Here is a 922,746-nt window from a genome sequence, read left to right as displayed (position 1 = left end):
ATATTCAAATCTATAAGCTCGGTAATCTATGACGGAGCGGGGAAGGCTCACTCAATAATAGGGAAACTGGTGGATATAAGCCAGGAGCATATGGAGAAAGAGATGCTTATTGCAAAATCGCAGATCGACGGACTGACGGGACTGTATAACGCAGACACGGTAAAAAGTCTGATTGCGGACCAGCTTGCCATGCAGGGAAGAGATGCTGCGGATGCCTTCATGCTTATTGACCTTGACAGATTTAAGGGCATAAATGACACTATGGGACATCTGGCAGGAGACAGGGTTCTGCAGAGCCTTAGTGAAGCCATAAGGAATACCTTCAGGGCAACCGATATAGCGGGGCGCATAGGTGGGGATGAGTTCTGTGTGTATATAAGAGATATTCCATCTCGGGATTTTATAGACGAGAAGGTCGCACGGCTTTGCAGGACGTTTTACGAGAATGATACAGGGATTTCGTACACCGCCAGCATCGGAATTACGCTCGCAGAGGGAAATGAATCATATGAAGAGATATTCGCGAGAGCAGATAAAGCTCTGTACAAGGCGAAGGCCAGAGGGCTGGGAATGATAGAATCTTCTTGACAGCCATATTGGCATGTGGTAAAGTGTACTCATGGAAGCATACACGCAGTTGTGATTGAAGGAGTGGTTTTTGTGAATCCCAACAGATTTGGAGATTTTGTAGTTGAAAAGAGAAAAAAAAGGGGCCTGAGCCTAAGGCGTATGGCAGACTTGCTGGAGCTTTCGCCTGCGTACTGGAGCGACATAGAAAAAGGCAGGAGAAATCCACCGGCGCTGCCAAAGCTCATGGAGATAGCTCAGCTGCTTGGCCTGTCTCAGGAAGAGACGGATTTCATGATAGACATTGCCTCTCAGGACAGGGACGAGATTCCCATGGATCTGCCGGATTATATCAAGGAAAGCGACCTTGCGAGGATCGCGCTCAGGAAGGCCCGCAAGAAGGGTGAGCAGGGCAGCAGCGAGGTAGCCGACAGGGCCTGGAAGGAATTCATCAGGGCTCTGGACGTGGATGAATAACAGGGGGTATTGATGCTCGAGATTTTGCTTAAGGACAGGTTTCATGCTCAGATACATGAGGCTGTAAGAGGTCATGTGAATGAAAAGCGCAGCGAGTACGACCTCACGAGAAGGGCCTTCTATGTGAGTGAGGCTCTTAGCGCAAACGTCAGCCGGGTGAGGATAATGAGAGCATCTGAGATCACTCAGGAGGACGATGAGGTATATTTCAAGCTTCTCGTGTCTGCCATGATAGAGATAGGGGACTGCTTTTATGGCACGGCAGTATCTGAGGATGTGGAGCAGTGGTTTCTCCTCAGCTGCAGCGCGAGGGTAAGATCTGCGGAGATAGCAGCATTTTGCGTAGACGAAATAAAAATATATAACAAATGAGGGGGAAATGCCTGTGAATCTCAGCAGCGACCTGGTACCTATAATATACAAGAAAGACATTGACTCCATTGCGGCCGGATTTCTGATGAAATACTTCCCGGAGGCGCTTGAAAAGCCTATGCCGCTTCCTGTGGAGGATATTGCCGAGCTCTCTATGGGTCTTGAAATCGATTATGTGAGCCTTGGTGAGTATAAGGACATACTTGGGATGATGATATTTTCTGACGGAGAGGTACAGGTCTATGACAGGGAAAAGGGCAGATACATAAGAAGGCATTACCGAAAAGGCAGCCTCCTTGTCGAAAGCAGCACCCTCGAGTTCAGGGGAAGGGACAGATTCACGATCGCGCATGAGATGATCCACTGGGAGCTTCATCAGCTGAGGTTCATGGCTGTCAATCCCGGAGACCAATCGGCGGCAAGGGCATGCAGATGCGGCGCACAGACACTCATGAGCCCAAGGACCTCGGAAGAGTGGATAGAGTGGCAGGCAGACAGCCTCGCTGCGGCTATACTCATGCCTGAAAACATGTTCAGAAAGAAGGCGCTCGAGCTGGGGGCTGTGGATAGAAACGCTCAGGAACCGGGCCTGATAGACTGCCTGGCAGGATGCTTTGGCGTGTCCAGAAAAGCGGCAAAGATAAGGATGAAGAACCTTGGCTTGTACCTTCTGTGATTCTCATGAGGGATGCTGATGCTTTTTATTTTTATTTTTCATATATTTTTATTTTTGATATATTCTGGTATGTGTTTTTTTAACTTTTATGTATGCAAACGTGCATACAAGCGAAGAAAAGGGAGGTATTTTATGGAAAATGGTCAGGGAAAGAAGTACGCGGTGGTGGAGATGCTCATGGCAAAGGCGAAATGCGGGGACAACGATGCGATGGCAGAGCTTATAGAAAGGATGGAGCCGCTCATAATCACGTGCTGCAGAAGGTATTTCGGGTATATGGATGAGGACCTGATGCAGATGGGCAGGATGAAGTGCATAATGCTGATCAGGGATTTTGATGTGGAGCGGGACATAAGGTTTCTCGGATACATGAAGAGCATGCTGTCCTATTATTTCTGGGATATAAAGAAGAAGGACATAAGGCTCACAGAAAACGAGACCTCTATGACGCAGGAAAATGAGAACTATGTCCAGGACAGGCCGGTGATAGAGATGGGCTACGGCTGGATAGAGATAGAGGACCTGCTGAACGGGCTCACGGAAAAGGAGAGGTATGTAGTCCTTGAGAACATAATAGGGCAGGAAAAGCTGGTAGACGTGGCAAAAAACCTCAGCATAAGCTATGACTACTCCAAAGACATAAAAAAGTCAGCCATTTCAAAGCTGAGAAAGGTAATTAAGTCAAGTTAAATTTAAAAAAACTTGACAATGGAATTCCGATATCTTAAGATGTAATAAAGAGAGGTGGTGAGAAGCATGAGCTATGCAAGTGTTATTATGGAAAGTATGAATAAGTATCCGGAACTTAGAATAATAGATACGAAAAAAATATACAAAGAGAAATTCAGCTACGTTCCAGAACCGGCATTTCACAAAGCTGTTTCGAGAATGACAAAAAACGGAGATATTCTTAGAATAGGGAAAGGCGTTTACTGCAAGCCCAAAAAGGGAAGGTTTGGAACTGTAGCATCAAGTGAAAGTGATATTCTTGAACATTATCTGGGGAAAGGCAAAAACAAGGGCGTGATTGTGGGATATAAGATGTATAACAGATACGGGCTTACTACACAGATATCAAAGACAGCAGAAGTATATTCAAAAGTTTCGCTTGAAGATAAAAAGACAGTAAAGAATGTACTTGTTCAAAGGATAAATCTGGACTTTAATGAAAAAACTATAAAGATGATTGAGCTCCTTGAAGTGCTTCAGAATTACAGGAGAATAGAAGATCTCAGCATTCACGCTGTTAAAGCCTTTATTGAGGATTCAGTCAGGTATTATGATAATGGCATTTTAAAGAAGCTTATGGATAAGATTGGATATAAGAAAAGTACTCTTGCTTCTCTCAAAAATGTACTTGATTTTTATAATATAGAGAATGACATATCACAGTATCTAAATGGGACCTCAAAATATAATCCGCTTAGGATGGAGGAGATTATTGATATTCAAAAATAAATATAATACGAATCAAGATAGAAAACTCAGGATAATCATCTCATGGGCGCTTGTCATCTCGTGGATGGCAGTCATATTCATGCTCTCATCACAGGTGGCAGAGCAGTCCAATGAGCTGAGCACAGGAATAACGCAGACGGTTATTGAAATTATCCAGAAGGCGACGCCACTTTGGGATATTGGTTCAGATCAGCTCAATCACATCCTCCGAAAAGGAGCCCATTTTACGGCATATATGATACTTGGAGCTCTTGTGATTAATGCCTTATACAAGAGCTTTGGAATCGGGAAAAGGCACATTTTTTGGGGTTTTATGATATGCGTAGTATATGCAGTCAGTGATGAAGTCCATCAGGCCTTTGTTCCGGGAAGAGGGCCGGCGCTGAAGGATGTCCTGATAGACAGTGCAGGGGCATTTACAGGGATTATTGGTATGATGAAATATTCAGGGCGATAATTTCGGTCACCCCCCAAGCTACCCCCCAAGCTACCCCCCAAGCTACCCCCCAAGCTGACCATGCAAGCTGACCATGCAAGCTACCTTGCAAGCTTGGATAGCTGACAGTGTAAATATGAGATAATAATAAAAAATATTGGGTATAAATAAATTAGTAAAATATTATAATGAATAATTCAAAGATACTGGAAAATTATATTATAATATGGTATACTTTGAAGGTATATATAAAATTTAGTGAGAAGTAGTATTAAGGGAGGGAATAATATGGCTACGTCATCTTTTAACAAAGATTTTACTTTAAATACCAAAAAGGCTGTAGAGTCATTTGAGAAAATTATCTCCACTCCTACAAATAGCCTAAAAATAAACAGAGAACTGGTATCGCCTGAAAAAGAAAGGCGAGGTGAACGCAAATTAAAACAAATGTTATCTCGCTAAAGCGATTAATAGAGATAAGTGATGAGGCAAGAACTCAAGAACTTATTTCTATTTTTGTTTGTAAAAAAGATCCGGATATTGAAGATTTTTTAAAATGTAAGGCAGTTTATTTCGAAAAACTTGGAAAAAGTAGAACATTTTTTATTTATGATGAAGATAAAGATAAATTTGAGATACTTGCGTATTATACGATTGCGATTCAGGTCTTGAAAATACCCGAAGATTTGATAACGGGAAGAAAGGCAAAAAAACTGGACGGGTTCAGCTCTAAAAGAAATGGCACTCCAATTACGGAGTTTCCATCGATATTGATTGGCCAAATCGGAAAAAATGAAATGTATGGCGAGACTATATCGGGATTAGAGATACTTAATTATTGCCTGGCCACTATTCTTGAAGGGCAGATAAGATTAGGCGGGAGAATAATTATGTTGGAGTGTAAAAATATACCATATCTGATTAGATTGTATGAAGATTTTGGTTTTAAACTATTAGAAAAAGATTATCAGGAAAATGAGTTGCTTCAGATGATAAGAATTTTAGATGAATATGAAATTATCGAGTCTTAAACCAAATAAATAATCAGAAAATTAAATATTGATTTACCATTGGCCTTCTGATAGTATTGAATCAGAAGGTTTTTTTGAAGGAGGAACTATGAGAAAGGCATTAAGGCAGCTTGCCGTCATAGCTGTTATTGCAGCAGTTGCTTCGGTATCGACTTTTCTTATGACTAGCAGGATATCTGAGCGGGAGGCTTTTTCGAGCTCGGGCGTCATTGAGCGGGTAAGGAGCATTTCGGAGCTGAACACGGTGGAGATGTATTTCAATGAGATAATAGACTTCAAGAATGCGAAATTCTTCAACAGCTTTGAGATTCCATTCACGCAGAAGTCGTTCATATTCACGGTAAAGGCAAGGGTGAAGGCGGGCATAGACCTGTCCTCGGTCAAGGAAGAGGATGTAGAGATTGATGGAAGAAGGCTTGTGCTGAGGCTTGACGAGCCGGTCATAACCTCGGGTGAGATTCTTTCCTACAAAGCCTATGATGAAAAGGACGGGCTTTTCAATGAGGTAACTACGGAGGATACCCTGAAGGCGCTTGAGCTTTTTGAGAAGGATCTCAGGAAGCAGGCGGCTGAAAACGGGATAATAGAAAAGGCAAAGGAAAATGCTGAGAAGACGATTGAGGGGATCTTCATGATGTCTGGATATGAGCAGGTAAAAATAGACTGGAGATGGAGGTGACGTTATGAGTTTTGAACTTAAGGATATTATATTTGCATTCAGCCTTACGCTGTTTGCGGGGCTTTCGACGGGAATAGGTTCGGCGCTGGCGTTTTATACGAAGCAGACGAATCACAAGTTTCTGTCTGCGGCGCTGGGTTTTTCGGCGGGGGTAATGATCTATGTATCGATGATAGAGATATTTCCAAAGGCCAGGGAGTCGCTTTCTGTCGCCTATGGAACAACTGCCGGCTACTGGATAACCACGATTGCTTTTTTCATGGGTATAGCGCTGATTGCCGCGATTGACAAGCTCGTGCCTGAGGGTGAGAACCCGCATGAGATACATGACGTGACGGAGCTTGAAAACGGAAAGAAGATAAATGAGAAGGAGCTGCTGAGGATGGGGATGTTCTCTGCGCTTGCTATTGCAATACACAACTTTCCCGAGGGGCTTGCTACCTTTGCGGGTGCGCTTCAGGATCCTACTATGGGTATAAGCATAGCCGTGGCTATTGCGATCCACAATATCCCTGAGGGGATAGCGGTCTCGGTTCCGATATATTTTGCAACGGGGGACAGGAAGAAGGCATTCAAAATGTCTTTCCTGTCAGGACTTTCGGAGCCGGTGGGAGCCATTGTGGGATTCTTCCTGCTGTATTATTTTGTAAGTGATTCATTATTTGGAGTGATTTTTGCGGCGGTTGCTGGGATAATGGTATATATATCGTTAGACGAGCTTCTTCCTACTGCCGAAAAGTATGGGGAGCACCATATCGCGATTTACGGACTCATCTCGGGAATGATGGTAATGTCTGTAAGTCTGCTGCTGTTTGCTTAGAAGGGGTTTTCAGGGGATAATACGAAGGGAGCCGTATTTGTGAAAATCATTGGATTTGGGAAGAAAAACAGTATTTTCTGGGGATACGCTCTGTCGCTGCTGAATGTCATGGTAGTATACCGTGGCGGCGGGACGACGAGCGTGTACCCTAATTTCAATTACATACCGATCGCCATAGTCGCTTCTACTTGCGGGAGAAAGGCTGGAGTCATTCACGCGCTGTTTACCGGGATACTTATGGGGCCGCTGATGCCGATTCATGTATCCTCATCTGTCATGCAGCCTATGGCCAGCTGGATGATGAGAGCCGGCATATATGTTACTATTGCATGGATCATAGGTTTTTTTGCCGAGCTCAATGAGCAGAGAGGCCGGGATATGGCGGACATGCTCTCACGGGATCAGGTGACGGGGTTTCTCAATGTAAACGCACTTAGGAGCGAAGAGCAGGTTTCTGTCGTGAGCACGGGGTTTGTAGCTATAACTGTCAGGGACTATGAGGCGGTAATGGGATTTTTCGGGCTGAGCTTCAGCGAGGACCTCGTGAAGGAATATGCGAGGGTGCTTGGGAAAGCGGTCGATGGCCTGGATGGCGTGAGCATATACCGCAATCATGGAATGGAGTTCGTGGTAAGGGTGGAGTCGGCATCCGATGAAAGGATGAAGGCTGTATGCGACAGGCTGGAATCCATACACGGGAGCACTATAATAATCGATGATGTCCCGCTCTATATTGAGAGCAGGATGGGAGTATCGGTCGCAAAGGATTACATAACGCTTGAGATGGGGCTGAGATCTGCGCTTCTGGCGCTGCGAAAGGCAGTATCTTCAAATCATATGATGCATAAGTATGATGAGAAGGACGAGGAGGCATACAATATTCTCACCAGCACTGCCTCGCGTTTTTCGGCGGCACTTAGAGATGGCCATATAAAGGTGGCGTTTCAGGAGATAGTGAGTACATCGGGAGGAAAGAGCGGCTATGAGCTGCTTGCCAGATGGATAAATGGTAAGGAGATAATACCGCCGGGCAAGTTTATTCCTGTCATTGAGAGGTCGGATCTTATAAACGAGCTGACAAGGCTCATGATAAGAACGGCGGCGGATTTTATTGAAGAGAGAGGGTCTGATCTTGATTTTGTGTCCATGAATTTCTCGGTGAACAGCCTTAGCATACACAACATAATGTATATGGATGAAATCGTGAGAGAAAGAGGCATAGATCCCCGCCTGCTGGTCATTGAGATCACGGAGGAGGTATTTGCGCAGACGGATGAGATAGCATTGATACTCAGATCAGCTTCTGAGAGGGGATACCGCATAGCAGTGGATGATTTTGGCTCGGGATATTCTTCGTACAGGTATATCGATCTCTTCCCTATAGATATAATAAAGATGGACAGGGATATAGTGATACACATGGACAGCAGCGAGAAGACGAGAAACATAGTAAGGAGCATAGTTCATCTCAGCCGTGAGAACGGCATGGTCACTGTAGCCGAGGGGATTGAGACGCAGACTCTTGCAGATGAATGCAAAGCATATGGATTTGATTTTCTTCAGGGATTTCTGTATCACAGGCCTGAAATAATAGAGTAAAATAATTCAATAGACTAAGACAATTCGCCTGAGCTTTCAGGCGTTTTTTTGTTGCCGAGTTTTACGGTTATATCTGAAAAAAATTTAAAAAAATGTATTTTTGCGGTTATAACCGTAAAACTATTGAAATTATTTTTTTTTTGGGTTATACTCGGAAAAAGGAGGTATTTTATGAAGAACAGAGATGTGTATCTGAAGCAGCTGATAAGCTTCAGGGATAAACCGCTCATAAAGGTCATAACGGGCATAAGGCGCTGCGGCAAGTCTACTCTGCTTTCTCTTTTTGAGAAGCATCTTATCGAGGATGGGGTACCCCGGGAAAGAATAATCAGGATGAATTTTGAATCCTTTGAGTTTGATGATATATCGGACTACAGGGAGCTGCACGCATATATAAAGGAACGTATCACGGATAAGAATATAAGGCATTATATACTGCTTGATGAAGTCCAGCAGGTGCACTCATGGGAAAAGGTGATAAATTCCTTTCTCGTGGATGCTGATGTGGACATATATATAACGGGCTCAAATGCATACCTGCTGTCTTCTGAGCTTTCGACTCTGATATCGGGAAGGTATGTGGAAATAAAGATGCAGCCGCTTTCGTTCAGGGAATATTTGGATTTTACTGAATATGATGGCTCTGCAGATGTGAATGAGGTGTTCAGTCAGTACCTCAGATATGGTGGACTTCCTACTGTCGCAGTGCTTCTGGATAACCCGGAGATGGTAGGCCCTTTTCTTGAAGGGATTTACAATACGGTCCTGATGAAGGATGTGATTGAGCGAAATGGGGTGCGGGATGCAGCCCTGCTTGAGAGCATACTCAAATTCATAGCGGCAAATACTGGCAGCGCAGTATCGACAAAGAAGATAAGTGATTATCTGACAAGCAGCGGAAGGAAGACGTCGGGCGAAACTATAGACAATTATCTGAAGATGCTTGAAAATGCATTCATAATATACCGTGCCAGCAGGTATGATCTTAAGGGCAAGATGTTTCTGAAAACGCTGGAGAAATTCTATATAGCTGACATCGGGATAAGGAATCAGCTAACGGGGCTTCGAAACACGGATTATGGACATGTGCTGGAAAATGTGGTGTATCTTGAGCTGCTCAGGAGAGGCTATAAGGTCACTGTAGGAAAGATAGGAAATCTGGAGGTGGACTTTGTCGCTGAAAAGCTGGATGAGAAGATATATTATCAGGTATCGGCTACTATAATGGATGAGAACACTAGGGCGAGGGAGCTGAGGTCTCTAGAGGCTGTATCTGACAATTATCCCAAGTATATCCTCACGATGGACCGCCATCTGTATGATGACTTTGGCGGGATAAGGATAAAGAATATAATAGATTTTCTGCTGGACATATAAAAAGCATGAATCTCCTGTTTTTGGGGTTCATGCTAAGGCAAAAAAATGCTGCCGGAGTTAATTCTCCTGCAGCATTTTTGATGGGTGAATGATATTTAAATTACAGGTTCGTATTCACGTCTGTCTTTGTGACTTCCTGCAGATATGCCTTTTCAAAGCTCGCAAGCTCTGAAAGATCCTTGAACACGATGATCCTGTTGGTGATCATGTAGTTGGCGAGTGCAAGCACGTCTGCGCCTGCTATATCGTCCTTTGGATATGGCACTGTGAATGACCATGCGTTTCCTGTGCTTTTCTTAAAGCTCAGTACCAGGTTTTTTTCTGTATCCATTATTTTACCTCCTTTCCCTTATTTTTCAGACTGCTTTACGCTGTCAGTATCTCGGAGTCGATTCTGCTTACCGATGCGCCGTGCTCCTGCAGGAGCAGCATTGCCTCTGCAAATCCGTATACATTCTCATCTGTGGCTTCCATGTTAATGTTTGCGATGGTACGGGATTTTGTTATCTCTTCTGTCCCATCTGTCCCTGTGACGTATATCATCTTGAGGGCGCTTGCCAGCTTTGTTGAAGTTGCCATATTGTTTTCACCTCCTTTCGCTCTGTCTTACACTCATACATATGCGGGGAGGTGCTGAAAAAGGGGGGAGAAGACTGAAAAATTTCCGAAGGGGTAGCTTTTCGGACGAAGAAATGCCCCGGGCACAGCAGATTTTCTGCTGATTCCGAGGCAATGTATATCCTTATATATTCAGATATATTCTCTGGGGGGTTAGAGTGTTTCTTCTGTTATGTCTACGTCTGGATCTACCTTGTAGATGACGTCTTTTCTTTCTACTATTATCTGTACTTTTTTTCTGAGCATCTCGTCGTTTCGGATGTTCTCTATTAGCTCCTTTGCCGGGTTGATGGCATATGGATGGCCTACGCTCATCATCATGCTTATGTCGCCGTTGGTGTCTCCGTAGGCATAGCTGTGCTTCATGTCTATATCATAGATGTTCACGAGCTCGTTTATGGCGTTCTGCTTGCTCACTGAGTCCCACATAGGGATTATCTTTCCTGTGAATATGCCTCTTGAGAATACATAGGTGCTTCCTCTGTATACGTCCGCCTTCCAGACCTTGGCCATCTGCCTCACGAGAAAGTCGGGGCTTCCTGATATGAATATGACCATGTGGCCTTTTTTCCTGTGCTGCTCTATGCGGCTTCTGGTGAATTTGTACACCTCATCCGCACGGTTCTGGATGACGTGGCGCGCTGCAAACATTACGTCGGAGTAGGAAATCCCTTTGAGTGATTCTTCGTATGCCGAGGATATGCTTTCCAGATATGTGTCGTAGTCGAGCCTTCTTTTTTTGTAGGCTTCTCTTGAAAGATGGACCTGTGTATGCCACTTGCTGTCATCGATTATCTGAAAGTCCTGAAGCTTCATGAAGTGAGCCACCATGAGCGAATCTCTGAAGATGGTCCCGTCGATGTCGAAAAAGGCTGCGATTTTTTTGTTTTCCATAAGCACCTCCGATTTGTGTTTTCCTGTAGTTTTCCTTATTGTACCACATTATTTTTAGTTTTTGAACAAATATATGTCACATATATTGACATGTGGATAATTTTGTGGATACTGTGGATAACCTTATGGATAACTGGGAGCTGCCTGTGTATTTGCTGTGGTTTTATTGTGCGTAAGATTTCAGGATCTCTATAACCGTTGCAATTGCTTTGTTCATGGACTGAACTGAGACTGCCTCGTATCTTCCATGGTAGTTGAATCCGCCTGTGAAGATGTTTGGAGTAGGTAGTCCCTTGTATGAAAGGGCTGCTCCGTCTGTGCCTCCTCTGATGGCTTTTACTATAGGTTTCACGCCTGTCTTTTCCATGGCTGCAACTGCGGAGTCCACTATGTGCATGACTGGCAGTATGTGCTCTCTCATGTTGAAGTAGCTGTCCTTTATCTCTATCTCTGCCGTTCCCTCACCGTATTTCTCGTTTATGAATGCGGCTGCCTTTGTCATGAATTCTTTTCTTGCGGTAAATTTTTCCATGTCGTGGTCCCTGATTATATATTCAAGGGTAGTGAGTTCTACGGTTCCGCCGGCCTCGTCAAGGTGGTAGAAGCCTTCGTAGCCTTCTGTGTACTGAGGCACGTCAAACACAGGAAGCAGGGCGTTGAACTCCATCGCTATAAGGAGCGAGTTCTTCATCTTGTGCTTTGCTGAGCCCGGGTGTATGTTTGTTCCGTGGATCTTCACTACGGCTGAGGCTGCGTTGAAGTTTTCGTACTCGATCTCTCCTTCAAAGCTCCCGTCAAGCGTGTATGCAAAGTCTGCGCCGAATTTTTCGAGGTCGAATTTCTCGGTTCCTCTTCCTACTTCTTCGTCTGGAGTGAAGCAGATCTTTATGTCGCCGTGCTTTACGTCTGGGTTGTCTATGAAGTATTTCGCGACTTCCAGGATTTCTGCGATTCCGGCCTTGTTGTCTGCTCCGAGCAGGGTAGTGCCGTCTGTGGTTATCAGGGTATGGCCCTTGAAGTCTGCAAGGTAAGGGAAGTCTGATACCTTCATCACTATATTGAGGTCCTTGTTAAGCACTATGTCGCTTCCGTCGTAGTCCTCTATTATCTGGGGCTTCACGTTTTCTCCTGAGAATTCAGGGCTCGTGTCCATGTGGGCTATCAGTCCTATGGCTGGAGCGTTCTCTGCATTTCCCGGGATGCTTCCCATCACGTAGCAGTTCTCGTCAAGCGATGCGTCCTTTACGCCGATTTCCTTAAGGTCTTCTACAAGAATTTTTGCAAGATCGAACTGGATCTGAGTAGATGGCAGTGTCTCTGATTTTGGGTCTGAAATAGTGTTTACCTTTACGTATTTCAGAAGTCTTGATGTTACATTGTCCATTTGATTGCCTCCTTGAGTTTATTCTGCAAAAGCTGAGCCTCATTAGGAAGCACAGCTTTTGATTTCAGATTTATTTATATTTTAATCGCTTTTTCAGTTTTATACAAGGGCCTGCACGGTAAGCATTATCGCTGCGAACACTCCGATGATTCCCATAAGCGGCATTATGAACTTGAGCCACTTGTCGTATGTTACGTCAACCATTGAAAGCGTAACGAGTATGAGTCCTGTAGGCGTGATGAATGCCATCAGTCCCTGTCCGTACTGGTATGCGCTCACTACTACTTCTCTAGGGATTCCCACTGTGTCTGCAAGCGGCGCCATGATTGGCATTGAAAGCACTGCAAGCCCTGATGATGATGGTATGAAGAATCCAAGCACTGAGAATACGAGCAGCATTATTATAGCGAATATTCCGCCGTTCATGCCGTCTACCAGCTGAGTCGTAGAGTAAAGTATAGAGTCTGAGATGAGTCCGTTGTCCATGATAAGGTTTACGGCTCTTGCAACTCCGATTGTAAGGGCAACTCCAACAAGGTCTGCTGCTCCTGCTACGAAGTGGTTTACCGCGTCCTTCTCACCGAGGCCTGAAAGTATTCCCATGAGGACACCCACTACAAGGAACAGCGCAGTCATTTCCATGAACCACCAGCCCTGTGATGAAACTCCCCAGATCATTACTCCAAATGCTGCAGTGAATATTGTGAGCATTGCTTTTCTTCTGAAAGTAAACTCTGGAACTTCTTTGTTCGCATGAAGGAATCTGCTCTCGATCTCAGCCTTCTGTGAGTATATAAGTGATGCTTCTGGATTTTTCTTGATTTTTTCTGCGTATCTTATGATGTATGCTACTGTAATTATAGTCGCTATAACAAGTCCTATCAGCCTGAATGCAAGTCCGTTTGTGAATGCTATTCCGGCTGCGTTTGATGCGATTACTGATGAGAATGGGTTTACGGTAGAGAACATAGTACCTATCGATGATCCCATGTAAAGCGCTGCGATACATACGATGGCGTCATATCCTGCTATCATGAATACCGGAACGAGTATAGGGTAGAGGGCTATGGTCTCCTCTGCGAGTCCGAATGTTGTTCCTCCAAGCGCTATAAGGAATGTAACGATAACTATCAGAAGGTATTCTCTTCCTCTTGTCGCACGTGAAAGTGCTGCAAATCCTGCATCAAATGCTCCGCTGTTATTCAGTATTCCTATGATTCCGCCTATTACGAATACGAACATTATGATGTCGATAGTTTCATATACTCCATTTATCGGAGCCTGGATGATTTCCATGATTCCCTGTGGGTTGCTTTCGATTTCCTCGTATGATCCAGGGATAGCTACCGGCTTGTAGATGCTGCCGTCTGTGAATTTTTCAACGTCTACCTTGATTCCGAGCTCATCGAGAGTTGCCTGAGTCGCAGGCATTTCCTGCTCTGATCCGTCTGGCATTGTTATTGCAAAGTTTGTGGTCTCTTCATTGTAGAGCAGCTTTGCGTATGATCCTGCCGGTACAGTGTGTGTAAGTATTGCGGCAAATACAAGTACTATGAACAGTACGGTATATGCCGTAGGAAAGCTTCTTTTTTTCTTGTTCTTGCTCATTTTGATCCTCCTGTGTATGTTTGGGTATTTTGCGCTGCCCTACATTGAGAGCAGCTTTTGGAATGCCACTGAATATACTTCCATTGCGGTTTTGAGGTCCTCTATTGTCGCATATTCGTTTGGCTGGTGCTCTGTCTCCTCGCTGTGCGGGAAAGCAGCTCCAAAGGCTACGCAGTTGTCTATGGCTCTTGCGTAGGTCGCTCCTCCTGATGATATTGGCTCGCTCTTGAGGTCTCCGGTTACTTCCTGATATGCATCCATGAGGGATTTTACCAGTGGGGAGTCGAGCGGGGTGTATATCGATCTGAGGTAGTCGTTTTCTGATATCTCAAAGCCGTGTATAGCTGCGGCTGATGTCAGCTTTTCCATTACGAATTCCTTGCTTACGCTTACCGGGATTCGCATGTCGATGTTTAGCACTTCTTTTTCGCTGTCCATGCTTATCTTTCCTATGTTGAATTTGAGCGCTCCGGACATCTCGTCTGTGCATTCGCCGAATATTTTCTTTGCGAGGGCGTCTTCGTTTATGAATTCTGTAACGAAGCTGCTGCAGGCTGTCTTCATGCCGGCTCTGTCCATTGCCATGAGAAGGCGGCTGATCGCATTTATTCCTTTGTCTGCGTCCTTTGCGTGCGCAGAGTGGCCTGTTACTGTAAGGCTTACTGCTTCTTTCTTGTACTCGAATCCGAGGCTGTCAAGCGCGGATGCGAGCTCATCTGATTTTTCTGAGCTGTAAGTTATGGATGACGGCACGGAGTTGTAAGCGTCTCCTCCTGAGAGGGTTATGCCTGAAACTGCCTTTGCGGTGAGGTCTACCTGGAGCAGGCCTTTTTCTGCGAATATGAGCGGGAAGTTGGCATCCGGAGTGAAGCCGTAGTCAGGTATCTGCTCGAGCTCGTTGTATCTGTTGATGCATCTCCAGAGGTTTTCTTCGTCTGTGCCGAATATGAATCTTACCTTCTTGTCTGTCTTTATTCCGCTGTCCACTGCGGCCTTGAAGGCATACATCGCAGTCAGGGTAGGTCCCTTGTCGTCCTGGACTCCTCTTCCGTATACTCTGCCGTCTTTTACGGTTACTTCAAACGGAGGGTTGTCCCAGTGCTTTACGTCTCCTGACGGAACCACGTCCAGGTGGCCGAGGACTCCTATCATGGTCTCGCCGCTGCCGTAGTCTGCGTAGCCGTAGTATCCCTGTGGGTCGTAGTAGGTCTTGAATCCCATTTTTTCTGCTATGGCAAGCATTTCCCTGAGGGCCATGTCGATCTTTTCTCCAAATGGATACGGGCTGTCATCCTTTGCGTATACGCTCTCTATGCTGACGAGCCTCTGCAGGTCGCTCATGAAATCTTCGAAGTTTGCTTCTATTATATTTTTCATTTTTTCTCCTTTCATAGATGATCGGGATAGTATCAGTTCATTATATATGTAGATACCCCTGTATCATTTTGTATATTCTATCTCAATGAAAAGGTTTTTTCTGTAGTGCAGGCTACAAATTGTGATAAATTATCAAAATTTGTCATAAATTAGAATTATTTAATTAAATTGAACAAATAGCTGATAAGTATGGCCGTGAGGGGCAGATACTCTGATTTTCTGCGCAAAAAAATGACCGGAGCTCCGGTCACTGCATTTTGGCATTATTGGCATTAGTTGATATGAGGCACAGCCGCCCATTCTCAGACGAGGATGTTGGTCATCTTCCTGAGGGTGTCTATGTCCTTTATTATTATCTTCCTGTTTTCGATGTCTATGAGGCCTCTGTCTCTGAACTGGTTCATGGTGTTCGTGACGGTGATGCGGTTGAGGCCGAGGCGGTTGGCGATCTCCTCGTGGGTGAGGATTATGCTTATCCTGCTCTTGTCCTCGCTGTCCTCGGTGTAGTATAGCCGAACTAGAAAGTCTGCGAGCCTTCCTGTGGAGTCGTTGAAGTGAAAGCTTGCGAGCTCTGACATGACAGCGCGGTACTTGCGGATTATGCTTATAAGGAAGTAGTGATATATCTGGGGATCCTCTCTCAGCTTGGATTCGACAAATCTGCGGTTTACCACGGAGATGGAGCCCTTTGTCACGGCTTTGTTCACTGCGAAGGTGCTCGACTGGTCAAAGAAGGCCATCTCTCCGAAGATGTTTCCTTTTACTACGCGGAAGAATATGATCTCGTCGCCTTCCTTTGAGTGCATTATCTGGTTGAGCTCTCCCTCGAGGAGTATGTATATGGATTCGAAATCTTCCTGCTTTATGATCTCGCCTTTTTTGAAATTTATGAGCTTTCCGTGTGAAGCCAGGTTCTTGAGAAAGAAATCGTCCATCTTCTTCTGGACTTCCTGGTCGAATATGTGTTCGTACATCCTGCGGCTCCTTTCCTTATTCTGTTTTTAATGTATGATGATGTTGTCTGTCTGAGGATATTATACCACATATATAAGGCGCGGAATTCAAAATAAAATATTGGGGATATCCATATTGACATGTGGATAGAATTGTGGGTATTGTGGATAACTTCTTGATAAGATGTTGACAATTTAATTAAAAACTGTGGGTAAGGACATGCTTCCTGTACATAAAAATGGGATAAGTCCTGTACATGCTGGAAACAGTGGGTTATACAATATGTTGTATTTTGGGCTCAAAAAGGCTTTTAAAACACTATATATTGTGGTATAATTTGTCCAATGAGATTGAAGAAATATATGTTCACAGAAAGGGCCGTATGAATATGAAGGTAGAAAAAAGAAACAAGTCGCTCGTTGACTTTGATGCGTCAAAGATAAAGAGAGCTATTGAAAAGGCTATGGCTGAGACCATAGATGGGGTGGACTCGGTGCTGTCTGAGGAGATAGCCCACAAGATTGAGGTCGCTTTTGAAAAGGAAAAGGACATCATACACATTGAGCAGATACAGGACATGGTGGAGATGCTTCTTATGGATTCCATAAGAAAGGATGTTGCCAAGAGATATATCATATACAGAGCTGAGAGAGACAGGGCAAGGATCAACAAGAAGGAAGAGGACTCGCATCTGAGCGAGGAGTTCATAAGCCAGTACAAGCACAGCATAGCTCCTATGGGCGAGCTGGGAAGCTTTGTGTTCTACCGTACTTATTCGAGATTCATGAACAATGAGGGCAGAAGGGAATACTGGCATGAGACTGTAAAGAGGGCTGTGGAGTACAATACTTCGATAGCGCCGACTACTAAGGAAGAGGCTGAGCAGCTTTATGACAACGTGTTCAACCTGAGACAGTTCCTTTCAGGAAGGACCTTCTGGATAGGAAACACTGACGTGAGCAGAAATTATCCGCTTGCGAACTTCAACTGCGCCTTTGAGGTGATAGATTCGTTCAAGTCCTTCAAGGACCTGTTCTATCTGCTCATGCTCGGATGCGGGGTAGGCGTGAGGGTGCTCGATGAGGATGTTGCGGGTATGTCCAAGGTAAGGACTGACTACAACATAATCCATCAGGACTACACTCCAAAGCCAAGGATGGAAAGAATGGAAAATACTTCGCTCAACTTCTTTGCGGATGACAGCTGCGAGATCGTTGTTGGAGATTCGAAGGAAGGCTGGATAGAGTCGCTTTCGTTCTATTTTGAGCTGATAACGGAGCATAACTACAGAGGAATCAAGAACATTTTCATAGATTATTCAAATGTAAGGGAAAAAGGCGAGAGGCTCAGAAAGTTCGGCGGAACGGCGAGCGGCCATGAGAGCCTCAAGAGCATGTTCAGGAAGATAGACAGGGTCATCAAGAAGAGGGCGCTGAGCATAAGCCAGAAGAAGGTAAGGCTTACTTCTGTGGACTGCATGGACATTGCTAACATAATAGGAGAGAATGTCGTGGTAGGCGGGGTAAGACGTACTGCCGAGATGGTTATAATCGACCAGAACGACAAGGAAGCTATAAACGCTAAATCCGAGCTGTACACATTTGAGAACAACAAGTGGCAGATCAATCAGGATATAGCGCACAGACAGATGAGCAACAACTCTATATACTTCACGAGCAAGCCGTCGAGAAAAGAGCTTCACCTTCAGCTTGAGCGTATGAGATATTCAGGAGAGCCTGGATTCATAAACCACGATGCGGCGTCAAAGAGAAGAGACAACATGAAGGGCGTAAACCCTTGCGGCGAAATCCTTCTGGATTCAAAGGGCGTGTGCAACCTTACTACGGTAAACGTGATGGCCTTCGTTCAGGACGGCAAGCTTGACAGAGAGGGACTGCTCAAGGCGCAGAGGCTTTCTGCAAGAGCCGGATACAGGATGACTATGCTGGAGCTCGAGCTTCCTGAGTGGGACAAGACTCAGAAGAGGGACCGCCTCCTTGGATGCTCGCTGACTGGATGGCAGGACATGGTAAACCAGCTTAAGCTGAGCAAAGCTGACGAGGCTGAGCTTCTAAGAGACATGAGACAGGCGGCAAGAGAGGCTGCGGATGAGTATGCGAGAGAGCTCGGACAGAACGCGCCGCTGCTTGTTACTACTGTAAAGCCTGAGGGAACTCTTTCTCAGCTCCCTACGGTATCTAGCGGGGTTCACTATTCGCACTCGCCGTATTTCGTGAGAAGGGTAAGGATTTCTTCGAGCGATCCGCTGCTTAAGGTATGCGAGGAGCTTGGATATCCGGTATTCCCTGAGGTTGGCCAGGACATGGAGACTGCTTCGACAAAGGTCGTGGAATTCCCTGTAAAGGCACCGGAGGGAAGGACCAAGTTTGACGTGACGGCAGTGGAGCAGCTTGAAAACTACCTGATGTTCATGGAAAACTATGTCGATCACAACTGTTCTATTACGGTTCACGTAAGAGAGAACGAGTGGGAAGAGGTTGAGGAATACGTGTGGAAGCACTGGGACAAGATAGTTGCGGTATCATTCATTCCGCTTAACGATGCGTTCTACGAGCTCCTTCCATATGAGGCTATCACTGAGCAGGAATATCATGACAGAAAGGCTGCGATGAAGCCGTTCATACCATCTCTGATAAGCAAGTACGAGACTAGAGAAGAGGAATACGAGCTAGAAAATGATGGCTGTGAGAGCGGAATCTGCCCTGTAAGATAGATTTTGGTGAAACATAGAAAATTATTTACGGCGACTCATATTTGATATATAATTGAAGAGATAAGAATATAATTCATCAGATGAGATTATCGTCGATGAAAAAAATATTACTGCCTAAGAAGGCAGTATGCAGGAGGCTGAATATGAGCGATATGGAATTTAAGAATGATTTTGAAGAGGAAGAGCCAATAGTTCTCAACCTTATACTTGATGATGGTGAAGAGGTATCTTGTGAAGTTATTGGAATATTTGAGGTTGAGGGAGCGGAGTATATCGCCCTTGTGCCTGAGAATGACGACAGAGTGCTTATCTACAAGTATTCAGAGCTTGAAAATGATGAGATAGATCTTCAGAACATAGAAGACGATGCAGAGTTTGAAAAAGTTACAGAAGCTTTCTGGGAAGTTTTCGGAGACGAGGATTTCGAGAGAGAAGACGGAGAATAACAGAGTCAGAAAGATGGAACCCCGAGGGGTTCCTTTTTTTATGCAATATTATAAATAAAAACGTTGACTATTTAAACGTTTATGTTTAATATGGAGATATGAGGAAGGTGATGATATGAGAATAGATGAACAGATAAAGATTCTTTGTATAAAGCTGGACATGACTATATCTGAAATTGGAAGAAGGCTGGATAAGACACCTCAGGCTTTCAGTCAGAAAATTAAACGTGGAAAATTCACTATAGATGATTTAGAGGATATTGCCATGGTAACAGGCTGTAAGCTTGAATGTAGTTTGATTTTACCGGATGGAGAGAAAATTGTTATAAAATAAGGGAGGTAAATATGATTCATTATATTGAAGGCGATATATTCAACAGCCCGGCACAGGTAATCGTGAATACAGTAAATACAGTTGGAGTAATGGGAAAAGGGCTCGCGCTTGCATTTAAGCAGAAATATCCCAAGATGTTCATATCATACAGAAATGCATGTGAAAAGAAACAATTGACAGTTGGAAAACTGATGCTTTTTCATGCTCCTGACTATTGGATACTTCTTTTCCCGACAAAAGAAAACTGGAGAAATCCGTCTAAACTTGAATATATTGAAAAAGGGCTTATGAAATTTGTGAATACTTATGCTGAAAAGAACGTTACTTCAATAGCATTTCCAAAGCTTGGATGTGGAAATGGAGAGCTGGACTGGAATGACGTAAGGCCTCTGATGGAAAAGTATCTTAAGCCATTGCCGATTGACGTGTATATATATATTGGGCCAGGACAAAACTATGTTCCAGAACATAAGAAAACTGATGAAACTATGGACTGGCTGAAAAAGAATGCCAGAGACATGTCTTTTAATGGAATCAAGGATGATATATTAAGTAAAACACAAATACTGCCTCATGAATTTATGTTTTCCGGTGAGAGATACAGTGTGAAGTGGGAAAATGGATTGAAATTCATGAAAGAAGATGAGGAATCATCGGTATTTGTAAGTGAAGACGAATTTTTCAAGATATGGGATCATATTAGAAGTAAAGGTATATTTTCAATATCGCCAGGCAAGAAAGCTTTTACTTTAACAGCTGCTCTGATTGAGTCTTTAGGTTATATATCAAAGGTAAGGATAAGTAAAGAACGCAGCGATGAAATGACAGAGGGATATCAGGTGAATGAAGGTGCAGGTAGAATTTATTCAATGAAAGGAAGTCTATGATGGAATACTTGGATATCATACATGATAACTGCGAAAATCGTTCTCCGATTAAGTGGTGGCCAAAATTCGCATATCATTATACGGATGTTTCAAATGCTGTGAGTGTATTGAGTTCGGGTTTCTTGTATAGCAGGATAAAATCCGAAAAAATGAATCTCATGAAAAATAACAATGCCAGCCGGCAAGTGATAGATATGACGAAAACATCAGCAGTAGCAAATGTGAGATTTTATTTCAGACCACTTACGCCTACCCAATACCATAATGAAGGCTATAAACATGCATCTCTTCGTTATTGGAGTGATAAGGATGCGAATGTACCTGTTCCGGTTTTTCTTGTCTTTGATTTAGAGAAATTGCTTAAGATGCCTGAGACCAGATTTTCAGAGACAGCTCAATCGGGTTATGGAGATAGACTTTTAAGTGGAATTGAGGAATTCAGCAAGTTGAATTTTGACAAGATATACAGTAACGGTTATTCAACTGATACAGATATAAAAAAATACAGACACGCAGAACTGCTGTACCCAAATGCATTTGACATAGATAAAGATAACTGTCTGAGGGCAGTACTGTGCAGGAATGATTCAGAAAAGACTACTCTCCTTAATCTATTGAGAGACAGTAACATCAGAAATTTCTATAAGTATCAGTCTATGATTAAAGTCTTTAAAGAGGATGTATTTGAGAATAATGCTTTATTTATAACAGAGTGCAGGTATTATGATGGAAATGTAAGTGTATCTTTTTCAGATACATATGCTAAAGAAAAATATAAGGATAAGCAGATGATAAAAAATGGGGTTGATGAATTAACTCCGGTAGATTCAAAAATTGAATTTGAATGGGAGAATGCAAAAGGATTGATTCATCATCTTGAAATGGGATTTAAACTGAATTACTCAAAGTCGAAGTCTATAACTTTTTGTAATCTGCCGGTATTTAAGGAAGCCAGAAATATTAAAATCAGAATTTATTTTGAAGATAAGCTGATGTGCTATATGAATCAGTCTATAGCTGAGATTGAGTTGATTTAAAGATGGAACCCCGAGGGGTTCCTTTTTTTATGCAAGCCTAAGCAGCTATGCCAGCACGCTCACGGCGGCGGCGGTTATTATCTGGTCCACCATTTTTATAAGGTCTTTTTTTGGAAAGCTGAGCCCTGTGTCAAACCAGTGCTGGAGCTGTCCCTGTATCCCGAAGCTTATGAAGGCGATGTAGTAGTCATATATCTCGTGGTCGTAATCCGGGAATTTTTCTTTTATGAGCTTGGCTCCGTTTTTTGATACCAGCTCCCTGAATTTCGGGAAGAAGCTGCTGCCGACTCTGCTCTGAAACATGCTCGCGCAGATTTCGCGGTTTTCGAGGATATAGTCGGCTATTGGATCGAGCATTGGAAGCAGGGTATCAAAGACTGGCTTTGCTGAGGAGCTGACTGAAGAGGGTTTTGGCCTTGAGGCATCGATCATCTCCTGGATTTCTGATATCAGGTCATCCTCCATTTTCTCCATTAGGTCATAGACGTCCTTATAGTGGAGATAGAAGGTGCCGCGGTTGAGGTCGGCTTTTTCGGTTATGTCTCTTACGGTTATGTCTCTCAGGTCTTTTTCGCGTACGAGCTCTGCAAGCGTGCGCTTGAGCGTGTCTCTGGTCTTTCGTATTCGCCTGTCTACCTTTGGATTTTTCATAATGTTCCCCCTTTTTCAGAAAAATGAACACAAACTCTATTTATGTTGATTAATGTACATATATCGTTTTATTGATTATTGAAGTATGTCTATAATGGTATTATAATATACAATAGATTAAAAATCAACATGATGTTCATTAATGGAGGAAGACATGAAAATAAATGGCATTGAAAAGATATTTCATTTTATAGTCTACGAAGGCAGGAAGATAGAAAAGGCGTTCATCGCGATGCTGCTTGTATTTGCGATATGCTTCCCGCTAGTTGGAGTCAATTATGACCTGAGCAAGTATCTTCCGCAGTCTGCGCCTTCCCGTGAGGCGCTCTCTGTGATGGAGGATGAGTTCGGATATCCAGGCATGGCGAGGATAATGCTCAGGGATGTGTCGCTCTATGAGGCAAGGCAGATGCGGGACCAGATAGCTTCGGTGGAAGGGGTGGACATGGTAACTGGCGCGGATACGGCTACGGATGTCTATATGGCATATCCTTTTGCTACTGAAGCGGATGCCCTTGATGACTACTACAGGGACGGAAATGCACTGATAGATGTGGTTTTTGAGGAGGGAAGCTCTGAAAAGTCCACGCATGAGGCACTTGACAGGATCTATGAGATAGTCGGCGAGGACGGATATTTTTCGGGCTCTGCTGTAAGCAACAAGTCAAGGCAGGAAACTATAGTGAAGGAAGTGGCCATGGCTATGGTCATAGCGCTCGTGATCATCTTTTCTATCCTTACGGTCACTACCACGTCCTGGTTTGAGCCCGTGCTGTTCATAGGGGTCATGGGGATCGCGATCATAATAAATATGGGAAGCAATATAATTTTTGGGACGATATCGTTCTTCACCTTTGCTACGGCCGCGATACTTCAGCTGGCGGTGTCGATGGATTATTCGATATTCCTTCTTCATACCTTTACGGCGTACAAGCAGAAGGGCATGGAGATCCATGAGGCGCTTGAGATGGCGCTGCGGGAATCTGCCGGGGCTATAGTTGCGAGCTCTATGACTACTATAGTTGGATTTCTGGCAATGGCGCTTATGAAGTTCAGCGTGGGCAGGGACCTCGGGTTCGTGCTTGCCAAGGGTATAGTCATAAGCCTTGCGACGGTCATGCTGCTGATGCCGGCGCTAATCATGAGATTCAATGAGAAGATAGAGAAGTATTCGCACAGGTCGTTCATGCCTTCGTTTGATTCGTTTGCAGACAGGATGTACAGGGGAAGGAAGATAATAATAGCGATTTCTCTGATATTCATAATCCCGGTATATGTCGCTCAGGACATGAATGTATTCCTCTATGGAGACGAGGCTCTTGGGGAAGGTCCGGGCACTAAGGTATATGAGCAGAGCCGCATTATAGATGAGGAGTTTGGCCGCAGCAACATGATAATCGCTATGGTGCCTGTGGGCTCTCCGGTAAGCGAGAAGCTGCTGACTGAGGAGCTTGAGGGTTTTGAGTTTGTAAATTATGCCAAATCGCTTGCGGGTGAGCTTCCATCCGGGATTCCGCAGGATTTTCTTCCGCAGAGCCTGACTGAGAAGATGAAGACCGAGAATTATTCGAGAATACTGATATCCATGAATACGGCTGAGGAGAGCGATTTTGCATTCGAGTGCAGCCAGAAGATAGATTCAAAGATAAGGGAGTATTATCCAGAAAATTCCCATGTACTTGGGCTGACTCCTACTACCATAGATATGAAGAACATACTCAATGAAGATTACAGCTTTGTGAATATGATCTCGATGCTCGGGGTCATCCTGGTGGTTGCCATAAGCTTCAGATCCGTGCTGGTTCCGATGCTGGTCATAATACCGATAGAGGCGGCGATACTGCTCAACATGGCTTTTCCTTATGTCATGGGAGAGTCAGTGCTGTTCATAGGATATATAATCGTGGGCTGCCTTCAGCTTGGAGCTACGGTGGATTATTCCATACTCGTTACGGGAAATTATCTCGGAGCGAGGAAGGAAATGTCTCCTCCTGAAGCAGCAAAGGCTTCGATAGCAAAGAGTGCGCTCTCTGTGCTCACCTCAGGCTCGATCCTGACGGTGGTGGGCTACGGCCTCTTCTTCATATCGACTACGAGGGGGATATCTCAGGTAGGAAGATTTGTAGGCAGAGGGGCAATGCTCAGCATAGTGCTCGTGCTCACGCTCCTTCCCGCGCTGCTGGCGCTGTTTGACAGACAGATTGCAAGGCAGCAGGAGAGGTCGAGGACAAGGAGCGAAAGGCTCAAAAACAGAAGAAGCGCTGTCCGAAGCGATAACGATAAGGCTGGAAACGAAGAAAAAAAGAAGGACAGAAAAGAGAAGAAGAAGTCATGGAAAAGAAAATCAAAGGAGAATGAAGTGGAGGTCGGTTTTGATGAAACTGCATAAGAGGATTGGAGCGGGCCTTATGGCCCTCAGCATATTTGCCGCGTGCATGCCGGGTGGGAGCGTTTATGCGGCGGCGCCTGCGCCCGGGCATGATGAGACCATGTATGTGAATCTGGATCATTACGGGGCTATAGATGAGACGAGGATAGTAAAGAGCTACAGCGTTAACGGCGCCAGCGAGATAGTGGATTTTGGAAACTACTCGAAGGTGACCAACATGAGCACTCTCGAAAAGCCTCAGATGAAAAATGGAAAGCTGAAGTTTGAGGCTCAGGAGGGCATGAAGAGATTCTACTTTGAGGCTGTTCCGGCTCAGCAGAAGCCGGTGCTCCCATGGAGCTTTGACGTGAGCTACAAACTTAACGGCGTGGAAACAAGCGCTGAGGAGCTTGCAGGAAAGAGCGGCCTCATAGAGATGACGGTGAAGGCTATTCCAAACAGCTCTGCCAGCGAGTATTACAGAAACAACATGCTGCTTCAGGTGGCGGCGATGGTGGACATGGATGAGGTGCTGAGCATCGAGGCTCCCGGGGCGCAGCTTCAGAGCGTCGGAAGCCGGAAGGCGGCCATATTCATGGGCCTTCCGGGAGAAGAAAATGAGTTCGTCGTAAGAATAGGATCTGATGATTTTGAGTTTCCGGGATTTGGGATAATGATGATTCCGGCGACGCTTTCTCAGCTGGAGGAGATTAAGGAACTAAAGGAAACAAAGGAAAAGATAGAGGACTCTGCGAATGCTATGAATGCCAGCATGGACGTCATCCTGAATACCCTTGAAGGCATGCAGGATGGCATAAAATCCACATCGGAAGGCCTTCGCACCCTCGACGGAGCGAGAGAGACCGTGAGCGCTTCAAAGGGCAGCCTGTATGACAAGGCAGACATATCCATAGACAATCTTGAGCAGAGCTCGGCTCAGGTGGAAAAGCTGATCCCGCATCTGGAGGAAGCTCAGAGCTTTGCGCAGGAAATGAACGCTCAGATGAATGTGATGGCAGACACTGTGAAGGCTCTCAAGCCAAAGCTCACAAAGCTGCAGAGGGTGCTTGAGGACCTGAATGAGAATCTTGAAGAGCTTCAGGACATGGTGGATGACATGGGCGAGGTCGGATCCTCAAGAAGGAGCAGGACACTCGTGATGGCTGTAAACAACAGCCTTGAGGACTACAGCGCGGCTGCGGCTGATGTCAGCGCGGATATAGCTGCAATTGAGAACGCGGCCGAGGCAGCTGGAATTGCTGATGGAAGCAGTTCGCCATCAGGCCCAGCTCCTGTCTCTGATCCAAAGATAGATGCCATACTTGGCGGAGTATCACAGATAGGAAGCGGGCTAGAGAGCATGAGCAGCGTAATAGGAGGACTCAGGAGCACGGCGGGTGAGTATTCTTCAGACATCCAGAGCGCTATGGGCAACCTCAAGGCTCTGAACAGCACGATAAACGAGATGAGTTCAATATCAAAGGACCTCATAGACGAGGCTGATGTACTGAGAAGCATCATAGATAAAAACCATCCGGCGCTCATGCAGGCCCTTTCAGATTCGAAGGACAGCCTGACGCTTGCGACAAAGAGCCTGAGAGATGCCCACAGCTTCGTGAAGGAGGCCCGGGGAGTGCTTGAGAAAAGCGGTGAGCAGCTTGACAAGGGTACTGAAAAGAGCCTCAACGGACTGGCGGATGCGCTTGACAGCTCCGTGAAGGGCCTCGAGCAGACCGGGGTCATAAGAAATGCGAAGAATACGGTGAAGAAGCTCATAGATGATGAGTGGGAGAAATACACAGAGACTGAAAATCATCTGCTTAACATAGATACCTCGGCGCCCATGATATCGTTCACATCGAATCAGAACAGGACACCTGAGAGCATACAGATAATAATGAGGACGGCCGAGATAAGCAAAAAGAGCCCGGACAAGGCCGTTAAGGACCTTGAAGCCGGAGCTCTTGAGGACAGAGGAAGCTTTGCCAGCAGGATTGCTGACATATTCAGGAGGATGGCAGATACAGTATCATCCGCATTCTAAGCCTCCAGAATCATTTTTTTCCTGTAAAGATAATAGAATATCGGAAGGACGCTGCCCTTCACTATGCTGCTAAGGCTGATGGCCCACCACACGCCGTTTACGCCAAGCGCAGTGGAGGTGAAGAAAAGCGCCATTGGAATCCTGGCCCCTGTAAGCAGTATGCTTATGACGGCCGGGATTTTTGTTTCTCCAAAGCCGTTGAACATCCCTATGGTTATAATCTCTATGCACATAGGGATCTGAGAATAGCCAAGTATCCTCAGGTAGTTTACCCCGCTCGGGATGGACTGAGGCTCGTCGATGAATACCCTGAATATAGGTTCTCCGAAGAAGACGAGGCATACAGTGGCGATTGCCCCAAGGAAGATGGACATCATTGCTATGATTCGGATCCCTTTATCTATCCGGTCAAAGTTGCGGCTTCCAAAGTTCTGGCCCACGAATGCACACAGCGCTATGGCGAATCCGTCTGCAGTTATCCAGGAAAGAGACTCTATCTGTGAGCCTACCTTCTGGACGGCAATCTCGGTAGCTCCGAAATGCGATATTATCCTTGCCAGCATGATTGAGAAAACGCAGTAGAGCGTAGACTGGAGCGAGCTTGGAAATCCTATCTTTGCTATTTCTTTTATCTTTGCAAAATCAGGCCTGCTGAATATTCTTATGTTCAGGTGAGGCTGAGGATATTTTTTTATATGGAGGATGAAGAGAAGCCATACGAGGGCCTGCGCTCCGGCCGTAGCTATTGCGGCTCCGGCTACTCCAAGCTTTGGGAATGGCCCTATCCCGAATATCAGCAGTATGTCGAACACGATGTTGAATATGAGGCCGCAGGTGTTGAACAGGAATGGAGTCTTGCTGTCACCCGAGGCATTGAACATGGCGGAAAGCACTGGGGTAGTATACGCGAACACCATGGCAAGGCCGACTATCACGAGATATATCCTTCCCTGCATTATTATCTGAGGGTCGCCGAGTCGGAAATATCCGATGATCTGCTCATTGAAGATCATTATGAATATGGTGAACGCCCATGCTATGAAGGAGTTGAGCCACATGGAGGCCTGAGCGTACTGACGCGCCATGTCAAGATCCTTTCGCCCCATGGACTGGGATATAGTTATCTGCGCACCTATCCTTGCTATCGAAGATGAAGCCTGCGCAAACCACATCAGAAAGCCTGCGCTTCCTACGGCTGCTACGGCGCCGCTGCCGAGTCTTCCTATGCATATCATGTCTATGAAGTTGTATGCCATGTTTATGAATGAAGTCGCGAGTATTGGCATTGAAAGATATATTATCTTCTGCGGTATGCTCCCGACGGTGAGGTCCTGTTTTTCGTTCATATAGTCTCCTGTAATGTAATCGTTAAATGAGTTTACGGGAAATCTGATTTTTTCCCCAAAGAATATTATAAACCAAAACGAGTCAGTTGTCATTGAAATGATACGCAGATGACACGTTTTATGGTGCAAATTGTTTTCAAAGGTGTTACCATGGTAACGCCTTTTTTGCGTGATCAGATGATATAATATTAAAAAACGAATAAAACAGGGGGAAGATATCATGAAATACGTAATCAATGCAGTAAGGATTTTGTTTTTGGCGCTGTTTATTTTTCTTGTCATGACAGGAAGAGTGAGGATGTGGCTGATAATATTTGCGGCAAGCCTTGCAGCCGCACTTTTCTCGGGAAGAATATACTGTGGCTATGTCTGTCCTATGAACACTCTGATGATTCCGACGGAGTGGATATCTAAAAAGCTGAAGCTGCAGAAATCCGTAACTCCGAAGTGGCTGAGCTCAGGCTGGCTTGCATGGCTTGCGCTTGGGGCGAGCATTGCGGGCATGATGTTTGCGAAGAGAGCTCTGCACAGGGATGTTCCGGTGCTCCTCATCTGGCTGGTGGCTTCTGTGATAATAACGCTCAGATACAGGCCGGCGGTATTTCACAATCTGATATGCCCGTTTGGCGTACTACAGAAGATATTTGGAAAAAATCCGGTGTATTCTATGAGGGTGCAGGAGCAGGGATGCATAGGCTGCAGGATGTGCGAGAAGGTATGTCCTTCGGATGCGGTAGCCGTGCGAAGTGAGGACAGAAAAGCTGAGATAAATCCGGCGCTGTGCCTTCAGTGCTCAAACTGCAGTCAGGTGTGTCCAAAAAACACTATTCATTATCTTGGAGGTAAAAAATGAAATATTCAGCAGAAATCTTAAGCGGGAGAGGGAAGTATGTCATCGCTGCGGCTGTGATAGCAGCTATACTTGGCGCGATATATATCTATAATGGAATGATCCTTGATGATTCGAGCATCGTGAGGAAAGAGGACGGACTGTATCTGGAGGCATCCGGAAGCGTGGAAAGCAGCAGCATAATAATAAGCAGCGAGGTTTCAGGCAGCGTAACAGAGGTAAAGGCAAAGGAAGGAGAGATGGTGAAGTCCGGGCAGGCAGTTGCGGTTATAGAAAACACTGCGCTCGAGAGCCAGTATCAGAGGATGAAGAGCTCTCTTGACTCGGCGCTTCAGAACGTGGCCTCCCTTGAGGATGCGCTGAAGGACTACTCAGTCCATAATGAGAAGCTCATTTCTCAGGCGCACAGCACATATATGGCAGCGGAGGCTGAGTATCAGAAGGTAAGGGACGGAGCGAGCGCTGAGGAGATATCTCAGGCGAGAGAGGCCGTAAAGCAGGCAGACATAAACAGGGCGCATATGAAGGCGGCTCTCGAGAGAAGCCGGGTGCTGCTCGAGGCTCAGGGGATTTCGCAGACCGACTATGACGAAGCAGAGAGAAGCCATGAGCTTGCCGAGTCACAGTACAGCTCTGCCGTATCAAGGCTCGAGCTTCTTGAATCCATGCCAACCGACTCGAATCTCAAGATTGCCCAGAGCAGGATGCAGCAGGCAAAGTCGGGCAATGAGCTTGCGATATCGGGAGGCCGGATGCGCATATCTGAGCTTGAAAACCAGCTTGCATCGGCAGGAATACAGGCAGAGCAGGCAAAAAAAGAGCTTATCCAGGCGGAAGCTGAGCTTGAAAAGACTTTCATAAGGTCTCCGGCAGATGGCGTGCTCAGCTCGGTATTCTTCGATAAGGGAGAATTTGTCACGGCAGGAAAGCCGGCGATTGAAATATATGACTCATCAGCTGCGCAGATACAGGTATATGTGTCTGAGGCAGACATTGGACATATAAAGACCGGGCAGGAGGCAAAGCTTTATGTAGACTCCCATGCTGACGAGGTGTTTGGCGGAAAAGTGGTACAGATAAGCAGCGAGGCGGAGTTTACGCCAAAGAACATTCAGACCAAGGCAGAGCGCGTGAATACGGTATTCAGGGTCAGGATTGAGGCCGATGATTCAGGCGGGGTAATAAAGCCGGGAATGCCCGTGGACGTGAATATAAAGATAGATGAGGCGAAGGGAGATCCGCAATGAAAAGGGGCATAGAGATAAACTCTCTTTCCAGAAGCTTTGGAGGCATACGGGCGGTGGATGCGATTGACCTCAAGGTCAGGCACAATACGATATTCGGGCTGATAGGTCCCGACGGGGCAGGAAAGACGACCCTGATGAGGATGCTGTGCTCGCTGATGAAGCCGGACAGCGGGACTGCGCAGATAGGCGGTCTGGACATACGGACTCAGGGCGATGAGATAATAAATCATCTTGGATATATGCCGCAGCGATTCAGCCTTTACGGAGACCTGACCGTGATGGAGAACCTGAGATTTTACTCAGATATATACCAGGTCCCGGCGGATGTGAGGGAGGAAAAGATAGAATATCTTCTGGAGTTCAGCAGGCTGAAAAAGCACTCAGACAAGCTCGCAGATCAGCTGTCTGGAGGAATGAAGCAGAAGCTGGCTCTGTGCTGCAATCTGATACACACGCCTGATTTCCTGATGCTGGATGAGCCAACGACAGGGGTAGACCCGGTAGCTCGAAAGGAGCTGTGGAAAATACTCTTCGATCTCAGAGATCAGGGGGTCACGATACTGATAAGCACTCCATATATGGACGAGGCGCAGAGGTGCGATGAGATAGGCCTCATAGACAGCGGCAGGATAATCGCGAGGGACACGCCTGAAAATATAATAAACAGCTTTGAGAAGCACATAATATGCATATATTCGAGTGACAATTACAGGGCAAGGGATACAGCGCTAATGCAGGAATGCGTCGAAGATGCCTACCTGCTCGGCGAGGAGCTTCATATAGTGGTATCTGATCATGAGGCCGCATACGAGGAGCTGGAGAAGGCGCTTGCATCAGCGGGGACTGAAATCCTGAGCATGGAAAAAATCAGGCCTTCTCTTGAGGATGTTTTTGTCAGCATGATAAAGGGCCAGAAAAGAGAAGGAGGGGTTTAGGTGGAGAATGCCATTGAGATAAGAAACCTTACGAAGAAGTTCGGCGATTTTGTCGCAGTCAATGACATAAGCTTTGACGTTAAAAAGGGAGAGATATTTGGCTTCCTCGGACCGAACGGCTCGGGAAAGACTACGGTCATAAGGATGCTGATAGGGCTGCTCAGCGCTACTTCAGGCAGCGGCAATGTCCTTGGATATGACATAATGAAGGAAAATGCAGAGATAAGAAAGCATACTGGCTACATGTCTCAGAAGTTCAGCCTCTACGATGATATCACGGTCGAGGAGAATCTGGATTTTTATGCAGGTATCTATGGAGTGGCAGATGATCAGCTTGCTCAGAGGAAGAGGGAGATCCTGGAAATGGCTGACCTTGTAGGAAAGGAAAAGCTCATAACGGGGAGTCTTTCCGGAGGCTGGAAGCAGAGGCTGGCACTGGGATGCGCCATCATTCATGAACCGGAGATGCTGTTTCTCGATGAGCCGACCGGGGGCGTGGACCCAATCGCAAGGAGGCAGTTCTGGGACATAATATACAGCCTTTCCCAGAAGGGAGTGACTGTATTCGTGACCACTCACTACATGGACGAGGCGGAGCACTGCAACACCATAGGCTTTTTTTACTATGGCTCTGTGCTGCTTATGGATACTCCACTGAACATGAAGAACCATGTGAGCGGAGCCGCCGGGGACAGTCTGAGCCCTGGGGGCGGCGGAAGCGCCGCTATCGGGGGAAGTACCGCCGTAGCAAAGCCTTCCCTTGAGGATGTATTTGTATATCTGGTTGAGCAGAAGACGGATGAGGAGGACAACCATGAAACTGAACCTTAAGAGAGTGCTTGCCGTAATAAAGAAGGAATTCTCGCAGATCAGAAGGGATAAGCGAACCATCGCCATCATAATAATGATGCCCATAATGGAGCTGCTGCTCTTTGGATATGCTACCTCGACAAGCGTGGAGCATATCGCGGCGGTGGTGCTCAACAATGACATCAGCGCAGAAAGCAATGCGCTTCTGGACAGCTTTACGAATTCACAGTACTTTGACATCGACTACAGTGCTTCGAGCCCTGATCAGGTGCAGGAGCTCATCGACAGAGGGGATGCAAAGGTCGGCATAATAATACCTCCAGAGTATTCAAGCGACATAAGGAGCGGAAGGACTGCCCAGATTCAGCTGGTGATTGACGGCTCGGACCCGACGACTGCCCAGACCATACTCTCGAGTGCGGGGGCCGTGGTTCAGTCCCTGTCTGTGGAGATCGTGAGCCAGAGCATGGGAGCGCAGATGCCTCAGCCACTCGATCTGAGGAGCCGGGTCTGGTACAATCCGGACATGAGCAGCGTATATTTCAATGTTCCGGGGCTTATCGGAGTCATACTGCAGACGGTGACCCTGATGCTCACGTCGTTTTCGATAGTGAGGGAAAGGGAGCGGGGCACGCTCGAGCAGCTGATAGTGACGCCTATAACCAAGATGGAGCTAATGATCGGCAAGATAATCCCGTATATAATCCTGGGGTTCGTGGACATAGTGCTCGCACTTGGGCTCAGTATATTCTGGTTCAAGGTCCCTGTCTCAGGGAGCATAGCGCTTCTGCTGCTGTTCTCAGTAGTCTTCCTGTTCAGCGCGCTTGGGATGGGGCTGCTCATCTCGACCGTATCCAAGAGCCAGCTTCAGGCCATGCAGCTGTCGATGTTCATGATAATGCCCAATATACTGCTTTCGGGATACATGTTTCCGAGAGAGGCCATGTCGGCTCCTATATATGCAATAAGCAATTTCTTCCCGCTGACATTCTTCCTCGATGTGCTCAGAGGCATAATCCTTAAGGGAAACGGCTTTGGAGATCTTGTATTCGAATTCTTCGTGCTTCTTGCTTTTGGCGCAGGATTTCTTTTGCTCTCGACATTGAAGTTCAAGAAGAATATAGAATAGATATTGCGAAAATATGGTATAATAAACTGAAACAGTATATTAATTATATCAGTGAAAACATGAGGTGATATTTTGAAAAATAATCTAAGAAATAATTTCAAGAATAAAAGGACAGGCGTAAAGAAGATAGCTTCGGTTTCGCTTGCGGCCCTCCTGTGCTCAGGGCTTTATGCTCCTGCGATGAATCAGGCATATGCGGCTGGACCGATTCCTGTGACAAAAGTGCAGCCTTATACCCCTAAGGAAGAAGAACCGGTGGCAAAGCTTCCCCTGGATTATGAGACAGCCATAAAGAAGGCAGTAGAGCACAGCATAACTACAAAGATGGCAGAGCTTCAGAGAGAGACGGTGCAGGACAAGATAGATGATCTGTTCACGAGCTATGACACGCTGTTTCTCATAGAGGATTCGGACATGCTCGTGGGAACTCTCGCCAACATGGAGATATACAATACTACGCTGACGACTACGAGAGAGCTGCTGAAGAGACAGAAGACCGTGGATTCAGAGAGCCTTAAGATAACGATAGCAGGCCTGTTCAACAACATCGAGCAGCAGCTGGACACAATAGAGCTGACTAAGAAGAAGATCGCTCAGGGCGATGCCAACATAAGGCTCAAGCAGAAGCAGTATGACCTGGGGATGCTTTCGAAGAATGATCTTGATCTTGCGATTGCAGGGAACAAGGCGCTTAAGAATGACCTGATGCTACTTGAGATAAAGCTGGATGAGCTTTTTGCAGAGCTTGAGAAAAACACGGGAATATCAAAGATAGAAGAGAAGTATGAGCTGGTGCCTCTGGGCATGGTTTATGAAACGCTCGAGATGGAAGCGGATGATATTCAGAGATACAAGGCGAACATAGAGAATTTTGACATCTCCATACTTGCTAAGAAGAATGAGGTAGAGAACAAGACTACGACATTCCAGAACTATCCTGAGATATACAACTTCCAGTATCTTTCATATCTTGCGGGAAATCAGCCAAATCCTCCGTCAATGGATTACAAGAGCACGAGAGATGATAAGAACGTGGCCGAGCTTGACCTCAGCCAGACCATAAAGAATGCAAAGCTGAATGTGGACAAGAACTATGCGAATCTGCAGCAGCTGCAGCAGAACATAGAGATAATGAAGATAGAGCTCGAAAAGCTGAATTATCAGCTGAAGACCCTTCAGGTTCAGTATGACCTCGGAATGGTATCAAAGAACATGTACGACAACACCATGATCTCAAGGCTCGAGCTCGAGAACAAGCTCAGTGGCCTGATGGTACAGCAGAAGCAGCTTAAGCTGCTGTTTGAGAGCCCGTATTTTGCAGGTATGGGAATGTAGGATTTTTGGTAAGGAGTTGATCGGGATGGAACTCAGATTTGAAGGAGATGTACGGCAGCAGAGATACTTCCTTATGCATAAGGACAGCATTATAATGGAGTTTGACTTCAAACAGAAAAGCTATGAAATCAGGAATCATAAGCTGATGCCTTTTTATCTTCAGAAAAGCAGAGATATGCTTGTGGACCTGCGTGAATGGCTCATCAAGAGAACGCTTCCTTTATCCAGAAAAAATGCAGATTTCATGTATATGATCCTTGGAAAGCCTCGAGACAGGTCAGGGGCTCTGGAGATAGCTCTTGAGTATGGGGCGCTTTCGCTTTTTGATCCATACTGGATAAAAGCCGCTGACAGCGGTATATGCTATGAAGATGTAAATCTGTACAAGAAAGAATGGGACAGGATTTTTGGACTGATAGCCATAACTGGCAGCAGAAATATAACATCACTGGAAAAGCTGAGTCCGGAGCTTACGCTTATCGGCTCGTGGGCAAAGTGCCTGATAAGAGAGGACGGAGACATTTGCCTCCTCAAGGCGAGCATGGACGAGGAACTCAAAGACATAGAGGCAGAAGTTACCGTATCAAAGCTTTTGGGAGCGCTGAATATTTCTCATGCAGAATATGAGAGCGCTGAGTATGAAGATTTATTTTGCAGCAAAACGAAGATTCTGACGACTGAATACATGCACTGGGTGAGTGCGGATGAATTTATTGATTTTTCAGGATGCAGCAATCTGTTTGAAATGGGAGTAAAGTACGGAAAAGATAATTTTCTCAAGATGATAATCTGTGACTACATTACCGGGAATATTGACAGGCATCACCAGAACTGGGCATTTGAATATGATGACCAGAATGAGGTCATGGGTCTTTCTCCTCTGTTTGACTTCAATTTCGCATTCTGTGGCACTGTTGACAGAAAAAGCCAGTTTGGCGCAGACAACACCGATTTTGAAGTGGCGGTTTATGTGATCGAAACCTTTCGTATGGAGGATTTTCTTGAGGAAGTCAAAAAAACGGTAAGCGGACTTGATGCTGTCAAGTGGCACCGGGACTATATGATGAGCAGGATAGCAAGGCTTGAGTCCGGGCTTGAAGCTACAATTTTATAAATATTCAATGCCCCACCTTCAAAAACTCAGAAGGTGGTTTTTTTTCGGCCATATTCTCAAAATAAGAATCAGACAGGCGGGAATCAGCATGTGTATGGAGCCTTTACGGAATATTTCTCAGATTGAGAATATCGGGCATGGATATTTCTCGATTTGAGAAACAGGCCATCTGAAAACGGCGGATTGGATCAGAGAGTATTGGAAATGCTGAATTATGAAATTTGGCATGATAATTGCAATTGAATATGAGCAGCAGCAATTTTCAAAATTTTATAATTTTTAAGGAGGAGTTATGGAAAAAAGAAAAGAATTGACAGATTCTGGCAAGAGCAGGTTAAGGCTCAGGATGCCAGACACGGCAGCGCTATTGCTCATGATAATAACGGTTGTGGCGGCATTGACCTACATAATACCGGCAGGCGAGTTTGCAAGGGTGGTGGATGAGGAGACCGGAAGGACTCTTGTTCAGGCAGGGACGTATCAGTCGATAGCATCAAACCCTACGACCTTGAAGGGCTATCTTTCTTCTGTTTTCAGGGGTATCCTTGAGGCATCGGAGATAATAGCATTCATATTTGTAACCGGGGGAGCATTTGGAATAGTTACCCGTACGGGTGCCATAACTACGGGGCTTGAGAACCTCGTGGTAAAGTTCAAGGGCAAGGAGACTATACTTGTCGGAGTTATCATGACGAGCTTTGCGCTCTGCGGAGCGACATTTGGAATGGCAGAAGAGGCGCTGCCGTTCATCGTGATCCTGGTTGCGGTATCGGCAAAGCTTGGATTTGATCCTATAGTCGGGGTGTCAATGGTTGTTGTAGGAATATACGCAGGATATTCGCCGGGGGTGCTGAATCCATTCAATACAGGCATAGCCCAGGGAATAGCAGAGCTTCCGATGTTTTCGGGCATGGGCATCAGGGTGCTGCTGATGGCGGGTTCTATACTGATTGCAGTTCAGCATACGATAAGTCATGGAAGGAAGTTCAAGGCTGAGAATGAAGGCAGGACGGACAGCAGGACGGGCGCGATATTTGATGAATTTGAGGCAAAGAAGCTGAGCGGGACAGACAAGACGATACTGTTTATACTGGTTGCGACGATTGCCGGGCTTATGCTTGGAGTGCTCAAGCAGGGATGGTACCTTGAAGAGATATCCGGACTTTTCATCGCAATGGGCTTTGTCATAGGAATGATCTACTACAAGGGGAATTTTGAGAAGTGCGTGAATTCATTCATAGAGGGCGCAAGTGAGATGGCGACGGCAGCGCTTTTCGTAGGATTCTCAAGAGCCATACTCGTTATAATGCAGGACGGTCAGATAATGGATACGCTGGTTTACTGGATGTCCATACCGCTTTCGAGCATGAGCAGCATATTTGCGGCATGGGGGATATATTTCTCTCAGGGCATAATAAACTTCTTCATTCCTTCCTCGACGGGACAGGCGGTTGTAGTAATGCCGATAATATCTCCGCTGAGCGATGTGATAGGGATAACCCGTCAGACGGCTGTGCTTGCATTTCAGTCGGGAGATGGTTTCTGGAACATGATAACGCCTACTCACTCAGTTCTGATGGCATCTCTGGGACTTGCAGGAGTGACATTTTCATCATGGTTCAAGTTTGCGTACAAGCTGGTAATAAAGTGGTCGATCTGGGTAATGGCAGTGCTTGCATTTGCGGTAACCATAAACTGGGGACCTTTTTAGGAGGGGATTATGAAAGATATAAAATATGCAGTAATCGGAGCCGGTAACGGGGGACAGGCGACAGCTGGTTATCTTGCGGCCAAGGGATATGAGGTAAGACTGTTTGACTTTCTTGAAGAAAATGTTGCTCAGCTGAAGAAGGCAGGTTCTATAGAGCTTTCGGGAGCGCTCGATATGACGGGGACTCCAAAGCTCATAACGGGCAATTTGCGGGAGGTCATAGAAGGGGCTGATATGATCATAGTCGTTAATCCATCGACATATCATGGAAAAATAGCGGCAGAATGCTCAAAATATATAACTGAAGATCAGGTGGTGCTGCTGCATCCTGCATCTACTTTCGGGGCATTTGCATTCAAGAAGGCGCTTGAAGAAAGCGGGTTCGAGAAGGACATAACGATAGGAGAGACTAACACGCTTCTGTTCGCATGCAGGGCTACGGCGCCCGGCAAGGTCATGATAGGTGGAGTGAAGGACAGGCTTATAGCCGCGGCTCTTCCTGCGGATCAGAACGACAGGCTCTACAGTCTCATAGGGCATGCAATACCGGAGCTGGTAATGGGGGAGAATGTATTCGTTACTAGCATGGACAACACGAATCCGCTTGTGCATCCGGGCCCTACTCTGATGAACTGCAACTGGGCAGAGTCAGGGAATAGATTCAAGTATTACCATGAGGGAATTGGGGAGACCATGGGAGCGTTCATTGAAAGAATGGACAGGGAAAGAATAGCAATAGGGGAAAAGCTGGGGCTTGAGCTGGGCAGGAATATATTCAGCATGTATATGCAGTATGATACGGAATATAATACGACAGGTGACAGTCTGTCTGAGGTGTTCAAAAAAGTAGATGCCTATGATTCTATATATGCATCAGCGGACATACGAACAAGGTATATATATGAAGATGTTCCTACAGGGCTCATACCGTTTGTGGAGCTTGGAAGGCTCGTGGGCTGCGATGTCGATTCGATGAATCTGGTGGTAGATATGTGCTGCAAGGTGCTGAACGAAGATTTCTGGAACATGGAAGAAAGCAGGACTCTTGCGAAGCTCGGGCTTGAAGGCATGACGGCCGATCAGATTTACGAATATGCAAGGACTGGAAAGAAATAGGGCGGGAAAAATCGGCATGGGCATCAAAACCTGTGCTGATTTTTTGCATGTTATCTGATATAATCTAAAAATACAAAGAGGTTTTAAGGAGGTTTCAGATGCTTGAGATTTTAGGGATTCAGGAATATGTACAGAAGACGGCAGATATAATTTCTTCTGTCCTGGAGATGGAGATTCTGGTATGCGATCAGAACATGAGGCTGCTGGCGGACTCGGAGAAGGCGGTAGAAGAAGAACATTACATAAACAGAGAATCGATCCTTAACAGCGCGATAAAGAAGAAAGAGACTATTGTAGTCGAGGAGCGCGAAACCGGAAGCCCGGGATGTCTTCTGTGCGAAAGCTATCTGGAATGCACGGTTATGGCAATAATTGCGATACCGATACTGAGAAGCGAAAAGGTAATAGGAGCCATAGGAATATATGCTAATTCTGCCGAGTCAAAACAGAAGCTGCTTTCAAAGCGCGAGTTCTTCATAGGATTCATAAACAACATGTCAGAGCTCATAATAAGCAAGCTTGAAGAGAAGGAGGAGAATATTGAGCTCAGGGCTTTTCAGGAAAAGTTCTCGATGATTGTGGAATCGATAGACATGCCGATACTTGGGATAGATGAAAACAGGAAGATAATTCACTGCAACAAGAGATTCAGAAAGCTTTTCCGAGTTTCGGATGATTATCCGAGCGACCAGATTCTGAAGGTGACAGGAAATCCAAAGTTCAAAGAATACATAAACAGCTGCGCCGCGGAAGAAGAGGTGGAGTTCAGCTTCAATATCAAGGGCAGCGAAATAGAGATAATCGTGGGAACGGACATCATAAAGGTCAATGGAGTGTTCAGGGGGGCTATATTCTATTTCAAGAAAAAGATGGATCTCTATGATGAGGTAAACCGCGTGACTAACAATTTCGTTCAGTTTTCCATGGATGAGATAATCGGGGAGAGCTTTGATGTGAGGAAGCTTAAGACGGAGATAATGGAGTTTTCAAAAAGCAATTCCACAGTGCTGATACAGGGTGAGAGCGGGACAGGAAAAGGGCTTATAGCGCGCGCCATACATTGCAACAGCTCGAGGAGCGATGGGCCTTTCGTGGTTGTCAACTGTGCAGCTATACCAGAGAATCTTCTTGAAAGTGAACTGTTCGGGCATGAGGAGGGGGCGTTTACGGGTTCAATGAAGGGCGGCAAGATAGGAAAGTTTGAGCTTGCCAGCAAAGGCACGCTTTTTCTGGATGAGGTGGGGGAAATACCGATACATCTTCAGGCAAAGCTGCTCAGAGCTGTTCAGGAAAAGAAGATTGAAAGGGTCGGGTCGGCAAGGGAAATAAGCGTGGATATAAGGATATTGACTGCCACAAACAGGGATCTGGAGGAAATGATGAAACTTGGTGAATTCAGGGAAGATCTTTTTTACAGGCTGAATGTAATTCCCATGCATATATCCCCTTTGAGGGAAAGAAGCGAAGATATAAGGCTAATGCTTAAATATTATATCAATAAATACTCGGAAATACTCGACAAGAGTATAGATGGGATTGAAAAGGAAGCCGAGGAGCTGCTTCTGAAATATCACTGGCCCGGGAATATAAGGGAGCTTCAGAATGTAGTCGAATACGCGGTGAACTTTACTCGAAATACCTGGATATCAAGGGATGATCTGCCTAAAAGGGTATTGAATTCTGATATAATGGGACCTGTTACGAAAATAATTCCTCTGTGCGAAGTAGAGAAGTTCTATATAAAAGAAGCAGTAAGGATGTTTGGCAATGATCTTAGCGGCAAGGAAAGAGCAGCAAGGGAACTTGGGATAAGCAGGGCAACGCTTTACAGGAAACTGAAAGAGTAAATGATTTTCAAAAGGAGAGCCGTGGCTCTCCTTTTGCATTTTTCATCAGTATTTCAAGAAGCCTTTCTCAGCCATGGTCGCAAGATCGTGGCTTTTTATTCCGTAATCTGAAATCGTATAGAGCCTGGAGCCAGACCAGATGATGCGGCTGACGTTTTTGGAGGTATCATACCATTTCAGAGCGCTGTCGTCAATCTCGGGCTGCGTAAGATGAGTGGAGGTGCCCCGTAAAACAAAGCCGGTCGAAGGGTTTACGCTGTAGACATACGCTCCCTGGAAACTGAAACGGTTTCCCGTGCCTGAACCGGAGTACAGCATGACCGGAAGTGCGAACAGGTTCTTGTCTTTTGAGAAGAGCAGTGCCCTGTGGTTGTAAAGCACCTCGGAGTAGCTTCCTGAGCTTCCAAGCAGGATCCTGCTTTTTTCAACAGGCTTGCTGACGTCGGTCACGTCGAACATGGCGATCTTTATGCCTCCGACTACAGGCCCGTTCGCCGTTTCGATGATATCCTTTCCGAATCCGATTATGGTGTTTGAGTCATAAGGGTGCAGATAGTCGCTGAAGCCGGGGATTTTGAGATATCCAAGGACTGCAGGCTGAGACGGGTTCTTGAGGTCTATAACATAGAATGGATCCACCTGCCTGAAGGTGACCAGGTAGGCTCTTTCGCCCACGAATCTCGCAGAGAATATGCGCTCGCCGGGCGCAAGGCCTTCGAGCTTTCCTTTGAGCTTCATGCTGCTGTCCAGAACGTAGATGTTATTTTGGGACGTATCGGACCAGGTTTCGCCTGATGTGGTAGCAATGCGGTAGTTTCCGTTATAGGCATCCATCGAGAACTGATTGAGCACGCGTCCGGGCACCGAACCCTTGGCGCTGAAGCTTACCATTCCATCTCTTAAGAGGAATTTGTAGAGCTCAGTCGTGTTGGTGAATACAGGCATTGTGATGCCGCCCTGAGCTCTGTAGTCATAGTGGTAACGGTCCAGGGCTACTATCATGGATTCAGAGTCGGCAAAGAGGTTTGTGCTGCTTCCAAGATATGCCATCTTGTGCGGCGCATTATTCATAAGCTCAAGATCGAAGCCGAGGGTAATCATCAGGTTGGACTCTACAGTATCAGGGAAGTACCTGAGCGATTCAAAGCCGATTACTGATCTGCTCACGACATTTCCACTGGAGGACACAAGCGTATCAGTAAAGGCAGGCAGTACGCTCTCAGCGGTCATTGAATAAGTCGAAATCGGCTTGTTCAGAACCATATAGAGACTGCCTTCTGACAGACGGGAGGTCATGTAGCTGCCATCACCTTCAAACGTTCTGATGAGCTTTGGTGACTCAGGAGCAGTCACATCATAAAAATATATGCGAGTTTTCGGTGTCATCGGAGGCATCGGCATAATATCGGGCACGATTCTTTCCGCCATAGGATAAAACATCTGTCTTGTGCCTATTACTATGAGCCTGCCTTCATGCAGATAAAGCTCTGAAACGGCAAAGCCATCGTCGGAATTGATGGTCGCGATATTTTTCGGGCTTGCCGCGGATATATCCGTGATCTTTATGTCTCCTGAGCGCAGCTGATAAATAGTCCTGCCATCAGTCTTTATGATATCGGCCTCGTCCACGCCCGCAACCTGAACATTAGTTGTGCTGTGGTCATCGCCGGCAGATGGCGCGGATTCAGGCTGCGCTGAAGGCATATCTCCTTTTCCGTCATTGACTGAAGGCGCGGCGGTAAAATCATCGCGATATGGATAGATATAGTTTGAATATTTGCCGGCATACTCAAGTATAAGCTTAAGCTTTTCAAGAGAGTCGACAGTCGGCAGGGCTTCGGTGTAGATGTAAGGCCTGAAGCCGCTCTTTATTGAAATCAGGCGCTTCTTTGCATCCCATCTGACCTCGTTTCCAAACGCTTCGGAGATAAATTTGAGAGGTACAAGCGTGCGTCCGTTCACGATTTTAGCCGGAGCATCCAGCCTTACAAGCTCTCCGTCGATGCTCCCATATGGCGCATCAATCTTGATGGAAATGTTCATTTCGCCGTTGTACGCTGTGGCAATGCGCTGCTGGGCAATCCAGTCAATCTTCAGACCCAGGGCTTCAAATATTGCCTTGAAGGGCACCATGGTCCGGCCATTTTCGATAACAGGCGCCACCCCGGGCGCCAGAGGCTTGCCGTCAATCTCGATGCGGATGCCTTCTGCGGCAAAGCTCTGATGCATGAAGCCCGGAAAAATGCACATCACAGCGACTAGAGACAGCATAACGATTTTTTTGATCATGATATCACGCTCCTTTTTTATCATTTATGCAATCTATATACCCTAAATTCTTCATCAGCTTCAAAAACAAGTCTTATAGCCGTATTTTATAAAGCTTAAAGAAAATATCTATAAGGTGTTTTTTCTGTGACATTCAACTGAAACGCCGGATATGATATAATTAAAAGGCTTATGTAGAAATTCTGTCAGGAAGTACAGTTTTTGCGAATGGAGGTTTTATGAAGATTTTGTTTGACTGCGACAATACCTTTGGAGTAAGCGGATGCGACGTGGACGACGGTCTCGCTCTGCTTTATCTTCTCGGAATGGATGCAGAGATAGTGGGGATAACCGCTACATATGGAAACAGCGACCTTGATACGGTCTTTTCAAATACCCGCCTCATGATAGATGAGCTGGGACTGGATCATATTCCTCTTCTTCGGGGAGGCGCCTGTGAGGGCGACTATGAGAGCGAGGCTTCGGATTTTCTTGCGGAGATGGCAGCGCGCTTCAGGGGAGAGATATTCCTGCTTGCGACCGGGTCTCTGACTAATGTATACGGAGCATTTCTTAAGGATCGGAGCTTTTTTGAAAACCTTGCTGGAGTGTGCCTCATGGGTGGCATAACGCAGACTCTGTATATAAATGGAAAGATAATGAATGAGCTCAACTTCTCCTGTGACAGCTCAGCAGCGCTCGGGGTCATAAGGGAGGCGAAGAATCTCAGTATAGTTACGGGAAACAACTGCCTGAGGGCATTTTTTTCACATGAAGGCCACAGGCAACGTCTCGGCGGCTCGAAGACTGGGATTGCCAGATACATCGACGAAAAGACGTCGTACTGGTATGACTGCATGAAGAAGTACGACATAGAGGGCTTTTATAACTGGGACGTGGTTTCTGCAGCGTATATAATGAAGAGGGAGCTTTTTGAGGACTCTTTTTGCGTGATAAATCCGGACGAAGACTCTATGAAATCGGGAAGGCTGCTTGGAAACGGCACGCCTGTCAGGGTCAATCTTCCGGTCATAAAGGATTCTAAGGTTTTTGAGGACGAGGTATATAGCGCTTATCTTAATATTAAAATATGAAAGGAATAGAATAATGAAGAAAAGACTTATAGCTATTTTTACGGCGGCGGTGATGGGCGTGACGCTCCTTGCGGGCTGCTCAGGAACAGGTACATCCGGTGATGCCGACAAGGAAGCAGGTTTTGACGCTTCGGCGGATTTTGAGCAAATAACAGAGCAGGCAAGAGGCACTAAGGTGACTTTTTACGGCTGGGGCGGAGATGACAAGCGAAATGAATGGCTCGACACAGTGGTGGCATCCTCGCTTAAGGAAAACTATGACATCACCCTTGAGAGAGTTCCGATGGACATCGATCAGATACTGTCAAAGCTTTCCGGAGAGAAGCAGGCAGGCACTGAGGCAGGTTCTGTGGACGTAATCTGGATAAATGGCGAGAATTTCTATTCTGCGAAGGAAAACGGGCTGCTGTTCGGACCTTTTGCAGAGCAGCTGCCAAACTACAAGAGCCTTGTAGATGCTCAGGATGTTGAGAATCTGTATGATTTTGGATATCCTGTGGAGGGATTTGAGGCGCCGTACGGAAAAGCTCAGCTAGTGCTGATGAATGACAGCGCGCTTAACCCTGAGACTCCAAAGAATACAGCCGAGCTTATGGAATATGCAAAGAAATATCCTGGCAAGGTGACATACCCTGCGCTGCCTGATTTTACAGGAAGTGCGTTTGTAAGGAACGTTATTTATGATATATCAGGACATGAGATTTTTGCTGACATGGAGGCGGACAAGGAAACTGTAAGAGCTGCGATAGCTCCTGCAATGGAGTATCTTAAGGAGCTGAGTCCATATCTGTGGAACCAGGGCAAGACTTATCCTGCGTCCTCGACGCTCATGGATAACATGTTCGCTGATGGAGAGCTTGCTATAAACATGAGCTATTCACCTTATTCTGCGGCGCTCAGCATAGCGGACGGGGTTTACCCTGCTACGGTTAGAACATTCCTGTTTGAAAATGGAATGATAGGAAATACGAATTACATGGCGATTGCACAGAATGCTCCCAACAAGGCGGGTGCGATGGTACTCATAAATGAGATGCTGTCTGCGCAGATTCAGGCGAGTCAGCTTGATGTACTCAAGACTCTTCCGGTGGTTTCACATGAGCTGCTTTCTGATGAGGAGAAGGCGCTTTTTGATGCTGTGGATATTGGAGAGGGAACCATAGCTCAGGATGAGCTTCTTTCAAAGAGGCTTCCTGAAATGCCTGCAAAGCTTGTTCCGATAATAGAAGAGATCTGGCTCGAAGAAGTAGCGGGGCAATAATATCTGGCCGGCTGATCCGGCTGCATGGAAGGAAATATATATGAAGAAACTGTATCCATATCTTCTCCTGTCTCCGCTTATATTTCTGGGGGCAATATTTGCTCTGGGTGTGTGCAATGCGCTCATCCAGAGCCTTGGATATATACCGGCGTTTGAGATGAGAGAGCTTACGCTTGACTATTACAGGGCAGTGATTTCTGATCCTGCGCTTTTTGCGTCTGTAAAGACCAGTCTTCATACGGCTCTTGTGTCATCGGTCATTTCGGTGGCTGCAGGAGTCTCGCTCTGCAGCGTGCTCGTATCCTCGAGAGGAAGGTCCTCACGCAGGCTTTTTGCGAGGATGACTGACATAATAAGGATTCCGATACTGGTGCCGCATACTGTTGTGGCATTTTTTGTCATCATAATATTTTCCCAGAGCGGGCTTTTTTCGCGGCTCATGTACGCGGCAGGGCTGGTATCCTCACCTGAGGATTTTCCGATGATACTGTTTGGAAGCGACAGCGCAGGGGTCATAATTGGATATATATGGAAGGAAGCGCCTTTTGTGGCTTATTTCGTGCTGTCATTCATGTCGAGCATAGATGACAGGCTTGGGGAGGCTGCCAGAAACCTGGGAGCGAGTCCTCTGCAGTCGTTTTTCCATATAGTGCTGCCGCTGTGTCTTCCGGTAATAAACAAGGCCTTCGTTATTATATTCGCCTTCGCGTTTGGAGCGTATGAGCTGCCGTTTCTACTGGGAGCGACAACGCCGCGAGCGCTTCCGGTGCAGGCATATATAGAGTACATGCATCCGGATCTGCGGCACAGGGCATATGCGATGGCGATGAATGGCATAATACTTGTGATCACGCTTGGGATTTCGGTGATATATTACTGGCTGACGAAGAAGGCGGAGAGGATCGAGGGGAAGCATTATGAATAGGAAATTATCAGGCATAAGGGAAAGCAAGGCTGCGAATATGGTGCTTTACTTTGCCGCGCTTTGCATAACGGTTCCGCTTCTGATACTTCCTGTGTGGATATTCTTTGGAAGGTGGCAGTGGCCGGAGCTGTTTCCATCGGCATTTTCGCTGAGGGCGCTGAAGAGTATGTTTTCGGATGCAGGCATGGTGGAGGTGCTTTTTTCGAGCGTAATGCTGTCAGCCTGCGTGGCCATTCTTGCTACCTTGACGGGTATAATGGCGGCCCGGGCGCTGGTGCTCTATGATTTCAGGGGAAAGAAGCTGGTCTCGTTTTTCAGCATGCTTCCCATGATAGTTCCTTCGGCGTCTTTTGCGATGGGGGTTCATGTGGTATTTCTGAGGATGGGGCTTGGAGATACCTGGACTGGGCTTCTGCTGGTGCATATGATATATTCGGTGCCATATACGGTGAGCATTATGACGGACATAACGGCCATGGCGGGAGACCGGCTGGAGCTTCAGGCTCAGGTGCTGGGAGTGAGTCCGCTGAAGGCTTTCTGGCATGTCAGCCTTCCTGTTATGATGCCGGGAGTATTGTCGTCTCTCAGCATGGCGTATATAGTATCGTTCAGCCAGTACTTCCTCACGCTGCTTATTGGCGGAGGAAGGGTGAGGACGCTGTCGGTAGTGATGGTGCCCTATATACAGAGCGGGGACAGGACTGTGGCCTCTGCTTATGCTACGCTTTTCATAATGACGCTGATGATTGTATTTGGAGTGATGGAGTTTTTTGCGAGGAGGAAATATGAACAGGCTTTTTCTGACTGATATAAATGTAGAGCTCGGAAAGAAACATATACTTAAGAATGTCAGCCTCGAGGTAAAGACAGGGCAGCTGATATCGCTTCTGGGATCTTCTGGATGCGGCAAGAGCACTCTGCTCAAGACAGTAGCCGGGATTATAGAGCCGTCCTCGGGCGATGTGCTTATAGATGGAAAATCCGTGCTCGGTGTGCCTGTGCACAGGAGAGGGGTTGTCATAGTGTTTCAGGACCTGAGGCTTTTTCCTCATATGACGGTGGCTGAGAACGTGGAGTTCGCTCTTAAGATGAGCGGCATGAAGAAGCAGCAGTACCGTGAGATTGCAAGAGAGCAGCTTGAGAAAGTGAGGCTTGAAGGACTTGAGGACAGAAGGATAAGCCAGATTTCCGGGGGACAGATGCAGAGAGTAGCTCTTGCCAGGGCTTTTGCCGTAAGGCCGTCTGTAATGCTTCTGGACGAGCCTTTTTCTAGCCTTGACGAGGAGCTCAGGCTTGAGATAGGCAATCTGCTGCTTGAACTTCAGAGGGAATCTGAGCTCACTACTGTGCTCGTGACCCATGATACCCAGGAGGCGAGAAGGCTCTCTGATGCTATAGCATACATGAAGGATGGGGAGATAGTAAGATATGAAGAAATCAGGGGATGAAGATTTTGAAAAAGGGCGTAAAAAAACACCAGTCGATTCGACTGGTGTTTTGATGTCAATTTATGATTTTGAAGTCTGTGATTACATTACTCTTACTCCGTGTGAGAAGTTTCTGAACTGTGACAACGGAGATATCTTTACGCTCTGTCCCGGCTGCGGTGCATGGATGTATGATCCTCCACCTACATATATTCCTACGTGTCCTGGTCCGTAAACAAGGTCACCCGGCTGAAGCTCTGATCTCGATACGCTTGTGCCTGCTCGAGACTGTGAATATGACGTTCTTGGAAGTGATACTCCCAGCTGTCTGTATACATATGATGTAAATCCTGAACAGTCAAATCCTCTTGGGGTAGTTCCGCCCCATCTGTATGGAGTTCCCAGGTACTGCTTTGCGATTCCTACTACTCCGCTTGCAGTGCTCTTTGTTCCGTACAGAACTATTTTATCCTGTGGCTTTTCAACCACTTTCTGTGTCAGTACCTTGTTTTCTACTACACTTCCGTTTACCATTGTGACAAGACGGTTTACTTCTCTGACTCCGGATTTTCCTTCTGTCTTGACTTTAGTCTGTCCTATCTTCATAGTAGGGTCTGCTACTTTTTGTACTCCAGGTGCTACTGCCACTGTTCCTTTTTCTTCGTATGATGTCTTTATGTCAAAAAGCTGTGCTATTGTATTTGTCTCAGGAACGAGGCTTCTGGTGAGCTTGGAACGCGATACCGCTGCGCTTGGGTTCACTTTTGAGAGTGCTTCGTGTGATTCAAGTATGTTTTCTTCTGAAACTTTTTCAAGCTTAAGTATTTCTACGTCCTGTATAAAGTTTACTCTTACATTGCTTATCTTTGATGAATCTGACTTTACGACGTAGGGTTGTTTTACAGCATTAAGTACTTTTTGTGCCGTTTCTTCGTCTTTTACTGCCATTACTGCCTTGTTGTCAGATTTGATGATATATGCAGGCATTCTGATGTCGAGTGACTGTTCAAAATTCTGCTTCATTACATCTGTGCTGGTGAATTCTTTATTATCCATTTTTCCCTTTTGATATGCTACATTAAGGTCATATGTTGCGGCTTCACCTTTTTCATCTCTTATTTGTCTGTTAAAGCTTTCCACTGTTTGTTCTGCCTGTGCTTTTGTCTTTACATATCCGACATGTTCTCCATTTGAGACTATCTCGTATCCAACACCAGGCTGGAAGTAGAACAAAGAGCCAACAAGGCATACCAAAGATGCCAGGATGAATAGATAGGGGCTGCGTAAGATGGTCTGCTTCTTCTTAATGGGTTGAAGCTTTATCATTTGCGTTGTCCTCCGTTTCTCTTTCTTAACATTACCAATTATAGCATGCTTTATCTGCATTGAAAAGCTTTTTATTACAAAATAGTTACAATTGGGGTTTGCATGTTTAGTGTGTCAGTAAAATGGTTACCGGGAAAATCGATAAGACCAACAGTTATGGAATATGACAAAAAGAACGGTGTCAGTTAAAAATTACAGAAAGTTTACAGATATATTATCACATTAAACCAAAAAACATAAAAAATATGATTTTATAAGGATTTTATGCGGGAACGATATAAGAACAGGTATGTTTTGATTTATTGGCGTGTCCATGATATAATTGTAATACTATATTGTAATATGACTGTCATGGAATCGTTAAATTTATTTGATAGAATAGAGTAGGATATTTACAATTATTTTTGTTTTTTGACATGAAAACGTGTAATCTGGAGGTAATATAATGAAGAGATTTTTGAGTATCTGTACTGCGGGCATTGTTTTTCTGGCTGGAGGAGCTTTTGCGACGCCGGGATATGCCCTGGCTAAGGACAATGTGACTGTTATCGTCGATGGAGCGCCGATGACAGTTGTGGGACATCCTGCAGTACTGGATGAGACTAAAGGAAGAGTAATGATACCCTTCAAGTCGCTTTTCCTTGCTATCGGTGTAGCTGAGAAGGATATAAAATGGAACACGGCTACGAGCACGGCAAAAGGGACGCGTGAAGGAATCGAGGTTGAGCTTACTAAGAACAGCACTACCGCGAAAGTCAATGGAAAATCTGTCGAGATGGATGCTCCTCCTGTAATTATGGGTACAAGTATGATGGTGCCTCTGTCATTTGTTGCCAATCAGATGGGCGGAGAAACGAAGTGGGAAGGCAATCCTGCGTATAAGGTAAACATAAGCATGGGCAACGGACTTTTCCCGTTTGAGCCTTCAATTCCAACAAATCCTACAAACCCGACTACACCAACAAATCCGACAACTCCTGGAAGCACTGCTCCGGCAAAGGATACTGCGGCATCAAACAGCGAGATCCATGGGACATGGGCTATGCAGAGCGTGAGCAAGGTGAAGTATGCGGTTCAGTTCAGGGCGGACAAGACTATGGACATTAAGAACATTTCTTCAAACAAGGCTGCAAAGGGAACCTACAGCATAAGCGGAGACAATGTGACTGTAAAATCCGATGTCTTAAGTGGTACTTACAAGCTTGAAAAGACTACTTACAGCGGCACGGTATATTATATTCTGAATAACACAGATTCTACAAAGACTCTTGCGATCACGGCAGTGAGCTATGATGAATTCGCAAGTGTATATTAAAGGAGGTATTATATGAAAAGATCAGTACTGAGTCTGCTTGTGGCCTTTATGGTGCTCGGAAGCACTGTCACATCTTATGCAGTGAGCTTCAGCGATCTAGTTAACAGCAAGGGTGCGCCTCACTGGAGTGCGGTATACATCAAGGATATAGCTGAAAAAGGTCTCGTGAGCGGATATTCTGACGGTACATTCAGGCCAAACAGCCCGGTTTCGAGGGTGGATGCGATAGTGTTCATGTCAAGGCTCTATCCGGCAGACATAATAAAGGATACTTATGCGGACAACAAGGCAAAATGGACAACAAAGCTGAATACTTACGGCATTCCGGAGTATGGAAGGCCAGCGATAGTCTTCGCGCTTGAGAACAGCTGGTTTGGCGAGGCTTATCTGAAAGAGTTCATAGACTCTTCCACAAAGAAGCAGAAGGACGCTCTGAGATATGAGTTCTGCGTCTATCTTGTAAGGGCTCTCAACTGGGAGACTCAGCTCAGCAATGCTGCAGTAGTGAAATACAAGGATGCGAGCACTATAATAAAGCAGGCGGTTTCATACATCGAGCTTCTTGGCAGAAAAGGCATAGTTGCGACTACGGGAGAATTCTTCCCTAACAAATCCGTGACAAGAGGCGAGACTGCGAAGATGCTTTCGATATCATATCCGAGCAGTGAGAGAGCAAAGGATGATTCCGGCAATGTAAATCCGGGAACGAAAGATCCTGTGACTCCTGATCCGGGCTCTGACAAGGTAATAATGCCGAGTGGAGTTATAGTCGAAGGTATTATCAAATACGTCGGACTTGACGATAGTAATATGGTAGTGTCAATTGAAGATTCAAAAGGAAACATACTGAGCTTTTCGAACAAGGCGAGCGGCGTCGTGATATCAGTGGATGGAAAGAGCGCCAAGCCCGAGGATGTAAAGGTCGGATATACCGTAAAGCTTTATACTGACAGTACTACCGTAAAGGGTGTCGAGGCTGTGAGCAGGCTCGATATAAACAAGACTGTAAGCGGAGAGATAATAGAAGTTACTTCTTCCTCTATAGAGATAAAGCTCTCAAATGGAAAAACTGAGAAGTATGACATCGCTTCAAAGGCTGATGTTGAGAAGAATGGGAAGGATGCTTCGGTATCGGATCTTGCCTCAGGCGATGATGCTGAGATAAAGATAGAGAAATCCATCGTGACTCAGATCGATGCAGACAGCGTCAAGCGTACTCTCAAGGATGTAGTTATAAAGGGAGTGACCATAAATTCAAACAGCAGCGCGGTGCTAACCTTTATGGATGAAGACGGTGAGATTAGAAAGATGAATCTTTCCAGCTCTTCTGTGATATACATGAAGAATTCGAGGGCGAGCGTATCTGACATAAAGATAGGTTATGAGGCTGATGTATACGCAAACAGCAATGAGATACTGGATCTTACGCTGTACAGCCAGACCAAGGGTGAGGTTTTTATAGGAACCATAGAGGACATAAATACCAGAGACGATTATTTCATGATGAAGGGCTCTGATGGCAAGACAAAGAAGGTAATGATGGATTCAGGCACAGACATATATGATTATATTACTGGAAAGGCGCAGTACATCAGAGATCTTGAGGAAGACCAGAAGGTCATAGTTACAGGATACGAGGGAATTGACGTAATAGAAGCGACAAAGGTTTCCTACTATTATTAATATCATAAGCTGCCGGGTTTTATGACCGGAGGAAGCAAATTTCGTTTTTAACTTTACAATTTTATATATTTTTGGGAGGACTTATTGATGGATGATCGTAATTTAGCTTTGGAACTTGTCAGGGTAACTGAAACAGCAGCACTTGCTTCTGCGAAATTCATGGGCAGAGGAGACAAGAATGGTGCTGACGGCGCCGCAGTTGAAGGTATGAGGATGGCCTTTGAGAGTGTAAATATAAGAGGCGAAATCGTAATAGGTGAAGGTGAACTTGACGAGGCGCCGATGCTTTATGTTGGAGAAAAGGTAGGAAGCGGATTTGGACCAAGCTTTGACATAGCGGTAGACCCGCTTGACGGAACTTCTCTGATAGCAAAAGGTCTTCCAAATGCAATAGCTGTAATTGCGATGGCAAATCAGGGCTGCATGCTCAAGGCTCCGGACACTTATATGGAGAAGATCATAGTGGGACCAAAGGCCAAGGGCTGTATAGACCTTACAAAATCCGTATCAGAAAATCTTCACGCCGTGGCTAAAGCACTTGGCAAGCCTGTGGATGCAATAACTGCTACGCTTCTTGACAGAGAGCGCCATCAGGGAATAGTAGATGAGATAAGAGAAGCGGGAGCAAGGATAAAGGTATTCAATGAAGGAGACATAGCAGCAGGTATTGCGGCATGCTTTGAAAATACCGGAGTGGATATAATGTTTGGAATGGGTGGAGCGCCTGAGGGTGTAATTGCTGCAGCTGCTGTCAAGATACTTGGCGGGGACATGCAGGGAAGGCTGTGCCCGATGAGCGAGCAGGAAGTGGAAAGATGTCACGAGATGGGATTCAGCGATGAGGATATAAACAAGGTCCTTACGCTCGAGGATCTGGTATCTGGAGATGAGATATTCTTTGCGGCGACAGGAGTCACTTCTGGAGATTTCCTCAGAGGCGTGGTTTACACAGGAGACAACATGGCTACGACTCATTCTGTAGTCATGAGATCAAAGAGCGGCACTATCCGTTTTGTTGAGGCTACTCACAAGCTCGATAAGAATGAAATACTCAGAAAGCTCATGAAGGCTTACGGTAACAGATAAGAAAGGGAACTTGATAAAATGCTGTCAAAATTTTTGAAATTACAGAATGGAACTGATATCAGGGGAATCGCAGTTGAAAATGGCAGTCATGAGGTAAATCTCACGGAGGAGGCTGTAAGGGCCATAGCTTTGGGGATGCTTAAGTGGCTTGAGGGCTGTGAGAACAATTCCTGTGACAAGTTCAGGATTGCTGTAGGGATGGATTCGAGGATATCTGGTCCAAAGATTAAATCTGAGATTATCAGGACTTTTGAGAGCTGCGGGGTAAATGTAATTGACTGTAATATGGCTACGACGCCTGCGATGTTCATGACCACAGTCATGGAGAGCTACAGCTGTACGGCTGCGGTTATGATAACTGCAAGCCATCTTCCATATTTCCATAATGGAATGAAGATATTTACAAAAAGAGGCGGCGCTGAAAAAGCTGACATAACTGAAATCCTTAAACATGCATCTGAAGTAGATCCGGCTGTCGAGATGAACGAGATTTCCGGAAGGACGACCGAGGCAAACCTGACAGAGGATTATTCGAGGTTCCTCGTATACAAGATAATGAAGGATACCGGGATGAGCAAGCCTCTTGAGGGTCTGAATATAATAGTCGATGCTGGAAATGGGGCCGGTGGTTTCTTTGCCACTAAGGTGCTGTCCAGCCTTGGCGCGGATTATACGGGAAGCCAGTTTCTGGAGCCGGATGGCATGTTCCCAAACCATGCCCCTAATCCTGAGGACTCTGCGGCCATGAAGTCCCTGTCGGAGGCCGTTATAAGGCAGGGCGCCGATCTGGGAATAATATTCGACACAGATGTAGACAGAGCTGCCATTGTCGGTGACGACGGGAGCGAGATAAACAGGAACTCTCTTATAGCGCTGATCTCTGATATAGTTCTCAGAGAGCATCCGGGCTCTGTGATAGTCACGGACTCAGTCACATCTAACGGGCTGAGCGAGTTCATAGCATCCCGTGGAGGGGTGCATCACAGATTCAAAAGAGGGTACAAGAACGTAATAAATGAAGCAAAACGCATAAACGCTGAGGGAAGCGAAAAGTCCTATCTGGCTATTGAGACATCAGGCCACGCTGCGCTTGAAGAAAATTACTTCCTGGATGACGGGGCATACCTTATAGCAAAGATACTCACGGAGGTATCGAGGCTTAACCAGGAAGGAAGGAAGATACAGAGCCTTATAGCAGACCTTAAGCAGAGCGCAGAGAGCATGGAGTATCGCATCAGGATAACTGCAGGAGACTTTGCGGAGTATGGAAAAAAGGTGATCAGGGATTTTGAGGCATTTGCCGAAGCTACTGAGGGACTTGAGGTGGTGTTTCCAAACCACGAGGGGATAAAGGTCAGGACCGGGGATGGATGGTGCCTTCTGAGGATGTCGCTGCATGAGCCGGTAATGCCGCTCAATGTGGAATCGGACGTGCCGGGGGGAGTCAGCCGTATCATGGAGATCATTGGTACGTTCCTGAAAAATAATGAGGGGCTGGAATTTTGATGATTCGTAAAGGAATAGTGGATGAAGCCGGAAAGAGTTGATTTATATACAAAAGAAGAATACCAGGACATGATAAATGATGAGAATGCGCAGATTGCTGAAGGGGTGCTCGAGATACTTCCTGACGGGTTTGGGTTTTTGCGTGGGGAGAACTATCAGTCAACGGAGAATGATGTCTACATCAGCCCGGCGCAGATAAGAAGATTTAACATGAAGACTGGGGACAAGGTATGCGGAATAACGAGGGAGCCGAAGAACAACGAGAGGTTCAGGGCGGTGCTTTATGTAAAGTCAATAAATGACATCAAGCCCGAGACTGCCGCAAACCGAAGGGATTTTGACAGGCTTACTCCGGTATATCCGAAGGAGAGGCTTGTGCTTGAGGCTGAGCCGGAAAATATTGCGACCAGGATAATAGATATCATGGCGCCAATAGGAAAAGGCCAGAGAGGCATGATAGTCGCGCCGCCAAAGGCTGGGAAGACTACTCTTATAAAGAAAATAGCAAAGGCCATAGAGAAGAATAATCCTGATGTCGAGCTGATCGTGCTTCTTGTCGACGAGAGGCCGGAAGAGGTAACTGACATAAAGGAGTATGTGGACAGCGATGTCATAGCTTCCACATTCGATCAGGAACCTTCTAATCACATAAAGGTGGCCGAGATGGTGCTCGCAAGGGCAAAATGCCTGGTCGAGCACGGCAGGGATGTCGTAATACTTATGGACAGTATCACCAGGCTTTCGAGGGCATACAACCTGACGATAACTCCTACGGGAAGGACTCTTTCGGGAGGACTGGATCCCGGAGCTCTGTACGGGCCAAAGAAGTTCTTTGGTTCGGCGAGGAACATGAGAGAGGGCGGCTCGCTTACGATAATAGCCACTGCGCTCGTGGACACCGGCTCGAGGATGGACGACATGATATTCGAGGAGTTCAAAGGAACCGGAAACATGGAGCTGCATCTTGACAGAAAGCTTGCCGAAAGAAGGATATATCCTGCGATCGACATATTCAAGTCTGGCACGAGAAAAGAGGAGCTGCTGCTTTCTGCGCAGGAGATGGACACAATGGTTACGCTCAGAAAATACTTCTCCAACAAGACTCTTCAGGAAGTGGCAGAGGACGTGATATCTGTCATGAAGAATACGAAGAACAACAGAGAATTCATGGATGCGGTAACAAAAGCCATGAAATAGTAAAAAAACGGGTCAATAAAGAAAGTGTTTTTTGACTTGAACTAATAAATATAGTATGTTATAATATACAAGTTAAATTATGATTTTATGTGAGGAGAGGTGAAAAAAATGAAACAGGGAATTCATCCAAAGTATAACGAAGTTCAAGTACACTGTGCTTGTGGATATACATTTACAGCTGGATCTACAAAGGACGAGATACGTGTAGAGACTTGTTCACAGTGCCATCCTTTCTATACAGGTCAGAACAAGAGTATAGAAAAAGGCGGAAGAGTTGAGAAATTCAACAAAAAATTCAACAGAGGCTAATAGCATGAAATGGACACGGGAGTCAATCCGGTGTCTTTTTTTTGCGCGGATTCAATTTCTGGTTTATTTCTCATATACAATCTGATATAATAAAGTGGTAGAAGTATGACTTGGAGGATAAATATATATGTACAGACCCAGAGGACACGGATATATAGAGATGGTAGTAGGACCAATGTATTCGGGCAAAAGCGAGGAACTGATAAGAAGGCTTACCAGGGCAAAGATCGCAAAACAGGATGTTATAGTTTTCAAGCCTTCGATAGATGACAGATACAGCGCTGCAGATGTGGTTTCTCACAGCGGGATAGCTCTTCAGGCGGTGGCTGTAAACAAGCTGGATACGATATGGGATTTTATAACCGAAGATACTCAGGTTGCAGGATTTGACGAGGTTCAGTTTTTTGAGCAGGGAATAGTCGACATAGTAATAAAACTTGCAGACATGGGTATAAGAGTCATATGTGCTGGGCTGGATATGGATTTTAAGGCAGTGCCATTTGGAGTTATACCGGAGCTTCTTGCGAGAGCAGAGTTTGTGGACAAGCTTCAGGCGGTATGTGTAAAATGCGGAGACCCTGCCACAAGGACCCAGAGGATAATAGACGGAAAGCCGGCCAGATATGATGATCCTGTCATACTCGTAGGTGCGACTGAGAGCTATGAGGCAAGATGCCGCAAATGCCATCAGATAGGACTAAACATTAAGTAGTTATATCTATATAAATTTGTATATAGATATGTACAAATATACTCACAGTCCCATAATACCCTGTTAGTATATGACTTAATGTCAGGTTTCAAGCCTAAGTGAATACTGCACTGTGAAAACATGCTGTATGATGAACTACGATTGTATGAATGCTGAAGACTTACCTTCAGATGTGATTTGCAGTCTGAAGCTCTAAGAGTACAAAGGATGACCGACTTCTAATTGGGTGAAGTCAAACACCGAAATACATGAGCACCATACTGTCATTGGCAAGCAGAAAAATCCCACGAAAGTGAGAGTGGTTAGAAATGACCGAATATTGTTTTGTGTTAGACAAAGACAACAAAAAGCTTTCGCCTACAAATGTTAATAATGGATGGAGATTAATCAGAAGGCAAAAAGCAGAACTGGTTTCCAGATATCCCATGGCAATAAAGCTTAAAAAAGTAGTTAAAGATGAAGACACAGACAAATCTGAATTTTCATGTGGTATAGATACAGGAAGTATTTATACAGGCATTGCAATCGTTCAGAGGTGCAGCACAGGGAATAAACCGGTTTTCAAAGGAACTTTGGAGCACAGGCAAGATGTAAAACAAAAAATGGAAATAAGACGTGGCTACAGGAGATATAAAAGAAGCAATAAACGATACAGGAAAGCGAGATTTGACAATAGATCTGCCAGTAAAAGAATCAACAGAGCAGCTCCCAGCATATTACAGAAAAAACAGGCTATCGTCAGGGTATTAAACAGCCTTAATAAGTATATAAATATATCAAAGGTCGTAATAGAAGACGTAGCCATAGATATCAGAGCATTGACCGAAGGTTGTAAACTGTATAAATGGCAGTATCAGCAGTCAAACAGATTAGATGAAAATATAAGAAAAGCTGTTATTCTCAGAGATAAGTGCAAATGTATGGAATGCAGCAGATCAAACACTAAATTAGAGGTACATCATATTGTTCCAAAGCGATCAAACGGCAAAAACAACCTGGGAAATTTGATAACACTCTGTTCTAAATGTCACGATGAAACTAAAGGCAGGGAAGAACAGTTCATCAATAAATATCAGGGGATGATAGATGGCAAAAACATAAGGTTTGATTATGCCCAGCATGTTATGCAAGGCAAGAATTGGCTTAGAAAAGAATTATCTAAACAATTTCATGTGGAATTTACTTTTGGTTCAGATACTGCAAACAAAAGAATCGACTGGAATATAGAAAAGACCCACGCCAATGATGCCATATGCATTGCAGGCCTTGAAGTCAATGAAAGAAAGTGCGGTATTAAGGACTGGACGATAAAAACAATCAACAGGCGCTGCAAATCAAAACTTAAAGAAGAAGTATGCGGATTCAGGCACAGGGATTATGCGGAATATACAGACACTAAAGGAGTAAGTTATACAGGATATGTAACAGCCATGTACCCTGAATTAAATGCCATCAATATTAACTCTCCACAAAAACATTTGAAAAAAGCAAATGCAGAGAAATGTAAATTAGTGTGGAGGTTTAATAAGATATATTGGTTTTAAATGGTGTATAATAAATGCACTTAAAAACATTTGACTATACTTTTGATAGGAGAATAATTGATGTATTTGAAGGATAAAGCAAGGATTCCTGCCGGTGGTCAGGCCCTTATAGAGGGAGTCATGATGAAATGTGGCTCAAGCAAGGCCATAGCGGTAAGGAAAAGCGACGGTACGATAGAGGTGAAGCGTGAAAAGCTCTCTGTTCCAAAAGATGGGAGCATAAAGAAGCTTCCCTTTGTCAGAGGAATGTTCATGCTTGTAGAATCCATGGTAGAGGGAGGAAAAGACCTCACGTATTCTGCCAACCTATATGCAGAGGGATTTGATGAAGAAGAGGAGTCAAAGTTTGACAGATGGCTGAGAAAGGTATTCGGGGACAGGCTCGATGACGTGATAAACCTGGTGTCGATAGTACTTTCTGTTATAATTGCCGTTGGGCTGTTCATAGTGCTTCCTACGGTAATAGGAAAGGGAGTCGCGACGGACAGGACTTTTACAGTTGCTCTCAGAGAGGGCGCGCTCAAGCTGTCCATATTCGTAGGCTATCTTCTGCTGATGTCCCAGATGAAGGACATAAAGAGGGTATTTCAGTACCATGGAGCAGAGCACAAGAGCATATTTGCATATGAGCAGGGTCTTGAGCTGAATTTGGAGAACGTTAAGAAGATGGGAAGGCTTCATCCGAGATGCGGAACCAACTTCATGTTCGTGGTAATCGCGATATCGATAGCAATATTCAGCTTTGTAGGAATAAGAAACGTATGGCTGAGAAGCCTTGTCAAGATAGCTGTATTCCCGCTCATGGCAGGGATATCATACGAAATAATAAGGTTTGCAGGCAAGCATCAGAACGGGTTCACCAGAGCCATGGTGTGGCCGGGACTGATGATGCAGAAGATAACAACGAAGGAACCGGATGACTCACAGATAGAGGTAGCGATTGCATCGCTTAAGGCCGTGCTTGAGGATGAAGGGATAATCAAGAGGGAATTTGCGACTACGGCTGAGGTCGTTGATCCAGAGACTCTTATATAAAGGCGGTGCAGGATTTGTCGGTTGATAACGGATTTTCGCTTGGAGAGGCGGCGGAGCTTGGACGGGAGCTGCTTCAGGAGATGGGGCTTGACTACGGCGCAGCTGCGATGGAGACGGATCTGATAATAAGGGAAGTAACCGGCTTTGACCGGATTCACATAATGCTTAATCCAGACCAGGGCATAGGGCAGCAGCTTTATGAAGAGATTGTCAGGCTGCTTGAGCTCAGGAGATCGACCATGCCCATGGCATATGTGCTTGGACACCGTGATTTCATGGGGCTGGATTTTTACTGTGAGCAGGGCGTGCTCATACCAAGATCTGACACTGAAGTCCTGGTAGAGACTGTGATCGAAAAGCTTGAAGCGCAGGAAGAAAAGACCGGATCACAAAAGCCGGAGAGCCTCTACGGAATAGAAATCGGCGTTGGCACCGGGATAATCTCGATATCGCTGCTCAGGCATTTTTCGGTGCTCAGCATGGTTGCGGGAGACGTAAATGAAGTCGCAATTGAGCTGGCAAGAAAAAATGCAGCATATGCGGATGAGCAGATAATGGAAATGCAGGGAGAACACGTCAGCATAAGCAAAAGGCTGAGCGTCATATATTCAGATATATTTCAGAACATAGAATCGCTGAGGCTGTATGATGCAGACAACCATGCGGACCTGTATGATTTTATTGTTTCCAATCCACCGTATATAAAAACGGATGTCATCGACACCCTGATGAGCGACGTGAAGGATTTCGAGCCTCACAGCGCTCTTGACGGAATGGATGACGGTCTTTATTTTTACAGGCAGATAACAGATCGGGGATATGACATGATAAGGCCTGGAGGCTTTGTGGCATTTGAAATCGGATTTGACCAGGGAGAGGAGGTAAGTGAGCTTATGAAAAAAAGAGGATACAGAGATGTTGAGATACGTAAGGACCTTGCCGGACTCGACAGAGTGGTCACAGGGTTCAGGTAGCGGCCCTGGCGGCATGCAGGCGGATTTCAGGATGAAGTATAAAAATAAAAGATAAAGTATATATATACAGGAGAGAGGTTAATATGTTTGATAAATTAGGAGTACTTGAAGAAAAATTTGAGGATCTGAACATGAGAGTGGCTGACCCGGAGATAATTTCGGACCAGTCTACATGGCAGAAGCTCATGAAGGAGGTTTCGGACCTGGAGCCTATCGTGAGCAAGTACAGGGAGTACAAACAGACAAAGGAAGATATAGAGGCGGCGAAGGAAATTCTTGATACATCGAGCGATGAGGAGTTTCGTGAGCTTGCAAAAATGGAGCTTTCTGAAAAGGAAGCTGACATGGAAACCATACAGAGTGAAATGAAGATACTGATGCTTCCAAAGGATCCTAATGATGACAAGAACGTCATCGTGGAGATAAGAGGAGGCGCAGGCGGAGATGAGGCGGCGCTTTTTGCGGGAGTACTGTTCAGGATGTATTCCATGTATGCTTCAGCAAGGAGATGGAAGGTAGAGCTCCTTTCTTCGAATGAAACGGGAATAGGCGGCTACAAGGAAGTCGTATTCATGATAAATGGAAAAGGCGCATACTCAAGGCTCAAGTTCGAGTCGGGAGTGCACAGGGTCCAAAGAGTACCTGATACTGAGTCGAGTGGAAGAATACACACTTCTACGGCTACGGTTGCAGTGCTTCCTGAAGTTGAGGATGTAGAAGTAGAGCTGAACATGAATGATGTAAGAGTCGACGTGTTCAGGTCATCCGGAAACGGAGGCCAGTCGGTAAATACGACTGACTCGGCGGTAAGGCTTACGCATGCGCCTACAGGCATAGTGATCTCGATGCAGGATGAAAAATCCCAGCTCAAGAACAAGGAGAAGGCATTCAAGATCCTGAGAGCAAAGCTGTATGACATCGAGCTTGAAAAATCTCAGAAGGCTATGGCTCAGGAGAGAAAGAGCCAGGTTGGAACGGGAGACAGATCTGAGAGGATAAGGACATACAACTATCCTCAGGGAAGAGTGAGCGATCACAGGATAAACATGACGCTTTACAAGCTGGAGCAGTTTGTGAACGGGGACATGGATGAGATGATAGATGCGCTCATAACTACTGACCAGACTGACAAAATGCAGTCTATATAAAAAGGTGAAGAAAATGTGTGCCAAAGTAGCAAGAGTCTCAGCTGAAGGCTCATCGGAATCGGAAATGAAGCATCTGCTCGAGGCAGGAAGGATACTCAGGGAAGGCGGCACGGTCGTATTTCCTACTGAGACGGTGTACGGGCTTGGAGCCAATGCGCTTTCTCCTGACGCGGCAAGAAAGATATACCTGGCAAAGGGAAGGCCGTCTGACAATCCTCTCATCGTTCACATATCAAGGGTTGACATGCTGTATGACATAGCTGAGGACATCGGCAGCGATGCACTCATGCTCATGGATGCATTCTGGCCGGGGCCGCTTACCATGATATTTCGAAAGAAGGATATAGTTCCTCTGGCAACGACCGGAGGGCTGGATACCGTAGCAGTGAGGATGCCAGGACACAAGGCGGCGCTGAAGCTAATAGAGGCTGCGGGTGTTCCTGTAGCGGCTCCATCTGCTAACATATCCGGAAGGCCTTCGATAACAAGCAGCAGATATGTTCTCGATGAGTTTGCAGACAGCGTGGACATGATAATAATAGGCGAGAACTCTGAGATAGGCATAGAATCAACCGTGGTAGACATGACTGAGGAAGTGCCTGTGGTGCTGAGGCCGGGAAAGATAAGCCAGAATGATATTTTTGATGTGATTTCTCAGGGAGACTCTGCAAAGCGCGAGTTTCTGGATAAAAAGCTCTATGAGATCACGGGAAATCACTGCGAAAGGCCGGCAAGGTCGCCTGGAATGAAGTACAGGCATTACAGCCCAAAGGCCAGGGTGATTGTGGAAGAGCCGGGCAGGAGTGCGATAGATATAATGAAAGAATATCTGGAGCTGCTTTCTGAGAATGGAAAGCATGTGTACGAAGATGGAGACATAATGGTCTTTTGCATCGAGGAGAATGCACCTCTTTATGGAGACCATGCATATATCCTTGGAGAGGACAGCAGCGAGATTGCGAGGAATCTGTTCACCAGCCTTCGCATGATGGATGACATGGGCGTTAAGCTCATAATAAGCGAGTTTTTCAGCGGAGACGAGCTTGCCTGTGCGGTAATGAACAGGCTTGTGAAAGCTTCATCAAATATATAGAAATAGTGGAGGTAAATATGAAAATTGGAGTGAGCTCTGACCACGGTGGTATCAATCTGAAGGAGAAGATAAAGCTTCATCTTCAGGCAAGAGGAATTGAGGTTACTGATTTCGGCACTGATTCTACGGAGTCTGTGGATTATCCTGATTATGGAAAAATCCTTGCAGAGGCGGTAGCCAGGGGCGAGGTACAGTACGGAATCGCTATCTGCGGTACTGGAATAGGTATATCTCTTGCTGCGAACAAGGTTAAGGGTATAAGATGCGCAAACGTATCTGATACTTTCTCTGCAAGGATGGCAAAGATGCACAACAACTGCCAGATGATAGCTCTTGGAGAGAGAACGGTAGGGCCGGGACTTGCTATGGACATAGTGGATGCGTTCCTGAATGCCGAATTTGAAGGCGGAAGACATGCGATCAGGGTATCAAAGATAATGGAGATAGAAGAATAGGAGAGAACTATGTCAAAGGTTGTAATTTTCGATCACCCGCTTATCCAGCATAAGCTTACTATGATGAGGGACAAGAACACAGGATCACTTTCTTTCAGAGAGCTTGTAAAGGAAGTCGGAACCCTCATGGTATATGAGATCACCAGAGATCTTCCTCTTGAGGATGTTGAAATTGAGACTCCGGTTACAAAGATGACTGGAAAGATAATAGCTGGCAAAAAGCTTGCGGTTGTGCCGATACTGAGAGCAGGACTTGGAATGGTTGAGGGAATACTTGAGCTGATACCGGCTGCAAAGGTAGGACATATAGGTCTTTACAGAGATCCTGAGACTCACAAGCCTGTAGAGTATTTCTGCAAGCTTCCACAGGACCTTGCGGACAGAGATATATTCGTAGTTGATCCTATGCTTGCCACAGGGGGCTCAGCTGAGGCTGCGATAACCATGCTCAAGGAGAAGGGCGCTAAGAAGATAATACTCATATGCCTTGTAGGATGCCCTGAGGGAGTAAGCTTCATACAGGAGCATCATCCGGACGTGGATATCTACCTTGCCGCGTGTGACGAAAAGCTTGACGAACATTGCTATATAGTTCCTGGCCTTGGAGATGCAGGCGACAGGATATTCGGAACAAAATAATTTTTGCTCTGGCTTTATGTGGTAAACCTTGATTTGGTGGCAGTGCTGCCTTGTCGAGGTTACCTTTATATAAAGGGCTTTATAATATTAAGAAAGGAGTTTTATGAAAAAAAGAAGACTGCTGTATTATTACTTATGGATAATCCTTCTGTTTTCATATTTTATTGTATGTGGAATGTTTCTTCAGCCTCCGGGCGAGATTGTGAGAGGACTCTACAGCATAATGACCGATCCGTCGGTTCTTGTATCTGACTATCTGGAGGTAGGCGGCATAGCTGCGACATTCATCAATGCGGGGCTTCTGGGCATAATATGCACCGCAATAGTCATGAAGCTGGACATGAAGCCCAATGGCTCCATATATCTTGCGCTTTTCTGCGTGTTCGGGTTTGGTTTTTTTGGAAAGAACCTGCTGAATATATGGCCGATACTTACGGGAGCTTATATGTATTCGAGGAGAAAGCGGCAGCCTTTTCGTAACTACATAGTCATAGCGCTTCTGAGCACGAGCCTTGCGCCTGCGGTCAATCAGATCTTCGTGCTGATTGATGGCCCTACCGTGTCTGCCATGATACTGTCTGCGTTCTCGGGGGTAATGCTGGGATTCGTGATGCCTCCTATAGCATCTCACTGCGTGAAGATGCATGAGGGATTCATACTTACGAATTCGGGATTTGCAAGCGGGTTCATAGCGATAGTATTTGTTTCGATGTTCAGGTCTTTTGGAGTGGAGCTCAAGAACAGGGAGGTATGGTCCTCAAATTATACCAATGAGCTTGCCGTAGCGATAATATTCGTTATGCTGTGCATGATATTCGTAGGATTCATAAAAAAGGACGAATCCTCAAGGACTCTCGTGGAGCTCAATGAGGAGACGGGACGTCTGGTTACGGATTTCTTCGTGCTTTATGGAAAGCACATACCGCTAATCAACATGGGAATTGTTGGGATAGTATACACGGTGTTCACGCTGATATGGGCAGGTTCGCTGAATGGGCCTTTTACGGCGGGAATATTCACTATCGTAGGCTTTGCGGGATTTGGACTTAATCTTAGGAACGTGATTCCCATAACTGTGGGCGCGGTGCTGGGATCCATGCTCAATATATGGCCTCACAATTCGAATACTCTCATGGTTATAATTCTTTTTGGTACGGCCCTTGCGCCGTTTTCTGGATATTACGGTCCTGTGTGGGGTATACTGGCTGGATTTATCCATATGTGCATTGCACTGAACCTGAGCAGCATAACTGCCGGGATAAATTTGTATAATAATGGATTTATTGCCGGAATTGTGGTAATATGTCTATTGCCTGTAGCTTCATCGCTTAGGGACGATTATTGATGTGGAGGTATCTGGAATGAGCAGACGCAATACAGCGCATGTAGATCACAGACTTATCAGCATTGTTGATGAGATGCTTACTTTTTTTTACAGCCTCAGGGCTGAGGATATAAAGATGGAAATCGGTATCGAGGACACGCACACTGACCTCACCTTCAGTGCCAGGATAAAGGCGCCGATTGAGCCAAAGAGGCTTGCAAAGATCAAGAAGCTCCTTGCGTCTCCAAGGGCACATGAGATGGAGGAATATTACTGGGGCCTTACCGGAAATGACATGACTCCGAGCACGGAGCTCAGCCTTGTAGGAATGATGATCGATGATTTCGAGATCGAGTACCAGGAAGGGACTGAGGATTTCTTCATAAGGATGAGAAGAGACAACATCCATCTGCACAATGGCAAATAGAGGAATTAAAGCGGGAAGTAAAGGAATTCTGAAAAAAATTATTTAAATTTTTATTACAAACCTTTTCCTGAGTTGACAAATATCTGTAAAGGGTATAAGTTATATGTTAAGGAGTGAACATGGCTGTTTTTGGAGTAGGAACTGATATTATCGAGATAGCAAGAATCTCAGATATTCTAAGCAGAGGAGACCGATTTCTTGAGAGAGTGCTTACAGCAAATGAGAGAGAATATCTCAGGCTCAGAGGCATGAAGCATGAATCCGTGGCTTCCATGTGGTGCGCAAAGGAAGCTGTGGCAAAGGCCCTCGGCACAGGAATCCGGGGATTTGAAATGAAGGACATCGAGATAATACACGACGATCTGGGCAAGCCCGCGGTGCTTCTTCACTCTGGCGCATCAGAGACGGCTGAGAGGCTCGGCGCAGGCAGCATCCTGCTGAGCATATCTCACTGCAGGCAGTATGCGGTAGCGATGTGTGTAATAGAGAAAAGGGAAGGTGCATTATGAACATTTATATGCCTACATGGGCAGAGATCAATCTTGACAACATAATACATAATTACAGGAGTCTAAGGGCTCTTACGAAAGAAGGAACCAAGAGCTGCGCTATCATAAAGGCCAACGGATACGGCCACGGAAGCGTGGAGCTTGCAAAGGTTCTTGAAGAAGATGGATGCGACTATTTCGGGGTTGCCACAGCAAATGAGGCGCTCGAGCTTAGAAAGCATGGCATCAAGGCACCGGTGATGTGTCTGGCGTACATAGAAGAAGATCTTTACGGTGAGTTCATCGAAAAGGAGATAGACATACCTCTTTTCAGCTATCAGACTGCGAAGAAGGTGTCTGACAGAGCAGCAGAGCTCGGAAAAAGTGCAAGGATCCAGGTGAAGCTCGATACAGGAATGTCAAGAGTAGGATTTCAGTGCAATGATGAGACAGTTGGAGAGCTTGAGAAGATAAGCAAGCTTCCAAACCTTATACTTCAGGGCATATTCACACACTTTGCAAAGGCTGATGAATGGGACAGATCTGAGACGGATCTTCAGTTCAGCAGATATGAAAAAATTGTTAAGGCAATAGAAGAAAAGGGCATAAGATTCAATATCAGACATGTATGCAACAGTGCAGGTACGATAATGTATCCGGAGTATCATCTGGATATGGTCAGGATGGGTATAAGCCTCTACGGGCATTATCCTTCTGATGAGGTTGAAAAGGAGAGAGTGGAACTTAGGCCGGCTATGGCGCTTAAGACAAAGATTTCCCATGTGAAGCTGCTTGAAGAGGGCAGAGGGGTAGGCTATGGCCACAAGTATATAGTGGAAAACGGCAGCAAGTACATTGCTACTGCGCCAATAGGCTATGCAGACGGCTTTACCAGGATGCTGAGCCAGAAGGCGGACGTGCTCATCAATGACAGGCTCTACAATCTGGCAGGGAATATCTGCATGGATCAGAGCATGTTCCTTGTGGATGAGACAGTTTCAACTGGGGATATAATTACCATTTTTTCAGAGGATGAAAAAATACGAGTGGAAAGGTTGGCCAAACGACTGGGGACGATCAACTATGAGATTTTGTGCATGGTTCAGAGAAGGATTCCGAGACTTTATATCAGGGATGGAAAAATCTGCAGGACTGTAAATTATCTTATTGACTGATCCACGTTTTTTGGCAGGGTTTAAATTATGAATAGCAATACGATTATTAAGAGAGGCGAGGTATATTATGCCGATCTTAGTCCAGTCGTAGGTTCGGAGCAGGGTGGAGTAAGGCCGGTGCTTGTTATCCAGAATGATATTGGAAACAAGTACTCGCCAACCATAATTGTAGCGGCAATAACATCTCAGTTGAACAAGGCAAAACTGCCTACACATATTGAAATTAAATCCGGAAACTACGGTCTGGTCAAGGACTCGGTATTGTTGCTGGAGCAGATCAGGACAATTGACAGAAAAAGACTGAAGGACCGAATCGGAAGGTGCGATGCTGCTTTTATGACGAGAGTGAATAAGGCACTGTCCATAAGTATAGCGCTGAATGAAGAATAGTTTGTACATATGCCAGTCGCTTAGCCAGCGGCTGGTTTTCTGTTGTGCAAATGGGGCAGAAATGATATAATATTACCGTATGTAAAAAAAGAGGAAGATTTGAAAGGAACGGTTATGAAGATAAACAGGATCTTGGCCGCAGCTGTGGCTGTGGGGATTGCGTTTTCTGCACTTCTCACTATTCAGAGGTTTGACAGAGAATCGGATTATAAGACGTATGAAGTTAACATGTATTATTCAGAGCTTGAGAAAGTGGCATCACAGGAAGGCGTGAGCATGGATGACATGCTTGAGGATATGAAGGATACGGGCATAACAAACATGCTTATAAAGGAAGATACGCTGCAGAGTCTTAAGCAGAATCCAGCTGTAAGCCTCACGACGAGGATGAGCGGGTATGATCTTATTATAGAATCTGAGGACAGCGCGCTGATCCAGAGGATATACAGAGCCTTCATGGATGTGAAGAAGGATGACAGGAGCGTAACACTCGAGGATGATAAAACCATAAGGATTGAAGGAACGTCACTTGATTACATAGAGGGTCAGGTACTTACCGTGGGATCATATGGACAGAAGAACGTGACATCTACGGTATGGTCTGGCTCAATGCTTGAGACTGCAGGGCTCGGATATGATGAAAAGGCGCTCGAGCTTTCAAAGAAACACGGATTTGGAGTCATTCTGTCTCCAAACTACTATGCTGACTTTCAGTCTGCAGAAAAATCAGTGGATGCATTCCTTGATACTATAGACAGCTCGCAGATCGAGCCAAGCCACATAATCTTCAGCGGGAATCAGGTCCTTGGATTTGACTATCCGGAAATGAAGAGGATGCAGGATGAGGCAGCGGATGCGGGTATAAAGAAATTCGTATATCCGCCGCTTGAAAAGCTTGCGACAGGACTTGAGGACAGGGACATAGCCGTAGCGATGATAGAATCGAGCTCTCAGGGAGGATACCTGAAGACGGACGGGATGATGGAGCTTCTCAAGCTCATGGATTTTGATGCCGTGGGATCGTATCTGACATGGGATTTTGTAACAAACAAATACGACTATGAGATTCCTTTTCATCACAATGGTGAAGAGATTGCAAATATAATGTTCAGGGGAATAACTACAAGAAACATAAGAGTCATATCATTAAAGCCATTCATCAAGGATGGACGGTATATATCAGACCCTCAGGCATATGCAAATGTGCTTGACAATATTGAAAAAAGGCTTGCTGCGGTAGACATGAAGCCGGCAAGACTCAAGACCATGGAATTCTTCAGTCCGAATCCTCTTATGAGGATACCTGTGGCAATGGGGATAATCGCGGCCTGGCTGATGATAATAGACAATCTTTTCGCGCTTAATAAGAAGAAATCGCTGTATATACTGCTCGGGCTTGGAACGGCGGCTTCGGCGGCGCTGATAGCTTCAGGCATGATGTCTGCAATAGTGGAAAAGGGATTTGCGCTCCTTGGAGCCATGACTATGCCTTCTCTTGCAGGATGCTGGCTGATATCAAGGCTGAGAAGGATTGAAAGCGACCTTCTGTATACCTCAAAGGCGAAGGCGTTTTTGAAATCTGAGCTCATGATGCTCGGTGCAATACTGATAACTCTTGGGAGCGTGCTTTTTGAGGTGGCTATGCTTACTCACAGCAGATACCTGCTTGGAGTGGATACCTTTGCAGGAGTAAAGATATCGCAGGTGGTTCCTATGGGTATAATCCTTCTCATGTATATCGCATATTTTGGATACAGGAGAAACACGGACAGCGAGATAACCGGGATAACTTCAGGAGATGTGCTGAGATTTGCGAATGATACAATAAAGGTATGGCAGATAGCTGCTATTGGAATTTTTGCTGCGGTGCTGATGGTTTTCATGGCAAGATCGGGGAATACTGCGGCTGAGCCCTCTGCGGCTGAGGTTCTGATGAGAAACTTCTTTGAGTTCATATTCCCGGCAAGGCCGAGAACCAAGGCCATATTTGCTGGAATTCCGTTTACTGTAATAATGCTGTACCTTTCGCAGACAGGCAGAAACCACAAAATAAATATAGCATTTATAGTGCTTTCGAGCATAGGACTTGTTAATACGGTAAATACGTTTTCACATACCAAGGCGGCGCTTACAGTATCTGTATTCAGGACAGGAGCAGAGCTTTTTGTAGGCTCTCTGGTTGCGCTGGCGGGTATAATTATGATAGAGGCTGTTATATACATCTGCGGCCGAATGAAGGATAAAATGAAAAATGAGAAAGGCAGTGTGCTAAATGGGCTATAAGATTCTGCTTTCGGGATATTTTGGGTTTGACAACGTAGGGGATGAGGCTATACTCAATGCCATGGTAAAGGGAATAAGGAAGGAAATGCCTGACGCCGAGCTTGTTGCGATGTCTGCAAATCCTGAGCTTACAGCGAGAAAAAACGGAATCAGGGCGATAGACAGAATGAGCATCATTTCCATAATGAAGGAAATGAGGGATATGGACCTCTTCATAAGCGGTGGAGGATCTCTCTTTCAGGACGTGACCTCGAGAAGGTCGATACTCTATTATCTTGGAGTGGCATATCTTGCAAAGGTAATATTCAAAAAGAAGGTCATGATTTATTCGCAGGGGATAGGACCTGTGACAGACCCTAAAAACAGAGAGCGCATGGCGAAGCTTTTCAGGAAGCTGGATATAATAAATGTGAGAGACAATCAGTCAAAGCTTGAGCTCAATGCCATGGGAGTTACTGAAAACATAAGAGTTACGACTGATACGGTATTTTCTCTTGAAAAGCCGGATCATATGGCAGGAGCTGAGATACTTGCAAACTGCGGCGTGGATACCAGAAAGCTTACCCTCGGGGTTTCCGTGAGAAGCTGGAAGGACTGTACTCCGAGGATAACGGAGGAAATCGCAAAAACCATAGAGGCCCTTAAGGACAGGGATATGAACGTTGTAATGCTTCCATTTCACTTTCCTCATGACCTTGAGCTGAGTGAAAGGATACACGAGCAGGTAAGGGTGAGCGAGAGCGACCCGATAAGGATATATACGCTGAAAAATCTCATGGGAGAGGAAGAATTTCTTTCCGTCATGTCCAATATGGACATAATGCTTTCCATGAGGCTTCACGGACTCATATTTGCCACAGTGTGCAATGCATGGCCAATCGGGATATCCTATGATCCAAAGATACAGAGCCTCCTTGAGGAGATGGGAAGAGAAAGCGCAATGGAGGTAGACTCCATTGATTCAGCTGAGCTCGTAAGGCAGATAGAGCATGCTGTAGAGAATATGGAGCAGCTGAGGGAACAGACGGCTGACACAGCGCACCTGATGAGAGAAAAGGCGCTGCTTAATAATAAGATGGTAAAGGAGCTGCTTACAGGTGAGAATATTAGGCGTTAGGATAGATCATGTAGATATGAAGAGTGCCGTGAAAAAGGCGGCTGAGAGCATAAATCCTCAGAAACCTTTTGTGATTGTAACTCCGAACAGCGAGATAGTGGTAAAGGCCAATGAGGAGAGGCCGCTTCTCGATTTCATTGAAAATGCAGGCATGGTAGTGCCAGACGGAATAGGGCTTGTAATCGGCTCAAAGCTTGTCAGGGAGCCGCTGAAGGAGAGAGTCACAGGAATAGATCTGATGGTGGAGCTCGTAAAATATGCAAGCACAAACAGGAAAAGCGTTTATTTTCTTGGAGGAAAGCCCGGCGTGGCAGAGCAGGCGGCGGAAAAGCTCAAGGAGAGATTTCCGGGGCTTGAGGTTGCAGGAGCACATCACGGATACTTCAAGGGACTTCACACAGGAGCAAAGGGCCACAGCGAGGAGCTTGCTGTGATAGAAGATATAAAGGCGAAAAAGCCGGACATGCTCTTTGTGGCATTCGGAGCGCCGAAGCAGGAATATTTCATCGATGCCTACAAGGACATCCTGGGGGCAGGACTCCTGATGGGAGTAGGCGGATCGCTCGACGTAATCTCAGGAAATGTAAAGAGAGCGCCGGAGATATATCAGAAGATGGGACTCGAGTGGGCATACAGGCTCGCAAAGGAACCATGGAGGATAAAGAGGGCAGGAGCGCTTCCGATTTTTGCGCTGAACGTACTCATAAAAAAAGACAGGCCTATGTAGGCGCTGTCTTTTTTTATGCATTCCGGGGTATTCCGGTCGATTATATCTTTTTGAGTTCTGCAAGCACTGTCTCCTTGAGATCGGCGAGCTTTTGAACTGATTTTTCGTTTGTCTCGGCTCTCGTGCATGCATATATCTTTATCTTAGGCTCTGTTCCTGAAGGCCTAAGTGCATACCAGCTTCCGCATTCGAACTGGAACTTTATTGCATTTTGCTTTTCTATGTTTACCTTCGATACAGTTCCTGTTGCTATGTCAAGCTCTTCCTGGGTTCTGTAGTCGATGTATCTTGCAAGCTTCATATCTGCAATCTGTCTTGGATATGCAGTCCTGTACTGCTCCATCATCTTCGCGATCTGCTGTTGTCCGGTTATTCCTTCCATCACTATGGATACTGTGTCTTCCCTGTGGTATCCGAATTCTTTGTAGAGCTCATTCAGTACATCGATCAGGGTCTTGCCCTGAGCCCTGTAGAAGGCTGCGGCTTCGGCAAATATCATTGATGATGTCACTGCATCCTTGTCTCTCACGAATGTACCCACTGCATATCCTATGCTTTCTTCGTAGCCCATTATCATGGTCTTTGCCTTTGTCCTGTCGAGCTCGTTCTGCACAGCGAAGATGTTCTTGAAGCCGGTGAGCACGTCTACCATATCTACGCCGTATTTTTTTGCGATGAGGGTTCCCATCTCTGCCGTAACTATGGATTTTACTATTATAGAGTCTGGCTTTATGAGGTTTTTCTCGTTCATCTGCGAAAGGATGTAGTGTATAAGAATTACTCCTGCCTGGTTTCCGTTTATCTCTTCATATTTTCCGTCATGCTTTACCATTATGGCTACTCTGTCGCAGTCCGGGTCTGTGGCTATCAGGAGGTCGGCATCCTTTTCTTTACCCAGCTTTATTGAGTATTCGAATGCCCTTGTATCTTCAGGGTTAGGATATTCTATGGTCGGGAAGGTGCCATCAGGAAGCTCCTGCTCCTTTACTACATATACATTCTTAAAGCCTCTCTCTGAAAGGATTCTTCTTACAAGGATGTTTCCTGCTCCGTTGAGTGGGGTGTATACTATCTTTATATCCTTGTCCAGGGATTCGTCGTTGAGCGATTGCGCCTTTGCATTTGCCAGGAATTCGTCGTCTATTTCGCTTCCGATGTATTCAAGGAGTCCGTTTTCAAGGGCGTACTGTTCTGTGTATTTTTCTTTTTCAGCTAGATACTTGACTTCCTCAAAGCTCTTTATGTTGTTTATTTCAGCGAGTATGAGGTTTGCGATGTCATCCTTTATCTGGCTGCCTTCCTGCCAGTATACCTTGTAGCCGTTGTAGTTTTTTGGATTGTGGCTTGCGGTCACATTTATTCCGCCGGCAGCTCCGAGTTTTCTTATAGCAAAGCTCAGCTCAGGGGTAGGCCTGAGGGCATCAAAGACGTAGGACTTGATTCCGTGTGAAGCCAGAACCAGCGCTGCTGTCAGCGAGAATTCCTTTGAGAAAAGCCTGCAGTCATATGCTATGGCAACTCCCTTTGCTGCGAATTCGTCTCCGAATGATTTGATGACCTTTGCGAATGCGTCTGTAGCTCTTGCTATTATATATTCGTTCATGCGGTTGGTTCCGGCTCCGATTTTTCCTCTGAGTCCTGCGGTTCCAAACTCGAGGTCCTGATAGAATCTGTCTTCGACTTCGGCTTTGTCCCCGGAGATTGATCTGAGCTCAGCTTTTGATGCCTCGTCTATTATTGTTGAGTCAAGCCAGTTCTGATACTGCTGCTCGTAAAGTGGTTTCTGCGTCATGAGAAAGCTCCTTTCGGTTTCTGGATTTTGTTATTTTTCTTTTCTTATTCCTGTGTCTGGCACCGGTGATGAGTCAAATGTCATCATGTTTTTATATATCTGATTTGCAGCTTCGATAAGATTGAAGAACAGCACTGCTCCGCTGCCTTCGCCAAGTCTCATGCCCATATCGAGCGCTGCGCTGAGTCCGAGCATTTCGAGTGAAAGCTCAGATGCCGGCTCCGCTGATTTGTGAGATGCCATCATATACTGCACGCTAAGAGGGCAGAGCTGTTTTGCAAGCAGGGCACCGGCGTATGATATGAAGCCGTCAAGCACTACCGGTATGGAATTTGCGGCGCATCCGAGTATGGTGCCTGTTATCGCGCCTATCTCGAATCCTCCAACCTTGGCAAGGATGTCGAGCGGATCATTTCTGTCGGGGTTATTGATCTCTATGCCTTTTCTTATGGTATCCACCTTGTGCTGCAGCCCTTCTGGAGGAGTTCCTGCTCCAAGGCCTGTAACCTCTGCAGGGTCTCTCTGTGATATGACAGATACTATGGCGCTGCTTGGCGATGTGTTACATATACCCATTTCTCCAAGTCCGATAACTCTGTATCCTTTTTTTACGTATTCATCTGCAAGCTCTATCCCTGCGGCGATTGACTGAAGGGCTTCTTTATGTGTCATGGCCGGGCCTTTTGCAAAGTTTGATGTGGCTTTTCTTATCTTTCTGTCAAGCACTCCCTCAAGGCTCTCGTCTGTGTTTATTCCGATGTCGACTGCGAGTACATCGCTGCCCTGGAGCTTTGAGAGCAGGCCTATGGAGCATGTTCCTTTTGCGTAATTCGGGAAATGCAGTGCGGTGACTGCCTGAGGCTGCATGCTTATACCTTCTTCGTATATTCCGTGGTCTGCACCGTATGCTATTACTATCTTGGGGTTTGTTTCAAAGAACTGGCTCCTGTATATGCCTGCGAGCCTTATGCTTATATCTTCAAGCTTTCCGAGAGATCCCGGAGGCTTTGCGAGGTTATTCTGCCTGTCCTGTGCTATGGATATGTACTCCTGGCTTACAGGGATTATTTTTTCTATAGTCTTTTCCAGAAGCTGTCTGTTTGAATCTTTAATGTTCATTGGCTGGGTGCTCCTTCTTGTTTAAAGTATGTTATCTGTCTATTATATCAGATTTACTGTTTTTTTTCATCACCGCGGGGGGTGGATAATTGATATTTTGTGTAGTATAATTGAGTAAATATATTTGAAGGAGGGTAAAATGGATATTATTCAGCAGGGAAACAGCGTTGTCATAAGAAATGCGGTGGAATTTGAGCCAAGGCATATCTTTGAGAACGGACAGTGCTTCAGATGGACCAGGGAAGACGATGGTTCGTATACTGTAGTTGCTATGAAGAGGGTCATAAACGTCAGAAAGGACGGAGATGATGTAATAATAGACAACTGCAGCATGGCGGATTTCAATGATATATGGTACAGCTATTTTGACATGGGAAGAGATTATGCGGCTCTCAGAAAGGAGCTTTCGCAGATTGATTCTCATCTGATGGCGGCAACTGAATTTGCGCAGGGGCTGCGTATACTGAGGCAGGACATGTTCGAGATGGTAATCTCGTTCATAATATCTGCAAACAATCAGATACCAAGGATAAAGAAATCCGTGGACAGACTGAGCGAGCTCTGCGGAGAGCCGATCGGAGAATACAGGGGCCAGATGAGATATGCATTCCCGAGCGTCGCGGCGGTTGCTTCCATATCTGAGGAAAACCTGGCGGCCATAAAGGTTGGTTTCAGGGCTCCCTATATCCTCAAGAGCGCGAACATGATACTGAGCAGAGAGGTCGATCTCGAATCGACAGGAAATCTGCCTTATGAGGATGCATGCAATGAGCTGATGAAGCTTGCCGGCGTAGGTCCAAAGGTCGCTGACTGTATACTTCTCTTCGGGGATGCGAGAGAGATTGCGTTCCCTGTGGACACCTGGGTCATAAAGTTCATGAATGAGTATTATCTTGAGCAGAGCGATAAGAACATGAAGAGGATAAAGAAAAGAGGCATTGAGGTATTTGGCGATAAGGCGGGGTTTGCCCAGCAGTATCTTTTTTACCATGCTAGGGAAAGCGGACTGGGAAAGAAGGGGCCGGCTGTATAGACAGCCTTAATTGACTGGAGGGGAATTATGAGTTTTTCTGTGACAGACTTTTTTTCTATGACGGACTTTTATTCCGGGGCCGTGTTCTGGTTCTGGCTTACGCTTTTTTCAATTGCAGTAGTAATCTTCTTTGAGAGAAGGAATCCGTCGACGACCATGACCTGGCTGCTGCTTCTGATACTGCTGCCTGTGGCAGGGCTCGTCATGTATTTCGTATTTGGAGAAAACCTGCGCAAGAAGAACAGCAAGAAGATACAGAAGATGAAGGATTCTCTTCTCAAGGCTGACGACACGCGGGCGGCATATGACCTTGTGTATCAGATAGAGGAGCAGAAAAAGTGGCTGGACTCAGAGGCGAGCGATGCTTTTTTCAACAGGGATGACAAGCAGGCCATAAGGCTGCTGCTAAATTCAGGAAATACTCCTGTAACTATGGGCAATGACCTTAAGATATTCGAGGAGGGGATATCCAAGTTTGAAAAGCTGCTCGAGGATATCTCAAAGGCTGAGAAGCATATCCATATGGAGTATTATATAATAAAGGATGACAACATGGGCAATCGCCTCAGGGAGGCTCTGATAGAGCGGGCGAGGGCTGGTGTTAAGATAAAAATCCTGTATGATCCGATTGGATGCTATCCTCTCCTCATAACGAGGAGGCATTTTTTTGGGAGCATGAGAGCGGAAGGGATTGAGATATTTGCCTTCATGCAGGACAAGAGGCTTTATTACAGGAACATAAACTACAGGAATCACAGGAAGATTGCCATCATAGACGGCAAGGTGGGATATCTTGGAGGCATAAACATAGGGGATGAATACGTACATGAGGATCCGAGGTTTGGCTTCTGGAGAGACACCCATCTCAGGTTTGAGGGCAATGCGGTAGTGATGCTGCAGATGGTATTTCTGCAGGACTGGTATCACAGGACGGGAAGGTCGGAGTTTAGAAAGTCCTATTTTCATGTATTTGAAGAGCCAAAGGGTCCGACGACTGTCCAAATCGTGGCATCGGGCACGGACTCTGAGCATCCTACTATATATCAGTCATTCTTTTACAACATCACGCATGCTCAGCAGTCTGTGTATATACAGTCGCCTTATTTCGTGCCGGACGAGGCTCTTCTAATGGCGCTCAAGTCTGCGGTGCTTTCCGGGGTGGATGTGAAGATAATGTTTCCGGGTATTCCTGATCATTTTACCGTCTATCACGCGTCCCAGTCCTATCTGAGCGAGATTGCGGAGCTGGGAGCAAAGGTGTATATATATAAGAAGGGATTCATTCATTCAAAGGTAATGATGGTGGATCACGAGTTTGCAAGCGTGGGAACGGCCAATATGGATGTGAGGAGCTTTAAGATAAATGCGGAGATAAATGCGCTAATATATGATGATGAGACGCTCTGCCATCTGTATGACATGTTCGACAGGGATCTGAGAAATTGCGAGCTGCTCGATCCTGACGCATACCTTAAGAAAACCATAAGGCGGCGCTTTGTGGAAGGAGCCTGCAGGCTTTTCTCACCAATACTGTAACAATTAAGGAAAAATGAAATCATACAGGTATAAAAAGGAGCAGGCCCTCAAATTGGAATTTTAGAGGACCTGCTTTTTATTATGGGTTGTTGTCTGCTTATTCAGTAAGCCTTGAGCTTACCATGTTCAGCTGCCTTGTGGCTACCATGTCGCAGAAGTCGTTGTCATGCGAGATGACTATAATGCACATGCCTTCTGAGGCGAGGTCCCGCAGGATAGCTGCTATGCCTTCTGTGGTCTTGCTGTCAAGAGCTGAGGTGGGTTCGTCAAAGCAGATCACCTTTGGGCTTAGCATGCAGGCCCTGGCGATAGCTACTCTCTGCTTCTGCCCGCCTGAGAGCTCAAACGGATAGCTGTTTTCCTTTGATTCTATTTTTAGCTTAGTGAGCAGCTCCATTGCTCTTTCTCTGGCCTGTTCTTTTGTCATGAGCTTCTGGGATACAGGCGCTATTGTGAGATTGTCTATTATGCTCAGGTGAGGGAAGAGGTTGAAGCTCTGGAACACCAGGCCTACCTTTTCCTGCACGAACTCGCTTCCTGATTTTCCGTCTATTATTATTTCTCCGCTGTCATAGGTCTCAAGATTGCAGATGCATCTTATGAGGGTAGTCTTTCCGGCTCCGGATTCGCCTTTTATGCAGAGAATCTCGCCTTCGTAAGCCTTCAGGGACACATCTGTAAGGACCTGGAGCTTTCCGAATTTCTTGTTAAGGTTTTTTACTTCGAGCATGAGAGCCTCCTATTCGTAGTAGCTGTAGTGTTTTTCCATAAGTGCGAATGTCTTTGAAAGCACGGCGATAACTGCAAGGTATATGACGCCGACCATCATGAACGGCAGCATAGAAGAAAGCGTGTTTGCGGCAATCTTTCCGGCTCTGAGCAGATCTCCGAGGCCCAGGATGTAAACGAGGGAAGTATCCTTGATAAGGGTTATCGTCTCGTTTCCCATGGCTGGAAGTATGCTTTTTATTACCTGTGGAAGCACTATCTTGAAGAAGGTGTTCTTCTTGCTCATGCCAAGTATCTTTGCGGCTTCATACTGGCCTCTGTCTATTCCCTGCAGTCCGCCCCTTACTATCTCCGCAAAGTATGCGGTATAGTTTAGCACGAAGGCTACTCCTGCGGCAGTCTCTCTTTCGAGCACGATGTTCATGTATGGAAGTCCGAAGAATATGAACATGAGCTGGAGCAGAAGCGGGGTGCCTCTCATCACGTATATATATGAAGAGGTGATAAGTCTTGCAGGCTTTACTCTGGACATCCTCAGGAGTGCCACTATTACCGATAATGGCAGGGACATAGCCAGAGTTATGACTGACAGTATCAGGGTCGTTTTAAGGCCGTCCATCATTGATGGTAGCAGCAGCATTATTGTTTCCATTTTTCCTCCTGTTCAGATGGCTTTTAGTTCTCTGAGAACCATCTGTCTTTTATCTCATCGTAAGTTCCGTCTGTTTTCATTTCTTCAAGGGCTGCGTTTATCTTCTCAAGAAGTACTGCATCTGATTTTCTTACGCCTATGCCGTATTCTTCTTCTCCAAAGTTATCTTCAAGCACCTTGTAGTTTTCAGCGCCTCTGAGCTTCATGTAGTATCTTGCAAGAACCTCATCAACCACTATTGCATCTGTTCTTCCGGCCTCGAGGTCCATGAAGGCCTCGTTGTTTGTGTCGAACTGCACAGGCTCTGAGCCGTTAAGCGCTGCCGTAAATTCTGCATCGGCGGTTACTGCGTCATATGCGCTTGATTCCTTCTGCACTGCCACGCTGAGTCCTGCAAGGTCTGACTTGGTGTTTACAGGGCTGTCAGAGAGCGTCACTATTATCTGCTTGTTGTTGAGGTATGGAGTAGTGAAGTTTACTTTTTCTTTTCGGGCATCTGTTATAGTGTAGCCGTTCCAGATGACATCTATGTTTCCTGCGTTAAGCTCAGTTTCCTTCATTGACCAGTCGATAGGCTGCATCTTTACCTCGAGGCCTATCCTCTTTGCGACTTCCTGAGCGAGCTCTACGTCAAAGCCTGTGAGCTCTCCGTTTGCATCCCTGAATCCCATAGGGGCAAAAGTATCGTCGAGTCCCATTGTGAAGTATCCCTGGGCTTCAAGGTCTGCCCATGTATCTGCTGAGGCTGAATCGTCTGAGCCTGTGCATGCTGTAAGTCCTGTCATCATTGTGAGTGCTGCTGCGGCAACTGCCATAAATCTCTTGATCTTTTTCATGTTTCTTCTCCTTTTTCGGTTAAAGTTGAATTAAGTGATGTTAACAGTAATTGTCACTTTTTTTATCGGTATTAAAAAAAGCTCTCATCCTGTGACTGTTGTCAAAGGACGAAAGCTTGTGCTCACGTGGTTCCACCTTTATTCGCATGTCCCTCGCGGGAGATGCCTCTCAAAGTACGTAAACATCAGAACATGCTCTGACATAAAGATACTCCAGCACTTGGTAACGGGTGCATATACCGATTCAGTCTACTCTGCCGGGGCATTTCGGTGAACAGCTCAAAGATGTGTTCAATATCATCTATCCGGTTCTTTTCACCATGCAGAACCTCTCTGAAGGAATTAACGATATCTACTGTTTCTTATCAAAGCCTTTATAATTTTTAGACAATTTAGTTTTTTATCATATTACACTTGTATCAGAATTTTGTCAACACCTTTTTGAAAAAATAATTTTATGACTCATTGTAAAATAAAATTGAACCAATAAAAAAATCCATAGCTACCTTTTCTGTTGTAAAATAGTTTTACCACAAACAAATTTTTTGCAGAAAGGTTATCACTATGGACTATACACAGTTTACAACAAATCCGCGAAAGAATAAACACCTAACTTTGACTGAGAGGGTAAAAATCGAGCTTATGCTTAGGGATAACAAGTCAGCTTATGCTATCTCAAAAGCTATGAATCGCCCTATCAACACGATTCTGAACGAAATCAGACGTGGCACAGTAGATCAGATTAAAGCAGGTAAAAAGATTAAAATTTACCTCGCTGATGCTGGACAGGCACGATATAGAGAAAATCGTAAGGCCTGCTGTAAGCAATACCAGTTGCTGGAATCTGAAGAGTTTGTCAGACACATAGAATCGTCTATGCTTGAGAATTCATGGTCTGTGGATGCTGCCGTAGGCAGAGCCAGGGAAGAAGGGATTTTCAGCAAAACCCTTTGTACCAAGACCATCTACAACTATATCGACCTAGGTATGATAAGGATCAAGAATTTCCACCTACCTCTCAAACTAAGACGTAAGTCCAAAGGCAGCGTCATTCGAAAGAATAAGAAAATTTTAGGTGATAGCATTAGCATCCGTCCCTACCATATCAACAATCGCGAAGAATTTGGACACTGGGAAATAGACACTGTCATAGGTTCAAAATCCAAGAAGGATGAAGTTCTCTTGACCCTTGTAGAACGAAAGACCCGCAACGCTATGGTACGGAAAATTTCAGGCAAGACAGCTGACGCTGTAATGGCTGAATTGTATCAACTTAAGGAATATTTCGGCAGTGAATTCTCAAGGGTTTTTAAGACTATAACATCTGACAATGGTTCTGAGTTTTCTGATCTGTCTGCTTTGCGAACCAGTAATACAAAGATATACTTCACTCACCCTTATTCATCCTTTGAGAGGGGTACCAATGAGCGTCACAATGGACTTCTCAGAAGGTTTATCCCTAAAGGAAGGCGTATATCTCACTACAGTCACGAAGCGATAAGCTTACTGGAGGACTGGATCAATAACCTCCCAAGGAAAATTTTGGGATATAAGACTCCGGAAGAACTCTTTGATTTAGAGCTGGACCTGATTTATTCTCAATAAATATTACAACAGATTTTCAAGGTTTAAATAATTAGTTCAATTTGTTATTGCAATTTAGGAAAATAATTTTATTACTCTGAGGCATTTTTACCACAGATATCCTGAGAGCAGCTTTATGAAAACGCCGAATGACATCACTACGAATACAGGCTTTATGAGCTTGTAACCGTTCTTTACTGCGGCTCGTGCGCCGAGCTGGCCGCCTGCTATCATCGCAAGGGCTACGGGTATTCCTATGGCGTAGTTTATCTTGGCGCTCATGGCGAAGGTTATCAGAGAGGCTATGTTGCTCGTGAGGTTCAGTGCCTTGGCGTTTCCGTTTGCATGCACGAAGTCGAACCTGAATATGTACATGAGCCCGAAGATTATGAAGGTACCTGTGCCGGGACCGAAGAAGCCGTCATAGAAGCCGAGTGAAAAGGCAAGCAGCATTCCTGCAGCAGCGCTTTTTCTGGTAGCTCCGCTGTACTGATTCACTTTTCCGAGAGATTTGGAGAATATGGTGTAGATGCCCACGAAAAGTATGAGCACCATGACTACCGGTCCCAGGAAGCTCTGGTCTATCAGAAGCACCGACTTTACGCCAAGGACTGCGCCGATGAAGGACATCGGGATCATGAACTTTATGAGCGAAAAGTCTATCTTGCGGTCTTTTGCAAATTTTGCAGTTGCAAAGAGAGATCCCCATGAGGAGGAGAACTTGTTGGTTCCCAGAGCCATGTGGGGAGGAAATCCTGCAATCAAATAAGCGGGAAGGCTTATGAGCCCCCCGCCACCAGCGATTGCGTCTATGAATGCAGCTGCGAAGCATGCCGCTATTAGAAATATCATACTGGCCATTTTCTGATCCTCTTGTTTATACTTTTATGAACTGTTCTACGTCGATCACGAATATCGTTGCTCCTCCGACTGTAACTTCGAGCGGAAGCCCTATATGGGACCCTGCGTTGAAGAATTCGGATATAGGAGATGCCACGAGCTCGCTTCTGGTCTTGCAGATGTTCGTAATTACATCGAGGGCATTCTGCAGACGCTCATCCTCGACTCCTATGAGAAGCGTTGAGTTTTCTGACTTGAGAAACCCTCCACTTGTTGAAAGCTTAGTTACCCTGAAGTCGTTTTCTATAAGGGAAATCCTGAGCTTGTGGACGTCATCGTTGTGTACTATGGCAATTATCAGTTTTGACATATGTGAACCCTCCTTTGGATGTTGTAATTTTCTATATATTCTAATTATAACACAAAATTTGAATTTCTAATCAAAAATTTTCGAAATGCTTAGTAGCTGTCCAGAAAGCTCTCCATCTTATCGTTGCGCTGCCATGCGATGCAGGCGTCGAGATTTATGTTCTGCGCGGACTTGAAAATCGATTTTTCAACATTGGGGTTGGTCTTCTTCATCTGCTCAATGAGATCCTTGAGCTCGTATCTTGTAGTTGCGATCTTTCCTGCTGCAACTGCGCAGCCGCAGTTCATGGCGAGTATGCCGTTGTTCTTCGTGTATCTCTTTATGGCATCTTCTCTTATATAGTAGAGGGGACGTATTATTTCCATCTTTGAGAAGTTCGTGGACTTGAGCTTTGGCATCATGGTTTTGAAGCTTCCGGCGTAGAGCATGTTCATCATTATGGTCTCGATTACGTCATCGTAGTGGTGGCCGAGAGCCATCTTGTTGCAGCCGAGTTCCTCGGCCTTGTTGTAGAGTGCGCCTCTTCTCATCTTTGCGCACATGTAGCACGGATTGTCGCCGGCTACTTTTTCTGCGACTTCAAATATATTAGTGTCGAACATGTTCACGGGAATCTCGAGATGCTCGCAGTTTTTGAGAAGCTGGTTTTTGTTTACGTCATAGAACCCCGGGTTCATGGCAATGAACTCAAGCTCAAAAGGTATTTCGGTATGCCTGTGGAGCTCCTGGAACAGCTTTGCCATTATGAGGCTGTCCTTGCCTCCGGAGATCGTAACTGCTATGCGGTCGTTTTCCTGTATCATCTGGAAGTCTCTTATGGCTCTCATGAATGGAGACCAGAGGTGCTTCCTGTATTTTTTTATTATGCTGCGCTCTATTTCCTTTATATCCTTGAGTTCGCACTCAGGGATCATGAGCTCGCAGCCTTTTCCTGATAATATCATTTCTTTCCTCAATTCATCCTAAAATTAATTTTTACCTGCTGTATCATTATAGCAAATTTGCCACCCGTTTTCCACAAATTTTATGTCACAGTGTCAACCGTTTTTGAAAATGTCCTAAAAAAATGTTAACATAAGCACCAGGAAACTGGTGCTTCATTCATCATTTAATTTGAGTAGGCTTGCGTAGCAACATTGATTTTTGAGTAAACTTAACAAGCCTCTGAGAAAATAATCTCTCTTAAGCTACAATTGTTCTATGTGACTGTTTTTTCAAATACTTCTCAAAAGATTCCCGCTTCCAGGGATGGCTCATTGGTGGAATGTATTTTTTCTTTGGAATGGCCGGGGTTTTTACATAGTCAAATGCTTTCGAATAGGGCCTGTGGCCGGGCAATAACTCAAGGGCATATACCTGTTCACCAATGCAGCTGTATAATTCTCCACTAAAGGATTTAATTACCATTGATTTAGTGCCTTTTCGATGATGTACTGCAATTCCATCTCCGTTAACAGGTATATAGTATTTGTTCTGGTACTTCAGGCAACTCCCGCTATCTATCGAGCGTGAAGACAGGACCGATAATGTAAGATTGATTTTTTCAATATCTGGTTGCGTTTCAAACACAGATTTGATATTATCAATATGTAGGGCGAACTGCCTATTGAATTTCTTTATGTAGGAGTTTAGAAATTCGTTTGCTTCCTCTATCGAGGAAACATTTGCTAAGCGCAGTTCTACAGGAAGGCGGGATTGGAGTGTGCCAAACATTCGTTCAACCCGCCCTTTTGCTTGTGCAACACTTGATGTACGGATATCTATTCCAAGCTGTTTACAGGCGTAGCCAAACTGTGTGAATGTATCTTTTTCAACTGCAGTTTCATTTTTCCTCTTGTATTCAAATACTGTGCGTTTATCTGTGAAAAACTGATAAGGTATGCCGTAAGTTGTTAAAATCTGGTGAGTAACATTGTAGTAGCCGTTTAATGTCTCCTGCTCATCAAAATATGCTCCAACAATTTGTCCCGTCGCATCATCAACAGCAATGTGAAGATGTGTTTTTTTATGCCCAAACCAAAGATGTACAGAAGCATCCATCTGGATCATCTCGCCGAAATAGGCGCATCTGGGATGTCTCGGGTGAGCATCTTCAAGGTTCAATATTGAGCTTTGGATAATTGCGGATTTCTTTTTGGATTTAGTTTTTGACTGAAGGACCTTTAATTCTTTTTTCATAGCTTTTTTTGACGATCTGTTCGCCTTGGGAGAAAGAATAAAATCCTTCCTGAGTATTGAAGATATAGTGCTTACGGATACAATTATGTTCTCATTTTCTTCAAGAAGCTCTGCATAATGGGTAAGGTTACAGTCGAAATATTTGTTTTTGTATAGGTCCAGTATAAGCCTTCTTTTATCTGATTCAAAAGCTGTTGAGGGCTTTCGCCCACGATTACCATGAACAAAAAAAGCCTTTCCTTCTTCCTTGTATCCTTTGATCAGACGATTGATATGACGCTCAGAGCATCCAATCTTCAGGGCAGCTGTTTTCTTATTGCCATTTGTCTCAATAACTTTCTTAATTATTTCATATCTTTGGTCCTCATTCATTGTAAGTATTACCTTTCTAATCTCCTCCACCTCATTTCTTATGTTATGAGGTTTATTATATTACATATCGTTTTATTGGGACATAATCACTTGTGATATATTAGGACATTATCATATATGAATCATACCGTTTTCCACAAATTTTATGTCACAGTTGCCATTTTTGTTATATAATATTATATTAGGGATGTTATGTAAAAAATAGAGTATTTTTAGGAGAATAAAATGAAATTAATTCACAAATTCAGACAAAACGGGTATAATTTTCTGCTTGACGTAAACTCAGGCTCCATTCATCTTGTGGATGATATTGCATATGATGTGCTGGATCATTATGAGTCAGGCATTGAAAGCGCGCTTGAGAAGCTCGGCAGCGATTACTCTGCAGATGATATAAGTACTGCGTTCGAGGAGCTCAGGGAGCTTGAGGAAGCAGGCGTGCTTTATACGGATGATATTTTTCCAAGCACGGATACCTTCCTTTCAAGAAAGCCTGTAGTAAAGGCTATGTGTCTTCACATGGCTCATGACTGCAATCTCAAGTGCAGGTACTGCTTTGCAGGCCAGGGTGATTTCAACGGTCCAAAGGGACTTATGAGCCTTGAGGTAGGAAAGAAGGCGCTTGACTATCTGATAGCCAATTCCGGAAGCAGGAGAAATCTTGAGGTGGACTTTTTCGGAGGAGAGCCTCTTCTGAATTTTGAAGTCGTGAAGCAGCTCGTCGATTATGGAAACCAGGAAGCACAGAAGCACAACAAGCTCTTCAGGTTCACCATAACTACAAACGGAGTGCTCCTTGACGATGAAAAGATTGAATATATAAATGCTAACATGCACAATGTAGTGCTCAGCCTTGACGGAAGAAAAGAAATCAATGACAAAATGAGACTTACGCTCAATGACAAGGGCAGCTATGACGTTATAGTACCAAAATTCCAGAAGCTCGTGAGCGAGAGGCCAAAAGACAAGTTCTACTATATAAGAGGAACCTTCACAAGACACAGCATGGATTTTGGAAAAGACGTGCTTCACTTCAGGGATCTCGGATTTGAGCTTACTTCCATGGAGCCGGTTGTGGATCACAATGAGAATGAGTATGCGCTCACGCCTGAGGATATAGAGAAGGTAAATGCTGAGTATGAGAGATTTGCGAAGGATTACCTTGAGATAAGAAAGACGGACAGGGATTTCAAGTTCTTCCACTACATGATAGATCTGAGCGGAGGCCCATGCGCCATAAAGAGGATATCAGGCTGCGGAGCGGGACTCGAGTATCTTGCGATAACTCCGGACGGCGATATATATCCATGCCACCAGTTCGTGGGAAATGAGGATTTCAGGATGGGCAGCCTTTTTGACGAGAAGATAAGCTTCCCGGCTGAGATAACGGATCAGTTCCACGGATGCAATGTTGAGACAAAGGACGACTGCAAGGGCTGCTGGGCCAAGTTCTACTGTTCAGGAGGATGTCATGCCAATGCATACAACTTCAACGGAACCGTGATGAAGCCTTATTCACAGGGCTGTGAGATGCAGAAGAAAAGGATAGAATGCGCTATAATGGTAGAGGCGGCACTCAAGCTTGAAGAGCTTGAACAAATGGATAATGAAAATTAATTTTATATTATTTGCATGGAATGCAGCCTGCATTCTGGAGGAGGCGTCGTGGTCAGCAAGATAAGGAAGAATTCAAACTGGATTGTTCTGGCACTGATAGTGATAATCATATATAAAGGGGTAGAGAATTATCATTGGATATTTGAAAATATAAATCTGCTCGTGAGCATACTCATACCGTTTTTCTGGGGATTTGCGATCGCATATATACTAAATCCGCTGATGGTTAAGCTTGAGACAAAGCTCAAGGTGAAACGATTCTTTTCGATGACGATATGCTATCTGATATTCTTTGGCGTTATAGCACTGTTTATAATAATCGTCACTCCGATAATAATGAAAAACCTTTTCGATATCATTGAAAAGCTGCCTGATTATATTCAGGGGCTGCAGATATGGTTCAATGAAACTCTCCTCAGGCTTTCCCTTGTAGAAAGGCTGAATCTTCAGGAATATATACAGTCAAATATAGCGGAGATTTCGACCATGCTCCTTGAGTTCATGAATCTCACGATAAACGGACTCCTCGTGAGGGTTATAGGAATAACCTCAGGGCTGCTGAAGTTCATAGTAGGCATAATCGTATCGATCTATATCCTGATTGAGAAAGAGAAATTTGGCGTTGCGATGAACAAGTTCATACTTGCTATGTCCGGAGAAAAGAGATATGACAAGGTCATGAATTTCTTCAGCCTTTGCAATCAGGTGTTTTCAAATTTCATAATCGGAAAGTCTATAGACTCCTTCATAATAGGACTCATATGCTTTGCGGGTATGAAGCTTCTGGGAGCTCCTTATGCAACGCTTCTGAGCGTGATTGTAGGAGTGACCAACATGATTCCTTATTTTGGGCCATTCATAGGAGCTATACCTGCGATACTGATAACACTGTTCATCAGTCCGATAAAGGCGCTGTGGGTAGCTATCTTCATACTGGTGCTTCAGCAGGTCGATGGAAATATAATCGGACCTAAGATCCTTGGAGACAAGGTGGGGATATCGCCCTTCTATATAATCCTGTCCATACTGATAGGCGGCGGATTCTTTGGGATGCTCGGGATGCTCTTTGCTGTGCCTACATTCAAGATAGTCAGCATACTGCTTGGCAGATATCTGGATGCAAGGATAGAGAAACAACGCGCACTTGATATTGTTTCAGGAGAATGACAGGAAACAAGAAAATGTGTAAAAATCATTTTAATATTAATAATAATATGATATACTAGATAACTGTAGGTAATAATTAAAGTGCAACAATTAAGGAACGGTTTTATATAAGAATATTCGAATTTGAAAGGAATGAAATTCGTGGCATATATAGTTGTGAAGGAGAGCAAGCCTCTCAAGGGGACGGTAAGAGTAAGCGGCGCAAAGAATGCCGTGCTTCCTATAATTGCAGCGACACTTCTCGTGGATGGAGTGTCTGTTATAAAGAGCGTGCCTAATCTGAGGGACGTGAATGTTATGTCCGATCTTCTCAGATACCTGGGCGCAAAGGTACAGTACGACGGAGAAACGCTTGTAGTCGATGCTACAGAGATAAAGGAAACCGAGGCTCCATATCATCTCGTGAACAAGATGAGAGCATCATTCCTGGTAATGGGATCGCTCCTTGCAAGATTTAACACTGCAAAGATTTCGATGCCTGGAGGCTGCGCTATAGGAACAAGACCTATAGACCTTCACTTAAAGGGCTTCAAGGCCATGGGCGCTGAGATAATATCGGATCACGGATACATCGAAGCCGCTGCACAGAAGCTGGCAGGAAGCAAGATATACCTGGACTTTCCTTCTGTAGGAGCGACAGAGAACATCATGATGGCAGCCGTACTGGCTGAGGGCACTACTACCATAGAGAATGCGGCGGAGGAGCCTGAGATAGTAGACCTTGCCAACTTCCTCAACAAGATGGGAGCAAAGGTAAGAGGCGCAGGAACCAACACCATAAAGATAACCGGAGTTGAAAAGCTTGAAGCTGTTGAGCATACAGTCATTCCGGACAGGATAGAGGCGGGCACATACATGGTTGCAGCAGCCATGACCAGGGGTGATATTTTTGTAGACAATGTAATAATAGACCATATAAAACCTGTCGTTGCAAAGCTGATCGAGGTAGGATGCACCGTAGAGGAGCATGAGAACGGCGTAAGGGTAATCGGGGCACAGGAGATAATGCCTACGAACATAAAGACGCTTCCTCATCCGGGATTCCCGACTGACATGCAGTCCCAGTTCATGGCTATGTTGTGCCTGGCAAAGGGAAAATCAACTATTACTGAAACTGTGTTCGAGAACAGGTTCATGAATGTTCCTGAGCTCATAAGGATGGGCGCGAACATAGAGATAAACGGCAAGTCTGCAATCGTAGAGGGAAGAGACCGTCTCACTGGCTCCGAGGTAATGGCTACGGACCTGAGAGCGGGAGCGGCCCTTGTAATAAGCGGACTCGTTGCTGAAGGTGAAACTATTGTAAAGAATATATATCACATAGAAAGAGGATATGTGGACCTTGTAGGTAAACTGTCCATGCTTGGCGCGGAGATTTACAAAGTTGAAGAAAATATTTAATTTAAAAAATGAAAGATTATTTAGGAGGTAAATAATGGCACCTGAAATAGGTATTGATTTAGGAACCGCATCGGTACTGGTATATGTAAAGAACAAAGGGATTGTTCTTAATGAGCCATCTGTAGTAGCGATAGATACTACTACCGGAAACGTGCTGGCAGTAGGCGAAGAGGCAAGGATGATGCTTGGAAGGACTCCAGGTAGCATAGTTGCCATAAGACCGCTGAGAGAGGGAGTTATCTCTGATTATCAGGTTACTGAAAAAATGCTCAAGTACTTTATCGATAAGATAACAGGGGGCGTGAGCATGTTCAAGTTCTTCAAGCCGAAGATAATGGTATGCGTGCCTTCAGGAGTTACTGAGGTTGAGAAGAGAGCGGTAATAGATGCTACGATGGAAGCGGGAGCGAGAGAAGTATTCCTTATTGAGGAGCCTATCGCTGCGGCAATCGGAGCTGGAATAGAGATTTCGAAGCCAAACGGATGCATGGTCGTAGATGTCGGCGGCGGAACTACTGACATAGCGGTTATATCTCTTGGCGGAATAGTTGAGAGCACATCGATAAAGGTAGCGGGAGATACTTTTGACGAAGCGATAATAAGATACATGAGAAAGAACCACTCAATGCTGATCGGAGAAAGAACTGCAGAGGAGATCAAGAAGACGATAGGAACTGCATATCCGAGAGAAGAAGAGGTTTTCATGGAAATAAGAGGAAGAAACCTCGTTACAGGACTTCCTGAACTCAGAGAGATAAGCTCAACTGAGATGCTTTCTGCACTCAAGGAGTGCGTTGTTCAGATAGCTGATGCCGTGCATTCAGTTCTTGAAAAGACGCCGCCTGAGCTTTCTGCAGACATAAGCGACAAGGGAATACTCATGACAGGCGGAGGATCTCTGCTATGGGGACTTGACAAGCTTATACAGAAGAGGACTGGAATCGAGGCATACGTTGCCGAAGATACAGTATCATGTGTAGCAAGAGGAACGGGAGAAGCCCTTAACTCGCTCAAATACATGAGCCAGAACTCATACAAGAAGAAATACTAGGATATAGATACAGGGGGAAAGGCAGAGAAATCTGTCTTTTTCTGTAATTTTGCATGACAGGAGAACTATGTTCGGATATATAAGAACAAACAAGATGGAGCTGAAGCACCGGGAGATACTTGCCTACAAGGGCTATTACTGCGGCATATGCATGACCCTCAAAAAGGAATATGGAAACCTGAGCAGGCTCTCTCTGAATTTTGATACTACCTTCCTGCAGATACTTCTGACATCTCTTTATGAGCCAGATGACCATGGAGAGATGAAGAGATGCATATCTCACCCTCACAAAAAGGAAGCAGTCATAACCAATGAAATATCGAGCTACTGCAGCGCTATGAACATCATACTGACATATTACAAGCTTAAGGATGATGTAAATGATGACGGCTCGGCAAAGGCGAGAGTGCTTATGTCCATGCTCGGCAATGCGTTTGAGAAAGCCAGGAATAAATATCCTGAGAAGGAAAAGGCCGTAAGAGAAAACCTTGAGGAGCTCTCGAGACTTGAAAAAAGTGGAAGCAGCGATATCCAGGAAATGGCAGATATATTCGGCTATATAATGGCAGAGCTGTTTGACTATCAAAAGGATGTATTCAGCACCAGTATGTACCAGGCTGGATTCTATACGGGCAAATATATATATATACTTGATGCGTTTGAGGATCTTGAAGAGGACATGAAAAAAGGAAGCTATAATCCGTTTTCTGAAAGGGCGGCGGATGAGAGCCTTAAAGAAGAGACAAAGCAGCAGCTGTTCTTCCTGCTTTCATGCCTGAGCGAAGAGCTTGACAGGCTCCCGCTCCTGAAGAACAAAGGCATAATTGATAACATAGTCTATTCTGGAATAGTCCAGAGACTTAACAAAGCAATGAATGAAACTTGTAATGAGGAGGACATTTTTGATGGAAATCAGAGATCCATATGAGGTGCTTGGAGTACCCAGAACAGCATCGAAGGACGAAGTAAAGAAGGCCTACAGGGAGCTTGCGAAGAAATATCATCCGGACGTGCATTCGGACAATCCGCTTGCTGATCTTGCCGAAGAGAAATTCAAGGAAGTTCAGTCAGCGTATGACATGATAATGAACGATCAGGAATCAAGGGCAGGCTTTAATACGAGAGGCTCTGGAAATCAGAATTCTGGAGGATACAGTCAGGGAGCAGGTTCAGGGGCAAATGGCGGAGGCTACAATTACGTAAACATAAGGACTCTCATTGCAAGAAACGATCTGAGAAGAGCAAGGCAGTCGCTTGACTCCATATCTCTCAAGAATGCGGAGTGGTATTTCCTTTCCGGACTCGTATACAGCAGATTTGGAAATCTCGGGCTTGCGCTCAAGGATATGGCTATGGCAGTAGAGATGGATCCGGGAAATGTGGAATACGTCAATGCCTACTATGCGCTCCAGAATCAGGGACAGAGATATCAGAGCACCTACAGGCAGTATAACTCGGGAGACGGATGCGGAAACCTCTGCTGTCAGATATGGTGTATGGATTCATGCTGTGAATGCGTGGGGTGTGATCTGATATCATGTTTGTAAGAAGAGACAGAAATACCAGGAGCTCGGATATAGCATTTATGGGAATGATGCTCGCAATAAATCAGATACTGCTTTATTTTGCGGGCATCACATCCTTCAATGAGACTATCTTCATGGGCCTCGCAAGCGTGATCATCGGGATAGTCATCATCGAAAAGGGAGAAAAGAACGGCATCGTCTTTTATATATCCTCAGCCATGATGGCGGCCGTTATAATGCCCAACAAGCTCAATGCGCTCGGGTACATATTCCTGCTGGGACTGTATACGATAGTAAAGTATTATATAGAAAAATCAGGAGACCTGAAGAAGGAGCTCATTACGAAGGCAGTCTACTTCGTCATAATATCTCTTGCAGCAGCCATCGCAGGAAGCCAGCTGATATATCAGGGCGCTCCGGCGATTATGATCCCTGTGATAATAGCTGTCATGGCAGTTTATGACTATGCGGCTACAGTGATGCTCACGACATACAGGAATCGCTTTGGAAAGAATATGAAGAGATAGGCAGGGCATATGCTCTGCCATTATTTTTATCTATATCATTCATCATGAAATTTAATCAAAATCCGCCTTGTATGTGACTGTCAAAAGATATAGAATTAAAAGGTATATCAAAAAAATCAACCTACAGGAGGAAATAATGAGCAAAGAGGTAAAAAATACTGAGATGAAAAAATATCTCAAGATACTTACGCTGATAGTGGCATTGGCACTGGTGGGAGCATATTTTGCAGTACCGTCATTCAATTCAAAGATCAATGAAATAATTAAGATATTCGATCCGCAGGGAGACGCTGCGAGGGAGTTCATAAAGAGCTATGGAGTATATGCAATGGCAGTATCATTCGCACTTATGATGTTCCAGTCTGTAATGGCTCCGCTTCCTGCATTTATACTTACATTTGCAAATGCTGCGCTTTTCGGATGGAAGGTCGGTGCGGTACTGTCATGGAGCAGTGCGATGGCAGGGGCAGCTCTGTGCTTTTACATCTCAAAGATACTGGGAAGGGACATAGCTACAAAATTCGCGCCAAAGGCTGCACTTGAGAGCGTGGATGTATTCTTTGACAGATATGGAAAATATGCGATAGTGGTTTGCAGGCTTCTGCCTTTCGTATCCTTTGACATAGTGAGCTATGCTGCGGGACTTACTTCCATGAGATTCGTGCCGTTCTTCATAGCAACGGGCATAGGCCAGCTTCCTGCTACAATAGTATATTCATACGTTGGCGGCATGCTTACTGGAGGAGCGCAGAAATTCGTTTCAGGGCTGTTCATACTGTTTGGAGTGAGCATACTTGGATTCATGATAAAGAAGATACTTGATGACAGGAAAAGAAAGAGAGTTTAGAATTGAAAGAAAGATTCAGGCGTTATAAGAATCAGCTGGTGGTTGAGACTCATCAGCTGCTGAGCTTCAGCCCGGTGTTTGCAAAAAGAACTGGACACAGGAAATCCAGCTCCGACAGCGTGTTTTTTCCGGGGTGTTCCCTTATGAGCCTTGGCAGCGATGCGGTGATGGAGCTCTACGGGATCCTCAGGAAGACGGATCCGGAAATGGAGCTCTCCGGATTCTGCTGCGCAAAGCCTTCGAGGCATATATGGAAAGGCGCTAAATTTGAGGGACGCATAGATAAGATAAGAAGAAATCACTGCGGCACTGTATACACTGCTTGCCCGAACTGTTTCAAGACTCTTGGAGATAAGGGGATGAACGTGGTTTCGATATGGCCTCTGATAGACAAGCATTTTCCGCCTGACATGAAGGACATATACGGCGGCGAGGAGATGATGGTTCATGATCCATGCACAGCCAGAAAGAATGTTTCCGACCATGATGCGGTAAGAAGCATCATGAATAAGCTGGGCATAAATATACTTGAATTTGAAAACAGCCGTGAAAATACTCTATGCTGCGGTAAGATAAACATGACGATGGCTCTCGAGCCTGAAAAGGGGATGAAGATCCTTGAGAAGAGGGTTTCGCAGTGCAGCTCTCCAAAGGTCGTCAGCTACTGCGCCTCTTGCGTTCATTCCTTTGGAATGGGCGGATGTGACGGAATATACGTATCTGAGCTTTTTATTCAAAAAAAGAAGAAGCCTTCATGGGCAAACCGGATAAGATTTGTCATGAAACTTCCTCTTCTTCAGGATTGAGGTATCTCTTTTTTATGAGTATTCCGGAGAGGGTCACAAGGACTGCCAGGACAGCGGCGGCAAGGAAATACTTCCAGCTGTCTGTTCCTGCGGTAAGCCCGGCGGCGCCTATCGTAAAGAATGATACTCCGGGGAACATGAACACGAATGTGTAAACAGTGTATTCCCAGAAGCCTATGTCGGTTATCCCATATGCAAAATTCTGCAGGTTGTATGGGAAAAGCGGAACCATCCTCGTTATCATGAGGATTACAATATTGTTTTTTTCGTTTTCTGAAAACAGGAGCTTCTTGAGCATCCTGTTTTTTTCAAGCAAAGGCTTTATGCTTTCCCTGAGAAAGAAGCGCCCTGCTATGAAGGCTATGCACGCTCCGAGTGTAGTCGCAAAAAGGCAGGCGAGTATTCCGAGCCATGGTCCCAGCATCATTCCTGCCAGTACGGCGAATGTTATGCCGGGAAGCGCGAGCACCACGCATCCTATGATCGTGAATATGGTATATATGGCAACTGCCGCAGGAAGGTTTTCCTTTACCATCTGATTCAGGAATGCGAGGTTTTCTGTATTTCGCAGGTATTCAGAACATCCGAAATGCCTGTCGCACGCGATTACCATTATTATGAGCGATGCAAATATCAGGATTTTGTATTGTTTTTTCATGGCTCTATTATATCATGCATGAAAACTGTTTTTTGATAGAAAAAAATGATAGGTCCGATAGAATATACTTATTGATCCTGCTGATCCTCAAGCATGAGGTGAAGCTCTTCCCATTTCTCGAATGCTTCTGCAAGCTCAGTTTCAAGTCTGTTTTTTTCTTCAGTGACCTTTTTGGTCATCTCAGGATTTGAATATATCTCCTCCAGGCAGAGCTGCTGGTGGCAATTTTCTATTTCCGATTCTATTTCGGATATCCTCTGCTCTTTGTCGGTTACAGATTTTTTGAGCTTCCTGTATTCTTTTTCTTTTTCCTTGTCTTTCTTCTGCTGCGCTTTTATCTGTGTTCTGGTCACATTGCTCTGGGACGCTTCGCTCTGATTTCTTTCCCTGTCTTCCTTTTCGTGCTGAAGCTTTTCCTGATAGTAATCATAGTTTCCGAGGAATTCTCTTATGCCGTCTTCTGTAAGGACGAGGACCTTGTCTGCGAGTTTGTTTATGAAGTACCTGTCATGCGATATGAAGAATACGGTGCCTTCGTACACATTGAGCGCGTTTTCAAGGACTTCCTTTGATTCTATGTCGAGATGGTTGGTAGGCTCGTCCAGGAACAGGAAATTCGCGTTTGAGAGCATAAGCTTGAGGAGGGATATTCTTGACTGCTCGCCTCCGCTCAGCGAAGATATCCTTTTGTAAACATCATCCCCTGTAAACAGGAAGGCTGCCAGCATGCTTCTCACTCTGGTCTCTGTGAGGGACGGATACTCGTTCCACACCTCGTCTATTATTGAATTTTCCTGATTGAGGTCCTGCCTCGTCTGGTCGAAGTATACAGGGTGGACGTTGGTGCCGTATGTCACCTGGCCCTGATAAGCCGTGTCTTTTCCTAGCAGTATGTTGAATAGCGTAGTCTTTCCGACTCCGTTTGGGCCAAGCAGAGCTACCTTTTCGTTTCTGAATATCTGGATGTCGAGGTCGGAGAAAAGCACTCTTTCTCCGAATGCCTTGGAGAGCGATTCGACCTTCATGACTTCGTAGCCGCTAGTTACGGAAGGGCTGAAGGTTATGGAGGCTTTCTTCTTCGCAAAGTCCGGTTTGTCTACGGTGTCCATCTTATCGAGCAGCTTTTCGCGGCTTCTTGCCCGCTTTACCTGCTTTTCTCTTCCGAAGGCCTTGAGCTGAGCGATTATATCCTTCTGCCTCTTTATCTCTTCCTGATTTTCCTTGTATTCCTTTTCCATCAGCTGCTGAATGGTTTCTCTTTTTTCGAGGTAGTCGGTGTAGTTTCCGCCGTACTGCGTAAGGGTCCTGTTGTGGATCTCAAATATCCTGTCGACTATCTTGTCGAGGAAGTATCGGTCATGGGATATCACTACCACATTGCCTCTGTACTGCTTCAGGTATGTCTCGAGCCATTCTACTGCCATTGTGTCGAGGTGGTTGGTAGGCTCGTCAAGCAGCAGGACATCTGGTTTTTTGAGGAGCAGCTTTGAAAGCATGAGCCTTGTCTGCTCTCCTCCGGAAAGCAGGTTCACCGGCTTTTCAAAATCGGATTCTGAAAATCCGAGGCCCTTGAGTATGCCTCTTGCCTCTGAATTGTAGGAATAGCCGTTCATATTCGTGAACTGCTCTGTTTTTCGGGCATATTCATTCATCAGGGAATCGAGTTTTTTATCGTGAGCGGACTCGGATATCCTGTGCTCGAGCTCGCGCAGCTCTCTTTCGAGCTTTATGACATCCTCGAAGCACAGAAGCGCTTCATCGAGGAGGCTGTTTTCAGATTCGGTTTTCACATTCTGCTCGAGATATCCAATTGTTATATCTTTACCAAAGAATATCTGTCCGGAGTCCTTTTCGAGCCTGCCGGTGATGATGCGGAAGAGCGTCGTCTTTCCTGCTCCATTAGACCCTACGAGGCCTATTTTCTCACCTTCGTTTATTGCGAAAGAAATATCATTTATAATTGTTTCAATGCCGTAAGATTTGGTTATATTATTAACTGAGAGTGTAATCATTGTCTTCTCCATAATCATGATATGTTATATTTGCAGGGCATTTTTTATCTCTGCAATATAGATTATATCATATTATGCGTATCAGATTCTGTAAATTATTTGACATTTTTGTTAAAATTTGGTTTAATAAAATATTATAGGGTTAAAAACAGAATAAAACAGGATGAGGTGGATTAATTGAGCAAATCAGACAGAGACATTTCTATGGCGGTAATCAGGAGATTGCCAAAGTACCATAGGTATTTAAAAGATCTAATCGATAAGGAGATATACAGGATATCTTCTAAGGAATTGAGCGAAATCATTGGATTCACGGCATCTCAAATCAGGCAGGACCTCAACAACTTTGGAGGTTTTGGACAGCAGGGATATGGCTACAATGTTGAGGAGCTTTATGAAGAGATTGGAAAAATACTTGGGCTTGACCATGAATACAGCGCTGTAGTAATTGGAGCGGGAAATATGGGACAGGCGCTTGCAAACTATCCGTGGTTCCAGAAAAAAGGATTTTCAGTCAAGGCGCTTTTCGATGCGAATCCAAAGCTTATAGGACTCAGGATGAGAGATCTTCAGATCTATGATGTAGAAGAGCTGGAGGACTATATCGAAAAGAACAATATAAAGATAGCAGTCATCTGTACGCCTAAGGAGCATGCGCAGTCAATAGCAGACAAGCTTGCGAGGACTAAGATCGAGGGCATATGGAACTTCGCTCCGGTAGATCTTGATATTCCTTCAAGGATAATCGTGGAAAATGTGCATCTCAGCGATAGCCTTTTCGTGCTTTCATATATGCTTAATGAGGCGAATAAGGAAGAGAAACACTAATATCTATAAAACAGAGACGTATAATCTTGACTATCAAGCTTATACGTTTTTTACATTGTGAGGTCGTAAATATGAAAAATGGATTTTTAAAGAGAAAGAACATTGAGATTTCATTCAGGCGCTATCTTACTGATGCTCTTGGAAGCATGGCGCTGGGGCTTTTTGCTTCCCTTCTGATCGGGACCATATTCAATTCTATAGGTCAGAAATTCGAAATAGCGCTCTTTACCGATGTAATAGCGCCTTTTGCAAGGACTGCCACAGGGCCGGCGATTGCTGCGGCCATAGCCTATGGTCTGCAGGCGCCTCCGCTGGTACTGTTTTCAACTGCTATAGTAGGGCTTGCTGCAAATGAGCTTGGAGGACCTGTGGGGGTATACTGCGCCACGCTGATAGCGGTAGAGCTTGGAAAAGTGGTTTCAAAGGAGACCAGCCTGGACATTATAGTGACTCCGGCAGTCACCATAATTACAGGTGTGCTGGCAGCGCAGTTCGTGGGGCCGTATGTGTCGAGCATAATGACTGCACTGGGGGCAATCATCGTGAATGCGACAAAGATGCAGCCGCTTGTCATGGGAGCTGTAGTTTCTGTGGTCGTTGGGATTACGCTCACTCTGCCTATAAGCAGCGCTGCGATCTGCATGATGCTGGGGCTTGACGGCCTGGCTGCAGGAGCGGCCACTGTTGGCTGCTGCGCCAACATGATAGGATTTGCGGTCATAAGCTACAGAGAGAATGGGTTTGGAGGACTGATGGCTCAAGGCATAGGCACGTCTATGCTTCAGATGCCAAATATCCTGAGGAATCCTAGGATATGGATACCTTCCATCGCGGCTTCTGCAGTGCTGGGTCCGGTGTCCACTATGATATTCAAGATGGAGAATATTCCGATTGGCGCAGGCATGGGGACCTGCGGGCTTGTCGGGCAGGTAGGGACTATAGCGGCAATGGGTGAGGGCTCCGAGGTATATATGGCGATACTGCTTCTGCATTTCATACTTCCGGCGCTGATTTCGCTTTTCGTTGCCGGGGTTCTCAGAAAATGGGGCTGGATAAGACCTGGAGACATGAAACTCGACCTTTAATTCAATTTGCACTCAAATCTGTAACTAAATCTTAAATTGTATTTTCAGTGAAAAAAGAATATAATAGATATGTATTTATAAAATAAGGGGAAAGGAGGTAGTAATAATTATGGTGAAGAAATTGCTTAGAGCTGTCTTTTCATTTGTAGGGGTAACGACCGGTTTTGCGACCTATCTCTATGTAAGTGTGATTATGGACAGGCTCTATAATGTATCCAGGCTTGTCGAGGTTGCCGTATTTGCAGCACTCACCCTGGGGATGGGAGTACTGTTTTTTTTCCTCACGCCATATTTTATCAAGGTAGGACAGAAGATTATCGTAAAGATCGAAAAAGAGTCAGCATCGGTAGGGACCTTGGATATGCTGGTTTCACTTGGCGGAATTATCATTGGACTTATTGTTGCTTATTTTATCAGTAGCTTTGTAACGCAGATACCTGTTATCGGTTCGGCTATTTCTGCGGTAATATATGTTTTTCTTGGAATTCTCGGATACAGAATGTCAACCAGGAGAAAGGATGATATCTTCAGCATTGCCAGCAGCCTGAAAATCAGTCAGCACAAGGATAAGGCTGGAAAGAAGGTTGTGTCCGGTGTGCCAAAGGTGCTTGATACAAGCGTGATAATCGATGGAAGGATTGCAGACATAGCAAAGACGGGGTTCATAGAAGGAAAATTCATAGTTCCAACGTTCGTGCTTGAAGAGCTTCGCCACATAGCGGATTCTTCTGACGATCTCAAGAGGATAAAGGGAAGAAGAGGGCTTGATATCCTGAATATAATGCAGGAGGAGCTCAAGCTGGATTTTGAAATATCAGATATGGATTTTGAGGACATTTCGGAGGTGGACATGAAGCTGCTCAAGCTCGCACAGACACTGAATGGAAAAGTCCTTACGAATGATTTCAACCTCAATAAGGTGGCTCAGTTCCAGGGGGTCAAGGTGCTCAATATCAACGAGCTTGCAAATGCGGTAAAGACCGTAGTGATACCTGGGGAAGAGATGGTCGTAGTAATTGTCAAGGAAGGCAAGGAGCATAATCAGGGAGTTGCATATCTTGATGATGGAACCATGATCGTAGTGGAAAATGCCAAGAAGCTGATAGGACAGCAGTTTACGGTAATTGTGACCACTGTGCTTCAGACTGCGGCAGGAAGAATGATATTTGCAAAGATAAAGCAGTAGAAAATAAAAAAGATGCATACGGAAAAATTAATTTCCTGAGTGCATCTTTTTTCATTGCATAAAAACGATATGAAATCATACGTCGTGCCTGTCTTTCATGAGCCTTCTTGCGATGATATTTCTCGATATCTTTCCAAACGATGATACAAGCATTATCCCGATTGCAATAGCTCCGGCCACGGCAAGTGTCTGAAGCCCTTTGGAAAGCGCATCCTCTATCTGATTCTGCGTAAAATAGTACATAGTCATGTACAGCGAGTAACCTGGTGTTATGGGCAGTATGCCCGGGATCACGAACATGGTCACGGGATTCCTGCTTATCCTTGAAAAAATCTCACTCATTACTGCAACTGCTATTGCGGCGGCAAGATTGGCGAAAGCCAGGCTTGCATCTGCCTGAGTGAGAAGCACGTTTACTATCCAGCCGATTGCTCCGGTAAGGCCTGCGTAAATCAGCAGTTTTTTCGGAAGCTGAAAAAATATGGCATAGCCTATGGTGGCCAGCAGAGAATATGTGAAGTGTGCAAACATAGACATCAGATCACACCTCCGTATCTTATATATATGCTCAGCACTGAACCGGCCGAGATTGCGATTGCTACGGCAAGCACTGCTGCCTCGAATACCTTTGACATTCCGGAGATGAGGTCGCCTGCGATAAAGTCCCTGAGCCCGTTCGTGAATGATACTCCGGGGAGCAGAGGCATTATGGATCCTACTATTATCATGTCCATGTTGTTTCCTATGCCGCTTTTAAGGCTGAGTATGGCGAGTATTGCTATTATGACTCCACTGACTGCATTTGACAAAAAGGAATTGTTGTCCAGATCATACATCTTTATTGAGGTCACTGTGGCAATCAGAGATATCACCAGTGCGCAAAGAAGATCAGGCGGAGATCCGCCGAGCATTCCCGTGAACATGGACGAGGCTATCGCACACAGGACTACCCTGAACCAGTCCGGATATTCGGACTTTTCAAGTATGGCCTGAAGATGGAGTATCGCATCATCAAGAGCAATGTCGCTTTTTACGAACTCTCTTGAGAAGTTGTTCACCATGGCTACCTTCTGCAGATTGGTGGTCCTTGTGTCTATGCTCTTCATGAACGAAAAACCGTCGTGACGGTCATCTGCTATGATTATTACCGTGGGCGTAACGAATGCGCTCACATGATATATATTTCTGGAGTGACATATCCTTAGTATGGTATCTTCCACCCTGTATGTCTCTCCTCCGTTGCAGAGCATTATCTCGCCTGCAAAGAGCGCCAGTCTTAAGACTTTCTTCTTATCCTGTTCTGTTACGCTCATGTTCATTATATGCACCTCCCAGCTGAAATTTCCTGACCATCAAATAATATCACATCAGAGAATAAAAATAAACCGTGTTAAGGTTAAAGAATTGTTAAATCTCAAATATGGTGCTATAATCATTATATTCAGTATTTATAAGATTGAGGTGAATTTATGAAACAGAGGATTCTTGTCATAAAAGAGGTTTTTGAGGAAAGGAACGAGCTTGCATTTGCGCTTGTCGAACCATATATAAAAGAAAGGCTTGGCGAAGGAAGCCTGGTAAATGTCCATGAGACGCACTGTACTGTCCTCAGGAGCCTTCTCGAGGAAGAGGACATATTTCAGGGAGACATAACTCAGGAAGAAATCAATCTGATGTTTGACATAAACACATATGACAAGGTCATATATGTTCCGGAGGATGCAGGAAAATCCTCGGATATACTTGTTTATGACCCGGACACTCTGGACAAGAACATGATATTCTACCACATAGGGAACATGAATCTCGTTGACAGCTATTCAGATGTGAATATGAATAAGGACAGCGGCTCTGAAAAGACTGAGGATGAAGATGCTTTTGCAGAGGGGCCGATTGATGAGGCAAGGTTTTTCTGGCTGATGGTTTCTCTGATACCATGGCTGATATTCATACTTATGAATCTACTCGGGTATGGAAATGTATCAGCGATACCGCTCGGGATAGCCGTGATTGCACTTCTGCTTAAAAAGAAAGCAAGGAAAAAACGAAGATACAGGGAGTTCGTTTCTGAGTATGCGAACGTTGGATTCTTCGTGCTCATGCTGGTGCTGAACTATCAGAATCCTTCCTGGCTTGCGAACATAGCGACCATGCTTTCTGTAATGGGAATGACGATAATGCTGCTCATGAGTTTTGTAAAAGATGAAGAATAAAAAGCTCTTTAAGGACCGGAATTAAATCCCGGTCCTTTGTTTTTGAATAAGGAATGAAATATCCGGGTATGCTTAACGTAAAATGAAATGGAAAAATTCAACGGAAAGCTTAAAAATATGTTTATTATATCACAAATAGCAATGGTTACAGAATTTGAAAAAAAACAGTAAAAAATGTGGGAATTATCAAAAAATTCTGTTGCATATTTGTTCGATTACGGATATAATAAGTAAAGATTAAATGCAATTATTTGTTTGTCATCAGGCAATATTCAAAAAATGAACAAGGAGGTTTACTATGGAAAACAAACAAAGAGGACAGTTTGGAAGCAGCTTTGGATTCATAATGGCTGCTGTTGGTTCCGCGGTTGGACTTGGAAATCTATGGGGATTCCCGTACAAGATGGGTAAGGGCGGAGGTTTCGCGTTTCTCTTCATCTATCTGATTTTCGTTGTTACTGTAGGCTTTATAGTAATGCTAGGAGAGCTTGGAATCGGACGTAAGGCCAAGATGGATGCAGTAGGTTCCTACAAATCCATTGACAAGAGGGCAGGATTTGTCGGAGGATTTGGTGTTTTTGCAGCTTTTGTAATTTTATCCTTCTATTGTGTGCTTGGAGGATGGGTACTTAAATATGCGTTCACCTTCATAGGTGAGATGTTTGGTGCAGGATTTGGCGGAGCGGCCGGAGCGGATTATTTCGTGGCATTCATAACAGGAACTACGGAGCCTATAATCTGGTTTGCAGTCTTCCTTGGACTTTCATGTCTTATAGTTCTTGCGGGAGTTGAAAAAGGTATTGAGAAATACAGCAAGATAATGATGCCTGCACTCTTCGTTATGCTTATCATCATAATAATAAGAAGCGTTACGCTCCCTGGAGCTTCAAAGGGACTTGAATTCATATTCAAACCTGATTTCTCGGTATTCGCGAGCTTTGATTCAGCGATCGCGGTTGCAGGTACGGCGCTTGCGCAGATGTTCTTCTCGCTCTCTCTTGGTATGGGAGCAATGCTTACTTACGGAAGTTACCTTGGAAAAGAGCAGAACCTTCAGAGCAGTGCTCTAATAATTCCGATACTGGATACAATGGTAGCTATACTTGCAGGTGTTGCTATAATGCCGGCGGTATTTGCATTCGGACTTGACCCTTCAGCAGGACCTGGACTCATGTTCATAACTCTTAAGGAAGTTTTTGCGGCGATGCCTCTGGGCAGCTTCTTTGGATTCCTTTTCTTTACGCTTGTGTTCTTTGCGGCGATAACTTCGTCTATATCTCTTCTTGAGGTTATATGCGCATATTTCATAGACAGCAAGAAGATGCAGAGAAAGACAGTAACAGCTATGGCAGGAATCGCAGTATTCATACTTGGAATACCGGTTGCACTTAGCCAGGGAATGCTATCTCACATAAGACCTATACTTGGAATGGACATACTGGATTCATTCGACTTCATAGCTGAGTACACGCTGATGCCTCTTGGAGCGCTGTTCATGTGTATATTCGTAGGATGGATATGGGGACCTAAAATCATTACTGATGAAATAGAAGTTTCCGGGCACAAATTCCCGCTAAAAGGCTACTTCAACTTCATGATCAAATACGTTACTCCGCTTTTCGTTGCATTCGTACTTTACAGTTCATGTATTTCTCCGATCATAAAGTATTTTGCAGGCGGCGGACAGTAGTAAACAATTATTTATGTCGATATCAGCTGCAAGACAGCTGCTAATGGCAGGGCATTCTTTAAAGAATGCCCTGCTTTTTTTATCCGGCGCTCTACACAAAGGCATCAATGTGTTGTATAATTAAATATCAGGATAATCAGGAACAGGAGATCGTAATTATGAAGGCGACAAAGGTATTTACGATGATTGACGATATCGTAAAAAAGATACAGAAATCAGATGATGTGACTCAGGAAGACGGGGAGAAGATGATTGGCCAGCTGACAGAACTGGCAGATATATACAGAGAAGTTGAAGTACATGAAGATCAGATGGCTGTTTATGATGCCCTCAGGCAGAAAGGAGAATGGCTCAAGAGTCAGTTTTCCTCAAAAAAATCCTCGGACAGGATAAAAAAAGAGATAAACAGATATATAAGGCTGCTGAGAGCTTCGCTCGCTGACTTCAGGGGAGAAACTGGAGCTCTGCTGAGATTTCACAGGATGTTCGTTATTCTGTGCCTCTCGCTGCTCGTGCTTTCGCCGGGAATGTACGGGCCTTTAATGTCGGTGCTTCTCGTGATTCCAGTATTTGGGGCGCTCAGAGGCATAAGGGACAGGCGGATGACAGGGATCTATCTTTCTGGAGTCATCATACCTCTTGCGCTTCTCACAGGTATAAACTGGCTGAGAGCAGGCGCTGGGCTGTTTTCGATACTGGGTGCGGCAACATCGGTTTTTGCATTGGTGATGATTTACATGATATACAAAGTTAAGGACATGTTTGTTTAAAGGAGCAGGAAATGAAGAAAAAAGTAGTGCTTGGAATGAGCGGTGGGGTGGATTCGTCTGTTGCGGCGCTTATACTCAAGGAGCAGGGATATGATGTTATAGGTATTTTCATGAAAAACTGGAATGAGCAGGATGAGACAGGCATATGTACTGCCACCGAGGATTACGAGGATGTTGCAAGAGTTGCGGCTCAGCTTGGAATTCCATATTATACAGTAAACTTTGAAAAGGAGTACTGGGACAGGGTATTCAGTTATTTCCTGAAGGAGTATAGGGCCGGAAGGACTCCAAACCCTGACGTGATGTGTAATCAGGAGATAAAGTTCAATGCTTTTCTTGATTATGCGCTCAAGCTCGATGCGGACTATATAGCCATGGGACACTATGCGAAGGTCGAGGAGGAGGATGGCAGGTTCTATCTCAAGCGTGGAGCGGATTCGAACAAGGATCAGACGTACTTCCTCGCAAGGATAGGGCAGAAGGCGCTGCAGAAGGCGCTGTTTCCAATAGGGGATCTTCCAAAGTCTGAGGTAAGGAGAATAGCTGAGGAGCATGAGCTGGCTACTGCAAAGAAGAAAGATTCAACGGGAGTGTGCTTTATAGGAGAGCGGGATTTTGATGAATTTCTGGATAAATACCTGCTTTCAAAGCCAGGAAAGATAATGACGGTTGAAGGAAAAGAAATCGGAAGCCATCACGGACTGATACATTACACATATGGCCAGAGAAGAGGAATAGGAATCGGAGGAGTAGGAAGCGGAGAACCGTGGTTTGTATGCGGAAAGGACCTGGGAAAGAACATACTCTATGTTGCCCAGGGAGAGAACCATAAATCACTGTTCACGAAGAGCCTGATCGCCGACGAGATGTTCTGGACGCTGGATGAGCCTTCGCAGATGCCTCTGAAGTGCACTGCTAAATTCAGATACAGGCAGGCGGACATTCCGGTAACTGTATATGACATGGGAAATTCAAGAGTGAAGATAATATTTGACAGTCCGGTGAAGGCTGTGACTCCGGGTCAGGTAGCCGTGCTTTATGACGGAGACATATGTCTTGGAAGCGCCATCATAAACAGCGCGGAGCCGGTCGATCCGAAATACAGATTCCTTTATGAAAGCGCAAATGTCGCAGAGGGAATCATAAAAGACGCATAGGCGGGACTGAGACGAAAAAAAACAGAGTGAGTCATTCCGGGAGAAAGACATAGCTCTGTTTTTGCATAAAAAGACAACAAGCTGGCGGGGAACCAGCTTGTCATTAAGGGGTTTTTTTACTATATGTTCTGTGTGATTGTAAGGTATTTGGGAGAAAACCTTAACATCACTGACTACACTTTAATTGTAATAAGAAAATATAGAATACCTATAAAAAATATGTGTGAAATATGTAAAACAATGTTACAGATGTTTTTCAAAATTCATTTTTGACTGTATAATAAGGATAACATATTTTTTGATATCTGAAAAGGAAACAACTTATGAAAACTAAGACTGTATACAGATGCATGAGCTGTATGAACGAGAGCAGCAAATGGAGCGCAAAGTGTCTTGAATGCGGCTCTTTTGGGACGATTGAGGAAATTACTGTCGCAAAGCCTTCAAAGGCAAAGCCGGGAGCCGGTCAGCCGGTATCTTCGGCTGCTCCTGTAAATCCACTCCTCAGGCTGAAAGATGTAAAAACTGGAAACAGCGACAGGATAGTGAGCTCGCTCAATGAATTCAACCGGGTAATGGGAGGCGGGATAGTCAAGGATTCCGTCAGCATAATAACCGCAAAGCCGGGAGCTGGCAAATCCACGCTGTTGCTTCAGGTGGCGGACGATCTTGCGGCAAAGGGTTACAGAGTGCTCTACGCTACGGGAGAGGAGAGCGAAAGCCAGATAAAGAGCAGGGCGGACAGGATACTCAGGAATATACATGAAAACATTTGGGTGGTTCCGGACAACAGCATGAACAATGTACTCGGACACATAGCTTCCGTAGATCCGGACCTCATAATAATCGACAGCATACAGACCTTCACTCTGGAGGAACATTTTCCTTCAAGGGCGGGTTCTCCTACACAGACAATGGAGTGTGCGAACGCTATGGTAAGGATCGCAAAAAATCCATCGAGGCCAAGAGCGGTTATACTCGTGGGCCAGATGAACAAGAACGAAGAGATGGCGGGCCTCAGATCGCTAGAGCATCTCGTGGACACAGTTCTCGTTATAGAGGGAGAAAATGAGGAACAGCTCAGAGAGCTCCAGTCTACAAAGAATCGATTCGGAGGAACCGGAGAGATGGGATTTTTCTCTATGACCGAAGAAGGGCTCGTATCCATAGACAACCCGTCAGAATTCTTCATGACTGTAAGGGACGAAAGGGACAGGGTTTCAGGTTCTGCGCTCACGGTAGTCAGAGAGGGAACAAGGCCTATAATACTTGAGATCGAAAGCCTCGTTTCGACATCCTTCATGCCATATCCATCAAGGATCGGAGAAGGGCTAAGGAGGGATCATCTCAATATTCTCGTGAGCATACTTGAGCAGAGAGCCAAGTTCAACCTGCTTAACAAGAATGTGGTGATAAAGACTACCGGAGGCCTCAGGGTCAAGGAGAATGCCATAAATCTTGCAATACTGATAAGCATTGTCTCATCTTTTTCTGAAAAGCCGGTACCGGGAAGCTATGTTTTCATAGCCGACGTAGGGCTTACCGGAGAGCTCAAGAAGGTACCATCCACGGAGCAGAGAGTGAGAGAGCTTGACCGTATGGGTTTTGAAAGGGTATATATAGCGCCGGGTACATTCTCGAGGAAGATGAAGTTTGATTCAATAAAGGTAATCGAGAAGAAGACGCTTGTCGAAGTCATATATGATGTATTTGGGGGACTCGAAAGATTCAGCAAATAGAAAGGATATATTTATGAATGGAAATGAAAGAAGACAGGAAATACTGGGAATCCTTAATAAAAATCCGGTGAGCGCATCATCTCTTGCTGCGAAGCTTGGAGTGAGCAGGCAGGTAATCGTATCAGATATAGCGCTTCTTCGAGCCTCGGGGCATCCGGTTGTGTCAACTCCGAGAGGGTATGTCATAGATGAAGGCGGAAGGCGAAAAGGTGTGCTCAAGGTAATAACCTGCAGGCATCTTCATGAAGGGCTTGAGGACGAGCTGTTTACGATCGTAGACCATGGGGCGACGGTGCTGGATGTTATCGTTGAGCACAGCGTCTATGGACAGATTCAGCTCAATCTTAATCTTTCCTCAAGATATGACTGCGAGGAATTTCTGAAAAACCTTAGAGAGAGCAATGCAGCGCCTCTTGCAGAGCTTACCGACGGGGTGCATTTTCATACGATACTGTGCCCTGATGAGCAGTGCTACGAAAGGATAGTAGAAGATCTGAGGAAGCAGGGGATTTTCATTGAAGAAAAAATCGGACTTGACAAGACAGCCTCCAGAGAGTAATATGTATTTGCAGGTGTAAAGACACCTGACAATACTTATTCAAGGAGATTTGAGATGAGAACTGCTACAAGATCGAGAAGCACGGAAAGCATAGTAATGGCGGGCCTTCTGTGTGCTACTGGAATCATCATACCTATGTTTATGCCAAAGATAGTGCTGGAGCCGGCTTCGTTCACGCTTGCCAGCCATGTGCCTGTTTTTATTGCGATGTTCATATCACCGCTGGTAGCCTTTGCGGTGGCGCTTGGTACTACTATCGGATTCCTTATGAGCGGGCTCCCGGTGATAATAGTAATGAGGGCGCTTTCACATGTTGTTTTTGCGACCGCCGGAGCGCTGTGGCTTACAAGATACAATATTAACACGGTGACAAAGGCTGGAGTGTTTGCAGTTGTTACGTCGCTTATACATGCATTTGCAGAATTTCTGGTTGTTACAACATTTTATTTTGGAGGCAATGTTTCGGAAAAATTCTATGAGAATGGATTCCTCAGATCGGTTATACTTCTGGTATTCGTTGGGACATTCATACACAGCATAGTGGACTTCGTCATAGCCTATGTGGTGTCAAAACCACTTACCAAATCAGGGGTAAGACTGAAAGTATTCCAGGGATAGGAGTTTTCTCTGTATTGAAAACCAGTACTGTAAGGATTTATTTATCAAAAAAAGCAAAGTCATGGATTCTGATTTGTCCCTGAACTTTGCTTTTTAAATTCTGTGATATGCGGATCAGCTGAGTGAATCCCTGTATTTTACTATCGTTGCAAGATTTACGTTTTCTATTTCCGTGAACGAGGATGCGGCCTGTGCCGGAGATGAGATATTTCCATCAGGCTTGTACCATGATTTCGTCATGAAATATTCGTAGTATTCTCCGCCGAAGTCAAAGTGCCAGCCTCTGCGTGCATACATTTCGTTGATTGCATACCTTATCTGTGACTTGTCCATTCCTGCGAGGTCTTCTTCGGTAAGATATTTTATATCCGAAGGGAGTATATATTCGCTGTCGGCTGCTTCTTCTGCCGGGGTATCTGTTTCTGGCTGAGTGCCGTCGCCTGCAGAAGGGTCTTCAGGCAGCGACGTATCCTGATTCTGAGGCTGATCCTGAGGGCTGGCCTCTCCTGTATCTGGAGCCTGAGGCGTACCTGATCCTTCCTGGTCCTGAGAAGCAGATGGGTTCTCAGCTGGATTGATTATGGAATCAAGCATGCCTGATTTCAGAGCGCCGTAGAATGCCGCCGACAGTATAAGTACTGCTATTACAGATATTATGAGTGGTGCCGGTGATTTCTTCTTTTTCTTCTTTGGTTTTGCAGCGCCGGATTTCTTTCGAGGTCTGTTATCAGGAGATTGCTGAGTCGAAGGCGATTTTGGCTGTGACGGCGATTGCGTCTGCCTTCTTTCCTGCTTTTCTGTATTTGTGAACTCGAGCTCGGTGACCCTTCCGCCTGACTTGCTGACTGACTTGCTGACGGTGTGATTTTTTACATATGAATCATGGCCCGTATCGTCAGAAGGCTTTTCTCTGGAAGGCTTGTCTTCAGAAGGCTGCTTTGCTTCCGGGGCAGGAGCGGCTTTTTTCTGAGCGGGTCTTTTGTTTGCGGGGATCGTCTCGTATACAGGGATTCCGTCAAAGTCATCTTTTGAGCCATATATTTCTTTCTCCTCGGTTCTCACGGCTTCCTTGAGCTCGGTGGGAACGATGAGCGGCTTTCCTATGGAATTGAGGAAGTCCTCTTCTATAGATCTGGCCCTGTTGTCCTTCTGTTTTGGCGCAGATGTAGTCTTTACGGTATTATCTATGTATTCGCCGATCTTATCTTCAACAGTCCTGCTGGTCTTCTCTTTTCTTGAGGAGAGAGAGCTGCTTCTGTTTTTTTCGGTATGATAGGCCTGAAGCCTGCTGTATATCTGAGGATCTGTATGGAGCTCAAGGGTTGTTCTGTATTTCATGAAATGCTCGTCAAAAAGCTCGGTGTTGCCGTCCACCTCGAATATATCGAGCATGACATTTACTATCGAGCCTGCGTATATCTTGTTTAGAGACAGCTGTTTTCCGACGTTTAGCACAGCACCAAGCAGGTCCTTGTTTTTTTCAATCTCCTCGAGTGCCTGGCTATATGCTTTGTTTTTGTAGTAGTATTCTATTTTATCAAAATAAAAAGTTGCTCTTTCTCTTGTAAAAAGTGGATTTCTCTGCAAAGTATGACACCGCCCTCTGAATTTTTTATGTACGTTTCAATTATATCATAAATGAATGAAATTTGAAGAAAAAAATTATAAATAATATTTCAAAATTATTTCGCAATATCAATATTTATGTTAATATATATAGGTGTATTTACACTCGGATGAAATTTTGTGTAGAGGAGAAGTCATGTCAGAGATAGTTAGGGTTGAAAATCTGGTTTTCAGATACGATGATGAAATAATTACTAAAAATGCGGTCGATGATGTCTCGCTTAATATAGAAGAAGGCGAGTTTGTTGTGATCATAGGTCACAATGGCTCGGGAAAAAGCACGCTTGCAAAGCACTTCAATGGCATATTCTACCCGACTCAGGGTGATGTATATATTAAGGGAATGAACACGAAGGATGATTCGCTTATCTGGGAAATCAGGCAGAAGGCTGGAATGGTTTTTCAGAACCCGGACAATCAGATAGTGGCTACGATCGTGGAAGAAGACGTCGCATTTGGCCCTGAGAATCTCGGGATTGAAAAATCAATAATAAGAAAGCGGGTCGATGAGGCTCTGGCGCTTGTGAACATGACGGAGTTTGCCAAAAAGCAGCCCCATAATCTTTCGGGAGGGCAGAAGCAGCGCGTGGCCATTGCGGGGATAATCGCTATGAGGCCTGACTGCATAATATTTGACGAGCCTACTGCGATGCTTGATCCAAGTGGAAGAAAAGAGGTAATTGATACAATCCTCAAGCTTAACAAGGAAGAGGGCAAGACTATCATACACATAACCCACTTCATGGATGAGGCTACAAATGCCGACAGGGTAATAGTCATGGATGAGGGTAAGATAACAATGCAGGGCAAGCCTCGTGAGATATTTGCAAGGGTAGAGGAGCTTAATGCTCTTGGACTCGATGTCCCTCAGATGACCGAGCTTTCTTATGAGCTTGGACTGGAAGGCGTCAGGCTGAGAGAGGATATACTGACTGTGGAAGAAATGGTGGATGAATTATGTCAATTGTTATAAATAATCTGAGATATGTATATAATGAGGGAACACCTTTTGAGAGCGTTGCCATAGATGATGTAAGCCTTGAGATAAAGGACGGGGATTTCGTTGGCCTTATAGGTCATACGGGTTCTGGAAAGAGTACGCTGATACAGCATCTCAATGGCCTCATAAAGCCTACTGGGGGCTCGATAATCATAAACGGCATGGATATTACTCAAAAGGGAGTGTCTCTTGTAGATGTAAGAAAAAAGGTGGGGCTTGTGTTCCAGTATCCTGAATATCAGCTGTTTGAGGAGACTATTTTCAAGGATATAGCCTTTGGTCCTGAAAAGCTGGGACTTTCGGAATCTGAGGTGGAGGAAAGAGTAATCGAAGCCATGAACATGGTAGGTCTTGATCCTGAGAAATCCAGGGACAAGTCTCCGTTTGAGCTTTCGGGAGGACAGAAGAGAAGGGTGGCCATTGCGGGAGTAATAGCCATGAAGCCTGAGGTGCTGATACTTGATGAGCCTACTGCAGGACTCGATCCTCACGGAAGAGATGAGATACTGGATCAGATAAAGGAGATCCACAGAAAGAACAGAACTACGATAATACTTGTTTCCCATTCCATGGAGGACATGTCGAGGCTTGCAGACACTCTTATAGTGATGAACAGGGGAAAGGTTGAATTTACCGGGACTCCGAAGGAGGTTTTCAGGTATGAGAAGAGGCTTCATGAGATAGGCCTGGGAGTGCCAAAGGTAGTAACGCTCATGAACGAGCTGAGAAGCAGAGGCTATGACATAGAGCCTGACATAATAACCATGGCACAGGCTAAGGAACAGATTTTAAGACTGATAAGGAGTAAGGATAATGCTTAAGGATATAACGCTTGGGCAATATTACCCAACAGATTCGAGAATACACAGGCTTGACCCGAGAGTTAAGATAATGTTCACCTTTGTATTTATGATAACCATATTCATGATAGACCAGTTCTATCCGTTCCTGATGATAGTGGCGTTTCTTGCACTGCTTTCAAAAAGCTCAGGAGTGCCGGGAAAGTTTCTCATGAAGGGAGTAAAGCCTCTATGGCCGCTGCTTCTTATAACATTCCTGATCAACGCGCTTCTGACTCAGGGAGAGATCCTGTGGTCGATTGGATTTATCAAGGTAACCTATGAGGGACTAAGGCTCGGACTTTTCATGATAATAAGGCTGGTGCTGCTCATAGTGGGAACTTCGCTGCTTACGCTGACGACATCTCCTATAGAGCTTACTGATGGAATAGAGAAGCTGCTCAATCCATTTAAGAAAGTTGGGCTTCCAGCTCATGAAATAGCTATGATGATGACGATTGCGCTTAGATTCATTCCTACTCTTCTTGAAGAGACGGACAAGATAATGAAGGCTCAGATGGCAAGAGGAGCTGATTTTGAGAGCCGCAACATCGTAGAGAGGGCCAAAAGCCTCGTGCCGCTGCTCGTGCCGCTTTTCATAAGCGCATTCAGGAGAGCGGATGAGCTTGCCATGGCCATGGAGTCAAGGTGCTACCGTGGAGGAGAGGGAAAGACAAGAATGAATGAGATTTCCATGTCCAGATCGGATTACAGTGCATTTATAGTGAGTACAGCCTTAATGATACTTATTGCATGCACGAGATTTTTAAATTAATTAAACACGAGAAAAAATAGTACTGTTAAAATACGGAATAATTTGGTATAATCGTTCTATTGAGAATATGATTAAGGTGGGATAAAAACGTGACTGAAAAAAGAAAAGCAATGCTGCAGATAGCAGGTATAGTGGCGGCCTTCGTGCTGCTTGTAGTGGGAACGATATTTTACAAGAGCCTGTGGCTGAGGATTCCATTTGCAATAATGGCGATAGGTGTGGGTGCGCTGCTCGTAAGGATGTATCTTTCTTATAAAAGAAAGAAATATGCAATCGAGGGAAAAGTGCTTTCGATCACTCCTCCCAAGAACAGGTTCAAGGTTGGAAAGTACACGGTAATACTTAAGACCGGAAAATCTTCAAAAAAGCTTTACTCATGGCAGAAGCTCAACATGAAGGTTGGAAACTCATATGCGATATATTATGAAGAAAAATCCAACCAGATAATAAAGTATGAGACAATGAAGATAAACATGGCGGCAAGGCCAAAAGGCAACATACCTCCTCAGTTCAGATAAGAAACGGTGAAAAAATGTACAGACTTTTAGGAAATGAAGTGCTTGATACTGAAGAACTGGGAAAACATGTTGAATCTGAGACCGGGCTTCGCGTAAGGGAAGACATAAGCAATGCAACGAAGAGAGATGACGCTGCCGCGCTGAGGCTGGAGCTCGACATAAGCCTTCTTGGGTATGATGATACCCTTAAGTATGAGGATGAGCAGATAATGAATGAACTCATGGCAAAGTCCGATGAGTATGCAAACGCAGAGCTCAAGGCTGTGATTTCTCATTTTGGAGAGTATCTCGCATATGATGTCTACTCGTATTCTTTTGATGAGGTATCAAACTGCACGCTTCTTGTAATGGCAGTTATGAGCACCGAGAATTCTCACAGGAAGATGAGGGATGTAATCAAAAGATTGCTGACAGTTTAGCAAAAAAATATTGACAATAAATTAATAATTACTGTTTTAAGATCAATTCAGATGCCATCATGGCATCTGTTTTTTTATTTAAAATTAATTATGACAGGATATGCTGATAAATCAGTGAACAGATTGCATGAAAAATGACGATAAAGACATATTGAATTTCATGAATAATGAATTGAGGGTTGGTTTAAAATTCATGAGCTAAAGGGACGTTATTATCATATTTTCTATTGAAAAAAGGGGATAATTGTGATATCTTATATGAAACAGCTGATTAACAACTTTAACGCAATATTCAGACGAGACTGTTAATTGCAGCTGAAATGCCAAATCTATTCACGGGAGGAGATTTACAATGAAAAGAAAATTCAAATCAGGATTGGCTTTACTTACAGTTTTAGCAATGGGGATGTCACTTGCTGGTTGCGGTGGTTCAGGAGATACTACTGCAGCTGAAGAAGGTGCGCTTACTAACAACGGAAATTACATTTTTGCAACAGGAGGAACATCCGGTACTTACTATCCACTTGGTGGAGCTATGGCAACTATAATAAACGGAGCTGTTGAAGGAACTAACATCACAGTTCAGTCTACAGGAGCATCAAAAGAGAACATAATGCTTGTTTCCAAAGGAGAGGCGGATTATGCAATAGTGCAGAATGACGTTCTTGACTACGCGGACAAGGGAATTCAGCTGTTTGAAGGCGAAAAAATCACGGGAGTAAGCACAGTGGCTTCTATTTACCCTGAGATAGTTCAGCTTGTCGTAGGAGCTGACAGCGGAATAAAGACAGTTGCAGACCTCAAAGGCAAGCGAGTTTCAATAGGTGATGCAGGTTCAGGGGTTGAGGCGAATGCGCTTCAGGTTCTTGAAGCCTATGGAATGACTGTTGATGACGTAAACGTAAGTCGTCTTTCGTTCAAAGAGAGCGGAAACGCATTCAAGGACAATCAGCTTGACGCATTCTTCGTAACTGCAGGTGTGCCAAACACTGCTATCGTTGAGCTTGCGGTTACAAGACCGGTTCAGCTTCTGAATATAGACGGAGCTGAGGCTGAAAAGCTTGTTGCTGACTATCCATTCTATACAACTATTACCATTCCTAAAGATGTTTATGGAACTCCAGAGGACATAAGCACTATAGCTGTAAGAGCGATAATAGTATCAAGAGCAGATCTTAACGAGACAGAAGTTTACAACTTCACAAAAGCACTTTATGAAAACCTTCCAACGCTGGGAGAGGCTCATGCAAAAGGAAAAGAAATCCTTCTTGAGCAGGCAACAGACGGCGTTACTGTAGCATTACATCCGGGTGCGGCAAAATACTTCTCTGAGGTTGGAGTAGGATAATGAAATATAATATGCAGATGGGGCTTATAGCCCTGTCTGTTTTATTTGCAGTAACAGTTTCGATGTTCGTACCGGCTTTTCAGAGACTTAATCTCAGGACCTCGGATGGAGAGCTTGTAAGCAGCTTCAGTCCTGATAATGGCGCTTATTTTGATATTCAGTTCAGGCACTCGGTAAACAAAGGTCTAATCACTGAAAGGTATTTTCTGGATAAAGCGACCGGCAGAATATGCCTGACCAGCGGATGGTTTGAAAACTATGGTGCAGGCATGATGGATACTATAGATGAAGGTATGAAGATGACTGAAGACGGAGACAGGCTGAGGATAGACTTTCCGCAGAACTGGATTGACAGCGTAAATTTTGCATCAGCAGGGATAGCGAATCATATTTTCATTTATGGGAATGATAAACTCAGGCTTTATGAATTACGGCCTTATAAGACCATAAACATCAGGATTGAAAAAACATCTTTATTTGAAATAATGAAATCATAAATATAGTTTTTAATCAAAGCTAAAAGTAATTCAAGAATTAAATTGAAAGGAAGTGGAAGAGTGAAATTTGGGAAGAAAAAAAATGACAGCGATGTCATAAAAAACTCTCAGGTAGATATAACACCGGATGTGGAGGAGGAAATAGACAAGGAAGAGCTCCTGGCAAGGCTTGACAAGGAATCTGCTTTCAGAAAGCTTGAAGGCCCGTGGAAGACTATAACCACAGCGATACTGCTGTGCTTTACTCTTTTCCAGCTGTATACAGCTCTGCTCGGAACTATTCCTGCACAGCTTCTCAGGATGTCCCATCTTGGGTTCGTAATAACGCTGGCGTTTCTACTTTATCCGGCAACCAAGAACAGAAGCAGAAAGAAGATCGATATACTTGACTACATACTGTCAGCAACGTTTTTCGGCATAGTCGCATACTATATCTTTAATTTTGAAGCAATAATCGGAAGATCAGGTGCTTACAATCAGATGGATGTAATTGTTGGCTTAATTGGAACTCTGCTCGTTCTCGAAGCCTGTCGAAGAGTGGTAGGATGGCCAATAGTAATAATTGCATCTGTGTTCATAGCATATGCATATTTCGGCAGAAGTATGCCAGGTTTCCTTAATCACAGAGGTTATGGAGTAGAGCGTATAGTAACTCATCTGTTTTATACGACGGAGGGGATCATAGGACTGCCTCTTGGAACCTGTGCGACCTTCATATTCCTGTTCATACTTTTTGGGGCTTTCCTCGAAAAGACTGGAATAGGTCAGTTCTTCATAGATATAGCAAACTCGATTGCAGGATTTGCAGCTGGTGGACCGGCTAAGGTTGCCGTACTGACTTCTGCACTTCAGGGAACCATATCAGGATCATCGGTTTCCAATACAGTTTCTACAGGATCGTTCACTATACCTCTTATGAAATCTCTCGGCTACAAGCCGGAGTTTGCAGCTGCAGTTGAGGCAGCGGCATCTACAGGAGGACAGATAATGCCTCCTATCATGGGAGCGGCAGCATTCCTTATTGCTGAGGCGGTAGGAGTTCCTTATCTTGACGTTGCCAAGGCTGCGATCATACCGGCGATACTTTATTTTACCGGTATATGGATGATGATACACCTCGAGGCGAAAAAACTTGGGCTCGTTGGAATACCAAGAGAACAGCTTCCTAAGGTAGGCCCGATATTCAGGGAAAGAGGCCACCTTATACTGCCAATAGTTGTAATAATAGTACTGCTTGGAATGGACATGTCTCCAATCTATGCGGCTACAAGAGGTATACTTGCAGCTGTAATAGCTCCGTTCCTTAGAAAGAGCACACGCGTTCCGCTGAAGGACCTTTTTGAGGCACTCATAAATGGTGCAAGAAACATCATAAGCGTTGCATGTGCCTGCGGAGTTGCCGGAATAATAGTTGGAATAGTTACGCTTACAGGTGTAGGACTCAAGCTGGGCGGAGGACTTATCGCAGCAGCTGGCGGAATGGTTTCGCTTACGCTGTTCTTCACAATGATAACTTCTCTTGTTCTTGGAATGGGAGTTCCTACTACAGCAAACTACCTGATCACATCGACTATAGCAGCGCCTATAGTTATGCAGCTTGGAGTACCTGCTCTTGCGGCCCATCTGTTCACGTTCTATTTCGGAATACTTGCGGACATAACTCCTCCGGTTGCACTTGCGGCATACGCAGGATCAGCTATTGCGAAGGGGAACCCCTTCAAGACGGGAGTTCAGGCTACAAAGCTTGCAGTGGCAGCCTTCATAATACCATATATATTCGTCATGAACCCTGCGCTGATTCTTATAGATACCACGGCAGTTGACGTAATACGTATCACGATAACTTCCCTAATGGGTATGTTTGGAATAAGCGCCGCGATGACCGGATGGCTTTATGGAAAGGCTAGCTGGCTTGAAAGACTTTTCCTTCTTGGATCAGGGCTTCTTCTCATAAATCCTACGCTTATGACGGATATAGTGGGAGTAGGCGGAATTTCTGCTATGATAGCATTCCAGTATTTCAAATACAAAAAAATTAAGCCGGCTCAGGCTGCATAGATTTTCAGCGGTACCATAATGGTACCGCTTTTTTGTATTTAAAGTGTAATATCTGTGTAATTATAATAACTCATAAATAGAGTATAATTGATGGAAGGGGAGATTTCATTGGATTTAAAAGAGGAGTAATATGAAAAAAATGACGTTAAAACACAGATTCAGAAAAATAATTGCAACTTCGATAATAGCGGTTCAGTGTTTTTCGAGCTTCAGTTATGCGGATATGATATATGAAAATACATATCAGATAACTGTAAGCGATGGGATAATACACAAAAATATAATTCAGACATTTGAAAATGGAGTGCAGTCCATAAACCTTATAATTGCAGACATGGAGAGGAGCGGAGTGGATCTTGAGCTCCTTTACAACGATGTATCGGGATTCATGAACAGAAAGACTCTGAGCGCTCTGACTGCGCAGATCCCAAATACAGTGGCAGCCATAAACGCAGACTTCTTTTCGATGTCTGATCCGAGCTACTCTATGGGTCCGATGGCAGATGATGGAAAGGTGATATCCTCACCTTATTATGACAATGGCAAGATGGCCAGCTTCATAATGGACCAGAATCAGAAGCTGTTCATAGACTATCTGAAGTCAGGAGTCGTTGTGAGAAATGAGACGACTGGGACGAGCTCTACGGGATACAGCATAAACAAGCATTCAGGCACATATGCTTCGCCTGTCATAATAACGAGTGAATACAGAAAGACTTCTCCGGGACAGTCATCGGTATCTTCGGTGACGCTCACTGAGGTCGTTATAGAGGCAGATACTGTGAGAGAGATAAGGACAGGAAAACCGGGAGTCAGCATCCCTGTGAACGGGTATGTCATAGCGGCAAGCGGCACCAGAGGAGATCAGCTGGCATCATCATTTTCGGCTGGGGACAGGCTTGAGCTCAGCACCTCCATGCAGGACAGCTATCCTGATCTTAAGGAAGTCGCGGGCGGAGGGACTGTAATACTTAAGGATGGAATGCTTGCGCCAATAACGCACAAGATAGCGGGCAGGTCACAGAGGACTGCGATTGGCATAACCTACGACAGAAAGCTGGTATTCATGACTGCCGACGGTAGAAAGAGCCCTTATATAGGTATGACGGAGACCGAGGTAGCAGACTTTCTGAGGACCCAGAATGTCAGGGACGCCATGATGTTTGACGGCGGAGGCTCGACGGAGATGATCGTCAATGGAAAGATAACCAATGATCTTGCATCTGAAAGAAAGATAGTAAATGGAATGGCCATTGTCAACAACAGGACGAGAGGCTCTCTCAGCAAGCTTGAGGCAGTGCTGGAGACAAAGAATATAGTTCAGGGAGATCGGGTAAAGCTTGCGGTACAAGGATTTGACAGCAGCATGAACCCTGTTGCGACATCGGGGATAACTGTAAGTGGAAACGGCATAAATGTAGAATATAAGGACGGATATGTCACCTTCAAATCCGGTGGAAACGGAAGCATAATCGTAAGATCCGGAAGTGCGAGCGCCGTTATATCTCTGAATGTGGCATCCGTTAATGCGAAAGACCCAAGACGCGTGGACTCAATGCCAGCCTATGATACTGCAATAGTTCCGGATTCGCTCAAGGACAAGAAGGATGTATTCTCGCAGGCCATTAATGGAGTGCTTGTGAATAAGATAAACGGCAGTGCAAAGCTTGCGGTGAATTATTTCAACAAGAATCAGGAGCTGAGCGATGCAATAAAGACAGCAAAGGAATCGGTATACAAGGGCGCTCAGTATGTGGAAAATGACTCGGTAAGATATGTAGGACTCGACACCTCGGCAGGCATAAGCGGCACTTCGGGGCAGTGGAAGTCTGTAAAGGATGCGCTTTCTTCATCCAACAAGAATGTTGTGATCATGATGAGCACATCGATGAATCTTTCGGTATCTGAAAAGACCGTGCTCAGGAATCTGCTTCAGGAGGCTTCGGCTTCAAAGAACATATTCGTAATCACTAAGGGCAGTGAATATTCTTCATATGCCATTGGAAATGTCAGCTATATAACGCTCAGGGATTTCTCTACAGTTAAGGCAGGCAAGGAAGAGGACTACAGATACCTGGTATTTAAGAAAACCGCAAATGGCCTGAATTACGGCTTCCAGAGTCTACTGCAGTAAAAAAATATATAAATTTCAAAAAAGTTATTGACATGCATGTTTCGATATATTAAAATAAAGCAAATGAATATTCTTGATGCCTTATCAAGAGCGGTGGAGGGAGTGGCCCTGTGAAACCCGGCAACCAGCAGAAATGTATGGTGCTAATTCCTGCAAAATTTAATTTTGGCAGATGAGGTTTGTTAATGACAATACATTAATCCTCTTTGCTGTGGCAAAAGAGGATTTTTTATGTAGATTCATCATTTGAGAGAGTTGGTTTTTATTTTTATTTATTGTATAACAAAAGGAGAACAGAAGAAAAAATGAGAAGACTATTCACTTCAGAATCAGTTACAGAAGGGCATCCAGACAAGATTTGCGATCAGGTTTCAGACGCGATTCTAGATGCGATTTTTGCCAAGGATCCAAATGCCAGAGTAGCTTGCGAAACAGCGGTTACTACAGGTATGGTAATGGTTATGGGAGAGGTTTCTACAGAGACTTATGTAGATATTCAAACAATAGTTAGAGAGACAGTAAAAGAAATAGGATATGACAGAGGAAAATATGGATTCGATGCAGACACATGCTGCGTACTGAATGCGATTCATGAGCAGAGTGCTGATATAGCTATGGGAGTTGATCAGGCTCTTGAGCACAAGACTGGAGAAATGAAAGAATCAGAAATAGAAGCTGTTGGAGCTGGAGACCAGGGAATCATGTTTGGTTTTGCATGTGACGAGACTCCAGAGCTTATGCCGCTTCCTATATCGCTTGCTCACAAGCTTGCAAGAAGACTTTCAGAAGTAAGAAAGAACGGAACTCTTGATTATCTTAGACCAGACGGAAAAACTCAGGTTACGGTTGAATACGATGATAACGGACCAGTAAGAATAGATACAGTGCTTATTTCTACTCAGCATGCAGAGAGTGTTTCTCTTGAGCAGATCAAGAAGGACCTCATGGAGCATGTAATAACTCCAATCATAGATCCGGCAATGCTTGATGAAAATACAAAATACCTTGTAAACCCTACAGGAAGATTCGTAATCGGAGGACCTCACGGGGATGCAGGAGTTACAGGAAGAAAGATAATCGTTGACACTTACGGCGGATACTCAAGACACGGCGGCGGAGCGTTCTCAGGAAAAGATCCTACAAAGGTTGACAGATCGGCTGCATACGCTGCAAGATGGGTTGCAAAGAACGTTGTAGCAGCAGGACTTGCAAAGAAATGTGAAGTTCAGCTTGCATACGCAATCGGAGTGGCAAGTCCGGTATCTATACTTGTTGATACTTTTGGAACAGGAATCGTTGGAGATGACAAGATTGCTGAGATCATCAACAAGAATTTCGACCTCAGACCAGGAGCGATAATCAAGGAGCTAAGACTGAGAAGACCTATCTACAAAAAGACAGCTGCTTACGGACACTTCGGAAGAACTGACATAGATGCACCGTGGGAAGAACTTGATAAGGTAGATGCTCTGAAAGCGAGCCTCTAACATGAAAAAAATCGTAGTTTTTGGAAGTCCGCACTGACCAGGCTGCGAACCTGTAAAAGAGTTGCTTTTACAAAATGAGATAAAATTCGCATATGTCAATATCACAGAAAGCATGTTTGCACTCAAGCAGTTTCTTAAATACAGAGACAGCAGAGCAGACTTTGACAGGATAAAGAAAATGGGAGCTGTAGGCATACCATGCATAGTGGTGGAAGGCGAAGAGTTTTATTTTGAGGATCAGATTGAAGAGTTTCTTAAGTCTGTGAAATGAAAAAAGGTATATAATATAAACTTAAGCATTGAAAACCCTTCCAGTTTATTGAGATCAATAAGCGGAAGGGTTTTGCTGCTTTATTTGCAGTGCTTCTGTATCAGTCGGTTGGCCTTGCTTTGTGAAATGGAAAGGTGTTTTGCGAGCTTGTAGGAACTGTTATGCAGTTTATAGCATTCTCTTACTACGAAAGCTTCGTACTGGCTCATATGGTCGTCAAGGGTGCCGTTTTCGGAAATGCAGGTGAAGCTGGTGTTTTTCGCCTGAACGGCTTCTGAAGCGGTGGCAATGTTGCTGCATTTGATTATATCTGGTGGCAGATCGGCTGCTTCGATAGTGTCCTTAACTGACCTTACCATCAGGAATTCAACAATGTGCTCCAGCTCTCTAATGTTTCCGGGCCAGTCGTAAGCTATGAGCACCTTCTTTGCATCAGCAGAGAAACCTGTGTTTATGTCATACTTTTTATTAAAATAGAGAGTGAATGAATCTATAAGTGCTTTTATGTCTTCGGGGTGTTCGGCCAGAGGCGGGATATTTATTACCGCGACAGCTATCCTGTAGTAAAGGTCTTCCCTGAATTTTTTTTGCAGGACCAGGTTATAAAGATCCTTGTTTGTAGCTGTTATTATACGTATATTGGCAGTTTTTGCCTGGGTGGCGCCTACGGGTCGGTAAGTCTTGTCCTGGATAAGCTCAAGCAGCTTGCCCTGAAGGTGGAAAGGGAGCTCGCCTATTTCATCTATAAAAAGCGTGCCTCCATCGGCGATTTCCACGAGTCCTTTTTTTCCGCCTGAAAGAGCGCCGGTGAAAGCGCCTTTGTCATAGCCGAACAATTCCGACTCAATGAGGTTTTCGGGAAGCGCAGCACAGTTTATGGTTATAAACTGATTGGAGCGGCGCAGGCTTTCTGTGTGGATTTTCTTTGCGATGGAGCTTTTTCCGGTGCCTGACTTGCCGAGCAGCAGAATCGTAATATCTCTGTTGGAAATATTTGTCAGTATGGAATAGAGCTCGGTCATTGACTTGCTGTGCAGCTTCAGATTCGGTTTTTCGAGTTTAAAGGCCTCGATGCTGGATGAAGCTCTGTATTTTTCCAGCTCGTTGCGGGCATCCTCGAGCTCGTGATTCAGTCTGTTATGATCGTGCATTTCGGAAAGAACTCCATATATCGAAGTGATATCAGCAAGGTCATCCATGACAGGTACCAGCTTGAGTGAATATTTCTTGTTTTTGGACCAGGCTTCGCAGTTGACTTCTTTTTTTGTCTTAAGGAGTATTTTAAATGAATTCTCATTGATATCGAAGCTGTTAAGGATTGAAATGATGCTTTCGTGCTCTGAGGCGAGCATATCTTTGAGGAAATGGTTTATGAATGTCAGTTTCCCATATTTGTCTGAAATAAAGATACCGTTCTCAAGATTTTGAAAAATATTCTTGGACAGATTTTCTGTATCTGACAGTCCGAAAGTATAAACGATGCTGTCAGTGGTATGGTCCTTATGTAAATCCATGGATGACAGGTACGGAAGATAGTATTTTATTGGTTTTCCGGCAGAAATAGCGACTTTGAGCAGCCTTGACGCATGGGTATTGTGTGAGATTATGATATTGTCCTTGTCCGTGATTATGATTCCGGCTTTCAGGCTTCTTATTTCTTCGAATCGGTTCATTTGTTACCTCTGAGTATATTTTGACTTGTTTTATTGAATTATAGCATTGTTGAAATATTAAATCAAGGACACGAGTTGTTTTTGACTTGTATATAATTCGGAAGTGATGTAAAATATAAGAAAAAATATAAAGGGTGATTTTATGGAATATAATGATTATGATTTACATATCAGGGAACTTATGGATGGATTCAGAAAAATAGAGCAGGAGATTTCTGGGGAAATTGAGGATGTATGCAGCTTCATATTCAACAACCCGGAGCTCAGCGGAGAAGAATATGTTTGTTCCGCATTTCTTGCAGATATCATGGAGAGTCATGGGTTTTTCGTTGAAACGAATTACTGTGACTATGATACGGCATTCAGGGCTGAATTTGTTCTGGGGAATGGCGAAGGACCGTGCATAGCTTTTATTGCAGAATATGATGCTCTTCCTGTTGTCTTTTCGGTGGAAAATGAACGTAAAAAGGGGAGCGGCAAGATTATAAAGCCGGGGCATACATGCGGTCACAACTGGATAGCTGCAGCGGCTGTCGGAGCAAGCCTGGGGATTTCAAAGCTGAAGGGGCTGGACGGGCGCGTCGTGCTTATTGGCACTCCCGCTGAAGAAACTGTGGGAAGCAAGGTTGATATGGTGAAAGCAGGAGCCTTTGATGATGTCGATATCGTAATAGAACCTCATCTTGAAAGTTTTACTGATATCAACTGCACTGCGCTTGCGCTTGATGCCCTGGAATTCAGATTTTATGGAAAAGCAACGCATGCAGCGTCATATCCATACAAAGGCATAAATGCACTTGATTCTGTCCAGCTTATGTTTGCCGGGGTTAATGCCCTGAGACAGCAGCTGAGAGAGGATGTGAAGATATGTGGAATAATAACGTCTGGAGGAGAGGCCTCGAATATTATTCCGGACTATGCGTCATGCAGGTATACGATAAGGGCGAAGGACAGGCTTTCGCTTAATGAAGTCACTCAGAAGATCATAAACTGCGCAAGAGGTGCGGAGCTTATGACGGGGGCTATATTGGAGTATGATTTTTTTGAAAACCAGACTGATGACATACTCAATGTGGATATTCTCCAGGAAATCATTAAAAAGCATATGATTGAAGAGGGAATCAGAAATATCAATGACAGCTTTATATACCCTACAGGCTCTTCTGATATTGGCAATGTAAGTCAGGTTTGTCCTACCATGTATTTCGAGATTGACATTGAAGCAGGCCCGGAATTCGCGACACATGAGAAGAATGCTCTTGCTTATGTGAATTCAGAATATGCTTACAGAAAGCTGCATCAGGTAATCAGGATAATGGGCAATATGAGCATAGAGCTGTTTATGGATCTTCCGGGTGTGGAACGCATTAAAAAACGTCACAGGGAGCTCAGGAGCGTTAATTATATAAAATAGAGCATCAAAAAGCCGTTTTTAAGTCGATAATGACTTATGAACGGTTTTTTTCTTATGTTAAACAAAATATAAGTTAAAAACGACTTTTTTTTGTTGTAAAGATGTTTCGTATAACTCTATATTTTCCTGATTACCTTGAATAATGAAAAATACTTTGTGTCGGAATTCTGAATTTACAGTAAGTTGACTGTTCTGACTGAAAAATTTTTTAAAAATTCAAATATATGGCGCGTTTCTTGCTAATATTATTTGTCGAGAAGATACAATATATTTTTGAAAGGAGTACATAATGGAAGCTTTAGATTTGAAAAAACTGAAAAATGAGCCTGGGGAACAGAACGGAGGTAAGAAAAGAAAGAAACTGATTGATTTCGAGAATATTCATCCTTATGTGGTCATTCTAAGCGTAGTTATCGCAGTTTACTTGCTTTGTGTCATTCTACCGTCAGGAACGTTTGATCGGGTAGCAAACGCTGAGGGAGATATGGTCGTGGTTGCGGGTACGTATCATGCAATAGAAAAGAGCATTCCTTCCATATTTGATCTTTTTCTAAATATCCAGCTTGGATATGTCGATACGGCATCTATAACATTTTTTATAATATTTGCATATGCGTTTGTTTATATGCTTACTGTAAATGGAACCATGAATGTAGTACTTGGAAACCTTGCTGCAAAGCTGGGGAAGAAGACGCACATGTTCATCCCTATTTCCATGATGGCTTTTGGAATACTGGGATCTACGGCAGGTCTTTATGAAGAGGTTTATGGATTGATTCCGGTGTTCATAGGAGCGGCGATGGCATTGGGATATGATGCGGTCGTAGGAGGGGCGATTGTTTTTGTCGGCGTTGCTACAGGGTTTGCAGCGGCACTCACAAATCCCTTTACAATCGGGATAGCTCAGGAGGTCGCCAATGTTCCGCTTTTTTCGGGAATGAACTTCAGGATAATCGTATTCGTTGTGTTTGAAATTGCGGTTATTTCATATGTTAGCCATTATGCAAAAAAAGTCAAAATGGATCCTTCGAAATCGGTGCTGTATGGGGTCGAAAGAAGCGTTGTAAACCATATTGAATTAAAATCAGAGAAGATGACATCTGTTCATAAGCTTAGCCTTGTTTCGCTGGTATTCACTTTTGGCATGACTCTATATTCTACCCTTAAAATGGGATGGTATATTGACGAACTGGCAGCGCTGTTTTTCATGATGTTCATATTCGTGGGTTTCATAAGCAGATACAGCCTCGGAAGGATAATGGATATATTCATAGAAGCAGCAAAGGAAATACTCTTTGGAGTAATGACCATAGGCTTTATAAGGGGAGCAGTCCTTACTATGGAAAACTCGGCTGTGCTTGATACTGTAATATATTATCTTTCTTTCTTCCTCGTAGGAACAAGCAGCTACATAACATCACTCGGCATGCTGTTTTCTCAAAACGTTATAAATCTGTTTATAACTGGCGGACCTTCGCAGGCTATGGCTACGATGCCGATAATGGCACCTGTTGCGGATCTGGCTGGTATGGACAGGCAGATTGCAATACTGGCATTTCAATTCGGCGATGGATTCTCAAACATGTTCTGGCCTACTGGGGTAGCTATTGAATGTGGAATAATGGGGATCCCTATGGCGAGGTGGTATAAATTCATGGCCCCGCTGTTTGGGATAATGGTGATATTACAGATAGTGCTGATTGTGATTGCGACAGCTGTCATATGATTCTTCTTATATGGCATAAGGATAACTGGAGGATTGGAAAATGGGATTAAATGAATTAAAGGAAAAAGCAGCTGAGATAGAAAAAAAGCACAGGAAGGAGTTTGAGGAGATATCGGATTTCATATTTAACAATCCGGAGCTCAGTGGCGCGGAATATATATCATCAAGATATATGGCAGATGTAATGCTAAGGCATGGGTTTAAGGTTGAGTTTCCATATCCGGACATGGAAACTGCATTCGTAGCTGAATACGGGGATTGTGACGGGCCGACTCTGGCGTTCCTCGCCGAATATGATGCCCTTCCCGGATATGACACTCCGTCGGGAAACGGACATGCCTGCGGCCACAACTGGATAGCATCAACGATGGCGGGCTGTGCCATAGTGCTTTCAAAGCTCAAGGAATACTTCGTGGGAAGGATACTGCTTATCGGGACTCCGGCAGAAGAAACGTACGGCGCAAAAGTAGATATGGTCAAAAAAGGAGTTTTTAACAATGTTGACGTCATATTTCAGTCACATCTTGAAAGCGAAACCGTCATAGATACAGCGTCGCTTGCCATGAGCTCGATTCAATTTGAATTTTCCGGAAGAGCTGCACATGCAGCTTCATTCCCGGAAGAAGGGATAAATGCGCTGGATGCAGTGCAGCTTACATTTATGGGCATAAATTCTCTAAGACAGCATGTAAAGCAGGATGTGAGAATACATGGCATCATAACCGAGGGCGGTGTGGCAACCAATATAGTACCTTCAAGAGGTGTATGTCAGGTCACTATGAGATCAAGGGACAAGAAGTATCTTGAGCATGTCGTGTCGAGGGTGATAGACTGTGCGAAGGGTGCTGCGATTATAACTGGGGCCGGGCTGGATTATCATAATTTTGAAAATACCTTTGATGACCTGGTAAATGTTCCTTATCTTATGGAAATAATGAAGAGGAACATGGTAGAATCTGGAATCAGCAAATTTACGTCACGGGAAGATGCTCCGCCTCCTGGATCTACAGATATTGGGAATGTGAGCTACATATGTCCCACGATGTATGTAGAGGTCGATGTCGAGGCAGACAAGCCTATGAAATCGCATGAGGCAGAAGCACTTGAATACGTAAATTCTGAATATGCATACAGAAAGATGACTCAGATGATAAATGCTACCGTATACTCTGCTCTAGAGCTTCTTACGGATGAAAAAAAGCTGGAAAGAGTAAGGTTTGAACACAGAAGCTTAATATAATTATTCTTGAATCAAAGGATCAAGCATCTGATTTATTCAGAGCATGGTCCTTGTTCATTTGAAATATAGTTAATATTGCTATTTAAAAAAAAGTTGCACAGTAGTATAATGATGAATAGACGCGAAAAATAAAAAAATATTAGAGTAATTGGGAGAAATTAATGGATCAGATAACTAAAAATTACATAAAGATAGCATTAGCGGGAGTATTCTGGGGTACGATCGGATTTTTTGGAAAGACACTCGAAGGCTATGGCATGAGCTCGGAGATGATTGCATTCTCAAGGCAGTTTGCCGGATTTTCGATACTCTTCATCATATTCCTGATCAAAGACCCTTCTGTTCTCAGGATAGACAGGAAGGGCCTTAAAAGCGCTATGATAATAGGAGTCGTTTCCCAGGGGATATTCAACCTTGCGTATTTTGGATCGATTAAGCTTGTTGGCACATTTACAGCCGTAGTGCTTCTCTATTTCTCACCGGTCATAATGTTCCTTCTTGGAACCTTCATGTATAGAGAGAAATCCAGCCGCAAGAAGGTATTTTCGGTGCTACTCTGCCTTACAGGATGCGTATATGGCGTCACGGGAGGCGATTTTTCAACGCTGCAGAGCAATACGGCTGGGATATTGCTTGGCCTTACAGCGGCTCTGACATATTCGCTCATGCCGGCGCTGAGCAAGAAGACGACGACTATGTACAATCCGTTTACGATAATAATATACAGCTTCATGTTTGGAGCAATCATGCTAATACCATTCGCAAAGCCTGTAGCCTCGATAATGGCAGTTCAGGACAAGGCGGTATTTCTCATAATACCTCTGTTTGGTTTCATATCATCGAGCATACCGTACTGCCTGTATATACCATCGCTCCACAATGTCCAGGTTTCAAAGCTGGGCGTGATAGCATCCATAGAGCTCGTGGTATCGATCGCTATAGCGGTGCTGTTCCTCAAAGAGCCGCTCAGCGCCGGAAAGGTTGCAGGAGCCTCTATAATAATGGCCTCCATACTGATAATGAACACTAATATAGAGCTGCCACGCTTTCGCAGGAAATACAGATTTGTAAAGAAATAATGCCTCAGGGGCAGTGATTTGATATTCCATATGATTCGAAAGGAGCTATTATGAAAGTAACAGATCTTACACATATAATCGAAGCCGATATGCCTGTGTTTCCAGGTACAGAAAAGCCGCTTCTCGAAAAAGCGAACACCATAGAAAAGGATGGGTTTCGGGAGACTCTCATAACAATGTTCTCGCATACGGGAACCCACATGGATGCGCCGGCACATATTTTTGAAGACGGTGCCACTCTGGATTCATATGATGCGCAGTACCTTACAGGAAGAGGTACTGTTGTGGATTGCACGGCAAAGAGAGAAGGAGAGGTCATCCTTCCGGAGGACCTTGAGCCCTGCATGAGGGAAATAGAATCCGCGGACTATGTGCTCTTTTATACCGGATGGAGTAGATTCTGGGGAGAAGACAGGTATTACGGCAGATTCCCATGCCTTCATATGGACACGGTAAGGCTGCTTGCTCAGAAGAACATAAGGGGGATAGGGCTTGACGTGATATCGCTAGACCCCATGGAGGATACGAATCTCAGCAATCATAGGCAGGCGCTTGGAAGCGGGCTTCTTATAATAGAGAATCTCTGCGGCCTCGAAGAAATAAATGGAAAAGATTTTACGCTCTGCCTTATGCCTCTGAAGTACAGAGATGCAGATGGAGCACCGGCAAGAGTAATTGCAATCACAGAAGGATAGGGAAAATGGATATTATGCTCAAAGAAGAGCTTTCAAAAATATACTCAGCAGTCCCTGAGGGAGACTGCTCAGGCTGCGGCAGATGCTGCCATGAATCGGTGGGAGCCAGCTTTGCAGAGGCAGAAGTTATATATCAGGACATAAAGGCCATGCCGGCTGAAAAAAGAAAGCAGATTATTGACCGAATAATGGATTATTATTTTGATGTATACCAGATAAGAAGGAAATGCCCGTTTCTGAGCCCGGAGAACAGATGTGAGATATATGCCTCGAGACCACTGAACTGCAGGATTTATGGGCACTGGAGCAGGCAGGAGTATGAGAACAATCTCGACAGACTGAAATGCAGCAACGATAAGATATCGCAGGTTCTGATTGAGAAATATGGGTATAAAGTTAAACAGGACTACCTGGATTTCTCCATAGGATTCTGCAATGATTTCAGGGGCAGGCTGCTCAGCAGGGACGAGAGAAATGAGCTTTATGATTCTCTTATAGTTCTGGATTCAAAGATGTTCGTGAGAAAGGGACTCAGGCTCGCATACGAAGACAAGGGCATAGTGGAGCATATTGTAGATAGGCTGCTTTCAAAGGAAAAGATATTTGAGATAAAGATGCGCGGTGAGCTTTCTCCTGGAATGAGGAATAGGCTCAAAAACATCGCAGTATTAAGAATCGGGGCTGTATAATGTCGGAAATAATTATAAAGAAATGTGAAGACTACGATTATGAAAGAGTAAGAGAGAGTATTTACGGTATACTTGATCAGGCGCAGATGTCTGCCAGGATAAAGCAGGGCATGGACGTAGTGGTAAAGGCTAATCTGCTTTCAAAAAAAACACCGGATCAGTGCGTAACCACTAACCCGGAAGTCATAAGGGCGGTATGCGAGTATGTGGCAGACCACGGAGCTAAGGCGATAATCACGGACTCTCCGGCCGGACCTTATAATGAGAGCGCTCTGCGGGGCATATATGCCAGCGCTGGGATGACAGAGGCTGCGAAAAAATCAGGAGCTGTTCTCAACTTTGACACCGGACATGAGACCGTAAGACTTTCGGGAGCAAAGACCCTGGAAAGGATAGACGTTATAAAGCCTGTCATAAACGCGCATATGATAATAAATGTGGCAAAGCTCAAGACTCATGTCATGATGACGTATACGGGGGCTGTAAAGAATCTGTATGGAGTGATACCAGGGCTTACCAAGGCGGCATACCATATGAAGCTTCAGGAACCTGAAAATTTCGCAAACCATCTTATAGACATATGCGAGTTCGTAAGACCGGACTTTTCTATAATAGATGGGGTACACGCCATGGAAGGCGACGGGCCAAACAGCGGCGAAAAGGTGGAATTTGGATTTATCCTAGCAGGATCGGATCCATATGAGCTTGACTATGTTGCAAGCACCATGGCAGGAATAAGGGACTCGGAGATCCCGACTCTTGTGAATGCTAAGAAAAGAGGGCTGCTTAAAGAAGAGGACATAACCGTGATACTTGATGAGGAGGACGGCGAGTATGTGGCTATCGATATGGATGAGTTCAGGGAATATATATCAATCCTGGAGCTGAAGCCTTTCAAAAAACCAAAGGCTGTGAGCGTGAACTTCCTTTCAGGAAGAGTGCCTAAGCGGCTCGAGAGCTATCTTATAGAAAAAAGCAAGTCCAAGCCGTACTTCATTCAGGAAAAGTGCATAGGCTGCGGCCACTGCGTAAGAAACTGTCCGGCCAAGATAATACATCTGGAGGATGGCAAGGCTGTCGCAGACCTGAGCAAGTGCATAAGCTGCTTCTGCTGCCATGAGGTATGCCCCAAAGATGCGGTAGAGATAAAGGTGCCTTTCATAGCAAGGGTTCTCTTCAGAGAAAAAGCAGGTTCAAAGGATTGATCGAGACATAATGATATGGACAATATGATCAAAACAGTATAGAATATATATATGAGGTCATGAAGTGGCCTCATGAGTATTATTTTATTAAATTTATGGAGGGTAAAAATGGACGATGGCGTCGGGCGATTTATTAAGAATTTTTTTAATAGGCCTGTAGGTATTGTTGCTTCTAACTGGAGCACAAAAAAGAAAACTACAAGAATCACTGTTCCTGATGACAGGGAAAGACAGGAAGAGAGTGCAAAGGAAGAGTTTATAAACAGCTTTGAGGATGATGAGAGAATGAAGCTGTATGTGAATGATTTTGAGAGGAATATGATAACGAGGGTGCTCAAGCTCTACGATCTGAGAGCTAGGGATGTCATGATTCCGAGGACATCGGTTTTTGCGGTAGATATTAATGACGACATTACAGATATACTCGATGAGATAATTGAGGAAAGATATTCACGTGTGCCGGTGTATGACAAAGATATCGACAATATAATCGGAGTGCTTCATGTAAAGGACGTGTTCGCCCAGGTAAGAAAAGGAAACCTTGAGCTTGTAAACCTCAGGGGACTTATACGGGAGCCATACTTTGTACATGAATACAAGCCCATAGACAAGCTTCTCATAGAGATGCAGCGAGACAGGACTCATATGGGGCTGATTATTGACGAGTATGGAGGATTTACCGGGATACTCACAATAGAAGATATAATAGAAGAGATAGTCGGAGACATCGATGATGAAGATGACGAGCCTGAGGCGATTCCGGAGATACAGCGAATAAGCGACACGACCTTCAGGATAGACGGGCTTACAAGCATTTCGGATGTGAATGACACTCTTAACCTCGATCTTCCGACAGGCATTACCGAGACTATAGGAGCGCTTCTCCTTGGGGAACTCGGAAAGATTCCGCTGGAAGACAAAGACAAGAGCAGGGCCGTAATCGGAAATGTTGAGCTCAAGGCTATAAAGGTCAACGAAAAAAGAATAATAAACCTTCTTCTGAAAATAAAAAATTAGGAAATTCAGATAAAATGTGCCCGAGATTTTCAGCATTATCAATGTGTTGAATGATTCGGGCGTTTTTTTCGCACAACTGTAAGAAAACTGCACCGATTGAAAGGTTTAAACAAAATGCTGCAGGGTATATTAGATATACAAGAAAGAATAAATAAACAAAAAATATTTATTCACTTGTTATTCCCTCCTGATATCAAGGGGATATTAATAAGATGGCCATTAAATTCTAATGACATTTACGGAAGGACAGGTGTTGCGAAATAGAAATCAGTATTCCACAAACACAGAGAATTTCAAAAAGAGATACGGTTTATCATTAAAGCTGTTAAATAATTGTATAAGCCGAAGAGCATTATAAATATGCTCAGTGCGTAATAGAGAGTGTATTTGGTAGATTGTATTGAATTTGAAATTCATCAAATCTGTAATCAGTGCGTAAGCTTGAAACGCAGGCGCAACTGAAATCTAGAATCAACTGAAGAATAGTAATTTAATATTTAGCCTGAGTTGAAAAGGAGTACCGGGATGTAAAATTTAGCGGTAGTTTCTTAAAAAAGAGTTTCTGTTAACCAGGAAAAAGTTAAATTGAAAAGCAACAAAAAAAGAAACAAGGTTTTAAAGAAACAAAAATAGCTTTAAAAAAGTTTCAAGATTTTAAAAAGAGTTTCAAGAGTTAAAAAACTTTAAGATTATGAAAAAGTGTAAAGAGCTTTAAGAAAATCAAAGAGTTTAATAAAAGCTTTAAAAGAATCAAAGATTTAAAGAGTAATGGATCCGATTACGAACAAAGATTAAAATAATATTTTGATACTGTTATAGCAGGTTGATATAAGAAGATGTGTACAGTTTTAAATATTAACTAAGCATTTCTGATTATTCAATATTATGGCCGTAAGAAAAGATAGGACGAACAACTTAATATGAATGAAAACATGATTTAAGGGCTGTTGATGGAGTACATCGGCAGTCCTTATATTAGTGCGCAGAAACATGATTGTGTATATTAACGCCCGGATATGATATAATGGATTCATAACAATAAAAAGGAGGATATCATGACATCGAAATTATTACTGTATCTGGCTCTGCTTGCCGCGGGACTTGTGCTTGGAAGGGCTGGGGTGTTTGGAAAGAAGATGTATTCATCGCTTGACCGCCTGCAGATGATGTGTCTGATGCTGTTGCTGCTGATGATGGGGATCAATCTGGGCTCTGACAGAAAAATCGTGGAGTCGCTGGGCACCATTGGAATAAAAGGGATCATGTTCGGTCTGTCAACTATTTTATTCAGCATAATTTTTGTAAACATATATTCAAGATTTGTTGTCGGCAGAGGAAAGCGAGGATAATATGACAAAGAAAATTCTGGCAGCAGTTATAACGGGAGCGCTACTTGGATACTTCGTCGTTCCTGAGGAGTTTCTGCAATACATAGGTACTATAATGGATATCGGGCTCTGTGCGCTGCTGTTTTTTGTAGGCATAGACCTTGGGAAAAACAAGGAAGTATTTGTTCAGATAAGAGAGCTGGGCATGGGTATAGTGGCGCTTCCTTTCGTCGTGGCTGCGGGAAGCATATTCGGGGCCATCCTTGTAGGGATTTTTGCCGGATATGCTCCAAATGAGAGCGCTGCGATAGGATCTGGATTTGCATGGTATACGCTCGCTCCCATAATAATCGCGCCATACTCAGCGGAAATAAGCGCAGTGGCATTCCTGTCAAATGTTACTAGAGAGGTGACGGCAATACTTATGATTCCGTTTATAGCTCAGAAGATAGGTTATCTTGAAGCGGTATCCACGACCGGGGCGGCAGGAATGGATACCCTGCTGCCTGTAGTGTCAAAGGCTACGGATCCAAAGACTGCGATCATATGCTTTGTAAATGGAGTAGTTCTCACGATGCTGGTTCCGGTGCTGGTATCATTCTTCATACAGCTGTAGGATCACAGGACAAACAGTATAAATAAAGCAAACGAGTCGGCATTCTCAGAAAATACTGAGATAACGACTCGTTTATTTTTACTGCTGCATTTTATATAAGCAATTATGCCTGGAGCGATTCTATAGCCTGCGCTATTGCAGGCACTACTGCTCTGTCAAGCGAGTTTGGAAGGATGTATGTCTTTGTGAGCTCGTCATCCTTTACGACTGAGGCTATGGCTCTGGCAGCGGCAAGTTTGATTTCTTCGGTGAATGCCTTCAGTCTCAGATCGAGTACCGCTCTGAATATGCCCGGAAAAACAAGAACGTTGTTTATCTGGTTGTCAAAGTCTGAGCGTCCTGTTCCCACTATGAATGCTCCGGCCTCAAGAGCATCCTGCGGAAGTATCTCAGGCACCGGATTGGCCATTGCGAATATTATCGGGTTGTTCATGCTTCTTACCATGTCCTTTGAAAGCATGTCGGCAGCGGACACTCCTATAAACAGGTCCTTGCCTTTTATTACGTCTGCAAGAGTTCCGCTTTCGCCGTTTAAGTTTGTCGTCTCAGCAATCGCAGCCTTTGATGAGTTCAGGTCCTGCCTGTCTCTGCTGATTGCTCCCTTTGTGTCGCAGAGGATCACGTTTTTTATGCCTGCGCTCTGAAGCAGCTTGCATATTGCGATTCCTGCAGCGCCGGCGCCGTTTATAACGCACTCTATATCTTCAATATTGCTTTTCCTCAGCTTGAGAGCATTTATAAGGGCTGCGAGCACGACTACTGCCGTTCCGTGCTGATCATCATGAAACACCGGGATGTCGAGCTCTTCGATAAGCCTTTTTTCAATCTCAAAGCATCTCGGAGCGGAAATATCTTCAAGGTTTATCCCTCCAAATACAGGAGCGAGCTGCTTTACTGCCTTTATTATCTCTTCGGTGTCCTGAGTATCGAGGCATATCGGGAAAGCGTCTACATCTCCGAATTCCTTGAAAAGTATGCATTTTCCTTCCATTACCGGTATTGCGGCCTTTGGGCCTATGTTTCCAAGTCCGAGCACTGCAGAGCCGTCACTTACAACTGCTACGAGATTTCCCTTTGAGGTATATCTGTAGACATCTTCCGGATTCTGGTGTATCCTGCGACATGGCTCAGCCACGCCAGGTGTATATGCTGTGCTCAGGTCATCCTTTGTCTTCAGTTCTATCTTGCTCTTAATAGCTATCTTTCCTTTGTTCTCTTCGTGCATCTTCAATGCTTCTTTATTAAAATCCATATCCTTCTCCCTGATTAATATACTTGCATTTATGTTATCTTACGAAATTCGTCATGATCTTTTTGCGTCCCTGAGGCGGTGGAACGGCTTCTCTTGAATATTCCAGAGACCTTAGCATCCATATCATGTTTTCACACATTACGTTAAGGATCTGAACGCCTTCTCCGTCCTCTTTTATTTCTCCAGGAGCTGCTCCGTGAATCACATTCCAGTAATTTGAAGCAGGGACTATCATTTCTGAAATCAGAAGATAGTGGTTGAGCTGATCAAATGTAGCCGTACCGCCTGAACGCCTTACTGCTACGAGAGATGATCCCACCTTATGTCTCATCATGTTTCCGTTGGCTCCGCATGTGTAGTAGAGCCTGTCGAGGAATGATTTCATGTTTCCTGCGATTCCTGAATAGTGGACAGGGGATGCCAGTATGACCCCGTCAGCATCCTTGACCTTCTGGATTGCTTCGTTTACGCTGTCTCCTTTTATTATGCATTCTTCATTTTTGTTTTTGAAGCACATGCCACAGCCCATGCATCCGGCAACAGGCTTCGTTCCGACATGAAATATCTCAAATTCTATACCTGCACTCTCGAATTGTTCTTTTGCAAGCTCGAGCGCTGAAGCTGTGTTTCCCATTTTGTGAGGACTTCCGTTGAACGCTATGACTTTCATGTTTTTTCTCCTTATTTTAGATTATTATTTTAACTCAGTTCATTATACCACAATTACAAACCTGTTAAATATAATGTTGAATATATTCAAAATACATTTATGTTGAAATATTAATGCCATAATATTGATACAAACTGAAAAAAAGTTTATAAAACAAGATATTTGTGTAAAAAGTATTAAATCTTTATCGATTCCGTGGTATAATCGTTATATAAACTTATTGAGAAAAGGGTGACTGTATGCTTGGAGAAAGAATTAGAAGTGTAAGAAAATCAAAGGGTTTTAAACTGGGAGATCTTGCCGAAATTACAGATTTGTCATCTAGTTACATATCACAACTTGAAAGAGGCCTTATAGAGCCGTCTCTGACGTCTCTGCGAAAAATCTCGAATGCGCTCAACATTCCTATATATCTTCTTATGGATGATGTTGCGAGAGAGAATCCTGTCGTAAGGAAGGATGAGAGAGTAAAGATGTTCTTTCCGAATTCGGCAGTTTCCTATGAACTCATGACATCTGTGGAAAGCGGAGAAAAAAATGGAGCCAAGATGCTCGCAGCAAAGTTCAGCCTGAGACCAAAGACTTCCGAATCCGATGAATATTCAATTCATGAGGCAGAGGAGATCCTGGTACTTGTAAAGGGAGAGCTTGAAGTGACTCTGGGCCAGGAGACATATCAGCTTAAGCCGGGAGACACTATATATATCCTGGGAAATGTGCCTCACAAGATAACAAATTACGGTGAGAGTTTTGCAGAAGGATATTACATAGTTTCACCACCTCAGATCAAGAATTTCTAAGAGATTTCATTTACAACGCTTTTCATCTGAAGGGCGTTGTTTACCGTTATGGACAAAGCGAAAGGGATAATATGGATATAAATAATATATTAAGAGAAGAATTCAAGCTCAGGAAAGAGCAGGTCGAAAGCGCAGTAATGCTCATTGACGAAGGAAAGACCATACCATTCATAGCGAGATACAGAAAAGAGCAGACGGGCGAGATGTCCGACGAGGTTCTGAGAGATTTCTTTGACAGGCTGAAATACCTCAGAAATCTCTGCGACAGAAAAGATGCTGTGCTTAAGTCGATAGAAGAACAGGGAAAGCTCTCTGAAGATATTCAACGAGCGCTCGAAATGGCAATGACAATGGTTGAGGTGGAAGATATATATGAGCCATATAAGAAGAAGCGAAGGACCAGAGCCAGCGCAGCAGCTGAAAAAGGGCTTGAGCCACTTGCATCAATCATTCTTGCGGGAAGCGGAGAGCATGAAGAAAGAGCGGTGCAGTTTATAAACGAGGATCTTGGGGTTGCTTCGGAAAAAGAAGCGCTTGACGGAGCCTGCGATATAATCGCCCAGATGATAGCAGATGACTTTGAGCTAAAGAGATTAATCAGGGACATAGTGAACAGGGAGTCCGTGATAGAGACTTCGCTTAAGAAGGATGCAGATCAGAAGGAGAATGCGCTTACCTATGCTATGTACTATGAATTCTCTGAGCCGGCAAGGACCATGCCGCCGCACAGGATACTTGCAATCGACAGAGGCGAAAAAGAGGACATACTGAAGGTAAAGATAAATCATAGCCAGGACAAGATTGAATCAACAGTAAAAAAGAAATATATAAGGACAAGGCATCATGAGGAAATTATGGCTGCAATAATAGAAGACTCTCTCAAGAGGCTTTTGCTTCCTTCTCTTGAAAGAGAGCTTAGGAGCGAGCTCAGCGAAAAAGCGGGAGAGAGAGCGATAAGCGTATTTGGAAAGAACCTGCACAACCTGCTCATGCAGAGTCCTCTTCCGGGAAAGGTAGTGCTTGGATGGGACCCGGCATTTCGTACCGGATGCAAGATAGCAGTAGTAGACGATACGGGAAGGCTCCTGGATACGGCTACGGTATATCCTACAAAGCCGCAGGAAAAGGTAGCTGAGACAAAAAAGACCATACTCTCAATGATAGACAGACACAGCGTGGATGTGATAGCGATAGGGAACGGTACGGCTTCAAGAGAGTCTGAAAAGATAGTCGCAGACATAATAAAAGACAGCAGCCGTGACGTGAAATACATCATAGTGAGCGAGGCGGGAGCCTCTGTGTATTCTGCCTCAAAGCTTGGAACTGAGGAGTTCCCTGACCTGAATGTATCCATCAGAGGCGCGGTATCCATCGCAAGAAGGGTAATAGACCCACTGGCAGAGCTGGTAAAGATAGATCCTGAGCATATCGGAGTCGGTCAGTATCAGCATGATGTAAATCAGGGCAGGCTCAAGGATACCCTTGGAGCAGTGGTGGAGTCGAGTGTCAACAGCGTAGGAGTAGATCTTAACACTGCCTCTGTGGCACTGCTTTCATATGTATCAGGGATAAGCGCTTCGATAGCGAAGAACATAATAGAGTACAGGGAAGACGCAGGAAGGTTCAGATCCAGAAAAGAGCTGCTCAAGGTGAAGCGCCTTGGAAACAGTGCCTTTGAGCAGTGCGCAGGATTCCTGAGGATAAAGGATGCACCGGAAGTGCTTGATAATACTGCGGTTCACCCGGAGAGCTATGATAAGGCAAGGCAGCTGATGAAGGAACTTGGCATAACGAGCCAGGAAATCATGAGTTCTTCAAAAGATGCGATAGAAAAGCTTGAATCAGCGGCAAACCGGGAGATGGCTCAGAAACTTGACGTCGGACTGCCTACGCTCAGAGATATAATCTCAGAGCTCAAGAAGCCGGGAAGAGACATAAGGGAATCTGTGAGCCCTGTAATACTCAAGTCAGATGTACTTGACATAGATGACCTTTCCATAGGCACGCAGCTTCAGGGCACAGTCAGGAATGTGGTCGACTTTGGAGCCTTCGTGGATATCGGGCTCAAGAATGACGGTCTTGTACATGTTTCAGAGCTCAGCAACAGCTATGTAAAAGATCCTATGTCAGTAGTTTCGGTAGGAGACATAGTCGATGTCAGAGTCATAGGAATAGACAGAGAAAGAAACAAGGTAAAGCTTTCCATGAAGAAACAGAAATAACGATACAAAAAAATACACCCTGCATTTCAGATGTCAATTTATTCTGAAACAGGGTGTATTTTCAATATAAAATATGAAATCATGAATGATTAGATATCTTGAATATATTCAGCCTGGAAATTCTTTGTGCGGTGAAGGATCGCATTTACTCTGTCTATTATCATGTGGAGAGCTACGGTGTTGTTGCCTCCCTTTGGTACGATTATGTCGGCATGCTTCTTCGTTGGTTGTATGAATTCGTCATGCATTGGCTTTACCGTGGTAAGGTACTGAGTTATGACAGAATCGAGAGAACGTCCTCTCTCCTTTACATCTCTTGTAAGCCTTCTTATGAATCTTATATCATCGTCAGCCTCTACGAAAATCTTTATGTCCATGAGGTCCGCCAGGTTTCTGTCTTCAAATATCAGGAGCCCTTCGACGATTATTATAGGAGACGGATTGACCCTTACAGTCTCCTCGAGTCTCGTATGGGTGACGAACGAATATTCAGGCCTGTCCACGGGAAGTCCCTGCTTGAGAGTGCTAAGGTGCTTTACCATCAGGTCTGTCTCAAAGGCCATCGGGTGGTCGTAATTCAGCTGCACTCTTTCTTCAAAGCTTATATCCTTATTATCCCTGTAGTAAAAATCGTGGGAAAGTATTATCGAGTTCAATATAGAATCTTTCAGGTTGTTCGCAAGAGTGGTCTTTCCGGAACCGGAGCCTCCTGCAACTCCTATGACAAAGGGGGTATTGTACATTCTTTGTGTTATGACCAGGGGCCATAATCTCCTTTCAGTTGGATTATTGAAAAAAATTATAACACAATAATCAAGCTATGTCATTAATCCGCGGTAAATTCCTGTCAGAATTTCTCGTATATACAGATCCTTGTCCAGCATATCGCTTTTTCTTGCAATTTCTGCCGCAAGCCGGTTGTCATAAGGGACGCGCACGAACGAGATAGTCAGTGGCGCAGGCGTTCTCGAATCGAACTCTCCTTCTATAACAAGATATGATGCAGTGGTTCCATCAAAAGGCTGGCCTACGCTCCCGAGGTTATAAATCTGCCTTCCCCTCAGCTGGCTTATCGCATTTGCATATTTTATGCTGAAGTCAGTAAAGTTTATACCAAGAAGCTCATGATATTCCTTGTACTTTCTCAGGAAATAGTCATCATCGAATACTACATGGTAGGTATGGTGGATATCCCCGTATATCGATATATCAGACATATCAGGATATCTGTAGCATCCGGGAACATCGTTGAACATGAACATCTCAAGAAGCGTGTTGAGATCTGAAAACTTGAAAACTCTCCTGTATACATTGAAGGGATGAGCATGGAATATCCTTATAAGGCGTCCGCTCATATATAGCTCTATTCCGTAATCGAGGGATTTAAAGTAGTCAAGGTGTTTTTCATCAAGCTGCCTCCTGTAAAACCGGATAGGATCTTCATCTATTCCTGAATTAAGAAGAAAATCTTCCCAGTTGCCGAGTATGGAGACATTGCATTTTTCCATTGAAAGGTCCACCACCTCTTTGGGGCTTGGGCCTTTTCCTATGAGGTCTCCAAGATTATATATGAGGTCGATGTTATTGTTATCGATATGCCTCAGCACTGCTTCAAATGCAGGCAGGTTTCCGTGTACGTCAGATAAAAGCGCAATTCTTATGTTGATCACCTCATTTGTAATAATCTTATTTTCTGTGTTATTCTGTGTTATAATCATTATACCACAAGTGAGAGAGCTCATAACAAAAAACACTGCATGAATAAAGGGCTCGCGAAAGGAACAATATGAACTGGACATACATAATGATAATCGGCGCAGCGGCGCTCAATCTTGTACTTCTTATAATACTGTTAAATAAAATATCGCAGATATCTTCCCGCGACACTCTGGGCTCGCTGGCTGAGCTGGCAGACGCCGAAAGGGAAAAGCAGCAGAAATATATGGCTGATGAATTCAGAAGCACCAGGATAGAGATCAATCAGGGGATAAGGTCAGCAATCGACAGCCAGAACAAGCTCATATCATTTAACACGATAGAGAATGAGCGAAGGCTTGAGGCAATAAGGATCACTATGGAAAACAGGCTGTCTTCCATTCAGAATGAAAACTCGATTCAGCTGGACAAGATGAGGGAGACCGTAGACGAGAAGCTCCAGAAGACTCTTGAATCAAGGATAAGCGAATCCTTCAAGATGGTAAGTGAAAGGCTTGAGCAGGTATACAAAGGACTTGGAGAGATGCAGACGCTCGCGAGCGGAGTAGGCGACCTCAAAAAGGTGCTTTCGAACGTGAAATCAAGAGGGGTGCTCGGAGAAATCCAGCTTGGCGCCATACTCGAGGAAATACTTACAAAAGAGCAGTATGAAGCAAATGTAGTAACGAAAAAGGGAAGCCAGAGCTTTGTGGAATATGCTATAAAGCTTCCGGGAGATTCAAGCCCTGTATACCTTCCGATAGATGCCAAGTTCCCGGCGGATGCATATTCAAAGCTGCTTGAATCATATGATTTGGGAGACCTGACGGAAATAGAGAGCAGCAAGAGCATACTTATAAAGAGGCTCAAATCCTTTGCAAAGGATATTCATGACAAATATATAGATCCGCCGAATACCACTGAGTTCGCCATAATGTTCCTTCCGTTCGAGGGGCTGTATGCAGAAGCAGTAAGGCTCGGGATGGTAGAAGAGCTCCAGAGGCTCTACAAAATTAATATAGCCGGACCTACTACCACGGCGGCTCTTCTCAACAGCCTTCAGATGGGGTTCAAGACTCTTGCTATACAGAAGCGCTCAAGTGAGGTATGGGACGTACTTGGAGCCGTAAAGACCGAATTCGACAAGTTCGAAACCGTACTTGAATCTGCCCAGAGCAGGATAGAACAGGCCAACAGCGAGCTCGACAAGCTCATAGGAGTAAGGACCAGACAGATAAAAAGAAAGCTCAAGGATGTCGAAGCCATAGAAAATCCGGATGCATTCATAGGTGAAGACACAGAGTGATATATGTAAATCGGGAATCAATGCAGAAAAAATCAAAAAAAATTGTTGACGGATTAAGTATGAGATGGTATATTAATATACGTCCTCAAAAACGGACTGACGGAAACACGAAGAAGTAAATGACAGCTTAATGAAAAAAGACCCATCGTCGAATGAGGCAGTTCGAAGCTTGAAGATGAAAAAAGTGTTGACAAAAAAGTTACAGAGTGATAGTATATAAAAGCACCGAAAAGCTCTCAGAGCCAAGCGGTCAGCCGGAAAACAGAATAAGATATTTTCAAAAAAATATTGACAAAGAAAACTTTCTGGAGTATACTAATAAAAGTCATCAAATGGTTACAGAAAATTCAAAAAATGAACCTTGAAAACTAAACAGCAGAATATACAAACCATTTAGATGAGAGCCTTCGGGTGATCATCAAAAAAGTAATAACCGTAATTTCATTTATGAGATAACGAAAAAAGATATGTCGGATGTTTAATCCGGCCAGTCAAACCATTAAATTTAAGAGTTTGATCCTGGCTCAGGATGAACGCTGGCGGCGTGCTTAACACATGCAAGTCGAGCGGAGCTCAAATGCGGATCCCCTTCGGGGGTGAAACATCTGAGCTTAGCGGCGGACGGGTGCGTAACGCGTGGGTAATCTGCCCTTGTCACCGGGATAACACATCGAAAGGTGTGCTAATACCGGATGAAATACAGACCTGGCATCGGGACTGTATCAAAGTCATGCGGACAAGGATGAGCCTGCGTCTGATTAGCTTGTTGGTGGGGTAAAAGCCTACCAAGGCGACGATCAGTAGCCGACCTGAGAGGGTGATCGGCCACACTGGAACTGAGACACGGTCCAGACTCCTACGGGAGGCAGCAGTGGGGAATATTGCACAATGGGCGCAAGCCTGATGCAGCAACGCCGCGTGAGTGATGAAGGCCTTCGGGTCGTAAAACTCTGTCCTAAGGGAAGATAATGACGGTACCTTAGGAGGAAGCCCCGGCTAACTACGTGCCAGCAGCCGCGGTAATACGTAGGGGGCAAGCGTTATCCGGAATTACTGGGCGTAAAGGGTGCGTAGGTGGCCTGACAAGTCAGGGGTCAAAGGCAACGGCTCAACCGTTGTAAGCCCTTGAAACTGTCGGGCTTGAGTTCAGGAGAGGAAAGCGGAATTCCTAGTGTAGCGGTGAAATGCGTAGATATTAGGAGGAACACCAGTGGCGAAGGCGGCTTTCTGGACTGATACTGACACTGAGGCACGAAAGCGTGGGGAGCAAACAGGATTAGATACCCTGGTAGTCCACGCCGTAAACGATGAGTACTAGGTGTCGGCCCTAAGGGTCGGTGCCGCAGTTAACACATTAAGTACTCCGCCTGGGAAGTACGCTCGCAAGAGTGAAACTCAAAGGAATTGACGGGGACCCGCACAAGTAGCGGAGCATGTGGTTTAATTCGAAGCAACGCGAAGAACCTTACCTAAGCTTGACATCCCTCTGAAAGCCCCTTAATCGGGGCCCCTCTTCGGAGCAGAGGTGACAGGTGGTGCATGGTTGTCGTCAGCTCGTGTCGTGAGATGTTGGGTTAAGTCCCGCAACGAGCGCAACCCTTGTCTTTAGTTGCCAGCAGCTTGGCTGGGCACTCTAGAGAGACTGCCGAGGATAACTCGGAGGAAGGTGGGGATGACGTCAAATCATCATGCCCCTTATGCTTAGGGCTACACACGTGCTACAATGGCTGTTACAAAGGGTTGCCAAGCCGCGAGGTGGAGCTAATCCCATAAAGACAGTCTAAGTTCGGATTGCAGGCTGAAACTCGCCTGCATGAAGCTGGAGTTACTAGTAATCGCAGATCAGAATGCTGCGGTGAATGCGTTCCCGGGTCTTGTACACACCGCCCGTCACACCACGGGAGTTGGGGGGGCCCAAAGTCAACTATCCAACCGTAAGGGGGAAGTTGCCTAAGGCAAAACCAATGACTGGGGTGAAGTCGTAACAAGGTAGCCGTATCGGAAGGTGCGGCTGGATCACCTCCTTTCTAGGGAGAAACTATTCTGCTGTTTAGTCTTGAGGGTTCATCTCTCAAATAATATTCAATGACCAGTGGGGGCTTAGCTCAGCTGGGAGAGCACCTGCCTTGCACGCAGGGGGTCAAGGGTTCGATCCCCTTAGTCTCCACCATTAAAACATTGAATATATTGTACCTTGAAAACTGCATACCAATTAAAAGAAACACATCTTTTAATTCCAGAATATAAATTACAGATGATACGCAAAGACGAAGAAAGAAATACAAATATACTAATCACCCTAAAAGTTGATAAAGTTATGTAGGTCTGAAATCCGTCGAAGGTAACACAAACTGTAATTTCATCGAGAAAAAAACAAAACAGTTAAAAATATCTATTATTTTTAACAACAATTCTTAAGTTGATTGCAAAATCATCAATAGATTTAAAGACGGCGAAAGCCGATTAAATAAACAGGCGAAAGATTTACAAGAAATCCGAGGCGTGGATTGAGCGACTGAGCGAGCGTACTGACGTACGTGAGTGAATGAGTGAAAGAACACAACAAAGGAGTTTGCAGTAAATGTGAAGCCGAATAGGTCAAGTTATTAAGAGCGTAAGGTGGATGCCTTGGCGCCAGGAGCCGATGAAGGACGTGGTAAGCTGCGATAAGCTTCGGGGAGGTGCAAGCAACCTTCGATCCGAAGATTTCCGAATGAGGAAACTCATACAGGGTAATGCCTGTATATCTCTGCATGAATACATAGTGCAGTGAGGGGAACCCGGAGAACTGAAACATCTAAGTACCCGGAGGAAAAGAAAGAAAACTCGATTCCCTAAGTAGCGGCGAGCGAAAGGGGAACAGCCTAAACCTGATCGGTTTTCCGGTCAGGGGTTTTGGACACCATCATGGAATAGAGGTATCATAGTAGAAGAGCTTTGGAAAGAGCCGCCGCAGAGGGTAACAGCCCCGTAAACGAAATGAGAAGACTTCCAGGTGTATCCAGAGTACCACGAGACACGTGAAACCTTGTGGGAAGATAGGGGGACCACCCCCTAAGGCTAAATACTACCTGGCGACCGATAGAGAATAGTACCGTGAGGGAAAGGTGAAAAGAACCCCGGGAGGGGAGTGAAATAGAACCTGAAACCTTATGCTTACAAGCTGTAGGAGCACGTTAATGTGTGACTGCGTACTTTTTGTAGAACGGGCCAACGAGTTGCGGTATTGAGCAAGGTTAAGGACTTCTGGTCCGAAGCCGTAGCGAAAGCGAGTCTTAACAGGGCGAAAGTTCAATGCTGCAGACCCGAAACCAGGCGACCTATCCATGGTCAGGTTGAAGTTTCCTTAATCGGAAATGGAGGACCGAACCCACGCACGTTGAAAAGTGCGGGGATGAACTGTGGATAGCGGTGAAATTCCAATCGAGCCTGGAGATAGCTGGTTCTCTCCGAAATAGCTTTAGGGCTAGCGTCGAGGTTAAGATTGCGGGAGGTAGAGCACTGAATGTCCTAGGGGCCCTTTGGGTTACCGAAGACTATCAAACTCCGAATGCCCGTACATCATACTCGGCAGTCAGACTATGGGTGATAAGGTCCATGGTCAAGAGGGTAACAGCCCAGACCGTCAGCTAAGGTCCCAAAATATATGTTAAGTGGAAAAGGATGTGGGATTGCACAGACAACCAGGATGTTGGCTTAGAAGCAGCCACTCATTTAAAGAGTGCGTAATAGCTCACTGGTCGAGTGGTCCCGCGCCGAAAATTACCGGGGCTCAAACATATTACCGAAGCTACGGATTCTCCGTAAGGAGAGTGGTAGGAGAGCGTCGTATACAGGCTGAAGCTGTACCGTAAGGAGCAGTGGACAGTATACGAGTGAGAATGTTGGCATGAGTAGCGAGATGGGGGTGAGAATCCCCCAGGCCGAAAACCCAAGGTTTCCTGAGGAAGGTTCGTCCTCTCAGGGTTAGTCGGGGCCTAAGCCGAGGCCGAAAGGCGTAGGTGATGGACAACGGGTGTAGATTCCCGTACCACCAAAGATCGTTTGAGCAATGGGGTGACACAGAAGGATAGCAGAAGCGCGCTGTTGGTTATGCGCGTCCAAGCGTCAAGGCAGTACCTGCAGGCAAATCCACAGGTACAATGCCAAGGCGTGACGGGGAGTGAAATTAAGTAACGAAGTCTGCGATTTCACGCTGTCAGGAAAAGCCTCTAGTTAGATCAAGGTGCCCGTACCGCAAACCGACACAGGTGGGTGAGGAGAGAATCCTAAGGCCAGCGAGAGAACTGTTGTTAAGGAACTCGGCAAAATTACCCCGTAACTTCGGGAGAAGGGGTGCCTGAGAAATCAGGCCGCAGAGAATAGGCCCAAGCGACTGTTTACCAAAAACATAGGTCTCTGCAAAACCGCAAGGTGAAGTATAGGGGCTGACGCCTGCCCGGTGCTGGAAGGTTAAGGGGATCTGTCAGAGCAATCGAAGCAGTGAACTTAAGCCCCAGTAAACGGCGGCCGTAACTATAACGGTCCTAAGGTAGCGAAATTCCTTGTCGGGTAAGTTCCGACCCGCACGAAAGGCGTAACGATTTGGGCACTGTCTCAACAACAGACTCGGTGAAATTGTAGTCCCGGTGAAGATGCCGGGTACCTGCGACAGGACGGAAAGACCCCATGGAGCTTTACTGTAGCTTAGCATTGAATTTAGGCAATACATGTACAGGATAGGTGGGAGGCTAAGAAGATGGGACGTCAGTCTCGTTGGAGCCGCCGTTGGGATACCACCCTTGTATTGTTTGAGTTCTAACCACGACGAGTGAATCCTCGTCTGGGACACTGCTTGGCGGGCAGTTTGACTGGGGCGGTCGCCTCCTAAAGAGTAACGGAGGCGCCCAAAGGTTCCCTCAGCACGGTCGGAAATCGTGCGAAGAGTGTAAAGGCAAAAGGGAGCTTGACTGCAAGACATACAGGTCGAGCAGGGACGAAAGTCGGGCTTAGTGATCCGGTGGTACCGAGTGGAAGGGCCATCGCTCAACGGATAAAAGCTACCCTGGGGATAACAGGCTGATCTCCCCCAAGAGTCCACATCGACGGGGAGGTTTGGCACCTCGATGTCGGCTCATCACATCCTGGGGCTGTAGTAGGTCCCAAGGGTTGGGCTGTTCGCCCATTAAAGTGGTACGCGAGCTGGGTTCAGAACGTCGTGAGACAGTTCGGTCCCTATCCGTCGCAGGCGTAGGAAATTTGAGAGGAGCTGACCTTAGTACGAGAGGACCGGGTTGGACGCACCTCTGGTGCACCAGTTGTCACGCCAGTGGCACAGCTGGATAGCTATGTGCGGAATGGATAAGTGCTGAAGGCATCTAAGCACGAAGCCACCCTTAAGATAAGATTTCCCATCCGTAAGGAGTAAGATCCCATGAAGACTACGTGGTTGATAGGCTCAAGGTGTAAGTGCAGTAATGTATGTAGCTTATGAGTACTAATAGATCGAGGACTTGACCAAAATTTACCTGGAAGAAAAAAGAAGCGAAGCTTTAGATTGGCATGCAGTTTTGATGGTACATCCATCAAGAATATGGTTGCAATAGAGTAGGAGATACACCTGTTCCCATTCCGAACACAGAAGTTAAGCCCTGCATCGCTGATAATACTTGGAGGGCAGCCTCCTGGGAAAGTAGGACGCAGCCAATTCAGATGGCCCCTTGGTCAAGCGGTCAAGACACCGCCCTTTCACGGCGGTAACAGGGGTTCGATTCCCCTAGGGGTCACCAATATTCCCGGGATCATAGCTCAGCTGGGAGAGCACCTGCCTTACAAGCAGGGGGTCACAGGTTCGAGCCCTGTTGGTCCCACCATATATTGCGGTCCGGTAGTTCAGATGGTTAGAATGCCAGCCTGTCACGCTGGAGGTCGAGGGTTCGAGCCCCTTCCGGATCGCCATTATATATCTGAAATAAAGTAAATCACATGCTGGCATGGCTCAACGGTAGAGCAGCTGACTTGTAATCAGCAGGTTGTAGGTTCGATTCCTATTGCCAGCTCCAAATTGAATATCTAATCTGGTGGAGTTCCCGAGTGGCCAAAGGGGGCAGACTGTAAATCTGTTAGCAACGCTTTCAGTGGTTCGAATCCACTCTCCACCACCAAATTTAACTTTATATGATGATAAAACTAATGTATATCAATTCTTAACTTGCGGGTGTAGCTCAGTGGTAGAGCCCCGGCCTTCCAAGCCGGTTGCGAGGGTTCGATCCCCTTCACCCGCTCCAGATGACCCATTAGCTCAGTCGGCAGAGCACCTGACTTTTAATCAGGGTGTCCCGCGTTCGAGTCGCGGATGGGTCACCATTTTATATTTTTATAATTATATATTCTTGGAGAGGTGTCCGAGCGGTTTAAGGAGCTGGTCTTGAAAATCAGTGACTCAGTAATGGGCCGTGGGTTCGAATCCCACCCTCTCCGCCAAGAAAATATGGAGAAGTACTCAAGTGGCTGAAGAGGCTCCCCTGCTAAGGGAGTAGGCCTGGTTAACGGGCGCGAGGGTTCAAATCCCTCCTTCTCCGCCATATTTTTTTCGAGGTGTAGCGCAGTTTGGTAGCGCACGTGGTTTGGGACCATGGGGCCGGGAGTTCGAGTCTCTCCACCTCGACCATTTTTTTTGATTAAAACGGGCCTATAGCTCAGGTGGTTAGAGCGCACGCCTGATAAGCGTGAGGTCGCTGGTTCGAGTCCAGCTAGGCCCACCAAATTTTTAGGGGTGTAGTTCAGTGGTAGAACGTCGGTCTCCAAAACCGAATGCCGTGGGTTCAAATCCTGCCACCCCTGCCATTATTTTCAGGATTCAGCAGTATACATATTGAGTAAATTTAAAGCTGGTTTAAAAAAATCGAGGTGTAGCGCAGTTTGGTAGCGCACGTGGTTTGGGACCATGGGGCCGGGAGTTCGAGTCTCTCCACCTCGACCATCTTTCATATTGTACTTATATATTTCGAGGTGTAGCGCAGTTTGGTAGCGCACGTGGTTTGGGACCATGGGGCCGGGAGTTCGAGTCTCTCCACCTCGACCATTAAACATATTGGGCCTATAGCTCAGGTGGTTAGAGCGCACGCCTGATAAGCGTGAGGTCGCTGGTTCGAGTCCAGCTAGGCCCACCATAAGCTTCAAATTTAAAAATAAATGGGCCTTTAGCTCAGTTGGTTAGAGCGCCCGGCTCATAACCGGTAGGTCCGGAGTTCGAGTCTCTGAAGGCCCACCATTTATTTTTGCCCAGATAGCTCAGTCGGTAGAGCAGAGGACTGAAAATCCTCGTGTCGCTGGTTCGATTCCGGCTCTGGGCACCAGTAACCCTTTAGGAATTCAATTCTTAGAGGGTTTTTTATTATGTAAACGTATGAAAAAACATGCAGATTGATGAAAAAAACTGTTAATTATGATATAATAGAATGTAAATCAAAATTTGAATGACAATATTTATTACAGAGGAGTGGTTGCTTGCAAAATATATTTTTCAGATACAACAGAGACAGAAAGGAAGCCTTTCTGGAGACAATCAAATATACGATACTGGTGGTTGCAATGCTCGTTCTAATAAGATCGGTGCCTGTGTTCAGCCTTTCGGCGCTGATACTTCCGAGTGTGCTTGCACTCATTACCTATAGAAATGGAATGGCCTTCGCATTTATCTCATCTCTGATTACTGCCATTGCCGCGTCTGTATTCATGGATCCCATAATAGTTATATACACGGTGTTTACTATTGGTGGAGTCGGTATGATTACTGGAGAGCTTTCTTACAGAAAGAGAAAGCCTGCGCTCGCGATTTTTGGGGGAGCCTTCATGGTTACGCTTAACATACTTCTGCTTATGTATGCTCAGGCCAGGATGATGAATGTTGACCTTGTTGATTATATAATAAGCATATACCGTGAGTCCTTTGAGGTTCAAAAAGAGATGATGGGGCTTGATATGGATGTCGAGACTTTTCTTCTTAATCTTAGAAGGACGTTTCCAGGCATGGTTGTCTGTATGGGATTCGCTGTCTCAGCAGTTAATTATTTCCTGAGCGGAATGATGCTTTCGAAAATAACGAAGAAAAGGGAGATTGCGACTCTTTCTGAATTCACGCTTCCTGGCAATGTTTTTGGCGGGATGCTGATAATATATCTGATGACGGCTCTGCTCAATTATACTGATTTCGTATATAAAGAGACCCTTATACTCAATCTTACTATAATATTTGGAATGCTGTTCTTCCTTCAGGGAATCGCGGCAATAAATAACTTTATGAGCAGAAGGCTCAGACCTGTTGCGAGAAACATCATAACGGTCATATTATGCACATTCATGCCATTTTATACATTCGTGGTGGCCATAGGTTTTGTCGATGCCGTCATGAACTTGCGCAGACTGAAGAAGTAAAGGTGGATTATGAAAGAGAACATGAAGTATATTCAGCTCAATAATGTTTTTCTTATAATTGCTTCGCTTATAGTGGGCTATTACAATATCTGGATTGGGCTGGTGATGGCGGTGATGTGCGTCATATCAGTAAGAAAGCAGATAATAGAAAAACAGAAGTATGATGAAAAAATGGATTCTTATGTTGAGACGTTCAACATGACCATGGATTACAAGACGAGGCAGTCAATAAGCAACCTCAACCTTCCTCTTTGCATGTGCAATACGGAGGGAATAATAATATGGTATAACAAGAGATTTTCTGAAATGATCGGGAAAAAGGGGCTTTTCGGAGACCGTGTAAACGATTATTTCTACGAGATAGATACAGATAAGATGCTGTCGAACTCAAATGGCTTCTTCGATCTTGACAAGAAGGATGAAAGATACTACAGAGCAGTATATACGATCAACAAGTCCAAGGAAGAGAAGGACAATACGATAATGATCTATTTCCAGGACATGACGGATCTTGAGAAGATGAAGCATCTGCATGAGCACAGCAAGCCGGTGGTAATAACCGCCAACGTAGACAGCTTTGATGAGGTATTTGACTCAACTGATGAAAAAAACAGGCCGCAGCTTGAGGCTGAGATCGAAAGGATAATGAAAAAGTGGGCTGACGAACATAAGCTTGCTATAAGAAAGATATCTAAAGACAAATATTTCATCGTTACTACTGAGGATGAACTCATAAAGATGGAAGAAGAACGCTTTTCCATACTGGACAATATCAGGAGCATAGATATAAAAAATCTTATTCCGATATCCATTTCGATGGGAGTCTCGCCTTTCGTGAACTCACTGAGAGAAACTCAGCTTATAAGCAATTCCGCACTTGATATTGCACTCGGAAGAGGTGGAGACCAGGTAGCCATAAAGCGAAATGACAAGTATATATTCTATGGTGGAAAATCAAAGGCTATTGAGAAGAAGACCAGGGTAAAGGCAAGGATAATCGGCTATGCTCTAAGGGATCTGCTCAATGAATCAAAAAATGTCCTTGTAATGGGACATCAGTTTCCGGACCTGGACTCGCTGGGCTCTTCGCTCGGAGTCGTAGCCATAGCTGAGATGCTTGGGAAAGAAGCCAGGATAGTAATAGAAGCTCCTAATTCCTCGATTGACGTTCTGTATGACAGGATAAAATCAAGCGATGAATACGGCGGTGTATTTATGAAGCCGGAAGAAGCCCTGAGATACATGACCAGCGACACGCTTCTGGTGGTAGTGGATACGCACAATCCGAAATTCACGGAGGCGCCAAAGCTTGTTGACAAATCAGAAAGAATAGTAGTGATAGACCATCACAGGAGAGGCCCTGAGTTCATTGAAAAAGCAGTACTTGTATATCATGAGACATATGCTTCGTCAACGAGTGAGATGGTAACGGAGCTTGTGCAGTATATAAAAGAAAGGCCAAGGCTCAATCCACAGGCTGCAGAGGCACTTCTTTCGGGAATCACGCTGGACACAAAGAACTTTACATTCAAGACCGGAGTGAGGACTTTCGAAGCCGCTGCGTTTCTGAGAAAGCACGGGGCAGATACCGTAGCCGTAAAGACCCTTTTCCAGGGAGATATGGAGAGCTTCGTCATAAAAGCCGAGGCACTCAACAAGGTAAGCATAGTGGCAGAAAAGATTGCCATAACCTACTGCCCGAAGACCATGGACAACCCACAGCTGATTGCATCCCAGATTGCAGACGAGCTGCTTAACCTTAAGGGGGTGCAGGCATCATTTGTTATCGCGAGCAGCAGATCTAAGGAAGTACAGATAAGCGCGAGGTCCCTCGGGGACATAAACGTGCAGGTCATAATGGAGAAGCTTGGCGGCGGCGGCCACATAGAGACTGCAGGGACTCAGATAAGGGATATAACGATAGAGGAAGCGCTTCAGAAGGTAGAAGAGCAGATCAGATTGTATTTAAAAGAGGAGGACAAATAAATGAAAGTAATATTTCTTAAGGATGTAAAAGGTACAGCCAAAAAAGGCGAGATAAAGGAAGTAAGCGATGGATATGCAAGAAATTTCCTTCTTGCGAAAGGCCTTGCGAAGGAAGCATCACAGACAAACCTGAATGACCACAGACAGCAGGAGAAAGCAAGAGAGATAAAGATTCAGAAGGAAGAGGAAGAAGCAGTAGAGCTTGGCAGCAAGCTTAAGGATGTAAAGGTGACCATATATGCGAAATCAGGAGAGGGCGGAAAGCTATTTGGCGCCATTACTTCAAAGGACATAGCAGACCAGATGAAGAAACAGCATAATGTGGAATTCGACAAGAGAAAGATTCTGCTCACAGAGCCTATAAAATCCCTTGGAACGATGAATGTCGAGATAAAGCTTCATCCAAAGGTATCGACATCAATAACAGTGGAAATAAAAGAAAAGAATTAAATCAGAAAAGCCATGGCAGCGCCGTGGCTCTTAAAATAAAGTAGAGGTGTTATATTTGGAAGGCAAAATCATGCCATATGCGATAGAGGCTGAACAGTCCGTACTGGGAAGCATCCTGCTGGATAAAGATCTGATCATAGTGGTGATAGACATAGTGAGCAAAGAGGATTTTTATTCAGACCAGAATGCTGAGATCTATGATTCCATGCTTACGCTGTTCAAGAACAGTGAGCCCATAGACCTCATAACAATTGTAAATGAGCTCAGAAAGCGAAGCCTGCTTGAAAAAGTCGGAGGTATACCATATATAACCTCACTGTCTTCTGCTCCTGACTTTACGTCTCATATAACAAAATATGCGGCAATAGTAAAAGAAAAATCCATACTCAGGAAGCTCATAAGGACATCCACGGATCTGATGCAGAAGAGCTACGAGCAGAGCATGCAGATTCAGGATATACTTGATTTTGCAGAAAAATCCATATTTGACATTGCCCAGGAAAAAGATCAGCGCGGCCTCGTAAAGATTGAAAACGTACTTGCCGACAGCTTTGAGATTCTTCAGGATCTCTACATGCGTAAAGACAAGATGACAGGGATAACCACAGGCTTCATAGACCTGGACAGGAAGATAAACGGACTCCAGAAGACAGACCTTATCCTTATCGCTGCAAGACCTGCCATGGGAAAGACTGCATTCAGCCTCAATATAGCACAGAATGCTGCTATGAAAGGGAATGCATCCGTAGCGATATTCAACCTGGAGATGAGCAAGGAGCAGCTGATACAGAGGATGATATCGTCAACGAGCCATGTAGAGCTCAACAAGCTCAAAAACGGGAACATAGAGGACGATGAGTGGCCAAAGATAACTACTGGAATGGGAATACTTCAGAACACAAAGATATATATAGATGATTCACCGGGAATAACCGCAGTGGAGCTCAGGTCCAAGTGCAGGAGGCTCAAGGTTGAAAAAGGCCTCGATCTCGTACTCATCGACTACCTTCAGCTTATGGAGGGAGACGGAAGGACAGAGAGCCGTCAGCAGGAGATTTCAAAGATATCGCGTTCTCTAAAGATTCTCGCAAAGGAGCTGGAGTGCCCTGTGATTGCGCTTTCACAGCTCTCGAGAGCTGTCGAGCAGAGATCCGATCACAGGCCAATGCTTTCAGACCTGAGAGAATCAGGGGCGATAGAGCAGGACGCCGACCTTGTAATGTTCCTGTACAGAGATGACTACTATAATCCTGATTCGGACCAGAAGAACATCACAGAGGTAATAATAGCAAAGCACAGACATGGAGAAATCGGAACGATACCTCTCACATGGTTTGGTCAGTATCAGCTTTTCAAGGATGCTTCAAACTATGGAGGTTTCAATTGATCTGGGGAGAGAGAATAAAGCTCAGAAGGCTTGAGCTGGGCGACATAGAAAAGATGGCGAACTGGAAGATGAACGAGGACCCTCTGTTCTCAGACTACAATTTTCCGTTATTCACGCCGGCCGAACAGAAGCAGTGGTTTGCAAGGAAGAATCAGCATGGAAAAAGGTGCTACTGCATACTGAACAGGGAGAATCGGATAATAGGTTATATAGCGCTCAGAAAGCTCAACTATCTTGACAAGTCGGGAGAAATCGGAATAGTGATGGATCCGGCATATCACAGCATGGGCTTTGGGACGGAGGCCATATCGGTATTCCTCAACTGGTATTTTACGGAGTTTCGGTTCAGCAGGCTCAATCTCATAGTTGCTTCGTACAACAAAAGAGCAATAAGATGCTACGAGAAAATAGGCTTCAGGTTAACTAAAACCTATTATGGAAAGTTCTACAATGACGATTTCGATCCCTTTGACGGAAAAAGCGAGGAGCTTGAAAAATACTTCATCAGCACACCCTATGGCACTCAGACCGAGTACATGAAAATGAGCATAAAAAAAGATGAGTTCATAAAGGACTCAAAAACAGATGGTTAGTGTTAAGTACACCTCGGATGTCAGACAAAAAAAGCTGATATCTGGAGGTGTACTTTTTTATTCACATAAATACAGAAGCTCTTTCTAAAGCTTTATCACATCACTGACACCGTAAAGCCCGGGTCCTCTGCCTTTAAGGAATTTGGCACAGTCGCAGGCTCCTCGTGCGAAGCAGGTCCAGTTATAGGCGTGATGCGTAATCTCAAGCCTTTCGCCCATCATGCCAAAAATTACAGTATGGCTGCTTGATATATCGCCTGACCTTATAGAGTGGTACCCTATTTCATTATCACTGCGCTTTCCTCTGCCGCTCCTTCCATATCTTGCGGCTTCATCAAGCTCAAGCCCGAGGCTCTCAGCTATGATATGGCCCATCTCCTTTGACGTTCCACTTGGTGCGTCAAGCTTGTTCCTGTCATGCATCTCTATGATCTCGATGTCGCTTTTCTCTCCGATCATGCGTGCAGCCATCTCCAGAAGGCGGTTCATGCAGTTAACGGCTGTAGAAGTATTTGCCGCATAAAGCACGGGGATTTTCTTAGAAGCGATCTCAAACGCCCTCATTTCATCTGGAGTAAATCCTGTAGTTCCGCACACGATCGACTTACCATGCTCAACAGCTTTTTCAAGCACAGCTGAGGACACCTCTGTCATAGAAAAATCAATGACAGTATCGCAGGAGCTGACTGCCTTATCGATATCATCATAAACTGGAGCTCCGGTAATTATTCCAAGCCCGGCCACCATGCCGCAGTCCATACCTGCATAATCTCTTCCCTTCGCTGCAAGTGCCCCTGAAAGAACCATATCTTCTCTTTCATGAACGGCCTGAACAATCAGCTTTCCCATTTTTCCTCTGGGGGCAACAACCAGAATTCTTTGCATAGCTATACCTCCTTAAATTTTATTCATGTCATTATTATATCAATTAGGATTCTATTTTCAAAGAGTATTTTCTGCAATACATTTTAAAGCTGAAAAATGAAATTGCATAAACAGAAACATTCATTTTTGAATGATATTCTGATATAAAATACCGTTTGCCTGTAAAAAATGAAAGTTCAGGCTCACATTCATGCAGCGTAAATATCATTTATGTGAAAAATGAAATTAATCTTGCATATTTCTGACAAAAATGATATAATTTAGTCATACTCAGATTGGAAATGGAGGAAAAAATCAAAGTGGGCAAAAAGGTTGTTGTAGATAAGAAATGGTGCAAAGGCTGCGGCATATGCGTGGCATTCTGTCCCAAAAAAGTTCTTGGACTGGTAGATGGAAAGATTTCAATAGAAAGACCTGAGGACTGCATAAGATGCGGTCAGTGTGAATTAAGATGTCCAGATTATGCAATATACTTAGAGGAAGGTACTGAAAATGAGTAAAAAAGTCGTATTAATGCAGGGAAATGAGGCATGCGTACATGGAGCGCTCTATGCCGGAATGGAGTTTTTCGCAGGATACCCTATAACTCCTTCAACTGAAATAGCAGAGGTTTCATCTGAGCTCCTTCCAAGGATAGGCGGAAGATTTATTCAGATGGAAGACGAGATTGCTGGAATAGCTGCGTGCATCGGTGGAGCCATTGCAGGAAAGAAATCCATGACGGCAACGAGCGGCCCGGGTTTTTCACTTAAACAGGAAAACATAGGATATGCATGCATAGCAGAAATACCATGCGTAATAGTAAACGTTCAGAGATCAGGGCCAAGCACAGGACTTCCTACTTCACCGGCGCAGGGAGACTATATGCAGGCAAGATGGGGGACTCATGGAGACCACCCGGTAATCGCACTTTCTCCTACTACGGTTAGAGAGACGTTTGAGCTTACAGTAAAGGCCTTCAATTTTGCTGAAAAATTCAGGACGCCTGTAATACTTCTTATGGATGAAGTAATAGGGCATCTCAGAGAGAATATGGAAGTCCCAGAACCAGGCGAGCTTGAGGTAATAGACAGAAAGAGACCGGACTGTCCTCCTGAAGAATACAGAGCCTATGCAATGACTGAGGATCTTGTTCCGCCAATGGCTGATTTTGGAACGGGATACAGATACAATATAACCGGACTTTTCCATGATGAGACAGGATTCCCTACAAACAACACCGAGGTAGCAGGAAAGCAGCTTGACCGCATAATGAAAAAGGTTGAGAACAACTTTGATGAAATTAACATATATGAAGAATACATGCTTGAGGATGCCCAGTACGCATTCATAACCTTTGGAGGCATGGCAAGATCTGTAAAGGAAGCCATAAGAACCCTTCGAAAAAAAGGAATACGCATAGGCGCATTCATTCCAAAGACGGTGTGGCCATTCCCTGAAAAGCAGGTAGAAAAGCTGGTTTCAGACATGGACGGCGTATTCGTGGCAGAGATGAACCTGGGACAGATGATACTTGAAGTTCAGCGCGCATCGAAGGAAAGAAGCAAGATACATGCGATAAACAAGGCAAACGGTGAAGTAATAACACCAGAAGAAATAATTAAGAGCTTTATGGAGGTACACAATGCCTAGTCAATTAGTAATGGACAATTTCAGAGTAAATAAATTACCACACATATGGTGCCCGGGATGCGGGCATGGAATACTTATGAGGGCAATAACCGTAGCTATTGATGAGCTCGGCCTTGACAAAGACAAGGTATGCATAGTATCGGGCATAGGCTGTTCCTCGAGAGCTGCAGGATACATGGATTTCTCGACGCTCCATACGACTCACGGAAGAGCAATCGCATTTGCGACAGGACTCAAGATGGCAAACCCGGAGCTCCATGTAATAGTAATAACAGGAGATGGAGACTGCTCGGCAATAGGCGGAAACCACCTTATCCATGCCAGCAGGAGAAACATAGACATAACTACAGTAGTATTTAACAACAGCATATACGGAATGACCGGAGGACAGTTCTCTCCTACTACTCCTCAGCTTGACAAAGGAACTACAGCCCCATATGGAAACATAGACAAGCCTTTTGATATATGCCAGCTTGCAAAGGGAGCAGGAGCTACTTATGTTGCCAGATCTACCGCTTATCATGCAAAGCAGATGATAAATTACGTAAAGAAGGGTATTCAGCACAAAGGCTTCGCACTTGTAGAAGGCATGAGCTCATGTCCTACCTACTACGGAAGAAAGAACAGAAAAGGCTCTGCAGTGGACATGATAATGAATCTCAAGGACACCTATGTTGACATAAAGGTCAAGGACAAGATGACCCCTGAGCAGCTTGAAGGAAAACTTTTCATGGGTGAATTCCACGAATCGGTTGAACCGGAATACACTCAGTTATATCAGGAAATCATTGATAGATTCAAATAAGGAAGGAACAGATATGAAAACTGAAATAAGATTAAGTGGTTCAGGTGGACAGGGAGTAATACTTGCTGGTATAATTATAGCTGAAGCGGCAATATCAATGGGACACAATGCAGTACAGAGCCAGTCATACGGACCAGAAGCAAGAGGCGGAGCGAGCAAGGCTGAAGTCATAATAAATGACGAGGACATTTTCTTCACGAAAGTTCTCAAGCCGGACATCATGCTTTCCATGACTCAAGATTCATATGAAAAATACAATCATGACATAAACCATGAAGGCATACTGATAATAGACGACAGCATAGCTCCAGCATGTATGGACTGCAAGATATATTCTCTTCCGATAATAAAGACGGCAAGAGAAGTCCTCAAAAAGCCTATGGTCGCAAATATAGTGGCACTTGGAGCAATTTCTGAACTTATAGATGGATTCGATGTGGAAGCGATAGAAAACGCCATCAAGGCGAGGATTCCGCAGGGAACAGAGGAAATAAACATGAGAGCCTTCAATGAAGGCAGAAAGATGATCCAGGAGAGCCAGAAGGAGAAATAATGACAGAACTGGAGACTCTAAGAGCGGTAAGCATACCAGTATCACTGGCAGCAGGATACATTTTAGACAGGATTTTTGGGGATCCGTATAATTTTCCTCATCCGGTAAGATATATCGGAAAACTGATAAACAAAATAGAAATACTTATAAGAAAAACCTGCCATTCTTCAGCAGCCCTGAAGCTTGGCGGGTTATTCCTGTTTTTGATAACAGTAGGGGCTGCGTGGGGAGTCACCTGGATGATCACAGAGCTTTCATTTGGGATAAACTTCTTTCTAGGCGCAGCAGTACAGACTGTATTCATGTACACCTGTATAGCATCAAGATGCCTGTATGATGAGGGCATAAAGGTATACGAAAGCGTCAGATCGGGCGATATCGAAAAAAGCAGGACTCAGATTTCATATCTTGTGGGAAGGGATACTTCACAGCTCTCTTTTGACGAGATAATAAGAGCTACTGTGGAGACTGTAGCTGAAAATACGGTGGATGGGGTAGTTGCACCGATGTTTTATGCAATCATCGGAGGAGCGCCGCTTATGATGGCATATAAGGCGGTAAATACGCTGGATTCAATGGTAGGGTATAAGAATGACAGATATCGCGACCTTGGGTTCTTTTCAGCAAAAATTGATGACATATTCAACTTCATACCGGCAAGGATATCGCTGGTGGGATTTGTATTTGCCTGTCTTGTAAAGGGACTCGATCACAGCAGCTGCGTGAAGATAGCAATAAGAGACAGAAAAAATCACAAGAGCCCCAACTGTGCATATCCGGAGGGCGCAACAGCAGGGGCTCTTGGAGTCCAGCTTGGTGGTACCAATGTTTATTTCGGAGAGACTGTGGTAAAACCGGTAATCGGAGATGCCCACAGACCTCTTGAAGCTGATGACATAGTTCAGTCATGCGAGCTCATGAAATGGTGCGGATTCTTCATGATGTTCATATTTATTCTGATATGGTACATTGCAATGTAAACATGAATTATTTTTTTGAATCAGCAGCTTTTCTGAATTTTGAGAGTATGTACTCGTAGTTGTCCTCGACATGAGGTATCTTGCAGCTGCTGCAGTCCTTTACCCCATTTTCAAGAATCCTGTAGTTTCCGCCGCAGTCAGTAAGGTAAAGTGGACAGAAGCAGAAAAGACAGTTCATATTCTCCATGTCATGGCATGGATAGTATTCGCATGATCGATTTTCAAAATATTTGTAGCTCATAACAATTCTCCTTTAAATCTTGACTTAAACTTTAGCTAACAACCTTATTATATTATATCAGTATAATGCAGTCAGGAACAGACATATTGAATAAATTGAATGATATTCGAATTTTATTTAAAGAAACTGTTTGACCTTCCTCAAAAAGAGGTATAATAGTATTACCAATGGTAGATGATACCAACGAAAGGGGAGTTTCATATGTTAGTGAACATTTTAGGAAGAAATCTTAGGATTACAGAGGCAATGGAAGCCAATTTTGAAGAGAAGTTATCAAGATTGGACAAGTATTTCAGCAAAGAACAGGAGGCTAAGGTAAAGGTAGCAACTTTCAAAAATGAGCAGAAGGTGGAAATAACGATTCCCTTTGAGACTGGACTTGTGAGAGCGGAGGCTACAGATCTTGATGTGTACAACGCACTTGATACAGCCGTTGAAAAATTGAAAAAACAGCTCACAAAGCACAAGGATAGACTGATGAAGAAGACTCACAATTCAATCAGGTTTGAAAATATCGAAGAATACAGCCCTGAAAAGGATGAGATGGTGATAGAAGAAGGAAAGGATCAGATAATCAAGAGAAAATCCTTTGAATACAGACCGATGTCTGAGGAAGATGCGATATTACAGCTTGAGATGCTTGGACATGAATTCTTCGCATTCCACAATCACGAGACAGACAAGATATCCGTAGTATACAAAAGAAAAGACGGCTATTACGGATTGATCGAACCTAAAGTATAAAATATTAACGAAAACATAAAACCGGCGAAAACGCCGGTTTTTTTATGCAATGACTGATGCCTCAGACATTATACAATGACGTCTGAGGCATCAGAAAAATAATAATTAAGAGGCTTTTTGTAAAATCCTTAAATAATAGAAATTACTGATATAATTATAACACATTATGCTGCTTTGTACAAATACAAAAGAGACAGTTCATGATGAACTGTCTCCTGAAATCATATGATTAATTTCTATACATGTATCTTTGATGCCTCATAGGCTGCTTTTTCTTCGTCAGTCATCTTAAGCTGGAACAGACCAAGGAATGCAAGCGTTATAGAAACCAGAGGGTTCACTATATTCAGTACGCAGTATGGAAGATACTCGACTGTAGGAACTCCAAGAGCTCCCGACATAAAGGCTCCACATGTATTCCAAGGGATAAGCGGTGAAGTTATAGTACCACCGTCCTCAAGCGTACGAGAAAGGTTACGAGGAGCAAGTCCTCTTTCTGCATAAGCGTCCTTGTACATACGTCCTGGAACAACTATTGAAAGATACTGGTCAGCTGCAATTATGTTTATGAATATTGAAGTGAATATTGTTATAGTAACAAGTGATCCAGTTCCTTTTGCAAATTTAAGAAGCGTTGCAGCAACTATTCCAAGCATTCCTGTAGATTCAAGTACTCCACCGAATGTAAGGGCACAGATTATAAGTGATACTGTCCACATCATAGACTGCATACCACCACGAGTAAGAAGTTCAGCTATCATTATCTCGGCAGCAGAAGCTCCGTCAGACATAACAAATTCATATCCGTTATTTGATGAGCTTAGAACATCACCAAAGCTTACGCCCTGGAACGCCATACCAAAGAATGCTCCAAGTATAACTCCTCCGATAAGTCCAGGTATAGCTGGAACCTTGAATACAACCATAAGTATAACGGCTACTGGAGGTATAAGCATAAGCATGCTTATGTTAAAGTTTGCCTGAAGTATAGCAAGAAGTTCGTTTATAGCTGCATAATCAAGTTCCTGTCCCGCATACTTAGCTCCCATGAAACCGAAAACTATAAGTGAAATTATGTATGATGGACCAGTAGTGTAAACCATGTGTTTAACGTGATCAAAAAGTGTAGCTCCGGCCATTGCAGGTGCAAGGTTTGTAGTATCAGAAAGAGGTGACATCTTATCTCCGAAGTATGCACCTGATATTATAGCTCCGGCAGCAACCGGCGCTGGTATACCTATACCCTGTCCTATACCGATAAGCGCTATACCAACAGTACTTGCAGTAGTCCATGAAGATCCTGTTGCAAGAGATACAACTGAACAGATAAGAACTGTAGCTATAAGGAATATACTTGGTGAAAGGATCTGAAGTCCATAGTAGATCATCGCAGGAACAACTCCACCCTGAATCCATGTTCCAACAAGCATACCTACTATCATAAGTATTATGATTGCCTGCATTCCCATGTTGATAGTCTTAAGGATTCCATCTTCAATCTCACTCCATGTGTATCCAAGCTGGAATATCGCAACGAAAACAGCTACGGCTGAAGCCATTACAAGTGGAATGTGAGCATCAGCTCCAAAGATTACAAGACCAATGTAAAGAAAAATGATAAGTGCTAGTATAGGCAGAAATGCTTCCCAGAGTTTGGCTTCTCTTTTTTGCCTGACTTTTGGTTCTTTTGACATATAAACCTCCTCAAAATATGAAATTATAATAAAAATTTAGAGCCTGATATACAGGCAGTAACCGAAACAGAATTATCAAAAAATTAAAACCAGAGCGAATCTGTTAAGGTTAACGTGAACAAGTGAATTTAAAAGATGCCTGTAAATTCATAAATTGATTATAACAGCTATCAAATAAAATTTCAAGGATAAAAACAAACTATGAAAACGTTTTAAACAATGATGTAGCATTTGATTTCTGAATATTCATGATACTTGAGCGCTTTCACCATATCTTTGTTAATTTTTTCATACTTCATCAAAAGCGGTATTCCGGGGGGATAGGGGATTATTTCCTCAGCAGAGATGTCATCATCGAGATTTGAAATATTTTTAGTAATTATTAATAAGTCACCATCGGTTTTATTATTACTTAAAATAATGTTTTTCAGGCTCTCTGTTTCAGGATAGAGAGATATGAAATCTGCTTCAAAAGCATAGTCAAACAGGTGATTGTTATTTTTTAGAGAATCTTCAACAGCTTCTGCCAGAGCTAATATGTCGGATTTCGTATGAGTCAGTCCTGCCATGAAAAGAATGTTGAATCCTGCAGCCATCTCGCACTGGATATGATAATTCTTCCTTAGTATTGCAGAGAGTACCTCTCCTTTTATCGGGGTTTTCAAGGCAATCTTGCAGAAATCCTGAGGCATGCCCGCAGCATAGTCAGAATATACCCTGACATAAGGATTTTCAGAGAGAGCCTGTTTTGACTCTTCAATCCATGATTTCAGATCAGAAAGCCTTTCAGGTCCGTATCTGGTCATTATGGAGACGGCAGCTTCGCAGGATGCCATGAATAAATAGGAAGGACTCGATGTCTGATAGAAATTGATGTTTTTTCTGAGTCTCTCCATTCTGGAGTCTGGAAAATTATGGCCAAGATGAAGCATGCTTACCTGAGTAAGCGCCGGAAGCGTTTTGTGAGCGCTCTGCACTGAGATGGCAGCTCCCTGTGAGACCGCACTTTCAGGAAGATCACTGCTGAATTCAAAATGAGCGCCGTGAGCCTCGTCTACTATAAGGTAGATATTTTTAGATTCAAGATAGCCGGATATGCCTTTGAGAGGAAAGCTCCTGCCAAAATAGTTCGGACAGGTAAGTATTACCGCCGATATGTCATCTATTCCCCGTTTTTTGAGATCTTCTATCATATTAAACAGTTTTTTAGAATCTATATGAGAGTCATTATGAAAGACTGGATCTAGTTCAGGATATATATAATGGACATTAACATTCATTCTGCTCAGAATGCTGTGGACGCTTTTATGGCAGTTTCTGGCGACAATGACGTGGGAGTCCTGGTCGACAAGGGTGTCTATGGCGATATGGAGTCCGCTTGTACTCCCGTTTACGAGCACGAATGACTGCTTCGAGCCATAAGCCCTGCTTATCTGACTCAGCGAATCAAGTATGATGCCCTGTGGATCATTAAGATTGTCGGTGCCGTCCACTTCGGTCACGTCGAATTCATACATATTCTCTGCAAGATATTCCAGCTCAGGGAAACTCGCTCTTCCATAATGACCCGGCATATGGAATCTCAGGACTCTCTCATCCCTGTAATCGGACAGTCCTTTGAGTATAGGCAGATCGATAAGATTCATAAAATTCTCCTTCTATTTGTTTTCATGATTTGAAATCAACGCTAAATGTAATTGCAGCTTTCTTATGTACATATTATATCATCTGTCGCGCCGACATATGCAATTATTAGCAAATATAAAACTTGAAATTTGTGCCGTAAAGAAGTATAATTAGAAAAGTAATCTTATATTGGAGGTAAATAAAATGAAAAAGCACATCAGAACACTAACAACAAACAACCTTAAAAAGGATGCTGAGAAAAAAGGATGCGGCGAGTGCCAGACTTCATGTCAGTCAGCATGCAAGACTTCTTGTACAGTTGCAAATCAGGAATGTGAAAGATAATTTAATATTATTATTTATACAACTGAAAATTTGTCTGTAGGACTTAATTGAATGTTGGTGAAAACCAACATTTTTTTTACAGTTAATTCATAGCAAAATGCTATGGATTAAAATGAAATTTAGTTTTATCATATAAATACTGTTTATTATCTGGAGGTGTCAATATATGAAAACAAACGGAGGAAGCCTGGGAGAACTCCTGAAGGTATATCTTGATCAGGATCCTGCTGCAACATCAAGGCTCAGCGTACTTATAAATTATCCGGGAGTGCATGCTATCATAGTGCACAGGCTTGCACATGCTCTTTACCAGAGAAGGCTCAATTTTCTTGCAAGGTTCATATCTCAGGTAGCAAGATTTTTTACCGGAATCGAGATTCATCCTGGAGCAATAATTGGAAAAAATCTTTTCATCGACCATGGAATGGGAGTAGTCATAGGAGAGACCGCCGAAATCGGAGACAACTGCATCATATATCACCAGGTTACGCTTGGGGGTACAGGCAAGGATAAGGGCAAACGTCATCCTACGCTCGGGGATAATGTATTGATATCCACAGGAGCCAAGGTGCTCGGTCCGATATATATAGGGAGCAACAGCAAGATTGGAGCAAATGCCGTAGTTCTTGAAGACATTCCAGAAAATTCTACAGCCGTAGGAATACCGGCAAAAGTAGTTAAAACCAAGGTTTAACAAATTAAGCCTTGAAAACTGAATATTCTGACTATAAAAACAATTGTTTGAGACAAATAATGTTGGTTATATAAGACTTAACATCAAATTGAAATGATTTTGAAGCTGTTATGAATATAAGGGCAAACTCCGTGAAAACGGGGCGTCGCAAAGCTAGGAATCTAAGTCAGGTACATATATCAACAAAAGTTTAATCATTCTATATTTATATCTGATATGATAGTTCGGCTGCAACTTATTTACTGGTTGCAGCCTTTTTATTTTCGTGATTTTTAAGGGGTGTGTCATATGAAAAATCCAAAAGCAGGAAGGACAGCCTGGAAACTTGGAGCTTTACTTGTCACGAGCAGCCTCTGCATATCTACTCTCGGCATAAGTTATTCATATTTCGGGGAAAGCCTTGAGAGCAAAGCGGTGCTTACGGTAGCTGAGATGGATGTCGTCAGTGATGAGTCCGGAAAGATCGAGTATGACTACGATCAGAAGGTACTCAAAGTGACATTCTATCTGAAAAATACAGGAGATTTGCCGGTAAAGCTCAGTATAAAGGATGCAAAAGCGTTATATAACAGTTTTTCTGATTCTTCGCAGCAGCGAATTTTTATGGAATATGATGATGAAATATTTGAAGACATTATACTTGAACCGGATGAAATGGAACAGGAGTTCACTATGGAATTCAAGAACGTCCACGTAGAAGCAGAGGAATATGGATATTTTGAAACAGAGATAGAGCTGGAATATGCATATTCTGAAACCGAGTCATGGAAAGACTCTATAGAAATAGAGGCAGTAGATGAGAACAGGCAGCTTCAGGCCGAAAGATATCTCGCATACCTTACAGCTCTTGAAGCACAGGCAGCAGCACAGCCAATTCCGGAAGTACCATCGCAGCCGATTCCGGAAGTACCATCTGAGCCGGTTCCAGAAGAACCCGCACAGCCACTTCCTGAAGAGCCGGCGCAGCCAGTTCCTGATATTCCTGCACCAGTCGAGCCGGAAGTACCAGAGCCAGAGGCACCTGCGCCTGAAGCAGTGACAGAGCCGGCAGAAGCACCAAAAGTAGAAGAATCGCCAGCGGAAGCGGCACCAGCAGAAGCTGCACCAGCAGAAAATGGCGATACGCCGGATTCAGCACCTGAAGAGGCTGCACCTGAGGGGATGACTTCATGATGAAGATATCCAACAGGATAAGAGCATCAGCGGCAGTACTGGTCATTATGAGCACAATGATATATGCAGCTGAAAACACTGTAATAAATGACAATTTCAGTGCAAACATGCTAACTGTTCCGCTATGGATCATGACAGCGATAATTGCTACAAGGAGCCTTCCTCAGGGAAGAAACCATGGAAAGCTTCAGCACCGCAGAAAGATCTATATATGGGCAATGAACATGGCGACGGCCTATGTGATTATAAACATCATAGCAGGATACCTGCTTGGGTTTGGGAAATCACCATACCAGTTCACGCTCAGGGGGATACTTCTCAATCTCTTCGTATTCTCTGCCGTAGTTGGGAGAGAATTCGTCAGAGACTATATCCTGAGATCCTTTACAGAGCATACGAAGCTGACAGCCGCAGCAGTTATATTGTTCATGACGCTGATTTCAGTATCACTCTTTTCGTGGACAGAGATAAAGGATTTCAAGACGGGAGTGATCTTCATTTCCGAGGTTCTGCTTCCACAGCTCGGAGAGAACATACTTGCGACAACCCTTGTATATTTTGGGGGCCCCTGGGCTTCCATCATATATATATCGCTTACGAGGGGGATTACCTACCTTGTACCGATACTTCCGGATCTCAACTGGCTTGCCAAGGCCAGCATAGGATTTGGGATACCAGTAGTGTTCACAGTTTTTTTCAACAATCAGTATCTCAGGCTTACAAAAGTAATCAAGCAGTGTAAGGACAATGATGAAAATGTTATGCTCTGGGTGCTGGCGATGGCTATATCAGTTGCGTTCATATGGTTTGTAGCAGGTGTTTTTCCAGTGTATCCATCAGCTGTTGCTACCGGAAGCATGATTCCGGTTATACAGCCCGGGGATGTGGTAATACTGAGAAAGATATCGGATATGGACCAGGCGGAGCAGCTTAGTGTTGGAGATGTCATACAGTTCAAGCGGTCTGACATACTCATCACACACAGGATAACGGCCATTGATAAGTCTGATGAGGAGGCGATGCAGATAACCACTAAAGGAGATAACAACTCGGGCACAGATTCAGTGCCTGTGGGGGTAGAAGATCTGAGAGGCAAGCTTGTAAGGGTGATCCCAAAAATTGGGTGGCCGACTCTTCTTCTCAAGAGTGGAAATCAGATTCTGGACACCGAGGTTGAATTTTAGACTCTTTACCCCAATGAAATGATCAGATGTATTTAAATGTGATTGTAAAATATTTGGGAGGAAAATACGATGAGAAAGATGAAGAGCATATTAGGTATACTTATTCTATCAATCGGTATACTAGGAACAGGATACGCATACTGGTGCGATACCCTAAAAGTTGAAGCGACTGTTAAGACTGGATCATTTGACGTGGACTTTGGCCATGTTGGAGTAATGGATTACTGTACTGAAGCAAAAGCATCTGGACCATATGGCGACAGAGTTTCTATAAACACTGGCGAGCTTGTACCAGGTAGCTGGGCATGGTTCAACATTCCATTTATAAACAGAGGATCTAACCGTGCATATCTGGAGGATGTTACAGTAGACATGTCAAGATGTGCTAATGACTGCGCAAGAGAAGTGGATTACTGGGTAGGAATGAATGGTCACTGGTATCTATGGAAGGTAGATTCAGTATATCAAATTGATGATGTAATCGAAAGATTGTTTGACCATGCTTATCCAAGAGGATTAAAAGAGTATCATATGATGTCAGTTCAGCTTATGCCATTCATGAAAAATCTTAATGAATGCCAGGGCGGAATGGATAAAGAATGTAATTACGACCTTATCTTCAAATGGAAACAGGGAGATTGTAATGAAGGATGCCCAAGAACAATGATGAGAACTGCTGAAGAATTTGTAATAGTAGGACAAGCTGAATTTACAGCTGATATGGCTGGAATGGGTGAACTACCAGTTTCTGAAGTAATAGGCGAAGACACAGTTGTAGATATCGGGGAAGATGTTGTTGATGAAGAGGCATAGTATTCGATTTGAACAGTAAGCAGATTGTATTAAAGAAGCTTTAAGTAATTAGATCAGTACAACCCACATTTGCATTTACTATATAGATGGGCCTGCAAAGTGCAGGGCACCGCAAATAGATTTATTTTCGGAATCTCCGATTATAAATCTATTTGTACATAAAATGGCAATGCCTTTGATGGGAATCTGGGGAGGATTCAGATGAAAACTCATAATAAATCAGGGATAAGGCGGGCTGTACTTGTCATTGCCGGAGTAGTGGCAGCCTCTGCGGGCATCTTCCTGGCAGTCTCAGAGCTAAGAAATTCTGAAAAGATAAGCAGCGAGATACCGGTAGCAGACTACAGATCTGAGATAAATATAAGCTATAATGTCATACCAAAGTCAAATATGCTTTACAGCGAGGAATCGCTTGAAGAGGGACTCACATATATAACTGAATTTGTAAATGCAGTGGATTCTAATTTTGAATACTGGGTTTCTGGAGACTCTACTATGAGCGTAAGCGGATATTATACGGTGAACGTTATATTTGCAGGCTATGTAGAGTCTGACGGAAATGGAGCGAATGTATGGAGTAAGAAGAAGGAGATAGTACCCAAAACTGAATTTAAACTTAATACAGAGGGAGATGTGCTCAACCAGAGAGTCAGGATGAACATAAATGATTACAACAGCTTTGCAAGGACAGTAATTGAGGCCAGCAATATTAAGGTTCCGGTAAATGCTACCGTGACTATGTCAGGAGAAGCTGTGATCAAGAATTCAAAGGGAGAGACCAGAGAGCCTATTGCAGCTTCCCTTGTTATTCCACTGGACAAATCATATTTCAATATAGAGAAAAAGGGAGCAGAAGCCAGGGAAGGCAGCATATTTATAACCGAAGAGGTGGATGCGCCTCTGAATATGATTAAAACAGCAATTTCAGCAGTACTGATACTTGCAGGAATAATGATTACAGCCTGGGCGATTATGTCAAAGCCGCCATGTGCTGAGGAAATGAAATGCAGGGATGTCAAAAAGATGCTTTCCAGCTATGGAAGCAGAGCCGCGGGTGTGAGCAGGATATCGATCGAAAAGATGGACAGCATATATGACATCAAGGAGATGGAGGACATAGTGAAGGTCGCAGATGAGCTTGGAAAGCCTATACTTTATGAATACAGGGAGGACGTTAAGGAAATAGAATACTTCTGCGTGATAGACGGAAGCACCATGTACAGATATAACATAGATTTGAGAGAAAGTGATAGTAAAAATGCAAATGTGAGGTATGCAAGAGTAGAGATATGAAAAATGAAAACCTTTAGAAAGGAGGTTGTTCATGAAAAAATTCAAGGGGATTTTTGGAATACTGGTCATGATCACAGGAATCCTCGGTACGGGATACGCTTATTGGATGGACAGTCTTCAGGTATATGCAACAGTATCCACAGGAACATTTGATGTGCAGTACTGCGAAGAACACACAGAAGGGGACACGGATGGAGTTTCAGTCCTTGAAGTAGATATAGATGAAGGCATTGCTGACATAAGGATAGACAAGATAGCTCCCGGATGCGAGCTGAGCGCAACGCTTTGCTTTAAAAACGAAGGCAGTGTAAATGCGATCCTTAATCAGATAAGAATAGATAGCCTCGAGTATGATGATGAATGTGACGTCGTTGAGTACAGAGCCGAAATAGGAGAAAATATTATAAGTGGCAACAATCTTGCGCTTTTTGAGGAAGAAGCAGAGAAGCTCTTGGACATGCTGAAACTGAGTACAGGTGAATGCAAGAGCATAATAATAACTGCGTTCATACCATATGATGAAGAGCAGTATCAGAAGGGTCAGGACAAGAGCTGCAAATTTGAGATAATATTTGACTGGAGGCAGGATATTTCTGTTAACGGAAGCTCATCAGGAACTACAGTGACAGAGCCTCAGGTAACAAATCCTCCAGTGGCAGAACCACCTGCAACAAATCCACCTGCAACTGAGACAGCGGTAGTTAAGCCTTCTGAGCCAGGGCTTCCTCAGATAGATGCACCGGCAGTCGTAGAGCCTGAAATCGTGAAACCGGTAAAAGATAAGGACAGGGTTAATGGAACAGATGGAGAAAAATTCAGCAAGGCAGTATTTTCAGGAGGAGGGGCTTCTTCTGGCGGAGGAGGCGCAGCCATAGTGAATTCACAGTACAGATTCGAGTTTAAGGATCTTAAGCATCTTCTGACATATCTGAAGAAACATTTTGGGATAGAGTATGCAGCGCAGATTGCAGCAAGAAATGAAAGATACAGCAGGTATATCAGCTGAAAAAGGAATACAGGGATTTCATTCAATGTGAAGTCCCTTTTTTTACGCCCCCATCTATGTCTAAAATCTTACTTTAATGCCACAATGCTAATAGCTTTATATCACATGGCAGAGGGTATATTAATGTAAACAGAAAATATTACTGAGAGGAGGATGAGGCTTATAGTATTAGATTGAGGCATTTATAAAAACCTTTGTCTAAGCTTATTGTTAACTAAGTTTAGAAAGGAAGCTGAGAAGCGTATCCGTATAATCTGGGCACTTAAGGATATGTGGAGCCAGTAGTGCAACCGACCTTTCTCTATACTCTATCGTTTTGAGAGGAAGCTGTGAAGTGCATTTTGAATCTGGGCACCTTGGAAATGCACGGAGCTAGTGGTGCAACCGACCTTTTTAAATCAATAGTTTAAAAAGGGGATAATGAAGATGAGAGAAACTAAGAGAAGGAAAAGACTGTTATCGCTATTTACGACGGTAATTCTTATCACCTCAAGTGCGTGGACATCATTCGCGTATGCAGAAGGTGAAGATACTATCCAGGACGTTCAGAACGAGATCGTTCAGGAACTTTCTTCTGAGCCCCAGTTAATCCCGGTTGAAGAAACTGAGGAAATCATTCCGCAGGAAGATGTTGAGCAGGATGTGGGCGAAGAACAGATAGTGGAAGAAGAACAAGTAGTTGAAGAAGAACAATTAGTTGAAGAAGAACAATTAGTTGAAGAAGAACAAGTAGTTGAAGAAGAAGCTGTAACCGAACAGGCCCCAGCAATGGCAGCTATGATGGTTTCTAAGCCACCGGCACCTAAAAAAGAAAAAGAAATTACGGTTGAAAAGATTTGGAAAGACCAGGACGGAAAGATTGTAAAAAATTATTATATGTATGAGAATTTCCCAGATGGTGTAAAAGACCTTCCTCAGGTAACCGTAGGCATATTTGACGGTAAAACCAGAGTTGGAACCATAACCTTAAAAAAGGCAAATCAATGGAAATATACATTCAAGAAACTGGATGGATCAAAGAATTACACGCTTAAAGAAGATCCAATCAAAGACCTTCCTGCTGGGTATATTCTTGACTCTGAGAATTCACGCGAATTCACAGGCGGATGTGACAATGACATGCCACAAAAATCCGGATATAAACCTGGCGATATCGTGAAATGCAGCTATGAATTAATAAACAAGCTTGTTCCAGTAAGGGATATCGAAGTAACGAAGGTATGGAAGGATGAGCATGGTCAGATAATAACTGATACAGACGAACTTCCAGAAGTAAGCGTAAAAATCGATTTTACTGACGAAACAGTAGAAGACATTACTCTTAAGCTCAATGAGGATAATGACTGGACAGACAAAGCCAACAATATTTTAGAATCACTTAAGTACGAGATCAAAGAAGAAGCTGTTACAGGTCTTCCTGAAGGATTTGAGATCAAGAATATAGACATCCATCCTGAAATGGAAAAAACACGTTGCATAGAAAAGGATATCAAGTGCATGTGGACGGTTACAAACACAATTGGAGAAGAAGATGAATTTGAAGGCAGAATAAGAGGTTTCAAATTCAACGACCTTGATAAGGATGGATTACGTGATGAAAACGAACCTGGACTAGAAGGCGTAACAATCTATCTTTATAACGTAAATCCTTCAGAAGAAGAGGTTCAGCCAGCAGCAACTGCAGTTACAGATGAAAACGGAGCATTCTCATTCGCAGTAGCAGCAGCAGGAACCTATTATATGAAGGAAAAACTCCCAGAAGGATGGGTTCAGTCAGCTCCTGCAAACAACCTTTTCATGGTAACTCTTACAGAAGAAGATTATCTGTATCCAGAGGATTTTGAAGGCGCAACAGCATATCTATTTGGTAACTATAAGCCTGATATTGAAGGCAGAATCAGAGGCTTCAAATTTAATGACCTTGACATGGATGGATTCCGTGATGAAAACGAACCTGGACTCGAAGGCGTAACAATTTATCTTTATAACGTTAACCCATCAGAAGAAGCAGTTCAGCCAGCAGCAACTACAGTTACAGATGAAAACGGAGAGTTCTCATTCATGGTAGAAACAGAAGGAACCTATTATATGAAGGAAAAACTTCCTGAGGGATGGGTTCAGTCATTACCACTTACTAATCTCGTATCTATAGCTCTTACTGAAGAAGATTATATGTATCCAGAGGATTTTGAAGGCGCATCATTATATCTATTTGGTAACTATCAGCCTGATATAGCTGCTGCAACAATTGAAGGATACAAATTCAATGACTCTGACAGAGATGGCGTATGGGATGAAGTTGAATCAGGTCTTCAGGGATGGACAATAACATTATGGAAATACCTTGGTGACATGGATGAAAGCGGAACTCTCACAGTAGCAGACGTTCAGAACATGAAAACAGAAGTTACTGACGCAAATGGATACTACAAATTCACAGAGCTTGAGGACGAAGCAACTTATTATATTTCTGAAAACATTGGATCAATGCCTTACTGGTATCAGACATATCCAGTAACAGGACCAGAGCTTTCAGGAACAGGAAGAATGCATGTTATAGTTGAAGTTGGAGACGGTGACGTATTCAAAGACGTAAACTTTGGTAACTACTACTTCAGACCTGACGATGGCGGCGGCGATGATGATGACGATGACGGTGATGACGGTGGAACAACAGGCGGCGGAGGCGGCGGTGGAACTACTGTAAGGATAACTCCTGGTGGAGGAACTGAAGAGCCTATAGTAATCGAAGCATTTGGCCCTGAAGAAGAAGTAATAGTAAGTCTACCAGTATTCTCTGCAGAAGAACCTGAAGAAGTTGTTTTAGCACAGACAGTAATGTCAGCTGATCCAGACGAAAATCCACAGACATCAGATGCAGGAATAGCAATGCAGATGCAGATGCTTGGACTTTCATTGGCAGCAATGTATGTATTAAAAAGAAAAATTTAATGATGATTATGATTGGAAAATTATTTAAATGGATAATTCTATAACTGAAAAATATCAGGCTCCTCTGATTTTTATGAGGGGTCTGATATTTTGTTTTGCTTTTGTTTTGCTTATATAATTTGCTTGCATAAATTATATAAGCAATTAGAACTCGGTTATTGAGGTAAGCACTGCGTGGAGTGCAATCCTGGCATCCTGGAAGGAATAGCTGCAGGTCGAGAGTGTCAGTATTCGGCTTCTTTCGCTCAGAGGGACATCGGATTCAATCAGGGATTTGTTTCTGAATTCCCGGAGCTTTTCCTCAAACAGGTCGCTGTCAAGCTCAGGAGAGCGGTAGTCATAGTCTTTCTGGGTTTCATATATTGAAAAAACAGTATATTCAAGGATCCGGTCATCAAGCGTTATTATGATACTTCTGTTATCCTTATAGAAATCTTCATTCATGAAAAGCGATACATCATAGAACATTGAGCCGTCTCTCATGTTATGTCCGTATATGACCGTATTCTGGTCATCGAAGTCGGGAGAATTCCTGTAATCCGCGAATATGCTTCCCGTTATGTTATACTGACGGCTGAAGGTGCGCCTGAGATAGTAAGAATTAGTGTCTGACTGCATCACCGGATAATCTACCGAAGTCCCTGGAATTTCGATCCAGGCTATGGTATCGGGATTTTTTTCCTGCAGATCCTTAAGCATCTGAGGCTTTTCTGAAGTTTTGAAATCCCTGACTTCAACAGATGGATCTTCGGGTGATGGCTGCGTTTCAGGCAGAGTCGAATCTGAAACAGCAAGCGGAGGGACAGGTTTTTCATCCTTAAGCTCTTCCATCATCATTCTTGCGCTGTATCTGCTGTAGACGTTCATAGCTATGTTGACGGAAAGGAAAACCGCAATGATAAGGAATATGAAAAACAGCAGACGGAACAGAAATACATGCTTTGGATGTGTAGTTTTCATAAAACGCCTCCTCCTGAAATCAAGGTAGTGTAAAGTTTTACACCCCTATTTTATTTAATATTGCTGTATATTCAAAGGTTTTCACTGTTTTTTAAATAAAAAAACAATGACCCCCCATTTTCTGATATAATTTGAGTTCCAACACAACAAATAAAACAGAAAGGCAAGGGTGCCATTGTTATGTCTCAAATTATAACTCATTTACTACATGTAATTCAATACCAAAATCAACAAATTCGATTTTTAGTACTATTTATTTCAAAATATATTCCATTAGGTAAGTGGGCGCATGACGATACCCACTCACCAAAATATCAAAAATTCAAGACAGACCAACTTCCAATAATCCAGCCATTCATCAAACAGGACTGGCAGTTTCTTCTGTCATACTACGAATCGAAATATCAGAAGAAGATAAAACCAGTTCAGCGCAGGAACGGAAGAACCATACCAGAAGAAATATCATGTCCAGTATGCAATGCTCCGCATCACTATATTTACGATAACAACGGAGACAACGGCCAGTACCAGTGCAAGATATGCAGCCAGACATTTTCCACCGGAAAAAGAGTTACCAAACCATTAAAACTCAAATGCCCTCATTGCAGTCACAGCCTTGTCCCTAAAAGAGACAGGACCTTTTTTAGCATACATAAATGCACCAATCAAAAGTGCAAGTACTATCTCAACAACCTGAAAAAAGTAGATCCGGAAAACCTAGATAAAAAAGAAAAATACAAATACAAACTCCATTACATCTACCGGGAATTCACCGTAGATTTCTTTGAGATGGATTTAAAATCCCTTCCAAAGAACTCATCCTCACTGAAGTTTAGAAAACAAAACGCACATATCATGTCCCTGTGCCTTACATTTCATGTTAATCTTGGACTCTCATTACGAAAAACAGCCCAGGCCCTTGAAGATCTTTACGGAATAAGGATCTCCCACACAATGGTATCCAACTACTGCAGAACAGCTGCGCTTTTAATCAAGCCATTCATAGATAGCTACCCTTACGAAAAATCAGAAACATTTATCGCCGATGAAACCTACATAAAAGTACGAGGCATCAAAGGATACATCTGGTTTATCATGGATGCCGCTTCAAAATCAGTGATAGGCTACCAGGTATCAGCAAGCAGAAGCGTAGGCCCATGCATACTGGCCATGAGAAAAGCCTTCAGAGGAATCCACAAAGTAACAGACAACTTCAAGTTCATAGCAGACGGGTACAGTGCCTATCCACTCGCCGCACAGCAGTTTTCCCTTCAGGAAAACCCCCTGGAATTTGACATCACACAGGTCATTGGGCTTGCAAACGATGATGCAGTATCAAAAGAATACAGACCATACAAGCAAGTAGTAGAGAGATTAAACAGAACCTTCAAAGAAACATACAGATGCACCTGCGGCTACGACAATTTTGAAGGAGCAAATTACTCCGTGTCACTGTGGGTAGCCTACTACAACTTTCTGAGAAGACACTCCAGATTTAACAATCAGGTATTAAATACACACGAAATGCTTGATAAAGCAGAAAACATGCCCGGAAAATGGCAGCTGCTAATCTACCTTGGGCAACAAAGCATACTGAAAATGCAGGAAGAAGCCAAAGAGAATCAAGCCAGTTGACCATCAAAATCAATACATTGATTTTGGCTTGCCCTTGAAATTGAGAAAAATGATGCTAAACTAAAAATCCAATCCCACACAAAAGAGAAACAGCATTATTTTTTGAAAATTCAAGGGTGGTTAAGATCCTTTTGTTGTGCAAAAAAACCGAATTCAGGTGCTTCGCACATCATTATATTTTAAAGATCGGATACAAAATCTGGCAATCCTTTTAAATCGCTTTTTCATAACGAACTTTACACTACCGAAATCAAAGTTCATTCAGGATATATATACCCATAATTTACATTCAGCGTTCAATATGTGAGAACTGATATATGGTTCTGAAGCTATATTTCTGGAAGGCTCTGAGAACTGGGCTTGGAAAATGCGGGTGATTTATGCTGTCTGGAAATTGCTGGGTTTCCAGGCAGACACCATGCCGGGGTCCATACTTTGCGCCTGACTTGCCACATATGCCTGAAGGGATAAAATTGCCGGTATAGAGCTGGATTCCGGGCTTATTTGTATAAACACTCATGACAAGGCTCGTTTTGCATCTGTTGTCGTTATTTTCGATCAGAGTCGCTGCGAGGGGGAGGCCTTGAACAGAGCTTTTCGAGTTTTCTGTCTCTATTATGAAATTGTGGTCATAGCCGTGTCCTGCAATCAGCTGAGGATGAGAATCGTTTATTCTCTCTCCAATCGGATGAGGATTTCTGAAGTCAAAGGGAGTCCCGGTTACAGAGAGTATCTCGCCATCCGGACATCCCGTTTCATCAATCTGGGTATAGCTGCCTGAGCTGAGGATCAGGCTGTGGCTTAGGATATTGCCGCTGTTATGTCCAGAAAGATTGAAATAGCTGTGATTAGTAAGATTTACTATGGTATCTCTGTCTGATATGGCTTTGTACTCTATGCTTAGAGAACTGTCATCAATAATGGAATATGTGACCTGCGCTTCAAGTTTTCCGGGATAGCCCTCTTCCATATCAGGACTTACATATGAGAGAGACAGGCTGTCGTTACTACTGAATTCTGCTTTCCAGAGTTTTTTATGAAAACCTTCGAATCCGCCATGCAGATGGTTTCCGTTATTGTTTATGGAAAGCGAGTATTCGTTTGCGTCAAGCTTGAAGTGGCCATTTTTTATCCTGTTGGCAAAACGGCCGCATACTGAGCCGAAACAGGAGCTGTCACGTTCATATTCGCCAATGCTGTCAAATCCAAGCACGACGTCTTTATATTCACCTGAACAGGGGCTCTTAAGCATGAGAGCGACCACGGTTGCACCGTAGTCGCTTATTCTTACCGTAATATTTTCACTGGAGAGCGTGTACAGGCTGGCTTCTCGTCCATCCTGGAGCTTTCCAAAGGATCTTATTTCTTTTTTTATCATGATGAGAGCTCCCTGATAAAGCGGTCAAAAGCTTCAGCGCCTTTGTGGTCACGCTTGAAGACTCCCGCATGAGAAAGGATCTGTGCAAATGATTTTCCGATTTCTTCCTTCAATATGGAATGTACATTCTCTGAATCGATTCTTCTTTTGCCATCAAATATTCTGGCTGCCCACTCGCTGTGATGGGAGATCTTTTCGTTTTTTGAGATATCCTCTTTATTCAGCAGAGCCTGAGACAGGATATCCATTTCTTCAAGAAGCCTTGAAGGCAGCACCGCAAGTCCCATGACCTCTATGAGCCCTATGTTTTCTTTTTTTATGTTGTGGAATTCCCTGTGAGGATGATATACACCCATTGGATGCTCATCTGTGGTTATATTGTTTCGCAGAACGATATCCATCTCAAAGAACTCTCCGTTTTTTCTTGCTATCGGGGTTATGGTATTGTGAGGGTTGTCATCGGTGTATGCAAATATGAATGCTTCCGGGTCGCTGTATTTTCTCCAGCAGTCAAGTATGTGGCGGGCGAGAGATATTACAGGTTCAGTATCCTTGTGTCTGAGCCTTATCACCGACATCGGCCATTTTACTATGCCGCATTCAACGCTTTCAAAGCCCTCTACGGTGAATGTTTTTTCTATCTGCGCTCTGGCCATTGCAAATTCGTAGTTTCCACCCTGAAAATGATCATGTGAGAGAATAGAGCCTCCAACTATCGGCAGATCGGCATTTGAGCCAACGAAATAGTGGGGGAATATTTTTACGAAATCAAAGAGCTTTACAAATGTATCGTGGTCTATCTGCATTGGAACGTGCCTGTTGCTGAGAACTATGCAGTGCTCATTGTAGTAAACGTATGGAGAGTACTGAAAGCCCCAGTCCTGGCCGTTTATTTTTACGGGTATTATTCTGTGGTTCTGCCTTGCCGGATGGTCAACTCTGCCTCTGTAGCCTTCGTTTTCAATGCACAGCAGGCATTTTGGATATCCTGATTGCTTTGCATGCTTTTGTTCGGCTATGTCGCGGGGATCCTTTTCGGGCTTTGAGAGATTTATCGTTATATCCATCTCTCCGTATTCAGTATCGGTTTTCCACTGGATGTCTTTTTTTATTCGGTCTCTCCTGATATAGTTGCTGTCCTGACTGAGTTTGTAGAAATAATCTGTAGCATGCACCGGCGATATCCTGTAGAGTTCATCAAATTTTGAGATCACCGTGCTCGGATTTGGAGTGACCAGACTCATTATTCGGGTATCAAACAGATCTCTGCTTACTGCAGTATCGCTCTGGATTATTCCTGTTTTTACAGCAAAGGCAAGCATTTCTTCCAGGATATCTGAAACTGCAGGCTCAGATTCAAGGGGCTCGCTGCCTGGAGCTTCCGGTGAGGCTGCATAATCAGGCTCGTCTATTTCAAAAAGCTCCATGAGCCTGTTTGAAGCATATATCCTGTCTGCCGGGTGAAGGAGTCCGCAGTTTATGGAATAGTCAATAAGGCTGTCAATATGTTCTGAAATCATAGCTTCTCCTTTATATCAGGTCAGTATTCCTGTGCCAGTTCCATGCACTTGAGATCATCTGACTTATATCTGTGTGTTTTGCACTCCATCCAAGGACTTCATTTGCTTTTTTGCATGATGCTATGAGTCTGGCCGGATCGCCGCTTCTTCTTGGAGTGGTTTTTTCCGGAATCGGATGTCCGGTGACATCGCGGGCGCAGTCTATGACTTCTCTGACGCTGAAGCCTTTGCCTATCCCAAGATTGAAAATATTGCTTTCTCCTCCGCTGTTCAGATGTCGGGCAGCGAGAATATGAGCATCTGCAAGATCTGTTACGTGAATATAGTCTCTTATGCAGGTTCCATCAGGAGTATCGTAATCATCTCCGTATATGCTTATGAATTCTCGGCTGCCAAGAGGAACCTGCAGTATCAGAGGGATAAGATGGGTTTCAGGATTGTGCGCTTCTCCGATCCTGCCGCTTATGTGAGCTCCGCAGGCATTGAAATATCTGAGTGATATATATTTGAGTCCGTGGGCTTTTTCTGTCCAGGCCATCATTTTTTCCATGGTGAGCTTTGTATCGCCGTAGGTATTCGTAGGGCAGGCAGGGTCGCTCTCTTCTATGGGCGTCCTGACAGGTTCTCCATAAACTGCAGCTGTAGATGAAAATACTATCTTTTTTACATCGTGGGCAAGCATTGACTGAAGAAGGACCTGCGTGCCATGTACGTTATTTTCATAGTATTTGAGAGGGTCTGTCATGCTTTCTCCGACCAGTGAATTTGCTGCAAAATGTATTACGCATTCAATGTCTTCTTTTTCAAACACACCATCCACGAAGGCTCTGTCGCGGATATCTCCCTTATAAAACCTTGCCTTAGGGTGGATTGCCCATTCGTGCCCTGTTTCAAGATTGTCAATGACTGCCACGTCCTCGCCACTGTCAATCAGTTCGTATACTGTATGTGATCCGATATATCCGGCGCCGCCGGGTACTAAAATTGCCATAATTTCCTCCTACTCTGTGATGTGAGAAATTTATACAGTAAAAAATCTTTAAGATCTATTTTTTAAGATCAAGTACATTTACGCCGCCAAATGGCCTTATAGAAAGGATATGGCAGCATCCGGACCCAAGAAAGGCTTCGATGCTGCTGCTGAAATTTTCCAGCATGTCATCAGGGACGAAGGCCTGTATGGTGCCTGCAAATCCTCCGCCATGAACACGGAAGCTGCCTCTTTTTCCGAGAAGATACTGGCATATCGCAAGCGCTATGGATACATCCTGTTTTTCCGGGGAAGAGGATACATAGACATTCTGAAGATATTCAAATGAAGAATGCCCGGATTCTCTTGAGATTTCAAGAAATCCTTCCCAGTCGTTCCTGCGAAGCGCAAGGCTCTGCTCAGCGGCTCTTCTTGTATCTGCAAAAAAATGAGATGCACGAAGAACGGCTCTGTCTCCGGCGTATTTTCTCAGTTTTATTATGTTTCTGTAAAAATCATCCTCATCGACTTCACTCAGAAAATCTCTGGAAAAGAATGAAGCGATCTTTTTCATTTCGGAAGGGATAGATGCATATTCATCTGTAAGGTCAGCGTGGTCTGCGCCGCTGTCTATTATGCAAAGCGCATGTCCGGATGAATCAAAATCAAAATCAATCTGAGAAACTATCGGGCTGATGATATCCTTAAAGTCAATCTCTACTATGTTTCCCACAGAAGAAGCCATCTGATCCATAAGCCCGCTTGGCTTTCCAAAATAAATGTTCTCCGCGTACTGTCCGATTTTTGCTATTTCTGACGGAGATATTTCTCCCTTGCAGAAAAGATGATTGATTATGACTCCGATAAGCACCTCAAAGGCTGCAGAAGAAGAGAGTCCTGAACCTGTGAGCACATCTGAAGTTATGCATGCGTCAAAGCCTCCGATCCTGTATCCCATGGAAGCTATCCTTGCGTATATTCCCCTTATAAGAGCCGAAGATGTGTTTACTTCTTCGGGCTTGGGAGATAGCTCGTCAGTATCTATTTGCAGCATATCAAAACCTTCGGATTTAATTCGTATGATATTGCTTTCATTTGGGCAGCAGCATGCAATCATGTCCAGGTTTACTGCAGCAGCAATTACCTGACCATGCTGATGGTCTGTGTGATTTCCGCCGAGCTCCGTGCGGCCGGGGGCGCTGAAAAGACCTGCATTTTCCGTGCTGCTGAATATTTCCTGATAGAGCTCTATGAGCTTCAGGTATCTGTCTTTCTGGCGGGAGACAGTTTCAGGCGAATGGGAATAAAGCAGTGAAAGATTAGTGTCAAGAGAGTTGCTCAGGAGCATGTTTTTTAGTTCTGTGATGTTCACGATAATTCCTCCGGTTAGTTCTGGGCTCTGAATATTCCAAAAAGAATCACTGCTGCAAAAAGTAAGATCAGCAGCACGATTATTTTATCAAGAGTCTTTATATCAATATTAATTTTATCATAGAAATTTTCCTTGTGATTGACATATTCAGCTTCTTTTTCGTTCAATTCGTTTTCTTTTTTTGACAGTTCTTCCTGTTTTTTCAATAAAGCGCTGGAAAGCTTTTCCAGCTCTTCAGCGCTCATTGATTTTATGTCAGGCTCATGTTTTATTTCATCTGTATTTTTCATATCGAGTCTATTTCTTTGCAAGATATTTACGAAGGTCAAGAGCAACGGCGATTATTATAACGAGACCCTGAACTATATATGTATAGCTAGTCTCAACGCCCATGAACTGAAGGCTGACCTTTAGAAGCTCGAATACAAGGACTCCTATAAGTATGCCGCTTATTCTTCCTACTCCTCCGTTTGTGGATACTCCTCCTATTGTACAGGCTGCGATTGCTTCGAGCTCATAGCCCATGCCTGTATTAACGGAAGCTCCTCCGGATTTGGATGCCAGTATGAATCCTGCGAGTCCATAAAGTGCGGCAGCCAGTGTATATATGATTATTTTTGTCTTGTTGCAGTTTACGCCTGCAACTTCTGCAGCAGTTTCGTTTCCGCCTATTGCATACATATATTTTCCATGGCGGGTCTTGTTGTAGAGGAACCACATGAATATTCCTACCACAAGCGCGATGAGAATTATATAGGGAAGCCTGTTTTCAAACATACCTGAGGTCGAAAGCAGGGTATAGTTCCTCTTGAGTCCTCCGATAGGCTTTGCGCCTGTATAAACGAGGCACAGTCCGTATACAAGTGTCTGCATACCAAGCGTTGCAATGAAAGGCGGCACCTTGAAGAAGGATACGATGGCACCGTTTGCCACACCTATTACAGCACATACAGCAAGCACGATCAGTAGTACTACAAGCATATTCATTTCGCCAAGGTTTGGATAGAATTTATCGGTATAGTCAGCTTTCTGAAGAAGTATTGCAGATATACATGCAGCAAGTCCGACGACACGTCCTGCGCTCAGGTCAGTACCTTTTGTTATGAGGCATCCTGAAACACCGGCAGCTATTATGAATCTTACGGCAGTGTTCAGCGCAAGGTTCTTAAAGCTTGCCATGGAGACGAAGCTTGGCTTGTAGATTCCTACTCCGACTGCCACAAAGAGCATAAGGATTATTATTGCGTTATTTTCCAAAAATCTTGCTACGGATTTCTTATCTATTTTTTTCTTTACAATGTTATCCATTTCAGTATTTCCTTTCTAAGCATCATTCAAATTTTGTAGCAAGAGCCATCACGTTCTCCTGAGTCGCGCTTTCGCCCTCCAGAAATCCGGTTACCCTGCCATCGCACATAACCATTATACGGTCTGACATGCCGAGCAGCTCGCTCATTTCCGATGTAATCATTATTATGCTTTTTCCTGCTTTTGCAAGGTCAGCTATTATACAGTAGATTTCATATTTTGCGCCTACGTCTATTCCTCGCGTAGGCTCATCGAGTATGAATATGTCAGGGTCATTGGCAAGCCATCTGCTGATAAGCACTTTCTGCTGATTGCCGCCTGAGAGTGACTGTATCTGAGTCTTGCTGCTTGGAGCTTTTATGCTTAGTTTTTTTATGTTTTCATAAACCAGACTGTCTATTTTTTTCTGGTTGAGGATGAAGCCAAAATCAAGATATTTGTCGAGTGAGGAAATAGCAACATTTTCTTCTATAGAAAGAACGCCTAGTATGCCTGTTGCTCTTCTGTCTTCTGTGAGCAGTGCCATCCCTTTCTTTATTGCATCCTGGGGACGGTTTATATTCTGTACTTCATTATTGTATATTATGGTACCCTTTGAGTGGCACCTTATTCCAAACAATCCTTCCATGAGCTCAGTACGCTGGGCTCCTACGAGACCGCCTACTCCAAGTATTTCACCTTTTCTCAGGGTAAAGTTCACATCTCTGAAGGATTTAGGGTTGATTGAAGAATAGTCTTTTACTTCAAACACTACTTCTCCAGGTTTGTTCTCTCTTTTTGGGAAGAGATTTGAGAGCTCACGGCCAACCATCTTGGTAATTATGAAATCTATATCCAGGCCTTCTGATTCCCAGGTACCTATGTACTGTCCGTCACGCATTATGGTTACTTCATCGCTTATCCTGAGGATCTCTGCCATTTTGTGTGAGATATAGACGATCGATACTCCTTTGGACTTCAGGTCCTCGATTATTGTAAAGAGAGCGTCAACTTCTCTTGAGGTAAGGCTGGAAGTGGGCTCGTCAAGTATCAGGACCTTACAGTCAGCGCTTACAGCCTTGGCTATTTCCACGCTCTGCATCTGAGATACGCTCAAAGTAGAGAGCTTTGCCCTGGGGTCAAAGTTCATGTGCAACTGCCTGAGCAGCAGCTCTGTATCAGCATACATCTTTTCGTGATCTATGACAGGTATTGCGCCGAGAACCTTTTTCATAGGGTAACGCCCTAGATATATGTTTTCAGCCACGCTTCGCTCAGGTACCGGCTGAAGCTCCTGATGAACCATGGCAATTCCGTGATTGAGTGCTTCAAGGGGATCGTTGATTACGACTTTGTTTCCTTCGTAGTAGATCTCTCCGCTGTCCATCTTGTATATCCCAAACATGCACTTCATAAGCGTGGATTTTCCGGCTCCGTTTTCACCCATAAGGGCATGTACTGTTCCTGGCTTAAGATTGAGGCTCACGTTGTCAAGCGCTTTTACGCCGGGGAAGGTCTTTGTGATATTCTTCATCTCCAAACGATAATTAGACATTTTGCCCTCCTAGTTATAAAATATTTTAAAAATTGCGTGTGCTGTCTTGCTTTTGCACACGCAATCTAAATTAGTCATATTACGCTACATAATATTACTCTGCAATTTTTACATAGTCTACAGTGTAATTTTTCTCAAGCGTTCCTCCGCCAACAACAAGCTTGGCTGCATCAGCTGCCTGGTGAGCCTGGCCAACGTGGTCATTAAGAACTGTTCCTGTCATTGTTCCGTCTTTAACCATCTGCTGGCATTCTTCAAGAGCGTCAACACCAACAAGTGCGATATCTTTTCCTACAGTACGTCCGTTTGCAGCTATTGCCTGCGCTGCGCCAAGTGCCATACCGTCATTGTTACAGAAGATTACATCGATTTCGTTGCCGAACTGAGTAAGTGCAGTATTTGCAAGCTCCTGTCCTTTTGCCTGATCCCAGTCTCCTCTTTGCTCGAACAGCTTGTTAACCTTAAGTCCTGCATCAGTAAGCGCTTTTATTGAAAATTCAGTTCTGTACTGAGCATCAACGTTTTCTGGATCTCCCATTATCATAACATAGTCAACTACGCCGTTTCCGTTATAGTCTCCCTTGTTCTCAAGACTTGCTATTATTTCTCCCTGGAATGTTCCAGACTGGCGTGCGTCAGCTCCAACATAGCATGCCTTGTCATAAGTAGCAAGGTCCTCAGCAGTAGGCTCTCTGTTTATGAAGACTACAGGGATATCAGCAGCTTTTGCAGCTTCGATAACTGTAGGTGCAGCTGAAGCCTGAACCAGATTCACTACAAGTACGTCAACGCCGTCAGCTATGAAAGTGTTAACCTGATTTGTCTGTTCAGCCTGATCGTTCTTTCCGTCAACTACTGTAACATCATAAGTTGTTCCGTCAGCAGAAAGATCTTCTTCAAAATATCTTTCAAGTTCCTGACGATATAGAGTCATGAAGTTGTCATCGAATTTGTAGATGCAAACCCCAACTTTTACAGCCTCTCCACCAGCTTCAGCCTCCGGAGCAGCTTCCTCTCCGCCACCGCATCCTGCAAGCGTAAAAATCAAAACAGATGCGAGAATCATTGATAATAATTTTTTCATAATTCTTCTCCTTATTAAGTTAAATATGTAGATTTTATAAGGGAATAATCCCAAAACAGAAATCGTATTCCCTAAAAAGGATATTAACATATCAAATAAGAAAGGTCAATTTAAAAATAAACAAAAAAGCAGTTTTTAAAATAAACAAAAAAGCAGTTTTAGTTTATTAATTTTCATTAATTTTCAGGTTCAGGAGATACATCATTAATATATATACAATTTGATTGAAAAAATGATATAATGAACATTAAAGTAATAAAATTTTGACAGATAGAAACAGGAGAAAAAATATGAAGAAGTTGTTAAGTATTTTACTGGCAGGTATCATTATGGTTGCAGGAATGACTGCCTGCTCTGACAAGGAATCGCAGCAGGAAGCTCAGTCTGGAGATGCTGCTGTTCAGTTCACGGATTTCAGAGGAAATGAGATAACGCTGGATGAATATCCAGAGAGAATAGTATCACTTTCACCGACAAGTACGGAAATAATGTTTGCAATAGGTGCGCAGGACAAGCTTGTGGGTGTTACAAACAGCTGTGACTATCCAGCGGAAGCGCTTGAAAAAGAAAAAGTTGGAGATTTTTCGGGACCAAATCTTGAGATGATCGTAAATCTCAAGCCTGATGTAGTAGTTGGAGGAACATATATACAGGAAGATGTGACTCAGGCGCTCTCAGAACTGGGCATACCTGTGATCTCGACAGAGGCAGAGAACATAGAGGATATATTCAAGTCTATAGAAATCCTTGGGATGCTCTCACAAAATGAAGAAAATGCTCAGGATGTAATAGCTGACATGGAAACAAGGCTTGCAGAAATAGCAGAAAAGGTAAAGGACTCAGAGCCGGTGTCAGTGTTTTATGTAGTATGGAAGGATCCTTTCAAGACTGCCGGAAACAATACCTTCATAAATGAGGTTATAACTCTTGCGGGAGGAGAGAACGTGGCTTCAGACGTAGAAGGCTGGGCTGACTACAGCAGAGAAGAGCTTATTGTGAAGAATCCTTATGCAATAGTATCTTCATCGCATTCATCTGCAGAAAAGGAAACCGAAGAGTCGCTTGCGGCAGATCCTCTTTTCAGCGATCTTGAGGCAAGCAAGGCAAAAAGAATCCACATAATGTCGGATGACTCAATAATAGCCCGTGGAGGCCCACGTATAGTTGATGCCATAGAAGAGATAAGGGTTGCACTGGAAAGCTGGAAGTAAGATGGGAATCGTAAAGATCGACGGGCTTAACATAAGCTTTGGAAAGCATGAAATCCTTAAGGATATCAATCTTGAGATAGAAAAGGGCGAATTCGTTACCATCCTCGGACCAAACGGTTCAGGAAAGACTACTCTGCTCAGGAGCATTTCGAGCATGATCGAAACAGGCAGAAACATAGTATGGGTGGACAGTCAGGACGTGTTTCTGATGAAGGCAAAGGAAAGAGCGAGGCTAATGTCAGTAGTTCCTCAAAATACTGATGTAGTCTATGAATTCACATGTCATGACGTAGTAATGATGGGAAACAAAACTGTTACAATAAATTTAAACAAAACTATACAGATCTGTATAGAAGTATAGAATTTATAACAGAAAGCCCTCCGTATCGTGCGAGCGGTGCGGACTCGGTGTTAATTGCTTTTAACTCCTAAAGCCTTATGACCAAAGCGGAAATGGAAACATTAAACGTAACGGTGCGAAAGCAGAAAAAACAGTAAGGATGGCATAAGCTGAAATAAAATCCAATTAGAGCCTGTGAATGGATGATCGTGACGCATAGGAAACGTTGGGCGCTAAGTGCTTATATAATGGATGTTTAGCAGGGAAAGCCCTAAGTCTGAAATTCAAATAGATACGGGAAACCTTCAACGACTATCCCCTTGAGGGGGAGTAAAGCCACAAGCTAATGGTGGAAGAAAAATACCGCATCTCGAAGGAGATGAAGATATAGTCTGCGCTCATGTGAAAGCATGAGAGGTCTACTCGTGAGAGAAAGACTGCTATAAGAGTTGCGCCTTATAGTGAACAAGAAAAATATATACACATATAAAGAATAAGACAAATCTCTCTAATAATGATAAAATATCATTAATAAAAGGGAGGTGCTGCACATGGAATTAATGTCCATTTGTAAATTTGTTAAATGCGTTGGTGAAAGACTATGTTGACAGCGATGAAGATAAAGCTTAAACCAACCAAAGAACAGGAAGTTTTGTTCTGGAAGTCGGCTGGCGTTGCGAGATGGGCATATAATTATTTTATTGCGGAAAGCAATAAGCATTATGATGAATATCTCAAGGGTAATCGAGAGACGAAAACTATTAAAGAGAGCGATGTTAGAAAGCATATCAATAACGTACTTAAAAATACCACTCACACATGGCTGCGTGAAGTTGGCAGCAATGTTATGAAGCAGGCGGTTAAAGACGCTGATATAGCTCGAAAAAGATGGTTTGATGGAGTTGCAGATAAACCCAGATTTAAAAGTAAGCGACACAGCAAGATTAGTTTTTATGTAAATTACGAGAGTTTAAGACGTACAAAAGAGGGGTTTCAAGGCGAAAAGATTGGCATCGTAAGAACGTATCAAGCTTTGCCAAAGTTAAAGGATGGTCAAAAATATTCAAATCCACGTATTAGCTTTGACGGAAAAAGCTGGTTTTTGTCTGTTGGATATGAAAAGAAATTTGAATCCTTTGAACTCACAGGCGAGAGACTTGGTATAGATGTTGGCATTAAAGAATTGGCAGTCTGCTCAGATGGTGAGACTAAGGGTAATATTAATAAGACCCACGCTGTTAAGCAGATAGAGAAAAAATTAAAACGTGAACAGCGTAAACTGAGCCGCAAACTTGAAGCCAATATAAAAAGCCGTGACAAAAATCAGCGACCAATCTATATAAAACCTCTAAAGGATATGCGAAATATCCAGAAGCAGAATCAGATAATTCGTAATTTGCATAAAAAATTAAACGATATCAGAACCAATCATTTACATCAGTGTTCCAGTGAGATAGTGAAAATCAAGCCATCTCGCATTGTTATGGAGACTCTGAATGTAAAAGGCATGATGAAGAATAAACATTTATCTAAAGCTATTGCAGGACAAAAGCTGTATGAGTTCAAAAGACAAATTCAATACAAGTGCCAAAAGTATGGAATAGAATTTGTAGAAGCTGATAAATGGTATCCCTCATCAAAAACTTGTTCTTGCTGCGGAAGAATCAAATCCGATTTAAAACTAAAAGATAGAGTATTTATCTGTGAGTGTGGCTTTAAGCTGGATAGAGATTTGAACGCTTCAATAAATTTAGCAAATTATCAAATTCAAAGAACTTAACGTAGAAATAAGCTTTGAATGTGTACGCAACGATACTGCGGAATTTAAGCCTGTAGAGAGTTGTACCAAATGGAAGTAGCTTCGGCCAAACCAGACTCGACGAAGCAGGAAGGCGTAAGACGAAAGTAGAAATATATAAGTCACGCCACAGTAAAAATGTCTATATTTTTATAAAAATGTATATATTTTTCGTATCGGAAGATATCCTCACATAAGCCGTCTCAGAGGAGAAACCGAGAAAGACAGGGAGACTGTACAAAGGGCCATGCAGACTACAAACGTAGAGCATCTAAGGGACCGTTTTTTCACTGAGATATCGGGCGGAGAAAGACAGAGGGTAGTGCTCGCGCAGGCAATCGCGCAGGATCCTGAGGTGATACTGCTTGACGAACCTATATCCAATCTGGACCCTCAGTATCAGGTGGAGATACTTGACACAGTAAAACGCCTCAGCATCGAGCAGGGGCTCACTGTCATAGCAGTGCTTCATGATCTCAATTTTGCATCAATGTACAGCGACAGGATAATCCTTATGGATGATGGCAGGATATTTAAATCTGGAAGCGTGGAAGAAGTTCTGACTGCAGACAATATAAGGAAGGTATTTGATACCGAGGTTCTTGTTTCGAGGAGCCCCGTGATAAACAGGCCTCACATATATTCAAAAAGCAGAGGTTTTTTTGAAATTCCAAAGGAAAAAATACACATAATATGCGGCGGAGGAAGCGGCAGCGACCTCATGCATCAGCTTCACCATCTTGGATACAGGCTGAGCGTATGCGTGCTCAACCAGGGAGACATGGACTGGCAGACCGCAAAGGACTACGGCCTTGACATGGTAGAGGAAAGTCCTTTCAGGCCGGTATCAGAGGAATCCTACAGAAAGAATCTGGAGAATATAATAAATGCAGACGCCGTGATAATATGTCCGGTATGCTTTGGATACATGAACCTGGCAAACATAGAGATACTGTGCGAGCCGCAGCTGAGAGACAAGGAAATATACATGATAGAAGAGGACGATTTCAGGGCCAGGGATTTCACCGACGGAAAAGCCAGCGAGATACTCATCGGCCTTATGGAAAGAAAAACTTGCAGGAAGGGATTTTTAGATGAAGACGGCATCAGGCAGCAGAGCTAAAACTACGGCAATATATGCGTTCATGATAACAGCATTCTTTTTGTCCATGCTCGTATCCATGCGGTTTGGCGCCGTAGACCTCAGCGTGGGGGATATAGCAGGGGCGCTTGCTAATGGCCCCGGAAGCACGGAGCATACCATATTCTACAAGGTGAGGCTTCCGCGTGTAATGCTCGGAGCAGTTGCAGGAGCAGGACTTGCCATGGTGGGAGCCGTTATGCAGGGGATATTTCAGAACCCCCTTGTGGATTCATATACTCTGGGAATGTCATCAGGCGCATCTCTTGGAGCAGTGATAGCAATAGTTACAGGCATCAGTGCAAAGATTCCGGGAATAAGCACCCTCAGCGCATTTGCGTTCATGGGAGCTGTGAGTACGCTTACATTCGTATATTTTCTGAGCAGCAGGAGCGGAAAAGTATCCACATCTTCTTTACTACTTTCAGGAATTGTAGTAAGCTATTTTATATCGGCGCTGATATCGATACTGATGATGCTCAACAGCGACAAGATCGAGAGCATAGTGTTCTGGAATATGGGAAGCATAGCAGGGGCTACCTGGACAAAGACCGCGGTGGCAGCCGGCGTAATAATACCGTGCACCTTCATACTGTATTACTTCTGGAGAGAGCTGAACATGATGTCCTTTGGAGAAGAATCAGCCTCCAGTCTTGGAGTAAATACGGCAAGGACTAAGATAATACTTCTGCTGACGAGCTCCCTGATAGTGGGGACTGTAGTTTCAGTAGGAGGCACAATAGGATTTGTAGGACTTATAGCTCCGCATATAGCAAGATATTTCACAGGAGCTGAAAACAGGAAGCTGCTTTTTCTTTCAGCACTTACAGGCTCAGTTACGCTCATGCTTGCGGATACGCTCGGAAGGCTTCTCACAAGACCTGCAGAAATCCCTGTAGGAGTCATGACGGCAGTAATAGCGGGACCGCTTTTCATATACCTGCTTAGAAAAAATGGGAGGAAATAATCATGAAATTATATAATACGCTCACAAGAAAGAAAGAGGAATTTATTCCTATCGAAGACAACAAAGTAAGAATGTATTCATGCGGACCTACAGTATATAATTATTTCCATATAGGAAATGCGAGGCCGTTTATTATGTTCGACCTTCTCAGGAACTATCTGATATACAGAGGATACGAAGTCACGTTCGTACAGAATTTCACGGATGTGGACGACAAGATAATAAAGAGAGCCAATGAGGAGGGGATAAGCCCGTTCGAAGTGGCAGACAAATATATAGCTGAATACTTCAGGGATGCAGACGGCCTTGGTATAAGAAGGGCGGACGTACACCCGAGAGTTACGGAAAACATACCTCAGATAATAGAGTTCATAGAAGAGCTGATTGAAAAAGGCTATGCATATGAATCCGCAGGAGACGTATATTTCGATACTCAGAAATTCAAGGATTATGGAAAGCTCTCACGCCAGAATCTCGCAGAGCTTAACCTCGGATCAAGGATAGAGGTAAATGAGGATAAGAGACATCCTATGGACTTTGCGCTCTGGAAAAGTAAGAAGGAAGGCGAAATCGGCTGGGAATCTCCATGGAGCGAAGGAAGGCCGGGATGGCACATAGAATGCTCCGTAATGAGCAGAAGATACCTCGGAGACACGATCGACATACATTCAGGAGGGCAGGATCTCATATTCCCGCATCATGAGAATGAGATCGCGCAGAGCGAGGCAAGATCAGGAAAGCCGTTCGCAAACTTCTGGGTTCACAATGGATATATAAACATAGACAATCAGAAGATGAGCAAATCGCTCAATAACTTCTTTACGGTAAGAGAGATATCAGATGAGATGGATCTTGAGATAGTCAGATTTTTCATGCTGAGCGCGCATTACAGAGGACCGGTAAATTACAGCAAGGAGCTTCTGGATCAGGCAAAGGCAGGAATGACAAGGCTTTACAACTCAAAGAACAGGATGGAGTTTCTCCTGTCGATGGCAGAAAGCGGAATAAGAGAAGAGGAAAAGGCAAATCTTGAGAAACTTCCTGAGTTCAAGAAGGCCTTCATCGATGCTATGGATGACGACCTCAACACAGCCGATGCAATAACTGCTATATTCGAGCTTGTTTCATTCGTAAACACTACTGCGAAGGATGAAAGCTCAAAGGAGTATATTGAGCAGTGCCTTGCGATTTTCAGCGAGCTCACCGGAGTTCTGAACATCATCCAGAAGAAGGATGAGGTAGATGAAGAGAAGATAAACGAGCTTATTGAAAAAAGGACTGCAGCAAAGAAAAATAAGGACTTTGCAGAATCAGACAGGATAAGGGACGAGCTTAAGGAAATGGGAATAGAGCTGCTTGATACCAGACAGGGAACAACATGGACCAAAATCAAATAAATACAGAAGCTTCATCACAATGTTCAAAAGTGAGGGTTCCGATATCTGCTATGAATCCGATAGTGCTGGCTTATATAGGCGATGGGATATATGAGCTGCTCGTAAGGAAGAAGATGGTCGAGAACTATCCAAATGACAAGATACAGAGCCTTCACAAGAAGACGGTAAGCTTTGCAAAGGCATCGAGCCAGGCGAAGGTGGTAAGGGCTCTCAGAGAAGAAGATTTTTTTACAGAAGAAGAGTGGGCATGGGTAAAAAGAGGCAGAAATCAGCAGTCCATCCCGCCAAAGAATGCAGTGATGTCTGAATACAGATATGCTACAGGATTTGAGACCCTGATTGGGTTTCTTGAGCTCAGTGGAATGAGTGAGAGGATAGAACAGATAGTAGATCAGGCGTTAAGGATCATCGAAATCAGGTAGTCACTATTTGAGACTTAACAGGAGGACGAATGGAAACCTTGTTGAAATATGAGTTTGCAGTACTTGACTTCATACAGTCTGACATTACAGGTCCCGTATTGGATAAAATAATGGTCGTGTTTACGTATATGGGCTCAGGTGGATTCATATGGATACTGGCTGCCCTTATGCTGCTGTCGTTTCCAAAAACGAGGAAAACCGGAATCGTTGTGGCAGTTTCTCTGTTAGGGTGCCTTCTTATAGGAAATATCATCCTCAAGCCCCTTGTCGGCAGGGTAAGGCCATGTGACATAAATACGGCAGTGGAGCTTCTGATAAAGAGGCCTCTGGACGCCTCGTTTCCTTCAGGCCACACCATGTCGTCCTTTGCCGCAGCGACCTGCATAATGTTTTACAGCCTGAAGTATGGGATACCTGCCATGGCGCTGGCTGTCACTATATCGTTTTCAAGGCTCTACCTGTATGTTCATTACCCGACGGATATCCTTGCAGGAGCTGTCATAGGGATACTCATCGCAGTAATCTCAAAGAAAGCGGTAGATGCATGGATGAGCAGGAAAAATGGTATGGTCATAGACAGATATGTCCGAAAGATATAAAGGGAATTTGAAAATATAATACAAGCATAAGAAAGACTGGAGTTCATTTAAGAACGATCTCCAGTCTTTTTGGTTAGCCTATTGCAAACATGAGCTCGCACTGGCATGCAAGCTTGTCTTCCACATATGCTTTTGCCTTTGCTTTTCCTATGTTCCTTTTTATGGTAGTCATTTCTACTTCAAGTCTGAGAAGATCCCCAGGCACTACCTTCTGCCTGAACTTTGCGTTTTCGATTCCTGCGAAGAAGGCTATCTTTCCCTGGTACTGCTCCATAGAGAGCACTGCAACAGCGCCTGTCTGCGCAAGAGCTTCTATTATGAGGACTCCCGGCATTACCGGCTGCTGAGGGAAATGGCCTGCAAAGAAGGGCTCGTTATAGCTTACCGCCTTATAGCCTGTCGCAGTTCCCTTTTCGATGTCGAGCTCTGTGATCTTGTCTATAAGAAGAAATGGGCTTCTGTGAGGGATTATCTTTTGTATGTCCTCTATAGAGTATGGAAGGGTTAGATTCTCCATTATGCCATACCTCCATTTACAGAAAGTACCTGTCCCGTTATATATGAAGCCTTTGAAGACACAAGGAATTCAACTGCGTCTGCCACGTCCTGCACTGTGCCGAGCTTGTTCATAGGCACGCTGCTGAGTATGGATGCCTTTACTTCTTCAGGGAGCACGTCAGTCATATCTGTCTGTATGAATCCCGGAGCTATTGCATTTACTCTTATGTTGTATCTCGCAAGCTCCTGAGCGCATGATTTGGTGAATGATATCACTGCACCCTTTGATGCGCTGTAGTTTGCCTGTCCCATGTTTCCTGTTATTCCGACGACTGAGGACATGTTCACGATCGCGCCATGCTTCTGCTTCATCATGTATTTTACGGCATGCTTTGTGCAGTTGAAGGTTCCGTTTACATTGACCTTCATTACCTGGTCAAAATCTTCTTCCTTCATTCTTGCTATAAGCTTGTCCTTTGTTATTCCTGCATTGTTTACAAGTATGTCTATTTCTCCAAACGCCTCTGCAGCCATGTCAATAAGCTCCTTTGCCTGCTCAAAGTCGCTTACGTCCTTTTGAGCGGCAAGGCATTTTACGCCAAGGGATTCTATCTCGCTTACGAGGGATGTGATTTCAGGGTTTTCAGTTCTGTAGTTGATTACTATGTTATGGCCGCCTTTTGCAAGGGTAAGGGCGATTCCTCTGCCGATTCCTCTTGATGCGCCAGTTATTACAGCACAGCTCATCTGTTTCTCCTTATCTGTAACTATTCAAAAAAGCTTCGAGCATTTCAACATTTGATATGCTTATTACCTCTGCGCTCTTATCTATCTTCTTAATAAGTGATCCTGCCACGTTTCCAGGGAACACCTCCACGAATGTGTCCACTCCCTGAGCTATCATGCTTCTGATGCTCCTGTTCCAGAGTACCGGGCTGTAAACCTGTTTCTCCAGAAGGTCTGCGATCTGAGCTTTCACGTTTCCACTTTCAGGAATGAACAGCTCTCCTGTGACGTTTGGATAATAATCCTTGTCAGGAGCGTTTATTGCAATCTGGTCGAGCTCTATCCTGAGCTTCTGTCCTGCTCCGGTAAGCATCTTTGTATGAAAAGGAGCGCTCACGTTAAGAAACATTGCTCTTTTTGCTCCTGAAGCTTTGAGCATGCCCTCAGCTTCTTTAAGAAGCTCAACTTCTCCGCCGATGACTATCTGGTTGTCGGTATTTATGTTGGAGCATGATATGATGCCCTTTGACTGAAGCGGAAGTATTGCTTCCTCAATCTTGTCCTGAGTGAGTCCCATGACTGCCATGAGGCTTCCTTTACCTACAGGTACCTCGTCCTGCATAAGCTGGCCTCTTTTTCTTACGAGTCTCACGCCGTCTTCAATCGAAATAGCTCCTGCAGCAGAAAGTCCTGAATATTCGCCAAGGCTGAGGCCTGCGAATGCGGATGCTTTTATTCCGTTGCTCTCAAGTATCTTTGAAAGCGCCATGCTCACCGTGAATATTGCAGGCTGAGTATTTTCTGTAAGGCTGAGCTTTTCAAGATCTGATTCAAAGCAGAGCTCCTTCAGGTCATCTCCAAGAGATTCGCTCGCAAGCTCAAAAACTTCACGTGCACAGGCATAGTTATCATAGAATTCTTTGCCCATTTTTTCAAACTGACATCCCTGTCCAGGATATACAAATGCGATTTTTTTCATCAGAATTACCTCTATTTTATTCAAAAAGTGATTTTATGATTTCTTCTGCAGTTTCTTCCTTCTTTACGAGTCCGGCGATCTGTCCTGACATAAGTGAGCTGTAGGTAGTATCTCCATCTACTACCGCTTTTCTGAAGCTTCCCATTGTAAGCTCTTCGATTTTTGCGATTTTTTCCTCTACGCTCATGCCTGAAGCATTTTCGATTTCCTTTATCTGTCTTGTCATCCTGTTCTTGAGGACGCGCACCGGATGGCCTGTGATTCTTCCGGTAACGGTCGAGTCTGTGTCCTTTGCAGATATTATTTCGTCCTTGTACTGCTGCGGGATTGTGCATTCCTTTGCAACGAGAAATCTCGTTCCAAGCTGTACGCCCTGAGCTCCAAGTGCAAAAGCAGCTTTCACGCCTCTCTTGTCTGCGATGCCGCCGGCTGCTATTACCGGTATGCTGACTGCATCTACTACCTGAGGAACAAGAACCATTGTAGTCAGCTCTCCGATATGGCCTCCAGCCTCTGTACCTTCTGCTATTATGGCATCTGCTCCGAGTCTTTCCATTCTCTTTGCAAGTGCTACTGAAGCAACGACAGGGATGACGATTATTCCATGCTCTTTCCACTTCTTCATGTACTTTGACGGATTTCCCGCTCCTGTTACTATTATCTTTATGTCCTCTTCAATTGCAAGCTCTGCAAGGTCGTCTGAATGGGGGCTCATAAGCATTATGTTGAGCGCGAATGGCTTGTCGGTAAGTGCTTTTATCTTGCGGATCTCTTCTCTGCAGGCTTCCTTTGTAAGTGAGCCTCCTCCTAAAATTCCAAGACCTCCTGCGTTTGATACAGAAGAAACAAGGCTTGAATGTGATATCCAAGCCATTGCACCTTGAAAAAGAGGATATTTGATACCTAAAATATTCTCAATTCTCATATATGTTTTTCCTTCATAAAATTACGGATTATTTGTTTTCCCATTTCTTGATTATTATTGTTGCATTGTGGCCGCCAAATCCAAGAGAATTTGAAAGCGCATATTTTATTTCTGATTCTATGCTTCCTTCGGTAACATAGTTCAGGTCGCACTCAGGATCGGCATTCTGGAAGTTTATAGTTGGTGGGACTATGCCCTCCTCCAGAGCCTTTACGCATGCTATGGCTTCGATAGCGCCGGCAGCTCCCAGCAGGTGTCCTGTCATTGATTTTGTAGAGCTCACGAGAAGGTTCTGGCTGTGATCGCCAAATACTGCCTTTATTGCCTGAGTCTCAAATTTATCGTTGTATGGCGTGCTTGTTCCGTGTGCATTTATATAGTCGATCTGGTCTGGCGTAACAGCTGCATCAGAAAGAGCTCTCTGCATAGCCTTTATAGCGCCTTTTCCTTCAGGGTCCGGTGAAGTTATGTGATATGCGTCACAGCTCTGTCCGTATCCTGTTATCTCTGCGTAGATCTTTGCATTTCTCGCAAGTGCATGCTCAAGCTCTTCAAGCACGAGCACTCCGCTTCCTTCACCCATTACAAAGCCGCTTCTGTCTTTGTCGAATGGAATTGATGCACGGTTTCTGTCATCTCCTGAGTGCAGGGCAGTCATGTTTGCAAATCCGGCTATGCCTGATTCTGTTATTGCAGCCTCACATCCACCTGCAAATGCTATGCTGTGATAGCCGTCTCTTATTGACCTGAAAGCATCTCCTACAGCGTCCGTACCTGAGGCACAGGCTGTAACTATTGCAGTGCATGGTCCCTGGAACCCAAGCTCCATGGATACATGGGCTGGGGCTATATTGACAATTGAAGAAGGTATGAAGAAAGGCGAAACTTTTCCTGGACCCTTGAGAGTAAGCTTTTCAATCTGCTCCTGGATTGTCTCCAGGCCACCGATTCCGCTTCCTATAACGACTCTTACATCTGATCTGTCAAAGTCGCTGTTGCCCAGTCCGGAGTCCTCAAATGCCATCTTTGCTGCGCATACGACAAATTGAGTGAAACGGTCCATTCTCTTTGCAGACTTTGCGTCGATATATCCGCTGTAGTCGAAGTTCTTAACTTCGGCAACAAGGTGAACCTTTGACCTTGATGGATCAAACAGTGTAATCTTATCTATCCCGTTCTGACCGGATTTAAGCGCCTCCCAGGTTGAATCTGCATCGTTTCCTACAGGGCTTACAGCTCCGAGTCCGGTTATAACTACTCTTTTCATAAAAACTCCTTAAATTTATAATTGATTTGACCTGTAATTACTATCCCCCTGTAATTTTACAGAGGGATAGGGGTCAGGCCATCGTCAGTATCAGACTATGCCTGTTTTTTTGTAACGTAATCTACTATGTCCTGTACAGTTATTATTGAAGCTGTATCAGAATCTTCTACTTCTACATCGAATTCTTCTTCGATTTCCATAACGATTTCAACCATGTCCAGCGAATCAGCTCCAAGATCCTCTTTGATGCTTGATTCTGCAGTTATTTCACTTGCGTCCTTGTCCAGTTTTTCAGCCAGTATTTCTATCACTTTGTTTAACATGTTATTTCTCCTTTTGTTTTCTGATTTTATAATTTTATTAATAAATTTTTAATTATTACCATTCTATCAGTATCGATCCCCATGTGAGACCTGCACCAAAACCAGCTATTATTATCTTGTCTCCCTTTTGAAGAAGTCCAAGGCTGTTCATCTCTGCAAGCGCTATCGGGATGCTTGCTGAGGATGTGTTTCCATAGTTTTCAATATTCATGTAGAATTTGTTGATGTCGATATCAAGTTTTTTTGAAACAGCTTCGATTATCCTGAAGTTTGCCTGATGAGGAACGATGTACTTTATGTCATCGTTTGTAAGGCTGTTTCTTTCCATGATTACCTGTACGAGCTCGCTGAGTGCGCCAAGCGCGAATTTGTAAACTTCGCCGCCGTTCATTGTGAGCTTCGGAAGCTGAGATTCATCATGAGCCGTGAACATTGCATTGCTTACATTAACGCTCTGAATCTGTATATTGTGAGCTGTATCGTATTCGCCCTGAAGGTAAACATCTTTTATCTTATTGTTTAATTCCTTTGTAAGTACCAGTGCTCCGGCACCATCGCCGAATATGACACAGGTGTTTCTGTCCGCATAGTCGATGACTTTGCTCAGGACTTCTGAACCTATAACAAGCGCATTGTTTGCAATGCCGTTTTTTATCATTGAGCTTGCTACTCCAAGGGCATATACAAAGCCTGTACAGCCGGCAGAAAGATCGAATGCAACAGCGTTCTTTATTCCCAGTTTTCCCTGAACAATGCTTGCCGTAGAAGGAGTGAAGTGATCAGGAGTTATCGTTGCCACAAGAACCAGATCGATATCCTCAAGCGCAACGCCTGAATTTTCTATTGCCTGCTTTGCAGCTTCGTATGCAAGATCAGATGTATTTTCTCCGGCTGAGATGTTTCTTCTCTTTATACCGGTTCTTTTTTCAATCCATTCAGTGCTGGTATCAACCAGTTTTGTAAGATGCTCGTTCTCCAGACTGAATTTAGGAGCATAGCTTCCTGTTGAGATTAAAGACATATATTACCTCTTTCTTTACGATTCCATATGTGTAAAATGTGGAATAATGATATGGTTAATAATAATACTAAAATCATTTTTTGTCAACAGTTCTTAATAAAAAAAATATAAACATTGGAATATCTATGTTTTTAAAAGACACGTACAAAAGTGTCTGATAAAAACACAAAATGCATGTCAGATGTCGGAACAAAAAAATATGAAAAAAGTACTTGACATCAACTCTGTACTACTGTATTATGTGATTAGTACAGTGACACTGAAACATGATGATTAATTTTATTCTGAAATTAAGGAGGTAAATATGGCTTGGGAATTTGAGCAGGATAAACCCATATATATACAGATAGTAAAGAAGATAGAGCTTGGAATACTGTCTGGTGATTATCAGCCTGGATCGAAGCTCGATTCGGTAAGAGAGCTTGCAGCACTTGCAGGTGTAAATCCAAACACAATGCAGAAGGCGCTTCAGGAGCTTGAAAACAAGAGGCTGGTGTACAGCCAGAGAACAAGCGGAAGATTCATTACTCAGGACGAGGCAGTGATCGGCCGTCTCAGAAGAAAGCTGGCAGGCCTTAAGATAATATCTTTTATGGAAAATATGAATAAGCTTGGATACAGTATTGATGAGATTGAAAATATGATCAAGGATTATCACGAGCATGGCGAAAAAGCATTCGAGACTGAAGACGAAGCTCCGATTGCAGCGTCAAAAGCCGCATGCAGCCTTGAGGATCTTTTAAAGGAGGACAGGAAATAATGAACGAGTATATTTTACAGTGTAACGAGCTTACAAAGAAATTCGGAAGCAAGACTGCGCTTTCAAAAATCGATATCAAGCTTAAAAGAGGAAAGATAACGGGCCTTCTCGGACCAAACGGAAGTGGAAAGACTACACTCATAAAGCTGGCAAACGGACTTCTACACCCAGACGGTGGAGAAATCCTTATAGATGGAAAGTCTCCGGGAGCAGAGTCAAAGGCGATAGTGTCGTATCTTCCGGAAAAGACATATCTTAATGATTATATGACAGTAAAGGAAATCATACAGTTTTTCTGTGACTTCTACAGTGATTTCGACAAGAATCGTGCACTGGACATGCTTGCAAGGCTTGGAATAAACGAGAATGACAAGCTGAAGACCATGTCCAAGGGCACAAAGGAAAAAGTGCAGCTCATACTCGTGATGAGCAGGAGAGCGCAGATATATTTCCTTGATGAGCCTATAGCGGGCGTGGACCCTGCGGCGAGGGACTATATACTGGAGACCATAATCACTAATTATGATGAGAATGCTGCGATCGTTATCTCAACGCATCTGATCGCAGACGTTGAAAAGGTCCTTGATGAAGTCATATTCCTTAAATACGGAGAAATAGTGATGCACAAATCGGTGGATGAAATCAGGCAAGATGAAGGAAAGAGTGTAGATATGCTGTTCAGGGAGGTATTCAAATGTTAGGAAAACTGCTTAAATATGAAATGAAGGGAACCGGAAGGATTCTGGTACCGTTTTATGGACTCATGCTCCTTCTCGCGGTAATAACGAGGATATTCAATGGCATTAACATACACAAGTTCAGCACTCTGGGCGAGATCGCGATGGGGATTGTGGCTTTCACATACGGGCTTACCATGGCCTCTGTGATGATGCTGACGGCATTTCTCGTTATACAGAGATTCTACAGGACAGTATATGGAGATGAAGGATATCTGACTCATACGCTTCCTGTAAAGTCAAGAGACATAATAATTAGCAAGACAGTTTCTGCGTTCCTTTGGATAGTTCTGAGTGCTGTAGTTGCATTTACATCTGTAATGATAATCGGTTATCAGGCAGGTATGTGGAATGAGCTAATGTATGCCCTGGATTACCTGAAAGAAGAGGTCATGCTGAGCCAGATCCTGGGATCGGGTGCAAATATGCTTCTGCTTGGAGCCTTTGCCCTCGTATCAACTACACTGATGATATATATGTCAATATCAATTGGCCAGCTTTTCAGGAGAAAGCTGATAGGCTCTCTTGGGGCGTTCATCGGAGTAAGCTTCATAGTTAATACCGTTACCGGAATAATAGGAAACAGCGGCATCATAGACAGCTTCATAAATATGGATATGAATAATACAGCTCAGGCTATCGCAGGATTCAATTACTTTGTATGGCTCATGATAGGATTCTATATAGTGAAGATAGCGGTATATTATGGAGTCACCAATCATCTGATGACCAAAAAGCTTAATCTTGAATAATAATGAAGTAAAAAGTAAAACAGGGCCGATCGGCCCTATTTTATTTTGGTATAAAGATTCAGCTCGGAGCTCTCTCTGAGCGCCCTCAGCTGAGGCACTATTCTTACGAAGTGCTCGCTGGAGTTGTGAGCTTCAATGGCACTGCGGTCTTCCCATTCTTCAATGAAGGTTAGGATGTTCGGGCAGTTTATGTCAGTGTACAGGCTGTAACTTATGCATCCTGGCTCTTTTCTGCTTTTATCTGCAAGCTCAGTCACCAGATCCAGATATTTTTCGATATTCTCATCTCTTACTTCAGCTTTTGAAACTATTGTTATCATTATAATCTCCTTGTCTTGTTCATTATCAGTCAGGGGAAGTTAATAATTGTATTTATGCTTGCTGGATTTGTAGCTCTGAGTCCTGCCGAGCTTCTTGTTTGAACCTGCAAGGATTCCAAAGATCACGCACAGGATTAGGGTGACATAGCCATAATTGAAAATGCTCTCTGCCGCAGATTCAAAGTTCATGATGAGTGACTTCATAAGAGGCTGATCTGCGTAGTTGGAGAAATCAAAAAGGTATGCTCCGATAAGGCTGAGGACTCCGATTGACAGCGACACTACAGAAAGCGTAATTTTGCCGTGGTTCTGAGTCTTTCTGTTCTCAGTCATATTTATGAGTATTATCGAAGAGATGAAGGATGTAAGCAGTATGGTCAGGACCGGGCTCATATCGAGCGGGCCTTCAATAAGAACCGTATCTCTTGCCAGAAAAGAGCCGGTTATTATTACTGTCAGCAGGGCGATCTTGTTAAAGCTTCTCATATCAGACTTCCTTTCTTATTTGATAATATTATACCAAAAAACATGGATGCAAAAACATAATTTCGAAAAAACTGTCGGGAAAAAGCATAATATGATATTATATATGTATTGAGCATTTTTTCGACATAATACAAGGAGGAACTGGACGATGAATTCAGCGATTAACAAAGACATGATGGCGAGACTTTTTAAGAAGTTTCTTCTGCTCAATCTGGGTTTTTTCTTCTGCGCCCTTGGTACTGTTTTCTTCATCAAATCAGGAAGCGGTATGTCACCCTGGGAAGTTCTTCACAGCGGGATAGCATCTACCTTTGATATAAGGATAGGCAGAGCGGGGATAATAGTATCGGGGATAATAGTTGCATTGGACTGTCTTCTTGGGGCAAAGATAGGAATAGGGACAGTGCTCAACATGCTTCTTATAGGATTGTTTACTGATATGATACTTTCACTTGAAATAATAAATACAAGCAGCATATATATGGTACAGATTGCATTCCTGTTCATAGGGATGTTCGCGATGAATATCGGGATATGGATATACATAAGCCAGGGACTGGGCGCAGGACCAAGAGACGGGCTGATGGTGGCGGTCTCAAAGCGCAGCGGAATATCAGTACAGACAGTAAGGAGCTCGATTGAGACGGCAGCTGTTATAATTGGGATAATGCTTGGAGGAAGCTTTGGATTTGGGACGATCATATGTGCGATTCTGGCAGGTCCTTTCATGAAGATTATTTTTGACAGGATAGGATTTGATGTAAAGGGTGTATCGCACACCTATATAGATGATTATTTTATAAAAAAGCGTACCCTTGGTACAGATGCTGATGAGGCATGATTCAAAAAAGGGATACAGATAGATTACAGAGGAAGATATGAGATTTATAGCACGGATTTTAAATAAGATAGCGATACTTTTTATCGCAGGAATAATGATCCTCGGATACGGCATGATGATTGAGCCCAATCTGCTGAAGATAAACAGCATGGAGACAGGAACGCTTACAAAAGGAAAATTCAGGGTGGTTCAGTTTTCAGACACTCATCTTGATAACAATTACACCATAAAAGACCTGGAAAAGCTCGTAAGGATAATCAATCTGCAGGAGCCTGACATAATCGTCTTTACAGGAGACCTTATAGATTCCGTGGATGACAGCAGGTATCCTGAGCATGCAATGGAGACTCTGGGAAGGCTTGACGCAAGACTTGGCAAGGTAGCTGTTTTCGGAAATCACGACTATGGGTCTCAGGGATACAGGTACTACAGGGAAATGATGGAGGCTGCCGGATTTGAGGTACTTGCAAATGAAGCAGTCAGGTATGATGCAGGTGGAGGGATGATAGTTAACGTAGCAGGCCTTGACGATGCTCTACTTGGAACTCCGGACTATAAAAAGGTTTCAGGGCTGCTCACGAAGAAGTACTTTGATATAATAGTGATGCATGAGCCTGATGAAATAGAGCACTTTGAGCAGGACAGCTATGAGCTTGCGCTTGCGGGTCACAGCCATGGAGGGCAGATAAGGCTTCCTTTCATCGGAGAGATAAGCACTCCGCCTCTGGCAAAGGAATATGTAAGAGGAATGTATGAAATGGGAGACGGCAGAAAGCTGTATGTAAGCTCGGGCATAGGGACTACGACGATACCCGTGAGGCTGATGAATATACCGGAAATCGCGGTAATAGACGTGAAACTTTAAGAAATATCCACAATTGTAATGATAATGTAAATATATTGTACATCTCTTGTTATGGTAAAATCCATGTTATTGGGGTAATATTATAAGTGTAGGGAAAATATAGTTTTATTATTTTTTACAGGAGGTTCAACATGAAATGTGATATAAAAAAGGTTATGGCACTGGTTATGGCAGGCTCTCTGATTATTATGCCGGCGTCGGCAAGTGCAGAAAAAGGCGGAAATTCAGGAAAGACTACTGATGCGGCTGTAAGCGCAGATGATGCAGCTGAGATAGAAGAAGTTTCAGGCGTGATACAGTCTGTAGATGGAGATGTAATAACTGTAAATACAGCAGAGCTAAAGCTTGGAAGATTTTTTGCAGGCAAGAATGTAGAGATAAAAAATGAAGCTGGAAAGACTATAACAGTAAGCGACCTTAAGGCAGGGATGACTGTAAATATTGAAGGAGACTTCAGCAAGGTTGGAATGAGCTATCCGGCTTATTATGGCGGCACAACTGAAATCAGAGTGACAGCTGAAAAGGAAAGCACAGTACCAGCAGTAACAGATAATGAATACCTTTACTTTGAAGGAAAGGTAACAGATACAGACGACAACAGGATAACCGTTAAAAATGGAGATGTGTACAGGATATTCCATCTGTCTGCACCGATAATCTCAACTGAAGACGGAAATTCAGCATCATCAAATGAAATAAGCGAAGGAGACACCGTGACAGCGCTTTACACATCAAATACTCCGATGGCTCTAAGCGATCCTCCGCAGATAAATCCTCTGATGATAATACTTCATGACAGCGATAATAATGTAAAGATAGACCATTTTGACAAGGATCTGCTAAGCTCAGACAAAAAGCTACAGCTTGTACTTGCAGATGATACTATTATAGAGGCGTTCAAGACGAAGCAGATTGTAAAGGCACAGGATCTTGAAGACAGAGATCTCATAGTTATCTATGGAGCGACTACAAGAAGCCTTCCTGCTCAGACTGTTCCATCAGGAATAGAGAAAGTAATACTTCTGCCTCAGCTTGAGAAGGATTCAGATGACAACGATAAGGGAACTCCAAATTCAAATTCAAGCACAGATAATCCGGGAAACAAAGCCACAGCTCATGCAAAGAATGCCATTGCAAAAGAAGCAAGAAGCATGGGATACAAGGTTAAATGGGATCCTAAGTCCAAACTCGTTGTTCTTACAAAAGGATCAGATACTATCGAGGTTTATGTAGGAACTACTAAATACAAGGTAAATGGGATTGAAAAAAAATCTTCTGTCGCAAATAACCTTGTCAACGGAACGACTTATGTAGGCAGCGACATACTCGATCTGCTTAAAAAATAAGGCACCGTAATTGAATAATTAAGAATTAATCTCTGATTTCAGGAATGACTTTCCTGAGGTCAGAGATTTTTAAATTTATAATTGAGAAATTGATAAAAACCTGTTGAAAACGATTGCAAATTTGGTCTTCTTACGTTATAATTATTTAAAATACTCAATATTTTGAAAATTGCACACAATGGCATTGCCAGAAGGAGGATTTGATATGAGGGTTTATGAGAGCGATAAGATAAGGAATGTTGCAATACTGGGACACAGTGGTTCAGGAAAGAGTAATCTTACGGAAGCGATACACTACACAGCAGGGTTGACAAACAGGATTTCAAAACCAACAGACGAGGCAAAATACACTTCTTCAATGGGATTATTTTCGATAGAATATAAGAACAACAAGTACAATTTTATTGATACTCCAGGATACTTTGATTTTGCCGGAGAGCTTACCTCGGCAATGCAGGCAGTATCGGGTGCAATAATAGTAGTAGATGGAACCACAGATTTACAAGTAGGAACAGAAAAGGCTCTTGAGATAACAGACGAGCTCAACATGCCAAAATTCATATTTGTAAACAAGATAGACAGTGAAAAATCAGACTATGAAAAAATATTAGAGCAGCTCAGAGAGAGATACGGAAAAAAAGTGGCACCATTTCATGTGCCATGGGGAAAAGCAGAGGATTTCAAGGGGTTCATTAATGTAGTAGACATGTTTGCAAGAGAATACAATGGAAAAGAATGCGTGACAGTTGAGATGCCAGATGATATGCATTCACAGATAGATCCAATAAGAGATATGCTTCTGGAGTCAGTTGCTGAAACTGACGAAGAGTTGATGGATAAATTCTTCAATGGGGAAACATTTACAAAAGAAGAGATCACAAAGGGACTCAGGATGGGCGTACTTGCCGGAGACATAATACCGGTGCTCTGCGGCTCTACCGTTAAGAACATAGGAGTACATACGCTTATGGATATGGTAGTAGACTATCTTCCTACACCACTGGATACAGGACTTCCAAGATATTCTACAGTTTCTGTTGCTCAGGTATTCAAGACAGTTATCGACCCTTTCCTTGGCAGAGTGTCATATGCGAGGATATGTGAGGGCGACTTTAAACAGGAAATGGATGTATTCAATGTAAGCAGGAGCACAAAAGAGAGAATCCACAAGATGTTCACTGTTGTTAACAGGGAGCTTAAGGAGCTGAATGAAGCTCATTCAGGAGACCTGGTGGTATTTACTAAGCTCAACGATGTGTTTACGGGAGACTGCCTTTCAACGAAAGAGGGTTACGGTCAGCAGGCAGAAATGGAGTTTCCAAAGCCGCAGATGCTGGTAGCCATAGAGGCGCTCAACAAGAATGATGAGGACAAGATCTCTACCGGAATTCAGAGGCTCAGAGAAGAGGACCCTTCCTTCACATATAACAGGAACAAGGAAACCAAGCAGATGGTGCTCGGAGTTCAGGGAGAGATACATGTAAATGCGATAAAAGACAAACTTAAGGAAAAATTTGGGGTTGAGGTAGCGATAAAAGACCTCAAGGTACCATACAGAGAGACGATAAAAGGCACATCGGATGTACAGGGGAAACACAAGAAGCAGTCAGGCGGACATGGTCAGTATGGCGATGTAAAGATAAAATTCTCACCATCAAGCGAGCCATTTGAATTCGCAGAAGAGATTTTCGGAGGCTCTGTGCCAAAGTCATATATACCAGCGGTTGAAAAAGGGCTCAGAGACTGCCTGGAGCATGGAGTTCTTGCAGGCTATCCTGTGACAAATATCAAGGCTACGCTGTATGATGGATCATACCACGATGTAGACTCATCAGAGATGGCATTCAAGATGGCTGCCAGCCTTGCATTCAAAAAAGGGATAGAAGAAGCCAAGCCGGTTCTGCTTGAGCCAGTGATGAAGCTTTCGATATATGTTCCGGAAGAATACATGGGAGACATCATGGGAGATATCAACAAGAAGCGAGGCAGAGTGCTTGGAATGGAGCCATTCAAGAACCACAAGCAGGTAATATACGCCGAAGCTCCGCAGTCTGAAACCTTCAAGTATGCAATTGACCTCAAGGCTATGACTCAGGGCAGAGGGTACTTTGAGATGGAATTCGTAAGATATGAAGAAGTGCCTGCGCAGCTTGCAGAAAAGATAATAGCAGAAGCAAAGGCTGAAAAACAGTAAACTCCATTAACATAACTTAAATCCCAAAAAAGCAGAGAATCTTTTAATTTAAGATTCTTTGTTTTTTTATTCTGTTATTTTCATCATTTCTGAAAAGATTTTGTTAAAACAGTACATATATGATAAAATATATTAGGTCTAATGAATAATAGATGGAGATTAATAATGAAAATATATATAGAGAATGTTGAAGAAACCATAGAACTGGGCTGCCTCATAGGAAGCCTTATGAAAAGCAAAGACATGATATGCCTCGATGGAGACCTTGGAGCAGGAAAAACTCACCTTTCCAAAGGCATCGCAAGGGGCCTTGGCATAGATGAAGAGATAACAAGCCCCACCTTTACTATAGTTCAGGAATATGAAGGGCGGATACCCTTCTATCATTTTGATGTCTACAGGATAGCTGACAGCGAAGAGATGTATTACATCGGATTTGAGGACTATCTCAGAAAAGAGGGAGCTGTCGTGATAGAGTGGGCTGAAATAATAAGGGATATACTGCCGGACGAGCGCATGCAGATAGACATAGTCTATGCACCAGAGGGCGGAAGATATTTCACGCTTAATGCATACGGGAGAAGACACGAGGAGCTTCTCGAGGAGATATCCCAAAAACTCGGGACTGAAAGGAAAGAAATACAATGAAGATACTGTCTATAGACACGTCCTCCGCGGCGCTTGGCATAGCTCTCTCAAATGACAGGGCCATGCTTGCGGAATTCACTCAGAATAAGGCGCTTACCCACAGCGAAAAGCTCATGCCGCTTATTGACACCATGATGAGAAATACGGACGAGGATCTGGCCAGCCTGGATGCGGTAGCCTGCACAATAGGACCAGGCTCATTCACGGGCATAAGGATAGGAGTCGCTACGGCGAATGCCTTTGCCATGGCAAAATCGATTCCGGTGATAGGCATATCCACGCTTGAGGCGCTCGCCTGGAATTTCAGATATACTGACTGTGTAGTGACAGCCACCATGTATGCCCAGAGAGATGATTACTACAGAGGGGTATACAGCTTTGAAAACGGAAGGCTCACAGTAATAAAATCGGAAGAAGCCGTGAGCAGAGACGAGATCCTTTCTGAAATAAGAGAGATAACAGAAACAGGAAGAACCGTTATGCTTGCAGGCGAGATGACAGACAGATACAGGGCGGGAACCTTTGCATCAGATGAGATGCAGGAAATGCTCAGTAACGGCAGGCTGATCATTGCAGACAGAAACCTGAATTTCCTCAGGGCATCGAATCTGTGCGAGATGGCATCTCAGATAATGGAGAGCTCAGACATATCTGAGCTGCCAAGATACATCGAGCCCGTATATATAAGAAAGCCTCAGGCGGAGGTGCAGTACGAGGAAAAGATGGCAAGGCTGCGCAGCATGAGAGACGGGGGAGCTGAAGATGGAAAACAATAAAGGAATGGCTGTGGAAGGCCTTGAGATAACAAAGATGGAGCACGCTCATTCAGAGCAGGTTTACCAGATAGAGGAGCTTTCCTTTATCACGCCATGGAGCAGAAAATCCATAAGGAGCGAGATAGACAACAAGACGGGAAGATACATCGTCATCCTTGACGGAGAAAAGGTGGCAGCATACGGAGGCTTCTGGCTGGTGCTTGACGAAGCTAACATAAACAATGTGGCGGTGCATCCCGACTACAGAGGAAGGGGTATATCCAAGCTCCTTATGAACACTCTGATAAAGATGGCTGCTGATGAAGGAGCAAAGCACATGTACCTCGAAGTCAGGAGCAGCAACTCTGTAGCCCAGGGGCTCTACAGAGGACTTGGATTCAAGATGATAGGACTCAGGTCAGGGTACTATATAGATACCGGTGAAGATGCCATAGTTATGATGAAGGAACTTTAAAAACAATGAAACCAGATAAAAACAATATACAGAATCTAAAGGACAGGGATATAACGGTCCTTGCAATAGAAAGCAGCTGCGACGAGACTGCCGCGGCGGTAATACGAAACGGAAGAGAGATAATGTCCAACATCGTGGCTACGCAGATAGAGATACACAAGAAATTCGGAGGAGTCGTGCCTGAGGTAGCTTCAAGGAACCATGTGGTGGACATAAATCCAGTCATAGAAAGCGCGCTCTCGGAGGCAGGAATGAGCCTCGAAGACATTGACGTTATAGCTGCGACATATGGTCCGGGGCTTGTCGGAGCCCTCCTTGTAGGACTTTCGACTGCAAAGGCGCTCGCATATGCTACCGGGAAACCGTTTATAGGGGTAAATCACATACAGGGTCATATCGCGGCAAACTATCTTGCATTCCCGGAGCTTGAGCCTCCGTTCATATCGCTTATAGTTTCCGGAGGGCATACTCATATAGTAGAAGTAAAGGACTATAATGAGATAGAGATCATAGGAAAGACCAGAGATGATGCGGCTGGTGAAGCCTATGACAAGGTAGCCAGGGCAATTGGCCTGGGATATCCGGGCGGACCGCTTGTGGATGAGCTTGCAAAGCAGGGAGAAGCGAATATAGAATTTCCCAAGGCCATGTACAAGGAAGAAAACTATGACTTCAGCTTTTCAGGGATAAAGTCCGCAGTACTCAATTATATAAACAGCAAAAAGATGAAGGATGAGGATTACAGCAGGGCAGACATAGCTGCCTCATTTCAGCATTCAGTGGTAGACATACTCGTGCACAAGACGGTAAAGGCTGTCAAAGACAGAGGCTATGGCTGCGTGGTCCTAAGCGGAGGCGTCTCTGCAAATTCGGCGCTGAGAAAAGTCATGGAAGAAAGATGCGATCAGGAAGGGCTCAGGCTCTATTATCCGCCGCTGGGACTCTGCACGGATAATGCGGCAATGATAGGCTCATGCGCATACTACAGATACATCGAGGGCCATACGAGCAACATGTATCTCAATGCAAAGCCAAATCTGAAAATCGGCGAAAATTAGAAACAAAAATGAATAAGTATGCAACTATGCTTGTATTAACTGCGAATGTTTGATAGAATAGTATGGGAAAAGTTCGAAATAAATAGTTTTTTCATATATACAAACTGAACATCAGCCAGTAGTGAATATTTCAATATATAGATATTTTAGGAGGAAAAAAATGCCAGGAATAGCAATAATAGGCTCACAGTGGGGAGACGAAGGAAAGGGTAAGATAATCGATTATCTAGCAAAAAACTCAGACCTTGTAGTTAGAGCTCAGGGAGGTAACAACGCAGGTCATACAGTAGTGGTAGGAGATCAGAAATACGCTCTTCACCTTGTACCATCAGGAATCCTTAATCCGGATGCAATCAACGTAATCGGAAATGGAGTGGTTATCGATCCACAGGTACTTCTAAAAGAACTTTCAGGCTTTGAAGAAAGAGGCGTAGATACATCAAGCCTTAGAATAAGCGACAAAGCCCATATAATAATGCCGTACCACAAGCTCATAGATGCGCTTATGGAAGAAGCCAGAGGAAAAGAAGATATAGGCACTACCAAAAAAGGTATAGGACCATGCTACATGGACAAGGTTGAGCGTATAGGAATCAGAATGGCGGATCTTGTAGACGAGAAGATGTTTGCAGAAAAGCTGCAGTTTGCGCTTAGCAGAAAGAATGACATAATAACAAAGATGTACGGAAAAGAGGCGCTTTCATTCGAAGATATGTACAATGAGTATATAGAGTATGGAAGACAGCTTAAGAAATATGTGGCTGCAACTGAGTTCGTAGTGAACAAGGCTCTTGCAGACAACAAGAAAGTACTGTTTGAAGGCGCTCAGGGCTCTATGCTTGATACGGATTTTGGAACCTATCCATACGTTACGTCATCTCACCCTACCATAGGAGGCTTCCTTGTAGGCTCAGGAGTTAACGTTAGAGCGATAGACGAGGTAATAGGAATTGCTAAAGCCTACACTACAAGAGTTGGAAAAGGACCTTTTGTTACAGAAGAAGACAATGCTACGGGAGATCTTATAAGAGAAAAGGGAAGAGAATTCGGAACTACTACGGGAAGACCGAGAAGATGCGGATGGCTTGATCTTGTAGTGCTTAAATACACTGCTATGCTTAATGGCTACACTTCAATCGCGCTTATGCTGCTTGACGTGCTCGAAGGCTTTGAAGAGCTCAAGATATGCGTTGCATACAGCCTTGATGGAAAAGAGACGTCAGAGCTTCCTTCTACGAGAGAAGAGCTTGAAAGAGCAGTGCCTGTATACAGGACCGTAAAAGGCTTCACACAGGAAGAGATAACTGAAGCAAAGACATATGAGGAGCTTCCTGCAGAAGCGAAGGAATATATACAGATAATAGAAGAGTACGTAGGTGTACCTGTAAACATTATCTCAGTTGGACCAAGAAGAGATCAGACAATACTGAGAAAAGACTTCTTTTAGGAATTTCAGAGATAAATAATCAAATATAATTAACAAGCATTCCCCGGTTCGGAAGATTTTCTGATGCCGGGGATTTTTATATTGACAAAGATTAAATTGAGGATTATCATATACATATTAACGAATATGCATATGATAATATTAAAAAACAGAAAAGAAGGTGCCTTAAATGAACAGATTGACAAATATATTCAAGCTTATGTCTGATGAGACAAGACTGAGGATGATAATGCTCCTTAACAGGGAGGCTCTGTGTGTATGTGAAATAAGTGGAATACTTAACATACCTCAGCCAAGGATATCGCAGAATCTTTCAAAGCTCAGAGACATGAATCTGGTGGAAGATCAAAGAAAGGAAAAATTCGTGTATTACTCGCTGAAAAAAGAAGATAAGGTATTCAGCGATATTATTCAGGACATAGAAAATGACCTGCAGTCCTACCCGCAGCTTCTCACAGACAGAGAGCGAATAAGCGAAAAGGACATATACCTTAGTCAGTGTGGAGCTAACCTTAGCAAATAAATAATCTTAATAAGAAGGAGACGGAATCATGTTTATTTTTAAATGGATCAACAGCCAGGTGCTGAAAATGGAGTGGTTGTACAATATAGTTCAGCTGCTCGTGGAGAATGTATTCGGGTTAAGCATTGCTGAAAGACTTGGTGGCAGCATACACTTTTTCATATATGATGTAATCAAGATATTCATACTGCTTTCAGTGCTCATTTTCTCGATTTCATATATACAGAGCTTTTTTCCACCGGAAAAGACTCGAAAGATACTTGGAAAGTACAACGGAATATCGGCGAACATACTTGGAGCGCTCCTTGGAACGGTTACGCCATTCTGCTCATGTTCATCGATTCCTCTTTTCATAGGGTTCACGAGTGCAGGGCTTCCTATAGGGGTTACTTTCTCATTCCTTATATCTTCGCCTCTTGTAGACCTCGCATCGGTGATACTTCTTGCAAGCATATTCAACTGGAAGATTGCCATCGCTTATGTAGTCGTAGGGCTTATACTTGCGGTAATCGGAGGAAGCATAATAAGCAGGGCGAAGCTGGAAGACCAGGTAGAGGCCTTCGTATTCAGCAACAGGATGGCAGAGATTGAAGAAGAAGAGCTGACGGTAAGAGACAGGATAAATTTTGGAAAAGATCAGGTAAGAGACATAGTAAAAAGGGTTTGGCTGTATGTAATTATAGGGGTAGGGATCGGCGCGGCCATACACAACTGGATACCGGAATCGTTTATTGCGGCTATACTGGGTCAGGATAAGTGGTATTCTGTTTTTGTGGCTACCTTTGCAGGAATACCTATGTATGCAGATATATTCGGTACGCTTCCTATAGCGGAGGCGCTTGTAGGAAAAGGCGTTGGAATCGGTACTGCGCTTTCATTCATGATGGGAGTGACTGCGCTCTCGCTTCCTTCTCTCATAATGCTCAAAAAAGTAGTAAAGCCAAAGCTGCTGGGAGTGTTTTTCAGTATAGTCACAGTGGGGATACTCATAATTGGATTTGCCTTCAATGCTTTTGCGTATATCTTTATTTAAAGAAAAAATTTAAAAACATATTGACAAAAATCGATATGACAAATATAATGTTCTCAGATAGACAAATATCGATATGAAAAGAGGTACACTATGAACGGTCAATACAAGGAACAGGCGATTATATTCAAGGCCTTCTGTGATGAAAACAGGCTGATGATACTCGAAATGCTCAGAGGTGGAGAAAAATGCGCATGCGTGCTGCTTGAAAGGCTCAACATATCGCAGTCTACGCTGTCCCATCATATGAAGATACTTGTAGACAGTGGAATAGTTGTTTCCCGAAAGGATGGAAAGTGGAGGAACTACTCCATTTCAGAGGAGGGCTCAGAGCTTGCAAAAAAGCTGCTTGATGAGATTACCACTGTATCCGGATGGGAGACGGGATGTACCTGTAACTGACAATTTATAAATGGAGGAGATTATATGAGCACTGAAAATAATCAGGGAATAGGTTTCTTTGAGAAATATCTTACGCTCTGGGTTATTATCTGTATGGCAGTTGGGGTCCTGATTGGAAAATATCTTCCGGCAGTACCGCAATTTCTGGGAAAATTTGAATATGCCAATGTTTCGATACCGATAGCGGTACTTATATGGCTGATGATTTATCCCATGATGATGAAAGTAGATTTTAAGAGCATAAAAAATGTTGGAAAAAATCCGGCGGGACTTTTTGTGACATGGGTTGTCAACTGGCTGATAAAGCCGTTCACTATGTTTGCGATTGCATCATTCTTCTTCTTTGTAGTATTCAAAGGACTTATATCTCCTGAGCTTGCAAAGGATTATCTTGCCGGGGCAGTGCTTCTTGGAGCGGCTCCATGTACGGCGATGGTATTCGTATGGTCTCATCTTACAAAGGGGAATGCAGCATATACAGTGGTTCAGGTAGCAACGAATGACCTTATAATACTGATAGCATTCACTCCGATAGTGGCCTTCCTGCTCGGCGTAGGAGGCATTGAGATTCCATGGGATACCCTTATAATTTCGGTAGTTCTGTTTGTGGTCATACCACTGACTGCAGGAATCTTCACGAGAGGAAGGGTGATCAGCAGAAAAGGTATGGATTATTTTGAAAATGAATTCATCCCGAAATTCAGCAATGTCACTGTAGGAGGACTGCTTCTTACACTAGTAATAATATTTTCATTCCAGGGAAATGTAATACTTGAGAATCCGCTTCACATAGTTCTCATATCAGTGCCTCTTATAATACAGACGTTCCTGATATTCTTCATTGCATACATTGCGAGCAGGATGCTCAGGCTCCCACATGATGTAGCGGCTCCGGCAGGAATGATTGGAGCATCGAATTTCTTTGAGCTTGCGGTTGCGGTTGCGATAGCAGTTTTTGGGACACAGAGCCCGGTAGCCCTTGCTACCATAGTGGGAGTTCTTGTAGAGGTTCCTGTAATGCTCATTCTCGTAAAGATAGCCAACAGTACGAAAGGATGGTTTAAGACAAATGCGTAAAAAAAGAGTAGCATTCATATGTGTGCACAATTCATGCAGAAGTCAGATTGCAGAGGCGCTTGGAAAGCACCTGGCAGGAGATGTGTTTGAGAGTTTTTCCGGGGGAACGGAGCTCAGAGACAGGATAAATCAGGACGCAGTAAGGCTCATGAAGCAGAGATATGGAATAGACATGGAGCAGACCCAGCATTCCAAGCTGATCACAGAGCTTCCTGAGATAGACATAGTTGTCAAGATGGGATGCAATGTACAGTGCCCGTTTCTTCCGGCAGAAGAAGAGCATGACTGGGGCCTCGATGATCCATCAGGAAAAAGCGATGAAGAGTTCATGAAGACTATAGATGCTATAGAACTAAAGATTAAAGAGCTGGCAGAAAGACTCAGAAAAGAACAGTAAATATATCATGCTCATAACAGATAAATCGGCTGAAGCGGCAACACTGCTTCAGTCTTTTTACTACAAAGGACTCAGGCTGTGATATAATTATTATATAAGACTGTGAGGTGAAATGATGATAAAAGCGGTAGTAATAAACGCCAGTCCCAGAAAGAGCGGCAACAGCAGCCATATTTCTGAATATATAATGGAAAGGCTTGAGGGAAAAGCAGAGGTAACATATTATGTCCTCAGGGAAATGGAATTCACAGGCTGTATAGACTGCGGTTACTGTCAGAGAAACAGAGGCTGCGTAATCAGGGATGACCTTCATGACATGTACAGGGTGTTTGATGAATCAGACATCACTATAACCATAACGCCGATATATTTTGACGGGACCCCATGGAAGCTAAAAGCCATGATAGACCGTATGCAGGCCATATATAACAGCAAGTATGTGCTTGAGGACTCACTCATAGACCGCTCAAAGCCAAGAAGAGGATTCGTTGTCTGCCACGGCGGCGCGCCTGAGTATGAGACTCAGTTTGAAGGAAACCGCAACGTACTGCAGTTCATGTACAGGAGCATAAATACGGAGCTTGCAGAGCATATAAAAGCAGCAGATACAGACGCGTCACCGGTATATGAAAACGAAAAGATCCTGTCTCAGATCGACAGGTGCATAGATGATTTAATACAGAGAAAGAGGTAATTATGTATACAGTAAAGCAGGGAAATACTCTCGAAGATGCAAAATGGAAATTCAAGTCAGACCTTCATACTCACAGCATAGTGAGCGGGCACGCATATACTACGCTTATGGAAAACATTGACTTCTGCAGCAGTGAAGGAATAAAGATACTGGGCAGCGCCGAGCATGGACCCCATTTTCCGGGAGGCCCGCACGAAGCGTATTTTCACAATATGAGGATAATCCCGAGAAAAATTAAGGGCGTGACGGTGCTGAGAGGCTGTGAGCTCAATATAATGAATGCGCAGGGAGATGTAGATCCGGGATTTGAGCGTTTCAGAAAGGTGATGGATTACTGCATAGCGAGCCTTCATGAGCTTGTGGTAGCGCCAATGAGCCTTGAGGAAAACACGCAGGCGATAATCAATGCCGTAAACAGGTATCCGGAGATAATAATCCTGGGACACACAGGAAATCCCAACTATCCTATAGATCAGGAGAAAATCGTAAAGCTGGCAAAGGAAAAGGATATAATCATCGAGATAAACAATTCCTCTCTTGGAAACGGCTCCAGAAAAGGAAGCAGGAGCAACTGCCAGAGGATAGCGGAGCTTTGCATGGAGCATGGAGTAAAGGTCATACTGTCTACTGATGCCCATATAAATTCAGAAATAGGAAGATTTGACAGGTCCATAATGCTGCTGGATGAAATAGAATTTCCGGAAGTGCTCGTGATGAATGAGCCTGAGAAGCTAATGCGATACCTCCATGAAAGAGGCATAGCCACTGACGTAGACTAATTCAGAGATATGGTTTGATTCTACAGATATTTGTATCATTTTATGTTGACAAATCCTTTTTACAGGTGTATTGTTAACATATGCATATGTGTTAATATGAAAAATGATAACAGATCACAGGAGGAAAATATCATGGTAATAAAGGTACTTGGAACGGGATGCGCAAGCTGCAAGAAACTTGAAGAAAATGCTAAAGAGGCTGTGAAGGAACTTGGACTGGACGCGACTGTAGAAAAAGTAGAGGGACTTCAGGAAATAATGGCATATGGAGTGATGAAGACTCCGGCGCTGGTTGTGGATGAGACTGTAAAATCCATGGGCAAGGTGCTTTCAGCAGAAGATATCAAGAAATATCTTAAATAATATCAGGAAAAAACAAGTAAAGGGAATGGCATGCCGACTTTGGCGGATATGTCATTCCCTTTTTAAAATTCAGACTTAGTATTTTCGCTTAAGATAGAAATAACCTGCCCAGTACACAGACAGCTGAGCGCACATCAAAAGGGACCAGTCGGAGAGCGGGTATAATCACACAACTGATTTAAAGCGAGATTCTGAAAAGCTTCTTTGCCGGGGTTCTCATGAGCGCTGAATATATTATCATTGCTATTACGAATCCAAGCAGGAACTGAACCATGTTCCATGGTACGCTGAAGGCTGATACTGCAAAGTTTGCGTAGAGTATGCCCCCTGCGATGTAATATGCAAACACCATCCACAGTCCTGCAAATGTCATGGATATTATGATGTATATCGGAACGCTTATGCTGTTCTTCTTTTTCATGTATATCGCAGCTATGACAAGAAACAGCGGAATAAGAAGTGCGCCTGTCATTATCTGTGACTGCACTCCGGAGATGAATGAAGGAAGCGCATCTAATGATGCGAGCTCTGCGCCTTCTGCGAGTCCCTGAGGATTTGCCATGGCTTCAGATGATATTATGCTTCCGAGGATGAAATTAAAGCCCATCCATGAAGCTGCAGTAGCAAGGCTTATGCCTGCCAGGTTTTTCTTGTTGCCTCTTGCAAGCTCTATGCATATCCCCATTATTACCGCCATGACAAGCTTTATGACCAGGGTCCAGGGCGCCCAGTTTGCGTATCCTGCGAACAGGTCAGCCATCATTGAGCCGACTCCGGCAGCAAATCCGCCTCTTTTCCAGCCGAGCAGCAGCACAGATATGAATATCATGCTGTCCCCCAGATGTATATAACCTCCGGTAAATGGAACCGGAACCATCAGAAACATCGTAGCTATAGTTACCAGTGCTGTCATAAGGCCTGTCAGTACCAGTGTATTTGTCTTGCTGGATGAAACTCTTGAATTACTCATGATTATACCTCTTTTCTCAATTTATGTAGATTGACAATTGTGTCTATAGGGTATATTATACAAATAAATTGTATATTAAAAAAGAGTCAGTTTTCAAAATTTTAAAGAGTACAGATTCAAAGATACAGATTGGAGGAGTTCATGAAGGAAATACTTCCCGCGCTCGATTACAGCAGCGAAGAGCCGCTTTATCATCAGCTCTACAGATACATAAAAAACGAGATAGAAACAGGGAGGCTCAGGCCGGATGAAAAGCTGCCTTCCATAAGAAGCATCTCAGAAAAGACGGGAGTCAGCAAGACGACCATACAGACGGCCTACGATCAGCTCATGATAGAGGGATATATATACAGCAGGATGAAATCAGGCTACTATGTGAGCCATATAATACTGGATGAAGTAACTGAGGATGAGCATGAAGAAGGAAAAGGCCATCATCATGCGCAGGAAGAGACTGCGATGCCTGATCAGCTGAGGTATCACGATGACACTTCATTTGATTTCATAAAGTGGAAGAAATGCAGCAATCATGTTCTGACGTACAAGACCATGGAGCTCCTTACGGATGCCGAGGTGCAGGGGGAGCTTGAGCTCAGGCAGGGAATAGCCAAATACGTTTACCAGTCAAGGGGCGTGTACTGCAAGGCTGAGGACATAGTGGTAGGGGCCGGGGTGCAGCAGATAATGGTCATGCTGTGCGTCCTCCTTAAGAAGCTCGGGAAAGAATCCATAAGCTTCGAAAATCCAGGCTTCATGCTCAGTCAGAATATATTTCGGGATTATTCCTATGATGTTACCTCCATAGACATAGAGGAAAACGGCATAAACATAGATGCACTCAGGGAGATAGACCCGGACATAGTCTATATAAGTCCTTCCCACCAGTTCCCGACGGGAGCGGTAATGCCCGTCGCAAAAAGGATGCAGGTGCTTAACTGGGCTATGGAAAATGAAAAGTACATCATAGAGGATGATTATGACAGCGAGCTCAGATACACAGGAAAGCCGGTTCCGGCTCTGAAAGGCCTGGACAAGAATGACAGGGTCATATATGCGGGTTCATTCTCATCAACGCTTCTGCCTTCCATAAGGATAAGCTATATGGTGATGCCGGAGCCGATAAAGGAAGTCTATATCAGCATGAAGAACAATTACGCTCAGGGCTGCTCAAAGGTGGACCAGCTGACACTCAGCAGATTCATGAAGGAAGGCCATTATCAGAAGCATATCAGGCGGATAAGAAGAATATATGCGGAAAAGAGCATCCTTATGAGCAGCATAATCAAAAGAAAGTACACGGATGTAATGGATGTGGTCAGCAGCTCGTCTGGACTCTATATAATAGTAGAGATAAAAACCGGAAGGTCTGAAGCTGAGGTCGTAGAGAAGATAAACGCGGCCGGGATAAAGGCGACCTCCTTCAGCCATTATGTGAGGGGGCTCAAGAGAAAACAAAGACCCATGTTCATGCTTTATTTCTTCAATCTGGACATAGAAAGATTTGAGGAAATAATGGAAGTAATCGCTGATATAATAAGATAAGCTCAAATTTGAAGCATCACCTTGAAAACGTATTCATGAAGTGGTAGAATAAAGATAATCTAATAAGCGGAGGATAACAAAGTATGAAAATTTTAGCGATAAATCCAGGATCCACATCTACAAAAATTGCACTGTATGAAGACAGGGAACTGCTGTTCAAGGAATCTGTCGAGCATTCGAGCGAGGAGCTTGAAAAGTACCCTACGATATCTTCTCAGTATTCTATGAGAAAAGACCATATAACAGATACGCTATCAAGGCATGGTTACTCGGCAGATATGCTAAGCGCAGTAGTTGGAAGGGGGGGACTTCTTCCGCCGGTTAAATCAGGTGCCTATGAGGTAAATGAAGAGATGGCCGATGTGCTTATGAACAGGCCGGTGCTTGAGCATGCCTCAAATCTTGGAGGCCTTATAGCAAAGGATATAGCGGACATGGCAGGAATCCCGGCATACATATATGACTCGGTTTCTGTTGATGAGCTCTCAGACGTGGCGAGGGTAACAGGACTCAGGGAGATAGTAAGGACGAGCCAGTCTCACTGCCTCAACATGAGAGCGGCTGCAATAAAGACGGCGCAGGAGATGGGGAGTGCATACACGGATATGAATCTGGTTGTGGCTCACCTCGGCGGAGGTATCTCTCTAAGCGCTCACAAACAAGGACAGATGCTGGACATAGTATCTGATGACGAAGGTCCTTTCTCTCCGGAGCGTTCAGGAAGGCTTCCTATAAAGAATTTCATAAAGCTGTGCGCGCAGCATGACATAAATGAAATAAAAAAGATGGTTCGTGGAAACGGGGGACTGGTTTCACTTCTTGGAACAAACAGCGCGCTCGAGGTACAGAAGAGGATAGACTCAGGTGATGAGAGGGCAAGACTCGTATACGAGGCCATGGCTTACCAGATAGCCAAGTCGATAGGGGAGCTGGCAGTGGTGCTCGATGGAGAAGTGGATGCAATAGTAATAACAGGCGGAATAGCATATTCGGAGTTTATAACAGAATATATAAAGAAGAAAGTCAGCTTCATAGCGCCGGTAAGGATACTTCCTGGGGAGAATGAACTTGAGTCGCTTGCATTTGGAGCATACAGAGTTCTCACAGGGGAAGAGAAGGCGCATATTTTTGCCGAGTAGGAGTTTTTCGAGTAAGAGTTGTTCATGTTAACTTTTTTATAGAAATCAGGAGGTATTGAATGGAACTAAGAATGACAGCAAAGCATGCGCAGTGGCCACGAGAGAATGACCCGATATTTGCGATTGCAGGACGAGCTAAGGAAGCACAGGACAAGTTTGGAAAGGACAAGGTTATCGATGCTACGATAGGGGCCCTTGTGGACGATGAAGGCGCTCTCATATGCATGGAAAGCGTATACGGCGTACTTAAAAACCTTCCTAACGCAAAGATTGCGGCATACGCTGCGCTTGCTGGACAGCCTGATTTTTTAGCGGCTGTAGAAAAGGCTTGCTTCAGGGAGTTCAGGCCTGACGCTCACATAAGGACGGTTGCCACTCCCGGAGGAACCGGAGCGGTAAAGCATGCAGTATGGGGATATACCAATCCAGGTGACAAGATCCTCGTTTCAGACTGGTTCTGGTCCGCATATTCCACTATAGCGGGAGACGTGGGCAGAAGCCTTACTCATCACAGGCTTTTCAATGAGAAGGGCGGATTTAACATAGAGTCATTCAAGGAGAGCTTTGATGCCCTCGCAGACGAGCAGAAAAGAGTCCTCACGATAATAAATTCACCGGCGCAGAACCCGACGGGATACAGCCTCTCAGATGAGGAATGGGATCAGGTCCTCGAAGTCATGAAGGCAAAGGCGCAGGACAGCGAAAAAAGGCTGATACTTTTTGTAGATACAGCCTATATAGATTTTGCGGGCGAAGGAATGGAAAGAAGAGCTTTCTTCAGAAAATTCTCAGGACTTCCTGAAAACATACTCGTGATTGTTGGATACAGCATGTCAAAAGGGTATACTATGTATGGGCTCAGATCGGGAGCGGCAATAGGGATATCTTCCAATGAAGATGTGGCAGAAGACTTCTACTATGCGTGCCTTCATGCAGGAAGAGCCAACTGGTCAAATGGTACGAGATGCGCGATGGAGGTAATGTCTGAGATAGAGAATGACCCTGCAAAGCTTGAAGTATATTCGAAGGAACTTTTAAAATACAAGAACATGCTCAGGGCAAGAGCGGCGGCTTTCGTAAAAGCTTCAGCAGAAGTTGGGCTTGAGATACTTCCGTACAGGGATGGATTTTTCACATCGATTCCTCATGAGAATCCAAAGGCGGTCGTGGAAAAGCTCACAGAATACAACATATTTGCGGTACCTCTTAAGATGGGGGTAAGATTTGCAGTGTGCGCGGTATCGGAAGAGAACTGTGCAAAAGCTCCGGCTATTATAAAGAAGGCAATAGATGAACTTAAATAGCATTTTGTTAACTTATTTATTTTAAGTGATGGAGGTAAACATGAAGAAGAGAATCAGCAGGCTGCTCACTGCAGCAATGGTAGTTTCGAGCATTTTTACTTATCCTGGATTTGCTCAGGAAAAAGAGACAATCACAATCATTCACACAAATGACACTCATGCAAACGTATCAGACAATGGAAAGGACATAATCGGCTTTGCGAGGCTGGCTTCCTATGTGGAGAATCTCAGAAAATCTCAGGACGTGATTTTTGTAGACGCTGGAGACATGTTCCAGGGGCTTCCTTTTGCCAATCTTGAAAAGGGTCACAGCGTTGTGCCTGTGGCAAACCTTGCAGGATACGATGCCATGGCTCCTGGAAACCATGAATTCGACTTCGGTGCGGACAACCTTATGGAAATCCATAAGAAGATAAACTTCCCTATGCTTTCCGCAAACATCTACAAGGATGGAAAACAGGTATTCCCTTCATATATAGTAAAGGAAATAGATGGAGTGAAGGTAGGTATATTTGGAATCACTACTCCTGAGACTGAATTCAAGACTCATCCTGACAATATAGTGGGATATGAATTCAAAGATATGATAGCGAATGCAGAGAAATCAGTTAAGGATCTTAAGGAAAAAGAAGATGTAGACGTAGTAGTAATGCTTGCTCACCTTGGCCTTTATGAGGGAGACTATACCTCAGACAAGGTAGCAGAAGCGGTTGACGGAATAGACGTAATAATAGACGGACACAGCCATACTTCGCTTCCTGAAGGTCTTATGGCTGGGGATACTCTCATAGCGAGTGCGAACACTGCGCTCAAGAATGTGGGAAAAGTTGAAATAACTCTTGAAAATGGTGAAGTTACAGATAAGAAGGCAAGCCTTCTTGGATACTCTGATTTTGCAGCATCTGAGCCAAAGGCAGAAATTGTTGCAGCGATAGCAGATGTATCAGCAGCTCAGGACGCGGTGCTTTCAAAGGTGGTAGGAAAAACTTCGGCAGTGCTTAACGGAGAGAGATCCTCTGCAAGAACAGGAGAAACAAATCTTGGACAGCTTGCTACAAATGCGATGATAGATCTTACAGGAGCTGACGTAGCTATAACAAACGGCGGAGGTATCAGAGCTTCTATCGCAGCAGGCGATATAACTATGAAGGACCTTGTTACCGTATTCCCATTCGGAAACACTGTAATGGTCAAAGAAATAAAAGGAAGCGACCTCGTGGCAGCGCTTGCTCACGGAACAGGCGATTATCCAGCTGAAAAAGGAGCATTCCCTCACGTTGCGGGCATGACCTTCACGCTTAATGCAGGCACTGAACCAGCAAAGAGAATAACTGATGTGAAAATAAACGGCCAGGCTATCGACATGAACAAGACCTATTCAGTAGTTACAAACGACTTCATGGCAGCCGGAGGAGATGGATACACAATGTTCAAGCCGTATCCGGTTGTAAAGGAATACAATACGCTTATGGACACTCTTCTATCATATATAGCTGAAGAGGGTGAGGTTAAGGGTGAATTCGAGACAAGAATGAATGTGAACAACATAGGAGGACTCAGATACTTTGCTGAGTCACGTGGATTCAAGGTTGTATATGATGCAGGCACAAAGGCTGTAAGCCTCATGAAGACTGATGCGGAGACTGGAGCAGGATCAAAGATACAGCTTAAGGTAAACGACGGGGCATACACTGCTGTGGATGCCGACAGCAACATAGCGTCAGAATTCAAGTATGTTCCTTCTATAAAGGATGGAAAGACAGTTTTAGACATAAAAGAGCTTAACTCTGTAATAGAGGCGCTTAACAAGGCTGCATAAGCATATTCAGGACCCGGAGGATAAATGCTTCCGGGTCTTTTTCAATAATCCGGGATGAATGTTGAATGTGTGAAAGGAGTGGTATAAATGAAAAAAAATTTAACCAAAGTGGCGATTTTCCTGAGCGTGCTGATCGTCTTGTCAGGGTGCTCGGGGATACTGCAGCCGGGAATTCCGGATGATGTCAGCCCTCCGGATAATCCGCCTCCCGCAGATGCTCAGGAGCTTAATCTTGAGGATTATATACTGCCAATCGACAATGCCAGATATAATTACGAGGGCACCGGCATGGAATATGCGCAGTACAGCGCCTGGGCCGACTACAGGTATGATGATGCACTCCAGATAAGGACGGACAATGGTGGGACTGTAATGGCAAGCGTATACAGGTTTGATGGCGAAAAGCTCATAAGGACTTTCAGCCAGGGCGAGACATATCACAGGGAGGACCTGACTCACAGGGAGAACAATTCACAGGATGTCATCCTTATGAAGCCTCTCGCTGAGGGCACCTCATGGATTCTCGAGGATGGCTCAAAAAGGACGATAACAGGAATGGACATGGATGTGGAAACTCCTTCAGGAAGCTACAAGGCCATAGAAGTGACTACTGAGTATAAAGATTCAAAGACCTTCGATTATTATGTGAAGGGCACAGGACTCGTAAAATCGGTGTTCTCAGGAGACGACTATGAGGTCATATCGGCCCTTGAAAGCATAGAAAGCGACTTCCGGCTTACTCAGGATGTAAAGCTCTATTATCCGGATGCGCAGGAAAACATAATAAGCGTGGATGCTCAGCTTGAGTTTGGGACAAACGACAGCGCTGAGAAGGTTCTCGTACAGTCATATAGGGACAGCGTTCCATCTGATGCTCTGACCGTTTTTGCAGGCAGCTCGGAGATAAACAGCATGTACTTTGATCAGGAGACATCCACCGCAAGGATAGACCTTAGCAGAAGCTTTATAACGGAAATGAACGCAGGCTCATACTATGAGTCCCTCATACTCCAGAGCCTCGCGGATACCCTGAGATCCTATGGAAACAGCGAGAAGATTTCGGTAACCGTTGACGGAGGAGCCTATGAATCAGGCCATATGCTGCTTGAGAAGGAAGATTATATATGGGCGAGGGCTGAATAAGTCCGGGCGAGGAGAGCATAGAAATAGATAAAAGAAGGAATAGATAAAAAAGAAGCGGATCCATAAAAGGAATCTGCTTCTTTTTTTGCGCCCGTAACGGGCGAGATATTACAATATCATGCTCAGCTTATCACTCCGCTGCTCATCAGCTCGACAAAGTGCTTTGCCACTCTTGGAGACCTTCCGCTTCGCCTGATTGCAAATGCTTCTGCCTTTACGCTTAGCTGATCAGGAGCTATGTCAAGCTGCATTTTGGCTGCAAGCTCCGATACTATGCGCAGATATTCATCCTTATCAGGCCTTGAGAAGGTTATGGTAAGTCCGAATCTGTCGCTGAGGGAGGAGATTTCCTCCATTGTGTCGCTGAAATGAAGATCGTCCCCGTCTCTGTCTGAGAACGATTCCTTTACGAAATGCCTTCGATTGCTTGTCGCATAAATCACTATGTTATCGGATCTTGAGGATACGGAGCCCTCAAGGATGGCTTTAAGGGAAGAAAAGTCATCGTCATCTCTGCTGAAGGAGAGGTCATCTATAAACAGTATGAATTTAAGCGGGTTTGTCGAAAGCTCGTCTATAAGCCTCGGGATACGGGAATACTGCGACTTCTTTATTTCAATCAGTCTCAGTCCTTCGCCGAACATGTCATTTGCAAGGGCCTTTACCGTCGCTGACTTGCCTGTGCCCGCATCTCCGTAAAGCAGTATGTTGGCTGAGCTTATTCCTCTCAGCAGCGCCTTGGTATTTTCGACTACCTGCCTTCTTTGAGCGCGGTAGCCCATCAGATCCGACAGCGATGTCGCATCAGGCTTCTGAACGGGAATCAGGATATCGCCTTCAAGCATGAACGTGCTGTGCAGTGCAAATTTTCCAAAGCCCTTCTGGTGAATCTGGGAAATTCTTTCCAGGTAGAGCTTTTTGAAATCATGCTGAGTCACAGAGTATTCAGGAAGGAAACCGTCATATCCTGATTTATGCCTCAGAAAATCGCTGCTGACAAGTGACAGCTGGCTCAGAGTGTCAAGTTCCTCCAAAAGGCACTTTTCAAGAGAAGCTGGGACTTCTCTTTTCTGCGATGCCTCTTTGCTGTATATGTTCTGGTCATTCAGTACGAGCTCCAGGATATGGTCGCTCAGGTCGCCTCTGCCGCTCTCGTAGAGTGAGAGCACGAATTCGCTGTAGAGGCTGAGGGTTTCAGCCTGACTGTCCAGGCTGAGCATTCTCTGAGATTCTCCTGCGCTGCACAGATTCCTTATCAGCAGGCAGAGCCTGTTTACGGCCTTATCCTCGAGGAGGCTCCTGAAGATCATAAGCGTCTGAGTTTTTTTGTAAAGCCTTTCAAGATCATGCATTATATCATCACCGCTCCTGTATTTGCTGATCCGGCAAGTCTTGAATATCTTGCCAGCCATCCTGTTTTTACAACCGGCTCCTTAGGTATGAAGCTCTTTCTCCTCTGATCAAGCTCTTCATCTGAAACCTTTACATTTATGCTGTTTGAAGGGATGTCTATTTCTATGAGGTCGTTCTCTCTTATGAGAGCTATGTTTCCGCCCTCGGCAGCTTCAGGGGATACGTGGCCTATGGAGGCTCCTCTTGATGCCCCGCTGAATCTTCCGTCTGTTATGAGCGCGACTTCCTTGTCAAGCTTCATTCCGGCAAGCGCCGAAGTAGGGTTGAGCATCTCTCTCATGCCTGGACCGCCCTTTGGACCCTCATATCTTATAACAACTACATCTCCGGGATTTATGCCGCCGCCGTAGATTACCTCTATGGCATCCTCTTCGCTGTCGAATACTCTTGCAGGGCCTGTGTGAGTCATCATCTCGGGCGCCACGGCGGATCTTTTTACTACGCAGCCGTCCTTTGCGATATTACCCCACAGGATCGCGATTCCGCCGTTTTCGCTGTAAGGATTCTCTATAGGCCTTATGATCTGAGGCTTTCTGTTGTATGCTCCCCTGAGATTTTCGCCAAGGGTTGCTCCGGTTGCAGTTATGACATCGGTGTTTATGAAGCCTTTCTTCACAAGCTCGCTGTATACAGCGCTTATTCCGCCGGCCTCGTTGAGGTCCTGAATATGAGCCTCTCCTGCAGGGGCAAGATGGCACAGATTTGGAACCAGGTTGCTTATCTCGTTTATGAGCTCAAGATCCAGCTTTACCTGAGCCTCGTGAGCTATGGCGAGAAGATGAAGCACGCTGTTTGTTGAGCAGCCAAGTGCCATTTCCGCACACAGTGCATTCCTGAAGGCATCTGGAGTGAGGATGTCTCTTGGCCTGATGTTCTTCTCAAGAAGCTCCATTATCTTCATGCCGCTTTTCTTTGCCAGCTGTATCCTCTGGCTGTGCACTGCAGGCACGGTTCCATTTCCCGGAAGCGCAAGTCCGATCGCCTCTGACAGGCAGTTCATGCTGTTGGCCGTGTACATGCCTGAGCATGAGCCGCATCCAGGGCATGAATTGTTTTCATACTCGGCAAGTTCTGCGTCGTCTATCAGATTTGCCTTTCTTGCTCCGGCCGCCTCGAACAGCACGGAGAGGCTTACTTCTCTTTCACCGACCTTGCCTGCGAGCATAGGACCGCCGCTGGCCACTATTGAAGGAATATTGATCCTGGCTGCTCCCATTATCATTCCCGGCACTATCTTGTCACAGTTTGGAACAAGAACGAGGGCATCGAAGCAGTGCGCGTTCGCCATTGTCTCTACAGAGTCTGCTATGAGCTCCCTTGAGGCAAGGGAATATCTCATTCCGTCGTGTCCCATGGCGATTCCGTCACATACTCCTATTGCAGGAACCAGGATAGGGGTACCGCCCGCCATCCTTATTCCTGCCTTGACTGCCTCTGCGATCTTGTCGAGATGTATGTGTCCCGGTACTATTTCGCTGTGAGCAGAAACTACTCCGATGAGTGGTCTGGAAAGCTCTTCCTCGGTATATCCCATCGCGTAGAAAAGAGAACGGTTGGGGGCTCTTTCAGCCCCTTTTGTAACCTGATGACTTCTAAGTTCCATATATGCCTCCTATTTTTTAAGCCAGCTCATCATGTTTCTTAACTGTGTGCCTACAGCCTCAAGCGGGTGTGACGCTTCAACTCTTCTTGTAGCAAGGAACTTAGCTCTTCTTCCAGCCTTGTTCTCAGCAACCCATTCGCTTGCGAACTCTCCTCTTTGTATCTCTGAAAGGATCTTCTTCATTTCCTTTCTTGTGTCCTCTGTGATTATTCTTCTTCCAGTCCTGTAGTCTCCGTACTCAGCTGTGTCTGAGATAGAGTATCTCATCATGGCGAATCCGCCGTCATTTATCAGGTCAACTATAAGCTTCATTTCGTGGATACATTCAAAGTAAGCCATCTCCGGAGCATATCCTGCTTCTACGAGAGTGTCGAATCCTGCTTTCATGAGCTCTGTAACTCCACCGCAAAGCACTGCCTGCTCTCCGAAAAGGTCTGTCTCAGTCTCTTCCTTGAATGTAGTTTCAAGTATTCCGGCTCTTCCAGCTCCGATTCCTGCAGCATATGCCATAGCAAGATCCTTGGCTTTTCCTGAATAATCCTGATGGATAGCGATAAGTGAAGGCACGCCTTTTCCTTCCTGATACTGCGTCCTTACCGTGTGGCCAGGTCCCTTTGGAGCTACCATTACAACGTCTACATTTTCAGGAGGCGTTATCTGAAGGAAGTGGATGTTGAATCCATGAGCAAACATAAGGCAGTCGCCGTCATTGAGGTTTGGAGCTATGTCGCTGTAGTATACATCGGCCTGTCTCTCATCTGGAAGAAGCACCATAACCAGTTGAGCCTGCTTTACCGCATCTGACACCTCTGCAACTCTGAGGCCCTGAGCTTCAGCCTTAGCGCGGCTTGGAGAATCTTTTCGAAGACCTACCACAACGTCTACTCCGCTTTCCTTAAGGTTTAAGGCATGGGCATGTCCCTGTGATCCGTATCCTACAACTGCTACAGTTTTTCCATTAAGTAAATCTAAATTGCAATCCTTTTCATAGTACATTTTTATCATTTTCTTTTCCTCCATTAGTTTTAATATAGTTTGATTTTTTAAACAAAGCTTATCCTATAGTGTTTCCTTCACGTCTGTGGAGCTTGTCAGGCTTCCTCTTTCCATTCCTGTGACTCCGGTGCGGCATGATTCTATAACTTCATAGCCCTTCATCACATTAAGGAAGGCATCTATCTTGCTTTCCTTTCCGGTAAGCTCCAGTATCATGGAATCTACATTCAGGTCGAGGATCCTTGCCCCGAATACCTCTGCGATTTCCTTGACATTGGTCACCTGAGCGTCTCTTATCTTGACCTTCAGGAGCAGCAGCTCTCTGAAAAGCGACGAGTCATCCTCGAGCACGAAGGTCTTTCGAACCTCCTCAAGCTTCTCTGTCTGCTTTATCAGCGACTCTACTGAGTCCTGATCTGCTATGACTGAAAAGGTCATCCTGGATATGTCGTCCTCTGTAGTCGTGGACGTAGTTATTGAATTTATGTTGAATCCCTTGCGGCAGAAAAGGCTTGAAATCCTTGCCAGCACTCCGGGATGGTCATAAACTATCATGACAAGTACATACTTCTTCATGCTAAGTCTCCTTTCTATGCAAGCATTACATCATCTATTGATTTTCCTGCAGGTATCATAGGGAATACAGATTCATCCTTGTCGATAATGCAGTCTATAACTGTCGGGCCGTTTTTGTTTTCAAGCGCCATTTCGAGCGCTTTTTCGAATTCTGAAATCGTAGAGGCTCTGTATGCAGTCCCTCCGAAGGCTTCGGCCACCTTAACGAAATCAGTCTTTCTTTCAAGAGATGTACATGAGTATCTCTTTTCATAGAACTTGGTCTGCCACTGCCTTACCATACCCAGAACTGAGTTGTTGAGAACTATGGTTATTACCGGAAGCTCATAGCTTACAGTCGTGCAGAGCTCGTTGAGATTCATGTGGAAGCTGCCGTCGCCTGTTATGTGTATAACCCTGCTGTCCGGATTCCCTATCTTGGCACCTATAGCGGCGCCGTACCCGTAGCCCATTGTCCCAAGACCTCCCGATGTAAGGAATGATCTAGGCTTTGTCCTTCCGCAGTACTGAGATGCCCACATCTGATGCTGTCCTACGTCTGTGGCGATTATAGTGTTTGAATCAGTTACTTTCTCAAGAACGGAGAAGAGCTGATGAGGCTTTATTACCTCGTCTGAGTCCTCTGGCTTGTAGTCTAGCTCCTCCTGCCAAATGTTTATCTGATCCATCCACTGATTATGCTCGGCAGGTTTTACAAGAGGAAGCAGGTCATTAAGTACGTCGTGCATGTTTCCTATGATGCCTACGTCTATCTGAACGTTCTTGTTGATTTCACTTGGATCTATATCTATGTGCACTATCTTAGCTCCGTTTGCAAATTTGCTCACATCAGTTGCAACCCGGTCTGAAAAACGTGCACCTACTGCAAGGAGAAGGTCACAGTTCTTTACTGCAAGCCCTGCAGAGACTGTGCCATGCATCCCAACTATCCCGATATTCAGAGGATCGCTGTAGCTGAGCACTCCAGAGCTCATGATTGTATGACATGAAGGCAGGTTTGCCTTGTGAACCAGGTCATACAGAATCTCTGAGGCATCTGCCGATACAACTCCGCCGCCGTAATATACAAGAGGTTTTCTGGCGTTATTCACAAGCGCTGCGGCCTCTTTTATCTGATCTTGCGTATACAGGTTCTTAGTTCTTGCAGCTTCTGCTGCTTTTGAAACGAACTCGCATTTCTGAGCAGTTATATCCTTTGGCACATCCACAAGCACAGGGCCCGGTCTACCTGATTTTGCTATCCTGAAAGCATCTCTGAGGTTGTCAGCTAGATTCTCGACCTTTCTGACTGCAAAGCTGTGCTTTGTTATAGGGAATGATATACCTTCGGTGTAAACCTCCTGGAAGCTGTCCTTTCCAATAAGATCGCATGATACGTTGCCTGTTATAACCACCATGGGGATAGAGTCCATATATGCAGTAGCGATGCCTGTGACCGCATTGGTAGCTCCTGGTCCTGATGTAACGAGTACTACTCCTGTCTTACCAGTAGACCTTGCGTATCCGTCTGCAGCATGAGTAGCTCCCTGCTCATGTGCAGTTGTGACGTGTGATATCCTGTCCTGGTATTTGTATAGTTCATCGTATATGTTGAGGACTGTTCCTCCCGGGTATCCGAAAATCGTATCTGTTCCCTGTTCCAACAGCACTTCTGCTATTATCTGTGATCCTGTTAACTGCATTTAATGACCTCCTTTTTTAAAAGTGTAATATTTAAATAATTTTCTGACAATTTTTAAGGGTAAAAAAAATCCACTGTCTCAAATCCTTCGCAGAATTGCGATGGATAAATAAAGAGACAGAGGAACAAGCTCTGCGGTACCACTCTTTTTGCTGCACTATGCAGCCTCTCAGGCATCAGACAATGCCGTGCACGTTAATGGGTGCAAACCAGTCTCGCTTATTTTGATTACATTTCGGCGGACAACTCATGGAGGATATTCACATAGACATTACCGCTGTCTTTCACCATTTCGACAGCTCTCTACAGGTACATATCAATGTTACTCGTTCCATTCATCGTTTTTGAATTTGAATTTATTAACAGTATAAATCTTTTAGAAAAAAAGTCAACACATTTTTCTATATTTTTTGAATATTGCAACTACTGAAAAAGCGAGAAAACGTTTATTATATTAATCACAATGACTATTTTGTTTAAAAATTTTTTTTAGGGGGTATAGTAAAATTAAGCATCGATACATTGTGTTATTAAAATAGAATTAATAATGATACGAAAACAGGAGGACGCGTTATGGAGTTCATGAAAGCACTTGAAAACAGGAGATCTCATTATGCAATAGGAAGAGAAGTAAGCATTTCGAATGAGACTGTATCAGAAATCGTAAGAGAAGCCCTCAGGCATACTCCGTCGGCATACAACTCACAGAGCGCAAGAGCTGTTGTGCTGTTCGGAAATCATCATGACAGGCTATGGAACATCGTCATGGAAAAGCTGAGAGAAATAGTTGCTCCTGAGAAGTTTGAGCCTACAGAGAAAAAAGTAAATGCCTTCAAGGCGGGATATGCTACTGTGCTGTTCTTTGATGACTCGACTACGACAGAAGGACTCCAGAAGAGATTTCCTCTTTACAGCAGGAATTTCGGGATATGGGCTGACCAGGCGAATGGAATGGCCCAGCACTCTGTGTGGGTAGCTCTCGAGCAGGAAGGCCTCGGCGCATCTCTCCAGCACTATAACGAGCTGATAGAGGAGGCAGTACGGGAAGAATGGGGACTCGATGCGGGATGGAAGCTGACTGCGCAGATGCCTTTTGGAAATATAGTCACGCCTCCGGGAGACAAGGAGTTCATGGACATAAACGAAAGAGTAAAGGTGTTTGTAGAATAAGACTTAAATTTTCTGTTGTAAAATCATCAGATTTCTGTATAATATTCTTAATACTTCAGCTGACCGGCTTATATTCTGAAAGGAGTATAGGCCTTTTGATTTTCAGGAAAGAAACAGAGGAGAAAGAATGATAGAAGAAATACTCAGGCACAACAGAGCATTCGTGGAGGAAAAGAGATACGACAGATTCATAACAAATAAATATCCTGACAAGAAGATAGCCATTCTGTCATGCATGGACACAAGGCTCACAGAGCTTCTTCCGGAAGCGCTCGGAATAAAAAACGGCGATGTTAAGATTATAAAGAATGCCGGCGGAGGAATTGCGCATCCTTTCGGCAGCGTTGTCAGAAGCCTTATCGTAGCAATCTATGATCTGGGCGTGGAAGAGATAATGGTTATTGGCCACACGGACTGCGGAGTTCAGCACATGGACAGCGCAAAACTCATTGATAAGATGAAGGAAAGAGGCGTGTCAGAAGAGACCCTTGGCCTTATAAACTACTGTGGCATAGATTTTGAATCCTGGCTGAGCGGTTTTGAGTGCGCAGAGGACTCTGTAAGAGAAAGCGTCAATATACTGAAGACGCATCCACTTATTCCGACAAACATAGTTGTGAGAGGATTTATAATAGATTCTACAACGGGAGAGCTTATAGAAACGCAGAAGTAAATGAATACAAAATTTCTGGTTGTAAAAATTCCGTATTAATGATAGAATGAAGTTATATGAGGCGGGCAAAAAAGTAAATAAACTATTGACAAAAGCCACTGTATTTATATAAAATATAAAGGGTAATTGTGCTCACGTGGCTCAGTCGGCAGAGCGTCGCCTTGGTAAGGCGGAGGTCGGCGGTTCGAATCCGCTCGTGAGCTCCAAAAAATCAAGAACAAACTTACTTAACAATTCTTTGAGGAGGAATAAAACAATGGCTAAGGCTAAATTCGAAAGAAATAAACCACACGTTAACGTTGGAACAATCGGACACGTTGACCACGGTAAAACTACACTTACAGCAGCTATCACAAAAACACTTCACACAAGATACGGATTTGGAGCAGCAGTAGACTTTGACAAAATAGATAAGGCACCAGAAGAAAGAGAAAGAGGAATCACAATATCAACGTCACACGTTGAGTACGAGACTCCAAACAGACACTACGCACACGTTGACTGCCCAGGCCATGCTGACTACGTAAAGAACATGATCACAGGAGCAGCTCAGATGGACGGAGCAATCCTTGTTTGTTCAGCAGCAGACGGTCCAATGCCGCAGACAAGAGAGCATATCCTTCTATCAAGACAGGTTGGAGTACCATACATCGTAGTATTCCTTAACAAATGCGACATGGTAGACGACGAAGAGCTTCTTGAGCTTGTAGAAATGGAAGTAAGAGAGCTTCTTAACGAGTATGAATTCCCAGGCGATGACACTCCAATAATAAGAGGATCAGCACTTAAGGCGCTTGAAGATCCAAACAGCGAGTGGGGCGACAGAATAATAGAGCTTTTCGAGCAAATCGATTCATATATCCCAGAGCCAGAAAGAGCAGTAGACAAGCCATTCCTTATGCCAGTAGAGGACGTATTCTCAATCTCAGGTAGAGGAACAGTTGCAACAGGAAGAGTAGAAAGAGGAATCCTTAAAGTATCTGACGAAGTAGAAGTAGTTGGACTTACAGAAGTTCCAAGAAAAGTAGTAGTAACAGGAGTAGAGATGTTCAGAAAGCTTCTTGATCAGGCTCAGGCAGGAGACAACATAGGAGCACTTCTTAGAGGAGTAGCAAGAGACGAGATCGAAAGAGGACAGGTTATGGCGAAGCCAGGATCAATCAAGCCTCATACAAAGTTCGAAGCTCAGGTATACGTTCTTAAGAAGGAAGAGGGTGGAAGACATACTCCATTCTTCAAAGGATACAGACCACAGTTCTACTTCAGAACAACAGACGTTACAGGTGACATCACACTTCCAGAAGGAGTAGAGATGGTAATGCCAGGAGACGACGTAAACATGATAGTTGAGCTTATCACTCCAATCGCAATCGAAGAAGGACTAAGATTCGCAATCAGAGAAGGTGGAAGAACAGTAGGATCAGGAGTAGTTGTTGCAATACTTGCTGACTAATTTGAGACCTTACAGGACTGAAAAATAATATAATGCTGCATATCTGACATTTGTCAGGTATGCAGTTTTTTTATGAAAAAAATTTAACGAAACATATTGATAACATATTGACAAGTTCATTAAAATGAAATATTATATAAGCATGAAGTAGATAATTTCACAAACATGAAAATAAAAAGGAGAATAAAAATGCTTAAGGTGAACGAGTATTTTGATGGAAAAGTAAAATCGATAGGATGCAGCAACTCAGAGGGAGAGCTCACGGTTGGAGTAATGGCGGTTGGAGAATTCGTGTTTTCCACATCTAAAAAAGAGTTCATGACAGTAGTGAGTGGAGAGCTTGAAGTGCTTCTTCCAGGCGAGAGCGAGAAGAGAACAATAGGAAAAGGCGAGCAGTTCATAGTGCCTGCAAATGAAAAATTTGATGTGAAGGTTGCGCAGGAAACAATATATACCTGCAGATATGAATAAAAGGGGAAAAAATGGAAAATCTCATATTTAACATACAGAAGTATTCTATTCATGACGGTGAAGGAATAAGGACTACAGTTTTCTTCAAGGGATGTCCTATGGAGTGCAAATGGTGCCACAATCCTGAAAGCCAGTCATATCGTCCCGATGTGATGCATAATACGGAAAAATGTGTTCAGTGTGGAAGTTGTATAGAGAAATGTCCTCAGAAAGCGATATCTGTAAAAGATGGAATAATTTCGACATCTGCTGACAGATGCAATTTCTGCGACACCTGCACCGATTCATGTATAGGAAATGCGAGAGAAATAGCGGGAAAAACATATACTGTAGATGAAATAATGAAGGAAATAGAAAAAGACAAGATGTTCTATGAACAGTCAGGTGGGGGAGTGACTCTTTCGGGCGGAGAGGTAATGACTCAGGATATGGATTACATACTTGGGATACTGAAGAAATGCAAGAGGCTGGGATATCGTGTAAACATAGATACATGCGGACATGCGGTATTTGAAAACTTTGAGAGGATCCTGCCTTATGTAGACACATTCCTTTATGATATCAAGCATATGGATAATGAGATTCACAGAGAGCTCACAGGTCAGGGAAACGAAATGGTTCTTGGAAATCTCGAAAAGCTGAGTGAAAAAGGGGCGAAAATAAATATAAGGATGCCGCTGGTAGAAGGGGTAAACAGCGATGATGAGCATATTGGAAGAGTCATAGATTTTCTTAAGAAGCTCAAGATAGAAAAGGTAAATCTGCTTCCTTATCACAACACGGGAAAAAGCAAGTACGAAAGAATGGGCATGACTTACGAAGGCGACAGCTACAGTGCGCCGGACATGGACAGGATGGAAGCGATAAGACTTAGATTCGAAAAAAATAATTTTAATGCCAGAATAGGAGGATAATTCTCATGGAAAGAGGAATGAACGAAAGAGTCAGGAAGCTTAGAAAACAGAGCATGGAGGCGGTGCCTCACATCGACATCGAAAGGGCAAAGCTTATCACGGAGGCTTATAAAAAATACGAAGGAAGCGTTTCGATACCTGAGCTTAGAGCACTTGCATTCAAGTATTACATGGAAAACAGGACGCTCTGCATAAACGAAGATGAGCTTATCGTTGGGGAAAAAGGAGATTCTCCGCAGGCTTCTCCTACATTCCCTGAGCTTTGCTGCCATACGCTTGAGGATATGGATGTAATGGACTCAAGGGACATAATATTCTTCAAGGTGGACGATAAGACGAGAGAGTTCCATAAAGAAGAAATAATACCATACTGGGAAAACAGGTCGCTGAGACACAAGATACTTAACAATATCGGAGACGAGTGGAAAAGATGCTATGAAGCTGGTATATTCACGGAGTTCATGGAGCAGAGAGGCCCTGGACATACTGTAGGAGGAGACCTTTTCTACAAGAAGGGATTCCTTCAGCTTAAGCAGGAGGCTCAGGATTCGATAGACAGACTTGATTTCATGAACGACAGAGAGGCGCTTTCAAAAAAGCATCAGCTGGAGGCAATGAAGATAGCATGTGATGCCATAATCATCTATGCAAAGAGATACAGCGAATATGCGAGAGATATGGCTGAGAAGGAAGAAAACTCAGCAAGAAAGCAGGAGCTTCTGACAATTGCGCATAACTGTGACGTGGTTCCGGCAAATCCGCCTCAGAACTATTATCAGGCAATTCAGATGTACTGGTTCGTTCATATAGGAGTAACTACAGAGCTGAATCCTTGGGATGCATTCAGCCCGGGAAGACTGGACCAGCATCTTTATCCATTCTACAAGGTAGATGTAGCTGAAGGAAGTCTTGACGATGACAAGGCTCTTGAGCTTCTTGAGTGCCTTTGGGTAAAGTTCAACAACCAGCCAGCTCCTCCAAAAGTAGGGATAACACTAAAGGAAAGTTCGACATATACTGACTTTGCCAACATCAACACCGGCGGAATAGCTCCGGACGGAAGCGATGGAGTTAACGAAGTGAGCTACCTTATACTCGACTGCATGGACGAGATGAGACTGCTTCAGCCGAGCTCAAATGTTCAGATAAGCAGAAAGACGCCTCAGAGCTTTGTAAAGAGAGCGTGTGAGATATCAAGAAAAGGCTGGGGACAGCCGGCCTTCTACAACACGGAGGCCATAGTTCAGGAGCTCCTAAACGCAGGAAAGAAGCTTGAAGACGCAAGAAAAGGCGGAACGAGCGGATGCGTGGAGACTGGAGCATTCGGAAATGAAGCATATATACTGACTGGATACATGAACCTTCCAAAGATTGTCGAGCTTACACTCACAAACGGATATGACGTGGTATCAAAGCAGCAGCTGGGACTTCAGACTGGAGATCCAAGGGATTTCAAGTCATACGAGGAACTGTTTGATGCATACAGAAAGCAGGTTGAGTACTTCATAGACATCAAGATAAAGGGAAACAACATCATAGAGAATATATATGCTCAGTATATGCCGGTTCCATTCCTTTCACTTGTTACAAATGACTGCATTACAAACGGAAAAGACTACAATGCAGGTGGAGCAAGATACAACACGAACTACATCCAGGGTGTTGGAATAGGAACTATCACAGACTCTCTTTCAGCTATAAAATACAATGTATATGACAATAAGAAGTTCACTATGGATGAGATGCTCAAGGCTGTGGAAAACAACTTCGAGGGCTATGAGGAAATCCACAACCTTGTGTGCAACAAGACTCCTAAATACGGAAATGACGATGACTATGCAGATGAGATAATGAGAAGCGTATTCGACCTTTACCACGATACAGTTACCGGCAGACCTAACATGAAGGGTGGAAAGTACAGAATCAACATGCTTCCTACAACATGCCACGTTTATTTCGGTGAGGTAATGATAGCAAGCCCTAACGGAAGACTTGCGCACAAGCCGGTTTCAGAAGGAATATCTCCTGAAAAGGGAGCTGACACAAAAGGTCCTACAGCAGTAATAAAATCATGCTCAAAGATGGATCATCTTTCAACCGGAGGAACGCTGCTGAATCAGAAGTTCGCGCCTGCAGTAGTAGCAGGAGAGACAGGGCTTGATCAGATGGCCAACCTTGTAAGGACATACTTCAACATGGATGGACACCACATACAGTTCAACGTAATAGACAGAGAAACTCTTATAGATGCTCAGAAGAATCCTCAGGATTACAAAGACCTCATCGTAAGGGTTGCGGGATACAGTGACCACTTCCACAACCTGAGCAGAGAGCTTCAGGACGAAATAATAGGAAGAACAGATCAGACATTCAACTAAACAGCTACAAACCTGCCAGGGCAGATTTTCTGCCTTGGTTTGTTTGCATGCCAGTGGTAGAATATAATTAAAACAGCTAAACGAGAGGAAGAGAAGATGAACAGGAAAATTGGATTCATAGGTTGTGGAAATATGGCAAAAGCGATGATAGGCGGGATAATAGAGTCAAAGATCGTAAACCCTCAGGACGTAATTGCGAGTGACGGTTATATGCCATCGCTTGAAGGAACAAGTGAGAAATACGGGATAAAGATAACTCAGGACAATAAAGAGGTAGCGTCATCATCCGATGTGGTATTCCTTGCGGTAAAGCCAAACATGTATGAAGCGGTTATCGATGAGATAAAAGACTCAGTTGATGAAAAAACCATGATAGTAACCATCGCTCCGGGAAAAACTCTTGCAAACATAGAAAAATGCTTTGGAAAAAAGGTAAAGGTCCTGAGGACTATGCCAAACACGCCAGCGCTTGTAGGAGCTGGAGTTACTGCAGTGTGTCCGAATTCGGAGATAAATAAGGAAGAATTTGAAGCGCTCAGAGAGATAATCGGCACATTCAGCCTGGTGGAGCAGGTAGACGAAAAGCTTTTTGATGCGGTAGTTTCAGTAAGCGGATCTTCACCTGCATATGTGTTCATGTTCATAGAGGCTATGGCTGATGCAGCGGTAATACAGGGAATGCCAAGAGACAAGGCTTACAGATTTGCTGCTCAGGCAGTAATGGGAAGCGCAAAGATGCTTCTTGAGACTGGAAAGCATCCAGGTGAACTCAAGGATATGGTGTGCTCTCCTGGAGGGACTACGATAGAGGCTGTGGCCGTGCTTGAGGAAAAAGGTTTCAGGACTGCGGTTATAGAAGCTATGAGAGCCTGCGGAGAAAAATCATCAAAAATGTAACAGAATCATGAAATATTCGGATAATATAGCTTTCATTTTTAATTGTGAAATGAGACATATTCAGTTATAATAAATCAAGGATACAATTTAAGGAGATGATAGCTATGAATGAAATGACGGATATAGGCCTGATAGTGAACAAGCTCAGAAAAGAGAAAAAGATAACCTTAAAGGAAATGAGCGACAAGTCGGGACTCTCAACCGGATTCCTTTCTCAGTTTGAGAGGGGAATGACTACTATTGCGGTAGATTCGCTTATGGTAATCGCGAAGATACTGGAGGTGGATCTTGACATATTCTTTCAGAAGAAAATCGGATCATGCGGACAGGAAATACTGATAAGAAGCTATGACAGAGATGTTTCCTCCGTTAACTCCAAATATATACAGTTCAACCTGGTAAGAAATGTAGCAGGCGCAGATTTCCTTCCGAGGATTTATGAGATATTGCCATCGAGATATGAGGATAAAGCTACTGAAAACTATGTCCATGAAGGCGTAGAGTTCATCTATGTGCTTGAGGGCGTCCTGACTATACACATAAAAAACAGGACCTATGAGATGTATCCGGAGGACAGTATATATCTTGACTCGCATACTCCGCACAACTGGGAGAACAACACCAACAAGGTAGTGAGGATACTCACGGTAAATTCACCTAATCCGTACTACACGGAGCTTGCAGAAAAGATAAGCAAAGAATCCGAAAAATCTAAAACACAGAAATAATCGTATCAAGAACGCCTTTGGAGGAATTTCAGAGGCGTTTTTTTATGGACATAAAAACCTTGATATGCCTGAATTTATTAAAAAATTTTATTAAAATTATGACAATATACTTTAAACAATCTTGACCTTAGAGTTCATTGAACATATAATATAATAAGAAATTATACTCATATTACTGCATTTTAGGTTATGATTTCTAAAGATACATATCTCTTTAAGAATTTAAAAATATGAAATAACACAAGGAGGTTTAATGAAAATTAAAAAAATAAACATCAGTAGAGTTCTAAGGAAATCGGCTGTGGGCGAAGCTGGAAAAAAGTTTATGTGGGACCGAAAAAAAGTCTCTATTGAAAAGAGAATGTATTTCGGATTCGCTGTCATAACGGCAATGATAGTACTTATGGCGGCTGTATCGGTTACAACGGGCAGCAGCATCAACTCGGTTACAAAAGGGATGACTCAGGGCAGGTAAACATAGCCATAAATCAGGTTTCAGATGTCGTGCAGTCAAATTCAGCGACATCGGAGCAGAGCGCTGCAGCAAGCGAGGAGCTCGCAGGGCAGGCTCAGGCGCTCAGGGATATGGTAAGCAGATACAAGCTTAAGTAAATTTTGAAATCTCCATATCGTTCAATCATAGAGCGATGTGGAGATTTTTTGAGTTTTTGAATGCAAACATGGGTATCAACTGATTATGATATAATAAAGACAGCAATTAAATTATTAAAAAGAGAGAGGTAAAGCATGAGGATAGTTGTAATCGACGGACAGGGCGGAGGAATGGGGAAATCCATAATAGAGAATATAAGAAAAAAATATCATGACAGCGAGATAATAGCGGTAGGAACCAACTCTCTCGCTACATCCGCTATGCTCAGAGCAGGAGCGAGCGCAGGCGCTACGGGAGAAAATGCCGTGATATTCAACTGCGGAGAGGCTGATATAATAGCAGGTCCGGTTGGAATATGCTTTGCGAATTCTATGCATGGGGAGATAAGCCCTGCAATGGCATCTGCAATATCATCAAGCAGGGCTGAAAAGGTACTCATACCCATGTCCAAATGTCATGCTCATATAATCGGGATAGCCGAAAGGTCATTTGGATCCTATATAGAAGAGATGATGGAGAAGCTTGAATCGATCATGAGATAAGGAGGCTTGCAGATGAAGAAAAGCAAAAGTCCTTATAGAACCAGGACACATGACATAGTTCTGACTGGAATATTCATTGGAATGGGAATACTTTTTCCCATAATGTTCAATATGGTCGGAATGACCGGGAGCGTATTTCTTCCTATGCATATACCTGTCATGCTTGCATGCATAGTCTGCGGGGCCTTCTATGGAATGACTGCAGGGATAGTGGTTCCATTCATATCGTCATTTATAAGCGGAACTCCCGCCATATATCCGGTAGCCGTCTACATGGCATTTGAGCTTGCCGCCTACGGTATTCTGTGTGGTCTGCTTTCGAGGAGGCTGGGCCTAATTCTTACGCTTGCGATTTCAATGATCGGAGGAAGATTAGTGCTGGCTGTAGCGCAGCTTATACTTCTTGGAGCAGCGGGAAGGCAGTTCACATTCGAGGCATTCATAACAGCTTCCTTCATTACAGCTATTCCGGGGATAATACTTCAGTTCGTAGCAGTGCCTGTCATAGTAAGGGCTCTCAGGAAAAACCATATGATTCAATAAAATGCCTGAAAATCAATGCCTGCAATGGACGATTGAAAATCATCGAACATTGGCAATCGATTTCACTTGATAAAGTACGATATTTTTGGTAATATTAGAAGGGAATATTTTCAGAAGGAGCATTCATATGAATATTAATGAAATACTCAGCAAAGTGGACCATACTTTGCTTGCACAGACATCTACATGGGAGCAGATAAAGCAGACCTGTGATGATGCAGTAAAATACAAGGCAGCAAGTGCATGCATACCTCCGTCTTTCGTAAAGAGAGCAAAGGAGCATGTAGGAGAAAATCTTGCTATATGTACAGTCATTGGATTTCCAAACGGATACATGACGACGCCTGTAAAGGTTTTCGAGACAAAGGCGGCGCTTGAAGACGGCGCTGATGAGATTGATATGGTAATAAACATAGGTGACCTCAAGGATGGCAATCATGAAGCTGTACTCAGCGAAATAAGTCAGATAAAGCAGGCCTGCGGGGATAAGATACTAAAGGTCATAATCGAGACATGCCTTCTTACCGAAGAGGAGATGATCGTGATGTGCGATCTTGTAACGAGAGCGAAGGCCGACTATATAAAGACATCTACAGGATTCAGCACTTCTGGTGCAAAGAGAGAGGATATAATCCTTTTCAGGAAGCATCTTGGGGAAAATGTAAAGATAAAAGCGGCAGGCGGAATAAGCAGCCTCGAAGATGCTGAGGACTTCATAGCTCTTGGTGCAGACAGGCTTGGAACCAGCAGGATAATAAAGATAGTCAAAAATGAAGAAGCTCCAAAAGGGACATATTAGAATATAAATGTCTTAAATAATAACAGTATAAAATATTTAGAAATCATGAGGTGAAATTATGAGCAACATACCAACTCCACATATTACTGCAAAGCAGGGCGATTTTGCTGAAACAGTCCTGATGCCGGGCGATCCGCTGAGAGCAAAATTCATAGCTGAGACATTCCTTGAAAATGCCGAGCTTGTAAACAATGTAAGAGGGATACATGGATACACAGGATATTACAATGGAAAGAGAGTTTCCGTAATGGCAAGCGGAATGGGAATGCCTTCAATCGGAATATATTCCTATGAGCTCTACAATTTTTATGATGTAAAGAACATAATAAGGATAGGCTCTGCAGGGGCAATACATCCGGACCTTAAAATAATGGATATCGCCATAGGAATGGGAGCATGTACAAATTCAAACTATGTGTCACAGTATGGTCTTCCGGGAAACCTGGCGCCTATAGCAAGCTTTGAGCTCCTCAGAAAAGCTGTGGATACTGCCGAAGACATGGGTCTGAGCTTCAAGGTGGGAAATCTTTATTCTTCAGATACGTTCTATGATGACATGAGCAGGCTTGGAGAATGGCAGAGAATGGGCGTGCTTGCCGTAGAGATGGAAGCAGCTGCGCTTTACATGAATGCCATGAGAGCAGGCAAGAATGCGCTTGCGATATGCACGATCTCTGACTGTCCGTTTACAGGAGAGGCAAGCTCGGCAGAAGAAAGACAGAACTCATTCACGCAGATGATGAAGCTTGCGCTTGAAATAGCATAGGGGCAGCTCATTTAAATTAAGGAGATAGCCATGATAGATTATGAAAAGCTCATAACAGAGGCACTTCACGCCAGGGAAGCTGCATATGTGCCCTATTCGAAGTTTTCGGTAGGAGCAGCGCTTCTGTGTGACAGCGGTGAGATAATAAGAGGCTGCAATATAGAAAATGCTGCATACAGCCCTACAAATTGCGCTGAAAGGACAGCGATTTTCAAGGCTGTAAGCGAAGGCAAGATGCAATTCACAGCAATAGCCGTAGTGGGAGGGCCTCAGGAAGCTCCTCCGGCAGAGATAATATCTCCGTGTGGAGTATGCAGGCAGGTAATGATGGAGTTCTGCGATCCGGATGCGTTTGAGGTGATACTTGCCAAAGATGAGAGGGAATACAGAATTTACAAGCTCAGCGAGCTCCTGCTGCTGGGATTTTCACCAAAGAATCTATTGAAAAACATATAGATTTGAGTGCTCATGAGAATTTAAAGGCATGAAATTCATTTGAAAGACTCTTGTTTAAATGAGCATTCCAAAAAAACAGGAAAAGGCTTTTATTTTAATGACAAATGTGATAATATTTGTAGTGGTAACTAATATTATCAAAAAATCGGGAGGATATTATGAAAAAATTACTTAGCTTAATGCTTGTAATGGTACTTGGAATATCAGTACTTACAGGCTGTTCTGGCGGAGATTCAGACAGTGGCTCTAACACTCATGAGCTTGCTCTGATCACTGACGTTGGAACAATCGATGACAAATCGTTCAACCAGGGTGCGTGGGAAGGTCTCGTTAAGTATGCAACAGAAAACGAAATAACTCACAAATACTATCAGCCATCTGAAAAAACTACAGATGCATATCTTTCATCAATCGATCTTGCTGTTAAAGCGGGAGCGAAGGTAGTAGTAACACCGGGATATCTTTTTGAGCCTGCAGTATTCAAGGCACAGGATACTTACCCAGATGTAAAGTTCATACTTCTTGATGGAACTCCACAAGATGGAACTTACACTGAATTCAAATTAAATGAGAACGTTTATTCAGTATTCTACGCTGAAGAGCAAGCTGGTTTCCTTGCAGGATATGCTGCAGTTAAAGAAGGATACACTAAGCTTGGATTCATGGGTGGAATGGCAGTTCCTGCAGTTGTAAGATTCGGATACGGATTCGTACAGGGAGCTGAATATGCAGCTGGAGAAATGGGAATCACAGGACTTGATGTTAAATACAACTACACTGGAGATTTCAAGGCTACTCCTGAAGTTCAGTCTAAGGCTGCTTCATGGTACCAGGGTGGAACAGAAGTTATATTCGCATGTGGCGGAGCTGTAGGAAACTCAGTTATGGCTGCTGCGGAAGCTTCAAGCGGAAAAGTTATCGGAGTTGACGTTGACCAGTCTGCAGAATCTGCAACTGTAATAACTTCAGCTATGAAGATGCTTGGACAGTCAGTATATGATGCTATAGCAGCATACTATGCAGATTCATTCCCAGGCGGAGTGAGCGCTACTCTTGGAGCTGACGTTGATGGTGTTGGTCTTCCAATGGAAAACAGCAAATTCGAAGTATTCACTCAGGCAGATTATGATGCTATCTACGCAAAACTCGTTGCTGGCGAAATATCTATAATGAAAGATAAAGACGGCGATGCAGAAGTTAAGCTTGCAGATATACCAGTATCAGCTGTAGCTGTTGAAGAAATAGCTTAATACCTGTTAAAAAGGATTTCATGCAGAATAATGTAATAAAGGAGAAAAGGTGTGGAATATACACACCTTTTTTCAAATTCATAAAGATATGGAAAATTTGGAAAATACAGACAAAAAACATGTTTTGCATTTAAAGAGGCTTAAAATTGGGAATATTTCATAGTAACCGACCAGTATTTATTTGAACTGATATTTTTATTAAATTTATAAAGAATGGAGATAATATGAGTTATTGTATCGAAATGATAAACATAACCAAAGAATTTCCCGGAATAATCGCTAATGACAATATAACGCTGCAGGTAAAAAAGGGCGAGATCCATGCGCTTCTTGGTGAGAACGGCGCGGGAAAATCCACTCTGATGAGTGTGCTTTTCGGACTTTATCAGCCTGAAAAAGGAATCATAAAAAAAGATGGCCAGGAAGTAAAAATAAAGAATCCAAATGATGCCAATGACCTCGGAATCGGAATGGTGCATCAGCATTTCAAGCTCGTAGAAGACTTTACTGTCCTTGAGAACATAGTGCTTGGAATGGAAACGACAAAGCATGGCGTGCTAAAGATGGAAGATGCCAGAAAAAAGGTAATGGAGCTGAGCGAACGCTACAATCTTTCCATAGACCCGGATTCGAAGATTGAGGATATAACTGTAGGAATGCAGCAGAGAGTAGAGATACTCAAGATGCTCTACAGGGACAACGAAGTCCTGATATTCGATGAACCAACGGCAGTGCTTACCGCAGCTGAGATAGATGAACTGCTTAACATAATGAAAAACCTTATAGGTGAAGGAAAGAGCATAATATTCATAACTCACAAGCTCAATGAGATAAAGCGTGCGGCAGACAGATGTACCGTGCTCAGAAAAGGAAAATATATAGGTACAGTAGAAGTTGCAGAAACCTCGAAGGAAGAGCTTTCAAGGATGATGGTCGGAAGGGATGTCAGCTTTGAAGTGGATAAATCTCCTTCAAATCCAGGAAATGTAATACTCGAGGTAAAGAATCTCAGCGTAAAGTCCAAGACTTCTCAAAAAAGCCTGCTGAACAATGTCAGCTTCAAGGTGAGAGCGGGAGAGATCCTAAGCATTGCAGGGATAGAGGGCAATGGACAGTCGGAGCTCGTATATGCAATAACCGGACTTATGAAATCAAACGGCGGAGAGATAATCCTTAACGGAAAGAACATAGAAAATGAGTCCATAAGAAACAGGACGCTCACGGGAATGGGCCATATACCGGAAGACAGGCACAAGCACGGTCTGGTGCTCGACTACACGCTCGCTGAGAACATGATACTTCAGACCTACTTCAAGGAGCCTTTCCAGAAGAACGGATTCCTCCAGAACAATGAGATCGAGAAGTACTCAGACAGGCTCATAAAGCAGTTTGACGTCAGGAGCGGCCAGGGCTCAGATACTGTAGCAAGGAGCATGTCAGGCGGTAATCAGCAGAAAGCTATAATAGCAAGAGAGATAGACAGAGATCCTATGCTGCTCGTTGCGGTTCAGCCTACCAGAGGACTTGATGTAGGGGCTATAGAATATATCCACAAGCAGCTTGTAAACGAGAGAGATGAAGGAAGAGCAGTTCTTATGGTATCGCTTGAGCTGGATGAGGTAATGAATGTAAGTGACAGGATACTGGTGATTTACGAGGGAGAGCTCGTAGGAGAATTCAAGCCGGAGGAAATCACAGTCGAGGAGCTTGGACTGTATATGTCAGGCTCAAAAAGGAGGGAACTAAATGAATAAGAAACTTAAGAACTATCTGCTTGGGCCTGCCTTTGAGAGTTTTCTTTCATCATTCTCGGCGATACTTATTGGGCTTCTGTTTGGATTTCTTATACTGCTTATAAGCCATCCGAGTCAGGCGCTTCCGGGCTTTATGACTATACTGCTTGGAGGATTCACCGGGGGAGCCAAGGGTCTTGGAGACGTTCTGTATTTTGCGACGCCTCTTATACTGACTGGACTTTCGGTTGGATTTGCGTTCAAGACGGGACTGTTTAACATAGGAGCACCGGGACAGTTTGTCCTTGGTTCATATTTTGCAGTGTATGTAGGAATCAAATTCACGTCAATACCGCCTTCAATCCACTGGATAGTGGCACTTGCTGCCGGAATAGCAGGAGGAGCTCTGTGGGGAGCGATCCCAGGGCTCCTTAAGGCTTACAGGAATGTGCATGAGGTTATCGCCTCAATCATGATGAACTATATAGGTATATATCTTGTGAACATGCTCGTAAAAAATGATACAGCTATCTTTGATACGCTCAAGAACCAGTCAAAGACACCTGCAAAGGGAGCTATAATACCAAAGATGGGCCTTGACAACCTCTATGGAACCTCGAGCGTAAATGGTGGGATATTCATTGCTCTTATTGCGGTAATAGTGATTTATATAGTCCTTAACAAGACGACTTTCGGATATGAACTGAAGGCATGCGGACACAACCGTGAAGCCAGCAGATATGCAGGAATCAATGAAAAGAAGAGCATAGTGATGTCCATGATAATATCAGGTGCGCTTGCAGGGCTTGGAGGAGCGCTTCTGCTTCTTGCAGGAGCAGGAAAGCATCTCGAGGTAGTCGACATACTTCCGGCAGAAGGATTCAACGGAATACCGGTAGCGCTTCTGGGAATGTCACATCCGGTAGGGATACTGCTCGCAGCGCTGTTCATAGCCTATATAAACCAGGGCGGATTCTATCTTCAGCTGTATAACTTCGTACCGGAGATAATCACGATAATAACCGCATCCATAGTGTACTTCAGTGCATTCGCACTGGTATTCAGAAGGCTGATTTCAAATACAAGGAAAAAACATTCGGGTGACAACCGGCCAAATGTCAACAGTGAGCCTGAAGTCACGAAAAAACAGGGAGAGGAGGAGATTGTATAATGGGCATAGTATTCTTTTTATTCCAGCAGACCATGTTTTTCTCTATTCCTCTTCTGATAGTAGCTCTTGGAGGAATGTTCAGTGAAAGAGCAGGGGTAGTAAATATCGCGCTTGAAGGTATAATGGTAATCGGAGCATTTTCAAGCATATTCTTCATAAACATCATGCAGAAGACCGGCGCCATGAGCGGCCAGCCGCTTCTTCTTACGGCAATTCTGGTTGCAGCTCTTGCCGGAGGTCTTTATTCACTGCTTCATGCATATGCAGCCATAAACATGAGCGCAAACCAGGTAATAAGCGGTACCGCACTCAATATGTTCGCTCCTGCGTTTGCAATATATACGGCTCGTATGATACAGGGGCTTCAGCAGGTGCAGTTTACTAACCAGTTCAGGATACCATCAGTTCCTGTGCTTGGCAGCATACCGGTCATAGGACCTATGTTCTTCCAGAACACATATATAACGACCTTTATAGGACTTCTTATACTTGCAGTATCGACATTTGTTATAAACAAGACTAAATTTGGACTAAGACTCAGAGCGTGCGGAGAGCATCCTGGCGCGGCTGATTCTGTGGGTATCAATGTTTACAGGATGCGTTATGCAGGAGTCTTCATCTCAGGAATACTCGGCGGTATAGGAGGGCTCGTATTCGTAATTCCGACATCCATAAACTTCAATGCGGATGTTGCCGGATACGGATTCCTTGCACTTGCCGTTCTTATATTCGGTCAGTGGAGACCGATAAAGATACTGATCGCCGCATTCTTCTTTGGGACTGCAAAGACGATTGCATCAACTTATGCTATTGTGCCTTTCCTTGCGAACTCGGGAGTGCCGGACAATATATACAAGATGATACCGTATGTTGCGACTCTTGTGCTTCTTGCATTCACGTCTGACAAATCGGCAGCACCAAAAGCCGCAGGAGAGCCTTACGACAAGGGAGCGAGATAATATGAGAATGTATGATATCATTCATAAAAAAAGACAGGGTGAGCACCTTTTAAAAGAAGAAATAGAATTTTTCATAAATGGATACTCAAAGGGCGAGATTCCGGACTATCAGGCGGCGGCGCTTCTTATGGCTATATTCTTCATGGATATGGATATAAGAGAAACTACGGACCTTACGCTTGCGATGGCACATTCAGGAGACATGGTAGATCTTTCACCGATCTCCGGGATAAAGGTAGACAAGCACTCAACAGGCGGAGTAGGAGACAAGACGACGCTTGTTATAACTCCGATAGTGGCGTCCTGCGGACCAAAGATCGCAAAGATGTCAGGTAGAGGCCTTGGCCATACAGGAGGTACTGTAGACAAGCTTGAGTCTATACCTGGGCTCAGGACGAGTTTTACCATGGAGGAGTTTTTTGAGATTGTAAACAGGACAGGCATATCGGTGATAGGCCAGTCAGGAAATCTCGCTCCGGCAGACAAGAAGCTGTATGCTCTCAGAGATGTTACCGCTACAATAGATAAGATACCTCTGATTGCCTCAAGCATAATGAGCAAAAAGCTGGCAGCTGGATCGGACTGCATCCTGCTTGACGTAAAATGCGGATCAGGAGCCTTCATGAAGGAGCTTGACAGCGCAGTAGAGCTGGCACAGATAATGGTTAATATAGCTGAAAATGCCGGAAGAAGGTGCACTGCGCTCGTGACCGACATGGATGTGCCTCTTGGCGAGAACGTAGGCAACATACTCGAGGTAATGGAAGCGATAGATGTACTCAAGGGACAGGGACCTGCCGACCTCAGACATGAATGCATAGAGCTTTCGGCAGAGATGCTCCACCTTGCGGGAATGGGCTCTCTTGAGCAGTGCAGAACTCTTGCAGAAGATTCGATAAGCAGCGGAAGAGCCTTTGATAAATTCGTGGAAATGGTAGAAGGCCAGGGCGGAGACTCGTCCTATGTGCTTGATACATCCAAATTTGAAAAAGCAGCATTCACGCTTGAGGTGAAAGCGCCTGAGAGCGGATATATAACTGACATGGATACTGAAAAATGCGGGACAGCAGCGGTAGTGCTTGGCGCAGGAAGAAAGACCATGGAGTCTGTTATAGATTTTGCTGCAGGGCTTAAAATAAAGGCCAAGATCGGTGACAGGGTAGAAAAAGGACAGGTTATAGCAGTACTTTGCACAAACAACCAGGAATCCCTTGAGGAAGCTCAGAGGCTTTATCTCGAAGCAGTCACCATAGGTGACTCAAAGCCTCAGGACAGGCTTCAGGTAATGGCCAGGGTGGACAGAAACTCAAGGACCATATATTAGGATCTGATATTCAGAATATACAGCGTAAGAGCGCTTAAATGCAGATGGTTTTTAAATCCATCTGCATTTTTTAAAAAAAAGTGTTGACAAGCTGAAGAAAACAGGGTATTATTTCAATCATAGCAAAAAACAATAATTCACAAAACAAATGCGACGAAGTAGAGAAAAATATTTCAGACGTTTCAGAGAGTCGGTGGCAGGTGAAAACCGATAACAGAGAAATATATATTATACACTACCGAGCAGGCGAGTTAAAAGGATGAGGGAAGCCAAAAATCCGAGTAGACGAGCACGTGTACTCACGTTACAGGGTTAGAGATTGTCAGATCTTGATTGAGATATAGCTTCGGCTATAATTAGGGTGGTACCGCGAAGATTATTCGTCCCTATATCAGCACAAATTTGTGCTGATATAGGGACTTTTTTATTGCTCTGGCCAGAGAAAAGCATACCCGTCAATCAAATCTCACTCAAAATTAAAACACTTCAGGTGTGAAACTACAATTAATTTTAAGAGAAGAGAGGAAATTAAAATGAAAAAATTACAAAGCACAAAGGCATTAAAAAGGGGAAGGCTTGCAAAAGCTGCAGCAGCAATATTATCAATGACACTTTTACTGGCGGGATGTTCTCAGGAGCAGGATACCCAGGCATCAGGATCGCAGGATGAAAAGCTTAAGATTGGAATAACTCAGATCATAGACCACCCGGCGCTAAATGCATCAAGAGACGGGTTCATTCAGAGGCTTGAAGAGCTGGGGATAGATGCAGAGATAAGCATGCAGGATGCACAGGGAGATATAGCAAATGCTCAGATGATAGCAGAAAAATTCGTGAGCGATGACTCAGATCTCATACTTTCGATAGCTACTCCGACATCACAGGCAGCTCAGACAGCGACCAAGGGAAAAGACATACCGGTCATATTCACTGCAGTATCGGATCCGGTGTTCTCGGGGCTGCTTCAGAATGCAGATGCTCCTGAAGCCAACATTACGGGCGTGACGGATGCAGTGAGTATTGAAAACCGAAGAGCGATGTTTGAGATACTCAAGGAGCTTAATCCGGATATAAAGAGCGTGGGAATAGTATTCAACACAGGAGAATCAAACTCACAGGTACAGATAGAAGATATCGAAAAGGTTGCAGCAGAATTTGGAATAACCGTTGAAAAAACAGGGATTGCCACAATTACTGAAATAAATCAGGCGCTTGAATCGGTTGCAAAGAAATCAGATGCACTGATGCTGATAAATGACAATATGATAGCGTCTTCAATGGAGCTTATAGCATCTACTGCAAAAGAAAAAGGAATAATAACAATATCGGGAGATTCAAGCCATGTTGATTCGGGCGCACTTATATCAGTGGGAATAAGCTACTTCGATCTTGGCGTGCAGGCAGCAGACATGGCAAAGCAGATTCTTGTAGACGGGACTGAGATAAGCCAGATTCCGGTAAAGAGTTCATCAAATTTCATAAAGAAGGTAAACGCGGAAACTATGGCTGCATTAGGCCTTGATAAAGCTAATAAAGCGTTCGGTGACGCGCAGTTCACGGAATAATCGAGATAGAAAAGAAAGGAAGACATCATGAGCGGACTATTACAGGTAACTATCGAGCAGGGACTTATTTTCTCAGTGCTTTCGATAGGGGTTTATATAACATACAAGATACTGGACTTTCCGGATCTTTCGGTAGAGGGAACATTTCCACTTGGAGCATTTGTATTTGCAAAATTCATTCTTCTGGGAGCTTCTCCAGGCGCGGCAACACTTATGGCGCTGCTTGCCGGAGCTGCCGGAGGGCTTGTGACATACACGCTGAATATAAGATTCAGGATAAAGGCCATACTTGCCGGAATACTGACCATGACTCTACTCTACTCTGTCAACCTCAGGATAAACGGGAAATCCAACATAGGACTTTCATCCTTTGAGACTATATTTGACAGTTTTGGAAAAATGACGGTACTCATTGTGGTTGTATTTGCCGTAAAGTTGCTCATGGACAGATTTCTCAAGTCGGAAACAGGATATCTCCTTATCGCGACCGGAGACAATGAGACTCTCGTAAAATCTCTTGGACAGAATTCGGACAGGTACAAGATGATGGGCCTTATGATATCAAATGCACTTGTAGCGCTAAGCGGGGCTCTCATGGCACAGTCTCAGGGCTTTGTAGATATCACGATGGGGAATTCCATAATAGTGGTCGCGCTGGCATCTATTATCATAGGAGATACGGTCATGCAAAGGAGCAGCATACTCAAAGGGACTACAAGAGCGATCATAGGAGCCGTGGCATACAAAATGATAGGAGGGCTTGCTATAGAGATGGGACTTGCCCCTACGGATCTCAAGGCGATCAGCGCCTTCATAGTAATCGCCTTTCTGGCTTACAACAATATGAAGACATTAAAGCTGAAAAGTGCTGCTTAATTTGGATTGGAGGATAATATGTTAAAGATAAGAGGAATGAACAAAAGCTTCAACGCAGGAACCGAAAATGAAGCGAATATTTTTTGCAATTTCAATCTTGATATAAATGAGTGTGAAACCACTGTCATACTGGGAGCAAATGGATGTGGAAAGAGCACACTGTTCAACATAATAAGCGGAGTTATGCCGTGTGAATCGGGAGAGATATCTCTTGACGGCAAGAAGCTTGACGGACTGAGGGAGCACCAGAGATCAGCGCATATAGGAAGGGTCCATCAGAATCCTTCGCTGGGGGTATCGCCTTCGCTTACCATACTCGAGAACATGTCTCTCTCAGACAAGAAATGCTCGCGATTTGGATTCAGGAAACTCGTAAAAAAAGACCAGATAAACAGGTATACAGAAATGCTGAAGACTCTGGATCTGGGACTTGAGAACAAGCTCAACACTCAGGTGAAATTCCTCTCAGGAGGACAGAGGCAGTCACTGTCACTGCTTATGGCTACTATGAAAAGGCCTGATCTGCTGCTGCTCGATGAGCATACTGCGGCGCTTGATCCAAAGACCTCAAAGGTAGTTATGGAAAAAACCATGGAGCTCGTAAGGAAGGAAAAAATAACTACGCTGATGATATCTCACAACCTGAGGGATGCAATAAAATACTCAGACAGGATAATAATGCTGGACAGAGGAAAAGTGATACTCGATACGAGGAGCAACCTCATAAGTGAGAGCGAACTTATAAAGATATACAACAGACAAAACCTGCTGGATTCTGATCAGGAACTTGAACAGGCGGTATGAATGATTTAAGGAAATAAAATTCTTATGGGCAGGGGGTTGACAGACCACCGAACCATGGGATATAATATATTTGTAGAAGTGGCAGAAAATGCTTTGACTTAGGTCAAAGTATTTTTTTCTCTTAATTTATAATATATGAGAAATAATTCACAGAAAGGAGTTGCTGCAATGGAATTTTTAGTTAACAGAAACAGGATCAGACCAATATCTATTTCACAGGGGACTCCCGAAGGTGAGGGCTTCTGCTAGCTAATCCTGAATTTTTGAAACTATATTTAAGGTAATTTTATATTAAATTGTTTGATTAATCAGGAGGATATGAAAATGAAACGTGTATTAGCATACTATATCGAAGCAGGAAAAGAAATTAATGAATCACTAGTTAAAAAACTTATGGATATGCCAGTGATAGAGACATGGAGCTCACTTATAGAGGAGTCTGCCAGAATCAATAAGGCGAAAACAAAGAATTAGTTTTAATTAAAAAATAAAGACCACATAATAAAACACCAGATCTCATTGATTTCTGGTGTTTTTAATTTACTTCAATTTACATACATTCTAAAGCGATTTTATTACAAGCTTCGCCCATTCTGAGTTTTCGTCCTGAATCCACTCACATTCCATATCGATGAAGTTCAGCCATGCATTAAGGCCATTGCTGTTTTTGCTCACGTCCGGGAATCTTCTTCCGAATATCTCCTTTATATTTTCCAGTATCTCCAGCTGCTTTTCCTTACGCAGCTCCTGACCGGCAAGCTCTGAAAGCATTTCGATGCATTCCTGCCTGGACTTGTTGTCTTCTTCATAAAGGCCAAAGATCATAAGCTGCCTCTCTCTGTTGAGGCCTACTTTTACATCTTCGATTTCTTCTGGATTTGAAAGGTATTTTTTGGCAATGTTGAGCCCTTCTATATCTCTGTCGATTTTCATTATTTTCTTTTCAAGCTGCTGATTTCTCATTTTTTTCTCTTTTCCTTATATATTGGCTTTGTAAGATTTAATTATATCACACCTCGGGCTGCTTCGCCAAAGTATTTGATCTCAGGTGATAAAAATATTGCTGAAACAAGGCCTTATTGTGTTATAATAATTCTGGTAAAATTCTGAAACTTATAATATAACTTCTGAGGTGGACATGGACAATAAGACAAAGGGCGCGCTGCTCATAACAGGTGCGGCGTTTTTCTGGGGGATCTCCGGAACGGTTGCAAAAATGATTTTCAATACGGATATCGACCCCATAGAGGTATCGAATATGAGGATATCCCTTGCGGCGGTAATATGTATTATATATCTTGCTATGGGAAAGAGCAGCCTGCTTCAGGTGAGCAGCACTGGACTCAAAAGGATTGCCATACTGGGTATATCGATGGCTCTGATGCAGGGCTCCTACTATTATGCCATAGCAAGGCTCAATGTCAGCCTGGCAATATTCATACAGTATCTGTCGCCTGTCATAATCACTGCTTACTGCACTGTTGTACTTAAAGAGAAGATGACGATGTCAAGAGGAGCGGCGCTCGTGTTTGCCATGATAGGAAGCTATTTCATAATATTCGGGGGTGGGGATCTTGGTGTAGAGCTTAACATAGATGGAGTCGCAGCAGGTCTTATATCTGCCCTTTGCAGTGCGTTTTATATTATCTACGGGCAGAAATGCACAGGCCAGTATAATCCCTGGACCGTTCTGACCTTTGGGATGGCAACGGGAGCCTTCATATATATGTTCATATGCCCTCCATGGATCCTGTGGGCAGGAAGGACCAGCGCAGAGCTGCTCTTCGTTGGATATCTGGCTGTGTTCGGCACGGTCGTTCCATTCACGCTATATCTTAATGGATTCAGATATCTTGCACCTGCAGCTGTGAACATTATAGGCATGTCCGAGACGGTAATAGCATCCATATCAGCATACGTTATCCTGGGAGAGCTGCTAAGCGCAAAGCAGATAATTGGAGCGGTGCTTATAGTGCTTGCGGTAATAACTATTCAGAGCTTTGATTATATAATGGAGTTAATCAGGGGGAAAAAAAGATGAGTTTCTTGAGCGCTATGGTATTCTTTGCAATATTCATACTCGTATATATCCTTATAAATGAAATATTCACGGTGCTTTTCAGGTTGACCGGGCTGACGGAGGACAAGGCGAAGTTTCAGGTGACTTCTATGCTGACGAATTCGGGATTTACTACATCGGACAGTGAACTTATAACATCTTCAAGAGTAAGGCGAAAGCTGGCAAGGATTACCATGATATTTGGATATGCATTCACGGTTACGATTGTGTCGGCTGTCGTAAATATAGTGATAACTATGAACAGCTTTGAAATAAAAAATCTGTGGCCTGTGTCTCTTGCGCTTCTGATAATGCTTCTTTCTTTAATGATGCTTAAAAATCTTCCTGGGATAAAGTCGGGATTTGAACATTCTGTAGAAAAAATAGGCAACAGGCTCATATTTGGGAAATATTCTAATGTGGTGATAGTTCTGGATTCATATGATGACAATGTGCTGGCGGAGGTAAACATATCAAATGTACCCGAAATATTAAGGGGTGTACCTATTGAAGATACACCCCTTAAAAGCAGGTTCAACATAAATGTCCTTATGCTAAAGCGTGAGTATGATTATATGCGTATAATAAACAGGAATACTGTTCTCGAAAAAGGTGATACTATCGTTATATTTGGTGAATATCGAAATATAAGAGACATATTTGAAAATATACAGTAAGTTATTTCCAGGATATGTCGGCAGCCTTTCTTGGTACGGTCCTTCTGTATTTTACATCAGGATATCCTATGGCCATGCAGGTGACGATGTGCTTGCCTTCCGGTACACCGGCCATCTCCCTTATTTCTGGATTTACTGCGGCAGCTCTGACAAAGAAGCCGCTGAAGAAAGTTCCCAGGCCAAGTGCATTAGCCATGAGCTCCATGTTTGAAGACGCAAGCGATGCATTCACGTCTGAAAATGCAGTAGTAATTATTATTGCCGGCGCATTGCAGAAGAGCTTGTCGTTTTCTGCAGGGTTGTCCCTGTATTTTCTGTACATGTCAACCCACATCTTCGCATACATTCTGTGGGACTCATTTTCCGGAGATGGATTTGCAAGGGTATGCTCTCCCATATGATAAAGCGTCTCATATGTGAGCTCCTTTATTTCCTCCAGATTTTCTCTTACGACTGTATATGAAACGTCCTGAAGATTTCCGCCTGTCTGGGTGAACCTTCCGGCTTCTATTATAGCTTCGAGCTTATCCTTTGCCACGTCAATTGACTTGAACTGTCTTACGCTCCTTCTGAATTTTATGAAGTTCAGCAGGTTTTCAGGATCTATGTCAAACTTTTCCTTTGAGTATTCCTTAACCTCATGCATGTCATATTCGTCAGTGGTAATTGCATTTACCGGACATACGGCAATGCAGTGTCCGCATTTGAAGCAGGTTATGTTTCTGATCTTTGCCTTGCCTGACGACATCTTTATATCACCTGGAAAACAGTCTCTGGCGCAGAGGCCGCATCCGGTGCATTTTTCGGTATCTACTTTCATCATTGTTATTCTCCTTTATCACTGTTCCTTGAATATTTTTCTGAGCCCGTTAATGTCAGTTATCTCTATACGGTTTCTGGATATGCTCACCAGGCCATCTGCCTGAAACTGCTTCAGGAGTCTGGTTATTACCTCTCTTGCCGTTCCGAGCTCCCTTGCTATGATATCGTGCGTGAGGCTGAGGGTATGAGAGCCTGAGAGCGAAGCCTGATCGAGCAGCACGCCCGAAAGCCGGGAGGCCATGTTTGTGAATACATACTGCTCGAATATCCACATTACATCTGAAAATCTTGAGCTCACAAGGTCGAGCATGAAGCTCTTTACCGCGAGGTTTCTGTTGCTTATGTCATTAAATATATCGGCAGGGATTATAAGTATGCTGCTTTCCTTTTCGACGTCTATATTTATTTCAAAATTAATATTTCTGAGCATGCATGACGCGCTGAAAATACAGCTGTCCATATCAAGCAGGCGATAGAGAGTTATCTGCTTTCCATCGTCAGAATGGCTGTATATCCGCAGCTGTCCTGACTTTACCATCAGAAAGCCGGTGCAGTCATCTCCTGAGTGCGCAAGGATCGTATTTTTCGCATAAGTCTTTTTTATGAGGCTGTTCTTTATCGTGCCTCTTTCCTCGTCCGAAAGATCTTTCCAGAATGGAAGAGATTTCTCCATAAATTTGATATCCTTATCCTGCAAATCTAGCCCTCCCATAAAAATCAATTACATTAATGACTGTTCAATAAATATTATAATAAACTTTAATTCGACAATTTGCAAGTCATGCAGCAGCTAAGTAATAAAAAATGATTTTTTTTAAAAAAAAGTTAACAAATCAACTGAGATATGTGATATAATAAAAAAGTTAAAAATCATAATTTTACTGTACATTATAAACTTGCTCCTGTAGAAATTTGGACGGGTTTTTTTGATTGTGCAAAAAATGTATTGACAATCAAAATCATGTATAGTAGAATTTAAAGGTAAAACCATAATTACACCAATCTATGTTATGGAATGGATCCTTCTAGTTAATACCACTATAGGAGGTGCACTATGAGAGTAAAAGTGACGTTAGCATGTCAGGAGTGTAAGCAAAGAAATTACAATTCTATGAAAAACAAGAAAAACAATCCAGACAGGATAGAACTTGAAAAGTATTGTAAGTTCTGTAAGAAACACACTACACATAAAGAAACTAAATAAGTTAGTAAAGGGTGTGAGTCAATGCAAACAGAAGCAAAAGGGAAATTTTCTCTTGGAAAATTTTTCAGTGAAGTTAGAACTGAATTAAAGAAGGTACACTGGCCGACCAAAAAAGAAATGCTCAGCCATACTACGACAGTTATTCTGACAGTAGTTGTAATGGCTGTTATTATCTACGGAATAGATTCAGTATTTGGATTTATTATGAGTAAGATATTAGGAAACTAAGGGGGACTGGCCTTGAGCGAAAAAGCACAATGGTATGTCATTCATACCTATTCCGGACACGAGAACAAAGTTAAAGCTACTATCGAAAAATCTGTAAAGAATCGAAACATGGAGGATATCATCCAGGATGTTGCGGTTCCGGTTGAAGAGCTTACTGAAATCAAGAATGGCAAGAAAAAGGTAAAACAGAGAAAGATATTCCCGGGTTACTGTCTCGTTAAGATGATAGTGACGGATGAATCGTGGTATATCGTCAGGAACACCAAAGGTGTCACCGGCTTCGTAGGACCAAATTCAAAGCCTATAGCTCTTACGCCTGAAGAGGTAGACAACATGGGTCTTGAAAAAGAGATCAGAACAGTTTTAGATATTGACTTTGAGATCGGGAATAAGGTCGAGATAATAGCGGGAGCATTCAAAGATTTTGAGGGAACAGTCGAAGAGATAAATCCTGACGATGCTACTGTTAAAGTCAAGATATTCATGTTCGGAGATAGAGAGACATTGCTAGAATTAGAGATGTCACAGATAAGAAAAGTAGATTAAGCTACTTGGATAACAGGAGGTGTCATTAAATGGCTAAAAAAGTAATTGGACAAATAAAACTTCAAATACCAGCAGGTAAAGCTACTCCAGCGCCACCGGTAGGACCGGCTCTAGGACAGCACGGAGTTAACATAATGGAGTTTACAAAGCAGTATAATGCAAAGACTGCTGATCAGGCTGGACTGATAATACCAGTAGTAATCACTGTATATCAGGACAGATCGTTCTCTTTCATAACTAAGACTCCACCAGCAGCTGTTCTTATAAAGAAAGCTTGCAAGATAGAGTCAGGTTCAGGAGAGCCAAACAAGAAAAAGGTAGCTAAAATAACAGCTGCACAGGTTAAGGAAATAGCAGAGCTTAAGATGCCAGACCTTAACGCTGCAAGCGTAGAGTCAGCTATAAGCATGATTGCAGGAACTGCAAGAAGTATGGGAATCGTTGTAGAAGATTAATTCTATTTGCTTATATAGATTGGTGGGAGGCAAATAAAATTTTACCGTTATTACCACAAAGGAGGAAATGATTATGGCTAAACAACCTAAGAAGTACCAGGAAGCTATCAAAAAGTTTGACAGACAAAACTTATATGTTGCTTCTGAGGCGCTTGGAATAGTTGTAGATGTGGCATCAGCAAAGTTCGACGAAACAGTTGAAGCTCACATAAAGCTAGGCGTAGATTCAAGACACGCAGATCAGCAGGTTAGAGGAGCAATAGTGCTTCCACACGGAACAGGAAAAACTAAGAGAGTACTTGTATTCGCAAAAGGAGAAAAGGCTAAAGAAGCAGAAGCAGCAGGCGCAGATTTTGTCGGAGCTGAAGAACTTGTAGCAAAGATCCAGGGCGAAAACTGGTTTGAGTTTGACGTAATAGTAGCTACACCGGACATGATGGGTGTAGTAGGAAGACTTGGAAAAGTATTAGGACCAAAAGGACTTATGCCAAACCCTAAGTCTGGAACTGTAACATTCGATGTTGCGAAGGCGATTGACGAGATCAAGGCCGGAAAAGTTGAATACAGACTTGACAAGACAAACATAATCCACGTACCAGTAGGAAAAGTATCTTTCGGCAAAGAGAAGCTTACAGAGAACTTCCATGCACTTATAGAAGCAGTTATAAAGGCAAAGCCATCTGCAGCTAAGGGACAGTACATCAGAACTGTTACATTTGCAAGTACAATGGGACCTGGAGTAAAAGTTAACCCTGTAAGAGTTAACGAATAGTTTTATTGTTGACAAACAAAAAAAAGTATAGTATACTGAAAAAGTTAAAAAGTGAATAGTACACTGTAGACAGCAGGTGTCAAAGTAAATCCTGCCGAGGTTGTTTGTTATATAGAACTTATGCCTTCGTATGTCTGCGTGACTACGAAGGCTTTTTTGTATAAAATACGAAAGAAGGAGGTACTAGATATGTCAAAGGCAATCGAAATCAAACAGGTTGTAGTTGATGAGATAGCAGATAAATTAGCAAGAGCTCAGTCAGTAGTTGTTGTTGATTATAAAGGTCTTACTGTTGAACAGGCTACAAGCTTAAGAAATAAATTCAGAGAAGCAGGTATAGATTACAAGGTATACAAGAATACACTTGTAAGAAGAGCTGCTGTACAGGTAGGAAATCTTGAAAAACTTGATGATGTTAACCTTGTAGGAACAAACGCAATAGCATTCGGATACGAAGATGCTGTTACTCCTGCGAAGATAGTAGCAGATTTTGCTAAAACATGCCCTGCTTTAGAGTTCAAGATGGGTTATGTTGAGGGTGAGTACTACGATGCTGAAGGTATGGCTGCAATCTCTAAGATACCATCAAGAGAAGAGCTTATCGCTAAGCTTCTTGGAAGCTTCAAGGCTCCAGTTTCTAACTTTGTATACATGCTTGATGCAGTTGCAAAGCAAAAAGAAGAGCAAGGCGCTTAATTCATAATAAAAATATTTTAATTAAAAAATATAATAATTTAAAAAATAATGGAGGTAAATAAAATGACTATAGAGCAAATTTTACAAGCTATCGAAGAAATGAAAGTTTTAGAGTTAAACGAACTAGTTAAAGCTGCAGAGGAGAAATTCGGTGTATCTGCATCTGCTCCTGTAATGGTAGCTGCTGCTGGAGACGGTGGTGCTGCTGCTGAAGAGAAGACTGAGTTTGATGTAATCCTTACAGATGCTGGAGCTTCAAAAGTTGGAGTTATCAAAGTAGTAAGAGGAATAACTGGACTAGGTCTTAAAGAAGCTAAGGATCTTGTTGACGGAGCACCTAAAGCTGTTAAAGAAGGCGTTTCTGCTGACGAAGCTAAGAAAATTGCTGAAGAACTTGAAGCTGCTGGAGCAAAAGCAGAAGTTAAGTAATTCGGAATTAACAATAATGCAATCAGATATCCACAAAAGGCTATGCCTCTTGTGGATATTTTGTATTGCGCCGACTTGACCTTTGAGCCAAGTTTGTATAAACTATACATAGAAGACAAACGGATTTTTTCAGAAGGAGATGGACAATGAGGCCTGGAGATTCAATAATGTATGTAAAGGGCGTAGGAGAAAAGAAGGCCCTGAAATACAAAAAACTCAATATAGAGACGGTCGAAGAGCTTCTGTATCATTTTCCTGCCAGATACGAAGACCGTACCGTCGTAAAGCGATTTGATGAGATAGCAAACGATGAGAAGGTATGCTCATATGGTACGATCGTAAATTTTGAAAAGAGTACCCCGAAGCGAAACATGACCATCGTAAAAGTGGTCGTAAGACAGGGCAGCGAAGGGGCGTTTCTAACTATATTCAACAATGAATATGTAAAGGACAAATTCAGCGTGGGAGACAAGATCTCATTTTACGGAAAGGCAAAGAAGGTATTTGGAAGACTCGAATTCAATGCTCCGGACATGGAAAAGTTCGGGGAAAACAGCCTTACGAATACCATATATCCGGTATACAATCTGACACACGGACTTTCCAACCCGGAAATCCATAAATCAGTAAAGGACGCCCTTGCAAAGATATCCTACAGAGAAATGGAGCATATACCAAGTGAGTTCCTTGAAAAGCATCACATATGCCCAGTCGAATATGCCCTCAGGAACATTCATTTTCCATCAGGCGTAGATGCACTCAAGATAGCCAGATTCAGATTTATATATCAGGACTTCTTCATGCTGCAGCTGTATCTTCTGATGATGAAGAAGTTCGCACAGAGGCACAGCACATACAGGATAACACCGCCTGAGCAGCTTTCAGCCTTCATATCGGAGCTTCCCTTTGAACTGACGTCGGCTCAGAAGCGGGTGATGGAAGAAATCAGGAGGGACATGGACATGGACGTTCCCATGCAGAGGCTCGTACAGGGCGACGTAGGAAGCGGAAAGACCATAGTGGCTTTCTACAGCGCATACAACGCATTTCTCAGCGGATGTCAGAGCACACTGATGGTCCCGACAGAAATACTTGCAAAGCAGCACTATCAGAGCGCAGTCGAGCTGTTCAGGAATACAGGAATGAGGATAAGGCTCCTCACAGGAAGTACTACAAAGAAAGAAAAGGAAAAGATATATAATGAGATATCCTCTCACGAATGCGACCTGGTAATAGGTACCCATGCCATAATTCAGGATCAGGTAAGCTTTGCAAAGCTTGCTCTGGCGATAACTGATGAGCAGCACAGATTTGGGGTGAGGCAGAGAAACAGCCTTTACAGCGGCTACGAGATAATGCCTCATGTGCTCGTTATGACTGCGACTCCGATCCCTAGGACGCTTTCGATGATAATACAGGGAGACCTTGATGTTTCGCTGATAGACGAGATGCCAAAGGGCAGGAAGCCTATCGAGACGATAGCCATAAGGCATACGCTCCGAAAAAATGCCTATGAAAGATGCATAGACGAGATAGACAGGGGAAGGCAGGTATATGTAGTATGCCCTCTCGTAGAAGAAAGCGAAGACCTTGACATAAAATCAGCGCAGGAGCTTTTTGATGAGCTCAGCCAGAATCAGTTCAGCCGCTACAGGGTAGGGCTGCTTCACGGCAAGATGAGACCGGGAGAAAAGGCAGAGATAATGAAAGCCTTTGAGGAAAGAAGGACGGATGTTCTGATATCGACAACGGTCATAGAGGTCGGCATAAATGTTCCAAACGCCACGGTAATGGTAATAGAAGACGCACAGCGCTTCGGGCTCTCGCAGCTCCATCAGCTGAGAGGAAGGGTAGGAAGAGGAACGCAGGAGTCCTTCTGCATACTCATCTACAGCGGAAATTCAGACATACTCAAGCAGAGGATGAAGATAATGACAGAGACGAACAATGGGTTCATAATATCCGAAAAGGACCTTCTGCTAAGAGGCCCGGGAGAGATGTTCGGGCTAAGGCAGCACGGCCTTCCGGAATTCAGGATAGCCGACCTCACAAAGCACATGAATGTGCTGTATCTGGCTCAGGAAGATGCAAGGCAGCTCATTGATGATGAATCCGATCAGAGAAGCTCAGAGAAGGAAAAAGTGCTCGCGAGAGTCAGGGAAAGATTTGAAAAGGAAATAAAGACAATAGCGCTGAATTAGCGGTTTGGACAGGAGAATATAATGAGGATAATCGCAGGAAAAGCAAGAGGAAAAAAACTGAAGACCCCGGATGGCGATCATATAAGGCCAACCCTTGACAGAATAAGGGAAAATATATACAACATGATAGGAACCGGCATAAGAGGCTCGGTATTTCTCGACCTTTTTTCAGGGACCGGAGCAATGGGCATCGAAGCGCTCTCAAGAGGCGCCAATAAGGTGTATTTCGTAGACAGCGACAGGAGGTCATACGAGCTTACCCAATATAACATAAAAAGCGCGAGGCTCGAAGAAAATGCACTCATATACAATATGGAAGCAGAGAGAGCGCTTGAGCAGTTCGAAAGACAGGGCGTCAAGTTTGACATCATATTCCTGGACCCTCCATATAATAAGGGAATTGTTCAAAAAATCTTGCAACAATTGGAAAAATACAATATAATGCAAGATGAAGGAACAGTCATAGTTGAAACTGACAGATCAGAGGAAACTCCGGAAAGCATCGGAAAATTCTTCAGGGAAAGAGAAAAAAACTATGCAGCAACTAAAATTACATTTTATGGAGTAGCCAATGAATAAAAACAAAGCAGTATATCCGGGAAGTTTTGATCCGCTGACAAACGGACATCTTGACATAATAGAAAGGGCCTCAGAGCTTTACGACGAAGTTACGGTAGCGCTGCTTATCAATACAAGCAAAAAAGGGCTTCTTAGCTTTGAAGAAAGGCTTGAGATACTAAAGAAAGAGACAGCAAGGTTCAGCAACGTAAAAGTGGATTTTTTTGGAGGTCTGCTTGTAGAATACTGCAGGGAAAAGGATATAAAAGTAATAATCAGAGGACTCAGAGCAGTTTCCGACTATGAGTATGAGATGCAGATTGCTCAGATGAATCGAAATTTAAATAAAAGCGTGGAGACCATATTTTTGATGACTAATACAAGGTATTCGTTCCTCAGCTCAAGCGTAGTAAAGGAAGTAGCCAAATTTGGCGGGGATATCTCTGAAATAGTACCAAAGATCGTGGAGGAAAAACTTAAAAAAGTGTTCAGGGAGGGGTAATAAGATGGAAGTGCTTAGCATACTTAATGAACTCGAAGAAATGATAGAAGGTTCGAGAAGTGTATTTGGAAACAAGGCAAGTATAGACAAAAACAGAGCTATTGAACTGATAACTGACATAAGGATAGGACTTCCTGATGATTTCAAGCAGGCTGAGTGGATAAGCCAGGAGAGGCAGCGTATAATCTATGACGCACAGGAAGAGGCTGAAAAGATAATATCTGATGCAAAGCTCAGAGCAGAGGAGATAATAGAGCAGGACAACATAACCCAGGCGGCATACAGAAAAGCTGCGGATATAGTCGCAGAAGCTGAATATGACGCTAAGGAGCTTAGAAACGGAGCAGTAAGGTATTCTCAGGAAATACTTAAGAAAGTGTCAAAGGACATGAAGGCTCTTACAGAAAAAGTGCTCACTAACCACAAAGAGCTCGGTGAGATGCTTATAGACGATGATGAGGAAGAAGCTATAGAACAGTAAGTAAAGGGAGCTGAAGAAGCTCCTTTTTATATTAGGTAATTGTTCATGGAGGATAATATGAAGACCGTTGGCATAGTTGCTGAATACAACCCGTTTCATCTGGGGCACAGATACCATATAGAGAAAGCAAGGCAGCAGACCGGTGCAGACTCGGTCGTAGTCGCAATGAGCGGAAACCTCGTGCAGAGAGGAGACCTGTCGCTCACGGACAAGTTCATAAGGGCGGAGGAAGCTGTAAGAAACGGGGCAGACCTGGTTCTGGAGATACCGGTATGCTACAGCTGTCAGAGCGCGGAGATATTCGCAAAGGGAAGCATAGAAATCCTTGACTCGCTTGGGGTAGTGGATTTTCTTGCGTTTGGATCTGAAAGCGCAGACCTCTGCTCTATAAAGAAAATCGCAGACATCCTGACATATGAGGACGAGGCGTTCAGCAGGAGCATAAGGAGCTATCTTTCCGAGGGCATGAGCTATCCGCTTGCCAGGCAGAAAGCTCTCGCAGAGACAACTGGATCGCAGGATCAGAGCATAATATCCTCTTCAAACGATATACTTGCAATAGAATACCTGAAAAACCTGAACCGTCTTGGGAGCAGCATCACGCCTGTTGCCGTGAAGAGAGTCAGCAGCACGTACAATGACGAGAGCATCGACAGGCTTTTCCCCAGTGCCACGGCCATAAGAAAGCTGATCCTTGAAAACAAAGCATCGACTTTCAATCTGGAGGATACGCAGAGACTTCTCATGAGATCAGTGCCGCAGGGCATGGCCTCAGAGCTCTCAAGAGGGATAAGTGAAGACAATCTCTTATGTCTCGATGATTTCTATCCCGAGCTCAAGGCGGTCATGTTCAGGGAGCAAACTGAAATAAAGCGCTTCTTCGAGGTAAACGAAGGCATAGAGAACCTGATCCTCAGAAACCTTACTGCCTGCCACAGTCTCGAGGAGCTGATAGAAAAAGCAAAGACGAAGAGATATACGAGGACAAGGATAAGGCGGACTCTCTTAAACATACTGATAGGCATCACCAGGTCAGATATGGAGAGGATACTCGGAAAATCTGAGCAGCACTGCGAAACTGACAGAAACAGCAGGCCCTATGCAAGGGTGCTCGCGTTCAATGACAGGGGGCGCATCCTCCTCAGAAAGATAAATGAAATCAGAGACGACAGCAGCGCAGATATAATCAACAAGGCGGCAGCGTTTGAGGCATCATCTGAGCTTCAGCAGATAAAGCTGAGGTATGACAGGATAGCGAACAATATGTATTATTCAAAATTCAAGGCATACAGAAAAGGAATCAGAACGGAAAATGACATTATGATGTCACCGGTATATATAAGAGATTAATAATTGGAGGTAAGATGGAACAGTTTTTCAGAACATATCTTCTGCTTGGAGCAGAGGCAATGGAGGCACTAAAGAATTCGCACGTGGCAGTATTTGGGGTAGGCGGGGTAGGAAGCTTTTCTGCAGAAGCCATAGTAAGGAGCGGAATAGGCGAAATAACACTAATAGACTTTGATACAGTTGACATAACCAATATAAACAGGCAGATACCGGCGCTTACGACAACTGTAGGAGAGCTCAAGACTCAGGTCATGAAGCAGAGGCTGCTTTCAATAAATCCAGAGCTTAAGATAAATATCTTCTCCGAAAAATATCTTCCGGAAAACAGCGAGGAGTTCTTCGGGGTCAGATATGATTATGTAGTGGATGCAATAGACATAGTGACATCAAAGATACATCTCATAAAGACGTGCAGGGAAAGGGGAATACCAGTTATAAGCTCAATGGGAATGGGAAACAAGACGGACCCGACAAAGATTCAGATAACGGATCTGTCAAAGACCAGCGTGTGCCCTCTTGCTAAGGTAATGAGAAAAGAACTAAGAGACAGGGGAATAACGCATCTTGATGTGGTCTATTCTACAGAAAACGCAAGAAAGCCGGTCGAGAGCATTTCCTCGGCAGGCAAGAGAGAAGTCGCGGCAAGCTGCGCCTTCGTGCCCTCGGTAGGAGGGCTGTTCATGGCATCCTTCGTGATAAGAAAGCTGGCTGGCGAAATTTAGTCTTCAAACAGTTCTGAAGCAAGAGCGTCTATACGCTCTTTTCTTTTGCCTGTTTCATCAGAGCAGATTTTAATGATGCATTTTATAGGCTTGTTGAGCTGACCAAGGAGCCCAAGTGCAGAGTCAGACAGGGCTGCGTTTTCGCAGGAGAGCATAGTGTCATCAATTGACTCTATTGCTATCACATCACCCTGGCATGGGAGAGAAACAAAATTCTCGCATAGTATGTCTATGAAGAATATTTCTTCTGAGCATGAAATCTCAGCAACGGCATATTCTCCTTCAAAACGGTCTATGACGGCCTTTATCATATCAGTTCCCCTTTCTGTAGGTGTAGCTTCCGGCATCTTCCATATTTACTGAAACAGATTCTCCATCCGAGTAAAAAACTACTGTTCCCTGCTCGTCAGTCCTGTAGAGCGGGATGTCATTTTCCTCAAGATAACTCAAAATCTCCTTGTGAGGATGCGAATATTTGTTTTTGTATGCACAGGACACTACCGCAGCCGAAGGATTTACTATATCGAGAAATTCCTCAGAGCTTGAGGTCGCGCTTCCATGGTGACCGAGCTTTATGATATCGCTGCTCAGAGAATCTCCGTATTTGCTGATCATATCTTCTTCATTTTCTATTTCGGCGTCTCCCATGAGCAGGAATCTGCTGTTTTTGTATGTCAGCTGCACGACTGCTGAATATGCATTGTTGTCAGGGTAGCTTTTGTTTTCCGGGCTAAGGAACAGCGCGCTTGAGTCGGGATCAAAGGCGATGGCCTTGTCTGATTCTGCAGCCTTTATCTTGAGACCTTTTGCCTTGGCGGCCAGAAGCACATCCTCATATGTCTTTGTGTCATGAGTCTTTCTTGGCATGTAGAAATCACCGATCTCAAAGCTGTCTATTATATCGTCAATTCCGCCTATATGGTCGGCATCGGGGTGAGTACCTATGAGTACATCGATCCTGCTTATTCCAAGAGAGCGGATATATGAGGCCACGTTCTCTCCCTGGGTATTGTCTCCCGCATCTATCAGCATGGAGTATCCACCAGGGGTAAGTATAAGTGTGGAGTCTCCCTGCCCCACGTCGATGAAGTGGAGCTCAAGCTCTGTCACGGGATCTATAAGGGCCTCGCAGCCGGCAGAAATTATCATCATTATCGCCAGGACTGACGATAAAATAAGCTTTTTAAATTTTGTCATTCAAACCTCTTTTCTTTAAATTACTCTGAAACTCTTATGAAAAACCTTATTTTCAGGTCAGCTTCTATTATAATATATTTCACATTCAATTACAAATTTAATGAGACTTTTACGGTCAGTCTCGTTGTATAAGTCCTGCAAGTGGGGTATAATTAGGGGTATGAAAAGGAGGCGGTTTATATTAATATATACGAAACAATAGATGGATGCAGGCAGATTGTTGCAGACTCCCTCCATGAAATGAAGCCATATTTTCAGAAGGTTGATTATGAGGCGTGCGAATACAATTTTATAACGCTTTATATGTGGCAGACGGTATATGACTTTCATTATATTAAGAGGGATGACTATATACTTCTATTTGGGCAGTCTGAGGAAGGCGTGTTTTCGATGATGCCGCTGTGCGAACCGGACAAGCTCGCAAATGCCTTTGAGGACATATTCGGGATTTTCAGATCCTCAGGACAGAAGATACTTATGAAGGCAGTGACTGAGCCGGTAAAGAGCTTTATAGAGGACAGCTATCCTCATATGTTCGAATACGATACGGACAGGGACAACTATGATTATGTATATGACGCAGAATCGCTCAGGAGCCTTGCCGGAAGAAAGATGCACTCAAAGAAGAATCATTTCAACGGATTCGTGAAGGAGTATCAGGACAGATTCGTATACAAGGCTATCGAGAAATCAGAGTTTGAAGAGTGCCTGAGGCTTTCGGACAAATGGGCGTTTTCCAGAGAAAAGGACAGAAATCTCATAGGAGAGAACCTGGCAATCAAGAAGGTGCTGAAAAATGCAGATAAATTCAGCTGCCTCAAGATAGGCGGGATCTATATAGACAATGATCTGGAGGCATTTACATTCGGGGATCTTATAAATTCTCAGATGGCTGTCATCCATATAGAAAAGGCGAATCCGGATATCCGGGGAATATATTCTGCGGTCAACAAGCTGTTTCTGGAAAATGAATTTCCAGACGTGGAATTTGTAAACAGGGAAGATGATCTGGGCATAGAAGGACTGAGAAAGGCCAAGCTATCGTACAAGCCGCTGAGGCTCGTTGAAAAATACACACTTACAGAAAGGCAGTAACTTATGAGAACAGGTACAGTGAACTCCAGAAATATCAGGGATGTAAAAAAACTTTGGAGCTACTGCTTTGCAGACACTCCTGAATTTAAGGATTACTACTTCGCAAACAGATACAGACAGGAAAAAAATCTTATAACAACAGATGACAGAGGAAAAGTCCAAGCCTCGCTTCAGCTGAGCCCATATGTGCTGCAGGTAGACGGAGTAAGCAAGGGTGTGAATTACGTAGTGGGAGTATGCGTGCAGCCGGAGAGCCGTGGAAAGGGATATTCGACTGCGATAATGAAGGACACTCTCAATTATCAGTACCGGAACGATGAGGATGTATCAATACTCATGCCGATAGACACGGAGATATACACGAGATACGGCTATACAAACTGCTTCTATCGCTATGACTTCAGCGTGGATCTCATAAACATAAGGGCAGGAAAGACCTGCTGCGAGGTAAGAAGAGCAGAGCTTGAGGACCTTGTATCAGACGCTTCAGACAAGAAGGCGCCGGATGAGGATATCCTCGTAATTGCTGCTCAGATGAGCGAATTTTATCACAGCAACATTGTGGACAAGCATGCATATATAAAAAGGGACAGTCAGTACTTTATCAACAGGCTGGAGGAACTTTCCGTGGATGGGGGAGAGCTGTTCCTTTCATATGACGAGGGCGTGCTTTCTGGCTATATGATGCTGCTTCCAAAATACTCTCAGGGGCATGCCATGGTGCCGGAGATGATGTTTCGGGACAAGGATGCGTTCAACTCCCTGATGAGCATAATAAAATCACACATAACCCAGTTCAGGACAGTAGACATAGCGACCCCTCAGCATGAGCTTTTCAATCTCTTTATAAAGTATGACAATAAATATAAGGTATCTAAAAAGAGCTTTATGATGGTGAGGATAATAAATGCCAGGAACATACTCTGTGAAATCCTCAGGAGAAACCCTGGGACAAGGCAGATCGGGGCATTTAAGATAGAAATAGAGGACTCGGTCATAGAAGATAACAACTTCACGGAGACTTTTGATTTTTCTGACGAGGCATCCGCAGAAGCTGAAAAGAGCAGAGGCGGCATCCCTTTCATGAGGATTGACATATCGGATCTTGCATCGCTTTACATGAAATCCTCAAATATCGACCATCTCGAAAGAGCAGGGCGTATAAAATTTGAATCTGAGCATGACAGAAGCTTCTTTGCAGAGATTTTTGGAAATGAAATAAGAGAGAGCTATATAAACGATTATATATAAATAATGATGCGGAGGTGACCTGTGTTTAGACATTATTCTTTTGTGATATTTGTCTGCGTGATCATCTCCGCATTTCTCATTACATATGAGATCAGCCCCGAAACTGAGATACATGACGACGTGACTGTACAGGAGACTGTAAAGTCCGTAGAGCTAAAGCCGAAGTACCTGGAGATCCAGGCAGGCGAGATACTTATAAAAAGCTATGACAGGGAGCAGGCCATATCAGCGGGAGATGTAATAGGCTTCAGCGGAAGGCTCATGAGCTCCGAATATTACGTGCAGAAATATCAGAACCGCTCATATACCGGTTATCTGAAATCAAGGAACATAAGCTACATATGCTATCCGAAAAAGCTTGAGGTCACGGGACATGAAAAAGGGATATACTCTGCAAGAGGAAGCCTCATCTCGGCTGTGGACAGACATATCGACAGGCTGTACAGATCGGACGCTCCGGTTTTCAAGGCGCTTTTCTATGGAGACCGCTCGGAGCTTTCGGAGGACATAAAGACTTCCTTCTCAAGGACGGGCACGGCTCATATACTTGCGCTTTCGGGATTTCATACAGGCATAGTGCTTGTATTCATAAATATCCTGCTCATAAGGGTTCCTGTAAGGAAAAGAGGCTTTGCAGCGTCTGGGATACTCCTGGCTTACGCATTCCTGACGGGGCTCAGGCCATCTATAATAAGGGCAGTAGCCTTCTTCATAATATATTATGTATCCTTCATAAGGGAGGAACGCTACAGCGTGCTCAGCAGCGCTCTTCTGACGGCTTCTGTCATGGCTGCCGTGAATCCTTACTATATATACGATGCAGGATTTCAGCTTTCATTTGCGAGCGTCATATCTATTGCCATGTTCATGCCCCTGGCCCGCAGATATTCGGTGCCTTCATTCATGGCAGTGACCCTGTCGGCGCAGATACTTACGCTTCCTATAGTCGTGTACAGCTTCGGAGTCATGCCGATTTTTGGCCTTGCCGCCAACTTTGCGGTGATTCCCCTGATTTCCCTTGCCATGGCCCTTTTCCTTGTGTCCATGATATTTTATTCAGCCTCTGCAGTGATTCCCTTTGCAGGATTTTTTGCGAAATACATATCCCAGGGAGCCATATTCGTAAAGGATATGCTGATACAGATAAACCATATGTTTGAAAGGCTTCCATATTCATATATGGAGAATCTGGAAACAGAAATTTGGAAAATTGCGCTGTATTATGTTATAATACTTCTCATATACAGGTTATGGGAAATAAAGACAGTCAAGGAGAATATATATGAACTTGAAGAGCTACCGAAAATCATTGCTTGAAAATAACAGTTTTCTGATTTTCGGACAGGAAGACTATTTTATATCATATGCAGCTGATGTCCTGAAAACAAAGCTGATCAGGGATTTTGCAGATTTCAACTATACAGAGGTAGACCAGAAGTCTGTCTCATTCAATGATTTTCATGCGATACTTGAATCTGTGCCTATGATGGACACGGCAAGGGTGGTGCATCTCAAAAACCTCCAGTTTGCACAGTCGGCCTCAAATCCATGGCCAAAGGAAGATCTGGAAGCGCTTAAAGAGGCAGTCAGAAACCTGGACCCTTCTGTAAATCTCATGATAAGCTCGACCTCTGTCGAAGTAAAGAAGGACGGCGACAGCAAAAAGAACTCATACCCAAAGCTGCTGACCGAGCTCAGCGCCATCATGACGCCGTTTCCGCTTGGCAGCCTCAGCGCAGGAGAGTTTGAGCAGTATATAAACGATGCCGTGGCAGAGAGGTCTGAGAACAGCATTAAGCTTGACAGGGCTCTGCTAAGATACTATATGGAGCTTTCAGGATATCTTTTCAAGGACAATTCGAGGACTATAAGAGATATCAACAATGATATAGAAAAGCTCGTGAGCTATATAAGGGAGAAGGGCAGCATAAGCAGCCAGGAGATGGAGACTCTTTTTATAAGGGAGTTTGATTCGGACGTGTTCAAGCTCATAGACTGCATAGTGAAGAATCAGAAGAGCACGGCTTTTGGGATATACAGCAATCTCACGAAAAAGGGAGAGCCGGCCATAAAGATAGTGGCTACGGTGGGCAGCAGCCTCTCTACGATGATAAAGGCATCATATTATGTGGAGAAAGGATATACTCAGGCCATGGCAGCGCAGGCTATGGGAAAGCACCCGTTCGCAGTAAAGTCGGGTCTTGAGAATCTAAAGAGGATCGGCAGGAAAAAAGCGATAAGATGCCTTGAGTCACTAATAAGGACGGATTACGACTTTAAGACCGGCAGGCTTTCGGAGAATGTATACGGAGAGATGGCGCTGTCCCGGATATTCAGCGTGATTTCAGAGAGCGAAGGCAAAAACTGATTACAGATACTAAAAAGAGTCAAATAAATAACCATAGGGTTACTATGGTATTATTTGACTCCCCGATATAGTAAGTTAAAATTATTATCCAATAAAATTCCTGTACTATTTTGCAGTGTTTAGTTTTGCAGCAAGTCTAGATACTTTTCTAGATGCAGCATTCTTATGGATTGTTCCTTTTGCAGCAACCTGCATTATTTTCTTCTGAGCGTACTGGAACGTAGAAGCAGCCAGTTCAGTGTTACCTGCAGCTACAGCTTCTTCAAATCTTCTGATAGCAGTTTTAACCTGAGATTTTCTCATTCTATTGATAGCAGTCTTCTTTGCTGTAACAGATATTCTTTTCTTTGCTGATTTAATATTAGCCAATTGATTCACCTCCCACCAATTAAAAATAGACATTAATAACGTATATGAGTATACCACAGAATTTTGCGAGTGTAAATAATAAAAAGGCAAAAAAAGAAAAAAATTTAACCCCATTATGATTGAAAAAAACCCGAACATCAGATAAAATATTAAGGTTAGGACATACTGAGAGGAGAAAACTATATGGACAAGCAACAAAGAACTAGAAATTTTAGTATAATCGCCCATATTGACCACGGAAAATCAACATTAGCTGATAGATTGATAGAACAGACAGGAGTAGTAGCTCACAGAGAGATGAAGGAGCAGCTGCTTGACAACATGGATCTGGAGAGAGAAAGAGGAATCACCATAAAGCTCCAGAGCATAAGGCTCATATACAAGGCGGATGACGGTGAGGAGTATTATCTTAACCTGATTGATACGCCGGGGCACGTAGACTTTAACTATGAGGTATCGCGAAGCCTTGCAGCGTGCGAGGGAGCGCTTCTTGTAGTGGATGCGGCTCAGGGTGTTGAGGCTCAGACACTGGCAAATGTCTACCTTGCTATAGAGCAGGAACTCGAAGTGGTACCTGTAATAAACAAGATAGATCTTCCGAGCGCAAGACCTGATGAGATAAAAGAAGAGATAGAAGACATAATAGGAATAGATGCATCATATGCGCCGCTGATATCTGCAAAGGATGGAATAAACATCAAGGATGTGCTTGAAGCAGTGGTAAAATATGTACCTGCTCCGTCAGGCGACATCGAAAAGCCTCTCAAGGCGCTGATATTCGACTCATACTATGACAGCTACAAGGGCGTTATAGCTTATGTGAGAGTGTTTGACGGCAAGGTAAAAAAAGGCGACAAGATAAGGATGATGAATACTAAGAAGGAATTCGAGGTAGTGGAGGCAGGTATAATATCTCCAAACCACATTCCTGTAAGTGAGCTTCAGGCTGGAGACGTTGGATATATAACCGCTTCTATAAAGGATATCAGAAGCTGCAGGGTGGGAGACACCGTAACGCTTGCCGAGAATCCTACTGAAACTCCTATGCCTGGATACAAGAAGGTAACTCCTATGGTTTACTGCGGAGTATATCCTGCAGAGGGAGAGAAGTACGAGAACGTAAGAGATGCCCTTGAAAAGCTTCAGGTAAACGATGCTGCGCTTGAATTTGAGCCAGAGACATCAGTGGCGCTCGGATTCGGATTCAGATGCGGATTCCTTGGACTTCTGCATATGGAGATAATCCAGGAAAGGCTTGAAAGAGAGTTCAACCTGGACATGATAACTACTGCGCCTTCTGTTGTATACAGAGTAGTAAAGCACAGCGGCGAAGTGCTGATGATACAGAACCCGGCCAATCTTCCGCCTCAGGCAGAGATAGACCATATAGAAGAGCCTATAGTTAAGGCAGACATAATAGTGCCAAAGGACTTTGTAGGAGCCGTAATGGAGCTTGCGCAGGACAGGCGCGGGGAAATGATAAACATGGAGTATCTTGATCCAAAGAGAGTTACGCTTCATTACAACCTCCCTCTGAATGAGGTCGTGTATGACTTCTTTGATTCGCTCAAGTCAAGGACCAAGGGATATGGCTCATTTGACTACGAATTCAAGGAGTATGTAGAATCAACTCTTGTAAAGCTTGACATACTGATCAACAAGGAACAGGTAGACGCGCTTTCCTTCATAGTTCACGAGACTACTGCCCAGAAGAGGGGAAGGATAATGTGCGAAAAGCTCAAGGACGAGATACCAAAGCACCAGTTCCCTGTACCGATACAGGCGGCTGTAGGAAGCAAAGTAATAGCAAGAGAGACAATCAGCGCATACAGAAAAGACGTACTTGCCAAATGCTATGGAGGAGATATATCGAGAAAGAGAAAGCTTCTTGAAAAACAGAAAGAAGGAAAGAAGAGAATGCGTCAGGTAGGAAACGTAGAGGTTCCTCAGAAGGCATTCATGTCTGTTCTCAAGCTTGATGATTAAAGATCATAGGAAGTGATAAGAAAATGAATAGTATAATTGACAGGATCAAGCGTCCTGAAGATATAAAAAAACTCAGCATAGAAGATATGGATGTGCTTTCACAGGAAATAAGAGAATTCCTGATAGAAAGCATCTCAAAGACAGGGGGGCATCTTGCCTCCAACCTTGGAGTAGTTGAGCTCACGCTTGCGCTCCACCATGTATTCAGCTTTCCTCAGGACAAGCTCATATGGGACGTAGGGCATCAGTCGTATACACATAAGATACTGACAGGAAGAAAAGACGCGATGTCTACGCTCAGGCAGCTAAATGGACTCAGTGGATTTCCAAAGAGAGAAGAAAGCGAGTACGACTGCTTTGACACTGGACACAGCAGCACATCGATTTCGGCAGCAGTCGGAATGGCAAGAGCAAGAGATCTCCGAAAAGGGAAAAATGAAGTAATAGCCGTAATAGGAGACGGAGCCCTGACAGGCGGAATGGCCTTTGAGGCTATCAATGACGTCAGCAGGAACCATTCAAAGATGATAGTTATCCTCAACGACAATGAGATGTCAATCTCGGAAAACGTGGGAGGGCTGTCACATCACCTTAGCACTATAAGGACTGCTCCGGCATATCTGACTACAAAAAAGGATATAGAAATCCTGGTTTCGAGGATTCCGGTAGCAGGTAAAAAGATAAAAAAAGTACTGAGCAGGGCAAAAGGCAGCCTCAAGAAATTCCTTGTCCCGAACATGCTCTTTGAAGAGCTGGGGCTCAAATATCTGGGGCCGGTAGACGGACATGATACAGCTGCTCTCATAAAGGTAATGAAGAGGGCAAAAAGAGAAAAAGAGCCAGTCCTTATCCATGTAAGAACAAAAAAAGGAAAAGGATACAGGCCGGCAGAGGACAGACCCAACGATTTCCATGGAGTATCCTCGTTTGACATAGAGACAGGCGAGAGCAAGAAGATGGGCTCAAAACCGACCTACTCAGATGTGTTTGGAAACAAGATGTGCAGGATAGCTTCAAATAAGAAGGACCTTGCAGTGATTTCGGCGGCGATGATAGATGGAACCGGACTCTCGAAATTTGAGAAGAAATATCCGGAGATGATATTTGATGTAGGGATTGCAGAGCAGCACGCAGTAACCATGGCGGCAGGCATGGCGGCAGACGGCATAACGCCGGTGGTGGCACTGTACTCATCCTTCCTGCAGAGAGCATACGACCAGGTAGTGCATGATGTCGCAACGCAGAATCTTCACGTAGTATTTGCGCTCGACAGGGCAGGGCTTGTTGGAAATGACGGAGAGACCCATCAGGGAGTATTTGACGCCGCATTTCTTTCTCAGATCCCAAACATGACGGTAATGGCACCAGCTGACTATCGCGAGTTTGAGAACATGCTGGAGTTTGCAGTAAATGAGCACAATGCGCCGATATCGATAAGGTATCCTAGAGAATCTTCATCGGTAACCGTAAACAGGAGCGACACGCCTGTAGCAAGAGGAAAAGGAATAGTAGTAGAAGCGGGAAGAGATATTTCCATAATCGCGAGCGGAAAGATGGTATCAACTGCGCTCGAGGTCAGGACGCTGCTGGCTGAAAAAGGAATAAATGCCGAAGTAGTGAATCTCAGATTCATAAAGCCGCTTGACGAGAATCTTGTAAGAAAGACAGCCTCAAAGACGGGAAGAGTAGTTATAATAGACGAAGCTCCGGCGGATGGAACGTTTGCATACAAGCTAATGAGCATGCTTCCTGAAAATACACGCACTCTCATAAAGACTCTGCCTGATGAATTCATAAGACATGGATCCGTGGACGAGCTTCTTAAGCTCAACAGGATGGATGCACAGAGCATAGCATCTGAAGCAATCGAAAAATTCTACGGCGGATATTTCAATCAGGAAAAAATTTCATAGATAACTGGCACAGGACATGCATCCTGTGCTTTTTTTTGAAAAAACAAAAAACATGTTGACATAACAGTAGAAAAGTAATATAATTTAATCAAATACAATTTGACAAAATTAAATTTTAAAAAATAGAAATAAAAATCAGGCCATATGGATGGCAAAAGTAAGGAAGTGAAAAAATGAAATATGAAGGACTAAAGCTTGAAAATCAGCTCTGCTTTCCACTCTATGCGCTTTCAAGAGAAGTCATAAAGCTGTACAAGCCTCTGCTTGACAAATATGACATGACATATACCCAGTATGTGACTATGATGGTGATGTGGGAATATGAAGAGATCTTCTTCAAGGACCTGGGACACAAGCTTCATCTGGACTCCGGAACACTCACTCCTGTAGTAAAGAAACTTGAATCCATGAATCTGGTCACAAAGAGGCGAGATGAATCAGATGACAGGCAGGTAAAGGTAGCTCTTACGGACAGAGGGAGAGCGTTGAAAGACGAGATGGCAGAGATACCATGCAGGATGTCGGAAAAATTCAGTGGAAACGAGGCTCTTATGCTTGAGCTTAAGAATAATCTCGATTTATTCCTGAAAATAATGTTTGAATGATTTTTAGGCAATTGGAATATACTTAACTTATTATCATTTTGATTTGAGAAAGGAAGTAAAACATGAACATCTACGATTTTAAAGCAACAGACATTGACGGCAACGAGATAGCACTAAATGACTACAGAGGGAAAGTAATGCTCATAGTAAATACAGCGAGCAAGTGCGGATTCACTCCTCAGTATGAGGATTTACAGAAGCTTCATGAAAAATATGAGGATCAGGGACTTGTTATACTTGGATTCCCATGTGACCAGTTCGACGATCAGGAGTTCGGAGAGAGCGGAGAGATAAAATCATTCTGCAGCCTCAACTATGGAGTTTCATTCACTATGTTCGAGAAGATAAAGGTAAACGGAAAGGATACTCACCCGGTATTCGCTTATCTGAAAGAGCAGGCACCTTTCAAGGGACTCGATCAGAGCAACCTTACAAACAAGATAATAGAGTCTATACTGAACGAGAAATTCCCAAGCTATACATCAGGAAATGAGATAAGATGGAACTTTACAAAATTCCTCGTAGATAGAGACGGAAAAGTTACAGAGAGATTTGAATCCTCAGTAAATCCGCTAGAGATAGAACCATCTATAAAAGAGCTTCTTTAATAAATTTTCATATCTGAAACCGATATCTTTATTATGATAACACCCCTCGGGCAGGAATTTATTTCCATATCCGAGGGGTGTATTTTTGCTCTGATTGAGTTTTTGATCAATAGATTTTAGAGCCTGGAGTCATCTGTCGATTCAAGGAAGGCATCTATATCCTTCATAACGCCGGCCACGCAGCCGTCTTCAAATGGAGATATGAGATTGGCTTCGCTTACGATGTCAACAAAGGATTTTGTGCCGCCGATTTCGCATATCCTCAGATAGTCCTGCCATCCGCCTTCCCTGTCATGCTGCATCTTTTTCCAGAACTGCAGTGCACATATCTGTGCGAGGGCATAGTCGATATAGTAGAAAGGATTTTTGAATATGTGCCCCTGCTTCAGCCACCAGCCTCCTCTTTCGAGGAAGTCGCAGCCTTCATAATTCTTGTGAGGCTGATATTTCTTCTCGAGCTCTCTCCAGGCAGCTTTTCGCTCGGAAGGAGACATCTGCGGATCCGCATATATCAGGTGCTGGAATTCATCCACAAGCACTCCGTATGGCATGAACTTGACAGTGCTTCCCATGTGAGCATACTTGTATTTTTCGGTGTCTTCCCTGAAGAAAAGCTCCATCCACGGATAGGTTATGAATTCCATGCTCATGGAATGGATCTCGCAGCTTTCGTATGTCGGGAAATTTATCTCCGGAATATCTATCCATCTTGACTGATATACCTGAAAAGCATGCCCGGCCTCATGGGTGAGCACGTCTATGTCGGCATCCGTGGAGTTGAAGTTGGAGAATATGAAAGGCGCCTTGTAGTCTGGGATGTAGGTGCAGTATCCTCCGGCCCCCTTTCCCTTTCTGGTCTCAAGGTCCATCAGTTCGTGCTCCATCATGAACTCAAAAAACTCCTTTGTCTCAGGAGAGAGCTCACTGTACATCCTTATACCGCCATCTATTATGAACTGGGCATCACCCTTGGGCTCAGCGTTTCCTGTCTCGAATTCGAAATTTTCATCAAAATATCTGAGAGAGTCAAGGCCCAGCCTTCTTCTCTGCCTTTCAAACAGCCTGGATGCACAGGGCACGATATGCTCGCTTACCTGGCTTCTGAATACAGAAACCATATCGGCGTCGTAGTCAGTACGCATCATCCTTATATATCCAAGCTCAGTAAAGCTCTCAAAGCCAAGCTTTAGCGCCATGGCGTGGCGAACGCTCACTAGTTTGTCAAACAGCTCATCAAATCTTGCCTCGTTCTCTTCAAAGAAGCCGTAATAGAGGCGGCTTGCCTCTTCCCTGACGGATCTGTCCTTTGATGTCATAAACGGCCCCATGGCAGAGAGATTTCTTTCCTCGCCTTCAAACATTATTTTTGCTGAAGCAAGAAGCCTTGTGTACTCAGAGCTCAGACGGTTTTCCTCCTGAAGCTCTTCGATTATGCACGGATCAAAGGCCCTGAGCGCATACTCTGCAATCTTCATGAACTGCTTACCGATCTTTTTCTCAAGCTCATCCCGGAATCTGGATTCGGTAACTGCTCTGTAGAACAGGGAATTCAGTTCCTCGTACTGAGGAGATATCTCGTCCCAGTACTCTTTTTCGCTTTTATAGAAATCGTCATCGGTGTTAATGCTGTAGCGTATGCTTACCAGAGTCTCCATGGACTGGACATTGTTTCTGATCTTGTTTACCTCGTCCATGATTTTTATGAAATCCTCGAATGAAGCCGCATTATTCATTGATTCGACATTGCTTTCAAGGATACTCTTCATGGCCATGAACTCAGGCCTTCTGTATTCAAATTCTTTAAATTTCATAGATTCACCTCGTATATATTAGTTGGAGTTTTCCATACGCCTATTATACTACATTACATTGTAATGTAACAATGTTACATACCTTAATCGGCTCTTTGATATATTATAAGTACTGTAGATATTGAAAACTGGAGGATACAAATGAAAAAAGCAATAATAGATGATAAGAAGTGCGTGGCATGCGGAGCGTGCACAGATAAGTGCCCTAAGGATGCTATATCAATATTCAGAGGTATAACGGCGGTAGTTGATGAGGATAAATGCGTCGGATGCACGCTTTGCACGAGAGTCTGCCCGGCGAATGCCATAGCGATGCAGGCAAAACATATATAATGACATAATCATAAAATAATGAATCATAAACGAAAGGGAGAACTGATTTGAAAAAGAAAAATAAAAAATGGAATGATTACCTGTGGATAGCTACGGCCTTGTATTTTGCGCTCGGCCTGTTCAATATAATGTTTGCATGGCTGGGAATGATATGCTTCATGATCCCGCTGATACTTACCTTCATGGGAAAGGGAAAGCTGTACTGCAATTCCTACTGCGGCAGGAGCCAGCTGTTCAACATGCTCGGAGAAAAGAAGAAGCTTTCAAGAAACAGGCCGACCCCTGATTTTCTGGCAGGAAAGCCTTTCAGGTACGGATTCCTTGTATTCTTCATGACCATGTTCTTTGTCATGGTGTTCAACACATATCTTGTTTTTCAGGGAGCAAGGGATCTTAAAGAAGTCATTACGCTTCTGTGGACTTTCAAGGTTCCCTGGAATGCGCCGGAGATACCAGGGATAGCGCCATGGGCAGTGCAGTTTGCATTTGGATTCTACAGCATGATGCTTACATCAGGAATAATAGGAACGGCTTCGATGTATTTTTACAGGCCTCGCAGCTGGTGTTCATTCTGCCCTATAGGGACCATGACGCAGGAGATAAACAAGGTAATGCACAAAAAAGCCTACAGCTCGCTTCTTGAGAGCAGACAGCCTGCAGCGTGCAGCGCCTGCGCGCCGGCATTTGATGGAGCTGAAGATGACGAAGATGGCGAGATGGTATCTTAAATATAAAGATATAAATATAAAGACATACAAAAAAGGAAACCCGCGGGTTTCCTTTTTTGTGTATGTGTATTTACTGCGATGTGACGGTTTCTTCGATAAGCTCGCGAAGACAGGATTCCCTGCATCTGTCAGTCATGAATATGAGAGAATCCTCAGGAAGGATGACAGTGTTTCCATCCGGGATTATGTCTCCGCCGCGCCTTCTGACTGCAATAAGAAGGCATCCGGAAGGGAAATCGAGGTCCTTCAGCATCTTTCCCTCTGCAGCAGAGCCGTAGTGGACCACCGTCTCTATTGTTATCTTTTTTCCGTCATCTTTCTTCTCTTCATGCGATGGCATTGCAGCTATCTGATTTTCAAGCAGCGATTCATATACGGGAGCACTCCTGAGAAGGTCTGCCGTAACATATGCAGCTATGCAGACTACTGAAAGTGAAAGCATATGAGAAAATGAGCCTGTCATTTCAACGAGCAGCACTATTCCTGTAATGGGAGCTCTTACTATAGCGGTAAAATATCCGGCCATGGCAAGTATTATGAAGTTATAGAAAAGCTCGGGGCTGAAGCCGGCATGCGTTATGGCGATATTTCCAAATATGCATCCGATCAGAGCTCCGATTATCAGAAGTGGGAAGAATATCCCTCCCGGAGCTCCAGAGCCAAAGCTTATCATTGAAAATAAGAATTTTATGCATAAAATAAGTATCAGCATGGGGATACCCGTAGAAGGATTCAGTTGTTCGATAATGATGTGGCCGCCGCCAAGCGCGAGAGGAAAGCTGACTCCGAGTATCCCGGCGAGCACGAATGGAACGATAACTCTTGTTTTTGGAGTCAGGAATGAAGCTTTTCTGTATATGGCCTGAGACAGCAGAAGCATTTTGTTGTAAAAAGCTCCCAGAAATCCCAGAACTATACCCATTATTATCAGAGCCCAGTATCCATGAAGCGGTATAGAAGAAGTTACATTAAAGCTGAATACAGGCTCAAGCCCAAAGACCATCTTTGACAGAAAGTCTGCGGACATTGCAGATGCCATAGCAGAGAGAAGCACAACCGGTGAAAAATACTTGAATATCTCTTCCATTGCAAAAACGGTGCCTGCAAGTGGAGCGTTAAATGCAGCAGAAAGGCCTGCGCTTGCGCCACCGGCTATGAGTATCTTTTTTTCCGTACGTGATTTTGCCAGCCTGTTTCCGATCCCCTGAGCTACGCATGCACCCAGCTGGATAGAAGGACCCTCTCTTCCAAGGGAAAGTCCTGAAAATATAGCCATTACCCCGCCTGCAAATTTTAAGAGAAGCGTTGAAATCCAGCTTCCTTCAAAGTATCCCATGATTATACCTTTCACCTGGGGGATGCCGCTTCCGCTGATAAGCCTGTTTCTGGAAACGAGAGAGCCTGTTATATATCCCAAAAGTCCAAGGGCTGCAAGAGCTGCGGGAAGATAAACTGGGCTTGATCTGAGGTATTCGTACATACGGAATGAAAGATGCTCCGCCTCAGCGAGTATCAGCCGGTAAAGTATGACGATTGCGCCTGATACAAATCCTATTATCATGCTCTTGTAAAGTATGGAAAGCCTGCTAGAGTATACTCTAGCAGCTTCATTGTAGTTGTTTTTTTTCATGTCATTCTCCTTATTCTCTTATTCAGTCCACCATCAGCTCTGCAAAAACTGAATTGCTCAGCTCTCTTCCCTTCTGTGTAAGCGCGAGGCTGCCACTGCTTACTTGAACCAGTCCATCTTTTTCGAGCTTAGCGGTCTTTTTATCAAAATCCCTTACCAGAGGACATGAAGAATCGCTGCATCTGCCCAGCTGCATAAGCTCGGACCTTATATCAGACAGAGCTATGCCTTTATTCATCCTCAGTCCCAGGAATATCATTTCATTTATGACGTCAGAGTGCGAAAGCGTCTCAAGCGAATCGAGATTCACAGGAGACTCCATGTCTGAAATCTTTTCCATATAATCATCTACGCTGTCTATGTTTGCAAAGCGGCGGTTGTCAATCATGGAATGAGCAGCTACTCCCAGCCCCAGGTAATTGTCTCTCAGCCAGTAGGCTTTGTTGTGAACAGACTCAAATCCCTCGCGGCAGAAGTTTGAAATCTCATACTGCCTGTAACCTCGCTGCTCGAGGAAGCCGGTAAGGAACCTGTACATATCGACATATTCATCGTCTCCCGGAAGCTCTATCTTTCCTTCGCTGACCCACCTGTTCATAAGGGTATTTTCTTCTACTATGAGCGAGTAGCAGGATATATGCTCAGGGCCAAGCGCCGTTATGCTTTCGAGGCTCCTTTGGAGCGTATCCATGCTCTGGCCGGGCACTGCGAACATGAGGTCTACGCTGATGTTTTCAAATCCATGCTTTCTTGCAAGGGCGTAGGCAGATAGAAAAGCATCATAGTCATGAGAGCGCCTCAGGAGCATCAGCTCCTCTCTGTCAGTGCTCTGAAGGCCTATGCTCAGCCTGTTGACGCCATATCTTTTTAATATTTCAAGCTTTTCAGGCGTAACTGACTCCGGATTGCACTCAAATGTGAATTCCTCTATAGAATCAGTATTGTAGTTTTCCCTCACTGCCGCAAGCAGCCTTTCTATGAGCTCTTCACTCAGGAGGCTCGGGGTGCCTCCTCCTATATATATCGTGCTCAGCCTGTGCGAAGACGCCAGGTCTCTACTGCTCCTGATCTCAGTTATCAGGGCATCGATGTATCTTTCTTTATATGAATCGGGCTTTGCGACAGAAACGAAGTCACAGTACGAACACTTGCGTACGCAGAACGGAATGTGCATATAGATGCTTAGTGGTTTCATATTCATCTCCTTGTATCTTCAATACTATAATTATAAACTATAATACGGAACAAATCATCTTTAAATTAAGTATGGATTATAAAATAAAAACACACGGATTCAGCGAAATTTAAAATTAAAAAATATTTACTTATTTTTATATAAATGTTAACATATAGACTGTAGAGAGATTTGTAAATTTTCAGTCAAAATTAATTTTAAAACTAATAAAAGGAGAGTGAATCTAGTGCAATGCTGCTGTGAAGAAAACAAAAAAACTGACAGTGTAGACCTTAGCCTTATTGAAGGTATCGTTGAAAAATACAAGGATACAAAGGGAAGTCTTATCACTATACTGCAAGGCGTTCAGGAGATATACAACTATGTTCCGATGGAGGCCATAGAATATATTGCAGAGCAGACTGGCATAAAGCCTGCGAAAATATACGGGGTACTGACATTCTACACTCAGTTCAGGATGAACCCGGTAGGAAAGAACCTTATCATGCTTTGCCAGGGAACTGCATGTCACGTAAACGGTTCTGAGGGAATCGAAGAAGCTATCCATGAGGAGCTTGGAATAAATGATGGAGAGACAAGCGAAGACGGGCTTTTCACGCTTATAAACGTTGCCTGCCTCGGATGCTGCAGTTTATCTCCTGTAATGATGATAAACGGCGAGACTTACGGAAAACTTACGCCACAATCTACAAAGAAGATAATTGCTGATATTAGAGCAATAGACAAGGAGGAAGCATAATGAGAATTCTTGTTGGACAGGGAAGCTGCGGACTTGCAGCAGGAGCAGGAAAGATATCTGATTATCTTGAAGCTCAGATAAAGGCTCAGGGTCTTGACGCAAGCGTTGAGATAACAGGATGCATAGGAACATGCTATCTGGAGCCGATTGTTGACGTTATTGATGATGAAGGCAACAAAACTACATATGTGAAGGTAGATGAAGCCATCGCTGAAAAAATAGTAGAAAGCCACATAAAGAATTCAGTACCTGTAGCTGAAGCTGCCATAATGAACGAAGACGTTCTGGCTCAGGGCAAGCAGGTAAAGATAGCGCTCAAGAACTGTGGTATAATCGACCCTGAGAGCATAGATGAATATATAGAGGCAGGCGGATACGAAGCTGCCAAAAAATGTATCACGCAGCTCAGCAGAAAAGATGTAATCGAAGAATTAAAGAAATCAGGCCTCAGAGGAAGAGGAGGAGCAGGATTCCCTACATGGTTCAAGTGGAATGCGGCGCTTTCTTCTACAGCAACTCCAAAGTACTTTGTATGTAATGCTGACGAGGGAGACCCGGGAGCGTTCATGGACAGAGCGGTAATCGAGGGAGATCCGCATGGACTTATAGAAGGAATGATGATAGGTGCTTATGCTATCGGAGCTACTGAAGGCGTGGTTTACGTAAGAGCAGAGTATCCGCTTGCCATCATAAGACTTACGAATGCAATAAAGCAGGCTAAGGAAAGAGGATATCTCGGAGACAACATATTCGGCATAGAGGGCGCAAGCTTTAACATGAGAATAAAGGCAGGAGCCGGAGCTTTCGTGTGTGGAGAAGAGACAGCTCTTATCGCATCGCTTGAGGGCGAAAGAGGAATGCCAAGGCTCAAGCCTCCATTCCCTGCACAAAAAGGATACTGGGACAAGCCGACCAACATAAACAACGTTGAGACACTTGCAAACGTGCCTTGGATAATCAGAAACGGCGGAGAGAAATTTGCGGCGATGGGAACTGAGAAGAGTCCGGGAACAAAGGTATTCGCGCTTACTGGAAAAATTGCCAAGGGCGGACTGGTAGAGGTTCCTATGGGAATGCCTATATCAGAGATAATCTATGACATCGGCGGCGGAATAAGAGACGGAAAGCAGTTCAAGGCAGTTCAGCTTGGAGGGCCATCTGGAGGATGTATACCTTCTAGCAAGATAGATACTACAGTTGACTACGAGAGCATAGCGCAGACCGGAGCAATAGTTGGTTCAGGCGGTATGGTTGTTATGGATGAGACTACGTGCATGGTTGACATGGCGAGATTCTTCCTTGACTTCACAAGAAAAGAATCATGTGGAAAATGCATCCACTGCAGAATCGGCACAAAGAGAATGCTTGAGATACTGAACAGAATATGCGAAGGCAATGGAAAAGACGGAGACATAGAGCTTCTTCAGGATCTTGGAGAAAAAATCAAGGACGGTTCGCTCTGCGGACTCGGACAGACAGCTCCAAACCCTGTTCTCAGCACAATAAGATACTTCAGAAACGAGTACGAGGATCATATCTACAACAAGACATGTACAGCAGCTCAGTGCAAGCCGCTTATCACCTTCAACATACTTGAAGACAAGTGCATAGGCTGTGGAGTATGCAAGCGCAACTGCCCTGTTAACGCTATAGAGGGTTCAGTGAAGCAGCTTCATGTGATTGATCACGATCTTTGTATCAAATGTGGAAAATGTATCGAAAGCTGCAAATTTGGTGCAGTAGTCAAAAAATAGGGAGGAGGCCGAAAATGTCAAAGATCAGACTTAATATAGACGGAATTGAAGTTACTGGCTACAGTGGCCAGACAATTCTCGAAATCGCAAGAGAAAACAATATAGAGATACCAACGCTATGTCATGACGACAGAGTAAAGGCTTATGGATCATGCGGACTTTGCGTGGTAGAAGCAGTCGGAATGCCAAAGCTCATGAGATCATGTGCGACAGAAGCCGCAAACAACATGGTTATAAAGACAAACACAAAAAGAACTACAGAGGCAAGACAGGTGGCGCTTGAGCTGCTCATGTCAGATCACAGAGGAGACTGCCAGGGACCATGCGTGCTTGCATGTCCAGGAAACACTGACTGTCAGGCATACGTAGGGCTTATAGCAAACGGACAGTTTGACGAAGCCAACAAGGTAATAAAAGATCAGCTTCCGCTTCCTGCAAGTATAGGAAGAGTATGTCCGCATCCATGCGAGACTGCCTGCAGAAGAGGCCTCGTGGATGAGCCTGTAGCTATAGCCAATCTCAAGTACTTTGCAGCGGATCATGACCATGCAAATGAGCAGGTATTCATACCTGAGCTCAAGCCAAAGACAGGAAAGAAAATCAACATAATAGGTGGAGGACCTGGAGGAGTTTCTGCAGCGTATTTCCTTCTGATGGAAGGACACGACGTAACGATATACGATCAGATGCCTAAATTCGGAGGAATGCTCAGATACGGAATACCTCAGTACAGACTTCCAAAATCAGTACTTCAGAAAGAGATAGACATAATAGAGACTATGGGTGCAAAGCTTGTTCCTAACACAAAGGTGGGAAGAGACATAAGCTTTGATCACATAAAAAACACTGCTGACGCTACTCTTGTTGCAATCGGAGCATGGAGCAGCACAAAGCTTGGCTGCAAGGGCGAAGAAGCAGAAGGCGTGCTTGGAGGAATCGAGTTCCTTGAGAACTATGTTACAAACAAGCCATTCAAGGCAGGAGAAAAGGTAGCGATCGTAGGTGGAGGAAACACTGCGATGGATGCCTGCAGAACTTCAGTGAGACTTGGAGCAAAAGAAGTATACAACATATACAGAAGAACCAAAGATCAGATGCCTGCTGAGGAAATCGAGATAGTAGAAGCAGAAGAAGAAGGCGTAGTATTCAAGGAGCTTGTAAACCCTATTGAAATCAAGAAGCTTGAAAACGGCCAGCTTGAGATGACACTTCAGGTAATGGAGCTTGGAGAGCCTGACGCGAGTGGAAGAAGATCACCGATTCCAAAAGAAGGCGTAACTGAGACTCTTGTGGTTGACTGCGTAATCAGCGCAATCGGACAGATAGTAAATCCAAAGGGATTTGAAGATATAGAGCTTACAAGAAGAGGAACTATAGCGGCAGACGAGAGCACATTCAGAACTAACGTGGATGGAGTATTTGCAATCGGAGACGCTACAAACAAGGGCGCTGACATAGCGATCGCTGCGATCGGAGATGCAAAGAGAGCGGCTCAGGTTATAATGACATATCTTGATGGAGACATGGTAGCATACAAAAAACCTTTCTACTCAGAAATCGAAGGCATGAGCGCCGATGATTTTGAAGACAGAGAGAGAAGCTACAGACCTCACAGAGATCATGTGGATCCAGAAGTAAGAAACAAGAACTTTGAAGAAGTGGTTTCAGGATACACGAATGAGCAGGCTATGGAAGAAGCATCAAGATGCCTTGAATGCGGATGTATGGACCTTTACGAGTGCAAGCTTCTCAAATACTCAAATGAGTATGACATAAAGCCTGAGAAATTCGCAGGCGAGATGCACAAGCGTAAAGAAGACAACTCTCATCCATTCATAGACAGAAACCCTGACAAGTGCATACTCTGCGGACTTTGCGTGAGGACCTGTGAAGAAGTAATGGGCGTGAGCGCGCTTGGCCTTGTACACAGAGGATTCGACACTATAGTAAAACCTGCAGTTGAGCTGCCTCTGAATGAAACTGGATGTATCTCATGCGGACAGTGCATAAGCGTTTGTCCAACGGGAGCGCTTCAGGAAAAAATGAAGATCAGAAAGCCGGTTCCTGTAATAGCTGAAATAACAAATACAGTATGTTCAAACTGCAGCGTTGGCTGTAACATAAAAGTAAATACAAGAAATGACATGATAATGAGAGTCGAGTCTGACGTTAACAGCAAGGTTGACGATGGAAGACTCTGTGCAAAAGGAAGATTTGGATATGACATAGCTCACAGCTATGACAGAATAAAATCTGCACTTCTCAGAAGAGACAAGGAGCTTGAGACAGCTACGCTTGAAAGTGCACTTGTAGAAACAGCCAAGAAAGCTCAGAGCCTGGTAAACCTTAATGGACCAGAGAGTCTTGCAATCCTGGTTTCAGACAAATATACCAATGAAGATATATTCGCAGTGAAGACTCTTGGAGAAAAGCTGTTCAAAGCTTCAAAAGTATACAGCATGAATGCTGACAGATCTGCACTTGCTGACGTGCTTGGAACAGACGCATCCACAGCAAGCTACGAAGAGCTTCTTTCAACAGAGATGATAGTAGTTGCAGGATCAGACATAATGATAAACAACACAGTGCTTGGAATAAAGATCAGACAGGCTGCCCTCAACGGTGCAAAGCTGGTTGTAATAAATGATAAGCATACACTTCTTGATGAGATAGCGACAGTTTCTGTTCATGCAGATTCTACCGACATCCTTCTTCAGATAGAGAAGGCTGTGGCTCAAAACTCAAAAGCTGCGACAGATGAGCACAAGGCAGCTCTTGCAGGAGTTGAGGTAAGCGCAGACGCACAGAAGATAGCAGACATGTACACAGCTGCAAAGACAGCCATGATAGTATACAATCAGGGCGAGCTAAGCTATGACGGAGCGCTTTCACTCGTAAACACTGCAGTGATGGCAGGCCATGTAAACAGGCCAAGAGCTGGAATAATCCAGATGAAGAAAAATGCCAACAGCCAGGGACTAGTTGACCTTGGAATCTGCACAGACAAGGCAGAGCTTCTTGAGAAGATTGAAAATGGAACTGTAAAGGGAATAATGTCATTCGGAGAGAACATCTGTGACATAGACCTTTCAAAACTCGAGCTTGTTGTAGTTCAGGACGTAAACATGTCAGACATGGCTAAAATGGCAGACGTAGTGCTTCCTGGGGCAAGCTTTGCAGAATCAGAGGGATCATATACAAGCTCTGAGAGAAGAATCCAGAAATCAAGAAAAGCGCTCGAAAATAATACTGTGGGATCTAACTGGAAGCTTGCGATGGACATAGCAAGAGTACTTGAGCCAGATTTTGGATACAGCACGCTTTCTCAGATACAGGAGGCTATAGGAAGCTTCAACCCTTCATACAAGGGACTTGCAAAACTCGAAGGAGACAAGATCTGGAGCTACCCTGCATCACAGGCAGTCCTAAAGCCTGCAAAATCAGCAAAACTTGTTGAAGCAGTTACCAATACAAGCTTTGAAAGAAAGACATTCAAAGAATTCATGAAGAATAACAACCTGCTGTAGCATATAGAATATAAGGGCAAAATGAAAAAGCACAGGACGTTAATAGCCCTGTGCTTTTTTGCAAAAGAAAGGAATAACATATATGAAGGCATTCATGCTAGACGGATTTATTGATTTATCAGGATTTTTTGACGAGTTCATAGAAAAAAAATCCTGTCTTCAGCAAGAGTCAGAATGTGCAGTTTCTTATTTTCAACCCTGATTTCACCTCGATAGAATACGTTCATAACTCAACCGCATCGCTTGCCATCAAGGAAGATTTTGAGGCATTCAAAAAGCTTACATCAGAGTCAAATCCTCTGAAAACCAGCGGCTTTACCGAAGTCCATGTATCCCAGGAGGGAAACGGGACTATGATATACATATCTACAGTAAACTCCATACTCGAAAAAAAGATATATGTGGCATCTGTATGCCTCCAGTTCGGGGACAAGATTGTTCCCGAAAGGATAATCTCAGAGATAAACCTTGACACCGCAGAATATTTTCTTTATCATGTTCAGGCGACGATAACAAACTATGAGAAGCTGTACTACCTCATAGACGCCTTCTGCGAGATGCTTTCTGCAAAGGACGTGCTTATCCCCATCACATGTCCAATGTTGCGAACTGGTGCATAAAGATAGCAAACGAGCTTGAATTCGATGACAAGGACACCAAGATACTGTATGTGGCTGCGCTCCTGCATGACGTCGGAAAGCTTTTCATACCAGACTCAGTGATAAGCAGGCCGACAAGGCTCACGGACAAGGAGCAGGAAATGGTGAGGCAGCATCCTCAAAATGGATACAACATGCTGAAATCATCGCTCTATGGCATGACCTTCTTTAACGATGTTCCAAAGATAGTAAAGCACCATCACGAGAGATATGACGGCAAGGGATATCCAGACGGGCTCTCAGGAGAAGAGATTCCTTACCTGAGCAGGATAGTGGCTACTGCGGAGAGCATAGACTTCATGATGAGCAGAAGACCAGGATGCGAGGCAAAGGAGCCGCATGAGATAATCGAAGAGCTCAGAGAGCTTAGCGGACAGCAGTTCGATCCCGAGATAGCCAGGGCGGCCATAAACGTCATAGAAGATGACTATGAGAGCACAAGGACCATGGTCATGAAAAAATCCAAGTTCATAACAAATGCCTCACTGAGATTCTATTTTGGAGATTTCAAGACTATAATAACGCTTAACGGAAACCTCATAATAAAGAATGAAAAAGCAATATTCATACTGGCAACCGGATCCCAGTACAACCCTAACTGGGTTACCTCAAGGATATTCCTGCCTACGATAAGCTTTTCTGAAAACAGGGATTTCTATGAGTTCAAGTGCAGCGTAGACAGCCTTTCACCGGAAAACATAGAGATATCTCAGATAGCATACACCCCTACTGACAAATACTTCTCGCTCGTGCTTGAGGGAATGCTCAAGATCAGAAAGGGTGATTTTGAGATGGATGTAGAGATGATGAAACTGGGAGGGGACACTCTGGTATTCAAGGTAGAGCCGGAGGAGAGCGAAAAGATAGCCGAGAACCTCGGCGGCAGCTTTGAGGTAGACCTCGACAGTGAGACGGCAGAGCATTCAGGCGTAAGCACCGTAAAGTGCCGCATAGGCAAGATGTATAATTCGGGAGGAAACGTGGTATACGTTCTCAGCTATGTGGATATGTCCTCTACAGTAAGAGATGATATACTGAGATACCTTTTCAAGAAACAGGTGGAGCACAAGCATAAGCTTAAAAAAGCAAGAAAAAATTAGAAAGTGAAGAGTAAGAATGAAAAAAGAAATCATCAGAAAAGCTGTTGACAGAGCAAGAGAAACAATGAACAAAAATCTTGGAGGCCCATTCGGGGCAGCCGTCATAGACCAGGATGGAAATGTCATAGCCGTAGCATCAAATTCGGTGCTTGGAGACCATGACCCTACCGCACATGCCGAGATAAACGCCATAAGAGAGGCAGCCAGGATAAAGGGTACGCACGACCTCAGCGGCTGCATCATATTTGCGACAGGATACCCATGTCCAATGTGCCTTTCCGCGATAATATGGGCAAACATCAGAGAAGTCGTTTACGGCTGCAGGCCGGAGGATGCGGATGCCATAGGATTCCGCGATGACTTCATATATCATTTCATAAAGACAGACATGACTGACGAATCCGTTCTGAGGCTCACCGAAGAAGGCAGGCAGGAGTGTCTTGCGCTTTTCAGAGAGTATGCAGAGCAGGAGAGAGAAATATACTGATCAAAACCCATGTTGAAATTTTTCCTTCATAATGTTATAATTTAGTCAGGACAACATTAAAAATTTAACAGGAGGAACTATAATGAAAATCGTTGAAGGATATATGCCATACCTGGAATATAAGACTTACTACAGAATAATCGGAGAGCAGAAGGATGGCAGAAAGCCGCTTGTGCTTCTTCATGGAGGACCGGGCTCTGCACACAATTACTTCGAGGTTCTTGATGAGCTTGCGAAGGATGGACGTCAGATAGTTATGTATGACCAGCTTGGATGCGGTCTCTCAGCTACGCCTTCACGCCCTGATCTGTGGAACTCAAAGACATGGATCGAGGAGCTGATAGCGCTTCGTGAGCATCTCGGACTTGAGGAGATACATCTTCTTGGACAGTCATGGGGAGGAATGCAGGCTATAGAGTATCTGTGCGACTACAAGCCAGAGGGTATAGCGAGCGTTATTCTTTCGAGCACTCTTCCTTCGGCAGATATGTGGGAAAAAGAGCAGCGCCGTATGGTAAAGCTTCTTCCGCTTGAAATGCAGGAAGCTATAGCAAAGGCAGAAGCTACTGGAAGCTACGATGATCCGGCTTACCTTGCGGCAAACGATGAATTCATGCTGCGTCACTGTGCTCCTGAATTCGGACCTGAGGACCCAGAGTGTCTTACACGTCCAAAGGTTAAGGGAACCGAGGCATATGTTACTGCATGGGGACCAAATGAGTTCACGCCTACAGGAACGCTCAAGGGATGGGAATACAGAGAAAAGATAAAGGACATAAAGGTTCCGACGCTCATAACAAGCGGACTATCTGATCTGTGTACTCCGCTTATAGCTAAATTCATGAATGATACGATAGAAGGCTCTGTGTGGGAGCTGTTTGAATTCAGCCGCCACATGCCATTCGTTGAGGAAAATGAGAAATACATGAAGATACTTAGAAAATGGATGGAAGATCACGAATAGGATCTTAATAAATCAGAGGAAAGGGGATACTGTTTAATAATGGTACTCCCTTTTGTTTTCGGGATTCCTGCAAAGGAGGATATATGAATTCTACTATCACAGAGCTTTTTGAAAGAAAATCGGTAAGGGCATTTGAAGACAGGGAAATACCGGAGGATGTGAAGTCCCTTATAATCGATGCGGCCATTCAGGCGCCTACAGCCGGAAACCAGGTGCTCTACTCAATCCTTGACATCACAGACCAGAAGCTCAAGGATGCGCTTGCGATAAGCTGCGACAATCAGCCCTTCATTGCGAAGGCGCCTCTGGTTCTCATATTTCTTGCCGACTGCAGGAGATGGCTGGATTCCTATGAGTATGCTCGCTGCGAAGCGAGGAATCCGGGAAAGGGCGACCTGATCCTGGCCATGGAAGATGCGATCATAGCTGCGCAGAATGCGGTAGTAGCAGCACACTCTCTGGGCATAGGCTCCTGCTATATAGGAGATATACTGGAAAACGCAGAGCAGCACATCGACCTTCTCGGGCTTGACGAATACGTGATGCCGGCTGCGATGCTTGTTTTCGGATATCCGGTTCAGCAGCAGAAGGATCGAAAAAAACCTGAAAGGTTTGACAAAAGATTCATCGTTCATGAAAATTCGTACAGGAGGCTCTCAAAGCAGGAGCATGTGGAGATGTTCACGCAGATACATCCGGAAAGCGGGTTCGATTTTGACGATTATATAACGAAATTCTGCAGGAGAAAATACATGTCAGATTTTTCAAGGGAGATGAGCCGCTCAGCTGAGGTTTACCTGAGTAATTTTGAATAAATAATGGAGATTATATGAAAAAAACTTTACGATTCAGTGAGATTGTCATGATTGTGCTCGGGTCTTTGATCCTTGCTTTTGGTATAAGCTGGTTTCTTTCTCCTCCGGGACTTGTAACAGGAGGCTTATCGGGTATTGCCATAATAGTTCAGAAGCTGACCTCGGGGACGATCGAAGGCGGAATCCCTATATGGCTTACCAATGCGGTGCTCAACATACCTCTTTTTGCGGTAAGCATAAGGCAGAGAGGGTTTGGGTTTGCGCGAAAATCCCTGTATGCGGTGGTCCTGCTTTCGGTAGCGCTTTGGCTTACGGAAATGATTCCCAATCCTTTTGCCCATATAGAGGACCTGATGCTTTACGGACTTTTTGGGGGAGTTTTCGTGGGAACTGGCGTGGGACTCGTGCTCAGAGCCGGAGCAACCACAGGAGGCACGGACATGCTGGCGGCGATATTCAAGTTCATCAGGCCTAATCTTCCGATTGAGAAGGTAATGCTTCTTATCGATGCGGTTATAATAGTCAGCGGTATGTTCGTGTTTGGAGTGGTAAATACCATGTATGCGATAATATCTGTAATAGTTACCACAAAGATGGTTACCCTTGTGCTTGAGGGCGGCAGCTCTGCCGAGGCGGCCTTTATAATGTCTGAAAAGAGCGATGAGATTGCCGATGCCATAATGAACACCGTGGGAAGGGGCGCTACTGCCATAAAGGCAAGGGGCATGTATTCAGGTTCTGACAGAGAGATGATTTTCGTGGTGCTTTCGCAGAAGGAGCTTCCTCTGCTCAGGCAGGTCATAATGGGGATTGATCCGCGGGCATTCATAACGATTGCTGAGGTAAGGGAGGTTCTGGGCGAAGGATTCATAGAGGAATATGACCCTATGAAGCTCTAAATGGAGCCTGTTTTTAATACATGTACCGAGAATTCCCCCTCCTCTAAACTACCTTGCTCGTATTAACGAGAGTGAAGGCGGTGGGATGAATCGGTTTATGAATGTTTAGAACACTTCTGAAGGGGTATAATATAATCAGTCGTAACAGGAAAGGATACTTATAATATGGATAGATTCGATAATAATGCACATTCAGTATTTTCCTTATACTATCATCTGGTTATGGTTACTAAATACCGTAGAAAAGTGTTTGATTCAAATATTTCAGACAGAGCTAAGAACATATTTGAATACATTTGTCCAAAGTATAATATTACACTGCTGGAGTGGAACCATGATATGGATCATGTCCATATACTCTTCAAAGCACATCCAAACAGTGAAATCAGCAAATTCATAAATGCATATAAAAGTGCAAGCAGCCGACTTATTAAGAAAGAATTTCCATGCATAAGAGAAAAATTATGGAAAGAAGCATTCTGGTCTCAGAGTTTTTTTCTTATCACCACAGGAGAGTCTTCGGTAGATATAATCAGAGATTACATCGAGACGCAGGGTGAAAAAGTGAGGTGAACATTATGCTGAAAGCATACAAGTACAGAATATATCCAAATGCAGAGCAGATGCAGTTCTTTGCAAAATGCTTTGGATGTGTGCGCTTTGTCTACAACCGGATGCTTTCAGACAGGATAGAGCACTACAATCTCACGGGAAAAAGCCTGAATAACACTCCTGCCCAGTACAAATCAGAATTCACCTGGCTAAAGGAGGTTGACAGCCTGGCTCTCGCCAATGCTCAGATGAATCTCAATACAGCATACAGAAACTTCTTCAGAGACAAGTCCAATGGATTTCCAAAATTCAAAAGCAAAAAAAACAATAATTTCAGCTATACCACCAACAACCAGAAAGGAACGGTATATGTTGAAAACGGATACATAAAACTCCCAAAACTGAAGTCACCTGTAAAGATCAGGCAGCACAGAAGCTTTGAAGGAGTAATAAAGTCATGCACAATTTCAAAAGCCCCATCCGGTAAGTATCACATATCCATTCTGGTTGAAACTGAAATACAGAAACTCCCAGCATCGGACATGCGAGTCGGCATAGATGTCGGGATCAAAGATTTTGCCGTACTTTCAAATGGAGAGGCATACAAAAATCCGAAACATCTCAGGAAATCCGAGAAGAGACTTGCCAAACTTCAAAGAGACCTTTCAAGAAAGCAGATAGGAAGCAGCAATCGCAACAAGGCAAGAATCAAGGTAGCGAAGCTCCATGAGAAAATAGCCAACCAGCGAATGGACTTTCTTCACAAAAAGAGTACAGAGATAATACGCAAAAACCAAGCAATAGTTATCGAAGACCTGAAAGTGAAGAATCTCATGAAAAACCATAATCTTGCGAAGTCCATTGCCGAGGTTTCGTGGAGCAGGTTCAGGGAAATGCTGGATTACAAGTCCAGGTGGTATGGCAGGGAGCTCATAATTGCCCCACCGGACTACCCTAGTTCGCAGCTTTGCTCTGACTGCGGTAACAGGTCGAGTCAGACAAAGGACCTGGCCTGCAGAGTATATATCTGTCCAGAGTGCGGTCTTGAGATAGACAGAGATTACAATGCAAGTCTGAACTTGCTGAAGCTGACAATGTAAATACAAGATACAGTGTCAGTCGGGGAGGGTACCGCCCTTAGAGCCTGGAGAATCTTGCTTCATCAGAAGCATTGACCAGGAAGCCCCCACTTCTTAAGTGGTGGGTAGTTCACTAGATACATGATTTTTTGAACAAAAATTATCATATGTTGCAAAAAAATCTTGAAATGGAAGATAATCTGTGTTAAGATAAATAGCGATTGGGAGTAGATGGGTGCTGGTGTGCCCGCTGGTCTTCAACACCAGTTCGAGGGGTTAGTAGCTTCTTGGGTGGGTTCGATTCCCACATATTCCCGCCAATTTTTATACAGTATAATAACATGATCATATGTCATGTTACATATATAAGATGGAGGGAAATCGATGAAAGTATTAGTAATTAACTGCGGAAGTTCATCACTAAAATATCAGCTTATTGATATGACAGACGAGTCTGTACTGGCTATAGGTCTTGTTGAGAGAATTGGAATAGAAGGTTCTGTTCTTAAACATGAGATACCAGGAAGAGACAAGCAAATAATCGAAGAGCCAATGACGGATCACAAGGATGCACTCAAGCACGTGCTTGATGCGCTTGTTAACCCTGAGTATGGCGCAATCAAGAGCATGGATGAGATCAATGCTGTTGGACACAGAGTAGTTCATGCGGGAGAGAAATTCGCATCTTCAGTAGTTATAACTGATGAGGTTGTAAAGGCGCTTGAAGACTGTATAGAGCTTGCTCCGCTTCACAATCCGCCAAACCTGATCGGAATAAATGCTTGCAGAGAAATACTTCCAACTGTTCCAATGGTTGCAGTATTCGATACAGCTTTCCATCAGACAATGCCAGAGTCATCATATCTTTACGGAATTCCTTATGAGTACTACAAGGAGTTCGGAGTAAGAAGATATGGATTCCACGGTACATCACACAAGTATGTAAGCTACAGAGCTGCTGAAATACTTGGAAAAGACATAAAGGATCTTAAGATAATCACATGCCATCTTGGAAACGGAGCTTCTGTAGCTGCTGTTGACGGTGGAGTGGTAGTTGATACATCAATGGGATTCACTCCGCTTGAGGGACTTATCATGGGAACAAGATGCGGGGACATGGATCCTGCTATAGTTACATTCCTTATGAAGAAGCTTAACCTTGACGCAGACGGAATCAACGATGTAATGAACAAGAAATCAGGGGTTTTCGGAATGTCAGGCGTAAGCTCAGACTTCAGAGACATCGAGAACGCAGCTGCTGAAGGCAACGAAAGAGCTGCAATAGCACTTGAGACATACTACAAGAGAGTTAAGAAATACATCGGATCTTACATGGCTGAAATGGGCGGCGTAGATGTGATAGTATTCACAGCTGGACTTGGAGAGAACTCAATCGGCGCAAGAGAAGAAATCTGCAGCGGACTCGAGAGATTTGGAATCAAGATAGACAAAGAAGAGAACAAGGTAAGAGGAAAAGAGAAAGTCGTTTCTTCAGCTGATTCAGCAGTAAAGGTACTTTGCATACCTACAAACGAAGAAGTGATGATTGCAAGAGATACTTTAGAATTAGTAAAATAATTCAGATATCATAAATGTTAAGATCAATAAGGGAAACCTTATTGATTTTAACTTGTAAGGCAATTCTACTTGACAAATGTTATCCTGCAATGTATAATATTTGTGATAAATAAGAGGTGAGGAACGTGATGAATTTAAGTGAAATCCTGTCCGGCGAGAGAAGCACTCTGGCAGTAGATGTCAGCTTTGATAAAGAGCAGGCGAATAACAACGAATATGGTCTCAGATTTTCTTCACCGGTTGTTTTGAATGGCATTATTGTTAAAACAGATGATCAATTGGTGTTAAATGCAAAGCTGTCAGCCAGCGTTATCGGCCAGTGCGCCAGATGCCTGGATGATGTAGATGTGTCAGTCAGTGAGGACATAATTGTATATTTGGTATCGGGAGATGAGATTTTTTTAGAGGAACATGATACTTACGTTATTTCTGAGAATCATGTAGATTTGATGGATCTCTGCTTTATTGAGATTTTGAATCAGATACCTTATAAACTACTTTGTAAAGAGGATTGCTTGGGTATGTGTCCAGTATGTGGAAGTAACTTCAATAAAGTCCAGTGCAAATGCAGTATGTCAGATGAAAATATTGATGCCAGATTTGATAAACTAAAAGAAATGATCAAGTAAAGATTAAGCAAAAAGGAGGTGGACATAAATGGCAGTACCAAAGAGAAAAACAGCAAAGTCTGCAACTCGTTCAAGAAGAGCAGCTAACATGCAGCTAACTGCAAACGGTTTAGTAAAATGCCCACAGTGTAACGAATTAAAATTATCACATAAGGTTTGTCCTGAATGTGGATTTTATAAAGGCAGAGAAGTAATAGAGAAGTAAGTTTTACTGGCATGTAGGTGGACACTACATGCTTTTTTATTATGCGGGAGGAATACGATGAGAATAGCTGTAGATGCTATGGGTGGAGATAATGCACCATACGAGATAGTTGTCGGAGCGCTTGATGCCGTGAAGGGCAATCCGGACATAACTGTAGTCCTTGTTGGAAAAGAAGATGAGATAAACAAGATCATAGATGAAAAGACAAAAGACAGATCGGGCATAGAGGTCGTGAATGCTACGGAGGTAATCGAGTTTGATGACGTGCCTACAAAGGCCGTAAAATCAAAGAAGGATTCTTCGCTTGTGGTTGCGATGAAGCTGGTCAAGGACAAGCAGGCAGATGCTTTCCTCAGCGCAGGAAGCACCGGGGCAATACTTGTAGGAGGCCTTTTCATCGTGGGCAGGATAAAGGGGATCGACAGGCCGGCTCTCACAGGATTCTTCCCGAATCCAAAAGGCTATACAGTCCTTCTTGACATCGGAGCGAACGCGGACTGCAAGGCAAGGAACATACTCGAGTTTGGAGTAATGGGCTCGCTTTATGCGGAAAAAGTGCTCGGGATCAAAAATCCGTCGGTCGGCCTGCTTAACAACGGAACTGAAGAAGGCAAGGGCAATGACCTCACCAAGGAGGCATTTGCGCTAATGAAAGGCAGCGACCAGATCAATTTCTACGGAAACATAGAAGGAAGGGACATGCCGGCAGGAACCGTCGATGTTGCAGTCACAGACGGCTTTACGGGCAATGTGGTCCTCAAGACTACTGAGGGAGTAGCCTCGACCATAATGAAAATGATGAAGGATGCACTGATGTCATCGACAAAGGGCAAGATAGCCGGAGCGATGATAAAAAGCGACATGAAGGCCCTCAAGGACGGCTTCAGCGCTGATGCCATAGGAGGAGCGCCTTTTCTTGGAGTCGACGGCGTAGTGCTCAAGGCACACGGAAACTCAAGAGCCATAGCGATCACTAATGCGATACTTCAGGCAAGGAGATTCAAGGAATCAAATTACATCGAGGAGCTGAAGGCTCACATAGAGCAGCTTTAAAAATATTTTGCTACTTCAGATAAAATTTGATATAATGATATGTATGAATCGTATACAAAATCAGGAGGTCAGGATATGAATGAAATGGGAAATGTAAATATATCAGAAGATGTTATCGTGACTATATCAAATATAGCGGCTAATGAAATAGAAGGTGTTGCAGGCGTATACAGCGGAATCGCAGATGCGCTGCTTGAGATATTCAGGGGCAAGAAATTCAACAAGGGAGTATCTGTAGTCCTTGAAGAAGAAAAGATATCCGTGACCATCATAATAGATGTGGAATATGGAAGGATAATCCCTGAGGTTGCAAAAAAAGTACAGGAAAACGTCAAAAACGCTATAGAATCAATGACAGAGCGAGAAGTAAACGAAGTAAACGTTCATGTTCATGGAGTAGTTATAAAGTCAGAAAAACCTGAGAAGCACAAAGCTGTATCAGAATAATTGGAGAAAATATGGGAAGAAGAGAAGAACGTCAGAAAGCCGTAGAGCTTTTGTATGAAATGTCCGTGCAGAAAGAAGATGAAGCTGCATATATAAAGGAGTACCTCGATAAATATGAGCTGGACAGCGAAAACCTCAAATTCGCTGTGAGGATACTCGAGGCTTATTTTGAAAACAAAGAACATGTGAATTCTGCGATTTCTGGAAATCTTCAGAAATGGAAGATTGAGAGACTCGGAAAGATAGACCTGAACATAATAAGGATTGCGACTACGGAGATGCTCTATTTTGACGATGTTCCGGAGGCTGTATCCATAAACGAGGCGGTAGAGCTTGCAAAGCTGTTCTCTGAGGAAAAGGCTTTTAAATTCATAAATAAAGTACTGAGAAATATACTTGAATCAACAAAGAAGGGTGAATAAATGCAGTTGTTTTTAAAGATAATGTTCATGATGGCGGTTGGTGGCCTTATAGGCTGGATGACTAATGTCATAGCTATAAAGCTTCTGTTCAGGCCGCTTCTGCCAGTGAGAGTCCCACTGACAAATTTTCATATCATAGGGCTCATACCAAAAAGAAGATTAGACATAGCAAGAAACATCGGACAGACGGTCCACAATGAGCTCATCTCTATGGATGAGATAGGCGAAAGACTCCTTACGGATGAAAACAGAGCCTGGATGACAGCTGAGATAAAAGGCAAGATAGCAAGCGTGATAGATGACAAGATGTCCATACTTCCCTCAGGGCTCAAGATGATGGCCATGGGGATGCTTGGAGACGTCGTAGACAGAGAAATCGCGGTATTCATAGATGAAAAGTCAGGCGAGCTTGTAAAAAAGGCAGGAGAGAATGTCAACATAGGAGAGATGGTCGAAGAGAAGATTAACCAGTTCGAGCTTGAAAAGATAGAGGAGATAATCCTCAGCGTCGCAAAATCAGAGCTGAAGCATATAGAAGTCCTCGGGGGAGTCCTCGGAGCGGCTATAGGGCTTTTCCAGGCTGTCGTGATGCAGCTTTTCTGGTAATTAGTGTTGACAAAAATATTCTGTAATAATATAATAATTGATAAGATATAAGAAATGCGTTGAAAAGACGAGTAATAGCTGTGATTTATCTGCAGAGAGGAAACCCTGAGCTGAAAGTTTCCGGTAAAGAAAGCTATGAAAACCACCTTTGAGCACTCACTAACAGTGAGCGGGAGGCCCGATACAGCCGAAAGAGAACAAACTTGGGTGGAACCACGTATATACGTCCCATGAGCTTTTATGCTCATGGGATTTTTTAATACCAGGATTCTGAAATGGAGGATAACATGATTAAAGTACAGTTAAAAGACGGTTCGGTAAGAGAATTCGAGCAGGGCGCAAGCGTGCTTGACGTAGCAAACTCAATAAGCGATGGACTTGCAAGAGCGATAACAGGAGCAAAATTAAATGGAGCCGTGGTAGGGACAGGTCATCAGATAGAAGAAGACTCAAAGATAGAGTTCCTAAAGTTTGAGGACGCTGACGGAAAGGACATATTCTGGCATACTTCTACTCACATAATGGCCCATGCTATCAAAAATCTTTTCCCTGAGGCAAAGCTTGGGACTGGCCCGGCTGTGGAAAATGGGTTCTATTATGACATAGACCTTGACTACAGACTCACTCCGGAAGACCTTGAAAAAATCGAGGCTGAGATGAAAAAGATAGTAAAGGACGAGCTTGAAATAGAAAGATTTGAGCTTGATGAAGAAGCAGCAGTAGCGCTTATGAAGGAAAGAAACGAAGATTACAAGATAGAGCTCATACACGATCTTTCAAAGGAAGGCCAGAGACTCTCATTCTACAGACAGGGAGACTTTGTCGACCTGTGCGCAGGACCTCACCTTTCAAACACTAAGAAGGTAAAGGCTTTCAAGCTTACAAGCGTAGCGGGAGCATACTGGAGAGCAGATCAGAGCAACAAGATGCTTCAGAGAGTATACGGAATATCTTTTGAAAAGAAGAAGCTTCTGGATGAGTATCTGGAGATGATAGAAGAAGCGAAGAAGAGAGATCACAGAAAGCTTGGAAAAGAGCTTGACCTTTTCACTATACTTGAGGACGGACCTGGATTCCCGTTCTTCCTTCCAAACGGAACTGTGCTCAAGAATGAGCTTATGAAGTACTGGAGAGAGGTTCACAGAGAGGCGGGCTATGTAGAGATAGAAACTCCTATAATTCTGAGCAGACATCTCTGGGAGACTTCGGGACACTGGTTCCACTACAAGGAAAACATGTACACAGTTCAGATAGATGAAGAGGATTTTGCAATAAAGCCTATGAACTGTCCGGGAGGAATGCTCACTTACAAGACTAAGATGAGATCCTACAGAGATTTCCCTATAAGAATGGGCGAGGTAGGAAGAGTTCACAGACATGAGCTTTCAGGAGCGCTTCACGGCCTTATGAGAGTAAGAGCCTTCACTCAGGATGATGCGCATATATTCATGCTTCCTGAGCAGATAAAGGATGAGATCAAGGGCGTGGCGATGCTGATCGACAAGGTATACAAGCAGTTCGGGTTCTCTTATCACGTAGAGCTTTCAACAAGGCCTGAGAGCTTCCTTGGAGAGATATCTATGTGGGACGAGGCAGAGGCAGCGCTCAAGGCGGCGCTTGAGGAGCTTGGACTCGATTACAGGCTGAATGAGGGAGACGGAGCATTCTACGGACCAAAGATAGACTTCCATCTGAGAGACTGCATAGGAAGAACATGGCAGTGCGGAACAATACAGCTTGACTATCAGCTTCCACAGAGGTTTGACCTGACTTACACAGGAAAAGACGGTGAGAAGCACAGACCTATAATGATCCACAGGGTTGCATTTGGAAGCATCGAGAGATTCATAGGCATACTGATAGAGCATTACGCAGGAAAATTCCCTGTATGGCTTTCTCCGGTTCAGGCAAAGATACTTCCTATATCCGACAAGTTCATGGACTACGCAGATGATCTTTACAAGAAACTGTTTGACGCCGGCATAAGAGTGGCAATAGATGACAGGGCAGAAAAAATAGGCTACAAGATCAGAGAGGCTCAGCTTGAAAAAGTGCCATATATGATCATCGTAGGAGAAAAGGAAGCAAACGAAGGAAATGTATCTGTAAGATCAAGAGACGGCGGAGAACTTGGCTCACTGAGCGTTGAGGAATTTGTTGAAAAGCTCGTTGCAGAAGCAAAGGATAGAATTTAATTAAATTTTGTGTTATAATGTCCTAAAATATATTAGAAGGGCGCTGATCCGATGATACAAAGAATAGAAGAGCTTTTGATGAATTCCAGTCCGTCATCTGGAATAACGATAGATAATGGTTTCCTGATCAGATATTTCAACACGTCGAACGTATGCACCATAAACATGCTGATCCCTCCTGCTAAGGATGAGATAGCATCCATAATGGACAGGCATATGCGAAAGCTGTCAAAGCACGATATAAATCCTTATTACAGAGTAGTATTCTCAAAGGAGTTTGAGCATCTCGAGATGGAGATGGTAAGAGGCGGATTTGAGATATCAAATCCCGGACTCGTGCTTGCACTCAATCTTGAAAACAGGGAGAAGGAGCTGTTTGCATTTGCAAACTTCATAGAGCAGGGTATATTCGTAGATACCGGGCTCAACGATGAGTGGCTGAGCGACTATCAGCACCTTACCGAAATGCATCCAAGGCAGAGGTCGTTCTTTGAGGACAATATACAGAAAAGCATGCTTGAGAACATGTTCTTTGCTATTGTCGACAGAGAAAGAGTCATTGCGATGGGATATGTCACTTTTATCGATGAATACATGATAATAAATGACCTGTTCGTCTCTCCTAAATACAGAAACCTGGACTATGGAAAGAAGCTGCTCAAGGGCATGCTCTGCAAGGGTCTCTCAAAAGGTATAAAAGTCGTGATAGCCGATGTTCAGGAGGACAATCTAGTGGCTCAGAAGATATTTGCAGATCAGGATTTTGAAAAAGTATATGCGTATTATTACCGTGGAAAGAAAATATTCTAGATCACATGGAAAGAAAATATTCTAGATCACATCTTGACATATATGGATAATGCGTGTATAATAACAAATGTTGATTAAGCAGAAGACCGCTTCTCACCTTATTACTTCGAGTTCATAAGGTTTACAAAATTAATTTTAAAACAGAGCAGTATTTAAGATTATAATTTTGGGCGGATAGTATATGCTATTCGCCCTTTTTTGATTATATAATAGATGATAAAGCTGAGCATGAGAAATATGGAGGTGAACAATCATTAAAGAACAACAACTTAATGAGCAAATTCGTGATAAGGAAGTAAGACTTATCGACGAGAATGGGCTGCAGCTTGGAGTAGTATCTACCAAGGACGCTCAATTAATGGCTAGTCAGAAAAATCTTGACCTTGTAAAAATATCGCCAAATGCCGTACCACCGGTATGCAAGATAATGGACTTTGGTAAATTCAAGTACGAGGCAGCAAAAAAAGACAAAGAATCAAAGAAGAAACAGAAAGTAGTTATAGTTAAAGAAATCAGACTTAGACCAGTGATTGAGATGAACGACCTTAAAACTAAAGCGAAAATGACTTGTAAATTCTTGGAAGCTGGTGATAAAGTAAAGGTTGCTGTAAGATTCAGAGGCCGTGAGCTTGGACACAAAGAAATAGGATATCAAGTTATTAATAAATTTATCGAGCTGATTGAAGAAGCCGGAACTCCTGACAAGGAGCCAAAGATGGAAGGAAACAGCTTGGTACTGATGATAGAACCAAAGAAAATTTAAGCGAGGAGGATACAATTATGCCAAAAATGAAAACTCACCGTGGAGCTGCAAAGAGATTTAGAGCTACAGGAAGCGGAAAACTTAAGAGATCAAAAGCTTACAAAAGACATATCTTAACAAAGAAGAGTGCGAATACTAAGAGAAATCTTAGAAAATCAGCTATAATGTCAAAAGGCGATCAGTCAAGAATCGCAAGATTACTACCATATATATAAACAGAGGAGGTATAGATTAAATGGCAAGAGTTAAAAGAGCAATGAACGCTCGTAAGAAGCATAAAAAAGTACTGAAGCTTGCAAAAGGTTTCAGAGGAGCAAGAAGCAAACTTTACAGACCAGCTAACGAATTCGTAATGAAGGCGCTGGCTCATGCATACAAAGGAAGAAAGCTTAAGAAGAGAGATTTCAGACAACTTTGGATCGCAAGAATAAACGCAGGAACAAGAATGCACGGACTAAGCTATTCAAAATTCATGAATGGACTTAGGAAGTCAAACATAACTATAAACAGAAAGATGCTTTCTGAAATGGCTATCCACGACCCTGAGGGATTCGCTCAGCTAGTTGAAACAGCAAAGAAAGCGCTTTAATCATCATTGTATATAAATACGTAAAGCAGTCACACTTCAAAACGAAGCTGTGACTTTTTTATAATTAAGAGCGAGGAGGGATTGTTTTGGATGAATCAGTTGAAAGATTAAAGGAGCTTGTATCGAGGTGCGACAACATAGTGTTTTTCGGAGGCGCCGGAGTATCAACAGAAAGCGGGATACCGGATTTCAGGAGCGTGGACGGACTTTACAGCCAGAAATACGATTATCCTCCGGAGAAGATACTGTCTCATGATTTCTTCATGAAAAACACATCTCAGTTCTACAGGTTTTACAGGGAGAAGATGCTTTTTCCTGATGCAGAGCCAAATGACGCACACAGGGCACTTTCTGAGCTTGAGAAAAAGGGAAAGGTAAGGGCGGTAATCACGCAGAACATAGACAGCCTGCATCAGAAATCAGGAAGCAGAAATGTCCTTGAGCTGCACGGCTCTGTACACAGAAATTACTGCATGAAATGCTCGCGCTTTTACGACCTTGAATATATAATGAATAGCAGGGATATTCCGAGATGTGAATGCGGAGGTATAATAAAGCCGGATGTGGTTCTGTATCAGGAGGGGCTCGACAACGACACTATCGAGAAAGCCATAAGATATATATCGCAGGCGGAAATGCTGATAATTGGAGGCACATCTCTGGGAGTTTATCCTGCCGCAGGACTCGTGGATTATTTCAGTGGAAAGGACCTCGTACTTATAAACAAAGGTGCAACGAGCAGGAGCTGCAGGGCTTCTCTTGTGATAGACCGGAAAATAGGTGAGGTATTCAGGAACCTGCTTTAGATTTTAACAGACTCTTTAGACACTGAGAGGAGTAGACGATGCTTTTTTCGAGCACATTTTTCTTATTCTTTTTTCTTCCGCTTTTGCTGCTTCTGTACTATCGCTTCGTAACTGAGCATTCAAAAAGAAACAGGCTGCTTCTTGCATTCAGCCTCGTGTTCTATGCCTGGGGCGAGCCGCTGTTCGTGTTCATAATGGCGCTCTGCATAGCGGCAAACTACTTTTTTGCGCTCAAAATAGAGTCTTATCAGGACAGGGGCAGGACCAGGCTGATGCTCGTGCTCATGCTTGTATTCAATCTCGCTCTGCTGGCGGTCTTCAAATACGCGGGATTTATAACTCAGAACATAAATTCGCTGCTTTCGCTTGACCTTAGCGTACCGGAGATAGCGCTTCCGATAGGTATATCGTTTTTCACGTTCCAGGGGATATCCTACGTGATAGACGTGCACAGAAAGAAGGCTGAAGCCTTTAAAAACCCTCTTGACGTCGGGCTTTACATATCCTTCTTCCCTCAGCTTATAGCAGGGCCGATAGTGAGATATGAGACCATAGCAAAGGAGCTCAGAGAAAGAAACGCCACTGAGGATGATTTTGTACAGGGGACGTCAAGGTTCATACTGGGTATCGCGAAAAAGGTGATACTTGCAAATCAGTTCGCGCTTATAGCTGACAAGGCCTACAGCTTTCCGGCTGATTCTGTTTCTGTAACGCTCGCGTGGATGGGAGCGATTGCATATACGCTTCAGATATACTTTGATTTCTCGGGGTATTCAGACATGGCCATAGGGCTTGGCAAGCTTTTTGGATTCCATTTTCCTGAGAATTTCAGGCATCCATACATGGCAAAATCTGTATCCGACTTCTGGAGGAGGTGGCATATCTCGCTTGGGAGCTGGTTCAGGGACTATGTTTACATCCCGCTTGGAGGAAGCCGCGCAGGAAAGCTGATGCAGCTGAGAAATATAGCCATTGTGTGGCTGTGCACCGGAATATGGCATGGAGCAAACTGGACCTTCATAGTCTGGGGGATATATTTTGGAGTCCTTATAATCCTTGAAAAATTCACAGGGCTGGACAGGATGCTTGAGAAAAGCAGGCTCATGGGACATATATATACGATGACCATAGTTATATTCGGCTGGGTGCTGTTCAGATCGGCAGGCATAACGGAGGCGATCGACTATATAAGGTCTATGCTGGGAATGGGTTCAGGAGCTGCGACAGAGCCTATTGCAGTTCTTTATCTTCAGGACTACAGGTTTGCATATATAGCGGGCATCATCGCGTGCTTTCCTCTCATATCCAGGGCAAAGGCTTTTTATGACCGCAGGAAATCAGACAGGATATGCTGCGCCGCAATTGAGCTGTCATTCATATCGGCACTGGCTGTTCTGTTTCTGATTTCAGCTTCATATCTCATAAAGGGAACCTACAATCCGTTCATTTACTTTAATTTTTAGCGAGGAGCACTTATGAAACTTTCACTCAAAAAAGCAGCTGTGACAGCGTTCTTTGCATTTATTGGAATTACGGGCCTGCTTACTCTGACGGTTAACAGCGTAAGTGTCGCGAAGGACACCTATATAGCTGTCAGAGACACTGTATCTGCCGGCTCGGGGATGAATGATATCATGAAAGGCGTGGTGAGAGGGGCGGAAAATGGATTCTCCTCAAACCTGTTTGGCCAGAACAGCTTCATAGATATATACGGACTTGTGGAAAAGGCTGCAGGCAGAAGGTATATACTTGATGCGGACAGCTCCTACAACATAATAAAGGATGATTCGGGAAAGCTTCACTTTCTGTCCTTCAGGGAGGACAACTCCGCTGCTGTGGATGAGATAGCAGCCATGAACGAGACCCTCAAAAAAAACGGAATCGATTTTCTGTATGTCCAGACGCCGATAAAATATATAAAGGGATTCACAAAGATAGATCCATCTCTTACGGACTATTCCAATGAGAATTCGGACAAGATCGTAGCGAGGCTCAGGGAATCGGGAGTAAACGTGTTTGACCTTCGAAACCTGCTGGATGATGATCGTATTGACAAAGGGACCCTGTTCTATGACACTGACCATCACTGGAGGATAGAGACAGCCTTCTGGGGAGCGGGAAGAACGGCTGAAAAGATCAAGACTCTGTTTGGCAGGGATATGGACCCTGAAGGATTTTATACGGATTTTGGCAATTACAGATCCGAAACTTATGAGGACAGCTTTCTGGGATCTCAGGGAAGGCGAGTAGGCAGATATTTTGCGGGAACCGATGACTTTACTCTCGTAACTCCTGACTTTGATACGGATTATGAGGTCACTGTAAAGAAGAAGGACTCTGTCGACACTTTTGAAGGGGATTTTTCTCAGGCTGTGATAAGAAGAGACATACTTGAGGACAAGGACATATTCACCAACAGATATGTTTCGTATTTCGGGGCTGACTATCCGGAGGTCATAATAAACAACAAAGCGGCGGAAAATGACCTGAAGCTGCTTATCGTAAAAGATTCCTTCGGGATTCCGTTTTCTGCATTCATGTCCCTGATGGCATCGGAGACCAGGATGCTGGACATGAGATACTACAAGGACGGCACCGCGGAGGAGTACGCGCTCGAATACAGGCCGGACATAGTGCTTTATGTGTTCAGGAGCATAAGGACGATAGAATAAACAGAAAAGAGATGACTGTGAGCCGGTTTTGGCCACTGCATCTCTTTTCTGCATTATAGGGTAAGTATGGTGTCTTCTAATCAAAAAACTGGTCATGGATTGCCTGTATTGCCCTGTCGGCATCCTTCTTGTCAATAAGCACCGATATCTTTATTTCGGATGAGGATATCATCTGGATGTTTATGTCAGAGTTTGAAAGCGCCTCAAACATTCCGGCTGCTATGCCTGCGTTGTTTATCATACCTGTGCCTACCAGTGAAATCTTGGCTACATCTTCATTTACGGAGACCTCGCTGAAGCCCAGAACCGGCTTGAGCTCATCAAGAGCCTTGACGGCAGCATCGACATTTCCCTTTGCTATGGTAAAGCTGATGTCACGGTTTCCGTTTCTTCCTGTCGACTGAAGTATCATATCCACGCTTATCTTCTTGTTTGCGATCAGAGAAAAAACCTTGAATGCTATGCCTGGGATGTCTCTGACATCTATAAGCTCTATTACTGCAACATCATCATCTTTTGCTATTCCTCTTACCAACATCTTTTCCATCTGGTCATTCTCCTTTACTATTGTCCCTGGCTGTCCTGAAAAGCTTGATAAGACCTCCAGGTTGACATTATATCTTTTTGCAAGCTCAACTGAGCGGTTGTGAAGTACCTGGGCTCCCATTGTTGCGAGCTCCAGCATTTCGTCATATGAAATATGATCGAGCTTTTTTGCGTTCTTTATCTTTCGTGGATCTGCCGTATATACCCCGTCTACATCTGTGTATATCTGGCAAAGGTCCGCACGAAGCTGAGCTGCGAGAGCTACTGCGGTAGTGTCGCTGCCTCCTCTTCCGAGCGTAGTTATGTCATACGATTTGTTTATACCCTGGAATCCGGCGACTATAACTATTTTTCTATTTGAAAGCTCTTCCTGAATTCTCGTATTTGTAAGGCTTTTTATTCTTGCCGAAGAATGATTTGAGTCTGTCCTCAGGCCCATCTGCCAGCCCGTCAGTGAGACGACTGGAAATCCAAGCGACTGTATCGCCATGGCAAGCAGGGATATGGAAATCTGTTCGCCTGTTGACAGCAGCATGTCCATCTCGCGCGTGGTAGGGTTTCTGTTTATTTCGGAAGCTTTGGCCAGCAGCTCGTCGGTTGTGTCGCCCTGCGCTGAAACTACGACTATTACGTCGTTTCCATCTGAAAAAGTTCTGGTTGCAATGCCTGCAACGTTAAAAATCCTGTCTCTGTCGGCGACGGAGCTGCCGCCGAATTTCTGTACTATTAAGCTCATAATCTGCACCTCTGATCTGATTTGGAATAATATGTCCGCAATGGAAACACATATGTATTCCTGTGACTAATACATATTATCACAGCTCCAAAAATAAATCAATACAGAATAAAAAAGCATAGCCAGGTTTCTCCGGGCCATGCTTTTAAAGGTTTCGCTTTTATTGTGCTGGTTATTACATTTTCTCTACAGCGTATTTTGTTCTGAGCTCATCTATATGAGTGAAGTAAGCTTCATTCTGCTTCTGAGCTGTAAGGTTCTGTATTATGTTTGGAAGAACTTCTTCGAAAGAATGCTGCTGATCTTCCTTCTTTTCTGTAAGCTTTATTATGTGGTATCCGAACTGAGTCTTCACAGGCTCTGAAACCTGGCCTACCTCAAGTGCATATGCAGCTTCTTCGAACTCAGGAACCATCTGTCCCTTGCTGAAGAAGTTAAGGTCTCCTCCGTTAACACCTGAAGGGCATGTTGAGTTGTCTATTGCAAGCTCTTCAAAGCTCTCGCCTGACTGTATCTTTGCATAAAGCTCAGCTGCTTTTTCTTCCTCTGCTACAAGTATGTGGCTTGCTCTTATCTGAGCTGGTGTGACAAAAAGATTTGGGTTTGCCTTGTAGAATTCTTCAGCCTCTCCGTCTGAAACAGAAACTGACTCAAGTATCTTTCTTACTGAATACTGAGAAATGAAGTTTTCCTTAAGCTTTGCAAATTCTTCTGCAAAATCATCATTTTCTTCAAATTTGTTTTCTACAGCTTCGCAAAGAAGAAGCTTTTGATTTATTATTTCTTCAAGAAGTCTCTGTTCTCCTTCTGGTCCTATGAACTGAGATGCAACCTGAGGATTCAGGCTCTTGAGCATGAAAGAAAGCTCCGCTTCCGTAACCTCGTAATTTCCAACTTTAGCTAATACTTTGTTTTCCATTTTATTCTCCTTGGGTTTTTATTAAATAAAGGCAGATACAGGCTGTATCCAGCTGTTTCTGTGGCCAATATCCATTAATGCCGGTGACATGATTGTGTCACTATATATATGTTACCAAATAACAGTGACTTTTTCCATAGCTAAAGTTAAATTATTTTGGAAATAGCAGATAGTTCAAGTGAATAAATGGGCATATATTAAAAAAAGATTAGTAATATGGATACAGTTGTGGTATAATACATAAGTTATAGCAAATTAGAATGACAAAATTTGTAAATATATATTTTAAATTTAAAAAAGGATGTGTAACTTTGAGTAGTAGAAATGATATCAGAAACGTTGCTATTATAGCGCACGTTGACCACGGTAAGACAACTCTTGTAGATTCTCTTCTGAAGCAGAGCAATATTTTCAGACAGAACCAGGAAGTGAATGAGAGAGTAATGGATTCAAATGATCTTGAGAGAGAGAGAGGAATAACGATTCTTTCCAAGAACACAGCGGTAATGTATGGAGATACGAAGATCAACATCGTAGATACTCCGGGCCATGCCGATTTTGGAGGAGAAGTTGAACGTATTCTCAAGATGGTTGACGGGGTTGTGCTTGTAGTTGACGCTTTTGAAGGACCTATGCCTCAGACTAAGTTCGTTCTTAAAAAGGCACTTGAACTTGAGCTGCCTGCAATTATATGCGTAAACAAGGTTGACAGACCTGAATCAAGACCTATGGAGGTTGTGGATGAGGTTCTCGAGCTTTTCATGGAGCTTGACGCAAATGAGATCCAGCTTGATTCTCCGTTTATATTCGCATCTGCAAGAGCAGGAAAAGCAGGAATTGAGCCAGATCAGCTCAAAGATAACATGCATGACCTTTTTGAAAAGATAGTGGAGCATATACCGGCACCTGTAGGAGATCTTGAAGGAACTCCACAGATACTGATATCGACTATAGATTACAACGAGTATGTAGGAAGAATCGGAGTTGGAAAGGTTCAAAGAGGAACCATCAAGACTGGAAATGAAATGTATGTCGTAAACTACGCTGATCCTGAAATAGGATACAAGGCAAGAATCGGCAAGGTCTATGACTATATAGGGCTTAACAGGGTAGAGGTTGAATCTGCTGATGTAGGAAACATAATCGCGATAGCGGGTATAGAAAATATCAATATAGGCGATACTATTACAGACATCAACACAAAAGAGGCGCTTCCTTTCGTAAAGATATCTGAGCCTACTATAGCAATGACATTCAGTATAAATGACAGTCCTTTTGCAGGAAGAGAAGGAAAATTCGTAACTTCAAGGCAGCTTAGAGACAGGCTTATGAAGGAGCTTAAGACTAACGTTGCGCTGAGGGTTGAAGAAACGGATACAGCAGATACGTTCAAAGTATCCGGAAGAGGGGAGCTTCACCTTACGATTCTTATGGAAACAATGAGAAGAGAAGGCTATGAGTTCCAGGTTTCAAAGCCGGAAGTTCTGTTCAAGAGAGACGAAAAAGGAAACCTTCTTGAGCCGATAGAGAGAGTTATTATCGACGTGCCAAATGACTTCATGGGACCGGTAATGGAAAAACTGGGATCAAGAAAAGGCGAAATGGTCAACATGACTCAGTCAAAAGGAATTTACGTAAGACTTGAATTCCTTATACCGACAAGAGGTCTTATAGGATACAGATCAGAATTCATGACTGACACAAAGGGAAATGGAATACTGAATACCCTGTTTGAAAACTATGAGCCTTATAAAGGTGATATAATCACGAGAAACATAGGATCACTTGTTGCCTGGGAAACAGGAACAGCAGTGGCTTACGGTCTTTTCAATGCTCAGGACAGAGGAATCCTGTTTATCGACGCAGGACAGGAAGTATACCAGGGAATGATAGTAGGCCAGAATGCAAAGGCCGGAGACATAGATGTAAATATATGCAAGAGAAAACAGGCTACAAACATGAGAGCATCTGGCTCTGATGAGTCGCTTAAGCTTTCTCCTCCTAAGAGGATGTCGCTTGAGGAGACGATAGAGTTCATTGAGGATGATGAGCTTGTAGAGATCACTCCAAAATCAATAAGAATCAGAAAGAAGATTCTTGATAAGAACATGAGAGCGAAAAGCAGAAACAAATAATACTGACATATAGTTTCAGATAATGGAACTGCCCTTTGCAGATAAGGGCAGTTTTTTTGTGAAAATTTCTGGTCCTGGAAATAAAAATGCAAATGCTGGAAATAAGTATTGACATATAGTTGAAATTGATATAAAATAAAAATTTATGTCTTGACATATACCCCGTATTATGGTAATATAAACATAGAACATTGAGGGGGTGTAAAATGAATAAGGCACTTACTACAGAGGACATAAAAAAAGGGATAGGCAAATACGTAGGTAAAAAGATAGTCGTAAAGGCTAACAAAGGAAGAAAGAAGATAGTTACAAGATCTGGCTTACTCGAAGCTACTTATCCCAGCATATTCATAGTAAGATACGGCATTGATGATGAAGTCATCAGCAGGGTATCATACAGTTATTCAGACATACTGACGTCAAACGTACAGATTAAATTGATCAGAGATTAGATACAGTCACTATTCAGGTTATTACACTGGATAGTGATTTTTTACGTTTAATGATATTAATCTATAGAAAAATGAGTGAAGTAATAGTATAATAGAATATCTAATAGAAATTTGAAAGAGGAAGCATATGAACAGCATAAATATCACGGCCAGAGCAAAGATAAATCTTTCGCTTGAAGTAAAGGGAAAGCGCTCAGACGGCTATCATCTTCTGTCCATGGTTATGCAGACAGTAGATATAAGTGACAGGATAAAGATATCAGAAAACAGGACCGGAAGGATAAACATAGCAGGAAACACTGACAGGATTCCTTTTGACGCAAGAAACATAGGTTTCAGGGCGGCGGTAAGATTTCTCAGGGAAATCAGGTCCGGCAGGGGATATGATATATTCATCGAAAAAAACATACCTTCAGGAGCCGGAATGGGAGGAGGCAGTGCAGATGCTGCCGCGGTGCTCTCCGGACTGAATTACATGAACCAGGAGCCGCTCAGCATGAACAGGCTCATGGAACTCGGACTTGAGCTTGGAGCAGATGTGCCATTCTGCCTCGCAGGAGGTACAAGGCTGGCAGAAGGGATAGGAGAAAAGTTCACTCAGCTGAGAGATCTTGACCTCAACCTTCTCATAGTAAAGCCTGACTGGGGGATATCTACTTCTCAGGTGTTCAGGAGGCTTAATCTGGACAGTATTTCCGGAAATCCTGATAACGAAAAGCTTGTAAAGGCGATAAATGAAAATGACAGGCAGGGTATATATGCCAATATGGGAAATGCGCTTTATGAGACGAGCCTCGCGTTCGTACCCGAGATGAAAAACATAATATCAAAGCTGTACTCAGACTTCAGATGTCCGAAGGCGATGATGACCGGGAGCGGATCCACGGTGTTTGGAATATTTGAGGATGCAGAAGACCTGAAAAAGGCGCATGCTTATTTCTCAGAAATCTACAGGGATGTCTACATCACAAGGACGGTCAGGGAATCGATTTTGATAGATGAGGCAAAATAATCTAACTCACAGGAAACAGGTGAAAATATGAAAATAGGAATATTATTTGGCGGAAAATCCGCAGAGCATGAAGTGTCATGCATATCTGCAAATTCTATATACAGCAACATCGACAGAGAAAAATACGAGGTCTATCTAATAGGAATAACTAAAGAAGGCAAGTTCAGGCATTTTACTGGAAGTCCTGACATGATGCTGGACTGCACATGGGAAAGCGCAGTATCAGAAAACCGGGTGGATATACTTGGCAACGACAATCCTGCAGGAATATACGGACCGGAGATGTCTGTAGAGCTCGACTGCATATTCCCTGTGCTTCACGGACCATACGGCGAGGATGGAAGGCTCCAGGGGATACTTGACTACTCAGGAATACCTTATGTAGGCTGCGGAATGATGAGCTCTGCGCTCTGCATGGACAAGATCTACACCAAGCAGCTGCTGAATGCTGCAGGCGTAAAGCAGAGCAGTTACAGCGTAGTAAGAAAGAACCATGACATGAAGAGCGTGAAGGACGATCTTGAAGGCTTCAGCTATCCGCTGTTCGTAAAACCCGCAAACATGGGCTCCAGCGTGGGGATAACCAAGGTTAAGAATGAAAGCGAGCTCGAATCTGCAATCGAAGTGGCGCTCAGGTATGATTCCAAGGTCCTGGTAGAAGAAGGGGTCGACGCCAGAGAAATCGAAGTCTCCGTACTCGGGAATGACGATGAGATATCGGTGTCCACGCCGGGAGAGATCATAGTAAACGATGATTTTTATGACTATGAAACAAAATATATAAAGAGCACCTCGACTCTTCAGATACCAGCTGAGATAACTGAGGCTCAGGCAAAGGAAATAAGAAGCACCGCAGAGGCAGCGTACAGGGCTCTGGGATGCAGAGGTCTTTCCAGAGTGGACTTTTTCATAGACAAGAAGGATGGAAGCATAATACTCAACGAGATAAACACTATGCCAGGATTCACTAAGATCAGCATGTACCCAAAACTCATGGCTTATGACGGCATTCCATACAAAGAGCTGATAACAAGGCTGATAGAGCTTTCATTCAGGGACAGACAGTAAGGGAGAAAATGAATGCAGGACATGAGAAATAAAGCTATAGGAGTATTTGATTCCGGGCTTGGGGGCCTTACGGTGCTCAAAGAGATATCCAAGGTTCTCCCTAATGAGAACATAGTATACTTCGGAGACACGGCAAGGGTTCCATATGGAACAAGGTCTTCTGAGACAGTAACAAAATATACTTTTCAGTCAATAAATTTCCTTCTGGAAAATGACATAAAGGCAATAGTCATAGCATGCAACACAGCAAGTGCAAGAAGCCTCGAAAAAGCGCAGGAAAGATACAATATCCCTATAATAGGGGTGATAAAGCCTGGCGCAAAAAGAGCCGTAATAAGCACTAGAAACAACAAGATAGGCGTCATAGGGACTGAAGGCACAGTGTTTTCAAAGGCCTATGAGATGGAAATACACAGAATTGTAAGCAGCATAGAGGTATACGCAAAGCCATGCTCGCTTTTTGTACCGATAGTGGAAGAGGGCTGGGCAGATACTGAGGTTGCTCTTCTTACTGCGAAAGAGTACCTCAGCGCATTCAACGGGACCGACATAGATACCCTGGTACTTGGATGCACCCACTATCCAATACTTGCAGGCACTATAAAGAAGATCACGGGAAACCGTATAAAGCTTGTAAATCCCGCAGAAGAGACTGCGCTTGATCTCAAGAAGCTGCTTGAAGAAAAGGATCTGATAAACCATCAGACAGACAGGCCTGAGTACAGATATTTTGTATCCGACATGCCAGAGAGATTCATGAACATAGGTCAGAATTTCATACAGAAACCATTCGACAACATTTCCGTGGTCGAGATACAAAAATATTGATTATTGTTGATAAAAAGGCATTTTTTTGATATGATATATTTGAATAATTGAAAACAGGTGAAAAATTTGAAAGAAATTGTAATTAAAATAAAAACAGTTCAATATGATAATGCGACAAAGATGTCAGATGTCATTGAACTCACGACAGAGGCGAAATACTTCAAAAAGAACAGCAGTCACTACCTGATTTACGAAGAGAGCGAGCTTTCGGGCCTTGAGGATACTACTACAAAGATCAAGATGACAGGCAGCAAGGTTGAGCTCAAGCGAATAGGCAAGCATGATTCTGAAATGGTTTTTGAAAAGGACAGAAGATTCGAGAGCCTGATGACTACTCCGATGGGAAACATTCCTCTGGAGATACTGACAAACCGCATTTCCTTCAGTCAGCAGGACGAACCATTCAACCTTGATCTTGAAGTAGAGTACAGCATATCTCTCAAGGGACTGTTTCAGGGGAAAAACGTTATGAAGATCGAAGTGATCTAAAGTAACTCGAAAAGGAGATGGAACCTGGTGGTAGAGAACAAGGTCATAGAAACTGTAAGACGTGAAGGTCTGATAGAAAAGGGCGACAGGGTTATAGTGGCGCTATCCGGAGGACCGGATTCGGTATGCCTTATACACATACTCAGCAAGATAAGCAAAGAATACGGATTTACCATATATGCTGCACACTTCAATCACCAGATAAGAGGCCTGGCAGCTCACAGGGATGCGCTTTATTCAATGGAGCTGTGCGATTCGCTGGGAATAAGATGCTTTCTAAAATCCGTGGATGTTCCATCCTATGCAAAAGAAAAAAAGCTCACAATGGAAGAAGCAGCGAGGATCCTCAGATATGAGATGCTTTTCCAGCTCAAGAAGGAAACCGGCTCTGACAAGATAGCCGTTGCCCACAACCTGGACGATCAGGCTGAGACGGTAATGATGAGAATAATGAGAGGTACGGGTCTAAACGGACTCAAGGGAATGGACTACAGAAGGCCGGACGGCATAATACGCCCGCTGATGGACGTGCTGAAGGCTGACATAGAGAAATACTGCAAAGACAACCAGCTTGAGCCGAGGATAGACCATACCAACCTCGAAGATGAATACACGAGAAACAAGATCAGGATACACCTGCTGCCTTATATCGAAAAGGAGTACGCATCGAACATAAAGGAGATACTCTCAAGAATGGCAAACAGCCTCAGGGAGGACAGCCAGTATATAGAAAGCACAGCCGATGAGATATACGAAAGAGTCTCTTCTGTAATTGACAGAGACACAGTGAGGATAGACCTAGATCTGATTGAATCAGAGGACATATCCATTACAAAGCGGATACTGAGAAACGCATACAGGCAGATAGAGGGAAGCTATAACGGACTGGAGACAGTCCACCTCGATGACATACTCGATCTCATACAGAGTTCGAGGAAGGAAGCGAGGATAAATCTCCCAAAAGGCATAATCGCAGACAGAAAGGCAAGCTATCTTTATATTACGAGAAACGAGATAAAGACAGAGCTTATTGAATACGAGATTGAGATTCCAATAAACAGCTCGATAATTATAGAAGAACTGGGTATAAAAGTGGAGGCGCAGAAAATTTCCAAGGAGAAATCCAAGCTGTTTTCCACAGGAAACTGTACAAAATCATTTGATGTTGAAAAAATATCAGGAAAGCTTACAATAAGAAACCGAAGAAACGGAGACAAGATAAAGCCTCTTGGACTCGGCGGGACAAAGAAGGTCAAGGATATACTCATTGACAGCAAGGTTCCTCTTGAAAAAAGAAACAGCGTACCAGTGATATGCGATGAAGAGAAGATCCTCTGGCTTGCAGGCTACTGCATGAGCGATGAGGCAAAGATCTCGGATTCTACGAAGGACGTTGTGAGAATCAGCATCAAGAACATTAAAATCAATGATCCACAAGGAGGAGCAGGAATTTGAAAAAATTATTTAAAGGGGCGACGTTCTATATACTGTTATTCGTCTTAATAGTATCAATGATAAATCTCCTGGGAAGCCCGGCACAGGAAGTTCAGCAGCTGTCGTTCTCTGAGTTTTACACAAAGCTTCAGAGCGAGCAGATAACTGAACTCACAATAATGGAAAACAAGGTTACAGGAAAGCTGAAGAAGGATAATGCAGAATTCAGCACACTCATACCTTATGCCATTAACAATGACAAGCTCACAGAAATCATTCTTGCTCAGACAGAGACGGGAGCCCTGAAGGTAACAGGACAGGATCCTCCACAGCCGTCATGGGTAATCAGCATGCTTCCTACGCTGCTGATGCTGCTTGTAATGGTGGGCGTATGGTATATGTTCATGCAGCAGTCACAGGGCGGAGGCTCCAAGGTGATGGGCTTTGGAAAATCAAAGGCCAAGGTTCACAAGGAAGAAGGAACCCCGAAGATATCCTTCAAGGATGTAGCGGGACTGGATGAAGAAAAAGAAGAACTTGAAGAAATAGTGGACTTCCTCAAAAGGCCACAGAAATATATCGAGCTTGGTGCAAGAATACCAAAAGGAGTTCTCCTTGTGGGACCTCCGGGAACAGGTAAGACTTATCTGAGCAAGGCAGTTGCCGGAGAAGCCGGAGTGCCTTTTTATTCGATATCAGGATCTGACTTCGTAGAGATGTTCGTAGGAGTAGGAGCATCTAGAGTAAGAGACCTTTTCGAGCAGGCAAAGAAAACTGCGCCGAGCATAATATTCATAGACGAGATAGATGCAGTCGGAAGGCGAAGAGGAGCAGGACTCGGAGGCGGACACGACGAGAGAGAGCAGACGCTTAATCAGCTGCTCGTAGAAATGGACGGATTCGGACTGAATGAAGGAATAATCATTATGGCAGCGACCAACAGGCCTGATATACTGGACCCGGCGCTTCTGAGACCGGGAAGATTCGACAGGCAGGTAATGGTTGGGGCACCGGACGTAAAAGGAAGAGAAGCCATACTGAAGGTACACTCAAAGAACAAGCCTCTTGCTGAAGACGTTGACCTAAAGCATGTCGCAAAAGGAACGCCAGGGTTTACGCCGGCTGACCTTGAAAACCTCATGAACGAGGCTGCGCTGCTTACAGTAAGGAAAAAGAAGCACAAGATAAACAATCAGACGATAGAAGAAGCAATCACGAAGGTAATCGCAGGAGTTGCAAAGACTTCAAGAGTAATCAGCGAGAAGGAAAGAAGGCTGACGGCTTATCACGAGGCAGGCCACGCGGTAGTCGCTACAATGCTTCCATATACAGATCCGGTCCACCAGGTTACTATAGTGCCTAGAGGAAGAGCCGGAGGATTCACGATGATACTTCCGGAAGAAGACAAGTACTACATGACAAAGACTGAGCTCAAGGAGCACATGGTACATCTTCTTGGAGGAAGGGTTGCAGAAAAGCTTGTACTTGGAGATATATCAACAGGCGCGAGCAATGACCTTGAAAGAGTAGCTCAGATAGCAAGAGGAATGGTAACAAAATATGCGATGAGCGACAGGCTCGGAGCCATGGCATTCGTAGATCCTTCCGAAGAGGTATTCCTTGGCAAAGACTTTGCGACAAAGAGAAACTACTCAGAAGAGGTAGCTTCGATAATAGATGAAGAAATCAAGATGCTCGTAGACGAGGCTTATGATACTACAATGAAGTTGCTTGAGGAAAACATTGAAAAGCTTCACCTTGTAGCAAAAGCACTTCTCAAGTATGAGACTCTCGATGCCAAGAACTATCTCAAGGCATTCAATGGAGAGCTTGATCTCAGCGATGAGGAACCAGTTCTTGAGAGCGGAGAGCCAGAAGAAAAGGAAGAATCAGATGAGCAGGCGCAAGCAGCTGAATCCTCAGAGACTTCTGATGAGACGGCTCAGGATACAGACGCTTCTGAAGATACAGAAACTAAAACTAAAACTGAAGAGAATCCTGAAGAATAACAAGAAAATTTTTAGGAAAATTACAGAGGCAGGCTGGATTTATTTCCAGCCTGCCTTTAAATGTGCGCCCAGCATGGGCGCAATCTCAAGGGTTAAAGTCCCAAGTCTGCCCCGGTAGTGGGAAAGACATAGCTGAACACCAAGGGTGTCCATCGCGAGGTGGAATCTGAAGGAAGGTGTAGGCAAATCTCTGGTCTGACGAACAGAAATCACATCAGGCTACAGTTAAGGATAAGGCTGCATTACAAGTCAAAGTCCAATAACTACCCGGGATTAACTGTAGTAAATGTGGCAGATATATGGAGAGGAAGATTGCGCTCTTACCTGGGGAGGTCTCATGGACATAACGGGGCAATAGAACATTTTGCAGTTATGGTTGAAACAAGATTTATCATGAGAAGTCAGCAGAGGTCATAGTACCAATTCAGTTGCAAATGAATCGGGAAGGACTGAACTTTAGACCAGCTAGTAATTGTCAATGATTTTTGATAAAAATTCATTTATGGTTTTATGGTACTACAAATAGGCCAAAAAAATATTCGAATTTTGAATGGCCTGACTTTTAAATGGTTCGTATTCAGCCGTTAGGCTACTTGCAGATATTGATTTTCAACATACATCTTACAGTGTAGCTCAGGGTGACGAATTTCATATGACTTTTGATTCTTTAATATGGAAAATATATAACCCAATAATTTTTTCATGACAGCAACAATGCCTACCTTCTTGCTCTTACCATTCATATTTTCTTTGTAATAGTTAAGAAGTACGCTGTTTGTTGCAAGACCATTTCGTTTGCTTCTAACCGAAGCAAGAGCGACAGCGTAAAGAGCTCTTCGGCCCGTGCGTGTTCCTCTTTTAGAAATATGATTATTGGAGCCTTTGAATTTTCCGGATTCATTTACCGAAGGATCAAGTCCGAAAAATGCAACCAGCTTTTTTGATTTTGCAAAATTTTTAAAATCACCAATTTCACTTATAATTGTTATAGCAGTTACTTCACCTATACCAGGTATTGATTGAAGCAACTCAATATTTTTAAGAATATCAGTCGGTATTCTGCCACTTGAAAGCAGATTTTTGATTTCGCAGAGAAGTAAATCTATTTGAGTTTCAAAGTTCTCTATAATGCTTATATTAGCTTTCAACTTAACAAACAGACTATCTGATGATACTCCAGTGATAAGGGATTCTTTTGCGGCAGCAAACAGAAGAGCATATTTGTTTTCAGCGTATTTCATGCCTTTCCTGGAAAGTTTCAACAGAAGGTTTATGATTTCAGTTTTGTCAGCTGAAAGTATATCGTCGGGTCTTGGATACTGCTTCAATATCTGTAAAGATGATTTTGATGTAGTATCAGAAAAAATATTTAAATAGCCAGGGAAAATTATTCTTAATTCATTAGATAATTTTTTCTTGAATGTAGACTTGGTATCGGTAAGCTTGTAATATTCACGACAAAGTGATTTCAATGTATACAGCTCTTTATCAAAGTTATTGGATACCTTGATATTTTGGAATTTGCATATTTTAGCAATAGCAAGTGCATCTTGTTTATCATTTTTCACTTTTCTAATATCGAAATTTTTGTTAGAATTAGTGATAAGAGGATTGATAGTGAACACATCAAACTTATTATCATTTAAAAAGTGGAAAAGAGATATATGATACACGCCAGTGGATTCCATGAAGGAGGCAACCTTCATGTCATATTTTTCTTCCACTTTTTTTATTTCAGAAGCTAAATATTCAAATCCATCCAAAGTATGATTTATCCTGAATGATTTCCTGTATACCTCACCGTCAGGTGCCAAAATGGCAACCATTGAAAATTCTGCGGCAACATCGATTCCTACAACTGGTCTATTAATATATTTGTTCATTTCCAGTATCTCCTTATTTAATATATTGAGATAGAATTAGAGATTCCACCTTCTATCAGCAACTCTACAACCTTGTTTGTGACACGGATAATTCCCTTCGGGAAATCCAACCAGCTAAACATAGAATTTTTACTGATGGAATGATACGCTAATTTGCGGGTATGGGATACTGTGATCCTCCCAGGAGGTGTACATCTATCCTCTATTCAATAAAGATTATACTACATTTGGCAAAGTTGAATTTTCAAAAAGGAATAAATTTTATATAATATATTCAATAATCCGCCAGGATTTGAAATATATACAAAAAAATTAGTAGTTCGTAATGTTCGGGTTTTATTAGTTGAATTAAAACCATAAATTACTAACTACATTATACAAGGAGGTGTGAGTAAATGAATGTAACTAAGAATGAATTTAAGGACAGACAACTTCATACTGAGGGCTATCTGCAAAGGGCATCTGCGGAACAGAAAGAAAATGCAGAAGTGTCCAATCATTCGAGGATTGCTGAAAACAACGACACCATCACATGTATTCAGACGGATAAACTTATGGAACAGATATTACACCCGGATAACCTTAACAAGGCATACAAAAGGGTAAAGTCTAACAAAGGCGCAGGCGGTGTTGATGGGATGAGCGTGGATGAACTTCTAACGTTTCTCAAAGACAACAAAAAGCAACTTGTACAGAAGTTAATGGAACCTAGATTCTACGTGCAATCTACTCATATAACCCTTTAAGCAAGTATTTATAATCGTTAAGCCAAAACCATTCTTTCACCCAATGGGTGAAAGAAAATTGCAGCAAATTAACATCTATTTGTATGTTTTTTGTCTTGTTTGATGGGTAAAAATGTAACAAATAGAGGTGTTGTGAAGGAGATGGCTTATGATAAATAAAATCGAGTTTAAGGCTAAAAATCTTACCTCAAATGCAGGACTTTTTCTGATGCTAGAGAACACTAAAAATAACGGCATTTTTGAGATGATTGAAAATGACCTCACTTTTGAAAGCGCTTCTGTAAACAAGATTAAAATGAATCATGTTAAAACCATGCTCTCTGGTCATTTTATAGGCATAGATAAGCTCGAACGTTTAAAACTTTTAAAGAATGATCCCCTTGTTCGTGAATTCGATATTTCTGTTAAAGAGCCTGAAACCGTGTCGCGTTTTTTAAGCAACTTCAGCTTCAAAACGACGCAAATGTTCAGAGAAATCAACTTCAAAGTGTTTAAAAAGCTACTTTCTAAAAGTGGATTGACATCCATCACTATTGATATCGATAGCAGTGTCATTAATGTAGAAGGCCACCAAGAAGGCGCTACTAAAGGTTACAATCCTAAAAAGCTGGGCAATCGATGCTACAATGTCCAGTTTGCCTTTTGTGATGAACTCAAAGCCTATGTCACTGGTTTTGTTAGAAGTGGTAATGCATACACCGCAAATGGTGCTGCTGAACTGATTAAAGAGATTGTTGCCACTCTTAAAGCTCAAAACTTGGAAATCTTTTTCCGTATGGATAGTGGCTACTTCGATGAAGAAATCATTGAAACAATCGAGTCTCTTGGTTGCAAATACTTAATTAAAGCTAAAGCTTATGCAACACTTGTCTCCCAAGTGACCGCTTCCTCTGCTGTGTTTCTTAAAGGTATAGACGTCAGAGAAACCGCTGAGCTGCTTATAAAATTGGATAAGTGGAAGAAAAAAAGAAGATTTGTCGTGTCTCGCGTTCTGAAACCCGAAAAAGAAAGAGCTCAGTTAAGCCTGTTAGAAGGTTCAGAGTACGACTATTTTTTCTTTGTCACCAATACAGACCTAGAGTCAGAAGCGGTGGTTCTCTCCTATGAAAAGCGTGGCAATGCTGAAAACTATATCAAAGAAGCAAAATACGACATGTCAGTAGGCCACTTGCTTTTGAAATCATTCTGGGCAAATGAAGCAGTATTCCAAATGATGATGCTTTCATACAATCTGTTTTTACTCTTCAAATTTGACTACTTGGATGTGTCTGAATATAGGCAGCAGATAAAGACATTTCGCTTGAAATACGTTTTTCTTGCGGCCAAAATTATCAAAACAGCTAGGTCTGTGATTATGAAGCTCTCAAGCAAATATCCTTATCAAGAGGTGTATAAAAAATGTATCTGCTTAGAGTCGTAACGATTGATAAATTGGCGCTTGAATCGCTTGAATGAATCGAGTGGTTTATTAATTGAACCTAGAATTGTGATATTTGCAACTTAATTGAGAATAATGGGTATATCTTATTCAAATGTGTTGAGGAAGGGGGGTGAATAATGTTAAAATGTAGGAGTAACTACTTGAATTCTTCGTAGGTTCAGCGAAAATATCGATTTTTAATGGTTTTCGTAAAACGACGTAGAATTTAGGTCTTATTCAAATGTGTTGAGGAAGGGGGGTGAATAATGTTAAAATGTAGGAGTAACTACTTGAATTCTTCGTAGGTTCAGCGAAAATATCGATTTTTAATGGTTTTCGTAAAACGACGTAGAATTTAGGTAAAAAATAAGGGATTCTCAGGGATGACGGGCGAAATTAAAATTGATAAGGTTCGAAGAGAGGTAAAGCTTGGGATTTCAAAGATGGATTTTCTGGCCGACAATATTTACATTGAAGTAAAAACCCCTTTAACGAGCCTGCAAGTGGACATCGGAGATCATATCAAGACTAAGAAAATTGGAAAGTTTAATTCAACAGACCGTTTTGTAAAGCACATTAATGAATTAGCTAATAGTTTATCAGACCATGAACGAGCTATACTGCTAGTTTGCTTTATTTATGACAACCCTGGATTTAAAGTCGAAGTGAGAAGTGAGAACAGTGACTATGTTCAAGAGCAAGTAGAATCTTGCTCTGCAAAAGGCATGGAAACATGGCAAGCTAATTTTGAGATAACTCATCTAGGAGTGAAACTTAGAAAATATTTTAAGCTTTCTATATAAATCAAGCCTATATAATTTATTTTTTTATTCGATGAAACCCTGACAGGATGCTGTCAAAAATATAAAGTATAATCTATATAACAATATATAAAAAGGAGAAAATCAAATGACAATAATTCATAATAACCTTCATCAATTCACGGAGTATCTGGAAATGGCCGACTTTTCGACGCATCAATATTTGCTTTTAACGGAAGAACCAATCCTAATCCATACAGGAACAGCTAGAAACGCCGAAACAATTATTCCTCAAATTAAACAGCTATTGGGTGAACGTCCTCTAAAATATATTTTTGTGTCGCATTTTGAATCAGATGAATGCGGCGGACTATCAGCCTTGGCTAAAGAATTTCCTGAGGCAGCTACTGTTTGCTCCGAAGTGACTTCACGACAACTGTTTGGTTTTGGGATTACTTATAATGTAATAGTAAAGAAGCCCGGAGAAAAACTATCCGGAAATGATTTTGATTTTAGCTTTATAAGTTATCCATCCGAAATGCATCTATGGGAGGGTTTACTCTTCTTTGAAAACAAACAAGAGATTTTCTTTAGTAGCGATTTGATGTTCAGCATGGGAAAAATACATGACGAAGTCATCGAAAAAGATTGGGAGTCGGCTGTCGCAGGTAGCGGTATCGATTGGATTCCTGATGCTCAATCTAGAGAAAAACTGGTTAATGATTTAAAACAGATTTCTCCCCAATTTATTGCAACCGGTCATGGACCTTGCATTAAATTATTAAGCACAAGCCCTTCCTTGCGATAAAAGTCTTTCATTCAAATTCTTATTGATAACGAGCCACCATAGTTGTATATGGTGGCTTTTTGTGAGCTGTTGTTGATCACTAATGTTGTCCCTCTGTTGCTCGGTAAGAAAGAAAGTGGATGGAAGGGAAATACAAACCCAAACCAGCCCGTAGGGTAGAAATACCAAAAGAAACAAAAGGCGAATTTCGTAAGCTGGGAGTACCAACTGTCGTTGACCGCGTATTTCAACAGGCAATAACACAGGTGCTCTCCCCAATCTATGAGGAACAGTTTAGCGGAAACAGTTATGGCTTTCGACCAAAACGAGGTGCACATGATGCACTGAAACAGTGCCAGCAGAATGTTAACGACGGATATGTATATGTGGTTGATATGGATTTGGAGAAATTCTTTGATACCGTGTGTCAGAGTAAGCTCATCGAACTGTTGTCACGAACCATCAAGGATAACAGGTTAATATCACTCATTCACAAATATCTCAACGCGGGAATAATCAGCAAAGGTATGTTCGAAAAGACAGATGTTGGTATGCCTCAGGGGGGACCATTAAGTCCACTTCTTAGCAATATCATGCTCAATGAGCTGGATAAGGAACTAAAACGCAGAGGGCACAGGTTCGTGCGCTATGCGGATGACTGCATGATATTTTGCAAAAGCAGAAAGAGTGCAGAGAGGACCTTGAATAATATCGTGCCATATATAGAGGGGAAACTCTTTCTTAAAGTAAACCGAGAGAAAACCAAAGTGTCACACATCAGCAAAGTGAAATATCTGGGGTACAGTTTCTACAGATACAAAGGAAAATGTAGACTGAGAGTACACTCTAAATCAGCAGCTAAAATGAAAGCAAAGTTGAAAGAACTCACATCAAGAAATAATGGATGGGGAAATGAGTACAGAGCAATGAAATTGACGCAGTTCATTAGAGGATGGGTGAACTATTTTGCGATGGCAGATATGAAGAAGCTGCTCATTACTACAGATGAATGGCTACGCCGGAGGCTGAGAGCGATATACTGGAAACAATGGAAGAAAGTAAAAACTAGATACCGGATGATAAATAAATTCGGGGTGCCCAAGTCTAAAGTACACCAACTGGCAAATTGCCGTAAAGGAATATGGCGCGCAGCGCTTATGCTAAATAGTGTACTTACAAACAAAGTAATAGCCAGCCTTGGAAACATTTCCATGACTGACTATTATCTGAAAGTATGTGAAAACTAGAGAACCGCCGTGTACCGAACGGTACGCACGGTGGTGTGGGAGGTCGGTAGATAAAATAATTATCTACCTCCTACCCGATTAATTCTAAGAGAGATCAAGGAGGATGTATGGGCAAACTTGCAAGAACATGCATAAAAGGAGTAAAGATAGGACACGCTCAGGACACAGACGCGCTCACAGGCGTAACAGTAATAGCCTTTGAAGGCGGCGCAGCAGCTTCGCTTGACGTAAGGGGCTCTTCGCCGGGGACACATGAGACAGAGCTTCTCAGGCCTGGAAAGACGGTTGAGAGGGTTCACGCAATAGTGCTTTCAGGAGGCTCTGCATATGGCCTGGATGCGGCAGGCGGAGTAATGAAGTACCTCGAAGAAAAAGGAATCGGAGTAGCGGTGGGAGATGTGAGAGTCCCCATAGTACCTCAGGCGATAATATTCGATCTTGGAATAGGAAATCCAGGCGTAAGGCCGGATTTCAAAATGGGATATCAGGCATGCCAGAGCCTCAGTGAGCAGTTTGAGCTTGGAAACTACGGCGCAGGATGCGGGGCGACGGTAGGAAAGATAATGGGTCCTCAGAACTCCATGAAGAGCGGAATTGGCTATCATGAGATGAATTTTGATAACGGACTGCAGGTGGGAGCGCTTATCTGCGTGAACGCCGTAGGAGACGTATTTGACGAAACCGGCATAATAGCAGGAGCTCTCAATCCTGATGGGGGATTTGCCGATACCGCAGGGATAATTCTCGGGGGAGTGGACGCGAGGGAGTTCATGAACGGCAATACCACTATAGGATGCGTTATCACAAATGCAAAGCTGGACAAAGCCCTCTGCCAGAAGGTTTCAGAAGTAGCTCACAACGGGCTTGCACAGAGCATAAGCCCTATACACACATCCATGGACGGAGACCTGATATTCACTGCGGCCACAGGTGAGATACAGTGCTCCATAGATCAGGTTTGCATAGCTGCGCAGACTGCCGTAAGAAATGCCGTGATCTCAGCTGTGAAAAATGCAAGGAGCGCAGGCGGGATAAGGAGCTGCATGGACATTTCAGGCGCAGACGCATAATATTTGAATATTTTCAAATAAAAAGTAGAAAAAAGTAGAAATATATCATATAATAATAAAGTTAGATTGATATTCCACTAAGGAAATCAAATCAAAGCCAGTATTAACCAATTTATTTGAACGGCATCCATAAGGAGCCGGAACGGAGGATTAATGAAAATGGAAACTCAGAAAACAGGATTTGCAGCTGGAAGAACGAAAAAAATGACTATCACGGGTATGCTTGGAGCTATCTCGGTAGTGCTTGGATTTACGCCGCTTGGATTCATTCCGATAGGTCTGGCGAATGTCACTACGATGCACATACCGGTCATAATCGGAGCAATTGTGGAAGGACCTTTCGTGGGAGCCATGGTAGGGCTGATATTTGGAATCTCTTCACTCATAAAGAGCTTCATGACCCCGACTCCAATATCGTTCATATTCATGAACCCGCTTGTATCAGTAGTGCCAAGGGTGCTTATAGGCATTCTGACATATTACTTCTATACAGCGATGAAAAAGGTTGTAAGGAATGATAAGACAGTGCTTCTAATGTCAGGGGCATTCGGTACTCTCGTGAATACAGTGCTTGTTCTTGGAACCGCATACCTGCTTTATGCACAGCGAATAGTCGAAGCCATGAGCCTTCCTGAGGGAGGAGCATTTGCTTTCTTCATGGGCATAGCTACAACAAACGGAGTTCCTGAAATGATAGTAGCAGCTGTTGTTACTGCAGCATCTGTGACTGCTATAAAGAAAATAGTAAAAAATTAGTATACAGATATTTAGTATATAGATATAAAATTTAAATCTAAGGCTTGGAGAAAAAATATGTTATTAGTTGTAGATGTTGGAAATACGAATATAGTTCTGGGAGTTTATGAGGGTAAGGTTCTCAAAAACAGTTTCAGGGTTGGAACTGACATAAACAAGACCTCCGATGAATATGGAGCAGTTATTGCTCAGCTTTTTCTTATTGACAAGATAAGCTTCTCGTCAATAAAGGATGTGATAATATCATCGGTAGTTCCCGAAGTGATGCACTCCCTTGAGAACTTCGTGATAAAGTATATCGGAAAGACTCCTATGGTAATAGGCCCGGGAATAAAAACCGGAATAAACATTAAATATGAAAATCCAAGCCAGGTAGGCGCGGACAGGATAGTAAACGCCGTGGCGGGAGTAGAGAAATACGGAGCTCCGCTTATCCTCATAGATTTTGGAACAGCTACCACCTTCTGCTATATAAACGCGAAGGGGGAATATCTGGGAGGCGCCATAACCCCTGGAGTAAAGATTTCCAGCGAGGCACTTTTTCAGAGGGCATCAAAGCTTCATAAGGTTGAGATAGTCGAGATGAAAAATGCGATAGGCAGAAATACCACTACAGCGATCCAGGCAGGAATATTCTTCGGATATGTCGGCCTCGTGGACAATATAGTTGAAAAGATGATTGAAGAATCCGGAGAGCAGAACGTAAAGGTCGTTGCAACAGGAGGCCTCGCAAGCCTTATAATATCTCAGACAAAGAATGTCAGGATAGTTGACAAGAACCTTACCCTCGAAGGACTCAGGATGATATACGAAAAGAACACACAGAGCATTTAAGGAGTATGGATTTGAAAATAGGCAGTTTTGTAACTCAGGGCGAAGCATTTCTGGCACCCATGGCGGGAGTCACAGATTTTCCGTTTCGAGTAATTTGTAAGAGGTATGGCGCATCGCTACTTTATACAGAAATGATAAATGCGAAGGCGCTCTGCTATGGAGACGAAAATACCTTCTCCATGCTTGAGGTAAAGCCTGAAGAAGGAGATGTCGCGGTACAGATATTTGGACATGAGCCACAGTACATGGCAGAGGCAGCTTCGATACTCAGTGACATGAACAGATTCAGGATAATAGACATAAACATGGGATGCCCGGCCCCAAAGATAACTAAGAACAATGAAGGTTCGGCGCTCATGAAGGACCCGGCGCTTGCCTTTAAGATAATAGATTCAGTGAAGAAGGCCTCAAAGCTTCCGGTAACGGTAAAGTTTCGAAAAGGCTGGGATGACAGCAGCGTGAACGCAGTGGAATTTGCCCGAAATGCGCAGGCTGCGGGAGCTGACTGCATAACAGTCCATGGAAGGACCAGAGAGCAGTATTACAGCGGGAAGGCTGACTGGGACATAATAAGCGAAGTCAAGAAAAGCGTAAGTATCCCTGTTATCGCAAACGGAGACATATTTTCAATCGGCGATGCCGTAAATATAATTGAAAAGACCGGAGCGGATGCCTACATGATAGGCAGGGGCTCTCAGGGAAACCCGTTCATATTCAGCCAGATAAGGGATTTCATTGAAGGCAGTCCTGTAAGGGATATACCGGACACGGAAAAGATAGACGTGATGCTTGAGCATTATGACCTCTCGATAAAGTACAAGGGCGAGGATAAAACCGTAAGAGAAATGAGAAAACACATAGGGTGGTATCTCAAAGGCATGTACGGAAGCGCGAGAATGCGTGATGACATAAACCATATAGTAGACGCTGATGAAGTAAGGCAGATGCTCAGAGATTATCAGCTCAGCTTGACACAAAATGACTAGTTATGTATAATGTTAAAAATATATAAGATCATAAATAGTAATATATACTGGAGGAAACGGAAAAATGGATAACAATAAAGAAATACTTTTAACCCAGGAGGGATATGACAAGATCGTAGAAGAGCTTGAATATCTCAAAGCTGTGAGAAGAGCTGAAGTTGCTGAGAGAATCAAGGTTGCCATATCTTTTGGGGATATTTCAGAGAATGCGGAGTATGATGAAGCCAAAAATGAGCAGGCTCAGATGGAAGAAAGAATCTTCAAGCTTGAGAATCATCTCAGGGCTGCCAAGATAATAGATGAGTCGACTATAGACCATGAGAAGGTTACTGTAGGATCTATCGTAAAGATTGAAATCAAGTATCCTAATGACAAGACTGTAGAGACAGAAGAATATACTATAGTAGGATCTGCTGAAGCAGACCCTTCAGAGGACAGGATCTCAAACGAGTCTCCGGTAGGAAGCGCGCTTCTTGGCAAGAAGGTAGGAGACAAGATTAGCGTAAACGTTCCTGATGGAATAGCGAAAGCAAAAGTAATCGGAATAAGAAGGTAGTTTGTAATGCGCTGCAGAGCGCAGCCAGCAGTGGCATCAGATAAAAATATAAAAAAACAGGAGGATAAGAAAATGGGAATTGAAGCTAATTATAACGAACTTGTGCAGGTAAGGATCGATAAGCTTAAAAAGCTTCAGGAACAGGGTAAAGATCCTTATGTTCATGAAAAATTTGATTTTACAAACCACAGTGTAGATATACTCGAAAAATTTGACGAGCTCGAAGGCAAGGACGTAGCAGTAGCTGGAAGAATCATGCTCATGAGAGAACATGGAAAAGCTACATTCGTTACGATTCAGGACTCAGAGGGCCGTGTTCAGATATATGTAAGAGCGGACAAGATAGGCGAAGAGAGCTACAATGATTTCATAACAAACGACATTGGAGACATAATAGGAATAAGAGGAACAGTGTTCAAGACTCAAAAGGGCGAGATATCAATCAGAGCCACTGAGGCAGTTCTACTGACGAAATCTCTTCAGCCTCTTCCTGACAAGCATTCAGGCCTCAAGGATCAGGACATGAGATACAGACAGAGATATGTAGACCTCATAGTAAATCCTGAAGTAAAGAAGGCATTCCTTTTAAGAAACAAGGCTACAAAAGCCCTAAGGGACTATCTTGATCAGAGAGGATTCATTGAGATGGATACCCCTATACTGAACACTATAGCCGGTGGAGCCAATGCGAGGCCTTTCGTTACGCATCACAATACGCTTGATATAGACATGTACCTGAGAATCGCGAACGAGCTCTATCTGAAGAGACTCGTGGTAGGCGGATTTGAAAAAGTATATGAGATGGGAAGAATGTTCCGTAACGAGGGAATGTCAATAAAGCACAATCCTGAGTATACAGCTATGGAGCTTTACTGGGCATATGTAGGATACGAGGAGATCATGGAGCTTACTGAGAATCTCGTAGCACATATGGCAGAAACTGCTACAGGAAGCACTCTTGTAAACTATCAGGGAAAAGAGATAGACTTCAAGCCACCTTGGAAGAGAATGACTATGATAGATGCAGTAAAAGAATACGCAGGAGTGGACTTTTACAAGATACAGACAGATGAAGAGGCTATAGCGGCCGCTAAGGAAAAGGGCCTTGAGCTTACAGCTTCACAGATGACAAGAGGCCACATAATCAGCCTTCTTTTCGAAGAATACGGCGAGCAGCACCTTATCGAGCCTACTTTCATAACTCACCATCCGGTAGAGATTTCTCCGCTTTCAAAGAGAAATCCTGTGGATCCGAGACTTACTAACAGATTCGAGGCATTCGTGAATACATGGGAGATTGCAAATGCATTCTCAGAGCTCAATGACCCGATCGATCAGAGAGGAAGATTTGAGGATCAGATGAAGCAGAGAGAGCTTGGAGACGACGAGGCACATGATATGGACGAAGACTTCCTGAACGCTATTGAAGTAGGACTTCCACCTACAGGCGGACTTGGAATAGGAATCGACAGAGTGATAATGCTTCTGACAAACTCAGCATCGATAAGAGACGTAATACCGTTCCCTACGATGAAGCCTATAAAAGAAGATGTAGCAGAGTAATATAATTATATGATAAATCAAAGACCGGAGACCTTTCGCAACTGAAAGGAACCCGGTCTTTTTTATGCTGCCTTCTTTGATTTTCTGGTCACATACACGAATACCCCTATAGCGCTCAGGTAGAGAATTGTAGTAAGGTAGTAGGGACTGTGATAGCTGAAATGCTGCATCATGTAGCCGCCTATGCTTATTCCACCTGCTCTTGAAAGGCTGGAGAAAAGCGACAGAAGGCTGCTGAAGTTAGATCTCTCCACGGGCTCCACAAGATCCATGAAGATGCTTGTGTTCAGAGGGGTCGCCATGTTCATGAGGCCATTCCTCATAAAGAACGATATGTAGACAAGAACTATTCCCTGTGGAAATGCTATGCTTATTAGAAACGGAATGCTGAGCAGCTGGCACATGACCGCGGTCCTGTGCCTTCCCATGCTTCTGGTCAGATAGGGAACGAGGAGCCCTCCGGCTATGCATCCGAACTGAGCAAATGAAAGGATGGATCCGATCGAAGCATCCGTGAGCGACATGGAATATTTGAGATATATGCTGAAGAATGGCACTACCATGCCTGCACCTATGCCTGTGAGTGAATAATAGAGGATATAAAGGGCTATATCGGACCTTCTGATGATAGAGAACCCCTTTATGCATTCTCTCAGGCTTCGAGCCTGAGAGGTGTTATTTTCAGTGATGAGGCTTATAGGAAAAAGAAACAGCATGGTAAATACAGAAGATATCAGCGATATGTAAAAAATGGAATTTTTGAGCATCAGCGTATCGCTGAAGAACGTGCTCAGATGGCCTCCGGCAAAGGATGCTGCCATGAATCCTGCAAATGTTATGACAAAATTGTGGCTGTAGGCCTTAAGGCGGTTTGAAGGCTCAGTGTTCTCCGCAAGGAACAGGCCTTCCGCCGTGGCTCTTATGCTGAGGCCGAATCCATTCAGGATAACGAAGGCAGTTATTGCTGTCAGGCTTCTGAAGGCCACCATGAAGACCATGGAGACGGATATGAGAGTGCAGCTGAGGTAAAAGCTCCTCTTCCTGCCGATGCGCTCGATAAGGTATGCGCTTACTACCGATCCAAGCGCTATGGAAAGCGTATTGATGGAGAGTATATTACCGGCTACGGACTCACTGTAGCCTATGCCTATGAGATACAGCCCTGCAAACATGCTGAAGATTCCCTGAGAAAATGCCGCTGAAAACGATATGAAATAGAAAAGCTTCACATTATCAAGTCTGTTGCTTAATGTCATTTGAATACCTCCAGACACGAAAAAAAGATGGGGTTCGCCCATCTTGATATATCTTATCTAAAATTATTGCCAGCTTTCTTGTATGCTTCATATGAGGAATATGTAACGTTTCTGCTGTCACCGGATGAGTATCTGCTTCTGGCAGCGGGTCTGGTCCTGTCTGGTCTTTTTGATTTGTGCACAGCACGCTGTGCAAAAGATCTGCGCGCGGTTTGTGATTTATCTGAATGAGCGTTAAGTCCGCCACTGTAAAAATCATCGTTGCACAGATTTTTTTTGAAAATCTCAATATGTATGACCTGAAAAACTTTGCATGAAATAATAAAAAAAGCAAAAAGTAAAAGCAGACGTGGCACCATAAAAAATCAAACCCCCTCATTCAATGATTTATTATAACCTTAACAATGATTATATTACAATTGTCAAAAAATTGCAACGTCTAATATGATAAAATCTGTAAAATATGATAAAATCTGTTAAAAATGTCTGCAAAAAATGCGGTCACAAATAAATTTGTACTTCCATCAAAGTTTTGTTATAATAATGTAAGTCAACAAGCAAGAGGAGTACGAACGTATGAACATAAAACTTACGATAGAATATATAGGAACCGCTTTTTCGGGATGGCAGAAACAGCAAAATTCAAATACCGTGCAGGCTGCAATTGAGGATGCAATCAAGAAAATTACAGGAAAAGAATCAGAACTTACTGCATCTGGGAGAACGGATGCAGGAGTCCATGCCCTTGGACAGGTTGCCAATTTCCACACTGATACATCTATACCCCCTGAAAGGCTCAAATACGCTCTCAATTCGCAATTAAATGAGGATATCAGGATAATAGAGAGCGTTCAGGCAGATGACGATTTTCATTCCAGATTTGGAGCAAAGAGAAAGACCTACATCTACAGGATTCAGACAGGAGACGTCAGGCGAGCGTTTGAAAAAAACAGGTCTTATTATGTAAAGGGAAGCCTTGACATAGACAAGATGAGAGAACAGGCCCGCTTCATTGTCGGTGAACACGATTTTTCTGCTTTCAAGTCAGAAGGATCTTCGGCAAGGAATTTCGTGAGGACGGTATATTCTCTTGAACTCAGGCAGAATGGAGACATAATAGAGATGGAGATAACCGGGAACGGATTTCTATACAACATGGTGAGGATAATTGCGGGAACTCTTATAGAAGCAGGAAGAGGAAGAGAAACAGACGTAAAAAAAATTCTCGAGTCCAGATCGAGGGAATTTGCTGGCCCGACAGCACCTGCAATGGGTCTGTATCTAAAAAATGTGTGCTATTCTATTGACAAGGAGCTCTAAATGCCTTATAATCTTAAAGAATGTGTAAATTATATGTCCACTGCCCCGGACTTTATTCATACACTATAGTGAGCTTATTTATTTAAGGAGGAATTAGAATGAAGTCTTACATTTCTAAACCTGCAGAAGTTACAAGAAAATGGTATATTGTCGATGCAGAGGGAAAAACATTAGGAAGACTTTCAACTGAGATAGCGAATATCTTAAGAGGAAAGAACAAAGTAACATATACTCCACACGTTGATGGCGGAGATTTCGTAGTAGTAGTAAATGCTGAGAAAATAGCAGTAACAGGAAAGAAACTTGATCAGAAAATATACAGACACCATACAGGTTATATCGGAAACATGAAGGAAGCTCCTTTAAGAAGAATGCTTGCTGAGAAACCGGAAGAAGTTATCAAGGCTTCTGTAAACGGTATGCTGCCAAAATCTAAATTAAGATCTCCAATGCTTAAGAGACTTAAGGTATTTGTTGGACCACAGCACACTCATGCAGCACAAAAATTAGAAACTTTAGAGATATAATTCAGGAAAGGAGAAACATTCATGGCTAAGGTACAATATTATGGAACTGGAAGAAGAAAAAGCTCTGTAGCAAGAGTAAGACTTTTACCAGGACAGGGAAATATAGTAATCAACGGAAGAGACATAGAAGAATATTTTGGATATGAGACTCTTAAGAGAGACGTTCGCAGACCTCTTCAGATGACTGATACATTATCAAAATATGATGTATTCGTAAATGTTAACGGTGGAGGATTCACTGGACAGTCTGGAGCTATCAGACACGGAATATCAAGAGCGCTTCTAAAGGCAGATGCAGAATTAAGACCAGCTCTTAAGGCAGCAGGATTCCTTACAAGAGACGCAAGAATGAAGGAAAGAAAGAAATACGGACTTAAGGCAGCGAGAAGAGCTCCTCAGTTCTCAAAAAGATAATATTCTGCTTATGCAGATATATAGAGAAATTCCCAGAATCTATGATTTTGGGAATTTTTTTAATCTGAAATAAAAAAGGTTGCCTTTTTTGTCTCAATATAATAGAATATTATAAAGATTCACAAAAATTATACACAAATATTTTATCAGAAGAAAGCAGCGAGGTTATAACAATGAAAATTGAAAAAGTGGCAATCGTAGGAAGAGGCGCTCTTGGCATACTCTATGGAGCTCATTTTACAGAAAAACTTGGAAAGCAGGCAGTATCGTTCGTAGCGGGCGAGGACAGGATTGAGAGATACATGAGCAGCCAGCCTGTGTGCAATGGACGTGCCTGCGATTTCGGCTATATTTCGGAAAAAAACGAAGGAAATCCGGCAGATCTTGTCATATTCGCAGTCAAATCTACAAAGCTTGAAGAAGCCTTGAAAACGGCAAAAAACGTAATAGGAGAAGATACTGTCATAATATCTGTATTAAACGGGATATCCAGTGAGAAGATAATCGCTTCAGAATATGGAAGCGCAAGGATAATTCACTGCGTGGCGCAGGGGATGGATGCGGTAAAGCTTGGAGATGAGCTCACGTATTCGAAGATGGGAGAGCTTATTGTTGGAACTCCTGAGGCAGAGAAAGAGAAGCTCGAAAGGCTTGAGGCTCTCTGCAGCTTCTTTGAGCAGACGCAGCTTCCGTATACAAGAGACGAGAACATAATCCACAGGATGTGGAGCAAGTTCATGCTAAACGTAGGCGTAAACCAGGTAGTAATGGTAAATGAGGGCACATACAGGACCATACAGCAGCCTGGAGAAGCAAGAGAAATGATGATAGAGGCTATGAGAGAAGTAATAAAGCTTTCTGAATTTGAGGGAGCAGGAGTTACTGAAAAGGAGCTGCAGGAATATGTTGATCTCGTAGACACTCTTCATCCCGACAAGATGCCTTCGATGAGGCAGGACGGGATAGAAAAACGCAGATCGGAAGTAGAGCTTTTTTCAGGAACCGTAATCAGGATGTCTGCAGAGCATGGCATAAAATCTCCTGTCAACGAGATGCTCTACAGAAGGATAAAGGAAATAGAGAGCAGCTATTAATATCAAGTGATGATATTGATGGATCTGAGGCTATGAAACCGGAATGGCCAGCCCTTACTGAAGCTTAAATGCATAAGGCAGGGGCTTTTTTGTGCTTCCGGGTATTTTTCATAAAAAAATATTTTACAATAGCTGAAAAATGCGTTAAGCTGTTTTATATACAGGAAATGAAGCAATCAATATGAAACGAGGACCAAATGAATAACATCAAAGCAATCAGAAAAAATATGGCAGGGATACTTATATGCACTCTGATCGCGGTTCCCTCCTGGATTCTGGGATCACTGTATCCGGTCGCGGGTGGGCCGGTAATTGCAATAATATCAGGCATGCTGCTTGCTATGCTTATAAAGGACAGATCCAGGTATGAAGCGGGACTAAAATTCACATCAAAAAAAATACTGCAGTATGCGGTAATACTCCTTGGGTTTGGGCTTAACCTTAATGTGATACTTGAAACCGGAATACAGTCCCTGCCGATAATACTGATGACCATAACCGCATCTCTTTTGACGGCATACATGCTCCAGAAGGTGCTGAAGATTCCTCCAAAGATATCCACGCTTGTAGGAGTAGGGTCATCGATATGCGGAGGATCTGCCATTGCAGCGGCAGCGCCTGTAATAGATGCAGACGATGAAGAAATCGCTCAGGCGATTTCAGTAATATTCTTTTTCAACGTTATTGCTGCGATAATATTTCCGAATCTCGGAGCTCTTATCGGATTCTCACAGACATCGGGTGAGGCATTTGGAATATTTGCAGGTACGGCCGTTAATGACACGTCAAGCGTAACAGCAGCTGCGTCCACCTGGGACAGCATGTATTCGCTTGGCTCGCAGACTCTGGACAAGGCCGTGACAGTCAAGCTGACGAGAACGCTTGCCATAATACCTGTCACGATGGCGCTTGCATTCATGCGCTCAAGAAAAGAGGCCAGGGACGATGTCGGCGGTTTTTCCTTAAGCAAGGTATTCCCTTTCTTCATCCTTTATTTTCTTGGAGCATCTGTCATCACCACGATAGCAGTCGCTTTCGGAGTGCCGGCGTCCGCATTCTCACCGATAAAGGAAGTGAGCAAATTCTTCATAATTCTTGCTATGGCTGCCATTGGAATGAATACCGATATAGTGAGGCTCATCAGGACCGGAGGCAAGCCGCTTGTGATGGGATTTGCATGCTGGAGCGGAATTGCTGCTGTAAGCCTTATAATGCAGAAAATAATGGGTATATGGTAACTATCACAAAAATGGAATATAAAAAGGAAATACCGTATTGACAAAACTGAAAAAATGAATTAATATTAATACATATTAAGTAAGTAGGTTTTGTAGGTAATGACCTTTTTTGGAAAAGGAGTCAAATATGAAAAAGTATAAGAGAATAAATGATCTTGTAGGAAAAACACCGATAGTAGAGCTTTCAAACCTGACAGAAGAATTTGGCATAAATGCGACGCTTCTTGCGAAGCTTGAATATTTCAACCCGGCGGGAAGCGTAAAGGACAGGATAGCAAATGCCATGATAAAGGACGCAGAAGAAAAAGGCCTTCTTAAAAAAGGCACAGTCATAATAGAGCCGACAAGTGGAAACACGGGTATAGGACTAGCTTCAGCAGGTGCTGCGCGAGGATACAGAGTAATACTGACGATGCCTGAAACCATGAGCGTGGAAAGAAGAAACCTTCTTAAGGCTTATGGTGCAGAGGTAGTGCTCACGGAGGGCGCAAAAGGAATGAAGGGTGCGATCGAAAAGGCCTCTGAGCTTGCAGCGACTATGGACAATGCCTTTATTCCGAGCCAGTTCCAGAATCCGGCAAATCCGAAGATACACTTTGAGACTACCGGACCTGAAATATGGAACGATACAGACGGTGAGGTGGACATATTCATTTCCGGAATAGGTACTGGCGGAACTATCAGCGGCACCGGAAAATACCTCAAAAGCATGAACCCGGATATTAAGGTAATAGCGGTAGAGCCAGCGGCTTCTCCGATACTTTCAGGAGGCAAGCCGGGACCCCACAAGATTCAGGGTATAGGCGCTGGCTTCGTGCCGGAAACTCTGGATACCGGCATATATGATGAGATAATTACCATTGAGAACGAGGATGCCTTTGAGATGGCAAGAGCTATCGCAACGAAAGAAGGAATACTGTCAGGGATATCCTCCGGAGCGGTTCTCAAAGCTGCTGAGATTGTTGGGAAAAGAAAAGAAAACGAAGGAAAGACTATAGTGGTGCTTCTGCCTGACAACGGCGAGAGGTATCTGTCCACTCCTCTGTTTGCGTAGGATAAACGAAAAAATGCATACTTACCTTAATGTTCTCCTTACGGGGACCTTATGGTAAGTATGCATTTATTAATTTTCTTTTAATGATGAGCCGGGCATCAAATAATAAAGTCGAAGGTATAATCCTTCCTGTGCCTGTCCAGTATGTCCTGAAGAGTTATGCTGTCCAGATATTCAGCTATAACCTTCTCAAGACCTTCCCAAACATAAAGCGTCATGCACTGATCCTCCCTGTCGCAGACGGAGCTGCCTCCTTCAAGGCAGGACACAGGAGCAATGCTGCCTTCAGTAATTCTCAGTATGTCGCCTACTGTATACATATCCGGGCTCTTTGCCAGCATATAGCCGCCCTGGTAGCCTCTGCTTGCAACAAGAATGTCTGTATTGTTAAGAAGAGGGATGATCTGCTCAAGATATTTCTTGGATATTCCCTGTCTTTTTGCTATGTCCTTGAGTGCTATATAGCCCTCGCCTCTGTGCTCGGCAAGATCCAGAAGCATACGCAGAACGTATCTGCCTTTAGTTGAAATTTTCATAGTACCACCTCTTTGAATGAATTATATCACAGCTTTGAAGTACAATCAATAATATCGTATCCTGGTTGAATATAAGGCAAATCAGTGATAATATAAGAGTGTACCTTAACAAAAAAACAGGTAGCATAAAAGATTGATAAAATATTGCTTAACTTCATGCATGTTAAGTGCTATAATCAATTTATAAAATGAAAGGAGAGCAAGTATGGAAAGATATGTTTTGAAAGAGTATGTTGAAAATGTACTCATTGTAAAGATCAACAGGCCGGAAGCGCTCAATTCGCTTAACAGTGAGCTGCTGAGCCAGCTTGGAGAGGTATTTGATGAAGCCGCATCCGACGATAACGTGAACGCTGTCATCATAACCGGAGAAGGAAAGGCATTCGTAGCAGGCGCAGACATTGCGCAGATGAGTGTACTCAATGCAGTACAGGGCAAGGAATTCGGAAAGTTTGGAGCAGACGTCTTCAGGAAGCTTGAAGAAATGCCAAAAGCGGTAATAGCTGCGGTAAACGGATTCGCACTTGGCGGAGGATGTGAGCTGGCTATGGCGTGTGATATCAGGATAGCATCAGAAAAAGCAAAATTCGGACAGCCTGAGGTAGGGCTTGGCATAACTCCTGGATTCTCCGGAACTCAGAGAATGACAAGATTAGTTGGCGCCGGAAAGGCAAAAGAGCTTATATTCACAGGAAACATAATCAATGCGAATGAAGCAAAGGAAATAGGTCTCGTAAATCAGGTTACTGAACCTGAAAAGCTTATGGAGACTGCACTTGAGATGGCAAAGAAGATTGCTTCAAACGCTCAGCTGGCAGTGGCATTCAGCAAGGAGGCAATTGAAAGAGGTCAGCAGGCTGATATGGACACTGCAATAGAGATAGAAGCCAGCCTTTTCGGACTGTGTTTTGCGACGCAGGACCAGAAGGAAGGAATGGCAGCTTTTCTTGAAAAAAGAAAGCCGGTATTCACTAAAAAATAAATAAAAAAATAAAACTGTAAAAGGTGTTGACATTTATTTATCAAGTGTGTAATAATGGTTTTAGGAAACGTTAACGGTAGCACTTGATCAAAGTACTTATTTGGAGGCGAAGATATGAAAATTTGTGTAGTTGGAACAGGAACAATGGGCGGAGGAATCGCTCAGACGTTTGCTCAGGCAGGATATTCAGTAATATTCAAGGGAAGATCAGAAGCTTCACTTAACAAGGCAATTGCGTCTATTACAAAATCTCTTTCAAAGCAGGTTGAAAAGGGAAAGATGGAAGAAGCAAAAAAAGAAGAGATACTTTCAAATATAACAGCTGCTACAGAATATGCAGATTGCAGCGATGCTGATATATTCATAGAAGCGATAGCTGAAGACATGGAAACCAAGAAGAATACTTTTGCTGAGATAGAGAAGATAGCAAAGGAAGATGCGATAATGGCAACAAACACTTCTTCGCTTTCTATAACAGAAGTGGCTTCAACAACAACAAGACCTGAAAGAGTAATAGGAATGCACTTCTTCAATCCGGTTCCTGCAATGAAGCTCGTTGAGGTTATAAAAGGACAGATGACGGATCAGGATATTTTCAACAAGGTATTCGAGCTTTCAAAAGCAGTAGGAAAAGTGCCTGTTGAAATAGAAGAGGCTCCAGGATTCGTAGTAAACAGAATACTTATACCTATGATAAACGAAGCCGTTGGAATACTTGCTGACGGAGTTGCAAAAAAAGAGGACATAGATGAGGCAATGAAGCTTGGCGCCAACCATCCAATGGGACCACTTGCGCTTGCAGACCTTATAGGACTGGATGTATGCCTTGCAATAATGGAAGTGCTTTACAGCGAATTCGCAGACTCAAAATACAGACCACACCCGCTTCTAAGAAAAATGGTAAGAGCGAATCTTCTTGGAAGAAAGACAAAAGCTGGATTCTATAACTACTAAAATAACGTATTAAATGAATATTCATCTCGTTGGTTATGTGTAATGTTCGACATATTAGTAACGAAGAAAACCCTTGACATACTTAAACTAAATATACTATAGTATACCTAACAGGCAATTTTCGTTAAGGATACTCATGCATTATTTATAGTTAAGGTTAACGGTAGCATTCGTCAGATATGAAATCAGAAGTCAGCGGGGCCATGCAGAAGCTAAGATCTTAAGTGATCTGAACTGGCTGCATGCTCTGCTGAATTGAATGAATTCTGGTTCGGGATTGTGATGAGTAATACTCTTACACCTGATTTTGGAAGGAGCACACGATGAGAGAAGTTGTAATAGTAAGCGCAGCGAGAACTGCGATAGGTAATTTTGGTGGAGGACTTACACCTGTAAGCGCAAGAGATCTTGGTGTTACAGCGGCAAAGGAAGCTATAAAGAGAGCTGGAATAACTCCGGACATGATAGATGAGTCAGTTATTGGTAATGTTCTTTCAGCAGGTCTTGGACAGAACGTGGCAAGACAGATAAGCGTAGATGCTGGAATACCTGTAGAAAAGCCTGCAATGAGCATAAACATAGTATGTGGATCAGGGCTCAGAGCGGTTTCTACTGCAGCTCAGCTAATAGCACTTGGAGACGCAGACATAATACTTGCCGGTGGAACTGAGAGCATGAGCAATGCACCATATGTAACAAACTCTGCAAGATGGGGAGCTAGAATGGGCAATGTGAACATGGTTGACGTTATGGTTAACGATGGCCTTACTGATGCCTTCGCAGGATACCACATGGGAATTACAGCAGAAAATCTTGCTGAGAAATATGAGCTTACAAGAGAAATGCAGGACGAGCTTGCACTTAACAGCCAGTTAAAAGCAGAAAAAGCACAGAACGAAGGAAAATTCGACGAAGAGATAGTGCCAGTAGTTATATCTACAAGAAAAGGCGACGTAGTAATAGACAAGGATGAATTCATAAAGCCTGGAATGACTATGGAAAAACTTGCAAAGCTTAAGCCGGCTTTCAAGAAAGACGGTACAGTGACAGCTGGTAACGCTTCAGGAATAAACGACGGCGCAGCTATGCTGATAGTTATGTCAAAGGAAAAAGCAGACGAGCTTGGACTTGAGCCTATGGCTACGATAGTATCATATGCTACATGCGGAGTAGAGCCTTCAATAATGGGATACGGACCAGTTCCGACTGTTAAGAAAGCCCTTGCAAAAGCAGGCATGACAATGAATGACATAGAACTTGTGGAAGCAAACGAAGCATTCGCAGCTCAGGCTCTTTCAGTTGCAAAGGGACTAGAGTTCGATATGGAAAAAGTGAATGTAAACGGTGGAGCGATAGCGCTTGGACACCCAGTCGGAGCTTCAGGAGCAAGAATCCTTACAACTCTTCTTTATGAAATGAAGAGATCAGACAAAAAGACAGGCCTTGCGACACTTTGCATAGGTGGCGGAATGGGAACTGCTCTTATAGTAAAAAGATAATATCTGAAAAGCAAATAACCAGGATAACAATAATGAACTCCTTATCATGCTCTAGATAGGATAAGGAGTTTATTTTGTAATATATATTGTTTAATTATTAATTAACGGGAGGAAATAAAATGAATTTTACTTTAACTAAGGAGCAATTACTACTTAGACAGATGCTAAGAGAATTTTCATTAAATGAAGTTAAACCTTTAGCGGCAGAAGTTGATGAGGAAGAAAGATTTCCTGTAGAAACAGTAGAGAAGATGGTTAAGGCCGGAATAATGGGAATACCATTTGCAAAGCAGTATGGCGGAGCAGGAGCTAACTATGTTGCATATGCTATGGCAGTTGAGGAGCTTTCAAGAGTGTGCGCTACTACAGGTGTTATAGTATCAGCTCATACTTCACTCGGCGGAGGACCGCTTGTTGACTTTGGAACAGAAGAGCAGAAGCAGAAGTATCTTGTGCCGCTTGCAAACGGATCAAAGATGGGCGCATTCGGACTTACTGAGCCAAACGCAGGAACAGACGCGTCAGGACAGCAGACAACAGCAGTATTAGATGGAGATCATTACATCCTTAACGGAACAAAGATATTCATAACAAATGCTATGTACGCAGATACATATATAGTTATGGCAATGACTGACAAATCAAAGGGAACAAAAGGCATTTCAGCATTCATCGTTGAGAAGGACATGCCAGGATTTACATTCGGACCAAAAGAGAAAAAACTCGGAATCAGAGGATCAGCTACATGCGAGCTTGTATTCGAGAACGTAAGAGTACCAAAAGAAAATCTTCTTGGAAAAGAAGGACAGGGATTCAAGGTAGCTATGAAGACTCTTGACGGAGGAAGAATAGGTATAGCAGCTCAGGCTCTTGGAATAGCTCAGGGAGCGATAGATGAGACAGTTGCTTATGTAAAAGAAAGAAAACAATTTGGAAAATCGATATCTCAGTTCCAGAATACACAGTTCCAGCTTGCAAGCCTTGCTGCAAAAGTTGAAGCGGCCAGACTGCTTGTTTATAAAGCGGCGGACTGTAAGGACAGAGGTCTTTCATATAGCGTTGAGGCTGCAACAGCAAAGCTTATAGCTTCTGAAACAGCTATGGAAGTTACAACAAAGTGTCTTCAGTTATTCGGTGGATACGGATACACAAGAGAGTACCCAATCGAGAGAATGATGAGAGACGCGAAGATAACAGAGATCTACGAAGGAACTTCAGAAGTTCAAAGAATGGTAATCGCAGCAAACTTATTGAAATAATCACGGGAGGAATAAAATGAATATAGTAGTTTGTATAAAACAGGTACCTGATACTACAGAGGTAAAGCTTGATCCAAAGACTGGAACACTTATAAGAGACGGAGTTCCATCAATAATAAACCCAGATGACAAGGCAGGACTTGAAGCTGCCCTTAGAATAAAAGACAAAAACGGTTCACACGTAACAGTGCTTACAATGGGACCTCCTCAGGCTGACCTTGCACTGAGAGAAGCACTGGCAATGGGAGCAGACAGAGCAATCCTTCTTACAGACAGAGCGTTTGCAGGAGCAGATACATGGGCTACATCATCAGCGCTTGCAGGAGCACTAAAGAAGATGGACTATGACCTTATAATAGCGGGAAGACAGGCGATAGATGGAGATACAGCGCAGGTTGGACCACAGATAGCTGAGCACCTTAACCTTCCTTCAGTAACATACGTTGAAGAGATAGAAGCATATGACAAGTCAATCGTTGTAAAAAGAGCGTTCGAAGATGGATACCAGATGATAAAGGTTCAGACTCCATGCCTTATAACTGCGCTTAAAGAGCTTAACGATTCAAGATACATGAACGTTCAGGGAATCTTTGAAGCATTTGAGGGAGACAAGGTAGAGATCTGGTCAGTAAACGACATCGAAGTTGATCCTGACAATCTTGGACTTAAGGGATCTCCTACAAAAGTTAAGAAGTCGTTCACAAAAGGAGCTAAGACAGCAGGTAAAGTATTTGATGTCACTCCACAGGAAGCAGCTCAGATTATAGTTGACAAGCTTCAGGAAAAATATCTTATCTAGTTATTAACATATCAAACAGGCGTATAAATATAATTTTTTGGAGAAAGCAGGAGGTATACAGGTGAACCTTTCAGAATATAAAGGAGTATTAGTATTCATAGAGCAGAGAAACAAAGAAGTTCAGAAAGTATCTATGGAGCTACTTGGAAAAGGAAGAACATTAGCAGATACACTTGGAGTAGGAGTAACTGCAGCACTTTTAGGACATGATGTAAAAGATATGGCTCAGGACCTTATAGTTCATGGAGCTGACAGAGTAGTAATAGCAGATGACAAGATGCTTGAGCTTTTTGCAACAGAGCCATACACAAAGGCACTTGTAGGAATATTAAAGCAGGAAAAGCCTGAGATAGTTCTTTTTGGAGCTACATCAATAGGAAGAGACCTTGCGCCAAGAGTATCTGCAAGAGTACACACAGGACTTACAGCTGACTGTACAAGCCTTGACATAGAAGATGAGACTAACAACCTTCTTATGACAAGACCTGCATTTGGTGGTAACATAATGGCTACGATTGCCTGCCCTGACTTCAGACCACAGATGTCTACAGTAAGACCGGGCGTTATGCAGAAAATGACTGCAGATCACAGCAGAACAGGCGAGACAGTAATATTTGATGCAAAGCTTGAAGCTGCTGACATGAACGTGGAAATCCTTGAATATGTTAAGGAAACTAAGGCAAAAGCAAACATAGAAGAAGCTGGAATGCTTATATCTGCAGGTAGAGGAGTTGGTGGAAAAGACAACCTTGGACCTCTGTATGACCTTGCAGACACTATAGGCGGACTTGTATCAGGATCAAGAGCCGTAATAGATGCTGGATGGCTTGATAAAGACAGACAGGTAGGACAGACAGGAAAGACTGTAAGACCAGAAGTATATATGGCTTGCGGTATTTCGGGTGCTATACAGCACGTTGCTGGAATGGAAGAGTCTGAGCTTATAATAGCTGTAAACAAGAACCCTGATGCGGCAATATTTGAAGTAGCGGATCTTGGACTTGTAGGAGATGTAGCAAAGATACTTCCACTTGTGAGTGATCTTATAAAGAAAGTTAAGAAAGAATCAAACGAAAAATAATTCAGCGATTATCGAAATAACCATAAATAATTCCTTTAAAATGCGGACTGCAGAACAGCGGTTCGTATTTTTTTTGCGTCAAAAAGCAATATGTAAAAATTTTATCAGAATTATCGAAATCATTAATAATAACAGTTGACGTAGGGCTCAAAGTTTGATATTATATTATCAGAAATACACGAGTTGAATTATTTAGTAATCATGATTAGAATTTAAAGAAAGGAGGATAGCAAGTTTCATTCTGCTTTATCGAAATACTTATTTTATTTTATTAAAATGAAGGAGAAAGTATTCATGGAAAAGAGTAAGTTGAATGTAAAGAAAGACAACTCAGTATATTACATATCATTGGCAGTTACACTGCTGATAGTTTTATGGGGTCTGTTAGCCCCTTCGAATTTTGAAAAAGTGGGTAATGGCGTATTTAGTTTCCTTGTAAATGAATTTGGATGGTTCTACACTTTGTCCATGTCATCATTTGTAATTTTTGCTATCTGGATAGGCTTTTTTTCGAAGTATAAGGACATAAGGCTTGGACCGGACGATTCAAAGCCGGAGTACAGCAATATCTCGTGGTTTGCAATGCTGTTCTCTGCAGGTATGGGAATAGGACTCGTGTTCTGGGGAGCAGCAGAGCCGCTCAACCATTTCATGGCACCGCTTGTGGTAGAAGCAGGAACAGAGGCTGCAAAGGAGTTTGCAGTATCCAAATCGTTCCTTCACTGGGGTCTTCACCCATGGGCAAACTACAGCGTTCTGGCTTTAGCGCTTGCATACATGCAGTTCAGAAAGAACAAGCCGGGCCTCATAAGCAGCGTTTTCATTCCGCTTCTTGGTGAAGATGTAGTTAGCGGATGGGCAGGAAAGCTTATAGACATACTCGCAGTATTTGCTACAGTGGCAGGGGTTGCGACATCACTGGGGCTTGGAACATATCAGATAAACAGTGGACTCAACTTCCTGTTTGGGATACCAGAGACGAGCACGGTACAGATTCTTATAGTAGTTTTTGTGACAATAGCATTTATGATATCAGCCATAACGGGACTCGACAAGGGAATAAAATTCCTGTCAAATCTCAACGTGGGAATAGCGGCACTGCTTGTTATAGGTGCTTTTATAATAGGCCCTTCTGTATACATTCTGAATCTTTTCGTTGAGGGGATAGGAGTATATTTCAGAGACCTTGCCCAGAATTCATTCCAGCTAGGCGCATTCGGTGATACGAGCTGGTATGGAGGGTGGACTATATTCTACTGGGCATGGTGGATTGCCTGGGCTCCATTTACAGGAACATTTATCGCAAGGATTTCAAAAGGAAGAACAATAAAAGAATTTATAACTGGCGTACTCCTTGCTCCGACACTGGCATCATTCATCTGGTTCGCAGTATTCGGTGGAATGGGTCTTAATCTTGGAAGCGGAGTAGCAGCTGAGGCGATACAGTCGACATCGACAGCATTTTTCGTAGTGATGAGAGAATATCCTATGGGATCTCTGATATCTATGGTAGCAATAGTGCTTCTCTGTACATTCTTTGTAACATCTGCCGACTCAGCAACGTTCGTACTCGGAATGTTCACATCACAGGGAGATCTTAACCCGGATACAAAGAAAAAATTCATATGGGGAGTAATACAGTCATCGCTTGCGCTTTCACTGATGCTGGGTAGCAGCAATGGACTTCAGATGCTGCAGACCATATCAATAGCCGCGGCATTCCCGTTCGCATTTGTAATGATTTTCGGGATGGTGTCTCTGGTAAAGGGACTCAGAGAAGATGTAAAGGAACTGGAACCGCAATATTCAAAAGTTGATGTGGTGGAAGAAGATTCAGAATATGTGCCTGAACTTGTCACTGGAATGGCGTCAGAGCAGGTTTAAATTGAAAGGAGACAATATGAGACTTGAGATCGGTAATTTTTATGTAAAAGATGTCAGATTTGGGGAAGAGACATCATATAGAGATGGAATCCTGAGCATTGACAAGGAAGCTGCGCTTGCCTTCATAAAAGAAGAAGAGAGCCATATAACAGATGTGGATCTCGTTATCGCAAGACCGGGAGATGATGTGAGGATAGTGCCAGTCAAAGAGGCCGTAGAGCCAAGGATCAGGCCGGATGGAAGAACGCTGTTCCCTGGAATAACAGGTGAGGTCACATCGGCAGGAGAAGGAAAAGTACATGCACTAAAAGGCTGCAGCGTGCTCGCGGTAGGAAAGCACTGGGGAAGCTTTGGAGATGGAATGATAGACATGGGTTCAGGAGCGAAATACACATACTACTCAAAACTCATAAACATATGCATGGTGGCAGACACCGACGAGGAATTTGAAAGATATGAGCAGCAGAAGAAGAACAAGGCGCTCAGATGGGCAGCACACAAGCTTGCAGAATATATAGGTCAGGCAGTAAGGGACCTTGAGCCGGAAGAGACAGAAGTATATGAGCTGGATCCCGTTACAAAGAGAAGCGAAGAGATATCAAAGCTTCCTTCGGTAGTGCTCGTAATGCAGCCGCAGTCACAGATGGAAGAGCTTGGATACAACTCCATGCTTTACGGATGGGACATGAACAGATATATCCCAAGCTTCATGAGCCCTTCAGAGGTGCTTGACGGAGCCATAATATCGGGAAGCTTCATGCCGGCATCATCAAAGTGGTCAACATATGACCTTCAGAACTTCCCGACTATAAAAGAGCTCTACAGCGAGCATGGAAAGAGCATAAACTTCCTGGGAGTGATAATGTCAAACCTCAACGTATCTCTTGAGCAGAAGGAAAGAGCGGCAACGTTCGTGGCACAGATAGCTAAATCCCTCGGAGCAGACGGAGCGATAGTTACAGAAGAGGGATACGGAAACCCTGATGCAGACTATATAAGATGCATAGTGGCGCTTGAGGATGTCGGAGTTAAGGTAGTGGGCATAAGCAACGAGTGCACAGGAAGAGACGGAGCATCACAGCCTCTTGTTACCCTCGATCAGAAAGCTGACGCTCTTGTATCCACAGGAAACGTGTCTCAGCTGATAGAACTTCCTCCAGCGGCAGCTGTGATAGGAGAGCTTGAATCACTTGCAAGAGACGGACTTTCAGGCGGATGGTCATATGACGAGATCCTGGGATCTTCAGTAAGAGAAGATGGTTCAGTGATCATGGAAAACAATGCCATGTTCTGCGGAGATCAGATAGCAGGATGGTCGACCAAGACAATGAGGGAATTTTAAGGAGGATATGAGATGAAAAAAGCCATACACTATATAAATCAGTTTTTCGCAGGAATCGGAGGCGAGGACAAGGCTGACTACGCGCCGCAGATATCAGAGGGAGTTATAGGACCGGCAATGGCAATGAATGAGCTCCTTGATGCCGAAATCACTCATACGATAGTATGCGGAGACAACTTCATGGGATCCAGAGAAAAGGAAGCGGTAGAGATCATACTGGGATTTCTCGAGGACAAGGAATTTGACCTGTTCATAGCAGGACCGGCCTTCCAGGCAGGAAGATATGGCTTTGCATGCGGAACCATATGCAAGGCGGTAAAGGAAAAATTCAATGTTCCTGTCATAACCTCAATGCATGAGGAAAACCCCGGAGTAGAGATGTTCAGAAAGGACATGCCAATATTCATCGGAGGCAAGAGCGCAGCGAAGCTGAGAAGCGATGTTAAGATAATGGCAGCATATGCGAACAAGCTGCTTTCAGGAGCAGAGCTCCTTCCGGCATCAGAGGAAGGCTACTTTGAAAGAGGGATAAGGCATCAGGTATGGAGAGAAGACGGCGTGACAGCGGCAAGAAGAGGCGTAGACATGCTAATCAGGAAGCTGAACAATGAAGAGTACAAAACAGAGCTCATCATACCGCAGAAAGAGCTTGTGCCAGTAGCTGCACCGATAAAAGACCTTTCAAAGGCAAGGATAGCGCTTCTTAACACCGGAGGGATAGTTCCTGTGGACAACCCGGACAGGATACAGTCAGCATCAGCCACAAGATGGGGAAGATACTCCGTGGAGGGGATGGAAAGACTTGAAGGCGGCAAGTTCAAGACAATACATGCGGGATTTGACCCTGCGGCAGCAGATGCAGATCCAAACGTAATAGCTCCGGTAGACGTTCTAAAGGTACTTGAGAAAGAAGGTAAATTCGGCTCTCTGCATCCATATGTATACACTACCGTAGGAACAGGAACCACCCAGGCAGAAGCCTCAAGAATGGCGAGGGAAATCCTTGAAAAGCTTAAGGAAGATGATGTAGACGGCGTGATAATGGTTTCAACATGAGGCACCTGTACTCGTTGCGGAGCAACGATGGTAAAAGAAATTGAAAAAGCAGGAATGCCGATAGTACACATGTGCAACATAATCCCGGTATCAGAGACAGTGGGAGCAAACAGGATAGTGCCTACGATATCGATACCGTATCCACTTGGAAATCCGAATACACCTAAGGAAGAACAGTGGAAGCTGAGATATCACAGGGTTAACGTGGCGCTTGACGCCCTGACGGCAGATGTCGAGGGACAGACGGTATTTAAGGTTAAAATCTAACATTATAAATAATTCTTATTGAGATTATAGAAATATATGATATAATTATATTCAAAATACATTTCAGGAGGTAAGCGATGAGCTTTTTCGAAGGAAAAAAATTAATAATCATTGGCGACCGTGACGGAATTCCGGGTCCTGCCATAGAAGAATGTGTAAAAGGAAAAGATGCAGAGGTAATATACTCATCTACAGAATGTTTTGTCTGAACTGCTGCTGGGGCGATGGACCTTGAGAACCAGAAACGTGTAAAAGATGCTGCTGACGAGTTTGGCGCAGAAAACGTAATGGTATTAATAGGTGCATCAGAAGCCGAAGCTGCTGGTCTGGCAGCTGAAACAGTAACAGCCGGAGATCCAACATTTGCAGGTCCTTTAGCGGGAGTAGCGCTTGGCCTTGCTGTATACCACGTAGTAGAGCCTGAGTTCAAGGACGCTGTAGATGCAGACGTATTTGAAGATCAGATTGGAATGATGGAAATGGTACTGAATGTTGACGAAATAGTAGAAGAAATGAGAAACATCAGAAGCGAATTCTGTAAATTCTAATTCAATACTTAAAGGGAAGAGCCTTCAGGGAAAATAATGATTTCCCTGAAGGTTTTTTCATGCCCTAAATTGTCGATTGAAAAAAATAATCATAGTGATATAATTGTTATAGGAATTTATTTCAGGTGGAGGTTTTTTATGGAAAAAAAAGTTTTAAAAACGTACGTAAGCAGCAAAAAGCTTCTGCAGAAGAGACGAACTGTAAGATATTTCATAGACGCGGTAAAGCAGATTCAGGAAGAAGAAGGCCTTGATTCTGTAAATATAAGAAAAGTTGCAGACATAGCCGGTTATAACAGCGCTACTATATACAATTATTTTGATAATCTGGAGCATCTTATATTCTTTGCTTCCATGGAGTATTTCAGGGAGTATATAGAAGAGCTTCCTCTTCGCCTTAAAGACAAAACAGATTCACTGGAGAGATATAAGATAATCTGGGACTGCTTTCTCATGCATGCCTTCAGATATCCCAATAACTACTATGCCATATTCCTTGCTAAGGAAGGCGAGCGGACCAGGGATTATATAGATGACTACTACAGGCTATATCCGCTTGACAAGAGCGGAATGAGCGAGGACATAAAGGCGATGATGTCGGAAAGAGATTTGTTCAGCAGAGGTAATATTACTGCGAGAGAGTGCATAAAGCAGGGATATTTCAGTGAGAAGGAAGGCTATGTGGTAAATGACATCATAACATATGTTTTTGAGAGCTTTCTATTCAGAGTCATTCACAACGGGCTCGATCCCGAGACGGCTGAGACGGAAATAATGAGATATATAGACAGCATAGTTGAAAAATACAGATTGATATAAGTAAGGCAGGTTTAAAGCTGATGGATATGATATTTATGATCCATCAGTTTTTTGCATTTCGCTCAACTAAGATGTTGAAATGTGAACATTTAATGTTATAATAAAAATATAATAATTGCTATTGGAGGCAACTGTCAAATGGACATTGATATAAACAGCGCAGAATCAAAAATGAATGACAAGAAATATATACAGAAGAAGAGGATAATCAAGTACTTCATAGATGCTGTAAAGCAGATCCAGGAGGAAGAGGGGTTGCAGTCGGTAACTATAAGGAAGGTAGCGGATATCGCAGGCTACAACAGCGCGACTCTCTACAATTACTTTGAAAATCTCGATCATCTGCTTCTTTTCGCGTCAATGGATTATTTCCAGGAATACGTGGATCAGCTTCCAAAATGCCTGAGGAATGTAAAAGACCCTATACAAAGATATATTTTAGTAGCTGAATGCTTTTACAGAAACTCCTTCCTGCATCCTCAGAACTTCTACTCCATTTTTTTTGCAAAGGTCTCCAATTCGATAGATCAGTACATGAGAGATTATTATGAGCTGTTTCCTATAGACACATCTGATATGGACGATGACATAGCTACAATGGTCAGAGAGACTGACCTTTTCTCAAGAGGCAGCATATCCATCAAAAAATGCATAGATGAAGGCTATTTTACGAAAGAGGACGGCATAGAGCTTAATGACATTATGACATATGTCTACGAAAGTTTTCTTTACAGGGTTATACATGATGAGCTTGACCCGGGTGAGGCAAATGACAAAATCAATAAATACTTGTCAAATATAATCAAAAAGTATAGAATTAAATAAATGCAAAAGGAGGCTTAAATGTCAGATAAAAAAATAATTTTCAGCGGAATACAACCTTCGGGAAAAATAACACTTGGAAACTACCTTGGAGCTCTTTCAAACTGGGTTGAGCTTCAGGATGAATATCAGAATTATTACTGTATAGTAGACATGCACGCGATTACGGTGCCTCAGGTTCCAAAAGATCTGAGAGAAAATACGCTTCTGCTTCTGTCTCAGTATCTTGCGGCAGGGATAGATCCTGAAAAGAGCACTGTGTTCATTCAGTCTCATGTGCCACAGCATGTGGAGCTTTCATGGGTCCTTCAGACTATGACCTATATGGGAGAGCTTGGAAGAATGACGCAGTACAAGGATAAATCAGCAAAGGGCGGAGAAAATCTCAATTCGGCTCTGTTCACATATCCGGTGCTTATGGCCTCTGACATACTTCTCTACTCAACAGACCTTGTTCCTGTAGGAGAGGATCAGAAGCAGCATCTGGAGCTCTCCAGAGACCTTGCTCAGAGATTCAATAACAGATACTCTGATACATTCAAGATACCTGAGGTTTATACTCCAAAGGTAGGAGCAAGGATAATGAGCCTTCAGGATCCGACAAAGAAGATGAGCAAGTCAGACGAGAATGAAAACGGGTATATAAGTCTCATGGACAGCCATGATGTAATAATAAAGAAAGTTAAGAGAGCCGTGACGGATTCTATAGGCGAGGTAAACTACTCTCAGGACCAGCCTGGCATAAAGAACCTGCTTGAGATATGTTCAAAATTCGAAAACGCTTCTCCTCAGGAAATTGCGCTCAGATATCAGGGAAAAGGCTATGGCGAGTTCAAAAGTGATGCCGCAGAAATAATAGCGGAAGGCCTCAGACCTGTAAGAGAAAAAGCACTTGAATACCTGGGCGACAAGACCTATCTTGAGGGCATATATTCAGAGGGAGCGCAGAAGGCAGAAGCCGTAGCTTCAAAAATGCTGAGCAAGGTATACAGGAAGATAGGATTCATACCAAAAAAACGAATATAGTCAGGAGACACAATATATATGATATATATATTAATAGCTTTACTGCTTCTAATACTTGATCAGCTTACAAAGCTCTGGTCAAGGAATGTACTGGCATTCAGTGGGAGCATTCCTGTAATACCGGATTTTTTCCATCTTACATATGTGGAAAATCGAGGAGCAGCATTTGGCATACTTTCAGGAAAGACCACTCTTTTCCTGGCGGTCACAGTTCTGGCGATAGTGCTTCTTGTGGGCTATGCCAGATCTCAGAGAAATAACAGCCGTGCTGGGTTTTTAAACATCCTGGTGACACTTATAATTGCCGGGGCTGTAGGAAATCTCATAGACAGATCCGTATACGGGTTTGTGACAGACATGATAGACTTCAGAGGCCTCTGGAAATTTGTATTTAATGTTGCAGACTGTTATGTGGTCTGCGGGACTGCAGCTTTGATTTTCTATATATTGAAATTTGATAACGATAAGTAAGAATCAAAAAAGGATAGAATCATATGAAGAAGATACTTGTAACAGGTGGACTTGGCCAGATTGGCACGGAACTTATAATGACGCTCAGAGGCGTATACGGAAACGAAAATGTAATTGCGAGCTCAATAGAGCCCGACTGCCCTGATTTTATAAGAGAAACAGGCGTTTATGAATCTGTAGACGTTCTCGATGCAAAGAAGCTGGGAGAGGTATGCAGAAAGCATGACATAAATCAGATAGTGCATCTTGCAGCTATACTCTCTGCAGTAGGAGAGAGCAAGCCACAGCTTGCATATGACATCAACATGAACGGGCTCTTTAATGTACTTGAGGTTGCAAGAGAGACCGGATCAGGAGTATTCACGCCAAGCTCCATAGCTGCATTCGGGCCTTCAACTCCTAAAGACATGACCCCGCAGGATACGATTCAGAGACCGACCACCATGTACGGCGTAACAAAGGTTGCGGGAGAACTGCTTTGTGATTATTATCATCAGAGATATGGAGTAGACACAAGGGGAGTCAGATTTCCAGGACTGATTTCCTATAAAGCGCTTCCAGGCGGAGGAACCACTGACTATGCTGTGCATATATACTATGAGGCTATAAAAAACAGAAAATACACGTCATATATTGCACAGGGAACTAAGATGGACATGATGTATATGCCTGATGCAATAAAATCCATTCTTGATCTTATGGAAGCGGATCCATCAAAGCTCATACACAGAAACGCATTCAATATAGCGGCAATGAGCTTTGCACCCGAAGATCTTGCAGCAGAGATCATGAAGCATATCCCGGATTTCAGGCTTGACTATGCTGTTGATCCTGTAAGGCAGGAAATAGCAGACTCATGGCCAAATTCGCTAGATGACAGCGCAGCCCGTGCAGAATGGGTATGGAAGCCGGAATATGACATAGCGAAGATGACAGCTGACATGCTTGAAAAGCTCGCGGAAAAACTTGGAAAATCATATAAATAAAAAACTTTAAATATATTTACTAATGACATAACATTTAATTCCAGCATATTATACTGCTGGAATTATTGTTTTTTATATTTCATTAATATGGTATAATAATTATAAATATTAGAAAAAAGGTGTAAACGATGAAATGGACTGAAGTACTGATAAAAGTAGACCCTCAGGCAGTGGAAGCTGTGACTGATATATTATATGGACTGGGAGCACAGGGCGTTGCCATAGATGAGCCCGTCGATGTAGAGAGGCTCAGAGAGGATGAACTCTACTGGGATTATATAGACGAAAAGCTTCTGGAGAACGACACAGAAGAAACCAAGATAATGGCGTATTTTTCTGAGGAGGAAACCAATCTTCCCGAAAAAATAGCCGTAATAAGGGAGAAAATAAGGAACCTTACGGAGTTTGGCCTTAGCATTGGAAGTGGAACCGTAGAACTGAGCAATGTAAACCAGGAAGACTGGGAATCGGCATGGAAGCAGTATTTCAAGCCTGTACATGTCACTGACAGGATAGTAGTAAAACCGGAATGGGAAGAGTATAGTCCGCAAGAAGGTGAAATCGTTATAGAGATAGATCCTGGTATGGCCTTTGGAACCGGTACCCATGAGACTACCAGCATGTGCATAAACCAGATAGAAAAAAATCTAAAATCGGGAGACACGGTTATAGATATCGGAAGCGGAAGCGGAATACTTTCTATGGCCGCAGTGCTTCTTGGCGCGCAAAGAGCCACAGGAGTGGATCTGGACCCCGTAGCGGTAAGGGTCGCGCTTGAGAATGTAGAGCTGAACAATCTTCAGGACAAAATAGAGATACTTCATGGAAACCTTACCGATGTAATCAGAGAAAAGGCAGATATAGTAGTGGCTAACATAATGGCTGATATAATACTGATACTTCTCGAAGATGTAAGAGCGTTCATAAAAGATGACGGACTGTTCATTTCTTCAGGAATAATACAGGAAAAGCGGGCAGCGGTAGAAGCAAGGCTGCTTGAGAAAAACTTCAGGATAGTAGAAGTTGAGACAAAGGGAGAATGGTGTGCGATAACTGCACAGAAAAAGAGCTAATTGCAGGGAGGTATATCTTGGACAGATTTTTTGCAGACAGATGTATTGAGGACAGAGCATATATCACGGATACAGATGAAATAAAGCATATAACAAAGGTTATGAGGCTAAGAGCCGGAGAACGGGTTGAGATAATTGCGGGGCCGGATAAGGAATACCTGGCCGAGATAAAGGAAATATCAAAAGCCGAAATCGAGCTTGCTATAATCGAAGAAATAAAAAAGAAACGTGAGCTTGACTGCAGGATAACCATATATCAGGGAATACCAAAGGGCCAGAAGATGGAGCTCATAATTCAGAAAGCCACAGAGCTTGGAGTTTACCGCATAGTCCCCTGCGATCTGAAACGATGCGTCAGCAGCATATCTGAAAAAGAAGACAAAAAGATAGCAAGATGGCAGAAGATAGCGCATGAAGCTTCCAAGCAGGCTAAGAGACTTTCGGTGCCTGCTATTGAAAATACCATGGAGATAGACGAGATAATTGAGGACATGAAATCCAATCAGATAAATATACTGTTCTATGAATCAGAAGACAATCTGATGCTTAAGGACTGCCTGAGAAGAATCACCAGCTCAGGACAGAAAACAGTTTCTGCAGGAATAATAATAGGGCCGGAGGGTGGCCTCGAAGAGTGCGAGCGCGCTGCGCTTTGTGAGGCAGGCGCAGAATCAGTAAGCCTTGGAGACCGCATTCTGAGGACTGAAACAGCAGCAATATATGGAGCTGCCGTGCTGGCTTATGAGTTTGAATAAGGAGATTTAAAATGCTATATAGAAATTATTCTGAATATCTTCAAAAGAAATACAAGGAAAAAGTTTACAGGATACCTATAAATGTTCCAGTTTCATGTCCAAACAGGGATGGAGAAGTAGGCTACAGCGGATGCACATTCTGTGGTGAATCCGGAGCTGGATTCGAGAGCCTTTCAAATGCTATATCAGTAGAGGATCAGCTTGAGAAAAATATCGAGTATATAGGGAAAAAATACAATTCTTCAAAATTTATCGCATATTTTCAGAACTATACAAACACGTACCTTCCGTTTGATGAATTCGAAAGCATGATCATGAAATCACTGCGCGACGATGTCGTAGGGATATCAGTTTCTACGCGCCCGGATTCGGTAAACGACAGGCATCTTGAATATCTTTCCAGGATACAGGAGACATATCAGAAAGACATCTCTATAGAACTTGGACTTCAGACTGTAAATTATAGGACTCTGATGAAAATAAACAGAGGGCATACGCTTGCAGAATTCATTGATGCTGTAAACAGAATCAGAAAATATGATTTCGAGATAGTAGCTCATGTGATACTGGATCTGCCTTATGACGATATGGATGATGTGATAGAGACTGCCAAGATAATAAGTGCGCTCGGCATAAATTCAGTAAAGATACATTCTCTTTATATAGTTAAGGAAACAGAGATGGCCAGACAGTACACGGACGGAGAAATAAAAATCGGTACGGTAGATGACTATGTGAAGCGAACGGCGACTTTCCTTGCTTATCTGAGCAAAGACATAGTAATACAGAGGCTGGTAGGCAGAGCTCCGGAAGAAGACACTCTATTCTGCAACTATGGAATGTCGTGGTGGAAGATAAAGGAAGAGATTGAGAAATATATGGAAGATAACGGACTCTATCAGGGTATATACTGTGATTACCTCAATGGAAAGGCCGTAAGGAAATTTCTTTAGAAATCAAAAAAAACATGAAATCCTGAATGGGTTTCATGTTTTTTCAAATGGTTAAATATGTCATAATTACAGCAGAGTCACGAGTTTTTCGGCCAGATTGTTTATATTGCCGGCGCCCATGGTCAGGACGATATCATCAGATTTCAGATTCTCAAGCAGAAACTTTATTATATCGTCAAAATTGCCTATATAATGAACATTGTCCCTGTGCAGCTTTATTCTTTCGGCCAGGTCTCTTGAATGGATTAGTCCGGTATCCTTCTCTCTTGAAGCATAAATATCCGCCAGAATTATGTGGTCGCAGTTTTCAAAGCTCGCCGCGAATTCATCAAGAAGCAGATGGGTCCTTGAAAATGTATGTGGCTGAAAAACTGCGAAGAGCCTTTTTTTGAAAAGGGGCTTTGCTGCAGAAAGCGTGGCTTTTATTTCAGACGGATGATGTGCATAGTCATCATATACCCTGATTCCGTTTTTTTCGCCCTTGTATTCAAATCTTCGGCCTACACCTGTATATGAATATATTCCTTCTCTGATTATTTCTTTATCAATTCCATCCAGGTATGAACACAGTATTGCAGCTGCTGAGTTGAGCACATTATGTCTTCCGTGAGTCTGTATGGTGAATTTTCCCAGATCATCTTTGCCGGATACCATGCAGAATGAGCTGAAGTCATTATGAAGGTCTATGTCTTTGATCACAAAGTGATTGTCAGGATATGTTCCAAAATATACCACATTGTCAAATCTTGCAAGAGCCTTTCTTACACATGGGTCATCTCCGTTTGCAATTATTTTTCCACCTGGCTTCGTATTTGATGCGAATCTTCCAAATGAATCGATTATGTGGTCGATGTCCCTGAAATAGTCAAGGTGGTCGGCCTCGATATTAAGTATGATCTCATATTTCGGATAAAGGGAAAGAAAGCTGTCGACATATTCACATGCTTCGGTTATGAAGTAGCTGCCGGATCCGATCCTTACATTTCCGCTTATGCCGGGAAGATTTCCACCCACAAGTATTGTGGGATCTTTTTCGGCATAGTTATATATAGTTGAAATCATAGATGTAGTTGATGTCTTTCCATGAGTGCCGGATATGGCAATGGAGCTCTCATATTTTCTCATAATGGATCCAAGAAACTCAGCCCTGTCTATAGTGCGTATATTAAGGTTTCTTGATGCTACAAGCTCTTCGTTTTCAGAGCTTATAGCTGCTGTGTACACTACAAGATCAAAGGAAGGATCTATGTTAGCCGAAGACTGCCCTATAGAGATTCTTGCACCCATTTTTTCAAGCTTTTCAGTCATATGACTGGAAGCACTGTCTGACCCGCTGACTAAGTATCCCAGATTCAGACATATGACAGCTAGTCCGCTCATGCTTATTCCGCCAATACCAATAAAATGTACCTTCATTATAAACTCCTTGATTTTAATTATTTTACAAATTTCACTTGATAATTATATCATATGTATAAAAAAGAGTATAGTTTGATTTAATAAAAGAGAAGATGGCATTACGCCATCTTCCTGTTCAGATATATTGATATCCTTTATTTTGATTTATACAACTTCCTTTGTTCCTATTTCAGGTATTGGAGTTGTGTCAACTGCATCCAGGTTGTTGTCCCATAGGTATTTCTTTGTTTCGGAAACGATAACCGGAGCAAGAAGTATAAGACAAACAAGGTTTGGTATAGCCATCATAGCGTTGAATGTATCTGAAAGGTCCCATACGAATGCGTTTGCACTTACTGAACCAACCATTACTATTGCAACATATACAAATCTGTAGTATTTTGCAAGTTTCTTTCCAAACAGATATTCAAAAGCTTTCTCGCCGTAGTATGACCATCCAAGTATTGTAGAGAATGCGAATGTAACAAGACCGATTGCAAGTATAAATGGACCAACGCCTTTGATCTGTCCAAATGCAGCAGATGTAAGTGCAGCACCTGTAAGTCCGCCGAGTGCGTCAGGGAATTTAAGTATACTTGTAACAAGAACTAGACCTGTCATAAGACAAACAACTATAGTATCCCAGAAAACGCCTGTCATAGAAACAAGAGCCTGTCTTACAGGGTTTTTAGTCTGAGCAGCAGCAGCAGCTATAGGAGCAGATCCAAGACCGGCTTCGTTTGAGAAAAGTCCTCTTGCGATACCGTATCTCATAGCAAGCATTACTGTAGAACCGGCAAATCCTCCAGCAGCAGCCTGAGGTGTGAAGGCTGCAGCAAATATTGTTGCAAATGCCTGAGGAATAAGTGCAGCGTTTATTACGAGGATAACGGCACATCCGACTATGTAGAACAGTGCCATGAAAGGAACAAGTGCCTCGCAAACCTTAGCTATAGACTGTACTCCACCAAGTATAACTACAGCAGAAGCGATAGTGATGATAACTCCTGATATAACCGGATTGAATCCGAATGATGCTTCAAGCATCGAAGTTATTGAGTTTGCCTGAGTCATGTTTCCTATACCGAATGACGCTACAACTGTGAATATTGCAAAAAGCACTCCCAGCCACTTCATGTTAAGTCCTCTTTCAAGGGCATACATTGGTCCGCCGAGCATAGTTCCGTCTGAAGTCTTAACTCTGTATTTAACAGCAAGAAGACCTTCTGAATATTTTGTAGCTATACCGAAAAGTCCGGTAAGCCATGTCCATAGTACCGCTCCAGGTCCACCTATTGAAACTGCAGTAGCAACCCCAACGATGTTACCTGTTCCGATTGTTGCAGCAAGAGCTGTTGCAAGAGCACCGAACTGGCTGATGTCTCCAGCGCCTGAGTCGTCCTTGGTTACAGACAGCTTGATTGCCTTGAAAACGTACTTCTGAATAAACTTAAGTCTGAATGTGAGGTACAAGTGAGTTCCAAACAACAGAATAAGCATTGGGGGACCCCATACAATACCGTTAAGCCATAAAATAGCACCATGTAATGCTTCCATATAATAATTCCTCCTTTAAAAATATATTTATAAATTCGATAAGAATTTATTTAAATTGATTATATCATGACATAATTTGCTATGCAATCGAAAATGTTCATAATTCAGAAAATTCAATCTTGTGAAAAAATAAACGTCGAAAATTTCATAATGGGTAATTTTATAGGAAAAAATTGATTAATAAAAATTGAATTTTAACACAAAAATTAAGAAATAAAGATTTTATGATGATTAAATCGGCATAGTATAATTACCTGAAAAGGAATAATATTTTTTTGATGAATGTACATTATATATGTTATAATATAGGGTAGATTATTGTGCAGATCATTTAAAAATTAGATAAAGGAAGTGTATTGATGAATTTCAGAGATTTTAAGATTGACGATAGATATGCGGAGGTACTGGAGAAGAACTATATCCATACGCCTACGAAGATCCAGGAGAAGGCCATACCTCTCATCCTTGCAAAGCGGGACCTGATAGGTAAGGCACAGACAGGCACAGGCAAGACTCTTGCGTTCCTGCTTCCAGTGTTCAACCTCATAGACAGCGGCAACAGACATACTCAGGCGCTTGTAATAGTTCCGACAAGGGAGCTGGCAGATCAGATAACCGAAGTCTGCAGGATACTTTCGGAGCCGTTTGACATAGGCGTGGTTTCAGTTTTTGGCGGACATAATATAGAGTCCCAGATATCAAGGCTTAGAAACAAGGTGCAGATAGTAGTTGGCACTCCGGGAAGGATACTTGATCACCTCAGAAGAGGAACCATAAATTTCAAGTATCTTAAGCACATGGTTATAGACGAGGCGGATCAGATGCTTGCGTACGGTTTCATGGAGGATCTTGAGCTCCTGAGCTCGAAGATTCCTGAGAACATACAGATAATGATGTTTTCAGCCACAATGCCGGAGAACATTCAGCATCTTGCAAGAAGGATAATGAATAATCCCGTAACTATCGAGATAGATCCGGAAGTAATCGTGCTGGACCAGATAAAGCAGCTTGTCATAAAGACGACAGAGGAGAGAAGGCTGGACAGCCTAATAATGGCTCTTGATATATACAATCCGTTCATGGCCATGATATTCGCAAGATCAAAGCAGAGGGCAAAGGAGCTCTACGATGCCATGATCGAAAAAGGCATAACCGATGTCGAGGTACTTCACGGAGAGCTCAGCCAGAACAAGAGAGAGCAGATACTGAAGAAATTCAGGAGCCTCAAGCTTCCATATCTCATTGCCACGGACATAGCGGCAAGAGGAATGGACATAGAGGGCGTCACTCATGTCTTCAACTATGATACGCCAAGAGACACTGAGTATTATATACACAGAGTAGGAAGAACCGGAAGGCAGAAGGAAGACGGCGTTGCAGTAACGCTTGTGGATGAGAACGATGAAAAATACCTTTCAAAAATAGAAAAGGCAGTAAAGCTCAACATACCAAAGGTGTACGACAGAAGCGATTACGAGAGAGCAAAGCTGAATTTTGATGACATAAAAAACATGAGAGTCGAGCTTGCGAGAGAAAGAAAGTTCAAAAAAACCAGGACTGCTCCAAAACAGGACCCGGCTAAAAGAGCGAAGACAAGAAAGAAAAGAAAGTAAAATCATGAAAAGATTAGGATTTATTTCTAGTCTTTTTGCGTATGCCTTATTTTTAATCAGCACTGTGATTCAATTGCATAAAAATCAGAAAAGGACAAGTTTATGAAGAAAATCTTTACTTTGCTTACGATTATGTTGATGATTACAACCGTGGTTGGAGGTTGCGGAGTGCTCAAGACTCCGGAAGAGCTAATACAGCCTCCTGAACTCAATATCGAAAAGAAAAAGCTCAATGATGCGCTGCTAAATTATCTTCCTCAGAATGCGGACCTTATCGTGCTGCCCTATGTAAAAGGAATGAAGCAGGAAAGCTCCCTGATAAACAAGGATATAGACGGAGATGGAGAAAAAGAAGCTGTTGCGCTTTACAGAGACAAGAACACAAGGAAAATCGGCCTGATAGTCATGGATAAGGAAAATGACACATGGATGAGGAAAACCGACATAAAGCTTGACGTTTTTGAAGTGGCGGATTATAAGGTCATAGATACGAACAATGATGGACTTGATGAGATAATAATAGGATACTACGGAATCACGAACCCTTATAAGGAAGTGAACATATATGTTCAGGAGCAGAATACCCTCAGATCGATATTCAAGGAGAGATATCTCGCGCTTGATGTTCTGGACGCTGACGAGGACGGGCTCCAGGACATAGTAATATCGGATTTTGCGGATACGGAATATAACAACAGGGTTTCAATATTCAACGTATATGGAAACAATGCAGTAAAGATAAGCGAAATATCGTATCCGAAGGAAAATGAAGTTTACAGCATTTCATTTGGAAAAGTAAATGACAGGACTAAGGCATTTTTCGTGGACATGTATGTAAACCAGACATACGGCCAGACAGACGTAGTGGTCTACGAGGACCGCAAGCTGTTCAGCATAATCAGAGACAGCGATATAAAGGAAATAATACAGACATCTCCTATAAAGAGCGTGGATATAGACGATGACGGAATCACAGAGGTCGCAAAGATGCAGGTAATAGACAGATATGACCGTGAGAATTCCTCGGCAAACAACTTCGTGAAAAACTACTATAAGATAACCGAAAAGCTGGAGCTTGATCTGGTGTCTCAGGTATATGAAGATATCGACATGAACATCAACATAGCCTTCCCGCTGAGCTTCAAGAACAACTATTTCATAGAGAAGATTTCCGGAGAGGATCAGATATCTGTATACTTCTCGCCTCAGCAGGCAAAAAAAGAAGTACTTTTCATGGTGGTCAAAAAGGTGGAAAAAAGCCAGCTTGATTCGCTTCTCGGAGAATACCAGCTAATAACGGAGATGGGAAGCATGGCTGTGATCGCAAAAGTAATGGATGTGCCTGAAAATATGGAATATCCTGAGAGAACCCTTTATGACAGGATGAAATATGACGCCAGGGACCTCACCACAGTGATAAAACCAGCTAATTTATAATTGATTAATATTTTATATGCAGATAGAGAGGACGGGCATGAAGATACTGATTGTTGAAGATGAATATGCTATAAGAAGCTTTATTACGCTTAACTTCAAGAGAGAAGGCGCCCTCGGCTTCAAAAACGAGGCGTTCGAAGTTTTTGAGGCTGACAGCGGAGAGGAAGCCATACGAATTTTTGAAGAAAATGAAGATATAAGACTGGTGCTTCTTGACGTAATGCTTCCAGGGATAGACGGATTTGAGGTACTCAGATACCTCAGGGAAAAGAGCGATGAGATAGGAATAATAATGCTGACGGCAAGGACTCATGAGCAGGACAAGGTAATGGGTCTGGAATATGGAGCAGATGACTATATCAGCAAGCCCTTCAGTCCGGCTGAGCTCATTGCGAGAGTACGCTCCCTTATAAGGAGGCTTTCTCTGGCAAATGGCGATGAGAATGAGAAATATATCAAGAGCGGAATATTCAAGATAGACATGGAGGACAGGAAATTCTTCAGAAACAAGGAAGAAATCGAGCTCACTCCAAAAGAATTTGAGATTCTTGAGCTTTTCATGAAAAATAAAGGAAAATCTCTTTCGAGGGATCATATTCTCAATGAAATATGGGGCAGAAACTATTTTGGAGACCTCAAGGTAGTTGACGTGAATATGAGAAGGATTCGAAAGAAAATAGAAGAAGACCCGGCTAATCCTTCATATCTGAAGACAGTGTGGGGATTTGGATACAGGTGGGAAGAGGATGAAAACTAGCAAGTTAAGAATTAAAAACCTGATAAGTGACATGAGCTTCAAAAACTCCATCAGAAACAGGATAGTCCTGAGCTTTGGAGCCATAGTAGCGCTCACGATAGCAATGATTGAGATGGCGTTCATCGTGTTCGTGTCCAACTACTACTATGGCGGTGTTGAGCAGATACTCAAGGACAGGGTAATAGTCACATCAGAGTTTATAAACAATTACGCGGGCTATTCAAATGTGCAGGGAAAGGCAAGATTTCTTTTCGAGAATTTTCTTGGAGAATCCGACAAAAAGTTCCTTGTGCAGGTGCTTGATAAAAACGGATACGTAATAATGGATTCTTACGGGTTTTCGGACCTGAGAGAGATAGACACATCCGACGTAAAGGCTGCATTTGACAACAGGCTTGAGCCGTATATAGACTCTGACAGCGATACCGGCGAAAAAATGATGTCCATATCGCGGCCGCTGATGAAATACGGGATGATCGACGGAGCTGTAAGGTATACAGTATCCATGGAGAAGATCGATGCAGTCATACAGAGATATGTAATTGCAAGCCTCTCTGTATCTGCCGTAATTTTGGTGTTTCTCGTAGTGATGGCAGTGCTTATAGCAAAGTCAGTCGTAAACCCTATACACAAGCTTACCGCCGTGGCAAGAGAAATGGCCGACGGAGATTTTGAGATCAGAGCGGAAAAATATTACGAGGATGAAATTGGAGAACTCGCAGATACACTAAACTATATGGCTGAGGAGATTACCAAGACCGAAAATGTCAAGAAGGATTTCATATCATCGATTTCGCACGAGCTCAGGACGCCTCTGACATCAATCAAAGGATGGGGAGAGACTCTGCTTCTTGGAAGCGTAGAGCCTGACTCAGATGCAGAAATAGGCCTGAGGATAATATGCAGCGAGGCAGAGCGGCTCAAGGACATAGTAGAAGAGCTGCTTGATTTCTCCCGCCTTGAATCCAGGACGATGAAGGTAAATAAACAGCTTATATCACCAAAAAGGCTTGTGAACAGCGTATACAGGCAGTTCCTTCCAAGAACCAAGGGGATAGATTTCACCTGCACCCTCATTGGAGAGGATACCATGGTGAACGGAGATGCCAACCGTCTGAGACAGGTATTTATAAATCTGCTCACAAACTCACTTAAGTTCATAGGAGAGAACGGAAGGATTGCGCTCACTGTAGAAGGTTTTGAAGATAATGTAAGGATAACGGTAGAAGACAATGGAATAGGAATCTCGGAGAAAAATCTCGAGAGAGTTAAAGAAAAATTCTTCAAGGAGAATGTGAACTCTCCCGGAAGCGGAATTGGCCTGGCACTTGTGGACGAGATACTCAAGCTTCACGATTCTACCATGCTCATAGACTCACAGCTTGGGGTGGGCACGGTCATAACTGTGATAATACCTGCAGCAGTCACTGCGGAGGATGAAGAGTAACAGGAAAATTTGGATTCAGGATTATATGTGAGAAGAGGAACTGATGATGAACAGTAAAAACGACTATAAGGATAAGATTCAGATGAGCGCAAAGAACAAAAAGATAATGACTGTGATCCTTGCCGTTATATTCATTGCATTTGCAGTAAGGATCGGAATAAATATGCTGAGCAGCAAGGATGAGGAAGTAGATAACTCTATCCCGGTATCTGTAATGACTGCAAAAGAAACGGGATTTGAAGAATATATTGAGATATTCGGAACTGCAAAACCGGAAAGAGAATCGGTGATAGTGCCAAAGATACCGGCAACTGTTGAAAAGATAAATGTAAAGCCAGGCCAGAGCGTAAAAAAAGGAGACGTGCTTTTTGTGATGAGTACAGAAGACATTGATTCACAGCTCAAGCAGGCTGAAGCAGGGTATGAGATTGCAGAAAACAACTCAAGAAATGCCTCGGGAGCAGCCTCGGAGCAGCAGCTTCAGCAGCTTAAGGCAGCGATGGAATCAGCAAGGATAAATTATGAAGATGCCAGAGTAAATTACGACAGGATTAAGACGCTTTATGAAAGCGGCGGAGTCAGCAAAAAAGATTTTGAGCAGATTGAAAACGGACTGGCGCTTCTGAAGACTCAGTATGAAACCGCAAAAAAGAGCCATGACTTGTATGTGCAGGAGATAAAGCCGATAAGCTCAAATATCGCCCAGGCGCAGCTAAAGCAGGCTGAGGCTGGATATGAGAGTGCAAAAAAACAGCATGACGACATGATAGTAAGAGCCGACATAGATGGAGAGATTGGCGTAAGCAAGGTCGAGGTAGGAAAGATAGCTGGAGCACAGGGAATAGCTATGACTGTAGTAGACTACAGAAAGATAGTTCTTGATCTTTGGGTCACAGAAGAAAACGTTGCAAGTATAAGCGAGAATTCAGTATGCAAGGTTAAGTTCGATGTACTGCCAGAGAGGGAATTCAATGCCAGAATCGAAGGGGTAGGAGCTTCGGTAGATCCTGCGAGCGGTCTTTATCAGGTAAAACTTTCTGTGGATAACAGCAGCACATTGATAAAGCCCGGCATGTATGCAAGCATAAAGATATTTGACAAAGCAATTGATAATGCAATAACGCTACCTATAGATACTGTAATAAGGGATGGCGAAGAAAGCTATGTGTTTGTTCTGGGCAGTGACGGCAAGGCAAGCAAAAGAAAGGTCACATCAGGTGCAGACAACGGTGAAGTCCTTGTTATATCAACAGGACTTAAAGTGGGAGAGCAAGTTATTTTCAGGGGACAGGATTATCTTGACGACGGAGATTCAGTGAGAGTAGTGACTGAATAGGAAGGAGCAGCAATGAATTTAACCAAGTTCTCTATCAGGAGGCCGGTAACGGTCTTCATGTCGATAGTTATAATAATTCTGTTTGGAGCAGTTTCACTTTCAAAACTGCCGCTTGACCTGCTTCCAAACTTTGGACTGACATATGCCGCAGTAATGACTCAGTACAGCGGCTCTGGTCCTTATGAAGTAGAAAATATGGTTACAAAGCCGCTTGAAGATGCCATAGGGTCTGTGAGCAATCTCAAGAACATAACATCACAGTCTCAGGATGGCAGCTCGGTTATAATGGTCGAGTTTGAAGACGGCACCGACATGGATTTTGCCACTCTTCAGATGAGAGAGAAGATAGATATGGTCAAGGGCTTCCTTCCTGAAGGAGTGTCTGATCCCATGGTGCTGAAATTTGACCCTTCTATGGCGCCCATACTGTATATAAGCGTCTCATCTGACATGCCTTCTGAAAAGCTGGGAAGCTTTGTGGATGACAATATAAAGCAGAAGATCGAAAGAGTAGCAGGAGTGGCCTCCGTATCTGTAGAGGGCAAGGATGAGAGAGAGATCCAGGTCGAGCTGATGCCGGAGAAGCTTATTGGATACGGCGTGAGCCAGAGCCAGATTGCAGGGATGCTTCAGGCTGAAAACAACAACATTCCAGGAGGAAAGACCTCCTATGGAGAAAAGGACATGATCATAAGGTCTGTCTCAAAATTCAGATCAGTAGATGATATCAGAAACCTTCCAATAAGCCTTCCTTCAGGAGCACAGATAAGGCTTTCTGATATTGCGCATGTAAACGAGACCTCAAAGGAAAAAACGGCAATCTCGAGGCTGAATGGAGAAGAATCCGTAATGATATCTGTACAGAAGCAGAGCACTGCAAATACCGTACAGGTAATCAACAATATAAAAAAAGAAATGAAAGAAATAACGGACGCAGAAGACCGCGTCGAGATGGTCATACTCTTTGACCAGGCGCAGTTCATAGAAATGGTCCTCAACACCGTGTTTTCGAATGCAGTATCAGGAGGACTTCTGGCGATAGCCATTCTCTGGCTTTTCCTCAAGAACTTCAAGATGGCTGTATCCATAGGCTCGGCAATCCCGATATCAGTAATCGCAACGCTCATACTCATATATTTTTCAGGGATAACCCTTAACATGATTTCGCTGGGAGGACTGGCGCTTGGAATAGGTATGCTTGTTGACAATGCGATAGTAGTGCTTGAGAATATATACAGATATCACACCATGGGATATGACAGATTTGATTCTGCGACAAAGGGAACTGCAGAGATAAGCTCTGCGGTAATAGCCTCCACTGCGACGAGCGTAGTAGTATTCCTTCCTATAATATTCCTCAGCGGATTTGCAGCAAAGATATTCAAGGAGCTTGCAATGACCGTGAGCTTTTCGCTTGCGACCTCGCTGGTGGTTTCGCTAACCGTAATACCTCTGCTCTGCTATATAATGCTTGGCATAGACAGCAAGAAAGAGGCTATGGGGCTTGGAAACCCGGACGGCTCAGTGAAATACAAATCAAATGTCATTACAAAAGCACTAGGAATGTTTGACATGGGATTCGCCTCCTTTACGGAGTTTTACAGACAGATACTTGAATATGCTGTGGATAACAGGAAGAAAGCAGTCGCGGCTGCCCTGATAATATTCACAGGCTCGCTCACTCTGATACCATTCATGGGGGCGGAATTCATACCTCAGGCAGACGAGGGTAAGATAGATATAGCGATAGAGATGCCAAAGGGTACCGGGCTGGAGGAAACAGACCGGGTAGTCAGAAAGGTAGAAAAATATCTGATGGGAAATCAGGACATAGACAAGATTTCCGCGGTAACCGGTGCAGCGTCCGGAATGGGAGTAAGCTCAGCGAACGCAGCAAGCATAACGGTTGTCCTTACTGACCAGAAGGAGAGAAAAAACAGCACCGCAGATGTCGCTGAGCAGATCAGGAGATTTGCGGCAGATATCGCAGGCTGTGACATAAACGTGACTCAGACCCAGTCGATGGGAATGGGAACCTCATCACAGGCAGGAGTTTCGCTCAATATTTATGGTGATGACATGGACAGGCTCAGAGAAATATCTGCAGATATAGAAAGAATAATGACCGGGGTTGAGGGTGTCAGAGGTATAAAAAGCAGCATCTCGGACGGATCTCCTGAGCTGCAGATAGAGGTTGACAAGGCAAAGGCAGCTTCCTATGGAATGACAGCAGCTCAGATAGCGACTGTCGTAAGAAATTCCGTAGACGGAACCGTGGCGACAGAGCTCAGCAGAGATGGCGAGGAAATCGATGTAAGGGTCAAGATAAAGGAAGGCTACTACAGGAATTCTGAAGACATAAAGAACATCTCCATACAGCTTATGAACGGCTCTTATGTTCCGCTTGGATCTCTGGCAGAAATATATATGGAAAAAGGGCCAAGCGTAATAACGAGAGAAAACAAGCAGCGAGCTATAACAATAACCGCTGAGGTATACGACAGAGACATCAAGACTGTGAATGAGGACGTTCAGAAAGCTCTGGACAGCTATGAGTTTCCTGAGGGATACAGATCCTCAACTGGAGGACAGTATGATATGATGATGGAATCCTTTGAATCTCTGGCTCTGATGCTTGTGCTTTCGATACTGCTCGTATATATCGTAATGGCAATGCAGTTTGAATCGCTGCTTTATCCTTTCATAATAATGTTCTCAATTCCTTTTGCGCTTTCGGGATCACTCATGCTGATATTCCTGACAGACAAGCCTATAAGCATAATCACGTTCATAGGGGTCATAGTCCTTGTCGGGATAGTAGTAAACAACAGTATAGTGCTTGTCGATTATATTAATACGCTCAGAGGCAGAGGAATAAATAAGAGAGAGGCGATAATCCAGTCCGGGCTTACAAGGCTCAAGCCAATCCTGATGACGGCGCTTACTACCATAATTGGACTTATACCGCTGTTCTTCAGCAGGGCACAGGGAGCAGAGATGCAGTCTTCGCTTTCAGCTGTTGTCATAGGAGGACTTACATTCTCTACAGTGCTCACACTTGTGATAGTGCCAGTCATGTACTATATACTGGATGACCTTCAGGAAAAAGTAAGAGGCAGACTGTTCAAATCAAATTCAAAAACCACAAGCCTTGAAGGTGAAAGGCTTTAAAATCATAATATAACGGAGGAAAAGTAATGAGTGATAAGGTAAAGGCATATATTGGGCTTACGAGTACGGCGATGTTCTGGGGCGCTTCCTTTGTCAGCATAAAAATCTGCATGGAAGTGTTCGGGCCTCTTTATCTGGCTTTCTACAGATATATTTTCACATCACTCATTATATTTTTCGTCCTGAAATTAATGAAGAAGCTTGAAAAAATAGACAGAAAGGATATCTTCAGGATGGCCGCCTCGGGCATAACCGGAGTAACAATGTACTTCGCATTCGAGAACAATGCGGTCCTTAAGATCAGCTCCAATGAGGCATCAATACTGATTGGGACGATTCCGATATTTTCGCTGATATTCAATAGATTTATCTATAAGAGCAGGATAACCCTGAGGAATTTCCTGAGCATTGCAGCTTCTATATTCGGCATATACCTGATAATTGGAGGCGCGAGTTTTTCGCTTAATGTTGTCGGATATATATTCATGATATTGGCAGCGGTTTCATGGTCCATGTACCAGTTCCTGGTAAAGCCTCTGTTTGAAAAATACAGTCACATGACAATAACGATGTATCAGAGTCTTTTTGGAGTGCTTGGATTCGTACCTTTTCTCAGACTTGATTACATGAATATGGACCAGATGGGGCCGGAGATTATGGCGCACTTCATATTCCTTACGCTGATATGCTCGGCGCTCTGTACCTATCTGTATCTCTATTCTCAGGAAATCCTGGGAATAAACATTGCATCAGTATTTTTAAATCTCATACCTGTATTTACATTCGTATTCAGTTTTGTTATCCTGAATGAAAAGCTTTCTCTCATACAGACGGTCGGCGCGCTGATAGTTATAGTAGCAGTGTCATGCGTAAAGGAAGAGATTGCAGATTCGGCACGAAAGCATGAAGAACCAGGGGAAATTAATGCGGCAAAGGGGTGTTTAGTTGAGTAGCAGAATAACAACAATAGTGGCGGTGCTCGTAGCCGTAAATCTCGTGTATGTCACATATTCTTTTTTTGTAAAGAAGAACTTCTATGAGAACATATTCATAACCACATCTGTCTTCATAGGAGCATTCATAATGAGGCCTATAAAAGCTTCATTTGCATTCAATGCCAAATACGGGTTTTCCATACTGGACCTGATATACTATGCGATAATCGGGTATCTTATTCTGGTTGCCGTGCTCAGGAACAACAACTTCTTTATGATAAACATGTCATGGGAAGCCTTCTACAAGCTTATAAAGGAAATTTTCAGAAAGAAAGGCATAGACACCTACTACCGGGTTCCTGTGATCTACATAAGTGGTTCAAAGGCGAAGATAGAGCTAAGGATGAACCTTTTTGCAAAAAACGTTATAATGGTAAAGTTTACAGGAGTCTCCTCGGTAATTGAGCTCAGTGAGCTAAAGAGGATGCTCAATGAAGAATTCAGAAATGGCTATGCAAAGCAATTCAAGAAATCGAGGTATTTTTACCTGTTTGTGAATATATTCATGACAGTGCTGATTTTACTTATGTACAGATAGCAGAGAAAAAGAGGTGACTGGGTTTGGGGCTGGACAATGTAAGTCTGACAAATTATAAAGATATAGCTTACCACATGAAAAAACTGATGCATGACGAATCATATGTCAGATATATATACGGCATGGTAGAATCCTCCAACAGAAAGGACCCTGAGGAGACATGGTATGTGATACAGCAGATGATTCATATATCAGAGCTTAAGGGCTATTCATCGGTGCAGGCGTGGGGAAGTGCGCTCGCGGGAGGTTTCTATCTTGACAGAGGAAACGCCATGGCGGCCTATGAGAATCTCCTCAAGGCTTATGAGATATTCATAAGTGAGGATATGACAGAAGGACAGGCGTACTGCTGCAATGGCATCATGATGGTATACAATCATTATGGTCAGTTTGAGAATGCTCTTGAATGGGGACTTAGAGGAATTGATATGGCAGAGGAGCATGATCTTGGAGAGCTGATATTTTCCATAAGCGTCAATATGGCATCCATATTCATAGACTATGAAATGTACGATCAGGCAGAAAGCCTCATTGAGAGATTCTTCATGTCAAAGCTCTACTACAATCCTGAAACGGTAATACTAAGAAACAATCATAAGGCAAGGATAAGGCTTGCCATGTCTTTTGAAGATGATGCGCTTGAGCTAATTGAGCGGACTGAGGCAATTGCTGTCCGCAACAAAGTGGAAGGCCTCAGGCATCTCATACTGCTGACTAAGGCTGACATACTCAGCAGCCTTGGCGAGAACACAGATGCAGAGGCGTGTTACCGTGAATCATATGAATATGCTCTAAAGCATAAAAATCATGAAAAAGATGAAATCCTCAAGAAATGGGGACTTCATTATCTAAGGCTCGGAAGGCTTGAGGAGTCAGAGCAAAAACTCATGCAGGCTGAATCTCTTGCCAGAAACAGCGAGAAGCGCTTTATGCTGTCAAAGATACTCACGCATCTTACAGAACTGTATTCATTAAAGGGGGATTTCAGAAAAGCCTACGGATTTTCAAAGATGAGCAATCAGATAATGAGCGATATCTTGAATTCTCAGACCAGTGAGGCGATATACAGAGCCAGCGAAAAGAACACTCAGGCAGCAGCAAAGTCTTACAAGGAGCTCTATGAAAGCATAAACGTGCTGTCAGAGACAGGCAAGAAGATAACTTCGGAGCTTGATATGGAAAAAATAAACTGGATACTATATGAAGAAATCTCAAAGCTCATGAAGGTGGATTCAGTGGCAATATGTACCTTCGATGAAGATTCAGGATGTCTTGATTATGAGATGTTCATAGAGCGTGGAGAAAAAACTCCGGGGATAAAGGTAAAAATTGGAGATAAAATCTCATTCGCGGAGCACTGCATCACCAGAAACTGCGACATACTGATAAAGAACTCTCACAGAGAATACATGAAATATATACCGGAGAATAATATAAGCACTGAATCTCAGTTTGAGATACTGCCAAAATCTCTTATATTCTGTCCCATGATATTTGCAGGAAAGACGACCGGAGTGGTCACAGTACAGAATTATGAGGAGAATGCTTTCAGCTATACTGACCTTAGCAGGATAAGGCTGCTTGCAGGATACATATCAATAGCCGTTGAAAATTCAAGGCTATATAGAGAAGCAAGGCATTCTTCTACTCACGATCAGCTTACGGGCGTATATAACAGGAGGGAAATCCACTCCATAGGACATGCTATTTCGCAGGGCCTTAGAAAGACGGATGACACAGTATCAGTGCTCATGCTCGACGTGGACAATTTCAAATCCATAAATGACAGCTACGGTCATCACACGGGAGATGCCGTGCTTAAGAAAATAGGAGAGCTGATAAAGAAGGTGTTTGAAGGCTCTGGTTACGCCGGAAGGTATGGAGGAGAGGAATTCATGATAATCATACACGGAAAGACACACGAAGAGGTAGTGCATCTTGCAGAGAAGGCAAGGCGAATCATACAGGAAACCGCCATAGAGATAAAAAGCTTCATCGTAAGCGCTACAGTAAGCATTGGAGTAGATATTGAGGATTCATTCAGCTTCAATCTATCAAAATCAATTGTAAGGGCAGACAATGCTCTATACATGGCAAAACAGGGCGGAAGAAACAGAGTTGTAGTTACACAGCAGTAGCAGGAGAAAAAGGTGCAATATGAATATCGAAAAAAGCAGCATTACTCTTGAAGACGGAACAATTATAAAGACCACTGCGAGTTTTGGCGTATTTGAATTCGACAGGGAAACAGCCAGCTTTGAGGAAGGCGTAATCAAAGCCGATGAAGCCATGTACAGAGCAAAGCAGAACGGAAAAAACTGTGTATACATAAAAAAGAGGAATCAGCATTGATTTGCTGAACCTCTTTTTTTGTGTATTAAATATCATATTTTGTGATAAATATCAGAACTGGATTCTCTGTATCATTACTGCATTTTCTATATCCCATAGCTCTGCGCAGTCAGTGTCTATGATAGCGCAGGACCTTACGCCGTCCTTTGGTATGGAAGTGCTTCCGGGGTTAAGGATCATTATTTCATCGTCGCGCGACAGCTCTTTGATGTGAGTGTGGCCGTATATGAGTATATCGGCGCCGGCTTCTTTTGCTCTGTATATCATTGCCAGCTTGCTTTCGGTGTATCCATGAGTCACGAATATCTTTTTGTCATTGAACTCAAGCAGAACGCAGGGATCCTGAAATGGATGCTTTATGACCATCTCATCGACAGGGCTGTCGCAGTTTCCTCTGGCAATATATATGTTCTTCATATCATTCATCCTGGCAGAAAGCCCTTTGGGGTCATATCCTCCGGGAATATCGTTTCTTGGCCCGTGATACAGGACGTCGCCGGCATGGATTATCCTGTCGCAGTCCTCCAGTATTTCCATGGCTTTTTCAAAAAAATAGAGACTTCCATGGGTATCGCTTATTATTCCTAATCTCATATATCCTCCTATAAGAAACGGTCTGTGACCTTTGCCCAGAAATCATAGCTATGTAGTCTGAGGACCCTGATTTTTTTGTGACATGTAGTTATGACGACCTTTGAAATGTGGTTATACTTGTTTTCTATCCCGTCATTGATTATCAGCAGTGAATTTTCAAATCTGTACTCTGGATCTATCTCTATAAGAGAATCCGGAGAGGTTATTATGCTTGATGTAAATGACCTGTAGGCATTGGTATTTGTCGGGGACAGTGGCGTTATCTGCAGAGTTTCGAGAGATGGATCTATTATTGATCCTCCGGCAGAGTAGTTGTATGCAGTCGATCCGGTCGGAGTCGAGACAATCAGGCCGTCTCCGCTGAAGCACTCTATATCCGAATCATTGATCTTAAGGTTCAGGTGAATCATCCTGCTCTTTGTTCCTCTGATCACGACTTCGTTGATAGCGAGTATTTTTCTTCTGACTTCATTCATATGTATGTCAGCTGTAATCGGCGCAATCTCTCTTATTGAGTAATCTCCGCCGAGGTAGCTTTCTATCAGCATGTCTATGTCTTTTGGATTGATATCCTGCAAAAAACCGAGGTGTCCGGTGTTGATTCCTACTATTGGGATATCAGGATATTCAAAATCATGTATGGTCTTGATGAACCAGCCATCGCCACCTATTATTATTATAAGCTCAGCATCCGGAACGTAGCTGTTATATACAGTAAATCCGTTTACCTCGAGCTTATTTGAAATTTCACAAAAAACCTCCTGAGATTTTTCAGTCGGATTTGAAGTGACAACAATTTTTCTGCTCATTATTCATTCCGCCTTTCAGATGTAATTATATCATAGAAAAAATTGAAATGCGATAAATTTAGTGATATTATATATAGATGTAAAACATGTAAAAGTCGGGAGAAATATATGTGGAAAATTGAATCACAGAAGTATGATCAGCTCATATGGCAATGTCAGGAAGAAAATAAACTCAAGTCAGAGCTGCTTGATAAAATGAATATATCGGTGAGGATGCTCTGCAGCATCAAAAAGGAAAAGTCGGTCACTGTAAACGGGAAATATGTGCCGATGCATACAATGGTATACGGAGGAGACATAATAAAGATAGAGCTTCCTCATGAAAGCAATGAGTACGAAGCCCAGCAGATGGGAATAGAGGTGCTGTATGAGGATTTTGATCTCCTCGTCGTAGAAAAGCCATTCGGAATGGTAGTGCATCCGACTCGCAATCATCTCGAAAACACCATGCTGAACGCCCTTAAATACTATTTTGATGAGAATGGAATCAAATCGAAGGTGAGGTTCGTAAACAGGCTTGACAGAGATACGAGCGGCATACTGATAGTGGCCAAGAATGCCTATGCCCACAGCGTGCTCACAAAGGATACATCCATGTGGGAGATGCACAAGAAGTATATTGCGGTAGTAGAAGGAAAGCTTGATGAAAGCGGAACGATAAGGCTTCCTATAATAAAGTCGGAAGATGGGATAAGAAGGATGGTAGATGAAAACGGACAGGAGTGCGTGACACATTACAGGACTGTTGCAAGTAATGAAAGAGCTTCTTTTGTAGAGCTGGAGCTTGAGACAGGAAGGACTCACCAGATAAGAGTCCACATGTCAGCGATTGGACATCCGATTTTCGGAGACGAGCTTTATGGTGGGAACATGGATTTCATAGAGAGGCAGGCGCTGCACTGCATTGAGCTGGGATTCTATTCTCCAAGGCTGGAAAAGGAAATAAGGGTAAAAACAAAGCTCCATGATGATATCACGGAGCTGCTGATGAAGCTAGGCCTGAACTGATGATTCGATATATTCAACAAGATCATGTATAGTAACGAGATCTTCAATTCTATCATCTGGTATTTCAATTGAAAACTCATCTTCGATGGCCATGATTATTTCTACAGCATCAAGCGAATCGGCATCAAGATCAGTTGTAAGATTTGAATCCAGGCTTATGATTTTTTCATCTAAACCCAGTTGTTCGCTTATGATTTTTCTTATCGTCTCAAATATCATAAATTCCTCCTATTGCATAAAATAGCACATAATTACCTCGTAAGAAGTATAATACAATAAGAAGATTAAATCAATATTTTTTTTAAATAAAATTACAGGGAGTCATGAATGAGATACAGAAAACCCAAGAATTACAAAGACAAATTAATTAAATACTACGGAAGCATCGTAATCGAATCGCCGGAAAACTGCAAGGGAGCCTGGAGGGACGTATTTGGCAACGATAATCCGATATACGTCGAGGCAGGAATGGGAAAGGGAAACTTTCTCATGGAGCACGCCGCAAGAAATCCGCATGCGAATTATATAGGAATAGAGAAAATAGAGCCTCTGCTGATCGGGGCCTCAGAGAGAGTTCAGGATCTGAAGCTCAGCAACATAAGGCTGCTTAGCATAAATGCCAATTTTATCGAGGACTATTTTGAAGAATCTGAAATATCAGGGATATATCTTAATTTTTCAGATCCGTGGCCAAAAAAGAGAAATGCAAACAGGAGGCTGACCCATCACAATATGCTTGAGAGGTATCGCCGCATACTCAGAGATAGCTCATCCATTGAATTCAAGACAGACAACAGGGACTTGTTCGAGTTTTCGGTATGTGAGATGAGTATGGCGGATTTCACAGTAGAAGAGATTCAGATAGATCTGCACAATCATGGACTGGAAGAAAACGATGAAAGATTAATAAGCACAGAATATGAAAGCAAGTTTGTAAAAATGGGTAGAAGTATCTATAGGATAAAAGTCAGGGTAGATAAAAATAAAAATTTAAGATCGGGGAGTGAATAATATGTCAGTTACAATAAAAGACGTGGCCAGGATGGCCGGGGTATCGATATCTACGGTATCAAGGGTAATAAACAACTCAAAGCCGGTTTCAAATGATATCAGGGAAAGAGTCATGGATGTCATAAAGACCACAAGCTACGTTCCAAATCCGGTAGCAAGAAGCCTTGTTCTCAAAAAGAGCAATTTCATAGGAGTTATAGTTCCCGATATATCGAACTATAAAATAGGAGAGATACTTAACGGAATAGAAGAAATCGGAAAGATGTACGATTACGATATCCTGCTGTGCAACTCATACGGAGAGATTGAAGAGGAGATAAAATATATAAACCTTCTTATAAACAAGCAGGTAGCCGGCATACTATTTGTGAGCTGGAACCTGAAGAAGGAAGCCGTAGACATAATAACTTCCAGCTCGATACCTTCAGCATATGTAGCCAAAAATGCCAGGGAATTTGACGTTTTCTCTGTAGGGATAGATCATGAGAAGGCAGGCTACGATGTAGGAAGATATCTTCTTACAAAGGAAAATGAAGACATTATGTTCATAAGTCCGGACCATACCTCTCAGACAATAAACTCATTCATAATAGACGGAGTGAAAAGAGCCTTCAGCGAGTCTGGGAGGGTATTTGAAGAGGAGCATATAAAATATATAAAAGCGGACACTATTTCGGCGTATGAATTCATGACGGATTATATAAAATCCGGAAACAAGCTGCCGGATGCAGTTTTTGCTACAAATGACGATATGGCAGCAGGCGTAATAAATGCGCTTTGCGACAGCAATATAGAGGTGCCGGAAAAAGTTTCGGTTGTGGGATACGACAATACAAAGATATCCAGCATCATAAGGCCAGCCCTTACTACTGTGGAGCAGCCGCTCTATGATATCGGAGCTATTTCTATAAGGATACTGATCAAAAAGGTGGAAGGGTTTGAGATGAAGGAAAAAAACATCACTCTCCCGCACAATATAATAGAGAGACAGAGTTCAATATAAAAAATGCTTTTACAATTAGTGATATTGTAGTATAATTATATAAAAGCACCTGGGATGTGCGTTATAGTCTTATTAAATTCAACCGACAAATATTATATGGGATTCTGAACGTATTTTTGTGGATGACGGGCCTCCTTTGAGAGGATATCAGAAATAAAGATCAAGAAACCCACCTGAGCACGCTCGGGGGTGAATTTTCTGGACTAGACGGCACCTCGGGGCTTTTTTTTTGCACAAAACCAGAAATTACAAGTTTGAAAAAACAAAAATCAATAGTCGCCTTTGTTTGCAAAATAAAAAGATAAAAATAAAAATGAAATTTCTATTGACGATTCCTGCAGAATATGGTATTTTATATACATGAAAAGAATAAAAAACGGAAACAAATGAAATGTGATATAATAACATTGCATTTGAGGAGGAGGATTTCAATGGAAAACAACAAAAACATGACTCAGGCGACTAACAGAAAAAAAGAAACAATGATGTTCTGTGGAGTTATAACCTGCATAAACTGTGTAAATGAAACCTGTACATCAGACACTTGCGACTTATACGAGGATTCTCAGTCACAGGAAGGATAGAGAGAACAGACATGTTAACAAAAAACAGCATAAAACCATAAAATAGTTTAGTGAAATATACACTAGACTATTTTTTTATGATAAAATATAGAGGTACATGTTTTAAACATAATATTTCAGGAGAGAAAAGATGGATAAGAAACTTATAGATAGGATAAATCAACTTTCAAGAAAATCAAAGGCAGAAGGTCTTTCACCCGAAGAAAAGGCTGAGCAGCAGGATCTGAGAAAAGAATACCTGACAGAATTCAGGAGCAATTTCAGACAGCAGCTGGAAAATGTAGAAATATCATATGTTGATTAGATAAGGAGGCTTTCACATTGAACATAATACAGAGCAGGCAGCTTAAGGGAAACATAAAGCTGCTTAATATAAAGAGCCAGCAGTTTAAGACGAGCCTCATTTCTATATATATAAAGAGGCCTCTGAGCAATGACGAAGTGACGCTTAATTCATTGATACCTTCAATTCTTAAGATGGGAAGCCGAAGCTTTCCTACTCAGGCTGAGATATCAAAGGAGCTTCAGGAGCTCTATGGAAGCTCTTTTGGTGTTGGAGTGGGAAAACTTGGGGAGAAGCAGATACTGAGCTTCAAGCTTTCGCTCACAAACGACAGATACCTCAGTGAGAGCATATCTGCAAAGGCATTTTCCGTAATGATGGATATACTGCTTAATCCGCTTGCAGAAAATGGCGGATTCGTAAGCAGATATGTCGAAATAGAAAAGGATGTCCTCAGAGAATCACTTCTTTCAAGGATCAACAACAAGGGAGCCTACGCACTCGAAAGATGCATAGAGGAAATGTGCAAGGGTGAACCTTACAGCATTCATGAGGACGGAAATATAGAAGACCTGGACAGGATAACTCCTCAGTCCCTTTATGAACACTACATGAAGATACTGTCAGAATCGGAGATAGACATTGCGATAACAGGAGATATGGATGAAGCGGTAATAAGCGAGATAGAGCAGGCCGTTGAGAAGAGCTTTGAATTCAGGAAGAGCGAGATTCCGGCTATCCCGAGGGAAAACATATACCATGATGTAGAAGAAGTAAGATATATCACAGACCAGATGGATGTGTCACAGGGCAAGATAGTTCTTGGATACAGGACAGGCGTGGATGTAAAGAGCGATGAGTATGTGCCGATGTTCCTTTATTCTGTGATACTGGGAGGTGGAGCCCACTCAAAGCTGTTCATGAACATAAGGGAAAAGCATTCGCTTTGCTACTCCATAAATTCATTCCTTGAGAAGCTCAAGGGCATAATGTTCATAACCGCAGGAATAGATACCGTTAACTTTGAAAAGACTGTTGAGCTGATAAAAAAAGAGGTAGCTGACATGAGCGAAGGCAATATTTCAGAAAATGAACTGGATTTTGCGAAGAAGTTTATAAGAAACAGCCTCCAGTCGCTCAAAGACAGCATATGGTCGCTTTCTGACTACTACTATAATCTGAACAACCAGGGAAGAAATGAAAGCGTCGAGGAGTTCCTGGAGAAGATAGAAAAGGTTTCGGTAGAGGATATAAGAAAAGTATCATCTGGCATCCGGCTTGACACCATTTACTTTCTTACAAAAAAAGGAGAGCAGTAATGAACATAATTACAAACGACTGTCTGAAAGAATCTCTTTATCATGAGAAGCTCGATAACAATATGAACGTTTTTTTCATACCGAAAAAGGGATTCACAAAAAAATATGCGATATTTGCGACTGATTATGGCTCAAATGATCTTGAATTCATATCTCCGTTTGACGGCTCGCATATAAAGCTAAATGAAGGCATCGCGCATTTCCTTGAGCACAAGATGTTTGAGCAGCCGGATGGAGTAGATGCTTTTTCAAAATTCTCGGAATTTGGAGCGAATGCAAACGCATTTACCAATTTCAATATGACCGGATATCTTTTTTCAACCACAGACAATTTTTATGAATCCCTGATCCATCTTCTTAATTATGTGCAGACGCCTCATTTTACTGATGAGAACGTCGAGAAGGAAAAAGGCATAATTGCGCAGGAAATAAAGATGTATGAGGACAATGCAGACTGGCAGCTGTTTTTCAATACGCTCAAGGCCATGTATGTCAGCCATCATAACAACATAGATATCGCAGGTACGGTAGAGAGCATATATAAGATAACCAGGGACGAACTCTATACATGCTACAATTCGTTCTATTCACCTTCCAATATGGCACTTTTTGTCATAGGAGACCTGAATTGGGACGAAGTGCTTAGTACGGTGAGAGACAACGTAAAAAGCGACAACAGCTTTGAAGGCAGGATAGAGCGAATAGCTGCGCAGGAGCCGGATGCTGTAAACCAGAAAGAGATATCTCAGAAAATGGAGGTATCTATACCTATGTTCTCCCTTGGATACAAGGACGCAATGAATGGCGAAACAGAAGGAAGCGAGCTGCTTCACAAGAGCATAGCGACAGATATAGCCCTTGACTGCATATTTAAGAAGGGCAGCAGGCTCAACGAGGATCTGTACATGCAGCAGCTTATATACGAACCGCTTTCGTGCGACTACTCATCACACAGAGATTACGGATATACGATCATATCCGGTGAGACCCGCGATATAGAAAAAACTGTGGGACTTATAAAATCTGAGCTTGAGAGGCTCAGAGAAGAAGGGCTTGATGAATCGGATTTCAGAAGGATAAAAAAGACCAAGATAGGGAGCTTCATAAGATCTTTCGACTCAATAGAAGGAATCGCGAACTCATTCCTGGGATATTTTTTTGAAGGGATAAATTATTTCGACATCCTAGGTTCGCTGGAGACAATAACCCTTGATGATGTCAACAAAAGGCTGAAGGAACATTTTGTCGAAGAGATGAGCGTTATTTCAGTGATAGAGCCAAAGGAAGAAAATTAGAGGTGTATATGGATCCAACAGCATTTACGGTATTTGGTATAGACATACAGTGGTATGCGATAATAATAACATCGGCAATGATAATCGGCGTTCTTTTCAGCATAAGAGATGGAGAGAAGCAGGGATTTGTGGGAGACCATCTCCTGGACCTGATGCTTGTGGCGCTGCCGATGGCTATAATAGGAGCAAGAGCATATTATGTCATATTCAACTTTGAGATATATGCAGACAATATAATAAATATATTCAATATAAGGCAGGGAGGGCTTGCAATACACGGAGGCCTTATCGGAGGATTTCTCGGGGGATATATAGTCTCAAAGAAGAGAAGCTTCAACATACTGAAGGTTGCAGATATAATATCGCCATATCTTATACTGGGACAGGCAATAGGAAGATGGGGAAATTACATCAATCAGGAAGCGCATGGCGGGCCTACAGACCTTCCGTGGGGAATAATGGTTGACGGGGTAAAGGTGCATCCGACATTTCTATATGAATCCGTCTGGAACTTAATAGTATTTGCGATACTGAAAAAAATATCTGCAAACAAGAAATTTGACGGACAGATGACAGGTGCATATCTGATACTGTATTCAGCAGGAAGATTTTTCATAGAAGGTCTCAGGACGGATTCGCTCATGATAGGGCCACTGAGGACAGCGCAGGTAATAAGCATAATGCTCATACTGCTGGGAGTATTTTTATTGAAAAGCAGAAAAAATTCAGGAATCGGACCGGCTTACACAGACTCTGCAAAGCCGCAGCAGGATACCACAGGAAATGGGAGAGAATAATGGAATTCATACACAAATCAGTCCTTCTGGATGAATGCATAGACAGCCTGAACATAAAGCCTGAAGGCATATATGTCGACGGGACTCTTGGGGGAGCAGGACATTCACTTGAGATAGTAAAGAGGCTTGACGGCGGCAAGCTCGTAGCCTTTGATCAGGACATGGATGCCATAGAGAATGCGAGAATAAAGCTGGCAGAATATATGGACAGAGTAATACTGATACATTCCAACTTTGAGAACCTTGGCGAAAAGCTTGATGAAAACGGCATAACAGGCATAGACGGACTGCTTCTCGATCTTGGAGTATCATCTTATCAGCTGGATACTCCGGAAAGAGGCTTTTCATACATGCATGACGCTCCTCTGGACATGAGGATGGACAAGAGCCTCACTGAGAGCGCATGGGACATAATAAACAGATATTCAGAGGCAGAGCTTTCTGATATAATCAGAAACTATGGCGAAGAAAACTGGCATGCGAGAATAGCAGCCTTCATAGTTGAAAGACGAAGAGAAAAGCCGATCGAGACTACTTTTGAGCTGGTGGACATAATAAAGGCCGCAGTTCCGAGAAAAGCAAGAGACGAGAATCTGCACCCGGCCAAAAGGACATTCCAGGCAATAAGGATAGCCGTAAACAGAGAGCTTGATGTAATAGAGAAAGTAATCAGAGAAGCTACGGAAAAAATGAACAGGGGCGGAGTGATAGCTATAATTACGTTCCATTCCCTTGAAGACAGGATAGTCAAGAATGTATTCAGGGACCTCAGCGCCGGATGCATATGTCCTCCGGAATTTCCAGTGTGCGCATGCAATACTGTTGCAAAACTCAAGCTTCTGACAAAAAAGCCGATAATATCTTCAAAAGAAGAGCTTGAAGAAAATCCGAGAGCCAGAAGTGCGAAGCTGAGATGTGCAGTCAGATTATAGGGGAATTACCATGAACAATTATCAGTCGTACAAAGATTATAAGAACTCAGGCAGGAGGACGGCTGGCCCAAGGGAAGGGTCATCACCTGAAGTAAAAAGAAAGCCCGTAAAAAAAACAAAGGCTTCTGTCAGCAGTAAGGCGAGGCCGTCAAAAAAGGATACAGCTGCGGCAAAGAGAATCGAAGCACAAAAGAAGAAGGCCGCTGCACAGGAAAGAAAGAACCTCAAGCTCGCAAGGCGGCTTGAGAGAAAAGAAAAGTCAGAACAGCGAAGGCATGCAATCAAAAGCAACAGAAAGCCGCTCATGATTGCCTGCTTTGTTGTGTTTTATATTGGTATTTCGATGGTAATACTGTATAATAATTCAAGGATAGCCCAGATGCAGTACAGCGTCAATGAAATCAGGAAAGAAATAGAAAAGGAAAAAAACTATCAGAATGAGCTCGAAGCCGAAAGAGAGAGCACATTCAAGAGTGAAACCATTGAAAATTACGCAAAATACAGGTTGAACATGGTATATCCGTCAAAAGAACAGACTGTTTATATAAAGATTGATTAACAGAAGAGGCAAACATGAAAAGTAGCAGCAAATACAGAGGATTAATCGCGAAACGCCTTAGCTTCAGCATGGCAGTATACTATCTTCTCATATCAGTTCTTATAATGAGGCTGGGTTATATTCAGATAGTTAATCCGGAAAAATATACAGACAAAGCCATAGTTCAGCAGCAAAAGGATGAGATAATCCAGCCGCTCAGAGGCAGCATACTCGATCGTAATGGCAAGGAGCTCGCAGTCAGCATAGTCACATATGACATACTCGTTGAGAAGATATATGTCCAGGACGTGCAGAAGACCGCAGAGGCGCTTTCAAAGACGCTTGAGGATGTAACCGTCGAAGAGTTCAAGGCTAAATACGATGATGACACAAAGCGATTCATACTGAGGAAGAACATACCTCTGGAGCTTGTCGAGGAAATAAAGCAGTCTGAAGCCACGGGGCTCAAGTTTGAAGAAAACTCGCAGCGAAAATACCCATATGGTCAGTTCGGATCATTCGTGATAGGCCATGTCTCATATGACAATGAAGGCATAGCAGGCATAGAATCCTACATGAACAATGAACTCAAGGGCATTCCCGGAAGGAGGATCGTCGTAAAGGACGCGGAAAACCGTGAAGTCCCGAATTCGGAAATAAGATACAATGAAGCCAGAAATGGAAACACCATCGTGCTTACTATAGATGAGGTCCTGCAGCACCATGTTGAGAAGGTTACAAATCAGGCCTACATAGACAACAATGCAGTGTCTGTGACCTCCATCGTAATGAATCCAAAAAATGGAGAAATACTTGCAATGGCGTCAAAGCCAGACTATGATCCAAACAGTCCGAGAGAAGCGAAATTTGAAGTATATGCAAAACAGCTTGAAAAAGCGCAGGACGTTGATCAGCGGTCCGCGATAATAAGCAAGATGTGGCGTAATCCTTCAGTGAATGATATCTATGAGCCGGGATCGACATTCAAGCTAATAACCGCTTCGGCGGCGCTTGAGGAAGACAAGGTATTTGCGGATGAGGTATTCTATGACAGCGGATACGTAAAGATAAAGGACAGGACTATAAAAAACTGGACCTCCAGGCCATATGGCAGCCTTACCTTCAGAAAAGCGGTAGAAGAATCTGTAAATACGGTTTTCGTTCAGGTTGCAAACAGGCTCGGGGCAGAAACCTTCAGAAAATATATAGAAGCCTTCGGATATGGAAGCAAGACAGGGATAGAGATACCTGGAGAAGCGGAAGGCATAATCTATCCTCTCAGCAAGACCGGAGAAGTAGAGCTGGCTACGATGTCATTTGGACAGAGTATATCAGTCACGCCTCTTCAGATGATAAATTCAGTTGCTGCAATAGCAAATGAAGGAAAGCTCCTCAAGCCTACTCTCATAAAGGAGATATGGGACTACAAGGGGAATATAATCCACAGGCATGAAAAAGAAGAGGTTAAGGCATCCGTATCACCTCTGACCGCCTCCAAGGTGATGGACCTTATGGAATCCGTCGTAAAGGCAGGAGGAGAGAATTCACAGATAGATGGATACAGGCCTGCAGGAAAGAGTGGAACCGCACAGAAACCTTCAAATGGAATATACCAGGCGGGAGCATATATAGGATCATACGTAGCGGTAGCACCGGTCGAAGACCCTCAGCTGGTGGTGCTCACTATCATAGATGAGCCAAGGGCCGGATCATATTACGGAGGAGTCGTGGCGGCTCCAGTCGCGAGAGATATAATGAGCTATTCGCTGAGATATCTTGGAGTGAACCCGGACAATACAGGAGGCTCAGATTCTTCTCCTAAGGTAGTGATACCTGAAATAAGAAACATGAAGATATCAGAGGCAAAGGAAAAGCTTTCGAAATCCGGACTCGGGTACAGGCTTTCGATAAAGGAAGAAGTAAGCCCGGACACTGTGGTATCCGACTGCTTCCCTAAGCCGGGAGAAAAGCTTACAAAAGGCTCGGACGTCATACTGTATATACAGCAGAAAAATTCTGATATAAAGATGCCGGACCTCAAAGGAAAAACCATGGAGGAATCAGACAAGATACTCACAGGGCTTGGGCTCAACCCATCCTATACGGGAACGGGCAAAGTCCATTCACAGGCTCCGGCAGCAGGCACCAGGCTTAGCCCGGGAACGGTAGTCAGCCTTGAGATGAAGGACGCTTCTGAGGAACCAGACACACCTCCTTCAGAAAATGCTGAAGAGAAGGCTGCCCAGGAAAACAGTTAACAGTAATAAAAAAAGCGGAGGCACAGGATGCGAAATATCACCATAGGGGATATATTGAAGATGACAGGAGCAGAAGCCAGCTTCGAAATCGATGAAAATGCAAGAGTATGCAACATAAGCAATGACAGCAGAGACATAAAGGAAGACACCATATATGCGGCAATCGTAGGAGAAAGGCTTGACGGCCATGATTTTGCCAGGGCAGCGCTTGAAAATGGAGCCATAGCGGCAATTGTTGAGAAAAGAGTGACTGAAAAGGACATACTTGTAAAAGATACCCGCAGAGCGCTCAAGGATATCGCCATGGGATATAGGAGCAGGTTCGACATACCGTTTCTTGCAGTCACTGGAAGCAGCGGAAAGACAACAACAAAAGACATGCTTTACTTTGCAGTATCAGAAAGCAGGAAGACTCTCAGAAATCTTGGAAATCTAAACTCGGAAATCGGGCTTCCGATGACCGTCTTCAACCTTGACGAATCGCATGAATGTGCGGTGCTTGAGATGGGGATGTATGTACAGGGAGAGATAGATTATCTTGCAGAGATAGTAAAGCCTCATTTCGCTATAATTACAAACGTAGGAGTGGCTCATATACAAAGTGCAGGCTCAAGAGAGAACATACTGAAGGCGAAGATGGAGATTGCAAACTATATGACTCAAAGCGATGTTCTCCTTATAAACGGGGACAATGACATGCTTCAGACCGTAGATACGGGAGCCATCAAGCCTTCGGTATATAAATACGGTCTTGAGGAGCACAATGACATAAGGCTTATATCATACGAGACAACCGAAAGTGGGATGAAGATCCGGGCAGATATACTTGGCAAAATCACAGAGTATGAAATACCGACTCTCGGTATCCACAACATATACAATTCTCTGAGCGTCATGGGGCTGTGCAGCCTCATGGGCCTTGACATGAAAAAATCGGCGGAGGGCATAAGAAAATATCAGCCTTCAAAATACAGAATGGAGATAAAGAGTGTTTCCGGCAAGACCCTCATAGAGGACTTCTATAACGCAAATCCTGATTCGCTTAGAGCGTCCATAGAGACCTTCAGGCAGATGCAGGGCGAAAGAAAAGTCGCTGTGCTTGCAGACATGCTGGAGCTTGGAGAAATATCAGAGAAGGAGCATATGAATGCAGGCATTCAGGCGTCAGAAATATTTGACGTCATAATATGCATAGGAAGCGATGCTAAATATATCGGAAAAGGCGCGATTGAAAATGGCTTTGACAAAGGCCGCGTATATTTTTTCGCAAACAATGAAGAAGCCGTATCGGAAATAAATTCAATACTCAGACCTGGAGATGCAGTTCTCATGAAAGGGTCAAGAGGGATGAAGCTGGAGGAGGTTGCAGAATCAATCTGCTGACATGACAATGGAAATAACAGTATTAATGACATCCTGGGCAATAGCCTATTTTGCGGGTCCGGCACTGCTGCCCGTGCTCAGAAAACTTAAATTTGGACAGACTGTGAGAGATGATGGGCCGCAGACCCATCTTCAGAAAAATGGAACCCCTACGATGGGCGGGATAATATTCATAGCGGCAATACTCTTGACATCGGTTGGCGTTTCAATAATTAAAAAAGAGGCTGCAACAGAAATCACGCTGTCGCTCCTGTTCATGATTTTATTCGGATTAGTGGGATTTGTAGATGACTATATAAAAGTCGTAAAAAAGAGATCTCTCGGACTGAAGGCGAAGCAGAAGATAGCCATGCAGGTCGTGTTTGCGGCATTTCTTGCTGTCTTTCAGCTTAAGATTTCACCTCTTGGAAGCAGTATCCTTGTTCCTTTCACTGATCTTAGCCTTGATCTTGGAATAATGTATGTTCCCTTTCTGATGTTTGTAATAATAGCAATAGTAAACAGCGTGAATCTGACAGACGGCCTCGACGGCCTCGCCAGTACCGTGACTGTACTTGTAGCTCTGTGTTTTGCGGTAATCGCATTCATGATGGGAAACAAAGCTGTGCTTTACTTCATGCTTTCTGTAGCAGGAGCATGCACAGGATTTTTAAGGGTAAACAGGTACCCGGCAAAGGTATTCATGGGAGATACAGGTTCCATGGCTCTTGGAGGGGCAGTGGCATCAGCGGCTGTTATCCTCAATCTGGAGCTGCTTGTTCCGATAATGTGCATAGTATATTTCATGGAGAGCGTATCGGTTATCCTTCAGGTAGGATATTACAAGAAGACAAAGAAAAGAATATTCAAGATGGCACCGCTTCATCACCATTTCGAGCTGTGCGGATGGCATGAGACCAAGGTGGTAAGGGTGTTTGATATAATTACAGTTATAATGGGTCTGATAGGAATACTTTCAGTCTTTATCGGAGGAATGTAGATTATGGAGCTAAAAGGAATGAAAGTCATCGTAATAGGACTTGGAAAGAGTGGATTTGAACTTCTCGGATTTCTTGACAGGAGGCAGATTGAAACTGTCGCATATGACAGCAGAGATGCAGATAGCATGTCTGGCCTGGACAGGTTTTCAGATAGAATCAGCATCAGATGCGGGCAGAATCCTTCAGGCGATGAAGAGTGCGATCTTGTTATAGTATCTCCTGGCATATCTATGAATATGGACTTCATGAAAAGATTCAGGGAAAGAAAGGTCGAGATTGCAGGTGAGGTGGAGTTTGCATACAATTTTGCAAAAGGAAAATTCATAAGCATCACAGGCACGAATGGAAAGACTACTTCAACGACGCTCGCGGGGGAGATATTCAAGGCGGCAGGTTTTGACACGAGAGTGGTAGGAAACATCGGAAATCCAGTGATTTCAGAGGTTGAGACCTCAACTGAGGAAACTGTATTTGTTGCAGAGATATCGAGCTTTCAGCTTGAAACCATAAAAAACTTCAACAGCAGGGCGGCTGCTGTCATAAACATAACTCCAGATCATCTGGACAGGCATATTACCGTAGAAAACTATGCGGATGTGAAATCAAGGATATTTGAAAATCAGACGAAGGACGATTTTGCAATTATAAACTACGATGATCCAGCGGTTAAGAAAATGTCCGGAAGCCTTAAATCACAGATAATATTCTTCAGCAGGAAAGAGAAGCTGGAGCAGGGAATATATATAGAAGACGGAATTATTAAATATGCAGACAGCTCATGCACCACAGACATAATAAGCAGGGAAGAGGTTTTTCTAAAAGGAGGCCACAACCTTGAAAATGTAATGGCTACCATAGGACTCTGCATAGCTGCGGGTATTGATCAGGAGGTCATGAAAAGAGTACTCAGGGAATTCAGAGGAGTTGAACACAGGCTTGAACTGGTTGATTGCATAGATGGCGTTGAATTCATAAATGACTCAAAGGGAACAAACACGGACTCATCAATTAAGGCGCTGGAGGCATATGACCACGATGTTATACTCATTGCTGGAGGCTATGACAAGAAGGCTGAATTTGGAGATTTCGTAAAGATGTTCAGCGGCAGGGTAAAGCATGCAATATTCATGGGAGCTACCAGCCAGAAGCTCGCTGATGCCTGCATCGAAAACGGATATACCCGGTTTTCCTTTGCTCAGAGCATGAAGGAATCGGTAGAGCTGGCGAAGAAATTAGCAAGGCCTGGAGATACTGTGCTTCTATCGCCTGCATGCGCCTCATGGGGCATGTACAATAATTTTGAGCAGCGCGGAGAAGATTTTAAGAATAATGTAAGAGGGAATGTATAAGTGGAAAAAAAAGGCAGAAGCTACAGAGAAGGAAAGATAGACTACATGGTCCTTATTCTTACGGTTGCAATAACCGTGATAGGGATAATAATGGTCTACAGCGCGAGTTACGTCAACTCGGGCTTCAGGTATGAAGATCCAAACAGGATAATATTCAAGGAGATTATATTTGCAGTACTGGGCATGGCGCTCATGGCAGGAGCTATGAATGTGCCTTACAGAATATACAGAGGAACTCTTACAAAGCTGCTCGCATGGATAACCTTTGCGACCTTCCTGCTGCTGCTTACGCCCATTGGACTCAACCTTAACGGAGGTCTCAGATGGCTTAACCTGGGATTTACGACATTCATGCCGTCAGAGCTTGCAAAGTATACATGCATATTCCTTATGGCAGAATCACTCACGAAAAAAGGAATTGACTGCAGGAAGCTGAGCGATGCCGGCAAATTCTGGGCAGCGCCGGGATTCTTCATAGTCATGGTCGCGTTGCAGCCGGACCTTTCAACATCCTTCATACTTTTCTGCATAACATTCTATCTTTACTATATAGGCGGAATAAGAAAGACATGGATATTTGCGCTGATCGCTATAGGAGTAGCCGGAATAGCCGGACTCATACTTATTGAACCATTCAGGATCCTCAGGGTAAAGACTCTCCTCGATCCATTCTCAGATCCGCAGGGAAGCGGCTATCAGGTGCTTCAGTCTCTTTATGCGATTGCATCAGGTGGAATAAAGGGAGCCGGGCTTGGAGCCAGCAAACAGAAGCTTCTTTATCTTCCAGAGCCTCAGAACGACTATATATTTGCCATAATAAGTGAGGAGCTGGGATTCATAGGAGCTCTTTCCATAATATTCCTGTTCGTGGCGCTTATAACACGATGCTTCATGATAGCTGCAAATGCTCCGGACAGATACGCTACATTCATAGTATCGGGAATAACCATACAGATGGCACTTCAGTCACTCGTAAATATGTTCGTGGCAGTATCGCTGCTTCCAAGTACCGGAATACCTCTTCCGCTCATAAGCTATGGAGGAACATCACTGGTGCTGAACCTTCTTGCAATGGGAATAGTACTCAACATATCAAGGTATGACAGGAGGTATTCTGCCAGTGCAAGAGTTGAAGAAAGCAGAAGGACTTATCATAAAATTGAAAGCAGGAGAAGTAAGATATGAAAATAATCGTTTCAGGCGGAGGCACAGGAGGACATATTTATCCGGCCATATCAATAGCAGACAGATTCAAGGAAGAATATCCCGATTCAGAGATTCTTTACGTGGGAGTCAGGGATGGCCTTGAGTCGAGGATTGCGGCTCAGTACGGATATGAGTTCAGAGGCCTTGAAGTTAAAGGATTTCAGAGGAAAATAAGCCTTGAGAATGTAAAGCGAGTGATTCTGGCTGCAAAAGCAATGAAGGAAGCGTCTGAAATCATGCGTGAATTCAGGCCGGACATCGTGATCGGAACCGGAGGATATGTGTGCGGACCAGTCGTGATGGCTGCTTCAAGAGCCGGCGCGGTTACAGCTGTGCATGAGCAGAACGCATTTCCGGGAATAACCAACAAGATCCTGGCAAAAAAGGCTGACAGGGTATTTCTTGGATTCGAAGCTGCGAGGCAGAGGATGAAATGCAAGAATGACCCGATTACAGTTGGAAACCCTGTGAGAAAGGACATCAGGATGCCTCTCGAAAGGTCCGCGGCAAGAAAGAAGCTGGGAATTTCGGATGATACGGCCTTTATACTTGTCACAGGAGGATCGGGAGGATTTGGAGCAATAAATGATGCGTTTATTAAAATAATTCCAGATCTTATTCAAAGAAATGTTGAATTTGCCTTCTCTACGGGTAGATATTATTATGAACCAGTAATTAAGACTCTTAAAGATATGGGGATAAAAACAGATTTCAGGGTATTTGAATATATAGACAGCATGCCGGATTATCTTTCAGCGAGCGACCTTTGTATCGTAAGCGCAGGTGCTACGACGCTTGCAGAGATAAATGCAGTAGGAAGGCCGTCTATAATAGTTCCAAAGGCATATACATCAGAAAATCATCAGGAATATAATGCCAGATATATAAAATCAATGGAAGCCGGAGAATATATCCTGGAGAAAGAGCTCAGCGGAGAGCTTCTCTATGAGAAAATAATGGATATCATAGAGAATCCGGAAAAAAGAAAGATAATGGAAGAAAACAGCAGAAAGCTCAATGATGGTGATCCCTGCGAAGCCATAATAAAGGAGCTTTCGCAGCTTATCAAAGTAAAATAAAAGATTGCAGGAGATTTTTCAATGGACAGATCCAAAAAACTAATACTAATTTCAGTGATTTCCGGGCTTGTGATTTCTTTTGCGGCATATCTCACTCTTCCAGCATTCCAGGTCAGCAATATTATAGTACTCGGGAATTCAAAGATGACTCCGGAGGAGATAGAATCCAGACTGAACATACTTCTTGAAAAAAACACATTTCTTCTTGATAAGCAAAAGATAAAAGAAGCTTTTTCAAGTGACCCCTACATCGAGTCTGTTGAAATCAGCAGCAAATTTCCCGAGACAGCCATATTCAATATAAAGAAAAGACAGGCAGTTGCCACTGTAAAATTCTCTGGCGGATTTCTTGTCATAGACGAAAACGGGGCAGTGCTTGAATCCACTCAGGAGCTGTCAAAGATAGTAAAGCCGCTAATAAGTGGAATAGAGGTTACACAGGTGAAGCTTGGTGAAAAACTTGATATTGAAAATCAGGATATATTCGGCCTTATACAGAGCGTAATAACAAATGTCAGGAGCGCAAAGCTGCTTAACAATATTTCTCAGATAGAGATAACCGGAGACTCCGAGATACTGATGACTACTCCTCAGGGGGTCAATGTACTGCTTGGCAAGGGTGAAAATCTTAATGAAAAGATGCTTATACTCAACCAGATCCTCATAGATCTTCACGAAAAGAAAATATACAGTGGATATATCGACATGAGATATGACGGATATCCGGTATACAGGAGAACAAAATGAAATCATTCTTGAAGACCAGATTATCAAAAATACTATTCTTCGTTTTCAGCTTCATTATAGGAGTTACTCTTGTCATGCAGTTCAAGCTCGTAGAGACAATGAACAACGGACAGAGCATATCCGACAAGGCGGCTCACCTTCAGCTTGAGCTTACAGGAATAAAGGAGCGCAAGGAGAAGCTTGAAAAGGAAATAAAGGACGTAGAGTCAAAGATAGCAGAAATCAACAGCTCCGAGCTTGAAAGCAACACTCTTCAGGAAACACTTAAAAATGAAATGGAAAAATATGAGCTTCAGATCGGTTACAGAAAGGCTGAGGGAGAAGGCATAGAGCTTGAGCTCCTTATGCAGGATCCTCAGGCTTATGAGGTCCTGATAAACAACTACGATCTAATTCTTTCAATAGTAAACAAGCTGAATGCAGCCGGAGCAGAAGGCATTGCCATCAATGACGAGAGAATAGTGGCAGTTACGGATTTCAAATACGAGCAGGGTACTCTTCATGTAAATTCAAATCCCGTAAAGCCGCCGTTCATACTGAGAGCAATAGGAAATCCGGATACTCTTGAGGCTTCTCTTAACATAAGATATGGGATACTCTGGGAGCTTAAAAACAATTTCGGGATAAGCAGCAGGATAGAAAAAAAGAAAACTGTCGAGCTACCTATGTATGTAAAGGAAATAGTCTACAAATTTGCAGAAGTAGTAGAAGATTAGGAGAAAAATGAAGCCTGAAATAAGAAAGCGAATAAATATTTTACTTATGGTTACATTCATATTTGGAATAGCGCTATCCATGCAGATAAAGAATCTTTCAGACAAGACATCGCTCATAAACATTGAAGGCGTGAATGAGATGGAGATGCAGCTGAAGATTGAAAATGCAGAAATAGGGAAACTGGAAGAATACCTTGCGAGAAAAACCAGCGAGCTTGAAGATTATAGCACAATAACAGACTCGCCGGATCTGAACTCAGTCATGGAGGCCAAGCTGTCATATTACAGGAATATACAGGGAGAGAATGATCTTACAGGCAAAGGCGTTATAATTGAGATAAGGGACAGCGACAAGCTGGTAAAGCCGGGAGAGAATCCGAACGATTTTCTTGTCCATGACCAGGATTTATTAAGGATAATAAATGACCTGAAGATATCCGGCGCCGAAGCGATTTCGATAAACGGACAGAGATACATGAGCTTTTCGGAGATAAAATGCAGCGGGCCTACAGTCACCATAAATGGAAAGACCTACGGGCAGCCATTTGTAATAAAAGCAATAGGTGATCCTGCAAACCTTGAGGCAGCTATAAAGTCAATAGATTCATACAGTTATATGCTAAACAGCATATACGGAATTAAAATAGACGTGAGAACTTCTGAAAGTGTTGTGATTACAAGATATGGAAGAACAAAACAATATAATTACCTGAAAAGGATTGTGGAGGATACTGAATGATTTGGGCTATTTTGGGGTTAAGTCTTGGTGTTATAGTAGGTGGATATATACCATTCACATATCCATCGAGTTATTCTCTTTATATATCGATTGCCTTGCTTGCTGCATTCGACTCTGTATGCGGTGCTGTGAGGGCAAGCATGGAAAACAAATATGACAACACTCTTTTCATAAGCGGTTTTTTTACAAATGCAATTCTTGCCGCTACGATATCTTATATTGGAGACAAACTGGGAGTGCCTTTTTACTACGCTCCGATACTTGTTTTTGGGGGAAGGCTGTTTGACAACCTCGCGATAATCAGAAGACATATCTTCAAATAGCTTTTTTGTAATTTAGTTCATTAGTATTTACGTAATATTAATGAAATAAAATTGCAAAATTGCTTGACATCAGTACATGTTATTAGATAAACTGTAAATATAGTTAAACTGGCATGTGAAAAAGAAGACATGCAGTGTTAATCAGCAAAGATCAAGTCTATTAGAAAATGGTGGAGGTATGAATTAATGTTCGATATAGATGTGAATGACGGCTTTCTCAGCAGAGAAGTAATAAAAGTAATCGGAGTAGGTGGTGGCGGTGGAAATGCCGTTAACAGAATGATCCAGGCAGGTATAGCAGGAGTTGAGTACATAGTTATGAACACTGATGCTCAGGCACTCAGACAGTCTGAAGCACCTATAAAGATACAGCTGGGAGAAAAGACTACAAGAGGCCTTGGTGCAGGAGCAAACCCTGAAATAGGAGCAAAATCTGCAGAGGAAAGTGAAGAGGACATAAAAAAATCCATCGAAGGCAGCGACATGATATTCATAACTGCAGGAATGGGCGGCGGAACTGGTACTGGAGCAGCGCCGATAGTTTCCAAAATCGCGAGATCAATGAACATACTCACAGTGGGTATTGTTACAAAACCATTTTTCTACGAAGGCAAGATGAAGGCAAAGAAAGCCGAAATGGGAATATCGGAAATGCAGAAGTATGTTGATACTCTGATAATAATACCAAATGAGAAGATTCTTGAAATCACAGATAAAAATACAAAGCTGGACGATGCATTCGAGATGGCGAATCAGGTCCTTAAGCAGGGAGTTAAAGGTATAACAGACATAATAAAGGTACCTGGTATGATAAACGTGGATTTTGCTGACGTAAGAACCACAATGTCAAACAAAGGCATCGCACATATGGGAATAGGAAATGCACAGGGAGAGAACAGAGCGCTGCAGGCAGCTGAAGAAGCAATAATGAGTCCGCTTCTTGAAACTACTGTAGAAGGAGCATCTGCCGTACTTATAAACATTTCGGCATCAAGAGACACGTTCACTATAAGCGAATTCAATGAGGTATCAAGATTCGTGAATGAGAGCGTCAACAGCGAAGATTCAGAAGTAATAATCGGAACATCACTAAATGATGACCTTGGAGACACTCTGAGCATAACAGTAATAGCAACAGGTTTTTCAGATGAAATGCCGGTAAAGACTACAACAGTAAAAAAAGAAGAGAAAATAGAAAAAATTGAAAAGAACAGCCAGGAAAAGATAGAAATCTTTGAAGAGGAATCTGATGAAGAAAGAGAACCATTCTTTGTTATTCCGAAATGGTTAGAGAAGAAAAAATAAAAAGAGAATTTATATTCTCTTTTTTTGTAAACAGAAAGGGAATAATCAGATATGAAATGTCAGTATTGTGGGGAGATGGCGTCAAAGGTGGTCGACTCGCGATTGGCCGAAGAGGGCAACAGCATAAGGCGACGCCGTGAGTGTGAGAACTGTAAAAAGAGATTTACCACATATGAGCGTATAGAACGCATAAACATAATGGTGATAAAGAAAGACAAGACAAGAGAGTATTTTGACAGAGAAAAGATACTCAAGGGAATACTCAGGTCATGTGAAAAAAGGGAGATATCGCTAAGCCAGATGGAGAATGTGGTGGATTCGATAGAAAAAGACATACTCAATTCAATGAAAAGAGAGATTACGAGCCTTGAGATAGGAGAGCTCGTAATGAAATATCTCAAGAATCTGGATGAAGTAAGCTACGTAAGATTTGCATCTGTATACAGGGAATTCAAGGATCTCGAGAGCTTCATGAATGAGCTCAAGCAGATCATGTCAGAAAAGTAGAGGGAAAATGAACGAAAAGATACTTATAATAGATGATGAGGAAAATATAGCAGAGCTCATAAAGTTCAATCTTGAGCTCAACGGATATCAGACTGACTGTGCCCATGACGGGAAGACAGGGATATCCAGGATAAAGACCTGGAAACCTGATCTGGTGCTTCTTGACATAATGCTTCCGGAGGTTGACGGGATAACAATCCTCCAGATTTTAAGATCGGAAGATGAATTCAAAGAAACCCCTGTGATAATGATGACTGCAAAATCGCAGGACTCAGACAAATTCATTGGATTTGAAAGCGGGGCAGATGACTACGTAACAAAGCCATTCATAGTCAAGGAGCTGGTATACCGGGTGAAGGCAGTACTGAAGAGATCAGCATCGAGAGCTTCATCACAGCAGACTGAAGATGAGGTGATAGCCATAAACGATCTCATACTGGATTTTCACAACTATCAGATTCTGAAAAATCAGAAAAAGCTCGAGCTTACACTGAAGGAATACGAGCTTATAAAATATCTTGCAGAGAATGCCAACAGAGTACTTACCAGAGATGACATACTCGACAAGGTGTGGGGATATGATTTCTTTGGCGAGAGCAGGACCCTCGATGTCCACATAAGAAATCTCAGAAAGAAAATAGGAGATGATAATCAGGGAATAATAGAAACGGTCAGAGGCGTGGGATATAAATTTAATTTAAATTAAATCATAATTAATTTGGAGTCGGGGAGCGATGATGGATAACTATATTTATATAACAGCACTTATAGTAATCGTTCTTCTTGTAAGATATATCAGTTACAAGGACAGATACCTCAGGCAGCTCATGAGCATAGCGGCGAAGATAAAGAGCAGCAATTTCAATGTCAGGCTCGAAAAACCTGAAAAAGGAAAGTACTCTCTGATAGGAGATGTGATGGTAGAGCTTGCGGGCATGCTTCAGAGGGAGCGTCTCAAGAACAGCGAGAACATATCAAAGATCGAAGCTGTCCTTTCTACTGTGCCAAATGGACTGATAGCGCTTGATACAGAAGAAAACGTGATATTCATAAACGAAAGAGCAAGAAGGATATGTGAAGTTTCTGGAAGCCCTGAAGGCAGGAAAATATTTCTTTTCATAAAAAACAGTGATATATTCGCGATCATCAAATCCCTCATCTACAATTACAGGGAGCCGGTCCGTTATTCGGATTCAAAGCATCACTACGAGTTTCATGTAGAGAATATAATGGACTCAAAAAAGGATATAATAATCGGAAAGCTTATAAATATAAATGATCTTACGGCGATAATAGATACTGAAAATCTCAGGCGCGATTTTGTAAGCAATGTCACCCATGAGCTCAAGACGCCGCTGACCTCAATAAGCGGATTCGTAGAGACGCTGAGATCAAATGAGGATATCCCGGTTGAAATGCAGCGTAAATTCCTGGATATCATAGAAACTGAGACGCGAAGGCTCAATGAGCTGATAGATGATGTGCTTACGCTTTCTTTCATAGAGCAGAACAGAGACACAGAGCGAGAAAGGATAAATCTCGTAAAGCTGATTGAAGACATAATGTTCAATCTCGAGAACATCGCAAAGCTTAAGGATATAAAGCTGGAGCTTGTGTCAGACAGCAGGAATATATTCATAAATTCAAGCAAATACAGCCTTACGATGATATTCATAAACATAATAGACAACAGCATCAAATATTCACATGAAGGGCAGACCGTCCAGATAGCTTTAGAGTCTGGTGATGATAATGTAACTGTGAGCGTCACAGACAGAGGCAGAGGTATTTCGGAGGAAGATATCCCAAGAGTATTTGAGAGATTTTACAGGGCGGACAAATCCAGGACTAGAAAAGAAAAGGGAACAGGACTTGGACTTGCCATAGTAAAGCATCTGACAAAATCAGTAGGGGGAGAGATAGACCTTCAGAGCAGGCTGGGAGAGGGAACCACATTCAAAGTCATATTACCGGTTACTTGTGATAAAGGAGAATAACATGAAAATTTTTTCTGCAAAAGTGGACTCAAATGTTGAATCAATAAGGAAAAAGTCGTCAGAAAGAGAATTCTACAGACATATGTGCAAGTCTCTCACGGGTAAGGGCTTTACCAAAATAGTGCCGTTTGGCGGCATTTATTTTGATCTGCTTTATGTTGAAGACAATATGGCGGGTCTTTTTAAATTCATGGATACCACCGAGGACACATTTTCCATCCTGGACATAGAGATACTCGAAGTAATGGAAGAAGAATACAATGAAGTTCAGGAAAAGATAGAGGAGCTTATACCTGGCGCAAAGGTAAGCTATCACTTTATTATGCCTTATGTTAACCTCAGAGAAAAAGGGATAGAGAAGGATTTCATAATTGACAATGCCGCTTTTGAGCAGCTTATAAACAGTGAGAGACAAATAAAGGCATATCTGTCAGAAAACACGGATTTTGATACAGACGATATACTGTACGGTCTCGCAAAAGAGTATTTCGTAATAAAGAGCCAGCCTAATAATCTGATAGACAGTCCTCTTCTGCAGAAGAAGATAAAATATAAGAACCTTGAGCTTACAGCCACCTCCATGGACTGTTCGCAGATCGAGAACATCAACAGCTTCAGATACGGGTCCACCATGATGATAGGCTCATCAGGCACAGGAAAGACAAGAGCCATGATAGCAAAGCTCATAAAGATTGCAAGGCTGTACCCGAAAGATGATTTTGCATATATAACCTTTGACAAGCAGCTTTCAAATGACATCGGATCTCAGATAAGGACGCTTCATCCTGATCTGAAGAACATAAGGGTAATAAACTATCATCAGCTTATACTGCTCATGGGAAGGAAATACAACCTCAGGCTGAATAACAAGAGCAAGCAGAGCTTTAACAGGGAATTTGAGAAGGTGTTTACAAAGGTAGCTCAGATATATAAGGACAAGCGTTATTTCAAGGGAGTCTTCATTGATGAGGCCGAAAACTTTGAGCTCAAGGACCTTGAGTTTATAAGGAACATAAGCTACAAAACGCGAAATTTTCTGTATGTGTCATATGACAAGGCAAAACAGATGTCCCACCTTGAAGAAAAGACAGTTTCCGTAGAAGAATATCCATTTGACAACATAATAACATTTGGAAAAAACTACAGGAACTCTATCGAAATAGGAAATTTCAACACGGGATTCCAGAGCAGCCTTGAAAAATTCAACCTGCTTGAATTTGGGGATGAAAATGACTACTTCATTCCATTTCAGATAGAAAGCAGCGTCATAGGAGAAGTCGAGGCGATTGAATACAGCTCTACATCTGAAATGATGGGCAATATCGTGGAGCATATAAGAACTTACACTGAGCAGGGATACAGCTACTCGGACATGTGCATAATATATCCCTTCAACCAGAAGGTTCTCAGAGGCAAGAAACACGTATACAGCAAGCACATGGTAAAAAGCTACCTCGAGGAGAACGATATTGTGTTCAGTTTTGCCGACGATGAGACCAACAACATGTATAAAAGTACAGGCGTGACACTTTCGAATATATACAATGTCACCAATCTGGAGTACAAAATAGTGTTCTTCTGCCAGATAGACGTGCTATACAATGCATTTAATATCGAAAACAGAATCAATGCAAGAAAGATGATAAACATTATCTACACAGCTACATCAAGAGCCACAGAAAAGCTCTGCGTGTACCTGAGAGAAGACGATACAAGACCGGGACTCATAGATCTGCTCAAGATATCCAGTTTAGAGTGAAGAGGGCTGAAATCATGAACATTAATTTTGAGTATGGGGTTACAAGGCTTCTGTGTGAGAATGTAGCCCGAAAGAACAAGTGCATACCACTTTTCATGAATCAGGGGAAATTGACCATGGCGATACCGGATGGTATTGCTGTGGGCAATTTTGCGCGTCTGGAGAATGATCTGAGATCCTCAGGGATGGAAAATATAGAATATGTGACTCTCAGTGAAAATGAGATAGAGCGTCTCATAAATACATATTATTCAATAGAACTCGAGAGCAGGGAAACCGGGGAACGCATAAGAGCCTTCAAAAAGAGCCATGACATTCAGGGGCTTTACGACTACATAATAAGAAAAGCAGATTCCCTGAGCGCAAGTGACATACATATACTTTTTCAGGATGGATCCTTCATAGTAAGGCTGAGGATAAGAGGAAAGCTCAGGACACTTGCACTGCTTGAAAAAGAAATAGGAGAGAGCCTCATAAGGATAATAAAGGTAAGCTCAAATATTGAAATCTCAAGAATCAGATCCCCAAAGGATGCCAGATTCAGGTACACTATATCGGACCAGGAGATTGACATGAGGGTTTCAATCGTGAACACGATAGAGAATGAAAAAGTGTCTATAAGGATTCTAAATCCCGATAATGTGCCCTCAAGCCTCAGCTCCCTTGGAATTTCAGTTGAAGAAGAAGCCGTTATAAGAAAGACACTTGGACTGAGCAGCGGCTTCGTGCTGATATGTGGCCCTACAGGATCTGGAAAATCTACAACGCTAAGGTGCCTCCTGAACGAGATAAACGATGGACTCAGGCATATAGTCTCGATAGAGGATCCTATAGAATATACCATGGACGGAATAACTCAGATACAGACAGATGACACGCTCGAGGGTTCATTCACGGAGTCCCTGAGGTCAGTAGTGAGGCAGGACCCGGACATAATCTACATAGGAGAGATAAGAGATTTCGAGAGCGCAGATACAGCTACAAAAGCCAGTCTCACAGGACATCTGGTGTTCTCTACTCTTCATACAAAGTCCTCGGCTTCGGCCATAGACAGGATAGTCAATCTTGGGATCGATCCGGCAGCACTGATATCTTCGATAAATCTTATAGTAAACCAGAGGCTCGCAGGCGTCCTGTGCAGAAAATGCAGGCAGGAAAGGATATATGAAGGAGAAGCTATTGTAGAGCTCGGGCTGCTGAGGGGACAGATAATATGGGAGCCTGTTGGCTGTGAATCCTGCAGCTACAGCGGTTATCACAAGAATGTTCCCGTGATGGACATCACTGTATTCACAGATGATCTAAGGGAGGCTCATCTCAGAGGAGAAGCCCCAAAAAATCAGAACCAGAAGGTAAGGGATAAAATTGCATTGATGCTTTCAGACGGGGATATAGAGCTTAAGGAAGCAATGAAATATTTATGGTACTGATGGATATTACAGGAGGAGAGATGTGAAACCCAAACCAAGTCTCAGTACAAAAAGAGATTTCTACAACATGATCGGATTCTATTCAGACAGCAACCTCGACATTATAACCTCACTAACGCTTCTTAGAGAGGATCTTAAAAATCTGGATGTCATGGCAATGATTGAAAAGCTTCGCAATGGAGATCCTCCGGTGAAGGTATTTGCAGAATCCGGACTCACGGATGAATTCATAGCAGCGACTCTTGAAATAGGTGAAAAAACCGAAAACTACAAAATGGCATATAAGACATCATACGGATATCTGGAAGAAAAAAGCAGGTCAAGAAATAATCTTGGAAAACTAATTTTTTATCCTTCACTTCTAATCTGTATGATGTTTTTTCTGCTCATATTCATAGCTGGATTTGCAGTGCCTCAGATATATAAGGTGTACATGAGCATGGACGTCGAGATTCCACTGGCTGTAGCCATGATAATGGATATTAACGGATTCCTCTCAGGAAACACGACCGCAATAAAGATGGCAGTGCTTGCGCTGACAGCTGCAATTATCATAATGCCGGACAAATCGAGAGCGGTAAGGGCAATATACTCAAGGATTCTGAGGATAAGGTGGGCAAGAAGGATCTACTCTGCCCATTACGTCAATGAGATTTCATGGCAGGTGCATATTCTGATGGAGGCGGGAAAGGATGCTGTCGAATCCTTTGAAATAATAAGGAAAAGTATCGGCGACAGATACATGAGGCTGGTTATCGAGGACATAATAATGAACCTGAAAAACGGAGTAAGACTCAGTGAAACCCTCTCGAGAAACCCGGAGGTATTTGGACCGGCAGTAATAACCTACATAAAGACAGGCGAAGAATCAGGCAGGCTGACAGAAAACATAGCGTACGTACATAAATATACAAAGAGACGCCTCGAAGACCTTACGGAAAGATTCAGCCGAATGATACAGCCTGCAGCTATAATGATAATAGGGCTGTTCCTGGCAGGGATACTTGCAGTCCTTATGCCGCTGCTTGATGTAAGCAGCCTTTACAGCGCCATGTAGATATCATTTTCATATTGAGGCAAAGGAGGCAGAAAGAAATGCTTTATGTTTATGATAATGAAACAGGACATCTTGATATCCTCACCGGAGGAAATCTTAAAGAAAAAACCGTCATAATCGACATAGAATTCTCAGCGGATGAATATGAAAACAAAGCTGTCTGCAATAATAGAAGAGAGCGAAAAAGCATAAGAGAGATGCTGCTGAGCGAAGTGGATCTGAAAGCTACAGGTGACAGATCTTCGAAATCTCAGTTTCCCGTCGATATATGCTTTTCTCAGAGCGGCCACAGGCTCAGGATAGGAAACGATTCAATAAATGAACTTATAAAGAAAATCGGGTTTCTGAGAATGATATTTATGAAAAATCCGGTGTATAACATAGACGGATTTCTTATAAGCATGGAAAAAACCACGGGAAGAAAGGCAATAATTAAAACGGGAGGTCTATTCAGGATGATAGATGAAGGCAGGCTGGCTGAGCTGGAAAATATATATGACAGGCCTGAAATGAGACTTTGGGAATATGATTCTGAATACATGCTTATACTCAGATGATAATTATAAGGGGTGCGATATGGGAGAATATAATATAAGGCCACACATAAAAAAATACATAGGTAAAAAGCTTGCCGTAACAGCGGCGGCGATTCTGATAATCCTTTCAAGCCTCGGAGCAGACATAATGCTTATAACAAGAGGAAAACAGCTCGAGAGAGAGCTGGAGAACTCATTCCAGGAGGATCTTGTAAATGTCAGCGAAAAAATGATATCAGGAGAATATGAATATTACAGAGAAAGGTTCACAAACCTCGACATGATAGAGGCGGCCCGGTATCTTGAAAATCTGGCTCATCTGGATTACAGCCAGATAAGATTCAATGAAGAAAGCATATCCGTGGATATAGAGCATTCAGACTCAAAGATGCTCCAGGAATCTATGGATTATCTTAAGGAACGCGGACTTGATGTAAAAATCGAGACACTTGATTCGGCTGAAGGAATTCAGCATGTTACCCTGGAGGTGAGTCAAAGTGAATAAAAGACTTATGATAACGGCGCTGATCTACGGCATCCTCAATGCATTTTTTGTAATACTCCCTCAGTTTGAAGAAAATCAGGGCATAAAGACTCAGCTTGAAAGCGAGAACATAATCAAGGTGGTTTCAGAAAGCTCAATATCGAGGATTTCAGACCTTGAAATAATCTCGACGGTGGACACCATGATAAACAGCTGCAATCTGGAGAAGACCAGCTATGAATATGCAAGAGAGGAACAGGAAAACCTTCAGGCGCACATAATCACGCTTTCCATAGAGGGAGAGAGCCGCAACATCACAGAATTCATAAAAATGCTCTCAAGGATAAAAGGCATACAGCTCAGCGAGCTTACAGTAACCAGGCAGGAAAATACCATGCATGCCGATCTCAGTCTGGCAGTTATAGGTGGAAAATATGAAAAACATTCATGACCAGAAAGGGAGCGTATTTCTTGATGTAATAGCTGCCATGTTCATAATGACCCTGACAGGTATAATCGTATTCAATTCCGTGTTTTTCAATCTGAAGATGCAGTCTGCCTTAAAAGATATGGACAGGATGAACAGCGTCATAGAAGATGAGATAATTATGCTGACTGATTCAGAAGAATATTCAGGAAGAACAGCTGAGGGCTATGATATAAGCTCTTACAGAAAATATGCAGGCACAGTCAATGGGACTGACTTTTATGAAATCAGGATTGAACTTTCACATGAGGGGAGTGAAATGAGGCGCAGCTATGAAATTCTCATCCATGAATAAAAAAGGAATCTGCTCAGTGCAGGTAATAATAATACTCTGCTCATGCCTCATACTTTCAGCTCAGATACTAACCTCGTCAAGGCTTTCCATGAATACGATATCAAGGCGTCAGGAGGCAGTACAGGAAAGGCTCTACGGAGAAAGCCTGTTTCAGGTGGCAGACGTATACCTGCTTGAGAACATGAACAGCACATACAATATAGCAAATAAATACACATTTACCTCAGGCCAGACGAACGATGAGATAAAGAAGAAGGTTCTCAGATACGCGCTCCAGGAAATGGCGGTAAGCAAATGGAAGGTTCTTTCAGACGGCATAAAGGCTTCACCCATGCTAAAAGACATGGGTATAGAGTGCACTGAAGTCACCAGAGAAATATATACATATGACAGTTCGGCGGGTGCCATGCATTTTAAGAAGAACACAAGCGGGGTATTGGACAGGGTAAATACATACGAGGATTTCGCACTGAAGATAAATATCAAAGTAAGAATAGATGGCCAGGGGTATGTATATGGAAAAGACTATTTCTTCGCAATGCCGCTGTACACAGATGAGATGATAGCGGAAATCAAGGCATATTATGCATCAGGAGGAGCAGCGCCATGGACGGGAAACCATGAATTCGATCTCGAAAAGGACATAATCTCCTCGGAGGTATATTATGAAAAGAGCTGATACGAAGGGATATACTCTGATAGAGCTTATCATAGTCCTTGCGATACTCTCGGCCATGCTTCTGATGGCGAGCCTTAGAGCAGATCTTGGGACTGCGGCGCTGAGGAGCGAAGCCCAGAGCGTGATTTCGGCGATGAGATATACAAGGCAGCTGAATGTAAACGGAGAGCTGTCCCAGAGATTCAGGATAATCGCTGAGGATGGGATACTTTATTACTGCGTTCAGAGCAGGACATCTCCGGTAAAGACATATATAAAGACCAGGCTGGACAGTAGCATAATAGTTCAGAAAAAGGCCTCCGCTGATGCGGATTTTGATTCATATCCGGTGCTTGCACAGTATACGGTTGTTAATAAGGGAATCAATTATAATTTTTTCGAGTCTTATTTCAGTGAAAATGCCGCAAAGGGGGATGGAACTCTCCTACTGGAATCAGCGGACAGCAAGCTAATGTATAAGATCACAGTAGTTCCGACATCAGGCAGGATATACATGTATGAGATAAAAAGATAATCAAAATAACAATTAATGCAAGACATAAAATTGTAAATGTAGTATAATGAACTTATCTGATAAAAAGGTGGTGTTTATTTTGCTGCGAATATACAGTAACAAGATTGTACTAAGAGACAGTTTGGATAAAGGATATATTGAGATAGAAGGCAACCGCATAACAGACGTAGTGCTAGGCAGAAAACCTGAAGGTGATTTCATTGACATGACCGGAAAATTTGTGCTGCCTGGACTCATAAACATACATTCGCTCGATTTTGTAAAGGAGATAAGCTCAAAATACATTAAATTCTTTACAGAGGAAAAAGCTTTTTACCAGGTCGAAAAACTGCTTGCAGAGTCAGGCATAACTACGGTTTTTCATACCTTCACGCTTGATAAGTTCAGTGAGGGAAGAGACCTTGAAGAAGTCATAGAAAAACTGACATACGTAAAAAATTACAGAAAAAGAAGATTTCTGATAGATCACAAGGTGCATCTCAAGTTCAAACTTGGAGACATAAATCTCAACAGAAAGCTCAAAGCCCTTTTTGATGCCGAGTGCGTTGATTTCGTTACATGCACGGGGTATCACTCTGAGATTCTTGAGGAATATCAGGAACAGTATTATGCACAGTATCTTCAGAATCAGTTTGAGATAGACGAAGAACTCGCAAGAAAGATAACGGAAAGACTCAGAGAGCTGAGAGAAGAATCGGCGCTCGATGAGCTCTCCTACAAGATGAAATTCGCAAAATCAAGAAAAATCCCATTTGCAGTTTCAAAATGCGAGCTTGTGGAAAAGCTGAAAGAGACATATAAAATAGGTATAGACCTGCTGGTCGATCCAAAAAGCGAGAAATCCATGGAGTATGTGAGCTGCAACAATCTAAGCGCATCAATAGATGTTGAGTCGCTGGTTGATGAAAACAGCATCATAGATTATGTGGACGAGATGGCAGACGACAACATAAACATACTGTCAGCCTCAAACAGGTCAAGGGACATACTGGAGTACGTGTTCAACCTTGAAGGAAATATAGGACTTCCAAAAGCAGTAAGGCTTGCAAGCTACAATCCGGCCATGGCGCTGGGAATGCATGACAAGGGCGAAATTGCGCCAGGAAAGGAAGCGGACATAATAGTTGTAGACATATTCGAGGATCTTCCTATAAATATCATGACCATATCAGATGGCAAGGTAATAGTGAAGTACAATTATAATTAGCATATCATTTACTGAAATATATTTTAAAAAAGCCCTCTGAGTTTATCCTTTGCATAAGATAAACCGGAAGGCTTTTTTACAAGTGAATAAATATCTAAAATAAAATTGCAAAAATACAAGGCATATAGTAAAATTAATAGTTAGAATGAAATTTATTGTCAGGAGAGAAAATTGAATAATACAGATATATTAAATAAAGATAATTCAGGTAAAGCGCTGGATTTTTTGATAGATGAATTAAAACATATACTGAGAGAAGACCAGATAGCAATTAACGAGCCGATGAGAAACCATACCACCTTCAGGATAGGCGGTCCGGCAGACATAATGGTGTTTCCAGAGGAAGAGCTGCAGATTGTGAGCATCATGGAAAAAGCATCAGAAAAAGGGATCCCATGCACCATAATAGGCAATGGATCAAACATACTGGTATCTGACAGAGGAATAAGAGGACTTGTCATAAAGATAGCTGACAGCTTTGCAGGGTGCTCGATAGAGGGTAATGCCGTATGGGCTCAGGCAGGGATAAGGCTGACGGCGCTGTCCAGGCTGATACTCGAAGCCGAGCTTGCAGGATTTGAATTCGCAAGCGGGATACCAGGAACTCTTGGTGGCGGAGTTTACATGAATGCAGGAGCCTATGACTCCGAAATGAAGAACATAGTAAAGAGCGTCAGGGTTATAGATAGAGAAGGAAGAATAACAGAGCTTGAAAATGAGCAGATGAAATTCGGATACAGAAAAAGCCTTGCAATGGAAAAAGGCTATATAGTGCTTTCGGTATGCCTGGAGCTTGAAAAGGGAAGCAGAGACAAGATAAAAGCAAAGATAGATGACTTCACAGAAAAAAGAGTAAGCAAGCAGCCGGTATCAGAGTTCAGCGCAGGATCCACATTCAAGAGGCCTTCTGGCCATTTTGCAGGAAAGCTCATAGAAGAAGCAGGACTCAGAGGCTATACAAAAGGAGATGCAAAGGTATCTGAAAAACACTGCGGATTTGTAATAAACAAGGGAAGCTGCACATTCGAAGAAATGATAATGTTCATCGAAGACGTAAAACGCAGGGTATTTGAAAATTCAGGGATAATGCTCGAAGAAGAGGTCAGGATAATAGGTGAAAGATGAAGTGCATAGCTGAGTATCATACTCATACTAAATACAGTGACGGCAAATCCACCATGGAAGAAAATGTCCTTTTTGCGAGAAAAATAGGACTGAGGAAAATAGGAATATCAGACCATGGATATATGCACAAGGGATTTGGCGTAAAATACAGGGATTATCCAAAGATGAAGGATGAAATAGAGCGTCTCAGGGAAAAGTATCAGGATATAAAGATATTTCTCGGAGTAGAGGCAAATGTGCTCGATGACAGAGGAAACATAGACGTCGATGACTATATAAGAAACTATGTAGACTATGTCATGGCCGGGTATCACTTCGGATCTATGCCTCCAAATATGAGAGGACTCAAAAATCATGTCAGAAACTTCATAAAGCCACTCAAGCCAAGGGAAATGGATTACAACACCAGAGCGCTCGTAAACGCTATGAGGGACAATCAGATATTCATACTGACTCACCCTGGAGACAAGGGAGACGTATATATAGAAGAAGTGGCAAAGATGGCAGAAAAGACGAGTACTGTCCTTGAGATAAATGCTCATCATGACCACCTTTCAAAAGACCAGATAGACAAGATAAAGCACATGGACATAAAGTTTGCCATAGGTTCAGATGCACATCATCATACACATATAGGAATGACGCAGTCTGCTCTCAGCAGAGCTCACAGCGCAGGCCTGAGCAAAAAACAGATAATTAACGTAATTTGATTTTGACCGAAGGAGGAAGAATATGAAATTTGTAATAGTTACAGGCATGTCAGGCTCAGGAAAGAGTGAAGTAATGAGCATATTTGAAGACTTGGGATACTACTGCATAGACAATCTTCCGCCAGAGCTTATTTCAAAGATATATGAGCTGGGAGTACAGTCTCAGGGAACGCTCGACAAGGTAGCGATCGGAATAGACGTAAGAGGATACAAATTCGCTCAGAGCCTCCAGTCTAGCCTGGATTTCATAGAAAGCCAGACGAACAGCAGCGAGATACTCTTTCTCGACTGCAGAGACGAGGTCCTTGTAAGAAGATACAAGATGACCAGAAGAAGACACCCGCTTGCAAACGAAGACAACATAATAAATGGAATACAGAGAGAAAGAGACATGCTTCTGCCGATAAAGAGAAAAACGCAGAAGACCATAGACACGACCAACATGACGGTAAAGGACCTGAGAAAAAGCATACTGGATGCATTTCAGGATGGAAGCAAGAAAAACAACCTCACCGTATCCGTAACGTCGTTTGGGTTCAAGCATGGCATACCAGTGGATGCGGATCTCGTATTTGACGTGAGATTCCTTCCTAATCCTTACTATATACCGGAGCTTAAAGAAAAGACAGGCGATGACGAGGAAGTAAGGAATTACGTTATGGATTCATCTGCAAGCCATGAATTCCTGAAAAAGCTGTATGACATGATCGGATTTCTACTTCCGCATTATGAAAAGGAAGGAAAGACACATCTTGTAATAGCAATAGGATGCACAGGGGGAAGACATCGTTCTGTCACGTTTGCGAATCTGATATATCAGAAATTCGAAGACTCAGAATATAAGATTTTTAAGAAGCACAGGGATATAACGCTTCACTAAAAAATATAAAGATTGGAAATTAACATGGACACTAACAGGACAAATATAGTAGTTTTAGGTGGAGGGACAGGCCAGGGGAACCTTCTCAGAGGATTGAAAAAACATACAGAATCACTCAGCGCCATAGTTACTGTAGCTGATGACGGAGGAGGCTCGGGACTCATAAGAGCTGAAAACAGGATGCTTCCACCGGGAGATATCAGAAACTGCCTGGTATCGCTATCCAATATGGATCCAATCATGGAAAAGCTGATGAGCCACAGATTTGAAAGCGGAAGCCTCAAGAACCAGAGCTTTGGAAATCTTTTCCTGCTTGCGCTCTATGAGATATTCGGCGATTTTGAAAAAGCTGTCGACCATATTTCGGACATGATAGGCGTAAAAGGCAGCGTAATCCCTTCCACCAATGAACAGGTAAGGCTGGTTGCGACGCTTGACAACGGAAACGTGGCCATAGGTGAGTCAAACATAGCCCCAAGCTGCATTACGCAAAAGACATTCATAAAAAAGCTGGAGCTAATTCCCTCAAAGCCTTCTGCCTCATGCAAGGCGGTTGAGAGGATTGCAGATGCGGATATAATAGTTATCGGTCCGGGAAGCCTTTATACAAGCATAATAGCCAATCTCATAATACCGGATATCTCGGAGGCGATAATAAACAGCAGGGCAAAAAAAGTCTTCATATGCAACATAATGAGCGAAGAAGGAGAGACGGACAGGCTCGACTGCTATGGGCATCTTGAAAAGATCACAGACCACGTGAAAAACCTGAAGATAGACTATATGCTCATAAACAACAAAATAATAGAAAGCGACATACTCGAAAGATATGACAGAGAGCACAAGCATCCGGTATATGTTGACGATTCGCAGAGAGCTAAGATCAGGGAGCTTGGCGTCCAGATTATAGAAGACAATCTGCTCAGGGTTTCAGAGACAGGTCAGATAATGCATGACAGTGAAAAGGTGGCAAGAATACTGTTAGATATACTATAGCAGGAAGGAGACGGCGTGAGAATAGAGAAGAGCGCGGGCGGGGTGGTCATTTATGATAATGCCATTCTTCTGCTTAGAAAATACAATGGTGACTGGGTCCTTCCCAAGGGAAGAATAGAAAAAGACGAAAAGATAAAAGAAGCAGCTCTCAGGGAAGTAAAGGAAGAAACGGGAACTCAGGCCGAGGTCATAAAATATCTGGGAGAAATACACTATACCTACAAGGAAAACTGGGACGAAACGAACCGAATCCACAAGACTGTCCACTGGTTCATGATGAAGTCATCAAGCCTGGAGACAGTGCCTCAGAAGGAAGAGGGATTTGTCGAGGCCAGATATATTCAGATGGACAAAGCTATCGAAATCGTAAAGTATGATGATGAGAGAGAAATCATCAAAGTAGCGGTAAGCTATTTCAAAAAAGGTGAAAAATAATGTCATTTTCAGCACAGGTAAAGAATGAGCTGGCAAGAATAATCCATGAAAATCCACAGGTTCAGCTCTCAGAGCTGTCAGCGATAATAAGGATGAGTGGAACGCTCAAGCTTATGGGCTTCAACAAGCTATCATTTGTAATAAATACAGAAAACCCTGCCATCGCACGAAAAGTATTCACGCTCATAAAAAACTGCTTTGGCATAACGGTTGAGATACAGGTCAACAGGCAGAGCAATCTCAAGCGAAACAACACCTATGTGCTCAGCGTCACTTATGACCAGGGAGCAAACGATATACTGGAAAAAGTCGGTATAATAGAAAAAGAGGGAGAGCACCTGAGCTGGGTAAGCACCATTCCAAAGCACCTTGTATCAAGGCAGGATGGAAAAAGGGCATATCTCAGAGGGGCATTTCTCGGGAGCGGATCAGTCTCCGATCCGGCAAAGATGTATCATCTTGAGTTTTCTACCGTAAACATAGAAATAAGCCAGAACCTGAGAAAACTGCTAAACAGCTACAAGCTGAATGCAAAGATAGTAACAAGAAAAAACAACAATGTAGTTTACATAAAGGAAAGCGAACATATAACAGATCTGCTTAACCTGATGGGAGCCTACAATGCGCTCATGCATCTGGAGGACATCAAGATAAAGAAACAGATGAGAAATGACGTTAACAGGCTTGTAAACTGCGAGACAGCTAATCTCAACAAGACGGTGGACACATCGATGCGCCAGATTGAATGCATAAACTATATCATGGAGAAGCAGGGCCTGGATTACCTGCCTGAAAATCTGCATGAAATAGCGATGCTGAGAGTAGAAAACCCGGATATGAGCCTCAAGGAGCTGGGAGAAATAATGGAAACTCCTCTTGGAAAATCAGGAGTGAATCACAGGCTGAAAAAAATCGAGATGATAGCCGAAGAATTAAAGGAGAAGATAGAAAAATGATAAAAGTTGAGTTCGAAATAAAGAACAGGCTTGGACTTCATGCAAGACCGGCAGCAACATTCGTACAGGCCTGCAATAAATACAGATCAGAAATTAACCTTATATTCAACAGCCGTGCAGTAAATGCAAAATCTATAATAGGAGTGCTTGCACTTGGGGTCGCATATGGAGACAGGATAGAAGTCGAAGCAGACGGAGAAGATGAAGAAGCAGCGATTGAAGAAATAAAAGATCTGCTTGAAACAAAGCTTGTTGAGATGAGTTAGAAAATAAACAGATAATATCAGGAGGACGAAATGGAAAAAACAAATGTATTTGATATCTTAAAAGAAAGAGGGTTCATTGCACAGGCTACACATGAAGACGAGATAAGAGATTTGCTTGGAAAAGAAAGCGTTACATTCTATACAGGATACGACCCGACTGCGGACAGCCTTCATGTAGGTCACTTTCTTCAGGCGGTAGCTATGAGACACCTTCAGATGGCAGGACACAGGCCTATAGTGCTTATCGGAGGAGGAACTACAATGGTAGGAGACCCTTCAGGCAGAGCAGACATGAGACAGATGCTTACTCAGGAGCAGATTGCTGAAAATGGTGAGAAATTCAAGGAGCAGCTTTCAAGATTCATAGATTTCTCAGATGACAAGGCAATCATGGCAAACAATGCTGACTGGCTGTTAAAGCTTGAATATATACCATTCCTCAGAGAAGTAGGAGCTCACTTCACAGTAAACAGGATGCTTCAGGCAGAGGCATTCAAATCAAGGATGGAAAAAGAAGGCGGACTGACATTCCTTGAGTTCAACTACATGATAATGCAGGCATATGACTTCCTCAAGCTGAATGAGACTTACGGCTGCAAGATGCAGCTCGGAGGAGACGATCAGTGGTCAAATATAATAGCGGGAACTGACCTGATAAGAAGAAAAGAAGGAAAACAGGCATACGGCATGACATTCAACCTCCTTACGACTTCGGACGGAAAGAAGATGGGCAAGACTATGGCAGGCGCTCTGTGGCTTGACAGAGAAAAGACATCGCCATATGAGTTCTACCAGTACTGGAGAAACGTAGAAGACGCTTCAGTAGAAAAATGCCTGGCACTACTGACATTCCTGCCTATGGAAGAGGTAAGAAGACTCGGAGCGCTCGAAGGAGCAGAAATCAACATGGCCAAGGAAGTGCTTGCATTCGAGGTCACAAAGATGGTACATGGAGAAGAAGACGCAATAAGCGCACAGACAGCAGCAAGAGAGCTTTTTGCAAACAAAAACGGAGCAAGCGAGAATGCCCCTACTACAGAGATAGCTGTAGCCGAGCTTGAGAATGGCATGACAATAATAGATGCGCTAAAGGTTACAGGACTCGTTCCTTCAAACAGCGAAGCAAGAAGGCTCATAACACAGGGCGGAGTACAGGTAAATGACGAAAAGATAACTGATCCTGCATTTTGTCTCAGCGCTGATATGGCAAATGATGGAATAATAATGATCAAAAAAGGCAAGAAGACCTTCCATCAGATAAAGCTTGTATAAAAAAATATTGCCAGGTTTTATAAAAAGTATTTACAAAAATAGAAAAATAGAATATAATACTATTACCTTTGAGGGAGTAGTTAGCAATCAGTTACTTGAAAGTAACGATTGTTGTGAATGTCAACATCGTGATTGAAAAATCTGGCATCATATTAAATAACCAGACTCAGGGACAGGATTATTCTGTCTCTGAGTTTTTTTTGTAAAATTGGTTATAATAAATAAAGGTGCGCTTAATTGGAGAAAGGAAGAGGACATGAATTATTTTAATCAGGATCCATCACAAGTGATGAGCGAGCTGAGAACGACACCAGAAGGACTCAGCAGCACGGAAGTAAAAGGAAGGATAGAGGAAAGCGGCTACAATGAGCTTAAAGAGGGGAAGAAAAAATCCACTCTTGAGATGTTCATAGAGCAGTTCAAGGACTTTTTGATTATTATTCTTATAATAGCCGCAGGGATATCCTTTGCCTTTGGAGAACAGAAGAGTGCAGTTACGATCGGAGTAGTTCTCATACTCAATGCCATACTTGGAGTAGTTCAGCAGAAAAAAGCAGAAAGCTCGCTGAACAGCCTCAAGAAGCTGTCAGCACCTTCAGCAAAAGTAATCAGGGACGGGCAGTCGCTTTCGATACCGGCGAGAGAGCTGGTTATAGGAGACATAGTAATGCTTGATGCAGGAGACTATATCCCGGCAGACGGAAGGATAATCGAATCGAGCAGCCTTCAGGTAATAGAGAGCTCGCTCACAGGAGAATCCACTGCAGTAGACAAGATGGCAGATGTCATAGAAAAAGAAGAAGTACCACTTGGAGACATGGTGAACATGGTGTTCTCATCAGGACTAGTGACATACGGAAGAGCGAGATTTGTCGTTACGCATACCGGAATGGATACGCAGATAGGTAAGATTGCTACCCTCATCCAGAGCGCAAAGGAGAGAAAGACTCCACTTCAGGAAAGACTGGATGACTTCAGCAAGAAGCTAGGAATAGGAATCACTTTCATATCTGTAGGGATATTTGCGCTCAACATGATGAGAAATGCAGACTTCATAGACGCCTTCATGTTTGCGGTAGCCCTTGCAGTAGCAGCCATACCAGAGGCGCTCGCATCGATAGTTACCATAGTAATGGCAGTAGGTACGAGCAAGATGGCAGCCAAAAATGCCATAGTAAAGAAACTTCCTGCAGTAGAGACTCTAGGCGGAGCATCCATAATATGCTCAGACAAAACAGGAACGCTCACGCAGAACAAGATGACCGTAGTCCATACCTTCACTATAGACGGTCTGGACATGGCGATAGAAAAAAATACTAACGCAGAGACCATGGTAGGCGTATCGGTACTTGCCAACGACTCCAGCATAGGCAGCGACGGCAAGGAAATAGGGGACCCAACCGAGACAGCCCTCCTCAACTTTGCAATAAAAAACAAGATGGACCTGGCAAGAATCAATAAAAAATATCAGAGGCTTGCAGACCTGCCTTTTGATTCAGACAGAAAGCTGATGTCCACACTCCACAACTTCAAGGAAAGAGACCATATATTCACAAAAGGCGCTCCGGATGTCCTGCTTAAGCGAAGCACCAGGATACTTCGCGAAAATCAGGTATATGACATGACCGAAGAGGAAAGAGAGATCTTCATAAGGCAGAACCACAACTTCTCTTCACAGGGGCTAAGAGTGCTGGCATTCGCCATGACAGAGCATATAGATGAAGAGCTTGACCTCGAGGATGAAAAGGACTATATCTTCATAGGACTCATGGCAATGGTAGACCCTCCGAGAGAAGAGGTAAAGGATGCCATCGCAAGAGCGAAAAAAGCCGGAATAAAGACGATAATGATAACGGGAGACCATAAGATAACTGCATCATCAATCGCAAAGACACTGGGCATAATGGAAGAAGGAGACATAGCGATAGACTCTATTGAGTTCGAAGACATGACTGAGCAGGAATACGCAGAAAAGCTTGAGAGAATAAGCGTATATGCGAGGGTTTCGCCTGAAAATAAGATAAGGATAGTTCAGGCATGGCAGGACAGAGGCCAGATTGTTGCCATGACAGGAGACGGAGTAAATGACGCTCCGGCGCTGAAGCAGGCAGACATCGGGGTTGCTATGGGAATTACCGGCACAGATGTATCAAAGGATGCAGCGGCAATGGTGCTTGCAGATGACAACTTTGCTACCATAGTTGAGGCGGTATCAGAGGGAAGAACTGTATATGAGAACATAAAAAGAGCCATACAGTTCCTGCTTTCAGGAAACCTCGGAGGAATACTGACAGTTCTCTACGCAGCGATATTTGCGCTTCCAAATCCATTTTCAGCGCTTCACCTTCTGTTCATAAACCTTGTTACAGACTCTCTGCCAGCCATAGCGCTTGCATTCGAGCCTTCTGACGAGAGCCTCATGGATTCAAGGCCGAGAAAGAAGAATGAGAGCATATTTGCAGGCGGGATTATCTGGAAGATAACTATGCAGGGATTCCTGCTTTCTGTAGTTACGACTGTTGCCTTCCTGATAGGATTAAAGAGTGCAGATACAAAGACAGCTCAGACCCTCGCATTCACAACGCTGTGCCTTTCAAGGCTTGCATATGGATTCTATGTAAGAAGCAACAGACCAGTGCTTCAGGTAGGACTGCTTACGAATAAATTCATGATAGGAGCCGTAGCGGTTGGAGTGCTTCTTACGGTACTTGTGCTCACAGTGCCAGTTATATCGGATATATTTGAGGTAACAAAACTTTCAGCAGATCTTGTGAAATACCTCTTCATACTTCCGATTATTCCGCTCGTAGTAATGGAAGCTACAAAGTATTTCCAGAAACATACAAAATTCTAATTACAGCATTGATATATTATCAGACCTCACATTTGCCGGGGTCTGATTTTTTGTAAATTCATATATTAAGATAAAAATATATCAAAAGGTACGGATTAATGTAAATATGTACGCCGAATATTGACAACATTGTTCTATTCTGTTATTGTAAGTATACAAAAACAACAGAAATACAGATTTTTTTATAAAAATTGGTAAAATTATTAAAATTATTAAAATAATTGTAGCAATGCAATAAAATAAATTGTATAATAATATTTAAACATAAAATATGTGCATCCAATAGATGCAAAGTCCAACGCTCATATAGGCTGACAGAATGGGTCAGTGTATCTACCAAAAACCGTATTTTTGACTATGAGTGCTTTGTTTGAGTACCCCTCACACATGCACCCCGTGTATCAGTGTGAGTTTTTTTATACATTTTTATTAATTTATATTTTACAAAAGGAGTAAAAAATGGCAAAGTTATTAAAAGAAGCGTTAACATTTGACGATGTGCTTTTGGTACCTCGGGAATCCAATGTATTACCAAAGGACGTAAGTCTGGAGACATTTCTTACTAAAAAGATCAAGCTTAACATACCTGTTATAAGCGCTGGAATGGACACGGTAACGGAGCACGAAATGGCGATTGCGATTGCAAGACAGGGTGGAATAGGAATAATACACAAGAACATGTCCATACAGGAGCAGGCAGAAGAAGTGGATAAGGTAAAGCGTTCAGAGCATGGCGTAATAACAGACCCATTTTATCTCAGTAAAGACAACACAATAGAAGAAGCAGATGCGCTCATGGGAAGATTCAGAATATCCGGAGTTCCTATAGTAGATGACACTCATACACTGATTGGTATAATTACAAACAGGGATATCAGATTTGAGCAGGACTTCAGCAAAAAGATAGAAGAATCAATGACATCAGAAAATCTCATCACTGCAAGAGAAGGCGTATCTCTTTCGGAAGCTCAGGAAATCCTAAGAAAGCACAAGATAGAAAAGCTTCCTATAGTAGATGCGGAAAACAAGCTCAAAGGACTCATAACAATCAAGGATATCGAAAAGAAGATAATGTTCCCGGATTCGGCTACAGATGAAAACGGAAGACTTTTATGCGGCGCCGCAGTAGGCGTTACAGAGGACATGCATCAGAGAATAGATGCCCTCGTAGCTGCCAAGGTAGACGTAATAGTAATAGATACAGCTCACGGACATTCAAAGGGAGTAATAGAGGCAGTAAAAAAGGCAAAGCTGACATATCCTGAGCTTCAGATAATAGCAGGAAACGTAGCGACCAAAGAAGCGACCAGAGCCCTTATTGAGGCTGGAGCCGACTGCGTTAAGATTGGAATAGGACCAGGGTCTATCTGTACCACAAGAGTAGTGGCAGGCGTAGGCGTGCCTCAGATAACAGCTGTAATGGACTGCTACGAAGAAGCCAGCAAAACAGGGACTCCAATCATCGCAGACGGAGGAATCAAGTACTCAGGAGACATAGTAAAGGCAATAGCAGCAGGAGGATCAGCAGTTATGCTCGGATCTCTTCTTGCAGGAACCAAGGAATCTCCAGGAGAAATGATAATATATAAAGGAAGATCATTCAAGTCATACAGAGGCATGGGTTCTCTTGCAGCCATGGAAAAGGGCTCAAAGGACAGATACTTCCAGAAGGATTCAAAGAAACTCGTTCCAGAAGGCGTAGAAGGAATGGTAGCCTACAAGGGAGAAGCTTCAGATCTTATATTCCAGATGATAGGCGGACTGAGAGCAGGAATGGGATATTGCGGCGCAGCTACAATAAAATCATTGATGGAAGACTCAGAATTTGTTAAAATAACAGCAGCGGGACTTATCGAAAGCCATCCGCATGATATAACAGTTACAAAAGAAGCACCAAACTACAGTGCTCAGGCAGGAGAATAGAAAATGAAAAATGAAATGGTTCTGGTAATAGACTTTGGCGGGCAGTACAATCAGCTGATTGCAAGAAGAGTAAGAGAATGCAATGTATACTGCGAAGTACATCCGTATAAGATAAGCATCGATAAGATAAAAGAACTCAATCCAAAAGGAATAATATTCACAGGCGGACCAAACAGCGTTTACGAAGAAAACTCGCCTCAGATAAACAAGGCCGTATTTGAGCTTGGAATACCTGTGCTTGGATTATGCTATGGAATGCAGCTGATGGCGCATACTCTTGGAGGCAAGGTAATGCAGGCAGAGGCGAATGAATTCGGAAAGACGGAGACGAAATTCGACACAACATCACCGCTCTTCAAGTCCCTTCCAGAAGAAGGCATAGTATGGATGAGCCACGTGGATTATGTAGCTCAGATGCCAGAAGGATTTGAAAAAGTAGCAAATACAAAGGACTGCCCGGTTGCAGCTATGCAGAACAAAGAAAGAAAGCTTTATTCAATGCAGTACCACCCGGAAGTAAACCACACGCAAAATGGCGTGGACATGATAAAGAACTTCCTGTTTGAAGTTTGCGAGTGCGCAGGCGACTGGACAATGGAAAACTATGCAAAAATAGCAATAGATACAATCAGAAAACAGGTAGGAAGCGGAAAGATACTTCTTGCGCTTTCAGGCGGAGTAGATTCATCAGTAGTTGCAGGACTTATCTCAAAGGCAGTAGGAGACCAGCTTACATGCATATTCGTTGACCATGGCCTGATGAGAAAGGACGAAGGAGACGAGGTAGAGGCAGCATTTGCAAACTCAGGAATGCACTTTATCAGAGTAGATGCAGAAAAGAGATTCCTCGACAGACTTGCAGGAGTAGATGATCCGGAGACAAAGAGAAAGATAATAGGCGAAGAATTCATCAGAGTATTCGAAGAAGAAGGAAAGAAAATCGGAACAGTAGACTTCCTTGCACAGGGAACTATATATCCGGATGTAATAGAGAGCGGCGCAGGCGATGCGGCCGTAATCAAGTCACACCACAACGTTGGAGGACTTCCTGACTTCGTAGACTTCAAGGAGCTTGTAGAGCCGCTCAGACTTCTTTTCAAAGACGAAGTAAGAAAGCTTGGACTCGAAATCGGACTTCCAGAGTACCTTGTATGGAGACAGCCATTCCCGGGACCAGGACTTGCGATAAGAGTAATGGGCGAGATAACAAAAGAAAAACTAGATATCCTCAGAGAAGCAGACTTCATATTCAGAGATGAAATCGCCAAAGCAGGCATGGACAGAGATATACACCAGTACTTTGCAGTGCTTACAACAACAAGGACAGTTGGAGTAATGGGAGATTTCAGGACATATGACTACACACTTGCACTAAGAGGAGTAACTACTACAGACTTCATGACAGCAGACTGGGCAAGAATACCATATGATGTCCTCGAAAAAATCTCAAGCAGGATAGTAAATGAAGTAGACCACATAAACAGAATCGTGTACGACATAACCTCAAAACCGCCAGCAACAATAGAGTGGGAATGACGATTGCGAACGCTACAACCCTTGATTTTACTGGGTTTGTGAGGTGTTGAAAGTGATTTTGACTCCATTTTGACTCATTTTATTAGTGATAATAGTGATACAGTATAAAAAACCAGATAAATTAAGGGGAATCTCGTGAGAGATTCCCCTATTTCATGGTATAAAGAATCATGTTTTAAAACGCAAATTTTTGAGGTTTGAAAATAGAAAAAAGGTACTAAAAAATCCTGAATTCGATTGGATGTGAATTCAGGATTTTTTAGTATATACTTTTTGACTGATGCGCAATCTTTATTGGGGTGCTCTTCAATTGCGATTATTAACAACAAATTTTTTATACCTTGTAAATATTTTTTCGTCGGGTAAAAAATTTTCTTGATGCATTCCAAGTTCAATAGCTTCTTCTAAGATTGCTTCATTTACTTTATAGTGAATATTCCCTTTTTTCATAAACATAATAAGTTCTTTATATTCAGTTATATAATATCCTCCAACGCGACAAAGCATTCTCTGTTGCCCAATTCCCCAATCTTTATCATTATCTCTAGGCCTATCAAACCAAGCATCAATAGGATATTCCTCTTGAATTTCCTCTATCTCTTCGTCTGTAACATCAAAATAAATAATTGGATTTGATTTATTGATGCCCGGAAAAATATCTTTAGCGAGTAAATAAGCCTCATTTATTCGATCTTGTTCAGCTTTATCGATTGCGCTGAGAACTCCCATTGTGGGTGCTATTTCTTTAATGCGTTTTCCAAGGTCGATTGTAGTTTTAATTTGAAAAAGCGGATCTTTCTGTGAATTTCTTATGGCAGGTTTATATTGCGCGTGTGTTTTTTCATAATCATCAATAACGTCAGCCCAATGGTGACTTTCTTCGGCATATGCATTAATATATTTAAATATGTCGTCAGATTCTAAAGGGTCAGTAATCTCAATAGACATTTCTCCTATTGAATTTAAACCAGTTGCTGTAAGATTTGCTGAGCCAACAATGAATTTTGTTTCGCAGTCATTCCAGAAAAGATAACATTTTATATGAAATTCTGGATCTGTAGGCATTAATAATTGAAAATCACATTTGGGCATGTTATCAATAAAATCTAAAATTAATCTTATTGCTTTTGGTGAAGTAAAATAATTTTTTATGCCCACTATGATAGTTAAATCAATATCATTTAGGTTTATAAGTTTACTAAGAGATTCAATTAAGATTTTTGCCCCTTCTTCTGTTAAAAATGCTGAGCATAATGCTGATCCATCCCAAATGGTTTCTTCAAATAAGAAATTTAGTCTTTCTTTTAAATTTAGAACTGTACTAATTTTATTGGAATCACCAATTATCATATTTTCCCCCCATCCTTATCTACAAAAAACCCCTCAAACTCACAATCCAAAGCCTTTGCAATCGCTTCTAATTCATTCACAGAGAAGTTATCTCTTTTGAATTTATTTGCCATGTTCTGATTTGTGGTTTTAAGTCTCTTGCTAAGTTCTACTATCGTTACATTCTTTCTTTTTAGTAAAATCCGAATTTTTTCACCCATAGTTAATTTCATTAATTATCACCTACCTTGCACAATAAATCGAAATTTTCAGTCTTAATATATTCTACACCAGCAGAAGCAAAACTTCCAGTAACTTTATTGCAATCATGCAAGTTTTGCCTTATTATATGTGTTAAGGAGAGTGAAATCATGAAACAAGAAATAAGCTGGAAGATAAGCGTTCCGATTTTCAGAAACAGCATAATAATTAAGCAGCTCGCAATTGCCATAGGGATTCCTTTTGGAGCTGTAGGTCTCATAATTGCAATGACTTCAGGCGCAAGCCGGGATACGTTTTATGCGATAGGCCTTATTGCAGCGCTTATGCTGTTCACGTGGATTTTCATCATGGCAGTTTACAGAGGCAGATATGAGGCGGAGTTCGTTCTTGATGAAAAAGGAGTTACTTGCCGCACACAGGAAAAGCAGAGAAACAAGAACCGGATTATCAATACTTTGACGGTGATTTTAGGATTTATTTCCGGAAAACCTGCCGTTTCAGGAGCAGGAATGCTTGCGCAGTCAGGGCAGAAAGTATTTATAAGGTGGAAGGATGTACGGAAGCTGAAAACTGATTCAAAAGGAAAGAGCATTTATATTAAGGGAAATTTTATGGAGCAGATTGCAGTGTTCTGTACAGATTCTAATTACAAGGAAGCTGTGGAATTTGCAATGTCGAAATATAAAAAATTTTAAAAAAATTGTTGACATAATATAAAATAACATGTATTATCTAAAATAATAAAATTAAACTATACTTAAATAGTAAGGAGGTATCAACGATGAGGTTAAATTACAGGCAAAGCAGGACAAGGTATAATGAAAATTTAATATCAAGTATCGTTGATACAGACAGTAGCTATGGAAGTAATTGCAGCGAGCCAGTGAAGGTGTGAGACTGGCATTAGGACTATGAGTGAAAAGGACTGTTGAGATTGAATCGACAAAGCCGTAAGGCAAGTATCGATCACGTGACATGCGTTAAATGTTTTTAAGCGAACCTGATTATATGATTTTATTATACAATTGGATAACAGGTTAATTAGAGTGGTACCGCGGGTTTTTACAGCTCGTCTCTTTTAAGAGGCGGGCTTTTTTGTTGTAATAATTTAAATTTTAATGAAAAAAGGAGATAAGAGAATGAAAATTGTAAATTCATGGAATGATTTTGACCCACTGAAACACGTTATTGTAGGCAGAGCGGATAATTGCTGCATTGCACCATCTGAGCCGGCTTCAAAGGCCAAGGTGCCGCTGGACAGTCCGATGAGAGGAATGACGGGTCCAAGACCACTGGATACTGTCGAAAAAGCAAATGCTCAGCTTGAAAACCTGGTCAAGATACTTGAAAGTCATGGAGTAAAGGTGGACAGACCGGAAGCGCTTCAGTGGAATCAGGCAGTAGTTACGCCGCATTTCATGACAGGCAGCATGTTTGGATGCATGCCTCCAAGAGACGTACTTTTGACTATAGGAAGTGATATCATCACTGCACCGATGTCCTTCAGATCCAGATTCTTTGAGCACTATGCATATTCAAAAAATCTCAGAAGCTATTTTGAAAATGACCCGGATTTCAAATGGATAGCCGCACCTCGTCCTGAACTTGGCGATTCATCCTATGACATGCATTATTTTGATGACAAGGTCACTGAGGAGATACTGCTTGAGCGTACTGCCAAACTTCATATGGTGACTACTGAACACGAGATAATTTTTGACGCCGCCGATGTATTGCGTCTGGGCAAGGATTTGTTTGTTCAGCACGGGCTTACTACAAATAGAAAAGGCATGGAGTGGCTGAGAAGAATGTACCCTGACATGAGAGTGCATGCAGTAAACTTCCCGGGAGATCCATATCCAATCCATATAGATGCAACCTTTGTGCCGCTTAAGCCAGGCCTGATACTGAACAATCCTTTGAGAAAGCTTCCTAAGGAGCAGAGAAAGATCTTTGAAGCTAATGACTGGGAAATCGTAGATGCGGCTATGCCATCTCACGAGCAGCCGCCTGAGCTGTGTTACTCAAGTGTATGGCTGTCAATGAACTGCCTTGTGCTTGACCATAAAACAGTACTGGTAGAAGAAAGCGAAAAGGCGCAGCAGGAGCAGATGGATAAACTGGGGATGAATGTAATACCTGTGCCGTTCAGAGACGCATACGCCTTTGGAGGCGGACTGCACTGCGCAACTGCGGACGTATATCGAGAGGGTGATTGCCTTGATTATTTCCCGAATCAGGTTGAAGATCCGACGCTGGTAACATTTAAAGGAAAATAGGATATAAACGGGGCCAGAATATTTCTGGCTCCGATAAAATAAACTGCATTATAGAAGGAGGCAAATATGACTGGATCATGGGCGATTAATATGTTTATTTCAGGATGTGCGATTATGATGGCGGTGTCCATAGGTTTTTATTTTTATAAAGAAGTTATAATGCCAGGAAGAGGTGATTTCAGTGATATTTAACTGGATTGTATTCATTATTGCCTCGGCGGGTCTTATTGGAGTTGGGGTCTGGTCAAAAAACAAGATACAGAAACAGACCGCTGAAGGAGGTGAGGGGTTTCTTCTGGGTGGCAAGCAGATAGGCGCATTTGTAGGAGCCGGGACTCTTATGGCCACTGGTTACAGCGGGTGGGGATTCATTGGCTCTCCGGGAACTGCATACGCATTTGGCTCTATAGAAGTACTTGCCAATTTCTTCTTTGCACCTGCAATAGTCTTTGGTACATTGTTTTTTGCAAACTTCATGAGAAAAAATGCGGAGAAGAGCGGTGGCCTTACAGTGCCTGAATACCTCTCTACAACCCATAAGGGAACTGACATGCAGAGACGGGCAGTGCATTTCATCGCAGGGCTTGCAACATTTGTATTTTTATCAGTGTATATGGTTGGACAGATAAGAGCGGTGGGACTGGTAGCATCTGAATGGCTTCAGATTCCTGAAATATATGCATCTGTGGTCCTGCTTCTGGTAGTTACCGTATTTACGATGCAGGGTGGGCTTCTGGCGGTGGCGCTGACGGATACCATAATGTGTATTGGCATGATTATAGCTTCGATTATAGTATTTGGAGTTATCATAAAGGATGTTTCGCTGGGCGAGATGATATCGACGGTAGGAAAAATAAATACTGAATTAATAAATCCTACGTCATCTGCACCTTATGGAAATTCCAAATACAGCGTGTTTCTTGTGTTTATATATGCTCTTCTGTTTACGACGACTCTTCCATATATGTCGGTAAGATTTCTTTCGCTAAAGAAGGATATTAAAGTTCATGAAATGGCACTTTATATGGCTCCAATGGGAATAATACTGAGCCTGATACCTTTTGTGGGAATGTATATGCTGTATAAAAATCCGATGCTTGCAAATCCGGACAGCGCTATGCCGGTGTTTCTTAAAACTTATCTGCCACCGGCTGTAGGAGGAATTATCACACTATTTATATTGTTTGCCATGCTCTCTACCATAAGCTCGGTACTTCAGGCACTGGCCTCGTCTCTTTCATACGATATGCTCGTCTCCCTTTCAAACGGAGACTCAAAACCAAATGATAAAATTAATCGAATCATCGTTATGTTCACGGCTTTAATGGGACTTTTTCTTACATTCGTGGCTCCTCAGGGGATGCTGAATCAGGTGGCATATATAGGAACAGGCGGACTTATATCGATGTTTGTAGGACCTACGATAATGAGAACGCTGGTGACAGCGGATTTAAGAACCTGCCTTGCTTCAATGGCTACAGGGTTCGCAGCCAATCTATTGCTGGTCTTGAAGTTTAATGTAGGCTGGGTAGAGGCGCCGATTCTGGCGGGAATGGCGGGATCTGCAGTGTATCTCATTATGGGTTTTTCAGCCAGAAGAGAAAATTTCAGTTAATATAAATTTGATATTCTGGGTATAATATAGCTGCAGGTATTTTCTGCGGTCAACTAACCCTCGACTAAAGTCGAAGGCTTGATGTGGACCCGTTTTTCGGGTCTATCAAAGGCCTGGTTGATTAGCCTGAGTGCTTAGGGCACTACGTTGTTTTTGTCATAACACCTATGGACGCTTATCCTAATCCGTAGCTCTGTTGTTTGTGGTTAAAAGCTTTTTAGGGTTAATAAAAGCGGTGCCGCAGGCGTAAAAAGCAATTACAACATTGGCGAAGGGTATTTTACCAGTTCTTTAACTGGCATTATGTATTAAGTTATATTAAAAGGAGAAATATTGTGGTCTATATTTTAAGTAAAGAAGGTAAGCCTCTTATGCCTACTAGTAGGCATGGGAAAGTAAAACATCTCCTGAAGTCGAATAGGGCTAAAGTAGTCAAAAGAACACCTTTCGTGATTCAGTTACTTTATGACACAACTGAATATGTACAACCAGTTACTTTAGGTGTTGATGCAGGGAGTAAGATTATTGGGCTTAGCGCCACAACTGAAAATGATGAGTTATTCGCATCTGAGGTTACTTTGAGAAACGATATAGTAGAGCTGCTTTCAACTCGAAGACAAAACCGAAGAACCAGAAGAAATCATCTTCGCTATAGAGAGCCTCGTTTTAACAATAGGACTAAATCTGAAGGCTGGCTGGCTCCATCTGTTCAGCATAAAGTGGATAGTCATCTAAGGGTGATTGCTGATATTTACAAGATACTGCCAATCACAAAGCTCATTATAGAAACTGCGAGCTTCGATATTCAAAAGATTCGAGACCCACAAATCAGTGGAGCAGAATATCAACAGGGTGACCAAATGGGTTTTTGGAATGTAAGGGAATACGTCTTGTTTAGAGATGGTCATATATGTCAACACTGTAAGGGCAAGTCTAAAGACAAAAGACTAAACGTCCATCACTTAGAAAGTCGTAAAACCGGAGGGAATTCCCCGGCTAACTTAGTAACACTTTGTGAAACCTGCCACAGCGATTTTCATAAAGGCAAGATTGAGCTTAAGATAAGTAGTAGTAATTCCTTTAGAGATGCAGCCTTCATGGGTATTATGAGATGGGAGGTATACAATAAGCTGAGAGAAATATACCCTAATGTATCAATGACATATGGATATATAACTAAAAACAACAGAATAAACAGTAAAATAGAAAAGACGCACAACGCAGATGCCTTTTGTATTACAGGAAACCTAAGTGCTAAAAGAAGTGATGTTATTTATTTGCAAGTTTTCAAGAGAAAACATAATAGGCAAATTCACAAAGCTAACTTCCTTAAAGGCGGTAAAAAGAAGTTGAACCAATCACCTTACGTGGTAAAAGGGTTTAGGTTGTTTGATAAGGTTAAGCATGGCAATACAGAGTGTTTTATCTTTGGAAGAAGAGCTACCGGGTATTTCGATTTGCGTAAATTAAATGGTACATCCATTCACAAGAGTGCAAGTGTTAAGAATATTAAATTATTGGAAAAACGAAGTACACTACTAATAGAGAGGCAGGTGACATCAAGAGTTCTCATCTCATGACTAAAGTCACGGGTCTCCGAACTCTTGAAAATATATGAACTGGTTATCATGGATTATATTTGGTGGTCTTGCAGGATGGGTGGCAAGCATCATAAGCAAGAAGAATGAAAACATGGGTATGATGAAGAACATCATTGTAGGTATAGTGGGAAGCTGGGTCGGTGGTTTTCTCATGAGCTTTCTTGGAGCTCCGGGAGTCACAGGATTTAATCTTCGAAGCTTTGCCGTTGCAATAATAGGATCCTGTGCTCTGCTCTGGTTCTTTAATGCTGTAAACAAAAAATAGGGACTGATATAGGAAATGCCATAAGGACATTAGTTCTTATGGCATTTTTGAGCTTATTCAGATTCTACTGTCTTGTATAGACAACCTCTCCGTTTATCATGGTCATATCTACTCTTACGTCCTTTATCTGCGCTGGATCTATTTCAAATATATCTCTGTCAAGCACGGCGAGATCAGCTGCGTAGCCCGGCATCAGCCTTCCCTTGAAATCTTCCCTGAACTCATTGTATGCGCTTCCAGTCGTGTAGCAGTCTATCGCATCTGAGATATCCATTCTTTCCTCTGGGCAGAATCCGCCTTCCGGAGTTCCATCAAGTCGCTGCCTTGTTACAGCGCAGTACAGGTTTTCCCATGGATTAAGATCTTCTACCGGGGAGTCCGTTCCAAAGCTGACTGGCGTTCCAAGCTGGTAGAGGGTGTTAAATGCATAAGACGTTGAGGCGAGGTGTTCACCTACTCTGTCTTCTACTATCTGGATGTCATAGTCAAGGAATATCGGCTGATAAAGCACTGGGATTTTAAGCGCTGCTATTCTTTCAAGCTGCTGAGTGCTTGTTATCTGGCAGTGGACTATGCCGTGTCTCAGGGTATTTTCGCCGCCGTTCATCTGCTGTTCATAAGCATTTATGAGCATCTCCACTGCTCCGTCTCCGATTGCATGTGTAACTACTCTTATATTGTGCTGGCTGGCAAGACTCAGTATATCATCCAGCTGTTCCTGCGACAGAACGCTTACGCCTCTTGTGCCTGGCTCATCGTGATAGTCGCTCAGCATGAAGGCTGTCCTTGCTCCGAGCGAACCGTCTATGAAAAGCTTTAGCGCTCCTCTTGAAAGGAATTTTTCATCATAGCCGTCTGAGTTCAATTCGGTATTTATATAATCCTCAAGTCCTGAGATATCCTGAAAATTGAACTGGTGAGAGAATCTCAGCCTTGTCTTGTTATCCGCATAGATGTTTCTTATTACTTTGAATATCCTCTGGGCGTCTACATTTTGAATATCGCATGACTGAACCGAAGTAAGGCCCATGCTTATTGCATAATCTGCGGCTGTGAGAAAATCCTTTTCAATATCCAGGTCCGTCTTTTCTGGGATTACGGTGTCTAGAAGCGCTGTTGCGCTTTCGCAGAATATGCCGTCTGGCTGTCCGTCCTCGCCAAGCTGGATAACGCCGCCTTCTACCGTCGTGGTTTCGTCTACGCCGAGCATCTCTATGGCTTTGCTGTTGCCTGTTGCCATGTGTCCGCAGACTCTTACGAACACTATGGGGATATCTGTTGATATCTGATCCAGATCATGCCTGTTTATCATTCTTTTTTCGCCTGTCACAAAGTAGTCCTGATTCCAGCCTCTTCCATATAGTGCGGCCGTACCTGGGTTTGCTTCGAGGTGGTTTTTTCCGATTTCGATGATTTCTTCTATTGACCTTGCCTGGTTCAGCTTGCATGAGCGCATCGTGGTTCCGACATATGAAAGGTGAAGATGGCTGTCGTTGAGCCCGGGGATTACAGTCTTTCCGCCAAGGTCGATATGGTTTTCATATGAAGCGCTCTCGAAGTCGCTGTTTGATCCAGTCTGCACTATGATTCCGTCCTGGATCAGCATTGCCTCATGAAAGAGGCCTTTTTCTACATAAATTTTTCCGTTTGTGATTAATGTGTTCATGATTTTCCCCCTATATATTCTGAATTTTTCTGTTACGTCTGTCAAAGTAAAGATAGAATAGAACGCCCACTGCAGGTACGCCAAGTCCTATAAGTGATGTCAGAGGATCCTCTGAAAAAGTATTTACGAGAAGTCCTGCGAAAATCAGTACTGTTATTATAACTGTGAATGGATAAAGGAATACTTTGTAAGGTCTTTCCATATCCGGATATTTTCTTCTGTATATGAATACTGCAAATACGCTGAGAGTGTTGAACAGCATTCCGGTAAAAACTACCAGCGATGTAAGCTGATTGAGGTCTCTCAGCATTACAAGCACTATTGAAATAGCTGCCTGCACAAGCAGCGGTATATATGGAACTCTGTGAACAGGGTGAAGCTTCTTGAAGCTGTTAAAAAAGTGCCCTCCCTCGCTCATGGCATAGTACATTCTCGGAAATGCCAGAATGCAGCCGTTGAGAGATCCAAACATCGCGATGACCATTGCCGACATTACAAGCAGGCCGCCGGCATCACCAAGCAGCATCTTTGCTGCATGTGTACCCAGATAAAAGTCATCATTTGCCAGCAGGGTCTCTATCTGGTCAAAAGGTATTACTTTGTATATAGCATAATTGAAAAGCGTGTACAGCACGGTTATAGATACTATAGATATTATGATTGCAAGAGGAAGATTTCTTTTTGGGTTCTTTACTTCTTCGGCTACGGTGTTGAGATTTGTCCATCCTTCATATGCCCATAGAGTTGCGACTACTGCAAATGCAACCATGCTGAAAATAGAACCGAGGTCAGTCTCTCCTGTTACAGGCTTGAGGCTGAGGTCTGGGCTTACATTTCCCATAGCCAGTCCAAGCACAAGGATTATTATTATCGGTATCATCTTAGCTACCATTGAGATGTTCTGAACGATTGAGCCGGATTTGACTCCAAAGTAGTTTACTGCGGTAAGCCCGATTATAAGGATTATCGCTATGATTTTTATCTGCATTTCTCCAAGCGGCACGAGATTAGTAAGGGCACTCGGGAGCGCTATAGCTATTGCAGCGATCGATCCGGGGCCAGCTATCAGCCAGCTGTTGAATCCGTTCAGGAAGCCTACGAGAGGAGAGTATGCGTTGTTAAGATATACAGTTGAACCTCCTGCTCTTGGATCCGAAGCTCCAAGCTCAGCATAACATATTCCGCCCAAAAGCGATACGATTCCTCCGATTACCCAGCTGAGAAGCGCAAGGCCCATGCTCATTCCTGTTCTCATAAGGACATATGATCCGAGGTAGAATATTCCTGAGCCGATCATTATTCCGCCCAGTATGCTTATGCCTCCAAAGAGGCTTATTTCTTTCTTGAATTCAGCAGCACCGGGCTGGCTGATATTTGAATTGCTGTTTATTACAGCTTGATTTGTTGTGATTGCAATGTCGCTCATTGTTTTTTCTCCTTAATGAATTAATTTGTTTTTAGATAAAATAAAACCTGACGGATAGTCAGGTGATTTTAAACATGGCAATGCCAAGATAATCACTCTCCCTTCTGGCTCTGTGTGAGATAGCGCAACATCAAAGTATCGAGCGAAATACTAAGATGACAGTCCTGCACCTGTTTGATGCAGACCCAGCAATAGACTTTGGTATCTAAAGCTTCGGCGATCGCTCCTTTCACAATACTTCACAGGATTCCGTCCTCTGTATTGCTAATCATAGAAATCGCGCCTCTACCTCACCCGGAAGGATGAGGATTTTTATATTAAATTATTGTTTATCATAATAACACAGTATTTTCATACATGTCAACAAAAAAATGAAATTATTTTGCTGAAATTTGGTATACTATAGATATAGATAAACAGTCGGGGAGGTTTCAAATGAATGTATTGAGAAAGATCAATTACAGAGTTTTGCTGATATCGCTGATCATAATCGTTCAACTGGTATGGGGAGTGACTTTTCTTCTTAGGATACTTGATTATTCGGAATGGATAAGCTCGGCGCTGTCCTTATTCAGCATAGTTGTCGTGCTGTTTCTCAACATGAAGGAGGAAAACGCGTCATACAAGATCGGATGGATAATACTCATCATGGCTCTCCCTGTTTTTGGGGGACTATTTTATCTTCTTTTTGGAAACAAGCGTCCATCCAGGATTATGCGCGCAAAGCTCATCCGCGAGCACGATGCCGCGATTCCATTTCTTGTGCAGGATGAAGCCTGCGTGAGAGAACTGAGAATAAGTGACGAAAGGGCCTGTGGCACGAGCAGCTATATAATGACCAGGAGCGGCTATCCCCTTTATTCTGATACACGGACAAAGTATTATCCAGTAGGCGAAGAAATGTTTTCTGACATGATTTCAGAAATGGAAAAGGCAAAGAGATATATCTTTTTTGAATACTTTATTGTAGATCAGGGAGTGATGTGGAATCGGATGCTGGATACGCTTGTAAAGAAGGTGGAGGAAGGCGTCGACGTACGGATGATATATGACGATGTAGGCTCCATGTTTCTTCTTCCCGGGGATTTTGAGAATAGGATGGAGAGCCGGGGTATAAAGTGCATGGCATTCAACAAGTTCAGGCCGGTCGTATCGGTTGTTATGAATCACAGGGATCACAGGAAGATTCTTGTTATTGACGGACACACAGCATTCACAGGTGGGATAAATCTTGCAGATGAATACATCAATCAGAAGGAGAGATTCGGACACTGGAAGGATACTGGCGTAATGCTTAAGGGCAGGGGCGTATGGAGCTTTACGGTGATGTTCCTCGAAATGTGGAATGCATTCAGAACGGACACTGGAAAATTTGAGGACTTCAGGCCTTGCGAAGAAGAACTTGAAAATATGATCGAAGCTGAAGCAGGCAGCTTTGTTCAGCCGTTTTCAGATTCGCCGCTCGATAGTGAGCCTGTGGGTGAGAATGTATATATAGAGATACTGTCACAGGCAAGAAAATATGTATATATATTCACACCTTATCTGATAATAGACAATGAGCTTCAGTCTGCGCTCTGCCTTGCTGCAAAGCGAGGCGTAGACGTAAGGATAGTGACACCCGGCATACCTGACAAAAAGCTGGTATTTCGGATAACCAGATCCAACTATATGCCGCTTCTCAGAGCGGGCGTAAGGATTTATGAATACAGCCCTGGATTCATTCATGCAAAGAGCTACGTGAGTGATGACAGGATAGGAGCAGTAGGGACTATAAACATGGATTACAGAAGCCTTTTTCTTCACTTTGAATGCGGAACGCTTATTTATGGTGGCAAGACCCTGATAAACCTAAGAGATGACTCGCTTGAAACAATATCGGTGAGCAGGGAGATAAAGGCACAGGATATGAATCAGGGCTTTTTCGCCAGTCTTTTCGATGCCGTGATGAGGGTGTTTGCGATACTGTTCTGATAATGCCTTAGAGCATATTTTCAAATGATAAGGAGTGAGATGTCATGAAAAAACACAGAAAGACTATCATAATAACCAGCATAGTCACATTGATGCCGATAATTGCAGGGCTTCTGCTTTGGGACAGGATGCCGGACAGAATCGTTACACACTGGGGAAGCGATAATGTCCCAGATGGATGGAGCAGCAAGTCATTTGCTGTATTTGGAATACCTGCGATGCTTCTTGCTATCCAGTTCCTGATGATATTCATAACGCTTAATGATCCAAAGAAGAAAAACATAGGAGACAGGATGCTTGACATGGTATTCTGGATAATTCCGCTTACATCATTGGTGGCTTGTCTTTCGACATATGGGATAGCTGCCGGATATGATATAAACATAGGATTTGTTATGAACCTGCTTGTGGGAGTTATTTTTATAATCATCGGTATCTTCCTGCCATCGATAAAGCAGAATTATACAGTTGGAATAAGGCTTCCGTGGACTCTCCACAGCGAGGAGAACTGGAACAGGACAAGCCGATTATCAGGCCGCCTGTGGGTGGCTGGAGGGATATGCATGATTGTAAACTCGTATTTTCAGTCAGAAGTAATTCTTTTTGCAGTAATAATAATAATTACTGTAATTCCGACGGTATATTCCTACTTGCTTTTCAAAAAGAACATTTAAAAAATCTGGAGGGCTGAATAAAGCTGACACCCAATAAGGAAGTATCAAGGAACATTCAGATTGGGCAGTCGGCAAGCGGAATGTGACAATAAAAGACGGACTATCAGCTTTGCGCTGATAGTCCGTCTTTTGCGTTGAGTGGGAATGGCAAAGCCATAACACGCTCAACGGGGTTTCCAAAGGGGCACCCTTTGGCACACGACTTTGCGAAGCAAAGTGTAGTGTGTTATACGCTCTGTCAGCGTTGCCGTGAAAATACCGTTGCCGCCGGGGAGGGCAAGGGTGTTTGAAGCGGCAGGAAAGCGGGCGGGAATTTTCGGCAGGGGAAGCCGCAAATGACAGTCCGGTTTCATCAGCGGACAGGGCGTATATGAAATCCCTCGTCTACCGTCTGAACTTCGGGACAAGTTGGCCCGAAGTCCTCAACGGCTATCCAGAGGCGTTCCCCCTCTGGAACTCCCCCCACTCGCCGTGTGGCAGAGGTCCCCATGTGAAAGGACATGGGGACCTTGCGGTTTAGTGTGGGCTTCGGCTTATATCAATGGGCTTTTGCGGCATATGCTCCGCCGCTTCACTCTGTCCGCTATTCCACATTCCCATTGACAACGCCTTTCGCCTGTTCTTTGGAGGAGGCTGGGGGTGCGGGGGCAGAGCCACCGTAAAAACTAACGATTACTACCAATGTAGCGGAGCCGGTTTTGCCGTAAAATGGAGCAAGCGGCAACGGGGCAGGATTTTATCCTGTTCCCCGTTGTCGGTGGCGCAATGGTACGACAAAAATCCTGTCAGTCAAGGGTTTAAGAGTGGAGATTTTGCGTCAGCAAAATACTACTCGTCCCTTGACCGGTTGGATAGGCGTAGCGACCCAGACTACAAGCAGGCTTCATTTTATGCCGCCATTGTTAATTAACAGGTTGCTGCTTCTATCAATTTGAACGATTTTTCGCTACAATTTATTTCTGCCATTATTCCATAAGGAAGTGTGCAAATAGGCGCAGTATGTCCAAAGTTCATATTATACAGTATTGGTAAATCATAGCGTCCAGCTTCTTTTCCAACTACCCGCATAAGAACATCTTTATATTCGCTATAATGTTTTTCATCTTTGGGTTTACCAAAGATGATGCCGCCAATTTCATCAAACAACCCTTGCGCTGTCATTCCACGAAGCAGGTATTTCAAGCTGTTTGGGGACGGATATTCTTCTGATGTTTCGAGAAACAGGATACTGTTTTTCCATTGGGTTTTATTCGGCCAGATTTCTGTCCCAACAATCATTGGAAACACGTCCACACAGCCGCCAATAAGCCTCCCCTTCACAACTCCATTCCCCTGCAATAATTCATATCCTTTGTTGTCTGGCAACATGGTGCGAAATATCGTGTTGTTTTCTGGATTTGCCCAGTCTAAAAATTCTGACGTCCATTGCGGACTGGGAAGAATGGTGACTGTATCATGTTTTTCAAACAATACTTTTTTAAGGTATTCCTTTGTATAGTTGTGCATTGAACCATTTTCAGCAAATTCAGCAAATACGCATGGGCCATAAAACGAGGTTATTCCAGCTTTATACATCATGAAATGGTTGACTGTAGTGTCAGAATATCCCACGAATATTTTAGGATTTTTTCGTAAAATCTCAAAATCAATAAAAGGTAAAAGGCGAATTGTATCATCACCGCCAATCATAGAAATGACAGCTTTTATACTGGCATCCATAAAGGCATCCATTAAATCCTTTGCTCTCAACTGTGGATTTTCGTCAAGAAAATCAATCCCTTTCATAGAATTAGGCATAATAACAACATTAAGCCCAAAGTCATTTTCGAGCCGTGATTTAGCAATTTCTACCCTGTGTGAAAATGTTTTTTCACCCGCAATACCAGAAGATAAGGAAACAAGAGCAACAGTATCCCCAGCCTGTAGTGTATTCGGTTTTATCATTTTATTTGCCCCTTTCATATAAAATATAGAGACTACTTTCGTTTCTTCCTGCCCAGCTTCTTGCCTTGCCCTTTCAAATGCCTGGACTTCCCCAGCACCCGCATCATCACTTCAAATTCAATCTCGGTCAGCTTGGTATAATCAATCCCAAGCCGCCGGCAATACAGGGCAACCTGTTTCTTCTGTGCGCTTCCCTCAATGCTGGAAACAAACTCCATGTCCTGCTTCAATTCCCGCACAAAATCGGTTTCCGGTGCGCTGGTGCTGTCCTGCTTATGGGCTTCCTTTATGCCCTGAATAATACCGTCCATATCGTCATGCACCACATGACGGAAATATTCGTCCTCGTTGATGTGTGCGGCGGTCAAGATACGGATATGGCGGTCATGCTCGCCGGAGCGGTATTTCTTTTCTATGGTGTCTCTCGCCAGATTGACATAGGCATTCAGGTTCTGCACCTGCATACTGGCGATACCGTCCACATAAATCTCAATGTCGGCTAACAGCTTTACAAAATCCCCATGCGCCGCCATTTCACAAAGAAGCCGGGTGTTGATTGCTCCGCTTTTCAATAGGTCTATCATGCCATCACTCAAACGCAGTTCCGCAAGGTCTGCGTTTGGGTGCTTTTTGTTTTCAGTCAACCCCAACAGGTAATCGGTGGACACGCCGTAGAATTTCGCCAGCGTCACAATGCTGGTGTGGCTGATGTCCTTGTAATCCTCTGTTTCATAGTTGCCCAAAGCGGATTTTGAAATGCCCGTCCGCTGTTCCAACTGCTCCAGCGTCAAACCATGCTCCACCCGTAAATCCTTTAACTTTTCCTGTATCGTCAAGGTCACATTCATAACCGTATCCTCCTTTCTCCGCTTCGGTTTTCTGCCTGTTCCCATTATACCATACCTTTCCACAAGCGTGGAATTTTTTCATTTTCGGCCCGTTTTCCAACCTTGTGGATATACGGGAAGGGCGGTCAAAAAAGTATACACTTGGGTTAGTTCATCGATGGACAGCACAAGTGAATGACCGTCCGAAAGGGATACCACCCGCAGGGGAAGCACCGCCACGAACCGCACTTCGGGTCAACTTGGCCCGAAGTGCCGGGGAGCGTGCCAATGCTGTAAAACGCCGCAGAAATGGGGCAGGAACGGCTTTCGGGAGAAACGGCAAAGGACAAAGAAAACGGAGGATACCCATGAGAGATAAACTGAAACCCATAGAACGCAGGCCGGACGGCTCCCTGCCCCGCATGACGCCGGGACAGCGCAGACGGGCCAACGCTCTCATTCGCCGGGAGTGCTGCAACTATGATAACGGCAACTGCCTTTTGCTGGACGATGGGGAGGAATGCGTCTGTGTCCAGAGCATTTCCTATTCTGTATGCTGCACATGGTTCCGCCATGCGGTTTTGCCGCTGGACAAGCCGCTGGAAACAGAGATTTTCCATAGCGGCGATGTGAAGCGGTGCGCTGTGTGCGGGGCGGTTTTCGTTCCCGGCTCCAACCGGGCGAAATACTGTGAAGCCTGTGCAAAGGAGATGCAAAGGAAGCAGAAGAACGCCAGCGGAAGGAAAAGACGGAACAAAGCAGACAGTTAAGGGCTGAAAAAGCCCGGTATGACAAGGTTTTTTGAAGCTGTTTCCGGGGTAGTGGTATGTTTGTACCTCCACCCCGGAAAACGGGCTTCTAACCGTCCACAGGGAGGAGGATTGATAGATTGCCGCAACACGCAATCTTACGCTTTGAAAAGCATAAGGGCAATCCGGCAAGGCCGCTGGAAGCCCATCACGAAAGACAAAAGGATAAATACGCCAGCAACCCGGATATTGATACCAGCCGGAGCAAGCACAATTTTCATATCGTAAAGCCGGAGGGACGCTATTACCACTTCATTCAAAACCGTATCGAACAGGCCGGGTGCAGGACACGCAAGGACAGCACCCGGTTTGTGGATACCCTGATAACCGCCAGCCCGGAATTTTTCAAGGGAAAATCCCCAAAGGAAACGGCGGCGTTCTTCCAGAGGGCGGCTGACTTCCTTACCCAGCGGGTAGGCCGGGACAATATCGTGTCGGCGGTGGTTCACATGGACGAGAGAACGCCCCATATGCACCTGACCTTTGTACCGCTGACAGAGGATAACCGGTTATCAGCCAAAGAGATTTTAGGAAACTGGGCCAGCCTTTCCCGGTGGCAGGACGATTTTCACGCCCATATGGTAAAGGCATACCCGGACTTGGAGCGTGGGGAAAGTGCCTTTCAGACAGACCGGAAGCATATCCCCACCCGGTTATTCAAACAAGCGGTTTCCCTTTCCAAACAGGCAAAGGCCATTGAAACGGCGCTGGATAATATCGGGCCGCTGAACGCCGGGAAGAAGAAAGAGGAAGCCCTCGCCCTGCTGAAAAAGTGGTTCCCCCAGATGGAGAATTTCAGCGGACAGCTTAAAAAGTACAAGGTTACGATAAATGACCTGTTGGAAGAAAACAAGAAGCTGGAAGCCCGGGCCAAAGCCAGCGAAACAGGCAAGCTGAAAGACACAATGGAACGGGCCAAACTGGAAAGCCAACTGCATAATATCCAGCGGCTTGTTGACCGTATCCCTACCGACATTCTGGAACAGGTGCGGCGGGAACAGAGAGGAAAAGCCTATACGAAAGACAATCAGCTTTAAGAAATATTGCACCTTGACAACCGAATATTGTAATTTTGAGAAAGGAATTTGAATGGAAAAAGACAAATCCCATATTCCCCAACCCCCGAAAAAAGAGATGCCGCCGCTGACGCTTCAGCGGCAGATCGGCGGCACCACATACATTGTGTCCTCCCGGTTCAATGAGCAGGCAAAGGAAGATATGGTCGCTAAAATGAAGCGGCTGATTTTAACCGACAGCCAGCATTGACAAAGGTGACAAAGACAGCCGGACACGGTATAATAATATCATACATTACCGTTTGTCCGGCTGTCCCCTTAAAAGGAGGACAACGCTATGAACAGACAGCCAGACATGATTACCGCCTTGTATTGCAGATTATCCCGTGACGATGAACTGCAAGGCGACAGCAACAGTATTGTAAATCAGAAGGAAATTCTAAAGAGATACGCCGAAGAAAACAATTTCCCCAACCCCCGCTTTTTCGTGGACGATGGATATTCCGGCACGAGCTTTGACCGCCCCGCCTATCAGGAAATGATGGCGCTTGTGGAGTACGGACAGGTAACGGCAATCATTGTGAAAGACCATTCCCGGCTTGGGCGCAACCGCCTTGTCATTGGACAGCTTTTAGAGGAAATTCTGGACGAACACAATGTACGCTATATCGCCGTGACCGACAACATTGACTCCCTCAAAGGGCTGGATGATATGGTGGCGGTGCGTGACCTGTTCAACGAGTGGTACGCAAGGGACACCAGTAAAAAAATCCGGGCTGTGTGGAGGGCAAAGAGCAACGCCGGAAAACGGCTGTGCTTCAATCCCCCGTATGGGTACATCAAAGACCCGGAGGACGGAGAACGCTGGCTGGTGGACGGAGAAGCCGCAAAGGTGGTGCAGAAGATTTTCAGCCTTTGTATTGCCGGGCTTGGGCCGTTGCAGATTGCAAAGCGTCTGCGGCAGGAACAGGTATCCACCCCCACCGCCTACAAGGTAGCCCACGGCAGGAGCGCCTCAAACGCCATACAGGCCGACCCGTACCAATGGGACAACAAAGTGGTATCCGCTATCTTGGAGCGCATGGAATATCTGGGCCATACGGTGAACTTCAAGTCCACAAAGAAGTCCTACAAGAGCAAAAAGAAAATACAGAACCCGCCGGAAAAGTGGCAGATTATCCGTGACACCCACCCCGCCATTATTGAACTGGCGCAATGGGACAGGGTGCAGGAACTTAGGAAGAACAAACGCCGCCCCACAAAGACGGGGAAGCACAATATGTTTTCCGGCCTTGTGGAATGTGCGGATTGCGGGGCGAAACTGTATTACTGCACCACCAACTATTTTGAGGAACGGCAAGACCATTTTGTATGCTCCAACTACAAGAGCAACACGGGTACTTGCTCCGCCCACTTTATCCGGACGGTGGTCTTGGAAAAACTGGTGCTGGAACACCTCGGGCGGACGGTTCAGTATGTGCGGGAGTACGAGGACGAATTTGTGAAGTCGATGGGGGAAAAATCGGCGGCTGACCGGAAAAAAGAAATCTCCGCAAAACGCCGGACGCTGGCACAGGCACAGCGGCGCATGGAAGAACTGGATAAGCTATTCCAGCGGATTTATGAGGACAATGTTTCCGGGAAAATCTCTGACGAACGATTTGAAAAGCTGTCCGGCGGGTATGAAGCCGAACAGAAAGATTTACAGGAAAAAGCTGACGCATTACAAGCGGAACTGACTGGGCAGGAGGAACAGGCTATGAGCCTTGACCGCTTTCTTGCTACGGTGAAAAAGTACACCGAAGTAAAGGAATTGACCCCCACCGTACTCAATGAGTTTGTGGAAAAAATCATTATCCACGCTCCCGACAAGAGCAGCGGGAAACGGGTACAGCAGGTGGAAATCCATTACAACTGTGTCGGTGTGATTGAACTGCCGGATATGAACGAAACAAACAGCAAAACGGCATAGTCAAAACTGACCATGCCGTATGCCGTACAAATACTTCTTTATTGGGGGCGCGCTAATTATCGGCACCTCTTTTTTTTGCGCATATTTTTTACACATATGTAAAAATAATTACAAAAATGATCATAAAAACACGCTGTTTTTCTATATACCTGCGCCTGTTTAATCTGCAAAAGCGCAATTAGCAAGTTTTCCAAAAATTGGCACAAAAATTGCATTTCATATGAGCGATGGTAATTTTACATACGTTTTTTAATGAATGTGCTCTCGGTATGCGTTATAGTGGCCTGCCTTACGACCTCGACAGGTCTCATGACAGTTATATATACCTAATGACGGAGTATGGAAGGGATCGGTACTCGCTGCGGCTGTATGCAACTTTTCTTCAGTTGGGCAGCTCAAACCGGGATATCATGCTGACTTCATAGTACTGGACAAAGATATATTCAGCATATCTCCAGAGGATATAGATAAAGTTTCAGTAGACGAGACGTTTATTGGAGGGGAAAAGATTTATAAAAGGGAAAATCAATAATTACATGCAAAATGCTTACAGGCAGTCAGTTGACTGCCTGTTTTTTTACATGTATCCCGCGGCCTCATCCCAGGTCATGTAAAAATGGATGCCGCCTGTAGAATCGGACCATCTGTCCTCGTTGTAGTTAGAAGCCACGGCCATCTCGCCAAGCCTGTACACGAAGTTGCTGTCAACATAGGAATAGGCTTCGGTGTAAAACTGAGACCTGTCGAGATTTGAAATCTCAAGCACCCGGGCCTTGCTGCATCTGCATGTATCTGAGGTTGCAGACGAACGCCCTGCATCCTTTGGGATGAGAAGCGTGACCATCCTCTGGTTGAAGCATTTCTTATATCCCTTGAAATATCCTGATTCAGGACACCTGAGTCTGAAATACTGAGTGCTTTCATCCGTGATTATTTTTTCGAGATTGGCACCCTCAAGCAGCGAAGTATAAAAATTGACGCCTCTTGCATCGCAGGAATATAGTATGCATTTTCGAAGGTTTGAGCCGGCAAAGCTGCTTCCTCTCAGATCTGAATATGAAAAATCAGTATCAATAAAAAGTGTGTTATCAAATATGCAGCTCTGGAGTATGGAACCTCTGAAGCTCACATTCCTTATGTCTGACCATGAAAAATCAATATTGGACAGATCCATCTGTTCAAGGCTCATGTCCTCGATACAGTAATCGCTTATTACTATTTTTCTGTATGAATTTCTGGTCCGGAGATCAAGTATAATATCAAGCAGTTCGTTTTTCTTAAGTACTTTCATGCTTATCACCTCAAAGACATTATACCCAAATTATAATTAATGAAATAGTATGATATAATATAATCAAATTTCGAAATATCTGAAATCAAACTTAAATTGATTTTTGCACAGGAGGGAGCATCATGATAAAGCCATCGGCACTTAAAAAAGGAGATGCAGTTGCCATAGTAAGTCTTTCGAGTGGAATGCTGGGAGAGGATTTTGCAAGGCATGAGCTTGAAATCGGACTTAGGAGGATAAGGGAGTTTGGCCTTGAGCCAGTTGTAATGCTAAATGCGCTGAGAGGGATGAAATACCTTCAGGAGCATCCGGAGGCGAGGGCTCAGGACCTAAAGGATGCTTATTACGATGAGCGAATAAAGGGTATAATATGTGCGATAGGAGGAGATGATACTTTCAGGCTCCTTCCGTATATAATGGATGATAATGATTTCATTTCCCATGCTAAGAAAAATCCAAAGCTGTTTACAGGATTTTCTGACACTACGATAAATCATCTGATGTTCTATAAGATGGGAATCACTACATTCTATGGCCCTAACTTTGTGTGCGACCTTGCTGAGCTCGATGATGAGATGCTTCCTTATACGAAGAGCTTCTTCTCAAAATATTTCGCAGCAGAAGACAGATACAGCATAGAATCAAGCGACATATGGTATGAGGAGCGCACGGATTTTTCGGAGAACTCCGTTGGAATACCAAGGATATCACATCCGGAAAAAAGAGGACACGAGATAATACAGGGAAGCGGAAAAGTAAGGGGAAGGCTGCTCGGCGGCTGCCTTGAGAGTTTTTATGATATCCTTACTGTAAACCGGTATGAAAATCAGAAGGCTATGTGCGAAAAATATGGCATATTTCCGGATCTAAGTGAATGGAGAGGAAAGATACTTTTTCTTGAAACCTGTGAAGAAAAGCCTGAGCCGGAAAAATTCAGAAAAGAGCTTTTTTCGCTTAAGGAAACAGGTATATTTGAAGAAGTTGCCGCAGTGATTTTTGGAAAACCGGCAGACGAGGCATTCTATGAAGAGTATAAGACGATAATCAAAGAAGTCATAGATGACGAAAGGCTGCCTGTGATGTACAATCTGAATTTTGGGCATGCTTATCCGAGATGCGTGATTCCTTATGGACTCGAGGCAGAGCTTGATTTTGATAAAAAGACTTTAGAAGTCGGAGAGTCATTATTCAGAGCATAAAAAAATTCCTTTCGTGCTCGCAAAGGGGTATTTTGCAGGCACGAAAGGAAGATGCGTGAAGGCGTTTTTAATATTAGAATTCCATTCTTCTGACTAGCACATTTTTTAGCTTGTTAAGCTCAGCTTCAAGTTCAGATACTTCATTGTCGGATCCGCTTACAAATTCGAGGATTATAAGTCCCTTGCTGCTGCACATGGTGCCGGCTGCCTCATGAAGTCCAAGTCTGGTCTTGATTATGCATCCGTGCTTTGTGAGAAGCTCCTGCACCCTTACTGCATCGCTGTCCCGGTCCTCAATCTGAATACCCATTATAATTCTCATAAGTTCTCCTCTCAGTCATATCACAAATATATCTGTTAATTTTTTACCCTTTGAAGTAGAGTATTAAACAAATTGTCATTACAATTTTGAGAGAATAATATGAATAAAAAAAATAAAAATGAAAATAACTATGTTGTTTCACATTCAATAGATCCAGTATATGACTCTAATTCAGAGATTCTTGTACTAGGGAGCTTTCCATCCGTAAAATCAAGGCAGCAGAAGTTTTTTTATGGGCATCCACAGAACCGATTCTGGAAAGTGCTTGCAGCCGTAATGCAAGAAGATGTCCCTGAAACAATAGAAGACAAAAAGGAATTCCTGATAAGAAACAGGATAGCTGTATGGGATGTAATAGACAGCTGCATTATAGATGGTTCGAGCGACAGCAGCATCAAAAACGTGGTTCCGTCAGATTTGGAAAAAATAATACTTAATACAAAGATAACGCATATATTTGCCAATGGAGCTACAGCAAGAAAACTTTATGAAAAACATCATGAAAAAAAACTGGGAATCAAGATAGAAGCATTGCCTTCAACCAGTCCTGCAAATGCGGCATATTCTCTTGAGAGGCTCATAAATGAATGGTCATCTTTAAAAAAGTTTCTAATTAAGTAATGGAGGTGCAGTCATGATTTACTATTTTTCAGGCACGGGCAATTCAAAATGGGTAGCCGAAAAAATCGCTGAAAAAACCGGAGATACTCTGGTAAATGTTGCAGGATATATAAACAATAACGAAGTATCTATTACAGTGAGAAAAGAAGAAACCGCAGGATTTGTATTTCCGGTATATGCATGGGCAGTACCAGACTTCTTCATGAAATTCATCAGGAGCATTAAAATCGAAGAGGGCGCTTTCTGCTTTGCAGTCTGTACCTGTGGAGACGAGGCAGGGCTTTCCATGAAAAAGCTGGCAAAAGAAATAAATCTCAATTCGGCGTATTCCATACGTATGCCAAACAGCTACATCATCGGATATGACGTGGATACAGCTCAGGATACCGCGAAGAAAATCGATGCCGCGAAAATAAAGCTTGAAGCACTCAGTGAAGATGTGATGAGCAGGAAAGCCGTGTGGGATGTGTTTGAGGGCTCGAATGCATTTCTGAAATCAAGCGTTGCGTCTGTAATGTTCAACAAATTCGGGAAAAACACAAAGCCATTTTCTGTAGATGGAACCTGCATTTCATGCGGTCTGTGTGAAAGAATATGCCCGACGCACAACATAAATCTCAAAGAAGGTATGCCAGTGTGGGGAGATGACTGCCTGATGTGCCTCGCATGCATAAACAGATGCCCCGAAAAATCTATTCAGTATGGAAATTCAACCAGGAATAAGGGAAGATATTACTTTAAGGAGCAGGAAGGATAATTATATGATTAGCGAATACCGAGAGATTGAGAATGAATATATAAATATATTTTCAGCGCATGAAAACTGCAGTGGATATGAAAGATTTTATGATGATAAGCTTCCTGGCATGTATGCCTTCAACTGCATCTTCATAAAGGAATCCACAGGAGAAGAGATCTGCAGGTTGCTGGCTGATAAGCTGAAGGAGTATAAGGACAGAAAGCAGGAATTTTTGAAAGTCCTGGTACATCCTGGGGTAATCGTGATGTCTACAAATCCGGGGATAACAACCTGGAGGCATATATAGCCTATTTTGATGGAGAGCCGGCCGGTAAATGCGAGCTTTTCATTCAGGATGGCTATGCCAAAATAGAAGATTTCGATGTCGTTAAAAAACATCAGAGAAAAGGCATAGGCACTACCATGCTGAGGAGCATGATTGAAGATGCTATAAGCAGAGAAGTCAGAAATATATACCTCATTGCAGATAAGGATGACACTCCCAGGGATATGTACTCGAGGCTCGGATTTGAAACAATTGGAGAAGAAATTGAATTATTCCGTGCATTGAATGGGTAGATATGAGATAATGTAAAAAGTGTACTTTAAGATATAACAGAGAGGTAGATGATTGTGGATTTCAGAGAATTAGGCATCAGTGAAGATTTGACAGGACTTTTGAAAAAAAATGGTATAACGGTACCTACTCCAGTTCAGGAGCAGAGCATACAGTATATAAGGTCAGGAAGAGATCTGATTGCGCAGGCACAGACCGGCACAGGCAAGACACTCGCGTTCCTGCTTCCGTTATTTGAAGATATAGATATATCAAAGGATCAGATCCAGGTGCTCATCATGACGCCAACCAGAGAGCTTGCAATACAGATTACAAATGAGGCGGAAAAGCTCAGAGAATACAAAGATATCAATATTCTTGCGGCTTATGGCGGCAGGGATATAGGATCACAGCTGAGAAAGCTGAAAAAGAGCATCCATATGGTAATAGCTACTCCGGGAAGGCTTATAGATCACATACTGAGGAAGAGCATCGATCTCGGCAGTGTCAACACTTTCGTGCTTGATGAAGCTGACCAGATGCTGATGATGGGATTTCGAAATGAGATCGAGGATATAATGACAAAGCTTCCTAAAAAAAGGCAGATGCTGTGCCTTTCTGCTACTCTGGATTCCCATGTAAAACGACTGGCATACAGATATATGGATAATCCTGTTACGGTATCGGTAAACAGAGAAGAGATAACACTTGAGAGCATAAGACAGAATGTAGTTGAATCAATTGACAGGAACAAGCTCAGGGATCTCTGCTCAGTGCTGGACGAAGACAATCCATTCATGGCTATAATATTCTGCAGGACAAAAAGAAGAGCAGATGAGCTTGAAGTATCGCTTCACAGAAGAGGGTATGACTGTCAGAAGCTTCACAGCGACGTAGTGCAGGCCAAGAGAGAGCGGATAATGAAATCCTTCAGGAATGGAGATTTTCAGTATCTCATAGCGACAGATGTAGCAGCCAGAGGACTTGACATAGGCGGAGTAAGCCATATTTATAATTATGACATTCCCGAAAGCGCGGAAAGTTATATACACCGAATAGGAAGGACCGGAAGAGCAGGCGAAGAAGGCTATACATGTCTGTTTACAGATCCAAAGGACCTGAAGCAGCTCAAGGCTATAGAGGAGAGTATTAAGTTTAAGATACCAAGAAGAAAATTGAACGGAGGCGACCATGATTAAGATTCAAAAGGCACCAAAGTCCGATAATAAACTTAAAAAATCGGCAAAACCCGGCAAGAAGGTTGAGAAGAAGGGCATGAATTATAACAATGCTGAAAAGCGTGGAAAGAACTTCATGTATGCCAATCTTGAAAAAAGCGACTGCTACAAGTGTGATTTCGGAGATTCCAATTTTGACTATGCAAGCTTCAGAGGAGCTCATTTCAAGTCGAGCAGCTTTAACGGCTGCAGCTTCAGATGGGCAGAATTTACAGGCGCAAATCTTAAGAACAGCTCGATGAAGTCCGCAAGATTTGAGAATACGGTTTTCAATTCATCCAAGCTCGAGGGCGTGAGCTTTAAGGGAGCTATCTTCAAGAACACGATTTTCCTCAACACTGAAATGAGCAATATAAAGGATCTGAACCTCGAAAGCAAAGAGATAAAAGTCTTTGAAGACATGCCTCAGATTGAGATAAGTGAGGAATTCAGAGTAGCCATAATAAATGCAATGAACAATGACTATATAAAGAAATCAAGAGTGCTTGACACCAGAGACGGGGGAATAAATACCCTTAGCATCATGCTGCTTCTTGAGATATATTCAGAACAGGAGATAATAGATGGACTTAAGCTGTTATCGGAAAAAGCCGACAGAGACTTCCATACCCTGAGCTATATAATAAAGTTTATCGAAAGTGATGAGAGAGAAGCATAGCGCTTTTCTCTTTTTTTGTTAGAAAAGTCAGAAATAACATAAAATTTTAAAAAAAGCTTTACATTTACTTACAAGTGGTGTATTATAAGAATATAGTTAGTTGGCGAGTAGATTTCACATGTTATTAGAAATCATGGCGGTCTGTGATTTGTAATAATATGTGAAATTTTTTATTTCAAAACAACTATAAAAAATAAAAGAAAACAGGAGGTACCTCAACATGACAGGTACAGTAAAATGGTTTAACGCAGAAAAAGGATTCGGATTTATTCAGAGAGAAGACGGCGAAGACGTATTCGTACATTTCTCAGCTATTCAGGAAGATGGATTCAAATCACTTGACGAAGGACAGAGAGTAACATTTGATATAACTAAAGGACCACGTGGAGCTCAGGCAGAAAACGTAGTTAGAGTATAATTATCAAAAAAAAGGCTTTACATTTGCACTGAATTGGTGTAATATAAGAATATAGTAGTTGGCGTATAGATTTCACATGTTATTAGAAATCATGGCGATCTGTGGTTTGTAATAATATGTGAATTTTTTATTTCGTAACAATTATAAAAAAAAAAAGAAAACAGGAGGTACCTCAACATGACAGGTACAGTAAAATGGTTTAACGCAGAAAAAGGATTCGGATTTATTCAAAGAGAAGATGGAGAAGATGTATTTGTACACTTCACAGCTATCCAGGGAGAAGGATTCAAATCTCTTGACGAAGGACAAAAAGTAACATTTGATATAACTAAAGGACCACGTGGAGCTCAGGCAGAAAACGTAGTTAGAGCATAATTATCAAAAGTTAAGGCAGAACAAATGTTCTGCCTTTTTTACGTTTACTATTTCTTGATTTTCCTGAATTCGTCTTTTCTGAGGCTCTTAAAATGAGATTTTAGCTCCTTGTATTCAGAAACTATCTCATTATCAGTTTCCATATCCGGGTTCTTACTTAATTTATAGAGTATTTCAAGTATCTTGAGCGAATTATTATGATCGTTGATGTTTCCAAGCGTCTTTACAAACTTCTTGATATCATTATCAAGAACGAGTGTGCTGTTCTTGATTCCATCAGGAAATATCTCAATTATATTCTTTATCTTCTTGCCAGTCAGCCTTGTACTGTGTAGCTTTTCCGGCTCGTCGAGGCTGAGTTTTTTTCTGCGATTTTCTACTTTTCTCATGAGATTCATTATATATAAATCAACATCCTTGAGGGTTTCATTCTTATTCAGCCATACGAGAGAAGAGAGAATATTGTCAACATCATGGAATGTGCCGGTGTCGATTTTGTAGAATATGTCAGATTCATGTTCTTTTCTCTGCAAAGCTGCCATCTTATCAAAATAGCCTTTGATTTCAGTCTTCTCTGCATAGTATATGAACTGGTCCAGATCCCGAACTATTGAAAGCTCTGAATTGAGCTTTCTCAGGCTTTTTGAAACATGTCTGAATGAGTCCTCGGACACGTCATCTTTTGAAAAATCCACGAGAGTCAGGATCTTTCTTATACAAAGCCTCATCTGATGGATATTCTCCGGTTCGGACGGGTCTTTTCTGAAATCATCGCATATCCTATAGAAATGGTCTGAAAGCTCGTCTAACTCAAATTTTACGTCTGACAGGTCTATGCCCGGGTAAACCTTTCTTTTATAGTTCGAAAGATTCTTGTCCGGCTTCGTTTTTTTGTCCGCAAGATCCGAGCTTATGAAAAACCTCAGGGTGCCTGAAGAATATCCTTCATTCAGCTTCACGCATGCTATACTGCCCTTCTTAAATTCAAGATTTGTCTCACAGAGGCTGGATGTAAGAAAATATACATTAGGATTGTGACCTACTAGGATTATACAGTCAGCTTCAGCATGCTCTGAAACAATATCAGGAATAAGTGCATTATAATCGCCATGATACAGACTGTCATAGGGAATTGCCTCAGCCGTCTTCAGAATATCAGAAATGTTGTTTGCGCTCTGCATGGTTCTTTCGCTTGAGCTGGCAACAATCCTGATATTTTTGTATTCATTGTATTTTGTGATGCCCTTGAGTATTTTGGCCATAGTTCTTACCTGAACCACGCCTTCATCTGTAAGAGATCTGTTAAAATCACTGCCTTCCGGCTTCTGTGAAATATCTTCAGCCTTGCCGTGCCTTACAATTATTAGATCCAAAGAATCACCTCCAAATGTAAAGAAAAAGCCTCATACATATTTATATCCAATATCAATAGGAATTATTCATTTATGGGTGAGCGTGTTAAAATAAAAAAATATCATAATTATGCTTGACATTTATATCTATATATCGTAATATTACAATATACAAATTAATATTATGTCAAAGTTGAAATAAACTTGAGATAAAGAGGTAAATTATGGAGATGAACTACAAAGAACTTGAAGAAATGTCGGAGCTTCTAAAGGTCCTGGCACATCCGGTAAGGCTGTGCATAGCAAAAGGGCTGATTGAGAATGGAAGATGCAATGTATCACATATGCAGACGTGCCTTGACATTCCTCAGTCTACGGTTTCTCAGCACATTCAGAAGCTGAAGGCGGCAGGCATAATAGAAGGAGACCGTACCGGGCTGGAAATCAATTATGAAGTCAGGAACGAGAAAGTAAAGAAGCTTATAAAAGCAATAATTGAATCTATGTAATGTTTATGTGAGGGTAATATAATTTATAATTCTGGAGGTTATGATGAGTAAGAAAATTTTAATAGTAGGTGGAGTTGCTGGTGGAGCTTCTGCTGCAGCGAGAATGAGAAGGCTTGATGAGAGCGCAGAGATAATAATGTTTGAAAGAGGAGAATATATTTCGTTTGCAAACTGTGGACTTCCTTATTATATCGGTGAGACGATCAAAGAAAGAGAAGCTCTTCTGGTTCAGACGCCAGAAGCCATGAAAGCAAGATTCAACATAGATGTCAGAGTAAACAGTGATGTTGCAGGGATAGATGTAAATTCAAAGAAAGTGACTGTAAATTCTTCAGACAGAGGAACTTATGAAGAGTCATATGACTACATCATACTTTCTCCTGGAGCAAAGCCTATTGCACCTCCGATAAAGGGAATAGACAGCAGCAGGATTTACAAGCTCAGAAACGTTCCGGATACTGATAAGATAAAAGCTGTAGTAGACAGTAAGAAAATAACGAGTGCAGTTGTCATAGGCGGAGGATTCATTGGAATAGAGACGGCAGAAAACCTTAAAGAAAGAGGGATCAAGGTAACTCTTGTTGAGGCAGCTCCTCATATACTGGCTCCGTTTGATACAGAGATGGCAGTAATAGCTGAAAAAGAGCTGAATGACCACGGAGTTTCACTTATTCTTGGCAACGGAGTTAAGGGATTCGAAGAAACTGAAAACAACATAACTGTAGAGCTCAATGACGGTCAGAATCTTGTGACTGACATGGTCATACTTTCAATCGGAGTATCTCCTGACACAGGATTCCTAAGAGATTCGGGAATAAACCTTGGAGAAAGAGGCCATATACTTGTTGATGATTCAATGCAGACAAACATCGAAGGCGTGTATGCTGTAGGCGATGCAATAATGGTAAAGGATTATCTTCACAGGACTGACGTTGCGATACCTCTTGCAGGACCTGCAAACAGGCAGGGAAGAATAGCAGCTGACAACATTGCAGGGCTTGGAAGGACATACAAGGGAAGCCTTGGAACTTCTATACTAAAGATATTCTCGATGGCTGCAGCTTCAACTGGAAACAATGAGAGAAACCTTCAGAGAATGGGCAAGGAATACAGAGTGCTGTACATCCATCCAAATTCGCATGCAAGCTATTATCCTGGGGCGACACAGCTTACGATAAAGGTTCTGTACTCACCGGAAGGAAAAGTGCTGGGGGCACAGGCGATAGGCTATGACGGAGTAGACAAGTTCATAGACGTGATTGCATCAACTATGAAATTTGGAGGAACTATTGAAGACCTCGAAGAGCTTGAGCTGGCATATGCACCGCCATTCCTTTCTGCAAAATCTCCTGCGAACATGGCTGGTTTTGTGGCGGAGAACGACCTTACCGGCAAATGCAGCCTGATTACTCCTGCAGAGCTTGGAAGCTATGATCCTCAGACTCAGATGCTGGTTGACGTAAGAGACGAGCTTGAGCTTGAAGGAGGGACTATAGCAGGAGCTGTAAATATTCCGCTTGATTCGCTCAGAGAAAGAGCAGGAGAGCTTGATAAGAACAAAGAAATCATTGTATTCTGCGCAGTAGGACTTAGAGGCTATGTAGCGGCGAGAATGCTTATGCAGAAAGGATTCAGGGTAAGAAATCTTACCGGTGGAATCAAGATGTATGACATGGGAAAGTACCAGGCCAGACGACTCAGTGATGATGAGATGGATCAGGAGTGTCTGGACTGCAAAATAGGTATTGATGAGTTTCAGCCGCAGTATTCTGAGGATGGAAAGGTTTTTGATGTAGACGCATGTGGAATCTGCTGCCCTGGTCCTCTCATGAAGGCAAGAAAGACTATTGATGAAATGAAAGACGGAGACATAATGAAGATAAAGGCTTCAGATCCGGGATTTTATGAAGACATAAAGGCGTTTGCAAAAAGAACAGGAAACGAGCTTCTGGAAGCTCACAAGGAAGGCGGATTTGTATTTGCGACTGTGAGAAAAGGAATCAGATCAGAGGCAGTACCTGCTCAGAAGGCTGCAGAGGCAGCTTTGAGCCAGGCTCCAGCTGCTGATCCCAGAGACGGAAAGACGATAATCGTATTCAGCGGGGATCTTGACAAGGCCATAGCATCTTTCATAATAGCAAATGGAGCTGCTGCCATGGGCAAGCCTGTAACAATGTTCTTTACATTCTGGGGGCTCAATATCCTTAGAAAAAATGAAAAAGTAAGCGTTCCAAAAAATATCATAGAAAAGGCATTTGGCATGATGATGCCAAGAGGAAGCAAAAAGCTTCAGCTTTCCAAGATGAACATGGCTGGGATGGGTGCGAAGATGATTAGAATGGTTATGAAGGACAAGAATGTTGAGTCACTTGAGGATCTTATCCAGGCAGCAATCGACAATGGTGTAAACATAGTGGCATGTACTATGTCCATGGACGTCATGGGAATAAAGGAAGAAGAGCTTATTGACGGAGTAAACCTTGGCGGCGTAGGATACTACCTTGGAGAAGCAGAAGATTCAAATGTAAACCTCTTTATATAATAAAATAATTTTCAAGACTCTGATAAGGGAACCCGTTCTCTAATCAGAGTTTTATTTTTGTAATAGATATTTAATATACTATTATCAATATACTATATGATTAAACTTAAGAATATGTGGTAAAATTAATTGTAAGGTAAATTTTTATAAATATTTAATAAATTATTTATTGTAAAGGAGAATGGCATGAAAAGGAAATTTGCAGTACTTATGTCCATCTTACTTATGTCTTCAAGCATTACTGGATGCACTACGCAGCAAAAGGCATATTTTGATGAAACGGAAAAGATGGCAAGATGGGAATCGAGTGAAACAGAGATAGCAGGAAAGATGGTCATGAAGGTTCCTGTTACGCCGGAGCTTAAGGAAGGTGAGTATCAGACACAGGAGCTCAAGTTTGAGACAGTTAACGTGGACATAAACGCCGAGGGATATACACTTAATGAGAGCGACGGAAGTGCAACAAAGGCATATGTAAAGATGGATCTCATATCGGACAAAAAAAAGCTGAATATAAAGGATATAAAGATATATGTAGACAATAAGAATGTCTATATAAGCAAGAACTATCTTGATGCCGTAATGGGAGCTTCAGGTCAGCCTTTACCGGATTCCATAAAGAATATGCCTCAGGAATATATAATTATGAGCACTGCTCTTGATACTTCTGTTATGACAGAAGAAGAAGCCTCTGCGAGCGCGCAGTATCAGGCAATGAGCGAATATATAGAGAGCATGACTTCACCTGAAAAAAGAGGAGAGATCCTTGAAAAAGCATCGAAGATAATGGATATTGTAGGTTTCAGCGTACCTGTAAACAAGGCAGGAAGAACCTACACTATCAGCCTTAACTCAGATCAGATTATTGACATGTCAGTAAAATCGATAGATAAGACGGTAGTAAACATTGAAGAGATACTCAAGATAATGGATCTTTCTCCAGAATTCAAGGTATCAAAAGAAGAAATAGCTGAACTCAGAAAACAGTACAATGAGACTGGCAAAGATCAGATATTCCAGGCAATGGCAGTAGCGAAGGAAACAATAAAGGGATCTGAAATGACTACAAAAGAATCATTCACTGACAGCACATACAAATCAGATATAGGAATGAAGCTTATAATGAGAGACATGATGGATCTGAACCTAAGCATGACTCAGACAGCGAAAAAAGTAGAAAAGCGTGAGCTTGTAATGCCGGATCTTAAGAATGCAGTAAGCATGGACAAGTATATGGAAGCATTCATGCCGGCAGAAATGCCTCAGACGCAGCCGGTAGCAGCTGTATCATCAGCAAAATAACACTTATTTGTAAATTATAAATTTGTTTGGAACTTTACAGCATCAACTGGCGATAGTTATGGACCATTTACATCATATACAACTGTCTAAGAAGGTAGGTAACCATTATGAAACCCAAGTATATTTTAATGCTTATAGTAGTAATTATATGGTTTGTCGCTGCCATTATGATTATTTTCTATGGAGAAGGTCGGATAAAACCATTGTATGTAGCTGCTTTTTCATTGATTGGTGGGTGGGTTGTCGTTTTTTGTGTAAAGAATTTAATAAGAAACAGAACAGAGTTGTTTCGTAAGAAGTGAATTTATTTTGACTTTGTCTACAGTCTGAAATGGTGGAAATTCTCATTTCCACCATTTTTAATATAAGGATTGTTGGTACAACAGATACTGATATGTTTACGTAGCTGAGTTATCTTCTCTATGATTTATGAAACAGCAAAGAGGGTTATGTATATAGATAAAATCGGGTAGGAGGTAGATAATTATTTTATCTACCTCCTACCCGATTGGTGGGCGATATTGGACTCGAACCAACGACTTCCACCTTGTCGAGGTGGCACTCTACCAGCTGAGTTAATCGCCCTGAATATGAATATGCTGGAAATATATCTAATATTGATTTTATCAGGAAACAGGTCTGGAGTCAAGGCTTTATGATTAATTAATTGCAGAGTTTAAAAAACCCTCCGGTATTTACCGAAGGGTTTCAATTGATTAAGCAACGTGCTCTGTATCGTTTTCTTCAGCAACAAGACCGTTAAGCGTCTTGTCCATAGCCCATAGTATTATTCCTGATACTATAGCTATTGCAGCGATTGTAAAGTATGCTGTTGCAAAGTCGAATTTAAGAGTGAACTCATAAAGGTATCCATATGATTTTCCTGCAAAGAATACTGCAAGAACCCATACACTCATCATTGATGTAAGCATTCTTGGTGGAGCGAACTTACTGATGAATGAGTTTCCAAGTGGAGAGAATACCATCTCACCAAGTGAAAGTACAACACCAAATGCGATTATCCATGCAAGCGGAGCAAGATTGTCTCCTCTTGTAACGTCTGCCATAGCAAATATTACATATGAAAGTCCAAGAAGGATCATTCCAAGAGCAGTCTTTTTGAACATGCTCAGGTCACCTTTAGGTCTCTTTGCAAGCTTTGTCCAAAGAGCACCAAGAACTGGTCCAAGAGCGATACACATAAATGCATTCAGCGAGTCAAACCAAGCTGTAGGAACTTCGAAGTTTCCGATCATCCAGTTTGCAGCTGCTGCATCTCCTCCCCAGTAGTAATATACTGGCATGTAAGCAAGGTACCATAATACCCAGAATATAACTGAGAAGATTGAAACTAATATGATTGCAGCAACCCTTTTCTTCTCAACAGTAGTAAGAGGAACTTTAACCTCTTCTTTTTTACTTGTAACTTCATCTTTACTGTTTTCGTCAACCTTAAATGGTTTTTTACCTGCTTCGCCAAGGAATCTCCATCCAAATATGAACCATGCAGCATCAAGGAACATCATAAGTGCGCATATAAGGAATGCGAAAGAGTATCCTTTAACTCCGGCAACAACTCCAAGGATTGTAGTTCCGAAGAATGAACCAAAGTTTACGAATGAGTACATTGTAGAGAATGCACTGTCAAGCTGTCTAGGGTCATCGAAAAGTCTTCCTGTGATAGCATTAGCCTGACATTTGAAAAGACCAGTTCCTATAGAAACAAGGATGATCATGATGTTAACCATTGAAGCTGAAGTAGCTTGCCATCCCACTAAGTAACCAAGTCCCATCAGAGTCATTCCCACTGGAACGAGATATCTTGCTCCTATGTAACGGTCTGATACAAAAGCTCCGATGATTGGTGCAAGATAAGTGAATGCAACAAGGTTTGCTGACATTTTAGCTGCATCCGCAGGCGTAAGACCTAGTCCTCCGTCAATAATGCTTGCAACTACGAATACTGAGATTAGCCATTTAGCTGAATAGAACGCGAATCTTTCAAATGAGAAAGAAAGGGCGCATACGTAAAAACCAAACGGTCTTTTTTTGTTTACAGTTTCCAATTTGTTTTTCCTCCTGAAATATTTTTTGTATTTTTAAAAGCGACTGCATTCGTCGTTAGAAGAATGCAGACACTTCAAATACCATTATAATGGTAGTTTATGGCTGATAAGATTTTTATTAGATCTCTCTAGTGTATACCTTGAGCCAGTCTTTTTCTTCTTCGGTGAGATATGGTGATATTTTTTCAAATACCTGTTTGTGATAATTGTTGAGATAAGCTCTTTCATCCTTGTTAAGCTCAGATGGCTCTATTGCATCAAGATCTATTGGTATGAATGTTACGACTTCGAAATTCATGAACTGTCCAAACTCGTTCTTCTCTGCATTCTGGAATATAAGCTCGTTCTCTATTCTGATACCATGCGAATTTTCGATATATATTCCCGGCTCGTTCGTTATTACCATTCCTGGCTCCATAACAGCGGTTTCATTTTTTGATGGTACTATCTGCCATCTGAATCCGCTTGGTCCTTCATGTATGTTCAGAAGGTATCCCACGCCGTGACCTGTACCGCATTTATAGTCTATTCCAAGCTGCCATATTGGCTGTCTCGCAAGAACGTCGAGGTTGTAGCCTCTTACTCCGTAAAGGAATTTTGCCATTGAAAGGTTGATCATACCTCTTACTACAGCAGTGAAGTGAACCTTAAGCTCATTGCTGATCTCTCCAAGTGCAAGCGTTCTTGTTATGTCAGTAGTTCCTTCATAGTAGTTTCCGCCTGTATCAGTAAGGTAAAGATGCTCAGGCTTGAGTGCATAGTTGCTTTCCTCGGTAGCGCTGTAGTGCATCATAGCTGCATGCTCTTTGTATGCAGAGATAGGGGCAAAGCTTGGTCCTATGAAACCTTCCTGCTGAGCTCTGAACTCCTCGAGCTTGTCAGATGCGGAAATCTCAGTTATTTCTATCTTGCCTATGTTCTGCTTAAGCCAGTACATGAACTTAACGAAGGCTATGCCATCTTTGATATGGCTTTTTCTTACGTTTTCAAGCTCAACTTCATTTTTTATGGCCTTGAACATTATAGTAGGGTTATCTTTTTCTATTACCTTTACTTCTGATGGTATGTTGTTGAATATCGCATAGTTTATCTTCTTAGGATCTACCATCACTGCCTGATCCTTTTCTATTGTCTTGATGAACTCATACACGTCATTGTAAGGGTGGATTACTACATTTTCCTTTGCAAACTCAGCCATTATATCTGCGCCGAGCTTATTTTCGTCGATGAAAAGATGGACACTGTCAAGTGTTATCACTGAATATGAAAGCACTAGCGGTGAATAAGCCACATCATCTCCTCTGATGTTCAGAAGCCATGCTATATCATCAAGGCTTGTTATTATATGACATGCAGCTCCAGCTTCTGTCATTTTTTCTCTTACTCTTGCAAGTTTTGAAGAAAAGCTCTCGCCAGAGTATTTTACGTCAAGCAGAAAAGCAGGCTTTTCAGACATTGCAGGTCTGTCAGTCCAGAACTGATCGACAAGATCAAGATCATATACTATGCTGATGTTTTTTTCTGAAAGCTTTTTCTCAAGTGAGATACCTTCTTCGGCAGCGATAACTCTTCCGTCAAATCCAAGCTTTCCTCCTGATGGAATGCTGTCAGAAAGGAACTCTTCGGTCGTAGGAACGCCAGGCTCACCCATCTTGAAAAGCCTTATTCCAGAACCATCCAGCTGGTGGTCAGCCTGTATGAAATATCTTCCGTCTGTCCAGAGGCCGGCATCGTCTTTTGTAATCACTACTGTACCAGCAGAACCTGTAAATCCAGATATGTATGCTCTTGTCTTAAAATACTCTCCAACATACTCACTCTGATGATTGTCAGCAGATGGTATTATGTATGCATCTATGCTGTTTTCAGCCATAAGCTGTCTTAGTTTTGAAACTCTTTCAAGAATGTTCATAATTAAAACCTCCCTTTGTTATATTCACATAGCCAATAATATCACAAAATGTCTTTGCTTACAATACAAAATGACAAAAAATCGTTATAATATTATTAAAATAATGAAAAATAGTAATATATTCCCCGTTTATTTTCATTTTTGTGAAATTGATTCACGGTAAAATAAAAATTAAACAAATCTTTTGATTATTCAAAAAGGCTGAAAATACGGATTATTGCAAATTGTGACTGTCGTATTGTGGCTTTATTCACCTGAATATTAAATTCGAACAATGATAGGTGTATTGAGTATTGATGAAATATACAGAAAGAATAATATGGATATAGATACATCTTTTTGCAGAAAATTCAAAATCATAGAAGAAATTCCGGGTTTTGTGGCTGCTTTCTATCGAGTTAAATCAGGAAAATCAGGTGTGCAGAGGTGAAAATAATCATTGTTCGTTATTTATATAACAAAAAAGGCGCATATGAAAATATAGTGTAATTTATAATGTTTTATGATATAATCTTAAGGAAATACATTTGATGTGAAAGCAGGGGAAAATGAGAAGGCAGGAACTTCTGAAATATGGTTGTTTATCGAATAAAAATGGATATACAATGATAGAAGTTTTAGTATCGCTGATGCTTGCTTCCTTTATAATTGTTGCATCGTTCAGTCTGTTTTCGCAGATGATGCACAGATATAATGAGTCTGTGGCTGAAAAGGAACTCGTTGAATCGGCAGATTATCTTGAGCAGGTAATAAAGCGGGAATTTTCGAGAGCGTCAGGAGTACTTGATTATCTGGACCCTCAGGGTGCTGAACATTATGAGATAGGCAGCGAGCCTGCTGAGTTCATCTGTATATCCCTCAAAAGAACTAGGTTTACTCTTTATCAGAGCGGTTATGCAGAGGCTTTTCTGATTGACGGAAAATATAAGAGTGCAGTGAGGAAGCCTGTCTATATCTCAAAAGCATCACGTACGGATATGAGCTCAAAGAACTATAGAAACCTGTCTGTTTTTGAGGTGGGAAACCATGTCAGAAGCATGAGTATATCAAGGATTGACGAGAGCAAGTACAGAATCTGGCTGGAGCTTGAATATCAGGATACAGAAGTAACATACAGCAAAAATTTCATTGCAGAGCTTCAGAACGCATAAATAAGGATATTGTATATGGTCGATTTTCTTGACAATATATTTCTATTGAATATATAATGATTATTACTGGCGAAACATGGAATTTGATGGCGTCTGGTTATAATTAAACGAAATTTTATAAAAAATTATTGGAGGATTAGTTAATGATTTCAGCAGGAGATTTTAGAAAAGGTGTAACTTTTGAAATGGATGGGCAGCCATTCCTTATTATTGATTTCCAACATGTTAAACCAGGTAAAGGTGCAGCCTTTGTAAGAACAAAATACAAGAATCTTAAATCAGGGGTATTGAGAGAAGAAACTTTCAACCCGAATGATAAATTCCCTAAGGCTGTAATAGAGACTAAAGAGATGCAGTATCTTTATAGTGACGGAGAGCTTTACTACTTTATGGATAATGAATCATTTGAGCAGATACCGCTTAACTATGATCAGGTAGAAGATGCAATAAAATGGCTTAAGGAAAACGACAGCGCTACTATAAGATTCTATCAGGGATCTGCATTCCAGGTAGAGGCGCCAAACTTTGTAGAGCTTGAAGTTGTAGAGTGCGAGCCTGGAGTAAAGGGCGACACTACTACAAACGTTACAAAAGCTGCTACAATGGAAACAGGAGCTATTGTTCAGGTTCCTCTGTTTGTAAACCAGGGGGACAAAATCAGAATTGATACAAGATCAGGCGATTACATGTCAAGAGTGTAGGAGCCTATAATATATACTTGTATAAGGAGGGCATGACCATGGAATATTTATATGAGAGAGTTGCTTATTTAAGAGGACTTTGCGAGGGACTTGGGATTTCCGAGGAAACCAAAGAAGGCCGCGTGCTTGAAGAGATTGTTGAAATACTTGGAGAGTTCGCAGATGCTATCGTTGAATTATCTGATAAGCAGGAAGAACTGGAAGAGTATACCGAGTTGATCGACGAGGATCTGTCAGATCTTGAAGATGATTTCTATGATGAATCAGATGAAGATGACGAAGATGACGACGATATGGGTTATGTAGAAGTTACGTGTCCGCACTGTGGTGAAGAAATCGAGATTGATGAAGATTTACTTTATGACGAAGAGTCAGACATACTTTGTCCCTGCTGTGATCAGGTAATAATTAATGCCTGTGATGATGAGGACTTCGAAGAAGAAGAAATAGAAGAAGAAGAATAAGAAATACCTACATCAAAAGGCTGCATTTATTGCAGCCTTTTGGTGTAAAACAAAAAAGGAAGGAGGAAAACATGAAAAAACTCAATGAGCTGCAAAGCAGGATAGGCTATGATTTTAAAGACATAGAGCTCCTCAAGACAGCGCTTACGCATACGTCCTATGCGAATGAGCATAAGAGAAGAATGATAAAGCATAATGAAAGGCTTGAGTTTCTTGGGGACAGCGTGCTGAGCCTCATAATAACGACATATCTTTTCAAGAACCTTTCAAGCATAACAGAAGGCGAGCTTTCAAGGATAAGATCAACTATCGTATGTGAGAATTCACTAAAGATGAGCGGCGATCAGTTTGACCTCAGCCACTATATCTATATGGGAAAAGGCGAGGAGCAGACGGGAGGGCGAAACCGCAGCTCGATAGTATCTGATGCAATGGAGGCCCTTATAGCATCCATATACCTGGATTCAGGCTATGAAAGTGCAGAAAGATTCGTACTTAGCCAGATGAAAGAAATTATAGACAAAGCGATAGAGGGCAAGCTCTTCAAGGATTACAAGACCCAGTATCAGGAGATGGTACAGAAAAAATCGAATTCAAAGATAGAATATGTGGTAATAAGCGAGGACGGACCGGATCATCAGAAGACTTTTACGGTAGGCCTTATGCTTAATGACAGAAATGTTTCCACAGGAGAGGGGAGGAGCAAGAAAGCTGCAGAACAGAAAGCTGCGGAAATTGCTCTGGAAAAGATTAATGAGCATTAAGAAAACAATACCGGTATTTGTTCCTCACAGCGGATGCCCGAATGACTGCGTCTTCTGCAACCAGAAAAGGATAACAGGGGTTACGTCCACTGTAGGACCTGAAGAAGCGGAATCAGTTATCAGGGAAGCCCTCAGTACCATTGATGAGAATATGGACATTGAGATTGCTTTCTTCGGAGGGAGCTTTACTGCTATTGAAAAAGAGCGGCAGATAGAACTTCTCAGCGTCGCGAACAGATACAGAGAAACGCACAATATAAAGGACATCAGAATATCTACGAGGCCTGATGCCATTGATGAGGATGCTCTCAGCCTTCTCAAATCCTTTAATGTAACTATCATTGAGCTTGGGGTTCAGTCTCTTGACGAAAATGTCCTTATGCAGAGCAACAGAGGGCATGACAGCGCATGCGTATACAGATCATCGGAGCTTATTTTAAAAAATGGATTTAAACTGGGATTACAGATGATGCTTGGATTGCCTGGGGATTCTGCTGAAAAAGTAAGGTACACAGCAGACGAATTCATCAGGATAGCCCCTCATTTTGTTAGAATATATCCGGTCCTTGTAATAAAAGACACAGGTCTTGAATCACTTTTTAAGAGTAAGGTTTATCAGCCATGGAGCGTCGAAAAGACGGTTGAGGTCTGCAAGGACATCTTCATGAAATTTGCAAAAAACAACATAAAAGTAATAAGGATGGGACTTCAGACAACTGATGACATAATGCTTGGCAAAGACGTAGTTGCAGGACCTTTTCACCCCGCAATCGGAGAGCTCATCTATTCGAGAGTATACAGAGACCTGATTGAAAAAATGCTGACGGAGACAGGCATTGATGAGCTCAAGGGAAAAACTGTCGATATAGAGGCACCTGGCAATCAGATATCCAAGATTTCAGGAAACAGGAAATCAAACAAGGAGTATTTTAAAGAAAAATATGATATCAGGCTCAAAATAGTTGCGTCGCAGGGGGACAAAGTCCTCAGGATAGGAAATATGAAAGAAGATATTTCATTTTTAGCTTAAGAAGAGGTAAACGTGAGACTTAAATCGATAGAGTTGAAAGGCTTTAAATCCTTTTATCATAAGACAAAAATTGAGTTTCCAGATGGAATAATAAGCATAGTAGGCCCAAATGGAAGCGGAAAGAGCAATATTCTCGACGCCTTCAGATGGGTGCTTGGAGAACAGAGCGCCAGAAATCTCCGCGGAGAAAAGATGGAAGACGTCATATTTTCTGGAACAAAGCTTCACAATCAGGCGAATTTCTGCGAAATAGAGATACTCTTTGACAACAGCGACTGTGTCCTGGACATTGAGTTCACAGAGGTAAGCATAAAGAGAAAAGCTTACAGGACCGGAGAGAGCGCCTATTATCTTAATGGAAAGCAGTGCAGGCTGAGGGACATAAAGGAGCTGCTTCTGGATTCGGGAATAGGAAAAGAAGGATATTCCGTAATATCCCAGGGAAAGATAGATGAAATAGTCAACGCAACCTCGGTTCAGAGAAGAAAGATTCTTGAAGAGGCGAGTGGAATAGCGAAATTCAGATTCAAGAAGGAAGACAGCGAGAAAAAACTGGAAAACACAAGAAATAACATGGAAAGGCTCAATGACATATTTATTGAAATAGAAAGACAGATAGAGCCGCTGCAAAGACAGAATGAAAAAGCGCTTAAATTCCTTGAGCTGAGAGAAGAACTTAAAATATCTGAAATAAACAGCCTTCTTCATGAATATGATTCAGTGAGCGGAGGCTATTCGCATGACCGGGAGATATACGCCAGGGTTTCATTCGAGCTTGAGCAGATTGAAAAAGAGCTTGCTGACAAAAAGGCAGACCTGGAAAGATATGAAGAGCTAAAGAAGAAAAACCAGGAGCTTACCTCAGAACTTGACGCTAACAGATCGAGGCTCACGCTGGAGAAAAATTCAATAGAGAATGAGATAGAGAGAAACAACGAAAAGATCCTTTCGAGGCAGAACCAGAGAGAAAAGATAAAGAATATAGTAAAATCCATAGATGAAAAAATATCAGAGCTTAATCTGGAAATTGAAAAATCGCAGCTTGAACATGATGAGATAATGAAACGGGCTCTGGACCTGAAAAAAGAAATCAATGAGAAGCAGGAAGCAAGGAATTCTGCAAGGGCAGACATAGACATCAGGCAGGATAAATACAGGTCGCTTGCTGATGACAGGCAGAGGCTGCTCGAGGAAAAAAACAAAAAGGAACTCAGGATCCAGTTCATAGATGAGAGTGTGGAGTTTGAGAATAAAAGAATTCTTGAAAATATTACTCTGATAAAAAAACTGGAATCAGATATCATGGAAATCGACTCGGAAATAGAAGCTGTGAGAAGCAGAAAAGCCGGGATTGAGGATGAAATTGAAAACCTTAGAAAAAAAGAAGCTGAGCTTGAGCTTGAAGTGAAAAGACTCGATGATTCCGGAAAAAAAGAAGAACAGATCCTGCAGGAGATATCTCAGGAAATAAGAGAGATAAAAGTAAAGCAGAACATGTATATATCCATGGAGAACGACATGGAGGGAATAAACCGAAGCGTAAAGACTGTACTTGAAAACAGAAATCTTAAAGGTATAGTAGACATCGTTGCCAATCTTATAAGAACAGACAAGATGTATGAAAAGGCAGTAGAGACGGCTCTTGGAGGAGCCCTTCAGAATATCGTTACTACAGACAGCGTTTCAGCCAAAAAAGCAGTCGAATACCTGAAGGCTTCAAAATCAGGGAGGGCGACATTCCTTCCCATGGATACCGTAAGTGGTTCGCCAATCTCTGTGGAGGGCGCAAAAACAGCGTCTTCTGTGGTGCAAAGCCTGCCGCAGTACCGGGGAATAATAGAGTCGCTTCTGGGAAGGACGCTTATAGTAGAAAGCATGGATGAGGCGATACATCTTTCCAGAAAGCTTGGCTACAGGTACAGGATAGTAACTGTTGACGGAGAGATATTCAATCAGGGCGGATCGATAACGGGTGGACATTATTACAAGCAGAGCAACATTCTTGGAAGGAAAAGGCTCATAGAAGAATTTTCTGAAAAGGCAGAAGCGTTCAAAGTTAATTACAGCATTGTTCAGAAAAAACTTAAAGATGTTTCTGAGAAAAAACAGCTTCAGGAAGAAGCACTCAGAGATCTATCCTCTGAAATACAGGAAAAGCTGTCACTGCTTGAAAAAATCAGTTTTGATCTCAACGACAGAGAAAACAACCGTAAGTATATAAAAAGCAACATTGGCAGCATGCTGTCTGAAAGAGAATCCAAAAAAGCACTCGAAAAGGAACAGCTGATAAGCAGGAGTGTTCTTGAAAAAGAAGTGGCTGAAATAGCAGACGCTATATCAGAAACTGAAAAGATAATTTCAGATATACAGAGAGATCAGAAAACTGAGCAGGACAATCAGGAATCCTTCCAGAGTAAGATTTCAGACCTCAAGATAGAGCTTTCCGCCAAAGAAAACAGAATGGAAGGAATAGCTGGCGAGCAGAAACGGATAGCAGAGATAAAGGCGAATTATGAGTTTCAGAAGGAAGAAAATCATAAGGAGCTGAGGCTTATAATTTCAGAGATTGCAGAGGCGGAAAAGCGGCTTTCAGAATGCATCACTGACCTTCAGCTCAACCAGATAGAGCTCGACGAGATAGTAATAGAATATGAAAACACAGTCACGGAGCTCAGAAAGTCAGAAAAGCTGTTTGATGAAGTAATAAGATTCCAGAAAACGGCAGAAGAAAAGCTGATGAAAAAGCTTCAGGAAAAATACAGACTTGAAAACCGGATTGAAAAAGTAGATGTGATAACTGAAAATGTAAAATCCAGAATGCATGAAGAGTATCAGCTTAGCATCGAAGAATCGAGAAAATATAAGTCAGAGGACTGCGACTTCTCCAAAGAGAAGATAAGCTCGCTGAAAGAGCAGATCTTGCTTCTTGGGAACATAAACCTGGATGCCATAGAAGATTACAGAGTACTGAGTGAGCGATATGAGCTATACAAAGATCAGATATCAGATCTCAGGCAGTCAGTCGACGTGCTTGAAAAAATCATAGCGGATCTTGAGAAAGACATGGCAAGAGAATTCAGAAGCAATTTTGACAGCATAAATGGAACCTTTGGCAAGGTGTTCTCGCAGCTATTCGGAGGAGGAGAAGGGAAGCTTGTACTCTCAAACCCTTCTGATGTGCTCAACTCGGAAATAGAGATAATGGCACAGCCTGATGGAAAAAAGCTGAGGACCACATCAGTGATGTCGGGCGGAGAAAAATCGCTTATGGCCATAGCTCTCCTTTTCTCAATACTTATGACCAAGCCGGCACCGTTTTGCATACTCGATGAAATAGATGCCGCACTAGATGACTCCAATATATCCAGATTCAATGCATTTCTGGAAAAGCTCTCGCAGGATATACAGTTTGTTACAATAACCCACAGAAGAGGGACTATGGAGACATCTGATTATATTTATGGAGTCACGATGCAGGACAAGGGAGTCTCAAAAGTTGTCAGCCTGAAATTTGAAGAGGCTACGGATTTTATTGAGCAGTAATGATTAAACAAGCGTTTGAAAGGAAATGATATGTTAAAAAAATTATTTGGGTTTGGAAAGAAAAAAGATAAAGAGATCGATGAAAATCTCAAAGAATACCAGCAGGTGGAGACTCAGGAAGCTCAGGCAGAGCCAGTGGCAGAAGAAAGCCCTGAGATTGAAGAGGAGCTGCAGGAAAAAGCAGAAGTAGCTGAGGAGCTGCAGTCAGCATCAGCTGAGGAAGCAGCCGAGTCAGAAGCGCAGATTGAGCCTGAGGAAGATCCTGAGGATGAGCGTGAGGAAAATCCGGAGCAGGAAGAAGAGCAGGAAGAAGCTCAGGAGCCTGAGGCAGCCGAGCCCGAAGCTCCTGCAAAAGGTTTCTTTGCAAGACTCAAAGAAGGCCTTTCAAAAACCACTCAGAGCTTTACCTCAAAGCTGGACAATCTGTTCAAAGGATATAAGACTATCGATGAAGATATCTATGAAGAGCTTGAGGAAATACTCATAACCGCAGATGTGGGATTTGAGACCACTATGAGAATAACTGAAGAGTTAAGGAAAAGAGAGAGAGAAAACAAGATAGAGGAAGTAGAAAAGCTTCAGGAAGAGCTGGAAGACATAATTGAAGGCATACTCGTGGTAAAGGACGAATACAGCGAGGCGCAGGCAGGCTCTGAAGAGACTGCAAAAGTATCAGCAAAAAAACCGAGGATAATGGTCGTTGTGGGAGTAAACGGAGTGGGAAAGACCACGAGCATAGGAAAACTGGCATCTCAGCTTAAAAACGAAGGAAGCAGCGTTATGCTTGCGGCGGCGGATACATTCAGGGCCGCAGCTTCAGAGCAGCTTACCATATGGGCTCAGAGAGCGGATGTACCAATAGTGAAGCATGGAGAGGGGGCTGATCCTTCAGCTGTCATATTCGATGCCATCAAATCAGCTAAGGCGAACAATGCAGACGTGCTTATCTGCGATACGGCAGGAAGGCTTCATAACAAGGCCAACCTTATGAATGAGCTTGCAAAGATATTCAAGATAATCAGCAGGGAATATCCTGAGGCCGAAAAAGAAGTATTGCTTGTGATAGATGCGACCACCGGTCAGAACGCAATAAATCAGGCTAAGGTATTCAAGGAGGCAGCGCCGCTCACCGGCCTTATCCTCACAAAGCTCGATGGTACGGCAAAGGGTGGGGTCGTGCTTGGGATAATCTCAGAGCTGTCGCTTCCTATAAAATATATAGGAGTCGGCGAAAAGATAGACGATCTTCAGAAGTTTGATGCCAGATCTTTCGCAAGAGCGCTGTTTGGAAAAAATTTACAGTGATATAAAGTAAAAATACTTGACAAACAGTCCAGAATGTAATAATATAATCTCTGTAAAGTAGATGTGCTTTACAGAGAGGACTGGAAAAATGGAGATCGATAAGTTTGTTCATCTGAATAAATTGTTCATTTTATACAAAAATCTTTTAACAGAAAAACAATCGACAATACTGGAGTACTATTTTGGAGAAGATCTTTCTCTCGGTGAAATCAGCGATGAGATGAGCGTTTCCAGACAGGCGGTATTTGATACTATAAAAAGATGCGAAGGAATACTGTTTGATTATGAAAGCAAGCTCGGGCTTTTCCGCAAGGAAACTGAGGAAAACCAGAAGCTGGAAAAAATCATGAGTATCCTGGATGAAATAAGTAAGGATTACAATCTTAAAGATGACAGAATAGATGTCATCAGGGATATTTGCAAGGAGCTATCAGAATGATATTTGAAAATCTGTCAGACAAACTCCAGAATGCCTTTAAAGGTCTTAAAAGCAGAGGAAAGCTCAGCGAAAAAGATATAGATCTGGCAATGAGGGAAGTCAAGCTGGCTTTGCTTGAAGCAGACGTTAACTTTAAAGTAGTAAAAGACTTCATAAAGCAGATAAAAGAAAGATCCATGGGAGCAGAGGTTACAGAAAGCCTCACGCCAGGACAGCAAGTAATTAAAATAGTGAATGAAGAGCTGACGGCGCTCATGGGTGGAGTTGAAAGCAAGATAACATTTGCGAGCAATCCTCCGACTATAATAATGCTTGTCGGACTTCAGGGAGCTGGAAAGACTACTACGGTAGCAAAGCTTGGAAAAATGCTAAAAAAACAGGGCAAGATGCCAATGGCAGTAGCCTGTGACGTCTACAGGCCGGCAGCTATAAAGCAGCTGAAGGTAGTTGGTGAGCAGGCCGGGATTTCGGTCTATGCCGATGAAGAAAGCAAGAACCCGGTAGAGATAGCAAAAAAAGCCGTAGAAAAAGCCAAAGTCCTTGGAAACGACGTAGTTCTTATAGATACAGCGGGACGTCTTCATATAGACGAAGTCCTCATGCAGGAGCTTAAGGATGTAAAATCAAGCGTAATGCCGCAGGAAATACTACTCGTTGTAGACTCCATGACAGGACAGGATGCAGTAAATGTAGCTCAGAGCTTCAACGAAGCGCTTGGAATAGATGGAGTAATCCTGACCAAGCTGGATGGAGATACAAGAGGAGGGGCAGCCCTTTCCATAAAATCAATTACCCAGAAGCCTATAAAATTTGCGGCTGTAGGAGAAAAGCTCGACGACCTTGAGCAGTTCCATCCTGACAGGATGGCATCGAGAATCCTCGGAATGGGCGATGTGCTGAGCCTTATCGAAAAAGCGCAGGGCGCATTTGACGAAAAGCAGGCAAAAGAATTAGAAGAAAAAATAAAGAAACAGGAATTCGACTTCAATGACTTCCTTGATCAGATGCAGCAGATAAAGAAGATGGGATCAATAAAGAGCCTTCTTCAGATGATGCCAGGCATGCCAAAAGAACTCAAGGATATGGATATAGATGAAAAGCAGTTTGACAGGATTCAGGCGATAATCTTCTCTATGACTAAGGAAGAGCGTGAGAAACCATCTATAATCAATGTCAGAAGAAGGCAGAGAATCGCAAAAGGCTGCGGTCAGGATATAAAAGAAGTCAACAGGCTCATAAAGCAGTTTGAAGAGAGCAAGAAGATGATGAAGCAGATGACCAAGATGAGCAAGGGCGGGAAAAAAGGCAGAAGAGGACAGGGTCAGTTTCAGATGCCTATGAACCCGGGAAAAATGAAGTTTCCTTTTTAATAAAAGGTTACAATAAATGATAAATAATTTAAGGAGGTGAAACAAATGGTAAAAATAAGACTAAAGAGAATGGGTGCTAACAAAAAACCTTTTTATAGAATAGTAGTTGCAGACTCTCGTTCACCAAGAGATGGTAGATTCATCGAAGAAATAGGTTACTACAATCCAGTATCTACACCAAAAGTTGTAAACATCAACGAGGAAAAAGCTGTTAAATGGTTAAACAACGGAGCTCAACCAACTGAGACTGTAAAGAATTTATTCAAAAGCAATGGTGTATTAGAGAAGTTTGAAGCTTCTAAGAAATAGTTTGAACTATAATTACCATTTCTCTTAGGAGGAAAAGCATGGGAGAATTAGTAGCAGTAATAGCAAAAGCACTTGTTGACTATCCCGAACAGGTAACTGTTTCAGAGACCATTGGACAGGAATCTACAATCGTAGAACTCAGAGTGGCAGAAGAGGATATGGGAAAGATTATAGGAAAACAAGGAAAAATTGCCAAAGCTATAAGATCTGTTGTAAAAGCAGCAGCGAATAAGGAAAACAAAAGAGTTATTGTAGAAATCGTACAGTAATATAGAGACCTAGAGACTTTAAGAAAGTCATCTAGGTTTTTGTATATAAACCAGACGCCGTAGACTGGGAGTTTATTATGATAATAACGAAGATAAAAAGAAACAGGCTCAATTATGATGTCTATATAGATGAAGAGCTCGCATTCACTCTGACGGATGAAGGGCTTTATAAATCCAGGCTTAAAACCGGAGTGGAGATTGAGCAGACGGAGCATCTGAACGAAATCATAAGAGAAGATGAAATCAAGAGATGCAAGAACAGAGCTCTCAGGATAATAACGGATTCTCCAAAATCAGCAGCAAAGGTAGCTGAAAAACTTAAAAAAGAGAATTTCAGCGATTCCGCAGTCAGCCATGCACTTGATTTTCTTGGAGAATACAGCTTCATAGACGATAAGAGGCTGGCTGAGAACATAACAAAAAAAGCCGTGAGGTCAAACAGCTCTGTAAGGCAGATTAAAAACAGCCTGTACAAAAAAGGCATAAAGAAGGAAGATATAGAAAAAGCTGTTTCTGAGGTTGACTCTGATCAGGAAGAAGAAAATGCCATCAAAGTCGCAATCAAAAAATACAATACCCTTAAGGGCAAAAGCGATGAAGAAGTACTCAGAAAAGTATATTATACATTAAGCTACAAAGGGTTTTCATACAGCGCCTGTGACAAGGCTATGAGCAAGATAAAGAGCATGCTCGGAAATTATGAGGATTAATTAATCAGATATAAAAGAAGGTGAGAGATATGAAGAAACACAGAATTGGCCAGATAGTAAATACCCATGGGTTAAAGGGCGATATGAAGGTATACCCGTTCACGGATTATCCAGAGCGATTTGAAGAAGTTGAATATTTGTATATGGAAAATCAGGGAGATAAGAAATATTTCATCGAAAACGTAAGATACCAGAGAAACATGGTGCTTCTCAAGCTGAAAGGGATCGATACGATCGAAGAGGCCGAAAGCCTCAGAGATATAAACCTGTATATAGATGACAGCAACCTCAGAGAGCTTGACGAAGACGAACACATGATATCTGATCTCATAGGTCTGAATGTATATCTCGAAGATCTTACTCCTGTAGGGACTATAGTGAATGTGCTCAAGTATACCGCAAATGACGTATATGTGATAAGGGGCATTGAGGATCAGGAATATCTCATACCGGCACTAAAGCAGTTTGTGCCTGTGGTTGACATAGAAAACGGCAAGATCATCATTACTCCTATAAAAGGGATGATCGACTGATGAGATACCATATAATGACGCTTTTTCCTGAATTTATCGACTCATCTACGCAGCACAGCATAATAAAAAGGGCGATGGACAAAGGAATAATAAGCATCAATAGCTATAATATCAGGGATTTTTCGCTGAGCAGGCATAAAAAGGTAGATGACTATCCTTTTGGCGGGGGTGCAGGGATGGTAATGTCTCCTGAACCAATCGACAGATGCTTTGAGCATATAATGAGTGAGGGCGTAATAGACAGGAGCAAGTGCAGGACGATATATATGTCCCCGAGAGGTCAGCAGCTTACTCAGAAAAAAGTCCAGGAGCTCACTCAGTATGAGGATCTCATAATTCTTTGCGGGCATTATGAAGGAGTCGATCAGAGGGCTGTGGACATGCTGATAGACGAGGAAATTTCCATAGGAGACTATATCCTTACTGGAGGAGAGCTTGGAGCGATGGTTGTGGTAGATGCTACGGCCAGGCTCATAGATGGAGTCCTTAACAAAGAGGAATCCCACATGGATGAGAGTTTTTCTGACGGGCTGCTTGAATATCCACACTATACGAGGCCGAGGGAGTACAAGGGACTTGAGGTTCCAGAGGTTCTCCTTAGCGGAAATCACAGCATGATAGATCAGTGGAGATTTGAAAAATCTCTTGAGATTACGTCTCAGAGAAGGCCGGATCTTTTCAAAATGTTTGATTTTACAAAGCTCAGCAAAATCAACAAGAGAATATATGAAAAGGTATTGAATAAAATGAAATAATGTGGTAGAATATCTAAGTTAATATTACCGAATGTTCCGCTGGTCGGATTGGATTAAGAACATTCCAGAATCTATGGAGGATACAATGGATATCATTAGAGCAATTGAACAAGAACAACTTAAGACGGATTTACCTGCTTTTGGACCTGGAGACAATGTAAAGGTTCACATAAGAATAAAAGAGGGTAAAAGAGAAAGAGTTCAGATCTTCGAGGGCGTTGTGCTTAAGAGACAGGGTGGCGGACTTACAGAAATGTTTACAGTAAGAAAGATATCTTTCGGAGTAGGCGTTGAAAAGACTTTCCCTGTACACTCTCCATCAATTGAAAAAATTGATGTAACAAGAAGAGGTAAAGTAAGAAGAGCTAAGCTTAACTATCTTAGAGACAGAGTTGGTAAGGCTGCTAAAATCAAAGAGAAAAAACACTAAGAATAATAGCGGACAAAAAGGAACTGGACTTTCAGTTCCTTTTTTAATAATGAATCCAGAATATCGGCACAGGAAATGCCCTCAGGGGGCGATAGGAGAATAAAATGGAAGAAAGAATGCATATAAACTGGTACCCGGGACACATGAAGAAGACAAAAGAGCTTCTTCAGAGCAGCCTTGCACTGGTTGACATAGTAGTAGAGGTCGTGGACAGCAGGATTCCGCTTGCCAGCAAAAATCCTGATATAGACACCATAGCTGCAAACAAGCCCAGGATCATAGTCCTGAACAAAGAGGACCTTGCAGATCAGGCGGTAACGGGAAAATGGATAGATTATTATCAGAAGAAGGGATTTATAGCAATAGCTATGAACGCAAACAGCGGAAACGGCCTCGACAGGCTCATAACTGCGATAGACAGAGCTTATTCGGCGCAGAAGGAAAAATTCCTGTCAAAAGGAATGATAAACCGTGCTCCAAGGATAATGATCGTTGGAATACCTAACTCGGGTAAATCGTCACTGATAAACAAGCTCACAGGAAGAAAATCAGCACAGACTGGAGACAGGCCGGGAGTCACCAAAGGAAAACAGTGGGTTAGAGTGAAGGGAAATCTTGAGATGCTCGATACTCCCGGAATACTCTGGCCAAAATTTGAAGACGACAGAGTTGCAATGCTGCTTGCCTTCACGGGAGCCATAAAGGATGATGTACTGAACGTCGAGGAAATCGGGTTCCAGCTTCTTGACAGAATAAGGAAGATAGATCCGGCCATAATCGAAAAAAGGTATTCTGTAGAGATAGATCCTGATGAAGAGACAATAGAGGTAATGAACAGGATAGCATCTGAGAGAAAATTCATCCTGAGAGGAAAAGAGATAGATTATCACAGGACAGGACAGACGATTCTCAATGAATTCAGGGCAGGACTCATGGGCAGGATCACACTAGAAAGCCCTCAGGAGCAAAATAAAAAAACAGATTCAGAGGAATAGCTATGGAAAAGCCATTAAGCATAAGCGAAATAAAGATCAGGCTGGATAGTCTTGATGAAATAAGCAGAGAAGAATATGTCAGAGAACTGATGGCCGATGAGAGAAGCGGCGTAAAAAAAATAACAGAGACATATCAGAGGCAGAAGGCAAAGGCGGAAAAAGAACAGGCAAGAATAAGGGCAATGATCGAATTTGACCATTCATTTGCATCGGAAGGCATGATTGTCGCAGGAGTGGATGAGGTAGGAAGAGGACCTCTTGCCGGCCCTGTTGTCGCTGCCTGCGTTGTAATTGACAGAGATGCCACGATAGAAGGCGTGAATGATTCAAAAAAGCTGTCCCAGGAAAAACGGGAATACCTGTATGACATTATCGTGAAAAAAAGCAGGCACTGCTCGATTGGAATAATAGAAAATGACGTCATAGACAGGATAAATATTCTCAACTCGACATTTCTTGCGATGAGTTCAGCCATCAATCATGTATCCAAAGAGCTTTCTGAAAAAGGAAGCAGGATAGATATAGTGCTTGTGGATGGAAACCAGAAGATAAAGGACCTTGATATAAGGCAGCAAACCGTAGTGGGAGGAGATGCCAGGAGCTATGCCATAGCATGTGCGAGCATAGTGGCCAAGGTATACAGAGACCGCCTTATGGAAAATTACGATAAAAAGTACCCTGGATACGACTTTGCAGGCAACAAGGGATATGGAACCGCATCGCATTATGAAGGGCTTAACAGGCTGGGTTTTACTCCGATACACAGAAGATCATTCTGCAAGTCGGTTTTATAGAAAAAGGAGATAAAAATTGGAAGGCAGCAAGACGGTAGCATTTCTGACGCTCGGTTGCAAGGTAAATACCTACGAAACAGAAGCGGTAGAAGAATTGCTGAAAAACAGCGGATACAATATAGGCAGATTCGAAGAATATGCGGATGTATATATAGTGAACACATGTACAGTGACGGCGATGTCAGACAAAAAATCAAGGCAGATGATAAGAAGGACCAGAAAGCTCAATCCATCTGCAGTGGTTGTAGTAATGGGATGCTATTCACAGAAGGCTCCTCATGAGATACTCGAGATAGAAGAAGTAAACCTCGTGCTGGGCACCAGCAACAGAAAAGCTATACTTGGCGAAATCGAAAACATAACCTCACAGGACAAGCGCATAATAGTTGAAGATATAATGAAGATAAGGGATTTTGAAGAGCTTGAGATAAGCGAAGTCAGAGACCGTGCGAGGGCGCTCGTAAAGATACAGGATGGCTGCGACAGGTTCTGTTCATACTGTATAATACCGTTCACCAGAGGACCTGTAAGAAGCAGGAAGCTGGAAAATATAAAAGAAGAAGTCGGCAGGATCGTAAAAAATGGGTATAAAGAGGTAGTGCTCACGGGAATCCATGTGGCATCCTATGGAAAAGATTCAGGAGATATGTCACTCATAGACGTCATAGAAAGCATAGCAGAGATAGAAGGGCTTGAGAGGATAAGGACCAGCTCAGTCGAGCCACTTATCATAACAGAGGAATTTGTTCAAAGGCTTGGCGCAGTAGACAAGTTCTGTCCTCATTTCCATCTTTCCCTTCAGAGTGGAAGCGACAGCGTCCTTTCGAGGATGAACAGGAGATATACCTCGCAGGAGTACAGGGAGGCTGTGAACACGATAAGAAGGACATTCCCTTATGCAGCCATAACTACCGATGTGATAGTAGGTTTTCCGGAAGAAACAGATCAGGAATTCGAGCAGACTTATGAGTTTTTAAAAGAGTTGAAACTTTATGAGACACACATATTCAAATATTCGCCTCGAAATGGCACAAAGGCAGCCGAGATGCCGGATCAGGTAGACCCATCAGTAAAAAACAGCAGAAGTGAATGCCTCATAAAGCTGAATGAAAAGAACAAAAAAGACTTTGAAGACCTCCACGTAGGACAGATTGTGGATATACTCATAGAAACTCATGAAAATGGATATGCCACAGGACATACAAAAAACTATATAAAGGTCGGCATAAAGACTCTGGAGAACCTTTCGAATCAGATAATAAAGTCCAGAATAACTGATATTTCAGAAGATTTTGCAATCGCAGAAAGAGCTTAATAAAAATACTGTATTTATTCCTTGATAATATGTGCTTCTATGGAATATAATAGAAGGAACAAATATGAATGGAGGTATAATATGGATTGTTTATTCTGCAAGATTGCAAGCGGCGAAATACCATCTACCAGAGTATATGAAGATGAAAAAGTGCTTGCATTTCGCGATATAAGCCCTCAGGCGCCTGTTCACATAGTGCTGATTCCAAAAGCTCATTACGCAGACATACTTGAGATTCCGCACGACAGCACTGAGATAAATGACATGATCAGGGCGGTGCAGATAATCGCAAAACAGGAAGGTATGGAAGACGAAGGATTCAGGGTTGTTACAAACTGCAGGGAATTTGGTGGACAGACTGTAGACCATCTGCACTTTCATATTCTTGGAAAGAGGAAACTTACGTGGCCACCAGGCTAAAAAAGGCTTGTAAAAAAATTAAAATAAGTGTATAATGTCATAGTAACGTTTTACCCATAAAACAGAACTGCTTCAAACAATCTAAAAAGTGTTAGTAGTGAGGGGAGGGATAAAGATGGCAACAGAAGTAAGAGTTAAAGAGAATGAATCTTTAGATAGCGCTCTTAGAAGATTTAAGAGACAATGCGCATTATCAGGTGTAATGGCAGAGGTTAGAAAAAGAGAGCACTATGACAAACCAAGTGTAAAAAGAAAGAAAAAAGCTGAAGCGGCAAGAAAGAAAAAACGATAGTTGATAGAAGGTGAAAACATGACTCTAAAAGAAAGATTAATGGAGGATATGAAGGTTTCCATGAGAAACAAGGAAACTTTGAAAAAATCCGTAATCACGATGATTAGAGCTTCTGTTAAACAGAAGGAAGTAGATGACAGAGTCGACGTGAATGACGATGACGTTATCGAGCTTATAGCAAAGCAGCTAAAGCAGCGAAAAGATGCATTAGTTGAGTTTGAAAAAGCTGAAAGAGATGACTTGATAGCTCAAACCAAAGCAGAAATTGAGATCCTCGCTTCATATCTTCCACAGCAGCTCACAGATGAAGAACTGGAAGCTGTAGTTAGAGACGCAGTAGCTGAAGTAAATGCACAGTCTATAAAGGACATGGGCAAAATAATGGGTAAGGTTATGGCTGTCGCTAAAGGCAGAGTTGATGGTAAAAGAATCAACGAAATGGTTAAAAAAGTTTTAAATTAAACACACACACAGAAATTAAAGAATCCTGAAAAGGATTCTTTTTTGATTTCTGGATATATTACATTGCGATGCTCATATTAACTTTTATGGCTATATTACTATTTCTTGTAGTTCAGGCTACTGAAATCCAGATTCATTATATATCTGTGATGTCCTTCGCCGTATTCATCCTCATTCATATCTATTATGTCAAATCCGATCTTGTCTTTATACAGTTTTATTGCAGCTTTGTTCTCTACATCCACAGTGAGTCCCATTTTGCTGAAGCCCTGTTCTTTTACGTTCTCTATCACGGCTTTAAGAAAATGAAACCCAAGTCCCTGACCGTGGAAGTCAGGTGAGATTGCATAGTCAAAAAGATAGCATTTATCGGTATCTTCCCAGTCTCTCATAAGTATTGCAAGACCTATGATTTTTTTATTGCTCTCTTCTCTCAGCATGTATACGTTTCCATGTCTGATCTGAGGGACAAGGCCCCATTCATCCATGCCGAGGTCTCCAAAAATTCTTAATCCAAAATTGACCATACGCTTGAGCAGGTTGGAATTATAATCCTGAACAAGGTAAACCTTCAGGTTTTCTATGTCGCCGTCCAGATTCTGGATGACTTTCTTTGGCAGTACTGTTTTTTCTTCTAAATACATAAATCACTCTCCTAAATAAAATAAATTAAATTTTTTATCAGAACAAGGAATATTCCGCATAAAAGCTGGCGAGGATTTTTGCTTTGCCAGCGGTTGAATGCAGTGCATTCTATATTGGATAACCTTGTCATATCAACGATTGCGTGGTGGTGAAGGTTGGTGATGATTAAACAATTAAATATTTGCAATTTTTGAGTACAGTAATTTAATAATATCAAAAATTTATATATATGTCAAATGTTTTATGTAAAATAATGCTCGAAAAACGTGTGTTGGTATTATTTGGTTTTATTTGATAAACATTAAATTATGTTATATACTGTTAAGTGAACAATTTTAGCTGTTAAATATATTTTACGGGGGTAAAGAATGAAAAAAATCAGATTGAAATCAGCCTTGTGTGCTCTTACCGTGCTTGTTATGTCGTCATCGGGACTTAGCGTTCACGCGGAGCAGCCGGCATATAAGACATATTCAAAGACTGTGGCAGGAAAAGCTGTAAATGTAGCAGAAATACCAAAAGGAAGCATGAGTGGATACATAGCAATTGGCCAGAACAAAGTAGGTGGGGTGCAGCCCATGTCAGCCATGGCAAAGGCGTTTTCGGCAAAAGTAGCTGTAAACGGCACATTTTTCAATGCGTATGAAAAACAGGGTCCGTTTCTTCCAAATGGGAACCTGATAAACAAAGGGGAGCTCATACACAAGTATGACAACGGAACGAGCTTTACTATAACGAAAGACGGATCGGCACAAATAGGAAGGATAAAGACGAGCATTTCAGCTACGGCGCATGAGACACAGCACACGGTGGGCGTATATGGAATAAACAGGAAAGTAGGAGCTCAGGGAATATATCTTTATACAGACAGATGGGGAAAGAACCTGGGAATAAAATCAGGGATAAATATAATGGTGGACAGGGATGGCAAAGTCATAAAGAAGGTTTCCGGAGAAGATGCTGAGATTCCGCAGGGAGGATTCGTGCTTAACGTAAGCGGTTCAAGCAGTGCCCTTTCAAGGTTTGCCTCAGCATGCAGCGAGGGAAGTACAGTGAGCTGGAAATACGAGGTTTCCGGACTTGATAATAATGACCTCATGCTTGCAGTGGGCGCAGGACCGATGGTTTTAAAAAACTCACAGAAGATAACGGATATGCAGAGCTATAAGGATGAAGGCTTTACGGAGGCAAAGATACTTTCGAATGCAGGCGCAAGGTCTGCGATAGGCATAAAGGCAAATGGCAATATAATCATAGCCACTACTACTGCGAAGGTGAGCGAGCTCGCAGGAATCATGCTCAGCCTTGGATGCACTGATGCCATGAATCTTGACGGAGGAGCTTCCAGTGGGCTGTATGCCAATGGGAAATTTATTTCCTCTCCGGGAAGAAACCTCAGCAACATTCTGTACTTTAAATAGAAAACAAATTTATAACGAAAAAAAGGGATACCGTCCGACTTATGTCAGCATGGTGTCCCTTTTGAGATCATATTAAATATATTATGCGTAAGCAAGCTCCGCAGTATTTATGCTGAGTGAACTCATCACTATTGCTGAGCATACCATCGAAGCCGCTGATATGGCAAACTGAAGATCGTTCTCGAATGAAACTTCTTCGTTCAGGTACTTCTGGAGCAGTTCATCAAAAAAATGAACCAGTTCATGGCTTTTCAATGAGAGACCGCTGTTAAATTCTACTGCGTCTGTGTGAGAATATTGCTTTACTGCCTTATGCAGATCTTTTTCGTAAACAAGGTGCTTCTTGAGGTTATCCTGATAAGTGTCTCTGTCGTGATGAGGGAGACAGAAGTAGTCACATACGTAGTGTGCTATGACTCCAAGCCTGTAGGAATACATATTCATTTCAGCCATGCTTACAGTTGGGTCAACAGATGAAAGCTCGCTTATCATCTGAAGTATATAATCAAAGTTCTGATGCTTATAATGCTTGAGGTGTTTGTGGTAAAGAGGGATATCAGGACTCATGTTGCCAGTCTTGAAGGTGAGTCGATTCAATAAAAAATCAGTATTTTTTTCTATGTTTGAATATATAATTTCTGACATTCTCATATGGGTTGGAATTAGCATCTATCGTCCTCCTTGTACGTTTAACAATATTAATTTTACTACAATAGAAAATCTATTACAAGAAATATTTTAAATATTTGAGCAAGAAAATTGACACACTCAAAACAAATTTACATGAAAAGTTGAAATTAATATGAAATTGTGGTATTATATTTCAGTGAGTATACCGAATAGTCGCATGGATAAAACCATGAGGAAAGTCCGAGCTCCGTAGGGCGAGGGTGCTAGGTAACACCTAGTGGAGGCGACTCTAAGGAAAGTGCAACAGAGATATACCGCCTGTAATTCAGGTAAGGGTGGAAAGGTGAGGTAAGAGCTTACCAGCAATTGGGTGATCAATTGGCTATGTAAACCCCATCCGGAGCAAGACCAAGTAGGATCAAGAAAGGGGGCTGCCCGTCCCTATCCGTAGGTAGGTCGCTTGAGCCTGCTGGTGACAACAGGCCTAGATAGATGGCTATTCAAGACAGAACTCGGCTTACAGGTATACTCATTAATCACCAATGCATATAAGCGTTGGTTTTTTTGTAAAAAATGTCTGGAGATAAATTTGATCAAAGAAGTAATTGTAGTAGAAGGAAAAGATGATATCTCTGCGGTAAAGAAGGCAGTAGATGCAGAGATAATAGCAACCAATGGTTTTGGATTTCCAAAGGACGTCAGGGAGAGAATTAAAAAAGCTGCCGAAACACGAGGCATAATTGTCCTTACCGATCCTGATTATGCAGGAGAGAAAATAAGAAAAGAGATAATAAGCATTGCAGGAAACTGCAAGCATGCATATATTCCACGAGAGCTTGCTGTAAAAGATGATGACATAGGTGTTGAAAATGCTAGCCCTGAGGCAATACTAATGGCACTTGAGAGTGCCAGGTGCCAGCTTACATCAAAAAGAACGGAATTCACGAACAGGGACCTTCTGGATAACGACCTGCTTATGGGAAATGATTCGAGAAAAAGAAGAGACCTTGCAGGGCAGATACTCGGAATAGGATACGCGAACGCAAAGCAGTTTTTATCAAGATTGAATAATTATGGTATTACCAGAGAAGAATTTTCCGAAGCGGTAAGTACTGTAAACAGGGAGATATATGAGTAATTTAGCAACTCACACGGCCACGAAGGCTATTGTAGAAAAATATGGATTCAACTTCACCAAATCTCTGGGACAGAATTTCCTCGTAGATGGAAACATACTGAGAAAGATAGTTGATGGAGCGGATATAGGAAGCGATGACATCGTTTTTGAGATTGGGACTGGAATAGGCACGCTCACATCGGAGCTTGCCAGAAGAGCAAAAAAAGTTGTCGCAATAGAGATAGACTCAAGGCTTATACCAATACTGAGTGAAACTCTTTCGAAGTTTGACAACGTAGAGATAATAAATCAGGATATACTGAAGGTGGACCTGCCTGCGCTTGTGCGTGAGCATTCACCTGATCAGAAGATAAAGGTTGTAGCAAATCTGCCTTATTACATCACCACTCCTATAATAATGAGATTTCTTGAGGAGGGAATAGCCCTTTCTTCCATGGTGATAATGATACAGAAGGAAGTAGCCGACAGAATTGCTGCAAAACCTTCAACCAAGGCATACGGAAGCCTCTCTGTAGCGATACAGTACTACGCTGACAGCCGCATAATCGCAAAAGCGCCAAAGGGAGCTTTTGTACCGCCGCCGAATGTAGATTCTTCGGTGCTCAGAATTGATGTAAAACAGGATAAAGGTGTGGATCTCATGGATTCAGATCTGTTTTTTGAGGTTGTCAAGGGGTCCTTCTCAAAAAGAAGGAAGACGATTCTCAATTCACTCTCGACTTATGGGGATTTTGAAAAAGAAATAATTGAAAAAGCTCTTGAAGCTTCGGGCATAGATCCAAAAAGAAGAGGGGAGACTCTTACTATTTTGGAATTTGCCAGTTTATCGAATCAAATTTACTGTTTAAGGAGAGAAACTCCAGACAAGTAGTTTCAGAGGAGGCAAAATTGATTAAGTTTGAGAATGTAAGTAAAAAATATGAAAAAAAGGATAAATTCGCGTTAAAGGACGTAAACATAAATATAAACCGGGGAGAGTTTGTTTTCCTTGTAGGGAGCTCAGGAGCTGGAAAATCCACCTTCATAAAGCTTCTTCTTAGAGAAGAGATACCTTCGGAAGGAACGCTGACGGTTAATGAAAAAAACGTAGCCATGCTTTCTCCCAGGACTATCCCAAGATTCAGGAGAAATATGGGAGTCGTGTTTCAGGACTTCAGGCTGCTGCCTAACAAGACGGTATATGAAAATATAGCCTTTGCCATGGAAATCACTCAGCAGAAGAAAAAGGATATAAGAAGGAAGGTTCCGGTGGCGCTCTCGCTCGTAGGACTGAGCGACAAGGCAAAATCCTATCCAAATCAGCTTTCAGGAGGAGAACAGCAGAGAGTCGGAATCGCAAGAGCGATAATAAACAATCCAGTAATACTTATAGCAGATGAGCCTACAGGAAACCTGGATCCACAGAATGCAGATGAGATCATGGAGATCCTTCAGGATATAAATCGAAGAGGGACCACAGTAATAATAGCTACTCATGCAAAAGAAATCGTGGACAAGCTTCAGAAGAGAGTAATAACCCTCGATAAAGGTATGGTTACAAGTGATGTGCAAAGGGGGAATTACACAAATGTTAAACAATCTTATCTATAGCATAAAGGAAGGCATGAAGGGGCTCGCAAGAAACCGTTCAATGTCGCTTGCATCAGTTGCTTCGGTTTCCTCGTCGCTTTTTGTGCTTGGAATAATGCTGTGCATAGTCCTCAACATAAATTTCATTTCTGAGCAGACAAAAGAGCAGTTCAACTCGGTGCAGGTTTTTCTGGTGGATGACCTGAGCCAGGATGATATTCTTTCGGTAAAGAGCAAAATCGAGAGCATCGATAATGTGAGAAGCATTACTTACGAGACAAAGGAACAGGCGCTCATAAATCTCAAGGAGAGATGGGGAGAGAATTCCTATCTGCTTGAGGGCATAGAGAACCCGCTCCAGAATTCATATATAGTCGAAATCGAAGACACGCAGAAGGCAGATCAGATGGTAGCAGACATCCAGAAGCTGGATAATATAGACGACATAAGCTATTACAAGGATATTGTGCAGCAGCTTAACAGCATCGCATCCACGGTAAACAAATTCGGACTTGCGCTGATGGCACTGCTTTCATTCGTATCTGTATTCATAATAGCTACCACTATAAAGCTCACCCTCTATGCGAGGAAGAGAGAGATATTCATAATGAAGTATATAGGGGCTACCAACTGGTTCGTAAGATGGCCATTCATAATCGAAGGCCTCATACTCGGGTTCATAGGAGCCGTCATAGCCATATTCGTGACATACGGCCTTTACAGCGTAGTCTATGACTTCCTTATTTCGAGCAGCATGAACTTCATAAATGGATATCTGATAAGGATAAATGACATACTTGGAACGATATCAACGGTGTTTATATCTATGGGAATTGGAATTGGAACGGTTGGAAGTGTTATTTCAGTCAGAAGATATCTGGAGGTATAGATAATGAAAAAAAGAGTCATACTGAGCGGGATACTGATAGCCTCACTTTCGTTAACGACAGTGTACGCGGCTCCGGACCTGAGCAAGCAGAAAAGCCAGCTAAGCACTATAAAGACTGAAAAAGGCAAGATAACTGCAGAGATAAATCAGAAAAAACAGGAAGTAAATGACATAAACAAGAATATCTACAGCCTTGACCAGAAGATAAATGAAAGCCAGGCAAAGCTTGATGACCTTCAGTCGCAGCTTGCCGGACTTAATGTAAACATTAAGTCAACCAAGAAAAAGATTGCTGAAATTGAAAAGGATCTTGAAAAAAACGAGGAGCTTCTACAGGAAAGGCTCAGAGTTATGTACAAGACGAGCGATGTCAGTTACCTGGAGATTCTCCTCTCATCAGAGGATATTTCTGATCTGATGTCCAATGTAAACAACATACAGAGGATAGTGAATCATGACAAGGAGCTCCTTGAGGAGCTTGAGCAGAGCAGGCAGAAGCACGAGCAGCAGAAAAAATCGCTCGAGGCAAGCAAGGAAAAGATGACGAAGATACAGCAGGAAATGGCAAGCGAGCAGAGCGTAATGGAAGAGAATCTCGGAGTGCAGCTCTCTGAAAAGCATAAGATAGCACAGGACTTAGACAAGCTCAGACTTCAGGAAGAAGAGCTTCAGAGAGAATCTGCTGCAATTGAAAAGCAGATTCAGGCACTTCTTGCAAAGCCTAAAAGCAAGAGCTCCACTCAGAAGAATTACTCTGGAGGCTCAATGCACTGGCCGCTGGCAATAAGAGGCACGATAACCTCGACTTACGGATACAGGAGCGACCCTATAAATGGATCGAAGAGCTTTCACCAGGGGCTTGACATAGCCGCTCCAAAAGGAACTGCGGTATATGCGGCAAGCGACGGAGTCGTCATATTTTCGGGATACAAGAACAGCTATGGAAATGTAGTAATGATAGATCATGGCGGCGGCATAGTTACAGTATATGCACACAACTCTTCACTTGTAGCAAAGACTGGCCAGACGGTAAAAAGAGGATCTGTGATATCCAAGGTAGGCTCTACAGGGTATTCCACAGGAAATCACCTTCATTTTGAAGTCAGAAAAAATGGAGCGACAATAAATCCGAGAAATTATATTTAGACTGAAGATAAATAATAAAAATAATAAAAATATATAAGGAGAAAATTATATGAAGGCAGTGGACATAAAGAAACTCTTCAGAGAACCTGCAGAGTATGTTGGGAAAGAGATAACAGTACAGGGCTGGATAAGGACATCCAGAGACTCAAAGACATTTGGATTCATAGAGCTTAACGACGGAACATTCTTCAAGAACCTTCAGGTTGTGATCGAAGATGGAAAGCTGGATAATTTCAAGGAGGCAGTAAAGCTTCCTATAGCCACTGCCATAAACGTCACAGGAACTCTGGTAGAGACTCCGGGAACGAAGCAGCCTTTTGAGATACATGCAAGAGAGATAACTGTTGAGGCAACTTCTGATGCAGACTACCCTTTACAGAAAAAGAGACATACCTTTGAATACATGAGAACAATAGCTCATCTCAGACCAAGAGCTAATGCGTTTAATGCAACATTCAGGGTAAGATCGGTTGCATCATATGCAATTCATAAATTTTTTCAGGATAAAGGATTTGTGTATGTGAACACGCCTATAATAACGGGCTCAGACTGCGAAGGGGCAGGAGAGATGTTCAGGGTAACTACGCTTGATATGAATAATATCCCAAAGACAGAAGACGGCCTTGTGGATGACTCAAAGGATTTCTTCAAAAAGTCGACAAACCTTACTGTAAGCGGCCAGCTGAACGCTGAGACATTTGCGCTTGCATACAAGAATGTATATACATTCGGACCTACATTCAGATCAGAGAACTCAAACACGGCAAGGCATGCTGCTGAGTTCTGGATGATGGAGCCGGAGATGGCATTTGCAGATCTTACGGACTATCTTGACAATGCGGAGGAAATGCTCAAGTTCGTTATAAAATACGTGCTTCAAAATGCGCCGGAAGAAATGGAATTCTTCAATTCAATAATCGACAAAGAGCTTTTCGAGAGACTTGAAAACGTTGTAAACTCAGAATTTGGAAGAATAACATATACAGATGCAGTAAAGCTTCTCCAGGAATCCGGGGAAAAATTTGACTATTCAGTTGAGTGGGGTGTAGATCTTCAGACAGAGCACGAAAGATACCTTGCAGAAAAGGTATTTAAGAGACCTGTATTTGTAACAAACTATCCTAAAGAAATCAAATCCTTCTACATGCGACTTGATGATGACGGAAAGACTGTTGCGGCAGCGGACCTTCTCGTACCAGGAGTAGGAGAGCTTATCGGAGGATCACAGAGAGAAGAGCGCTATGACGTTCTAGTGGAAAAGATGAAGCAGTGCAATCTTAATGAAGAGGATTACTGGTGGTATCTTGAGCTGAGAAAATACGGCGGAGTAAAGCATGCAGGCTATGGACTTGGATTTGAGAGACTTATCATGTATCTTACAGGAATGAGCAATATAAGAGACGTAATCCCGTTCCCAAGAACAGTTGGATCGGCAGAATTTTAAATATACAGCAGGACCCGGAAAATCTCCGGGTCTTTTTTTGTGTAGTTCTACTTAGATATTTTACATAGAATTAACATAAGCTTTACAAAGGCATAACAAACAAAAATATAAATGGAAGTATAATAGGCTTGTAAGGAAAATAAACTTAAAATTAGAATCCAGAAGGAGAACAGAATATGTTATTCAACAGAAAATTAATGGCACTGGCAATGACAGCTGTATTATCAGCAGCGCTGCTCGCAGGATGTGGATCAAAAGAAGAATCAGCTGAGGGAGCTGCAGATCCGGCAGCTGCACCGGGATCAAAGATCATACTTGTAGGCTCAACGTCGGTAGATCCGCTGGCACAGAAGCTTGCTGAAGCGTATAAGGCCAAGACTCCTGATGTTGATATAGAGATACAGGCAGTAGGCTCGAGTGCAGGAATAAAAGCGGCGCTTGATGGAAGTGCGACGATAGGAATGTCATCAAGAGAGCTCAAGGAAGAAGAGATAGCAGAGGGAGCAAATCCTCTTATAATATGCAGAGACGGAATCGCAGTAGCAGTAAATCCTGAGAATCCGGTTCAAAACCTCAGCAAAGATCAGGTTCAGAAGATATTCATGGGAGAGATCACCAACTGGAAAGAGGTTGGCGGAAATGATGAAGAGATAATTGTTGTCTCAAGAGAATCAGGATCAGGAACAAGAGGAGCTTTTGAAGAAATCCTTAAGATAGAGAAGGAAGTAGAAGGCAAGAAAATCAGCGGACTTGTGCAGACAGCGCTTCAGGCAGAAGGAACAGGGGCTGTAAAGGCTAACGTAGCATCAAAGGCAAATGCAATCGGATACGTATCACTTGGATACATTGATGAGACAATCAAGACAGTCCAGGTAGAGGGTGCAGATCCTACTGCAGAGAACATAACAGCAGGAACTTATCCAGTTGCAAGACCATTCGTACTTGTGACAAAGGGAGAGATATCAGAGACTGACCAGGCATTCCTTGACTTCGTGATGAGCAGCGAAGGTCAGGCAGAGGCAGAAAAAGACGGATATATAAGAGTAAACTAACATAAATAATCAGAGGCCCTCCTGGTTGAGGGCCTCATAATTGAGTCTTAAGCAAAGAGGTGGAAGCGTGAAACATATGGACAATGCAAAAGCAGCAAAAGCCAGAAAAAAAACTGAACAGTCGATAGAGCTTGCTTTTTTTCTGTGCGCGCTGTTTGCAGTTTTTTCAGTAATATTCATAGCATTTTATATAATGGCGAGAGGAATACCGGCAATAGCGCAGGTAGGCTTCAGAGAGTTTGTATTTGGAAAGATGTGGGAGCCGACAGGAGACTTCTATGGAATATGGGCAATGATAGTAGGAAGCCTTTACGCTACTGTCGGAGCCGTAATCATAGGACTGCCGGTTGGAGTTTTTACAGCGGTATTTCTTGCAGAGCTTGCACCTCCTAAGATAGCTGCTGTCATGAGGACCGCAATAAATCTGCTTGCCGGCATACCTTCCGTAGTTTACGGATTCTTTGGTCTTGTAGTTATTGTCCCATTTATAGACAGAGTCTTTGGAGGAGGAGGAAACAGCCTCCTTGCAACCATACTGATACTGAGCATAATGATACTTCCAACTATAATAAATCTCAGCGAAACCGCAATAAGGGCAGTCCCCTCATATTACAGGGAAGGTTCTCTGGGGCTTGGAGCAACGCAGATCGAGACCATATTCAGAGTCACTCTTCCTGCTGCAAAATCAGGGATACTGGCATCGATAGTACTCGGAATAGGAAGAGCTGTAGGTGAGACAATGGCTGTAATACTTGTATCTGGGAATACTCCTGTGATACCGGGAGGACTTCTTGACAGGCTCAGAACAATGACAGCGACCATAGCCATGGAGATGTCATATTCGAGCGGGCTTCATCAGGAGGCGCTTTTTGGGATAGGTGTAGTGTTGTTTGTATTCATAATGATACTCAATTTCATGCTTAATTATTTTACTCACAAGATAGGTGGTGACAGATAATGAGATCTATTTACAATAATACACTGAAGATAATGGTCTATCTGTCAGCGGCATTCACTTTCATGTTCCTTCTATGGATACTGTCATATATTCTTATCATGGGTATTCCGGGAATAAATATGGATTTTCTGATAAACGAGCAGAGTGGCATACTGCCTGCTGTGGCAGCAACGCTTCAGATGGTTGCCATAGCGCTCCTTATAGCGGCGCCAATAGGCATTTCTGCGGCGATATATCTTACGGAGTATGCAAAGCAGGGAAGAATAACCAGGATCATAAGGTTCGCAACAGAGAGCCTTTCGGGCATTCCTTCGATAATATACGGGCTTTTCGGGATGCTGTTCTTTGTAAAGACCCTTGGCTGGGGATGGTCGCTCATTTCCGGAGCGCTTACGGCGAGCATAATGATACTTCCTACGATTGTAAGATCAACAGAGGAGACCATAAAATCCGTGCCCCGCGAATTCAGAGAAGGAAGCTATGGGCTTGGAGCGACCAAGATAAGAACGATATTTAGAATAATACTTCCGACTGCTTCACCTGGAATACTGGCTGCCATGATACTGAGCATTGGACGTGTCGTAGGAGAAACAGCGGCGCTAATACTCACAGCAGGAACAGTGCTTCAGGTTCCGGGAAGTATAATGGATTCAGGAAGGACACTGTCAGTGCATCTCTATCTTCTTGCAAAGGAAGGAATATCTTTTGAGGCGGCATTTGCAACAGCCACGGTTCTGATAATAACTGTGCTTATTATAAATTTTTCGGCAACATTTCTGAGCAAAAAAGTTGGAAAAAACAGCTAACGAAAGGAAAACTCTATGAACGATTATAAATTTTCAATAAAGAACATGGACTTATTCTATGGCGATTTTCAGGCGCTTAAGGATATTAACATAGATCTGAACAAGGAAGGCATCACTGCGCTTATTGGACCTTCAGGATGCGGCAAATCAACATTTCTAAAATCCCTGAACAGGATGAATGATCTTGTGGAGGGATGCAGGATAGAAGGCGACATACTCCTTGATGGAGTGGATATATACAAGGACAGCGTGGATGTATACCAGCTTAGAAAAAGAGTAGGCATGGTATTCCAAAAGCCGAATCCTTTTCCGATGAGCATATATGACAATGTAGCTTACGGGCCAAGGACACATGGAATAAAGGATAAGGCGGCGCTTGATGAGATAGTTAAAAAATCTCTCAAGGGCGCATTCATCTGGAATGAGGTAAAAGACAGACTTAAGAGCTCTGCTCTGGGGCTCTCGGGAGGACAGCAGCAGAGACTGTGCATTGCGAGGGCGCTTGCTGTAAATCCGGAGGTGCTTCTCATGGACGAGCCTACTTCAGCGCTTGACCCGATTGCTACTTCAAAGATCGAGGACCTCATGCAGGAGCTCAAGAAGCAGTATACGATCGTAATAGTTACTCACTCCATGCAGCAGGCGGCCAGGATATCTGATGAGACAGCTTTCTTCCTTCTGGGAGAGCTTATAGAAAAGGGCCTTACGAAGAAGATATTCACCACGCCTTCAAACAAGAAGACAGAAGACTATATAACAGGCAGATTTGGGTAATATACTGTTAGTAAGAAAATTTATATATAAATAAGGAGATAATGATGGTTAGAGAAGGTTTCGACTTAAGCCTGAGTGAACTTAAGACACAGGTTGTACAGATGATGGACGATGTGGATGAGATAATGGAAAAAAGCGTGAGGTCTCTGATAGAGCAGGATATGGAGACTGCAAGATGGACAATCAGCTTCGATGACGTTATAGATTCCCTGAGAGATGATATAGAGGAAAGATGCATAGACCTGCTTGCTCTCCAGCAGCCGGCAGCGAGAGATCTCAGGATACTGTTTTCAATACTCAGCATAGTGAACGATCTTGAGAGAATGGGAGACTACTCAGTAAATATAGCAAAGGAAGCTATACTGATTGGCGACGAGCAGCATATAAAGCCGCTCAAGGATATTCCAAAGATGAAGGTAATAATTTCTGAAATGATCAAGAACACTAAAAAGAGCTTCATAGAAGAGGACTCCAGGCTTGCATACAGGGTCGGAAGCGAGGATGAGCTTGTGGATGAGCTATACAAGAACATATACAATGAAATACTTCATAAGGTAAATGAAAACGCAGGAAACATATCGCAGGGAACGAGATTCCTTTTTGTAGGAAGATATCTTGAGAGAATGGGAGACCATCTGACTAATATCTGCGAAAAAATAATATATATAGTTGATGGAAAACGAGTTGAGATAAATTAAAACTCATATGACCAAGAGGTATAAGGCGAGACATAGAGCTGTCAAAAAGCTTCTTGTTTCGCTTTTTCAATTTGATTATCGACAATTATCTCCTTATTTGCTATACTGATATTGTTAAATAGTTTACATAACAGGAGGCAGAAATGGATAATAAGGAATTAACACTGAAGACACTTCAGGATATGGGTCTGAAATATGAGATAATAGAACACGATATCGTTCATACAATCGAAGATATGGAAGCAGCTGGGATAACACAGAAATGTGACGTATGCAAGAACTTCTTCCTCAGGGATGCTAAAGGAAAAAGACATTTCGTAGTTACACTTCCAAAGGACAAACAGATAAATATCCAGGATATAGCTAAGCAGATAGGTAGCACAAGACTGAGCTTTGGCTCTGATGAGAGACTGTCTACACACCTCAAGCTGGTTGCAGGACAGGTAGGACCTCTTTCTGTGATAAACAATCCGGAAAAGACTGTAGAGTATGTATTTGACAAGGATCTCAAGGATGCAAAGAATCTTGGGATTCATCCGAATGACAACTCGGCGACTCTCATAATGGATTTCGATGAAATAATCAAGGTAGTGAAAAAAGACGGTCATAAAGTATTCTATATCAAAGCGTAATATTATTTTGAAATAAATCTCAGATTATTATTAACAAATATTGAAAATCATGATATAATATTTGACTAACAGAAGAATATTTACCATAACTGTGAAAAAGAGGTTGCAGGGGGAAAGTATCAGAGAAGGCGATTCACTGGCTGAAAGGTCGCCTGACTGGAAACGTGCAATGTAGCTTTGGAGTTTCTGCATGAAATCAAGTAGTGCAGACGCCTGTTCAGCGTTAGATGAATCCAAGTGCCAGACAATGTCTGGAATTAAGGTGGTACCGCGAAATTTGTCCCTCGTCCTTATATGGATGAGGGATTTTTTAATACAAAAAATTATTGGAGGTAAAAATGGCTAATTTATCAACTACTTACAGCCCGAAGGATTTTGAAGAAAAAATCTACAAGATGTGGGAGGAAGGAAACTATTTCAGCGCAAAACCGGATGCTACAAAAGAACCGTTCAGCATAGTTCTCCCACCGCCAAACATAACAGGGCAGCTTCACATGGGACATGCGCTCGACCATACTCTGCAGGACATACTTATAAGACAGAAGAGGATGGATGGCTACAACACGCTGTGGCAGCCGGGAACTGACCATGCTTCGATCGCTACTGAGGTTAAGGTAGTAGAGAGAATAAGAGAGCAGGAAGGAAAATCCAAGGAAGAGCTTGGAAGAGATGAATTCCTCAAGAGAGCCTGGGCGTGGAAGGAAGAGTTTGGAGGCAGGATAGTTGACCAGATGAAGAAGCTCGGAGACTCATGTGACTGGGAAAAAGAGAGATTTACCATGGATGAGGGCTGCAACAAGGCAGTAACGGAGTTTTTTGTAAAGCTCTACGAGGACGGCCATATCTACAGAGGAAACAGAATAATAAACTGGTGTATAGACTGCAAGACTTCGCTTTCTGACGCAGAGGTTGATCACGGCGAGGTAGAGGGCAAGTTCTATCACTTCTACTATCCTGTAAAGGATTCGGACGAAAAGCTCGAGGTTGCTACCACAAGACCGGAGACTATACTTGGAGATACAGCGGTAGCAGTAAACCCTGATGACGAGAGATACAGACACCTTATCGGAAAGACTCTGATAGTTCCGTATGTAAACCGTGAAATAGAGATCATTGCTGATGATTACGTTGACATGGAGTTTGGAACAGGGGTTGTAAAAATCACTCCGGCGCATGACCCTAATGACTTTGAAATCGGACAAAGACATATGCTCAAGCAGATCATTGTAATGGATGAGCTGGGAGTAATGAACGAGAACGCCGGCAGATATGAAGGCATGACAAGATACGAGTGCAGAAAGGCAATAGTAGCGGACCTTGAAAAAGACGGCCTTATGGCAGCAATAAAGGACCATGTTCACAACGTTGGACACTGCTACAGATGTAACACTGTTGTAGAGCCAAGGCTTTCAAAGCAGTGGTTCGTAAAAATGGAAAAGCTTGCAAAGCCGGCGATAGAAGCCCTCGAGAACAAGGACCTTGAGCTTGTACCAGACAGATTCGACAAGATATACTACAACTGGCTAAACAACATCAGAGACTGGTGCATATCAAGACAGCTCTGGTGGGGACACAGGATACCTGCATATTACTGTCAGGAGTGCGATGAGATAATCGTAGCAAGAAAAATGCCGTCAATCTGCCCTAAGTGCAAATCCACGCATCTGGTTCAGGATGAGGATGTACTGGATACATGGTTCTCATCAGCACTATGGCCATTCAGTACCCTTAACTGGCCTGAGGAAAGTGCTATGCTCAGACATTTCTATCCTACGAGCGTACTGGTAACAGGATATGACATAATATTCTTCTGGGTAATAAGAATGGTATTCTCAGCACTTTACACCATGGATGAAGTTCCGTTCAAGCATGTTCTCATCCACGGACTTGTAAGAGACTCTCAGGGAAGGAAGATGAGCAAGTCTCTTGGAAACGGAATAGATCCTCTGGAGATAATCGACGAATACGGGGCAGACGCGCTCAGATTCACTCTTGCTACAGGAAACTCTCCGGGAAATGACATGAGATTCTATATAGAAAGAGTGGAATCATCGAGAAACTTTGCAAACAAGATATGGAACGCTTCAAGATTCATATTCATGAACCTTGAGAATTTCGGAGATAAGGAGATTTCAAAGGAAAGAGCGATGAACAGCCTCGAGCTTTCTGACAAGTGGATAATATCAAAGGCAAACAAGGTTGCAGCAGATGTTACGGAAAACATAGACAAGTTTGAGCTTGGTCTTGCCGCAGAAAAGATCTATGATTTTGCATGGTCTCAGTTCTGTGACTGGTACATCGAGATGGTTAAGCCAAGACTTTATGGAGAAGACGATGAGGCCAAGAATGCAGCGCTTTATACTCTGACATATGTGCTTGAAAAAATCCTCAAGCTGCTTCATCCGTTCATGCCGTTCATAACAGAGGAAATCTACTCATACCTTGGAAAAGAAGAAAAGATAATCGTAGCGCAGTGGCCGCATTATGATGAGAACGAGAATTTTGAAAAAGAAGAGCAGCAGATGGAAATCGTTATGGAAGCAGTAAGATCCATAAGAAACTCAAGAGCTGAGATGAATGTTCCGCCTTCTAAAAAAGCTACGGTAATGGTAGTTGCAGATGGAAAAGTAAAAGAAGCGATAGATGCTGCGAAGATATATATAAAGACTCTCGCTTCTGCATCAGAGGTAGAGTTCATTGATGAATCAGCAATCCCGCAGGACGCAGTAAGCATGGTTATAGAAGGAGCAAAGATATTCCTTCCGCTGGCAGAGCTCATAGATTTCGAGAAAGAGATAGAGAGACTTGAAAAAGAGAAGGCAAAGCTTGAAGGAGAAATCAAGAGGGCAGCAGGAAAGCTCACAAATCAGGGATTCCTTGCAAAGGCGCCTCAGAGCCTCGTAGACGAAGAAACGGCAAAGAAAGAAAAGTACGAGGAGATGCTTTCTTCTATAAACGAGAGGATACTTCAGCTAAGGAAAAAATAATATAAATTTGTCATATTAACGACTTTTAAACGTAAATTAATGATATAATTATAATTAAATTCAGGCCCATTCAGCAGGTAAAATTAAATCCTGCTGAATATTGGCCGTTAACAGTTAAATAACACTTAAAGGAGGATTTTATAATGCCAATAGTACAGGTGGAGCTTCTTAAAGGAAGAACAGTAGAACAGAAAAGAGCAATGATCGAGAAAGTTACGGCAGCTATATGCGAGACAACAAACTGTCCTGCTGAAGCAGTAAGCATAATAATAAGAGAAATGGAAAAGGAAAATTACGCACACGCAGGCGTTCTTCAATGTGACAAATAATATCTGAGAGGTGACAGAATTGAAAGAAAGATTGGAAAACCTTAGAAAAGCCGCAATTGAGCAGCTTAAGGAAGCAGGAAGCCTCGACAGAGTTGAGGAAATCAGGATTAATTTCCTTGGAAAGAAGAACGAGCTTGCAAACCTCATGAAGGAAATGGGAAAGCTGCCGTCTGACATCAGGCCGGAAATGGGTAAAGTAGCCAATGAAGTAAGGACCGAAATCGAAGATTTCATAGAGAAGAAGAAAGCGGAGTTCAAGGAAATACTGCTCAACGAAAAGCTCGAGAAGGAATCTATAGACGTGACGATACCGGTAGAAGGCAGATTCGTCGGAAAAATGCACCCTATAACGCTCGGAATAAATGAAATAGAAAAAATATTCATGTCCATGGGATTCTCAATAGAGGAGGGCCCGGAGGTAGACACGGTAGCGAACAACTTCGACAGGCTGAACGCTCCAAAATACCATCCATCAAGAGAAATGAGCGACACATTCTACTTTACGGATGATCTGCTTCTAAGGACTCAGACGTCTACCGTTCAGGCCAGGACCATGATGAGCCAGGAACCTCCTATAAGGATGATTTCGCCGGGAAGATGCTTCCGCTATGACACTCCGGATGCTACTCACTCTCCAATGTTCCATCAGATAGAGGGACTTGTGGTAGCTGAAGGCATAACCTTTGCAAACCTTAAGTCGACTCTTGAGACATTCGTATCTATGTTCTTCGGAGATGAGATAAAGACCAAATTCAGACCGCACAACTTCCCATTTACAGAGCCGAGCGCCGAGGTTGACGTTACATGCTTCAAATGCAACGGAAAAGGCTGCAGCATGTGTAAGGGCGAAGGCTGGATAGAGATCCTGGGAGCGGGAATGGTGCACCCTAATGTTCTTGAAAACTGTGGCATAGACTCAAAGAAATACACAGGCTTTGCTTTTGGAATGGGAGCCGACAGAATAGCAATGCTCAAGTATGGGATAGAAGACATCAGGCTGCTTTATGAAAACGACAGCAGATTCCTGTCACAATTTTAATTGGAGGTGCAGAATTGAAGGTATCATTAAAATGGCTTAGAGATTATGTGGATATAAATCAGGACGTCAATACCTTTGCTGACATGATGACAATGTCAGGAACAAAGGCTGAGTCTGTTGAATTTCCTGGAGAAGAGATAGAAAATGTCGTGACAGGAAAGATAATTTCCATAGAAGGACATCCGGATGCTGAAAAGCTCGTAGTTACGCAGATAGACATCGGAAGCGGTGAGCCTGTTCAGATAGTTACAGGAGCAAAGAACGTATCAGAGGGAGACTATGTGCCCGTTGCACTTCACGGGGCAAAGCTTCCGGGCGGAATAAAGATCAAAAACGGAAAGCTCAGAGGCGTGGCTTCAAACGGGATGCTATGTTCAAATGAAGAGCTGGGAATAGACTCAAAATATATAGATGAAAGGTCTAAGGACGGAATACTTCTTCTTGATGAAGTAGAACTTGGGAAAGACATAAGAGACGTGCTTCTTCTCAATGATGCAATAATAGAGTTTGAGCTCACGTCAAACAGGCCTGACTGCCAGTCCATGATGGGAATGGCATATGAGGCGGCGGCCACTCTTGGAGTAAAGGCCAATATCCCGGTGCCTTCTGTAAAAGCGGAAATCCAGGCACCCGTAAGAATCGCAGTCGAAGTTGAGGATGAAGCGCTGTGCCCTAGATATATGCTTCGCGAGATAAGAGACATAAAGATATGCCCATCTCCATACTGGATGCAGAGAAGGCTTATAGAGTATGGCATGAGACCTATAAACAACATAGTAGACATAACAAACTATGTAATGATAGAGTACGGCCAGCCGCTTCACGCATTCGATGCAGACAAGATAGAAAGCAAAAAGATACTCGTAAGGAGAGCTCATGAAGGTGAAAAGCTTGTAACTCTCGACGACGTAGAGAGAGAGCTCGACACGGACATGCTCCTCATAACTGATGGAAAGCAGCCTATAGGAATCGCCGGAGTAATGGGTGGATTCAACACTGAGATAGATGGAAATACAAAGAACATAGTCATCGAGAGCGCTCTTTTTGATGCGGACAGCATAAGGCTTACCTCAAGGAGACTGGGACTCAGGTCCGAAGCCTCATCTAAATTTGAGAAGGGCATAGATATACTGAGAGCGAAGCTTGCAGTAGACAGGGCATGCCAGCTTATAGAAGAGCTTGGATATGGAGCTGTTTGCAGCGAAGTAGTAGACACCATGAAGTCGGAGTTCGTTCCTCAGGTTGTGGAGACTACCCTTACAAAGATAAACGGGCTTATGGGAACTGAGCTCGAAGCCTCTGAGATAACTGCTATACTGGAAAGCCTTAATTTCGGCTGCAGCCTTGACGGAGACAGTATAAAAGTAACAGTGCCTCATTACAGGCTTGACATGGCAATAGCGGATGACGTTGTCGAAGAAGTAGCAAGAATATATGGATACAACAATATAGAGTCAAAAGCGATAATTGCCGAAGTTACGCAGGCAAGAAAAAGCGCAGACAGGCAGTATGAGGACATCCTGAAATCACTTGCCATGAACAATGGACTTACGGAGATATCCACATACTCATTTGTCAGCCCTAAAGGACTTGAAAAATCCAACATTACAGATGAAAGAAGAAACAGCTTCCTGAAGCTGCTGAATCCTCTTGGCGAAGAAACTTCTGTAATGAGGACCAGCCTCATACCTGCTATGCTTGATGTAATGTATACGAACACATCAAGAAAGAACGAAGAATTTGCGGCATTTGAATACGGAAACACATTCTTCAGTATATCAGAGGGTGAGCTTCCACAGGAAGTAAAAGCGATGGTTGCTGCAGCTTATGGAAAGACTGAGGATTTCTTCAGCATGAAGGCAAGGCTCGAGGGAGTACTGAAAGGGCTTGGAGTGAAGGAACATGAATATGTGCCTGAAAAGACCGAAAGGACATTCCATCCTGGAAGATGCGCAAATGTTGTAGCAGATGGAAAGAATATAGCGGTAATTGGAGAGGTTCATCCTTCGGTTCTGGAAAACTATGGAATAAAGAAGAGGGTATATCTGTTTGAGATATTCATAGATGAAGTGAAATCTGTATCTGATACAGGAATCCTGTACAGCCCTATTCCAAAATATCCTACAGTTCTCAGGGACATAGCTCTCGTAGTTGACAGGGATATGTATGTAAGCGAGATTGAAAAAGTGATAAGAAAGCATGGAAAGAAGCTGCTCGAGGAAGTAAAGCTTTTCGATATATTCGAAGGAGCTCAGATAGGGCATGACAAGAAATCTGTTGCATACTCGCTTAAATTCAGGGCATCTGACAGGACGCTTACTGATGAAGAGATCAATCCGGTAATAGAGAAGATACTTCAACAGCTTGAAATTGAATGTAACGCAAAGCTCAGATAATGCAAAATGATTTATTCGCAAAGTTTACGGGTATAAACTAACTGGTATTTATTGATATTTTTCATTTGAATATACAGGAGGGGATTTGAATGTCAATATTTGACAAAGTCAATAAAATGGCAAAAAATGTCACCGAAAAGGCCACCGAGGCAATGGAGATTACACGACTCAATACAAAGATAGGAGAGGAAAATCGCAACATACTCGATTATCAGAAGAAGATCGGAGAAATAATCTGGAGCAAGTTTGAGGCAGGTGAAGCGCTTTCTCCTGAGATAGCTGAAATATGTGAGAATATCAGAAAGAGCAAGGAAGTAATAACCGGAGTAATGAGCGAAATCCAGAAGCTCAAGGATGAAGGAGTGGCAGACGAATCTCCTGCAGAAGCCGGAGGGCTTAACTGTCCTGCATGTGGTGCGGGAAATTCTGAGGGCACGAGGTTCTGCGGTGAGTGCGGAGCAAAGCTGCAGTAAGGCTTAATTAATAAAAGAAGAAGTCAGAGCTGACCCAATTGCGGTCAGTCCTGACTTTTTTAAATTTCTATAAAGATCTGTATTCTGTTATGAAGTTGTTTTTCATGGTTTCATTAACGTCTATGAGCCTCTGGTTTTTTGAGCCTCTGAACCGGAGAGTGAGATCCTTCATGCTTTCCATGAATGGGCCGTCAGCAAGTATGTCTGTGTGCTCAAGCAGCCTTTTCCAGTCGCTTCTGGTCTGTGCTCTGCGAGAGATCTCTTCAAATGTATAGCCGCTGTAGGTCATGATATCAAGGCCCTTTGTCTTGAGCTGCTTCGCAAGGTCTGCAAATTCACCTGCCTGGCTGAAGGGTTCACCGCCTGAAAAAGTCACACCTCTGAGCAGGGGATTTTTTTCGATTTCGGCCATTATGGAGGTTACGTCTGCATCAAATCCACCTTCAAAGTCATGGGTCTGGGGATTGTGGCATCCGGGGCAGCCATGAGGGCAGCCCTGAGCGAATATTACAAACCGCATTCCCGGACCGTCTACAATTGATTCTCTTATTATTCCGGCGATTCTCATATAGTCTCCATGATTCTCTGGGAAGAAGCATCCATATGCTTTACTCTCTGGCTTTCCTCAGCTTTTTTTGCATCGTTGAACCGGTCTACGGTTCCAACCAGGTATCCGGTTATCCTTCTTATTCTTTCGAATGGGATTTCAGCTGATTCGCTTCTGCCGCACTTAGGGCAGCATTCTCCGATTATACCTGTGTAGCCGCACGCCGGATCTCTGTCAACCGGATGGTTTACCGAGCCATAGCCGATTCCTGCTTCCTTCATGGCCTTTATTACTGATTCAAATGCTTCGAGATTTCCACAAGGATCGCCGTCCATCTCAACATATGTTATATGGCCGCCGTTAGTGAGCTCGTGATAAGGAGCTTCGAGTCTTATCTTGTCAAATGCTGTTATATTATGATATACAGGTATATGGAATGAGTTGGTGTAATATTCTCTGTCTGTGACACCGCTTATCTCTCCGTACTTCTTTCTGTCCATCCTTACGAATCGGCCGGAGAGTCCTTCTGCAGGAGTGGCTATGAGCGAGAAATTAAGCCTGTATCTCTGTGCAGCTTCATCGGTTTTCTTTCTCATTCTTCCTATGATTTCAAGGCCAAGCTTCTGAGCTTCCTGCGATTCACCGTGGTGATATCCCGTAAGAGCCTTCAGCGCCTCTGCAAGCCCTATGAATCCTACAGTGAGGGTACCGTGCCTGAGGACCTCTCTTATGGAATCCTCAGGTCTGAGGTCATCGCTGTCCAGCCATATTCCCTGGCCCATCAGGAAAGGAAAGTTCTTTGCCTTCTTGCTGCACTGGATTTCAAATCTTTCAAGGAGCTGTTCTATGACAAGATCTGTCTTTCTGTCAAGATCTTCAAAGAAGGAGTCAAGGTTTCCCTGGCTCTTTATCGCTATCCTCGGGAGGTTCACTGATGTAAAGCTCAGGTTTCCACGGCCGCTCACGATCTCTCTTGAAGGGTCATTCTCATTTGCCATTACCCTCGTACGGCATCCCATATATGCGGCTTCTGTTTCAGGAGTTCCTTTGTAGAACCTTGCATTGAAGGGAGCGTCGACAAATGAGAAGTTAGGGAACAGCCTCTTGGCGCTCACCCTGCATGCAAGCCTGAAAAGATCGTAGTTTGGATCTGAAGGGTTATAGTTCACGCCTTCCTTTACCTTGAATATGTGGATAGGGAAGATTGGTGTTTCACCGTTTCCGAGCCCTTTTTCAGTGGCAAGGAGCACATTTCTGATTATCATTCTTCCCTCGTCTGAGGTATCCATGCCGTAGTTTATAGAGCTGAAAGGTATCTGAGCGCCGGCCCTGCTGTGCATGGTATTGAGGTTGTGAACGAGTGCTTCCATTGCCTGATAGCAGGATCTTTCGGTTTCAGAAAGTGCCTTCTTTATGACGAACTGCTGTATCTTTTGAGCTTTTTGAGGCCCAAAGCTTTCACTCAGGAATTCCAGCTCTTTTTCCTGGTATCCGTTATCTGAGGACAGCACCGGAGAAAGGGAGTATCTGCTTCTAATCTCAGATATCATGTTCTCTGAAAAAGTCTCTGCATTCTCATGATCACATATGAGCATTACTGCTTTTTCCAGATTCTGTCTGTAGAGCCTCTCGTATGTTTTTGCAACACCCTTTGAGAGCGCATAGTCAAAATTCGGGATGCTCTGGCCGCCGTGCTGATCATTCTGATTGGACTGAATCGCAATGCAGGTAAGTGCTGAGTAGCTGGATATGTCATTAGGCTCTCTCAAAAATCCGTGTCCTGTTGAGAATCCTCCGGCAAACAGCTTTTCGATGTCTATCTGGCAGCATGTGGTAGTGAGGGTAAGAAAATCAAGGTCATGTATGTGTATATCTCCATTTTCGTGAGCATTCGAATGCAGTGGGTTGAGCACATGCATGGTATAGAACTGCTTTGCGCCCTCGGAGCCGTATTTGAGCATAGTACCCATGGCGGTGTCGCCGTCTATGTTTGCATTTTCTCTTTTGGTGTCATTTTCGCTGGCATCCTTGAATGTGAGGCCCTCGTATATCTTCATGAGCCTTGTGTTCTTCTCCCTTATCCTTGTGCGTTCTGCCCGGTAAAGTATGTATTCCTTGGCAGTTTTTGCATGTCCGGTTTCAATCAGGATCTTTTCTACAGCATCCTGTATCTCCTCTACGCTGGGCAGGCTTACATTTGATTTTTCGAGATAGCTGGCTACATCCTCAGCAAGCTTCATTGCTGTTCTGTGATTCTGACCTCCTACGGCCTCGGCAGATTTATATATTGCAGTTGCTATTCTTTCGATATCAAATTCGACGGTCCTTCCATCTCTCTTTACAATTTTCTGGAACATTTCCTGATTCCTTTCGGTACAATATGTGGTGTGGTTATTTCTCAATGATTAGAATTATATACTATATATTGGATTTATACAATATGTTTGAGTGTAATTAGGATAAAAAAATCCGGAAGAAAATTCTATAAAAGAAATTCTTCCGGGGCTAAATATATTTCAATTAATTCTGTTTTAAATCAGCCATTCTCCAAGCAGGGATCCTGCAAGAGCAACTGTAGCCTTTGCTGTCATGTTCTCGTGGTCAAGAAGTGGATTTACTTCAACGAACTCAGCGCTTACGAGCTTTTCTGTTTTTGCTATAAGCTCAAGTGCATAGTGAGCTTCTCTGTAGCCCATTCCTCCAGGAACTTTTGTTCCTGTTCCAGGTGCCACCTCAGGGTCGAGTACGTCAAGGTCGAAGCTTACGTGGATGCCGTCAGTACCTTCTCCGGCGATTCTTATTGCCTCTTCCATTACCTTCTTGATTCCCATGTCATCTATCTCATACATAGTGAATACCTTGATTCCAAGCTCCTTCATGGCTTTTCTCTCTCCTGAATCCAGGTCTCTTGAGCCTATATATACTATATTTTCTTTTTTAAGGACGCTGTCTTTTCCTCCGATTGAAGTAAGCGATTCATCGCCCATTCCAAGAAGAACTGCAACAGGCATTCCGTGTATATTTCCTGATGGACTTGTTTCTGGTGTGTTTATGTCTCCATGAGCATCGAACCAGATTACACCGAGATTCTTTTTGTGCTGGAGCACTCCTGATATGGTTCCTATTGCTATGCTGTGGTCTCCGCCTATAACCAGTGGGAAATTTCCTTCGCTCATAGCAGCAGATACTTCTTCACACAGCTTTCTGTTCACGTCGGCTACAACGTTCAGATGCTTGAGATTTGACCCCTCTACAGTAACGGCCTCTCTTCTGTTTACAGGGATGTCTCCTCTGTCTTCTATTTCATATCCTATGTTCACAAGTCTTTTTTCAAGTCCCGCATATCTGATTGCGTCCGGACCCAGATTAACTCCTCTTGTTCCTGCTCCAAGGTCAATTGGCACACCTATTATCGAAAGTCTGTTGTTTATTTCTGGTCTCATAAAATCCTCCTGAATTAATTTTCAAAATCAGATTAACTGTAATCTGCAAATATTCCTTTTGTATATGTATATAATATGCAAATATCATGCCAAGACTGGAATGCTGTATTTTCAATCATTACACAGCTGTGAAAACGTTTTTCTGAGATTTTGTAAAAAAAATATTTGCTTTATGTAATTAAAATGAGCGATAATTGCGATATTCTGATATAATGAACAAAAGGAGTGAATGTATGTTTGATAAATTTGACAAGGTTATACCATCTATATTTGCGGTAAGGAATTTTTTTGATGAGATATCAGTTGTAGACAGGAACGGAATCATCAGGTACTGCGAGATATTCATACCGGACATGTACAGCTTTACGGCAGATGAGATAACTGGAAAACACATATTTGACGTGTTCAAGACCTCTAATGAGCAGAGCAGCGAGGTCTATCAGGTGCTCAGGACCGGAAAGCCCATGATACTCTTCAAGGAAGATCTGATAACCTACAAGGGAGATAAGGTAAAGGGCTACAGCAGCTCATATCCTATATACAAGGACAATGAGATAGTAGGAGTGGCAGTGGCCATGAAGGTAGTGGAATCTGATTTCAGCAAGGAGTTCATACTGCTGACTGATGAAGACAAGAGCGTCAGGAGCGAGGGGAGAAACAATTATACCATAGACAACCTGGTTACTCAGGACCCTTACATGCTCAATATTAAAAAGAAGATAAGGAAGATAGCAAAGACGGACTCATACGTGCTGATACAGGGGAAGACGGGAACGGGAAAAGAAATTGTAGCTCAGTCGATTCACTTTGCGAGCAGCAGGTCGGACAAGCCATTCATATCTCAGAACTGTGCCGCTATACCTGCAAATCTTCTTGAGAGCACGCTTTTTGGAACAGAGAAGGGAAGCTTTACCGGTGCCATAACAAACAAGGGGCTCTTTGAGCTTGCAGACGGGGGTACCATATTTCTCGATGAGATAAATTCGATGGATATATCAGTGCAGAGCAAGATCCTCAAAGCCATAGAGGAAAGAAGCATAAGGAGAATAGGCGGACACAAGAATATAAGCACGGACATAAGAATAATTGCAGCAATAAATGAGGATCCATTTGAAGCAATAAGAAATCACAGGCTGCGAGAAGACCTTTTCTACAGGCTCAACATTGTATCGCTCAAGCTGAATGAGCTTAAGGACAGGAAGAATGATATAAAGCTCCTGACTGATTATTATATCCATTTTTACAATGACATTATGAAAATGAAGATAAAGGGGCTTGATGAGAAGGTCGAAAAGATATTCCTCAGCCATGACTGGCCGGGGAATGTAAGAGAACTGAGAAACGTCATTGAAAGCGCGTTCAACATCGCTGAGAAGGCCGTAATCACAGCAGAGGATATCCCTGATTATCTGGTTACGGATATATGTGAAATCAATGCAGACAGGGAAGAAGTTGTCGGATATGAGGATATGGTAAGGGAATTTGAAACCAGGCTCATAAGGGACGCTCTCAAAAACAGCAGGAGCAAGGCGGAGGCCGCAAGAAATCTTAATCTTACGAGGCAGACTCTCAACTATAAGATGGAAAAACTGGGAATATCTGAATAATAAGCGCAGAAAAATCTGGAGCTGCTATGGCGGTCCCAGATTTTTCAATATTATTCTGATTAAAACATCTAAAATTAAACTTTAAATATCTTCAGAGACCTCAAAATTATAAGGCTCAAGATACTCCATTATATCTGATTTAAGCGCCTTTACCGTGCCCTGGATGCAGTTGCCCTTTCCACCGCCCTTGGCGCTGAAGATCTCGTTAAAGCTTTCTGCGACAGGCCTTATATTATGAGATGAGCTGCTGATGAGGTATTTGTATCCCTTTTCGTCACAGCCTGAGAAAAGAAAGACTATATTCTGCCTGTTTTTTGTCAGATGGGACGAAAATTTAAGGAGATCAGAAGGAAGCAGATCATCCTCGAATAGGATTATCTTTTCAAGGCTGGCATCGATTGCTGCAGCTCTGAGTTCAAATATTCTATCCATCAGGATTGAGTTTTCGAATTTCAGCCTGTCTCTGTCAGATTTAAGCTGTGATACTGCATCATGAGCATTCTCAGGCTTTGTAGAAAGCTGAGCGGATATGTCATAAAGAATCTTGTTCTTATGATTGTAGTCCTGCAAAGCTCTTTTTCCGCACAGCATATATATTCTTGTGCCGCCCTTGTAGTTCTGGCTTGAGATGAATTTTATCACTCCGACCTCGCCGGTTGTCTTTACGTGGGTTCCGCAGCATGCGCATATGTCGGCTCCAGGAACGGACACAATTCTTATATCTCCATCTATCTGCTTCTTGCTCCTGTAATTGAGTACATCCAGCTCTTCCGGCACAGGGCAGTCGATCTTGACTCCGAGGTTCTTCTGTACGGTATTATTAGCTGAGATTTCTATGAAATCGAGGTCTTCCTGAGTCAGCTTTCCGTCGATATCTACGGTGACATAATTCTCGCCCATATGAAAGCCCACATTGTTAAATCCGAAATGCCTGTTTATGAGGCCGGATACTATATGCTCTCCTGTGTGGTGCTGCATGAGCATGAATCTGAAGTCCCAGTCGATTTTGCATTCTACCGAGTCGCCGGCAGAAAATGGGGCAGATATATAATGATATATTATTCCATTTGTCTCGTTTACCGCTGAAACAGTAATGTTCTTGAGCGCAGGATTGTGAGTGGAAGCAGATCTGTGAATAAGAGTAATGCTTCCTCTGTCCGAAGGCTGCCCTCCGCCTTCCGGATAAAATGCCGTCTTGTCAAGCACGGCCTTGTATGTGTAGATTCCGTGAAATCTGTCATCCTCTTCAACTTTAATGCAGTCAGTAACTGTGGCATTAAATTTTGAGATATAACTGCTGTTCTCATAAAGTTTAATTGTTTTTGACATTCTTTAACCTCGTAAAATTATTTTAGAAATGGAATCTCTTTTTGAATTCGAGCTTTGCTTTTTTATCAGCAAAAATTATCATTCCGAGCATAACGAGAGCGGAATAGAAGGCTGCGAATATAAGGGTCCATCTTACTGTAGACAGATTGAAAATCACCAGCAATATCGAAAGAACGCCTATCACCGATGTGGTTATCTGATATACAAAGTATTCCCTAAATTGCATGGGCTTAAACATGGCAATTGCCGATATCGATGAAATTGCAAGAATTATGATGAGCGGTATGGCATAATTTACAGACCATCCCCTGTATCCCGTAGAGTAGTCTATCAGCAGGGTTATCCCTGACAGGAAAAGCATCTGCTTGAGAATGAAGTAGCCTACGTTTTTGAGAGCTTTGTGAATGGTGTATATATTAAACCAGATATATCCGAAGACGCTTGTGGACAGAAATAAATAAGTCAGGTCAGTTTCAGTTAAAAATTTTACTGAAATCACGAAAAAGAACACTATTATCGCAAGGAACAGGTATATCCTGAGCCTTATTGAATTAAAGTGCCTGTAATCGATTTCTATCTTCGGATATGGCTCTATGAATTCGGAATCTATATTATTTATGCTTCCGCTGCAGATCGGACACTTCTCTGATCTGACGGATATCTTTATATTGCATTCTTTACAGTAGTTCATTATTCAACCTCGTTTGTATAGACAGTAACATCAAGTCCCTGTCTTGAAAGGAACCTTATAACAAATCTCACTACATCGGTATCTTCTATGAGAGAAGTAAAATCAAGATAGAAAGTGTCCTTGTAAGAGAAATTGAGGGTCTTGAGTGGATTGGAGAAGGATGGGCTGATTATTATTTCAAGATCCTTTATGAAATCATCTATTCCGTTGTTGAACTCTATTCTTCCAAGACTCGAGATTACGGTCGTCTGAGTATTTTCGCTGCTCCTGTATACTCCCTTGAGGGCATAGTTTTTTATCGGAAGGGGAACTATGCGAAGGAGTGGATTTTTTTCGAGATTGGAAAAATATCTTATTCTCTGGGCAAGATAGTTCTTATCCAGATATTTTCTGAACTCGTCGGAGATAATATCAAGCACATCGTCAAATGTATAGTTTTCATTTTCAAAATCAACGGTAGGATATATATTAGTAAAGAAATTCCTGACAGTAGATGTCTCAAAAAACACTCTCAGGTTCGTAGGCAGGCATACCGTGATAGGCTTTTTGAGAGTATCTCGCTTGAGTTCCTCGCTGTAGATCGCATATGTCACTAGAGCCACCAGATATATGGATACAGTGACTTTCTTTGATTTCACTACCTTGAGAAAATCAGCAAGAGGAATCTTGGCTATTATTACCTTAAGCTTGTTTCCGTCCATCAGCGTACCCGGGATAGAATATGCCTTTCTGTTTTTAAGGTTTGTCTTAACGTCGGCGGCGTTTTTGTGCTTTGCAAACGCATCCTCACCCATGGCTATAGAGGCCACGTTGGTCCTGAATATTTCAGCATCATCTGAAATCCTGTCCGGATAAAGCTCCTTCAGGTAATAATAAAGTATGTGGTGGAGGAACTTGAGGATGCCTGCTCCGTCACCGAGGGCATGAAAAACCTCAAGGTTGATCTTATTTTTGAAATAGGAAACCTTGAAAAGGAAGTTATTGTTTTCTTTTCTGAGGATAGTCTTGCATGGATAGAAGTTCTCCTCATAAATAATCGGTTCGTCAAAGTTGATCTCAAAATACGGCCAGAAAAGTCCTCTTCTGAGCTTAACCTTGAATATCGGCATGACCTCGAGGGCTTTGTTGAGAGCAATCTTTAGTGTTTCAGGCTTTACATCTTCATAGAGATACGCGGACATCCTGAAAACATTAGTAGACCCAAGGTCGCTTACAGCAGGATATATCTTGCCTGTATTATCCAGCTTGCTCCAGTATAGTTCTTCATTTATATTCAAGTTTTATCACCTCTTTTATAAAATAAATGATATCACAAATGTTATTATATTAAAAGAAAAAAGGCGAAATATTAACAGGTGCAATCGAAGAAATTTTTGGTAAAATGTCGCATTTTATGATATATTAGTATAATGATTACAGATGAATTTCTGTCTTTAACTAAAGATAACAGAGGTGCAGTTGATATGAAGATTAATTTCTCTATGGATGTCAGGCAGACTCAGAAGCTTCAGATGACAAAAGAGCTGAAGCAGGCAATAGAGCTGCTCAATATGAACAACCAGGAAGTAGAGAGCGTGATAACCGAAGAAATCAGAGAAAACCCTGTCCTGGAGGTAGAGCCCAGAGAAGAAATAGACTGGTCGAAATTTGCAAATGATATGAAGAATGTAGTTACCCATCAGTCGAAATCCTATAATGAAGATGAAGATAATGAGTCGAATCCTGAAAATTACATTCAGGCGCCTGTCAATATATACGATTACCTTGAAAAAGAGATATCCTCTCTGAGGCTTGAAGGGTATGAGAAGGATATAGCATATTACATAATCGAAAGAGTCAATGACAGCGGTTACTTTACGGCAGACATAGAAGAAAGCTCAGCTGTACTTGGCACAGAGAGCGGTACTTTTCTGAGGGTGCTTAAAAAAGTACAGAGCATAGAGCCGGCAGGGATATGCGCAAGAGATCTCAGGGAATGCCTGCTGCTTCAGCTTGAGAAGACATATGCAAAGGATGACATAGTAATAAAGCTTGTGGAAAACGAGCTGGAGAATATAGCGGCAAAGAGATATCAGCTGATACAGAAGAAATACAAGCTTAAAGAAGAAGAGCTTGCAGAAGCCCTTCGGATAATAAAGTCGCTGGATCCAAAGCCAGGAAGGGAGTTTACCTCCTTTTCGCCTGAATATGTGTTTCCTGACGTATATGTTGAAAAAATAGGAGACCGCTGGGAAGTTACAAGTAATTCGACGCTTCCGCATCTTTATGTAAGCGAGTTCTACAGAAAGATGCTCTCTGAGCACAAGGAAGATGTGGACAGAGACACCGAAAAGTATATTAAAGAGAAGCTTGGCAAGGCTGTTAATCTCATAAGAAACATCGAGCAGAGAAAGAACACGATACATAAGGTTGCCATAAAGATCGTTGAGAACCAGATAGAGTTTTTTGAAAAAGGCAAAAGTCATATAATCCCCATGAAGCTCAAGGATATAGCTGACATGACGGGATTTCATGAATCCACCGTATCAAGAGCAGTAAACGGCAAATATATGATGACCCCGAGAGGTCTGTTTGAATTCAGGTATTTTTTCACTACATCAGTAAGCACGTCAGACGGGCTGTCAATCTCAAACAAAAACATAAAAGACAGGATAAAAGACATAATCGAGGGCGAGAACAAGAAGAAGCCCCTGAGTGATCAGAAGATATGTGATATACTTAACGATGAGGGAATAGAGGTTTCCCGAAGGACGGTCACGAAATACAGAGAAGAGCTTCAGATACTTACATCAAGCCTCAGAAGAGAGATTTAGCAAAAACCGGATCATTGCATTTAGATAAAATGCATGTATCCGGTTTTTTTGAATATAGCACAGAAATTAAAAAGTATAACCTATTTGATGAAAAAAACAAAAAAGTGTTGCAAAATAAAATAAGTAGTGTATAATAAATAACTGGGAGCGGAATGCGTCCCGGTCACTGAATAATTTAATGATTCATTATATACAGGAGGGGCAATGATAAAGGTTGCGATCAATGGATTCGGAAGAATCGGAAGACTTGCGCTCAGGAATATGAGCAGATACACAGATGATTTTGAGGTTGCTGTAATAAACAGCACAAGAGATGCACAGACTCTGGCGCATCTTCTTAAATATGACTCATCTCAGGGAAGATTTGATGGAAAGGTTGAAGTGCTTTCAGAAAAGCAGTTCTCTGTAAACGGCAGGACTGTAGAGATAATATCTGAGAGAGATCCTGAAAATCTGCCATGGAAGGAAATGGGAATAGATCTTGTGCTTGAGTGCACTGGAAAATTCACAGATAAAGAGCAGGCGGAGGCTCACATTAGAGCCGGAGCGAAGAAGGTAGTAATATCAGCGCCCGCAAATGGAGATCTTAAAACAGTCGTTTTCGGTGTTAATCATCAGATAATAACTCCTGAAGACAATATAATTTCGGGAGCGTCATGCACAACCAACTGCCTTGCTCCTGTGGCTAAGGTAATGAACGACAGATTCGGAATAAAAAGCGGACTGATAACTACTATACACGCATATACTAACGATCAGAACACTCTTGACGGAACTCATCCAAAAGGTGACATGAGAAGAGCAAGGGCAGCTGCAGCAAACATAGTTCCAAACTCAACAGGTGCTGCAAAGGCAATAGGCCTTGTTATTCCAGAGCTGAATGGAAAGCTCGATGGAGCAGCTCAGAGAGTGCCAGTGATAACTGGTTCGCTTACGGAGCTTGTATGCGTTCTTGATAAAAAGACAAGTGTAGAAGAAATAAATTCTGCAATGAAAGATGCCAGTGATGATTCATTTGGATATACAGAAGACGAGATAGTATCATCGGATGTAATAGGAATAACATGCGGAAGCCTGTTTGATGCAACTCAGACAAAGATCCTGCAGGTTGGTGATGATCAGCTCGTAAAAGTTGTGGCATGGTATGACAATGAGATGTCGTACGCATCTCAGCTTGTCAGAGTTGCAAGATTTGCCGGTCAGATGATTTAGTTATACTGGAAAACTCTTAAGTAATCACATTGAAAATAATCAGACTCTAATTGCCAAGTAGGGGTCTGATTATTTTTGTTTAAAAACAATCACATACAAATTGTCAGAAAATGCAAAAATAACTTGAAAAAATATCCTGCATGGAGTATTATAATATTAAGCGGGACGCAAAATGGAAGGTGGGCAAAAATATGTCCCACCATCTCGAACTTATGACTCATAAAGGGGGGAATATATGAATAATCTCCTGGAAATTCAACGTAAGATTGTCCCAGAGGCGCTAGTGCTTCTTGAAAAGAGATATTCTATATTAAATGAAATAAGTCTTTCAGGGACGATTGGCAGGCGAATGCTTGCATCAAAAATGAATATTTCAGAAAGAATCATCAGAAGCGAAGTTGATTTTCTGAAGAACGAAGGCCTGATTGCCATAGACGCAACAGGGATGATGGTCACGCCATCAGGAAAGGTCATTCTGGACAGCCTCGGAGAATATATATCTCAGATAAGAGGACTTTCACTTATGCAGGTCACCCTTGCTGAAAAGCTTGGAATCAGTAAGGTAATAATAGTGGCGACATCGGTGGAAAGCAGCCGCGAAGCTTTAAAAGAACTTGGCAAGGAAGCTTCAAGGTATTTCCTTTCAACAGTAAGGCCTGACAGCATTGTAGGCATAACTGGTGGATACACGATGTTTGAATTCTCTGAACAGATGCAGAAAAGAGAGTTTCCGGATATGACGATTGTTCCGGCAAGAGGAGGGCTTGGCGAAGTGCTCGAAATACAGTCTAACAATATAGTTGCCAACTTGGCAGGCAAACTTATGGCTAGATATGAGCTTCTTCACATACCTGACAATATCAATAAGGACATTATGAGTTATATGTACAGCGATCCTCAGATAAAGAGCGTAGTAGATGATATCCAGAAAATAGACTATCTTGTTTTTGGGATCGGAAACGCGCAGGACATGGCGAGAAGAAGACGTACCTCTGATGATCAGTGGCAGGAAATAAAAAGAAAAGGCGCTGTATCAGAATCTTTCGGACACTATTTTGACATAAGTGGAGAGATAGTGTATGAGACGGGAACTGTCGGAATAAAGCTGGAGCAGTATAAAAACCTGAAAAGCATAATCGGTGTGGCAGGTGGAAGAAATAAGGCAGAGGCAATTCTGTCGATTTCAAAAATCAACAGTAATCTGGTTCTGATAACAGACGAAAGCGCTGCGTTCAGGCTGATGGATTTGCTTGATAAATGTGATTGAAAATTAAAAATTGAAAATGTGATTAAAAATGTGATTACTTAAGAAGGAGAGAGTACAATGGTAAAGGTAGCGATAAACGGATTTGGTAGAATAGGAAGACTTGCACTTAGAAAAATGATCGAGCAGACAGATAAATTTGAGGTTGTGGCGATAAACGACCTTACGAACTCAAAAACACTTGCTCATCTTTTCAGATATGACTCTGCACAGGGAAGATTCAACGGCGAAATAGTTGTTGAAGAGAATGACTTCATAGTAAACGGACAGAAGATAAATGTCTATGCAGAAAAAGATCCTGCAAACCTTCCGTGGGGAGAGCTTGGAATAGATGTGGTACTTGAATGTACAGGTTTCTTCACTGACAAAGAGAAGGCAGAAGCTCATATCAGAGCCGGAGCCAGAAAAGTAGTTATTTCAGCCCCTGCAACAGGAGATCTCAAGACTGTAGTTTACAATGTAAACCACGATATACTCGATGGAACAGAGACTGTGATATCCGGAGCTTCATGTACTACAAACTGTCTTGCGCCTATGGCCAAAGTACTGAATGATAAATTTGGTATAACAAAAGGATTCATGACTACAATACATGCATACACAAATGACCAGAACACTCTTGATGCTCCGCATGCAAAGGGAGACCTCAGAAGAGCCAGAGCGGCGGCGGCAAATATAGTTCCAAACTCAACAGGCGCGGCAAAGGCTATAGGTCTTGTAATCCCGGAGCTTAAAGGAAAGCTTGATGGTTCAGCTCAGAGAGTTCCAGTAATAACTGGTTCGCTTACAGAACTTGTGTGCACAATGGAAAAGAAAACCTCTGTTGAGGAAATAAATCAGATAATGAAGGATTCAGCAAACGAGTCATTCGGATACACTGATGAGGAGCTTGTTTCTTCGGACATAATCGGCATGAGCTACGGTTCGCTTTTTGATTCGACTCAGACAAAGGTAATGGAAGTAAACGGAGAGCAGCTTATAAAGGTAGTATCATGGTATGATAACGAAATGTCATATACTAATCAGCTCATAAGAACACTGAGACATTTCGCATCGCTTACTGAATAAGTGGAGGAAAACTATGTCTATGCTAAATAAGAAGTCCATAGAGGACATTAATGTAACGGGAAAGAAGACTCTTGTAAGATGCGATTTCAACGTGCCGCTGAGGGACGGAGAAATAACAGACCTTAACAGGATATATGGAGCGCTTCCGACTATAAAGTATCTTTCTGACAATAATGCAAGAGTGATACTGTGCTCACATCTCGGAAAGCCGAAAAACGGCTATGAGGCGGCATTTTCACTGGAGCCCGTAGCGAAAAAGCTCTCTGAGCTTCTGGGAAAAGAAGTGAGATTTGCAGCAGATCCTCAGGTTTCAGGAGACATAGCAAAAGAAGTCATAAATGAAATGAAGGACGGAGACATAGTCCTTCTTGAAAATACAAGGTTCAGAAAAGAAGAGACAAAAAACGAAGAGTCTTTTTCAAGAGAGCTTGCATCACTTGCAGACATATTCGTAAACGATGCATTCGGAACGGCACACAGAGCGCACTGCTCTACAGTGGGCGCTGGAGAATTCATGCAGGCAAGAGTCTGCGGATACCTCATACAGAAGGAACTCAAATTCCTTGGAGAAGCAGTTGAAAATCCAAAGAGACCTTTCACTGCAATACTTGGAGGAGCAAAGGTATCTGACAAGATAGCCGTGATAGAAAAGCTGCTTGACAAGGTGGACACGCTTATAATAGGCGGAGGCATGGCATATACATTCCTCAAGGCTCAGGGCTATGAAATCGGAACATCGCTTGTTGAAGAAGAAAAAGTGGAATATGCAGCAGAAATGATTGAAAAAGCAAAGCAGAAGGGCGTTACCATGCTTCTTCCTGTGGACAATGTAGCGGCTGACAGATTTGCAGCAGATGCAGAGGCCGTTGTCACTCAGGATCAGAATATACCACAAGGACATATGGGACTAGACATAGGACCAAAGACTGTAGAGCTTTATGTGGAGAAGGTAAGATCATCTGCGACTATAATATGGAACGGCCCGATGGGAGTGTTCGAATTTGAGAAATTTGCTCAGGGAACGCTCGCCATTGCAAAAAACATGGCAGAGCTTGAGGATGCCGTGACTGTAATAGGCGGAGGAGACTCGGCTGCGGCAGTCAATCAGCTTGGATTTGGAGAAAAGATGACTCACGTATCAACAGGAGGAGGCGCATCGCTCGAATTTCTTGAGGGAAAAGAACTCCCTGGCATAGTATCTCTTGACTCTAAATAGAACCCTAAAATAAGGAGGCTTTTGATGAGAAAACCAATAATAGCAGGAAACTGGAAGATGTACAAGACAATCGCGGAGGCTCTGGAATTCGCAGATGCAGTTAAAAACGACAGTGATACAGAAAACGTTGAAGCGGTAATATGTGCGCCATTTACTATAATAAAAGATCTGAAAGCTGCACTTAAAGGAACAAATATCAAGCTTGGAGCCCAGAATTTTCACTACGAAGATGAGGGAGCATTTACAGGCGAGGTATCTGCGAAGATGCTTCTTGAAACAGGAGCGGAGTATGTTATAGTAGGACACTCTGAAAGAAGGCAGTATTTCAATGAAACAGATGAAACTGTAAATCTCAAGGTAAAAAAAGCACTGAGCACAGGACTTACACCTATAATATGCGTAGGAGAATCTCTTGAGCAGAGAGAGCAGGGAGTGACTGGAAAAGTCATTACTGAGCAGATTGAAGCAGCACTTGTTACAGTTTCACCTGAAGAAGCATTAAAGACGGTGATAGCATATGAGCCGATCTGGGCGATAGGAACAGGAAAGACTGCAACAAGCGCTCAGGCAAATGAGGCATGTATGCAGATAAGAGAAAAGCTTTCAAAGATATATGGCGAAGATACTTCTCAGAGAATAAGAATTCAGTATGGCGGATCTGTAAAGCCAGGAAACATCAAGGAGATAATGTCTCAGTCTGACATAGACGGAGCCCTTGTAGGAGGAGCTTCTCTTGTAGCAGAAGATTACCTTAAGCTTATAAAATTCTAAGGAGAGAGCTTATGAAAAAACCGGTAGCATTAATAATACTGGATGGATTTGCACTTATAGAAAAAGTCGACGGCAACGCGGTAAAATACGCTAAAAAACCTAATTTTGACAGCCTTTATTCAAAATATCCCGTATCCAGCCTTGGCGCAAGCGGGTTTGACGTAGGGCTTCCTGAAGGACAGATGGGAAATTCAGAGGTGGGACATCTCAACATAGGTGCCGGAAGAATAGTATATCAGGAGCTTACGAGGATAACCAAGGCGATAAAGGATGGCGATTTTTTCGAAAATGAAGAGCTTGTGAGAGCTATGGAAAATGCCAGGGATAACAGAGCGCTCCATCTCATGGGACTGGTTTCCGACGGAGGAGTCCATTCGCATATCGACCACCTCAAGGGCCTTATAGAGATGGCGCACAGATACGGCGTAAAGGATGTATACGTGCACTGCTTCATGGATGGAAGAGACACTCCTCCAAGATCAGGATCAGGCTTCATTAAGGAGCTCGAAGACTTCATGACAGAAAAAGGCACAGGAAAGATAGCGACAATAAGCGGAAGATACTATGCCATGGACAGAGACAACAGATGGGACAGAGTGCAGAAGGCTTACGATGCTGTAGTAAGAGCTCAGGCGCCGCATGCAGAATCATCTCAGAAGGCTATGGAAGAGTCTTACAAAAATGACAAAACAGATGAATTCGTAGAACCAGTGGTTGTGCTTGAGAACTATGAAGGACTGAAAGACAAGGACAGCGTGATATTCTTCAATTTCAGGCCTGACAGGGCAAGAGAGCTCACGAATGCAATAACAGAGGACAGCTTCGACGGCTTCGAAAGAGAGAAGATCGATACTCTTTACATCACCATGACACAGTATGATGCACGATTCAGCAATGTGTCTATAGCCTACAAGCCTCAGACTCTTACAAATACAATGGGAGAATATCTTTCAAAGAAAGGCCTCACTCAGCTGAGGATCGCAGAAACAGAAAAATACGCCCATGTTACATTCTTCTTCAACGGAGGAAGAGAGGAAGTATATGAGAATGAGTCCAGGATACTCGTAAATTCTCCAAAGGTCGCAACCTATGACCTCAAGCCTGAAATGTCAGCATATGAAGTTACTGACAGGCTGCTTGAGGATCTTGAGAACGACCCTAAGGATGTGATAGTGCTCAATTTCGCAAACTGCGACATGGTTGGACATACAGGAGTATTCGAGGCTGCAGTAAAGGCTGTTGAAACAGTGGATGAATGTCTTGGAAAGATAGTTTCCAAAATACTCGATCTGGGTGGGGCTGCGCTGATAACTGCAGACCATGGAAATGCAGAGCAGATGTCAGAGCCGGATGGAAGTCCGTTCACAGCTCATACCACAAACAGAGTGCCGCTGATATATGTAAACGATGACGATGCTGAGGCAAAATTAAGAGAAGACGGAAAACTATGTGATTTGTCACCAACGATTCTGGATATATTAGAATTGGACAAACCTGAAGAAATGACAGGAACATCATTAATTATAAGATAATCGGGAGGAAAATTATGTTTATTACAGATGTATACGCAAGAGAAATACTTGATTCAAGAGGAAATCCAACGGTAGAGGTAGAAGTTACTCTTGACAGCGGAGTTGTAGGAAGAGCTGCAGTTCCATCAGGAGCATCGACAGGAGAATATGAAGCGGTAGAACTGAGAGACAAGGACAAATCAAGATATCTTGGAAAAGGAGTTCTCAAGGCAGTTTCAAATGTAAATGATATAATAGCGCCGGAGCTTGAAGACATGAATGTTTTCGATCAGGTTGGAATAGACCAGATGATGATAGAGCTTGACGGAACAGACAACAAGGGAAATCTTGGAGCAAATGCCATACTTGGAGTATCCATGGCGGTAGCAAAGGCTGCGGCTGAGGAGCTTGGAATGCCTCTTTACAGATACCTTGGAGGAGTCAACGCAAAGACGCTTCCAGTACCTATGATGAACATAATAAATGGCGGACAGCACGCAGACAACAACGTAGACATACAGGAATTCATGGTAATGCCTGTTGGCGCAGGTTCATGGAAAGAAGCTCTCAGAATGGGCGCAGAGATATTCCATGCGCTTAAGGCTGTACTGAGCGCAAAAGGCCTCAATACTGCAGTGGGTGATGAGGGCGGATTTGCGCCAAACCTTACTTCAAACGAAGAGGCGCTTCAGGTAATCGTGGAAGCGATAACAAAAGCAGGATACAAGCCAGGTGAAGAAGTGAGAATCGCAATGGACGCAGCGGCATCATCATTCTACTCAAAGGAAAAAGCAATGTATGTGCTTGAGGGCGAAGGAAAAGAGCTTACTTCAGCACAGATGGTAGAGTTCTACGAAGAGCTTTGCGCAAAATATCCTATAGTTTCTATAGAAGACGGACTTGATGAAAACGACTGGGATGGATTCAAGCTCATGACAGAAAAGCTGGGAAGCAAGATACAGATAGTTGGAGACGACCTGTTCGTAACAAACACTCAGAAGCTTGCACAGGGAATTGAAAAAGAAATCGCAAACTCAATCCTTATAAAGCTGAACCAGATAGGAACGATAACAGAGACTCTTGATGCGATAGAGATGGCAAAGCTTGCAGGATATACTGCGATAGTATCCCACAGATCAGGAGAAACTGAAGACACTACAATAGCAGATCTTGTTGTAGCTACAAATGCAGGTCAGATCAAGACTGGAGCTCCATCAAGAACTGACAGGGTGGCAAAATACAACCAGCTTATAAGAATAGAAGACGATCTTGAGGGAATATCAGTTTACAAAGGAATGGATGCATTCTACAACATCGGATAATATGAATATCAAAAGACAGCACTGGCTCAGAAAAGGGCCAGGCTGTTTTTGTTTATAGAGCTTTCAGCTGCTATGCTTTTTGTTGTAATATAGAGAAATTATGATATAATTAAACTACATGCTTGGATGTACGATTTTTGTTAAAACAGTATTCACAGGGAGGTAACTGTTTTGGAAAAAGTAAAAATTAAGGACATTGAAGTAAGCAGCAGACCCAGAGAGAAAATGGCTTCAGAAGGCATAGACAGGCTTACCAATGAGGAGCTTCTTGCAATTCTAATAAACACTGGAAACAGAGATCTCTCAGCCATTGGGCTTGCTGAAAATGTACTCAGGCATACCGTTGGAATAAGAGGACTTGTACATGCAGATATCACATCCCTTCAGAAAATAAAGGGAATCGGACCCGCAAAGGCAACTACTATATTTGCGGCGATAGAGCTGGCAAGGAGAATATCAAAGCTTGAAAGCCGCGAAAAATTCAGCATAAAATCGCCAGAATCGATAGCTGATATTTTTATGGAAGAGATGAGATACAAGAGCAGAGAAATAGTAAAGCTGCTGCTTCTCGATACAAAAAATAATATCATAACCGATGTAATGGTTTCAGAGGGTTCACTTAATGCTTCAATAGTTCATCCGAGAGAAGTATTTCTCGAAGCAATAAAAAGAAGCGCCAACAGCATTATACTCGTGCACAATCACCCTTCCGGCGACCCAACGCCAAGCCATGAGGATCACAAAATAACAAAAAGAATACAGGAGTCTGGCAGGCTCCTCGGAATAGAGCTTATAGATCATATAATAATAGGAGATGGAAAGTATTGCAGCTTCAAGGAAATGCAGTACATATAAGCTGGACTGAAAGGGCAGAAGATGAAATTTAAATTCAAGTTTACAAAGAACAAGGGGATATTATACGGGGCCGCAGGCATTGCAGTGATACTAAGCGCAGTGCTAGTTATCAATGAGATTTCAGGGAACTCACTGATACACAAGGTGATCTCTCCTGTGACCGGTCAGGTATCAGGCATTACTGACTCGGCGAGTGAATTTGTTGATGAAAAATATATACATGATGAAGACAAGAACAGGATAAAGGAGCTGGAAGAAACAAACAGCAAGCTCCGAAAAGAACTCATTGAAAACGTGATAAGCAAGGAAGAGCTGAGAGAACTCAATGAACTCAAGAAGATGCTCAAGCTCAAGGAAGAAGAGATATATGATGAATACGTCACTGCGGATATAATATCAAAAGATGGAAACGGATTCTATTCTTCGTTTCTTATTTCTGCAGGAAAAAAAGACGGCATAACAGAAGGCAGCCTCATACTGAGTGGAAGCGGGCTTGCCGGAGTAGTCGAAGTCGCATATGAAAACTACAGCAAGGCAGTGTCCATACTTGATTCAAAAATGGCTGTCAGCTTCAGAGTGGCAAGAGATGAAAGCATAACAGGAATAGCAAGCCAGAACCTGAACTCAAAGGTGTTTGAGGATATGGAGCAGGGCCTGCTCAAGGCATACTGCTATGAGACAGACAAGGAAGTCCTGATAGGTGACATAATAATTACCTCAGGGATGGGGATATATCCTGCGGGAATAGAGATTGGAGAGGTATACGACATAGTAGAAGATACCACCAATCTTTTGAAGTATGTAAAGATCAAGCCGTATACGAACTTTACGGATCTTAACAAGGTAATGATAATTAAAACCCGAAAAATGAATTAACATGCAAAGAGAGTAAAATGAAAAATATTCTATATATATTAGCGGGACTGCTCATCCTCATTGCAGAGATAGCAGTCGCCAACAAGTTTCCAATATTTGGAGCGACGCCGGATCTGCTTCTGGTATACATTGTAATACTGAGCAGAAATACCGATGCAAAGTCAAATTTCATAGTAGCCGCTGCACTGGGATTCATAAAGGATATACTGATAGGGCTGCGCTTTGGTGCCAATATCATTATATTCTGCGTAGTAGCAGTTGTGATAAGATTCACAAAAGATAAGATATTTGAGTACAGATATTTGTATCCTTCAGTAATGATAGCGCTTGGAACTATAATCCAGGTTTCAGTCCAGGCTGGAGTGTCTCAGATCTTCTTCAGCAGTGTTTCTTTTTCGGCATTCATGATACTTATGGCAAAGAAAGTCATTCTGAATTGCATATTCGGGCTCCTTATATATGAACCAGCGTGCAGCGCTTTTGAAAAAATATAATTTCTGGTGAAAAAATGAAAATAAACATAAATATCGAAGATAAGAATAAATTCCTTTTCAGGATTGTGTGCCTGTGCTTTGTCATGCTGATGATAAAATCGCTTTATCTGACGACCGTAAAGGGAGAGGAATACTCTCAGATTGCAGACAACAAGATATACAAGAAAATATCCATAAATGCTCCAAGAGGAGAGATAAGAGACCGAAACGGCACCCTGCTTGCCGGCAACAGACCACTTTTTTCTGTAGAGATTTCGCCAAATGAGATATCACCTGACAACATAAATGATGTTATCGCAGACGTGGTAGACATACTCGAATCAAACGGAGAAACCATAAAAGACGATTTTCCGATAACGATAACTCCGTCTGGCTATGAATATACATTCGACAAGAAAATAGAAGAGTGGAAAAAAGCAAATTCAATACCCCTTCACTATGATGCTCAGCAGACCTTTGACTACATGGTAGATACGCTCACAGGCAACGGCATGATAACCGTAAGCGAGAGCGATACAGTCTATGACATTCAGAGCAAGATAATTGAGGCAGGGTATTTTCCGCCTATATCGGTAGAGAAGATGGAATTTTCCGAGACCGTAAAGAAAAAAGAATGGCTGGCAAAATACCTCAAGAAATATGTCGATGAAGAAGAGGACATATACAGCACGCCTGCAAAGGAAGCCTTTGGATATGTAAAGAAGTACTATGCGATAGAAGACATGTCTGACGATGTTCAGGCAAGAAAGATCCTCTCTGTAAGAGACCTCATAAGGTCAAAAGGATACTATCAGTATGAGCCTACAGTAATATCAGAGGACATAAGCAAGGAAACCGTATCAAAGCTTGAAGAAAATGCAATCAGCTTTCCCGGGATTGCAGTGAGAACTAGCTCAGTGAGATACTATCCGGATGGACCGGATGCGTCTCATATACTCGGACAGCTCGGAAAGATATCGAGCCAGGCAGAGATAGACAAATATGTAAGAGAAATGGGATATTTCGCAACGGACATAATTGGAAAGACTGGAATAGAAAAGACTTATGAGGAAGTCCTCAAAGGCAAGAACGGATATACCAAGGTTCAGGTGGACGCTAGCGGCAGGATGATCGAGACGATAGAAAGAGCTGACCCTGAAATAGGAAGCACAGTATATCTGACCATAGATGCAAAGCTCCAGAAGGTGGCCGAGGATTCTCTTGAAAAGACGCTTAAGACAATACAGTCAGGCGGGACATATGAGAGCATCTGGGGAAACATGAGAATGAGAGACAATCAGAGGATATACTCCAAAGCTCAGTCCGGAGCAGTCGTAGTCCTGGATATAAAAACAGGAGAAGTCCTTGCGCTTGCAAACTATCCGGATTATGACCCTAATCTTTTCGTTCAGGGCATAAGCACTCAGGACATGAACTCCCTGATGCCCACCAACATGAACGACCCGATCGCTCCAAAGCCTCTCTACAATATCGCTACGATGACATCGGTGCAGCCGGGTTCCACATTCAAGATGATAACCGGACTTGCAGCTCTAGAAAACGGGCTGGATCCGTATTATCAGATACTGGACAAAGGTGTAATAGAGATGGGTGGCAGGACATTTGGATGCTGGATCTGGAACGAAAGAGGAGGAAATCACGGATACGAGAACCTTATGGATGCGCTCAGAGATTCATGCAACTACTATTTCTACAGCGTAAGCGTAGGATACAACTATGCGACCGATACTCCGCTGCCGGTAAAGATGAAGGCGGAAGACGTGCTGACATATTCAAAGCTTTTCGGGCTTGATCAGAAAACCGGAATTCAGATAGAAGAAATTGCCGGAAAGGTACCAAATCCTGCCAGCAAGGCACAGGGACTTTCGTACAGGCTCGAGAGCGACCTGAGCAGAAGGATGAGAACCTATTTCAATGATTTCGACAGCAAGGATCCAAAATACGAAGAAGCCATTAATAAAATCGTGAGCTGGATGGATGAAAATCCTACAAGAGGCGAGATAATGCTGAGGCTTGAAGAAATGGGAGTCAAATCTCAGTATATCGAGGAGATCGCGGACATAGTGAAATACAGCTATTTCAATCAGGCAAAATGGCAGACAGGAGACACCTTCAACCTTTCCATAGGACAGGGAGAGCATGCATACACACCGATACAGCTTGCCAATTATGTATCCGCAATAGCAAATGGCGGATTCCTCAACAAGGTGACCGTAGTCGACAAGGTAGAATCCTCAGACAAGACTTCGACTCAGATGGTAGAAAGAACTACCGAAAAAATAGCCCTAAAAAATCCTGAAAATCTTAAATTCATAAGACAGGGTATGGAGGATGTAACAGATGAGGGTTCTTCAAGCTCATACCTGAAGAATTTTCCTGTAAAGATTGTATCAAAGACAGGAACAGCTCAGAAATCGGGAAGAATACCGGTGGCAGATGAAGAAGCGTACCTGCTTAAGTACATGGGAAGCTTTGGGGTAAACAGAAACGAAGTGATCACCCTTACAGACAAATACGAAAAAGACGACAAATCAAGATATCCAAGGCATGTATATATGAAGAGAGCGATAATGGAGCTGAATCCAAACATAACCTCTGACAGGATAAATGCCTACAAGGATTCATACGATCCTTTTGCATGGCTCGTATCATATGCTCCTGCAGATGAACCGGAGATTGCAGTTGTTACGCTTCTTTTCCAGGGAGGACACGGAGGATTTGGAGCAGCAATAGCCAGAGACATATATGCTGAATATTTTAATCTTATAGAAGATGACGTGGTTGATGAGGAATTTTCATTCAGTGATGGAATTAGTTAAAAGAAAGGAAAATCATGGAGTTAGAAATTAAAGGCACCAAGACCGGTTTCATAATTAACATTTCGGAAACTGTAGATTTCATTAATGCAAGAAGGCTCTTGCTCGAAAAGTTTGAAGGATCCAATGAGTTTTTCAGAGGCAGCAGATTCATCAAATTCAACGCTCCAGGACTAAAAAATTCAGATATTAAATATCTGAAGAGTTTATTGGAAGAATCTTATGATATAATATTTGAAGAGGAAGACACTGCAGAGGAAGCTGGCAAAAAGAAAGTACATGTCAGACACATAAGCTCCTCAAACGTGAATCTGCTCAAGGATAAGATAACATCAATGGATGAGACCATAAACAGGATAAAGAAACTTACAAAGATAAGCTCCGCCGATGCAAAGACAAGAAAAGAAGATTCAGAGCCACCGGCGCTGCCGACAAAATTCCTTTTCGAGAATCTCAGGTCAGGCGCAGAAATCGAATATGACGGAAACGTCGTGATATTTGGAGATGTGAACCCTGGCGCAAAGATAACGGCGACAGGAAACATAGTGGTCCTTGGAAGCTTCAGGGGAATGGCCCATGCAGGCAAGGGGAATACGGACTGTTTTCTTGCAGCGCTGAAGCTGCTTCCTCTTCAGATAAGGATAGAGGACATGTTTGCGGTACCGCCTGAAGATGCTACGATGCTTACAAATGCTCTGGTAAAAAACAGAGACGGGGAAATTGTGATAGAAAATTTTTAGATAAAAATTTTGAATAATAAAACAGGAGGGCTTTATGGGCAAAGTAATAGTGGTAACTTCAGGAAAAGGTGGAGTTGGCAAGACTACATCAACAGCTAATATAGGAGCAGCGCTTACCAAGCTGGGAAACAAGGTAATAGTCATAGACGGGGATATAGGACTGCGAAACCTTGACGTGGTAATGGGTCTGGAGAACAGGATAGTATTCGACCTTGTAGATCTGATAGAAAAGAAATGCAAGCCCAGACAGGCCATGATAAAAGACAAGCGCTTTGACGGACTCTACCTCATACCGGCGGCTCAGACAAGAGACAAGGATGCCATAAATCCGGAGCAGATGAAAGAGCTGTGCGATGAGCTCAAGGAAGAATTTGACTATGTAATCGTTGACTGCCCTGCAGGGATTGAAAACGGATTCAAGAATGCCATCGCCGGCGCAGACAGCGCTATCGTAGTTACGACTCCGGAGGTTTCAGCAGTAAGAGACGCAGACAGGATAATAGGACTGCTTGAGGCACATTCAGTCGATGACATAAATCTCGTTGTAAACAGAATAAAGATGAACATGGTAAGAAACGGAGACATGCTCGATATAAATGACATCCTGGATATCCTGGGAATAAAGCTCATAGGCGTGGTGCCTGATGATGAGAACGTTGTAATATCAACCAACAAGGGAGAACCCGTGGTAGAATACAACAATTCTCTTGCAGGAACTGCATACAGCAATATAGCCAGGAGAGTAATGGGAGAAGAAGTCAAGTTTCTGGAGCTTGATGTACAGGAAAGTTTCTTCAGAAGATTCCAGAAGCTGTTTCTTAACAGATAGTTTTTAAAGAAAGGATAACTATTATGATAAACTTTGGTTTCATGTCATCAAAAAACAAGTCTAAGGATGTTGCAAAGGAAAGGCTTAAGCTTGTGCTTATGCAGGACAAGGGAAGAATGTCAAACGAGCTTCTTACAAAGATAAAGGACGAGATAATAATCGCGCTTGAAAAATACGTAGAAGTGGGAAGCGCATCTGTGGATGTTGAGCTCACAAAGATGGAAAATGAACATGGAGAGCTTGTTAATGCACTCGTTGCAAACATACCTATAAGGACAGTAAAATAGTAGTTGAGGAAAGAAATGGATAATAATTTAAATAAAAAGAAATATGACTGGTCGCTTTTACTTATAATATCGATACTTTTTGTAATAGGTATAGTACTTATCACGAGCGCAACACAGTTTGATAAAAAAAGGCTTATAATACAGAGCGTATCCTTTGCAATGGGGATGACCGCGATATTCATGTCTGGAGTGCTTGATTACAGGATACTCAAAAGGTATGACACGCATCTTTACATTGCGACTATAGCGCTGCTCCTGCTTGTTTATGTACCGGGAATAGGAAAAGCCCAGTTCGGAGCAAGAAGCTGGATAAATCTCGGCTTCATGGATTTTCAGACGTCAGAGGCCGCCAAGATAACCTTCACGCTTGCGTATGCTTCATTTCTTGACAGAAGGAAGAACAGGCTCGATACGATGTCAGAAATACTGCCGGCTCTTGTATATCCGGTTCCGATACTGTTTCTGCTGCTCAAGCAGCCGGATCTTGGAGGAGTCATAGTTTTTACTTCAATAACGCTCGTATGCCTTTTTGTTGCGGGACTGAATCTTAGATTCATCTTCAATTCACTGGTTATATTTGCACTTTCAACCCCTATAATATACAAATTCATACTGAGGGATCACCAGCGGGTAAGGATAGACGCCTTTCTCAATCCCGGAGACCCTTCATATGAAGGAAATTTCCAGGTAATACAGTCAATGACAGCAATAGGCTCAGGCGGATTCTTCGGCAAGGGACTGTTTAACGGCACAATAAGCCAGTATGGTTTCCTTCCGGTTACCGAAAGCGACTTCATATTCGCAGTGCTCGGCGAAGAATTTGGATTTGTAGGAATGGCTGTAGTGATAATACTTTTCTTTCTTTTTCTGAGCCGTATATACTCGATCTCAAAGCATGCAAAGGACTTCTATGGAACTCTGGTAACGACTGGGTTCATGGGAATGCTCTTCTACCAGATACTCCAGAACATAGGAATGACGATAGGTCTGATGCCGGTAACGGGCGTGACGCTGCCATTTGTCAGCTACGGCGGAAGCTCGATGCTCACCACCATGATGATCATAGCGCTTATAATGAACATATACAGCAAATCGCATTCAAGCTTTGCATACTGATGAAATTAACAATCCCTGCTACAGACATCGATCAAAAGGTCTGGAGCAGGGATTTTTGCATCTTTTTGATTAAAGTATATTAAAAAACCTATGCCAGCTGCAGTGAACTCCTTAGAACTTCTTTAAGAAGCCTGTAGCAGTTGTCTACGGATTTTATTGAAACGTGCTCGTCAGGAGAATGCGCATCGAATGCATCCGGTCCGAATGAGATCATGTCCATGTTCTCAAACTTCTCGCTGAATATTCCGCATTCCACTCCTGCATGTATAGCCACTATCTCAGGAGCGCTTCCAAAAAGTTCGCTGTGACAGCTCACGAACAGATCTCTTATCTTTGACTCTGGGTTAAAGCTCCACTCAGGGTATTCATTTGAAAGTGTCAGCGAAGCACCTGCATAGTCGGCAAGCAGCTGAAGCTTTTCAGCAATCTCGTGCTTCAGCGTCTTTACGCTGCTCCTTACAGCAGAGTAAAAGCTGATGTATCTTTCGCCCGTTTCGAGCACACCAATATTCAGAGACGATTCCACAAGTCCAGGGATATGTGCGCTCATGGTCTCTATCCCATTTGGATGGTGGTTGAGCATGAATATGAGATCTCTTTTTGATTTCATATCAAGCACTCTTGATGAGCTATCTTCAAGTTTCGCTGCTTCGATGAGGACTCCATCATCCTTTAGCGCAAATTCACTTCTCAGGACGCTCGTCCATTTCTCTGCAAAATCAGCAAGCACTTCACGGCTGCCTGCATTTATCGCTATCACTGCGCTTGCCTCTCTTGGGATAACATTATCCTTAGAGCCTGCATGTACAGACTGGATTTCAAACTTCATGGTCTTTGCAAGGTCTCTCAGAATCCTTCCAAGAATCCTAATGGCATTGCCTCTGCCAAGATTTATCTGAGCCCCTGAGTGGCCGCCGCTCAGTCCCTTTACATCAAGGCTGTAGAGCTCATAGTCTGTTTCAAGGAAAGTCCACTCAGCAGGAAGATCGAGCCTGCTCCTCAGTCCACCGGCGCAGCTTGTAAGCAGCTTTCCTTCTTCTTCTGAATCTATGTTTATAAGTATTCTCGAATCTATCTTTGATGAGTCGAGCTCTTTCGCTCCCGTAAGGCCGGTTTCTTCCTGTACGGTAAGTATTACCTCAAGCGCAGGGTGGCTGAGATCCTTTGAGTCAAGCACTGCCATTGCCATTGCGACCGCGATTCCGTTGTCTGCTCCAAGCGTAGTGCCGTCTGCATATATCATTCCATCTTTCACGACAAGGCTTATCGGATCCTTGCTGAAATCATGTACTATATTCATGTTTTTTTCGCATACCATGTCAAGGTGACCCTGGAGCGCCATCGAAGGAGCAGCTTCATAACCAGGCGTGGCCGGCTTTTTGATTATGATATTGTAAATCTCATCCTGAAACACCTCGAGATTTCTTTCCTGTGCAAACCTTACCATGTAATCACTTACTTCTTTTTCGTTTCCTGAGCATCTTGGAATTTTAGATATTTCCTCAAAGAAATAAAAAACTCTTTCTGACTCAAGACCTTCAAAATGATTCATACTGATACCTCCTGTTATTTTTATATAATAATGATAACACATAGCGACCTTATTATCCATCCATTTTAAGCCGCAATTCAGAAAAATCTGAGAAAAAAGCTGATTTTTTGCATAGTGAAATCTGTTGACTTTGAAGGCGGAAACAAGTAATATCATAGGTAATAAAAGTATTGGAATATGGGGGAAGAGAGCATGCTCACAGCCGAGGAAGCAGTTTTCTGTTCAGTCAGTTTTATTTACGGAATGTGCACAGGTAGTTTTCTGAATGTAGTTATATACAGATTGCCCAAGGGGATATCGGTGATATCAGGGCGGTCATCCTGCAGAGATTGCGGCTCTCAGCTGAAGGCATATGAGCTTTTGCCGGTTATAAGCTTCGCATTGCTTCGCGGAAAATGCGCTCACTGCGGCTCATCGATTTCCCTCAGGTATCCTGTCGTTGAGCTCATTTCAGGTCTAGCGGCAGCAGCATCATATCTTGCATATGGCATCTCCGTGAGAGCCCTGCTCTTGTTCATTATGGCGGCCATTCTCATAGCAGTAGCGTTCATAGACATGGATACTATGACAATACCGGACTCACTCGTCGTATCTGCAGTCCCAATCGCTCTGATTCTGGCGCTTATGGACTCCGCTCTTACGCTGGCCTCAGCAGCGGCAGGCTCGCTTTCTGTCAGCGTTTTCATGATCATCATGAACCGGATAGTCCCGGACAGCTTCGGGGGAGGAGACATAAAGCTCATGGCAGTATGCGGCTTCTTTTTGGGATGGCAGAATGCGCTGCTCTCGTTTTTCATAGCGGTATTTACCGGTGGGACATTCGCCGTCTGGCTTATTGCGAGCCGGAGATCAGGGCGAGGCTCTCACATGGCATTTGGCCCGTTTCTGTGCCTTGGGATATTTGTTTCGATGATAATGGGCATAAGGATAGTAGAATCATATATAAACATGCTTAAATTTTGATAATTTAATGAGGAAAGAACAGGATATGGATTACGAAATAATAAGGACAAAGAGAAAGACGGTTGCCATCTCTGTATCCAGAGAGCAGAAGATAACAATCAGGACGCCGCTTAAGTTTTCTGCAAGAGAAGCTGAGCGTATAATAAACGAAAATTCCGACTGGATAAAAAAGCAGCTCCACATTATGAAGGAGAGATCAGAAAACAGCATATACAGCAGGCTTTCTGAATGTGATATACAATTTCTTAAGGAAAAGGCGAAAAAGGTCCTTCATCACAGGGTAAGCCACTACTCAGAGATCATGCAGGCAGAGCCTGAGGGGATAAAGATAACCTCTGCAAAGACAAGATGGGGGAGCTGCAGCGCAAAAAACAGCCTTTGCTTTTCATGGAGGCTGATGCTGCTTCCTGATGACATAATAGACTATATAGTAGTGCACGAACTTGCGCATATAAGAGTCAAAAACCACCAGAAGCAGTTTTATGACGAGGTGAGGCGATATATGCCTGATTACAGGGAAAGAGAGCTCAGGCTCAAGAAAATACAGAGGGAATTATAAGAATCTGATAAAAATAAATCAGGTTCTTTTTCTATTTGTGTTGACATAAAAAGTAAATGTGATATACTACATAAATATAGAGTACCATAAAGCGAGGTGAGTATAATAAATTTATCAAAGAGACAACTTGAAATCATAGAGATTGTTAAAGAATCGCAGCCCGTAACAGGAGAGACCATAGCCGGAGAGCTGGGACTCACAAGGGCAGCCCTGAGATCAGACCTGAGCGTGCTGACGCAGCTCGGATACCTTGCAGCAAGACCTAAGGTAGGTTATATACTGCAGGAGAGGATAAATATCTCAGCAGAGAAGATACTTAAGAAAAAGGTTTCGCAGGTGATGAGCATAGCGGTTGTAATAGATGACAAGGAATCACTTCATAATGCGATGGTAAAATTCTTCCTCGAAGACGTGGGAAGCATATTCGCAGTAAATGAGAAGGGGCTCAGCGGGATAATATCAAGAAAAGACCTCCTCAAGAGCGCAATTGGAGAAAAAGACCTCAACTCAGTTCCTGTCAGCATGGCGATGACGAGAATGCCAAATGTTGTAACAGTGGATGAGAACGCAAATGTGCCTGAGGCGATAAACAAGCTGATAGTGCATGAGATAGACAGTCTTCCTGTAGTGCGGACTGATGAAAAAAACGGATTCATAGAGATCGTAGGAAGATTTACAAAGACAAATGCTACAAAATTGCTGGCAGAACTGATAAAAAACTAGAATATAAGGAGTATATTTGATGAAATTAAACATATTTGTAATTTCAGACTCGCTTGGAGACACAGCTGAACAAATTGCAAAAGCTTGTGTTGCTCAGTTTGACACAGGTAATTATGAGATTAAGAAGCGTTCATATGTGCTTGATGAGGAAACGCTTATGCCTATCCTTGAAGAAGCGAAAAACTGCAATTCAATCCTGGTATATACGCTTGTGGAGCTTGAACTGATCGAAATGATAAATAAAGTCGCTAAGGAATACGGGATACCATGCATGGACATAATGGGTGGGACTTTAAACGCCTTATCTGAAAAATTTGCGATGCAGCCAAGCCGTGAGGCCGGAGTTATAAGAAAGCTCAACAAGGCATATTTCAAGAGAGTAGAAGCCATAGAGTTTGCAGTAAAATACGATGACGGCAAGGACCCAAGAGGCCTCAAGCAGGCGGATGTAGTGATACTTGGAATATCAAGGACCTCAAAGACTCCGCTTTCAATGTATCTCGCAAACAAGAACATAAAGGCAGCCAATGTACCGCTCGTGCCAGAGTCGCTTCCACCAAGGGAAATATATGAAGTCTCTCCTTCAAGGGTGATAGGACTCATAAATTCTCCGGAAAAGCTCAATCAGATAAGAGAGGAAAGGCTCAAGGCGCTTGGACTTACAAGTGGCGCAAATTACGCGTCCATGAGCAGGATACTCGAAGAGCTAGACTATGCAGACAAGATAATGAAGAAAATAGGATGTCCTGTGATTGACGTTTCAAACAAAGCAATCGAAGAAACAGCTGATATAATTATAAACATTTTGAAAAAACAGGGTATAAGAATATATAATGACTAATGCTAAAGGAGAAAACCAATGAAAAAGTTCGTCTATAATTTTAAAGAAGGTAACAAGGACATGAAGAGCCTCCTTGGAGGAAAAGGAGCAAACCTTGCAGAAATGACAAACATCGGCCTTAACGTTCCGCCGGGATTCACGATAACAACTGAGGCCTGCATACAGTACTCTGAAGAAGGAAAGACACTCTGGCCACAGCTTCTTGATGAGACATTCGAAAAGCTTGCTCAGCTTGAATCTGAGACAGGAAAAACATTCGGTCACGGCGAGAACCCGCTTCTTGTCTCTGTAAGATCAGGATCAGTATTTTCAATGCCTGGAATGATGGATACTATACTTAACCTTGGACTTAACGACGAAACGGTTCTTTCTCTCATAAAGAAGAGTGGAAATGAGAGATTCGCATATGACAGCTACAGGAGATTCATACAGATGTTCTCTGACGTAGCTATGGGAGTAGCAAAATCAAACTTTGAGCATCAGCTTGAAAAAATGAAGCATGAAAAAGGCGTTGCCAACGACACAGACCTTGATGCATCAGACCTGAAGACGCTTGTAGAAACATACAAGGAGATATACAAAAGAGAGCTTGGAACAGATTTCCCGCAGGATACAAAAGAACAGCTGAAACTTTCTGTAAAGGCTGTATTTGATTCATGGGACAACCCTCGTGCAGTAATATACAGAAATCTCAATGAAATTTCACACAAGCTCGGAACTGCTGTAAATATCCAGAGCATGGTATTTGGAAACATGGGAGACAGATCAGGTACTGGAGTTGCCTTCACAAGAAACCCAGCTACAGGAGAAAATAAGGTGTTTGGAGAATTCCTGATGAACGCACAGGGAGAGGACGTGGTTGCAGGGATAAGGACGCCACTGTCAATAGATGAACTTGAGTCTATCATGCCTTCGGTATATGATCAGTTCATGAAGACTACTCAGATACTTGAGAACCACTACAGAGACATGCAGGACATAGAATTCACTATAGAAGACGAAATACTTTACCTGCTTCAGACAAGAACAGGAAAGAGAACTGCAAAAGCGGCAGTAAACATCGCCGTAGACCTTGTAGAAGAAGGAAAAATCACAAAATCAGAAAGCGTTGGAAGAATAGATCCGCATATGCTTGAGCAGCTTCTTCACCCAAGCTTTGATGAGAAGGAACTAAAAAATCATGAGCTTCTTGCAAAAGGACTTCCAGCATCTCCAGGGGCAGCTTCAGGACATATTTACTTCACAGCAGAGCATGCAGTTGAAGCCAAGGAAAAAGGAATACCGGTAATACTTGTGAGACAGGAAACTTCTCCAGAGGACATTTCCGGAATGATAAACTCAGAAGGAATCCTTACGGCAAGAGGCGGAATGACATCGCATGCCGCAGTTGTTGCAAGAGGAATGGGAAAATGCTGTGTTGCAGGATGCCAGGAAATAAGAATAGATGAGCATGCAAAAACCATGAAGGTAAAGGATATGGTCCTTACAGAAGGAGACGTTATATCACTAGACGGATCTACAGGAAATGTATACCTTGGAAGCATACCAAAAGCGAGCCTCAGCCTTATCGAGAATTTTGAGGTATTCATGGGCTATGTAAACGAGTTCAAGACCATGAAGGTAAGAGCGAACGCAGACAACCCGAGAGATGCAAAAAAAGCCATCGAGCTTGGAGCAGAAGGAATCGGACTTTGCAGAACAGAGCATATGTTCTTTGACGAGGAGAGAATCCTTAATGTAAGAAAGATGATAGTTGCAGAGACTCTAGAAGAAAGAGAATCAGCGCTCAAGCTTCTGCTTCCATATCAGAAGCAGGACTTCATAGGAATATACGAAGTGATGAAGGAGCTTCCTGTTACAATAAGACTTCTTGATCCGCCGCTTCACGAATTCCTCCCAAATACAGATGAGGACATAAAGGAAGTTGCAGATGCAATAGGAAAATCATTTGATCATCTGAAGGATGTTGTAGAAAAGCTTCATGAGTTCAACCCTATGCTTGGACACAGAGGCTGCAGACTTGCAGTGACATATCCTGAGATATACAGAATGCAGGTAAGAGCTATAATCGAGGCAGCAATAGAGATGAAGAAATCAGGCATCAATGTTCAGCCAGAGATAATGATACCTCTTATATGCGCAAAGGCAGAGCTGGAATACATCAAAGGATTCCTTGTTGAGGAGATAAATGATATATTCAGCGCTACAGGAGAAAAAGTAGAGTATACAATAGGAACTATGATAGAGGTTCCAAGAGCGGCTATAACTGCAGATGAGATAGCAGAGGAAGCAGAATTCTTCAGCTTTGGAACAAATGACCTTACTCAGATGGGATTCGGATTCTCAAGAGACGATTCAGGCAAATTCCTGGAGGAATATGTGAAAAAAGGCATACTTGAATACAGTCCATTCGAAACTCTTGACAATAAAGGAATAGGCAAGATGGTAAAGATGGCGGCTACGCTCGGAAGAGAGACAAAGCCGGGTCTGAAGCTGGGAATATGCGGAGAGCATGGAGGAGATCCAAAATCGATAGCATTCTGCCAGACCGTAGGGCTTGACTATGTGAGCTGCTCACCATTCAGAGTGCCGATAGCAAGACTTGCCGCAGCACAGGCAGCCATAAGCGATGGAACAGTAAGAGATAAATAAGAACAAATATAGATAACCATAAGGCCCTATTGTGAAAAATCACTTTAGGGTCTTATGGTTTGTTAATAAAAGGCAACGTATATAGGCTATTGGTATATATAGAATTTCGTCCTTGATTTTTGCTGTTTCGTCCTGTTCGTGGTTTTTGAAGTGAGAGTTGGGTTATAATTGCTTTAAAGTTACTAATTATTTTAGATATAAAAAATATATTCCATTATCTGGGTGTTTGTCCTTAAGAATTTCACAAGTAAGCCGATATATTAAGTAACTAGATTAATTTATAATTTTTTTAAAATGGGAAGTAAATTTAATAACAATCTATTTACTATAAAATATTTAAGACCAGCTAGTAATTGTCAATGATTTTTGATAAAAATTTATTTATGGTTTTTATGGCACTACAAATAGGCCAAAAAAATATTCGAATTTTGAATGGCCTGACTTTTAAATGGTTCGTATTCAGCCGTTAGGCTACTTGCAGATATTGATTTTCAACATACATCTTACAGTGTAGCTCAGGGTGACGAATTTCATATGACTTTTGATTCTTTAATATGGAAAATATATAACCCAATAATTTTTTCATGACAGCAACAATGCCTACCTTCTTGCTCTTACCATTCATATTTTCTTTGTAATAGTTAAGAAGTACGCTGTTTGTTGCAAGACCATTTCGTTTGCTTCTAACCGAAGCAAGAGCGACAGCGTAAAGAGCTCTTCGGCCCGTGCGTGTTCCTCTTTTAGAAATATGATTATTGGAGCCTTTGAATTTTCCGGATTCATTTACCGAAGGATCAAGTCCGAAAAATGCAACCAGCTTTTTTGATTTTGCAAAATTTTTAAAATCACCAATTTCACTTATAATTGTTATAGCAGTTACTTCACCTATACCAGGTATTGATTGAAGCAACTCAATATTTTTAAGAATATCAGTCGGTATTCTGCCACTTGAAAGCAGATTTTTGATTTCGCAGAGAAGTAAATCTATTTGAGTTTCAAAGTTCTCTATAATGCTTATATTAGCTTTCAACTTAACAAACAGACTATCTGATGATACTCCAGTGATAAGGGATTCTTTTGCGGCAGCAAGTAGAAGGTCATACTTGTTTTCAGCGTACTTCATGCCTTTCCTGGAAAGTTTCAACAACAGGTCTATGATTTCAGTTTTGTCAGCTGAAAGTATATCAATTGGTCTTGGATACTTCTTCAATATCTGCAAAGATGATTTTGATGTAGTATCAGAAAAAATATTTAAATAGCCAGGAAAAATTACTCTTAATTCATTAGATAATTTTTTCTTGAATGTAGACTTAGTATCGGTCAGCTTGTAATATTCACGACAAAGTGATTTCAATGTATACAGCTCTTTATCGAAGTTACTGGATACCTTAATATTTTGGAATTTGCATATTTTAGCAATGGCAAGTGCATCTTGTTTATCATTTTTTACTTTTCTAATATCGAAATTTTTGTTAGAATTAGTGATAAGAGGATTGATAGTGAACACATCAAACTTATTATCATTTAAAAAGTGGAAAAGAGATATATGATACACGCCAGTGGATTCCATGAAGGAGGCAACCTTCATGTCATATTTTTCTTCCACTTTTTTTATTTCAGAAGCTAAATATTCAAATCCATCCAAAGTATGATTTATCCTGAATGACTTCCTGTATACCTCACCGTCAGGTGCCAAAATGGCAACCATTGAAAATTCTGCGGCAACATCGATTCCTACAACTGGTCTATTAATATATTTGTTCATTGTCAGTATCTCCTTATTTAATATATTGAGATAGAATTAGAGATTCCATTTTCTATCAGCAACTCTACAACCTTGTTTGTGACACGGATAATTCCCTTCGGGAAATCCAACCAGCTAAACATAGAACTTTTACTGATGGAATGATACGCTTTTTTGCGGGTATGGGATCCAGTGATCCTCCCAGGAGGTTTACATCTATCCTCTATTCAATAAAGATTATACTACATTTGGCAAAGTTGAATTTTCAAAAAGGAATAAATTTTATATGATATATTCAATAATCCGCCAGGATTTGAAATATATACAAAAAAATTAGTAGTTCGTAATGTTCGGGTTTTATTAGTTGAATTAAAACCATAAATTACTAACTACATTATACAAGGAGGTTGGTTATGCTAGATACACCAATGCTTTTTTCATTCTTATTTTTTATTGCCTTTATATTAGAACTTATCTTTGGCGTAGCTATAATATATATGAATCCGAAGGGCAAATTAAATAGACAGGTTTTTTTAATGTCTATTTGCCTGTGTTTTTGGTCATATGGTTTTGTTATGTTAAATTCAGCTGAAAGTATGGAAGTTTGTCTGTTTTGGCGCAGATTTTCTGCCATTGGCTGGACAATGGGTTATGCAATTCTTCTACATATGATCCTAATACTTACAGGTAGGAACAATTTATTAAAAAGAAAACACTATGTTTTTATGTATTTGCCGGCTATGATTTGTCTGTATATTTTTGCCATTTCATCAAAGATATCTATAGGTCAATATAATTTTGTAAGAGGCATGCATGGATGGGTTAATATTCCTGTTAATAATATATGGGATATGTTTTTTTATGGATACTATATTATCTATCTAATTATAGTCCTTTGGCTATTAGTGGATTGGAAAAAAAGCACACAAGATCAGGGGCAAAAAACTCAGGCCAAAATTATGCTTGGATCCATAATAGCCATGGGAATTTTAGGCACTATTACGGATGTTATACTAAACAACGTTCTCAAGAACCCAATTCCTCAAATGGCACCCATATTTAATCTAATTCCTGTTATAGCCATTCTTTATACATCTAAGATGAACAGCTATATGAAGGAAAAAGTAGAAGGTAAGGATGATTTAATATTAACAGCTACAACAAGGATAGACCTTTATTTCTACTTTGCACTTTTATATTTGGCAGGTGGAATTATTACATCAGCTGTTTACTTTATGAAGAATTTAACAACTAATGACGGTAGTATGGAGTTTACCGTCTATTTTAGTCTGTTTTTATATCTAATAGGTTTATTCATTATATTATTTCAATTTATCAACAATAATAAGCTTAAAAATACTTTGGTTCTGGGAATTATTCTGCTGAGTATACCTATGATTACCCTTTCATTTTTAGACTATGGGGCTATAACTGTTTGGGTTTTTCCTATTATACTTATGGTTCTATCTTTGGTTTTTAACTCACAAATCGTGTTGTTATCTATAACCACAATCAGTATAGTAACCCAAATAATAGTATTCTTAAACGCTCCAACTGATATTATAAAAATGGATCAATTTGATTATTTTTTAAGAATAGGTATCTTTTTAATAGTATATGTTGTGGGGGTCGTAATAAATAAGTTATACGTAAATAGGTTAAAAGATAATATAAGCAAAACTAAAGGTCAAAAGTTAATTTCAGATATATCCTATAAGTTTGTAACAGCCAGTGAAGAAAATATAGATGAAAAAGTTACTTCTTTATTAAAAAATATAGGTGAACACTTTGGTGCTGATAGGTCTTATATATCGCTTATAGATTTTGAAAATAACATCTTATCCCAAAATTATGTATGGGCTAATGAAGAGGTATCTTTAGGTGCAGAAAAGGTAGAAAACTTATCTTTGGAAAATTTTCCCTGGTGGATAAAAGAGTTAAAGGATAAAAAATTAATTCATATTGGAAATATAAATAATCTTGGAAAAGAAGCTCAGATAGAAAAGGAGATTCTATTAAGTCTTAATGTTAAATCATCCATAGTTATTCCCATGGAATCTAAACTGGGACTCATGGGTTTTATTGGATTTGATACAGTAAAGGACTTTAAAAGATGGACTGATGATGATATAGATTTGTTAAATATATTAGCAAATATCTTATCAGACGGTCTTATAAAAATAAAGTCTGAAAAAGAAATTGAATATATGGCATATTATGACCAACTCACAGGGCTAGCCAATAGAACTCTCTTTACTGATAGATTAAAACAGGCTATAGAATTATCTAAAAGAAATGAAAGATTTTTAGCTGTAGTTTTTATGGATCTTGATGGCTTCAAGATGGTAAATGATACTATGGGACATAGTGGTGGGGATGAACTTCTAAAGAAGTTTGCTGAAAAGCTAAAGAAGATTTTAAGAAAGGCAGATACAGTTGCAAGGTTTGGTGGGGATGAATTTTTAATGCTTGTCAACAATGTAGAAGACCTTGATAGCATAAAAAATGTTGCTAATAAAATAATGGATAATTTCAAAGAACCAGCCATAATAAATGAACTCGAATTCTTTATTACCGGGAGTGCAGGCGTTGCTGTATACCCAGTTGATGGAGAAGATGCAGAAACCCTAATAAAGAATGCTGATATAGCCATGTACAGGGCAAAAGCTGGTGGAAAAAATAGGTATATATTTTGTACTGAAAACATGAAAGAAGAAGTTAAAAAGAATATGATTTTATCTAATCACCTTTTCAGAGCAATTGATAAAGAAGAATTAGTAGTATATTACCAGCCGCAAATGAATTTTAAAACAGGAGAAATAATTGGACTGGAAGCACTCTTGAGATGGAGACATCCTGAGTTTGGAGGTGTCCCACCAAGTTCTTTTATTCCTCTAGCAGAAAAGAATGGGGCAATAAACAGGATTGGAGAATGGGTTTTAAGGACAGCCTGTATACAAAATAAAAAGTGGCAGGAAATGGGTCTCTTATACGCAAGGGTTGGGGTTAATCTTTCAGCCGTACAATTTAATGATCCCCTAATTGTAAAAAAAATAGAAAGTGTCCTTAAGGATACAGGAATAGAGCCAAAATACTTAGACCTTGAAATAACAGAAAGTGTTGCAGTTAAAGAAAATTCTAATGTTATAGAAATACTAAATAGATTAAAAGAATTAGGTGTATATATATCTATTGATGATTTTGGTACTGAGTATTCATCCTTAAGTAGATTAAAATTATTACCAATAGACCGAATAAAAATAGATATGCAATTTATTCACGGGATAGAAGGAAATGAAAAAGACCAAGCCATAACAAAAATAATAATAAATCTAGCTAAGAGTCTTAACCTAGAAGTTATAGCAGAAGGGGTAGAAACAAAAGGACAGATGGAGTTTTTAAATCAAAAAATGTGTGAAGAGGCACAAGGATATTATTATTATAAACCCATGCCCGCTGAAGAGTTAGAAGAAATACTAATAAATAAAATAATAAAATTATAAAAATGTAGGGGGATTAAAATGGAAAAGAGAGCTTTAAAACAATCAACAATCAATAGGGCACTAGGTTTTTTAAATGTTTTATTCTTTATTGTTCTGGCAGTTTGTATAATAATTGTTAGCAATTCATTTAAGGATTTAGTAAAAGCAGAAGAAAGAAAAGCAGAGTTCAAAGAACTTGGTATTGCACTTGCAGATGGGTCTAAATATTTAACAGATGAGGTAAGAAGATATGTTCAATTTGGGGATGAAGTACATTTTAATAATTATTGGAAAGAAGTAAACGAAACCAAGTCAAGAGATAGTGTAATTACAAGGCTTAAGGAATTAAATGCACCAGAAGAAGAACTTGCACTAATTGAAAAGTCAAAAATGACATCAGATAATTTAATACCAATAGAAGAGTCGGCAATGAGAGCAACTAAAAATGGTGATTTTGATGCCGCCCGTAGATTAGTATTTGGAACAGAATATGATGGCTATGTTGAAAAAATAATGAGCTATGTAGATGAGTTCCAAGAGACTATGAATAATAGGACTGAAAAAGAGTTTCAAAAGGAGATAGACGATGTAACTAAGGGAATATCATATTTAATTATAACAGTTATCCTCTTAGCAATTGTAAATTTATCTAACCTAATATACTCTACAACAATGGTTATTAAACCCCTTATTAAATTTAAAGATAGTATGTTGGCCCTTGCCAGTGGGGATTTAACCTTTGAAAACAACATTGCTCATAATAGTTCAGAGATAGGGAAACTATCAGAAGCTATATCAAAAACTAGAAGCGATATGAGAGGTCTAATAGGAAATATTATAAGTGAGGTTAATAATATAGAGGAAATAGAAAAGAGTATTGACAACAATATAAGCGAATTGAATTTTGATATAGAAGGTATATCAAGTAATGTTGAAGAATTATCAGCTAGTATGGAGGAGACCGCAGCTGCATCTGAGGAAATGGCCGCAACATCCCTTCAAATAGAATCAAATATAAGTAATGTTTCCAATAAGGCAAGTGATGGTTCTGAGAAGGCATTGCTTATTAGTCAAAAGGCGAAAGAAGTTAAAAATAGTGCGGAGACAAATCAAATTGAAACTAAAAAATTAATTGCAGAAACAAGCAAGAATCTAAGATTATCTATTGAAAAAGCAAAGGCTATAGATGAAATAAATATGTTGGCTGAATCAATAAAAGAAATTACAAATCAAACTAATTTATTGGCACTTAATGCAGCTATAGAAGCGGCAAGGGCAGGTGAAGCAGGGAGGGGATTCAGTGTTGTAGCAGATGAGATTCGAAAACTTGCTGAACAATCTAAGGTGGCAATCAGTAAAATTCAAGATAAAACAAGGGTTATCGTTTCATCTGTTGAGGAATTAATTAGTGGTTCAAATGATGTAATAGATTTTATGGATAAAAGGATTATGCCAGACTATGAAGTATTAGTAAAGACAAGCCAAGATTATAGTCAGGATGCTGATTTCTTTAATCAATTATCATCTGATTTAAATAAATTATCGGAAGAAACACTAGTATCAGTACAAGTAATATTAAGAGTAATAGACAGCGTTGCATTAGCATCTACACAGGGGGCACAAGGAGTCACAGATGTGGCAGGGAGAGTAGCAGAAATAGTAAACAAGTCTGGAAATATAGTGAACTTGGCAAATAATGCGAATGAAAGTGCAGGAAGGTTAAAGATAGGGGTTCGAAGTTTTAAATTATAAGATAATTACTCATACTTCGCACTTCAAAAAGTGCCTATGAACCTTGAAAATTCAATAATATTTGACAAATAAAAAGCATGAAAGCCCCGTTTTTGGTATAATTGAGTTATCAGAAACAATAAATCAAAACCGGAGGTTCATGCTATGAAAATAATAACACAAAAATACGAAATTGATAATACTGTTTCTTCAAAGATATCAAGTTTTTTTAAGACTTACAGGGTGGGCTCAATACTAAAAGCTTCTAATGGATGTAAATCAAAAGGCATTGCTGCAGTAGCAATTTTTCAGTACATCTTTTCTCTTGTCTTCTTCAACAGAAGCATGTATATGGAGATGATGTCCGAAAAGCGTTTAAACAGCTTCGCTAAGGATTCCGTATATAGATTTGTAAAATCGGCCAACATAAACTGGCTCCGCTTTACGACAATGCTTTCATCAAGGATTGTAAGCACAACTATCGAGAAGCTTACAGATGAAGAACGAATAAATGTTCTTATCATTGATGACACTATGTTTGAAAGAAACAAGTCCAAGAATGTTGAACTTCTTTCAAAAGTATTTGATCATGCAAATTCAAAATTCAGAAGAGGCTTCCGCCTGCTCACGCTAGGCTGGTCTGACGGCAATACATTTCTTCCTGTAAACAGCTGCCTGCTTTCTTCTGAAAATATGAAAAACAGATTCAATGAAGCTGAAGATCTGGACAAGAGGACCGCAGGTCACAAGAGAAGAGTTCTTGCTCAGACAAAGGCTACACTTGTGATGCTTGAACTGATTAAAGAAGCAATTCATTATGGAATCCCTGCAAAGCATGTGCTTTTTGATACATGGTTCTGTTCGCCGTTATCCCTGACTTCAATTAAAGACATGGGGCTTGACTCCATAGCAATGACCAAAAAGACACCCAAAATGCATTATCAATACAACGGTGAGATGCTTCCGGTTACTGCGATATACAAGCAGAATCGCAAATGAAGGGGGCTTTCAAAGTACCTGCTTTCAGTCGATGTCAATGTAGTCAAAGACAAAGTCTCGATTCCGGCAAAGCTTGTATTTGTAAGGAACCGAAACAAAAAGAAAGACTATCTTGCAATAATTTCTACAGACATAACCCTGGATGAAAATGAAATCATCAGAATATATGGCAAAAGATGGGACATAGAAGTATTTTTCAAGATCTGCAAGTCATATCTGAAACTGACTAATGAATGTCGATCTTTATCTTATGATGCAATGACAGCTCATGTAGCTGTTGTATTTACAAGGTATATGATGCTTGCTGTTGAAAACAGGACATCTTCCGATAAACGAACTCTTGGTGAACTGTTCTATCTGGTAGCTGATGAAATGTCTGACATAAATTGGATGCAAGCATTTCAAATGCTTATGGATGCATTTTTATTAACTTTAGCAGATAAGCTTTCGCTTACATCAAGTCAGCTGGAGCAATTTATGGATTCTTTCTTTGAGGCACTTCCTTCATCAACGAAAAAGTGTCTTGGTTTGTGTATCTAAGATAGTTGATTCATGTCAAATATTGAATTTTCAAGGTTCATAGAATAATATTCATGTGCGAAGTATGAGATAATTACAAGAGTTTAAAAAGGATACTGATGCATCTGGTGTTTATACCCTTGTAAAAGGTGTAAAGAATACAGAATTTATAATAGATGCTGATGAGGCGGATCTAAGGGTTGATATAGGAACCCAATATGACTACTATAACGTAATGGATAGTGCCTTTAAAGGTTCACCCTATTCTGATGAAAGCTTTAAGACTGATGAGTATGGCATAACAATGACTGGCTACGCACCTATTAAAGATAATAGCGGAAAAGTTGTTGCCATAATTGGCGTAGATGTGGATGTATCATATATTAATGAACAGAATAAACAAATCCTTACAAATATAGGTATTATTTTAGTGGACTCATTGTAAAATCAAATTGAACTAATAAAAAATCCATAGTGACCTTTTCTGTTGTAAAATAGTTTTACGACAAAAAATCTTATACAGAAAGGTGATCACCATGGACTATACACAGTTTACACCAAATCCGCGAAAGAATAAACACCTGACTTTGACTGAGAGGATAAAAATCGAGCTTATGCTTAGGGAAGGTAAGTCAGCTTATGCTATCTCAAAAGCTATGAACCGCCCTATAAACACCATTTTAAACGAGATCAGGCGTGGCACAGTCGATCAGATAAAAGTCGGCATAAGGATCAGAATCTACCTTGCTGATGCCGGCCAGGCCAGATATACGGAAAACCGCAAGGCTTGCTGTAGGTAGTATCAAGTGCTGGAATGCGAGGATTTCGTCCAGCACATAGAAACGGCCATGATTGAAAATTCCTGGTCGGTGGACGCTGCCGTGGGCAGAGCCCGGGAAACGGCATCTTTCAGTAAAACCCTTTGCACCAAGACCATCTACAATTACATCGACCTGGGGCTCCTCCGGGTCAAGAACCACCACCTTCCCCTCAAGCTGCGACGCAAGGCAAAAAGGAAGCGTCATTCGGAAGAACAAGAAGATCTTGGGCGACAGCATCAGCATTCGCCCCGAGCATATCAACGAACGTCAGGAATTCGGTCACTGGGAGATCGACACCGTCATCGGTTCCAAATCCAAGAAGGATGAAGCCCTGCTGACCCTGGTGGAACGGAAGACCCGAAACACACTGGTAAGGAAAATCCTGGGGTACAAGGCTCCGGAAGAGCTCTTTGACTCGGAGCTGGACCTGATCTATGCTCGATAAATATTACAACAGATTTTCAAGGTTCAAAGGATTAGTTCAATTTGCTATTGCAATTTAGGAAATTTATTTATAAAAATTTCGAACCCATATTCAGGAGTAATAGCATTTGATGGCGGATTACCTGTTACTAAGTAAACGGTAAACCATGAGTACTGCCTTAAAATTAAGCCGCCAAATTTGGCGGCAAGGGTTACTTTATTTTAACTGTGTCTTACATTCCTCTGGAATTTCTGAAGACCAGGGAAGAAGTTTATCCAGGAATCCAAGATCCTTGTCATCTATATGCTGAGGAATCTCCTCAAGCAAATATTTGAAATAGTGATATGGATTGAGGTTATTAGACTTAGCCGTTTCAGCAATACTGTATATTATAGCGCTTGCCTGAGCACCATGGATTGTGTCGATTAACTTCCAGTTATTTCGACCAACACAAAATGGTCTTATAGCAGCTTCAGTTGCGTTATTATCAATTGGAACATTTGCATTTGAAAGAAATACTTTCAGATATTTTTCCTGGTTGAGGCAATAAGTAAAACCCTGACCAGTTTCAGACTTAGGCATTACTTCATGTTGATGGGATTTAATCCAATCAAAGAAGGCCTCCACGAGAGGTTTCAAAATCAGCTGTCGCTGTTTTAGACGTTCCTCTGGTTCAAGCTCTGAAAATTGAGATTCAATCTTGTAAATAGCAGATATCTGCTTAAGTGCATCCTGTGCAAGGGTACCTTTGGATTTTTCCTTTCCAAGGGACTTGACTAGGTTGGCAAATCGTCGCCTCGAATGACTCCAGCACCCTGCAACAGTTATATCAGGTGAGTTCTTATCCATAGAATGATATGCCTGATATCCATCGGAAACTAAGACTCCTTTGAACTTTTTGAGAAATTTTTCCGGATGCGAAGCATTACGCGTCTTCTGATAATTATATAGAATTATCGGAGCTGAAGTATGCATCTTGCCAGTGCGATATACCCACATGTAACTTTTGGCTCCGGCGCTTCGGCCATCTTTGGAGACTTCTACAGTGGTCTCATCAGCCTGACATATATCACTTTCCAGAAGCTTCTCATGGAGTCTGTCGTAGAGAAGTGAAAGATATCTTTCTGAAGTGAGTATGGTCCAGTTAGCCATTACCTGCCTCTTAACATTGATACCGTTTCGCTTGAATTCCTGCTCTATCCGGTACAGAGGCATAGCATTGACATATTTGCTGTTAAGTATTGCCGCCTGGAGAGACGGAGTCACGATGCTGTTTCTAAGAAGACTAACTGGTCTTGGAGCCTTTATTATAGTCTCATTATCTGTACCACAATAAACAGCTACATGATGTTCTTCAACTTCAAATATCGCTGGACGAAATGAAAGACGCTTGTATACCTCATCCGGTAAACGCCTCCAGGACGTACCAAATTTATTATTAAGCTCCTCATCAGAAATGGTATGCTCGATTATTTTAACAGGGAGACCTTTGAGGTCCTCGTCACGCTTGCCTTTTTGCTTAGTTTTGCGTTTTGTGACAACTTCGATTTCATATATTTCAGGGCATGCCTCTTTGAGGGTAGGTTCCGTAGACAGCTTATCGCTGAATACAACCTCCGCTTCGTTGAATATCATATAAAACTGACCGTCAAGGTCTACTTTTTCAGTAGATCTTCCGAATCGGTTTTGTTTTGCAATCCCAAGCTGTTCAATCAGAAGATCGAGCTTCTGATTCATTTCGGCGAGCTGTAGTTCTTGTGACTCAGCTATCTTCTGAATAGAAAGATACATTGCAATAATGTCTTTCTTAGTGAATTTCGCCAGTTGATTTTCTGTAAGTTTCTTTTCCATAATTTTAGATTATCATAAAAAATTATGGTTGTACATTAAAATACAAGAACTTTCAAAATCTGTGGAAAACCTTGAAAACTCTTGTATTTGAAGGTGAAAGTTATTAACAGGTATTTACTTTTAGAATGCTCTTACAGGTTGAATTTTCTTAACTGCTTTAGGTTGATCTATGGACAATCCTTCAGTTAACCATCTTAACTGAGCCTGGTTAATGGATCTTACTTCATCTTCATTTCTCGGCCACTGATACTTTCCATCCTCAAGGCGTTTATACAGAAGAAGGAATCCATCGCCCTCCCAAAGAAGGGCTTTGATTCTGTCAGTCTTTCTTCCACAAAAGAGAAAAAGACTGTTTTGGAAAGGATCCAGATTGAATTCCTGCTGTATTATTCCGGCAAGACCATCTATTCCTCTGCGCAGATCTGTATATCCGCAGGCAATATATATGCTGTCAAAGCCGGAGGCATTGTTAAACATCAGCTATCACCTTCAGTACTCTTGATAGAAAGTCTGTACTTACATTTTCTGACAGCTCTACAGAGACTTCTCCGATCCGAATTATCAAATCTGGATCAAAGGATGAGTTTGATGAACTGGATTTATCAGGTATTAAGCACGGAACTTGGACAAGCTTCGAATTCTGCCTTGTAGCAGATATAGATTCACTCGCAGCCTCCCTTAGACGTCTTTGCCAGTAATAGAACTGCTTTTCATTAACATCATGCTTTTCGCACCATGCTTTTACAGTCATACCGCTTTCGCGGCAGGTTTTCACAATCGGAAACCACTGAGAAAGTCTGTATTCTTTAGTAGTGCTATTTGTACTCATTAAATAATCCTCCGAGTTTTTAGAGTTAACTTTAAAAACTTTAAAAAATCGCAAATTGGAGTTTTTAAAGCTAACTAGATTTACTTAATGAGATTATCTCATATCCGAAGGATTATTTTAAGGTACCGACTATTTACCGTTTACCAAGACTCGATCGAATGTGACTTTTTCGATTTGTTGATTTTCCATCATCCAAACTCCTTTTCTATTATTATTTAAATACTATTTTGTTTATACCACAAACACATATGTTCATAACAGAAACACTCGAAGATTGACAAAAAAAGGGGCTGTCGGGAAATAACCCCCAAAGAAAAAAGCGACTAGTTCGCTTTTTTTAATGCAAAAAAAAGATGACAAAATAATATTGCCATCTCTTTCCGTTATATTATAAAATATAACTACTTATGATACAATATTATAACCAATTTTTTGAAAAAGGACAACAGGTTATTAATTTTAATTTTTACAATTATGATTCATATATGATAATGTCCTAATATATCACAAGTGATTATGTCCCAATAAAACGATATGTAATATAATAAACCTCATAACATAAGAAATGAGGTGGACGAGATTAGAAAGGTAATACTTACAATGAATGAGAACCAAAGATATGAAATCATTAAGAAGGTTATTGAGACAAATGGCAATAAGAAAACGGCTGCCCTGAAGATTGGATGCTCTGAGCGTCATATCAATCGTCTGATCAAAGGATACAAGGATGAAGGAAAGGCTTTTTTTGTTCATGGTAATCGTGGGCGAAAGCCCTCAACAGCTTTTGAGTCAGACAAAAGAAGGCTCATTCTGGACTTGTATAAAAACAAATACTTTGACTGTAACCTTACCCATTATTCAGAGCTTCTTGAAGAAAATGAGAACATAATTGTATCCGTAAGCACTATATCCTCAATACTCAGGAAGGAATTTATTCTTTCTCCCAAGGCGAACAGATCGTCAAAAAAAGCTATGAAAAAAGAATTAAAGGTCCTTCAGTCAAAAACTAAGTCAAAAAAGAAATCCGCAATTATCCAAAGTTCAATATTGAACCTTGAAGATGCTCACCCGAGACATCCCAGATGCGCCTATTTCGGCGAGATGATCCAGATGGATGCTTCTGTACATCTTTGGTTTGGACATAAAAAAACACATCTTCACATTGCTGTTGATGATGCGACGGGACAAATTGTTGGAGCATATTTTGATGAGCAGGAGACATTAAACGGCTACTACAATGTTACTCACCAGATTTTAACGACTTACGGCATACCTTATCAGTTTTTCACAGATAAACGCACTGTATTTGAATACAAAAAGAAAAATGAAACTGCAGTTGAAAAAGATACATTCACACAGTTCGGCTACGCCTGTAAACAGCTTGGAATAGATATTCGTACATCAAGTGTTGCGCAAGCAAAAGGGCGGGTTGAACGAATGTTTGGCACACTCCAATCCCGCCTTCCTGTAGAACTGCGCTTAGCAAATGCTTCCTCAATAGATGAAGCAAACGAATTTCTAAACTCCTACATAAAGAAATTCAATAGGCAGTTTGCCCTACCTATTGATAATATCAAATCCGTGTTCGAAACGCAACCTGATAATGAAAAAATCAATCTTACATTATCGGTTCTGTCTTCACGCACGATAGATAGCGGGAGTTGCCTGAAGTACCAGAACAAATACTATATTCCCGTTAACGGCGATGGAATTGCAGTACATCATCGAAAAGGTACTAAATCAATGGTAATTAAATCCTTTAGTGGAGAATTATACAGCTGCATTGGTGAACAGGTATATGCCCTTGAATTATTGCCCTGCCACAGGCCATCTTCAAAAGCATTTGACTATGTAAAAATCCCAGCTATGCCAAATAAGAAGTACATTCCACCAATGAGCCATCCCTGGAAGCGGGAATCTTTTGAGAAGTATTTGAAAAAACAGTCACACAGAACAACTGTAGCTTAAAGAGAAATTCTTTTCTCAGAGGCTTGTTAAGTTTACTCAAAAAACAATGTTGCTACGCAAAGCTACTCAAATTAAATGATGAATTAAGCACCAGTTTCCTGGTGCTTATGTTCAGATTTTTTTAGGACATTTTCAAAAACGATTGACACAGGTTATTAATTTTAATTTTTACAATTTAGGTTTATCTGCTGACGATCCAGTCTATACCCTAATAAATATATTGGAGGATTTCGATTTTTCTAGCTTGCTGGCTAGATACTCAAACAAGGGAAGAAAAGGCTATAACCCTATTATGTTATTTGCAGTATTGCTTTACGCAAATATGAGAGGAATTAGAGCTGTTGACCGCATTGTAGAACTTTGTGAAAGAGATATAGCCTTTATTTGGCTGACAAAAGGCGAAAAGCCTCAAAGAGATACTTTCTATGCTTTCTTAAATGAAAAATTAACAAAGGAAATACTCGAAGATCTTCATTACCAGTTCATACGAATATTAGAAAAGAAGGGACTCGTTACTTTAAAAACCCTATTTATTGACGGCACTAAAATTGAAGCAAATGCAAATAGATATACATTTGTATGGAGAGGAACTGTAAATTATCATTTAGCAGGACTTCTGGATACGGTTGACAGGCTGTACCTAAGATATAATCAGTTTCTGGAATCTCAAAATTATCACAAAGACTATAACTTACCTTTAGAAACCATGTTTGTTGTGGAAGGAATTGATAAAGTTAAGGATATTATTGCTAGAAATAGAAAGCGAAAATCATTAAATCTGGAAAAGATTTCAAACAACTCAATCATTGAAATCGGCAATATATCTCCATTGAAATTAATTGAGCTTCAAGCAAACTTAAGTCGCATTGCTGACGCAGAAAAAATTATATTTGTTCATGGAAAGAGAAATAAAAAAAGCGAGCTGCAAAAACTCTATGAGGCAATTGAAGAAGCTTCAACAAGACTATTGAAATATAAAGAACATTTCAAGCTTATGGGAACTGATAGAAATAGTTATTCAAAAACAGATATAGAAGCAACCTTTATGCGTATGAAAGATGATCATATGCAAAATGGACAGTTGAAACCAGCATACAACGTTCAAATTGCAGTTGAAAACTATTTTATTATCCATACTTACATCAGCAATGACAGAACGGACTATAATACACTTATTCCTGTACTTGAAAAACATAAAAAGTATCTTAAAAAATTTCCGCAGGAAGTAACAGCCGATAGTGGTTATTCCAGTGAAGCTAACTTAGTTTACCTTAAAAACAATAACATAGATTCATACATAAAACTTCAAATGCATGAAAAGATGAAAACCAGGGCGTACAAGAACGATCCCGGCAAGTTTTATAATATGGAAAAAATAATTACAGAAAACGGTGTTCATTTCATATGTAAAGATGGACGGAAACTTCAATATGAACGCTCTGAATACAGAAACCATAATGGTTACAGAAGTAATTTCGAAGTCTACGCTTGCAAAGATTGTAGCGGATGCGAGTTTAAGCCACACTGTTTGTATAAATACAACGAAGAAAAAGATATCCACAAAAACAAAGTTATGAAGATAAATCTGCTTTGGGAAACCTTAAAGACAGAGTCCAATAATAATGTACAAAGTGAAAAAGGTATCTTGTATCGTCAGATACGTTCCATTCAGACCGAAGGTCATTTTGGAGACATCAAAGAAAATGATAATTTTAGAAGATTTAATCACCGGACATCTGAAAAAGTACATAAAGAGTTCTTTTTGTATGCTATAGGCAGAAATTTAAATAAATATTATCGCTTCTCAAAAGAAATAATTAAGACCTATGAAGCAAAAACAGCTTAATCCTATCGGATTTTTATAAGTCATGAGAAAATATCAAGTGGCTTTTTTTGCCATACAATAAATATTGAATTAAACAAAAAAATCCCAGATTATTCGATTCTCTACATTTTTGTAGATGTTGAATAATCTGGGATTTTTAATTATTAGAGCTTATGAGTCAAAAAACGTTATTCTCCGACAGCCCCTTTGAAAAGAAGGATTTATTGAATTTATTGACTTATATAAATTATTCAAGAGTTGCAATCAGCTGGTTATCAGAAACGCGATCGCCTTCCTTGACGAGTATCTCAGATATCACTCCATTTGATTTTGAAAGAACCGTAGTCTCCATCTTCATGGCTTCTATTGTCATGATCGGCTTGTTGGCTTCTACTGCATCGCCGGCTTTTACGAATATCTTAACGACATTTCCAGGAATCGGAGATCCGATGTGCTTTGGATTTGAAGAGTCGACCTTTCTTTCATCATATTTGATTATTTCGACTGAGTGGTCAACTATCTCTATCTCTCTCGATGAACCATTCACTTCAAAGCTGAGGGTTCTAATGCCGTTTGCATCAGGCTCGTTCATTGAAAGGAATTTCATGTTGAGGACCTTGCCAGGCTCAATCTCCACATCTACCTCTTCACCTATATCAAGGCCGTTGAAGAACACGTTTGATGGAAGCTTGCTGATGTCGTTGTAAAGCTCAAGGTGCTTGCAGTAATCGTCATATACCTTTGGGTAAAGAGCATAGCTCACTACATTTCTTGAGTTTCCTCTTCCGTTGTAGTTCTCATCAAGATACTTCTTGATAGCATTGAAATCTTCGGGAGGAAGAAGCTCTCCAGGTCTGCATGTTATAGGAGTAGCACCCTTGAGAACGAGCTTCTGAAGCTCCTCAGGGAATCCGCCCTCAGGCTGTCCGATGTAGCCCATGAAATATTCTATAACTGACTCAGGGAATGAGAGGTTCTTTCCTTTTTCCATTATGTTGTCCTTGTTGAGGTCATTCTTAACCATGAATATCGCCATGTCGCCGACAATCTTGGAAGAAGGAGTTACCTTTACGATGTCGCCAAAGAGCTCATTTGCTTCTTTGAAGGCTACCTTCACTTCCTGGAATCTGTCACCGAGTCCGAGGCTCTGAACCTGTGGGAGAAGGTTTGAATACTGACCTCCAGGGATTTCATATTTGTATATCTCTACCGAAGGAGTCTTGAGCTCGGTCTCGAATTTCGAGTAGATGTCTCTTACTCCAAGGTAGTATGCGCTTATCTCGTTCAGCTTGTCTATATCCAGGCCTGTGTCTCTTGGTGTATGTCTGAGGGCTTCGACAACAGAGTTCAGTGACGGCTGGCTTGTGAGTCCTGACATGGATTCTATCGCACAGTCAACTATGTCTGCGCCGGCTTCTGCTGCCATGAGCACTGTGCTCACGCCGTTTCCTGTAGAGTCGTGAGTGTGGATCTCGACAGGCACGCTCAGCTCGCTCTTGAGTGCGCTGACCAGTTCTTTTGCCGCATATGGCTTGAGAAGTCCGGACATGTCCTTTATTCCTACTATGTGAACTCCCATGCTTTCAAGCTGCTTTGCTTTCTTTATATAATACTCAGTAGTATATTTCGTGTTTGAAGGATCGAGTATGTTTGAGGTATAGCATATAGCTCCGTGTACTATCTTTCCTGTCTTGAGCGCTTCTTCAATCGGCTGCTCCATGTTTTCCATCCAGTTGAGGCTGTCGAATATCTTGAATACGTCAACGCCTCTTTCTGCTGCCTGCTTTATGAACTCGGCGACCACGTTGTCAGGATAGTTTTTGTATCCAACTGCATTTGAAGATCTGAGCAGCATGTGCTGAAGAACGTTTGGCATTAGCTTGTTAAGAGTCTCGAGCCTTACCCATGGTGATTCCTTGAGGAATCTGTATGCAACGTCAAATGTCGCTCCTCCCCATGTCTCCATTGAGAAGGTGTCCTTGAAAACTTCATTTGCATATGGCGCTATCTTTACCATATCATGCGTACGAAGCCTTGTTGCGATAAGGGACTGGTGAGCATCTCTCATGGTTGTGTCGTTTATATAGAGTTTTTGGTCATTTTTTATCATCTGAGTGAAATCCTTTGCTCCCATTTTCAGGAAAAGATCTCTTGCGCCAGGCTTTTCAGTCAGTTCGAATTTTGGTATATGAATCATGTTCTCATCATACTTGCTTGCAGCTCGCTCATTTACGATTACGTTTCCGATGAAGTTAATGAGCTTGCTTGCACGGTCCTTGCTGGCCTTTATGTCAAACAGCTCAGTCGTCTCTTCTATGAAAGATGTGTAGCATTTGCCCTCGATAAAGCTTGGGTGGTTAAGCACGTTTATAAGGAAAGGAGTGTTCGTCTTTACTCCTCTTATCCTGAATTCCCTGAGGGATCTTATTACTTTTCTGGTTGCTCCCTGGAAGGTTCTGTCCCATGAAGTGGTCTTTACGAGAAGACTGTCGTAGTAAGGAGTTATCTCTGAGCCGGTAAATCCGTTTCCGCCGTCAAGACGTATTCCAAATCCTGAGCCTGAACGGTAAACCGAGATTTTTCCTGTGTCAGGCATGAAGCCTTTGGTAGGGTCCTCAGTAGTGACACGGCACTGGATTGAGTAGCCGTTTACCTTTACGTCATCCTGGGACTGTATGTTTATTTCCTCTGACTTGAGGGAGTGGCCCATTTCTATAAGCACCTGGCTCTGTACTATGTCTATGCCTGTGATCATTTCAGTAACGGTATGCTCTACCTGAATACGTGGGTTCATTTCTATGAAATAGAAGTTCTCCTGATCGTCAACCAGATACTCAAGCGTTCCGGCACTCTTGTAATTCACATGGTTTGCAAGCTTGAGCGCAGAATCAAGCAGTCTCTGCTTGGTTTCTTCCTTAAGAGATATGGAAGGAGCGAATTCTATTACCTTCTGGTGCCTTCTCTGAAGAGAGCAGTCTCTCTCATAAAGATGCACGATGTTTCCGTATGAGTCGCCCAGGATCTGAACCTCGATGTGCTTTGGTCTGTTAAGGTATTTCTCTATGAATATCTTGTCATCCCCAAAAGCCTTTATGGATTCGTTCATGGCAGACTGGAAATCGGTCTGCATCTGGCTGCTTGATCTCACGATACGCATTCCTCTGCCGCCTCCGCCGTTGGAAGCCTTAACCATTACAGGGTATCCGATCTCCTCAGCGATTCTTATGGCATCCTCTACCGTTTTTATAGGGTCCTTTGTACCAGGAATAGTAGGAACGCCGCATATATCTGCTATTCTCTTTGAGCTTATCTTATCGCCCATCATCTCCATGGTCTCTACAGAAGGTCCTATGAAGGCAATACCGTTGTCACGGCACATTTTTGCAAATACAGGGTTTTCTGAAAGAAATCCGTATCCCGGATGTATGGCATCTACCTTCTTGCTTTTTGCAAGCCTTATTATGCCTTCCATATCGAGATATGCATCGATAGGACTCTTGTTCTCTCCTATAAGGTAAGATTCATCAGCCTTGGTCCTGAATAGCGAAAGTTTGTCTTCTTTCGAATAAATACCTACGGTTCTGATTCCAAGTTCGGTTAATGCACGGAATATTCTTATTGCTATTTCTCCACGGTTGGCTACCATGACTTTTTTAAACTGCCTTATTTCTTGAGACATCTGTAAAAAACCTCCTATATTTATGTTAAATGAATATCAAACTTTAAATTACTGAATAATATTTGCTTTATATAAATATATCATGCAAGATTAAAATAGTCAATCATGCATTTTTATGAAAACGCTTTTCTTTCAAAATGTCTGTATAACAGTGGTTAGGACCGAATAATGGGTTTTACTGCAAGAACGAAAAAGGTGAAATTTGACATTCAATTGTGTTGAAAAAATAAAAAATTATGAATCTGTTGAAAAAACTTGTACTTATAGGATAAAAAGTGTTATTATTAGTATGGCTGTGATTAAAAAGAAATTATAATATAGAAAACAGAGGTTTCTTATGAGCTTAAAAGTAATTATTCTGGCAGCTGGACAGGGAACAAGGATGAAATCCGAGCTTCCTAAGGTAATGCATAGAGTATGCGGCCTTCCAATGCTTGAACACGTAATCAGAAATACAGAAATAGATAATAGTGAAGCTGTAGTGGTAATAGGCCACAAGAGCGATGTGATAAGAGATTATTTCGCAGACAGCGTTGAATATGCATATCAGACTGAACAATTGGGCACTGGACATGCTGTAATGATGGCGATAGATCACATTGCAGACGATGATGAGGTGCTTATTGTATGTGGAGACACGCCTCTTATAGAAAAGGAAGTCCTTCAGCAGATGTATGACCTCAAAAAACAGGGGAATCAGGCTGTAATAATGACATCATATGTAAATGATCCGACCGGATACGGAAGGATAGTCAAATCAGAGGACAGATTTATAAAAATCGTCGAGGAAAAAGATTCTGATGAGATTCAGAAGAGAATAAATGAAATAAACGCGGGCACATATATAATTGATGGAAAACTGCTGAAGCAGGAGCTTGGAAACCTGAGCACTGATAACAGCCAGAACGAGTACTATCTCACTGACGTGCTTGAGAATATAGCAAAAAATAATAATGTAGCGACGCTTGCAGTGGACAGTGAATCCATACTTGGTGTAAACAGCCGTATCCAGCTTGCACAGGCAGAAACAGTCATGAGGAAGAGGATAAATGAAGCCCATATGAGAAATGGTGTTACCTTGATAAATCCGGACTGTACTTATATAGACAAAAGTGTTATTATTGAAAAGGACTGCATCATATATCCAAACTGCCATATAAAAGGAAACACTTTAATCCGAAGCAATACGGAGATAAGAGAGAATGCTGTCATCGAGAACAGCGTCATTGGAGAGTGCGTGAGCGTAAAGTCATCAACCATAATCGACTCACAGATTGGAAACGGCACTACAGTAGGGCCATACGCATACCTCAGACCGGGCAGCAGGATAGGAAATAACTGCAAGATAGGCGATTTCGTCGAATTCAAGAATGCAAGCTTTGGAGATGGCTCAAAGGCATCCCATCTAAGCTATATAGGCGATGCTGATGTAGGCTCGAATGTAAACATAGGATGCGGGGTTGTTTTCGTCAATTATGATGGAAAGAACAAATTCAGGACAGTAGTAAAGGACAATTCATTTGTAGGATCAAATTCAAATCTCGTAGCACCGGTAACCATAGAAGAGAATTCATTCATAGCGGCCGGATCTACAATTACCGAGGATGTTCCAAAGGACTCTCTAGCGATAGCCAGAGGACGTCAGGTAAATAAAGCAGATTGGAATAACAAATAAATATAACTTAATAATCTTTAGGAGGAAGTAATGAATACTAGTGGCAACAAGATTAAGATTTTCAGTGGGAATTCCAACCCGGAACTTGCTCAGAAAATAGCATCTCAGCTTGGTGTTGAGCTTGGCGATGCTGTAGTTACAAGATTCAGCGATGGAGAGATTTCTGTAAACATCAATGAAAGCGTCAGAGGAGTAGATGCATTCATAATTCAATCGACTTGTTCTCCTGTCAACAGACATCTTATGGAAATGCTTATAATGATAGATGCGTTCAAACGTGCATCTGCAGGAAGAATAACAGCAGTAATCCCATACTATGGCTATGCAAGACAGGACAGAAAAGCAAAGGCAAGAGATCCAATCACGGCAAAGCTTGTAGCTAATCTTCTTACAGCGGCTGGAGCTGACAGAATCCTTACTATGGATCTGCATGCAAATCAGATTCAGGGATATTTTGATATACCGGTTGACCATCTTCTTGGTGGAAGAATTCTAATGGAGCATTTTGAAAAGATGAATATAGAAGATCTTGTTGTTGTATCTCCTGACCACGGAAGTGTTGCAAGAGCAAGGACTTTTGCTCAGTATCTTGACTCTCCTATAGCCATAGTTGACAAGAGAAGACCTAAGGACAACGTTTCAGAAGTAATGAACATAATCGGAGATGTAAGAGACAAGAATCTTATAATTCTTGACGACATGATAGACACTGCAGGAACTCTTTGCAATGCTGCAGAAGCGCTTAAGAAGTTCGGAGCAAAAAACATATACGCATGCTGTACGCATCCTGTGCTTTCAGGTCCGGCTATAGAGAGAATACAAAACTCTGAGCTTACTGAGGTAATAGTTCTTGACACAATACCACTTCCTGAAGAAAAGCGAATCGAAAAAATAAAGATTCTTTCGACAGCACCACTTTTTGCATCGGCGATTGAGAAAATATTTGACTGTGAATCAGTAAGCGTGCTTTTTTCACCTGAGCCACAGAAATAAAGAACAATTGAGAAATATGAAAGAGCCTTGTTAAGGCTCTTTTTCAGCTAGAAAAACAGGAGACAGATATGTATCTTATAGTAGGACTCGGAAACCCGGGAAAGCAATATGAAACAACCAGACATAACGTAGGATTTATTGCAATAGACGAGATTGCAAAAGAACTGGACATCAGGGTCGACAAGCTCAAATTCAAGTCGCTCATAGGAGAAGGAAGGATAGGTACTGAGAAGATAATACTCGCAAAACCGCAGACATTCATGAACCTGAGCGGCCAGGCAGTAGTAGAGCTCATGAACTATTATAAGGTAGAGCCTTCAAACATGATAGTGATATATGACGACATAGACCTTGATACAGGCAGGATAAGGATAAGGAAAAGCGGAAGCTCCGGAACTCATAATGGGATGAGAAACATCATATATCTTCTTGGAAGGCAGGACTTTCCAAGGATAAGGATAGGTGTATCCAAACCAAAGCATGGTGAGGATCTTGCGAATTTTGTGCTGAGCAGATTTGACAAAACAGAGACAGATGAGGTCATAGAATCAATAAAGACGGCAAGGAAGGCCGTGATTGAAACTGTAAGTACAAATCTTGACAAAGCCATGAACATGTACAACAAGTAGAGGGAAAAATGAATAATTTCTTAAAAGAAGTACTGGATTCATCAACTGAATTTAGAAACATAAACGAGAATCTGGAGGCTGGCAAAAAATCAGTGCTGGTCACCGGGCTTCTGGAAACCCAGAGAGCAGATATGTCCGCGTATCTGCTCAGGAACGGGACCAGGCATGCGGTCGTGGCCCACAGTGATGCGGAGGCACAAAAGCTTCATAAGTCACTGATCAAAAAAGGAATAAAGTCCCTGTTCATCCAGAGTGATGAGATAAGGTTTTATTCAGTCGAGGCAAAGGATCGTAAATCAGAGGCAGAGCTTGTCGAAAGCCTTTACAGGATTTCCGGCAAAGACTATGACATCGCAGTGTTTTCACCTGACTCGCTCATGAAAAAATATATTCCGGGAGAGATAATAACCGGCAGCTCTCAGGAGATTGCCTATGGAGAAGTGCTGGACAAAAATAAATTGATTGAAAAATTAATAAACAGCGGGTATGTAAGAGAGCACAAGGTAGAAGGAATAGGACAGTTCTCTATGAGAGGCGGAATAATCGACATATTCACTCCGGGCACGGAGAATCCGCTTCGTATCGAGCTTTTTGATGATGAGGTAGATTCCATAAGGACTTTCGACATATTCACACAGAAATCCATAGAAAAGATAAAAAAAGTGAATATCCTTCCTGCGCGTTCATTTATTTATCCACAGGATCTTACGAAAGCGGTAAGCGATATTCAGTCAGATATAAGCAAAGACACCAGTGAGGATATATCCTTTGACCTTGAGAGAATAAAAAACCGGATATACTTTGAAGGAGTATCCAAATATATAAATTACTTCTATGAGAAAGAAACCACGATATTCGACTATATAAATGATATTTCCCTTTTTGTGATAAATGATCCAAACAGGGTAGTAGAAAAGTTTCAGAATATACACCAGGAGTTCAGTGACAGCTTTCAGTCGGCGCTCGAAAAGGGATTTGCCGTAAAAAGAGAAGGCGATCTGCTCCTGCCTGCTTCATTCTCGCTTGAAAATATAAGAGAGAAGAATAATATATTCAATACTACGATAACCTCCTCGGTAAAGGATTTTCCGATCGATGCGATAGTAGATATCGAAACAAGGGAAGCCAGAGTATTCAACGGCAAGATATTCGATTTCATAAATGAGATAAAATATCTTCGAAGCAATGACTATGTGAGCGTGATATCCCTGAAGGACGAAGAGCTGACAAAGAGCCTTCAGAAGGCGCTCAAGGAAAATAACGTCGGTTCTGTGAGGATAAACATGGATACCGCAGAGGCTGAGGCTTCAAATGTTATATTCACGGATGAGCATTTTGCAGGCGGGTCCATATATTCAAAACAGAAGCTGGCAATATTCACCAAGAACGAGATATTCAATACATCCAAAAGCACCGACAGGAAATTCAAGGAAAAGGTAAAGACCAGCAAGATAGAGAGCTTTATAGAGCTCAAGCCCGGCGATTATGTAGTCCATGAGAATTACGGAATCGGAAAGTTCGTGGCTGTGGAGCAGAAAGAGTTCGATGACATAACGAAGGACTATATAAAGATAATTTATGGGGGAGGAGACACCCTGTATCTTCCTCTGGAGCAGATGTCAAAAATCCAGAGATATATAGGAAACTCGGCTGAGGATGGAATAAAGCTGAGCAAGCTCAGCAGCAACGAATGGAAGAAGACGAGATCCAGGGCGAAGAAAATCGTAGAGCTCATTGCAAAGGATCTTGTGGAGCTCTATGCGAAAAGAGAAAATACCAAGGGCTACAGATACTCTCCGGATACTGCATGGCAGAAGGAATTTGAATATGACTTTCCTTATGTGGAGACTAATGATCAGCTGAAGGCTATCGAGGACGTCAAGAATGACATGGAGAGCGACAAGGTAATGGACAGGCTTATATGCGGAGACGTAGGATACGGCAAGACGGAGGTTGCCATAAGGGCTATATTCAAGGCCTGCATGGAATCAAAGCAGTGCGCATTTCTGGTACCTACCACGATACTGAGTCAGCAGCATTACAACACAATCAAGGAGAGATTCGCCAATTTTCCGGTGAGAGTGGAGCTCCTCAGCCGCTTCAGGACGACAAAGGATCAGGAGAAGATCATAGAGAAGATAGCGCTTGGAGAAGTCGATGTGGTAGTAGGCACACACAGGCTGCTTTCAAAGGACATAAAATTCAAGGACCTTGGACTCATAGTCGTGGATGAGGAGCAGCGCTTTGGAGTAAAGGACAAGGAAAAGCTCAAAAAGCTAAGGACCAATTCAGATGTAATAAGCCTTTCTGCTACGCCTATCCCAAGGACTCTTCATATGTCTCTGAGCGGCATAAGAGACATGAGTCTTCTGGAGGAGCCGCCAAGAGAGAGACAATCTATAATCACCTATGTAATGGAAGCGAGAGAGAGCATAATCGCAGATGCCATAGAGAGGGAGATGTACAGAGGCGGACAGGTATATTTCGTATACAACAGAGTACAGACAATTGAAAAGATGTATGAGCTTCTCAGGAGGATAGTTCCTTCCGCGCGAGTAGCCGTGGCGCATGGGCAGATGAGCCCGAGAAAGCTCGAAAAGATAATCAACGGCTTCACCAACAAGGAATATGACGTGCTGATCTCAACCACGATAATCGAGACCGGAATGGACATAACGAATGCCAACACTATGATAGTTTATGATGCCGACAAGATGGGGCTTTCTCAGCTCTATCAGCTTAGAGGAAGAGTCGGAAGAAGCTCGACGCAGGGATATGCATACTTCATGTACGAAAAAGACAAGGTACTGACCGAAGTTTCTGAAAAAAGACTTAAGACGATCAAAGAATTCACCGAATTCGGATCGGGATTCAAAGTCGCAATGAGAGACCTCGAGATAAGAGGAGCAGGGACCCTCCTGGGAGAGACTCAGCATGGCCATATCGCTGACATAGGATATGAGATGTATGTAAGGATGCTCGAGCAGGAGATAATGAAGCTAAGGGGTGAGGCAGTTGAAGAGGACGTTCCTGAGACCGAGGTTGCGATAAAGCTTAATGCATATATACCAAACGACTATATAGAAGACGAAATGGACAAAATCGAGATATACAAGAAAATCGCCAGCATATCCTCTGATGAGGACAAGATGGAGCTTGAGCTTGAGATCGAAGACCGTTTCTCAGACATGCCTTTCTCCGTGAGCGCACTCCTGGAGGTCGCATATATAAGGTCGCTTGGAAAGAAACTGAAGATAGCAAAGATAGTCAAGGACAAAAGTACAGTCTCATTCATTTCAAGGGAAGGAAAGACGATCGTAAAGAAGGACTTTGGAAGGCTTGAAGATTACAAGTTGGTTAAAAGCATAGCGCAGTATCTTGAAAAGATGTTATAATTACAAGGTATAGCTTAAAACTGAATTTAAGGAGATTGAAATGAAAAAGACTTTTTTTAAAATACTTCTGCTTGCTTTAGCAGCCTCTCTGGTGCTTACCGGATGCAATACAAGCAACGAAGACATTGTAGCAGTTGTAAATGGAACAAAGATAACGAAATCCGATTTCGAAAAGACGGCTCTGAAAGTCGGAAAAGAATATGAAATGATTTTTGGAGAAGAGATCTGGACCAGCGAGGTTGAGGGTGGAAAGACCTTCAAGGAGGAGTTTGATAACGAGATCCTCAATGTCATGATAAGCCAGGAGATAGTAAACCAGCAGGCTGAAAAAGAGAATATCACTGTGACGGATGAAGAAGTTGCAAATGAGATGAGCTCATATATGCAGATGATAGAGAATGTAGACGAATACAACAAATTCATGGAAGAAAACGGGATAGATGAAGAATTTCTCAAGAACCATTTCAGACAGACTCTGATTTTCGACAAATACAGAAATAAGATAATGAGTGAAACAGAGATAACAGAAAATGACCTCAGGGATTACTACAACACTCATATCGACGAATATAAGAAAGAAGAGATAAAAGCATCCCATATACTCATAACTACGCTCAATGACATGGGAGAGCCACTTTCCGAGGAAGAGACGGCAAAGAAAGAGTCAGAGGCGCAGGATATCCTTGCGAGAATAAAGCAGGGAGAGGATTTTGAAGCGCTTGCAAAGGAATATTCAGACGACAAGGCATCTGCGTCAAATGGGGGAGACCTGGGCTATTTTGCAAAGGGCGTCATGGTCCCGGAATTTGAAGAAGCTGCATTTAAGCTTGAAAAGGGTCAGGTTTCGGATGTCGTCAAATCATCATTCGGATATCACATAATAAAAGTTGATGATAAGCGAGAAGAAATAACTTCATATGAAGACGAAAAGGAAAATATCCTTGGAGCGATAAGATATGAAATTTATAACGAAAAGATGGAAGAGCTGAAAAAAGCCTCAGAAATTGAACAATTTGAAGATGTCATAAATAAATAGTGAGAGGTTTATAATGAGTGAAGAGAAAAAAAGCACCTTTCTTAAAGGGGCCGTCATACTAGGGCTTGCAGGAGTTGTTGTAAAGATACTTGGAGCAGCCTTCAGGATTCCGATAACATGGATAATTACTTCGGAGGGTCTCGGATATTACCAGACAGCATATCCTATATATGTGCTTCTTATATCCATTGCTACATCGGGGTTCCCGGTTGCCATTTCAAAAATGGTTTCCGCAAGGAGAGCACATGGAGACGTAAGAGGAGCAGACCGGGTATTTCGGATAATATTCGTCATACTCCTTGCAATGGGAGTGATCACATCGACTGTGATGCTGTTTGGCGCAAAATATATAGTGACTGTGATGCTTCAGAATCCAAAGGCATACCTTGCACTTGTGATGCTTGTGCCTGCAATACTGCTTGTGCCTGTTATGGCTGCGTTCAGAGGTTATTTCCAGGGACTAAACAATATGAATCCTTCGGCAATATCGCAGATATCAGAGCAGTTTGCAAGGGTAATATTCGGAGTAGGGCTTGCAATCCTGTTCGTTCCAAAGGGACTCGAATACGGTGCGGCGGGAGCAACCTTTGGAGCAACTGCGGGAGCAATATGCGGACTTTCCGTAATGCTTTATATCTATTACAAAAACAAGAAAACCAGGCAGCTTGAGCTTGAAAGCAGTCCTGTGTTTCCACGTGAGAAGACCTCAGACATCCTGAGAGAGCTTATTACCATAGCCCTTCCTATTATAATAGGTGCACTGGTAATGCCTACGATGAATACGATAGACCTTGCGCTGGTAATGAGAAGGCTTGTGTCTGCCGGCTTTACGCATGCAGAGGCTAATACCATGTACGCCCAGCTTACGGGGATAGCGGCGACGCTGATAAACCTTCCTCAGGTGATAACTAGCGCCATTGCGATAAGCCTTGTGCCGGTAATTTCATCGGCATATGCGGTAAATGACATAAAGAGAACAAGAGAAAATACGAATCTGGCGATCCGGGTGAGCCTTCTGATAGGCCTTCCATGCGCGGTCGGACTCTTTGTGCTTGCAACCCCTATAATAGGTCTGTTGTATCCAAATGAACCTGCATCAGTAGGCGGGATACTTGCAATAATGGCCATCGGAGTGGTTTTCCTGAGCCTTATACAGTCATTCACATCAGTGCTTCAGGGTATGGGAATGGCACATATTCCGGTATTCAATCTTTTTGTGGGTGCTGCGGTAAAATTCGTGCTGACATATGTGCTTACAGCGATTCCTTCGCTCAACGTAAAAGGAGCAGCAATAAGTACTGTTGTAGCTTATGTTGTAGCTGCTGTGCTGGATTATTTCTCTGTAAAGAAATATCTTGGACTGAAATTCAGCGTAAATGATTTCCTTTTCAGGCCGCTTATTACAGCAGGCATAATGGGGATAATTGCAAGAGTGACATATGTGATCATAGTGCCTTTTGCCGGGAATTCGATTTCTACGCTGCTCGCAGTGGCAGTAGGTGGGGTAGTTTATGTGGTTACGCTGTTCCTTACAAAGACTATAACAAGAGAAGATCTTCAGAGCCTTCCAAAGGGAAAAAATATAATTGGAAAACTCGAAAAAATGAAGCTTATGTAACAGCTTTATGCAAAACCGGCAGGTATGTCAAACGGGCATACTTACCGGTTTTTTTAACGAAAAAAATAATGAAGAAAATTAAATAAAAATGTATGGACAAACATCATTAACGGGTGTATACTGATTCAGTCCCGGACAGGAATTATAAAAAAATACAAATAAAAATAGTTGCAAATCAGGCACATGCATAAAGCTTAATGGTATAGATTATACAGGCTTTTGTATGTGGTTATTTTTTGCAGTTAAGGAGCGGAAAAAATGGAAAATGCAGTTATTCAATCTGCAAATCAGCTGATGGAACTCGTAGGGCTGGTTATAGTTGCAGGATTAATCTTTGGCAAGATAAGTGAAATAATAAAGATGCCAGACGTAGTGCTTTATATTCTGGCTGGAATAATTCTGGGGCCAAGTCTTCTGAACTGGATAAATATAGACAAATACCCGGTTGAGAATCAGCTCATACTTTCCTTTGGAGCGGCATATATACTTTATGACGGAGGAAGGGAGATTGATTTTAAGATACTCAACAAGGTCAAGATGTCTGTCTCCCTGCTGGCTACAGCAGGAGTGCTAATATCTACAGTCATAGTAGGTTACGTTGCTGCAAAGGTTTTTAATATACCAGTTTACTATGGACTGCTGATGGGATCGGTAATAGCATCTACAGATCCGTCCGTGCTGGTACCGCTTTTCAAGAGCATGAACATAAGCAACAAGCTCAAGCAGACAATAATATCGGAGTCAGCCTTCAATGATGCGGCTGGAGCGGTAATAACATTCTCTCTTATAGGAATTATATTGGGCGGAGAGTTCTCTCTTGCTCAGAGTATAATGGATCTTGTAAAATCGATAGCCGGAGGAGTTCTCATTGGAGTGGTTGCCGGATATCTGAGCCATCTTTTCGTAGACGAGAAGAAATTCGGTATACTGAGGGATCATCCTGCAGAGCTTATGATAGCTACTGTGACAGGAGCGTATCTTATATCTGACAGGTTTGGGTTCAGCGGATTCATGGCAGTCTTCGTTGTGGGAATGTTCTGCGGAAACAAAAAAGTATTTGATTTCTGGATACCTGAGCACTCATTCCAGACTCACCTCAGATTCAAGGAAGTATTCACTGTCCTTCTGAGAATGATGATATTTGTAATACTTGGAACTCAACTTGTATTTGAAAACCTGTTCAGCAATCTTACCCCGGCGCTTATAGTGGTCGCGGTGCTTATCTTCATAGCACGCCCTGTATCTGTCATATTCAGCATGATTGCAGACCGCAAGGCGCAGTGGAAGTGGCAGGAAGTCGTATATATGATGTGGGTTAGAGAAACTGGCGTAATTCCTGCAGCGCTTTCAGGAATGATACTGACTATGGGGGTTGATCACGCCGACATAATATCATCGGTGACCTTTGCTACGATTCTCATAACTCTTACGCTTCAGGCAAGCACATCCAAGCTTCTGGCGAAAGTGCTTAACCTTGATACCCCAAGCATCAGTGACATGAAAATCCTGAATGAGGTAAATACACAGGCATAGAGCTTAAGCATATAAGCTTCCGGCATGACATTTATCTATAGATGATATAAACATTATCAATAAGCAAATTGTGCAATATAATGGACTGAAAAGTCTTTCTAATATATAATGAGTCAGTCTGAAAAGACTGGCTCATATTATTTTTAGAAAGGAAAATTACAATGAAAAGAACGATTTTAAAAATGATTGCGGTATCGCTGACATCAGTAATTGCTCTGGCAGGATGCAGCAAGGATGCATCTCAGCAGGAGGCGGCAGAGACTGCATACAAATCTATAACAACAGAAGAGGTTTCTGAAAATGCCGGAGCTGAAGGCTGGGTAATTGTCGACACCAGATTAAATGACGCCTTTAACGGATGGGCTCTGGACGGAGTAGCAAGAGGTGGCCACATAGAAGGCGCTGTGGATTTCTCTGCAAACTGGCTTCTGACTGAAAAAGAAGGAAAAGACGAAATACTTCAGGAGGCGCTTGAGACAAAGGGCATACTTCCTGACAAAAATATAGTTCTCTACGATGCCAATGGGACGGATGCTGTTGCTGTAGCAGATTATCTTTCAACAAAAGGCTATGAAAATATATATACTTACGATGTGAATGAGTGGGCATCTGACGACAGCAAGCCGATGGTTCAGTTCCCGGGTTATGAGCTGCTTGTTCCTGCAAGCATTGTAAAATCCCTGATCGATGGAGAGACACCGGAGACATTCACAGAAGGAAAGACTGTTAAGATGGTAGAGGGAAGCTGGGGCGAAGAAAAGGAATCATATGCCAATGGCCACATACCAGGAGCCATCCATATAAATACGGATTCGATTGAACCGCCTCCAGCATGGATGCTTGCGGATGATGATACTCTTCTTGGCGTTATGCTCGAAAATGGCATAAGCAAGACTGACACTGTTATTGTGAGCGGCGAGGCTCAGATGGCTGCATACAGAGTAGCGCTTGTGCTTCGTTATGCAGGAGTAGAGGATGTACGTGTACTAAACGGCGGCACAGCGGCATGGAAATCAGCAGGTTATGAGCTTGAAACTGAATCAAACAAACCTGAGCCAATAACTGACTTTGGCGGAGAATTCCCTGGAAATCCTGATATAGTAGATACGATAGAAGAGCTTCAGCAGATGCTTCCTTCTCAGGAGTTTACTCTTGTTGACAACAGAACATGGGATGAGTACACAGGAAAATCTTCGGGATACAGCTACCACGACAAGATGGGACGTATTCCGGGCGCTGTTTTTGGTTATGCAGGAAAGACAGATTCAAATTCGCTTGATTATTTCAGAAACATAGATGATACGATGAGAAATGCAGATGAGATAATTGCAATGTGGCAGGAGGGTGGAATAGATACGCAGAATCACCTTTCATTCATGTGCGGAAGCGGATGGAGAGCTGCAGAGGTTCTGTTCTATGCAAATGTTGCAGGATTAGATAATGTATCGCTTTACAGTGACGGCTGGATTGGATGGTCAAATGCCGGACTTCCATCTGAAACTGGAGAGCCTGTAAAATAATGAAGAAAATCATAAATGCTGCAGTGATATTTCTGGAGTCAGCGATATTTTTCCTGCTTTTTACACTCGAACGATTATCGGGAAAAAATGCCGGAGTAAACCATCATGTGCTGGCCAGAAAGCTTCAGTGGAGCGAGAAGTACTTTACCACGGAAAATATAAACATCATATTTCCGTGCATAATAGCAGTTCTTGCAGGAGTAATATTTGTACAGGCAGCTGTTTACATTAAAAAGAAAAAAACTCCGTACATGAGCTTTTTCAAGGTAAACAATGCGACTCTTATTTTATGGGCCTGCGCTTCAGCGCTCAGCCTTAAAAGTGGAGCCGTGATGGAGCTGAATACATCTGTATATATAGCAGCAGCATCTATTATGATTTTTGCTGTTCACAGCTGCATGATATTATTTCTCACGTTAACAGAAAAATAATATAAGTAATATTCGAAATCCTGAAAGATCGTAAATATCTTTTCAGGGTTTCTTTTTTTGTCATTAACCATGCTGTTTTTATATTCATTGATTTTATCTATGGAACACATAGATTTTTTCTATTATTAAATTTGCCTATCAACATGGACGCATTTAATTTATTGATATATAATTAAAAAGCTATAATCAGGGATTAGATATTAATATGATAGATAAGTATTTCAGGGAGTGTATAATGAACAATTCAGGTAAGAAATCAGTTATGCTTAAAATAGGCCTCATAGTTATTGTGGCCATTGTTTATCTTTTGTCAGAGCCTGTTCAGAAAAATATAAAGCAGGCCATATTCATAATGAGCAACGTGGATGTAGGCCTTGTAAAGGGATACATACTTTCGTTTGGGATGCTTGCGCCTTTAGTGTCTTTCCTGCTGATGATATTTCAGTCGCTCATGGCTCCGCTTCCGGCATTTATCATAACCTTTGCCAACGCTGGTCTGTTTGGCTGGATAAAAGGCGCAGTGCTTTCGTGGTCAAGCGCTATGGTTGGAGCAGCTCTTTGCTTCTTTATCGCAAGATTTTATGGAAGAGCTGCAGTAGAAAAGCTTACGAGCAAATTCGCATTAGATGGAATCGACAGCTTTTTCAGGAAATACGGAAACTATGCGATACTGATAGCCAGACTCCTTCCGTTCATGTCATTTGACATAGTGAGCTATGCAGCGGGTCTGACTTCTATGAGCTTCTGGTCGTTTTTTTGGGCTACTGGCCTTGGACAGCTTCCGGCTACGATAATCTACTCCTACATAGGAGAAATGCTGACAGGCGGAATGAAGAAATTCGTTTTTGGACTTCTTATGATGTTCTCGCTGAGCATATTTGCATTTGTTTTTAAAAAAGTCTGGGATGAAAAAAACATACAGAAAAAAAACAGAAAAGGAGATAAAGACATTGTTTAAAAGAAAACTGAACATTGCGGTCATTGTTGCAATGGTATTCACTCTTGTTTTAAGCGGATGCGCGGGCACTGGAACTTCAGATTCTGAAAACCAGGGAGAGGCAGCTTCACAAACAGTAGCTGACCTTTCGGTTTACGAAAATGGAGATATGTTCATAACACCGCAGGAGCTTAATGAAAAGCTTGGAGATCCAAATGTAATAATATTTGACGCAAACAAGCCTGATGCATATGAAAAGGGTCACATACCTGGAGCTATAGGCGTTGGATTCCACTCATTCTCAAAGGTTGATGGAAAGCCGGGAGATCCTCTGTGGGGGACTACTCTTGACAAGGAAGAGCTTAGAGCAAAGCTGGAGTCATACGGAGTTACAAATGACAAGCTGGTAGTATTCTATTCTGACGTACTTCCTGGACCAGGGCCAGACGGAAGAAACGTATGGCAGATGAGAATGGCGGGGCTTGACAACGTAAAGCTGCTTTACGGAGGGCTTCCAAAATGGAAAGAGCTGGGATACGAAGTGACAAAGGATGCTTCACCGGATCCTGTTCCATCAGAGGGACTTGAGCTGAGCGATTTTGATCAAAGCTACATGGCAACAAAGGAATATATTAATGAAAATCTTGAAAACACAGTCATCATCGACGTGAGAACCGAAGATGAATTCAATGGAAGCCAGAAGGCAGGAGAGGCAAGAGGTGGTCACATCACTGGTGCAAAACATCTTGTATGGTCATCACTGTTGAATGAAGATGCGACTCCAAAGTCACCTGAGGAAATAACCTCAATAATGGCAGAGCTTGGAGTTACTCCTGAAGATGACTTCGTAGTTTACTGAACGATGGGAATAAGATCTGGATACATGTCCACGGTCCTCAGAGCAGTTGGCTTTGAGAAAGTAAGAAACTATGAAAGCTCAATATATGAATGGTCGGCAGACCCTGAAATGCCAATGGAAAAATAAAGGCCATAACATAGGAATAAAAAACACAGATTACATGTGCAGAGGACTGAAATCCCTGCACCGAAATCTGTGTTTTTGTTTGTGTTTTGTTTCTGATAAAGAGTGTCGAGCTACAGCCTTCTCATGAATTCGTGCCTTAGCAGGTCCTGATCCTTCATTGCCTCTTCCAGCTCGCCGAGCATGGAAGGGATGTCTTCGTTCAGGTTTCCGTAAAGTGAGAAATAATTTGATGCATGATTGCTCCGAAATACTGTGCCAGGGCTGTCAATGTTCTTGAGGAAAATAACCATCTCTTCGATGATTTCCTGAGGAGTCAGGAGCGTAAAGCTTCCTGATGACACTTCTTCCCACAGCTGAGTCCCGGGCTCTACCATCAGCGAAAGGAATCCTATGAAGTCAGGGTTCATACGGCTGAGAGCCTTCGCCGTGTCTTTTGCATGCTCAGTCCTCAGGCGCTGACCTCCAAGTCCTGATATGGCAGTCACGGACACGAGCAGCCCGGCTTCTCTGGCCTTTTTTCCGGCTCTGACAATATCTTCAGAGCTTTCGCCCTTGTTGATGATCCTGAGGATCTCATCATTTCCTGACTCCAGTCCCAGGTATACTATGCCAAGCCCAAGCTCTCTGAGCTGTCTCAGCTCCTGCTCGGATTTAAGGTTGATGCTTCTGGAAGTGCCATATATACCCACTCTCTCACATTCAGGGAATATGCGCCTTACGGATTCAAGTATCTGAACGAGCCTCTCCGTGCTGAGTATCAGCGCATCGCCGTCAGCAAGGAATATCCTTCTTATGCTGGAATACATGCTTCTTGCAGATATTAGATCCTTTTCGACATCAGAAAAATCTCGTGCTCTGAAAGTCTTTTCCTTATACATGGAGCAGAACGTGCATTTGTTGTGTGAGCAGCCTATAGTTGCCTGTATTATAAGGCTCCTGGCCTCGCTCGGCGGTCTAAATATCGCGCCTTCGTAGTTTATCATAATGACCTCCAAATCAATTTTACGTGTTAGTATTCATTACCAAATTATAAATCAGAAACACAAATAGTGTCCAGTACTAAAATACTCATTGACAAGAGGCTACCGTTTTGGTAAAATACTTTGTAGACATTCCGCTCGGAAAAGGTATTAAACCCTTAAAGGTGCCTGTGACGGCGAGACTTAATTATGAGGAGGTGTAATATGTACGCAATAATCGAAACTGGTGGAAAGCAGTATATGGCTAAAGTAGGGGATACTCTATTTGTTGAAAAGCTAGCTGCAAACGAAGGTGAAGAAGTAACAATAAGCGCTGTAGCAGTATCAAAGGATGGAAATCTTGTAACTGGAGATAACGCTGGAACTGTAACTGCAAAAGTTGTTTCTCACGGAAAAGCTAAGAAAATCATAGTTTTCAAATATAAGGCTAAAAAAGACTATAGAAGAAAACAGGGACACAGACAGCCATATACAAAGATAACTGTTGAAGCTATCAATGCATAAGATATGATTGATATCAGCATTTACAAAAACAGCATGCATAAGACGGAAAAGATTGTAGTGTCCGGACATGCAGACTATGCAAGACATGGAGAAGATATTGTCTGCGCGGCAGTATCGATATTATCTCAAACCATACTTATCGGTCTGGTTGAGGTGCTGAAGCAGGATGTCAGATATGAAATATCAGACGGTTATCTTGAGTTCAGCCTGGAAAATAAAAATAACAGTGATTCAATAAATGCACTATTAGATACTTTTGAGCTTGGAATAGAGAATCTGCTTCAAGAATACGGAAGCTATTTAAAATTGAAAAAAGAGGAGGTGCAGTAGGATGATAAGAATTAATCTTCAGCTTTTTGCGAGTAAAAAAGGAGTTGGATCTTCAAAGAACGGTCGTGACTCTGAGTCAAAGAGACTTGGCGTTAAGAAATTCGATGGAGAGGTTGTTACAGCGGGCTCTATAATAATGAGGCAAAGAGGAACTAAAATACATCCAGGAACTAACGTTGGCAGAGGTGGCGATGACACGCTGTTTGCATTAGTGGACGGAGTAGTTAAGTTCGAGAGAAAAGATAAAAAGCGTAAGCAAGTAAGCATATATACAGCTTAATACAGAAAAGAGTGCATTCGCACTCTTTTTTTACTTTATATCTATAAAATGTTTTTAAAGTTTAAAAAGGAGCGTTTATGGCAATTAATATAGTGTTAGTCGAGCCGGAGATTCCTCAGAATACAGGCAATATAATCAGGACATGCGCATGCACTAATGCTGTGCTGCATCTCATAAAGCCGCTTGGGTTCTCAATGGACGAAAAGCACATGAGAAGGGCAGGGCTTGATTATATCGATCTAGTAAAAATCAATATATATGAAGATTTTGCAGATTTCGAAAATAAAAACCCTGGCGCAGACTGTCACCTTTTCTCAACAAAATCTCAGAAAAATCATTATGATGCAGAATATAATGACGGATGCTACCTGATTTTCGGAAAAGAGACCAGAGGACTTTCAAAAGAAATACTCGAAAAATATCCGGAGGGCATGGTAAGGATACCTATGGTGAATGAGGATCGCATAAGATCCCTGAATCTTTCAAATTCAGTGGCAGTAGCGGTTTACGAAGCAATAAGGCAGATTGGGCCTGAGAATATGAGATAGAATAAAATTAATTTTTTAACAGTATCGAAAAAAATGTTACAGAATTATTAAAAAAAGTATTGATAAAATTTTGTTTTTATATTAGAATACGTATATAGATATTGTTAATGAAAATTATAAAACTTAATTATACGGTTGAATGACGGATTAGGGAGAGCACTCGCAGAGTCACCGAAGGGACAAGTTGAAAAATGCCATTTTTCAATGAAATTCTCAGGTAAAAAGGACTTAATTCTGACAACACTCTGGTATTACAGGGGAATCTCGGCGAGATTCCCCTATTTTTTACCTGCAAGGAAAACGTTATACCAGTGAATTAATTATTGATACTAAGGTCAGGATGGAAAAAATGATCATAATAACAAACAACAGTAATGTAAAAGAGTTTTTTGAACCACTCAGCAGATATGATGTCGAATTTATAGAAGGCGGTTATGGAGATGTACTCTACAAGACGAGAGACTATGTCCATAAGAACCACAAGCTGCTCACACATCCTCTGTCTGGGAGCATAAAGCCAAATGAGACTCCTTATAAATCCATTGCGATTGAAAAAGGATCCGAACTGGACATGTTTTCTCTGGAGCTCATAGATAATGCTGTTTCGGTTTACGAAAAGCTTCAGCATGATCTCAAGACTCCAATGTGGATAGAGAGAATTTTAGACGACTTCAGGGTTATTGATCTGGACTTAATCAAGAATGCATTAATAAAATAAAAAATTCAGGAGGAAAAGAGATGTCAAAAATTTACGATCTTATAATAATAGGAGCAGGACCGGCAGGACTTGCAGCAGGACTTTATGGAGCAAGAGCAAGACTGAGCACTCTGATAATTGAAAAGGACAAGACAGGCGGACAGATTGTTACTACTGATGAGGTTGCAAACTACCCGGGATCAATAGAAAACGCAACGGGACCATCGCTTATAGCAAGAATGGTTGAGCAGTGCGAGGAGTTTGGAGCAGAAAGAACAAAGGACACAGTAGTTGACTTTGATTTCGAGAGCAAGATCAAGACAATCAAAGGTGAAAAAGAAGAATACAAGGCAAAATCTGTAATAATAGCGACAGGAGCTACTCCAAAGAAACTTGGATGTCCTGGTGAAAAAGAACTTACAGGAAAAGGTGTATCATACTGCGCAACATGTGACGGTGCATTCTTTGAAGACATGGAAGTATTCGTAGTAGGCGGAGGAGACTCAGCTGTAGAAGAAGCTATGTTCCTTACAAAATTCGCTTCAAAGGTTACTATAGTTCACAGAAGAGATGCCCTCAGAGCTGCAAAGTCAATTCAGGAAAAAGCAATGGCAAACCCAAAGATAGCATTCAAATGGGATACAGTTATAGAAGAAGTAAAAGGTGATGGAATCGTTGAATCAGTAGTATTCAAGAATGTAAAGACTGGCGAGCTAGAGCAGTTTGATGCAGATGAAGAATTCGGCACATTCGGAATATTCGTATTCACAGGATATGACCCACAGACTAAAGTATTCCAGGGAAAAGTTACTACAAACCAGCAGGGATATATAATAGGCGATGAGCTTATGAGAACAAACTTTGAAGGAGTATTCGTAGCAGGAGACTGCAGAGAAAAGCTTCTGAGACAGGTTGTTACAGCTACAGCTGATGGAGCTATTGCAGCAGTTATGGCAGAGAAATACGTTGAAGAAAATGAATTTTAGTATATCACTTTAGTATATCATTACAATTCATTTTTTAGATATAATAAAGCCAACAGATTGTTAACTTTATTTTAAAAATTTTAGGAGGAAAAACATGTTTATATTCGACAAAGATAACTTTGAAGCTGAAGTACTACAGGCAGAAGGATATGTATTTGTAGATTTCTGGAGCGAGGGCTGCGAGCCATGCAAGGCACTTATGCCTGACGTTGAGAAACTTGCGGAAACTTACGGATCTCAGATGAAATTCGGAAAGCTTGACTCTACAAAAGCAAGAAGACTTGCGATAAAAGAAAAAGTTCTTGGACTTCCAACAATGGCAGTATACAAGGATGGAGCAAAAATCGACGAACTTACAAAAGATGATGCAACTGTTGCAAACATCGAGGCAATGATCAAAAAATACATTTAATCAAAATAGTATTTTAAGATAAACTATAAAAAATAATATCAAGGGAAACCAGGAGGTGGCTATATGCGTTTAGAAGTTGGAAATATCTTCATAAAAGACATACAATTTGCTGACACAACTAAGGTTGAAAATGGAGTGCTGTATGTTAACAAAGAAGAGCTGGTAAACTTACTATCAGAAGATGAGCATATAAAATCAATTGATTTAGAAATAGTAAAGCCAGGTGACAGTGTAAGAATAACACCTGTAAAAGACGTAATCGAACCAAGAGTTAAAGTTGAAGGAAACGGTGGAATATTCCCGGGATTCCTTAGCAAAGTTGACGTAGTTGGACAGGGAAAAACAAATGTACTTAAAGGTGCAGCTGTAGTAACTACAGGAAAGATAGTTGGATTCCAGGAAGGAATCATTGACATGACTGGCCCGGGAGCAGAATACACTCCTTTCTCAAAAACTTGCAACCTTGTTGTAATAGCTGAACCAGCAGACGGACTTCTTCAGCATGCACACGAAGAAGCTGTAAGAATAGTAGGATTCAAGGCTGCAAAATACCTTGGAGAAGCAGGAAGAAACGTTACTCCGGATGAAGTAAACGTATATGAGACAAAGCCGCTGTTTGAGCAGGCTGCTGAGTATCCAGAGCTTCCAAAGGTTGCTTATGTATACATGCTTCAGACTCAGGGACTTCTTCATGACACATATGTATACGGAGTAGACGCTAAGAAAATAGTACCTACAATAATATACCCGACAGAAGTAATGGACGGAGCTATAGTATCAGGAAACTGCGTATCTGCATGTGACAAGAACCCAACTTATGTTCACATGAACAGCCCGATAATCCATGACCTTTACAAGCTTCATGGAAAAGAATATAACTTCATGGGAGTTATAATAACAAACGAAAACGTATACCTTGCAGACAAAGAGAGATCATCAAACTGGTCAGCAAAACTTGCAGAGTACATGGGACTTGATGCAGTTATAATATCAGAAGAAGGATTTGGTAACCCAGATACTGACCTAATGATGAACTGCAAGAAGATAACTGCAAAAGGAATCAAGACTGTAATAGTAACTGACGAGTATGCAGGAAGAGACGGAGCTTCTCAGTCACTTGCTGACTCTGATCCAGCTGGAGATGCTTGTGTATCAAACGGAAATGCAAACATGATAATCGTGCTTCCAAAGCTTGACAAGATAATAGGACACATAGAAGTAGTTGACTATATAGCTGGTGGATTCGCAGGATCAACAAGAGAAGACGGATCACTTGAAGTTGAGATTCAGGCTATAACTGGAGCAACAAGTGAAGTAGGATTCGGATATCTTACAGCAAGAACTTACTAATATCGAAATATACTGATAAAAATAAAATATAAAATCACAGGAGGAACACAATGAGCTTTTTCGAAGGAAAAAAATTAATAATCATTGGCGACCGTGACGGAATTCCGGGTCCTGCCATAGAAGAATGTGTAAAAGGAAAAGATGCAGAGGTAATATACTCATCTACAGAATGTTTTGTCTGAACTGCTGCTGGGGCGATGGACCTTGAGAACCAGAAACGTGTAAAAGATGCTGCTGACGAGTTTGGCGCAGAAAACGTAATGGTATTAATAGGTGCATCAGAAGCCGAAGCTGCTGGTCTGGCAGCTGAAACAGTAACAGCCGGAGATCCAACATTTGCAGGTCCTTTAGCGGGAGTAGCGCTTGGCCTTGCTGTATACCACGTAGTAGAGCCTGAGTTCAAGGACGCTGTAGATGCAGACGTATTTGAAGATCAGATCGGAATGATGGAAATGGTACTGAATGTTGACGAAATAGTAGAAGAAATGAGAAACATCAGAAGCGAATTCTGCAAATTCTAATTTCGGTTGTTATATAATATAACTAAGGAGGCTATAAGATGGGAAAAGCGAGAGTAGTCCACTATATCAACCAGTTCTATGCTGGAATAGGTGGAGAAGATAAAGCGGGAACTGAACCACACATTTTTGAAGGTATGCCACCAATAAGCGCGCAGCTTCAGAGCAATCTTGGAGAAGATGCAGAAGTAGTAGCTACAGTAGTATGCGGAGATTCATACTTCAATGAGAATCTGGATACTGCAAAGGCACAGGTTCTTGAGCTTATAAAATCTGCAAATCCTGATATGCTGATTGCAGGACCTGCATTCAACGCGGGAAGATACGGAATGGCTTGTGGAGCGGTTGCTACTATGGTTCAGGAAGAGCTTGGAATCAAGGTTGTTACAGCAATGTACGACGAAAACCCAGGTGTAGACGTATTTGGAAAGCAACTATATATAGTAAGAACTACAGATTCAGCAGCAGGAATGAGAAAATCTCTTCCAGCACTTGCAAAATTTGCACTTAAGATTCTTAAGGATGAGAAAATAGGATCTCCTGAAGAAGAAGGTTACATCGCGAGAGGCATACGTGTTAACATGTTCGCTGAAAAAAGAGGAGCTACAAGAGCAGTTGAAATGCTTGTTGCAAAACTTAAAGGTGAAGAATTTGCTACAGAGTATCCAATGCCTGCATTCGACAGAGTAGCTCCAAACCAGCCAGTAATTGACATGTCAAAGGCAACAATAGCAATAGTAACATCTGGTGGTATAGTTCCAAAAGGAAACCCAGACAGAATAGAGTCATCATCAGCTCAGAAATATGGAAAATACGATATATCAAAATTTGATGATCTTACAGAAGCTGACCATGAGACTGCTCACGGCGGACATGACCCGGTTTATGCAAATTTAGACCCAGACAGAGTTATACCAGTTGATGTTTTAAGAGACCTTGAAAAAGAAGGCGTTATAGGAAAGCTTCATGATTTCTTCTACTCAACAGTAGGAAATGGAACATCAGTTGCAAGCTCTAAGCAATTTGCGGCTGCAATAGCGCAAGACCTTCTTGCGGCTAAAGTAGATGCTGTTATACTTACATCTACGTGAGGTACTTGTACTCGTTGCGGAGCAACGATGGTTAAAGAGATTGAAAGAGCTGGAATACCAGTGGTTCATATGTGTACAGTAGTACCTATATCTCTTACAGTTGGAGCAAACAGAATAATCCCAGCTATAGCAATACCTCATCCACTAGGAAATCCTGCACTTGATGCAAAAGAAGAAAAAGCACTTAGAAGAAAGCTTGTTCTTAGAGCACTTAAAGCACTACAGACAGAAGTTCACGTTCAGACTGTGTTCGAAGACTAGTTAAAAAAATTAAATTTGATTAGATGGGCTAACAACAAGCCCATCTAATTTTTAATAATCAGAGCATAATGGAGGATTAAAAAATGTCTAAAGCTGTACTGAAAAATGCAAGCTATGTACTAGTTCATACACCAGATATGATAGTAAATAATGGAACGACCTGTCAGGTTGAAATGAAGACAAATCCTGATTCAGAGTTCCTTAAAGTAGTAAAGAATCATGTTAGAAGCTACGAAGACGTAGTGGCATATCCGCCAAATCAGGCATATATAGGAAACATTCATCCAGAAGAGCTTGATAACTATTCACAGCCATGGTTCAAGCACAAAATCGAAAACGCATCACGATACGGAAAATACGGTGAAATACAGCCACAGGCAGAATTCATCGCTATGATGAAGATCTCTGATGCTTTTGACCTTGTAAAGCTTACAAAAGAATTCACAGAGATGGTAGTTGAAAAGATAAAAGCAGACCCAATATTCACAGAGCAGGATCTTGCATGCTTCAAATCAGGAGAAGAATTCGAAGTAATCGAAGCACTTGTTAACAAAGAGCATTCAGAGCCTATCGAGTACGATGGAAAGCTTGTAGGATGCGTAAAGAGAGCGCACGACGTTGACCTTAACCTTACATCACATGTAATGTTCGAAAACCTTGTAGTTAAGGCATCTGGAGTACTTGCTGCAAGACATCTTATAAAAAATGCAGGAATCTCACCGGCAGAAGTTGAATACGTAATTGAGTGTTCAGAAGAAGCTTGCGGAGACATGAACCAGAGAGGTGGAGGAAACTTCGCTAAAGCCATAGCTGAAAGCTGTGGATTTGTAAACGCTACAGGATCAGACATGAGAGGATTCTGTGCAGCACCGGCACATTCCGTTATATCTGCAGCTTCGCTTGTAAAAGCTGGCGTATACAAAAACGTAGTAGTAGTAGCTGGTGGAGCTACAGCAAAACTTGGAATGAACGCAAAAGACCATATAAAGAAGGATGCGCCTGTACTTGAAGACGTGCTTGGCGGATTCGCAATCCTTGTTTCAGAAGATGATGGAGTATCACCATTCCTTAACACTGACCTTGTAGGAAGACATACAGTAGGTACAGGATCATCACCACAGGCGGTAATCACTTCACTTATCACTATGCCGCTTGACAAAGGAAATCTTAAGATAACTGACATAGACAAATACTCTGTAGAAATGCAGAACCCTGATATAACAAAGCTTGCAGGAGCAGGAGACGTTCCAGAGGCGAACTACAAGATGATAGCTGCTCTTGGAGTAAAAAGAGGAGAGCTTGAGAAAGCACAGCTTCTTGAATTCGGCAAGAAGCACGGTATGCCAGGATTTGCGCCTACACAGGGACACATTCCATCAGGAGTTCCATTCGTTGGATTCGCGATAGATGAAATGAAGGCTGGAAAGCTTGAGAAAGTAATGATAGTAGGAAAAGGATCATTATTCCTTGGAAGAATGACAAACCTTTTTGACGGAGTTTCTTTCGTAATGGAAAACAACAAGGGAATAGAAGAAGAAGTAAAAGGCATAGATGAAGGAAAAATAAAACTTCTAATCGCGGATGCAATGAGAAAACTTGCTCAAAATCTTGCTGAATAGGAGGGCATGAGATGAACAATACAATCGCAAAGGTATTTGAAGAAATTGCAAGTGCCATTGAGAGCGGAAGCTTTGCTCCCAAAAAGAAAGTAGCGCTTACAACACTTGGAAGTGAACACGGAGAAGAAACACTTCTCGAAGGTGCAAAACTTGCAAAAAAACTGTATCCAAACATGGAGATAGTTTTAATAGGAAAGAAAAATGATACAGGATTCGAGACATATGAGACAGAGTGTCAGGATGATATGTATAAGATCATGGAAGAAAAGCTGGACTCAGGAGAAATAAGCGCATGCGTAACTATGCACTACAATTTCCCTATAGGAGTATCAACAGTTGGAAGAGTAATGACGCCATCTAAAGGAAAAGAGATGATAATCGCTACTACAACTGGAACAGCATCTCCGCACAGAATTGAAGCAATGGTAAAGAATGCCATCGGCGGAATAATAGCTGCAAAGGCAATCGGAATCGAAGAGCCAAAAGTTGGAATCCTAAACCTTGACGGAGCAAGAACAGTTGAAAAAGTTCTTAAGGAAATCAAGGAAAAAGGCTATAACATAAACTTCACAGAATCAAAGAGAAGCGACGGCGGTGTAGTGATGAGAGGAAATGACCTTCTTCTTGGAACACCTGATGTAATGGTAACTGATTCTCTTACAGGAAACGTTCTTATGAAGATGTTCTCATCATTCATGAGCGGCGGAGAGTATGAAGTATCAGGATATGGATATGGACCTGGAATAGGCGAAGGCTTTAACAGAAACATCCTCATAATATCAAGAGCATCAGGAGCACCGGTAATAGCCAATGCTCTTAAATATGCATTTGACATTTCAAACGGAGAGATCAACAAAATCGCTGAAAAAGAATATGCACAGCTTAAAAATGTAGGCTGGACTGACATAATCGCAAAAAATACAGCTAAAAAAGAATCAAAGGCTGAAAGCGATGAAGTAGTTGCACCGGAAAAAGAAGTTGTTACAGGACAGATTTCAGGAGTAGATATAATGGAGCTTGAAGATGCAGTTCAGACTCTCTGGAAGAACAAAGTATATGCAGAAAGTGGAATGGGCTGTACAGGACCAATAATACTTGTTGCAGAAGACAAGATTGAAAAAGCAAAAGAAATACTGAATGCACAAGGCTTTGCAACAGCATAAGAATTAAATCAAAAATAAATGTTGAGATAGATTCTCAACATTTATTTTTGCTCAGTTTTTAACATAAAGGGTTGTATTTAGGCGCTGCCTGTGATAAACTAGATAGGTAATTTATGAGTTTTAGGGAGGTGTGCAAAGGTTGAGAACAGCATTATTAGTAATAGAAATTATAGTAAGTTTAGTATTGATAGCAACAGTGTTATTACAGTCAGGAAACAGAGCGGGACTTGGAGTTATCAGCGGTGGAGCTGAGCAGCTTACAGGAAACAAAGCAAGGGGAGCTGACGTGATATTCAGAAAAATTACTGCAGGCGCTGCAGTATTATTTATCGCGATTGCTGTTGTGCTTGTTGCGTTACAGTAGTAATATGCAGTCTTAAATACTGCTTATTGGTTTGCTTATGGCATGCCTGGTAAAGTTGTGCTTACAGCACTTCGATAAAAAAATTAATTATATTCAGGGAGGTTTTACTTAATATGGAAAATATTATAATGCTAGCTCCTGTATCAGGGGTATTAGCACTTTTGTTTGCACTTGTGCTGACAAACAGAATCAACAAGGTTGATGTAGGAAATGATAGAATGAGAGAAATTTCATCCTATATTCATGAAGGAGCTATGGCGTTTCTTACAAGAGAATACAAGGTACTTGTAGTTTTCGTAGCGGCATTATTCGTAATACTTGCAATAGGAATAAACTTACTTACAGCGGTATGTTTCCTGTTCGGAGCACTTTTTTCAACTCTTGCAGGGTTCTTCGGAATGCAGGTTGCAACAAAAGCTAACGTAAGAACAGCTAATGCAGCCAAAGAAGGTGGAATGAATCAGGCTCTTTCAGTAGCATTCTCAGGTGGTGCAGTAATGGGAATGTGTGTTGTAGGACTTGGTATTGTGGGTGTTGGAGTACTTTACATAGTACTTACTGGAATGGGAATAGACCCTTCAGAAGCATCATCAATTCTTACAGGATTTGGTCTTGGAGCATCTTCACTTGCACTTTTTGGTCGTGTTGGTGGAGGTATATATACAAAAGCAGCAGACGTTGGAGCAGACCTTGTTGGTAAAGTTGAGGCTGGAATACCAGAGGATGACCCAAGAAACCCTGCAGTTATAGCAGATAACGTTGGAGACAATGTTGGGGACGTTGCCGGTATGGGAGCAGACCTTTTCGAGTCTTACGTTGGATCTATAATATCAGCGATAACACTTGGAATCATAGCTACTAATCCAGCTGGAGAAGCTTATGGAGTAGTAGGAGCTGTTTTCCCGCTTATTATATCAGCAGTAGGTATAATAGCATCAATAATCGGAACATTTTTCGTAAAAGGAAACGATAACACGAATCCTCAAAAGGCTCTAAACATGGGAACCTATGTTGCTGGAGCTATTACGATAATTGCATCATTCCTGCTTTCAAAAGCGATGCTTGGAAACACTACAGGATTTTTCGCAATATTAATAGGACTTATAGTAGGAACACTTATTGGTCAGGTTACTGAGATATATACTTCAGCTGATCACAAGCATGTTCAGAAGATTGCTGATCAGTCTGAGACTGGACCAGCAACAACAATAATTGCAGGACTTGCAGTTGGTATGGGATCAACAGCAGTGCCTATACTTCTTATCTCAGTAGGAATACTTGGAGCATTCTGGGCGGCAGGACTTTACGGAATAGCACTTGCAGCAGTTGGAATGCTTGCTACAGCGGGTATGACAATTGCAGTTGATGCTTACGGACCGATAGCAGACAATGCCGGTGGTATAGCAGAGATGTGCGATCTTCCACCGGAAGTAAGAGAAATAACTGACAAGCTTGACTCAGTAGGTAACACTACAGCAGCTATCGGTAAAGGATTTGCGATTGGATCAGCAGCGCTTACTTCACTTGCACTGTTTGCATCATATACAGCAGTAACAGGACTTACATCAATATCTATAACAAAGCCTTCAGTAATAGTAGGAATGCTTATAGGTGGAATGCTGCCTTTCCTTTTCTCAGCTATAACTATGGAAGCTGTTGGAAAAGCTGCATTTGAAATGATCGAAGAAGTTAGAAGACAGTTCAGAACAATTCCTGGAATAATGGAAGGAACTGGAAAGCCGGATTACGCAAAATGTGTTGACATATCTACAGCAGCAGCTCTTAGAGAAATGGTAGTTCCTGGACTTCTTGCAGTACTTTCTCCAATAGCTACAGGTCTGCTTCTTGGTACAGAAGCTCTAGGTGGATTACTTGGAGGAGCGCTTGTTGCCGGAGTTCTTATGGCTATAATGATGTCGAATGCCGGTGGAGCATGGGATAATGCTAAGAAATACATCGAGCAGGGAGCACATGGCGGAAAAGGATCTGAGCCTCACAAAGCGGCGGTTGTTGGAGATACAGTTGGTGATCCTTTCAAGGATACATCTGGACCATCAATCAACATCCTTATAAAGCTTATGACAATAGTATCACTTGTATTTGCACCGCTGTTCGTACAGTATGGAGGAATACTTCTTTCATTACTGAAGCTTAGCTAATATATACTTGAAAGCAAATATATACTGAAATAAATAATAAAAATAATAGAAATCCTGATTTGGAGCTACTGCTCTGAGTCAGGATTTTTTTTATGTTCTGGATAAAAAAAGTTATTGACATATGCCAATAACGGAGTATAATGAAATTATAAATAGCATAAGCCATAAACAAAGGCTTCGCATTTACAAAAATAATAATTTAAGAGGTAATTTCATGAGAGGAGTAAATTATGCCAAGAAGAGATGGAACAGGTTCAATGGGACAAGGAAGCATGACTGGAAGAAGAATGGGATTTTGTAACACAAATAATGTCGACAACCAGGATGCAGACATTGCAAGAGGCGCGGGAATGGGTACAGTAAGAGGCTCAGGATCAGGAATGGGATTAGGCAGAGGAGCAGGAATGGGCAGAAGAGGCGGAGCTTGCAACAGTATGAGAAAAAGATGCTTCAGAGGATTTGGAAGAGGTATGTAACAAAGGGGTGATGCAGTGCCAAGACCGAGAAAGAATAAAAAAGTATGCTGCCTGCCTTTCAGTAATCTCTATGGACCTAAAGGAATCAAGTCTGAAGGCGATATCATTGTAATGACAGTAGAAGAGTATGAAAGCATACGCCTTATAGATCTGGAAGGCCTTACTCAGGAAGAATGCGCAGAGAGAATGCAGGTAGCCAGAGCTACAGTTCAGAGCATTTATAAAGATGCAAAATACAAGTTGGCAGAGTCTCTTGTAAATGGAAATACTCTCAAAATAGAGGGCGGAGATTACAAGCTCTATAATGAAGATGAGAGAACTTCCGGATGCTCAAGGTGCAGAAGAAGCAGATGCGGGCAAAATGGCAGTATAAAAACAATATAATATGATTAAGACAGGAGAGATATATGAAAATAGCAATACCGGTAGATACAAGCAACATGGAGAGCAGTGTATGCATTTCTTTTGGAAGATCACCATATTTTCTTGTATATGATACGGAAAATAAAGAGAGTGTATTTCTGGAAAATACTGCTGCACAAAGTCCAGGCGGGGCGGGAATAAAAGCTGCTCAGATAATAGTTGACAGCAATGCAGATGTACTTCTTACACCAAGATGTAGAGAAAACGCAGCGCTTGTTATAAATGAGGCAAAAATCAAGATTTACAAAACGTCAGGAACCTCAATAACTGAAAATCTTGAAGATTTTAATCAGGGGAAATTATCTTTACTTGAAGAGATACATGCTGGATTCCACGGACACGGAGGAAACTAATATGGATATAGCTGTACTGAGCGGCAAAGGCGGAACAGGAAAGACGCTGCTGTCAGTAAACCTTGCAGCGGCTGCTGAAAAATCAGTATATATCGATTGTGACGTAGAAGAGCCAAATGGATATCTTTTTTTCAAACCTGAAAATGTTGAGACTGACAAGGTTTCAGTAAAAATTCCATACGTTGACAAAGAACTCTGCACCGGATGCAGAAAATGCGTTGATTTCTGTAATTTCAATGCGCTTGCAATGACAGGCAGATATCCATTTGTATTTGAAGATGTATGTCATTCCTGTGGGGGATGCATAATTGTATGTCCCGAGGGGGCAATGTCTGAAAAAGACAAGGTTACAGGCGAGATACAAAGAGGCAGATCTGAAAATGTTGAAGTGGTGACTGGTATACTCAATACCGGAGAAGCTTCTGGTATCCCTATAATAAAGCAGATTCTGCCGGATAAAAGCAATAGTGAAGATCTCAATGTTATAGACTGCCCTCCGGGAAGTGCATGCATAGTCATGGAAAGCATAAAAGATGCTGATTACTGCATCCTGGTTGCAGAGCCGACCATATTTGGAAGACATAACCTGAAGATGGTTTATGATCTTGTAAAGCTTTTCGACAAGCCACATGGAGTAGTTCTGAACAAGTGCCTTGAAGGGCACAATCCTTCAGAACAGTTCTGCAAAGATAATGGAATAAAGATACTTGGAAAAATCCCATTTGACAGTGAAATCGGGATGATAAATTCAAACGCTGAGATACTTGTAAGAAAAGATATCCGTTACAGGGAGATGTTTTCGGATCTGCTCAAGGCTGTAAAGGAGGCTGTGCAAAATGAAACAACTGTTAATCCTTAGCGGAAAGGGCGGCACCGGAAAAACGACAGTTGCCGGAGCATTCATAAAGCTTCTGGATGCAAAAGCATATGCGGACTGTGACGTTGATGCTCCAAACCTCCATCTGATAATGAACGAGACGGATGAGCCGGCAAGAAAGGATTATTCTGGGCTTCCAAAAGCTGAGATAGATCAAAGCTCATGTATAGGATGCGATCTTTGCAGGCAGAACTGCAGATTTGATGCCATAAAGTTCAGTGGATCCTATCAGATCGATTATTATGCATGTGAAGGGTGTGGAGTATGCCAGATAGTGTGCCCTGTAAACGCAATAACATTAAAACCAGCAGTTGCAGGAGAGCTTATGCTCTATTCAAATTCTGACAGAGTGTTCTCCACAGCTCAGCTGAAGATGGGCAGTGGCACTTCGGGAATGCTTGTATCAGAAGTGAAAAAACAGATGATTAATGCCGATATCGATGCCGATGTAGCTATAATAGATGGATCGCCGGGGATAGGGTGTCCTGTAATTGCTTCAATCAGCGGCGTTGATATGGTTCTTATTGTTTCGGAGCCTTCGATATCTGGTATAAGTGATATGAAAAGAGTCATAAAGACGGCAGAATCTTTTCAGACAAAGGTTGCAGTATGTATAAACAAATACGATACAAATCATGAGAATACTAAGAAAATCGAAGAATTCTGCAAAGAGAACAAGATTACCTTTACAGGAAAGATACCATTTGACCCGGATGCGGTAAAGGCTATAAATAACGGCATGACAGTAATAGATACGGACTGTAAGGCTGGAGCAAGCGTAAGAGATGTATTTGATAACATTATGGAATTACTTAAATAATCGGAGGATAATATGATAAAGATAGCAGTAGCAAGTGAGAATGAAGCAGTAACAGAGCATTTTGGACATTGTATAAATTTTAATATATTCGAGACGGAAAATTATGAAATAATAAAGAAAGAATCCATTCCAAATCCAGGACACAAGCCGGGATTTCTTCCGAACTTCCTAAATGAGCTTGGAGTGAATGTAGTGATTTCGGGAGGAATGGGAGCAGGAGCTATAGAGATTTTCAATGAAAAGGGAATTGAAGTGATAGTTGGGGCAAGAGGCCACGCTAATGATGCAGTATCATCATATCTTCAGGGAGATCTCAAATCTACTGGTTCAGTATGCCATGATCATAATCACAGCAGCGAATGCGGAAATTAAGCAGACTATGGGGCATCAGTGCCCCTGTTTTTTTACATAGCAAAGAAGGGAGGAATGAATATGGAAATGAAATATGTATACGGACCGGTACCCTCAAGGAGGCTGGGGCTTTCGCTGGGTATAAGCCCTATTCCAAAAAAGGCCTGCAATTATTCATGTGTATACTGTCAGCTGGGAAGGACTGACAAGATGACAAACACGCGTCAGCTGTTTTTCCCTGTAGAAGAGATCATCCGTGAATTCGATGCTTTTTTAAACAAGAATGTCAGCTTTGACGTGGTCACGATTGTCGGAGAAGGAGAACCCACTCTCTACCTGGGTCTTGGAAAGCTTATTTCAGAGATTAAACACAGGACTGAAAAGCCTGTGGCTGTGATAACAAATGGAGCGCTTCTATACGATCGGGATATGAGAGAAGAGCTCAAAGAGGCAGATATTGTACTTCCTACCCTTGATGCATACGATGAAGATACATTTAAGAAGATAAACAGGCCTCACGGGAGCATAAGCTATAAGAGCGTGATTCAGGGGCTTAAGGATTTTTCGAGGGAATATGAAGGCGAGCTGTGGGTAGAGATAATGCTTATCCAGGGAATGAATGATGACGATGCTTCTCTTGAAAAATTAAAGAAAATCCTCAAAGAGATAAGTTATGACAGAATCTATATCAACACTCCGGTAAGACCTCCTGCAGAATCAGATGTAAAGGCGATTGATAATGAGCGCATGAAATCAGCAGTTGAAATTTTGAATGGCATTTCAATAGAATTGCTTGAATCAGAGGGCTTTTACAGTGATACGGAGGATGATCTGGAAGCAGTAATAAGCATAATAAAGCGCCATCCTATGAACCAGCATGAAATAGAAGGATTTCTGGAATCCAGGAAATGCAGCGACATTCGAGGCATTATAGATAATCTGCGAGATGACCTGAGAATAAAAGTGATAAATTACAAAGGTTATGATACTTTTAGGCTGAAATAGGAGGTAATTTCATGGAAAAAAATGAAATGGTATTTTATCCTCAGGACAGAGAAAACTTATTTCAGAAATCGCCGCTCACATTCAGTGACTGGCGATATTTTTTTACATAAATATCCACAAATAAGTCCCTTAATCTGATATACTTAATATATGATTTCAACAAGACAGACTGGAGATAGATTATGAAAAATAGATTGATATTACTTGATGGGAATTCACTTTTCAACAGAGCTTACTTTGCGCTTCCGCCTCTTATGAACAAGGACGGATTTTACACAAATGCGATTTACGGATTTGCAATGATGCTCAACAACATACTCGAAAACTATGAGCCTACCCATATGGCGATAGCATTCGATCTCAAGGCGCCTACTTTCAGGCACAAGTCCTACGAAGACTACAAGGCAACCAGAAAGGGCATGTCAGATGAGCTTAGGATGCAGGTCGAGCCGCTCAAGAAGATGGTGGATGCATATGGCATAACGAGAGTCGAGTTCGAAGGCTATGAGGCCGACGACATAATAGGGACTCTTTCAAAGCTCGCTGAAAATGACGGATTCGAAGTCATGATAGTAACTGGAGACAAGGATGCCCTTCAGCTGGCATCGCAGTCCACGGCAGTATATATAACCAAAAAAGGGATAACGGAGCTTGAGAGATATACAGACGCTGAAGTAATCGAAAAATACGAGCTCACTCCACTGGAGTTCATAGACCTAAAAGCGCTTATGGGAGACAAGTCTGACAATATCAAGGGAGTTGCAGGCATCGGAGAAAAGACCGGGATAAAGCTCATAAAGGAATTCAAGTCTGTAGAAGGCATATACGAACACATAGATGAAATCAAGGGAAGTCTTAGGACCAAGCTTGAAAACGACAGAGAATCAGCATTCCTAAGCAAGAAACTCGCAACTATAGTAAGGGACATGCCGCTGGAAGCTGACATGGATGAGCTTCTCGTAAAATCCACAGACTATGAAAGACTTTCAGAAATGTTCAGGGAATTTGAGTTCACAACGCTTCTCAACAAGCTTAAAAAAGAGCAGCTTGGCAAAGAACAGCCCGGCAAGGACCAGCAGGAACCTGGAAGAGAGAAGCAGCCAGCAGACATTGAAAGAGCCGATATAATTTACGAATACGACAGGCAGTGGCTTGACTCAGTAGAAGGTGCAGACATAATAATAAACATGCAGGCAGAAAAAGGCGAGGAGAGCAATTGCCCTGACATCGAAAAGCTGTATATAAAGAATGCAAACAATATATATGTAGTAGATGCCGATAACATAGCTGATGCAAAAGCCATTCTTGAAAATCCCTCAAACAGGATAATCGGACATGGTCTTAAAAATATATACAAGGCTCTCAAAAAATGCGGGATCAGAATAGCGAACATATTTTTTGACATAGAGATCGCAGAATACCTTATAGATTCAAATAATACCAATTTCACCCTCGAGTATCTCAATAACAAGTACGGACTCGAGAATTTCGAGAGCCTTGAGGAGATAATCGGAAAAGGCAAGAAGGAGCTCAAGCTCATATTTGCAGATAAGGAGAGGCTGAGCGCATATTTCATAAATTCGCTGTATTCTATCGAAGGCTGCTACCAGATGATGGGTCCGGAGATAGAAAAACAGGAGCTTTCGTTCGTATTCAATGAGATAGAGATGAAGCTCGTAAGAGTGCTTTCGGACATGGAACAGGAAGGCTTCCTCGTGGATACAGCGCTTCTGAGAAGACTCTCGCTCCAGTATGAAAAGGAAATCGCAGAGCTTGAAAGCTCCATATACTCTCTGGCGGGAGAACCCTTTAACATAAACTCGCCAAAGCAGCTTGGAGTAATACTCTTTGACAAGCTGGCACTTCCTGTGATAAAAAAGACCAAGACGGGATATTCGACCAACATAGAGGTGCTCGAAGCGCTTCAGGGAAAGCATGAGATAATAGAGCACATAATGGAATACAGGCAGATAACAAAGCTTAAATCCACATATATAGATGGCCTGCTTGGCATAACGAATGACAAGACCGGCAGGATACACACTACCTTCAATCAGACTATAGCATCTACAGGAAGGCTTTCGTCATCGGATCCAAACCTTCAGAACATCCCGGTGAGGACAGAGAGAGGCAGAGCCCTGAGAGAGGTATTCATATCCAAAGAAGGCTATCTTCTAATAGACTCCGACTACTCCCAGATAGAGCTCAGAATACTGGCACATCTGGCAAATGACGAGATAATGCTAGATTCATTCAGAAAATACGAGGATATCCATACAAGGACCGCATCAGAGGTATTCAATGTTCCTCTGGACGAAGTGACTCCTGAGCTGAGAAGTGCGGCAAAGGCTGTAAACTTCGGTATTGTTTATGGAATAAGCGATTTTGGACTCTCAAACAACCTCGGAATAAGCAAGAACGAAGCAAAAAAATATATAGAGACATATCTGGACAAGTATGTGAATATCAAGGCATTTCTGAGCGACGTGGTGACGGAGGTAGAGCGCACAGGATATTCGACCACCATATTCGGAAGGAGAAGATATATCCCTGAGCTGAAGGCCAAGAACATGATGGTCAGAAACTTTGGAAAAAGACTGGCGATGAACACTCCTATTCAGGGAACTGCGGCAGACATAATCAAGCTTGCCATGATAAAGGTATATGAATATCTTGAAGAATCAGGCGCAGATGCAAAGCTCATACTTCAGGTGCATGACGAGCTCATACTCGAGGCAGCGCAGGAGCAGGCAGAATCGCTTAAGCTCAAGATCAAGGAGATAATGGAGGGCGTGGCAGAGCTTCTCGTGGATCTGAGAGTGGATATAAAAACAGGGAAAAACTGGCTGGAGACAAAATAAATATGAAAAAGATTGGAATAACAGGCAACATAGGAAGCGGAAAATCGCAGGTGACCAGGTATCTGATATCCAGAGGCTACAAGGTTCTTGACGCAGACGCGCTCGTTGCAGAGATATATGATGACCCGGTGTTCATAGAAGAGATGACAGAGACATTCGGAACTGAAATCACGTCTGTGGACGACAGTGGCAAGGCAGCCCGTCTTGACAAGAAGGCAGTGGCAGGCATCGTCTTCAGTGACCCTGCAAAGCTTGAGCTGCTGAACATTACCATAGCGCCATATATCAGGAAGAAGATGGACAGCGCACTCGCAGAATACGAAAAAACCGAGGAAATCCTGTTTCTGGACATTCCGCTCCTGTATGAAAAAGATATGCAGAGCGGCCTTGATGCAGTAATACTCGTATACTGTGACGATCATACAAGATATGAGCGGGCAGCGCAAAGGGACAGCAAGTCCGAGGAAGATATCAGGAGGATAGATTCCTTCCAGATGAAGCAGTCTGAAAAGCTGAGCCTCGCAGACTACAAGGCAGACAACAGCGGCTCCCTTGAGGACCTTTACGCCCAGCTTGAGGAAATACTGAAAAACATAGAAAATAGCAAAAGGTAGACAGATGGAAGAAAAAAAAATAGTAAGAAGAGATAAAAAAGACATAACGGATAATCGGGAAAAACAGAAGAAGATACTCCTTGGGATAGGCATAGCGATTTTTGCCGTCCTGTATGTGTTCTTGCTGACGATAGACACAGACAAAGGAGATACAGTAGAAGAAGGTACTCAGAGCCAGGAAATATCGCAGGGGAAGGTACCGGCGGCTGAAGAACAGCCGGACAAGAACGCTCTCGAAGCAAAGCCGGTCGACGGAGGCACTATAAACCTGTCTGTATCAAGATTCAGCAGCGTTAATCCTCTGGAGAACAGGGAAAAATCCCTGGACAGCATACTGAGGCTGGTATATGACTCGCTCTTTGAGTATGATTCGAACTACAATCTCCAGAACGAGCTTGCATCCGGATACTCATACAGCGAGGATGCGTCTGAGCTGAGCATAAATCTCAATCCGGAGGCAAAATGGCATGACGGCAGCAAGGTAACCGGATTTGACGTGGAATACACCATAAATTCCATAAAAAAGATACCTCAGAGCCCTTACGGCACGCTCGTCGCAAATATTGAATCAGTTTCTCCTCGAAGCGGAGGGGTCACCCTTAAGCTAAAGAATCCGAATTCGCTTGAGATTTACAACATGATATTTCCTGTAGTGAGCTCAAAATCTGAGAACAACACGAGTACCGTCTTTAATGACGGAAAGTTCGGGGTGATTGGAAACGGGATGTACAAGGTCATAGAATACAAGCAGGGTAAGAAATTCGTTCTGCAGAGGAGCTCCGGATACTATGGTCCAAAGCCGTACATCGAAAAGATCGAGGTCAGCATATTCGACTCAAAGGAAATAAGGCAGAACATGTTCATAGCATCAAACATAGACATGATAGACAGTGACTATTATCAGCTTAGCAAATATCAGTACGACATATTCAAAGTAAAGAGCTATGAGAGCAGGAAATTTGAGATGATAATATTCAATTCGGCCAGAGCTCCTTTCGATCAGAAGGCAAACCGGATAGAGATTGCAAAGCTGCTCGATCTTGAAAAGATATCTCAGGATGCATACAGAGACACTCTGAATCTAAATCTCATGCCTGTAAATACGAAATCGGAGCTGAATCTGGCTACCGGGAACATCTACGCCGTGAAGAAGGATGAGGCTGCAAAGGAGTCTTCACTCAGGCTGAATGAGAAGATCGTTATCCTGACAGACAAGGATGACCCTATGAAGCACAGGCTGGCCTATATAATAAAGAACAAGATAGAGACCTCCGGAATAAGCCCTGAGGTAGAGGTCAGAGCCGTAGCCAAAAGCGAGCTCGCAGGCATAGTCTCGGCAAAGAACTTCAATATTCTCGTGGCTGAGTACAATGTGCCTGTGGACAAAAACGTGACAAGGCTTATGAATACCTACAGCGCAGTATTCGGATATGACCCGAAGGACATTAATGCGCTCATGACAGAAGTAAAGGCTACGACTTCAAAAGAGGCACTCAAATCAAAATACCAGAAGATACAGGAAGAGATAATAAAAAACCTTCCTTACATCGGAGTGGGCTACAAGAATGACTATGTTGTCATAAACAACAGGCTTTCAGGTGAGCTGGAGCCGACAGATTATGAAATTTATAATGGAATAGAAAAAATTTACATTTCCCATTGACAAAAATAAAAAAAAATTGTACAATAATTAAGTCGGGCGAGCGTGCTGGAACCGGCAGACAGGCATGTTTGAGGGGCATGTGTATGAATTTACGTATGGGTTCAAGTCCCATCGCTCGCACCAATTAATTATTGAAAACCGTGAATGCTAAGGCAGACACGGTTTTTTTGTTGCGTCCATACATAGTTTGAATATACAGAAAACTGTGATAAAATCACGCCGTTCGTATGTACAAAAATTCTATTAAGTGTTAAAATACGCTTAAAGACGTTAAATAAGGAGGACAGAATATGAAGCTGTTAAAAGTGGATTTTGTCGAAGATGCACTGAAAAAATCCATGGATTACATAAAATCAGGCTGGAACATCATACCTGAAAAAATCCCACTTGATAAAGCATATGGGAGGATACTCTTCAGCGATGCCGTAAGCGCAGAGGATGTTCCGAATTTCAATCGTTCTACGGTGGACGGATATGCAGTCAGATCCGCAGATACATACGGAGCATCAGAATCAGTGCCTACTCTGCTCGAGCTCAGGACAAGCGTGGAGATGGGCAAGATGGCTGAAACGTCAATAAAGAGCGGAGAGTGCGCATATGTTCCTACAGGCGGAATGATGCCAGAGGGTGCAGATGCAATGGTAATGATAGAGCACACAGAACTGTTTGGAGAGGGCGAAATAGCCATATATGAGCCGTCTGCATACAGGCAGGGAGTCACTCTGAGAGGAGAAGATGTAAGATCAGGAGATACTGTGCTCAAAAAAGGAACCAGGATACGGCCAAGAGAAATCGGAGTCCTTGCAGCAGCAGGCTACAGTGAAGTTGAGGTATTTCCTGAGCTGAGGATATCCATATTCTCTACTGGAGACGAGATAATAGATCCCGCAGAAAAATGCGAACCGGGGCTCGTGAGGGACATAAACGGGTACGGAGTAGGGGCCATGGCGCTTGAGCTTGGAATGAAGATAATGCGCCACAGGATAATAAAGGACGATGAGCAGCTCCTGACAGAGGCGCTCAGAGAAGCTTCAGAGGACAGCGACATAGTGGTGATGTCCGGGGGCAGTTCGCAGGGAGCAAAGGATTACAGCGAAAAAGTCATAGACAGCATGGGAAGTCCCGGGGTATTCACTCACGGCCTTGCGATAAAGCCGGGAAAGCCTACGATACTGGGAGCAGCAGACGGAGTCTGGTACATAGGTCTTCCGGGGCACCCAGTCTCAGCGATGATAGTATTTGACGTAATCGTTGCAGAGGCAATAAGAAACCTCAGAGCCGAAAAGCCACAGCCATATATATATGCAAGGATGAAGACCAACATAGCGTCATCGCCCGGGAAACAGACATACCTTCTTGCAAGGCTTATGGAAGAAGAAGGCGAATGGACAGCCGAGCCTGTGTATGGCAAATCAGGGCTGATAACCAGCCTGAGCAAGGCTGACGGATATATAGTCATAGACAAGAACTGCGAAGGGATTAGAAAGGATGAGATTGTCAGGGTAAGGCAATTAGGGTGATCTTATGGCAAAAAGAAATCTGTATCTTACTAACACGCCGATAGAAGAGGCAAAAAAAATATATGAAGACGCGCTCAGAGGATTGACGGGCGAATCAAAGAAAGAAAAAATCCCGGTTATACAAAGCCTTGGCAGGATCAGCTCAGGAGCTGTCCATGCAAGGCATTCATCTCCGCTGTACAACTGCGCCGCTATGGATGGTATAATGACAGTATCAGACTATACAAGGCAGGCAAGCGAGGAGGCGCCTCTCGTGCTTGAGGAGGGCAGCTTTGAGCAGGTTGACACGGGAGACCCTCTGAGAGATCCGTTTGACTGTGTGATAATGGCAGAGGATATAATAGAGAAGGATGGACATCTTGAAATAACAGAGCCGGCGCATCCGTGGCAGCATGTAAGGCCCATAGGCGAAGACATAGTAGCGACCGAGCTCATAATTCCATCAAATCATGAAATAAGGCCAATGGACATAGGCGTGCTTCTTTCGGCAGGAATAACTGAAATCGAAGTATACAAAAAGCTTACAGTCGGGATAATGCCGACAGGGACAGAGATGATAGAGCCTGATGCCGAGCCTCGCTCAGGAGACATAATAGAATCAAATTCAAGGGTATTTGAGGCGATGGTCACTCAGTGCGGAGCCTCTGCAGTAAGGATACCTCCCGTAAAGGACGATTACGATACCCTGAAAAAAGAGATAACAAGGCTCTCGCAGCTCTGCGACATCCTGATAATAAATGCAGGCTCGAGCGCAGGCAGGGAGGATTTTACATCCGCAATACTCAGAGAGCTTGGAGAAGTATTCGTGCACGGCATAGCCATAAAGCCTGGCAAGCCTGCGATACTTGCAAGGATTGGCAATGTTCCTGTAATAGGAATCCCGGGTTATCCGGTTTCGGCATATATAGTATTTGAAGAATTCGTAACTCCGCTGCTCATGAAGATGTCTCACAGAGAGAATGCGCAGGGCGATGTGATAGAGGCGCTGTCAACAAGAAGGATAGTCTCATCTCTAAAGCATCAGGAGTATGTGAGGGTAAAGGTAGGGAGCGTTGACGGCAAATTCGTGGCGACTCCGCTTTCAAGGGGCGCAGGAGCAGCCATGTCGCTCGTAAGGAGCGATGGATTCTGCATAATACCTCAGAACAGCGAGGGCGTGGAGGCAAACGAGACCGTAAGCGTAAGGCTCGTAAGACCAAAAAACGAGCTCGAAAAGACAATCGTAAGCATAGGCAGCCATGACATGATACTCGATATAATAAACGACATATCGGCAGTAAGGGCCGACGGATTTCAGCTTTCGAGCTCACATACAGGATCGCTTGCAGGGCTGATGTCGCTTAAAAAGGGAGAATGCCATCTTGCGCCAGTGCATCTCCTCAGTCCTGACGGCACCTATAATGCTGCCAGCGTTAAAAAAATGATCAAAGAGCCTGCAGCACTCATCAAAGGAGTGACCAGGATACAGGGTATAATGGTTCCCAAAGGCAATCCAAAAAACATAAAGGGAATAAGAGATCTGGAATCAGTGAGCTTCATAAACAGGCAGAGAGGAGCCGGGACAAGGCTGCTGCTTGATTACATGCTGGACATAGAGGGAATTGACAGAGACCTCATAAAAGGCTATGAGAGAGAGGCGACCACGCATATGGCAGTTGCAGCTGCAGTAAAAAGCGGTTCGTGTGACTGCGGCCTTGGGGTTTATTCTGCTGCATCGGCGCTTGGGCTTGATTTCATACCAGTAGGAGAAGAGGAATATGACTTTGCAGTCATGCAGAGGTATCTCGAGCTTGACAACATAAAGAAATTCATAAAGATGCTCAGAGGGCAGGAATTCAGCAGGAGGCTGGATGAGCTTGGCGGATATGGGCTTAAGAATACAGGGGAGGTAATTCTGATTGACTGATGACTTTGGAAGAAACATAAACTATCTCAGGGTGTCCGTGACTGATCTCTGCCAGTTCAGATGCATATACTGCATACCCGAAAACGGGATAAAGCAGCTAGATCACAAAGAGCTTCTGAGTCTCGAGGAGATCTATACCGTGATAAGAGAATTCACTATGCTCGGAGTGGACAAGATAAGATTCACAGGCGGAGAGCCGCTCGTTCGAAAAGGCATACTAGGCCTTGTGGAGAGCGTCTCAAGGCTTGAAAAGATAAAAGACATAGCCATGACGACAAACGGGGCGCTGCTTGAAAAAATGGCAGTACCTCTCAGAAAAAGTGGTCTTCACAGAGTAAACATAAGCCTAGATACCCTGAATGAAAAGAAGTTCAGGGACGTAACCCGCACAGGTGAGCTGAGCGAGGTCATAAGGGGAGTAGAAGCAGCAAAAAATGCCGGGCTTGGCGTGAAATTCAACGTAGTCCTGATGAAGGACTTCAATGACGATGAAATCAAGGATCTCATAGAGCTTACAAGGATATATGATGCGGACGTCAGGTTCATAGAGCTCATGCCTATAGGGGAAAATCAGGGATATGCAAAGGCCAACTTCATGGCCTGTGAGGAAATCCTCAAGGTCGCAGAGCTTCATCCGGTAGAATCCGATGATCCACATGCGCCGACCAGATATTACAGATATGGCAATGCAAAAGGCAGAGTGGGATTCATAACAGCTCTATCCTCTCATTTCTGCGGAGACTGCAACAGGATAAGGCTTACATCCGATGGAAAGCTCAAGCCATGTCTTCACAGCAACCAGGAAATTGACCTCAGGTCATCCATAAGAAGAAGCGAGGATCTGGGAGAGATAATAAGCTCTGCCATAAAGAGCAAGCCCGAAAAGCATTATCTTTCTGAAAATCGCATAATAGACAGAGGCATGAGCAGAATAGGAGGCTAAAGTGAAATTTACACATATGAATGTTCAGGGAAGAGGCCGTATGGTCGAAGTCAGCGACAAAGATATAACAAAAAGAAAGGCTCTGGCACATGCTCAGATAACCATGAAAAAAGAGACCTTCGATAAGGTCAGGGACGGCCAGATGAAAAAAGGCGACGTGCTCTCCGTAGCGCAGGTAGCCGGGATAACGGGCGCAAAAAAGACCTGGGACCTCATACCTATGTGCCATCCGCTGATGCTGACCGGAATAGACATCGAATTTGAATACGATGAAAAGCATAATGCGATACACATATATGCAACCGTGAGCAACGAGGGAAAGACAGGCGTAGAGATGGAAGCTCTCACTGCATGCTCGATTGCGGCGCTGACCATATATGACATGTGCAAGGCCGTCGACAAGGACATGGTAATCTCAGAAATATATCTCATAGAAAAATCCGGCGGAAAGAGCGGCCACTACAGGAGGAGTGAAGACAATGAATAAGGGAAAAGTGCTTTCTATAAATATATCAAAGAAAAAAGGAGAGATGAAGGAACCTCTTGCTGAGGGAAATTTCATCACAGACTTCGGTCTTGAGGGAGATGCGCATGCAGGAAAATGGCACAGGCAGGTCAGCCTGCTGGCTCAGGAATCCATAGACATAATGACCGCCCTGGGCGCAGAGGGACTGTGCTTTGGCAATTTTGCCGAGAACATAACCACGCAGGGAATAAAGCTCCATGAGATACCTGTAGGAAAGATAATAAGAATAGGCGAGACCCTGCATGAAGTGACCCAGATAGGCAAGGAATGCCATGCCGACCAGGGATGCGCCGTGGCAAGGCAGGTAGGAAAGTGCATAATGCCGACGCAGGGCATATTCACCAGAGTTATAAAGGGCGGTATAATAAGAGTCGGCGCTGATATTGAAATATTGGATGATCAGGATTAAGGGTGAGGAAATAATGATAAAATATGGAATAATAATCATAAGCGACAAGGGATCAAGAGGAGAGAGGCAGGATGGCTGCAGGGCCGTCATAGAGCAGAGCCTTCCTGAAGATATCTTCTCTCAGTCATACTACACCATAGTTCCGGATGAAACGGAGGATATCCAGAGAGCCATAAAGCACTGTAGCGATGACCTCGCTCTTGAGCTGGTGCTCACATCCGGAGGAACCGGATTTTCACAAAGAGACATAACCCCGGAGGCTACGCTTCCACTTCTCGAGAGGCTTACCCCGGGAATCAGCGAGGCCATAAGATACATGAGCCTTCAGATAACCCCAAAGGCCATGCTTTCAAGGGCGATTTCAGGAATGAGGGGAGAGACCCTGATAATAAACCTTCCGGGAAGCCCCAAGGCAGTACAGGAGTCCGTGGAATATATAAGAGGCCCGCTCGTGCATGGAATAGAGATAATGAAAGGCACGGCATCGGAGTGCGCGAGAAAATAAATTATTTACAAATTCAGAATATTATGCTAACATAGTATTGAGGTCCGAGTGTCACCAACTATACCGGTGACACCATTGGGTACTGAGGATGTTTCAGTGCCTCCCGTGTTTGGAAAGGTCCCGCATTGATTTGCGTGTCCTTTTTTTGTTTGCATAAAACATTAAAAAGGAAAACGCTGGAATAATTTGTATTTGCCAGAGAAAGGAAGAGTGCCATGAAAACAACTTATAATGGAAAGATGCTCAGGATAAATCTTACATCAGGCGAAATGAATGTAGAACAGCTTGATTTAGACCTTGCAAAAAAATTCATCGGAGGAAGAGGACTCGGAACCAAGATACTCATGGATGAGGGCGTAGCAAAGGTAGACCCGCTTTCTGAACAGAACAAGCTCATCTATATCACAGGACCTATGACAGGCGCAGCAGTTCCTACAGGCGGACGCTACATGGTAGTTACCAAATCGCCTCTGAATAACATGATAGCAAGCTCAAACTCAGGCGGGCAGTGGGGAGCACATCTCAAATATGCAGGCTGGGATGCGATAATAGTAGAAGGAAAGTCAGAAAAACCTGTATATCTCAATGTAGTAGATGAAAAAGTGGAGATTCTTCCTGCAGAAGACATGTGGGGAAAAACCTCAGAAGATGTAGATGACCTTCTAAAGGAAAGACATCCAAAATGTTCAGTGCTTAACATAGGTCCAGCAGGAGAGAGACAGTCGCTCATAGCTGCAATAATGAACGACAAGGACAGAGCTGCAGGACGTGGTGGAGTAGGCGCAGTAATGGGCTCAAAGAACCTCAAGGCCATATCCGTAACCTCAACTAAAAAAGTGATGGAGCCATTTGACGAGGAAGCTCTCAAAGAAGCTACCAAAGACGCAAACCACAGAATAAAAGAAAACGGAGTTACAAGCGCAGGGCTTCCGACATACGGAACGGCAGTACTTGTAAATATCATAAACAATGTTGGATCGCTTCCTACAAACAACTGGCAGGAATCATACTATCCTGACGCAGACAAATTCTCAGGAGAAACATTAAAAGAAGATTTCCTTGAAAAACAGGGATTCTGTCACAGATGCCCTATCGGATGCGGCCGTGTAATAAAGCTAAACGATAAAATAATGGGCGGACCGGAATACGAGCCACTCTGGGCATACGGTTCAAACTGTGGAGTTTCAGATCTCAAAGCAATTTCAGAGGCGAACTACTGGTGCAACGAATACGGCCTTGACGCAATATCAGCGCCATGTACCATAGCAGCTGCGATGGAGCTCTATCAGAAGGGATATATCAAAGAAGAAGAATGCGAAGGCGTGCCTCTCGTATGGGGAAGCAGCGAGGCCATAGTAGAGTGGACAAGGCGCATGGGAGCATGTGAGACCGAGCTTGGAAAACTCATGTCAGAAGGCTCATACAGGCTTTGCGAGCACTATGGACATCCAGAGATATCCATGTCAGTAAAAAAACAGGAAATGCCGGCATATGACGCACGTGGAATCCAGGGTATAGGAATCACTTATGCAACCAGCAACAGAGGCGGATGCCACGTAAGAGGATATCTGATCTCTCCTGAGATACTTGGAATGCCAGAGCAGCTGGACAGACTTGCCATAGAAGGCAAGGCGGTGTGGGCAAAGATATTCCAGGATCTGACTGCAGTAATCGACTCCATGGGAATGTGCCTGTTCACCTCATTTGCACTTGGAGCACCACAGTATGCGGCGCTTCTCAATGCAGGAACAGGAACAGAGCATACCGTAGAATCCATTCTCGAGGCAGGAGAGAGAATTTACAATATAGAGCGTATGTTCAACAAAGAAGCAGGAATGAAACCTGAAGATGACAGGCTTCCAAAGCGTCTTACAGAGCAGCCTATAGTTAATGGACCATCCAAGGGAGAGATAAGCAGGATAGATATAACTCTTCCAGAGTACTATGCGGCGCGCGGATGGGTAGATGCATTCCCTACAGAAGAGACCATAAAGCGTCTTGGACTGTAATAAGGCAAAGATTATAAGGAGAGAAAGATGATAGAAGTAAGGCTTTTTGCAACCTTCAGAGAAGGACGCGAAAAAATCCTGTTCATGGAGCCAGAAAAATTTTCAAAGGTTTCAGATGTGCTGGATTACCTTAATATCCCTCACGCGGATGTAGCAATATGTCTCGTGAACGGCATGCACTCCAGCCTGGACAAGGAACTGAAGGACGAGGATGTCCTCGCGCTCTTTCCGCCAGTCGGAGGAGGATAGAAAAACACCCCCTTAATGTAATAAACCCGGAAAAGGACTGTGTCTCAGGATGCAGTCCTTTTTTGCACAAAAGCAGCAGCTTTTTTTCAAAAAATCCTGTTGACAAGTCTGATGAAATAGCATAAAATAATAAAACATAGTAAACATATGAAAATAGTAGGAAAAGGAGTTATTTATGCAAAATACATTTCTATCAGGGTACCTGTTACTCGGAAGCTTCAACACGGTATTATTTTTACTCATTCTCTTTGCAACCTTCTTCATCAACAAAAAGATGCAGCAGAAAAAGATCAGCTTTACACTTCGTATGATAGTCTCAATCGCTATGGGACTGGCAATCGGCGGAGCAATACAGCTTATGGCAGGTTTTCCTGAAAAACCATCTGACATAGCTTGGGTAAAAGAGGTCACCTCATGGTATGGGCTCTTTGGAAACGGATTCATGGATCTTCTTAAGATGATCGTAGTTCCGATCGTGTTCCTGTCAATCGTAAAGGTTATCACGGGCATGAAGGGAAAAGGCCTTGGAAAGCTCACAGCAAAGACCGTGGCAATGCTTATCCTGACAACGATGCTTGCAGCAGCAACAGGGATAATCGCAGGAAATATATTTAATATTGGATCCGGCATGCAGCTCGCCTCAGACTCAGAGCTTCAGCTCAGAGAAGTGACCACCATAGTAAAGACCCTCAGGGACCTTCTGCCATCCAATCCATTTGCAGCCATGGTAAACGGCAACGTGGTCGGAGTAATAATATTTGCGGCATTTACAGGATTTGCAGCAAGAAGAATGAGCGCAAAGGACAATGAAAATGTCCAGGCCTTCATAAAATGGATAGAAGGCGCCTACAGCATAATAAACAGCATCGCGATGACGATAATAAAGCTCATGCCTTACGCAGTGACAGCCATGATGGCAAACACTATAGCGAGCAACGGCCTGTCATCGGTAGTACTTGTAATGGATTTTATGATTGCACTCTATACAAGCGTGGCAATTATGTTTATAATACATCTTATAATAATATCTCTTAACGGAATAAATCCGGCAAGATATATAAAGGACGCATTCGCACCTATCGCACTTGCATTCACATCAAGATCAAGCCTTGGAACGCTTCCTGTAACGATAGAGACGCTCATGGAAAAATTCGGGCTCGATGAAGGAAGCGCAACGCTCACAGGAAGCCTTGGAGCCAACATGGGAATGAACGGATGTGCCGGCATATATCCTGCGCTTGCGGTAGTTACAATTGCCAACATGACCGGAATGCAGATGGATATCTCCTTCTATGTCATGCTTCTCATAGTGATAGCTATAAGCTCACTTGGGATAGCAGGCATACCGGGAACGGCGACTATAGCGCTGGCACTTACCCTTTCAGGGATGGGAATGGGTGAATATTTCCCTCTTCTTGGAGGAATAATCGCGATAGACCCAATCCTCGACATGGGAAGGACCATGCTGAATGTAAACGGAACCATCACTACCGCAATAACGGTTTCAAAAAGATAATTAAAGATCAGGGAGAGTTATATGGCAGATTCAAAGAAGATACTGATTGTCGAAGATGAAGAAAAAATAGCTGAAGCCATTGAGGCATATCTCAAAAACTCAGGCTATGAGACCAGCAGGGCATCAAATGGACGAGATGCCATTACTATATTCGAAAAGAAAATGCCGGATCTTGTGATACTCGATCTCATGCTCCCTGAGATATCAGGAGAAGAAGTCTGCAGGCACATAAGGAGGACATCCAGGACCCCAGTCATAATGCTTACTGCAAAGGTAACTGAAAATGACAGAGTTCAGGGGCTGGACATAGGGGCCGATGACTACATCACAAAGCCCTTCAGCCCGAGAGAGCTTGTCGCAAGAGTAGCCGCGATACTGAGAAGGTCCAGCGAAAAAGATCCGCTCTTCAGCAAGATGAGCTGGAACGATTCAGATCTTGAGATAGATATCAGCGCATCTACCGTAAGGAAAAGCGGAATCAGCGTAAGCCTCACCCCGAGCGAGTACAGGATACTGCTCGCCCTCATAAAGCACCCGGGGAGGACCTTCACCCGCGAAGAGCTTATTGGGATATCTCTTGGAGATGACTATGACGGATATGACAGGATAGTTGATTCGCATATAAAAAATCTAAGGAGCAAGATAGAGACAGACAGCGCGAATCCTCAGTATATACTGACAGTAAGAGGAATCGGATACAAATTTGGTGCTTGATAAAAACATGGGAAGAGGAAACTAATGAAAATCTCTATCAAATTAAAACTGATAATTTCATATGTCACGATATCTGTCATAATAGTGTCATCTTTTCTGGCAGCTTCCAATCTCATGCTCGAGCGGCAGTTTCAGAAATACGTTACTCAGAATCAGGAGCAGCTCAATCTTGAGATAGTAAACCAGATCGCAAAGGAATTTGAGAAGACGGGGATTCCAGACGAGCAGTTTCTGACGGCTCTGGGCGAAAACGCCCTGGACAGAGGCATCGTGCTCATGGTAAATGACACAGAGGGCAAAGAGATATTCTGCATGAGCTGCATGAACACCGAGGAATGCGAGAACATGATCATGTCGATGGAGCAGACCATGGTAGAGAGATACCCCAACTGGAGCGGGGAATATACGGAAAAGACCTATCAGATATCAAGCGGCGAGGTGACATATGGCACAGCGGTGCTTGGATATTACGGCCCATTCTACTACAATAACCAGGATCTCGAATTCATAGACATGCTCAACCGGATATTCTTTGCAATCGCCCTCATATTCCTCATAATAGCGGCAGCACTGGGATATATAATGGCAAAAAGGATTGCAAAGCCAGTCGAGGACGTTATCCTCAAGACTGCAGAGATAGGCAGGGGAAGGTATCATGAACGTGTAGAATGCGACTCTGACATAAAAGAGCTCAACAATCTGGTAGGCAGCGTAAACAACCTTGCAAACAATCTTGAGATGCAGCAGAGCATAAAAAAGCGTATGGCAGGAGACTTTGCCCACGAATTCAGGACCCCTCTCACGTCGCTTCGGATAAACATGGAGGGCATGATCGACGGGATACTTGAGACAGACAACGAAAGGCTAGAGGGCTGCCTGGATGAGATAAACCGCCTCACGAGGATGGTATCAGACATAGACAAGCTGGTAGAGATCGAAAGCGAGAGCCTCGTCCTCAACATGGAAAGCTTCAACCTCAACTCAGTAGTAGAAAATGCTATAAAGACCTTTGAGGGAGAGGCTAAAAAGAAGAATATCAGCTTTGAATTCAGCGAAGCGCCTCAGGAGATAATAGCGGACAGGGACAAGATGAGCCAGGTATTTGTAAACCTCATCTCAAATGCCGTAAAATATACGGACTCAGGAACCATAAAAATAAGTTTTGACAAGAGGTCGGATATGCTTGAGATAAAGATAAGAGACACCGGGATAGGAATCTCAGAAAAAGACCTTCCTCACATCTTTGAGTATCTTTACAGGAGTGACGAATCGAGAAGCAGGAACACCGGAGGCTCAGGCATAGGGCTCTCCATAGTGAAATCTATAATAACGGCCCATGCCGGCAGGATATACGTGCAGAGCGAGCCCGGAAAAGGAACTGAATTTACCATAGAAATGAACCTTTGAGAAAAATCTCAGAGGTTTTTTTCAATCTTCATATAATCTACACAATAGGATGGTAAAATCTATATATAAAATAAGATCATTGAATGGAGAGGATGCTATGCAAACCCAGAGCGTAAAACTGAAGATTGGCAACATGACCTGCAACGGATGCGAGAAAAGGATAGAATCAAGGCTGGGAAGAATGGACGGCGTAATCAGCGTAAAAGCCAGCTACAAAAATTCTTCGGCCACAGTCGAATACGATAGCGAAAAGGTAGAGCTTCCTGAGATAAGAGGAGTCCTCGAGCGTATGGGCTATACTGCAGGCGAGGGCAATGTCCTTTCAAAGCTGGCAGAGATAGCGGCAGTAGCGGCCGTTATGGCAGTGATATACATGATTGCAAGGATTACAGGCCTCATATATGTCTTCAACTATTTTCCCACTGCACAGGCAGGAATGGGATATGCAGCGCTCTTCATGATCGGAGTCCTGACATCTGTACACTGCATAGCGATGTGCGGAGGCATAAACCTCTCCCAGAACGTATCGGGGCATGTTCCCCTGCTTGAGGAGAAAAAGAAAACCCAGGCTGTGATGCCGGGACTCAAGTACAACCTCGGGAGAGTAGTGTCATATACGGTGATAGGAGGTCTGGCAGGAGCCCTGGGCTCAGCAGTCAGCTTTTCGGGATCGGCAAGAGGGGCAGTGCTCATATTTGCGGCGGTATTCATGATGATAATGGGCATCAACATGCTTGATATCATACCGGGACTCAAAAGATTCAATCCCAGGATGCCACGATTCATCTCAGATCGGATCTCAAACAGGATAAGCTCAGGAAAGGCCTCGAATGCGCCCTTCTATGTAGGACTTCTCAACGGCCTGATGCCATGCGGCCCGCTTCAGACGATGCAGCTTTATGCACTGTCTACAGGATCAGCCCTTGAGGGAGCAATATCCATGTTCATGTTCAGTATTGGTACATTTCCACTTATGTTTGGATTAGGAGCAGTGAGTACTATGTTAAGTAAAAAATTCAAGAAAAGAATGATAACGGTAAGCGGAGTTCTGGTAGTGGCACTTGGGATATTCATGTTCCAGAGCGGCATGAGCCTCACAGGCACAGGGTTTGCACAAGACGGTGATACAGCTGCAGCGGCAGCCTCAGGCACAGTGGTAGAGAATGGAATACAGACGGCTACGACTCAGGTAGGTCCGGGGAGCTATGAGCCTATAGTGGTTCAAAAGGGAATCCCGGTAAAATGGATAATAAATGTAGACGAGGAAAGCCTCAACGGATGCAACAATGAGATAATAGTACCTGAATACGGCCTTAATCTCAAGCTGCAGCCGGGAGAAAATATCCTGGAATTCACTCCGGATAAAACAGGCAAATTCAGCTACAGCTGCTGGATGGGAATGATAAGAAGCTCCATAACGGTAGTTGATGATCTTTCTGCAGGCATAGATACACAGGCCATACCTGAAAGCGAAGGATACCAGGGCTCAGTGTCATCTTCAGGAGCATGCTGCGCTGCAGGAATAAACAGCTGATAGTATAAAGATTCAGAGCTAAAAATATATAGATTCAGAAAGAGGAAACCATGAAAAGAGAAGTCTTAAAAATATCAGGAATGACATGTGCAGCCTGCTCAGCAAGAATAGAAAAAGTCGTCTCAAAAATTGAAGGAGTAGAAAGCGTAACTGTAAATCTCACCACAGAAAAGCTCTCAGCATATATTGACGAAGAAGTCGCAGACGTACAGAAGATAAAGGCCGCTGTCGAAAGAGCGGGATTTGGATGGTCAGAGTTAAAAGAAGGAAGCCAGCAGGCAGATGAGGATCGCCAGAAGAAAGAAAGAGAAATCAATCTGCTCTGGAAGAAATTCATAGTCTCAGCGGTGTTCTCACTGCCGCTGCTCTATATATCCATGGGCTCCATGCTCAGCTTCCTCAGTTTCCTTCCGATACCAGAGTATCTTGAGCCAATGGATTATCCGCTCAATTTTGCCCTTGTGCAGATACTTCTAACAATACCGGTACTCATAGCAGGCAACAGGTTCTATGTAGTGGGATTTAGGGCAATACGCATGAAAAGCCCCAACATGGACAGCCTTATAGCCATGGGAACGACGGCAGCTCTCATATACAGCCTTTATTCCACATGGCAGATATATCAGGGCAAAATGGGATTCGTAGAAGGACTCTACTTTGAGACGGCTGGCGTCATAATAACGCTCATACTTCTGGGAAAATCCATGGAGGCAGTGTCAAAGGGAAGAACCTCAGAGGCGATCAAGAAGCTGATGGGGCTTGCGCCAAAGACAGCAACTGTAATCAAGAACGGAAAAGAAATAGAGATATCGATAGATGAAGTCGAAGAAAATGACATAGTGCTTGTAAAACCTGGCGCAAAAATCCCTGTGGACGGAGAGATAACCGAAGGCTTTACATCGGTGGATGAGTCCATGCTCACAGGAGAAAGCATGCCTGTAGACAAGAAGGTTGGAGACAGCGTGTTTGCAGCCACCATAAACAAGAACGGCCTCATAAGATTCAGAGCAACCAAAGTAGGCGACAACACAGCCCTTGCCCAGATAATAAAGCTCATCGAAGACGCGCAGCAGTCCAAGGCGCCTATAGCTCAGATGGCAGATATTGTATCAGGATACTTTGTACCGACCGTCTTCGTAATAGCTATTGCTTCATTTGCACTGTGGATGATAAGTGGAGAGACGCTCAGCTTCTCACTCACTATCTTTGTATCCGTGCTTGTCATAGCCTGCCCATGTGCGCTTGGACTTGCGACTCCTACAGCGATAATGGTAGGGACAGGCAAGGGCGCCGAAAACGGGATACTCATAAAAGGCGGAGAAGCACTCGAGACCACCCACAAGATAGACACGATAATATTTGACAAGACCGGAACCATCACAGAAGGAAAGCCGACAGTCACAGATATAATAACCACAGGCACAGTGGACAGCGACAGCCTTCTCCAGATTACGGCCTCAGCCGAAAAAGGAAGCGAGCATCCGCTTGGAGAAGCTATAGTAAAGAGCGCCGAAGACAAAGGCCTGGAACTGTATCAGATAGAGCATTTCGAGTCCATAACCGGACAGGGAATAAATGCCACTATCCAGGGAAAACAGCTGCTCATAGGAAACATAAGGCTAATGCAGGAGATGGACATCGCTGTCGAAGCGGTCCTGAAGGACGCAGACACGCTTGCCGCTCAGGGAAAGACTCCGATGTATATAGCACTTGACAGAAAGCTTGCAGGAATAATCGCGGTAGCGGACGTAGTAAAACCAGGAAGCGCAAAGGCAGTAAAAAAGCTCATGGAAATGGGCATCGAAGTGGCCATGATCACAGGCGACAACAGGCGAACGGCAGAGGCCATAGCCAAACAAGTAGGAATAACGAGAGTGCTGTCCGAGGTGCTTCCTCAGGATAAGTCAGGAGAGGTCAAAAAACTCCAGCAGGAGGGCAGACGCGTAGCCATGGTAGGCGACGGCATCAACGACGCCCCGGCGCTCGTACAGTCAGACATCGGGATTGCCATAGGATCAGGCACGGACGTGGCGATGGAATCCGCAGACATAGTCCTTATGCACAGCGACCTGATGGATGTTGTGACCGCAATACAGCTTTCAAAGAGCACCATAAGAAACATAAAGCAGAACCTGTTCTGGGCATTCGCATACAATGTGGCAGGGATACCTCTGGCGGCAGGAGTGCTCCACATATTCGGAGGACCGCTCCTCAACCCTATATTCGCAGCCGCGGCAATGTCGCTCAGCTCCGTATCAGTGCTTTCAAATGCGCTTAGACTAAGAAGATTCAAGGTATCAGCTTAAATAAAATTCAAACTGAAGATTCAGGCATGGAAAGGGAAACCAATGAAAAGAAAAACAAAGATAGCCGCAATTTCTTTAATATCAGCAATAGCGCTCGCAGGATGCCAGCAGACAGATGTCCTTGGAAACAAGGCCCAGGACAGCTTTGGAAAGATAATAGAGAGCCAGCAGCAAATAATCACGCAGCCGCAGGACGCTGCGGGCAGCGAATTCACATCATATATGCTCACCGCGCCGGACGGGAGCTCAGGATTCTTCTGGGGAAAAAACACTGGAATAAGCGTGGATGCCCAGCCGTTCATAGATGCCGGTCTTGACATCTCAAAGCTCGATCCGCAAAATCTGGTTGAAGGAAAGCTTATAGTGTCAGTAGAAAACCCTGGATATGAAGAAAAATCAGACGACCCTTCACAGGAATTCAGCAGCTTTGTAAGCAGCGCGAGAGACTCAGTAGGATATCATGCCCCTATGGATCACTTCGGGATAAAGCTTGGAAACGGCAACATGTTTGAGTGGGCGCAGGATACAGCTTCAAATGACAAGGACATAGTATTCGTGCTTGATCCGGAATTCATAGGCCAGTACGGAGCAGATGTTGCAAATATAGAGGGATGGCTATATGCAGATGTAGAAGTGATGGACGAGGATGGAAAAAAAGTTACAGTAAAAAAACTCCTCAAGCCATTTGACCTCGAGTAATGAGATTCACTGCAGCAATCCATATTGCGGCAGGTTTGCAAAAATGATATAATGACATTAATTGGTAGTGTAAAGTTCGTTATGAAAAAGCGATTTAAAAGGATTGCCAGATTTTGTATCCGATCTTTAAAATATAATGATGTGCGAAGCACCTGAATTCGGTTTTTTTTGCACAACAAAAGGATCTTAACCACCCTTGAATTTTCAAAAAATAATGCTGTTTCTCTTTTGTGTGGGATTGGATTTTTAGTTTAGCATCATTTTTCTCAATTTCAAGGGCAAGCCAAAATCAATGTATTGATTTTGATGGTCAACTGGCTTGATTCTCTTTGGCTTCTTCCTGCATTTTCAGTATGCTTTGTTGCCCAAGGTAGATTAGCAGCTGCCATTTTCCGGGCATGTTTTCTGCTTTATCAAGCATTTCGTGTGTATTTAATACCTGATTGTTAAATCTGGAGTGTCTTCTCAGAAAGTTGTAGTAGGCTACCCACAGTGACACGGAGTAATTTGCTCCTTCAAAATTGTCGTAGCCGCAGGTGCATCTGTATGTTTCTTTGAAGGTTCTGTTTAATCTCTCTACTACTTGCTTGTATGGTCTGTATTCTTTTGATACTGCATCATCGTTTGCAAGCCCAATGACCTGTGTGATGTCAAATTCCAGGGGGTTTTCCTGAAGGGAAAACTGCTGTGCGGCGAGTGGATAGGCACTGTACCCGTCTGCTATGAACTTGAAGTTGTCTGTTACTTTGTGGATTCCTCTGAAGGCTTTTCTCATGGCCAGTATGCATGGGCCTACGCTTCTGCTTGCTGATACCTGGTAGCCTATCACTGATTTTGAAGCGGCATCCATGATAAACCAGATGTATCCTTTGATGCCTCGTACTTTTATGTAGGTTTCATCGGCGATAAATGTTTCTGATTTTTCGTAAGGGTAGCTATCTATGAATGGCTTGATTAAAAGCGCAGCTGTTCTGCAGTAGTTGGATACCATTGTGTGGGAGATCCTTATTCCGTAAAGATCTTCAAGGGCCTGGGCTGTTTTTCGTAATGAGAGTCCAAGATTAACATGAAATGTAAGGCACAGGGACATGATATGTGCGTTTTGTTTTCTAAACTTCAGTGAGGATGAGTTCTTTGGAAGGGATTTTAAATCCATCTCAAAGAAATCTACGGTGAATTCCCGGTAGATGTAATGGAGTTTGTATTTGTATTTTTCTTTTTTATCTAGGTTTTCCGGATCTACTTTTTTCAGGTTGTTGAGATAGTACTTGCACTTTTGATTGGTGCATTTATGTATGCTAAAAAAGGTCCTGTCTCTTTTAGGGACAAGGCTGTGACTGCAATGAGGGCATTTGAGTTTTAATGGTTTGGTAACTCTTTTTCCGGTGGAAAATGTCTGGCTGCATATCTTGCACTGGTACTGGCCGTTGTCTCCGTTGTTATCGTAAATATAGTGATGCGGAGCATTGCATACTGGACATGATATTTCTTCTGGTATGGTTCTTCCGTTCCTGCGCTGAACTGGTTTTATCTTCTTCTGATATTTCGATTCGTAGTATGACAGAAGAAACTGCCAGTCCTGTTTGATGAATGGCTGGATTATTGGAAGTTGGTCTGTCTTGAATTTTTGATATTTTGGTGAGTGGGTATCGTCATGCGCCCACTGACCTAATGGAATATATTTTGAAATAAATAGTACTAAAAATCGAATTTGTTGATTTTGGTATTGAATTACATGTAGTAAATGAGTTATAATTTGAGACATAACAATGGCACCCTTGCCTTTCTGTTTTATTTGTTGTGTTGGAACTCAAATTATATCAGAAAATGGGGGGTCATTGTTTTTTTATTTAAAAAAACAGTGAAAACCTTTGAATATATAGCAATATTAAATAAAATAGGGGTGTAAAACTTTACACTACCCATTAATTGAAGGAGGAATTAACATGAAGACAATACTAAATGTAGAGGGAATGATGTGTTCACACTGCGAGAACAGAGTAACCACAGTTCTTTCAGCAATCGAAGGCGTAACCTCAGTGGCAGTGGATCTTGAAGCAAAGACTGTTACCGTAGAGCACTCTGAAAGCGTGAGCCTTGATACTCTTAAGAACGAAATCGAAGATCAGGGATATGACGTAATAGGATAATTGAAGATAGAAATTTAAAATAACAAAAAAAAAGCGACTAGTTCGCTTTTTTTATTTGTCTTGCACATACTCGTGTGGGCGCTCTACATAATCTTTAACCTTGTATTCACCGATGCTTTCATATTTTCCGGCTACAGTAGAGGATGTTCCTTGAGATGCCCATACCAGAGCATTCCTTACATATGCGGAATGTGTTTTAAAAAGCTCATGGTTCACTTCAAACCCGAGATGTTTTGCAAGCAAGACCGCAAATACAATACAAGTCCGAGTGTTGCCCTCTCTGAAGGGATGTATCTGCCAAATTGTCGCTATAATTCTTTCTAAACGAAATACGACATTGCTATCGTTATTTTCTGTCCTTTTCAACTTTTTTACTTCTTTCATCACAGCATCAAGTTCTTTTTTTATTTGCTTTGGGAACGTGTACCTAACCGTATCTCCTCCCAGCACATCCTCATACTTTGCAATTTGAATTGTGCGAAATTCTCCCGCCCAATCATAAATTTGACCAAATATATTAAGATGAATATCTTGTAGCGTTTTAGTATCAAACACTTTATAAGCCTGATTATAGAGTGCAAGCATAGATAAGTTGGTTATATCCGCCTCGGCTCTACTTAGTAAATCGCGGTCTTTGATATTCGCTAGATTTTTTAGTATATCTATATCATCGTATAAATAAGGATCTTTCATTTTACACCTCCGCCGCAAAGCCGTACATATTCAGTGTTGATTTAAAAATTGAAATAAATGATTCATCTCCGGCTTTCCACTTATCAATGTTCTGTTGAGCTGTTTCACTGGCATGTACACCTTCAATTGCATTCAATGCATTGGCAAACGCAACACTACGTTCCTTTTGTACACTGCTTAAAGAGTCCATACCGCATGATAATTTTAGCAATATTAGATGTCTGGCAATACTTTTATCAATAAGCTTGGCTGCTTGTTCAAGCACGCTTAAGCGTGCTTGAATTTGAGCGAGTTGTAATTTGTATTTTTTACTAAGCTCTACTTGTTCCTTTATAGTATCTATCTCATTTTCTTTCAAATACCTACTTCTTATCTTTCCATCTATTCTATTTTGAAGATAATAATATTGTTTTTCTTTAATAGTTTTCTTAGAAATATATCCCTCCGGAAGAGAAGGTAGTATTTGCTCTATTTTATTTTTCTGGAGCAGAAGTTCGTTATATTCATTTATAATAATATCTGACATCTATATCACCTCACTATATTAATATCTTTTATTATTCATTATATCATGCGTTAACCTAATTTATCAATATAATATTTATTTATAGGTTAAATCGGGCATGGAGGCTTACGCACACTTTCTTGATATTTGCATGCTGAGTTTTTTGGGAGCGAAAGAAAGACCGATGGCTGTGCCATCGGTCTGAAGCAATACTTTATATTATTTCTAAATTCTCTTAGTTAACAGCACGACTGTCTCTACGTGTTTCGAGATGAGGGGATAGCTATCAAAACTTCGTTCTCAACCCCTATGGTTAAGGGGAACATATCCACACTCGTAGTTGGAAACATATCCAACATTGGCTCTCGTTTGTGGGAAGATATCAACGGTTTTGTCTGTTCGTGAGAACATATCAACTCAAATCATTTCATGGTTAATCCCTTATCAATGGCTTCCTGAATAATCTTATGACAACATACCCCCAAAGGATTGTTTTCCTTACAAAGCGAATTTTTCATTGCTCCAGTTATGGCATTTACTTCTTTAACGGTTTTCGCACCATGCTTTACAACTGCTTCAATTACCTGATCTTCTGTGACTTTGCTGCAATAACAAGCATACTTAGGATCTGCATCTTTCTTAAACCAGATAGGAACCCTAACTTGGTCTTTTAAGAATTTTATTTCTTTATCTAAGTTATAGTAAATAACGTCGCAGTCCTCATTCATGCATATCTTATATTGATCTCCATCAAATGCATTACGATAATCATCTGTCACCAAGTGTTCAACGGTTATCCTACTAACTGTTACTCCTTCATTATTACAGACAGGGCAACTCTCCTTTGTTCTATTTAAATTTTGTGTGATACATTCACAGCAACATTCATCAATAACTTTCAATTAAATAACCTCCATATCTTTAAAACCATTTAATTCAAGGTAAATCCCAACCAATTTTCATTTATAGTTTTTAAATTAAAAAATATGTAAGCGCATAAGACATGTGTTACAGAAAGAAATAAAAAAAGAGAAGTAACTCGGTATAATTTTTTGTGACGAGCAAAAAGAAAGCCGAGGAACTTCTCACATGAGAATTATAACGGAGGAAATGTATTATAGGCAACGACTTTGTGAGTATGCCAAGAAATATAGTGTAAGCAAAGCAGCACGAAAGTACCAAACCAATCGCCAGTTTGTATATCGTCAATTGGCTCGCTACGATGGGACAGCGAAAAGTTTGGCGCTTCGTTCCAGACGTCCTATACACTCACCTAGGGCGCATCGGAAGGAAGAGTTGGCTCTCATTCAACGGATGCTCAAGCGAAATGGGAAATACGGATTAGCAGAAGTGTATGTCCGCTGTCAAAGTAAAGGCTATCAAAGAAGTTTTGGAAGCATGTGTCGTCAGATACGTCAGCAAGGCTACAAGAGGCCCAAGAGGCAGCGCCAGAGCTATACGACATATAAGAAAGAGACAGGAAGCTACCCCGGTGAGAAAGTACAAATCGACATAAAATATGTCCCACGAAGCTGTATACGTTTTCCGAGTTATGGAAAGAATTACTATCAAATTACAGCGATTGATGAATATAGTCGTAAGCGAATTTTACGAATCGTAGATGAAAAAAGCACGTATGAAACGAGCAAATTCCTCCGAGAACTGGAAGGTGAGTTAGGTTTTTCCATCCATACCATTCAAACGGATAATGGAACGGAATTTGCTCAAGATCAAGAGCAAACGAGGAAATCGAGCCTCTTTGAAAAGACTGCTCAAGAGTTAGGAATACGAATTAGGAGAACCAGGCCCTATTCTCCTTGGCAGAATGTACGAGTAGAAAGAAGCCACAGAGAAGATCAAAAAATAGTGTATGATCGAGAAATATTCAGAAGTTTAAGACAATTAAAAGAAAAACTATCCAAACATGAAAGAAGATATAACTCCACAGCTAAGTATGTGTTAGGATTTAAAAGTCCAAATCAATTAGTCACCGAATACTTTTCTTCAAGGTGTAACACATCTCTTGTCAGTTAAGATTTATAGTTTTTAAATTAAAAAATACCCCTTGATTGTATCGTCAATTATCGGTATCATTCAAGGGGTGAATAGGAAAAATAGTTTATAGATTCTTTACATTCAAAGCTCTAAAAGCATTTAATACTGCGATAATAGTTACACCTACATCTGCAAATATAGCTGCCCACATAGTAGCTATTCCAAAAGCACTCAAAATAAGAACAATTATTTTTATTCCAATTGAAAATACTGTGTTTTGATGAGCAATTCTTAATGTTTTCTTAGAAACTTTTATTGCTGTGGCAATTTTCGAAGGTTCGTCGGTCATAATTACAATATCCGCAGCTTCAATTGCCGCATCAGAACCTAAACCACCCATTGCTATACCAATATCTGCACGGGCTAAAACAGGAGCATCATTGATTCCGTCACCTACAAAGGCAAGTTTACCCTTTGCAGATTTCTGTGCTAATAATTCCTCTACCTTTTCAACCTTATCTCCTGGTAGTAACTCGGAGTATACCTTATCTAATCCAAGCTGCTTAGCAACCTTTGATGCAACATTTTTTGTATCACCTGTTAGCATAACAGTTTGCTTAATTTTAGCTTCCTTAAGTTCCATAATTGCCCGAGCTGAATCTTCTTTAGCTTCGTCTGCAATAACGATATAACCTGCATACTTGTCATCAATCCCAACGTGTACAACAGTTCCAACAACTTCACCTTCATAGCAAGGTATATTCAACTTTTTCATAAGTTTAATATTACCCGCTGAAACCTTTTTACCATCCACTGTTGCAATAACACCATGACCTGATACCTCTTCTACATCTGAAATACGTCCATTGTCAATTTCCTTGCCATAGGCTTGTTTTAAGGAATTGGAAATTGGATGGTTTGAATAACTTTCTGCATATGCAGTTAATTCTAATAACTCTTCCTTAGAAACTCCTTCTGGATGAACTTCTTGTACATTAAACACCCCCTTTGTAAGTGTTCCGGTTTTATCAAATACTATGATTTCAGCTTCTGCTAATGCCTCTAAATAATTACTACCTTTGACTAAAATACCCTTTCTAGATGCTCCACCTATTCCACCGAAGAAACTTAAAGGAATAGAAACTACAAGAGCACATGGGCAAGAAACTACTAAGAACGTTAATGCTCTATATATCCAGTCGCTAAATGTTGCCCCATCTATAACAAGAGGCGGAATAATAGCAAGGAAAACTGCAATAATTACAACAATTGGAGTATAGTATCTTGCAAATTTCGTAATGAATTGTTCTGATTGTGATTTTTTACTACTTGCATTTTCAACTAAATCAAGAATCTTACTTACTGTAGATTCTCCATATTCCTTTGTAACTTCTGCAGTAATAACTCCATTAACGTTGATGCATCCACTTAGGATTTCATGCCCTACTTCTACCTCACGCGGAACAGACTCACCTGTAAGTGCTGATGTATCAACCATTGAATTTCCCTCAATTACCTTACCATCAAGAGGAACTCTTTCCCCAGGTTTAATTACGATTATATCACCAATTTGTACTTCATCAGGGTCAACTTTTATAACTTCATCGCCCCTTTTAACATTGGCATAATCTGGTCGTATGTCCATAGCATCTGCAATTGATCTTCTTGACTTATCAACTGCGTAACTTTGAAACAGCTCACCAACTTGATAAAACAGCATAACTGCAATACCTTCTGGATACTCACCGATTAACATTGCACCAATAGTAGCAATAGACATTAAAAAGTTTTCATCAAAAACTTTACCTTTAAAAATATTTCTAACAGCTCTTTTTACTATATCTCCACCTACAATAATATAACTGATTAGATATAGAGCAATATTTAACCACTCAATATTTGTATCAATTACTATGGCGACAATAAAGAATATTGCACCAATGATTATTCTCCAAAGACGGTTTTTCATGTTCTTACTCCTCCTTTATGCTTTTTTCATAACAGTGTCAGGTTCAATCTTCTTTACGATTTTTTCTGCCTCTTGTACAATTGTAGGCATCTTCTCATCTTCACCCTCAATAACAAGTTTTTGTGTCATAAAGTTTACAGTGGCTTCCTTCACACCATCAAGCTCATTAATAGCTTTTTCCATTTTTGCCGCGCAATTTGCACAATCCAAACCTTCAAGTATAAATTTCTTTTTCATTATTAAATCCTCCTAAATATTATTTGTAATTTTATTTTGAATACTTCAAGTCTTTTTCAAATTTTCTTGAAGCATTGCTCATTTGATATGAAGACTTAAATATCTGCCCAAATATCTTCAAAAAATATTCTATTCTACAGCATTACTACTTCTCGTTGATATGAATTAGACCTTGGTCAAATATTTCTCTTACATGATCATCAACTAATGAATAATATACTACTTTGCCTTCTTTTCTGTTTTTCACTAAATTAGCTTGTTTTAAGACTCTCAGCTGATGGGAAATTGCTGATTGTGTCATGTTAAGTAATACAGCGATATCACAAACACACATTTCAGCTTCATGTAAAGCCCATAATATCCTGATTCGTGTTGAATCTCCAAATACTTTAAATAATTCTGCTAGATCATAAAGGCTTTCTTCTTGAGGCATTTTATCTCTAACTTGATTTACAATATCCTCATGAATTACATTGCAGTCACATCTTTCAATTGAATTAAACTTTTCAGTCATATTATCACCTCTTTTTAAATCATTTCATCTGAATACTTGAGCAAGCGTTCATACGTTGTGTATTTATTATATTATTGTTTTTCTCATATGTCAATAGTTATATGAGCATTTATTCAAGTGTTTTTTTATATTATTTGAAATATCTCAAAACCATCTATTACGACATTAGTACCATAAAAGGGTGATTTCAATACAAACTTTTTTTAAAAAATACAATTATTGTAGGTTCTATAAAAGTTTGAAATAAAATTTCAAACTATTAAAAAACTATAGTGGTAGCTGTTTCAAAACAACTACCACTACATTAGATTATATAAAATTCTTATCATCCCAGAGGATTATTTCTCCCTCTTTCTGAGCCATCGATTTTTCCACCTTTATAATGTCATCACTCTTTTTACCCTATGTCATCTATAAATCACCCCAAAAACAGGGGTCAAAAAACGATGTTTTTTCGCTTATTTTTGCTCCAAAACCGTCCTTAAACCACTATATGTTGTGGTCAACCCCTACTTTTTCCCCCTGAACCACAATACGTCATCAGAATTATACTCTCAACGTGCATTGAGTGAGGGAACATATCAAATCCCTGGCCCTTGGTCATCTCGTATCCGTGGTGCGAAAGGATTTCGATGTCTCTTGCAAGCGTCGATGGGTTGCATGAAACATACACGATCTTTTCTGCATTCATTTCGGCTATTGTCTTGAGGACTGCTTCTTCGCAGCCTTTTCTTGGAGGGTCTACGACTACGACGTCTGCTCTTACGCCTTTGCTGTATAGCTCTGGAAGTACGTATTCCGCTTTTCCGCACAGGAATTCTGTATTATCAAGGTTGTTGAGCTTTGCGTTTCTCTTTGCGTCTTCGATTGCTGCCTCCACTACCTCTATTCCTATTACCTTTTTGGCTTTCTGCGCCAGGAACAGGGATATGGTCCCGATGCCGCAGTATACGTCTATTACGGTCTTTGTATCGTCTATGTCTGCAAATTCAAGGGCTTTTGAGTACAGCACGTCTGTCTGTACTGGATTCACCTGATAGAATGAGTTTGGCGATATTTCAAAGGTAAGGTTATGCAGCTTGTCTGTTATGGTTCCTTTTCCGTAGAGGACGTAGTTCTTTTCTCCAAGTATAACATTTGTCTGCTTTGGATTGATGTTCTGTACTACGGTCGCAAGGCCCGGGATTTCTTTTTTCAGCATCTCTACGAGCTGGTCGTTGTTTTTGAGGATCTTGCTTTTTGTAACTATTACTACCATTACCTCGCCTGTCTTGAAGCCCGTCTTGGTTACTATCTTTTTTATATTTCCTTCATTAGTCTTTTCGTCATATACTGATATGTCGTTTTTGATTATATATTCTTTTACGACTTTTAGTATCTTGTCGTTTATCGGATCCTGTATATGGCAGGTCTCAAAAGGAACTACTTCGTGGCTGAATTTCTTGTAAAAGCCTATGTTGAGGTTGCCCTTGCTGTCTATCTCGAGCGGGAACTGGGCCTTGTTCCTGAAGTTGTACGGATTTTCCATGCCTGTTATAGGAAGCAGCTGTGGGTTTTCGATCTTGCCTATCCTCACGAGGCTCTGTCTTATCTGGTCTTCTTTCATTTCTAACTGCTTTTTGTAGTCCATGTGCATTATCTGGCAGCCGCCGCATATTCCTGAAAGGCTGCAGCGCGGTTCTACTCTGTCAGGGCTTGGAGTTATTATCTCGACAAGGTCTGCTACGGCGTAGCTTTTTTTGGAAAGCGTGATTCTTCCTTTTACGAGGTCGCCCTTTACTGCTCCGTCTACGAATACGGTAAAGCCGTCTGTCTTTCCTATGGCCTCGCCCTTGTGTCCCATGTCTACTATCTGAATCTCGTAAATCTCATTCTTTTTAAGCATTTTTTCTCCTAATTATCCTTAAGTGCATCTATAAGTTTTGTGAGGTCATTCTCATCAAAATCGTATTTCTTGTTGCAGAAATGGCACTGTATCTCTGCTTTTTTGTCTTCGTGAAGTATTTCCTCAAGGTCCTTGATGCCTATGCTTATCATTGCTCTTTCCATTCTCTCCCTGCTGCAGTCACAGGAAAGCTTTACTTCTATCGTGTCGTTTATCACCGGGTCCATGCCCTCCAGCAGTATTTCCACAAGTTTTTCAGGTGAGTGGCCTTCGTCTATGAAGTGTGATACTGATTTGATCTTTGCAAGATTGGTCTCGAGCTTTACTATCTGCTCCTCGGTTGCATCCGGCATTAGCTGTATGATAAAGCCTCCTGCCGATTTTACGCTGAGGTCTGTGTCTACGAGAACTCCGAGTGCTATCGCTGATGGCTGCTGCTCTGAATATGCGTAGTATGCGGTTAGGTCCTCTGCGATTTCTCCGCTCACGAGGTCTATCTGCCCTATATATGGGTCCTTGAGCCCGAAGTCTCTCATTACCGTGAGGGTTCCGTTTTTGCCTATTGCGCCTGACACGTCGAGCTTTCCGTCTGATTCTCTGACCGGAAGATCCACGTACGGATTTACCGGGTAGGCCTTTACTGTTCCTTTTGAATCTGCGACGCAGGTTATGTTTTTTACTTCTCCGTCGCCCTTTATTACAAGAGTGAGCTTGTCATTGTCGCCCTTCATCATCACGCCCATCATCGATGCCGCTGTTATCATCCTTCCAAGCGCCGCGGTCACTACCGGCGTGGTATCATGTATCTTTCTTGCTTCTTCTGCCATGTCGGTTGAATCTATCGCGAACATCCTTATTGCAAAGTCTCCGCTGATTGCTCTTACTATCTTTCCCATTTTATTTTCCTTTCTGTTTACTTCGTCTTATACCTATTTTCTGCAGCTGAAGAATATCCTGTGCGAATCTTTTTTCCAGCCTTCTTCTCTTTCAAAGTCTGCGTGTATCTTTATGTTCTCGTAGCCTGTCTTTTCGAGCAGGGCTCTTATTTCCTCGACTTCGTATGCCTTCTGCACGTGAGTCTCGCTGAATCTGTCATACTGCTTTCCATTTTTTTCAAAGAAGCTTATCTCCATGTTTATGAGCTTCTGCTCTGCGTCATAGAAGTTTTCCCAGAGATACACCATGTCTTCAAAGCTTTCGCCGTAGGTGTTGTTGCCCAGGACGTTCTCGAGCTTGTAGCTTGAGCTTATGTCAAATACGAGCTGGCCGCCTTTTTTGATCCGCGGGTAGAGGTAGGACAGTATGTGCTCTATCTCCTTTATGTCAGTGATATAGTTGAAGGTGTCGTTGGCACTTGTGACTGTGTCTATCTCATATACTTCAAAATCTATCTCTCTGAGGTCCTGCTGGATGTATATCACTTTATTTCCGAATTCTCCGGTTTTTTCTTCGGCTATCTCGAGCATCTCTTCGGAGTAGTCGATCCCCACTACCTCATATCCTTTTTCAAGGAGCTTCTCCGTGACGTTGCCGCTTCCGCACCCAAGCTCGAGTATGTTTAGGGGCCTTTCCCCCTGCTCCAGTATGAGATATTCGATATATGATGCCCACATTTCATAATCTACATTTACCATAAGCTGGTCGTATATCTGTGAAAGTACGCTGTATTGCATTGGTTTCCTCTTTTCATGTTTCTTTATTTCGGATTTTGTATTATAATCTAATTTGCGAAGGTCTGCAATTAAAATCTTATAAAAGTAAATCACATTATATTATACACTAAAAGGGAGTAAAAATGAACAACAGATTAGGTGAAGAAAGTATAAATAAGCTGCTCTGGGAGCTGAGCATCCCCGCCATTCTTGGAATGCTGAGCGGGGCTATCTTTAATATCGTGGACAGGATTTATGTGGGAAGGATAAGCTCGCTTGCGCTCACAGGGGTAGGAATCACTATGCCTGTGCAGATCCTGCATATGTCGCTTGTGCTGCTTGTGGGAGTCGGAACGTCGACGCTTATTTCCATACGGCTTGGAGAGGGCAAAAAGGATGAGGCTGAGGAGATTCTTTTTCTGGCGCTGAAATACATCGTCATTGCGATGATCGCGTTCGCTGGCTTCTTTCTTATTTTTGAGGATGCCATACTTAGCCTCCTGTCTATTTCTGAGGCTACCATGCCCTATGCGAAGATATACATCGAGATAATTATAATCGGGGCGATAATAGGGATACCTGGGTACTGCCTTAACAATTCGCTGAGGGCTATTGGCAAGGCCGCGATTTCCATGAAGATCATACTGTTTACGTCTGTCCTCAACATAATACTCGACCCTATATTCATATTCGCGCTTGATATGGGGATCGCGGGTGCTGCGATTGCAACCGTCATCTCACAGGCAGTCCTGACTGCATATGTTATATACGTGTTTGCCACTGGAAAGGACTTTGCGATAAACCTCAGGTTCAGGAAGGTCCACGGCGAGGCGAGGCTGTTTTCGCAGATAATGAGAAATGGCTCTCCATCTTTCCTTGTGCAGGTGCTCGCGAGCTTTGTGAGCATATTCATAAACTGGAGCTTTCTTGAATATGGCACGGACCTCGACATTGCATCGGTGACCATAATGTCCACGATATTCAGCTTCTATCACATGATAGTGTTTGGAATAGTCCAGGGAAATCAGCCTATATGCGGATTTAACTGGGGCGCCAGAAAATATGACCGGGTAGCGCATTCACTCAGGCTGTCTCTTATGTACTCCTTCGTGCTCTCGACAATCCTTTTTGCAATGATTCAGTTCTTCCCGTTCATAATGGTTAGGATGTTTACGGCTGACCCGGAGCTGATAGAGATAACCTCCGGAGCTATAAGGGTTTATCTGAGCATGCTTCCTCTCGTGGGGCTGCAGACGATAAGCGCTCAGTACTTCCAGGCTGTCGGCAAGCCAAAGCTCTCGAGCGTGCTTTCATTCCTGAGATACGGCGTAATAGTGGTTCCTTCGATACTGATAATGGCCCCTGCATTTGGGGTAAACGGAATATATATGAGCAATGCCGTGTCTGACTGCATAGCCTCTGTCATTGCTATAGGGTTCATAATCGCGGAGCTGAGGAATCTCTCGAGGATGCATCACGGCTCTCTCAGTCATGAGGCTGAAGCAAATATTTAGATACAAAAAGCAATACCTGCGTTCTCAATATTGAGCCGCAGGTATTTTTAGATAAGATGTAAGCGAAAGACTATCTGATAATGTATATAAAAAGAGCAAAAAAACAAACTGACAAAAGTTTGTAATTGTTCGCAAATGGTATATAATAAAAATAATTACTAGATGCCATGGGAGGATATTCAAATGGAATATAACTAGACGCACGATTATGTAAGAAAACAGAGAATGAAGACAATTCTATAGTACAGTAAAATCAGAACTAGGAGATGAAATTTTGAAAAATAAAAATGAAATAACGATTCGCTCGAGTACCGCAGAATATTTGACTTTTATAGCATCCACCGGAAATAGTGAAAACAGTGTTGAAATACGTTATGAAAATGAGAATATATGGTTAACGCAAAAGATGATGGCGGCACTATATGATGTAGATGTTAGGACAATCAATTATCATATTAAAAAGATATTCAATGATGGAGAGTTAAGGGAGAATGCAGTTATCCAAGATTTTCGGATAACTGCAACAGATGGAAAACAGTATAAGACAAAGCATTATAACTTACAGGCAACTATTTCAGTTGGCTTCAAAGTAAATAATGAGAGAGCTGTTCAATTTCGCAAATGGGCAGGGCAAATTGTCAAGGATTACACAATTCAGGGATGGGTAATGGATAAGGACCGACTAAAAAAGGGTCATATGTTCACAGATGAGTATTTTGAGCGTCAATTACAAAGCATTCGTGAAATACGGCTGTCTGAACGCAAGTTTTATCAAAAAATCACAGACTTGTACGCTACAGCTTTTGACTACGATAAAGATGCCGAGACTACCAGACGGTTCTTCCAGACTGTTCAGAATAAAATGCACTGGGCTGTACACAGGCATACGGCGGCGGAACTGGTTGTAGAACGAGCAGATGCAAATAAAGAACATATGGGTTTAACTACATGGGAATCTGCACCGAATGGGAAAATTGTCAAATCAGATGTTACTACTGCAAAGAATTATTTGAACGATAAAGAAATGTCTTATTTAGAGAGAATCGTTTCTCTTTATCTTGATTATGCAGAATTACAGGCTGAGCGGGAAATTCCTATGAGTATGGAGGATTGGGCAAAGCGTCTTGATGGTTTCTTGGAATTTAATGGCAATGAGCTACTGATTGGATCTGGTAAAATCAGTGCAGAGAAAGCAAAACTTCATGCAGAAAGCGAATTTGAAAAATATCGCATCATACAAGACCGATTATTTGAAAGTGATTTTGACCGCTTTATGACATTAGAAAAAGAAATAAAAATCAAATAAGAAACAACGGTGAATTCTAAAATAATGTAAAAGGGTGGAAGCATATGTTCATTTTAAAATGTAAAAGTTGTGGACTTGAGCAAATTGTAAAAAAGAGGATAGATGAAGATACTTATAATCAATTAATAAACAATGAAGGATTATTTTGTGATAGAAAATGTTGTAATGGTAGAAAATCTGAAAAACCAAATGGATATGTTGCTGTATATGGGGTTTTTGGTGGTTGGACAATTATTCGTCAAGCAACTTTTGAGGAATATAGGGGGATTAAAAGAGCAAAGGAAATACGAGATTTAGTTCTGAAAAATCTTTGAACCTGATTAAACCTCAATTATTCATGATGATTCTTAGGACTAAAATATTTAAGTAAGATGTCAGTTTAAAAGAATTGAATCTGAGAATTATGCCTTCAAGATATATTTGAAACAGGGGAACCAGACGAAAATTCAACTTGTGCAAAATTTGCACATACTGCGGATGATGGTAAAACCTATCAATATGTAAAAGTGATTTCGACAAATTAATCATGATACGAATAAAAAACACTATTTCTATTAGATTTGGTGTTTTTTTATGTAAAATAGTATATTATTATATATAGAATATTATGAATTTTATACTTTTTTAATTCTTTGGATCAGGCGGGTGAAATCTATGTTTATGGAATCGGCAGATAGATTGAAAAAAGCAATATTATCAACAGATGGGAACACTATATCCCTACAAAGGATATATGAATTCATATCTCATATTTTGGAGATGGATTCCAATGAGCTTGTAGTCCAAAATTATTACACATGTGTCAAATTGATTGAATGTCTTATAGCAGAAGATGTAATATCAAAACGCGGCAATAGGAAAAATGGGAGAGAATTATATCTGAACTACAATATAAAAAGGGAGAAGATAAAGCTCAGCGAGCAGGACAAAAGGCTTCTCATGTCACTTGACAAGATAAACACAGGATACTATACCAACAGGCCGAAAGAATTTACAGAAGACAAAGATATTCTTGTTAAAATAAATTCGTTTTTGAGGCAATCTGATGTGGCGCCTCTTAGTCTAAATGAACGCAGCTATGAGATTTTCAGTTACGAAAAGGCTATAAAAAATCCAGATAAAAGGACCCGTGTGCAGGAAGTGCTTTATAGGATTAAGGCAAATGAAAGCATCTTCAGATATGTGGACAATGGGACACCATTACTGAGTTTTGTTTATCCTGAATTCTATATAAAAACATCAAGAAGGATTTTGATTATTGAAAACCTCGATACTTACTGGAGCATGCATAGAGCTTTATCCAATGTAGTCCACAATATCGACATGCTCATTTTTGGACAGGGTTACAGTGTTACGAGCAACTTGAAGGGCTGCCTTTTATATGATATTAACAGTCGGGATATAATAAATTATTATGGTGACTTGGATTTAGAGGGTGTAAATATATTTTTAAAGCTAAAAGCATCATATTCGGATTATAACATAGAGCCGGATGTTGAATTTTATCGCTTGATGCTTGATATCGCAAAGGAAAATGGTGCAAAAAAGAGTGAATCTAATGAGCAGGTAATGCTAAGCAAAGAAGAACTCGCCCCATTTCTTCTTTATTTTGACAACGAGGATGAGCAGCATTTTATAACGGAAATACTGCTGAATCGAAAATATATACCGCAGGAAGCAGTGAATTACTCCATACTTGTTGAGAAACTGAAAGGAGGATGTGAGTGAATAAGGACTATATCAAAACAATGCAGAACACGATAAATGAATGCGACGCCAGGATGTCAGCTCTTAGAAAATTCAAACCTTTCTTTGAGGTAGACAGGCTGAATAATTATTCACAGAAATACAAGGAATATGACATGGGTGTTATTTGTATGGCATTCATCTCGTTTATGTTCTATGAGGGAAAGTTGAAAAGCAGAGATCTGACATTTGACGACTTGAATGATTTTCTTGGAGAAATTGTTGAAAATTTTTATGGCCAGCGCTTGGAAAGTGAGGAGATAAAAGAATTTACATCTTATTGTATCGATAAGATGGGCAATGATGGATTCGGTTATGAGTGCAACCATTACAGCCCGATTGAGAAGAAGGTCGATGATCGAGGAAATTCGGTAAGATACATTGAAAGCACTTTTAACCATAAGACGGAAGGGTTTAATTATTATTTGACAACGGAGGCTATTGATTTCTTCTTGCAAACCAAAGAGTTCGGAGAGGAAAGCAAAGTTACAATACACCTGTTATTGCTAAAGAAACTCATTGAAAACAGTGAATATGAAAGCGCTCTAATAACTTTAAATAATGTTTGTGCAGAGGTTATAAAGCAAATATCAATGGTGTTTGATATTGAAAGTGTTTTGCTATATGGAGGAAAGTCGGGATATGAGGCCTACATCAAATATATTGAAACAGGAAATAAACGCTTTTTAGATGAGAAAGTGCTTTTTGCTGAAACGGTTCAGGAAATCACAAACCTGAGAGAAGGATATGCGGATAAGGTCAGCAAGGAAGAGCTTGGAGAAAAAGAAATGAATGCGATGATATGCCTTGATATGATGGACATAGAGCTGAAAAGGGTTGTGGAAATACATCAAAAGCTTCTTAAAACAATTGGAATGTTAACGAAAAGAGCAGGGGAAATTCAAAGGGGGAATATGGCAAATCTCTTAAAAGTGAACTTTAATTTTTCCATATTTTTAGATTCTGTTGCGAAAAAGAATGATGCAAGTATTCTTTCAGGCTTTGTTTTACCATTGCTGAATATGAATATCAAAAAGACTTTTCCGCTTGAGAAGATAGATGATATGCTTCTTTTGAACAATATTCCAGATGCTGAGGAAACTATAACTGATGCAATTGACGATGAAGTCCTGGAAGAGAGGATTTTGTTCAAAGATGAATTAAGAGAGAGAGTGATAGCAAACTATGCACATATATTTGAAATAATATATTCTCAACTTACAGATAAAGAAAGTATTGATATAGAATTTCTTATCAGGGCAGATAATGTAGATCATAATACAGTATTAAATCCTGACTTTGTTAGCTTCATTGTTGATATGAAGAGGAATACCAAGGCAGATGTCCTTTCAAAAATGCAAAAAAGTGATGATAATCCTAACTTGATTGATGCTGCTATGGAAAGATTCCGTCAAAGCAGTACAGGAAATAAATACGACAGTAGAAAGCTTGGCATCAAGGTCCTTAGAAATGAATATATCGAAATTTCTGATGGATTTGAGATCACAAATGTAGAGTTTACTTTGATACGATAGGGGTGGAATTTTGGACGCTAATATGAAAAAGGCACTTGAAATATTTGCGATACTTGTCAAAGGGGAAAGTATCAATGAGGTTGTCAATAACGATCTATATAATGAATATAGACTTAATAGCAGTATACAGATAGACCTTGAAGAGATATTAAATGTGTTTGACTTAAATCTGTACAGTTATGATCAAGCCGGCTTATTTGTATCAGCTGGAGTAGATAACAAGGTATTTGGATTTACAAACGATGAATTGAAAAGCCTTTTAAAGCTGAAAAGGAATGAACAGCTGTATCTTTGCTACTTCATAATCTATTCTACAGTAATGTTTTTCTATATACAGAGTGGTTTTAAAACAAACGTAAAATATATAAAACCTTCCCAGGTCGTTGATAAGGTTGAGGAAAAACTGATGGCAGTTCAAAACAAAGAAAATGAGGACAACACTGATAAAAGTTTCAAAATCCTATATAAGATATGGAGAAATCTTCCGCTCTCAAATACTGCAAATAAGGACAAAATAAATGAGGATGACAATTCTATAGAAACCAAAATCGGGTTTGTAAATAAAACTTTGAAGTTCATGGTTTCTCACAACCTGCTTTTAAGAAATAAGGACATGGGAGTTTATGTGCCAACGCCTAAATTAGAAGCAGCAATTGACAGCTATTTTAATGAGAGGGATGTAAAAAACGCACTGATGGAGCTTTTGGAAGATGACCAGAAGAATGATGAAGACTATTTGGAAGGAGGGCTATAGGATGCCAAGTATTAACAGAATAAGAATTTTCAATGTTTTTTACAATGATAGAAAAGATTATTTTGAAGATCTTCAATTGAACGCATTCGGAGACGATATGCTCATAGAAATGTTCAATGGAGGTGGTAAGTCGCTGATATTGCAATGCATTGCTCAAACGGTGCTGCCAAATTCAATGATTCAGGATGAATGGGAATTCAAGAAACTTTTTTCAAAGACGAACAACAATAACAATATACATATAATGGTTGAATGGAATCTTGATGAAGGCATGGAACATAAGTACATGATTGCAGGGTTTTGTGCCTATAAAGATGACAGCAGGGATGACGAAACAAATGACGAGGAAAAGGGAGATAGAATAAAGAATCCCCTGTATTTCAATTATATTTGTTTGTATGATGAGCCAAATCAGTACGACATCGCTGAGTTTCCGCTCTTACAACGCGATTCTGAAAACCGAACAGTTTCCAAAATGAATTATAAAGATCTCCGCAGGCTTTTGAGAAGTATAAAGTCGGACAAATATTACACTGAGATTTTTGACACTACAAGAAATTACCATCAAAGGCTTTCCCAGTATTATATCAATCCTGTTGAGTGGGATATATTGAGAGAAGTAAATGCTGATGAGAAATTTGTCGCGAAGGTTTTTAGAGAGAAAAAGACAGCTAAAGATTTTCTTTTAAAGTTTCTTGTCCCAAAGGTAGAGAAATGCTATGCAAACCAAGTATCTAATGATTATCAGGATAATGAAGCTCTGGCAGATTCACTTTTGAATCTTCGAACCCAGCTCGATGAATTGATTCAGAAGAAGGAACAAATTTCAGAGTATGATTACTGTATTGAACTGGTGCAAAAGCTTGTAACTTCACTTGAAAACATAAGGTTGGCACAAGAAAAGAGAGAACATCTTCATGGAAAAATCGGAAGCCATTTGAACTATCTTTCAAAAATGCAAACGGAACTTGAAGTGCTTCATAAAAGACTCATACAGGAGCATCAATCCTTATTAAACGAAGAAAAAAGACTGTCCATGAACAAGGACTCTCTTGAAATTCATGAAAAAAACCTTGAGCTTCAAAAACTGGTGAATATTGAAACAGAAGCATTGGAAGTAAAGAATAGTCTTGAGGAGAAAATTGAGTCATATACGGAAAAGCTTAGGTTGATGAAAGCAGAGAACGGCTATTACCAATATATAGCAACAAAATCTAAAATAGATCAAGAAATGCATAAACTTAAGGATATGGAAAAAAACAACGAGGAGCAGACTGGAGAACGAAAAGCATTGGGAAGGAAGATATATACACATCTTACAAAAAAAATAGCAGAATATGGAGTCGAACTTTACAACAAGGAGAATGCTCAAAGCAAGATACAAGAAGAAATCAAGACTAAAACAGATTCAGTAATAAACTACAATTCAAATATCCGGAGTTTTAAAAGGAGTATAGAGGAAAAAGAGAGTCAGGCAAATCAAATACTGGATGAAATTGTATCGGGGAAATATGAAGATATTGCAGGTTATGCAAAATCACAAGATACAATTGACAAGTTGTATTTTGAAGTTGAAGTGGCGAAAAAAGAGATTGAATCAACTGAAAAGGTTCATACCGAGACAAAAGAACTGGCGCACACTCTTGAAATGCAATTGAATACTTTAGAAAATGAATTTTCAAATATACGAAATGTTTTAAAAGAAAAAAATAAGGAGTTTGAACAGATTCATAAAGAGACAGAAATATTAAAAGGACTTTGTAAGAAGTACGATAAGGATAACTTTATTGAACTTAAGATATTTATTATTGAGGAACAAAAGAAAGGAAATCTCAAAATTGCGGAGCTCGAAAGTGCAATTACAAAGCTTGAGAAATATATTGAGAGCCTTTTGAATAACTCAATTCGAGTAAACACTGACACATATGATGTCCTGGATATTTTAAAGGTGAAATTTAACAGTGCAGACCTTGGGATGGAATTCCTTGAATCATTTACAACTGAGGATAAGAAGCATTTTCTTGACAAAAATCCGCTCTTGCCATACGCAATATTACTAAATGACAGGGACTTTAATGCTTTTAAGACAGATTCAACTATATTGAGTAATTATAACGGTGGAGCAATTCCTATTGTCAATATGGGCAAAATTAATGAACTGGATATGTTTAAGACGAATACGATATTTACAATCAAAGATACTGATTTCTTCGTAAATGAGGATAGAATCAAAGCGGAAAGGATTAAACAAGAAAGTATTCTTTCAGAAAAACAAGATGAACAAGATGAACTGAAAAAGACCAATAAGATTATCTCTGAAGATTTAGAATCAGTTAATCGGTTTTTGAGCAGATATAATGAAGATTCAGAAGAAGAGCTATTTATAGAGATTATGTCAAAAGAGGAAGAGCTGGATGTATATGAAAAAAGGTGTAATTCAGTTAAAGCGCAAATAGAAGAAGCAAATCAAAAAATCCTTAATTTAAATGCTGATTTAGAACGTTTGAATGATACTGTCAAAATTAAAAATCATGCGCTGAGTCTACTGTGTGAATATATTCAGCTGCATAACGATGAGAAGAAAATAAGAGAGATTATTCAAAATACGATCAGAGATAAGGATCAAAATGAAAAATTACTTGTTGAAGAGAAGGCAAAACTTGAGAGCATGGAATCAGACAAAAGAGATATTGGTAACAGGATTATAGATATAAGAACCAAAATAAAGAGCGTAGAGCTGTACAAAAAGGAATTTGAAGTATTCGGCGCTGATGCAGATCAAAATCCGATAAGCGATAGGGAATATCAGGATTTGTTAGCAGCATATAAATCAGTGGATGGAATGTTGGGAGGGCTGTTGGTAAATATTTCAGATATTGAAAACAGGATTTCTGAATACAACGCAGCATGCGACGCAGCAGAGAATAGTATAAGAGCTGAAAATCATGTGCTTGATGATTTTGGATATATTAATCTTCTGGATTTTACACAGCATAGCATCGAGGAAATTAATAATGTGGATACCAGCATTGAAAAAACAAGAGATAATTTGAAAGCAGCTAACAATGATTTCAGTAAAAAACAGAATAAAAGAAATAAATTACAGTGGCAAATTGAAAAAGATGAAAACGGATTTCTTGATAAATACAAAGCTGAAAGTCAAGCGACAGCAAATCAGATATTGGATGAGAATGATGGGATAGATATTAATGTAGTTATCAATGAATACATTACATTGCTTCAAGAAAATAAGGTTGAGATTGATGAGAAAAACTCAAAAATAGAAGATACTGAAGACATTATAGAAAAAACTAAGTCTGAGTTTTATGAGTTCAAAAGTCTTGTCGATAGTGAGCACATAGATTTAAAAAAAATTTCGGAAGCTGTGGCAGCTGACGAAGCATGCAGTGATATGAAAAACGAACTCCAATATGTAAGAGGTCGTGTTGAAAAATTCCAGAAAGAATACCACAGGATAATCCGAGATAGTGAAGCAAAGATACAAAACACTCATATTTATGCATTTCGCAGTGCAATTGAAGATATTAAAAACATTCCTCAAAATTCAATGGAGTTGCAGGACAGGATTGAGAGACTCGCAGGCAATGGAAATGCGGAGCAAAACAATATTCTTGATCTGTTGGCAACGCTGAAGGATCAGATAACCGAAGATATTAAAAACCTGGAGAAACAAGAACTAAATTTCGTGGATCTATGTGTTCAAAAATGTACAAATATTTACAGGGACCTAAAGAAGCTTCAAAGTATATCAAGAATAGATTTCTTGGGACGCAAACAGGATATTTTGGAAATCAATATAAAAAGACTTCCAGATGAAGACTGTAATGAAAAGATGAAAAACTATATAGAGCAAATTATTGAAAAAGGAAGGGAAACTTTAAGCGATAAAGACAGGAGAACATATGTTGTTAATGGACTTTCTACAGAGAGGCTGTTACCTCAGATTTTAGAAAACATCAAACACGACTCAGTCAGAGTGTATAAAATAGAAGATGTTTATAATGATAGTAAGAATAGATTCCTAAACTGGCAGGAAGCAGTAGGTTCAAAAGGACAGACAAACTCAATGTACATCTGTGTTTTTATTTGTGTCATGACATTTTTACGAAGACTTCAAACTGTAAATACTAATAATAGCAATATATTTCTAATGCTGGATAATCCTTTTGCAGGCACTTCGACAGAAGATTTGTGGGTTGGAATATTAGAGCTCATCAAACAAAATAACATTCAATTTTTTAGTGTTGGCCATGAGGTGAAAGGCCAGCTGGCAAACTGCTTTGCAACCAGATATATTTTGGAAAAGGAAAGAAGAAGAAACGCTGAATATACAGTTGTGATTGATTTCAAGTCAAAATATGACTTGAGGACGCTTGAATATCATCCGCTCAACGGTAAGCATATGTCTGATCAAATTAGTTTTGAAATATAGATATCAGCAGTATCATCAACGCGTATCGTCAGTATTGACATAGTGCAGTGCTGGTATTAAAGAACCGGAATAATCAACAAAACCAAGTTTTGATTATAATGTTTACTCAATCACTGCAAATAATATTGCTTAAGGTAAATTGCACTGGCATGGAAGGGATAGGTGATTATGAAATATTTAGGATCGTGCCTTTGCGGTGAGGTTACTTTCGAAATAGAAGGAGATTTTGATAATTTTTATCTTTGCCATTGTGGGCGATGTCGCAAAGATACAGGTTCATCTCATGCAGCCAATCTATTTTCTTCTACAGCCAAGTTAAGATGGTTGTCTGGCCAAGAAAAATCTAAAACCTTTAATTTTCGTGGAGAAGGGCACTTGAAATGTTTTTGTATTAATTGCGGATCAGCTTTGCCAAATATACAAATGGATGGAAAATTGCTGGTTGTTCCTGCGGGAAGTATTGACAGTGATATAAACATTACGCCACAAGGACATATCTATTATGCAAGCAAAGCAATCTTGGATTATGCTGGCAATTATTTTTTGTATTTTTAACTTCCATTTAATGTGTTTTTATATTACCATAAACATTAATAGAATCTGAATAGATTTAGTTGACATATAGGAATTAGAAAGGAATTTTAATATGGAAGGTAAGAATATACAAATACGAAATAGTACAGTAGATTTTATGGTATTTACTAAAGATGCAGGTAGTGACTCCATAGAAGTGCGTGTACAAGATGGTGATGTTTGGTTAACTCAAAAAGCCATATCTATGCTATTTGATGTGGATAGAAGTGTAGTGACAAAGCATTTGAAAAACATATTTGAAACAGGTGAACTAGACGAAAATTCAACTTGTGCAAATTTTGCACAAGTTGCTGATAATGGTAAAACCTATCAGTATAAATTCTATTCATTATCAGCTATAATTGCTATTGGTTACCGTACAAATTCTGAAAGAGCATTACAGTTTAGGCAGTGGGCAACTAAAGTATTAGATACTTTCACAAAGCAAGGATACGTTTTAGATAAAAACAGATTAATCAATGGACAAATTTTTGATGAAGATTATTTTGAACATTTGATTTCTGAAATTCAGGAAATAAGGGCTAGTGAAAGACGGTTTTATCAGAAGATTACTGATATATATTCAACCGCCGTTGACTATTCTAAAGACAGCAAAATTACCAGGGACTTCTTTGCCACTGTTCAAAATAAAATGCACTATGCAATCCACGGGAATACAGCGGCAGAAGTAATCACCACAAGGGCAAATCATAAAAAGGATCATATGGGATTAACAAGCTGGAGAAATGCACCAGATGGTAAGATTGTAAAAACAGATGTATCCATTGCTAAGAATTATTTATCAAAAAATGAATCAAAGGAACTAAATGAAATTGTGACAATGTATCTTGATTATGCAACAAGACAAGCAAGAAGGCATATCCCCATGACTATGGCTGACTGGGCAGAAAAATTAGATGCATTTTTAAAATTTAACGATGCTGAAATTTTATCAGATAAAGGGAAGGTAACTGCAAAGATTGCAAAAACATTTGCAGAAAGTGAGTTTGAAAAATATCGCATCATTCAAGATTCATTATATAAAAGTGATTTCGACAAATTGATGGAAGAAAGCAATAAAGAAATAGAGAAAAAAGATGAGTAGATAAATATTTAGAGTCATACCGTTTTCGCGGCAGATTTTCACAATCGGAAACCACGGAGAAAGTCTGTATTCTTTAGTAGTGCTGTTTCTGCTCATTAAATAATCTTCAGAGTTTTTAGAGTTAACTTTAAAAACTTTAAAAAATCGTAAATTGGAGTTTTTAAAGGAAAGATATAAGTCTTTGGAAGAGGCCTATATCTTTTTTTATTTGAGATAATAATCAAGGAATATGGTACTATATAGTTAACAAATTGAAAAAATATATTCAAGGAGAAAATCATCATGAAAAAACCATCAAATATATTTATTATGTTTACGTTTTTATTATCATTATTAATTTTAACATCTTGCCAAAAACCTACCCCAGAACCGGATATCAGAATTTCACACAATTCGAATGAATTGAAGGTAATCCATTATTTTGATAGAAATAATGAAGAGAAGGAAGACATTGAAGAATACATAAAAAGCGTTATGGTAGGGAAAAGATTTATTGATTTGCCATCAATTGATTTTGGAGACAAAATCTCTCTTGAAGCTCTAAACTTTGAAACAGATGAATTTGAAATTTATGACTATATCGTAGATGAAAGTGGTAATATCGTTTCAGATTATGGGGCAGATCCTACTGCAATAACTCTTTCTGATAATGGAAATGCGGAATTTGTATTTGAAAAAATTGAGAATCTGGATATGTACAATGATTATATGGTTGAAGGTAAATCGATACATTGCTTGTTAGTCAGGTGCAAAATAAATAAGTCCTGGTTTGCATTTGGAACACTTGTATTAGGCAATTAGAAATTAGATAATTTTCAGGAAATATTATAAAACATGGCTTATAGATAGAAAGGAAATACTGCTATGAAGAAAAAAGCAATTATTGCGACTATAATTACAATGACATTATCAGGCTACGCAATCTATTGGGCGTTCTATGATATGAGCAGACTTCCGACTGGGGAATTGATATCTGAGGTGCAATCGCCAGGTGGTACATATACCCTGAAATCATATCGTACAGATGGAGGGGCAACTACATCCTATGCTATAAGAGGGGAACTAAACTTTAATATCGAAACAAGAAACCAAAGAATATCTACTGGGAATATAGAACTGAAAACGCTACCGTTGAATGGCTGGATGATGATACAGTTATAATTAATAGAGTCCAGTTAGATGTTCCAGATGAGAAATATGATTTCAGGAGAAAATAATCTAAGAAATGAACTACACAACTTGGAGGATGTTATGAGTGATTACGTTTTAGCTATTTTGAATGAGGACTATGCAAAAGAAATCTGTACCTGGAAATATGATGAAAATTATTCAGTATATAATCTTTCGGATTGGGATCTGGTAGTTGAAAATGGATGGGATTTAGCTATAAAAGAGAAACGAGAATCTGATTTCGTGGCAATATTGTCGGATAATGAATTGATAGCCTATGGCAGACTAACAGTAATTCAAGATAAAGCATTTATAGGAATAGGGTTAAAGCCATCTTTGTGTGGCCAAGGTATTGGCGGAAATGTCATGAAGCTGCTAATTGAGGAGTGTAGAAATCGGTTCCCTGATTGTCTGATAGCACTTGAAGTAAGGATTTTTAACAGGAGAGCTGTCAGGTGTTATGAGAATATTGGTTTTGAAATCAAGAGAAAATATAGCAAGGATACACTTACAGGGAATGCGGAATTCTATTTAATGGAATACAGATCTGTAAATTGGAGGTAATGAGATGGCAATGCATGAATTTGGAATCGTGAGAGAGATACCAAAAGCGGGTTGCAGAAAGGACTAGCATACTGTGGCATAACTCTTATTCCTCCAGCCTCGCTTAGTTCAGTAATTGATGTGATTGATGCTTTTGATCAGCTTTGGGAGCTTAGAGAATTATTGAAGCAGGCTCAGCAACAAAATTTGTATGTGATTCACTTTGTGATATAATACTGTACTTTCAACAAATCAAATTTATGAACTGTCCGTTTTATTGGACAGTTTATATGATACAATTTAATTTGAGGATATACAACTTAGAAGATACTTGTGATGTATATACGAAAAAAAGGAAATGAGGCGGTGGGAAAATGAGTGTATGGCTATTTAGAGCAGGGAAAAATGGTGAGTTTGAAGATAAATTTTTGACGGATCAAAGAGTTTATTTAACTTGGGATAACTTGAATTTTGACTTGTCATCAATAAATGAAAAACAAGATTTATATGCAAAATTATTAGCACATTACAATTTGGACAAAGAAAAGACTGCGATAAATTGGGCCTCGCAAATATGGCCAATTGCACATCGAATGGAAATTGGTGATTGGGTCGTATTGCCGTCTAAAATAAACCGAACAATTCATTTTGGAGAAATAAAAAGCAATTATGTTTATAATGAATCACTTGGTAGTCCTTATTATCATTATAGAGAAGTTAACTGGTTTGCGACTGATATTCCGAGAGATAATTTTGACCAGGATATATTATATTCTCTTGGAGCATTTATGACTGTCTGCAAAATTCACAAAAATAATGCAGAGTTTAGATTGAAGGAAATGTATAAAAATAATTGGATCAATAAAATAACAGGAACGTCTGAAAAAATCAAAGATGATGACAGTACAGATGATTCAACAGTTGATTTAAATGAATTTAATATTGATAGAATATCGGATTATATCATCAGAAAATTTAAGGGGCATGATATGGAACTCCTTATAGAAGAAATACTAAAGGCAAAAGGATTTACTACTTATCGAAGTCCAGAAGGTGCAGATTTTGGGGTTGATTTGCTTGCATCCTCGGGCACTCTTGGATTTGGAACACCAAGAATTTGTGTTCAAGTTAAATCTACGGATGGCACAGTTGATAGACCGACACTGGATCAATTAATCGGAACGATGAGCAATTATAATGCTGATTATGGATTATTAGTCTCATGGAGCGGTTTTAAGAGTTCTGTTATTAAAGAAATTCCAAAGCACTTTTTTAAAGTACGTCTCTGGGATTCAAAGAAAATCATTGAAGAAATCTTTGACAATTACGATAACTTGAGTGATACCATTAGGGCTGAAATTCCTTTAAAAAGAGTCTGGATGCTTAATGAAGAAGCGTAGAAACAATATAAAACAGCAGAAACTAATATAATAAGTTGAGGGAGAATGCAGTCAGGAGAGGAGAGCGAAATGCTTACAAATAAAGGGATAGAAATAAATTGTGATATAGATGATGTGTTGAATTATGCAATTTATCATAATGGTGCTCACATTGTAAGAGATATCTGTGTGAAGAATATTTCCGAGAATGATATTGAAAACTTGACGGTGAAGATTGATTCATATAACGAACTGGTTGTATTATTTGAGTTTGGAATTCAAAAAATACAACCAGGAGAAGAACTCCATTTTAAAAACTTGAAAGTGGGAATAAATGCTGACTATCTTGTCCTATTAACAGAAAGAAGTATCTGCAAATTAAGAGTAGAAGTATATCTTGACGAAGAAGTTATTGCTTCGGAAATAAAGGATATTACCGTGTTTGCATTCGATCAATGGCCAGGTCTGCAGTATACACCCGAGCTTTTGTCAGCCTTTGTCATGCCAAATCATCCAGTAATTACTAATCTTTTGCAGCTGACGTCACAATATCTAGACAATTGGACAAGTGATCCCTCTCTTGCAGGATACCAGTTTAAAGACATAAATCGTGTAAAGACAATGGCAGCGGCTGCTTATGCTGCTATTCAAAAATGCAACATTACATATGCCGAACCTCCATCGAGCTTTGAATATTTTGGACAACGTATCAGATTGGCTGATTCGGTGTTAGAGCATCACATGGGTACTTGCATGGACATGACACTTCTTTACGTTGCATGTCTGGAAGCAATGGGGCTAAATCCTATTATGATTATGAAGAGAGGCCATATATTTGCGGGGGTATGGCTAATTGATGAATCCTTTGCTGACATGATTATGGATGACCCTTCACAATTAGAAAAAAGAATGTCAAAAGGAATTAATGAGTTAATTGTTGTAGAATGTACGGCAATGTGTGCAGGAAAGACACACGATTTTGATGATGCAATTAATATTGCAGAACGGCATGTATCTGACTACGAAAATTTTGCTTTTGTTATCGATGTTGTTAGAGCAAGAAGCATGGGTATTAGGCCTTTGCCTGTGCGTATAAAAACGGATGCAGGGTTTGAAGTTCAGCATGAAGATAGAAAAGAAAAAGATATTACCAGTGCTCCGACAGCGATTGGAGACGCTTTTGATTTAAATAACTCGGGTGAAAAAAAGCAGGTTACAAAGCAGATGCAATGGGAGCGTAAACTTCTCGATTTGAGCATGAGAAATATGCTCATTAATATGCGTCTAACCAAAGGTATTGTTCCGCTGCTTTCTTCAGATGTAGGCATATTAGAAGATGCATTGGCAGAGGGCGCAGAATTTAAGGTGTTGCCAAGACCGGCAGATATGTCCATTTCCTCTGAAAGTGGAATTCCTGTTGAAGCTTTGGGTTCTCTGGGATCATTTGCGGGTTTCATAGAATTAGAGAGTAAGCGCCACAGGCTGCATTCCTTATATACAGAAAAGGAACTTAGTAAGTCTCTTACAAGTATGTATCGCTCTGCAAAGACATCAATGGAAGAAAATGGTGCAAGTACTCTTTACCTGGCATTGGGGCTCTTGCGCTGGTTTGAAGACAAGAAAAGTGAATTACCCAGATATGCTCCAGTTGTTCTAGTGCCAATTGACATTAAAAGGAAATCTGCAAGTGAGGGATACACTATGCATATGCGCGATGAGGACGCGCAGATCAACATAACTCTTCTTGAATTTTTAAAACAAAATTTTGAAATACATATAAATGGTTTAAATCCAGTTCCGGTAGATGAACATGGAATAGATATGCCTAAGATTTTTGCGATTATACGACATTCTGTTATGAATATGCATATGTGGGATGTTATCGAGGCAGGATTCATCGGAAATTTCTCTTTTTCACAATTTGTTATGTGGAATGATATTCATAATAGAGCAGAGTTTCTGGAAAATAATAAAATAGTACGTGGCCTTATGAACGGTACGGTGGATTGGGATTGTACAATTCCTGATAAAGTGGATACAGATGAAGCATATTTGCCTGTAACTGTTGACTCTTCACAATTAAGAGCAATTAATATGGCGGCTGAAGGTGTGAGTTTCGTACTTCATGGACCACCGGGAACTGGAAAATCACAGACTATTACTGCGATGATTGCTAATGCACTGACAAAGGGAAAAACAGTACTTTTTGTTGCAGAAAAAATGGCTGCGCTTGAGGTGGTAGAAAAACGTCTTGCATCACTTGGTATTCAGCACTTTTGTATGGAACTTCATTCAAACAAAGCGACGAAAAAGGCTGTATTAGATCAATTAAAGCGCGGTCTGGAACTTAGTGCCGGGGGAAAAGAAACAGACTATGACAAAAAGATTCAGGATATTCGTATTATGAGGGCTAATCTTGATGCATATTCAAAGGCACTGCATGTTAAGAGACCTTTTGGAAAAAGTCTTCGCCAGCTAATGGATCTTTATGAGATGGTACCTGTTCTAGGCAAGGATGTCAGATTTGATCACACATATGTAAATACTTTGACTGAAAACAATTTAGAGCATCAGATTCATAGTCTGGAGCAATTAATTGCAGCTGGTAAAGTGGTCGGGCATCCACACAATCACCCTTTGGCTGCTGTTCATCAGACAGAATATAGTCAGAGAATGAAATTTGATCTTGAAAATATGGTTATTGGATATAAAACTTCATTAGAGAAGCTTATGAAAACTGTACTTTTGTTTAGCCAGCAGATGGAGTTAGAAAATACTGTAACTAAAAGTGAATTGAAAGCTGCCTATGATCTTGCCTGTAGCATAATTAGAATAGAGGAAATTCCAGACTTTCTGAGAAATACAGATTCAGTTGATAGAGAGTTCTATTTCATTAAAGACTTCATAATAAAAAGGGATGCTTTTGCCTCAAAAAAAGAAATTTTAATGCAAAAATGGAATGAACATTTCTTATTGATGGATATGAGTGTTTTTAAAGAAAAATATGATAAGGCAAATAGAAAATTTCTTGGCAAAGGAAAAGCGATTGCACTGTTAACCGATGAGTTGCAGGCATACTCATCTTTTAGAGTAGAGACAGATAAAATACCTGCTTACCTTACAGAAGTGACTTTCTATAAGCAGGAACTTGGTGAAATAGAAACTATGGAATCTCAGCTTCCGTATGAGTGGAAGGCATTGCTCCAGAAATATCCAACGCAAGAAAAACTCCAGCAATATCAACAGTTTGTAGAAGAACAGCTTCAAACAATGGATAAGTTTGCGGGAGCGATAAGGAAATTGGAATCATGTGACAATCTGGGAGAATGTGTTAAATCAGCAAAATATCTTGGCGATGATTTTAATGCGGCAGAAGCGAAGGAATCAGAGTTAACTGAACTATTGAAACTGGTATTTGATGATGAGGATAATTGGATTGATAATAGATTAAATCTTTGTCACTGTATTCTTGATCATGCTTCCTCAATTAAAGACTGGATTGTTTTCAAAAAGTTTGAAAAAGACTGCAGGGATAAAGGCCTTGGTCCTATTTGTGATGCTTATACAGCTGGTATACCACATGATCAGGTAAAGGATATTTACCTCAGGTCTATATACAAAGACATAATTCTTTCTGTTATTGAAAATGAACCAATATTAAATGGATTTACAGGAACTGGATTTAATGAGCAGATTTTGCAGTTTAAAAAGCTTGACCAGGAATTTATGGAATTAACCAAAGAAGAGATGTACTATGTACTGACCCATCAGTTACCGACAGGGCAGGAATCAGTACAAATAAGTAAAGAATTAAATATACTTCGTAGAGCTATCAGCAGTAATGGAAGGGGAATGTCTATAAGAACATTGTTTGAGCAGATTCCTAATGTTCTATCTAAACTTTGCCCATGTATGCTTATGAGCCCAATTTCTGTTGCACAGTACCTTGCAGCTGAAAATGATTTGTTTGATATTGTAGTTTTTGACGAAGCCTCTCAGTTGCCGACATGCAAGGCAGTAGGTGTACTTGCAAGAGGACATAATGCTGTTGTTGTTGGAGATCCTAATCAGATGCCGCCGACCAGTTTCTTTTCAGGGAATACTGTAGATGAAGATAATCTTGATATAGAAGACTTAGATAGTATTCTGAATGACTGTCTGGCCCTTGGGATACCACAGACGCATTTACACTGGCATTATCGAAGCAAACATGAGAGTCTTATTGCATTTAGCAATAAAGAGTTTTATGAAAATTCAATGCTTACCTTTCCTTCTGTAAACGACAGGAAGAAATGCGTAAATCTTATAAAAGTTGACGGATTTTTTGACCGTGGAAAAAACCGTGTAAATGAAGGCGAAGCAAAAGCTATTTTAGAGGAGATTAAGCGTAGATATCGAGATGATAAATTGAAAAATCATACTATTGGTGTGGTTACTTTTAATATTAGTCAGCAGTCTTTGATTGAAGACTTGCTACAGGAGGAATATCAAAAGGATAAGGATTTTGATAATTGGGCAAATATTGGAGAAGAAACAATGTTTGTAAAGAATCTGGAAAATGTGCAGGGTGATGAAAGAGATGTTATTCTTTTCTCAGTAGCTTTTGGACCAGATTCAGAAGGGAAACTTTCCCTTAATTTTGGACCGCTTAACAAAGATGGTGGGTGGAAAAGATTAAATGTAGCTGTTTCCCGAGCGAGATTAGAAATGCTGGTATTTACCACTATGACATCTGACATGATTGATTTGAGGCGTACAAGGTCTAAGGGCGTTGAATCGCTTAAGAATTTCCTTTCGTATTCTGAAAAAGGAAGACTTATAGGAGAATATGTTGATAGCAGAGTTCAGAAGGATCAGGGCATTATGGAGCATATCTGCAAACAGATTGAAGATGCGGGGTATAATTATCAGAAAGCTGTAGGACACTCTAAGTTCAAATTAGATATAGCTGTTATAAATCCATACAAAGAAAATGAGTATATGCTTGGTATTATGTTAGATGGAGAATCGTATCGAAGATCTACCAATACTAAAGACAGAGAGATTGCTCAAATCAGCCTGCTTGAAGGACTTGGATGGAAACTCCATCGTGTCTGGACAATGGACTGGTGGGATAATAGAGAAAAAGAAATATATAAATTATTGCAGACTCTTGAACAAGAAAAAGCTATTGCTTATGAAAAATATCAGCAGTCATGTGATGAGGGCTTGGATTTAAATAATAATCCAAAAGAAAGTATTAATGAAACAAAGAAAGATAGTGAAAATGTTGTGGATGTTAATTTTGAAGCGGAAGAGAAATCATTGACTGCAAGCAAAGACTTTTTGAAATCTGTTGCTGAAGTTAAAAATGAATCTGATTTGCAAGATACAGTTTCGGATAATAGTGAAGAAAATCGAAAAGTAGAGGGAGATGTAAAACAGACGAAAAAGACTGGTATATATGTTGATAACCGTTTTGCTCCTAATGTTCTGTTGGCAGATGAAGTGGGATTAAAAGTTGCAGCAAAATCAGAAAATCCACAGATTAATAATTTAATAACTCAACATGAACATTTGGAATATAAAGTGGAAGACTATGTATCAGCTGATGTTGAAATTACACCTATATCGACGGCAGACTATATATTGAAAGATTCTATTAAATTAATTGCTGAACGGATACAAATAATTATAGATATGGAAGCTCCGATAAATCATGATCAATTAGTAAAGAAAGTGTTACGCTCATTTGATATCGGACGTTCGAGTACACAGACGATTGAAGCAACGGAGAAAGCCCTTAAAACGGTCGTGTTAAAAAGCAATAAACAGGCAGGTACGAAATTCTATTGGGGAGACAATCAAGATATTGATGAGTATAGAGTTTACCGGAGTGATGCAAATTCAGATGATAAGAGGTCGGTAGATGATATATGTCAGCAGGAATTAAAAAATGCTATATGTGTGACCTTACATGAAAAAGGACCATTAGACAAAGATTCTTTAATTAAGGAAACTATTCGGACTATGGGATACGCTAGAAGCGGGGTGTCATTAGTCGCGGCGGTAGATCGAGGATTGAAATTTGGAAGAAAGACTGGAGAAATAGTGGTGGATGAACAGAAGAGGCTTGTTATAAGAGATATCAATAATAAATAACTTTTCCCTGATTATAAATGGCAATCAAGAGCTTGGTCCCTGAAAGCGAATATACCCCACAGCGGTTTTATTGACGTCGGGAGATTATGAGGATTAGGAAAAGTAAAACTATATTCGCGAAAATTACAAATATTATAATGAGGTACTTAATGTCTTCGTCAAATCTTATTTTGGAGGAATAACATGAGAGAAATTGTAAACATTAATGATTCTAATGAGGTTGCGGTCGTTAGAACAGAAAACGATTTAATAGAACTTACAGAGGGAATGCTGTTGAATGCGCGTGCTACTTTAAATAGTAAGAACACATTAAGCGTACCAATTGCAGAGTTATCGACTCTAGGAGCTGGGGTGTCATCGCTTATTCCAGCATTGAACACTGTCACACAGACAACTACATTTGCCACAGAGGGCTTATATCAATTAGCTAATGCAGGCATTGGTGATGTTCTTAAGGTCGCGAAAAACGGTAATTTTTGGGGAGCTTTCAAGACTGCTGATGGTGCATCAAAATTTGCACAACTTCAGGCAGCAGCCCCATTGTCTGCTACAACTACAACAGTGGCTGCAATTAATCCAGCCATAATGATGATGGCAGTAGCGCTTTTCTCGATTGAAAAAGAACTCGGTAATATTGCAGAAATGGAAAAACAAATTTTATCATTTCTGGAAGTTGAAAAAGAATCAGAAATCGAAGCCGATGTAGAAACACTGATGAATATTGTCAAGAAGTATAAGCTCAACTGGGATAATGAGCATTTCGTTGCTAGTAACCACAAACTAGCCTTGGATATTCAAAGAACTGCCAGAAAGAATATGAACGCATATCAGAAGAAGGTTAATGAGGTCATTAAAGCGAAACAGTTCATCGTCGCTCAGAATAAAGTAAATTCAACATTGGTTGATTTAGAGAAAAAGTTCAAATATTATAGATTATCGCTTTACACATTCTCTTTGGCATCGCTTATGGAAATTATGCTAAGCGGTAATTTTAAAGAAGAATACATCACAGGTATTAAAGATGATATAAGAGAAATGTCACAAGCATATAGAGACTTATTTGAAGAGTGTTCGATTCGTCTTGAAAAGATGGGTAACTCTGCGCTGGAAACAAATATGGTAAAAGGATTGGGTACCGCAGGCAAAGCTGCTGGTAAGTTCATTGGTAATATTCCTCTTGTGAAGAAGGGGCCGGTTGACGAGTTTCTTCAAGATAAAGGCGCTCATTTAATAAGCAATGCTATCGGAATGGAGAAGAAATCTGTTGGGGCATTTGCTGCAATAGGAAATCCGGGCACAGGTATGTTTGTTGAAAAAATGCAGGATATGGTTCAGATTTATAACCATACTTCGCAGATATGCTTTGATAAAGAAAATATATATTTAGTGGGTAATTAGGGGGAAGGTTCAAAATTGGAGCTATAGTTAAAGGATTCGTAGACCAGCTTCCAGATACTGACAGGAAGATATAACGTACTTCCTGTCTTGCCGAGCCATTTACATGGCGGCAAGACATTAATATCAACGTCTCAACCCATAAGCTTTGAAATGTTTCCGCTTACGTAGATTGAAAATAGGCCATCTGCCATCAGTTGGCCAAATTCCGGCAAAATGGACATAGTAGTACCCTTAACAAAGAAAATAGTGCTCTTAAAAAAGAAAATGTAGAGCTAAAATAAAGTCTTGCTTCACTCCGGGGCCTTCACACACTGGACTTTCTTTATCTCTAAAAACCCAGCGTTCAGATATAAAGAAAGTGAGATAAGATAGGAAGTATAAGCAAGAATGAAAATCGAAAATTAAATCGTATGATTAAGGAAAAAATGATTATAAAGAGAGAAAAATTTTCAAAGAAAATGTCCTCAATGTCAGAACGGCAGACCGTAGAAATATTAATAAGGCAAAGCATATGTTTTAATATCCTTAAAAAATGAGCTATTTAACAATGAGGAGGAATACGAGGATAAATATCCTATACTGATACCTTTTGTTGGTTATTCCGAAGTGGTACATAACATTTGATAGCGATAGTTTTAGAAACGCACTTACATTGAGCAGACAATAGAGGGTGTTTATTAAAAGAGAACAGGAGGCGAAGTATAATGGCATTAATTCATGATGAATTAAAAATAACCTCAATAAAAGAATTATTTACAATGGATTTAACCTTGCCTTCATATCAGCGGCCATATAGCTGGAGTGTCAAGTCAACCAATACTTTATTTATTGACACTTATGAGGCATTTAAAGATGGAACCAGTGAATACCGCATTGGATCAGTCATTTTACATAAAGCAAGTACCGGAAAGTACAATATTGTTGATGGACAACAAAGACTTACCACACTGTCAATTCTGCTATATTGTCTTGGTGATGATAACCAAAGTATGCTAAAAGAAAAATATGGAAAATTATCAAATGATAATATTGTTACAAATTTTGGAGTTCTCTATAGAAGAACTAATGAATTATTGATTAATGAACGTCAAAAATATAAAGATTATCTCTTGAATCAGTGCACTACAGTTCAGATTGTAACTGACAGTGAACAAGAGGCATTTCAGTTTTTTGATTCTCAAAATTCTCGAGGAAAAGATTTAGCTCCTCATGATTTGCTTAAGTCATATCATTTGCGGGAAATGAATAGTGAAGTTGAAAATCTAAAAATAAAGATTATAAATAGATGGGAAAATGTTAATCAAGATGATTTAGATGATTTATTCAAAAATTATTTATATCCATTAACACGATGGTATCGAAGAAAAAATGGTTTAGGTTATTCCTCCAGTAAAATTGATTCGTTTAAAGGAATTAAGGGAGTTAATATCTATAATTATTCAGTCTATCATAAAGCTAGTAATCTATATGTAGAACAATTTAATGCAAATGGTAGCAACGAATTACTCGCTTCGAAATCTTTGAATCAATTTCAATTGACACAACCATTGATTGCTGGGAGACGATTTTTTTATTACACACTTCATTATGGCAAACTATTAGAAAACATTCAGAAGCAGATAAATCGCTTTCATAAAGAAGATGAAATTCCAAGCAGACGTTCTGGCGACATTTATATTAAGCAGTTGTATGAATGCTCTTTAGTATTTTTTGCTGATAGGTTTGGTCTTGAGAGCTTAACTCAATCTGTGATGCAGCTACTCTATTCCTGGAGTTATTCATTAAGATTAACAATGCATTCAGTCTATCCGCAGACGATTAACAAATATTCAATAGGTCAACATGAACGTTTAAATTATGGGATTGATTTATTTACTACAATCAGCGAAATGACAGATCCTGAAGAATTGAAACTGCTTACTCTTAATCAACCAAGTATCGAGAATAATAATAAAGAAAAATACAAAGCAGTATATGAATTGCTGTATGGATGGAATAGGTGGGAGAAATGAAAGACGAGTTAAAAATAGTATCAGTGTCAAATGTTTTTGATAATATCAATTACCTGGTGCCTATTTATCAGCGCAATTTTGCCTGGACTGAAATTCAAATAGTGCAATTAATTGAAGATATTGAAAGCTCTATTGACGGTTCTAATAAAAACTACTTTTTAGGAAATTTAATTGTTAATCAAACTGACAACAATGTATATGAAGTGATTGATGGACAACAACGATTGACGACTCTATATCTTCTTGAAAAGTATTTAGGGTTTGTATTTGCGAAAGAAGCTCTACGTTTTGAAGCTCGTGAAAAATCAAATCGTACGCTTTCTTATGTAAGCGATAGAAGTAATTTTGGATTAATTGAAGAATTATCAGCACCAGAAATCTCGAATGGTTTTCAAATCATAGAAAACTATTTTAAGACTAAAAATATAGATACACAAGGATTTATAAAAAAGCTGGACCAAGTATTTCTTATACAAGTTCAAGTTCCGCGGAATATTGACTTAAACCACTACTTTGAGATTATGAATACTCGTGGAGAACAATTAGAACTTCACGAAATTGCTAAAGCTAAGCTATTGGAAACGCTTGAAAGCGATATCGAAAGAAATGTTGCAGCGATGATTTGGGAAAAATGTTCTGATATGAACTCGTATGTTCAAATGAATTTTGATATAGATTTTCGAAGAAGTATTTTTACGGAGAACTGGAGCAGCTTAAGCCAGTCTATTATTGATTTTGACTCGATAAAATACAAAATTTCGACTGAAAATGAATCGACAGATAAAAAAACTCTGATTGATATATTAAAAAATAATAGATTGGTTAATGTTTCAACATCTCAGTCTGAAGATGAAAATGAACGCTTTGAATCAACTATTTCATTTCCAAATTTCCTGTTGCAAGTTAATGCGGTTATGAGAAAACTTGGAGAGGAAGACTCAAGTCTTGATGATAAATATTTTCTTAATAATTTATCATGGACTTGGTCATCTCCTGAAAAAGCAAAAGATTTCGTATTCCACTTGTTAAAATGCAGAGTCTTATTTGACAAGTACATTCTGAAACGCGAATTTGCTCGCGATTACAAAGAAACTGGTAAATGGTCGCTACAACGTTTAGAGAAATATCGCGATAATAAAAAAAATAGCGAAAAACCCAAATACGTTGGCACGCTGAGTGATGAAGGTAACGATAATAAAAAGCTAAGAACTCTTCAATCTTGTTTGCGTATTACATATACATCACCAAAGACGATGCACTGGATTACTGTTGTTTTATCTAGTTTGTTAGCGAATGAGACATCTGATATTATTTCTTTGCTGGAAAGCTATTGCAAGAAAAAAGTTGTTGATTCAGATTACCAAAATAGGAATGGTTTTGGATTTGAAAGAATTGTATTTTCCTATCTCGATTATTTAATCTATAGGGATGGGTATTCATACGATGGAAAAGAAATTATATCGCCAATTCAAGACGACTGGCAATTCCAGTTCAGAAGTTCCATTGAGCACTTCTATCCACAACATCCAGTTGAAGGAGAACGATGGGAAGATGTCGATCTGAATAGCTTTGGCAATTTAGCATTAATAACGGTTTCTGGGAACTCTAAGTTTTCCAACTTACCACCTGCTGGAAAAATCAATTCGTATCCAAGTATTATCAATCAAAGCTTAAAATTGAAAATAATGGAAAGAATGACAAGACTTGGGGACGGAAAATGGACAGAAGAAAAGGCAAATAAACATAAAGATGAAATGTTCCTACTGCTTTTATCATAAACTCGCAGAAAAAAGAGGTATTCAATTTGATACAACAAGCTATTTTACAAGAGTTGAAAGTGAGGAAAACTATGGAGTGCAAGTTATACTATCCACAAAATGGTAAATCGATCATTCTTACTTATGACAATAGTTGGGTGAAAGAAATCAAGTATGTAGAGAAATCCTATAGTTCATTTATGGATTCGTATGCTGTATTTTGCTTTAAATTAGAAGGAGAGATGAAAAATCCGATCAGGCTGTATCATGACGATGAAAAAATAATAGATATGATTATTGAGAGTGCGATAATTAATAATTATATAGATTTAGCAGATTATTATTCCCATGATGAATTTAGCATAAGTGAACAGGCGCCTCAAAAACACGATTGAAAGCGAGATTATATAGTTTTATAAGCTATTTGACATTAACGATCCTAGGGGCAAGATTAGGATTAGTAACTTTGATTAGGGGAAGGGAAGTTTCTACCATGGATATAAACAAGATGAAAGCATTGTCACTTGAGGAGCTGCGTGCAATATATAAGGTTTTTTTACATAGCAAGGATTTTGCAAAATCAACAGTAAGCACTTCTTACTCTGATTCATTCTATCTTTGGAAAAAAGGTAGTAAAGACCTATTTTGGAATGTAGTAACCTCTACTGATTTTGAGAGTGTTGCAAAGGAAGCATTATTTAAGGCTCTTACTGATAATTCTACTGGCAACGTTAATTTCCTGGTCAGTAGTTACATGTCTCACCTCAGAAGATTTCGTTTGTTTTTGTCATCAGAAGAGGTTGGGGATTCACTAGAGATTGAAAAATCAATCACAGAAAATCCATCACATATGAGTCGAGAAATAATAATTAATAAAATGTATGTCGGAGGCTATTTGTCAGAGGGCGATAATATAGGTCACGAAATTATAAACTTGTATAAAGCAGATGATGGAAAGAATTATATTTATCTCAATTCGCAAGGAACAATTGAATTATCACATGGAGAAAATAGAATAACTGTTTTGCTGGTACGAAAGTTTGCCTCGAAAATATATAAAATACTTGCCAAAGCTGAAGGTATAACTATTCTAGATCTTGCTGACTGCAGACTCACACGAACGGAGAGATACGAAGGGCAAGTTTCACTGGGTCTTAAATATGGAGGAGTTGGTCTTGTAGATTTATTTAATGGAAACTCTTTTCGCGGCAGCCTCGAAGATGAAAAAAATGCTTACACAACGTTTATTGCAGACAAGGTTCTTAAGCCCAAAAAACAGATGTATATTACAGATGATGAATCTGTCAGCGATGGAACGACTTTCTTCATTCGTACAAATAAAGGATTTGGCAAACAAACATTAAGAGAGTTTTACCACGAAAGTAAAAAGCCGGATTCTTTCACTGATCTGAACTGGATAATTGAGAATGGCGAGTTATGGGAAGATACTGATACAACACAGAAAATTTCTGACTTACCGGAAATAAAAACAGATCCGTATTTCAATTTCCTAAAAATAATCAGGCAGGAAGATAATGAACTCGTTTTTTCAAATATGCTATCTTACTTTTTTAATATAAACAGAGAAGCTTTCTCCAGATTTGCACATGAAGTTTTAGCTATAGATATACAAGCAGACTTTATCATTGAAAGAGAAAAGAAAAATATTGACTTGCTAATTTCTGATGAAAAGAATGCTGTTGTAATAGAAAATAAAATCAAATCCAGTATTAACGGAATTAGTGACCGACATGATATATACAGTGATCAGGTACAGTCACAGCTGAAAAAATATTATGAGTTTGTCACAAATGATGATGAGTATCGTAATAAAAATATACGTTGCTTTATTTTTTCACCAAATTACAATCGAATTGAATTAAGCGGGTTTTCTTGTGGTGAAAGATATACTATCGTATATTACAGAGAGATTCACAGATTTTTTGTTGAAAATAGTGATCTCTATGATGGGGTACCTTATTTTACAGATTTCATCAATGCAATGTATAAGCACACAAAGGATTATGATAATGAGCTGGAGGAAGAAATGCAAAGAAGATTCCAAAATACTATTTACAATACAAAAAAAATGTTGGAAGGCAATGAAAAGAAGCATTAGATATTTTTACATATCATATGTAGGGAATGATTCAATTAATACAAAAAATGAAATCATAATAATCGTTAAAAAAGTAATTATTTTACTTTGAAAGGGGTAGATTATAGATAGCAAAGAAATTTCAATTTATTATGACAACGCTATTGAAACTAATAATTAATTGAATTGGTAGGGTGGTGAGGCAAGTGAACCTTTTTCAAATTGTACCAGAGGATTTTTTCAAACCATTAACAAGCAAATATAAAACAACATATATTGAATGTTTAAGGCTCATTTACAATACTTACAAAACTGAGTTATCTTTTGGTGTTGATAAGGAAATCATTATTGCAGAACTTGAACAGTATTTTGATAGTGAGCCTGGTTCAGAAATGGTGTTTGACGAGGACGACAATGAAGTCGCACGAGATTCACGAACAAAAGCAAATGCAATCCTCCGAAGGTTGAAGGATAGTGGTTGGATTGAGTATGAACTGGACAATGATTTTAAGGTAAAGATCAACCTTTTTGATTATGCTGCAACAATGATAGAATCATTTAATAAGATTATTAAAAATGAAGAAATGGAGTATCAGAGTCTTGTTTCCCAGATTCATGCAACTCTAATGAATCAAGATGGCTATGCCAAGCCATATGAATATATAGTCAAACGAGTTGTTGAAAACACGGAAGAACTTATGGTAGGACTCAAGAAGCTTAACACTAATATAAAAAAGCATATTGATGCGATTACGAATGAAAAATCATCTAGAGAGATTCTGCAGGACTTCTTTGTGTACCATAAGGATATTGGATCAAAAGCCTATAATCGCATTAAGACTAGCGACAACATCTCCCATTTTAGATTTGCAATCATTGAAAAATTATATTACATTTTAAATGATGAGCAGGTTTGCAAACGTGCATTGCAAGGCTATATGGAAATCGAACAAATTGTAGATCAGGCAGAGGCACAGGATTCGTTCAGATGCAAAATGCTCAGTATTATATCTGCATTCAGAAATTATGATGACATTATTTCAGAGATTGACTATAAGCATTCAAAATATATGGGCAGTGCTATCGCAAGGGCAAAGTTTTTATTGACGAATACGAACAATGCTGAGGGGAAGATATCAAAAATTCTGAAATACCTGTCGGATGAGTTCAATGCTGCTGACTCTCTCAATCTGAATGATGAGCTTGATGATGAAATCCTTGAGATATTTAGCATATTCCCTCAAGGATTTATTGACAGTGATTCTTTATATGTGGTGCCTATATCAAAGAAGATGTCCCTTCCAGAAGTCTTAAGTGATAATCTGGGAATATCCGAGGAAGAAAGAGCGCTACGCAAGTTCACTATGCAGGAGCGAAGCAGGAACCGGTTTTCTCGCAAGAATATCAATACATATATTGATGAAATGCTTAAGGATAAGAAATCAGTCCGGGCTTCAACTTTACCACTGGAATCAAATAGAGATTTTATAAAAGTGATTTTTATCAGCCTTTATGGGCGGGACAAAAAGTCGATTTATAAGACCTCTCCGCTAGATAAGAATATAGCGGTAAATAATTTTCGATTTCGTGATTTTCTGATAGAAAGGTGTGAATGATGGAGATGGAAGTTTTCAAGGAAAGCCAGGTTCAGAAAGAGAAGTTTAGAACGGCTGCCAACAAGCTACTTAACAGTTGCTTTGTTGTCAAGAAAAAGGAAGATACAAGAAATGACTACATCTTCATACTTCAAAACAAAGACCTGTTTGTTGAATACTTCGATTTGCTTGGCTATAAAATTGAGATCAATGAAAACCATGGGGTTGTTGCTCTGACAAATTTAAACGGCACTGGAAGATTAAGGTTGAAGAAGATTGAAAGCATTATCCTTTTGATTCTGAGACTTCTGTACATAGAAAAGCGTAAGGAATTGAGTCTGACTGACGATGTAGTAGTTCTGACTGACGAGATACATCAAAAGTACAATATGCTCAAAATCGAAGCCAAATTGAACTTGGACAAGACAACTCTTAGGGAAGCTGTCCGACTGTTCAAACGCTACAATATTGTCACAATTATTGACAGGGATGTTACCATGTCTGATGCAAGGATAAAAATTTACCCTTCAGTTTTATTTGCAATACACAATGATAATCTCAATATAATCTATGATGCAATCAATCAGAAGCTCAATCAATATGCAATGGGAGGTGAGTCAAATGACGATGAAGACATTAACCCGGATTAGGCTTATCAACTGGCATTATTTTGTGAATGAAACCATCAGCGTTAACGGCTCATTTCTCATCAGCGGAGAAAATACGGCGGGGAAATCTACAGTCCTTGACGCAATTCAGCTTGTTTTGACAACAAATCACAGGAAATTTAATACGGCAGCGAATGAAAAAAGCAGCCGTGATTTAAAAGGTTACGTTAGATGCAAAACTGGAAACGAGGACAATGCTTATATACGTAATGGAAGTGTTATCACTTACGTTGCTCTTGAGTTTTATGAGGAAAAGGCGGCAAGATACTTTACACTCGGTGTGAAAATTGACTCGCCGGATGAAGAAAGCAAGCTAATAATAAAATGGTTCCGAGAAGAGTGCCGATTGGAGGAGCTGAGCTTTCTGATTGGGGGGAGACCATCCACATCTGAGGAATTCCGCAGAAATGACAAAAAGATAAATTTGATTTCCCAGACATCAGAAGCCAAGGCGAGGTTTGGACAGAGGCTTGGAAATCTGGAAGACCGGTTTTTTGATATGATACCTAAATCACTGGCTTTCAAGCCAATGGACAATGTTAAAGAGTTCATAAACAGATTCATTCTCTCTGAGAAGGCAATCGAAGTTGAGACTCTTCGGCATAATATTGCATCCTTAAAAGAACTGGAAGATTTGATGATAACCACAAAAGAAAAAATTAATGATTTAAAAACGATACTTTCAAAAAATGATGAAATTCTTGCAAAAGATCGTGAAATTAAGACCAATGATATAATGATAAGGAAAGCGGATATTGAAGCAAAGAAGCTTGATATTGAGGATAATGAAAAAAATGATAAGTTATTAAATCAACAGTTTCAAAGCGAGCAAAGCAAGCTTGAACTGTTGGATACGAGTCTTAAAAACGAAAGAGATCTTCAGACAAGCCTGATGCTTTCTCTTGGACAGAACGAAACGGTACAGTTGATAAAAGATACAAATCATAGGATTGAAATGTTAAATAAGGACAAAGAAAATGTCCAGAAATCTGTGAATAAGCTTACTTCAATGCTAAATATAACGTCAGAGGCGTTAACATCACTCAAACAATTTGAAATATATATCATATCCAAATCTGAGCTGATGTCGCTTGGATTGGCAGAGCATGATGCTATATCAAAATCAGAGCATATATATAAACTTAAAAAAGAACTGATTAGTTTGCTTGAGAAATATAGTTCTGATAAAGTCAGACAAAATGATCTCTTAGAAAAATACAAAGATCAGAAGATAAAGTTAACTTTGGGGATTCAAAACCTCAAAAACAAAAAATTAACCTACCCAGATAATACTGTAAAGCTAATGACAGCAATTGAAAAAGAGTTCCTGAACATGGGAATAAGAAGCGAGCCAAGGATATTTTCCGATCTTTTAGAAATTGTAGACCCGAGATGGCAAAACGCAGTAGAAGGCTACCTCAATACTCAGAGGTTCTATATTATTGTGGAACCGCAGCATTACAAGGTTGCCCTTGATGTCTACAATAGAGTAAAAAAGGAAGTACATACGGTCGGTATGGTGAATACAAACAAACTTGACATCAAGATTGATTCGGACATGGATTCCCTTGCATACGTCATAAAAAGTGAAAACCGTTGGGCAAAAGCTTATGCTGTCTATCTTCTCAATCGGGTTATCCGTTGTGAGGATGTGTATAGTCTGAGGGATCACAAGGTGGCAATAACACCTGATTGCATGCTTTATCAGAATTTTGCAGTCAGAAAAATAGATGAAAGAGTTTATCAAACACCGTATATTGGTGCCTGTGCTTTCGAAGTTCAACTGAAAAATAAGCAGGCCGAACTAGAAATAGTAAATGCAGACATCACAGCAGCACAGAAAAATCTGAATAGGCTCCAGGAGATTATTGAAAAGCTTAAAGTATTTAATATGGATGTGATTGAGGAAAATATTGAAGCACCTCAGAGATTAAAAGATACAGACGAGTTGATTATAAAAGAAAAAATAGAACTAAAAAAGGCGGAAAGCGATCCGAGCTATATCGAGATTAAAATGCAGATCGATGAGTGTAGCAAGCAGGTCAAGAAGTTACAGGATGATTATGATAATACTAACAAACTTATTGGAAGTTTGAAAGCTCAAATAGACAACAATATGAAGCAGTTGGATGAGATGCTGAGGCTGCATTCTTCATTGGAAAACCGCTTCAGAGAATCATGCGACAGATATGCTGAGGTCGCCGACTTAGGTCTGAATAAATTCCAAGAGCAGATCAAGCTGAAGACAGCAGCGACAATTGTTCAAAACTTTTCGCCTATGATGGTAGGCTTAGAGAACAAGAAAAATGAACTAGTTGCCGATCTTATCAAGCTTCAGGCAAAATTCTGCAATAAAAATGACTGCGATTTGGGATCAGGTTACGAGCAGATTCAGGATTATATAAATGAACATCACAAGCTCGTAGCTTCCGAAATTATAAAATATGAAGAAGATTTGGAAAGAGCCAAGGAGAATTGCCACATGGAGTTCAGGGAGTCTTTTCTGGCAAGACTAAATGAAAATATTGAGAACGCTAAGTTGGAATTTAAAAACCTCAATTCAGCACTTAAAGATATTTATTACGGAGAAGACACTTATAAATTTGAATTGACACCGAACAAGAAAAAAGAAAGCATATATCAGATGATCACATCTAAGAAGAATGAGATGGGTTTAAATTTGTGGTCCCAGTCCTTTGAGGATGAATATAAAGAAGAAATGGATGATTTGTTCTCTAAGCTGACAGCCTATGACGATAAAGGCGAAAAAGTCCTCTTAGAGTATACAGATTATCGCAACTATCTGGATTATGACATAATTGTTGAAAAAACAGACGGGAAAGTTCAGCGCTTTTCCAAGATATATGGTGAAAAAAGTGGTGGAGAGACGCAGACTCCATATTACGTAGCTATTGCAGCATCCTTTGTTCAGCTTTATAAATTGGGAGATACTATCAGGATAATCATGTTTGATGAGGCATTTGATAAAATGGATGACAATAGAATCAGTTCCATGATGGATTTTCTGAACAGCCAGAATTTCCAGATTATCCTTGCCACGCCGCCATCGAAGCTTGAAGTGATTGGTGAAAAGGTAGATACCATATTGATGGCTATGCGTGAGGGCACTAACAGCATCATAGAGGAGTACGATTTATGATAAATAAATATGAAAGAACCATTCTGAATACGCTATTGGATAAGTATGAGAAGAGCAAAAGCTTTAATGGCGATAATAAGATAAATCAAAGGTTTTTCGTTAAGATTGTGTCGCTGTTCCCGAAATATGACGATCATTCCAACTATGAATTGTTTCAGGCGGTCAATGAATCAATAGATGTATTAGTGAGAAAAGATCTGATTTTAGCAAAAATCAGCAAGGCTAATGTGTGTAATGAAGTTTCTCTGAATATAAATAATATCAGTCAGGTTTATCAGTATATAGGGAGAACGCAGAAGCGGGATATCAACAATGCAGTAATGATTCTTCTTGCTGAATATATGGATAAGAACGAAATTCTAAAAAGATTCTGTGAAGCCCAGATTGAAAGGATAAGAGCGAACAAATCAATACAGTTTTTCAATGACGATCTGCGGGAATTTAAAAGTATTCTCGTTGCAGTTGATAATTTGCTAAAGGTTGAGTCAGAAACCTTTGTCAGAGATTTTTCAGTCAGGGTATTTAAGGATTCCAAGTTGCTTGACCAAATAAGCCCTAAAATTGTCAATTTACTTTATGAGTATGGTGACTTTCCGGAAAAGGATCAGGTGCTGGAGAACTTAAACATAGTAAAGAATCCGACGTATGTTAACTTCAAGGGTGCAGGAGCCATTGTATTATCCGGTCAACGAATCGATCTAGACCTGTTGAAGGGTGATATAGCTATTTCATCTTCCATGCTTGAAGACATAGAAAGTATTGAAATCACAGGGAAAATGGTAGTGACCGTTGAAAACTTAACAAGTTTTCATATGGCTGAAAAAAAGGATGTGTTTCTAATATATTTAGGTGGATTCCATAATCGCATCAGAAGGGATTTCATCAAAAAAATATACTTGCAGAATCCAGATATGGAATATTATCATTTTGGTGATATTGATGCAGGGGGATTTTATATACTTGAGCATCTTAGAAAATTAACAGGAGTGAATTTCAAACCGTATAAAATGGATCTGGATACTCTAAGTCAGTATCGAAATTACTCAAAGAGTCTCACGGAAAATGATAAGTTAAGGCTAAAACGGCTTAAGGGTAATGATTTTGATGAAGTAATTGAGTACATGCTGAAGAATGACTGCAAACTTGAGCAGGAAGCAATTCGATTTTGAAAGTACTAGTGCATGGATATCCATTCTTAAAAATTCAGCTTTAGAAGGTTTCAAATGAAAGATATAAGTCTTTGGAACAGGCATATATCTTTTTTTATTTGAGATAATACTCAAGGGATATGGTACTATATAGTTAACAAAGTGAAAAATTATAATGAAGATAAAGAAGACATAAATAAGTCATGGTTTGCATTTGGAACACTTGTATTAGGTGATTTTAGATAGGAGGCAGAGCATTGAGCAAAGAAAACAGAAAACTACTTAAATATTCAGGGATTATATTCATAACGGTATTATTAACTTACAGGCTTCCGCATGATTCCTATTCGATTGTTCAATACCTCATACCGCCCATCATATGGGAAAATAGTGTTATTTACCTTTCGGGGATAGTGCCATTGGCACTGTTCATAGTTGGAATGAAAGGCCTGTTTAAACTTGAAAGATTTGCAGGTAAGAGCAAGCTGCTTATATTCATTGCTGTTGTATTAATCTTTGTCCCGGCAATGAATGGGGCCTTGGATTTCAGCAGAACGAATTATCATTCGATAAAAGGGGACGGACTTAAAGCCGTAGATATTAAAGAATCCAATATGAGTATAAATTCAACTAATGATGAAATGGTAATAAGCATTAATTTAAAATTGAAAGATTACAGCAGAAAAGAAAATAAATTCAAAATAAGAGTATATTTGCCTGAAAGCATAAGTGCTTATACCGGGAGCGAATTTTATGATTTATACAACGATTACTACACACATGGTAATAGAGGTATTTATAATGTTCAAGAAGAGATCACAATTAAATCAAATAATAATCATGAGATGAGTCAATTATTTGATTCCAGGTGGTATCAGGAAGACATGGAGTATGAATTATATAATGGTGAAGAGACCGTTAAGATTATAAAACATGGCTTATAGGCAGAAAGGAAATAATGCCATGAAGAAAAAAGCAATTATTACAGCAATGATTACAATAGCATTAGCAGGTTATGCCATCTATTGGGCTTTCTATGATATGAGCAGACTTCCGACTGGAGAATTGATATCTGAGGTGCAGTCATCCGGTGGTACATATACCCTGAAATCATATCGTACAGATGGAGGAGCAACTACTTCCTATGCGATAAGAGGAGAACTTAACTTTAATACTGAGAATAAGAAGCCAAAGAATATCTACTGGAAATACAGAGTTGAAAACTCATCAGTTGAATGGCTGGATTATGATACAGTTATGATTAATGGAGTCCAGTTGGACGTTCCGGATGAGATATTTGATTACAGGAGAAAGCAATGAACGAATTTAGACTTGAAGACGGTGTTATAACAATAAGAAAATATAAGCCGGTTGATTGTGCTGCTATGGCAAAACTCTTTTATGATACGGTGCATACGATAAATGCCATGGATTACACAAAAGAACAGCTGAATGTATGGGCGAAGGAAAGCGTAGATTTGGAAGCCTGGAATCTTTCTTTCTTGAATCACAATACCTTTATTGCAGAAATTAACGGAGAAATCTTAGGATTCGCAGATATGGATAGTGCCGGCTACTTGGACAGGCTATATGTTCACAAGGATTTTCAGCGAAGAGGGATTGCTGCAGCTCTGGTAGACGAATTAGAAAGATGTGCAAAAGAAACCGGTATATTGAGTTTTGAAACATATGCATCAATTACTGCAAGGTCATTTTTTGAAAAACAAGGATACACAGTTGAAGCAGAAAACAGAATCATAAGAGATGGAATAACACTGGTAAATTATAAGATGGTTAAATCCTGAAAAGAATGGCACAACTTGCAATACAACTCTGTAAATTGGAGGTAATGAGATGGCAATGCATGAATTTGGAATCATGAAAGAGCTACCGAAAGCGGGTTGAAGGTATGATGAATATGTCCCGGAAAAATATGATGGCATATCCATCGATGACGACTTTGTTGAAGTGTTTGCCAACATGCTCCTTGAAGTTGATATGTACTGGCATACAATCGACATAACTGGAAAAGGACTCGCATACTGTGGAATAACTCTTATTCCTCCAGCTTCGTTAGGTTCGGTAATTGATGTGATTGATGGTTTTGATCAGCTTAGAGAACTTCGAGAATTATTGAAGCAGGCTCAGCAACAAAATTTGTATGTGATTCATTTTGGGATATAAAATATGAGCGGTGATATAAGTTGTGAGTCGTTTCTAAGTTTTTTGACTAGCAAATAGAGAATGCAATTAAAAGTTAAATAGGTTATAATTAAGAAGACTGGCTTTTATCAAATTAGCCAGAATAAAAGTAAAAAAAAAATTAAAAAAACGCTCACTATCCATTTTATTGTGTTTGCTGTCCCAAAAAATATCCGCACCACCAGGTGAGGAATTTATGCTTGCAAAAAACATGATTGGGTAATGAAAACGTGTACAACGTAATTATTAAGCAAAAGGATAAGTAAAATGAATAATAATTCAAAAGAAAGGAATTTTGAAATATGAATACTATTTTTGAGATGCTTAAGCCAAGAGAAAATGTTTTTTCGGATACTGCAAGGGAGGATGTCCTTAATTTATCCGATTTTGCAGAAGGTAATATAGATGCAAATAAATTTTTCGGGGAAAACTTCAAGACACAGGGAATGACCGTACTATTTGATACGGCTTTTTCTAGATTCAAAGGAGAATCTGATACTGGAGTTATAAAGTTGACACAAGCCATGGGTGGTGGTAAGACTCATAGTATGTTAGCCTTAGCTTTGCTTGCTAAAAATACTGAAATTAGAGAAAAGATACTTGGGAAAAATTTTTCTGACATAGGGGAAATTAAAGTAGTTGCATTTTCGGGAAGAGAAAACGCAGATTTCGGTATTTGGGGTAGTATCGCAGAACAACTAGGTAAAAAAGAGTTTTTTAAAGATTATTACTCACCTTTAAAAGCACCGGGTGAAAAATCATGGATTGAACTATTAAAAGGCCAAAAAACACTTATTTTGATAGATGAGCTCCCTCCTTATTTGGAAAACGCTAAGTCAATTATGGTCGGCAATTCCGACCTAAGCAAAGTAACTATGGCTGCTTTATCGAATCTTTTTACGGCATTAGGCAAAGAACAACTCGCAAATGTGTGTTTGGTATTCTCAGATTTAAAAGCAGCATATGAGTCTGGCAGTGAATTGTTACAATCAAGTTTTAGGGAATTAGAAGCAGAGGCGAATAGAATTGCAATTGAGGTAACTCCAGTAGCGCTAAACAGCGATGAAATTTATTCTATTCTTAAAAAGCGCCTTTTTGAGGATTCTAGTGGATTTGAATATTCTCAGAATGTTAATGAGGTTGCTATCGCTTATAAAAATAGCGTAGATAAAAGCAAAAAACTTGGGTTTACGAACTATACACCAGAAAGTGTATATAAGGGTATTGTAGATTCTTATCCATTTCATCCTTCTATTAAAGATCTATATGCTCGTTTTAAAGAAAATCAAAATTTCCAACAAACTCGAGGCTTGATCAAATTGATGAGGCAAATAGTCCGTCAGTTTTATGAAAATGGGATGGCGAAAGAGAACTACCTAATAAATGTATTTGATTTTGATTTAAATAATCAAAAAATGCTAAGTCATATTCGACAAATTAAACCATCACTTGAGGAAGCAATTAACCATGATATTGCACAAGATGGTATAGCTATAGCAGAAGTCATTGATATTGAAAGACCAGAAAATAATGGTGTCGCACAAGATATTGCAAAACTACTTTTAGTATCTTCGCTTTCTACAGCAAGTCATGGTTTGCTCGGAATTACGGAATCAGAGATATTTGGATTTTTAAGCGCGCCGAATACTGATATAAACGAAATTAAATCTAGTCTAGAAGAATTAAAAGCGCTCTGCTGGTATATGAAACAAGATAACCGCGGGCGATTGTATTTTCAAAACACAAAAAATATGGTAGCTGAAATGAATACTTTAGTTGATAGCTACACCAATGAAAATGCAAAAAAAGAATTAAAGAAAATTTTAGAACAGAACTTCACACCAAAAATGAAGATTTGTTATGAGATGTTGTATGTTCTTCCAGCGATAGATGAAATAGATCTTGACCAAAACAAGATTTCATTGGTTGTTTTTGAGCCATATCCAGGAAGTGAATTACACCCAGAACTCAAGAAATTTCATGATAGCATATCTATGAAAAATAGAGTAATGTTTCTTTCGGGACAGCGAAATATGATGGAAAAGCTATATGCGAATTCTAAAAAGCTTAAAGCGATTCAACAGATTGTTGATAATATGAAGAACGAAGGAGTTCCTGCTTCAGATCAACAGTATAAAGAAGCCGAAGCGCAGCTAGATAAAGCACTTCAAGCTTTATTTTCAACGATTAGAGAGACTTTTGTAGCACTTTATTATCCTACAAAAAATGGGTTTGAACTTGCGGAATTTAAACTTGAATTTAAAGAGAATAAGTTTAATGGAGAAGAACAAATAATTGCTTGTTTGTCTGATAATGCTAAATATGAACCGTTCTCGAAAGAAGATCAGTTTATAGAAAATTTACGCAAAAAATGCGAAGCACGCCTCTTTACAATTAAGGAACTACCATACTCTCAGATTAAAGAACGTGCAGCAACTACAACTGCTTGGCAGTGGTATCATCCGGATCAGTTAGAAAGTCTAAAGTCGGATTGTCTAAAGAAAGATAAGTGGAGAGAAGTAAATGGTTATCTTGTGAAAGGACCATTTGAAAAAGATCCCACTTCTGTCTTTGTGGAACAGACTAGTTATGATGAGAAAACTTACGAGTTTACATTAAAAGTAAAAGGAATCGGTGGGAAGGTATTCTATGATATTGGTAGTGATCCTACATCTGCATCAAAAGAAGTTGTGGATCAGATATTAATTACAAATGAGCCTTCAATTCGTTTTGTTTGTATTGATTCAACGGGTGAAAGAAAAACAGGAGAAATTTTCGAATTTACAGGTAGCGTTCCAGTTAAATATGGTCAAAGAGCTACACCAAATGGTGAAGTAATGACTCTTGTCACAAATCCAAATTATGAGATTAAATATACTACTGACGGCAGTGAACCAAAAGAAAATGGCGGTATATATAATGGTGAATTTGTAGTTGCAGAGGATAGCAAATTTGTGCGTGTAGCGGTTTTGTATAAAGGAAATGTGTTAGAAGAAAAGAGTATTCCAGTATCAAAAAGCGGAACTTCGAATAAAGGTAGAATAGTTGATAAAACAAAGCCTTTAGCCTATCGTTATAAAAGAAAAAAAGAGATGGGAGATACTGAATCTAGTTACAAAGAACTTGAACTGCTTTCAAAGCTCGATGGGGTGTTGATTAAAGGCGCAACAGCTGAAATATATAAGAAATCAAATAACGATAATTATATTGAGTTTAATACAAGTGTTCCATATTGGGCAGGCGATCTGCAAACGCTTATTGACTTAGTAAGAGAAACAAGCTTCAAAGATGCGGAGGTAATTGTAAACTTTGGATATAAGGAACTAACATTCCTGACAGGAGAGCTGTTTACGCAGTGGACTGATATGAACAAATTAGATATGAATCAGCTTGCAAAGGATGGAGAAATTATACAATGAGTAAACAATACTTTGGTTTCGGCTACGACCCATCAGAAAGCGAAAACCACTTCTATGTTGTAGTGCCCAAAGATGCTATGGCGGAAGTAGAGGTTTATGAACGTTTTCATTGGGACGTAGGGGAACAAAAAATAAATAAAAAGGATGTTCTTAAATTGAGAATATCAAGACACAAGTGGTCTAAGGTGTCAAAGGATGTTGCGGCAGAATTTAATTCGAGATTGAAATTAGAAAAAAAACCAGCTGGAAGATTTGTGGTTGGAGAAATACCTATTGAAAAACTCTTAGGAAAAGAACTTATGGTATTACTTTGGGGGATAGAGAATAATGATCCATCAGGAATACCTACGGCTATTCGTAATTGGAAAGGGCTACAGCCAGAAGAGCGATGGTGGTTATATACCATGACAAATGCAAGCACAGGAAAGATAAATGATAAGCGTGGATGGCGAATGGCATTGAGATATGCTCTTTGTGAAAATCCGGTAGACGAGTCAAATCAAATATCTCTATTTAAAGATTTGATGGGAGGAGAATAAAAATGGACAATACGATGTCTTTTATAGAAAAACAGTTTCCAGTCAGTAAGATAAGTAAAGAGAGTTATAAAGAGAGAAAAGCAGGCGCTAGTCAGACTCTTACTGGGCTTGGAAAATGGTGGGGGCGTAAGCCGTTGATTCTTGTTAGAGCTTGTATCTTAGGGTGCCTTATGCCTTGCAGCGATAATCCAAAGGCCGATATGGATATGTTTTTAAAAATATTATCTATGGATAATGATGGACTGTTAGATAGAAAGCAAAAACCTTTTTCTGTAAAAGAACTCTATGAAATTGCTCAAAACAACAAACATTTCAGGCAATACCTAAGTGAGTGGTTTGAAATTGATGGCAACAAAATCAAAATAAGTGCATGTCAAGATAAGGATGATATTGAAACAAGACTTTTTAAAACGCTTGGATATGATGAAAAGTTAAAATACTGTGTGAGACCAGAACAATTAACTTCATTAAGAAATGATAGTTGGAATGCTATCAATCATCATTTAGGAACCAGTGCACATTCTCTACAACAGTTAGTAGAGCAGCTTTCAATGAAAAGATATGGTCATTTAATAACAGTTGGCGATTGCTTTTCTGGTGGAGGCAGCATTCCTTTTGAAGCTGCCCGTATGGGTGCAAAAGCTTATGGAAGTGATTTAAATCCCGTTGCAGGACTTCTAACTTGGTCTAACATTAATATTCTTGGGGCAAAAGAAGATGAATTAGATGAAATTAAGAAGTTTCAAAAATTGGTATTTGACGCAGCAGATAAGGAAATTACTGAACTGGGTATAGAGCATAACGAAAAAGGTGAAAGGGCAGTCAGCTATTTATATTGTGTCGAAGCAAATTGTCCAGAGTGTGGAGTCAAAGTGCCTCTGGCACCTTCCTGGGTAATAGGCAAAGGTACAAAAACGGTTGCTATTTTGAATAAAAACGGAGCAGGCTATGACATCAATGTTAAAATGAGCGCATCTGCAGAAGAAATTGAAATAGCAGCCAATGGTACGGCAACAAGCAAAGGGTTAGTGTGTCCAAGCTGTGGAAAAACTACACCAATATCAATTTTGCGTGGTGACAGAAATGATGAAAACGGTAAAACTGTTTATGGTTTGCGACAGTGGGATAAGTACGATTTTGATTTTAGAGATAATGATGTTTATAGCGAGCGTTTGTATGCTATAAAATATGAAACAACTGAAGGGAAACGCTACTATAGAGCCCCAACCGAGAGAGATTTGGCCAATGAAGAAAAGATAAAGAAAATTGTTGCTCAAAATTTTGTGAGCTGGCAAGAACAAGGTCTCATTCCAAGCATGGCGATAGAAAGTGGTTTTAACACAGATCAGGTTATACGCGAGCGAGGTTGGACTCATTGGAGTCATTTGTTTAATGCAAGGCAATTACTTGTTAATAATTTGTTTGTTGGCAATGCACTTCTTGCAGAAAATAAAAAAATGTTACCAATGTTTATTGTAGCATTAAATAAATGTGTAGATTTCAACTCGACATTGTGCAGGTGGGATCCGTCAAGAGAAGATGGAGGAAAGCAAACGTTTTATAATCAGTCTTTCAATACGATGATGAATTATGTTTGTCGGAGTTCTCACTCGGTTAGGGGTCAATGGTGTTTTGAAATTAATCAACATAAGTTTAAAAATAATACAATAATAAAATTAATTGATGCACGAGATATTAATAATATCTGTGACTTTTGGATTACGGATCCACCTTACGCTGATGCTGTAAATTATCATGAATTGTCAGAGTTTTTCTTAGCATGGGATAAACGCCTTTTACAAGAAGCTTTTCCAGAATGGTATACTGATTCAAAACGTATTCTTGCTGTTCGAGGAGATGAGCATTTTGCTCAAACTATGATTGAAATATATACTAACCTTACGAATAATATGTCTGATGATGGAATGCAAGTTGTTATGTTTACTCATAGCGATCCAGCTGTTTGGGCACAGCTTGCATTGATTATGTGGAAATCTGGACTTCGTGTTACTGCAGCTTGGAATATTGCTACAGAAACTGATGCTGCTGGATTAAAAGATGGGAATTATGTAAAAGGGACTGTGCTGCTTGTTCTGCGAAAGCAAACAGGCGAAGATATGGCTTTTTTAGATGAAATAAATTCAGATATTCGTGCTGAAGTGAGAAGTCAAATTGCAAGTATGTTGGAGCTTGAGAATAAAGAGGAACCGAATTTTTCAGACCCTGACTTTGTGCTTGCTGCCTATGCAGCATCATTAAAAGTGTTAACCTCATATAAAACAATTGAAGATCTCGATCTGGATTATGAACTAAATCTTGCGATAAATAACCCTACACAAAGTAGTGTTGTTAAAATTATTGAATCTGCTAAAAAAATTGCTTACGACTGCGTAATCCCGCTTGATTTTGAAAGCCATTTATGGAAAGACCTTTCAAATGCTGAAAAATTCTATATTAAGGGTCTTGAAAGTGAAAAGCATGGTAATTATCAAATCGGTACTTATCAAGAGTTTGCACGTGGTTTTAATATCGGAGGATATGGCCAGTTAATGGCAAGCGAAAAAGCCAATACCGCTCGACTTAAAACGCCGACTGAAATGGCAGGAAGAACAATAAATGATATTCCTGATTTTGAAAAATCACTTCTACGAACAATTTTTATGGCCATATATACAGGGATAAAGGAAGATGAAAATCCAACTAAAGCGCTTGGATTTATTAAAAATGAGCTTTCAAATTATTGGGATAAGCGAGATATGATTAAACAGTTATTAAGCTTTATAAAAGATGCCAAAGATATAGATAACATGACTGAGCATTGGAATGAAAGTTGTAATATGGCGGATTTGCTTTACTCTCTCGTTGTAAATGATAATATTTAATTAAAGGAGTTCTAAGATGAACCGTTATTCTTCTAGAAGACAAAAATTGGATCAACAGTTTTTAATAGAGAAACTTAAAAATGCGGTATTTTATGATAGAATAGCGGGATATTTTTGTTCATCTATTCTTGAAGTTGCGGGTGAGAGCATTGAAAATGTAGAAGGAACAGTTCGGGTTATTTGTAACTCGGGTCTTTCTCCAGAAGATGTAGCTGTTGCAAACTATGCACAAAAAATGAAACAAGAGTGGTGTGAGTTTGCACCAGAGGAAAAATATACTTCTCCTGAAAGCTCTAAACGACTTTCACGTCTGTATAAGTTGCTTATTAGTGGTAAATTACAAGTACGTGTCATACCAGACAAAATATATGGGTTAATGCACGGTAAAGCCGGAGTTATTACGTATAAAGATGGGACTAAAACATCTTTTATAGGAAGTATTAATGAAACAAAAAGTGCATTTACCCTAAACTACGAAATGCTCTGGGAAGATACATCACAAGAATCAATTGATTGGGTTCAAGAGGAATTTGATTATTTTTGGACTAGTCAATACGCGGTCAACCTTTGTGATTTTGTAATAGAAGATATAGATAGAATATCAAAAAGAACTGTTATAGGACTGAAGGATTGGCGGGAAAATTCAGATGAAATACTCCCTTCGGCTGCTGTAGAAGAGCCAGTATATCGCAAGGAGTTCGGCCTTTGGGAACATCAGAAATATTTTGTTGAGCTAGCCTTCAAAGAGCACAAAAATGATGGTGGGGCAAGATTTCTCCTTGCTGATCAAGTTGGCTTAGGTAAAACTTTACAACTTGCTATGTCTGCAAAACTGATGGCCCTTTATGGGGATAAACCCGTGCTTATAATTGTCCCTAAAACCCTTGTTTGGCAATGGCAAGATGAGATGAAAACCCTTCTGGATATGCCTAGTGCCGTCTGGACTGGGAGTGGTTGGCAAGATGAAAACGGATATTTTTATCAAGCAGAAAATACAAGATCTATCTTAAAATGTCCACGTAAGGTAGGTATTATCTCTCAAGGACTTGTTTCGCGTAGAACAGAGGCTTCCGAGTTACTCATACAAAAAGATTATGAATGTGTAATTTTAGATGAAGCTCATAGAGCAAGAAGAAGAAATCCAACAAAAGATCCAAATAAGAACAAAGCAGATCCAAACTATTTATTACAATTTCTAAATAAGATTACATTCAAAACAAAAAGTTTACTTTTAGCAACGGCTACACCAGTTCAAATTAACCCGATCGAAGCATTTGATTTAATAAATGTTTTAAGTTTACCTACAAATAAAATAATGGGTGATATGTATAGTGAGTGGCATAAGAAACCACAGTATATGCTTGATATGGTTTGTGGTAACGAAATGTATCCTGAAAGCGAAATTACCATGTGGGATATTATTCGAAATCCATTACCTACAAGAAGCGTTTCTGCTCAGGATAGAATAAATCGTATAAGAGACCGTTTAGATATTTCAGATGACACCTATGTTTTGCCGGCAGATTATTATTCATCGCTCACACGCTCAAAGAAAGACAGCATTAAAATACTATATACAACTGATGAATTTGTAGCTAATTATAATCCATATATTCGCCATATTATTAGGAGAACTAGAGATTTTTTGGAGAATACAGTCAACCCTAATACAGGTGAAACTTATCTAAAAAAAATAGAAGTTGCTTTATATGGTGAGGGAGATGACGGGGCAATACCACTTGAAGGTTATTTAAGGCAAGCTTATTTAAAGGCTCAAGAATTTTGTTCGTTGCTCTCAACTAGAGTCAAAGCGGGAGGCTTCATGTCTACTCTTATTTTAAAGCGTATCGGCAGCACAATTCTTGCTGGAGATAATACAGCTAAAAAAATGCTGGCTTGGACAGAAGCGGGAAAAGAAATACTACAGGAAGAATTTGATATTATATTTGAAGAAGATGATGATTATGATGAAAATATAAGTGAAGTTAAAAAACTCACTGACGCTGAAATAGAGTGTTTGAGGGAACTCGTGAAAATGCTTTCTATGAATCATGATAATGACCCTAAGTATCTAAAAGTATTAGATATTCTTACAAATGGAGTTGAAGACGAAGATACCCCGTGGAAAGATAGCGGATGCATTATTTTTTCTCAGTATTATGACAGTGCTTATTTTGTTGCACTATCATTATCAAGAGATCTTAAAGATCATACAATTGGTCTTTATGCTGGAGGAGACAAGTCGGGATATTTTATTAATGGAATCCACCATAAAGACACAAAAGACAGTATCAAAGCAAAAGTTAAAAATCATGAAATTAAAACACTGGTAGGAACAGATGCAGCAAGTGAGGGTTTAAATTTACAGACACTTAGCACATTGATAAACCTTGACTTACCTTGGAATCCGACTAGACTTGAACAACGAAAAGGTCGTATTCAGAGAATTGGTCAAGCTGCAGCTGAAGTAAAAATTTTTAACATGAGGTATAAAGGCTCAGTTGAAGATAAAGTTCATACAGTACTATCAACAAGACTTAAAAGCATCAAAGATATGTTTGGTCAAATTCCAGATACGCTTGAAGACGTCTGGATTGAGGTTGCATTAAATAATATTGAAGAAGCAAAAGAAAGAATTGATAGGATCCCAGAAAGAAATCCATTCACTATGAAGTATGAAACAAAGATGCCAGTTACAGAGGATTGGGCTGCGTGTACTTTTGTGTTAGATAATAATGAAAAACTTAAGCAGCTATTGGCAGGATGGATGTAGATCAAGAATAGAGTATGGTTGATTTATAGGGATTAGAAATAACTTTTAGTAAATTACTCATACTTCGCACATCAAAAAGTGCCTATGAACCTTGAAAATTCAATAGTATTTGACAAATAAAAAGCATGAAAGCCCCGTTTTTGGTATAATTGAGTTATCAGAAACAATAAATCAAAACCGAAGATTCATGCTATGAAAACAATAACACAAAAATGCGAAATTGATAATACTGTTTATTCAAGAATATCCAGTTTTTTAAGATTTTCTCTTGTATTCTTCAGTAGAAGCATGTATATGGAGATGACGTCCGAAAAGCGTTTAAATAGCTTCGCTAAGGATGCTGTATACCGATTTGTAAAATCGGTATACATAAACTGGCTCCGCTTTACGACAATGTTTTCGTAAATGATTGTAAGAACAACTATCGAGAAGCTCACTGATGAAGACCGCATAAATATTTTTATCGTTGATGACACTATGTTTGAAAGAAATAAGTCCAAGAATGTTGAATTTCTTTCAAAAGTATTTTATCATGCAAATTCAAAATACAAAAAAGGTTTCCGCCTTCTCACTCTTGGCTGGTCTGACGGCAATTGTAAATGTAGTCAAAGACGAAGTCTCGATTACGGCAAAAATTGTATTCGTAAGTAACCGAAACAAGAAGAAAAACTATCTTGCAATAATTTCTACAAACATAACCTTGGATAAAAATGAAATCATCAAAATATATGGTAAAATATTGGAAATAGAAGTCTTTTTCAAGGTATACAAATTATATCTAAAACTGGCTAAGGAATGCCGATCTTTGTCTTATGATGCAATGACAGCTAAATCTGATAGCGGATGAGATGGCTGACATAAATTGGATGCAGGCATTTCAAATGCTTATGGATGCATTTTTATCAACTTTAGCAGATAAGCTTTCGCCTACATTTGGTCAGCTGGAGAAATTTATGGATTCCTTCTTTGAGGCACTTCCTTCATCAACCAAAAAGTGTCCTGGTTTGTATATCTAAGATAGTTGATTTCTGTCAAATATTAATTTTCAAGGTTAATAAATAATGTTAATGTGCGAAGTATGAGTTAATAACATGATACAGAGTATATTTATCGGTTTGTTTAAAACTTTGATTAGTATTAAGTGGTGTTCTTATTCAATATATATCGTTGAAGGAGACTATATTATGACTGAAGCTGAAAGAATAAAATCAATTCGAAAAAATGGTGGTGGGCATCTGCAATACTTTAAGAAAGAGAATATCACCTATGCTATGTGTATGGTTGCAGTAGAAAGTGATGGCATCGCATTATACTCCGTGCCAGACGAATACCGAACAGAAGAAATCTATAAAGCTGCCTGTGAATCAACAGGTAGTATGTTATATAAAGTGCCTGATAAGTATCTTAAAAAGGATATATGCACGTTAGCTGTAGCCTCGGATGGATTAGCACTTCAGTATGTACCAGATAAGCTTAAGACACATAAATTATGTTTGGTGGCAGCACTACAAAATCCTGAATCATTTAAATATATACCCGTTGAATATATCACACCGGATTTTTGCTTAAAGGTTTTACAAAAGAAGGGGTATAGCTCAATTAGTTATTTACCAGATTCTTTGAAAAAAACGGATTACTATATTGAACTCGTAAGCAAAGATCCTAAGTTCTTATGGCATATACCTAAGAAAAATAGGACAGTAAGACTCTGTCAGATTGCTATTAAGAAGATGGGATTTTCCACATCATCTGAGGCCGTTAAAAAAGATGGAGAAATTTTTTGCTTACTTCATACTTCGTTTTATGATCATGATACGTGCTGGGAATTTATAAATTCAGCATACTTTCAAGATGCTGTGAAAGATTTCGCTAAACATAGTTTTAATATATCTTTCGGTGAAGGGAATCCATTATTATGGAGTGTTGGTAATCATAACGTTCCTTTAGACAAACTTCTTCAGTCGGAAGACATATGTAAAATTGCTGTCGAATCACATCGTCTAATGCTCAAATTTATTCCTGAAGAACGGATAACAATGGATATATGTAAAGCTTCAGTGACAGCAGATGGATTCTCATTCCAGTATATACCAGAGAAGTTTCGCACAAGAGAGTTCTGCGAGTTTGCATTTGATTGCTATCCGTGGAACTTGGAGCATATCCCAAATAAGTACAAGACCGAAGATATGTGCTTAAGAGCGGTCAAAGAAAGTGGCTATCTTCTTGAAAGAATTCCAGACTCAATGAAAACAAAAGAAATGTGCAGAATAGCAGTAAACGATGTTGGATGGAAAATTGAATATGTGCCTTTGCATCTTATGGATAAGGATATGTGTCTTGCAGCAATTAAGCAGCCAAAGTTTGGTATGAGTCTCAGCAAAATACCAGAAGATTACAGGGACCACGATGTCTGCCTAATTGCAGTAAAAAAAGACGGCGAAGATTTAAGATATGTTCCAGAATCACTACTTACATATGAGTTGTGTCTCGAGGCTGTACTAGAATCACGGTCTGCTGTAAAGTATGTTCCTCGTAGTTTATTTACCGAGGAATTAGCGATGGCCGTTATAAGAGATTCTTCGAATTTATTCGATGAAATACCTAAAGAGATTCTAACAGAGGAAATCTGTCTTCATGCTTTGAAGTATGTTTATAGGTCTGGGGGCACTGTAATAGATCGTATCCCAAAAAATCTTATTACACAGGAAATGTGTAATCTATCAATTACTGTTTCTGCTTTTTCTGTTAGGGATATACCCGAAGAATTTGTTACAGAAGAAATCCTTTTATATGTAGCATATGAATCTCCATATTCGCTTGGTTATAATTTCCCTGAGAGGCTAAGAACAAGAGCATTCATTCAAGAATTAATTGACACTTGTCCAAACGGAGATTATTATATCAAAAATTATGGTATAGACCCAATTGATTAAATAAAGCGCCGGTAGATACATTCGAATAAAAAGGAGTAATCTCAGATTTGTCATGTTTGGCAACTAAGGCATCCTACTATATGGGGGAATATTTATATTTTTCACACAATATATTGTACGAATCATTCCCTTGAGACACAATATACAGTAGTTGTATTTCCTTATGAAGAAAAGTGTAACAATATATGAAAGAAATCAATATCAAGGGTTTGAGGCGGCTTGATACCATAGTATCTGAGTAGTTTGGAGATGCGGATAAGGGATGAGTATGGTGAATAAACATTTTATTTTAACTAAGATGTGAACTTTGAAGGTATATAATGTAAGATAAAGTAAGAAGGCAGAAAGCTAATACTGGAGACAAAACGGTAAGTGTAGATTGCTCTACTTGTGAGTTTAATTTTGGTAACGTCTGTGCTGGTCATGGTACCCGCACTTATAATGGTGAGGATACTTACGGAATTGCAATGGATGAGGCAAGTAAAATGTTTCAACAGAGATGTTATGATTATGGCATTCCATTGGATGCTTTTATTGAGCAGTAGAAGCAAAGTGGTAGATATTCCAAAAAGCGATTTTGAGATATTTAATTACATCATGCACCATACCCTCCTGCCTCGACTAGCTATTTTTAAAATGCTGATCGGAATTAAAAAAAAAGAGATGCTCTTAATTTCCAAGACATTCTTGACATAGTGACTCAAAAGATTTAGTACGATTGAATGATGCAAAAGCCGCAAATATTACTTCCTATGAAATTTATAAAATGGACAGCAAGGGTGAAAAAGAATTTGCCGAAAAACTTGAAGAAAACGACAATGTTATCTTGTTCACCAAGCTTAAAAAAGGTGGTTTTGTAATCGACACCCCTTATGGACACTACTCTCCCGACTGGGCTGTTGTTTGCAGAAATGATGGGCTTGAATCAGGTGCAGTAGGCATTTACTTTATCGTAGAAACAAAAGCAGGAAAGCTCGAAAAAAATTTAACTGATGTTGAAGTAAAAAAAATTCGTTGCGGAGAATTGCACTTTAAAGCTGTATCAGAACTGGTTAAATTCAATTGGGTTAATAGCTATGAAGATTTTAAAACAAAGTTCGGTGTAAAAGAAAGTATGTAAAAAAAATATGATTGCTTGTTCGTGCTTCATTGATAGAAAGAATATAAAAATTAGATTTCAATAGAGCACGAGAGATGTTTCAGTAGTACTACTTAAAGGGGATTATAAAGAAAGTATTCAAAGCTCACTGTATGATCGCAAATAGCGAGCATAAAGTGAGGTTAATATACAAAGGGGATTAATATGGAGCTTAATTTAACTAGTGAAAATATTTTTCAAGAAGATAAGATTGAATTTGATAAGAGGATTAATTTCGTATTTGGTAAGAATGGAACTGGTAAATCTACAATAACGAAATTGATTAATAAGCAAATTAATGACTATGATACTAGAATATTTCAGGGGTTTGAAGGAATTGTAGATGAAAATAAGCGCTTAAATGCAGTTGTGTTAGGTAAAGAAAACTCATCTATAAATCAAAAAGTCGAAGAAAAGACATCGATGATTGAATCGCTCGCTGTGCAAAAAAACACATTATTAAAAACGATAACAAAACCTGATGATGATGTAGAAAATTTTTGGACAAAGCATGAATCTGCTATATTAAAGTTTGATACAAAAGATAGAGATATAAAGTTATTTAGGACAACTGCAGCGGCAAAGATTAAGAATGAGACAAGTCCTCAGATTTCTGATGCTAATTATACTGCACCAAAATTTTTAAGTGAAATTAGCAAGGCTGAATTGCTTCAAGATGCCGAAATTAATATCTTGAAGTCTATTTTACGATCTGAAGCCAAGGTGGCTCAGAATATTCAGTTCCCTATAATTGATTGTGAAAACTATTTGAAAAGTGTCAATGATATTTTACAGTGTAAAGTCAAAGAAAAGGTTATCATACATAGACTTGAAAACAACGAAGAAAAAAAGAAATTTGCAGAAGCTGGTTTAGAATGTCATCAGAATGGTGATGTCTGTTCATTTTGTGGCAATAAAATAAATGAAAATGTGTTCTTAGAATTGGAAAGTTACTTTTCAGCTGATGAAGTTAAAGCGTTTCAAGAGAAAATAACATTGAAATTAAGTGATATAGATAAACTTAGACGAATGTTTAGTAATGTAACTATTAGTTTAGAAAATTTTTACCCAGAGCTACATGAAAGGGTAAATGCGATTAAATTTGGCAGCGAGAAATTGTTAACATCGTACGAGGATTTTACACAGAACCTTTTCAAAGCGCTTCAAGAAAAGAAAAGTAATATTTTCATAGAAAGTGAAAAATTGAAACTTGAGATTCCTCCTTCGTTTGAATCCATTCAGAAAGAATATGATGAATTAGTTAAGGAAAATAACGAGAAAGATCTAATGCAAAGGCAAATTGAAGCTAGAGAGAAATTACGCTTTCATAAAATTAAGATACTTCTTGATGAATATGAATATAATGTGCACATTAACGAATTGAGTCATTTAGAGATTGAAAAAAAGAGAACACTTGGAGAGTTAAACTCTGAGAAGGAAAAAATCGAAGGAGAAGACGGATTTGATAATAAGATAAGACTTCTTCAGGGAGAAATTAAATCTTTAAGAGAAGAAACTAAAGATGAAAAGATGCTGGCCCAAATCGTAAGTGATAAACTTAAGAATCATGTTTCCTTCGAATTGGACCATTGTGATAATGAAGGAGATGTTGGATTCTATAGAGTAAAATGTTTGCGAACAAATACAGTAAGGGACATTACTCAATTATCAACAGGAGAAAAGAATATCATTGCTTTCTTATATTTCATCGAAAAGCTGAATGAAATTGGGGATAGTCAAGCGGGTCAGAGCAAAAAACTTATTGTATTTGATGATCCTATGAATTCAAATGATGATACCATGCAGTATATGATAATCGATGAGCTACAATGTTTAATGAAAAATATTCATAGTGACGACAAAATGATCATACTCACTCACAATAATCACTTTTATTTGAATGTGAAATATGGTAGAAAATACAAAACTGATAGATTTATAAGACTTGTTTCCAATAGGGCAACAACAAAAATTAAATATATAAATACACCAGAAGACGATTTTAAAACTAATTATGAAGCTCTGTGGAAGGATGCAAGGTATCTATATGATGACGAAAATGCAAGTGCAGAGATGCTCTTAAATCCAATTAGAAGAATTATTGAGACCTATACAAAGTTTAATATTATTGATAAGACAGAGTTTTATAAAAACCAAAGTGGTGCTAAAAAATTGTTTGATGTAAATTCTCATTCCATTGATGATTTTGAGGTGGATTTAAATGGAAAGACTAAAGAAGATATAGTATTGTTGTTCGAGGAATGTTTCAGAGATAACTATGTTGGAGAACACTTTGATAAGTATTGGAAAATAGAACATGTAGTCTGATAATTCAATGAAACAAGTGATTATAAAAACATAAAATTTGTTATTGGAGGTGTGCTAATGCCATTTACCATAGTACGACAGGACATTACAAAAATGAAGGTTGATGCAATCGTCAACGCTGCAAACACCGCATTACAAATGGGCGGTGGCGTTTGCGAGGATATATTCAAGGCGGCAGGTGAGTCTGAATTGCAAATAGCCTGCGACAAACTTGCGCCGATTAAACCTGGATATGCGGTAATTACACCAGGCTTCGGGCTGACAGCCAAGTATGTTGTTCATACAGCAGGACCCGTATATCGAGGTGGTAAAAATGGTGAGGAAGAACAACTACGCCTTTGCTACATAAACAGCTTGAAACGAGCAATAGAGAACAATTGTGGAAGTATAGCATTTCCACTGATTTCCAGTGGTATCTATGGCTATCCAAAAGACCAAGCTCTTCGAGTTGCAACTAAAGCTATAAAGGATTTTCTCATAGAAAATGAATTGGATGTATACCTTGTCGTATTTGATAAGGCGGTGTTTTTGCTAAGCGAGAAGCTAATAGGTGAAGTTGAAAGCTATATTGATGAGTACTATGTCGCTGAGCACAAACTTACTCGGCGTAAATTACTTGATATTGAACTCGAAGCCATGCAAGAATCTGACCTTATCAGCTATAACGCGTCATTACCTATGAAATCATCGAAGATAGGTAAAAGTATTGAAGATTTAGTAGGCAGCCTTGATGAGCCTTTTTCTGAGACTCTCCTCCGGTTGATTGATGGCAAGGGCAAGACGGATGTGGAAATATATAAGCGCGCAAACCTTGATCGAAAGTTGTTTTCAAAAATCAGGACCGGAAAAGGATATACACCAAGTAAACGCACAGCGATTGCCCTTGCGGTGGCGCTGGAATTGTCACTTGATGAAACAGATGATCTTTTGGAGCGGGCTGGCTATGCACTTTCCCACAGCCAGAAGTTCGATGTTATTGTCGAGTACTTTATTGTCAGCGGTAAATATGACATTTTTGAGATCAACGAAGTGCTGTTCAAATACGATCAGCCGTTGCTGGGAGGGTAAGCATGCAAAATAGATATGCTGGAGATGTTGGGGATTTTGGGAAAATTGGTTTGCTTCGGCAAATCAAAAGGTCAGAACTCGATATTGGAGTAAATTGGTACTTAGCTCCAGATGAGGACCATAATTCCGACGGTAAACACATTGGATATATAGTAGATCCAAGATATAACAATTGCGATGACTCTTTGAGAGATTCTCTGAAAGAAATAGTAAATAGTAAGCGCAGCGTTGCGGCACTAGAAAATATGAATCTCATTCCAGATGCCGTTTATTACCACGAAGTTCTTTGTTCACCATCGAGAACTTTCTCACGCAGAGATTGGCATATTAAAGCATTAGAAGTGCTTAGGTGTACGGATGTTGTTTTTCTTGACCCTGATAATGGCTTGCTTGTAAAAAGCGTATCTGCTGGATCTTCAAAAAGTAATAAATACGTTGTCCAAAGCGAGATTACCGATTATTTTGCCTCAGGGAAAAGCGTAATATTTTACAATCACCGCTGCCGAGAGCAAGAGTCAGTTTACATACAGCGTTTTAATTGGATGCATGAAGATTTTATTCTAAGGAATGCTGTTATCACTGGATTAACGTTTAAGCGAGGCACGGTTCGGGACTACATATTTGTATTGCAACCAGAACATGCATCAAAAATCATAGAAAGCGTGGATAATATGCTCCAAAGCCCATGGAGAAACCACTTCGCAAAACTCGACTTATCACTCTGATATGTCGCTTTAAAAGCGACCAGCCATTTTTCTATAAATGTTATCCTTAAGTAAAAATAGAACTTAAGGAGGACATTGCAATGAAAAAAGGATTAACTGAATTGGTATTTATATTAGACAAAAGCGGCTCTATGGGTGGCCTGGAAACAGACACAATAGGTGGTTACAACTCAATGCTTGCCAAACAGCAGGAAGTTGAGGGTGAATGCCATATCACAACCGTCTTATTTGATAATAATTATGAGCTACTGCATGACCGTATCGACATCAAAGCAGTAAGCCCGATTAGCGAGAAGGAGTACCAGGTCGGCGGATCAACAGCGTTACTTGATGCCATCGGAAGGACAATCCACAAAATTGGCAACGCACAAAAACACACAGCTGATGATTACCGAGCTGAAAAGGTTATGTTTGTAATAATCACAGATGGTGAAGAAAACTCAAGTCGTGAATACTCAGCAGAAAAAATAAAAGCCCAGATTGAGAGGCAAAAGGAAAAGTACGGATGGGAGTTTGTTTTCCTCGGAGCAAATATCGATGCTATTGAAACGGCAGGACGGTTTGGTATCTCTGCAGACCGTGCTCAGAATTATCACTCAGACAGTGAGGGAGTTGAATTAAATTTTCGAATTATTAGTGAAGCGGTAGCTAAATATCGAGAGTGTTCAGAAATACCAAAAGGATGGAATAACGATATTCAAAAGGATTATAAGAAACGTGGAAGACGGAAATAAATAACTAAATGTTTCGTTGCTAAGAAAGGAATTATATGAAAAAATACAGCAGTTACAGAGCATACAGAGGAAATGTAATATACAGTCAGGATAAAGATACTTTACTCAGCAAAGAGAATTCATATATACTGGTTGCTGATGGAATTGTAAAAGAAATCTGCAGTCAGCTTCCAGACGGATTTCCCGAAGAAAATATAATAGACTGGGGTAATCGTATTATAATTCCTGGTTTTTGTGATATGCATGTGCATGCGCCGCAGTTTTTGCAAAGAGGGATTGGAATGGACAGAGAGCTTTTAGACTGGCTGAGTACCTACACATACCCAACTGAAGCAAAATTCAGTGACAAAGATCATGCAAGAAAGGTGTATTCCTGGTTTGTGGATGAGCTCTTACGCCAGGGAACTTTGCATGTGAACTGCTTCCCTTCCATTCACTATGAAGCATCTGAAATTCTGTTCGACATACTTGAGCAAAGGGGATTGTTTGCATTCACAGGCAAGCTGAATATGGATCAGAACAGTCCTGAATATTATATCGAGGATACAGAGCAGTCCATAATTGACACGGAAAGATTTATTCAGCAGCATCAGAAAACTGGAAACGTAAAGACTGCAATCATCCCAAGATTTGCGATCACCTGCAGTGAGAAGCAGTTGGCCAGGCTGGGAAAATTGTCTGAAAAGTATGATGTTCCCGTTCATTCGCATATGTGCGAATCCGTTAACGAAGTAAAAATCAGCATGGAACTTTTCCCTGATTATAAAAATGGAGCAGACATATTCTGTCAGAACAACTTGCTTGGACAAAGGCCAACTATAATGGCGCACTGTATTTTTATGGATGATGATGTTCTGGCATTAATGAAAAATCCGAACTGTATGGCGGTTCACTGCCCGGATGCAACTGCAAATATCAATGCTGGTGGTATAATGCCGGTTAAAAAATTCCTGGATATGGGTATTAACCTGGCAATAGGAAGTGACATAGGTTCCGGTGCGAATCTCTCAATTGCCAGAGGTATAGCCAGCACTATCCAGCATTCAAAGATCCGTAACATGTTTGACCCAACGTGGGAAGCTGTAAACCTTGCAGAAGCTTTCTATATGGCAACCCGTTCAGGGGGAAGGTATTTCAAAAACGTGGGAGCATTTGACGAAGGATATTGTTTCAATGCATTAGTAATCGATGACAGTAATATGTGCGGGGAAGGATTGACTCCTGTAGAACGCCTGGAGCGCTTTTGCTATGCAGGAGATGACAGAAATATCCGCATGCGATATATTCTGGGAAATGAAGTTGAAATATAGAATTTTCGTTATTGTTAGCAGATGAAAGCTATCAAGGATAGATGAAAAAATGATATAAATAAAAAAGGGTTTCATAAAAAATATTGTTCAGGATGTATTCCAAGGGGAGAGAACTGCACCCATATGAGAGATGCGTGTCAATTGCTTTCAAAAGGAAGCATCCGGTTTTGTTATGAATGCTCAAACTACCCATGCAAGAGATTGAAGGCATTGGATAAGCGCTACCTTACAAAATACCATATGAGCATGATAGAAAACCTGGATTACATCAAGGAATTCGGAATGGAAAAATTTTTGACTAAGGAAGGTGCCAAATGGATAATAGAGAAACTGAGATTGAAGCTATTAGATCAACCAAGAAGCAACTACTGAGAGATCCTGTTATAGAGCCGTCGAGTGACGTTATTGCAGAGGCACTTGGGGAATCGAACAATGCTTATATAAAGTTTATAAGTGAACTTGCAAGCCACGATATTCATTTGGAATGGCGTTATTACAACGATGGCAAGGCGTGGCTGGCAAAGGGGCTTTTCAAGTGGACAGGTGTTAGAGGTGGTCAAAATGAAAAAACTGTTTTCTGGCTATCGATCTGGGACGGTTTTTTCAAGGTGACCATTTATGTTCCCGAAAAATCCCGTGCAGATATATTGAGCATTCCGCTTGGAAATGAGCTTAAACAGATGATATCGGATTCAAAAGAAATGGGAAAAGTGAAGTACTTTCCTATTGTTTTCGATTTGCGTTCGGATGAAATGTTTGAGGCAGTTTTCTTGATTGCTGATAATAAAAGATTTCGGTGGAGTGAAGAGAGGTGAAAGTAATGGCCGTTGAGAATAGGTATGAATCTGACATTGAAGAAATATTATCACACAGGCTCGATAATGGTGCTGACCTCTGGACAACTGATTTAACGAAAATTCCGGGAATCGGAGTTAATATGGCGGAGCATTTGATTCGAGCAGGATTCCCGACGATAGAATTATTGCGCGGAAAAAGCCCGGATGACATTTACGCTGCAGACTGCATCGCGCAAGGCATGCCCGTGGATAAATGCGCTTTGTACTGCTATCGACTGGCAGTGCATTATGCCGATCATGACGGGCAATTGCCGGAGGGTAAACAAAACTGGTGGGACTGGAAGGATTAAATAAGTGTTGAATTATAAAAAGCCAAGTGCTAATATCAGATAAAATTGATATATTTAAACAAATAGGGAGCAGAAAATGAAAGAAAACAAAAGTGCGATAAAAAATAAAATTACGCCAGTGCGTCTTCATTTAGAATTAAAATGTGATTATCTGTCGGACTATCAGAAAAGAATGCTAAAGAGATATGGCGAATCTGCAAGTGGCGAATCCATAACCAGGGATATTCTTATTCCTTCAGATATGCCGCTTAATAATCTTCATTATGCAATTCAAAAGTTATTTGGATGGCAAAACTCGCACCTGCGCAGTTTTTATTTACCGGAGGATATATATAACAAACTGACAGGAGGGACGGTCAAAGGCTGGTCTGATCTGGTTGGTATACTGTTTCAGCCTCCATCTGAATGCGAAGCTGATGTTTTCTGGAATGATGACTATGAAAAGGGAAGTTTAAAAGTCTGGCTCAGGAAAAAATACACAGGTCCTTATATATATGGAGGAACAATGGAATATCCTGAAGCAGCAAGGCAAGATGTAAAGATACTCTTAGAGCGTTTTAGAATGTTGGAAGTCAGGGAATCCTTCAGTGACTACTGGAAAAGAAAAGAACAAGATAAGAATTCTGAAATTCGAATATTAAAAAAAGCTCCATTAATTGAGTTAACCTTGCAGGAGATGAATTCATCTATTATTCTTGATGGTGGAACAGAAAGCCTGTTAGAGCGATTAGAAGTAAATGAAGTTCTTGCGGCCCAAGGGGAAGGTGTTAATCCAGAAGGAAATTTTCCTGTAACTGAAGAAATTATCTATAATTATGACTTTGGCGATAACTGGAAAGTTAATATAACCAAATATAAGGATTGCGAAGATCTTCTCAGGAACAATATCATTGATGAATATGAGCTTGAAGAGGCAGAAGACATCGTAATAAGCAAGCACAAACCGGTTTGTATTAATAAAGTGGGTGTATCTGTGCTTGATGATGTAGGTGGATTAAGTGGGTTTGCTGATTTCTTAGGAACCATCTATGAGGGAGGGGACAAGGAGGAATCATCTGGTGCGCGTGCATGGGCAAAGAGCCTGGGATGGAGTGATACAAAGCTTTCTAATAAAATGATGCTGTAAAAGAGCCTTAGAAGGATAGATTCGAATTTATGGAGGTTTTTCAGATGAAATATACAGGGGAAAACAAGTTGGAACTTTTTGCGAATAACGCGCAAATCATCAAAAAAGAATTTACCTGGCAAAATGCCCTTACAAAGCGGTTGGCAGCACTTCTGTACGCACAGGAGGGCAAAACGATTGATTGTGAAGCAATCAGGCAGTGCCACGCTTTGATTAAGCAGAGCACGGGCGCATTTTCTACCTTTCGGGGGAATATGGCATTAAGTTTAGCGGCAATGCTTTCGCTGTCTGCCAATCCGCAGGAGGTATTAAGGGAAACGATGAAAGTATACGACTTGCTGAAAGGTGTAAAGCTGCGCGCTTCCGACTTTCTTGTGATTGCTGCATATATTATTGCGACACAATCTGACGCTTCTGATTACAGGAATGTGGTGACCCGCACACGGAGCTTTTACGATGGAATGAAGGCCCGGCATTTCTTCTATACCGGGCAAGATGATTATATATTTGCGGCTATGCTGGGGCTTACGGATTTGGATACTGTGGCGGGAACGGAGCGCATTGAGCAGATTCACAGCCTGCTGAAGGGCGAGTTTCGGGATAAAAATAGCGTTCAGGCTTTGGCGCAGGTGATGGTACTTGGAGAGTCGGACGATAGTATTTCTGATCGCGTTCTTGTTTTGCGGGATACACTTCGAGCGCAAAAAATCAAGTTGGATAAAGCCTATACCTTGCCGGTTTTGGGAATACTAGCCTTGCTGCCGGTGGAGATCGAAACGATTGCCCGTGACATAGGTAAAGCGCAGGATACTTTGAGGGCGAAAAAGGGATTTGGATCGCTGTCCGTTACTACGCAGGAGCTGCTTTTGTTTGCGGCATCAATTGTAGCGAGCGACTATGCCGAGAGCGTAAAAGATGGGGTATTGACGGCAACGCTTTCGACCAGTATCAGCAATATTATTATCGCGCAGCAAGCTGCTATGATAGCAGCCATTTCCGCCTCCACCGCGGCGGCTGCATCGTCATCATCATAGAAAATTCTAATTTCAGTCAACAGAGGTGACTTTTCTTGAAGAAAGAATGCAAATCCACTGGGTAGTTGAACAAGGTACCTTCTTGATGTGGCACGGTAATGACAAAGGCATGGGTTGGATAGAGGATATGGGAAATGATATATATACTAATGTTCATAAATTGTACTGGTCTGAAGGTGCTGAAGCTATTAGCCAAAAATCCTTCTCAATCTATTTGACAATTGAGGACATTAATACAGCGGAAGTAATTGCCGAAACAAGCATTCGAATTGACAATCCTGAGGAAGGCTATTTTACGATAAATCAGTAACCACTGTATGACATCGGAAAAGAAAGAATATGAGGTGAAGTTTTGAAATCTGATTTAAAGAAAATTCCAGGGATTGGAGTGAATATGGCGGAGCATTTGATCCGAGCAGGCTTCCCGAATATAGAATCATTGCGCGGAAAAAGCCCAGATGACATCTACGCCGCAGACTGCATCGCACAAGGCATGCTCGTTGATAAATGCGCTTTGTACTGCTATCGACTTGCAGTGTATTATGCTGACCATGACGGACAATTGCCGGAGGGTAAACAAAACTGGTGGGATTGGAAGGATTGAGAATGGATTTGTGAATTACTTGAAAAATATAATCATTCTGGCGTGATTAAATATTGAATGAAATCAGATTAGGTTGAATTTGAAGCATTAGGGAGGGCATCAATATGTTGATAGAAAACCAAAAGGAAGGAAACTGCTGTTGTTTAGGTGGTTTTTGCAGTGAAGAATCGTATAAAAAAGTATTAGTAGAATATTTATATCTTGATTTAGAAACCTGTGATCGATGTATTGGAACAGACAGTGTCCTTGATGGGGTTATGAAAATACTTACGCCGGCACTGGAGCTTGCCGGGTATAAAGTTGAATATAACAAGCTAGAAATGGAAACATCAGAAATGGCTAAGCAGTACAAATTTGCTTCTTCTCCCACTATCAGGGTAAATGGGAATGATATTTGTGAATCTGTAAAGGAAAACAGCTGTGGATGCTGTAGCGATATCAGTGGAACTGATGTGGATTGCCGAGTCTTTGAATATAATGGAGAAACCTATGAAGTACCGCCTGAAGAAATGATTGCAAATGAAATTCTTTGCAGTGTATTCAGAAAGAGCACAGAGATCTGTTCTTGTGAAACGAAATATGAACTTTCGGACAATCTAAATTCTTTTTATGAGGGAAAGAGAAACAAAGGATGCTTATGTAGTGGAAGCAGCTGTTAAACTGATTGGAATTTCTGTATATATATAAAGTAAGAGGTGAACTGCGTGAAAGAGATATATCTGCAAAATTATCTTGTTGAAAACTATACACTTATTGCAATGGTGGTAGGTACATATTTTGTTGTAACGATGGAATCGGCGGTAGATGTATTTATAAAAAAACGAATGGTTATAAATATGACTCTGCTTTTGATTCTGTCTATGTCGGAATTCTATCTGAATTATCTTAAAGATCAGGCCGTAATAGGATTAGCGCTCATCACAACTGGGATAATCTATTATTCTCTGAAGCCTTTAGTCATGGCGATACTGATAAATATGGTAGAACCCAAAAATAAATTAATCTATATTCCCGCCATGGCAAATTTTCTCTTTTACTGTGGTGCATTTTTGAAAAACAGAGTATTTTATATTGGAGCCGGTGGAGGCCTGGAAGTTGGGCTCTCAGGGAATGCCTTTATTGTTACGGACTGGGTATACTGGGTGATACTCCTTCTTATACTTAATCTGAAATTTTACAGAAAAAAAGATATTAATCACCTTCAGGCCTTCTTCTGCATAGCATGTCTGATGACAGCAAATATGATAGAATCAACAGGGATTAGTACAGGAATACTCAACGAAACCTATGCTGTAGCATTTTTGTTTTATTACCTTGTAATACATGTACATATATCACAGCAGGTAAATGAGGAAAAAGATCTGAAACTCAGGGAACAAAGATTATCGCTGATGCTCTCGCAGATACAGCCTCACTTCTTATACAATACATTAAATACAATAACTGCACTTTGCCGGGTAAATCCCAAGCTTGCAGAGGAAACCACTATAAAATTTTCCGGATATCTCAGGGAAAATATGTACAGCATGGGTGAAAATTATACAAATCCTTTTTCTAAGGAACTGGATCATACAAATATCTATCTTGATATAGAAAGGCTGAGATTTGGAGACAGAGTAAAGGTGGAATATGATATAAAATCGGATGATTTTAATATGCCGACTCTGACTTTGCAGCCAATTGTGGAAAATGCGGTTAAGCACGGGATATGCAGCAAGCTTGAGGGTGGAACCATAAAAATATCTACAGAAAAGAAGGGGCGAGATCATATCATAACAATTGAGGATAATGGAATTGGCTTTGAGATAGACAAAGCATTAAATGATGGAAGGCCTCATGTGGGGATACATAATGTAAAGGAACGGCTGAAAAGTATGGTCAGGGCAGAAATGGAAATTATTAGCTTTATAGGAATTGGAACAACTGTAAGGATTATAATTCCCGGAGAAAGAAAAAATACTAGATTGGAGATTGGTGAAAGACGTGAAATACTTAGTTTTGGACGATGAAATAATTGCAGCAGAGTATCTTGCCGCATTAATACGTGAAGTTGATGAAAAAGCAGAGGTTGTAACAGAAATTAATCCTGTCAAGTCACTGGAACTTGCAAAGCAGCAGTTTCATGTGTGCTTTATTGATATACAGATGCCAGGGTTAAATGGTATAGAGTTTGCAAATGAGATCAAGAAATTGTACCCGAGGACTAATTTTATATTTGTGACTGGCTATTCGGATTATATGGGAGATGCCTTCAGGCTTGATGCAAGTGATTATATAATGAAGCCGGCGGACGCAGGACAGATACGTCATGCACTTGAAAATCTAAGATATTCGTTTCAGGAAAGTACGGCATTGGAAGAAAAGCAGAGGATACAGATAATCTGTTTTGGGAATTTTGATATCCTTATAGATGGAAAACCTGTAAAATTCAAATTTGACAAGACAAAAGAACTTTTAGCATATCTTGTTCATCGAAAGGGCACGAGATGCACTTCAAAGGAAGTAATTGCAAATCTATGGGAAGAAGAGGGTCATGATTCTTACTACAGGATGCTGAAAAAGGATCTTCAGGATGTGCTGAACAAATTAGGATGTGGAAAGCTGATATACAGTGAAAGAGGGCAGATTGGACTGGCAAACTTGGAATGTATAGAGTGTGACTACTTTAAGTGGTTAGAAAACAGGGAGGAGGGCATAAAGCTCTATAACGGAGAGTATATGGCTCAATATTCCTGGGCTGAAGAGGTTAATGCTTTTTTTAATATATATTGACACTTCCTTGACATTTCTTTGACACTTCCTTGACGGAGAGGATGTTATACTGAAATTGTTATTTTTTAAATTATTATGTTTCTGGAGGTGTCTTAATGAATGAAAAGAAAAAAATGATCAGATTGCCAAGCAAGGTGGAAGCTATTATTCCAATTGTTTTCCTTCTGACAATGATGATTACAAACTATGCACTTGGGTGGGGACTCGATCCTCATATTCCTGTAACGCTCTCATGTGGAGTTGCTATGCTAATTGGAAAACTGTGCGGATATAACTACAAGGAAATGCTTGCGGCAGGACTTGAAGCGGTTAATCAGTCCCTTGAAGCAATAATTATAATTCTTCTTGTGGGATGCCTGATCGGTTCATTTACTGCATGTGGAACTATCCCGGCTGTAGTATATTATGGGCTAAAGCTGTTAACACCAGCTATATTCCTTCCATTTGTAACCATTCTTTGTGCAGTTGTAGGAATTGCACTGGGTTCAGCGTGGACGGTATCAGCAACACTTGGTATCGCATTTATGGCTATAGGGACAACAATGGGATTAAACCCGGCACTTATTGCAGGCGCTGTTCTTTCGGGAGCGTGCTGTGGAGATAAATTCTCACCGCTTTCAGATTCAACAAATCTGGCTGCAGGTTCTGCGCAGACGGGACTTTTTGATCATGTGGGAGCAATGGTAACTACAACTCTGCCAAGTTTAATTATGGCAACATGTCTATTTGCGTTTTTCTCACTTTCAAATGTTGCAAGTTATGATCCTACGCTTGCGAATGAGTTGTCAGCGGCAATAATCGAACATTATACATATATGAGCCCGATTCTTCTTATTCCTATATTACTGATTATAGTAGTAGCAGTAATAAAGATGCCGGCCATTCCTTCAGTAGTGCTTCTTTCACTTATTGGATGTGCATTTGCTTTTATATTCCAGGGTGCTGGAATCGCTGACTGCATCCAGATGCTGCACTATGGATATGAAGCTGAATCAGGAAACGCACTATTCACAAAACTTGTAAACAGAGGTGGTATGGACAGCATGCTCTGGACTAACAACCTTGTAATAGTTGCGGTTGCTTTTGGTGGTGTACTTCAGAAAATTGGTTCAGTAGAATCACTTCTTGGCGGACTTATCAAGAAAGTCAAGACTCCATTCCAGCTGGTTCTTGTTACTATTACAACTTCAATGTTCTGCATTACGACTATGTGTGACCAGTATCTGGGATTGATAATTCCTGCGTCAATGTATAAGAATAACTTTGACGAGATGGGGCTTGGAAGAAACATGCTGTCAAGAACACTTGAAGATGGCGGTACTTTATGGTCACCGCTTATTCCATGGTCATCATGTGGTGCATATCATGCTGCAGTACTGGGAGTTCCAACGCTTTCATATCTGCCATACTGCTTCATGAATATAATAAACCCTATTTATGCTATTGTTACTCTAAGCTGGGGTGGAAATATTTTATATGCTGACGGCTCAAGAACAAATATGTTTGGCAAGCTGAAAGAAGGTCGTGGACCGGCTGCTGCACCGGAAGAAGCATATGAAAAGGCTATGAAAGCTCTTGCACAAATAAGAAATGCGGAGAATAATAGTAGCCTGCAGAAAAAAATCAGCTAATACTGTCGATATAAGAAAGGATATAATATGGAATATTACGGAATCATGCCAGAACGAAAACTGTGGGTGAAAGTTGCAGTTATAATCTTTGGAGTTTATACTCTCTATAACTCAGTTGTAAATCGTAACTTGTTTTACCTGCCATTTGGAATTATCATGATTCTTGCCACTTTTTCTGATAGAAAACACATAATTTCACAAGAAGGTGTGGATATTCTATATACTGTCTGTGGAGCGAAGTTTCACAATATGTGGGACTGGAGTGAAATAAATACAATCCATACAGATTCAGGCAAATCCAGACCAAATGTCGAAATGCATATTGGTAAAGACGTGATATCCAGAAGGTTTATCTTATCAAAGGATGATGCTAAAAAAGCAGTAGCTGTTGCAAAGAAAATGAATCCTAAGATTTTTATAGCAGAAATGAGTAAAGCTCAATAATTTTGAAGGTGCCTGATGGTTTGAATCAGGCACTTTTTGCTTTCAATTGCGATTGTAAGGTTAATATGAATGCTAATTGGATATCAATAGAGTAAGAGTTCTGCCCTGTTATGTTTCTAACTGAAAAGTTTCCAAATGATTTCATAAAAAGGTGGTAATGCATATGCTGAAATTAATTGATGTAGGCGTAAATATGGATGGAGAACATGGGAAAATACAAGTTTTAAGTCATATTAATCTAAACCTGGAAAATAAAATGATTTATGTTATGACAGGGCCTAATGGAGGTGGGAAATCTTCTATTGCAAAGGCGATTATGGGGATATATCCATTGACAACTGGAAGAATTTTGATGGATGGTATAGATATCAGTGAAATGAGTATTACAGAAAGAGCTAATCTTGGAATTGGCTATGCCATGCAACAACCTGCCAGGTTTAAGGGAATGAAAGTCAGAGACCTTCTTACATTGGCTATTGGTGATAACAATGAAAAAAATATTTGTGATCTGTTATTTGATGTGGGGTTATGTGCTCAGGATTATCTGGACCGTGAGATAAATTCGAGTTTTTCTGGTGGAGAATTAAAGCGTTTGGAGATTGCAAGTGTACTTGCTAGAAAGTTAAAGGTTGTACTATTTGACGAGCCTGAAGCGGGTATTGATTTATGGAGTTTTAAAAAATTAACAGAGACATTTGAGAATTTAAACAAAAAATACGATACGACTATCATCATCATATCGCATCAGGAGAGGATTCTCAGATTGGCGGATCAAGTCATTATGGTTGCGGGAGGTAAAATCAGTGAAATTACCAATAAGGAAAAGATTTTAAATGAAATTAAAATAATAGACAGTAACTGTCGTTGTCGTCAGACTTGTGAAGTAAGGGGGAAGTCAAATGTTACTGAGTGTGATAGATAAAAAAATTTTAGAAGAAGTCGCTGATTTGCATGAGATACCTATGGGAGCATACAATATTAGGAAAAATGGTGAAGGAGCGGGTCGCAATACCACCGCAAATATAGATATTATTACAAAAGTGGACAAGCCGGGTATTGACGTTATAATCAAGCCTGGTACAAAGGGTGAAAGTGTTCATATTCCGGTTATTTTATCTGAAGATATGAATGACCTGGTATATAACACTTTTGAAGTTGGTGCTGATTCGGATGTGCTGATAATAGCTGGATGCGGGATTCATAATTCAGGATCTGAAACAGCTCAACATGATGGAATACATGAGTTTTTTGTGCGAAAAGGCGCAAAGATGAAGTATGTTGAAAAACACTACGGCGAAGGAGACGGAAGTGGGGACAGAGTTTTAAATCCTAAGACCATCATAAATGTAGAAGAGGGCGGAGTTGTTGAACTTGAAATGGTTCAGATCAAGGGTGTAGACAAGACGAAAAGAGATACAAAGGTAGTTTTGGCTAAAAATGCCAGATTAGTTGTCACTGAGCGACTTCTTACAACTGACAGACAAGATGCTGAATCCAAAATAACAGTTGAATTGAGAGGTGAAAATTCAACGGCTCAAATAATTTCTCGCTCTGTAGCGCAGGATTATTCCAATCAGGTTTTTCATTTGACCATGAAGGGGTATGCTAAATGTCGTGGACATATACAATGCGACTCGATTATTATGGGCAATGGGCATGTGTCTTCTGTTCCAGAAGTGGCTGCTTTTCACTCTGATGCCCAACTTATTCATGAAGCAGCAATCGGCAAAATTGCTTCTGAACAATTAATAAAGCTGATGACTTTAGGACTGACAGAAGAAGAAGCAGAAGAAACTATACTGAAGGGGTTTTTAAAGTAATCCTCGACATAGCCATGAAACAAAGCGGAAACTTATTCACTAAATGAGGAAGGGGAGCAGCTATGAAAAGTAGAATGAAAGCCGCTCTTATTGGCGGAGCTTTATTGGGACTGGTATGTGTTGTTGGGGCATATGTTCGCTCCGGATTTACCGCTTCACCGGTTTTTGTGTTTTCACTGTGGTATAATAGGGTCATTATAGGTCTGGCAGTTGGAGCACCATGGAATATGACCGGAAAGAGAAATGCCTTGCTTCGAGGAGCACTGCTTGGACTTTTGGTTTCATTTGCTTTTTACAGCTCCACAGGATTCCAAGATCCTGTAAGCTTTGTGGCTGGAATTGTTTATGGGGTCATACTGGAAGCATGGCTGAGTCGGTCTGCTTATTCTAATTTGTAAAAGGAGTGCTGAAATGGTCAAAAAATACGAAGAACCAATATATATCGATTTGCATAAGAATTCTCCTGAAGGAGATGAAGCAAGGGAGCTTGAAGATGACATCAGAAGGCTATGTGAAAGTCAGCCCTTCGCAGTGATTGCTACTCAGGGAAAGGGCATTACCAAGGCATCACTTATAAGCTTTGCTGCCAGCTCTGACCTGAAGCATACTGTATTTGCAACACCTTCTCGGACCGGGAAATTTGACAATATCGCCTCTGAAGAGAATGTGTCGGTTTTAGTGGATGACCGTTCACTGCAGCAGGACAGCATAAATGAAATAAGTGCATTGACCATTATTGGAAAAGGCAGAATTTTATCTGATGAAAAAGAGATTCTCGAGTGGGCCGCTCTCCTGACAGAAAAACATCCGAATCTAAAGCTTTTTGTAGAGGCCCCGACAACATCTGTAATACTTGTAGAGGTTGTAAGGTATCTATATGTTAAGAAATTTCAGGATATGAGGGAATGGGATCCGAGGTGAATTGGATTATCAGCTGAAAACGCAGGGGTTTAAGAACTAGTTTAAAATTTAGATTATGGGGAAAAATTGAAATTCCATACAAGCCCATGATAAGACTTTCTACACCTGTTTATGATAATCAGGGGACCCTGCAGGGGGTGATTGTTTTAAACTACCTCGCGGATTATATGCTGTCAGGATTCAGGGAATTGGCTGCGAACAGCCAGGGAGAAATAATACTGCTCAATGCCGCCGGATATAGGATGTCATCTCCTGATCCTGACAAAGACTGGAATTTTATGTTTGATGAAAAAAAGATACTATCAGAACACAGGATTTTCTTGTCAGAATAGGCGGCGATGAATTTCTTATTGTATTCAATGGCATTGACACTGAGACTGCTGAAGAAATCTGGCTTAGGATTGTTAAAACCTACGATCGTATCAACAGGGATGAAGGCAGACCTTATGTCATGAGCGTAAGTCATGGTATTGTTGATTTTGACAACAAGCATAAGACGCATATAGACGAGCTCATTAATGCTGCTGATGAAAAAATGTATAATGAAAAACAAATTATCAAGGCAGGATTGAGCGTCATAAAGAACAGTTAAAGATTCAGTTTTTGGAGGATAATAATGGGAAAGAAATTATCTGAGATGACACTTGAAGAATTGTGGCATTTATTTCCTATTCGATTAACACAGCACAATGAAATATGGACAGCTTATTACAATGAAATGAAACATATATTAGAGGGAGCTTTGTCAGAGTATCAGAATGTACGAATCAGTCACATTGGAAGTACAGCAATCAATGGCATATGGGCCAAGCCGATAATCGATATTCTTGTAGAAATTGAGAAAAACGATGATATGGATAAAGCAACCGTATTGATGCAGAAGAACGGGTTTATTCTTATGTGCAAAGAACAAAACAGGATTTCACTAAATCTGGGATATACAGAAAATGGGTTTGCAGATCGAGTATATCATTTACATCTTCGCTACAAAGGAGACAATGACGAACTGTATTTTCGTGATTATCTGAATGAGTTTCCTGAAACGGCAAAATCTTACGAAAGACTAAAGCTTGATCTGTGGAAGCGATACGAGTTTGATCGTGACGGCTATACAGCAGCAAAAACTGAATTCATAATCAGATATACTAAAGGCGCAAAAGAAAAATATGAAAACAGATATATCTAAAATTATAGTTAATATTAGGTCACATATACTTAACTAAAAGGAGAAAATGAAGATGACTAAATACGAAAAGGCTATGAAACTATTGGATGATCTATGCGGAAACGAAAAAGAGGAAATTATTGCAATTGCGACAATATCATTATCTACGGATGAGTCCGGAAATCCTCGTCCCGCTGTTCGTATGGTTTGCGCATATTATGAAAATGGTGCGTTTTATGTTTCAACAGATTCAAAAAAGAACAAGATGCTTGAGATTGAAAAGAACAACGAAGTATCTGTCTGTGGAATGGGTTGGTATACTTTCCATGGAAAAGCAGAAAATCTCGGATGGGTCAAGGACGAAAAGAATGCGGAGATCAGAGCGAAATTCAAAAAGATCTTTGACTGGTTTGATGAAGTCGGGGATGAGGAAAATCCAGATTCAATAGTTCTTCGCATAGCTCTCACAGAAGGAACCATAATTGACCACGAAGAAAAGTATGGTGAAAACAAGTATGAAATAGATTTTGTAAACAGGACGGCAAAGTAATGTAAATTATCGATGCTCAATATTTTTTGACTTAGCCATGTAATAATCCTGATTTATATTTTTCTTGCCTTGGACTTAACTCCAAGTGATATAGTAAATATAATATTTGAGAATAGGAGAATTAATATGGAAAACGTTAAGAAAAATTTTGGCTTCGGCTGCATGAGATTGCCAATGAAAGATACTGAGGTAGATCATAATGAATTTTCAACCATGATAGATACTTTTATGGAAAATGGATTTAATTATTTTGATACTGCACATGGCTATATTGGTGGAAAAAGTGAAACAGCGCTCAGGGAATGTCTCGTCAAGCGATATTCCAGAGAAAATTACATTTTGACGAATAAGCTCTCTACTCATTTTTTCGAAACAAAAGAGGAGATACGCCCTCTGTTTGAGTCTCAGTTGAAAGCCTGTGGTGTAGACTATTTTGATTATTATCTGATGCATGCGCAAAGTAAGGATATTTTTGATAAATTTAAAAATTGTGAAGCATATGAAACTGCACTCGAATTAAAGTCAGAAGGAAAGATCAGACATTTTGGGATTTCATTTCATGATAAGGCATCTGTACTGGAACAAATATTAGTGGAGTACCCACAGATAGAGGTTGTTCAGATTCAGTTCAATTATGTGGATTATGACGATCCATCTGTGGAGGGTCGTAAATGTTATGAGATATGCCGCAAATTCGGTAAATCAGTCATTGTAATGGAGCCTGCAAAAGGTGGTAATCTCGTAAATCTGCCTGAGAATGCAAAGTCAGTATTAGCTGATTTGAATGGAGGAAGTATAGCAAGCTATGCAATTCGTTTTGCGGCAGGTTTTGATGGAATAAGCATGGTACTTTCAGGCATGAGTAATTTGGAGCAGATGGAAGATAATATAAGCTATATGAAGGAATTTAAACCACTTACAGAACCAGAAAAAGAAGCTGTAAATCGAGTATGTGAAATTTTCAAGTCGCAGAACCTTATTTCTTGCACAGCATGTCGTTACTGCGTAGATGATTGCCCGATGAATATTTCCATTCCGGATTTGTTTGCCTGTATGAATTCAAAAAAAGTATTTCATGACTGGAATACCGATTATTACTATCACAGTGTTCATACAGTCAACAATGGGAAAGCAAGTCAATGTATCAAGTGTGGGAAATGCGAGAATGTATGTCCGCAGCACCTGAAGATACGAGAGCTGCTTGCAGATGTTGCAGAAGAATTTGAAGCAATAGGATAAATTAATAGTTTTACATTAGGGAGGACAAATACGGGTATGACGATTGCAGAGGTTAGCAAGGAATTTGGATTGACTGCTGACACATTACGCTATTACGAGCGTATTGGGCTTTTACCGGCAGTGAATCGCAACAGCAGCGGGAACAGGGACTATACACAAGAGGACTGTAGATGGGTACAATTTATTAAATGTATGAGAAGCGCAGGACTTTCGATTGAGACTCTCATTGAATATGTAAGTTTATTTCAGCTGGGAAATGCTACGATTGCAATTAGGAAAGAGCTGCTGATAGAGCAACGAAAACAGATATTTGATAAGATAGAAGAATTGCAGGGAACCTTGGAATATTTAGATAAAAAAATCGACGGGTATGAAGAACATATGCTTAAATTTGAAGAAGACCTAAAAAAGTTTGATGAATAAAAAATGTGCTTACTTATATTTTCTTAATTGATAATATATCGATTATATGATAATATGAAAAAAATATGTAATGATTGGAGTTGAAAAAATGCGTAATGCTTCTTGCTAATTTTTTGGTGTAATAGGACTTTAAAACGGTAGATTACCGTAGTTTTGTTATGCCTGTGCAGGAAGGTTTTGCATTTTTGAGCTCTTGCTATAGCAGTCCTTTGCTTTTGATAAGCTTTGTTTGCTGTGCAGTGGTTGCGAGAATATACCTTCTTGCGACCACTTTTTTATTCACAGGAGGACGAAACAATGTCATTAATTAATATAAGCAAACTGACTTTTGCCTATCCAGGCAGCTATGATAATATTTTTGAAAATGTCAGCTTTCAGATAGATACCAGCTGGAAGCTTGGTTTCACTGGCAGAAACGGCAGAGGAAAAACTACATTCCTGAATCTTTTGCTTGGAAAGCACGAGTACACAGGGAGAATCTCTGCTTCGGTGAAGTTTGAATACTTTCCATTTGAAATAGCTGATCATGAAATGACAGCTGCAGATGTTGTGGATAGCGTCTGCAAGGATTATCAGTACTGGGAGCTTTCGCGAGAGTTGAATCTCCTTGAGATATCAGAAGATGTTATTTACAGGCCATTTAAGACACTTTCAAACGGAGAACAGACAAAAGTAATGCTGGCAGCTCTGTTCTTAAGAGAAAACAGTTTTCTGCTGATTGATGAGCCTACAAATCATCTCGATGTTTCAGGAAGAAAGATCGTTAGTGAATATCTGAAGAGCAAGTCGGGATTTATTCTTGTGTCTCACGACCGCTATTTTCTGGATGAATGTGTAGACCACGTACTCTCAATAAATAAAAGCAATATCGAAATCGAACGTGGCAACTTTTCATCATGGCTTGCAAACAAAGAGCGCAGAGATAATTTTGAACTGGCAGAGAATGAGAAGCTGAAAAAGGAAGTAAAGAGACTCAAAGAAACGGCAAGAGAAAAAGCGCAGTGGTCAGATGTAGCTGAGGGTCGCAAAATTGGATTTGACCCAGCAAAAACAGAGAAGAGCTTGAATCGAAGGCCCAGTGAAGCCGCCAAATCAAAAAAAGCGATGAAGCGCTCAAAAGCTCTTGAGCAGAGACAGGAGGCCGCAATCAGAGAAAAGTCTGAGCTTCTCAAAAACATTGAATCATCTGAGAGCCTTAAGCTTTCTCAGTTGCCTTATCATACATCACAACTGGCATTTCTTGACAGAGTTTCCATAAAATACGATGAGCATACGGTGTGTGAAAATGTTTCTTTTGTAATAGAAAAAGGAGACCGCATTTCACTTTCAGGCAAGAACGGCAGCGGGAAGTCGAGCATAATAAGGCTTATCTGCGGGCAGGAAGTTCCGCACACGGGCGAAGTAAAAATTAGCTCAAGGCTTCAGATATCTTATGTTTCGCAGGATACTTCGAACCTGAGAGGTGATCTTTCTGATTTTGCAAAGGAGCACGGCATTGATGAGAGCCTTTTCAAGGCAATTCTCAGAAAGCTGGATTTTCAAAAAGTACAATTCGATAAAGACATGAGTAATTTCAGTGGAGGGCAAAAGAAGAAGGTACTGATTGCAAAAAGCCTGTGTGAAAAGTCGCATTTACTTGTATGGGATGAGCCGCTGAATTTCATTGATGTAATATCCCGCATGCAGATTGAAAATCTTCTGCTCGAATACAAACCTACGATACTGTTTGTAGAGCATGACAGGGCGTTTTGCGAAAACATTGCAACTAAAAATGTTATTTTATAGAATTCAAAGTTGTAGATAAAATCGCAATAAAATATAAAATGGATAAACTGAACAGGCCCCAAAATTTCGCTTTTTGGGCCCGTTCATAACATTCCTTGCTCATTTTTAGTCATGTAGGTATGTAGAGTTATTTTTCGCCTATTATTTTAATGGGAAGAAAGTCTAGCTTAAAAACAATATTTTTATATGAAACAATCTAATTAGTATTATTGAGTCCCCTAAATCTAAAGGCTCTTCTAAAACCTTGTAGTTCTGCTTCATATACGTTGAATGCATAAAATTCACCAGGTTTTTCAATCTTAACTTTGTCGTATTGTTGATCCATAGGGAGATGATATATTTTATTCTCTTTACCTATATTGCATTTAATTCTTGGAAATTCATCAATAGAAAAACTGGGAATCAAGGTAATATCTAATAGCTTTGCTACTTTAACTGCATTGGGAGAAAAATCTGTATTTGTAAAGAATACACCCTTTAAATTACTCTTATCTATATTGTTTTCAAGACCGTAACTTATTAAAGTACCAAATAATTGAAATATATGTTTTTCATGAATGGTTTTGCGTTTACTCCAGTACTTACATTGAACTAGTTGGACTTTATTATTAGCTTTATTTTTAACTATTAAATCTCTTCCCATATCTTCGAGACCTTTTAAGGATCCATAATATTCAACCGTATATCCTTTTTTTTCCAAAGTATATCCTACGTATAGCTCATAATCTCTACCTATTTGCCAATTGGATTTTTTTCTGGATTTAATATAATTTTCAAGAGCCAACTGATTTTTTTCTATATCAGGAAGATTTTTCCATTCTTCTTTAGAAATATATCGCCTTATTGGATCGTAGTCTTCTTCCATTTCAGTAAGGTTATTTAAATGTATTACATCTTTATAATTTTCTTCTAACAAGTCTTCAATTGACGGATATAATTTTTTAATATATTCTAGCTGATAAAGAGCAATTTTTGATTCTTGTATTCTATTTTTTGCTTCAGATCTTATTTCGCGAATAGAAGCAACCTTTTTCTTTCTTTCTATGGATTTTCCCCATTCTAATTGTTTTGCTATTACTTCGAAATCATAAGTTAAGTAGTCTGAAATCATTCCTGCTAAATAAGGAAAAGCCTCAACGTTTGTGGTTAATATTTTTTCTAGGGATTTCTTATGTTCTTCTAAAGCCTTTTTATGTTTATCTAAATCTTCTTTATATTCATAAATTACATTCAAGTTGTTCAAATTTTCTTTTCTTAAAGTAGCTGCTGTTATATGATTTTTCTTATTTTCCTTATATAAAAAAAGAAATTTTGAAATCAAATATATTAAAAATCCAAATGATGTATAAATAATATACGAATCTAAATACATAATGGATCCTCCTCTTTAATACGGACCCGCAATCCATTCTATAATAGGGAACAGCGGCTTTTGCGCAATATTAAATAAAAAAGCCGATAACACATAGGTTTTTTGACCTAATGCGTTATCGGCTCTGCGTCTATGCGTCTGGCACTTTTAATCATTTTTTTTTGAATTTATTATATGTGTTAGCTAACTGTCCACAAGCCGCGTTAATCTCTCTGCCATGAGAAACTCTCATAGTAACTTCAAGTCCTGCTTGCTCTAATTGATGTTTGAATGCAACTATTTCCCGTTTCTGTGGTGCTTTAATTCTTGAATTGCTTGTTGGGTTGTATTGTAACACGTTAATCATAACTTTTTTGCCCCGAAACCATTTTGCAAGTTGTCTTACATCTGAGGGCCGGTCATTTATACCCGGTAAAAGCAAATACGCAAAGACAATTTTGCGATTATGCCTTTCAGAATAGGATAAGGCTTGCTTAACAACATCTTCAATAGCATATATGCGCATGTGAGGAATAATACGATTTCTTGCAGATTGTGTTGCTGCGTGTAAAGATATTGTCAACTGAATTTTAAGATGTTCCTCGCGCAATTTTTTTAATTGATCGACCGGACCAACTGTTGATATGGTAATGCCGTCGGTTGGAAAGTTGAGCCCATATCTATCTCGGAGAATATGGATTGCTTTTATCAAGTTGTCATAATTGAATAAAGGCTCTCCCATACCCATAAAAACGATACGGTTTACTTTTCGACGCAACAATATAATCTGTTGTACGATTTCTGACGATGTTAGATTACGAACAAAGCCATTTCGCCCGGACTCACAAAAAATACAACCAACAGGACAACCGACTTGTGTGCTCACGCAAACAGTTCCACCATCTCGCCGCTTGATAAAAACCGTTTCAATGTATTTGTTGTCTTTCAGTTCGTAAACATACTTTTCAGTATCACTGCTTTTGCAAATATTTTTTACCAACATTGATAGATTTTTTTTGCGTGGTAATTGCTTATATAATTCTTCATATAAGGCTTTTGCTTCATTCTCGCCAATAACTTCCGACATTTCTTTGTAAGTAAATCCGTATGGATCATTCCGTACTTCCGCAGGCGTATATTTAGGTAAACGTTTCATTTTTATATCCTTTCTTCTAAATAATAAAAGTTTGTTTTTCTGTATTTTTGATTACAATCTCTAATTTTTCTACATCAATGATACCTAAATTCCACGTGCATTTTTTATTAGCTTAAAAGAACACTATTTCACGAAGAATTTAAACTGATACTCCCACATTGTAACATTATTTACCACCACCTTTCAATCTTTTTCAATAAATTATTGATTGCAACTTTTGAGTAAAGATACTTATTAAACCCTGCAAGTTATCCACAGAGCAACACTCGATTTTCAAGATGATATCTTTATTATACCAGACATTTTTCATACACTTCCTTGTACGGATAGTTTTCTGACAAATTCATAATTACAGTTCTTGCGGTTTTAATGATTTTGGCTGCAAGAAATACATACTTCAAACGAAAGGTCTTTATTTGCTGTCTGTATTCTGAAGGCTCTAAGGAATCAATCTTGAACAACAAAAACAGGTTATATGAAAGCATCATCATTTGAAACACCGCTTCATTTGCCCAAAATGATTTAAGTAAAAGATGACCCACCGCCATGTCGTATTTGGCTTCTTTAATATAGTTCTCAGCATTGCCACGTTTTTCATAGGATATAACTACTTTTTCAGAAAGCAATGTAGTGTTTGTCACAAAGAAAAAGTATTCGTACTCAGAGACTTCTAAAAGTGATATTTGTGCTCTTTCTTTTTCTGGTTTCAGTACCCGAGACACAACAAACCTTCTGTCTTTCTCCCAGTTATCTAATTTTGTAAACAGTTCTGTAGTTTCTCTGCCTTCTTCACCTTTAACGAATACAACCGATGAATTCGTTGCTTGGGATGCAAGCGTAGAATAACTTTTGGCTTTAATTAAATATTTGCAACCAAGAGATTCTATCGTTTCAATAATTTTTTCATCAAAGTAGCCACTATCCATTCGAAATAAAATCTCTAAATCATCTGTTTTGATGTTGGCTACTATTTCTTTGATCATTTCAGATGCACCGTTAGCTGTGTAAGTATTGCCACTTCTTACAAATCCGGTGACGTAGGCTTTTAATTCGTCGCAAAATGCAAACTGGATATTGTAGCATCGGTTTCCTAGTTTCTTGGGATTATATCCTTTTGATGCACCTTCTTGATGACCTTCTACGTTGATTACACTACTATCAATATCAATCGTAATGGATGTCAATTTACTTTTAGTGAGCAGTTTTTTAAAGACTTTAAAATTAATGTCTCTAAACATTTGTGTTGTCTTAAAGGTGAAGTTTCCTAAAAATCGTGACACTGTTTCAGGTTCTTTTACGGAAATATCAAATTCATTAACGAGTGGATCATTTTGAAGGAGCTTTAGACGTTCTAGCTTGTCTATACCAATAAAGTGACCACAGATCATCGTCTTTATATGATTCATCTTGATTTTATTTGTGGAGTCATTATCAAATACGAGGTCATCTTCAACTAGATCAAAAATCTCATTACTTTTTGCGTTCTCAAGGAGAAGAAAAAGACCTGCATTTGATGTTAGATTCTTAGCTGTGAAATCAATTTTATTAATCATAATTTAAACCCCTTTTTCTGCTTTTGTTACTATTATTGTACCATATATCGACTCATAAAAGCTGATAATTCAACACATTTTTGAGCATTTTTCTTTCACCCAATGGGTGAAAGCTGAATTTTGAAGGAACGTATATTTATCAATGCTTTGAGGGTGGTTTATAAAGTACTGACGTAGAATCTCAGTCTAATTCTGACTTGACAGATACGCCGGACTGATGTAATATAATAAAAAAATAAATTAAAGCATGTATGCTTGCCACCGGGTAAGCATTTAAGTGCCATAAGTACTTCGTTAGGTCGTGGAAGAAGTGCTTTTGGCACTTTTTTTAATTAAAGGGAAATTTCGGAGGAATCATGAGAAACATAAGAACGGATTTTTTAAAATATACATCGCTTAATATAGTCGCTATGCTGGGCGTATCACTGTATATACTTGCAGATACCTATTTTATTGCCAAAGCTCTTGGGGCAACTGGCCTGGCTGCGCTTAATTTTGCAATCGTGATTTTCATGATAATGCAGGGGATAGGCATGATGACCGGAATCGGAGGTGCAATTGATTTTGGAATAAGAAAATCCGAATCTGATGGGACTGACAATGAATCCTTCATGAATGCAGTGCTTGCAGGGATTGTTTTGTCGGTATTATTTCTTCTGGCAGGAACGGTTTTTTCTGAGCAGATTTCATATTTCCTGGGAGCTGATGAAATGACGATCAGGCCTACCATGACTTACATGGCTACGACATGTGCCTTTGCTCCTTTTTTCATATTCAACAGCATCTTGCTTGCCTTCGTTAGGAACGATGATAATCCGTCACTTCCTATGGCAGCCATGCTCATAAGCAGTTTTTCAAACATAATACTGGATTATATATTCATGTTCCCTCTATCAATGGGGATTTTTGGAGCCGCCTTTGCTACAGGGCTTTCTCCTGTTATCAGCATATTAGTGCTTACTGTTCATTTCAGGGGGAAAGCAGCAGGATTTGGGTTTTCCAGATTCAGTCCTGATATAAGGCGAATGAAACGGATAATGTTTCTTGGGATGCCTTCTCTTGTAAATGAGCTGGCTTCGTCGATAACGCTCTTCACTTTCAATATCGTGATACTGAAAATATCGGGAAATGTAGGAGTGGCTGCCTATGGGATAATTGCCAATGCAGCGATAATAGCAACATCGCTGTTTTCGGGGCTTGCTCAGGGTATGCAGCCTCTGGTGAGCGAGTGCTTTGGACAATATGATGCAGATGGCCTGAAAAGGCTTCTCAGATATGGTCTTATCAGCTCAGTATCCATAGCTGCGGCAGTGTGTTCAGCTGTATTTTTCTTTTCAGGAGAGATCGTATCCGTATTCAACAGCCAGGGTAATGAATCGCTTTATATGATAGCGGAATATGGAATCAAAATATATTTTACAGGATTTGTATTTGCTGGTATAAATATTGTAATGGCATCCTTCTTCGGTTCCATTTCATATACAGCCGAAGCGATGATGATATCTGTTCTCAGGAGCTGTGTGATACTCATTCCGGCAGTGCTGATTCTAAGCTCAGCTTTTCAAATGACAGGAGTATGGATATCTTTTATAGCCACGGAATTTATTGTAACTGTTTTTGCATATTATAAATCAGGAGGAATGAACAATGAAAAAATTTATTATCGAGAGCGAATTCTGGGATCTTTTTCCGAAAGCGAAGATAGGCGTGATTGTGTTTAAAGGGATTGACAACAGCGTAAAAGAAAATGGAATGTACGCTGATCTTATCCTTGCTGCCGAAAAAGAAGCAATGACTCATCTTACTGCCGGGGATTTCAGCAGCAATGAGGTGATAAAAGTATGGAGAGATGCATTTCAGAAGTTTAAGACGAAAAAAGGCGCACGGTCATCTATTGAGGCTTTGCTCAAGCGTGTTCACAAGGGAGATCATATTGGATATATAAATCCGCTTGTCGACATCTATAATTCAATCTCTCTCAAATATGCACTTCCATGCGGCGGGGAGGATATAGACACATTCGCAGGTGACATAAGGCTTACAAAAGCAGACGGGAATGAGCCATTCATAACGCTTGGCACAGAGGAGAATTCACCTCCTCATGAGGGCGAGATTGTCTACAAGGACGATGAGGGTGCAATATGCAGATGCTGGAACTGGAGAGAATCAGTAAGGACCATGCTTACCGAAAAAACGGAGAATGCATTTATGTGCATAGAGCTTGTTGATGACGCAAGAATCAAAGACCTGAGTGATGCGCTTAGTGAGCTTTCGGAGCTTGTGAAGGAGAATCTTGGTGGAGAGTATGAGATACATGTCCTGGATATTGATAACAGAGAAGCGGTAATTGGATAATATAAGGAGGATAAGGGATTGAACGGATTTTCATATAAAGAGGTATATATTGAAGAAGGAAGAAGAGTGCTTGAGGTAAATGTGCTTCCCGAAAAGTACTGTAATTTTGACTGCATTTTCTGTCCGATAGGCCGGTCTAACAACAAGGTTGACAAGCAGACGGCGTTTGAGGGGCATGAAGCTGCTCTGGAAGAGCTTGGAAACAGGATTGATGAGAGCGGTGCGGATCTTGTCTTTATAAATTCAAAGGGCGAGGCATTTGTAAATGAAAGGCTTGAGGAAATCATCAGGTTCATACAGTCAAAAGGAGCCTCTGTAAAGCTGCTGACCAATGGATACCTGCTTGGACGAGATGAATACAGAAGAATTGCAAATATATGCGAAGAAGTGCTTGGCGAGATAAAAGTAATAACAGAAGATGATTTCAGGAAAGTACAAAGGCCAGTAGATGGGTATACTATAGCTGAATATGTATCAAACATGGTATCTTTTAACAGACAGTATGATGGTAAATTCATATTTGAAGTCACCATCATAAAAGGATATAATGATGATGAGGAATCTGTACTCAAATTAAAGCATATAATCGATGAAATATCTCCAGATAAAGTCGTAGTTGTCAGGATGGATGATGACATATTCAGAAAAAAACTTGGAATATCAGATGAGAGATTTGAGGAGATAACAAAGACTCTTACTGATAATTAAGTAAAGCATTTTCGATGCTCTGGGAGGTAGTCATTATGCCTGAAAACAGAAGCTGAAGACGATTAAAGTATTCAAGTATGGATTGTATGGCATGTCAGCGTTTTTTCTGAGTGGACTGATTGCGGTAATAATAATCTTGTTTTTTGATGAATATATAGTTTCTGCCCTTGTTGCTGGATGGCTTGGAGGCTTCCTGACGGGTACATTCCTGAGGATGAAAGATAAGAGAGCTAAGATGGCGGCATCAGGAGCAATCGGTATGCCGCTGGGACTTTTCCTGAGCTTTGGGGCAGCGGGCCTGTTCGAGCTCATGTTTCCATTCGCCTCAGCGAGCCTGGCATATACAGGAATCCCAGATGCCATAGGTATTTCAATCATGGGATTGATATTTGGAAGCATTATGGGAATATTCATTTTCGGGTCGAGCGCGCTTAAGATTTTTGCCCCAGTATGTACCCTTGCCTCTATGCCTTTTGGGATTCTTGTATCAGCAATGAACGAGGGGTATGTCCTCAGGGATTTTAATTTAATGATGAACTCCATTATAAAGGGCAAGGGCATAATCGACCTTAATTTCCTGGTCATAACAGTTTCACTGGGCATAGGCACAGGGCTGAGCATCGCGATTCATGATATTATAAGCAGAAAAAAACACAGCTGAATCAGATAAGTTCCCTTTCAACTGAAATTATCTCTGCATCGGTTATGCTCTCTATGAAGTTTATCACATTATCAATTATGCTGTCGGCATGAGCGCTGTCGCCGGCTATGGCAGCAATGCCTATGACTATGCTCTGGTGGATATCCTGCATGTCGATTTCTGCGATCGATACATTGAACTTGTTTCTTACTTTTGAACACAGGCTTTTTACTATCATGCGCTTTTCCTTGAGAGAGTGGACCCATGACGCTCGCATGCTTATCGTGCATGTTGCTATTATCATCTTATTCTCCTTTTGATTTTTTAAGTTATTATCTGGCAATTCTGCTTTCGTTTAATATTACCCAAAAATATGAGGCATGATTGACAATCAGAAAGGTAAACAGTCAACTAACCCTCGACTAAAGTCGAAGGCTTGATGTGGACCCGTTTTTCGGGTCTATCAAAGGCCTGGTTGATTAGCCTGAGTGCTTAGGGCACTACGTTGTTTTTGTCATAACACCTATGGACGCTTATCCTAATCCGTAGCTCTGTTGTTTGTGGTTAAAAGCTTTTTAGGGTTAATAAAAGCGGTGCCGCAGGCGTAAAAAGCAATTACAACATTGGCGAAGGGTATTTTACCAGTTCTTTAACTGGCATTATGTATTAAGTTATATTAAAAGGAGAAATATTGTGGTCTATATTTTAAGTAAAGAAGGTAAGCCTCTTATGCCTACTAGTAGGCATGGGAAAGTAAAACATCTCCTGAAGTCGAATAGGGCTAAAGTAGTCAAAAGAACACCTTTCGTGATTCAGTTACTTTATGACACAACTGAATATGTACAACCAGTTACTTTAGGTGTTGATGCAGGGAGTAAGATTATTGGGCTTAGCGCCACAACTGAAAATGATGAGTTATTCGCATCTGAGGTTACTTTGAGAAACGATATAGTAGAGCTGCTTTCAACTCGAAGACAAAACCGAAGAACCAGAAGAAATCATCTTCGCTATAGAGAGCCTCGTTTTAACAATAGGACTAAATCTGAAGGCTGGCTGGCTCCATCTGTTCAGCATAAAGTGGATAGTCATCTAAGGGTGATTGCTGATATTTACAAGATACTGCCAATCACAAAGCTCATTATAGAAACTGCGAGCTTCGATATTCAAAAGATTCGAGACCCACAAATCAGTGGAGCAGAATATCAACAGGGTGACCAAATGGGTTTTTGGAATGTAAGGGAATACGTCTTGTTTAGAGATGGTCATATATGTCAACACTGTAAGGGCAAGTCTAAAGACAAAAGACTAAACGTCCATCACTTAGAAAGTCGTAAAACCGGAGGGAATTCCCCGGCTAACTTAGTAACACTTTGTGAAACCTGCCACAGCGATTTTCATAAAGGCAAGATTGAGCTTAAGATAAGCAATCGCAATTCCTTTAGAGATGCAGCCTTCATGGGTATTATGAGATGGGAGGTATACAATAAGCTGAGAGAAATATACCCTAATGTATCAATGACATATGGATATATAACTAAAAACAATAGAATAAACAGTAAAATAGAAAAGACGCACAACGCAGATGCCTTTTGTATTACAGGAAACCTAAGTGCTAAAAGAAGTGATGTTATTTATTTGCAAATTTTCAAGAGAAAACATAACAGGCAAATTCACAAAGCTAACTTCCTTAAAGGCGGTAAAAAGAAGTTGAACCAATCACCTTACGTGGTCAAAGGGTTTAGGCTATTTGATAAGGTTAAGCATGGCAATACAGAGTGTTTTATCTTTGGAAGAAGAGCTACCGGGTATTTCGATTTGCGTAAATTAAATGGTACATCCATTCACAAGAGTGCAAGTGTTAAGAATATTAAATTATTGGAAAAACGAAGTACACTACTAATAGAGAGGCAGGTGACATCAAGAGTTCTCATCCTATGACTAAAGCCAAGGGTCTCCGAACTGTTGAAAATATATGAAAAAGCGATATTTTATATTTTTTGTCATTTTAAGTATATTTATGCTTTCTTCGTGTGGACAGACTGCAGGAGGAAGCGGTTCAGAATCAGGGAATGACTCAGATGAACTTCAGGATGTTTCTGAAGACGAAGAGCCTGTGTCAAAAGCGGATATGCTTCTTTCTCAGATGACGCTCAGAGAAAAGATAGGTCAGATGCTCTTCATACAGCCGGAATCTCTCAGGATTAAAACTGAGGATGCACAGGGCGAAGCTGCAGATACATCTTCTGTAACGATTTTTACTGAGCAGATGGCGAAAACTCTTGAAGAATATCCTGCGGGAGGGATCATAATTTTTGGTGGAAATATCGAGTCTCCCATACAGCTTAACGAACTGGTGAATGACATTAAAGCAGGCAGCAGGATTCCACTTTTCATGGGTATAGATGAAGAAGGCGGCATGGTAGCCAGAATTGCAAATTCTCCGGGATTTGATGTAAAAAAATATGAGAGCATGCAGAAAATCGGCAGTACCAGGGATCCGAAAAACGCAGAAGAAGCCGGCAAGGTGATTGGGGCATATCTCAGAGACTATGGATTCAACCTGGATTTCGCACCTGTCGCGGACGTAAATACCAACCCGGAAAACATTGTAATAGGAAGCAGGGCTTTTGGAGATGATCCGCAGCTTGTTGCAGAAATGGTAAGCGCTGGCATAGGCGGGCTTCACAGCAGCAACGTGATGAGCTGCATAAAGCACTTCCCGGGGCATGGAGACACGAAAGACGATACTCATGCTGGTTTCGTATCTATCGACAAGAACTGGGAAGAGCTAGAAGCATGTGAGCTTATTCCTTTTAAGGCCGGCATAGAAGCGAAAACCGACATGATTATGATTTCTCATATAACTGCCGGCAATATAACGAAGGATGGGCTACCGAGCTCACTGTCTCAGGAGATGATAGAAGGAAGGCTGAGGAGAGAACTGAATTTTGACGGAATAATAATATCTGATTCTATGTCCATGGGTGCTATAACCGAAAGGTACTCATCAGGTGAAGCGGCAGTGCTCGCAATTAAAGCGGGAACTGACATAGTGCTCATGCCTGAGGTTTATGCAGAGGCATTTGAAAGCATATTAGAGGCAGTAGCAAGGGGAGAGATAAGCGAGGAAAGAATCGACGAAAGCGTGATGAGAATCCTTTCTCTTAAAGAACAGTATGATATCCTGATATAGAGATTACGGAGGTAAAATGATATTCAGGGAAATGGCGGCATATGAAGCGTTCAAGGTCAAGATGATCGATGCTGAATGCTACATCAGAAATGCCTGGAGGATGATTGATGGAAGGCTCCAGCTGGTCGAAATCGACTGGACTGACCATGAGCTTCCTAATGGGACAGAGTGGCATATTGACCGCTTTGAAAAGACCGTAAGCGGTGGCGGAAAGGCATTCGGGTGCTTTGACAATAATGTTCTGGTTGGTTATGCTACAGTGAACAGTGAGATTTTTGGAAACAACAGCAGGCATGTTCTACTGGACCAGCTCTTTGTTTCAAAAGATTACAGAAACTGCGGCATAGGAAAAATGCTGTTCAGGATTTGCGCAAGGCAGGCATCAGAATTCGGAGCAGAAAAATTGTATCTTTGCGCAGGATCATCAGAAGCGACAATAGCTTTTTATAAGAGGCTGGGCTGCGTAAGGGCGCTTGAAATCAATCAGGAATTATTGAAAGAGGATCCAAATGATTTTCAACTGGAGTTTAATCTAAGATGAGCCTAAAGGAGATGGCAGTGATGGAAAAAGTAGATTACAGAAAGACTTTCAAAAAGCTTTATATTCCGGGGACCAGTCCCGAAATAACAGAAATTCCTTCTTTCAGATTTGCAGCTATAGAAGGCGAGGGCGATCCCAATTCATATGAATTCGCAGAAGCGACAGGTGCGCTATACAGCTTCAGCTATGCCGTGAAAATGTCATACAAAAGCAAAGATGTGCCTTCGGGATATTATGAATATACCGTATTTCCTCTCGAAGGAGTATGGGATCTGGTGGACAAGACCAAGCCTGTTGAGGAGAAGAGCAATTATAAGTATACCATCATGATACGCCAGCCGGATTTTCTTACAGACGAGCTTTTTGAGCGCCTCATAAGTGAATTGAAGAAGAAAAAGCCCGATGTCTGCTTTGACAGAATAAGATACATAAATGTTACTGAAGGAGAATGCTGTCAGATGATGCATATGGGAAGCTATGACAGCGAACGTAAGACCTTTGATATAATGGAGGATTTTTGCAGGAACATGGGCTATGAGCGATGTGAGATGACCCACAGAGAGATATATCTTTCGGACCCGCGAAAAACTGCGCCGGAAAAATTGAAGACTGTACTGAGGTTCAAGGTAAGAAGAAAAAAGGATTATGACTCAAGCTCAGCCACAGTTACAGCCACAGACAAACAAGAGCCTGATTCTATTGAAGCATACATCGCGGAGCATCCTGAGGAAATTCAGAAACTGCTCAACACTCTTAAAGACACGATAAGCGAAGCCATACCTGATGCTGAAAAAAGGATTTCGTGGAGAATGCCTACCTTCTGGAAGAAACATAACATAATACACTTTGCTGCTTTTAAGAAGCATATTGGCCTGTATCCGGGAGACAAAGCAATACTTTATTTTGCAGAAGAGCTAAAACCATATAAGACTAGCAAAGGTGCGATTCAGTTTCCATATGACAGACAGCTTCCGATTGAACTGATCGCGAAGATTGCAAAATGGTGCTATGAGACAGGAAGTAATCACTGATTTTTCTGAAAAATCTCCCGCAGACGATGATTTCATTGTCTCCGGGAGCTTTCTTTTAGTCCTGATAATCCACAAAATTCAGATAAATAATGCGATAATTGATATAAATTTATTGTATAACGATAAATGAGATGATATAATATAATAATAGGACTATATTAAGATGATATGTGAGGTATATTTATGAGACGAGAAACGATGATTTTGAAGATTGCTGTAATTATGCTCGGAATTCCTGTTGCAGCCTTAAGCGTATTGCTGCTGCCGTGGATAGCAAGAGATGCAGCGCAGAGCAGCATAAGGATGGCATATGTCATTTATGGAATCCTCATTCTCATGTATATATCGGTAGTACCATTTTTTGCGGCTCTTTATCAGGGTTTCAGATTATTGGGCTACATAGATTCAAACAAGGCTTTTTCAGAGCTGTCACTAAATTCGATTCAGAAGATCAGGAGCTGCGCGGCGGCGATAAGCATTATTTATCTGTTTGCCATGCCGCTGTTTTATATCGTAGCTGAAATTGACGATGCTCCGGGGGTGATTCTTGTAGGCATGATTTTCGTTTTTGCACCATTGACCGTGGCTGTTTTTGCTGCAATACTTAAAAAGCTGCTCAAGAATGCCATAGATTTGAAAAATGACAATGAATTGACGATATGAGGTGAATAAAATGGCAATTATTGTAAATATAGATGTGATGCTTGCAAAAAGAAAGATGAGAGTCACAGAGCTTTCTGAGAAAGTTGGAATAACGATGGCGAATATTTCCATACTGAAAAATGGAAAGGCAAAAGCCATAAGATTTTCAACGCTCGAAGAAATCTGTAAAGTGCTGGACTGCCAGCCGGGGGACATACTGGAGTACAGGAAGGATAACGAACATGAAGGGAGGGAAGATAATAAGGACAAGGAAATACAAAATTATAAAGACTAATTTTATAATTTTCATATCGATTCTTATTGTCCTGTCAGGCTCCTTATTTGACATAAAGGATTTTAAGCCCGAAATGGAAAGTGGCAGAGGTGCTGCATATGCGGCGGGCCTATACTTAAATAACGATATTCCCGGCAGCTTTGGCACTCAGGGAGCATCATCTGAACTGCTCAAGGGAAATGTCCTGGACAATCAGGATTTCTATGAGTTTATTGACATTGCAGTCATTAATGTAATTTTTAAGACAGGTTATAAATATTGTTTTTGTCATAGAAAGAAGATAAGGATCGTAGCTCCTTATAAAATTGAAGGATTATTGAGATATTAATTTTATTTCTGTAAATCATCAATTTTATAATTTGAAGGAGTGAATTTATGGAAATAATAAAACAGAAGTTTTTTGAAGTTACAACTTCAGTGCTGCCAGTCACCTTGATTGCTCTAGTACTGAACTTTACGCTTACTCCGCTTGGCGGACCACTTACAGCCAGGCTTATCATAGGGGCAGCGCTTATCATCGCAGGCCTTACGATATTCCTTTTTGGAGTGGATCTTGGAATTACGCCGATTGGAAACCATATGGGGGAACTGATAACCAGGCCCAATAAAATAATTGTTATAACAGCGGCAGGACTTCTCCTTGGCTTCTTTGTCTCAATAGCCGAGCCGGACCTGCACATACTTGCCAGCCAGGTAAGCACGGTGACCGATGGAACGATATCTAAATCAAGCATCGTGGTCTACGTTTCTGTTGGAATAGCAGTGATGCTCTCAGTGGGACTTGTGAGAATAGTTTATAATATTCCTCTTTTTAAGGTACTTACAGTACTTTATCTGATTATATTTGGAATAGCTGTTATAACATCAAGGGAATTTCTGGCAATATCATTTGATGCATCAGGAGCGACTACCGGGGCACTTACCGTACCGTTCATCCTTGCGATAGGCCATGGAGTGGCTTCTCTTAAGAAGGATTCAAAGGCATCAGAAAAAGACAGCTTTGGCCTTGTTGCCATTGCATCGACAGGAGCAATTCTTTCCGTGATGCTTATGAGCATACTTTCAAAAAGGCAGGAGCTTTCAGGAAGTCTTGACGTAGCAGTTGGAGCTGGTGACAGCATAATAGAGCCGTTTATTTCAAAAATCGGACATATAAATTATGAAGTCCTGCTGGCGCTTCTGCCTATACTTGTTCTTTATGTGAGCACAGTGCCGATTGCGAACCGTCTCAGGATAGTAACGGCAAAGTATGACTTTATAAGGATATGCAAAGGGGTGTTTTATACACATGTCGGACTTGTACTGTTCCTTACAGGCGTGAACGGTGGATTTCTGGACGTTGGGGTAATGATAGGATACAAGCTTGCATCTTATTCTTCGCCAATATACCTGATTGCCTCCGGCTTTATTCTCGGGCTGGTTACGATACTTGCAGAGCCTGCGGTATATGTGCTTACGAGGCAGGTAGAAGATGTTACAAGCGGATATATAAAGAGAAAGGATATTACGCTGGCGCTTTCTCTGGGAGTAGGAATATCAGTTGCGCTTTCGATGCTGCGTATACTGGTTCCAGAGATACAGCTTTGGCATTATCTGCTTCCCGGGTATATTGTGGCTGTGGGGCTGATGTACATCGTTCCAAAGCTCTTCATAGGGATAGCATTTGACGCGGGTGGAGTTGCCTCGGGACCGATGACGGCAACCTTCATTCTGGCTTTTGCTCAGGGTGCGGCAGAAAGAATAGATCATGCGAATGTGCTTGTAGATGGGTTCGGAATAATTGCAATGGTGGCAATGACTCCTATAATAACCCTTCAGCTGATGGGGCTTATATATAAGATCAAATCAGAAAAAACGCAAAAATCGATATTAAAAGAATCTGGAGGAATGAAATGAGAACATATTTCGATAAGGAGCATACAAAACGACAATAAAGTAGTATAATTATATTAGAGGAGGGATTAATCATGTCAAATACAAATATTGAACAAATGAAAAAGTTGATAGAAGATAAAAAGAAAAAAGGTTCAAAACAAAGTGCGGTTGGTGGAGCTCAAAACAAGTTTAGCGCAAACCCAAGTAAAGGATTCAAAAACACTAAAAGATCCGGATCGTTAAATAAATAGAGCACAGTGATAATAAGGATAAGAATTCTCTCGAGTTAAATTTGAGAGAATTTTTTTCAAAATAAATTAAGATGAACTTGAGGAGGATAATATGAGAAAAACTGATGAAATGATTAAAAATGAAAGCTTCTGGGGAGGACTTTGCACCGGCGCTGCAGGCAGGGAGTATGAAAAAGAGGCTGATATTGTAGTCTTTGGGATTCCCTTTGATGGAAACGTAAGCTACAGAGAAGGAGCAAAAGATGCTCCGGCGGCCATAAGAGAATCAACTATTCCCATACCGCCAACAACTGAATATTTCGAGGATATGTCTGGAAATACGGTGGCGGATATCGGAGATTTCAGCAGCGAAGATTTTGAAGCCGTATATAATGATGTTGAGAAAAAAGTCAGCGATCTGGTGAAGCACAAGAAATTCTTTACCATGATAGGCGGAGACCACTCAGTCACAATACCAGTACTAAGCGGCATAAACAAGGCTATTGATCATGAATTCGGAGTCATACACATAGATGCTCACTTTGACCTCTGCGACGAACTAAATGGCAGCAGGCTGTCTCATGGATGCACGCAGAGAAGAGCGATAGAAATGGAAAATATAGGAAAGAGCGAGAACATATTCTTCATAGGGATACGTTCAGTTGAACCGGATGAACTTAAATACATAAGGGAAAATAAAGTAAATGTAATAAATGCGGCTGAATACGAAAGACTGGGTACTGAAAATGTAATAAAGGCTGTAAAAGATAAGATGTCACATCTTAAGAGCATATATCTGACAGTTGACATAGACTGCCTGGATCCGGCATATTCAGCAGGAACGGGAACTCCAAAATTCGGAGGACTTTCGTCGAGGCAGCTTCTGGATCTTCTGAGAGGCTTGTTTGATCTGCCGATAATAGGATTTGATGTGGTTGAGGTTGCGCCTTCACTTGATGCATCAATGACCTCTGTTTATGCAGGGCAGAGAGTGATAACTGAGTGCTGGGGTCACCATCTCAGAAAAACGAAGGGCCTGAAATAATAAGTAAAAAAATCGTGCTCATTTGAGCGCGATTTTTATTTGATAGCGTACTCTGTGGTATAATATGTTTAATTATTTTAAATTTTTCAATGGTGGGGTGTTTATGGAAAAGAAAATCGCAAGATTCATGAATGAATGCCGTAAAAATAACAGAAAGAGATTTGATCTGACTGATTTAGAGAAATTTGTAGTAGGTGCCTATGGAGGGCATGATGAATATCTTAAAAATGGAGGATATATATCAGTATATAAAACTATTAGTATTCTAAAATCAAACGGCGAAATCAGAGAAATAGGATCGTCTGATTACAATGGACTTAATCCTCCGTTAAAAACAAGGTGGCAGATTATTACCAGAAAATCCTGTGACTGCTGGGATAAATCAAAAATGCTTAAGTTTTCAGATGAAATAGATTTCAGCTACTACACAAAAAATCCAGATTATAAGACGGATAGGGAATGGGAATATATAAACAGCATATATCTTTTTATGAAAAGCAGGGATTCAAGAGAATGGGTCAGTCTTGAAGAAAGATCTCTGGAGCTCTTCAATGATGAAAAATTCATAAAAAATCGTAAAGATAAAGCCAATGGGAAGTTTGGAATTTTAAGCAGGCTTGGAATTTCTTATGAAGACTTGAAAATCAAAAAATATGGAGAAATGTTTATATACTGGAACAGGGGTACAAGCAATATAAGAAATGGAATAATTCTGGAAAATCATTCCACATTTTTTTCTTATAAAAGAATCGCTGAAAAAAGAGGGGATCTGTTTGGATTTGTTCCGGACATACTGATCTATGGTGAAGGGAAGAAGATAGAAAGCAGCATGTCATTTCTGAATGAGATTGCAGATACAGGCAAAGTAAAGTTACTTTATTTTGGAGATATTGATTCTGAAGGTTTTGGCATTTATCACAGGCTTAAAGAGAGGTATCCTGAAATAGATATCAAACTGCAGTCAGAAGCATATGAACATCTAATAAAATCGTGCGAAAGAAAATACCCTCTTGGAGAACAGAAAAAAAACGCCTTATACCTGAGTTGTTTTATGGATGAGATTAAAGCGCACGTAAATTGTTCTACAATAGAAAAACTTGAGAATATATGGAACAGCGACTGCAGAATACCACAGGAGCTCTTAAATTACGAATATTTATTAAAGGTGAAGAAATGACCATAGAAAAAGGCTTTTTTAACAGGATGAAAAAAATGCAGGCAATCAGAATGCTTGGAAGCGGGATGGATCTGGGTGAATTGAATGAATACGCATTTGAGATATGTTTTTTGTTAATACAGAGTATCTTCATGAGAGAAATAACTGAAAATACAAACCGTACAAGAAATGATATGTTGCTTATAGCAGAAAGAATAATCAATGACATGGGTCTTAAATGCGGCAGTGAACTTGTAGACAGGATCGTTGACGGAACGCTCTGGTACAGGGATCCTTCAAAACAGGAGAGTTTTAATGCAAGGATATTTAATGAAGATACTCGAAAAAAAGAAGAATTCTTTTTCAGATATTTCAAGGTAGACAGAGAGAACAGCCACTGGGAAATCGGAGGCCCTACTGTATACATGCTCAGCGAGGAAAGTCAGGAGATGATTTTTATAACTCGAGAGATACTTGAAGAATTTGGATTTGATCTTGAACAGTTTTATACACTCCAGTTGATTAAGACGGGAAATTTTATAAAGGCGAGAAGCAGCATAGACAACCTTATTGCCAGGGTCAGGGTACTCATAAACAGAGAAAAAGAATACCGAAGGGATATAATAAGAGATCCCCAGAATATTTTCTTTGACAGAAATACAAGGGGAAGAAAAACTGAGGAAGAGATAAAAAGTCAGTTTGAGGAAGAACAGAAGGTTTTTCAGAATATGTTTGCCTGGAAAAATAGATTTAACTCTCTTCCTGAAGACAAAAAGACAGAAGCGGAGATAATGTTTGACAATCTTGAGAGAGCAAGGCTTATGCATGACAGTCTGGCAAAACACGTTATGGAGAATCTGGCACTTGAACTTGAGATAAGAGTCAAGTATCCTGAGAGCTTCTGGAATATTACAAATTTCAGTTTCAAAAAGGATATATGGCAGAATAACATTATAAAAAACGGGCTCGCAAATATGGATGACCTGGAAAAACTCATATATTCATTTTTCTCTCCTGATATCGAATTTATATACCCTTTGCAATGGGCATGGGCAGAGCAGACAATCAGAACCAAAAGAAATATAAAGAAGATGTCACAGATTCATGAAGATGAAAACTGGGAGTTCAGAGAAACGGACTGGAACCTTCTGACGGATCTCTATACGGATGTTTTTAAAATACTTATGGACAAAGGTGAATTTTCAATACTTGAGCTGAACGAAGCAAATGATTATGACAAAGCCAGATGGTTAAGCCAGAAGGAAAATATAGATTTATTCATGATGTTCGTTATATCAGAAACAGTATTAGAATCTGATTATACGGGAGAAGATGACCGGCTTAGGCTTTTTAAGCTTCTCTGTGAAAAAAATCCCGAATTCAGAATTCTTGAAAACAGGAAGCTATTGTCAAAATTAGACAGGGAGGCCGAAAGCCTCAATTGGAACGAATTATCTGTTTCACCATATACGATTTATATTGAGGAGTAGAAAATGAGCTATACGAGTGAAGATATAAGAAAAGCAAGTGAACTTTTCTTCAAGCTTTTGAGCAGTAAAATACTGCCGGCAAGTGACATACAGGCTGCACAGTTTTATGAAAATAATGATATCAGAGAAATTGTAAAGACCATGGCAGAGCAAGGTGGGCTCAGAGTGTTTGGAACAAGGCAGAATCTCCATCTTGTGGCTGACGGAGAAGGGTCTGTTTTTGCTACAACATACACTCAGATGAAGGGGAAATACACCAGGTTGGACAGAAAAAAGCATTTTTATCTGGCTAACATAATAATATGCATATATCTTTCGGAAATTGACAGAGAAAACAGCTATTCATTCAGGATAGAGGATGCGGGCATATCCTATTATAAGCTTGAGGAGATCATTACAAACACTCTGGACTCATGGAAGAAAAGAAGTGATTCAGAAGATACATTTTCAAAGGATTTCGCTATAGCCATAGACGAAATTCACAGGCTGTGGAATGTAGAAATGTCACATTCAAAAGAAAATAAGGATGGAAGCGGATTCAGCTTGTCTGAAAAGACAAGGTTGGGATTTATCAATGATGCAATGAAGCCTCTTGAAAATGAAAATCTCATTATAAATCTGCACAGCGAGAACAGACTGGTTCCGAAAGAAGAATTATACGAAAGACTGGATAATCTTTATCGCGAAGGTGATCGTTATAAAGAGATAATGCATATAATAAAAAATGTAAGAGAAGGAGATGGAGATGCCAAAACTTTCTAAAATAAGGCTTACGGGATGCAGATATGATGCTCTTAAAAAAGAACATGAGAATTCCATATTCGATTTAACTAAAAATGAAAAGCCTGATCACACGCTTTTTACATTGTGCAATGGAGGCGGAAAAGGAGTAATGATGCAGCTGATATTTCAGTTGCTATTACCTGAAACAAGGTGGGGAAAAAACAATGGAAACAAGGTAATCTCAATGTTTTATGATCAGCGCAACAATCTGAATCCATTTACATTTCATGTTGTGCTTGAATGGATACTGGATACTGTTCCTGAAAAAAGACTGATCACAGGAATTGCAGTTAAGGCTGTTTTGAAAAACTCAGTAGGAGAAGAGGAAGGAAAGGCGGGACTGTCATATTTCCTTTATACTCATGAACACGATGGCAGAGGATTCTATACGGTTGAAAATCTTCCTCTCTATGATCAAAAATCAAATGAAGCAACGGATATAGAAGTTCTGGAAGATTTTATAAGCAATAATAGAAGGGATTTCATAAAATACAGCCAGTCAAATGCAAAAAGAAAAGACAGCGATTATTTCCGATATCTTGAAACCAGAGGCATATACAGGAGTGAGTGGATAAATCTCAAGGACATAAACAAACTTGAGGGAGGTGCAGGCGATTATTTTACGGGAGCAAGTGACAACAAATCGATTTTTGACAAGATAATAATTCCGGCTATAAGTGAAAATATCAAAAATTATTCATATGACGACAAGGATAATCTTATTGAAATGTTCAGGAGCAATCTTTCAATAACCAAAGATTTGCCTGTTCTGATAAAAAGAGAAGGAGACTACAGAGAACTTCTTACAGAAATCAAGCCTCTAATTGAAAATGCTGATGTTGGTTCGAGACTTATTGATTACAGGGAAGCCCTGATTAATGAAGGGAATGACCTGTTTTTCATACTCAATGGAGAGACGCTTTCAGTAGACAGGGAAATAGAAAAATGGGAGCGGGAAATTAAAAATGTATCTTTAGAAAAAAGTGAGCTCGAATACAGGAGAGACAATCTGGCGTATAATCGGTATAAAAGAGATCTTGAGATAAAGGAAAATGAAATTGAGAATCTGAAAATAATATTCAAAGATAAAGTGAATTATCTTGAAACAAAAAAAGAGGAACAATTACTATATAAGATCAATGATATAAAGCATAAAAAAATATGTACAGAAAAAGAGATTGAAGCAAAAAACAAAGAGAAGAACAGAATTATGGAATCCCTGGAATTATCAGACATAATTAAGAAGGCTGAAAATCTTGATAATGAAATTGAAATTGAATGGGAAAAGATAAAAAGCGTATGGATAAACATAGAAAATCAGTATTCTGCTTTTAATAATTACAACAACACTCTCAAGAAAGAAAATGAAGACAAGATAAAAAAGTATCATGAGAAGATTGATGCTCTCAGGGATGGAATCAATCGATTTAAAATAAAAGAAGAAGAGCATGAAAGGCAGAGAAGTAAACTCGAGGAAACATATGATGCAATGAGCATGGCTTTTCCAGAGAGAATAAAAGAAGATCTTCTAAAAATTCATGCTGAACTTGAAGATAAAATCAAGCATTCCTGCTCTGAATTGATTTCATTAAATAAAATCAACTCAGAGCAGGAATTGGAGGATATGAGGCTGAAATATTATCTTGACAGCTGCAGTGAGAAACTGGAGAAACTGATCATTATAATAAATAAGCAGGAGAGATATGAATTAGAAGTTGCAGGCAATATTTCAAGACTGTTGCTGGAAAATCCTGATGGAGGCATTTTAAACGATATCTGGCTTGACAGAAAAAAGGAAAAGCTGAACAATCTCAGAATAGACAAGACACACAGCCTTGAATCGCTGCAGAAAATGATATGGGGCAAAAACATCGACAGGCTTTTGAACAGAGAAGATTATTTTATTCCAAACAAGGATGTAATTTTAATAAAGGAAGAAATACAAAAAGCTGGGATCAATGTGCAGACTGGAGCGGAATATCTGCATGAAGCGGATGAATCTGACAAAACTGAATTGATTATGAGCAATCCTGGTTTTTTATATTCCCTTGTGATTGGAAATTTACGAGACTGGGAGATTGTTGAAAAGAATATAAGCAAAGATTTGTTCATAAATAATATGGTACCTGTATTTATAAGATCAGAAATGAAAATGAAAAGGGACTTGAATTACAGAATCATAAGGAATGAAGCTGACAAACTTACTGACAGTGAGATTTTCTCAGTCTGGAAGCATGAGATGGAAATGGAAACAGAAAGCCTGATTCAGTCTGAATACAGGCTCAAGAAGGATTTAGAAGATATTAATAATGTTTTGCGGTTAATAGAGACTTTAAAAAATACAGACACAGTATCTTCACTAAACAAAATATTGAATGAAGAAAAGAAAAATATTGAAGAAACAGAAGAAAAACTTAGCCTTCTCAAGGAAAAAAATTCTGAAATAAAAAATAAAATAATACTTTCTGAGAGTGAACGAAGTGATGCTATCATATGCATGCAGAGTAATAAATCTGAACTCATGCTCATTGAATCATACATCGAAAAGAAAATTGAAATAGAATCTGAAAGAAGCAGGATAGACGAACTGAAAAAAGATAAATCAGGGCTGGAAAAAGATATTGAGTGTCTTCGGGATGAAAATGAGGCTGTGTCAGAAAATCAGGAATTAGTCAGATCCTCATATTTTGACTGGAAGCTTGAAACTGGCAGTATGCTTGAATCTCTTAAAGAAGTATATAAAGCAGCAAAATATGATTATAAAGCTAATTCAGGTTATTCGAATAACAGGCTGCCAGACTTTGATTTATCAGATAAAAACATCAGCTCGCTTGTGAATCAGAGGAAGATCATAAATAAGGATATTTCAGAAAAGGATAGCGCTATTGCGGTCCTGGATGTTAAACTGGAAAATTTTGATAAAGAACTTGGACGATATTTATCCGATCTTGATAAACTTTCAGAAGACTGGAATTCATACGAGTATTTTGAGCTTCCTCCGGATGAAGTTGCAATAATCATAAAAAGTATTACTAAATCAATAGAAAAAGCAGCCTATGAAAGAGATAAAATCAAGTCAGATATAGACATTACATCAGGAAGTGTAAAGATCATGAAACAGCAGCTTTCAGATAAAGAGGCTGACATATTAAAAATCCATAGAAGGTCTCCTGTCTTTCTTGAAACAGCGGATATAAGTGCTGAGATAGATTTAGTGGAAAGAGAGCTGAAATCAAATAATTTATATTCAATAGTATGCTCAGAAACACTGGAACGGAATAAAACGGAAAAAACGAAGCTGGAAATAAACCTGACAAGAATAAAAAGCGGATACACACTTGATTTATCAAAAGGGAAAGCAAATCCTCAGTTAAAAGATAAAGTGATTAAAAATCCGGATCTTTGGGTAGATGAATGGCTGAGGAGATGCGAAACAAATAAGAGAGATTTTCAGAAAACAATCGAAAATGGTGAAAATATAAGGGCGAGATTTGTAAAATCAGTTGACAGCAAGCTTCAGGAAGATAATCTTAGAGAAAAAATAGTATCTGCAGTAAAGGAAGCCAATATTTACAATTTCAAGAATAATTATTCATCTTTCAACAGTATGGAAGAAAATTTTCAGAAAGAAATCCTCAGACTTACGAATGATAAAAGTAAGGCTGAATCGCTTATGAAGCAGTGGACAGACAGAGCTGCTATGCATGTAATAAGGATGATTGAAGGTCTCAAGAACATGGTCTCAAGCATGAATTATATAAATGAACAGGGCCATGCTTTCCCTCTTGTAAAGTTGAAGGGTATAGAGAGGCTTCCTAAAGATAAAAAAGAAGTTTTATATCTTCTGGATGAGTATTTTCTTCAATCCATTTCTAACATATTGGACAAATATAAAGATATTTCGTCATTAGACGACAAAGAACTTAAAGATATTATGGGTGACAGAGTGATATTCTCAAAAGCTCTACAGGGAAGGTATCCAACTCTTATGGTTTACAAAATGTCAGAAAAAAACGAGTTCAGATATGCAAGAGCCAGAGAGGAATACTACACGACATGGGAGGCAATCAATAAAGGGGAAGGTGATCTTCCGGAAGGCTCTGGAGGTCAGACACTTTCAGTAAATACATTTGTAATAATGATGATTATGAGCTTTAAAAAGAAGTATATAGGTAATGAAAACCCATCAACAGTGCTCATACTTGATAATCCTTTTGGAAAAGCCTCGGCAAAGCATGTCCTTGATCCAATATTTGAAATAGCTGACAAGCTTAATTTTCAGCTTATTTGCTTTGCTGCGCCAGAAATAATCAAAGTCGAGATAAGCGAAAGATTTCCTGTATTTTGGGAACTCAAGATTGATGATGGTAAAATTGTACATGGCGGCAGAGTAATAAAGCAGTAAGATAAAGCCAAAGAAAGGATTAAACTTATGAAAAATGAAAACGATCTTGAAAGACTTCTGGATATCCTGCAAAAAAGATTTGATTCAAACATGAATCGTCATGAAGGACTGAACTGGGAGAAGATAAAATCAAGGCTTGAAATCGACCCGAAGAAGCTCATGATCCTTGAGAAGATGGAAAAGAGCGGTGGGGAACCTGATGTAGTTGGATACGATGAGGCTGCCGGAGAATATATTATCTTCGACTGCTCGTCGGAAAGCCCTAAGGGCAGGCGAAGCCTGTGTTATGATGTCCAGGCGCTTGAGTCTAGAAAAAAACAGAAGCCAGACGGCAGTGCAATCGGCATGGCGGATAAAATAGGAATAGACATCCTGAGCGAGGAAGAATACAGATATCTTCAGTCTCTTGGGAGCTTTGATGAAAAAACTTCCAGCTGGGTAAAAACTCCTGAGAAAATAAGAGCTCTGGGTGGAGCCTTGTTTTGTGACCGCAGGTATGGCAGTGTATTTGTTTATCACAATGGTGCAGAGTCTTACTATGCCTCACGAGGATTCAGAGGGTCGCTGAGAATATAGATTATCATGATTTTTAGGAAAGAGGCATATATGGATAGTGAGATTTCATTTTCGAGAGCGGAGACCTGCCTTATAATGGAGCCGAGACTGAGCAACCCCCATGGTACGGCTCATGGCGGAGAGCTGATGAAAATAATGGACAACACCGCGGGAATAGCAGCGGCCAAGCATGCAAAAGGAAGCGTAGTTACAGCAAGGGTCGATGAGATAGTCTTTCACAAGGCAATCCACATAGGAGACATTGTTACATGTATAGCGGAGCTTTGCTATGTCGGGCGTACATCCATGCAGATCAGGGTAAGGATAGTTGTTCATGAGCTGGACAATTATCAGGAACCCGAGACTGCACTGACGGCATTTTTTACCATGGTCCATATGAAAGATGATGTTCCTTCTGCCGTACCGCCGCTTAATCCGGTAACTGACGCCGAGATAGAGCTTTACAGGCGTGGAGAGCAGAAATATTTGGAGATTCAGTCAAAGTACAAGAAAAGAAAATCATAGGCAGAGTGAAGAAAATGGAATTAATCGAGGCAAGAACAATAATATCTGCTCGCCATGAAAACAGCCAGTGGTTTGGGATAGATTATAACATGAACATCTACAAAGGCTGCAGTCATGGATGCATATACTGTGACAGCAGAAGCGACTGCTATGGCGTAGAGGATTTTGACAGAGTCAGAGCAAAACGGAATGCTCTGGATATGATAAGAAGAGAACTGAGGACTAAGAGGAAAAAAGGGGTCGTGGGCACAGGCGCCATGAGCGATCCCTATAATCCGCTTGAAAAAGAATATAACCTGACAAGAGGAGCACTTGAGATAATAGACAGCCTTGGATTTGGAGCTGCGATCGCGACAAAGAGCTCACTTATCCTGCGGGACACGGATATCCTCAGGCAGATTGCTCAGCATTCCCCGGTAATCGTAAAAATCACTGTAACGGCGGCCCGGGACGAGCTCTCCAGAAAAGTGGAGCCTGGGGTATCGGTTTCTTCTGAGCGATTTCGCGCGATAAAAGAGCTTTCAGAAGCGGGGATATTTACAGGCGTGCTTCTCATGCCGTTGCTGCCATTTATTGAAGATACAGAGGATAACATCTCAGAAATAATTGAGCTTGCTCACAAAAATGGCGCGAAATTCATATATCCGGCCTTTGGAGTGACGCTGCGAAATAATCAGCGGCAGTGGTATTACACAAAGCTGGATGAACTGTTTCCGGGGCTCAAGGCGAAATATATAAGCACATATGGAGACTCATATGAATGCAGGTCAAAGAATTCAAAGAAGCTGTGGGCTCTGTTCAAGAGCAGGTGTGATGAATACGGAATTCTTTACAGGATGGAGGATATAATAAGTGAATATAAAAAGTCTTATCAGGCTGAGCAGCTTTCCTTCTTGTAAAAATGATGGGAGGACTTTGGATGGGAAGCATCAAAGTATGGACTAAGCAGAACGAAAACGTGTTGAGAGAGCTGGAATCTAAAGGAAGATATACGGCTAAGCGGGAGTATATAATAAAGGACCTTGATGAGCATGCAAATCTGGTGCTCGATGTATATGACTGGCTGGTAAGAAATTCTCCAGGAGCTTTTCAAAAGCCTGCTGATGCTCATTATCCGATATGGGTATCTATGGAAAGAGAGGCGACGATGCTTCCGAGCCAGGGAACTGTGATAATTGAGCTTACCGTGGATCCGGATATCATAACCAGGGTGAACATAGACAAGTGGGGGACCATACTCAACTATTCCTATATCCCTTCAGACGAGCAGGACAGGATAAGGCACAGAAAATACCTGGAGCAGTATGGAACAAGCGATGCGCAGGCCTATATGTCACAGTTTTATCCGCATATAAAGAGAAGCATAATTGAGAGCTGGAGCAGGCTTTTTGATGATAGCATAATCCTTGGAAGCAGCAAATGCTATGGAAACATATGGGAGGTAAAAAAAGAATGGATATCAGAAATAATAAGGTAATCCTGTATTCATCTCAGGCAGAGGCAGTTCTGCAGATTATTGAGCGAGACGGAGAATGCTTTTCAAAGAGAAAATATGTTGAAGACAAATATCAGGAAAGTGCGCCGATTTTCGTTTCGGCATACAGCTGGTTTGTCCACGAGGCTGAAAAATATGTTGCGAGACCGGAAAATGCAGAGTACCCGTACTGGGCTTTCAAGGATATTTACAGCGTAGAGGCATCAGGAGACAGCAGGATAATAAAGCTGGAGGTTCCTGTAGAAGCGGCAGTTTTTTTTGACATGTACGACTGGAACAAGATACTCAGCCTGAAATTCATAGGTGAGACAGAAAAGGACGAACAGGAATTTAGAAAGATGCTCAGAGATTACGGAATCACCAGAGAAAGCGATGTCATGCTTACGAATTTTTACCCTAATCTCAAGCGGCAGGTGCAGGAAAGCTGGAAGAGGCTCTTCAGGCATCATGAGGATATAATAAATGGGGAAACTCAAGGAATAGGAAGCATACAGGCAGGGCTCTGGACTATAAGGAAAGAGTGGATAGTGAAATGATAACAGTATCAGAAGTCATTAAGAACAGCTGCCTGAAAAAATATCCAGTAGCATGTGGATTGGGAGGCATTGATAATGAGGTCATAAGATCCGGAATAGTGGATTATGAATTCTCAATAGAAGGCTACATAGAAAAAAACAATTCATTTGGACCGGGGGATTTTCTAATATCGAGCCTGCTGTTTACCCATGGAGATGAAGAAAAACTCCTTGACATGGTTAAAAAACTCGTAAAGCTTGATGTGAGCGGCCTCGCTGTAAAGAACATCTTCTTTTCATCAATACCGGACAGTATCAGAAATTTCTGTGATGAAAATCAGTTTCCCGTGATCCTGTTTGACAATGACATATATTTTGAAGATATAGTAAGTGACATAGATGGCCTCCTTAAAATGTCAGACTGGGTGAATAAGGCAGAACATCAGATAGAGATAATGCTGGGAGACAATCTTACGAGATATGAAGTAGAAGCATTAGCGAGAGATATGGGGCTTTTTAAGGGATCCAGTGCCAGAGTATACTGGATAAGGCCTCAGCAGGCGCTAAGTCAGAACAGGATGAAAAAAACAGTAAAAGAATATGCAAATTACTTTAAGGAAGACAGGAAGAGCTTTCTATTCAAATACAGGCAGTTTTACGTATTTATGGTGATTCAGGATGATGAAAATAAAAAGGATTCGCAGGTACTGCTTGAGGAAGCGCTGCGGCTTGCCGGCCATGACTTCATGCAGTGCGTCATCGGCGCAGGAGGAGTACATGACTCCATGTCTGAGCTTGATTTCTCATTAAGGGAGGCAGCCTGGAGCTGCCAGGTTGCAACGCTGCTCAATAAAAGTATCATGAATTACCATGATATGGGAATCTGGTCAGTAGCGGCTGCTCACTGCAAATCACCATACATGATTGAGTATGCAGAGAGATATCTGAGCCCGCTTTTTTCGGAAAAATCTGATTCCACAAAAGATCATCTTGAGACACTCATTACCACAATCTTGTGCGAAGGCAATTCAAAGATATCTTCAAAAAAGCTCAACATACATGACAATACCTACAGATACCGTATGAACAAAATCAGAGAAAAGATAGATCCAAATGCAAGCGATTATATATTTTATGAGAATGCATCCATTGCTGTCAAAATATATCTGCTAAGGCATATGGACTGGAATATTTGATGCGAGAGACCTTTATATTGTGAATAAACACAATATAAGGGTCTTTTTTTATTTTTCGCTACAATGCAATTAACCGTGTATAAGCATATAATTGTATAAAAAGGAGGATTTGAGATATGAACAGTATTTATGTGTTATCAGAATCGGATACAATGGAATTATTAGAGATGGAAGAAGTGATTGAGGCGGTAGAAAACGTATACAGGGAAAAAACTCTTGGAAGCGGAAAGCTGTTTCCCATGGTATTTCATGAGTTTGAAAGCCAGGTCGCTGACATGGATATAAAGTCAGGAACACTTGATGACATGGGAGTATATGGACTCAAGCTCGTATCGTGGTTTGGCGAAAACAGGAAGAAGAATCTCCCGATGCTCTCTGGCGTGGTAATGCTGTTTGACAGAGAAACAGGTATTCCTCTGGCGCTTATAAATGCAGAGCATATGACCGGAATGCGTACAGGCGCGGCGGGGGCAATAGGAGCCAGATATCTTGCCCGCAGGGATTCTCAGGTAATGCTTATGGTCGGTGCAGGACATCAGGCAACATACCAGATACGTGCTATGCAGACTGTATTTCCAGCACTGAAGAAGGTGATGGTGTTTGATCCGGTCAATATGGACAATGCTTCAGTATTTGTGGATAATTTTGGGTACAAGAAAGAAAATACACAATACATCGCTGTAGAGAATATAGAAGCGGCTGCTGGGGAAGCGGATATAATAGTGACAGCTACTCCATCAAGAAAGCCAATGATCATGAAGGAGTGGGTAAAGCCAGGAACACACTTCAGCTGCATGGGTTCGGATATGGAAGGAAAACAGGAGATAGATCCTGAAATACTCACTTCAGCAAGACTTATTGCCGATGATATAAATCAGTCAGTGAATGTAGGTGAATTCGAAAAAGGCATCAAGGAAGGAATTATTGCAAAAACAGATATAATATGTGAAATCGGAGATGTGATTTCGGGCAGGGAAGAAGGAAGAGAATCTGAGGCGGACATAACTGTTTTTGATTCCACAGGGCTCGGGCTTCAGGACATAGCAGTTGGGTATATGGCTGTAAAAAAAGCAGGACTTATGGATGATATTAAGAAGATGAATTTTTAAAGGAGGATGCAGATGAAGATACGTGATTTTGGAGTCGAGATGTGGATGGCCGAATATGAAAACGATGCAGTATATAACATAGCAGAAACATGTGTTGAGTCAATTACTGTAAATGAACTGCTTTCCATGGCTGATATGAAAACTGAGGCATTTGAAAGAATTGGCCAGATGAAGATGACTTATGGCGCCATAGAAGGTTCAAATGAGCTGAGAACGGAGATCGCAAAGCTTTATGACAGCGCTTCGGTTGAAAACATAACAGTTACACATGGAACGATTGGGGCCAATTCTCTGGTTTATGATGTGCTTGTAGAACCGGGTGACCACGTGATTTCCGTACTGCCTACCTATCAGCAGCATTATTCGATTCCGGAGTCTCTTGGTGCAAGGGTGGATATACTTCCCTTAAGATGGGAGAATGAATTCCTTCCGGACCTGGATGAACTCAGACTGCTGATCAAGCCGGATACAAAGGTGATAAGCATAAACAATCCTAATAACCCTACAGGAGCTGTAATGGGAAAAGAAATTTTGAACGGAATAATTGAAATAGCAAGATCAGTCGGCGCATATGTACTTTGCGATGAGGTATACAGAGGGCTTGATCACGAGGAAGGCTTTACTCCTTCGGTATTCGATCTCTACGAAAAGGGCATAAGCACGGCAAGCCTCTCAAAGACATTCTCGCTTGCCGGCCTCAGGATTGGCTGGGTTGCAGGACCGAAGGATTTTATATCAAGAGCAAACAAGAGACGCGATTATAACATAATCAGCTGCGGCATGATAGATGATTATCTTGCAGGAATAGCGCTAAGGCACAAGGATAAGATTCTGGAGAGAAACATTGCGCTCGTAAAAAGAAATGCAGGCATCCTCGACAGATGGGTAAGGAATTCGGAGCATGTGGACTATATAAAGCCAAAGGGAGGAACTACTGCGTTTTTAAGGTACAGCAATGACATGAAATCAGAAGAGCTCTGCAGGGATATCATGAAGAAAACTGGAGTTATGCTGGTACCAGGGACCGCGCTTGACATGGAAGGTTTTCTAAGGATAGGATATGCAAACAACACAGAAATCCTCGAAGAAGGACTGAAGCGCCTTCAGGAGTATTTTGATGAAAACTGGGGAGGAAGCTGTGGAAAGAGCAGAGCTTAAGTCGCTTAAAGCAGCCTCGATTGCCGGACTTTTCCTTGTAGCTGTAATATGGGGATCTACTTTCACTGCAAACAAAATAGCGCTGGAGACACTGTCTCCCCTCAGTCTTATGGCAGTGAGATTTCTTATGGCATTTGCGGCAATGGCCCTGATTTTCAGAAGGCGCTTTGCAGTGCTTACGACTGGTGCAGTCAAGGGCGGGATATTGTGCGGGATATCGCTGTTCCTGGCTTTTGTGCTCCAAACTTATGGACTGCTCTATACAGATGCAGGAAAGCAGGCATTTTTGAGCGGGGCATATGTAATTGCAGTTCCGTTTCTTACATGGCTTGCATTTCGGAAAAAACCCGGAGCAAAGGCATATCTGGGAGCTGCGCTGTGCTTTTCAGGAATTTCTCTGATATCACTTAATTCCGGATTCAGGATTGAGAGGGGAGATTTCCTTACTCTGATAAGTAGCTTCTTTTTTGCGGCGCAGATAGTAATTGCAGGGTATTATGTGAGAAATGAGGATCCTGCAGTAATATCCACCATACAATTTGGAGTCATGGGAGGGCTTTCGCTTCTGGGTACGCTTATAACTGGAGAGAGTGCATTTATGTCTATGGCTGGAAACTGGCTTACCGCAGGAGGAATATCGCTGATATATCTTGGCATAATAGGAACGGCAGTCGCTTATTATCTTCAGATCCTGTGCCAGAAGCATGCAAGTCCTACGACTACTTCCATAATTCTCAGCCTTGAAGCTGTATTTGGATCTCTGCTTGCGGTACTGATCCTGGGAGAAACATTCACCCTGAGGATGATATCAGGGGCAGCCGCCATCCTCGTATCCATACTGATTACTGAATCTTAATCAAAACGAGCTGCCTCAATATGAGGCAGCTCATTAAAATGTCAGCAGGTGAAAAGGATTACTTGAGCTTGCTGAGCTCTACTGCTATTTTTGCACCAAGCACAGCATTGTTGTAAACTAGCTGTATATTTGAATCAAGGCTTGAGCCTCCGGTAATCTCTTTTACCTTTGCAAGGAGGAATGGAGTGCTTTCTTTGCCTTTTATGCCTTTCAGATCGGCTTCTCTTACAGCTTCTGAGATGGCTGAATCTATTACTGCCGGATCCATTTCATACTCTGGAGGTATCGGATTTGCGACAACCACGCCTCCTTCTATTCCTAAATCCCATTTTGTCTTAAGCGCTTCTGCAAGCTCTTCTGGAGTGTCGATTCTGTAATCTACTCCAAATCCGCTTTTTGAGGTGTAGAATGCAGGCAGCTCGTCTGTACCAAATCCAACGACAGGCACTCCCTGAGTTTCAAGATATTCAAGCGTAAGTCCGATATCGAGTATTGATTTTGCGCCGGCGCATACTACGGCTACATCAGTATGAGCAAGTTCCTGCAGGTCAGCTGAGATGTCGAAGGTCTCCTGAGCTCCGCGGTGAACTCCACCTATTCCCCCTGTTGCAAAAACCTTTATTCCGGCCATGCTTGCAATCAGCATGGTGGAGGCAACTGTGGTAGCACCGTCAAGCTTCTTGGCAAGTATGAATGGAATGTCCCTGCGGCTGCATTTTATAGCATCAGAGCTTTTTCCAAGAGACTCTATCTCATCCTTGCTGAGCCCTACCTTGAGCTTGCCATCCATGATGGCTATTGTTGCAGGGATTGCGCCGTTGTCTCTTATGATCTGCTCCACGTTGAGAGCGGTCTCGACATTTCTTGGATAGGGCATCCCGTGTGATATTATTGTAGATTCAAGGGCTACTACTGCTTTGCCTTCCTCGAGTGCTTTTTTGATTTCTGGTTTGATATCTAAATATTTTTCTAACATAATCCTGTCTCCTTCATGGTTTTATAAATATTCTCTCTTGAGATATTCGGGTTTATTGTATCTTCGTGTCCGAGCGTGAGTATTGATGCCGCCATTGAAAAATGGGCGCTTTTTCTGATGTCATAATTGTTGAATCTGCTGAATGCAAGTGCTGCAACGAATGCATCTCCGGCTCCGGTTGCATTCACCACATCCACTTTTGGATTTGGAATAAGTTCGCTCACAGACCCATCGCTGTAGAAAACTCCTTCTGATCCCAAAGTAATGAATACCCTCTGTACTCCCTTATCAAGGAAATAATCAGCAGCTCTTTCAAGGTCCTCCTGGCTCTCTATGCTTATGCCCGAAAGAAGCTCAGCCTCAATCTTGTTTGGTTTTATGGTGTGGAAGCGGCCAATCTTGCTTATGATCTTCTTCGCTTTTGTCGTCGAAACCGTGTCAAGGAAGAATTCAGTATTCCTGAAGCTGTCAAGCACATAGTGAATGAGCTCCTCAGGCATGTTCGTGTCGATGACGCAGATTCGGGAGTTTTCAATTACCTGCCTTTTTTCCTGTATGAAATCAATGGACATCTCGTCAAATATATCCATGTGTGATATGGCTACGCTCAGGTCTCCTTTTTCATCGAGTATTGCCATGTATGTCGAAGTTGGCATGCTGTTTAATATGAGCGAGCTTTTCATGTCCATGCCTATTGTGTTTGCATGTTCAATCATCTTCCTGCCATGTACGTCTTCACCAACTGCTGTTATGAGTTTTGTTGAGACTCCAAGATGTACGAGGTTCTCAGCGATATTTCTTCCTACTCCGCCCAGAGATATCTTAACTTTGCCGGGGTTTGAATCTCTGGGAATCAGGCTTTTGTTTGGGAAACCAGTAATATCTACGTTTGAGCCTCCTATCACTGTAATGTAGTCATCCTGTCTGAGAATGTATCCTTTTCCAAGGATATATCCCTTTTTTGTAAGGTTTGTAATGTGTACCGCCACTGATGAACGCGTTATACCAAGTGCAGTTGCCAGATCACTCTGGGAAATCGCCGGGTTCCTGCTTATCAGCTTAAGTATCTCTTCTTCTCTGTTAGTCATATCGACCTCCTAAACATTAGCTTACAACATAAACTATAGCTTATAAAAATTCTACCATAACTTATTATCAATTGCAACATAAAAATTCTAATATGATAAATTTATCTGAGGAGATTGATGAAAGTGTTGTCGCAACCGTAACGATGGGTAAAAATAATTAAATGCAGGAGGAGAGAATTACTATGAAAAAATTTCTATCAGGCTTGATCGCAGGTCTTTTTATTCTTACCTCACTCGCTGGATACGGAACGCAGGAGGCTGCAGAAACAGCTCCAAATAGAGAGTTTGAAGGTACTACGCTTAATGTAATGCTTGCATATGGTGGAGCTGAAAAGTCATTTGAAAAATTCACAGAGGAAACAGGCATAAATGTTGAATATATAGATATATCTACAGGAAAAGCCCTTGCAAAGCTTCAGGCTGCAGAAGGCAATACTTCTTCGGATATATGGTTTGGCGGTGGCGTGGACAGCTACATATCGGCGGCTGAGCTTGGGTATCTTGAGCAGTATGCGTCTCCTGAAGCAGAGAAGATAAATCCTCTCTACAGCGACAAGGACGGTTACTGGACTGGACTGGCACTTGTTCCGGCGGGTTTTGTCGTAAACAATGACATTCTTGCGGAAAAAGGTCTTGAAGATCCAAAAACATGGGAAGATCTGGCAAACCCGATTTATAAGAATGAGATAATAATGGCTTCACCTGCTATATCAGGAACTTCCCGTAACTGCAGTAGAACCTGAGGATTATGTTCCATGGACTCCTGCACCGATAGCTATATTCAAGAATTCACAGAACAAAGATGCGGCGAAGTTATTCGTAGATTATATGCTTTCTGAAAACGGGCAGCTGAATCTTCGTGAGGCAGATGCAAGAATAATGGCAAGAGAGGGAATAGATGTTCCTGAGGTCATGAAGGACCTGGATGTAAGCAAACTTGTTGAGCAGGATGTACTTCTTTTTGGTTCTCAGAGAGAAGCTGTGCTTGAAAAATGGGCAGCGCTTGCTGGAGAGAAGGACGCTTAATAACGTGATTATCATTAAGAAGGAACTTTGAACATAATCTCTGAGTTCTTTCTTTTCTTTTTTAGAGAGGAAGCTATGAAGATACATAAAATTCTGGACAGATGCCTTCTACTTGCTGAGGTTCTGTCAATTTGCATTTTTGTCCTGTATCCTATATTTTCGGTGTTCAGGATGAGCCTGTTTGATAACGGAGAATTTACGCTGAAGTACTACCACGATATTTTATCAAGAAGCAATTTAATACTCATTCGGAACAGCATGTGGGTTACGATTCTTTCTTCAAGCTTCACTACACTGTTTTCATTCATAATAGCGTTTTATGTATTTGTATCAAGTCCGAGGACAAGATACTTCATGAGGAGCGCGCTTATGCTTTCGGGCACGCTCCAGAACATAGATATAAGGCAGATAATGGCATCTCGAGATCTTGGAGTAAATCCACTTCAGACCCTGAGAAACATTGTGATCCCGGCCGCATGGCCCGGCATACCTTCAGATGCTTTCTTCTTCCAGCCTCGGAAAGCCTGCGGCAATAAGCATGCTTATGATTCCACCTGCAATAGCGGCCTTTTATTTCTACAGAAAAAACATTTCAAAAGCGGGAAATTCATCTGACGGGAGCAAGCTCTCATCCTCAGAGGACTATGTTTATGAGCTTCCCGGATATATAAAGAATATCCTTCTGGCAGTCGTTGTAATCTATTTTGCAATCATGATACTAAAGTATTCTAATATATTCCTGTCTACGGTTTCAAACACTGCCACGGGAAAAATAAGGTTCACTTCAAAGTATATATTGGATCTTCCCAAAGGATAATGTGAGCTATGGCCTGAGACACCTGTGCAGGATGAACAAAAAAGCTGCCTCGTAAGAGGCAATGAAATATCTCGAAATCTCAGGATTAACAGGGTATGAACGTTCTCAGGTTGTCAATCTGAGCGGTGGCCAGCAGCAGAGGGTCGCGCTTGCAAGATCCATGGCAACTCTCCAGACGGGATCTCCTCAGGACATCTATTTCAGGCCTCTAAGCAGGGAGGTATCATCCTTCATAGGGAGAGCGAATTTCGTTGATATAAATGGAAAGCATGAATTGATAAGGCCTGAGAACATAAAAATAATTCCTGATGACAAGGGTGATTACAAAATAAAGGATAAAATCTTTATGGGGGCTAGAACAGAATATATAGTCTCAGATGGGAAAAATACGCTGGAGGTGGAAATGTCCGGAATCGCCGGTACTGCATTCGAAAAAGGCCAGAATGTATCGATTCAGATATAAAATACTTGATTTATTGATAAATTATAGTATAATTAAGTTAAATACAAGGGGAGCTTGCGATCAGCAGGCTGAGAGTAAGCTGTATGCTTAGACCCGTAACCTGATTTGGATAATGCCAACGTAGGGATATACTGAGCAGCGACTGCATGTATACTTTTATTGGTATACCTGCAGTTTTTTTATGTTGACATTCCTTTCGGCTTGTATTTAAGAAAGGAGAAATATGTTAAAAAAATGCATGGAAAACGTGCGAAAAAACTCACCTCTGGTTCATAATATAACGAACTATGTGACTGTGAATGATGTTGCAAATGTGCTTCTTGCATGTGGAGCAAGCCCGATAATGGCAGATGACATGGAAGAAGTGGAAGAGATAACATCAATATGCGGGGGCCTGAATATAAATATTGGAACCCTCAACAGAGACACAATTCCGGCTATGGTGCTTGCAGGGAAAAAAGCCAATATGCTTGGACATAAGGTGCTTCTGGATCCTGTGGGCGCCGGGGCGAGCAGTCTTCGCACTCAGACTGCGCTAATGCTCATGAAGGAAGTAAGATTTGATGTCATAAGAGGAAATGCCTCAGAGATAAAGACTCTCTCTTGTGGAAGCGGCAATGCCAGAGGCGTAGATGCTGATATTGCAGATGCGGTGACTGAATCTGATATGGATGAAGCGGTTTCGCTCATAAAAGATTTTTCGAGGAGATGCGGATCAATAATTGTAATGACTGGCCAAACAGATCTGATAACTGACGGGGAGATATGCTATGCAGTGAGAAATGGCAGAAAAGAGATGGAAAGCATAACCGGAACCGGATGCCAGCTTTCAGCGCTCATAACAGCATTTATAACTGCAAATCCTGACAATGATCTTGAGGCAGCTGTTGCAGCTGTATGCCTGATGGGGCTTTCTGGCGAGCTTGCCTGGAATAGAATGAATATAAATGACGGTAATTCCACATACAGGAACAGGATAATTGACGAGATATTCAGTATGGACGGGGACAAGCTTGAAAAAGGAGCGATTTATGAAATTAGATAAAAAGGACATGCTTCTCTATGCAGTTACTGACAGAACGTGGCTTGGATGTGAATCCCTCAGCTTTCAGGTTGAAAAAATACTTGAGGGAGGGGTAACTCTCGTACAGCACAGGGAAAAGAACCTCAGGTCGGACAGGTTTCTTGAAGAAGCCAGACTTTTAAAAGATATCTGTGAAAAATTCGGAGTCCCTCTTGTAATAAATGATAATGTAGATATTGCGATTGCCTCAGGCGCGCATGGAGTCCATATTGGGCAGGAAGACATGGAAGCGAAAACCGTACGAAGGCTTATCGGCAAGGATATGATCCTTGGGGTATCTGTACGGAGCGTTGAGGAAGCGCTGAGGGCAGAGAGGGACGGTGCTGATTATCTTGGAGCAGGGGCTGTATTTCATACGGATTCAAAGCCAGATGCACAGTATATAAGTCATGAACTTCTTAAAGAAATATGCAGTGCAGTCAGCATACCTGTGGTTGCAATCGGAGGGATAAATAAAGAGAATATAAAATATCTGTCGCAAAGCGGAATAAGCGGAGCGGCTGTAATAAGTGCGATATTTGCACAGGACGACTTGAAAAAAGCTGCAGCTGAGCTCAGAAAAGAAATAGAGGGGTGCCTGACATGAAGACAGCGCTTACAATTGCAGGGAGCGACTCAAGCGGAGGTGCGGGCATTCAGGCAGACATAAAAACCATGACCGCATATGGAGTGTATGCCATGAGCGCAGTCACTGCGCTTACTGCTCAGAATACATTAGGAGTATCAGCCGTGCTTGAGGTGGATCCCGTTTTCCTCTCGGCCCAGATTGACAGCGTATTCACTGACATATACCCTGATTCGGTCAAAATAGGGATGGTATCTTCGGCGGATCTCATAGTTGTAATATCAGAAAAGCTGAGGAAATACAATGCGAGAAATATTGTACTGGATCCTGTAATGATATCCACGAGTGGGTCAAAGCTTCTGAATGAAGGTGCGGTTGAGGCCCTGAAAGCAAGGCTTTTCGAGATGGCAGATGTAATCACTCCAAATATTCCGGAAGCATCGATTCTCTCCGGAATAGAAATAAAGAGCGAAAAAGACATGTTGAGAGCGGCAGGGATCATTGGTGATTATCATGGATGCGCAGTACTATGCAAGGGAGGGCACAGCATAAATGATGCAAATGATGTTCTCTATTACAGAGGCCGTCACAGATGGTTCAGATCGGAAAGAATAGAAAACAGCAACACTCATGGGACTGGATGCACGCTTTCCAGTGCAATCGCGGCAGGGCTTGCAAAGGGAATGGATCTTGAGGACTCTATATGGAATGCAAAAGAGTATTTATCAGGATCGCTGAGAGCAATGCTGGATCTTGGAAATGGAAGCGGACCACTTAACCACGCATGGAACACATGTAGGAAGGATTAATAATGAAAAGAGAATATGCAACACAGATGGAAGCTGCAAGAAAAGGGATAATAACTGAGGAACTGAAGAAAGTAGCGCAGAAAGAGCTTATGGATGTCAGCGAGTTGATGCCTCTTGTGGCATCGGGGAAAGTAGTAATATGTGCAAATAAGAATCATAAATCTCTTGATCCTCAGGGAATAGGATCCATGCTAAAAACCAAGATCAACGTAAATCTTGGAGTTTCAAGAGACTGCAGGGATTATGATGAAGAGATGAAAAAAGTAATGGAAGCGGTCAATATGGGAGCTCATGCGATAATGGATCTTTCATCACATGGAGACACTTCACCTTTCAGAAGAAAGCTTACATCTGAGTGTCCCGCTATGGTTGGAACAGTGCCTGTGTATGACTCGGTAATTCATTATCAGAGAGATCTCAGTACGCTCAAAGCCAGAGATTTCATCGATGTCATAAGACTTCATGCAGAAGATGGTGTAGATTTCGTCACTCTCCACTGCGGAATAACCAGAAAAACCATCGAACAGATAAAAAAGCATAAGAGAAAGATGAATATAGTCTCGAGAGGAGGCTCAATGGTATTTGCCTGGATGAGCATGACCGGGGAGGAGAATCCATTTTATGAATACTACGATGAGATACTGGATATATGCAGAGAATATGATGTCACGGTTTCATTAGGAGACGCATGCAGGCCTGGATGCCTTGCAGATGCTTCGGATGTCTGCCAGATAGAGGAGCTTGTAAGGCTTGGAGAGCTTACATCAAGAGCCTGGGAAAAAGACGTACAGGTTCTTGTTGAGGGTCCAGGTCACATGCCTCTTGATCAGATTGAAGCAAACATGAAGCTGCAGCAGACAATATGCAAGGGTGCTCCTTTTTATGTGCTGGGTCCGCTCGTTACTGACATAGCGCCAGGCTATGACCATATAACAGCAGCAATAGGAGGAGCGATAGCAGCAGCCTCCGGAGCGGCATTCCTGTGCTACGTTACTCCGGCTGAGCATCTTGCGCTTCCAAATCTTGATGACGTGAAACAGGGAATAATAGCGTCAAAGATAGCAGCCCATGCGGCAGATATAGCAAAAGGCGTCAGAGGGGCGAGAGAGCTTGATGACAGGATGTCTGATGCAAGAAGGACATTTGACTGGGAAGCACAGTGGAAATGCGCGATCGATCCGGATACAGCAAGGCGCATAAGAGAGGAAAGAAAGCCTGAGCATGACGATTCATGTTCCATGTGTGGAAAGTTCTGCGCCATAAGGAGCATGAACAAGTCACTTTCCGGGGAACATATAGACATATTATAATGATTTTATGTTATTGATTTTAAGGCACCATATCTTTTCAGGTATGGTGTTTTTATGTTAAAATAATTAAATGTGAATGAATTTTCGAAAATAAAATCAATTTTGCAGTAGAGAATATTTATGATGGAGGATTAATTTTGAAAGAAAAAAGTAAAGATAGAGAAGATTTGAAATATACCTCGGATTTGATACTCAAGCAGCTGTTTGAGTTCAGAAAGGGACCGACTCCGTGGACGAAAGCTTTTTTTGCAGGGCTTTGTGCATCACTTCCACTTCTGGCCGGAATCCTCATGGGAGATTTTGGAATGGGACTCCTTGGGGGCATCGGAGGGTTTACATATCTCTATGTATTCAATGAAACCTATGCAGTGAGAGCGAAGAAAATATTTCTGGTTGCACTAACTATAAGCTTTCTTGTCGGACTTGGCACAGTTGCAGCTCCCTATACCTGGCTTGTAATACTGATTCTTGGAATAATAGGATTTACAGCAACATTCATATTCGGTGTATTTCGGATTCCAGGACCAGCTGCCATATTTTTTGTACTTAGCTTTACGATAACTACCAGCATGCCGGCAGATCCTTCACAGGCTCCTCTCAGGTTCCTTGTGGTATTTGCAAGCGGCATGCTTGCATGGGTGCTAAGTATGATTGGCTGGTTCAGAGAACCATATAAAGCAGAGATAAAGGCAGTCGAAGATATATATGAATCGCTCGCTTACTTCAGCGAAGCCAAAAATCTTGATGGCATTAATTCCAGAAGGCATTCCGTCGTGGAATATCTAAGGACCGGCAAGGAGATATTTTCCTCGGGTCCATTACTGAACAAGGACAAGGGCATGTATGACAGGCTTGCTATATTAAATCAGTATGCCGACGAGCTTTTTCTGGAGCTTTTAGAATCATACTTCAATAAAGGAGCAGGAATACCGGAGTCTTTTTCAAAGAGAATAAGACAAATAAAATTCAAGATAAGATCCGCCGAAAACAGTGAAGAGGGCCGCATCATGATTGAACCGGCAGAAGCATGTCATAAGGAATATGAGAAATTATCAGGATGCATAAGAAAAATAGAAGATTTCCTCGATACACCGCTTGAAAATGTAGACCGTGAGATTATTTTAACATCAAAAACCTCTGGAAGGCTAAAGCTAACGAGCGCCTTTGACAAAAATTTCATCGTATTTGCAAACTCTCTCAGATACGCGCTGGTTCTTTCACTGTCAGCACTCATAGCTTTTACGCTTCCCTTCACAAGGCCCTACTGGGTCCCTCTTTCATGTGCAGCTGTGATGTTTGGGAGCACGATAATGACCACATTCAACAGAGCAGTGCTTAGATCGGTGGGGACCATAATAGGTACCTTCATTGCGACAATTATTCTTTCATTTGAACCTGCAGGACTTGCAATAGCAGCTGGATCTCTGATCGGACTGGCAGGAACATTCATAATAGGGAGAAAATCAGCTTCTAGCAGGCTTCCTGTACTTACATCAAATCTGATAAAAACAAGTATCGAATTATTTGAAAATCTCAAGTCGTCAGGCAGAGATTATGACCTTAGATCAATACTGCATCTAAAGGAAAGATTGGATATAGATCTTGAAAATCTGAGACTTGCTTACCGCACTGCTTTGGGAGAGATTCCTGTAAAAAAGGAAAGCCTTGAAATGATGTGGCCGATGGTATCATCACTTTCTCATATATGCTTCCTGCTTGAAAAGCTTGTAGAAAGAAATGATTTCATGAAAGTTCAGGATAAAGATATTACAAGCATAACGGAGGTGCTTTACTCAATAACGGAATCGGTAGAAGCTGATGAACTTCTTGCTGATATTAAACAGATTGACATAGCTGAAATGCCAAAATTAAGCAGAGAAATGAATCATCTTCAGGAAATTATGAGCATGATAAAAATCAAGTCAGTTATATGATAAAAGCGTGATAGATAAAATATAGATTTAACAAAATTGTATTGCGTAATAATTATTTTATTAACAATTAATTAATTTGACATTTTTTAATTATAGGTGTAGACAATTTTCAGACTATTGTGATATAATAACTCAAAATACTAGAAGTAAAATGAACAGTCATTTTAAATCGTGATTATTTAGACCAGCTAGTAATTGTCAATGATTTTTGATAAAAATTCATTTATGGTTTTATGGTACTACAAATAGGCCAAAAAAATATTCGAATTTTGAATGGCCTGACTTTTAAATGGTTCGTATTCAGCCGTTAGGCTACTTGCAGATATTGATTTTCAACATACATCTTACAGTGTAGCTCAGGGTGACGAATTTCATATGACTTTTGATTCTTTAATATGGAAAATATATAACCCAATAATTTTTTCATGACAGCAACAATGCCTACCTTCTTGCTCTTACCATTCATATTTTCTTTGTAATAGTTAAGAAGTACGCTGTTTGTTGCAAGACCATTTCGTTTGCTTCTAACCGAAGCAAGAGCGACAGCGTAAAGAGCTCTTCGGCCCGTGCGTGTTCCTCTTTTAGAAATATGATTATTGGAGCCTTTGAATTTTCCGGATTCATTTACCGAAGGATCAAGTCCGAAAAATGCAACCAGCTTTTTTGATTTTGCAAAATTTTTAAAATCACCAATTTCACTTATAATTGTTATAGCAGTTACTTCACCTATACCAGGTATTGATTGAAGCAACTCAATATTTTTAAGAATATCAGTCGGTATTCTGCCACTTGAAAGCAGATTTTTGATTTCGCAGAGAAGTAAATCTATTTGAGTTTCAAAGTTCTCTATAATGCTTATATTAGCTTTCAACTTAACAAACAGACTATCTGATGATACTCCAGTGATAAGGGATTCTTTTGCGGCAGCAAACAGAAGAGCATATTTGTTTTCAGCGTATTTCATGCCTTTCCTGGAAAGTTTCAACAGAAGGTTTATGATTTCAGTTTTGTCAGCTGAAAGTATATCGTCGGGTCTTGGATACTGCTTCAATATCTGTAAAGATGATTTTGATGTAGTATCAGAAAAAATATTTAAATAGCCAGGGAAAATTATTCTTAATTCATTAGATAATTTTTTCTTGAATGTAGACTTGGTATCGGTAAGCTTGTAATATTCACGACAAAGTGATTTCAATGTATACAGCTCTTTATCAAAGTTATTGGATACCTTGATATTTTGGAATTTGCATATTTTAGCAATAGCAAGTGCATCTTGTTTATCATTTTTCACTTTTCTAATATCGAAATTTTTGTTAGAATTAGTGATAAGAGGATTGATAGTGAACACATCAAACTTATTATCATTTAAAAAGTGGAAAAGAGATATATGATACACGCCAGTGGATTCCATGAAGGAGGCAACCTTCATGTCATATTTTTCTTCCACTTTTTTTATTTCAGAAGCTAAATATTCAAATCCATCCAAAGTATGATTTATCCTGAATGATTTCCTGTATACCTCACCGTCAGGTGCCAAAATGGCAACCATTGAAAATTCTGCGGCAACATCGATTCCTACAACTGGTCTATTAATATATTTGTTCATTTCCAGTATCTCCTTATTTAATATATTGAGATAGAATTAGAGATTCCACCTTCTATCAGCAACTCTACAACCTTGTTTGTGACACGGATAATTCCCTTCGGGAAATCCAACCAGCTAAACATAGAATTTTTACTGATGGAATGATACGCTAATTTGCGGGTATGGGATACTGTGATCCTCCCAGGAGGTGTACATCTATCCTCTATTCAATAAAGATTATACTACATTTGGCAAAGTTGAATTTTCAAAAAGGAATAAATTTTATATAATATATTCAATAATCCGCCAGGATTTGAAATATATACAAAAAAATTAGTAGTTCGTAATGTTCGGGTTTTATTAGTTGAATTAAAACCATAAATTACTAACTACATTATACAAGGAGGTATCAAATGAAACTGAAAGATAAAGTTGCAATTGTAACAGGGTCAACATCTGGCATGGGAAGAGCTACCGCTGAGCTTTTTGCAAAAGAGGGAGCAAGAGTCGTAGTTACTGGAAGAGATGAAAAAAGAGCGAAAGAAGTAGTAGATGGAATAAAGGCACAGGGCGGGGAAGCGATGTACGTGATCGTAGATGCTTCAAAAACTGAGGATAATAAAATACTTGTAGATAAGACGATGGAAGCCTATGGCACTGTAGACATACTCTTTAACAATGCGGGAATGCTCAGTATGTCGTCCTTGATGGATGTATCGCTTGAGGAGTGGAACAAGCTTTGGGCTGTAAACGTTACTTCGGCTTTATATCTTGCTCAGCTTGTTGCTCCGGAGATGAAGAAAAAAGGTAAAGGCGTCATAATCAATACGAGCTCTGTAGCAGGATTTGGAGCGCATCACGGATTCGTAGGATATATCACTACAAAACACGCTATGAATGGCCTGACAAAATCTATGGCGTGGGAGCTTGGGCCAGAGATAAGGGTAAACGCCATTGCACCGGGAGCGATCCATACAGCAATGGTTGACAGCATAGGAGGACCGGATGTACTTGGTGGCATGAAAGAAGGCTCTCCGCTAAAGAGGATAGGCCAGCCGGTTGATATTGCTACCGTAGCGCTTTTCCTTGCTTCTGACGAATCATCATTTGTAGATGGACAGATACTGAGAGTAGATGGTGGAATCGAAATTTAATACAGAAATTTGCATTTTAAAATATAGAACACTGATCTCCAGCTGAATCAATCAGTTGGAGATTTTTTATAAACTGAAAATAAATAAAATTCAAAAATCTTGAAAAAACCTCTTGCAATTTATCTCTAGTTAGAGTAAAATGTAATTACAGACAAAGTTGCTGACAAGTATTATTTGAAAACGAGGTTGTTTTATGAAAAAATCAGAACTTAAGATTTTCATTGGAATGAGCAGGACTCTAAATGAAATAAACAGAGCTACTGGAAAGATACACAAGAAATATGGTCTTACAAATGCGCAGTTTGCCGTACTTGAAGCTCTGTATCACAAAGGGGATCTGTCGGTTGGTGAGGTTCAGGAAAAGATACTCAGTACCAGCGGAACCATACCTGTGATAGTTAAGAATCTTGAAAACGAAGGCCTTTTAACCAGAAATCAGGATCAGTCAGACAAAAGAAAGTTCATACTTCACATCACTGAAAAAGGAATAAGCCTCATGGACAGGGTATATCCTGAAAATGAGAAGATGATCATAGATATGATGAGCGTTTGGAATGACGAGGAGCAATTGAACCTTATAAATTATATGAGAAAATTTGGAGGTCTTGAGAATGGAAAGAAAGATTAAAGAAAAGGTTACCGGGTTTAGAACAAGAGACGGAGCTGGAGTAAGTCTTGTAAGAGTTTTAGGTCATGATACTGTAGAGACTTTCGATCCGATACTTATGCTGGATTCGTTTGACAGCGAGAGACCGGATGATTATACCGCTGGATTTCCACTGCATCCGCACAGAGGCATTGAGACCATAAGCCTCATAGTCAGTGGCAATATGGTTCACAGAGACAGTCTTGGAAATGAAGATGCAATTAGCGATGGAGAGGTTCAGTGGATGACTGCGGGATCCGGGATAATGCATGAAGAAAAGCTTCCTGCATCAGAAAGACTTCTTGGAGTTCAGCTATGGCTTAATATGCCTCGAGAAAATAAAATGGCACCACCTGAATATCACAGCATAAAAAAAGAGGATATTGAGGAAATAACAATAGAAGGTGGCTTGCTGAGACTTATAAGTGGAAAATACAAAGATCATGAGGGCTTCAGAGGGAAATATCTTCCTGTGGATTATTATGATATAAAGCTTGAGCCAGGAAAGAGCTTTACGATAGAAACGGGTAGAGAAAAGTCAGTGCTGGTATTTACGCTTTCAGGCGCTGCAAGAATAGCAGGCGAGACAGTAGAAGAAAAAACTGCCGTAAAGCTGACAGAAGGAGAATCTCTTGTCATAGAGTCGCTGGAAAAAGAAGCAGAGATACTATTTGTAAGCTCTGACATGCTAAAAGAACCTGTTTCATGGGGTGGGCCTATAGTAATGAATACGGAGCAGGAGCTAAGACAAGCCTTTGCCGAACTGAGAACTGGGGAATTCTTAAAAGAAAAAGTTGAATATGATGTATAAAAATCATTAACATAAATTAATTTAATTTAATTAGAAAAGGAGAAACAACATGAGAATACTAGAATCTTTAAAATCAAGAAGAACACATTATGACATTAACAGAGAGCTTCCGGTTGATGAGGCTAGGATATTTGATCTAATTGAAAAGGCTACTGAACTTGTGCCTGATGCGTTCAATATGAAGAGCTCAAGAGTAGTAGTGGCTACGGGTGAAAAACAGGATCAGCTATGGGATACGATATATGATGTATTCGAAGGGAAGGTAGCAAGAGAGAAGATAGACAGCTTTAAAAATGGCTACGGAACAATACTGTACTTTTATGACCAGGCAGTCGTAAAAGGAATGCAGGATCAGTTTGCATTATACGCTGACAAATTCCCTGAATGGGCATCTCAGGCATCGGCAATGCTTCAGATAAGCATATGGAGCGGTCTTAAGGAGCTTGGAGCAGGAGCATCTCTTCAGCACTATAATCCTGTGATTGACGAAGCTGTAAGGAAACTGTTCGACCTACCTGAAAGTTATGTTCTGAATGCGCAGATGCCATTTGGAGGCATCGGTTCGCACCCAGATGAAAAACCGGCTGAGGATATATCACAGAGAGTAATATTTGTAAAATAGAAGATAATATAACTAAAGCCAGGGCCTCGCATGTAAATATAAATATGAGGTCCTGGCTGATTTGTATATTATAATGAATCATTTTATCAGGAGGGTTACTATGAAATTTTGCTGGAGCACGCTGCACGTAAGGAACATGGAAGAATCGCTGAAATTTTATGAGGAAATAGTCGGGCTAGAAATCGACAGCAGATTTGCGGCAGGACCGGGCGTAGAGATTGCATTTTTAGGGGATGGAGAAACAAAAATTGAGCTTATATCTGGAGGGATTTCTGGAGAGACCGCTATTGGAAAAGATATATCATGGGGATTTCAGGTAGATTCTCTTGACGAAAAGCTTGATTTTGTAAAAGAAAAGGGTATAGGTATTTTTGAAGGACCGTTTCAGCCAAATCCGGATACCAGATTTTTCTATGTGCTTGACCCGAATGGACTTAAGATTCAATTTGTAGAAATGAGGTAAAATATGAAGCTGCCTGTACTTTTCGTGGGACATGGATCACCGATGAATGCCGTTGAAGACAATGAATTCACAAATAAATGGAAAGCGCTTGGAAGATCGCTACCGAGGCCTAAAGTCATTCTGGCAGTTTCGGCACACTGGTATACTGCCATCACTCGAACATCGGACACAAGGGAGCCAAGGATGATATATGACATGTATGGCTTTCCAAAGGAGCTGTATGATTTAAAATATCCGGTGGAAGGATCTCCTGAGCTTGCTGGAAAAATATCAGATCTTCTCAAAGAAGGCGTAATTACAGACAACAGGTGGGGCATAGACCATGGTACCTGGTCGGTGCTTTGCAGGATGTATCCTGATGCAGACATACCGGTAGTTCAGCTGAGCATTGATTTTAATGCAGCTCCGGAGGCTCATTTTGAGATAGGAAAAAAGCTTTCTCAGCTCAGAAAAGAAGGTGTATTTATAATTGGAAGTGGAAATGTGGTCCACAACCTTTCGCTGATAAATTGGGGCATGAGCGGTGGATTTGACTGGGCACATGAGTTCGATGATTATGTAAAACAAAACATACTGAATAGAAATTTCGAGGCTGTAGTAAACTATGGCAAGGCTGGCAAATGCGCTGAGAAGGCATTCTATACTCCGGATCATTTCTATCCTCTTCTGTATGTTCTTGGAGCCGCGGACTCAGAAGACGACATAGAAGTCTTCAATGATTCGTGCATAATGGGTTCTATGTCCATGACTGGATATTTATTTGGTTAGATCGAAGTTTTTGCCTGTGGAGGTTTATATGGAAGGTATTCGTAAAATCATGATTCACCTTTGGTTTGATACCGAAGCTGAAGAAGCCAGCGAGTTTTATCATAAGACATTCGAGAACAGCCGAATCTTAAGCAAGCGAGTGATACCAGGCACTCCTTCTGGCGACGTACAGAGCTTTACCATGGAAATTGAAGATATCAGCCTGATGCTTCTTTCGGCAGGGCCGTATTTCAAGCTTAACCCTTCGGTCTCATTTATGATCTCGTGTACAGATAAGGATGAGGTGAGGAAATACTGGAACGCCTTCATGGAAGGGGGAAAAGCCCTCATGCCGCTTGATACCTACGATTTCAGCGAGTTGTATGGCTGGGCTGAAGACAGATTTGGAGTCTCGTGGCAGGTAATGCATGTAAAAGAAGCGCAGATGGATATAAGGATAAGGCCGGCGCTTATGTTTACAGGAAAAAACTGTGGCCATGCCGAAGAAGCGATAGGCTACTATACGGGAATATTCAAAAACTCTGAAATAAAATCCGTATCCCGATATGGCGACAATTTCAAGCCCAATGAGCCGGAAATGCTTAATTTTGCGGAGTTTGTCCTGGAGGGGCAGAGCTTTTCAATAATGGACAGCGCATATGAGCATGGATTCAATTTTAATGAGGCCGTCTCATTCATAATAAATTGTGACACTCAGGAAGAAATAGATTATTACTGGGAAAGCCTGTCAGCAGTCCCGGAGGCTGAGCAGTGTGGATGGATAAAAGACAGGTACGGAGTTTCATGGCAGATAACGCCATCTGTAATGAACGATATTATGCACGAAGCCGATGAAGAAACTATCGCGCGAATAACTGAGGCATTTCTCAAGATGAAAAAATTTGACCTGGCAGAAATCGAAAGATTCATGTAAAAGCGTTATAATTCAAATATATATCCGTATGATTTGCAGCAATGTGACTCATACGGATTTTTTTGTATCCTCATGGTTGATTTTGTTTCCGAAAATCAACATCAAATCCATTGTATATGACAGAAAAAGAAGTATAATTAAATCTATGGAAGGAGATGAGATTGAATGAAGGATATAAATATATCAAAAATAATTTCAGACTGCAGGCGAAGAAAAGGGGTCACACAGGATCAGCTGGCAGAATATATTGGAGTGTCCAAAGCCTCCGTGTCTAAATGGGAAACGGGGCACAGCTATCCGGACATAACTTTTCTTGCGCCGCTTGCGACTTATTTCAACATGAGCATAGATGAACTCATGGGTTATTCGCCGCAGATGACTAAAGAAGAGATAAAAAGACTGTATCACAGGCTGTCTCGGGATTTTTCGACAAAGCCTTTTGATGAGGTTATTTCGCAATGCCGCAAAATCATAAAAAAATACTATTCCTGCTTTCCGCTGCTTATGCAGATGGCAGTGCTTCTCTGCAATCATCACATGCTTGCAGCAAAGCCTGATAATCAGATGGAGATATTGGAGGAAGCCGCGAGCCTGTGCAAAAGGATAGAAGAAGAGAGCGAGGATATGTGGCTCGCCAGGGACGCGGTTTCTGTTGAAGCAGTATGCTATCTGATGATGAGAAGGCCTGAAAAAGCACGCGAACTTTTGGGAGAAGATGTGAGGCCAGCTCCGGGTGATGATTCTGTCATTGCTCAGTCATATCTCATGGAAGGCAATATGGCTAAGGCGGACCGGATTCTGCAGATAAGCGCATATCAGCACCTTGTTTTGCTTACAGGCTCGCTGGCGTCGCTGCTTCAGCTTCAGAATGAGAAATTTGAAGAAATACTGCACAGGATATTTGCGGTCGACGCGGCATTTGAGCTTTCAAAGCTGAATCCGAATATAATGGCGGTGACATATCTGAATGCGGCCCAGGGCTACTGCATTCAGGGCAATAATGAAAAGGCACTTGAAATATTGAGAAAATACACTGATCTCTGCATCAAAGATTTTTTCCCGTATTCGCTGCATGTTGAGACGTGTGTTTTATTGTCCCACAAAAGTGCAGACGATTTTATCAGTGTAAAAATGGAGTACGCAGACGACCGAAAAATCCAGCCAGATCGTATCACCTACAGGCTTATTCAGGAGTATATCGAAGAAAAGTACGGCTTCAAAGTTCACACTGCAAACATTGCAGAGGTCAAAAGAAACTTAGGCCTGCCGATGTACGACGCACCAAACGCAGTTGAAGAACTAAAACGCCCATATAAACCAGCACCAGAATATAAAGTAGAAGCTATTAAAGACGCATTAAGGCACTTCAAGGTCATAGATTAAAGTAAAGTACCCTTTCAGCAGATCATTACTGTTGAGAGGGTCTTACTTTTTCAGAAGCCGGCCAATGTAAGGATAGCCCTACAAGATTGCGGGTCTTTCTCTTCGAGCCATGTTTCCAGATTGCTTATAGCGATATCCTTTTGAATATGGATGCTCTCTTCAAATCGATATTCGATTGCACATGTAAGGATATCAACAGGTTCATCAAGAACCTTACCGCCAAGAACTGGGTATTCGTCAATTACAATCCAGTCAGGTGGGAGACCATCAAAGAGAGCCTGCGGATACAATTCCCTAAAGTGAATCTCAATTTCCATAGCTTCGATCTCACCTTGTTCTTTATCTGGGTAACAAGTGGCATAAGATACATCGAAGCCTCTAGTGAGCAGCATCTGAACGACATTGATGAGTTCAATATCAACAGGAATGGTCTTATCGGCGCATTTACAACAAGGCTTCGACCAAATTTCACTGTATAGCTCTAAACATCGTGGACACATCGTCATCATACAATCACTTCCTTCACCAGTTTATAGAAAGTAGTTCTTTTAAGATTAAGTGCCTGCATAGTTGCAGTTGCAGTTTGCTCGCCAGTGCGGTGATATTTACCGCCGGGTACACTGGAATAACCGAGGTTACAAGTCTATTGTTTGGAGATGCGTCAGCCGTTTGGAGGAAAAAGGATCTGAATGTACTGCCCCTACCATAAACGAGGAAACATTGCAGACAGCAGTGGTCAAGGCTATTAACGAACTTTTGGCTAACAAAGAACCCTTCCTCCAGGCGTTGCAGAAAAACATAGCTACTATACTTAATGAAGAAAATGATAATGCCACCAATGATATTGATAGCAAATTGGAAGAATTACAACAACAGCTTCTTATCCAAGCAAAATCCAAGAATGACTATGAAGATGTGGCTGATGAAATCTACCGCCTTCGAGAATTGAAGCAAAATGCACTTGTTGAAAATGCAGAGCGTGAAGGAAAAAGGCAGCGAATCGCTGAAATAAATGATTTCTTGAATGAACAATCTTGCCAATTGGAGGAATATGATGAGCAGTTAGTAAGGCGGCTTATTGAAAAAGTTACGGTATTTCATGATAAGTTCGCCGTTGAATTCAAATCAGGAGTCGAGATTGATGTAGAAGGGTAATCTTTAGAAAGAGAACAGAAGAATTATATTGAATTTTTGAAGATAATATGATATAATAAAACGACTTGGAGGTGGAAGAATGTATAACTTTTCTTGCTAATTATATGATGCATAATAAGATATTTAAAGAAACGGCTATAGAACCGTTTGTTTTGTTATGCAAATTGCAAGAAAGTTAAGTATTCTACACTCAATAATACATTACAGTAACCTTATGTATAACAAAAGGTAATAATAGTATTTGTTTTTGAGCCGTAAGAATTTACTTTCTTGCGGCTTTTAATATTTGTAAAAGAAAGGAAGATAAACGTGATAGACAATGATACTATGTCATTCATGACAAAATCCATGCAGAGTTGGATAACATTATAGAGTAATTAATGCCGAAAACCGACTTTGCTTATAAAATTTTTATAATGTAAAGGAGGAAGAAATATATGTCCTTAATAAATGTTTCAAATCTAACTTTTTCATATGAAGGAAGTTATGACAATATTTTTGAAAATGTAAGTTTTCAGATAGATACAGATTGGAAACTCGGTTTTATTGGAAGAAACGGACGCGGTAAAACTACTTTCTTAAATTTACTGCTTGGCAAATATGCGTATTCCGGCAATATAAGTTCTACAGTTAAGTTTGAGTATTTTCCTTATGATGTGGAAGATAAGAGTCTATATACAATTGAAGTAATGAAGAGTATTTGTACGGAATGTATGGATTGGGAGATTTTTCGTGAAATATCATTGCTTGATGTTCAAGAAGATGCTTTATATCGTCCGTTTAATACACTATCAAATGGTGAGCAAACAAAGGTCCTTCTTGCAGCTTTATTCCTTACAGCGAGTTGTTTCCTGCTTATTGATGAACCTACAAACCATCTTGACATCGATGCACGTAATGTAGTGCAAAATTATTTGAAACGCAAGAAGGGGTTTATTTTGGTATCTCATGATAGAAGCTTACTTGATCAATGTGTTGACCATATACTATCTATCAATAAAACGAATATCGAAATCCAAAAGGGAAATTTTACTTCTTGGTGGGAGAACAAAACGTTACAAGATAATTTTGAACTGGCAGAAAACAAGAAACTCCTTAAAGAAATAGGAAGGTTGTCTTATGCAGCAAAACGTAGTTCAAACTGGTCAAATAAAGTAGAAAAAAGTAAATATGGAACAACAAATTCTGGTTCAAAACTGGATAAGGGTTATGTTGGACATAAGGCTGCAAAAGCGATGAAACGTGCCAAAAATATTGAGTCAAGACATCAGGAAGCTATTTCACAAAAATCAGAACTGCTCCACAACATTGAACAATATGACGCCTTAAAAATTTCGCCACTTGAATTTCACAAAGAGTGGCTAATAGAAGCGAATGATTTATCATTGTCTTATGGAGATAAAGAAGTATGCAGTAATCTTAATTTCAGAGTCAATATTGGTGATAGAGTTGCCATTATCGGAAAAAATGGGAGTGGTAAGTCTAGTATCCTAAAATTGATTAATGGAGATGATATTAAATTTACCGGAAATTTTATGTTAGCAAGTGGACTAAAAATTTCTTATATTTCGCAAGATACTTCATATTTAAAAGGTAATCTATCTGAATTTGCCTATAATAATAAGATCGATGAAACTCTATTTAAAACGATTCTTCGTAAACTGGATTTTAATAGAGAGCAGTTTGATAAGAGCATGGAGGATTTTAGTGCTGGTCAGAAAAAGAAAGTACTAATTGCTAAAAGCCTTTGTGAAAGTGCACATTTGTATATATGGGATGAGCCATTGAACTATATTGATATTTTTTCACGTATCCAAATTGAAAAAATGATTTTGGAATATTGTCCTACACTATTGTTTGTGGAGCATGATGATGCTTTTTGCAATAATATTTGTACGAAAAATATTAATTTATATTTGTAGAGATTTTGAGTTGCCACAATAACTAAAAGATATTTACATGAAAGGGTGAAGAAATGTTAAAACAAAAAGAATTAATTGCAAACGTTAAGAATCTTACTGAGTCAGATGAACGAATTACAGCTTGTATGATGTATGGATCGTTTACCAAAGGAGAAGGTGACCAATACTCTGATATAGAGTTCTATATATTTTTGAAAGATAGTATAACCTCGAACTTTGATTCATCCAACTGGTTGTTTGATGTAGCTCCGTACTTGATGCTTTATAAAAATGAGTACGGAACAGAGGTAGTTATTTTTGATAATCTTATACGTGGGGAATTTCATTTCCTTTCTGAAAAAGATATGAACATAATCCCCTCGTTTAAAGATTCAGGTTATATTCCTGATACGAAGGCTATGCTTATTTACGATGAAACAGGGCAATTAGAAAATTATTTATCAGAGATAAGTGGTGCAAGACCAAATAGACTTACTGAAGAAAATGCTAATTTTTTGTTGTGTAATTTCTCTAATCTATGGTTGATGGGAATCAACGTTCTAAAAAGAGGAGAATATGCTCGTTCATTAGAACTCTTATCACAACTTCAAAAAAATACACTACAACTTATACGTATGGCAGAAAAAAATGCTGATAATTGGCTAAACATGAGTAAAAACCTTGAAGAAGAAATTAGCCTTGAAAATTATAAAAAATTTGCAAAGACCACTGCTCGATTAGATAAGGTAGAATTATTTGAAGCCTATAAAAATTCTTTGCTGTTAGTTATGGATTTGCAAAGTCACCTTATTGAACAATATAACTTAAAAATTACACATGACATTTTAGAAAGATTGTTGAATTACATTAGTGAATAGGAGAGTAACGTTATTTACAGTATTGGGTACTGAAAATTAACAGCATACCTCAGTTTTTCAAAAAACAGCGAAGCCTATGGATATGTTTCCGTCTACCGATAGCCCCAAAAACGCAGTGGATATGTTTCCGAGAACGGACATACTCTAATGACATTCATTCTGTCCTCTCGAGCCACCTTGAGACGTGCGTACTTTTGTCCCACAAGAAATCACAGGCATCTTCACCGTCTTTATAAACAGGGAAATTAAACAAAATAGACTTTAGGGGCAGCTCAGCCTCACCACATGGAAAAATCTCTATTTCTTTGATTAACGAAGATATTAGGGATTTTTTCTCTTCATCGCTTATTTTGTCGTACACCTTGTCGAAGTTTGCCAACAGGGTATAGATGTTTTCCAAAGTGATTGCATCCTGCTCTACGGCTTTGCGGCGCAGCAGAACATCTTCAATTTTCTCTTCAAGCTCTACGATAATGTCATATAGTCCATCAAGCCTGAGGGTCATATCATGGATTTTACGCTCTCTGAAACGGGTATCCTCGGGCAGGCTGTCGATTTCATTTTCAAGCCGGGTTTTATTCAATTCTGTCTCTTTTAGTTTGGATTCGTAATTTTTCAGCTCCCTGTTCAAGGTGGAGGTATCAATTTCTTTCCCAATCCTTGATTTGATTTCTCCTGCAAAATCCTGATTCTGAATCAGCTCTCGGATCGCTTCAATGACTAACGGTTCGATGTCGGTTTTCTTGAGCATGGTTGTATACTCGCAGGTTTTTCCTCTGGCTGCACGAGCTTTGCTGCACACATAATAATAAACTTCTTTATAGGTACCGTCTTTGTTTGTCCATGCGTGCTTGTTGGTATACATTGGCCCACCGCATTTAGGACACTTTAAAATACCGCTTAACAAATGCGCTCTGTCACGGCCTATTTTGGAAGATGATTTAACGCCTGTCAGCTCTCTTTTTTCATGTGCAGCATTCCACAGCTCTTCACTTATAATTGCCTCATGTTGACCTTTGGCTATGATGTAATCTTCCTGCGGGACTTGCTTATATTCATTCTTACTTCCTTTTACTTTTTCACGTACACGCCTGCCATAAGAGATTTTGCCGCAGTAAACAGGGTTATCAATAATCATCCTGATAAAATGTGTGCCCCAGAGCGAAAGGGTGCCGTTATTTCGTTGTACTTTCTGAATACCTTGCAGATTGAGGTAATTGGCGATTTTATGGAACCCCATATTTCCATTCAGATATTTATCAAAGATAATGCGTACAGCTTCAGCTTCATCTTCTTGAATAAAAAGCTGTTTGTCTTTGAGGAAGTAACCGTAAGGAGCAAAACCACCGTTCCAGCCGCCCTGACGAGCTTTTTCCTTTCGTCCGTTCATTGTCTGCTCGATGATGTTTTCACGCTCTATTTCAGCAACGGCAGATAGAACGGAAATCAAAAGCTTTCCGCTTGTCTGTGATGAATCAATGCCTTCCTCAATACAGATTAGATTCACACCAAAAGCTTGAATATGCTCCAAAGAGTTTAGAATATCAGCTGCATTTCTGCCAAAGCGGGATAGCTTGTATACCAATACATAATCAATCTCTAAACCATTTTCAATATCAAGCAGCATTTGCTTAAAGGCAGGTCTGCCCTCGATGGATTTGCCGGATTTACCGGCATCTTCGTAGATGTTTACGATCTCCATTTCTTCTCTATCAGCAAAACGCCTTAAGTTGCTTTTCTGCCCATCCAAGCTGAAACCATCTACTTGCATTTCAGTGCTAACACGGGGATAAAGCACACATTTTTTTCCACTCCTATTCATAGTCATACCTCCAATATATTATTGGAAAATATCTATATCTCAAATACAGCCATTTACTCAACACGGTTTATTTCATCCAGCACATCGGCACCATGCTTTTCTATAATCTGCGAAAGCACCTTGATGAAATCCTGAAATGACTTTGATGCCCTTGCTGCATACAGCTCTTGAGGCAAGGCAGTCTCGACCGTGGTTTCGGGTAAGCTTTTGATATTTTCCATTTGTAATCACCTCCAAGTGAGGTGCTTATTTTGATTATAAGCACTTATTATCTATTTGAGAAGTTTGTCACTGTACCAATAGAAGCACACCACAAATTGCGCTGTGCAGAAATGTGGTGTGCCTTGTCTTTATGTTCATGTGCCTTATTTGCCACGCACCCAGGCAAGGGGGATATTTTGAGCTGTCATTGGCTTGACATCATAGCCCCGCAATACCGATCAGCCTTGTCCCTTCAAGAGGCCGCAAATATCGTAGGAACTCCCCCTCAAGTCTGTGGGAGGTCGTGAGAAAGTATCATTATTCCTTATGTGTGTCATCGCATCAACCGTGCCAATGGTTGGTCTAATGGCTGCATTTATCGCTCCGACTGTGCTATGCACTGCCATCATGGCGCTGCCCATTATGTCGCTTTGCTTTCCAGCCACATAGGATTCGTACTCAAAATACCGTATATTCAATTGTAAAAGAACAAAATTGCATGACGCTAAACTCGTCTTACTAATCAGGACAAAAATCAGGCAAAAGTAAGGGGTGTTAAGGAAACTTTTCTAAAAATTTTCAATCGAGTATAATCTTCTTTTGATAAATTCTGAAACAATTACTCTGCTATATGAAAAGAATGACTTAAATGATTTTTAAAATAAGGCGCAAATTTCAGTATTATATTTTACTACAAATAAAGCTATTGACAACAACTACAAATATGATGTAGTATAAGAATGTAATAGGTAGTGAAAGGAAGTGATAACGTGGAATATTATTCTGTGAAAGAAATCGCTGAATTACTTTCAGTAAATGAGGAAACGGTTCGTAGGTGGATTCGGGATGAAAAGTTAGATGCTGAAAGAGGTAGTGGCAGACAAGGAAGTAAAGTCACATCAGAAGCATTGAATAAATTTCTTGTCGAAAATAAGGGATTGATGACTACCGTTGCTGCTTCAACGTTAGGAATATCAGCTTCAGGAGTTTTAGGAGCCGCTGTAGGGGGAGTTGTTGGAACTTTAGCATCTCCATTAGCTGTTAGTGTAATTGCTGGAGCATCTTGGCTTTCGATTCTTAAGGGAAAGAATAAAGACAGAAGGACGATTAAACTGGAGTTGATGGAAAAAGAGATTGAGCTTGAGAATTTGGCAATGAGGCTTAAGAACGAGATTGCATTGAAGCAAAACGAACTTGAGCTTGTTGAACGTCAAATAATGAAAATGAATGAAATAACCAGTGAGTTAGATGAAGGAGGAAAGAAAGATGGCGAAAATCAAGATTAAAATTCTGAACAAAGGTGATTCAGTAATTTCAGTTACAGAAAAGATGGTGGCCGTTCAAAGAAAAAATGGGGAAGTAGATATTATTCCGTTAATTTTTGATGAACCAGGAAAACCTCCAAGAGTTGATTTAGGAAGTATTGTAACAATATCATATGGAATAAATAGTGTTGAGACAATCATCGAAGGTGATAACGGTGATATAAAAGTCACAACATTTTAGGAGGATTGGTTATGGCAGGGAAAAAGAATCAGTCAGTAGTAGCGGTAATTGATGGCCTGACACCAATTCAAGCTGCTAATATTCAAGCAGATATAATAAAATCCAAGAATAAGCATGCACCAAGTGCGAGGGGTATTGCAACTCAAGGAAATCGACAAGATGTAGGTAAAATGTTGAGTAGCGGTCAAAATGCGGTTAAGCAAATTGAGAGTAAAGGGGTGAGTTCAAATGGCAAAAAGAAGTAATAATCATTTGAAAGCACAAAAGGATGGAAAGGAAAGGGACATGAATACCTGTCAGATATGTGGCAGCACAAAACATGCCCAAGGTCACCATATTATCGATGTTCAATATGGTGGATCTCCCAATAAGGATAATATTGTCACATTGTGTGATGAGCATCACAAAAAAGTTCATTCCAAAAAAATTAATATAATCAAATTTTAGGAGGGTTACTTTGAGCACTGATGGAAAAGCAAGCGGATACAATACAAAATTTTCTGATAACGAGTTAAGTGGTGTAATTGACAATCAAAAGCATGAAGCAGAAGATATTATTTCTGATGTAAATAAGACCAGAGCTTTTATTGATAATGTAGTAGAAAAACTTGGGAATATACCGCTAATTGGTCCTTTTTTTGAAGATATTCCACTTTTATGCGATCTGGTAGTTGATTATGTAACCGGAAAGTATAAAGAGATTCCTTTAGCTTCAATTATCACGATTGTTGCTGCCCTTGTATATTTCTTAAGCCCTATCGACTTGATTCCTGATCCAATACCAATCATTGGCTACGTGGATGATGCGGCAGTTATAGGTTTTGCGATAATGGCAGTACATAACGATTTACAATCATACAAGGTATGGAAAATTGAGCGAGGCACACTATAAAAACCTGAACGGACTGCTCAGGTTTTTATAGTGTGCTGAGCATTGGCGAAACCAACGGGCGAAAGTCGAGAAAACGCTATAGTAGTGGGAAGTGTATAATTTAAGGCAAGGGCGATTTAGGTGACTGCTAATTTGAATGAAATCGGCAAAGTGTTGTTGTTGAATGTATACAATACATAAATGTCAAAATGCAGAAGCAACAAATTGAACTCCTTATGAACTAACGGTAGTTAGCATATCGCAAAGATAGTATCGAAAAAATAATTGATTAATAAGGAGAAACTGTGGTAGGCGGAACCGGAGCGTTTTGATCGGCAAAGGCCGGGATACTAAGTAAAAAGGAAAACACGAGAGCGAGTGCGATTTTTTTTCTAAACATAGAAATACCTCCATCATCATTTTAAGTTCTACACATAAGACGAATGGAGGTATAAAAAAGTTCCAAGGGAAAGTATGCTATTTTATGTCGATCTCGATCGCTTCAGCAATAACAGACCTGTCAGTCTCCTCAAGGGTATCGATTTCTGCATCAAGAGTTTTTCCTATAGTCAAGTCATTTAAGTGACCAGTCTTTAGCTCTGTTTCCTTTGTTACGATGAGAAGGAACGTTTTCTCAGCATCCTCATCTACCTTGCCAGTGACTTTTAATAGTAAAAAGTCATTCATCTCGATCACCTGGGTGATCTTTCCGTGAAGCTCCTCTTCATTAGGCATACAGGAATTTCCGTTATTCCACGAGTTATTATAATAAAAAGTAGGTGCAGGATCATTTACCAAGGTGATCTCATAGGTGGTAGTCTGCTTTGGAACCGTTTTAGTCCTGGTCATGGAATGGATAGCGTAAACCCGCTGCCCCGGTGTCAGTGTACTGAGCTTGCATTTATGGAAGAGTGTATCTTTTGTAAGATTCAGTACGAGGAAATCATTTTTTGATTTTCCATCCGTCAGATAAATGGTGATCTGATCCTTTTGTACGGACTGGATGGTTCCTGTGGTTTCTGCATGATTTTCTGGGGTGGACGAGCCTTTAGCAAAAGCGATCTGCGTCCCGGGGACAGCAGGTGCCTGAATGGCGTAAGCTGGAATGCCCAGAAGCAAAGAAAAGGCGAGTGCTAGTGCGATTTTTTTAATAAACATAGGTACCTCCGTATTTATAATGATATAGCTTTTGTTGCCAAATATTATACGTACGGAGGAATGGAAAAGCTTCGCATTTATGCAATATCTATGTTAGATTTCTTTTTATCGGTAGTTTTATCATGTTTTTGTCGTAAATAGAATCCACCATATATGACGATGATCGGAAGAACGAGGACCCCGGAAAACACCAGCCCCAGAGGTACGCCGGCTTTTAAAGCGATCCAGCCCAGCAAAGGCCCACCACTGATCTGCCCGATAGAGTTTAGCTGTCCCAACATGGATAATGCGGTAGCTCTCCACTCCGGTTCTTCCACCTGTCGATTCACCCAGGCATCATAAAGAGGGTAAAAGCTGTTTCGCAGACTATTTCCGACACAGTAGACAAAGGCGATTCCCCACACATTCCCTATAAGTGCGAATAGAAGGATCGAAATGGACTTTCCTGTGTTTATAAGGAACAAGGCACCATACAGGCGTTTCGGCTTGAAGCTTTCAGACCTGCGTTCCAGAAAGCCCATTAGGAGAATTCCGAAAATCGCAGCCAAAAGATTTACGGCTAAAAGCCACAGCTCATCTCGTCCGTAGATCGAAACGTCATGGAGCTGATTTAGAAAGTGAGCAGTCCAAAGACGGTCAAAGCCTTCGCTGTAAACTCCTTCAAAGAACATGACCCCAGCAGCGGCGACCAGAATATGCTTAGCCCGAAGGATGCGAGTACCTTCTTTAAAGGCAGTGAACATCCCATTATACCAGCTCGTGGAATCCGCTTTTATGGAAAAGCGCTTTTCCGGCATGTGCCGAACCAAAAGAAAAATCAGAGCAATGCACAGGATTCCGCTTAAGAAGAACGGAAGGTTAGGACGTAGGATCGCCAGACTCATGCTGACGAAGATACCGATCAGTGAAGCGCCTTGGGAAATCTGAGCTGCCTTTAAAAATAATCCTTCCATCTGATCTTCACCCAGTTCATCTACGATCCAAGCGGTATCGGCTCCGCTGGTAAAGGTGTCCCCTAAGCCCCAGATCACTTGTGCTAAAAGAATGACCAGGAAGGACTGGACGGCTCCCTCCAGAAATAACCCAAAGGCTATTAGCCCAAGGCCGATAAGTACGGAAAGTTTTCGACTATAACGATCAGCCACGATCCCTGTAGGGATCTCGAAGAGAAAATGAGTGACCTCTAAAGCAGTTCCTACTAAAACCAGCTGGAAGGGATTCAAATGTACCATTTCGATATGGTATAAACTGCTGGTAGTGAAAACCAGAGAGAAAATAAGGGCGATCCCTCCACGATAAAATAAGTATATTCGGCGTGGGTCTTTAGTTTTCATGGGAGCCACTCTCTTTCGCTTCACTGGAGACAGCCATGGATCGGATCAACTGTCCCATGAGTCGGGTCAACGTCTCCAGATCTTCCCTTGGAAGGCTAGAAAGGGCATCTTCCAGAAAGCGAGTATTGGCATTTTTTTCGATTTCAGAAAGAAGATTTTTCCCTTGCGCAGTTAACGTGATTCGACTGATCCGACGATCCTTCTCATCTTTATATCGTTGAACAAGGCCTTTTTTTTCTAAACGGGTGATTTTTTCCGAGATCGTATTTTGGGATAGGTTTACGCTCTGAGCCATATGCCCAATAGTAGGGGCATCACTGTCTTGGGATTTTCCCTCGGTCAAGCTTTCTAACTCTAAAAGCAGATGATATTGTTCTAAGGTTAAGCCGGCTGCTTGGGCCAGCTGGTGATATTTTTCATGGATCAGACATTCCATTTCCTCTCTCTGCTGGACGAATCGCTGGATTTGCTCTGTTTTATTCATGACGGCCCTCCTGTATATGACGATTTTTTATTATGCAAACCTAAATTCCACGTGCATTTTTTATTAGCTTAAAAGAACACTATTTCACGAAGAATTTAAACTGATACTCCCACATTGTAACATTATTTACCACCACCTTTCAATCTTTTTCAATAAATTATTGATTGCAACTTTTGAGTAAAGATACTTATTAAACCCTGCAAGTTATCCACAGAGCAACACTCGATTTTCAAGATGATATCTTTATTATACCAGACATTTTTCATACACTTCCTTGTACGGATAGTTTTCTGACAAATTCATAATTACAGTTCTTGCGGTTTTAATGATTTTGGCTGCAAGAAATACATACTTCAAACGAAAGGTCTTTATTTGCTGTCTGTATTCTGAAGGCTCTAAGGAATCAATCTTGAACAACAAAAACAGGTTATATGAAAGCATCATCATTTGAAACACCGCTTCATTTGCCCAAAATGATTTAAGTAAAAGATGACCCACCGCCATGTCGTATTTGGCTTCTTTAATATAGTTCTCAGCATTGCCACGTTTTTCATAGGATATAACTACTTTTTCAGAAAGCAATGTAGTGTTTGTCACAAAGAAAAAGTATTCGTACTCAGAGACTTCTAAAAGTGATATTTGTGCTCTTTCTTTTTCTGGTTTCAGTACCCGAGACACAACAAACCTTCTGTCTTTCTCCCAGTTATCTAATTTTGTAAACAGTTCTGTAGTTTCTCTGCCTTCTTCACCTTTAACGAATACAACCGATGAATTCGTTGCTTGGGATGCAAGCGTAGAATAACTTTTGGCTTTAATTAAATATTTGCAACCAAGAGATTCTATCGTTTCAATAATTTTTTCATCAAAGTAGCCACTATCCATTCGAAATAAAATCTCTAAATCATCTGTTTTGATGTTGGCTACTATTTCTTTGATCATTTCAGATGCACCGTTAGCTGTGTAAGTATTGCCACTTCTTACAAATCCGGTGACGTAGGCTTTTAATTCGTCGCAAAATGCAAACTGGATATTGTAGCATCGGTTTCCTAGTTTCTTGGGATTATATCCTTTTGATGCACCTTCTTGATGACCTTCTACGTTGATTACACTACTATCAATATCAATCGTAATGGATGTCAATTTACTTTTAGTGAGCAGTTTTTTAAAGACTTTAAAATTAATGTCTCTAAACATTTGTGTTGTCTTAAAGGTGAAGTTTCCTAAAAATCGTGACACTGTTTCAGGTTCTTTTACGGAAATATCAAATTCATTAACGAGTGGATCATTTTGAAGGAGCTTTAGACGTTCTAGCTTGTCTATACCAATAAAGTGACCACAGATCATCGTCTTTATATGATTCATCTTGATTTTATTTGTGGAGTCATTATCAAATACGAGGTCATCTTCAACTAGATCAAAAATCTCATTACTTTTTGCGTTCTCAAGGAGAAGAAAAAGACCTGCATTTGATGTTAGATTCTTAGCTGTGAAATCAATTTTATTAATCATAATTTAAACCCCTTTTTCTGCTGCTTTTGTTACTATTATTGTACCATATATCGACTCATAAAAGCTGATAATTCAACACATTTTTGAGCATTTTTCTTTCACCCAATGGGTGAAAGCTGAATTTTGAAGGAACGTATATTTATCAATGCTTTGAGGGTGGTTTATAAAGTACTGACGTAGAATCTCAGTAATTTATTTAATGTTTGCAGTAAGCATACTGCTTGGTATGTATCTCGTGCTTCTTACAGATATTGCAGTATTATTCATGGGGGGTCTCTGCTTCCTGTGTGGAGTATTTTACACGTACGGTCCTGCAGCCATATCAAGGCTTCCTCTTGGGGAAGTGATGTCGGGATTCTTTTATGGAATAATGATCCCCTTCATACTGCTTTATATCAATATACCTGAAGGAACATTCCTTAAGCTCGATATAAGTATTGAAACAGTAAGTCTAAGTCTCAGCGTGATTCCGCTGCTGAAGTTTCTGCTTTTTTCGACAGTTCCATTCTGTACTACTGCCAACATAATGCTCGCAAACAACATTTGCGACATAGAAAAAGATATAAAAGTAAAGAGGCATACGCTGCCTTACTATATAGGAGTAGAAAAATCGATAGCGCTATTTGAATGGGTCTACTTTCTTTCCTATATTGCAGTCATACTGATGGTGGTATTCGGGATTCTTCATCCTTTATGCATACTTCACTTGCTGACGCTCTATGCGGCAAAAAAGAACATAAATACGTTCAAAGAGGTCCAGGATAAAGAAACTACATTCATTATAGCCATAAAAAATTATATAATTATTATGGCGAGCATATGCATGCTGATATTTATCAGCAGCATGATTTAATTTGGTATAACCTGGAATGATCAAGATTATATAATAAAATATTTTTAATCATATGGAGGAAATTATGAAAAGAATTTTATCAATGGTTTTAATCATGTCACTTACTGTTTTCGCATTTGCAGGATGCAGCGAAAAGCCAGCAGAGACAACAGAAGAAACACCAGCAGTAGAAGAAACTGCAGATGGGGTAAAAACAGGTTTAGCAGTAATATCATCAGCAGAAAAATCTGCAGATGCAGCTGAAGAAGATGGATTAGCTCAAGTTGATTCTATCGCTGTTGCAGTAATGGTAGACGCTGATGGAAAAATCCTTAAGGCAGAGATTGACACTGCTCAGACAAAAGTTAACTTCTCTAAAGAAGGAAAGCTTGTTACTGACAAGGCTTCAGAATTCAAATCTAAGCAGGAGCTTGGAACTGAGTACGGAATGGCAAAAGCATCTACAATCGGAAAAGACTGGGCTGACCAGGCCAACGCTTTCGAAACATTTGTAGAAGGCAAAACAGTTGAAGAAGTAAAATCTTTCTCACTTGACGAAGAAACACATCTTACAGATGCAGATATGATGGCTTCTGTAACTATAAAAGTTGGACCATATATTGAAGCGATAGAAAAAGCTGTTGCAAATGCACAGGTTCTTGGAGCTGGTGCAACTGACAAGCTTGGTCTTGGACTTGAGACTACTATAGAAAAATCAAAAGATTTTGATGCTGCAGAATCAAAAGATGGTCTTGCTCAGGTTTACACATACTACACTGCAACTACATTTGCTGATGATGGCGTTATAACCAGCTCAATAATAGATGCTTCTCAGACAAACATCAATTTTGATGCTACAGGAAAAATAACTACAGATCTTACTGCTGCGCTTCAGACAAAAAATGAGCTTGGTGATGCTTATGGAATGAAGAGTGCTTCAGGAATAGGTAAAGAGTGGAACGAGCAGGCAGACGCATTCTCTAAATACGTAGTTGGAAAAACTGCTGAAGAAGTTGGAGCAATAGCTGTAAATGAAGAAGGAAATGCAACTGATGCTGATGTTACTGCTTCAGTAACAGTTGGAATAGCTGAATTCCAGACGGTAGTAGCAAAAGCTTTCGCAACAGCAAAATAATAATCTTAAACTGAAAAAGAGAAATCTGAATTTTAAGGTAGTATTACTACAACAGTAGTATTACTACCTTTCAAATTTGAGGTAAAAACATTGATAAAAAAGATAATCCTTATAATTACTTCCCTGTTGATGCTTACAGGAATGGCCTCGTGTGCAAAAACTGACACTTATGATATGAAAAGATACGAGGCAGAATTTATAGAACTTTTCAATACATTTACAAAGATAGTCGGATATTCAGAAACAGAAGAGGAATTCAAGTCATATGCACAGCAGATATATGACGATCTGACAGAATATCATAGGCTTTACGATATCTACACTGACTATGACGGTCTGAACAACATTAAGACGATAAACGATAATGCAGGTATAAAACCTGTAAAAGTCGATCAGAAGATTATAGACATGCTTGTTTTTTCAAAAAGCATGTATGAACTCACAGATGGAAAAACCAACATAGCTTATGGCTCAGTCTTGAAAATATGGCATGAATACAGGACTGATGGAATAGATGATCCGGAGAATGCTGAGCTTCCACCTTTAAAAAAACTTCAGGAGGCTTCGGAGCATACGGACATAAATGATGTTATAATAGACATTGAAAACTCTACAGTGTTCCTTAAGGACCCTATGATGAGCCTTGATGTCGGGGCTATAGCAAAAGGCTATGCGACAGAACAGGTTGCCGACAGACTGACAGCGAATGGACTTGTCTCAGCAATACTTAATGTAGGAGGCAATGTAAGAGCCATAGGCAATAATATCAAGACAGGAGAACCGTGGAGCGTGGGAATACAAAATCCCGACAGCGAGAGTGAGGAGGCTATACTCAATCTGGTAAACCTTGAAGAAACCTCAATGGTTTCGAGCGGAGACTATGAAAGATATTACACAGTTGACGGAAAAAGATATAATCATATAATTGACACGAAAACTCTCTTCCCGGCGGAAAACTTTACGGCAGTAACGGTAATATGCGAGGATTCCGGCATGGCTGACGCACTCTCAACGGCTATATACTGCATGGATTTCGAGCAGGGGCATGAGCTTATACAGAGCATAGAAGGCTCAGAAGCGATGTGGGTATTCAAGGATAAATCAATAAGATACAGCGAAGGATTTGAAGCACTTATAAAAAAATAGCATCAAGGCATTTATAACTCAATTGTTATAGATGCTTTTTTATTTATTAAATATGAGATTTCAGGTATCACAGCAGGCAATTGAGGGTATAATTTAACTGTCATCAATTTGGATATAATTGTAATTACAAATTGCGTATCGAAAGGAGAATAGTCATGGATTTTCTTAAAAGCATAAAGGAACTGGCAAAAGGCGATCTGAAAAAAATTGTTCTGCCAGAAGGAAGTGAAGACAGGACTCTTATTGCAGCCTCAATAATAAATGCAGAGAATATAGCAAAGGTAATTCTGATAGGAAGTGAGAAAGAAATACATGATAAGGCTGAAAAACTTGATATATCAGTTTCAGGAATAGAGATTCAGGATCCTGATAATTCGGTTAAGACTGAAATATTTGCACATGAGTTCCATGAGCTTAGAAAATCGAAAGGAATGACAGAAGAAAAAGCATTTGAGATGGTTCATGATCCTATGTACTATGCGGCCATGATGGTCAAGATGAATTTCGCAGATGGGATGGTATCAGGTGCAGTGCATACGACCGGAGATCTTTTGAGGCCTGCTCTTCAGATTATAAAAACAGCGCCTGGGTCTGCCATAGTTTCATCGTTTTTTGTAATGATAATGAAGGATAAGAGCTTCGGCGAAGACGGACTTATGTTATTTGCTGACTGTGCAGTAAATCCTGATCCAAATCCGGAAGAGCTTGCCTCAATAGCGATTTCAACGGCAGAAAGCGCCAGAAAGCTTTGCGGTATTGAGCCAAGGGTGGCCCTGCTTTCGTTCTCGACCATGGGAAGCGCGCAGCATGAGCTTGTTGAAAAAGTTAGAACCGCAGCGCAAATCGCAAGGAATAAGAGGCCGGATCTTGAGATTGAAGGCGAGATGCAGGCAGATGCCGCTCTTGTCGATACGGTGGCAAAGAAGAAAGCACCAGGATCCAGAGTGGCAGGAAACGCCAATATACTGATATTTCCAGATCTGCAGGCGGGCAACATAGGTTACAAGCTGGTCGAGAGACTGGCGGGTGCAATAGCTGTTGGTCCTGTATGCCAGGGATTTGCAAAACCAGTAAATGATCTTTCGAGGGGATGCAGCGTAGAGGATATTGTTAATGTCGTTGCAATAACGGCGGTACAGGCTCAGGCTTAACAGGAGGTAATATTGATGGTAGAAACTCATCTTCACAACAGCAGGCAGACGATAAAGCTTGGTCTCATAATAGTAGTAAAGCAGCTTTTTCCGCAGGAACAGCTCAAGATTGCATATTCCATTCAGGAAGGGGTTTTCTGCAGGCTCGTAGACTCTGTGCTGTCTGTAAGAGAGGTAGTACAGATTGATTCAAGGCTAAGGTTTTGGCTTTCTCAGGAACAGAAAATTATTTTTCTTGGACACGAGGGAGGGTATTATAATTACAGAGTAGAAGATGACTACGTAAAGATGCTATATCCCTGCGAAGCCTCAACAATGCTCATAGAACCTTTTTCTATAATGCCATATGCAGAAGGGTTTATTGTTGATTTCGGAGATGCAAGCAGAGGGGTTGATGTGCCGCTCATACCACCGGACAAGCTAGCAGCGACTTATGACAAGACTCACAAATGGCTACTAAATATCAAAATAGAAACGCTTGAAGATGTAAACCGATATATAAGAAGCGGAGAAAGCACAAAGCTTCTTGGTATCGCTGAGGCGCTTCATGAAAAAGAGATAGCGGATATATCGGATACGATTCTGCAGCAAAAGCGGGCTCTGAGAGTACTTGTAATTGCAGGACCATCTTCTTCGGGCAAAACATCATTCGCAGAAAGGCTATCGACGCAGCTGCGTGTAAATGGCCTCAAACCAGTGCCTCTTTCTCTCGACAATTATTTTGTTAACAGAGATAAAACTCCACTTGATGTTTATGGAAAGTATGATTTTGATTCTCTTGATGCCCTGGATCTCGATTTTCTTCAAAGGCAGATTTATGACCTGGTTGAAGGCAAAATGGTAGACACACCGATTTTTGATTTCATTACCGGAAAGCGCATTGAAAAGACAAATCCTGTGCAGATAGGGCCGGATGAGATTCTCATACTCGAAGGCATTCATGCACTTAATCCGGTACTGTACCCGCATATAAACAGGAATATGATGTTCAAGATATATATCCATGCAATATATGGACTTAATATCGATCTTCTCAACAGGATACCGGCATCAGAAATAAGGATGATGAGAAGGCTGGTGAGGGATGAGAGCTTTAGAGGGAAGAATCCTGAGGAAACTCTTGATCAGTGGGCAAGCGTAAGACTTGGAGAATACAACAACATATTTAAATTTCAGGAAGAAGCCGACGTCATGTTCAACTCAAGCCTTATATATGAGCTCAATGCGCTCAGGCCTTTTGCTGAGGAATCTCTTAAGAAAATAAAGGCAGACAGTCCATATGCTGACACAAAGAACCGTTTGCTTAACCTCCTTTCATTCTGTGAGCCTATGGATATTGAAAAAGTGCCGTTTAATTCCATATTGAGAGAATTTATAGGAGGAAGTCTGTATTTTTAAGAATAAGGACATGATTTTCGGATATTCTGAGAAAAATCTGACAAATCATGTCCTGATTATAGTATAATAATGCATATATTATTTTTATCTAATCATATTTTTGCAGTTTACTTATTTAAGGAGATCATACGACTAATTTCTACAAAAAGAGCATTGTTTTATTACTGGTTCTGATTTTGATGCTGACAGGCTGCGAAAGCGTAAGTGGAAATATGAATCCATTGGATCCGGATGATCCTGTAACGGTTACAATATGGCATTATTACAATGGACACATAAAAGACAATTTTGATGAACTTATATCTGAATTTAATGAAACAAAAGGGATGGAGCTTGGAATAGTAGCCGATGCAAAAAGCCTGGGAGATGTAGGACAGCTTGCTGATGCTGTTTATGACTCTGCGAGCGCTGCAATTGGATCCGAAGAGATGCCTGATATTTTTGCGGCTTACCCGGACAATGCAATTAGGGTGCATAAGCTAACGGGGCTCGTTGACATGGAGTCGTATTTCTCTGAATCTGAAATAAAGGAATACAGGAGTGAATTTTTAAGAGAAGGCATGTTTCTGAATGAAGAAAAGCACTACATAATTCCAGTAGCCAAGTCATCTGAAAATCTTTTTGTAAACAAGAACCAGTGGGAAGCTTTTTCCTCAAAAAATGGCTATACAGATGAAAATCTAAACACCTGGGAAGGTATAATCGACGTAGCAGAAAAATATAATCAGGAAACAGGCAGCGGATTTTTAGGGGTAGACGCAGTTGCAAATTATATGCTGGTCTCATGCATGCAGCTTGGTACGGAAATATTTACATATAATGATGATGGCACAGCGAATTTCAATTTTGACGAGGATGTCGCTCGAAAAATATGGGATTATTATTATGTGCCTTATCTGAAGGGATATTTTATAAAGACCGGAAGATTCAGCTCTGACGATGCAAAAACAGGAAAGGTGATTGCATATACGGGATCTACCGCAGGAGCCGCATATTTTCCAACAGAGGTAACCTTCAGCCAGGACAATGTAGTTGAAATAGAGCCACTGGTACTGCCATATCCTCATTTCAAGGATGGTATTCCTGTTGCAATGCAGCAGGGAGCGGGAATGTGTATAACAAAAAGTGACTATGAGCATGAATATGCTTCGGCAGAATTTCTCAAATGGTTCACAGATGAAAGCAACAATCTCAGATTTGCAGTATCTACTGGATATTTTCCTGTAAAAAATGAAGTTCTTAATGAATCAAGCATGATAAATGCAATGGAGGATGCTGACATATCAAATCCAGCAATAAAATCCTCGATTGTCACTACAAACAGGATGTTCAGCGATTACAGTTTTTACAGCAACATACCTTTTGATGGGAGCTTTGAAATCAGAAATCTGCTTGAATCAAGCCTGAATGAGAAAATCAACAGAGACCTTGAGGTGATTGATATAAAAACATCAGAAGGAAGTGACAGGAATGAGCTTATTTTTGAACATACCAGCCAGGAGGAATTTGAAAAATGGTATGATAATATTGTCAGTGAAGCGGAGGCCATCTTAAGCAGATATAAATAACGAAAGGCTATGATATGTTTTTAAACAACTACAAAGACGGTAGAAACAGTAAAATAAGATCAATAGTGTACAAGCTCACGGCTTTTGCTACGGCAGTAATTATTCTTCAGACATTCTTTTTTACAGACAGCCTTGTGATCGGCGGAGTTTTAAAAGAATCAAAAAGCAATGCGTTGAACAGTTTTGATGAAATGGTAAAGAGCCGTAAGAGCTATCTTGAAAGAGATATGAAGAATAGGTGGACAAATCTTGGTCCATTTGCAGAGCAGATATCCGAGAAGGTATCGGGTGAGCACGATTCGAGTGAAGCTTTGCTTTCGGATGTATCATTAATACTAGTTGACATGTTAAGAAGTACTCAGGCAACCGGAGCATATCTTATTTTGAAAGATGAAACAGAAAGCGGCAGAAAACCGGCCTTATATCTGAGAGATTATGATCCGCTAAGCAACAATTACAGCAATGACGACATATATACCGTGATAGGACCATCTGAAATCTCGGGAAGTCTAAAAATTCCGCTTGATCAGACCTGGAAATATGACTATGAGGAGACAGATCAGAATCGTGATTTTTTCTTCAGGCCATATTCAAAGGCACATCTTTCAAAGAATGCAGGTTTGCTGGGGTATTGGAGCACGCCTTTCAGGTTGTCACCGGATGATCTTGAAATTATTACATATTCAATGCCGTTGTTTGATAAGGACAAGAATCTTAGAGGCATAATAGGGATAGAGATAACTCTGAATTATTTTGTTCAGCTTCTGCCTGCTACGGATCTTCAGCCAAAGGATTCTCTGGGATACATGGTCGCATATAGAAATGATGAAACGAAAGAGCTGAACCCGGTCATATCTATTGGTGCGCTTCAAAAACGTATAATCGACGTTGAGTCTGTACTTCAATTTGAAGAAGTGGATAAATATAAAGATATATTTATACTTAAAAATCATGATTATAAAAAAGATGTATATGCAAGTGTGAACAAAATAGGACTTTATCCTAATAATACCCCCTTTGAATCAGAAGAATGGTATCTTATAGGATTCATTAAAGAAGATTATCTTTTCAAGTATTATAACAGTATACAGGGAATAATTATTTTTTCTTTTGTAAGCTCTCTTATTCTTGGAATACTTGGAAGTCTTTATTTCAGTATGAGATTCTCAAAGCCTATAGTAAGCCTTGCTGACAAGGTAAGAATAAGCGAGGGTAATAAAAAGCTGAATCTTGATTCTACGGGCCTCAGGGAGGTTGATGAGCTTGCAGAGGCAATGGAATCAGCAAAAGATAAGATGTTAAAGTCTGCATCGAGGCTTACCCGGATAATTTCAATGCTGGATGTTCCTATCGCAGCTTTTGAGATTGGAATCTCAGATAATGAGGTGTTTGTAACTGACAATTTCTACTCAATCATGGATATGCCACAAGATGACATTAGCAGTAAAATTGAAAAAGATGATTTTCAGCTCATGCTGGATTCGGTATTTACATGTGAATATCCTGATGAAAAGGGAATATATAAAATCAGGGGAAATCCTCAGAAATGGATAAAGCTCAGTATATCAAAAAATGAGGATACAGTTATAGGCGTTATACAGGATGTTACAAATGAAATGACTGAAAAAATAAAAATACAGAATGAAAGAGACCTTGATCCTCTTACAAAGCTGTATAACAGAAGAGCCTTTCAGAATATAATTGAGCAGAAGCACAGAGACGGAAATCTTAAAGTTGCAGCATTGATGATGTTTGACCTTGACAATCTGAAGCTCATAAACGACAGCTATGGCCATAAATGGGGAGACATATATATCGTAGAGTCGGTCAGCAGATTAAGGATGCTTGCAGGCAATGAAAATCTAATTCTGGGAAGAAGATCGGGAGATGAGTTTGAAGCTTTTTTATCAGGATACAGTAGCAGAGAAGAAGTAATAAATGACATAGAAAAATTTTATCAATACCTTGATAAGACACCTCTTGAGTTTCCAGGAGGAGATATACGCAGAATATGCATGTCTGGAGGGCTTGTCTGGATAGAGGAGAGCGAGCTTGACTACGATGAAATGATGCATAGGGCTGACAATGCACTCTATAAAGCAAAGACTTTTAATAAAGGGAGCTATGAAGTAATAAATATGAAGGTTTGATGCCTTAAAAAAATGGGGCTGTCGGAGAATGAAGTTTTTTGACCCATAAGCTCTAATAATTAAAAATCCCAGATTATTCAACATCTACAAGAATGTAGAGAATCGAATAATCTGGGATTTTTTTGTTTAATTCAATATTTATTGTATGGCAAAAAAAGCCATGTGATATTTGCTCATGACTTATAAAAATCCGATAGGATTAAGCTATTTTTGCTTCATATGTCTTAATTATTTCTTTTGAGAAGCGATAATACTTATTTAAATTTCTGCCTATAGCATACAAAAAGAACTCTTTATGTACTTTTTCAGATGTCCGGTGATTAAATCTTCTAAAATTATCATTTTCTTTGATGTCTCCAAAATGACCTTCGGTCTGAATGGAACGTATCTGACGATACAAGATACCTTTTTCACTTTGTACATTATTATTGGACTCTGTCTTTAAGGTTTCCCAAAGCAGATTTATCTTCATAACTTTGTTTTTGTGGATATCTTTTTCTTCGTTGTATTTATACAAACAGTGTGGCTTAAACTCGCATCCGCTACAATCTTTGCAAGCGTAGACTTCGAAATTACTTCTGTAACCATTATGGTTTCTGTATTCAGAGCGTTCATATTGAAGTTTCCGTCCATCTTTACATATGAAATGAACACCGTTTTCTGTAATTATTTTTTCCATATTATAAAACTTGCCGGGATCGTTCTTGTACGCCCTGGTTTTCATCTTTTCATGCATTTGAAGTTTTATGTATGAATCTATGTTATTGTTTTTAAGGTAAACTAAGTTAGCTTCACTGGAATAACCACTATCGGCTGTTACTTCCTGCGGAAATTTTTTAAGATACTTTTTATGTTTTTCAAGTACAGGAATAAGTGTATTATAGTCCGTTCTGTCATTGCTGATGTAAGTATGGATAATAAAATAGTTTTCAACTGCAATTTGAACGTTGTATGCTGGTTTCAACTGTCCATTTTGCATATGATCATCTTTCATACGCATAAAGGTTGCTTCTATATCTGTTTTTGAATAACTATTTCTATCAGTTCCCATAAGCTTGAAATGTTCTTTATATTTCAATAGTCTTGTTGAAGCTTCTTCAATTGCCTCATAGAGTTTTTGCAGCTCGCTTTTTTTATTTCTCTTTCCATGAACAAAGAGAATTTTTTCTGCGTCAGCAATGCGACTTAAGTTTGCTTGAAGCTCAATTAATTTCAATGGACATATATTCCCAATTTCAATGATTGAGTTGTTTGAAATCTTTTCCAGATTTAATGATTTTCGCTTTCTATTTCTAGCAATAATATCCTTAACTTTATCAATTCCTTCCACAACAAACATGGTTTCTAAAGGTAAGTTATAGGCTTTGTGATAATTTTGAGATTCCAGAAACTGATTATATCTTAGGTACAGCCTATCAACCGTATCCAGAAGACCTGCTAAATGATAATTTACAGTTCCTCTCCATACAAATGTATATCTATTTGCATTTGCTTCAATTTTAGTGCCGTCTATAAATAGGGTTTTTAAAGTAACGAGTCCCTTCTTTTCTAATATTCGTATGAACTGGTAATGAAGATCTTCGAGTATTTCCTTTGTTAATTTTTCATTTAAGAAAGCATAGAAAGTATCTCTTTGAGGCTTTTCGCCTTTTGTCAGCCAAATAAAGGCTATATCTCTTTCGCAAAGTTCTACAATGCGGTCAACAGCTCTAATTCCTCTCATATTTGCGTAAAGCAATACTGCAAATAACATAATAGGGTTATAGCCTTTTCTTCCCTTGTTTGAGTATCTAGCCAGCAAGCTAGAAAAATCGAAATCCTCCAATATATTTATTAGGGTATAGACTGGATCGTCAGCAGATAAACCTAAATTGTAAAAATTAAAATTAATAACCTGTTGTCCTTTTTCAAAAAATTGGTTATAATATTGTTTCATGAGTAGTTATATTTTATAATATAACGGAAAGAGATGGCAATATTATTTTGTCATCTTTTTTTTTGCATTAAAAAAAGCGAACTAGTCGCTTTTTTCTTTGGGGGTTATTTCCCGACAGCCCCATTAAGATTGAATACTATCTCATCAGTGATTGCATGTATGTCCGTGATCATGCGATGCGCATGAATCACCTGAATCTTTAAGGCTGCCGTCAAGCCACTGTGAAGCTACGGTCTCAATATCTCCTGAGCATCCTCTGATTACCTGGATTCCATTATTTCTGAGAACGTTAAGCGCGCCCTCTCCCATATTTCCAGCAAGCATGAGTGTTACTCCGCTCCCGGCAAGCTTGGAGGCTATGTTCGATTTGCATCCGCAGCCCTGAGGGGACTCGATGATCTCTCTTTCAATTATCTCCTTATTTTCGTTTACTGTGATTACGGTAAAGTACTCACAGTGGCCAAAGTGGTCGTCTATCATGTTTTTTCTTGATGGAAGTGCTATTTTCATATTTTCTCCTTTTAACCTGATATATCAGAATTCTGTATTAACAATATTCTACACAAATAAGTGGCATATGTCAATAAATGAAATTTAGTAAAGACTGAGATTGCAATGCATGATAAAATATGCTAAAATTAAAAAAGGTTCAGCTCAGAAGAGCTGTTTATTTTCAGAAGAAAAACCAGCATAAACAATTTATAAGGAAATTTTTATTTATAGATATAGATTCAGATAATTACATATGCTTATAATTTATGTTAAGAAGACATGAACGAATAAAGAGACAGCAGAGCTGTCTTTTGATTTCGTTTTTTTTTGATGAAAAATGCAAATGAAGATGGAGTTATATATGAATAATTACAGATATATTTTAAAGAAAGCCGCTCAACTTATCATTACGCTCTTTGTACTCTCAGTGCTAATATTTATCATTTCGAGACTTGCCCCAGGTGACCCTCTGAGATCGTATTTTGGTGAGGCGGTCGAAAGGATGTCTCCGGATCAGCTTGATACAGCCAGAGCGAGCCTTGGCCTCAATGACAATATGGCAGCTCAGTATATGAGATGGCTTGCAAATGCGTTTAAAGGAGATTTTGGAATTTCATATAAATACAGGCAGGATGTTTTGGCGGTTATCGGAAGTGTCTGCATTAACACGGCATTACTTACATTTTCAAGCTTAGTGCTTATATTTCTGCTTTCCTGCGCTCTGGCTGTACTATGTGTAATGAAAGAAGGTTCGATTATAGACGCTCTTATAAGCAAAGCAGGAGTAGCTACGGGAAGCATACCGGTATTTTTTGTTGCACTACTCCTGATAATGATATTTTCAGTGAATCTTGGTATGCTGCCGTCAAGTGGTGCCTATTCATACTCGGGATCCGGGACCATCTCAGACAGGATCTCGTATCTTGTCCTGCCTGTATCATCAATCATAATAACACATCTATGGTACTGCACTCATATGATAAAAAGCAAGCTATCTGATGAGATACGCAAAGAATATGTACTTTTGTGCAAGGTGAAGGGCTTATCCGAAACAAGGATTATTCTGCTTCACTGCATGAAAAATATCATGCCGGCAATTGTAAGCATGATGGCAGTGTTTCTTCCTCATCTAATAGGAGGCACCTATGTTGTGGAGATGGTTTTTTCCTATCCGGGACTTGGAAGACTGGGGTTTGAAAGCGCACTTTATCATGATTACAACATGCTTATGGTAATAAGCCTCATAACAGGATTTTTCGTTACTCTCTGTAGCATGGCAGCACAGATAATAAACGAAAAGCTTGATCCACGAATGCTTCACGAAGAGAATTGCGGAGGTGGATGGTTTGAATAAAAAAGCTCCGCTGATATCAGCTGCAATTCTTCTTATAATAATTTCGGGATGCGCTTTTTCAGACCTTTTTATTCCATATGATCCTCAGGGTATCAATCTTTCGGAAATAAACATAGCGCCAGGGAAAAAACATATTTTCGGGACGGATACACTCGGAAGAGACGTTTTTTCGATGATATGGCATGGAGGAAGAAAATCTCTTTTCATTGGATTTTTTGCGACTGCAGTATCTACAGTGATAGCTGTGATATATGGATGCATATCAGGACTGGTCAGGGAAAAGGCTGACGATGTCCTGATGCGGATTACCGATATTCTTATGAGTATACCCCAGGTACTTATGGTCATATTCGTGCAGGCAGTTTTTGGAGAACCGGATATAATATCCATTTCCATGGTAATCGCGCTTACGGGCTGGATGAATATTTCCAAGATGGTGCGAACCGAGGTCAGGCAGGTCAGAAATTCAGACTATGTTCTGGCTGCAAGAACTATGGGTGGAAGCTTTTTCTATATACTTTGGAATCATTTAAGGCCAAATTTTACTTCGGCCATAATGTTCATGTCAGTTAGCAATATCGCAGGAGCAATATCAATGGAGGCCACCTTGAGCTTTCTGGGTATTGGACTTCCGACAAGCGAGATTTCATGGGGAACTCTGATGTCCCTCTCGCAGAAAGCGATGCTCTCAGGAAACTGGTGGATACTCGTGATACCAGGATTTTTTCTCATTTCAACTATAATAGCTGTTACAGAGGTTGGAGAATATCTGAAAAACAGAAGCAGGAATGAATCATATTTATAATAAGGAAGAGGTTATTTACTATGAATAAGCAGTTTATAAAAAAAACAGATATGTTCAGAAAAAAGGCAACCCTGATAATGATAATTATATTATTCTTTTCTGCTGTTGGGGGCTGTACATCAAAAGAAGAAGAATCGATGCAGAATACTCTTGTTTACGGAAGCACAGATTACACTGCAATAAATCCGGCCCTTTTTGAACACGGGGAGATAAATTCTCTCCTGTTTCTGGGACTGACTGCGCATGATGCAGATAACAATGTAGTTCCCGCAGCCGCAGAGAGCTGGAGCTATGATAAAAACGATATCTCATATCATTTCAAGCTGAGAGAGGGACTTACATTTCACGATGGAGAATTACTTACATCATCAGATGTTAAATTTACCGTTGAATCAATAATGAATCCGGACAACAATTCAGAAAATGCATCAAACTTTGAAGACGTTAAAAGTGTAGATATAATAGACGACTATAATCTTGTAATAAAGCTGAAAGCTCCAAATGTGGCAATTCTGGATTATCTTACGATTGGAATACTGCCAGAACATCTGCTTTCAGGTGAGCCTCTTTCAGATAATGAGTTCAATCAGAGCCCGGTAGGAGCTGGTCCTTACATGATGACTTCATGGGATTTTGGGCAGAGCATAACGCTTGAAAGTTTTGATGACTTTTATCTTGGTTCTCCGAAAATAGAGAGAATAATATTCAAGATCGTAGATGATTCAGATGCGAGGGCATTGCAGCTCAAGAGTGGAGAAATAGATCTTGCCCAGGTTGCTCCAAAATCCATGAATATATTTGAAGGTAATGACGGGTATACCGTTTACAAGATGGATACTTCAGATTACAGAGGGATCATGTACAATTTCAACAGTGATTTTTTTGCAAAGCACAGAGAACTTCCTTCGATACTGAGCTACGCAATTGACAGGCAGGCGATAGTGGACAGCGTGCTTCTTGGAAATGGTGAAGCAGCATATTCGCCTCTCCAGAAAACAGAGTTCAATAACCCGGATATGAAGAAGCCTGAATATGATCCTGATATGGCGGTAAAACTTCTTCAGGAGAATGGATGGGTCAGAGGTGAGGATGGATATTTCTATAAGGATAACGAGCAGCTTGCTTTTGAAATAAACAATGGGCAGGCGGATCAGGTAAGGATAGATATTTCAAATATTTGCGCCAAGTATCTTAAGGACATCGGAGTTAATGCGACGGTAAAGATAACTGCAGAGACAGACTGGGAAAAGCAGGATGCATACCTTATAGGATGGGGAAGTCCTTTTGATCCGGATGATCATACCTATAAGGTTTTTGGAACTGGAAAGGGAGCGAATTACAGCTATTATTCAAATGAGAAAATCGATGATATCCTAAAATCAGCAAGAGAGACTGATGATAAGCCGCAAAGAATAAAGTTGTATAATGAATTTCAGGATGAATTCGCCGCAGATCCTCCTTACACATTGATTGCATATATCGATTCTATATATGTTGCTAAGAACAATATCAATGGTATAACAGAAAATACTTTGCTCGGACATCATGGAGTAGGTATATTCTGGAATGTCTATGATTGGGAAATTCAGCAGATTGATTAAGGAGAGCTAATGAAGAACATATTATCTGTAAATGATATAACTGTAGCTTTCAATAATGCGGACGGAGAAATAACAGCGCTCGACAAAGTGAGTCTTGATATAAAGCAGGGAGAAATCGTAGCAGTCGTTGGAGAATCGGGATGCGGAAAGACAGTGCTGTGCAAAACCATACTTCGGATACTTTGCAGCAGAGGTACTGTAAAAGGTGGAGAGATATTTCTTGATGGCTGCAACCTGCTTGATTTAACTGAAAAAGAGATGAGAGGAGTGCGTGGCAGAGACATTTCCATGATATTTCAGAATCCGCTGACTTCTCTCAATCCCTCGATATCAGTAGGAAAACAGATAGCCGAAGTTATGAGGACACACACTAGAATTACCAGAACTGAAGCTGTTGAAAGAACATTGAGACTAATGGAGGAAGTTGGACTCAGTGATGCTGGAGAGAGGTATGATCAGATGCCACACCATTTTTCTGGAGGAATGAGACAGAGAATAGCGATTGCAATAGCACTTGCTGCAAGTCCAAAACTTATCCTGGCTGATGAACCTACTACTTTTTTGGACTCAGAGATCCAGGAACAGATTCTTGATCTGATAAAGAATTATTCCAGAAAAAACGGAATCTCAGTTATATTCATCACTCATGATCTGAGCATTGTGGAAAATCTGGCTGATCGGGTAATAATAATGAAAGCGGCAAAGGTGGTTGAAACCGGAACAACGGAACATATATTCAGCAGACCTGTCCATGAATATACCAGGCAGCTTATAAATTATGCAAATTATGGGAAGCGAAGCAGCCACTTCCATGGAAGACCTGACCGTGACCCTGAAATGAAAAATGAAAAGCTTATTCAGATAAACAAACTGACCAAATCCTTTAAATTGGGAAGGAAAAAGAAAAACAGAGTACTGATGGACTTTGACATGAATATATACAGGGGAGAAATTTTGGGTATTTCAGGACCGTCAGGGTGCGGAAAATCAACCCTTGCGAGATGCATCATGGGAATATATGATATAGATGATGGAAGTATAACATACAATCCGGAAAAAGATAAAGCTGATGTCAGATGGATGCAGATGATTTTTCAGGATTCGTTTTCATCGCTTAATCCGGGAATGACCATAGAAAAGATAATAGGGGAAGCGATACGAATAAGAGATGGAAAATTTCCCGAAAGAGAATTAATATTAAGACTTATGGACGAAGTTGAACTTGAAAGGGAATTGATTGACAGGTATCCATATGAAATATCTGGAGGTCAGAGGCAGAGAGCGGCTATTGCGAGGGCAATATCTACAAATCCGGAGTTCATTGTCGCGGACGAACCCATATCATCTCTTGACGTCTCAATTCAGGCGCAGATAATTCATTTATTTAAGAGGCTCAATAGTGAGAGAGAGATAACCATGATGATAATCTCGCATGATCTGCCAATGATGATGCATATCTGTGACAGGCTTATTTCACTTCCATATTTAAAAGGAGAAAAATCATGATATATCTTATATTTGCAATTTTGTGCAGCTCTGCAATAGCCCTTCTGTTTAAATACAGTGAGAGGATAGGTGCAAAGATTTACACCGTGACTTGTTCAAATTATCTCATAGCATTTTTAACCAGTATAATCATGATAATATACAAACAGAATTACGATGTGACTAAAGGAGATCTTTCATTTATCTCAGAATTTTCAAGGGCGATTTCATCTGCAGATTATATTATGTCACCATACTCAAGCATCATTTTCGGTCTTATATTAGGTCCGGTAGCGGGTATTTTCTTTTTTTCATCCTTTATTTACTATCAGAAGAGCGTAAAAGTAAACGGTGTGAGTCTTTCGGGAACATTTTCAAAATTGGGTGTTCTTGTGCCGATGATTCTTTCTATAGTACTGTGGAACGAGATTCCAACGCTGATTCAGGCAGCTGGGATCGCGGTCACTGTTGTTGCTATCATAATAGTTAACCGGTCAAGTGACAAAGAATCAGAATTAAGCGTAAACAGGAGCCTTATGGCGCTCTTTTTTCTCGGGGGAATGGTAGAATTCTCTAATAAGATATATCAGAAATATGCCATGATTGAATATAAGGAAGTTTTTCTTTTCATGGTATTTGTCAGTGCTTTCATAATAAGTCTGGGATTTCTGATCAGAGAAAAAACCAGGATTGAACTGAGAGACGTTGCTGTAGGCTTTGCAGTAGGAATACCAAATCTGTTTACTTCATACTTCCTTATAATGGCCTTAGATACAATAAAAGCCTCTGTAGCATTTCCTGTCTTCAGTGCAGGTACCATACTTATAATAACTGCAGCAGGTTCTGTAATATTCAGGGAACAGATAGCACCAAAAAACAGAATTGCTATAGTGCTTGTCATTACGGCAATAATTCTTATGAATATGCAGCTTTAATAATTCTTTATGCCTGTTTAAGGGTATCAATGAATTGCAGGGAACATAAAACCAAAATCAAATGAGGAAATCGGAGGTCATAATGAAAAATCTACTTATATGCTATCCAAAATGCTCAACATGCAGGAAGGCTGTTGCATGGCTTGAAGAAAGCGGGATTGAATTTGATTACAGAGATATAAAGCTTGAAAATCCAGATGCTCAGGAGCTGAAAAAATACCATGAGATGAGCCGTCTTCCACTAAAGAAATTCTTCAATACGAGCGGGATGATATACAGAGAATCAGGACTAAAGGACAGGATAAAAGAAATGAGTGACGAAGAGATGTATGAACTGCTTTCAACGGATGGTATGCTTGTAAAAAGGCCAATCCTTGTTACCGGTGAATGTGTTCTGGTCGGATTTAAAGAAAATGAATGGAAAGAAGCTTTGCTCATAAATAAATGATATTCTGATACTTCGGGGGAGGAATGAATATGAAGAATCCGTTATCCAGATTTATTACCGTTATTATTATGACACTGCTGCTCATGTCTGGATGCGGCAGCGACAGATCAGCTGTAACTGAGCAGTCTTCAGAGCCATCTTATTCTGGAGCTTCTGATTCTGCAGAAATGACAGGTGATGGATCTGAAAACAAGGATGGGATTGATGCAGACGGTGGAAATGAAATCACAGATAACAGGAAGCTAATACGAAGGGCTAGCCTTACAATAGAATCTACGGAATTTCAGAAGAGCATCAATCACATCAACGGGCTCGTATCAGCTCACGGAGGATACATTCAGAATTCCCAGATATCCGGAAACCGGTATGGTTCGCAGGATAATAGGAGCGCATATATAGTAGTCAGGATACCTGATACAAAGCTGTCTTTGTTTTTAGACGGGGCTGAGGATCTGGGTAATATTATAAGCCGCTCAGAGAGCACAGAGGATGTCACTGCCCAGTACACAGATACTCAGGCAAAACTTACTTCTTTAAAGACAGAGTTCGACAGGCTGCTTGTGCTCATAGACAGAGCAGAAAAGCTAGAAGACATAATCAGGCTTGAAGAAAGGCTCTCACAAGTGAGATATCAGATGGACTCCGTAACCGCACAGCTTAAGATGCTGGAGAATGAGGTCGATTTTTCGACTGTAAGTCTGGAAATATATGAAGTCAGGCTGTTTACATCATCTGAGGAAAATGACATATTGCAGAGAATCAAGACAGGATTCATGGAATCTATATTAAGTCTCTCAAGTATGATTCAGAATCTGATCGTAGCTGTGATATCTAACATTCCATACATTTTTGTCGCAGGAATCATTGCTGTACCGGCATTATATTTATTTAGAAGAGTCAGCACCAGCATACCGGTTAAAAAGCTGAAAAAGCATGGAAAGTCAGATGGAAATAATAAATCATCAGAGAATAACAATGATCAGAAATAAAGAACAGGATATGAAACACTGCGAATCGGAACCACGCCGAACCGCAGTGTTTTTTTCAGAATAATTTATAAAAGCAAATAAAATTATAAATATTCAGAAAAGGCTTGATTTTTTAAAAAAAATGAACTATAATGAATATTAGTATGTACAAAGGAGGTTTAAGCAGATATAGGAGTATTAACAGTATAATTACTTATTTAGTCAGGAGGAGAGAAGTTATGAGAAAAGAAGCATTACTTGGAATTAGCCCAACTAACAGAGGATGGTATAATAACATCAAGGGCAACAATGCAAACAGGATTAATTATTTCACAAATGGCTGGGAACCAAAAAACCTTGAAGAGAGAAGTGTACTGCATCTTGGTGAGATGAAAAAAATCTATGCATCAGGGGAGTATGTGGAAACAATAAAAGATACGATCGAGAATGTATTCAATAAAGATGAACCAAGCTGGATGGTTAATGGGCTTGAATCTGATTCGAGCGACGAGAGGGAATTCCTCAAGATGCTGAGCAAAGTTACGGGTCAGAATCTGACACTTAACTCTATTATAACTTGCATAGTAATAGATAACGTTAAGTACCACAATAAGCCAGTTGCTTCACCAAAAATAATAAATAATTCGATAACATATATTTAGATATATCCTAATTTAATTAGGCTGTGTCACAATTAATAGTTGATATTTCATAAAAATGAACCAAGCAGGGTATACTTGGTTCATTTTTTCCGTTTAAGAGGCTAAACCTTTATTTGTGCTTATCGAATACGTAAACAATATCTGGATAGCAGCAAGTCCCCTTAGGGTTATTTACCGCGCAGTTGCTATTCTTCATAGCACCGGTCCTGTTAATCACTTCCTGGACACTTTTAGCGCCATCTTGGATAGCATTAATGATGTCCTGCTCCGTCACATGATTGCAATAGCAGACGTATTCTCCAATTACAACTTCTTCTTTCTCGGTTGATGTACAACCACAACAACAGCCAGACATATACGCACACCTCCTTGGTGTTTTGATAATAGTAATTCTATGCCAATGGGACTGGTGACCTTCTTGACAACAGGGCGCATTTGACCGTTACCCTTGTAGTCAAGGCAACCTTAATGATTCGATCAACTCGTTCCCGAAGAGTGCCGTAACTTGAATTGATCCAGTTATTCCATAGCAAATAATTGTTGAGATATTTCGTCGCAACTCCCTTGAAAATCCGGATAAAAGCCTTCAGCTTGCTGTGATATGCGTTGATGTGCTGAATATGATAAATGCCCTTCTTGGATTTGCCTGTCTTCAGTTGGACGAGCTCGATGCCATTGCTATTTGCAAATCGCACGTAGGAATTCATTTTATCTGTGCAGAACACTGATTTATCAATGATCTTCCCGTCATATATTTTGTGAAGATCTTTGGTTCTAACTCTCCCTAATGTAGCTATCTTAGATAGTGAGTTCCCTGTCCGATCTATTGCACAAGGAACACAAACCTGCTCCTTAGATATTCCTCTGGTGCTGATAGCTTTGCCGCGTTTATGGGCCGTCCTTGGCATTTTGAAGGTTGAACTATGCTTATGGTTGCCCTTGAAAGACAAGGGAAAGAAGGTTTCATCTGCTTCGATAATTCCTCTGAGGTTTGTTTGGTTTGCCACCTTTTGAAGGGCGTCAAGAATTTTATGCCTCCAGATGAAGGCAGTATTTCTGTGAATTCCGCATATTTCAGCCGTCTTTCGAATTGGCAGTTTGTTAATCATGCACTCCATGTACAGCTTCCAGACTTTCAATTCCTTTCGGGTTCCAGAAGCTATAGAGTTTGTAGCAGCCAAGAAAGACTTGTCGCAATCTCTACACTTGTAGCGTTGACGGCCATCACTTCGATGACCATTCCTCACGATATGACCTAAGCAACCACAATGAGGGCATACAAGACCACCGGAAAACCGGTCCTCACTGACCAATTTTTCAATGCTTGGTGCAGCAATACTGTTTTCCATTAGTTTAGCCCGCAGCTCATCTTTTTCGAAGGGTGTAAGCCCCTCTACCAATAGAAGAATATCTTCGATAGTTGCCATAACTTGGCCCATCCTTTCGAGAGAGTGTTAAGTAAATTGTATCACACTCTCCGGATTTTGCAATATTACTAATTTATCAACTATTAATTGTGACACAGCCTTTAATTAAAATAAATGTGTTTTTATTTTCTTAATTTTGTAATATAATATCAGTATGGAAATATACGAATTATCCGAATAATATACTTATGGATTCGAGGAGGAATGTACACGTAATTTGAAAAAGTTAATGCGACTTGTGACAGTCACGCTTATATTACTTATCCTGAATTATTCATATCTTTTTTATATAAGTGCGGAGCGCCGCACAATATAACAATTATAGCCATTTAGTCTTGTCACTTCATAAGTGATAAAATTTATTTTATATTTTAATCAAAAGCATAGAAAAAGAACCTTAATCTTGTTATTATAGTTAGTGACAAAACAAACAAAAATATCAAGAGGAAGGTTCCCTATGAATAGTTTAAACGATATGGCACTAAATTTCAATAACAGAATCAAATTTAATTTCAATGGAGGCGATCTTACATCAGATTCCGGACTAATTTTACTACGCGAATTTGATGAAAAACTAGGATTTTCTTCACTTATAAAGAACTCTTTTAAAACAACTGATACAGCAAAATACAGATTTCATTGTGATGCAGACAATCTGCTTCAAAAGATGTATATGTCTATCGCCTCATATTTTGCTGATTCTACTTCTGATGAATTGAGGCTGGATCCACTGTTTAATCATATCTTTGCTAAGAAATTAGCATCACAACCAACCTTGTCAAGATTCTTTTCCAGAATGGATAAAAATACGATTAAACAATTGGATGAGATCAACATGAATATGAGAAAAAGAATATATTCAGTCGAAAAACCAAAGCACATTCTACTTGATGTTGATTCAACAAATTTTAAAACATTTGGCAAACAGGAAGAATCCAGTTTCAATTTTCATTACAAATCCAATGGATATCATCCTCTTTTAGCTTTTGATGGCCTTACTGGGGATTTATTGAAAGCGGAGCTTCGCCCAGGTTCAATATATACATCAAATGGAATCGAACAATTCATAAGACCGCTCATAAAAGAGTTCAGTGAGCTTGAGCCGGATACCCACCTATCACTAAGGGGCGATAGCGGATTTGCAAAACCAAAATTATATGAACTTCTTGAAGAAAATTCAGTTTCTTATGCAATAAGACTTAAAGCAAATGCAAGTCTATATAGTCTTGCTGCTGGCGCAGTCCAGGAACTAACTGATATTTGTACATCTAATATTCTTGATTACAAGGTTGTTTATGATGAATTTTACTACCAAGCTAACAGCTGGGATGTTCCCCGCAGGGTTGTAGTGAAAGTTGAAAAACCTTCCAATCAGATGGTATTCATTCACTCGTTTATTGTAACAAACATGGAACTTTCTCCAATGCAAGTACTTATGTTTTACTGCAACCGCGGTAAAATGGAGAACTACATCAAAGAATTTAAAAATGGATTCAGATTTGATCGAATGAGTAGCAATAGCTTTCTTACCAATCAAAATAAACTACAGATACATGTCATCACTTATAATCTGTTTAACTGGTTTCGAAGACTTGTTTTAAGCAAAGAATTCAGGAAACTTCAAATAGATACAATACGTATTAAAATGTTCAAAGTTGCTGCCAAAGTCGTCAGAGGCGGCGGTTATATAAAATTCAAACTCTGCAGTTATTTTCAATACAAGAAAGAATTTATGCAGACTTTGGATAATATTTATGCTTTAAATCCAAAATTGGAATGAAGCTAATGTACCTTGACAGCTAAAATTTGGATTTTCAACAACCAAGGAAGAAGTGTATCCATTTTCAGGAATAAAGCTACGCTTTTTTTATGAAATCCGAAAGATTAGTTGTTTAATGTTAATTGGATGATTTAAAAATCAATTTTAAATCATCATGAATAATTCAGGCTTATTATATGCATACCTGCAGAGGCACTGGGAAAAAACAACAGACTTACTGAATCAGCTATTACAGATATGTACATAAAAGCAGTAGATTTTACTCTCGCAGGAAATCTAAAGGATGGCGAAGCTTATTTTGAAGATGCTTATTCAAATCTTAAGAAAGGAGCTAACCCTGAACTTGAGATGAAGCTATTAAGAAGGCTGCTTGAATATGACGATTTCAATGAGTCTTTCCTTAAGCTCATCGAGCATGGGGAATCGCTTGAAAAGCTTGCAATTCAGGAAAATGACCCGTTTTATATGACAATCGCTTATGCAGGCATTGCCAAGGCTTATTTTTATCTCACTGAAGATTATAAAGTAAACGAAATTCTGGATAAGGCGGTAGGTTCTGCCATTACAGATGAAACCAGATGGATTAGAGGCTATGCGGCTGCCTTGAGGGGCGATATGGAAGCAGATTACCGGAATTATGACAGAGCATCAGAGCTGTATGAAGATTCATTAACGGATCTCAGGTACGAGCCTGCGGACAATCTTATTCTTCAGCATTATGTTACATATAGAGCCAAACACATAAAAAACATGGCTGAATCAGAACAAATAACAGGAGCGGAGGCACTTAATCTGTTTTCCGATTTTAAACCTGAAGCAGAAGCTGCAGATACTAGAATACTCATGAAAATCCAGACTATGCAGTATGATGGTGAAATAAGCACGATGGCTGGAAATTATAATGAGGCAATAAATAGCTTTGATGAAGCCGAAAAAAGGCTGAGCCTGGTAGTTGACACGTCGAGAGGTTCCTTAAGTGATTATGAGAAATATTTAAAGAAGATGAAAGCAGAAGCGGCATATAAGAGTAAAGATTACAAGATGGCTGCAGATCTTTATTATTATCTTGCGAATGCTCAATATTCAATTACATCACAAGAGTACAGTGAAGATATAAAGCTATTCAGGGAACTGGAGGAAAAAGAAAATCTGGACCAGATAGAGTTGCTTGAGAGCCTTGATGCAGAAAGGCAGCAAAAGCTGAGACAGCAGGAATTTTTCATAGCACTGCTTTCTATAATGCTTCTTATGATAGCGGGTATCGGGATTACGCTTATAAAAAATTTCAAGCATACGGAATGCCTTAAAAACAGGCTTTATATTGAATCAGTAACTGATGATCTCACGCAGATATATAACAGAAGAAAGATAATAGATATACTGCAGGAAAGTCTTGATTCAAAAGGTGTTGTAGCATTGCTTGACATTGATTATTTCAAGATGATTAATGACACTTATGGTCATTCTGCAGGAGACAGGGTTTTGGTTGAGGTATCAAGTATAATAAAGAGTACCTTGCGAAGCTGTGATAATGTTGGCAGATATGGGGGAGAGGAATTTCTTATAATAATCAGGGATGTGAGCCTGGAACAGGGTATAATAATATGTGAACGAATCAGAGAGACAATAGAGAACCATGAATGGAGCATTGACGGACTGAGGACCAGCGTCAGCATAGGACTGTCAGAGATTACAGGCAATCATACAGACAGCATAGTAAATAAGGCGGATGAGTTGCTATATAAGTGCAAAAGTAATGGACGTAATCAGCTTGCATATGAAAATTTATAATTAAATGACTTGGAGGAAAATATGACTACATTTGACGATTTTTTGAAAATTGATATCAGGGCAGGAGAGATTATCAAAGCAGAGATTTTTGAAAAAGCTCGAAAACCTGCATACAAGCTTTGGGTTGATTTTGGAGACGAAATAGGAGTAAAGAGATCCAGCGCTCAGATTACAGAATGTTATGAACTGGAAGACCTTGTCGGAAGACAGGTTCTTGGTGTGGTAAACTTTCCGCCAAGGCAGATTGCTGATTTCATATCAGAGGTGCTTGTACTGGGTGTTTATTCTCAGGAGGGAGTAGTACTGATTCAGCCGGAGAGGGCTGTAAAAAAGGGAGACAAACTAGGATAAAGAGATGAGACGGGTGTTATTTCACCTGTCTTTTTTATTACAAAAATATAATCAAAGCCAGTTATATCATTGTTTTCTGAAGATTACAAATTTGTGTATATTAATTAAATTTTTAAAACTAATTCAACAATTTTTGATTTTTTTGTAGATATTTGAAAAATATGATGTTATAATAATAACTATGTTTCGTTATAAATATATAAAATCGAAACTGAAAACACAGAAAACTTTAAAATAAACACAAATCAAAAGTTATTAAAATAACTATCTTTTCAGAAAATTTCTGGAAAATAATTATTATATTTATAAATTGAATTATTGAGGAGGAAACTCATGTCTTTCGTATTACCAAAATTCACACCACCAGATTTTAGTTCTGAGATATTTAAAAATTCAAGAGAAATCAGACTTGGAGAAGTTACAAAAAACGGAGTGGCTCCATCAGGTTTTTATCTGACAAGCCATATGCCGGCATACTACAATCATAAAAATTGCTGGATAATTCCAAAGCGTAATTCACAAAATTGCGTAGCAGTTCTGGAATCTGATGAAATAGTAGTTAAAGAGCTGAACAATCTTGTAGTTGGCGATAAAGTCGTATTAGGAAAAGATGCTTCGGTGGAAAATGGAATATATGTTCATAAAGATGGGTTTGATAAAAGTGTCGTATCAGAGCCGGGCAGATTTGTCGAAAGTTCATTCACAAATGACTATGATTATCTGATTGAACTTATGCGCCATGAAAAGGAAAACGGCGGGCATATTCTATGGGTTCTGGGACCTTCAGTAGTATTTGACTACTACACAAGAATAGGGCTTTCCGAGCTTGCAGAAAATGGATATGTTCAGGGACTTCTTGCGGGAAATGCCATGGCAACACATGATTTAGAGGCTGGATATCTTGATACTGCACTTGGACAGAATATATATACTCAGGAGTCAATGCCTATGGGACATTACAATCACCTTGATCTTCTCAATGAGGTAAGGCGTTCAGGCTCTATAAGAGATTTCATAAAAGAAGGAAATGTAAAGGACGGATTTATAAAGACTCTCGACAAGCTGGATATTCCATATGTACTTGTAGGATCTATAAGAGATGACGGACCTTTGCCTGAGGTGTATACAAACATTCCAGATGGTCTCAATGCAATGAAAGAGCAGACCGACAAGGCTACTTTAATAATAGGGATGGCAACAATGCTTCATTCTGTGTCTGCTGCAGAGCTTGCTTCCAGCTACAGTGTCAATGAGGATGGCAGCATAGTGCCGGTTTTCATGTACAGTGTAGATGTAACTGAAAACGTAGTTAACAAGGTTATGGCGGCAAGAGAATATATAGCAGTCAGACCAATTGTGACAAATGTTCAGGATTTTGTTGTTAATGTTCAAAGAGGACTTATTAAATAGATTTAAAGCGGATAATCCACTTTTATATAAAGCAGGAGTAGAAATATGAAATTTGAAATGCCAAAATATAAAGCACCAGATTTTAATACAGATTTTTTTATAAATGCACCGGATGTAAAATTAGTCGAAGTAGAAAAAGAAGGAGTCTCGCCAGAGAACTACCATGCCCTTTCAGTTTTTCCTGAATACTTTAAAGTTAACGGAAAATGGATTCTTGCAACAAAAAGCAGAATGGACTCAGCGTGCGTTGTAAATGATGAGCCAGGAAATGAAAGCCTCAGGGTAGTAGAGCTCAGAAATCTTAAAAAAGGCGACAAAGTTGCAGTGGGTAGAAAAGAAGACGGAAGCGAAGGCATATTCATGTATGCACACGGATTCAATGCCAGCCTCAAATGCTCTGATACATTTGCATTCAGATGCGGAAGATCCAGAGAGACTGCATTTTCTGTTGACTACGACAGGCTTTATGACATACTGAGAAACGAGAAGAAAAACAACGGCTACGTGACATGGGTACTCGGAACTGCAATAAGCCTTGACCGTGGAACAAGATCAGCGCTCGAAAAGCTCATAAGAGACGGGTATGTGGATGCTATACTTTGCGGAACAAGTCTGGCAGCCTTTGACCTTGAGTGTGCAGTATGTGACACTGTATGGGGTCAGGAAGTTTTTGTCAAAGAACAGACTACGATGAGCAATTATTATGAGACCATAAATATGGTAAGAGAAGCTGGTTCGATTGAAGAATTCATAAAGACAGGAAAAGCTAAGGACGGGATAATAAAAGCCTGTGTAGAATGCGGAGTTCCATTTGTTCTTTCGGGTACGATAAGAGATCGATTTACACTTCCTGGCACATACAATGATGTAAGGCAGGCACAGGATGCAATGAGAGTACATGCAAAGAAGACATCTACGATAATAATGGTTTCAACTGCGCTGTTCACGATTGCAACTGGTAATATGACTCCTTCATACAATGAGTTTGATGGAATCGTAAGACCGGTATATATGTATACTGTTGACATCCAGGAGTTCGCAGTAAACAAGCTTGCGGACAGAGGAACTCTGACTGCGACGTCTGTAGTCACGAATACTCAGGATTTTGTAAAACATATAGGAAGAGCGCTTGCCAATTAGAAGTATCTCAGAGCTGAAAACCAAGGTTTTCAGCTCTTTTTAATACATATTCAAGTAATATTACGTATTTATGGGTAAATATGATGTAATTAAATTTTGAAGCATTTATATTTTTGAAGGAGGAGAGGCTATGTCAGTAATGAATATAAATAATACAGGATCAGTGAGAAGAACAGAACGCCCTGAATATGTTAAGGTAAAGAATGCTGACATTAAAGCAAGAGACAGAACAGAGCAGGACAAGATCGATATTGACTCACTTAAGATGAGTCTTGAAGAACAGAAGCTTAGCATAAGAAATATGGTAAAGGATCTGGTTGAAAAGCAGGGATTCAAGTTCAATTCATCTACACTCCGATTTTCAGATGGTGAGATTTACAATGAAAATCCAGATAAGATAAAGATAGACAAGGCGACATCACTGAAAGCGCAGGCTGAAATTTCTGATGAAGGGTTCTGGGGAGTAAAAAAGACAAGTGAGAGAATCGTAGACTTTGCAAAAAGAATAAGCGGCGGAGATTCATCAAAGATAGAGATATTGAAGGATGCAATCAGAGATGGACTTGAAGCAGCAAAAGAGCTGATGGGAGGGAAATTGCCAGAGATATCAAATCAGACCTATGAGGCAGTCATGAAATCACTTGACGAATGGAAGTCAAGTGATGATAAGTGATAATGTATAGAAATTTCTTATAATATCGATTGATAAAATCTTTAAATGATTCATTGAAAAAATACTCTCTTTTATTGACTCATAAGCTGTTTTGGCTTATACTGTTCAAAGTATCAAAATTAGAATTACAAAAAAAAGGAGAGTTTTAAATGAAAAAATTGACATTTATTTCAGCGCTTGTAGTTTCTTTAATTCTTGTATTCACAGGATGCTCATCAAATTCAGGAGAATCTCAGGCTACAGATTCATCTGCGGAAAGAACATTTAATTACTATACTGCAGAGCAGACAAAGGATGCAATTGAAAATGCTGAAGATGTGATACTTCTTGATATCCAGGTAGAGGAAGAGTGGGAAGCTCATCACATAAAAGGTGCAATACCGACACATGCTTATCCTGTTAAGACGGATGAAGAAAAAGCTAAACTTGATGTTGTAATTGATGACCTTCAGGGAGACCAACCTATAATAGTTATATGTCCTGGTGGGGCTGGTGGCGCAACCAGAACTATTGAATACCTTGAGACAAAAGGAATAGCTCCGGAGAGACTTTTTATTCTTGAAAATGGACAGAGCAAATGGCCATATGAAGATCTTCTGGAAAAATAAGCAATATAGTTTTAAAACCTGCTGATTTGAAAATCAGCAGGTTTTTTAGAATGCGAGTTTTTTAGAATGCAGTCCATCCTGCATCGGCAGCAAGGCACTGACCATTTATAAGGCTTGATTCATCAGATGCAAGGAAAACCGCGATCTCAGCTATTTCAGCAGGACTGCCACTTCTTGGATTTCCACCAATGTTTGCCATTATAATGTTCATGCCATCCTGATTTACATGCTTCATGTATTCTCCGGAGCCGATATCGGTTTCGATAGCTCCCGGACAGATTGCATTGCATCTTATGTTTTTCTTTGCATACATATATCCTGTGTTTTTTGTAAGGCCAACAAGCGCATGCTTTGAAGCAGTATATACTGCACCGGCTCTTGCTCCGTACAGACCTCCTATTGAAGCTATGTTGACAATTACTCCTTTTCCTTCCTTAAGGAATATGTTTACAGCTTTTCTGCTTGTGTAGAAAGGAGCGAATACATTGAGATCAAATACTTTGTTCATCATTTCATCATTTACATCGCCAACTCCGCTGAAATCATCCATAATACCTGCATTATTAACTAATATGTCAAGCTTTCCTGAATCTGAATATGCATACTCAATAAGCTTTTCTGCGTCTTCCTGATTTATCAGATTGCTGCTTACCGGAATTATCTTTCCCTCAAAGTCTTTTGTTTTCTCAGCAAGTTCTTCGAGCTTCTCAAGTCTTCTTGCTGCAGCATACACTACTGCGCCTTCTCTTGCAAAGACATATGCTATCTCTCTTCCCATACCTGAACTGGCACCTGTTACTACAGCGACTTTACCTTTAAGTTTCATAAGAGTCTCCTTTTTTTATACAGAATTTAAAATTTATATACCCTGTTTGTGTTGCACTAAACGGAAGAGTAAATTATTAGCTTAAGTATCTATAATGATTTGAGTATCTGGGTATTAAAATATAAGCAAGATAATACATATATTCAGCAGTTTTGTATGTTACAGGAGGAGCTATGGAAATTATAATAAAGAGATTCAGGGAATTGACCGCAAAAGAGCTGTATGAGATCCTCAGAGCCAGAGCGCAGGTGTTTATTATTGAACAGAGCTGCCTCTATCAGGATGTCGATGGAAAGGATTATCATGCGCACCATTTATTCATGCTTGATGATGATCGAGTGGTAGGCTATCTTCGCATACTGGACAGAGGTATATCATATGATGAGGTTTCAATAGGAAGGGTAATGGTTGATTCGCAATACAGAGGGAATGGACTTGCGGGAAATCTTATGAAAAGTGCGATTGACTTTATAGAGCATAGCATGAATGAAAGAAAAATAAGAATTTCAGCTCAGTCATATCTTACTGATTTCTATAAAAATCTGGGATTTAAGATAGAATCTGAAGAATATCTGGAGGATTTGATACCGCACATTGAAATGCTGTACTGCAAGAAATAAGGGGGAATGAAGATGCACAATCATAAAATGGAATATGGAATGATAAAGATTATTACTTCATTAAGCTATGCATTGATGATTGTGACAAATATTTCTGCAAATCTTATACCGATTAATGGAGTGAGGACATCAGAGATATCAGACTCATATGAAAATCTTTTTACGCCTGCAGGGTTTACATTTTCAATATGGGGATTGATATATTTCCTGCTTGCACTTCATATTTTTATGAATATGGATTGTTTAAGAGAATATCTGACAAGGTAAACATAAGGCTGGTTAAGAAGCTGGCGATACCATTTACAATATCGTCAGTTGCAAACGCGGCATGGATAATATCGTGGCATTACAATTTTATTGCTCTTTCTATGATTTTCATGGTAATAATACTTGTATCTCTTCTGTATATAAACAAAGAGATAAGCAAGCGTAATCTGAACAAAAAGCAGATACTTTTCATAAGAATACCTTTCAGTATATATCTGGGCTGGATAACTGTAGCGACAATCGCCAATTTTACGGTACTTCTTGTAAGTGAAGGCTGGGGAGGCTTTGGAATACGCGATGAGACATGGACTGTTTTTGTGATTATTTTAGGTGCTATCATAGGGTTGCTGACTTTAATGAAATACAGTAATATCGAGTATGGAGTTACTCTTATATGGGCGTATTATGGAATATATGCAAGGCACGCTTCTATACAGGAGCTAAACGGAAGCTACCCGATGATAGAATATACAGTTATAATATGTATTGTGCTGATTATCAGCAGCATAATACATGTCAGGATGAAATTCAATAAAAATTGATTTACATCATGTATACAAATTGGTTAATATATATATAATAAATAACTCATACTTCGCACTTCAAAAAGTGCCTATGAACCTTGAAAATTCAATAATATTTGACAAATAAAAAGCATGAAAGCTCCGTTTTTGGTATAATTGAGTTATCAGAAACAATAAATCAAAACCGGAGGTTCATGCTATGAAAATAATAACACAAAAATACGAAATTGATAATACAGTTTCTTCAAGAATATCAAGTTTTTTTAAGACTTACAGGGTAGGTTCCATACTGAAAGCTTCCAATGGCTGTAAATCCAAGGGGATTGCTTCAGTAGCTATTTTTCAGTACATCTTTTCTCTTGTCTTCTTCAACAGAAGCATGTACATGGAGATGATGTCCGAAAAGCGTGTAAATAGCTTCGCTAAGGATTCCGTATATCGATTTGTAAAATCAGCCAATATAAACTGGTTTCGCTTTACGACAATGCTTTCGTCCAGGATTGTAAGCACAACTATCGAGAAACTTACTGATGAAGACCGCATAAATGTTCTAATCGTTGATGATACTATGTTTGAAAGAAACAAGTCTAAGAATGTTGAACTTCTTTCAAAAGTATTCGATCATACAAATTCAAAATTCAGAAGAGGCTTTCGCCTGCTCACGCTAGGCTGGTCTGACGGCAATACATTTCTTCCCGTAAACAGCTGCCTGCTTTCTTCTGAAAATATGAAGAACAGATTCAATGAAGCTGAAAAACTGGACAAGAGAACCTCAGGTCACAAGAGAAGAGTTCTTGCTCAGACAAAAGCTACACTTGTAATGCTTGAGCTGATTAAAGAAGCAATTCAGTATGAAATCCCTGCAAAGCATGTACTTTTTGATACATGGTTCTGCTCACCATCATCCCTGACTTCAATTAAAAGCATGGGACTTGACTCCATAGCAATGACCAAAAAGACACCCAAAATGCATTATCAATACAATGGTGAGATGCTTCCGATCACTGAGATATACAAACAGAATCGCAAACGCAGGGGGCTTTCAAAGTACCTGCTTTCAGTGGATGTCAATGTAGTCAAAGGCGCAGACTCGATTCCGGCAAAGGTTGTATTTGTAAGGAACCGAAATAAGAAGAAAGACTATCTTGCAATCATTTCTACAGACATAACCCTGGATGAAAATGAAATCATCAGAATATATGGCAAAAGATGGGACATAGAAGTATTTTTCAAGATCTGCAAGTCATATCTGAAACTGACTAAAGAATGCCTATCTTTGTCTTATGATGCAATGACAGCTCATGTAGCTGTTGTATTTACAAGGTATATGATGCTTGCTGTTGAAAACAGGACATCTTCCGATAAAAGAACTCTTGGCGAACTTTTCTATCTGATAGCAGATGAAATGGCTGACATAAATTGGATGCAGGCATTTCAAATGCTTATGGATGCATTTTTATCAACTTTAGCAGATAAGCTTTCGCTTACATCAAGTCAGCTGGAGCAATTTATGGATTCTTTCTTTGAGGCACTTCCTTCATCAACGAAAAAGTGTCTTGCTTTGTGTATCTAAGATAGTTGATTCTTGTCAAATATTGAATTTTCAAGGTTCATAGAATAATATTCATGTGCGAAGTATGAGTATATAATATAAAGGTGGTAAGCATGAAAAAGTTAAAAATAATGATAGTCGATGATTCTGCGTTCTCAATTGCAGTCTTAAAAAACCTGCTTGAGTCTGAAGGACATGAAGTTGTCGGCTCTGCTATGAATATAAAGGAGGCTGTAAGGATATCAGGAGAAGTAATGCCGGATCTTATAACTATGGACATGACGCTTCCTGATGGTGATGGTATTGAGTGTTCCAAAAACATACTCAAGCATAATAAAAATGCAAATATAATAGCCGTGAGCTCCATGATGGATGATGAGATAGTTAAAAAGGCAAGGCTTGCAGGAATAAAGGGATATTTACAGAAGCCTGTTGATAAGAGTGAGTTCCATTCTGCCCTGGAAAGCCTTTTTGAGGGTCAGGAGCTTTTTTATATGCTGAATGCGGCATATGAAGGAGCTGTAAGAGAATCGGCCTATAACTACATAAAAAGAGCAGTTGAAGGCAAAGTTGAGTTCTCGGAAAAGTCGTTCTTCGGAGAAACCTGCAGAAAATCTGCTGGGTTTTCAGTTACTGTAGGAATAATAGGAAGACACAGCGGCAGATTTCTTATGGATATTTCGGATGAAACAGCAGCTAAAATCACAAATATAATTTCTGACGAGCTGTATATAGACAATGAAAAAACGGTATCTGTTCTTAATGAGATGGCAAATATAATAGCAGGAAACACATGTTCAATGCTGAACAGCATAAACAGATCCTTCGGGCTAAGGGTTTCTCCACCTACTCTATTTCATGGAAAGGATATAAACATAAATTTCTATGGGATTGATAACCGGTCTTTTGTCATAGACTCCGAAATAGGAGAATTTTATATAAACATGGGATTTAAAATGGAGGATACAAAATGGATCTAAACAACATAAGTCCCTTTATAAAAACAGTATATGATGTGATGCCTCAGCTCGGATTTGAAAATATCACAAGCACTGACATAGAATCAGTAAACAAGAAAATATAATGGATAAGGCAAGTTCTATGAAAATTGCTTCAAAGATGATGATGGGAATGCCTGTCGATACGCTTGATGAAATGGCGAAAAGTGCGATATCAGAGCTTGCAAACATGCTTACCGCAAATTCGGCTACGACACTTTCATGTATGGGCAGGACTGTGGATATTTCGGTTCCCGCACTCGTTGAAGGGATGGACGTAGATATAGCACTCAGCAATGATAAAGTTTACAGATCGGTTGTAAGTGCCGATGATATCTTTATTGAGATCTATGTTGCATTAAGCTGAGAAGCTCGATAAGGCAGTTATTTTGAGAAAAGAAGCAGAAAAATATTTTTAGCAGGTTGATAATATCGTGTATTAGTGGTATTATTGATAATAGTTGTTAATAAGCTATTTATTTTGGAGGTAGTCATGGCATTTAAATGGAAAGACAGTTTAACTACGGGGAATACAGTAATCGACAATCAACATAAGGAGCTTGTGGATGCGGCAAATGAACTTCTGAAAGCATGCTCTGAGGGAAAAGGTAGAGAAGAGATAGTAAAGACGGGAAGATTTCTATTGAACTACACAAAGAAACATTTTGGTGATGAAGAAAAGCTTCAGATGAAAAGCAATTATCCTGATTATGCTAATCACAAGAAGCTTCACGAAAAGCTTGTAGGAGAAGTAAATGCGCTTGTTACAGACCTGGAATCACAGGGGCCGACGGTAGCTCTGGTTGGAAGGATAAATAACCTTATTGCAGGATGGGTTTTTGACCATATCTCCAGAGAAGATGTAAAGGTAGCTGCACACATAAGAAACAGCTGATATTTTTTAATTAAAAGGGAATATTGAATGATTCGAAATGTTGTGATATATTTACAATAATAACAAAATTTGAAATTTAATCAACTGGAGGTAAAGATATGGCATTTAAGTGGAAAGACAGCCTTGCAACAGGAAATATTGCAATTGACGGGCAGCACAAAGAACTTATAGAAGCAGCAAATACGCTTCTTGTTGCTTGCTCAGAAGGAAAAGGCCGTGAGGAAATAAGTAGAACAGGTAAATTTCTTTTAGATTATACTAAAAAGCATTTTGGTGATGAAGAGAGACTTCAGATCAAAAGCAATTATCCAGACTATAACAATCATAAAAAACTTCATGAGTTTTTTGTTCAGGAAGTCAAAAATCTAGTTTCTGACTTAGAAACTCAGGGACCCAATGTAGCTTTAGTCGGACGAATCAACAACCTTATTTCAGGATGGTTCTTCAGTCATATATCCAGAGAAGACGTAAAAGTAGCAGCACATGTAAAAAGCAATTCATAAAAATATTATCAGGACTGATAAGCTCATCGCTTTTCGGTCTTTTTTATTGGAAATGTAACCAAGGTTACTGACACTTACGTCTCAATAACGTAATATATAAATATATTGATTTATATTTAGTTTTGTTATATTATATTCATATTATCAGATATATAATTAATTTATATGAAGGAGAAATTATGTCATTTACATCAATCTTGTATTTTACAGCTGTTATAGGGCTTGGAATTTCTTTCTATAAAGACAGGGAGAAAACGAAGATAGCGCTTAAAAAATCATGGAAATCATTTGAAAACATATTGCCTCAGTTTTTATCCATTCTCTTAATCATAGGACTGGCTCTGTCATATCTCAGCCCTGAGAATATCTCGAGCCTAATAGGTTCAAGCTCAGGATGGTATGGGACAATTACTGCTGCCCTGTTGGGATCAGTTACTCTGATTCCGGGATTTATAGCCTTTCCACTCGCATCTGCGCTGCTTAAAAATGGTGCCGGTTACATGCAGATTGCAGCCTTTGTATCAACGCTCATGATGGTTGGAATAGTTACGGTACCAATGGAAATTAAGATCTTTGGCAAAAAAGCAACGTTGATAAGAAACATTTCTGCATTTGCTTTTTCCATAATTGTTGCAATAGTAATAGGAGCTATATTATGATAAATTTAATAAAAAGATATAAATTTTCGATACTGCTTATCATGCTTACTTTTATAATATACCTTGCAGATTCTGCTAAAGGAGCAATGATACTGAGCATAACAGGCAGTAATATTAAAGAGATGATCTCGGTTATACCTCCAATATTTATCCTGTTAGGGCTTCTTGATGTCTGGGTTGACAGAAGCACGATGATAAGATTAACTGGAAAAGGGTCAGGATTCAAAGGTATACTGATTTCATTTCTACTGGGGAGTGCAGCTGCAGGACCACTGTATGCGTCATTTCCGGTAGCTGCTCTGATGATCAGGAAGGGCAGCAGCCTCTTTAATGTTCTGATATTTGTTGGTGCCTGGTCAACCACCAAAATTCCGCTGCTTACATTTGAGGCGGCAAGCATTGGAATAAATTTCATGGCAATTAGATTAGTATTGAGTATTATGGGTATATTCATGATAGCTGCAATAACAGACAAAATATTAACGAATGATCAGAAATCAGAAATAGTAGAACTTAACAGTAAAACAAATGAATAGTTAGATTTAGAAAATGGCTTTAGTTCATCAACAGTGAATTAAAGCCATTTTTAAAAAACAAAAATTATATTAAGAATTAATTAAAGGAGCTTGAATTATGCTGAACATAAAAGAATACCTGCACAGAATTGATATATTCAAGGATCGCGATGAAAGCACTCTTGACTTTCTGGCGTTATCGGCAGGTGTAAGAAGCTACATAAAGAACGAACATATTTTTATTGACCGGGAAGAGGTCGGTAATTTCTACTTTGTAATAAGAGGAAAGGCGGCGCTCTACAAGCTGAACAGCCGTCATGAGAAGAAAGTAATATTCATATATGGCAGTGGGGCGTTTCTTAATGAGGTTATGATTCAGGATAAATTTGCATCTATAAACTGTGAACTTCTAACTGACAGCAGCATACTTATAATTCCGAAGAGCATTATGCTGCTTGCCATGAGTCGGGATTTCGATCTCTCAAAGGCTGTAATGGACTCTATGGCTCTAAAGATAAGGAGACTGTATCACCAGATGAAAAACACGTCTAATACTGTAAGGCTGGACAAGCAGATTGCAGCAAAGCTGTGGAAGCTGTCTGCAGACCATGGGAGACAATGTGATGAAGGAACGATGATTGACTTTGACATGAGCATAACTTATCTTGCAGACCTTGTTGGCTCAAAAAGAGAAACCGTATCAAGATATGTAAAGCTCTTAAGCGATAATGATCTTATAGTTGTCCGTAAGAACAGATTTATAATTAAAAATAGAGAGAATTTGTTAAGATATTTTCAGGAATCGTGATTTTAATCACAACAGAGATTCTGTATGGCTGTTATAATTTTGCTAAATATTAAACAAGGAGGTAGTTATGTTTGCTGAGGAATTTTCTTCAATTACAAATGCAGCAAAGGCAAAATGTGATTTTTTCAAAAAAAATCCATCTGGTTATTTTGTTGCTTCCATGCTGGCCGGACTCTATGTTGGCCTGGGGATTGCACTTATATTCAATGTAGGGGGACTGTTGTCAGGTCAGCCACATGCAAAAATCATCATGGGAATATCTTTTGGAATAGCGCTGAGCCTTGTCATAATGGCTGGTTCTGAGCTTTTTACGGGCAATAACCTTGTACTGACCGCTGGGGCCATGTCAGGAATGATTAAGTGGTCACAGGTATTTAAGCTGTGGATTGTATGCTACATAGGAAACTGGATTGGTTCGATAATAATGGCTCTGTTATTTTATGCAGCAGGCTTTGCACAGGGACCGACAGGAGAGTTTATTGCTTCAGCATCTGCGGCAAAAATGAGCATACCCTTCATTCCTCTTTTTTTAAGAGGACTGTTATGCAATATTCTGGTTTGCCTTGCAGTATGGTGCAGCTTTAAATGCAAGAGCGAAAGTGGAAAACTCATTATAATATTCTGGTGTCTGTATGCATTTATTACATCCGGGTATGAGCACAGCATAGCAAATATGACACTCCTTACAATATCGCTGCTGGCCCCTTTTGAATCTGCTGTGAGTTTTTCTGGATACATGTATAACATATTGACTGTATCTCTTGGCAACATGGCAGGAGGGATACTGTTTGTAGCGATTCCATATTATTTGATATCAAAAAAGAAAGAGGTATAGGTATGGGTTATAAATTAAGCAGTTCGGGTATGAACTCCGTACTGAGTGAACTGAGCAGGGAATACAGAATATTTGCTCCTAAAAGCTTTGAGGGAATGGGACATTTTTCCGATACGGATTTAATTCGTTATGGAGAGATAAAAAGCATAGATGAAATAGTATTAGACAAAAAATCGCAGTTTTCCTTTAAGGAAATTGTTTTTCCGGTTTCAGAAACACTTTTTTATTTTACTGAAAATCAGGTAAAGTCTGCTGAGGAAGAACAGAAAAAGACAATTGTGTTTTTAAGAAGCTGTGATCTTCATTCTTTAAGAAGACTGGATGATATGTATCTTTCAAACGGACCTGAAGACTTTTATTACAAAAGGCTTAGAGACAAGGTTAAATTTGCTCTGATCGGATGCAGGGAATCTTTTGAGAACTGTTTCTGCGTAGACATGGAGACAAGCAAATCAGAAAATTATAGCTTCAGTCTTGATATGAGAGATGGAGACTATCATGTTGACTGCAGAGAGTCAGAATGGGCAGAGATTTTTAAAGTCTGTTCATCTGAAGAAATTGAGGTAATACCGGATTATGTGACAGAGAATAAGGTGAGAGTAAGTATACCGGAAAATCTGGGTATTGAAGTCTCAAAAAGCAGCATGTGGGATGAATATGACAGCCGCTGCATAGATTGTGGAAGATGCAATTTCGTCTGTCCTACCTGTACCTGCTTTACCATGCAGGATATTTTCTACACAGATAACGGAAAAGTCGGAGAACGAAGGAGAGTATGGGCGTCATGCATGGTAGATGGATTCACTGACGTTGCAGGAGGAGGGAGCTACAGGCAGAAAAATGGTCAGAGGATGAGATTCAAGGTGCTCCACAAGGTTCTTGACTACAAACAGAGAAATGGATATCACATGTGTACCGGATGCGGAAGGTGCGATGATGTATGTCCGGAATATATTTCATTCTCTAATACTATAAACAAGCTTGAAGCAGCCATGAAGGAGGTAACTGGAGATGGAAAATAACTATGTGCCATTTTCATCAGAAATAAAAGAAATAATAAAACATACGGATATTGAATATACATTCAGGATGGCGTTTGAGGGAGATGTAAAGCCGGGTCAGTTTTTTGAGGTATCAATACCAAAATATGGAGAAGCGCCAATATCTGTCAGCGGAATAGGTGAAGGTACGGTAGATCTGACAATAAGAAAAGTTGGAAAGGTTACGAATGAAGTATTTGAGCTTTATGAAGGCCAGCATTTCTTCATGAGAGGCCCATATGGAAACGGGTTTGACGTAAATCTATACAAAGGGAAAGAGCTTGTGGTTATTGCGGGTGGAACAGGCGTATCGCCCGTAAGAGGAGTTGTAGATTATTTCAGCAAAAATATAGCCGAGCTTAAGGGAATGACTCTCATAGCAGGCTTTAAGACTCCTAATGACATCTTGTTCCTCGAGGATTTTGGCAGCTGGAAAAAGAACATGAACGTAATACTTACAGTGGACTGCGCAGAAGATAATACATCATGTCAGATTGGTCTTGTCACGCAGTATATACCTAAGCTCGAAATAAAGGATCTTGAGAATGCGAATGCAATTGTAGTAGGGCCTCCGGCAATGATGAGATTCTCTGCGCAGGGTCTTCTGGATTACGGATTCAAAGAAGAAAACATATGGATATCCCAGGAAAGAAAGATGTGCTGTGGAGTTGGAAAGTGTGGACACTGTAAAATAGGCGATGTATACGTATGTCTTGAAGGTCCGGTGTTCAACTATACTAAAGGCAAGACTTTGATAGATTAGAAAAGGATGAGGGATATGGATATAAATACTAAGAAACTAAAAAAGAATGCATTCAGAATAACCAAGCACAGAGGTATAACTGCGTCAAGGATAAGAGTGCCAGGAGGGCATCTTGATGCAAAGTATCTGTCCGCGATTCAAAACATAGCTCAGACATACGGTAATGGAACAGTTCATATAACAAGCAGACAGGGCTTTGAGATACCAGGCATAAAATTTGAAGACATGCCTGAGGTGAATGAGCTTCTCCAGCCCATAATTGAAGGGCTGGATATAAATCAGGTTGAGCCGGGCACGGGGTACTCTGCTGCAGGAACGAGAAATGTAACTGCCTGTATAGGAAACAGAGTATGTCCTTATGCATGCTACGATACATCTGCATTTGCTCAGCGCATAGAAAAAGCTATATTTCCTAATGATCTTCATTTCAAGATTGCGCTTACAGGATGTCCAAATGACTGTGCAAAGGTTCGCATGCACGATTTTGGTATCATGGGCATGACTGAACCTCAGTTTGATCCAGACAGATGCATCAGCTGCGGCGCATGCGTAAAAGTATGTAAGAAAAAATCAGTTGAAGCACTGGAAACTGTTAATTTCAGGCCAAGAAGAAATGAATCGAAATGCATTGGATGTGGAGAGTGTGTACTCAGCTGTCCTAATTCGGCATGGACAAGAAGTGAAGAAAAATATTACAGATTTACGCTCATGGGAAGAACGGGAAAGAAAAATCCAAGACTGGGTGAAGATTTCATAAAATGGGCAGATGAATCAAGTATAACGAGGATAATCCTCAATACCTATGACTATGTTACCGAGTACATTGATAAGGAAGCACCGGGAGGAAAAGAGCATATAGGATATATAATAGACAGAACTGGATTTGAAGAATACAGAAAATGGGCTCTTAAAGGAGTGCAGCTCTCTGAGAAGGCACAGGTAAGCTCTCCAGTGTACTGGAAAGGCATAAAATATTAATTATTTTACAATTTAAAACTGATTTCATTAAAAAATTATTATAAAAAAATAGATTTGTAACATTGGTTACAGATTTATTTTTTTGCAGATGATATTATGTATTCAAGATAAGTTTGCTAAAAACTTAATTCACACGATTACAAAAAAATATTATAAATCTAAAGGAGAACAACATGGAAAATTTAATGTTTTGCTATCAGTGCCAGGAAACAGCTGGATGCACAGGGTGTACAAAAATGGGAGTATGCGGAAAGAACCCTCAGGTAGCTGCAATGCAGGATCTTCTTGTATGGGCAAGCAAGGGAATATCTGAAATAACTACAAGACTCAGAAAAGAAGGCAAGGAAGTTTCTAAAGATGTGAACCACCTTATAACTCTAAATCTTTTCACTACAATCACAAACGCAAACTTTGATGACGAAGCAATAGTTGCAAAGATTCAGGAAACTTTAGATGCAAGAAACGAATTACTTAACCTGCTTGACGACAAGACTGGGCTTTCAGAAGCTGCTACATGGAATGCTGACAAGAGCGAGTGGGATGCAAAAGCAAGAACGGTAGGCGTACTTTCTACAGAGAATGAAGATGTCCGTTCACTTAGAGAACTTGTAACATATGGATTAAAGGGACTTTCAGCATATTCAAAGCATGCTAATGTACTCAGAGAAGATGATGCAGAAGTAGATGCATTCCTTCAGAGAGCTCTTGCAGCAACACTTGATGATACTCTGTCAGCTGATGATCTTGTTGCGCTTACACTTGAAACAGGAAAATACGGAGTTTCAGGAATGGCTATGCTTGATAAGGCAAACACTTCGACATACGGAAATCCTGAGGTTACAAGCGTAAACATAGGAGTAGGAAAAAATCCTGGAATACTTGTTTCAGGCCATGACCTCAGAGACCTTGAGATGCTTCTTGAGCAGACTGAGGGAACAGGAGTTGATGTTTATACCCACAGCGAAATGCTTCCAGCTCATTACTATCCTGCATTCAAGAAATACTCTCATTTTGTTGGAAACTACGGAAATGCATGGTGGAAACAAAAAGAAGAGTTTGAATCATTCAATGGACCAATACTGATGACAACAAACTGTATAGTGCCACCAAAAGACAGCTACAAGGACCGTCTGTTCACTACAGGAGCTTCAGGATTCCCTGGATGTGCTCATATACCAGGAGAAATCGGAGATCAGAAAGATTTCTCAGCAATAATCGAGCTTGCAAAGAAATGTGACTCACCGGTTGAAATTGAGACTGGATCAATTGTTGGCGGATTTGCTCATGCACAGGTTCTTGCACTTGCAGATAAGGTTGTAGATGCTGTTAAGACAGGGGCAATAAAGAAATTCGTAGTAATGGCAGGATGTGACGGAAGAGCTAAATCAAGAAACTACTATACAGATTTTGCACAGGCGCTTCCTAAAGACGCAGTAATCCTTACGGCTGGTTGTGCAAAATACAAATACAACAAGCTTAATCTCGGAGATATCGGCGGAATACCAAGAGTGCTTGATGCAGGACAGTGCAACGATTCATACTCACTTGCAGTAATCGCTCTCAAGCTGAAAGAAGTATTTGGACTTGAGGATATAAATGATCTGCCTATAGCATACAACATAGCATGGTATGAGCAGAAAGCGGTCATAGTTCTTCTTGCGCTGCTGTACCTTGGAGTGAAGAACATCCATCTTGGACCAACTCTTCCTGCATTCCTTTCACCAAATGTTGCAAAAGTACTTGTTGAAAACTTTGGTATTGCTGGAATCGGAACAGTAGAAGACGACATAAACCTATTCTTCGGAGAGCAGAAATAATCATATACAGCAAATTTAAAAAACAGGACTTGTTCCTGTTTTTTTGTTACATAAAACTGATATATTTTTAATAATAATCACATAGGGTATATATAAGCTAAAATATATGAAAGGTGGTCTGTGTATGCCTAAAATGTCTAATATTGAAATTCTTCAAAGGCGCGATCAGCCGACACTGGTAATAAGAAAAACTGTAAAAGTAGACGACCTGCCGGGTGTTATAGGCTATTGCTATGAAGAAATCGAAAAATATCTCAAGGATATCGAAGTTTATGTTGAGGATGTTCCATTTGTTGCCTATCACAACATGGATATGCAGCATCTGGATGTTGAGATAGGCTTTCCTGTATCTCAGAAAATACCGGAAAAGGGCGAAATCAAGCCGGGTGTAATCAAAGCCGGTAAAGTAATTTTCTGTATGTACAGAGGTCCATATTCAGAAATGACGGGAACTTACAATGAAATGGCTGAGTGGCTTGAAAACAGCGGACTCAAGTCGGAGGGAACGGTGTATGAGTATTACTACAATGGTCCTGGTTTTCCTGAAAACGAATTTTTAACAAAGATTGTCATGCCGCTTGCATGATCAGAAATGAGGTAAATTTATGTTCTGTACAAATTGCGGAAGCTCGCTTCCGGAGGGATCGAAATTCTGTACAAACTGTGGAAGCAAGCTTCAGGGGGATATTGTCCTTGAATCAATGAAATTCAAAAAAGCCGCAGATGAAATAGAATACACATTGCACGGAGATGACATGCAGCTTGTTGAAATAACGCTTGACCCTGGGGAAAGCGTGATTTCGGAATCAGGCGCGATGACTTACATGAATGCAGATATTACTATGGAGACAATACTTGGTGATGGCAGCATAAAAGATAAGCAGGACACTCTCATGAATAAGCTCACAGGAGCGGGAAAGAGAGCTCTGACAGGAGAGAGCATATTCATGACGCTTTTTACAAACTCGGGGAAAAACAGGTCTTTTGTAGCTTTTGCAGCCCAATATCCTGGCAAGATAATCCCTGTAGAGCTTAAGGAGTTTGGCGGCAGGCTGATATGCCAGAAAAGAGCATTTCTATGTGCGGCACGAGGTGTAGAAGTGGACATTTTCTTTCAGAAAAAAATCGGAGTAGGACTGTTTGGCGGAGAGGGATTTATAATGCAGAAGCTTTCAGGTGACGGGCTTGTTTTCCTTCACGCGGGCGGAACTATAATCAAAAAGGAACTCTCTGATACAGACATGCTGAGGATTGATACAGGATGCCTTGTTGCAATAACCGAATCGGTTTCCTATGATGTGGAATTTGCCGGAGATATAAAAAGCGGAGTTTTTGGAGGCGAGGGAATATTCATGGCAACGCTGAAGGGACCAGGTACAGTGTGGCTTCAATCTCTTCCTTTCAGCAGAATGGCTGATGAAATAAATAAGGCAAGAGGTGGAGGAAAAGGTGAAAATAAAGGCATAAACAATCCTCTTGGCGAAGTCACAGGTGGTCTCAGTGATGCTCTTGGCGGGCTCTTCAAGGTTTAGTTCATTCTGGTAGTTCTGATTTGATTAAACTGAAGAAATAAGGGTAAAATATTAATGGAAAGCTGTGTTTAAAGAAAGAGGTGATAATCATGCTAGGTCTTGTTCCTATGAACCGAAGGAAAAATGATCTTCTTATGTCAGACTTTAACAATTTCGACAACATGCTTGATGATTTTTTTGATGACAGATGGTGGAAAAAAAGAGGTATCATTGCAGAAACCTTCAGAATGGATGTACAGGAAAATGAAAATGATTATTTTGTAGAAGCCGAGCTTCCTGGAGTTAAGAAAGAAGAGATAGAAGTTAAGATGGACCATGGAAGGCTTCAGATATCAATCGAGAGAGAGGAATCCACTGAAGATAGCAAGAAGAACTACATTCACAGAGAAAGAAAGTGCAGTTCGTTGAAAAGAAGCATATACCTTGCAGATGCGGATGAGCAGGGAATCGCTGCAAAGCTTGACAATGGAGTTTTAAGCCTTACGATACCTAAGAAGAAAGCCGAGGACAGATCCAAAAAGATAGATATTCTATAGCAAAATAGCAAAGGAAAAAGCTGTATGTGAAATTACAGCTTTTTCCTTTTTTTAGGTTATATTATCTTAATTCATATTAAGAAAGAAACAGTTTGATATCATCCTCTGCAGTTCCGATTCCGGCAATACCAAATTTTTCAACCAGTACTTTTGCTACGTTTGGAGAAAGAAATCCTGGAAGAGTAGGTCCAAGATGGATGTTCTTAACTCCTAGGTATAGAAGCGCTAGAAGAACTATGACTGCCTTCTGCTCATACCATGCTATGTTGTATGCTATAGGCAGATCATTCACATCATCAAGTCCGAATACTTCCTTGAGCTTGAGCGCGATGACTGCAAGTGAGTAGGAGTCGTTGCACTGACCGGCGTCTAGTACTCTTGGGATTCCACCGATGTCTCCAAGGTTAAGCTTGTTGTAACGGTATTTTGCGCATCCAGCGGTTAGGATTACTGTGTCCTGTGGAAGTTTTTCAGCAAACTCAGTATAGTATTCTCTTGACTTCATTCTGCCATCACATCCAGCCATAACAAAGAATTTCTTTATTGCGCCGGATTTAACAGCATCAACCACCTTGTCTGCAAGAGCAAACACCTGATTATGAGCAAATCCGCCCACGATTGATCCAGATTCGATTTCTGTTGGTGATGGACATGACTTGGCCATTTCGATTATAGCTGAAAAGTCCTTTTTGCCATTTTCATCTGCCTCGATATGCATGCTTCCTGGATATCCAGCTGCACCGGTTGTGAATATACGATCTCTGATTTCTTCTTTTTTAGGAGGGACTATACAGTTTGTAGTGAAAAGAACTGGTCCATTGAAAGTCTCGAACTCAGTAACCTGTCTCCACCATGAGCCTCCATAGTTTCCGGCAAAGTTGTCATATTTCTTGAAGGCAGGATAGTAGTGAGCAGGAAGCATCTCGCTGTGAGTGTATACATCTACGCCAGTTCCTTTTGTCTGATCAAGCAGCATCTCGAGATCAGTAAGGTCATGGCCTGATATAAGAATAGCCGGATTGCTTCTTACGCCTATGTTAACATTTGTTATTTCAGGATTTCCGTACTTGGAAGTATTTGCCTCGTCCAGAAGTGCCATTGCACTTACTCCGAACTGTCCAGTTTTGAGTGTAAGAGCAACAAGGTCATCTGCTGAAAGAGTATCGTCGAGTGTTGCAGCAAGAGCCTCATAAATGAATGCACTTATTTCAGGGTTTTCCTTTCCTGCATTAAGCGCATGGTGTGTATAGGCAGCCATACCCTTAAGTCCGTAGATTATCATTTCTCTGAGTGAACGGACATCTTCATTTTCTGTAGAAAGCACTCCGACCTTGGAAGCTTTTTCTACCATAGATGCCCTGTCAGTCACTTCAAACATCGCAGCATCGCCAAATTCAGCTGGGCCGGACTTGGATCTGAGATCGTTTCTTAGCGCGATCACGTGATTTATCTGCTTTTCTATTGCAGCTTCATCAAAGTTGGCATTTGTGATTGTAATGAAAAGACTCTTAAGTACTTCATGATTGATTTCTGAAATAGAATTAACATCAACATTTCCCTTTATTACTATTTCTGATATTCCTTTGTTTGCATAGATAAGTAAATCCTGCAGCTTGGCTACTTCTTCATTTTTACCGCATACACCTCTGACTTCGCAACCTGTGCCTTTTGCAGTTTCCTGGCATTGATAACAAAACATGCTCATTTTAAGTCCTCCTTAGCAATATGAAAAATGAAAACACTTAAGTGCTTTTTAATCACACTTTTCATAATTATACCACATTCGTCATGTTAGTAAACAAACAATTTTGAAATATAATGAATTGAATATTAAATATGGCATATGACTGTTTTGAGCTTGGTTCACACTGATTTCAGATATAGAAGTAAGATATACCATATATAATTAAAAACTATAGCAAAATTCTCATTCAATGCCTTGGTTCTCTTACTTATGTATTATAATAGTTATGCTTCAGGATGCTCATGATTAGCAAAAGCAGACGGTCATGGCGCAAAAACCTGAAAAATAATTAGAGAGTGAGAAGGGAAAGAGATATGGAAATTAAATTAATGCCGAAGGATTTTGAGGAATATGCTGAGGCGAGACGAAACGGATTTATGAAAGCGAAAAAAATCAAGGAAGATGGAGGCAAGATTGCAGGGATATTCTGTGCGTTTACGCCTCTGGAGATCATAGAAGCATCCGGAGCTATGCCAGTAAGCCTGTGTGGTTCAAGTGAGGAGCCTATTATTGATGCAGAGGCACATTTACCTAAAAATATATGTCCTATGGTAAAATCAAGCTATGGTTTTGCAATAACAGATAAATGTCCGTATACATATTTTTCGGACATAATAATAGGGGAGACTACTTGTGATGCCAAGAAAAAGATGTTCGAGCTTATGGGCAAAACAAAGAATCTTCATGTAATGCATCTACCTCAATCTGTTGAAAGAGAAAGTTCGTGGAGCATGTGGGCTGAGGAAGTTGAGCTTCTGAGAAAAAGGCTCGAGAATGAGTTTGATATAGAAATTACGGATCAGATGCTGAGAGAAAATGTAAAAGACAGAAATGAATACAGGAAACTTCATCTGGAATTTCTTGAACTGGGAAAGCTTGTTCCTCCGCCTCTTAAAGGCATAGATATGGGTACTGTGCTGGACGGGCTTAATTACGAGTTTGATATGGAGGGTAAGTGTGAGAAGCTGAGATCGCTTATTGACAATACAGTTGAATCATACAACCAGGGATTAAGACCGGTATCTCCGGATGCAAAAAGAATACTCATTACTGGCTGTCCTATGGGAGGAGTAATTGAGAAGACTGTAGGATTCATCGATGAAGAAGGCGGCGCTGTAGTATGCTTTGAAAACTGCGGCGGCGTAAAGAATGCAGGAAAATTGATTGACGCGGATTCCCATGATATTGTAAAAGCGATTGCGGATCGCTATCTGTCTATCGGATGTTCGGTAATAAGCCCAAATACAAATCGTATGAATCATATTGAGGAACTGATTGAGGAATATAGTATTGACGGTGTAGTGGAGATAATACTGCAGGCATGTCATACCTACAATATTGAATCTGAGATAACGAAAAGCATATCGAATTCTCTTGGCGTACCTCATATCAGGATAGAAACAGATTACAGCTCATCTGATGAGGGTCAGCTGAGAACCAGGCTGGCTGCGTTTATTGAAATGCTCTAAGGCAAGAGATCTGGGATATTAATATAAGTCAATCCTATTTCATTAATAAAACATTTCTATTTGTGTATTTGAATATTATGTCTTACAATTGTCATTGTTGTGAATAAAATTAATACATAAGAGGAGAATTTGAAATGAAAATGAAACGAATGATCAGTTTTATCATCAGCTGTATTATGATGCTTTCAGTTGCAGGATGCAGCAACAGCGACCAGAGCTCAGACGAAGGTACAGACAGCTACAAAATAGGAATAGTGACACCGTCTCTTTCATCAAGCGAAGATGAATTCAGAGCCGGAGAGAATATGGTAGCAAAATATCCGGGTATCGTTGAACATGTAGTGCTTCCTGAAGACTTCAATGTTGAAATTGAAACTGCCATAAGTCAGATTACCAGTCTTGCTGATGATCCTTCTATGAAGGCGATAGTTGTAGTCTCAGGACAGTCAGGACTTCTTCCTGCACTTCAGAAGGTTAAGGAGAAAAACAGTGAAATAATTACAGTGACTGCTCCTATCTGGGATGACCCTGACATGATGTCAGAATATATAGACATAAACCTGGATACTGACTGGGCAAGAAGAGGTCAGACCATAGTTGAAAAGTCAGCTGAAATGGGAGCAAAAACATTCATACATTACTCTTTCCCTACTCATCTGGCAAAAGAGTCAATATCAAAGCGTAAAGAAATGATGAAAGAAACTTGTGACAAGCTTGGTCTGGAGTTTGTTGAGGTAGTGACTCCGGATCCACAGGCGGGAGATGGTGTGGCAGCAATGCAGCAGTTTCTGAGAGAGGATATTCCCAGACAGATTGAGAAATATGGTCCGGATACAAATATCTTTGGAAGCAACTGCCCAATGTATGATGTAATAATTGACGAAGCGCTCAAGCTTAAATTCATTGTTGCTGAGCAGTGCTGTCCTACGCCTACGCAGGCATTTCCAACTGTAATGAACCTCGAGATTTCAGAAGAAGACGCAGGTAATTTCGAAAAAATAAATGAGATGATAACGCAAAAAGCAGCTGAAGCGGGTATGACTGGAAGACTTTCAGGATGGCCAATTCCAGCTACTATATTCCTTCCTGAATTTGCAGTAGAGCTTTCTAAGAAAATGATTGATAATTCGCTTAAGCCGGAAGATGTTCTCAGTACAGAATACCTTAATGGCTTTGCAACGGAGATATTTGGAGTGGGTGCAGATTTCCAGGATTATTTTAAAGATTCAACGAAGGATGGACAGAAGCATAATTATTATATGATGATAATGGATTCGATATTCTATTAACAAAATATCGGAAGTATACAACAGATGGCAGAGCCCAAAAGGCTTTGCTGTCTTTTTTTAGGAATAATTAAATATGGAGGTCAAGTTGTTAAGAATAACTGATTTATCAAAGAAGTACGGAGAACATCATGCGCTTAAACATGTAAGCATTCATGTAAATAAAGGCGAGATTATTGGAATAGTAGGGGAAAATGGTTCTGGCAAAAGTACTCTCTTAAAAACTATATATGGAAGTGAAGAGACAAGAGATTATAAAGGGATGATTTTCCTGGATTCAAAAGAGCTTAAAATAAAGAATCCTTATGAAGCAAATGATTACGGCATTGGAATGGTACATCAGGAGCTATCCCTGATTGATGATATGACTGTAAGTCAGAATATAAAGATAACAAGAGAAAATACTAAGATATTAGGTTATCTGAATTCAAAAAAGGATATCAGGGAAGTGGATGAAATAATCGGCGACTATGGTCTTTCAATCAATTCACGTGATTACATAAAAAATATAAGTCTTAACCTGAAACAGTTTGTTGAGGTTCTCAGAGAAACTGACAAACCTGGATTAAAGCTGCTTATTCTGGACGAAGCGACTGCATCTCTCAATAAAGAGGATTCGCTGATATTGATGGAGATAATCAAAAAAATTGCATCAAAAGGGATATCCGTAATATTTGTTTCACACAAGCTGGATGAGGTCACGGAGCTCTGCAACAGAATAATTGTTCTCAGAGACGGAGTAAAGACGCTTGAAGTATCCTCCTTGCCTTCAAAAGGTTATGACCTTAACGAAATTGTAGATGCTATGATTGGAAGAAAGATAATAAAATCAGAGAGATACGTGAGTAAGAATAACGACAAAGATAAATATCCTGTTATCTCTTTTAAAAACTGCAGCTTCAGCTTTGGAAATGAAAAACTCCAAAATATCAATCTGAAGATATTAAAAGGTGAAATATTTGGAATTACAGGTCTTTCAGGTCATGGGAAATCCATGCTTGGATATGGGGTTATGAAGCTTGGAAAAAACAGGGGATCAGTGTTGTTTGGAAGCAACCAGGACGATATTTCAGGCAGTAATCCAAAAGACTTAATAAGGAGAGGAATAATGTTTCTGCCTGATGAAAGAAAGACCCATGGTCTGATGCTTAATGCTTCTATAGAGAGCAATATAACGACTGCCGCCATAGCGTCAAAATCAATGTTTGTATCGAAATTTACAGGGTTTGTTTCAAAAAATAAAGTTCATGAGCATACAAAGGCCATGATAGAAAGCCTCAATATAAAATGTGAAGGACCAGGTCAGCCGGTTACGAGGTTAAGCGGTGGAAATCAGCAGAAGGTATGTATTGCAAAAGCACTTACAGGAAATCCTGAGCTGGTTTTCATAGGAGAGCCAACCAGAGGAATAGATATTTATTCTAAAGAGGTTATACTCAAAACCATACTGGATCTGAATAAAAGCCATGGGATTACATTTGTAATCGCAAGCAGTGAGATTGAGGAATTGATGAGAGTTTGCGACAGAATAGCGGTTGCTTATGAAAGTGAAATATGCAAAATTTTTGACAATGATGATGATATTTACGAAGAATTAGGCTATGCTATAGCGGGATTAGGGAGGAGTAATGAAAACATTAAAAGCAGATAGAATCATGAATCATTTTCCGACTTTAATTATTTCGTTATATCTGATTATTATGCTTTTATTAGCATTAAAAACAGGGATATCATTTTCGGGGATATTTAATGAATCACTTGTAAAGTGGGGAATGAATGCTATTTTTGTGATATCTCTTATTCCAATGATAAATTGTGGAATCGGCCTGAATTTCGGTATGAGTATTGGCATAAGTGCGGGCATTATCGGAATGTGCATTGCGCTGCAGCTCAATATGTCAGGCTTAACGGGATTAATGGCAGCGGTATTTTTCTCGGCGGTATGTTCTATTGCATTCGGGTATGGATATGCCAGAATCATTAACAGGCTTAAGGGGAAAGAGGATATAGCTTCTGTATTCATTGGATACGCTTTTGTTCCTCTTATGAACATATTCTGGATAATCGCTCCTTTTACAAACAGAAAAATGCTTTATCCCGTAGGTGGTAAAGGATTGAGGCCAAAGATAAATCTTGCTGATAATTTCGGAGGGGTACTGGATTCATTCATGATGATTGGCAATGGAAAGTTTTATATACCTCTGGGGCTGATTGCATTTGTATCAGTAATTGCATTACTAGTACATTTTATTGCAGACACAAAAATGGGAAGAGAAATGAGTGCTGTCCGTGAGAACATAAAATTTGCTTATATTTCTGGGATAGATATCGACAGAACAAGAACAAAAGCCGTAATAATATCAACTTTGATAGCTGCTATAGGCATTTGCGTATACAGCCAGTCATTTGGATTTGTACAGCTGTATGATGGGACGAGAATGATGGTATTTCCTGCAATATCAGCTATACTTATCGGAGGAGGTACAGGAAGGAAATCATCTGTAATAAATGCTGTTGCAGGTACTTATCTTTACCAGATGGTATTTCTGCTTTCTGTACCGGTTGCGAATACACTCCTGGTGCCTGAGCTCGCAGAAATAGTAAGAATGATAATAACAAACAGCATAATTCTATTTGCATTTTTGTGGCAGAGAAAGGGTGTGGTAACACAGTGAAAAATATTAAACCGGAAATTCGTATGATAATTACAGAATATGCTGCGCCCCTGATATTTCTATCAATAGGCATAGCCGGATTTGCTGCAGTAGATATAAGTGGAAAATTCATTATGCATGAAGTCTATCTAAGATTCATAAGGAATGTCATTACGGCAATGGCTCTGATAATACTTATATGGGCCGGAATGGGACTGAATTTCAGCATTGTAGTCGGAGCTATGTGCTCACAGGCTGCTGTAATAAGCGCTGTTGACAAAGGCATAGATGGACAACTGGGCCTTATTTATGTAATCGCAGCTTCTGCAATAATCTCACTGATATTTGGATATATAATTGGAATCATACTCAACAAGGCACGTGGAAAAGAGATGATTGTAAGCATAGTGGTAGGCCTTCTTTCGACCAATATATATCAGCTTATATACATGGTTGGTTATGGTACTATTATAAAACCCGAAAACAGTGAAATTATACTTTCAAGAGGTATAGGAGTAAGGAATATGGTGGATATAAATGCGCTTAAGTCAGTATTTATGTCAAGCCCATTTTCGCACATAGCTGTAATAGTAATGATAGGTTTATTGATTACATTTATTGGAAATTCGAAATTTGGAGTGTGTCTCAGGGCAACGAGGGACAGCATAGAAAAGGCAAGGATTCTAGGAATTGACACGGACAAAGTCAGGATATATGCGATAATATTGTCTACTGTATTTGCCTCAGTCGGGCACTGCATGTTTATGCTTGAAATGGGTAATGTTAATGTCTATACAGGCCATATGAATATTGACGTATTTGCAAGCGCAGCACTTCTAGCCGGTGGAGCGAGTTTGTTTAATGCTGATGTAAGGAATGCTTTTATAGGAGTCATATTGTTCCATTTTGTTTTTGTAATATCTCCTCTGTTCGGAAAAGTTATTTTTAATGATATAGCCATTGGAGAATATTTCAGGAGCTTCATAGCATATGCTGTTATTGTTGTGGTTTTTATAATGAATCTAAAGGATCATACAGAGAACTATCGCCTTTAATATTCTGAATTTTTTTCAAGGAAAACAGTTTTTAATTCACTTTATCTGGATAAATATGATACTATAACTATGTATAACATATTATTGCTGAGGATTCAGCTAATATACAGGAGGATAGACGTGCCAAGACCAACCAAGTTCAGAAGAGTGGAGTTTTTCCCTGAAGATACATACTTTGTTCCATATAATAAGCCAAAATGCGAATTAGAGGAAGTAAGGCTTAAGATAGAAGAGCTTGAAGCCATGAGACTTAAGGATATTGAGGGGCTTAATCAGGAGGAGTGTGCAGAAAAAATGCATATTTCAAGGCAGACGTTTCAGAATATAATTGATAATGCAAGAAAGGTGGTAGCGACTGCACTTACCGAGGGCAAGGCAATAAATATAGGTGGAGGGCATTATACTACAAGAAACTGTGAATTTAAATGCATGGAGTGCGGAGAGATATACGAAATAAAGCAGGAGGATGACCATTTCATATGTCCGCAGTGCAGTTCAGAGGATGTTGGCTGCAGAAAAAGAAATGAAATCTGTGAGAAGTGGTGCAGAGGTAGAAAGTAAGCTTTGATTTATCCAAATATAGCTGGGGGTTAGTCCATGAAAACAGTTGTTATCTACAAATCAAGATATGGTCACACGGAAAAATATGCAAAATGGTTATCAGAAAAGCTCAATGCGGACTTATTTGAGGCCTCTCAAATAAAAGGACTGGATTTTTCACGATATGATAATATTATATACGGAGGAGGTCTGTACGCAGGAAGATGCTGAAATGCTTGAAACTTACGGAGAACAGGTTGATTTTACAGATATAGGATCGCTTGAACTTTTGATTTCATATTTGAAGAGACTTGAAGCTGAATAAGGAGCCGGGGCATGTATAAAATTATTAAAATAGATGATCTTTCTCTGATAAAAGATATGACAGAGAAGCAGGCATATGAAAAAATATCATTAAATACCGTAGAAAGACTTGAATGCCTTGAAGGCTTCGATCTTATTGCTTTCGACTGGTATGATATCTATAATCCGAGGCAGGAGACCACGAGGATAATAATATACTTTACACAGGATAAGATAATATTTATATGCAGAGATGATAATGCAAAATCCATGCTTGATCTTAAGGTAAAAGATCACGCAAGCACAGAAAAGATTCTTTCGTCATTTTTTGTTGAGCTCCTGAAATATGACATGGATAACCTTGAGGATTTAGAGGATCAGATTTTTAAATTTGAAGATCAGCTCCTTACAAACCCCAAGGCTGAAATTGCAAGGGAGATAGTTTCTTTCAGGAGGGTGCTTTCGCTTCTTAAGAGATATTATGAACAGCTCAACAGTATAATTGAAGAGCTCCTTGAAAATGACAATGAACTGATTACGTCTTCGCATATGAAACATTTCAAAGTCCTTGATAATCGCGTCGACAGGCTTTTTTTATCGGTTCTTCACCTTCAGGATTATGTATCTCAGACGCGAGAAGCGTATCAGGCTCAGGTAGATATTGAGCAGAACAGCATTATGAGGACTTTTACAGTAGTCACATCGATTTTTCTTCCTTTGACGCTAATTGTAGGATGGTATGGGATGAATCTGAAGATGCCGGAATTTGAATGGTATTATGGATATCCGTTCGTGATCCTTATATGCATGATTGTATTTTTGGTATGCATTATATATTTCAGGAAGAAAAAATGGATGTAGGAATATAGGTGGGTATTATATATGATCTGGAATCCGTGGCATGGCTGTCACAAAATCAGTGAGGGTTGCAGGAACTGTTATGTTTACAGGATGGATGCAAAATATGAAAAGGACAGCAGCAGAGTAAAACGAAATAGATGCTTCTATGATCTTATAAAAAGAAAAAGAGATGGAAGCTATAAAATTGAAAAAGGTGAAACTGTATATACGTGCTTTACTTCGGATTTTCTGATTGAAGAAGCTGACGAGTGGCGCTCTGAAGCCTGGAATATGATAAGGGAAAGGAGCGACCTGTATTTTGTTTTCATAACGAAAAGAATCGACAGATTCAGAGACTGTATTCCGCAGGACTGGAATGAGGGTTATGATAATGTGACAGTGGGATGCACCTGTGAGAATCAGGAAATGGCAGATTACAGGCTGCCGATATTCAAAGCCTCTCCGATAAAGCACAGGATTATAATATGTGAGCCTCTTCTGGGCCAGATTGATCTCAGAGGATATTCAGACAACGGAATCGAAATGGTAATTGCAGGGGGAGAATCAGGTGAAAATGCCAGAATATGCAGCTATGACTGGGTCTTAAATCTCAGGAAGCAGTGTCTGAATTCAAATACAGGCTTTTATTTCAAGCAGACAGGAGCAAGGTTCATAAAGGATGGAAAGCTGTATAATATTAAGCGAAGCCTTCAGCACTCTCAGGCAAAAAAAGCGAATATCGATATTGAAAACAAGAATCTCCCTTTTGATTTCTAAAGGGAGATTCTTGGGGTTATATTTCATTTTCCCACTCGGCAATAAATTTTTCGAGATCATCCTTCATAACAGGAATCTGAGTATTTATCGCTCCGCAGTGAAGGCATTTGTCATTTTTAAAGCCCTGTTTGGTGCACTTTTCTGTAACTTCCTGCGCACATCCGTAGTTTCCACATTCGGTGCATCTGAAAACCGGATTTTTGCATGGATGCTGCTGTTTTAAGCCATCACATTTTGCAACCAGTGCTTTTTCTTTGTCATTCATTTCGATGTGTCTTTTCTGGTTAAGCCTTCCACCTCTTTCCCATCTTTTGTTGTTCGGAAATACCATTGACATACGAGCCACCCCTCTCTAACTTAGGATCAACCTGAAATATGATTAAAGCTTTTCAACAGATATATACCATAAAATCGGTCAAAGTAATCCTATAATATTGCAAACATGTTTAAACAGAGCGCTATGATGGTAAAAGAAAGTTGTAATTGCAGATGATGGATGTTATTATAAAAAATAAAGGTGTGATGAATGATGAAAATGCTTATAAGTGAAATGGATGCAATAAATATAAGAGAGTCAAGACGTGTCTATCTGGATAAAGAGATAGATATAAGAAAAATGATACATCTGAAGAATTTTATAAAGAGGATCAATGAAGAGTCAGGGCTCAGCCTGGTACTTATAGACGATGGAAGCGCTGCATTTGACAGTCTGACTAAAAGCTACGGTATGTTCAGTGGAGTCAGGGCGCTGGTTTCGCTAAAGGGGGACTCGGAGGATCAATATCTGGATGAAAAAATTGGATATTATGGAGAGAAACTCTTAATTGAAGCCGTAAGGCTGAATCTTGGTACCTGCTGGGTAGGTGGCACCTTTGATGAAAAATCAAAAATATTTGACCGAAAGCCTGGCGATAGATTTATAGGCGTTATTACTATGGGATACTGCAATAATGAAAAATCCTTCAGGGAGAAGATAATATCCGTGGCTGTTCACAGGAAGAACAGAAGCATGAATGAAATATACTATTCTGATACAAAGAACCTTCCCCATAAATTCATTGCTGGCATAAAAGCCATACAAAAAGTGCCTTCCGCAAAAAACAGTCAGCCTGTTAAGCTGAAATACATTAACCACAAAGTGATAATATACGTAAACGAACTCAATGAATTTGATTTTGTTGATCTGGGCATCGCTAAATATCATTTTTATGTTGCAACCGGGACGAATTTTCCTCTGGGAAACTATGCAGAGTGTTTATTACAGGAGTAAAGTATGGATAAAATATATAAAAAGATATTGAGCATAAGCCTTATTTTTGTTTTTTCGACTACCTCATTTTCTCAGGCTTTAGATACTTCAATAAGAAGTTACAGCAACAGTGAGGTTGTTTCTGAATTTTTAGGAGAGCTCGATAACAAAATCAGCAATTATGAAAGACAGCGGATTTCGGCGCTTGTAAGAAGCTGGAAAAATCTTTATGAAAGCAGAATAAGTGCAAAAAAGGCAGAACCTTCAATAAGAGAAGCCCAGGCAATGAAAGAGCTTACCAAAAAGCTTGATGAATATACAGTGAAGTATTATTTTGACGGCAAGTATGAAGTAAATCAGAATTATGGTGATTATCACAACTATGTCATACAGAACATTAAGCATGTCATCTCTGCGTCAGATTACAACAGGCTTTATATATTATGCGAAAAATATGAGCGAGACTACAGCATCACTGACGAACAGGTCCAGAAAATAGTAGATGAGATAAGCATGATTTTAAGGAAGTACCCAAGACTTAACCCTGAACAGCTTCTTAGCCATATACTAGATGGAAGCGAAAACCTGCTTGCGGTATATTCAATAAATGAAAGCAGGCTTGAATATGATGAAATTCCTTATGTTACTCTTGAAGAGAAGGACGTAAGAATTAAGAAGGACTTTCCTGATGTATGGCGGGAGATTCTGTCAATAATACCATATGAGTATTTTCACGGATTTGATGAGTTCATGCTTACATCAGATGGAGAGATGAATAACCTTGGATATGTAAGGAACAACGACTCTACGGGAAGCAGATGGAGTATATCCATTGATCCGGAGGATATATCAGACAAAGATCTTTTTTATGAAACTATAATCCATGAGTATTTTCACTATGTAACGCTTAACGAGACGCAGGTGTCGTATTCGGATGTTCCCAATGTTTATACGTATTATGATCATGAAGTTGTTACAAATATCGATTCATATCTGAATATTTTCAGTATGAGATTCTGGGACCTGCTAAAATATGAGAATAAATTTACGCAGGACAGCTATCTCTTTTATATGAGACACAATCCGGACTTTGTGAGCCGTTATGCATCAACTGATCCTGCTGAAGATATCTGTGAGAGCTTCACGGCTTTTATCCTGAGCGAAAAGCCGGTTGATAACTCAGAGATCGGCCGAAAAATCAGCTTTTTTTATGAATATCCAGAATTTGTAGAGCTGCGACAAATAATTAGAAGCAATATCATAAATTTGGCAGAAGCTGAAGAAAAAGTTGCATAGATAAAGAAAGAACCAGTTTTCATATGAATTCTGGTTCTTTCTTTATGTTTTACTGTTCAGCCAAAAGATTGCTATATTCTTTGTTTTTTTCAAACCATTTTACAGCGTAAGAACATGTTGGAACAGCGTGCTTCCCATTTTTTACAAGCTCATCTACCACTGTCTTCATAAGTTCTCCTGCTATTCCCTTACCCTGCAGCGAAGAATCCACGAATGTGCGGTTTATATTTACCGTGGTGTCGTCAATGTCTCTGTAAGTAAGTTCTGCAAGAAGCTTTCCATTTTCATCCTCAAAGTATATGCGGTTTTTTTCAATTTTAAAATCCATTTTCGTCCTCCTTGTCAATTTAAAATGTAAAAATAAAAGAAGATCATATAAGAACCAGTTAAGCCTGATGTTTATGAATTAGAGGCATTATAGCGCTGGTAATGATTTTTTCGATATAACTCTTCTCAATTATCCTGCCTGTAATTATAAGCTGGTAGAAAAGCATTGCAGGTCCGATATCAGTAATCATATTCAGGATATCTTCATCAACATCACTTCCAAGAGAAAACTGTATGGCTTTTTTAAGGTTGCAGCAGTTTTTGGATATCGGGTTGAGATTTACAAGTTCTGCAAGCTCTTTATCACGGCTCAGTGAAGTAGCCACCGAGAGCATGACTTTCTGTCGGATTTCGTTGCCTATTCCAAAATACTTTGACAAAAGCTCACAGAGATATTTGCTAAGGTCATCCTCGCATTTAGAGTATTCGACATTGTCTTCACAGGGAGAGATATATGACATGGCATCGGCTACAAGATAAGGCTTTGACTTCCATCTTCTATACAGAGTCGCTTTACCTGCTCCAGCCTTCTGAGCTATGGCTTCTATGGTGACTGACTCATAACCAAATTCAGCAATCAGCTCAAGCGCTGCATTGAGTATAACTGGGTCTCTGGACTTATCGATTGGGCGTCCAGGTTTTAATACTTCTTTGTTCTCACATTTATTATAAATATTCTTCAACTTTACACTCCATATCTAAATTTTATATTATACTGTAAGTATACAACGAATGACATTATTTTTCAAGATAATTAGACAGATGCGTTTCAAAACTATTGCGTTTCGTAAATGACTGTGATATAATTTTAATATAACAAGGAGGATTTTATGTTATTTAAAGAAATCAGCATTGATGCGAAGACAGAACTTGACCCATTTTTTGAAATGGTTGATTATGAGGCCTGTGAATATTGTTTTACTACGCTATTCATGTGGCAGCATGTATATAAGACTCATTACCATATAGACAGTGATTTTGCGATAATAATGGCAGAATATGAGGGCAATGCCTTTTCTATAATGCCACTTGCAAAAAAAGAGAACCTTCTCAAAGCTGTGGATTATGCCATAGATTATTTTAAGGAAAGCGGAAGCAGGATATATTTCAGGGGTATAACCTCTGATGTTCTTAACCTGCTGAAACAGAATTACCCTGAACGGTTTGTATATACAGAGGAAAGAGACCTCTTTGACTATATTTATGATGGAGAGAGTCTTAGAACTCTTGCGGGCAAGAAAAATCAGAAGAAAAGAAACCATCTGAATTATTTTCTCAAAGAATATGAAGGAAGATTCAATTACAGGTTACTTGATTCAAAAGACTTTGATGACTGCTTGAAACTCATGGTGACATGGGCAGAGACAAAGGAAGAAAGCGATGAATTTGATGAGGGAATGGATGATGAATCAGAAGGAATCAGGAAGATATTCGAAAATTATGAGATTCTCAGTGACAAGCTTAAGATAGCAGGAGTTTATATTGATGGAAATCTTGAAGCCTTTACGATTGGAGAGATGCTGAACGAAGAAATGGTGCTTGTCCATATAGAAAAAGCAAATCAGGAAATAAGAGGACTCTATCAATTTATAAATCAGCAGTTTATTTTAAATGAATTCCCGGATTCAAAATTTGTAAACAGGGAAGAAGATCTGGGGATAGCTGGACTCAGAAAGGCAAAGCTGTCATATCACCCATTGAGATTTGTTGAGAAATACAGTGTAAATGAAATATAAATATAAATCTAAATCTGCAACAGTGAGACAATCATTATTCACTGTATGCAGATTTTTTTATTCACTGTATGCAGATTTTTTTATTGACATAAGGATAATATATGATATCATAAAGATATACACCCCCCTGGGGGGTAGTGAGGAGGGTGATCTGATGAATGATGCAAAAAAGCAGGCGATGAGCACGCTGAAAATAGCCAGAGGACAGATAGAAGGAACCATAAGAATGATAGAAGAAGATCGTTACTGCGTAGATATATCAAACCAGATTATTGCGGCGCAGTCATTGCTTAAAAAAGCCAACGTTCAGATTCTGAAGCAGCATATAGAACACTGTGTTGCAGAAGCTTTTGCTGAAGGTAACGGAAAAGATAAGCTTGACGAAGTGATGACAATACTTTCAAAACTTATAGACAGGTAGAAACGGAGGATGTACGGATGAAAAGAGAAATGCTTAAACTTGAGGGAATGCATTGCGCAGCATGTGCAAAATCAATTGAGAAAGCGACAGGAAAACTTGATGGTGTATATAGCTCAAATGTGAATTTTGCTACTGAATATCTCAATATAGACTATGATGAAAACACTCTTGACCGGGAAAAGATAATTTCAACTGTAGCAAAACTTGGGTTTAAAGCTGTATATGAAGAAGTAAGGCATGCAAATGAGGAGCAGTTTTTAAAGAAGAAAGATGAAGAGATTAAGAAATTATGGAGAAAATTTGTCATATCGGCTGTGTTTTCAATACCGCTTCTATATATTTCTATGGGCACTATGTTTGGGCTGGCGGTTCCGAAAATTATATCTCCTGATGTAAATCCGCTGAATTTCGCAGTTATTCAGCTTATTCTGACTCTTCCGGTAATGATATGTGGACGAGATTTTTATGCTGTAGGCTTCAGGTCGCTTATCAAACGAAGTCCCAACATGGATTCGCTTATTGCGATTGGAACATCCGCTGCTTTTCTGTACGGAATCTATGCGGTTGCAATGATATCTTCAGGGGATCATCATTACGTCCACAGCTTATATTTTGAATCTGCTGCGGTGATACTGACACTTATAACTCTTGGAAAATACTTTGAGAATGTCTCAAAGGGAAAAACCTCGGAGGCTATAAAAAAATTAGTTGGGCTTACTCCCAAAACGGCACGGATACTCGTTGATGGCAAAGAAGTTGAAATCGAAGTTAAGGACGTAAGAGAGTCTGATGTTGTTATGGTAAGGCCTGGTGAAAGATTTCCTGTAGATGGAGAAGTTACAGAAGGAAAGACTTCGGTTGATGAATCGATGCTTACCGGCGAAAGTATCCCGGTTGAAAAAAATGTTGGAGATAAGGTTTACGGAGCCAGCATAAATAAGAATGGATTTGTGAGATACAAGGCAACAAGAGTGGGTCAGGACACTGCCATAGCTCAGATAATAAGGCTTGTAGAAGAGGCGCAGGGCTCCAAAGCACCAATTGCGAGACTTGCGGATATAATATCAGGTTATTTCGTCCCTGTAGTTATCGTTCTGGCGCTGTTGTCAGGGCTCGGATGGTATATGGCGGGCGAAGGGGTAAGATTCTCACTTACTATTTTCATATCTGTACTTGTGATAGCCTGTCCGTGCGCTCTTGGACTTGCAACACCTACAGCGATAATGGTAGGCACCGGGAAGGGAGCGGAAAACGGAGTTCTCATAAAAAGTGGCGATGCTCTTGAAACTGCTCATAAAGTAGACACTGTAGTCCTTGATAAGACGGGAACTATAACTCAAGGGAAACCGGTTGTGACCGATATAACAGTTTTTGGAGATTTTGATGAGAACACCATACTTCAGCTTGCTGCATCTGCAGAACATGGATCTGAACATCCACTTGCTGAAGCCATAATAAAGAAAGCTGAAGAGCTGGGCCTTGAACTGAAAAGTTCTCAGGATTTCGACGCTATATCAGGGTTTGGCATAAAAGCTGTAATTGAAGAAAAATCGGTACTGCTCGGCAATATAAAGCTTATGAGAAATAACGATGTGAAGCTGGAAGGGTTTGAATCGGTTTCGGAGAAACTTGCAATTGAGGGAAAAACTCCAATGTACCTTGCAGTAAATCAGAAAATAGCAGGGGTCATTGCAGTTGCTGACACAGTAAAGCCAAACAGCAGAAGAGCCATAGAAAAGCTTACTAGCATGGGAATAAGCGTTGTAATGATAACCGGAGACAACGAAGGAACAGCAAGAGCTATAGCAAAGGAAGTAGGAATAGAAAGGGTGCTTTCGGATGTGCTTCCCGCAGATAAGGCGAATGAGGTTAAGAAGCTTCAGAAGAGTGGAAGCATTGTTGCGATGGCAGGTGATGGGATAAACGATGCTCCGGCACTTGCTCAGGCCGATGTTGGTATAGCTATAGGCTCTGGAACCGATGTTGCCATGGAATCTGCTGATATAGTGCTCATGAGAAGTGATCTCATGGACGTTGCTACGGCCATACAGCTAAGTCAGAGTACTATAAGGAATATAAAGCAGAATTTATTCTGGGCATTTGGATACAATGTAATAGGAATACCTGTTGCCATGGGAATCCTTCATCTTTTCGGAGGTCCTCTCATGAACCCGATGTTTGCCGGAGCGGCAATGAGTCTGAGTTCGGTATCTGTCGTTTCAAATGCGCTTAGACTGAAAAGGTTCAGACCTTATTAAAAAACATGATAGCGATTTACAATAACCTATTGATTATCGATTGGAAATATGATATACTAAATCAGTATGTATAGTTAAATATTTTCCTGTGAAGAGATAAGTAAATATTAAGATTTCCTTATAGAGAACCAAGGATGGTGGAAGCTTGGTAGGATAGAATTTTGAATAGAAACTCTGAGGATGCTTTAATAAATAAAAAGTACGAGTCATTCACGTTATAGAATATAGAGTGGGTATTAAATACCAAGAAGAGTGGTAACACGGGAAAGTCTCGTCTCTTTATATATAAAGAGACGAGTTTTTTTATTTATAAAATGTGATAACTTGAGGAGGTAAAAATGGATTTTAAGAATGAACTTGCAATTATTTTAAATAATTATTTAGAAAATCTTGCCATGGAAGATATATTATCATTAATAGAGATTCCGCCAAATGTGGAAATGGGAGACTATGCATTTCCGTGTTTCAGACTGGCCAAAGAATTCAGAAAATCCCCTAATCAGATAGCTTTGGAGCTTGCTGAGAAAATCGAAAAACCGGAGTTCGTGGGTGAAATAAAAAATCTTGGCGGATATGTTAACTTTTTTCTGAACAAAAATGTATGGGTAAGCGATGTAATCGGAAGCTGCATAGCAGAAGGCGAAGAATTCGGAAAGACGGGATTCGGTCAGAACAGAACCACGATAATCGAGTATTCATCTCCAAATATAGCAAAGCCGTTTCATATAGGACATATAAGAACTACGGTTATAGGTCATTCTCTTCACAGGCTGTATAAATTTATGGGATTCAATACGGTTGCCATAAATCATCTTGGAGATTATGGAACGCAGTTTGGAAAGCTCATAGTAGCTTATAAGGCTTGGGGAGACAGAAGCGTCATTGAAAAGGATCCAATAAATGAGCTTTTGAAGCTTTATATAGAGTTTCATGACAAAGCTGAAGAAAATCCAGAAATGGAAGATCAGGCAAGAGAGTGGTTCAAAAAACTGGAAGATAAGGATCCTGAAGCAACTGAGCTTTGGCAGTGGATAAGAGACGTATCACTAAAGGAGTTCAATAAGGTTTATGAAATGCTCGGTATAGAATATGATTCTTTTGCGGGAGAAAGCTTCTATTCTGACAAGATGCCTTCGGTAATAAAGCAGCTTGAGGAAAAAGGGATACTTCAGGATTCGCAGGGAGCGAAGATAGTGGACCTTGAGGAGCATGGGATGCCGCCAGCGCTCATAATGAAAAAGGATGGATCTACACTATATATAACAAGAGATATAGCGGCAGCGCTATATAGAAAAGAAACATACGATTTCTACAAAAACATATATGTGGTTGGAACCCCTCAGGAGCTTCACTTCAGACAATGGAAAAAAATCGTTGAGCTGATGGGCAATGAATGGGCGAAGGACTGCATACACGTTCAATTCGGAACAGTATCACTGGAAGAAGGAACGCTTTCTACGAGAAAAGGAAGGGTGGTTTTCCTTGAAGATGTCCTCAACAGGGCAATTGAAAAGACTAAGGAAATCATAAAGCAGAAAAACCCGGATCTCGAGAACATAGATAATGTCGCGAAGCAGGTAGGTGTTGGGGCTATTGTTTTCCAGGAACTTTCAAACAGCAGGATAAAGGACTATCAGTTCTCTTGGGAAAGAACTCTCAGCTTTGAGGGCGAAACAGGTCCGTATGTTCAGTATACACATGCGAGATGCTGCTCGATACTGAAAAAATCAGGTTTTGAAGTTACTGGCGATATTGACTACAGTCTGCTCTCAAGTAATGAAGATGTAGTTGAGATAGTAAGAGTGCTTGATTCTTTTGAAAGTGTTCTTCTAAGAGCTCAGGGAAAGAATGAACCTCATCATGTAGCAAGATTCGCTCTTGATCTTTCTCAGGCGTTCAACAAATTCTATCATGACAATCACATACTGAACAGCGAAGAGGATTATAAAAGGGCTTATGTAGCTGTGGTTTCAGCAACAAAAAATGCGCTCAAGAATGCAATGTGGATTCTTGGAATGGAAGCTCCAGAAAAAATGTAGATATGGATAGAAAACGGATTTACCAGAATATCGCAGAATTTGGAAATAAGGATATAGTGTATATGATCACAAGATCATTATTTCCAGTTGAACAAGATCTTGAAGTAAAAGTAGATGCAAGAAGGCTCTCTGACGAGCTGGAGCTCTACAGATACTTTTTGAATAAAGGGAAAGGCAGCATAATGTCGGCGCTAATGCCACTGATATTATCGAACCCAGTCTATGAAAAGGCTGTAAAGAACACATATGATTTGTATGAGCTAATAAGAAAGAAACTTACTCTTAAAAACAGAATTGGAATTAATCTCCTTGTATACCGTGTTTTTTCAATTGAAGATCCGGATATTGTATTTTCAAAGATAAATATGACAGGGGGCACCAGGGAAGAGGAAGTGGAATTTCAAAAAGCTAAGATTGATATAATATTAAATAAAATTTCCATTGAGGATGCTATTATTGATTTTATTGAAGAAAAACAGATAGAAATGAACCTGGGACTGCTTCAAAGATTCGATGAAGATATTATTCATGAAGATGACTATTTATTTAAAATGTCACTTTACTTTCAAAAAATATGCCTTTTCCAGATTAAAAAGAAGCCATATATTGATAAAATCAATATGAGCAAACTGTTCAGTTCAGAGTTGGACAATGTATATACGTCTCCGCTTATAGGGGAGTACGTAATCAAGAGTAAGAAGAATGTTGAAGGAATAACGACAATCGCCTTGAGTGCAAAGATGGGAGAACTTGAGCTCTGTTATAGAAATGCGGACAGAGAGGTATCCTGAATGAACAAGCGTATAGAATATATTGCAAGGTCATTTGCTCTTGAAAGCGTAAAGCCGGGATGGAAAGAACATATTTTTGATGAGCTTAAAGAAAGCTACTTTTTAGATATGTTGACATATCTTGATGGGCAGTACATGAAAAACACAGTATATCCTCCGAAAGAAAAAGTGTTTGAGATTTTTCGGAGAATAGATATTGACGATGCCAAAGTGATTATACTTGGGCAGGATCCATATCATGGAGAAGGGCAGGCCAATGGCATGTGCTTCAGCGTCTCATCAGAGGTCAAAAATCCTCCGTCACTGGTCAACATTTTTAAGGAACTTGAAAACGAGTATGGAGAATCGAGGACTTTGGGCGATCTCTCTGACTGGGTTGAACAAGGCGTGTTACTTTTGAACAGCATACTGACAGTTGAAAAATCAAAGCCTGGCTCACATAGAAATATGGGTTGGGAGAAATTTACAGATAAGATAATCGGTATTCTCAATATGAGAGAAGAACCTCTGGTATTTGTGCTTTGGGGAAATTATGCAATAGACAAAGCTGCTATTGTAGACCAGAACAGACACTGCGTACTCAAGTCCAGCCATCCGAGTCCTTTCTCATGCTACAGGGGATATTTTGGAAATAATCACTTTAGAATGATAAATGATTATCTTATTGAAAACGGAAAAAGTGAAATTAAATGGATATAGTATATCCGAAAGTTGAAAGGAATAATAAATGAATAATTTGAAATTTGAAGATTTAAACTTGTCACCGGAAATGTTAAAGTCAATTAAGGAAAGTGGATATGAGACACCTACAACTATACAGGCTCAGGCTATACCGCTGGGTCTGGATGGAGGCGATTTCATAGGTCAGTCACAGACTGGTACTGGAAAAACTATGGCTTTTTCGATACCTATCGTTGAAAGGATTGATAAATCAGTATTCAAGCCACAGGCTATAATACTATGTCCTACAAGAGAACTGGCAGTACAGGTGTCAAATGAAATCAACAAAATATGCAAGTTCACTAAAGTAAAGGTAACCGCAGTTTACGGTGGAGAAAGCATAGAAAGACAGATCAAGAGCATAAAGCAGGGAGTACAGATAGTTGTCGGAACTCCGGGAAGAGTACTTGATCATATAAGAAGAAAAACTCTCAAGCTTAGCGAAGTAAAGTTTGCAGTGCTGGATGAAGCGGATGAAATGCTTGATATGGGATTCATAGAGGATATCGAAGAAATACTGAAGCAAACTGATGAAGACAGACAGACCATGCTGTTCTCAGCAACTATGCCTGCGGCGATAGCAAATCTTGCCAGAAAATATCTCAGAAACCCTGAAATTATAAAGGTAGCAAGCAAGCAGGTTACTGTAGACAGGATAGTTCAGAAATATATAAAAGTAAGAAATACTGATAAGGCAGAGGTTCTTTCGAGAATCATACAGCTTGAAGACGCTAGAAAATCTATAGTGTTCTGCAATACTAAGAAGATGGTAGATGAGCTGACATATGACATGCAGTCAAGAGGATACTCAGTAGAGGGACTCCATGGAGACATGAAGCAGCAGAAGAGGGATTATGTAATGGACCGCTTTAAACGTGGGAATATTGATATCCTTATTGCTACAGATGTCGCAGCGAGAGGACTTGATATTAAAAATGTCGACGTTGTATTCAACTATGACCTTCCTCAGGAAGATGAGCAGTATGTTCATAGAATAGGAAGAACCGGAAGAGCAGGAAAAGAAGGAAAATCATATTCATTTGTATACGGAAGGGATATTCAAAAACTCAAAAATATCCAGAAGTACGCAAAATGCGAGATAGAAGAAACAATAATACCAAGATATGCTGAAATCAAAGAGAAGGTTCTCAATAATTATATTGAAGATATAAAGAACCGAAATATTCCTGAAGATATAGATGCATATTACGAAGTAGTCGATAAAATAAAGGAATCCGGCATGGATGTTGAGACTTTCCTTGCGCTTGTACTAAAAGAAAATCTTCAGCTGCAGGATAAGGAAAGCATAAACTTTGGAGAATATGACAAGAGACAGCCTGAAAGAGCGCAGAGAAAATCAAAGTCAGGCAAAGTAGAAAAAGGCATGGTAAGATTCCATATCAATGTTGGAAAAAACAGCAAAGTCAGAGTTGCAGACATCGTAGGAGCGGTAGCTGGAGAATGTGAGATTCAGGGCAAGCACATAGGATCAATTGACCTGTTTGACAATTACAGTTTCTTTGAAATACCTTCAAAATATGAGAAGACGGTATTGAAAAACATGAAGAACGTTAAGATCAAAGGTAAGAAAGTTACAGCTCAGCTAAGTAAATAATAAAAATTAAAAGATATTCAATTTTGAAAAATCAGCGGATTTATTAACATCTGCTGATTTTTTTATAAGTATCTCATATTTACATAATTGTAATATTTTCTTTATATAATTGTAACTATTTAATTATAGAATAGGGTATAATTAGAAGACAGGAGGTAAATATAAATGAATAGTTTATTTTTAGGTATCGGAATAGCGCTTATCTTTGCGGAGTTATTCGTACCAGGAGGCGTCTTGGGTACAGTAGGAGCCATAATGGTCATATGGGCACTAACTCTTATGACTGATACCTTTATTGGCCTTTTGCTTGCAATATTGGTAAGCTTTACAATAATAGGGATAATAATATATATCCTTATAAAGATCATTCCAAAGGAAAGGATGAGAAACACTCTTATCTTGTCATCTTCGCTGAACAAAGATGAAGGTTATATAAGCAGTAAAGACCTTCAGAGCTATACTGGCAAAGTAGGAATAGCGGAAAGTACCCTGCGGCCTACTGGAAAGGCTAAGATTGAAGGAAGGATACTGGATGTAGTTTCAGAAGACAAGCTTATTGAAAAAGGAAAAATGGTAAAAGTCACTTATGTAGACGGTACGAAAGTTCTCGTCAGAGAAATGGAAGGAGAAAAGTAATGGATTTAGGAATTGTAATAAGTATTTTAATCATACTGCTGCTGCTGGTTTCGCTTCTGAGATTTATACCCGTTGGTCTGTGGATCACGGCTATGTTTTCAGGGGTAAAGATATCGATACTGACACTCGTGGGTATGAACATAAGGAGAGTAAGGCCTACTAACATAGTAAATCCTATGATAAAGGCAACAAAAGCAGGGCTTAATCTAACAATAGACAAGCTGGAGGCTCACTTTCTGGCAGGTGGAGATGTCAACATGGTTGTAAATGCGTTGATAGCTGCTCAGAGAGCGAATATAATGCTTGAATTTGAACAGGCTGCGGCGATAGATCTTGCAGGAAGAGACGTACTTGAAGCTGTAAAAGTTTCGGTTAATCCAAAGGTAATTGAAACTCCTATAATTTCGGCAGTGGCAAAAGATGGAATAGAAGTAAAAGTAAAGGCAAAAGTAACCGTGAGGGCAAATATAGAAAGACTGGTCGGTGGAGCTGGAGAGGAAACTATACTTGCCAGAGTTGGAGAAGGCGTAGTTACCACTGTTGGTAGTGCGGTTAAGCATAAAGATGTGCTTGAAAATCCGGATATGATATCGAAGGTCGTGCTGTCTAAAGGACTAGATTCAGGTACCGCATTTGAAATCCTCTCTATAGACATTGCGGACATAGATATCGGAAGAAATATAGGGGCTCAGCTTCAGACTGATCAGGCAGAAGCTGATAAAAAGATCGCTCAGGCGAAGGCTGAAGAGAGAAGAGCGATGGCAATAGCTCAGGAACAGGAAATGAAGGCCCTTGTAGTGGAGATGCAGTCAAAGCTGGTTGAGGCAGAATCAAAAATTCCTCAGGCGATTGCGAATGCTTTTGAAAGCGGCAAGCTGGGTGTAATGGACTACTATAACATGAAAAATATAATGGCGGACACGAAAATGCGTGAAAGCATATCAACGGTTGAAGAAAAGTAGAAGGTGAAGCATGGAAGGGATAATCCTGATAATCATATCTTACATCTTTTCAAACATAGCGAAACAGAAGAAGAATGCAGCTTTTGGAAATACTTCAAAGAAAAAGTCTTCCAGAAAATTTAATCCAGTATCTGGAAAATGGGGAGATATATTCAATTTTCCGGGTGAATATGCTGATGAAGCTCAAGCGGAGACTGTCAATATAAGAGATGAGGCGGCATCAGTTGCTGCGTTTCAGAAGCTGAATCACGAATCGCAAATTCAAAAGAAAACTACAGATGTTTTGGACGTAGAGAAAAAAAATCACTATATATTTGAAGATACGAAAAAAGAGGCTGCATTTTTTAAAGACAGAGACAGCCTCAGAAAAGCGATTATTATGTCAGAAATACTTGGCAAGCCAAAAAGTATTAACAGGTAAACAAAAAAGAGGGATGCATCCCTCTTTTTTGATCTGTTAATTAATCTATACTAAGTTAATTTTATAATTCGTAATTATAAACAGCTATGTAAATTTTAAAACAAATTTTCGAAGCTCAAAACTTTAGGTATATATTAAAAGAATCAGATAATTTGACAATTAGATTCTTGTAACGTTAGAAGCCTGTGGTCCTCTAGCTCCCTGAACGATTTCAAATTCTACAGATTGTCCTTCTTCTAAAGTTTTGAATCCTTCTGTTTGAATTGATGAGAAGTGTACGAATACATCGTTTTCTCCCTCAACTGAAATAAATCCAAATCCTTTTTCTGCGTTAAACCATTTCACGATACCTTGTTTCATTTTTTTTCCTCCAAAAATGCATTAAAAATTGTAATATAGTAGAATATCCACTGCATTTATGATAACATGTATAGCGTACAATGTCAATGGATTTAGCTTATTTTTCGCGCCTTGAGAAGTGCGCCAGCAAGCTAATTATTTTTTATTCAAATAGTTAAATATTTTCGCACAAATTAAGTATTTGAGATTTATATTTGTTTAATTGAGCAGAAAAAATGGAGGAAAATTGAAAGCTTACAGCAATAAATTTTATATAGAAGTTGCAGTATCAAATAATTTGTTTTCATTTGAAGACAGAAAAGTCAAAAAAATAGTCGTACCCTCAATTGTGGAAGGAATGATTAAAGATTTGTCTCCCGGAGAAGAATGTGCGTTTATAGAAATAGATGAAGAGGGAAATGAAGCATGCTGTAAGGGGCTCGGAAATATTATAGTCCAGCATGAAGGCAGCAGGGATATGGTTATTTTCGATAATCACAATCACTCATTTTATTTCGCGTACAAGCACTTTAAGTCAGGCGGCTTAAAATTTGATTTTATACATGTGGATCAGCACAAAGATATGCGGGAGCCGGACATATACTTTGATGAATACAGAAATTCTCTGTTTTCTTCCTTTGAAAAATTCAGACGCGATATGATTAATACCGGTACAAAAGAAGAGCGTGAAATAGAAGCAAACTTCAGAAGTGAAGATAAAGATGATATTGCTGCCTTTTTATATACGAATTCAGTACTGAATGTCGGTAATTTTATAAAACCCCTTATAAAAATGGACATAATAGATAATCACTACTGTGTGGATTCACAGTATTCGCTGCTTGAAATGGATAAATATGATTTAACCAGAAATTTCGTTCTCGATCTGGACCTGGACTTTTTTTCCGAAGAGATGGATTATATTGACTTTAGTGAAAAAATAAGAATTATAAGAAAGCTCATAGATAATGCTTCCCTCGTTCTTATTGCGACCAGTCCATATTTTATAGAATTCAGCAAATGCAAAGCGGTGATTGATATTCTCATGAATTAGAAGCTGTTGTTGTACTAGCGGACTCATTCATTTGACAAATAAGGTTTTTTGTATTAAATTTACTTTAAAATGGCTTTGAAAATAGGTCTTCATATGATATAATGTAAAAGTTGAATTATATCGAAATAAGATAAATAAAATAATATATATATACTAGGAGGAAAAATGAATCAGATTTTAAAACAAGAGAATAACACAGTAACACTTAAGATTACAGTAGGAAGCGAAGCTTTTGAAAATGCATGTAAGCAGGCATACAACAAGAACAAGGGTCAATTCAATATTCCAGGATTCAGAAAAGGAAAAGCTACAAGAGCAGTTATTGAGAAAATGTATGGAGAAGGCGTATTTTTTGAAGATGCCATTGACATAGTTTTCCCGGAAGCATATAGAAATGCAGTTGAAGAGCTTAAGCTTGAGGTTATTGACAGACCGTCTCTTGATATAGAGGAAATTGGAAAAGGAAAAGACCTTGTGATGGTAATCAATGTTCAGGTTAAGCCTGAAGTTAAGCTTGGAGAATACAAGGGTCTTGAAGTAAAACAAGTAAGTGCTGAGGTTACTGAAGAGGACGTTGAGGCAGAAATAAAGAAAATGCAGGAACAGAATGCAAGAATGGTCACTGTAGAGGACAGACCTGTTTCAGACAAGGACAGCATACTGCTTAACTTCTGCGGAAGCGTGGATGGTGTTGAATTCGAAGGCGGAAAAGCAGAAAACTACAGCCTGGTTGTTGGATCTAATACTTTCATACCTGGATTCGAAGAACAGCTTATAGGAATGAACGCTGGAGACAGCAAGGATGTTGTTGTTACTTTCCCTGAAGACTATCATTCAGAAGATCTGAAAGGAAAAGAAGCTGTATTTGCAGTTGAAATAAACGAAATAAAAGAGAAGCAGCTTCCTCATATAGATGATGAGTTCGTAAAGGATACTACTGAATTTGAAACTCTTGAAGAACTAAAGAGCGATATAAGAACCAAGGCTGCTGAAAATAAGAAAAAAAGCGCAGAAGATGCTATGAAAAACGAAGTTGTAGAAAAGCTTGCTGAGAATATAGAGGTAGAAATTCCTGAAGTCATGGTAAAAAATGAAGTAGACAACATGCTTAAGGATTTTGAAAACAACCTGAGATATCAGGGGATGGACCTTAACACTTACTATCAGTACACTGGAACTTCAAAAGAGATACTTGAAGATCAAATGAAGGAAGATGCTGAAAAGCGAGTAAGAATAAGTCTTGCAGTTGATGCAGTGTCAAAATCAGAAGGCGTAGAAGCTACTGAAGAAGACATGGAAGCAGAATACAAGAAGATGGCTGATATATACAAGCTGGAAGTAGAGAAGATTAAGGAAATATTCCAGAACTCCCAGGACGAAGCAATAAAGAGCACGATTGTTGCAAGAAAGACTGTTGACTTATTATTAGAAAACGCAAAATTAGTATAAAAGTTATCAGAATACAGTAGCACTGCTACTGTATTTTGAATAACCATGAAAAATGAAAGGAGAATAATATGTCTTATATACCAGTAGTGGTTGAGCAAACAAGCAGAGGTGAGAGAAGTTATGATATCTACTCAAGACTTCTAAAGGACAGAATAATTTTTTTAAGCGATCAGGTTAATGACGTAACTGCATCTCTTGTAGTAGCACAGTTGCTTTTTCTGGAAGCGGAAGATCCAGATAAAGACATACATTTCTATATAAACAGCCCTGGTGGTTCAGTTACCGCAGGAATGGGAATATATGATACGATGCAATATATAAAACCTGATGTATCTACAATATGTGTAGGTTCAGCAGCTTCCATGGGAGCGTTTCTTCTAAGCGCAGGTGCAAAAGGCAAGAGGTTTGCTCTTCCGAATGCAGAAATCATGATCCATCAGCCTAGTGGAGGAACTCAGGGACAGGCTACAGATATCAAGATCCAGGCGAGCAGGATTTTAAAGATGAAAGAAGTACTGAATAAGATTCTGTCTGAAAAAACTGGACAGCCTCTGGATGTGATTGAAAGAGACACAGACAGAGATACGTTTATGTCAGCCTATGAAGCGAAAGATTATGGATTGATAGATGAAGTAATTGAAACAAGGCTATAAAGGAGAAAATAATGAAATCAAATGACGGCAAATCAGCAGTGAAATGTTCATTTTGTGGAAAGACACAGGATCAGGTAAAAAGACTTGTGGCCGGCCCTAATGACATATTTATATGCAATGAATGCATTAAGCTGTGTGATTCTATCATAAGCGAGGAAATAAGAGTTGAAGAGGTAGAGGATTTTTCGGAACTCCCAAAGCCTCAGGAAATAAAAAAAATACTGGACGAATATGTAATTGGACAAAATGAAGCAAAGAGAACCCTTTCAGTAGCGGTATATAACCACTACAAAAGAATAAATTCTTCTGGTTCTGTTGGAGATGTAGAGCTGCAGAAGAGTAATGTTCTCATGCTTGGACCAACTGGTTCAGGAAAGACGCTTCTTGCTCAGACCATGGCTAAAATACTGAATGTACCATTTGCGATTGCTGATGCTACTGCGCTTACCGAGGCAGGTTATGTAGGAGAGGATGTTGAAAACATACTACTTAAGCTCATACAGGCAGCAAACTACGATGTTGAAAAGGCACAAAAGGGAATAATCTATATAGACGAGATTGACAAGATTGCAAGAAAGTCAGAAAACACATCCATAACACGTGATGTTTCAGGCGAAGGTGTCCAGCAGGCTCTGCTTAAGATAATAGAATCAACTAAGGCAAACGTGCCTCCGCAAGGGGGAAGAAAACATCCTCATCAGGAATTTATACAGATTGATACTACAAATATCCTGTTCATTCTTGGTGGAGCGTTTGATGGTATGGAAGAGATAATAAAAAGAAGGATGGGAGATAAAACTCTCGGATTTGGAGCCAAGATCTCATCTTCAAAAGATATGGAGAAGATGAACCTTCTTGAAAAAGTTGAAACACAGGACCTGATAAAATATGGAATAATTCCAGAATTCGTGAGCCGTGTTCCGATTGTTGTTTCTCTCAAGCAGCTTGATGAAGATGCGCTTGTAAGAATTCTCAAGGAGCCAAAAAATGCGCTTGTAAAGCAGTATATCAGACTTTTTGAGATAGATGGCGTAGAGCTTGAGATTGAAGATGATGCTCTTATATCGGTTGCTTCAAAGGCAATGAAAAGGAAAACCGGAGCAAGGGGATTGAGAAGTATTCTTGAAAAAGTAATGCTGGATGTAATGTTCGAGACCCCTTCGAGAAAAGATATCAAAAAAGTGATAGTTACAAAAGCATGCATAGAAGGTAACGAACCGCCAAAAATCATTACTGATGAAGGCAATCTTCTTGAATTTACGAATGTGACAGCATAAAACTGAATAATATCATAAAATATAAACCTTAATTTAACATCAAGGTTTATATTTTTTTAAAATTTCCTTAAAGTTCTTGAAGCAGCTTGAATTATACACTATAATTATACAGAGGAAATGAGAAAGGAAAATGATATGGCACCAAGAAGAAAAAAAGAAATATACAAACTACCGATTCTGCCGTTAAGAGGACTGGCCGTATTTCCATCTACCATCACTCACTTTGAGGTGGCAAGAGATAAATCAATAAAGGCACTTGAAGAAGCGATGGCAAATGATCAGGTTATTTTTCTTACGACTCAGAAAAATATAGAAATTGAACTGCCAACAGAAGAGGATTTTCATAAATTTGGAACTATCTGCAAGATAAAGCAGATGCTTAAGATACCTGGAAGTAATGTGCGGGTTCTGGTTGAAGGTCTTAGCAGGGGTAAGATATCAGAAATAATTGACAGCGAGCCGTTCTTTACAGGAAGCGTAGAGGGCATTCATGACAGAGCGATAAAAAGCGAGAAAAAAGCATATGCGCTTATGGATATGATATTTGAAGCGTTTGATGAACTGATGAAGGAAAATGGGAAAAATTCCCAGGTGATATTCGATCAGCTTTCAGACCTTGATCAGCCATCTGTTTTTGCAGACACAGTGGCAAGCTATGTGAATCTTAAACCAGACCAGATTCAGAGCCTTATTGAGCAGCTGGATGTGGAGAAGAGGCTTAGCGCGCTCTATCTCAGCATAAAAGAGGAGCTTGAGACTGTCGAAATCAGAAAAAGAGTAGACAAGAGAGTAAAGAATCAGGTTTCGAAAATCCAGAAGGATTATTACCTTAGAGAACAGATTAAGGCAATTCAGAAGGAACTGGGAGAAGACGAAGATATCCAGGAGGATATTGAAGCATTCAAGAACAGGCTCATAAAGCTTAATCTTTCGGAAACTGTGACAAAGAAGATAGAAAAAGAAATTGAAAAACTCGGAAGGATGAACTCGTCTTCATCTGACTACAGTGTTACTAGAAATTATATAGAGACAATACTAGACCTTCCATGGAATATATTTACTCAGGACAACAGAGACCTTAATAAGTCCACAGAAATACTTGAGCAGGACCATTATGGACTGGAAAAAGTAAAAGAAAGAATAATTGAATTCCTTGCAGTAAGACAGCTCAGCGAGAAAATGAAATCACCTATAATATGTCTTGTAGGTCCTCCGGGAGTTGGGAAAACTTCTATTGCGAAATCTCTTGCAAAAGCTATGGATAGAAAATTCGTGAGGATATCCCTTGGTGGCCTTAGAGATGAGGCGGAGATCAGGGGTCATAGAAGGACCTATGTAGGGGCAATTCCAGGAAGGATAATTAACTCAATAAAAGATATAAAGGTTGCTAATCCTGTATTCTTGTTTGATGAAATAGACAAAATGGCTTCAGATTTCAAGGGGGATCCAGCGTCTGCGCTTCTGGAAGTGCTTGATCCTGAGCAAAACAAGGATTTTGTAGATCACTATCTGGAGGTTCCTTTTGATCTTTCAAAGGTAATGTTCATTACTACTGCAAATACTCTGAACACTATCCCTGGACCACTTCTGGACAGAATGGAAGTAATAGAGATATCTGGTTATACGGAGCTTGAAAAGCTTGAAATATCAAAGAAATACCTTCTCAAAAAACAGCTTGAAGAAAATGGGCTTGATCCAGACTTCATAAAAATGGATGACGATGTAATCAAATATCTTATAAATAATTACACCAGAGAATCAGGGGTAAGAAAGCTTGAGAGACAGATTGGCAAGATATGCAGAAAGGTTGCAGTCCAGAAAGTCAAGAACCAGGAGCTTCAGGGACTTACTGTTACCAGAGATGATGTAAAGGAATATCTGGGAAAGGAAATAGTAAGAAGAGACAAGGTGTCAGGGGAGAGCAAAATCGGAGAAGTGACTGGAATGGCATGGACTCAGGTGGGTGGAGAAACCCTTAATATCGAGGTTTCTGTAATGGATGGAAATGGAAAGATTGAACTCACAGGAAAGCTTGGCGAAGTCATGAAGGAATCTGCAAGAGCTGGAATAACCTACATCAGGACAATTGCTAAAGACTTTGGCCTTTCACCTGATTTTTACACAAAAAAGGACATTCACATTCACATTCCTGAAGGAGCTATACCAAAGGATGGGCCTTCTGCGGGTATAACTATGGTTACAGCGGTACTGTCTGCCCTTACGGATATTCCTGTAAAATCTAATATAGCAATGACAGGAGAGGTTACGCTGCGAGGCAAGGTTCTGGCTGTAGGAGGAATAAAAGAAAAAGTGCTCGCTGCATATCGTGCAGGAGTAGATACCATTATCATGCCAAAGGACTGTGAGCCTGACTATATGGAGATACCAGAGGAAGTAAGGAATAAGATAAAATTTTATTTCGTATCACATATGAGTGAAGTTTTAGAATTATCATTGGAAAAGAGAGATTAATGAAAATCAAAGATATAAGAATGGATATGAGTGCAGTAAAAAAAGAGCAATATCCAGATGATGGCCTGCCGCAGATTGCCTTTGTAGGAAGATCTAATGTAGGGAAGTCATCTTCAATAAATACGCTGCTCAACAGGAAAAAGATTGCCAGGGTGAGCCAGACTCCTGGTAAGACGAGAACTATAAACTTCTATAAGATCAACAGCGAATTTTATTTCGTAGACCTTCCGGGATATGGGTATGCAAAACTTTCAAAGGAAGAGAAGTCTTCCTGGGGCAAGGTTATGGAAGAATATTTCATAAATTCAAAAAACCTGATTCATGTTTTCATACTTGTAGATATAAGGCATGAACCAAAGGAAGATGACGTTCTTATGCTGGACTTTGTAAGGCACTATGGGATACCTGTATCCATAATTGCCACGAAGTCAGATAAGGTGACAAGAAACGACGCTGCAATATCAAAGCGAATTATAAAAAGTAAAATGAAGCTTGAGGGAGAAAGGATTCTTCCGATAAGTGCGCTTAAGAAGACTGGTGTTGAAGAAATCTGGAATCATGTACTGGAAATATACCGGGAAAATGGATACGAGATTTCAGAGTAGCACAATAATAAAATCACAACAAAATTACAGAGGGGGTATATTATGAACAGAAGAAAAATTTCTTTAGAATATTTCATACTCTCTCTGTTTTTAGGTGTGCTCATTGTCGTTCAGACAAACAGTCCACTTCAGTACAGCCCGTATTCATCAAGTGTTTCAAGGGAGCTTGTATCTCAAATAAACAAGGAAAAATCGGAGATGAATTCTCTTGAAGAAAAGCTGGGTTCTCTGAATAAGCAGTATAGAAAATTACAGACAGAATATGAGAATCAGAATATGGGACTCTCCAAAGAGGATAAAGATAAATATTATAATTACAGGATGATGCTCGGTCTGGAAAAGCTTTCTGGAGAAGGTGTAGAAATAAAGCTTGAGTCAGTGGAAGCTAAAAATATCGCCTTCGACACAGAAACCAACAGACTCCTCCTTAAACTTGTAAATGACATAAAAAAATCAGGGGGAGAAGTGATATCTATAAACAATCAGATTATTACAGGTACAAGTGAAATAACACTTGCAGGAAACCATATTAACGTTAATAATGTTCCTGTAAGCCCGCCGTATGAAATAAAGGTAATAGGAAACGAAAAAACCCTCTACAGAAACCTTAAGGAGAAAGATGTCATGTTAAGAAGCTGGGAATCGAGCTATGGAATAAAATCAGATGTTTCTAAGACCAGAAAAATAACTATACCTCCGCTGAGTGTGCAGAAAGACATTGAATATTTAAGGAAAGGGGAATAACATGTTTATACTGCTTGAAAAGATAACGCCGTATGAGAACTATTTTGAATTTGAGTGTTTTTTTAATGATATAGAGATTAATTACAGCAACAGGCTGTTTGACATAAAGGCATACTTGCTTGTGAGCATCCACAAGTCTTTTGGAAACAGGCTTGATGCAGTGATTTTACCAGACAGCTCAAATTTTATAAATCTTGAATTTTCAAGAAAAGATTTGATCGGGTATATAAAGAGAGATCTGATTATGGAATTAACTGAGCATGGAATTTGTGATGAAACGGATATTGATATAAGAATAATAGAGGATTAGATGATACAGATATCAAATATTAAGATAGATCTTGATGATGACAGAGATATTGCTATAAGGAAGCAGATAGAAAAAATTGTTTCAGGCAGACCCTTTAATTATCGCATTGTGAAGGAATCAATTGATGCAAGAAAAAAGCCAATAAAATTTGTATATCAGGTATATGTTGAAACTGATAATGAGGACAGCATAATAAAGAGAGACAAAAATGCAATAAAAGTAAGTGAATATATTAAAGAAGAAACAATAAAAGGCAGTACTAAGGTAAATGGAAGAGTAGCGGTAGTGGGATTGGGTCCAGCTGGACTTTTTGCTGCACTTGAGCTTGCAAGAAATGGCTATAGACCTGTGGTATTTGAAAGAGGGAAAGATGTAATCCGTAGAAAAGGGGATGTTGAGAATTTCTGGGAGTCTGGAACCCTTAACCCGGAATCGAATGTTCAGTTTGGAGAAGGTGGAGCAGGGACGTTTTCTGACGGTAAGCTTACTACCAGAATAAAAGATAAAAGAGTGGATCTGATACTCAGAGACCTTCACTTTTTTGGTGCTGACGAAGAAATACTTTTTGCCAACAAACCTCACATTGGAACTGATGTTCTGATTGATGTCGTAAAAAAAATCAGAGAAGAAATAATTTCTCTGGGCGGTGAAGTCAGATTTGACTCAAGAGTAGATGGCTTGAATATAAGAAACGGTGAACTCAAGGGGCTTATAGTAAATGGATCTGAATTTGAAACAAATGCTGCTATTCTGGCTATTGGACACAGTGCAAGAGACACTTTTGAGAAGCTTCACAGCTCAAAGGTAATGATGATCTCCAAGCCTTTTGCGGTTGGATTTAGAATAGAACATCCTCAGGCAGTCATTGATAAAAGCCAGTATAAGGAATTGTATCAGCATCCAAAGCTGAGAGCGGCTGAGTATCATCTCACACATCAGAGCAGTACCGGCAGATCGTGTTATACATTCTGCATGTGTCCTGGCGGAATGGTTATAGGGTCATCCTCAGAGCCGGAGATGCTTGCTGTAAACGGAATGAGCTACAACGCCAGAAATCTTGAAAATGCAAACAGTGCAATACTGTGCAGCGTTTCAGCAGAAGATTTTGGTAAAGATATTTTAGGAGGCATAGACTTTCAGAGAAGAATCGAAAAAATGGCCTACGAAATGGGCGGAGGCGACTACAGCGCACCTGTGCAGCTTGTTGGCGATTTCATAAAAAAGAGAGAAAGCAGATCAGTTGGAGCTGTAACGCCAAGCTATAAGCCTGGTTACAGATTTGCAAGGCTGGACAGGATATATCCGGATATAATCACTGAATCGATTTCTGAAGCCCTTGTCCATATGGGTAGAAAGCTTAAAGGATTTGATATGGAGGATGCCGTGCTTACGGGAGTGGAAACCAGAAGCTCTTCTCCGCTGAGGATAATGAGAGATGAAAATCATCAGTCGGTAAATGTACGAGGTCTATATCCATCAGGGGAGGGAGCTGGATACGCAGGAGGAATTGTGAGTGCTGCAGTAGATGGCCTGAAGACAGCTGAATTCATTATCCGTGAATTTTGTTTATAATATTCTAAAAAAGAAATTCCGGTTTTTTTCAAATAGCTGTATCTTTAATTTGTTTTTTTTGTTAAAATATACAAGGTATTTTAATTATGTGAATTTTTGGAGGTCATAATGTACTTTACAATTTTTTTGGAAGTGGTTGCCGGACTGGGACTTTTCCTTTATGGAATGAATCTGATGGGATCTGGACTGCAAAGAGCAGCAGGAGATAAACTTAAATCAATCGTAGGATTGCTTACTAAAAACAGATTCATTGCAGTATTTGTAGGTATTTTCGTTACAGCTATCATTCAGAGCTCCTCGGCTACTACCGTAATGGTTGTAGGCTTTGTAAATGCAGGAATTATGCAGCTAAGCCAGGCAATAGGAGTAATAATGGGAGCCAATGTAGGTACCACTGTTACGGCACAGCTGGTTTCCTTCAATCTTGAAAAGGTAGCACCGGTAGCTGTTGGTATCGGTATTATCATGCAAATAGTAAAAAAAGGAAACAAATCAAAGAGCTATGCAGATATACTTATTGGTTTTGGTATTCTTTTTGTCGGTATGGTATACATGAAAGACGCGGTTAAGCCGCTAAGAGAAATAGCAGCATTCAAGGACATGCTTATCAACTTCGGCAGCAATCCTTTCCTTGGGATACTTATGGGATTTGGACTTACCCTCCTTCTTCAGAGTTCCTCAGCCTCAATAGGTATACTGATTGCATTGGCAGCAGAGGGGCTTCTTCCTATAACAGCGGCGCTTCCAATTCTTTACGGAGATAACATTGGTACATGTACTACAGCGCTGATTTCAAGTATAGGAGCAAGCAAAAATGCCCAGAGAGCAGCGATAATGCACCTTACGTTTAACATTATTGGTACCTTGATATTCTCTCTGATTCTGAATGTTCCTATTATGAGTTTCGTTGTTCATCTGGATCCTACAGATGTTACAAGACAGATTGCAAATGCGCATACCTTATTCAACATAATAAACGTAATCATACAGTTCCCGCTTGCTAACTTTATTGTAAAATTCTCTCAGATTGTAATACCAATTAAGGATGAAGATCAGGTTGGAATGGTTACACATCTTGACAAGCGTATGCTGGAAACACCTTCAATCGCACTAGAGAGCGCATTCAAAGAATGTATTAATATGGGAATACTTGCAAAAAGTAATGTACAGAGAGCCGTCGAAGGATTCATTGAAAAAGATTCTGAAAAGGTCGAAGCAGTATTTAGATATGAACAAGACATAAATAAGATGGAAAGAGAGATAATTGATTATCTGATAGCTCTTTCAAATGCTGAAATCTCGCTTGAGGATCGTGTTGTGGTAGATGGACTGTTCAATACGGTAAATGACCTTGAAAGAATCGGGGACCATGCCGAGAATATAGCAGAGCTTGCCCAGAATTCAATTGAGAACAACCTGCCATATTCTTCTGAATCAAAGGAAGAACTGATCAATATGGTCGACAAGGTACTTTATGCAGTTGAATCTTCTCTTGATGCAATGCGAACAGGTGATCTTGAAATAGCGCAACGAGTAAGAGAACTGGAAGAAAAAGTCGATATAATGGAGAAGGCATGTCGTGCTGGACATATATACAGACTAAATAACAATATGTGCAATCCTGAGTCAGGAATAATGTTTCTTGATGTAATAAGCAACCTGGAAAGAATTTCAGATCATGCAACTAATATTGCGGATGCTGTAGTTAATTCAATAGTATAAGATTTAGATGCTAAAGCTGGAGTGTACAAATGAACTTCAGCTTTAGTATTATGCTTTTTCTAATGAAAGGTCTAAAATGAAAAAAGGAGACTTAATAATTATAATTGTTGTTTTCATTGCAGCAATAACATTCGGAAATTTTGTCAGCACAGGTAAACTGGATGACACAAAAACTGTCATAGTAGTAAAAGATGGCAAGGAAATCCACAGATACATGATAGATGAAAATTATGAAAAAACCATTAGAATTGAAAACGAAGGTGAAATCAATACCATTAATATAAAAGATGGAAAAGTAAGCGTTACAGAAGCTAACTGTCACGATGAGCTATGCGTCAAATCCCATAAGATTTCAAGGGATGGAGAGATGATAGTGTGTCTTCCGCATAAGCTGTATGTGAAGATCGAAGATGATTCAGATGGAATAGATTCTGAGCAGCATGTAGATGTAATAGCGAGTTAGGAGCAGAAATGAAAAGTACAAGAAGAATAACATTTATGGCGCTTATGGTTGCCTATTCCCTAATCCTTTACTTCATAGAATCTATGCTTCCGAGCCTTTATTTTATAGCGCCTGGAGCAAAGCTTGGCCTCACGAATATAATAACACTTTCTCTGCTTTATATGACTGGATTAGGTGATGCTTTTTTTGTTCTTGTCGTAAGAGTAATAATGTCATCGATATTTGGTGGAGGTATAAATGCTTTTATGTACAGCATATCGGGAGGAATACTCAGCATGATTGCCATGTTCCTAATTAAGAAGCTAAATCTTCCTGGAGTGAGCATGATAGGAGTAAGTGTAGTAGGCGCAGTGTTTTTTAATGTAGGGCAGCTCATTGTATCAGCCATGGTCATAAGGAATATATCCATATTTGTCTATCTTCCAATTCTAATGTATATTTCTCTTGGTACAGGAATTCTTGTGGGATATACTTCAAGATATATAACTGGAAGGCTTAAATTCAAAAATTTTTTGTAATGACATATTGACTTTGAGGGCATAATAGTATTATAATTAAAACATAGTAATTTACTATGAATTAATTATGACCGAAAGGGGGATTAAATTGAAATTATCCACCAAAGGTAGATACGGATTAAAGGCGATGTATCAGCTCGCATTGTTATCGGATAAGAATACGCCTCTTCCTGTGAAGACTGTAGCAGAAATAATCGGAGTATCTGAATTGTATCTTGAGCAGATTTTCTCTGTTCTCAAGAAGAATGGACTGATTAAGAGTGTCCGAGGAGCTCAGGGAGGTTATTTCCTGGCGAAATATTCATATGAGATTACAGTTGGAGATGTACTGAGAAGCCTCGAAGGTCCATTCGCTCCCTCGAGCTGTGTTTTGGAGGACTCTGATTCTGCATGTCTTAATGCAGAGGACTGTGTCACAAAAATTGTTTGGGAAAGAATGAAAACAAGCATAGATCAGTGTATGGATTCGATTACACTTCAAGATATGCTTGACAAAAATATATAAATTATAAAGGAGACAAAGTTATGGAACTCAGAAGAGTATATATGGATAATTCTGCTACTACTCCGGTAAAAGAGGAAGTAATCGCCGAAATGCTTGATGTTCTCGGAAATTATCATGGAAATCCATCCAGTATTCATAAATTCGGACAGGATATAAAGCCTGTAGTAGAAAAGTCCAGACAGAGCGTAGCGAAACTCATAGGTGCTCAGTCTAATGAAATATATTTTACGGCAGGGGGTTCTGAAGCGGACAACTGGGCTATAAAAGGAACTGCTTTTGCACTGAGGGAAAAAGGAAATCATATTATAACTACAAAAATCGAACATCACGCGGTACTTCATACATGCGAATATCTTGAAAAGTTCCATGGGTTTGAAGTCACTTATCTGGATGTAAACGATAAAGGGATGATTAGCCTTGAACAACTCAAGTCTTCGATAAGACCAACTACCATACTGATTTCCGTGATGTTTGCAAACAACGAAATAGGAACTATACAGCCGGTTAAACAAATAGGCGAGATTGCAAGAGAACATAAGATTCTTTTCCATACGGATGCTGTTCAGGCGGTAGGAAATGTTGAAATAGATGTAAATGAAATGAATATAGATATGCTTTCGCTTTCTGGTCACAAAATATATGCACCAAAAGGCATAGGTGCCCTCTATATAAAAAAGGGAATAAGAATTCACAATCTTATTCACGGAGGAGGACAGGAAAGAAAGCTAAGAGCAGGTACTGAAAATACAGCAGGTATAGCAGCAATTGGAAAAGCATGCGAACTGGCTTTTGAGAACCTCGACAATCACATCATCCGCATGACTGAGCTGAGAGAAAAGCTCATTAGCGGAGTGCTTGAAAGAATTCCTCACACAATAGTTACGGGGGACAGAGAAAACAGGCTGTCGACGCTGGCAAGTTTCTGTTTTAGATTCATCGAAGGTGAAGCACTTCTTCTAAGCCTTGATATGGTAGGTATAGCGGGTTCGAGCGGATCGGCATGTACTTCAGGCGCACTTGATCCTTCTCATGTCCTTATGGCATTAGGACTTACGCATGAGATTGCACACGGGTCTCTTAGACTAAGCCTTTCAGATTTCACCACGGATGAAGATGTTGAATATGCACTGGAAAAGCTGCCTGTAATCGTAGAAAGACTGAGATCGATGTCACCGTTATATGAGGCGTTTTTGAAAGGAGAAAACAAATAATGTATACAAAAGAAGTAATGGATCACTTTTCAAATCCACGTAACGTTGGTGAAATTGAAAATCCTGACGGAGTCGGCGAAGTAGGAAATCCTAAGTGCGGCGATATAATGAAGATATATCTTAAGATTGAAAATGATATAATTGTAGATGTTAAATTCAAAACATTTGGCTGTGGTTCTGCGATAGCAAGCTCAAGCATGTCGACAGAGATGATAAAAGGTAAAAGTATCTATGAAGCGCTTGACCTTACAAACAAAGAGGTAGCAAATGCACTTGGAGGACTCCCTCCTGTGAAGATGCACTGCTCTGTTCTTGCAGAACAGGCAATTAAAAAAGCTATAAGAGACTATGCAATCCATAATAACAAAGTTATCCCTGGACTCACAGATGTCGAGATAGTCGAGGATCACGATCATGGAGAAGAAGAAGAGTTTTAATTCTTAATAAATTTACTATTGAAAAATCATTGAAAATGTTATAATATATATTAAAGAAAATATATAGAAGACATACTATGAAAAGGACTAGTAATTTTACAGGCTGATTCCAGAAAAGAGATGGTTGATGAGAATCTCTACAGCAGTATTATGAAGCTACCTTGGAGTTCATTTGTGAAAACAATGCGTTGATTACGTTATAATCGTGAGATGTTCTATTGAACAAATAAGGTGGTACCGCGTAAATTCGCCCTTATGAGATTAATCTCATAAGGGCTTTTTAACATACATTCAGGAGGTAAATATGAAAGTAAATGAAATCAGATCGGCATTTCTTGAATTTTTCAGAGAAAAAGGACATTATGTTCAGGAAAGCTTCCCGCTAGTTCCTATAAATGACAAGAGTCTGCTGCTTATAAATGCGGGAATGGCGCCATTAAAAAATTATTTCATAGGAACAGAAACTCCGCCAAGCAAAAGAATGGTGAGCTGCCAGAAGTGCATCAGAACGGGTGACATAGAGAATGTAGGAATAACTGCAAGGCACGCGACCTTCTTTGAGATGCTCGGAAATTTTTCGTTTGGTGATTACTTTAAAAATGAGGCAACTCAATGGGCGTGGGAATTTGTTACAGAATACCTCAAGCTGGATAAGGATCTGCTTTGGGTTACAGTATACGAAGAAGATGATGAAGCTCTTGAAATATGGGCACAGAATGTAAAAGTTCCAAGAGAAAGAATCGTTAAGCTTGGAAAAGCGGATAACTTCTGGGAGATTGGAACCGGAACTGGTCCATGTGGTCCATGCTCAGAAATATATATAGACAGAGGCGAAAAATATGGCTGTGGTTCTGATACATGCAAGCCTGGATGCGACTGTGACAGATTCCTCGAGTTCTGGAATCTTGTGTTCACTCAGTTTGACAAGGATGAAGAAGGAAACTACAACAGGCTAAAGAACCCAAATATCGATACAGGTATGGGACTCGAGAGAATTGCCTGCATAATGCAGGGGGTAGACAGTATTTTTGATATTGATACCATGAAGAACATTAGAGATCAGGTCTGCAGAATATCAAAAAAAGAATATAATTCAAGCAATCAAACTGACATCTCAATCAGAATAATTACAGATCACGTAAGGGCGGTCACTTTCATGTTATGTGACGGGGTGCTTCCATCAAATGAAGGAAGAGGATATATTCTTAGAAGGCTATTGAGAAGGGCGGCAAGACACGGAAAGCTGCTTGGAATAAATGGAGAGTTTCTCTGCGAGCTTTGTGATGTTGTAATCGCAGAATTTGGCGATGCTTATCCGCAGCTTGTTGAAAAGAAAGAATATATAAAGAAGATAATCCTTATCGAAGAACAGAAGTTCATTGAGACAATTGATCAGGGACTAAGCATACTGGAAAATCTGATAAATGAGCTTGACAATAAAAACTCCGATACGCTTTCAGGTGAAGAAGCCTTCAAGCTGTATGATACATTCGGATTCCCTATTGAGATGACAGAAGAGATTCTTCAGGAAAACGCAAAGAAGGTAGACAGAGAAGAATTCGAAAGACTGATGGATGAGCAGAGGGAAAAAGCTAGAACAGCAAGGCTCAGCCAGGACAATGAAGGCTGGAAAAAAGACAGCCTTGAAATTCCAGCTGACATCTCTACAGAGTTCATAGGATATGAATACACTGAAGCAGATGTAAGAGTACTCTATGTAAGCAATGAAACAGATGGTTCAGAGGTACTGAATCCAGGCGAAAAAGGGATAGTAATATTTGACAGGACGCCTTTTTATGCTGAAGGTGGAGGACAGGTAGGAGACAAGGGAACTGTATATTCTAAAAGTGTAAATGCAGCAGTCATAGATACTCAGAAAGCATCTGGCCAGATTATAATACACAAAGTATCTGTAAACAGTGGAAAGCTGCAGACTGGAGATAATGTCAGAGCACAGATTGAATCAGGCAAGAGAAAAAGTATCCAGGCTAATCACAGCGCTACTCACCTTCTACACAGAGCGCTTAAGATGGTACTGGGAGAGCATGTCGCGCAGGCAGGATCTTATGTAAATGACAGCAGGCTGAGATTTGACTTTACTCATTTTGAAGCTCTTACAGATAAAGAACTTGAGGAAGTAACCGAAATAGTTAATAACGCCATAATAAGTTCGTATCCAGTCAAAAAAGAGTATATGTCAATTGAGGATGCAAAAAAAGCTGGCGCTACCGCACAGTTTGACGAGAAATACGGAAACGAGGTCAGGGTTGTGAGCATGGGAGACTTCTCCATGGAACTTTGTGGAGGAACTCATGTAAATAATACTTCAGAAATAATGGGATTCAAAATACTCTCTGAAAACGGTGTCGCTTCTGGTACCAGAAGGATTGAAGCTGTGACGGGAAAGGGAGTAATGGATTATCTTAAAGAAAAAGAATTGAAATTAAACTCCATCACTGATATACTTAAGTGTAAGGAGATAGCAGTAATTTCGAGACTTGAGCAACTTGTGGAAGAAAACAGAAGCTGCAAAAAGGAAATTGAAAAACTGAAGAAAGAGATTGCTTTATCTCAGATATCGGATTTAATAAACGTGGCAGAGGATGTCAAAGGAATAAAGCTCATAAGAAAATCGTTCGAGGGCATGACTTCCGAAGACCTCAGAAATACCGCTGAGCTTCTGATCGACAGGAATGACAGTCTTGTAGTCCTGTTTGCAGGCGAATCAGACGGCAAGATAAATTATGTATGTGCTGCAGGAAAAACTGCACAGTCTCGTGGAGCACATGCAGGAAAAATAGTTAAGGAAGTTGCAGCAATCGCTGGCGGAGGCGGAGGCGGCAAGCCGGGATTTGCACAGGCCGGGGGTAAAGATCTCGATAAACTTCAAGATTCTATCGATGCAGTCTTAGACATTGCAGGTGGATTTATTGCCGACTAGGAGGGGTTTTAATGGAAAATAACAATATGGATTTCACGATGAAATTTGAGGCGCAGAAAGAAAATGAGTTTTCAGAGAGAGAAGTAGTTGAAAAAGTATATAAGGCACTTACTGAAAAAGGATATAATCCTGTTAATCAGCTAGTAGGATATTTTCTTTCCGGAGATCCAAGCTATATAACAAGTCATAACAATGCCAGAAGCATTATAAGAAAATTTGAAAGAGATGAGCTCCTCGAAGAAATAATAAGAGCTTACGTTGAAGGAAAATAATGATATACAATTTTTTAGGCAGTACAGGAATCAAGGTTTCAAAGCTCTGCTATGGGTCTCTTACACTGGGACCCATGCAGGCTGATCTTTCTGTATCTGAAGGGAGCGAACTCATATGCAGTGCATATGATCTTGGCGTCAATTTTATTGATACGGCGCAGAGCTATGGGACTTACAGATATATAAGAGAATCTCTGAAAAGAATAGACAGGTCTAAATTTGTCATATTTACAAAGACTTATGCATATACCAGAGCTCAGGCAGAAGAGGCTCTCAAAGAGGCTCTTGCCGAAACTGGAACAGATTATATAGATGGTTTCATGCTTCATGAACAAGAAAGCGAACATACACTGAGAGGTCATTTTGAAGCGTCGGAGTATTTCCTTGAGATGAAGGAGAAAGGCTACATAAGAGCCTTTGGGATTTCTACTCACAATGTTGCCGGGGTAAAGGGCGCTGTGAAATCAGGATATGTGGATGTAATACATCCTCTGTTCAATAAAGCTTCACTTGGGATTGGAGATGGAGACAGTAATCTTATGTATGAAGCCATAATTGATGCTAAGAGCAGGGGAATAGGCGTATATTCAATGAAGCCGCTTGGTGGAGGAAACCTGATAGACTCATACGAAGAGGCAATGAAATATGTAATTGAAAAAGAATATATAGATTCTGTTGCAGTAGGTATGCAGTCAAAAGAAGAAATATTTGCAAATGTACAGATGTTTGAAAGGGGTTATATTGACAGTTCCCTTAAGCAAAAACTGAAAAGTGTAAACAGAAAGCTTATAATAAGCGACTGGTGCATAGGGTGCGGCAAGTGTGCACAAAGATGCCAGTACAAGGCGATATCCCTTATCGAAGGGAAAGCTGTAGTAGACCATGAGAAGTGCATACTTTGCACTTACTGCGCAAAGGAATGCGCGGATTTCTGTATAAAAGTAATTTAGGACGGGTGATAAATTGAAAATAATGGCACTTGATGTTGGAAACAAGAGAATTGGAGTAGCTCTAAGTGACGAACTTCAGATTCTTGCACAGCCTCTATATACAATTCACAGAAAAGGGATTGAAAGAGATATTGAAGAAATCGTTAAAATAATCAACAATAATAATGTTGAAGAAGTAATAGTAGGACTTCCAAAAAACATGGATGGAACTACAGGATTTCAGGGAGAAAAAACGATCAAATTTGCAGAAGTACTGAGGCAGAGCACAGACAGGCCTTTAATTATGTGGGACGAACGAATGACAACTATTTCAGCACGCAGGATAATGATAGAGAATGATGTAAAGCAGAAAGATAAGAAGAATCTTGTAGATACAATTGCGGCAGTAGTTATACTGGAGACATATCTAAGCAGAAAGAACATGGAAAGAGGATAAAATGGAAAATTTTGATGAAATAATAACGCTTCTTGATGAAGAAGGAAACGAGATAGAGTTTGAACTTGTAATGAGCATCGAGGCTAATGATAACAATTATGCGATACTTGCTCCGGTTGAAGAAAATGATGATGAAGATGAGGCATATATCTTCCGAATTGAAGAAGATGAAGATGGCGAGATGGTATTAGAAGCTATTGATGATGATGAAGAGTATGAAATGGTCGTAGCAGTTTATGAAACACTCATAGAAGAGTAATTCCGATAAAAATCTGATTGAATTTCTTTGCAGTGAAAAAGAGACAGTTGGTGCAAAATGGATAATGAATTGAAAGCTTTGCTTGAAGGCATGAAGATACATGGATATAAGCTGACTCCACAGAGGCGAGAAATACTCAAGGTTCTGATTTCTTCAAGTGGAAAGCATCTGACTTGCGATGAAATATACGAAAAAGTCAAAAAAAGCTGTCCGGAGATAGGAATAGCTACTGTTTACAGAACATTGCAGATACTGGAAAGTACAAAGAAAATTAACAGACTTAACCTTGATGACGGCTACGTGAGATTTGAGCTTAATGTAAATGAAGAAACTCACAATCACCATCATCTGATCTGCAAATTATGTGGTAATGTATCAGAAGTTCGGATAGATCTTCTTGAAGATCTTGAAAGCAACATTGAAAAGAACTATGATTTCAGGATTATGGATCATGATCTGAAATTTTTTGGCATATGCAGTAAATGTAAGAATTTAGAATAAACGTAAAAGTAATATGTCACTAATTACCGATTATAGTTTAGGTGATTAGTGACTTTTTAGAATACAGGAGGAAATGAATGGCAAAGAAAACAGCAAAGCTTAAAGTAATACCTTTGGGCGGAATGCAGGAAATAGGAAAAAATATGACTGCGTTAGAGTATAAAAACGAGATACTCATAATAGACGGAGGGATGGGATTCCCAGAAGATGAGATGCTTGGTATAGACATAGTCATACCTGACATAACTTATCTTACAAAAAATGCGGCAATCATAAAAGGTTTGGTAGTAACTCATGGACACGAGGACCATATAGGTGGAATACCATATCTTCTGAAAAAGTTGAATGTACCGATATATGGCTCGAAATTGGCTATGGGGCTTATAGCTAACAAGCTTAAGGAACACAGGATAACCAATGCAGAGCTGAACGAAATCGAGATTGGTTCAAATGTTAAAATCGGGAATTTTGGGGTAGATTTCATAAGGGTAAATCATAGTATACCAGATGCATGTGCCCTTGCTATCCACACTGGCGCGGGAATTATATTCCACTCTGGGGACTTTAAGATTGATTACACCCCAATCGATGGACATGTTATGGACTTTCAAAAACTGGCTGAGCTCGGCAAAACCGGCGTTACGCTGATGATGTGTGAGAGTACGAATGTTGAGAGAGAAGGATATACTGTCTCTGAAAAAGTGGTGGGGAAAACTTTCGACAGCCTTTTTGCAGACATTAAGAAAAACAGGATACTTGTTGCCACCTTCTCATCAAATGTGCACAGAGTACAGCAGATTGTTGACTCTGCAGCTAAATATAACAGAAAAGTAGTAATATCAGGAAGATCTATGCTAAATACTATTGGCATAGCACAGTCTCTTGGATATATTAACATCCCAAATGGGACGCTTATAGATATTAATGAAATGAACAGATATGGAGACCATGAGCTTGTGATACTGACAACTGGGTCTCAGGGCGAGCCTATGGCTGCGCTTTCAAGAATAGCTGCAAAAGAGCATAAGAAAATTGTCATAAAAAAGGGTGACGTAGTAATAATGTCATCTCACCCGATTCCAGGTAATGAAAAGGGAGTTTCAAAAGTCATCAACCAGCTTTTTGAAAACGGCGCTGAAGTAATATACGAAAGCCTTTCGGAAATCCATGTTTCAGGCCATGCCTGCAGAGAAGAGCTTAAGCTGGTTCACAGGCTCATAAAACCTAAATACTTCATGCCAGTCCATGGTGAATACAGACATCTCAAGCAGCATGCAAGGCTTGCGATGGAGCTCGGTATGCCTGAAGAAGACATATTCATGATGTCAAACGGACAGGTTCTTGAGGTAGACAAAAAATCCTGCAATATTTCCGGGAGAGTTCCTTCAGGAAACATACTTGTTGATGGACTTGGCGTAGGAGATGTAGGAAACATAGTGCTAAGAGACAGAAAACATCTTTCAGAGGATGGACTCATAGTTGTTGTAGTTTCAATGTCAGGAGAAGATGGAGCTGTTGTTTCGGGACCGGATATAATTTCAAGAGGATTCGTATATGTGAGAGAAGCTGAAGATCTCATAGATGAATGCAAAGTAATAGTTAAGAAGTGCTTAATAAGATGTGAAGACAAGAATATAAGAGAATGGTCATATATAAAGAATATGATCAGAGAAGATCTCAAAAAATATCTTTTTGAGAAAACGAAAAGAAATCCTATGATTCTTCCTATAATAATGGAAGTTTAAAAGAGGAGAAGCGATGTTTGAAAACTATATTTATGATTTTCTTGTAATACTGCCTGGAATTATTACGGCAATTTCATTTCATGAATTTGCCCATGCAGCAGTAGCAAATGCTATGGGCGACCCAACGGCCAGAAACAGCGGTAGAATGAGCATAAACCCCATGAGCCATATTGATCCGATAGGGTTTCTTATGCTCATGATAGCAAGATTCGGGTGGGCAAAGCCGGTTCCGGTAAATGAGAATAATTTCAGAAACAGAAAACTTGGAAATTTTCTTGTTTCAATAGCAGGAATAAGCATGAATATATTGATTGCAATAGTGACCTTTATATTCCTGCATTATACAGAGGATATTTTTACAAGTGAGGCATATTATAATGTAATGTACAGCGTTGTGGGCATAAATATATCATTTGCTGCCTTCAACCTTCTTCCTGTGCCTCCTCTTGATGGTTCAAAATTGCTGCTTTCAGTTATACCAGCTAAATACAGATATGCTGTATACAAATACGAGAATTATGGGACTCTTGTTCTTATCCTTCTTATAATAACTGGGACTCTTGGGGTTGTACTGAACCCGATAGTGAATATTATAATAACTTTCATAAATTCAGTCATAAACATTATTCTTTAGAGGTGCTCCTATGAAAATATCTTTACAGAATATCGATTTTACAGGACCGCTGGATTTGCTTCTGGAGCTGATTAAAAAAAACAGATATGAAATCAAGGATATATTTATCATCGACATCATAAATCAGTATCTGGAAGTCGTAGAAACAATGACCTCTTCTCAGCTTGATATGGCTTCGGAGTTTATTGTCATGGCTGCCTCGCTCATGGAAATCAAATCCAGGTATCTCATTTTTCTTAACGATGATGATGCAGAAGATCCGGGAAGAGAACTGATAGATATACTTGAGACATATAAATACTACAAGGATAGAGCTGATATAATGAAGGATATGTATGAAAACACTCCATGTTTCTATACAAACAAGGGATATGAGATATTTACTGAAAAATATCTTGATCTCTCAAGGTATACAGTAAAAGACGTATACAGATCATATACAGGTATAAACAGACAGCTTCAGGAATCAAGGCCACAGATAATCAGCTTTAAGAAAATCTCTGTTGATGACAAGATCAGAGAGATTCAGGAAATACTGGAGAAGCACGCAAACATCTATTTTGAGAAAATACTCAATACTAATGAAAAAGATGAAGTTGTTGCATCTTTTCTGGGAGTGCTTGAGCTTGCAAAAGATCAGAAAGTTGATATACACCAGAAAAGAGTTTTCGAGGAGATATTGATAGAAAGGCTGTATTCTTTATGACAACGGAAAAAATTAGCAGTATAATAGAATCTGTGCTTTTTGTGTCATCAGAATCGATGAATATTAAAGATATAAAAAGCATATTTGCAGAATCCGGTGAAGCAGAGATAGGAATTTCTGATATTATAAATGCTGTAAGCCATCTAAAATCAAAGTATTCAAGAGAGGATTCAGGGCTTTCACTTATTTCTGCTGACGGGTGCTACAGGATAGTAGCAAGGGCAGATAATAATGAATATGTAGAAAAAATACTCATAAAGACAAAAAAGAAATCTCTATCTCAGGCGGCTCTTGAAGTATTAAGCATTATTGCCTACAGACAGCCGGTAACAAAAGTTGAGATAGATGAAATACGTGGAGTAAAATCTGACAGTGCCATATCCAATCTGTATGATAATGGACTCATATATGAAAGCGGCAGGCTGGACAAGATAGGCAAGCCAATATTATACAGCACGACAGAAAAATTTTTAGTTGAATTTGGCATAACAAGCTTAAGTGAGCTTCCGGAAAACACTGATGAAGACTCACGACCAACTCAGATCAATATAGGAGAAGAATATGGGAAATGACGTAAGCTACAGCTATATTATAATTGCAATTTATATTTTCAGTGCATATCTGCTGGTAAAGGCAGTACGTGGTGCATTTTTTACGAAACTTGAAACTTTTGAAGACTATCAGAAAAGATCAGCTCATTACGTTTCTTATTTCAAGGCAAGGCAGAAGGCTATTGATGTTATGCAGATGGCTATAAAAAACCTTGATTTGAATTCTGAGGAGAAGACATCAGCGCTTTTTCAGATCGGAGTACAATATCATTTCAAAAAAGATTACAATAAGGCCGTTGAATATTTTGATCAGGTATGGGATTATATCAGAAAGTCAAAGGTTCCTTATGAGAAAATGCTGGCATGCATAATCGTATCAAATTATAATATTGGAAAAAAAGAAAAGGCCAGAGAGATTTATCATGCTCTTCGTATCAAGGAGCGTTATGATCCGAGATTTGAACAGCTGTCGTATCTTGAAAGCACAATTTTTAAATAAAGAGCCATTGGAGGAAAAATGAAAGAAATATACAGTTTTCTGGGTGAAGTAGAAAAGCCTGGCAGATACATCGGAAACGAACTTAATATTATCAGAAAACAGCCTGATGAAAATATGATCAGGTATGGTTTTGTTTTCCCTGATGTATATGAGATAGGAATGAGTCACCTGGGGCTTCATATACTACATGGAGCACTGAATGAGCTTGAAAACGTATGGTGTGAGAGAGCTTTTGCAGTCGGAGCGGACATGGAAGAAAAAATGAGAGAAAAATCAATTCCTGTTTTTACGCTTGAAAGCAAGACTCCGCTTAAGGACCTTGACTTTGTGGGATTTACTCTTCAGTATGAAATGTCATATACAAACATACTGAATATAATGGATTTGTCGGGTATACCTTTATTCTTTAAAGAAAGAGGAGAAGAAGATCCTATCATAATGTTCGGCGGGCCATGCGCATACAATGTTGAGCCTATTGCAGATTTTGCCGATATAGTAATGATCGGTGAGGGAGAGGAATCGCTTCCGGAAGTCATGAACATATATTCAAAATACAAGGGTAAGAGCTATCCTGGTATGAAAAATGAATTCCTTCTGGAAGTCGCAATAAATGTAAAAGGGGCATATGTACCTTCACTTTACAGAGCTGAATATGACAAAGCTGGAAAATTCAGCTCAATAGCGCCTACCCATGAAGGTGTTCCGGAAAAAATTCAGAAACGAATAATAAGAAAAATGGACGAAGTATATTTTCCTGAAAAAATCCTTGTTCCAAATATTGATGTAGTGCATTCCAGGATTATGCTTGAGCTTTTCCGTGGATGTACAAGAGGATGCAGATTCTGTCAGGCGGGAATAGTATACAGGCCTATAAGGGAGAGAAGCAAGGAAAAGCTGCTCGAAATCGCAGAAAAGCTTATCAGAGCTACGGGATATGAAGAGGTTTCACTGACATCCCTAAGCAGCAGCGACTACAGCAAAATCGAAGAGCTTCTTGATGAACTTGATGAAAAATATACATGCGAAAATCTCAGCTTGTCTCTTCCGTCGCTCAGACTTGATAATTTCTCTATTGAGATGGCAGAAAAAGTTCAAAAAGGAAGGCGCTCTGGGCTGACATTTGCGCCAGAAGCCGGAACTCAGAGGCTGAGAGACGTTATAAACAAGGGAGTAACAAAGGAAGACCTTATAAGGACATCAAAAAAAGCATTTGAGAGCGGATGGTCAAATCTGAAGCTTTATTTCATGACAGGCCTGCCTACAGAAACATATGAAGACCTCGATGGGATAGTGGATCTTGCATATTCAGTCTTAAATGCAAACAGAGAAGTTAACGATGGAAAGCTTTCTCCGCGATTCAACGTTACTGTGAGCACTTCAGTATTTGTACCAAAGCCGAATACTCCTTTCCAGTGGTTCTCTCAGGATTCACAGGAGAACATGAAAGAAAAGCAGCAGTATCTTAAGGCAAAGCTTAGACATAAGAACATTTCCTATGACTATCATGATTATGACCTCAGTTTTCTTGAGGCAGTTATAGCAAGAGGTGACAGAAGACTTTCAGCGGCAATTCACAGTGCTTTCAGAAAAGGATGTAAGTTTGACAGCTGGGGTGAGCATTTCAGATATGATCTTTGGATGGAAGCTTTTGAAGAAAACGGTATAGATCCTTTTGAAATTGCAAATGGAGAATGGAAAATAGATCAGCCACTGCCTTGGGATCATATTGATACTGGAGTATCAAAGGCGTTTCTCGTAAGAGAGTGGAATGAGGCGCTTGAAGAAAATACTACAGGAGACTGCAGAGAAAATTGCCTTGGATGTTCAATCAATACAGATATAGGAAAGGGACTGTGCTAATGATTTTAAGATGCAGATTTACAAAATTAGGGGATATTGCCTATATATCACATCTGGACCTGCTGAAGATATTCATAAGAGCTCTTAGAAGATCCATGATAGAAGTAAATTACAGCGAAGGATTTCACCCTCATCCGAAAATCAGCTTTTCATCAGCGCTGAGTCTGGGAATTGAAAGCTATGCAGAGTTTATAGATATCGACATAAAAAACAGCGAAGATAGCATAAATTTCTTACAGAGAATGAACGAATCACTTCCTGAGGGCATTGACATAATTGAATGCAAGGAGACGGAAAAAGCAGAGCCGCTGACAAAGACTATGAGCCACAGCCTTTATGAGATTTATTTCGATTCAGATAATGACGGGATTTCTGATGCAATAGCACAGGTAATGAAAAGCGAAGAGCTTATGCTGAAAAAAAGAAACAAGAAAAAGCAGATAAAAGATGTCAATGTCAGAGAAAAAATCCATTCAATTGAATATGACCCTGAAAAAAATATCATAAAAACGATACTGACTAATTCATCCGAAGGAGCTTTGAAGCCCACAGACATGTTAAAGGCGATAAATGAGAATTTTGGAAAAGAATTCAATCCATACAGAATAGTAAAAATCGCATCAATTATGATTGCTGATGATATTATAAATATAATATAGACAGGAACCGAAATGAAATTACTGATTGAAGATACTTTGTCTTTTACCAAATATGCAATTATAGACAACAAAGAGCTCATATATATCGATATTATCGAAAAGAATGATGACGCAAGGCTTGATGATGTTTTTATCGGAGAAGTAGTTCAGATAGTAAGTGGACTTGACGCTGCATTTGTCAATATAGGCATTAATACCGGCTTTATGCCAATGAAAAACAGCAAGGCAAAGGTCGGAGATAGAATTGCTGTACAGGTCATAAAAGAAGGCAATGAATCAAAAAAGCCAAAGTTGACGCAGGACATCTCTTTGAGAGGAAATTATGCAGTTCTGCTTCCAAATGAAAAAAACTTAAAGATTCCACGTAATATAAATCCTGAGAAAGAATCTGTCGCAGAAAGAATAAAGAACGCTCATGAAGGTACAGGCCTAATTCTAAGGACAAAAGCATTTGAATCAGATTATGAAGACATTAATTCGGATATATGTTGTCTTAAAGAAAAATATTCACTGTTCATATCGAAAAATGAGATAGGAAGCAGGATATCTCAAAATGACATGGACAGCAAGATTGATGAGCTCTTGAATAAATTTATGATCAGTGATATATTAACAAATGATAAAAATTATTATATAATAAATAGAAAAAAGATGCTGACCAGAAATATGAGATTTGAATGCATCGAAAACTACTGCTTTAATCATAATGGTGTTAACGTAGAAAATCTCATAAAACGGAAATTTGAATTTGCCGATTTCAGCATTCATATTGAGAAAACTGAAGCAATGACTGTGATAGACATTGATTCAGGATATATCGACAACAGCAGGCTAAAAGAAAGCCATTTCTTTGAAATAAACAGAAAAGCTGTTTTTAAATCACTTGAGCTCATAAATCTTCTTGATATAGGTGGAATAATCATAATAGACCTTATTAACATGCCGCAAAGCTTAAGGGTGCAACTTGATGAATATGTGTCTGACATCATGAAAAACCAGAAAAAACAGATGAGGCATTCAAAGATAACAAAAAACAGCCTCTTAGAGATAATATGCCAGAAATCGAGCATGAGCCTTATAGAGAAGCTTACCTGCAGCTGCGAAAGATGCAATGGAACTGGTCGTGCATACAGCGATGCTTTATTGCTTGATGAATTTGAAATCGCATTGAGAAGCAAAATAAATAATACAGGAAAGAAAGAATATGCAGTTTCTGTTCCATATGACAGATACGAGAGGCTTTTGGGACATCTTGTAAGGCTTGAGAAATATTTTGAGTGCGAATTTCATTATGAAAAGGAATATGAAGCAATTCATGAAATAAAAATCAAATAATCTAAGGAGAACAAAAATGGGAGTTGAAAAATTGATAATACCAGAAGGCTATGAAAGCAAACTGGACATTATGGAAACCGAAATAGCGATAAAGACCCTGAAGGATAAATTCGAAAAAGAGCTGGCGAAGAAGCTGAATCTCACAAGGGTATCAGCTCCTCTCTTTGTTAAGAAATCAACTGGCCTTAATGATGACCTTAATGGGATTGAAAGACCTGTAGGATTTGACATGCTTGAAACAGGACATGATGTTGAAATTGTTCAGTCTCTTGCAAAATGGAAGAGAATGGCACTTTCGAAATATGGATTCAAGCCAGGAACTGGTTTGTATACAGACATGAACGCTATAAGACGTGATGAGGAACTTGACAATATTCACTCTATCTATGTTGACCAGTGGGACTGGGAGAAGGTAATAAATGAAGATGATAGAAATCTGGATACATTAAAGTCGATTGTCCATGATATTTATGAGGTATTCAAAATTACAGCTCACCAGATGAATTATGAATTCCCCCAGATAAAGACAGAACTTCCTGACGAGATTTATTTCATAACATCACAGGAGCTCCTGGAGATGTATCCGAATAAGACGGCAAAAGAAAGAGAATATGAAATCGCAAAAGAGCATAAAGCGGTTTTCATAATGCAGATAGGATGCATGCTTTCGAATGGCGAAATGCATGATGGAAGAGCTGCAGACTATGACGACTGGAATCTGAATGGAGACATCATATTCTATTATCCTGTGCTCGACATAGCACTTGAGCTTTCATCTATGGGTATAAGAGTTGATTCAGAAGCACTTATTGAGCAATGTAAAATAAGGAATCAGGAAAATAAACTTGAATTTGAGTTTCAAAAGAGTATAATTGAAGGTACAGTGCCTTTCACTATAGGTGGTGGAATAGGACAATCCAGGATCTGCATGTTTTTCCTTCAAAAGGCGCATATAGGTGAAGTGCAGGCTTCGGTATGGGACGAGGAAATGATAATCAGATGTGAAGAAAATGGAATAAAATTACTGTAAAGGTCAAGGGGCAAACATGTACAGAATAGAAACAAAAATTGTAAATGAGATTGGACTTCATGCAAGATCAGTATCTGAATTTGTAAAAATTGCTGCAAATTATAAATCTACTGTTTTTCTTGAATATATGGGTAGACCAATAAATGCAAAAAGTGTTGTGGGGCTTCTTGCGGCTGCAATACCTAAGGAAAGTGAAATTGCTATTTATGCAATGGGACCTGATGAAGATAAGGTAGTAAATGAACTTGTAAAATTCATCGAGAATGATTTTTAGGCTTTTATCAGATTTATAAGTCGGATTTACGGGATGACGGTTAAGATGTATCAAAATTATATAATAATATTCAGGGAGGAATAATTATGAATTACGAAAAAATAATGACAGAAATCAAATCCGTAAGAGAATTCAAAAAGCAGGCTGTAGATTCAAATCTTTTATCTTTAATTATAAAAGAGGCAGAGAAGGCTGGAAGCATAAATGACAGTGAAATAAGTCTTTCTATTGTAGAAGACGGTGAAAAATTCTTCAATGACTATGACGGCAAAATAGGATATTTTGGAAAGCTCATCAAGGCACCAAAGTATATACTTCTTTTTGGGAAAAATGATGAGAATACAAAGCTTAAATGCGGATACATGGCAGAGTGGATGAGATTCAGACTTTATGATAATGAACTCTCAAGTTGCTGGATAAGTGCGACGGAAGGCGTTAATTACAGCGATATATTCAGCATAAGCCCTGAAAAGACTCTTGTCGCATGTATAGGCCTCGGATATGAGTATGGCGGAGTGTTCAAGAAGAATACAGATAAGAAAGCTGAAAGAAAAGGCCCGGTAGAATTCGTATATGACAGCACATTTGGAAACGTTATAACATGGGAAAAATTATCTCAGATGGGACTTGAGGAAGTTTTCTATCTTGCAAAATTTGCACCTTCATGGGGTAATAAGCAGCCTTGGAGCTTTGTAGTCACTGAAAAAGATGTGTACCTTCTTATGGAAAAGTCTTCTGGAAGCGACCTTGATCTGGAAGCGGGAATAATTTCATTCTATTTCATGAAAGCAGGAGAAGCAAAAGGAATCAGCGTGAACATGATGGCATGCAATGAAGCCGGTCAGATTAAGGCACCTGAAAATCAGGAAATAAAACTTAAATTCTATTTTTAAATCACAGGGACTAAAGGTCCCTTTTTCTATACAGGAGGCATGATGGATTTAAACTTATTAAACGAAGAACAGCGTAAAGCTGTAGAAACGCTTAATGGCCCTTTACAGATTCTTGCGGGTGCAGGTTCGGGAAAAACCAGAGTTATCACATACAGGATTGCCAATCTCATTGATAATGGCATATTTCCAGGCGAGATACTCGCACTTACATTCACGAACAAAGCTGCTAAGGAAATGAAGACCCGACTTGAAGAAATATTGAGCGGCAATGTAAATAACATGTGGATTGGAACTTTCCACTCGATGTGCCTGAGAATACTCAGAAGGGACATAGAGAAGATTGGCTACAGCAGCAATTTTGTTATTTACGACAGCTATGATCAGGCCACCCTTATAAAAGAATGCATGAAGGAAGCGAATGTTATTTCAGACACTATGAAGCCCTCGTACTTTTCATCAGTTATTTCAAATGCAAAGGATGAGCTTATAACTCCTGACAAGTACGAAGAAAAGTATGCCGTTGATTTAAAAACAAGGTTTGCATCCAAGATCTATGGCCTTTACCAGAAAAAACTCAAAAAAAACAATGCGGTTGATTTTGATGACATAATAGTACTTACGATTAAGCTTTTAAAGGAGAACAAGGAAGTTCTGGATTACTATCAGAACAAGTTCAGGCATATCCTTGTAGACGAGTATCAGGATTCAAACCATGCTCAGTATATATTGATAAATCTTCTGGCTCAGAAACACAGAAACCTCTGTGTCGTAGGAGACGATGACCAGTCAATATATGGCTGGAGGGGCGCAGACATAAGAAATATACTGGAATTTGAAAAGGATTACAGTGATGCTCAGATAATAAAGCTTGAAAGAAACTACAGATCTACTGAGACTATACTTGATGCTGCAAACGCAGTAATTGCAAAAAATACTGGACGTAAGAACAAAAAACTTTGGACCGACAAAAGCAGTGATGTGAAGATAGAGATAAAGAAAAATTACAGCGATAAAGATGAAGCTGTTTATGTCACACAGGAAATTAACAGGCTCAGTGCGCTGAATAAGTATAATTTCAGCGATATTGCAATTCTTTACAGGACTAACGTACAGTCAAGACTCATAGAAGAAAACCTGCTTAAGAAGAATCTTCCTTATAACATATATGGTGGATTGAAATTCTACGACAGAAAAGAAATAAAAGACATACTCGCTTATCTTAAACTGATTAGCAATCCATCTGACAATATAGCTCTTAAAAGAATAATAAATGTACCAAAGAGAGGCATCGGGGCAAGGACTGTCGAAAAATTCGAAGACAAGGCAGGAATTACTGGAGAGTCAATATACAGTGCGATGATAGACCTTGAAAATGTCGAGTTTTCTTCAAAACTGAAAAACACAGTACGTAATTTTGTAATTCTTATAAGCTCTTTCAGAAGCATGACCGAAGTCATAAACATATCAGATCTTATAAAAAAAGTAATTGAAAATACAAACTATCTCTCAGAGCTTGAAAATGAGGGAGACATAGAATATCAGACTCGATTTGAGAACATTCAGGAGCTCATAGCTGTGGCGCAGGAGTATGAGAACAACAATCCAGAAAAGAAGCTCGAAGATTTTCTTACAGAAATATCCCTGAGTACCGATATTGATTCCATGGACGACGACGAAAACACGGTCACTCTGATGACCATACACAGTGCAAAAGGGCTCGAATTCCCAGTCGTATTCATGGTAGGTATGGAGGAAGGCGTGTTTCCGATAAGCAGATCCCTCATAAATGAGACACAGCTTGAGGAAGAAAGAAGGCTATGCTATGTGGGAATGACGAGAGCTGAAGAGCTGCTTTATCTTACCTATGCGACAGAGCGGACTATATTTGGAAAAACAACAAATCAGAGAGCCTCAAGATTTCTTGAAGACATACCGCAGAAACTGCTTAATGGAAAACTTGAAATGCCTAAAAACAGAGAGTTTGAAGGATATTCTCTTTATAATAAATATAAGGAAAAATACAGACTTGAAAAAGCTGAAACACTAAAGCCCACAGAAGAACCTTCTGAGGAATTTGATATTGCAGCAAAGGTAAAACATCCTGTTTTTGGCAATGGTAAAATAGTAGCTAAAAATAACGGAATATATACAATAGTTTTTGAAGGAGCAGGATTAAAAAAAATTGATGCAAATTTTGCAAAGCTTAAAAAAATTGATTGACGACAAAGGAGCTTGGATATGAAAAGTGAAATCAGAGATTTGTTTAAATTTCTTGACAATGCAAAATCTATATACCATGTTGCAGACTATGCAAGAAAATATCTAATTGAGAATTCTTTTGAAGAAATAGATGTAGGTAAAAAACTGAGTCTGAAGATTGGTGGAAAATACTTCTTTTGCAAAAAAGGTTCGATATTTGCCTTCAGAATAGATTCTCTTGATGATGGCTTCAAAATAATTGGATCTCATACGGATTCGCCTTCGATATCTATAAAGAGCAATGCAGTGATTAAACAGGATGACTATATAAAGCTTAACACCGAGATATACGGCGGACCAATCCTTAGCACATGGTTTGACAGGCCATTGTCTATGGCAGGCTGTGTGCACCTGAAAAGTGAAGATCCAATGGAGCCGGAAATGAGGCTGGTAGATTTTGAAGAGGACATATGCATCATACCAAATCTTGCAATCCACATGAACCGTGAAGTAAATAATGGATTTAAAATTGACAGGCAGGCGCATATGATTCCGGTATTTGGGATAAAAGGAGGAGAAATCGACAGAGACATTCTTCTCAATGAGATTTCAAGGCATCTTCAGATCGAAAAAGACAGCATACTGTCATATGACCTTAACCTCTACGACACTCAAAAGGCAGGTTTTGTAGGAATAGACAAAGAAATGATTTCATCAAAGAAAATAGATAACATAGCCATGCTCCATGCATCTTTAAGAGCGCTTGTAGAAAGCCGTGAAGGCAGAGGAATAAAACTCGTGGCTGGATTTGACGGCGAAGAAATCGGAAGCTCTGCTCAAAATGGTGCGGATTCAGATATACTGAGCAATATAGCAGAAAGAATACTTCTTTCATTCGGAAGAGGAAGAGAAGATTTTCTGCAGGCAATAGAAAAATCATTCATGATATCAGCAGACATGGCACATGCTGTTCATCCGAATTTCAGCGACAAGAGCGACCCGACCAATAAACCGAAGATGAACAGTGGACTGACCGTAAAACAGAGTGCAAACAAAAAATACACATCAGACTCAAAAAGCACTGGAACTGTTATATCTTTATGCAAAGATCTCGGACTTGAGTATCAGATTTTTGTAAATCGTTCAGATCAGCCAGGTGGATCGACAATAGGGCCTATTTCACTGACGCATCTTCCCATAGATTCGGTAGATATAGGAAATCCTATGCTGTCAATGCACTCAATAAGAGAGCTTGCAGGAACAAAAGATCATATCGATCTTATAAAGCTGTTCAGACATTTTTATTCTTTGTAATGTTCGACTTAAGTCGAAATATAAATAGAATGCTAAATTTTTAAAAAATATATTTAATTCTTGCAGGATGTGTAGTATAATGTTTTAAGGTAAATTTACGGAGGAGTAATGCAGAACGTTTTAGAGGATTTATTACAAAATAGTTTTGGTATAAGAAGTGATGTCATAAGAGAGACCAGAAAAATTGAAAAAGAATTGCAGCCGCTGTTTCTGGATATTGATACAGTTAGAGAATACAACAGCCTTAAAGTCCTGGATGCGATGAGAAGAGCAAGATTAAGCGATACTCATTTTGCCTGGAATACTGGATATGGATACAATGATTCCGGAAGAGAAAAAACGGAAGAGATCTTTTCCAATATATTCAAATCCGAGGATTCGATAGTAAGGCCGACAATCGTCAACGGAACGCATGCACTGACGCTTTGCCTTCAGGGCATACTGAAGAGCGGGTTTGAGCTTATTTCGATTTCTTCAAAGCCTTATGACACCCTCGATAAAGTAATAGGGATATCAGATTCCTATCATTCACTCATAAGCCAGGGAGTAGTTTATACACAGATAGATCTTCTTGAGAACGGAGATTTTGATTATATCGAAATAGAAAAAGCAGTTAAGAGCTCAAATTCAAGAAAAATGGTCTATATTCAGAGATCAAAGGGATACAGCAGAAGAAAATCAATCCTTATAGATGATATCGAAAAGGTGGTTAAATTTGTTAAAAACATCGATTCTGAAATCATAGTAATGGTTGACAACTGTTATGGTGAATTTATCGAAACAAGAGAGCCGATTGAAGCGGGTGCAGATATAATGGCAGGATCTCTGATTAAAAATCCAGGGGGTGGCCTTGCAATTGCCGGTGGATATATATGCGGAAAGAAGGAGCTTGTCGATATAGTTGCAGACAGAATGACTTCTCCAGGTATAGGAAAAGAGTGCGGGCTTACTTTTGGAACAACCAGGACCTTGCTTCAGGGATTGTTTCTTGCGCCAATGATAGTATCAAATTCAAAAAAAGGTGCAGTGTTCTGTGCAAAGCTGTTTGAAAATTATGGATATGACACTTTCCCAAAATTTTCTGATCAGAGAAGTGATATTATTCAATCTGTTGGACTAAACAGCAAAGAAGAAATAATCAGCTTCTGCAGAGGAATACAGAAAGCCGCGCCAGTAGATTCGTTTGTCACGCCAGAACCTTGGGCTATGCCTGGCTACGATTCTGAGGTAATAATGGCAGCTGGTGCTTTCATTCAGGGATCATCAATTGAACTGAGTGCAGATGCACCTATCAAGGAGCCGTTTACAGTATATTTTCAAGGAGGCCTGACATATGAGCATTCAAAAATTGGTGCTCAGATTGCGCTTAGTGAGATTTTAAAACATTGTTAGTTGCTGATAAAGTTCGGAAAGGGTTATTTATGAATTTGGAAAAAGTGAATTTAAGTGAGCTTGTTTTTAAGATTGAAAAAAAAGGACGTACAGTTGAAACTGTTACTGAATTATTGAAAAATCATCCGGAAATCCAATTTGTATCCTATGTTGGAGTTGATTTTGGTGGAAATGGCACTGATGAAAGAATTCCTGTAAGCCTGTTCCTGGAAGATATGGACAAACAGCTCAAGCTTGGAGTTCAGACTGACGGTTCAAGTGTTGTCCTTCATGGCATTGCGACGCTTGACAACGCAAAGGTAATAATACTTCCTGACAGGGATGTAGACTGGTATGTTGACTATAATTACAACAATATGCACTTTAACGGAAAATTTGTCGGAACTCTTATAATACCATCGTTTCTTATACATGACAATAAGATGGTGTGTTCGCGCTCTCTTTTAAAGAAATCAGCTGACAGATTTAAGCGGGAAGCTATAAGATATGTTGACTCAAAACCTGGATTCAAGGAAGAAGTTGGAATAACAGCAGATGAAAAAATCGAAGAAATAGTGCTGACATCTGCAACTGAACTTGAGTTCTGGGTAAAAACTCCCGAAGATAAAGCTGATGAAGAAAAACTTTCAGTTTCTCAGATGCTTAAGGAGCAATACTGGAAAAGAACGGATGGAAGCGTAAGAAGCGCACTTGAAAAAACTCTTGAAATTATGGAGCACTACGGATTTGAGCCTGAAATGGGGCACAAAGAAGTGGGAGGCATAAAATCCAAAATAAATGTGACTGGAAAACTAAATCATGTAATGGAACAATTGGAGATTGACTGGAAATACAGTACCGAAATGCATGCAGCAGACATTGAAGTAATAGTAAGGCATCTCATTAAAGATATTTTTCACAAATACGAACTTGAAGTGACTTTCAGAGCAAAGCCTATCGAAGGAGTTGCTGGGAGCGGAAAACACACTCATATAGGAGTAGCGGCAAAGCTCGACTCAGGAAGAAGAGTAAACCTGTTCACTCATGCCGATCACAAAAATAACTATGCTAGCAGCTTTGCAATTTCTACGCTCATGGGAATATTGAAAAATTATGAAGTGATCAATCCGTTTGTTGCAAACAGCATAGATTCGCTAAACAGACTAAAGCCTCACTTTGAAGCGCCTATATGTATTGTGTCGTCGCTTGGGAAATCAGTCAAAACCCCTTCCAGAAACAGATCAATACTCATAGGACTCATTAAGGATATTGAATCTCCTCTGGCAACGAGATTTGAGCTGAGAGCTCCAAATCCTCACTCAAATGTATATCTCATCCTTGCCGCATGCTACCAGGCAATGCTGGACGGACTGGTGAATGCGGGAATGAAAATGACTCTTGAAGAGCTTGTTGAGGAGTTTTCAAAGGATTATGGTGCAGATGGGATATATCTTGAAAAATACAGACAGTACAGAAGTGAGGAAAATGTTTTTGATTACTACTCTCAGGAAGAAAGAAATGAGAGATTCGGAGTTCCGCCAGGAACTGTATATGACAACATAAAATCTCTTGAACTTTATCCTGAAAAGCTTCAGGTATTAAAAGAGGATGATATATTTACGGATGCAATCCTGAACTCATACAGGATGTTTGTAGAGGAAAAATGGCTTAATCAACTGAATTATAGAATCATTGAAGATAACATGGAGGTAGTAAGAGACTGCATGAAGGTTCACAATGAAACCGAGATATCAGATCTTGATATAGTGAACTGGACAAAGGTAAACTCACTCAGATGGGAATTGATGAAGGACAGCGTGGATAATACATCTGTTTTCACTATGATAAAAGAGGCCATTGACAATAAAGACTTTGAGAGGATTTCAGAACTTCAGCTCGAAATGAACGATAAAGTTTCTGAACTTAAGAGCATCTACAGCAAATACAAGAAAAATCTGTTCTAAAGCTTGATTTTTATTAAACGTTGTGTTAGAATATCAAAGTATTATCAAGATATTCCAGCACGCCGATGTGGCGGAATGGCAGACGCAGCGGACTCAAAATCCGCCGCCCTCAAAAGCGTGTGGGTTCGAGTCCCACCATCGGCACCATAAATCAACTTAATATTGATACAATCCTAAAGCCCTTGATTTCAGGTGCTTTTTTGTATGCACCCAAATGTACCCAGGGGGATTTCCATAGCATTATTTTTAAATCAAAGACATTATAAAAACTAAGTGATATAATAATTCTATAAAATAAATCAAGAAAGGTGGATTTTCATGAAAATAAACAAAGAGATATATGTAAGAAAATATGTAAAATATGATTTAAGAATTAAAAAGGAGGAACGATTTGAGATTTATTTCATGGAATATTGATTCATTAAATGCAGCATTAACAAGTGATTCCATTAGGGCGGTTCTTACAAGGAAAGTGATTGATGAAATTATTGAGAATGATCCAGATGTAATTGCTTTGCAAGAAACTAAATTAACAACCACAGGTCCAAGTAAGAAGCATATGGAACATTTGGCGGAATATTTTAAAGGATACAGGTATGTATGGAGAAGTTCTAAGGAACCTGCTAGAAAAAGCTATGCGGGTACTATGTTTTTATATAAAGATAAGTACTCTCCAGAGGTTTTTTATCCTGAGATCCAGGCTCCAGATACCATGGATTTAGAAGGAAGAATTATCACTTTAGATTTTGGAGAATTTTATCTTACTCAGGTGTATACTCCTAACGCAGGAGATGGTCTAAAAAGACTCGAAGAAAGGCAAGCCTGGGATGAAAAGTATAGCGAATATCTTCATAGTTTGGATAAAGAGAAACCAGTTTTAGCAACAGGAGATTATAATGTAGCCCATAAAGAGATAGATTTGGCAAATCCACAAAATAATCATATGTCCGCAGGTTTTACAGATGAAGAGCGTAAAGGCTTTACAAATATATTAAACAAAGGATTTACAGACACGTTCAGACATATTAATGGTGATGTTACAGGTGCCTTTACCTGGTGGGCACAAAGGGTGAAAACAAGTAAAATAAATAACTCGGGCTGGAGGATTGATTACTGGTTAGTTAGTGACAGGTTAGTTGACAAAGTTATTAAATCTGAGATGGTAGATTCTGGTGAAAGACAAGACCATGCACCAATTCTATTGGAAATTAATTTATAGTTAAAAAAACATATTTTTATTAAATCTATTTATACAACAAAAATGCATTGAATCGTGGGCTTTTTTGTTGTGCATAAATAAAAAATTGTAGAATTTGAAAAAATCAATACATATTGAAACTTAAGTGATATAATTTATTCACAAGCAGATTGGTTAATGAATCATTAGAATAGTTTCGTTTAAATTATTATTTCATTTGGGGTTTAGCTTCATATAACAAGGGGGTATGTTTTGTGATATATATAAAGCCGATGAAAATGGTTAAGAATATTTTATGTGCATTTGGATTAGTTATTGGCGCAATATTCCCGGTATTCGCAGGTTTTTTTGTTAAATGGATACCTGAAAGAAAATTAGCATTTTGTATTTGTTGCCTTTTAGCGGGTTATATTGTAGGGCTTTTTAGCTTTTACATAGTAAAAACTATTTTATTAAAAATAGACAGTTATTATAAAATCGCCCTTTTAGGTAAATTAGGGGTAGAGGATATTATTAATGCAGAAAAAGACGATGATTTAATATTAAACATGAAAAGTGATTTTAAAGAACTGATTAACAAATATGTAACACTTATGGAAAGTGAAAGTAATAACCTTTTGCGGCTCTCAATTACTGATTGTTTAACTTCCACCTATAACCACAAATATATGTATGAATATTTCGAAAAAAAGGTTTTAGAAAGAATTAGTTTAATGACTATATTATTTTGTGATATTGACCACTTTAAGAGAATAAATGATACTTATGGACATATTACAGGTGATTTAGTTTTGCAGGAAGTTTCAAAAATTATTCGTGAATCTACTAATGAAAATGAAGGTATTTTTAGATATGGGGGAGAAGAATTCGTAATTCTATTGGAGAATTGTTCTGGTGAAGAGGGTTTTGATATCGCTGAAAAAATTCGATTAAAAGTTTGCAACTCGGATATAATTAAATCTTATTGTAATTTTGAAATTCTTACAATTAGTATTGGGCTTGCAGTATATCCATATGATGGAGTAAATATTGATACTCTGATACATAACGCTGACACTGCCATGTACCATGTTAAAGAAACCGGAAGAAATCGATGTGAAATTTACAACTCTGAAATAATGAATGGCAAGAAGTCTGGCTGAACCCAAGAATGATCAGAAATGATGAGAAAAGAAGATCAGCAAGAAAAGAAATTTCATAAAAAAATTAACGGAAGTGGCAAAGTGCTTGACAACTTCCGGAATCCCGAAAGATAAATCGGAAATTATTATTGTAAATAATAGAAGAGTATACAAAAGAAATCACCAAATATAACTTAACGCTTTAGCTCACGCAAATTTTTCTTGTGAAATAAATGAAGAACATTCACTTTTTATGAGAAGAAATTCCGATGTAATGTATACGGAGCCACATCATTTAATACCAATGGCTTATTCTGACAAATTTGAGTCTTCTCTGGATGTTGAGGAAAATATAGTATCACTATGCAGCAATTTCCATAATCAATTGCACTATGGCAAGGGTTTTGAATTGTTATTGGAAAATTCATATAATAAAAAGGAAAGAATACTTATTGTCAGTTAATATTGATGTATCATTAGAAGATCTAATTAGTATGTACAGATGAATATTGATACAATCCCAAAGCCCTTGATTTCAGGGGCTTTTTTGTGTTTGAGAAATAAAAATGCATGGATTTTCGAAGCCAGATAGTCAGAAAATGCACCTATCGTTATATCTTATGCACCCAAATGCACCCAGGGGGATTTCCATAGCATTATTTTTAAATCAAAGACATTATAAAAATTAAGTGATATAATTTAGCTATAAATAAATTAACAGTTGCGAAAATATACTGAAGAATATCGATTGTGAGGCTTGATGATGAATATAATTGATAAATTGATATGCTATCTCGAAGAAGAAAGAATTCTTCCAATTTCAAAAGAAACATGGGAAAGTTTCATAATAGACCATTGTTGCCCAGACAATGAACAAAGTAGAAAATTGCAGTGCGATTTTATTAAAGAGCAAGTAAAGCAAAAATCTGGAATATATATCTACATGAAAGATGATAAATGCCTTTATGTTGGAAAGGCTAAATTCCTATTTAGCAGGATAAAGAGCCATTACATTGAATCTTTTTCGCCGGTATCTGGGGACACCCCGGACATGAGATGGCACAGATTTTTTTTAAAGCATCAAGGGGAAGTGGAAATATACTGGAAAGAATTTCAAAGTGAAGATGAAAGAGTTATTATCGAAAGGATCTTAACTAAGTTATTGAGACCTGTTTTTCTTACATTTAAATAAAAAAACGAGGTGTTACTGTGGAAGACATTCGATTTGCTTTGCGAGATGAAATAGTGAATATTTTTGCCATGACTTACGGGGATATACCAGGAGCGTATTCACACCAAATAATGTTATGTAAAAAAAGCAAAATGCCAGAGAATAGGAGAGGTCCTTTCCTGTTAGATTCAAAACGTTCTGCCTCAGCTCATAAGCTGTCAGAAGCAGGATATGATTATTATGACAGAATTAAAAATTTTAAATATAACCTTAAATATATAGCATATATAGAATCTGAAATAAAAGTTAAAATTTCACTTGATTTATTTGAGGAAATAACTAGTGCCGGCTTTTTCCCTATATGGTCCCCTGAAGCTCCGTATAAATATTTTAATGGCCAGGATGAAGGATATATAGTTCTTTTTAGGGTGTTTGAAATTAATACTGATATTGATGAAAATTTTTTAATGAAAGGACGATCAGGACGCAATTTCTATTTCAATTTAGAACATTTTCCAAAGTATAATATAAAAAAACCGATCCTAAATTGCAATAACAAATTGAACTAATTATTTAAACCTTGAAAATCTGTTGTAATATTTATTGAGAATAAATCAAGTCCAACTCTAAATCAAAGAGTTCTTCCGGAGTCTTATATCCTAGAATTTTCCTTGGAAGGGTATTGATCCAGTCCTCCAGTAAGTTTATCGCTTCGTGACTGTAGTGAGATATACGCCTTCCTTTAGGGATAAACCTTCTGAGAAGTCCATTGTGACGCTCATTGGTACCCCTCTCAAAGGATGAATAAGGGTGAGTGAAGTATATCTTTGTATCACTGGCTTGCAAGGCAGACAGATCAGAAAACTCAGAACCATTGTCAGATGTTATGGTCTTAAAAATCCGTGAGAATTCACTGCCGAAATATTCCTTAAGTTGATACAATTCAGCCATTACAGCGTCAGCTGTCTTGCCTGAAATTTTCCGTACCATAGCGTTGCGGGTCTTTCGTTCTACAATGGTCAAGAGAACTTCATCCTTCTTGGATTTTGAACCTATGACAGTGTCTATTTCCCAGTGTCCAAACTCTTCGCGATTGTTGATATGGTCGGGACGGATGCTAATGCTATCACCTAAAATCTTCTTGTTCTTTCGAATGACGCTGCCTTTGGACTTACGCCTTAGTTTGAGAGGTAGGTGGAAATTCTTGATCCTTATCATACCCAGGTCGATATAGTTGTAGATGGTCTTGGTACAAAGGGTTTTGCTGAAAATCCCTTCTTCCCTGGCTCTGCCTACGGCAGCATCCACAGACCATGAATTCTCAAGCATAGACGATTCTATGTGTCTGATAAACTCTTCAGATTCCAGCAACTGGTATTGCTTACAGCATGACTTACGATTTTCTCTATATCGTGCCTGTCCAGCATCAGCGAGGTAAATTTTAATCTTTTTACCTGCTTTAATCTGATCTACTGTGCCACGTCTGATTTCGTTCAGAATCGTGTTGATAGGGCGGTTCATGGCTTTTGAGATAGCATAAGCTGACTTGTTATCCCTAAGCATAAGCTCGATTTTTACCCTCTCAGTCAAAGTTAGGTGTTTATTCTTTCGCGGATTTGTTGTAAACTGTGTATAGTCCATAGTGATAACCTTTCTGCAAAAAATCTGTTTGTGGTAAAACTATTTTACAACAGAAAAGGTCGCTATGGATTTTTTATTAGTTCAATTTGATTTACAATGAGTCAAAAGAACATATTATTATAAAGGAAGAAATTCATTCAATCGAATCAGAAAAGCTCGAAAGAACCGCCAAAAAAAAATATGTCAAGCTTTATTGAGGCCTTGGAGAAATCCGAAAAGCTACTTCAGGAATTTGACGAGTCAATATGGAATGCAGCTGTTGAAATGGTAAAAATGAATGATAAAAAAAGCATTACTTTTGTTTTTAAAGATGGCTCTGAAATAAAGCATAACTTTTAACTATACAAGAATAGCCCACAGTATTTGCAGTTGTTTTGCATATGCCGTGGGCTGTTTTTGCATTTAAACTCTAACTTGTTTACTTATTTATACTTAAGGGTATAAGCTTGTTAGTAAATAATTTAACATTATTGATTTTAATGGTTTATATTATTTACTGTTTTTGATTAATTTTTATATGAAATTTTAAAGGGGATAATTATGGAAATCTATAGTTTTGAGGATATACTTTTTAGCTTATTTCTTACAATTACCATATATTCTCTGCCGATTATAATTTATAGGTACATGATAATAAAATCTGCAGTGGATATTAAAAGTGCTAGAGCAATAACTATTAGTTATGGGATTTGTTCTTTTATAGTGATGTCTTCTCTACACATGCTTATTAATGGCAGAATAGCTAATGCGGGCCCTATTTTATTGTGGAGTTATATAAATTATTGCATATTGACAAGTGGGAAACAACAACGCATTTCCAAAGTAGAATCACTTCATATAAAAAGTGATACTTCCGAATTTGAACAGCAGAATATTTTAACAGTGGATAATAGTGCAATTGATTCTGAATCGGTTTCCGGGCAAAATATACCGGATTTTGCCGCACAAGAAGATGAGTTTATTGTTGATCAAAAATGAATCGTTTTCAAAATCTAGAGGTGAAGTATTGTAATCAATGTGGTAATCTACTTCAACCAGGTAGCTTTTTCTGTAGTAATTGCGGAGTTTCAATTGAAGGGAAAATAAAAAAATCTACCTCATGCGGAAAACGGCATGCTCGGTCATATAAGAAGATTTTTCTTTTTGCAGTTATTACGATTATTTTTTTATCACTTATTGGATTGAATATATACCAATATATTACAATTGAAAACAACTTGAAGAAAATATCTGATCAAAAAATTAAAATAGATAGTATGAATGATAGAATGGTTTATTATCAAGAGAAAGCGTTATTTCTTGATAATTACATAGTATTAATTGGAAGTGTTAGCAATACATATCACAAGTATGGTTGTAAGTATTTGGATATTTCGTCTTTCTTTGCATATAATACAGAAAATGCAGAAGCATTGGGGTATAAGTCCTGCGTGATATGTTGTAATTAATCAACAATCGTATATTCTATTCCAATATTAGAAAAATAAGCCAAACCGTATATTTTTATTATTAATTATAGATTGCATGATAAAAACCGTATAATTTAAATGAAGCTATTTTATAGAATGGCGTAAGTTTTGAGAAAATGGGGGGATCTATGAAGCATATCAATTTGAAACTTTTTTTGGAGAAAATTCTTGAAGGTTGTTTAACGGATTTTGACAAAGTATACAGGCTTCTCACATCAAGAGGATTTTTGTTGGATATTATAGATGGTGAAATAACAGTAAGTGATAACTCTCATAAATCAGATGAAAAAAATTTAAATGACATACTTGTAAAATCAGGAATAGGTTACACGAAAAATAGTAAAGTAATTTTCCGTGAAGAATATGACTGGAAAAGACTATTGAATTTATATGATAAAGTAGATAATGTAAATGATGAAGTCACACGTCATAACTGGTCGGACTGTTGGACTTATTTTGTAAGCCGTACACATGGCTATAAAGTTGCGGCAGTAGGGTATGAACCATATATTTCAAAATATCTCAAAGCTACTTCTTCAATAGGTATTACAACTTATTTTTCCTGTGATGCGCATCATGAAACTTTAAATAAATCTATAAAAATTAGATTCGTCAGCAGATTCGACCTATATTGGCATAAGTTGCTACATGAATCAATATTTAGATTTGAAGATAATCCTAATTTTAAATGGATATATAATACAATTAACAGTGAGGATCTCGGGTGCATTAAAAAACTATCTAAAGATTTAGACTCGATTACTATGGACTACGTTTCGCTTATTAAGATGGGTGATTCTATTTATGATAATAGAATTCAACTAAGAAAGCTTAAATCGGATTTCATAAAGGATATAAGTGGTAAAATAAATAGCCATACTCCTGATACGGAAGCTTTTCAGATTATGAATGAAACATTCCAAAGAATAATAAAAGACTCTTACAACTTGAGTACGGAGACTTACGTATAGGGGCATTAAGCATTAATAATTTTATTGTATTGCTCAATTAATTTCAAGACAGTAATCAACTGAATATTGATACAATTCAAAAGCACATGATTTTGCAAGGGCTTTTTTGTTGTCTGGAAACAGTTTTTAATATAACATTTAATAAAAAAAGCCACTTGCAAATTCAGTTTTCGTTTTGCAAATAGCTTGTTTTTTTATTATTTACCTGACGATAATCACAAAATCGTCCTGCTGTTTGTTTTTATTGAGGATAGGTGTTTGTTGTAAGATATAATTACCCAATATTGCAGAACGAAATTCCCCAGTTGTGCATATAGCTTTTCCTCAAAATTGCAAAAAGTCATTGATGGCATCACAATTTCATATTATCCTTGTAATTAACACCACATCAATTGCAGGGAGGAAACGGAGAATGCTTTCAATGACTCAACAAAATGATATCAGAAAATTGTATTTTGAACAAGGCAATAATATCAGTCAGATCTCTAAAATTACTGGTAATGACAGGAAAACAATAAGAAAATATATTGAAATAGATGACTGGTCTCCTAAACCGGAGGTTAAAAAGGAAGAATACAGGGAATCAAAACTTGATCCTTTTAAAAGTACTATCGATTCCTGGCTTGAAGAGGACAAAAAGTTCAAGAAAAAACAGAGGCATACTGCAAAAAGAGTTTATGTAAGGTTGTGTGAGAAATTTAAAACTGATTTCGATTGTAGCTACAGAACTGTTGCAAGCTATGTGGCAGAAAGAAAAAAACAGATTTTTTCTAAAAGCGTAGCTTCACTTCCTCTGGAACATATTGCAGGAGAGGCTCAAGTTGATTTTGGTGAAGCGGAGTTTTTTGAAAACGGAACCAGAATTACTGGTAAATATCTAAGTGTTGATTTTCCACACAGCAATATGGGGTATCTGCAGCTTTTTCATGGAGAAACCTTGGAATGTCTTATGCAGGGACTTATCAACATATTCAATCATATCGGTGGAGTTCCAAAAAGAATGTGGTTTGACAATGCATCTTCGATGGTATCAACAATACTTAAGGATGGAGAACGTACTCTCACCGAAGGTTTCATAAGATTTAAAAACCACTTTGGATTTGAAGCAGCTTTTTGTAATGCTGCAAAAGGTCAGGAAAAGGGAGCTGTTGAAAATAAAGTTGGTTATTTAAGAAGAAATCTGCTTGTTCCTGTACCTCAATTCCTGGATATTCATAAATTCAATAAAGAACTGCTGGGAGAGTGTGAAAAAGATGCTTTACGGGGACATTACAAGAAAGAAACATATATATCAGAGCTATTTAAAGAGGATATGCAGGCTTTATTGGTTTTACCAAATGTGAATTTCGAGGCCTCAAGATATGAATTTGTAAAGACTGACGCGTATGGCAAATTTAAGCTTAATCAAGGTATTCACCAGTATTCGACATCACCAAAATATGCAAAGAGTACAGTGCAGATCTGCATAACTGCTTTTTCCGTAATTGTTTTAGACGAAAGTCTAAGGACAGTAGTCGAGCATAAGAGACTATATGGAAATACAAAAAAAGAGAGCATGCTATGGATTCCATATTTAGAACAACTCTCATACAGGCCTGCGGCACTTAAATATACTGGAATATATCAGATGTTGCCTGATCCTTTGAAAAATCACTTAGAAAAATGTGATAGAAGCGAGAGAGGAATTATCCTTAAAACGCTTTCTGAAATGACAAAAAAGGACAGTTTTGACTCGGCAGTAAAAGCTTTTTCAGATGCAGAAGTAATTGGTGCACTGGATAAAGATAGTTTACTTGCAATTCATAATAGAATCCTTATGCCTGACTTTAAACTTTCACAATATATTCCGGAATGTGTTCCAGATTTGCCGCCAATAAAGCTTAATATCGATGCCTACGACCGAATTTTAAAGGGTTTAAACGGTGGACATAATGATTAGAGATCAGATAGCTGAATATATAAAAATTCTAAGATTCAGCCAAAATATGGTTGATAACAGCATGAATCTAGGATCTCTTAATGAACAGCAGTATTTTTTGAATCTTCTGCAACTTGAGGTGGAACATAGAGAAAATACGCGAATTCAAAGATTGATTAAAAATGCGGGATTCTATTCAATGAAGAGTTTTGACAACTTCATGTTTGATGATATAAACATGCCGTCAGGCATAGACTCAAGGTATTTGAGTTCATGTGAATTCATAGAGGAAAAAAGAAACTTTGTATTCTATGGAAATACTGGTACAGGAAAGACGCACTTAGCTCAAGCTATTGGGCTTGAAGCGTGTAAAAAAGGTATGAATGTAAAATTCTACAGGACTGCAGCGCTTGTAAACAAGCTCTCTGAAGCAAAAAAATCCAGAGACCTTAGTATTTTTATGAAACAGATACAAAAGGCTGACCTCATTATTCTAGACGAGTGGGGTTATGTCCCTCTCGATCGGGACGGCTCTCGCCTTCTTTTTGAAATAATATCAGAATGCTATGAGAAAAAAAGCATCATTGTAACGACAAATATCGAATTTTCAAGGTGGGCAACAGTGCTTTATGATGAGCAGATGACAAATGCACTTCTTGATAGACTACTCCATCATTGTTACCTGCTGATATTTAAGGGTGACAGTGAAAGAATGAAAAATTCTTTGATAAGATTGACATAAAAATTCCTCACCGATGCCTGAGGAAAAACTTTTAGCAAAAGTGAGGAATTTATGCTTGCAAAAAACAGGATAGGTTACAGTAAGTTTCTCGTTATTTGGATTCCACTCTACCTTTCCATCAAAACCCTCTATGATTGCGCGAATAGGAAGTAATGTTCTGCCGTTTACTATTATAGGAACTGTTCCACGCCCTGGGTCTATTTCTGCTGTAATGCCATTTATTGTCATTTTTGGATTTCCAATCCATAACTGAATGGTCTTATTATCAAGAGACAAAGTTGTCTTACTCTCAGATGAGTCCCATTTGACTTTTCCACCGATGGCCTCAATGACAGCCCGAACAGGAAGGAAGGTCCGCCCTTTTAATACTACTGGAGAGGTTCCTCTGCCGGGGTCGATTTCACTGTTATTTCCATTTATCATCATATTTGGATTCCCTATAGTCAGAGTTACTGTTAAATTTGACTGGGGCGGTTGTGCTACTGGAGCTTGTGATACTGGAGCGCTGTCATCAGAATTTCTGGTAACATATTCAAGGCATCCTATATCGATAATTCCATTGATTATTCTAGCTTTCCGATTGTAGTCATGAGTTCCTGCATCTACTGAAACACCAGCATCAATACAAGGGGATCCTTCTTTCAGTTCAAAGTCTCCAGACGATGGGTTTACAAATTGTGCATTCAAAGTCATGTTGTTTTCTATGATATTGTTGCCTTTATTTCCTTCAATAACTGTATTGGCCTTGTTGAAGATGTTGTTCTTCACTTCATTGGTAGAGCTGTTTGCATTTGCTACAACAAGCGCTGTGTCAGCATTGTATACAGTGTTGTTGTAAATCTTTATATTCGTTGCCGTACCGTTTGAGGTGCTGGCTCCACCAAATACAAGGGCAGCATAATTTGTGCAATCAAGGATCAGATTGTTTCTGACTGTTATGTTATCGGTAGTCTTGCCTTTATGCTCGCTGGCAAGCTCAATTCCGATATCGCAATTTCTTACGTAATTTCCTTCTATGATTATATTCTTGCCGCCATCGACATATATACCATCAGCACCATAATCATTATAGGTTGGATTATTTTTTGAAGAAATATTATAGACGATGTTTCCGGCACAAAGGCCATCTCTTGCTCTGTCTGTTTCGCCAGAGCCTGCAGTGCCCTCATATCCGATAAAGTCAATACCTATATTGTCGTTGTCATGGATCTTATTGTTAATGACCTTGAACTTTGTCACGTTACCATTTAATACCAGGGACTCGCTTTGTCCAAGCTTGCAGTCATAGATCTCATTGCCCTCTATAAGCAGATTTGTCACAGGCGTAGTCGAATTTGTTCCATAGACGGCTATGCCATGGGCATTAGAACTTGAAGTAATTCCATAAACTTTATTATTTACGATCTGGATATCAGTGCCGGCACCTGAGATGCTTATACCCTTTGGTGTATCGTTTCCGGAATTGTTGCATAGCTCAAGTCCTTCGATACGGATATAGCTCTTGTTAGAGATTGTCAGATTGGCCCCAGCCGTATTAGCGCCGCTGATGATGACTTTTTCGCCAGGATAGTTCTTGACAGTAATAAGCCCGTCAGATGATCCTGAGTTTGGAATTGTTACCTTTTCTGAATAGGTTCCTCCGCGTATAAGCAGTGTGTCTCCAGGTTTCAGTGCCGAAACTCCGCTTTGAATAGTTTTGAAGGGGTCACTTATAGAACCTGAATTGGTGTTGCTTCCGGTTGCTGATACATAATAGGTCCTTCCTGAAGCGAAGCTTATGTTGGTTGTGATGGAAAACATGGCAAGTAGAACTAATGTTACAATTAGTAGTATTGCGGCTGCATTGTTTGCATTTTTAATCATTTCCTCTTCCTCCTTGTATAAACTGTGAAAACTCTCTAATAAACTAACCGCCGCAAATAAAGGTTGCTGGCATCTTTTTCCGGTGAGACTGCAGTGATCGAATTTACATTTATTTACTAATTTTCTGCGGAATTCAGCTGGCAGTATAACAAAAATAATAAATTTGAATGATTTCTGATGCCAAATTACTTTCTTATTAGGCATGCTCAATCATACCCTCTTTAGAAGTGTTGTACCCATTGATAAGCCGATTCAACCACTGCCTGGATTATAGATAAGGCGATGAATGTGGATTAGATTTGTGGGAATGAAAGACATAGTATCTCATTTATGCGTATTATGTAAAGCCATAAAGAAAATAATAGAATTTCTTTATGGCTTTACAGGTATTTTTTGAATTGAAAGTATTGTTAAAGATATATTATTTTTTGAAATGTAAATATAAAATGCAATTAAGGGTAATAATTCTATAATAAGCTATAACAATATGATTAATTTAAATAATAAACACTTCATGCATGGATACAAGAGAAAATATGTATTAGAGATTGCTGCAGAGCAAATCTGTTTATATATGCATCGTTAGGATATGTCAGAGTAACTCATTTGTTCCTTTTTGTCTTAAAAGCAGTTGAGTCAATGGGTATCAATCATAAAAGGAGGCATTATGATGTCTAAAAAAATTTCTTTAAATCGTCGCTTTATGTCATTCATATTAATCATCTGTATGTTATTTACGATGATTCCAAACAGCGCATCTGCTGTAAAAGCGACAGATGTTTCAAATCATTGGGCGCAAAATATTATTGAAGGGTGGATGGATAAAGATCTGATTAAAGGTTATCCTGATGGTAGCTTTAAACCCGATAATAACATAACCAGAGCAGAGTTCAGTGCCATGGTAAACAGGGCATTTGGCTATACATCAAAAACTCCGATATCTTATCCAGATGTCAAAGAGGGAGAATGGTATTACGCTTCTCTGGAAATTGCGGTAGCTGCAGGATACATAGGTGGTTATCCTGATGGAACAATGAGGCCCAATAATCCGATCACTCGAGAGGAAGCAGCATCATTGCTGGCAAAATTGAACAGGCTTACCGAAAATGAAAGCGCAGCAGGTGTATTTACTGATTCTGCAAAATTTTATTGGAGCAAGGGAGCTATTGGTGCGGTTTCCGAGGCAAAACTGATGGGAGGATACCCTGATGGAAGTTTCGGAAATAATAAATTTATTAAACGTGGAGAAGCCGTAGCATCTTTAGATAGAACTCTTCAATATAGGGGTAAAGTTGTGCAGGCGGTTACAGTTAATGATACTCTTTCTGATGCTGAAACAACGCTCACATTCATGACTAATGAAGAAATCAGTGCCGGCGTTGGCACCAGCAGCGGTGGTGGAGGCAGCAGTGGTGGCGGGGTAAGCAGCAAGCCATTATCACAAGCAGCGCCTAAGGGACTGGCAGGAATAGCACCAACAACAGCTGGTGGAACAGATGGAAAGATAACAGGCACAACAGCTGAAATGGAGTACAGGATACCACCAGATGGAACCTGGATACCAGTAACAGGAACGGAAATCACGGGACTGGCAGCAGGATCATATGACGTAAGATATGCAGCGAAAGAAGGATATAACGCAGGAGAAATAGCAAAAGTAGCCGTACCAGCTTATGTAGCACCAGAAGCCGACCAGCCAGCACCTGAAGGACTTGCAGGAATAGCACCAACAACAGCTGGTGGAACAGATGGAAAGATAACAGGCACAACAGCTGAAATGGAATACAAATCTGCATCAGGACAAGTCTGGACGCCAGCAGCGGGAACGCAAATAACCGGGTTAGCAGCGGGAGCTTACAATGTAAGATATGCAGCTAAAGCGGGATATAAATCAGGAGCAATAGCGACAGTAACAGTACCGGATTATGTTGAAACAGGTGCAGAACAGCCAGCACCGGAAGGACTTGCAGGAATAGCACCAACAACAGCTGACGGAACAGATGGAAAGATAACAGGCACAACAGCTGATATGGAGTACAGACAATCATCAGAAGAAACCTGGACAGCGGCAGATGGAGCAGAAATCACGGGACTGGCAGCAGGATGGTATGATGTAAGGTATGCAGCTAAAGAGGGATACAAATCAGGAGCAATAGCAACAGTACCAGTACCAGCTTATGTAGCACCGGAAGCTGACCAGCCAGCACCTGAAGGCCTTGCAGGGATAGCGCCAACAACAGCTGGCGGAACAGATGGAAAGATAACAGGCACAGCGGCTGAAATGGAATATAAATCTGCAGCAGGAGAAATCTGGACATCAGCAGAGGGAACAGAAATCACAGGACTGGCTGCAGGATTTTATGATGTAAGATATGCAGCTAAAGAAGGATATAAAGCAGGGGCAACAGCCACAGTAACCGTTCCAGATTATGCGGCACCGGGTGTTGACCAGCCAGCGCCGGAAGGATTGGTTGGAATAGCGCCATCAGTATTTGGTGCAACAGATGGAAAGATAACAGGCACAACAGCTGAAATGGAGTACAGGATACTACCAGATGGAACCTGGATACCAGTAACAGGAACGGAAATCACGGGACTGGCAGCAGGATCATATGACGTAAGATATGCAGCGAAAGAAGGATATAACGCAGGAGCTGTAGTAACAGTAATAGTATCGGTAGGAGCAAATCAGGATCAGCCGATGCCAGAAGGACTGGTAGGAGTTGCGCCATCGTCATTTGGTGGAACAGACGGAAAGATAACAGGAACGACAGCTGACATGGAGTACAGGCCTTTGGTAGATGGCGCTCCTTGGATATCATCAACAGGAACGGAAATAACAGGATTGGAAGCAGGATGGTATGATGTAAGGTATGCAGCGAAAGAAGGGTATAACGCAGGAGCGGCAGCAACAGTACAAGTACAGGTTCCATCACCATTAAATCAACCGGCGCCGGAAGGATTAGTGGCAGTTGCACCAACAACATTTGGCGGAACAGATGGAAAGATAACAGGCACAACAGCTGAAATGGAGTACAGAATAGTACCAGCTGAAACCTGGATACCGGTAACAGGAACAGAAATCACGAGCCTGGCTGCAGGATTTTATGATGTGAGATATGCAACTAAAATAGGCTATAACGCAGGAGCTGCAGCAACAATACAAGTTAAAGAAGCGGAAGCAACTTTAAGCGCATTAGCAATAGATGGAAACGCAGTAAATGGTTTTTCAGCCGGGGTATTAGTATATGATATGGAATTGCCGGCAGGAACAGTTATCGTTCCTACAGTAACAGCAACAGCAACAGACATCAATGCTCCTGTAGTAATAACACCGGCATCAAGTCTGCCAGGGAAAACCACTGTATTAGTTACGGCACAAGACGGAATAAATACGCAGACATATACAATCAACTTTATATTCGCAAATCAGGTACCACTGAACTTAAAAGGAGTAGCACCAACAACATCTGGTGGTACAGATGGAAAGATTACAGGCACAACGGATGAAATGGAATACAAATCTGAAGCAGAAGCAACCTGGACCCCGGTAGCAGGGACAGAAATAACAGGATTAGCAGCGGGAACTTACAATGTACGATATGCAGCTAAAGAAGGATACAGTGTGGGATTACCAGCAAATGTTGTTGTTCCAAATCCTGGTTCAGGCAAACTCGTAATCACATTCGATGACGGCTGGAAGGACACCATCACGGTGGCATATCCCGTACTTGAGCAAGCAGGGTTAAAAGCAACGGTATATGTAAACCGGGATATGACTTGGGGCGAGGAATACGGATGGGGAAATGGCAACTTCATGAATTATAATGATCTGCATACACTTTATGATAACGGGTGGGACGTGAGCAACCATACTACGAATCACCTGGATTATAAAAGAAATTCTGAAGGACAATTGGTTGATAAGGAAGGAAATGTATTATTATGGCAGACTCCTGAACTATATGGAGCAGCGCACCCTGAAATTGCCGTAGATCAATGGTACGATGAATGGATTAAGACTTTATATGCAGTCGGTTCAGATCCGGGCGCCGTTGATAGTATACTGAAGCCAATATATCTTGAAAATCAGGAATGGCTGAGCCGTGACGGGCTGGACTATGGACCTGACGGCATCAATCCTTTGGGTAAAATGATTGATGGAGTATGGACTCCTGGAAAAGCTCTGAACATGCCACTCAGCGCTTACCATGTTGCTTATCCGTCTGGACTATACAGTGAAGAGCTTATTCAGATGCTTATAGCAAATGGGGCTATGACAGGCAGGGCAACAATGGATAATCCGGCCAACAGCAATAATGTCATGAATCCGGTAAAGGACTTCTTTAGATTACCGGTTCAATATGTAGAGACTCAACTCGGCGGGGAAAACGGTATAACCGATGAGAATTTGGCTGAAGTTCTGGCTTCTATTGACTACGCGGTTGACAATAGCTCCACAGTTATCCTTATGATCCACAGAGTGGGTTCAGTAGGCGATTTGTTTGTATCGACAGAGTCATTTAATGCCATTGTAAATCATGCGAAGGACTTGAAGAATGCAAGTCAGCTCGACGTGATGACTATGAGCCAGTGGTACAATATGATGAAATAGCATTTCAATAGATTAAAGAATGCAACAGACTTTGGGAGCCTAAAAGCTGAACCAAGGTCTGTTGCTTACATTATCAATTTCAGTTTCAAACTTCATATAATTGTTGTCATAAGGGCAATGATAATATAACCAGTTCAATTTTTTGCAGAATATATGGTTTTCCTGCCTGTCGTTGTGGGATATAGCCATAATACGGCAGTTTGATTTTGCGGCTATGGACGAAAGCCTGTGTACCAGATTCTTATAATACTCGTTGGTATCGGCCTTCTGAAAATTCAAGTCTTCAAATAATAAAGCGTCGGTGTATACGGAGGATCCCTGCTCAAAAAGTGAAAAACCACGATTTTGTATAATCGATAAATCTGGATACTTACTTTTTAACTCTTTGAAGAAGGCGATATATCCTTCGATCTGGTCTTTGACAGCATGACTATCCCGCAGGGTTTCAATATCGTCAAGAGTATCAAAGAATACTCCGGAATAGCCTTTGTCAATGATACGGTCTTTTATTATATTCTGAAGGATATCTTGATAGCTTTTTGATAATATGTCACCACCGTAGCAATCAAATTCAGATTTAAAGAATTTCTCACCATTGTCATAAAGATAGGCATCTTCAAGCATCAAACTGTTTTTGAGGTCATCGTATTTTTCAATCTCTACAGCAGACACATATGCATATAGCAATGTCCCGGAAGCTTTCAGTTGTGATATAATATCATCGGTGGCACCGAATGGGTGTATTACAGCAAGATCATAGGAGGAAATCCTGGGCACATCCTCAGGCGATATTATACTATAGTAAACTACGAAATTCTTTATAGCATTTAGTGGATTCATAAATTACCTCCCTATAAATTTTTTATGTAAACTTAGGCTACGTGCTAACATTATAGATTAAATTTCGCCAGAAGTAAAGCCTTTGCAGTTGAACATGATAAATGTGTCAGTTTTGGATAAGCAAGAATTTTAACATTAAGGAGACAGATATGAAGATACTGGTAACGGGAGGATTTGGATTCATTGGATCCCATTTGGTAGAACGATTAATTAAAGAAGGACACGATGTAACTGTGATTGATGATTTTTCCACAGGGGATGCATCGAACTTGAAATGTAATGTTACTTTGTTCAAAATGGGTGTTGAAGATGAAAAGTGTGAAAAAATATTTGCTGATTTTAAGTTTGACGTCGTGGTCCACCTTGCTTTCAAAGCGCTGCCAAAATTAGGTGGAAAGGAGTATGGAGAAGTCGATCGCTCTAATACTGTTGGATTATGCAATATCTTATATTTTTCTCAAAAATATAATGTAAATAAATTGATATTACTTTCTTCATATCAAGTTTATGGGAAACAGAATAAATTTCCTATCAATGAAAGCAGCCAAATACTCGCAAAAAGCGAGAAATCTGGAAGCTATATTGAAAGGGAGTATTTTTGTAATAAGTACCGAGAAAAAGGGATGAATGTTGTAGTGCTGCGTATAGGGTCTGTTTACGGGCCAAGACAGACTAAAAATTTTATAAGCAGCGTAATTAAGCATGCTCAGGATTATGAAGCAGAGCAGATTACAATTATGAATCAGATAAAGGATTATATATATATAAGTGATGTTGTGGAGGCGATTTTTAAGGCATGTGAAAAAAGAACAAGCAGTATATTGAATATTTCGTCTTCAACTGGTCTTACGAATTCTGAAATTCAGGGAATCATTAATAAGTATATTGAGCCTGATGAAAGGGTATTTTTAAATTACATAGACGGATACACTAAACCACAATATATGCTTGATAATCAAAAGGCGTGTTTTGAACTGAAATGGAGCCCCAAGTACTCTATTGACGATGGCATAAAAAAAACGGTTGAATGGTCGCTTAAGAATCCGGACATTAGTAAAAATAATGTAGTGAGCGAAAAAAAGACACTTTTTAATAGGATTAAAACAAAATGGTTTTCGGGAAATGTCCATAAATATTGTGAAAACTCAATTCTATTTGTAATTACTACAACACTGATGATTTTTCTGGAGCTGAAATTTTCAATTAAAGTTGATTTGCTGATTATATATATAGTACTGGTCAACGTATATTACGGATGGTGGCATGGAATTATTGCAATTCTTCTGTCGACGGCAGCTTATACAGGTATTAAAATGGGTTTTGATAATATGACAATGTCAGGCGTTTTCAGTAATGCAAGTCAAGCGCTTTATATTGCCATGTATTTCATCATAGGAGGCATTACAGGGTATGTAGTTGATCGAATGAAGGTTGAAAAAAAAGAGCTTCAAAGTGACCTTGATTCAATAAGTGAAGAATTGCGCTTAACCAATGCGATGTATGACAAAAGCATCGAAATCAAAAATTCGCTTCAAGAAACGATTGAAAGTAACGAAGACAGCTTAGGCAAAATTTTTAATATTATTTCAAGATTGGACAATGTTATTCCTGAACAGATTCTTTCGGAAGCGACTATGATATTTTCGAAAATGCTTAAAACAGAGAGTGTTCATCTATATTATCTGGATTCAAAAAAGAATCTCAGGTTAGCTGCAGTAAGAGGCCGTATAAAATATCACAAATCACTTATGAGTGATGATTATGAATTTCTCGAATCAGTGATTGAAGAAGGGAATACCTTTATTAACAGGGAATTCACTGATGATTATCCTATGGTCTGTGCGCCGATAATTCAAGATGGATGCACGCAGGCTGTTGTTTTTTTAGATAACCTTGAATTTAAAAGACTGACTTATCAGTTTTTAAACACCTTAAAAGTCTTGACATATTTGATAGCCAATTCTATGTCAAAGGCTGCTGAATATGAAAGTGCTATACAGGACAAAAAATATCTAAGCGATACTTTTATCATGAAAAAAGATTGGTTTGAGCGCCTTATAAAAGAAAAGCAAATGAAATTATCGGAAGGTGATATGCCAATATATCTGATAATATTCATGCAGGGTATCGGTGAAAAAAATGTAGAGCTATATCACAGAGTCAGACAAGTATTGAGAGAGTCAGACCATATTGGAGAAGTGGATGGCACAAGATTTGCTATCATGTTACTTAATACAAGTAAAGAAGAAGCATCTGCAATTGAACATAGATTAGTGGCCTTGGGCATTTCGGATACACAAATTGAGGCATTGTGGAGGACATTATGATTCTGAACATTTTAGTGATTCACCTGCTTTTATCTATTTTATTCAGCGGGATGATCTATCTGAAAGAAAAATCTTTGAACTACGCCATAACCTCTCTTCTTATTTCACTGGCAATACCGCTTTTTGGCGTGATTCTGTTTTCAATAGTCCGTTTTGATTTTTTAAATTCTAGAGTCAGTCAAAATGACTATATAGCTAAAGCGTACAGTGGCAGAAACTATTTTAAAGATTTGGACATTGCTGATGAAACCAATGTCGTATCGATTGAAGAAGCATTGCTGATTTCCGATACAGATTACCGGAGGGAAATAATGATGAAAGCTCTTAAAAAGGATGCGTTAAAGTATATTCAGTTTATAAGTACAGCAATTAATAATGATGATCCTGAAACTGCTCATTATGCAGCTGCAAGCATGCTTAATATGAGAAGAGCTTTGGATATTAAAATGAGGGAAACTTTAAAAATTCGCGATGAAAATCCCGATAACATTTCAATTGCAATGGATTATTTTGATATAACGGACAGCTATATAAATATATTTGATATTGATTCAGGAATAAGAGCAAAATACATTGATGATAATATTTTGATTTTAAAGACAATCATTGAGGACAAGGTAGGAACTCCTCAGAAATACATTATGAGGCTGATCGAACTTCTGGTAGCATCGGGAAATTACGAGGAAGCAAAGAAATATTGTAAAATTTTTTTGTTAAGTTATCCTGATAATGAAGATAAATACGAGGGACTGTTAAAAAGCTATTATGAAATGAAAAATAAGAAGGATTTCGATTTTGTTTTGCGTCGTCTAATAGATTCCGAAATAATGTTTTCAAACGAAATGCTTGAAATAATGCGATTCTGGATAATAGCAGCAGACGAGAGGTGAAATATAATGAGAATTTGTATTATAGCAGAGGGCTCGTATCCTTATATTTCCGGTGGCGTATCCAGCTGGATTCAGCAGCTTATGAAGAATATGCCGGAGCATGAGTTCATAATTATATCCATAAGTCCTGACAGTACCGAAAAATCCAGCTATAAATATGATTTGCCTGATAACCTGGTGGAGATTTGTGATATTTACATGGATCAGCTTTTAGTTACTAAAGGGATCTGGAATAAAAATATTAACTTATCACCCAGGGAATCAGAGGTGATTGGTGAGCTTTTAAAGTCTTCAGTTTCGGAATGGGAAGCTGTATTTGACGCTTTCTTAAGTATGGAATCTCAGGGAATCAAAGCTGGTGATATTTTTTCTTCAAAAATATTTTATAAACTAATACAGAAGGTATATGAGGAAAACTTTACTCATGTATCATTCTCAGACATGCTTTGGACTATGCGATCAATGTATATTATACTTTTCTCACTTCTACTTTCAAAATACCCGGAAGCCGATATTTATCATTCTGTATCGACTGGATACTCGGGGATGTTGGCAGCATATGCATCCTATAAAAACAAAAGTGGGTTTGTTCTAACGGAGCATGGTATTTATACACGAGAACGTGAAGAGGAAATCATTAAAGCCAGGTGGGTAAAAGGTAATTTTAAATCCATGTGGATTGAATATTTTGAATGTCTTTCCAGCGCAGCCTATCAATGCGCGGATAGTGTAATATCATTGTTTCACAAGAACAAGGATATACAAGTTGATCTTGGCTGTGATGAGAAAAAAATCAAAATCATACATAACGGCATAAACGTTGAGGCTTTTGACCAAGTAAGGAAGCTGATTTCAGAACGGTCAGAGAAAGATGGATTCAATGTCGGCGCTGTTGTACGAGTTGTTCCAATCAAGGATATAAAGACGATGCTTCAAGCGTTTGCTTATGTGAGTGAAAGATTCCCTGATATAAAATTCACCATCATGGGACCTACCGATGAGGACAAGGAATATTATGAAGAATGTCTTGAATATAAAGACTTTTTGAAACTGGATAGTGCAATTTTTACCGGAAGTGTTAATATAAAAGACTACCTCAGAAAAATGGACGTCATGGTGCTTACCAGCATCAGTGAGGGGCAACCGCTTTCAATTCTTGAGGGGATGGCTTGTTCGCTCCCCTTTATATCTACAAATGTTGGTGATTGCGAAACTTTGGCAAAAGGCAGTAATGACGAATATGGCATAGCCGGGAGAATCGTCAACATAATGGATTATGTAGGAATAGCCGATGGGATCATCGAATTGTATAAAGATTATAATAAAAGGCGGCAGTTTGGCGAAAACGGTTACCAGCGAATAAAGCATCTATATTCAGCTGAGGATTTTATTCAAGGGTATAAATATCTATATACAAGAATTGGAGAGGGAGTCATTAATGGCAGGGATAGGATTTGAGCTAAAAAGGATTTTTGTGAATAACACTATTTCAAGCAGCGTAAAGGGATTTTCCTATGCAATCTTCGTCACATCTGGGCCTATGATCATAAATCTGATTATGCTTTCCATTATAGCGAGAATCCTGATAGATGCTGGAGCATCCTTGGAACAGCGTGATCTCTTTTATGCTTCTATGACATATTCTTATATTTTTTCGCTGCTTAATGTAAGCGGAATAATCATGATAATATCCAGATATGTTTCAGATAAATTGTACATTGAAGATACCAAAGATATCCTGGCATCTATGCTTGGTGCAATTGCGATCAGCGTGACTACCGGTGGTATTTTCGGGTTTATATTTTACGCCGCTTCACCGCTGCCTTTCTTATTCAAGCTGTTGTCATACCTGATATTTATTGAACTTTCTGTGATTAACATTTTGATGGTATATGTATCCGCAGTAAGGGATTACAAGAAAGTCACTTTATCCTTCTGCCTGGGTCTGATTTTTTCTGTAGTCATAGCGATAGTTCTGAAATCTTTACAAGTCGAAATTCTGACGGCGATGCTCGCGGGTGTAACGTCCGGCTTTCTTGTCAACATGCTGTTTCTGTTAAGTGTTATAAAAAGCTATTTTACTGTCATGACAGGTGAAGCATTTCAATTTATTGCCTATATGAAAAAAATGCCGCTTCTATATTTTATAAACCTTTTCTATACGGCTGGATTATTTGGACACAATATTATATTCTGGCTCTACTCTGATCTTTCTGTAAAGGTTATGGAGACTTATCTCTATTCTGCATCTTATGACACTGCAACTTTTTATTCAGTATTCACTATTATACCGTCATTGGTCATGTTTGTTGTAAAGACGGAGACAGTGTTTTTTACAAAATACAGAGAGTTTGGGCAATCAATCATAAATGGTGGAACCTTCAGAGACATTAAAAACGCAAAAAACAGGATGCTGATAGTACTCCGAAATGAGCTATATTTAATAATCAAGCTGCAATTGATGGTCACAATTATTTCGGTAATAACAGGTGCAAATTTCATATTACCTGTAACCGGACATGATCAGCTTACAATCAGACTGTTTGTATTATTGGCGGCCGGATATTGCATGACTTATCTGATGTTTATTGTAATAACAGTACTGCTCTATTTTGACAATCAGGAGGATGCGTTTAAAACAGCTTTGATGTTTTCTTTACTTACATTTATTTTCAATATGATAACGATTTTGCTTGGAGAAGAATTCTATGGACTGGGATTATTTGCTTCAGCGTTTACATCGTTGCTTTATAGCGGAAGATTTCTCGTGAGAACTCTAGAAGACGTAGACTACAGAATATTTACTAAAATGACGTATTACAATTAGTAATTTCAATGAGAAAAATCTGATATCAATTCTTACGTAGAGAGGTTATGGATATGTCAAAATACGAAAGACCGGAATATAAGGGTATATTGTCGGAACCACCCTTTGAAATAAGGCTTTATGAAGCGTTCTGGATTGTCGAATACAGCAATGAAGCAGATCCGGATATTCTTAATGGATTCGGGACACTTTTTCGTTATATATCCAGTGAGAATCAAAATAGACAAAAAATAAACATGACAGTTCCTGTAATTGAAGAGATGCTGGAAGGAAGAATGAAAATGGCATTTGTTGTTCCAAAAGAACATTGGAATGATATACCTCAACCCGAAAACAAATGGCTTTCATTGAATAAATTTGAAAGTGGATTATTTGGGGTAATAAGATACAGTGGCAGGTCAGATAAAAGCAAGGAAAACGAAATGAAACATAAGCTGGAGGAGTGGCTGAATGAAAATGCTTACAGTGCTGTAGATAATTATATGCTTGCATTCTATAATCCTCCATTTACTCCGCCGATGCTTAGAAGGAATGAAATTCTGGTTCGTATAAAGAAATAAATTATATTTTTAAAATTGAATTTATACCCTGAAGCCTTTGATTTCAAGGGCTTTTTTGTTTGTGAAAATGTTAATAATGAAAAATGTTGACAGCCTAAGTTATGGCATGATATCATGAACATAAAGAAACACAAACGAACACAAACTAACATTATGCTGTATACAGGGGGGAGAAAAATGTTACTGATAGACAGACGAAATATGATCATAGAATATCTTGAGGAATTTGGCAGTGCCAAGGTAGAAGAGCTTTCACAGAAACTCAACGTTACTCCAATGACTATAAGAAGAGACCTCCAGTATCTTGAAGATAACAATATAGTTTCAAGGACATTTGGTGGAGCTATACTTAAATCCGGGCTCACATCAGAGGTTCCATATAAGAACAAGGTCATAAGCAATATGGATGAAAAGAAAAGAATTGCTAAATATGCAGTATCTCTTGTTCAAAACGGACAGATAATATATCTTGACTCTGGCACCACGAATATGGAAATTGCAAAGCAGCTAAAATCCAAACAGAATCTGACAGTAGTTACAAATGACATCAAAATAGCAGGATATCTTTCGTTTTCATCAAACTTCAAAATTCTCTGCACTGGCGGATGGGTTCAGAATTCCACTGGTACATGCCTTGGTTCACACACAATTGAGTTTCTTAAAGGCATAAATGTAGACATAGGTTTTATAGGATCAAGCTCTGTTTCTTATAAAAGTGGATTAACCACACCTACTTTTGAAAAGGCTGATGTTAAAAAGCAGGCGATAAAATCAGCAACGAAACTGGTATTAGTTATTGATAACAGCAAATTTGGAAAAGAAAGTTTTGCAAAAGTCTGCAATCTAGATGAATTTGATTTGGTCGTAACCGATGCTGGGTTGAGTGAAAAAACGCATGAGTTGTTAAAAAAAGAGAACATAAATGTAAAACTTGTATAAATACAGGAGGTTTAATGTGTCAAAAATTGTAATAATCGCAGATGACCTGACAGGTGCAAATGCAACGTCTGTGCTTCTTGCCAGACAGGGATTCAAAGCTACCACGTTTTTAAACTTGAATAAGTATAATGCGCAGGAACACAAGGATCTGAATATAATATCAATAAGCACAGACAGCAGGGGAATAGAAAAGCAACTGGCTTATGAAAAGGTTAAGAATGTTGTTGATTTTTTTAAGAATGAAGATGTAAAGCTTTTTGCAAAACGGATTGACAGCACGCTAAGGGGAAACATAGGCTCAGAGATATCGGCAATACTCGATAATCTGAATGATGACACAATTGCAATTGTGGTGCCTTCATTCCCGGCATCAGGTAGGGTATGTATCGGCGGATATCTGATGGTAAATCAGGTACCTCTTGAAAATACAGATGTCGCCAAAGATCCAAAAACTCCAATATTCACATCTTCCGCTGTAAAGCTAATAGGGGATCAGATGAAGGTAAAACCTGGTTTCATCGAGCTTGATAAGGTCTTGAAAGGTACTGATTCAATAAAGGATGCAATAATCAGTGAGAAAGATAAAGGCTCTAAAGTAATTGTAATAGATGCCACAACAGATGATGACATATTGAAAATAGCAAAAGCTGTCAAGCTTTCTGGTATAAAAGCTATATCTGTTGATCCGGGACCTTTCACAGCGGCACTTTCAGAAGAACTTATGGAAGTCCCTGCCGATGAACCAGGGAAAAAGGTAATGCTTACTGTAGGAAGTGTTTCAAACCTTACAAGAACTCAGCTGGATGAATTGAAGCTGAGATATTCACCTCTTCTTGTAGCGGTTTCAGCCGCAAATCTCATTTATGACGACACTCGCAAAGATGAGATAGAAAGCGTCGTTGAAAAAGTACTTGAAGATGTATCTGATTATGATGTCGTCGGGGTAATAACTACAAGCAAGGAAGATGAAGTTCTTAACCTAAGTGATATCGCGGATGAACTTAAGATATCCGAGGATGAAGTGTCTCAGAGAATTTCTGATGGGCTTGCAGAAATAACGATAGAAGTACTTAAGAATACTGACTCAGTAATAGGTGGACTTTTCACTTCAGGTGGAGATGTTACAGTAGCTGTATGCAGTGCCCTTGGATCTGCAGGAATTGAGGTTAAAGATGAAGTTCTGCCTCTTGCAGTTTATGGAAGGATAATAAAGGGAGTTTATGACAATATGCCAATAATCACAAAGGGTGGATTAATAGGCGATGATAAGGCAATAATAAAATGTGTAGATTATCTTTTGACCAAATTGTCAAATGAATATCATTCGAAAGATATAAAAGTAGAGAATTAGGAGATAGCAAAATGAACAGACCGATAATAGCAATACCACTGGGAGATCCAGCCGGAGTAGGACCAGAAATAGTAGTTAAATCTTTGAATCATGATGAATTGTATGAACTATGCAGACCGGTAGTAATAGGGGACAGAGCTACAATAGAGCAGGCTATGAGATTCTGTAGCATAAATCTTGCAGTCAATTCAATTGAAGACCCAAAGGATGGGATGTATGCAAAAGGCACAATTGATCTCATTGATTTGAGCAATGTAGACATCAATACACTCCAGATAGGAAAAGTTCAGGCCCAGGGAGGAAAGGCAGCTTTTGAATATATAAAGACTGTAACTGCTCTTGCACTGGAGAAGAAAGTTGATGCAATAGCTACAACTCCAATAAACAAAGAATCTCTGAAGGCGGCTCAGGTGCCATATATCGGGCATACCGAGATTCTTGAGGATCTGACAAATACTGAAAACCCTCTAACTATGTTCCAGGTTTTCGACTTGCGAGTATTTTTCCTTACAAGACATGTATCGCTGAAGAAGGCCTGTGAACTTGTCAAAGAAGAATCGGTATATGAATTTATTCTCAGATGTAAAAAGGCACTTGAAGTACTTGGCGTTACAAATCCAAAGCTGGCGGTTGCAGGCCTTAATCCTCACAGTGGAGAAAATGGACTGTTTGGATACGAAGAGGTAGATGAAATAGTTCCAGCCATAAAAAGAGCAAAAGAGCTTGGTATAGATGTAGTTGGACCAGTTCCAGCTGATTCAGTATTTCACTTCGGACTTAAGGGGAAATATGATGCAGTATTATCCCTATACCATGACCAGGGACACATTGCAACAAAAATGGTAGACTTCGAGAGAACCATCTCGATTACAAATAATATGCCGTTTTTAAGAACTTCTGTAGATCATGGAACAGCATTTGATATTGCGGGCAAAGGTATTGTATCTGATGTGAGTATGGTTGAAGCAATAAAGCTGGCAGCATTGTACGCACAGAATTTCAATAAATAAATTATAAAAAAGGAGAGGTAATTATTATGGTAGAAGTTGCAGGCAGCCAGATGATCGTAGGTCTCATAATCGGGATCGCACTACTGATCATCCTTATTTTAAAAACTAAGATTCATGCATTCCTTGCGCTGATCATTGCAGCGGCAACAACTGGTTTAATAGGAGGAATGGCTCCAAATGCTGTACTTGACGCAATATCGAAGGGATTCGGTGGAACGCTTGCCAGCATTGGTATAATAATCGGATTTGGCGTTATGATGGGTGAAATATTTGAAGCATCAGGTGCAGCTGAAAGAATGGCACAGACATTTATCAAAAAACTCGGAAAAGGTAGAGAGGAAATTGCTCTTGCCATAACGGGATTCTTAGTATCCATTCCTATATTTTGTGATTCAGGATTTGTAATTTTATCTCCTCTAACAAAGGCGATTTCGAGGAAAACCAAGAAGTCAACTGTGACACTTGGAATATCTCTTGCTGCCGGACTTGTGATAACCCACTCACTCGTTCCGCCTACTCCAGGTCCAGTTGGAGTTGCAGGATTGTTTGGAGTAAACGTTGGATCACTCATATTATGGGGAATCGTAATGGCAATACCAATGACTATTGCAGCAATAATGTATGCAAAATACATTGGTAAGAAAATATATCAGGTTCCATCTGAAGATGGAGAAGGATGGGAAAGACCTGAATATCAGGAACCTGTTTATGATTCGATTTATGATGTGGAAAACGATAACTTACCATCAGTATTCCTATCATTTTCACCGATTGCAGTTCCTATAGTACTTATACTTATAAACACAATAACTGCCGCAATGAAGCTTGAAGGACCTTTCATGCCAGCAATCGGATTCCTTGGTTCACCTGTTATCGCGGTAGGTATTGGATTAATAGTGGCAATCTACGGGCTGGCAGGAAAATATACCAGAGAAGAAACTATTGAACATATGGAAAGAGGTATAAAGTCAGCTGGTATAATAATACTTGTTACAGGTGGTGGTGGAGCACTTGGAATGGTACTTCGCGATAGTGGCGCAGGCGATTATATTGCACAAATAATATCTCAGACATCCCTTCCGCCGATTCTGCTGCCATTTGTAATTGCATCTCTTGTAAGGCTTATTCAGGGAAGTGGTACTGTATCAATGATTACTGCAGCTTCCATAACTGCGCCGATAATTGCAGGATTAAGTGTAAATCCAATATTTGCAGCACTTGCAGCTTGTACGGGTTCATTAGTATATTCATACTTTAATGACAGTTATTTCTGGGTTGTAAACCGTATGCTTGGAATAAAAGATGCAAAAGAACAGATGCAGGTCTGGTCGGTGACTACAACTATAATATGGGCTGTAGGACTTGTAGAGCTTCTAATATTCAGTTCAATATTCTAATAGAATTATAATAATGACTATCTCATTTGATTTCAATAACTGGGATAGTTATTTTTGTATAAATATATTTTACATAATTCAGGCAAAATTATAAAAGTATTTAACCAAAAAATGAATAATTTCATTAAAAGGGGGTATAAGATTTCTGGTGATACACATTTGATATAAACAGGAGGATCATATGCTAATAAAGTCGCTAGTTACACCAGTCAATTCCCTTATCAAGCTTTCTACAGAGGATACTGCCCAGAGAGCCATTGAAATAATAGAGAATAACGGATTTCTTTCACTGCCGGTATTTAAAGAAAATCAGTTTTATGGTTTCCTTTCAAAGCAGTTTATTTATGATCAGTTTTTTAAATCTGGAGAATCAGACTTCAATATTTTCTTTCAGAAACAGGTTTCAGATTTCATAACATCTCCTCAGGAGACTGTAAAAGACAGCATCCACGTTGAAGAAGCGGCCGAGATTTTCTTTAAATCTAAAGTCAGGTTTCTTCCGGTTGTTGACAACAACGACAGATTCGTAGGTATACTGACTCAAAAGGCATTATTTGAGGTTATTTTAAAGATTTTTGGGCTTCAGGATGCAAAGCTTGTAATACTATCAAGTGATTTTTCCGGAGTTATTGCAAAGATTGCCGAGATCATCCATAAGCATGGTGCCAATATAACAAATATAGTTCAGATGGATACAGGAGTTATGGGAATACAGGAAATATCAATCAGGCTTGAAGGCAAGAACCTTGAAAAACTGGTTGAAAAGCTTAAGTCAGCCAGTGTAAATGTAAGAGAGTTCATACCGGCAAAAATATAGCAAGCTATTACGGTTAAAATACTCTACGCTTTAAGGGTCAAGAGAAATCTCAGCCTTTTGAAAGAGTGGAGTATTTTTAGCATTAAATGTGAGATATCGCTCATATTGGGTATTTATTAAATATATGAATTATTGAGATGCGTTTTGCTTATTGGAGGTGTGATTATGAAAAAGTTCGTTAGTGTTCTTCTTTCTGTTTTCCTTGTTTTCGGAAGTTTGTTTGTTTCATACGCAGACACTGCTTCTGATGGAATGCAGGTATTTGAAAATATTGACTATACAAAAACATCATATATAAGGGTTTTCTATAACGGAAGCGAGCTGGAGTTCGACTATAGGCCTCAGGCTATAAATGGGCGGATTATGGTTCCAGTGAGCGGTATTTTCAAATATCTGGGAATTAATGTCAACTGGGATCCGGACACCAAGACTGTCAATGCATGGAACGAAGAGACAAGTATCTCATTTGTCATAGGCAGCAATAGAGCCATAGTGAATGGTCAGGAAAGAATTCTTGATGTTCCTGCAATGGCGATAAACGGTAAAACTATGGTTCCGGTAAGATTTTTATCGGACAGCATGGGATATAATATTGTTTGGGTTCAGGCTTCCAATATACTTCTTATGAGCGAGAAGGACATCCTTGAATGGAGATACAGCGGTTATGAAAAGGTGGAGCCTTATAAGGAATTTGAAGTCAAATATATAAATGGCGTAAACACTCAGGAATCAAGATACAATGGAAAAAATCATGATGTTAAATTTTATGATCTCTTCAGCAGCGACGGAAGGCTTGTTGCTGATGTCCCAGAATTTAATGTAGCAAATTATGGAACAGGATGGAAGATTCAGTCTCCTTTTGAAGGAAGGACTTACTGGATTGACATTGAACTTCTTAGTGGGGCATATGAAAACAGCAGGCTTTACGGTTATGACAATATGTCAGTAATAAGCATGAACGATCTTGCGGAAAGTGCCAATGCTGGCAATTATATAAAAATAAAGGTAGAGGACCATTTCTTTGACCTTGACATGTGGAATAAAGTTGATGAATCGAAAGATTCTTCTATGGCTGCAATAAATGATCCTGAGCTTATCAAAGGAAAGATAATTCAGAATCATGACACTCTTCTCAGAGTCATGGTAAACGATAGATATGATTCAGTCATGAGTATGGATTCGATTGTGCTTCCGCTTCTAGGGGCTGCAAAAGAAGACAGTTATTCAGTGCTTATAAAGGATCCTAAGTCAATATTTAACTGGTCCGATGAAATCTGGAACAGACTTAAGGGTGAAAAGCCATGGATTGGGATGACAGGAGATATGATTGCTGTCCAGAGGCTTGGAAAACCTGACAAAGTTTCTAAGATAACTACAAAGAGATCAGTTTATGAGCTTTGGGTATACGAAGATGAATATCTGGATTCAGTTTATTATTTTGATAAAGGTATATTGACTGCAATGTGGTAATTTGATTTGAAAAAAGAGTTACAGAGAGTTCAAGTGAAACTTCGTGTATTCACTTGAACTCTTTTTAACGCCATTATTATTTACATAATATTTATTAGATGATATTATTGATAATATTGATAAAATAATTTTGGAGGAAAAATGGGAAAAGAAAAAAACATCATGATACCTGCGAGCTGTATTGCAATACTTGTCGGTTTTTCTGCGGTAATAATATTGCCCGGAAGCAGAGAGATATTCAAGGGCCTCTCTTCAGAACATATGTACATAATGGGTTTTATTAAGTTTGCGCTCCTTGCCACAGTAGGGGAATGCATAGCAACAAGACTTACATTAAAACGCTGGATTTTACCTCAAAGAATATTTGAAAGAGCGTTCATATGGGGAATAATCGGGGCTGTACTGGCATTGATACTTAAGATTTACAGCATGGGCATAGCGTATACCATGGAAAACAGCATACTTCCCGGCGGGAGCTCGGTATTCTTAAAGGCCTTCTATACAAGCTTTATAATGAACTATAGCTTTGGTATAGTTATGATGGGGTTTCACAAGATGACGGATAAGAATATTGAGATTAAATCCAGAGGGGAAAAAGCATCATCTGTTTCCGAGATATCAAGACAGATTGACTGGACGGGCTTCATAAACTTCACCGTTATGAAAACCATCCCTTTTTTCTGGGTACCAGCACATACAATAACATTTATGCTTCCGCCTGAGTATCAGATAGTTATGGCAGCATATCTTTCGGTAGCTCTGGGAATAATACTTGGGATAATGCCCAAAAAATCAGCATAATATCAAAAAGGCGCATCTGAGGTAATACCAAAGAGCGCCTTTTAAAAATTATTATACTGTTATGTGATCAGATGTCATGGATTCCCATGACTGACATTCCTTAAGTCTATTTATTATTGGGAGATGCTGGGTACATTCTCTTTCGCATTTGCCGCATTCTATACAGTCTTTGGCACGACCCACGGTATTTGCAGTGTAATTGTAATACTCTAATCCGTATACCATGTTTACCATCTCTTCATCAGTTTTATTAAAAAGATGCTTTTCGTTGTATAGAAGCATATAACCTGGTATATTAATTTCCTTTGGGCATACTCTGCAGTAGCCACAGCCGGTACAGATTGAATTTGAATTTCCGTTAAATCTCTCCTTTATTCTATTGAGATCTTCACTTGAGAACGAAGTGGCATTGTCTGCAATCGCACAAGCGTCATCGATTTCAGCCTCATTGCTGAATCCGATCAGAGAAACGGTTATTTCGGGCGTAGAGATATTGAATCTGAGAGCTGCCTGGGTAACGCTTTCACCGGGAGCGGCCAGAAATGAAAGTTCTTTTTCATGCTCAGGAATGGTTCCTCCGCTGAGAGGGTTCATCGCGACTACACCATAGCCGTTATTAAAGGCAAAGCTTGCGCCATCCCACCTGTATGGGAAATTAAGCAGATTGATACCCATTGTTACTCCTTTGAAATTATTGCTTTTCAAGATATCTACGACTTCGTTTCCTGGCTGGTGAGACGAGAAGCATATATTATCAATGAGTCCGTTATCTCTGCACCACATCAGGCCTTCATACTGACCGTCTTTCTGCATAGACAGATCATAATGATCCATATTGCGGACACACCATACATGGTAAAAATCTATTTTCTCAACTCCAAGTATCTTAATCGAATTCTTTACAGCTTCTATTGTTAGTTCTTTTGTAGGACAGACCTTGGGTTTGCTTTTCGTTGATACGAAAAAATTTGTTTTCCCCTGAGCAATTAATTTTCTCAAAGCGATTCCGATGATTTTTTCGCTCCTGTCATCACAATAACCTGGTGCGGTATCAAAATAATTGATTCCTTTTTCATAAGCATAGAGCACAAGCTCTGAGTTTTCCTCATCTGATTTTTCAAGGTCAAATCTTAGTCCACCAAAACCAACAACTGAAACCATCTTATCGGTACCCGGATATTTTACGTATTTCATATAAGCCTCCTGTTATGTATAATATAACAACATTATAGCAAATAAAGGTGTTTCAAGCAAAGGAATTAAATTGTTGACAAGGTTTGCTATATATTGTATCTTATAAAAATAATAAAGCGTACAATCTTCTTATCAATACATTTTTCTTGAAAGGGATAATAAATTGGAGAAAATAAGAATAATAGTGGACCAGGCCCTTGATATGCCTGGATATATCGTAGAAAGATATGGTATCGGTGTCGTAAATCTTAATGTCACCTTTGGTGATGAACCAGCAGAAAATATTTCAAACAAGGAATTTTATGAAAAAATGAAATCTTCGCCTGCGCTGCCAAAAACTTCATGCCCTTCACCTGATGCATTCCTGGAAGAGTATAAGAAGGGTGACGAGGATATTATAGTAATAACACTGTCCAAAGAAATTTCAGGTACATATGGATCTGCTGTCTTGGCAAGAGAAATTTACATGAGTGAAAGTCCTGGAAAGAATATCACTATAATTGATTCTACAAATGGCTCAATAGGCTCGGCTCTTCTTGTTATAAAGATTGCAGAGCTGCTTGGGGACGGAAAAACTCTTGAAGAGGTTTTGGCTTATTCAGATAAGGAAATATCGGAAATTGTTCACTATGGTACACTTGAGACAATAGAGAATGCGGTTAAAGGTGGCAGGATAAGTAAAACAAAAGGGTTTGTGGTAAATGCGCTTAATCTGAAGCCTATTGTAAAGGTTGAAAAGACGGTTTTTGTAGTAGATAAGGGCAGAGGCACCAGAAACAGTCTAAAGAAGATGGTTGAACTTGTTGAAAATGATATAGCAAAGTACAATAAAAAAGTTACTGTTATGGGAATTGCACACTCTAATGACATAGAAAAAGCAGAACTTGTAAAGAGTATGATGATTGAGAAATATGATTTTGATGAAATAGTAATAGCAGAGATAGGACCGATAATCGGAACCTATACTGCAGAAGGAGCGGTGCTTCTTGCCGTGATATAGTTAATTATTACTAAAAATAAATTGCACTGGAGATACCGTCTTTACAGACAAAGTCACCAGTGCAATTATATTTTATTATATTATTTTTTTATTTATCCGAAAGATAATCAAGAGCGTCTTCGGTCCTGTCAAAGAAATGTTCATCTCCACCTATCATATCATATAATTCGGCTTTTTTAAGTGAACTTAGAGGCTGAGGATTAATACCACTTATAAGAATTACAATATGTTTTTTAATGCAAGTCCGGATAAGTCTTTTGAAAGCGTGAAGAGCGCTTGCATCTACTGCAGGTACGCTATGCATGTCTATGACAAGATAATTTGTCCTATAGCCAAGTTCATTGATAGAATCTAAAAACTTGTCTGTAGCACCAAAGAAAAATGGACCATTTATCTTGTATATCTGTATACCTTTAAGGTTATCTGATTTCATCCTGTCATAATAAGGAAGTATTTCACTCAGGTCTCCGTCGGTCTCTTCTCCGGCATCAAAGTCTGCAATTTGTATATCTGCAACATCTGCCATTCTTTTCATGAACAGAAATGCAGCAAGCACCATTCCAATCTCGATAGCGACTACAAGATCTATGAGGACTGTAATAATGAATGTAACCAGAAGGACAATGATATCGCTTTTTGGAGCCTTGAAAAGAGCAGTGAACTCACGCCATTCGCTCATATTATATGCTACAACTATAAGTACTGCAGCAAGTGATGCCAGCGGAACCATTTTAGCAAGTGGCATAAAAAGAAGCATTATGAGAAGAAGCGTGATTGCGTGAACCATACCTGCAACAGGAGTTCGGCCTCCGTTTTTTATGTTTGCTACAGTTCTTGCAATCGCGCCTGTTGCTGGAATCCCTCCAAATAAGCCTGATGCTATATTTGCCACTCCCTGAGCGATGAGCTCCATATTAGATCTGTGCTTGCTTCCGATCATTCCGTCGGATACTACGGCTGAGAGCAGAGATTCTATAGAACCCAGTATTGCTATTGTAAATGCTGGAGGAATAAGCATTTTGATTTGATTTAAATCGAAAGCTGGAATGTTCATCTCTGGAAGTTTAGAAGAAAGCTCACCAAACTTGGATCCAATTGTTGCAACTTCCATATTAAATATGCTGACTATCGCAGATGTAACGATAAGCGCTATGAGCGCGCCTGGAATTCTCTTGTTTATTTTAGGCCAGACAAGTATTATTGCCAGAGCAAGTAGTCCTACAATAGTAGTACTGAAATCTATGTTAGAGAAAGCGCCTATATAAGCACCCCATTTGTCGATGAATTCAGGAGGAATACTTTCAATTCCAAGCCCAAAAAAGTCGTTTATCTGAGAAGAAAAAATCGTAAGAGCGATACCACTCGTAAATCCGGTAGTTATTGGATAGGGAATATATTTTATTACACTGCCCATTTTCATCAGCCCCATCAGAATCATTATGATTCCAGCCATTATAGTAGCTAATATGAGTCCGTTAAATCCGAACTCGGTAACAATCCCGTATACTATTATCATGAATGCTCCAGTAGGGCCTCCAATCTGTACACGGCTGCCTCCCAGAAAGGATATAAGGAAACCCGCGATTATCGCAGTATGTAATCCTTTTTCAGGAGTAACTCCTGATGATATCGCAAGAGCGATTGAAAGTGGTAGGGCGATTATTGCGACAATTATCCCGGCAGTGAGATCGTTCATGAACTGTTCTCTGGAATAATTTTTGATTGTGGTAAAAAACTTTGGTTTTAAACTATTGTGCATTTTTTTCACTTCTTTCTTGTTATTTTTTGGTTATACCAATTATTATCTGTCAATAGCCATAATCATTATACTATAATTTTAACGAAAAAAATATTTTTTTTGAAAAAATGAAATAAATCTATCACCATAGATGGAATTATAGTAAAATAGAAGAGTACGATTAAATCTGAAAGGAAAACAATTAATGAGTAATTTAGAACTGGAAAATGAAATAGACAGACGAAGGATTTTCGGTATCATTTCTCACCCGGATGCAGGTAAAACGACTCTTACAGAGAAACTTTTACTTCACGGAGGGGCAATAAGAGAGGCAGGTACCGTAAGTGCTCAGAAAAATACAAAATATGCAAAATCTGACTGGATGGAAATAGAGAAAAAAAGAGGGATATCTGTAACATCATCTGTAATGCAGTTTGATTATGATGGTAAGGTAATATCAATAATGGATACCCCAGGACACAATGACTTTGGAGAAGACACATACAGAGTGCTGACATCTGTTGACAGCGCAGTCATGGTAATAGATGCGGCAAAGGGTATAGAAGCACAGACCAAAAAGCTTTTTCAGGTATGTAAATTAAGAGGAATACCTATATTCACATTCATAAACAAGCTTGACAGGCAGGCAAAAGATCCTCTGGAGCTCATAGAAGAGCTGGAGACGGTTCTTGGCATGAATGCTACGCCTGTTACCTGGCCGATTGGGAGTGGGCTTCAGTTTGAGGGTATATATGATATCCTGGAAAATGAAGTTCATCTGTATAGAAAAAAAGAAATTATAAAGCTTGGTGAAGAGGGCGTATTTGGTCCAGAGCTTGAAGGATTGCTGCATCCTGACAACCTCAGAGAGCTAAGAGACAACATGGAGCTTATAAATGGAGCGGGGAATGAATTCAACCTTAAGCTCATAAGAGAGGGGAATCTTACTCCTGTATTTTTTGGTACTGCTCTTGCCGACTTTGGAGTAACCGCATTTCTCAACCATTTCCTTGATATGGCGCCTGGACCGAGTGTAAGAAAGACGACTGACGGAGAGATATCGCCGTACAGCAGCAATTTTACCGGATTTATATTCAAGATACAGGCAAACATGAATCAGGCACACAGAGACAGGATAGCTTTTCTCAGAATATGCTCCGGGGTTTTTGAAAGGGGTATGGAGGTAACGCTTTCAAGGACGGGTAAAAAGATGAAACTGTCACAGTCTACTCAGTTGATGGCAAATGACAGAGAAACAATAGACAGAGCCTATGCCGGCGATGTTATAGGAATTTATGATTCTGGAAACTATCAGATAGGTGACACTCTTTTCGAAGGCAAGGATAAGATATATTTTGAACCTCTGCCGACGTTCCCACCGGAATTATTCATAAGAGTAATGCCTGTAAATTCGATGAAAGCAAAGCATTTTCACAAAGGAGTCGATCAGCTTGCACAGGAAGGCGCCATACAGGTTTATAAAACAGAATATAACGAAGTAATTCTAGGTGCTGTAGGAGCGCTTCAATTTGAAGTCTTTGAGTACAGGCTCAAGAATGAATATAATTCAGATATCATTATCGAGCACCTTGACTACAGCGTAGCCAGATGGATAAAGACCGATAATACGGAAGGACTAAATAAATATCACAATTCAAGAAGCATGCTGGTATTTGACCATTTCGATAGACCTCTGATGCTTTTTGCAAATCAGTATACGCTTGACAGATTTGCAGAAAAATATGAAGAGCTCAAGCTAGTTGATGCACTTGATGTAAACAGGGAGTTTGGAATGGAGCTTTAGGACAGGTGTTGAATTATATTTTAATATGCTGTATAATATGTGAGTGTTTATGAAGAATTCTCAATTTTAGGAGGGACCCCATATGGGTAGAATAGGTAATATAGAAAACAGAAAGAACAAACAGGATGCAAAAAGAGCAAAGATATTCACAAAATATGCTAGATCTATAACTGTCGCAGCAAAAGAAGGCGGCGGAGATCCTGAATACAATGCTTCATTAAAGACTGCGATTGAAAAAGCCAAGTCGATGAACATGCCTAACGATAACATAGACAGAGCCATAAAAAAAGGTATAGGTGGAGGCGAGTCTGAAAACTTCGAGCATATAACTTATGAAGGTTATGGTCCGGGTGGAGTAGCGGTTATCGTGAATGCTCTTACTGACAACAAGAACAGAACTGCTGGAAACGTAAGATTCTACTTCGACAAGAATGGCGGAAATATGGGAACTGCAGGCTGCGTAAGTTTCATGTTCGACAGAAAGGGAGTAATCCTGATTGAGAAAAGCGATTCGGTAGAAGAGGATGCTCTCATGGAGATGGCGCTTGAAGCGGGAGCAGAAGACTTTATAGCGGAAGAGGAGGGTTTTGAGATAATAACTGACCCTGATGTATTCGACGAAGTGAAGGACGCTTTAGAGAAATCTGGATATGAGCTTCTTTCTGCTGAGATAACAATGCTGCCTCAGACTTATACGAAGCTTGATGAAAACCTTGTAAAGAGCATGGATAAGCTTATTGACATGCTTGAAGATGATGATGATATACAGGATATATACACAAATCTTGAAGCGTAATTTTATAGAAACAGAAAATCAAGTACTAATGCGTATTCTACATGGGTACGCATTTCTTATTTCGGGCAGCGTACATATTCAAAATTCTTGTTTAAGCTGTCCGTGAAGATGAGAAAGGAACTGAAATGAAAAACTTAACTCTTTTAACTGATTTTTATCAGCTTACAATGTCAAATGCATACTTTAAGGAAGACCTTAATAAGGAGAAACTTATATTCGATGTATTTTTCAGGAAGAATCCAAGTGATGGTGGTTACACAGTAGTTTGCGGTATAGATCAAGTAGTTGATTATATCCAGAAGCTGGAGTTCACAGAAAGCGATATAGAATATCTGAGCAGCATGAAAACCTTTGACCAGGGATTCCTTGATTATCTCAGAAATTTTAAATTCACAGGAGAAATATATGCCGTTGAAGAGGGAACCATAATGTTTCCCAATGAGCCGATAATAAGAGTCAGGGCAAATTCAATAGAGGCTCAGATTGTCGAAACTGCAATACTCAATATAGTCAATTTTGAGTCTCTTATCGCGACGAAGGCCTCAAGGATATGCCAGGTTGCTGAAGGAGACCCTGTAATGGAATTTGGGCTCAGAAGAGCTCAGGGACCTGATGCAGGTCTTTATGGCGCCAGAGCGGCAGTGATTGGAGGATGCGTTGGAACCTCCAATGTTCTTGCTGGCAAGATGTATGATATACCTATAATGGGAACTCATTCACACAGCTGGGTTCAGAGATTTGATTCTGAGCTTGAGGCATTCAGGGCTTATGCAAAGAACTATCCGGATAAGACAATGCTCCTGCTGGACACATACAATACACTTAAAAGTGGACTTCCAAATGCAATAACAGTATTTAAAGAGCTTAGAGGAGAGGGGCATGAGGCTCAGGGGGTAAGGCTTGATTCCGGAGACCTCGAGTATCTTTCCAAGAGAGTCAGAGAAAAACTTGATGAGAACGGCTTTGAAAATGTCAAGATAACTGCATCAAATGATCTTGATGAATATTCAATAATGGATCTCAAACAGCAGAAAGCTATGATCGATGTATGGGGAGTTGGAACAAAACTAATAACTTCCAGTAGCCATCCTTCGCTTGGCGGGGTATACAAGCTCTCTGCAGTAGAACGTGATGGAGAAATAATCCCTAAGATTAAAATATCAGAATCTCCTGAGAAAATAAATAATCCTGGATATAAGCAGGTCGTAAGGATATTTAATAAATATAATAATGCAGCCAGAGCGGATCTTATAATACTGGACCATGAAGAAATAGATGAGTCAAAGCCACTTACTATATTCCATCCGACATATACGTGGAAGACTCAGACCTTTGAAAATTATTATGTTGAAAGACTTCTGAAACCTCTTTTCATAGATGGAAAGCTTGTGAGGGAAAAGAAAAGCGTAATGGAGTACAGAGCTGATTCGATAGCCAAGAAGAACTGCTTCTGGCCACAGTACAAAAGAATAAGCAACCCTGAACCGTTCAAAGTAGATTTATCTCAGGAACTTTGGAACCTGAAAAGTGATTTGATAAAAGAACTTAAAAAACATTACTAAAATTTAAAGAAAGACTCATCATATATCCAACTACTGGATAAGATGAGTCTTTTGGTTATAAATTTGAAATCACGGCGTCTGTGAATTTTAATCTGTCTGCTGTTCCTCCAAGATCTCGCGTATGAAATTTGGTGTTTGAAACAGTCCTGATTACAGCTTTTACGATTTTCTCGGATTCTTTCCTGTAACCCATATCAGAAAGCATCATGGCTGAGCTGAGTATGACAGCTGTAGGATTGCTTATATCAAGACCTGCTATATCGGGGGCACTTCCATGTACAGCTTCGTATATTCTTATATCGTCGCCAATGTTTGAACTTGAGGCAAGTCCGAGGCCCCCAGTAAGGCCGGAGCACAGATCTGAAATTATGTCTCCATAGAGATTGGGAGCGACTATTACATCAAACTGGTTTGGGTTCATTACAAGCTGCATGCACATATTGTCAACTATTTTCTCATCAGGAGATATTTCTGGATAAAGTTTTGAGATTTTTCTAAAGGTGTCAAGGAAAAGGCCGTCAGTAAGTTTCATGATGTTTGCTTTATGAACGACGGTTACTTTTTTTCTGTTGTTCGCTTTTGCATATTCAAATGCATATGTGCATATTTTTTCACTGGCTTCTCTGCTAATTATTTTAATGCTTTGGGCAACGTCAGCTGAAGCCATATACTCTATTCCTGCATAGAGATCTTCTGTATTTTCTCTTATTACTACAAGATCAAGATTATCATAATTCGATTTTATGCCTGCCATTGATTTTACGGGTCTTATGTTTGCGTAAGTTTTAAATTCTTTTCTAAGAAGTACATTTATGCTTCTGAAGCCTCCGGCTACAGGAGTTTCGGTGGGTCCCTTTAGCACTATCTTATTTTTTTGAATATTGTCCAGGAGTCCATCTTGAAGGAGCAGTCCGGTGTTTTCGAAATATCCTTTGCCGGCCTCAAATTTTTCCCAGACGATCGGAAGCTTGAATTCATCAATTATCCTAACAGCGGACTCTATAACCTCTGGTCCGATTCCGTCGCCGTTAATCAGTGTTATACTATGCATCAGTAGTTTTCTCCTTTGACTGAAATGTATTTTAGAAAGCCGCCATGCAGCAGGATCTCTCTTTCTCTTTTTGAAGCCTCTAACCTTACCTTTACAGGCGTTTGGTTTATATTAATCTCAAAGATTTCTTCGTGTGCTATTCTTGTTAGAGCACTGGATAGTTCTGCTTCATCGAGCAGGCTTATCTTATAATAGTCTTCAGGGTTTTCGAAAATGAGGGGAATTATTCCGTTGTTTATGAGATTTGATTTATGAATCCTTGCAAAAGATTTTGCGATTACTGCCTTTATTCCGAGATAAGCGGGGGAAAGCGCAGCGTGCTCACGGCTGGATCCTTGGCCATAATTTTCGCCGGCAACAATTATCCCTGGATTATTATATTTTGCTCTTTTAGGGAAATCTCTGTCGAGCCTTGCAAGGCAGAAATCGGAAAGATACTCTATGTTAGACCTGAACGGCAGCATTTTTGAATCTGAAGGCGTTATATCGTCCGTTGATATATTATCCTTACCTATAAATACGGTTTTAAGTCTTATGAAGTCTGATGGAGCATTTTGAACAGGGAGCTCCTTTATATTTGGTCCTTTTACGATATCCTGATTCATGTCAGGTTTGTTATATATGAAAAAGCCTTTATTTCTAATTGCAAGATCGGGTTTGTTGTATATATCTGCATCAAAGTCAGGAATATTGTCTGTTATATATCCGCAGAGAGCACTTGCTGCAGCGGACTCAGGACTTACTAAATATATTTCTGCAGAGTCGGTTCCGCTTCGACCTTTGAAATTTCGGTTGAAGGTCCTAAGTGAAACACCATTTGTATTTGGGGCCTGTCCCATTCCTATGCATGGTCCGCAACCACATTCAAGTATTCTGGCACCTGAGTCTATAAGGTCTGAAAGTGCTCCGTTTGCAGCCAGCATAGACAGTATGCTGCTGGATCCTGGTGCAATAACCAGGCTGACATGATCCGATATTTTTTTGTTTCGTAATATAGATGCAGCTCTGGTTAAATCCTCGTAAGATGAATTTGTGCAGCTTCCTATTGCGACCTGGTTGACTTTAACTCCGCAGACTCCTGAAATACTTTCGACATTATCCGGACTGTGAGGTTTTGCAATCATAGGGACTATGTCATTCAGATTTATTACTATTTTTTCATCATAATATGCATCTGGGTCTGCCTTAATCTCTAAATAGTCGCCTGATCTTCCTTGAAAACCAAGGTACTCAAGAGTTTTATGATCGGTTTCAAAAATAGAGGTTGTAGCTCCAAGCTCAGCTCCCATGTTGCATATAGTGGCTCTTTCAGTAAGCGAGAGTGAGGATGATCCGGGACCTGTGTATTCAAGGATTTTTCCTACGCCTCCCTTGACACCTGACTTTTTTAGGATATGAAGTATTATATCCTTAGCTGAAGCGGGCGGACTTATCTTGCCTTCAAGATGAATGTTTACGACTTGCGGAGTTTTAAAGTAGTACTTTCCTGAAGAAAGTGCTGTTGCAATGTCTAGTCCGCCTGCACCTATTGCTATCATACCCATTGCGCCACAGGTGGGAGTGTGGCTGTCGGATCCAAGCAGTGTTTGTCCTGGCTTTGAAAAATTCTCAAGATGAAGCTGATGACACACTCCGTTACCTGGTTTTGAATAAGTTATTCCATATTTTCTGCATATGGATCTTATGAATTCATGGTCATCCATGTTTTCGAATCCTGTCTGAAGCATGTTATGATCTACGTATGCAACAGCATTGCTTACTTTTATAACAGCAGGATTTATGCGCATAAGCTGGAGATATGCCATTGTCCCTGTAGAGTCCTGTGTAAGTGTCTGATCGATTTTTATTGAGATTTCATTTCCTGGAGTGAGTGAACCGGAAAGTAATTTATTTTCAAGAATTTTTGTTGTAAGAGATTTTCCCATATTTATCCTCCGGTGAATTTAAAGTGAATCTACATAAAGCATTCTTCCGTTATTTTTTAAATCAGAATATATAGTCAGAAGCTCCATGTCATTAAGTGAGCGTTTGAGTTCTATCGAATGAGATCTTACACTTTCAAGAATGTCAGGTCCAAGCGCATCTTCCATATTTATTCCAAGCTGGAGAAGCTTGTTTTTTATGCCTGCAGAGCCTGAGTGTTTTCCAACTACAAGTTTTCTTGAGAGGCCAACGTCTTCTGGAGAGTAAAGCTCGTACGTCCGTGGATTCTTTATTGCACCGTCTGCATGTATTCCGGATTCATGTGAAAATATGTTATCTCCAACGACTGCCTTCCATGGAGACAGCTTTCTGCCTGATGCAGTTGCTATATATTCACAAAGTGGCTTCAGCCTTAATAAATCATATTTGTTATTTTCGTAAAGCGAGCATCTTGCAGCCATTATTATTTCTTCAAGAGAAGCATTTCCAGCCCTTTCTCCAAGACCATTAACGGTTACCCCTACATGAGTTGCGCCGCCCATAACGCCGGCAATTGCATTTGCCGTTGCCATTCCAAGATCGTTGTGAGTGTGCATCTCCACATCTATACCAAATGTATCTTTTATCGATTTAATTGTATTATAGGTTCTGATTGGGTTGAGTATTCCTATGGTGTCACAGTATCTTATTCTGTCTGCACCGGCATTTACTGCATGCTTTATAAATTCATACAGAAAGTCATCGTCAGTTCTTGAGGCATCTTCTGCATTCACTGAAATGTACAAGCCTTCTTTTTTTGCATAGTCTACAGCTGTTATCATCTGATCAAGAACTTTCTCTCTTGTAGATTTAAGCTTATCCTTTATGTGTATGTCAGATGTGGAAATTGAAATTGCTACGGCATCTACTCCACAGTCTATCGAAGCCTGTATGTCCTTTATGATTGCTCTGTTCCACCCCATGATGCTGGCCTTCAAATTACTCTTAACAATCTTTTTGATAATTTCTTTTTCATCTCCGCCCATGACAGGTATGCCGGCTTCTATCTGCTCGACGCCAACCTCATCCAGCATCCTTGCAATATTCAGTTTCTCCTGATTTGCGAATACTACTCCTGCGGTTTGCTCTCCATCTCTTAATGTTGTATCGACTAATTTGAATTCCATTTCGTTGTCCTCCTGTTAATTTATATTGTAGTAATGATAATACTTTTTGCAGAGTTCGTCAACACCTTTTTGAAATTAAAAATTTAACAATTGCATTTATTGAAATGACCCATAATTACAAAAAGCGGAAAAATCAGGAACGCAAACGTTTTCAGAGGTGGATATAAAGAATACAAAAAATAGAAATCTTGCATAAATGAATTAAGAGGACTAGAATATTGCATAAAGTGTTATTGACTGTTATGTATGATGATGTACCGAAATAATTATATTGGAAAGAATTAGACAATTCTGATATAATTGTCTTACATAATCATATTTATTTAGCGCAAAGGAGCATAGAATGAAGATTAAACGAAAATCAAGAAATCTCTTAATAGCAGCTTTGGTAGTTTTGGTGTCTATAACTGGCTGTAGCAGTGATAATGGGATAAAATTTGAAAGCAGTGACAAGGATTTTGAGGTTCAGCTTCAAAAGGGATTTGAAAAGGGTGATGTTACAAAGACGGATGAACCTGAAGGATATGTATATTCCTTTGAAAGAGAAGGTGAATTTTTGGATATCAGCGAATTTGTAATGCCGGGAATAACTTTAAATGAAGAGATGATAGAAGAAGAGCTTCATATGTCAACAGAGATGGAAGTCCTGAGGATGGACAACATAGATCTGGGAGATAGAGGAAAATTTTATGGAGTTCTTGTGCAAGATCCATCCACGGGGATGTATATGATTTATCACAGAATACAGAAAGGTGACAAGATAATTTCCTTCCTGAACTATAAATCTATACCGTTTACTATAGAAGAGGAAGCTGAGCATAAAGCTATGATTTCTACAATCGAATGGAAGTAGGTAAAAGCAAATAATATAAATCATAAATCTGTAAAGTAAAAGGTCAGATGAGCGAGTCTGTAACAAGACGCACTTCTCTGACCTTTTTATGCTTACTGCTTTTTCAGATGTACTATCACTTCAGCGTGAGGTGTATTTGGGAACTGATCTACTCCCTTTACCTGAAGGACTTTATAACCGCTATCCTTGAGTTTATGGAGGTCTTCAACCAGTGCTTTTGGGTTGCATGATACATATATGATTTCTTTTGAGTCAAACGCAATGATGTCTTTCATTGCCTTAGGGTGAACTCCGCTTCTTGGAGGATCGATTATTATTACGTCCGGTTTTTCACTTAGCTTGGATACCTCCTGGGCAACGTCGCCGGCTATATATATTGCATTATCTATGTTGTTGATCAGGCAATTCTCCTTTGCCATTTCTACAGCTTCTTCAATCAGCTCTATTCCGTATACTTTCTTTGCATTTTCTGATATAAGTATTCCGATGGTACCTGTACCGCTGTAAAGGTCATATACTATCTTATCTTTTTTGTCTCCAAGCATTTCTTTCGTAACACTATAAAGGACTTCTGCGCACTTTGTGTTGGTCTGGAAGAATGAGAAAGGGGAAATTTTGAATTTAAGTCCGAGCAGTCTGTCGTAAAAATAATCTCTTCCGTAGAGTATTTCCATACTGTCGCATATAACTGCATCTGAATATGAGTTGTTGACAGTGTGGAGTATACCGGTGATACTTCCGTCCAGATCGAGATTGTTTAGCAACTTTACGTAATCGCTCATATCAAACTCTATCTGTGAAGTTGTTACGAGATTTACAAGTATCTCTCCTGTATTCTGCCCTTTTCTAACCACGAGATGCCTCAGGTATCCGGCGTGGCTCAGAATCCTGTAAAATGGAAGATCCTTATGTCTGAAATACTCGCATGTTGCTGAAAGTATTTTTCTGTAATCTTCGTCTATTATCTTGCATGTGTTAACATATACAATGCTGTTGCTTCTGTTTGTCATATGCATACCTAATGCAAGCGGAGCATCCTTTTCTTCGTTTCCGAAGGTAAACTCCATTTTGTTTTTGTATTCGAGATGAATAGGGCTGGGGATCATTTCCATATTCTCAAACTCGTCATGGCCTGATTCGAGGAACATCTCTTTAATCTGATTCTTCTTGATTAGCACCTGTCTGTGATATGACACGGAAAGAAGTGAACATCCACCGCAGATGCTGTAGTGATTGCATACGTTTTCTGATTCGAGTGGTGATGGAGCGGTTATATCGAGTATTTTTCCGTCTATCTTATTTTTTCTTATCTTTTTTATCAGTATTCTTACTTTCTGACCGGGGATTCCGTTCTTATATACAACCTTTTTGTCTTCAAAAAACGATATTCCTTCTCCTCCGAAGTTAAGCTTGTCAACTGTAAGTTCCAGTATCTCTCTTTTTTTCATTATTATAGAAAGCTGCATGTTATATTTTGCAGCCATCTCCTCTCTTTATATTTATGTGACGAGTGATGCAAACAAGACTAAAGGTAATTTTCCAATAGTTCCATCTCTCTGTCATTAAGTTCACGGAAATCTCCTGGGGCTATGTTGCTGTCGAGTTCGATTGGTCCCATGCTGATTCTTTTAAGGAACGTAACTGTTCTGCCTGAGGCCTCAAACATCCTTTTTACCTGGTGATATTTACCTTCTTCAATTATTACCTCACATGTAGATTCATTCTCTTTTGAGTCCAGTATTTTAAGCTCGGCAGGCAGACATTTGTAATTGTCTTCATTTAAGAATATGCCTCTGATGAAATCCAGGACATCTTTTTGGGTAAGCCCTTTTCCGGATACATGTGCATAGTAGAGTTTTTTAACATGTTTTTTTGGCGAAAGCATATTGTGAGCCATTTTACCATTGTTCGTAATTATAAGCAAGCCTTCGGTATCTTTGTCGAGCCTTCCGACCGGGAAGGGGCTAAAAGCCTTGTAGCTGTCAGGGAGAAGGTCGATAACCGTTTCTTCTCTGCTGTCTTCTGTTGCTGATATTACACCTTGAGGCTTGTTCATCATGATGTATACGAATTCTCTGTATTCAACCAGATCATCCAGATACATTACTTTGTCTGATTCTGTATCTATCATTGACGAAGGATCCTTGGCGGTTATTCCGTTAACTGTTATTTTCCCCATTTTCAAATCGGATTTTATCTCTCTTCTTGAACCATAACCCATGTTCGAAAGTAGTTTATCTATTCTCATTTTTGCCATTTCGTGCTCCAATTCATTTTATATGGAGGCTTGCTATAAAAGCCTCCAGTTTTTGTTATAGTGGTTTTTTACTGTTCCATTTTTTGCTTTGCCATATCCAAGTGGAAATCCATCAACACAGATTACGATTATTCCGTCTTTTACATCTGCGAATATTGTCTCACATTTAAGATATTTAATCAAATTTTCATCGTTTACATTATAATCCAATGTATTCTTAAAATCGCATTTTTTTAAAGACATTATGAATGCTGGACTTGGTATGAAATTAGAATTCTTTATTTCTCCAATAAACAATCCATTTCTAATGATTTTGAGTCCGGAGAGATTTCTTGAAAGTTGAAGTTCTTTGTATATCCTGTTGTTTTCAATCGTGAAGATTCCATCTATTGATATATTAAGGTTTTTTCTCTGGAAATCGAGATATTCATTTGGAAGGCTGCTTCCTGAAACTGTTTTTGATATCTTGTTTTTTCTTGAGATTTCAGAATGATGTGTTTGATCTGTAGGTTCTTCGCCGGTTCCGTTGAATGATTTTTTCATCAGGCATAGAAAGTGTCCTTCAGCGTTCACCTTGTGAGGGAAAAGTCGGCAGGCCTCGTAAATGCCAATTCCACTTTCGAATCCATGTTTTTTTTCTATATTTATAAGCTCAAAATCCGGATTGTTACTTATAAAATCTTTTATCTGATTTTCGTTCTCATCAATATTGAATGTACAGGTGGAATACATTATAAGTCCACCTGGCTTGAGCATTGCGGCAGCACTTGAAAGTATTCTTTTTTGCATATCTGGGTTTGCTATTTTTGATGATTCGTAAGTTTTTATGAGATCGGGATCTTTTCTGAACATTCCTTCTCCTGAGCAGGGAACATCAAGGAGTATCCTGTCAAAATATGAACTGAATCTCAATGCGATTTTTTCCGGAGCATCATTCATGATCAGTGCATTAGTTATACCCATTATCTCGATGTTTCTTAGTACGGCTTTTATTCTTTGCCCGGAGATATCGTTGCTTACAAGAAGACCGGTGTTATTTAGCAGTGATGCAATCTGTGTGCTTTTCCCGCCTGGTGCACTGCATAAATCAAGTACCTTCATTCCTTCCTGGATATCCAGGTACTCTACCGGAGACATCGCAGAAGGTTCCTGGATGTAGTAAAGGCCTGCGTTGTAATATGGAAGCTTGGCTGGCCTTGAGTCTTTATCGTAATAATAACCTGAATTACACCACGGAACTGTAGTAATCCTCATGTCTGGGACAAAGGTTTTCATTAGTGACTCAAATTCTTCATTTGTGATTTTTAATCTGTTTATTCTAAGCGCTGAAAATCTTTCTTTATCATATGAGCTCAAAAATGATTCAAATTCATCTTTCAGGAGCAGTTTCATTTCCTGAAGATACACGGATGGTAAGTTTATCATAAAAATTCCTTTATTATAATCTTTAAGTTTTAACACTATATTATAACGTTTTTATCAATATAATTCAATGAAAATAATGAAAGTTGAAGTCTACTGTAGAGTCGTGTGCTATAATATATCGTAAATGATAGATTATTTTGAAAGGAAATCATATGGAATTCAAGGATTTTGGTTTAAGCAGCGAAATATTAAAAGCGATTGAAAAGATTGGATATAGAGAAGCAACACTTGTTCAGGAAAAAACAATTCCCGAAATAATGACAGGCAGAGATGTGATTATGATTGAAGCCACTGGGAAGGGCAAGACCGCTGCATTTGGCATACCACTGTGCGAATCGGTTATATGGGAGCAGAATCTACCGCAGGCTCTGATATTGGCGCCTACCAGAGAGCTGGCTGTTCAGGTGGGAAGGGAAGTTTCTGATATCGGCCGTTATAAAAAGGTCAGTGTTCAGGTTATCTACGGGAAGCAGAGCTATGAGAACGAAAGACTTCTTTTAAAACAGAAATGCCATGTCGTTGTAGCTACCGCAGGCAGGCTTTTTGACCACATATCAAGAGGTACGATTGATTTAAGTCGTGTCAGTTTTTTTGTGATGGATGAGTTTGATGAACTTATAAAGCCGGGGTTCATTGAAAAGATAGATTCTATAATAGATTCACTTCCTGAGGACAGACAGAATATATTTGTATCTGCAACGCTTCCGCATGATCTTAAAAAGGTGGTTGAAAAGCATATGGACAATCCCTTTGTTTACAATTATTTTGAGGAAGGTGAATGTTTTCAGAACGGAAGTGTTGAAAATCAGGAACCTGATATAGAACAATTTATACTCCATGTTTCTGACTTTGATGATCTGTCAGGAATGAGTGATTTTGAAAAAAGAATGACGATTATAATGAATATTCTTGCGAATGAAAATTCATGCAAATCGGTAGTATTCTGCAACACACAGTCAATGACTGACAGGATATATGAATACTTGAAAAAGAATATCCAGACAGCTTACAGGATTCATGGAGACATGCCGCAGAAGGAAAGAGAAAATGCAGTTAAGGAGTTTAAATCTCGCCTTAGAGCAGTTCTTGTTTCAACAAACCTTACGGCAAGAGGGATAGACATTGAAGACATCGACACGGTAATCAACTACGAGGCTCCATTTGAGTCAGATAAATATGTACACAGGATAGGCAGGACTGGACGTGCGGGCAAATCAGGAAAAGCTTTTACTCTCGTGTCTTCATCGAACGCAGATATGTTAAATAAAACAGAAAGTGCAATGAAGAGCAGAAAAACAGAAGCGTACGAACTTGAAATCAAGCTTGAGACAACACTTTACTTCAAGTCTTTCAACACCATGAAATCTAATATGAGCGATAAAGAAAGAAAACAGGAAGATGTGACCAAACTGTATTTCAGAGGCGGTAAGAATAAAAAGTTTAGGACTACTGATTTTGTAGGGCTTCTTTGCAGTATTGACGGGATAACATTCGAAGACATAGGGGTCATAAAAGTAGGGAAAGAATACACGATAATTGATATTCTAAACAATAAATCCACTAAAATACTAAGCGAAGTATCCAATTATAAAATCAAAGGAAAGAAGATTTTTGCAAGAGTAGCAAAAAACCAGGAGTAATTAATAAAACGTTGTAATATTAATACTTTCGTGTTAAAATGAATAATATTATATAAAACAGGAGGTTATTTATGAAAAATGTAGTTACAAGCAAGGCTCCAGCTGCAATAGGTCCATATTCTCAGGGGATTGACATCGGAAATCTGGTATTTACATCAGGCCAGCTGCCGCTGAACATGGATACAGGAGAAATGGAAACGGAAATAAAAGCAGCTACTAAAGCGTCTCTAAGTAATGTGAAGGCAATTCTTGCTGAAGCCGGACTTACTATGGACAATGTTATCAAGACTACTGTATTTATAAGTGATATGAACAATTTTGCAGCAATGAACGAAGTATATTCAACATTCTTTGGTGAGACTGCACCTGCCAGATCTTGCGTAGAGGTAGCAAGGCTGCCTAAAGATGTACTTGTTGAAATCGAAGCTGTTGCGGTGAGAAAATAGCATGAAAATAACTATTGTTGGACTGGGTTCTGGAGATATATCCAGCATAAGCTTGAAGGCTTACCGGATACTTACCAGTTCAGATAATATATTTTTAAGGACAGAAAATCATCCTGTAGTTGATTCTCTTGTTGAAGACGGAATGAATTACAGATCTTTTGATTATATCTATGATAAATCAGATGATTTCGAGAGTTGTTACGATGAAATATCAAACATAATAATTAATGAGTCTCAATCTGATGATGTCGTATATGCTGTTCCGGGCCATCCTTGTGTAGCAGAGAAATCCGTAGAAAGACTGGTTCGTTTGAGCAGAGAAAAAGGAATAGAAACGGAAATCATCTCTTCAACGAGCTTTCTGGACGACATGTTCGTGTTTCTAGAATTTGATCCGTCAAAAGGATTTACGCTTGTTGATGCACTGGATTTTAATGAGAAAAAAATAGGGCTTTGCAACAGCCTTGTGTTTACTCAGGTATACGACAGATTTATAGCATCGGAATTAAAGCTGAAGCTAATGGATATAATTGCAGATGACACGGACATCATCATATTCAAAGCAGCGGGAATAAAGTCTCTGGAAAAGAAAATAAGTTTGAAACTTTACGAGCTCGACCGATATGATTTTGAATTTGATCATTTGAGCAGCGTTTTCGTACCTTTCCCTTATGCTGAAAAAAATCAGTCAATGTCAGGATTTGTTGAGACTATTGAAGTGCTGAGAGGTGAAAATGGCTGTCCATGGGACAGAGAGCAAACCAGAGAATCACTCATGCCTCAGTTCTATGAGGAGCTTGATGAATTCAGAGATGCGGTCAGAAACAATGATATAGATAATATTATTGAAGAACTTGGAGACCTTCTTCTTCATATTGTGCTTCAGGCTCAGATTGGAAAAGAAGAAGAGTTGTTTGATATCGATGACATAATTAATGGTATAAACGAAAAAATAATCAGGAGACATCCTCATGTATTTGGGGAAGAGGAAGCTTTTACCAAAGAAGATGTCAATATAATATGGGAACGTATAAAAAAAGAAGAAAAACTTATAAAATAGCTCAAAACGCTTGACTTTATAGTGTTTTTTTGATAAAACTATAAGACAAGAGGTTAAACTTTTTAAATACTTACAATTTGCAGTATTCAGCAAAAAATCTGATTTATCATATTTTTTGATCAGGTTGTAGGTTTTATATTAACTTTTATGATACTTAAATTATTAGGAGGTAATCTAATGAACAAGGCCGAATTAGTGGCAAATATGGCTGCAAAATGTGAATTGACAAAAAAGGAAACAGAAGCTGCTCTTAACGCTTTCATGGCATGTGTTGAGGAAGCTCTCGTAGCAGGCGAAAAAGTGCAGTTAGTTGGATTTGGATCTTTTGAAACTAGAGAGAGAGCTGCAAGAGAAGGCAGAAATCCAAAGAACCCAAAAGAGACTATAACAATCAAAGCTTCAAAAGCTCCTGCATTCAAAGCTGGAAAAGGATTAAAAGAAAAAGTTAACAAGTAGTATCGGATAATATAAAAAAAGCCAACCGTAAGGTTGGCTTTTTGATATTGTCATAAATTATTTTTTCAGTGCTGTATATGCCTTGAGTCCTTCTTTAAGACAGTTCATTGCTTTTTCAAGCTCAGCAGCATTTAGAACGTAGGCTATTCTTGCCTCATTCTTGCCAAGTCCGCTTGTTGCATAGAATCCTTCTGCTGGAGCCATCATAACAGTTTCTCCGTTAAGATCGAATTCTTTTAACATCCAGATTATGAAATCCTCTGCGTCTTCAACTGGAAGTTTTGCAACAACGTAAAGCGCACCCTTTGGCTTTTCGCATACAACTCCCGGCATTTCCTGAAGTGCCTTGTAAACTATGTCACGTCTTCCTCTGTACTCTGCGCAAACTTCATCATAGTATGATTTTGGCATTTTATAAAGCTCTACAGCACCAATCTGCTCTATTGTAGGAACGCATAGTCTTCCCTGGCAAAGCTTCATTATTTGTGCAATCAGAGGCTTATTTTTGCATGCAAGTGAGCCTATTCTTGCTCCGCATGCGCTGAATCTCTTTGAAATAGACTCTATAAGTATTACTCTGTCAGCAGCATCTTCCATGCTTGCAAAGCTTGTATGAACTTCACCGTCGTATACAAACTCTCTGTACACCTCGTCAGATATTATGAAAAGGTCTTTTTCGATTGCTATGTCAGCAAGCATTCTAACTTCTTCTTTAGTGTAAACTACTCCTGTTGGATTTCCCGGGTTTGAAAGAAGTATTGCTTTTGTTCTTGGAGTTATAGCTGCAAGAACTTCTTCTTTAGAAGGTAGGTGGAATCCGTTTTCTGCTTTTGTAGTAACTGGAGTAAGACTTACGTCAACAGTTGATCCGAATCCGTTGTAATTTGTATAGAACGGCTCAGGTACAAGTATCTGGTCACCAGGATCACAAACAGCAAGCATAGCGAACATAAGCGCTTCACTTCCTCCGTTTGTTATAAGTATCTCTTCTTTATCGTAGTTTAGGTCATTTTCCTTATAGTAGTCAACGATTGCATCGATAAGCTCTGGTATACCCTGTGAAAGAGCATATTCAAGAACTTCTGCATCGAATTTTCTTACTGCATCAAAAAACACAGCAGGAGTTTTTACGTCTGGCTGTCCGATGTTAAGATGATAAACTTTTTTTCCCTGTGCTTTAGCTGCCTGCGCGTAAGGCACTAATTTTCTGACTGGTGAAGATTGCATTGCTTCGATTCTTTTTGAAAATTTCATTGTAATCTATCTCCTTTAATTATTATTTTTACAACTCTAATATATCATAAACTGTAAGAAATTAAAACACCTAATAGAAAAAAGTATTTAACATCATCCAGTATTACAATTAATCATTTGGTATGATATAATTACACTCAAAGGAGGACTTCATAATATGACAGGAAAAAAGATAATGGTATGCGTCACTGACCAGAAAGTTTGCGAAAAGCTGATATATAATGCTCTGGATATCCTGGAAACGAGTCCGGGAGAAATTCATGTGATTCATGTTTCAAAAGACAGTGTAATCAAGGGTGAGGAGTCGGGAGAAGCGCTTGAATATCTTTTTGGAGTATGCAATAAATTTGATGCAAGCCTTACGCTGATAAAATCTGATGATATTCTGGACTCTCTGGTTAAGTCAGCAATAAAAAATAAGATTGACACAATAATTATGGGAGAGAGCAGAAGAGCCAATCCTGAAAGCAGCATAATTTATGAACTGAAAAGAAAAATGGGGAATAAAGTCGATATAAATGTTGTGCCAACAATATAGACCGGAGGAAAATCAGATGAAGATATATAAAGTCGTTCTTGATAACGAAGAAACAAGATTTTTTCTTACAGAGTCAGACATAAGAGGATATCTTGAAAATAATAAGTTTTTATATCTTGTTGAAGAATCTACAAATGAGGAACTGCTTGTAAATATTGATCACATAGTCACTGTAACCGAGGTCAGGGATATTGCCTTGAAATTCAGGTACAAACTGTAAAAACTTCAGTTTTTATAATTAATCGGAGGATATCTCATGAATAAATATGAAATCAAAAATGCATGGAACATAATTGATAAAAGTGAAGAAAGCAGCATTGAGAAATTTTCATTCGAATATATGGATTTCATAGACAGATCCAAAACGGAAAGGGTCTGTATCAATGAAATAAGAAGAACCGCGAAGGAGCACGGATTTGTTGATCTGGACAAGCTGATATCAGAAAACACAAAGCTGATTCCGGGAATGAAGATATATGCTGAAAACAATCATAAATCGGCAGTGCTGTTTGTAATAGGTGACGAACCTATAGAAAATGGGTTTAAAATGGTAGGATCTCACGTGGATTCACCAAGGATAGACTTAAAGCCGAATCCTTTATATGAAGATTCCAATATAGCACTTTTCAAGACCCATTACTACGGCGGGATAAAGAAGTATCAGTGGGCGACTATACCACTAAGTCTCTATGGAACGGTTTATAATAGCTTAGGTGAAAAAATAGATATCTCAATAGGCGATGATGAAAATGACCCAATTTTCTTTATCAATGACCTTCTTATACATCTTTCATCCGATCAGATGCAGCTTAAGGCATCGGAAGTAATCAAGGGAGAGCAGCTGAATGTAATGGCTGGAAGCAAGCCTCTTCCGCTTGGGGATGATGGCAAGGAACAGAAGGATTCATTCAAGGGTAATGTACTTAGAATACTTAAAGACAGATATGATATAGATGAACGTGCCTTCATGAGCGCGGAGTTTGAGCTTGTTCCATCAGGAAAAGCCAGAGAAGCCGGTCTGGACAGGTCTATGATAATGGCATATGGACATGACGACAGAGTATGTGCGTTTGCTTCTCTTAAGTCTATTCTTGAGACTGAAAAATCAGAACTTATGAAGTGTGCAGTTTTTGCTGATAAGGAAGAAGTGGGGTCTCAGGGGAATACTGGAATGGAGTCTCGCTTTTTTGAGAATATGGTTGCTGAGCTCATAAATCTTCAGGGGGAATACTCAGATTTAAAATTACGAAGAGCTTTTTCCAATGCCAAGGTTCTTTCAGCTGATGTAAACTGCTGTGTTGATCCTTCGTTCCCTGAAGTTACAGAAAAAAACAACAATGCAATACTCGGAAATGGAGTAACTCTGACAAAGTATACGGGTTCACGCGGAAAAGGTGGCTGCAATGATGCGAATGCAGAGTTTACTTACGAGATAGCCACTCTTTTTGACAACAATGATGTAGTATGGCAGACAGGAGAACTTGGAAAAGTCGATCAGGGTGGCGGAGGTACAATCGCCTATATTATAGCAAACTATGGAGCACAGGTAATAGACTGCGGGACACCTGTACTCAGTATGCACGCACCTTATGAAATAGTAAGCAAAATAGATGCATACATGACATATAAAGCTTATTCAGCATTTTACAAGTAATATATAAATAAATCAGCTTAAGAGGAATCTTTTACGGATTCCTTTTAATTTGCATAAATTCAGCTTTCAAGATTTGGATAATTTGAAAAATTCTAAATTTACACTGGTAATATATCACTTTTACTGATAGAATGTTTTTTGAATTAACAATTATAAAGTTCGCTGCCATACTGTTCTTGTGGAGGAAAAGATGAGCACAAAGGAGATAGGGGATTTAGGCGAGAATATCGCATCCAGATATCTGGTTGAAAATGGTTATGATATCATTAAGCGGAACTACAGGGTAAAAGCTGGAGAAGTCGACATAATTGCAATGTATTCAGGCGTTCTTGTATTCATCGAAGTAAAAACAAGGAAAAACAGCGATTTTGCCTATGCACGTGAATCTGTGAATATAAGAAAACAGTCACGCATAAGAAATGTTGCAAGGTCTTTTATTTCAGAAAACTACATTTCATATGAAAGTATGCGATTTGATGTAATTGAAATATACACAGATAATAAGTATATACAGCATTTCAAAGATTCTTTTTGATTTCTCTGTACAGACAGGAGGGAATATATTGTTTTATAAAAGTATCACTTGTGCATTAGATGGTATTAATGGGTATACTGTTACAGTTGAAGCTGATATTTCAAAAGGTATTCCGAATTTTTCAATTGTAGGCCTTCCTGATATTTCTGTCAGAGAATCTCGAGAAAGAATAAAGTCGGCAATAACTAACAGCAGACTGAAATATCCAGGCAGGAAAATCGTCATAAATCTTTCTCCGTCTGATATCAGAAAGGAAGGCTCACATTTTGATCTGGCAATTGCTGTATGCATACTCAACAGCGAATATGAATTTTTGCAAAACCGGCATGAAAAAACTGCTTTTATAGGAGAATTGTCACTCAATGGTGAAATAGCTGCAGTTAAGGGGGTTATCCCGTTTATCCTGAATGCAAAAGGAGACCCGTCAGTAGAAAAAGTTATTGTACCTTATGACAATTTTGAAGAAGCCAGTGTAGTAGATGACATTGAGATATATCCGGTAAAAACCCTGAGTGATGTAATTGGCTATCTCAGCGGGAAAATGGAACTCTCAAGACTTGAAGCTGCAGATAAAGTTCGAAGTCACCATTTTGAGCTCGATTACAGTGATATAAAAGGAAACGGTATTGCAAAGAGAGCTGCAGAAATATGCGCAGCCGGAAAACACAATCTATTTATGATTGGATCTGCCGGATCCGGCAAGACAATGATAGCAAAGCGTATTGTGAGCATAATGAGTGAACTCTCCGATGAGGAGTACATTGAGGTAAGCAAGATTTACAGCAGCTCAGGGCTATTCAATGAGGACATAACAAGGAGAACAAGACCATTCAGGTCACCGCATCATACTGCGACGATTAAATCAATTATAGGCGGTGGTGCATCATCTTCTCCGGGAGAGGTAGTGCTTTCTCATAACGGCGTTCTTTTTCTGGATGAGCTGCTTGAATTTGACAAAAAGGCATTAGAAGCCCTCAGGCAGCCTATAGAAGACAAGAAGATAGCAATAAGCAGAATAAAAAGAACAAATATATATCCATGTGACTTCGTGCTCGTTGCATGCTGCAATCCTTGTCCCTGCGGTAACTATAATAATCCTCACAAGGAGTGCAGATGCAGTGAATACAGAATAAGATCATATCTGTCAAAAGCCTCAAATCCACTGCTCGATAGATTTGATCTGTTCGTTGAGGTTCATCCTATAGATTTTGAAGATATAGTATCCCCATCTGAAGAAGAAAAAAGTGAGGATATAAGAGCAAGAGTAATTCAAGCTCAGGATGTTCAGAGAAAAAGATACAGAAAATCAAACAACATGTACAATGACGGACTGAAATCTCAGGATATCGAAAAATACTGCATGCTTACAGAGGATGCTTCACAATTCATGAATATGGTATTTAACAAAAATAAACTTTCAATAAGAAGCTATCATAAGCTGCTGAAAGTCTCAAGAACTATTGCTGATCTTGATGGTTCAGATATTATAGATATTTCGCACATATCGGAGGCTGTATCTTTCAGAAAGCCTCTCGACAAATATTGGGGGTGATTTCATGAGAAAACTTGCACTAATTCTACACAGGGCTGAAGTCACGACTCGTGAATATCTTGAGATAACAGAAAAATCATTCGGAGTATTCGACTACCTTTCATTAAAGGATGATATAAAGAATGTTGTATCGGGCAATAAAGCTTGTATAATAGAAAAAGAATTTGAAACGGTTGAAGAAACATTGACTTCAATGAATGAAAGAGGAATTGGTTTCATCACATGGCATGACAGCGAATTTCCTGAAAATCTCAGGCAGATTCCTGACCCTCCATATCTTCTGTATTACATGGGGTGCATAGACATAATCGACAGCTTTTCAATATCGATAATAGGGAGTCGCAGTCCAACAGTCTATGGAATATTTGCAGCTTCAAAATTTTCAAGAGAACTTGCTCTGAGAAGCGTTGTTACTGTAAGCGGATTTGCTAAAGGAATAGACACTGAGTGCCATAAATCAACGCATCAAGCAGGTGGAAAAACCATAGCTGTTCTTGGGACCTCATTTGACAACATTTACCCAAGATCAAACATAAAATTTCTATCAGAGCTTATAAATTCCGGAAGCCTTATACTTTCTGAGTATCCTGTAGGAATTGAATCGCGTCCGTATCATTTTGTAAAAAGAAACAGGATTATAAGCGGTATTTCATATGGGACACTTGTGATTGAGGCTGGAGAGAAAAGCGGAACACTTACAACTGTTGATTTTGCGCTCGAACAGGGAAAGACTGTGTTCGCAGTTCCAGGAAACATCAATTCAAAGAACAGCTTTGGGACAAATAATCTTATAAAGTATGGAGCAAAGCCGGCAACGGATATACAGGATATTATTGAAGAATTTCCTGATGCATGCTTTGTGCAAAATAATCAGAAAAAAGATTCTTCTCTTTCGGAAACTGAAAAAATGATCATTAATACTCTAAATGACAAAGGTGTGCAAAATATTGAAAAAATTGCATTCTTTACAAATTTTAAAATAAAGGATATAATAGGGGTCCTGAACATTCTTGAAATAAAAGGAATAGTAAAAGACTTAGGGAACGGAATGTATTCTCTATAAAATATTTGAGGTGAATTATGGCAAAAAATCTAGTGGTAGTGGAATCTCCTGCCAAAGCTAAAACTATAGAAAAATTTCTTGGTAAAAAGAACTACACAGTCAAAGCTTCGGTTGGACATATAAGAGACTTACCAAAAAGCAAACTTGGAATAGATGTGGAAAATGATTTTGAACCACAATATATTACAATTAGGGGAAAAGGAGATATAGTATCCGAGCTCAAGAAAGAAGCAAAAAAAGCAGATAAGATATTTCTTGCAACAGACCCCGACAGAGAAGGTGAAGCAATTTCATGGCATCTGGCAAATCTTTTGAAAATAGAAGAAGATAAGGCCTACAGAATAGAATTTAATGAGATAACCAAAGAAGCCGTTACAAAAGCAATAAAGAGTCCGAGAAAAATCAACATGGACATAGTAGATGCACAGCAGGCAAGACGAGTAATCGACAGACTGGTAGGATACAAAATAAGTCCGATACTCTGGAGTAAAGTCAGAAAAGGACTTAGCGCAGGAAGAGTCCAGTCCGTGGCAACCAAGATAATAAGAGACAGAGAAAACGAAATAAATGCTTTTATACCTGAGGAGTACTGGAATATTGAACTCGATGTAAGGGGAGAGGATAAGAAGACCGCTAAGTTCAAATATTACGGTCAGAAAACCTCAAGTAATAAGGTAAAGAAAAATGAATTAAAAAACAAAGAGCAGACAGATAAGATTCTCACTGAGATTGAAAATAAGAATATAGTAATTGATTCAATCGAAATAAAAGAAAGAAAGCGATCCGCTCCAAAACCATTCACTACGAGTCTGCTTCAGCAGGAAGCAGGGAGTAAGATTTCTTTTCCTACTAAAAAAACCATGAGCATAGCTCAGCAGCTTTATGAAGGTGTAGATGTAAAAGGATCTGGTACACTGGGGTTGATAACATATATAAGAACTGACTCACAGAGGATTTCCGAAGAGGCTCAGGAACATGCCAAAGAGTTCATACTTGAAAGATACGGCAGTGCTTACTTTAAGAAATATGTAAATCAGGCATCAAAAGGCAAGAAAATACAGGATGCCCATGAATGTATAAGGCCTACTTATATTAACATGACTCCTGATTCCATAAAAGATTCTTTAAGCAAAGAACAGTATAAGCTATATAAGCTTGTATGGGAGCGTTTTGTCGCATGTCAGATGAGTGATGCAAAATTCGATTCTCAGAATATACAGGGAAGCATATCTGAAAGCGTATTTAAAGCGACTGGAAGCATCATGAAATTCGATGGATTTCTTAAGGTCTACACTTACGCAAAGACCGAAGAGAATGAGCTCCCTGAATTTGAGCTCCTCAAGGAATATGCTGTAAAGAAAACATCTGGAACCCAGCATTTTACGCAGCCTCCGGCAAGATATACCGAGTCTACCCTTGTAAAAATACTTGAAGAAAAGGGAATCGGAAGACCGAGCACCTATGCTCCTACAATAGCAACGATCCTGGCAAGGGGATATATCCAGAAAAAAGACAATGCTTTATTTCTTACAGAGCTTGGAGACATTGTTACCACAATAATGGAGGAAAACTTTGCAAATATAGTAGACATCGATTTTACAGCTGAGATGGAAACTGAACTCGACATGGTAGAAGAGGGAAA

Annotated in this window: 872 protein-coding genes, 23 tRNA genes, 3 rRNA genes, 2 other RNA genes, 5 pseudogenes, 8 riboswitches and 10 other annotated features (2 of these 923 running past the window's edge); of the genes and pseudogenes, 754 read left to right on the top strand and 151 right to left on the bottom strand. The window is 41.1% G+C overall.

Annotated elements, in window-relative coordinates; translation table 11 throughout:
* The 13 genes from AC4PGZ_RS10245 to AC4PGZ_RS10185 form a co-directional block, all read left to right on the top strand.
* Window positions 1-588, top strand: the final stretch of a protein-coding gene (locus AC4PGZ_RS10245; protein ID WP_492158525.1) for a transporter substrate-binding domain-containing diguanylate cyclase. Its footprint begins 1,110 nt before the window's first position; 588 of the gene's 1,698 nt are visible here — the last part of the coding sequence; the start codon falls outside the window, past its left edge; it ends in the stop codon at window positions 586-588.
* A 72-nt stretch (window positions 589-660) separates the two neighbouring features.
* A complete protein-coding gene (locus tag AC4PGZ_RS10240) occupies window positions 661-1,044 on the top strand; it encodes a helix-turn-helix domain-containing protein (protein ID WP_492158524.1) in 384 nt (127 codons plus the stop codon).
* Between the two features lie 12 nt (window positions 1,045-1,056).
* Window positions 1,057-1,416: a hypothetical protein gene (locus tag AC4PGZ_RS10235; protein WP_492158523.1), complete on the top strand. Its 360-nt coding sequence runs from the start codon at window positions 1,057-1,059 to the stop codon at window positions 1,414-1,416.
* A 13-nt stretch (window positions 1,417-1,429) separates the two neighbouring features.
* Complete coding sequence (locus AC4PGZ_RS10230) at window positions 1,430-2,092, top strand: ImmA/IrrE family metallo-endopeptidase (protein ID WP_492158522.1); 663 nt, start codon at window positions 1,430-1,432, stop codon at window positions 2,090-2,092.
* Between the two features lie 132 nt (window positions 2,093-2,224).
* Complete coding sequence (locus AC4PGZ_RS10225; RefSeq protein ID WP_492158521.1) at window positions 2,225-2,782, top strand: sigma-70 family RNA polymerase sigma factor; 558 nt, start codon at window positions 2,225-2,227, stop codon at window positions 2,780-2,782.
* Between the two features lie 66 nt (window positions 2,783-2,848).
* Window positions 2,849-3,550, top strand: a complete 702-nt coding sequence (locus AC4PGZ_RS10220) for a DUF6088 family protein (protein ID WP_492158520.1) — start codon at window positions 2,849-2,851, stop codon at window positions 3,548-3,550.
* Window positions 3,534-4,007: a VanZ family protein gene (locus AC4PGZ_RS10215; RefSeq protein WP_492158519.1), complete on the top strand. Its 474-nt coding sequence runs from the start codon at window positions 3,534-3,536 to the stop codon at window positions 4,005-4,007. The genes AC4PGZ_RS10220 and AC4PGZ_RS10215 overlap by 17 nt, the downstream gene beginning before the upstream one ends.
* Window positions 4,008-4,274: 267 nt before the next feature.
* Window positions 4,275-4,448: a hypothetical protein gene (locus AC4PGZ_RS10210; protein WP_492158518.1), complete on the top strand. Its 174-nt coding sequence runs from the start codon at window positions 4,275-4,277 to the stop codon at window positions 4,446-4,448.
* 206 nt (window positions 4,449-4,654) lie between these two features.
* Complete coding sequence (locus AC4PGZ_RS10205) at window positions 4,655-5,017, top strand: hypothetical protein (protein WP_492158517.1); 363 nt, start codon at window positions 4,655-4,657, stop codon at window positions 5,015-5,017.
* Between the two features lie 88 nt (window positions 5,018-5,105).
* Window positions 5,106-5,696, top strand: coding sequence for a DUF4230 domain-containing protein (locus AC4PGZ_RS10200; protein ID WP_492158516.1), 591 nt, complete (start codon window positions 5,106-5,108; stop codon window positions 5,694-5,696).
* Between the two features lie 4 nt (window positions 5,697-5,700).
* Window positions 5,701-6,516 (top strand): zinc transporter ZupT, encoded by an 816-nt coding sequence (zupT, locus tag AC4PGZ_RS10195; protein ID WP_492158515.1) that lies wholly within the window; start codon window positions 5,701-5,703, stop codon window positions 6,514-6,516.
* Window positions 6,517-6,555: 39 nt separating this feature from the next.
* Window positions 6,556-8,115, top strand: coding sequence for an EAL domain-containing protein (locus AC4PGZ_RS10190; RefSeq protein WP_492158514.1), 1,560 nt, complete (start codon window positions 6,556-6,558; stop codon window positions 8,113-8,115).
* 171 nt (window positions 8,116-8,286) lie between these two features.
* Complete coding sequence (locus AC4PGZ_RS10185; RefSeq protein WP_492158513.1) at window positions 8,287-9,492, top strand: ATP-binding protein; 1,206 nt, start codon at window positions 8,287-8,289, stop codon at window positions 9,490-9,492.
* A gap of 100 nt (window positions 9,493-9,592) precedes the next feature.
* On the opposite strand, the gene AC4PGZ_RS10180 is transcribed toward AC4PGZ_RS10185, so the two are convergent.
* The 7 genes from AC4PGZ_RS10180 to AC4PGZ_RS10150 all read right to left on the bottom strand — a co-directional run bounded on the left by AC4PGZ_RS10180 (window position 9,593) and on the right by AC4PGZ_RS10150 (window position 16,347).
* Entirely contained in the window at window positions 9,593-9,823 is a 231-nt protein-coding gene (locus AC4PGZ_RS10180) for a DUF2922 domain-containing protein (RefSeq protein ID WP_492158512.1), read from the bottom strand.
* Between the two features lie 35 nt (window positions 9,824-9,858).
* Window positions 9,859-10,071, bottom strand: coding sequence for a DUF1659 domain-containing protein (locus tag AC4PGZ_RS10175; protein ID WP_492158511.1), 213 nt, complete (start codon window positions 10,069-10,071; stop codon window positions 9,859-9,861).
* Between the two features lie 192 nt (window positions 10,072-10,263).
* Window positions 10,264-11,004: an HAD family hydrolase gene (locus AC4PGZ_RS10170; RefSeq protein WP_492158510.1), complete on the bottom strand. Its 741-nt coding sequence runs from the start codon at window positions 11,002-11,004 to the stop codon at window positions 10,264-10,266.
* Between the two features lie 163 nt (window positions 11,005-11,167).
* Window positions 11,168-12,388 carry a peptidase T gene (pepT, locus tag AC4PGZ_RS10165; RefSeq protein WP_492158509.1) on the bottom strand — a complete coding sequence of 407 codons (1,221 nt, stop codon included), beginning with the start codon at window positions 12,386-12,388 and terminating at the stop codon, window positions 11,168-11,170.
* Between the two features lie 99 nt (window positions 12,389-12,487).
* Complete coding sequence (locus AC4PGZ_RS10160) at window positions 12,488-13,996, bottom strand: YfcC family protein (RefSeq protein ID WP_492158508.1); 1,509 nt, start codon at window positions 13,994-13,996, stop codon at window positions 12,488-12,490.
* Window positions 13,997-14,035: 39 nt separating this feature from the next.
* Window positions 14,036-15,373 (bottom strand): Sapep family Mn(2+)-dependent dipeptidase, encoded by a 1,338-nt coding sequence (locus AC4PGZ_RS10155; protein ID WP_492158507.1) that lies wholly within the window; start codon window positions 15,371-15,373, stop codon window positions 14,036-14,038.
* A gap of 302 nt (window positions 15,374-15,675) precedes the next feature.
* On the bottom strand, window positions 15,676-16,347 hold the full coding sequence (locus AC4PGZ_RS10150; protein WP_492158506.1) for a Crp/Fnr family transcriptional regulator: 672 nt from the start codon (window positions 16,345-16,347) through the stop codon (window positions 15,676-15,678).
* A gap of 362 nt (window positions 16,348-16,709) precedes the next feature.
* Here AC4PGZ_RS10150 and nrdJ point away from each other — a divergent pair, with 362 nt between their 5' ends.
* The 5 genes from nrdJ to AC4PGZ_RS10125 all read left to right on the top strand — a co-directional run bounded on the left by nrdJ (window position 16,710) and on the right by AC4PGZ_RS10125 (window position 21,765).
* Entirely contained in the window at window positions 16,710-19,061 is a 2,352-nt protein-coding gene (gene nrdJ, locus AC4PGZ_RS10145) for a ribonucleoside-triphosphate reductase, adenosylcobalamin-dependent (RefSeq protein WP_492158505.1), read from the top strand.
* Between the two features lie 95 nt (window positions 19,062-19,156).
* Window positions 19,157-19,507, top strand: a complete 351-nt coding sequence (locus tag AC4PGZ_RS10140) for a DUF1292 domain-containing protein (protein ID WP_492158504.1) — start codon at window positions 19,157-19,159, stop codon at window positions 19,505-19,507.
* Window positions 19,508-19,622: 115 nt separating this feature from the next.
* Complete coding sequence (locus AC4PGZ_RS10135; RefSeq protein WP_492158503.1) at window positions 19,623-19,841, top strand: XRE family transcriptional regulator; 219 nt, start codon at window positions 19,623-19,625, stop codon at window positions 19,839-19,841.
* Window positions 19,842-19,852: 11 nt separating this feature from the next.
* A complete protein-coding gene (locus tag AC4PGZ_RS10130) occupies window positions 19,853-20,728 on the top strand; it encodes a macro domain-containing protein (protein WP_492158502.1) in 876 nt (291 codons plus the stop codon).
* Window positions 20,728-21,765 (top strand): DarT ssDNA thymidine ADP-ribosyltransferase family protein, encoded by a 1,038-nt coding sequence (locus AC4PGZ_RS10125; RefSeq protein WP_492158501.1) that lies wholly within the window; start codon window positions 20,728-20,730, stop codon window positions 21,763-21,765. Before AC4PGZ_RS10130 ends, AC4PGZ_RS10125 begins: the two co-directional genes overlap by 1 nt.
* 45 nt (window positions 21,766-21,810) lie before the next feature.
* Here AC4PGZ_RS10125 and AC4PGZ_RS10120 read toward each other — a convergent pair whose 3' ends face one another.
* Window positions 21,811-22,416 (bottom strand): TetR/AcrR family transcriptional regulator, encoded by a 606-nt coding sequence (locus AC4PGZ_RS10120; RefSeq protein WP_492158500.1) that lies wholly within the window; start codon window positions 22,414-22,416, stop codon window positions 21,811-21,813.
* A 154-nt stretch (window positions 22,417-22,570) separates the two neighbouring features.
* Here AC4PGZ_RS10120 and AC4PGZ_RS10115 point away from each other — a divergent pair, with 154 nt between their 5' ends.
* Together AC4PGZ_RS10115 and AC4PGZ_RS10110 are read left to right on the top strand one after the other, a co-directional pair.
* Entirely contained in the window at window positions 22,571-24,805 is a 2,235-nt protein-coding gene (locus tag AC4PGZ_RS10115; protein WP_492158499.1) for an efflux RND transporter permease subunit, read from the top strand.
* Window positions 24,792-26,828, top strand: coding sequence for a hypothetical protein (locus tag AC4PGZ_RS10110; protein WP_492158498.1), 2,037 nt, complete (start codon window positions 24,792-24,794; stop codon window positions 26,826-26,828). The genes AC4PGZ_RS10115 and AC4PGZ_RS10110 overlap by 14 nt, the downstream gene beginning before the upstream one ends.
* Here the strand turns inward: AC4PGZ_RS10110 and AC4PGZ_RS10105 are convergent.
* Window positions 26,825-28,174 (bottom strand): MATE family efflux transporter, encoded by a 1,350-nt coding sequence (locus AC4PGZ_RS10105; RefSeq protein ID WP_492158497.1) that lies wholly within the window; start codon window positions 28,172-28,174, stop codon window positions 26,825-26,827. The two genes, AC4PGZ_RS10110 and AC4PGZ_RS10105, sit on opposite strands and share 4 nt — an antisense overlap.
* Before the next feature lie 220 nt (window positions 28,175-28,394).
* Here AC4PGZ_RS10105 and AC4PGZ_RS10100 point away from each other — a divergent pair, with 220 nt between their 5' ends.
* The 10 genes from AC4PGZ_RS10100 (at window position 28,395) to AC4PGZ_RS10055 (ending at window position 40,268) form a co-directional block, all read left to right on the top strand.
* Window positions 28,395-29,027 carry a 4Fe-4S binding protein gene (locus tag AC4PGZ_RS10100; RefSeq protein ID WP_492158496.1) on the top strand — a complete coding sequence of 211 codons (633 nt, stop codon included), beginning with the start codon at window positions 28,395-28,397 and terminating at the stop codon, window positions 29,025-29,027.
* Window positions 29,024-30,271 carry an HlyD family secretion protein gene (locus AC4PGZ_RS10095; protein ID WP_492158495.1) on the top strand — a complete coding sequence of 416 codons (1,248 nt, stop codon included), beginning with the start codon at window positions 29,024-29,026 and terminating at the stop codon, window positions 30,269-30,271. The genes AC4PGZ_RS10100 and AC4PGZ_RS10095 overlap by 4 nt, the downstream gene beginning before the upstream one ends.
* Window positions 30,268-31,206, top strand: coding sequence for an ABC transporter ATP-binding protein (locus tag AC4PGZ_RS10090; RefSeq protein WP_492158494.1), 939 nt, complete (start codon window positions 30,268-30,270; stop codon window positions 31,204-31,206). Before AC4PGZ_RS10095 ends, AC4PGZ_RS10090 begins: the two co-directional genes overlap by 4 nt.
* Window positions 31,207-32,037: an ABC transporter ATP-binding protein gene (locus AC4PGZ_RS10085; RefSeq protein ID WP_492158493.1), complete on the top strand. Its 831-nt coding sequence runs from the start codon at window positions 31,207-31,209 to the stop codon at window positions 32,035-32,037.
* Entirely contained in the window at window positions 32,021-33,145 is a 1,125-nt protein-coding gene (locus tag AC4PGZ_RS10080) for an ABC transporter permease (RefSeq protein ID WP_492158492.1), read from the top strand. Before AC4PGZ_RS10085 ends, AC4PGZ_RS10080 begins: the two co-directional genes overlap by 17 nt.
* Window positions 33,146-33,217: 72 nt before the next feature.
* The gene (locus AC4PGZ_RS10075; protein WP_492158491.1) at window positions 33,218-34,480 is read left to right on the top strand and encodes a TolC family protein; all 1,263 of its coding nucleotides are present in this window, start codon (window positions 33,218-33,220) and stop codon (window positions 34,478-34,480) included.
* 25 nt (window positions 34,481-34,505) lie between these two features.
* The gene (locus tag AC4PGZ_RS10070) at window positions 34,506-35,594 is read left to right on the top strand and encodes a hypothetical protein (protein WP_492158490.1); all 1,089 of its coding nucleotides are present in this window, start codon (window positions 34,506-34,508) and stop codon (window positions 35,592-35,594) included.
* Between the two features lie 292 nt (window positions 35,595-35,886).
* The gene (locus AC4PGZ_RS10065) at window positions 35,887-37,305 is read left to right on the top strand and encodes a YfcC family protein (RefSeq protein WP_492158489.1); all 1,419 of its coding nucleotides are present in this window, start codon (window positions 35,887-35,889) and stop codon (window positions 37,303-37,305) included.
* A gap of 9 nt (window positions 37,306-37,314) precedes the next feature.
* Window positions 37,315-38,421, top strand: a complete 1,107-nt coding sequence (locus AC4PGZ_RS10060; RefSeq protein ID WP_492158488.1) for an NAD/NADP octopine/nopaline dehydrogenase family protein — start codon at window positions 37,315-37,317, stop codon at window positions 38,419-38,421.
* Between the two features lie 98 nt (window positions 38,422-38,519).
* Window positions 38,520-40,268, top strand: a complete 1,749-nt coding sequence (locus tag AC4PGZ_RS10055; RefSeq protein WP_492158487.1) for a sigma-54 interaction domain-containing protein — start codon at window positions 38,520-38,522, stop codon at window positions 40,266-40,268.
* A gap of 45 nt (window positions 40,269-40,313) precedes the next feature.
* On the opposite strand, the gene AC4PGZ_RS10050 is transcribed toward AC4PGZ_RS10055, so the two are convergent.
* Window positions 40,314-42,557, bottom strand: a complete 2,244-nt coding sequence (locus AC4PGZ_RS10050) for a beta-propeller domain-containing protein (protein ID WP_492158486.1) — start codon at window positions 42,555-42,557, stop codon at window positions 40,314-40,316.
* 218 nt (window positions 42,558-42,775) lie between these two features.
* Between AC4PGZ_RS10050 and AC4PGZ_RS10045 the strand changes: the two genes are divergently transcribed.
* The 5 genes from AC4PGZ_RS10045 to AC4PGZ_RS10025 are packed head-to-tail and all read left to right on the top strand — an operon-like array spanning window position 42,776 to window position 47,264.
* Entirely contained in the window at window positions 42,776-43,630 is an 855-nt protein-coding gene (locus tag AC4PGZ_RS10045) for a nucleoside hydrolase (protein WP_492158485.1), read from the top strand.
* Between the two features lie 13 nt (window positions 43,631-43,643).
* A complete protein-coding gene (locus AC4PGZ_RS10040; RefSeq protein WP_492158484.1) occupies window positions 43,644-44,891 on the top strand; it encodes an ABC transporter substrate-binding protein in 1,248 nt (415 codons plus the stop codon).
* Between the two features lie 40 nt (window positions 44,892-44,931).
* Window positions 44,932-45,816: an ABC transporter permease gene (locus tag AC4PGZ_RS10035; RefSeq protein ID WP_492158483.1), complete on the top strand. Its 885-nt coding sequence runs from the start codon at window positions 44,932-44,934 to the stop codon at window positions 45,814-45,816.
* Window positions 45,809-46,624 carry an ABC transporter permease gene (locus AC4PGZ_RS10030; RefSeq protein WP_492158482.1) on the top strand — a complete coding sequence of 272 codons (816 nt, stop codon included), beginning with the start codon at window positions 45,809-45,811 and terminating at the stop codon, window positions 46,622-46,624. The genes AC4PGZ_RS10035 and AC4PGZ_RS10030 overlap by 8 nt, the downstream gene beginning before the upstream one ends.
* Window positions 46,602-47,264: an ABC transporter ATP-binding protein gene (locus AC4PGZ_RS10025; protein WP_492158481.1), complete on the top strand. Its 663-nt coding sequence runs from the start codon at window positions 46,602-46,604 to the stop codon at window positions 47,262-47,264. Before AC4PGZ_RS10030 ends, AC4PGZ_RS10025 begins: the two co-directional genes overlap by 23 nt.
* An 81-nt stretch (window positions 47,265-47,345) precedes the next feature.
* On the opposite strand, the gene AC4PGZ_RS10020 is transcribed toward AC4PGZ_RS10025, so the two are convergent.
* On the bottom strand, window positions 47,346-48,569 hold the full coding sequence (locus AC4PGZ_RS10020) for a C40 family peptidase (RefSeq protein ID WP_492158480.1): 1,224 nt from the start codon (window positions 48,567-48,569) through the stop codon (window positions 47,346-47,348).
* A gap of 445 nt (window positions 48,570-49,014) precedes the next feature.
* Between AC4PGZ_RS10020 and AC4PGZ_RS10015 the strand changes: the two genes are divergently transcribed.
* The 22 genes and pseudogenes from AC4PGZ_RS10015 (at window position 49,015) to AC4PGZ_RS09910 (ending at window position 71,196) form a co-directional block, all read left to right on the top strand.
* On the top strand, window positions 49,015-49,884 hold the full coding sequence (locus AC4PGZ_RS10015; RefSeq protein ID WP_492158479.1) for a copper amine oxidase N-terminal domain-containing protein: 870 nt from the start codon (window positions 49,015-49,017) through the stop codon (window positions 49,882-49,884).
* Between the two features lie 12 nt (window positions 49,885-49,896).
* Complete coding sequence (locus AC4PGZ_RS10010) at window positions 49,897-51,567, top strand: S-layer homology domain-containing protein (protein WP_492158478.1); 1,671 nt, start codon at window positions 49,897-49,899, stop codon at window positions 51,565-51,567.
* 87 nt (window positions 51,568-51,654) lie between these two features.
* Window positions 51,655-52,653 (top strand): class II fructose-bisphosphatase, encoded by a 999-nt coding sequence (gene glpX / locus AC4PGZ_RS10005; RefSeq protein WP_492158477.1) that lies wholly within the window; start codon window positions 51,655-51,657, stop codon window positions 52,651-52,653.
* An 18-nt stretch (window positions 52,654-52,671) separates the two neighbouring features.
* Window positions 52,672-54,159 carry a phosphohexomutase domain-containing protein gene (locus AC4PGZ_RS10000; protein WP_492158476.1) on the top strand — a complete coding sequence of 496 codons (1,488 nt, stop codon included), beginning with the start codon at window positions 52,672-52,674 and terminating at the stop codon, window positions 54,157-54,159.
* A gap of 27 nt (window positions 54,160-54,186) precedes the next feature.
* A pseudogene (rho, locus tag AC4PGZ_RS09995) lies at window positions 54,187-55,356 on the top strand (transcription termination factor Rho); the annotation flags it as partial.
* A gap of 108 nt (window positions 55,357-55,464) precedes the next feature.
* Complete coding sequence (rpmE, locus tag AC4PGZ_RS09990) at window positions 55,465-55,665, top strand: 50S ribosomal protein L31 (RefSeq protein ID WP_492158475.1); 201 nt, start codon at window positions 55,465-55,467, stop codon at window positions 55,663-55,665.
* A 127-nt stretch (window positions 55,666-55,792) separates the two neighbouring features.
* Complete coding sequence (locus tag AC4PGZ_RS09985; RefSeq protein ID WP_492158474.1) at window positions 55,793-56,377, top strand: thymidine kinase; 585 nt, start codon at window positions 55,793-55,795, stop codon at window positions 56,375-56,377.
* A gap of 308 nt (window positions 56,378-56,685) precedes the next feature.
* A complete protein-coding gene (gene iscB, locus AC4PGZ_RS09980; RefSeq protein ID WP_492158473.1) occupies window positions 56,686-57,921 on the top strand; it encodes an RNA-guided endonuclease IscB in 1,236 nt (411 codons plus the stop codon).
* Window positions 57,922-57,981: 60 nt separating this feature from the next.
* Window positions 57,982-58,956 (top strand): DUF1385 domain-containing protein, encoded by a 975-nt coding sequence (locus AC4PGZ_RS09975; protein WP_492158472.1) that lies wholly within the window; start codon window positions 57,982-57,984, stop codon window positions 58,954-58,956.
* A gap of 14 nt (window positions 58,957-58,970) precedes the next feature.
* The gene (prmC, locus tag AC4PGZ_RS09970) at window positions 58,971-59,930 is read left to right on the top strand and encodes a peptide chain release factor N(5)-glutamine methyltransferase (protein ID WP_492158471.1); all 960 of its coding nucleotides are present in this window, start codon (window positions 58,971-58,973) and stop codon (window positions 59,928-59,930) included.
* Between the two features lie 83 nt (window positions 59,931-60,013).
* Window positions 60,014-61,078 (top strand): peptide chain release factor 1, encoded by a 1,065-nt coding sequence (gene prfA / locus AC4PGZ_RS09965; protein WP_492158470.1) that lies wholly within the window; start codon window positions 60,014-60,016, stop codon window positions 61,076-61,078.
* Window positions 61,079-61,091: 13 nt separating this feature from the next.
* Window positions 61,092-62,171, top strand: coding sequence for an L-threonylcarbamoyladenylate synthase (locus AC4PGZ_RS09960; RefSeq protein ID WP_492158469.1), 1,080 nt, complete (start codon window positions 61,092-61,094; stop codon window positions 62,169-62,171).
* Between the two features lie 17 nt (window positions 62,172-62,188).
* Window positions 62,189-62,626: a ribose 5-phosphate isomerase B gene (gene rpiB, locus AC4PGZ_RS09955; protein WP_492158468.1), complete on the top strand. Its 438-nt coding sequence runs from the start codon at window positions 62,189-62,191 to the stop codon at window positions 62,624-62,626.
* A gap of 9 nt (window positions 62,627-62,635) precedes the next feature.
* A complete protein-coding gene (gene upp / locus AC4PGZ_RS09950) occupies window positions 62,636-63,265 on the top strand; it encodes a uracil phosphoribosyltransferase (RefSeq protein WP_492158467.1) in 630 nt (209 codons plus the stop codon).
* A 103-nt stretch (window positions 63,266-63,368) separates the two neighbouring features.
* On the top strand, window positions 63,369-64,610 hold the full coding sequence (locus AC4PGZ_RS09945) for a DUF1576 domain-containing protein (RefSeq protein WP_492158466.1): 1,242 nt from the start codon (window positions 63,369-63,371) through the stop codon (window positions 64,608-64,610).
* Between the two features lie 16 nt (window positions 64,611-64,626).
* Window positions 64,627-65,016, top strand: coding sequence for a hypothetical protein (locus tag AC4PGZ_RS09940; RefSeq protein ID WP_492158465.1), 390 nt, complete (start codon window positions 64,627-64,629; stop codon window positions 65,014-65,016).
* A gap of 119 nt (window positions 65,017-65,135) precedes the next feature.
* A complete protein-coding gene (acpS, locus tag AC4PGZ_RS09935; protein ID WP_492158464.1) occupies window positions 65,136-65,525 on the top strand; it encodes a holo-ACP synthase in 390 nt (129 codons plus the stop codon).
* Window positions 65,522-66,679: an alanine racemase gene (gene alr / locus AC4PGZ_RS09930; protein ID WP_492158463.1), complete on the top strand. Its 1,158-nt coding sequence runs from the start codon at window positions 65,522-65,524 to the stop codon at window positions 66,677-66,679. The genes acpS and alr overlap by 4 nt, the downstream gene beginning before the upstream one ends.
* Before the next feature lie 27 nt (window positions 66,680-66,706).
* The gene (locus AC4PGZ_RS09925; protein WP_492158462.1) at window positions 66,707-67,069 is read left to right on the top strand and encodes a type II toxin-antitoxin system PemK/MazF family toxin; all 363 of its coding nucleotides are present in this window, start codon (window positions 66,707-66,709) and stop codon (window positions 67,067-67,069) included.
* A gap of 99 nt (window positions 67,070-67,168) precedes the next feature.
* Entirely contained in the window at window positions 67,169-69,352 is a 2,184-nt protein-coding gene (locus AC4PGZ_RS09920; protein WP_492158461.1) for a DUF5693 family protein, read from the top strand.
* The gene (csaB, locus tag AC4PGZ_RS09915; RefSeq protein ID WP_492158460.1) at window positions 69,342-70,469 is read left to right on the top strand and encodes a polysaccharide pyruvyl transferase CsaB; all 1,128 of its coding nucleotides are present in this window, start codon (window positions 69,342-69,344) and stop codon (window positions 70,467-70,469) included. Before AC4PGZ_RS09920 ends, csaB begins: the two co-directional genes overlap by 11 nt.
* A complete protein-coding gene (locus tag AC4PGZ_RS09910) occupies window positions 70,450-71,196 on the top strand; it encodes a WecB/TagA/CpsF family glycosyltransferase (RefSeq protein ID WP_492158459.1) in 747 nt (248 codons plus the stop codon). Before csaB ends, AC4PGZ_RS09910 begins: the two co-directional genes overlap by 20 nt.
* Before the next feature lie 40 nt (window positions 71,197-71,236).
* On the opposite strand, the gene AC4PGZ_RS09905 is transcribed toward AC4PGZ_RS09910, so the two are convergent.
* Entirely contained in the window at window positions 71,237-72,988 is a 1,752-nt protein-coding gene (locus AC4PGZ_RS09905) for a phospho-sugar mutase (protein WP_492158458.1), read from the bottom strand.
* 30 nt (window positions 72,989-73,018) lie between these two features.
* Complete coding sequence (gene cobT, locus AC4PGZ_RS09900; protein ID WP_492158457.1) at window positions 73,019-74,107, bottom strand: nicotinate-nucleotide--dimethylbenzimidazole phosphoribosyltransferase; 1,089 nt, start codon at window positions 74,105-74,107, stop codon at window positions 73,019-73,021.
* Between the two features lie 139 nt (window positions 74,108-74,246).
* On the opposite strand from cobT, the gene AC4PGZ_RS09895 reads away from it, so the two are divergent.
* Together AC4PGZ_RS09895 and cls (AC4PGZ_RS09890) are read left to right on the top strand one after the other, a co-directional pair.
* A complete protein-coding gene (locus AC4PGZ_RS09895) occupies window positions 74,247-75,140 on the top strand; it encodes a DNA-3-methyladenine glycosylase family protein (RefSeq protein ID WP_492158456.1) in 894 nt (297 codons plus the stop codon).
* A 27-nt stretch (window positions 75,141-75,167) separates the two neighbouring features.
* Window positions 75,168-76,676: a cardiolipin synthase gene (gene cls, locus AC4PGZ_RS09890; RefSeq protein WP_492158455.1), complete on the top strand. Its 1,509-nt coding sequence runs from the start codon at window positions 75,168-75,170 to the stop codon at window positions 76,674-76,676.
* A gap of 97 nt (window positions 76,677-76,773) precedes the next feature.
* Here cls (AC4PGZ_RS09890) and AC4PGZ_RS09885 read toward each other — a convergent pair whose 3' ends face one another.
* Genes AC4PGZ_RS09885 through AC4PGZ_RS09875 form a run of 3 tightly spaced genes read right to left on the bottom strand, consistent with a single transcriptional unit; the run spans window position 76,774 to window position 78,893 of the window.
* Complete coding sequence (locus AC4PGZ_RS09885) at window positions 76,774-77,406, bottom strand: amino acid ABC transporter ATP-binding protein (protein ID WP_492158454.1); 633 nt, start codon at window positions 77,404-77,406, stop codon at window positions 76,774-76,776.
* 9 nt (window positions 77,407-77,415) lie between these two features.
* Window positions 77,416-78,057 carry an amino acid ABC transporter permease gene (locus tag AC4PGZ_RS09880; protein ID WP_492158453.1) on the bottom strand — a complete coding sequence of 214 codons (642 nt, stop codon included), beginning with the start codon at window positions 78,055-78,057 and terminating at the stop codon, window positions 77,416-77,418.
* Window positions 78,058-78,080: 23 nt separating this feature from the next.
* Complete coding sequence (locus AC4PGZ_RS09875; protein ID WP_492158452.1) at window positions 78,081-78,893, bottom strand: amino acid ABC transporter substrate-binding protein; 813 nt, start codon at window positions 78,891-78,893, stop codon at window positions 78,081-78,083.
* A gap of 101 nt (window positions 78,894-78,994) precedes the next feature.
* Window positions 78,995-79,271 (bottom strand) — a binding site (T-box leader).
* 186 nt (window positions 79,272-79,457) lie between these two features.
* Here AC4PGZ_RS09875 and AC4PGZ_RS09870 point away from each other — a divergent pair.
* A complete protein-coding gene (locus tag AC4PGZ_RS09870) occupies window positions 79,458-80,498 on the top strand; it encodes an IS30 family transposase (RefSeq protein ID WP_492158451.1) in 1,041 nt (346 codons plus the stop codon).
* 87 nt (window positions 80,499-80,585) lie between these two features.
* Here the strand turns inward: AC4PGZ_RS09870 and AC4PGZ_RS09865 are convergent, their stop codons facing one another.
* From AC4PGZ_RS09865 to AC4PGZ_RS09850, 4 genes are all read right to left on the bottom strand, one after another.
* On the bottom strand, window positions 80,586-81,338 hold the full coding sequence (locus AC4PGZ_RS09865) for a sulfite exporter TauE/SafE family protein (RefSeq protein WP_492158450.1): 753 nt from the start codon (window positions 81,336-81,338) through the stop codon (window positions 80,586-80,588).
* A 16-nt stretch (window positions 81,339-81,354) separates the two neighbouring features.
* Window positions 81,355-81,687 carry a cyclic-di-AMP receptor gene (locus tag AC4PGZ_RS09860; protein WP_492158449.1) on the bottom strand — a complete coding sequence of 111 codons (333 nt, stop codon included), beginning with the start codon at window positions 81,685-81,687 and terminating at the stop codon, window positions 81,355-81,357.
* 89 nt (window positions 81,688-81,776) lie between these two features.
* The gene (locus tag AC4PGZ_RS09855; RefSeq protein ID WP_492158448.1) at window positions 81,777-82,631 is read right to left on the bottom strand and encodes a tRNA 2-thiocytidine biosynthesis TtcA family protein; all 855 of its coding nucleotides are present in this window, start codon (window positions 82,629-82,631) and stop codon (window positions 81,777-81,779) included.
* Window positions 82,632-82,869: 238 nt separating this feature from the next.
* Window positions 82,870-84,267: an ISNCY family transposase gene (locus AC4PGZ_RS09850; RefSeq protein WP_492158447.1), complete on the bottom strand. Its 1,398-nt coding sequence runs from the start codon at window positions 84,265-84,267 to the stop codon at window positions 82,870-82,872.
* Window positions 84,268-84,462: 195 nt separating this feature from the next.
* Between AC4PGZ_RS09850 and scfB the strand changes: the two genes are divergently transcribed.
* From scfB to AC4PGZ_RS09805, 9 genes are all read left to right on the top strand, one after another.
* Window positions 84,463-85,854, top strand: a complete 1,392-nt coding sequence (gene scfB, locus AC4PGZ_RS09845) for a thioether cross-link-forming SCIFF peptide maturase (RefSeq protein WP_492158446.1) — start codon at window positions 84,463-84,465, stop codon at window positions 85,852-85,854.
* 48 nt (window positions 85,855-85,902) lie between these two features.
* Window positions 85,903-87,021 (top strand): AI-2E family transporter, encoded by a 1,119-nt coding sequence (locus tag AC4PGZ_RS09840; RefSeq protein ID WP_492158445.1) that lies wholly within the window; start codon window positions 85,903-85,905, stop codon window positions 87,019-87,021.
* Window positions 87,022-87,162: 141 nt separating this feature from the next.
* Complete coding sequence (gene murA / locus AC4PGZ_RS09835; RefSeq protein ID WP_492160267.1) at window positions 87,163-88,422, top strand: UDP-N-acetylglucosamine 1-carboxyvinyltransferase; 1,260 nt, start codon at window positions 87,163-87,165, stop codon at window positions 88,420-88,422.
* Window positions 88,423-88,456: 34 nt separating this feature from the next.
* Window positions 88,457-89,473 carry a rod shape-determining protein gene (locus AC4PGZ_RS09830; protein WP_492158444.1) on the top strand — a complete coding sequence of 339 codons (1,017 nt, stop codon included), beginning with the start codon at window positions 88,457-88,459 and terminating at the stop codon, window positions 89,471-89,473.
* Window positions 89,474-89,540: 67 nt separating this feature from the next.
* A complete protein-coding gene (locus AC4PGZ_RS09825) occupies window positions 89,541-90,401 on the top strand; it encodes a DUF5685 family protein (RefSeq protein WP_492158443.1) in 861 nt (286 codons plus the stop codon).
* The gene (locus AC4PGZ_RS09820) at window positions 90,379-91,020 is read left to right on the top strand and encodes a DnaJ domain-containing protein (protein ID WP_492158442.1); all 642 of its coding nucleotides are present in this window, start codon (window positions 90,379-90,381) and stop codon (window positions 91,018-91,020) included. The genes AC4PGZ_RS09825 and AC4PGZ_RS09820 overlap by 23 nt, the downstream gene beginning before the upstream one ends.
* Window positions 91,011-91,526 carry a hypothetical protein gene (locus tag AC4PGZ_RS09815; RefSeq protein ID WP_492158441.1) on the top strand — a complete coding sequence of 172 codons (516 nt, stop codon included), beginning with the start codon at window positions 91,011-91,013 and terminating at the stop codon, window positions 91,524-91,526. Before AC4PGZ_RS09820 ends, AC4PGZ_RS09815 begins: the two co-directional genes overlap by 10 nt.
* Before the next feature lie 136 nt (window positions 91,527-91,662).
* The gene (locus AC4PGZ_RS09810; protein ID WP_492158440.1) at window positions 91,663-92,373 is read left to right on the top strand and encodes a TVP38/TMEM64 family protein; all 711 of its coding nucleotides are present in this window, start codon (window positions 91,663-91,665) and stop codon (window positions 92,371-92,373) included.
* 2 nt (window positions 92,374-92,375) lie between these two features.
* Window positions 92,376-93,179, top strand: coding sequence for a heterodisulfide reductase-related iron-sulfur binding cluster (locus AC4PGZ_RS09805; RefSeq protein ID WP_492158439.1), 804 nt, complete (start codon window positions 92,376-92,378; stop codon window positions 93,177-93,179).
* Here AC4PGZ_RS09805 and AC4PGZ_RS09800 read toward each other — a convergent pair.
* Complete coding sequence (locus AC4PGZ_RS09800) at window positions 93,151-93,837, bottom strand: TVP38/TMEM64 family protein (RefSeq protein WP_492158438.1); 687 nt, start codon at window positions 93,835-93,837, stop codon at window positions 93,151-93,153. The genes AC4PGZ_RS09805 and AC4PGZ_RS09800 overlap by 29 nt on opposite strands.
* Before the next feature lie 68 nt (window positions 93,838-93,905).
* Window positions 93,906-95,849, bottom strand: coding sequence for a ribosomal protection-like ABC-F family protein (gene abc-f / locus AC4PGZ_RS09795; RefSeq protein WP_492158437.1), 1,944 nt, complete (start codon window positions 95,847-95,849; stop codon window positions 93,906-93,908).
* Window positions 95,850-96,026: 177 nt separating this feature from the next.
* Between abc-f (AC4PGZ_RS09795) and AC4PGZ_RS09790 the strand changes: the two genes are divergently transcribed.
* The 3 genes from AC4PGZ_RS09790 (at window position 96,027) to AC4PGZ_RS09780 (ending at window position 98,948) form a co-directional block, all read left to right on the top strand.
* Window positions 96,027-96,677: a redox-sensing transcriptional repressor Rex gene (locus tag AC4PGZ_RS09790; protein ID WP_492158436.1), complete on the top strand. Its 651-nt coding sequence runs from the start codon at window positions 96,027-96,029 to the stop codon at window positions 96,675-96,677.
* A gap of 71 nt (window positions 96,678-96,748) precedes the next feature.
* Window positions 96,749-97,762: a PTS sugar transporter subunit IIC gene (locus AC4PGZ_RS09785; RefSeq protein ID WP_492158435.1), complete on the top strand. Its 1,014-nt coding sequence runs from the start codon at window positions 96,749-96,751 to the stop codon at window positions 97,760-97,762.
* 109 nt (window positions 97,763-97,871) lie between these two features.
* The gene (locus AC4PGZ_RS09780; RefSeq protein ID WP_492158434.1) at window positions 97,872-98,948 is read left to right on the top strand and encodes a PIN/TRAM domain-containing protein; all 1,077 of its coding nucleotides are present in this window, start codon (window positions 97,872-97,874) and stop codon (window positions 98,946-98,948) included.
* Window positions 98,949-99,023: 75 nt separating this feature from the next.
* On the opposite strand, the gene AC4PGZ_RS09775 is transcribed toward AC4PGZ_RS09780, so the two are convergent.
* Window positions 99,024-99,485 (bottom strand): threonine/serine exporter family protein, encoded by a 462-nt coding sequence (locus AC4PGZ_RS09775; RefSeq protein ID WP_492158433.1) that lies wholly within the window; start codon window positions 99,483-99,485, stop codon window positions 99,024-99,026.
* The gene (locus tag AC4PGZ_RS09770) at window positions 99,485-100,267 is read right to left on the bottom strand and encodes a threonine/serine exporter family protein (protein ID WP_492158432.1); all 783 of its coding nucleotides are present in this window, start codon (window positions 100,265-100,267) and stop codon (window positions 99,485-99,487) included. The genes AC4PGZ_RS09775 and AC4PGZ_RS09770 overlap by 1 nt, the downstream gene beginning before the upstream one ends.
* A 150-nt stretch (window positions 100,268-100,417) precedes the next feature.
* Between AC4PGZ_RS09770 and AC4PGZ_RS09765 the strand changes: the two genes are divergently transcribed.
* The 7 genes from AC4PGZ_RS09765 (at window position 100,418) to AC4PGZ_RS09735 (ending at window position 107,694) form a co-directional block, all read left to right on the top strand.
* Window positions 100,418-101,161: a hypothetical protein gene (locus AC4PGZ_RS09765; protein WP_492158431.1), complete on the top strand. Its 744-nt coding sequence runs from the start codon at window positions 100,418-100,420 to the stop codon at window positions 101,159-101,161.
* A 298-nt stretch (window positions 101,162-101,459) separates the two neighbouring features.
* On the top strand, window positions 101,460-102,851 hold the full coding sequence (locus tag AC4PGZ_RS09760; protein ID WP_492158430.1) for a sodium-dependent transporter: 1,392 nt from the start codon (window positions 101,460-101,462) through the stop codon (window positions 102,849-102,851).
* 158 nt (window positions 102,852-103,009) lie between these two features.
* On the top strand, window positions 103,010-103,621 hold the full coding sequence (locus AC4PGZ_RS09755) for a hypothetical protein (protein ID WP_492158429.1): 612 nt from the start codon (window positions 103,010-103,012) through the stop codon (window positions 103,619-103,621).
* A gap of 11 nt (window positions 103,622-103,632) precedes the next feature.
* Window positions 103,633-104,778 carry a tRNA 2-thiouridine(34) synthase MnmA gene (gene mnmA / locus AC4PGZ_RS09750; RefSeq protein ID WP_492158428.1) on the top strand — a complete coding sequence of 382 codons (1,146 nt, stop codon included), beginning with the start codon at window positions 103,633-103,635 and terminating at the stop codon, window positions 104,776-104,778.
* Window positions 104,779-105,101: 323 nt separating this feature from the next.
* Window positions 105,102-106,517, top strand: a complete 1,416-nt coding sequence (radA, locus tag AC4PGZ_RS09745) for a DNA repair protein RadA (RefSeq protein ID WP_492158427.1) — start codon at window positions 105,102-105,104, stop codon at window positions 106,515-106,517.
* Between the two features lie 13 nt (window positions 106,518-106,530).
* Entirely contained in the window at window positions 106,531-107,076 is a 546-nt protein-coding gene (locus tag AC4PGZ_RS09740; protein WP_492158426.1) for a transcription repressor NadR, read from the top strand.
* A 54-nt stretch (window positions 107,077-107,130) separates the two neighbouring features.
* Window positions 107,131-107,694 carry a hypothetical protein gene (locus tag AC4PGZ_RS09735; RefSeq protein WP_492158425.1) on the top strand — a complete coding sequence of 188 codons (564 nt, stop codon included), beginning with the start codon at window positions 107,131-107,133 and terminating at the stop codon, window positions 107,692-107,694.
* Window positions 107,695-107,808: 114 nt separating this feature from the next.
* Here AC4PGZ_RS09735 and AC4PGZ_RS09730 read toward each other — a convergent pair whose 3' ends face one another.
* Window positions 107,809-109,281, bottom strand: a complete 1,473-nt coding sequence (locus tag AC4PGZ_RS09730) for a YARHG domain-containing protein (RefSeq protein WP_492158424.1) — start codon at window positions 109,279-109,281, stop codon at window positions 107,809-107,811.
* Window positions 109,282-109,456: 175 nt separating this feature from the next.
* On the opposite strand from AC4PGZ_RS09730, the gene AC4PGZ_RS09725 reads away from it, so the two are divergent.
* The 11 genes from AC4PGZ_RS09725 (at window position 109,457) to AC4PGZ_RS09675 (ending at window position 120,666) form a co-directional block, all read left to right on the top strand.
* Complete coding sequence (locus AC4PGZ_RS09725; protein WP_492158423.1) at window positions 109,457-110,293, top strand: energy-coupling factor transporter ATPase; 837 nt, start codon at window positions 109,457-109,459, stop codon at window positions 110,291-110,293.
* Window positions 110,278-111,141, top strand: a complete 864-nt coding sequence (locus AC4PGZ_RS09720) for an energy-coupling factor transporter ATPase (RefSeq protein WP_492158422.1) — start codon at window positions 110,278-110,280, stop codon at window positions 111,139-111,141. Before AC4PGZ_RS09725 ends, AC4PGZ_RS09720 begins: the two co-directional genes overlap by 16 nt.
* A complete protein-coding gene (locus AC4PGZ_RS09715; RefSeq protein WP_492158421.1) occupies window positions 111,134-111,934 on the top strand; it encodes an energy-coupling factor transporter transmembrane component T family protein in 801 nt (266 codons plus the stop codon). Before AC4PGZ_RS09720 ends, AC4PGZ_RS09715 begins: the two co-directional genes overlap by 8 nt.
* Window positions 111,935-112,023: 89 nt before the next feature.
* Complete coding sequence (locus AC4PGZ_RS09710; RefSeq protein ID WP_492158420.1) at window positions 112,024-112,452, top strand: hypothetical protein; 429 nt, start codon at window positions 112,024-112,026, stop codon at window positions 112,450-112,452.
* Between the two features lie 14 nt (window positions 112,453-112,466).
* Window positions 112,467-112,871, top strand: coding sequence for a hypothetical protein (locus tag AC4PGZ_RS09705; RefSeq protein ID WP_492158419.1), 405 nt, complete (start codon window positions 112,467-112,469; stop codon window positions 112,869-112,871).
* A gap of 352 nt (window positions 112,872-113,223) precedes the next feature.
* Window positions 113,224-114,219 carry a TAXI family TRAP transporter solute-binding subunit gene (locus AC4PGZ_RS09700; protein ID WP_492158418.1) on the top strand — a complete coding sequence of 332 codons (996 nt, stop codon included), beginning with the start codon at window positions 113,224-113,226 and terminating at the stop codon, window positions 114,217-114,219.
* Window positions 114,219-114,716 (top strand): DUF1850 domain-containing protein, encoded by a 498-nt coding sequence (locus tag AC4PGZ_RS09695; protein WP_492158417.1) that lies wholly within the window; start codon window positions 114,219-114,221, stop codon window positions 114,714-114,716. Before AC4PGZ_RS09700 ends, AC4PGZ_RS09695 begins: the two co-directional genes overlap by 1 nt.
* 60 nt (window positions 114,717-114,776) lie before the next feature.
* Window positions 114,777-116,774: a TRAP transporter permease gene (locus AC4PGZ_RS09690; RefSeq protein ID WP_492158416.1), complete on the top strand. Its 1,998-nt coding sequence runs from the start codon at window positions 114,777-114,779 to the stop codon at window positions 116,772-116,774.
* Between the two features lie 130 nt (window positions 116,775-116,904).
* Window positions 116,905-118,908 (top strand): phosphodiester glycosidase family protein, encoded by a 2,004-nt coding sequence (locus tag AC4PGZ_RS09685; RefSeq protein WP_492158415.1) that lies wholly within the window; start codon window positions 116,905-116,907, stop codon window positions 118,906-118,908.
* Window positions 118,909-118,986: 78 nt separating this feature from the next.
* Window positions 118,987-119,087, top strand: a riboswitch (SAM riboswitch).
* Between the two features lie 126 nt (window positions 119,088-119,213).
* The gene (gene metK, locus AC4PGZ_RS09680) at window positions 119,214-120,395 is read left to right on the top strand and encodes a methionine adenosyltransferase (RefSeq protein ID WP_492158414.1); all 1,182 of its coding nucleotides are present in this window, start codon (window positions 119,214-119,216) and stop codon (window positions 120,393-120,395) included.
* 112 nt (window positions 120,396-120,507) lie between these two features.
* Window positions 120,508-120,666 carry a hypothetical protein gene (locus AC4PGZ_RS09675; RefSeq protein WP_492158413.1) on the top strand — a complete coding sequence of 53 codons (159 nt, stop codon included), beginning with the start codon at window positions 120,508-120,510 and terminating at the stop codon, window positions 120,664-120,666.
* 80 nt (window positions 120,667-120,746) lie between these two features.
* On the opposite strand, the gene AC4PGZ_RS09670 is transcribed toward AC4PGZ_RS09675, so the two are convergent.
* Window positions 120,747-122,339 carry a sigma-54 interaction domain-containing protein gene (locus tag AC4PGZ_RS09670; protein ID WP_492158412.1) on the bottom strand — a complete coding sequence of 531 codons (1,593 nt, stop codon included), beginning with the start codon at window positions 122,337-122,339 and terminating at the stop codon, window positions 120,747-120,749.
* 142 nt (window positions 122,340-122,481) lie between these two features.
* Here AC4PGZ_RS09670 and AC4PGZ_RS09665 point away from each other — a divergent pair, with 142 nt between their 5' ends.
* The 10 genes from AC4PGZ_RS09665 (at window position 122,482) to AC4PGZ_RS09620 (ending at window position 133,348) form a co-directional block, all read left to right on the top strand.
* Window positions 122,482-123,753 (top strand): M20 family metallopeptidase, encoded by a 1,272-nt coding sequence (locus tag AC4PGZ_RS09665; protein ID WP_492158411.1) that lies wholly within the window; start codon window positions 122,482-122,484, stop codon window positions 123,751-123,753.
* Window positions 123,754-124,042: 289 nt separating this feature from the next.
* Window positions 124,043-125,479 (top strand): YfcC family protein, encoded by a 1,437-nt coding sequence (locus tag AC4PGZ_RS09660; protein WP_492158410.1) that lies wholly within the window; start codon window positions 124,043-124,045, stop codon window positions 125,477-125,479.
* A gap of 40 nt (window positions 125,480-125,519) precedes the next feature.
* Window positions 125,520-126,719, top strand: a complete 1,200-nt coding sequence (locus AC4PGZ_RS09655) for a M20 family metallopeptidase (RefSeq protein WP_492158409.1) — start codon at window positions 125,520-125,522, stop codon at window positions 126,717-126,719.
* Between the two features lie 161 nt (window positions 126,720-126,880).
* The gene (locus AC4PGZ_RS09650; RefSeq protein ID WP_492158408.1) at window positions 126,881-127,798 is read left to right on the top strand and encodes a DMT family transporter; all 918 of its coding nucleotides are present in this window, start codon (window positions 126,881-126,883) and stop codon (window positions 127,796-127,798) included.
* A gap of 50 nt (window positions 127,799-127,848) precedes the next feature.
* The gene (locus tag AC4PGZ_RS09645; RefSeq protein ID WP_492158407.1) at window positions 127,849-128,493 is read left to right on the top strand and encodes a cyclase family protein; all 645 of its coding nucleotides are present in this window, start codon (window positions 127,849-127,851) and stop codon (window positions 128,491-128,493) included.
* Between the two features lie 5 nt (window positions 128,494-128,498).
* Window positions 128,499-129,182 (top strand): YkgJ family cysteine cluster protein, encoded by a 684-nt coding sequence (locus tag AC4PGZ_RS09640; RefSeq protein WP_492158406.1) that lies wholly within the window; start codon window positions 128,499-128,501, stop codon window positions 129,180-129,182.
* The gene (locus AC4PGZ_RS09635; protein ID WP_492158405.1) at window positions 129,182-130,387 is read left to right on the top strand and encodes a DUF362 domain-containing protein; all 1,206 of its coding nucleotides are present in this window, start codon (window positions 129,182-129,184) and stop codon (window positions 130,385-130,387) included. The genes AC4PGZ_RS09640 and AC4PGZ_RS09635 overlap by 1 nt, the downstream gene beginning before the upstream one ends.
* Window positions 130,388-130,495: 108 nt before the next feature.
* On the top strand, window positions 130,496-131,404 hold the full coding sequence (locus tag AC4PGZ_RS09630) for a hemolysin family protein (protein WP_492158404.1): 909 nt from the start codon (window positions 130,496-130,498) through the stop codon (window positions 131,402-131,404).
* Between the two features lie 1,055 nt (window positions 131,405-132,459).
* The gene (locus tag AC4PGZ_RS09625) at window positions 132,460-132,753 is read left to right on the top strand and encodes a LysO family transporter (RefSeq protein WP_492158403.1); all 294 of its coding nucleotides are present in this window, start codon (window positions 132,460-132,462) and stop codon (window positions 132,751-132,753) included.
* Between the two features lies 1 nt (window position 132,754).
* Window positions 132,755-133,348 carry a LysO family transporter gene (locus AC4PGZ_RS09620; RefSeq protein WP_492158402.1) on the top strand — a complete coding sequence of 198 codons (594 nt, stop codon included), beginning with the start codon at window positions 132,755-132,757 and terminating at the stop codon, window positions 133,346-133,348.
* A 103-nt stretch (window positions 133,349-133,451) separates the two neighbouring features.
* Here the strand turns inward: AC4PGZ_RS09620 and AC4PGZ_RS09615 are convergent, their stop codons facing one another.
* Complete coding sequence (locus AC4PGZ_RS09615; protein WP_492158401.1) at window positions 133,452-134,600, bottom strand: NAD(P)-dependent malic enzyme; 1,149 nt, start codon at window positions 134,598-134,600, stop codon at window positions 133,452-133,454.
* Window positions 134,601-134,634: 34 nt separating this feature from the next.
* Window positions 134,635-135,270 carry a flavodoxin family protein gene (locus tag AC4PGZ_RS09610; protein WP_492158400.1) on the bottom strand — a complete coding sequence of 212 codons (636 nt, stop codon included), beginning with the start codon at window positions 135,268-135,270 and terminating at the stop codon, window positions 134,635-134,637.
* A 239-nt stretch (window positions 135,271-135,509) separates the two neighbouring features.
* Between AC4PGZ_RS09610 and AC4PGZ_RS09605 the strand changes: the two genes are divergently transcribed.
* Window positions 135,510-136,070 (top strand): helix-turn-helix domain-containing protein, encoded by a 561-nt coding sequence (locus tag AC4PGZ_RS09605; RefSeq protein ID WP_492158399.1) that lies wholly within the window; start codon window positions 135,510-135,512, stop codon window positions 136,068-136,070.
* 71 nt (window positions 136,071-136,141) lie between these two features.
* A complete protein-coding gene (locus tag AC4PGZ_RS09600; protein ID WP_492158398.1) occupies window positions 136,142-138,292 on the top strand; it encodes a Tex family protein in 2,151 nt (716 codons plus the stop codon).
* A gap of 89 nt (window positions 138,293-138,381) precedes the next feature.
* Here the strand turns inward: AC4PGZ_RS09600 and udk are convergent, their stop codons facing one another.
* Both udk and AC4PGZ_RS09590 read right to left on the bottom strand, forming a co-directional pair.
* Window positions 138,382-139,035 carry a uridine kinase gene (gene udk, locus AC4PGZ_RS09595; protein ID WP_492158397.1) on the bottom strand — a complete coding sequence of 218 codons (654 nt, stop codon included), beginning with the start codon at window positions 139,033-139,035 and terminating at the stop codon, window positions 138,382-138,384.
* Between the two features lie 75 nt (window positions 139,036-139,110).
* Window positions 139,111-140,010 carry a metallophosphoesterase family protein gene (locus tag AC4PGZ_RS09590; protein ID WP_492158396.1) on the bottom strand — a complete coding sequence of 300 codons (900 nt, stop codon included), beginning with the start codon at window positions 140,008-140,010 and terminating at the stop codon, window positions 139,111-139,113.
* Window positions 140,011-140,078: 68 nt separating this feature from the next.
* On the opposite strand from AC4PGZ_RS09590, the gene AC4PGZ_RS09585 reads away from it, so the two are divergent.
* From AC4PGZ_RS09585 to AC4PGZ_RS09455, 27 genes are all read left to right on the top strand, one after another.
* A complete protein-coding gene (locus AC4PGZ_RS09585; RefSeq protein WP_492158395.1) occupies window positions 140,079-141,293 on the top strand; it encodes a DNA recombination protein RmuC in 1,215 nt (404 codons plus the stop codon).
* Window positions 141,294-141,794: 501 nt separating this feature from the next.
* Window positions 141,795-143,320, top strand: a 16S ribosomal RNA gene (locus AC4PGZ_RS09580).
* A gap of 67 nt (window positions 143,321-143,387) precedes the next feature.
* Window positions 143,388-143,463: transfer RNA gene (locus tag AC4PGZ_RS09575), tRNA-Ala, on the top strand.
* Between the two features lie 426 nt (window positions 143,464-143,889).
* A 23S ribosomal RNA gene (locus tag AC4PGZ_RS09570) occupies window positions 143,890-146,793 on the top strand.
* 71 nt (window positions 146,794-146,864) lie between these two features.
* Window positions 146,865-146,981: ribosomal RNA gene (rrf, locus tag AC4PGZ_RS09565) — 5S ribosomal RNA — on the top strand.
* Together the 16S, 23S and 5S rRNA genes with 18 tRNA genes alongside form the textbook arrangement of a ribosomal RNA operon.
* A gap of 5 nt (window positions 146,982-146,986) precedes the next feature.
* Window positions 146,987-147,061, top strand: a tRNA-Glu gene (locus AC4PGZ_RS09560).
* Window positions 147,062-147,069: 8 nt separating this feature from the next.
* Window positions 147,070-147,145 (top strand) — tRNA-Val (locus AC4PGZ_RS09555).
* A gap of 8 nt (window positions 147,146-147,153) precedes the next feature.
* A tRNA-Asp gene (locus tag AC4PGZ_RS09550) sits at window positions 147,154-147,230 on the top strand.
* Between the two features lie 29 nt (window positions 147,231-147,259).
* A tRNA-Thr gene (locus AC4PGZ_RS09545) sits at window positions 147,260-147,334 on the top strand.
* 17 nt (window positions 147,335-147,351) lie between these two features.
* A tRNA-Tyr gene (locus AC4PGZ_RS09540) sits at window positions 147,352-147,436 on the top strand.
* Window positions 147,437-147,485: 49 nt separating this feature from the next.
* A tRNA-Gly gene (locus AC4PGZ_RS09535) sits at window positions 147,486-147,559 on the top strand.
* A 3-nt stretch (window positions 147,560-147,562) separates the two neighbouring features.
* Window positions 147,563-147,638 (top strand) — tRNA-Lys (locus AC4PGZ_RS09530).
* Window positions 147,639-147,666: 28 nt separating this feature from the next.
* Window positions 147,667-147,755, top strand: a tRNA-Ser gene (locus AC4PGZ_RS09525).
* Between the two features lie 9 nt (window positions 147,756-147,764).
* Window positions 147,765-147,856: transfer RNA gene (locus AC4PGZ_RS09520), tRNA-Ser, on the top strand.
* 9 nt (window positions 147,857-147,865) lie between these two features.
* A tRNA-Pro gene (locus AC4PGZ_RS09515) sits at window positions 147,866-147,942 on the top strand.
* Window positions 147,943-147,959: 17 nt separating this feature from the next.
* Window positions 147,960-148,036, top strand: a tRNA-Ile gene (locus AC4PGZ_RS09510).
* Window positions 148,037-148,043: 7 nt separating this feature from the next.
* A tRNA-Trp gene (locus AC4PGZ_RS09505) sits at window positions 148,044-148,118 on the top strand.
* Window positions 148,119-148,177: 59 nt separating this feature from the next.
* A tRNA-Pro gene (locus AC4PGZ_RS09500) sits at window positions 148,178-148,254 on the top strand.
* Window positions 148,255-148,279: 25 nt separating this feature from the next.
* Window positions 148,280-148,356, top strand: a tRNA-Pro gene (locus AC4PGZ_RS09495).
* An 11-nt stretch (window positions 148,357-148,367) separates the two neighbouring features.
* Window positions 148,368-148,444 (top strand) — tRNA-Ile (locus AC4PGZ_RS09490).
* A gap of 24 nt (window positions 148,445-148,468) precedes the next feature.
* Window positions 148,469-148,545 (top strand) — tRNA-Ile (locus AC4PGZ_RS09485).
* A 9-nt stretch (window positions 148,546-148,554) separates the two neighbouring features.
* Window positions 148,555-148,630: transfer RNA gene (locus AC4PGZ_RS09480), tRNA-Phe, on the top strand.
* Window positions 148,631-148,781: 151 nt separating this feature from the next.
* On the top strand, window positions 148,782-149,708 hold the full coding sequence (locus AC4PGZ_RS09475) for a DUF2232 domain-containing protein (protein WP_492158394.1): 927 nt from the start codon (window positions 148,782-148,784) through the stop codon (window positions 149,706-149,708).
* Between the two features lie 9 nt (window positions 149,709-149,717).
* Window positions 149,718-151,694, top strand: a complete 1,977-nt coding sequence (locus AC4PGZ_RS09470; protein ID WP_492158393.1) for a DHH family phosphoesterase — start codon at window positions 149,718-149,720, stop codon at window positions 151,692-151,694.
* Entirely contained in the window at window positions 151,695-152,144 is a 450-nt protein-coding gene (gene rplI, locus AC4PGZ_RS09465; protein WP_492158392.1) for a 50S ribosomal protein L9, read from the top strand.
* A gap of 70 nt (window positions 152,145-152,214) precedes the next feature.
* Window positions 152,215-153,531, top strand: a complete 1,317-nt coding sequence (gene dnaB, locus AC4PGZ_RS09460; protein ID WP_492160266.1) for a replicative DNA helicase — start codon at window positions 152,215-152,217, stop codon at window positions 153,529-153,531.
* Window positions 153,528-154,124 carry a GNAT family N-acetyltransferase gene (locus AC4PGZ_RS09455; protein WP_492158391.1) on the top strand — a complete coding sequence of 199 codons (597 nt, stop codon included), beginning with the start codon at window positions 153,528-153,530 and terminating at the stop codon, window positions 154,122-154,124. Before dnaB ends, AC4PGZ_RS09455 begins: the two co-directional genes overlap by 4 nt.
* 84 nt (window positions 154,125-154,208) lie before the next feature.
* Here the strand turns inward: AC4PGZ_RS09455 and dapB are convergent, their stop codons facing one another.
* Window positions 154,209-155,009: a 4-hydroxy-tetrahydrodipicolinate reductase gene (gene dapB, locus AC4PGZ_RS09450; RefSeq protein ID WP_492158390.1), complete on the bottom strand. Its 801-nt coding sequence runs from the start codon at window positions 155,007-155,009 to the stop codon at window positions 154,209-154,211.
* A 299-nt stretch (window positions 155,010-155,308) separates the two neighbouring features.
* On the opposite strand from dapB, the gene AC4PGZ_RS09445 reads away from it, so the two are divergent.
* Genes AC4PGZ_RS09445 through cbiB form a run of 5 tightly spaced genes read left to right on the top strand, consistent with a single transcriptional unit; the run spans window position 155,309 to window position 158,979 of the window.
* A complete protein-coding gene (locus AC4PGZ_RS09445) occupies window positions 155,309-155,509 on the top strand; it encodes a 4Fe-4S dicluster domain-containing protein (RefSeq protein WP_492158389.1) in 201 nt (66 codons plus the stop codon).
* Complete coding sequence (locus AC4PGZ_RS09440; RefSeq protein ID WP_492158388.1) at window positions 155,502-156,641, top strand: 2-oxoacid:acceptor oxidoreductase subunit alpha; 1,140 nt, start codon at window positions 155,502-155,504, stop codon at window positions 156,639-156,641. Before AC4PGZ_RS09445 ends, AC4PGZ_RS09440 begins: the two co-directional genes overlap by 8 nt.
* A complete protein-coding gene (locus AC4PGZ_RS09435) occupies window positions 156,634-157,446 on the top strand; it encodes a 2-oxoacid:ferredoxin oxidoreductase subunit beta (protein ID WP_492158387.1) in 813 nt (270 codons plus the stop codon). The genes AC4PGZ_RS09440 and AC4PGZ_RS09435 overlap by 8 nt, the downstream gene beginning before the upstream one ends.
* A 13-nt stretch (window positions 157,447-157,459) precedes the next feature.
* Window positions 157,460-157,999, top strand: coding sequence for a 2-oxoacid:acceptor oxidoreductase family protein (locus AC4PGZ_RS09430; protein WP_492158386.1), 540 nt, complete (start codon window positions 157,460-157,462; stop codon window positions 157,997-157,999).
* Entirely contained in the window at window positions 157,999-158,979 is a 981-nt protein-coding gene (gene cbiB, locus AC4PGZ_RS09425) for an adenosylcobinamide-phosphate synthase CbiB (protein WP_492158385.1), read from the top strand. Before AC4PGZ_RS09430 ends, cbiB begins: the two co-directional genes overlap by 1 nt.
* A gap of 7 nt (window positions 158,980-158,986) precedes the next feature.
* On the opposite strand, the gene AC4PGZ_RS09420 is transcribed toward cbiB, so the two are convergent.
* Window positions 158,987-159,220 (bottom strand): cysteine-rich small domain-containing protein, encoded by a 234-nt coding sequence (locus AC4PGZ_RS09420; protein WP_492158384.1) that lies wholly within the window; start codon window positions 159,218-159,220, stop codon window positions 158,987-158,989.
* Between the two features lie 201 nt (window positions 159,221-159,421).
* Here AC4PGZ_RS09420 and hpf point away from each other — a divergent pair, with 201 nt between their 5' ends.
* On the top strand, window positions 159,422-159,964 hold the full coding sequence (hpf, locus tag AC4PGZ_RS09415) for a ribosome hibernation-promoting factor, HPF/YfiA family (protein WP_492158383.1): 543 nt from the start codon (window positions 159,422-159,424) through the stop codon (window positions 159,962-159,964).
* 236 nt (window positions 159,965-160,200) lie between these two features.
* On the opposite strand, the gene nhaC (AC4PGZ_RS09410) is transcribed toward hpf, so the two are convergent.
* Together nhaC (AC4PGZ_RS09410) and AC4PGZ_RS09405 are read right to left on the bottom strand one after the other, a co-directional pair.
* Window positions 160,201-161,658 carry a Na+/H+ antiporter NhaC gene (nhaC, locus tag AC4PGZ_RS09410; protein ID WP_492158382.1) on the bottom strand — a complete coding sequence of 486 codons (1,458 nt, stop codon included), beginning with the start codon at window positions 161,656-161,658 and terminating at the stop codon, window positions 160,201-160,203.
* Window positions 161,659-161,870: 212 nt separating this feature from the next.
* Entirely contained in the window at window positions 161,871-163,304 is a 1,434-nt protein-coding gene (locus AC4PGZ_RS09405) for an aminotransferase class I/II-fold pyridoxal phosphate-dependent enzyme (protein WP_492158381.1), read from the bottom strand.
* Between the two features lie 184 nt (window positions 163,305-163,488).
* Here AC4PGZ_RS09405 and scfA point away from each other — a divergent pair, with 184 nt between their 5' ends.
* The 8 genes from scfA to AC4PGZ_RS09365 all read left to right on the top strand — a co-directional run bounded on the left by scfA (window position 163,489) and on the right by AC4PGZ_RS09365 (window position 172,744).
* The gene (scfA, locus tag AC4PGZ_RS09400) at window positions 163,489-163,629 is read left to right on the top strand and encodes a six-cysteine ranthipeptide SCIFF (protein ID WP_492158380.1); all 141 of its coding nucleotides are present in this window, start codon (window positions 163,489-163,491) and stop codon (window positions 163,627-163,629) included.
* Window positions 163,630-163,795: 166 nt separating this feature from the next.
* Complete coding sequence (gene epsC, locus AC4PGZ_RS09395) at window positions 163,796-164,323, top strand: serine O-acetyltransferase EpsC (protein WP_492158379.1); 528 nt, start codon at window positions 163,796-163,798, stop codon at window positions 164,321-164,323.
* 111 nt (window positions 164,324-164,434) lie between these two features.
* Window positions 164,435-164,559: riboswitch (cyclic di-GMP riboswitch) on the top strand.
* 52 nt (window positions 164,560-164,611) lie between these two features.
* The gene (locus AC4PGZ_RS09390) at window positions 164,612-165,496 is read left to right on the top strand and encodes a hypothetical protein (protein WP_492158378.1); all 885 of its coding nucleotides are present in this window, start codon (window positions 164,612-164,614) and stop codon (window positions 165,494-165,496) included.
* A complete protein-coding gene (locus tag AC4PGZ_RS09385) occupies window positions 165,493-166,680 on the top strand; it encodes a signal peptidase I (RefSeq protein WP_492158377.1) in 1,188 nt (395 codons plus the stop codon). Before AC4PGZ_RS09390 ends, AC4PGZ_RS09385 begins: the two co-directional genes overlap by 4 nt.
* A 69-nt stretch (window positions 166,681-166,749) precedes the next feature.
* Window positions 166,750-167,493 (top strand): SipW-dependent-type signal peptide-containing protein, encoded by a 744-nt coding sequence (locus tag AC4PGZ_RS09380; protein WP_492158376.1) that lies wholly within the window; start codon window positions 166,750-166,752, stop codon window positions 167,491-167,493.
* Window positions 167,494-167,694: 201 nt separating this feature from the next.
* Window positions 167,695-168,786 carry a DUF5305 family protein gene (locus AC4PGZ_RS09375; RefSeq protein WP_492158375.1) on the top strand — a complete coding sequence of 364 codons (1,092 nt, stop codon included), beginning with the start codon at window positions 167,695-167,697 and terminating at the stop codon, window positions 168,784-168,786.
* 31 nt (window positions 168,787-168,817) lie between these two features.
* Window positions 168,818-169,792 (top strand): hypothetical protein, encoded by a 975-nt coding sequence (locus tag AC4PGZ_RS09370; RefSeq protein ID WP_492158374.1) that lies wholly within the window; start codon window positions 168,818-168,820, stop codon window positions 169,790-169,792.
* A gap of 218 nt (window positions 169,793-170,010) precedes the next feature.
* A riboswitch (cyclic di-GMP riboswitch) is annotated at window positions 170,011-170,097 on the top strand.
* Between the two features lie 8 nt (window positions 170,098-170,105).
* Window positions 170,106-170,191, top strand: a riboswitch (cyclic di-GMP riboswitch).
* Between the two features lie 27 nt (window positions 170,192-170,218).
* Window positions 170,219-172,744 (top strand): SdrD B-like domain-containing protein, encoded by a 2,526-nt coding sequence (locus AC4PGZ_RS09365; protein WP_492158373.1) that lies wholly within the window; start codon window positions 170,219-170,221, stop codon window positions 172,742-172,744.
* Window positions 172,745-172,888: 144 nt separating this feature from the next.
* Here AC4PGZ_RS09365 and srtB read toward each other — a convergent pair whose 3' ends face one another.
* Entirely contained in the window at window positions 172,889-173,704 is an 816-nt protein-coding gene (gene srtB, locus AC4PGZ_RS09360; protein WP_492158372.1) for a class B sortase, read from the bottom strand.
* A gap of 180 nt (window positions 173,705-173,884) precedes the next feature.
* Between srtB and AC4PGZ_RS09355 the strand changes: the two genes are divergently transcribed.
* Window positions 173,885-175,339, top strand: coding sequence for an IS6 family transposase (locus tag AC4PGZ_RS09355; protein WP_492158371.1), 1,455 nt, complete (start codon window positions 173,885-173,887; stop codon window positions 175,337-175,339).
* A 289-nt stretch (window positions 175,340-175,628) separates the two neighbouring features.
* On the opposite strand, the gene AC4PGZ_RS09350 is transcribed toward AC4PGZ_RS09355, so the two are convergent.
* From AC4PGZ_RS09350 to AC4PGZ_RS09315, 8 genes are all read right to left on the bottom strand, one after another.
* The gene (locus AC4PGZ_RS09350; protein ID WP_492158370.1) at window positions 175,629-176,717 is read right to left on the bottom strand and encodes an aldose epimerase family protein; all 1,089 of its coding nucleotides are present in this window, start codon (window positions 176,715-176,717) and stop codon (window positions 175,629-175,631) included.
* Window positions 176,714-178,237: a UDP-glucose--hexose-1-phosphate uridylyltransferase gene (gene galT / locus AC4PGZ_RS09345; RefSeq protein ID WP_492158369.1), complete on the bottom strand. Its 1,524-nt coding sequence runs from the start codon at window positions 178,235-178,237 to the stop codon at window positions 176,714-176,716. Before galT ends, AC4PGZ_RS09350 begins: the two co-directional genes overlap by 4 nt.
* A gap of 10 nt (window positions 178,238-178,247) precedes the next feature.
* A complete protein-coding gene (gene galE, locus AC4PGZ_RS09340) occupies window positions 178,248-179,228 on the bottom strand; it encodes a UDP-glucose 4-epimerase GalE (RefSeq protein ID WP_492158368.1) in 981 nt (326 codons plus the stop codon).
* Window positions 179,229-179,283: 55 nt separating this feature from the next.
* A complete protein-coding gene (locus AC4PGZ_RS09335; RefSeq protein ID WP_492158367.1) occupies window positions 179,284-180,579 on the bottom strand; it encodes a galactokinase in 1,296 nt (431 codons plus the stop codon).
* A gap of 14 nt (window positions 180,580-180,593) precedes the next feature.
* On the bottom strand, window positions 180,594-180,869 hold the full coding sequence (locus AC4PGZ_RS09330) for a hypothetical protein (RefSeq protein ID WP_492158366.1): 276 nt from the start codon (window positions 180,867-180,869) through the stop codon (window positions 180,594-180,596).
* A 7-nt stretch (window positions 180,870-180,876) separates the two neighbouring features.
* On the bottom strand, window positions 180,877-181,887 hold the full coding sequence (locus AC4PGZ_RS09325) for a galactose/methyl galactoside ABC transporter permease MglC (protein ID WP_492158365.1): 1,011 nt from the start codon (window positions 181,885-181,887) through the stop codon (window positions 180,877-180,879).
* Window positions 181,888-181,909: 22 nt separating this feature from the next.
* Window positions 181,910-183,421 (bottom strand): sugar ABC transporter ATP-binding protein, encoded by a 1,512-nt coding sequence (locus tag AC4PGZ_RS09320; RefSeq protein ID WP_492158364.1) that lies wholly within the window; start codon window positions 183,419-183,421, stop codon window positions 181,910-181,912.
* Between the two features lie 94 nt (window positions 183,422-183,515).
* Window positions 183,516-184,505 (bottom strand): galactose ABC transporter substrate-binding protein, encoded by a 990-nt coding sequence (locus tag AC4PGZ_RS09315; protein ID WP_492158363.1) that lies wholly within the window; start codon window positions 184,503-184,505, stop codon window positions 183,516-183,518.
* 290 nt (window positions 184,506-184,795) lie between these two features.
* Between AC4PGZ_RS09315 and AC4PGZ_RS09310 the strand changes: the two genes are divergently transcribed.
* From AC4PGZ_RS09310 to AC4PGZ_RS09275, 8 genes are all read left to right on the top strand, one after another.
* Complete coding sequence (locus AC4PGZ_RS09310) at window positions 184,796-185,716, top strand: ABC transporter substrate-binding protein (protein WP_492158362.1); 921 nt, start codon at window positions 184,796-184,798, stop codon at window positions 185,714-185,716.
* Complete coding sequence (locus tag AC4PGZ_RS09305) at window positions 185,694-186,077, top strand: ATP-binding cassette domain-containing protein (RefSeq protein WP_492158361.1); 384 nt, start codon at window positions 185,694-185,696, stop codon at window positions 186,075-186,077. Before AC4PGZ_RS09310 ends, AC4PGZ_RS09305 begins: the two co-directional genes overlap by 23 nt.
* Before the next feature lie 580 nt (window positions 186,078-186,657).
* The gene (locus tag AC4PGZ_RS09300; protein ID WP_492158360.1) at window positions 186,658-187,836 is read left to right on the top strand and encodes an RNA-guided endonuclease InsQ/TnpB family protein; all 1,179 of its coding nucleotides are present in this window, start codon (window positions 186,658-186,660) and stop codon (window positions 187,834-187,836) included.
* Between the two features lie 184 nt (window positions 187,837-188,020).
* A complete protein-coding gene (locus tag AC4PGZ_RS09295) occupies window positions 188,021-188,977 on the top strand; it encodes an ABC transporter ATP-binding protein (protein WP_492160265.1) in 957 nt (318 codons plus the stop codon).
* Window positions 188,949-189,962 carry a FecCD family ABC transporter permease gene (locus tag AC4PGZ_RS09290; protein ID WP_492158359.1) on the top strand — a complete coding sequence of 338 codons (1,014 nt, stop codon included), beginning with the start codon at window positions 188,949-188,951 and terminating at the stop codon, window positions 189,960-189,962. Before AC4PGZ_RS09295 ends, AC4PGZ_RS09290 begins: the two co-directional genes overlap by 29 nt.
* Before the next feature lie 2 nt (window positions 189,963-189,964).
* Window positions 189,965-191,359 (top strand): cysteine--tRNA ligase, encoded by a 1,395-nt coding sequence (gene cysS / locus AC4PGZ_RS09285; RefSeq protein WP_492158358.1) that lies wholly within the window; start codon window positions 189,965-189,967, stop codon window positions 191,357-191,359.
* Window positions 191,341-191,781 (top strand): Mini-ribonuclease 3, encoded by a 441-nt coding sequence (locus AC4PGZ_RS09280; RefSeq protein ID WP_492158357.1) that lies wholly within the window; start codon window positions 191,341-191,343, stop codon window positions 191,779-191,781. Before cysS ends, AC4PGZ_RS09280 begins: the two co-directional genes overlap by 19 nt.
* A 29-nt stretch (window positions 191,782-191,810) precedes the next feature.
* Complete coding sequence (locus AC4PGZ_RS09275) at window positions 191,811-192,380, top strand: phosphatase PAP2 family protein (RefSeq protein ID WP_492158356.1); 570 nt, start codon at window positions 191,811-191,813, stop codon at window positions 192,378-192,380.
* A gap of 73 nt (window positions 192,381-192,453) precedes the next feature.
* On the opposite strand, the gene fabZ is transcribed toward AC4PGZ_RS09275, so the two are convergent.
* The 7 genes from fabZ to AC4PGZ_RS09240 form a co-directional block, all read right to left on the bottom strand.
* Window positions 192,454-192,897, bottom strand: coding sequence for a 3-hydroxyacyl-ACP dehydratase FabZ (gene fabZ / locus AC4PGZ_RS09270; RefSeq protein ID WP_492158355.1), 444 nt, complete (start codon window positions 192,895-192,897; stop codon window positions 192,454-192,456).
* Complete coding sequence (fabG, locus tag AC4PGZ_RS09265) at window positions 192,897-193,625, bottom strand: 3-oxoacyl-[acyl-carrier-protein] reductase (protein ID WP_492158354.1); 729 nt, start codon at window positions 193,623-193,625, stop codon at window positions 192,897-192,899. Before fabG ends, fabZ begins: the two co-directional genes overlap by 1 nt.
* A gap of 10 nt (window positions 193,626-193,635) precedes the next feature.
* A complete protein-coding gene (gene fabD / locus AC4PGZ_RS09260; protein WP_492158353.1) occupies window positions 193,636-194,583 on the bottom strand; it encodes an ACP S-malonyltransferase in 948 nt (315 codons plus the stop codon).
* A gap of 16 nt (window positions 194,584-194,599) precedes the next feature.
* Window positions 194,600-195,508 (bottom strand): enoyl-[acyl-carrier-protein] reductase FabK, encoded by a 909-nt coding sequence (gene fabK / locus AC4PGZ_RS09255; RefSeq protein WP_492158352.1) that lies wholly within the window; start codon window positions 195,506-195,508, stop codon window positions 194,600-194,602.
* A gap of 28 nt (window positions 195,509-195,536) precedes the next feature.
* Window positions 195,537-196,775, bottom strand: coding sequence for a beta-ketoacyl-ACP synthase II (gene fabF, locus AC4PGZ_RS09250; RefSeq protein ID WP_492158351.1), 1,239 nt, complete (start codon window positions 196,773-196,775; stop codon window positions 195,537-195,539).
* Window positions 196,776-196,870: 95 nt separating this feature from the next.
* The gene (gene acpP / locus AC4PGZ_RS09245; RefSeq protein WP_492158350.1) at window positions 196,871-197,098 is read right to left on the bottom strand and encodes an acyl carrier protein; all 228 of its coding nucleotides are present in this window, start codon (window positions 197,096-197,098) and stop codon (window positions 196,871-196,873) included.
* A gap of 55 nt (window positions 197,099-197,153) precedes the next feature.
* Complete coding sequence (locus tag AC4PGZ_RS09240) at window positions 197,154-198,119, bottom strand: beta-ketoacyl-ACP synthase III (protein ID WP_492158349.1); 966 nt, start codon at window positions 198,117-198,119, stop codon at window positions 197,154-197,156.
* Window positions 198,120-198,423: 304 nt separating this feature from the next.
* Between AC4PGZ_RS09240 and AC4PGZ_RS09235 the strand changes: the two genes are divergently transcribed.
* From AC4PGZ_RS09235 to AC4PGZ_RS09225, 3 genes are read left to right on the top strand one after another with little or no spacing between them, the layout of a single operon-like run.
* Window positions 198,424-198,879 carry a GntR family transcriptional regulator gene (locus AC4PGZ_RS09235; protein ID WP_492158348.1) on the top strand — a complete coding sequence of 152 codons (456 nt, stop codon included), beginning with the start codon at window positions 198,424-198,426 and terminating at the stop codon, window positions 198,877-198,879.
* Window positions 198,879-199,580, top strand: a complete 702-nt coding sequence (locus AC4PGZ_RS09230; RefSeq protein WP_492158347.1) for an ABC transporter ATP-binding protein — start codon at window positions 198,879-198,881, stop codon at window positions 199,578-199,580. Before AC4PGZ_RS09235 ends, AC4PGZ_RS09230 begins: the two co-directional genes overlap by 1 nt.
* Entirely contained in the window at window positions 199,574-200,368 is a 795-nt protein-coding gene (locus AC4PGZ_RS09225; protein ID WP_492158346.1) for a hypothetical protein, read from the top strand. The genes AC4PGZ_RS09230 and AC4PGZ_RS09225 overlap by 7 nt, the downstream gene beginning before the upstream one ends.
* 35 nt (window positions 200,369-200,403) lie before the next feature.
* Here AC4PGZ_RS09225 and AC4PGZ_RS09220 read toward each other — a convergent pair whose 3' ends face one another.
* Both AC4PGZ_RS09220 and AC4PGZ_RS09215 read right to left on the bottom strand, forming a co-directional pair.
* Complete coding sequence (locus AC4PGZ_RS09220) at window positions 200,404-200,688, bottom strand: putative quinol monooxygenase (RefSeq protein ID WP_492158345.1); 285 nt, start codon at window positions 200,686-200,688, stop codon at window positions 200,404-200,406.
* Between the two features lie 39 nt (window positions 200,689-200,727).
* Entirely contained in the window at window positions 200,728-201,174 is a 447-nt protein-coding gene (locus AC4PGZ_RS09215) for a hypothetical protein (RefSeq protein ID WP_492158344.1), read from the bottom strand.
* A 148-nt stretch (window positions 201,175-201,322) separates the two neighbouring features.
* Here AC4PGZ_RS09215 and AC4PGZ_RS09210 point away from each other — a divergent pair, with 148 nt between their 5' ends.
* The 17 genes from AC4PGZ_RS09210 to AC4PGZ_RS09130 all read left to right on the top strand — a co-directional run bounded on the left by AC4PGZ_RS09210 (window position 201,323) and on the right by AC4PGZ_RS09130 (window position 216,068).
* Complete coding sequence (locus AC4PGZ_RS09210; RefSeq protein ID WP_492158343.1) at window positions 201,323-202,015, top strand: YczE/YyaS/YitT family protein; 693 nt, start codon at window positions 201,323-201,325, stop codon at window positions 202,013-202,015.
* A 37-nt stretch (window positions 202,016-202,052) separates the two neighbouring features.
* Window positions 202,053-202,880 (top strand): metallophosphoesterase, encoded by an 828-nt coding sequence (locus AC4PGZ_RS09205; RefSeq protein WP_492158342.1) that lies wholly within the window; start codon window positions 202,053-202,055, stop codon window positions 202,878-202,880.
* Between the two features lie 131 nt (window positions 202,881-203,011).
* Window positions 203,012-204,226, top strand: a complete 1,215-nt coding sequence (locus AC4PGZ_RS09200) for a copper amine oxidase N-terminal domain-containing protein (RefSeq protein WP_492158341.1) — start codon at window positions 203,012-203,014, stop codon at window positions 204,224-204,226.
* Window positions 204,227-204,431: 205 nt separating this feature from the next.
* Window positions 204,432-206,420 (top strand): elongation factor G, encoded by a 1,989-nt coding sequence (locus AC4PGZ_RS09195; RefSeq protein WP_492158340.1) that lies wholly within the window; start codon window positions 204,432-204,434, stop codon window positions 206,418-206,420.
* 165 nt (window positions 206,421-206,585) lie between these two features.
* A complete protein-coding gene (gene tsaE, locus AC4PGZ_RS09190; protein WP_492158339.1) occupies window positions 206,586-207,068 on the top strand; it encodes a tRNA (adenosine(37)-N6)-threonylcarbamoyltransferase complex ATPase subunit type 1 TsaE in 483 nt (160 codons plus the stop codon).
* The gene (tsaB, locus tag AC4PGZ_RS09185) at window positions 207,065-207,844 is read left to right on the top strand and encodes a tRNA (adenosine(37)-N6)-threonylcarbamoyltransferase complex dimerization subunit type 1 TsaB (protein WP_492158338.1); all 780 of its coding nucleotides are present in this window, start codon (window positions 207,065-207,067) and stop codon (window positions 207,842-207,844) included. The genes tsaE and tsaB overlap by 4 nt, the downstream gene beginning before the upstream one ends.
* Window positions 207,831-208,298, top strand: coding sequence for a ribosomal protein S18-alanine N-acetyltransferase (rimI, locus tag AC4PGZ_RS09180; RefSeq protein ID WP_492158337.1), 468 nt, complete (start codon window positions 207,831-207,833; stop codon window positions 208,296-208,298). The genes tsaB and rimI overlap by 14 nt, the downstream gene beginning before the upstream one ends.
* 5 nt (window positions 208,299-208,303) lie before the next feature.
* Window positions 208,304-209,356 (top strand): tRNA (adenosine(37)-N6)-threonylcarbamoyltransferase complex transferase subunit TsaD, encoded by a 1,053-nt coding sequence (gene tsaD / locus AC4PGZ_RS09175; protein ID WP_492158336.1) that lies wholly within the window; start codon window positions 208,304-208,306, stop codon window positions 209,354-209,356.
* Window positions 209,357-209,516: 160 nt separating this feature from the next.
* On the top strand, window positions 209,517-210,803 hold the full coding sequence (locus AC4PGZ_RS09170) for an adenylosuccinate synthase (RefSeq protein WP_492158335.1): 1,287 nt from the start codon (window positions 209,517-209,519) through the stop codon (window positions 210,801-210,803).
* Between the two features lie 169 nt (window positions 210,804-210,972).
* Entirely contained in the window at window positions 210,973-211,326 is a 354-nt protein-coding gene (locus tag AC4PGZ_RS09165; protein WP_492158334.1) for an ArsR/SmtB family transcription factor, read from the top strand.
* Between the two features lie 28 nt (window positions 211,327-211,354).
* Window positions 211,355-212,359 (top strand): permease, encoded by a 1,005-nt coding sequence (locus tag AC4PGZ_RS09160; protein ID WP_492158333.1) that lies wholly within the window; start codon window positions 211,355-211,357, stop codon window positions 212,357-212,359.
* 90 nt (window positions 212,360-212,449) lie between these two features.
* Entirely contained in the window at window positions 212,450-212,758 is a 309-nt protein-coding gene (locus AC4PGZ_RS09155; protein WP_492158332.1) for an ArsR/SmtB family transcription factor, read from the top strand.
* Between the two features lie 24 nt (window positions 212,759-212,782).
* The gene (gene arsB / locus AC4PGZ_RS09150) at window positions 212,783-213,835 is read left to right on the top strand and encodes an ACR3 family arsenite efflux transporter (protein ID WP_492158331.1); all 1,053 of its coding nucleotides are present in this window, start codon (window positions 212,783-212,785) and stop codon (window positions 213,833-213,835) included.
* Window positions 213,828-214,232, top strand: coding sequence for an arsenate reductase ArsC (locus AC4PGZ_RS09145; RefSeq protein WP_492158330.1), 405 nt, complete (start codon window positions 213,828-213,830; stop codon window positions 214,230-214,232). Before arsB ends, AC4PGZ_RS09145 begins: the two co-directional genes overlap by 8 nt.
* A gap of 112 nt (window positions 214,233-214,344) precedes the next feature.
* On the top strand, window positions 214,345-214,926 hold the full coding sequence (locus AC4PGZ_RS09140) for a flavodoxin family protein (protein WP_492158329.1): 582 nt from the start codon (window positions 214,345-214,347) through the stop codon (window positions 214,924-214,926).
* 2 nt (window positions 214,927-214,928) lie between these two features.
* On the top strand, window positions 214,929-215,705 hold the full coding sequence (locus AC4PGZ_RS09135) for a phosphatase (protein WP_492158328.1): 777 nt from the start codon (window positions 214,929-214,931) through the stop codon (window positions 215,703-215,705).
* Window positions 215,706-215,837: 132 nt separating this feature from the next.
* A complete protein-coding gene (locus AC4PGZ_RS09130) occupies window positions 215,838-216,068 on the top strand; it encodes a thioredoxin family protein (protein WP_492158327.1) in 231 nt (76 codons plus the stop codon).
* Window positions 216,069-216,246: 178 nt separating this feature from the next.
* On the opposite strand, the gene AC4PGZ_RS09125 is transcribed toward AC4PGZ_RS09130, so the two are convergent.
* On the bottom strand, window positions 216,247-217,038 hold the full coding sequence (locus tag AC4PGZ_RS09125; protein WP_492158326.1) for an ECF transporter S component: 792 nt from the start codon (window positions 217,036-217,038) through the stop codon (window positions 216,247-216,249).
* Between the two features lie 141 nt (window positions 217,039-217,179).
* Between AC4PGZ_RS09125 and pdxR the strand changes: the two genes are divergently transcribed.
* The 5 genes from pdxR (at window position 217,180) to AC4PGZ_RS09100 (ending at window position 223,985) form a co-directional block, all read left to right on the top strand.
* A complete protein-coding gene (gene pdxR / locus AC4PGZ_RS09120; protein WP_492158325.1) occupies window positions 217,180-218,580 on the top strand; it encodes a MocR-like pyridoxine biosynthesis transcription factor PdxR in 1,401 nt (466 codons plus the stop codon).
* A gap of 83 nt (window positions 218,581-218,663) precedes the next feature.
* Window positions 218,664-219,719 (top strand): butyrate kinase, encoded by a 1,056-nt coding sequence (gene buk, locus AC4PGZ_RS09115; RefSeq protein ID WP_492158324.1) that lies wholly within the window; start codon window positions 218,664-218,666, stop codon window positions 219,717-219,719.
* A 59-nt stretch (window positions 219,720-219,778) separates the two neighbouring features.
* Entirely contained in the window at window positions 219,779-221,023 is a 1,245-nt protein-coding gene (locus tag AC4PGZ_RS09110; RefSeq protein WP_492158323.1) for a pyridoxal phosphate-dependent aminotransferase, read from the top strand.
* A 40-nt stretch (window positions 221,024-221,063) separates the two neighbouring features.
* Window positions 221,064-222,842 carry a bifunctional metallophosphatase/5'-nucleotidase gene (locus tag AC4PGZ_RS09105; protein WP_492158322.1) on the top strand — a complete coding sequence of 593 codons (1,779 nt, stop codon included), beginning with the start codon at window positions 221,064-221,066 and terminating at the stop codon, window positions 222,840-222,842.
* 87 nt (window positions 222,843-222,929) lie between these two features.
* Window positions 222,930-223,985, top strand: coding sequence for a GerMN domain-containing protein (locus tag AC4PGZ_RS09100; RefSeq protein ID WP_492158321.1), 1,056 nt, complete (start codon window positions 222,930-222,932; stop codon window positions 223,983-223,985).
* 122 nt (window positions 223,986-224,107) lie between these two features.
* Here AC4PGZ_RS09100 and AC4PGZ_RS09095 read toward each other — a convergent pair whose 3' ends face one another.
* The 5 genes from AC4PGZ_RS09095 to ilvB are packed head-to-tail and all read right to left on the bottom strand — an operon-like array spanning window position 224,108 to window position 230,255.
* Window positions 224,108-225,337 (bottom strand): ATP-binding protein, encoded by a 1,230-nt coding sequence (locus tag AC4PGZ_RS09095; protein ID WP_492158320.1) that lies wholly within the window; start codon window positions 225,335-225,337, stop codon window positions 224,108-224,110.
* Window positions 225,337-227,001: a dihydroxy-acid dehydratase gene (gene ilvD, locus AC4PGZ_RS09090; protein WP_492158319.1), complete on the bottom strand. Its 1,665-nt coding sequence runs from the start codon at window positions 226,999-227,001 to the stop codon at window positions 225,337-225,339. Before ilvD ends, AC4PGZ_RS09095 begins: the two co-directional genes overlap by 1 nt.
* Before the next feature lie 9 nt (window positions 227,002-227,010).
* The gene (gene ilvC, locus AC4PGZ_RS09085) at window positions 227,011-228,006 is read right to left on the bottom strand and encodes a ketol-acid reductoisomerase (protein ID WP_492158318.1); all 996 of its coding nucleotides are present in this window, start codon (window positions 228,004-228,006) and stop codon (window positions 227,011-227,013) included.
* Window positions 228,007-228,060: 54 nt separating this feature from the next.
* Complete coding sequence (gene ilvN / locus AC4PGZ_RS09080) at window positions 228,061-228,573, bottom strand: acetolactate synthase small subunit (RefSeq protein WP_492158317.1); 513 nt, start codon at window positions 228,571-228,573, stop codon at window positions 228,061-228,063.
* A gap of 14 nt (window positions 228,574-228,587) precedes the next feature.
* Window positions 228,588-230,255: a biosynthetic-type acetolactate synthase large subunit gene (gene ilvB / locus AC4PGZ_RS09075; RefSeq protein ID WP_492158316.1), complete on the bottom strand. Its 1,668-nt coding sequence runs from the start codon at window positions 230,253-230,255 to the stop codon at window positions 228,588-228,590.
* Window positions 230,256-230,364: 109 nt separating this feature from the next.
* Window positions 230,365-230,602, bottom strand: a binding site (T-box leader).
* 225 nt (window positions 230,603-230,827) lie between these two features.
* Here ilvB and AC4PGZ_RS09070 point away from each other — a divergent pair.
* Entirely contained in the window at window positions 230,828-231,424 is a 597-nt protein-coding gene (locus tag AC4PGZ_RS09070) for a nitroreductase family protein (RefSeq protein ID WP_492158315.1), read from the top strand.
* 127 nt (window positions 231,425-231,551) lie between these two features.
* Window positions 231,552-232,058 (top strand): annotated as a pseudogene (locus AC4PGZ_RS09065) (beta-class carbonic anhydrase); the annotation flags it as partial.
* Here the strand turns inward: AC4PGZ_RS09065 and AC4PGZ_RS09060 are convergent.
* Window positions 232,019-232,126 (bottom strand): annotated as a pseudogene (locus tag AC4PGZ_RS09060) (hypothetical protein); the annotation flags it as partial. The pseudogenes AC4PGZ_RS09065 and AC4PGZ_RS09060 overlap by 40 nt on opposite strands.
* 101 nt (window positions 232,127-232,227) lie before the next feature.
* Here AC4PGZ_RS09060 and AC4PGZ_RS09055 point away from each other — a divergent pair.
* From AC4PGZ_RS09055 to AC4PGZ_RS08950, 22 genes are all read left to right on the top strand, one after another.
* Window positions 232,228-232,303 (top strand) — tRNA-Thr (locus AC4PGZ_RS09055).
* A gap of 50 nt (window positions 232,304-232,353) precedes the next feature.
* Complete coding sequence (gene tuf, locus AC4PGZ_RS09050; protein WP_492158314.1) at window positions 232,354-233,550, top strand: elongation factor Tu; 1,197 nt, start codon at window positions 232,354-232,356, stop codon at window positions 233,548-233,550.
* Window positions 233,551-233,739: 189 nt separating this feature from the next.
* Window positions 233,740-234,021 carry a pyrimidine/purine nucleoside phosphorylase gene (gene ppnP / locus AC4PGZ_RS09045; protein ID WP_492158313.1) on the top strand — a complete coding sequence of 94 codons (282 nt, stop codon included), beginning with the start codon at window positions 233,740-233,742 and terminating at the stop codon, window positions 234,019-234,021.
* Window positions 234,022-234,032: 11 nt separating this feature from the next.
* Complete coding sequence (locus tag AC4PGZ_RS09040; protein WP_492158312.1) at window positions 234,033-234,935, top strand: trans-4-hydroxy-L-proline dehydratase activase; 903 nt, start codon at window positions 234,033-234,035, stop codon at window positions 234,933-234,935.
* Between the two features lie 5 nt (window positions 234,936-234,940).
* Window positions 234,941-237,313, top strand: a complete 2,373-nt coding sequence (hypD, locus tag AC4PGZ_RS09035; RefSeq protein WP_492158311.1) for a trans-4-hydroxy-L-proline dehydratase — start codon at window positions 234,941-234,943, stop codon at window positions 237,311-237,313.
* 96 nt (window positions 237,314-237,409) lie between these two features.
* Window positions 237,410-238,210 carry a pyrroline-5-carboxylate reductase gene (proC, locus tag AC4PGZ_RS09030; protein ID WP_492158310.1) on the top strand — a complete coding sequence of 267 codons (801 nt, stop codon included), beginning with the start codon at window positions 237,410-237,412 and terminating at the stop codon, window positions 238,208-238,210.
* A 104-nt stretch (window positions 238,211-238,314) separates the two neighbouring features.
* Entirely contained in the window at window positions 238,315-238,938 is a 624-nt protein-coding gene (locus AC4PGZ_RS09025) for a helix-turn-helix domain-containing protein (RefSeq protein ID WP_492158309.1), read from the top strand.
* Between the two features lie 253 nt (window positions 238,939-239,191).
* Window positions 239,192-239,413 (top strand): hypothetical protein, encoded by a 222-nt coding sequence (locus AC4PGZ_RS09020; protein ID WP_492158308.1) that lies wholly within the window; start codon window positions 239,192-239,194, stop codon window positions 239,411-239,413.
* 272 nt (window positions 239,414-239,685) lie between these two features.
* On the top strand, window positions 239,686-240,093 hold the full coding sequence (locus AC4PGZ_RS09015; protein WP_492158307.1) for a DUF3842 family protein: 408 nt from the start codon (window positions 239,686-239,688) through the stop codon (window positions 240,091-240,093).
* Window positions 240,094-240,105: 12 nt separating this feature from the next.
* The gene (locus AC4PGZ_RS09010; RefSeq protein ID WP_492158306.1) at window positions 240,106-240,636 is read left to right on the top strand and encodes an ECF transporter S component; all 531 of its coding nucleotides are present in this window, start codon (window positions 240,106-240,108) and stop codon (window positions 240,634-240,636) included.
* Between the two features lie 127 nt (window positions 240,637-240,763).
* The gene (gene deoC / locus AC4PGZ_RS09005; RefSeq protein WP_492158305.1) at window positions 240,764-241,435 is read left to right on the top strand and encodes a deoxyribose-phosphate aldolase; all 672 of its coding nucleotides are present in this window, start codon (window positions 240,764-240,766) and stop codon (window positions 241,433-241,435) included.
* Window positions 241,436-241,493: 58 nt separating this feature from the next.
* Entirely contained in the window at window positions 241,494-242,201 is a 708-nt protein-coding gene (deoD, locus tag AC4PGZ_RS09000) for a purine-nucleoside phosphorylase (RefSeq protein ID WP_492158304.1), read from the top strand.
* A gap of 33 nt (window positions 242,202-242,234) precedes the next feature.
* Window positions 242,235-242,657 (top strand): cytidine deaminase, encoded by a 423-nt coding sequence (locus AC4PGZ_RS08995; protein WP_492160264.1) that lies wholly within the window; start codon window positions 242,235-242,237, stop codon window positions 242,655-242,657.
* A gap of 158 nt (window positions 242,658-242,815) precedes the next feature.
* Window positions 242,816-243,907: a BMP family lipoprotein gene (locus AC4PGZ_RS08990; RefSeq protein WP_492158303.1), complete on the top strand. Its 1,092-nt coding sequence runs from the start codon at window positions 242,816-242,818 to the stop codon at window positions 243,905-243,907.
* A gap of 224 nt (window positions 243,908-244,131) precedes the next feature.
* Window positions 244,132-245,661 (top strand): ABC transporter ATP-binding protein, encoded by a 1,530-nt coding sequence (locus AC4PGZ_RS08985; RefSeq protein WP_492158302.1) that lies wholly within the window; start codon window positions 244,132-244,134, stop codon window positions 245,659-245,661.
* A complete protein-coding gene (locus AC4PGZ_RS08980; RefSeq protein WP_492158301.1) occupies window positions 245,654-246,811 on the top strand; it encodes an ABC transporter permease in 1,158 nt (385 codons plus the stop codon). Before AC4PGZ_RS08985 ends, AC4PGZ_RS08980 begins: the two co-directional genes overlap by 8 nt.
* Complete coding sequence (locus AC4PGZ_RS08975; protein WP_492158300.1) at window positions 246,811-247,770, top strand: ABC transporter permease; 960 nt, start codon at window positions 246,811-246,813, stop codon at window positions 247,768-247,770. The genes AC4PGZ_RS08980 and AC4PGZ_RS08975 overlap by 1 nt, the downstream gene beginning before the upstream one ends.
* Window position 247,771: 1 nt before the next feature.
* Window positions 247,772-249,094 (top strand): pyrimidine-nucleoside phosphorylase, encoded by a 1,323-nt coding sequence (locus tag AC4PGZ_RS08970; protein ID WP_492158299.1) that lies wholly within the window; start codon window positions 247,772-247,774, stop codon window positions 249,092-249,094.
* Between the two features lie 144 nt (window positions 249,095-249,238).
* Window positions 249,239-249,485 (top strand) — a binding site (T-box leader).
* Between the two features lie 142 nt (window positions 249,486-249,627).
* A complete protein-coding gene (locus AC4PGZ_RS08965; protein ID WP_492158298.1) occupies window positions 249,628-250,659 on the top strand; it encodes an ABC transporter substrate-binding protein in 1,032 nt (343 codons plus the stop codon).
* A gap of 27 nt (window positions 250,660-250,686) precedes the next feature.
* Window positions 250,687-251,535, top strand: a complete 849-nt coding sequence (locus AC4PGZ_RS08960) for an ABC transporter permease (RefSeq protein ID WP_492158297.1) — start codon at window positions 250,687-250,689, stop codon at window positions 251,533-251,535.
* An 18-nt stretch (window positions 251,536-251,553) separates the two neighbouring features.
* Entirely contained in the window at window positions 251,554-252,339 is a 786-nt protein-coding gene (locus AC4PGZ_RS08955; RefSeq protein ID WP_492158296.1) for an ABC transporter ATP-binding protein, read from the top strand.
* A gap of 324 nt (window positions 252,340-252,663) precedes the next feature.
* Window positions 252,664-252,813 (top strand): hypothetical protein, encoded by a 150-nt coding sequence (locus tag AC4PGZ_RS08950; RefSeq protein ID WP_492158295.1) that lies wholly within the window; start codon window positions 252,664-252,666, stop codon window positions 252,811-252,813.
* Window positions 252,814-252,900: 87 nt separating this feature from the next.
* Here the strand turns inward: AC4PGZ_RS08950 and AC4PGZ_RS08945 are convergent, their stop codons facing one another.
* Entirely contained in the window at window positions 252,901-253,302 is a 402-nt protein-coding gene (locus tag AC4PGZ_RS08945; protein ID WP_492158294.1) for a hypothetical protein, read from the bottom strand.
* A 175-nt stretch (window positions 253,303-253,477) separates the two neighbouring features.
* Here AC4PGZ_RS08945 and AC4PGZ_RS08940 point away from each other — a divergent pair, with 175 nt between their 5' ends.
* Entirely contained in the window at window positions 253,478-254,380 is a 903-nt protein-coding gene (locus AC4PGZ_RS08940; RefSeq protein WP_492158293.1) for an EamA family transporter, read from the top strand.
* Window positions 254,377-255,075, top strand: a complete 699-nt coding sequence (locus AC4PGZ_RS08935) for a TrkA C-terminal domain-containing protein (RefSeq protein WP_492158292.1) — start codon at window positions 254,377-254,379, stop codon at window positions 255,073-255,075. Before AC4PGZ_RS08940 ends, AC4PGZ_RS08935 begins: the two co-directional genes overlap by 4 nt.
* 1 nt (window position 255,076) lies before the next feature.
* Here AC4PGZ_RS08935 and AC4PGZ_RS08930 read toward each other — a convergent pair whose 3' ends face one another.
* Window positions 255,077-255,898: a nitroreductase family protein gene (locus AC4PGZ_RS08930; RefSeq protein ID WP_492158291.1), complete on the bottom strand. Its 822-nt coding sequence runs from the start codon at window positions 255,896-255,898 to the stop codon at window positions 255,077-255,079.
* A 15-nt stretch (window positions 255,899-255,913) separates the two neighbouring features.
* A complete protein-coding gene (locus AC4PGZ_RS08925) occupies window positions 255,914-256,594 on the bottom strand; it encodes a Crp/Fnr family transcriptional regulator (protein WP_492158290.1) in 681 nt (226 codons plus the stop codon).
* Between the two features lie 357 nt (window positions 256,595-256,951).
* Here AC4PGZ_RS08925 and rpmG point away from each other — a divergent pair, with 357 nt between their 5' ends.
* The 13 genes from rpmG (at window position 256,952) to AC4PGZ_RS08860 (ending at window position 266,041) form a co-directional block, all read left to right on the top strand.
* Window positions 256,952-257,101: a 50S ribosomal protein L33 gene (rpmG, locus tag AC4PGZ_RS08920; protein WP_028829158.1), complete on the top strand. Its 150-nt coding sequence runs from the start codon at window positions 256,952-256,954 to the stop codon at window positions 257,099-257,101.
* Window positions 257,102-257,122: 21 nt separating this feature from the next.
* Window positions 257,123-257,329, top strand: coding sequence for a preprotein translocase subunit SecE (gene secE / locus AC4PGZ_RS08915; RefSeq protein WP_492158289.1), 207 nt, complete (start codon window positions 257,123-257,125; stop codon window positions 257,327-257,329).
* 6 nt (window positions 257,330-257,335) lie between these two features.
* Window positions 257,336-257,875 (top strand): transcription termination/antitermination protein NusG, encoded by a 540-nt coding sequence (nusG, locus tag AC4PGZ_RS08910; protein ID WP_492160263.1) that lies wholly within the window; start codon window positions 257,336-257,338, stop codon window positions 257,873-257,875.
* 29 nt (window positions 257,876-257,904) lie between these two features.
* A complete protein-coding gene (gene rplK / locus AC4PGZ_RS08905; protein WP_492158288.1) occupies window positions 257,905-258,330 on the top strand; it encodes a 50S ribosomal protein L11 in 426 nt (141 codons plus the stop codon).
* A gap of 73 nt (window positions 258,331-258,403) precedes the next feature.
* Entirely contained in the window at window positions 258,404-259,102 is a 699-nt protein-coding gene (gene rplA, locus AC4PGZ_RS08900; protein WP_492158287.1) for a 50S ribosomal protein L1, read from the top strand.
* A gap of 45 nt (window positions 259,103-259,147) precedes the next feature.
* Window positions 259,148-259,270, top strand: a sequence feature (ribosomal protein L10 leader region).
* Between the two features lie 21 nt (window positions 259,271-259,291).
* Window positions 259,292-259,798 (top strand): 50S ribosomal protein L10, encoded by a 507-nt coding sequence (gene rplJ, locus AC4PGZ_RS08895; protein ID WP_492158286.1) that lies wholly within the window; start codon window positions 259,292-259,294, stop codon window positions 259,796-259,798.
* A 63-nt stretch (window positions 259,799-259,861) separates the two neighbouring features.
* A complete protein-coding gene (gene rplL, locus AC4PGZ_RS08890; protein ID WP_492158285.1) occupies window positions 259,862-260,227 on the top strand; it encodes a 50S ribosomal protein L7/L12 in 366 nt (121 codons plus the stop codon).
* Between the two features lie 146 nt (window positions 260,228-260,373).
* On the top strand, window positions 260,374-262,428 hold the full coding sequence (recG, locus tag AC4PGZ_RS08885) for an ATP-dependent DNA helicase RecG (RefSeq protein WP_492158284.1): 2,055 nt from the start codon (window positions 260,374-260,376) through the stop codon (window positions 262,426-262,428).
* Between the two features lie 21 nt (window positions 262,429-262,449).
* The gene (rsmD, locus tag AC4PGZ_RS08880; RefSeq protein ID WP_492158283.1) at window positions 262,450-263,007 is read left to right on the top strand and encodes a 16S rRNA (guanine(966)-N(2))-methyltransferase RsmD; all 558 of its coding nucleotides are present in this window, start codon (window positions 262,450-262,452) and stop codon (window positions 263,005-263,007) included.
* The gene (gene coaD / locus AC4PGZ_RS08875; RefSeq protein ID WP_492158282.1) at window positions 263,000-263,488 is read left to right on the top strand and encodes a pantetheine-phosphate adenylyltransferase; all 489 of its coding nucleotides are present in this window, start codon (window positions 263,000-263,002) and stop codon (window positions 263,486-263,488) included. The genes rsmD and coaD overlap by 8 nt, the downstream gene beginning before the upstream one ends.
* Before the next feature lie 4 nt (window positions 263,489-263,492).
* The gene (locus AC4PGZ_RS08870) at window positions 263,493-263,969 is read left to right on the top strand and encodes an ATPase (protein ID WP_492158281.1); all 477 of its coding nucleotides are present in this window, start codon (window positions 263,493-263,495) and stop codon (window positions 263,967-263,969) included.
* 57 nt (window positions 263,970-264,026) lie between these two features.
* Complete coding sequence (locus AC4PGZ_RS08865) at window positions 264,027-265,319, top strand: nucleotidyltransferase (protein ID WP_492158280.1); 1,293 nt, start codon at window positions 264,027-264,029, stop codon at window positions 265,317-265,319.
* A gap of 14 nt (window positions 265,320-265,333) precedes the next feature.
* On the top strand, window positions 265,334-266,041 hold the full coding sequence (locus AC4PGZ_RS08860) for a tRNA threonylcarbamoyladenosine dehydratase (protein ID WP_492158279.1): 708 nt from the start codon (window positions 265,334-265,336) through the stop codon (window positions 266,039-266,041).
* On the opposite strand, the gene AC4PGZ_RS08855 is transcribed toward AC4PGZ_RS08860, so the two are convergent.
* Window positions 266,038-266,352: a DUF3006 family protein gene (locus tag AC4PGZ_RS08855; protein WP_492158278.1), complete on the bottom strand. Its 315-nt coding sequence runs from the start codon at window positions 266,350-266,352 to the stop codon at window positions 266,038-266,040. The genes AC4PGZ_RS08860 and AC4PGZ_RS08855 overlap by 4 nt on opposite strands.
* A 1-nt stretch (window position 266,353) precedes the next feature.
* Entirely contained in the window at window positions 266,354-267,238 is an 885-nt protein-coding gene (locus AC4PGZ_RS08850) for a ComEC/Rec2 family competence protein (RefSeq protein ID WP_492158277.1), read from the bottom strand.
* A 240-nt stretch (window positions 267,239-267,478) separates the two neighbouring features.
* Between AC4PGZ_RS08850 and AC4PGZ_RS08845 the strand changes: the two genes are divergently transcribed.
* From AC4PGZ_RS08845 to holA, 4 genes are read left to right on the top strand one after another with little or no spacing between them, the layout of a single operon-like run.
* Window positions 267,479-268,333, top strand: a complete 855-nt coding sequence (locus tag AC4PGZ_RS08845) for a DUF2156 domain-containing protein (protein WP_492158276.1) — start codon at window positions 267,479-267,481, stop codon at window positions 268,331-268,333.
* Window positions 268,334-268,336: 3 nt separating this feature from the next.
* Entirely contained in the window at window positions 268,337-269,584 is a 1,248-nt protein-coding gene (locus tag AC4PGZ_RS08840) for a GNAT family N-acetyltransferase (protein ID WP_492158275.1), read from the top strand.
* 21 nt (window positions 269,585-269,605) lie between these two features.
* Entirely contained in the window at window positions 269,606-270,901 is a 1,296-nt protein-coding gene (locus AC4PGZ_RS08835) for a ComEC/Rec2 family competence protein (protein ID WP_492158274.1), read from the top strand.
* A complete protein-coding gene (gene holA / locus AC4PGZ_RS08830) occupies window positions 270,867-271,952 on the top strand; it encodes a DNA polymerase III subunit delta (RefSeq protein WP_492158273.1) in 1,086 nt (361 codons plus the stop codon). Before AC4PGZ_RS08835 ends, holA begins: the two co-directional genes overlap by 35 nt.
* Window positions 271,953-272,057: 105 nt before the next feature.
* Here holA and rpsT read toward each other — a convergent pair whose 3' ends face one another.
* Window positions 272,058-272,321: a 30S ribosomal protein S20 gene (gene rpsT, locus AC4PGZ_RS08825; RefSeq protein WP_492158272.1), complete on the bottom strand. Its 264-nt coding sequence runs from the start codon at window positions 272,319-272,321 to the stop codon at window positions 272,058-272,060.
* A 183-nt stretch (window positions 272,322-272,504) separates the two neighbouring features.
* Between rpsT and lepA the strand changes: the two genes are divergently transcribed.
* From lepA to AC4PGZ_RS08805, 4 genes are all read left to right on the top strand, one after another.
* Window positions 272,505-274,307, top strand: coding sequence for a translation elongation factor 4 (lepA, locus tag AC4PGZ_RS08820; RefSeq protein ID WP_492158271.1), 1,803 nt, complete (start codon window positions 272,505-272,507; stop codon window positions 274,305-274,307).
* 23 nt (window positions 274,308-274,330) lie between these two features.
* Window positions 274,331-276,220 carry a 1-deoxy-D-xylulose-5-phosphate synthase gene (dxs, locus tag AC4PGZ_RS08815; RefSeq protein WP_492158270.1) on the top strand — a complete coding sequence of 630 codons (1,890 nt, stop codon included), beginning with the start codon at window positions 274,331-274,333 and terminating at the stop codon, window positions 276,218-276,220.
* Between the two features lie 173 nt (window positions 276,221-276,393).
* Window positions 276,394-276,825 (top strand): MarR family winged helix-turn-helix transcriptional regulator, encoded by a 432-nt coding sequence (locus AC4PGZ_RS08810; protein WP_492158269.1) that lies wholly within the window; start codon window positions 276,394-276,396, stop codon window positions 276,823-276,825.
* Window positions 276,826-276,887: 62 nt separating this feature from the next.
* The gene (locus AC4PGZ_RS08805) at window positions 276,888-277,433 is read left to right on the top strand and encodes a glutathione peroxidase (RefSeq protein WP_492158268.1); all 546 of its coding nucleotides are present in this window, start codon (window positions 276,888-276,890) and stop codon (window positions 277,431-277,433) included.
* A 116-nt stretch (window positions 277,434-277,549) separates the two neighbouring features.
* On the opposite strand, the gene AC4PGZ_RS08800 is transcribed toward AC4PGZ_RS08805, so the two are convergent.
* Window positions 277,550-279,244 (bottom strand): M3 family oligoendopeptidase, encoded by a 1,695-nt coding sequence (locus AC4PGZ_RS08800; protein ID WP_492158267.1) that lies wholly within the window; start codon window positions 279,242-279,244, stop codon window positions 277,550-277,552.
* Between the two features lie 141 nt (window positions 279,245-279,385).
* Between AC4PGZ_RS08800 and AC4PGZ_RS08795 the strand changes: the two genes are divergently transcribed.
* Window positions 279,386-279,577 (top strand): ATP-binding protein, encoded by a 192-nt coding sequence (locus AC4PGZ_RS08795; protein WP_492158266.1) that lies wholly within the window; start codon window positions 279,386-279,388, stop codon window positions 279,575-279,577.
* Window positions 279,578-279,624: 47 nt separating this feature from the next.
* Complete coding sequence (locus AC4PGZ_RS08790) at window positions 279,625-280,305, top strand: 4Fe-4S binding protein (RefSeq protein ID WP_492158265.1); 681 nt, start codon at window positions 279,625-279,627, stop codon at window positions 280,303-280,305.
* Window positions 280,306-280,375: 70 nt separating this feature from the next.
* Here the strand turns inward: AC4PGZ_RS08790 and AC4PGZ_RS08785 are convergent, their stop codons facing one another.
* Together AC4PGZ_RS08785 and hemW are read right to left on the bottom strand one after the other, a co-directional pair.
* Entirely contained in the window at window positions 280,376-281,935 is a 1,560-nt protein-coding gene (locus tag AC4PGZ_RS08785) for a ClC family H(+)/Cl(-) exchange transporter (RefSeq protein ID WP_492158264.1), read from the bottom strand.
* A 22-nt stretch (window positions 281,936-281,957) separates the two neighbouring features.
* Entirely contained in the window at window positions 281,958-283,130 is a 1,173-nt protein-coding gene (hemW, locus tag AC4PGZ_RS08780) for a radical SAM family heme chaperone HemW (protein ID WP_492158263.1), read from the bottom strand.
* Between the two features lie 217 nt (window positions 283,131-283,347).
* Between hemW and nuoE the strand changes: the two genes are divergently transcribed.
* From nuoE to AC4PGZ_RS08645, 27 genes are all read left to right on the top strand, one after another.
* Window positions 283,348-283,869 (top strand): NADH-quinone oxidoreductase subunit NuoE, encoded by a 522-nt coding sequence (gene nuoE / locus AC4PGZ_RS08775; RefSeq protein WP_492158262.1) that lies wholly within the window; start codon window positions 283,348-283,350, stop codon window positions 283,867-283,869.
* The gene (locus AC4PGZ_RS08770; protein WP_492158261.1) at window positions 283,869-285,623 is read left to right on the top strand and encodes an NADH-ubiquinone oxidoreductase-F iron-sulfur binding region domain-containing protein; all 1,755 of its coding nucleotides are present in this window, start codon (window positions 283,869-283,871) and stop codon (window positions 285,621-285,623) included. Before nuoE ends, AC4PGZ_RS08770 begins: the two co-directional genes overlap by 1 nt.
* Before the next feature lie 14 nt (window positions 285,624-285,637).
* Window positions 285,638-289,150, top strand: a complete 3,513-nt coding sequence (locus AC4PGZ_RS08765; RefSeq protein WP_492158260.1) for an FAD-dependent oxidoreductase — start codon at window positions 285,638-285,640, stop codon at window positions 289,148-289,150.
* Window positions 289,151-289,326: 176 nt separating this feature from the next.
* Window positions 289,327-289,770 carry a hypothetical protein gene (locus tag AC4PGZ_RS08760; RefSeq protein WP_492158259.1) on the top strand — a complete coding sequence of 148 codons (444 nt, stop codon included), beginning with the start codon at window positions 289,327-289,329 and terminating at the stop codon, window positions 289,768-289,770.
* Complete coding sequence (locus AC4PGZ_RS08755; RefSeq protein ID WP_492158258.1) at window positions 289,743-290,909, top strand: HD-GYP domain-containing protein; 1,167 nt, start codon at window positions 289,743-289,745, stop codon at window positions 290,907-290,909. Before AC4PGZ_RS08760 ends, AC4PGZ_RS08755 begins: the two co-directional genes overlap by 28 nt.
* 16 nt (window positions 290,910-290,925) lie before the next feature.
* Window positions 290,926-291,396: a nucleoside deaminase gene (locus tag AC4PGZ_RS08750; RefSeq protein WP_492158257.1), complete on the top strand. Its 471-nt coding sequence runs from the start codon at window positions 290,926-290,928 to the stop codon at window positions 291,394-291,396.
* Between the two features lie 82 nt (window positions 291,397-291,478).
* Window positions 291,479-292,360 carry a proline iminopeptidase gene (gene pepI, locus AC4PGZ_RS08745; RefSeq protein ID WP_492158256.1) on the top strand — a complete coding sequence of 294 codons (882 nt, stop codon included), beginning with the start codon at window positions 291,479-291,481 and terminating at the stop codon, window positions 292,358-292,360.
* 83 nt (window positions 292,361-292,443) lie between these two features.
* A complete protein-coding gene (locus tag AC4PGZ_RS08740) occupies window positions 292,444-293,175 on the top strand; it encodes a nitroreductase family protein (RefSeq protein WP_492158255.1) in 732 nt (243 codons plus the stop codon).
* 14 nt (window positions 293,176-293,189) lie between these two features.
* Window positions 293,190-294,074 carry a YitT family protein gene (locus AC4PGZ_RS08735; protein ID WP_492158254.1) on the top strand — a complete coding sequence of 295 codons (885 nt, stop codon included), beginning with the start codon at window positions 293,190-293,192 and terminating at the stop codon, window positions 294,072-294,074.
* Window positions 294,075-294,239: 165 nt separating this feature from the next.
* Entirely contained in the window at window positions 294,240-294,647 is a 408-nt protein-coding gene (tnpA, locus tag AC4PGZ_RS08730; RefSeq protein ID WP_492158253.1) for an IS200/IS605 family transposase, read from the top strand.
* Window positions 294,648-294,652: 5 nt separating this feature from the next.
* Window positions 294,653-295,726 carry an IS200/IS605 family element RNA-guided endonuclease TnpB gene (gene tnpB, locus AC4PGZ_RS08725; RefSeq protein WP_492158252.1) on the top strand — a complete coding sequence of 358 codons (1,074 nt, stop codon included), beginning with the start codon at window positions 294,653-294,655 and terminating at the stop codon, window positions 295,724-295,726.
* A 202-nt stretch (window positions 295,727-295,928) separates the two neighbouring features.
* Window positions 295,929-296,025: transfer RNA gene (locus AC4PGZ_RS08720), tRNA-Sec, on the top strand.
* Window positions 296,026-296,089: 64 nt separating this feature from the next.
* The gene (locus AC4PGZ_RS08715) at window positions 296,090-297,283 is read left to right on the top strand and encodes an acetate kinase (protein ID WP_492158251.1); all 1,194 of its coding nucleotides are present in this window, start codon (window positions 296,090-296,092) and stop codon (window positions 297,281-297,283) included.
* 128 nt (window positions 297,284-297,411) lie between these two features.
* Window positions 297,412-297,912, top strand: a complete 501-nt coding sequence (locus AC4PGZ_RS08710; protein WP_492160262.1) for a YceD family protein — start codon at window positions 297,412-297,414, stop codon at window positions 297,910-297,912.
* Window positions 297,913-297,940: 28 nt separating this feature from the next.
* Window positions 297,941-298,117, top strand: coding sequence for a 50S ribosomal protein L32 (gene rpmF, locus AC4PGZ_RS08705; protein WP_492158250.1), 177 nt, complete (start codon window positions 297,941-297,943; stop codon window positions 298,115-298,117).
* A gap of 57 nt (window positions 298,118-298,174) precedes the next feature.
* On the top strand, window positions 298,175-299,170 hold the full coding sequence (plsX, locus tag AC4PGZ_RS08700; RefSeq protein ID WP_492158249.1) for a phosphate acyltransferase PlsX: 996 nt from the start codon (window positions 298,175-298,177) through the stop codon (window positions 299,168-299,170).
* A gap of 75 nt (window positions 299,171-299,245) precedes the next feature.
* Window positions 299,246-299,617 (top strand): Asp23/Gls24 family envelope stress response protein, encoded by a 372-nt coding sequence (locus tag AC4PGZ_RS08695; RefSeq protein WP_492158248.1) that lies wholly within the window; start codon window positions 299,246-299,248, stop codon window positions 299,615-299,617.
* Between the two features lie 11 nt (window positions 299,618-299,628).
* A complete protein-coding gene (gene nusB / locus AC4PGZ_RS08690; RefSeq protein ID WP_492158247.1) occupies window positions 299,629-300,039 on the top strand; it encodes a transcription antitermination factor NusB in 411 nt (136 codons plus the stop codon).
* Window positions 300,040-300,645, top strand: a complete 606-nt coding sequence (locus tag AC4PGZ_RS08685) for a DUF445 domain-containing protein (protein ID WP_492158246.1) — start codon at window positions 300,040-300,042, stop codon at window positions 300,643-300,645. It abuts the gene before it with no gap.
* Between the two features lie 50 nt (window positions 300,646-300,695).
* Window positions 300,696-300,879 (top strand) — a binding site (T-box leader).
* Window positions 300,880-300,932: 53 nt separating this feature from the next.
* Complete coding sequence (gene thrS / locus AC4PGZ_RS08680) at window positions 300,933-302,840, top strand: threonine--tRNA ligase (RefSeq protein ID WP_492158245.1); 1,908 nt, start codon at window positions 300,933-300,935, stop codon at window positions 302,838-302,840.
* A gap of 51 nt (window positions 302,841-302,891) precedes the next feature.
* Window positions 302,892-303,650: a GNAT family N-acetyltransferase gene (locus AC4PGZ_RS08675; protein ID WP_492158244.1), complete on the top strand. Its 759-nt coding sequence runs from the start codon at window positions 302,892-302,894 to the stop codon at window positions 303,648-303,650.
* A 70-nt stretch (window positions 303,651-303,720) separates the two neighbouring features.
* Window positions 303,721-303,856: a sequence feature (ribosomal protein L20 leader region), on the top strand.
* A gap of 44 nt (window positions 303,857-303,900) precedes the next feature.
* The gene (infC, locus tag AC4PGZ_RS08670) at window positions 303,901-304,413 is read left to right on the top strand and encodes a translation initiation factor IF-3 (RefSeq protein ID WP_492160261.1); all 513 of its coding nucleotides are present in this window, start codon (window positions 303,901-303,903) and stop codon (window positions 304,411-304,413) included.
* A gap of 17 nt (window positions 304,414-304,430) precedes the next feature.
* Window positions 304,431-304,628, top strand: a complete 198-nt coding sequence (rpmI, locus tag AC4PGZ_RS08665; protein ID WP_492158243.1) for a 50S ribosomal protein L35 — start codon at window positions 304,431-304,433, stop codon at window positions 304,626-304,628.
* A 20-nt stretch (window positions 304,629-304,648) separates the two neighbouring features.
* The gene (gene rplT / locus AC4PGZ_RS08660; RefSeq protein WP_492158242.1) at window positions 304,649-305,002 is read left to right on the top strand and encodes a 50S ribosomal protein L20; all 354 of its coding nucleotides are present in this window, start codon (window positions 304,649-304,651) and stop codon (window positions 305,000-305,002) included.
* 86 nt (window positions 305,003-305,088) lie between these two features.
* Entirely contained in the window at window positions 305,089-305,808 is a 720-nt protein-coding gene (locus AC4PGZ_RS08655) for an NAD-dependent protein deacylase (RefSeq protein WP_492158241.1), read from the top strand.
* A 38-nt stretch (window positions 305,809-305,846) separates the two neighbouring features.
* Window positions 305,847-307,271, top strand: coding sequence for an MBOAT family O-acyltransferase (locus AC4PGZ_RS08650; RefSeq protein ID WP_492158240.1), 1,425 nt, complete (start codon window positions 305,847-305,849; stop codon window positions 307,269-307,271).
* Between the two features lie 12 nt (window positions 307,272-307,283).
* On the top strand, window positions 307,284-308,480 hold the full coding sequence (locus AC4PGZ_RS08645; RefSeq protein ID WP_492158239.1) for an alginate O-acetyltransferase AlgX-related protein: 1,197 nt from the start codon (window positions 307,284-307,286) through the stop codon (window positions 308,478-308,480).
* Between the two features lie 76 nt (window positions 308,481-308,556).
* On the opposite strand, the gene AC4PGZ_RS08640 is transcribed toward AC4PGZ_RS08645, so the two are convergent.
* Window positions 308,557-309,762: an aspartate kinase gene (locus tag AC4PGZ_RS08640; RefSeq protein WP_492158238.1), complete on the bottom strand. Its 1,206-nt coding sequence runs from the start codon at window positions 309,760-309,762 to the stop codon at window positions 308,557-308,559.
* A 175-nt stretch (window positions 309,763-309,937) separates the two neighbouring features.
* Window positions 309,938-310,681 carry a peptidylprolyl isomerase gene (locus AC4PGZ_RS08635; RefSeq protein WP_492158237.1) on the bottom strand — a complete coding sequence of 248 codons (744 nt, stop codon included), beginning with the start codon at window positions 310,679-310,681 and terminating at the stop codon, window positions 309,938-309,940.
* A 311-nt stretch (window positions 310,682-310,992) separates the two neighbouring features.
* On the opposite strand from AC4PGZ_RS08635, the gene typA reads away from it, so the two are divergent.
* From typA to ftsH, 8 genes are all read left to right on the top strand, one after another.
* Entirely contained in the window at window positions 310,993-312,816 is a 1,824-nt protein-coding gene (gene typA / locus AC4PGZ_RS08630) for a translational GTPase TypA (RefSeq protein ID WP_492158236.1), read from the top strand.
* Between the two features lie 206 nt (window positions 312,817-313,022).
* Window positions 313,023-313,268, top strand: a complete 246-nt coding sequence (locus AC4PGZ_RS08625) for a Veg family protein (RefSeq protein WP_492158235.1) — start codon at window positions 313,023-313,025, stop codon at window positions 313,266-313,268.
* A 127-nt stretch (window positions 313,269-313,395) separates the two neighbouring features.
* Window positions 313,396-314,280, top strand: a complete 885-nt coding sequence (ispE, locus tag AC4PGZ_RS08620) for a 4-(cytidine 5'-diphospho)-2-C-methyl-D-erythritol kinase (protein ID WP_492158234.1) — start codon at window positions 313,396-313,398, stop codon at window positions 314,278-314,280.
* 27 nt (window positions 314,281-314,307) lie between these two features.
* Window positions 314,308-315,348: a D-alanine--D-alanine ligase family protein gene (locus AC4PGZ_RS08615; RefSeq protein WP_492158233.1), complete on the top strand. Its 1,041-nt coding sequence runs from the start codon at window positions 314,308-314,310 to the stop codon at window positions 315,346-315,348.
* A 12-nt stretch (window positions 315,349-315,360) separates the two neighbouring features.
* Entirely contained in the window at window positions 315,361-316,176 is an 816-nt protein-coding gene (gene murI, locus AC4PGZ_RS08610; protein ID WP_492158232.1) for a glutamate racemase, read from the top strand.
* Between the two features lie 66 nt (window positions 316,177-316,242).
* Window positions 316,243-316,665, top strand: a complete 423-nt coding sequence (locus tag AC4PGZ_RS08605) for a YwiB family protein (protein WP_492158231.1) — start codon at window positions 316,243-316,245, stop codon at window positions 316,663-316,665.
* Window positions 316,666-316,692: 27 nt separating this feature from the next.
* Entirely contained in the window at window positions 316,693-318,120 is a 1,428-nt protein-coding gene (tilS, locus tag AC4PGZ_RS08600; protein WP_492158230.1) for a tRNA lysidine(34) synthetase TilS, read from the top strand.
* Window positions 318,117-320,108 (top strand): ATP-dependent zinc metalloprotease FtsH, encoded by a 1,992-nt coding sequence (ftsH, locus tag AC4PGZ_RS08595; protein ID WP_492158229.1) that lies wholly within the window; start codon window positions 318,117-318,119, stop codon window positions 320,106-320,108. Before tilS ends, ftsH begins: the two co-directional genes overlap by 4 nt.
* Before the next feature lie 584 nt (window positions 320,109-320,692).
* Here the strand turns inward: ftsH and AC4PGZ_RS08590 are convergent.
* Window positions 320,693-321,991, bottom strand: a complete 1,299-nt coding sequence (locus tag AC4PGZ_RS08590) for an IS110 family RNA-guided transposase (RefSeq protein ID WP_492157849.1) — start codon at window positions 321,989-321,991, stop codon at window positions 320,693-320,695.
* Between the two features lie 395 nt (window positions 321,992-322,386).
* Between AC4PGZ_RS08590 and AC4PGZ_RS08585 the strand changes: the two genes are divergently transcribed.
* The 11 genes from AC4PGZ_RS08585 (at window position 322,387) to lysS (ending at window position 332,717) form a co-directional block, all read left to right on the top strand.
* Window positions 322,387-322,737: a hypothetical protein gene (locus AC4PGZ_RS08585; RefSeq protein ID WP_492158228.1), complete on the top strand. Its 351-nt coding sequence runs from the start codon at window positions 322,387-322,389 to the stop codon at window positions 322,735-322,737.
* 148 nt (window positions 322,738-322,885) lie between these two features.
* Window positions 322,886-324,157, top strand: a complete 1,272-nt coding sequence (locus tag AC4PGZ_RS08580) for an IS1380 family transposase (protein ID WP_492158227.1) — start codon at window positions 322,886-322,888, stop codon at window positions 324,155-324,157.
* Between the two features lie 383 nt (window positions 324,158-324,540).
* Window positions 324,541-324,960, top strand: a complete 420-nt coding sequence (locus AC4PGZ_RS08575; RefSeq protein WP_492158226.1) for a DNA/RNA nuclease SfsA — start codon at window positions 324,541-324,543, stop codon at window positions 324,958-324,960.
* A 106-nt stretch (window positions 324,961-325,066) separates the two neighbouring features.
* Window positions 325,067-325,726, top strand: coding sequence for an oxygen-binding di-iron domain-containing protein (locus tag AC4PGZ_RS08570; protein WP_492158225.1), 660 nt, complete (start codon window positions 325,067-325,069; stop codon window positions 325,724-325,726).
* A 119-nt stretch (window positions 325,727-325,845) separates the two neighbouring features.
* A complete protein-coding gene (gene ltrA, locus AC4PGZ_RS08565; RefSeq protein WP_492158224.1) occupies window positions 325,846-326,952 on the top strand; it encodes a group II intron reverse transcriptase/maturase in 1,107 nt (368 codons plus the stop codon).
* A gap of 107 nt (window positions 326,953-327,059) precedes the next feature.
* Complete coding sequence (locus tag AC4PGZ_RS08560) at window positions 327,060-328,022, top strand: P1 family peptidase (RefSeq protein WP_492158223.1); 963 nt, start codon at window positions 327,060-327,062, stop codon at window positions 328,020-328,022.
* Between the two features lie 153 nt (window positions 328,023-328,175).
* Entirely contained in the window at window positions 328,176-328,778 is a 603-nt protein-coding gene (locus tag AC4PGZ_RS08555; protein ID WP_492158222.1) for an ECF transporter S component, read from the top strand.
* A gap of 57 nt (window positions 328,779-328,835) precedes the next feature.
* Window positions 328,836-329,612 (top strand): type III pantothenate kinase, encoded by a 777-nt coding sequence (locus AC4PGZ_RS08550; protein WP_492158221.1) that lies wholly within the window; start codon window positions 328,836-328,838, stop codon window positions 329,610-329,612.
* Window positions 329,613-329,623: 11 nt separating this feature from the next.
* A complete protein-coding gene (gene dusB, locus AC4PGZ_RS08545) occupies window positions 329,624-330,598 on the top strand; it encodes a tRNA dihydrouridine synthase DusB (protein WP_492158220.1) in 975 nt (324 codons plus the stop codon).
* A gap of 64 nt (window positions 330,599-330,662) precedes the next feature.
* Window positions 330,663-331,154 (top strand): transcription elongation factor GreA, encoded by a 492-nt coding sequence (greA, locus tag AC4PGZ_RS08540; protein ID WP_492158219.1) that lies wholly within the window; start codon window positions 330,663-330,665, stop codon window positions 331,152-331,154.
* Window positions 331,155-331,226: 72 nt separating this feature from the next.
* Window positions 331,227-332,717 carry a lysine--tRNA ligase gene (gene lysS / locus AC4PGZ_RS08535; protein WP_492158218.1) on the top strand — a complete coding sequence of 497 codons (1,491 nt, stop codon included), beginning with the start codon at window positions 331,227-331,229 and terminating at the stop codon, window positions 332,715-332,717.
* A gap of 62 nt (window positions 332,718-332,779) precedes the next feature.
* Here the strand turns inward: lysS and AC4PGZ_RS08530 are convergent, their stop codons facing one another.
* Window positions 332,780-333,973: an MFS transporter gene (locus AC4PGZ_RS08530; protein WP_492158217.1), complete on the bottom strand. Its 1,194-nt coding sequence runs from the start codon at window positions 333,971-333,973 to the stop codon at window positions 332,780-332,782.
* A gap of 576 nt (window positions 333,974-334,549) precedes the next feature.
* Here AC4PGZ_RS08530 and truA point away from each other — a divergent pair.
* From truA to cysK, 6 genes are all read left to right on the top strand, one after another.
* Complete coding sequence (gene truA / locus AC4PGZ_RS08525) at window positions 334,550-335,293, top strand: tRNA pseudouridine(38-40) synthase TruA (RefSeq protein WP_492158216.1); 744 nt, start codon at window positions 334,550-334,552, stop codon at window positions 335,291-335,293.
* 98 nt (window positions 335,294-335,391) lie between these two features.
* Complete coding sequence (gene rplM / locus AC4PGZ_RS08520; RefSeq protein WP_492158215.1) at window positions 335,392-335,820, top strand: 50S ribosomal protein L13; 429 nt, start codon at window positions 335,392-335,394, stop codon at window positions 335,818-335,820.
* 21 nt (window positions 335,821-335,841) lie between these two features.
* On the top strand, window positions 335,842-336,234 hold the full coding sequence (gene rpsI / locus AC4PGZ_RS08515) for a 30S ribosomal protein S9 (protein WP_492158214.1): 393 nt from the start codon (window positions 335,842-335,844) through the stop codon (window positions 336,232-336,234).
* A gap of 173 nt (window positions 336,235-336,407) precedes the next feature.
* Window positions 336,408-337,328 (top strand): ketopantoate reductase family protein, encoded by a 921-nt coding sequence (locus AC4PGZ_RS08510; protein ID WP_492158213.1) that lies wholly within the window; start codon window positions 336,408-336,410, stop codon window positions 337,326-337,328.
* 206 nt (window positions 337,329-337,534) lie between these two features.
* Complete coding sequence (locus AC4PGZ_RS08505; RefSeq protein ID WP_492160260.1) at window positions 337,535-338,566, top strand: YeiH family protein; 1,032 nt, start codon at window positions 337,535-337,537, stop codon at window positions 338,564-338,566.
* A gap of 127 nt (window positions 338,567-338,693) precedes the next feature.
* Window positions 338,694-339,620: a cysteine synthase A gene (cysK, locus tag AC4PGZ_RS08500; protein WP_492158212.1), complete on the top strand. Its 927-nt coding sequence runs from the start codon at window positions 338,694-338,696 to the stop codon at window positions 339,618-339,620.
* Between the two features lie 98 nt (window positions 339,621-339,718).
* On the opposite strand, the gene AC4PGZ_RS08495 is transcribed toward cysK, so the two are convergent.
* Window positions 339,719-340,156 carry an RrF2 family transcriptional regulator gene (locus AC4PGZ_RS08495; protein ID WP_492158211.1) on the bottom strand — a complete coding sequence of 146 codons (438 nt, stop codon included), beginning with the start codon at window positions 340,154-340,156 and terminating at the stop codon, window positions 339,719-339,721.
* 205 nt (window positions 340,157-340,361) lie between these two features.
* On the opposite strand from AC4PGZ_RS08495, the gene AC4PGZ_RS08490 reads away from it, so the two are divergent.
* The 18 genes from AC4PGZ_RS08490 to mnmL all read left to right on the top strand — a co-directional run bounded on the left by AC4PGZ_RS08490 (window position 340,362) and on the right by mnmL (window position 358,732).
* On the top strand, window positions 340,362-341,138 hold the full coding sequence (locus AC4PGZ_RS08490) for an enoyl-CoA hydratase-related protein (RefSeq protein ID WP_492158210.1): 777 nt from the start codon (window positions 340,362-340,364) through the stop codon (window positions 341,136-341,138).
* Window positions 341,139-341,252: 114 nt separating this feature from the next.
* On the top strand, window positions 341,253-342,092 hold the full coding sequence (locus AC4PGZ_RS08485; RefSeq protein ID WP_492158209.1) for a 3-hydroxybutyryl-CoA dehydrogenase: 840 nt from the start codon (window positions 341,253-341,255) through the stop codon (window positions 342,090-342,092).
* A 323-nt stretch (window positions 342,093-342,415) separates the two neighbouring features.
* Window positions 342,416-343,591 (top strand): acetyl-CoA C-acetyltransferase, encoded by a 1,176-nt coding sequence (locus tag AC4PGZ_RS08480; RefSeq protein WP_492158208.1) that lies wholly within the window; start codon window positions 342,416-342,418, stop codon window positions 343,589-343,591.
* A 119-nt stretch (window positions 343,592-343,710) separates the two neighbouring features.
* Window positions 343,711-344,850, top strand: coding sequence for an acyl-CoA dehydrogenase (locus AC4PGZ_RS08475; RefSeq protein ID WP_492158207.1), 1,140 nt, complete (start codon window positions 343,711-343,713; stop codon window positions 344,848-344,850).
* Between the two features lie 16 nt (window positions 344,851-344,866).
* Window positions 344,867-345,649: an electron transfer flavoprotein subunit beta gene (locus tag AC4PGZ_RS08470; RefSeq protein ID WP_492158206.1), complete on the top strand. Its 783-nt coding sequence runs from the start codon at window positions 344,867-344,869 to the stop codon at window positions 345,647-345,649.
* Window positions 345,650-345,710: 61 nt separating this feature from the next.
* Window positions 345,711-346,730, top strand: a complete 1,020-nt coding sequence (locus AC4PGZ_RS08465) for an electron transfer flavoprotein subunit alpha/FixB family protein (protein ID WP_492158205.1) — start codon at window positions 345,711-345,713, stop codon at window positions 346,728-346,730.
* Between the two features lie 294 nt (window positions 346,731-347,024).
* The gene (locus AC4PGZ_RS08460) at window positions 347,025-348,614 is read left to right on the top strand and encodes a glycine betaine uptake BCCT transporter (protein ID WP_492158204.1); all 1,590 of its coding nucleotides are present in this window, start codon (window positions 347,025-347,027) and stop codon (window positions 348,612-348,614) included.
* A 16-nt stretch (window positions 348,615-348,630) separates the two neighbouring features.
* Window positions 348,631-349,956, top strand: coding sequence for a glycine/sarcosine/betaine reductase component B subunit (locus AC4PGZ_RS08455; RefSeq protein WP_492158203.1), 1,326 nt, complete (start codon window positions 348,631-348,633; stop codon window positions 349,954-349,956).
* Window positions 349,957-349,968: 12 nt separating this feature from the next.
* The gene (gene grdH, locus AC4PGZ_RS08450; protein WP_492158202.1) at window positions 349,969-351,279 is read left to right on the top strand and encodes a betaine reductase selenoprotein B; all 1,311 of its coding nucleotides are present in this window, start codon (window positions 349,969-349,971) and stop codon (window positions 351,277-351,279) included.
* 77 nt (window positions 351,280-351,356) lie between these two features.
* Entirely contained in the window at window positions 351,357-351,827 is a 471-nt protein-coding gene (gene grdA / locus AC4PGZ_RS08445) for a glycine/sarcosine/betaine reductase complex selenoprotein A (protein WP_492157991.1), read from the top strand.
* 138 nt (window positions 351,828-351,965) lie between these two features.
* Complete coding sequence (locus tag AC4PGZ_RS08440; RefSeq protein ID WP_492158201.1) at window positions 351,966-352,646, top strand: TetR/AcrR family transcriptional regulator; 681 nt, start codon at window positions 351,966-351,968, stop codon at window positions 352,644-352,646.
* A 138-nt stretch (window positions 352,647-352,784) separates the two neighbouring features.
* A complete protein-coding gene (locus tag AC4PGZ_RS08435; RefSeq protein WP_492158200.1) occupies window positions 352,785-353,471 on the top strand; it encodes a TetR/AcrR family transcriptional regulator in 687 nt (228 codons plus the stop codon).
* An 18-nt stretch (window positions 353,472-353,489) separates the two neighbouring features.
* A complete protein-coding gene (gene trpS / locus AC4PGZ_RS08430) occupies window positions 353,490-354,494 on the top strand; it encodes a tryptophan--tRNA ligase (RefSeq protein WP_492158199.1) in 1,005 nt (334 codons plus the stop codon).
* 18 nt (window positions 354,495-354,512) lie between these two features.
* Window positions 354,513-354,965, top strand: coding sequence for a signal peptidase II (gene lspA, locus AC4PGZ_RS08425; RefSeq protein WP_492158198.1), 453 nt, complete (start codon window positions 354,513-354,515; stop codon window positions 354,963-354,965).
* 23 nt (window positions 354,966-354,988) lie between these two features.
* Window positions 354,989-355,951 (top strand): L-threonine 3-dehydrogenase, encoded by a 963-nt coding sequence (locus AC4PGZ_RS08420; RefSeq protein WP_492158197.1) that lies wholly within the window; start codon window positions 354,989-354,991, stop codon window positions 355,949-355,951.
* A gap of 128 nt (window positions 355,952-356,079) precedes the next feature.
* Window positions 356,080-357,024 (top strand): 50S ribosomal protein L11 methyltransferase, encoded by a 945-nt coding sequence (gene prmA / locus AC4PGZ_RS08415; protein ID WP_492158196.1) that lies wholly within the window; start codon window positions 356,080-356,082, stop codon window positions 357,022-357,024.
* A gap of 17 nt (window positions 357,025-357,041) precedes the next feature.
* A complete protein-coding gene (locus AC4PGZ_RS08410; protein ID WP_492158195.1) occupies window positions 357,042-357,779 on the top strand; it encodes an RsmE family RNA methyltransferase in 738 nt (245 codons plus the stop codon).
* An 11-nt stretch (window positions 357,780-357,790) separates the two neighbouring features.
* On the top strand, window positions 357,791-358,732 hold the full coding sequence (mnmL, locus tag AC4PGZ_RS08405) for a tRNA modification radical SAM protein MnmL/YtqA (RefSeq protein ID WP_492158194.1): 942 nt from the start codon (window positions 357,791-357,793) through the stop codon (window positions 358,730-358,732).
* 66 nt (window positions 358,733-358,798) lie between these two features.
* On the opposite strand, the gene murC is transcribed toward mnmL, so the two are convergent.
* Complete coding sequence (murC, locus tag AC4PGZ_RS08400; protein WP_492158193.1) at window positions 358,799-360,148, bottom strand: UDP-N-acetylmuramate--L-alanine ligase; 1,350 nt, start codon at window positions 360,146-360,148, stop codon at window positions 358,799-358,801.
* 147 nt (window positions 360,149-360,295) lie between these two features.
* The gene (locus tag AC4PGZ_RS08395) at window positions 360,296-361,687 is read right to left on the bottom strand and encodes an alanine/glycine:cation symporter family protein (RefSeq protein WP_492158192.1); all 1,392 of its coding nucleotides are present in this window, start codon (window positions 361,685-361,687) and stop codon (window positions 360,296-360,298) included.
* Between the two features lie 359 nt (window positions 361,688-362,046).
* Here AC4PGZ_RS08395 and AC4PGZ_RS08390 point away from each other — a divergent pair, with 359 nt between their 5' ends.
* The 10 genes and pseudogenes from AC4PGZ_RS08390 to AC4PGZ_RS08345 form a co-directional block, all read left to right on the top strand.
* Window positions 362,047-363,300, top strand: a complete 1,254-nt coding sequence (locus AC4PGZ_RS08390; protein WP_492158191.1) for a DEAD/DEAH box helicase — start codon at window positions 362,047-362,049, stop codon at window positions 363,298-363,300.
* Between the two features lie 102 nt (window positions 363,301-363,402).
* On the top strand, window positions 363,403-364,737 hold the full coding sequence (locus AC4PGZ_RS08385; RefSeq protein ID WP_492158190.1) for a hypothetical protein: 1,335 nt from the start codon (window positions 363,403-363,405) through the stop codon (window positions 364,735-364,737).
* 37 nt (window positions 364,738-364,774) lie between these two features.
* Complete coding sequence (locus AC4PGZ_RS08380) at window positions 364,775-365,494, top strand: response regulator transcription factor (RefSeq protein ID WP_492158189.1); 720 nt, start codon at window positions 364,775-364,777, stop codon at window positions 365,492-365,494.
* The gene (locus tag AC4PGZ_RS08375) at window positions 365,484-366,941 is read left to right on the top strand and encodes a sensor histidine kinase (RefSeq protein WP_492158188.1); all 1,458 of its coding nucleotides are present in this window, start codon (window positions 365,484-365,486) and stop codon (window positions 366,939-366,941) included. The genes AC4PGZ_RS08380 and AC4PGZ_RS08375 overlap by 11 nt, the downstream gene beginning before the upstream one ends.
* 43 nt (window positions 366,942-366,984) lie before the next feature.
* Window positions 366,985-368,277, top strand: a complete 1,293-nt coding sequence (locus AC4PGZ_RS08370; protein WP_492158187.1) for an efflux RND transporter periplasmic adaptor subunit — start codon at window positions 366,985-366,987, stop codon at window positions 368,275-368,277.
* A 12-nt stretch (window positions 368,278-368,289) separates the two neighbouring features.
* The gene (locus AC4PGZ_RS08365) at window positions 368,290-371,448 is read left to right on the top strand and encodes an efflux RND transporter permease subunit (RefSeq protein WP_492158186.1); all 3,159 of its coding nucleotides are present in this window, start codon (window positions 368,290-368,292) and stop codon (window positions 371,446-371,448) included.
* Window positions 371,449-371,474: 26 nt separating this feature from the next.
* Window positions 371,475-372,401: a DMT family transporter gene (locus AC4PGZ_RS08360; RefSeq protein WP_492158185.1), complete on the top strand. Its 927-nt coding sequence runs from the start codon at window positions 371,475-371,477 to the stop codon at window positions 372,399-372,401.
* Window positions 372,394-372,981: a hypothetical protein gene (locus tag AC4PGZ_RS08355; RefSeq protein ID WP_492158184.1), complete on the top strand. Its 588-nt coding sequence runs from the start codon at window positions 372,394-372,396 to the stop codon at window positions 372,979-372,981. The genes AC4PGZ_RS08360 and AC4PGZ_RS08355 overlap by 8 nt, the downstream gene beginning before the upstream one ends.
* Window positions 372,982-373,004: 23 nt before the next feature.
* On the top strand, window positions 373,005-375,119 hold the full coding sequence (locus tag AC4PGZ_RS08350; RefSeq protein ID WP_492158182.1) for a sensor domain-containing diguanylate cyclase: 2,115 nt from the start codon (window positions 373,005-373,007) through the stop codon (window positions 375,117-375,119).
* A gap of 16 nt (window positions 375,120-375,135) precedes the next feature.
* Window positions 375,136-375,333: pseudogene (locus AC4PGZ_RS08345) on the top strand (GGDEF domain-containing protein); the annotation flags it as partial.
* Window positions 375,334-375,384: 51 nt separating this feature from the next.
* Here the strand turns inward: AC4PGZ_RS08345 and yfcE are convergent.
* Window positions 375,385-375,927, bottom strand: a complete 543-nt coding sequence (yfcE, locus tag AC4PGZ_RS08340; protein WP_492158180.1) for a phosphodiesterase — start codon at window positions 375,925-375,927, stop codon at window positions 375,385-375,387.
* An 8-nt stretch (window positions 375,928-375,935) separates the two neighbouring features.
* Complete coding sequence (locus tag AC4PGZ_RS08335; protein WP_492158178.1) at window positions 375,936-376,736, bottom strand: NAD(+)/NADH kinase; 801 nt, start codon at window positions 376,734-376,736, stop codon at window positions 375,936-375,938.
* 108 nt (window positions 376,737-376,844) lie between these two features.
* On the opposite strand from AC4PGZ_RS08335, the gene AC4PGZ_RS08330 reads away from it, so the two are divergent.
* On the top strand, window positions 376,845-377,744 hold the full coding sequence (locus tag AC4PGZ_RS08330; RefSeq protein WP_492158177.1) for an RluA family pseudouridine synthase: 900 nt from the start codon (window positions 376,845-376,847) through the stop codon (window positions 377,742-377,744).
* On the opposite strand, the gene acpP (AC4PGZ_RS08325) is transcribed toward AC4PGZ_RS08330, so the two are convergent.
* A complete protein-coding gene (acpP, locus tag AC4PGZ_RS08325; RefSeq protein WP_492158176.1) occupies window positions 377,730-377,963 on the bottom strand; it encodes an acyl carrier protein in 234 nt (77 codons plus the stop codon). The two genes, AC4PGZ_RS08330 and acpP (AC4PGZ_RS08325), sit on opposite strands and share 15 nt — an antisense overlap.
* A 108-nt stretch (window positions 377,964-378,071) precedes the next feature.
* Between acpP (AC4PGZ_RS08325) and trmB the strand changes: the two genes are divergently transcribed.
* From trmB to guaA, 45 genes are all read left to right on the top strand, one after another.
* The gene (gene trmB / locus AC4PGZ_RS08320; RefSeq protein WP_492158175.1) at window positions 378,072-378,755 is read left to right on the top strand and encodes a tRNA (guanosine(46)-N7)-methyltransferase TrmB; all 684 of its coding nucleotides are present in this window, start codon (window positions 378,072-378,074) and stop codon (window positions 378,753-378,755) included.
* 1 nt (window position 378,756) lies between these two features.
* Window positions 378,757-379,758: a LacI family DNA-binding transcriptional regulator gene (locus AC4PGZ_RS08315; RefSeq protein ID WP_492158174.1), complete on the top strand. Its 1,002-nt coding sequence runs from the start codon at window positions 378,757-378,759 to the stop codon at window positions 379,756-379,758.
* 43 nt (window positions 379,759-379,801) lie between these two features.
* Window positions 379,802-379,984, top strand: a non-coding RNA gene (ssrS, locus tag AC4PGZ_RS08310) — 6S RNA.
* Window positions 379,985-380,189: 205 nt separating this feature from the next.
* Entirely contained in the window at window positions 380,190-380,342 is a 153-nt protein-coding gene (locus AC4PGZ_RS08305) for a hypothetical protein (RefSeq protein WP_492158173.1), read from the top strand.
* A gap of 130 nt (window positions 380,343-380,472) precedes the next feature.
* Window positions 380,473-380,646: a DUF896 domain-containing protein gene (locus AC4PGZ_RS08300; protein WP_492158171.1), complete on the top strand. Its 174-nt coding sequence runs from the start codon at window positions 380,473-380,475 to the stop codon at window positions 380,644-380,646.
* A gap of 17 nt (window positions 380,647-380,663) precedes the next feature.
* The gene (gene yfmF / locus AC4PGZ_RS08295; RefSeq protein WP_492158169.1) at window positions 380,664-381,944 is read left to right on the top strand and encodes an EF-P 5-aminopentanol modification-associated protein YfmF; all 1,281 of its coding nucleotides are present in this window, start codon (window positions 380,664-380,666) and stop codon (window positions 381,942-381,944) included.
* Entirely contained in the window at window positions 381,944-383,239 is a 1,296-nt protein-coding gene (gene yfmH, locus AC4PGZ_RS08290; protein WP_492158168.1) for an EF-P 5-aminopentanol modification-associated protein YfmH, read from the top strand. The genes yfmF and yfmH overlap by 1 nt, the downstream gene beginning before the upstream one ends.
* Before the next feature lie 8 nt (window positions 383,240-383,247).
* Complete coding sequence (gene lgt, locus AC4PGZ_RS08285; RefSeq protein WP_492158166.1) at window positions 383,248-384,036, top strand: prolipoprotein diacylglyceryl transferase; 789 nt, start codon at window positions 383,248-383,250, stop codon at window positions 384,034-384,036.
* Complete coding sequence (rsmH, locus tag AC4PGZ_RS08280) at window positions 384,036-384,968, top strand: 16S rRNA (cytosine(1402)-N(4))-methyltransferase RsmH (RefSeq protein WP_492158165.1); 933 nt, start codon at window positions 384,036-384,038, stop codon at window positions 384,966-384,968. Before lgt ends, rsmH begins: the two co-directional genes overlap by 1 nt.
* 10 nt (window positions 384,969-384,978) lie before the next feature.
* On the top strand, window positions 384,979-385,527 hold the full coding sequence (locus AC4PGZ_RS08275) for a septum formation initiator family protein (protein ID WP_492158164.1): 549 nt from the start codon (window positions 384,979-384,981) through the stop codon (window positions 385,525-385,527).
* Window positions 385,528-385,541: 14 nt separating this feature from the next.
* Entirely contained in the window at window positions 385,542-387,764 is a 2,223-nt protein-coding gene (locus AC4PGZ_RS08270) for a peptidoglycan D,D-transpeptidase FtsI family protein (RefSeq protein ID WP_492158163.1), read from the top strand.
* A 27-nt stretch (window positions 387,765-387,791) separates the two neighbouring features.
* A complete protein-coding gene (locus AC4PGZ_RS08265) occupies window positions 387,792-389,147 on the top strand; it encodes a UDP-N-acetylmuramoyl-tripeptide--D-alanyl-D-alanine ligase (protein WP_492158161.1) in 1,356 nt (451 codons plus the stop codon).
* A 1-nt stretch (window position 389,148) separates the two neighbouring features.
* Window positions 389,149-390,126 (top strand): phospho-N-acetylmuramoyl-pentapeptide-transferase, encoded by a 978-nt coding sequence (mraY, locus tag AC4PGZ_RS08260; RefSeq protein ID WP_492160259.1) that lies wholly within the window; start codon window positions 389,149-389,151, stop codon window positions 390,124-390,126.
* Window positions 390,127-390,129: 3 nt separating this feature from the next.
* Complete coding sequence (gene murD / locus AC4PGZ_RS08255; RefSeq protein ID WP_492158159.1) at window positions 390,130-391,476, top strand: UDP-N-acetylmuramoyl-L-alanine--D-glutamate ligase; 1,347 nt, start codon at window positions 390,130-390,132, stop codon at window positions 391,474-391,476.
* On the top strand, window positions 391,477-392,661 hold the full coding sequence (ftsW, locus tag AC4PGZ_RS08250) for a putative lipid II flippase FtsW (RefSeq protein WP_492158158.1): 1,185 nt from the start codon (window positions 391,477-391,479) through the stop codon (window positions 392,659-392,661).
* Window positions 392,658-393,761, top strand: coding sequence for an undecaprenyldiphospho-muramoylpentapeptide beta-N-acetylglucosaminyltransferase (murG, locus tag AC4PGZ_RS08245; RefSeq protein WP_492158157.1), 1,104 nt, complete (start codon window positions 392,658-392,660; stop codon window positions 393,759-393,761). The genes ftsW and murG overlap by 4 nt, the downstream gene beginning before the upstream one ends.
* 21 nt (window positions 393,762-393,782) lie before the next feature.
* A complete protein-coding gene (locus tag AC4PGZ_RS08240; RefSeq protein WP_492158156.1) occupies window positions 393,783-394,508 on the top strand; it encodes a cell division protein FtsQ/DivIB in 726 nt (241 codons plus the stop codon).
* The gene (locus AC4PGZ_RS08235; protein ID WP_492158154.1) at window positions 394,505-395,224 is read left to right on the top strand and encodes a DUF881 domain-containing protein; all 720 of its coding nucleotides are present in this window, start codon (window positions 394,505-394,507) and stop codon (window positions 395,222-395,224) included. The genes AC4PGZ_RS08240 and AC4PGZ_RS08235 overlap by 4 nt, the downstream gene beginning before the upstream one ends.
* Before the next feature lie 7 nt (window positions 395,225-395,231).
* Window positions 395,232-395,963 (top strand): DUF881 domain-containing protein, encoded by a 732-nt coding sequence (locus tag AC4PGZ_RS08230; protein ID WP_492158153.1) that lies wholly within the window; start codon window positions 395,232-395,234, stop codon window positions 395,961-395,963.
* Window positions 395,960-396,286 (top strand): small basic family protein, encoded by a 327-nt coding sequence (locus AC4PGZ_RS08225; protein WP_492158152.1) that lies wholly within the window; start codon window positions 395,960-395,962, stop codon window positions 396,284-396,286. The genes AC4PGZ_RS08230 and AC4PGZ_RS08225 overlap by 4 nt, the downstream gene beginning before the upstream one ends.
* Before the next feature lie 186 nt (window positions 396,287-396,472).
* A complete protein-coding gene (ftsZ, locus tag AC4PGZ_RS08220; protein WP_492158151.1) occupies window positions 396,473-397,591 on the top strand; it encodes a cell division protein FtsZ in 1,119 nt (372 codons plus the stop codon).
* A gap of 51 nt (window positions 397,592-397,642) precedes the next feature.
* On the top strand, window positions 397,643-398,098 hold the full coding sequence (nrdR, locus tag AC4PGZ_RS08215; protein WP_492158150.1) for a transcriptional regulator NrdR: 456 nt from the start codon (window positions 397,643-397,645) through the stop codon (window positions 398,096-398,098).
* 7 nt (window positions 398,099-398,105) lie between these two features.
* Complete coding sequence (locus tag AC4PGZ_RS08210) at window positions 398,106-398,804, top strand: winged helix-turn-helix domain-containing protein (RefSeq protein ID WP_492158149.1); 699 nt, start codon at window positions 398,106-398,108, stop codon at window positions 398,802-398,804.
* Window positions 398,805-398,832: 28 nt separating this feature from the next.
* Window positions 398,833-400,095 (top strand): sensor histidine kinase, encoded by a 1,263-nt coding sequence (locus AC4PGZ_RS08205; RefSeq protein ID WP_492158148.1) that lies wholly within the window; start codon window positions 398,833-398,835, stop codon window positions 400,093-400,095.
* Window position 400,096: 1 nt separating this feature from the next.
* On the top strand, window positions 400,097-401,854 hold the full coding sequence (locus tag AC4PGZ_RS08200) for a UvrD-helicase domain-containing protein (protein WP_492158147.1): 1,758 nt from the start codon (window positions 400,097-400,099) through the stop codon (window positions 401,852-401,854).
* 14 nt (window positions 401,855-401,868) lie between these two features.
* Entirely contained in the window at window positions 401,869-403,284 is a 1,416-nt protein-coding gene (locus AC4PGZ_RS08195) for a GspE/PulE family protein (protein WP_492158146.1), read from the top strand.
* A 22-nt stretch (window positions 403,285-403,306) separates the two neighbouring features.
* On the top strand, window positions 403,307-404,341 hold the full coding sequence (locus tag AC4PGZ_RS08190) for a type II secretion system F family protein (protein WP_492158145.1): 1,035 nt from the start codon (window positions 403,307-403,309) through the stop codon (window positions 404,339-404,341).
* 38 nt (window positions 404,342-404,379) lie between these two features.
* Complete coding sequence (locus tag AC4PGZ_RS08185) at window positions 404,380-404,898, top strand: hypothetical protein (RefSeq protein WP_492158144.1); 519 nt, start codon at window positions 404,380-404,382, stop codon at window positions 404,896-404,898.
* Between the two features lie 19 nt (window positions 404,899-404,917).
* The gene (locus AC4PGZ_RS08180) at window positions 404,918-405,382 is read left to right on the top strand and encodes a hypothetical protein (protein ID WP_492158143.1); all 465 of its coding nucleotides are present in this window, start codon (window positions 404,918-404,920) and stop codon (window positions 405,380-405,382) included.
* A complete protein-coding gene (locus tag AC4PGZ_RS08175; protein ID WP_492158142.1) occupies window positions 405,375-405,812 on the top strand; it encodes a hypothetical protein in 438 nt (145 codons plus the stop codon). The genes AC4PGZ_RS08180 and AC4PGZ_RS08175 overlap by 8 nt, the downstream gene beginning before the upstream one ends.
* Window positions 405,796-406,143 carry a hypothetical protein gene (locus AC4PGZ_RS08170; RefSeq protein WP_492158141.1) on the top strand — a complete coding sequence of 116 codons (348 nt, stop codon included), beginning with the start codon at window positions 405,796-405,798 and terminating at the stop codon, window positions 406,141-406,143. The genes AC4PGZ_RS08175 and AC4PGZ_RS08170 overlap by 17 nt, the downstream gene beginning before the upstream one ends.
* Window positions 406,121-406,822, top strand: coding sequence for a hypothetical protein (locus AC4PGZ_RS08165; RefSeq protein ID WP_492158140.1), 702 nt, complete (start codon window positions 406,121-406,123; stop codon window positions 406,820-406,822). The genes AC4PGZ_RS08170 and AC4PGZ_RS08165 overlap by 23 nt, the downstream gene beginning before the upstream one ends.
* Window positions 406,809-407,336 carry a pilus assembly FimT family protein gene (locus AC4PGZ_RS08160; RefSeq protein ID WP_492158139.1) on the top strand — a complete coding sequence of 176 codons (528 nt, stop codon included), beginning with the start codon at window positions 406,809-406,811 and terminating at the stop codon, window positions 407,334-407,336. The genes AC4PGZ_RS08165 and AC4PGZ_RS08160 overlap by 14 nt, the downstream gene beginning before the upstream one ends.
* A 121-nt stretch (window positions 407,337-407,457) precedes the next feature.
* Window positions 407,458-408,543: an amidohydrolase family protein gene (locus AC4PGZ_RS08155; protein WP_492158138.1), complete on the top strand. Its 1,086-nt coding sequence runs from the start codon at window positions 407,458-407,460 to the stop codon at window positions 408,541-408,543.
* 171 nt (window positions 408,544-408,714) lie between these two features.
* Window positions 408,715-409,668: a UDP-N-acetylmuramate dehydrogenase gene (gene murB, locus AC4PGZ_RS08150; protein ID WP_492158137.1), complete on the top strand. Its 954-nt coding sequence runs from the start codon at window positions 408,715-408,717 to the stop codon at window positions 409,666-409,668.
* Complete coding sequence (locus tag AC4PGZ_RS08145; RefSeq protein WP_492158136.1) at window positions 409,665-410,378, top strand: PHP domain-containing protein; 714 nt, start codon at window positions 409,665-409,667, stop codon at window positions 410,376-410,378. Before murB ends, AC4PGZ_RS08145 begins: the two co-directional genes overlap by 4 nt.
* A gap of 22 nt (window positions 410,379-410,400) precedes the next feature.
* Window positions 410,401-411,258 carry an RNase adapter RapZ gene (rapZ, locus tag AC4PGZ_RS08140; protein WP_492158135.1) on the top strand — a complete coding sequence of 286 codons (858 nt, stop codon included), beginning with the start codon at window positions 410,401-410,403 and terminating at the stop codon, window positions 411,256-411,258.
* 24 nt (window positions 411,259-411,282) lie between these two features.
* Window positions 411,283-412,254 carry a gluconeogenesis factor YvcK family protein gene (locus tag AC4PGZ_RS08135; RefSeq protein ID WP_492158134.1) on the top strand — a complete coding sequence of 324 codons (972 nt, stop codon included), beginning with the start codon at window positions 411,283-411,285 and terminating at the stop codon, window positions 412,252-412,254.
* Window positions 412,255-412,269: 15 nt separating this feature from the next.
* Window positions 412,270-412,689: an NUDIX hydrolase gene (locus AC4PGZ_RS08130; RefSeq protein ID WP_492158133.1), complete on the top strand. Its 420-nt coding sequence runs from the start codon at window positions 412,270-412,272 to the stop codon at window positions 412,687-412,689.
* Window positions 412,689-413,645 carry a DNA-binding protein WhiA gene (gene whiA, locus AC4PGZ_RS08125; RefSeq protein WP_492158132.1) on the top strand — a complete coding sequence of 319 codons (957 nt, stop codon included), beginning with the start codon at window positions 412,689-412,691 and terminating at the stop codon, window positions 413,643-413,645. Before AC4PGZ_RS08130 ends, whiA begins: the two co-directional genes overlap by 1 nt.
* Window positions 413,642-413,911 (top strand): HPr family phosphocarrier protein, encoded by a 270-nt coding sequence (locus tag AC4PGZ_RS08120; protein WP_492158131.1) that lies wholly within the window; start codon window positions 413,642-413,644, stop codon window positions 413,909-413,911. The genes whiA and AC4PGZ_RS08120 overlap by 4 nt, the downstream gene beginning before the upstream one ends.
* A gap of 30 nt (window positions 413,912-413,941) precedes the next feature.
* Complete coding sequence (gene tyrS, locus AC4PGZ_RS08115) at window positions 413,942-415,183, top strand: tyrosine--tRNA ligase (RefSeq protein ID WP_492158130.1); 1,242 nt, start codon at window positions 413,942-413,944, stop codon at window positions 415,181-415,183.
* Window positions 415,184-415,439: 256 nt separating this feature from the next.
* On the top strand, window positions 415,440-418,037 hold the full coding sequence (locus AC4PGZ_RS08110; protein WP_492158129.1) for a cation-translocating P-type ATPase: 2,598 nt from the start codon (window positions 415,440-415,442) through the stop codon (window positions 418,035-418,037).
* Window positions 418,038-418,319: 282 nt separating this feature from the next.
* Window positions 418,320-418,415: riboswitch (purine riboswitch) on the top strand.
* An 81-nt stretch (window positions 418,416-418,496) separates the two neighbouring features.
* Window positions 418,497-419,960, top strand: a complete 1,464-nt coding sequence (gene guaB / locus AC4PGZ_RS08105) for an IMP dehydrogenase (protein WP_492158128.1) — start codon at window positions 418,497-418,499, stop codon at window positions 419,958-419,960.
* A 3-nt stretch (window positions 419,961-419,963) separates the two neighbouring features.
* Entirely contained in the window at window positions 419,964-421,496 is a 1,533-nt protein-coding gene (gene guaA / locus AC4PGZ_RS08100; protein WP_492158127.1) for a glutamine-hydrolyzing GMP synthase, read from the top strand.
* 306 nt (window positions 421,497-421,802) lie between these two features.
* Here the strand turns inward: guaA and AC4PGZ_RS08095 are convergent, their stop codons facing one another.
* Window positions 421,803-422,846: a restriction endonuclease PLD domain-containing protein gene (locus AC4PGZ_RS08095; RefSeq protein ID WP_492158126.1), complete on the bottom strand. Its 1,044-nt coding sequence runs from the start codon at window positions 422,844-422,846 to the stop codon at window positions 421,803-421,805.
* Window positions 422,843-423,058: a helix-turn-helix domain-containing protein gene (locus tag AC4PGZ_RS08090; protein ID WP_492158125.1), complete on the bottom strand. Its 216-nt coding sequence runs from the start codon at window positions 423,056-423,058 to the stop codon at window positions 422,843-422,845. The genes AC4PGZ_RS08095 and AC4PGZ_RS08090 overlap by 4 nt, the downstream gene beginning before the upstream one ends.
* 138 nt (window positions 423,059-423,196) lie before the next feature.
* Between AC4PGZ_RS08090 and AC4PGZ_RS08085 the strand changes: the two genes are divergently transcribed.
* The 6 genes from AC4PGZ_RS08085 to AC4PGZ_RS08060 all read left to right on the top strand — a co-directional run bounded on the left by AC4PGZ_RS08085 (window position 423,197) and on the right by AC4PGZ_RS08060 (window position 428,807).
* Window positions 423,197-423,742, top strand: coding sequence for a hypothetical protein (locus AC4PGZ_RS08085; RefSeq protein WP_492158124.1), 546 nt, complete (start codon window positions 423,197-423,199; stop codon window positions 423,740-423,742).
* A gap of 138 nt (window positions 423,743-423,880) precedes the next feature.
* Window positions 423,881-424,127 (top strand) — a binding site (T-box leader).
* 59 nt (window positions 424,128-424,186) lie between these two features.
* The gene (locus tag AC4PGZ_RS08080; RefSeq protein ID WP_492158123.1) at window positions 424,187-425,326 is read left to right on the top strand and encodes a hypothetical protein; all 1,140 of its coding nucleotides are present in this window, start codon (window positions 424,187-424,189) and stop codon (window positions 425,324-425,326) included.
* Window positions 425,327-425,392: 66 nt separating this feature from the next.
* Complete coding sequence (locus tag AC4PGZ_RS08075; protein WP_492158122.1) at window positions 425,393-425,518, top strand: hypothetical protein; 126 nt, start codon at window positions 425,393-425,395, stop codon at window positions 425,516-425,518.
* Window positions 425,508-426,941, top strand: a complete 1,434-nt coding sequence (locus AC4PGZ_RS08070; protein ID WP_492158121.1) for a sodium:solute symporter family protein — start codon at window positions 425,508-425,510, stop codon at window positions 426,939-426,941. Before AC4PGZ_RS08075 ends, AC4PGZ_RS08070 begins: the two co-directional genes overlap by 11 nt.
* Before the next feature lie 335 nt (window positions 426,942-427,276).
* Entirely contained in the window at window positions 427,277-428,521 is a 1,245-nt protein-coding gene (iscB, locus tag AC4PGZ_RS08065) for an RNA-guided endonuclease IscB (RefSeq protein ID WP_492158120.1), read from the top strand.
* A gap of 34 nt (window positions 428,522-428,555) precedes the next feature.
* Window positions 428,556-428,807 carry a GlsB/YeaQ/YmgE family stress response membrane protein gene (locus AC4PGZ_RS08060; RefSeq protein WP_492158119.1) on the top strand — a complete coding sequence of 84 codons (252 nt, stop codon included), beginning with the start codon at window positions 428,556-428,558 and terminating at the stop codon, window positions 428,805-428,807.
* Window positions 428,808-428,871: 64 nt separating this feature from the next.
* On the opposite strand, the gene AC4PGZ_RS08055 is transcribed toward AC4PGZ_RS08060, so the two are convergent.
* Entirely contained in the window at window positions 428,872-430,473 is a 1,602-nt protein-coding gene (locus tag AC4PGZ_RS08055) for an amidohydrolase (protein ID WP_492158118.1), read from the bottom strand.
* A 10-nt stretch (window positions 430,474-430,483) separates the two neighbouring features.
* Window positions 430,484-431,899, bottom strand: a complete 1,416-nt coding sequence (locus AC4PGZ_RS08050) for an APC family permease (protein WP_492158117.1) — start codon at window positions 431,897-431,899, stop codon at window positions 430,484-430,486.
* Between the two features lie 112 nt (window positions 431,900-432,011).
* A riboswitch (Lysine riboswitch) is annotated at window positions 432,012-432,195 on the bottom strand.
* 139 nt (window positions 432,196-432,334) lie between these two features.
* On the opposite strand from AC4PGZ_RS08050, the gene cls (AC4PGZ_RS08045) reads away from it, so the two are divergent.
* On the top strand, window positions 432,335-433,873 hold the full coding sequence (cls, locus tag AC4PGZ_RS08045; protein ID WP_492158116.1) for a cardiolipin synthase: 1,539 nt from the start codon (window positions 432,335-432,337) through the stop codon (window positions 433,871-433,873).
* A gap of 44 nt (window positions 433,874-433,917) precedes the next feature.
* A complete protein-coding gene (locus AC4PGZ_RS08040; protein ID WP_492158115.1) occupies window positions 433,918-434,547 on the top strand; it encodes an SdpI family protein in 630 nt (209 codons plus the stop codon).
* A 906-nt stretch (window positions 434,548-435,453) separates the two neighbouring features.
* On the opposite strand, the gene AC4PGZ_RS08035 is transcribed toward AC4PGZ_RS08040, so the two are convergent.
* Entirely contained in the window at window positions 435,454-436,491 is a 1,038-nt protein-coding gene (locus tag AC4PGZ_RS08035) for a S66 family peptidase (protein ID WP_492158114.1), read from the bottom strand.
* Between the two features lie 32 nt (window positions 436,492-436,523).
* Complete coding sequence (locus AC4PGZ_RS08030; RefSeq protein ID WP_492158113.1) at window positions 436,524-437,339, bottom strand: helix-turn-helix domain-containing protein; 816 nt, start codon at window positions 437,337-437,339, stop codon at window positions 436,524-436,526.
* 347 nt (window positions 437,340-437,686) lie between these two features.
* Between AC4PGZ_RS08030 and AC4PGZ_RS08025 the strand changes: the two genes are divergently transcribed.
* From AC4PGZ_RS08025 to AC4PGZ_RS08005, 5 genes are all read left to right on the top strand, one after another.
* Window positions 437,687-438,088 (top strand): cysteine-rich VLP domain-containing protein, encoded by a 402-nt coding sequence (locus AC4PGZ_RS08025; RefSeq protein ID WP_492158112.1) that lies wholly within the window; start codon window positions 437,687-437,689, stop codon window positions 438,086-438,088.
* 119 nt (window positions 438,089-438,207) lie between these two features.
* Window positions 438,208-439,164: a MobV family relaxase gene (mobV, locus tag AC4PGZ_RS08020; protein WP_492158111.1), complete on the top strand. Its 957-nt coding sequence runs from the start codon at window positions 438,208-438,210 to the stop codon at window positions 439,162-439,164.
* 52 nt (window positions 439,165-439,216) lie between these two features.
* Window positions 439,217-439,393 carry a transposon-encoded TnpW family protein gene (locus AC4PGZ_RS08015; protein WP_492158110.1) on the top strand — a complete coding sequence of 59 codons (177 nt, stop codon included), beginning with the start codon at window positions 439,217-439,219 and terminating at the stop codon, window positions 439,391-439,393.
* A gap of 87 nt (window positions 439,394-439,480) precedes the next feature.
* On the top strand, window positions 439,481-441,115 hold the full coding sequence (locus AC4PGZ_RS08010) for a DUF4368 domain-containing protein (RefSeq protein WP_492158109.1): 1,635 nt from the start codon (window positions 439,481-439,483) through the stop codon (window positions 441,113-441,115).
* A gap of 322 nt (window positions 441,116-441,437) precedes the next feature.
* A complete protein-coding gene (locus tag AC4PGZ_RS08005; RefSeq protein ID WP_492160258.1) occupies window positions 441,438-441,647 on the top strand; it encodes an amidohydrolase family protein in 210 nt (69 codons plus the stop codon).
* A 45-nt stretch (window positions 441,648-441,692) separates the two neighbouring features.
* Here the strand turns inward: AC4PGZ_RS08005 and AC4PGZ_RS08000 are convergent, their stop codons facing one another.
* Window positions 441,693-442,406 carry a pentapeptide repeat-containing protein gene (locus AC4PGZ_RS08000; RefSeq protein WP_492158108.1) on the bottom strand — a complete coding sequence of 238 codons (714 nt, stop codon included), beginning with the start codon at window positions 442,404-442,406 and terminating at the stop codon, window positions 441,693-441,695.
* Window positions 442,407-442,528: 122 nt separating this feature from the next.
* Here AC4PGZ_RS08000 and AC4PGZ_RS07995 point away from each other — a divergent pair, with 122 nt between their 5' ends.
* Window positions 442,529-443,605 (top strand): S66 family peptidase, encoded by a 1,077-nt coding sequence (locus AC4PGZ_RS07995; protein ID WP_492158107.1) that lies wholly within the window; start codon window positions 442,529-442,531, stop codon window positions 443,603-443,605.
* Window positions 443,606-443,678: 73 nt separating this feature from the next.
* On the opposite strand, the gene AC4PGZ_RS07990 is transcribed toward AC4PGZ_RS07995, so the two are convergent.
* Window positions 443,679-443,927, bottom strand: a complete 249-nt coding sequence (locus AC4PGZ_RS07990; protein WP_492158106.1) for a CPF_0552 family protein — start codon at window positions 443,925-443,927, stop codon at window positions 443,679-443,681.
* 99 nt (window positions 443,928-444,026) lie between these two features.
* On the opposite strand from AC4PGZ_RS07990, the gene AC4PGZ_RS07985 reads away from it, so the two are divergent.
* The 8 genes from AC4PGZ_RS07985 (at window position 444,027) to AC4PGZ_RS07950 (ending at window position 448,532) form a co-directional block, all read left to right on the top strand.
* Window positions 444,027-444,548, top strand: a complete 522-nt coding sequence (locus tag AC4PGZ_RS07985) for a DNA-deoxyinosine glycosylase (RefSeq protein ID WP_492158105.1) — start codon at window positions 444,027-444,029, stop codon at window positions 444,546-444,548.
* A gap of 13 nt (window positions 444,549-444,561) precedes the next feature.
* Window positions 444,562-445,305: an EFR1 family ferrodoxin gene (locus tag AC4PGZ_RS07980; protein WP_492158104.1), complete on the top strand. Its 744-nt coding sequence runs from the start codon at window positions 444,562-444,564 to the stop codon at window positions 445,303-445,305.
* A gap of 4 nt (window positions 445,306-445,309) precedes the next feature.
* Entirely contained in the window at window positions 445,310-445,594 is a 285-nt protein-coding gene (locus AC4PGZ_RS07975) for a hypothetical protein (RefSeq protein WP_492158103.1), read from the top strand.
* On the top strand, window positions 445,516-445,866 hold the full coding sequence (locus tag AC4PGZ_RS07970) for a GNAT family N-acetyltransferase (RefSeq protein WP_492160257.1): 351 nt from the start codon (window positions 445,516-445,518) through the stop codon (window positions 445,864-445,866). The genes AC4PGZ_RS07975 and AC4PGZ_RS07970 overlap by 79 nt, the downstream gene beginning before the upstream one ends.
* A 54-nt stretch (window positions 445,867-445,920) precedes the next feature.
* Entirely contained in the window at window positions 445,921-447,042 is a 1,122-nt protein-coding gene (locus tag AC4PGZ_RS07965) for a DEAD/DEAH box helicase (protein ID WP_492158102.1), read from the top strand.
* Complete coding sequence (locus tag AC4PGZ_RS07960; RefSeq protein ID WP_492158101.1) at window positions 447,035-447,739, top strand: pentapeptide repeat-containing protein; 705 nt, start codon at window positions 447,035-447,037, stop codon at window positions 447,737-447,739. Before AC4PGZ_RS07965 ends, AC4PGZ_RS07960 begins: the two co-directional genes overlap by 8 nt.
* Before the next feature lie 220 nt (window positions 447,740-447,959).
* The gene (locus AC4PGZ_RS07955) at window positions 447,960-448,157 is read left to right on the top strand and encodes a cold shock domain-containing protein (protein ID WP_492158100.1); all 198 of its coding nucleotides are present in this window, start codon (window positions 447,960-447,962) and stop codon (window positions 448,155-448,157) included.
* Between the two features lie 177 nt (window positions 448,158-448,334).
* Window positions 448,335-448,532: a cold shock domain-containing protein gene (locus AC4PGZ_RS07950; protein ID WP_492158099.1), complete on the top strand. Its 198-nt coding sequence runs from the start codon at window positions 448,335-448,337 to the stop codon at window positions 448,530-448,532.
* Between the two features lie 47 nt (window positions 448,533-448,579).
* On the opposite strand, the gene AC4PGZ_RS07945 is transcribed toward AC4PGZ_RS07950, so the two are convergent.
* On the bottom strand, window positions 448,580-449,905 hold the full coding sequence (locus tag AC4PGZ_RS07945; RefSeq protein ID WP_492158098.1) for a CHAD domain-containing protein: 1,326 nt from the start codon (window positions 449,903-449,905) through the stop codon (window positions 448,580-448,582).
* A 203-nt stretch (window positions 449,906-450,108) separates the two neighbouring features.
* Here AC4PGZ_RS07945 and AC4PGZ_RS07940 point away from each other — a divergent pair, with 203 nt between their 5' ends.
* The 3 genes from AC4PGZ_RS07940 to AC4PGZ_RS07930 all read left to right on the top strand — a co-directional run bounded on the left by AC4PGZ_RS07940 (window position 450,109) and on the right by AC4PGZ_RS07930 (window position 454,237).
* Window positions 450,109-450,393: an ArsR/SmtB family transcription factor gene (locus AC4PGZ_RS07940; protein ID WP_492158097.1), complete on the top strand. Its 285-nt coding sequence runs from the start codon at window positions 450,109-450,111 to the stop codon at window positions 450,391-450,393.
* 43 nt (window positions 450,394-450,436) lie between these two features.
* Window positions 450,437-452,935 carry a DsrE/DsrF/DrsH-like family protein gene (locus AC4PGZ_RS07935; protein ID WP_492158096.1) on the top strand — a complete coding sequence of 833 codons (2,499 nt, stop codon included), beginning with the start codon at window positions 450,437-450,439 and terminating at the stop codon, window positions 452,933-452,935.
* Window positions 452,936-453,121: 186 nt separating this feature from the next.
* Window positions 453,122-454,237: a hypothetical protein gene (locus AC4PGZ_RS07930; protein ID WP_492158095.1), complete on the top strand. Its 1,116-nt coding sequence runs from the start codon at window positions 453,122-453,124 to the stop codon at window positions 454,235-454,237.
* A 509-nt stretch (window positions 454,238-454,746) separates the two neighbouring features.
* Here the strand turns inward: AC4PGZ_RS07930 and AC4PGZ_RS07925 are convergent.
* From AC4PGZ_RS07925 to AC4PGZ_RS07915, 3 genes are all read right to left on the bottom strand, one after another.
* A tRNA-Val gene (locus tag AC4PGZ_RS07925) sits at window positions 454,747-454,822 on the bottom strand.
* A gap of 131 nt (window positions 454,823-454,953) precedes the next feature.
* The gene (locus AC4PGZ_RS07920) at window positions 454,954-456,303 is read right to left on the bottom strand and encodes a peptide MFS transporter (RefSeq protein ID WP_492158094.1); all 1,350 of its coding nucleotides are present in this window, start codon (window positions 456,301-456,303) and stop codon (window positions 454,954-454,956) included.
* A gap of 118 nt (window positions 456,304-456,421) precedes the next feature.
* On the bottom strand, window positions 456,422-458,215 hold the full coding sequence (locus tag AC4PGZ_RS07915; RefSeq protein WP_492158093.1) for an aminopeptidase P family protein: 1,794 nt from the start codon (window positions 458,213-458,215) through the stop codon (window positions 456,422-456,424).
* Between the two features lie 548 nt (window positions 458,216-458,763).
* On the opposite strand from AC4PGZ_RS07915, the gene AC4PGZ_RS07910 reads away from it, so the two are divergent.
* The 21 genes from AC4PGZ_RS07910 (at window position 458,764) to AC4PGZ_RS07810 (ending at window position 476,266) form a co-directional block, all read left to right on the top strand.
* Window positions 458,764-459,366 (top strand): PulJ/GspJ family protein, encoded by a 603-nt coding sequence (locus AC4PGZ_RS07910; protein ID WP_492158092.1) that lies wholly within the window; start codon window positions 458,764-458,766, stop codon window positions 459,364-459,366.
* A gap of 143 nt (window positions 459,367-459,509) precedes the next feature.
* The gene (gene efp, locus AC4PGZ_RS07905; RefSeq protein WP_492158091.1) at window positions 459,510-460,067 is read left to right on the top strand and encodes an elongation factor P; all 558 of its coding nucleotides are present in this window, start codon (window positions 459,510-459,512) and stop codon (window positions 460,065-460,067) included.
* 38 nt (window positions 460,068-460,105) lie between these two features.
* Window positions 460,106-460,531: a CD1247 N-terminal domain-containing protein gene (locus AC4PGZ_RS07900; RefSeq protein ID WP_492158090.1), complete on the top strand. Its 426-nt coding sequence runs from the start codon at window positions 460,106-460,108 to the stop codon at window positions 460,529-460,531.
* 71 nt (window positions 460,532-460,602) lie between these two features.
* Window positions 460,603-461,295, top strand: a complete 693-nt coding sequence (gene rnc, locus AC4PGZ_RS07895) for a ribonuclease III (RefSeq protein ID WP_492158089.1) — start codon at window positions 460,603-460,605, stop codon at window positions 461,293-461,295.
* Window positions 461,285-462,325, top strand: a complete 1,041-nt coding sequence (locus tag AC4PGZ_RS07890; RefSeq protein ID WP_492158088.1) for an elongator complex protein 3 — start codon at window positions 461,285-461,287, stop codon at window positions 462,323-462,325. Before rnc ends, AC4PGZ_RS07890 begins: the two co-directional genes overlap by 11 nt.
* A gap of 12 nt (window positions 462,326-462,337) precedes the next feature.
* A complete protein-coding gene (gene smc / locus AC4PGZ_RS07885; RefSeq protein ID WP_492158087.1) occupies window positions 462,338-465,868 on the top strand; it encodes a chromosome segregation protein SMC in 3,531 nt (1,176 codons plus the stop codon).
* Window positions 465,869-465,898: 30 nt separating this feature from the next.
* The gene (ftsY, locus tag AC4PGZ_RS07880; protein ID WP_492158086.1) at window positions 465,899-467,173 is read left to right on the top strand and encodes a signal recognition particle-docking protein FtsY; all 1,275 of its coding nucleotides are present in this window, start codon (window positions 465,899-465,901) and stop codon (window positions 467,171-467,173) included.
* An 88-nt stretch (window positions 467,174-467,261) separates the two neighbouring features.
* Complete coding sequence (ylxM, locus tag AC4PGZ_RS07875; RefSeq protein ID WP_492158085.1) at window positions 467,262-467,612, top strand: YlxM family DNA-binding protein; 351 nt, start codon at window positions 467,262-467,264, stop codon at window positions 467,610-467,612.
* On the top strand, window positions 467,609-468,982 hold the full coding sequence (ffh, locus tag AC4PGZ_RS07870; RefSeq protein WP_492158084.1) for a signal recognition particle protein: 1,374 nt from the start codon (window positions 467,609-467,611) through the stop codon (window positions 468,980-468,982). The genes ylxM and ffh overlap by 4 nt, the downstream gene beginning before the upstream one ends.
* Window positions 468,983-469,027: 45 nt before the next feature.
* Window positions 469,028-469,291 carry a 30S ribosomal protein S16 gene (gene rpsP / locus AC4PGZ_RS07865; protein WP_492158083.1) on the top strand — a complete coding sequence of 88 codons (264 nt, stop codon included), beginning with the start codon at window positions 469,028-469,030 and terminating at the stop codon, window positions 469,289-469,291.
* 38 nt (window positions 469,292-469,329) lie between these two features.
* Entirely contained in the window at window positions 469,330-469,560 is a 231-nt protein-coding gene (locus tag AC4PGZ_RS07860) for a KH domain-containing protein (RefSeq protein WP_492158082.1), read from the top strand.
* 77 nt (window positions 469,561-469,637) lie between these two features.
* Window positions 469,638-470,270 carry a regulatory protein RecX gene (locus tag AC4PGZ_RS07855; protein ID WP_492158081.1) on the top strand — a complete coding sequence of 211 codons (633 nt, stop codon included), beginning with the start codon at window positions 469,638-469,640 and terminating at the stop codon, window positions 470,268-470,270.
* Between the two features lie 29 nt (window positions 470,271-470,299).
* Window positions 470,300-470,803 (top strand): ribosome maturation factor RimM, encoded by a 504-nt coding sequence (gene rimM, locus AC4PGZ_RS07850; RefSeq protein ID WP_492158080.1) that lies wholly within the window; start codon window positions 470,300-470,302, stop codon window positions 470,801-470,803.
* Window positions 470,803-471,558 (top strand): tRNA (guanosine(37)-N1)-methyltransferase TrmD, encoded by a 756-nt coding sequence (gene trmD / locus AC4PGZ_RS07845; protein WP_492158079.1) that lies wholly within the window; start codon window positions 470,803-470,805, stop codon window positions 471,556-471,558. Before rimM ends, trmD begins: the two co-directional genes overlap by 1 nt.
* 85 nt (window positions 471,559-471,643) lie before the next feature.
* Complete coding sequence (gene rplS / locus AC4PGZ_RS07840) at window positions 471,644-471,988, top strand: 50S ribosomal protein L19 (RefSeq protein WP_492158078.1); 345 nt, start codon at window positions 471,644-471,646, stop codon at window positions 471,986-471,988.
* Window positions 471,989-472,092: 104 nt separating this feature from the next.
* Window positions 472,093-472,983, top strand: coding sequence for a ribosome biogenesis GTPase YlqF (gene ylqF, locus AC4PGZ_RS07835; protein ID WP_492158077.1), 891 nt, complete (start codon window positions 472,093-472,095; stop codon window positions 472,981-472,983).
* Window positions 472,984-472,985: 2 nt separating this feature from the next.
* Window positions 472,986-473,777, top strand: coding sequence for a ribonuclease HII (gene rnhB / locus AC4PGZ_RS07830; protein WP_492158076.1), 792 nt, complete (start codon window positions 472,986-472,988; stop codon window positions 473,775-473,777).
* Window positions 473,778-473,793: 16 nt separating this feature from the next.
* Entirely contained in the window at window positions 473,794-475,092 is a 1,299-nt protein-coding gene (gene mtaB, locus AC4PGZ_RS07825) for a tRNA (N(6)-L-threonylcarbamoyladenosine(37)-C(2))-methylthiotransferase MtaB (protein ID WP_492158075.1), read from the top strand.
* An 81-nt stretch (window positions 475,093-475,173) separates the two neighbouring features.
* A complete protein-coding gene (locus tag AC4PGZ_RS07820; RefSeq protein ID WP_492158074.1) occupies window positions 475,174-475,512 on the top strand; it encodes a histidine triad nucleotide-binding protein in 339 nt (112 codons plus the stop codon).
* A gap of 115 nt (window positions 475,513-475,627) precedes the next feature.
* Window positions 475,628-475,804 (top strand): 30S ribosomal protein S21, encoded by a 177-nt coding sequence (gene rpsU / locus AC4PGZ_RS07815; RefSeq protein ID WP_028829789.1) that lies wholly within the window; start codon window positions 475,628-475,630, stop codon window positions 475,802-475,804.
* A gap of 18 nt (window positions 475,805-475,822) precedes the next feature.
* Complete coding sequence (locus AC4PGZ_RS07810) at window positions 475,823-476,266, top strand: GatB/YqeY domain-containing protein (RefSeq protein ID WP_492158073.1); 444 nt, start codon at window positions 475,823-475,825, stop codon at window positions 476,264-476,266.
* A gap of 98 nt (window positions 476,267-476,364) precedes the next feature.
* Here the strand turns inward: AC4PGZ_RS07810 and AC4PGZ_RS07805 are convergent, their stop codons facing one another.
* The gene (locus AC4PGZ_RS07805) at window positions 476,365-476,910 is read right to left on the bottom strand and encodes a GNAT family N-acetyltransferase (protein WP_492158072.1); all 546 of its coding nucleotides are present in this window, start codon (window positions 476,908-476,910) and stop codon (window positions 476,365-476,367) included.
* A 369-nt stretch (window positions 476,911-477,279) separates the two neighbouring features.
* On the opposite strand from AC4PGZ_RS07805, the gene AC4PGZ_RS07800 reads away from it, so the two are divergent.
* Window positions 477,280-478,332 (top strand): phosphodiester glycosidase family protein, encoded by a 1,053-nt coding sequence (locus tag AC4PGZ_RS07800; protein WP_492158071.1) that lies wholly within the window; start codon window positions 477,280-477,282, stop codon window positions 478,330-478,332.
* An 81-nt stretch (window positions 478,333-478,413) separates the two neighbouring features.
* Here the strand turns inward: AC4PGZ_RS07800 and AC4PGZ_RS07795 are convergent, their stop codons facing one another.
* Window positions 478,414-479,001, bottom strand: a complete 588-nt coding sequence (locus tag AC4PGZ_RS07795; RefSeq protein WP_492158070.1) for a zinc dependent phospholipase C family protein — start codon at window positions 478,999-479,001, stop codon at window positions 478,414-478,416.
* A gap of 158 nt (window positions 479,002-479,159) precedes the next feature.
* Here AC4PGZ_RS07795 and rnpB point away from each other — a divergent pair.
* From rnpB to AC4PGZ_RS07705, 18 genes are all read left to right on the top strand, one after another.
* Window positions 479,160-479,498: RNase P RNA component class A (gene rnpB, locus AC4PGZ_RS07790), an RNA gene on the top strand.
* A 53-nt stretch (window positions 479,499-479,551) separates the two neighbouring features.
* Complete coding sequence (gene rnmV / locus AC4PGZ_RS07785; protein ID WP_492158069.1) at window positions 479,552-480,100, top strand: ribonuclease M5; 549 nt, start codon at window positions 479,552-479,554, stop codon at window positions 480,098-480,100.
* A complete protein-coding gene (rsmA, locus tag AC4PGZ_RS07780; protein ID WP_492158068.1) occupies window positions 480,093-480,971 on the top strand; it encodes a 16S rRNA (adenine(1518)-N(6)/adenine(1519)-N(6))-dimethyltransferase RsmA in 879 nt (292 codons plus the stop codon). The genes rnmV and rsmA overlap by 8 nt, the downstream gene beginning before the upstream one ends.
* 17 nt (window positions 480,972-480,988) lie before the next feature.
* Window positions 480,989-481,690, top strand: coding sequence for a cell division ATP-binding protein FtsE (gene ftsE, locus AC4PGZ_RS07775; RefSeq protein ID WP_492158067.1), 702 nt, complete (start codon window positions 480,989-480,991; stop codon window positions 481,688-481,690).
* A complete protein-coding gene (gene ftsX / locus AC4PGZ_RS07770; protein ID WP_492158066.1) occupies window positions 481,668-482,558 on the top strand; it encodes a permease-like cell division protein FtsX in 891 nt (296 codons plus the stop codon). The genes ftsE and ftsX overlap by 23 nt, the downstream gene beginning before the upstream one ends.
* 3 nt (window positions 482,559-482,561) lie before the next feature.
* Entirely contained in the window at window positions 482,562-483,704 is a 1,143-nt protein-coding gene (locus AC4PGZ_RS07765) for a murein hydrolase activator EnvC family protein (RefSeq protein ID WP_492158065.1), read from the top strand.
* 49 nt (window positions 483,705-483,753) lie between these two features.
* A complete protein-coding gene (gene asnS, locus AC4PGZ_RS07760) occupies window positions 483,754-485,148 on the top strand; it encodes an asparagine--tRNA ligase (RefSeq protein WP_492158064.1) in 1,395 nt (464 codons plus the stop codon).
* 176 nt (window positions 485,149-485,324) lie between these two features.
* Window positions 485,325-486,200, top strand: a complete 876-nt coding sequence (locus AC4PGZ_RS07755; RefSeq protein ID WP_492158063.1) for a phosphate ABC transporter substrate-binding protein — start codon at window positions 485,325-485,327, stop codon at window positions 486,198-486,200.
* 76 nt (window positions 486,201-486,276) lie between these two features.
* Window positions 486,277-487,158 carry a phosphate ABC transporter permease subunit PstC gene (gene pstC, locus AC4PGZ_RS07750; RefSeq protein WP_492160256.1) on the top strand — a complete coding sequence of 294 codons (882 nt, stop codon included), beginning with the start codon at window positions 486,277-486,279 and terminating at the stop codon, window positions 487,156-487,158.
* Window positions 487,158-487,964, top strand: a complete 807-nt coding sequence (pstA, locus tag AC4PGZ_RS07745; RefSeq protein ID WP_492158062.1) for a phosphate ABC transporter permease PstA — start codon at window positions 487,158-487,160, stop codon at window positions 487,962-487,964. Before pstC ends, pstA begins: the two co-directional genes overlap by 1 nt.
* A 15-nt stretch (window positions 487,965-487,979) precedes the next feature.
* Complete coding sequence (pstB, locus tag AC4PGZ_RS07740; RefSeq protein ID WP_492158061.1) at window positions 487,980-488,738, top strand: phosphate ABC transporter ATP-binding protein PstB; 759 nt, start codon at window positions 487,980-487,982, stop codon at window positions 488,736-488,738.
* 41 nt (window positions 488,739-488,779) lie between these two features.
* A complete protein-coding gene (gene phoU / locus AC4PGZ_RS07735; RefSeq protein ID WP_492158060.1) occupies window positions 488,780-489,436 on the top strand; it encodes a phosphate signaling complex protein PhoU in 657 nt (218 codons plus the stop codon).
* Between the two features lie 143 nt (window positions 489,437-489,579).
* Complete coding sequence (locus tag AC4PGZ_RS07730; RefSeq protein ID WP_492158059.1) at window positions 489,580-490,068, top strand: prolyl-tRNA synthetase associated domain-containing protein; 489 nt, start codon at window positions 489,580-489,582, stop codon at window positions 490,066-490,068.
* Between the two features lie 82 nt (window positions 490,069-490,150).
* Window positions 490,151-490,363: a binding site (T-box leader), on the top strand.
* Window positions 490,364-490,406: 43 nt separating this feature from the next.
* On the top strand, window positions 490,407-493,055 hold the full coding sequence (locus AC4PGZ_RS07725; protein WP_492158058.1) for a valine--tRNA ligase: 2,649 nt from the start codon (window positions 490,407-490,409) through the stop codon (window positions 493,053-493,055).
* A 143-nt stretch (window positions 493,056-493,198) separates the two neighbouring features.
* The gene (locus tag AC4PGZ_RS07720; protein ID WP_028829811.1) at window positions 493,199-493,384 is read left to right on the top strand and encodes a 4-oxalocrotonate tautomerase; all 186 of its coding nucleotides are present in this window, start codon (window positions 493,199-493,201) and stop codon (window positions 493,382-493,384) included.
* Window positions 493,385-493,403: 19 nt separating this feature from the next.
* Window positions 493,404-494,423, top strand: coding sequence for a phenylalanine--tRNA ligase subunit alpha (gene pheS / locus AC4PGZ_RS07715; RefSeq protein WP_492158057.1), 1,020 nt, complete (start codon window positions 493,404-493,406; stop codon window positions 494,421-494,423).
* A gap of 14 nt (window positions 494,424-494,437) precedes the next feature.
* Window positions 494,438-496,819, top strand: coding sequence for a phenylalanine--tRNA ligase subunit beta (pheT, locus tag AC4PGZ_RS07710; protein ID WP_492158056.1), 2,382 nt, complete (start codon window positions 494,438-494,440; stop codon window positions 496,817-496,819).
* 89 nt (window positions 496,820-496,908) lie between these two features.
* Entirely contained in the window at window positions 496,909-497,292 is a 384-nt protein-coding gene (locus AC4PGZ_RS07705) for a zinc-ribbon domain-containing protein (RefSeq protein ID WP_492158055.1), read from the top strand.
* A 67-nt stretch (window positions 497,293-497,359) separates the two neighbouring features.
* Here AC4PGZ_RS07705 and nrdG read toward each other — a convergent pair whose 3' ends face one another.
* From nrdG to rocF, 3 genes are all read right to left on the bottom strand, one after another.
* A complete protein-coding gene (nrdG, locus tag AC4PGZ_RS07700) occupies window positions 497,360-497,860 on the bottom strand; it encodes an anaerobic ribonucleoside-triphosphate reductase activating protein (RefSeq protein WP_492158054.1) in 501 nt (166 codons plus the stop codon).
* Window positions 497,857-500,196, bottom strand: coding sequence for an anaerobic ribonucleoside triphosphate reductase (locus AC4PGZ_RS07695; RefSeq protein ID WP_492158053.1), 2,340 nt, complete (start codon window positions 500,194-500,196; stop codon window positions 497,857-497,859). The genes nrdG and AC4PGZ_RS07695 overlap by 4 nt, the downstream gene beginning before the upstream one ends.
* A gap of 174 nt (window positions 500,197-500,370) precedes the next feature.
* Window positions 500,371-501,282 (bottom strand): arginase, encoded by a 912-nt coding sequence (gene rocF, locus AC4PGZ_RS07690; RefSeq protein WP_492158052.1) that lies wholly within the window; start codon window positions 501,280-501,282, stop codon window positions 500,371-500,373.
* 233 nt (window positions 501,283-501,515) lie between these two features.
* On the opposite strand from rocF, the gene AC4PGZ_RS07685 reads away from it, so the two are divergent.
* Complete coding sequence (locus tag AC4PGZ_RS07685; RefSeq protein ID WP_492158051.1) at window positions 501,516-502,889, top strand: sigma-54 interaction domain-containing protein; 1,374 nt, start codon at window positions 501,516-501,518, stop codon at window positions 502,887-502,889.
* Window positions 502,890-502,970: 81 nt separating this feature from the next.
* On the opposite strand, the gene AC4PGZ_RS07680 is transcribed toward AC4PGZ_RS07685, so the two are convergent.
* The 3 genes from AC4PGZ_RS07680 to AC4PGZ_RS07670 are packed head-to-tail and all read right to left on the bottom strand — an operon-like array spanning window position 502,971 to window position 506,186.
* The gene (locus AC4PGZ_RS07680; RefSeq protein ID WP_492158050.1) at window positions 502,971-504,218 is read right to left on the bottom strand and encodes an alanyl-tRNA editing protein; all 1,248 of its coding nucleotides are present in this window, start codon (window positions 504,216-504,218) and stop codon (window positions 502,971-502,973) included.
* A gap of 22 nt (window positions 504,219-504,240) precedes the next feature.
* Entirely contained in the window at window positions 504,241-504,909 is a 669-nt protein-coding gene (locus AC4PGZ_RS07675; protein ID WP_492158049.1) for a DUF6320 domain-containing protein, read from the bottom strand.
* Window positions 504,909-506,186 carry a hypothetical protein gene (locus tag AC4PGZ_RS07670; protein WP_492158048.1) on the bottom strand — a complete coding sequence of 426 codons (1,278 nt, stop codon included), beginning with the start codon at window positions 506,184-506,186 and terminating at the stop codon, window positions 504,909-504,911. The genes AC4PGZ_RS07675 and AC4PGZ_RS07670 overlap by 1 nt, the downstream gene beginning before the upstream one ends.
* A 186-nt stretch (window positions 506,187-506,372) precedes the next feature.
* On the opposite strand from AC4PGZ_RS07670, the gene rpoN reads away from it, so the two are divergent.
* The 16 genes from rpoN (at window position 506,373) to rodA (ending at window position 524,099) form a co-directional block, all read left to right on the top strand.
* Window positions 506,373-507,722, top strand: a complete 1,350-nt coding sequence (rpoN, locus tag AC4PGZ_RS07665) for an RNA polymerase factor sigma-54 (protein WP_492158047.1) — start codon at window positions 506,373-506,375, stop codon at window positions 507,720-507,722.
* A 204-nt stretch (window positions 507,723-507,926) separates the two neighbouring features.
* A complete protein-coding gene (gene gap / locus AC4PGZ_RS07660; RefSeq protein ID WP_492158046.1) occupies window positions 507,927-508,934 on the top strand; it encodes a type I glyceraldehyde-3-phosphate dehydrogenase in 1,008 nt (335 codons plus the stop codon).
* Between the two features lie 235 nt (window positions 508,935-509,169).
* On the top strand, window positions 509,170-510,201 hold the full coding sequence (locus AC4PGZ_RS07655; protein ID WP_492158045.1) for a sugar-binding transcriptional regulator: 1,032 nt from the start codon (window positions 509,170-509,172) through the stop codon (window positions 510,199-510,201).
* A gap of 57 nt (window positions 510,202-510,258) precedes the next feature.
* Window positions 510,259-511,266 carry a type I glyceraldehyde-3-phosphate dehydrogenase gene (gap, locus tag AC4PGZ_RS07650; protein WP_492158044.1) on the top strand — a complete coding sequence of 336 codons (1,008 nt, stop codon included), beginning with the start codon at window positions 510,259-510,261 and terminating at the stop codon, window positions 511,264-511,266.
* Window positions 511,267-511,279: 13 nt separating this feature from the next.
* The gene (locus AC4PGZ_RS07645; protein WP_492158043.1) at window positions 511,280-512,482 is read left to right on the top strand and encodes a phosphoglycerate kinase; all 1,203 of its coding nucleotides are present in this window, start codon (window positions 511,280-511,282) and stop codon (window positions 512,480-512,482) included.
* A 24-nt stretch (window positions 512,483-512,506) separates the two neighbouring features.
* A complete protein-coding gene (gene tpiA, locus AC4PGZ_RS07640; protein WP_492158042.1) occupies window positions 512,507-513,253 on the top strand; it encodes a triose-phosphate isomerase in 747 nt (248 codons plus the stop codon).
* An 11-nt stretch (window positions 513,254-513,264) separates the two neighbouring features.
* Window positions 513,265-514,785, top strand: coding sequence for a 2,3-bisphosphoglycerate-independent phosphoglycerate mutase (gpmI, locus tag AC4PGZ_RS07635; RefSeq protein ID WP_492158041.1), 1,521 nt, complete (start codon window positions 513,265-513,267; stop codon window positions 514,783-514,785).
* Window positions 514,786-514,799: 14 nt separating this feature from the next.
* On the top strand, window positions 514,800-516,086 hold the full coding sequence (eno, locus tag AC4PGZ_RS07630; protein ID WP_492158040.1) for a phosphopyruvate hydratase: 1,287 nt from the start codon (window positions 514,800-514,802) through the stop codon (window positions 516,084-516,086).
* Window positions 516,087-516,257: 171 nt separating this feature from the next.
* Entirely contained in the window at window positions 516,258-516,941 is a 684-nt protein-coding gene (radC, locus tag AC4PGZ_RS07625; protein ID WP_492158039.1) for a RadC family protein, read from the top strand.
* A gap of 21 nt (window positions 516,942-516,962) precedes the next feature.
* Window positions 516,963-517,817: a rod shape-determining protein MreC gene (mreC, locus tag AC4PGZ_RS07620; protein WP_492158038.1), complete on the top strand. Its 855-nt coding sequence runs from the start codon at window positions 516,963-516,965 to the stop codon at window positions 517,815-517,817.
* Window positions 517,818-517,834: 17 nt separating this feature from the next.
* Window positions 517,835-518,311, top strand: coding sequence for a rod shape-determining protein MreD (mreD, locus tag AC4PGZ_RS07615; protein ID WP_492158037.1), 477 nt, complete (start codon window positions 517,835-517,837; stop codon window positions 518,309-518,311).
* A 14-nt stretch (window positions 518,312-518,325) separates the two neighbouring features.
* Complete coding sequence (locus AC4PGZ_RS07610; protein WP_492158036.1) at window positions 518,326-521,130, top strand: penicillin-binding transpeptidase domain-containing protein; 2,805 nt, start codon at window positions 518,326-518,328, stop codon at window positions 521,128-521,130.
* A gap of 14 nt (window positions 521,131-521,144) precedes the next feature.
* Complete coding sequence (locus AC4PGZ_RS07605; RefSeq protein ID WP_492158035.1) at window positions 521,145-521,867, top strand: septum site-determining protein MinC; 723 nt, start codon at window positions 521,145-521,147, stop codon at window positions 521,865-521,867.
* A gap of 34 nt (window positions 521,868-521,901) precedes the next feature.
* On the top strand, window positions 521,902-522,696 hold the full coding sequence (minD, locus tag AC4PGZ_RS07600; protein WP_492158034.1) for a septum site-determining protein MinD: 795 nt from the start codon (window positions 521,902-521,904) through the stop codon (window positions 522,694-522,696).
* Window positions 522,697-522,719: 23 nt separating this feature from the next.
* Window positions 522,720-522,983, top strand: a complete 264-nt coding sequence (minE, locus tag AC4PGZ_RS07595) for a cell division topological specificity factor MinE (RefSeq protein WP_492158033.1) — start codon at window positions 522,720-522,722, stop codon at window positions 522,981-522,983.
* 15 nt (window positions 522,984-522,998) lie between these two features.
* Window positions 522,999-524,099 (top strand): rod shape-determining protein RodA, encoded by a 1,101-nt coding sequence (rodA, locus tag AC4PGZ_RS07590; RefSeq protein WP_492158032.1) that lies wholly within the window; start codon window positions 522,999-523,001, stop codon window positions 524,097-524,099.
* 88 nt (window positions 524,100-524,187) lie between these two features.
* On the opposite strand, the gene AC4PGZ_RS07585 is transcribed toward rodA, so the two are convergent.
* Window positions 524,188-525,651, bottom strand: a complete 1,464-nt coding sequence (locus AC4PGZ_RS07585; RefSeq protein WP_492158031.1) for an aminoacyl-histidine dipeptidase — start codon at window positions 525,649-525,651, stop codon at window positions 524,188-524,190.
* Between the two features lie 192 nt (window positions 525,652-525,843).
* Here AC4PGZ_RS07585 and AC4PGZ_RS07580 point away from each other — a divergent pair, with 192 nt between their 5' ends.
* The 5 genes from AC4PGZ_RS07580 (at window position 525,844) to ppdK (ending at window position 531,389) form a co-directional block, all read left to right on the top strand.
* Window positions 525,844-526,614, top strand: a complete 771-nt coding sequence (locus AC4PGZ_RS07580) for a prepilin peptidase (protein WP_492158030.1) — start codon at window positions 525,844-525,846, stop codon at window positions 526,612-526,614.
* Between the two features lie 25 nt (window positions 526,615-526,639).
* Window positions 526,640-527,173, top strand: a complete 534-nt coding sequence (locus tag AC4PGZ_RS07575) for a M48 family metallopeptidase (protein ID WP_492158029.1) — start codon at window positions 526,640-526,642, stop codon at window positions 527,171-527,173.
* Between the two features lie 96 nt (window positions 527,174-527,269).
* Window positions 527,270-527,896, top strand: a complete 627-nt coding sequence (locus AC4PGZ_RS07570) for a helix-turn-helix transcriptional regulator (RefSeq protein WP_492158028.1) — start codon at window positions 527,270-527,272, stop codon at window positions 527,894-527,896.
* Window positions 527,897-527,912: 16 nt separating this feature from the next.
* On the top strand, window positions 527,913-528,737 hold the full coding sequence (locus tag AC4PGZ_RS07565; RefSeq protein ID WP_492158027.1) for a pyruvate, water dikinase regulatory protein: 825 nt from the start codon (window positions 527,913-527,915) through the stop codon (window positions 528,735-528,737).
* An 18-nt stretch (window positions 528,738-528,755) separates the two neighbouring features.
* A complete protein-coding gene (gene ppdK / locus AC4PGZ_RS07560; protein ID WP_492158026.1) occupies window positions 528,756-531,389 on the top strand; it encodes a pyruvate, phosphate dikinase in 2,634 nt (877 codons plus the stop codon).
* Window positions 531,390-531,855: 466 nt separating this feature from the next.
* Here the strand turns inward: ppdK and AC4PGZ_RS07555 are convergent, their stop codons facing one another.
* Window positions 531,856-533,154: an IS110 family RNA-guided transposase gene (locus AC4PGZ_RS07555; protein ID WP_492158025.1), complete on the bottom strand. Its 1,299-nt coding sequence runs from the start codon at window positions 533,152-533,154 to the stop codon at window positions 531,856-531,858.
* Between the two features lie 392 nt (window positions 533,155-533,546).
* Between AC4PGZ_RS07555 and AC4PGZ_RS07550 the strand changes: the two genes are divergently transcribed.
* From AC4PGZ_RS07550 to AC4PGZ_RS07525, 6 genes are all read left to right on the top strand, one after another.
* Window positions 533,547-536,636, top strand: a complete 3,090-nt coding sequence (locus AC4PGZ_RS07550) for an EAL domain-containing protein (RefSeq protein WP_492158024.1) — start codon at window positions 533,547-533,549, stop codon at window positions 536,634-536,636.
* 18 nt (window positions 536,637-536,654) lie between these two features.
* Window positions 536,655-538,367 (top strand): methyl-accepting chemotaxis protein, encoded by a 1,713-nt coding sequence (locus AC4PGZ_RS07545; protein WP_492158023.1) that lies wholly within the window; start codon window positions 536,655-536,657, stop codon window positions 538,365-538,367.
* Between the two features lie 144 nt (window positions 538,368-538,511).
* The gene (locus AC4PGZ_RS07540) at window positions 538,512-539,345 is read left to right on the top strand and encodes an IS4 family transposase (RefSeq protein ID WP_492158022.1); all 834 of its coding nucleotides are present in this window, start codon (window positions 538,512-538,514) and stop codon (window positions 539,343-539,345) included.
* Window positions 539,346-539,363: 18 nt separating this feature from the next.
* Window positions 539,364-539,885, top strand: coding sequence for a transposase (locus AC4PGZ_RS07535; RefSeq protein ID WP_492160255.1), 522 nt, complete (start codon window positions 539,364-539,366; stop codon window positions 539,883-539,885).
* Between the two features lie 515 nt (window positions 539,886-540,400).
* A complete protein-coding gene (locus AC4PGZ_RS07530) occupies window positions 540,401-540,664 on the top strand; it encodes a helix-turn-helix domain-containing protein (RefSeq protein WP_492158021.1) in 264 nt (87 codons plus the stop codon).
* A 244-nt stretch (window positions 540,665-540,908) separates the two neighbouring features.
* A complete protein-coding gene (locus tag AC4PGZ_RS07525) occupies window positions 540,909-541,130 on the top strand; it encodes a hypothetical protein (protein WP_492158020.1) in 222 nt (73 codons plus the stop codon).
* 195 nt (window positions 541,131-541,325) lie between these two features.
* On the opposite strand, the gene tnpC is transcribed toward AC4PGZ_RS07525, so the two are convergent.
* The 3 genes from tnpC to tnpA (AC4PGZ_RS07510) all read right to left on the bottom strand — a co-directional run bounded on the left by tnpC (window position 541,326) and on the right by tnpA (AC4PGZ_RS07510) (window position 543,789).
* Window positions 541,326-542,960 carry an IS66 family transposase gene (gene tnpC / locus AC4PGZ_RS07520; protein WP_492158019.1) on the bottom strand — a complete coding sequence of 545 codons (1,635 nt, stop codon included), beginning with the start codon at window positions 542,958-542,960 and terminating at the stop codon, window positions 541,326-541,328.
* Window positions 542,961-543,080: 120 nt separating this feature from the next.
* Window positions 543,081-543,437 carry an IS66 family insertion sequence element accessory protein TnpB gene (gene tnpB, locus AC4PGZ_RS07515; protein WP_492158018.1) on the bottom strand — a complete coding sequence of 119 codons (357 nt, stop codon included), beginning with the start codon at window positions 543,435-543,437 and terminating at the stop codon, window positions 543,081-543,083.
* A complete protein-coding gene (tnpA, locus tag AC4PGZ_RS07510; RefSeq protein ID WP_492158017.1) occupies window positions 543,430-543,789 on the bottom strand; it encodes an IS66 family insertion sequence element accessory protein TnpA in 360 nt (119 codons plus the stop codon). Before tnpA (AC4PGZ_RS07510) ends, tnpB (AC4PGZ_RS07515) begins: the two co-directional genes overlap by 8 nt.
* A gap of 570 nt (window positions 543,790-544,359) precedes the next feature.
* Here tnpA (AC4PGZ_RS07510) and AC4PGZ_RS07505 point away from each other — a divergent pair.
* Together AC4PGZ_RS07505 and AC4PGZ_RS07500 are read left to right on the top strand one after the other, a co-directional pair.
* Window positions 544,360-545,757 carry an ISNCY family transposase gene (locus tag AC4PGZ_RS07505; protein ID WP_492158016.1) on the top strand — a complete coding sequence of 466 codons (1,398 nt, stop codon included), beginning with the start codon at window positions 544,360-544,362 and terminating at the stop codon, window positions 545,755-545,757.
* 142 nt (window positions 545,758-545,899) lie between these two features.
* Window positions 545,900-547,603, top strand: a complete 1,704-nt coding sequence (locus AC4PGZ_RS07500) for an IS1182 family transposase (RefSeq protein WP_492158015.1) — start codon at window positions 545,900-545,902, stop codon at window positions 547,601-547,603.
* A gap of 226 nt (window positions 547,604-547,829) precedes the next feature.
* Here AC4PGZ_RS07500 and AC4PGZ_RS07495 read toward each other — a convergent pair whose 3' ends face one another.
* A complete protein-coding gene (locus AC4PGZ_RS07495; RefSeq protein ID WP_492158014.1) occupies window positions 547,830-551,261 on the bottom strand; it encodes a pyruvate carboxylase in 3,432 nt (1,143 codons plus the stop codon).
* Between the two features lie 337 nt (window positions 551,262-551,598).
* Here AC4PGZ_RS07495 and glmU point away from each other — a divergent pair, with 337 nt between their 5' ends.
* The 12 genes from glmU to AC4PGZ_RS07435 all read left to right on the top strand — a co-directional run bounded on the left by glmU (window position 551,599) and on the right by AC4PGZ_RS07435 (window position 566,013).
* Window positions 551,599-552,936 carry a bifunctional UDP-N-acetylglucosamine diphosphorylase/glucosamine-1-phosphate N-acetyltransferase GlmU gene (glmU, locus tag AC4PGZ_RS07490; protein WP_492158013.1) on the top strand — a complete coding sequence of 446 codons (1,338 nt, stop codon included), beginning with the start codon at window positions 551,599-551,601 and terminating at the stop codon, window positions 552,934-552,936.
* Window positions 552,937-552,966: 30 nt separating this feature from the next.
* Window positions 552,967-553,929: a ribose-phosphate diphosphokinase gene (locus AC4PGZ_RS07485; RefSeq protein WP_492158012.1), complete on the top strand. Its 963-nt coding sequence runs from the start codon at window positions 552,967-552,969 to the stop codon at window positions 553,927-553,929.
* A gap of 68 nt (window positions 553,930-553,997) precedes the next feature.
* Entirely contained in the window at window positions 553,998-554,558 is a 561-nt protein-coding gene (gene pth / locus AC4PGZ_RS07480; protein ID WP_492158011.1) for an aminoacyl-tRNA hydrolase, read from the top strand.
* An 8-nt stretch (window positions 554,559-554,566) separates the two neighbouring features.
* Complete coding sequence (gene mfd, locus AC4PGZ_RS07475; RefSeq protein WP_492158010.1) at window positions 554,567-557,953, top strand: transcription-repair coupling factor; 3,387 nt, start codon at window positions 554,567-554,569, stop codon at window positions 557,951-557,953.
* A 40-nt stretch (window positions 557,954-557,993) separates the two neighbouring features.
* Complete coding sequence (locus AC4PGZ_RS07470; RefSeq protein WP_492158009.1) at window positions 557,994-558,989, top strand: peptidylprolyl isomerase; 996 nt, start codon at window positions 557,994-557,996, stop codon at window positions 558,987-558,989.
* A 13-nt stretch (window positions 558,990-559,002) separates the two neighbouring features.
* Window positions 559,003-560,607: a putative polysaccharide biosynthesis protein gene (locus AC4PGZ_RS07465; protein ID WP_492158008.1), complete on the top strand. Its 1,605-nt coding sequence runs from the start codon at window positions 559,003-559,005 to the stop codon at window positions 560,605-560,607.
* Window positions 560,608-560,865: 258 nt separating this feature from the next.
* Complete coding sequence (locus tag AC4PGZ_RS07460) at window positions 560,866-562,140, top strand: cation:proton antiporter (RefSeq protein WP_492158007.1); 1,275 nt, start codon at window positions 560,866-560,868, stop codon at window positions 562,138-562,140.
* Window positions 562,141-562,301: 161 nt separating this feature from the next.
* On the top strand, window positions 562,302-563,660 hold the full coding sequence (locus AC4PGZ_RS07455; RefSeq protein WP_492158006.1) for a rhodanese-like domain-containing protein: 1,359 nt from the start codon (window positions 562,302-562,304) through the stop codon (window positions 563,658-563,660).
* Entirely contained in the window at window positions 563,660-564,091 is a 432-nt protein-coding gene (locus tag AC4PGZ_RS07450) for a hypothetical protein (protein WP_492158004.1), read from the top strand. Before AC4PGZ_RS07455 ends, AC4PGZ_RS07450 begins: the two co-directional genes overlap by 1 nt.
* Before the next feature lie 235 nt (window positions 564,092-564,326).
* The gene (locus AC4PGZ_RS07445; RefSeq protein WP_492158003.1) at window positions 564,327-565,049 is read left to right on the top strand and encodes a TVP38/TMEM64 family protein; all 723 of its coding nucleotides are present in this window, start codon (window positions 564,327-564,329) and stop codon (window positions 565,047-565,049) included.
* Entirely contained in the window at window positions 565,042-565,887 is an 846-nt protein-coding gene (locus AC4PGZ_RS07440) for a sulfurtransferase (protein WP_492158002.1), read from the top strand. The genes AC4PGZ_RS07445 and AC4PGZ_RS07440 overlap by 8 nt, the downstream gene beginning before the upstream one ends.
* Window positions 565,888-565,890: 3 nt before the next feature.
* Window positions 565,891-566,013 carry a hypothetical protein gene (locus AC4PGZ_RS07435; protein WP_492158001.1) on the top strand — a complete coding sequence of 41 codons (123 nt, stop codon included), beginning with the start codon at window positions 565,891-565,893 and terminating at the stop codon, window positions 566,011-566,013.
* A gap of 110 nt (window positions 566,014-566,123) precedes the next feature.
* Here the strand turns inward: AC4PGZ_RS07435 and AC4PGZ_RS07430 are convergent, their stop codons facing one another.
* The gene (locus tag AC4PGZ_RS07430) at window positions 566,124-566,996 is read right to left on the bottom strand and encodes a radical SAM protein (protein ID WP_492158000.1); all 873 of its coding nucleotides are present in this window, start codon (window positions 566,994-566,996) and stop codon (window positions 566,124-566,126) included.
* A gap of 201 nt (window positions 566,997-567,197) precedes the next feature.
* On the opposite strand from AC4PGZ_RS07430, the gene rplU reads away from it, so the two are divergent.
* The 39 genes from rplU (at window position 567,198) to AC4PGZ_RS07235 (ending at window position 604,961) form a co-directional block, all read left to right on the top strand.
* Window positions 567,198-567,497, top strand: a complete 300-nt coding sequence (rplU, locus tag AC4PGZ_RS07425) for a 50S ribosomal protein L21 (RefSeq protein WP_492157999.1) — start codon at window positions 567,198-567,200, stop codon at window positions 567,495-567,497.
* Between the two features lie 3 nt (window positions 567,498-567,500).
* Window positions 567,501-567,827 carry a ribosomal-processing cysteine protease Prp gene (locus AC4PGZ_RS07420; protein ID WP_492157998.1) on the top strand — a complete coding sequence of 109 codons (327 nt, stop codon included), beginning with the start codon at window positions 567,501-567,503 and terminating at the stop codon, window positions 567,825-567,827.
* 1 nt (window position 567,828) lies between these two features.
* A complete protein-coding gene (gene rpmA, locus AC4PGZ_RS07415) occupies window positions 567,829-568,107 on the top strand; it encodes a 50S ribosomal protein L27 (RefSeq protein WP_492157997.1) in 279 nt (92 codons plus the stop codon).
* Window positions 568,108-568,184: 77 nt separating this feature from the next.
* A complete protein-coding gene (locus tag AC4PGZ_RS07410; protein WP_492157996.1) occupies window positions 568,185-568,655 on the top strand; it encodes a tRNA (cytidine(34)-2'-O)-methyltransferase in 471 nt (156 codons plus the stop codon).
* A gap of 139 nt (window positions 568,656-568,794) precedes the next feature.
* Window positions 568,795-568,895: riboswitch (glycine riboswitch) on the top strand.
* A gap of 109 nt (window positions 568,896-569,004) precedes the next feature.
* Complete coding sequence (locus AC4PGZ_RS07405; RefSeq protein ID WP_492157995.1) at window positions 569,005-569,373, top strand: GrdX family protein; 369 nt, start codon at window positions 569,005-569,007, stop codon at window positions 569,371-569,373.
* A 20-nt stretch (window positions 569,374-569,393) separates the two neighbouring features.
* Window positions 569,394-570,338, top strand: a complete 945-nt coding sequence (trxB, locus tag AC4PGZ_RS07400; RefSeq protein ID WP_492157994.1) for a thioredoxin-disulfide reductase — start codon at window positions 569,394-569,396, stop codon at window positions 570,336-570,338.
* A gap of 94 nt (window positions 570,339-570,432) precedes the next feature.
* The gene (trxA, locus tag AC4PGZ_RS07395; protein ID WP_492157993.1) at window positions 570,433-570,750 is read left to right on the top strand and encodes a thioredoxin TrxA; all 318 of its coding nucleotides are present in this window, start codon (window positions 570,433-570,435) and stop codon (window positions 570,748-570,750) included.
* A gap of 63 nt (window positions 570,751-570,813) precedes the next feature.
* Complete coding sequence (locus tag AC4PGZ_RS07390) at window positions 570,814-572,100, top strand: glycine/sarcosine/betaine reductase component B subunit (protein WP_492157992.1); 1,287 nt, start codon at window positions 570,814-570,816, stop codon at window positions 572,098-572,100.
* 50 nt (window positions 572,101-572,150) lie between these two features.
* On the top strand, window positions 572,151-572,621 hold the full coding sequence (gene grdA, locus AC4PGZ_RS07385) for a glycine/sarcosine/betaine reductase complex selenoprotein A (protein ID WP_492157991.1): 471 nt from the start codon (window positions 572,151-572,153) through the stop codon (window positions 572,619-572,621).
* Window positions 572,622-572,659: 38 nt separating this feature from the next.
* Window positions 572,660-573,970, top strand: a complete 1,311-nt coding sequence (gene grdB, locus AC4PGZ_RS07380; RefSeq protein ID WP_492157989.1) for a glycine reductase complex selenoprotein B — start codon at window positions 572,660-572,662, stop codon at window positions 573,968-573,970.
* An 83-nt stretch (window positions 573,971-574,053) separates the two neighbouring features.
* A complete protein-coding gene (gene grdC, locus AC4PGZ_RS07375; protein WP_492157988.1) occupies window positions 574,054-575,589 on the top strand; it encodes a glycine/sarcosine/betaine reductase complex component C subunit beta in 1,536 nt (511 codons plus the stop codon).
* Between the two features lie 11 nt (window positions 575,590-575,600).
* Window positions 575,601-576,752, top strand: a complete 1,152-nt coding sequence (gene grdD / locus AC4PGZ_RS07370) for a glycine/sarcosine/betaine reductase complex component C subunit alpha (RefSeq protein WP_492157987.1) — start codon at window positions 575,601-575,603, stop codon at window positions 576,750-576,752.
* A 139-nt stretch (window positions 576,753-576,891) separates the two neighbouring features.
* Window positions 576,892-577,116 (top strand): preprotein translocase subunit SecG, encoded by a 225-nt coding sequence (gene secG / locus AC4PGZ_RS07365; protein WP_492157986.1) that lies wholly within the window; start codon window positions 576,892-576,894, stop codon window positions 577,114-577,116.
* A gap of 113 nt (window positions 577,117-577,229) precedes the next feature.
* Complete coding sequence (locus tag AC4PGZ_RS07360; protein WP_492157985.1) at window positions 577,230-579,275, top strand: sodium-translocating pyrophosphatase; 2,046 nt, start codon at window positions 577,230-577,232, stop codon at window positions 579,273-579,275.
* A gap of 230 nt (window positions 579,276-579,505) precedes the next feature.
* Window positions 579,506-579,751 (top strand): DUF5320 domain-containing protein, encoded by a 246-nt coding sequence (locus tag AC4PGZ_RS07355; protein ID WP_492157984.1) that lies wholly within the window; start codon window positions 579,506-579,508, stop codon window positions 579,749-579,751.
* Window positions 579,752-579,766: 15 nt separating this feature from the next.
* Complete coding sequence (locus AC4PGZ_RS07350) at window positions 579,767-580,135, top strand: DUF134 domain-containing protein (protein ID WP_492157983.1); 369 nt, start codon at window positions 579,767-579,769, stop codon at window positions 580,133-580,135.
* Window positions 580,136-580,158: 23 nt separating this feature from the next.
* The gene (locus tag AC4PGZ_RS07345; protein WP_492157982.1) at window positions 580,159-580,527 is read left to right on the top strand and encodes a NifB/NifX family molybdenum-iron cluster-binding protein; all 369 of its coding nucleotides are present in this window, start codon (window positions 580,159-580,161) and stop codon (window positions 580,525-580,527) included.
* Window position 580,528: 1 nt separating this feature from the next.
* Window positions 580,529-581,386, top strand: a complete 858-nt coding sequence (locus tag AC4PGZ_RS07340) for an ATP-binding protein (protein ID WP_492157981.1) — start codon at window positions 580,529-580,531, stop codon at window positions 581,384-581,386.
* Window positions 581,364-582,224, top strand: coding sequence for an ATP-binding protein (locus tag AC4PGZ_RS07335; RefSeq protein ID WP_492157980.1), 861 nt, complete (start codon window positions 581,364-581,366; stop codon window positions 582,222-582,224). Before AC4PGZ_RS07340 ends, AC4PGZ_RS07335 begins: the two co-directional genes overlap by 23 nt.
* A gap of 12 nt (window positions 582,225-582,236) precedes the next feature.
* Window positions 582,237-582,596, top strand: coding sequence for a NifB/NifX family molybdenum-iron cluster-binding protein (locus AC4PGZ_RS07330; protein ID WP_492157979.1), 360 nt, complete (start codon window positions 582,237-582,239; stop codon window positions 582,594-582,596).
* A 60-nt stretch (window positions 582,597-582,656) separates the two neighbouring features.
* Window positions 582,657-583,580 carry a radical SAM protein gene (locus AC4PGZ_RS07325; RefSeq protein WP_492157978.1) on the top strand — a complete coding sequence of 308 codons (924 nt, stop codon included), beginning with the start codon at window positions 582,657-582,659 and terminating at the stop codon, window positions 583,578-583,580.
* A gap of 182 nt (window positions 583,581-583,762) precedes the next feature.
* Window positions 583,763-586,441: a DNA polymerase I gene (gene polA / locus AC4PGZ_RS07320; protein WP_492157977.1), complete on the top strand. Its 2,679-nt coding sequence runs from the start codon at window positions 583,763-583,765 to the stop codon at window positions 586,439-586,441.
* A 2-nt stretch (window positions 586,442-586,443) separates the two neighbouring features.
* A complete protein-coding gene (gene coaE / locus AC4PGZ_RS07315; protein WP_492157976.1) occupies window positions 586,444-587,055 on the top strand; it encodes a dephospho-CoA kinase in 612 nt (203 codons plus the stop codon).
* 4 nt (window positions 587,056-587,059) lie between these two features.
* Window positions 587,060-588,718, top strand: coding sequence for an ABC transporter substrate-binding protein (locus AC4PGZ_RS07310; protein ID WP_492157975.1), 1,659 nt, complete (start codon window positions 587,060-587,062; stop codon window positions 588,716-588,718).
* 36 nt (window positions 588,719-588,754) lie between these two features.
* Window positions 588,755-588,841: transfer RNA gene (locus tag AC4PGZ_RS07305), tRNA-Leu, on the top strand.
* Window positions 588,842-589,008: 167 nt separating this feature from the next.
* Window positions 589,009-590,238: a molybdopterin molybdotransferase MoeA gene (locus AC4PGZ_RS07300; RefSeq protein WP_492157974.1), complete on the top strand. Its 1,230-nt coding sequence runs from the start codon at window positions 589,009-589,011 to the stop codon at window positions 590,236-590,238.
* A 4-nt stretch (window positions 590,239-590,242) separates the two neighbouring features.
* Window positions 590,243-592,144: a molybdopterin biosynthesis protein gene (locus AC4PGZ_RS07295; protein WP_492157973.1), complete on the top strand. Its 1,902-nt coding sequence runs from the start codon at window positions 590,243-590,245 to the stop codon at window positions 592,142-592,144.
* On the top strand, window positions 592,137-593,087 hold the full coding sequence (gene moaA / locus AC4PGZ_RS07290) for a GTP 3',8-cyclase MoaA (protein WP_492157972.1): 951 nt from the start codon (window positions 592,137-592,139) through the stop codon (window positions 593,085-593,087). Before AC4PGZ_RS07295 ends, moaA begins: the two co-directional genes overlap by 8 nt.
* A gap of 1 nt (window position 593,088) precedes the next feature.
* Window positions 593,089-593,574: a cyclic pyranopterin monophosphate synthase MoaC gene (moaC, locus tag AC4PGZ_RS07285; RefSeq protein WP_492157971.1), complete on the top strand. Its 486-nt coding sequence runs from the start codon at window positions 593,089-593,091 to the stop codon at window positions 593,572-593,574.
* On the top strand, window positions 593,567-594,022 hold the full coding sequence (locus AC4PGZ_RS07280; protein WP_492157970.1) for an MOSC domain-containing protein: 456 nt from the start codon (window positions 593,567-593,569) through the stop codon (window positions 594,020-594,022). The genes moaC and AC4PGZ_RS07280 overlap by 8 nt, the downstream gene beginning before the upstream one ends.
* A 13-nt stretch (window positions 594,023-594,035) precedes the next feature.
* Entirely contained in the window at window positions 594,036-594,527 is a 492-nt protein-coding gene (locus tag AC4PGZ_RS07275; protein WP_492157969.1) for a MogA/MoaB family molybdenum cofactor biosynthesis protein, read from the top strand.
* A 215-nt stretch (window positions 594,528-594,742) separates the two neighbouring features.
* Complete coding sequence (locus AC4PGZ_RS07270) at window positions 594,743-596,536, top strand: aldehyde ferredoxin oxidoreductase family protein (RefSeq protein ID WP_492157968.1); 1,794 nt, start codon at window positions 594,743-594,745, stop codon at window positions 596,534-596,536.
* Window positions 596,537-596,563: 27 nt separating this feature from the next.
* The gene (locus AC4PGZ_RS07265) at window positions 596,564-596,785 is read left to right on the top strand and encodes a MoaD/ThiS family protein (RefSeq protein ID WP_492157967.1); all 222 of its coding nucleotides are present in this window, start codon (window positions 596,564-596,566) and stop codon (window positions 596,783-596,785) included.
* A gap of 175 nt (window positions 596,786-596,960) precedes the next feature.
* Entirely contained in the window at window positions 596,961-598,301 is a 1,341-nt protein-coding gene (locus tag AC4PGZ_RS07260) for a cation:dicarboxylate symporter family transporter (RefSeq protein ID WP_492157966.1), read from the top strand.
* A 21-nt stretch (window positions 598,302-598,322) separates the two neighbouring features.
* Entirely contained in the window at window positions 598,323-599,015 is a 693-nt protein-coding gene (locus AC4PGZ_RS07255; protein ID WP_492157965.1) for a response regulator, read from the top strand.
* Between the two features lie 24 nt (window positions 599,016-599,039).
* On the top strand, window positions 599,040-600,422 hold the full coding sequence (locus AC4PGZ_RS07250) for a sensor histidine kinase (protein WP_492157964.1): 1,383 nt from the start codon (window positions 599,040-599,042) through the stop codon (window positions 600,420-600,422).
* A gap of 97 nt (window positions 600,423-600,519) precedes the next feature.
* Window positions 600,520-601,956 carry an urease accessory protein UreH domain-containing protein gene (locus AC4PGZ_RS07245; protein ID WP_492157963.1) on the top strand — a complete coding sequence of 479 codons (1,437 nt, stop codon included), beginning with the start codon at window positions 600,520-600,522 and terminating at the stop codon, window positions 601,954-601,956.
* 50 nt (window positions 601,957-602,006) lie between these two features.
* Complete coding sequence (locus AC4PGZ_RS07240) at window positions 602,007-604,262, top strand: heavy metal translocating P-type ATPase (RefSeq protein WP_492157962.1); 2,256 nt, start codon at window positions 602,007-602,009, stop codon at window positions 604,260-604,262.
* Window positions 604,263-604,304: 42 nt separating this feature from the next.
* Window positions 604,305-604,961, top strand: coding sequence for a hypothetical protein (locus AC4PGZ_RS07235; RefSeq protein ID WP_492157961.1), 657 nt, complete (start codon window positions 604,305-604,307; stop codon window positions 604,959-604,961).
* Window positions 604,962-605,271: 310 nt separating this feature from the next.
* Here AC4PGZ_RS07235 and AC4PGZ_RS07230 read toward each other — a convergent pair whose 3' ends face one another.
* A complete protein-coding gene (locus AC4PGZ_RS07230; protein WP_492157960.1) occupies window positions 605,272-606,726 on the bottom strand; it encodes an IS6 family transposase in 1,455 nt (484 codons plus the stop codon).
* Window positions 606,727-606,907: 181 nt separating this feature from the next.
* Here AC4PGZ_RS07230 and AC4PGZ_RS07225 point away from each other — a divergent pair, with 181 nt between their 5' ends.
* Complete coding sequence (locus tag AC4PGZ_RS07225; RefSeq protein WP_492157959.1) at window positions 606,908-607,111, top strand: cation transporter; 204 nt, start codon at window positions 606,908-606,910, stop codon at window positions 607,109-607,111.
* Between the two features lie 51 nt (window positions 607,112-607,162).
* On the opposite strand, the gene AC4PGZ_RS07220 is transcribed toward AC4PGZ_RS07225, so the two are convergent.
* From AC4PGZ_RS07220 to AC4PGZ_RS07210, 3 genes are all read right to left on the bottom strand, one after another.
* Complete coding sequence (locus AC4PGZ_RS07220; RefSeq protein WP_492157958.1) at window positions 607,163-607,804, bottom strand: Fic/DOC family protein; 642 nt, start codon at window positions 607,802-607,804, stop codon at window positions 607,163-607,165.
* A 1-nt stretch (window position 607,805) separates the two neighbouring features.
* Complete coding sequence (locus AC4PGZ_RS07215; RefSeq protein WP_492157957.1) at window positions 607,806-608,330, bottom strand: DUF6788 family protein; 525 nt, start codon at window positions 608,328-608,330, stop codon at window positions 607,806-607,808.
* 401 nt (window positions 608,331-608,731) lie between these two features.
* On the bottom strand, window positions 608,732-609,211 hold the full coding sequence (locus tag AC4PGZ_RS07210; RefSeq protein ID WP_492157956.1) for a Csac_0668 family 2Fe-2S cluster-binding (seleno)protein: 480 nt from the start codon (window positions 609,209-609,211) through the stop codon (window positions 608,732-608,734).
* A 452-nt stretch (window positions 609,212-609,663) separates the two neighbouring features.
* Between AC4PGZ_RS07210 and AC4PGZ_RS07205 the strand changes: the two genes are divergently transcribed.
* Both AC4PGZ_RS07205 and AC4PGZ_RS07200 read left to right on the top strand, forming a co-directional pair.
* Window positions 609,664-609,825, top strand: a complete 162-nt coding sequence (locus AC4PGZ_RS07205; RefSeq protein ID WP_492160277.1) for a hypothetical protein — start codon at window positions 609,664-609,666, stop codon at window positions 609,823-609,825.
* Complete coding sequence (locus AC4PGZ_RS07200; RefSeq protein WP_492160254.1) at window positions 609,816-610,343, top strand: DDE-type integrase/transposase/recombinase; 528 nt, start codon at window positions 609,816-609,818, stop codon at window positions 610,341-610,343. Before AC4PGZ_RS07205 ends, AC4PGZ_RS07200 begins: the two co-directional genes overlap by 10 nt.
* 85 nt (window positions 610,344-610,428) lie before the next feature.
* On the opposite strand, the gene AC4PGZ_RS07195 is transcribed toward AC4PGZ_RS07200, so the two are convergent.
* The 6 genes from AC4PGZ_RS07195 to AC4PGZ_RS07170 all read right to left on the bottom strand — a co-directional run bounded on the left by AC4PGZ_RS07195 (window position 610,429) and on the right by AC4PGZ_RS07170 (window position 616,582).
* Window positions 610,429-612,273: a heavy metal translocating P-type ATPase gene (locus AC4PGZ_RS07195; protein ID WP_256188794.1), complete on the bottom strand. Its 1,845-nt coding sequence runs from the start codon at window positions 612,271-612,273 to the stop codon at window positions 610,429-610,431.
* A gap of 15 nt (window positions 612,274-612,288) precedes the next feature.
* Window positions 612,289-612,510, bottom strand: coding sequence for a cation transporter (locus tag AC4PGZ_RS07190; RefSeq protein WP_256188793.1), 222 nt, complete (start codon window positions 612,508-612,510; stop codon window positions 612,289-612,291).
* Between the two features lie 145 nt (window positions 612,511-612,655).
* Complete coding sequence (locus AC4PGZ_RS07185; RefSeq protein WP_104409634.1) at window positions 612,656-613,024, bottom strand: ArsR/SmtB family transcription factor; 369 nt, start codon at window positions 613,022-613,024, stop codon at window positions 612,656-612,658.
* A gap of 502 nt (window positions 613,025-613,526) precedes the next feature.
* A complete protein-coding gene (gene rlmD / locus AC4PGZ_RS07180) occupies window positions 613,527-614,909 on the bottom strand; it encodes a 23S rRNA (uracil(1939)-C(5))-methyltransferase RlmD (protein ID WP_492157954.1) in 1,383 nt (460 codons plus the stop codon).
* An 8-nt stretch (window positions 614,910-614,917) separates the two neighbouring features.
* Complete coding sequence (hslO, locus tag AC4PGZ_RS07175) at window positions 614,918-615,805, bottom strand: Hsp33 family molecular chaperone HslO (protein WP_492157953.1); 888 nt, start codon at window positions 615,803-615,805, stop codon at window positions 614,918-614,920.
* 33 nt (window positions 615,806-615,838) lie between these two features.
* Window positions 615,839-616,582 (bottom strand): class I SAM-dependent DNA methyltransferase, encoded by a 744-nt coding sequence (locus AC4PGZ_RS07170; protein WP_492157952.1) that lies wholly within the window; start codon window positions 616,580-616,582, stop codon window positions 615,839-615,841.
* Between the two features lie 122 nt (window positions 616,583-616,704).
* Here AC4PGZ_RS07170 and AC4PGZ_RS07165 point away from each other — a divergent pair, with 122 nt between their 5' ends.
* The 63 genes from AC4PGZ_RS07165 (at window position 616,705) to abc-f (AC4PGZ_RS06855) (ending at window position 691,328) form a co-directional block, all read left to right on the top strand.
* Window positions 616,705-618,075, top strand: coding sequence for an MATE family efflux transporter (locus AC4PGZ_RS07165; protein ID WP_492157951.1), 1,371 nt, complete (start codon window positions 616,705-616,707; stop codon window positions 618,073-618,075).
* A gap of 274 nt (window positions 618,076-618,349) precedes the next feature.
* Window positions 618,350-619,381, top strand: coding sequence for a virulence RhuM family protein (locus AC4PGZ_RS07160; RefSeq protein WP_492157950.1), 1,032 nt, complete (start codon window positions 618,350-618,352; stop codon window positions 619,379-619,381).
* Between the two features lie 44 nt (window positions 619,382-619,425).
* Window positions 619,426-619,695 carry a hypothetical protein gene (locus AC4PGZ_RS07155; RefSeq protein WP_492157949.1) on the top strand — a complete coding sequence of 90 codons (270 nt, stop codon included), beginning with the start codon at window positions 619,426-619,428 and terminating at the stop codon, window positions 619,693-619,695.
* A gap of 340 nt (window positions 619,696-620,035) precedes the next feature.
* Window positions 620,036-621,109, top strand: coding sequence for a Wadjet anti-phage system protein JetD domain-containing protein (locus AC4PGZ_RS07150; protein ID WP_492157948.1), 1,074 nt, complete (start codon window positions 620,036-620,038; stop codon window positions 621,107-621,109).
* On the top strand, window positions 621,106-622,662 hold the full coding sequence (locus AC4PGZ_RS07145; protein WP_492157947.1) for a hypothetical protein: 1,557 nt from the start codon (window positions 621,106-621,108) through the stop codon (window positions 622,660-622,662). The genes AC4PGZ_RS07150 and AC4PGZ_RS07145 overlap by 4 nt, the downstream gene beginning before the upstream one ends.
* A gap of 22 nt (window positions 622,663-622,684) precedes the next feature.
* Window positions 622,685-623,416 (top strand): DUF6063 family protein, encoded by a 732-nt coding sequence (locus tag AC4PGZ_RS07140; RefSeq protein ID WP_492157946.1) that lies wholly within the window; start codon window positions 622,685-622,687, stop codon window positions 623,414-623,416.
* 1 nt (window position 623,417) lies between these two features.
* The gene (locus AC4PGZ_RS07135; protein WP_492157945.1) at window positions 623,418-627,869 is read left to right on the top strand and encodes a coiled-coil domain-containing protein; all 4,452 of its coding nucleotides are present in this window, start codon (window positions 623,418-623,420) and stop codon (window positions 627,867-627,869) included.
* A 168-nt stretch (window positions 627,870-628,037) separates the two neighbouring features.
* Window positions 628,038-628,424 carry a GFA family protein gene (locus AC4PGZ_RS07130; protein WP_492157944.1) on the top strand — a complete coding sequence of 129 codons (387 nt, stop codon included), beginning with the start codon at window positions 628,038-628,040 and terminating at the stop codon, window positions 628,422-628,424.
* Between the two features lie 91 nt (window positions 628,425-628,515).
* The gene (locus AC4PGZ_RS07125) at window positions 628,516-629,547 is read left to right on the top strand and encodes a virulence RhuM family protein (RefSeq protein ID WP_492157943.1); all 1,032 of its coding nucleotides are present in this window, start codon (window positions 628,516-628,518) and stop codon (window positions 629,545-629,547) included.
* A gap of 282 nt (window positions 629,548-629,829) precedes the next feature.
* Window positions 629,830-630,348, top strand: coding sequence for a hypothetical protein (locus AC4PGZ_RS07120; protein WP_492157942.1), 519 nt, complete (start codon window positions 629,830-629,832; stop codon window positions 630,346-630,348).
* Window positions 630,349-630,411: 63 nt separating this feature from the next.
* Window positions 630,412-630,708 carry a DUF5412 family protein gene (locus AC4PGZ_RS07115; RefSeq protein WP_492157941.1) on the top strand — a complete coding sequence of 99 codons (297 nt, stop codon included), beginning with the start codon at window positions 630,412-630,414 and terminating at the stop codon, window positions 630,706-630,708.
* Window positions 630,687-630,764: a hypothetical protein gene (locus AC4PGZ_RS07110; RefSeq protein ID WP_492160253.1), complete on the top strand. Its 78-nt coding sequence runs from the start codon at window positions 630,687-630,689 to the stop codon at window positions 630,762-630,764. Before AC4PGZ_RS07115 ends, AC4PGZ_RS07110 begins: the two co-directional genes overlap by 22 nt.
* 34 nt (window positions 630,765-630,798) lie before the next feature.
* Window positions 630,799-631,281, top strand: a complete 483-nt coding sequence (locus AC4PGZ_RS07105) for a GNAT family N-acetyltransferase (protein WP_492157940.1) — start codon at window positions 630,799-630,801, stop codon at window positions 631,279-631,281.
* Window positions 631,282-631,634: 353 nt separating this feature from the next.
* On the top strand, window positions 631,635-632,660 hold the full coding sequence (locus tag AC4PGZ_RS07100) for a restriction endonuclease (RefSeq protein ID WP_492157939.1): 1,026 nt from the start codon (window positions 631,635-631,637) through the stop codon (window positions 632,658-632,660).
* Between the two features lie 69 nt (window positions 632,661-632,729).
* Window positions 632,730-638,780, top strand: coding sequence for an anti-phage protein ProA (proA, locus tag AC4PGZ_RS07095; RefSeq protein WP_492157938.1), 6,051 nt, complete (start codon window positions 632,730-632,732; stop codon window positions 638,778-638,780).
* Window positions 638,781-638,963: 183 nt separating this feature from the next.
* On the top strand, window positions 638,964-640,178 hold the full coding sequence (locus tag AC4PGZ_RS07090; protein ID WP_492157937.1) for a hypothetical protein: 1,215 nt from the start codon (window positions 638,964-638,966) through the stop codon (window positions 640,176-640,178).
* Window positions 640,179-640,882: 704 nt separating this feature from the next.
* Window positions 640,883-642,190 (top strand): DUF262 domain-containing protein, encoded by a 1,308-nt coding sequence (locus AC4PGZ_RS07085; protein WP_492157936.1) that lies wholly within the window; start codon window positions 640,883-640,885, stop codon window positions 642,188-642,190.
* A complete protein-coding gene (locus tag AC4PGZ_RS07080; protein ID WP_492157935.1) occupies window positions 642,187-643,968 on the top strand; it encodes a DUF262 domain-containing protein in 1,782 nt (593 codons plus the stop codon). Before AC4PGZ_RS07085 ends, AC4PGZ_RS07080 begins: the two co-directional genes overlap by 4 nt.
* 221 nt (window positions 643,969-644,189) lie before the next feature.
* Window positions 644,190-644,342, top strand: a complete 153-nt coding sequence (locus AC4PGZ_RS07075) for a hypothetical protein (protein WP_492157934.1) — start codon at window positions 644,190-644,192, stop codon at window positions 644,340-644,342.
* 98 nt (window positions 644,343-644,440) lie between these two features.
* The gene (locus AC4PGZ_RS07070) at window positions 644,441-646,066 is read left to right on the top strand and encodes a PD-(D/E)XK nuclease family protein (protein WP_492157933.1); all 1,626 of its coding nucleotides are present in this window, start codon (window positions 644,441-644,443) and stop codon (window positions 646,064-646,066) included.
* Between the two features lie 185 nt (window positions 646,067-646,251).
* Window positions 646,252-647,661 carry a Wadjet anti-phage system protein JetA family protein gene (locus AC4PGZ_RS07065; protein WP_492157932.1) on the top strand — a complete coding sequence of 470 codons (1,410 nt, stop codon included), beginning with the start codon at window positions 646,252-646,254 and terminating at the stop codon, window positions 647,659-647,661.
* Window positions 647,658-648,290: a DUF4194 domain-containing protein gene (locus AC4PGZ_RS07060; RefSeq protein ID WP_492157931.1), complete on the top strand. Its 633-nt coding sequence runs from the start codon at window positions 647,658-647,660 to the stop codon at window positions 648,288-648,290. Before AC4PGZ_RS07065 ends, AC4PGZ_RS07060 begins: the two co-directional genes overlap by 4 nt.
* On the top strand, window positions 648,262-651,468 hold the full coding sequence (locus AC4PGZ_RS07055; protein ID WP_492157930.1) for an ATP-binding protein: 3,207 nt from the start codon (window positions 648,262-648,264) through the stop codon (window positions 651,466-651,468). The genes AC4PGZ_RS07060 and AC4PGZ_RS07055 overlap by 29 nt, the downstream gene beginning before the upstream one ends.
* On the top strand, window positions 651,465-652,637 hold the full coding sequence (locus tag AC4PGZ_RS07050) for a Wadjet anti-phage system protein JetD domain-containing protein (RefSeq protein ID WP_492157929.1): 1,173 nt from the start codon (window positions 651,465-651,467) through the stop codon (window positions 652,635-652,637). Before AC4PGZ_RS07055 ends, AC4PGZ_RS07050 begins: the two co-directional genes overlap by 4 nt.
* 236 nt (window positions 652,638-652,873) lie before the next feature.
* The gene (locus AC4PGZ_RS07045) at window positions 652,874-653,560 is read left to right on the top strand and encodes a hypothetical protein (RefSeq protein WP_492157928.1); all 687 of its coding nucleotides are present in this window, start codon (window positions 652,874-652,876) and stop codon (window positions 653,558-653,560) included.
* A 19-nt stretch (window positions 653,561-653,579) separates the two neighbouring features.
* Window positions 653,580-653,936, top strand: coding sequence for a DUF5412 domain-containing protein (locus tag AC4PGZ_RS07040; RefSeq protein ID WP_492157927.1), 357 nt, complete (start codon window positions 653,580-653,582; stop codon window positions 653,934-653,936).
* The gene (locus AC4PGZ_RS07035; RefSeq protein WP_492157926.1) at window positions 653,933-654,421 is read left to right on the top strand and encodes a GNAT family N-acetyltransferase; all 489 of its coding nucleotides are present in this window, start codon (window positions 653,933-653,935) and stop codon (window positions 654,419-654,421) included. The genes AC4PGZ_RS07040 and AC4PGZ_RS07035 overlap by 4 nt, the downstream gene beginning before the upstream one ends.
* A 175-nt stretch (window positions 654,422-654,596) precedes the next feature.
* Complete coding sequence (locus tag AC4PGZ_RS07030; protein ID WP_492157925.1) at window positions 654,597-654,800, top strand: hypothetical protein; 204 nt, start codon at window positions 654,597-654,599, stop codon at window positions 654,798-654,800.
* A 320-nt stretch (window positions 654,801-655,120) separates the two neighbouring features.
* A complete protein-coding gene (locus AC4PGZ_RS07025) occupies window positions 655,121-658,237 on the top strand; it encodes a DUF499 family protein (protein ID WP_492157924.1) in 3,117 nt (1,038 codons plus the stop codon).
* Window positions 658,234-658,776, top strand: coding sequence for a DUF3780 domain-containing protein (locus AC4PGZ_RS07020; RefSeq protein WP_492157923.1), 543 nt, complete (start codon window positions 658,234-658,236; stop codon window positions 658,774-658,776). The genes AC4PGZ_RS07025 and AC4PGZ_RS07020 overlap by 4 nt, the downstream gene beginning before the upstream one ends.
* Window positions 658,777-658,778: 2 nt before the next feature.
* Window positions 658,779-661,658, top strand: coding sequence for an anti-phage-associated DUF1156 domain-containing protein (locus AC4PGZ_RS07015; RefSeq protein WP_492157922.1), 2,880 nt, complete (start codon window positions 658,779-658,781; stop codon window positions 661,656-661,658).
* Window positions 661,659-661,674: 16 nt separating this feature from the next.
* Window positions 661,675-664,431, top strand: a complete 2,757-nt coding sequence (locus AC4PGZ_RS07010; protein ID WP_492157921.1) for a phospholipase D-like domain-containing anti-phage protein — start codon at window positions 661,675-661,677, stop codon at window positions 664,429-664,431.
* 405 nt (window positions 664,432-664,836) lie between these two features.
* Window positions 664,837-665,082 (top strand): transposase, encoded by a 246-nt coding sequence (locus AC4PGZ_RS07005; RefSeq protein WP_492157920.1) that lies wholly within the window; start codon window positions 664,837-664,839, stop codon window positions 665,080-665,082.
* 533 nt (window positions 665,083-665,615) lie between these two features.
* Window positions 665,616-667,364, top strand: coding sequence for a DUF4116 domain-containing protein (locus tag AC4PGZ_RS07000; RefSeq protein ID WP_492157919.1), 1,749 nt, complete (start codon window positions 665,616-665,618; stop codon window positions 667,362-667,364).
* A 718-nt stretch (window positions 667,365-668,082) separates the two neighbouring features.
* Window positions 668,083-668,484, top strand: a complete 402-nt coding sequence (locus AC4PGZ_RS06995) for a restriction endonuclease (protein WP_492157918.1) — start codon at window positions 668,083-668,085, stop codon at window positions 668,482-668,484.
* Window positions 668,485-668,667: 183 nt separating this feature from the next.
* Entirely contained in the window at window positions 668,668-670,830 is a 2,163-nt protein-coding gene (locus AC4PGZ_RS06990; protein ID WP_492157917.1) for an AAA family ATPase, read from the top strand.
* A gap of 57 nt (window positions 670,831-670,887) precedes the next feature.
* Window positions 670,888-671,898, top strand: a complete 1,011-nt coding sequence (locus AC4PGZ_RS06985; protein ID WP_492157916.1) for a macro domain-containing protein — start codon at window positions 670,888-670,890, stop codon at window positions 671,896-671,898.
* A gap of 2 nt (window positions 671,899-671,900) precedes the next feature.
* Window positions 671,901-672,623 carry a hypothetical protein gene (locus tag AC4PGZ_RS06980; RefSeq protein WP_492157915.1) on the top strand — a complete coding sequence of 241 codons (723 nt, stop codon included), beginning with the start codon at window positions 671,901-671,903 and terminating at the stop codon, window positions 672,621-672,623.
* 80 nt (window positions 672,624-672,703) lie between these two features.
* On the top strand, window positions 672,704-673,357 hold the full coding sequence (locus AC4PGZ_RS06975) for a vWA domain-containing protein (protein WP_492157914.1): 654 nt from the start codon (window positions 672,704-672,706) through the stop codon (window positions 673,355-673,357).
* Window positions 673,358-673,392: 35 nt separating this feature from the next.
* The gene (locus tag AC4PGZ_RS06970; protein ID WP_492157913.1) at window positions 673,393-674,667 is read left to right on the top strand and encodes an amidohydrolase family protein; all 1,275 of its coding nucleotides are present in this window, start codon (window positions 673,393-673,395) and stop codon (window positions 674,665-674,667) included.
* A gap of 210 nt (window positions 674,668-674,877) precedes the next feature.
* Window positions 674,878-675,039, top strand: a complete 162-nt coding sequence (locus AC4PGZ_RS06965) for a hypothetical protein (RefSeq protein WP_492157912.1) — start codon at window positions 674,878-674,880, stop codon at window positions 675,037-675,039.
* Entirely contained in the window at window positions 674,982-675,482 is a 501-nt protein-coding gene (locus tag AC4PGZ_RS06960) for a DUF3788 family protein (protein WP_492157911.1), read from the top strand. The genes AC4PGZ_RS06965 and AC4PGZ_RS06960 overlap by 58 nt, the downstream gene beginning before the upstream one ends.
* Before the next feature lie 5 nt (window positions 675,483-675,487).
* A complete protein-coding gene (locus AC4PGZ_RS06955) occupies window positions 675,488-675,814 on the top strand; it encodes a helix-hairpin-helix domain-containing protein (RefSeq protein WP_492157910.1) in 327 nt (108 codons plus the stop codon).
* A gap of 76 nt (window positions 675,815-675,890) precedes the next feature.
* The gene (locus tag AC4PGZ_RS06950; protein WP_492157909.1) at window positions 675,891-676,940 is read left to right on the top strand and encodes an IS1096 element passenger TnpR family protein; all 1,050 of its coding nucleotides are present in this window, start codon (window positions 675,891-675,893) and stop codon (window positions 676,938-676,940) included.
* 44 nt (window positions 676,941-676,984) lie between these two features.
* Complete coding sequence (locus tag AC4PGZ_RS06945; RefSeq protein WP_492157908.1) at window positions 676,985-677,974, top strand: DUF4003 family protein; 990 nt, start codon at window positions 676,985-676,987, stop codon at window positions 677,972-677,974.
* Window positions 677,975-678,020: 46 nt separating this feature from the next.
* Window positions 678,021-678,284, top strand: coding sequence for a hypothetical protein (locus AC4PGZ_RS06940; protein ID WP_492157907.1), 264 nt, complete (start codon window positions 678,021-678,023; stop codon window positions 678,282-678,284).
* A 42-nt stretch (window positions 678,285-678,326) separates the two neighbouring features.
* Window positions 678,327-678,578 (top strand): helix-hairpin-helix domain-containing protein, encoded by a 252-nt coding sequence (locus AC4PGZ_RS06935; protein WP_492157906.1) that lies wholly within the window; start codon window positions 678,327-678,329, stop codon window positions 678,576-678,578.
* A 104-nt stretch (window positions 678,579-678,682) separates the two neighbouring features.
* The gene (locus AC4PGZ_RS06930; RefSeq protein ID WP_492157905.1) at window positions 678,683-679,237 is read left to right on the top strand and encodes a DUF2703 domain-containing protein; all 555 of its coding nucleotides are present in this window, start codon (window positions 678,683-678,685) and stop codon (window positions 679,235-679,237) included.
* Window positions 679,238-679,282: 45 nt separating this feature from the next.
* The gene (locus tag AC4PGZ_RS06925; protein ID WP_492157904.1) at window positions 679,283-680,587 is read left to right on the top strand and encodes a sensor histidine kinase; all 1,305 of its coding nucleotides are present in this window, start codon (window positions 679,283-679,285) and stop codon (window positions 680,585-680,587) included.
* Complete coding sequence (locus AC4PGZ_RS06920) at window positions 680,562-681,350, top strand: LytR/AlgR family response regulator transcription factor (protein ID WP_492157903.1); 789 nt, start codon at window positions 680,562-680,564, stop codon at window positions 681,348-681,350. The genes AC4PGZ_RS06925 and AC4PGZ_RS06920 overlap by 26 nt, the downstream gene beginning before the upstream one ends.
* A 95-nt stretch (window positions 681,351-681,445) precedes the next feature.
* A complete protein-coding gene (gene nhaC, locus AC4PGZ_RS06915) occupies window positions 681,446-682,981 on the top strand; it encodes a Na+/H+ antiporter NhaC (protein ID WP_492157902.1) in 1,536 nt (511 codons plus the stop codon).
* A 27-nt stretch (window positions 682,982-683,008) separates the two neighbouring features.
* Complete coding sequence (locus tag AC4PGZ_RS06910; protein ID WP_492157901.1) at window positions 683,009-683,425, top strand: hypothetical protein; 417 nt, start codon at window positions 683,009-683,011, stop codon at window positions 683,423-683,425.
* 163 nt (window positions 683,426-683,588) lie between these two features.
* Window positions 683,589-684,347: an ABC transporter ATP-binding protein gene (locus AC4PGZ_RS06905; RefSeq protein WP_492157900.1), complete on the top strand. Its 759-nt coding sequence runs from the start codon at window positions 683,589-683,591 to the stop codon at window positions 684,345-684,347.
* The gene (locus AC4PGZ_RS06900; RefSeq protein ID WP_492157899.1) at window positions 684,325-685,245 is read left to right on the top strand and encodes a SufB/SufD family protein; all 921 of its coding nucleotides are present in this window, start codon (window positions 684,325-684,327) and stop codon (window positions 685,243-685,245) included. Before AC4PGZ_RS06905 ends, AC4PGZ_RS06900 begins: the two co-directional genes overlap by 23 nt.
* 62 nt (window positions 685,246-685,307) lie before the next feature.
* Window positions 685,308-685,643: a hypothetical protein gene (locus tag AC4PGZ_RS06895; protein WP_492157898.1), complete on the top strand. Its 336-nt coding sequence runs from the start codon at window positions 685,308-685,310 to the stop codon at window positions 685,641-685,643.
* A gap of 13 nt (window positions 685,644-685,656) precedes the next feature.
* Window positions 685,657-686,166, top strand: coding sequence for a pyridoxamine 5'-phosphate oxidase family protein (locus tag AC4PGZ_RS06890; protein ID WP_492157897.1), 510 nt, complete (start codon window positions 685,657-685,659; stop codon window positions 686,164-686,166).
* 137 nt (window positions 686,167-686,303) lie between these two features.
* Window positions 686,304-686,498, top strand: a complete 195-nt coding sequence (locus tag AC4PGZ_RS06885) for a hypothetical protein (protein ID WP_492157896.1) — start codon at window positions 686,304-686,306, stop codon at window positions 686,496-686,498.
* Entirely contained in the window at window positions 686,468-686,758 is a 291-nt protein-coding gene (locus tag AC4PGZ_RS06880; RefSeq protein ID WP_492160252.1) for a diguanylate cyclase domain-containing protein, read from the top strand. Before AC4PGZ_RS06885 ends, AC4PGZ_RS06880 begins: the two co-directional genes overlap by 31 nt.
* A gap of 24 nt (window positions 686,759-686,782) precedes the next feature.
* Window positions 686,783-687,352: a GrpB family protein gene (locus AC4PGZ_RS06875; RefSeq protein WP_492157895.1), complete on the top strand. Its 570-nt coding sequence runs from the start codon at window positions 686,783-686,785 to the stop codon at window positions 687,350-687,352.
* Window positions 687,353-687,404: 52 nt separating this feature from the next.
* Window positions 687,405-687,881 carry a pyridoxamine 5'-phosphate oxidase family protein gene (locus tag AC4PGZ_RS06870; protein WP_492157894.1) on the top strand — a complete coding sequence of 159 codons (477 nt, stop codon included), beginning with the start codon at window positions 687,405-687,407 and terminating at the stop codon, window positions 687,879-687,881.
* A gap of 126 nt (window positions 687,882-688,007) precedes the next feature.
* Window positions 688,008-689,120: an aldo/keto reductase gene (locus AC4PGZ_RS06865; RefSeq protein ID WP_492157893.1), complete on the top strand. Its 1,113-nt coding sequence runs from the start codon at window positions 688,008-688,010 to the stop codon at window positions 689,118-689,120.
* Window positions 689,121-689,156: 36 nt separating this feature from the next.
* On the top strand, window positions 689,157-689,543 hold the full coding sequence (locus AC4PGZ_RS06860) for a MerR family transcriptional regulator (RefSeq protein WP_492157892.1): 387 nt from the start codon (window positions 689,157-689,159) through the stop codon (window positions 689,541-689,543).
* A 297-nt stretch (window positions 689,544-689,840) separates the two neighbouring features.
* On the top strand, window positions 689,841-691,328 hold the full coding sequence (abc-f, locus tag AC4PGZ_RS06855; protein ID WP_492157891.1) for a ribosomal protection-like ABC-F family protein: 1,488 nt from the start codon (window positions 689,841-689,843) through the stop codon (window positions 691,326-691,328).
* A gap of 196 nt (window positions 691,329-691,524) precedes the next feature.
* Here the strand turns inward: abc-f (AC4PGZ_RS06855) and AC4PGZ_RS06850 are convergent, their stop codons facing one another.
* From AC4PGZ_RS06850 to AC4PGZ_RS06840, 3 genes are all read right to left on the bottom strand, one after another.
* Window positions 691,525-692,700 carry a restriction endonuclease gene (locus AC4PGZ_RS06850; protein WP_492157890.1) on the bottom strand — a complete coding sequence of 392 codons (1,176 nt, stop codon included), beginning with the start codon at window positions 692,698-692,700 and terminating at the stop codon, window positions 691,525-691,527.
* Window positions 692,701-692,851: 151 nt separating this feature from the next.
* Window positions 692,852-693,835, bottom strand: coding sequence for a 23S rRNA (adenine(2503)-C(2))-methyltransferase RlmN (rlmN, locus tag AC4PGZ_RS06845; RefSeq protein ID WP_002584956.1), 984 nt, complete (start codon window positions 693,833-693,835; stop codon window positions 692,852-692,854).
* A 290-nt stretch (window positions 693,836-694,125) separates the two neighbouring features.
* On the bottom strand, window positions 694,126-695,388 hold the full coding sequence (locus AC4PGZ_RS06840; RefSeq protein WP_492157829.1) for an IS1380-like element ISEnca1 family transposase: 1,263 nt from the start codon (window positions 695,386-695,388) through the stop codon (window positions 694,126-694,128).
* 356 nt (window positions 695,389-695,744) lie between these two features.
* Here AC4PGZ_RS06840 and AC4PGZ_RS06835 point away from each other — a divergent pair, with 356 nt between their 5' ends.
* The 4 genes from AC4PGZ_RS06835 to AC4PGZ_RS06820 all read left to right on the top strand — a co-directional run bounded on the left by AC4PGZ_RS06835 (window position 695,745) and on the right by AC4PGZ_RS06820 (window position 699,112).
* Window positions 695,745-697,109: an MATE family efflux transporter gene (locus AC4PGZ_RS06835; RefSeq protein WP_492157889.1), complete on the top strand. Its 1,365-nt coding sequence runs from the start codon at window positions 695,745-695,747 to the stop codon at window positions 697,107-697,109.
* A complete protein-coding gene (locus tag AC4PGZ_RS06830; protein WP_492157888.1) occupies window positions 697,036-697,743 on the top strand; it encodes a B3/B4 domain-containing protein in 708 nt (235 codons plus the stop codon). The genes AC4PGZ_RS06835 and AC4PGZ_RS06830 overlap by 74 nt, the downstream gene beginning before the upstream one ends.
* 18 nt (window positions 697,744-697,761) lie before the next feature.
* Window positions 697,762-698,451 carry a radical SAM protein gene (locus tag AC4PGZ_RS06825; RefSeq protein WP_492157887.1) on the top strand — a complete coding sequence of 230 codons (690 nt, stop codon included), beginning with the start codon at window positions 697,762-697,764 and terminating at the stop codon, window positions 698,449-698,451.
* Window positions 698,452-698,542: 91 nt separating this feature from the next.
* Entirely contained in the window at window positions 698,543-699,112 is a 570-nt protein-coding gene (locus AC4PGZ_RS06820) for a hypothetical protein (protein ID WP_492157886.1), read from the top strand.
* Window position 699,113: 1 nt separating this feature from the next.
* On the opposite strand, the gene AC4PGZ_RS06815 is transcribed toward AC4PGZ_RS06820, so the two are convergent.
* Window positions 699,114-699,395, bottom strand: coding sequence for a DUF503 domain-containing protein (locus tag AC4PGZ_RS06815; RefSeq protein ID WP_492157885.1), 282 nt, complete (start codon window positions 699,393-699,395; stop codon window positions 699,114-699,116).
* A 389-nt stretch (window positions 699,396-699,784) separates the two neighbouring features.
* Between AC4PGZ_RS06815 and iscB (AC4PGZ_RS06810) the strand changes: the two genes are divergently transcribed.
* The 23 genes from iscB (AC4PGZ_RS06810) (at window position 699,785) to AC4PGZ_RS06700 (ending at window position 723,186) form a co-directional block, all read left to right on the top strand.
* Window positions 699,785-701,029 (top strand): RNA-guided endonuclease IscB, encoded by a 1,245-nt coding sequence (gene iscB / locus AC4PGZ_RS06810; RefSeq protein ID WP_492157884.1) that lies wholly within the window; start codon window positions 699,785-699,787, stop codon window positions 701,027-701,029.
* Window positions 701,030-701,108: 79 nt separating this feature from the next.
* Complete coding sequence (locus AC4PGZ_RS06805; protein WP_492157883.1) at window positions 701,109-702,284, top strand: glycoside hydrolase family 3 protein; 1,176 nt, start codon at window positions 701,109-701,111, stop codon at window positions 702,282-702,284.
* A gap of 16 nt (window positions 702,285-702,300) precedes the next feature.
* Window positions 702,301-702,825, top strand: a complete 525-nt coding sequence (locus AC4PGZ_RS06800; protein WP_492157882.1) for a GNAT family N-acetyltransferase — start codon at window positions 702,301-702,303, stop codon at window positions 702,823-702,825.
* A 20-nt stretch (window positions 702,826-702,845) separates the two neighbouring features.
* A complete protein-coding gene (locus AC4PGZ_RS06795; protein WP_492157881.1) occupies window positions 702,846-703,856 on the top strand; it encodes a GyrI-like domain-containing protein in 1,011 nt (336 codons plus the stop codon).
* 183 nt (window positions 703,857-704,039) lie between these two features.
* A complete protein-coding gene (locus AC4PGZ_RS06790; RefSeq protein ID WP_492157880.1) occupies window positions 704,040-704,519 on the top strand; it encodes a DUF2975 domain-containing protein in 480 nt (159 codons plus the stop codon).
* 10 nt (window positions 704,520-704,529) lie between these two features.
* The gene (locus AC4PGZ_RS06785) at window positions 704,530-704,793 is read left to right on the top strand and encodes a helix-turn-helix domain-containing protein (protein ID WP_492157879.1); all 264 of its coding nucleotides are present in this window, start codon (window positions 704,530-704,532) and stop codon (window positions 704,791-704,793) included.
* Between the two features lie 73 nt (window positions 704,794-704,866).
* Window positions 704,867-705,121 (top strand): hypothetical protein, encoded by a 255-nt coding sequence (locus AC4PGZ_RS06780; protein WP_492157878.1) that lies wholly within the window; start codon window positions 704,867-704,869, stop codon window positions 705,119-705,121.
* 47 nt (window positions 705,122-705,168) lie between these two features.
* The gene (locus AC4PGZ_RS06775) at window positions 705,169-706,689 is read left to right on the top strand and encodes a DUF1538 domain-containing protein (protein WP_492157877.1); all 1,521 of its coding nucleotides are present in this window, start codon (window positions 705,169-705,171) and stop codon (window positions 706,687-706,689) included.
* A gap of 71 nt (window positions 706,690-706,760) precedes the next feature.
* Window positions 706,761-706,919 (top strand): hypothetical protein, encoded by a 159-nt coding sequence (locus tag AC4PGZ_RS06770; RefSeq protein ID WP_492157876.1) that lies wholly within the window; start codon window positions 706,761-706,763, stop codon window positions 706,917-706,919.
* A 91-nt stretch (window positions 706,920-707,010) separates the two neighbouring features.
* The gene (gene speB, locus AC4PGZ_RS06765) at window positions 707,011-707,943 is read left to right on the top strand and encodes an agmatinase (RefSeq protein ID WP_492157875.1); all 933 of its coding nucleotides are present in this window, start codon (window positions 707,011-707,013) and stop codon (window positions 707,941-707,943) included.
* Between the two features lie 103 nt (window positions 707,944-708,046).
* A complete protein-coding gene (locus AC4PGZ_RS06760) occupies window positions 708,047-709,120 on the top strand; it encodes a Wadjet anti-phage system protein JetD domain-containing protein (protein WP_492157874.1) in 1,074 nt (357 codons plus the stop codon).
* 35 nt (window positions 709,121-709,155) lie between these two features.
* Window positions 709,156-710,589, top strand: a complete 1,434-nt coding sequence (locus AC4PGZ_RS06755; RefSeq protein ID WP_492157873.1) for a hypothetical protein — start codon at window positions 709,156-709,158, stop codon at window positions 710,587-710,589.
* Window positions 710,590-710,592: 3 nt separating this feature from the next.
* Window positions 710,593-711,351, top strand: a complete 759-nt coding sequence (locus AC4PGZ_RS06750; RefSeq protein WP_492157872.1) for a DUF6063 family protein — start codon at window positions 710,593-710,595, stop codon at window positions 711,349-711,351.
* Window positions 711,335-715,777, top strand: a complete 4,443-nt coding sequence (locus AC4PGZ_RS06745; protein ID WP_492157871.1) for a coiled-coil domain-containing protein — start codon at window positions 711,335-711,337, stop codon at window positions 715,775-715,777. Before AC4PGZ_RS06750 ends, AC4PGZ_RS06745 begins: the two co-directional genes overlap by 17 nt.
* A gap of 27 nt (window positions 715,778-715,804) precedes the next feature.
* Window positions 715,805-716,353: a DUF4256 domain-containing protein gene (locus AC4PGZ_RS06740; protein ID WP_492157870.1), complete on the top strand. Its 549-nt coding sequence runs from the start codon at window positions 715,805-715,807 to the stop codon at window positions 716,351-716,353.
* A gap of 30 nt (window positions 716,354-716,383) precedes the next feature.
* Window positions 716,384-716,857 (top strand): acyl-CoA thioesterase, encoded by a 474-nt coding sequence (locus AC4PGZ_RS06735; protein ID WP_492157869.1) that lies wholly within the window; start codon window positions 716,384-716,386, stop codon window positions 716,855-716,857.
* A gap of 14 nt (window positions 716,858-716,871) precedes the next feature.
* Complete coding sequence (locus AC4PGZ_RS06730; protein WP_492157868.1) at window positions 716,872-717,756, top strand: SPL family radical SAM protein; 885 nt, start codon at window positions 716,872-716,874, stop codon at window positions 717,754-717,756.
* Window positions 717,757-717,776: 20 nt separating this feature from the next.
* A complete protein-coding gene (locus AC4PGZ_RS06725; RefSeq protein WP_492157867.1) occupies window positions 717,777-718,334 on the top strand; it encodes a DUF3841 domain-containing protein in 558 nt (185 codons plus the stop codon).
* Window positions 718,310-718,888 carry a DUF3841 domain-containing protein gene (locus tag AC4PGZ_RS06720; RefSeq protein ID WP_492157866.1) on the top strand — a complete coding sequence of 193 codons (579 nt, stop codon included), beginning with the start codon at window positions 718,310-718,312 and terminating at the stop codon, window positions 718,886-718,888. Before AC4PGZ_RS06725 ends, AC4PGZ_RS06720 begins: the two co-directional genes overlap by 25 nt.
* Window positions 718,885-720,063, top strand: coding sequence for a PucR family transcriptional regulator (locus AC4PGZ_RS06715; RefSeq protein ID WP_492157865.1), 1,179 nt, complete (start codon window positions 718,885-718,887; stop codon window positions 720,061-720,063). The genes AC4PGZ_RS06720 and AC4PGZ_RS06715 overlap by 4 nt, the downstream gene beginning before the upstream one ends.
* 116 nt (window positions 720,064-720,179) lie before the next feature.
* Entirely contained in the window at window positions 720,180-721,172 is a 993-nt protein-coding gene (locus AC4PGZ_RS06710) for an ornithine cyclodeaminase family protein (RefSeq protein ID WP_492157864.1), read from the top strand.
* Between the two features lie 12 nt (window positions 721,173-721,184).
* On the top strand, window positions 721,185-722,330 hold the full coding sequence (locus AC4PGZ_RS06705) for an aminotransferase (RefSeq protein WP_492157863.1): 1,146 nt from the start codon (window positions 721,185-721,187) through the stop codon (window positions 722,328-722,330).
* The gene (locus AC4PGZ_RS06700) at window positions 722,290-723,186 is read left to right on the top strand and encodes a DMT family transporter (protein ID WP_492157862.1); all 897 of its coding nucleotides are present in this window, start codon (window positions 722,290-722,292) and stop codon (window positions 723,184-723,186) included. Before AC4PGZ_RS06705 ends, AC4PGZ_RS06700 begins: the two co-directional genes overlap by 41 nt.
* Before the next feature lie 58 nt (window positions 723,187-723,244).
* Here AC4PGZ_RS06700 and AC4PGZ_RS06695 read toward each other — a convergent pair whose 3' ends face one another.
* Both AC4PGZ_RS06695 and AC4PGZ_RS06690 read right to left on the bottom strand, forming a co-directional pair.
* Complete coding sequence (locus AC4PGZ_RS06695) at window positions 723,245-724,162, bottom strand: pseudouridine-5'-phosphate glycosidase (RefSeq protein ID WP_492157861.1); 918 nt, start codon at window positions 724,160-724,162, stop codon at window positions 723,245-723,247.
* The gene (locus tag AC4PGZ_RS06690; protein WP_492157860.1) at window positions 724,156-725,250 is read right to left on the bottom strand and encodes a carbohydrate kinase; all 1,095 of its coding nucleotides are present in this window, start codon (window positions 725,248-725,250) and stop codon (window positions 724,156-724,158) included. The genes AC4PGZ_RS06695 and AC4PGZ_RS06690 overlap by 7 nt, the downstream gene beginning before the upstream one ends.
* A gap of 182 nt (window positions 725,251-725,432) precedes the next feature.
* On the opposite strand from AC4PGZ_RS06690, the gene AC4PGZ_RS06685 reads away from it, so the two are divergent.
* From AC4PGZ_RS06685 to AC4PGZ_RS06635, 11 genes and pseudogenes are all read left to right on the top strand, one after another.
* Window positions 725,433-725,993 carry an extracellular solute-binding protein gene (locus AC4PGZ_RS06685; protein WP_492157859.1) on the top strand — a complete coding sequence of 187 codons (561 nt, stop codon included), beginning with the start codon at window positions 725,433-725,435 and terminating at the stop codon, window positions 725,991-725,993.
* Window positions 725,953-726,045, top strand: a pseudogene (locus AC4PGZ_RS06680) (hypothetical protein); the annotation flags it as partial. The gene AC4PGZ_RS06685 and the pseudogene AC4PGZ_RS06680, both read left to right, overlap by 41 nt.
* Window positions 726,046-726,078: 33 nt before the next feature.
* Complete coding sequence (locus AC4PGZ_RS06675; protein WP_492157858.1) at window positions 726,079-726,276, top strand: hypothetical protein; 198 nt, start codon at window positions 726,079-726,081, stop codon at window positions 726,274-726,276.
* 75 nt (window positions 726,277-726,351) lie between these two features.
* Window positions 726,352-726,891 (top strand): hypothetical protein, encoded by a 540-nt coding sequence (locus AC4PGZ_RS06670; RefSeq protein ID WP_492157857.1) that lies wholly within the window; start codon window positions 726,352-726,354, stop codon window positions 726,889-726,891.
* Window positions 726,815-727,093: a hypothetical protein gene (locus AC4PGZ_RS06665; protein ID WP_492157856.1), complete on the top strand. Its 279-nt coding sequence runs from the start codon at window positions 726,815-726,817 to the stop codon at window positions 727,091-727,093. The genes AC4PGZ_RS06670 and AC4PGZ_RS06665 overlap by 77 nt, the downstream gene beginning before the upstream one ends.
* Window positions 727,094-727,154: 61 nt before the next feature.
* Window positions 727,155-727,556: an ATP-binding cassette domain-containing protein gene (locus AC4PGZ_RS06660; RefSeq protein WP_492157855.1), complete on the top strand. Its 402-nt coding sequence runs from the start codon at window positions 727,155-727,157 to the stop codon at window positions 727,554-727,556.
* Window positions 727,557-727,592: 36 nt separating this feature from the next.
* A riboswitch (TPP riboswitch) is annotated at window positions 727,593-727,700 on the top strand.
* A 79-nt stretch (window positions 727,701-727,779) separates the two neighbouring features.
* The gene (gene thiM / locus AC4PGZ_RS06655; RefSeq protein ID WP_492157854.1) at window positions 727,780-728,601 is read left to right on the top strand and encodes a hydroxyethylthiazole kinase; all 822 of its coding nucleotides are present in this window, start codon (window positions 727,780-727,782) and stop codon (window positions 728,599-728,601) included.
* The gene (gene thiE / locus AC4PGZ_RS06650) at window positions 728,588-729,226 is read left to right on the top strand and encodes a thiamine phosphate synthase (protein ID WP_492157853.1); all 639 of its coding nucleotides are present in this window, start codon (window positions 728,588-728,590) and stop codon (window positions 729,224-729,226) included. The genes thiM and thiE overlap by 14 nt, the downstream gene beginning before the upstream one ends.
* Window positions 729,223-730,014: a bifunctional hydroxymethylpyrimidine kinase/phosphomethylpyrimidine kinase gene (gene thiD, locus AC4PGZ_RS06645; protein WP_492157852.1), complete on the top strand. Its 792-nt coding sequence runs from the start codon at window positions 729,223-729,225 to the stop codon at window positions 730,012-730,014. The genes thiE and thiD overlap by 4 nt, the downstream gene beginning before the upstream one ends.
* Window positions 730,015-730,016: 2 nt before the next feature.
* Window positions 730,017-731,324, top strand: coding sequence for a phosphomethylpyrimidine synthase ThiC (gene thiC / locus AC4PGZ_RS06640; RefSeq protein WP_492157851.1), 1,308 nt, complete (start codon window positions 730,017-730,019; stop codon window positions 731,322-731,324).
* Window positions 731,325-731,461: 137 nt separating this feature from the next.
* Window positions 731,462-733,258 (top strand): FUSC family protein, encoded by a 1,797-nt coding sequence (locus AC4PGZ_RS06635; RefSeq protein WP_492157850.1) that lies wholly within the window; start codon window positions 731,462-731,464, stop codon window positions 733,256-733,258.
* A gap of 307 nt (window positions 733,259-733,565) precedes the next feature.
* Here AC4PGZ_RS06635 and AC4PGZ_RS06630 read toward each other — a convergent pair whose 3' ends face one another.
* Window positions 733,566-734,864, bottom strand: coding sequence for an IS110 family RNA-guided transposase (locus AC4PGZ_RS06630; protein ID WP_492157849.1), 1,299 nt, complete (start codon window positions 734,862-734,864; stop codon window positions 733,566-733,568).
* A gap of 392 nt (window positions 734,865-735,256) precedes the next feature.
* Here AC4PGZ_RS06630 and AC4PGZ_RS06625 point away from each other — a divergent pair, with 392 nt between their 5' ends.
* The 8 genes from AC4PGZ_RS06625 (at window position 735,257) to AC4PGZ_RS06590 (ending at window position 741,603) form a co-directional block, all read left to right on the top strand.
* Entirely contained in the window at window positions 735,257-735,997 is a 741-nt protein-coding gene (locus AC4PGZ_RS06625) for an SDR family NAD(P)-dependent oxidoreductase (RefSeq protein WP_492157848.1), read from the top strand.
* Window positions 735,998-736,190: 193 nt separating this feature from the next.
* The gene (locus AC4PGZ_RS06620) at window positions 736,191-736,625 is read left to right on the top strand and encodes a MarR family winged helix-turn-helix transcriptional regulator (protein WP_492157847.1); all 435 of its coding nucleotides are present in this window, start codon (window positions 736,191-736,193) and stop codon (window positions 736,623-736,625) included.
* A complete protein-coding gene (locus AC4PGZ_RS06615) occupies window positions 736,609-737,454 on the top strand; it encodes a pirin family protein (protein ID WP_492157846.1) in 846 nt (281 codons plus the stop codon). Before AC4PGZ_RS06620 ends, AC4PGZ_RS06615 begins: the two co-directional genes overlap by 17 nt.
* Before the next feature lie 49 nt (window positions 737,455-737,503).
* Window positions 737,504-738,076, top strand: a complete 573-nt coding sequence (locus AC4PGZ_RS06610; protein WP_492157845.1) for a nitroreductase family protein — start codon at window positions 737,504-737,506, stop codon at window positions 738,074-738,076.
* Window positions 738,077-738,176: 100 nt separating this feature from the next.
* A complete protein-coding gene (locus AC4PGZ_RS06605; RefSeq protein ID WP_492157844.1) occupies window positions 738,177-738,539 on the top strand; it encodes a VOC family protein in 363 nt (120 codons plus the stop codon).
* Window positions 738,540-738,542: 3 nt separating this feature from the next.
* Entirely contained in the window at window positions 738,543-739,307 is a 765-nt protein-coding gene (ygiD, locus tag AC4PGZ_RS06600) for a 4,5-DOPA-extradiol-dioxygenase (RefSeq protein ID WP_492157843.1), read from the top strand.
* Window positions 739,308-739,335: 28 nt separating this feature from the next.
* A complete protein-coding gene (locus AC4PGZ_RS06595; protein WP_492157842.1) occupies window positions 739,336-740,220 on the top strand; it encodes a VOC family protein in 885 nt (294 codons plus the stop codon).
* A gap of 165 nt (window positions 740,221-740,385) precedes the next feature.
* Window positions 740,386-741,603 (top strand): helix-turn-helix domain-containing protein, encoded by a 1,218-nt coding sequence (locus AC4PGZ_RS06590; protein WP_492157841.1) that lies wholly within the window; start codon window positions 740,386-740,388, stop codon window positions 741,601-741,603.
* Between the two features lie 50 nt (window positions 741,604-741,653).
* Here AC4PGZ_RS06590 and AC4PGZ_RS06585 read toward each other — a convergent pair whose 3' ends face one another.
* The gene (locus tag AC4PGZ_RS06585; RefSeq protein WP_002325145.1) at window positions 741,654-742,112 is read right to left on the bottom strand and encodes a hypothetical protein; all 459 of its coding nucleotides are present in this window, start codon (window positions 742,110-742,112) and stop codon (window positions 741,654-741,656) included.
* Between the two features lie 61 nt (window positions 742,113-742,173).
* Here AC4PGZ_RS06585 and AC4PGZ_RS06580 point away from each other — a divergent pair, with 61 nt between their 5' ends.
* The 3 genes from AC4PGZ_RS06580 to lnu(B) all read left to right on the top strand — a co-directional run bounded on the left by AC4PGZ_RS06580 (window position 742,174) and on the right by lnu(B) (window position 745,537).
* On the top strand, window positions 742,174-742,758 hold the full coding sequence (locus tag AC4PGZ_RS06580) for a recombinase zinc beta ribbon domain-containing protein (RefSeq protein ID WP_492157840.1): 585 nt from the start codon (window positions 742,174-742,176) through the stop codon (window positions 742,756-742,758).
* 437 nt (window positions 742,759-743,195) lie between these two features.
* Window positions 743,196-744,680 (top strand): ABC-F type ribosomal protection protein Lsa(E), encoded by a 1,485-nt coding sequence (lsa(E), locus tag AC4PGZ_RS06575; protein WP_370847225.1) that lies wholly within the window; start codon window positions 743,196-743,198, stop codon window positions 744,678-744,680.
* 53 nt (window positions 744,681-744,733) lie between these two features.
* Window positions 744,734-745,537: a lincosamide nucleotidyltransferase Lnu(B) gene (gene lnu(B), locus AC4PGZ_RS06570; protein ID WP_204108516.1), complete on the top strand. Its 804-nt coding sequence runs from the start codon at window positions 744,734-744,736 to the stop codon at window positions 745,535-745,537.
* 154 nt (window positions 745,538-745,691) lie between these two features.
* Here the strand turns inward: lnu(B) and AC4PGZ_RS06565 are convergent, their stop codons facing one another.
* Window positions 745,692-747,359 carry a recombinase family protein gene (locus tag AC4PGZ_RS06565; RefSeq protein WP_492157839.1) on the bottom strand — a complete coding sequence of 556 codons (1,668 nt, stop codon included), beginning with the start codon at window positions 747,357-747,359 and terminating at the stop codon, window positions 745,692-745,694.
* Window positions 747,360-747,412: 53 nt separating this feature from the next.
* Complete coding sequence (locus AC4PGZ_RS06560; protein WP_492157838.1) at window positions 747,413-747,580, bottom strand: hypothetical protein; 168 nt, start codon at window positions 747,578-747,580, stop codon at window positions 747,413-747,415.
* Window positions 747,581-748,330: 750 nt separating this feature from the next.
* Between AC4PGZ_RS06560 and AC4PGZ_RS06555 the strand changes: the two genes are divergently transcribed.
* The 5 genes from AC4PGZ_RS06555 to AC4PGZ_RS06535 are packed head-to-tail and all read left to right on the top strand — an operon-like array spanning window position 748,331 to window position 749,958.
* Window positions 748,331-748,846, top strand: coding sequence for a helix-turn-helix domain-containing protein (locus tag AC4PGZ_RS06555; RefSeq protein ID WP_492157837.1), 516 nt, complete (start codon window positions 748,331-748,333; stop codon window positions 748,844-748,846).
* Entirely contained in the window at window positions 748,827-749,066 is a 240-nt protein-coding gene (locus tag AC4PGZ_RS06550) for a hypothetical protein (protein WP_492157836.1), read from the top strand. The genes AC4PGZ_RS06555 and AC4PGZ_RS06550 overlap by 20 nt, the downstream gene beginning before the upstream one ends.
* An 11-nt stretch (window positions 749,067-749,077) precedes the next feature.
* Window positions 749,078-749,311, top strand: coding sequence for a hypothetical protein (locus AC4PGZ_RS06545; RefSeq protein WP_492157835.1), 234 nt, complete (start codon window positions 749,078-749,080; stop codon window positions 749,309-749,311).
* On the top strand, window positions 749,295-749,513 hold the full coding sequence (locus tag AC4PGZ_RS06540; protein WP_492157834.1) for an HNH endonuclease: 219 nt from the start codon (window positions 749,295-749,297) through the stop codon (window positions 749,511-749,513). Before AC4PGZ_RS06545 ends, AC4PGZ_RS06540 begins: the two co-directional genes overlap by 17 nt.
* Before the next feature lie 10 nt (window positions 749,514-749,523).
* Complete coding sequence (locus AC4PGZ_RS06535) at window positions 749,524-749,958, top strand: YkvA family protein (RefSeq protein ID WP_492157833.1); 435 nt, start codon at window positions 749,524-749,526, stop codon at window positions 749,956-749,958.
* Between the two features lie 456 nt (window positions 749,959-750,414).
* Here the strand turns inward: AC4PGZ_RS06535 and AC4PGZ_RS06530 are convergent, their stop codons facing one another.
* The 4 genes from AC4PGZ_RS06530 to AC4PGZ_RS06515 all read right to left on the bottom strand — a co-directional run bounded on the left by AC4PGZ_RS06530 (window position 750,415) and on the right by AC4PGZ_RS06515 (window position 754,422).
* Window positions 750,415-751,095, bottom strand: coding sequence for a hypothetical protein (locus tag AC4PGZ_RS06530; protein WP_492157832.1), 681 nt, complete (start codon window positions 751,093-751,095; stop codon window positions 750,415-750,417).
* Window positions 751,096-751,172: 77 nt separating this feature from the next.
* Window positions 751,173-752,429: an MFS transporter gene (locus tag AC4PGZ_RS06525; protein WP_492157831.1), complete on the bottom strand. Its 1,257-nt coding sequence runs from the start codon at window positions 752,427-752,429 to the stop codon at window positions 751,173-751,175.
* A complete protein-coding gene (locus tag AC4PGZ_RS06520) occupies window positions 752,419-752,913 on the bottom strand; it encodes a MarR family winged helix-turn-helix transcriptional regulator (RefSeq protein ID WP_492157830.1) in 495 nt (164 codons plus the stop codon). The genes AC4PGZ_RS06525 and AC4PGZ_RS06520 overlap by 11 nt, the downstream gene beginning before the upstream one ends.
* A 246-nt stretch (window positions 752,914-753,159) precedes the next feature.
* Window positions 753,160-754,422 carry an IS1380-like element ISEnca1 family transposase gene (locus AC4PGZ_RS06515; protein WP_492157829.1) on the bottom strand — a complete coding sequence of 421 codons (1,263 nt, stop codon included), beginning with the start codon at window positions 754,420-754,422 and terminating at the stop codon, window positions 753,160-753,162.
* 199 nt (window positions 754,423-754,621) lie between these two features.
* Here AC4PGZ_RS06515 and AC4PGZ_RS06510 point away from each other — a divergent pair, with 199 nt between their 5' ends.
* The 7 genes from AC4PGZ_RS06510 (at window position 754,622) to AC4PGZ_RS06480 (ending at window position 763,802) form a co-directional block, all read left to right on the top strand.
* Window positions 754,622-755,275, top strand: coding sequence for a UbiA family prenyltransferase (locus AC4PGZ_RS06510; RefSeq protein ID WP_492157828.1), 654 nt, complete (start codon window positions 754,622-754,624; stop codon window positions 755,273-755,275).
* Between the two features lie 64 nt (window positions 755,276-755,339).
* Window positions 755,340-756,389, top strand: coding sequence for a hypothetical protein (locus tag AC4PGZ_RS06505; protein ID WP_492157827.1), 1,050 nt, complete (start codon window positions 755,340-755,342; stop codon window positions 756,387-756,389).
* Between the two features lie 90 nt (window positions 756,390-756,479).
* A complete protein-coding gene (locus AC4PGZ_RS06500; protein ID WP_492157826.1) occupies window positions 756,480-757,535 on the top strand; it encodes an FAD:protein FMN transferase in 1,056 nt (351 codons plus the stop codon).
* Window positions 757,536-757,690: 155 nt separating this feature from the next.
* Window positions 757,691-758,686, top strand: a complete 996-nt coding sequence (pta, locus tag AC4PGZ_RS06495; RefSeq protein WP_492157825.1) for a phosphate acetyltransferase — start codon at window positions 757,691-757,693, stop codon at window positions 758,684-758,686.
* Window positions 758,687-758,701: 15 nt separating this feature from the next.
* Window positions 758,702-760,084: a uridine kinase family protein gene (locus tag AC4PGZ_RS06490; RefSeq protein WP_492160251.1), complete on the top strand. Its 1,383-nt coding sequence runs from the start codon at window positions 758,702-758,704 to the stop codon at window positions 760,082-760,084.
* 212 nt (window positions 760,085-760,296) lie between these two features.
* Window positions 760,297-761,652 (top strand): extracellular solute-binding protein, encoded by a 1,356-nt coding sequence (locus AC4PGZ_RS06485; RefSeq protein ID WP_492157824.1) that lies wholly within the window; start codon window positions 760,297-760,299, stop codon window positions 761,650-761,652.
* A 14-nt stretch (window positions 761,653-761,666) separates the two neighbouring features.
* Window positions 761,667-763,802 carry a diguanylate cyclase domain-containing protein gene (locus AC4PGZ_RS06480; protein WP_492157823.1) on the top strand — a complete coding sequence of 712 codons (2,136 nt, stop codon included), beginning with the start codon at window positions 761,667-761,669 and terminating at the stop codon, window positions 763,800-763,802.
* A 199-nt stretch (window positions 763,803-764,001) separates the two neighbouring features.
* On the opposite strand, the gene AC4PGZ_RS06475 is transcribed toward AC4PGZ_RS06480, so the two are convergent.
* Window positions 764,002-765,738, bottom strand: a complete 1,737-nt coding sequence (locus tag AC4PGZ_RS06475; protein ID WP_492157822.1) for an IS1182 family transposase — start codon at window positions 765,736-765,738, stop codon at window positions 764,002-764,004.
* Between the two features lie 144 nt (window positions 765,739-765,882).
* The gene (locus tag AC4PGZ_RS06470; protein ID WP_492157821.1) at window positions 765,883-766,248 is read right to left on the bottom strand and encodes a NifB/NifX family molybdenum-iron cluster-binding protein; all 366 of its coding nucleotides are present in this window, start codon (window positions 766,246-766,248) and stop codon (window positions 765,883-765,885) included.
* Between the two features lie 343 nt (window positions 766,249-766,591).
* On the opposite strand from AC4PGZ_RS06470, the gene AC4PGZ_RS06465 reads away from it, so the two are divergent.
* The 8 genes from AC4PGZ_RS06465 (at window position 766,592) to AC4PGZ_RS06430 (ending at window position 774,488) form a co-directional block, all read left to right on the top strand.
* On the top strand, window positions 766,592-767,584 hold the full coding sequence (locus AC4PGZ_RS06465; RefSeq protein ID WP_492157820.1) for an ABC transporter permease: 993 nt from the start codon (window positions 766,592-766,594) through the stop codon (window positions 767,582-767,584).
* Entirely contained in the window at window positions 767,577-768,389 is an 813-nt protein-coding gene (locus AC4PGZ_RS06460) for an ABC transporter permease (RefSeq protein WP_492157819.1), read from the top strand. The genes AC4PGZ_RS06465 and AC4PGZ_RS06460 overlap by 8 nt, the downstream gene beginning before the upstream one ends.
* A gap of 20 nt (window positions 768,390-768,409) precedes the next feature.
* On the top strand, window positions 768,410-769,990 hold the full coding sequence (locus tag AC4PGZ_RS06455; RefSeq protein WP_492157818.1) for an ABC transporter substrate-binding protein: 1,581 nt from the start codon (window positions 768,410-768,412) through the stop codon (window positions 769,988-769,990).
* Window positions 769,991-769,999: 9 nt separating this feature from the next.
* Window positions 770,000-771,496: an ATP-binding cassette domain-containing protein gene (locus AC4PGZ_RS06450; protein ID WP_492157817.1), complete on the top strand. Its 1,497-nt coding sequence runs from the start codon at window positions 770,000-770,002 to the stop codon at window positions 771,494-771,496.
* Window positions 771,493-772,410, top strand: coding sequence for an EamA family transporter (locus AC4PGZ_RS06445; RefSeq protein WP_492157816.1), 918 nt, complete (start codon window positions 771,493-771,495; stop codon window positions 772,408-772,410). Before AC4PGZ_RS06450 ends, AC4PGZ_RS06445 begins: the two co-directional genes overlap by 4 nt.
* An 82-nt stretch (window positions 772,411-772,492) precedes the next feature.
* Window positions 772,493-772,858 (top strand): arsenate reductase family protein, encoded by a 366-nt coding sequence (locus AC4PGZ_RS06440; protein WP_492157815.1) that lies wholly within the window; start codon window positions 772,493-772,495, stop codon window positions 772,856-772,858.
* 29 nt (window positions 772,859-772,887) lie between these two features.
* A complete protein-coding gene (locus AC4PGZ_RS06435) occupies window positions 772,888-773,847 on the top strand; it encodes a DUF4349 domain-containing protein (RefSeq protein ID WP_492157814.1) in 960 nt (319 codons plus the stop codon).
* Between the two features lie 218 nt (window positions 773,848-774,065).
* Complete coding sequence (locus AC4PGZ_RS06430) at window positions 774,066-774,488, top strand: hypothetical protein (RefSeq protein ID WP_492157813.1); 423 nt, start codon at window positions 774,066-774,068, stop codon at window positions 774,486-774,488.
* Between the two features lie 109 nt (window positions 774,489-774,597).
* Here the strand turns inward: AC4PGZ_RS06430 and AC4PGZ_RS06425 are convergent, their stop codons facing one another.
* Both AC4PGZ_RS06425 and AC4PGZ_RS06420 read right to left on the bottom strand, forming a co-directional pair.
* Window positions 774,598-774,843, bottom strand: coding sequence for a (2Fe-2S)-binding protein (locus AC4PGZ_RS06425; protein ID WP_323386845.1), 246 nt, complete (start codon window positions 774,841-774,843; stop codon window positions 774,598-774,600).
* A 37-nt stretch (window positions 774,844-774,880) separates the two neighbouring features.
* Window positions 774,881-775,915, bottom strand: coding sequence for an IS1595 family transposase (locus tag AC4PGZ_RS06420; protein WP_492157812.1), 1,035 nt, complete (start codon window positions 775,913-775,915; stop codon window positions 774,881-774,883).
* 457 nt (window positions 775,916-776,372) lie between these two features.
* On the opposite strand from AC4PGZ_RS06420, the gene AC4PGZ_RS06415 reads away from it, so the two are divergent.
* The 7 genes from AC4PGZ_RS06415 (at window position 776,373) to AC4PGZ_RS06385 (ending at window position 783,668) form a co-directional block, all read left to right on the top strand.
* Window positions 776,373-777,695: an IS1380 family transposase gene (locus tag AC4PGZ_RS06415; RefSeq protein WP_492160232.1), complete on the top strand. Its 1,323-nt coding sequence runs from the start codon at window positions 776,373-776,375 to the stop codon at window positions 777,693-777,695.
* A 237-nt stretch (window positions 777,696-777,932) separates the two neighbouring features.
* The gene (locus AC4PGZ_RS06410; RefSeq protein WP_492160231.1) at window positions 777,933-779,486 is read left to right on the top strand and encodes a GGDEF domain-containing protein; all 1,554 of its coding nucleotides are present in this window, start codon (window positions 777,933-777,935) and stop codon (window positions 779,484-779,486) included.
* Window positions 779,487-779,507: 21 nt separating this feature from the next.
* On the top strand, window positions 779,508-779,837 hold the full coding sequence (locus AC4PGZ_RS06405; RefSeq protein ID WP_492160230.1) for a tRNA-binding protein: 330 nt from the start codon (window positions 779,508-779,510) through the stop codon (window positions 779,835-779,837).
* A 333-nt stretch (window positions 779,838-780,170) separates the two neighbouring features.
* Window positions 780,171-781,247, top strand: a complete 1,077-nt coding sequence (locus AC4PGZ_RS06400) for an ornithine cyclodeaminase family domain (RefSeq protein WP_492160229.1) — start codon at window positions 780,171-780,173, stop codon at window positions 781,245-781,247.
* A 45-nt stretch (window positions 781,248-781,292) separates the two neighbouring features.
* Window positions 781,293-782,387 (top strand): putative NPN-dependent ornithine cyclodeaminase, encoded by a 1,095-nt coding sequence (locus tag AC4PGZ_RS06395; protein WP_492160228.1) that lies wholly within the window; start codon window positions 781,293-781,295, stop codon window positions 782,385-782,387.
* A gap of 130 nt (window positions 782,388-782,517) precedes the next feature.
* Entirely contained in the window at window positions 782,518-783,060 is a 543-nt protein-coding gene (locus AC4PGZ_RS06390; protein ID WP_492160227.1) for a hypothetical protein, read from the top strand.
* Between the two features lie 149 nt (window positions 783,061-783,209).
* Complete coding sequence (locus AC4PGZ_RS06385) at window positions 783,210-783,668, top strand: rhodanese-like domain-containing protein (protein WP_492160226.1); 459 nt, start codon at window positions 783,210-783,212, stop codon at window positions 783,666-783,668.
* A 61-nt stretch (window positions 783,669-783,729) separates the two neighbouring features.
* Here the strand turns inward: AC4PGZ_RS06385 and AC4PGZ_RS06380 are convergent, their stop codons facing one another.
* Window positions 783,730-784,494: an SDR family NAD(P)-dependent oxidoreductase gene (locus tag AC4PGZ_RS06380; RefSeq protein ID WP_492160225.1), complete on the bottom strand. Its 765-nt coding sequence runs from the start codon at window positions 784,492-784,494 to the stop codon at window positions 783,730-783,732.
* A gap of 173 nt (window positions 784,495-784,667) precedes the next feature.
* Between AC4PGZ_RS06380 and AC4PGZ_RS06375 the strand changes: the two genes are divergently transcribed.
* The 19 genes from AC4PGZ_RS06375 (at window position 784,668) to AC4PGZ_RS06285 (ending at window position 799,336) form a co-directional block, all read left to right on the top strand.
* Window positions 784,668-785,114: a GNAT family N-acetyltransferase gene (locus AC4PGZ_RS06375; RefSeq protein WP_492160224.1), complete on the top strand. Its 447-nt coding sequence runs from the start codon at window positions 784,668-784,670 to the stop codon at window positions 785,112-785,114.
* 12 nt (window positions 785,115-785,126) lie between these two features.
* Entirely contained in the window at window positions 785,127-785,381 is a 255-nt protein-coding gene (locus AC4PGZ_RS06370; protein ID WP_492160223.1) for a TspO-related membrane protein, read from the top strand.
* Window positions 785,354-785,923, top strand: coding sequence for a TspO-related membrane protein (locus AC4PGZ_RS06365; protein ID WP_492160222.1), 570 nt, complete (start codon window positions 785,354-785,356; stop codon window positions 785,921-785,923). The genes AC4PGZ_RS06370 and AC4PGZ_RS06365 overlap by 28 nt, the downstream gene beginning before the upstream one ends.
* 181 nt (window positions 785,924-786,104) lie before the next feature.
* Window positions 786,105-787,478: an IS4 family transposase gene (locus tag AC4PGZ_RS06360; RefSeq protein WP_492160221.1), complete on the top strand. Its 1,374-nt coding sequence runs from the start codon at window positions 786,105-786,107 to the stop codon at window positions 787,476-787,478.
* Window positions 787,479-787,570: 92 nt separating this feature from the next.
* Window positions 787,571-788,437: a response regulator gene (locus AC4PGZ_RS06355; RefSeq protein WP_492160220.1), complete on the top strand. Its 867-nt coding sequence runs from the start codon at window positions 787,571-787,573 to the stop codon at window positions 788,435-788,437.
* Window positions 788,438-788,540: 103 nt separating this feature from the next.
* Complete coding sequence (locus AC4PGZ_RS06350; RefSeq protein WP_492160219.1) at window positions 788,541-788,822, top strand: chemotaxis protein CheX; 282 nt, start codon at window positions 788,541-788,543, stop codon at window positions 788,820-788,822.
* 126 nt (window positions 788,823-788,948) lie between these two features.
* Window positions 788,949-789,350, top strand: a complete 402-nt coding sequence (locus AC4PGZ_RS06345) for a bacteriohemerythrin (RefSeq protein ID WP_492160218.1) — start codon at window positions 788,949-788,951, stop codon at window positions 789,348-789,350.
* A gap of 98 nt (window positions 789,351-789,448) precedes the next feature.
* Window positions 789,449-789,853: a bacteriohemerythrin gene (locus AC4PGZ_RS06340; RefSeq protein WP_492160217.1), complete on the top strand. Its 405-nt coding sequence runs from the start codon at window positions 789,449-789,451 to the stop codon at window positions 789,851-789,853.
* Window positions 789,854-790,032: 179 nt separating this feature from the next.
* The gene (locus AC4PGZ_RS06335; RefSeq protein ID WP_492160216.1) at window positions 790,033-790,512 is read left to right on the top strand and encodes a permease; all 480 of its coding nucleotides are present in this window, start codon (window positions 790,033-790,035) and stop codon (window positions 790,510-790,512) included.
* Window positions 790,509-791,048: a permease gene (locus tag AC4PGZ_RS06330; protein ID WP_492160215.1), complete on the top strand. Its 540-nt coding sequence runs from the start codon at window positions 790,509-790,511 to the stop codon at window positions 791,046-791,048. Before AC4PGZ_RS06335 ends, AC4PGZ_RS06330 begins: the two co-directional genes overlap by 4 nt.
* Before the next feature lie 97 nt (window positions 791,049-791,145).
* The gene (locus AC4PGZ_RS06325) at window positions 791,146-791,835 is read left to right on the top strand and encodes a Crp/Fnr family transcriptional regulator (RefSeq protein WP_492160214.1); all 690 of its coding nucleotides are present in this window, start codon (window positions 791,146-791,148) and stop codon (window positions 791,833-791,835) included.
* A 67-nt stretch (window positions 791,836-791,902) separates the two neighbouring features.
* Window positions 791,903-792,670 (top strand): formate/nitrite transporter family protein, encoded by a 768-nt coding sequence (locus AC4PGZ_RS06320; RefSeq protein ID WP_492160212.1) that lies wholly within the window; start codon window positions 791,903-791,905, stop codon window positions 792,668-792,670.
* A gap of 2 nt (window positions 792,671-792,672) precedes the next feature.
* Window positions 792,673-793,692, top strand: a complete 1,020-nt coding sequence (gene asrA / locus AC4PGZ_RS06315; RefSeq protein WP_492160211.1) for an anaerobic sulfite reductase subunit AsrA — start codon at window positions 792,673-792,675, stop codon at window positions 793,690-793,692.
* On the top strand, window positions 793,682-794,473 hold the full coding sequence (gene asrB, locus AC4PGZ_RS06310; RefSeq protein ID WP_492160210.1) for an anaerobic sulfite reductase subunit AsrB: 792 nt from the start codon (window positions 793,682-793,684) through the stop codon (window positions 794,471-794,473). The genes asrA and asrB overlap by 11 nt, the downstream gene beginning before the upstream one ends.
* Window positions 794,474-794,488: 15 nt before the next feature.
* On the top strand, window positions 794,489-795,451 hold the full coding sequence (gene asrC / locus AC4PGZ_RS06305) for a sulfite reductase subunit C (RefSeq protein WP_492160209.1): 963 nt from the start codon (window positions 794,489-794,491) through the stop codon (window positions 795,449-795,451).
* 173 nt (window positions 795,452-795,624) lie between these two features.
* Complete coding sequence (gene hcp, locus AC4PGZ_RS06300; RefSeq protein WP_492160208.1) at window positions 795,625-797,268, top strand: hydroxylamine reductase; 1,644 nt, start codon at window positions 795,625-795,627, stop codon at window positions 797,266-797,268.
* 124 nt (window positions 797,269-797,392) lie between these two features.
* A complete protein-coding gene (locus AC4PGZ_RS06295; RefSeq protein WP_492160206.1) occupies window positions 797,393-797,854 on the top strand; it encodes a GyrI-like domain-containing protein in 462 nt (153 codons plus the stop codon).
* 19 nt (window positions 797,855-797,873) lie between these two features.
* A complete protein-coding gene (locus AC4PGZ_RS06290; RefSeq protein ID WP_492160205.1) occupies window positions 797,874-798,800 on the top strand; it encodes a TIGR00266 family protein in 927 nt (308 codons plus the stop codon).
* Between the two features lie 89 nt (window positions 798,801-798,889).
* The gene (locus tag AC4PGZ_RS06285) at window positions 798,890-799,336 is read left to right on the top strand and encodes an Hsp20/alpha crystallin family protein (protein WP_492160204.1); all 447 of its coding nucleotides are present in this window, start codon (window positions 798,890-798,892) and stop codon (window positions 799,334-799,336) included.
* Between the two features lie 76 nt (window positions 799,337-799,412).
* Here the strand turns inward: AC4PGZ_RS06285 and hcp (AC4PGZ_RS06280) are convergent, their stop codons facing one another.
* A complete protein-coding gene (hcp, locus tag AC4PGZ_RS06280; protein WP_492160203.1) occupies window positions 799,413-801,041 on the bottom strand; it encodes a hydroxylamine reductase in 1,629 nt (542 codons plus the stop codon).
* Between the two features lie 353 nt (window positions 801,042-801,394).
* On the opposite strand from hcp (AC4PGZ_RS06280), the gene AC4PGZ_RS06275 reads away from it, so the two are divergent.
* The 9 genes from AC4PGZ_RS06275 (at window position 801,395) to AC4PGZ_RS06235 (ending at window position 810,004) form a co-directional block, all read left to right on the top strand.
* Window positions 801,395-802,549 (top strand): double-cubane-cluster-containing anaerobic reductase, encoded by a 1,155-nt coding sequence (locus tag AC4PGZ_RS06275; RefSeq protein WP_492160202.1) that lies wholly within the window; start codon window positions 801,395-801,397, stop codon window positions 802,547-802,549.
* Between the two features lie 134 nt (window positions 802,550-802,683).
* A complete protein-coding gene (locus AC4PGZ_RS06270; RefSeq protein ID WP_492160201.1) occupies window positions 802,684-803,838 on the top strand; it encodes a DUF3798 domain-containing protein in 1,155 nt (384 codons plus the stop codon).
* An 85-nt stretch (window positions 803,839-803,923) separates the two neighbouring features.
* Complete coding sequence (locus AC4PGZ_RS06265) at window positions 803,924-805,486, top strand: sugar ABC transporter ATP-binding protein (protein WP_492160200.1); 1,563 nt, start codon at window positions 803,924-803,926, stop codon at window positions 805,484-805,486.
* Window positions 805,464-806,510, top strand: a complete 1,047-nt coding sequence (locus tag AC4PGZ_RS06260; RefSeq protein WP_492160199.1) for an ABC transporter permease subunit — start codon at window positions 805,464-805,466, stop codon at window positions 806,508-806,510. Before AC4PGZ_RS06265 ends, AC4PGZ_RS06260 begins: the two co-directional genes overlap by 23 nt.
* Window positions 806,511-806,533: 23 nt before the next feature.
* Window positions 806,534-807,544: an ABC transporter permease subunit gene (locus AC4PGZ_RS06255; RefSeq protein WP_492160198.1), complete on the top strand. Its 1,011-nt coding sequence runs from the start codon at window positions 806,534-806,536 to the stop codon at window positions 807,542-807,544.
* A 120-nt stretch (window positions 807,545-807,664) separates the two neighbouring features.
* Window positions 807,665-808,105, top strand: a complete 441-nt coding sequence (locus AC4PGZ_RS06250; RefSeq protein WP_492160197.1) for a DUF134 domain-containing protein — start codon at window positions 807,665-807,667, stop codon at window positions 808,103-808,105.
* Between the two features lie 36 nt (window positions 808,106-808,141).
* Window positions 808,142-808,315: a flavodoxin domain-containing protein gene (locus AC4PGZ_RS06245; protein ID WP_492160196.1), complete on the top strand. Its 174-nt coding sequence runs from the start codon at window positions 808,142-808,144 to the stop codon at window positions 808,313-808,315.
* 105 nt (window positions 808,316-808,420) lie between these two features.
* Window positions 808,421-809,248 (top strand): magnesium transporter CorA family protein, encoded by an 828-nt coding sequence (locus AC4PGZ_RS06240; RefSeq protein ID WP_492160195.1) that lies wholly within the window; start codon window positions 808,421-808,423, stop codon window positions 809,246-809,248.
* Window positions 809,249-809,269: 21 nt separating this feature from the next.
* Window positions 809,270-810,004 carry a DUF5131 family protein gene (locus tag AC4PGZ_RS06235; protein ID WP_492160194.1) on the top strand — a complete coding sequence of 245 codons (735 nt, stop codon included), beginning with the start codon at window positions 809,270-809,272 and terminating at the stop codon, window positions 810,002-810,004.
* A 16-nt stretch (window positions 810,005-810,020) separates the two neighbouring features.
* Here the strand turns inward: AC4PGZ_RS06235 and AC4PGZ_RS06230 are convergent, their stop codons facing one another.
* Window positions 810,021-810,341 (bottom strand): hypothetical protein, encoded by a 321-nt coding sequence (locus AC4PGZ_RS06230; protein WP_492160193.1) that lies wholly within the window; start codon window positions 810,339-810,341, stop codon window positions 810,021-810,023.
* Window positions 810,342-810,530: 189 nt separating this feature from the next.
* Here AC4PGZ_RS06230 and AC4PGZ_RS06225 point away from each other — a divergent pair, with 189 nt between their 5' ends.
* Entirely contained in the window at window positions 810,531-811,274 is a 744-nt protein-coding gene (locus AC4PGZ_RS06225; RefSeq protein ID WP_492160192.1) for a nitroreductase family protein, read from the top strand.
* Between the two features lie 3 nt (window positions 811,275-811,277).
* Entirely contained in the window at window positions 811,278-812,549 is a 1,272-nt protein-coding gene (locus tag AC4PGZ_RS06220) for a hypothetical protein (protein WP_492160191.1), read from the top strand.
* Between the two features lie 49 nt (window positions 812,550-812,598).
* On the opposite strand, the gene AC4PGZ_RS06215 is transcribed toward AC4PGZ_RS06220, so the two are convergent.
* Both AC4PGZ_RS06215 and AC4PGZ_RS06210 read right to left on the bottom strand, forming a co-directional pair.
* Window positions 812,599-812,877 carry a GNAT family N-acetyltransferase gene (locus AC4PGZ_RS06215; RefSeq protein WP_492160189.1) on the bottom strand — a complete coding sequence of 93 codons (279 nt, stop codon included), beginning with the start codon at window positions 812,875-812,877 and terminating at the stop codon, window positions 812,599-812,601.
* Window positions 812,878-812,935: 58 nt separating this feature from the next.
* Window positions 812,936-813,559 (bottom strand): TetR/AcrR family transcriptional regulator, encoded by a 624-nt coding sequence (locus AC4PGZ_RS06210; RefSeq protein WP_492160188.1) that lies wholly within the window; start codon window positions 813,557-813,559, stop codon window positions 812,936-812,938.
* Window positions 813,560-813,706: 147 nt separating this feature from the next.
* On the opposite strand from AC4PGZ_RS06210, the gene AC4PGZ_RS06205 reads away from it, so the two are divergent.
* The 10 genes from AC4PGZ_RS06205 to AC4PGZ_RS06160 all read left to right on the top strand — a co-directional run bounded on the left by AC4PGZ_RS06205 (window position 813,707) and on the right by AC4PGZ_RS06160 (window position 824,475).
* On the top strand, window positions 813,707-814,612 hold the full coding sequence (locus AC4PGZ_RS06205; protein WP_492160187.1) for a DUF2156 domain-containing protein: 906 nt from the start codon (window positions 813,707-813,709) through the stop codon (window positions 814,610-814,612).
* A gap of 154 nt (window positions 814,613-814,766) precedes the next feature.
* Window positions 814,767-815,033, top strand: a complete 267-nt coding sequence (locus tag AC4PGZ_RS06200) for a metal-sensing transcriptional repressor (RefSeq protein ID WP_492160186.1) — start codon at window positions 814,767-814,769, stop codon at window positions 815,031-815,033.
* A 17-nt stretch (window positions 815,034-815,050) separates the two neighbouring features.
* Entirely contained in the window at window positions 815,051-817,291 is a 2,241-nt protein-coding gene (locus AC4PGZ_RS06195; RefSeq protein WP_492160185.1) for a heavy metal translocating P-type ATPase, read from the top strand.
* A 79-nt stretch (window positions 817,292-817,370) separates the two neighbouring features.
* Window positions 817,371-817,573: a binding site (T-box leader), on the top strand.
* A 56-nt stretch (window positions 817,574-817,629) separates the two neighbouring features.
* Entirely contained in the window at window positions 817,630-819,330 is a 1,701-nt protein-coding gene (gene argS, locus AC4PGZ_RS06190) for an arginine--tRNA ligase (protein WP_492160184.1), read from the top strand.
* Window positions 819,294-820,121, top strand: a complete 828-nt coding sequence (locus AC4PGZ_RS06185) for a hypothetical protein (RefSeq protein ID WP_492160183.1) — start codon at window positions 819,294-819,296, stop codon at window positions 820,119-820,121. The genes argS and AC4PGZ_RS06185 overlap by 37 nt, the downstream gene beginning before the upstream one ends.
* Entirely contained in the window at window positions 820,122-820,820 is a 699-nt protein-coding gene (ung, locus tag AC4PGZ_RS06180; protein WP_492160182.1) for a uracil-DNA glycosylase, read from the top strand.
* A 28-nt stretch (window positions 820,821-820,848) separates the two neighbouring features.
* Window positions 820,849-822,456 (top strand): DEAD/DEAH box helicase, encoded by a 1,608-nt coding sequence (locus AC4PGZ_RS06175; protein WP_492160181.1) that lies wholly within the window; start codon window positions 820,849-820,851, stop codon window positions 822,454-822,456.
* A gap of 165 nt (window positions 822,457-822,621) precedes the next feature.
* Window positions 822,622-823,092 carry an NfeD family protein gene (locus AC4PGZ_RS06170; protein ID WP_492160180.1) on the top strand — a complete coding sequence of 157 codons (471 nt, stop codon included), beginning with the start codon at window positions 822,622-822,624 and terminating at the stop codon, window positions 823,090-823,092.
* Window positions 823,092-824,054, top strand: coding sequence for a flotillin-like protein FloA (gene floA, locus AC4PGZ_RS06165; protein ID WP_492160179.1), 963 nt, complete (start codon window positions 823,092-823,094; stop codon window positions 824,052-824,054). The genes AC4PGZ_RS06170 and floA overlap by 1 nt, the downstream gene beginning before the upstream one ends.
* 10 nt (window positions 824,055-824,064) lie before the next feature.
* Window positions 824,065-824,475 carry a hypothetical protein gene (locus AC4PGZ_RS06160; protein ID WP_492160178.1) on the top strand — a complete coding sequence of 137 codons (411 nt, stop codon included), beginning with the start codon at window positions 824,065-824,067 and terminating at the stop codon, window positions 824,473-824,475.
* Between the two features lie 159 nt (window positions 824,476-824,634).
* Here AC4PGZ_RS06160 and AC4PGZ_RS06155 read toward each other — a convergent pair whose 3' ends face one another.
* Window positions 824,635-824,835, bottom strand: coding sequence for a cold-shock protein (locus tag AC4PGZ_RS06155; protein ID WP_492160177.1), 201 nt, complete (start codon window positions 824,833-824,835; stop codon window positions 824,635-824,637).
* Window positions 824,836-825,061: 226 nt separating this feature from the next.
* On the opposite strand from AC4PGZ_RS06155, the gene AC4PGZ_RS06150 reads away from it, so the two are divergent.
* The 41 genes from AC4PGZ_RS06150 (at window position 825,062) to AC4PGZ_RS05950 (ending at window position 866,258) form a co-directional block, all read left to right on the top strand.
* Window positions 825,062-825,868 carry a peptide arginase family protein gene (locus AC4PGZ_RS06150; protein ID WP_492160176.1) on the top strand — a complete coding sequence of 269 codons (807 nt, stop codon included), beginning with the start codon at window positions 825,062-825,064 and terminating at the stop codon, window positions 825,866-825,868.
* Between the two features lie 165 nt (window positions 825,869-826,033).
* Window positions 826,034-827,317 carry a trigger factor gene (tig, locus tag AC4PGZ_RS06145; RefSeq protein WP_492160175.1) on the top strand — a complete coding sequence of 428 codons (1,284 nt, stop codon included), beginning with the start codon at window positions 826,034-826,036 and terminating at the stop codon, window positions 827,315-827,317.
* A 68-nt stretch (window positions 827,318-827,385) separates the two neighbouring features.
* Window positions 827,386-827,970: an ATP-dependent Clp endopeptidase proteolytic subunit ClpP gene (gene clpP / locus AC4PGZ_RS06140; RefSeq protein WP_492160174.1), complete on the top strand. Its 585-nt coding sequence runs from the start codon at window positions 827,386-827,388 to the stop codon at window positions 827,968-827,970.
* An 11-nt stretch (window positions 827,971-827,981) separates the two neighbouring features.
* Complete coding sequence (clpX, locus tag AC4PGZ_RS06135) at window positions 827,982-829,247, top strand: ATP-dependent Clp protease ATP-binding subunit ClpX (protein ID WP_492160173.1); 1,266 nt, start codon at window positions 827,982-827,984, stop codon at window positions 829,245-829,247.
* 135 nt (window positions 829,248-829,382) lie between these two features.
* The gene (gene lon, locus AC4PGZ_RS06130) at window positions 829,383-831,719 is read left to right on the top strand and encodes an endopeptidase La (RefSeq protein WP_492160172.1); all 2,337 of its coding nucleotides are present in this window, start codon (window positions 829,383-829,385) and stop codon (window positions 831,717-831,719) included.
* Window positions 831,719-832,324, top strand: a complete 606-nt coding sequence (yihA, locus tag AC4PGZ_RS06125) for a ribosome biogenesis GTP-binding protein YihA/YsxC (protein ID WP_492160171.1) — start codon at window positions 831,719-831,721, stop codon at window positions 832,322-832,324. The genes lon and yihA overlap by 1 nt, the downstream gene beginning before the upstream one ends.
* 42 nt (window positions 832,325-832,366) lie before the next feature.
* On the top strand, window positions 832,367-833,068 hold the full coding sequence (locus AC4PGZ_RS06120) for a DUF881 domain-containing protein (RefSeq protein WP_492160170.1): 702 nt from the start codon (window positions 832,367-832,369) through the stop codon (window positions 833,066-833,068).
* 1 nt (window position 833,069) lies between these two features.
* Complete coding sequence (locus AC4PGZ_RS06115; protein WP_492160169.1) at window positions 833,070-833,378, top strand: hypothetical protein; 309 nt, start codon at window positions 833,070-833,072, stop codon at window positions 833,376-833,378.
* Window positions 833,379-834,950 (top strand): NAD(P)/FAD-dependent oxidoreductase, encoded by a 1,572-nt coding sequence (locus AC4PGZ_RS06110; RefSeq protein ID WP_492160168.1) that lies wholly within the window; start codon window positions 833,379-833,381, stop codon window positions 834,948-834,950. It begins immediately after the preceding gene.
* A gap of 108 nt (window positions 834,951-835,058) precedes the next feature.
* Complete coding sequence (locus AC4PGZ_RS06105) at window positions 835,059-836,672, top strand: Na/Pi cotransporter family protein (RefSeq protein ID WP_492160167.1); 1,614 nt, start codon at window positions 835,059-835,061, stop codon at window positions 836,670-836,672.
* Between the two features lie 76 nt (window positions 836,673-836,748).
* The gene (locus AC4PGZ_RS06100) at window positions 836,749-837,135 is read left to right on the top strand and encodes a NusG domain II-containing protein (RefSeq protein WP_492160166.1); all 387 of its coding nucleotides are present in this window, start codon (window positions 836,749-836,751) and stop codon (window positions 837,133-837,135) included.
* A gap of 8 nt (window positions 837,136-837,143) precedes the next feature.
* Window positions 837,144-837,653, top strand: a complete 510-nt coding sequence (locus AC4PGZ_RS06095; protein ID WP_492160165.1) for a Gx transporter family protein — start codon at window positions 837,144-837,146, stop codon at window positions 837,651-837,653.
* Window positions 837,654-837,741: 88 nt separating this feature from the next.
* The gene (locus AC4PGZ_RS06090; RefSeq protein WP_492160164.1) at window positions 837,742-838,158 is read left to right on the top strand and encodes an RrF2 family transcriptional regulator; all 417 of its coding nucleotides are present in this window, start codon (window positions 837,742-837,744) and stop codon (window positions 838,156-838,158) included.
* A gap of 20 nt (window positions 838,159-838,178) precedes the next feature.
* Window positions 838,179-839,369, top strand: coding sequence for a cysteine desulfurase NifS (nifS, locus tag AC4PGZ_RS06085; RefSeq protein ID WP_492160163.1), 1,191 nt, complete (start codon window positions 838,179-838,181; stop codon window positions 839,367-839,369).
* The gene (nifU, locus tag AC4PGZ_RS06080) at window positions 839,369-839,806 is read left to right on the top strand and encodes a Fe-S cluster assembly scaffold protein NifU (RefSeq protein ID WP_492160162.1); all 438 of its coding nucleotides are present in this window, start codon (window positions 839,369-839,371) and stop codon (window positions 839,804-839,806) included. Before nifS ends, nifU begins: the two co-directional genes overlap by 1 nt.
* 68 nt (window positions 839,807-839,874) lie before the next feature.
* Window positions 839,875-840,064, top strand: a binding site (T-box leader).
* Window positions 840,065-840,110: 46 nt separating this feature from the next.
* Window positions 840,111-842,747 carry an alanine--tRNA ligase gene (gene alaS, locus AC4PGZ_RS06075; RefSeq protein WP_492160161.1) on the top strand — a complete coding sequence of 879 codons (2,637 nt, stop codon included), beginning with the start codon at window positions 840,111-840,113 and terminating at the stop codon, window positions 842,745-842,747.
* Between the two features lie 11 nt (window positions 842,748-842,758).
* Window positions 842,759-843,019, top strand: coding sequence for an IreB family regulatory phosphoprotein (locus tag AC4PGZ_RS06070; RefSeq protein ID WP_492160160.1), 261 nt, complete (start codon window positions 842,759-842,761; stop codon window positions 843,017-843,019).
* The gene (locus AC4PGZ_RS06065; protein WP_492160159.1) at window positions 843,019-843,969 is read left to right on the top strand and encodes an aldo/keto reductase; all 951 of its coding nucleotides are present in this window, start codon (window positions 843,019-843,021) and stop codon (window positions 843,967-843,969) included. Before AC4PGZ_RS06070 ends, AC4PGZ_RS06065 begins: the two co-directional genes overlap by 1 nt.
* Window positions 843,970-843,991: 22 nt before the next feature.
* Complete coding sequence (gene ruvX, locus AC4PGZ_RS06060) at window positions 843,992-844,405, top strand: Holliday junction resolvase RuvX (RefSeq protein ID WP_492160250.1); 414 nt, start codon at window positions 843,992-843,994, stop codon at window positions 844,403-844,405.
* A gap of 1 nt (window position 844,406) precedes the next feature.
* Window positions 844,407-844,664, top strand: a complete 258-nt coding sequence (locus tag AC4PGZ_RS06055; protein WP_492160158.1) for a DUF1292 domain-containing protein — start codon at window positions 844,407-844,409, stop codon at window positions 844,662-844,664.
* A gap of 57 nt (window positions 844,665-844,721) precedes the next feature.
* Complete coding sequence (locus tag AC4PGZ_RS06050) at window positions 844,722-845,165, top strand: Fur family transcriptional regulator (RefSeq protein ID WP_492160157.1); 444 nt, start codon at window positions 844,722-844,724, stop codon at window positions 845,163-845,165.
* A gap of 77 nt (window positions 845,166-845,242) precedes the next feature.
* A complete protein-coding gene (locus AC4PGZ_RS06045) occupies window positions 845,243-846,910 on the top strand; it encodes a ribonuclease J (RefSeq protein ID WP_492160156.1) in 1,668 nt (555 codons plus the stop codon).
* A 13-nt stretch (window positions 846,911-846,923) separates the two neighbouring features.
* Entirely contained in the window at window positions 846,924-847,544 is a 621-nt protein-coding gene (locus tag AC4PGZ_RS06040) for a site-2 protease family protein (protein WP_492160155.1), read from the top strand.
* 10 nt (window positions 847,545-847,554) lie between these two features.
* Window positions 847,555-848,250 carry a segregation and condensation protein A gene (locus AC4PGZ_RS06035; protein WP_492160154.1) on the top strand — a complete coding sequence of 232 codons (696 nt, stop codon included), beginning with the start codon at window positions 847,555-847,557 and terminating at the stop codon, window positions 848,248-848,250.
* Window positions 848,247-848,822, top strand: a complete 576-nt coding sequence (gene scpB, locus AC4PGZ_RS06030; protein WP_492160153.1) for an SMC-Scp complex subunit ScpB — start codon at window positions 848,247-848,249, stop codon at window positions 848,820-848,822. The genes AC4PGZ_RS06035 and scpB overlap by 4 nt, the downstream gene beginning before the upstream one ends.
* On the top strand, window positions 848,812-849,300 hold the full coding sequence (locus tag AC4PGZ_RS06025) for a tetratricopeptide repeat protein (RefSeq protein WP_492160152.1): 489 nt from the start codon (window positions 848,812-848,814) through the stop codon (window positions 849,298-849,300). The genes scpB and AC4PGZ_RS06025 overlap by 11 nt, the downstream gene beginning before the upstream one ends.
* 18 nt (window positions 849,301-849,318) lie before the next feature.
* Entirely contained in the window at window positions 849,319-851,160 is a 1,842-nt protein-coding gene (locus tag AC4PGZ_RS06020) for a TIGR03960 family B12-binding radical SAM protein (protein WP_492160151.1), read from the top strand.
* Window positions 851,160-851,819: a TIGR03936 family radical SAM-associated protein gene (locus AC4PGZ_RS06015; RefSeq protein ID WP_492160249.1), complete on the top strand. Its 660-nt coding sequence runs from the start codon at window positions 851,160-851,162 to the stop codon at window positions 851,817-851,819. Before AC4PGZ_RS06020 ends, AC4PGZ_RS06015 begins: the two co-directional genes overlap by 1 nt.
* Window positions 851,820-851,831: 12 nt before the next feature.
* Window positions 851,832-853,154 carry a ribonuclease E/G gene (locus tag AC4PGZ_RS06010; RefSeq protein ID WP_492160150.1) on the top strand — a complete coding sequence of 441 codons (1,323 nt, stop codon included), beginning with the start codon at window positions 851,832-851,834 and terminating at the stop codon, window positions 853,152-853,154.
* A 16-nt stretch (window positions 853,155-853,170) separates the two neighbouring features.
* Window positions 853,171-854,184: an aspartate--ammonia ligase gene (gene asnA, locus AC4PGZ_RS06005; RefSeq protein WP_492160149.1), complete on the top strand. Its 1,014-nt coding sequence runs from the start codon at window positions 853,171-853,173 to the stop codon at window positions 854,182-854,184.
* A gap of 16 nt (window positions 854,185-854,200) precedes the next feature.
* On the top strand, window positions 854,201-854,458 hold the full coding sequence (locus AC4PGZ_RS06000; RefSeq protein WP_492160148.1) for an HPr family phosphocarrier protein: 258 nt from the start codon (window positions 854,201-854,203) through the stop codon (window positions 854,456-854,458).
* Window positions 854,459-854,544: 86 nt separating this feature from the next.
* Window positions 854,545-855,351 carry a nitroreductase family protein gene (locus tag AC4PGZ_RS05995; RefSeq protein ID WP_492160147.1) on the top strand — a complete coding sequence of 269 codons (807 nt, stop codon included), beginning with the start codon at window positions 854,545-854,547 and terminating at the stop codon, window positions 855,349-855,351.
* Between the two features lie 42 nt (window positions 855,352-855,393).
* Window positions 855,394-857,571 (top strand): ATP-dependent helicase, encoded by a 2,178-nt coding sequence (locus AC4PGZ_RS05990; RefSeq protein WP_492160146.1) that lies wholly within the window; start codon window positions 855,394-855,396, stop codon window positions 857,569-857,571.
* Between the two features lie 18 nt (window positions 857,572-857,589).
* Window positions 857,590-858,864, top strand: a complete 1,275-nt coding sequence (locus AC4PGZ_RS05985) for a M18 family aminopeptidase (RefSeq protein ID WP_492160145.1) — start codon at window positions 857,590-857,592, stop codon at window positions 858,862-858,864.
* Window positions 858,865-858,972: 108 nt separating this feature from the next.
* Window positions 858,973-860,256 (top strand): methionine gamma-lyase family protein, encoded by a 1,284-nt coding sequence (locus AC4PGZ_RS05980; protein WP_492160144.1) that lies wholly within the window; start codon window positions 858,973-858,975, stop codon window positions 860,254-860,256.
* A 29-nt stretch (window positions 860,257-860,285) separates the two neighbouring features.
* Window positions 860,286-862,199 carry a glutamine synthetase gene (locus tag AC4PGZ_RS05975; RefSeq protein ID WP_492160143.1) on the top strand — a complete coding sequence of 638 codons (1,914 nt, stop codon included), beginning with the start codon at window positions 860,286-860,288 and terminating at the stop codon, window positions 862,197-862,199.
* A 61-nt stretch (window positions 862,200-862,260) separates the two neighbouring features.
* Window positions 862,261-862,346, top strand: a tRNA-Leu gene (locus tag AC4PGZ_RS05970).
* Window positions 862,347-862,590: 244 nt separating this feature from the next.
* Complete coding sequence (locus AC4PGZ_RS05965; protein WP_492160142.1) at window positions 862,591-863,418, top strand: exodeoxyribonuclease III; 828 nt, start codon at window positions 862,591-862,593, stop codon at window positions 863,416-863,418.
* Between the two features lie 233 nt (window positions 863,419-863,651).
* Window positions 863,652-864,539: a GGDEF domain-containing protein gene (locus AC4PGZ_RS05960; protein WP_492160141.1), complete on the top strand. Its 888-nt coding sequence runs from the start codon at window positions 863,652-863,654 to the stop codon at window positions 864,537-864,539.
* Between the two features lie 739 nt (window positions 864,540-865,278).
* On the top strand, window positions 865,279-865,710 hold the full coding sequence (locus AC4PGZ_RS05955) for a GIY-YIG nuclease family protein (RefSeq protein ID WP_492160140.1): 432 nt from the start codon (window positions 865,279-865,281) through the stop codon (window positions 865,708-865,710).
* A 17-nt stretch (window positions 865,711-865,727) separates the two neighbouring features.
* Window positions 865,728-866,258 (top strand): hypothetical protein, encoded by a 531-nt coding sequence (locus AC4PGZ_RS05950; protein WP_492160139.1) that lies wholly within the window; start codon window positions 865,728-865,730, stop codon window positions 866,256-866,258.
* Window positions 866,259-866,289: 31 nt separating this feature from the next.
* Here the strand turns inward: AC4PGZ_RS05950 and AC4PGZ_RS05945 are convergent, their stop codons facing one another.
* Complete coding sequence (locus tag AC4PGZ_RS05945; RefSeq protein WP_492160138.1) at window positions 866,290-867,330, bottom strand: IS30 family transposase; 1,041 nt, start codon at window positions 867,328-867,330, stop codon at window positions 866,290-866,292.
* Between the two features lie 540 nt (window positions 867,331-867,870).
* On the opposite strand from AC4PGZ_RS05945, the gene AC4PGZ_RS05940 reads away from it, so the two are divergent.
* The 4 genes from AC4PGZ_RS05940 to istB all read left to right on the top strand — a co-directional run bounded on the left by AC4PGZ_RS05940 (window position 867,871) and on the right by istB (window position 872,430).
* A complete protein-coding gene (locus AC4PGZ_RS05940) occupies window positions 867,871-868,308 on the top strand; it encodes a hypothetical protein (RefSeq protein ID WP_492160137.1) in 438 nt (145 codons plus the stop codon).
* Window positions 868,309-868,927: 619 nt separating this feature from the next.
* On the top strand, window positions 868,928-869,770 hold the full coding sequence (locus AC4PGZ_RS05935) for a hypothetical protein (RefSeq protein WP_492160136.1): 843 nt from the start codon (window positions 868,928-868,930) through the stop codon (window positions 869,768-869,770).
* 421 nt (window positions 869,771-870,191) lie between these two features.
* Entirely contained in the window at window positions 870,192-871,709 is a 1,518-nt protein-coding gene (gene istA / locus AC4PGZ_RS05930) for an IS21 family transposase (RefSeq protein WP_492160241.1), read from the top strand.
* Window positions 871,702-872,430, top strand: coding sequence for an IS21-like element helper ATPase IstB (istB, locus tag AC4PGZ_RS05925; RefSeq protein ID WP_492159502.1), 729 nt, complete (start codon window positions 871,702-871,704; stop codon window positions 872,428-872,430). The genes istA and istB overlap by 8 nt, the downstream gene beginning before the upstream one ends.
* Here the strand turns inward: istB and AC4PGZ_RS05920 are convergent.
* Complete coding sequence (locus AC4PGZ_RS05920) at window positions 872,353-874,293, bottom strand: stalk domain-containing protein (RefSeq protein WP_492160135.1); 1,941 nt, start codon at window positions 874,291-874,293, stop codon at window positions 872,353-872,355. The two genes, istB and AC4PGZ_RS05920, sit on opposite strands and share 78 nt — an antisense overlap.
* A 667-nt stretch (window positions 874,294-874,960) precedes the next feature.
* Between AC4PGZ_RS05920 and AC4PGZ_RS05915 the strand changes: the two genes are divergently transcribed.
* Entirely contained in the window at window positions 874,961-878,908 is a 3,948-nt protein-coding gene (locus AC4PGZ_RS05915) for an S-layer homology domain-containing protein (RefSeq protein WP_492160134.1), read from the top strand.
* A gap of 39 nt (window positions 878,909-878,947) precedes the next feature.
* On the opposite strand, the gene AC4PGZ_RS05910 is transcribed toward AC4PGZ_RS05915, so the two are convergent.
* Window positions 878,948-879,748 carry an endo alpha-1,4 polygalactosaminidase gene (locus AC4PGZ_RS05910; RefSeq protein ID WP_492160133.1) on the bottom strand — a complete coding sequence of 267 codons (801 nt, stop codon included), beginning with the start codon at window positions 879,746-879,748 and terminating at the stop codon, window positions 878,948-878,950.
* Between the two features lie 149 nt (window positions 879,749-879,897).
* Between AC4PGZ_RS05910 and AC4PGZ_RS05905 the strand changes: the two genes are divergently transcribed.
* The 12 genes from AC4PGZ_RS05905 to AC4PGZ_RS05850 all read left to right on the top strand — a co-directional run bounded on the left by AC4PGZ_RS05905 (window position 879,898) and on the right by AC4PGZ_RS05850 (window position 894,137).
* A complete protein-coding gene (locus AC4PGZ_RS05905) occupies window positions 879,898-882,075 on the top strand; it encodes an NAD-dependent epimerase/dehydratase family protein (RefSeq protein ID WP_492160132.1) in 2,178 nt (725 codons plus the stop codon).
* Window positions 882,072-882,965, top strand: a complete 894-nt coding sequence (locus tag AC4PGZ_RS05900; protein WP_492160131.1) for a hypothetical protein — start codon at window positions 882,072-882,074, stop codon at window positions 882,963-882,965. Before AC4PGZ_RS05905 ends, AC4PGZ_RS05900 begins: the two co-directional genes overlap by 4 nt.
* Before the next feature lie 6 nt (window positions 882,966-882,971).
* A complete protein-coding gene (gene pelF / locus AC4PGZ_RS05895) occupies window positions 882,972-884,423 on the top strand; it encodes a GT4 family glycosyltransferase PelF (protein ID WP_492160130.1) in 1,452 nt (483 codons plus the stop codon).
* Window positions 884,404-885,792 (top strand): exopolysaccharide Pel transporter PelG, encoded by a 1,389-nt coding sequence (pelG, locus tag AC4PGZ_RS05890; RefSeq protein WP_492160129.1) that lies wholly within the window; start codon window positions 884,404-884,406, stop codon window positions 885,790-885,792. Before pelF ends, pelG begins: the two co-directional genes overlap by 20 nt.
* Before the next feature lie 53 nt (window positions 885,793-885,845).
* Window positions 885,846-886,352: an SOUL family heme-binding protein gene (locus tag AC4PGZ_RS05885; protein WP_492160128.1), complete on the top strand. Its 507-nt coding sequence runs from the start codon at window positions 885,846-885,848 to the stop codon at window positions 886,350-886,352.
* 177 nt (window positions 886,353-886,529) lie between these two features.
* A complete protein-coding gene (locus AC4PGZ_RS05880) occupies window positions 886,530-887,291 on the top strand; it encodes a DeoR/GlpR family DNA-binding transcription regulator (protein ID WP_492160127.1) in 762 nt (253 codons plus the stop codon).
* 16 nt (window positions 887,292-887,307) lie between these two features.
* Window positions 887,308-888,642 (top strand): four-carbon acid sugar kinase family protein, encoded by a 1,335-nt coding sequence (locus tag AC4PGZ_RS05875; RefSeq protein ID WP_492160126.1) that lies wholly within the window; start codon window positions 887,308-887,310, stop codon window positions 888,640-888,642.
* A gap of 11 nt (window positions 888,643-888,653) precedes the next feature.
* Window positions 888,654-889,652 (top strand): 4-hydroxythreonine-4-phosphate dehydrogenase PdxA, encoded by a 999-nt coding sequence (gene pdxA, locus AC4PGZ_RS05870; RefSeq protein WP_492160125.1) that lies wholly within the window; start codon window positions 888,654-888,656, stop codon window positions 889,650-889,652.
* Between the two features lie 26 nt (window positions 889,653-889,678).
* Window positions 889,679-891,049 carry a GntP family permease gene (locus tag AC4PGZ_RS05865; protein WP_492160124.1) on the top strand — a complete coding sequence of 457 codons (1,371 nt, stop codon included), beginning with the start codon at window positions 889,679-889,681 and terminating at the stop codon, window positions 891,047-891,049.
* A gap of 181 nt (window positions 891,050-891,230) precedes the next feature.
* Entirely contained in the window at window positions 891,231-891,866 is a 636-nt protein-coding gene (locus AC4PGZ_RS05860; protein WP_492160123.1) for a CBS domain-containing protein, read from the top strand.
* A gap of 165 nt (window positions 891,867-892,031) precedes the next feature.
* Window positions 892,032-893,336, top strand: coding sequence for a copper amine oxidase N-terminal domain-containing protein (locus AC4PGZ_RS05855; protein WP_492160122.1), 1,305 nt, complete (start codon window positions 892,032-892,034; stop codon window positions 893,334-893,336).
* A 141-nt stretch (window positions 893,337-893,477) separates the two neighbouring features.
* Window positions 893,478-894,137, top strand: coding sequence for a hypothetical protein (locus AC4PGZ_RS05850; RefSeq protein WP_492160121.1), 660 nt, complete (start codon window positions 893,478-893,480; stop codon window positions 894,135-894,137).
* Between the two features lie 51 nt (window positions 894,138-894,188).
* Here the strand turns inward: AC4PGZ_RS05850 and AC4PGZ_RS05845 are convergent, their stop codons facing one another.
* Window positions 894,189-895,331, bottom strand: a complete 1,143-nt coding sequence (locus tag AC4PGZ_RS05845) for an aldo/keto reductase (protein WP_492160120.1) — start codon at window positions 895,329-895,331, stop codon at window positions 894,189-894,191.
* 163 nt (window positions 895,332-895,494) lie between these two features.
* Between AC4PGZ_RS05845 and AC4PGZ_RS05840 the strand changes: the two genes are divergently transcribed.
* Entirely contained in the window at window positions 895,495-896,331 is an 837-nt protein-coding gene (locus AC4PGZ_RS05840; RefSeq protein ID WP_492160119.1) for a DegV family protein, read from the top strand.
* Window positions 896,332-896,419: 88 nt separating this feature from the next.
* Here AC4PGZ_RS05840 and AC4PGZ_RS05835 read toward each other — a convergent pair whose 3' ends face one another.
* On the bottom strand, window positions 896,420-898,090 hold the full coding sequence (locus tag AC4PGZ_RS05835) for a SulP family inorganic anion transporter (protein WP_492160118.1): 1,671 nt from the start codon (window positions 898,088-898,090) through the stop codon (window positions 896,420-896,422).
* A 184-nt stretch (window positions 898,091-898,274) separates the two neighbouring features.
* Between AC4PGZ_RS05835 and AC4PGZ_RS05830 the strand changes: the two genes are divergently transcribed.
* From AC4PGZ_RS05830 to AC4PGZ_RS05820, 3 genes are all read left to right on the top strand, one after another.
* On the top strand, window positions 898,275-899,873 hold the full coding sequence (locus AC4PGZ_RS05830; protein WP_492160117.1) for a peptide chain release factor 3: 1,599 nt from the start codon (window positions 898,275-898,277) through the stop codon (window positions 899,871-899,873).
* 82 nt (window positions 899,874-899,955) lie between these two features.
* Window positions 899,956-900,669 carry a YebC/PmpR family DNA-binding transcriptional regulator gene (locus tag AC4PGZ_RS05825; RefSeq protein ID WP_492160116.1) on the top strand — a complete coding sequence of 238 codons (714 nt, stop codon included), beginning with the start codon at window positions 899,956-899,958 and terminating at the stop codon, window positions 900,667-900,669.
* A 125-nt stretch (window positions 900,670-900,794) separates the two neighbouring features.
* A complete protein-coding gene (locus AC4PGZ_RS05820; protein WP_492160115.1) occupies window positions 900,795-902,231 on the top strand; it encodes a nicotinate phosphoribosyltransferase in 1,437 nt (478 codons plus the stop codon).
* Window positions 902,232-902,286: 55 nt separating this feature from the next.
* Here AC4PGZ_RS05820 and AC4PGZ_RS05815 read toward each other — a convergent pair whose 3' ends face one another.
* Genes AC4PGZ_RS05815 through nifV form a run of 3 tightly spaced genes read right to left on the bottom strand, consistent with a single transcriptional unit; the run spans window position 902,287 to window position 906,371 of the window.
* A complete protein-coding gene (locus AC4PGZ_RS05815) occupies window positions 902,287-903,282 on the bottom strand; it encodes an isocitrate/isopropylmalate dehydrogenase family protein (protein WP_492160114.1) in 996 nt (331 codons plus the stop codon).
* Window positions 903,282-905,207, bottom strand: a complete 1,926-nt coding sequence (locus AC4PGZ_RS05810) for an aconitate hydratase (RefSeq protein ID WP_492160113.1) — start codon at window positions 905,205-905,207, stop codon at window positions 903,282-903,284. Before AC4PGZ_RS05810 ends, AC4PGZ_RS05815 begins: the two co-directional genes overlap by 1 nt.
* An 18-nt stretch (window positions 905,208-905,225) precedes the next feature.
* Window positions 905,226-906,371: a homocitrate synthase gene (gene nifV, locus AC4PGZ_RS05805; RefSeq protein ID WP_492160112.1), complete on the bottom strand. Its 1,146-nt coding sequence runs from the start codon at window positions 906,369-906,371 to the stop codon at window positions 905,226-905,228.
* Window positions 906,372-906,714: 343 nt separating this feature from the next.
* Here nifV and AC4PGZ_RS05800 point away from each other — a divergent pair, with 343 nt between their 5' ends.
* Complete coding sequence (locus AC4PGZ_RS05800) at window positions 906,715-907,224, top strand: hypothetical protein (protein ID WP_492160111.1); 510 nt, start codon at window positions 906,715-906,717, stop codon at window positions 907,222-907,224.
* Between the two features lie 92 nt (window positions 907,225-907,316).
* On the opposite strand, the gene rlmD (AC4PGZ_RS05795) is transcribed toward AC4PGZ_RS05800, so the two are convergent.
* The 3 genes from rlmD (AC4PGZ_RS05795) to AC4PGZ_RS05785 form a co-directional block, all read right to left on the bottom strand.
* On the bottom strand, window positions 907,317-908,672 hold the full coding sequence (rlmD, locus tag AC4PGZ_RS05795) for a 23S rRNA (uracil(1939)-C(5))-methyltransferase RlmD (protein ID WP_492160248.1): 1,356 nt from the start codon (window positions 908,670-908,672) through the stop codon (window positions 907,317-907,319).
* A 77-nt stretch (window positions 908,673-908,749) separates the two neighbouring features.
* Entirely contained in the window at window positions 908,750-909,481 is a 732-nt protein-coding gene (locus AC4PGZ_RS05790) for a pseudouridine synthase (protein WP_492160110.1), read from the bottom strand.
* A gap of 33 nt (window positions 909,482-909,514) precedes the next feature.
* On the bottom strand, window positions 909,515-910,906 hold the full coding sequence (locus tag AC4PGZ_RS05785; protein ID WP_492160109.1) for an RsmB/NOP family class I SAM-dependent RNA methyltransferase: 1,392 nt from the start codon (window positions 910,904-910,906) through the stop codon (window positions 909,515-909,517).
* A gap of 152 nt (window positions 910,907-911,058) precedes the next feature.
* Here AC4PGZ_RS05785 and AC4PGZ_RS05780 point away from each other — a divergent pair, with 152 nt between their 5' ends.
* The 4 genes from AC4PGZ_RS05780 (at window position 911,059) to AC4PGZ_RS05765 (ending at window position 914,508) form a co-directional block, all read left to right on the top strand.
* Window positions 911,059-912,546, top strand: a complete 1,488-nt coding sequence (locus AC4PGZ_RS05780; protein WP_492160108.1) for a DEAD/DEAH box helicase — start codon at window positions 911,059-911,061, stop codon at window positions 912,544-912,546.
* A gap of 71 nt (window positions 912,547-912,617) precedes the next feature.
* Window positions 912,618-912,992 (top strand): RidA family protein, encoded by a 375-nt coding sequence (locus AC4PGZ_RS05775; protein ID WP_492160107.1) that lies wholly within the window; start codon window positions 912,618-912,620, stop codon window positions 912,990-912,992.
* Between the two features lies 1 nt (window position 912,993).
* Window positions 912,994-914,052: a MazG nucleotide pyrophosphohydrolase domain-containing protein gene (locus tag AC4PGZ_RS05770; RefSeq protein WP_492160106.1), complete on the top strand. Its 1,059-nt coding sequence runs from the start codon at window positions 912,994-912,996 to the stop codon at window positions 914,050-914,052.
* A 177-nt stretch (window positions 914,053-914,229) separates the two neighbouring features.
* The gene (locus AC4PGZ_RS05765) at window positions 914,230-914,508 is read left to right on the top strand and encodes an HU family DNA-binding protein (RefSeq protein WP_492160105.1); all 279 of its coding nucleotides are present in this window, start codon (window positions 914,230-914,232) and stop codon (window positions 914,506-914,508) included.
* 57 nt (window positions 914,509-914,565) lie between these two features.
* Here AC4PGZ_RS05765 and AC4PGZ_RS05760 read toward each other — a convergent pair whose 3' ends face one another.
* Window positions 914,566-915,762, bottom strand: a complete 1,197-nt coding sequence (locus AC4PGZ_RS05760; protein ID WP_492160104.1) for a pyridoxal phosphate-dependent aminotransferase — start codon at window positions 915,760-915,762, stop codon at window positions 914,566-914,568.
* A 157-nt stretch (window positions 915,763-915,919) separates the two neighbouring features.
* Between AC4PGZ_RS05760 and AC4PGZ_RS05755 the strand changes: the two genes are divergently transcribed.
* The 7 genes from AC4PGZ_RS05755 to topA all read left to right on the top strand — a co-directional run.
* On the top strand, window positions 915,920-916,300 hold the full coding sequence (locus AC4PGZ_RS05755; RefSeq protein ID WP_492160103.1) for an adenine nucleotide alpha hydrolase family protein: 381 nt from the start codon (window positions 915,920-915,922) through the stop codon (window positions 916,298-916,300).
* Between the two features lie 16 nt (window positions 916,301-916,316).
* Window positions 916,317-916,520, top strand: coding sequence for a hypothetical protein (locus tag AC4PGZ_RS05750; protein WP_492160102.1), 204 nt, complete (start codon window positions 916,317-916,319; stop codon window positions 916,518-916,520).
* A 36-nt stretch (window positions 916,521-916,556) separates the two neighbouring features.
* Entirely contained in the window at window positions 916,557-917,954 is a 1,398-nt protein-coding gene (locus tag AC4PGZ_RS05745) for an aminopeptidase (RefSeq protein ID WP_492160101.1), read from the top strand.
* 190 nt (window positions 917,955-918,144) lie between these two features.
* The gene (locus AC4PGZ_RS05740; protein WP_492160100.1) at window positions 918,145-918,489 is read left to right on the top strand and encodes a YraN family protein; all 345 of its coding nucleotides are present in this window, start codon (window positions 918,145-918,147) and stop codon (window positions 918,487-918,489) included.
* A gap of 28 nt (window positions 918,490-918,517) precedes the next feature.
* Window positions 918,518-920,041, top strand: coding sequence for a YifB family Mg chelatase-like AAA ATPase (locus AC4PGZ_RS05735; protein ID WP_492160099.1), 1,524 nt, complete (start codon window positions 918,518-918,520; stop codon window positions 920,039-920,041).
* A 4-nt stretch (window positions 920,042-920,045) separates the two neighbouring features.
* Window positions 920,046-921,104: a DNA-processing protein DprA gene (gene dprA, locus AC4PGZ_RS05730; protein ID WP_492160098.1), complete on the top strand. Its 1,059-nt coding sequence runs from the start codon at window positions 920,046-920,048 to the stop codon at window positions 921,102-921,104.
* Window positions 921,105-921,121: 17 nt separating this feature from the next.
* Window positions 921,122-922,746: the 5' portion of a type I DNA topoisomerase gene (topA, locus tag AC4PGZ_RS05725; protein WP_492160097.1), read on the top strand. Its footprint extends 466 nt past the window's final position; the window shows 1,625 of its 2,091 coding nt (coding positions 1-1,625); it begins with the start codon at window positions 921,122-921,124; the stop codon falls past the right edge of the window.

It is taken from the genome of Proteocatella sp. QWL-06 (genome assembly GCF_058684135.1).
This window is presented reverse-complemented; position numbering and strand designations above follow the sequence as displayed.

What these genes read in the sequence shown, in the direction of transcription:
- secE (WP_492158289.1), top strand. Translation starts at nt 257,123, where the DNA reads ATGCAAACAGAAGCAAAAGGGAAATTTTCTCTTGGAAAATTTTTCAGT.
- AC4PGZ_RS08495 (WP_492158211.1), bottom strand. Translation starts at nt 340,156, where the DNA reads ATGAAAATTTCAACTAAAGGCAGATACGTTCTGCGTATGCTTCTGGAT.
- dnaB (WP_492160266.1), top strand. Translation starts at nt 152,215, where the DNA reads ATGCCATATGCGATAGAGGCTGAACAGTCCGTACTGGGAAGCATCCTG.
- AC4PGZ_RS06350 (WP_492160219.1), top strand. Translation starts at nt 788,541, where the DNA reads ATGGATAAGGCAAGTTCTATGAAAATTGCTTCAAAGATGATGATGGGA.
- AC4PGZ_RS06710 (WP_492157864.1), top strand. Translation starts at nt 720,180, where the DNA reads ATGAACAGTATTTATGTGTTATCAGAATCGGATACAATGGAATTATTA.
- ygiD (WP_492157843.1), top strand. Translation starts at nt 738,543, where the DNA reads ATGAAGCTGCCTGTACTTTTCGTGGGACATGGATCACCGATGAATGCC.
- cobT (WP_492158457.1), bottom strand. Translation starts at nt 74,107, where the DNA reads ATGAACATTAAAGATTCAAACAGACAGCTTCTGGAAAAGACTATAGAA.
- AC4PGZ_RS05910 (WP_492160133.1), bottom strand. Translation starts at nt 879,748, where the DNA reads ATGAATCCACTAAATGCTATAAAGAATTTCGTAGTTTACTATAGTATA.
- AC4PGZ_RS05945 (WP_492160138.1), bottom strand. Translation starts at nt 867,330, where the DNA reads ATGGACTATACACAGTTTACAACAAATCCGCGAAAGAATAAACACCTA.
- AC4PGZ_RS08625 (WP_492158235.1), top strand. Translation starts at nt 313,023, where the DNA reads ATGAATAAGGCACTTACTACAGAGGACATAAAAAAAGGGATAGGCAAA.
- AC4PGZ_RS08030 (WP_492158113.1), bottom strand. Translation starts at nt 437,339, where the DNA reads ATGAATGTGACCTTGACGATACAGGAAAAGTTAAAGGATTTACGGGTG.
- AC4PGZ_RS07465 (WP_492158008.1), top strand. Translation starts at nt 559,003, where the DNA reads ATGAGTGAAGAGAAAAAAAGCACCTTTCTTAAAGGGGCCGTCATACTA.
- cysS (WP_492158358.1), top strand. Translation starts at nt 189,965, where the DNA reads ATGAAATTATATAATACGCTCACAAGAAAGAAAGAGGAATTTATTCCT.
- AC4PGZ_RS08695 (WP_492158248.1), top strand. Translation starts at nt 299,246, where the DNA reads ATGAATGAAATGGGAAATGTAAATATATCAGAAGATGTTATCGTGACT.
- guaA (WP_492158127.1), top strand. Translation starts at nt 419,964, where the DNA reads ATGAAAAATGAAATGGTTCTGGTAATAGACTTTGGCGGGCAGTACAAT.
- AC4PGZ_RS09635 (WP_492158405.1), top strand. Translation starts at nt 129,182, where the DNA reads ATGTCGGAAATAATTATAAAGAAATGTGAAGACTACGATTATGAAAGA.
- alr (WP_492158463.1), top strand. Translation starts at nt 65,522, where the DNA reads ATGAACATTTATATGCCTACATGGGCAGAGATCAATCTTGACAACATA.
- AC4PGZ_RS08375 (WP_492158188.1), top strand. Translation starts at nt 365,484, where the DNA reads ATGAAAACTAGCAAGTTAAGAATTAAAAACCTGATAAGTGACATGAGC.
- AC4PGZ_RS08335 (WP_492158178.1), bottom strand. Translation starts at nt 376,736, where the DNA reads ATGAGCAGAAAAATTGTTGTCACTTCAAATCCGACTGAAAAATCTCAG.
- AC4PGZ_RS06615 (WP_492157846.1), top strand. Translation starts at nt 736,609, where the DNA reads ATGGAAAGAAAGATTAAAGAAAAGGTTACCGGGTTTAGAACAAGAGAC.
- AC4PGZ_RS06910 (WP_492157901.1), top strand. Translation starts at nt 683,009, where the DNA reads ATGGAATATTACGGAATCATGCCAGAACGAAAACTGTGGGTGAAAGTT.
- AC4PGZ_RS10225 (WP_492158521.1), top strand. Translation starts at nt 2,225, where the DNA reads ATGGAAAATGGTCAGGGAAAGAAGTACGCGGTGGTGGAGATGCTCATG.
- AC4PGZ_RS08615 (WP_492158233.1), top strand. Translation starts at nt 314,308, where the DNA reads ATGAAAATAGGAATATTATTTGGCGGAAAATCCGCAGAGCATGAAGTG.
- AC4PGZ_RS07580 (WP_492158030.1), top strand. Translation starts at nt 525,844, where the DNA reads ATGCTCACAGCCGAGGAAGCAGTTTTCTGTTCAGTCAGTTTTATTTAC.
- AC4PGZ_RS07455 (WP_492158006.1), top strand. Translation starts at nt 562,302, where the DNA reads ATGAAAAGAACGATTTTAAAAATGATTGCGGTATCGCTGACATCAGTA.
- AC4PGZ_RS07075 (WP_492157934.1), top strand. Translation starts at nt 644,190, where the DNA reads ATGAAAAATCCGATCAGGCTGTATCATGACGATGAAAAAATAATAGAT.
- AC4PGZ_RS10025 (WP_492158481.1), top strand. Translation starts at nt 46,602, where the DNA reads ATGAACAGGCTTTTTCTGACTGATATAAATGTAGAGCTCGGAAAGAAA.
- AC4PGZ_RS07555 (WP_492158025.1), bottom strand. Translation starts at nt 533,154, where the DNA reads ATGAACAAATATATTAATAGACCAGTTGTAGGAATCGATGTTGCCGCA.
- AC4PGZ_RS09370 (WP_492158374.1), top strand. Translation starts at nt 168,818, where the DNA reads ATGAAAAAATTCAAGGGGATTTTTGGAATACTGGTCATGATCACAGGA.
- AC4PGZ_RS09770 (WP_492158432.1), bottom strand. Translation starts at nt 100,267, where the DNA reads ATGAACATGAGCGTAACAGAACAGGATAAGAAGAAAGTCTTAAGACTG.
- prmA (WP_492158196.1), top strand. Translation starts at nt 356,080, where the DNA reads ATGAAATGGACTGAAGTACTGATAAAAGTAGACCCTCAGGCAGTGGAA.
- AC4PGZ_RS07000 (WP_492157919.1), top strand. Translation starts at nt 665,616, where the DNA reads ATGACTGAAGCTGAAAGAATAAAATCAATTCGAAAAAATGGTGGTGGG.
- AC4PGZ_RS05885 (WP_492160128.1), top strand. Translation starts at nt 885,846, where the DNA reads ATGTCAAAATACGAAAGACCGGAATATAAGGGTATATTGTCGGAACCA.
- AC4PGZ_RS06840 (WP_492157829.1), bottom strand. Translation starts at nt 695,388, where the DNA reads ATGATTAATAAAATTGATTTCACAGCTAAGAATCTAACATCAAATGCA.
- AC4PGZ_RS08270 (WP_492158163.1), top strand. Translation starts at nt 385,542, where the DNA reads ATGAAAAGTAGCAGCAAATACAGAGGATTAATCGCGAAACGCCTTAGC.
- minE (WP_492158033.1), top strand. Translation starts at nt 522,720, where the DNA reads ATGATAAACTTTGGTTTCATGTCATCAAAAAACAAGTCTAAGGATGTT.
- AC4PGZ_RS06550 (WP_492157836.1), top strand. Translation starts at nt 748,827, where the DNA reads ATGGCGAAAATCAAGATTAAAATTCTGAACAAAGGTGATTCAGTAATT.
- AC4PGZ_RS09275 (WP_492158356.1), top strand. Translation starts at nt 191,811, where the DNA reads ATGGAAACCTTGTTGAAATATGAGTTTGCAGTACTTGACTTCATACAG.
- AC4PGZ_RS08225 (WP_492158152.1), top strand. Translation starts at nt 395,960, where the DNA reads ATGATTTGGGCTATTTTGGGGTTAAGTCTTGGTGTTATAGTAGGTGGA.
- AC4PGZ_RS05745 (WP_492160101.1), top strand. Translation starts at nt 916,557, where the DNA reads ATGAATAAATATGAAATCAAAAATGCATGGAACATAATTGATAAAAGT.
- AC4PGZ_RS08960 (WP_492158297.1), top strand. Translation starts at nt 250,687, where the DNA reads ATGAGCGGACTATTACAGGTAACTATCGAGCAGGGACTTATTTTCTCA.
- cysK (WP_492158212.1), top strand. Translation starts at nt 338,694, where the DNA reads ATGAAAAAGTATAAGAGAATAAATGATCTTGTAGGAAAAACACCGATA.
- AC4PGZ_RS07105 (WP_492157940.1), top strand. Translation starts at nt 630,799, where the DNA reads ATGAGTGATTACGTTTTAGCTATTTTGAATGAGGACTATGCAAAAGAA.
- AC4PGZ_RS06420 (WP_492157812.1), bottom strand. Translation starts at nt 775,915, where the DNA reads ATGGCAACTATCGAAGATATTCTTCTATTGGTAGAGGGGCTTACACCC.
- pepT (WP_492158509.1), bottom strand. Translation starts at nt 12,388, where the DNA reads ATGGACAATGTAACATCAAGACTTCTGAAATACGTAAAGGTAAACACT.
- iscB (WP_492158473.1), top strand. Translation starts at nt 56,686, where the DNA reads ATGACCGAATATTGTTTTGTGTTAGACAAAGACAACAAAAAGCTTTCG.
- AC4PGZ_RS09760 (WP_492158430.1), top strand. Translation starts at nt 101,460, where the DNA reads ATGGAAAACAAACAAAGAGGACAGTTTGGAAGCAGCTTTGGATTCATA.
- AC4PGZ_RS09895 (WP_492158456.1), top strand. Translation starts at nt 74,247, where the DNA reads ATGGATATTATTCAGCAGGGAAACAGCGTTGTCATAAGAAATGCGGTG.
- rplL (WP_492158285.1), top strand. Translation starts at nt 259,862, where the DNA reads ATGACTATAGAGCAAATTTTACAAGCTATCGAAGAAATGAAAGTTTTA.
- AC4PGZ_RS08040 (WP_492158115.1), top strand. Translation starts at nt 433,918, where the DNA reads ATGAAAAAACACAGAAAGACTATCATAATAACCAGCATAGTCACATTG.
- AC4PGZ_RS10010 (WP_492158478.1), top strand. Translation starts at nt 49,897, where the DNA reads ATGAAAAGATCAGTACTGAGTCTGCTTGTGGCCTTTATGGTGCTCGGA.
- thiD (WP_492157852.1), top strand. Translation starts at nt 729,223, where the DNA reads ATGAAGACAGCGCTTACAATTGCAGGGAGCGACTCAAGCGGAGGTGCG.
- lysS (WP_492158218.1), top strand. Translation starts at nt 331,227, where the DNA reads ATGGGAATTGAAGCTAATTATAACGAACTTGTGCAGGTAAGGATCGAT.
- grdD (WP_492157987.1), top strand. Translation starts at nt 575,601, where the DNA reads ATGAACAATACAATCGCAAAGGTATTTGAAGAAATTGCAAGTGCCATT.
- AC4PGZ_RS07265 (WP_492157967.1), top strand. Translation starts at nt 596,564, where the DNA reads ATGATAGAAGTAAGGCTTTTTGCAACCTTCAGAGAAGGACGCGAAAAA.
- AC4PGZ_RS09225 (WP_492158346.1), top strand. Translation starts at nt 199,574, where the DNA reads ATGTTAGGAAAACTGCTTAAATATGAAATGAAGGGAACCGGAAGGATT.
- AC4PGZ_RS09145 (WP_492158330.1), top strand. Translation starts at nt 213,828, where the DNA reads ATGCGTAAAAAAAGAGTAGCATTCATATGTGTGCACAATTCATGCAGA.
- AC4PGZ_RS10080 (WP_492158492.1), top strand. Translation starts at nt 32,021, where the DNA reads ATGAAACTGAACCTTAAGAGAGTGCTTGCCGTAATAAAGAAGGAATTC.
- hpf (WP_492158383.1), top strand. Translation starts at nt 159,422, where the DNA reads ATGTTAGTGAACATTTTAGGAAGAAATCTTAGGATTACAGAGGCAATG.
- AC4PGZ_RS06625 (WP_492157848.1), top strand. Translation starts at nt 735,257, where the DNA reads ATGAAACTGAAAGATAAAGTTGCAATTGTAACAGGGTCAACATCTGGC.
- AC4PGZ_RS07050 (WP_492157929.1), top strand. Translation starts at nt 651,465, where the DNA reads ATGATAAATAAATATGAAAGAACCATTCTGAATACGCTATTGGATAAG.
- AC4PGZ_RS10155 (WP_492158507.1), bottom strand. Translation starts at nt 15,373, where the DNA reads ATGAAAAATATAATAGAAGCAAACTTCGAAGATTTCATGAGCGACCTG.
- nifV (WP_492160112.1), bottom strand. Translation starts at nt 906,371, where the DNA reads ATGGAATTCAAATTAGTCGATACAACATTAAGAGATGGAGAGCAAACC.
- acpP (WP_492158350.1), bottom strand. Translation starts at nt 197,098, where the DNA reads ATGTTAAACAAAGTGATAGAAATACTGGCTGAAAAACTGGACAAGGAC.
- AC4PGZ_RS07410 (WP_492157996.1), top strand. Translation starts at nt 568,185, where the DNA reads ATGGCAATTAATATAGTGTTAGTCGAGCCGGAGATTCCTCAGAATACA.
- tnpA (WP_492158253.1), top strand. Translation starts at nt 294,240, where the DNA reads ATGGATAGATTCGATAATAATGCACATTCAGTATTTTCCTTATACTAT.
- AC4PGZ_RS07245 (WP_492157963.1), top strand. Translation starts at nt 600,520, where the DNA reads ATGCAAACCCAGAGCGTAAAACTGAAGATTGGCAACATGACCTGCAAC.
- AC4PGZ_RS09775 (WP_492158433.1), bottom strand. Translation starts at nt 99,485, where the DNA reads ATGTCTATGTTTGCACACTTCACATATTCTCTGCTGGCCACCATAGGC.
- ilvD (WP_492158319.1), bottom strand. Translation starts at nt 227,001, where the DNA reads ATGGAACTTAGAAGTCATCAGGTTACAAAAGGGGCTGAAAGAGCCCCC.
- AC4PGZ_RS09875 (WP_492158452.1), bottom strand. Translation starts at nt 78,893, where the DNA reads ATGAAAAAGATCAAGAGATTTATGGCAGTTGCCGCAGCAGCACTCACA.
- AC4PGZ_RS09160 (WP_492158333.1), top strand. Translation starts at nt 211,355, where the DNA reads ATGTTTATTTTTAAATGGATCAACAGCCAGGTGCTGAAAATGGAGTGG.
- AC4PGZ_RS06490 (WP_492160251.1), top strand. Translation starts at nt 758,702, where the DNA reads ATGGTAGAAACTCATCTTCACAACAGCAGGCAGACGATAAAGCTTGGT.
- AC4PGZ_RS08485 (WP_492158209.1), top strand. Translation starts at nt 341,253, where the DNA reads ATGAAAATTTGTGTAGTTGGAACAGGAACAATGGGCGGAGGAATCGCT.
- AC4PGZ_RS08080 (WP_492158123.1), top strand. Translation starts at nt 424,187, where the DNA reads ATGAAAATTGTAAATTCATGGAATGATTTTGACCCACTGAAACACGTT.
- proC (WP_492158310.1), top strand. Translation starts at nt 237,410, where the DNA reads ATGAACAGGAAAATTGGATTCATAGGTTGTGGAAATATGGCAAAAGCG.
- AC4PGZ_RS06355 (WP_492160220.1), top strand. Translation starts at nt 787,571, where the DNA reads ATGAAAAAGTTAAAAATAATGATAGTCGATGATTCTGCGTTCTCAATT.
- thiC (WP_492157851.1), top strand. Translation starts at nt 730,017, where the DNA reads ATGAAAAGAGAATATGCAACACAGATGGAAGCTGCAAGAAAAGGGATA.
- AC4PGZ_RS07005 (WP_492157920.1), top strand. Translation starts at nt 664,837, where the DNA reads ATGATTGTAAGAACAACTATCGAGAAGCTCACTGATGAAGACCGCATA.
- AC4PGZ_RS08685 (WP_492158246.1), top strand. Translation starts at nt 300,040, where the DNA reads ATGCAGTTGTTTTTAAAGATAATGTTCATGATGGCGGTTGGTGGCCTT.
- AC4PGZ_RS05825 (WP_492160116.1), top strand. Translation starts at nt 899,956, where the DNA reads ATGGGTAGAATAGGTAATATAGAAAACAGAAAGAACAAACAGGATGCA.
- murC (WP_492158193.1), bottom strand. Translation starts at nt 360,148, where the DNA reads ATGAAGGTACATTTTATTGGTATTGGCGGAATAAGCATGAGCGGACTA.
- AC4PGZ_RS08810 (WP_492158269.1), top strand. Translation starts at nt 276,394, where the DNA reads ATGAAATATGAAGGACTAAAGCTTGAAAATCAGCTCTGCTTTCCACTC.
- AC4PGZ_RS06000 (WP_492160148.1), top strand. Translation starts at nt 854,201, where the DNA reads ATGTACAGAATAGAAACAAAAATTGTAAATGAGATTGGACTTCATGCA.
- AC4PGZ_RS09280 (WP_492158357.1), top strand. Translation starts at nt 191,341, where the DNA reads ATGGACCAAAATCAAATAAATACAGAAGCTTCATCACAATGTTCAAAA.
- AC4PGZ_RS05845 (WP_492160120.1), bottom strand. Translation starts at nt 895,331, where the DNA reads ATGAAATACGTAAAATATCCGGGTACCGATAAGATGGTTTCAGTTGTT.
- AC4PGZ_RS09210 (WP_492158343.1), top strand. Translation starts at nt 201,323, where the DNA reads ATGAATTCAGCGATTAACAAAGACATGATGGCGAGACTTTTTAAGAAG.
- AC4PGZ_RS06370 (WP_492160223.1), top strand. Translation starts at nt 785,127, where the DNA reads ATGCACAATCATAAAATGGAATATGGAATGATAAAGATTATTACTTCA.
- holA (WP_492158273.1), top strand. Translation starts at nt 270,867, where the DNA reads ATGAACTTGAAGAGCTACCGAAAATCATTGCTTGAAAATAACAGTTTT.
- AC4PGZ_RS07795 (WP_492158070.1), bottom strand. Translation starts at nt 479,001, where the DNA reads ATGCTAATTCCAACCCATATGAGAATGTCAGAAATTATATATTCAAAC.
- AC4PGZ_RS09470 (WP_492158393.1), top strand. Translation starts at nt 149,718, where the DNA reads ATGAAAGAGAACATGAAGTATATTCAGCTCAATAATGTTTTTCTTATA.
- trpS (WP_492158199.1), top strand. Translation starts at nt 353,490, where the DNA reads ATGTCAGATAAAAAAATAATTTTCAGCGGAATACAACCTTCGGGAAAA.
- AC4PGZ_RS09420 (WP_492158384.1), bottom strand. Translation starts at nt 159,220, where the DNA reads ATGAGCTACAAATATTTTGAAAATCGATCATGCGAATACTATCCATGC.
- pelF (WP_492160130.1), top strand. Translation starts at nt 882,972, where the DNA reads ATGAGAATTTGTATTATAGCAGAGGGCTCGTATCCTTATATTTCCGGT.
- AC4PGZ_RS07195 (WP_256188794.1), bottom strand. Translation starts at nt 612,273, where the DNA reads ATGAAAAACCGTCTTTGGAGAATAATCATTGGTGCAATATTCTTTATT.
- AC4PGZ_RS05765 (WP_492160105.1), top strand. Translation starts at nt 914,230, where the DNA reads ATGAACAAGGCCGAATTAGTGGCAAATATGGCTGCAAAATGTGAATTG.
- AC4PGZ_RS08965 (WP_492158298.1), top strand. Translation starts at nt 249,628, where the DNA reads ATGAAAAAATTACAAAGCACAAAGGCATTAAAAAGGGGAAGGCTTGCA.
- AC4PGZ_RS08930 (WP_492158291.1), bottom strand. Translation starts at nt 255,898, where the DNA reads ATGATGAAAGTAGATACCGAAAAATGCACCGGATGCGGCCTCTGCGCC.
- AC4PGZ_RS07020 (WP_492157923.1), top strand. Translation starts at nt 658,234, where the DNA reads ATGAGTAAACAATACTTTGGTTTCGGCTACGACCCATCAGAAAGCGAA.
- asrA (WP_492160211.1), top strand. Translation starts at nt 792,673, where the DNA reads ATGGGTTATAAATTAAGCAGTTCGGGTATGAACTCCGTACTGAGTGAA.
- abc-f (WP_492157891.1), top strand. Translation starts at nt 689,841, where the DNA reads ATGTCATTAATTAATATAAGCAAACTGACTTTTGCCTATCCAGGCAGC.
- AC4PGZ_RS07040 (WP_492157927.1), top strand. Translation starts at nt 653,580, where the DNA reads ATGAAGAAAAAAGCAATTATTACAGCAATGATTACAATAGCATTAGCA.
- prfA (WP_492158470.1), top strand. Translation starts at nt 60,014, where the DNA reads ATGTTTGATAAATTAGGAGTACTTGAAGAAAAATTTGAGGATCTGAAC.
- AC4PGZ_RS09880 (WP_492158453.1), bottom strand. Translation starts at nt 78,057, where the DNA reads ATGGAAACAATAATGCTGCTGCTACCATCAATGATGGACGGCCTTAAA.
- AC4PGZ_RS06225 (WP_492160192.1), top strand. Translation starts at nt 810,531, where the DNA reads ATGATGAAAATGCTTATAAGTGAAATGGATGCAATAAATATAAGAGAG.
- AC4PGZ_RS09615 (WP_492158401.1), bottom strand. Translation starts at nt 134,600, where the DNA reads ATGGATTTTAATAAAGAAGCATTGAAGATGCACGAAGAGAACAAAGGA.
- AC4PGZ_RS08985 (WP_492158302.1), top strand. Translation starts at nt 244,132, where the DNA reads ATGAGTTATTGTATCGAAATGATAAACATAACCAAAGAATTTCCCGGA.
- coaE (WP_492157976.1), top strand. Translation starts at nt 586,444, where the DNA reads ATGAAAAAGATTGGAATAACAGGCAACATAGGAAGCGGAAAATCGCAG.
- istA (WP_492160241.1), top strand. Translation starts at nt 870,192, where the DNA reads ATGACTCAACAAAATGATATCAGAAAATTGTATTTTGAACAAGGCAAT.
- AC4PGZ_RS10200 (WP_492158516.1), top strand. Translation starts at nt 5,106, where the DNA reads ATGAGAAAGGCATTAAGGCAGCTTGCCGTCATAGCTGTTATTGCAGCA.
- AC4PGZ_RS06515 (WP_492157829.1), bottom strand. Translation starts at nt 754,422, where the DNA reads ATGATTAATAAAATTGATTTCACAGCTAAGAATCTAACATCAAATGCA.
- AC4PGZ_RS09695 (WP_492158417.1), top strand. Translation starts at nt 114,219, where the DNA reads ATGAAATATAATATGCAGATGGGGCTTATAGCCCTGTCTGTTTTATTT.
- murD (WP_492158159.1), top strand. Translation starts at nt 390,130, where the DNA reads ATGGAGCTAAAAGGAATGAAAGTCATCGTAATAGGACTTGGAAAGAGT.
- AC4PGZ_RS07985 (WP_492158105.1), top strand. Translation starts at nt 444,027, where the DNA reads ATGAATAAAAAAAATAAAAATGAAAATAACTATGTTGTTTCACATTCA.
- AC4PGZ_RS07990 (WP_492158106.1), bottom strand. Translation starts at nt 443,927, where the DNA reads ATGAGAATTATAATGGGTATTCAGATTGAGGACCGGGACAGCGATGCA.
- AC4PGZ_RS08805 (WP_492158268.1), top strand. Translation starts at nt 276,888, where the DNA reads ATGAACATCTACGATTTTAAAGCAACAGACATTGACGGCAACGAGATA.
- AC4PGZ_RS09645 (WP_492158407.1), top strand. Translation starts at nt 127,849, where the DNA reads ATGAAAGTAACAGATCTTACACATATAATCGAAGCCGATATGCCTGTG.
- AC4PGZ_RS08440 (WP_492158201.1), top strand. Translation starts at nt 351,966, where the DNA reads ATGGAAAAAAAAGTTTTAAAAACGTACGTAAGCAGCAAAAAGCTTCTG.
- AC4PGZ_RS08110 (WP_492158129.1), top strand. Translation starts at nt 415,440, where the DNA reads ATGAATTATTTTAATCAGGATCCATCACAAGTGATGAGCGAGCTGAGA.
- AC4PGZ_RS06220 (WP_492160191.1), top strand. Translation starts at nt 811,278, where the DNA reads ATGGATAAAATATATAAAAAGATATTGAGCATAAGCCTTATTTTTGTT.
- AC4PGZ_RS06970 (WP_492157913.1), top strand. Translation starts at nt 673,393, where the DNA reads ATGAAAAAATACAGCAGTTACAGAGCATACAGAGGAAATGTAATATAC.
- nrdJ (WP_492158505.1), top strand. Translation starts at nt 16,710, where the DNA reads ATGAATATGAAGGTAGAAAAAAGAAACAAGTCGCTCGTTGACTTTGAT.
- tpiA (WP_492158042.1), top strand. Translation starts at nt 512,507, where the DNA reads ATGAGAAAACCAATAATAGCAGGAAACTGGAAGATGTACAAGACAATC.
- AC4PGZ_RS07820 (WP_492158074.1), top strand. Translation starts at nt 475,174, where the DNA reads ATGGATTGTTTATTCTGCAAGATTGCAAGCGGCGAAATACCATCTACC.
- mnmA (WP_492158428.1), top strand. Translation starts at nt 103,633, where the DNA reads ATGAAGAAAAAAGTAGTGCTTGGAATGAGCGGTGGGGTGGATTCGTCT.
- AC4PGZ_RS08420 (WP_492158197.1), top strand. Translation starts at nt 354,989, where the DNA reads ATGAAGAAGATACTTGTAACAGGTGGACTTGGCCAGATTGGCACGGAA.
- AC4PGZ_RS07190 (WP_256188793.1), bottom strand. Translation starts at nt 612,510, where the DNA reads ATGAAAAAGAAATTTATACTTGAAGGTTTGGATTGTGCAAATTGCGCG.
- ung (WP_492160182.1), top strand. Translation starts at nt 820,122, where the DNA reads ATGAACAAGCGTATAGAATATATTGCAAGGTCATTTGCTCTTGAAAGC.
- AC4PGZ_RS06955 (WP_492157910.1), top strand. Translation starts at nt 675,488, where the DNA reads ATGGCCGTTGAGAATAGGTATGAATCTGACATTGAAGAAATATTATCA.
- AC4PGZ_RS09600 (WP_492158398.1), top strand. Translation starts at nt 136,142, where the DNA reads ATGGATATAAATAATATATTAAGAGAAGAATTCAAGCTCAGGAAAGAG.
- AC4PGZ_RS05985 (WP_492160145.1), top strand. Translation starts at nt 857,590, where the DNA reads ATGAAAAGTGAAATCAGAGATTTGTTTAAATTTCTTGACAATGCAAAA.
- AC4PGZ_RS06725 (WP_492157867.1), top strand. Translation starts at nt 717,777, where the DNA reads ATGGGAAGCATCAAAGTATGGACTAAGCAGAACGAAAACGTGTTGAGA.
- AC4PGZ_RS06430 (WP_492157813.1), top strand. Translation starts at nt 774,066, where the DNA reads ATGAGAAAAGAAGCATTACTTGGAATTAGCCCAACTAACAGAGGATGG.
- AC4PGZ_RS07860 (WP_492158082.1), top strand. Translation starts at nt 469,330, where the DNA reads ATGGGAGAATTAGTAGCAGTAATAGCAAAAGCACTTGTTGACTATCCC.
- fabF (WP_492158351.1), bottom strand. Translation starts at nt 196,775, where the DNA reads ATGAAAAGAGTAGTTATAACCGGACTCGGAGCTGTAAGCCCTGTAGGA.
- ffh (WP_492158084.1), top strand. Translation starts at nt 467,609, where the DNA reads ATGATATTTGAAAATCTGTCAGACAAACTCCAGAATGCCTTTAAAGGT.
- tsaB (WP_492158338.1), top strand. Translation starts at nt 207,065, where the DNA reads ATGAAGATACTGTCTATAGACACGTCCTCCGCGGCGCTTGGCATAGCT.
- AC4PGZ_RS09625 (WP_492158403.1), top strand. Translation starts at nt 132,460, where the DNA reads ATGACATCGAAATTATTACTGTATCTGGCTCTGCTTGCCGCGGGACTT.
- AC4PGZ_RS07140 (WP_492157946.1), top strand. Translation starts at nt 622,685, where the DNA reads ATGAAAAAGGCACTTGAAATATTTGCGATACTTGTCAAAGGGGAAAGT.
- nrdG (WP_492158054.1), bottom strand. Translation starts at nt 497,860, where the DNA reads ATGAGAATCGCCGGAATAATAAGAGAATCAATTGTAGACGGTCCGGGA.
- AC4PGZ_RS08480 (WP_492158208.1), top strand. Translation starts at nt 342,416, where the DNA reads ATGAGAGAAGTTGTAATAGTAAGCGCAGCGAGAACTGCGATAGGTAAT.
- AC4PGZ_RS06940 (WP_492157907.1), top strand. Translation starts at nt 678,021, where the DNA reads ATGCAAATCCACTGGGTAGTTGAACAAGGTACCTTCTTGATGTGGCAC.
- AC4PGZ_RS09355 (WP_492158371.1), top strand. Translation starts at nt 173,885, where the DNA reads ATGTCTCAAATTATAACTCATTTACTACATGTAATTCAATACCAAAAT.
- AC4PGZ_RS06720 (WP_492157866.1), top strand. Translation starts at nt 718,310, where the DNA reads ATGGATATCAGAAATAATAAGGTAATCCTGTATTCATCTCAGGCAGAG.
- AC4PGZ_RS06685 (WP_492157859.1), top strand. Translation starts at nt 725,433, where the DNA reads ATGAAAAAATTTCTATCAGGCTTGATCGCAGGTCTTTTTATTCTTACC.
- pdxA (WP_492160125.1), top strand. Translation starts at nt 888,654, where the DNA reads ATGAACAGACCGATAATAGCAATACCACTGGGAGATCCAGCCGGAGTA.
- AC4PGZ_RS09640 (WP_492158406.1), top strand. Translation starts at nt 128,499, where the DNA reads ATGGATATTATGCTCAAAGAAGAGCTTTCAAAAATATACTCAGCAGTC.
- AC4PGZ_RS09020 (WP_492158308.1), top strand. Translation starts at nt 239,192, where the DNA reads ATGAAAATTAAAAAAATAAACATCAGTAGAGTTCTAAGGAAATCGGCT.
- AC4PGZ_RS08470 (WP_492158206.1), top strand. Translation starts at nt 344,867, where the DNA reads ATGAATATAGTAGTTTGTATAAAACAGGTACCTGATACTACAGAGGTA.
- AC4PGZ_RS10060 (WP_492158488.1), top strand. Translation starts at nt 37,315, where the DNA reads ATGAAAGATATAAAATATGCAGTAATCGGAGCCGGTAACGGGGGACAG.
- rpmE (WP_492158475.1), top strand. Translation starts at nt 55,465, where the DNA reads ATGAAACAGGGAATTCATCCAAAGTATAACGAAGTTCAAGTACACTGT.
- AC4PGZ_RS06480 (WP_492157823.1), top strand. Translation starts at nt 761,667, where the DNA reads ATGTTTTTAAACAACTACAAAGACGGTAGAAACAGTAAAATAAGATCA.
- nhaC (WP_492158382.1), bottom strand. Translation starts at nt 161,658, where the DNA reads ATGTCAAAAGAACCAAAAGTCAGGCAAAAAAGAGAAGCCAAACTCTGG.
- tnpA (WP_492158017.1), bottom strand. Translation starts at nt 543,789, where the DNA reads ATGAGTACAAATAGCACTACTAAAGAATACAGACTTTCTCAGTGGTTT.
- grdC (WP_492157988.1), top strand. Translation starts at nt 574,054, where the DNA reads ATGTCTAAAGCTGTACTGAAAAATGCAAGCTATGTACTAGTTCATACA.
- AC4PGZ_RS08025 (WP_492158112.1), top strand. Translation starts at nt 437,687, where the DNA reads ATGAGAGATAAACTGAAACCCATAGAACGCAGGCCGGACGGCTCCCTG.
- hemW (WP_492158263.1), bottom strand. Translation starts at nt 283,130, where the DNA reads ATGAAACCACTAAGCATCTATATGCACATTCCGTTCTGCGTACGCAAG.
- upp (WP_492158467.1), top strand. Translation starts at nt 62,636, where the DNA reads ATGTCAAAGGTTGTAATTTTCGATCACCCGCTTATCCAGCATAAGCTT.
- AC4PGZ_RS06590 (WP_492157841.1), top strand. Translation starts at nt 740,386, where the DNA reads ATGAAGGATATAAATATATCAAAAATAATTTCAGACTGCAGGCGAAGA.
- dprA (WP_492160098.1), top strand. Translation starts at nt 920,046, where the DNA reads ATGAGAAAACTTGCACTAATTCTACACAGGGCTGAAGTCACGACTCGT.
- minD (WP_492158034.1), top strand. Translation starts at nt 521,902, where the DNA reads ATGGGCAAAGTAATAGTGGTAACTTCAGGAAAAGGTGGAGTTGGCAAG.
- AC4PGZ_RS07680 (WP_492158050.1), bottom strand. Translation starts at nt 504,218, where the DNA reads ATGTCAAAAACAATTAAACTTTATGAGAACAGCAGTTATATCTCAAAA.
- AC4PGZ_RS05830 (WP_492160117.1), top strand. Translation starts at nt 898,275, where the DNA reads ATGAGTAATTTAGAACTGGAAAATGAAATAGACAGACGAAGGATTTTC.
- lgt (WP_492158166.1), top strand. Translation starts at nt 383,248, where the DNA reads ATGGATCCAACAGCATTTACGGTATTTGGTATAGACATACAGTGGTAT.
- pepI (WP_492158256.1), top strand. Translation starts at nt 291,479, where the DNA reads ATGAAAATCGTTGAAGGATATATGCCATACCTGGAATATAAGACTTAC.
- mnmL (WP_492158194.1), top strand. Translation starts at nt 357,791, where the DNA reads ATGCTATATAGAAATTATTCTGAATATCTTCAAAAGAAATACAAGGAA.
- acpS (WP_492158464.1), top strand. Translation starts at nt 65,136, where the DNA reads ATGGCTGTTTTTGGAGTAGGAACTGATATTATCGAGATAGCAAGAATC.
- rlmN (WP_002584956.1), bottom strand. Translation starts at nt 693,835, where the DNA reads ATGAAACGTTTACCTAAATATACGCCTGCGGAAGTACGGAATGATCCA.
- ylxM (WP_492158085.1), top strand. Translation starts at nt 467,262, where the DNA reads ATGGAGATCGATAAGTTTGTTCATCTGAATAAATTGTTCATTTTATAC.
- AC4PGZ_RS06735 (WP_492157869.1), top strand. Translation starts at nt 716,384, where the DNA reads ATGGATAGTGAGATTTCATTTTCGAGAGCGGAGACCTGCCTTATAATG.
- AC4PGZ_RS07685 (WP_492158051.1), top strand. Translation starts at nt 501,516, where the DNA reads ATGTTTGATAAATTTGACAAGGTTATACCATCTATATTTGCGGTAAGG.
- ylqF (WP_492158077.1), top strand. Translation starts at nt 472,093, where the DNA reads ATGGAAGAAAGAATGCATATAAACTGGTACCCGGGACACATGAAGAAG.
- zupT (WP_492158515.1), top strand. Translation starts at nt 5,701, where the DNA reads ATGAGTTTTGAACTTAAGGATATTATATTTGCATTCAGCCTTACGCTG.
- AC4PGZ_RS06990 (WP_492157917.1), top strand. Translation starts at nt 668,668, where the DNA reads ATGGAGCTTAATTTAACTAGTGAAAATATTTTTCAAGAAGATAAGATT.
- AC4PGZ_RS08370 (WP_492158187.1), top strand. Translation starts at nt 366,985, where the DNA reads ATGATGAACAGTAAAAACGACTATAAGGATAAGATTCAGATGAGCGCA.
- AC4PGZ_RS10220 (WP_492158520.1), top strand. Translation starts at nt 2,849, where the DNA reads ATGAGCTATGCAAGTGTTATTATGGAAAGTATGAATAAGTATCCGGAA.
- AC4PGZ_RS08395 (WP_492158192.1), bottom strand. Translation starts at nt 361,687, where the DNA reads ATGGAAGCATTACATGGTGCTATTTTATGGCTTAACGGTATTGTATGG.
- AC4PGZ_RS08765 (WP_492158260.1), top strand. Translation starts at nt 285,638, where the DNA reads ATGTCAAAGATCAGACTTAATATAGACGGAATTGAAGTTACTGGCTAC.
- AC4PGZ_RS05865 (WP_492160124.1), top strand. Translation starts at nt 889,679, where the DNA reads ATGGTAGAAGTTGCAGGCAGCCAGATGATCGTAGGTCTCATAATCGGG.
- AC4PGZ_RS08530 (WP_492158217.1), bottom strand. Translation starts at nt 333,973, where the DNA reads ATGACATTAAGCAACAGACTTGATAATGTGAAGCTTTTCTATTTCATA.
- AC4PGZ_RS06025 (WP_492160152.1), top strand. Translation starts at nt 848,812, where the DNA reads ATGGGAAATGACGTAAGCTACAGCTATATTATAATTGCAATTTATATT.
- AC4PGZ_RS09375 (WP_492158375.1), top strand. Translation starts at nt 167,695, where the DNA reads ATGAAAACTCATAATAAATCAGGGATAAGGCGGGCTGTACTTGTCATT.
- AC4PGZ_RS09765 (WP_492158431.1), top strand. Translation starts at nt 100,418, where the DNA reads ATGAAACAGAGGATTCTTGTCATAAAAGAGGTTTTTGAGGAAAGGAAC.
- AC4PGZ_RS06715 (WP_492157865.1), top strand. Translation starts at nt 718,885, where the DNA reads ATGATAACAGTATCAGAAGTCATTAAGAACAGCTGCCTGAAAAAATAT.
- pelG (WP_492160129.1), top strand. Translation starts at nt 884,404, where the DNA reads ATGGCAGGGATAGGATTTGAGCTAAAAAGGATTTTTGTGAATAACACT.
- AC4PGZ_RS10090 (WP_492158494.1), top strand. Translation starts at nt 30,268, where the DNA reads ATGAAAAGGGGCATAGAGATAAACTCTCTTTCCAGAAGCTTTGGAGGC.
- thiE (WP_492157853.1), top strand. Translation starts at nt 728,588, where the DNA reads ATGAAATTAGATAAAAAGGACATGCTTCTCTATGCAGTTACTGACAGA.
- arsB (WP_492158331.1), top strand. Translation starts at nt 212,783, where the DNA reads ATGAGCACTGAAAATAATCAGGGAATAGGTTTCTTTGAGAAATATCTT.
- AC4PGZ_RS08435 (WP_492158200.1), top strand. Translation starts at nt 352,785, where the DNA reads ATGGACATTGATATAAACAGCGCAGAATCAAAAATGAATGACAAGAAA.
- AC4PGZ_RS08990 (WP_492158303.1), top strand. Translation starts at nt 242,816, where the DNA reads ATGAAAAAATTACTTAGCTTAATGCTTGTAATGGTACTTGGAATATCA.
- AC4PGZ_RS07910 (WP_492158092.1), top strand. Translation starts at nt 458,764, where the DNA reads ATGAGAAGGCAGGAACTTCTGAAATATGGTTGTTTATCGAATAAAAAT.
- ispE (WP_492158234.1), top strand. Translation starts at nt 313,396, where the DNA reads ATGAACAGCATAAATATCACGGCCAGAGCAAAGATAAATCTTTCGCTT.
- AC4PGZ_RS07220 (WP_492157958.1), bottom strand. Translation starts at nt 607,804, where the DNA reads ATGAAAGATCCTTATTTATACGATGATATAGATATACTAAAAAATCTA.
- AC4PGZ_RS09310 (WP_492158362.1), top strand. Translation starts at nt 184,796, where the DNA reads ATGAAGAAGTTGTTAAGTATTTTACTGGCAGGTATCATTATGGTTGCA.
- AC4PGZ_RS06290 (WP_492160205.1), top strand. Translation starts at nt 797,874, where the DNA reads ATGTTCTGTACAAATTGCGGAAGCTCGCTTCCGGAGGGATCGAAATTC.
- AC4PGZ_RS08305 (WP_492158173.1), top strand. Translation starts at nt 380,190, where the DNA reads ATGGAAAACAACAAAAACATGACTCAGGCGACTAACAGAAAAAAAGAA.
- AC4PGZ_RS06890 (WP_492157897.1), top strand. Translation starts at nt 685,657, where the DNA reads ATGGTCAAAAAATACGAAGAACCAATATATATCGATTTGCATAAGAAT.
- AC4PGZ_RS07060 (WP_492157931.1), top strand. Translation starts at nt 647,658, where the DNA reads ATGATGGAGATGGAAGTTTTCAAGGAAAGCCAGGTTCAGAAAGAGAAG.
- AC4PGZ_RS06850 (WP_492157890.1), bottom strand. Translation starts at nt 692,700, where the DNA reads ATGTATTTAGATTCGTATATTATTTATACATCATTTGGATTTTTAATA.
- phoU (WP_492158060.1), top strand. Translation starts at nt 488,780, where the DNA reads ATGATGGTTAGAGAAGGTTTCGACTTAAGCCTGAGTGAACTTAAGACA.
- AC4PGZ_RS07915 (WP_492158093.1), bottom strand. Translation starts at nt 458,215, where the DNA reads ATGAACATTCTTGAAAGAGTTTCAAAACTAAGACAGCTTATGGCTGAA.
- AC4PGZ_RS08580 (WP_492158227.1), top strand. Translation starts at nt 322,886, where the DNA reads ATGATAAATAAAATCGAGTTTAAGGCTAAAAATCTTACCTCAAATGCA.
- rnc (WP_492158089.1), top strand. Translation starts at nt 460,603, where the DNA reads ATGAAAAAACTCAATGAGCTGCAAAGCAGGATAGGCTATGATTTTAAA.
- AC4PGZ_RS05790 (WP_492160110.1), bottom strand. Translation starts at nt 909,481, where the DNA reads ATGGCAAAAATGAGAATAGATAAACTACTTTCGAACATGGGTTATGGT.
- AC4PGZ_RS07960 (WP_492158101.1), top strand. Translation starts at nt 447,035, where the DNA reads ATGATTAAGATTCAAAAGGCACCAAAGTCCGATAATAAACTTAAAAAA.
- AC4PGZ_RS09960 (WP_492158469.1), top strand. Translation starts at nt 61,092, where the DNA reads ATGTGTGCCAAAGTAGCAAGAGTCTCAGCTGAAGGCTCATCGGAATCG.
- AC4PGZ_RS08945 (WP_492158294.1), bottom strand. Translation starts at nt 253,302, where the DNA reads ATGAGAAATCAGCAGCTTGAAAAGAAAATAATGAAAATCGACAGAGAT.
- epsC (WP_492158379.1), top strand. Translation starts at nt 163,796, where the DNA reads ATGAAAACAAACGGAGGAAGCCTGGGAGAACTCCTGAAGGTATATCTT.
- AC4PGZ_RS06530 (WP_492157832.1), bottom strand. Translation starts at nt 751,095, where the DNA reads ATGTTTATTAAAAAAATCGCACTAGCACTCGCCTTTTCTTTGCTTCTG.
- lepA (WP_492158271.1), top strand. Translation starts at nt 272,505, where the DNA reads ATGGACAAGCAACAAAGAACTAGAAATTTTAGTATAATCGCCCATATT.
- AC4PGZ_RS06800 (WP_492157882.1), top strand. Translation starts at nt 702,301, where the DNA reads ATGATATTCAGGGAAATGGCGGCATATGAAGCGTTCAAGGTCAAGATG.
- AC4PGZ_RS07730 (WP_492158059.1), top strand. Translation starts at nt 489,580, where the DNA reads ATGGATAATAAGGAATTAACACTGAAGACACTTCAGGATATGGGTCTG.
- AC4PGZ_RS08120 (WP_492158131.1), top strand. Translation starts at nt 413,642, where the DNA reads ATGATAAAAGTTGAGTTCGAAATAAAGAACAGGCTTGGACTTCATGCA.
- AC4PGZ_RS08955 (WP_492158296.1), top strand. Translation starts at nt 251,554, where the DNA reads ATGTTAAAGATAAGAGGAATGAACAAAAGCTTCAACGCAGGAACCGAA.
- AC4PGZ_RS05775 (WP_492160107.1), top strand. Translation starts at nt 912,618, where the DNA reads ATGAAAAATGTAGTTACAAGCAAGGCTCCAGCTGCAATAGGTCCATAT.
- AC4PGZ_RS09435 (WP_492158387.1), top strand. Translation starts at nt 156,634, where the DNA reads ATGCCTAGTCAATTAGTAATGGACAATTTCAGAGTAAATAAATTACCA.
- AC4PGZ_RS06960 (WP_492157911.1), top strand. Translation starts at nt 674,982, where the DNA reads ATGGATAATAGAGAAACTGAGATTGAAGCTATTAGATCAACCAAGAAG.
- trmD (WP_492158079.1), top strand. Translation starts at nt 470,803, where the DNA reads ATGAGATACCATATAATGACGCTTTTTCCTGAATTTATCGACTCATCT.
- AC4PGZ_RS08460 (WP_492158204.1), top strand. Translation starts at nt 347,025, where the DNA reads ATGGAAAAGAGTAAGTTGAATGTAAAGAAAGACAACTCAGTATATTAC.
- AC4PGZ_RS06980 (WP_492157915.1), top strand. Translation starts at nt 671,901, where the DNA reads ATGCAAAATAGATATGCTGGAGATGTTGGGGATTTTGGGAAAATTGGT.
- rpmG (WP_028829158.1), top strand. Translation starts at nt 256,952, where the DNA reads ATGAGAGTAAAAGTGACGTTAGCATGTCAGGAGTGTAAGCAAAGAAAT.
- AC4PGZ_RS07420 (WP_492157998.1), top strand. Translation starts at nt 567,501, where the DNA reads ATGATTGATATCAGCATTTACAAAAACAGCATGCATAAGACGGAAAAG.
- AC4PGZ_RS05800 (WP_492160111.1), top strand. Translation starts at nt 906,715, where the DNA reads ATGAAGATTAAACGAAAATCAAGAAATCTCTTAATAGCAGCTTTGGTA.
- AC4PGZ_RS06050 (WP_492160157.1), top strand. Translation starts at nt 844,722, where the DNA reads ATGGATAATGAATTGAAAGCTTTGCTTGAAGGCATGAAGATACATGGA.
- tnpB (WP_492158252.1), top strand. Translation starts at nt 294,653, where the DNA reads ATGCTGAAAGCATACAAGTACAGAATATATCCAAATGCAGAGCAGATG.
- AC4PGZ_RS06405 (WP_492160230.1), top strand. Translation starts at nt 779,508, where the DNA reads ATGACTACATTTGACGATTTTTTGAAAATTGATATCAGGGCAGGAGAG.
- AC4PGZ_RS06775 (WP_492157877.1), top strand. Translation starts at nt 705,169, where the DNA reads ATGGAAATAATAAAACAGAAGTTTTTTGAAGTTACAACTTCAGTGCTG.
- AC4PGZ_RS10035 (WP_492158483.1), top strand. Translation starts at nt 44,932, where the DNA reads ATGAAGAAACTGTATCCATATCTTCTCCTGTCTCCGCTTATATTTCTG.
- yfmH (WP_492158168.1), top strand. Translation starts at nt 381,944, where the DNA reads ATGAACATAATTACAAACGACTGTCTGAAAGAATCTCTTTATCATGAG.
- AC4PGZ_RS07950 (WP_492158099.1), top strand. Translation starts at nt 448,335, where the DNA reads ATGACAGGTACAGTAAAATGGTTTAACGCAGAAAAAGGATTCGGATTT.
- AC4PGZ_RS07130 (WP_492157944.1), top strand. Translation starts at nt 628,038, where the DNA reads ATGAAATATTTAGGATCGTGCCTTTGCGGTGAGGTTACTTTCGAAATA.
- AC4PGZ_RS07765 (WP_492158065.1), top strand. Translation starts at nt 482,562, where the DNA reads ATGAAAAAAAGAGTCATACTGAGCGGGATACTGATAGCCTCACTTTCG.
- ftsX (WP_492158066.1), top strand. Translation starts at nt 481,668, where the DNA reads ATGTTAAACAATCTTATCTATAGCATAAAGGAAGGCATGAAGGGGCTC.
- AC4PGZ_RS06205 (WP_492160187.1), top strand. Translation starts at nt 813,707, where the DNA reads ATGTTATTTAAAGAAATCAGCATTGATGCGAAGACAGAACTTGACCCA.
- AC4PGZ_RS07435 (WP_492158001.1), top strand. Translation starts at nt 565,891, where the DNA reads ATGGGAATAAGATCTGGATACATGTCCACGGTCCTCAGAGCAGTTGGC.
- srtB (WP_492158372.1), bottom strand. Translation starts at nt 173,704, where the DNA reads ATGAAAACTACACATCCAAAGCATGTATTTCTGTTCCGTCTGCTGTTT.
- yfcE (WP_492158180.1), bottom strand. Translation starts at nt 375,927, where the DNA reads ATGAGATTAGGAATAATAAGCGATACCCATGGAAGTCTCTATTTTTTT.
- rplT (WP_492158242.1), top strand. Translation starts at nt 304,649, where the DNA reads ATGGCAAGAGTTAAAAGAGCAATGAACGCTCGTAAGAAGCATAAAAAA.
- AC4PGZ_RS06560 (WP_492157838.1), bottom strand. Translation starts at nt 747,580, where the DNA reads ATGGAAAATATCAAAAGCTTACCCGAAACCACGGTCGAGACTGCCTTG.
- AC4PGZ_RS06020 (WP_492160151.1), top strand. Translation starts at nt 849,319, where the DNA reads ATGAAAGAAATATACAGTTTTCTGGGTGAAGTAGAAAAGCCTGGCAGA.
- AC4PGZ_RS05780 (WP_492160108.1), top strand. Translation starts at nt 911,059, where the DNA reads ATGGAATTCAAGGATTTTGGTTTAAGCAGCGAAATATTAAAAGCGATT.
- AC4PGZ_RS07225 (WP_492157959.1), top strand. Translation starts at nt 606,908, where the DNA reads ATGAAGACAATACTAAATGTAGAGGGAATGATGTGTTCACACTGCGAG.
- AC4PGZ_RS07810 (WP_492158073.1), top strand. Translation starts at nt 475,823, where the DNA reads ATGACTCTAAAAGAAAGATTAATGGAGGATATGAAGGTTTCCATGAGA.
- AC4PGZ_RS09590 (WP_492158396.1), bottom strand. Translation starts at nt 140,010, where the DNA reads ATGATTATAACACAGAATAACACAGAAAATAAGATTATTACAAATGAG.
- AC4PGZ_RS06525 (WP_492157831.1), bottom strand. Translation starts at nt 752,429, where the DNA reads ATGAAAACTAAAGACCCACGCCGAATATACTTATTTTATCGTGGAGGG.
- asrC (WP_492160209.1), top strand. Translation starts at nt 794,489, where the DNA reads ATGGATATAAATACTAAGAAACTAAAAAAGAATGCATTCAGAATAACC.
- AC4PGZ_RS05815 (WP_492160114.1), bottom strand. Translation starts at nt 903,282, where the DNA reads ATGCATAGTATAACACTGATTAACGGCGACGGAATCGGACCAGAGGTT.
- buk (WP_492158324.1), top strand. Translation starts at nt 218,664, where the DNA reads ATGAAAATTTTAGCGATAAATCCAGGATCCACATCTACAAAAATTGCA.
- AC4PGZ_RS07430 (WP_492158000.1), bottom strand. Translation starts at nt 566,996, where the DNA reads ATGATAAACTACGAAGGCGCGATATTTAGACCGCCGAGCGAGGCCAGG.
- mraY (WP_492160259.1), top strand. Translation starts at nt 389,149, where the DNA reads ATGACAATGGAAATAACAGTATTAATGACATCCTGGGCAATAGCCTAT.
- AC4PGZ_RS09195 (WP_492158340.1), top strand. Translation starts at nt 204,432, where the DNA reads ATGAGGGTTTATGAGAGCGATAAGATAAGGAATGTTGCAATACTGGGA.
- pstA (WP_492158062.1), top strand. Translation starts at nt 487,158, where the DNA reads ATGAGATCTATTTACAATAATACACTGAAGATAATGGTCTATCTGTCA.
- AC4PGZ_RS10120 (WP_492158500.1), bottom strand. Translation starts at nt 22,416, where the DNA reads ATGAAAAATCCAAAGGTAGACAGGCGAATACGAAAGACCAGAGACACG.
- AC4PGZ_RS08795 (WP_492158266.1), top strand. Translation starts at nt 279,386, where the DNA reads ATGAAAAAAGCAATAATAGATGATAAGAAGTGCGTGGCATGCGGAGCG.
- AC4PGZ_RS05860 (WP_492160123.1), top strand. Translation starts at nt 891,231, where the DNA reads ATGCTAATAAAGTCGCTAGTTACACCAGTCAATTCCCTTATCAAGCTT.
- speB (WP_492157875.1), top strand. Translation starts at nt 707,011, where the DNA reads ATGAGAAAAACTGATGAAATGATTAAAAATGAAAGCTTCTGGGGAGGA.
- AC4PGZ_RS09705 (WP_492158419.1), top strand. Translation starts at nt 112,467, where the DNA reads ATGTACAGACTTTTAGGAAATGAAGTGCTTGATACTGAAGAACTGGGA.
- AC4PGZ_RS10210 (WP_492158518.1), top strand. Translation starts at nt 4,275, where the DNA reads ATGGCTACGTCATCTTTTAACAAAGATTTTACTTTAAATACCAAAAAG.
- trxB (WP_492157994.1), top strand. Translation starts at nt 569,394, where the DNA reads ATGTCAAAAATTTACGATCTTATAATAATAGGAGCAGGACCGGCAGGA.
- ruvX (WP_492160250.1), top strand. Translation starts at nt 843,992, where the DNA reads ATGGCACTTGATGTTGGAAACAAGAGAATTGGAGTAGCTCTAAGTGAC.
- AC4PGZ_RS06360 (WP_492160221.1), top strand. Translation starts at nt 786,105, where the DNA reads ATGAAAATAATAACACAAAAATACGAAATTGATAATACAGTTTCTTCA.
- AC4PGZ_RS07300 (WP_492157974.1), top strand. Translation starts at nt 589,009, where the DNA reads ATGAAGCTGTTAAAAGTGGATTTTGTCGAAGATGCACTGAAAAAATCC.
- AC4PGZ_RS06815 (WP_492157885.1), bottom strand. Translation starts at nt 699,395, where the DNA reads ATGATAATAGCAACATGCACGATAAGCATGCGAGCGTCATGGGTCCAC.
- AC4PGZ_RS08770 (WP_492158261.1), top strand. Translation starts at nt 283,869, where the DNA reads ATGAGAATTCTTGTTGGACAGGGAAGCTGCGGACTTGCAGCAGGAGCA.
- AC4PGZ_RS07280 (WP_492157970.1), top strand. Translation starts at nt 593,567, where the DNA reads ATGAATAAGGGAAAAGTGCTTTCTATAAATATATCAAAGAAAAAAGGA.
- AC4PGZ_RS05900 (WP_492160131.1), top strand. Translation starts at nt 882,072, where the DNA reads ATGATTCTGAACATTTTAGTGATTCACCTGCTTTTATCTATTTTATTC.
- AC4PGZ_RS08560 (WP_492158223.1), top strand. Translation starts at nt 327,060, where the DNA reads ATGGGCAAACTTGCAAGAACATGCATAAAAGGAGTAAAGATAGGACAC.
- AC4PGZ_RS07935 (WP_492158096.1), top strand. Translation starts at nt 450,437, where the DNA reads ATGAGTAAGAAAATTTTAATAGTAGGTGGAGTTGCTGGTGGAGCTTCT.
- AC4PGZ_RS06330 (WP_492160215.1), top strand. Translation starts at nt 790,509, where the DNA reads ATGATAAATTTAATAAAAAGATATAAATTTTCGATACTGCTTATCATG.
- AC4PGZ_RS10175 (WP_492158511.1), bottom strand. Translation starts at nt 10,071, where the DNA reads ATGGCAACTTCAACAAAGCTGGCAAGCGCCCTCAAGATGATATACGTC.
- AC4PGZ_RS05755 (WP_492160103.1), top strand. Translation starts at nt 915,920, where the DNA reads ATGACAGGAAAAAAGATAATGGTATGCGTCACTGACCAGAAAGTTTGC.
- AC4PGZ_RS07030 (WP_492157925.1), top strand. Translation starts at nt 654,597, where the DNA reads ATGCTCCTTGAAGTTGATATGTACTGGCATACAATCGACATAACTGGA.
- AC4PGZ_RS06605 (WP_492157844.1), top strand. Translation starts at nt 738,177, where the DNA reads ATGAAATTTTGCTGGAGCACGCTGCACGTAAGGAACATGGAAGAATCG.
- thiM (WP_492157854.1), top strand. Translation starts at nt 727,780, where the DNA reads ATGTTAAAAAAATGCATGGAAAACGTGCGAAAAAACTCACCTCTGGTT.
- AC4PGZ_RS07495 (WP_492158014.1), bottom strand. Translation starts at nt 551,261, where the DNA reads ATGTCTCAAGAAATAAGGCAGTTTAAAAAAGTCATGGTAGCCAACCGT.
- eno (WP_492158040.1), top strand. Translation starts at nt 514,800, where the DNA reads ATGTTTATTACAGATGTATACGCAAGAGAAATACTTGATTCAAGAGGA.
- AC4PGZ_RS06875 (WP_492157895.1), top strand. Translation starts at nt 686,783, where the DNA reads ATGGGAAAGAAATTATCTGAGATGACACTTGAAGAATTGTGGCATTTA.
- AC4PGZ_RS07655 (WP_492158045.1), top strand. Translation starts at nt 509,170, where the DNA reads ATGAATAATCTCCTGGAAATTCAACGTAAGATTGTCCCAGAGGCGCTA.
- AC4PGZ_RS07930 (WP_492158095.1), top strand. Translation starts at nt 453,122, where the DNA reads ATGAAAAGGAAATTTGCAGTACTTATGTCCATCTTACTTATGTCTTCA.
- AC4PGZ_RS09610 (WP_492158400.1), bottom strand. Translation starts at nt 135,270, where the DNA reads ATGAAAGTCATAGCGTTCAACGGAAGTCCTCACAAAATGGGAAACACA.
- AC4PGZ_RS06395 (WP_492160228.1), top strand. Translation starts at nt 781,293, where the DNA reads ATGAAATTTGAAATGCCAAAATATAAAGCACCAGATTTTAATACAGAT.
- AC4PGZ_RS08975 (WP_492158300.1), top strand. Translation starts at nt 246,811, where the DNA reads ATGGGCATAGTATTCTTTTTATTCCAGCAGACCATGTTTTTCTCTATT.
- AC4PGZ_RS09800 (WP_492158438.1), bottom strand. Translation starts at nt 93,837, where the DNA reads ATGAAAAAACAATACAAAATCCTGATATTTGCATCGCTCATAATAATG.
- polA (WP_492157977.1), top strand. Translation starts at nt 583,763, where the DNA reads ATGAAAAATAGATTGATATTACTTGATGGGAATTCACTTTTCAACAGA.
- murI (WP_492158232.1), top strand. Translation starts at nt 315,361, where the DNA reads ATGCAGGACATGAGAAATAAAGCTATAGGAGTATTTGATTCCGGGCTT.
- AC4PGZ_RS06585 (WP_002325145.1), bottom strand. Translation starts at nt 742,112, where the DNA reads ATGATGACGATGTGTCCACGATGTTTAGAGCTATACAGTGAAATTTGG.
- AC4PGZ_RS05880 (WP_492160127.1), top strand. Translation starts at nt 886,530, where the DNA reads ATGTTACTGATAGACAGACGAAATATGATCATAGAATATCTTGAGGAA.
- AC4PGZ_RS06335 (WP_492160216.1), top strand. Translation starts at nt 790,033, where the DNA reads ATGTCATTTACATCAATCTTGTATTTTACAGCTGTTATAGGGCTTGGA.
- AC4PGZ_RS05850 (WP_492160121.1), top strand. Translation starts at nt 893,478, where the DNA reads ATGGGAAAAGAAAAAAACATCATGATACCTGCGAGCTGTATTGCAATA.
- AC4PGZ_RS06230 (WP_492160193.1), bottom strand. Translation starts at nt 810,341, where the DNA reads ATGTCAATGGTATTTCCGAACAACAAAAGATGGGAAAGAGGTGGAAGG.
- pta (WP_492157825.1), top strand. Translation starts at nt 757,691, where the DNA reads ATGGATTTTCTTAAAAGCATAAAGGAACTGGCAAAAGGCGATCTGAAA.
- AC4PGZ_RS08275 (WP_492158164.1), top strand. Translation starts at nt 384,979, where the DNA reads ATGAACAATTATCAGTCGTACAAAGATTATAAGAACTCAGGCAGGAGG.
- AC4PGZ_RS08755 (WP_492158258.1), top strand. Translation starts at nt 289,743, where the DNA reads ATGTCCAATGTTGCGAACTGGTGCATAAAGATAGCAAACGAGCTTGAA.
- rplS (WP_492158078.1), top strand. Translation starts at nt 471,644, where the DNA reads ATGGATATCATTAGAGCAATTGAACAAGAACAACTTAAGACGGATTTA.
- AC4PGZ_RS07310 (WP_492157975.1), top strand. Translation starts at nt 587,060, where the DNA reads ATGGAAGAAAAAAAAATAGTAAGAAGAGATAAAAAAGACATAACGGAT.
- AC4PGZ_RS05785 (WP_492160109.1), bottom strand. Translation starts at nt 910,906, where the DNA reads ATGATAAACTTACCATCCGTGTATCTTCAGGAAATGAAACTGCTCCTG.
- dxs (WP_492158270.1), top strand. Translation starts at nt 274,331, where the DNA reads ATGAATAGTATAATTGACAGGATCAAGCGTCCTGAAGATATAAAAAAA.
- AC4PGZ_RS07080 (WP_492157935.1), top strand. Translation starts at nt 642,187, where the DNA reads ATGAAAGACGAGTTAAAAATAGTATCAGTGTCAAATGTTTTTGATAAT.
- AC4PGZ_RS08570 (WP_492158225.1), top strand. Translation starts at nt 325,067, where the DNA reads ATGACAATAATTCATAATAACCTTCATCAATTCACGGAGTATCTGGAA.
- AC4PGZ_RS10100 (WP_492158496.1), top strand. Translation starts at nt 28,395, where the DNA reads ATGAAATACGTAATCAATGCAGTAAGGATTTTGTTTTTGGCGCTGTTT.
- tnpB (WP_492158018.1), bottom strand. Translation starts at nt 543,437, where the DNA reads ATGTTTAACAATGCCTCCGGCTTTGACAGCATATATATTGCCTGCGGA.
- AC4PGZ_RS06820 (WP_492157886.1), top strand. Translation starts at nt 698,543, where the DNA reads ATGTCAGCGTTTTTTCTGAGTGGACTGATTGCGGTAATAATAATCTTG.
- AC4PGZ_RS06400 (WP_492160229.1), top strand. Translation starts at nt 780,171, where the DNA reads ATGTCTTTCGTATTACCAAAATTCACACCACCAGATTTTAGTTCTGAG.
- tyrS (WP_492158130.1), top strand. Translation starts at nt 413,942, where the DNA reads ATGGAAAAAACAAATGTATTTGATATCTTAAAAGAAAGAGGGTTCATT.
- AC4PGZ_RS06455 (WP_492157818.1), top strand. Translation starts at nt 768,410, where the DNA reads ATGAATAAGCAGTTTATAAAAAAAACAGATATGTTCAGAAAAAAGGCA.
- AC4PGZ_RS09040 (WP_492158312.1), top strand. Translation starts at nt 234,033, where the DNA reads ATGGAAAATCTCATATTTAACATACAGAAGTATTCTATTCATGACGGT.
- AC4PGZ_RS10135 (WP_492158503.1), top strand. Translation starts at nt 19,623, where the DNA reads ATGAGAATAGATGAACAGATAAAGATTCTTTGTATAAAGCTGGACATG.
- AC4PGZ_RS09350 (WP_492158370.1), bottom strand. Translation starts at nt 176,717, where the DNA reads ATGATAAAAAAAGAAATAAGATCCTTTGGAAAGCTCCAGGATGGACGA.
- mfd (WP_492158010.1), top strand. Translation starts at nt 554,567, where the DNA reads ATGAATAATTTCTTAAAAGAAGTACTGGATTCATCAACTGAATTTAGA.
- AC4PGZ_RS07805 (WP_492158072.1), bottom strand. Translation starts at nt 476,910, where the DNA reads ATGTATTTAGAAGAAAAAACAGTACTGCCAAAGAAAGTCATCCAGAAT.
- AC4PGZ_RS10170 (WP_492158510.1), bottom strand. Translation starts at nt 11,004, where the DNA reads ATGGAAAACAAAAAAATCGCAGCCTTTTTCGACATCGACGGGACCATC.
- AC4PGZ_RS08715 (WP_492158251.1), top strand. Translation starts at nt 296,090, where the DNA reads ATGAAAGTATTAGTAATTAACTGCGGAAGTTCATCACTAAAATATCAG.
- AC4PGZ_RS08365 (WP_492158186.1), top strand. Translation starts at nt 368,290, where the DNA reads ATGAATTTAACCAAGTTCTCTATCAGGAGGCCGGTAACGGTCTTCATG.
- pdxR (WP_492158325.1), top strand. Translation starts at nt 217,180, where the DNA reads ATGAAGGAAATACTTCCCGCGCTCGATTACAGCAGCGAAGAGCCGCTT.
- AC4PGZ_RS06345 (WP_492160218.1), top strand. Translation starts at nt 788,949, where the DNA reads ATGGCATTTAAATGGAAAGACAGTTTAACTACGGGGAATACAGTAATC.
- AC4PGZ_RS07345 (WP_492157982.1), top strand. Translation starts at nt 580,159, where the DNA reads ATGAAAATAGCAATACCGGTAGATACAAGCAACATGGAGAGCAGTGTA.
- AC4PGZ_RS07980 (WP_492158104.1), top strand. Translation starts at nt 444,562, where the DNA reads ATGATTTACTATTTTTCAGGCACGGGCAATTCAAAATGGGTAGCCGAA.
- AC4PGZ_RS07995 (WP_492158107.1), top strand. Translation starts at nt 442,529, where the DNA reads ATGATAAAGCCATCGGCACTTAAAAAAGGAGATGCAGTTGCCATAGTA.
- AC4PGZ_RS05750 (WP_492160102.1), top strand. Translation starts at nt 916,317, where the DNA reads ATGAAGATATATAAAGTCGTTCTTGATAACGAAGAAACAAGATTTTTT.
- fabG (WP_492158354.1), bottom strand. Translation starts at nt 193,625, where the DNA reads ATGAGCTGTGCTGTAATAACTGGCGCATCAAGAGGAATCGGCAGAGGA.
- lspA (WP_492158198.1), top strand. Translation starts at nt 354,513, where the DNA reads ATGATATATATATTAATAGCTTTACTGCTTCTAATACTTGATCAGCTT.
- yihA (WP_492160171.1), top strand. Translation starts at nt 831,719, where the DNA reads ATGAAAATCAAAGATATAAGAATGGATATGAGTGCAGTAAAAAAAGAG.
- AC4PGZ_RS09215 (WP_492158344.1), bottom strand. Translation starts at nt 201,174, where the DNA reads ATGAGAAGCTTTAACAAGATCGCCCTGCTGACAGTAATAATAACCGGC.
- AC4PGZ_RS06595 (WP_492157842.1), top strand. Translation starts at nt 739,336, where the DNA reads ATGGAAGGTATTCGTAAAATCATGATTCACCTTTGGTTTGATACCGAA.
- rpoN (WP_492158047.1), top strand. Translation starts at nt 506,373, where the DNA reads ATGAAGATTAATTTCTCTATGGATGTCAGGCAGACTCAGAAGCTTCAG.
- AC4PGZ_RS10045 (WP_492158485.1), top strand. Translation starts at nt 42,776, where the DNA reads ATGAAGATTTTGTTTGACTGCGACAATACCTTTGGAGTAAGCGGATGC.
- AC4PGZ_RS06790 (WP_492157880.1), top strand. Translation starts at nt 704,040, where the DNA reads ATGAGACGAGAAACGATGATTTTGAAGATTGCTGTAATTATGCTCGGA.
- AC4PGZ_RS08785 (WP_492158264.1), bottom strand. Translation starts at nt 281,935, where the DNA reads ATGAAAAAAAACAACTACAATGAAGCTGCTAGAGTATACTCTAGCAGG.
- AC4PGZ_RS05835 (WP_492160118.1), bottom strand. Translation starts at nt 898,090, where the DNA reads ATGCACAATAGTTTAAAACCAAAGTTTTTTACCACAATCAAAAATTAT.
- rplM (WP_492158215.1), top strand. Translation starts at nt 335,392, where the DNA reads ATGAAGTCTTACATTTCTAAACCTGCAGAAGTTACAAGAAAATGGTAT.
- AC4PGZ_RS08160 (WP_492158139.1), top strand. Translation starts at nt 406,809, where the DNA reads ATGAAAAGAGCTGATACGAAGGGATATACTCTGATAGAGCTTATCATA.
- radA (WP_492158427.1), top strand. Translation starts at nt 105,102, where the DNA reads ATGAAAACTAAGACTGTATACAGATGCATGAGCTGTATGAACGAGAGC.
- AC4PGZ_RS07235 (WP_492157961.1), top strand. Translation starts at nt 604,305, where the DNA reads ATGAAAAGAAAAACAAAGATAGCCGCAATTTCTTTAATATCAGCAATA.
- AC4PGZ_RS09700 (WP_492158418.1), top strand. Translation starts at nt 113,224, where the DNA reads ATGAAAAGAAAATTCAAATCAGGATTGGCTTTACTTACAGTTTTAGCA.
- AC4PGZ_RS08510 (WP_492158213.1), top strand. Translation starts at nt 336,408, where the DNA reads ATGAAAATTGAAAAAGTGGCAATCGTAGGAAGAGGCGCTCTTGGCATA.
- AC4PGZ_RS10055 (WP_492158487.1), top strand. Translation starts at nt 38,520, where the DNA reads ATGCTTGAGATTTTAGGGATTCAGGAATATGTACAGAAGACGGCAGAT.
- AC4PGZ_RS08750 (WP_492158257.1), top strand. Translation starts at nt 290,926, where the DNA reads ATGAAAAAAGAAATCATCAGAAAAGCTGTTGACAGAGCAAGAGAAACA.
- dapB (WP_492158390.1), bottom strand. Translation starts at nt 155,009, where the DNA reads ATGCAAAGAATTCTGGTTGTTGCCCCCAGAGGAAAAATGGGAAAGCTG.
- thrS (WP_492158245.1), top strand. Translation starts at nt 300,933, where the DNA reads ATGATTAAAGTACAGTTAAAAGACGGTTCGGTAAGAGAATTCGAGCAG.
- rpmI (WP_492158243.1), top strand. Translation starts at nt 304,431, where the DNA reads ATGCCAAAAATGAAAACTCACCGTGGAGCTGCAAAGAGATTTAGAGCT.
- AC4PGZ_RS09100 (WP_492158321.1), top strand. Translation starts at nt 222,930, where the DNA reads ATGAAAAAAAATTTAACCAAAGTGGCGATTTTCCTGAGCGTGCTGATC.
- AC4PGZ_RS06870 (WP_492157894.1), top strand. Translation starts at nt 687,405, where the DNA reads ATGACTAAATACGAAAAGGCTATGAAACTATTGGATGATCTATGCGGA.
- AC4PGZ_RS05940 (WP_492160137.1), top strand. Translation starts at nt 867,871, where the DNA reads ATGGAAATCTATAGTTTTGAGGATATACTTTTTAGCTTATTTCTTACA.
- AC4PGZ_RS06520 (WP_492157830.1), bottom strand. Translation starts at nt 752,913, where the DNA reads ATGAATAAAACAGAGCAAATCCAGCGATTCGTCCAGCAGAGAGAGGAA.
- hcp (WP_492160203.1), bottom strand. Translation starts at nt 801,041, where the DNA reads ATGAGCATGTTTTGTTATCAATGCCAGGAAACTGCAAAAGGCACAGGT.
- AC4PGZ_RS08380 (WP_492158189.1), top strand. Translation starts at nt 364,775, where the DNA reads ATGAAGATACTGATTGTTGAAGATGAATATGCTATAAGAAGCTTTATT.
- AC4PGZ_RS07890 (WP_492158088.1), top strand. Translation starts at nt 461,285, where the DNA reads ATGAGCATTAAGAAAACAATACCGGTATTTGTTCCTCACAGCGGATGC.
- galT (WP_492158369.1), bottom strand. Translation starts at nt 178,237, where the DNA reads ATGATTTCAGAACATATTGACAGCCTTATTGACTATTCCATAAACTGC.
- murG (WP_492158157.1), top strand. Translation starts at nt 392,658, where the DNA reads ATGAAAATAATCGTTTCAGGCGGAGGCACAGGAGGACATATTTATCCG.
- AC4PGZ_RS09440 (WP_492158388.1), top strand. Translation starts at nt 155,502, where the DNA reads ATGAGTAAAAAAGTCGTATTAATGCAGGGAAATGAGGCATGCGTACAT.
- AC4PGZ_RS05855 (WP_492160122.1), top strand. Translation starts at nt 892,032, where the DNA reads ATGAAAAAGTTCGTTAGTGTTCTTCTTTCTGTTTTCCTTGTTTTCGGA.
- AC4PGZ_RS06470 (WP_492157821.1), bottom strand. Translation starts at nt 766,248, where the DNA reads ATGAAAATAGCACTTCCATCAAGAAAAAACATGATAGACGACCACTTT.
- AC4PGZ_RS06415 (WP_492160232.1), top strand. Translation starts at nt 776,373, where the DNA reads ATGAATAGTTTAAACGATATGGCACTAAATTTCAATAACAGAATCAAA.
- AC4PGZ_RS07675 (WP_492158049.1), bottom strand. Translation starts at nt 504,909, where the DNA reads ATGAACTACTGTAAAGAATGCAATATAAAGATATCCGTCAGATCAGAG.
- AC4PGZ_RS06665 (WP_492157856.1), top strand. Translation starts at nt 726,815, where the DNA reads ATGCTTATGATTCCACCTGCAATAGCGGCCTTTTATTTCTACAGAAAA.
- AC4PGZ_RS08585 (WP_492158228.1), top strand. Translation starts at nt 322,387, where the DNA reads ATGAATGTAACTAAGAATGAATTTAAGGACAGACAACTTCATACTGAG.
- mreD (WP_492158037.1), top strand. Translation starts at nt 517,835, where the DNA reads ATGAAAAATATTCTATATATATTAGCGGGACTGCTCATCCTCATTGCA.
- AC4PGZ_RS08935 (WP_492158292.1), top strand. Translation starts at nt 254,377, where the DNA reads ATGAGTTTCTTGAGCGCTATGGTATTCTTTGCAATATTCATACTCGTA.
- AC4PGZ_RS07085 (WP_492157936.1), top strand. Translation starts at nt 640,883, where the DNA reads ATGGCATTAATTCATGATGAATTAAAAATAACCTCAATAAAAGAATTA.
- AC4PGZ_RS09385 (WP_492158377.1), top strand. Translation starts at nt 165,493, where the DNA reads ATGATGAAGATATCCAACAGGATAAGAGCATCAGCGGCAGTACTGGTC.
- AC4PGZ_RS08055 (WP_492158118.1), bottom strand. Translation starts at nt 430,473, where the DNA reads ATGAACACATTAATCACAAACGGAAAAATTTATGTAGAAAAAGGCCTC.
- AC4PGZ_RS07070 (WP_492157933.1), top strand. Translation starts at nt 644,441, where the DNA reads ATGGATATAAACAAGATGAAAGCATTGTCACTTGAGGAGCTGCGTGCA.
- AC4PGZ_RS06795 (WP_492157881.1), top strand. Translation starts at nt 702,846, where the DNA reads ATGGAAAAAGTAGATTACAGAAAGACTTTCAAAAAGCTTTATATTCCG.
- AC4PGZ_RS09620 (WP_492158402.1), top strand. Translation starts at nt 132,755, where the DNA reads ATGACAAAGAAAATTCTGGCAGCAGTTATAACGGGAGCGCTACTTGGA.
- AC4PGZ_RS06610 (WP_492157845.1), top strand. Translation starts at nt 737,504, where the DNA reads ATGAGAATACTAGAATCTTTAAAATCAAGAAGAACACATTATGACATT.
- AC4PGZ_RS06750 (WP_492157872.1), top strand. Translation starts at nt 710,593, where the DNA reads ATGAGCTATACGAGTGAAGATATAAGAAAAGCAAGTGAACTTTTCTTC.
- AC4PGZ_RS08845 (WP_492158276.1), top strand. Translation starts at nt 267,479, where the DNA reads ATGAAGCCATATTTTCAGAAGGTTGATTATGAGGCGTGCGAATACAAT.
- rimI (WP_492158337.1), top strand. Translation starts at nt 207,831, where the DNA reads ATGGAAAACAATAAAGGAATGGCTGTGGAAGGCCTTGAGATAACAAAG.
- AC4PGZ_RS07165 (WP_492157951.1), top strand. Translation starts at nt 616,705, where the DNA reads ATGAACAACAGATTAGGTGAAGAAAGTATAAATAAGCTGCTCTGGGAG.
- AC4PGZ_RS10030 (WP_492158482.1), top strand. Translation starts at nt 45,809, where the DNA reads ATGAATAGGAAATTATCAGGCATAAGGGAAAGCAAGGCTGCGAATATG.
- AC4PGZ_RS05770 (WP_492160106.1), top strand. Translation starts at nt 912,994, where the DNA reads ATGAAAATAACTATTGTTGGACTGGGTTCTGGAGATATATCCAGCATA.
- AC4PGZ_RS10000 (WP_492158476.1), top strand. Translation starts at nt 52,672, where the DNA reads ATGCTGTCAAAATTTTTGAAATTACAGAATGGAACTGATATCAGGGGA.
- AC4PGZ_RS05820 (WP_492160115.1), top strand. Translation starts at nt 900,795, where the DNA reads ATGAAAAACTTAACTCTTTTAACTGATTTTTATCAGCTTACAATGTCA.
- rodA (WP_492158032.1), top strand. Translation starts at nt 522,999, where the DNA reads ATGGATAATAATTTAAATAAAAAGAAATATGACTGGTCGCTTTTACTT.
- AC4PGZ_RS06730 (WP_492157868.1), top strand. Translation starts at nt 716,872, where the DNA reads ATGGAATTAATCGAGGCAAGAACAATAATATCTGCTCGCCATGAAAAC.
- AC4PGZ_RS07115 (WP_492157941.1), top strand. Translation starts at nt 630,412, where the DNA reads ATGAAGAAAAAAGCAATTATTGCGACTATAATTACAATGACATTATCA.
- AC4PGZ_RS09820 (WP_492158442.1), top strand. Translation starts at nt 90,379, where the DNA reads ATGGAAATCAGAGATCCATATGAGGTGCTTGGAGTACCCAGAACAGCA.
- asnA (WP_492160149.1), top strand. Translation starts at nt 853,171, where the DNA reads ATGGGAGTTGAAAAATTGATAATACCAGAAGGCTATGAAAGCAAACTG.
- AC4PGZ_RS08555 (WP_492158222.1), top strand. Translation starts at nt 328,176, where the DNA reads ATGAAAATGGAAACTCAGAAAACAGGATTTGCAGCTGGAAGAACGAAA.
- rsmH (WP_492158165.1), top strand. Translation starts at nt 384,036, where the DNA reads ATGGAATTCATACACAAATCAGTCCTTCTGGATGAATGCATAGACAGC.
- AC4PGZ_RS07695 (WP_492158053.1), bottom strand. Translation starts at nt 500,196, where the DNA reads ATGTTCCAGAAAATTGTAAAGAGAGATGGAAGGACCGTCGAATTTGAT.
- AC4PGZ_RS08640 (WP_492158238.1), bottom strand. Translation starts at nt 309,762, where the DNA reads ATGAGCTTAATAGTACAGAAATTCGGCGGCAGCTCCGTCGCCGACAGA.
- AC4PGZ_RS06320 (WP_492160212.1), top strand. Translation starts at nt 791,903, where the DNA reads ATGTTTGCTGAGGAATTTTCTTCAATTACAAATGCAGCAAAGGCAAAA.
- asrB (WP_492160210.1), top strand. Translation starts at nt 793,682, where the DNA reads ATGGAAAATAACTATGTGCCATTTTCATCAGAAATAAAAGAAATAATA.
- rimM (WP_492158080.1), top strand. Translation starts at nt 470,300, where the DNA reads ATGAAGAAACACAGAATTGGCCAGATAGTAAATACCCATGGGTTAAAG.
- AC4PGZ_RS06620 (WP_492157847.1), top strand. Translation starts at nt 736,191, where the DNA reads ATGAAAAAATCAGAACTTAAGATTTTCATTGGAATGAGCAGGACTCTA.
- AC4PGZ_RS07240 (WP_492157962.1), top strand. Translation starts at nt 602,007, where the DNA reads ATGAAAAGAGAAGTCTTAAAAATATCAGGAATGACATGTGCAGCCTGC.
- AC4PGZ_RS06040 (WP_492160155.1), top strand. Translation starts at nt 846,924, where the DNA reads ATGTTTGAAAACTATATTTATGATTTTCTTGTAATACTGCCTGGAATT.
- AC4PGZ_RS07205 (WP_492160277.1), top strand. Translation starts at nt 609,664, where the DNA reads ATGTCCGCTGTCAAAGTAAAGGCTATCAAAGAAGTTTTGGAAGCATGT.
- AC4PGZ_RS07170 (WP_492157952.1), bottom strand. Translation starts at nt 616,582, where the DNA reads ATGCAATACAGCGTACTTTCACAGATATACGACCAGCTTATGGTAAAT.
- AC4PGZ_RS06740 (WP_492157870.1), top strand. Translation starts at nt 715,805, where the DNA reads ATGAAAAATGAAAACGATCTTGAAAGACTTCTGGATATCCTGCAAAAA.
- AC4PGZ_RS07530 (WP_492158021.1), top strand. Translation starts at nt 540,401, where the DNA reads ATGGACTATACACAGTTTACACCAAATCCGCGAAAGAATAAACACCTG.
- rplJ (WP_492158286.1), top strand. Translation starts at nt 259,292, where the DNA reads ATGTCAAAGGCAATCGAAATCAAACAGGTTGTAGTTGATGAGATAGCA.
- AC4PGZ_RS09665 (WP_492158411.1), top strand. Translation starts at nt 122,482, where the DNA reads ATGGAATATAATGATTATGATTTACATATCAGGGAACTTATGGATGGA.
- AC4PGZ_RS08800 (WP_492158267.1), bottom strand. Translation starts at nt 279,244, where the DNA reads ATGAAATTTAAAGAATTTGAATACAGAAGGCCTGAGTTCATGGCCATG.
- AC4PGZ_RS05990 (WP_492160146.1), top strand. Translation starts at nt 855,394, where the DNA reads ATGGATTTAAACTTATTAAACGAAGAACAGCGTAAAGCTGTAGAAACG.
- AC4PGZ_RS06465 (WP_492157820.1), top strand. Translation starts at nt 766,592, where the DNA reads ATGAATAATTACAGATATATTTTAAAGAAAGCCGCTCAACTTATCATT.
- nhaC (WP_492157902.1), top strand. Translation starts at nt 681,446, where the DNA reads ATGAATGAAAAGAAAAAAATGATCAGATTGCCAAGCAAGGTGGAAGCT.
- AC4PGZ_RS09940 (WP_492158465.1), top strand. Translation starts at nt 64,627, where the DNA reads ATGAGCAGACGCAATACAGCGCATGTAGATCACAGACTTATCAGCATT.
- AC4PGZ_RS09670 (WP_492158412.1), bottom strand. Translation starts at nt 122,339, where the DNA reads ATGAACCGATTCGAAGAAATAAGAAGCCTGAAAGCCGGAATCATAATC.
- AC4PGZ_RS08865 (WP_492158280.1), top strand. Translation starts at nt 264,027, where the DNA reads ATGAAGACCGTTGGCATAGTTGCTGAATACAACCCGTTTCATCTGGGG.
- AC4PGZ_RS06630 (WP_492157849.1), bottom strand. Translation starts at nt 734,864, where the DNA reads ATGAACAAATATATTAATAGACCAGTTGTAGGAATCGATGTTGCCGCA.
- AC4PGZ_RS08970 (WP_492158299.1), top strand. Translation starts at nt 247,772, where the DNA reads ATGAGAATGTATGATATCATTCATAAAAAAAGACAGGGTGAGCACCTT.
- AC4PGZ_RS06045 (WP_492160156.1), top strand. Translation starts at nt 845,243, where the DNA reads ATGGCAAAGAAAACAGCAAAGCTTAAAGTAATACCTTTGGGCGGAATG.
- AC4PGZ_RS07955 (WP_492158100.1), top strand. Translation starts at nt 447,960, where the DNA reads ATGACAGGTACAGTAAAATGGTTTAACGCAGAAAAAGGATTCGGATTT.
- deoD (WP_492158304.1), top strand. Translation starts at nt 241,494, where the DNA reads ATGAGCAACATACCAACTCCACATATTACTGCAAAGCAGGGCGATTTT.
- AC4PGZ_RS08455 (WP_492158203.1), top strand. Translation starts at nt 348,631, where the DNA reads ATGAGACTTGAGATCGGTAATTTTTATGTAAAAGATGTCAGATTTGGG.
- AC4PGZ_RS07545 (WP_492158023.1), top strand. Translation starts at nt 536,655, where the DNA reads ATGGAAAAGAGAGCTTTAAAACAATCAACAATCAATAGGGCACTAGGT.
- AC4PGZ_RS06785 (WP_492157879.1), top strand. Translation starts at nt 704,530, where the DNA reads ATGGCAATTATTGTAAATATAGATGTGATGCTTGCAAAAAGAAAGATG.
- AC4PGZ_RS08265 (WP_492158161.1), top strand. Translation starts at nt 387,792, where the DNA reads ATGCGAAATATCACCATAGGGGATATATTGAAGATGACAGGAGCAGAA.
- AC4PGZ_RS08210 (WP_492158149.1), top strand. Translation starts at nt 398,106, where the DNA reads ATGAACGAAAAGATACTTATAATAGATGATGAGGAAAATATAGCAGAG.
- AC4PGZ_RS08205 (WP_492158148.1), top strand. Translation starts at nt 398,833, where the DNA reads ATGATGGATAACTATATTTATATAACAGCACTTATAGTAATCGTTCTT.
- AC4PGZ_RS06035 (WP_492160154.1), top strand. Translation starts at nt 847,555, where the DNA reads ATGAAAATATCTTTACAGAATATCGATTTTACAGGACCGCTGGATTTG.
- AC4PGZ_RS06070 (WP_492160160.1), top strand. Translation starts at nt 842,759, where the DNA reads ATGGAAAATAACAATATGGATTTCACGATGAAATTTGAGGCGCAGAAA.
- AC4PGZ_RS07035 (WP_492157926.1), top strand. Translation starts at nt 653,933, where the DNA reads ATGAACGAATTTAGACTTGAAGACGGTGTTATAACAATAAGAAAATAT.
- AC4PGZ_RS06100 (WP_492160166.1), top strand. Translation starts at nt 836,749, where the DNA reads ATGAAAAAAGGAGACTTAATAATTATAATTGTTGTTTTCATTGCAGCA.
- AC4PGZ_RS07270 (WP_492157968.1), top strand. Translation starts at nt 594,743, where the DNA reads ATGAAAACAACTTATAATGGAAAGATGCTCAGGATAAATCTTACATCA.
- AC4PGZ_RS06235 (WP_492160194.1), top strand. Translation starts at nt 809,270, where the DNA reads ATGATCTGGAATCCGTGGCATGGCTGTCACAAAATCAGTGAGGGTTGC.
- AC4PGZ_RS07295 (WP_492157973.1), top strand. Translation starts at nt 590,243, where the DNA reads ATGGCAAAAAGAAATCTGTATCTTACTAACACGCCGATAGAAGAGGCA.
- AC4PGZ_RS07330 (WP_492157979.1), top strand. Translation starts at nt 582,237, where the DNA reads ATGATAAAGATAGCAGTAGCAAGTGAGAATGAAGCAGTAACAGAGCAT.
- AC4PGZ_RS06780 (WP_492157878.1), top strand. Translation starts at nt 704,867, where the DNA reads ATGGAAAGTGGCAGAGGTGCTGCATATGCGGCGGGCCTATACTTAAAT.
- AC4PGZ_RS06545 (WP_492157835.1), top strand. Translation starts at nt 749,078, where the DNA reads ATGGCAGGGAAAAAGAATCAGTCAGTAGTAGCGGTAATTGATGGCCTG.
- rsmD (WP_492158283.1), top strand. Translation starts at nt 262,450, where the DNA reads ATGAGGATAATCGCAGGAAAAGCAAGAGGAAAAAAACTGAAGACCCCG.
- AC4PGZ_RS09140 (WP_492158329.1), top strand. Translation starts at nt 214,345, where the DNA reads ATGATGATAAAAGCGGTAGTAATAAACGCCAGTCCCAGAAAGAGCGGC.
- AC4PGZ_RS08645 (WP_492158239.1), top strand. Translation starts at nt 307,284, where the DNA reads ATGAAACTTTCACTCAAAAAAGCAGCTGTGACAGCGTTCTTTGCATTT.
- AC4PGZ_RS06115 (WP_492160169.1), top strand. Translation starts at nt 833,070, where the DNA reads ATGTTTATACTGCTTGAAAAGATAACGCCGTATGAGAACTATTTTGAA.
- AC4PGZ_RS09070 (WP_492158315.1), top strand. Translation starts at nt 230,828, where the DNA reads ATGGAGTTCATGAAAGCACTTGAAAACAGGAGATCTCATTATGCAATA.
- AC4PGZ_RS07460 (WP_492158007.1), top strand. Translation starts at nt 560,866, where the DNA reads ATGGAAAATGCAGTTATTCAATCTGCAAATCAGCTGATGGAACTCGTA.
- AC4PGZ_RS07405 (WP_492157995.1), top strand. Translation starts at nt 569,005, where the DNA reads ATGATCATAATAACAAACAACAGTAATGTAAAAGAGTTTTTTGAACCA.
- AC4PGZ_RS08200 (WP_492158147.1), top strand. Translation starts at nt 400,097, where the DNA reads ATGAAAATTTTTTCTGCAAAAGTGGACTCAAATGTTGAATCAATAAGG.
- AC4PGZ_RS09390 (WP_492158378.1), top strand. Translation starts at nt 164,612, where the DNA reads ATGAAAAATCCAAAAGCAGGAAGGACAGCCTGGAAACTTGGAGCTTTA.
- rapZ (WP_492158135.1), top strand. Translation starts at nt 410,401, where the DNA reads ATGAAATTTGTAATAGTTACAGGCATGTCAGGCTCAGGAAAGAGTGAA.
- AC4PGZ_RS08475 (WP_492158207.1), top strand. Translation starts at nt 343,711, where the DNA reads ATGAATTTTACTTTAACTAAGGAGCAATTACTACTTAGACAGATGCTA.
- AC4PGZ_RS08010 (WP_492158109.1), top strand. Translation starts at nt 439,481, where the DNA reads ATGAACAGACAGCCAGACATGATTACCGCCTTGTATTGCAGATTATCC.
- AC4PGZ_RS09785 (WP_492158435.1), top strand. Translation starts at nt 96,749, where the DNA reads ATGAAAAATGGATTTTTAAAGAGAAAGAACATTGAGATTTCATTCAGG.
- AC4PGZ_RS09825 (WP_492158443.1), top strand. Translation starts at nt 89,541, where the DNA reads ATGTTCGGATATATAAGAACAAACAAGATGGAGCTGAAGCACCGGGAG.
- tnpC (WP_492158019.1), bottom strand. Translation starts at nt 542,960, where the DNA reads ATGGAAAAGAAACTTACAGAAAATCAACTGGCGAAATTCACTAAGAAA.
- hcp (WP_492160208.1), top strand. Translation starts at nt 795,625, where the DNA reads ATGGAAAATTTAATGTTTTGCTATCAGTGCCAGGAAACAGCTGGATGC.
- AC4PGZ_RS08135 (WP_492158134.1), top strand. Translation starts at nt 411,283, where the DNA reads ATGGACACTAACAGGACAAATATAGTAGTTTTAGGTGGAGGGACAGGC.
- AC4PGZ_RS06270 (WP_492160201.1), top strand. Translation starts at nt 802,684, where the DNA reads ATGAAAATGAAACGAATGATCAGTTTTATCATCAGCTGTATTATGATG.
- AC4PGZ_RS07025 (WP_492157924.1), top strand. Translation starts at nt 655,121, where the DNA reads ATGAATACTATTTTTGAGATGCTTAAGCCAAGAGAAAATGTTTTTTCG.
- nifS (WP_492160163.1), top strand. Translation starts at nt 838,179, where the DNA reads ATGGAACTCAGAAGAGTATATATGGATAATTCTGCTACTACTCCGGTA.
- AC4PGZ_RS08850 (WP_492158277.1), bottom strand. Translation starts at nt 267,238, where the DNA reads ATGACAAAATTTAAAAAGCTTATTTTATCGTCAGTCCTGGCGATAATG.
- AC4PGZ_RS09740 (WP_492158426.1), top strand. Translation starts at nt 106,531, where the DNA reads ATGAATGGAAATGAAAGAAGACAGGAAATACTGGGAATCCTTAATAAA.
- rpmA (WP_492157997.1), top strand. Translation starts at nt 567,829, where the DNA reads ATGATAAGAATTAATCTTCAGCTTTTTGCGAGTAAAAAAGGAGTTGGA.
- AC4PGZ_RS06950 (WP_492157909.1), top strand. Translation starts at nt 675,891, where the DNA reads ATGAAAGAAAACAAAAGTGCGATAAAAAATAAAATTACGCCAGTGCGT.
- AC4PGZ_RS07010 (WP_492157921.1), top strand. Translation starts at nt 661,675, where the DNA reads ATGAACCGTTATTCTTCTAGAAGACAAAAATTGGATCAACAGTTTTTA.
- AC4PGZ_RS06065 (WP_492160159.1), top strand. Translation starts at nt 843,019, where the DNA reads ATGATATACAATTTTTTAGGCAGTACAGGAATCAAGGTTTCAAAGCTC.
- AC4PGZ_RS07800 (WP_492158071.1), top strand. Translation starts at nt 477,280, where the DNA reads ATGAAAAAAATCAGATTGAAATCAGCCTTGTGTGCTCTTACCGTGCTT.
- AC4PGZ_RS07975 (WP_492158103.1), top strand. Translation starts at nt 445,310, where the DNA reads ATGATTAGCGAATACCGAGAGATTGAGAATGAATATATAAATATATTT.
- AC4PGZ_RS07720 (WP_028829811.1), top strand. Translation starts at nt 493,199, where the DNA reads ATGCCAATAGTACAGGTGGAGCTTCTTAAAGGAAGAACAGTAGAACAG.
- galE (WP_492158368.1), bottom strand. Translation starts at nt 179,228, where the DNA reads ATGGCAATTTTAGTACCCGGCGGCGCCGGATATATCGGATCACATACA.
- AC4PGZ_RS09685 (WP_492158415.1), top strand. Translation starts at nt 116,905, where the DNA reads ATGAAAAAAATGACGTTAAAACACAGATTCAGAAAAATAATTGCAACT.
- rpiB (WP_492158468.1), top strand. Translation starts at nt 62,189, where the DNA reads ATGAAAATTGGAGTGAGCTCTGACCACGGTGGTATCAATCTGAAGGAG.
- AC4PGZ_RS08490 (WP_492158210.1), top strand. Translation starts at nt 340,362, where the DNA reads ATGGAAAGATATGTTTTGAAAGAGTATGTTGAAAATGTACTCATTGTA.
- AC4PGZ_RS09720 (WP_492158422.1), top strand. Translation starts at nt 110,278, where the DNA reads ATGTCAATTGTTATAAATAATCTGAGATATGTATATAATGAGGGAACA.
- rpsU (WP_028829789.1), top strand. Translation starts at nt 475,628, where the DNA reads ATGGCAACAGAAGTAAGAGTTAAAGAGAATGAATCTTTAGATAGCGCT.
- AC4PGZ_RS06155 (WP_492160177.1), bottom strand. Translation starts at nt 824,835, where the DNA reads ATGAAACAAGGTATCGTGAAATGGTTTAACGCAGAAAAAGGATTTGGA.
- AC4PGZ_RS08950 (WP_492158295.1), top strand. Translation starts at nt 252,664, where the DNA reads ATGAAACGTGTATTAGCATACTATATCGAAGCAGGAAAAGAAATTAAT.
- AC4PGZ_RS06055 (WP_492160158.1), top strand. Translation starts at nt 844,407, where the DNA reads ATGGAAAATTTTGATGAAATAATAACGCTTCTTGATGAAGAAGGAAAC.
- rplK (WP_492158288.1), top strand. Translation starts at nt 257,905, where the DNA reads ATGGCTAAAAAAGTAATTGGACAAATAAAACTTCAAATACCAGCAGGT.
- AC4PGZ_RS06830 (WP_492157888.1), top strand. Translation starts at nt 697,036, where the DNA reads ATGAAAAAATTTATTATCGAGAGCGAATTCTGGGATCTTTTTCCGAAA.
- tig (WP_492160175.1), top strand. Translation starts at nt 826,034, where the DNA reads ATGAATCAGATTTTAAAACAAGAGAATAACACAGTAACACTTAAGATT.
- pstB (WP_492158061.1), top strand. Translation starts at nt 487,980, where the DNA reads ATGAACGATTATAAATTTTCAATAAAGAACATGGACTTATTCTATGGC.
- AC4PGZ_RS10105 (WP_492158497.1), bottom strand. Translation starts at nt 28,174, where the DNA reads ATGAACGAAAAACAGGACCTCACCGTCGGGAGCATACCGCAGAAGATA.
- AC4PGZ_RS07275 (WP_492157969.1), top strand. Translation starts at nt 594,036, where the DNA reads ATGATAAAATATGGAATAATAATCATAAGCGACAAGGGATCAAGAGGA.
- AC4PGZ_RS06215 (WP_492160189.1), bottom strand. Translation starts at nt 812,877, where the DNA reads ATGGATTTTAAAATTGAAAAAAACCGCATATACTTTGAGGATGAAAAT.
- AC4PGZ_RS05920 (WP_492160135.1), bottom strand. Translation starts at nt 874,293, where the DNA reads ATGATTAAAAATGCAAACAATGCAGCCGCAATACTACTAATTGTAACA.
- AC4PGZ_RS08035 (WP_492158114.1), bottom strand. Translation starts at nt 436,491, where the DNA reads ATGATAAAACCGAATACACTACAGGCTGGGGATACTGTTGCTCTTGTT.
- AC4PGZ_RS06325 (WP_492160214.1), top strand. Translation starts at nt 791,146, where the DNA reads ATGCTGAACATAAAAGAATACCTGCACAGAATTGATATATTCAAGGAT.
- AC4PGZ_RS09810 (WP_492158440.1), top strand. Translation starts at nt 91,663, where the DNA reads ATGAGCAAAGAGGTAAAAAATACTGAGATGAAAAAATATCTCAAGATA.
- AC4PGZ_RS08145 (WP_492158136.1), top strand. Translation starts at nt 409,665, where the DNA reads ATGAAGTGCATAGCTGAGTATCATACTCATACTAAATACAGTGACGGC.
- mreC (WP_492158038.1), top strand. Translation starts at nt 516,963, where the DNA reads ATGAAATTTAAATTCAAGTTTACAAAGAACAAGGGGATATTATACGGG.
- AC4PGZ_RS06985 (WP_492157916.1), top strand. Translation starts at nt 670,888, where the DNA reads ATGCCATTTACCATAGTACGACAGGACATTACAAAAATGAAGGTTGAT.
- AC4PGZ_RS08550 (WP_492158221.1), top strand. Translation starts at nt 328,836, where the DNA reads ATGTTATTAGTTGTAGATGTTGGAAATACGAATATAGTTCTGGGAGTT.
- AC4PGZ_RS05980 (WP_492160144.1), top strand. Translation starts at nt 858,973, where the DNA reads ATGCAGAACGTTTTAGAGGATTTATTACAAAATAGTTTTGGTATAAGA.
- abc-f (WP_492158437.1), bottom strand. Translation starts at nt 95,849, where the DNA reads ATGATTACACTCTCAGTTAATAATATAACCAAATCTTACGGCATTGAA.
- tuf (WP_492158314.1), top strand. Translation starts at nt 232,354, where the DNA reads ATGGCTAAGGCTAAATTCGAAAGAAATAAACCACACGTTAACGTTGGA.
- AC4PGZ_RS07100 (WP_492157939.1), top strand. Translation starts at nt 631,635, where the DNA reads ATGAGTGTATGGCTATTTAGAGCAGGGAAAAATGGTGAGTTTGAAGAT.
- coaD (WP_492158282.1), top strand. Translation starts at nt 263,000, where the DNA reads ATGAATAAAAACAAAGCAGTATATCCGGGAAGTTTTGATCCGCTGACA.
- AC4PGZ_RS10050 (WP_492158486.1), bottom strand. Translation starts at nt 42,557, where the DNA reads ATGATCAAAAAAATCGTTATGCTGTCTCTAGTCGCTGTGATGTGCATT.
- AC4PGZ_RS09325 (WP_492158365.1), bottom strand. Translation starts at nt 181,887, where the DNA reads ATGGATAACATTGTAAAGAAAAAAATAGATAAGAAATCCGTAGCAAGA.
- AC4PGZ_RS07390 (WP_492157992.1), top strand. Translation starts at nt 570,814, where the DNA reads ATGCGTTTAGAAGTTGGAAATATCTTCATAAAAGACATACAATTTGCT.
- AC4PGZ_RS08385 (WP_492158190.1), top strand. Translation starts at nt 363,403, where the DNA reads ATGAAGAAAATCTTTACTTTGCTTACGATTATGTTGATGATTACAACC.
- AC4PGZ_RS07230 (WP_492157960.1), bottom strand. Translation starts at nt 606,726, where the DNA reads ATGTCTCAAATTATAACTCATTTACTACATGTAATTCAATACCAAAAT.
- deoC (WP_492158305.1), top strand. Translation starts at nt 240,764, where the DNA reads ATGAATATTAATGAAATACTCAGCAAAGTGGACCATACTTTGCTTGCA.
- fabZ (WP_492158355.1), bottom strand. Translation starts at nt 192,897, where the DNA reads ATGGAGAATCTAACCCTTCCATACTCTATAGAGGACATACAAAAGATA.
- rpmF (WP_492158250.1), top strand. Translation starts at nt 297,941, where the DNA reads ATGGCAGTACCAAAGAGAAAAACAGCAAAGTCTGCAACTCGTTCAAGA.
- AC4PGZ_RS08675 (WP_492158244.1), top strand. Translation starts at nt 302,892, where the DNA reads ATGATACAAAGAATAGAAGAGCTTTTGATGAATTCCAGTCCGTCATCT.
- AC4PGZ_RS09630 (WP_492158404.1), top strand. Translation starts at nt 130,496, where the DNA reads ATGGACGATGGCGTCGGGCGATTTATTAAGAATTTTTTTAATAGGCCT.
- AC4PGZ_RS08090 (WP_492158125.1), bottom strand. Translation starts at nt 423,058, where the DNA reads ATGAAATTAACTATGGGTGAAAAAATTCGGATTTTACTAAAAAGAAAG.
- AC4PGZ_RS07900 (WP_492158090.1), top strand. Translation starts at nt 460,106, where the DNA reads ATGGAATATTTATATGAGAGAGTTGCTTATTTAAGAGGACTTTGCGAG.
- AC4PGZ_RS06340 (WP_492160217.1), top strand. Translation starts at nt 789,449, where the DNA reads ATGGCATTTAAGTGGAAAGACAGCCTTGCAACAGGAAATATTGCAATT.
- AC4PGZ_RS07155 (WP_492157949.1), top strand. Translation starts at nt 619,426, where the DNA reads ATGTTCATTTTAAAATGTAAAAGTTGTGGACTTGAGCAAATTGTAAAA.
- AC4PGZ_RS06105 (WP_492160167.1), top strand. Translation starts at nt 835,059, where the DNA reads ATGTACTTTACAATTTTTTTGGAAGTGGTTGCCGGACTGGGACTTTTC.
- AC4PGZ_RS09655 (WP_492158409.1), top strand. Translation starts at nt 125,520, where the DNA reads ATGGGATTAAATGAATTAAAGGAAAAAGCAGCTGAGATAGAAAAAAAG.
- AC4PGZ_RS09130 (WP_492158327.1), top strand. Translation starts at nt 215,838, where the DNA reads ATGGTAATAAAGGTACTTGGAACGGGATGCGCAAGCTGCAAGAAACTT.
- AC4PGZ_RS05955 (WP_492160140.1), top strand. Translation starts at nt 865,279, where the DNA reads ATGATGAATATAATTGATAAATTGATATGCTATCTCGAAGAAGAAAGA.
- tsaD (WP_492158336.1), top strand. Translation starts at nt 208,304, where the DNA reads ATGAAACCAGATAAAAACAATATACAGAATCTAAAGGACAGGGATATA.
- AC4PGZ_RS06195 (WP_492160185.1), top strand. Translation starts at nt 815,051, where the DNA reads ATGAAAAGAGAAATGCTTAAACTTGAGGGAATGCATTGCGCAGCATGT.
- trxA (WP_492157993.1), top strand. Translation starts at nt 570,433, where the DNA reads ATGTTTATATTCGACAAAGATAACTTTGAAGCTGAAGTACTACAGGCA.
- AC4PGZ_RS07360 (WP_492157985.1), top strand. Translation starts at nt 577,230, where the DNA reads ATGGAAAATATTATAATGCTAGCTCCTGTATCAGGGGTATTAGCACTT.
- AC4PGZ_RS09205 (WP_492158342.1), top strand. Translation starts at nt 202,053, where the DNA reads ATGAGATTTATAGCACGGATTTTAAATAAGATAGCGATACTTTTTATC.
- AC4PGZ_RS08240 (WP_492158156.1), top strand. Translation starts at nt 393,783, where the DNA reads ATGGACAGATCCAAAAAACTAATACTAATTTCAGTGATTTCCGGGCTT.
- AC4PGZ_RS06670 (WP_492157857.1), top strand. Translation starts at nt 726,352, where the DNA reads ATGAAGATACATAAAATTCTGGACAGATGCCTTCTACTTGCTGAGGTT.
- acpP (WP_492158176.1), bottom strand. Translation starts at nt 377,963, where the DNA reads ATGATATTTGAGACGATAAGAAAAATCATAAGCGAACAACTGGGTTTA.
- AC4PGZ_RS05760 (WP_492160104.1), bottom strand. Translation starts at nt 915,762, where the DNA reads ATGAAATTTTCAAAAAGAATCGAAGCAATGCAATCTTCACCAGTCAGA.
- scpB (WP_492160153.1), top strand. Translation starts at nt 848,247, where the DNA reads ATGACAACGGAAAAAATTAGCAGTATAATAGAATCTGTGCTTTTTGTG.
- AC4PGZ_RS09715 (WP_492158421.1), top strand. Translation starts at nt 111,134, where the DNA reads ATGCTTAAGGATATAACGCTTGGGCAATATTACCCAACAGATTCGAGA.
- AC4PGZ_RS06375 (WP_492160224.1), top strand. Translation starts at nt 784,668, where the DNA reads ATGGAAATTATAATAAAGAGATTCAGGGAATTGACCGCAAAAGAGCTG.
- AC4PGZ_RS06200 (WP_492160186.1), top strand. Translation starts at nt 814,767, where the DNA reads ATGAATGATGCAAAAAAGCAGGCGATGAGCACGCTGAAAATAGCCAGA.
- AC4PGZ_RS06170 (WP_492160180.1), top strand. Translation starts at nt 822,622, where the DNA reads ATGAATAGTTTATTTTTAGGTATCGGAATAGCGCTTATCTTTGCGGAG.
- AC4PGZ_RS06390 (WP_492160227.1), top strand. Translation starts at nt 782,518, where the DNA reads ATGTCAGTAATGAATATAAATAATACAGGATCAGTGAGAAGAACAGAA.
- AC4PGZ_RS06295 (WP_492160206.1), top strand. Translation starts at nt 797,393, where the DNA reads ATGCCTAAAATGTCTAATATTGAAATTCTTCAAAGGCGCGATCAGCCG.
- AC4PGZ_RS08095 (WP_492158126.1), bottom strand. Translation starts at nt 422,846, where the DNA reads ATGATAATTGGTGATTCCAATAAAATTAGTACAGTTCTAAATTTAAAA.
- pth (WP_492158011.1), top strand. Translation starts at nt 553,998, where the DNA reads ATGTATCTTATAGTAGGACTCGGAAACCCGGGAAAGCAATATGAAACA.
- AC4PGZ_RS09975 (WP_492158472.1), top strand. Translation starts at nt 57,982, where the DNA reads ATGTATTTGAAGGATAAAGCAAGGATTCCTGCCGGTGGTCAGGCCCTT.
- AC4PGZ_RS08235 (WP_492158154.1), top strand. Translation starts at nt 394,505, where the DNA reads ATGAAATCATTCTTGAAGACCAGATTATCAAAAATACTATTCTTCGTT.
- AC4PGZ_RS09025 (WP_492158309.1), top strand. Translation starts at nt 238,315, where the DNA reads ATGAATGAAATGACGGATATAGGCCTGATAGTGAACAAGCTCAGAAAA.
- rplA (WP_492158287.1), top strand. Translation starts at nt 258,404, where the DNA reads ATGGCTAAACAACCTAAGAAGTACCAGGAAGCTATCAAAAAGTTTGAC.
- ftsZ (WP_492158151.1), top strand. Translation starts at nt 396,473, where the DNA reads ATGTTCGATATAGATGTGAATGACGGCTTTCTCAGCAGAGAAGTAATA.
- floA (WP_492160179.1), top strand. Translation starts at nt 823,092, where the DNA reads ATGGATTTAGGAATTGTAATAAGTATTTTAATCATACTGCTGCTGCTG.
- AC4PGZ_RS09235 (WP_492158348.1), top strand. Translation starts at nt 198,424, where the DNA reads ATGGCTTGGGAATTTGAGCAGGATAAACCCATATATATACAGATAGTA.
- tsaE (WP_492158339.1), top strand. Translation starts at nt 206,586, where the DNA reads ATGAAAATATATATAGAGAATGTTGAAGAAACCATAGAACTGGGCTGC.
- truA (WP_492158216.1), top strand. Translation starts at nt 334,550, where the DNA reads ATGAACATAAAACTTACGATAGAATATATAGGAACCGCTTTTTCGGGA.
- hslO (WP_492157953.1), bottom strand. Translation starts at nt 615,805, where the DNA reads ATGGGAAAGATAGTAAGAGCAATCAGCGGAGACTTTGCAATAAGGATG.
- AC4PGZ_RS08650 (WP_492158240.1), top strand. Translation starts at nt 305,847, where the DNA reads ATGCTTTTTTCGAGCACATTTTTCTTATTCTTTTTTCTTCCGCTTTTG.
- AC4PGZ_RS09200 (WP_492158341.1), top strand. Translation starts at nt 203,012, where the DNA reads ATGAAATGTGATATAAAAAAGGTTATGGCACTGGTTATGGCAGGCTCT.
- AC4PGZ_RS10115 (WP_492158499.1), top strand. Translation starts at nt 22,571, where the DNA reads ATGAAAATAAATGGCATTGAAAAGATATTTCATTTTATAGTCTACGAA.
- AC4PGZ_RS09330 (WP_492158366.1), bottom strand. Translation starts at nt 180,869, where the DNA reads ATGAAAAATACAGATGAAATAAAACATGAGCCTGACATAAAATCAATG.
- fabD (WP_492158353.1), bottom strand. Translation starts at nt 194,583, where the DNA reads ATGAAAAAAATCGCATTTGTATATCCTGGACAGGGATGTCAGTTTGAA.
- AC4PGZ_RS09155 (WP_492158332.1), top strand. Translation starts at nt 212,450, where the DNA reads ATGAACGGTCAATACAAGGAACAGGCGATTATATTCAAGGCCTTCTGT.
- AC4PGZ_RS10160 (WP_492158508.1), bottom strand. Translation starts at nt 13,996, where the DNA reads ATGAGCAAGAACAAGAAAAAAAGAAGCTTTCCTACGGCATATACCGTA.
- AC4PGZ_RS10130 (WP_492158502.1), top strand. Translation starts at nt 19,853, where the DNA reads ATGATTCATTATATTGAAGGCGATATATTCAACAGCCCGGCACAGGTA.
- AC4PGZ_RS09885 (WP_492158454.1), bottom strand. Translation starts at nt 77,406, where the DNA reads ATGCTCGAAGTAAAAAACCTTAACAAGAAATTCGGAAAGCTCCAGGTC.
- AC4PGZ_RS09650 (WP_492158408.1), top strand. Translation starts at nt 126,881, where the DNA reads ATGGATCAGATAACTAAAAATTACATAAAGATAGCATTAGCGGGAGTA.
- AC4PGZ_RS06475 (WP_492157822.1), bottom strand. Translation starts at nt 765,738, where the DNA reads ATGAAACAATATTATAACCAATTTTTTGAAAAAGGACAACAGGTTATT.
- AC4PGZ_RS07610 (WP_492158036.1), top strand. Translation starts at nt 518,326, where the DNA reads ATGAAAATAAACATAAATATCGAAGATAAGAATAAATTCCTTTTCAGG.
- AC4PGZ_RS09830 (WP_492158444.1), top strand. Translation starts at nt 88,457, where the DNA reads ATGGCACCTGAAATAGGTATTGATTTAGGAACCGCATCGGTACTGGTA.
- AC4PGZ_RS08230 (WP_492158153.1), top strand. Translation starts at nt 395,232, where the DNA reads ATGAAGCCTGAAATAAGAAAGCGAATAAATATTTTACTTATGGTTACA.
- AC4PGZ_RS06975 (WP_492157914.1), top strand. Translation starts at nt 672,704, where the DNA reads ATGAAAAAAGGATTAACTGAATTGGTATTTATATTAGACAAAAGCGGC.
- AC4PGZ_RS08195 (WP_492158146.1), top strand. Translation starts at nt 401,869, where the DNA reads ATGAACATTAATTTTGAGTATGGGGTTACAAGGCTTCTGTGTGAGAAT.
- AC4PGZ_RS06450 (WP_492157817.1), top strand. Translation starts at nt 770,000, where the DNA reads ATGAAGAACATATTATCTGTAAATGATATAACTGTAGCTTTCAATAAT.
- AC4PGZ_RS07150 (WP_492157948.1), top strand. Translation starts at nt 620,036, where the DNA reads ATGTTTATGGAATCGGCAGATAGATTGAAAAAAGCAATATTATCAACA.
- AC4PGZ_RS06440 (WP_492157815.1), top strand. Translation starts at nt 772,493, where the DNA reads ATGAAAAATCTACTTATATGCTATCCAAAATGCTCAACATGCAGGAAG.
- AC4PGZ_RS08590 (WP_492157849.1), bottom strand. Translation starts at nt 321,991, where the DNA reads ATGAACAAATATATTAATAGACCAGTTGTAGGAATCGATGTTGCCGCA.
- rsmA (WP_492158068.1), top strand. Translation starts at nt 480,093, where the DNA reads ATGAGTAATTTAGCAACTCACACGGCCACGAAGGCTATTGTAGAAAAA.
- AC4PGZ_RS05995 (WP_492160147.1), top strand. Translation starts at nt 854,545, where the DNA reads ATGAATTACGAAAAAATAATGACAGAAATCAAATCCGTAAGAGAATTC.
- AC4PGZ_RS09110 (WP_492158323.1), top strand. Translation starts at nt 219,779, where the DNA reads ATGGAACTAAGAATGACAGCAAAGCATGCGCAGTGGCCACGAGAGAAT.
- cls (WP_492158455.1), top strand. Translation starts at nt 75,168, where the DNA reads ATGAGTTTTTCTGTGACAGACTTTTTTTCTATGACGGACTTTTATTCC.
- AC4PGZ_RS08000 (WP_492158108.1), bottom strand. Translation starts at nt 442,406, where the DNA reads ATGAAAGTACTTAAGAAAAACGAACTGCTTGATATTATACTTGATCTC.
- gpmI (WP_492158041.1), top strand. Translation starts at nt 513,265, where the DNA reads ATGAAAAAACCGGTAGCATTAATAATACTGGATGGATTTGCACTTATA.
- rpsP (WP_492158083.1), top strand. Translation starts at nt 469,028, where the DNA reads ATGGTAAAAATAAGACTAAAGAGAATGGGTGCTAACAAAAAACCTTTT.
- AC4PGZ_RS07755 (WP_492158063.1), top strand. Translation starts at nt 485,325, where the DNA reads ATGTTATTCAACAGAAAATTAATGGCACTGGCAATGACAGCTGTATTA.
- AC4PGZ_RS06895 (WP_492157898.1), top strand. Translation starts at nt 685,308, where the DNA reads ATGAAAAGTAGAATGAAAGCCGCTCTTATTGGCGGAGCTTTATTGGGA.
- AC4PGZ_RS07055 (WP_492157930.1), top strand. Translation starts at nt 648,262, where the DNA reads ATGACGATGAAGACATTAACCCGGATTAGGCTTATCAACTGGCATTAT.
- AC4PGZ_RS06675 (WP_492157858.1), top strand. Translation starts at nt 726,079, where the DNA reads ATGCTTTCTGAAAACGGGCAGCTGAATCTTCGTGAGGCAGATGCAAGA.
- AC4PGZ_RS09945 (WP_492158466.1), top strand. Translation starts at nt 63,369, where the DNA reads ATGAAAAAAAGAAGACTGCTGTATTATTACTTATGGATAATCCTTCTG.
- AC4PGZ_RS09865 (WP_492158450.1), bottom strand. Translation starts at nt 81,338, where the DNA reads ATGGCCAGTATGATATTTCTAATAGCGGCATGCTTCGCAGCTGCATTC.
- AC4PGZ_RS06485 (WP_492157824.1), top strand. Translation starts at nt 760,297, where the DNA reads ATGAATCCATTGGATCCGGATGATCCTGTAACGGTTACAATATGGCAT.
- AC4PGZ_RS07250 (WP_492157964.1), top strand. Translation starts at nt 599,040, where the DNA reads ATGAAAATCTCTATCAAATTAAAACTGATAATTTCATATGTCACGATA.
- ltrA (WP_492158224.1), top strand. Translation starts at nt 325,846, where the DNA reads ATGGAAGGGAAATACAAACCCAAACCAGCCCGTAGGGTAGAAATACCA.
- scfB (WP_492158446.1), top strand. Translation starts at nt 84,463, where the DNA reads ATGAAATTAATTCACAAATTCAGACAAAACGGGTATAATTTTCTGCTT.
- AC4PGZ_RS08300 (WP_492158171.1), top strand. Translation starts at nt 380,473, where the DNA reads ATGGATAAGAAACTTATAGATAGGATAAATCAACTTTCAAGAAAATCA.
- AC4PGZ_RS08180 (WP_492158143.1), top strand. Translation starts at nt 404,918, where the DNA reads ATGGGAGAATATAATATAAGGCCACACATAAAAAAATACATAGGTAAA.
- AC4PGZ_RS07540 (WP_492158022.1), top strand. Translation starts at nt 538,512, where the DNA reads ATGAAAATAATAACACAAAAATACGAAATTGATAATACTGTTTCTTCA.
- AC4PGZ_RS09010 (WP_492158306.1), top strand. Translation starts at nt 240,106, where the DNA reads ATGAAGAAAAGCAAAAGTCCTTATAGAACCAGGACACATGACATAGTT.
- AC4PGZ_RS06865 (WP_492157893.1), top strand. Translation starts at nt 688,008, where the DNA reads ATGGAAAACGTTAAGAAAAATTTTGGCTTCGGCTGCATGAGATTGCCA.
- AC4PGZ_RS09405 (WP_492158381.1), bottom strand. Translation starts at nt 163,304, where the DNA reads ATGAATCTTATCGATCTGCCTATACTCAAAGGACTGTCCGATTACAGG.
- AC4PGZ_RS09905 (WP_492158458.1), bottom strand. Translation starts at nt 72,988, where the DNA reads ATGACGCAGAAACCACTTTACGAGCAGCAGTATCAGAACTGGCTTGAC.
- AC4PGZ_RS06660 (WP_492157855.1), top strand. Translation starts at nt 727,155, where the DNA reads ATGAAATATCTCGAAATCTCAGGATTAACAGGGTATGAACGTTCTCAG.
- AC4PGZ_RS09320 (WP_492158364.1), bottom strand. Translation starts at nt 183,421, where the DNA reads ATGTCTAATTATCGTTTGGAGATGAAGAATATCACAAAGACCTTCCCC.
- AC4PGZ_RS10150 (WP_492158506.1), bottom strand. Translation starts at nt 16,347, where the DNA reads ATGTACGAACACATATTCGACCAGGAAGTCCAGAAGAAGATGGACGAT.
- whiA (WP_492158132.1), top strand. Translation starts at nt 412,689, where the DNA reads ATGTCATTTTCAGCACAGGTAAAGAATGAGCTGGCAAGAATAATCCAT.
- clpX (WP_492160173.1), top strand. Translation starts at nt 827,982, where the DNA reads ATGAAATCAAATGACGGCAAATCAGCAGTGAAATGTTCATTTTGTGGA.
- metK (WP_492158414.1), top strand. Translation starts at nt 119,214, where the DNA reads ATGAGAAGACTATTCACTTCAGAATCAGTTACAGAAGGGCATCCAGAC.
- ppdK (WP_492158026.1), top strand. Translation starts at nt 528,756, where the DNA reads ATGAAAAAGTTCGTCTATAATTTTAAAGAAGGTAACAAGGACATGAAG.
- AC4PGZ_RS05905 (WP_492160132.1), top strand. Translation starts at nt 879,898, where the DNA reads ATGAAGATACTGGTAACGGGAGGATTTGGATTCATTGGATCCCATTTG.
- plsX (WP_492158249.1), top strand. Translation starts at nt 298,175, where the DNA reads ATGAGAATAGCTGTAGATGCTATGGGTGGAGATAATGCACCATACGAG.
- greA (WP_492158219.1), top strand. Translation starts at nt 330,663, where the DNA reads ATGGATAACAATAAAGAAATACTTTTAACCCAGGAGGGATATGACAAG.
- AC4PGZ_RS09135 (WP_492158328.1), top strand. Translation starts at nt 214,929, where the DNA reads ATGTATACAGTAAAGCAGGGAAATACTCTCGAAGATGCAAAATGGAAA.
- AC4PGZ_RS10070 (WP_492158490.1), top strand. Translation starts at nt 34,506, where the DNA reads ATGGAACTCAGATTTGAAGGAGATGTACGGCAGCAGAGATACTTCCTT.
- AC4PGZ_RS09735 (WP_492158425.1), top strand. Translation starts at nt 107,131, where the DNA reads ATGAGAACTGCTACAAGATCGAGAAGCACGGAAAGCATAGTAATGGCG.
- AC4PGZ_RS08735 (WP_492158254.1), top strand. Translation starts at nt 293,190, where the DNA reads ATGAAAAAAACTTTACGATTCAGTGAGATTGTCATGATTGTGCTCGGG.
- AC4PGZ_RS07215 (WP_492157957.1), bottom strand. Translation starts at nt 608,330, where the DNA reads ATGTCAGATATTATTATAAATGAATATAACGAACTTCTGCTCCAGAAA.
- AC4PGZ_RS08060 (WP_492158119.1), top strand. Translation starts at nt 428,556, where the DNA reads ATGAACTGGTTATCATGGATTATATTTGGTGGTCTTGCAGGATGGGTG.
- AC4PGZ_RS06255 (WP_492160198.1), top strand. Translation starts at nt 806,534, where the DNA reads ATGATAATTACAGAATATGCTGCGCCCCTGATATTTCTATCAATAGGC.
- AC4PGZ_RS06700 (WP_492157862.1), top strand. Translation starts at nt 722,290, where the DNA reads ATGAAAACTGGGGAGGAAGCTGTGGAAAGAGCAGAGCTTAAGTCGCTT.
- hypD (WP_492158311.1), top strand. Translation starts at nt 234,941, where the DNA reads ATGGAAAGAGGAATGAACGAAAGAGTCAGGAAGCTTAGAAAACAGAGC.
- proA (WP_492157938.1), top strand. Translation starts at nt 632,730, where the DNA reads ATGCTTACAAATAAAGGGATAGAAATAAATTGTGATATAGATGATGTG.
- AC4PGZ_RS09815 (WP_492158441.1), top strand. Translation starts at nt 91,011, where the DNA reads ATGTTTGTAAGAAGAGACAGAAATACCAGGAGCTCGGATATAGCATTT.
- AC4PGZ_RS08635 (WP_492158237.1), bottom strand. Translation starts at nt 310,681, where the DNA reads ATGGAAAACAAAGTATTAGCTAAAGTTGGAAATTACGAGGTTACGGAA.
- rpsI (WP_492158214.1), top strand. Translation starts at nt 335,842, where the DNA reads ATGGCTAAGGTACAATATTATGGAACTGGAAGAAGAAAAAGCTCTGTA.
- AC4PGZ_RS06285 (WP_492160204.1), top strand. Translation starts at nt 798,890, where the DNA reads ATGCTAGGTCTTGTTCCTATGAACCGAAGGAAAAATGATCTTCTTATG.
- AC4PGZ_RS10125 (WP_492158501.1), top strand. Translation starts at nt 20,728, where the DNA reads ATGGAATACTTGGATATCATACATGATAACTGCGAAAATCGTTCTCCG.
- AC4PGZ_RS06705 (WP_492157863.1), top strand. Translation starts at nt 721,185, where the DNA reads ATGAAGATACGTGATTTTGGAGTCGAGATGTGGATGGCCGAATATGAA.
- AC4PGZ_RS08740 (WP_492158255.1), top strand. Translation starts at nt 292,444, where the DNA reads ATGAATTCTACTATCACAGAGCTTTTTGAAAGAAAATCGGTAAGGGCA.
- AC4PGZ_RS07855 (WP_492158081.1), top strand. Translation starts at nt 469,638, where the DNA reads ATGATAATAACGAAGATAAAAAGAAACAGGCTCAATTATGATGTCTAT.
- AC4PGZ_RS07445 (WP_492158003.1), top strand. Translation starts at nt 564,327, where the DNA reads ATGAACAATTCAGGTAAGAAATCAGTTATGCTTAAAATAGGCCTCATA.
- AC4PGZ_RS09755 (WP_492158429.1), top strand. Translation starts at nt 103,010, where the DNA reads ATGAAGGCGACAAAGGTATTTACGATGATTGACGATATCGTAAAAAAG.
- AC4PGZ_RS10040 (WP_492158484.1), top strand. Translation starts at nt 43,644, where the DNA reads ATGAAGAAAAGACTTATAGCTATTTTTACGGCGGCGGTGATGGGCGTG.
- AC4PGZ_RS06240 (WP_492160195.1), top strand. Translation starts at nt 808,421, where the DNA reads ATGTATAAAATTATTAAAATAGATGATCTTTCTCTGATAAAAGATATG.
- AC4PGZ_RS09315 (WP_492158363.1), bottom strand. Translation starts at nt 184,505, where the DNA reads ATGAAAAAATTATTATCAATGATTCTCGCATCTGTTTTGATTTTTACG.
- AC4PGZ_RS10020 (WP_492158480.1), bottom strand. Translation starts at nt 48,569, where the DNA reads ATGATAAAGCTTCAACCCATTAAGAAGAAGCAGACCATCTTACGCAGC.
- AC4PGZ_RS09095 (WP_492158320.1), bottom strand. Translation starts at nt 225,337, where the DNA reads ATGCATGATCTTGAAAGGCTTTACAAAAAAACTCAGACGCTTATGATC.
- AC4PGZ_RS09725 (WP_492158423.1), top strand. Translation starts at nt 109,457, where the DNA reads ATGTCAGAGATAGTTAGGGTTGAAAATCTGGTTTTCAGATACGATGAT.
- AC4PGZ_RS07585 (WP_492158031.1), bottom strand. Translation starts at nt 525,651, where the DNA reads ATGAATCATTTTGAAGGTCTTGAGTCAGAAAGAGTTTTTTATTTCTTT.
- AC4PGZ_RS07450 (WP_492158004.1), top strand. Translation starts at nt 563,660, where the DNA reads ATGAAGAAAATCATAAATGCTGCAGTGATATTTCTGGAGTCAGCGATA.
- AC4PGZ_RS06805 (WP_492157883.1), top strand. Translation starts at nt 701,109, where the DNA reads ATGCTTTCTTCGTGTGGACAGACTGCAGGAGGAAGCGGTTCAGAATCA.
- AC4PGZ_RS09300 (WP_492158360.1), top strand. Translation starts at nt 186,658, where the DNA reads ATGTTGACAGCGATGAAGATAAAGCTTAAACCAACCAAAGAACAGGAA.
- AC4PGZ_RS09430 (WP_492158386.1), top strand. Translation starts at nt 157,460, where the DNA reads ATGAAAACTGAAATAAGATTAAGTGGTTCAGGTGGACAGGGAGTAATA.
- AC4PGZ_RS08170 (WP_492158141.1), top strand. Translation starts at nt 405,796, where the DNA reads ATGAAAAACATTCATGACCAGAAAGGGAGCGTATTTCTTGATGTAATA.
- AC4PGZ_RS08575 (WP_492158226.1), top strand. Translation starts at nt 324,541, where the DNA reads ATGACGGGCGAAATTAAAATTGATAAGGTTCGAAGAGAGGTAAAGCTT.
- AC4PGZ_RS10110 (WP_492158498.1), top strand. Translation starts at nt 24,792, where the DNA reads ATGAAACTGCATAAGAGGATTGGAGCGGGCCTTATGGCCCTCAGCATA.
- AC4PGZ_RS07015 (WP_492157922.1), top strand. Translation starts at nt 658,779, where the DNA reads ATGGACAATACGATGTCTTTTATAGAAAAACAGTTTCCAGTCAGTAAG.
- AC4PGZ_RS08315 (WP_492158174.1), top strand. Translation starts at nt 378,757, where the DNA reads ATGTCAGTTACAATAAAAGACGTGGCCAGGATGGCCGGGGTATCGATA.
- rplI (WP_492158392.1), top strand. Translation starts at nt 151,695, where the DNA reads ATGAAAGTAATATTTCTTAAGGATGTAAAAGGTACAGCCAAAAAAGGC.
- AC4PGZ_RS08940 (WP_492158293.1), top strand. Translation starts at nt 253,478, where the DNA reads ATGGACAATAAGACAAAGGGCGCGCTGCTCATAACAGGTGCGGCGTTT.
- AC4PGZ_RS09675 (WP_492158413.1), top strand. Translation starts at nt 120,508, where the DNA reads ATGTTTGCACTCAAGCAGTTTCTTAAATACAGAGACAGCAGAGCAGAC.
- AC4PGZ_RS06945 (WP_492157908.1), top strand. Translation starts at nt 676,985, where the DNA reads ATGAAATATACAGGGGAAAACAAGTTGGAACTTTTTGCGAATAACGCG.
- guaB (WP_492158128.1), top strand. Translation starts at nt 418,497, where the DNA reads ATGGCAAAGTTATTAAAAGAAGCGTTAACATTTGACGATGTGCTTTTG.
- nifU (WP_492160162.1), top strand. Translation starts at nt 839,369, where the DNA reads ATGTATACAAAAGAAGTAATGGATCACTTTTCAAATCCACGTAACGTT.
- AC4PGZ_RS06010 (WP_492160150.1), top strand. Translation starts at nt 851,832, where the DNA reads ATGAAATTACTGATTGAAGATACTTTGTCTTTTACCAAATATGCAATT.
- AC4PGZ_RS09015 (WP_492158307.1), top strand. Translation starts at nt 239,686, where the DNA reads ATGAGGATAGTTGTAATCGACGGACAGGGCGGAGGAATGGGGAAATCC.
- alaS (WP_492160161.1), top strand. Translation starts at nt 840,111, where the DNA reads ATGAAAGTAAATGAAATCAGATCGGCATTTCTTGAATTTTTCAGAGAA.
- AC4PGZ_RS09855 (WP_492158448.1), bottom strand. Translation starts at nt 82,631, where the DNA reads ATGATATTATCAGGAAAAGGCTGCGAGCTCATGATCCCTGAGTGCGAA.
- AC4PGZ_RS07260 (WP_492157966.1), top strand. Translation starts at nt 596,961, where the DNA reads ATGCAAAATACATTTCTATCAGGGTACCTGTTACTCGGAAGCTTCAAC.
- AC4PGZ_RS08015 (WP_492158110.1), top strand. Translation starts at nt 439,217, where the DNA reads ATGGAAAAAGACAAATCCCATATTCCCCAACCCCCGAAAAAAGAGATG.
- AC4PGZ_RS07120 (WP_492157942.1), top strand. Translation starts at nt 629,830, where the DNA reads ATGAAAAAACCATCAAATATATTTATTATGTTTACGTTTTTATTATCA.
- AC4PGZ_RS06260 (WP_492160199.1), top strand. Translation starts at nt 805,464, where the DNA reads ATGAAAACATTAAAAGCAGATAGAATCATGAATCATTTTCCGACTTTA.
- AC4PGZ_RS06445 (WP_492157816.1), top strand. Translation starts at nt 771,493, where the DNA reads ATGATATATCTTATATTTGCAATTTTGTGCAGCTCTGCAATAGCCCTT.
- rlmD (WP_492160248.1), bottom strand. Translation starts at nt 908,672, where the DNA reads ATGAAAAAAAGAGAGATACTGGAACTTACAGTTGACAAGCTTAACTTC.
- AC4PGZ_RS09585 (WP_492158395.1), top strand. Translation starts at nt 140,079, where the DNA reads ATGAACTGGACATACATAATGATAATCGGCGCAGCGGCGCTCAATCTT.
- clpP (WP_492160174.1), top strand. Translation starts at nt 827,386, where the DNA reads ATGTCTTATATACCAGTAGTGGTTGAGCAAACAAGCAGAGGTGAGAGA.
- AC4PGZ_RS09220 (WP_492158345.1), bottom strand. Translation starts at nt 200,688, where the DNA reads ATGATAACAATAGTTTCAAAAGCTGAAGTAAGAGATGAGAATATCGAA.
- AC4PGZ_RS07335 (WP_492157980.1), top strand. Translation starts at nt 581,364, where the DNA reads ATGAAACAACTGTTAATCCTTAGCGGAAAGGGCGGCACCGGAAAAACG.
- csaB (WP_492158460.1), top strand. Translation starts at nt 69,342, where the DNA reads ATGGGCTATAAGATTCTGCTTTCGGGATATTTTGGGTTTGACAACGTA.
- rplU (WP_492157999.1), top strand. Translation starts at nt 567,198, where the DNA reads ATGTACGCAATAATCGAAACTGGTGGAAAGCAGTATATGGCTAAAGTA.
- AC4PGZ_RS09380 (WP_492158376.1), top strand. Translation starts at nt 166,750, where the DNA reads ATGAGAAAGATGAAGAGCATATTAGGTATACTTATTCTATCAATCGGT.
- AC4PGZ_RS07255 (WP_492157965.1), top strand. Translation starts at nt 598,323, where the DNA reads ATGGCAGATTCAAAGAAGATACTGATTGTCGAAGATGAAGAAAAAATA.
- AC4PGZ_RS07725 (WP_492158058.1), top strand. Translation starts at nt 490,407, where the DNA reads ATGGCTAATTTATCAACTACTTACAGCCCGAAGGATTTTGAAGAAAAA.
- AC4PGZ_RS10065 (WP_492158489.1), top strand. Translation starts at nt 35,887, where the DNA reads ATGGAAAAAAGAAAAGAATTGACAGATTCTGGCAAGAGCAGGTTAAGG.
- AC4PGZ_RS09290 (WP_492158359.1), top strand. Translation starts at nt 188,949, where the DNA reads ATGAAGACGGCATCAGGCAGCAGAGCTAAAACTACGGCAATATATGCG.
- cls (WP_492158116.1), top strand. Translation starts at nt 432,335, where the DNA reads ATGAATGTATTGAGAAAGATCAATTACAGAGTTTTGCTGATATCGCTG.
- AC4PGZ_RS05915 (WP_492160134.1), top strand. Translation starts at nt 874,961, where the DNA reads ATGATGTCTAAAAAAATTTCTTTAAATCGTCGCTTTATGTCATTCATA.
- rlmD (WP_492157954.1), bottom strand. Translation starts at nt 614,909, where the DNA reads ATGCTTAAAAAGAATGAGATTTACGAGATTCAGATAGTAGACATGGGA.
- AC4PGZ_RS09165 (WP_492158334.1), top strand. Translation starts at nt 210,973, where the DNA reads ATGAACAGATTGACAAATATATTCAAGCTTATGTCTGATGAGACAAGA.
- gap (WP_492158046.1), top strand. Translation starts at nt 507,927, where the DNA reads ATGATAAAGGTTGCGATCAATGGATTCGGAAGAATCGGAAGACTTGCG.
- AC4PGZ_RS08085 (WP_492158124.1), top strand. Translation starts at nt 423,197, where the DNA reads ATGAAACAAGAAATAAGCTGGAAGATAAGCGTTCCGATTTTCAGAAAC.
- efp (WP_492158091.1), top strand. Translation starts at nt 459,510, where the DNA reads ATGATTTCAGCAGGAGATTTTAGAAAAGGTGTAACTTTTGAAATGGAT.
- AC4PGZ_RS07645 (WP_492158043.1), top strand. Translation starts at nt 511,280, where the DNA reads ATGTCTATGCTAAATAAGAAGTCCATAGAGGACATTAATGTAACGGGA.
- AC4PGZ_RS06835 (WP_492157889.1), top strand. Translation starts at nt 695,745, where the DNA reads ATGAGAAACATAAGAACGGATTTTTTAAAATATACATCGCTTAATATA.
- AC4PGZ_RS06425 (WP_323386845.1), bottom strand. Translation starts at nt 774,843, where the DNA reads ATGTCTGGCTGTTGTTGTGGTTGTACATCAACCGAGAAAGAAGAAGTT.
- asnS (WP_492158064.1), top strand. Translation starts at nt 483,754, where the DNA reads ATGAAGGCAGTGGACATAAAGAAACTCTTCAGAGAACCTGCAGAGTAT.
- gap (WP_492158044.1), top strand. Translation starts at nt 510,259, where the DNA reads ATGGTAAAGGTAGCGATAAACGGATTTGGTAGAATAGGAAGACTTGCA.
- AC4PGZ_RS08710 (WP_492160262.1), top strand. Translation starts at nt 297,412, where the DNA reads ATGAATTTAAGTGAAATCCTGTCCGGCGAGAGAAGCACTCTGGCAGTA.
- istB (WP_492159502.1), top strand. Translation starts at nt 871,702, where the DNA reads ATGATTAGAGATCAGATAGCTGAATATATAAAAATTCTAAGATTCAGC.
- AC4PGZ_RS07575 (WP_492158029.1), top strand. Translation starts at nt 526,640, where the DNA reads ATGGATTACGAAATAATAAGGACAAAGAGAAAGACGGTTGCCATCTCT.
- AC4PGZ_RS05810 (WP_492160113.1), bottom strand. Translation starts at nt 905,207, where the DNA reads ATGGGAAAATCTCTTACAACAAAAATTCTTGAAAATAAATTACTTTCC.
- AC4PGZ_RS07940 (WP_492158097.1), top strand. Translation starts at nt 450,109, where the DNA reads ATGGAGATGAACTACAAAGAACTTGAAGAAATGTCGGAGCTTCTAAAG.
- AC4PGZ_RS10180 (WP_492158512.1), bottom strand. Translation starts at nt 9,823, where the DNA reads ATGGATACAGAAAAAAACCTGGTACTGAGCTTTAAGAAAAGCACAGGA.
- AC4PGZ_RS06695 (WP_492157861.1), bottom strand. Translation starts at nt 724,162, where the DNA reads ATGTTAGAAAAATATTTAGATATCAAACCAGAAATCAAAAAAGCACTC.
- AC4PGZ_RS06565 (WP_492157839.1), bottom strand. Translation starts at nt 747,359, where the DNA reads ATGAATAGGAGTGGAAAAAAATGTGTGCTTTATCCCCGTGTTAGCACT.
- AC4PGZ_RS09870 (WP_492158451.1), top strand. Translation starts at nt 79,458, where the DNA reads ATGGACTATACACAGTTTACAACAAATCCGCGAAAGAATAAACACCTA.
- AC4PGZ_RS07485 (WP_492158012.1), top strand. Translation starts at nt 552,967, where the DNA reads ATGAATACTAGTGGCAACAAGATTAAGATTTTCAGTGGGAATTCCAAC.
- nusB (WP_492158247.1), top strand. Translation starts at nt 299,629, where the DNA reads ATGGGAAGAAGAGAAGAACGTCAGAAAGCCGTAGAGCTTTTGTATGAA.
- AC4PGZ_RS06385 (WP_492160226.1), top strand. Translation starts at nt 783,210, where the DNA reads ATGAAAAAATTGACATTTATTTCAGCGCTTGTAGTTTCTTTAATTCTT.
- udk (WP_492158397.1), bottom strand. Translation starts at nt 139,035, where the DNA reads ATGTACAATACCCCCTTTGTCATAGGAGTTGCAGGAGGCTCCGGTTCC.
- AC4PGZ_RS08330 (WP_492158177.1), top strand. Translation starts at nt 376,845, where the DNA reads ATGTGGAAAATTGAATCACAGAAGTATGATCAGCTCATATGGCAATGT.
- AC4PGZ_RS09860 (WP_492158449.1), bottom strand. Translation starts at nt 81,687, where the DNA reads ATGTCAAAACTGATAATTGCCATAGTACACAACGATGACGTCCACAAG.
- glmU (WP_492158013.1), top strand. Translation starts at nt 551,599, where the DNA reads ATGAGCTTAAAAGTAATTATTCTGGCAGCTGGACAGGGAACAAGGATG.
- AC4PGZ_RS09660 (WP_492158410.1), top strand. Translation starts at nt 124,043, where the DNA reads ATGGAAGCTTTAGATTTGAAAAAACTGAAAAATGAGCCTGGGGAACAG.
- AC4PGZ_RS08840 (WP_492158275.1), top strand. Translation starts at nt 268,337, where the DNA reads ATGAGAACAGGTACAGTGAACTCCAGAAATATCAGGGATGTAAAAAAA.
- AC4PGZ_RS09240 (WP_492158349.1), bottom strand. Translation starts at nt 198,119, where the DNA reads ATGTCTTTAATCTCAACAGGAAGCTATGCTCCTAAATTCAGTCTGGAG.
- AC4PGZ_RS06175 (WP_492160181.1), top strand. Translation starts at nt 820,849, where the DNA reads ATGAATAATTTGAAATTTGAAGATTTAAACTTGTCACCGGAAATGTTA.
- AC4PGZ_RS09170 (WP_492158335.1), top strand. Translation starts at nt 209,517, where the DNA reads ATGCCAGGAATAGCAATAATAGGCTCACAGTGGGGAGACGAAGGAAAG.
- AC4PGZ_RS08075 (WP_492158122.1), top strand. Translation starts at nt 425,393, where the DNA reads ATGACTGGATCATGGGCGATTAATATGTTTATTTCAGGATGTGCGATT.
- AC4PGZ_RS10015 (WP_492158479.1), top strand. Translation starts at nt 49,015, where the DNA reads ATGAAGAGATTTTTGAGTATCTGTACTGCGGGCATTGTTTTTCTGGCT.
- AC4PGZ_RS06510 (WP_492157828.1), top strand. Translation starts at nt 754,622, where the DNA reads ATGTTTGCAGTAAGCATACTGCTTGGTATGTATCTCGTGCTTCTTACA.
- AC4PGZ_RS06930 (WP_492157905.1), top strand. Translation starts at nt 678,683, where the DNA reads ATGTTGATAGAAAACCAAAAGGAAGGAAACTGCTGTTGTTTAGGTGGT.
- AC4PGZ_RS06275 (WP_492160202.1), top strand. Translation starts at nt 801,395, where the DNA reads ATGGAAATTAAATTAATGCCGAAGGATTTTGAGGAATATGCTGAGGCG.
- argS (WP_492160184.1), top strand. Translation starts at nt 817,630, where the DNA reads ATGGATTTTAAGAATGAACTTGCAATTATTTTAAATAATTATTTAGAA.
- AC4PGZ_RS09365 (WP_492158373.1), top strand. Translation starts at nt 170,219, where the DNA reads ATGAGAGAAACTAAGAGAAGGAAAAGACTGTTATCGCTATTTACGACG.
- AC4PGZ_RS10140 (WP_492158504.1), top strand. Translation starts at nt 19,157, where the DNA reads ATGAAAAAAATATTACTGCCTAAGAAGGCAGTATGCAGGAGGCTGAAT.
- rocF (WP_492158052.1), bottom strand. Translation starts at nt 501,282, where the DNA reads ATGAGACCAGAAATAAACAACAGACTTTCGATAATAGGTGTGCCAATT.
- nrdR (WP_492158150.1), top strand. Translation starts at nt 397,643, where the DNA reads ATGAAATGTCAGTATTGTGGGGAGATGGCGTCAAAGGTGGTCGACTCG.
- AC4PGZ_RS05975 (WP_492160143.1), top strand. Translation starts at nt 860,286, where the DNA reads ATGAATTTGGAAAAAGTGAATTTAAGTGAGCTTGTTTTTAAGATTGAA.
- AC4PGZ_RS06120 (WP_492160170.1), top strand. Translation starts at nt 832,367, where the DNA reads ATGAACAGAAGAAAAATTTCTTTAGAATATTTCATACTCTCTCTGTTT.
- AC4PGZ_RS07090 (WP_492157937.1), top strand. Translation starts at nt 638,964, where the DNA reads ATGAGAGAAATTGTAAACATTAATGATTCTAATGAGGTTGCGGTCGTT.
- AC4PGZ_RS06410 (WP_492160231.1), top strand. Translation starts at nt 777,933, where the DNA reads ATGTACATAAAAGCAGTAGATTTTACTCTCGCAGGAAATCTAAAGGAT.
- ilvC (WP_492158318.1), bottom strand. Translation starts at nt 228,006, where the DNA reads ATGATAAAAATGTACTATGAAAAGGATTGCAATTTAGATTTACTTAAT.
- AC4PGZ_RS06110 (WP_492160168.1), top strand. Translation starts at nt 833,379, where the DNA reads ATGATACAGATATCAAATATTAAGATAGATCTTGATGATGACAGAGAT.
- AC4PGZ_RS06505 (WP_492157827.1), top strand. Translation starts at nt 755,340, where the DNA reads ATGAAAAGAATTTTATCAATGGTTTTAATCATGTCACTTACTGTTTTC.
- AC4PGZ_RS09925 (WP_492158462.1), top strand. Translation starts at nt 66,707, where the DNA reads ATGAATAGCAATACGATTATTAAGAGAGGCGAGGTATATTATGCCGAT.
- scfA (WP_492158380.1), top strand. Translation starts at nt 163,489, where the DNA reads ATGAAAAAGCACATCAGAACACTAACAACAAACAACCTTAAAAAGGAT.
- AC4PGZ_RS07550 (WP_492158024.1), top strand. Translation starts at nt 533,547, where the DNA reads ATGCTAGATACACCAATGCTTTTTTCATTCTTATTTTTTATTGCCTTT.
- AC4PGZ_RS06745 (WP_492157871.1), top strand. Translation starts at nt 711,335, where the DNA reads ATGCCAAAACTTTCTAAAATAAGGCTTACGGGATGCAGATATGATGCT.
- glpX (WP_492158477.1), top strand. Translation starts at nt 51,655, where the DNA reads ATGGATGATCGTAATTTAGCTTTGGAACTTGTCAGGGTAACTGAAACA.
- AC4PGZ_RS08860 (WP_492158279.1), top strand. Translation starts at nt 265,334, where the DNA reads ATGGAACAGTTTTTCAGAACATATCTTCTGCTTGGAGCAGAGGCAATG.
- AC4PGZ_RS07355 (WP_492157984.1), top strand. Translation starts at nt 579,506, where the DNA reads ATGCCAAGAAGAGATGGAACAGGTTCAATGGGACAAGGAAGCATGACT.
- AC4PGZ_RS06160 (WP_492160178.1), top strand. Translation starts at nt 824,065, where the DNA reads ATGGAAGGGATAATCCTGATAATCATATCTTACATCTTTTCAAACATA.
- AC4PGZ_RS06380 (WP_492160225.1), bottom strand. Translation starts at nt 784,494, where the DNA reads ATGAAACTTAAAGGTAAAGTCGCTGTAGTAACAGGTGCCAGTTCAGGT.
- AC4PGZ_RS10235 (WP_492158523.1), top strand. Translation starts at nt 1,057, where the DNA reads ATGCTCGAGATTTTGCTTAAGGACAGGTTTCATGCTCAGATACATGAG.
- AC4PGZ_RS08870 (WP_492158281.1), top strand. Translation starts at nt 263,493, where the DNA reads ATGGAAGTGCTTAGCATACTTAATGAACTCGAAGAAATGATAGAAGGT.
- AC4PGZ_RS06690 (WP_492157860.1), bottom strand. Translation starts at nt 725,250, where the DNA reads ATGACTAACAGAGAAGAAGAGATACTTAAGCTGATAAGCAGGAACCCG.
- AC4PGZ_RS06900 (WP_492157899.1), top strand. Translation starts at nt 684,325, where the DNA reads ATGTTACTGAGTGTGATAGATAAAAAAATTTTAGAAGAAGTCGCTGAT.
- AC4PGZ_RS07605 (WP_492158035.1), top strand. Translation starts at nt 521,145, where the DNA reads ATGGAGTTAGAAATTAAAGGCACCAAGACCGGTTTCATAATTAACATT.
- AC4PGZ_RS07340 (WP_492157981.1), top strand. Translation starts at nt 580,529, where the DNA reads ATGGATATAGCTGTACTGAGCGGCAAAGGCGGAACAGGAAAGACGCTG.
- AC4PGZ_RS07185 (WP_104409634.1), bottom strand. Translation starts at nt 613,024, where the DNA reads ATGACTGAAAAGTTTAATTCAATTGAAAGATGTGACTGCAATGTAATT.
- AC4PGZ_RS08360 (WP_492158185.1), top strand. Translation starts at nt 371,475, where the DNA reads ATGAGTGATAAGGTAAAGGCATATATTGGGCTTACGAGTACGGCGATG.
- ilvN (WP_492158317.1), bottom strand. Translation starts at nt 228,573, where the DNA reads ATGAAGAAGTATGTACTTGTCATGATAGTTTATGACCATCCCGGAGTG.
- AC4PGZ_RS06755 (WP_492157873.1), top strand. Translation starts at nt 709,156, where the DNA reads ATGCAGGCAATCAGAATGCTTGGAAGCGGGATGGATCTGGGTGAATTG.
- AC4PGZ_RS08855 (WP_492158278.1), bottom strand. Translation starts at nt 266,352, where the DNA reads ATGATAAAGGCCGTCATAGACCGTTTTGAAGGAGAATATGCCGTTGCT.
- AC4PGZ_RS10185 (WP_492158513.1), top strand. Translation starts at nt 8,287, where the DNA reads ATGAAGAACAGAGATGTGTATCTGAAGCAGCTGATAAGCTTCAGGGAT.
- cbiB (WP_492158385.1), top strand. Translation starts at nt 157,999, where the DNA reads ATGACAGAACTGGAGACTCTAAGAGCGGTAAGCATACCAGTATCACTG.
- AC4PGZ_RS06760 (WP_492157874.1), top strand. Translation starts at nt 708,047, where the DNA reads ATGGAAAAGAAAATCGCAAGATTCATGAATGAATGCCGTAAAAATAAC.
- fabK (WP_492158352.1), bottom strand. Translation starts at nt 195,508, where the DNA reads ATGAGAATTGAGAATATTTTAGGTATCAAATATCCTCTTTTTCAAGGT.
- AC4PGZ_RS06540 (WP_492157834.1), top strand. Translation starts at nt 749,295, where the DNA reads ATGGCAAAAAGAAGTAATAATCATTTGAAAGCACAAAAGGATGGAAAG.
- AC4PGZ_RS10095 (WP_492158495.1), top strand. Translation starts at nt 29,024, where the DNA reads ATGAAATATTCAGCAGAAATCTTAAGCGGGAGAGGGAAGTATGTCATC.
- AC4PGZ_RS08185 (WP_492158144.1), top strand. Translation starts at nt 404,380, where the DNA reads ATGCTTTATGTTTATGATAATGAAACAGGACATCTTGATATCCTCACC.
- AC4PGZ_RS09605 (WP_492158399.1), top strand. Translation starts at nt 135,510, where the DNA reads ATGCTTGGAGAAAGAATTAGAAGTGTAAGAAAATCAAAGGGTTTTAAA.
- AC4PGZ_RS09230 (WP_492158347.1), top strand. Translation starts at nt 198,879, where the DNA reads ATGAACGAGTATATTTTACAGTGTAACGAGCTTACAAAGAAATTCGGA.
- AC4PGZ_RS09105 (WP_492158322.1), top strand. Translation starts at nt 221,064, where the DNA reads ATGAAGAAGAGAATCAGCAGGCTGCTCACTGCAGCAATGGTAGTTTCG.
- AC4PGZ_RS06435 (WP_492157814.1), top strand. Translation starts at nt 772,888, where the DNA reads ATGAAGAATCCGTTATCCAGATTTATTACCGTTATTATTATGACACTG.
- AC4PGZ_RS08390 (WP_492158191.1), top strand. Translation starts at nt 362,047, where the DNA reads ATGAATTTCAGAGATTTTAAGATTGACGATAGATATGCGGAGGTACTG.
- AC4PGZ_RS08050 (WP_492158117.1), bottom strand. Translation starts at nt 431,899, where the DNA reads ATGAGCGACATTGCAATCACAACAAATCAAGCTGTAATAAACAGCAAT.
- AC4PGZ_RS08165 (WP_492158140.1), top strand. Translation starts at nt 406,121, where the DNA reads ATGAAATTCTCATCCATGAATAAAAAAGGAATCTGCTCAGTGCAGGTA.
- lon (WP_492160172.1), top strand. Translation starts at nt 829,383, where the DNA reads ATGGCACCAAGAAGAAAAAAAGAAATATACAAACTACCGATTCTGCCG.
- AC4PGZ_RS09985 (WP_492158474.1), top strand. Translation starts at nt 55,793, where the DNA reads ATGTACAGACCCAGAGGACACGGATATATAGAGATGGTAGTAGGACCA.
- recG (WP_492158284.1), top strand. Translation starts at nt 260,374, where the DNA reads ATGAGGCCTGGAGATTCAATAATGTATGTAAAGGGCGTAGGAGAAAAG.
- ilvB (WP_492158316.1), bottom strand. Translation starts at nt 230,255, where the DNA reads ATGCAGTTAACAGGATCACAGATAATAGCAGAAGTGCTGTTGGAACAG.
- ppnP (WP_492158313.1), top strand. Translation starts at nt 233,740, where the DNA reads ATGCTTAAGGTGAACGAGTATTTTGATGGAAAAGTAAAATCGATAGGA.
- AC4PGZ_RS05935 (WP_492160136.1), top strand. Translation starts at nt 868,928, where the DNA reads ATGAAGCATATCAATTTGAAACTTTTTTTGGAGAAAATTCTTGAAGGT.
- AC4PGZ_RS06860 (WP_492157892.1), top strand. Translation starts at nt 689,157, where the DNA reads ATGACGATTGCAGAGGTTAGCAAGGAATTTGGATTGACTGCTGACACA.
- AC4PGZ_RS07135 (WP_492157945.1), top strand. Translation starts at nt 623,418, where the DNA reads ATGCCAAGTATTAACAGAATAAGAATTTTCAATGTTTTTTACAATGAT.
- rnhB (WP_492158076.1), top strand. Translation starts at nt 472,986, where the DNA reads ATGGAAAAGCCATTAAGCATAAGCGAAATAAAGATCAGGCTGGATAGT.
- AC4PGZ_RS06905 (WP_492157900.1), top strand. Translation starts at nt 683,589, where the DNA reads ATGCTGAAATTAATTGATGTAGGCGTAAATATGGATGGAGAACATGGG.
- pstC (WP_492160256.1), top strand. Translation starts at nt 486,277, where the DNA reads ATGGACAATGCAAAAGCAGCAAAAGCCAGAAAAAAAACTGAACAGTCG.
- AC4PGZ_RS08980 (WP_492158301.1), top strand. Translation starts at nt 245,654, where the DNA reads ATGAATAAGAAACTTAAGAACTATCTGCTTGGGCCTGCCTTTGAGAGT.
- AC4PGZ_RS07125 (WP_492157943.1), top strand. Translation starts at nt 628,516, where the DNA reads ATGGAAGGTAAGAATATACAAATACGAAATAGTACAGTAGATTTTATG.
- AC4PGZ_RS06015 (WP_492160249.1), top strand. Translation starts at nt 851,160, where the DNA reads ATGATTTTAAGATGCAGATTTACAAAATTAGGGGATATTGCCTATATA.
- AC4PGZ_RS07470 (WP_492158009.1), top strand. Translation starts at nt 557,994, where the DNA reads ATGAAAAAGACTTTTTTTAAAATACTTCTGCTTGCTTTAGCAGCCTCT.
- AC4PGZ_RS05740 (WP_492160100.1), top strand. Translation starts at nt 918,145, where the DNA reads ATGAGCACAAAGGAGATAGGGGATTTAGGCGAGAATATCGCATCCAGA.
- AC4PGZ_RS06245 (WP_492160196.1), top strand. Translation starts at nt 808,142, where the DNA reads ATGAAAACAGTTGTTATCTACAAATCAAGATATGGTCACACGGAAAAA.
- AC4PGZ_RS06095 (WP_492160165.1), top strand. Translation starts at nt 837,144, where the DNA reads ATGAAAAGTACAAGAAGAATAACATTTATGGCGCTTATGGTTGCCTAT.
- AC4PGZ_RS09125 (WP_492158326.1), bottom strand. Translation starts at nt 217,038, where the DNA reads ATGAGTAATTCAAGAGTTTCATCCAGCAAGACAAATACACTGGTACTG.
- ftsY (WP_492158086.1), top strand. Translation starts at nt 465,899, where the DNA reads ATGTTAAAAAAATTATTTGGGTTTGGAAAGAAAAAAGATAAAGAGATC.
- AC4PGZ_RS09780 (WP_492158434.1), top strand. Translation starts at nt 97,872, where the DNA reads ATGGTGAAGAAATTGCTTAGAGCTGTCTTTTCATTTGTAGGGGTAACG.
- AC4PGZ_RS07705 (WP_492158055.1), top strand. Translation starts at nt 496,909, where the DNA reads ATGTCAATATTTGACAAAGTCAATAAAATGGCAAAAAATGTCACCGAA.
- trmB (WP_492158175.1), top strand. Translation starts at nt 378,072, where the DNA reads ATGAGATACAGAAAACCCAAGAATTACAAAGACAAATTAATTAAATAC.
- AC4PGZ_RS07325 (WP_492157978.1), top strand. Translation starts at nt 582,657, where the DNA reads ATGGAAATGAAATATGTATACGGACCGGTACCCTCAAGGAGGCTGGGG.
- AC4PGZ_RS06770 (WP_492157876.1), top strand. Translation starts at nt 706,761, where the DNA reads ATGTCAAATACAAATATTGAACAAATGAAAAAGTTGATAGAAGATAAA.